Origin of the sequence: Corynebacterium vitaeruminis DSM 20294, from assembly GCF_000550805.1 — a bacterium.
Taxonomy (GTDB): Bacteria; Actinomycetota; Actinomycetes; order Mycobacteriales; family Mycobacteriaceae; genus Corynebacterium; species Corynebacterium vitaeruminis.
The window spans coordinates 223,143-1,132,333 of the sequence record NZ_CP004353.1; the positions used below are offsets into that span (position 1 = coordinate 223,143).

Sequence of the window (909,191 nt, forward strand, 5' to 3'; positions counted from 1 at the left end):
CAGCTCGGGGCTGAACGTGGCGGACAGGTTGTCGCCGCCGGACTCGACGAAGATCATGTCTAGGTCAGGGAAAGACCGCTTGAGCTGGGCGATCGCGTCCTCGTTCATGGAGGTGTCCTCGCGGATGGCGGTGTGCGGGCAGCCACCGGTCTCGATGCCGACGATGCGCTCGACCGGCAGCACGGAATTGCGCGCAAGGATCTTCGCGTCCTCGATGGTGTAGATGTCGTTGGTGATGGCGGCCATCGAAAACTCGCCGTCGAGGGCGCGGGTGATGCGCTCGATGAGCTGGGTCTTTCCCGCCCCGACGGGCCCTCCGATGCCGATGATGACTGGTTCTTTCGCGTTGGTCATGGGTTCTCCTAACTCATAAATAGCCTGGCCCGCTGCTGGGCGTGCTGCATCTGGGCGATTTCGAGGCCGGGCACCGCAGCGCCCAGGTCGTCGATGCCGCGCCCTCGCGAGGCCTCGGTGGCGTCGGCGATCCAGGCCTGCGCCCGCCGCTGGATCCGTTGCCCGGCGTCCTGCCCGAGGGGGATGGCGCGCACCGCGTTCTGCGTCAGCGCGATCGCCGTCGCGTACAGGTGGTACGACACCGCCGCGTCGGAATCCAGCCCCAGCTCGCGCGCGGTGATTCCCCAGACGATCGCGGGGTGGCTTTTCAGGCATTGCTTGTCGACGCCTTGCCGGTAGCGCACGAGCCACGAGGCGCCCTCGGGCTCGGGGGCGTAGTTGCTGGCGGCGATGGTGAGCAGGCGCTTGCCCATGGCCGCGTTCGCCTTCTTGGCCTCCGCCGGGATGGTCAGCGCGTCGAGCAGGCGGTCGAGCTGGCGCACCTCATCAAAGGACTCCGCCGCCCACGCGAGCCGGACGGTCACCGCGTCGGTGAAGGCGAGCTGGTGGCGGACGAAGGACTCCAGCCACGCCGCAAAGGTGTCGGGGGAGTCGATGGCGCCGCGCTCCATGTAGGTCTCGAACCCCATCGAGTGCGCGAAGGCGCCGGTGGGTGCGGCGGAGTCGAGCAGTTGCATGGCCGCCAGGTGCGGCAGCGGTGGGGCGGGCATCAGTGCGTGTGCTCCACGTGGCGGAAGGGCTCGGGCGTGACCTTCGACTCGCGCGAGTAGGCGACGCCGTGGTGGGCGAGGAAGTCCTCCACCGTGTGGTCGTACTGCACGACCATGCAGTCGGCGCCTTCGGGGTCGAAGCCGGAGTCGGCGGCGTAGAACTGCGCGGGCAGGTGCCGGTTGCCGAGGCTGTGGGCCACGAACCCCATCTCCTTCAGCGTCGTCGGGCGGATGATGAGCACGTCGGTCGGGTTGACGCGCACGACGATGGCGTTGTGATCGTCGAGGTAGAGGATGTCGCCATCTGCTAGGGGCGCCGCGCCCGCGGGAAGGCGCACGCCGACCTCGGTGCCGTGGTCGGTCGTCGCGCGCAGGATGCGCTTGCGCAGCTCGTGGTCGTCGAGGAGCAGCCGCTCGATGTGGTGGTCGGCGAGCAGCTTCTCGCCTGCGGGGGTGGACTCGTTTCCGAGGACGTCGGTGAAAATCATGGGGTCTTTCCTGCTAGAAGAGGTGGTAAAGGCGTCCGAGCGGCACGGTCTGCGCGGGCTCGCAGGAGATGGCCTCGCCGTCCACCTTCACCTCGTAGGTCTGGGGATCGACGTCGATGGTGGGTAGGGCGTCGTTGAGCACCATGTCCTTCTTGCCCAGGGACCGGATCCCGTGGCAGGCGGCGACCTTTTTCTTCAGCCCCAGCTCGTCGGCGAGCCCCGCGTCGGCCGCGGCCTGGCTGAGGAAGGTGATGGAGGTCTGCGACACCGCGCTGCCGAGCGCGCCCCACGAGGCGCGGTAGGTCTGCGGCTGCGGAGTGGGGATGGAGGCGTTGGGGTCGCCCATCGCGACCGAGACCGCGAAGCCTCCCTTGAACACGACCTCGGGGCGCACGGCGAAGAAGCGTGGGTCCCACAAGACGAGGTCGGCGAACTTGCCCACCTCGACGGAGCCCACGACGTCGGAGATGCCGTGGGCGATCGCCGGGTTGATGGTGTACTTGGCCACGTAGCGCTTGGCGCGGAAGTTGTCGCCGAAGATGTCCTCGTCCTCCGGCAGGGTGCCGCGCTGCTTCTTCATGGAATCGGCGACCTGCCAGGTGCGCAGGATGACCTCGCCGACGCGCCCCATGGCCTGGGAGTCGGAGGAGGTGATAGAGAAGACGCCCATGTCGTGGAGGACGTCCTCGGCGGCGATGGTCTCCGGGCGGATGCGGGAGTCGGCGAAGGCCACGTCCTCGGGGATCGAGGGGTTGAGGTGGTGGCAGACCATCAGCATGTCGAGGTGCTCCTCGGCGGTGTTGACGGTGAACGGCAGGGTCGGGTTCGTCGAGGCCGGGAGGATGTTCGGCTCGCCGGCGAGCCGGATGATGTCCGGGGCGTGCCCACCGCCGGCGCCCTCGGTGTGGAAGGTGTGGATGACGCGCCCGGCGATCGCGGCCCGGGTGTCCTCCAGGAAGCCCGCCTCGTTGAGGGTGTCGGTGTGGATGGCGACCTGGACGTCGTACTCGTCGGCGACCTTCAGAGCGGTGTCGATCGTGTTGGGCGTGGCGCCCCAGTCCTCGTGGATCTTCAGCCCGATGGCGCCCGCGGTGATCTGCTCGGCCATGAGCGCGACATCGTTGCCGTGGCCCTTGCCCAGGAACCCGAAGTTCATCGGGAAGTTCTCCACCGAGCGCAGCATCATGTGCAGGTTCCAGGCGCCCGGGGTGATCGTGGTCGCCTTGGTCGACTCGGACGGGCCGGTCCCACCGCCGATCATCGTCGTGATGCCGGAGACCAGCGCGGTGTGGACCTGGTCGGGGGAGATGAAGTGGATGTGGGTGTCGATGCCGCCCGCGGTGAGGATCTTGCCCTCGCCCGCGAAGACGTCGGTGGCCACGCCGATGGGGATGGTCACCCCGTCCATGATGTCGGGGTTGCCCGCCTTGCCGATGGCGGAGATCTTGCCGTCGGTGATGGCCACGTCGGCCTTGATGATGCCGCTCGCGTCGAGGATGACCACGTTCGTGATCACCACGTCGGGGACGTTATCGCGCAGGTGCCCGTTTTGACCCATGCCGTCGCGGATCACCTTGCCGCCGCCGAAGACGGCCTCCTCGCCGGGGGTGGTGAGGTCTTTCTCGACGGTGATGAACAGCTCGGTGTCGCCGAGCCGGACCGAGTCGCCCGCAGTGGGGCCGTAGAGGGAGGCGTACTCCTCGCGGGAAAGTTCAAAGGACATTAGTTCGCTCCTAGGGGGCCGTTCGTCAGGCCGCGGAAGCCGTGGACCTGGCGTGCGCCGGCGTAATTGATGAGGCTGACCGTCTTGTGGTCGCCGGGCTCGAAGCGGACGGCGGTGCCGGCGGGGATGTCGAGGCGCTTGCCGAAGGCCGCGTCGCGATCAAAGTCGAGCGCGGGGTTCGCCTCCGCGAAGTGGTAGTGGGAGCCGACCTGAACCGGGCGGTCGCCGGTGTTGGTGACCGTCAGCTCGGTGCGCTCGCGCCCCTTGTTGCATAGGATCGGCGAGGAGCCGAGGTGGAGTTCTCCGGGAATCATGGGATGTCCACAAGCCTTTCTTGTCGCTCTTAGCGGATGGGGGTGTGGACGGTGACGAGCTTCGTCCCGTCGGGGAAGGTGGCCTCCACCTGCACCTGGGAGACGAGCTCGGGCACGCCGTCGAGGACGTCCTCGCGGCCTAGGATGGTGGTCCCGAAGTCCATGAGCTCGGGAACGGTCTTGCCGTCGCGGGCGCCCTCGAGCAGCTCGTAGGAGATGATCGCCACGGCCTCGGGGTAGTTGAGTTTGAGCCCGCGGGCCTGGCGCCTCCGCGCAAGGTCGTTGGCCACGACAAGCATGAGTTTTTCTTGTTCGCGCGGTAGTAGATGCATCGCCCGTCCCTCAGGATTATTTCTATTGGTCAATCGTTATTGTAGACCATGAGGGCGGAAGCGGTACGCGTCGATAAGCGAAATGCTAATGATTCTGGGCGCGCGCCCAGTCCAACAGCTGGGAAATCTCCTGCTTGGCAAGGGGCGTGAGCGCGCGATTGTCCCTCAGCATCTGCTGCGCGCGCAGCTCGATGAACTGCAGGTACTCCGGGTTCTTGTCCTTAGGGTAGAGGTTCTTGGAGGCGCGCATCTGGTTCATGTCGGTCATGACCTGGCGGAGGATCATGTGGCGGCCCCACATGAGGATGATCGCGCAGATGAGAACCACGATCGAGGCGATGGGGGTCCAGAAGTAGACGGCTCCGGCCAGCACCATGAGCGCGGTGACGGCGACGCCCACGGAGTAGACGTAGTCGTTGCGCTCCTTGGAGATGGTCTCGCGGCCGACGGCGACGAAGGAGTCCTTGAAGCTGGGGGTGCTCATTGCGCGAGAACCTTTCGGATGAATTCGGCGGCGGTGGGCGTGACCTGCTCGGTCAGCTCCTGGACCTCGGCAGGCGAATAGGGGAAGGACACGCTGTGGTCGGCCCAGTTGTGCATGTCCATGTCGTTCCACGAGTCGCCGAGCGAGTAAGTCTCGAAGTGGATGTGCTGCGAGTGATCGAGGCGGGGGACCAGCCACTCCAGCCCGGTGGCCTTGGTGCAGTTCGGCGGCACGATGTCGAGGAAGTTCTGGTTCCTGTGGCAGTCGAGGATCTCGCCGTACTCGCTCAGGATCTGCTGGTGGAGGGCGTCGATGGCCTCGTCGGTGTCGTCGAGCCACAGCGGGATGCCCACGAAGGTGTGCTCGGGGATCTCCGCGATGGTCAGGGGAGCGAAGGTCTGGAGGATGCTCGTGCTCTTCGACGCGTTGATGGTGCTGGAGATGCGCACGTCCGGAGTATCCAGCGTGGTGGCGAACACGGCGAGGTTGTCCATGCCCTGCAGCTTCGTGGCGATCTCGGTGACCACCTCGTTGGGCAGGGTGTGGCTGGTGAGCACCTCGTAGTCCTTGTTGGTGACCACCGCGCCCGTGTAGAGCACGTAGTAGTCGAACTCGAGGTCCGTGTTGCGCAGCGCGTGCTTGGTGGCCGCGATGGACTTGCCGGTGTTGCACACGGCGAGGTTGCCCGCGGCCTGCCACTCGTGGAGCGCGGCGATGCCGTCGGGATCGACTTGGCGCTCGAAGACGATGGTTCCGTCGAGGTCGACGCTGATGAGCTTGCCGGACATGCGCTTGATCCTTTGTTCGGTTGGTGCGGAAAGTCTGTTGCGGGCGCCGCCTCTTCGCGGGGGACGGCGCCTGCAGAGGGTGCGGGGCGCCCGGGACTGGTCCGGGCACGCGAGCACGATTTATGGGCCTATGGGGCCAAGATACCTGCCCAGTAGCCGAGGATGCCGATGACGAACATCCCGAAGATGATCCAGATGGCGTTGACCTTCTTGCGCAGCAGCCACATGCACAGGAACGTCAGAAGCAGCGCGGCCATGCCGGGTAGCAGGGTGTCCAGCATGTCCTGGACGGTGGTGACCACTTCCTTGCCGTCCTGGTCGGTGTAGGAGGACAGCACGGCGGGGAAGTTGATCGAGGTCCACTTGGACACGAGCGAGCCCATGACGAACAGGCCCATGATGGAGGCGATCTGCGTCAGGCGCTGCAAGGTGCTGCCGCCCACCTCCGAGACGATCTCCATGCCCTTCTCGTAGCCGAACTTGAAGCCGTACCAGCGGGTGAGGATGCGGATGATCGTCAGCCCGAAGAAGAAGATGATCGGGCCCAGGATATTGCCCTTGAGCGCGAGCGAGGCGCCGAGGGCGGCGAGCACCGGGCGGGCGGTGCCCCAGAACAGCGGGTCGCCGACGCCCGCGAGCGGAGCCATGAGGCCGACCTTGACGTTGGTGATGTCGGCGTCCGAGATGTCCTCGCCGGAGGCCTTCTGGCGCTCCATTGCGGCGGTGACGCCGAAGATGGACGATGAGATCCACGGGTGGGTGTTGTAGAACTCCAGGTGGCGGGCCAGCGCCGCGGCCTGGTCCTCCTTCTTGGAGTAGAACCGCCGGATGGCGGGCATGAGGGTGACGCACACGCCGATGGCCTGCATGCGCTCGAAGTTGAAGGAGCCGAGCATGAAGGTGGAGCGCAGGTAGGTGGCGAACATGTCGCGCCGGGTGAGGCCGGGGGCCTTTGCTGCCGGGGCCGCCGGGTTGGCTGGTGCCGCCGGGGCCGCAGCAGAGCGTGCGGACGAATCGTTGGGAGCAGTCATGATGTCACTTTCCTTCACTCGAGCTCGTTGTCGTAGTTGGGTCCCACCTTGGCGAGCGCCGCGGGGGCCTGGATGCTGTCGTGGAAGCGGGGGTTGAGCTGGACGTAGATGACGGCCAGGCAGGCGCCGATGATGCCGAGGCCGACCAGGTTGAAGTCGGAGACGAAGGTGGCCAGCACGAAGCCGAGGAAGAAGAACGGCATGAGGGCGCGGGCGTTCATCATGTTGATGACCATCGCGTAACCGACGACGACGATGAAGCCACCGGCGACCTGGAGGCCGGAGGAGACGACGTCCGGGATGGCGTTGAGCCAGGATTCGACCAGGTCGGTGCCGGCCGCTGCCGCGACTACGGCGGTCGGGATGGCCACGCGCAGGCCCTGGAGAAGCAGGGCGCTAAAGTGCATGACCTCGATGCCTCGGAAGTTGGCGTCCTTGGCGAATCTGTCCGCCTGATGCTGGAAGAACACGGCTATTGTTCTCACGAAGATCGTGAGCACCTGGCCCGCGGCGGCCAGCGGGATCGCGATGGCGGTACCGGTGTTGATCGGCTGGTGGCCGACGATGACCACCACGGCGGCGACGGTTGAGGCGAGCGCCGCGTCCGGGGCCATCGCCGCGCCGACGTTCATCCAGCCGAGCGCGATGAGCTCGAGGGTGCCGCCGAGGATGACGCCGGTCTTCCAGTCGCCGAGCGCGATGCCCATGAGGGTACAGGCCACGATCGGGCGGTGGAACTGGCGCTCATCGAGCACCGACGCCATGCCGGCGACGAGGGCGATGAGGACGACCAGGATGAGTTGGATGATGCTCATTTCACGAGTCCCTTCTCCTTGAGCTTGCTCATCATGTCGGTCCGGGAGCTGGTGGGGACCTGCTGCAGGGTCATCTTCACTCCCAGATCATGGATTGCTTTGTAGGCCTCGACGTGCTCCTCGTTGACGGAGACGGCCTCGGAGATAAGCGTCATCCCGGCCTTGTAGGTGACGCCGCCGACGTTGACCTCGTCGACCTTGACGCCCGCCTGCAGCAGCTTGAGGGCGTCCATCGGGCTTTCGACCACGATCATCGTGCGCATGTCCTTGTACTCCGGGTTGAAGTACACGCGGATCGTCTTATCCACGCTCAGCACGTTGGTGCGCGCCGAGGCCGGGCCGACCTGCAGGAGTAGGGTCTTGCGCAGGTGGTCGTGGGCGGCCTCGTCGCAGGCTGCGATGAGCGTCTGCGGGTGCACGTAGTTGACCCAGGAGCCCGCGACCTGGCCGTGGATGAGGCGTGAATCGATTCGGAGGAACGCCACGTTCATGGTGACCTCGGGGTCGCGAGGGAAGTTCGGATCGATCTCCGTTGCCTCCGGCTTCGCCGCGGGCGCCTCGGCGGCGGGTGCGGGGGCCGCCTTGGGCTTCGGCGCTTGGCCCTGCTTGAACGAACGTACGCTCGCGCTGCCAGCCTTCAGCGCTCGTTTTACTAGCTTGTCGACGCTGACGTTGGGGCGCTTCGATGCTTCGAAAACGTCGATGAGCATGGGGATGTTGACCCCCGAGACCACGTCGGCGTTGTCGCGCTCCGCGACGAATCGGGCGCCGGCGTTGTAAGGGCTTCCGCCAAAAAGATCCACGAGGATGAGCACTTCCTCGGCGTCGCCGACGGCCTTGTCGTAGGCCGCGAGCAGGTCGTCGGGGCCTTGGCCGGGGACGAACGTCACGGTGTGCACATTTTCCACCTCGCCGTGGATCATGATGGCGGAGTCGAGCAGCGCAGGGGCGGATGTGCCGTGCGCCGCGATAACTATCGAGACCATCTGTTCCTCCGAACTTGCGGTGAACTAACTTTCTTGGGTACCGCCTAAGGCATCCAAGCCGCGAAATTCGGAATATGTTTCGCAAACGATTGCTCGCCTCGGGCGTGAACCTGATGTTATGGGCGTGGATGGGCTCCCACAAGGGCGTGTGACTCAGGAGATTCACAGCGAAGTGGCAGGGCCCGCCCAGAATGAAACTGGCAGAAACTGCCGATACGCTGTGGGATTGCGAAAATTGCCAATCTTTCCCAACTGGCCAAATGCCCGCAAACGAGGGTGTTTTGCTATTTTTCAAAACCACATTTGTGGGTTTTTTATTCGGGCGCTCCCACCTTTATTGGGGATAAAATCCGCATGAGAGTTGGACCGATTCCAAAGCAATATATGACCGATCTAACTCGAATTTCTTCCAAAAATGGGAACTTGGCGGGCGCTCCCACCCGGAATTGCGCATAATTTGCGAAGGGCCAGGCGGAAGCGCGATTCGCTCATTGCCGAGAAAAGCGATTGACGGCACGTAAAACCGTGACCTAGACTACATTTTCATATACGAATCACCATTCGTAAACGCACCGCATGTCTACTTCCCGAGGAGGCCTTCATGTCCGACGTCTACATCGCTTCCGCCGCGCGCTTGCCCATCGGGCGCTTCGGCGGCTCCCTAGCCAAGCTTGCCCCGCGAAAACTCGGCGCGCTCGCCGCCACCGAGGCCATCGCCCGGGCCGGAGTGGAGGCCGACGCGATCGGCGCGGCCGTGGTGGCCAACGTCATCTCGGCCACCCCGGAGGACATGTACATCTCCCGCACGGTCGCCCTCGACGCTGGGCTTCCGCACTCCTCCACGGCGCTGACCGTCAACCGCCTGTGCGGCTCCGGCCTCCAGGCGCTGGTCTCTGCTTCGCAGATCCTGCGCGACGGCGACGCCGACCTAGCGCTCGTCGGCGGCGTGGAGAACATGTCGCAGGCGCCGTACTCGCCGCAGCACGCCCGATTCGGCCAGCGCATGGGCGACGGCGTCATGTACGACTGGCTCACCGGTGCGCTGAACTGCCCCATCCACAAGGTGCACATGGGCATCACCGCCGAGACCGTGGCCGAGCGCTACGGCATCTCCCGCGAGCGCCAAGACGAGTTCTCGGTGCTCAGCCAGCAGCGCGCGACCGAGGCCATCGAGCAGGGTCGCTTCGACGAGCAGATCGTTCCGGTGACCATCAAGGCCCGGGGCAAGGAGATCGTCTTCGACCGCGACGAGCACCCGCGCGCCACCACCATGGAGGAGCTGGCGGGCCTGCGGCCGGTCTTCGCCAAGGACGGCACCGTGACCGCGGGCAATGCCTCGGGCATCAACGACAGCGCCGCCGCGATGGTGATCGCCAGCCGGCAGGGCGTCGATAAGCACAACCTGCAACCGCTCGCGCGCGTCGTGAGCTGGGGCGTCGCGGGAGTCGACCCCGCCGTGATGGGCCTGGGGCCGGTCGAGGCGGTGCCGCTCGCGCTGAAGAAGGCCGGGCTCACCCTCGACGACATCGACCTCATCGAGTCCAACGAGGCGTTCGCCGCGCAGGCGCTCGCGGTGCAGGACGCGCTGGGCTTCGACCCGGAGAAGACCAACGTGGACGGCGGCGCCATCGCCCTCGGCCATCCGATTGGCGCCACCGGCGTCATCATCGCTACCAAGCTCGTCTACCGCCTGCGCGCGACCGGCGGCCGCTACGGCCTGGCCACCATGTGCATCGGCGGCGGACAGGGAATCGCAGTTATCGTGGAGGTGCTCTAATCATGTCTCAGACCATCAAGAAGGCCGCCGTCATCGGCGCAGGTTCCATGGGCGCGGGCATCGCCGCCCACATGGCAAACGCGGGCATCGAGGTGCTCCTGCTCGACATGTCCACCGACGGCGCCACCCACGGGGAGCGCAGCGCTCGGGCGCGGGCGGGCGTTGAGACCCAGCTCAAGCGCCGCGGCTTCATGCGCCCGGAGTTCGCCGAGCGCGTGACCGCCGGAAACACCGAGGACGATCTGGCACGCCTTGGCGAGGTCGATTGGGTGGTCGAGGCCATCTTCGAGAACCTCGAGGCCAAGCGCGAGCTCTACGCCCGCTTGGAGGAACACCTCGCGCCCGAGGCGCTGCTCACCTCGAACACCTCCACCATCCCGCTGGCCCAGCTGGTCGAGGGGATGCCCGCCACCCGTCGCGAGCGCTTCGCCATCACGCACTTCTTCAACCCGCCGCGCGTCATGCGGCTGGTCGAGCTGGTCTCCGGCGCCGACACCAGCGAGGACACGCTCGCCACCCTGCGCCGCGCGTGCGAGCGCCAGCTGGGCAAGGTCGCCCTCGACTGCCGTGACACCCCGGGCTTCATCGCCAACCGCGTGGGCAATCTGTGGATGGCCGCGGGCGCGCGCATCGCGCTCGACTCCGGCGTCGTGCCCGAGCTTGCCGACGCCACCTTCGGCCGTCAGTTCGGCATCCCGCGCACCGGCATCTTCGGGCTCTTCGACTACATCGGGCTGCAGCTCGTCCCGCCGATCTGGGCCAGCCTCACCGCGGCGCTGCCCGCCAGCGACGCCTACCACCGCTACCCGATCGTGGACGACCCGCTGTTCAAGGGGCTGCTCGAGCGCGGGCTCACCGGACGCACCGGCCCGTCGGGCATCTACCGCGGCCGCGACGAGGTCATCGGCGAGGGCTTCGAGTACCGGCAGCGCCAGCCCATCGAGGACCCGGCCGCGGCGAAGAAGACCGCCCTCGAGGTCATGGAGACCGCGAGCCCCGGCGGCCGCTTCGCCCGCGAGACGTACCTGGCCACCCTGCGCTACTGCATCGACACGGCCGCCGAGATCTGCGACACCGTCGACGGCATCGACGTGGCAATGGAGCTGGGCTACGCCTGGAAGCAGGGCCCCTTCCGCTTGGCCGATTCCATCGGCCTGGAGTGGCTGCGCGCCGCCTTCGCCGAGCAGCCCGAGGGCGTCCCCGCGCTGCTCGAGGCGGCGATCACGGCGGGCGGCTTCTACCCCGGGCCGGGCAAGGTGCTGCGCGCCGACGGGCAGGTCGCGGACGTCGCTGCCCGCGAGGGCGTGGTCACCGTGGCCGAGCTCGCGGGCCGGCCGGACACGCGGGTGGTCGCGGAGAACGCGGCCGGGCGCGTCCTGCTGCTGGTGGGCGGCGTCGGCATCTTCAACCTGGCAACGCCGATGAACTCGCTCAACGCCGAGGCCTTCGACCTCATCCAGCGCACCGTCGTGGAGGGGCCCTCGTGGGGAGTGAAGGCGCTGGTCATCGCATCCGACGAGGCCCGCGCGTTCAGCGCCGGCGCCAACCTAGGCACCCTCGTCGAGGCGGCGGAGACCGGCGACGACGCCGCCGTCGAGGTGCTCATGCGCCGCGGCTCCACCACGCTGCGCGAGCTGCGCAAGGCGCCGTTTCCCGTGGTCGCGGCGGTGCGCGGCGTGGCGCTCGGCGGCGGCATGGAGCTCCTGCTGGCCTGCGACAAAACGGTCATCCACGCGGAGTCGCGCCTCGGCTTCCCCGAGCGCGTCGTGGGGCTCTACCCTGCGTGGTGCGGCACCGTGCGCACGCTCGAGCGACTCTACCGCCACGGCGCCGAGGACCCGGTGCGCGCCGCGTTCGGCCTCATCGCCGCGGCCGACCAGCGGGCCCCGTTCGACCTGCAGGCCCTAGGTGTCCTCGGGGAGGAGGATCGGATCGTGCTCAGCGTCGACCACGTCATCGGCGACGCGGTCGAGCTCGCTTCGTCGCTTGCCGACGGCTACGCCCCGCCATCCGACGGCGAGGTGCCGGTGTGGACCTCGTCGACCCTGCTCATCGACACCATCGACGTCTCCGAGATGAGCGAGACCGACATGGCGATCCTCACCGCGCTGGCGAGCGTGTACACGATCGAGGGAGCGGAAACCGTAGGCGTCGATACGCTCGCGGAGCGCGAGGTCGACCGCTGCGTGCCGCTGCTGCTTCGCCCGGAAAACCTCGAGCGGGCGCGCCACATGGCAGCGACGCGCAAGGCGTTAAGAAACTAGGTGCAAGTCGGGCTCGGAGCGGCCTAGGAAAGATTCGGCTTCACAGTTACCGTTGGTGCGTAGAATCTCGACGGGTGCTCCGTTTCTTTCACACAGGTGCCGCGAATTTGAATGCCGTCATGAGAGTTCGATCGTCCTCGTCACGCCGATGCGGGCGCAGAATTCTTCATCGTGACTTACGATGATGATCGCCCCTCGGTAGGCATCGAGTGCAGAGGCAAGCCATTCAACTGTCAGCATGTCAAGGTTGTTCGTAGGCTCGTCAAGAAGCAGTAGCGTCGGTGCTGGCTCGCGGAGGATCGCTCGGGCGAGTTCGACGCGGAAGCGCTCGCCGCCGGATAGGGTTCCAATCTTCGCGAAGACTTTGTCATTCTGGAAGCACAGCCGTGCAAGTTGGTCGCGCGTTCGCTGTGGAGTCCCGCCGACCACTGCCATTACGGTGGCTTCGTTTGGCAAATCGATACGCTGCCGAACATATCCTGCGCGTGGTGACGACGCAAAGATGGCATTCATCAGCGTGGTCTTGCCGCATCCGTTGGGCCCGGCGATGCGGACACGCTCTGGACCCGCTACGATCTCGCGCCGCCCAACCGCTTCGAATTCTGCGATACGGGTACCGTTTGCGACAAAGGTCTCGGGCAGTTCGATATAGACCCCCTCTATATCTCTAATCCGAGCGGCTGCAGAATCCGTCACAGCTTGAGCTGCAGCGACTTTCCCCTTGCACTCTTGGCGGCGCTTTGCTGACGAGTGTTCGGAGCGGTTCTTATCGTTTCCCATAGCGATCGGCGGCTTACGCTTTTCTCGAGAGAACTTGGCACCGCGCCGGGCATCGCGCGCGAGACGGGTCTCCATAGATTGCTGCTCTTTCAACTCGCGACGGACAACCGACTTTGCGTCGCGAAGCGCGCGTGCGGCTGAATCTTGTTCACTGCGGACAGCAGCCTCGTAGTAATCTAGGTTCCCCTCGAAAAAACGGAGTTTTCCCTGGTAGAGCTCGGCAGTCTCTTCAACCCGCCGCAGCACGGCGCGGTCGTGGCTGACTACGATGACTTGGTTCTTCGTGTTCTCAAGGAAATGATAAAAACTTTCCTTGGCATCGCCGTCGAGGTTGTTGGTAGGCTCATCGAGCACGATGACCTCAGGGTTTTCGGCTAACACGGCGGCAAGTGCTACACGGACCGCCTCCCCTCCAGAGAGCGAGTCGAGGCGCCGCGACAAAGCAGATTCGTCAGCAGCCAATGAGGAAAGCCCCGCCTCGTGCAAGTGTTTGCGAAGGCGTTCGGCCTCATCCCAGCGGTTGCCTACCATATCGAAGTGCTCTGGACGGGGGTCGCCTGCCTCGATTGATTCAATGGCATGCAGGATCGCAGTCGCACCGAAGACATCAGCGATGCTTCGTTCTGCGGCGATGCCGAGATCTTGGGGAAGATAACCGACGCGGTCCGGTCGGATTACAGTTCCAGAACTAGGCTCAAGTTCGCCGATGAGGATCTTGATGAGAGTGGATTTGCCAGAGCCGTTCTCGCCGGTAATACCGGTGACGCGGGCGTTGAAGACCCCGCTAACGTCGCGAAGGCAGTGTGTGGCGTCTGGCCAAGAAAACGAAAGGTGAGAAAAAGAAATGGGCAAGAAAAAGCATCCCTTCAGCAGACGATATGGGCTGAAGGTACTTCCTCCAGCAGGCGCTAGAAACAGGCTGCAATCTTCATGGGGACCATTATCTTTCTTTCGGTGGTTTGGGCGGTTAGCTTAACACTCCGCGATCTTGAAAGCAACGATTGCTTACTCGACTTGGGACGCAGCGGGGTGACCAATTAGTTCTCCATTTCGTTGATCTGCGGGTTTGTGTTTTTGCTGCGGCCGATTTCTGCGCTAAATGGGACAGGATCAAGGTAACTGTTGGCGCGATCTCTCATGGTTCCATTTCCCCACTGTGAGAAGTATTTCCGTGAAAACCGCAGTGCAATCCCTAGTCAGCGAGTGGGGAACAGTTATTCCGGCGTTTTCCAGATAAGGATCAAACACTACTATTCGCGGCTACGACTGGCGTACCTTTCGGTTCGCCTCGGGCAATGACTTCAGCTGCCGCCCGCCCTCGAAGTTATTGGGATCAAGCCATGCACTGAACGCGCGCTTGAGCGCTGGCCACTCGCCGTCGATGATGGAAAACCACGCGGTGTCGCGGTTGCGGCCCTTGTACACCACCGCCTGGCGGAAGGTGCCCTCGTAGGCAAAGCCCAGGCGCTCGGCCGCGCGACGGGAGGGGGCGTTGAGCGAGTCGCACTTCCATTCGTAGCGGCGGTAGCCTAGCTGGTCGAAGACGTATTCCATGACGAGAAACTGCGCCTCGGTCGCGGCGATCGTGCGCTGGAGGGCGGGGGAATACATGACCCAGCCCATCTCGACCACGCCGTTGTGGGGGCTGTGCCGCATGAGGGCGAAGGTGCCCACGGCCAGCCCGCTGTGCTTGTCGACGATGGCGAAATGCAGCGGATCTTGGGACTCCGTGAGCCCCGTGAGCAGCTCGCGGAGCTCCTCCTCGGAGGCAAACGGTCCGACGGGGAGATAGGTCCACAGCGGGCCCTGGAGCTCGGAACCGAAGGCGCTGACAAGCTGGCCGATGTGCCCGGCCACGAGCGGCTCGACGCGGCAGTGGGTGCCCTCCAAGGTCACACGCTTGGGGCGCTTGCGGGGACAGTAGTGGGGAAGTTCTTCGCCGATGGGCTGGGAAAACTCGTTCGTGCGCGGGGTCATGCTTGGAACGTACCACCGCCGCGCGACAAGCGCTGAGGGGCGCTTCCGTGGCGGAAGCGCCCCTCGCGTGATTTCAGTCTTCGTTGGCTGCGACGTGTTTAGCGGAATGCGCCCACGCCGGTGATCTTCTTGCCGATGATCAGCGACTGCATGGTGTCGGTGCCCTCGTAGGTGTGGCAGGCCTCGATGTCGGCCATGTGGCGGATGACGTGGTTCTCCAGCAGGATGCCGGAGCCGCCGAGCATGTCGCGGGCGTCCGCTGCGACGCGGCGGGCGGCGCGGGTGGAGCGCACCTTGGCCATGGCGGCTTGCTCGGGGCGCATGGTGCCCTGAGCGTCGCGCTCGGTGATGTGGCGCAGGAGCAGGGAGATCTCGGTGATCTCGCCCAGCATGTCGGCCAGGCGCTGCTGGATCATCTGGTTGGCGGCCAGCGGGCGGCCGAACTGGATGCGGGTAAGGGCGTGCTCGCGGGCGGCCTCGTAGCAGGCGATCGCGTGGCCGAGCGCCATCCAGGCCACTGCGGTGCGGGTAGAGGTAAGCACGCGGGCGGTGTCGCGGAAGGTCTTGGCGCCGGGCATCTGGGCGTCGAGCGGGACGCGGACGTTGTCGAAGGTGATGAGCGCCTGGTGGATGGCGCGCAGCGAGACCTTGCCGGTGATGGTCTCGGCGTTGTAGCCCGGTGTGTCCTGCGGGACGATGAAGCCGGAGACCTCGCCGTCCTCGGTGCGGGCCCAGACGATGGTGATGTCGCCGCAGGCACCGTTGCCGATCCAGCGCTTCGCGCCGTTGATGACCCACTCGTCGCCGTCGCGGTGGGCGGTGGTCTCCAGCGCCACGGAGTCGGAGCCGTGGTCGGGCTCGGTGAGCGCAAAGGCGCCGAGCACCTCGCAGCGGGCCATGGGGCCGAGCCACTTCTTCTTCTGTTCCTCGGAGCCGCAGTAGGCGATCGAGCGCATGGCCAGGCCCGCCTGGACGGCGATGACGGTGGACATGGAGCCGTCGATGCGGGAGATCTCCATGTTCACCAGGCCGGCGGCCAGCGGGGAGAGGTGCTGGTGGCCCTCGATGTCCAGCCCGTCCGTCATGAGGTCGAGCTCGCCGAGCCGCTTGACCAGGTCCATCGGGTACTCGGCCTTCTCCCAGGCGTCGTTGATGACGGGGAGGCAGTCGTCCGCGAAGGAGGCGGCGCGCTGCCAGGCCTCGAGGTCGGGGCCGGTGACGTCATCGAAAACGTTGTAGAAATCCGTGGTGGGCTCGATGAGCGAGGACGGGGAAGCGGTGGTGGAGGACATGTGAACGCCTTTCGTCGAGTGGCTGCGAAAACTACGAACGGTGATTCGTATCCAACAGTGTGACCTACGCCCTATAATTCGTCAAGGTGTGGGGGCGATTACGGGTGGGGCCCGCGGCGCAGGTTTCGGCCCGCACCGAGGCCCAGAGCCCTTTTGCCAGCGCTCGCCCGCTCCGGCTATTCTCGCCGGTGGAAAGGTTGAATGAAGAAGGAGTTCCCCCATGGCTAGAGGGTCCCGACGCGCCCAGATCACCGCGGCCGCCGTCAAGCTCTTCGATGAGCGCGGCTACTACGGCGCGGGCATGGGGGACGTGGCCCGCTCCATCGGCATGGGCGCCTCCTCCCTGTACAACCACTACGCCTCCAAGCAGGAGATCCTGGCCGAGATCGCGATCGGGGCCATGGAGGACCTGCTGCGGATCAACGCCCGCGAGCTCGCCGGGGTGAGCGGCCCGCTCGATCGCCTGCGGGTGAGCATGCGCACGCACGTCATGTTCCACGCCGACTTCCGCCAGGCTGTTCGCGTGGTCAATAAGGAGATCGACAGCCTTGAGGAACCCTCGCGCAGCGTGGTTACCCAGCTGCGCAAGGACTACGTCGCCCGCTGGGAGGCGATCGTCAAGGAGGGGGTCGAGCAGGGCCTGTTCGACGTGGAGAACCTCCGCATCGCCTGCTGGGCGCTCATCGACATGGGGATCGGAGTGAGCGCGTGGTTTAGCCCCGAGGGTGCCCTCAGCTCCGAGGAGCTGGGGGACATGTACGCCGAGATGGCTCTGCGCCAGCTCGGTGTGAAGTCTGCGAACTGATTCCGGTTAATGCCTATTAACTGGGCAAACAGGTTTTCCCTATCCCGACGGGCTGGGAAACCTATAAAAGGCGGGCAATATTTTTGTTTTGACACCCTTGACATCCCTTCGAATCACAGTAGCCTGTGACTCAGTACACACGAACCGCTATTCGTATTCTCGTTCACTTTTTGGAGGGGTCAATGGTCAATAAAATCGTCGCGGATGCGTCCGAAGCGCTCGCCGGGCTCGAGTCGGGCATGAGCCTAGCTGTCGGAGGGTTCGGAATCTGCGGAAACCCGACCGTGCTCATCGACGCCATCGTCGATCGCGGCACGGATCGGCTCGACATCTACTCCAACAACCCAGGCACCCAGCTGGGCGATAAACACCTAGGGTTGGCCAAGCTGTTCATCAATCAGCGTGCCAAGAAGTTCGGCGGCTCCTACATCGGCTTCAACAAGGAGTTCGAGCGCCAGTTCCTCAACGGCGAGCTTGACGTGGAGCTCATCCCCCAGGGCACCCTCGCGGAGAAGATGCGCGCGGGCGGCGCGGGCATCCCGGCCTTCTTCACTGCCACCGGCGCGGGCACGATGGTCGCCGACGGCGGTCTCCCCGTGCGCTACGACGGACAGGGCAACGCGAGCATCGTCTCCGCGCCGAAGGAGACCCGCGTCATGACCCACCGCGGCAAGGAGCAGACCTATGTCCTGGAGGAGGCGATCACCTGCGACTTCGCGCTCGTGCGCGCCGCGAAGGCGGACAAGGAGGGCAACCTCGTCTTCAACCTCACCGCCGCGAACTTCAACGCCAACGCGGCCATGTGCGGCGCCGTCACCGTCGTCGAGGCCGAGGAGATCGTGGAGGTCGGAGAGCTCACCCCGGACGAGATACACCTCCCGGGCATCTTCGTCGACTGCATCCTGCCGCTGACTCCGGAGCAGGCGAAGGACAAGAGCATCGAGCGCATCATCATCCGCGACGAGGAGTCCGGCGTGGTCGAGGCGCTGCGCCCGGAGGGCCGCGAGGGCTGGACCCGCGAGGAGATGGCGGCCCGCGCCGCGCTCGAGCTGAGCGACGGCGAGTACGTCAACCTGGGCATCGGCATGCCGACCATGGTGCCGGACTACCTCCCCGAGGGCGTCAACGTCATCCTCCAGAGCGAGAACGGCCTGCTCAAGACCGGCCCGAGCCCGCTCGCCCACGAGGTGCACCCGGACGTCATCAACGCCGGCAAGGCCACCGTCACCATCCTGCCGGGAGGCTCGACCTTCGACTCGGCGATGAGCTTCGCCATGATCCGCGGCGGCTACGTGGACACGGCCATCCTCGGCGCGCTGCAGGTCTCTGCGACCGGCGACATCGCCAACTGGGGCATCCCGGGTAAGAAGTTCACCGGCATGGGCGGTGCGATGGACCTGGTCAAGGGGGCGAACCGCGTGGTCGTCATGCTCGACCACACCGCCGTCGACGGCACCCCGAAGATCCTCAACGAGTGCAGCTACCCGCTCACTGCGATCGGCGCGGTCGACCGCATCATCACCAACCTCGCGGTCTTCGACGTCACCGAGGAGGGGCTCAAGCTCATCGAGCTCGCCCCCGGCGTCACCCTCGAGGAGGTCGAGGCGGCCACCGCGGCGGACTTCATCGTATGCGAGAAGCTGGAGGCCGCGGCCTAAGAGGCCAGAAGGGTCTAGGACACGGCCGCGGCGACTCCTTCGAGCACCCCGCGCCACAGGGAAAGGCGCGCGGGATCGGCGGGTGGCAGGGGCTGCCTGCCGATGTCCGTCACCGGCGTGATGCCGTGCAGGGCGTTGAGCGTCCACACCTCGTGCCCCCGCAGGTCCTCTAGGTGCAGCTTTCGCTTGTCGACGGCGACGCCGCGCCCGCGCGCGGCGTCGAGGAGCACCGACTCCGTGACCGAATCCAGGCGGGAAGCATCAACGCTGACCAGGGTGTCGCCGTCCCACATCACGAGCGCCGCGGTCGCGGCCTCGGTGACGCAGCCATCTTCGCCGACCAAGAGGACGTCGTCGCAGCCCGGCTGCTTCAGCGTCGACAGCAGCTGGAGGTTCGGCCCCTTGACCCTTGGGTAGGCAAGCGTCGCGCGGGTAACCCCTAGCCGCGTCGAGCTCCGCCGCGCCGGCGCGGGCCGCAGCCTGAGCGCGAAGCTCTCCGGGGAGGCCTCGAGCCGGGGGAACCACGCGCCGGTGCGCGGCAGCGCCGCGGGCACGGCGGTAAGAAAGTCGTCCGGATCGCCCAGCCCCATCGCCAGGCACCCGGCCCGGAACCGGGCTTCGTGGCGGTCGAGAGCGCGCACGTAGCCGTCGACAAGCAAGAACGAGTCGATGACCAGCGGGTCGGGGACTGCGGCCTGGGGAACGAGCGCGCCGCCGGTGAAGCGAAACGCCTGCGCGCCGGGGAAGGGCTGGCCGGACAGCCGCAGGAAGGGAGCGGACTTGGCGATGATCTCCAGCCACTCCGCGGCGGGGTCCGAGAGCGCGACGATGGCGCCGCCGATGCCGTAGGAGACGCGGCCGCCGGAGACGACCAGAGTGCGGATGGTCATGGCGAGGTCGAGGTCGCCGTCGCAGCCGACAAACCCGATGCAGCCGGAGTAGACCCCGCGCGCGGTGCCCTCGAGGGAGCTGATGATGCCCATCGTGCGCAGCTTCGGCGCGCCCGTCATGGAACCGCCGGGGAAGGTCGCTTTGAGTAGATCGGTACAGGTCACGCCGTCGGCGAGGCGGGCGCGGACGGTGGAGACCAGCTGGTGGACGGTGGTGAAGCTGCGGACCTCGAAGAGCGGGTCCACCTCGATGGTGCCGGGGACGCCCACGCGGGTGAGATCGTTGCGCACGAGGTCGACGATCATGAGGTTCTCGGCCCGGTCCTTCAGGTTCGTGGCCAGGTCGCGGCGCAGCTCCTCGTCGGCGGCGGCGTCGTGCCCGCGGGGGCGGGTGCCCTTGATCGGCTCGGAGGTTACGACCCCCGATTCGACCTTGAGGAAGCGCTCCGGGGAGACGCTTATCACCGACGCCTCCGGAAGCACGAGCAGCGAGCGCATCGGCGCCGGGATGCTGGAACGTAAAGCCGCGTAGGTGGCGACCGGATCCACACCAAGGTCCTCGGCGCCCAGCGCGGTGGTCAGACATACCTCGTAGGTCTCGCCCTCGCGGATGAGCTCCTGCGCGCGGGCGATCTTCCCCGCGTAGCTGGTGGCCGTGTCCCGGCAGGAAAGCGCGCCGATCGTCGCTGGGTCGAAGGTGTGCTCGCGTGGTGTGGCGTGCTCCAACGCGTCCCACGCCGCTGCTGCCCATGCCGGTTCGGGCTTGCAGGAGACAAGCTGCACGCGCCCGTCGCGCAGCGCCACCACGCGCGGGGCGAAAAACAGCCGTTGAGCAGGGGTGTCCGGGGCGTGCATCGGCGCGGAGGTAGCATCGGCGAGCGCCTCATAGCCGAGGTAGCCGTAGAACCCCGGGGACGCCAGGCAGTCCGCGGGGCGGCGGTGGGTGGGCGCGGCGTCGAGCTCGGCGAGGTCGCCCACCCATGTGGGATCATTCGGCAGTGCGGCGATGATGGCTGTGCCCTCGAACTCGAGCAGCGCGCCCTTTCTTCCCAGCGCCTCGAAGGCGGTGACGGGGTCGATTCCGAGGGCGCGCTCCTCGCAAACTAGGGCTGGTAGCTGCGGCTTCGCGGGGCGGGGTTCCAAGGCGTAGCCGTCGGAAAGCGAACTGCACGCGAGCGCGAGGAAGTTCTCCATGAGTCGCAGACCGTGCTCGCTGCAGACGGACTCGGGGTGGTACTGCACGCCCCACCACGGGCGATCGACCGCGCGCGCCGCCATGATGAGGCCGTCGTCGGTGCGCGCGAGCAGGCGCATGTTTGCAGGCAGCTTGTCGACGACCAGGGAGTGGTACCGCACCACCTCGTGCCGGGCGGGGATCCCGCAAAAGAGCGGATCGTCCTCGCAGGTGACGGCGTCGACGAGGCCGTGGACCGGCTCCGGCGCGTGCACGATGTCCGCCCCGAGGCGGTGCGCCATCGCCTGAAACCCCAGGCAGACGCCCAGGACCGGCACGGTCGCCTTGTCGAGGACGCTCGCGCAGAAGCCGATGTCGGCGGGGCGCGCCGGGGTGCCGGGTCCCGGCGACAACACGATGGCGTCGAATCCGCCGAGGGGAACCGGCCGGGTGTTCGGGGTGACGGTGACGTCCGCGCCGAGGCGGGCGAGGTAGTCGACGAGGTTGAAGGTGAAGGAGTCGAAGTTGTCGACGACTAGGACCCGCATGCCCCGGAGGCGGCCCCCTTCTAAGCCATAGGCGGTGGGGGAGCAGCCGGGGCCGCTGGCGGTGGGGGCGCAGGCGGTGAGAGCGCAGGCGGTGGGGACACCGCGCAACTAGAACACCTCGATGCGGGCGCCGAGGTTCTCCGCCTGGATGAGCTGGCCGGTCCAGTTCGGCGCGCCGGGGTGCACGCGGAAGACCGGGCGGTTGCTCAGCTTGGTCGGGCTGACCGACGGGGTGTCGCGCACGCCGGCGCGGACCTCGTAGCGCACGCGCGAGCGGTAGCCGGAGTCGGCAAGCTCCTGGATGTTGGGGCTCTTCTCGTCGAGGTGGGCGCGGGCGTCCTGGAGGAGGACGAGGGTCTCGTCGAGCGCCTTGAGCAGGGCGGCGGAGTTGGTCTCGCACATGGCGCGCACGAGCGAGGGGGCGGTGCCGGCCACGCGGGTGCCGTCGCGGAAGCTGCTGGCGGCGAGCGAGAGCGCCAGCGCGCCGCCGTTGTCGCCGACGATGGACAGCGCCTCGGCCAGGATGTGCGGCAGGTGGGACACGCGCGCGACGGCTGCGTCGTGCTGCTTCACGCGCGAGGGGATCGCCTCCGCGCCGACGGCGAGCGCCATGCTCACCACGTCGAGCCACAGGGCGACCCACTCCTCGCTGGGGGTGTCCTCGACGGCGTGATCGAAGGTGATCACCCACGCCGCGCCCTGGAACAGGCCGTCCTTGGACGCGCCCCAGCCGGAGTCTGCCGTGCCCGCCATGGGGTGGCCGCCCACGTACTTGTCCTCCAGCCCGCGCTCGCGGACCAGCTCGTAGACGCGCGTCTTGACGCTCACGACGTCGGTGAAGCCGCAGCTGGGGGCGTGCTCGGCGATGGAGTCGAGCAGCGAGGCGATGGCGGGCATGGGGGTGGCGAGGACGATGAGCGCGCCGTCCTTCTCCGCGCGCTGGAGCGTTTCCACCAGGTCGTAGCTGGCGTCGAAGCCCTCCTTGCCGGCCTCCTTGGCACCCGACGGGGAGCGGTTGAAGCCGTAGGCGGCAACGCCCTCCTCGCGCAGCGCGCGCAGCAAAGAACCGCCGATGAGGCCGAGACCAAGGATGCAGACAGGACGGGAAACTTGAAGATTGCTCACCTGACAAGTGTGTCACACACATACTACGGTTAGCAGTATGAAGCACGATTTTGCAGTGACCGTCGCGCGCGAGGGCGCTTCCTGGCAGGTCCGCGCCTTCAAGGACGACTACCGCTCCCTCGACACCGCGATCACCGCTGTCCGCAACCTGCGCGCGGAGGAGGCCGCCTTTGCGCTGCTCAGCGTCGAAGACGACTACTTCGTCATCGTCCGTCCCACGCCGCAGGGCGTGCGCTTTTTGCTTTCCGACGCTACCGCCGCGGTCGAGGACGACTTCGCCGCCGACATCCTCGACGAGCTCGACGTGGAGATCCCGGAGATCGACCCGGACGAGCTGGAGAGCACCGAGCCCTGGGCGGAGGGGGACTTCGACATCCTCGCCGACCTCGGGCTGTCCGAGGAGGTCATGAGCGTCATCTGCGACGAGACCGACTGGTGGGCCAGCGAGCAGCTCCAGCGCATCGCCGAGGAGCTCGGCTTCGAGGACGAGCTCGCCGACGCCGCGGGGCTGGAGTAGTGCCAGGGGCGCTGCCCAAGCCGCGCCATCGGGTGGCCGCCGAGGAACGCATGCGCGAGGCCATCGCCCTAGCGCGCACCACGCCTGATGGCGACGTCCCCGTCGGCGCCATCATCTACGGGCCCGACGGCGCGGTCCTCGGCCGCGGGGTCAACCGCCGCGAGGCCGACCGGGACCCGCTCGCCCACGCAGAGGTGCTCGCCATCCGTGAGGCGCTGTCCCACGACCTATACGGCTGGCGGCTGACGGACTGCACCCTCGTGGTCACCCTCGAGCCGTGCACGATGTGCGCGGGGGCGCTGGTCGGGGCGCGCATCGGGCGCATCGTCTTCGGGGCCTACGAACCCAAGACCGGCGCGGTCGGCTCCGTCTTCGACGTCGTCCGCGACCCCCACGTGCTCCACCGCATCGAGGTCCAAGGCGGGGTGCTGGAGGAGGAGTGCCAGGAGCTGCTGCGCGGGTTCTTCGAGGGGCTGCGATAGCGGCGTCACCGGGCGCGGCGCTGGTGATTTGGTTCTCGGGCCCCTCGTTCGATACTCTGGTTCGCGGTGGCGTGTCCGAGCGGCCGAAGGTGCTCGCCTCGAAAGCGAGTGTTGGGTAATCCCCAACCGCGGGTTCAAATCCCGCCGCCACCGCCAGCGAAAACCGGTGGCTACCTCTCCTATTCAGGGGCGGGTGGCCACCGGTTTTATGTGTTTTTCCTTCTTTCTTGCTTCTTCCAGCCTTCGCACAGGCTTTGGGCAGGCTTCGGGATTTCTGTGGCGGGCAGGTAGGCTAAAGGTTCGAGAAATGCCGCCGAAGTCTGTAAAAGGAGCACTGCTTCCGCCATGGCCAAACTGTTGTACCGCATTGGTAAGTGGTCCTTTAGGGCGAAATGGGTAGTCATCACGGCGTGGGCCATCATCCTCGTGGCCATCGGCGCGTGCGCGCTCGCCTTCCAGCAGGGGTACAGCGACGTGTTCAGCCTCAAGGACACCCCGTCCCAGAAGGCGACCGACCTCTACATGCAGAACTTCCCTGAAGAGAAGAACCCGCTGCAGGGCACGGGCGTCAACATCGTGTTCAAGGCGCCGGAGGGGGAGACCCTCGACAGCGAGAAGAACACCGAGGCCATCCAGGCGGTCATCGACTCGCTCAACGAGAACCTGGACGCCATCACCAACACCACCCGCTACGGCAACCCGATCACGCTCAACCCGCAGCTCGAGGAGATGGTCAAGGAGCAGTCGGTAGCGGGTGGACTGCCCGAGGACATGGCCGAGAGCGACGCCAAGAACTTAAGCCTCGTCTCCGACGACAGGACGATCGCGTACACCACCTTCGACATGGACGTCCCGCTTGCCGCGGACGTCACCGACGAGCAGCGCGCGGCGATCAACAACGCGATGGACGCCGGCCGCGAGAAGGGCATCGAGGTGGAGGCCGGCGGCGCGGGCTTCGGCGACCCGATCGTCATCGAGGAAGGCTCCGAGATCGTCGGCGTGGCCATCGCGGCGATCATCCTCATCTTCACCTTCGGCTCCCTGTACGCGGCCGGCATGCCGCTCATCGCCGCGATCGTTGGCGTGGGCATCGGCTCGCTGGGCACCACGCTGGCCACGGCGTGGGTCACCCTCAACAACGTCACCCCCGCGTTGGCCGTCATGATCGGCCTCGCCGTGGGCATCGACTACTCGCTGTTCATCATCTTCAGATACCGGCGCGAGCTCACCAGAATGGACAAGGAGGAGGCCGTCGGCATGGCGGTGGGCACCGCCGGATCCGCGGTGGTCTTCGCCGGCCTCACCGTCATCATCGCGCTGGTGGCGCTGGCGGTCGCGAACATCACCTTCCTCACCTACATGGGCCTGTCCGCGGCGTTCACCGTGCTCATGTCCGTGCTCGTCGCGCTGACCCTGCTGCCCGCCATCCTGGGCGTGGCCGGCGACCGGGCGTTCAAGGGAAAGATCCCGTTCCTCGAGCGCCGCCAGGCGCACCGCCCGGGGCGGAGCACCATGGGCGAGAAGTGGGTCAAGTTCGTCCACAAGGCCCCCGGCCTCGTCATCGCGATCGTCGTCTTCGCCCTCGGCGCGCTCACGATCCCGGCCTCGCAGCTGCACCTCTCGCTGCCGAGCGATACCCAGTCCGACTACACCACCACCCAGCGTAAGCAGGCCGACATCATGGCCGAGGGCTTCGGCGAGGGCATCAACTCACCGTTCCTCGTGGTGGTCGACGCCCACGACGTCAACCCGGACGCGCCCGCGCTGTCCGCGCTGGTAGCGGCGCAGAAGACCACGGCCGAGGCCAATGGCACCGAGTTTGATCAGAAGAAGGCGGCGGCCCAGGCCTCCTTCCTCTACGTGCTGCAGAAATACTCGACCAACGTCGACGTCAAGCACATCCAGATGATTGGGCAGTCCGACGACGGCTACGCGGTCCAGATGCTGCTCACCCCGGAATCCTCGCCGGAGAACGAGGCGACCAACGACCTCATCACCTCGCTGCGCATCCAGCAGACCGAGGTCGACGACGCCACCGGCATCTCCTCCGGCATCACCGGCCTCGTCCCGATCCAGCAGGACATCACCAACCGCCTCTCCGGCGTGATGGGCGTCTACCTCGCCATCGTGGTGGGACTCGCGATCATCCTGCTCATGATCATCTTCCGCTCGGTGATGATCCCGCTGGTCGCGGGCGTGGGCTTCCTGCTGTCCGTGGGCGCGGCCTTCGGCGTGACGGTGCTGTTCTGGCAGGAGGGCCTGTGGGGCTTGGTGCCCACTCCGGGGCCGATCATCGCCTTCATGCCGATCTTCTTGATCGGCGTGTGCTTCGGGCTGGCCATGGACTACCAGGTGTTCTTGGTCTCCGCGATGCGCGAGCGGTTTACCCACTCGGGCGGCAAGGCCACCGAGGGGTCCAAGTACAACGCCGTCGAGGAGTCCGTCATCGCGGGCTTCACCAACGGCGCCCGCGTGGTCACGGCCGCGGCCCTCATCATGATCTCGGTGTTCATCGCCTTCATCAGCCAGCCGCTGCCGTTCATCCGCATCTTCGGCTTCGCCCTCGGCGCGGGCGTGCTCTTCGACGCCTTCTTCATCCGCATGGCCTTCGTCCCCGCAGCGATGTTCATCCTCGGCCGCTCGACGTGGTGGATGCCGCGCTGGCTGGACAAGATCCTGCCGAGCCTCGACATCGAGGGCAAGGCCCTCGAGGAGGCATGGGAGGCGGAGCACCGTGACGCGCTGCCGTCGCCGGTCGACGCCCGATAGGCCTCACCTGGACTACCGGTAGCCCAACGCGCCCGCACGGGACCGCTCCTTCGCCGAGCATCCGCGCGGGCGGTTTCCGTGCGGACTGTAGGATGGTCAACCATGGATACAACCTTCACCCTTGGCACCCAGCTGCACGACGGCCCGGGTCAGCACGGCCGCACGGGCACCATCCACACCCCGCACGGCGACATCCAGACCCCGGCGTTCATCCCGGTGGGAACCAAGGCCACGGTGAAGACGCTCACCCCGGAGCAGGTCAAGGACACCGGCGCCCAGGCGGTGCTGTCCAACGCCTACCACCTCTACCTGCAGCCGGGTCCGGACATCGTCGATGAGGCTGGCGGCGTCGCCGCCTTCGAGCACTGGGACGGCCCCACCTACACCGACTCCGGCGGATTCCAGGTTATGAGCCTCGGCGTGGGGTTCAAGAAGGTGCTGGCCATGGACACGAAGGGGCTCCAGGACAGCGACATCCGCGCGCAGAAGAAGGACCGCTTCGCGCAGGTCGACGAGGACGGCGTGGACTTCCGCTCGGTCATCGACGGCTCCAAGCACCGCTTCACACCCGAGGTGAGCATGCAGATCCAGCACCAGCTCGGCGCGGACATCATCTTCGCCTTCGACGAGTTGACCACGCTCGTGGACACCCGCCTCTACCAAGAGCAGTCGGTCGCGCGCACCCATCGCTGGGCCAAGCGCTGCCTCGACGAGCACGAGCGCCTCACCAACGAGCGCCCGGGCAAGCCGCTGCAGTCGCTGTGGGGCGTGGTGCAGGGGGCGCAGTACGAGGACCTGCGCCGCCAGGCCATCCGCGGGCTGCTGGACCTGTCCAAGGAGGCCGAGGACGCGGGTCGCCGCGGCTTCGGCGGATTCGGCATCGGCGGCGCCCTAGAGAAGGAGAACCTAGGCACGATCGTGGGCTGGGTCTGCGACGAGATCCCCGCCGACAAGCCCCGCCACCTGCTGGGCATCTCCGAGCCGGACGACCTGTTCACCGCGATCGAGGCGGGCGCGGACACCTTCGACTGCGTGGCGCCGACCCGCCTGGGCCGCCGCGGCGGCGTGTACACCCTCGACGGCCGCATGAACCTCCCGGCCGCGCGCTTCAAGCGCGACTTCACCCCGATCGACGCGGAGGTCGGCGGCTACGTCAACGAGCACTACACCCGCGCGTACATCCACCACCTGTTCAAGGCGAAGGAGTACCTGGGGCAGTCGCTGTGCACGATGCACAACCTCACGTTCATGATCCAGCTCGTCGACAACATCCGCGCCGCCATCAACGACGGCACCTACTGGGAGTTCAAGCAGGAGTTCCTGGGCAGGTACTACGCCTAGCTTGCTTATCGACGCCTACGGCGGGCATCCCTAGGGCCTGCCGGGAGCAAAGGGGATCCCGGCAAGAGTTGCGATTCCGCTAAGGAACAGGTCGACGCCCTCCTGGAACTGCAGGGCGTCGTCGTGGTGCTCGAACTCGTCGACGATGGAGTGAAGAAAGGGGAATTCCTCCTCGTCGAAGGCGCGCCACCGGTCCGCGACGGTGCCCAGATCCTCCTGCTTCGAGGCGTCGTTGTTGGCCACCGGGGCGGCCGAATGCTGCTCGCTCATCTCCGCGCCGAAGCCGGTGACGAAGTTGATGAGCGAGGTCACGGCGTTGAAGCGCTGCCTCGGGGTGAGGTCGAGGGGGAGGAGCTGCTGGCCGAAGAGCTCGAAGAGCTTCATCGAGTTCGGCTGCATCGTCGTGTCCCGCATGAGGTAAGGACCCAGCCAGAAGTGGCGCTGCATGGCTGTGAAGAAGGCCATGGACAGCTCGCGGAGCGCGTCGATGGGGTCGTCGGGTAGATCGAGGGTGGCGATCGCCTCGCCCATGACCTCGTTGGTGGCTAGGTTGATGAGGTCTTCCTTGCTGGCCACGTAGTGATACAGGCTGCCCACGCCCGTGTCGAGGCGGGAGGCGAGCGCACGCAGGGTGAGCGCGGCGACCCCGGATTCGTCGAGAAGCGCCACCGCATTGGATACGACGGTGTCGAGGGAAAGCGTGGGGCGGCGGCCTCGTCGGCGGGTGTTCTCGGTGCTCATGGCCCCATTGTGCCACAAGGCTTGACTATTTCCGAACGCAGTTCTATTCTCGAACGCAGTTCGATAGAACATGGTTCGAAATTAAGGAGATGCCATGACTTCCACCCTCACCGCCGCTCCCGCGGCGAAGGAGACGCTGCGCGGGGCCTGGGTTCCGCTCGCGGCGCTCTGCCTCGCGTTCTTCGTCGAGATGGTTGACAACACGATCATGGTTATCGCGCTGCCGTCCATCACCCGTGACCTGGGCGCTTCCACCGCTCAGCTGCAGTGGGTCACCGGCGCCTATTCGCTGGTCTTCGGCTCTCTGCTGCTGACGGCGGGCTCCATCGCCGATCGCTTCGGCCGCCGCCGCACGCTCGTGTGGGCGCTCGGTGGCTTCGGTGCCGTCTCGGCGCTCGTGTGGTTTGTTCACACGCCGGGCGAGCTCATCGCAATGCGCGCGCTGCTCGGCGTCGCCGCCGCGGGCATGGCGCCCGTGACCATGAGCCTCGTGTTCCGGCTCTTCCAGGACACTGCCGTGCGCATGCGCGCGATCAACCTGATGGTCGTCATCGGCATGAGCTCCATGGCCATCGGCCCGCTGGCAGCGGGCCTCGCGCTGGAGCAGGTCAGCTGGCATTGGCTGCTTTTCGTCAACACCCCTATCGCCGCGCTCGCCGTCCTCGGCGTGATGAGGGGCGTCGGCGCCGACACTGCCGATGAGCTTCACGACGCCCCCATCGACCTCCCCGCGGTCTTCTTCACCATCGCCGCGATCGGCCTGGGCTGCTACACCTTGACCAGCGGCACGGACTTCGGCTGGCTCAGCGTGCGCACCCTGGCCTGCGCGATCGGCGCTGCGGTCGCCATTGCCGCTTTCGTCGTGCGCGAACGCACCGCTTCCCACCCCATGATTGAGCTCTCGTTGCTTTCCCACCGCACGGTCCGCGGCGCCGCTCTCGCCCAGGCTGGCGCCTCCATCGCCCAGATGGCGATGATGCTGCTCATCATGATGCACCTGCAGTTCGCCCTCGGCTGGTCCCCGCTCAAGGCGGGACTGGGCAACCTGCCCTTCCTGTTTACGATGCTCGCGGCCACCCCGCTCGCGGAGAACCTCACCGCCCGCTTCGGTCACCGCATCACCTGCCTCATCTCCGGTGCGCTCATCGCCGTCGGCCTCGGCCTGCTCGGCTGGGGCGTGCCCCACGGCTTCGCCGCCATGATCCCCGGCATCGTCGTCATGACCGCCGGGCTGCGCGTCATCATGACCGTCTGCGCCGTGGCGCTCATCGAGGCAGCGCCCGAGGACCGAACCACGCTCGCCACCGCGCTCAACGACGTGGTCCAGGAGGTCGGCGCCTCCCTCGGCACCGCCATCGAGGGCACCCTCATCGCGGTGCTGGTCACCAAGGTCCTACCCGCCGACGCCTGGCCCGCCGCGCTCCAGCTCAGCTTCTTCCACGGCGAGCGCGTCGTCTACATCGTGGTCGCCGTCATCGTGGCGCTCGTCGTGGGCTACGGTGCGGCTACGCTCACCGACTCCACGGCCACCGAGGAACACTAGCCCCGCCAACGCGCAAGCCCGACTTCACTCACTAGACTTCGCCCCAAAACATACCCCTGACGGGTATCAAAATCGGGTGAAGTCTAGTGACTGAAGTCGGGTCTGCGATCGGGGCTGCTAGGCGTAGTAGTTCTCGCGCTTTTTCACCCACGCGATGACCGTGTAGGTGATCGGCATGACGATGACCTCCACCAGGGTCTTCCAGATGAACCCCACCACGACGTAGTTGACGGTGTCGGAGACCGTCGTGATCCCGATGACCGGGGCCGCGATGAGGCAGAAGATGAGGGTGTCGCCGAACTCGCCGACGATGGTGGAGCCGATGAGCCGCTGCCACAGCGACTTCTCGCCGGTGCGGCGCTTGATGAGCGTCAGCGTCCACGCGTTGAGCATCTGGCCCACGGCGTAGCCGCACAGCGAGGCGAAAACGATGCGCGGCACGAGTCCCAGGATGGCGCTGAACGCGTCCTGGTTCTCGTAGAAGTCGGCGGCGGGCAGCCAGATTGCCACGTAGAAGGCGACCACGGCCATGATCGTGGTGAAAAAGCCCGCCCAGATGGCGCGCCGGGCCGCCTTGAACCCGTAGCACTCGGCGAGGACGTCGCCGATGACGTAGGCGGCGGGGAAGAGGAAGAAGGCGCCGTCGGTGACGAGCGGCCCGATCGTCACGCCCTTCGTCGAGGTGATATTCGAGATCATGAACACCGCCACGAAGAGCGAGAGCAGGATCGGGTACAGGCTGTCTTGGACGCGGATAAAGCGCGGTTGAGTATTTGTCACCCGTAAATCCTACGATGGATGCCATGAGTTCCCCACGCGGCGCCGGCCGCTATGCCCCCAGCCCCTCCGGCGACCTGCACTTCGGCAACCTGCGCACGGCACTGCTCGCGTGGCTGTTCGCGCGCTCGACGGGGCGGGAATTTTACATCCGGGTCGAGGACGTCGACACGCAGCGCTCCTCGCAAGAGTCCGCCGCCCGCCAGCTGGAGGACCTCGCCGCGATCGGGCTCGACTGGGACGGGGAGGTGCTCTACCAGCACGATCGCTTCGCCGCCTACGAAGAGGCGCTTGCCACGCTGCCGGTCTACGAGTGCTACTGCTCCCGCCGCGACATCCAGGAGGCGTCCAGCGCCCCGCACGTCATCCCCGGGCACTACCCCGGAACGTGCCGTGAGCTTTCCGACGCTACGCGCGCGGCCAAACGGGCGGAGCTCTCAGCCCAGGGCCGGGTCCCCGCCCTGCGGCTCAAGGCCGAGGTCACAGAGTGGACCATCCACGACTTCTACGCCGGCGAGGTTGCTGGCGAGGTCGACGACATGATCCTGCGCCGCGGCGGGCAGCAGCCCGACTGGGCCTACAACCTCGCCGTCGTGGTCGACGACGCCTTCCAAGGCGTGGACCAGGTGGTCCGCGGCGATGACCTGTTGAGCTCCGCCGCGCGCCAGGGCTACCTTGCCCACCTGCTGGGGGTTTCCACCCCGGAGTTCGTGCACGTCCCGCTGGTTCTGAACGAGCAGGGTGGGAGGTTGGCCAAGCGGGATGGGGCCGTCACCCTTCGGGAGATGGGCGAGCCTTTGGCCGTCGTCAAGCAGCTTGCAACCTCGCTGGGAATGGAAGCGGGATCGGCGCGGGAGATGCTGGAGCGCTTCGACCCGGCCGCGCTGAGCAGGAAGCCGTGGGTGTGGAAGTGAGCGAGTTTTTCGACGTCATCGACGCGAACCGGCAGCCGACCGGCGAGCGCAAGGAGCGCGGCAGCCTGTTCGAGGAGGGCAAGTTCCGGCAGGTGGTGCACGTGTGCCTCATCGACGAAGGCGGCCGCATGCTGCTGCAACGCCGCGCAAACGACAAGGCGACCTGGCCGGGAAAGTGGGACGTCTCGGTGGGCGGCAGCGTCATCGCGGGCGAGACCAGCGCGCAGGGGGCGGCGCGCGAGGCGAGAGAAGAGCTCGGTATCGACCTGGATCCGGCGGCGCTGCGACCGGCGATGAGCTTTAGCTTCCCCTACGGCTACGACGACTTCTATCTCATCCCGTGGACGGGCGGCCACGACGGCTTCCGCGTGCCGAACGACGAGGTCAGCGAGGTGCGGTGGGCAACCGAGCGGGAGGTGATGGCGCTGCACGCGGCGGGCGAGTTCGTCACCTTCCGTGAGTCCGCGCTGCACATGGCCTTCGACCTGGCGGGCAAGCGATCGATCCTCGACGGCGGGGAGGAGCATCTGGGGACCTACGGGTAGCGCTTCCGCCGAAAACAACGGAAGCGACGCGGTTAGTGGCTTTGACGTGCTCTGTTCACTAATAATGAACGTTCATTTTTGGTGAACATCGTGATATTCTGGCCGCATGACGGCAGAACTCTTCCAAGATTGGAACGAAAGATTGGAACGCGCCAGCGTCCCGATCCGTCTTTACTCAACGGGCCCCTCTCGGCCGCATGAGCTGGTCGAGGGAGTCACCGAGGCTCCTGCTCGGTTGCAAGTGGTGCATGAGGGGCCCCTGAATGATGCCGCGTTCGTTGTTTACGAGGTGGAGTCTTTCGAGCCGATCAGAAAGTTAATGCAGATCTTGGGAAACTACCGTTTGAACACGCCATCAGTGAAGGACACGCGGGCGCCGATCGACGCGAAGCGCGGGATGCTGCTGGCCCCGCAGATTCGGCCGCGGGAGGCAGAAAGACTACGCGAGATGGGAGTTGCCTTCGCAGATTACCGGGGTAACTGCTTCCTCAGCCTGCCGGAGAGTCTCATCGACATCAGGGGTAAGACGGCCCCCGCGCCTTCGGAAGGGAAGGCAGCTTCGGCGAGTCGGCGGAGCAAGCGGCGCGCGGCGGCTCTGTTTACCCCGCGAAGGGCGCAGGTGGCGGCTATGCTGCTTTCCTACCCAATGCTCCTAAGCTCCTCGGTGCGCGAGATCGCATGGGCTGCGAATGTTTCCACTGGTACGGCCGCCGGTGCCCTGAAACTGTTCGCGGAATCCGGCTATCTTTTTTCCATGGGGGACCGTTACTGCTTCCGCTCGGCGACGCTCATGCTCTCCGCGTGGGCGAGGGAGTACCCGTCGGGGCTGGGTAGGCAGCTGAGCAGATTCGACGGAGTAGGCGACCTAGCGCGGATTGCAGAGGGGGATCGGCTCGGGTGGGTGAGCGGAGACCTTGCTGTCTCCGACCTCATCAGCACACTTGAGGGAATCTTCTACGTAGAAGATGAAACAACTGCCAGGCGCCTAGTCCGAGAGGGAAGGGTTCGACTCAACACAGGGGAGAATTCGTCGCGGCGCGTCGCAGGCGGGACGGCCTTGGGAGTGTCCATCAACCAGGCATTCTGGGCGGGTACGGTTCTTAGGCAGCTCGAGGCGCGGGAGGGGTCTCCAAGTTTTAGACAGAGGGGGACTTGGGCGCGGTGGGAAGTCGCACCGCTGGCGGTCATCTACGCCGATCTGATAAACAACGTGGATCCTCGGCTCCACGAAGTCTCAGTGCGGGTCGAAGAGGCCATGGCAGCGAGATGGGAGGCCCATGGATTCGGAAAACCATGACCTGGTTTTCGTGATGCAGCGACTCTGCGAAGTGGTCGATTCCTCTAGGCTCCTATTGGTCGGCGCCCGATGCCGAGACATTCATCAGCAACTCATCATGGGAGAACCGGCCGCCCGAGCCACGAGAGATATTGATCTCGCATTCGGCGTCGAATCATGGGCGGAATTTGAGAGGCTGAAGGAGGCGTTTCCTGCACCGGGACATGGATGGCAATCGATCAGTGTGGAGGGATTGCTTGTAGACATCCTCCCCTTCGGAGAGATCGAGTATCCGCCGGGTGAGGTCTTGTCCGAAGATGGCTTTCGCCTCAACGTGTCCGGTATGAAAGAAGTTTTCGCGGCGGCCCAGCCGATCGGGTTAGACAACGAGACCACCGTCTTACTGCCAACGGTCCCGGGACTCGCCGCCCTAAAATTACACGCCTGGTTAGACAGGAAAGAACGTGGAATATACAAGGACGCCAATGACATTGCCTTGATATTTACGTGGTACGAGGAATCACGAGACCGGCTGTGGGAGAAGTACCCAATGGCAGAGCCGGATGAATACCTTGGCGACGAAAGCGCCATGGCTGCACTCCTTGCAGGCTACGAGGTCGGGAAGTTGCTAGGGGAGAAGGAAACGAAAGCGTTGCTGTCGCGGTTCGCGGACGGTCGCGAGGCGGGCAGGCGGCTATTCGCCGACAAGCTGGGGGCTCTTTCAGGGACCTCGATCCCATTTACGGAGAGGCAGCTGCAGGTTGAGGCGCTGATTCGGGGGATGGAGCGGGCGCTAGAAGAATAGGCGACCCCGCAAAGCCGATAACGGCTTCGCGGGGTCGTCCTTGAGTCGAGCGAAATGCTTCGCCTAGGGGCTATGCTCCGGTCGAGGCAGAGGTGCCTGAGTCACTGGTCCCAGAAGTGCTTCCCTGCTGCCCGGGCATGCCCATTCCGCCGCCCATGCCGCCGGGGCCCATCGTGGACTGCGTCGCCTCACCGGCGGTGACGGAGGTGTCGGTGCCGTTGACGCTCACGGTGTAGGACTCGCCGTTGGTGATCTTCGAGGAGGAGAACTGAACCAGCCCGAAGTCCTTGGTGGCCGTGAACTCGGCGATCGTGTTGCCGGAGGAGTCCTTGACGGTGATGGTGTCGCCCGCGCTGCCGGAGGCGGCGGCGGAGATCCATCCCTGGCCGTCGGTGCTGGTCGGGTCCGCGGCCATGCCGTTGGAGCCGACGCCGATGAGCGTACCGCCGGTGATGGTGTAGTCGCCCGCGTAGTCGATGGTGCCGTTGCCGCCGTTGGTCGGGCCCCAGACGGTGACGGTGCCGCCGCTGATGGACAGGTCGCCGTTGGAGTCGAGGCCGTCGCCGCCCGCGTTGACGGTGAGCGTGCCGCCGGTGATGTTGACCTGCTCGCCGGTGGACTGGTCGCCGCCGCCCATGCCGCCGCCGGGGCCGCCCTGTGGCATCTGCGAGCCGTCGGAAGGCATCTGCATGTCGGTGGGCGGTGTCATGCCGGAGCCGTCGCCGGAGGGCGCCTGCATGTCGGTCGGCGGGGTCATACCCTGCTGATCCTGCTGGCCCTGCTGCCCGGCTGCGCCCGGATCGGTGCTGGTGGTGTCGTCGGTCGCCTCCTCCGAGGAGGCGGCGAGGCCGTCCTCGACGGTGGTGGAGCCGGAGCCGTTGACGCCGTCGTCGGTGGAGGTGACCTCGACCTGGCCATCGGAGATCGTGATGAGGCCGCCCTCCAGGCCCTCGTTGGACTTGGTCACGTTGACGTTGGCGCCGTCGAGGACGAGCGCGACCTCGGCGTGGACGCCGTCGTCGGAGGTGGCCGCGGTGATGTCGCCGCCGGTCAGGCGGGCCGCGCCCTTGGAGTGGATCGCGTCGTCGGCGGAGGAGATATTGATGGTGCCGCCCTCGATGATGACGTAGGTGTCGGCCTTGATGCCCTTGGCGGAGGTCTCCGTCTTGGAGGCGTCCGAGCCGCCGCCGGCGTTGAGGTCCAGGCTGCCGCCGGTGACGATGACGTCGGTGTAGCCGTAAACGGCGTCGCCGGTGGAGGTGACCTTGATAGTGCCGCCGGAGATGTCGACGTAGCCCTTGGTCTCGTCGTCGTCCTTGTCGGACTTGATGCCGTCGCCGCCAGCCTCGACCGTGACGGTGCCGTCCTTGATCACGAGGGCGTCGTTGCCCTGGATGCCGTCGTCGGCGGCCTTGACGTTGATGGTGCCGGACTCGATGACGAGGTCGTCAGAGGAGGTGATGCCGTCGGCGTCGGAGGTGACGTTGAGCGTGCCGGACCCCATGAGCGTGAGGTCGGAGGAGGCGGTGATCGCGCCGGTGGAGTTGGTGCCGGTCGTGGAGATGGCAACGTCGTCGGCGGCGGTGACGGTGATCGTTCCGCTGATGGTGGCGTTGTCGAGGATGAGCGCGACCTGGGCGCCGTCGGCGTTGATCGTCACGGAATCGTAGTCGCCGCTGAGCTTGTACACGCCGCCCGAGGTGATCTCCACGTTCTTGTCGGTCACGGTGGTGGCGTCCGACTCGTTCCACTCGGTGTAGGCCGAGGCGTCGGAGTTGTCGGCGAGCGCCTGCTCGGCGGTCGGCGGGTTGGTCGTGTCGTAGCTGCCGGAGGTCGACGCCGACTGGCTCACCGAGGTTGAAGTCGAGGAGATGGAATCGGTGCCAGTGGAGCAGGCGCCGAGAGCCAAGGTGGTGGCGAGGAGCGCTGCGGAGAGGGTCTTTTTCAGGTTCATGGGAGTTAGGGAGGTCCTTGGGTTTGTGTTTTTTGCTTATCGACGCCCACCGCTTCGCGGTGGGGTACTACGTGGGAAAGGTTTAGTCGTGGAAGTACTCGTTGAGGACGCGGTTCCAGCGATTGTGGGGGAGCGAAGGATCAAGGGCAGCCATGCCGGTGCCGAACTTGGAGATCTTCGCCGGCCGGTGGCCGGAGGCCCACAGGAGCCGGTCGATCTGGCTCGCCTGCGCGCCGGACTTGGTCTCAACGATGACCATGTCGGGCCGCTCGATGTAGCCCTGGCGGCTGGCCCAGTCGAGCTCGGTGTCCACGGTGGCGCGGCCGGAACCATCGGCCATGAGCAAAGTGGTGCGGTTGTAAGTGCCCCACATGGAGGCCTCGAGCCGCTCGCTGATGCCCGCCGGCTGCCCGGCCTTGACCAGCTTGTGCTCCAGCCAGTCGCGGATGCTGTTGTCGAGTTCACCCTTGTTGGCCAGCTCCGGGGAGTAGGGGATGCGCTCCTTCACGGTCACCCCGCGCGGCCCCTTGGCCTTGACCTCGAGGAAGGAGGTGTCGGAATCGACGTAGGTGCGGGTACGCACCTTGAACTTGCGGCGGCGCTTGTGGGCCGCCAGGTAGAAGCTGCGGTGGTCGTCGGTGTCGAAGTAGATGGAGCGGTAGGGCTGTGGGGCCTTGCCGTTGATCTTGAGCACCTTGGTGTGCGGATCCAGACCGCCAAGCGCCTGTGCAAGATCCTGCCGGTGCAGGACGTACTTGCGGTCGATGCGGGTGAGCATGGCGGCCTTTGCGACGAGGTCATCGAGGCTGATCGGCTCGAGCTGTGCGTAAAAATCCATGGCGTTGCGGTGGCGGGGCGGAAGGGTGCGGACGGTGGTGCTCATGATGAATCTCCTAGCTGCTGAAGGTGTCGATGGACTCGCGCTGCGGGTTTTCCTGGATGGAAGGGGCGTCGGGGTCACGGTGGAGGCTGACCTCGACGAGCGTGAGGTCGTTGACTAGGTCGAGCTTGTTGACCTTGACCGACTTGACGTGCGCGCCGGTCAGATCCTCGAGCTCGCGGTGCAGCTCGTCCGGATCCGCGATGGCCCGGTCGAGCTGGATGGTGGTGTGCTCGACCCCGCGGCGGGCGATGGCGTCGGTGTCGGCGATGGACACGACGAGCAGCGGCAGGACGATCATGACGATGCCAAAGACGTTGACCGAGGTGGCTAGGCCGGCGATGAGGCCCATGGCCAGGGAGGTGAAGTAATAAGACACCTCGCGCTGGTTGATCTCCGAGGAACGCAGGCGGATGATGGACAGCACACCGAAGAGGCCGAGCCCGAGCTCCGCGCCCTCGTGGGTGTTGGCGAGGACCTGGGAGACGGCGAGGACGCCGATGTTGACTCCCCAAAAGGCGACGATGAGGTCGGAGCGATGGTGTCGGGGGAAGTAGATGCCGAAGGTCAAGATGCCCATCGCGACAAAGTCGATGGCGATCATGATGGCGGTGGCGGTCATTATGGGGCCTTTCAGGGGATAGGGGCGACGGTTAAAGGGTGGGGAGGAGGTGTCTCCCACCGGCGTTGGAATTAACTATCGCGAGCTATCCTGTGGATGCCCTGAAAAATCCTCGCGAGATGCGTCGGAAGTGCCGCAGAACAAAAGCAATCGGAAGTCAAGTTTTCAATAAAACTGACATATTCCCAGCTCAAAGGTTAATACTGGGTGTCCCTTCGATGAATATCGGATACGTCGCCGTAGGCGTCGGCAAGCGAAAACCGCTAGCGCCTGCGCAAAACCGCAAAGAGAACAAGGCCCGTGACGAGCGCCCACATGGCCTGGCTGACGCCGAAAAAGGAGACGCCGGACGCGGCGACGACGAAGGTGCCCACGACCGGTAGGCGCGCGGACTCGTCCTTCCACGCGCCCGCGACGGACGAGCCAAATGTGCCCAGCAGCGCGAGGCCGGCGACCGCCGCGATGACGCCCGCGGGCGCGACCGTGGCCACCGCGACCACCGCCGCGCAGGCCACTGCGAGCACCACATAGGACGCGCCGGAGAACAGCGCTGCCTGGTAGCGCTTCTCCTTGGAGACTCCCGTCTCGGGCGCCGCGGCCAGCGCCGCAGAGATCGCCGCGAGGTTGACCGACAGGCCGCCGCCTGCGGCCGCGAGGGCCGACCCCAACCCCGTGACCAGCATCGATGCGCGCCAGTTAGCCTCGTAACCGTAGGCCTTGAGCACCGCCACGCCCGGCAGGTTTTGCGAGGCCATCGTGACGATGAACAGCGGCAGCGCCACGCCGATGATCCCCGCCATGCTGAACTGAGGGGCGACCAGCTCGAGGTGCGGCAGCAGCTGCGCGGCGTCGATGCCGTGAACCTGCACGCCGATGACCGCGACGGCAATCCCGAATGCCGCGGGCACCGCCCACTGCGGGAAGAACCGCATACCCACGACCCACACCACGACGACCGGCGCGACCGACCACGGGTTCACCTTGAGACCCGTGACCACCTGCGCGCACAGGGGGAGCAGCACGCCCGCGAGCATCGCCTGGGCGATGGGGGCGGGGATGCGCGCCACGAGGTCGGCCAGCGGCCGCCACAGCCCCGAGGCGACGATGAGCGCCGCGCAGACGAGGAAGGCACCCACGGCCTCGCCGAAGCTGCCGGTCGCCGCGCCCGCGCCGCCGAGCAGGGCCGCGCCGGGTGTGGACCACGCCGCGGTGGTGGGGATGCGGGTGCGCCACGCGAGGACGAGCGTGCTCAGCCCCACCGCGAGGCACAGGAGGGTCAGCCCGCTGGCGGCCTGGCCGGGGGTCGCGCCCACCGCTTGGAGCCCGGTGAGCACGATCGTGAACGAGGAGCAAAAGCCCACGAGCGTGGTGATGAGTCCTGCGGCGGCTGCGCGTGTCATGGCTGTTACCTTTCGATTCTTCCTGAGTGAAAGGTATCACGTTACCTATCGGGCAATAGGTGACGAGGTAAGGCATAATGGACTCATTGTTGAGAAAACGAAAGTCAGTGTCCTTTGATTTTTCAGAACGCTCTCAGCAGCCCCATGGGCACCTGACTGGAGACAGTCTGGCGCCTAGTGGCCGTCAGTGACCGTACCAGCCACTTTTTGGCCGCGTGACCACCCGAAGAATCTCTTTCCTCGCCCTAGCGCTCATCGCGGGCGTTGCGGCGGCCCGCAGGAAGAAGTAGGGTTTGCCCTTGCTTTCCGACGCCAAGGCCACGGGCCTAACGCCGGAAAGCTAGCGCTTGGTGGCGAGCGTCGTCACGCCGAGCGTCGCGAGGATCGCGACGATGAGCGCGGCGGCCAGCCAGCCGATCTGCTGCGCGGCGCTGACCGTATTTTCCACCTTCGGCGCCGCCGTGACCGGCGCGGCCTGTGTCGACGAGGGCGCGGGTGCCGCGGGAACTGGGGCGGGGCTAGACGCCGGCGACGTGGCGGGCTCGGACGAGGCGGTCGGAGTCGCCGTGCTGCTGGGAGTCGACACGGCGGTCGAGGACTCGCCCGCGCCCAACAGGTCCGCGCAGTCCTCGACGGCCGCGTTGAAGTCCGCGGCGAAGTAGTCGAACCCGTCCGCCTCGAGCAGCCCCTGGAAGTAGGCGAGCGCCGCCTGGGTGTGCACGTACTCGGCCGCGATGGAGGCTGCCGACTGCTTCTTCGCGTCGAGGTTCATGAGGTCCGCGTTCGTGATCGACAACGGCTTGTCGTAGAAGCCGGTCATGCCCGCGTACATCGCCGCGCGCAGCATGGTCTCCGCCTCGCCCGAGTCGAAGCCAGCGGATGCGGTGGCCTTGTCGATGGCCGCCTGCGATTCCGCCGGGATCGGCTGGGTCGGGCTTTCCTTCGTGGCGTTGGCCAGCTCGTTGAACTGCTGGGCAGCCTGCGGGAAGTCGCTGACCAGGGCCGCGCGCACGCGGTCACCGTGGCCGGAGGAGTTCCACGAGGATCGGTCGGCGGTGATGTAGCACTGCTGCTGGCCGGTGCCGTCATCCTCGAGGCTCACGGTCGCCGCCTGCGCGAGCGGCGCGGCGGTCAGTGCCGCGGCGGCAACAACCCCCAAGAGAGCGATTCGTGTGCGCATGGTGACCTCCTCGCGGCCGAGACGGGTTCTTACTGCCACTCTAACCCCTTAAGGTGGCTGGCCGTAGGCGTCGGAAAGCGAACTGCAATCGGAAAACGCAAAAATCCCCTTGACCTGCGAAAAGTCAAGGGGATGGACTGCGGAGGATGTGGGATTTGAACCCACGAGGGTCGTGAAACCCGCACGCGTTCCAGGCGTGTGACATAGGCCGCTAGTCGAATCCTCCAGCGTTCACAGGTGTTCACCTGCGTACTCGGAACACAATACACAAGCGCCACAAAAAACTGCAAATCACGCCGTGAGCGCGCGTTTTTGCACGTCATGCGGCTTTTGCTTGTCGACGACTAAAGCTATGACCGCCGCCACATCGCGGGGTGCAAACGGTGACGTACCACACTGACTATTGACTTCGATAGGGCGGTGATGCATAGTCGAGTCAAGCGCTTACCCCACGAGGTAGGCCCTGGATTGTAACCCCGTTTGAACCGGGGGCAAGACCTGAGAAACGAGCCGATGATGTCGGCCCGTGGCTCGGGTCTTTTTGTGTTTCTAGGGCTTGACCTCCTTGTTTGTTCAATTACAACGGCACACTAACTCGGAAGGAGCCATCACGATGGCTACCAAAACCAACTACGCCCCGCTGGCGGAGGACGTCGTCGCCGCGTTCGGCGGCGCGGACAACATCGCCTCGTTCACTCACTGCGCGACCCGACTCCGCTTCAAGGTCAAGGACGCCTCCAAGGCGGACCTGAAGAAGGCCGAGAAGGTCGACGGCGTCATCACCGCGCTTGCCGCTGGCGGCCAGCATCAGGTCGTCGTCGGCAACGACGTGCCTTTCGCCTACGAGGCCGTCGCGGCGCTGCCCGGCATGGCCCACAAGGGATCCATGGATGACGGCGGCGAGGCCGCCGACGACGAGCCGGGGGAGAAGGACGGTAACCTCTTCAACCGCTTCGTCGCGATGATCTCGGCGATCTTCAGCCCGATCCTGTGGTGTCTGGCTGGCATCGCGCTCGGAAAGGCGTTCCTCTCCGGCGCCGTCACGCTGGGGTGGATGTCCGACCAGACCACCACCTACACCATCCTCAACGTCACCTTCGACGGACTGTTTACCTTCCTGCCCTTCTTCCTCGCGGTGACCGCTGCGCGCTACTTCCGTACCGACATCTTCATCGCCATGGCCGTCGTGGCGCCGCTGCTGCACCCGTCGCTGACGGCGTTGACGGACTCCGGAGCGCCCGTGCACTTCCTCGGCATCCCGGTGTCGCTCATCTCCTACGCTTCCTCGGTCATCCCGGCCATCGTCGCGGTGTGGGTCCTCAGCTACGTCGAGCGCTGGCTGAGCAAGGTGCTGCCGTCGTCGATCCGAAACTTCATGGTTCCGCTGCTGTGCGTGACCATCATGGTCCCGCTCGTGCTGCTCACCATCGGCCCCGCAACGAACTTCATCGCCAATGGCCTCTCGAGCGGAGTGAACTGGCTGTTCGGGGTCGCCCCGTGGCTGGCTGGCGCGGTGTTGGGCGCCTTCTGGCAGGTGTTCGTCATCTTCGGCCTGCACTGGTCCTTCGTCCCGATCATGCTTAACGACCTGGCCACCCAGGGGTACACCTACATCACCGCCCCGCTCATGGCGGCCGTCCTCGCCCAGGCCGGTGCCGTCGCCGCGGTCGCGATCCGTTCCAAGAATGCCTCCCGCCGCAAGGTCGCAGGACCCGCAACCCTGTCCGCCTTCCTCGCCGGTGTCACCGAGCCGACCATCTACGGCATCAACCTGCCTCTAAAGACCCCGTTCTACGTGGGCTGCGTGGCCGGCGCCGTGGGTGGCGCGATCATCTCAGCAGGTGGCAGCGCGTTTAACGCCTTCGTCTTCCCGTCCATGCTCGCCTTCCCGGCCGCGACGGCAATCGGTAACTTCCCGCTGTTCATCATCGGCACCGCGGTCGGCATCGTCGGCGGCTTCGTGGGCACCTGGTTCCTGCTCCCCTCCGCCGAGGCGAAGCTGGACGCCGAGGATGGCGACGACGCTGGTGAAGCGGCTGCACCCGCCGATCCCGCCGCCGAGCTCACCCCGCAGACCGGCGAGGAGAACATCCGCGCCGCCGTCCGCGGGACCGTGGTCGGCCTCGAGAACGTCTCCGACAAGGTGTTCGCCTCCGGCGCGATGGGCAAGGGGCTGGCGATCACGCCCTCCGATGGCCAGGTCGTCGCCCCCGTCGCCGGCACCGTCATCGCCGCACCGAAGTCCGGACACGCCTTCGGCATCAAGACCGACTCCGGGGTCGAGCTGCTCGTCCACGTCGGCCTCGACACCGTGAAGATGAAGGGCGAAGGATTCGACGTGAAGGTCGCCCGCGGCGACCGGGTCGAGGAGGGACAGCTGCTCGTCGGGGCCGATCTCGACGCCATCGCCAAAGCCGGGTTCGAGGACACCACCATCCTTGTGGTCACCAACACCGCCAAGCTCACCGACGTCACCGTCACCGCCCACGAGGGGCAGCAGGTCACCGAGGACGTCGTCATCACCACCACCAAGTAAAAAGGAGCACACCAATGACGCAGCAAACAGCATTCCCTGAAGGGTTCCTCTGGGGCGGCGCCACCGCCGCCAACCAACTCGAGGGCGCCTACAACGAGGGCGGCAAGGGCCTGTCCATCCAGGACGTCATGCCCAACGGCCTCATGACCCCGCCCACCGCAGAACCCACGCCCGACAACCTCAAACTCAAGGCGATCGACTACTACCACCGCTACGCCGAGGACATCGCACTCTTCGCCGAGATGGGCTTCAAGGTCTACCGCTTCTCCATCGCCTGGTCGCGCATCTTCCCCAACGGCGACGACGCCGAGCCGAACGAGGAGGGCCTAGCCTTCTACGACCGTGTGCTCGACGAGCTGGAGAAGTACGGCATCGAGCCGCTCATCACCCTGTCCCACTACGAGACCCCACTCAACCTGGCCCGCAGCTACGGCGGCTGGTCCAACCGCAAGCTGGTCGACTTCTACGTCCGCTACGCCACCACCGTCTTCGAGCGCTACAAGGATCGCGTGAAGTACTGGCTCACCTTCAACGAGGTCAACTCCATCCTCCACGAGCCGTTCCTGGGCGGTGCCATCGAGAAGAGCCGCGAGGAGATCACTGAGCAGGAGCTCTACCAGGCCATCCACCACATCATGGTTGCCTCGGCGCGCGCGACCAAGGAGGGCAAGGCCATCAACCCGGACTTCCAGATCGGCTGCATGGTCATCGCCATCCCGCGCTACCCGCTCACCCCGAAGCCGGAGGACGCCTTCAAGGCGCTGCGCGAGACCCAGCTCGACGCGTTCTTCGGCGACATCCACGTCCGCGGCGCGTACCCGAACGTGCTGCTGCGCGAGCTCCGCGAGCACGGCGTCGAGCTGGAGATCACCGACCAGGACCTCGAGGACCTGAAGAACACCGTCGACTTCGTGTCCTTCTCCTACTACATGTCCGTCGCCGAGAGCACCAACCCGAGCGCCGAAACCGGCCACGGGAACATCATGGGCGGCGTCGTCAACCCGGAGATCAAGCAGTCTGAGTGGGGCTGGGGCATCGATCCCATCGGCCTGCGCTACGCGCTTAACACCATGTGGGATCGGTGGCAGAAGCCCCTGTTCATTGTGGAAAACGGCCTTGGTGCCGTCGACAAGCTTGTCGATGGAACCGTTCACGATGATTACCGCATCGCCTACATGAACGACCACCTGGTGCAGGTCGAGGAGGCCATCAAGGACGGCATCCCGATCATGGGCTACACCTCGTGGGGCTGCATCGACCTGGTCTCCGCGTCGACGGCCGAGATCAAGAAGCGCTACGGTTTCATCTACGTCGATCTCAACTCCGACGGCACCGGCTCGCTGGAGCGCTACCGGAAGGACTCCTTCTTCTGGTACAAGGAGATTATCGCCACCAATGGCGCCTCGCTGAAGCGCTAAGCCAATTGTCCCATCCGCGAAGAAAGGAAGCACCTCGTGAAGGTCCTCCGCGTCCTCAATAACAACGTGGTGCTTTCCACCCGTCCGGATGGGACGGAGGTCGTGCTCACCGGCTGGGGCGTCGGTTTCAAGATGAAGCCGGGGCAGCTTGTCGACGAAACCAAGGTGACGCAGGTCTTCGTCCCCGAAAACAGCCGCGACGTGGACAACATGGCCCAGCTGCTCGCCGCGATCGACCCCGATTACCTCGAGCTCGTGGGAACGCTGCTGGCCAAGCACAAGGACGCCTTCGACGAGGAGTTCGGCTCGGCGACCGTCGTGGCGCTCGCCGACCACCTCCAGGTCGCCGTCAAACGCAACGGCATCGACCCGGAGCTCAGCGCGCAGCCGAACCCGCTCGAGGCCGAGGTGCGCAACCTCTACCCAGAGGAGTACCGCATCGCCGCGGAGATGCTGGGCGTGACCAACTCGTGGTTGGTGAGGCGGGGCACGCCGCCGCTGCCGGACTCTGAGGCCACCGCCATCGCGTTGCACCTGGTCAACGCCGGTTTCCGCACGGAGGACCTCGCCGAGACCTACAAGATGACGGGCCTGTTCAGCCAGCTTTTCGACGTCATCGACTCCGCCCTCGGCATCACCATCGACAGGCACTCCGTCAACGCCGCCCGGTTCATCACCCACATGCGCTACTTCTTCGTGCGAGTGAACCGGCACAAGCAGTTCGACGAGGGCATGTCGGTGCTGCGCTCGAGCCTCGAGATCTCCCACCCGGAGGCGGTGATGTGTGCCCACCGCCTCAAGAGCGTGCTCGAGCTGCGGCTGGAGACCGAGCTGCTCGACGACGAGGTGGCCTACCTCGCCCTGCACGTCGCGCGGCTGGCCAGCGAGGTAGAACGGTAGGGGCCGAGTAGTAGGGGAGCGCCGTGCCCTTAGCCTTTGGGGTTTTCCCGAACATGGGTTAGTCTTTATGGCAGGACTTCGCATGGCGTTTATCCCGTGAACTCCCCCAGGGCAGGAATGCAGCAAGGGTCAGCGGGCTCTGGCGGGTGTGCGGAGTCCCCTTAACGTTTTGAGGTGTTTTTCACCCGCGTGGTGTCCAACCTCGGGGAAGTTGGCTAAAGTCAAAGAGACTCTATTGTTTCAAGTCCCCCGAAGGGTGAAAGATTTGTCTTTGCTTGATTTTGACGCCGAGCGCCTCGCACAGTTCAACGCGGAAATCACCGCGAAGTACGAGGACCTGAAGGCCAAGAACCTCAATCTGAATCTCACCCGCGGCAAGCCGTCCTCCGAGCAGCTCGACTTCGGCAACGCCCTGCTTTCCCTTCCGGGCGAGAACTACATCGCCGCCGACGGCACCGACTGCCGTAACTACGGAGGCGTCACCGGCATCGCCGACATCCGCAACCTCTGGGCCGAGGTGCTGGGCATCCCCGCCGAGAACCTCTACGCGGGCGACGCCTCCTCCCTCAACATCATGTTCGACCTCATCTCCTGGTCCTACATCTTCGGTAACAACGACTCCGAGCGCCCGTGGAAGGACGAGGAGAAGGTCAAGTGGATCTGCCCTGTTCCGGGCTACGACCGCCACTTCACCATCACCGAGCACCTCGGCTTCGAGATGATCACGGTGCCGATGACCGACGAGGGCCCCGACATGGACGCCGTCCGCGAGCTGGCCGCCGACCCGCAAGTCAAGGGCATGTGGACCGTCCCGGTCTTCGGTAACCCCACCGGCATCACCTTCAGCGAGGCCACCTGCCGCGCGCTCGCCGAGATGGAGACCGGCGCCCCCGACTTCCGCATCGTGTGGGATAACGCCTACGCCGTGCACACGCTCACCGACGAGTTCCCGGTGGTCTACAACGTGCTCGACTTCGCCAAGGAGGCCGGCAACCCCAACCGCTTCTGGTTCATGAGCTCCACCTCCAAGATCACCCAGGCTGGCGCCGGCGTGTCCTTCTTCGCCTCCTCGAAGGAGAACCTCGACTGGTACGCCTCCCACGCCAACGTGCGCGGCATCGGCCCGAACAAGATTAACCAGCTCGCCCACGCCCAGTTCTTCCACGACGCTGAGGGCGTGCGCATCCAGATGCGCAAGCACGCAGGCTCGCTGGCCCCGAAGTTCCAGCGCGTGCTGGAGATCCTCGACGAGCGCCTGAGCGAGTACGGCGTGGCCACCTGGACCAAGCCGAAGGGCGGTTACTTCATCTCCCTCGACGTCGTCGACGGCACCGCCGCACGCGTCGTGCAGCTGGCCAAGGAGGCGGGCATCGCGCTGACCGGCGCCGGTTCTTCCTTCCCGCTGCACAAGGACCCGAACAACCGCAACATCCGCCTCGCCCCGTCGCTGCCGCCGGTGGAGGAGCTCGAGGTCGCGATGGACGGCGTGGCAACGTGCGTGCTTCTCGCCGCCTGCGAGAAGGCGCTCGAAGCCTAAGCTTTTCGACGCCAAGGGGACGCCCGCTATCGAAGCGGGCGTCCCCTTTTTTACCGCAGGCGGGCGGGGCTAAACTAAATAAGCGTTGGTGCATGCTGAACAGGGCGGAAAGGACGACATGAACGCAACCGAGATCGCGGCCTGGATGGACAACTTGGTCCCCGGCGAGCTGACCATCCACGAGCCGGTGGGCAACGAGCACGCGGTGGAGATGGCCACGGTCAACCTCGGCAACGAGGTGCTGGCCACGACTCTCGAGTTCAGCGAGGTCGACACCGGCTTGGTCAGCGAGGGCATCTCCGTGCGTTCCGAGCTTTTCACCGTCGCCCACACCTCCGCCGAGACCGCGCTCATCGCGGTGGCAGGTGCCGCCGAGATCTTCCGGCGGATGGAGGGCAGGCTGCCCGCACAGCCCGGCACGCTGGTCCCGGGCATCGGCGACTTCGTCGAGCTGCCCTCGGACATCACGGTCCGGCACGGGCTGTGCGTGGTTCCCTATGTCTGGGGCGATCAGGTTCCCCAGCTCAAGGAGCCCGACCGGCTCACCGTCTTGCTGCAGCTGCTCATGCTCACCCAGGACGAGTTCGACTACGCGGTCACCTACGGCATCGGCGCCCTGCAGGGGGAGCTGATGAAAGCCGAGGTAGACCTCAACGACTGGACCCGCTAGGCGGGCGGCCCTCGCCTGAGTCGGGGGCGCTGGGTAGTCTTAGGGCGTGGCTTTATATCGCAAGTATCGCCCGGGCTCCTTCGCGGAGCTGGTGGGCCAGGAACAGGTAACTAAGCCGCTGTCTACCGCGTTGGACAGCGGTCGCATCAATCACGCTTATCTGTTCTCGGGCCCTCGCGGTTGCGGTAAGACGTCGTCGGCGCGCATCCTCGCGCGCAGCCTCAACTGCGTCAATGGCCCCACCTCCACGCCGTGCGGCGTGTGCCCCTCGTGCATCGCGCTCGCCCCCAACGGACCCGGCACCCTCGATGTCACCGAGCTGGACGCCGCCAGCCACAACGGCGTAGAGGACATGCGCGAGCTGCGCGATCGCGCGGCCTACGCGCCCGCCGAGTCGCGCTATCGCATCTTCATCATCGACGAGGCGCACATGATCACCAACGCGGGTGCGAATGCCCTGCTCAAGGTGGTCGAGGAGCCGCCAGCGCACCTCATCTTCATTTTTGCCACGACCGAGCCGGAGAAGGTCATCCCCACCATCCGCTCGCGCGTGCACCACTATCCCTTCCGCCTGCTCACCCCGCAGGCTATGCGCCAGGTGATCTCCAACGCGGTGGCGGGCGAGGGCATCCCGGTGGAGGAGTCCGTCTACCCGCTGGTCATCCGCGCTGGCGGCGGCTCCCCGCGCGACACCCTCTCCGTCCTCGACCAGCTGCTGGCCGGTGCTGGCCCGGAGGGCCTGACCTACGACCTGGCACGCATGCTGCTCGGCGTCACCGACGACACGCTCATCGACGGCGCCGTCGCCTCGCTGGCCGCCCAGGACCCGGCGGGGATGTTCCAGGTGGTCGACGACGTCATCGAGGCGGGTCTCGAGCCCCGTCGCTTCGCCGACGACCTCCTCGATCGCCTCCGCGACCTCATGATCTTGCAGACGGTCCCGCAGGCCCTCGACATGGGGCTTGTCGACGTCCCCGCCGACCGCGGCGGCATGCTCCTCGAGCAGTCCGCCACCTTCGCTCCCTCGGAGCTCCCGCGGCTGGCGACCACGCTCAACGACGGCCTTTCGGGGCTGAAGGGTGCGACCTCGCCGCGGCTTCTGCTCGAGATCCTCTGCGCCAAGCTGCTCATGCCGCAGGCGGCGCCACAGATCGCCGCCCCGGCCCCGACCGCGCCCGGCCAGGGGCTGCCCGCGGCGGCACCGGCAGCAGCCGCACCGAGCGCCGTCCCGCCGAAGTACGAGCGTAAGTCCGTGCGGCTTGCCCGCGAGAAGGCGGAGCGCGAGGCCAGGGAGGCCGAGGAAGCACGCAAGGCGCAGCAGGAGCAGGCGGCTCCCGCCCCTGCCCCGGAGCCGAAGGAAGAGCCGAGGCCGGAACCCGCGGCAGCCGCACCGGAGCCGCGACCAGCGGCCCCTGCGCAGCCGACACCCGGGGCGAAGCCGGAGCCAGCACCAGCGCCGACCCCCGAGCCCGCGCCGCAGCCGGTCGCCGAGGAGCCAGCCACGGCACCCGAGGCCGCGGACCCGATGGAGGAGATCCGCGCCAAGTGGTCCACGCTGCGCGCGATCGTGCAGAAGAACAACCTCGCCGCGGGCATCATCATGGCCGAGGCCCGGCCGCTGGGCATCCGCGAGGACACCCTCGTCCTCGGCCACAACACCGGCGCGCTCGCCGCGAGCCTCAACAACGAGTCGCATAATTCCGCCATCGTAGCCGCGCTCAAGGCAGAAACCGGCCGCGACCTCAAGGTCACCTGCGTCATCGGCACCGACCCGGTGGCCGCGGGCTTCGGGGCGAAGGCGGAGAAGCCGGTGTGGGACCCCACCCAGGCGGCGCAGTCGGTTCAGTCGAGCCCGCGCGAGTCCGAGTCCGCCCAGGAGCCTGAGAGATCGGCTGAGCCGGAGCGGGTCGTTGAGCAGCAAAAGCCCGCGCCCACGCCGGAACCCGCGCCAGCGCCCGAGCCCGAACCGGAACCCGAGCCCGCGGTGGCCAACGACGGCTGGGGCGAGCCCGCCCCCATCGGGCAGTCGCTGCCTAAGCCGAAGGCACCGCGCGTCGAGCCGCCCGCGCCGCAATCCTCCCAGGAGGTCTGGGGTGCGCCCGCGCCGATCGGTCAGCAGGCACCCGCCGAGGAGCAGGAGCCCGCGCCACAACCCGAGCCGGAACCGGCGCCTGTGCCCGTCGTCGAGCAGCCGAAGGCACCCGAGCCCGAGGCTTCCGCGCCACGGCCGAGCGAGCAGGCGCCGGAGGTGGACGTCGACAAGCAAAGCCAACCGCAGCGCCGCCACTGGCAGGAGGCCGCCGCGCGCGGGGCCGCGATTCTGGAGGAGCAGGCGAAGCACTCGTTCTCCGATGGGGCGCCGCTGCCGCCGGAGCCGGACTTCGACGAGCCGCCCGCGCCGGACCCGTACGGCTACCCGCCGGACGAGGGGATTCCCGAGCCGGTTCCGCCGGCGGCGGCCGCGCCCGAGCGCCCGCAGATGTCGCGCATGGAGCGATTCCGACAGATCCAGGCCCAGGCCGCCCAGGACGCGCAGGTTCCGGCGGAACCGGAGGTCCCTGAGGACAGTCAGTCGGAGGAGGAAGAGATGATGGCCGCCGCGGCCGCCGAGCCGGGCACGCGCGACCATCGCGATGCCATGAGCGTGGCGGTCGAGCTTCTCGAGGAGCAGCTGGGCGCCCGCCGCCTCTAAAGTGAATCTAAAGGTAGACTCGTACAGGGTAAAAGACGCCGCCGCTTGTTCGCCTGGCGGCGAGACGACGAAAGGTAATTCCCAAGATGACTCAGCCAGATATGTCCCAGATCCTCGCCCAGGCCCAGGCCATGCAGGCTCAGCTGCAGGAGGCCCAGCGTGAGATCCTGGCGTCCACCGTCACCGGCACCGCTGGCAACGGCCTGGTCAGCCTAGACATGACCGGTGACGGCAAGGTCGCCGCCGTCCGCATCGACCCGCAGGTCGTGGATCCGGAGGACATCGAGACCCTGCAGGACCTCATCGTTGGCGCCTTCAGCGAGGCACACGGCAAGCTCGCCTCCCTGGCGGAGCAGAAGATGGGCCCGCTGTCCCAGGGCTTCGACTCGCTCAACGGCATGTTCTAAGAGCGTCCGGGTGCCGCTTGGGTACCCGAAGCGGCGGCCGCCTGCGCGTGTGTGCGGGCGGTTGCCGCCTTTTTTGTGAGATAGTTTTCTACGTTGTTAACGTGGTCGGTGGTCGACACCATGAGAAGAAGCGCGCTCGCGTCGCGCGGATGGCCCGGCCAGAAAGAAGGTTTCCCCGGTGTTTGAAGGTCCCCTGCAAGATCTCATCGATGAGCTCTCGCGGCTGCCCGGGGTGGGGCCCAAAAGCGCCCAGCGCATCGCCTTCCACCTGCTCACCGTGGAGCCCACCGACATCACCCGCCTGCAGGACGCCCTCGGTGCCGTGCGCGACGGCGTGACCTTCTGCCGCATCTGCTGCAACATCTCGCGCGAGTCCGTGTGCCGCATCTGCGCCGACTCCGGCCGCGACCGCGGCATCATCTGCGTAGTGGAGGAACCGAAGGACATCCAGGTCATCGAGCGCACCGGCGAGTACAACGGCCGCTACCACGTGCTCGGCGGCGCGCTTGACCCGCTGGCCAGCATCGGCCCCCGCGAGCTCAACATCTCCCAGCTCCTCCAGCGCATCGGCGGCGTCCTGCCCGACCGCGAGCTCGCCGACTCCACCCCCGACAACCCGCTGTACGACGACACCCCGGAGATCCGCGAGGTCATCTTGGCCACCGACCCGAACACCGAGGGCGAGGCCACCGCGAGCTACCTCGCGCGCCTGCTCAAGGACTTCCCGGACCTCGTGGTCTCGCGGCTGGCGTCTGGCATGCCGCTGGGCGGAGACCTCGAGTTCGTGGACGAGCTGACGCTGTCGCGCGCGCTGAGCGGGCGGTTGCGGCTCTAGCCTCGTCGCATTTTGCTTGTCGACGCGTACCGCTGCGGAGCCGTAGGCGTCGGAAAGCAAAAGCCCAACCCCGAGGAACATTGCGAACAATGAGATCCCCGGGGCGTGTGTCGATTAGCAGGCGTGATGCACCTCGGCGAGCTCATAGACGGGCGTGTAGAGCCCCTCGTAACGCGCCTTGAGCTGCAGCGACAGGTAGCGCGAGTAGTGGCGCGACTGGTGGAGGTTGCCGCCGTGGAACCAGAGCTGGTCGACCTGGGTGGGCTTCCACATGTTGCGCAGCTCGCCCTCCCAGGGGCCGGGGTCCTTCGTGGTGTTTGAGCCGAGTCCCCAGCAGCGGCCCACCTTGTCGGCGACCTCCTTGGAGATGAGCATCTCCGCCCACCCGTTCATCGAGCCGTATCCGGTGGCGAGCACGATGACGTCGGCGGGCAGCTCGGTGCCGTCGGTGAGCACCACCGAGTTCTCCTTCACGGAGGCGATGGACACGCCCGAGCGGACCGGGATCGAGCCGTTGGTGACCAGCTCGGAGGCGCCGACGTTGATGTAGTAGCCCGAGCCGCGGCGCAGGTACTTGAGGAACAGGCCGGAGTCGTCGTCGCCGAAGTCGATGAGGAACCCGGCCTTCTCGAGCCCGTCGTAGAAGTCCTTGTCGTCCTCGCGGATCTTGTCGAAGGCCTGCTTCTGCACGCCGGGCAGCACCTTGTATGGCCAGGACGCGAACAGCAGGTCGGCGGAGTCGACGTTGAGGCCGGCGTCGACCGCATCCTCCGAGTACAGCGGCCCGAAGACCTCGCGCATGAGGGAATCCGACTGGACGATGTGGGTCGACGAGCGCTGGATCATGACCGGCTTCGCGCCGTTTTCGTAGAGGTCCGCGCAGATGTCGTGGGCGGAGTTGTTCGCACCGAGCACCACGACGTTCTTGCCCGCGTTGCCCGGCCCGCCGGGGTGCTCGCTCGAGTGGCGGATCTCGCCCTGGAACTGCTCCTGGCCTTCCAGATGCGGGCGGTTGGGCACCCCCGACATGCCCGTCGCCAGCACGAGCTGGGTGGGGTGCAGCGTCAGCGGCTTACCGTCGCGGGTGACCTGCACGGTCCACGACTGCGAGGCCTCGTCGTAGTCGGCCTTGTCGCAGGTGGTGTTGGTCCAGTAGTCGAGGTCCATGATGCCCACGTAGTGCTCGAGCCAGTCGCCCATCTTGTCCTTCGGGGTAAACACCGGCCAGTCGTCGGGGAACGGCAGGTAGGGCAGGTGGTCGTACCAGACCGGGTCGTGCAGGCACAGGGAGTGGTAGCGGCCGCGCCACTGGTCGCCGGGCCGACCCGCCTTGTCGATGATGAGCCTGGGCACGCCGAGCCGCTTCAGCCGCGCGCCAAGCGCGATGCCGCCCTGGCCGCCGCCGACGATGAGGACGTACGGCTGCTCGCTGTAGCCGAGGCTCGCGCGGCGCTTCTCGCGCTTGTCCGCCCAGTTCTCCGGGTTGGCGTGGGTGCCGTGCTCGGCGCCCATGACCCTCCGGCGCCGCGAGGGCTCGGGGAAGTCCTTAAGCTCGCGCGCGGAGCTGAGCATGGTCCAGCACTTGCCGTCGCGCAGGCGGGCGATGCCCTTGCAGTGGAAGTCGGCGGAGTCGAAGGTGAAGTGGACCCGGGTCACGCCCTCGCCCTCGTCGGCGACGTCGGTGAGCTCGAAGTTAATCAATTCAGAATTGGTCTGCGAGAGCATGTCGGCGATCGCGTCCGGTCCTTCTGCCGTGTGCAGGTTCCACGTGAACGCGAGCAGGTCGCGCCAGTAGCAGTCGTCCTGAAACACCTCGAGGACCTGTTCCCTCGTCGGGTGGTCTTCGTGCGTGAGCGCTTCGAGCTGGCCAAGCCATGAGCGTGCTGAGTCGGCGGAAGTGGGGGACATGGTGCTCCTCCTCGAGTCGTTGGTCGGTGGGCCCGCGAAAGGGGGGCCGGGCGCGGCGCGCTAGCCGCCATCGTAGGTGCACGAACGTGATGCGCGACACAAGTGAAGCCTGCAAAGTTTCCCGCCGGCGGGTTTGCGCGGGGAGGGTGCAAGAAAATTGCAATGAAGCTAATGCGCCGTTCTTTGCTTTCGCTTGTCGACGCGTACCGCTGGCGGCGCCAAATCCCTCGAGGATGGCTCGACTTGGAAGAAAGGGGGCCGAAGCTCAAGCGCAATGGAACCTCGGCCACGAAAGGCGCGGCAACACGCCCGCCAAGGTATCAACGCATAGGAAGCCTCGCCCTAGGTAGGGGTCTAAGCGTTGCTGGGCGGATATTCTCTCTACAAGGAGGTGGACGGGATCGCAGATTCCCGCTGGCCGAGGTCTTCAAGCGCGCTCGGTGTGCCTTTTGCGAGGCTCGATTTCCAGCTGAGCAAGCCATAGTATTGCAAACGGCCGGTGACGAGTATCGGGTGGACCGCATGGAGAGTTGCCTGTTCGGCGATCCACGAGGCGGTGATCCGTCGCGGCGGCGCCGCCAGTCCGTTGCCCCACATACTCTCGCTTGCCAGCTCATCTGCTTCTTTTTCGATGTCCTCGCCGGATTCGCTGAGATCATCCAAGGGGGCCTCCGAGGGCGTTTAGGTGGCCTAATAGAACGTGGGCAAGCTCGTGCATGATGGTGAAGAAAACCTTGTCGAGGTGCTTACCCGGCCGGAAATCCCGATGACCGGCGTTGCCCCTTCAAGAAACGCGCAGCCGTCGATCTTTCCGCTTGGGAAGGCCTCGACGAACACAATCTTGACTCCGACTTCGGCGAGGCGACCTTGAATGGAACCCAAATCTGCTGGGTTGCCGGTCGATCTGGCGAGCGAAGGATATAGCTCGCTTAGGACGCTGGGGGAGTAGCTACCCACGTGCACGTCCTGTGCGGCGGCTCGAATGCAGGCCACCCATGAGTTTTGAAGTAGAGTTTTCTCGTTCGAGTGACTATTGCGTCGGGCCGCAAAACGAGACTGGGCGATCTCCCCAAGGGATCGGATGCCGACGAACTTGAGTATTTCTTGTTCTTGCTCCTCAGGCGCTTCGCTCGTGATGTATCCTCGCTTTCGAAATTCTGCGAGCGGGACAGCCTCGTGCAATTGGGCACGCAAATGCACCTGATTCAGCTTTTGCTGCTCCTGAGGATCCTGTTCCTGCTTCCATAGCAGATATTCGTCCTGGAAGGAAAGCCAGAACTGCGCAGAAACTCCCAGCGCGGCCTCGAACTGGGCTGCCGATTCGCGAGTGATCTCTTTCTTTCCGGCGATCACCTCGTTGACGAACTGGGCTGGCCGATCGATGATTGCCGCGAACTCCGCCTGAGTCCAGCCGCGTGCCTCCAACTCATCCGCCAGAATCTCGCCGGGAGGGAAAAGCTCCACGGCTGTCAGTTTGCTCATGATTCTTCTCCTTTCGTTACCGGTGGTAATCAACCATTTCGATGACATACCCAAATTGCTCGGATGAATGTCTTCATCCTTTCATTGAAGTCATACAATTTTCAGACTACAGCGCTGGCAATACGTGCGAGATCCGATCACGAACAGACGGCTTCCGGCGGTGACGGCATTTCCTCGCTATCGCCGGTAACCCCTTGTAGGGCATGCGCTCACCCTTGGAACTTGGTAGTTGAGGGCTATTCGAAGTAGTCCTCATCTACCTCCACGATTGACACGGTTCGCTTGACTTGGACTCCCACGCCATAGCGGATCATTAGACGAGTGAGTCGATCCCCGTCGATCAGCACAACCCGTGAGGCGACTGCGTTGGCATAATCCATTGCCCCAGTAGAGAACCTTGCCGTGGTCATGAACACCCCACGGTCGGCCTGCGCACCCTGCAGCGCACCCACGAAAGCCTGAATCGCGGGACGGCGATGGCGATACTCGGCTCATATCGCTTGGCCTGGACGTAGATCCGCGAGAGCCCCAGCGCATCTTGGTCGATGATTCCGTCGATACCGCCGTTGTTGGACAGCTGCGTCCGAGTTGCCTTGCCCTGCGTGCCACCGTATCCCATCGCAATCAGCAGATCGAGCACGGCTTGCTCGAAGAATTCTGGGTCGTTTCCGTGCAAGCGCGCCAGTAGGTCCGCGGCGACAGAGGCATCGTTCCTGGCCACACCAGTTTCGATCTGCTCCACCGGATCCAGCAGGCTTTCTTGCTCTTGCTTGTCGACGCCTACGGCACCCGTCTCAATCCCTATCCACGCTGTACCTTGCGAGCCAGAATCCTCAATTGCCTGTCGCATTTGCCTAGGATTTATGCCCTCGGGGTATCTAGCGAGCAGCTCGCGCCCGCGTTGTGTAATCCGGAAATGAGCACGCATCGGAGACTCAACGCATCCTGCTTTCTTCAGGTCAGAAAGCGCCCAACCATTTCGATTTACATACATCTGCTGGCCAGAAGGAATGAGGACCGTCCGATCTTCATCTGTGATCCCCGAGATCTCCGCCGACTTCTCGATGAGCTGCTTGCGCCGCCACACTTCACCATCGCTTAACGCTGTCAGCAACGGAATTAGATATCCATCCCATGTACGGATTGGCATGAGAGTTCTCCTTGGAAGGCGAGCGCGCGGTGGAAAGGCTGGGGTCTTTTCAAGTTTTGCCCCTTTGAGTGAGTTTATGCTTCATCCTCGCGGCACGAAGCAAAAATGCGTTCCGCGACAAGGAGTGTCAAGCTTGATGAGTGTCTTTTGGCGGCGGTGGGGCGGAATCTGAATGGTCATGGACTGCGGAGACTTGGGGCGAACAGCCAATTAGTCGTCGAAATTCGAGATTATCAATGATGAAATTTGAAAGAGCCGCGGGCATTGAGCTTTCGGAGATTCACTTGGTTTACCCCTGTGAACAGGGATTTTTATCGCGAGTGGTCAGCGTTTCGCGAGAATATCAATCACATTCTTGACTCATCATTCTTAATTCCGAAATATCATTGATCATTCGAAATTAAGAAAGATGTTGGAGTTACAGCGCGTCCAAATGCGTCATGATTCAGAGAACGGCGACTACGCATCGAAGCCAGCGTCGTGTCAGTGGGGGAGTTTGGGGGCCGCGATATGACATTGGCTGCGTTCGACAGCTGTCAGTAGGTTTGCTGACGAGAGCACCCAGTCGCCCCTACTTCGTCGATGTAGGCCAAAGCAATTGGTGCGTCCCTGATACGTCAAAAGCCCGCTCATGCGGGCTTCTCCGAATGGTGCTCAAGGAAACTATTTCATTCCCCGCTGCCGATAACGAAGTTAGCATGACCTCACACCTACGGCAATCGGGTGAAGGGGCGTATCACCCCGACGGCTCTGGAGTTAGGAAAGGAACCTGACGCAGCTCGACGAGACGATATTCAGAGCAATGCACGGCACTGAGAGTGGGAGTGCTGGGGAGTCGTGGGTGTAAACCGTAGGCGTCGACAAGCGAAAAAAGACGGCTCCGAAAGGCCGTCTTCGAATGGCTGCTAGTGCGCGAGGCGCTCCTTGCGCAGCTGCGCCACCACCGGAATGTCCAGCGGCTCCATGTCGCTGAGCTCCTTGCCCATGGCCTGCGCGAGCAGAAGGTCGGCCAGCTGCGGGTTGCGCGCCAGCGCCGGGCCGTGCATGTAGGTGCACACGACCGAGCCCTGCACCGCGCCCTCGGCGACCTTCTGGGATACGTCCACGCCCGCCTGCTCCACCGCGGCGGGATCCGCGTTGCCGATGCCGTGGGTGACCTTGCCCAGCGGCTGGGCGTCGGGGCCCAGGATGGTCGCGCCCATGTGGTTCTCGAAGCCGGTGAGCTTCTCGGTGAGCTGGGAGGTCCAGCCCGCGCCGGTCGGGGTGGTGGCGACCTCGCCGATGGCGCGCTTTTGCATGGAGATGGTGGTGGCGTCGATAAGGCCCACGCCGTCGACGATGCCGCCGCCCGCGCGGAAGGAGACGCCGAGCACCTGCAGACCTGCGCAGATGGCCAGGATCGGGGTGTTCTTCGCCGCGGCGCGCTGCAGGCCGCCGTCCTTGATGAGGTGCTCCGCCGCAAGTATCTGCGCGGTGTCCTCGCCGCCGCCGACGCAGTAGAGGTCGAGGGAGTCCGGCACGGGTTCGCCGAGCTTGATCGGGACGATCTCCGCGTCTAGGCCGCGCATGCGGGCGCGCTGGCGCAGGACGAGCGCGTTGCCGTCGTCGCCGTAGGTGCCGAGGACATCGGGCAGGATGAGTCCGATATTCAGGGTGCTCATGAGTTCTGCTCCTCGCTGTTCTTGTCGTTCGCGGCGGCTCCAGTGGTTTCGGTCGCTTCGGCGTTGGCGGTCTTTGCGGCGTTGACCTCGTGCGCGAGCGCCTTCTTCAGGTCGCGGAAGGCGGTGTAGTTGGCCAGCACCTCCACCCGGCCGGGCGGGCAGGCCTTGATCGCCTTGACCGGGTCCTTGATGAGCTCGTGCTCGACCGAGGCGTAGGTCAGCCGTACGGCCAGATCCGTGCCGCGCTCGCCGGCGGCCTTGACCTTCAGGCTCGAGAGATCCTCGAACTTCACGTCCCACAGCCAGGAGAGGTCCTCGCCGTCGGCGACCTGGCCGTTGACCGCGATGACCAGGCCCTCGGCGCTGCGGTCGACCATGGACAGCGCCTCCTGCCAGCCCGCCGGGTTCTTGGCCAGAAGCAGGTGGATGTCGTGCTCGCCGAGCGTGACGGTGGAGTAGCGTCCGGCCACGTCATCGACGGTTTCTACGGCCTGGATGGCTGTGGCCGGCGCGATGCCGAAGCAGTCGACGGCCGCCGCGACTGCCTGCGTAGCGTTGCCGCGGTTGGCGTTTCCTGGCAGCTTCAGGTTCAACTCGTATTCGTTGCCTGGCTTATCGACGATCCCCTCCGGCGTGATCATCCAATCCGGCGTGGGGCGCTCAAAGATGCGCCCGTCGGGAAGCGGCTTGGCTGCACGCCAGTACAGCCCCTCGTGGATGATATGCCCGCCGGTGCGCGGGCAGCTGGTGGCGTCGTTGAGCCAGCCCGCGCCCGCGGACACCCAGACGACGTTCTTGGCATCGTAGGCGACGGAGGTGACCAGCACGTCGTCGCAGTTGGCGATGACGGTCATGTCGGGGTTGGCCGCAACGCAGTCGCGCAGGGCGCGCTCGATCTTGTTGATCTCGCCGACGCGGTCGAGCTGGTCGCGGGAGAGGTTCAGGATGACCAGGCACGAGGCCTTCAGGCGCTTCGCGGCGGCGGGAACGTGCAGCTCGTCGACCTCGAGGACCACGTGGCTGGCCTTCTGCCCCGCCATGAGCGCGGAGATGATGCCCGCGTCCATGTTGTCGCCGCCCTCGTTGGTGGCCACGGTGTGCGCGGTGCGCACGGCGGACGCCAGCATGCGGGTGGTGGTGGACTTGCCGTTGGTGCCGGTCACGAGCGCGACCGGGCGGCCGCCGCCGAGCGAGGCCATGATGTTCGGATCGATCTTCTCCGCGATGAGCCCGCCGATCATGCCGCCGGATCCGCGGCCGGTGGCGCGGGAGGCGGTGGTGGCCAGGTTGGCCAGCCCGACGGCGAGGCGGGTGCGCAGCCCGCTTAGAGGTACGTCACGCAGCGAAGATAACTGTGGGAACTTCATGGGCGATAAGTCTAGTCGCCCGCCGCGCGGGGAGGCCGCATCCGGCGTGGCCCCGCGGGGAAATTCACCCCTAGGCGCCGGTTGTGGCCTCGGCCTCCGAGGCCGCCTTCCGGGCCACCGCGGCGAGGAACTCCTCGTCGCTGAGCAGCGGGATCTCCTTGCGCTCGGCGTGCATGGCCTTGCCCACTAGATCCTCACGCTTGTTGCACACCACCAGCGAGGACTTCCGCGTGATCTTCTCCGAGTACGCGAGCCCCTCGCGCATGCCTGCGGCGATGATCTCGTCCGGGTCGCGGGTGATCTCCGGGGCCACGACGAATTCCATGCCGGGCTGCAGGCCCGCCTCCTCGGTGTACACACCCGGGTTGTCCACCCCGCGCGGGGCGGCGAGCGCGTCGACGCGAATGTGGCTGCGCTGCAGGCCGAACTTGTCGGCGCGCAGCTCGTCGGGGGAGTAGGCGGCTAGCTCGCCGCGGGCGTGCTCGACGAAAAAGACGCGCGCGGTGAGCATGGTCTCCTCGCGGGTCACCGCGAGCTCCTCCCGCTGGGCGCGTTCCACGCTCGCAGCCGCCGCGGTGGCCTCGAGGCCGAGGTCCTTGGCCACGGCGCGCACGCGCGTGTCCTTCGACTGCAGGCCCTGCCTGCGCGCGCTTGCAAGCGTATCGACGATTACCTTCGGCTGCGGGACGTGACCCACCCGCTGGCGCCTGCGCCCGCGGCTGCGATTCCGGCTCCGGTTAGCCCGGGCGGCGTTGCTCATGGCGCGCCGGGCCTCGGAGACGATGAAGCCCCAGGTTGAGGCGGCATTGTGCACAATGAGAGTGCGGCCGTCGATGATGCGGCCCAGTGGCTTGAGGATCTGGCTGAACCGCTTGCCCTCCTCGACCTCCTCGTGGCTGAGCCCGTGCAGGTGCACGGGGCCGGGGTCGCCCGCCGGGTTGAGCACGACGTGGAAGTCATCGACCTGATTGCCGTCGACGTCGAGGGTGACCGCGTCGATGACGATCGCCCGCGAGGTGGACGGGTGGATGCCCGACGCCTTGAGCGTGAGCACCACGTACGGCGAGGCCTCGAGCTCCTTTTGGCGCTGAAGCTCGCGCTCGGCGCGCGCCTTGTCGTCCCTAGGCGACCGCTCCTTGGCGGGGCGGCCGGAGGACGTGGGCTCGTGCGCTTCTTCGTTGGTCATAGTGGGTCTAAGTCTAGCCGCAACGGTCCGCGCGGCTTAGTCCAGCGCCCAATCTGAGGGCAGGCGCCACAGCTTCTCGCCGAGCGGGGTGATCCGCACGCCGGGGCGAACCTTGATGATGTAGTCCTTGTCCGCGGCGCCGCGCGGGACGTAGGCGAATCCGTTGGTGTTGGTCAGCCCCGGCTGCGCGAGGTAGTCCGGGTCATAGTCGACGACCACGTTGAAGCGGATGAGCTTGCGATAGAAGCCGAGCAGCTTATTCTGGGACGTCGCCGAGATCTTCTCCTTGCCCGCGAGCATCATGTGGCCGTGCAGCGTGACACCCTTGTAGATGGTGTTTGCGTAGAATGCCGGGTCGACCTCCCAGGGGAGGTTTCGGCTCACCTTGGTGATCGGCGAGTCGTAGCCGCCCTGCTTGGCCAGCTGGCCCACGTACTGCCGGGACACCCCGTACTCGCGCGCGATCTCCGACTGCCGGACTCCCTTGGACATCAAGTACAGAACAACATCTGAAGACAAACCGGACATGACCTCGCCTTTCCTAGATTTCGATGGGGCATCTTGTGAGGGGAAGGACAAGGTAACTCTAGGGATCGACACCCAGCGAGCGGACTTGGATTGGGTGTTCGAAAAGGATTTCAGAATAGTTTTAAGGCCCAGGCGCGTGCGTCGGGGACGCAGGGGCGGCACTGGGCCTTGAAAAGGAGAGCTTTAGGGCTTCAGCAGCACCTTCGTCGCGGTGCGCTCGTCCATCGCCTTGTAGGCGTCGGCCACCTGGGACAGCGGGAGCTCGAGGTCGAAGACCTTGCCCGGTTCGATCTTTCGTTCGAGGACCAGCTGCAGGAGCTGCTCGAGGTAGGCGCGCACGGGCGCGACGCCGCCCTGGATGCCCTTGTTGCCCCAGAACATCTGCTCGATGTCGATGCCGCCGTGCGGGACGCCAACCACGCCGATCATGCCGCCGGGGCGCAGGCAGTCCACGGCCTGCTGGCGAGCGCCCTCGGTGCCCACGCACTCGAGGACCACGTCGGCGCCGATGCCCTCGGTGAGCTCCTGGATCTTCTTCATGCCCTCCTCGCCGCGCTCCTCGACGATGTCGGTGGCCCCGAAGGCCCTGGCGATCTTCTGGCGATCGGCGTGGCGGCTCATGGCGATGACCCGGCCCGCGCCGAGCTGCACGGACGCGAGGATGGCGGACAGCCCCACGGCGCCGTCGCCGACCACGGCAACGGTGTCGCCGGGCTGGACGTGCCCGCTGACCGCGGCGTGCCAGCCGGTGCAGGCGACGTCGGACAGCGCCAGCAGAGAGGGGACGAGATCGTCGTCGGGCATGCCGGGCGTGGCAACGAGGGTGCCGTCGGCCTGCGGGATGCGGATCTTCTCCGCCTGGCAGCCGTCGTAGCCGCCGCCGTGCTGGCAGTTGGCCGTCGCGCCCTTGCGGCAGACCGGGCAGGTGTTGTCGCTGTAGGTAAAGCCGCCGACGACGAAGTCGCCCACCTTCACGTTCTTGACGGCGTCGCCTACCTCCTCGACGATGCCCACGTACTCGTGCCCGATGGGGGTGGGCTTATTCACCGGCGCGATGCCGCGGTAGCGCCACAAGTCAGAGCCGCACACGCAGGTGGCGACGGTGCGGATGACGGCGTCGGTGGGCTCGATGATGGTGGGGTCCGTGCGCTCCTCGAAGCGCACGTCGCCGGCACCGTAGATGACTGCTCCGAACATGGTCTTCTCCTAGTTGTTGATGGTGGTGTCGCTGGTCCAGCTAGCCAGCAGAGCGAGGTTCTCGGCGCTTGTTGAGTCCGGCGGGGCGGTGTAGATGTTGAGCCGAAGGCCCTCGTCGGCAGCAATCTCCAGCGCCTCGTAATCGAGGGTGAGCTCGCCGACGACGGGGTGGCGTAGCACCTTCGTGCCGGCCCGATGGGGCCCGACGTTTTGCTGCGCCCACAGCACGCGGAACGCCTCCGAGCGGGTGGACAGCTGCCCGATGAGGTCGCTGAGCTCCTTGTCGTAGGGGGAGCGGGCGGCCTCGGTGTGGAGTGCGGCGACGACCCCGTTGCAGATGGACTCGTAGTCGACGAAGAACTCCGCCGCCTGCGGGTCGAGGAAGGTAAAGCGCGCGGTGTTGGGGAAGCCCTCGAGGCTGGTGACCGAGTCGAAGACCGGCTGGTAGAGGGCCCTGCCCAGCGCGTTGGCGGCGAGGATGTCGAAGCGCGAGTTGCGCACGTAGGCGGGCGTGGGCAAAAGGTCGATCATCCGCTGCACGGGCTGCCGCACCGACTGCGGTGCGTGCGAGCGCCTGGCCGCGCGCTTGCGGGCGCCGAGCCCCTGGGGAGCGGCGGCGCGCACGAGTCGAACCAGGTGGTCGCGCTCGTCGGCACCCAGCAGGAGCGCCTGGCTCACCGAGTCAAGGATCTCCTCGGAGACCTGGCCGGGATTGCCGCGCTCGAGGCGGGTGTAATACTCGACGCTGATGCCAGCAAGGGTCGCGACCTCCTCGCGCCGCAACCCCGGGACGCGGCGCGTGCCGCCGGCGGGGAGCCCGACCTGGTCGGGGGTCACTAGCCCGCGGTGGGCGGTGAGGAAGTCGCCGAGTTCGTTTCTTGCTGTCATGAACCCCAGTCTAGGAGCGGGCCCGGACCTGAAACAGGTACTGCGAGTTCCCCTGAAAGCAATGCCTCCCTCCGATCGTGAAACGCACGTAGCGTGGGTGCCAACACCAACCGGAAGTCGGAGGAACACCATGAATGCCATGAACAAGGAAGTAGTCGTTGTCATCGGAGCGGGGCTCATCGGGCAGGCCATCGCGCGCCGGGTCGGCTCGGGGAAGAAGATCATCCTCGCCGACTTGAGCCTCGAGCACGCGGGCGCGGTAGCGGAGCTCTTCAAGGACGCGGGGTTCGACGCCACGGCGGCGCAGGTCGACATCTCCTCGCGGGAGTCGGTCACCGCGCTCGCGGACGCGGCCGCCGCCGAGGGCGACGTGAAGGCGCTCATCCAGGCCGCGGGGGTCTCGGCCTCCCAGGCCACCCCGGAGCAGGTGCTCAGCGTCGATCTCTACGGCACGGCGCTCGTGCTCGAGGTCTTCCGCGGCGTCGTGGCACCGGGCGGGGCCGCGGTGGTCATCTCCTCGCAGTCCGGGCACCGCCTGCCCGCCCTGACGATCGAGGAGGACCGGCAGCTGGCCACCACCCCGGTCGAGGAGCTGCTCGACCTCCCGCTGCTTCAGCGAGAGAACATCACCGACGGACTTCACGCCTACCAGCTGTCCAAGCGCGCCAACGTGCTGCGCGTGCGCGCCGAGGCCGTGCTGTGGGGCGAGAAGGGAGCGCGTGTCAACGCGATCAGCCCCGGCATCATCATGACGCCGCTGGCCCGCGACGAGCTCAACGGCCAGCGCGGGGCGGGCTACCGCCGGATGCTCGCGCTCTCGCCCGCGGGCAGGGCGGGCACCCCGGACGAGATGGGCGCCATCGGCGAGCTGCTCCTCGGTCCCCAGGGCGCGTTCATCACCGGCAGCGACATCCTGGCCGACGGCGGCTCGACGGCCTCGTTCTTCTACGGCCCGATCGGCGAGGACGCGCCCACGCCGGGCAAGTAAGAAATCCCCGGAACCAAACCGGTTCCGGGGAATTTTCCTCTAGCGGGATGAGGAGTCCTCCTGCTCGAGGGCCAGCCCCAGCAGGGAGCGGCCCATGACGAAGGAGCCGATCGCCAGCACCACGAGGAAGGCCACGATGGCCAGCAGCGCGCGGATGAGTCCGCCCACGCTGACATCGCCCGCCCCGATGTCGTGGATGACCTTCGCGATCACCAGCGAGGGCATGGCCACGCCGGTGGTGGGGCCGAGCAGGTTGGCGCGGGTGAGCGCGTCGGGGGCGCGCCACAGCGCCACCGCGGTGATTACCATGAGGATTCCCGCGAAGATGATGAGCGCGCCGGCGATGATGTCGAACGCCATGGCTATCGCCTGCCTTTCGAGATGATGCGGGCCGTGGACATCGTCGGCAGGACGCCGCCGACGATGGCGGTGAGGAAGATGACCTCGTAGTCGATCTGGGAGTCGTGGAACATTGACCACACGATGTAGAAGCCGACCATCGAGTAGAACAGCAGGTCGGAGATGACCGCGACGGTGAGCTGGTCGCGGGTTGCGGCCATGAGCGCCACGGTGGCGATCACCGCGACGGCGATGAGCCCCATCCCGATGGAAGCCAGGATGACAAACACTTACTTCTCCTCCTTCAGCACGGGCTTGGGCGCGGGGTAGAGCACCCTCGCCTCATCGAGGCGGTTGTCGATGCCCTTGACGTGCGGGGCCATGGTCTCCTCCATGGCGGCAAGATCTGCCAGCACGCCGCGCGGGTCGGATCCGTGGACCGCGTGCACCGCCAGCAGGCGGGGCACGTCCGGGGCGTGACCGGCCGAAGGCTGATCGTCGACAAGCTCGAGCGACATTGTGCCGGGCGTGATCGTGATCGAGGCGGCGAACGCCGTGATCTGCCAGTCCTTGGTCACCCGCAGCGGGTAGTAGACCACGCACGGGTCGACCTTTTTGGAGCCGGTAACAACGTCGGCGACGACGGTCCAGCAGGCTTTGGACAGCTCGCCGACCAGCCAGAACGCGTACCAGGTGGAATGGAATACTCCGGACATTAGTTTCCTCCCTGCAGGCTCGTGCCGGTGGCAACCCCCACCGGCGGCTCATCCCCGTGCGGGCCGGTGTGCAGCACGGCCTGCTGGTAGGCGCCGGTGTCCAACAGATCCTCGGCCGCGCCCTGGGTGGCGCCCACGAGCGGGCCGGCGAAGATGAACATCCCGAAGGAGATGAGGATAAGGAACGCGCTCGGCGCCAGTCGCGCGAAGGGGACGCGCAGCGCCTGCGGGATGCGCTCCCGGCTCATCTCCGCGCCCCAGAACACCTCGCGCCACAGGCGAAGCATGGATAGGAACGCGCCGAAGGACGCGAGGACGATGACGGTGATGACCAGCCACGCGGCACCGCTACCGGCGCGGGCGACGTTGAGTACCACGCCCACCTTGCCCCACAGGCCCGAGAACGGCGGGAAGCCGACGATGGAGAAGGCGCCCGCGACGAAGACCGCCGCCACCCACGGGTCGCGCTTGGCGATGCCGGAGAGCTTGGACAGGAGGTCCGTGCCGTAGGTTTCCTCGACCGCGCCGGTGTTGAGGATGAGCGAGCCGACGGTGATCATGTGGTGCAGCGCGTAGAAGATGCCCGCCCCGAGCGCCGCCTTCGCGTTGCCGCTGGTGAAGGCGAGCATGACGATGATGAACGGCATGCCGTTGACCATCTGGTAGGACAGCACCCGGCGCATCGAGTTCTCCGCGAGCCCGGCGAAGGCGCCGACCAGCATGGACACCACCGAGAAGGCGATGATGAGCCACATCCAGCGGGTGTCGAGCCCGAAGACGGTGACGTAGATGCGGAAGATCATGTACACCGCGACCTTGGTGTGCAGCGCGGAGAACAGCCCCATCACGGACGCGGAGGTCGAGGGGTAGGTGCGCGGCAGCCAGGTGTGCACTGGGAAGAGGCCAGCCTTCACCGCGAGCGCGATCATGACGATGCCCGCGGCGACCGTCACCGGGCCGTGGCCCGCGGCGGCGTCCTTGAGGGCTGCGATGTTCACCGCGCCGACCACGCCGTAGAGGACGGAGACGCCGATGAGCAGCAGGGTCGAGGTGGCCAGGTTCACCAGCACGAAGGTGCGCGCGGCCGAGAGCCTGGCCCAGGTGCCGGTCATGGCCATGAGCCCGTAGCTCGGCAGCAGCATGACCTCGATGAACACGAAGAAGTTGAACAGGTCGGCGGTGAGCAGCGCGCCCATCACGCCGGTGACCAGCATGAGCGCCAGCGCCGGGTAGAAGCGCGACTGGGTCTCGCCGACGACGATGGCGAACCAGTTGGCCGCTAGGGCCACGAGGGAGGCGGTGACGATCATGATCGCCGCGAACTGGTCGGCGGCGAACGGGATGGCCACGCCGCCCACGTACGAGCCCACCGAGTGCGCGATGGTCCCGTGCGCGCCGGTGTAGTGGAACAGGAAGGCGCCGCCGCACAGCGTCATGAGCGGGGTAAACAGGGCGAGCCCGTCGCGCAGCCATCGCCACGGCGCCATCGCGGCGATCGCCACGGTGGCCAGCGGCAGGCCCACGAACAGGGGAAGGATCACGTCGACGTTCATTAGTGCTCCTCCTCCGTGGCGTCGCCCATGCGCTTGTGCAGTTTCGCTTGTCGACGCCGAAGGTGCGCCTCGTGAGCCGCCAGCTCAGCCGTGGTCGTGGATCGGCCGAGCGTCTGCAGCGGCGAATCCTCGTCGGCGACCTCCTCGGCGTCGGTGTCGTCGGAGCGACCCAGGCCGGAGAGGGTGAGCATGTAGGCGGTGGTTGCCATGGCGATGACGATGGCCGTGAGCACGAAGGCTTGGGGAACCGGGTCGGCCATGGTGGCGATGTCGTGCAGGTTCGGGAACGGCTCGTCGCGCCCGGTGGTGCCGCCGATGACCAGGATGATGAGGTTGGTGGCGTGGCTGATCAGCGTCATGCCGATGACGATGCGCAGCATGCCGCGCTGGAGGACGAGGTAGACGCCGCCCGCGGCGAGGATGGCGATTGTCAGTGCGAGAATCACGGCTAGCTCTCCTTTCCGCGGCGGTCGGTCGTGTCGGTCGCATCTGTCTGTCCTGTGCTGCCTCGCGAGTGCTTGGCCTGGTCTTCCGCGAGCCGTTTGCGTTCGCGCTCCGCCTCGCGGAGGATGACGCTGCGCTGCCCCTCGGGGGCGGTGCGCTCGTAGTCGCGGAAGTCGTCCAGGTGCCCCGGTCGGCGCTTGCGCGCCGCGGTCGCGCCGGCGAGCTCCTCCTCGACGGTCATCGGCGAGACGAGCGGGGAATCCTCGCGGGTGAAGTTCAGGTCCTTGTACTCCATGCCGGGGCGCAGGTAGCCGCCGAGCGCGTTGATCGCCATGGACAGCATGCCGAGCACGGCCATGTAGACGCCCGCGTCGAAGATCATCGCCGAGGTCCAGTGCTGGCCCAGCCCCTCGCCGTGGATGGCGTAGAGGAAGGAACCGTGCGAAAGCCCCCAGAGGCCGTCGCCGATGGCGAAGAGCATGCCGGTGCCGGTGAGGTAGAGCGGCGTGCGCACGGGGAAGATTCGCTTGTCCCGCGGGAAGGATAGGTAGCTGAGCATGAGCGCGCCGCCCGCGATGAGCGCGGCGATGAAGCCGCCGCCCGGCTGCTGGTGCCCGCGCCAGAAGACGAGCAGGCTGAGCACGAGCAGGACCGGGATGAGGAAGCGCAGCAGTACCCGCAGCGGGATGGAGTTGATGCGCGACTGCCCGAAGGGGGCCGGGTGTGCGCCCTCGGCGAAGGGGTAGCGCGGCATCGAGGTGACCACGGCGGCGATGACGATGGCGGACATGCCGAGCACCGACAGCTCGCCCATGGTATCGAAGGCACGGAACTCGACCAGGATCGTGTTGACCACGTTGTGGCCGGTGGAGATGTCGGGGCCGTTTTGCAGGTACCACAGCGCCAGCTCGCCGCGGTCGCGGCGGCCGAGCAGAACGAAGACCATGAGGAAGGCGGAGATGCCCACGGCCAGCGCGATGAGGAGCGCGGAGCGGTTCGCCCGCTTGCGGGTCTTGTGGAAGTTGTCGGGCTGCTGGCGCACGATCATCATCATGATGACCACCGTCAGCGCCTCCACCACGAACTGGGTCAGCGCCACGTCCGGCGCGCCGAGCATGAGGATCTGCAAGGTCACGCCGATGCCCACCGCGCCGATGAGGACCACCGCGGTCAGGCGCTTGCGGGTGCGAACGAGGGCGATGACCGACAGCGCCACGATGGCCAGCGGCAGCAGGTCGTAGACGCGCTCGCCGCCCGGCCAGCGCCCGGCCAACGGCATGCCGTCGACCCCGCCGCGCGCGAGGCCCGCCACGGTGGTGGTGCCGGTGAGCAGGATGATGAGCGAGAACATGTATCCCAGGTGGCGGCCGGGGGCCAGGGTGTCGGCCATCGCGCCGAAGCGCTTGCCCAGTTTGGTGAGCATGAGCGTGAGCCCGCCCAGGAGCTCGTTTCCGGAGAAGGGTAGGAGCGAAGCGTCGGAAAGCAATGCCCAGATCCGCTGGCGGTAAACGATGCCGACGACGCCGGCGATAAGTACCGCCGCGGAGATCAGAAGCGGGGTGGTCACGCCGTGCCACAGCGCGAGGTGCGCGTGCGGGTCGGCGGCGACGGACGAGACCGCGCCGGAGATCGGGTGATCGAGCATGCCCACGACGAACGCCAGCGGCAGGGCGATGAGACCAGGCAGCGCGGCGGGCAGCCACAGCATGACCGGGGCCTCCTTGACGCTGGTCATGTCGCGGTCGCCGTCGATGAAGCCGTCGCAGACGATGCGGGCGGAGTACGTGAAGGTGAAGAACGCGCCGATGCCTGCGGCCAGCAGCAGGACGCCGATGCCGAGACCGTCCATGGGTGCCTCGGTGAACGCGTCGAGCATGCCCTCCTTAGAGACGAATCCCATGGTGGGCGGCACGGCGGCCATGGAGGCGGCGGCGATGACCACGGAGCCGAAGGTAAACGGCAGCTGGCGCCACGAGGAGCCGAGGCGGGCGGCGTCCCTCGTACCGGTCTGGTGGTCGACGACGCCGATGAGCATGAACAGCGAGGACTTAAACAGCGCGTGCGTGAGCGTGTGCACCAGCGCCGCAGCCAGCGCGAGCGGCGTGCCGACGCCGATGGTGGCAACGATCCAGCCCAGGTGCGAGACGGTCGAGTAGGCCGTGAGCTTCTTCAGGTCGGTCTTCTGGATGGCGAACAGCCCCGCCATGACGGCGGTGGCCATGCCCACGCTGATGAGCAGGTAGTTCCAGACGTGGTCGCCGGAGAAGACGGCCGAGAACCGCATGAGAAGGTAGATGCCCGCCTTGACCACGGCGGCGGCGTGCAGGAACGCCGAGACCGGGGTGGCGGCGGCCATTGCCTCCGGCAGCCAGAAGTGGAAGGGCAGCTGCGCGGACTTCGTGAACGCCGAGACTGCCACCAGCACCGCCAGCGCGGAGGTAAGCCGCGGGTTCGCCGCCCAGAAGTCGGAGGCGAGGATCCCAGACAGGCTGGTGGTGCCCGCCTGGGTGGCGGCGATCGCCAGGGCCACCAGCAGCGTGAGCCCGCCGATGAAGGTGAGGATGAGCGTGCGCTGGGAGCCCATCTCGCCGCCCTTGCCGCCGGAGCGGGCGATGAGCATGAAGGAGGCGAGCGAGACCAGCTCCCAGCCGATGAACAGCACGAAGACGTCGTCGGCGAGCACGAGCAGCAGCACGGCGGCCATGAACGCGGTCATGAGCGTGTAAAAGCTCATGTTTCCCTGGCGCCTGGGCAGGTAGGCGGCGGAGTAGACGAACACCACCGCGCCGATGCACAGCGCAAGCAGGGCGAAGAAGGCGCTCAGCCCGTCGGCGCGCAGGGCGAGGGTAACGCCCACGCCGTCGTCGAGCAGATTGGGGATCCAGTCGTACTTCCACTCGAGCGGCTGCCCGTCGAGGATGCCGGGCAGCTTCTGGAAGAGCAGGGTCGCGGCGGCGACGAACAGGGCGGCCAGCGGCCAGCCCGCGAGCCTGTCGCCCACCCGCACCGCGACTGGCGCGGCTATCACCGCGGCGAGCGCCAGCGCGAGAACTAATACTAGAGTCACAGCTTATTCACACCCGTTTTTGTTAAGGAGGGGTCGTTGTCGCATTCGGTTCAACTTTCCCAACTTTAGCAGGCCGACCAGCGACGAAAATGCCCGTGGTGTGCCGTTTTGGGGTTTTGGCCTGTCTATCGTTAGGTGTTTGCGCGCGGCGTGCGGCGCGTCGCGCGGCGTGGTTTTGTGTGGTCTTTTGCCCGCTTTTCGACGCGTACCGCGGCCGCCCATAGCCCCAAGGCCTTGGCTTTTGGTCGCTGCCCGCCTTGCGTCTTGTGCTCGAGAGTTTGGCGCGTCAGCGTCGGGCGGCGCCTGTGGAACCCCTGTAGAAACCCGCCGCGGCGGCGCCGAATCCTACCTGTGATGTGAGAAATAGCATGGGGCATTCGTTATCGGATTGATATGATAGGTGTCCCTCCGAAAGGAGTCGAAGGGGGCGACGGTTGGTTGTGGCGAGGGTTGGCCGGAAACCGCCAGCTGGAATGAGGGAGAAGCGCACGTGTGTGAAAAAAGTACATTTCTGATTCATTCCCCGGTGCGCCTGAAAACCTGTGTCGCGTGGGGGCGATAGATTCAACAAGCATGAGACTTCCCGCCCGTCGCATCACCGCCGCCGCCCTCCTCGCCCTGCCGCTGGTCGCAGGGGCCGCCTACGGGGCGGTATCCGGAACCGACATCGCCAGCTCCTGGAGCGCGGGCGCGGACACCTCGGCGCCCGTGGCCGCCACGAGCGACTCCTCGCTCGTCGACGCCCGCCGCGCGGCCGGCGAGGCGGGAACCCAGGCGGGCTTCCTCAAGCAGGGCACCACCGAGCTGGTCGACGGCACCGGCAAGCTCAGCGATGGCGCGAAGCAGCTGGCCGACGGCACGAAGTCCGCGGTCGACGGCGCCAGCCAGCTCTCCGACGGCATGACCCAGCTCCAGGCGGGCACCGGGCAGCTGGGCGCGGGCGCGACCCAGGTCGCCGACGGCGTGGGGCAGGCCGTCGACCAAGTGGTCGGGCTCGAGGCCGTCCGCGGGCAGATCCTCGGCGCCATCGACCGCGTCCTCGGGGACCTGAAGGACACCACCGACCCCGACGCCGTCTCCTTCCGTGACCAGCTGCAGGGGCTGCGCGGTCAGGTGGACAGCTTCAAGCTCGACGAAAATGTCACCAACCAGCTCACCCAGCTGCGTGACGGCTCGCGGGAGATCGCCAACCAGCTCAACACCCCCGGCTACGGCTTCCACGACGGCATCTACTCCGCGACCAAGGGTGCGAAGGACCTCTCCGCCGGGCTCAACCAGCTCAACGAGGGCGTCGACTCGGCGCTCAGCGGCGTCGACCAGCTCGACCAGGGCGCGCAGAAGCTCGACGGCATGGCCGACAACAACAAGGACAAGGTCGCCTCGGTCTCCCGCGCGCTGCCGATCGCCCAGGCGGGTACGGCCGCGGCGCAGGAGGAGGGCATCACCCGCACGCTCGCGCCGATGTACGCCTTCCTCATCGCCGCGGGCGTGCTGCTCGTCGCGGTCTTCGGTTCGCGCCGCTCGTTCGCCAACACCCTGCTCGCGGGCGTAGTCCTCTCCGTGCTCGCGGGCGGCCTCGTGGCGATGCTGGGCGCCGGTATGACGGCCACGGTCGCCATCGCCGCCGCGGGCATCGCCGGCCTGTTGTTCGCCGCCAGCGCCCTGTCCGCCGCGGCGATCCAGCGCATGGCGGGCCCCAAGGTCACCCCGGTGCTGCTCGCCGTGGGCGCGCTGGCGCAGATCGGCGTCGTCGGCTGGGTGTGGAACAAGGCGGCCACCGCGCAGGTGTCCACCGTGTGGCAGGTCGTCTCCGAGCTCATGCCGGTGCACTACTCCACCGCGGCGATCAGCGCGTTTGCTAACGGCGGCCACCCCGAGGTGGCGTGGATGAGCACCGCCGTGCTCGCCGCGCTCACGCTCGCCGCCGCTGCCGCGTACAAGCTTGCCGACGCCAAGGCGGCACCTGCCGAGTCCGACGCCTAGGGCTAGGGCGGGTAGCCGAAGGCGTCGGCAAGCGAAAAACAAAAAACCCAGCAAGCGAAAAACAAAAAACCCAGCAAGCGAAAAACTTGCTGGGTTTAGTTGTCGGGATAACAAGATTTGAACTTGCGACCTCTTCGTCCCGAACGAAGCGCGCTACCAAGCTGCGCCATATCCCGATGTATCCGCTGTGCGGGTACTCAAAGCACTTTAGTACCTGCGCGGCCTAGGAGCAAAACGGCTGCTCAAGGGGGTAATTTCGGGCGATCGTTGCGGCGTTAGGAAGTCTTTTCCACGACGTGCACAAGCGTTGCCGACGGGCGGCAGAAAATCCGCACGGGCGCGAACTTGGACGTACCCAGCCCGTTGGAGACGTGCATCCACATCTTCCCGAAGCGGTGCAGCCCCTGGACGCGCTCGCGGTCGATCTCGCAGTTGGTCACCAGCGCCCTAGAGCCGGGCAGGCAGATCTGGCCGCCGTGGGTGTGGCCGGAGAAGCTGATGTCGTAGCCGTCGTTCTCGAAGCGGGTGAGCACGCGCGGCTCGGGGGAGTGCAACAGCGCGATGGCGAGGTCCGCGTCCGGGTTGGGCGCGCCCGCGACCTCGTCGTAGTCATCGAGGTCGTGGTGCGGATCGTCGACGCCGGTGGCAGCGATGCGCACGTGCCCCACCTGGAACTCGTGCCGGGCCTGGTTGGCGTCGAGCCAGCCGTGCTCCATGAAGGCCGCGCGCATGCCGCGCCAGGGCAGGTCGATGTCGCTGACCTTGCGCTTCTTGCCCAGCAAGTACACGAAGGGGTTGACCATGCGCGGGGCGTAGTAGTCGTTGGTGCCGAAGACGAACAGGCCGGGGAAGCGCAGCAGCGGCCCCACCGCGCGCAGCACGCCGGGCACGCCCTTGGGGTCGGAGAGGTTGTCGCCGGTGTTGATCACCAGGTCGGGGTTGAGGCTTGCCAAGCCCGCGACCCATTCCTGCTTCTTCTTCTGGTTCGGGATCATGTGCAGGTCGGAGATGTGCAGGATGCGGAACTCCTCCTCGCCGCGCAGCGTGCCCGGCTCGAGCAGCGGCACGGTGACCTCCTTGAGCTCAAACTGGCTGCACTCGCGCACGCCCCACGCGAACGCGCCGAGCCCCGCGGCTCCGAGGCCCGTCAGCGCGGTCAAAACGGTGCGTGACCAGTTCGAAAGTGCCATGGTGAGAGTAATCCTTCGCTTTCTCGTGCTTGTCCGTGCTTGTTGATGCCTGTCGGCACCGAACCTAATGTTCAAGCCTAGTGGGTATCCCACGATACAACGGCGGCTCGACACGATCGCATCGGGACCGGGCTGCTGCCGGGTACGATAGACAACCATGAGCGAACTGAAAGCACAAATCCGTACCGACATGACCGCCGCGATGAAGGCGCGCGAGAAGGAGCGCACGGGCGCGCTGCGCATGCTGCTCGCCGCCCTGCAGACGGAGGAGACCGCAGGCTCCAAGCACGAGCTCACCGACGAGGACGTCCTCAAGGTCATCGCCCGCGAGATCAAGAAGCGCCGCGAGTCCGCCGAGGTCTACGCGGGCGCGGGCCGCCAAGAGCTGGCCGACGCCGAGCTCTTCGAGGCGGAGGTCATGTCCGCCTACCAGCCGAAGCAGCTCGAGGACGACGAGCTCAACGCGCTCGTCGCCTCCTCCATCGAGGAGGTCAAGGCGGAGGTCGGCGAGGTCGGCATGCGCCAAATGGGCCAGATCATGAAGCTCGCCACCGCCAAGGCGGCTGGCCGCGCCGACGGCAAGCGGCTGTCCACCGCGGTGCGCGCCGCGCTGAACTAGGAAAAAGCGGTGGCCTCCCACACGGGGGCCACCGCTTTTTCGTATGTCGTGCTTAGGGGTTGAGTAGCTGCTGGATCTGGTTGGCCAGTGAGTTGAGGTCGTCCTGGTTCACGCCGGGAACCTGCGGGATCGCGGGAAGCTGCTGAGTGCCCTGGCTGGTCGGCGTAGGCGTGGTGACCCGCGGGGTCGTGCCGTCCGAGACGTAGAGCGTGACCTTCGAACCGCGGGTGAGCGGCAGGGTGGCCTCGACCCGCATGACCATGCCCTTGGCCGTGCCGTCGCCGGTCGTGGTCTGGACCGACACGTCGTAGCCCTGGCTGGTGAGCTCCTGGCGCACGCTGTCGGCGCTCTTGCCGCGGTACTTGCTGGACAGCTCGCCGACCGCGCCTGCGTTGTACGACGGGTTGTATCCCGGCAGGGTGCCGGAGCTGGCGCCCACGGCGTTGGCCGCGCGGAACCACGTGGCCGCCGGCTCGTCGCCGCCGTAGAGGGAGCCGCCCGAGCACTGGGTGATCGGGGAGGTGCACAGCGGGGCGACGGTGGTGCCGTCGTTGTAGATGTAGGTCGCGGCCGCGAACTTGCTGTTGAATCCCAAGAACGCCGCCGACTGGTGGGACTCGGTGGTGCCGGTCTTCGCACCGATCGGGCTGGTCCACCCGGCCGCCTTCGCGGCGTCGGCCGCCGTGCCCTTGACCGCGTCCTGGCTCAGGCCGTTGGCCAGCGCGTTCGCGACGTCGGTGGGGATGGCCTGCTCGCAGGAGGGCTTGTCAATGTAGACCTCCTTGCCGTCCTGATCGGTGACCGACTCGACCGGGGTGGGCTCGCACCAGGTGCCGCCGGAGGCGATCGTCGCGGCGACGTTGGACAGCTCGAGCGCGTTGACGGCCGTGGGGCCGAGCGTGAACGAGCCCAAGTTGTGGTCCTTGACGTAGTCGGCGATCGAGCTTTGCCCGTCGAAGGTACCGGCGTCGGTGTAGGCGCGCAGGCCCATCTTCACCGCGAGGTCGACGACGTTGCTCACGCCGACCTTCTCGATGAGCTGGACGAAGGGCGTGTTCGGCGACTGCGCTAGCGCGTCGCGCAGCGACATGGTGGCCGGGTAGGTGCCGGTGTTCTCCACGCAGTAGCTGCCAGCAGGGCAGCCGCTGGCGCCGCCCTCACCTATGCCCTGGGCGACGTAGCGGGTGGGCACCTGCAGCGTCGTGTCGAGCCCGTAGCCCTGCTCGAGGGCCGCCGCCGCGGTGAAGATCTTGAAGATGGAACCCGCGCCGTTGCCCACGAGCGAGGAGGCCTGGGGGAACACGGTCTGTCCGGACTCGAGGTCGAGGCCGTAGTCGCGGGAGGAGGTCATGCCGAGGATGCGGCGAGTGTCGCTGCCCGGCTCGACCACGTTCATCACGTCGGCGACGCCGTTGGTGCCGGAGGGAACCTGGCTGGTGGCGGCGTTGTGGATGGAATCCTGGACGTTCTGGTCCAGCGTGGTCTTGATCGTGTACGAGCCCTTGCTGAGCTTGTCGGCGTCGAGGCCCTTCTGGCTCAGGTAGTTGAGCACGTAGTCGCAGAAGAAGCCGTCGTTGCCCGCGGCGATGCAGCCGTTGGGGACGGACTCGGGCGTTTCCAAGACGCCGAGGGGCTCGAGGTGGTAGCGGTCGGCGTCCTCCGCGGTGATCGCACCGTAGGAGACCATGGCGTCGAGCACCGTGTTGCGGCGATCAAGGACCGCGTCGGCGTTGGTGTAGGGATCGAGATACGACGACGACTGCACCATGCCCGCGAGCATCGCGGCCTGCGGCACGGAAAGCTGGTTGGCGGAGATTCCGAAATAGGTCCGCGCGGCGGCCTCGATGCCGTAGGCGCCGTTGCCGAAGGGGACGAGGTTGAGATACCTGGTGAGGATCTCGTCCTTGGACATGGTCTGGTCGATCTTCGAGGCCATGCGCATCTCGCGCAGCTTGCGGGGAATCGAGGTCTCGATGGCGGCGGCTTGGTCATCGGCGTTGTCCGAGGCCACCAGCAGCAGGTAGTTCTTCACGTACTGCTGGTCGATGGTGGAAGCGCCCTGTTCGACGCCGCCGGCGAGCAGGTTGGTGGCGATGGCGCGCAGGTTGCCCTGGATGTCCACGCCCTTGTGCTCGTAGAACCGGCGGTCCTCGATGGAGACGATCGCGTCCTTCATCACCTGGGCGATGCCCTCGCTGGGCACCTCGTAGCGGCGCTGGGAGTAGACCCACGCGATCGGGTTGTCGCTCGAGTCGGTGATGGTGGTGACGCCGGGGGCGGAACCGTCGGTGAGATCCGCGAGGTTGGACTGCATCGTTGCGTTGGTGCGGTCGACCGCAACGCCAGCGATGGCGGCGAGCGGCGTGAACGCAACAGCGCACGCCACGCCCGCGGCCAGGGTGGCTCCGAGCAACTTATTCAGTGAATTCCGCTTTGACACCCCTTTACCCTAGCGGGGAAACCTGTGTAGGGGGAATGCGCAAACCCCCCTCAATGTGTGATCCATTCGACGAGCGGTATTTCATGTGAATACACTTACAAGTGTGACAGCCGTGAGGCTTAGGTTCCAATAAGGTAGGAGGACGACCAATGACCGCATCGCTTCTCAACGACACGAAGCGAAACCCATTCGCTGTTTCGAATCAGGGAATGACCAGCGGTGAGCGCGGGGATTGGGTCATGCAGGCTCACTGCCGAAACGGGGATCCGGACGCGCTCTTCGTCCGCGGCGCCGCGCAGCGCCGCGCCGCCGCCATTTGCCGCCAGTGTCCTGTGGTTATGCAGTGCCGCGCGGACGCGCTCGACAACAAAGTGGAGTTCGGCGTGTGGGGCGGCCTCACGGAACGCCAGCGCCGCGCGCTGCTCCGCAAGAATCCTCACATCACCAATTGGGCCAATTATCTCGCCGCGGGCGGCGAGCTCGTTGGAATCTAATAATTAAATAAGGATCAGGCGGGAAATTCTATGGAATTTCCAAGCTGACTTCATCCGCGACCCCGCGCGTAAGGCGTGGGGTCGCGGATTTTTCTCGTTTCCCGAGGCGAGGGGGTTGACGTCTTTCGGGGGTGAATAAAAAGGCGGAGAAGGTCCTACCTTATATAGAGGTATAGGGCGAAGAAAAGCTTAAATCCTCCGGCGCGCGGTATCGGTCCCGGTGCTGGCGAATATTAACCGGCCGCCGCGGTGGCCGCGTCGGCGGGAGTCGGTAAAGTGATGGGCATGACTAAATGGGAATACGCAACGGTCCCGCTGCTGACGCACGCCACCAAGCAGATCCTCGACACCTGGGGTGAAGATGGCTGGGAGCTCGTGTCGGTCGTCCCCGGGCCCAATCCAGAAAACGTCGTCGCCTACATGAAGCGCGAGGTCCAGTAATGGCTACTAATACAGAGCGCCTAGCGGAGCTGGGCATCGAGCTTCCCGCCGTCGCGGCCCCCGTCGCCGCCTACGTCCCCGCCGTCAAGGTCGGCAACCAGGTCTGGACCTCCGGCCAGCTGCCGTTCTTGGAGGGGAAGCTGCCCGCCACCGGCAAGGTGGGAGACGCGGTCTCCCCGGAGGATGCGCAGGCCTACGCCCGCCAGGCCGCGCTCAACGCGCTGGCCGCGGTCGACGCCCTCGTGGGGATCGACAACGTGACCCGCGTGCTCAAGGTTGTGGGCTTCGTCGCCTCCGCCGAGGGGTTCGGCGGCCAGCCCGCCGTCCTCAACGGCGCGTCCAACCTCATGGGTGACGTTTTCGGGGAGGCCGGGGCGCACGCGCGTTCGGCCGTCGGCGTCGCTGAGCTGCCGCTCGATGCCCCCGTTGAGGTCGAGATTGTAGTTGAGGTCACCTCTTAGCCTCCCGGGTCCGATAACTAGTACAAAGCTTTGGAAAGTGGCTAAGCTAGAACCCATGCAGCATCCTGCCTACAGCCAGTTGCGGCCGGTCACTCCGTCCGCTTCCGTTGTCCTTTGCCCGAACCCCGGTTACTCCTCCCTCGAAGGAACCAACTCCTGGGTCATCCGTGCGCCTGAAGATCCGCGCAGCATCGTGATCGACCCGGGTCCCGCAGACGAGGGGCACCTCAACGTCCTCAACTCGAAGGCGGAAGAGGTCGGGCTTGTCCTGCTTACCCACCGGCACCACGATCATGCCGATGGCGCGCAGCGCTTCCGTCAGCTGACCGGTGCCCCGGTTCGCGCCGTGGACGCCTCGTACTGCATGCGTGCTGAGCCGCTCGAGGGTGGGGAGATCATCTCCATTGACGGTGTCACCCCGCAGATCGAGGTCGTGGCCACCCCGGGCCACACCAGCGACTCCGTCTGCTTCTTCATCTGGAGCGGCGAGCCCCACAAGTCCACCCTCGAAGGCATCTGCACCGGCGACACCATCGCCGGCCGCCACACCACCATGATCTCCGAGACCGACGGCGATCTGGGCCGGTACCTCGACACCCTGCGCCTCCTGCAGGAGCGCGGCAAGGGCGTCAAGCTGCTCCCGGGCCACGGCTCGGAGGGCGATGACCTGTCCGCCTACGCGGAGAAGTACATCCAGCGCCGCGAGCAGCGCCTCGGCCAGATCATCGAGGCCAAGAAGAAGCTCGGCGATGACGTCGCGCTCAAGGACCTCATCGACGAGATCTACGACGACGTCGATCCGGTGCTGCGTGGCGCGGCGGAGCAGTCCACTCGCGTGGCGCTTCGCTACCTCGCTAAGCAGAACTAGGCTTTCTCCTAATAGATAAGGTCCCCTCCCGCGGCAAAGCGGGAAGGGACCTTATCCGTGTGCGCCGTGAGGCGTCGAAAAGCGGCGTGCGGAAGAACAACCGCACGCCGCTGTGAACTTTTCTAGCGTGCGCGCTTGGCGAGGTGCTCCGGGTCGACGATGAGCACCGACTTGCCCTCGAGGCGGATCCAGCCGCGGTGGGCGAAGGTGGCCAGCGCCTTGTTCACGGTCTCGCGGGAGGCGCCGACGAGCTGGGCGATCTCCTCCTGGGTGAGGTCGTGGTTGACGCGAAGTGCGCCGCCCTCCTGGGTGCCGAAGCGGTTGGCCAGCTGCAGCAGGGTCTTGGCGACGCGGCCGGGAACGTCGGTGAAGATGAGGTCGGCAAGCGAGGCGTTGGTGCGGCGCAGGCGGCGAGCCAGCACGCGCAGCAGCTGCTCGGAAATTTCCGGGTGCTCCGCGATCCACTTGTGCAGCATCTCGGAGTTCATGGTTGCCGCGTGGACCTCGGTGACGCAGACGGCGGACGAGGTGCGCGGGCCCGGATCGAAGATGGACAGTTCGCCGAACATGTCGGACGGGCCCATGACGGTGAGCAGGTTCTCGCGGCCGTCGGTGGAGTGGCGAGCCAGCTTCACCTTGCCGGAGGTGATGATGTAGAGGCGGTCACCCGGTTCGTGTTCCTCGAAGATGGTGGCCCCGCGGGGGAAACGAACGGTCTCGAGCTCCTGAATGAGGTTGTTGACAGCAACGGGATCCACGCCCTGGAAAATTCCAGCGCGGGACAGGATGTCGTGTACACCTTCCACGTCTAAGACTCCTCTACTAATGGACGCGACCTCTGTGCCGGAATTCTTGGCCCCCGAAACTTGAGGGCCGATTCACCGCGAGAGATTACCTCGCGGCGGTCGCATCGTGGTACCTAAGTTATCTCCCCATACCTTACTATGAAATAGGTAACAGGGGCACCTCAAAAATCGAAGTATCACAAAGCACTAACAATTAGGGGAGTCATACGGGGGTAAAACCAACAATTTGAATGCAAAAAGACCTAGTGGCTGGCTAGGGCGTGTCTCCTAAATAAGTTGGGCCCGTCAGCGATAATTGCTCAGTGAGTAATAAACGCAGCCGGTACCAGGTACTGACTGACCAGCAGTGGCAGAAGATTGAGCCTTTGCTGCCCACCAGTACCGGCCGACGGGGCAGGCCGTTTCGCAACAGCCGCCAGATCGTCGAAGGCATCATCTTCCGTTACCGCACCGGTATCGCCTGGCGGGATCTGCCCCGCGAACAGTTCGGCCCCTGGCAAACGGTGTGGAAACGCCACCGCCGCTACGCCGCCGACGGCACCTGGGACACCCTCCTGACCTACCTGCTCACCCAGGCCGACGCCGCCGGAAAGATTGACTGGAACGTCTCCGTCGACGCCTCCATCACGCGTGCTCACCAGCACGCGACGAACACCACCCGCCCGGAGCAGGACACAGGGGGCTCAAGCGAATCACAAGAATCTGCCGCTGTCGTTGCTTGAACCGGCAGGTCACGGCATCGGACGCTCGCGCGGTGGGTTATCAAGCAAGATCCATGCCGCCGTCGACGGGCACGGCCGTCCCCTGTCGCTGGTGGTCACCGGCGGCCAGCGCAACGACGGGGCGATGCTTCAGACCGTGCTGGAAGAGATCCACGTTCCGCGCCTGGGGCCGGGACGGGCAAGGACTCGCCCGGATGCGGTGCTGGCTGATCGTGGGTATGCCAGCGGTGTGATCCGCCGGCAGTTGCGCCGTCGGGGTATCAAGGCGGTGATCCCGGAAAAGCGCGACAGTGTCGCCGCCCGGAAACGCCGCGGCAGCACCGGTGGCCGGCCGCCGGCGTTTGATGCGGTGGCCTACCGGGGCCGGAACGTGGTGGAACGCTCGTTCGCGTTGGCGAAGCAGTGGCGTGGTCTTGCGACCCGGTACGACAAACTTGCCGTGGTGTACCGGGGTGCGGCGGTGCTATGCGCGATTATCACCTGGCTCCGAGCTTTAGGAGACACGCCCTAGTTGTCGGTGGTCGGGGAGGCCGGGGTGTCGCCTGACGCGCCCTCGCTGGAGGTCTTTTCGGCATCGACGGCCGGGGTTTTCGCTGCGGCCGGGCGCAGGATCCGCGCCTCCATCCGATCCATCCACAGCAGGAACAGTGTGAGGAAGATCGGGACGAGGATGACAAGAAATGCGCTCATAGTCCCTGCATTTTACCCTGTGCCGCCGCAAGTCGCCCCTCGCGGCCGAAGCCCTCGTCGCATTCCACTTTCCGACGCCTACGGCAACGCGCCTAATGTAGAAGCCATGCCCGCATCCAGCCCTACCGACGCCACCGCCATCACCGTGCCCGACACCCCGCCGATCGCGCGCGTGCGCGTCGGCAAGCACCGGGCACTGAAGGGGGAGACTGAACTGGGCCGCACCCGGCGTGCCCGGCGCATCAACCGGGCACTCGCCGCGGGATACCCGGACGCGCACTGCGAGCTCGACTTCACCAACACCCTCGAGCTGGTCGTGGCCACCGTCCTGTCCGCGCAGTGCACCGATGTGCGCGTCAACCAGGTCACCCCGGCGCTGTTTGCCCGCTACCGCACGGCGGAGGACTACGCCACCGCCGACGAGGCCGAGCTGCAGGAGATCATCCGCCCGACCGGCTTCTACAAGGCCAAGGCCGGGCACCTCATCGGCATGGGGCGGCTGCTCGTCACCGACTACGGCGGCGAGGTGCCCAGCGCCCTCGAGGACTTAGTGCGGCTGCCCGGCGTGGGCCGAAAGACCGCCCACGTGGTGCGCGGCAACGCCTTCGGGATCCCGGGGCTCACGGTCGACACCCACTTCGGGCGGCTCGTGCGCAGGCTCAAGCTCACCGAGGAGGAGGATCCGGTGAAAGTCGAGCGCGTTCTGGCTAAGCTGATCGAAAAGAAAGAGTGGACGATGTTCTCCCACCGGATCATCTTCCACGGCCGGCGCGTGTGCCACGCGCGCAAGCCCGCCTGCGGCGCCTGCTTCCTCGCACCCGAGTGCCCGAGCTTCGGGCTGGGGCCGGTCGAGCCGGACCAGGCCGCGGAGCTGGTCACCGGGGACAACCGGGAGCACCTTCTGTGTCTGGCCGGGCTCGGTCAGCCGGGCGAAAACGAGGAAACCACGGGCGTGGAGAAGGAGCGTAACGATGCCTAAGAAGACGATCATCGGCTCGGTGGTTGTGTTCATCGTCGGCGTGGCGGTCATCCTCGCCCTGGCCACGTCGATGCGCACCTCGGGACAGCCCAACAGCCCCGCGGCCTCGGGGACGTCGCAGGCCCAAGTGCAGGACGTTTCCTCGGACGAGATCCCGGCGCGCCCCGACTGCCCCGACACGCAGGTCGCGGGCGTGGCGCTGCCGTGCCTCGGCGGGAACGAGGCCAGCGCGCCGAGCTCCGCCCAGTACACCATCGTCAGCCTGTGGGCCTGGTGGTGCGAGCCCTGCCGCACGGAGCTGCCCTTCTTCGACGAGCTGCAGGCCAAGCACCCGGAGTACTCGGTCGTCGGGGTGCACGCGGACCAGTCGGCGGGCAACGGCGCGGCCATGCTCAACGACCTCGGCGTGAAGATCCCGTCCTACCAGGACGACTCGAACGCCTTCGCCGGGGCCCTCGGGCTGCCCGGGGTCGTGCCCATCACGGTCATCGTCGGGCCAGACGGGAAGATGAAATCGTTCATCCCCAAGGCCTTTACCACCTACGATGACCTTGAGGCGGCCATCGCCCAGAAGATCCAAGGAGCGTGACCCACATGAGCTATCCCTCGACCGACCTGCCCGGCGTGAACACCGCGTTGCGCCCCGAGGCCGCGCCCGGCTGGCTGCGCCCGGTGGTCGACGCCGTCCACCACGGGCACGCCTCCGCCGCGCTGGAGCGCGAGCTGCACGAGCGCTATAAGGAGGACGATCCCAGCAAGCGGGCCGCCGTGCTCATGCTGCTGGCCAGCCGTGAGGCGTCGACAAGCGACGCCGAAACCCTGCCTGGCGACGCCTCCGTGCTGCTCACGCACCGCTCGCCGCGACTGCGCAGCCACTCGGGCCAGATCGCGTTCCCCGGCGGCCGCGTCGACCCCGGCGACATCGACATCGTGGACTGCGCCCTGCGCGAGGCGTGGGAGGAGACGGGGCTCGATCGCCGCAGCGTCACCCCGCTCGCCGCGCTCGACGAGGTGCAGATCCGGCCCACCGGCAACCCCGTGCACCCGATCGTGGCCCACTGGGATAACGAGGTGCCAGTCGGCGTCATCGATCCGATGGAGGCCGACGAGGTGTTCCTCGCCCCGCTCTCCGAGCTCATCCTGCCGGATAACCGCATCACGGTCTCGCGCGGCCTGTGGACGGGCCCGGCGTTCCTGATCAACGACTACCTCGTGTGGGGCTTTACCGGCGGGCTGTTGTCGGTCATGATCCAGGAGGCCGGCTGGGAGCAACCCTGGGACCGAGGCCACGTCGTGCCGCTGGAGGAGGCCCTCGCGACCACCCGCAACAACGAGCGCTGGGGGCGCGCGCTGCCGTAATACCGGCGAAACGTGTCACGGCATGCATTTCACAGCTAAGGGGTGTAGGTTGCGTAGTCTGAAGCGCCCTGTCGCGCTCGGCGGTTGCGCATGGTCGCGTTGCGGTCGTGTCGGTCGCATCGGGTACGGTGCGAGTATGCCGTCCACACGGAGGCACTCCCTTGCGGGTTCGCCTTCGCCTCGGCGGCAATTGCCTTAACGGCACCCAGCTGGCGTGGGGGAACCCCCTCTCGCGCGAGCTCAACGAGTACATGCAATGCGGGAAGGTACCTAGTGCATTTAGCCCCTGACACCATGGTCGACGTGGTGGTCATCATCGCCGTCATCATCGCCTGCTTCTCCGGCTGGCGCCAAGGAGCGTTCTCCGCGGTGCTGTCCACCGTGGGCGTGATCGCGGGACTCATCTGCGGTGCGGCGCTGGCGCCCACCGTCATGCAGCTGACGGACTCCGTCGCGCTGCGCTTCCTGCTGGCGCTCGGGACCGTCGTCATGCTGGTCGGCATCGGCAACCTCGTGGGCGGCCTCCTAGGGGCTAGCCTGCGCGACCGCATGCGCTGGAAGTCCACGATGGTGCTCGATTCCTCCATCGGCGCGGTTTTCCAGGGCCTCGCCACCCTCATCGTCGCCTGGCTCGTGGCCATCCCGCTGGCCACCGGCATGGGCGGCAGCGTGGCCCAGGGGATTAGGGATTCCAAGATCTTGGGCGCGGTGGACGAGCACACACCCGACGCGCTGGCCACGCTGCCGTCGCGGATCTCCGCGATGCTCAACGACTCCGGGGTGCCGTCGCTGGTCTCGCCGTTTAGCGGGCAGACCACCAAGCAGGTCGAGGCCCCCAACATCCAGGTGGACGACGTCGCGCTGGTGGAGAAGATGCGTCCCTCGGTCATCCACGTCATGGGCGAGTCCGACCAGTGCTCCCGCAGGCTCATGGGCTCCGGCTTCGTCATTGATTCCAAGCACGTGATGACCAACGCCCACGTCGTCGCGGGCACCAACAAGGTCAGCCTCGACACCGTCGAGGGCGTGCTCGACGCGCAGGTGGTCTACTACAACCCGGAGCTGGACATCGCGGTCCTGCGCAGCGACAACCTCGACCTGCCGGTCCTGCCGTGGGCGGACGAGGTCGCCCAAAGCAGCGACGATGCGATCGTCATGGGATTCCCCGAGTCCGGCCCGTTCGAGGCAGCACCCGCCCGCATCGCCGACCGCATCACCATCTCCGGCCCGGACATCTACGCCACCGGCCGCGTCGAGCGCGAGTCCTACACCGTCCGCGGCACCATCCGCCAGGGCAACTCCGGCGGCCCCATGGTGGACACCTCCGGCAACGTCCTCGGAGTCGTCTTCGGCGCCTCGGTGGACAACAGCGACATCGGCTACGCGCTGACCGCCCAGGAGGTCCGCTCGCAGGTGGGGGACGCCTCGCAGCTGGCTACGCCGGTGGATACCGGCCAGTGCGTCCTGAGCTAAAAACGATAGAAGCGGCCACGCCAGTGCAATGCACGGTGCGTGGCCGCTTTCGCGTATCGACGCCTACGGCTCCTAGCCCTCGACCTGTGTGATGAGCGCGAAGTCCGCGATGACCCGGGCGAGCTCGTCAGGGGACTCGAGGTGCGGGCGCCAGCGCGCGTTCGGCAGGGTGATTCTCTGGAACCGCCCCTGCGCCCGGGCGTTGGCGAAGTGGGCGAGCGTGGTGCTGTGGCGGGTGTCGTCGCCGATGAACTGGACCGGGATGGTCACCTTGGTTCCCATCCACTTGGTGGGAGGCACGGCCGTGGCCAGCCTCTGGGTGCGCATGACGGCCGGGTAGGTCGACTCCACGGACATCGCCTGCTGGCGCAGACCGAGGTCCTCGGAGAACTGCTCGCTTTGCTGGTAGCCGAGCGAGGTGACCGCGCGGAGGTCGTGGGCCAAGAAGCGGTCGCGGCGGCGCCAGACCATCTGGCGCAGGGGCCGGGGCAGGCGGGTGAGCGCGTTGTTGACCACGAGGTTGCTATAAAGCCACGGGCGCGTGAGCAGCGCCCTGCGCATGTCGACGGGGTGGATGCCGTCGATGCAGGTCAGCCCGTTGATGTGCTCGGGGTGAGAGGCCGCCATCGTCCACGCGATCGCCGCGGTCGACCCCACGCCGACGACGTGGGCGTCGTCGTGGCCAAGGGTGCGGATGACGCCGGAGACGTCGCCGTTGAGGTGGCGCAGGTCGTGGCCCGTCGGCGGCTTGTCGGAGTAGCCGTAGCCGCGCAGGTCGAGGGCGACCACGTGCAGACCCCGCGCGGCGAGCGGCTCGATGACCCGCCGGAAGTCCATCCAGCTGCCGAAGCAGTCGTGAAGCAGCACCACCGCGGGGTCGCCGGGGTCGCCGGCGGTGACGGCGTGCAGCCTCAGTCCTCGGGTGTGCAGCACCTGATGGTGGAATCCATCGAGCAGCACGACCTTCGGGGACAGCGTGCGGTGAGAGTAGGGGCTCATTGTCTTCCTAGGTTGGCCAGCAAGCGGGACTTACCAGCGGCGTGATGGGAGTAAGGCGAGGGGCCGATAAAAGGGAACACGCCCCGCAAGTGCGAGGCGCGCCTGAAACAAGGAGATCGGTGGCCGCGAACGGCGCGCGGTGGGAAACCGGCGCGGGTGCGCGAGCTAGCTGTACATGCCTCGGTGGCGGGACTCCAGCTTCTTCTGTGCCTGACCAGGGACGAGGTTCTTCAGCTCGTTGACGGAGCTGATGGTCTCCTTCGGTGCCTGGATCTTCTTCAGCTTGCGGAAGCCGATGAGCGCGAAGACTCCGGCGAGCACGAGCATGAGGAGGAACACGATGAGGAAGGCCGCCCAGCGGTCGAGCCACAGGTAGTCGAGCAGCTCGGCGAGGAAGAAGAAAAAGAAGAAGGAGCTGTAGAGGGCGACCGTGCCGGCCACGCCGAACAGGCCGCCGCCGATGGCGCCCTTCTTGGCCTCCGCGGCCAGCTCGGTCTTGGCGAGCTCGATCTCCGCGCGGAACAGCGAGGACATCTGGGAGGTAGCGTCGCTGACCAGTGCGCCGATGCTCCCCTTGTTGCCGGTGTCCACATCGGCGAGCGGGATGGAGTTCACCTTCGCGTCAAAGGTCTCTGCGCCGCTGGTAAAAAGTCCGTTGTCGTTGCTCACGAGTCGCTTCCCTCCGAAAGATTCTTTCTAAAAAAGTGCAATCACTACTTATCGTGCCACGAAATGACCGATTAGGTGAATTCCTCACGCGAAATTCTCGCCCCAATTCTGTGGTCGGCGCCCGGATTCGTAAGATTGGCGGCATGGATTCGCTCTCGCAGCTCGCCGCCGTCCCCGCCCTCGCCTCGCTCATCGAGGAGGCCACGGGCGCCATCAACGCGGTGCATCGCAGGCCGGTCAACCTGCGCAAGGTCGAGCTGACCAGCTCCGAGTCCACGCTGCGCGGCGCGAGGGCGAACGTGGATCTGTACCGCGCCGGGGTCACGGAGGAGGAGTCGATCTCCGCCTACAGCGTGCTCGCGCCGGGCTCGGTCGACGCCACCGTGCGGACCTTCGTGCGAGCCCCGCTGCAGGTGCTGGCCCGCATCGACGCCCTAGCTGGCGGCCCCGGCCGCCCAGAGCAAGGTGCCGATCGGCTTTCCGCGCTGGCCGGGCTCGTCGCTACCACCAAGGGCGGGGCGCTTCTGCCCGCGATCCTCCACGGGGAGCTCCTCCGCGGCGGTTACTTCGGCAGGCGCAGCGGCACGGTCGCCAGGGTCGCAGCGCGCGTGAGCGCCATCGGCACCGGCTTCGACCCGCGGGGCCTGACCGTTCCGGAGACCTACCTGCGCCGGCACCGCGAGGACTACCGGCGACTCGCGGAGCGCTTCGGTTCGGATGAGGCGAGCATCGAGGAGTTCTTAGCCTTCCACGTGCGCGCCTTCATCGCTGGGGCCACCGAAGCCGAGGGCATCGCCAGCGCAGCGTCGTAAAGCGAAAAGCTAAAAAGCTTAGGTGGGGGACTCGTCCTCGCGGTACTTCTTCGCCAGCCAAATGCCACCCGCGGCGGCCGCAGCGAGCGCCGCGACGACGCCGGTGGTCTTGCCCAGCTCCTTGCCCGTGGGCAGCTGGAAAAGCGGCACGGGGTTGCGGAAGGAGTGGATCTCCCAGCCCTTGTCCGTGGCCACCTTGCGCAACGCGCGGTCGGGGTTGACGGCGTTGGGGTGGCCGACCGCCTCGAGCATGGGCAGGTCAACGGCGGAATCGGAGTAGGCGTAGCTTCGCGAGAGGTCGTAGCCGCGGCGGGCGGTGAGGTCCATGATCGCCTGCGCCTTGGCCGCGCCCTTGCAGTAGAAGGTGATCTCGCCGGTGAACTTGCCGTCTTCCTTGGCCAGCTCCGTGGACACGACGTGCTCGACGCCGAGCTCGCGCGCGATGGGCTCGACCAGCTCGCGCGCGGAGGCGGAGATGATGACCACGTCGTGGCCTGCGGCGATGTGCTGATCGATGAGAGCGCGGGCCTCGGAATAGATGGTGGGTGTGACCACCTGCTGCATCGTCTCCTCGGCGATGGCCTTGACCTGCTCGACGTCCCAGCCCGTGACCATCTGCGTGAGCTGGTCGCGGGTTGCGTCCATTTGCCCGTCGGAGTGCCCGGCGAACATGTAGGTTGCCTTGGCCATGGACATCTGCAGCGCCTCCACGGGCGTGATGAGCCCGGAGTTCAAGAACTCCTTGCCGTAGGCGAACGCCGAGGAGGTAGCGATGATGGTCTTGTCCAGATCGAAGAACGCGGCCACGCGATGAGGCGCGAGGACCACGTCGGTGCCGGGTCGTCGCGCCAGGGCGCCGTGTTCGTTCGAATCAACCATTGCCCTTCGAGTCTAGTCGCAAATGGGGTCGCGGTGAATGATGCATTTTGCTTGTAGACGATTACTAAAGCCGGTCCTCACATGTCCTAAGGGGAAGCTGAGAAATGGGGACGGGTCGGGGCCCGCTGCGGGGGCGCGGCCGGACGGAAAAACTTTCGGGAGCTGTGCAAACGCGCCCGGCGGGTAAGGAAAAGGGGAGGTTGCCAAGCGGTAGGGGCTGTGTCATAATGACACCTGCAAGGCCCCGATATACAGTGCGGCCTGCCCCGGCCCGCCCCCCTGTGGCCGGGATTGGCGGCTCGCGCATTACCCCCCCCTAGCGCGAGCCGCCCCTTTATTTTTCGTGTCCGGCGGGTTATCCACAGAAATTACTGTGACATATCAGCAAAACCGGGGGTTATCCACAGGCCGGAAACGGCCGCCTCGACGGCTCTGCGGTACTCGATCAGACTGTGGGGCATGAGCAACTTACCGACCTCCATCGACGACCTCGTCCCGCCGCTGCCGCGCGTCTCGCCGAGCGCACCGCCACCGAAGGAGCCGCCGCGGCCCCGGCACATTTCTCCCCGGGGGCGGACGAAGCCGATCTCCGGCGAGCCCGTGCTCGTCGCCGTGGCGGACCCGCTGCTGCACCCGGAGGTGACCACCATCGTCGCCGCGACCGGGCGCCAACGCCTGGATACGACCGAGCCTGCGGAGATCACCCGCCACGGGCACCGCGCGTCCGCCCTCATCATCGACCCCGAGACCGCGCGCGGCCTCGGCGCGTCGCAGCTACGGGTGCCCGTCTTCCTCGTTCACCCTGAGCCGGGGCCCGTCGACTGGAAGCTGGCCATGGCGGTGCGCGCGGAGGAGGCGTTCATCCTCCCGGCCCAAGCCCCTGAGCTCTTGCGTGCGCTCGGTCGCGGGGAGGACCCCACTGAGCCCGACGCCGCGACCGTCACGGTGTGCGGGGCCGTGGGCGGGGCGGGAACGTCGACGCTGGCCGCGGCGATAGCTCGGGACCGGGGTACGTGCGTGCTTGTCGACGCCGATCCCTGCTCCGGCGGGCTCGACCTGCTCCTCGGCCTCGAGGACTCCCTGGGGATCCGGTGGAGCGATCTCGACTTCACCCGCGGGCAGATGGCGGCATCCGAGCTGCTCAAGGCGCTACCCAGGGCGGGCGACGGGCCCCGGGTGCTCACCCACTCGCGCGGCGACCTCGGGCGCGCGGAGATCGCACCGGAGCAGCTCGTGGGCGCCATCGACTGCCTGCGCGGGCACGCGAGCGTCGTCATCGACTCGCCAGCCCACGGCGAGGGGTTCGAGGTCGCCTGCGAGGCCTCGGACCTCATCGTCGTCGTGGTGCCCGCGGAGGTGCGCGCGGCCGTCTCGGCGCACGCGCTCGTGGGTCGGCTCCAGGCCAAGCGGCACCGGGTGATCGCCGTGCTGCGGCACCGGGGCTGGTCGGGGCTGGACAGGAAGGACGTGGAGGAACTGGCGAACGTGGAGGTCGTGGCCGAGGTCGCCACGGTGGCGCGGCTTCACAAGAAGGTGGAGACCGCGGGCCTGCCCGCCCGCCTGCCAGCGACCATCGCTAGGGCGGCGAAGAAGGTGGGGGAGGCGCTCGCGGCATGAACCACGCGGAGCTCATCGACAAGGTGCAGCGGCGGCTCGCGCTGGAGCCAACGCTAGGCGATGACCTAGGCCATCTCGTCCGGGAGGAGGCCGGGGGCGTCATCGGCGACGTCGAGATCCTCGGCGTCCTTCGCCAGCTGCGGCACGACACCGTCGGTGCGGGTCCCCTCGAGCGGGTACTCCGTCTCCCCGGGGTCACCGACGTGGTGGTTAATGGCCCCCGCGAGGTGTGGTTCGATCGCGGCGACGGGCTCGAGCGTTCGGGCATCGAGTTCCCCGACGACGCCTCCGTCCGGCGCCTCGCGGTGAGGCTGCTGTCCAACTCCGGCCGCCGCCTCGACGACGCCCAGTGCTTCGGCGACGGAAAGCTGCTCCGCGAGGACGGCTCGAGCCTGCGCATCCACGCGATGCTCGCCCCGCCCTCGGAGTCGGGGACGTTATTGTCGGTGCGGGTGCTCAAGCAGTCGCGGGCGCGGCTTGCCCAGCTTCGCGGGCTGGGAACCTTCGATGGCGGCGGGCTTGAGGCGCTTCGGGAAATCGTCTGCGAGCGGCGCTCCTTCCTCGTCGTGGGCGGGACCGGGTCGGGCAAGACCACCCTGCTGGGAGCCATGCTGGCGGAGGTCGATCCTCGGGAACGGATCGTCTGCATCGAGGACACGGCCGAGCTGCATCCCGATCATCCCCACGTCCTCACGCTCATTACCCGCGCGTCCAACACCGAGGGGATGGGGGCGATTTCCATGGCCGACCTGCTCAAGCAGTCGCTGCGCATGCGCCCCGACCGGATCGTCCTGGGCGAGATCCGCGGGGCGGAGGTCGTGGACCTGCTCTCGGCGCTCAACACCGGCCACGACGGGTGCGCGGGAACCATCCACGCCAACTCTCTCGAGGAGGTGCCCGCGAGGCTCGAGGCGCTAGCCGCGCTCGGCGGCCTGGGGAGGGAGGCTCTGCACGCGCAGGTCCAGGCGGCCAAGCCAATGATCCTCGTCATGCGCAAGGGGGCCGGTGGCCGCAGGCTGGCCCAGATCGGGGAGCTGTCGGGCGACCCACTGCGGGTGCGCGTGCTCTGGGACGGCGGTGGGCAGCCATGATGTGGCCGCTTGTGTTCCTCGCCGCGGCGTGCGCGGTGCCCTCGGTTGCGCCCCGGTATCGGGTGGTGGCGAATACGTTCGTGTCAGCGATCCCGAGCCGGTCCCGGTGGGTTTTCGCCGGGACAGTTCTCGTGCTCGGGTTCGTGCTGGTTCGCAACCAGGCCGCGGGCCTGCTGGCCTCGGCGATGGTGGCGGGAACCTGCTACCGCCTGGTGCGAGCAGAGCTCGAACGGCGGGCGGGAACGCGGCGGGGTGCCGCCGTCGCACAGCTCGCGACGGTGATCGTGGGGGAGCTGCGCAGCGGATCCTCGATGGCGACCGCCGTGGAGCGCGCCGGCGCGGATGCCGTCGATCCGCGGGTGCGCGAGTGCGTCGCCGTGGCAGCGAGGCGGGCCGCGGCCGGGGGAAGCGGGGCGCAGGCGCTCGTGGAACAGGCCGCCCGTGCTTCCGAGCTCGCCGACATCGGGCGAGCCTGGCGCGCCGCGGAGGAGCACGGAATCGCACAGGCCGAGCTCATCGCGCACGCGGCCAAGCGCTTGGAGGCCTCCCAGGCGCACCGGCGGAAGGTCGTGGCTGGCATTCAGGGGGCGCAGGTCACGGCGATCATCCTGAGCGTCCTCCCGGTGTTCGGCATCGTGTTGGGCTTCGCCATGGGCGTTAACGTCCCGGCCTTCCTCCTTGGCGGTGGCCTCGGCGGGCTCATCCTGGTGGCCGGGGTGGCGCTCGAGTGCGGCGGGCTCCTCGTCGCCCACGAGATCATGGAGCGTGCGGCATGTACCTAGTTGCGGCGGTGTGCGCGGCGGTCGCGGTGAGCGTCTGGGACACGGGCGTCGCCGACAGGCTTCGTCAATGTCCAATGCAGCCGCAGTCCGCGCGGGACGGTCCGTGGCGGATGCTTCGGGGGAAGGGGGGCCGCGGCGAAGCGTCGGCAAGCCTGCTCGAATGGGCGGGCGAGCTGGACCTGTTTGCCGCCTGCCTGCTCGCGGGGCTCACGCCGGCAAGGTCTGCGTTCGTCGTCGCGGAAAGCGCGCAGGCTGATCATTGGGCGGAAACGGCGACGATGCTTGGCCTCGGCGTGGGGCCGGAGCGCGCGTGGGCACCGCTGGCCGCGCTCGACGGTCTGGCCGAGCTGGCGATCATCGCCAGAAGCTCCCACCGCTCGGGTGCGGCGATGGGGTCGGCCTGCCGCGATCTGGCGGCTCGGCTTTTGAGCCAGGCGGAGACGGAGGCGGTGAGCCGGTCCGAGCGGGCCAGCGTGCTCATCGCCATCCCGCTGGCGTTCTTCTTCCTTCCCGCCTTTTTCGTGTTGGGTCTCGCCCCCGTCGTGATCACGCTGGGGCGCGGCGTACTACCACTGCAGTGATCAGCACAAAACACACGAATCCGGACCCGAATCCGGACCTCACGCAAGAAAGGAAACCATCATGCGAGCACTATTTTTCCCACACGAGCCGTTCCAATCCACCCTCCCCGGAGGCGAGGTCGACGCCTGCGAGCACGAGCCGATCGACCACGAGCTCACCCCGGCGTCCTACGAGATCCTCTGCGACCCCTATGCCTCCGGCCTCGACGACCCCGGCAGGGAGCCGCTCGACTGCGGGTGCCTGCGCCACCGAATCGCGACTCTGAGCAGGGACGACCGGGGAATGACCACGCTCGAGTACGCGCTTGGCGCGCTCACCGCGATGGCGATCGCGGCGGCCTTGTACCTGGTGGTCAACAGCGGCGTCGTCTCCGACGGGCTTCGCTCGATCATTACCGACGCGCTGAGCAACAGGCCCTAACGCACTGAACCCGACACCAACCATGCGAGCACCGGCCGCCCGTACCCCAGTGGGCACGGGCGGCCGGTGCCGAAGGAGGCTTGAACTTCAATGACAAGGGACGCGCCCAGGCGAAGGCTGCGCGGCGAGGAGGGGATGGCGACGCTGGAGGCGGCCGCGTCGATCGCCTTGCTCGTGACGGTCGCCGGGCTCATCGTCGGGGCGATCGCGACCGTGGCGACCTACATCAAGGTGGTGGACACCGCGGGTGCCGCCGCCCGCGCGCACGCCATCGGGCAGGACTTCGTCCCCGCGCGCGGCTCGGTCGCGGTGCGCGAGGTGGGTGGCGTGGTCGAGGTGACCGCCAGCGCGCCCGCGATGTTCATGGAGGTGCGTGCCACGGCCCGTTTCCCGGCGGAGGTGAGCGACCGTGGGGCGGAAGTTGCTGAGTAATCTTGCGCACAATGAAAATGGAAGCGTCAGCCTTTTGGCGGCGGTGTTTGTTGCCGCTTTTGTCTCGCTCGCCGGGGTCGCCGTGTATGCGGCGGCAGGGGTGATCGGCATCCACAGGGCCCAGGTTGCCGCCGATATGGCCTCGGTTTCCGCTGCTCACGAGCACTATGTGGGCGGGGATGGCTGCGCGGAGGCTGCGGAGGTGATTCGGCTAAACGGGGCGGACCTTTCCGACTGTTTTGTGGAGGGGATGGATGTGGTCGTGCGCGCAGAGATGGCGGGAGGGGATGCTGTGGCGCGGGCGGGTCCGGTCGAGTAGGGAGGGGTGCTTGCGAAGCTTACGGCAATTATGTAGTGTGCAACTATATTGCACACAATCTAAGAGAGGCAAGACGCATGAACCCCCTTTACACCACCGAGGCACTCGCCACCGGCGCCGGACGCAACGGCACCGTGCAAGTAGCCGACGGAAACCTGAGCTTCGATCTCGCGGTGCCCAAGGAGATGGGCGGAAGCGGGAACGGCAACAACCCCGAGCAGCTCTTCGCCGCGGGCTACGCCGCCTGCTTCCACTCCGCCCTGCAGTTGGTGGCCCGGGCAGCCAAGCAGGACCTGGGTGACTCGAGCGTCGGCGCGCGCGTGTCCATCGGGAAGGAGGGCGAGGGCTTCGGCTTGGCGGTCGAACTGGAGGTCATCGTCCCGGCCCTTCCTCACGAGGTGTCCCAGCAGCTGGCGGAGAAGGCCCACGAGGTGTGCCCGTACTCCAACGCCACCCGCGGGAACATCGAGGTCACCCTGGTTGTGGCGGAGGACTAGCCGCGGGCTGAGGGGGGAGCTAGGGAGTGACGCCAAGCATCGTGCACATCGCTCCCAGCAGGGCGAGCGCGCCCTCCTTGCTCAGCGGGTTGTTGCCATTGCCGCACTTCGGGGACTGCACGCACGAGGGGCAGCCGGACTCGCACTCGCAAGTGCGCACCACCTCGTAGGTGGCCGCGATCCACTCGGAGAAGCGGTCGTAGCCACAATCGGCGAAGCCCGCGCCGCCCGGGTAGCCGTCGTAGACGAACACCGTGGGCAGCCCCGTGTCCGGGTGCAGCTGGGTGGACACGCCGCCGATGTCCCAGCGGTCGCAGGTGGCAATGAGCGGGAGCATGCCGATCGCGGCGTGCTCCGCCGCGTGCAGCGCGCCCGGGATGTCCTTGATGCCCAGCTCGTCGAGCACGAGCGGGTCGATCGTGTAGGCCACCGCCCGCGAGCGCAGCTGCATGGGCGGCATCTCCAGCGGCACCGTGTCAAGCACGCTTCCGTCGGGGGCGCGCCTGATATACCCGATGACCTGGTCTAACACCTCCACCTCGAGGTTGGACACCCACAGTCCGGGGGAGGGGTTGGCCACCTTGTCGGGGCTGCCCACGATGCGGATGTCGGTGACGCTGCGGGAGTGGGTGCTGTAGTCGGGAAGCTCGGGGTGGACGAGGACGAGGCGCTCGTCCAAGTCGAGGGTGTCGACGACGAAGCTCTCGCCCTGGTGGATGTACACCGCACCCGGGTGCGCCTGGCCCTGGGCCTGTGCGCCGTCGATGGTGCCTAAGAGTCGCCCGTCGGTCTGATCGATGATGGCGAACTGCTCGCCAGCCCCGCGCAGGTGCACGTTTTCGTGCGGCAGGGCCTGGCCCGGTTCGAGGGAGGCGAACCAGCCCCGCGGGCGCTTGCGCAGGAAGCCCTCGGCCGCGAGCTGCTGCACGACCTCCTCGGCACCTAGGGAGGCTACTTCAGCGTCGGAAAGCGGCGCCTCGATGGCGGCGCAGTAGACGTGCCCGCCGAGGATGTGCGGGTTGCGGGGGTTGAACACGGTCTTCTCGATCGGGCGGCCGAGGAGGACCTCCGGGTGGTGGATGAGGTAGTTGTCCATCGGCTCGTCGCGGGCGACAAGCGCCACCAGTGAGCCCTGCCCGCGGCGGCCCGCGCGCCCGCCCTGCTGCCAGAAGCTCGCCGCCGTGCCGGGGTAGCCCGCCATGACCACGGCGTCGAGCCCGCCGACGTCGATTCCCAGCTCCAGCGCGTTGGTCGAGGCCACGCCCAGCAGCGAGCCGTCGTCGAGGCCCTTTTCCAGGCGGCGCCGATCCTCGGCGAGGTAGCCCGCGCGGTAGGCGGCGATGCGGCGGGACAGGTCGAAGCGCCCGGCCAGGTTGAGCTCCTCCGCGCAGCGCATGGCCACGATCTCCGCCTGCCTGCGCGAGCGCACGAAGCTTAGGGTGCGCGCGCCCTCCTTGACGAGTGTTGCCATGATGCTGGCGGTCTCGCTGCTGGCCGCCCGGCGCACCGGCGCGCCGTTTTCGCCCTCCGCGCCCTCGATGATGCCCGGCTCCCACGTAAGGATCGTGCGCGCGCCCTGGGGCGCGCCGTCGCGGGTGACGGCGAGAACCGGCCTGTCGATGAGGTTCGCGGCGTGTGCGCCGGGGTCGTTGCTGGTCGCCGACGCCAGGATCACCGTGGGGTTCGAGCCGTAGCGGGCGCAGATGCGCAGGAAGCGCCGCAGCACGAGCGCCACGTGCGCGCCGAACACGCCGCGGTAGGAGTGGCACTCGTCGATGACCACGTAGCGCAGGTGGCGCAGCACCCGCCCCCAGCGCGGGTGGTTGGGCAGGATGCCAGTGTGCAGCATGTCCGGGTTGGTGAAGATGAACCGGCTCTTGTCGCGGATGCCGGCGCGCGCGTCCTGCGGGGTGTCGCCGTCGTAGGGCGCGGGGAAGATGTCGCCCAGCCCGGGGACCTCGGCGCAGAGGCCGCCCACGGAGTGCAGCTGGTCGGAGCCCAGCGCCTTGGTCGGGGTGAGGTAGAGCGCGCAGGCGGTGTCGTCGGTGGCCAGTGTGGACAGGATCGGCAGCTGATAGCTCAGCGACTTGCCCGAGGACGTGCCGGTGGCGATGACCACGTCGCGCCCGGAAAACGCCGCGGACGCGCACTCGGCCTGGTGGGAGTACGGCGCGGTAATGCCCGCGTCGACGAGGTGCTCCCGCAGCGGCGGGTGGACCCACTCCGGCCACGGGGCGGTCGACGAGGGCCGCGGCGGTAGGGTCTCCAGGTGGGTGCAGGTGGATTCGGGGAAACGCTCGATGAGAATCTGCGCCAATTCCTGCCCTAAGGTGTACCCCACGATGGGGCTATTTTCGCCCACTTGATTTCCGCCTTCCTGCAGGTTGCGCGCCTTTTAAAGGAAGCTATCAGTTTATTTCCCTATCCATGACTTTCCAAACATGAGACACTGGCAGTGGTCGCTAAGGCTGCTTCGTCACCTCGGTGTTTCCGGTCGCGCGCCGTTCTTTGAAATGGTGCTGGGCGGGGAAATCGCAGGCCGAGGCAGCATTGTTTTTACGAAAGTGATCTGCGGGACCCATTTCCAGTGAGTTCCTGTGGTGTCTTACGCATTGTGAGGATGATCGACCCCACCGCAATTCGGTAATACACCGAGCAATATTTATAGTTAGGAATTTTTATGGCACAGGGAACTGTGAAGTGGTTCAACGCTGAGAAGGGCTTCGGCTTCATCGCGCCTGAGGATGGCAGCGCTGACGTCTTCGTCCACTACTCCGAGATCCAGGGCAACGGCTTCCGTAGCCTCGAGGAGAACCAGCGCGTCGAGTTCGAGATCGGCGAGGGCGCCAAGGGCCCGCAGGCACAGCAGGTTCGCGCTCTCTAAGCAGCGCCAACGCATTGCCCCTCACTTCGTTGAGGGGCATTTTTTTGCTTTCCGACGCCTACGGCGAAACCCGCCGAAGGTCGTCGGCAAGCGACGTGATGGCGGGCGTGTCGAGCCTGCTCGTGGGGGAGGCGGTGCAGGCATCCAACAACCGGTAACCCGCCTGCTGGATGGACACGTGTTGCGACCAGCGCGATAGCGCCGTGGCGCGGTCGTTGCGGGCGAGGCTCGCGATCGCCCAGCGCTCGGACAGGAGCTCGTACTGCAGGTCGCGGCGGGAGTGGATCGCCTCGTTGGGGGTCTGGGTGAGCAGCGCGCCCAGCAGCGAACTCATGGCGATGCGGCAGCGCTTGACCAGCCACGCGTGGTGCTTGGCGGACAGCGCGACCGGGGTGAGCCAGATGACCGCGAGCGAGCAGGCCACGGCGATGGCCGTCTCGAAGAAGCGATCGACCACGACCGACCCCAGCGGCTTCGTGAGCGACCCGCCCATGAGCAGCGCCAGCGGCGTGGTGACGATGACGCAGAGCGCGTAGTTGCGCACGACGAGGATCTCCGCGCCGAACTGGCACAGCGTGAGCACCACGAGGACGCCGAGCGCGCCGGGGCTTAGGATGTGCAGCCCCGCGAACAAGGCGATGCCGCCGATGGTGCCCAGGAAGCGGTGCACGCCGCGGATGGAACCCGGCACGCGGTCGGGGCCCCACTGCAGGATGAGCATGGCGCTCACGGCCGCCCAGTCGGGGCGGTCGAAGCCGAAGGCGACGCTGATCACCACCGCGCCGAGCGCCGCGACCAGCACCTGGGCGGCGGTGATGGTGGGGTGCGAGTAGGCGCTCATCGCGCGGTAGATGCGGTAGCGCATCGTGGGGCGCGCGTGGGGGATGACGGTGCGCGAGGTGTCGGAAAGCCGGTCGTCGTCGCTGAGCTCGCCCGGCGACGAGTCGACCTGGGACAGTTCCAGCTGCGCGCGACGCACGCGATCGACCAGCGGCTCGTGGGAGGGGTCGGTGACCCGGCCGTGGGAGACCACCTGGGCGTCGGACAGCGCCGACCACGCGCTGGACATCGACTGCGCGGCCTGGTGCTTGGTGGCCACCGTGGGGTTCTCGCGCAGCGCGGCCACGGCCTTCTCGAGCCCCGTCACCGCCTGCTCCTCCGGCAGGTGCGGGTGCACCAGCCACGGCGTCATGCCCACGATGAGCGAGGAGGCCACCCCCAGCAGCGTCCACCCGCCCACCTCGAAGGGGTTAAGTCCCAGCTTCGCCGACATCGTCGCGCCGCCCGCGGTCATGACGATGAAGAACGCCCCCGGCGGCGGCAGGCGCAGCGCGTTCTGCACGAAGGCACCGGTGGTGGCGATCGCCGTGGCGTAGGCGCCGATGAGCAGGTACCACCAGTGGTTGCCCCCGGCGAGCTGCGCGAACACGACGTGCCCCAGCGCCGAACCTGCGACCGTGCCCAGCGTGAGCAGGGTGCCCGCGATAAGGATGACCCGCCAGCGCACCCGGAAGGGCCGGCCCTCGCCGTAGATCACCGCGCAGGCGCCCGCCGCCACCATGAGCATGCCCTGTGAGGAGCCCGCCACCAGCGCGATGAGGCCGGGCAGGAGCAGGGCGAGCGCCGAGCGCAGCGCGCCGGGCCAGCGGTTGCTGGCGGCGTTCATGGAGGTGAGCAGCTGCCACGCGCTGGGGGTGCCGGGCAGCTGTTCGTTGTCGGGAAGCGAGGGGCTGGTCATGCGGGCTCCATCGGTGAGGGCGTGTGGGGAAGGAGACCTATCAATAGTAAGCCCCGGCAGACCCCGCGGGTGGGGGAGCCGTCGTCCTCAGCGGTGGCGGCAGGTCGCGTGATTTCTTGAGGAGCAGAAACCGGAAACGATCGTCGGTCGCCGCGCCGAGGCGCAGGGAAAATACACCCCGCAAAATCGCCCCCATGCTGGACTGTTGGACAAAGGTGCGTAAGTGACCCGTATTATAAGGAAACTAATGAGTAAGAAGAGGGAGTAGTTTCTTTCTTTAAGCTTAAAAAGTCGAAGAAGTATTGCGTTGAATTGAGGTCGAACCCCTCTATGGCTGAAACCACAGGCACGAAGCGCCTCGTCATCGTCGAGTCCGCGACGAAGGCCAAAAAGATTGCTCCCTACCTAGGCAGCGACTACATCGTCGAGGCATCCGTGGGCCACATTCGTGACCTCCCCCGCGGTGCGGCGGACGTGCCAGCCAAGTACAAGAAGGAGCCCTGGGCGCGTCTCGGCGTTAACACCGACGACGGGTTCACGCCTTTGTACGTGGTCAGCCCGGACAAGAAGAAGGTCGCCGACCTCAAGTCGAAGCTGAAGCAGGTCGACGAACTGCTGCTGGCAACCGACCCCGACCGCGAGGGCGAGGCCATCGCGTGGCACCTGCTCGAGGTGCTCAAGCCCAAGGTGCCGGTGCGCCGCATGGTGTTCAACGAGATCACCAAGCCCGCGATCCTGGCCGCCGCGGAGAACACCCGCGACCTCGACGAGAACCTCGTCGACGCCCAGGAGACCCGCCGCATCCTCGACCGCCTCTACGGCTACGAGGTCTCCCCGGTGCTGTGGAAGAAGGTCATGCCGCGCCTGTCGGCGGGACGCGTGCAGTCGGTGGCCACCCGCGTCATCGTCGAGCGCGAGCGCGAGCGCATGGCGTTCGTCTCCGCCGAGTACTGGGACCTGCAGGCCGAGTTCGACACCGGCAAGCCCGAGGTCGACGGCAACCCGCGCACCTTCGTCGGCCGCCTCACGAGCATCGACGGCAAGCGCGTGGCCACCGGCCGCGACTTCAACGACAAGGGAATCCTCACCTCCGACGCCGTGGTCGTCGACAAGCACAGCGCAACGCAGCTGGCGGCGAACCTCGAAGGCCAGCCGATGGCGGTCGCGGCGGTGGAGGAGAAGCCGTACACGAGGCGACCGTACGCGCCGTTTATGACCTCGACGCTGCAGCAGGAGGCCGGCCGCAAGCTGCATTACACTTCCGAGCGCACGATGCGCATCGCGCAGCGCCTCTACGAAAACGGCCACATCACCTATATGCGTACCGACTCCACGACGCTGTCGGAGCAGGGGCTCAAGGCCGCCCGCGAGCAGGCGATCTCCCTCTACGGCAAGCAGTACGTGACCGATGGCCCGCGCCGCTACGACCGCAAGGTGAAGAACTCGCAGGAGGCGCACGAGGCGATCCGCCCCGCCGGCGAGCACTTCGCCACCCCGCAGGACCTGTCGGGCCAGCTCGACGCCGAGGAGTACAAGCTCTACGAGCTGATCTGGCAGCGCACCGTCGCCTCCCAGATGGCCGACGCGAAGGGAACCTCCATGAAGGTGACCATCGCGGGTGTCGCCGCGGGCGCCGACTCCCAGCAGGACGTCGAGTTCGCCGCCACCGGCCGCACGATCACCTTCCCCGGCTTCCTGCGTGCCTACGTGGAGACCACCAAGCTCGCCGACGGCCGCGACGTGGCAGATAACGCCGAGAAGCACCTGCCGCGCCTGGCCAAGGGCGACGCGCTGGGCGTCAACTCCATCACCGCCGACGACCACTCCACCAACCCGCCGGCGCGCTACACCGAGGCCTCGCTGGTGAAGAAGATGGAGGACCTGGGCATCGGCCGCCCGTCGACCTACGCGTCGATCATCAAGACCATCCAGGATCGCGGCTACGTCTACTCCCGCGGCAACGCGCTGGTGCCCAGCTGGGTCGCCTTCGCCGTCGTGGGGCTTTTGGAGAAGTCCTTCTCCTCGCTGGTCGACTACGACTTCACCTCCTCCATGGAGGACGAGCTCGACGAGATCGCCAACGGCCAGGAGAACGGCACCCACTGGCTCACCGGCTTCTACTTCGGCGACGCCGAGGCCTCCGACGCCACCGCCGAGTCCGTGGCCAAGCACGGCGGGCTCAAGGCGCTCGTCGGCGACAACCTCGAATCCATCGACGCCCGCGAGGTCAACTCGCTTAAGCTCTTCGACGACTCCGAGGGTCGCGCCATCGTCGTGCGCGTGGGACGCTACGGCCCCTACATCGAGCGGGTCATTGGACGAAACCCCGAAACGGGAGAGCCGGTCTACCAGCGCGCCAACCTGTCGGACACCACGACCCCGGACGAGCTCACCCTGGAGCTCGCGGAGAAGCTGTTCGCCACCCCGCAGTCGGGGCGCGAGCTGGGCCCGAACCCGGCCAATGGCCGCATGATCGTGGCCAAGGAAGGTCGCTTCGGCCCGTACGTCACCGAGGTGCTCGGCGAGGACGAGAAGGAGAAGGTCGCCGCCGTCGCGGAGGAGATCGTCGCCGCCGAGCGCGCCGAGGAGGACGCCCAGCGCGCCGCCGAGGGCAAGCGCGCGAAGAACTGGGGCACCAAGACCGCGGCCGCCGCCAAGGAAAAGCGCATCAACCAGATCATCGACGAGCGCCTCAAGCCCGCCACCGCCTCGCTGTTTAGCTCGATGGAGCCCTCGACCGTCACCCTCGAGGAGGCGCTCAAGCTCATGAGCCTGCCGCGCGAGGTGGGTGTCGATCCCTCCGACGGGGAGGTCATCACCGCGCAGAACGGCCGCTACGGCCCGTACCTGAAGAAGGGCACCGACTCGCGCACCCTCGGCAGCGAGGAGCAGATCTTCACGATCACCCTCGACGAGGCCCGCCGCATCTACGCCGAGCCCAAGCGCCGCGGCAGGGGTGCCACCTCGCAGTCGGTGATCAAGCAGCTCGGCGACAACGACGTCTCCGGCAAGCCCATGTCCGTGCGCGACGGCCGCTTCGGACCGTACGTCACCGACGGCACCACGAACGCCTCGCTGCGTCGCGGCGACGACCCGACCGCGCTCACCGACGCGCGCGCGAACGAGCTGCTCTCCGAGCGCCGAGCGAAGGAGGCCGCCGACGGCCCCAAGGTGGCCAAGAAGGCCACGAAGAAAGCGGCAAAGAAGACCACGAAGAAGGCAGCCAAGAAGGCGACGAAGAAGGCCGCAAAGAAGCCGCCACAGACCACCAAGCGCGTGGTCAAGGCGGGCAGCCGCAAGGCCTAGCAGCCTTTTTGCTTCTCGCTTATCGACGCCTCACGGCCCGCCCCCGCGTGCACCTTAGTGCAGGCCGGGGCGGCTTTGTCGTCGCGCGGGAAAAGTGGCCTTAGCCTACGCGCGTTCGGTTTCTCCAAGCGCTGCACTCCGGCTAGCCTTGGAAGGTATGAATGCACCTTGGTCTGACTGGTCCGGCTTAGACATCGACGGGTGGCGCGCGCAGGTCGCCCGCACCAGCGCGGTCGACGGGGTCACGGCGGCGCTCGCCCAGATCGAGGAACTCAATCCCACGCTCAACGCCTTCAGCGAGGTGTGCGGCCCGCAGGCGCTGGCCGCCGCGGCACGCCTCGATGCGCTTCCCGAGTCCGAGCGCGGCCCCCTGCACGGGGTGCCGTTCGCGGTGAAAGACGAGATCGACCTCGCAGGCTTTCCGACGACCTTCGGCACCCACGCGAACGTTCGCGTGAAGTGGGAGGACAGCGAGATCGTGGCCAAGCTGAAGAAGGCAGGTGCCATCCCGATCGGCAAAACGCGGATGCCGGAGTTCGGCGCCTGGCCGGTCACCTACACCGACCACGCCGGTGCCACCCGTAACCCGTTCGACCTCAGCCGCACCCCGGGCGGATCCTCGGGCGGCACGGCGGCGGCGGTGGCCGCGGGCATCGTCCCCTTCGGCCTCGGCGGCGACGGCGGCGGCTCCATCCGTATCCCGGCCGCCCACTGCGGGCTCGTGGGGCTTAAACCCCAGCGCGGGCGCGTGAGCACGAGCCCGTACCCCAGCCTGTGGCTGACCTTGGGCACCCCGGGCGCGCTCACCCGCACGGTCGCCGACGCCGCGAAGGTCTACGACATCATCTCGACCACGGCGCCGCAGTTCGAGCGCGCGCTCGAGAACACCGCGCCACTGAAGGTCCGCTGGACCACCAGCTCCGTCTCGCCGGTCTCGCGCACGTGCAAGGAGAACGCCCAGGCGGTGCGCGCGACCGCGGCGCTGCTGGAGAAAGCCGGTTACGACGTGGGCCCCCTAGAAGGGAAGCTGCCCGACCCGACCTTCCCCTTCCTCGCGCTGTTCTTCGCGAGCATCAAGGAGGAGACCTCCCAGATCGAGAACCTGCCCGCCCTTGACCGTCGCAGCCGCACGCTGTCTCGGCTGGCGCGGATGACGCCGTTTTGGATGCGCGTGTGGGCGATCAGCCACGGGGAGCGGCTCGCCTATCTTACTTCTTCGCTTTTCGACGATTGCGACCTGTTGCTCACCCCGACGACGGCCGCGCGCCCGGGCCCGGCCGACGAGCTCAAGGGCAAGGGAGTGGTGGGCTCGCTCATCGCCTCGATCCCTTCGGTCTCGCACACGCTGCTGTGGAACCTGGCGGGCAACCCCGCGGCCGCCATCCCCGTGGGGGAAGACTCCGCTGGGCTGCCGCTGTCGGTGCAGCTGGTCGGCCCCACCGAGGGGGAGGCGCTCATCCTGCGCGCCGCGCGGGACGTCGAAAGGCTATCGCAAAGCTAGTTGGGATATATCTTTAAACCCCATCGCTACGTATCGATACTCGTAGCGATGGGGTTATTTGCGCTGTAAAACGGCTATTCTCCGGCAAGGTGTTGACATAGAGATAGATAACGATATATCTTTAAGTCAATCGAGGGGTTCACGAGGGACCCCCACACACTGAAAGGAATGACAGCAATGCGTTTCCCAGGACACAACGAACACTTCGGCCGCGGATTCGACGAGGAGGGCTTCGGCCCAAGGGGCGGCGCCCGCGGGCGCCGCGGACATGGTGGACACGGCGGGCCCGGCAGGCACGGCGGCCCGGGTGCGATGCCCGGCCCCGGATTCGGCCACGGCCCTGACCTCGATCCCCGAGAGCACTTCGGTCGCGGCCGCGGCAAGGGCCGCGGCGGGCGCGCCGGCCGCGGCGACCTGCGCACCGCGGTGCTGCTGCTCGTCGCCGAGGAGCCGATGCACGGCTACCAGATCATGAACACCATCGCCGAGCGAACCGAGGGCAATTGGAAGCCCAGCCCGGGCGCTATCTACCCGACGCTGAGCCTGCTCGAGGACGAGGGGCTGATCACCGTGGAGAAGGAGGCGGGCCGCAAGCTCGCGACGATCACGGAGGCGGGCACGCAGCTCGTCGACAAGCAAAAGCAAGAATGGGCGAACTTCTTTGACGCCTATCGCGAGCCGGAGGGCAGGCCCCCGTTCGGACCGCGCGGTCGAGGCTTCTCGCCGCGGGACGGGCGCCGCTGGTTCGGCAATCCGGCGCTCATGGAGTCGCTCGGCGGCCTGCGCCAGGTGATCATGGACGCGCGCGAGGAGGATCAGGACAAGGTCTTGGACATCCTCGACGAGGCCATCGCCCGCATCCGCGAGCTCGGCAACGAGGACGATGAGCCGGCCAAAGACTAAATAACTAAAATGGAGCGCCCCGGTCTGTGCCGGTGGCGCTCCATTGTGTTGGCTGAGGAAGAACTAGATCTTCACGCTGATCTTCTGCACCCAGCGGTACAGGGCGACGATGATCGCCACGAAGACGATGATGCCCAGCCACTGCGCGAAGGCGCCGAAGTCGAACAAGGCCATCGGGGATTCCTTGCCGGTGGCGCCGATGACGGCGGCGTTGAACACGCCGAACAGGGACTCGCCCACGATGAGGCCGGTGGCCAGCAGGATGCCCATGCGCTTGACCGTCTCCGGCTTGGACTGGCGGTCCGCCCAGCGGTCGTAGAACATGCCGATGAACGCGCCGATCGGGATCATGAGGGTCAGCGAGATCGGCAGGTACATGCCCATGCCGACGGCCAGCGGCGGCAGGGAGAAGCGCGAGGTCTTACGCAGCACCTCGTCGACGATGATGATGCCCACGCCGATGAGCGCGCCCAGGCCGATGCGCGACCAGTCGAGCGAGTTGCCGAAGATGCCGTTGGCGACCGAGGACAACAGGGCTGCCTGCGGGGCCGCGAGCGCGTTGTCGCCCGCGCCCTCCATGCCCACGAAGCCGAAGCCGTTGAGCATCAGCTGAAGCACCGGCGGGATGATGATGGAGCCGAAGAACACGCCGATGACCAGCGCGACCTGCTGCTTCCACGGGGTTGCGCCGACCAGCTGGCCGGTCTTGAGGTCCTGCAGGTTGTCGTTCGAGATCGTCGCGATGCCGAAGACCACCGCCGAGGTAAACAGGGTGTAGGCGACCAGCGCCGGGGCGTTGGTGTCCGACTCGTTGCCCGTGACCACCTTGATGAGCAGGGCGGAGGCGAGGACCACGATGATGCCCACGCCGGAGATCGGGGAGTTGGACGCGCCGATGAGGCCGGCCATGTAGCCACAGACCGAGGCGACGATGAGTCCGATGAGCAGCACGAAGATGATGCTCAGGGTGACCAGCGTGCCGGTGTGGTGGGAGATCGCGGACTCGTGGATGAACAGGTACAGCAGCGCGCCGACCGGCAGCATGGAGGCCAGGATGACGCCGATGACCACGTTGAACGGGATGTCGCGCTCGGTGATGTCCACCTCGGCGCCGGACTGGCGCGCCCGCGAGGAGGCCAGGGAATCCTTGATGCCCTTGACGATGGGGCCGATGATCTTCAGCAGGGTCCACACGGCGGCAACCGCCATCGCGCCCGCACCCACGAAGCGAACCTCAGAGGAGAACGTGTGGGAGACTACGGTCGCCAGCTCGTCGGTTCCGATGGAGCCGGAGCTGAAGGTCGGCAGCAGGATGAAGAAGGAGATGACCAGGCCCACGATCATGGCGATACCGACGCTCACGCCGACCAGGTGTCCCACGCCGATGAGCGCGAGCGAGAGGCTCGAGCCCACCATCGTGCCGCCGGGGCCGAAGCGGAAGACGGCGGACAGCTCGCCCGCGGTCGCCTTCATCGCCGTCAGCAGGCCCATGCCTGCTGAACCCAGGCCGCCCGCGATGATGACGTGCAGGCCGCGGCGGTTTTCCTCGTGGTTGGCCTCGTCGGCCTCGACGTCGCCGATCTTGAGCACCTCGGCCGCGGCCACGCCCTCCGGGTAGGGGAGGTTGGAGCCGGTAACCAGCGCGCGGCGCAGCGGGATCGAGTACATGACGCCCAAGACGCCGCCGATGGCGCACACGAAGGCCGTGGTCCAGTACGGGAACCCGGACCACCAGCCGATCATGACCAGACCCGGGAGGACGAAGATGATGGCCGACAGCGTGCCCGCCGCAGACGCGATGGTCTAGACGATGTTGTTCTCCACGATCGTGTGGCCCGCGAACTTGCGTAGGATGGCCATGGAGATGACGGCCGCGGGGATGGAGGTGGCGAAGGTGAGTCCGACCTTGAGGCCTAGGTACACATTCGCCGCCGTAAAGACGAGAGTAATGAGTCCGCCGATGATTACGGCTCGGAGAGTGAGCTCCTTGACGCCCGATCCGGCGGAACGCGTGGTCTGTGTGGCCACGGTGATTCCTTTCAAAAGGGTGCGGACCGGCGGCAGGCACGTGTTGCCTACAACCGGCTTAACCCCTAAAGCGTAGAACGTCACATTGTGTGAATCCAATTGTCGAACGGAATTCAAAACTGATAAAGCCCGCAGAAGCGGGCATAAATACACACAGAAATCAGGAACGGTCGGCCAGCGTCGGGCGCACCGGGCGGGCCAGCTGCGTCATGAGCTTGCGCCCGCGCAGCTCGACGGACTTCATGAGGGTCCACCGCGCCTGTTCGGCCTCGTTGGCCTTGGCCAGCGTGGAGGCGTTGGTGAGCACGCGGCCCGGGGTGTCCTTGGCCAGCTCGGTCAGGCGCGCGGCGGTGTTCACGGCGTCGCCGATGACCGTGTACTCGAAGCGGTCGTGGCCGCCGATGTGGCCCGCGACCACGTGGCCGGCCGCCACGCCGATGCCCGCCTGCAGGCGCAGGTCCTTGAGCTCCTGGCGCAGCTCGCGGGCCGCGGTGAGCGCGTGGCCGGTGGCGTCGGACAGCGTAATCGGCGCGCCGAAGACGGCCAGCGCCGCGTCGCCCTGGAACTTGTTGATGATGCCCTTGTTGCGGTGGACCACGTCGACGACGTGCTCGAAGAAGCGGTTGAGCTCCTCGACGACCTCTTCCGGGTCGTGGTTGACGGCGAAGGTGGTCGAGCCGATCACGTCCACGAAGATGACGGCCACCTCGCGGTCCTCGCCGCCGAGCTCGGGGCGCTCCTCGAGCGCGCGACGGGCGACCTCGATGCCGACGTAGCGGCCGAAAATGTCGCGCACCCGTTGGCGCTCCTTGAGCCCGCGCATCATCTCGTTGAAGCCGGCCTGTAAGACGCCGATCTCGGAGCCGTCGTAGATGTCCACCTGGACGTCGCTGTCGCCGCGGCGGACCTGGTTGATGGCGCGCTGCAGCTCGAGGATCGGGTCGACGACGCTCATGACCACCAGGGTGGTGCCCAGGAAGCCGGTCACGAGTGCCGTCGCGCACAGCGCGGCGATGCCGGGGATGATGTCCTTGACGTTGCCGGTGAAAAAGCCCGTGTCCTGCCCGATGATCATGAGCAGCACGCCGAGGATGGGCACGCCGGAGGTGAGCAGCCACGTGGCGCGCAGGCGCTGGGTGATCGGCGGCTCGAGCGTGGAGTCCTCGAAGCGGCGGGCGAGCGCGGTGGCGGCGACCGGGCGCACGAGGCGCTCGGCCTCGAGGTAGGTCAGCAGAACGACCACCCCGCCCGCGAGCAGCGTGGCCACCGACACCACCAGCGCCAGCCTGCCGGATTCCCGCGCGGCGGCGATGGCGACGATGAAGATGCCGATGGCCCAGACCATCGCGCACAGCGCCGCTTGGTAGAAGGGGATGCGCATGACGAGGTTGCGCACCATGTTGGGGTCGTGTCTGTCCGGGTGCCGCTGCCAGTCGAGCACTGGGCGGAACAATATAAAGGTGACGATCCCGCCGAACAGGACCGCCAGCACCAAGTAGATGAGCCCGATGAGCCCGAGCGATCCCGTGGGGGAGGAGAAGTCCTTGAACCCGGGCAGCGGGACGAGGAAGCGGAGGAAGAGCATGATGGCGATCGCCGCCGCTACGTTGGACCCGAGCACCGTCGTGGCGTATAGCGGCCACGAGGTGCCCGACAGCCACTTCAGGGTATGCCACACTCTGCTCATGCCCACTACTTTAACCCGAGCGGGCAGGCTCCGTGACCGGTACCCGCAGGAGATTGCGCGACGCCTCGGGGTGCCACGGGGCGGGCGCCGTAGGCGTCGTAAAGCGATGCGTGTCGGGCGACTCGTCTACGCTTGAGACTCGTGAGCGAGGATATCTTTAGCCAACTTGGCGTGGGCGGGCAGGTCGCGGAGCAGCTGCGGGCTGCGGCGCTAGCGGCGCGTCGCGGCGATGAAGGCTCCGCGATGACGCACGCCTGGCTGTTTACGGGCCCGCCCGGCTCGGGGCGCTCGGTCGCAGCGCTCGCCTTCGCCGCCGCGCTGGAATGCGAGGACCCAGACGTGGTCGGCTGCGGCCGCTGCCCGCAGTGCCTTGCGGTCAAGGCCCGCACGCACGGGGACGTCCTCTTCATCGAGCCGCGTGAGCTGGTTATTTCGGTGAAAACCGTGCGCGAGGAGGTCGTCTTTCCCGCCGCCATGCAGCCCACCGTCTCCCGCTGGCGGGTGGTCATCTTGGACAACGCCGATCGCCTCAACGAATACTCCGGAAACGCACTGCTCAAGACGTTTGAGGAGCCGCCCGCGCACTCTGTCATCATCCTCTGCGCGCCCTCGGCCGACCCGGAGGACGTCATCCCCACGCTCGTCTCGCGCAGCCGCCACCTTTATATCCCGCTGCCCAGAGTCGACGAGGTCGCGGCGATCCTCACCCGCGACGGGCAGATTTCCGAGCAGGCCGCGCGCCTTGCCGCTTCTGCCACGGGCAACCACGTGGGCCGCGCCCGCAGGCTCGCCACCGACAAGGAGGCGCAGCAGCGCCGCTCGAGCATCCTCCACCTCGCCGAGCTCGTCTACCACGGCGACCAGGCGTTTATCGCGGTCACGGACATCGTGAAGAAGACCACCAGGGCCGCCGAGGCGCAGCTGACCGAGGAGAACGAGGTCGAGATGGAAAAGCTACGCACCGCGTTAGGCATGGGTGCCAAAGGCAGGGGCGTGCAAAAGGCGCAGCGCGGCGTCGCGGGCCAGCTCAAGGGCCTCGAGGACCTGCAGAAAAAGCGCAAGACCCGCGCCATCCGCGACGCCCTCGACATGTCGCTCGTCGACCTTGCCGGCCTCTACCGTGACGCGCTCATGCTGGCCACGAACGCGCAGGTGGGCCTCATCCACCCCGACATGCAGCCGCTCGCCCAGGACCTCGCGAAGGTCGGCCCGCGGGGGCTCGCCGCCTGCATCGACGCCGTCATGGAGGCCCGCCACGCGATCGACGTCAACGTCCGCCCCGAGGCCGCGATGGACGCGATGGTCGGCCGCATCCGCCTCGCGTCCGGCGTTTCCTAGGCATTTTCGCTTATCGACGCCCACCGCCACCCGCCCCGCGCCCCGAGGGGTAGGAAGCAGCCGCCTTTTTCGCCCACGACCTGCGCCTTCGGGGTGCAGAAACCGCCATTTTGTAGCTAGTTCCGCTCGTACTGTACAATCAGCAACCGGTACTTTTCGTACCGCGCCGCCTTAGCTCAGTCGGTAGAGCATTTCACTCGTAATGAAAAGGTCGCGAGTTCGATTCTCGCAGGCGGCTCAATAAAACAGCAGGTCATGGCACGTTTCTGGGGGAACAGTCGTGGCCTGCTGTTGCTTTTCCTACCCTGGTATTGCATCTGTCGTGGTTGGAAATGGTGCGAAGATTTCGTTGCTAGCATGGGCAGCATGGCTTCACCGCAAACCTTGAGCGAACAGGATCGCAGGCTCGTCGCGGGGTGGGCCGCTGCCTGCGCGGCGCGCGTGCTTCCGTTGTTCGAGGCAGAGGTGCCGAATGACCTACGAGTGCGTGACGGCATCGAGCGGGTGCGAGCCTACGGCCGAGGTGAACTTGAGTCTGCCGGTGAGATCAAACGCCGCTTTGAAGCTGGGCGTGCAGCGGGCTCGACCAAGGTTCCTGCGGCGGTGGCGGCGGCGAGGGCTGCGGGCCAAGCCTCCGGTGTGGCGCATATGGGCGCGCACGCGCTTGGAGCCGCGGCGTATGCCGCCAAAGCTCGGTTCCTCGCGGCGGCACAAGGACAGGAAGAAGCCGAGCGGTGCGCGGAGGTGGAGTGGCAGATAGCTGCCATGTCGCCGGAGGTTCGGCGGGCTTTGGCACAGCTTCCGGAGTTAGGAACAAACTCCTCGGGGCCTTTGGGAAAAGGGCTTTTGACGGCTGGCGTTCTGGGGATGACGATCAGCGAGATCCAGGCGGCGCTTGCCGACGCAACACAACCTCGCTAGCACTTGTACTGATCCGGGAACCGCACGCACAGCGGCGGCAGCTCTTGATCGGGCCCGTACCCATCGGCGGAATCCGGGTTGAAGGTGGGGCTCGCGGCGGTGGGCGCGGTGCGAGTTGGGGTGGTGCGCGTGGGGGTCGGGTTGTCGTCGAGGGAGCCGAGGGGCTCGACCTCGGGGATCGTGACGGGGGAGCTGTCCTCGGTGAGCTCGGTGTCGGGGTACATATTCTCGCAGTACTCGGTGTAGCCAATCGTGTCGTCGCTGAAGAGCGTGAGGCCGGACAGCCACTCGTTGCAGGCCTTGATGGTCCTGCCGTTCTGGGTGACCGGCTCCTGCCCGGTTGGGGCATGGAAGTCGGCGGGGTTGATGCTTGTGGGCACGGTCGAGGAGGCCGAGCTGGTCGCGCTTTCCGTGACGGTCACGGTGACCGCTGCGGGCGTGGAGTCGTCGTGTGAACAGGCAGTGAGCAGGGTGGGTGTAGCCAGCACGCACATCGCGCCCGTGAGGAGCTTTTTCATGGGAATCCTAAAGGTCATTCTTGTGAGGGGGAGGGGTGTTTGCCGAGGCGAGGGAACGGATCCGCAAACGATTTCAGGCTACGCCTAGGGCGCGACAGGTGATGAATCATCTGTTCGAAAAGTGGCAGGTGGCGGGCGTGGAAGGCGGCTAATCGCGTGGGAAAGTGGGGTTAACCGGGGGTGTACAAATAACTGCTTCAAGATGGAAGTTTCCCGACTTTGTGAAGTTTGCGATGTGGGTCACGCTAACATGTGATGCATGACACGTAATGGGATCCCGATGTGGCTGGGCATCGCCCTCGCCAATTTCACCGTCGCATGGGGTGGCAATCAGTACACGCCCATGCTCATCTTCTACCGTCAGCAGGGCGTATTTAGTTCGTTGTTCGTGGATCTCATGCTCGTGTCCTACGCCGCCGGAATCGCCGTGGGCCTGCTCGTCGCTGGCCACCTTTCGGACCGCTATGGCCGCAAGCCGGTCATGATGCCGATCCCGATCGTCGCCGCGATCGCCTCGCTGGCCATCGCGATCGGCGAGCAGAACGAGCTGCTCATGACGGTGGGGCGCTTCCTCGCCGGCATCGCCGTCGGCGTGGCCATGACCGCGGGCGGCGCCTGGATCAAGGAGCTCAGCTCCAGGAAGTTCGACCCCAAGGCCGTGCCCACCTCGGGCGCGAAGCGCGCCTCCATGGCGCTGACCGCGGGCTTCGCGCTGGGCCCGGTGTGCTCCGGCGTGCTCGCCCAGTGGGTGGCGATGCCGGGCAAGCTCCCGTACCTGGTTCACATCGTCATCTCGATTGCCGCGATCTGGCTCATCAAGGATCTCCCCGAGACCCGCCACTCCACGCACCTGCACGAAAAGGGCGGCTTCCTAAAGGACATGGCCATCCCGTCGATCAAGGCCCCGCGCTTCTTGCTGGTGGTCACCCCGATGGCGCCGTGGGTCTTCGGCGCGGGCTTTACTTCGTACGCGATCCTGCCCGCGCAGATCCGCCACCTCATGACCTACCCCATCGCCATGACCGCGCTCATTGCGCTGGTCACTCTCGGCTCGGGCTTCCTCATCCAGCAGGTCGGCCCGCAGATCGCGGGCGAGTCGAAGGTGCGCGGCCCGGTCACCGCGCTGGTGCTCACCGTCATCGGCATGGGCCTGGCCACCATCGACGTCACCCACCCGAGCGTCTGGTTCACTATGATCTGCGGCGTCTTCCTGGGTGTTACCTACGGCCTGTGCTCCTACATCGGCCTGGCCGAGACCCAGGAGATCGCCACCCCGGAGGACATGGCGGGGCTGACGGGCATCTTCTACATCCTGAGCTACGTGGGCATGTTGTTCCCGGCCGCGCTGACGAAGCTGTCCGACTGGTTTAGCTACACGGAGATGCTCGGCTTCGGCGTGGCGGTCGCGCTGTTCTCGCTGGTGGCCACCATCTTCAACGCCCGCAGGCTGCCTAGGTGAGGTGCAAGAGCGCGCTGAGCTTCTGGAACTCCTCGGCCACGACGTAATGGGTGACCTTGAGCCCGGAACGCTTCTTTGCCAGGAGCCCGGTCTTGGTGAGCTTCTTCAGATGATGGGAGACCGTCGACTGGCTCAGCCCGCTGAGCGCGGTGAGTTCCGTGACGGTGAGCGGCTCGCAGCGCCGGTCCGCGATGTGGGAGATGAGTAGCAGCCTCGTCGGATCCGCAAGCGCCTTGAAGGAGACGGAAAAGCGTTCGGCCTCCTCGGGTGTGAGCACCGTGTACCCCATGCAGCACGGATCCCCCTCGGATATGTCGGCGATCTCGAGGCGGCGTCCTGGTTCCAACGGTTGGGTCACCCCGCCAATATTAGTAGCCCCATGTCTGGGGTGAAAATCCGTGCCAAGTAGTGTATTGATAAACATCGATACAACCTCGTCGGCGAGGCGAGAACTTTAGCGTCGGAAAGCGAAGCAATGGAACCACGGTTATCCTTCCTCGATCGGTTTCTACCAGCGTGGATCATCATCGCGATGGCTGCGGGACTCATGCTCGGGGCGGCGCTGCCGGGCGTGCGCGCGGTGCTGGGCGGCGCGGAGGTCCTTGGGGTGTCGCTGCCCATCGCGCTGGGCCTCCTCGTCATGATGTACCCGCCGCTGGCCAAGGTGCGCTACGACAAGGCCTGGTCAATGGCCTTCGACAAGAAGGTGATGGCCGTATCCATTATCGCCAACTGGGTCGTCGGGCCGCTCGTCATGTTCTCGCTGGCCTGGCTGTTTTTGCCGGACGCCCCGGAGCTGCGCACCGGCGTAGTGATCGTCGGCCTTGCCCGGTGCATCGCGATGGTGGTGGTGTGGACGGATCTCGCGTGCTCCGACCGCGAGCTCACGGTGGTTCTGGTTGCGCTCAACTCCCTGTTTCAGGTGTGCGCGTTCGGCGGGCTCGGGTGGTTCTACCTGCAGGTTCTTCCCTCGTGGCTGGGGCTCGACACGACCGCGGTGAGCTTTTCCCTCCTGCAGATCACGGCATCCGTGCTGGTCTTTCTTGGCGTTCCGCTCCTGCTCGCGATCATCACGCGCACGGTCGGCGAGCGCAGGAAGGGGCGTGACTGGTACCAGGAGCGATTCTTGCCTGCGGTGTCGCCGTTCGCGCTGTGGGGCCTGCTTTTCACCATCGTGGTGCTGTTTAGCCTGCAGGGCGATCGCATCATCGCGGAGCCAGCGACCGTCGCCCGCGTGGCGCTGCCGCTTGTCTGTTACTTCGTGATCATGTTCATGGGCACCTTCCTCGCCGGCCGCGGGCTGGGGCTGGGGTACGAGCAGACCTCCGCGCTGTCTTTTACCGCCGCTGGGAACAACTTCGAGCTGGCCATCGCCGTGTGCATCGGCACGTTTGGCACCCAATCGATCGAGGCGCTGGCAGGCACCATCGGGCCGCTGGTCGAGGTCCCCGTGTTGGTCGCGCTCGTCTATGTGTCGCGCGCCCTGCGCGCGCGGCTTTTCGACGACACGCCTTCGGTGCCGCGCCGATAGCCCCCTGTCGAGCGCGAGGCGTGGCGCCGGTGCACACTAGGTATAGACACAAACAAAGGAGGAACCTCATGCCCACTACCACGAGCAATGACGAGCTGCCCGGCGTGCTGTTTCTGTGCGTGCGCAACAAGGGAAAGTCGCAGATGGCGGCGGCGCTGGCGAGGCTGCGCGGCGAGGGCGTCATCCGCGCCTTCTCGGCGGGTACACACCCCGGCGACGCGATCAACCAGACCTCCGCGGAGTCGGTGGCCGAGCTCGGCGCGGACATGTCGGGCGAGACGCCGCAGGGGGTAACACCCGAGCTGCTGGGGAAGGTGGGGCTGGTCGTCGCGATCGGGGGAGAGGTGGACACGACCGCGCTCGAGGAGGGCGGGGTGCCCGTCGAGCGCTGGGTCACCGACGAGCCCTCGTTGCGCGGCATCGAGGGGCTAGAGCGGATGCGGATCATCCGCGACGACATCGACGCGCGGGTACGCGCGCTCGTGGAGTCGTACCGCTCCCGGGGCGCGTAGGCCCGGCGCCTTGGCGTCGACAAGCAACTGCTAGAGCAGCGTGGCGCGGACGACCTTGCCGGTGGCGTTGCGGGGCAGGGAATCGACGAAGTGGACGTCGCGGGGGACCGAGTGGGCGGCGATCTTGTCCAAGACCCAGTCCTGGATGTCCTTCGCGGTAAGCTTCTTGCCCGCGTCGTCGTCGCTGCGGACGATCCACACCGCGATGCGCTCGAAGTCGTCGTCGTCCTCGACGCCGGTGGCGAACATGTCCGCGATGCCCGGCATCGACTCGAGCACGTCCTCCACCGAACCCGGGAAGACGTTCTCGCCGCCGACGATGATCATGTCGTCCGCGCGGCCCATGACGTGCAGGCGGTTCCTCTCGTCCAGGTAGCCGCGGTCGCCGATCATCACCATGTGGCCGTAGGTGGGCATGGGAATGGAGGGGTCGGTATAGCCGGACAGCGTGGTCGAGTTTGCGCAGAAGATGCGCCCGACCTCGCCGCGGGGGGCGGGGTGGCCGTCGTCGCCGATGATGACCAGGTCGGTGCCGTTGCAGATGTGGCCGGAGACGGTGGGATCCTCGGCGAGGTCCTCCGGCCCCGCGATCGCCGCGGCGGAGATCTCGGTGGAGCCGTAGAGATTGGCCAGGATCGGCCCGAAGCGCTCCTGCATGGCCTCGACCAGCCACGGCGAGAGCGAGTGCCCGGAGGAGAGGATGAACTTCAGGCTCGAGGTATCGCCCCCGACGTCGATCAGGTGCTTCAAGAAGATCGGGGAGGAGAACATGCCCTCGAGCTTGTAGGTCTCGATGTCCTTGATCACCTGCTCCGGGTCGAAGATGCGGCGGGTGACGATCGTGCTGCGCCCGGCGAGCGCGATGTTGAGGCAGCCCCAGCCCCACGTGTGGAAGATGGAGGCGGTCAGCTGCAGCCGCATGTTCGCGTGCCACGGCACGTGCCCCAGAAGGCTCGCGACCACGCCGGGGATGACCGGCTCCGGGCGGACGACGCCCTTGGGCGTGCCCGTGGTGCCGGAGCTCATGAGCACGACGGGGCCGTGCTTGGGCAGAAGCGGCAGCTTGGCGGCGCGGGCCTCGGGGGTGTGTGCCCACTGGTTGAGGACGTCGTCGACGGTGATGAACTCCGCCGTGCGCGGGTGGGGCTCCTTCTCGCGGTGGCCGACGATGACCTTCAGGCCCTTGAGGTCCTGAGGGACCCGCCCCACGAACTCCTCGTCGACCACGAGGACGTTGATGCCGTCGCGGGTGATGCAGCCGAGCAGCTGCTCGGCGGAGGAGCCGATGTTGAGCAGGTAGACGCTGGCGCCCGCGTAGCCCTTCGCGGCCAGCGGCTCGATGATGCCGCGGCCGTTGCGGGCCATGATGCCCAGGTGAATCTCGTCGAGCCCCAGGCTCACCAGGTACTTCGCCAGGGTGCGGGAGTTGTTGCGCAGCTGCGCGTAGGTGAGCTCGCCGTCGTCGTCGATGAGCGCGGTGCGCTGCGGGCAGGCGTTGTAGGCCTGCTCGAGCTCGCGGGCGGTGGTAAACCGGTAGCGGGCTAGGATCTCCGGCGTGCGCAGCGCTGCCTTGAGGCTTCCCTCGGAGCTGACCAGCCCGGAGGAAACGAAGACCGGGGCGAGCTTTAGAAGCGACGCGGCGGTGGTCCTAAAGGCGCGGGATGCGGGGTTCAATCGCACGATAACGGGCTCCTCGGTGATGCGTGCGCGCCGTTACGGCCCCGCCGGGCGGGATCTTTAGCCCAGCTAGGAAAGGCGCGTGTCGTGCGTCCACGAACTTGCTTATTCCTCCCATATTGCTAGTGCGGGCGTTGCCGTTACAACACGGTATTCTCCTTGCGGCCGCGTGAAGCGATAAAAGGCGAGGTCAGTGCGTTTTTCGCTTGTCGACGCCTACCCTTTTATTGAAAATCGAAACAAAGGGGGAAGCGGGATTTATCGGTGGGGCCTTCCTAGGCGCCCTCCTCCGTGGCCGCGGCCTTCTGCAGCTGCGCGTCGATCGCGCGGTGGAAGACCTCCGTGGGCTGGGCGCCCGAGATGAACTGGTTTCCGACCAGGAACCCGGGCGTGCCGCTCACGCCGATCGACGTGCCGAAGGCCTTGGCCTTCTCGATCGCGTCGTCGAAGGTGCCGTCCGTGGACTGGCGGCGGAACTTCTCCATGTCGGGCACGCCCGCCTCCTGGGCGAAGCGCTCGAAGTCGGACTGGACGAAGTGCGGGTGCCCGCTGATCGGGGCCGAGGCCTTGTAGTACGCCTGGGCGAACTCCTCGAACTTGCCCTGAGCAGCGGCGGCGCGGCCGGCCTTCGCCGCCGCCTCGGCGTTTTCGCCGTTGACGGGGAAGTCGTTCCACTCGATGCGAACCAGGCCGGTGTCCACGTAGCGGGAGACGATCTCCGGGCGGGTGTCGTTGGCGAAGCGGAAGCAGAAGGGGCACTCGAAGTCGGAGAACTCGGAGATGACCACCGGCGCGTCGACCGCGCCGACGGCGAAGGGATCGGCCGGGTTGCGGCGGGAGACCTCGCCCACCGATGAGCCCTGCGCGGCCTGGCTGCCGCCCAAGGGGGCCGTGGCGCGGCGCACCATGAACCCGCCGGTGGCGGCGACGACGAGCAGGAACGCAAGAAGTGCCCACACGGCGGGCGTGGGGGCACTGGCAGCGCGGTTGGGCTGGCTTATGGGGATCCGGACTCCTAGGCGACCATCGATCAGGGTGGCGAGGGGTCCTCTCAGAGATTAATTAAAAATCATCTTCAGGTCGAACGGGGCTCTGCAGCGCCACCGCGCGGGCGAGCCGGGCGTAGCGCAGCTCCTGTTCGCGGAACCGGATGTAGGAGCTCACGGTGGTGAACATGAACGCCATGACCAGGCCGTATAGCAGCAGGTCGGAGCCTCGGTCCACGCCGAGGAAGTTCGCGGCGACCGTCAGCTCCTGGGGGAAGACGACCGAGAGCACGCAGACGACGACGAAGAGGACGAAGCCGATCTTTACCCCCGCCTTGGCCCGGGCCTTGCGGCGGTTGGCAACGAAGTACAAAACCAGCGCGAGCGTCGCCAGCAGCAGGAGGGACTGGATGAGAATCTTTTCCATTGTGGTTCCTTGCCTGTCCTAGATGCGCTTGGCCAGAAGGCCGTCCGCCAGGATGTTGATGCCGTTGATGAGCGACTGCCCCTTGCTCATCGAGTACTCGGTGTAGAGGATGTCCACGGGCTCCTCCGCCACGCGCCAGCCGCGGTCGGCGATCATGGAGACGATCTCCGAGGCGTGGCTCATGCCGTTCATGCGGATGTTCATCTCGTTCGCGACCTTTGCGTTAAACACGCGCAGGCCGTTGTGGGCGTCGGAAAGCCCCAGCTTGCGGGTGGTCGGCGAGAGCATAACCACGGTCTTGAGCACGATGCGCTTGATGAGCGGGACCTGGTCGTCCGCCGCGCGCGGTCGGCCGAAGCGGGTGCCCACGATGATGTCGAGCGGCTCGCTGCGCAGGCGCTCGATCATGCGGACCACGTCCTTGACCTGGTGCTGGCCGTCGGCGTCGAAGGTGCAGAAGTACTGCGCGCCGGGCTGCTTGCGGGCGTACTCGATGCCGGTCTGGATCGCCGCGCCCTGCCCCAGGTTGACCGGGTGGTTGACCAGGTGGGCGCCGCCCAAGTGGATCTGGCGCGCCGAGTCGTCGGCCGAGCCGTCGTTGACCGCGACGATGTTGGGGAACGTTGCGCGCGCGTGCGAGAGCACGTCCTTGATGACGGTGCCCTCGTTGTAGCACGGGACGATGAGCCACGTATCGCTAAAGTCCTTCGCGCCGGAGGGAGAAGGCTGCGAGGAGGGTTCCTGGATTGACATGATGGGCGTATTCTACCCGGCCTGCGCGGGGTTTTTGTGGAACAACAGGGAGTACATGCGTTTCATTACCGATAAGGGCAGCACGCGGTAGGCGTTGCGGAGCAGGAAATTCGCCACCGCCCTCGGGTAACCAACAAGCCCATAGGCTACCAAGTTCTTCTGCATCTGCCACTCCGCGGCCAGCATTTCCCTGCCGCTGCGGCGGCCGAACTGGGAGGCCGTGACTCGGAACTTGGTCAGGGGCTCCGGGAGGTTGATGAAGCGCGCGCCCGCCGCGATGAGCCGGGCGTAGAGGTCGTAGTCCTCCATGAAGTGCACGTCGCGGTAGCCGCCGGCCGCGACGAGCGCCGAGCGACGGATCATGACGGAGGGGTTGTTGACCGGGGAATTGATCTTCGCATACCGCACGATCGCCTCGTGATCCTCCGGCAGGCGCCGCACGCCGGTGGGGGCGTCGGGATCCGCGTCGAACTCCTGCATCGCCGAGCCCACCACGTCGAAGCCACGCTCGATGGCTGCGAGCTGCTCCTCGAAGCGCGTGGGGCAGGCGATGTCGTCGGCGTCGAGGCGGGCGATGACGTCGGTGTTAATCGCCTCCACGCCCGCCTGAGAGGCGGGGCCCGCGCCGAGGTTGTTCGGCAGCGCGAGCACGCGGGCGACCTCGTGGGCGGCGGCGAAGCCGTCGATGGTGTCCCGGAGGGAGCCGGGGATGGGGCCGTCGATGACGATGAGGAGGTCGTCGGGCACCCGCGTCTGCTCCACGAGCGAATCAAGCGCCGCCTGGAGCTCCGCCGGATCGATGCGATGGTAGACGGTGATCAGCGCGCTCAGCGTGAGCGGGTGGTCGGTCATGCGGGGTGTCCTTCGTTCTTTCTTGTTTTTGCTTGTCGACGGCTAAAGCCTCATCGCCCCAGCGCCCGGCGCAGGTAGGAGCCGTAGCCGGACTTCTCCAGCTCCGCCGCAAGTGCCTCGAGCTGAGCGTCGCCGATGTAGCCCTGGCGCCAGGCCGCCACCTCGGGCGAGCCGATGATCGTTCCGGTGCGCTTCTGTAGCACCTCGATGTAGGCCGCGGCCTCGCTCATGGAGTCGACCGTGCCGGTGTCGAGCCACACGTCGCCGGAGGCCAGTCTCTCCACGGTCAGCCGGCCCTCGCTGAGGTAGCGCTCGTTGACGGCCGTGATCTCCAGCTCGCCGCGCGCGGACGGGGCGATCGACTTGGCGATCTCCACCACGTCGTTGGTGTAGAAGTACAGCCCTACCACGGCGAACTTCGACTTCGGGTGCTCAGGCTTTTCCTCGATGGACAAGGCGGTGCCCGCCTCGTCGAACTCGACCACGCCGTATCGCTCGGGGTCGGCGACCTCGTAGGCGAACACCGTGCCGCCGTGCGGCGGGCGGCACGAGCGCAGGGACTGGCCGAGCGCCTGGCCGTCGAAGATGTTGTCGCCTAGGACGAGGGCCACGTCGTCGCCGCCGATGAACTCCTCGCCGATGATGAACGCCTGGGCGAGCCCGTCCGGGCTGGGCTGGGTCGCGTAGGAGATGGAGATACCCCACTGCGAGCCGTCGGCAAGCAAACGCCGAAACGCCGCCTGATCCTCGGGCGTGGTGATGACCAGGATGTCGCGGATGCCCGCCTGGATGAGCGTGGTGAGCGGGTAGTAGATCATCGGCTTGTCGTAGATGGGCATGAGCTGCTTCGAGATGCCCTTGGTGATCGGGTACAGGCGCGTGCCCGACCCGCCGGCGAGGATGATGCCTTTCACTGCTGGCCCCCTCGGCCGGGTGCGCGGTAGGCGGCGGCGTAGGTGTCGAGGTAGTCGGCCAGCGCGTCGCGCCAGTTGCGCGGGATGAAGCCGGTGGCGCGCAGCTTGTCCAGGGTAAACGTGGAGTTAGTCGGGCGCGGGGCGGCGTGGCGGCGGGTGGCGAAGAAGTCCTCCGTGGTGGTCTGCTTCACCCGCGCCGGGTCGTGGCCGAGCAGGGCGAAGGTTTCTCGCGCGAGCTGCGCGAAGCTTATGACCTCGCCCTCGTTGGAGAGGTTGTAGGTGCCAAACCGTGCCTTGGTGGACAGCAGGTGGGCGATGCCCGCGGCGAGGTCGTCGGCGAAGGTGGGCCTGCCGTACTGGTCGTTGACCACGGTGGGGCTGCCCCCGCCCGCGGCAAGGCCCGCCATGGTGCGCACGAAGTTGCCGCCGTCGCCGACCACCCAGCTGGTGCGGACGATGTAGTGGCGCGGGACGCTCGCGGCGGCGATGTCGCCCGCGGCCTTCGACTGCCCGTAGACGTTGAGCGGGCTCGGGCGCTCGTCCTCGGTGTGCATGGTGGCGGTGCCGTCGAAGACGTAGTCGGTGGAGACGTGCACTAAGGTGATGCGGTTCGCCGCCGCTACTCGTGCCAGCTTTCCGACGCCTACGGCGTTGACCGCCCAGGCCGTTGCCCGGTCGCCCTCGGCCTGGTCGACGAGCGTGTAGGCGGCCGCGTTGATGATGGTGTGGTAGTCGTGCCAGTTGCGGGCGTTGGTGATGTCGCGGGTGAGGTCGAAGTCCCGGTGCGTGGCCAGCTCCGCGTCGGGGAAGTGGGCGGCCAGCGCACGGCCGAGCTGCCCGCCCGCGCCGGTGATGAGGACCTTCCTCGGCGGGACCGGCTGGACGGCATCCAGCATCGGGTGGTGGAGGTCCTTCTCGGAGAGCTCGGCCTGATCGAGCGGGATGGGCCAGCCGATGCCGAGCGCGGGGTCGGCGAGGTTGACGCAGGAGTAGTGGGCGGTGGGGGACCAGTGGTCGTTGACCAGGTAGGTGTAGGCGGTTGGCTCGAGCGCCTGGAAGCCGTTGGCCACCCCGCGCGGGACGTAGACCGCCACGTCGGGCGTGATCGTGCAGGTGAACACGGCGCCGAAGGTGGGCGAGCCCGCCCGCAGGTCGCACCACGCGCCGAAGACGGAACCGGTGGCCACGGAGACGTACTTGTCCCACGGCTCGGCGTGCAGGCCGCGGGTGACGCCAGCCTCGGCGTTGAAGGAGATGTTGTTTTGCACCGGTCCGAAGTCGTCGAGGCCCAGCGCGACCTGCTTGTCGCGCTGCCAATTCTCCTTGAACCAGCCGCGGCTGTCCCCGTGCACGGGCAGGGTGAACACCTTCAGACCGTCGATCGGGGACTCGCGCACGGCGAGTGGCTGCGAAAACTCCATGGGGCTAGTTTGTCACCTTGTCTTCTCGGCTGGCTAGGGTGTGCGGGCATTTTGACCCCGGGGCTAGTGCCCCTTGCGGGCGTAGTCGGCCTCGACCTGCTCCTTCTGCGGGCGCCACCAGGATTCGTTCTCACGGTACCAAGCTATGGTCTCTTCCAAGCCCCGGCGCATGCCTGTGTCGTTGTCCGTGAACCGGGGGCGCCAGCCCAGCTCCGTGCGCAGCTTGGTGGAGTCCATCGCGTAGCGCATGTCGTGGCCGGGGCGGTCGGCGACGTGCTCGTAGGCGTCCTTGCCCAGCCCCATGAGCTCGCAGATGAGCTCGATGACCTGCTTGTTGTTCACGTGGTCGTTGTCGGCGCCGATGATGTAGGTCTCGCCCGTTTTCCCCCTGTCAAGGATGAGGTGGATGGCATCGTTGTGGTCGTCGACGTGGATCCAGTCGCGCACCTGCTCGCCCGTGCCGTAGAGCTTCGCGGGCAGGCCGGAGAGGATGTTGGTGATCTGGCGGGGGATGAACTTCTCGATGTGCTGGTAGGGGCCGTAGTTGTTCGAGCAGTTGGAGCTCGTGGCCTCGATCCCGAAGGAGCGGATCCACGCGCGCACGAGGTGGTCGCTGCCCGCCTTGGTCGCCGAATACGGCGAGGAGGGGTTGTAGGCGGTGTGCTCGTTGAAGCGGGCGGGATCGTCGAGCGCTAGGTCGCCGAAGACCTCGTCGGTGGAGACGTGGTGGAAGCGGGTCCCGTGGCGGCGCACCGCCTCCAGCAGGGTGTAGGTGCCGATCAGGTTGGTGTGCATGAACGGCCACGGGTCCTCGAGCGAGTTGTCGTTGTGCGACTCGGCGGCGAAGTGGACGACGATGTCCGCCTCGGCCACGAGCCCGTCGACCAGCGCGGCATCGGCGATATCTCCCACCACGAGCGGCACGTCAAGGCCCGCGAGGTTGGCGCGGTTGCCCGCGTAGGTGAGCTTGTCCAGCACCGTGATCTCGTACTCGGGCCGGGTCTTAACGGTCCTGCGCACGAAGTTCGACCCAATGAATCCGGCGCCGCCGGTGACAAGCATCCTCATGTATGCCCACTATACGGGGCACGGGGAGGAGCGGAAGAGGCCCGGCCTACTGCAGGCGAACGTATACGTAGTCCGGGTCGGGGCTGAACTGAAATCCCACAGTGCCCTCGCCGGTGCGCTCGGCGGGCGCGGGGAGCGCGATGTTGCCCGTGCGGGTATCTCCGACCTCCCACGGGACGAGGGAATCGAATCCCTCTGGAACGGCGACGATGTACCCCGGATAGTTCATGGCTTCCCCTCCGGTGGTGAAGTAGTCGTACCAGACGAAGGGGGTGAACGGCTCCGGAACGGCCTTCTTATACGTCACCGTGATGTTGAGGGCGACATGCACCTCGCCCTCGTAGGGCGGGGTGCTCCCTGGGTTGTAACTCATGAGCTGGTCGGTGGCGTCGAGATTGACCGCGTTGATCTTCGCGTCCCAATACTCGGAGCTCACCGTCGACCCGGCGGGAAGCGGGTTGTCGAAGGCCTCGCCGGGGTTGGTCTTGCCCAGCGCGGTGCGCGCGTCCTTGGGGCTGAAGGTCATGACGTTCGTGGCATCGAGCGCCGCCCACATTCCCTCCTCCTTCGCGATTCGCGCGAAGAACGCCCCCGCCACGAGGAAGCCGATGACGGCGATCACGATGGATACTGCGCCAAGCCGCCTCGCCTGCCCCTTCAAGACCACGGCGAGGATCCCGAGGAGGAGACCCAGAGCGAGAAAGGCCCAGCCAAAGGAGAGCAGCCCCTTAATCACGGACAGGGCTAGGCCGATGAGCGCGCAGGCGATGCCGGCGGCCGCGAGCCCCTTCTTCGTGCGGGTCGGGGCGGTGGGTGCCGTGTAGCCAGGCGCCGAGGGGATCGGGGACGGCTGGTGATTATGAGTGGAAAAGGACATCGTGGCTCCTTTAAGGGGCGGGAGGGCGAGACTCCAAAAGAGAACGCGCGTCGATAATCCATTAAACCTTATTGGCAGCCACTGTCACATGCGGCGGTTTGTACGAACCGCTCGGAGAAGGGGGCTACGCCTTGGCCCTGCCCAGCTGAATGCCCACCCCGTGCACGACGAGCCCCAGGGCGGGGCCGACGGTGAGCGCCAGCCACGAGGACACCGACAGCGGTAGGGGGCAGGCCAGCGCCACGATGGCGGCGAGGGTGGCCACGACCCAGCCCAGCAGGTAGAGCCCGTGGGCCTCCATAGCCACGGTGGCAGCGCCGGTGACCATGAGCGAGGCGGTGCAGGCCGCGCCGAGCGTCAGAAGACCCAGCAGCCAGCCGGGGGCCTGGTAGTCAGGACCCAGGATAGCGGGCATGAGCCACGGCCCGAGCAGCGCGGCAAGGCCCGCGCCGACGATGCCCACGCCCCACACGATGCCCAGCGGCCCGAGCAGCGAGCGCACCGTGCGGCGCTCGACGAAGCGGACGATGAGCGCGGACTGGAACTGCTGCAGCGGCACGAGGATCGGCGCGCGGGTGAGGGTCACGGCATAGATGACCGAGGCCGCGGTGACCAGCTCCGCCGAGGTATCCGGGTGCGTGAGGTGCACGATCGTGGGGAAACCCGTGATGAGGATAGCGGTCGCGCCCGAGGCGGCCATCGCGGTGACGGCGCGGCTTAAAAACTGGCGCGCCGGGACGTCGGCGAGCGAGAACAGCACCTTTCGCAGCGCGGGTGAGAGCGCGACGATGACCATCCAGCTCACCGCGCCCATGACCGTGACCACGATGAAGGCGAGCAGCTTCCAGCCGAGCAGCCAGGCGATCACGGACAGCACCATGCGCGAGGCCGAGTCGAGGCTGATCATGCCCGCGTACTCCCGCCAGAGCTGGTTGCCCGACAGCAGGCCTGCGATGACCGCCTGGATGGCGTAGCTGCCCAGACCCACCGCGAGCAGGACGATGCCGGAGAGTTGGTGCTCGGTGATCACCCGCGGCGCCCACACCGGCCCCGCCAGCGCGAAGACCACGAGCGTGATGAGCCCGATGACGAAGCTCATGCGGAACGGGCGCGCGGCATTGTCGGGGAAGCGGTGCTGGCGCGGGGGCTCGGAGACGCTCGCGTGCGCGGCGACGGCGCGGGTGGTCTCCTGCGTGAGCCCGGTGAGGATTCCGGTGCCCGCGAAGAACAGGCCCCAGTAGGCGGTGAATTCCTCGGCCATCGCTTGGTCGGCGCCGAAGGCGCGCGCGGCCACGATGATGACCACGAAGCCGGAGACGCCCGCGATGAGCGTGGCCAGGGTCATGTATTTCACTGCGGGAACTCCGGCAAGGCGGTCTTTTTCAGCCAGGCGTCCCAGAGCGCATCGAGCTTGTCGACGGCTACGCCCGCCGCCTCGGCCGCCCGGCGCGCCTCCCGGAGCAGGTCGATGGGCTCGACGACCGAGTGCCTTCCGGCTGCGACGTAGCTGCGGACCATGGCGAAGAACGCCTCGTCGCCGAGCAGCACGCGCAGGGCGTGGACGGTGAGCGCGCCGCGCTTGTAGACGCGGTCGTCGAACATGTCCTTGGCGCCGGGGGCGGCGAGCAGCAGGTCTTGCGGCTTGGAGGCGAGCACGTCGTAGTGCTCGCGGGCGGACTCGGCGGCGGTCTTGCCCGTCGAGTGCTCGAACCACAGCCACTCGGAGTAGCAGGCGAAACCCTCGTTGAGCCAGATGTCGTCCCACTGCGCAAGGCCCAGGCTGTTGCCGAACCACTGGTGGGAGAGCTCGTGGGCGATGAGCCGCTCCCAGTCCTTGTCGCCCTTGGCGTGGTTGGCGCCGAAGATGGAAAGCCCCTGGGCCTCGAGCGGGATCTCCAGCTCGTCCTCGGTGACGACCACGGTGTAGGAGGCGAACGGGTAGGGGCCGTAGAGCTTCGAGTAGAGCTCGAGCATGGCGCCCTGGTCGGCGAAGTCGTTGCGGAAGCCGGGGATGACCGCGGGCGGGACGTAGGCGTGGATGGGGGTCTTGGAGCCGTCGAGCTCGATCAGCTTGTACTGACCCACCTGCACCGTGGCCAGGTAGGAGGCCATGGGGTGGTTGGTGTGGTAGCGCCAGGTGGTGCGCGAACCCTTTACGGACTTGGAGTCCAGGGCGCCGTTGGCCACGACGGTGTAGGGGCTGTCCGCGGTGATGAGGAACTCGTAGGTGGCCTTCTCGTCCGGGGTGTCGTCGCAGGGGAACCAGCTGTGCGCCCCGCAGGGCTGGCTGGCCACGAGCGAGCCGTTGGACAGCTCCTCCCAGCCGATGGTGCCCCATGTGGAGCGCACTGGGCGGGGGTTGCCGGAGTAGCGGATGGTGAGCTCGAACTCCTGGTCCACCGGGATCGGGTCGTCGAAGGTGATGCGCAGCTTGGCGTTGGCGTGCCTAAACCGCGCGACGGTGACCTCGACGGCGCCGATCCCGCGGGCGGAGACCTCGGTGACGCGCAGGTGCGAGGCTAGGTCGAGCGTGAGCTGCTTGAGCTCCTGGTAGTTGTCCAGGCTCAGCGTCGCCACGGCCCTGAGGTGGTTGGGGGCCACCTTGTAGTCGAGCTCGAGGCGGTAGTGCCGAATGTGGTAGCCCAGGTTGAAGTCGATCCCGGTGTAGGAGTCGCGCGTTCCTGGGACGGGGGTTTTGCGGAGCCTGCTTCTAATCATCGCTTTCTCAATTTACTTCATGGGCTGTGGCGCGCGGCTGGCTAGGCGAGGTGGGCGAAGAGCCACCCGTAGACGAGCGCCTCCATCGCGGCGGTCTGGGCGTTGTCGGCCGCGCCCGCGTGGCCGCCCTCGGAGTTCTCGAAGTAGTCCACCGGCTGGCCTGCGCGCTTGAGGGCGAGCGCGAACAGGCGCGCGTGGGCGGGGTGGACGCGGTCGTCGCGGGTGGAGGTGGTCACCAGCGCCGGGGGATAGCTTTCGGATCTGGGCGCCGGCGGTACGCCGTCGACAAGCGACGTGGGCGACGTGGCGACGACCTGCGGGTTGAGCGCGATGTTGTGCAGCGGGGAATACTCGAGCAGCGCCTCGCGCTCTGCCCCCTCGGGGTCCCCGTACTCGGCCATCCAGGACGCGCCGGCCGACCACGTGTGGTAGCGGAGCATGTCCGTGAGTGGGACCTGGATGACGGCCGCGCCGATGAGCTCGGGGTAGCGGGTCAGCGCCACGGAGGTGAGCAGGCCGCCGTTCGAGCCCCCGCGCACGGCCAGCTGACGCGGGGTGGTGTAGCCGCGGGCGACGAGGTCGCGAAGCACCGCCTGGTGGTCCTCGTAGATCCGCATGCGGTTGTCGAGGATCACCGACTCGTGCCAGGCCGGTCCGAACTCGCCGCCGCCGCGCAGGTTGGCCTGGACGTGGAAGAAGCCGCGCTCGAGCCAGACGCCGCGGACGAAGGAGTAGCTGGGGACGAGGGAGACCTCGAAGCCGCCGTAGGCGTTGACCAGGGTCGGACGGGGCTCGCCCGCGTAGCCGTCCTCCTTGGATCCTCCGAAGCGGCCGGTGATGAAGTAGGGGATCTTGGTGCCGTCGGCGGAGGTGGCCCAGTGCTGGCGGGTGCTAAGACCGGTGGCGTCGAAGAGCGCGGGGGCCGTGGCCATGACTTCGGAAGGCTCCGCGTCCGAACCGGGCTCCTCGCCGAGCTCGAGCCGGTAGAGCGTGTCCGGCTGCGTGAACGAGCTTGCCCCCAGCCACAGCTCCTCACTGTCGTCGTCGGCGGCGACGACGCGGCAGGTGGTGAGCTCCGGAAGCGGCAGCGGCCTGTGCTTACCGCCGAGGTCGTCGAGCGGGACCGTGACGATCGTGGAGGCCACGTTGTCGAGGATCGTGATCACCAGGTGCCCGGCGGTGGTGGAGAGGTCCTGCAGGCTCGTCGTCGCGCTGGGCGTGAACACCGCGGTGAACTCCCGCGCGCCGCCAAGGAAGGCGTCGAAGTCGATGACCCCCAGCCCACCCGCGGCGATGCCTGCCCACGGGGTGCGCGGGATGAGGAACATCCAGTTTTTGTGCACCACGATCTGCGCGTCCTCGGGAAGCTCGAGGATCTGCAGGCCGTTGTCGGTGAGCACGAAGGTGTGCGAGCGGTAGAAGTCGAGGGTGCGCCTGGCGAAGAGGCGCTCGTAGCCGGGGTCGGTCTGCGCCCACGCGGAGATGACCAGGTCGTCGGAGTTGCCCGAGAAGAACTCGGCGGATGCGTGAAGGTCCTCGCCGCGGTGCCACAGGTGGGCGCGCGCCGGGTAGCCGGAGGTGGTCAGGCTCCCGCCGCCGAAGTCGGTGCACACGAGGATCGTGTCGCGGTCGACCCAGCTGACCTGTGTCTTCGCCTCCTCGACGGCGAAGGGGAAGGCGGCCACGAACTCGCCGCGCTCGAGGTCGAACTCCTTGATGACGACCGCGTCGGCGCCGCCGCGGGAGAGTCTCACGAGCGCCCGGTCGAAGTGGTGGGGGCGCACGTGCGCGCCCTTCCACACCCAGTTCTCGCCGTCCTCGCGGGCGAGCGCGTCGACGTCGACGAGCACCTGCCACCCGGCGGCCGCGAGGGATCCGGACTGGATGAGCCGGTAGTTGTCGAGGGTGGTGCGCCGCCACAGGCCGCGCGGGTTGGCCTCGTCGCGCCAGAAGTTGTAGAGGTACTCGCCGCGGCGGGTGACATACGCGATGCGGGCATCGGTGTTGAGCCCGGCCTCGATGCGTTCGCGCAGGGCCTCGTCGCGGAAACGGGCGGTCTCGCTCGACCAGGCCGCCGCCCAGTCGAGCGCCCGGGGATCGTCGATGTCAAGCAGGAACTCGTCTGGCGTACTCACTTTTCCCATCCTACTGCCCCGCAGCTGGGGGCCCGGGGCGTCATTTGCCGCGCCCGTCCGGGAAACAAATGTAACGAGCGGGAGGAATTCGGCGCTTAACTCAAGTAGAGTCCTCACTTAGGTCTTAGATCAGACACTCGCAAACTTGTAAGAAAAGGATTTGAAAATGGATCAGATTTTCGAGCAGATCGTTCTCGCCGTCAACACCGCCCTCGGCGCTGGCATCCACGCTGGCTCCTCCGGAATCGCCCTCCTGTCCTCCGCACTCGGCGTCTTCTAACTTCATAAGGTCGGCTCCGCGCCGACGCCGACGCGTCTCCCGAAGTGCCCCGCCTTGGGGCCTTGGGAGGCGCGTTTTGTGTTCCGGCTCTTCGGCACTTCGGCTTCTTCGGCTTTTCGGCGAGGTCGCGTACGTTCGTGTCGCAGCGCCCGCGCCCGTTCCTGCCGTGTCCCGCCCCTGGCAGGGGCAGGTTCGCGCGAAACCCCGGCCCGCCCTAAGCTCAGGGGGAACGCTCGACGCGGGAAACCCTTACCCCAAAACCCGCCGACACCCCGAGAAAGAGGTCCCCATGCCCACCGCAACCGGCGCCATTCGCAACAACTGCGAGCTCACCTTCTCCCGCACCGTCCCGCTCACCGTCGACGAGGCATGGTCCGCGCTCACGGAGTCGGAGAAGCTGGCCACCTGGTACGGGCCGTGGTCGGGGGATCCGCACGGCGAGATCGCGGTGACCATGATCGCCGAAGAGGGTCAGCCCACGATGGCGATGCGCGTTTTAAGTTGCGAGAAGCCGCGGGGCTACGTGGTCCAGGCGCTGGGGGAGTACGCCTGGCGCCTCGGCATCGAGATCGAGCCGGGTGCCGAAGAAGGCACCGAGGCGGGTCATGCCGTGGTTACCCTCGTGCACTACCTCGCCAAGCAGGACGCCGAAATGGTCGACTCAATCGGGCCGGGCTGGGATTACTACCTCGACTGCTTCGTCGCGGCCGTGACCGGCGGTAATCCCCGCGCCCTCGACTTCAACGACTACTTCCCGGCGCTGCAGGGCCACTACGAGGAGCTGAGAAAGCAGCTCATCTTCCTCGACGAGAAGGCGCCAGGCGCGGGTCTTCTTGCCTCGCTTCTCGACGCCAAGGCGGAGGTCCTCGATTCCATCCGTGCCTTCGAGTCCGAGCGGCACGCGATGTCGCTTCTCGACGACTCGGAAAAGACCGACAAGCGCACCACAGTCTTCGTCAACACCGCCGACCTCGTGTGGGGCTGGATCGCCCAGCACCCGGGGGAGGAGCACTCCCTGTTCGCCGTGGCGAAGAAGGTCAGCGGCCTGGGCGAGGACGAGCTCATGGGCCAGCTCGGGGAGCTCGTGGAGGGCTGGGAATTCCGGGATCCCGAGTTCGTCGCCGTGGTCGAGGCCGACGGCGGGCTGAGGTTCTAGGGGAGGGGATGGAGGCTCGGCGCCGACAGGCGTCGAGAAGCGAGAAGCGCAACCCTCACCCCTCGCCGCGAGCTGCGGGTTTCCCCAATTGCCGAGAATAGGGGCAAAAGGCGACAAGTGGGTGTCTCTTTAACTATCCTTGGTTGCGTGACTGAACATTATGACGTAGTAGTACTCGGAGCTGGCCCTGGCGGCTACGTCTCCGCCATCCGTGCAGCCCAGCTTGGCAAGAAGGTTGCCGTCGTCGAGAAGCAGTACTGGGGCGGTGTCTGCCTCAACGTCGGCTGCATCCCGTCGAAGGCGCTGCTGAAGAACGCCGAGGTTGCCCACACCTTTAACCACGAGGCCAAGACCTTCGGCATCACCGGCGAGGTCTCCTTCGACTTCGGCGTGGCCCACGCTCGCTCCCGCAAGGTTTCCGAGGGCATCGTCAAGGGCGTGCACTACCTGATGAAGAAGAACAAGATCACCGAGATCGATGGTCTGGGCTCCTTCACCGACGCCAACACCCTGCAGATCTCCGAGGGCAAGGACGCGGGCAAGACCGTCACCTTCGACAACTGCATCATCGCCACCGGCTCCGTGGTTCGCTCCCTGCCGGGCGTGACCATCGGCGGCAACATCGTCTCCTTCGAGGAGCAGATCCTCAACAACCAGGCTCCGAAGTCCATGGTCATCGTGGGCGCGGGCGCCATCGGCATGGAGTTCGCCTACGTGCTGTCCAATTACGGCGTGGACATCACCATCGTCGAGTTCATGGACCGCGTGCTCCCGAACGAGGACGCCGACGTGTCCAAGGAGATCGCCAAGCAGTACAAGAAGCTGGGCGTGAAGCTCCTGACCGGCCACAAGACCACCGCCATCCGCGACCTCGGCGGCGACGCCGGCGTCGAGGTGGACGTCGAGTCCAAGGACGGCTCCAAGTCCGAGACCATCAAGGCCGACCGCGTCATGGTCTCCATCGGCTTCGCCCCGCGCACCGAGGGCTACGGCTTGGAGAACACCGGCGTTGCCCTCACCGAGCGCGGCGCCATCGCCATCGACGATGAGATGCGCACCAACGTCCCGCACATCTTCGCCATCGGCGACGTCACCGCCAAGCTGCAGCTGGCCCACGTGGCCGAGGCGCAGGGCGTCGTGGCCGCCGAGGTCATCGCCGGCGCCGAGACCCAGATCCTGGGCGACTACATGAACATGCCGCGCGCGACCTTCTGCAACCCGCAGGTCGCCTCCTTCGGCTACACCGAGGAGCAGGCCAAGGCCAAGTTCCCGGATCGCGAGATCAAGGTCGCTACCTTCCCGTTCTCCGCGAACGGCAAGGCGCAGGGCCTGGCCGAGTCCGCTGGCTTCGTCAAGATCGTGGCCGACGGCGAGTTCGGCGAGCTCATTGGCGCCCACATGGTCGGCGCCAACGTCTCCGAGCTCCTGCCGGAGCTGACGCTGGCTCAGCGCTTCGACCTGACCTGCGAGGAGATCGGGCGCAACGTCCACACCCACCCGACCCTGTCCGAGGCGATGAAGGAAGCCGCCGAGGGCATCATGGGCCACATGATCAACCTCTAGAGCGTCCCCGCTTTTGCACCGCGACCCGCGCGCGCCGAACATGGCGTGGCGCGGGTTTCGGCGTCTTCGGGGTGCGTGGCGGTCGGGGAGGGGCAGTCGGGGACGAGCGCACCGCAAGTGTGGCCTTTGCAACGCAAATTAATTCGAACTATGCCGTGTTTAACCGCCGGGTTTAGGATGAGGTCATGCACGTCGACGCGAAATGTCCCATCCGCTTCGGGGAGCCCTGCTCCCTGTGCGTCCCCGGCGCCCACGGCCCCCAGGATTGCCAGCTCGTCGCGCTCGTGCGCGAGGATCCGGACCTAGCGGAGCTGCGCGCCGAGATGATCGCGCGGAAGAAGGCCGAGAAGGCTCAGAGCGCGGGGTAGCGCGCCCCCCTTTGCTCCTGCTTTCCGACGCCTTCGGCAAGAAACGTGGGTCCGGTGCCGTAGGCGTCGGCAAGCGCGAAAAACGCGGCCTGGCCGGGCCTAGTACGGCGCGACGCTGGAGCTGTGGGCGTCGATGGTGATCGTGCGGTTGATCGACGGAAACGCGCGCTGGGCGCAGTTCTCGCGCGAGCACACGCGGCAGCCCGGGCCGATGGGGGTGGCGTTGGAGAAGTCCTCCACGTTGAGCCCCTCCGCGTAGACGGTGCGCTCGGCGTGGCGGGCCTCGCAACCGAGCCCGATCGCGAACAGCTTGCCGGTCTCCCCGAAGCGCCCCTGGTGGTGGCGCACCGTGCGGGCGACCCAGAGGTAGTTGCGCCCGTCCGGCATCTGCGAGAGCTGGCGCTGGATGGTGCCGGGGTTGGTGAAGGTGTCGTAGACGTTCCACAGCGGGCACGTGCCGCCGGAGTGGGTGAAGTGGAAGCCGGTGGCCGACTGGCGCTTGGACATGTTGCCGGCGCGGTCGACGCGCACGAAGGTGAACGGGATGCCGCGCAGCTTGGGGCGCTGCAGCGTGGACAGGCGGTGACATAGCGTCTCGTAGCCGACGCCGAACATGAGGCAGAGGTACTCGATGTCGTAGCCGTTGCGCTCGGCCTCGGCGTGGAAGAGCTCGTAGGGGAGCATGACGGCGGCGGCGAAGTAGCTGGCCACGCCGCGCAGCGCGAGCGTGCGCGCCTCCTCGGTGTTGAAGTGGCCGCCGTCGACGGCTTCCTCGATGAGCGGGCCGACCTCGAGGTAGCCGAGCTCGGCGGCCATGCGGAAGGCGCGCTGGCCGGCGATGAGCCGCGAGGACAGCGTGAGCGTCTTGGACGCGCGGTCGAGGAAGTGCAGCCGGTTGCCGATGTTCGCGCTGGTGGTGACGGTGACCCCGTGGCGGGACTCGAGCCGCTCGGCGAGCGCCTGCTCGGTCTCGCGGACGGAGAAGACCTTCACGCCCATCTCGACGGCGATGGCCTCGGCGCGGCGGTCGATCTCGTCGAGGTAGTTCTGGCGGGCGTAGAAGAAGTCGCGCACCTCGTCGTGCGGCATGGACAAGGCCTGGGCGACCGTGCCGGTGGCGCTGGGCGCGCTGTGGCGGACATCGGTGGCCACGGACAGCTTGTCGCGGACGTTGCGGTAGCGGCGGTGCATGTCTACCAGGACGCGGGCGATGTCGGGGTGGTTCTGGACCATCTCGTTGAGCTCGTGCAGCTCGAACGGGCTGGGGCACAGCTCCTTGTCCAGCGCCACGTCCTGAATCTCTGCGAGCAGGCGGGAGTCATCGTCGCGGGAGAAGAAGGTGGCGTCGACGCCGAAGGTCTCGGTGATCTTGTTGAGCACCGCGAGCGTCAGCGGACGCACGTCGTGCTCGATCTGATTGACATAGCTTGCGGACAGCCCAAGCGTGGCCGCCAAGGACGCCTGGCTGAGGTCGCGCTCGCGGCGCAGTTGTCGCAGGCGTGATCCAACGTACGTTCTTCCCATGCGCACGATCTTAACGTGATTCCAGTCACGAATGTGGAGGAATTAGCAAAACTTCTTAACAAGGTTGGAGAGTTGCCCGGTTGCCCTGCGTATTGCCCGAGGTGGGCGGCGTTGTGGGGAGGTGCGGTGGGGGTGGGGGTACTCGCTTGTCGACGCCTTCGGTACCGGACTCGGATTCCTCGCCGTAGGCGTCGACAAGCGAAAGCAAAAAGGGGGCGGACGGGACGGGGGCTAATGGGCGCGGAGAAGTGTGACTGGAGTTAATTCCTGTGATTTGCGGGCGCGTTTCCGGCTCTTGCATTGAATTACGCATTTCGATTGATCCCGAAAGGGTGGATGATAATTAAAAACGGTAAATATTGCGTTAATTCGGGTGGAGGGGATTGTCACTTCACGCTCGGTGAAAATATGCCGGTAGGGGGCTATGACCCGCGCGCGCGGGACGGCGAAACCGAGTTAAGGCTAACCTAAACTGCCTGTGACCTTCTTGTTTGAACGGGTGTGAGGTGGATCACTGGAGTGTGTACCAAGTGGTTTACTGGGCAATTTACCTAATAGAGTAAAGCCGACACTGGAGGTGCCATGACTGCAAATAACATCGACCGTGACGCCATCGCTCACGGCAAAATCACTGAAAAGCCGCTACGCGAGCGGCCCAAGTACCCAACCTGGGCGCTGAAGCTGACCATGGCCATCACTGGCCTGATCTTCGCTCTCTTCGTCGTCGTCCACATGGTGGGTAACCTGAAGGTTTTCCTTCCTTTCTACGAGGACGGAACCGCCCCTATCGACCACTACGGCGCTTGGCTGAAGGAAGACGTCCTTTACCCGCTGGTTCCGCATGGTTGGTTCATCTGGATCTTCCGCATCGTGCTGCTGATCGCCATCGCGCTGCACATCTACGGTGCGTTCGTCCTGACCGGCCGCTCTCACCAGTCCCGCGGTAAGTTCCGCCGCACCAACCTGATCGGTGGCATGAACTCGTTCACCACCTCGACCATGCTGGTGACCGGTATCATCCTGCTGGCCTTCATCCTCTTCCACATCCTGGATATGACGATGGGCGTCGCTCCTGCCGCATCGAGCTCGTTCGTCCACGGCGAGATCTACAACAACATGATCGCTGGCTTCAGCCGTTGGCCGGTCACGATCTTCTACGTGATCGCCATGCTGGTGCTGTTCATGCACCTTTCCCACGGTATCTGGCTGGCCTGCTCTGACCTTGGCATTACCGGTAAGCGCTGGCGTGCAGTCCTGCTCTTCTGCGCCTACCTGATCCCGGCCATCGTCATGATCGGCAACATTTCGATTCCTCTCTCCATTGCCCTGGGCTGGATTTCTTAAGAGTCGATAGGACGAAAAGGTAAACACTTAATGAGCACTCATTCTCAAACCGCTACTCGCCCTGAGTTCAGCCACCCAGCATCCATCGTCCCGGGCGTCGTTCCCGGAACCGTGCTGGAGTCCAACGAGCCTCACGGCGTCCCCATGAAGGACATGTGGGAGTACCAGAAGGATCACATGAACCTGGTCTCCCCCCTGAACCGTCGCAAGTTCAAGGTTCTCATCGTCGGTACCGGCCTGTCCGGCGGCGCCGCCGCAGCCGCCCTCGGCGAGCTCGGCTACAACGTGAAGTCCTTCACCTACCACGACGCGCCGCGCCGTGCCCACTCCATCGCCGCACAGGGTGGCGTTAACTCCGCCCGCGGCAAGAAGGTCGACAACGACGGCGCATACCGCCACGTCAAGGACACCGTCAAGGGTGGCGACTACCGCTGCCGCGAGTCCGACTGCTGGCGCCTGGCCTACGAGTCCGTCCGCGTCATCGACCACATGAACGCCATCGGCGCTCCGTTCGCACGCGAGTACGGCGGAACCCTGGCCACCCGTTCCTTCGGTGGTGTGCAGGTCTCCCGTACCTACTACACCCGTGGTCAGACGGGCCAGCAGCTGCAGCTGTCCACCGCTTCCTCGCTCCAGCGCCAGATCCACCTGGGCTCCGTTGAGATCTTCACTCACAACGAGATGGTCGACCTCATCGTCACCGAGAAGGACGGCCAGAAGCGCTGCGAGGGCCTGATCATGCGTAACCTGATCACCGGCGAGCTGACCGCTCACACCGGACACGCCGTGATCCTGGCTACCGGTGGTTACGGCAACGTGTACCACATGTCCACGCTGGCGAAGAACTCCAACGCCTCCGCCATCATGCGTGCGTACGAGCAGGGTGCCTACTTCGCATCCCCGTCGTTCATCCAGTTCCACCCGACCGGCCTGCCGGTCAACTCGGAGTGGCAGTCCAAGACCATTCTGATGTCCGAGTCCCTGCGTAACGATGGCCGCATCTGGTCCCCGATCGTTCCTAACGACGACCGCGACCCGAACACCATCCCCGAGGAGGAGCGCGACTACTTCCTCGAGCGCCGCTACCCGGCATTCGGTAACCTCGTCCCCCGCGACGTGGCTTCCCGCGCGATCTCCCAGCAGATCAACAAGGGCCTGGGCGTTGGACCGCTGCACAACGCGGCTTACCTCGACTTCCGCGACGCCATCCAGCGCCTCGGCGAGCCGACCATCCGCGAGCGTTACTCCAACCTCTTCCAGATGTACGAAGAGGCCATCGGCGAGGACCCGTACAAGGCCCCGATGCGTATCGCCCCGACCTGCCACTTCACCATGGGTGGCCTGTGGACCGACTTCAACGAGATGACCTCCATCCCCGGTCTGTTCGCAGCCGGCGAGTGCTCCTGGACCTACCACGGCGCTAACCGCCTCGGCGCAAACTCCCTGCTCTCGGCTTCCGTCGACGGCTGGTTCACCCTGCCGTTCACCATCCCGAACTACCTGGCCAACCACCTCGGCGAGGACGCCCTGTCCCCGGAGGCCCCGGAGGCTCAGGCCGCGCTGGCACGTGCCCAGGCGCGCATCGACAAGCTGATGAACATCAAGGGCGACAACCCGCACGGCCCGGAGTACTACCACCGCCAGCTCGGCGAGATCCTGTACTTCTCCTGCGGCGTTGCTCGTAACATCGAGGACCTCAAGGACGGCATCGAGAAGATCCGCGCCCTGCGCAAGGACTTCTGGGCCAACATGCGCATCACCGGCAACAAGGACGAGCTGAACCAGGTTCTGGAGTACGCCAACCGCGTTGCCGACTACATCGACCTGGGCGAGCTCATGTGCGTCGACGCACTTGACCGCGACGAGTCCTGTGGTGCACACTTCCGCGACGATCACCTCTCCGAGGACGGCGAGGCAGAGCGCGACGACGACAACTGGTGCTTCGTTTCTGCATGGGAGCCAGGCCAGAACGAGGGCGACTTCATTCGCCACGCTGAGCCTCTCGTCTTCGATTCGATCCCGCTGATGACAAGGAATTACAAGTAATGAAACTGCATCTTGAAATCTGGCGTCAGGCCGGTCCCTACTCTGAGGGCCACTTCGAGTCGATCAACGTCGACGACGCTGTCTCGCAGATGTCCGTGCTGGAGCTGCTCGACCACGTCAACAACGGTCTGATCGAGGAGGGCAAGGAGCCCTTCGCGTTCGCTTCCGACTGCCGCGAGGGCATCTGTGGTACCTGTGGCCTCATGGTCAACGGCCGCCCGCACGGCCTCGAGAAGAACCAGCCTGCCTGCCAGCAGCGCCTGGTGAACGTGGCCGACGGCTCCACCCTGAAGATCGAGCCGTTCCGCTCCGCTGCCTTCCCGGTCATCAAGGACATGATCGTCGACCGCTCCGCTCTGGACCGCGTCATGCAGCAGGGTGGCTACGTCTCCATCAACGCAGGCACCGCTCCTGACGCGGACACCCTGCACATGGACCACAAGACCGCCGAGTTCGCACTGGACCACGCAGCCTGCATCGGCTGTGGTGCTTGTGTCGCAGCCTGCCCGAACGGCGCTGCACACCTGTTCACCGGTGCGAAGCTGGTTCACCTCTCCCTCATGCCGCTGGGCAAGGAGGAGCGTGGACGCCGTGCCCGCGACATGGTCGACCAGCTGGAGACCACCTTCGGACACTGCTCCCTCTACGGCGAATGCGCCGACGTCTGCCCCGCAGGCATCCCGCTGACCGCCGTCGCAGCTATCAACAAGGAGCGCGCTCGCGCATTCTTCTCCAACAAGGACCACTAGGCTAGACTCTAAAGTCCAGCCCGGTTTTTGAACGAAGAATCCGCACGACTCCTTCTAAGAAAGGCACGTGAACTCTCATGTCTCAGAGCAACGTGAGCACCACTGAGGGCTACCCAGTGTTCGCTGACCGTCCGCACTACATCGACGGTTACGATCCCTCCAGCCTTTACGCTCCGCACTCTTCCCTGCAGCGCACCAGCACCTGGGTGGGAATGGGCCTCGTCCTGACCTCTCTCGCTGGCTTCGGCATCCTGATCTTCGGCTTCGCGGCCGGTGGCTTCGGCTCCCAGGAGCACTGGGCAACCTTTGCTACCATCGGCGCGCTGATCGCCGCGGCTTGCCTCGTCGGCGGCTTCGGCCTGATCACCTACGGTCGTCGCTTCTACCGCCAGTACCGCGCAGAGACCGGTCGAGTGAACTAAGGTCACGAGACACCTCCAAGAACGAGGGCTTCGCACGCAGAGTGTGGGGCCCTCGTTTTCGTTCGCCGGATTACCCTTGAAGTCATGCGCAAACTGATTGTCGTCTTGGCGGCCCTCATTACGCTGCTGGTGGCGTTCAACTTCGCCCGCCTGGCGCTCGAGTTGTGGGACAGCCCGCCGCCCGCGTCGCATGAGCAGGTGGTCCCTGCCTAGCTCGCTTGTCGACGCCTACGGCGAACAGCCGTCGCTTGCGGAACTTACCTAGGCGGCTTGAGCGTTGAAGTGTGTGGCGGGGCGATCTTAGTGGCAACGTTCGCCCCACGAGGAAAAGGAAGAGCAAAGACACCCTCATGACAACCATGGAAACCAACCGGCTGGCCGTGCCGGGTCCTAGCCCCGAGGTGGAGGCGGAGCGCCGGCGCGCGCTGCGTGTGCACAAGGCGATCGCCACGGGCCTGCTGCTCGTCGCGGCGGTCATATTCCTCGCGTGCCGCTTTTACGAGTCCACCGGCAACGCGGGCGATTGGGTCGGCTTCGTGCGCGCGGGCGCCGAGGCCGGAATGGTCGGCGGGCTCGCCGACTGGTTCGCCGTGACCGCGCTCTTCCGCTACCCGCTGGGCCTGAAGATCCCGCACACGGCCATCATCCGGCGCAAGAAGGACCAGGTCGGCGAGGCGCTCAGCGGCTTCGTGGGGGAGAACTTCCTCAACGCCGAGCTCATCACCGAGAAGGTCTCCAAGGCCAAGGTTCCTGAGCGCGTGGCCGAGTGGATGGTCGTCGAGGGCAACGCCCAGAAGGTCTCCCGCGAGGCCGGCAAGCTGGTGGCCAACGCCACCCGCGCGCTGGACCCGCAGGACGCCGAGGCGGTCATCCGCACAGCGCTGGTCGACCGCATCGCCGAGCCCGCCTGGGGCCCGCCGCTCGGGCGGACCCTCGACCAGCTCATCAACGAGGGGCAGACCGAGCCCATCGTCGAGCAGCTCATCCAGTGGATGCACCGCAAGGCGCTGTCCAGCGAGGACCTCATCGTGCGCATCCTCGACGAGCGCGCGCCGACGTGGGCGCCGAAGTTCATCAACGACATCGTGGGCGACAAGGTCTACCGCGAGCTCGTCACGTGGACGGAGCAGGTCGCCAACGACCGCAACCACGAGGCCCGCCAGGCCGTGCGCCGGTTCATCTACCAGTTCTCCCAGGACCTCCAGTACGACCCGGTGATGATCCAGCGGGTCGAGGACATCAAGCACGACGTCATGGGCTCCAAACCCGTCCAGGACGCGGCCAAGACGGTGTGGAGCCAGACCTCGGCGGCCATCATCGCGGCGGCCGAGGACCCCGAGTCGATCCTGCGCACCAAGCTGGTCGAGCTCACCATGCAGTGGGGCCAGCGGCTGCGCGACGATGACGAGCTGCGCGCCTCGCTGGACCGCCGCATCACCGGCACCGCCGCCTTCCTCGCCGACAACTACGCGGGCGAGGTCACCAGCATCATCTCCGAGACGATCGAGCGTTGGGACGCCGACGAGGCCAGCGACAAGATCGAGCTCATGGTGGGCAAGGACCTCCAGTACATCCGCCTTAACGGAACCGTCGTGGGCGCGCTGGCGGGTCTTGCCATCTACACTGTCTCCTATCTCTTCTTCGGGGTCTAACCCCCGCGCCCCGCACCTTCTTAGCCTGTTAGGAACCTATGACTCTCACATTTTCGACCATGATGGCCCTCCTGTTTCAGATCGGCAGCATCATCCTGGCGCTCTCGGGCCTGGTGGCCGCGGTGCTCGCCGGGATCACCCGCGACGACGCCTTCGAGGCCGCCGACCGCCAGAACAAGTGGATCTGGGTCTCGATGCTCGCGCTGTCCGCGCTCATGGTGTGGCTGCGCTTCCCGTTCCTGTCCTGGATCGGGCTGGTGATCATCGGCCTCTACTGGTTCGACGTGCGCCCGCAGATCAAGGACCTTCTCAGCGGCAACGGCGGCTGGCGTTAGATGGCCGCGGTGGACACGGTCCTGCTGCTCGACGACCCCGCGGCGGGTGCGGGCGAGGTGCGAGAGGCCGTAAGAGAGGCGCTCGCCTCCGGCTCCGGCCTGTGCGTGGAGCCCTCGCTGCTGCACGCGGTGGGGGCGGGGGATCAGGAGATGACGGTGGCCACGTGGGCGGGCTACCCCACGGGCAAACACCACACGCTCGTCAAGGCCTCGGAGGCGCGGCTGGCCGTGCAGTTCGGGGCGACGCACGTGGCGCTGGTGCCGGACCTCGCCGCGGTCGGGGATGCCTCGGCGTTTATGTCGGAGCTCATCTCGGTGCGCGAGGCGGTGCCCAGGCCCGCGAACCTCGGGGTCGTGCTGGAGACCACGTTGCTCGCCGCCGGGGTGCTCGAGAAGGCCGCCGCGATGGCCGTGAAGTGCGGGATGGACTTCATCGTCGCGGGGACCGCGCGCTGCGACGCCGAAGGCGTCGACACGCTGCGGCACAGCGGACTGCCCGTCGCGGTCGTGTGCGGGGTGGACGAGGCAACCGCCTTCGTAGCGGACAGCTACTGGGTCAGGGCATAAAAGTACCGGTGCGGGAGCTCCCGCACCGGTTTTTCTAGCTGTTGGCCGCCTGCTCGGCGTCCTCGAGCGAGCTGAGCGGCACGTTGGTTCCCACCACGTGGATCTTCACGCCGCCGTCGACCACGGTGACGTCCGCGAGGCTCAATCCCGGGCCGATCTCCTGGAGCTTCTGCGAGAAGCCCTGCGTGAGCGCGTCGGACACCTCCGTCGGCAGCGAGACGCCGAAGATGCTGGCGTTCTCCGCGGTGAAGGTGAGCTTGCCGTCCTGTGCCTGCGGGCGCAGCGTCAGCGCGGCAGCGCCGTTGGTGATCTGCACGTCGACGGTGCCGTTGGCAGGGTCGGAGGTGATGCCCGTGACCGTAACCAGCTGCTGGATGAGCTGGCCCGCGAGCGCGCCGAGGTCGAGCTGGTCGCCCGTCGCCCCGTTCAGGGTGGTGCCCGTGGCACCGGAGTTGTTATCGGCCATCTGGCGCTGCACCACGGCGAGCAGGTACTCGTCGGTCATGGTGGTGACCATGTCGACCGACCCGGCCGTGGCGTTGTCGTTCGCCGCGAAGTCGAGGTCCTTCATGGTCACGTGCGACTCGGGCTGGCCGGTGATAGTCGGGGCCTCACCAGCGGTGCCCGCGGTGATGGTCACGGTCGACGGCGAATCGACGGTGACCTCGGGGATCTTGCCCGTGGCCATGCCCAGAATCAGCGGCGAGGCGCCGAAGGAGACGGAGGCCTTCTCGCCCGTGCTGGAGGCCTGCATCTGGTCGCCCAGCTGCTTGCCGATGTACCAGCGCAGCCCGAACTCCGCCACGAGCAGGAGGACGATGACGCCGACGATGATTCCGAGGAGGGTCTTGCCCAGTTTTGAAGTACGCATCGGTTCCATAGTGGTCTATCGGGGCGGGTTTGACCACTTCCGCACCGCGCAGGTGGCCCCCACGTTGCGAGAAAAATACCGTCGAACTGCGTTTATACGGGTTTGCTAGGAGTTGCACGTCGCTTGCCGACGCCTACGGCGCGACGACCTCCCACGGCAGCGTGATCTGGTTGTCACGCACCGGGCGCCGGATCGGGGCCAGGGGCAGTCCCTCGGCGGCCAGCATCTTCCGGGCCTCCCGCCAGCGCACGCGCGGGCCGTAGGTCGCCCACGGGGCGGCGCGGTCCCAGGCCTCGTCGCAGCGGGCAAGCACCTCGTGGATCTTCTCGCCGGGGACGTTGCGGTGGATGAGGATTTTCGGCAGGCGCTCGGCCACATCGGAGGGGCGCTCCACGTCGAAGGGATCCCAGCTGAGGGTCAGGGACCGCGGGCCGAAGGCGTCGAGAAGCACCCAGCTGGAGCGGCGACCGATCTCGTCGCAGGTGCCCTCGACGAAGAAGCCGCCGGGTGCGAGCCGCGAGCAGACCAGCTCCCAGGCGTCGATGACCTGGTCGACGTCGTACTGCCGCAGCACGTTGAACGCGCGCACGAGCGTGGGGGAGTAGCCGGCCAGCTCGAAGCCGCCGAGCTCGAAGGAGACGCCGTCGCGGGGCGCTAGGACGCGCTCGGGGTCGATCTCGAGGCCGATGACGCGGACGTCGCTTCGCACCGTGCGCAGCCAGCGCGCCCATTCGACGGTGGTGGTGAAGCTCGCGCCGTAGCCCACGTCGAGGGCGAGCGGATCCTCGCTGCGCAGGAGCGCGCGGCGGATGTCGGGGTGGTTGGCCACCCAGCGGTCGCAGCGGCGCAGCCTATTGAAGCCGGTGGTGCCGCGGGTGATCACGCCGACCGGTTTCGCGGACCGCGAACGCGAAAGACCACGCCCCTGCGCGAAGCTCGCGCGCAGATTGTGGGCGTGGTCAGCCATGAAAAATGCGGTCCTAGCAGAGGTGGAGAACTTAGAGGTTCTCGGAGATCCACTGGTTGGTGAGGTTGCCCTCGTTGTTAAACAGCTCGCCGAGCGCCTCGCCGACCTTCGGCTCGATGGCCGGGCCCATGAACGGGATGTTGACGGTGATCTCGTTGGCGTACGCCAGGGTGGTGGTGTCGCCCTCGCCGGTGATGGTGATGTCGCCCTTGAAGTCCACCGGGGTGCCCTTGACGTCGGCGGTGTAGTTAGCGGTGGCGGAGGTGCCGTTGAGCGCGGAGACGGTGTAGACGCGCTTGACCTTCAGCGCCTGGGAGATCATGGCGCGGACGGCCTCGGGGAGGATCTCGAGTGGGAGCACCTCGAAGAGGGTGGCCACGGCGCCGCCGTCGGCGGCGGCGAACTCGTGGACCTCGCCCGGCTCGGGGCTCAGGGTCTGGGCGACGTATGCCCAGTAATCGGCGTTGGTCAGAGCGGCGTGGACCTTGTCCACGGGCTGGTTGATAACGACGGTGTTCTCACTACGTGAAGTCATGACTTACAGACTACCTTTAAAAGGGTGTCTGAAAAATCCAAGCTCCCGTTTGCCGTTCTCGAAGCGATCGAAGCCCTCCCCAACGTCGTGGTCGACGCCACCTCTTTCGCCGAGCTGACCACCCTGCACGTCGGCGGCACGCCGCTGGCTACCGTGCGCTGCGCCTCGCGCGATGCGGTCTGCGCGGTTGTTGCGCTGCTTGACGACGCCAAGGTGCCGCTGCTCATCGTCGGCGGAGGCTCCAACCTGCTCATCAACGACGGCGAGGTCCCGCTGGTCGCGGTGGTCCTCGAGTGCGACGAGGTGGACCTGCACCTGGGCACCGGCACGCTCGTGGCCGAGGCGGGCGCCGTGTGGGACGAGGTGGTCGACATGGCCGTGGTCTCCGGGCTCGGCGGCATCGAGTGCCTGTCCGGCATCCCCGGCTCGGCGGGGGCCACCCCGGTGCAAAACGTGGGCGCCTACGGGGCGGAAATCGCCGACGTGCTTACCCGCGTCGAGCTCCTCGACCGCGAGACCCACGAGCGCGCGTGGGTGGAGGCCTCGAGCCTCGAGCTCGCCTACCGCTACTCCAACCTGAAGTTCACCTCGCGCGCGGTGGTCCTGGCCATCGAGCTCCAGCTGCGCACCGACGGGCTGTCCGCCCCGCTGCGCTTCGGCGAGCTCGCCCGGGTGCTGGGCATCGACGCCCCGCGCGGCGGCGAGGAGATCCGCTGGCCGATCGCCGAGGTCCGCGAGGCCGTCCTCGGCCTGCGCCGCGGCAAGGGCATGGTCTACGACGAGGCCGACAACGACACCTGGTCGGCCGGGTCTTTCTTCACCAACCCCATCGTCGACGCGGAGGTCGGCGAGAAGGTGCGCGGCATCGTCGCCGGGCGCCTAGGCGCCGAGGAGGCGGCGAAGATGCCGTGCTTCCCGGCAGGCGAGGGCAAGGTGAAGCTCTCGGCGGCCTGGCTCATCGACCGCGCGGGCTACGCCAAGGGCTACCCGGGGCACGGACGGGCGACCTTGTCCACCAAGCACACGCTCGCGCTCACCAACCGCGGCGAGGCCAGCGCCGACGACCTCGTGGCCCTAGCCCGCGACATCCGCGGCGGGGTGGCCAGCGCCTTCGGCGTCACGCTTGAGCCGGAGCCGGTGTGGGTGGGGCTGAGCATCGACGAGCCAGCCCAGTCCTAGCTAAGGCTCTAGAACCTCTACTAGGGGCAGTTGCCGCCGCGGACCGTGGTGAGCAGCTCGTACCACTCCAGGCGGGTGAGCTTGCTGGGGGCCAGGGCGTCCCTGCACGAGGCGATGCGCTCGGCGTTGGTGGTGCCGATGACCGGCACGATGCCCGCCGGGTGCATGGTCAGCCACCACAGGACGATGGTCGCGGGCGTGGTCTCGTGCGTCTGGGCCAGCTCGCGGACCTTGTCGGCGGTGGGGGAGCTGACCTCCGGCGCGGAGAATGCCCCGCGGGCCAGCGGCGACCAGGCCTGCACCTGCACCTCGTGGTCGGCGCAGTACTCGACGGTGCCGGGTTGGTAGTCCGAGCCCGGGCGCGAGCCCGTGAACGGGGCGTTCATGGCGTGCTCGACGAAGCCGCGCGCCGAGAGGCTGAGCTCGAGCTGGTTGGCCACGGGGTAGGAGCCCACCTCGTCGGCAAGCCGCTCGACCTGCCAGGCGGAGTAGTTGGACACGCCCCACGCCCCGATGGTGCCGGAGTCGAGCGCCGACTTGATCGCGAACGCGGTGTCCTTGAGATCCATGAGCGGGTCGAAGCGGTGCAGGAGCATGATCTCCGGCGCGCGCCCGAGCTTGCGGGCGCTGAGCTCGATGGCCTCGCGGATGTACGTGCCCGCGGAGTTGTAGCGCGTCCACGGGTGCTGCAGGTTGGGCAGCTGGATGGAGCACTTGGTCTGCACCCTGAAGTGGCGCTCCAGCTCCCGATCGCGCTTGAACACCTCGCCGATGACGCTTTCCGACGCCCCATGGCGGTAGATGTCCGCCGTATCGAGGGTGTCGATGCCGATCTCCTTCGCCTTCTCCAGCACCGCGTGGGCGAGATCGATGTCGGCCGGTTCGTAGTCGGGGGACTCCCACGAGCCGCCCAGGCCCATGGTCCCCATGATGAGTCGCTTGTGTGTGGGCTTCATAGCCTCAAGCCTAGGCTCAGCGCGCGACACGCGGGCGCGAAAAAGGCGCGGCCCCGCCATCGGGGACCGCGCCATGGGAGTTTACTTCTGGAGCTTCTCGATGAGCTCCGCCTGCACGTCGCGGCGGCGGATCTTGCCCATCTGGTCGCGCGGCAGCTCCTCGAAGTGGTAGAAGGTGCGCGGGACCTTGTAGCGGGTCAGGCGCTCGCGGCAGTAGTTCTTGAGCCCCTCCGGGTCGAGCGCCGCGCCCTCGGACATGGTGATCGCGGCGACCACGGACTCGGAGCCGTCGTCGCGGGGCAGGCCCACGACTGCGCAGTCGAGGATGTCGGGGTGCGCCTGCAGCGCCTCCTCGACCTCGGCCGGGTAGACGTTGAAGCCGCCGGTGATGATGACCTCCTTGATGCGGGCCACGAGCTTGACGAAGCCGTCCTCCTCCATCACGCCCACGTCGCCGGTGCGGTACCAGTCGCCGTGGAAGCTCGCGGCGGTGGCCTCCGGCTGGTTGAGGTAGCCCTTGAACACCTGCGGGCCGCGGACGAGCACCTCGCCCTCGGTGCCATCCGGCTGGGTCTCGTCCAGGTTGTCCGGGTTGGCGATGCGGATCTCGGTGTCCGGGAAGGGGATGCCCACGTAGCCCGGGCGGCGGGAGGAGTTCATCGGGTTGCCCACGATGATCGGAGAGGTCTCGGTGAGCCCGTAGCCCTCCACCAGCAGGCCGCCGGTGAGGTTTTCCCAGTCCTCGACGGTGGAAACGGGCAGGGTCGAGGCGCCCGAGAAGGAGTTACGCACGCCGGAGATCGAGATGCCCTTCTCCTTCGCGGCCTCGATGATGCGCTGGTACAGGGTGGGCACGCCGGGGACCCAGGTGGGCTTGTTCTTCTTCATGATCTGCATGATGAGCGGGATCTGCGGCGCAGGGAGCAGGATGATCTGCCCGCCGACGAACACGCCCAGGTTGAGCACGATCGTGAGCCCGTAGGCGTGGAAGAACGGCAGCGCGCCGAGCAGGCGCTCCGGCTGGTCGCCCAGCCCCGGCACCCAGGCCTTGCCCTGGTGGATGTTGGCGAACAACCCGCCGTGGGTGAGCTGGGCGCCCTTCGGGGCGCCGGTGGTGCCGGAGGTGTAGAGGATGACCGCCACGGAGTCCTTGGTCACTGTCGGCTCGGAGACGACGTCGTCGCCTTGGCCGCCGAGCGCCGGGCCGGTGAGGATCTCCCACGGGATGGTGTTCGGCGCCGACACGTGCAGCTGCTCGCGCTTCTTCTTGACCGCCGGGATCGGCAGGCGCAGGGCGTAGCGCTGCATGGTGGGCATCGCGTTGATCATGTTGACGCTGACGATGGTCTCCAGCGGGGTGGTCCGGCGCAGCTTCTCCAGGGTGGCGCAGGCCTTGTCCCACACGATGGCCACGCGGGCCTGGTGGTCGTCGAAGGGGTGCTCGAGCTCGGCGGCGGTGTACAGCGGGTTGTGCTCGACGACGATCGCGCCCAGCTTGAGGACGGCGAAGTAGGAGATGATGTGCTGCGGGCAGTTGGGCAGCACGATGGCCACGCGGTCGCCGGGGCGCACGCCGAGGGCGCGCAGCCCGGCCGCGGCGGAGCGGACCTGCTTGTCGAGCTCGCCGTAGGTGAGCGTGCGACCGAAGAAGTAGGTCGCCAGCTTGTCGGCGTTGAGGGCGAGGTTGTTGTCGTAGACATCCAGCAGGGTGGTGGTGCCGTAGTCGAGGTGGTGGGGGGTCCACTCGCCGTAGTGTTGTAGCCAGGCCTTGGTCTCAAAAGCCGACATGAAAGGTCCCTTCGGTTCCGGGGCAGAGAATCATTTCTTACGCGAGGGTAAGTTTCTTGTCCCTAGGGTAGCACCCAAACGTGAGCGAACCCTCACAGAAAACACCCGCGAAAGGCGGGCGGGAGACGAGGGTAGGGGGGCATGACCGGCCCTTCCGGTATCGGGGACGGTTTTCTGCTGCCCCTTGGGCAGGCCTGATGTCGCGTGTCGGGGCGGGCCTTTAAGCTAGAGGGCATGCGAGTAGCGATGATCTCGATGCACACCTCCCCGCTGTCCCAGCCCGGCTCCGGCGACGCGGGCGGGATGAACGTCTATGTCCTCAACACCGCCCGGCACCTAGCCCGGCAGGGGATCGAGGTGGACGTGTTTACCCGCGCCACGCGCCCGAGCCAGGGCGAGATCGTGGAGGTGGAGCGCAACCTCCGGGTGATCAACATCGTCGCCGGCCCCTACGAGGGCCTAAGCAAGGAGGAGCTGCCCACGCAGCTGGCCGCGTTCGCGGGCGGCATCGTCCAGTTCGTCAAGTGCGAGCGCGCTCGCTCGGGCTTCGAGGGCTACGACCTTATCCACAGCCACTATTGGCTGTCCGGGCAGGTCGGCTGGCTGCTGCGCGACCTGTGGGAGGTGCCGCTCGTGCACACCGCCCACACGTTGGCCTCGGTGAAGAACCACCACCGCAGCGAGACCGACACGCCCGAGTCCGAGGCGCGGCGGATCTGCGAGCAGCAGCTCGTGGACAACGCGGACGTGCTCGTGGTCAACACCAGCGAGGAGACCCGCGACCTCGTGCGCCACTACGACGCCGAGGCGGACAAGGTCGCCGTCATCGCGCCGGGCACCGACACCGACTTGTTCACGCCCGGCACCGCGCGCAACACGGAACAGGCGCGCCGCGACCTAGGCCTTCCCATGCACTCCAAGGTGGTCGCGTTCGTCGGTCGCCTGCAGCAGTTCAAGGGGCCGCAGGTGCTGCTGCGCGCGGTCGCGGCGCTGCTCGAGCGCGACCCGGATCGCAACCTGCGCGTCATCATCTGCGGCGGTCCCTCCGGAGCCGCCGCCACCGCCGAGCAGTACTTCGACCTCGCGCGCTCGCTGGGCATCTCGCACCGCGTCCGCTTCCTCGATCCGCGCCCGCCGCAGGAGCTGGTCACCATCTATCAGGCCGCAGATATCGTCGCGGTTCCCAGCTACAACGAGTCCTTCGGCCTCGTCGCGATGGAGGCGCAGGCGTCCGGCACCCCGGTCGTCGCCGCGCGCGTCGGTGGTCTTCCCGTTGCGGTCGCCGAGGGGGAGACGGGTTTGCTTGTCGACGGCCATGATCCGGAGGACTGGGCCGACGCGCTGGCCCAGCTGCTCGACGACGACGATTCCCGCATCCGCATGGGCCAGGACGCGGTCGCCCACGCGGCCAACTTCTCGTGGTCGGTCACCGCGTCGAAGCTGGCCGAGATCTACTCCGAGGTGCTCACCGCGGGCGTCCCCGCCTGCCGGGGGCGCGAGGCCGCGGGCTTGGAGCCGTAGGCGCCGAAAAGCGAAAAGCAAACAGATACGGGCAAAAGTGTAAACAATCCCACATTTGGCCCCTGAGGGGCGAGAACCGGTGCCGAAACGGGGAATCCGTGGCACACTGGTGATATGACTACCGGAAAGCTGATTCTGCTCCGCCACGGACAGAGCGAATGGAATGAATCAAACCAGTTCACCGGCTGGGTGGACGTCAACCTCACCGCGAAGGGCGAGGGCGAGGCCAAGCGCGGCGGCGAGCTGCTCAAGGAGACCGGCAACCTGCCGGAGGTCGTTTACACCTCCCTGCTGCGTCGCGCCATCCGCACCGCGAACATCGCGCTGAATGCGGCCGACCGCCACTGGATCCCCGTCGTGCGCGACTGGCGCCTCAACGAGCGCCACTACGGCGCGCTGCAGGGTCTGAACAAGGCCGAGACCAAGGAGAAGTACGGCGACGAGCAGTTCATGGCATGGCGCCGCTCCTACGGCACCCCGCCGCCGGAGCTGGACGATAACTCCAAGTACTCCCAGGTCAACGACGTGCGCTACGCCAACCTCGAGCGCGTGCCGCGCACCGAGTGCCTGAAGGACGTCGTCGAGCGCTTCGTTCCCTACTTCGAGGAGGAGATCCTTCCTCGCGCCAAGCGCGGCGAGACCGTGCTGATCGCCGCCCACGGCAACTCGCTGCGCGCGCTGGTCAAGCACCTCGACAACATCTCCGACGACGACATCGCCGCCCTCAACATCCCCACCGGCATCCCGCTGGTCTACGAGCTGGATGAGAACGGCAAGGTCCTCAACCCGGGCGGTACCTACCTCGATCCGGAGGCAGCCGCAGCTGGCGCTGCCGCAGTTGCCGCGCAGGGAGCCAAGTAACGGGCTACAGTAAGTAGTCGGTGAATATCTTTGCAGCGTTTTTGTTGGGCGTGGTCCTCATGGGCCTCGCCCTACCTGCATATCAGTGGCTTCGCGCGCGCTTTCGGCGCTACCGCTCCGCGGCCACGCTGACCGACAACCAGGTCACCACCGTCAGCCAGGTCTTGCACCTGACGGTTCAGGGCTCCCCGACGGGGGTGGCGGTGGTGGATCGCACCGGCTCGGTCATTCTCACCAACGGCCGCGCACACGACATGGGGATCGTGCACGAGCGCGCGCTGACGGAGGAGATCCTCCCGCTCGTGGACCAGGCCTTCGAGGACAAGGAAACCCACACCCTCGACTTCGCCACCAGCAAGCGCCGCCACGGCTCGCGGATCACCTCGGTGCGCGCGGTGGTCAAGCCGCTCACGCTGGTCGATGACCGCTTCGTCATTATCTACAGCACGGACGAGTCGGAAAACGTCCGCATGGAGTCCGCGCGACGCGACTTCGTGGCCAACGTCTCCCACGAGCTAAAGACCCCGGTGGGCGGCATGGCGCTGCTCGCGGAGGCGCTCATGGAGGCCTCTGATGACCCGGACTCCGTGCAGTACTTCGGCGGGAAGCTCCAAAAGGAGGCCCACCGCATGGCGGACATGATCAACGAGCTCATCTCGCTGTCTAAGCTCCAGGGCGCCGAGGCGCTGCCGGACATGGAGCTGGTCGCCGTCGACGAGATCATCGACGAGGCCATCGAGCGCAACAAGCTGGCCGCGGAGAACGCGGACATCGAGCTCATGCGCGGCGGCCGCTCCGGGGTCAGCGTCATGGGCGACAAGAACCTCCTGGTCACCGCCGTGAGCAACCTCGTGAGCAACGCGATCAACTACTCGCCCTCGGCGCAGCCGGTGACCGTGTCCACCAAGAAGGCGGACGAGGAGACGGTGCTCATCCGGGTCACCGACCGCGGCATCGGCATCGCGCCGGAGGATCAGAAGCGCGTGTTCGAGCGGTTCTTCCGCGTGGATAAGGCGCGTTCGCGATCTACCGGCGGAACCGGCCTGGGGCTGGCTATTGTTAAGCATGTGGTGGCCAACCACGGCGGCAACATCAAGCTCTGGTCGCGGCCGGGCACGGGATCCACCTTCACCCTGGAGCTCCCCATTCACCACGCTGACCCGCAGGGTCAGATTCCGGTCTCGGATATCGAGCCGGACATTTCACTTCGCCCAACTACTCACCGGGTGGGCTCGCGCAGAAAGGACAAGACGTTATGACGACCATCCTGTTGGTCGAGGACGAGGAGTCGTTGGCGGATCCGTTGATGTTCCTCCTGCGTAAGGAGGGGTTCGAGGTCATTCACGCGGCGGACGGTCCGAGCGCGCTCGTGGAGTTCGAGAACAACGACATCGACATCGTGCTGCTCGACCTCATGCTGCCCGGCATGTCGGGCACCGACGTGTGCAAGCGCCTGCGGGCGGTCTCCTCGGTCCCGGTCATCATGGTCACGGCCCGCGACTCGGAGATCGACAAGGTGGTCGGCCTCGAGCTGGGCGCCGACGACTACGTGACCAAGCCCTACTCCTCGCGCGAGCTCATCGCCCGCGTCCGCGCGGTTCTGCGCCGCGGCGGCGACTCCGGCGGCAACGACGAGGCCGAGGACGAGCAGATCCTGGTCGGCGGGCGGGTGCGCATGGACGTCGAGCGCCACATGGTCACCGTCGACGGCGAGGAGGTGCAGATGCCGCTCAAGGAGTTCGACCTGCTCGAGTATTTGATGCGCAACTCCGGGCGCGTGCTCACCCGCGGTCAGCTCATCGACCGCATCTGGGGCGCCGACTACGTGGGCGACACCAAGACCCTCGACGTGCACGTCAAGCGCCTGCGCTCCAAGATCGAGCTCGAGCCGTCCAGCCCGCGCAACCTGGTGACGGTGCGCGGCCTCGGCTACAAGTTCGAGGACTAGTCGGTCGCGGCACGCGCGGCGACGGTGGCCGGGTGGGGGAGCAGGATCTCCTCATCGACGCCCGCCTCGCGCGCGGCCTGCCGCTTGGCGCAGTGCTCGGCGATGATCTCGTAGCAGGCGTCGCCGACGAGCGCGCGCAGCTCCGCCTCGCTGGTCTGCCACAGCGGCCGGGGGTTGGTGTGGCACGCGGGGGCGGTGGTGCAGTACCAGTCGAAGTCCTCGCCGCCGCCGCCCCAACCGCGGCGCTGGTACTCGGCGATGGTGGTGCGCAGGACCTCGACGCCGTCGCCGCGGTCCTCGTAGGCCTCGAGCCGGCGCAGCGGCAGCTGCCAGCACACCTCCGGCTTGACCACCGTGAGGTCGCGCCCCTCGGCGAGCCCCCACTGGTGGATGGCGCAGCCAGCCCCCGTGGCCCAGCCCGTGCGGTTGGCGAAGATGCAGGCGCCGTCGACCACGAGCGTTTTGAGCGCGGGCTCCGCCTCGCCCTCGTCGTTGTCTAGCTCGTCCCATTCCAGCCACGGCTCGAGCTCGGCCGGGTTGGCCTCGGCGAGGAAGCGGTCGGTGCCCGCCGGGCGCAGCTGCCAATATTTCGCGGGCATCTCCGCCACGGCGTCGTAGAGCTGGTCGCGGTCGGCCTCGTCGGTGAGGAAGGCGCCGTGGACGCAGCAGCCCAGGTCCGGCCTCGCGGCGTCGATGCCCTTGCAGGCGGGAGTGCCGAACGCGCACGAGTAGTGAGACTCAAGCCACGTGAGGTCGATTGTAAGGATGTGCTCAGCATCCTCAGGATCCGTAAATTCAAGCCACTGCCTGCGCATATCCGGAGGCAGCTCCTCGCCCGCCCGGATGGACCGCGCCGCCGGGGTGGAGGCGGGGAATCCAAGGTTCACGGGTGTAGCAGCGAGTTTTTTTGAATCATAGTTCACACTTGGACACGCTACCGTCTAACCTGAATATGTGCGATTAGGTGTATTAGACGTGGGAAGTAACACGGTCCATCTGGTTGCGGTGGACGCCAAGCGCGGCGGCCGCCCCACCCCGATGAGCGACTGGAAGACGACCCTGAAGCTGGTTGAGTACCTCGATGCCGACGGTGCCATTGACGACAAGGGCTTGAACAAGCTCACCGAGTCCGTCGCCGAGGCTCGCGGGCTGGCCACGCAGCTCGGCTGCGATGAGCTCAAGCCCTTTGCCACCTCCGCGGTGCGCTCGGCCACCAACGGCCAGGAGGTGCTCGACCACGTCGAAAAGGAAACGGGCGTTAGGCTGGAGATCCTCTCCGGCGAGGACGAGGCCCGCCTCACCTTCCTCGCGGTGCGCCGCTGGTACGGCTGGTCCGCTGGCCGCATCACCAACCTCGACATCGGCGGCGGTTCGCTGGAGATGTCCACCGGCATGGACGAGGAGCCGGACGTCGCCTATTCGCTCGACCTGGGCGCCGGCCGCCTGACCCACAACTGGTTCGATACCGACCCGCCGGAGCGCAAGAAGATCAACCTCCTGCGCGACTTCATCGACGCCGAGCTCGCCGAGGCCGCCCGTGGCATTCGCGCCCACGGTCCCGCGCGCCTCGCTGTGGGAACCTCGAAGACCTTCCGCACGCTGGCCCGCCTGACCGGCGCCGCGCCGAGCGCGGAGGGGCCGTTCGTCACCCGCCAGCTCACCGCGCCCGGCCTGCGCCAGCTCATCGCGTTCATCTCGCGCATGACCGCCGCCGACCGCGCGGAGCTCGAGGGTGTGAGCCAGAACCGTTCCCACCAGATCGTGGCCGGCGCGCTCGTCGCAGAGGCCTCCATGCGCGCCCTCGGCATCGAGGTTTTGGAGATTTGCCCATGGGCGTTGCGCGAAGGTGTTATTCTGCGACGACTGGAGCAAGGCGTGGACGGGCCCATCGTGGCCAATGACCAAAAGGAGAGTGAGAAAGCGTGAGCGAGCAGCAACTAACGGTTGCGGAGCTACTGGCGCGCTCCGGCAAGGACAAGAAGACCTCGGGTCGGCGTCGCCGCCGCAGCCTTGAGGAGGGCGGCGTCTCCGTCGCCGAACTGACCGGCAACATCCCGAAGGTCGACGCCAAGCCCGTCGAAGGCAAGCACAACACCGAGACCATCGATGGCGAGACCCGCGCCGGGGTGGCCGAGGTGGCCGCGCAGAAGGCTGCCGAAGCCGCCGAGGCTGAAAAGGCGGCCGCGGAAAAGGCGGCCGAGCCCGAGCAGGCGCCGGAAGCGCCCGAGCGGCCGGAGGCCCCTGCCGAGCAGGCGGAACCCGAGCCCGCCGAGCAGCCGGAAGAAGCGGCCGAGGAAAAGGCTCAGAAAGAGGCCACGGAACAGTCCGAGGAGACGAAGGCCGAAGGCGTCGACAAGCCTGTAAAGCGCACGCCGTCCAACGACGAGACCATCGTGCTCTCCGTCGTCGACGAGAACGAGCCCGTGCGGCTGACCACCGGGACGTTCCCCGCGGTCAAGAAGGCCGAGGTCGCGGAGAAGGAGGCCCCAGTGGTCGATCCGCTCGCAGGCGTCACCGCTGCCGCGCTTGCCGACGCCAAGGTGGGCGAGCCCGAGGAGCCGGAGGCCGAGGAGGCTGAGGAAACCCAGGAACCTGCGGTCGCCGCAACCGATGGCGTCGACGAGGCCAACGCGGTCGACGAGGTCGACGAGGATGCCGAAGAGGCGGAGGACTACGACGAGTACGAGGAGGAAGACGACCACGTCTCCGCCGGCTCGGTGGTGCTGCTGTCCATCCTGGGCATCGTGCTGGGCATCGCCGCGTTCGTCCTGTTCACCTACCTGTGGGGCTCGCTGTCGGCGCCGGTCGTCGCCGCGCTCGCGGTTGTCGTCACCGCCGTCATGATGTTCGTGGTGTACAAGATGAACACCGCCCGCCCGCGCCTGTCGCTGTTCCTCAGCGCCGTCGTGGGCCTGGTCCTCACGTTCGGGCCGATGCTCACGGTGCCTCGCTAGAACCCCGCCGCCCCTGGCCAACCGCCAGGGGCGTTGGTTTTTTCGCCCCCTTTTTCGCGAGGGCGGTTCGAAAAGCCTGGCCGTTCATGGCATGGTGTTAGCCATGAGTTCTATTGCAGTCATTGGCGGTGGCAAGATCGGCGAGGCCCTCGTGTCGGGCCTGGTGTCCAGCGGGGTCAACCCGAAGGACATCAACGTCACCAACCGCAACGCCGAGCGCGGCCAGTACCTCAAGGAGACCTACGGCGTCGTGCCGTTTACGGAGAACCCCTCCGCGGTGGACGAGGTCAGCGTCGTGTTCCTGTGCGTGAAGCCGAAGGACGTCGCCAACGTCGTCGAGGAGATCTCCGACGTGGTGGACAACAACACCGCCACCACGGTCGTGTCCATGGCCGCCGGCGTGTCCAACGCGGTCATCGAGGAGGCGCTCGCGGCGGGCGCGCCGGTCGTCCGCGTCATGCCGAACACCCCGATGCTCGTGGGCAAGGGCGTCTCGGCCGTCGCGCCGGGCCGCTTCGTGGGCGAGGAGCAGCTCCAGGAGGTCGTGGGGCTGCTCGAGTCGGTCGGCACCGTGCGCGTGGTCGCGGAGTCGGACATGGACGCCGTCACGGCGCTGTCGGGTTCCTCGCCCGCGTACGTCTTCCTCGTCGCCGAGGCGCTTATCGACGCTGGCGTGAGCCTCGGCCTTACCCGCGAGGTGGCCAAGGACCTGGCGGTCGGCGCGATGTACGGCTCGGCAGCGATGATGCAGGAGACCGGCACGGAGCCGACCGAGCTGCGCGCGAACGTCTCCTCGCCGGCGGGCACCACCATCGCCGCCATCCGCGAGCTGGAGGAGTCGGGGCTGCGCGGCGCCTTCTACCGCGCCGCCCAGGCGTGCGCGGACCGCTCGGCGGAGCTGGGCAAGTAGGCGGTTCGTCACCGCGAGGCGTCGGGAAGCCCGGCGCCTTTTTGCGTGCCTGAATTACAAAACTGTAACGGCGAGCGCTAGAAAAACGCCGAAATCGTAGTAAATCACTGTTGTTAGTGAGAAAAATCTTGAGCCCCGTGGCGCGCGTGAAGCCTGCAAAAAGGTGTCGCTAGCTGTGGAAATGGAACACCACTGTGGGTGACTCTTAGGTCACTGGAATATTTTTGCCGAACTTAAGTCGCAACAGTCACACGATTCACGCTAAACTTTAGCAAGCACGTGCGTGATCGTTCTGCGGGAGGGGAAGCCTGCAGCGCGCCACTGCTGAAGGGTTAGATGAATATGGCAAGAGAAGAAAACGGAACCTTCTTGACGGTCGCCGAGGTCGCAGAAATCATGCGAGTCTCCAAGATGACCGTTTACCGTTTGGTCCACTCCGGTGACCTTCCGGCGGTTCGCGTCGGGCGCAGCTTCCGCGTCCACGAGAAGGCTGTCAACGAGTACCTGGACTCCTCCTACTACGAGGCCGGCTAGGGGCTCGCGAAAGCCTTGTCGCGATGAGGGCGGCGGTATCTCCTTCGAGGTATCGCCGCTTTCGCTTTTCGACGCTAAAGCAAGGGGCGATTTTTGGTCGTGACCTAGTCAGTAGGTAAGATATTCAGCATTCGTGTCAGCAGCATGCCCAGCAGGACGGCCTTGGGGCCCCGTTGGGGTTCGTGTCGGCCGTGGTCAACGCGGGCGGATGTGCACTTCGGCTGCGTTATGCAACCACTGGACCGTTGGGCGGCTGACAGGGAAGTACGTACACCTACTGATAAAGCGAGGGAAACCGTTATGGGTTCTGTCATCAAGAAGCGCCGCAAGCGCATGTCCAAGAAGAAGCACCGCAAGCTTCTGCGCCGCACCCGCGTGCAGCGTCGTAAGCTCGGCAAGTAATCCGAGCATGAACCGCCCCGGTCGCCGTACCGGGGCGGTTTTGTCTATTTCTTGAACAGCTTCCAGCCGCCGAAGCTGCAGGCGGCCGTGACCAGCGCCGGGGCACCGAAGGTACGCAGGGCCTTGCGGATCGAGCGGTAGTCGCGGATCTCCCAGCCGCGGAGCTTGGCCTCCTTGCGCAGCGGTCCGTCGGGGTTGATCGCCACCGCGTTGCCCATCATGGACAGCATGGGCACGTCGTTGATGGAGTCCGAATAGGCCGTGCAGCGGGAAAGGTCGAGCCGCTCGATGGTGGCCAGCGCCGCCACGGCGTGCTTCTTGCCGGGGCCGTGGAGGATGTCGCCGACGAGCCGGCCGGTGAACTTCCCGTCCTCGACCTCCGCGACGGTGCCCAGCGCGCCCGTGAAGCCCAGGCGCTTGGCCAGGATCTGCGCGAGCTGCACCGGGGTGGCGCTGACCAGCCACACCTGATGGCCCGCGGCCAGGTGGGTGTCGGCCAGCTGCTTGGTGCCGGGCCAGAGCTTCTCGCTCATGTTGTTGTCCACGATCTCCTCGCACAGCGCGACCAGCTCGTCGACGCTGCGGCCCTTGATGAACTCCAGCGCCTGCTGGCGACCCTCGGCGACGTCCTCGGCGTTCTCCGAGCCGGTGACGCGGAACTTGATCTGCTTCCACAGCACCGGGAGGATCTCCGAGAGCGTGAAGTAGCGCTTCTTGGCCAGCCCCACCGCGAACACGATGAGCGAGGAGCCCTGGATGAGCGTGTTGTCCACGTCGAAGAAGGCGGCCGCGCCCTCGTCCTGCGGGATGTCGGGGTCGGGGCTGGTCAGGTGCAGCCCGCCCGCGGACTCGATGGATCCGGTGACCGAGTCCAAGCCCTTGGTGTAGTCGCTGAGCTCGAGGTCGAACAGCTCGGAGACCGCGGCGGCGGCGGCCGCCTCGCCGGCCTCGCGCTGGGAGTGGTCGTCGATGGGCGGCAGCGCCATCTCCTCGAGAAATCGGCGCAGGTTGCCGCGCGTGCTCGACCAGCTGGCTAGGAACTCCTGGGGGGTGTGGTGCCAGTTGGGGTCAGGCTGCTGGAAGCTCACTTGGGTGCCTCGTGCCTTTCTCATAACGCGAGCAATCGAACGTCGATCCCCTGCGTGGGTGGACGGGGTCGACGGGACTTCGGTTGAGGCTTCGTGCAACTTTGTCGGCGCGGCAGGTAATCTCACACCATGTTAATGCCGTGCGGGTTTTCTCGCTGGCTTGAGTCGCGGTGCCGTAAGCGTCGGCATGCGAAAAGAAGGGAACGGGCATGGGGCACCTCGTGGAGCTCATGGTGCGGGCGACCTGCGGGTCGTGCGCGCGCGTCGGGGCGCAGATCGAACCGATCGTTGCGGCAAGCGGGTCGAGGCTTGTCCGCCGGGACGTGGACGCGGATCCGGAGCTGGCGGCGGAGTACGGCGACCGCGTGCCGGTCGTGGTCATCGACGGCGAGGAGTTCGCCTGCTGGGAGGTCGACGACGAGGACCTCGCCGCCGCCCTCGCCGACGATTAGACCCCCATCTGTCTACCCCCAAGTGGTGGGGCAGGATACTCCCGGCGGTATCATAATCAACCTTATGGTTGATGATTTCGTCCACCGGGGTGTGCTCGGTGGTAGCGTGTCCTGAAGCCACGGCCGCGCGCGCAGCGTGGCCGACATCGGTCCCGCCCGGCGCGGGGCCCAGAATCCGTCCTCTACGGGATTGAAAGCGGTGGTGTAAGTCGTGAGTGTGCTGGTTGTGGGAATGTCCCACCGGTCCGCACCGGTGGCGCTTCTGGAGCAGCTGAGCATGGACGATGCGGTGCGCGACTCCACGGCCAGGGAGCTCGTGGAAAGCCCGTCGCTGACCGAGGCCATGATCGTGTCCACGTGCAACCGGCTGGAGGTCTACGCGATGACCTCCAGCTTCCACATGGGCGTCAACGACGTGGTCCAGGTGCTGCACAACATGTCCGGCGTGGACATGGACACCCTGCGGGGATACCTCTATGTTCGCTACGCCGACGCCGCCGCCGAGCACATGATGGTGGTCGCGGCCGGCATGGACTCCATGGTGGTCGGCGAGCAGCAGATCATCGGCCAGGTGCGCACCGCCTACCAGCACGCCACGGAGATCGGCACGGTCGGTCCCGCGCTGCACGGGCTGGTGCAGGCCTCCCTGCACACCGGAAAGCGCGTGCACACCGAGACCAACATCGACGACGCGGGCTCCTCCATGGTCTCCTTCGCCGTCGAGGAGGCGCTCGGGCAGATGGGCCTCGACCCGGCCGCGCCCGAGCCGCTGCGGGGCAAGACCGCGCTGGTGCTCGGCGCGGGTGCCATGGCCTCGCTGGCCGCCACCCACCTGGGCAAGCTGGGCGTGTCCACGCTCATCATCGCCAACCGCACCCACGAGCGCGCCGAGCGCCTGGCCGACCATGCCCGCCAGGCGGGCGTCAACGCCGAGGTCGTGGACTTCGACGACCGCGCCAAGACCTTGCACCGCGTCGACATCGGGGTGTCCGCCACCGGCGCGAACACGTTCACCATCGAGGGCAAGGACGTCGACGGGCTGCCCGCGGGCCACGAGCTCATGCTCATCGACCTGTCCATGCCGCGCGACATCGACGACGCGACCGCGACCCGCGAGGGCGTGCGGCTGGTCAACATCGAGAAGCTGCACAACGTCCAGCGCGAGGACTCCGGCTCCGACGGCGCGGCGCAGCGCATCGTCAACGAGGAGCTCGCCGCGTACAGCTCCGCGCAGCGCGTCAAGGACGTCGCCCCCGCGGTGTCCGCTTTGCGACGCCATGCGGCGGAGCTCGTGGATTCGGAGCTTAGCCGCCTGAAGTCGAAGATCCCCGACGTCTCCGGCGATGACTACGAGGAGATCCAGCGCACCGTGCGCCGGGTCGTGGACAAGCTGCTCCACCACCCGACCGTGCGCGTAAAAGAGCTGGCGGCCACCTCCGGCACGCTGTCCTACGAGTCCGCGCTGCAGGAGTTCTTCGGGCTGAGCGAGGCGATGCCGGAGCGCTCGGTCAAGGTCGACGTCGACGAGCTTCCCGACGCCGAGATCGTGGCGCTGGGCATCACCGACGCCGAGCGCGCCACCGCCGGGATGCGCACCAAGTAGCGCCCACCTTTTCATCCGAGCTTCAAGGAGATTTTCGATGACCACCCCCACCCTGCTGATCGGCACCCGCGGAAGCCTGCTGGCCACCACGCAGTCCGGCCACGTCCGCGACGCGATGGGGGAGAGGGGCTTCCCGGCTAAGCTGCACATCGTCACCACCCACGGCGACGTGAACATGGCCCCGGTCGAGCGCATCGGCGTGGGCGTGTTCACCCAGGCGCTGCGCGAGGCGCTGCAGGCGGGCGAGTGCGACATCGCCGTGCACTCCTTCAAGGACCTGCCCACCGAGCCTGACCCGCGCTTCAAGCTGGTCGTCCCCGTGCGCGCCGACGCCCGCGACTGCCTCATCGCCCGCGACGGGCTGACGCTGTCCGAGCTCCCGCAGGGCGCGAAGGTGGGCACCGGCGCCCCGCGCCGGATCTCCCAGCTCAAGGCGCTTCGCCCGGATCTTGAGATCCTCCCACTGCGCGGCAACATCGACACCCGCATGGGCAAGGTCACCAGCGGCGAGCTCGACGCGGTGGTGCTCGCCTTCGCCGGCCTCGAGCGCGTGGGCCGCGGGGAGCAGGCCACCGACGTCTTCGACCCGGCCGACTTCCTGCCCGCGCCCGCCCAGGGCGCGCTGGCCATCGAGTGCCGCGTCGATGACGAGCGCGCCTGCGCGGCGCTGGACTCCATAGCGGACGAGACCGCCTTCGCCGAGGCGCAGGCCGAGCGCGTGGTGCTCAACCGGCTGGAGGCGGGCTGCACCGCGCCGGTCGCGGCGCACTCGTTCGTCACCGGCTCCGGCGAGCTCGAGGTGACCGGCGCCGTGGCCGCCCTCGACGGCACCACCGTCCTGCGCGCCACCGTCGCCGGCCCGGTCGGGCAGGCCGCCGAGCTGGGCGAGAAGGTCGCCGCCCAGCTCATCGCCGATGGCGCCTCCACCCTTTTGGGGGCATAGCGGATTCCATTCACGCCGCCTCCGGCCGCCGCGTGGCTCTTTCCCGCGGGGGATCGGGGCCGCCGTCAGGCGGGTGACCATGCGGTTTGCGGCTTTAGTGGGCGTCGACAAGCGAAAAACGCCACGACGATACCACTCGCCCTCCGAGGGGGACCCACGACCCCCGGTTTTTTATTAGAGCGCAACTGAATTATCGTGTAATACCACATGCCTTTGAGCGCCCTGTGCACGGGGTCCGCGGTTGAGCGGCCGCCTGTACGCACACGGGCGCGACTTTGTGTTTACCCGCCCGGCGTGGGCTGGGGAAGCGATAACCGAATACGACTTAACCACTTACATGCGACGCCCCATCGGCGTAGCGCATATTCCATGTGAACCGGTCCCGTCCGGGCAGGGATAGGCGTGTGCCGAGGGAGCTAGAAAACGGGTTTTTTCCATTTATGAGCTCTACTCAGGTCGATCAGACCACCTCCCCGAAGGTGATTTTCGTCGGCGCAGGTCCGGGTAACCCCGACCTGCTGACCGTCCGCGCCCGCGAGGTGCTCAGCATGCACGCGCTCGCCGTGGTCGACGCGGACATCCTCCCCGGCGTGCGCGGCATCATCGCCTCCGAGCTGCCGGTGCCTGCCGACAAGCTCAAGGAGTACGAGGACGCCTACGAGGAGCTGTGCGAGAAGGCGCGCGCGGCGGGCGCCCGGCGCAAGCCCGCCAAGCCGGAGCCGCCGACCGCCGCGGAGATCACCGACGTGGACGAGGACGAGTCGGTCGAGCGCGTCGTGGAGATCCTCTCCTCGCTGCTGGAGTCGGGCGAGGACGTCATCCGCCTGGTCCAAGGCAACCCGCTCTCCGACGACCGCACGCTGCAGGAGATCACGGCGGTGCAGGAAAAGGGCCTAGAGTTCTACATCGTGCCGGGCATGTCGCTGCCGGCGACGGTGCCGGCGTTCGCGGGCATCGCGCTGGGTTCCAACTACACCGAGCACGCCATCAACGGTGAGGACGTGGACTGGGACCAGCTCGCGGCCTCGCCCATGCCGCTGGTGCTGGAGGCGAATCGGGACAAGCTCGCGCTCATCTCCTCGGAGCTGGTTTCGCGCGGCTTGCCGACGACTACGCCGGTGACCGTCACCGCGCACGGCACCACCCGGATGCAGCGCTCCTACGACGTCACCCTGCGCACGCTGGCGAAGCTCGACGCCGACCTGAGCGGGAAGCTGGTGATCACCGTGGGCAAGTCGGTGGACGAGCGCTCGAAGTACTCCTGGTGGGAGTCGCGCCCGCTGTTCGGCTGGCGCGTGCTGGTGCCGCGCGCGAAGGACCAGGCGGGCCCCATGTCGACGCGGCTGGCCACCCACGGCGCCATCCCGCAGGAGGTGCCGACGATCTCCGTCGAGCCGCCGCGCAACCCGGCGCAGATGGAGAAGGCGATCAAGGGCATCGTCGAGGGCCGCTACCAGTGGATCGTCCTGACCAGCGTCAACGCCGTGCGCGCCGTGTGGGACAAGATCACCCAGTTCGGGCTGGACTCCCGCGCGTTCGCGGGCGTGCGCATCGCCGCGGTGGGGACCAAGACCGCCAACGCGATCCGCGACCTGGGGATCACCCCGGAGCTCTTGCCGCCGCGCAGCCGCCAGAACGCGGCCGGGCTGGTCGAGGTGTTCCCGGAGTACATTGAGGAGCTGGATCCGGTCGGGCGCGTGCTGCTGCCGCGCGCGGACATCGCCACCCAGGTGCTGGTCGAGGGCATCGAGGCGCTGGGCTGGGAGGTCGACGACGTGGTTGCCTACCGCACCGTGCGCGCGGCCCCGCCGAGCGCGGAGATCCGCGACATGATCAAGTCCGGCGGCTTCGACGCTGTGTGCTTCACGTCCGCGTCGACGGTGCGCAACCTGGTCGGCATCGCGGGCAAGCCGCACAACCGCACGATCATCGCGTGCATCGGGCCGATGACGAAGGCCGCGGCGGAGGAGCTGGGGCTGCGCGTCGACGTGGTCCCGGAGGTCGCCGATGTGCCCTCGCTTGTCGACGCCCTCGCGGCGCACGTCGCGAAGCTCCGCGCGGCAGGGCAACTCCCGCCGCCGCGCAAGAAGCGCCGCGCGAGGAGGAAGGCGGCCGAGAAGCTGGCTGAGTCGACTGCGGCGGCTGAGGCTGCCAAGCACACGGACGGCGGCGAGCGTAGTACCTTGGGATGAGTAATTCATCCCCGTTGTGTGAAGGAAGATCTCCCCATGGCTTCGAACAATGACTTTGGTATCCTGCGCCGCCCGCGTCGGCTGCGCACGTCCGCGGTGATGCGCGACTTCGTCGCCGAGACGAGCCTGCGCCCGGCGGACTTCATCCTGCCGATGTTTGTTGCCGAGGGCATCGACGCCCCGCGCGAGATCCCCTCCATGCCGGGAGTTTTCCAGCACACCATTCCCTCGCTCATCGCGGCCGCCCGCGAGGCCCGCGACCTGGGCATTCGCTGCATCGACCTGTTCGGCGTCCCGCTGGATGAGAATAAGGACGCCACCGGCTCCCAGGCGTGGGACCCGGAGGGCATTCTCAACAAGGGCCTGGCGGCCCTGCGCGCCGAGTTCGGCGACAGCCTGCTCATCATGGCGGACACCTGCCTGGACGAGTTCACCGACCACGGCCACTGCGGCGTGGTGAGCATCAACTCCCGCGGCGTGGCCGTGGTGGACAACGACGCAACCCTGCCGCTGTACCAGAAGATGGCCGTGTCCCAGGCCACGGCGGGTGCGCACATCGTGAGCCCCTCCGGCATGATGGACGGCCAGATCCTGGCCATCCGCGAGGCCCTCGACGAGGCCGGCTACCAGGATGTGGCCATCATGGCCTACTCCGCGAAGTACGCCTCTGCCTTCTATGGACCCTTCCGCGACGCGGTTGGTTCCTCCCTCGAGGGAGATCGCCGCACCTACCAGCAGGACCCGGCGAACCTGCGCGAGTCCCTGCTCGAGGTGGAGCTCGACGTGGAGGAGGGAGCGGACTTCGTCATGGTCAAGCCCGCCATGCCGTACCTCGACGTCCTCAGCGAGGTCGCCCACGAGTCGCCGGTGCCGGTCGCGGCCTACCAGGTCTCCGGCGAGTACGCGATGCTTCAGGCCGCGGCCGCCCAGGGCTGGCTCGACCTGGACGCGGTCATGATGGAGTCGCTGACCGCCATCAAGCGCGCGGGCGCGGATCAGATCCTCACCTACTTCGCGGTCGAGGCCGCCAAGAAGCTGCAGGGTAAGTAGCGGATGGAGAAGACGTCCGTTCCCGAGTCGCTGCGGCAGGCGGTGTGGCTGTGGTACGCCGTCATCGGGCTCGAGGTGGTGCACCAGGGTCTCAACGTCGCGATGACGCTCATGAACAAGGCCGTGGCCCGCGAGCAGATCAAGCAGGCGCTGACCGGGGACCAGAGCTACTCCGACGGGTTCATCAACGCCACGATCACGCTGGGGACGGCGGTCTCCGCGCTCATTGCCCTGGCGATCCTGGGCGGGGTGTACTACCTCGTCCGCTCGCTGCGGGAGGGGACGAAGTCCGCGGGCATGGCCCAGCGGGTGCTCATCTACTTCGCGGTGTACTTCGCGCTGCGGGCGCTGTTCCTGTTCGTGAGCAGCCCCGATTCTAACCTGCCGGTCGCCCTTTACGCCGTGGACGGCTGCATCCAGATCGTCATCGGCGCGGCCGCCGCGGTGGCGGCGTATCTGTCGATGAACAAGGATGCCGTGGAGTGGCTGCTGAAGACCGCGCCCAAGCCCTAAACGGGTGGCGTTGATTCGGCACAATTCGCCTGCGAAAATGGTTGCTGGTACATTGCTTCGACGTCCGTTGTCAGAAAACCCGAGGATTCCTATGCCCAGCATGTTCCCCTCGCCCCTCCGCGGCGACGCGGGCTCGCCCACGCCCGCCGACCCCAGCGCCAAGCCGAAGGCGCTCCTGGTCGCCTACTACCTCGCGGTGGCCTCGGCCATCGTGCTGATCCTGTCCGGCCTCGTGCTGTTTACCACGCAGGCGCCGGGCGGGGCAGATGCGGAGATGGTGCAGGCGGTGTCGCGCAACCAGCGGTTCATGGCGATCGTCAACATCGTCGGCGGGCTCATGATCGCGGCGCTGGCCTCGCAGTTCCACCAGGCGGGCAGGGTGACCAGGCGCGTGTACCTGGGGCTTGTCGTGGTGCTCATCGCGCTCAACCTCATCGCCGTCATGCTGCGCGTGGGCGGGTTGGTGCTCATGATCATCGCCCTGATGCTGGCGCTGAGTGCGATGGCCTACTTCCAGCAGACGGTAAGCGCCTATATCGACCACCGAGTGAGGTCCTAGCACCAATGCCGGAAACCCCTGACCTCCCCTCCGCCCCCCGCGCGCTCGACGGATCGGACCAAAAAGAGCTCGACGAGGTCATCGTCAGCGCGAAGAACGCCGCGGCCAAGGCCGGAATCGATACCGGCACGATGCGCGCGATCACCGGGTTCCGGCGCAAGCCCGCCGCGGACGAGGACGACTCCAGCGCCCCCGAGGGCAAGACCTCCTTCGCCTTCGAGCTGAAGAACCTGCCGAGCGCCTCCTCCATCGAGGAGGTCGAGAACGCGGTCAACGAGCTCGACGACGTCGACGTGCGCATCGTCTACCCCTCGGCCTTGGCCTGGGTGACGGCCGGGCGCTCGGTCGACCCGACGACCATCCAGGACGTGTTCGCCCGGTTTGGCATCACGGCCACGCTCACCGACTCCTCGCTGCGGCGGCGGCTGGCGTGGTCGGACGTCGAGGAGCGGCGCTACGGCCGGTCGGAGCGGCGCCACTTCCGGCGCAGCCGCGCGCACGGCATCTCCGCCCGCCTGCGCAAGCAGCTGGAGGACGACGAGCGCGCCAACGAGCAGGCCAGGCAGTCCGGGTTCATGGACAAGGGCAGGGTCGTGCACAAGACGCCGACCGCCCCCTCCGACGTTCTGTTTACCGCGCGCAGCCTGCTCACCCGCTCGCGGTTTATCGTGAGCTTCCTGCTGAGCATCCCGGTGCTGCTGATCAGCTTCTACCCGAGCCTGCAGTTCGACTACTGGCAGTGGGTGCTCATGCTCGTGAGCATGCCGGTGGTGTTCTACGGCGCGTGGCCGTTCCACCGCGCGACGCTCGGCGGGCTGCGGCGGAAGATGTCGGCGCTCGACTCGGCCAGCTCGGCGGCGGTGCTGCTCGCGTGGTTCTGGTCGGTGGCGATGATCGTGTTCACCTCGGTGGGCGATCCCACCTACCGGGCCAACCCGCAGTGGGTGTTCGTGGACCCGACCCGCTTCAAGGACGGCGCGCTGTTCTTCGACGTGGCCTGCGGCATGACGGTGCTGCTCGTCGGCGGGCGGCTGTTCTCCCGCAAGACCAGGGCCAGCTACCTCGACGTGCTCGACCGCTACCGCCTCGATCCCACCTCGCTCGTGACCGTGGTGCGCAAAAACCGCAAGACCGGCGAGGTGAAAAAGGAAGACAAAGCGATCCAGAAGCTCAACGTCGGCGACGACGTCATCGTCGGCCCCGGCGAGATCATCCCCGTGGATGGTTCGGTGATCGGCGGCTCCTCGCAGATCGACGCCACCGCGCTGGGCATCTCGCCCTACACCGCGAAGGTGCACTCTAAGGTCTACGCGGGCTGCATCAACGAGACCAAGACGCTCAAGATCCGCGTCCACAACACCGGCCATCGCACGTGGCTTGCGGCCATCTACCGTTGGGTCGAGTCCGCGGCCGTGCACCAGAACGTCTCCGACGCGCTGGCCACGAAGACGGCCAGCATGCTTGTGCCCATCTCGATGATCGTCGCCGCCTGCGACTTCGCCCTGTGGGCGCTCTTGACCAACAACCCCAACCAGGCGTTTGCCACCGCGCTCGCCGTCCTCGGCTGCGTGGCGCCGGTCGCGCTGGCCATGTCCGCCTCGCTGGCCACCCGCCAGGGCATCGAGGCCGCCGCCAAGCGCGGCGTGCTCATCAACGAGGGCGAGGACGTGCGCGCGCTCGACGAGATCGAGACGGTGATCTTCAACCGCGTGGGCACGCTCTCCGAGGGCGAGATGTCGGTGGAGACCGTCACCGCCGACCGCGGGGAGAACCCCGAACTGGTCATCCGCGTGGCGGGCGCGGTGGCGCTGGAAAGCGACCACCCCGTGTCCAGGGCGCTCATCAGGGCCGCGCGCGAGTCCCGCGACCAGTCCGCCGACAAGTCCATCCCCAGCTGGATCGAGGCCTCCCACTTCCGCTTCGACGAGGACGGCAACTTCCACGCCATGGTGGAGCTGCCGATCACCAACGGCAACGGCGAGACGGAGGTCCGCAGCGTGGAGGCCCTGCTGTGGCGCCCGCGCAACCTGGCGCAGCTCGACGGCCGACTCGCGGCCGCCGCTGTCTCGGGCGGCACGCCGATCGTCGTGCGCTGGAAGGGCAAGGACCGCGGCGTCATCACCCTGTACGACCACGCCAAGGACGACGCCAACGAGGCCGTCGACGAGCTGGAGTCGATGGGCATCGAGACGATGATGCTCTCCCGCGACACCTACCCCGTGGCCCGCCGCTACGGCGACTACGTCGGCGTGTCCCACGTGCTGGCCGGCATCCAGCCCGGCGACAAGCCGCAGACCGTGCGCTCGGTGCGCTCCCACGGCGTCAACGTCGCCCTCGTCGGCGACACCTCCGTCAACGAGTGCTTCCGCGTGGCCAATCTCGGCATCCTCATCGGGGCGATGCAAAGCATCGAGAACCCCAGCGCGCTCGACCACCCGAAGTGGGACATCGTCCTGCTCGAGGGCAACGTCGCGCCGATCCCGTGGCTGTTCCGCTTCGGCCGGAAGCTCTCGCGTCTCGTGCGCAACAACATGGCCTTCGCCTGGGCATACAACGGCATCGCCGTGGCGCTGGCCTGCGCCGGGCTCTTGCACCCGATGATCGCGACCGTGGCCATGCTCGCCTCCTCGCTCATCATCGAGCTGCGCTCGAAGATGGCCAGCACCTACTAGCCCCGAACGGTCAACCATTCGGTTGATTCTGGGCGGGTGAAAAAGGCATGATGTAATCCATGACTGCCAAGCGCCGAACTCTCCACAACGCCCCCATCCTCGACGCTGCGCTGGGGCGCACCCCCTCCCGCCGCCCCGTCTGGTTCATGCGCCAGGCGGGCCGCTCGCTGCCGGAGTACCGCGAGGTCCGCGAGGGGATCGGCATGCTGGAGTCCTGCTTCATGCCCGAGCTGCTCGCCGAGATCACGCTGCAGCCGGTGCGCCGCCACGACGTCGACGCGGCCATCCTGTTTTCCGACATCGTGGTCCCGCTCAAGGCCGCGGGCGTCGCAGTGGAGATCGTCCCGGGCCGAGGTCCGGTGATGGACAAGGCGATCGAAAGCCGTCAGGACGTCGACAAGCTGCCAATGCTCGAAGAAGACGTTCCGGAAGTGGCGGCGGGCATCGAAATCATCCTGGGCGAGCTGAGCGATTCGCAGACGCTCATCGGCTTCGCGGGCGCGCCGTTCACGCTGGCCTCCTACCTCGTCGAGGGCGGGCCGAGCAAGAACCACGAGAAGACCAAGGCCATGATGCACGCCGAGCCCGAGACGTGGCACGCGCTCATGCGCCGGCTCACGCCCACCATTATCGCCTTCCTCAAGGCGCAGATCGCCGCGGGCATCGACGCCATGCAGCTGTTCGACTCGTGGGCGGGCTTCCTCACCGAGCGCGACTACCGCGACCACGTCCTGCCGTACTCGACCGAGATCCTTGCCGCGCTGGCGGAGGACGGCATCCCGCGCATCCACTTCGGCGTGGGCACCGGCGAGCTGCTCGGCGCGATGAGCGAGGCGGGCAGCGAGGTCATGGGCGTGGACTGGCGCGTGCCGCTCGACCGCGCGGCCGAGCGCATCGCCGCGGCCTCGGGGCCGCGCGCGCTGCAGGGCAACCTCGACCCGGCGATGCTGTTCGCGGGCGAGGAGGTCGTGGCGAAGGAGGTCGCGCGCATCTGCGCCGAGGCGGACGCGGCGATCGCCGCGGGGACGGCCACCGGCCACATCTTCAACCTCGGCCACGGCGTCTTGCCGCACACCGCGCCGGAGGCGATCACCCGCGCCGTGGAAATCATCCACGAGCACTAGTTTTCCAAGGAAAGAAGGGCACGAAACGTGCGCATCGCAATCATCGGCGCCGGGCTGGCTGGCCTGACCGCCGCGTACGAGATTCACAAGCTCAACAAGGACGCCGAGGTCGAGGTCTTCGAGGCCGCCGACCGCATCGGCGGCAAGCTGTACACGGTGCCCTTCGCCTCCGGCCCCACCGACATGGGCGCCGAGGCCTACCTCGCCTTCCGCCAGGACGCGACCGACTTCTTCACCGAGCTGGGGCTCGGCGAGCACCTCAACGCGCCGAGCGGGCTGCCGTCGCTGCTCTACGCGGGCGGCGCGCTGCACCCGATGCCCGCCGGCACCGCCATGGGCATCCCCGGCTCGAGCGAGGGGCTCGAGGGGCTGATCAGTAAGGAGACGCTCGCGCGCATCGACGCGGAAGCAGATGCCGAACCCATCGAGTGGGGAGAGGGCGACGTCTCGCTCGGCGGGCTCGTGCGCGAGCGCTACGGCGACGACGTGGTCGATCGCGTGGTCTCCGCGCTGCAGGGCGGGGTCTACTCCGCCTCCTCCGACGACCTGGGCATCCGCGCCACGCTGCCGGAGCTCGCGCGCACCCTCGACGCGATGAAGGCGGAGGGGGAGAAGCTCACTTTGTCGGGCGCCGTGCGCCGCATCCTCGACCAGCGCGCCGCCCGCAACGCCGCGCGCGCGGAGAAGGTCCCCGGCTACAAGCCGCAGGTGTTCGCGGCGTTCACCGGCGGCTACGCGGAGCTGTACGAGGCGCTTGCCGAGCAGTCGGGCGCCGCCATCCACATCGACGCGTTCATCTCGGGCGTGAGCCGCGCCAAGGGCGGCTACCAGCTCAAGGGCGCCGACGGGGTGTTCGACAAGGTGCTGTTCGCCACCCCCGCGCCGACCACGGCGATGCTCCTCAAGGACATCCTGCCCGCGGCGGTCGCTCCGCTGAAGACCATCAAGCTGGCAAGCTCCGTGGTGGTGGGCATGAAGTTCGACTCGGGCGAGGGGCTGCCTAACAACTCGGGCATCCTGGTCGCGATCGACGAGCCCGGCGTCCACGCGAAGGCCTTCACGTTCAGCTCGAAGAAGTGGCCGCACCTGGGCGCCCGCGGCGGGGCCCTCGTGCGCGCGTCGTTCGGCCGCTTCGGCGACGACGCTATCACCCGCGCCGATGAGGACGATCTGGTCGACTACGCCCTCGACGACTTGCAGGCGATCACCGGCTTCGACGGCCGCGCCGCGGGCCTGTCCGAGATCTACGTGCAGCGCTGGTTCGGGGGGCTCCCGGTGTACGGCCCGCAGCACCTCGCGGCGGTCTCCGAGATCCGCTCGTTGCTTTCCGACGCGCAAAGCGTCGACGTCGCCGGTGCCTGGGTCGACGGGGTGGGCGTTCCCGCCATCATTGCCGACGCCCGAAAGGCGGCAGCGCGCCTGTAGCCCGCGGGGCGTGATTCGCCTGCGGGTTTAGTGGTAGACGCGGGTGACTTTTCCGTTTTGTCTGGTCAGGTGCCCGTAGCGTGGTGGGGCGTTGGGGTTATCGTCGTTGACACCGTTGTGGTAGTTGCAGCAGGTGGCTAGGTTGCTGCTTGTGGTGTGTCCGCCGTGGTGCCAGGCAACCAGGTGGTGGATCTGGCATTCGTCGGCGGGGGTGGTGCATCCGTCCCAGGCGCAGGTGGGGTTGTCCACTGTGGCGAGGATGCGCTGCTTGGTGTTGGCAAACCGCTGGGTGCGTACGAGGTCGACGGGGCCAGCTACAGGGTGGGTGAGCGCAAACCCCCAGGTTTCGTCCAACTCCATGTTGGCTATTTGGGTGCTGGTGCGGATGACCCCGTCGCTGCAGCAGAAGGTGGTTTCGTCTTTGGTGCCGTCTAGCACTTTCGTGGTGTGGTCTAGGGGGATGACGACGATGGGGCGCAGCACGGTGCTCACCCCACCACGGGTGATGGTGTCGCGGAGGGCGGTTGCGGGGTCGCGGGTGTGTTTGAACGGGTCGTAAAGTTGCGCGATGGTGGCTGCGGGTCCGGTGAACGTCACGGACCAGACCTGGTTTTTGCGTCTGGTGATTCTAGCCCCGGTTTTCGGTGGTGGGGTGGCTGGTAGTAGGGCGCGGCCTGCTGCGTGAATGTGGTCGACGTCGCCTACCATGCGGGCAAGGGTGAGCCGAAAGGTGTGGCGTGCGCCGGTGGGGAGGCGGCGGGCGAGTTTTTCGATGACCTGGATGGTGGCTAGGCCGTGCCCGTTTTCTTCGAGGGCGGCCGCGAGGTGGCCGCGGGTGTAGATGGGGGCGAGGTCTGTGAGTTCGCGGGCGTAGGTGGCTGGTATTCCGCGGGCTGTCAGGCTGGCGACGCTGGCCCCGGTCACGGCGCGCAGGAGGGCGACGGGGTAGGTGAAGGCGGCGGCGAACGCGTCGATCGGATCCATGAGCCTCACGCTACAAACACTCGGCTGCGCGCGCGAGCGTAGCCGAGCACGCCTGTGGATAACCCCACTTTTCGTTGACACGTCACCACGAGTTATCCACAGGCCGCCTGCTTTAGCCGTCGACAAGCGACACAGCGACCGCCCACAATCGGTGGTGCCCAACTTAAGTTTGACGGCCGTTCCCCTACAATGGTCGGCATGACTTCTTCGCCCACCTCCTCCCATGTCGAACGTTCCCACGAGCTTTTCGAGCGCGCCCAGAAACTCATCCCCGGCGGAGTGAACTCGCCGGTGCGCGCGTTCGGCTCCGTGGGCGGCCAGGCGCGCTTCATCGAGTCCGCCAAGGGCTCCAAGCTCTACGACGTCGACGGCAACGAGTACGTCGACCTCGTCTGCTCCTGGGGGCCGATGCTGCTGGGCAACGCCCGTCCCGAGATCATCGAGGCCGTGGCCAAGGCCGCCGAGAAGGGGCTCAGCTACGGCGCGCCCACCGAGGCGGAGCTCGAGCTGGCCGAGATGATCATCGACCGCACCAGCGTCGACGAGGTGCGCATGGTCAACTCCGGCACCGAGGCCACCATGTCCGCCGTGCGCCTGGCCCGCGGCTACACCGGCCGGGCGAAGATCATCAAGTTCGCTGGCTGCTACCACGGCCACGTGGACGCGCTTTTGGCCTCCGCTGGCTCCGGCGTGGCCACCTTCGCGCTGCCGGATTCCCCCGGCGTGACCGGCGCATCCGCGGCCGACACCATCGTCGTGCCCTACAACGACATCGAGGCCGTGCGCCAGGCGTTCGCCGACAACCCGGGCCAGATCGCCTGCGTCATCGCCGAGGCCGCGGCCGGCAACATGGGCACCGTGGCCCCGGTGAACGACTTCAACGCACAGCTGAAGGAGATCGCCCACGCCGACGGCGCCCTGCTCATCCTCGACGAGGTCATGACCGGCTTCCGCACCTCCTACAACGGCTGGTTCGGTGTGGACAAGGTCGCGGGCGACCTGACCACCTTCGGCAAGGTCATCTCCGGCGGCCTGCCCGCCGCGGCCTTCGGTGGTCGCCGCGAGATCATGAACTGTCTCGCGCCCGTCGGCCCGGTCTACCAGGCGGGCACCCTGTCCGGTAACCCGGTCGCCATGGCCGCGGGCAAGAAGTCGCTCGAGCTGGCCACACCCGAGGTCTACGACGTCATCCGCGCCAACGCCGACCGCGTCTCCGGGCTCATCTCCGATGCGCTTTCCCGCGAGGGCGTGGCCCACCACGTCCAGCGCGCCGCGACCTTCTTCTCCGTGCGTTTCGCCGAGGGCGAGGGGCACAACTTCGAGGACATGAAGGCCGCCGACACCTTCCGCTACCCGCCGTTCTTCCACGCGCTGCTGGACAACGGCGTCTACACCGCGCCCAGCGTGTTCGAGACCTGGTTCGTCTCCTCCGCGCTCACCGACGCCGACTTCGAGCGCATCGAGCAGGCCCTCGTGCCCGCCGCGAAGGCCGCAGCCGCCGCTTCACAGGTTGAGGGTGTTTAATAAAGCAGGCTTTGCTTGTCGACGCCTACGGCTTCCCGCCCACATTGACCGACGATCCCCAGAAAGGGACCATGAGCACCACCATCGTTCACCTCGTGCGCCACGGCGAGGTGTTTAACCCGGAGCGCATCCTCTACGGGCGCCTGCCGGACTACCACCTCTCCGAGCGTGGCCAGGCCATGGCGCAGGCCACCGCGGCGTCCTTCGAGGGCCACGACGTGGCCATCCTGCGCAGCTCCCCGCTCGAGCGCGCCCAGGAGACGGCCGCACCCATCGCCGAGGCGACCGGGCTCGACAACGGCATCGACGAGGACCTCCTCGAGGCGGGCAACCGCTACGAGGGCCTCCACGTCAAGGGCGTGCGCTCCCAGCTGTGGAACCCGGTGCGCTGGCCGCTCATGTACAATCCGACCCTGCCCAGCTGGGGCGAGCACTACGACGACATCGTCGAGCGCATGATGGCGGCCATCGAGCGCGCCCGACGCGACGCGAAGGGACACGAGGCCGTGCTGGTCAGCCACCAGCTTCCCATCGTGTGCGTGCAGCGCCACGTGCAGGGAAAGCCGCTGGCCCACAACCCGGCCGTGCGCCAGTGCGACCTGGCCAGCGTCAGCTCGCTCGTGTTCCGCGGGCGCGACCTCATCGACTACATCTACTCAGAACCCGCGCAGGAGATCTAGACCCATGCCTTCCATCCGCCCCGCCGCGAAGGCGGGAGCCGCGATCGTCCTCGCCGCCGCCGTGAGCCTCGGACTCGCGGCGTGTGGCTCGAGCAACACCGCCGGCAAGGACGCCGTCGCCGTCGGCGGCACCTTCGAGTTCTACTCGCCGGACGGCAAGCAGGAGATCTTCTACGACGAGGCCGACCGCAAGCCCATCTCCAACCTCTCGGGCGACTCGCTCATGGAGGAGGGCAAGACGATCTCGCTGGACGACTACAAGGACCAGGTTGTCGTGCTCAACGCCTGGGGCCAGTGGTGCGCCCCGTGCCGCAGCGAGTCCGACGACCTCGAGCAGGTCCAGGAGTATCTCGCCCAGCACAACGGCACCGTGCTCGGCATCAACGTCCGCGACTTCAGCCAGCAGATCTCGCAGGACTTCGTCAAGGACAACGGGATCACCTACCCGAGCATCTACGACCCGCCGTTTAGGACCGCGGCCTCGCTCGGCGGCATCCCGGCCTCGGTCGTGCCCACGACGATCGTTCTGGACAAGCAGCACCGCCCGGCGGCGGTCTTCCTGCGGGAGATCACCGCGCAGGACCTCCTCGACGTGCTCGGTCCCTTGGTCGACGCATGAGCGAAACGGTGATCCTGGCCAGCGGGTTCGGGCAGCAGGTGGCCGACGTCGCCGCGTCCGGCCCGCTGCTGCTGGGCGTGCTCGCGGCGGCGCTGGCGGGGCTGGTGTCCTTCGCGAGCCCCTGCGTCGTCCCGCTCGTGCCCGGCTACATCTCCTATCTTGCGGGCGTGGTCGGCGCGGAGGTCGAATACGGCGACCAAGGGCCCAAGGTGACCCGCTCGGGACGCTGGCGGGTGGCCGGCGCCGCGGCGCTGTTCATCCTCGGCTTCACGGTCGTGTTCCTCCTGGCCACCGTGTCGGTCTTCGGGGTGATCTCGGCGTTGACGCTCAACGCGGAGACGCTCATGCGGGTCGGCGGCGTGGTCACGATCGTCATGGGTCTCGTGTTCATGGGGGCCGTGCCGTTCCTGCAGGGGACCAAGCGCTTCGCTCCCAAGCGCTGGTCGACGTGGCTGGGTGCGCCGCTGCTCGGCGGCGTCTTCGCGCTCGGCTGGACGCCGTGCCTCGGCCCCACGCTCGCGGCGATCATCTCGGTCGCGGCGGGCACGCAGGGCATGACCGCCGCCCGCGGCGTCGTGCTCATCATCGGCTACTGCCTGGGGCTGGGGCTACCCTTTCTCATCGTCGCGCTCGGCTCGGCGCGGGCCATGAGCGGCGTGAGCTTCCTCGGCCGGCACTCGCGCGCCATCCAGATCATCGGCGGGGTGCTGCTCATTCTCGTCGGCCTGTCGCTGGTCACGGGCCTATGGGCGGAGTTTATCAACTGGGTTCGCCAGTGGACGGTCCAGTACGGGACGACCCTCATCTAGGGACACACACTACTTTTTAAGGTTTCGTTGTGAAAGTTATTCTGAACGCTGTGAAGAAGGCCTGGCACTGGCTCACCTCGATGCGCACGGCCCTGGTGCTGTTGTTCCTCCTGGCCCTGGGAGCGATCCCGGGCGCGCTGCTCCCGCAGCGCTCGCTCAATGAGACCAAGGTCGACGAGTACATCGCCAACAACGGCAAGCTCGCCGAGGTCTACGACAAGCTCCAGCTCTTCGACGTCTTCAGCTCCACCTGGTTCACCGCGATCTTCGTGCTGCTGTTCGTCTCGCTCGTCGGCTGCATCATCCCGCGCACGTGGGAGCACTACCAGGCCATGAAGGCCAAGCCGGTGCGCGCGCCGAAGAACCTCGCCCGCCTGCCGCTGCACGGGGAGGGAAGCGTCGAGAAGCCGCTGGCCGAGGTCGAGGCCGACATCCGCCAGGCGCTGAAGAAGTGGCACGTGGCCGACTACTCCGCCGAGGAGGACCGCGCGGGCGCGCGCTCGTTCTCCGCGGAGCGCGGCTACCTGCGTGAGTTCTTCAACCTCACCTTCCACCTCGGGCTCGTCGGCATGCTGGTGGCCATCGCGATCGGCCACATGTACTCCTACGAGGGCCAGGTCATCGTCGTGGCCAGCGACAAGGAGGGCATGAACACGCAGTTCTGCAACACCGCCACCGCCAACTACGACTCCTTCAAGGCCGGCGTGAAGTTCGACGGCACGGGGCTGAGCCCCTTCTGCTTCGAGGTACACAACTTCGAGGCCAACTACCTGCCCAACGGCCAGGCGGACATGTTCAGCTCGGACATCTCCTACGCCGCGGGCTCCGACATCAATAATGACCCCAGCACCTGGACCGACTTCACGCTCAAGGTCAACAGCCCGCTGCGCATCGCGGGCGACCGCGTCTACCTCCAGGGCCACGGCTACGCGCCCACCTTCACCGTGACCTGGCCCAACGGTGAGACCCGGACCCAGACGGTCCAGTTCCGCCCCGACGACCCGACCTTCTTTCTCTCCTCCGGCGCCATGCGCTTCGACCCACCGGCCGGAATGTACCCGGACCTCTACGAGCGCCGCCAGCACCAGCTGGCGCTCCAAGGCCTGTTCGCGCCGACGGCGCAGTGGAACGGTGACAACCAGGAGCTTCTAAGCTCTAGCTACCCGGGGCTGACCGACCCGGCCGTGGCCATCGACATCTACCGCGGCGACAACGGCCTCGACACCGGCATCGGCCAGAGCCTGTTCTCGCTGGACACCTCGCTCATGCACTCCGGACAGCTGCAGAAGCTCGAGCGCACCAACCTCATGGCGGGGGAGTCGATCACCCTCGACGACGGCACGAAGATCACCTTCGACGGCGCCGAGCAGTACGCGAACTACCAGATCAGCCACAACCCGTCCCAGAACTGGGTGCTGGCCTTCACGCTGTTCGCGCTGGCCTCGCTCGTCGGCTCGCTGGTGATCAAGCGCCGCCGCGTGTGGGTGCGCCTGCGCCCGGTGTCCGACACCGTCACCTACGTCGAGACCGGCGGCCTCGCGCGCACCGACCGCGCGGGCTGGGGCGAGGAGTACGAGCGCATACACCGCCTAATCCTCGGCCTCCCCGATCCCGATGACGAGGACGAAGACGATTAAGAACGCACCGGCTGACTCCCTAAAGGGGTAGCCGGTGTGCACCATTTCGCGGCCCGAAAACGCCCTCAGCGGTGTCTTTGGGCCTTGCGCTCGAAACCATGGCCGTCGATAAGCGGGCAATTGCCCTTGGAGCTGGGCAAAGTCTGGAGTATCGTTAAGCCACGTGTGTTCCCCCTGAAATGCGGGGGGCTCTTTTTCTAGTTTCCCCTTAGGTCTGCATATGAATGTCAACAACACCCTAGCGTCGCTTTCCGACGTCGCCTTCGGCTCGGCGTTCGTCATTTACTTCATCGGCCTCGTGCTGGCGATTGTCTACTACAGCAAGTCGCGCACGATCATCGACATCACCCGCGAGCTCGAGATGGTCAAGACCGGCGAGCTCGTCTCCGTCGGCGGCGGCTCGACCGAGGCGCCGGAGGCCCACGAGGAGTCCGCGCTGCGCGCCAGCCTCGAGGAGAAGGAGGCCAGCCGCGAGAAGTTCGCCAACATGACTCAGCTCATCATCTGGCTGGGCGTTATCGTGCACCTCGTGGCCGCCGTCAGCCGCGGCCTGTCGGTCTCACGCTTTCCGTTCGGCAACCTCTACGAGTACGTGTTGGTCATCTCGCTGTTCTGCATGGCCGTCGCGGCGGGCTTCCTGCAGCGCAAAGACCTTCGCATCATGTGGACCTGGATCCTCGTTCCGATCCTCGCGCTCATGTTCTTCGGCGGCACCAAGCTGTACGCCGACTCCGCCCCGGTCGTCCCAGCGCTGAAGTCCATGTGGCTGCCGATCCACGTCACCACCGTTGCCACCGGCGCCTCCATCGGGCTCATCTCGGGCGTGGCCTCGCTGCTGTACATCCTGCGCATGTTCCAGCCGGTGGGCAAGGAGAAGGGGCCGCTGGGCGCGATCGCCAAGCCGCTGCCGACCGCCAAGGCGCTGGACACCATCGCCTACCGCACCGCGATCGTGACCGTGCCGGTGCTGGGCCTGGGCATCGTGCTGGGCGCCATCTGGGCGGAGTCCGCGTGGGGCCGCTTCTGGGGCTGGGACCCGAAGGAGACCGTTTCCTTCATCACGTGGATCCTCTACGCCGCCTACCTGCACGCCCGCGCGACGGCGGGCTGGCGCGACTCGCGCGCGGCGTGGATCAACATCCTCGCCATGGGCATGATGGTGTTCAACCTGTTCTTCATCAACATGGTGGTCTCCGGCCTGCACTCCTACGCCGGGCTCAACTAAAGCACCAACCCGGAAACTAGAAGGCGGCACGCGAAAGCGTGCCGCCGTTTTTTCGCGCCTAGAGCGCCTCGATGAGCTCGTTGACGCGGTCGAATTCGGGCCGGTTGACGGAGTAGAAGGCCCACTTTCCCTTCTTCGTGCGGCTGACCAGCGAGGCCGCCGCGAGCCGCTTCATGTGGTGGGTGACCGTCGGCGCGGAGATCCCCAGCGCGCGGGTCAGGTCGATGCAGCAGACCTCGTCGGTCTCCGCGACGAGATAGAGGAGACTCAGGCGGGTGGGGTCGCCGAGGGCCTTGAAGAGCTCGGCGGCCTTGTCGCTGTCGAAGGGTTGCCTAAGTTTCGCCGCACACATGTCGACTACTATATAGGTAAGGCTAGGCTAAATGAAAGCCGGGGGTGCTATTCCGGGTTGCGCTCGGTGTCCTCGTTGCCTTGGGCGCGGCGCTCCTTGAAGTTGCGCTTCTTCAGCTCCCAGAGGAACTCCTCGTCGTCGTCCGCCCCCTTGATCGCCGGCGGCTCCTCACGCTTCCACGTGCTCGGCCCGAACGCCTTCCAGACCAGCCACGCCGCGGCGATGAGCAAGAGGAGGAGGATGAGCCTTCCCACGGTGAGGACCCCTTCAATGGTGTTGACAACGATTGCCCGAACCAGCATACCGGGGTAAGCCGAAAGTGCGCACGGGGGTGGCGGGCGAGTAGGGTATCTTTCGTGAACGAAAACGCTGCTTCGACCGAGCCGGTGCGCGACCCGGCCGTCCGCGCCGCCGCGCGCAAGAACGTCACCCTCTACGGGCTGGCCCGCCTGAGCCTGTTCATCGTGCTCACCGCGGTCATCCACCTCATCGCGGTGGTCATCAACGCGCCGGTGCCGCTGCTCATCTCCGCGACGCTCGCGCTGCTCGTCGCGATGCCGCTGTCCATGTTCGTGTTCAAGGGCCTGCGCCTGCGCGCCACGGAGGCCGTCGCCCTGTGGGACAGCCAGCGCAAGGCACACAAGGAATGGGTCAAGCGGGAGCTCGCTAGCCGCTAGCTTGTCGACGCCAAAGGCGCGCCATCTCTCATCTACGAAAGGTGGCGCGCCTTTGGCGTCGGAAAGCTAGAACGCGAGGGCGAGGGCGGTCACCACCGACCACAGCGCCATCGCCCGGCCGGTCCCGCCGAGGACCGGGATGAGCGCGCGGCCCTGGGCACCTGAGACCACGGGGCGAACGGCCTGCCAGAGCAGCGGGGCGACGACGAGCGCCATCAGCGCCCACAGCGTCTGCGTGGCCAGCAGCGCGGTGACGGCGAACGGCAGGCACACGAGCACGCAGTAGAGGTTGCGGGTCCGCTTGTCGCCGAGGCGCACGGCGAGGGTGATCTTGCCCGACTCGCGGTCGGTGGGGATGTCGCGGAGGTTGTTGACGAGGTTCACGCCCGCCGACATCGCGCCCACCGCGACGGCGGTGACCAGCCCCACCCACGTGACGCGGCCGAGCTGGGTTAACTGGGTGCCCATGACGGCGACCAGCCCGAAGAAGACGAAGACGGCGACCTCGCCGAGGCCCCGGTAGCCGTAGGGATTCTCGCCGCCGGTATAGAACCACGCGCCGAGGATGCAGGCGGCACCGACGAGGATGAGCCACCAGGAGCTGGCCAGCGACACCGCGATGCCCGCGACCGCTGCGACCCCGAAGGCGGCGAAGGCCGCGTACTTGACCTTCTTGGGCTCCACGAGCCGAGAGCCGGTCAGGCGCAGGGGGCCGGTGCGGTCCTCGTCGGTGCCGCGGATGCCGTCGGAGTAGTCGTTGGCGAAGTTCACGCCGATGATCAGCGCCCACGCGACGCAGGCCGCGAGCAGCGCCCGCCACCAGCTAAACCCGCCATGGAAGGCCGCCGCGCCGGTGCCCGCGATGACCGGGGCGAAGGCGTTGGCCCACGTGTGCGGGCGGGCGCCTTCTAGCCACTGGGCGAAGGTGGCGCCGGGGTAGGTGTGCTGATCCTTAAGGGGTGAAGACATGCCTTCCATCTTTCACCACCGCGGGCGCGGACGAAAATTGGCCTGTGGATAACTCGGGGTGACGTGTCAACGAAAAGTGGGGTTATCCACAGGCGTGCTCGGCTACGCTCGCGCGCGCAGCCGAGTGTTTGTAGCGTGAGGCTCATGGATCCGATCGACGCGTTCGCCGCCGCCTTCACCTACCCCGTCGCCCTCCTGCGCGCCGTGACCGGGGCCAGCGTCGCCAGCCTGACAGCCCGCGGAATACCAGCCACCTACGCCCGCGAACTCACAGACCTCGCCCCCATCTACACCCGCGGCCACCTCGCGGCCGCCCTCGAAGAAAACGGGCACGGCCTAGCCACCATCCAGGTCATCGAAAAACTCGCCCGCCGCCTCCCCACCGGCGCACGCCACACCTTTCGGCTCACCCTTGCCCGCATGGTAGGCGACGTCGACCACATTCACGCAGCAGGCCGCGCCCTACTACCAGCCACCCCACCACCGAAAACCGGGGCTAGAATCACCAGACGCAAAAACCAGGTCTGGTCCGTGACGTTCACCGGACCCGCAGCCACCATCGCGCAACTTTACGACCCGTTCAAACACACCCGCGACCCCGCAACCGCCCTCCGCGACACCATCACCCGTGGTGGGGTGAGCACCGTGCTGCGCCCCATCGTCGTCATCCCCCTAGACCACACCACGAAAGTGCTAGACGGCACCAAAGACGAAACCACCTTCTGCTGCAGCGACGGGGTCATCCGCACCAGCACCCAAATAGCCAACATGGAGTTGGACGAAACCTGGGGGTTTGCGCTCACCCACCCTGTAGCTGGCCCCGTCGACCTCGTACGCACCCAGCGGTTTGCCAACACCAAGCAGCGCATCCTCGCCACAGTGGACAACCCCACCTGCGCCTGGGACGGATGCACCACCCCCGCCGACGAATGCCAGATCCACCACCTGGTTGCCTGGCACCACGGCGGACACACCACAAGCAGCAACCTAGCCACCTGCTGCAACTACCACAACGGTGTCAACGACGATAACCCCAACGCCCCACCACGCTACGGGCACCTGACCAGACAAAACGGAAAAGTCACCCGCGTCTACCACTAAACCCGCAGGCGAATCACGCCCCGCGGGCTACAGGCGCGCGCCTATAATCGGCGACCATGTTCAACTCGCAATCGAACGCCAGGATCCGCCGCCTCGAAACCCGAGTTAGGTCAGATTAGTGCCGAAATTAGGGTTGGAGGATTTTGGTGACGATGGCTTGGGTGTCAGCGGGTAGCGGTGTCGCGGCGTGGATGGCGCGGCCGGCGACGGTGAGTTCGAAACTCCGGTACTTTTTCAAGGTTCTCACGAGTCGTTTGATGGTTTCCCCTGTGGCGTTTTCCATCATTTTGCTGATCGCGAGTGCAGCCATCACGATGTTGAGGTGAGCGTTGATGGAGTCGTGCTTGCGCGCGTATATCGGCCTGGCCTGGAGGTCTGATTTTGCCATCCGAAACGACCGCTCAATGTTGAGCAGTCGACGGTACATCCCCAACACATCAGAAGCAGACATGCTGGTCAGGGTGGTTTCGTATCCTTTGATTCCTGCTAGCTGCCGGTGTTTGGCAGCGAGTGTGAAGTTGACTTGTTTGTTCGGGGCTTTCAAATCAACGTAGCGATTGCGTTTGATGGCTACCTCACCGTTGACAGCACGCTTGGCTTTGGCGAGCTGCTCGTCGATCCCACGGACGGTTCGCCTAGCTCGATCAAACGAGTAGTGATAATGCGTCACCGAGTTCGGGGTACCGCTTTGACGTCCGTCGGAAAACGACGGCTGTGACCAGATCTGCCCGTGGGTGTACTCCAGTCCGGGATGTTGACGTACCCAGGAGGCAATAACCTCAGGCACGTTGGGCACTTTGGTGGACAAAATATAGTCCAGACCAGCATCGATAATCGCTTGCTTGTTACCAGCAGAAAACATGCCCGCATCAGCGACGACAGTGACCTCGTTTAAGTTGTAGGCCTGCTGGAAAGCTCGAATCATCGGCAGCATCGTGTGCGTTTCTGCTTTGTTGCCTTCGAACGCCCCAATATGCAGTGGAAAACCGGTTTGGTCGGCGAGCAACCCGACCAAGATTTGGGGTTCGACTCGCCGTTCTTTGGAGTACCCAGATTTGCGAAGATCATCCGGGGTGTCAGTTTCGAAATACAAGGTCGTGACATCGTAGAGAATGAAACTTCCCCGACCAACACCTGCGTGACGAGCCAAGCACTGGGACAGGATTTCCCGGAAATCATCCGTCGCGTACCCGGGTAGTCGGCGTTGGATCGTTTTGTAGCTTGCCGACGCAACACCTACTTCCGCAAGAGTTTCAATCGAGTCCAATTTCGATCCGGGTTGGATAATCCGAGCCCTGACTAGATCCAAAAACACCTGATCGTCACCGGTTGCAACATCCAAACCAAGCCGCTGGTAACACGCGTCAATACAGTCAAGTAGATACCCGGCCTTCTGCCCCGTCACCGGGAGTGGATTGTCCTTCGAACCGGATCCGCCTAGGGCTGTGCCCAAGCCCCCTAAGGGGAGATCTAAGACCAGCTGGTCCCCGTCGATGATGCGCTGCGCTTGAGCCTTTAACAACGACAATTCATGCTCATCGTGAGCTGATCCGACATGCCGCAGCGTCTTTTTGCCCGCATGCTCACCAAAAACAACTTGCACAGCGGTAGCCCCAGAAGCAGTCTTCACAGTACGGACATAGGGACTCATAAAAGATCACACTAACAGCTACCCCCACGACCGCACCCTTAGTGCCGAAAAACCACCACCAACCAACACAAACCACCAGGTCAACACGTCAAGGACTAATATGTCACACCAAAATGACCTAAGTCAGGTATAATCGGCGACCATGTTCAACTCGCAATCGAACGCCAGGATCCGCCGCCTCGAAAACCGCGTCGCCGCCCTCGAGGCGGCCGTCGTCGCGCTCGGGGGCAGGCTGCCCGCGCCGGAGGAACTCCTCAGCGACCGCGTTAAGGCGATCGCCGATCGGGGCAAGCTCGTCGCCGCTATCAAAGCCCACCGCGAGGACACCGGCGCCGGGCTCGTCGAGGCAAAGGAAGTCGTAGAGGCGTACGCGAGGCGCGGGTAGGTTCGGTGCTATGTGGCGTCGAAAAGCGAAATCACCGCGCGGCGATCGACCTTGCCAGGGCCGGTGAGCGGGAGCGAATCGACGCGCAGGATCTGCTTCGGCAGCTGCCAGCGCGGCAGGTCGTCGAGGGCCTCGATGATGTCGGTAGGCTGCGCCGTGCCCACGTAGACCGCGCAGATCGCCTGGCCGAGGCGCGTGTCGGGCACGCCGACCACGCACGCGGCCTTGACGCTCGGGAGGTCGGTCATGCGGCGCTCGAGCACCTCGGGGTGGATCTTGAGCCCGCCGGAGTCGATGATCGTGTCCAGCCGGCCGGTGACCGTGAGCACGCCGCCGTCGAGGTAGCCGGTGTCGCTGGTGACAAACCAGCCGTCGCGGAAGGCGTCGCTTGGCACGTTGCGGTAGCCGCGCGCGATCATGGGGCCGCCCAGGTGGATGCGCTCGTCGACGATGCGCACGCGGGCGCCGGGGATGGGTCGGCCGTCGTAGACGCAGCCGCCGGAGGTCTCCGAGGAACCGTAGGTGCTCACCACGCGGATGCCCAGCTCGCGGGCGGCGCGGCGATCGTCGGCGCGCAGGGGTGCGCCGCCAACCAAGATGGCGTCGAACAGCCGCAGCGCCTCGATGCCGACGAGGGTGTCCATCGCCTTGAGCAGCTGCATCGGCGTGAGCGAGGTGTAGCGGCGATCGGCCTCCTCGGCTAGGCGCGCGGCGGCGGTGGCGAAGGTGGGTACGTGGAAGCCGCCGCGGACGTCGACGCTCGCCGGGTCGATGCCCGCGATGAGCGAGCGCACGAGCACCTGGATGCCCGCGATGTGGTGCGGCGGCATTGCCAAAAGCCACGCGCCCTCGCCGCCTAGGAACTGGTGGGTGGCGTCCGCGCTGGAGACTAGGTTGAGCGGGGTGAGCATGGCGCCCTTCGGCGTGCCGGTCGAGCCGGAGGTGGCCACGACGAGCGCGACCTCGGGTTCGATCTCCTCGCCGACGCGCAGGCTACGCCTCAGCAGCTGGGCGCGGCCGGGATCGTCGATCGGCAGCGGGGCGATGGCGCGCTGGCCAGCGATGGCTTCTTCGAGGACGTCGAGAGTGGGCGCGAGGTTCGATGGGTCGACGACGTGAGGCTCCAGCTTGTGCACCCGCAAAATATTACGCTTATCGACGCCCATGGCCGCTCATCCGCACTACAGTTGGAACGAAAAGGATTTTCCATGAAATTGGGGGCATCGTGCGTCGGCTGGTCATCGTCTCGCTTCTCGGCTCGCTTACGGTGGCGGCACCGGCGCAGGCGCAGGAGGTGTGCCCGGCGGTCGAGGTGATCACGGCGGCGGGCTCCGGCGATGCCAACCCGGCCGATGACCCGAACGACCCGATGGGGTTCACCACGGGCACCAACCACGCGCGGATCATGGAGGAGCGCTTTGAGGGGGTGCGCTCGTGGCAGCTGCCCTACTCGGGTTCGGTGGGGATCATCGGGTCGAACGACAAGGTGGGCTTGGCTGAGATCCCCAACTACGCCGAATCCGAGGCCGACGGGGTGGCGCGGCTCGACGCCCACGTGAAGGAGGTGCGGTCCGCGTGCCCGGACGCGGCGTTCGTGCTCACGGGGTTCTCCCAGGGCGCGCAGGTGGTTGGCGACGTGCTGGCGGGGCTGTCGCCGGAAAACGCGTCGCGGGTGCTGTCGGCGTACCTGCTGTCGGATCCTCGGCGCGGACATAATGATGGCGCGCAATTAATCGAGACCAATTGGGGTCCGATCCCGCCGGAGACCGCCGGGTTTGCCGGGCCGCGCGCGGAAGGTACCTTCGCCCGCTACGGCGGTGCGGTGCGCAGCATCTGCAGCCACGAGGACCCGGTGTGCGACACCCCGACCGACGGTCTGCTCGCGGCGGCGGGGCAGTGGGCGATGCAGGCCGACGGCTCGGCCTACCACGTGACCCCGGTGGTGGCCTTCGACTCGATGCTCAAGGACGGCAGCTTCGTGGCGGCGGTGGCGCCCGTGGCCCCGGCGCTGGTGCGCGCGCTCGGCGCGGGCGATGTGGCCGGGGTAGGGGACGGGTTGCGCCAGGCGGCGGCGACCCCGTGGCTGAGCGAGGCGCAGCGCAACACGATGACGCTGACCGCCCACGAGGTAGAGGACCTGCTCGGCTACCTCGCAGGCCGCGGGTACGCCCAGGTGGCGCCCGTCGCAGGGACAGGAAGCACGGACCTCGACGCCGTCCTGGCCCTCGCGCAGCTCGCGAGCGCGCCCGAGGTGGCGGACTCCGTCCCGCAGGCGTTGCACATGTTCGATCGCCACTTCAACTACCGCGGCGAGACCCTGAACTTCACCACGATCGACGGGGTGCGCGTGGACGATTGGTTGGTGGCCAGCATGTCGGAGGACATCGCCGCCCATCTGGGGCGTCCCGAGGCGCGCGTGGCCGCCGTCCCCGCCGGGCAGCGGCTGGGGCCGGGGCAGTTCGTGGGGCGCGCGCTGTGGGAGGTGGCCAACCGGGTGCTCGGCGCCCGGCACCCGCTCTCGCGGGCGCTGTGGGCGTACTTCGAGCTCTAGTAGTAGTAGGGGAACTCGGACCAGTCCGGGTCGCGCTTCTCGAGGAAGGAGTTCTTGCCCTCGACGGCCTCGTCGGTCATGTATGCCAGGCGGGTGGCCTCGCCCGCAAAGACCTGCTGGCCCATGAGGCCGTCGTCGGTCAGGTTGAAGGCGAACTTGAGCATGCGCTGGGCGGTGGGGGACTTGCCGTTGATTTCGCGGCCCATCTGGATGGCGGCGTCCTCGAGGTCGGCGTGGTCGACGACCTCGTTGACCGCGCCCATCTCGTACATGCGCTGGGCGTCGTAGGTGCGGCCTAGGAAGAAGATCTCGCGGGCGTACTTCTGGCCCACCATCTTCGCCAGGTACGCGGAGCCGTAGCCCGCGTCGAAGGAGCCGACGTCGGCGTCGGTCTGCTTGAAGCGAGCCTCCTGACGCGAGGCGATGGTCATATCGCACACAACATGAAGGGAGTGCCCGCCGCCGGCGGCCCAGCCGTTAACCACGGCGATGACGACCTTGGGCATGGTGCGGATGAGGCGCTGGACCTCGAGGATGTGCAGGCGCCCGCCCTCGACCTTGGTGCGCGCCTCGTCGACGGTGGAGGCGTCCGCGGTGGCGTCGTCGCGGGCGTGCTCGATGGCGTACCGGTAGCCGGAGCGTCCGCGGATGCGCTGGTCGCCGCCGGAGCAAAACGCCCAGCCGCCGTCCTTGACGGACGGGCCGTTGCCGGTGAGCAGCACCGTGCCCACGTCCGGGGTGCGGCGGGCGTGGTCGAGGGCGCGGTAGAGCTCGTCGACGGTGTGCGGGCGGAAGGCGTTGCGGACCTCGGGGCGGTCGAAGGCGATGCGCACGATGCCGTCGGCGCGGGTATCGCCGCGCAGGCGGTGGTAGGTGATGTCGGTGAGATCCTCGAAGCCCGGGACGGGCTTCCATAGCTCGGGCTTGAACGGGTTGTCGGTGCTATAGCTCATTGCCACATTGTATCCGTCGCGCCGGGGTGCCTACGCGGTGCGGCGGCGCATCGACACCGCGGCCAGCGCCAGGAATACCACGAGGAAGGCCAGCAGCACGAGCATGTCGGTGCCGATCGATCCGCTGCCCGCGCTCACCTTCTTGATGGCGTCGACGGCGTAGCTTAGCGGCAGCACGTCGGAGATCTTCTCCAGCACGGTGGGTAGCTGGTCGCGGGGGACGAGCAGGCCGCACAGCATGAACTGCGGGAAGACCACCGCGGGCATGAACTGCACCGCCTGGAACTCCGTGCGAGCGAAGGCGGACGCGAGAAGCCCTAAGGCGGTGCCCGCGAGGGCGTCGATAAGCGACACCGCGAAGAACTGCCAGAGCGAGCCCTCGATGGCGAGGCCGAGCAGCCACAGCACCACCGTGGCCGAGACAATCGTCTGCACGATGGACAGCACGGCGAAGGCGAGCGAGTAGCCGCCGATGAAGTCGATGCGGTGAACCGGCATGCTCAGCGTGCGTTCCAGCGTGCCGGAGGTGCGTTCGCGGAGCGTGGCCACCGAGGTGACCAGGAACATAACCGTGAACGGGAAGAGCGCGAAGAGAGACGGCGCGATGCGGTCGAACATCTGCGTGTCCGAGTAGATCCACGCGAGCAGGCTCATGAGGGTCGCGGGCAGGATGACAAGGAGCGCGAGCGTGCGGCGGTCGCGGCGGATCTGCTGCAGGACGCGGCGGGCGATGATCAGGGTCGCGGTGCTCATTTCATCAGCTCCAGGAAGGCTTCCTCGATGGTGGCGGTGTGGGTTTCCTGCTTCATGGCCGCAGGGGTCGTGGCGTAGATGGTGCCCTCGCGGATGAGTAGCAGGTCGTCGCAGTGCTCGGCCTCGTCGAGGACGTGGCTGGAGATGATGAGCGTCTTGCCCTCCTCCTTGAGCTCGTTGAACATTGCCCACAATTGAATGCGGAGAACTGGGTCGAGGCCCACGGTCGGCTCGTCGAGCACGAGAAGCTCCGGGTCGCCCACGAGCGCCATGCCGAGGCTCACCCGCGAGCGCTGGCCACCACTTAGATTGTTGACAATAGTATTGATTTTGTCCTGCAAGTCGACCTTTTCGATGATCTTCGCCACCCGTGCCTTCGGCTGCTTGAGCAGCCCCGCGCAGTAGGCGAAGTTCTCCTTCACCGTGAGGTCGCCGTACACGCTCGCCTGCTGGGTGGCGTAGCCGACCCGGGAGCGCAGTGCGGGGGAACCCGCGGGCAGCCCCAGCACGGAAAGCGATCCAACGGTCTTCGCCTGCGTGCCCACTATCATGCGCATGAGGGTGGACTTGCCCGCGCCCGAAGGGCCGATGAGTCCCGCGATCTGGCCCCGGGGAATGCGGAAGGTGAGCGGCGTGAGCGTGCGCGCCTGCGCCTCCCGCGCCTCGACCGCCCACGGCCCGGTAGTTGTGTGCGTCGTCATGCCTTCGACGCTAGAAAAGCGGGGCTAGGCTGGCAAGCATGGTGAATAAACAACCCGGGCGCCCGAAGGGCGGCACCGACACCCGCCGCCTGCTCGTCGAGGCAGCAATGGAGGAGTTTCTCCGGCGGGGCTACGGACGGGCCAGCGCCCGCGGCATCGCGCGCCGCGCCGGGTGCGACCACACCATGGTGAATTATTATTTCGGCTCCAAGGACGGCCTCTTTAACGAGGCCTTCGGGCTCGAGCTGAGCCCCAAGGAGCTGCTTGCCGGAATGCGCCAGCGAATCCGAACCAAACAAGAGGCAGCACGCCTGCTTCCGGGCCTGCTCGCCCACGCGATCTTCCGCTACTGGGAGGATCCACGCTTCCGCGGCACGGCCATGCCGATCATCGATCAGGTCTTCCTCCAGCGAAGCGTCGACCTGCAAAACCTCTTCCGCGAGTTCGTCGAGCAGGGCATCTACTCCGAGCTGCGCGGCCTGCTCTACCGGCTCTATGGCGCCGGGGCCACCCAGCGCGCGGCGGGCTGATCGTCACCCGCTACGTGGCGGGCGTGGGCCCCATGGCCGAGATGCCCGGACGCGACGCGCAGGCGGTGATCGAGCGGCTCATCGCCTCGCAGCTGGCTTAGTAGGCTTAGACCATGTCTAATTTTGCACCCACACTCGATGAGGTCCTCGAACGCGCCCGCGTCGTAGCACTTCCTATGCGCGTGAAGTTCCGCGGCGTGACCACCCGCGAGGCGCTGCTCATCGAGGGGCCCGCCGGCTGGGGCGAGTTCTCGCCCTTCCTCGAGTACGGGCCCGAGGAGTCCGCCGCGTGGCTGCGCTGCGGGCTCGAGATGGCCTACCAGGGCCCGCCCGCTTCGCTGCGCGAGCGCATCGAGGTCAACGCCACCATCCCCGCCGTGCCCGCAGGTCAGGTCGCCGAGGTGCTGGCGCGCTTCCCGGGAGCGCGCACGGTGAAGGTCAAGGTCGCCGAGAAGGGGCAGACCCTCGCCGACGACGTTGCCCGCGTCAAAGCCGTCCGCGAGCTCAACCCGCAGGCCATCATTCGCGTCGACGCCAACCGCGGCTGGACCGTCCCCGAGGCGCTCGAGGCCGCGAAGAAGCTCGCGCCGCTGGACTACATGGAGCAGCCGTGCGCGAGCGTCGACGAGCTCGCCGAGCTTCGGCAACTGCTTGTGCGCAATGGTTTGTTCGTGCGCGTCGCGGCCGACGAATCCATCCGCCGCGCCCAGGACCCCTACGAGGTCGCCCGGCGCCACGCGGCGGACGTCGCCGTGGTCAAGGCCGCGCCGCTGGGCGGACCGAGCCGGGTGCTCGAGCTGGCCAGCTTCATGCGCGCCCGCGGCCTCGACATCACGGTCGCCAGCGCTCTCGACACGGGAGTGGGCATGAACGCCGGGCTCGCCGCGGTCGCCGCCCTGCCGCGCCACGCCGATGACGAGCACATCGACGTCCCGCCCGCCGCCGCTGGCCTTGCCACCCAGAGCCTCTTCGTTGAGGACGTCACGTGCCCGCGCTTGCTTGTCGACGGCCACCTCACGGTGGAGATGCTCGATCCCGAGCCCGACCGCCTCGACGCGCTCGCGGCCCCGGCCGCCCGCCGCGACTTCTGGCTCAACCGCGTGCGTGAGTGTTGGGAACACCTCGCACTCTAAGATTGTTCTCATGACAACAATGGCCGATGGTCACGACACCATTCGCGTCCGCGGCGCGCGCGTGAACAACCTCAAAAACCTCGACGTCGACATCCCCAAGCGCAGGCTGACGGTGTTCACCGGCGTGTCCGGCTCGGGCAAGTCCTCGCTGGTCTTCGGCACGATCGCCTCCGAGTCCCGCAGGCTCATCGACGAGACCTACTCCTCGTTCATCCAGGGCTTTATGCCCTCGCTCCCGCGCCCCGACGTGGACACGCTCGAGAACCTCTCGCCCGCGATCATCATCGACCAAGAGCGCATGGGTGCGTCCAGCCGCTCGACGGTGGGCACCGCCACCGACGCCAACTCCATGCTGCGGCTCGTCTTCTCGCGCCTGTCCGAGCCCTACGTGGGAACCTCCGGGCACTTCTCCTTCAACCTGCCCGAGGGCATGTGCCCCACCTGCGAGGGCTCCGGCGAGGCCGCCACCCTCGACTATTCCGCCTTCCTCGACGAATCCAAGTCGCTCAACGAGGGCGCGATCACCGCCCCCGGCTTCGAGGTGGAGCAGTGGTACTGGAACACCTACGGCAACGACCCCACCCTCGACAACGACAAGAAGATCGCCGACTACACGCCCGAGGAGCGCGAGTGGTTCCTCCACGCGCCCCAGCAGAAGGTGAAGGTCGGCGGCAAGAACGTTACCTACGAGGGCCTGGTCACCCGCATCCGCCGGCTGTGGATCGACAAGCCGGAACCGCCGAAGGCCAAGCAGATCGTCGACTTCGTCGCGCGCGTGTCCACCAAGTCCACCTGCCCGGACTGCCTGGGCACCCGGCTCAACGAGGCCTCGCGCACCGCGACCGTAGGCGGCAAGACCATCTCCGAGTGCCAGGCCATGCAGGTCGACGAGCTGGCCGAGTTCATCGACGCCCTGGGCGACCCCCGGGTCAAGCCCGCGCTCGATTCCCTCAACGGGATCCTGGGCGCCATGGTCGAGGTGGGTCTTGGCTACCTCAGCCTCGACCGGCCAGCCGGGACGCTGTCCGGCGGCGAGGCCCAGCGCGTGAAGATGGTGCGGCACCTGGGCTCGCCGCTCTCGGACGTCACCTACGTCTTCGACGAGCCCACGGCCGGTCTGCACCCGCAAGACATCACCAAGATGAACGCTCTTCTGCGCAAGATTCGGGACAAGGGCAACACCGTGCTCGTCGTCGAGCACAAGCCCGAGGTCATCGCCATCGCCGACCACATCGTCGACATCGGGCCGGGCTCCGGCGAAGGCGGCGGGCGGCTCGTCTACGCGGGCCCGCCCGAGGGGCTGAAGGCCACCGATTCCATCACCGCCGAGTACCTCGAGCGCGGCATTACCCTCAACGAAAGCCCCCGACAGGCGTCGACAAGCAAAAAGATCGGACCGGTCAACCGCAACAACGTGCGCGGCGTGGAAGCGGAGATCCCCCTGGGCGTGCTGACGATCGTGACGGGCGTGGCGGGCTCGGGCAAGTCCACGCTCATCGAGGAGGGGCTCAACAGCCAAGACGGCGTGCTGGTGGTCGACCAGTCCGCCATCCGCGGCTCGCGGCGCTCGAACCCCGCCACCTACACCGGCCTGCTGGACAAGATCCGCGCGAAGTTCGCCAAGGACAACAAGGTCAAGCCCGCGCTGTTCTCGGCGAACTCCGAGGGCGCGTGCCCCAACTGCAACGGGCTGGGCGTGACGTACATGGATCTGGCGATCATGGCGGGCGTGGCCAGCACCTGCGAGCTCTGCGGCGGCAAGCGTTTCAAGGAGGAGGTGCTCGCGTACACGATCGCGGACAAGTCGGGCGCGGAGTACTCCATCGCGGACGTCCTCGACATGTCCGTCGAGCAGGCGCGTACCGTGTTCACCTCGGGCGAGGCGAAGAAGATCCTCGACCGGCTGATCTCGGTAGGGCTGGGGTACGTGCGCATCGGCCAGCCGCTCAACACGCTGTCCGGCGGCGAGCGACAGCGCCTCAAGCTCGCGGCGCAGATGAACGACGGCGCCGACATCATCGTCCTCGACGAGCCCACCACCGGCCTGCACCTGAAGGACACCCAGACCATCATCACGATGATGAACGACCTGGTGGACCAGGGCAAGACCGTCGTCGCCATCGAGCACAACGTCGCCTGCATGGCCGCGGCCGACTGGGTGATCGACATGGGCCCGGACGCGGGCGCGCACGGCGGGCGCATCGTCTTCGAGGGGACCCCGGCGCAGCTGGCGGCCTCCGAAACGCTGACCGGGCGGCACCTCAAACTAGAATGTGGGGCATGATTTCTTCGCCCGAGCTAGCCCACCTCGTCGCCGCCGAACTCGCCCGCCACATAACCGACGTGGTCGTGTGCCCCGGCTCGCGGAACTCGGCGCTCTCGCTGGCGCTGCTGGCCCGCGCGGACGTCCGCGTGCACACCCGCATCGACGAGCGCTCGGCGGCGTTCCTCGCGCTCGGCATGGCGCGCGCCACCCGCCGCCACGTCGCGGTGCTCACCACCTCCGGCACGGCCGTGGCCAACTGCCTGCCCGCGATGGTCGAGGCGCACCACTCGCACACCCCGCTGGCGATGATCTCCGCCGACCGCCCCGAGCGCCTGCACGGCACCGGCGCCAACCAGACGATCACCCAGCAGGGCATCTTCGGCGATGCCGCCCGTACCGTGCAGATCACCCAGGAGGCCGCCGCCGGTCGCCCCCTCGGCGAGCTCGGCGCCGTCGTCGACGAGGCCTTCTCCAGCGCCCAGGTCCACCTCAACGTCGCGCTCGATACGCCGCTTGTCGACGGCCTCCCGGCCGTCACCGGCACCCCGCGCAGGCTCGGACCCTCCGCCGCGGGAAGAATCGACCACGGCGAGATCGCCCTCGACCGGTCCAAGAACACCCTGGTCATCGCGGGCGATGAGGCCTGGGAGGTCGACGGCCTCCAGGACGTTCCCACCATCGCCGAGCCCACCGCGCCCGCGCCCTTCAACCCGGTCCACCCGCTGGCGGCCGGGGTCTTCTCCCGCGAGCAGGTCTCGGCGGAGGGCTTCGTCGTGGACACCAAGCCCGCCCAGGTCGTGGTGGTCGGCCACCCGACCCTGCACCGCGGCGTGCTCGCCCTCCTCGAGGACCCCGCGATCGACCTGTACGTGCTCACCCGCAGCGACGTGGTCACCGATCCCGCGCGCCGGGCCGCGGCAGTGGGCACCCGCGTCAAGGCTACGGGCGCGCCCGCGAAGCAGTGGCTGAAGATCTGCGAGGCCGCCAGCGACCTCGCCGCCGAGGCCGTCCGCGAGGTCCTCGACGAGGAGGAGTTCGGCTTCACCGGCCTGCACGTCATGGCGGCGGTCGGCGACACGCTGGCCACCGGCGACACGCTGTTCGTGGGCTCCTCCAACCCGGTCCGCGACGCTGCCTTCGTCGGCATGCCCTTCGACGGCGTGGACACCTTCGCTGCGCGCGGCACCGCGGGCATCGACGGCACGAACTCCCAGGCCATAGGCGTGGCGCTGGCCGTGCAGGCCGCCCACCCGGACGAGCTCCGCGCCCCGCGCACCGTGGCGGTCATGGGGGACGTGACCTTCCTCCACGACGCGGGCGGCCTGCTCATCGGCCCCGACTCGCCGCGCCCGGAGAACCTCACCATCGTGGTCGCCAACGACGACGGCGGCGGGATCTTCGAGACCCTCGAGGTCGGCGGCGAGCAGTACCGTCCTTCCTTCGAGCGCGCGTTCGGCACCCCGCACGGCGTCGACATCGCCTCCCTGTGCCAGGCCTACGGCATCGAGCACCGCGAGGTCAGCGGCCTCCAGGAGCTCATCGAGGCGCTCATCGACACCACCGACCTCGGCGGCTTCACCGTCATCGAGGCCCGCACCACCCGCGAGACCCGCCGCGCCATGCACGAGGCGCTGGCGAAGAAGGTGGCCATGTGAACCAGATCCCGGACTACCGCCCCGAGGGGATCAGGCGGCGTGCCCACCAGCTCGCGCTGTTCCTCTACGCCTGCGCGCTCGTGGGCTGCCTCGGGATGGTGGTCGGAGCCGGGCTCAACGACCGCACCATCGACGCCGATCCCGGCCGCGCGCTCGCGAAGGTCACAGACGTCTCCCGCCTGCGCACCACGGTCGAGTTCCAGGACGAGGACGGCATCTACCACTCGCCGCCCACCGGCCTGCTCTATCCCACCGGCCTCGGCGAGGGGCAGCGCGTGTGGGTCACCTACGCGAAGTCGAACCCGGACCTGGTCAAGGTCGAAGGTCGCAAGTGGACGCTCTCGCTCATCCCCGCCGGCAGCACGGCGGCCGCGGCGACGATCGTCTTCCTCGTCATCTGGTGGCTCACCAGCAAGCTCACCCGCGCCTACATCGCCCGCCGCGGCAAGCTCCAGCAGGCGGCGTCCCACAGCGAGATCCGCATCAAGCTGCAATAGCTTATCGACGCTACGCCGGTGCCCTCATCTGCTTGAAAGGCGCTCAGAGTAGGTGCCGCCTATCATTAGAATCCTTATTTAATGGGGAGAGCCCAAAAATAGGCCGTCGCCCGATGCGATTAACGCCGAGTTTCAAAAACCGTCAGTAACTCTTAGCATCGATGTTGACCGACGTTGGAAAAGGAAGGGGAGTATCGGGCGCATGCGTGTAGCCATCGTCGCGGAAGCCTTCCTCCCCAACGTCAACGGAGTCACCAACTCCGTGCTTCGAGTCCTCGAGCACCTCGAGCGAACCGGCCACGAGGCCATCGTCATCGCCCCGGGCGCCAGGGACCACGAGGAGGAGATCACGCACTACGCCGGAGCCCGCATCGTGCGCGTACCCACCGTCATGGTGCCGCTGGTCAACTCGCTCCCGGTGGGCGTTCCGTCGGCGACGGTGCTGGAGACGCTGGCTGAGTTCAAGCCGGACGTCGTGCACCTGGCCTCCCCGTTCGTGCTGGGCGCCGCGGGCGCCTTCGCCGCCCGGCAGCTGCGCATCCCCGCGGTGGCCATCTACCAGACCGACGTCGCGGGCTTCTCCCAGCGCTACCACCTCGCCTCGCTGGCCGCCGCCAGCTGGGAGTGGACCCGCACCATCCACAACATGTGCCAGCGCACGCTGGCTCCCAGCTCACCCACGATCGACGCGCTCAAGGTCCACGGCATCAACCACATCCACCGCTGGGGTCGGGGAGTGGACTCGGTCCGCTTCCACCCGTCCAAGCGCTCCGAGGGGCTGCGCCACGCCTGGGACCCCACGGGTAGGAAGAAGCTCGTCGGCTTCGTCGGCCGGCTTGCCAGCGAGAAGGGCGTGCACCGCCTGCAGGCCATCCACCCGCGCGAGGACGTCCAGCTGGTCATCATCGGCAGCGGCCCCGAGCAGGACTACCTCGAGCAGCTCCTGCCCAACGCCCACTTCATGGGTGCGCTGTCGGGGGAGAAGCTCGCGCAGGCCTACGCCAGCCTCGACGTGCTGGTCCACACCGGCGAGTTCGAGACCTTCTGCCAGGTGGTCCAGGAGGCGCAGGCCTCCGGCGTGCCCACCATCGCCCCGCGCGCGGGCGGCCCGGTCGACCTCATCACCCCGGGCAAGAACGGCCTGCTCCTGGACGTCGACGGCTTCGAGGACGAGCTGGGGCCGGCCGTCGACCAGCTCACCCGCCCGGACCTCCTGCCCGCGCTCAAGGAATCCTGCCGACGTGGCGTGCGCACCCGCACGTGGGAGGCGCTGTGCGAGCAGCTCGTCGGGCACTACGAGGCGGTCATCTCCTCCGCGCAGGAGGTGCCGCTGACCATCATCGGGCAGCGCCCCGCCCTCCCGCGCTGGGCGCAGAAGGCGCTCGGTGCCCGCATTTAGGTGGCCCCCATATAGAATCGGCTAGGTGGCTAAGGCATCACTAGATAAGAAACCCTTCGAAGTCGCCCGCATGTTTGACGCGGTCGGCGCGAAGTACGACCTGACCAACACCGTCATGACCGGCGGCCTCGATCGCCTGTGGCGCAAGCGCACCCGCGAGGTACTCGGCATCGGCGCGGGCGACAAGGTCCTCGATCTCGCGGCGGGCACGGCGGTGTCCACCGTCGAGCTGGGCAAGTCGGGCGCGTGGTGCGTGGCCTGCGACTTCTCCCAGGGCATGCTCGCGGCCGGTAAGGATCGCTCGGTGCCCAAGGTCGTCGGCGACGGCATGCACCTGCCGTTCGCGGACGACAGCTTCGACGCCGTCACCATCTCTTATGGGCTGCGCAACATCCACGACTTCCGCCAGGGCCTGCGCGAGATGGCGCGCGTGACCAAGCCCGGCGGGCGGCTGGTGGTGGCGGAGTTCTCCACCCCGACCGTGCCCGTGATCAAGACCATCTACAAGGAGGGCGTCCTGCGCGCGCTGCCAGCCGTGGCGCGCACCGTCGCCTCCGACCCGGAGTCCTACGAGTACCTCGCCGACTCCATCCGCGCCTGGCCCAAGCAGGAGGAGCTGGCCCAGGCCATCAACGAGTCCGGCTGGCACAACTGCGGCTGGGTGAACCTCACCTTCGGCGTGGTCGCCCTCCACGTCGCCACCAAGTAACTAGGACCACAGCGGGGCACCGGGGTGTACCCGGTGCAGCACCGCACCCGCGCCGCGCCAGGCGCGGGCGACGAGGTCGCGGTCGGCGTCGGTGACGAGGTTTCCCATGAGCCTCGCCGCGGCCGGCATGAGGACCCGCGCCAGGGGTCCGCGCAGGCCGAGCGGCCCCACTGCGGGGAGGAACGCGGGGTAGGTGAGCAGCCTGGCCGCCGTCCGCGCCAGCAGGAACGCCTCGCCGTACTCCCGGCGCAGGACGAACGGCCACACGAGCGTGAGGTCGCGCCGGGGATCGACGAGCTCGGCCGCGAGCCGGGCGGTCTCCAACGCGTAGTCGATGCCCTCGCCGTTGAGCGGGTTGACGCAGGCGGCGGCGTCGCCGACGAGCATCCAGTTCGCGCCCGCCACGCCGCTGACGGCCCCGCCCATGGGAAGCAGCGCCGAGGCCACCTTCTGCGGCTGCCCGAAGCCCCACTCAGGGCGGGTGAGCTCCGCGTACTGCCCGAGCAGCTTCTTCGTGTTGATCCTAGCCGGGCGCCTGTCCGTGGACAGCGCGCCGCAGCCCACGTTCGCCTGGCCGTTGCCGAGCGGGAAGATCCATCCGTAGCCCGGCTGGATCTCACCTTGGGCGTCGCGAAGCTCGACGTGCGAATGGATCCACGGCTCGCGCGAGCGCGGGGTGTCGCAGTAGGAGCGGGCGGCGATGCCGTAGACCTCGCCCTTGTGCCACGTGCGCCCGAGCGTCTTGCCGAAGGTGGAGCGCACGCCGTCGGCGACGATGACGGTCCCCGGCCGCACCACGCGCCCGTCCGTGAGCGTCACCGCGGAGATCCGGGCGCCGGAGTGCTCGGCGGACGCCGCGCCCACGCCCTGCCAGACGCTCACCTCCGGGCGCGCCGCGGCGGCCTGGAGAAGCAGGTGATCGAGCTCGGTGCGCGGCATCGCGGAGCTGACCTGCCCGAACTCGGTGTCCGGCCACGGCACCTCCACCGACCCGCCGTAGCCGTGCAGCTTCAGCCCGTTCGAGCGGTACCGCGCGGTGATCGCGCCGTCGAGGCCGAGCAGCCGCAGCTGGTGCATCGCGCGCGGGGTGAGCCCATCGCCGCAGGTCTTGTCGCGCGGAAACGATTGCGTGTCGACGACCAAGGTTTCCAGCCCCCGGGCTGCGCAGTGCAGCGCCGCCGCGGAGCCAGCCGGCCCCGCGCCCACGACGAGCACGTCCACGCGCGTGGGGTCCGAGGAATAAGAAGGAGAGTCGAAGGCCTGGAAAGTCACGCCCTCCATTGTCGCAGCAGGAAATCTCGACATGCCACCCCGGGTGTGTCTCCGCGCGGACTTTCGACTACGGTAAATGCGTTAGACATATGTTTGGTGTGGCCTGAGGCTCCCTCACCCAATGGGATGCCCGCCTTGAAAGGGCGCGAATCAAGTAGTCTTGATCGTAATTTGGCCAGCGATGATTGAAGAGGCTTTGAACGCATGAGCAACGGTGCACAGGTGTCCCAGGCAAGTCACGGGGATGCGGCTGTTGGGGCGCAGGTGGACCTTGGCGACGAGGCGCTCAACGCCGCCATCGGCACCGGACTGGCCAGGGTCGAGACCCTGCTGCTCGGCGAGCTCAACAAGGGCGAGGACTTCGTCACCGACAAGGTGCTGCACCTCGCCGAGGCCGGCGGCAAGCGCTTCCGCCCGATGTTCGCCCTCCTGGCCTCCAACTATGGCCAGACCCCGCTGAGCGACGACGTGGTCAAGGCCGCCGTCGTCGTGGAGATGACCCACCTGGCCACCCTCTACCACGACGACGTGATGGACGAGGCGGACAAGCGCCGCGGCGTGCCCAGCGCGAACGCCCGCTGGAACAACTCCGTGGCCATCCTGGCCGGCGACATCCTGTTGTCCCACGCCTCCCGCCTCATGGGCGAGCTGGGCGCTCCCACCGTCCTCCACTTCGCCGACACCTTCGGCGTGCTGGTCACCGGACAGATGCGCGAGACCATCGGCGCGGGCCAGTCCAACGCCGTCGACCACTACATGAAGGTCATCAGCGAGAAGACCGGCATCCTCATCTCCTCGGCGGGCTACCTGGGCGGCATGCACTCGGGCGCCAGCGAGGAGCACATCAAGGCGCTGCAGGCCTACGGCTCAGCCATCGGCATGGTGTTCCAGATCGTCGACGACTTCATCGACATCTTCTCCGAGTCCAAGGACTCCGGCAAGACCCCCGGCACGGACCTGCGCGAGGGCGTGTTCACCCTCCCCGTGCTCTACGCGCTGGAGGAGGACTCCGCCATTGGCGAGGAGCTGCGCGGGCTGCTCACCGGCCCTGTGGAGGACGAGGAGACCGTGGCACACGTGATCGACCTGCTGCGCGAATCCACCGGTCGCGAGCGCGCGCTGGCGGACGTCGCCTTCTACCTCTCCGAGGCCGAGAAGGCCCTCGAGGTGCTGCCCGAAAACGCGACCACGGCGGCGCTGCGCAGCCTGGCTCAGTTCGCCGCCTCGCGGGTGGGTTAACCCCGCAAAAACGCGGGTTGGCGTGCAGATTTGCGCAACCACCCATCCCTCGTAGTACAGTATGTACCGCACCACGGTGCACGCCAGGTTGCCCGAGCGGCCAAAGGGAGCGGATTGTAAATCCGTCGGCATTGCCTACAGAAGTTCGAATCTTCTACCTGGCACACTTTCACACCCCAGTACGCGGAAGCGTGCTGGGGTTTCGTGCGTCTCCGGGGTCGTTGCGTTGGTGCGCCGTAGGCGTCGACAAGCGAGTGCTTGAAAGGCGCTAAAAATCGGCGAAAAGCTGTAACGACCTGCGGATTTGTGTAAGTAGCGGTGTTCGGGTTAATCTTTTGAAGGCTTCAGCGAGCAAGGCGGAACACAAACCGCACTACTTAGAAGAAGCTGTGCCCCCTTAGCTCAGTCGGCAGAGCGTTTCCATGGTAAGGAAAAGGTCGACAGTTCGATTCTGTCAGGGGGCTCTGTTGTTTTTCTAGCCTGGTTAGGAAAACGACGGGTCTGGCGGTGTAGCTCAGCTGGTTAGAGCGCACGACTCATAATCGTGAGGTCGAGGGATCGAGTCCCTCCACCGCTACAATCTTCCCCAACGGTTACTGATCGTTGGGGATTTTTGCATTGTCGACGCCTCGCGGCCCGTTCCCCTCGTGCGGTATGTGCCCCCACGCTGCCGAGTTTGTTTAACGCGCGGGGCGTCTGATAAAGTACCAACTCGTTGCACGAGTGCAGGCGCCAAGCTTGCTGCGTGCCACGAGAATCGGGGCCTGGCCTCGAGGATCGCCACTAGGGGCGTAGTTCAATTGGTAGAGCAACGGTCTCCAAAACCGTAGGTTGCAGGTTCGAGTCCTGTCGCCCCTGCAAAACAAGGCCAGAAGTTTTTGCTTCTGGCCTTTTTGCTTCCCCGTCATCGCTGATGGGGTTCGTCGCCGAGTGTTTGGTATACTCGTACACTTGAACGCCTGCCGAGGAGCCCTCCGCGGCGGCAACGCCAAAGGGAACTTCCCGCAGAACACGATCGATGACATGAGGAGCGCCGTGTCCGAAGAACAGCCAGAGAAGGTCGGGGCAGCAGTGCGCCCCACCGGCAAGCGTCAGCTGGCGGGCGTGAGCACAACCACCGTCTCCTCCGACGAGGCCAAGAAGTCCATCGCTAAGGACTCCGAGGAGAAGAAGGGCAACAAGGTCGCCAGCTTCATGCCCGAGGTGGTCCAGGAGATGAAGAAGGTCATCTGGCCGACCCTGCGCCAGATGATCAGCTACACCTTGATCACCTTCGGCTTCCTCATCGTGATGACGGCCTTGGTCGCCGGCGTCGACTTCGTCGCAGGCCTCGGAGTTGAGAAGATCCTCACTCCGTAGCTAAGATAAAGAAATACTTTTTGTCATCCCGCCGAGTTCTTATCCCAAGGAACGGCGGGATAACTTATGCACCAGATGCCCGCGGGGCGCCGTTTCGCAGGCCAGGGCCGCCAGCAATGGCGGTAGACTGGTAAGCCAGCAAGCGCCGCCGACGGTGGCGGGGATTCTCCCGCCGCGGGCGCACTAAACACAGGAGAGATACATGAGTGACGCATCCTTCGCCGATGCCTTCGAAGAGGAAACTGAGGGCGGCTCCATCGCTGACGCCTTCGACGAGGCCGTAGAGGCTACGATTTCCGCGGATGCTTCCGAGGATGCGGGCGCCGGTGCTCCCGAGGCCCCGGCCGAGGGCGAGGAGGCGCAGTCCGTCGAGGCCGCCGCCGCAGCGCTCGGTGACACCGCCGAGGCGGGCGAGGAAGCCCCCGCGGAGGCCGCCGAGGAGGCCGAGCCGGACGCCGAGTACAAGGCGCGCCTGCGCAACTACATCCGCGAGCTGAAGAAGCTGCCGGGCCAGTGGTACATCATCCAGTGCTACTCGGGCTACGAGAACAAGGTGAAGACCAACCTGGACATGCGCGCCCAGACCCTCGAGGTGGAGGACTCCATCTTCGACGTCGTCGTCCCGATCGAGCAGGTCGAGGAGATCCGCGACGGCAAGCGCAAGATCGTCAAGCGCAAGCTGCTGCCGGGCTACGTGCTGGTCCGCATGGACATCAATGACCGCGCCTGGTCCGTCGTCCGCGACACCCCGGGTGTGACCAGCTTCGTGGGCAACGAGGGCAACGCGACCCCGGTCAAGCACCGCGACGTGGCCAAGTTCCTCATGCCGCAGGAGACCGTCTCCGGCGACGCAGAGACCGCGGCCACCACTGCCGAGGGCGAGAAGGTCGTGGCCATGCCCACCACCGCCGCCAAGCCCGCGGTCGCCGTCGACTACGAGGTGGGCGAGGCCGTCACCATTCTCTCCGGCGCGCTCGCCGGTGTGTCCGCCACCATCTCCGAGATCGACGCCGAGAACTCCAAGATCCGCGCGCTCGTGTCTATCTTCGGCCGCGAGACCCCGATGGAGCTCACCTTCGACCAGATCGAGAAGATCTCCTAAGCGCCTTGTAGCGCAGACCCCGCCACCGGCTCCGAGTTTGGGCTGGTGGCGGGGTCTGCTGTATGCTAGTAAATCGCGTGTTTTTCGCGCTGTTCAATCGTATTTTTCCCGGTGGCCCAGTCACGCAAAGAGGAAGGCCCCGCCTCTAAACAGGCGGTGACTTTGAGCTGGACTGGGCATCCGGACGGTGCCCCGGTCGTCGACCATCATTTCGACCGAGAGTTGCCGTTAACAAGGAAGTAGGTAAAAAAGATGGCTCCCAAGAAGAAGAAGGTCACCGGCTTCATCAAGCTGCAGATCGAGGCTGGCGCCGCTAACCCGGCTCCTCCGGTCGGTCCGGCCCTTGGTGCCCACGGCGTCAACATCATGGAGTTCTGTAAGGCGTACAACGCCGCTACGGAAGGCCAGCGTGGCAACGTGATCCCGGTTGAGATCACCGTCTACGAGGACCGCTCCTTCGACTTCAAGCTGAAGACCCCGCCGGCTGCCAAGCTGCTGCTGAAGGCCGCTGGCATCCAGAAGGGCTCCGGCGTTCCGCACACCCAGAAGGTCGGCACCGTCACCCTTGACCAGGTCAAGGAGATTGCCCAGACCAAGATGGAAGACCTCAACGCCAACGACATCGACAACGCTGCCCGCATCATCGCCGGCACCGCCCGCTCCATGGGCATCGTCGTCGAGGGCTAATTCCAGGCCCCGGCTTGAACCCCAAGCCCCGCCTGAAGGCGGGGCGCACGTGGGAGGGCCCGCTCCGGCCCGAACCACACATCCTCTACTGAAATTTAAGGATTCACAATGAGCAAGAACTCCAAGACTTACAAGGCTAACGCCGAGCTGGTCGACAAGACCCGCCTCTACAGCCCGCTGGCCGCCGCTGAGCTGGTCAAGAAGACCTCCTCCAAGAACCACGACGCCACCGTCGACGTTGCCATCCGCCTGGGCGTTGACCCGCGCAAGGCCGACCAGCTGGTCCGCGGCACCGTCTCCCTGCCGAACGGCACCGGTAAGACCGTCCGCGTCGCCGTCTTCGCCGAGGGCGAGAAGGCCACCGAGGCCGAGGCAGCTGGCGCTGACATCGTCGGCACCGCCGAGCTGATCGAGCAGATCACCGCTGGCACCATCGACTTCGACGTCGCCATCGCCACCCCGGATCAGATGGCCAAGGTCGGTCGCGTGGCCCGCGTCCTCGGCCCGCGTGGCCTCATGCCTAACCCGAAGACCGGCACCGTCACCACCGACGTTGCCAAGGCCATCACCGAGGTCAAGGGCGGCAAGATCTCCTTCCGCGTGGACAAGGCTTCCAACCTGCACGCCATCATCGGCAAGGCTTCCTTCGACGCCAAGGCACTGGCTGAGAACTACGGCGCTCTCCTCGACGAGATCAACCGCCTGAAGCCGTCCTCCTCCAAGGGCATCTACGTCAAGAAGGTCACCATGACCTCCACCTTCGGCCCGGGCGTCCCGGTCGACGCTTCCGTGCAGAAGAACTACACCGAGGCATAAAGAACGAGAGTTCTAGCTTTTGAGGCACCCGCTCATTGAGTGGGTGCTTTTTTCGCTTTCCGACGCCTACGGCTAAGGAACCGAACGGCGAATTCCGCCGTTCGAGGATGTGGCACTACCTTTTCTTCTTGGAAGGAACACACCATGACGCTCGTCATCGGAAATAAGTAGGTCTCCCGCGTGGGATACGGGATGGGAAGCCTCACCCGCAAGGCCGAGACGCAGGAGGGCTTCGACTCCGGCGTCGAGCTCCTTAGGCACGCGCTCGGGCGCGGCGTCACCTTCTACGACACCGCCCAGTTCTACGGCAACGGCCGCGCCAACGAGCTGCTGCGCGCCGCCTTCGCCGACCGGCGCGAGGACGTGTGCCTGGCCAGCAAGGTCGGCGCGCGCCCGCTGGTCGGCGGCCCCGTGCCGATGACCGCGGCGCAGAGGCCCGCCGAGCTGCGCCAGGCGGTGGAGGAGAACCTCGAGGCTTTCGGCACCGACTACCTCGACCTCGTCTACATGCGGCGGATGGACATGCTGCCCGGGCTCGTCATCGACGACCCGGAGCAGACGGTCGCGCTGGAGGAGCAGCTCGAGGCGCTCGCCGCCATGCGCGAGGAGGGGCTCATCAAGGCGATCGGGCTCAGCCACGTCGACTCCGCGCAGCTGGCCACGGCCCTGCCGTACGGCATCGCCGCGATCTCCAACATCTACAACCTGCTGGATCGGAAGTGGGAGGACATGTTCGCCGTCGCGGAGGAGCACGGCATCGCGTGGTCGCCATACTTCCCGCTGGGAGGCGGCGGATTCGCGGGCCTGCCCAAGGTCACCGAGCTCCCCGGCGTCGTGGAACTCGCGGGCGAGCTGGGCGCGACCCCGAACCAGGTGGGGCTGGCCTGGCTGCTCGCGCACAGCCCGCAGTCGCTGGCCATCGCTGGCACCTCGAGCATCGGCCACCTAGACGAGAACATCGACGCCGGTGCGCTCGAGCTCAGCGCCGGGCAGATCGCCGCCCTCGAGGAGGCAGCGGCGGCCGCCTAGGGGTTGAGATGGCCAGCGAAGCGTCGATAAGCAGGCGATTTGGACAAAGGGCCGCGCCTGTGTAGGCTACCTTATCGAAGTTTGAATGACCGCCTGAAAGCGGTCGCACTCAAGTTTCACCGAAGACCGTCGGTCGGCCGCGAAAGCGGCCCGAAGGATTCCAAGCAATTGGGACGGCCCACGCAGGAGTCACTTAGAGTTCACCCCTCCTTTTCGGAGTATGTGCGCCCTGTGCTCTTGCACGGGGCTTTTGCTTTGCGGCAAGGGCCTCGGCGGATCAACACATAGACATGAATGAGGAAGGAGGCGAAGTAATGGCAAACCCGAAGAACACTGCTTCTCTCGCAGAGCTGAAGACTCGTTTCGCAGAGGCTAACGCCCTCGTGCTGACCGAGTACCGCGGCCTGACCGTGGCACAGACCACCGAGCTGCGTCGTGCTCTTGGCGCTGACGTCCAGTACTCCGTCGCCAAGAACACCCTTCTGAAGCTTGCTGCAAAGGAAGCTGGCTTCGAGGGCCTTGATGATCTCCTTACCGGCCCGACCGCTGTCGCCTTCATCAAGGGCGAGGCTGTCGACGCTGCGAAGGCGATGAAGAAGTTCGCTTCTGACAACAAGGCTTTAGTCGTCAAGGGTGGCTACATGGATGGCAACGCCCTGACCCCCGCTCAGGTCGACGCCATCGCCGAGCTGGACAACCGCGAGACCACTCTCGCAAAGCTGGCTGGCGCCATGAAGGGCAACTTGGCAAAGGCCGCAGGCCTGTTCAACGCTCCTGCTTCCCAGGTCGCTCGCCTCGCGGCAGCGCTCCAGGAGAAGAAGGAAGCTTAAGGAGTTCTTGCTGCACGCGGCATAAGCTCTTTACACACCTTAAAAACACATACTTTGAACAACCGGCCCGATGGCGCGGGGGTTCGCAACCGAAAGGAATACCATTATGGCTAAGCTCACCAAGGACGAGCTCATTGAGGCTTTCAAGGAGATGACCCTGATCGAGCTCTCCGAGTTCGTGAAGGAGTTCGAGGAGGTCTTCGAGGTCACCGCTGCTGCTCCGGTTGCCGTTGCTGCTGCAGGCGTTGCTGGCGGCGAGGCTGCTGCCGCTGAGGAGAAGGACGAGTTCGACGTCGTCCTCGAGGACGCAGGCGCCAAGAAGATCGGCGTGATCAAGGCTGTCCGCGAGATCGTCTCCGGCCTGGGCCTGAAGGAGGCTAAGGAGCTGGTCGAGTCCGCTCCGAAGGCTATCCTCGAGGGTGCTAACAAGGACGACGCTGAGGCTGCTAAGGCTAAGCTCGAGGAGGCTGGCGCAAAGGTTACCCTCAAGTAATCTCGCTTACTTCCTTTATAACTCCCGCCACGGTGCAAACCGGGCGGGAGTTTCCCGTATATTGGTAACTGTTTTCTATAATCAGTAGGGTTGCCGCGGCGAGGCGGTGCGAGAAGGAAGGGAAGAAGTGAACCTCATCGGCAAGTCCCAAGTCAGCGCCATCCGCCGGTTCGGTTCACTGGGGCTCGAGGCGAAGCTGCTCTTATCTACCCAGCTCCTGTTCAACGTGGGTTTTTACCTCGTCGTGCCGTTCCTCGCCGCCTACATGACCGAGGATCTGGCGCTCGGCGGGGCGCTGGTGGGATTCATCATCGGCCTGCGCACGTTCAGCCAGCAGGGCATGTTCTTCGTCGGAGGCGCGCTCGCCGACCGCTTCGGGATTAAGCCCGTCCTGCTCACCGGCATCGTCATCCGCATCCTAGGCTTCCTCGCCACGGGCCTCATGACCTCGGTGGCCGGGTTCATGCTGGGCGTGGTCCTCATCGGCTTCGGCGCGGCGCTGTTTTCTCCCGCGGTGGAGTCGCGGCTGGCGCAGCTCGAACGGGCGGAGCGGGGGGACCTGAGCCGGCCGGAGCTGTTTAGCCTAGACACGCTCTTCCTCAACATCGGCTCGCTCTTGGGGCCGGTGCTCGGCGCCTTACTCATTCCCTTTGGGTTCCGGCTGGTCAGCCTCCTGGGCGCGGGCATCTTTGGCTGTATCTTCCTAGGCCACGCGTTCCTCGTGCGCGGGGGAGAGGTCAAGCGCGCGGAGTCGCTCACGGCTGGCATGTCTTCGGTGGTCCGCAACCGCATGTTCATCGCCTTCGCCCTGACCAGCTGCATGGGCCAGGTCGCCTACCACATGCAGTACCAAGCGATCCCGGTCGAGCTCCAGCGCACCGGCCTGCCGGAGCTGGTCATGGGCTGGATCTTCGCGGGGATCAGCGTCTACTTCGTCACCGCGCAGATGTCCATAAACGCCTGGGCCGAGCGCCGCCCGGTGCGGGAGGCCCTCGCGGTGGGCTTCGGGGTGCAGGCTATTGGGTTCGTGATCATGGCCGTGGCGGCGGTGTGCCCCCCGCTGCCGGGCGCGTGGGCGCTTTTGCCCATCGCGGTGTGGCTGCTCATCATGCATTTCGGGCAGATGGTGTCCTACCCGTCTTCCAAGGATCTCGTGGGCATCATCGCGGGGGAAAAGAACCTGGGTACCTACTTCGGCGTCTACAACTCCTTCGGCGGGTTCGCGGTCATGGTGGTCTCGATCGGGGTGGGGCGGGTTTTCGACTTCGCCACCGTGACCAACCCGTGGGCCTTCCTGCCGTGGGCGTGCCTGGCCGCGCTGCTGGCCGCCGCGGCGATGGGGGTCGCGCGGGTCGCGGGCGCGGTGGAGTCCCGCCGCGTGGCGGGTCCCGCTCCGAAGGCCCGGCGGGAATCCGCGCATCTGTAAAACGGCACGCCGCAAAAGCGCAGGTGGTCAGATCTGCTACCGGGGTTCGTGGGGTGAGAAGCGCGGATTTTGGCTAGGGGAGGCCCGATGGTTCGGTGCCGAAGGCAAATCGTCGACAAGCAAAAGGTGCGACGGGGCGGGGGAATAAGCATTGGGGAAGCGGGGAAGGTAACATGTGCCCCATGCTGCCTTCCTCACGAATCGCCTCCATCCTCACCGTGTGCGCGGGAGCTGCGATGGCCGTGTGGGGAGGGCTCGCGCCGCAGATCATCGACTATGACGCGCGCATGCCCGTCGATCTGGAAAACACCACGCTGACGATCTCGGACAGCTCGGCGACCACCCGGCTCATCAACGACGGCCGCCAGCTCACTGTGGGTGTTAACCGCCAGTTCCACGCCGAGCTGCTGCCGCCGGTCGACGACGACACCGTCACCGCGCGCGTGGGGCTCACCGACTCGCGCGTGAGCAACCAGGACGACCTCAACCGGCTCATCTCCGCGAGCGTGTGGAGCTACAGCTTCGACCGCACCACCGGCGAGGCCACCTCGCAGGCCACCGTCAACAACCAGCTGGCGAGCGAGGACGAGACCGTCGATGTCAACGGCCTGTGGGTGAAGTTCCCCTCCGACGCGGAGCAGACCACCTACCAGGTCTTCGACCCGGTCCTGCGCGACTCGGCGCCGGCGGTGTTCCAGGACTCGTCCGAGCAAGACGGCCGCACGATCTACCGCTACCACCAGGAGATCTCGCCCACGAACGTCGCGGAGCGCTACTCCTCGGTGTTCAACACGATCGACGTGACGAGCAGCTCGGATGGCTCGTCCGACTCGGCCGAATCGGACGCTGATACGTCCACGCAGGCCTACCTCTACCACTCGGGCACTCGCGACTACTACGTCGACCAGGTCACGGGGCTCATCGTCAACGTCGAGGAGAACATCGACGACTACTACGGCGACAAGGATGGCAACAAGCTCGAGCAGGCATTGCTTTTCGACGGCCAAGGCTCGCAGGAGCAGACCGATGCGCTCATCGCGCAGGCGGCCACCGTGCACGACGGGCACGTGGCACGTATCGTCAACTATGTCGTCCTCGCCGTGGGCATTCTGCTCGCCATTTTGGGTCTGGCGGGTACTTTCGGTATCTTCAAGCGCAAGAGAACTTCATAGGGGTTCCCGCCAGCGCGGGGTCAAACCGATCGGAAACGGGGGTGATCGGTTTGACAAAACGCGAGGCCTTTACAAAGCCGTGAAATTGGTATAGGCTGATTCGTTGCGCTGGAATGCTTTTCCTGCTAGTTCGCTGACCTTGATCACCGGGTGCAAAAACTCGGATTTGACAAGGTCATTCTGTGCTATCTGGATGAGGTGTTCCGAAGCAGACCGAAATGCTCAAATACCAGCGGTTTTGGTGGTCAATATTGCGGGGCCACCATCCGCGTGAGGTGCTGGAAGGACCCATCTTGGCAGTCTCCCGCCAGACCAAGGCCGACATCCCTGGGGCTCCAAAACGTAAGTCGTTTGCAAAGATTACGGAACCAATCGAGGTCCCGGGACTTCTTGATATTCAGCTCGACTCCTTTGCTTGGCTCGTCGGCACGCCGGAGTGGCGTGCGCGCAAGCAGGAGGAGCTGGGTGAGGGCGCCCGCGTCACAAGCGGACTCGAGGACATCCTCGAGGAGCTCTCGCCGATCCAGGATTACTCTGGAAACATGTCTCTGTCTCTGTCAGAGCCGCGCTTCGAGGACATGAAGAACACCATCGAAGAGGCCAAGGACAAGGACATCAACTACTCCGCGCCACTGTACGTGACCGCAGAGTTCATCAACAATGACACCCAGGAGATCAAGTCTCAGACCGTCTTCATCGGCGACTTCCCGATGATGACCGACAAGGGCACGTTCATCGTCAACGGCACCGAGCGTGTCGTCGTCTCCCAGCTGGTTCGTTCCCCGGGCGTCTACTTCGATCAGACGATCGACAAGTCCACCGAGCGCCCGCTGCACTCCGTGAAGGTGATCCCCTCCCGCGGCGCGTGGCTCGAGTTCGACGTGGACAAGCGCGACACCGTGGGCGTGCGCATCGACCGCAAGCGCCGCCAGCCGGTCACCGTCCTGCTGAAGGCCCTCGGCTGGACCACCGAGCAGATCACGGAGCGCTTCGGCTTCTCCGAGCTCATGATGTCCACCCTCGAGGCGGACGGCGTGGCCAACACCGACGAGGCCCTGCTGGAGATCTACCGCAAGCAGCGCCCGGGCGAGCAGCCGACCCGCGACCTCGCGCAGTCCCTGCTGGACAACTCCTTCTTCCGCGCCAAGCGCTACGACCTGGCCAAGGTCGGCCGCTACAAGGTCAACCGCAAGCTGGGCCTGGGCGGCGACAACGACGGCCTCATGACCCTGACCGAAGAGGACATCGCCACCACGCTCGAGTACCTCGTGCGCCTGCACGCGGGCGAGACCTCGATGACCTCGCCGTCCGGCACCGTCATCCCGGTCGAGACCGACGACATCGACCACTTCGGCAACCGCCGCCTGCGCACCGTCGGCGAGCTCATCCAGAACCAGGTCCGCGTGGGCCTGTCCCGCATGGAGCGCGTCGTGCGCGAGCGCATGACCACCCAGGACGCCGAGTCGATCACGCCGACCTCGCTGATCAACGTTCGCCCGGTCTCCGCCGCCATCCGTGAGTTCTTCGGAACCTCCCAGATGTCGCAGTTCATGGACCAGAACAACTCCCTGTCCGGTCTGACGAACAAGCGCCGCCTCTCGGCCCTGGGCCCCGGCGGCCTGTCCCGCGAGCGCGCCGGCATCGAGGTCCGCGACGTTCACGCCTCTCACTACGGCCGCATGTGCCCGATTGAGACTCCTGAGGGCCCGAACATCGGTCTGATCGGCGCCCTGGCCTCTTACGCCCGCGTGAACCCCTTCGGCTTCATCGAGACCCCCTACCGCAAGGTCGAAAACGGCAAGCTGACGGACCAGATTGACTACCTGACCGCCGACGAGGAGGACCGCTTCCGCGTCGCCCAGGCCAAGACCGCCGTCGACGCCGAGGGCAACATCATCGACGATCGCGTCACCGTCCGCATGAAGAATGGCGACATCGCCGTCGTCTCCGGCGACGAGATCGACTACATGGACGTCTCGCCGCGCCAGATGGTCTCCGTGGCTACCGCAATGATCCCGTTCCTCGAGCACGACGACGCCAACCGTGCCCTCATGGGTGCGAACATGCAGCGCCAGGCCGTGCCGCTGGTGCGTTCCGAGGCTCCGCTGGTCGGTACCGGCATGGAGCTGCGCGCCGCCTACGACGCGGGCGACCTCATCATCAACAAGGCCGCCGGCGTCGTCGAGAACGTCTGCGCCGACTACATCACCGTCATGCAGGACGACGGCCTGCGCGAGACCTACCTGCTGCGTAAGTTCGAGCGCACCAACCAGGGCACCTGCTACAACCAGAAGCCGCTGGTCAACATCGGCGACCGCGTCGAAGACGGCCAGGTGCTGGCCGATGGCCCGGGCACCAAGGACGGCGAGATGTCGCTCGGCCGCAACCTGCTGGTCGCGTTCATGCCGTGGGAGGGCCACAACTACGAGGACGCCATCATCCTCAACCAGCGCGTGGTGGAGGAGGACATCCTCACCTCGATCCACATCGAGGAGCACGAGATCGACGCCCGCGACACCAAGCTCGGTGCCGAGGAGATCACCCGTGAGATCCCGAACGTGTCCGAGGACGTGCTCAAGGACCTCGACGAGCGCGGCATCGTCCGCATCGGCGCCGACGTCCGCGACGGCGACATCCTGGTCGGTAAGGTCACCCCGAAGGGCGAGACCGAGCTGACCCCGGAGGAGCGCCTGCTGCGCGCCATCTTCGGCGAGAAGGCCCGCGAGGTCCGCGACACCTCCATGAAGGTGCCGCACGGTGAGACCGGCAAGGTCATCGGCGTCCGCCGCTTCTCCCGCGAGGACGACGACGATCTGGCCCCGGGCGTGAACGAGATGATCCGCGTCTACGTCGCTCAGAAGCGCAAGATCCAGGACGGCGACAAGCTCGCCGGCCGCCACGGCAACAAGGGCGTCGTGGGCAAGATCCTGCCGGCCGAGGACATGCCGTTCCTGCCGGACGGCACCCCGGTTGACATCATCCTCAACACCCACGGTGTGCCGCGTCGTATGAACATCGGCCAGGTGCTCGAGGTTCACCTGGGCTGGCTGGCTGCCGCCGGTTGGCACGTGGACCCGGCCGACCCGAAGAACGCAGAGCTGCTTAAGGTGCTGCCGGAGGACCTCTACGACGTCCCGGCTGGCACGCTCACCGCGACCCCGGTGTTCGACGGCGCCTCCAACGAGGAGCTGGCTGGCCTGCTCGCCAACTCGAACCCGAACCGCGACGGCGACGTCATGGTCGACGAGAACGGCAAGGCCACCCTGTTCGACGGCCGCTCCGGCGAGCCCTTCCCGTACCCGGTGTCCGTTGGCTACATGTACATGCTGAAGCTGCACCACCTGGTCGACGAGAAGATCCACGCCCGCTCCACCGGCCCGTACTCCATGATTACCCAGCAGCCGCTGGGTGGTAAGGCCCAGTTCGGTGGCCAGCGCTTCGGCGAGATGGAGGTGTGGGCAATGCAGGCATACGGCGCTGCCTACACCCTGCAGGAGCTTCTGACTATCAAGTCTGACGACGTGGTCGGCCGCGTGAAGGTCTACGAGGCGATCGTCAAGGGCGAGAACATCCCGGATCCGGGCATCCCGGAGTCCTTCAAGGTTCTCCTCAAGGAGCTGCAGTCCCTGTGCCTGAACGTGGAGGTCCTCTCCGCGGACGGCACCCCGATGGAACTGTCCGGCTCCGACGACGATGAGTTCGACCAGGCCGGTGCCTCTCTCGGCATCAACCTGTCGCGCGACGAGCGTTCCGACGCCGACATCGCCTAACACGCCAGGTCTGCTTCTCGATGGCCGAAGGCTCGACGCCTATGGTCGTCGACAAGCAGGCGGAAAACGTAAATCGCAAGAAAGATTCACTACGACTTCTCGGAAGAATCCGAGGGGAAAGGGAGTTACGTGCTCGACGTCAACTTCTTCGATGAGCTCCGCATCGGCCTGGCCACCGCCGACGACATCCGCCGTTGGTCCAAGGGCGAGGTCAAGAAGCCGGAGACCATTAACTACCGCACGCTCAAGCCTGAGAAGGACGGCCTGTTCTGCGAGCGCATCTTCGGTCCCACCCGCGACTGGGAGTGCCAGTGTGGTAAGTACAAGCGCGTGCGCTACAAGGGCATCATCTGTGAGCGCTGTGGCGTTGAGGTGACCAAGTCCAAGGTGCGCCGCGAGCGCATGGGCCACATTGAGCTGGCCGCGCCGGTCACCCACATCTGGTACTTCAAGGGCGTTCCTTCCCGCCTGGGCTACCTTCTGGACCTGGCTCCGAAGGACCTGGAGCGCATCATCTACTTCGCCGCCAACATCATCACCAGCGTTGATGAGGAGGCCCGCCACAACGACCAGTCCACCCTGGAGGCAGAGATGCTTCTGGAGAAGAAGGACGTGGAGGCCGACGCAGAGTCTGAGATCGCCGAGCGCGCTCAGAAGCTGGAGGAGGACCTGGCTGAGCTCGAGGCTGCCGGCGCCAAGGCCGACGCACGCCGCAAGGTTCAGAACGCTGCCGACAAGGAGATGCAGCACATCCGCGAGCGCGCCGAGCGCGAGGTCGCGCGCCTAGAGGAGATCTGGCAGACCTTCATCAAGCTCGCCCCGAAGCAGATGATCATCGACGAGACCATCTACGAGGAGCTCGTCGACCGCTACGAGGATTACTTCACCGGCGGCATGGGCGCAGAGGCCATCCAGACCCTCATCCGCAACTTCGACCTCGACGCCGAGGCCGAGGAGCTGCGCCAGATCATCAACGAGGGCAAGGGCCAGAAGAAGATGCGTGCCCTCAAGCGCCTGAAGGTCGTCGCGGCCTTCCAGCGCTCCGGCAACGATCCGGCTGGCATGGTGCTCGACTGCATCCCGGTCATCCCGCCGGAGCTGCGCCCGATGGTTCAGCTCGACGGTGGCCGCTTCGCCACCAGTGACCTGAACGACCTCTACCGTCGCGTGATCAACCGCAACAACCGCTTGAAGCGCATGATCGACCTCGGCGCGCCCGAGATCATCGTGAACAACGAGAAGCGCATGCTGCAGGAGTCCGTGGACGCCCTGTTCGACAACGGCCGCCGCGGCCGCCCGGTCACCGGTCCTGGTAACCGCCCGCTGAAGTCCCTGAGCGACCTGCTCAAGGGCAAGCAGGGTCGTTTCCGCCAGAACCTGCTGGGTAAGCGCGTCGACTACTCCGGTCGTTCGGTTATTATCGTCGGCCCGCAGCTCAAGCTGCACGAGTGTGGTCTGCCGAAGCTCATGGCGCTCGAGCTGTTCAAGCCGTTCGTCATGAAGCGCCTGGTCGAGAACGACTACGCGCAGAACATCAAGTCCGCCAAGCGCATGGTCGAGCGCCAGCGCCCCGAGGTGTGGGACGTGCTCGAAGAGGCCATCGCCGAGCACCCGGTGATGCTCAACCGCGCACCGACCCTGCACCGCCTGGGCATCCAGGCCTTCGAGCCGAAGCTCATCGAGGGCAAGGCAATCCAGCTGCACCCGCTGGCGTGCGAGGCCTTCAACGCCGACTTCGACGGTGACCAGATGGCAGTCCACCTGCCGCTGAGCGCCGAGGCGCAGGCCGAGGCCCGCATTCTCATGCTCGCCTCGAACAACATCCTGTCCCCGGCCTCCGGCAAGCCGCTGGCCATGCCGCGTCTGGACATGGTCACGGGCCTGTACTACCTGACCATGGACAAGCGCGCCGACGAGTTCGGCGGCCAGGGCGCCTACGAGCCGGCCACCGAGAACGGCCCGGCCAAGGGCGTGTACTCCTCCTACGCGGAGGCCATCATGGCCTACGACCGGGGCGTGCTCGGCCTGCAGGCGCAGATCAAGGTGCGCATCTCGCACCTGCGTCCGCCGGCAGACATCGAGGCGGAGTACTTCCCGGACGGCTGGGAGCAGGGCCAGACCTGGCTTGCTACTACCTCTCTGGGTCGCGTGATGTTCAACGAGCTGCTGCCGTGGAACTACCCGTACCTCGAGGGCGTCATGGTCCGTAAGGGCGGCGGCTCCGACAAGATCATGCTCGGCGACGTCATCAACGACCTCGCGGCGAAGTACCCGATGATCACCGTGGCTCAGACCATGGACAAGATGAAGGACGCCGGCTTCTACTGGGCAACCCGTTCCGGCGTGACCATCACCATGTCCGACGTGCTCGTGCTTCCGAACAAGGAAGAGATCCTCGAGCGCTACGAGTCCGAGGCGCGCAAGATCGAGCGCAAGTTCTGGGAGCAGGGTGCTCTCACCGAGCGCGAGCGCTACGACCGCCTGGTCGAGCTGTGGAAGGACGCCACCGACACCGTGGGTAAGGCCGTCGAGGCCCTGTACCCGGATGACAACCCGATCCCGATGATCGTGAAGTCCGGCGCCGCCGGTAATATGCGTCAGATCTGGACCCTGGCCGGCATGAAGGGCATGGTCGTGAACTCGAAGGGTGACTACATCACCCGCCCGATCAAGACCTCCTTCCGCGAGGGCCTGTCGGTGCTCGAGTACTTCAACAACTCGCACGGCTCCCGTAAGGGCCTGGCCGATACCGCTCTGCGTACCGCCGACTCGGGCTACCTCACCCGTCGTCTGGTCGACGTCGCGCAGGACGTCATCGTCCGCGAGGAGGACTGTGGCACCCGCCTGGGCATCCGCGTTCCGGTCGCCGTGCCGGTCAAGGACGCCGAGGGCAACGTCACCGGCTACCGCGCGCACGAGCTCATCGAGACCACCGTCTCCGGCCGCGTCGCCGCCACCGACGTCAAGTCGGGCGACGAGGTTCTGGTCGCCGCCGGTGAGAACCTCACCGACGCGCTCATCGACAAGCTGGTCGAGGCCGGCGTCGAGCAGATCAAGGTCCGCTCCGTGCTCACCTGCCAGACCCCGACCGGTGTCTGCGCGAAGTGCTACGGCAAGTCCATGGCCTCCGGCAAGCTCGTCGACATCGGCGAGGCCGTCGGCATCGTGGCCGCGCAGTCCATTGGTGAGCCTGGTACCCAGCTGACCATGCGTACGTTCCACCAGGGTGGTGTCGGTGGCGACATCACCGGTGGTCTGCCGCGTGTCCAGGAGCTGTTCGAGGCCCGCGTTCCGAAGAACCGCGCCCCGATCGCTTCCGTCGCCGGCACCGTCCACCTCGACGACGAGGGCAACTTCTACACCCTGACCATCACCCCGGACGACGGTTCGGACAACGTGGTCTACGAGAAGCTGTCCAAGCGCCAGGGCCTGGCTACGGTCCGCGTGCCGATGGAGACCAACCCGGGCGCGTTCATCGAGCGCACCCTCCGCGAGGGCGACCACGTGGGCGTCGGCGACCGACTCCTGCGCGGCCCGGCTGACCCGCACGACGTGCTCGAGGTTCTCGGCCGACGCGGTGTGGAGCAGCACCTCGTCGACGAGGTCCAGGCCGTCTACCGTGCACAGGGTGTGGCCATCCACGACAAGCACATCGAGATCATCATCCGCCAGATGCTGCGTCGCGGCACCGTCATCGAGTCCGGTTCCACCGAGTTCCTGCCGGGTACCCTGGTCGATCTCTCCGAGGCCAAGGCGGCCAACGCCGAGGCCATTGCCGCCGGCGGCAGCCCCGCCGAGCTGCGCAGCGAGATCATGGGTATCACCAAGGCCTCGCTGGCTACCGAGTCCTGGCTGTCGGCGGCCTCCTTCCAGGAGACCACCCGCGTGCTCACGGACGCCGCGATCAACAAGCGCTCCGACAAGCTCATCGGCCTGAAGGAGAACGTGATCATCGGTAAGCTGATCCCGGCCGGTACCGGTATCTCCCGCTACCGCAACATCGCCGTCAAGCCGACCGAGGCGGCCCGCAACGCGGCCTACTCGATCCCGACCTACGGCGACTCCATCTACGGCGACGACGGCTACGGTGAGTTCACCGGCGCCTCCGTCCCGCTGGACGAGGCCTTCGACCTCTAGGTCGAACGCTAGGCTCGAAACGCCCTCAGGCTGCAAGTCAGCGCCTGGGGGCGTTTTCTGTGCCCTCACCGCGAACGGAGGAGGCACGTATGATGGGGGCGACTAAGCGAAGGAGACCCCCATGCAGACAATCGTCCCCAACATCTGGTGCAACGGCAACGCGCTCGAGATCGGCCAGTTCTACGCCGACGCGTTCCCGAAGTCGAAGATCACCGGCATCGTGCGCTATCCCACCGAGGGCCTGCTCGACTTCCAAAAGCCCATGGCGGGCCAGCCGCTGACGGTCGACGTCGCCATCGCGGGCTATAAGATCACGCTGGTCAACGCCGACGACACCTTCGCACCCAACCCGGCGATCAGCTTCATGGTCACCAGCCCCACCCCGGAGGCCACCCGCGCCCTGTGGGACAGGCTCGTCGCGGGCGGCACGGTGATGATGGAGCTCGGGCAGTACCCCTTCAACCCGTTGTACGGCTGGGTGGAGGACAAGTTCGGCGTCAGTTGGCAGCTGCTTACCGACGCCTCCGGCACCGCACCCTACATCTATCCCAACTTCATGTTCTGCGGCCGTTCCCAAAACCGCGCGGCCGAAGCCATCGAGACCTACACCGGCATCTTCCCGGACTCCGCGGTCGAGCGCGTGGTCACCTACGGGGAGATGGGAACCCCTGCCAACGGCGTCATCGAGGAGGACTCGGTGGTGTTTTCCACGTTCACGCTCGCGGGCCAGACCTTCGGCGCGATGGACTCCGCGGTCAAACAGCCCTTCGACTTCAACTGCGGCGTGGCGATGCTGGTCAACGCCCACGGCCAAGACGAGATCGACCGCTACTGGCAGGCCTTGAGCGCCGCGCCCGAGGCGGAGCGCTGCGGCTGGCTGCAGGATCGGTTCGGCGTGGCGTGGGAGATCGTCCCCGACAACTTAGGCGAACTCATGGTCCGGCCGAACGCCTACGAGAAGCTCATGAAGATGGGCAAGATCGTCATCGACGAGTTCTAGTCGAGTTCTAGACGAGTTCTCAACGAAAAACGGCACCCACCGCGAGGTAGGTGCCGTTAATTTATTCGTCTAGGACGCCGAGGTGCACTCGTACAGGTTCGAGGTACCGGAGTCGCTGACCTGGGTGCAGTTCGCCTCCACCCAGGCGGTGATCTCGTCGACCGCCGAGGAGCTGTCTGAGCTGTCCGTGCCGTCCGATCCGCCGATGCTGCCAGCGCTGTGGCCGCCGCCGCCCAGGTAGATGTAGTGGACCTGGCCGGAGTTGATGAGCTCCTTGAGCTGGTCGAGCGTCAGGTTGTTCACGTCGCCGGAGTAGCCGCCGGCGAGGATGACGTTGCCGCCCGAGGTGATGAAGTTCGAGGCCGCCGAGTAGCCGATGACCACGGCGTCGTAGGTCGAGCCCGGGTCGTTGCTGCGGATGTAGTCGAGCACCGAGGAGGCGTCGAAGCTGGAGGCGCCGCCGGGGCCGCCCTGTGAGCCACCCATCGAGCCGCCGGAGGGCGGGGTCGCGCCGTCACTGGAGCCAGAGCCAGAACCAGAGCCGGACGGCGGGGTCATCCCGCCGGAGTGGGAATGCCCGGAGGTGCTCGACGCGGTCGAGGTGGAGGCGTCCGAGCTGCCGTCGGAGGGAGCCTGCATGCCGCTCGGGGGCTGGCCGCCGTCCGAGGGAGCCTGCATCTGCCCGTCACTGGAGCCGGAGCCGGAGCCGGAGCCAGGGCCAGAGCCGTCAGCCGAACCCGGCCCGCCGGAACCGCTCGGCGCGCCACCGGAGCCGCCCATGCCGCCCATGCTGCTCACGGGGCCTGCGGCGGGCCCGTGGGCGCTACCGGAGTAGGAGCTCTGGACCGTGGACGCGGCCCACACGGCAGGGGTGGTGAGGCTGGCCACCGTCAGCATGAGCGCCGCGATGGGGGCGGCGAACCGTAGGCGTCGGGAAGCGACAAGCGCGAGCAGGCCCACGATGCCGAGCACGACGATGATCGGGATGGTGACGGTGTAGAAGGTGGAGAACTGGTTGGACAGGTACGCCGCCCAGCCGATGCCCGCCAGCGCCATGACGGCGACCCAGACGCGGTTGTGCTTCCACGCGATGATCGCGCCGAGCGCGGTGAGCATGACCACCGCCGGGGCGAACGCGATCACGTAGTAGCTGTGCATGACGCGGCCGACGGAGAAGGCCACGAAGAAGGTCGCGAACCACAGGCCGGTCATGAGCGCCGCGGAGCGAACGATCGAGGTGCGCGCGGACTTGCGCGTGTACCAGAGCGCGACGATGAGGCCGACGACCGCGGTGAGGTAGAACCAGCCCGCCTGGGTGGCCACGTTCGAGCCGAACAGGTACGACCACGACTCGCCGCCGCCAGCGCCGGCCTCCTCGTAGCGGCCGGACAGGTTGTACTCGAAGACCATCGACCACGCGGAGTTGTCTGCGGAGCCGTCGATCCACGGGCGCGCATCGGCCGGGGTGATGGAGACCAGAACGATCCACCACAGGGAGAACACGGCCGCCGAGACGCCGGCGACCACCGTGTGCCACAGGCGGCGGACGAAGCCGCCCGGCGCGAAGGCGAGGTAGGTCAGCGCGAGCGAGGGCAGGATGCCCCAGGCCTCGGCCATCTTGGACTGGAAGGCCCAGCCGACGAAGAAGCCGGTGAGTGCCAGCCACTTCCACGAGCCCTTCTCCATCGCGCGCGTCCAGGTGTAGGCCGCGAGGCTCAGCGTGAGCATGAGCAGGGTGTCGGAGATCTCCGCGTGCGCGAGCGCCGCGACGATCGGGGTGGTGGCCAAGCCCGCGGCGGCGAGCAGGCCGGCGACGTTGGCCGCGCCCGCGCCGTAGGCGTCACGCAGCCAGCGGCGGACGGTGAAGAACACGACGACGACGGCCAGCAGCGACTCGACCATCTGCGGGCCGAGCACCGCCCAGTCGTTGAAGCCGAACAGGCGCACCGACAGCGCCTGGATCCACAGCGCGCCGGGCAGCTTGTCCACCGTGATGGAGCCCCCGTCGACGGAGCCCCAGAGGAAGGAGCTCCAGTCCTTCGACATCGAGTAGACGGCGGCGCTGTAGTAGTCGTGGACTAATCCGAGTTTGATTCCGAGTGAATACGCGACGCCCGCGACCGCGACGATGAGCGCCAGCGCGCCATACGCCCACCTGTCGCCCGACGCACGGGTAGTGGCTAGTTTTTCCTTCATGGCTCGTAGGTTAAGAAACCTAAATGGCAACGTACTGGCAAGGAAGCTGAAAACGCCCCACAGTTGCGTGTGGAGCTGCTGGCCTTCTCACAGGAAACTCACGGTTTTGCCGTTGCTTGCCGACGTCTATAGCAAAACCCGCCCGTCCCGAGGGGAACGAGCGGGTTGGCTGTCGGTCGCGGGCTAGGACGCGGCCGTGCACACGTAGAGGTTGGAGGACCCGGAGTCGCTGGCCACCTGGCAGTTGGCCTGCACCCAGTTGGTGATCTCCGTCGAGGAATCGGTGGCGGTGTCGGTGGTGAGTCCGCCCATTCCGCCTCCGCCGCCGGGGCCGCGGCCCGCGCCGGAGGTGTAGACGTAGTGGACCTCGCCGTTGTTGATGAGCTCCTTGAGCTTGTCCAGCGAGAGGTTGTTCATCCCGCCGGAGAAGCCGCCCACGGAGATGACCTTGCCGCCGGAGGTGATGAACGAAGAGGCGGAGTGGTAGCCGATGGCGACCACGTCGTAGGTGCCGCCCGGGTTGTTGCTGCGGATGTAGTCGAGCAGGGTGGCGCCGTCGACGTCGGTGCCCTGCATGCCGCCGGGGCCGCCCATGCCCATCTTCTGCTGGCCGTCGGTGGTAGTGCCATTGGTGCTGCCGTCGGTCGGGGCGCCCTGAGGCATCTCGCCCATCTGCGGCGCGTTGCCGCTTGGCGGGGCCATCATCTGCCCGTCCGCGGCGGTCTGCTCGGCGGAGCCGGACTGGGCTCCGTCGGTGGGCATCTGCATCTGGCCGCTGGCCGGGGCGCCCTGGGGTGCCTCGCCGGTGGGGGCGCCACCCGGCATCATGCCGGGCTGGCCACCGTCCTGGCTGGGCTGGCCACCGTCGCGGTTCTCACCGTTCCCGCCGGGGCCGCCCATGCCGCGCGCCGGGCCGGCGGACGGCCCGATCACGCTGCCCGAATAACCCGATTGGGTCGTCGAGGCGGCCCACACCGCCGGGGTGACCAGACCGGACAGCGCCAGGGTCACGGCCGCGATGGGGGCGGCGAACCGTAGGCGTCGGGAAGCGGCAAGCGCGATGAGGCCGACCACCGCGAGGACGATGATGACGGGGATGGAGAAGGCGTAGAAGCTCGTGTAATGGCTGCTCAGGTAGACCGCCCAGCCGACCGCGGCGAGCGCCATGACGGCGATCCATGCGCGATTTCGGCGCCACGCGACGACCGCGCCGACGGCGGTGAGCCAGGCCAGCGGCGGGCCGAGCACGATGACGTAGTAGCTGTGCGCGACCTGGCCCTTGGAGAAGGCGATGAAGAAGACGGCGAACCAGATGCCCGCCATGACGGCCGCGGCGCGCATGAGGTCGGTGCGCGGCGCCTTGCGGGTGTACCACAAGAGCGCGACGAGGCCGACCAACGCGGTGAGGTAGAACCAGCCCGCCTGCGTGGCCACGTCCGCGCCGAATATGTAGGACCAGCCGCCGACGCGGTCGCTGGTGCCCTCGTAACGGCCGGAGAGGTTGTACTTAAACACCATCGACCACGCGGAGTTGTCCGTGGAGCCGTCGATCCACGGGCGCGAATCGGCCGGGGTGAGCGTGACCAGTACCAGCCACCACAGGGAGAATACCGCGGTGGTCACCCCCGCGACGAGGGTGTGCCAGACGCGGCGGCCGAAGCCGCCCGGGGCGAACGCCAGGTAGGTGAGGGCAAACGCGGGGAGGATGCCCCAGGCCTCGGCCATCTTGGCGTTGAACGCCCAGCCGACGAAGAAGCCGGTGAGCGCCAGCCACTTCCACGAGCCCTTGTCCATGGCGCGGGTCCACGCGTAGGCGGCCAGGCACAGCATGAGGGTGAGCAGGGTGTCGGAGATCTCGCCGTGGGAGAGCGCGGCGACGATCGGGGTGGTGGCAAGTCCGAGCGCCGCTAGCAGGCCCGCGAGGTTGGCGGCGGCGCTGGTGGGGCGCTTAGGCGCGGAGCCGGTGGTTTCTTCGGTTTCTGTGGCTTCGGTGGCTGTGGCGCCGGCGGTCGTGCGCCGCTCGAACGCGGTCACCCAGCGCCGCGCGGTGAAGAACACCACGGCGATGGCGATGAGCGACTCGATGACCTGCGGCATGAGCACGGACCAGTCGTTGAATCCGAAGGCGCGCACGACGAGCGCCTGGATCCACATCTCGCCGGGGAGCTTGTCGATGGTGATCGAGGTGCCGTCGAAGGAACCCCACAGGTACGCCTTCCAGCTTTTGGACATGGAGTACACGGCGGGGCTGTAGTAGTCGTGGACCAGGCCGAGACGGATGCCGATGGCGTAGACGACGCCCGCGACGGCGATGATGGCTGCTAACGCGGGGTGCGCCCACCTGTTTGCTTCGCCGCGCGGGGCAGACGCGGGCGCGGACGCGTGGGGCGCCGCCGCGGCGCCCAGTTTCGGTGCTCTTACTTCATTCACGTTCAGGATCGTAGGGGCAGCGCATGGCAAACCCCTGGGAGTTGCGTCCCAGGGGTCATACAGGCTCGTGTGGAGTTCCTAGCAAGTTCACAGCGGACTCAAAGAATTGTTAGGTAGGGGAAACCATTGTCGATTGTTGCGGCGCGCGGGCGAGCCGATGGGTCGGGTCCGCCCGCGCCTAGCTGGCGTAGCGTCCCTCCCGGTCAACCCCGCGGGCATACTGCACGACCAGCTCGTGCCCCAGATCCGCCACCCGCTCGCGCAGCTCGTCGAGGTGGCGCTCGATGACCGAGCCGGGCCACAGGGTGGTGCGCACCTGCATGTCCACGCCCGCCTCGGAAAGCAGCCGCAGCGACTCCCAGTTGCCGCCAGCCATGCGCAGGGTGCCGCCGGTGACGGCGGGGAAGTGCTCGGGCAGGGCCTTTGCGTCGAAGCCGACCCAGTCCGGGGTGGTCTCAGGCGACCGGAGCAGGGCCGTGATCCGTCGGGGCTGGTAGCCGCAGGTGTGCAGGCCCACGGCGAGCCCTTCTGCGTGGGCGGCCGCGATCGCCGCGGGCAGGTGCGGGCTCGCGGTGGGCTCGCCGCCGGAGATGACCAGCCCGTCGTAGAGCCCCTTGCGCTCCCGGAGGAGCGCGAGCGCCTCGCTGAACTTCTCGCTACCAGCCCGGAACTCCTGCAGCTGGGCGTTGTGGCAGTAGACGCAGGCCAGCGGGCAGCCCTGGGTAAACACCGTGACCGTGAGCTTGCCCGGCCAGTCGGTGGCGGAAAACGGCATGATGCCAGCGATCGGCAGCTCGTCCGCGCTGGCCGGGTCGTGTGCCGTGATGGGGGTGACGGTGGCCGGGGCTTGGGGCGCCTTGGCGTCGAAACGCGCCTTATTGGAGCGCGGGCTCCACGGCGTGCTCGTCGAAGTAGACGCGCTCATGGAATTCTCCCTTCTTGCCCGTGTTGAAGCTGGAGACCGGGCGGAAGTAGCCCATGACGCGGGTCCACATCTCGGTCTCGCTGTTGCAGGTGGGGCAGTGCGGGTGCTCGCCTGAGATGTAGCCGTGCTCCGGGCAGATGCTAAACGTCGGGGTGATCGTGATGTACGGCAGGCGGAAGGTCGACAGCGACCGGCGCACGAGCTCCGCGCAGGCCTTGCCGTCGCTCATCGCCGCGCCCATGTAGAGGTGCAGCACGGTGCCGCCGGTGTACTTGCTCTGCAGGTCCTCCTGCGCGATGAGCGCGGCGAACGGATCCGGGGTGTGGCTGACGGGCAGCTGCGAGGAGTTGGTGTAGTACGGCTCCTGCTCCGTGCCCGCGTGGAGGATGCCGGGGTGGCGCTTGATGTCCTCGCGGGCGAGCCGGTAGGTGGCGCCCTCCGCGGGGGTTGCCTCCAGGTTATAGAGGTGGCCGGTCTCCTCCTGGGCGGCGACGAGCAGCCCGTTGAGGTGGTCGAGCAGGCGCGCGACCTGGGCGTGGCCCTGCGGGTCGGTGAGGTCGTAGGCGTCGTGGGTGAAGTTGCGGATCATCTCGTTGCAGCCGTTGACGCCGATGGTGGAAAAGTGGTTGTCCAGGCTCGGCAGCCAGCGCTTGCTGTAGGGGAACAGCCCCTTGTCCATCAGCTCGGCGACAAAGGCGCGGCGTCGCTCGAGCGTGTCGACGCCTACGGCGACCAGCTCGTCGACCCTTTTGAGCAGCCCCTCCTCGTCGCCCGCGTAGAGGTAGCCGAGGCGCGCGCAGTTGAGCGTGACCACCCCGATGGAGCCGGTCAGCTCCGCGGAGCCGAACAGCCCGTTGCCGCGCTTGAGCAGCTCGCGCAGGTCGAGCTGGAGGCGGCAGCACATCGAGCGGATCATGCCGGGGTCGAGGTCGGAGTTGATGAAGTTCTGGAAGTAGGGCACGCCGTACTTCGCGGTCATGGCGAACAGCGCCTGGGAGTTCGGGGAGTCCCAGTCGAAGTCCTTGGTGATGTTGTAGGTGGGGATCGGGAACGTGAACGGGCGGCCGTCGGCGTCGCCCTCGCTCATGACCTCGATGAATGCGCGGTTGATGAGGTCCATCTCCTCTTGGAGATCGCCGTAGGTGAAGTCGACCGGCTCCTCGCCGATGAACGGCACGTTGTCGCGCAGGTCGGCGGGGCAGGTCCAGTCGAAGGTGAGGTTGGTAAACGGCGTCTGGGTTCCCCAGCGGCTGGGCACGTTGAGGTTGTAGACCATCTCCTGCAGGAACTGCTTGACCTGCTCGTAGCCGAGCCCGTCGAGGCGCACGAAGGGTGCCATGTAGGTGTCGAAGGAGGAGAACGCCTGCGCACCCGCCCACTCGTTTTGCAGCGTGCCGAGGAAGTTCACGATCTGCCCGCAAGCGGAGGAGAAGTGGCGCGGCGGGGCGGACGAGATCGCGCCGGGTACGCCCCCGAACCCCTCCTCGAGCAGCTGGCGCAGCGACCAGCCCGCGCAGTAGCCGGAGAGCATGTCGAGGTCGTGGATGTGGATGTCGCCCTCGCGGTGGGCGCGGCCGGCCTCGGGAGAAAAGACGTTGTCCAGCCAGTAGTTGGCCACGACCTTGCCGGAGGTATTGAGGATCATGCCGCCGAGCGAGTAGTCCTGGTTCGCGTTGGCGTTGACGCGCCAGTCGGCCTTGCGGATGTACTCGTCGATGGTGGAGGAGACGTCGATCGTGCTCATAGAGTGCTCCTTGTAGGCGATGCTTGTCGACGAAAAGCCAAAGGCGACAACGCATCGGGTGTAGGCGGTGGGGAAGTCTTGGTGGGCCGATTGCCTCGGCTCGTTGTGGTTTACGGTAGTCCCTTTTTCCGAGCGGGCAGCCGCGTGAAACCCCGGCGATGCGCTAGATACGGGTGATGTAATTCGTCACGGATACAACATGTAGTGGCTGGAGCGTGGGTGGGTGCTGGGGTGGGGCGAAAGTCGAGGCAAGATATAGGGTCCGATTATGTGGTTAAAAGGCTGGCCCTATTTGGGGTGGGGTGAAAGTTCCTGTCCGCATCGTCACATCCGGCGGGAATTACACGATTGTGATTCGGGTCGTTGGTGGGGGGGGGATGGCTCTCGGAAACGAGGGGGAGAATCGGGCGGTTCGGTAGGTGCCGATCCGCGCAACGGGGGGAGTTTTTCGCGGGGTTACGGAGCTGCCTCATCTATCTTCGCAGGCTACGGCGTGATAACGGCCCAATTGTGAAGATGGGCACACAATGGCCCCCGCCTGTGAGGTAATTGGCAAATGTGTACAATCGAGCCTTGTAACTGTCCACTTCCACTACGGATCGTTCGGCACGTACCTGCCGATGGAGGAGAAACATCATGGCATCAGTGACTTTTGACAAGGCCACCCTGACCTACCCGGGAGCGAAGTCCCCCACCGTCAACGGAATCGATCTCGAGATCGCGGACGGGGAATTCCTCGTCCTCGTTGGTCCCTCGGGCTGCGGTAAGTCCACCACCCTGCGCATGCTCGCCGGCCTCGAGGAGGTCACCGGCGGCCGCATCCTCATCGGCGACAAGGACGTCACCAACGCCGCTCCCAAGGAGCGCGACATCGCCATGGTGTTCCAGAACTACGCCCTCTACCCGCACATGACCGTGCGCGAGAACATGGGCTTCGCGCTGAAGATCGCCGGCGAGAGCAAGGAGGTCATCAACCAGCGCGTCGAGGAGGCTGCCAAGACCCTCGACCTCACCGAGTACCTCGAGCGCAAGCCGAAGGCTCTGTCAGGCGGCCAGCGCCAGCGCGTGGCCATGGGCCGCGCCATCGTGCGCAAGCCGCAGGTCTTCCTCATGGACGAGCCGCTGTCCAACTTGGACGCCAAGCTGCGCGTTCAGACCCGCACGCAGATCGCCTCCCTGCAGCGCAAGCTTGGCGTGACCACTCTCTACGTCACCCACGACCAGACGGAGGCGCTCACCATGGGTGACCGCATCGCTGTGCTCAAGGACGGCTACCTCCAGCAGGTCGGCTCCCCGCGCGAGCTCTACGAGCGCCCGGCCAACGTCTTCGTCGCGGGCTTCATCGGCTCGCCCGCGATGAACCTGGGCACCTTCACCCTGGGTGCCGACGGCGTGGCCACGCTCGGCCAAGCCCGTATCCCGGTCAGCGAGGCGGCCCGCGCGGCCGTGACCCCGGACGACGGCGGCAAGATCGTCATCGGCTTCCGACCCGAGGGCCTCGAGATCGTGCCCGAGGGCGAGCAGAGTCAGGGCGCCATCCCGGTCCAGCTGGACTTCGTGGAGGAGCTCGGCTCCGACTCCTTCCTGTACGGCCACCTGGTCGGCGGCGGCGACCTGAGCTCCGGCGACGAGAATAACCCGATCGAGCAGATCGTCATCCGCGCCCTGCCCAACGTCGCCCCCGAGCGCGGGTCCGTCCTGCACGTGCGCATCAAGGACGGCTCCCAGCACAACTTCTCCGTCGCCACCAGTACCCGCCTGCCTGACTAAGAGGTGTCGCCGTGCCGAACTCGATGAGCATCAGCACGTCCGCGTACGCCCCGGCGCTGCTGACGCTGCCGTGGACGAAGCCGCTCGACGAGTGGCCGCAGGAGATCATCGTGGCGCTGCCGCGGGGCATCTCCCGGCACGTCGTGCGCTTTGTGCGCATCGGCGAAGACCGCAAGGTCTGCGCGGTCAAGGAGATCGGCCGCCGGGTCGCCCACCATGAGTACCGGATGCTGCGCGAGCTGCAGCGGGTGGGCGCACCCTCGGTCGTGCCGGTCGCGGTCATCACCGGACGCAAAGACCGCGAGGGCGACGAGCTCACTGCGGCGCTGGTCACCGAGCACCTGAAGTTCTCGCTGCCGTACCGCGAGATCTTCTCTCGAGACCTGCCTGAGGACATGGCGGTCAAGCTCATCAAAGCGCTGGCCATCCTCCTCGTGCGACTGCATTTGCTCAACTTCTACTGGGGCGACGTCTCGCTGTCGAACACCCTCTTTCGCCGTGATGCGGACACCTTCTCCGCCTATCTCGTCGACGCCGAAACCGGGGAGTTTCAGGACCAGCTCAGCGATTCGCGCCGACTCTACGATGTCGACGTGGCGCGGGTGAACATCATCGGCGAGCTCATGGACCTCCAGGCGGGCGGCTACCTGTCCGAGGGGATCGACGTCATCGCGCTCGGCGGCCAGGTTGAATCCCTCTACCTCGAGCTGTGGGAGGAGCTGACGGCCGAGGAGGAGGTGGACGCGGACGAGTACTGGCGGGTGTCCAAGCGGATCAACCGGTTGGGCGAGTTGGGCTTCGACGTCGGCGAGATGAATGTGACCGCCGACGATGGCTCCCACAGCGTGGTGATCCGGCCCGTCGTGGTCGACGCTGGCCACTATCACAAGGAGCTGCTCCGCCTCACGGGCCTTGAGGTGGAGGAGCAGCAGGCCAGGCGCCTGCTGACGGCGATCAGGGAATTTCGAGCCGCGAGCTATGCCCACGACGCGGGGCTGGCGCAGGCCGCGCACCAGTGGATGCTGGCGGAATATGAGCCGACCATCGCTGCGATGCCGAAGGAACTCGTCGACAAGCGAGAGCCTGCTCAGATCTTTCACGAGATCCTCGATCACCGCTGGTACATGACCGAAAAGCGGCAGTCCTTCGTGCCGATCGAGGAGGCCGCGCGGTCCTACTACGAAAAGGTGCTCCCCGTCTTGCGTGACGAGGCGGTGCTCATCGGAGAGGATTAGAAAGGCGCGCGGCGAATGTCCACGCCGCCGAAGAGCGCCAGGCCGCGGATGTGGATGGTGGGGGCGTTGGGCGAGGGGCTGGCGGCGGCCGCCTTGTTGTCGAAGCCGCCGAAGATTCCGACGCCGTCGCAGATGACCGTGGCGTCGCGGGGAACGATGATGTCGACGCCGCCGAAGATGGCGTACGCGTTGATCGTCACCGAATTCCCAATGGCCGCGTCGCGGAGGTCGAGGTCGATGCCGCCGAAGGCGGATAGCGCCGAGTGGTTTGAGGCGATCGCCCACTCGCCCTTGCGGCTAACCCCGCCGAAGAAGGCGAGCGAGGTGGTGCTCCCCACGCCGGCGGGGGCGGGGTTGGGCTGCTGTGCCTGGGGCGCGGTCCACCTAGAGGCGGGCACCGCCAGCTCGCGGAGGCTGTGCCCCACCTCATCGCGGTAGGTGGCCTTCCATACCTCGGCGACTCGCTCGTCGTACTCGCGGACATCGAGCATGCCCTCGGCGAGGCTCTCGCCCAGGATCTTCTCGGCGGCGTTCTTCTCTGCGGTGGATGCGCGCACGCGGTCCACGGGTGCGGGTTCGGTGCTCATACCCCTTGATCTTATTGAAAGGGGATACGGAAGGCGGGATTTGGAAAATCGCCGGGCCGAGGTGTAGTCTTCGACCTAGTCCCATGTGCATATGTGGGAGCCTGACATCTCACTACCCGATGGTGGTTGATGGTGATCTAGGAAAGTGCGGAAGCGGCCCCGGAAAGAGCCCCTTTTTTGGTTTGTCTAGGCACTTTTTCACTCCTAGTAGGGCACATAACAAAAGACTTCCCCTTGTGGCGGGCCCGCTCGCTCGAGGTGAAAATACCGATCAACTTAGAAAGACGGTTCATGCCAACTATTCAGCAGCTGGTCCGCAAGGGCCGCCACGACAAGACTGCAAAGGTGAAGACCGCAGCTCTGAAGGGCTCCCCGCAGCGTCGTGGCGTGTGCACCCGTGTGTACACCACCACCCCGAAGAAGCCGAACTCCGCTTTGCGTAAGGTTGCCCGTGTGCGCCTGACCTCCGGCATCGAGGTTTCCGCTTACATCCCCGGCGAGGGCCACAACCTCCAGGAGCACTCCATGGTGCTCGTCCGTGGCGGTCGTGTGAAGGACCTCCCGGGTGTTCGCTACAAGATCATCCGTGGCGCTCTGGATACCCAGGGTGTCAAGGACCGCAAGCAGGCTCGTTCCCGCTACGGCGCAAAGAAGGAGAAGTAATCAATGCGTAAGAATGCAGCTCCGAAGCGCCCCGTCGTCAAGGATCCGGTCTACGGTTCCCAGGTCGTCACCCAGCTCGTGAACAAGGTCCTGCTGGACGGCAAGAAGTCCACCGCCGAGCGCATCGTCTACGGCGCACTGGACATCTGCAAGGAGAAGACCGGCACTGACCCGGTTCTGACCCTGGAGAAGGCCCTGGGCAACATCAAGCCCGACCTCGAGGTTCGCTCCCGCCGCGTCGGTGGCGCTACCTACCAGGTGCCGGTCGAGGTTCGCGCCGAGCGTGCCAACACCCTGGCCCTGCGTTGGCTGGTCACCTTCACCCGTCAGCGCCGCGAGAACACCATGGTTGAGCGTCTCGCCAACGAGATTCTCGATGCAGCCAACGGCCTTGGTGCTTCCGTCAAGCGTCGCGAGGACACCCACAAGATGGCCGAGGCCAACCGCGCCTTCGCTCACTACCGCTGGTAATTCCCATGAAGAAAGAGACCCAACCTTTGAACCGAACCTTTTTCGCCGCGCGTTCGTCGCGTGTCCGTTAATCGTTCGCTTCGTCGTGGTTGGGTCCTTTTTTCTTCCCAGATGAACAGCATTCTTCGTCACATCCCGTGACGCGAGAGCGGTCTTGCATTTACATTATGTGCTGCTAAATCAGCGCAGGTTTGGCAAGATTGAACAGACATTATCCGTACCTCCAGGCCGTCGAAAAGCGCAACCAGCGCTTGACTTCGACCGAAGCTACAAAAGTTAGGGAATAACGTGGCACCTCAAGAAGTGCTTAAGGACCTCAACAAGGTCCGCAACATCGGCATCATGGCCCACATTGACGCCGGTAAGACCACGACCACCGAGCGCATCCTGTTCTACACCGGCATCAACCGCAAGGTCGGCGAGACCCACGACGGTGCCTCCACCACCGACTGGATGGAGCAGGAGAAGGAGCGCGGTATCACCATTACCTCCGCTGCTGTGACCTGTTTCTGGAACGGTAACCAGATCAACATCATCGACACCCCCGGCCACGTCGACTTCACCGTCGAGGTCGAGCGCTCCCTGCGCGTCCTCGATGGCGCCGTCGCCGTCTTCGACGGCAAGGAGGGCGTCGAGCCGCAGTCCGAGCAGGTGTGGCGCCAGGCCGCTAAGTACGACGTCCCGCGTATCTGCTTCGTCAACAAGATGGACAAGCTGGGCGCTGACTTCTACTACACCGTCCAGACCATCATCGACCGCCTCGGCGCTAAGCCGCTGGTTCTGCAGCTGCCGATCGGCGCTGAGGATGACTTCGACGGTGTCGTCGACCTCATCAACATGAACGCCATCACCTGGCGCGGCAAGGTCGAGACCGGTGCTGAGCCGGTCATCGAGGAGATCCCGGCCGACCTGCAGGACAAGGCTGAGGAGTACCGCGAGAAGCTGCTCGAGGCCGTCGCAGAGTCCGACGATGCCCTGATGGAGAAGTACTTCGGCGGCGAGGAGCTGAGCATCGAGGAGATCAAGGGCGCCATCCGCAAGATGACCGTCAACTCCGAGATCTACCCGGTTCTGTGTGGTACCGCGTACCGCAACAAGGGTGTTCAGCCGCTGCTCGACGCAGTCGTTGACTACCTGCCTTCCCCGCTGGACATCGGCGAGGTTCACGGCCACGCTGTCGGCGACGAGTCCAAGGACCTCGTCCGCCACCCGTCCGTGGATGACCCGTTCTCCGCTCTCGCGTTCAAGATCGCCGCTCACCCGTTCTTCGGCAAGCTGACCTTCGTCCGCGTCTACTCCGGCATCGTCGAGCCGGGCGCTCAGGTGGCCAACTCCACCAAGGGCAAGAACGAGCGCATCGGTAAGCTCTTCCAGATGCACGCCAACAAGGAGAACCCTGTTGACGAGGCGCGCGCCGGTAACATCTACGCGTTCATCGGCCTGAAGGACACCACCACCGGTGACACCCTCTGCGACAAGGCCAACCAGATCATCCTCGAGTCCATGGACTTCCCGGACCCGGTGATCAAGGTCTCCATCGAGCCGAAGACCAAGGCCGACCAGGAGAAGCTGGGCGTTGCTATCCAGAAGCTCGCCGAAGAGGACCCGACCTTCACCGTCGAGCTCGACGACGAGACCGGCCAGACCGTCATCGGCGGCATGGGCGAGCTCCACCTCGACGTCCTCGTCGACCGCATGAAGCGCGAGTTCAAGGTCGAGGCAAACATCGGTAACCCGCAGGTTGCTTACCGCGAGACCATCCGCAAGGCCGTCGACCGCATCGAGTACACCCACAAGAAGCAGACCGGTGGTTCCGGCCAGTTCGCAAAGGTCATCGTCGCGTTCGAGCCCTACAACCCGGAGGCAGACACCCTCGAGGAAGGCGAGTCTGCAACCTACAAGTTCGAGAACGCCGTCACCGGTGGCCGCGTCCCGAAGGAGTACATCCCGTCCGTCGACGCTGGTATCCAGGACGCCATGCAGTACGGCTACCTGGCCGGCTTCCCGCTGGTCAACATCAAGGCCACCCTGCTCGATGGTGCTTACCACGAGGTCGACTCCTCCGAAATGGCCTTCAAGCTCGCTGGCTCCCAGGCCCTGAAGGAAGGCGTTGCCAAGGCAAAGCCGGTCCTGCTCGAGCCGATCATGGCCGTCGAGGTTGTCACCCCTGAGGAGTACATGGGCACCGTCAACGGTGACATCAACTCCCGCCGTGGCCAGGTCTACGCAATGGAGGATCGCTCCGGCGCGAAGGTCGTCAAGGCTAAGGTCCCGCTGTCCCAGATGTTCGGCTACATCGGCGACCTGCGCTCCAGCACCGCTGGCCGCGCTAACTTCTCCATGATCTTTGACTCCTACGCCGAGGTTCCGACCAACGTCGCAGCCGAGATCATCGCTGAGCGCAACGGCACCAAGTAAGGTTCCACCGCCTCACGTTTCCCCGCGAAAACCCACCCGCTAGTGCCGCGGGTGGGCAGGGGGAAAAGAGGTAATGGCCTGCTGATTATCCTCTGGAGAGAGGGTAATGAGTCGGCCGTTACCTCCAGTGATCCTAAAAAGATCCGCAAACGGTTTGAAATAGAACGCGCGTGGCTCTAGGATTACGTAACTGGCACATCTGTAAGTGCTGTTTTGTTCGCCGCCGAATTAGCGGCAAGCAGGGCAGTGAAGTAAATCTGTGGCTGCGAAACTCGTAGCCACCACGAAGTCCAGGAGGACACACAGTGGCAAAGGCTAAGTTCGAGCGTACTAAGCCGCACGTTAACATCGGCACCATTGGTCACGTCGACCACGGCAAGACCACCACCACCGCTGCTATCACCAAGGTGCTGGCCGATGCTTACCCTGATCTGAACCAGGCTTTCGCTTTCGATGCCATCGACAAGGCACCGGAGGAGAAGGAGCGTGGCATCACGATCAACATCTCCCACGTCGAGTACCAGACCGAGAAGCGCCATTACGCACACGTCGACGCTCCTGGTCACGCTGACTACATCAAGAACATGATCACCGGTGCTGCTCAGATGGACGGCGCAATCCTCGTGGTTGCCGCCACCGACGGCCCGATGCCGCAGACCCGTGAGCACGTTCTGCTCGCTCGCCAGGTTGGCGTTCCGTACATCCTTGTTGCCCTGAACAAGTGCGACATGGTTGACGACGAGGAGATCATCGAGCTCGTCGAGATGGAGGTCCGCGAGCTGCTGGCCGAGCAGGACTACGATGAGGATGCCCCGATCATCCACATCTCCGCTCTGAAGGCTCTCGAGGGCGACCCGAAGTGGACCCAGTCCATCCTCGACCTCATGCAGGCTTGCGACGACTCCATCCCGGATCCGGTTCGCGAGACCGACAAGCCGTTCCTGATGCCGATCGAGGACATCTTCACCATCACCGGCCGCGGTACCGTTGTTACCGGCCGTGTTGAGCGTGGCTCCCTGAAGGTCAACGAGGACGTCGAGATCATCGGTATCCGCGAGAAGGCTATCCAGACCACCGTCACCGGTATCGAGATGTTCCGCAAGCTGCTCGACTACACCGAGGCTGGCGACAACTGTGGTCTGCTGCTCCGTGGTGTCAAGCGCGAGGACGTCGAGCGCGGCCAGGTTGTCATCAAGCCGGGCGCTTACACTCCTCACACCGAGTTCGAGGGCTCCGTCTACGTCCTGTCCAAGGACGAGGGCGGCCGCCACACCCCGTTCTTCGACAACTACCGTCCGCAGTTCTACTTCCGCACCACCGACGTTACCGGTGTCGTGAAGCTGCCTGAGGGCACCGAGATGGTTATGCCTGGCGACAACGTCGACATGTCCGTCACCCTGATCCAGCCGGTCGCTATGGACGAGGGCCTGCGCTTCGCTATCCGCGAGGGCTCCCGCACCGTCGGCGCTGGCCGCGTCACCAAGATCATCAAGTAATGATCTTCGCCGCCTAGTTTCCTAGGCGCACTTGAAAAGGTCGTTCTGCCTCGTGCAGGGCGACCTTTTTCACTTTTGTGGGTATGTGTGTGATTGTGCCCAATCTGCGGTGGGAGGCCCGTCGCTTGGGTAGACAACCCGCCTAAATCCACTAAGGTTCTTCCTATGCGTTTTGGAATCGACTTTGGAACAACCCGCACCGTCGTGGCCGCGGTTGATCGCGGCAACTACCCGGTGGTCAATTTCCCGGACAAGTTTGGGGATCCGCACGAGTTTATTCCATCCGTGGTCGCTCTCAACGGCGATGAGATCGTGGCTGGCTGGGAGGCTCTCGCGCTGGAAAGCCCCACCCTCGTGCGCTCCTTCAAGCGCCTTCTGACCTCCTCCAAGGTCACCGCCGGTACCCCGCTGCGGATGGGGGAGGCGACCCGCACCATCGGCCAGGTGATGGAGGCGTTTGCAACGGCCGTGGTCAAGGAGCTGCGCGAGTTCGCCCCGGACGACGAGATTGAGGTCGTCCTCGGCGTCCCGGCCAACGCCCGCTCGGCGCAGCGCCTGCTCACCCTCGACGCCTTCAACCGCGCCGGCGCCACGGTCGTGGGCATGGTCAACGAGCCCTCCGCGGCGGCCTTCGAGTACAGCCACCGCTACTCGCAGACCTTCAACAGCCAGCGCTCGCGCGTCATCGTCTACGACCTGGGCGGCGGCACCTTCGACGTCACGCTCATGCACATCGACGGCCGCAGGCACGAGGTGGAGACCTCCTTCGGCATCTCCCGCCTCGGCGGCGACGACTTCGACGAGGTGCTCGTCAAGCTGGCGCTCGAGTCCTCCGGCCGCGCCGACGATGCCTTTGGCAAGCGCGCGTGGCAGAAGCTTATCGACGAAGCGCGTACCGCGAAGGAGCAGCTCAAGCCCCAGTCGCGCCGTCTCATCCTGGAGCTCGGCGAGGACGACGTCATCGTCCCGGTTCCCGACTTCTACGAGGCCGCGACACCGCTGGTGGAGCAGACGCTCGAAGCCATGGCGCCGCTCATCGGCTCGTCCGGGACTCTGACGGACACCGACATCGCGGGCATCTACCTCGTGGGCGGCGCGAGCGCCCTGCCGCTGGTGCCGCGCCTGTTGCGCGAGAAGTTCGGCCGCCGCATCCACCGCTCGCCGCTGCCGACTGCGTCCACCGCCGTGGGACTGGCGATCGCCGCCGATTCGGAGTCCGGCTACCTGCTCAGCGACCGGCTCTCCCGCGGCATCGGCGTCTTCCGCGAGATGGACGCCGGCGCCCAGGTGAGCTTCGACGAGCTCGTGGGCCCGGAGGCCAAGGCCGAGAACGGCTCGCCGATCACCATCAGCCGCCGCTACCGCGCGGCCCACAACGTGGGCTGGTTCCGCTACGTCGAGTACTCCGCCCAGGCCAGCCACGAGGTGGACCCGGGCGACCTCACCCTACTCGCCGAGGTTGTGGTACCCTTCGATCCCTCGCTGCGGGATTTGAGCCCCGAGGAGCTGGCCAAGGTGCCAGTCGAGCGCGGGGACTTCGGTGGCGAGGTAGAGGAGACCGTGACCGTTGATCCCCACGGCATCGCCGCCATCCACATCCGGTGCGAGGACGGCTTCGAGGTCGAGGCCAAGGCCAGGGTGCTGTAGCGCAGGGACCGTCTCCTAGACTTGGGTGTCATGCAAGACGTGACGCGGATTCCCCGGATGCTCAGCGCGGTGCAGGATGTCTGGGAGGGGCAGCCAGACTTGAGCCTCGGCGCGCTCATCGGCATGCTGGAGAACTTCGGCGTGACCTGGGGCGCGGAGGACGAGGAGGCGCTGCGCATCTGCCGGGGCATCGCTCGCCGGCACCCTGGAAGGGTGCCTTTGCGGCAGGGGAAGGCGGATGGACTCTTCAGGATTGTCATCGCGGAATCGCGCACCCAGGTCTTCCTCGACGGGGAGAAGGTCCTCGTCGTCCCGGGGGAGGGGACCCCCTCCATGTGGGACTACCGCGCCATCCGCAACGCCCAGGTGGGCTACCCGCTGGTCATCGAGGATGCCTTCGGGATCGCCCACCGCCTCGGGGTGATCGAGCGCATCGAGCCCCGCCGTACACCTAAGCGCCCGCATGAAGAGCAGCCGGTGTTTTACGAGGGCGCAGACTACAAGGCCTGGTCCCTTTCGGGGCGGGTCACGGCCTGGGAGGTTGGGCGTCGACAAGCAAAAGCAACCACGCTGCGCCGCAACGACTGCGACTGGGACGCGGAAGGGCGACTGCGTGGGTTCACCGCGGGAGGCACGCGAGTACCCTTGGGGGACGACATCCGCGTGTTCGCGTGCGGCCTAGAACCGGGCCCCGACGCGAGGGAGTGAAGGGACCGCCCGTGAGCGAATTTCACCGGCTGCTCATCGAGCAGCTCAACATCGAACCGTGGCGGATCCCCGTCGTCGTGCTATCCGGCATCGGCGCCTATTGCGGGTTCCTGCTGCTGGTCAAGCTCTTCGGCGTGCGCGTGCTGGCCAAGATGACCGCCTTCGACGCCGTGGTCATCGTCATGTACGGCGCTGTGGCTGGCCGTGTTATCATCGGGCACCCGCCGACGCTGGCCGCGGGCATCGTCGGCCTGCTCACGCTCATGCTCATCGAGGCGGTCTTCGGCGAGGTCCGCAAGATCGCCGGCGTGCGCCGCGCGTTCGACAGCCGCCCGCAGGTGGTGTTCGTCCACGGGAAGATCATCGAGGAGCAGCTGCGCAAGACGCACCTGTCCAAGTCGGACGTGCGGCTGGCTATTAGGCGCGCCTCGATTCCTTCCTTCGAGCAGGTGCAGTGCATCATTCTCGAGCCCACCGGCGACCTCTCCGTCTTCCGGGAGGGGCAGCCGATCGACCCGAACCTGCTGCGCGGGGTCGCGGGCGTGGATCTGCTGTACCCGTAGGCGGCGTGCGGGGTTGCGGCAGCGAGGACCCTGCCTGAGTCTCACGAAACCGAGAACAACAATTTCTGAAAAGGGGTTGTGTTCTCGGTTTATTCATGCTTTAATAGACAGGTTGCTTTAACACGGCCTGTTCGGCGGGACTGGTTCCCGCAGGTCACGGTTGTGGTATAGCAAACATGACACCTTCGAGGTGGCAGGGGATGGAAACTGAACCTGCGCGTCAAGGATCTTCAAGGAAAAGGCTTTTCGCCCAGTTCCCTTGGAGGCCGGACCGAAGGGGCATGGCAAATAAACAGCGGCAGTATACGTTAGAGACCACGCTTATCACGAGTATCTGGTCCCTTCCGGCTTGACATCCGGGGTCTTGTACCCCCGAAGCAAGGTTGCAAGGTGTTTGTTTGTGCATGGCACCCTCTGCGGACCGGCAAGTCGAATTTCAAAAGACAAGTCAAGTTAAGAACTGGCGTTGCGCCCAGACCCTGACAGTCCGGACAACGTTATAGAGAAATAAGAAGCGATTCCCACCAATCCATAGGAAGTGGGACAAGCGAGGAAGAGGATAAGCGTGGCGGGACAGAAGATCCGCATTCGGCTGAAGGCCTACGATCACGAGGCGATCGACGCTTCTGCAAAGAAGATTGTTGAGACGGTCACCCGTACCGGTGCTCGTGTTGTTGGCCCGGTGCCGTTGCCCACCGAAAAGAACGTATACGCCGTTATTCGTTCTCCCCATAAGTACAAGGATTCTCGCGAGCACTTCGAGATGCGCACGCACAAGCGCCTGATCGACATCCTCGACCCGACGCCGAAGACGGTTGACGCTCTCATGCGCATCGACCTTCCGGCCAGCGTCGACGTGAACATTCAGTGATCGACGGAATAATTGGCAGCGGAGAATAAATAATGAGTGAAACTGAGATCAAGGGCATTCTGGGCACCAAGCTCGGCATGACCCAGATCTTCGACGAGGAGAACCGCGTTGTTCCGGTGACCGTCGTCGAGGCTGGGCCGTGCGTTGTCACCCAGATTCGCACCGAAGAGACTGATGGCTACACCGCCATTCAGATCGCCTACGGCGAAATCGACCCGCGCAAGGCAAACAAGCCTGCAGCTGGGCACTTCAAGAAGGCTGGCGTTACCCCCCGCCGCCACGTGGCTGAGATTCGTATGGACGATGTCTCCGCTTACGAGGTCGGCCAGGAAGTCACCGCGTCCATCTTCGAGGGTGTTACCTTCGTGGATGTAACCGGTACCACCAAGGGTAAGGGCTACGCCGGCGGCATGAAGCGCCACGGCTTCCAGGGTCAGGGTGCCTCCCACGGTAACCAGGCTGCACACCGCCGCGTCGGTGGCATTGGCGCCTGCGCTACCCCGGGTCGCATCTTCAAGGGCAAGCGTATGGCTGGCCGTATGGGTCAAGACCGCGTCACCACCCAGAACCTCAAGGTTCAGAAGATTGACGCAGATGCCAACCTCATCCTGATCAAGGGTGCCATCCCCGGCATCCGCGGTGGCATCGTTACCGTTAAGACCGCAGTGAAGGGCGGTGCACACGCATGACCAATCTGAAGTTGGACGTCCACACCGCTGAGGGAAAGACCGACGGCGCTGTCGAGCTGCCTGCAGAGATCTTCGATCGCGAAGTTTCTGTCGCGCTCATGCACCAGGTCGTTAACGCTCAGCTTGCTGCTAAGCGTCAGGGTACCCACTCCACCAAGACTCGTGGCGAGGTTCGCGGCGGTGGCCGCAAGCCGTTCCGCCAGAAGGGCACCGGTCGCGCTCGTCAGGGCTCGATCCGCGCTCCTCACTTCACCGGTGGTGGCATCTCGCACGGCCCGAAGCCGCGCGACTACGCACAGCGTACCCCGAAGAAGATGATCAAGGCTGCTCTGTACGGCGCCCTGTCGGATCGTGCTCGCCACGACCGTATCCACGTCGTCACCGAGCTGGTTCCTGGTCAGACTCCTTCCACCAAGTCCGCACGCGCGTTCATCGAGCGCCTGACCGACCGCAAGAACGTCCTGTTCATCGTCGGTCGCGAGGACATCAACGCACAGAAGAGTGCTCGCAACCTGCCCGGCGTTCACATCCTGTTCGCCGACCAGCTGAACACCTACGACGTCCTGAAGTCTGACGACGTTGTGTTCTCCGTCGAGGCTCTGAACGCCTTCATCACCCGCGCTACCGGCGCGGCTAAGGAGGAGAACTAATGGCTAAGATCGCAGACCCACGTGACATCATTCTCGCCCCGGTCGTGTCTGAGAAGTCTTACGGCCTGATGGAGCAGAACCAGTACGCGTTCTTCGTTGCTCCGTCTGCCAACAAGACCCAGATCAAGATCGCCATCGAGCAGATCTTCGGCGTTAAGGTCGCCTCCGTGAACACCGCTAACCGCGAGGGCAAGCGCAAGCGCTCCCGCTCCGGTTTCGGTACCCGTAAGGCAACCAAGCGCGCGTACGTGACGCTTCGTGAGGGCAGCGACGCTATCGACGTCTTCGGCGGAAACGCCTAAGAGAGTCGAGGTAAGGACAAACTATGGCTATTCGTAAGTACAAGCCGACAACCCCGGGTCGCCGCCAGAGCTCCGTTTCTATGTTCGAGGAGATCACTCGCTCGACCCCAGAAAAGTCTCTGGTTCGCCCGCTCCCCAAGAAGGGCGGCCGTAACGTTCACGGCCACATCACTGTTCGCCACAAGGGTGGCGGACACAAGCGCCAGTACCGTCTCATCGACTTCCGTCGCAACGACAAGGACGGCATCCCGGCAAAGGTCGCTCACATCGAGTACGACCCGAACCGCACCGCCAACATTGCGCTGCTGCACTACGTCGATGGCGAGAAGCGCTACATCATCGCTCCTAAGGGCCTGAAGCAGGGCCAGATGGTCGAGTCCGGTGCTTCCGCCGACATCAAGGTTGGCAACAACCTGCCTCTGCGCAACATCCCCGCAGGTACCGTGATCCACAACGTCGAGCTCAAGCCAGGCGCTGGCGCAAAGCTCGCTCGTTCCGCTGGTGCTTCCATCCAGCTGCTCGGTAAGGCCGGCAAGTACGCAGTCCTGCGTATGCCGTCTTCCGAAATCCGCCGCGTCGACATCCGTTGCCGCGCCACCGTGGGTGAGGTCGGCAACGCTGACCAGATCAACATCCGCTGGGGCAAGGCCGGTCGTATGCGTTGGAAGGGCGTTCGCCCGACCGTCCGTGGTGTCGTTATGAACCCGGTCGACCACCCGCACGGTGGTGGTGAAGGTAAGACCTCCGGTGGTCGTCACCCGGTGTCCCCATGGGGCAAGAAGGAAGGCCGTACCCGCAACCCCAACCGTTACAGCAACAACATGATTGTTTCTCGTCGCAAGACGAAGAACTCGAAGAAGCGCTAAGAGGAGGTAAGGAAAGATGCCACGTAGCCTTAAGAAGGGCCCGTTCGTCGATGAGCACCTCCTCAACAAGGTTGATGCTCAGAACGAAAAGGGCACCAAGCAGGTCATCAAGACCTGGTCCCGCCGTTCCACCATTCTCCCGGACTTCATTGGCCACACCTTCGCCGTCCACGACGGTCGCAAGCACGTGCCGGTGTTCGTGGACGACTCCATGGTCGGCCACAAGCTGGGTGAATTCGCTCCCACCAAGACCTTCAAGGGTCACATTCAGGACAAGAAGGGACGTCGATAAGCGATGAGCGAAGCTATCACTTCCGCACGCGCTACCGCGCGTTTCGTCCGCGTTACCCCGATGAAGGCACGCCGTGTTATCGATCTGGTTCGCGGCAAGTCCGTCGAGGAGGCCCTGGCCATCCTGAAGTACGCCCCGCAGGCTGCTTCCGAGCCAGTTGCCAAGGTCGTTGCTTCCGCAGCCGCTAACGCTGAGAACAACTTCGGCCTGGATCGTCGCTCCCTGGTCATCTCCGAGGCTTTCGCCGACGAGGGACCAACCATGCGTCGTTTCCGTCCGCGCGCTCAGGGTCGTGCTTTCCAGATCCGTAAGCGCACCAGCCACATCACCGTGGTTGTCGAGAGCCAGGAAGGGGCCAAGTAGTGGGCCAGAAAATCCATCCTCACGGCCTCCGTCTGGGCATCACTTCCGACTGGAAGTCCCACTGGTTCGCCGAGAAGAACTACGCTGAGTACCTTGCCGAGGACATTCGCGTCCGCGAGTACCTCGTCAAGACCCTCGATCGCGCCGGCCTCGCTGACATCGTCATCGAGCGCACCCGCGACCGCGTTCGCGTCGACATTCACACCGCCCGCCCGGGCATCGTGATCGGCCGCCGCGGCTCTGAGGCTGACCGTCTGCGCCGCGAGCTCGAGAAGCTCACCGGCAAGCAGGTCGCCCTCAACATCCTCGAGGTCAAGAACATCGATGCAAATGCTCAGCTGGTGGCTCAGTCCATCGCCGAGCAGCTTGCTAACCGTGTGGCATTCCGTCGCGCAATGCGCAAGGCTATCCAGTCTGCGATGCGCCAGCCACAGGTCAAGGGCATCAAGGTCTCCCTGTCCGGTCGCCTGGGCGGTGCCGAGATGTCTCGTACCGAGCGCTACCACGAGGGTCGCGTTCCGCTGCACACCCTCCGCGCCGAGATCGACTACGGCACCTACGAGGCTCACACCACCTTCGGCCGCATCGGCGTCAAGGTGTGGATCTACAAGGGTGACGTCGTCGGTGGTCGTCGCGAGAGCGAGATCAACGCCCCAGAGCAGCGCCGCGGCCGCGGCGACCGCAACTCGCGTCCGCGTCGCGGTGGCCAGCGTCGTCAGCGCTCTGAGCAGAAGCAGGAGGGCTAAGAATGCTTATCCCTAAGCGCGTCAAGTACCGTCGCCAGCACCGTCCGGTTCGCCGTGGCGTGTCCAAGGGCGGTAACCGCATCACCTTCGGTGACTACGGCATCCAGGCTCTCGAGCCCGCCTACATCACCAACCGTCAGATCGAGTCTGCACGTATTGCCATCAACCGCCACGTCAAGCGTGGTGGTAAGGTCTGGATCAACATCTTCCCAGATCGCCCTCTGACCCAGAAGCCGCTCGGCGTTCGTATGGGTTCCGGTAAGGGTCCTGTTGAGAAGTGGGTCGCCAACGTCAAGCCTGGCCGCATCCTCTTCGAAATGTCCTACCCGAACGAGGAGACGGCACTCGAGGCTCTGCGTCGTGCAGGCCAGAAGCTCCCTTGCAAGGTTCGTATCGTTAAGAAGGAGGACCAGTTCTAATGGCTACCGGTACCCCCGCACACGAGCTTCGCGAGCTTAACGCCGAGGAGCTGAAGACCCGCCTGACCGAGGCTAAGGAAGAGCTGTTCAACCTGCGCTTCCAGGCTGCAACCGGCCAGCTGACCAACAACCGTCGCCTGCGCACCGTCAAGCGCGACATCGCCCGCATCTACACCGTGATCCGCGAGCGTGAGCTGGGCCTGTCTGTTGTTCCGGGAGCTGAGGCTTAATCATGAGTGAGGCAACTGTGAACAAGAAGGAAAAGGGCGCACGTAAGGTCCGCACCGGCTACGTGGTTTCTGACAAGATGCAGAAGACCATCGTCGTCGAGCTCGAGGACCGCAAGTCCCACGCCCTCTACGGCAAGACCATTCGTTCCAACTCGAAGGTCAAGGCCCACGATGAGGAAGGCATCGCCGGCATCGGCGACCTCGTCCGCATCGAGGAAACCCGCCCGCTGAGCAAGGACAAGCACTTCCGTCTCGTTGAGATCATCGAGAAGGCACGCTAAGTCCGCTCAGCCTTGAAGGCGATTATCCCCGTCCGATGTTTGTGCATCGGGCGGGGGTTTTTTCGCTTTACGACGGGGGAGCGCCCCATTGGGGGCGCTCCCGGAAGGCCAAGGTGGGCGATCCCAAAGCCAAGACGGGGGATCCCGGAAGCCACGGTGGGGGATCCCCGGAGACATGGAGGGCGGAACCCAGCGCGGGAGGTTGACCTGTCCTACACTGTGAGCAGCACTTTTCCGCCCCACCTACGCAAGGCCCCCATGAAACGCTCCGTCATCCTCGCCACCTACCTGCCGCTCGTACTGCTTAGCCCGTTGATCGGTTGGGTGCTCAACATCGCGCTCGTGGCCAACGCGCGCTTCGCGGAGTCGGGATCCAACGCCACGCAGACGGCGTCGCTCATGTTGCTCGGCGGCGTCGCGATCATGGCTCTGGCCTACCTCGGGCACCGGCTGCGCGACGGCATCATCCGCGGTCTGGCGCTGCAGCTCGTGGCCGTGGTGCCGCTGGCGGTCCTGCTGCGCGGCACGGGAACCTACCTCTTCGGCGTCAACGGCGACCAGCAATTCCGCCTCGCGCTGGTGGAGAAGTACACCTACTTCTTCACGCCCGTCGACGCCTACGACGCCCAGGCACCGGGCTTCTACCCGGGCCTGTGGTTCTGGCTGTCCGGCAAACTCATGAGGGTGGTTGGCTGGTCGGCGCCGCGGGGTTACCCGGTCGTGGCGCTGGCGACCTTGGCCGCCACCACCGCGATCGTGTGCTGGCTGTGGGAGGAGTGCCGGAGGAAGCAGCTGACCGCCGTGCCCACCGCCGTCGCGGGGCTGGCCGCCTCGCTGGCCGGGTGGTTCTTCGCCGCCTACGAGCCCTACTCGTGGATTGTGCTCGCCCCGATCGTCCCCGTCTCCTACCTCTTCCTAGATGCGCTGCGAAATCTCGGGACGACCCCAGTGCGCGGGCTCGCGGTCACCGGGGCCTGGTTGGGCCTCTACCTGGGGCTTGCGGCCTCTACCTACTCGCTGGTCGCCATCCCGGTGGGCCTGGTCACCCTCATCCTCTTGGCCGTGGCGCGCCCGCGCGCGGGACTGAAAAAGTGGGCGGCGCTCTTCGCTCCCGCGATCCTCGTGGCCGGGGTGCTGGCCGCCTACTGGTGGGCAGGCTACCTCTTGCACCGGGGCGAAGGCGGGGCCGGCAACGTCGCAGCCTCCTACGCGCCAGCGGAGTCGGTGGCCTTCGCCTTCCCGGAGGACCCGCTGTGGGCGGCGCTGTGCCTCATCGCCGTCGCGTCGGTCGCGGCGCAGTGGCACGCGCTGCGGGCCCTGGAGGCGCACGTCGCGGTGCTCGGCGGGTGCGTCGCCTGGTACGCGCTGAGCGCGGTGCGCAACGTCGCGGTGGGCGGGAGCCTGCTGGCCTTCCGCTCGACGCCGCTGGTCATGATGATCGTGGTGCTGCTCGCGTGGGAGCTGTTCACGCTGGTCGTCCAGGCGCTCGCCTCCGCCCGCCTTCGCGCGGGAGCCCCGGAGCGCGCGATCCGCGTGAGCCGCCACCGACCGCTCCCGCCGGTCGGCGCGCTGGCGTGCGGGGTCGCGCTCATCGTCGCCGCCCAGCACCCGACGGCCGAGCTGAGTTCCTACGCCCAGGAGGCGCAGAAGGCCAGATCCCAGGTCGACGCCCTGGTCGAACTGGGCACCTGCGTCCACAACGGCCTGGGAGAGAAGATCGACGGCGCGAGCCTCGTGGCCTACGAGCTCAACCTTCCGGCGGTCCTGCCGGTGTTCACGCAGGCCCCGCCGAACATCACCTACGTGAACCCGACGACCAACCTCACCTCCCATGAGCGCCTCATCGCCGCGCTGTCGGGCGCGCACACCACCGAGGAGCTGAAGCAGATCCTCGCGGACTACCGGCTCGACGGGCTGGCGGCGCTCGAGCGTGACGGCAGGCTAGTCGTGCGCGCGCTGGACACCCAGGGGCGAATCGTCGAGACGGCCATCGACCCGGCCGCAGTCTCGAACGAGTGGGAGTCCGTCACCTGTGGAGAAACCCGGGTCATCCTCACGGCGGGAAGCTAGTGTATCTGGGGGCAGGCCTAGAATAAAGGGGATAAACGACCCCTCAGGAAAGGCCGCCCCCCATGAGCGCCAACCCACCCGCTCGATTCAGCCCTCGTCCCTCCGCACTCGTTTACGAAGGGCCCCTCGGGGCAGTGGTCGCCGACGAGGTCACGCGCTTTCACGTGTGGGCACCGAACGCTGAATCGGTGCAGCTGCTCGTCTTCAACGGGGAAGGCGGCACCCAGGAAGCGCTCGGGATGACGCGCGGAGACCGAGGCGAGTGGTCCGTCGAGCTGGCGGGCAACCACGAGGGACTCGAGTATCTCTACCGCGTCGACGGCCGCGAGGCGGTGGACCCGTATGCCCGGGCGGTCACCGCGAACGGGCTGCGGTCGGTGGCTATAGACGTCGATAAGCTGCTAGGAACCGCAACGCGCCTAGACAGCGTTGGGGATCCGGGGAACGCGATCATCTACGAGGCGCACGTGCGCGACCTGACCATCGCGCCCGGCAACGGCATCGCCCACAAGGGGAAGTTCCTCGGGCTCGCGGAAGAGGGGAGGCGCACCGCGCGCGGCAACCTGTCCGGGCTCGACTACATCGCCTCGCTCGGGATAACCCACCTGCAGCTGCTGCCGATCTTCGACTTCGGTTCGGTCGACGAGCTGGGCGACCTCGCGTTCGACGCGCAGTACAACTGGGGCTACGACCCGAACAACTACAACGTCCCCGAGGGCAGCTACTCGACCGACCCCCGCGACCCCTACGCGCGCCTGAGGGAGCTGCGCCAGCTTGTCGACGCCTGCCACGCGCGCGGCCTGCGCGTGATCATGGACGTGGTCTACAACCACGTCTACGACGCGCGGACGAACCCGTTCGAGCTCATCGAACCCGGCTACTACTTCCGCAAGGACGCCTGGGGCGACTTCTACGACGCCACCGTCTGCGGCAACGAGACCGCGTCCGAGCGGCCTATGATGCGCCGCTTCATCGTCGACTCGGTGCGCTACTGGGCGCGGACTTTCGGCCTCGACGGCTTCCGCTTCGACCTCATGGGCATCCACGACGTGGAGACGATGAACGCCGTGCGCGCCGCCCTCGACGAGATCGACCCCGGCATTATCCTGCTCGGGGAGGGCTGGGCGATGGGCAACCACGCACCCGGGGTGGTTCCCGCCGACCAGCGCGCGGGCGCGCTCATGCCGCGGATCGCCATGTTCAACGACACCTTCCGCGACGTGGTCAAGGGCTCCAACTTCCACATCGAGGGCGCGGGGTTCGTCTCCGGAAACCCCAGCTACCTGCCTGACGACGCCGACCCGTGGACGGCGTCGCCCGCCGCGGAGGAGCTCTTCGACGCGATGCGCGGCTCGCTCACCCAGCGCGACTACCTCACGGCCGCGCAGTCGGTGGTGTACAACGAGTCGCACGATAATTACACGATGTTCGACAAGCTGCGCGGCACCGCGGGGCTGGAGCACGCCTCGCTGGCGGAGATCGCGCGGCGGCACACGCTGGCCACGACGATCCAGCTGCTCTCGCGCGGCATCGCCTTCGTCCACGCGGGCCAGGAGCTGCTCCGCACGAAGCAGGGCGAGGAGAACTCCTACAGGTCGCCCGATCACGTCAACGCATTCGACTACGACCGCGCCGAGCAGTTCGCCCCGCAGGTCGCCTTCTTCCGCTCGTTGGTTGCTTTCCGACGCCAATGGTCGTGGGTCACGGAGACCGACTACGAGGCCATCGATGTGACGACCGTTCCCGTGGAGGCCAGCGGCCTGCACCTGAGCTACCGGGTCAAGCGGGCCTTCGACGGCAACGACGCCTGGGTGCTCATCAACGCCGATTCCGGGTTGTGGCAGGCGCCGATCGCGGCGGGGGAGTACCGCGTGCACATCTGCGACGAGCACGTGGTCGAGGACCCCGCGAAGGTCCGCTTCGGGGAGGAGTTCCCCGTCGCGGCCTTGAGCGTCGTGGTGCTGGAGAAGCTCTAAGACAGGCGCACGACGGCTCCGGAGACCGGCCCCAGGCGCAGGGTCTGCCCGTCGAGGGCGGTCTCGCCGGTGGCGGCGACGACCTCGGCCGCGCCCTCGATGACCAGCTCGTCGGCGCTCCCGCCCGCGTTGAGGGCGATCGCGTAGGCGCCGCCGCGGGTGTAGACGAGGATGCGCGAGTCGTCGTGGGCCCAACCAAACTCGAGCGGGGCATCCGCCTGCAGCTCCGCAGTGGCCCTCCGCAGCGCGATGATCGCGGCCACGAAGCTGCGGAGGGAGCCCGGGTCCTTGGCCTGGGATGCCGCATCGGGGGCGCCTGCGGAGTCGTCGACCGGAAGGTAGAGGCTTTCCGGGTCCGCGGTGGAGAAGCCGAAGTTGGGCTGGGCCGCGTCCCACTGCATGGGCGTGCGGCTGCCGGTGCGGTGGTAGCCGCCCTCGTGGGTGGGAACGTCGAGGTAGCGCATGCCGATCTCGTCGCCGTAGTAGATGAACGGCACGCCCGGCATGGTGAGCAGGAACAGGAAGAACAGGCGCCGCTCCGCCTCGTCGAGGCGCGGGGCGAACCGCGGGGTGTCGTGGTTGCAGGAGATGAACGAGAAGTAGCCCAGCTCCCGCGAGCCCTCGTAGCGGGGCCAGTACTGCTCGATGAAGGCCTGCGGGGAGGTGCCGGAGTCCTTCTTGAAGAAGCTCTTGTCCTCCGCGCCGCCGCGGGGGGACTCGGTGTCGCGGGCCAGAAGGTTATAACCATTGTGGCGCCAGTCGAGGTAGAAATCCATGTCGAATCCGGCGCGCAGCGCCTGGGTGGGCGTGCCCCACTCTGAGACGAACGCTGCCTCGGGGTAGTCGGCGCGGAAGCGGGAGAAGATGTCCTGCCAGACCTTCATCGTCTCCGGCTTGTCCTCCCCGTCGAACTTCACTAGCGAGTCGGCCATGTCCACGCGGAAGCCGTCCGCGCCGAGGTCGAGCCAGTGCCGCATGACGTTGACCATCTCCTGGCGGTTGGCCATCGGGCCGGGCGCGGTGGGGTCCTGCTGCCAGGGTCGGGTCTTGGCGTTGAAGCCGTAGTTGAGCGCGGGCTGGCACTTGTAGAAGTTGAGGATGTAGGTCGCCGCGCGCGGGGCCTCGCCGCCGATAAACGGCAGGCCATCGCCGTTGTCGAAGGCGTGGGAGGTCCAGATGTAGCGGTCCGAGTACTCGTTGGGATCCGCCTCGCAGCTGCGCTTGAACCACTCGTTTTCCTCGCTCGTGTGGCCGGGGACGAGGTCGAGGAGGACCTTGATGCCGCGCTCGTGCGCGGCGTGGAATAGGGCGACGAGGTCGTCGTTGGTGCCGTAGCGGGGTGCCACGGTGTAGTAGTCGCGCACGTCGTAGCCGGCGTCCTTGAAGGGGGAGTCGAAGCACGGGTTGATCCACAGCGCGTTGGCCCCGAGCTCGGCGACGTAGTCGAGCTTGTCGACGATGCCCTTGAGGTCGCCGATGCCGTCCCCGTTCGAGTCATAGAAGCTCTGGGGGTAGATCTCGTAGAAGACCGCGTCTTTCAGCCATTCCGGCGGGGTGGGCAGTCCGTTGTGGGATGTAAACATGGTGTTGAGTCTAGCGATCACACCCGAAATGTGAACTTATCAATGCAAAAAATGAATGAGATTTGCATCAACTTTTCCCGATGGACCAAGGGGAAAGATGATGAAAGAAATAGGAAACCGGACGAAAGGCTATCGGTTGCATGGGTGGGGCGTAAACTGGGGAAACGCGTGAAAACGTTTGCACTGCTGGCCGAGTTGAGATGGCTGGTGACGGAGGCTCCGCTGGCGATAAGGGAGGAGGCTGGCCTGAATCTGGCCCTGAATGGGGGTAAAAGTCCGATGGTGGAGACGTAGGATGTGTGGCACATTTCTAGACCTGAATGTCCGGATCTGCCCGTTGTGTCGGCAATCGATGTAAAAACGGACATTTCGCAATCGCTCCAGATGGCGGGGCAAAAGCGGAGCTTGGGGCGGTAATGACCGGTCTGAGGTCAGTCCGCACCGGCGGTGATAACCGGCAGTGCAAACGTTTGCTTCCGGTTTTCGCCCGTAAGCGGTGACTGAATGTGTGGTTTTTGCCGGCATTGAAATGTAATCTGCCTCACTAAGGGGTCTGGCTCCGGGCCGAGTCACTGTGCTTAAATCGAGCTTTAGTGAAGCGTTTTGCCCTCGGGTTTCGGACCATCGCTCCGCGCTGCGGGGCGACCATCCGGGGAAAACCGGGCTTCGTGTAACCCCCTCAGGGAGGCGCGCCGCGACCGCGATCAGTGAGTTCAATGCGCCCTTCCCCTCTCACTGGAAGTGGTGATTTTCGCGATGATCAACAAGCGGAAGGTAGCGGGCGCCGTTCTGGCGGCCGTGCTTAGCACCGCGGGCCTCGTGGCCTGCAGCTCCGACTCCTCCTCTTCCTCCTCCGGCGGGAGTGCCTCGGCCTCCGGTCCGGTGACGCTGACCGTCTGGACCTCCCAGGAGGACCAGACCGATGACAACGCCTGGCTGCAGACCATGGAGGCGAAGTTCAAGGAGGCCAACCCGGACCTCGACGTGACCTTCAAGAACTCCGTGGTGTCCTCCGCCGACGCGGGTACCACCGTCAACCAGGATCCGTCCGCCGCCGCCGACGTCTACTACTACGCCAACGACCAGCTCGGCTCCCTACTGGACGCGGGCGCGGTGGGCCAGCTCTCCGACTCCGGCATTGCCCAGCTCAAGGAGCAGGACTCCGCCACGATGGCGGACTCCGTCAAGGGCACCGACGGCGAGAGCTACGGCCTCCCGGTCGAGCCGAACACCTGGTTCATGTACTACAACAAGTCCAAGCTGTCTGCCGAGGACGTCAAGAGCTTCGACACCATGCTGTCTAAGGCGAAGGTCTCCTTCCCGCTGTCCAACTCTTGGTACCTCCCGGCGTTCTACGCCGGCGCTGGCGCCACCTTCTTCGGCTCCGATGGCCTCGACGAGAGTGCGGGCATCGACCTGGGTTCCAAGGCGGCCGACGTGACCAAGTACCTGGTCGACGTGTCCAAGAACCCGAACTTCGTCAATGACGCCGACGGCTCCGGCATGGGCGGGCTCGCCAACGGCGCGGTCGACGTGGTCTTCTCCGGCGCCTGGGACTCCAAGGCCGCCCAGGAGGCCCTCGGCGCCAACTACGGCGTTGCGGCGCTGCCGACCTTCAAGCTCGATGGCCAGGACGTGCAGATGAAGGCCTTCTCCGGTTCCAAGGCGATCGGCTACAACCCGAACACCTCCAACCCGCAGGTCGCGGCGCAGTTCGCGGAGTTCCTCGCCTCCACCGACTCGCAGAAGATCCACTTCCAGAAGACCGGCGTGATCCCGGCAGACCAGACCCTGGCCGACGATCCTGAGATCTCCGCCGACCCGGTCGCCACCGCCCTGTTCGAGGTCGTCGGCAGCGACTCCATCCTCCAGCCGACCTTCAATGCGATGTCCGACTTCTGGGATCCAGCCGAGAACTTCGGCAAGGCCATCACCAACGGTGAGGTCACCGCGGACAACGCCGCGGACAAGACCGCCGCTTGGGCCTCCTCCTACAAGTAGGACACCAGCGCTCAAGGCTCCCGCGGACGTGGCCCGCCCGAGCTGGAAAACAACCCGCCACGCGTGGCCCCAGGCTCTTCGATGAACAACGAGGGCGTGGGGCCATCGTTTTGACTGCTCTGGAAGTATTCACCGGCCCGCCTGCGGTAAGCGTCGACAAGCGGGAAAAAGAAAGGAAGTGGAGCCATGAAGGTGGGGCTCCTCCCCAAGGCGGACCCGCCGGGGGACAATAAACGACGACCCACGACCAGCAACGATTCCCGCTCGGAGTACAGCCTGGCCAACGCCTGGGTCTACGGCGACGCCGTGACAAGGCTGTCGCTCATCGTGTTCGGCCTCGGAAATCTCGTGCGCAAGCAGTTCGCGAAGGGCGCGGCGTTCCTCGCGATCGAGGTCTTCGCCATCTACTTCTTCGCCGCTAAGGGCTGGAAGTACTTGAAGGAGCTGCCGAACCTCGGCGGCGGGGGACAGGCCCGCGAGAAGATCAACGGCTTCTGGGTCTACACCAACTCGGACCCCTCGACGGTCGTGCTGCTCAACGGCGTGGCCACCGTGTTCTTCATTCTCGTGTTCCTGTGGTTCGCGGGCATCGCCCTGCGCAGCGCCTACAAGGCGCAGACCTTCGTCGAGGACCGCGGCGCGGCCCGCACGCTCAGGGAGGACCTGCGCGCGCTGACCGATCAGGACGCCCCGATCCTCATGATGAGCCTGCCCACCGCGGGCATCCTGCTGTTTACGATCCTGCCGCTCATCTTCATGATCTCGATGGCGTTTACCAGCTTCGACTCGAAGAACCCGCAGCAGTTCACGTGGGTGGGGTTCGAGAACTTCGGCAAGGTCCTCTCCAACGAGGGCGGCGAGGTCAACCTCAACCTGTTCGTCTCCGTCCTCATCTGGACGCTGGTCTGGGCGTTCTTCGCCACCTTCCTCAACTACTTCTTGGGCATGTTCATGGCCATGCTCATCAACCGCCGTACCACCTGGGGCAAGGGCTTCTGGCGCGCGATCTTCTCGCTGTCGGTGGCCGTGCCGCAGTTCGTCTCCCTGCTGGTCCTGCGCTCGATGCTGCAGCCTGAGGGTGCGATCAACCGCCTGCTGCAAAGCTCCGGCCTCACCGACTCGCCGCTGCCGTTTTTCACCGACGCCACCTGGGCGCGCGTCACGGTCATCGTGATCAACCTGTGGATCGGCATCCCGTACACCATCATGCAGGTCACCGGCATCCTCCAGAACATCCCGGGCGAGCTCTACGAGGCCGCCCGCCTGGACGGCGCGAGCTGGTGGCAGACCTTCCGCAGCGTGACCATGCCGTACATGCTGTTCGTGATGACCCCGTACCTCATCACCACGTTTACCGCCAACGTGAACAACTTCAACGTCATCTACCTGCTCTCCGGCGGCGCGCCGACCCCGGTCGGGGCGTCCGCGGGTAAGACCGACCTGCTGATCACCTGGCTGTACAAGCTGACCGTGGACAAGGGCGACTACAACATCGGTGCCGTCATCGGCATCTTTACCTTCATCGTCTTGTCCGTCGTCGCCCTCATTACCTACCGCCGAAGCGGATCCTACAAGAACGAGGAGGGATTCCAGTGAGCGAGAAGATGCACAACATCCGCCGGTCCCGGCGCATCGCGGACCTGGCCACGCACCTGTTCCTTGCCATCATGGCCATCGTCTGGGTCATCCCGATCGTGTGGGTGGTCGCGGAGAGCTTCAACAAGAACACCGCTCCGTTTAGCTCCACCTTCTTCCCGACGGAGTACACCTTCGATAATTACAAGAAGCTGTTCACCGAGACCCAGGTGCTCAACTTCCCGAAGATGTTCATGAACACCTTCATCGTGGCCGTGTTCACCTGCCTGATCAGCGTGGCCTTCGTGCTCATGGTCTCCTTCGCCTTGAGCCGCATGCGCTTCCGCTTCCGCAAGGTGTACATGAACGTCGCCCTCATCCTGGGCATGTTCCCGGGCATCATGGCCGTGGTCGCCATCTACTTCATCCTCAAGGCGATGGGGCTTACCGACGGCAGCCTCACGATCGTGGCGCTGATCATCGTCTACTCGGCGGGCACGGGTGCTGGCTTCTACATCATGAAGGGCTTCATGGACACCATCCCGGCCTCGCTGGACGAGGCCGCCTACCTGGACGGCTGCACCCGCTGGCAGGTGTTCACCAAGATCATCATCCCGATCGCCAAGCCGATGATCGTCTACCAGGCCATCGTCGGGTTCCTGACCCCGTGGCTCGACTTCGTCCTGGCCAAGGCGATCGCCCGCACGCAGGACAACTACACCGTCGCGCTTGGCCTGTGGAAGATGCTGGAGAAGGAGTACATCCACGACTGGTTCGCGCGCTTTGCCGCGGGCGCCGTGTGCGTCTCCATCCCGATCGTCATCCTGTTCATCGTGATGCAGCGCTACTACCAGGAGTCCATGGCGGGCTCGGTCAAGGGCTAGTAGCCTAGGGGCCGAGAAATCACATTGTTTGGCGGGGTCCGCGCGCTGCTCGGGCCCCGCCTTTTTGCGCGGATGGCGCGTCTCGCCCTGGTAAACGCACCCGCGCGCCTGTTTGCACACACGAAACGAAGGAATCACCATGACAACCGAGACCCGCCCGTCGGTGGGTAGGGGGCTTCGCCTTTCCTCCCTTGGACTTATCGCCTATTCCTTCCTCGCATGCTCGATCATCGGGCTTGCCTGGACGAACCTGCGCGTGGCCAACCCGGGCGAGGCGCCGCTGTCGGATCTCACCGTGGCGGTCCTCTTCGAGGTCTTGAGCTGGGCGTGCCTGCCGATCTTCGCGTGGCTGTTCGTCGCCGAGTTCACCGCGCGCGGCGGTTCCTGGCGCTTCGGCGGCGCGCTGCTGGCTGCGGCCGTGGTCGCGGAGGTGCCCTTCGACCTCGCCGCCTCCGGGCGCGCGGTCGACGTGAGCGCGCAGAACCCGCTGTGGGCCTTCGTCTTCTGCTTCCTTGGCGCCAAGCTGTTCGGGTACGTGGATTCTCGCGGCGGCCAGGCGGGCCTCCTCAAGGCGGTCATCGCCGTCGGCGTGGCGCTGTGGCTGGTGTTGCTGCAGGTGGGGGTCCGTTTCGGGCTCGTCTACCTGGGGCTTTTCATCTTCGCGTTTTTCCTCGTGTTCTGGTTCCTTCGCGCGCGCGAAAACACGATGATGCTCACCGCGGGGCTGCTCGGCGCATCCATGCTCATCGCCCCGGCGCTCGGCGTCATCGCGCTGCACTACCGCGCGCCGATGCTCGATAAGGACGCGCGCCTGCACTGGGGTTTCCTGTGGCTCTACCCCGCATTGCTCCTCATTGCTGCGCTGGTCTAGGCGTTTTTCGCTTATCGACGATCGGCCTTCGGCGCCCGCCTATTTACAAAAGGGGAGCCATGCCCTAAACTATGTGACATGACAACAAAAACTAATTCCACCAACGTTTCCGCGCTCTTCGTCGGCCACGGCTCGCCGATGAACGCCATCGAAGAAAACTCCTTTACCAAGTCCTGGAACGAGCTGGGCGAGCAGCTTGCCCCGCGCGCGATTCTTAGCGTCTCTGCGCACTGGTACACCCACGGCACCGGGGTGACGGCCATGGACAAGCCGCGCACGATCCACGACTTTTACGGCTTCCCCGAGGAGCTGAACCAGGTTATCTACTCCGCCCCCGGTGACCCGGAGATCGCCAGCCTCGTCGAGGACGTGGCCAAGCCGACACTGGTGCAGCAGGACCACAGCTGGGGCCTCGACCACGGCACCTGGTCGGTGCTCAAGCACATGTTCCCGGATGCCGACATCCCCGTTATCCAGCTGTCCATCGATGCCACCAAGCCCTACGAGGAGCACTTCGAGCTCGGCGCGCGGCTTGCCCGACTGGCCAAGGAAAACAACGTGCTCATCATGGGCAGCGGCAACGTCGTACACAACCTGCACATGTACGCGCCCCAGGTGGGTGACCGCGGCTTCGACTGGGCCGATCGCTTCGACGAAAAGGCGCGCGAGCTCATGCTCACCGAGCCCGACCGGGTTCCCTCGCTGTTTAGCGACCGGGACTTCAAGCGCGCAGCACCAACCTCGGACCACTTCCTCCCGCTGGCCTACGTCGCGGGCGTGGCCGCGGGGGTCGGCGGCGGCGAGATTAGCTCCTTCAACGAGCAGCGCACCGGCGGTTCGCTGTCCATGACGGGGTACGTGGTGACCAAGCCGTAGGCGTCGACAAGCAACGCGCGGGCGGAAACGTTTCTAGGATGAAGGCATGTCCGAAAATCGTTACCGCCCGCGCTTTCATATCACCGCGCCGACCGGCCGCCTCAACGACCCCAACGGCCTATTCATCGAGGACGGCGTGCTTCACGTCTTCTTCCAAAAAGACCCTGCCTACCCGTTCGGTGCGAAGCGCACCGGCTGGGGGCACGCGAGCACACCGCTTCAGGGGGAGGGGGCGGGGGAGTGGACGCACCACCCCGACGCGCTTTATCCCGACGCGGCCTACGACGCCAACGGCTGCTACTCCGGCGGCGCCATCCGCGACGAGGCGGGAAACGTCCACCTCTTCTACACGGGAAACCTGAAGGAGACCGACCCCGCCACCGGCGAGATGGCGCGCCGGGCCACGCAGAACAGCGTGAGCGTGGAGGAGGTGTCCAGCGGCCTCGGCGGCGTCTTCCGGCGCAACCCCAACAACCCGCTCATCGACGGCCCCGCGGAGGGCTATACCGCGCACTACCGCGACCCCATGATCACCCGCGACCCGGAGGGTGCTGCGGCCTACCGCATGGTCATCGGCGCGCAACGCGCGGACGAGACCGGTGCCGTGGTGCTCTACCGCTCGGACGACCTCGAGCGCTGGGAGTTCGCGGGCGAGCTCGGCTTCGACGTCTCCTCGGCCGAACCTGGGACCTCGCCCGACCTCGTGCCGGGCGGCTACATGTGGGAGTGTCCGAACCTGCTGAGCATCCGTGACGAGGCCGACGGCGAGCGCTACGAGTTGTTCATCATCTGCCCGCAGGGGCTTGAGCGGCAGGTCGACGAGGCGGGCACCACCCACTACGCCTCCAGCGATCAGTGCGGCTACCTCGTGGGCCACCTCGAGGGCACCACCTTCCGCGTGGTGCGCGGGTTCACCGAGCTCGACTACGGGCACCAGTTCTACGCGCCGCAGGCGGTGGCGGAGCAAGGTGGGCTCGTTCCCGACAGTTACCTGCTGTTCGGATGGATGGGGCTGCCCGCCCAGGACGACACCCCGAGCGTCGAATCCGAGGGGTGGGTGCACAGTCTCACACTCCCGCGCCGGGTGAGCCTGCACGGCCGCACGCTGCGGCAACGCCTCGTGCTGCCTGAAATCGTTTGCAATCGTGTCGAAGATCACTCCATGCCCGATGTGGGTAACGTGTTACACGCCTCTGAGCTGCTTAAACAAGAAAAGGTCACTTTTTCGGTCATCGACACGTCCGAATCGGTGGTAGTTTCCGCAACCTACAGTCCGCTCGGGCAGGGAAGCCTCAGTCTCACCTATAAGGGGGATACCCGCGTGGTGCCCTGCACCCCCGGTGAGCTGGAGATATTCGTCGACGGGGCGACCGTGGAGATCACCGCGCAGGACGGCGAACGGGCATTTTCTATCGCCGCGTTCCCTACCCCCGGTACGCGATGGTCGCGCATCGAATTTAACCGGTAAAGCCGTTGAGTTTCGGCAGCGAACACTATTGAATAAAAGATAGCGAAACCGTTCTCCGACCAGCGGAGATAGGGCACTCACACAGTAGGAGTTTGTTCCCATGCAACACAAGGAAGTTGCGACTCGCGTGCTCAAAGCGATCGGTGGCGAGGAGAACATCGTCGCCGCCGCGCACTGCGCCACGCGCCTTCGCATGGTCCTGAAGGACACCAAGAACGTCGACCAGGCCGCCCTCGACAACGACCCCGATCTCAAGGGCACGTTCGAGACCGGTGGCATGTATCAGATCATCGTCGGCCCGGGTGACGTGAACAATGTGTTCAAGGAGCTCGACGGCATGACCTCGAAGAACATCGCGGTGACCACCGAGGAGCTCAAGGACGTCGCCGCCCAGAGCGGCAACTGGTTCACCCGCGCGATCAAGGCGCTGGCGGACATCTTCGTCCCGCTCATCCCGATCCTGGTCGGCGGCGGTTTGTTGATGGCCCTCAACAACGTGCTCACCGCGCAGGACCTGTTCGGCCCGCAGTCGCTGGTGGAGAAGTACCCGAACATCACCGGCGTCTCCGAGCTCATCAACCTGCTCTCGTCCGCGCCGTTCGCCTTCCTGCCGATCCTCGTGGGCTTCACCGCGACCAAGCGCTTCGGCGGCAACGAGTTCCTAGGCGCCGGCATCGCGATGGCGATGGTCATGCCCTCGCTGGTCAACGGCTACAACGTGGCGGAGACCATCGCCAACGGGCAGATGACCTACTGGGACATCTTCGGCCTCAACGTCGCCCAGGCCGGTTACCAGGGCTCGGTCCTGCCGATCCTCCTGGTCTCCTGGATCCTGGCCACGATCGAGAAGTTCTTCCACAAGCACCTCAAGGGCACGGTCGACTTCCTGGTCACCCCGGTGCTGACGCTGCTGATCACCGGCTTCCTCACCTTCATCGCCGTCGGCCCGGTCATGCGCACCCTCGGCGACTGGCTGGCCAACGGCCTGGCCAACCTCTACGACTTCGGCGGCCCCGTCGGCGGCTTCGTCTTCGGCCTCATCTACTCGCCGATCGTCATCACCGGCCTGCACCAGTCCTTCCCGCCGATCGAGACCATGCTGTGGAACCAGGGCGGATCCTTCATCTTCGCCACCGCCTCCATGGCGAACATCGCCCAGGGCGCCGTGGCGCTCGCGGTCTTCTTCCTGGCTAAGAACGAGAAGCTCAAGGGCCTGGCTGGCGCGTCCGGCATGTCGGCCGTCTTCGGCATCACCGAGCCCGCCATCTTCGGTGTGAACCTGCGCCTGCGCTGGCCGTTCTACATCGGCATCGTCTCCGCGGCCATCGGCTCGACGCTCATCGCGATCTTCGACGTCAAGGCCGTGGCGCTGGGGGCGGCGGGCTTCATCGGCTTCGTCTCCATGCGTGCCAATGACATCGGGCAGTTCTTCATCTGCGCGTTTACCACCTTCATCATCGCCTTCGTTGCCGCGTTCATTTACGGCCGCACGCTGGTGGCCAAGAACGGCACCATCGACCCCGATGCCGAGGATCCGGCGGCGGAGGCCGCGGCCGCCGCAGCAGCCGCCGAAGGCCCGTCGGCAAGCGACGCGCAGGCAGCCGAGGACGCGCTGCAGGTGGTCGCGCCGCTGACTGGCAACGCCGCGGCGCTCGCGAGCGTGTCCGACCCGATGTTCGCCCAGGGCAAGCTCGGCGCGGGCATCGCGATCACTCCTACTGAGGGCAAGCTGGTTGCCCCGGTGTCCGGCAAGGTGGTCGTCGCCTTCCCGTCCGGGCACGCCTTCGCGGTGCGCACGCAGGGCGCGGACGGCAAGAATGTGGACGTGCTCATGCACATCGGCTTCGACACCGTGAACCTGAAGGGGCAGCACTTCACGCCGAAGGCCCAGCAGGGCGACGAGGTCAAGGCCGGCGACGTGCTCTGCGAGTTCGACATCGACGCCATCAAGGCGGCGGGCTACGAGGTGACCACGCCGGTGGTCGTGTCCAACTCCAAGCGCACAGGCCCCGTCCTGCCGGCGGTGTCGCTGCCGACGGCGGTGACCGCGGGTGAGGTGTTCATGACGGTGGACCCGAAGGTCGCCGTTGACGCCTAGAGTTGTTCCCGCGCTCCCTTGATTTAGTCGCGTGGGGACACGGCTTCCCGTCAACTTAAGAAAACCGGCCCCCTCGGACTCCTTCTTCCGAGGGGGCCACGGCCGTCTGTGCTCCAGTCCTCACCCAAGCTCGAGAGGGGCTGGGGCCCTGAACGCAGTGGTGGAGGGGTGCGTCGCGACTCGTCGCACGGGAAACTAGGGCAGGGGAGGGGCCCGCGCTGCGTCGCAGTAGCTTCGCAGCGGGAACAACGCGCTTGTTCGCAGCAATGAAGAATGGCAGCTTGTAAAAATCTCCGCTGTTGTGGTTGAATGTTCAAGTTGCCTTTCATAGGTCGGCGCGAGCCTGCTAGTTTCCGAGCGGCCGGGCCGAGACCCCTCGACTGGTTCCCAGTTCGTTGCCGCGGCCTGCGCCGCAGTGTGAAGGCAAAGAGTACATCGACCGCGCGAGTCAGTTCGGAAATCTGGCCCGCATTAAATCCAGGTCAAGGAGACCCTAGTGATTCAGCAGGAATCGCGTCTGAAGGTCGCCGACAACACTGGTGCACGTGAGATTCTGTGCATCCGCGTTCTCGGTGGCTCCACCCGACGCTTTGCTGGCATCGGCGACGTCATCGTCGCCACTGTCAAGGAGGCAACCCCCGGCGGCAACGTCAAGGCTGGCGACGTCGTCAAGGCCGTGGTTGTCCGCGCCAAGAAGGAGACCCGTCGTCCGGACGGCTCCTACATCAAGTTCGATGAGAACGCCGCCGTCCTCATCAAGAACGACAACGAGCCCCGCGGTACCCGTATCTTCGGCCCGGTCGCTCGCGAGTTGCGCGACAAGAAGTTCATGAAGATCGTTTCTCTCGCACCGGAGGTGATCTAACTTATGAAGATCCATAAGGGCGATATGGTCATCGTCATCTCTGGCCCGGACAAGGGTGCTAAGGGCAAGGTCATCCAGGCCTTCCCGAAGACCGAGAAGGTCCTGGTCGAGGGTGTTAACCGCGTGAAGAAGCACGTCGCTAACTCCGCTCCGGAGCGTGGCGCTGAGTCCGGCGGAATCGTCACCCAGGAGGCCCCGATCCACGTGTCCAACGTGATGATCCTGGACTCCGACGGTAACCCAACCCGCGTTGGCTACCGCTTCGATGAGAACGGCAAGAAGGTCCGTATCTCGCGTCGTAACGGGAAGGACATCTAATCATGAGCGAGAACTACACTCCGCGCCTTAAGACCCGCTACCGCGAAGAGATCCGCACCGCGCTGAACGAGAAGTTCGGCTACGACAATGTCATGCAGATCCCGGGCGTTACCAAGGTCGTCGTCAACATGGGTGTCGGCGAGGCTGCTCGCGACTCCAAGCTGATCAACGGCGCTCTCGAGGACCTCACCGCGATCACCGGCCAGAAGCCCGAGCTTCGCCGCGCCAAGAAGTCCATCGCTAACTTCAAGCTCCGTGAGGGCATGCCGATCGGCGCGCGCGTTACCCTGCGCGGCGACCGCATGTGGGAGTTCCTGGACCGTCTGCTGACCGTCGCGCTTCCCCGTATTCGCGACTTCCGCGGCCTGTCCGACCAGCAGTTCGATGGCCACGGCAACTACACCTTCGGCCTGACCGAGCAGACCATGTTCTACGAGATCGACGTCGACAAGGTCGACCGTCCCCGTGGTATGGACATCACCGTTGTCACCACCGCCACCAACAACGAGGAAGGCCGCGAGCTGCTTCTGCACCTCGGCTTCCCGTTCAAGGGCGAGGATGGCAACAAGCAGCAGGTCTAGTGCCTAGTTAGTTTGTGAAGCGAACTAGCGTGTGAGGCGCCCAGCGCGATCGAAATGATCGGCTGGGCGCTTTTGCGTGCCTAGATCACCTCGATGGACATGGCCTTGGCCTGCGCCCAGACCCCGCCGCCCGCCTCGAGCCCGAGCGCCAGCGCCGACCGCGTCGTGATGGGCACGGTGATGATCCCGTTCGATTCGTCGAGGGCGACGCGCACCGTCGTGGACGCGCCGTGCACGTCCAGCGCCTCGATCGTTCCGTGCCAGGCGTTGCGGGCCGAGCCCTCCTGCGGCGCGGCGGCAAGGGTCACGGCGTTGGGAGCGAACACGGCCGTCGCCTCCTCGCCCGGTGCCCGTCGCGCGCCGTCACGCAGCGTTCCCAGCAGTGTTTGCTTTCCGACGGCCATGGTCACCAGCCCCCGGTCCACGTCCAGCACCCTCCCGCCCAGCCGGTTGAGCCCGGTGAACTCCGCCATGAACTGCGTCGGCGGGGAGGAGAGCACCTCCTGGGTTAACCCGTGGGCCACGGGCGCACCCTCCTCCATGACCACGACCTCCGCCGCGATCGCCGAGACGTCGAAGGGGTCGTGGGAGACCATGATGGTCGTGCGGTCGCCCGCGGCGGCGGTGAGGAAGGATCGCCAGGCGTGGGCGGCCTGGACGTCGACGGCCGCCAGCGGCTCGTCGAGTAGCACGATGGCGGGCCTAGCGGCGAAGGCGCGCACCAGCGCCACCTGCGCGGCCTGCCCGCCAGAGAGCGCGGAGCAGGAGACCCCGGACAACGCCTCGAGACCGGCTGCGCGCAGGAGCGCCCGCGAGCGCTCGGCGTCGCGCGTGGCCATGGTGATCGCGCGGAGGACGCTCGCGCGCGCGGGAAGCCCCGGGCGCTGGGTGAGCACGACGAGCCCCCGCCGGTGCGCGGGCGTGCGGTGGAGGTCGTGGCCGCCCAGGCGCGCCTCGCAGCCGCGCAGGCGCCCGGAGATGAGCCCGAGGAGGGTGGTCTTCCCGGCGCCGTTGGGGCCGATCACCGCCGTCGTCGCGCGCGGGGAAAAGACCGCCTCGCCGCGATCGGTGCGAACGGCGAGCGGGGAGTCGACCGGGGACGCCGGTGCGGAGAGCTCGCGGAGCCGGGCGATGTCGAGCGGCCCGGTGGCAACCGGGCGCCCGCGGCGGCTCGGGGCGTTGAGGAGGAATCCCGCCCACGAGGAAAGCCCCAGCACGATGAGGGCGAGCACCATGAGGATGGCCGCCAGCGCGTAGGCGTCGGCGGGGTCGGTCTCCCGGGCGAGGTAGATGCCGATGGGCATCGTGCGGGTCACCCCGGGCATGGAGCCGGCGAAGGTGATGGTCGTGCCGAACTCGCCGAGCGAGCGGGCGAACGCCAGGCCCGCGCCGGTCGCGATCGCGGGGGCGAGCGCCGGCAGAAGCACCTTCGCCACGACGGCCGAAGGCGACATCCCGATGCCGATGCTCGAGTGCCAGACCTCGCCGTCCATCTGCCGCAGCGCCGCCTCGACCGTGATCACCACGAAGGGCAGGGCGATGAAGACGTGACTGGCCACGACCCCGGGGAAGGCGAAGGCGAATTGCCAGCCGAAGGCGTCGAGAAGCGGGGCGAGAAACCCCCGGCGGCCGATCGCGGCGGTGAGCGCGAGGCCCGCGACCACCGGCGGGAGGGCGAGGGGGAACAAGACCAGCAGGCGCGCGAGGGTGGCGCCGCGACGCAGCGAGCCCAGCCACAGCGCGAGCGGGACGCCGAGGATAAGGCACAGCGCCGTCGACCACAGCGCCGAGGACAGGCTCACCCACAGAAGCTGCGCGCTGTCGGGCTCGCGCAGCAACGCGGGCACGCGCGCGAGGTCGACGCGGCCCCACAGCGCGACAAGCGGCACCACGATGAGGGTGGCGCCGAGGACGGCTACGACGACGATCGCCGCCGGCATCTGCTGGCGTGCGGGTGCGGGCGGCGAGATCATTCAGGCTCCTTGGGTGGGTTCACACCCCAAGTGTAGGAACGGGCTAGGTCGCGGGAGTGAAACCGTGCTTGGTCCACACCCCCGCCATCACCTGGGAGCGCAGGAGGTCGAGCAGGGCCTGCGCCTGCTCGTGGTGCTCGGAGTTGGTGACCACGCCCGCGACCAGCGAGTTGACGTTTTCCGCGGCGTGCGGGATGTCGATGACCTCGACGGCGTCGCCCGCGGCGGCCGCGTCGGTGCGGTAGACCCAGCCCGCGTCGGCCTCGCCGGAGACGACCTTGCCCAAGACGTCGGAGACGGACTGCTCGAGGCTGACCGCCTGGATGGTGATGCCGTTGGCCTCCTCCAGCTTCTTGCTCACCGTGCCGCAGGGCACCTGCTCGTCGCAGAGCACCACGTTCTTGCCCGCGAGGTCGTTGACGGAGGTGATCCCCGGCGGGTTGCCCTTGGGCACGACCATGACCATGGAGTTGGTCGCCACGGTGACGCCCTCCTTGACCGAGCCGTTGGCGATGGCCTTGTCCATGTTGGCTTGGTCGGCGGAGATGAACAGGTCCGCGGGTGCGCCGTAGGCCATCTGCTGCACGAGCGTGGAGGAGCCGGCGTTGTTGTAGCTCAGCTCGAGCGGCGAGTCGAGGCCCGCCGCAAGCTGCGAGAGGTCATCGTTGATGACCCTCGTCGAGGCCGCGCCCATCACGGTCAGGCTCGTCGGGCTCGCCGCCGACGAGCTGCCGGTGGAGTCGGACTGGGAGCTGCTGCAGGCCGCCACGCCGAGAGCGGCGGTGAGGCAGGCTGCGAGGGCGAGGAGACGACGAGGGGCTTTCACGAGGACATTTCCTTTCCGTTGTTGACAGCGAGTGTACATAAACCGTGGGAGGCGGAGGGCTAGGCGCCGGTCCAGCGGGCCTCGTCCTTCGGCTGCTTCTTGTTGTGCTGGATGGGCTCCCACGCCACGTGCTGGCGCGAGGGCTGGGTGGTGATGTCGCGGGAGCGATAGACCACGTACGGGCGGGTGAGGTAGCCCACCGGCGCGGAGAACGCGTGCACGAGCCGGGTGAACGGCCACACGGCGATGAGCGTGAAGCCGGCCACGACGTGCGCCTTGAACTGCCACGGCACGTCCTGCATCCACTCCGGGTGCGGGTTAAAGATGAACAGTTGGCGCAGCCACGGGCTGATCGTCTCGCGGTAGTCGTAGCCGTGCGGGCCGCCGAAGACCTGCGTGGACACGGTGGCGAGGAAGCCGAGCAGGATCGCCGCCGCGAGCAGGACGTACATCACCTTGTCCTGGCGGGAGGTGGCCAGGAACACCGAGCGGTTCACACGCCTGCGGTAGATGAGCCCCACGAGCCCGACGACCGCGGCGATGCCCGCGATCGTGCCGGGGATCGTCGCGACGAGGTGGTAGGCGTGGTCCGGGATGCCCACCGCGCGGGTCCACGACTTCGGGAACGCCAGGCCCATGATGTGCCCGAGGAAGACGAAGAGCATGCCGTAGTGGAACAGCGGCGAGGACAGCCGCAGGAGCCGGGACTCGTAGATCTGCGAGGAGTGGGTGGTCCAGCCGAACTGGTCGGTGCGGTAGCGCCAGAACACGCCGACCGCGAACGCGGCGACGGCCAGCCAGGGGTAGGCGACCCACAAGAACATGTCATAGCTGTGCATGGGAGGTTCCTTCAGTCGTTCGTAGCGGTATGGTCTGCATGGGTATGCGGGAACGGCAGCGGCGCGCCGATGCCGACGAGCTCGGCGGGAGGGCCCTGCCGGATGAGCTCGACGAAGTTGTCGCGGGTGGCCTGGTCGATGGCGGGCAGCGCCGCGCATACGGCCGTGACCACTGGGGCGTAGGGCGAGCCCGCCTGTTCGAGGGCGAGGCGGAGGACCTCGATGCCGTCGCGGTGCGCGGCGAGCATGTCCGTGGCCACCGCGTGCGCCTCGCCGTCGGCCTTGGCCGCGGCCTCGAGCACCACGCAGAGGTGGTCGGGCAGCTCCTCGCGGTCGAGGAAGAAGCCGAGCGTTTCCAGCGACTCCTTGAAGGCCAGGATCGCTGCCCCGCGCTGCCGCGTGTCGCCCACGGCGTAGTAGGACAGAAACAGCGAGCACCTGCGGCGTTGATCGAAAATGTCCACGTAGTGCTGCTCCATCTCGCGGCGTCCCCACTCGCGCGCGGTATCCAGGTAGCTTGCAAGCAGCTTGTCGACGCCTACGGGAAGCGACCCGCAGGCCGAGGCGACGGCCGCGCACTTGTCGCCCCATGCATCGTCGGGGTAGTCGAGCAGGAGGGAGGCGGCCATGAATAGCGTGCGCCGCTGCTCCTCGTCCATGGGGATCTGTGCCGTTGCCTCGGGCACGGTTCCGATCTGGGTGCGCATGGGCTATCCCCTCCTCGCCGGGAACATGCTGTCCGGCCGGCCACCGATGTCCCAGGTGGCCAGGGAGACCTTGCCGCCCTGGGAGTTTTCGGCCTCGTGGTGGCAGGCCTCCGGCGCGCCGGGGCCAAGCCCGTGGAACTCCTGGACGGTATTCGCGGGGCTCATCCCGCCGAAGTCCGGCAGCGACGCGATGCCGCGCGGGGTCTCCGGGGAAGCGGTGGGGATGACGTAGCGGTCGTCGTACTTGGCGATGCCCAGGAGCCGGTACATGCTCTCCAGGTCCGCACCGGTCATGCCGACGGCGCGGGCGATCTCCTCCTGCGGCGCCTGGCCGAGGTTGATGTCGCGCATGTAGGAGCGCATCGCGGCCAGCCTGCGAAGCACCTTCTCCACCGGTGCCGGGTCGCCCGCGGTGAACAGGCCCGCGAGGTAGTCGAGCGGGATGCGCATGGTCGAGATGGCGGTGAGCAGCACCTTGTGGTCCTCGCCGTCGTTGCCGGTGGCGGTCACGCGGTCGACGACGGGGCTCAGCGGCGGGATGTACCAGACCATCGGCAGGGTGCGGTATTCCGGGTGCAGCGGGACGGCGACCTCATAGCGGAAGATGAGGTCCCAGATGGGCGAGTTCTGCGCGGCCTCGATCCACGAGTGCGGGATGTTTTCCGCGATGGCGGCCTCCACGACCTTCGGGTCGTGGGGGTCCAAGAAGACGCCCTTCTGCGCCTCGTAGAGGTCCTTGACGTCCGGGGTGGCCGCCGCCTCAGCCACCTTGTCGGCGTCGTAAAGCAAAACGCCGAGGTAGCGCAGGCGGCCGACGCACGTCTCGGAGCAGACGGTGGGCTGGCCGACCTCGATGCGCGGGTAGCACAGCGTGCACTTTTCGGCCTTGCCGGTCTTGTGGTTGAAGTAGACCTTCTTGTACGGGCAGCCCGACACGCACATGCGCCAGCCGCGGCAGCGGTCCTGGTCGACCAGGACGATGCCGTCCTCCGCGCGCTTATACATGGCGCCCGAGGGGCACGAGGAGACGCAGGTGGGGTTCAGGCAATGCTCGCAGATGCGCGGGAGATAGAACATGAACGCATCCTCGATCTCCTTTTTCACCTCGAGGTTCATCTGACGAAGCACCGGGTCGTCGTCGAGGGTCTCGCCGGAACCGCCGAGGTTGTCGTCCCAGTTCGAGGACCAGGAGATCTTGTCGATCGGCTCGCCGGTCAACTGCGAGATGGGGCGCGCGGTCGGCTGCGTCTTCTGACCCGCGGGCGTGGACAGCAGCTTCTCGTACTCGTAGGTCCAGGGCTCGTAGTAGTCGTCGATCGTGGGCAGCTTCGGGTTGTGGAAGAGCGTGGCCAGCTTCTTCAGGCGCCCGCCCGCGCGCGGCTTGAGCCTGCCCTTTTTGTCGAGCACCCAGCCGCCTTCCCACTTGCCCTGGTCCTCCCAGCCGTAGGGGTAGCCCACGCCCGGGCGGGTTTCGACGTTGTTGAACCAGATGTACTCGGTGCCCTCGCGGTTGGTCCAGGCCTGCTTGCAGGTCACCGAACACGTGTGGCAGCCGATGCACTTGTCCAGGTTCATGATCATTGCGATCTGAGCCATGACCTTCATTAGTACTGCACCTCCTGGGAGCGGCGACGGATGCGCGTGACCTCGTCGCGGTTGTTACCGGTAGGGCCGATGTAGTTGAAGTGGTAGGTCAACTGGCCGTAGCCGCCGGCGATGTGGACTGGCTTGATGGTGATGCGGGTCAGCGAGTTGTGCGTGCCGCCGCGGCGGCCCGTCTTCTCGTTGAGCGGGGTGCCCGCGGTGCGTTCCTGGGCGTGGTTCATGATGACCGTGCCCTCCGGGATGCGGTGGGAGACGATCGCGCGGGCGGAGACGACGCCGTTGCGGTTGTAGGCCTCGATCCACTCGTTGTCCTTCACGCCGATCTTTGCGGCATCCTTGTCGGACATCCAGATGACCTGGCCGCCGCGGGAGACGGAGAGAACGTGTAGGTTGTCGAAGTACTGGGAGTGAATCGACCACTTGTTGTGGGTGGTGAGGTAGCGCACCGTGACCTCGGGGTCGCCGCTCTCGCCGGTGACCAGCTCGCCGGGCAGCGTCTCGCCGTTCAAGTGCAGGCGGTCCAGCGGGGGCCGGTAGACCGGCAGCGCCTCGCCATAGTCCATGAACCAGTCGTGGTCGATGTAGTAGTGCATGCGGCCGGTGAGCGTGTGGAACGGCTTGTCGTGCTCGATGTTGATCGAGAACGCCGTGTACCGGCGGCCGTTGCGCTTGTCGGCGGTCCACTCCGGCGAGGTGATCACCTCGGTCGGGCGCTCCTTGATGTCGTCCCAGCCGATGCGGCGGTTCTTCGCCGGCTCGGCCAGCACCGTGAGGTCCTTGCCCGTGCGCTTGGAGAGGAACTCAAAGCCGTTGGCCGCGACCTCGCCGTTGGACACGCCCGACATGCGCAGGATGGCGTCGATGGCCTTCACCGCGGTGTCGAGCTTCGGGCGCGGGCCGTAGGAGGTTTGCTCCACGCCGTTCATGATGGCGACCTCCTCGACCTGCTTGGACACGTCGTAGCTTGTGCCGTGGACGGCGGTGCCGGCCTTGGCGGAAAGCGGCCCCAGGTGCATCCAGCGCTCGTAGACCTTGGAGTAGTCGCGCTCGACGACAGCGACCTTCGGCATGGTCACCCCGGGCACGTAGCCGAGCTCATCCACGTCGGGGACGATGCCGTTGGGCATGCTCATCTCGTCGGGGGAGTCGTGGTGGGTGGGGTTGATGACCACGTCCTGCTGCACGCCCAGCCAGGTGGCGGACAGCTCCGAGAGCGCCTTGGACAGGTCGCGGAACACCTCGAAGTCGGTGCGCGCCTCCCACGGCGGGTTGATCGCGGCGTTGAAGGAGTGCAGGTAGGGGTGCATGTCGGTGGAGGACATGTCGTGCTTCTCGTACCAGGTGGCCGCGGGCAGGACGATGTCCGAGACGAGCGTCGTCGAAGTGTTGCGGAAGTCCGTGGTCATCATGAGGTCGAGCTTGCCGTGCGGGGCATCCCGCCAGGTGATGGTCTTCGGGCGCTCGCCTTCCTTGAGCTCCGGGGCCGAGGCGTCGGAGTCGACGCCGAGGAGGTGGCGCAGGAAGAACTCGGTGCCCTTGGCCGAGGAGCCCAGGAGGTTGGTGCGCCAGTTGAGCAGGATGCGCGGCCAGTTCTCCGGCGCGGAGGGATCCTCGTAGGCGAACTTCATCTCGCCGCTACTGAGCTGGCTGGCCACGTACTCGGGCACCTCCATGCCCGCCTCCTTCGCCTCGTCGACGATGAGCAGCGGGTTGCGGTCGAACTGCGGGTAGGAGGGCATCCAGCCGCGCTTCATCGCCTCGAGCATGGTGTCGGAGAGCATCTTGTCGCCGATGACGTCGTGGCTGGCCAGGGGCGATCCGAGCCGGGAGGCGTAGGAGTTGTCGTAGCGCCACTGCTCGGTGCCGAAGTAGAAGTAGCCGGTGGAGATCATCTGCCGCGGCGGGCGGACCCAGTCGGTGGCCATGGCGTACTGCTGCCAGCCGTTGACCGGGCGCAGCTTCTCCTGGCCCACGTAGTGGGCCCAGCCGCCGCCGTTGACACCCTGGGTGCCGCACATGCTGGTCAGCGCCAGGAAGGTGCGGTAGATGTTGTCGGCGTGGAAGTAGTGGTTGACGCCCGCGCCCATGATGATCTGGGAGCGGCCCCGGGTGGTGGCGGCGGTCTGCGCGAACTCGCGGCCGACGCGGATGGCGGCGGCCATCGGCACGCCGGTGATGCCCTCCTGCCAGGCGGGGGTTCCCACCTCGGCGGCGTCCTCGTAGGAGGCGGGCCAGCTGCCGGGCAGGCCCAGCTCCTCGCGGGCCACGCCGTAGTGGGCGAGCATGATGTCGTACACGGTGGTGGCCAGCTGGCCGTCGATCTCGCGGACCGGGACGCCGCGGTGGACGATGCCCGCGCCGATGGGGCCGGTGCTGGTGAGGTCGTTCGGGTCGGCGTCGAGGTCGAAGCGCGGGAATAACACCTCGGCGGTGCCGAAGGCGTCGGTGTCGGCCATCGACAGCACGGGGTCGACGCCGTCTAGCGAGAGGTTCCACTTGCCCTCGCCCTCGGGGCCCCAGTGGTCGGCGACGGTGCCGCCCGGATCGACCACGCGGCCGTCCTTCTCGATCATGAGGTAGCGATGGGTGGCGTTCGCCGAGGAGCGCAGCGCCTCGTCCGAGGTGTGGTTGGCCGTGAGGAACTTGCCGGGGGTGTAGGTGCCGTCCTCGCGCCTGTCTAGGGTGACGAGGAAGCCGGAGTCGGTGTACTTGCGCATGTACTCGAGGAAGTAGGGCTCCTTCTTGCCCACGTGGAATTCCTTGAGGATCACGTGCCCCATGGCGAACGCCAGGGCGGCGTCCGTGCCGGGCTCGATGCGCAGCCACTCGTCGGCGAACTTTGTGTTGTCGGCGAAGTCGGGGGAGACGGTGACGATCTTGGTGCCCTTGTAGCGCACCTCCGTCATGAAGTGGGAGTCCGGGGTGCGGGTGACCGGGATGTTCGAGCCCCACATCATGAGGTAGGCGGAGTTGAACCAGTCGCCGGACTCGGGCACGTCGGTCTGGTCGCCGAAGGTCTGCGGGGAGGCGGGCGGCAGGTCGGCGTACCAGTCGTAGAACGACAGCGCCACGCCGCCGATGTTCTGCAGGAAGCGGGTGCCCGCGGCGTAGGAGATCTGCGACATCGCCGGGATGACGGTGAATCCCGCGATGCGGTCGGGGCCGTGCTGGCGGATCGTGTACACGTGAGCCGCCGCGGCCATCTCGATGGCCTCCTCGTAGGGGATGCGGATGAGCCCGCCCTTGCCGCGCTGCGAGACGTAGGCGTCGCGCTTGGCCGGGTCCTCCTGGATCTCGCGCCAGGCCAGCACCGGGTCGCCGAGCCTCGACTTGGCATCGCGGTACATGTCCACCAGCACGCCGCGGGCGTAGGGGTAGCGCACGCGGGTGGGCGAGTAGGTGTACCAGGAAAACGAGGCGCCGCGCGGGCAGCCGCGGGGCTCGTAGTCGGGCATCTCCGGGCCGGTGGTGGGGTAGTCGACTGCCTGGGACTCCCAGGTGATCACGCCGTCTTTGACGTAGACCTTCCACGAGCACGAGCCCGTGCAGTTGACGCCGTGGGTGGAGCGGACCATCTTGTCGAAGGCCCAGCGGTTGCGGTAAAACACGTCCGCCTGGCGGCCGCCCTTCAAGAAGATCTGCTGGCCCTCCTTGCCGGTCACGCCCTTGCGGACGTAGGAGCCCAGCTTGAACAGCGGGTTGACGCCGGTGGAGCCTGGGCTCCCGGCGGCGGAGGAGGTGGATGCGGGGTTGGTCGGTGCGCTCATCTCAGTCCTTTCGGTCTGGGAAGGGGGAGTTTTCGGTGGGTGACAGGGTGAAGGTCAGGCGCGTAGCGTCGACAAGCGAGCTAGCCGGGGAACGGCGCCTTCGGACGGGCGTAGAAGACCCAGGCGAGTACGGCGCAGACGGCGAAGAAGACGACGCAGCCCCAGAAGAAGGCGCTCGGCCCCAGCGCGGAGACGAGGACGCCGACGACGAACGGGCCGAAGGCCGCGATCGCGGCGGTCCAGCCGATCACGCCACCGGCCTGGCGGCGGTCGAAGATCATGGGCATCTGCTTGAACGTGCCCGCGTTGCCGAGGCCGGTGAAGAAGAACATCACCAGCATGGCCCCGAGGAACCACCAGAACTGCTTCGGGTCGGTGGGGTTCAGAAACAGCGCCGCGACCGCGGTGGAGATGGCCATGCCGACCAGCCCGATGAACGTCCAGATGGCGCCGCCGAACTTGTCGCACAGCGGGCCCCACGCGGCGCGGACTCCGGCGGAGATGAGCGGGCCGAGGAAGGCGAAGGTGGCGCCCTTGGGCAGGTCGGAGGCGGCAAACGAGTCGGCGAGCGGGGAGCTCGTGCCGTAGATGTTGTTGACCATGAGGGCGAACTGCGCGGCGAAGCCCGAGAAGGCGCCGAAGGTGGCCAGGTAGATGAGCGTCATGATCCACGTGTTCTTGTTGCCGAAGATGTCCATCTGCTGGCGGAAATTGGCCTTGACCGGCACGTCCTTGAGGAAGGCCCAGGCGAGCACCGCGGCCAGCAGCGTCCAGGGCACCATGACGATGGCCGGGGTGTGCACGAAGATCTGGCTGCCGTCGGACTTGATCTGCGGGCTGGCCTTCACGCCCCACAGGGACACGCCCATGAGCAGCGGGGCGATGAGCTGGATGAAGGAGACGCCGAAGTTGCCGATGCCGGCCTGGAGCCCCAGCGCGGTGCCGGACTTGGCCTTGGGGAAGAAGTAGCCGGTCGAGGGCATGTAGCCGGAGAAGATGCCGCCGCCGACGCCGCCAGCGATGGACAGCACGAGCATCCACCAGAAGGGGGTCGCGGTGTTGAGCACGGCGAAGAACCAGCCCACCATGGGGAGCACGAGGATCAGCGAGGAGATGGTGACCATCTTGCGCGTGCCGATCATCGGCGGCAGGAACATGAACACGAGGCGGCTACAGCCCGCGGACAGGCCCGACGCGGAGGAGAGCCAGTAGAGCTGGCCCTTGCTGAAGTGGAAGCCGATCTCGTTGAGCTGCGGCGCGATCGCCGAGACGAGATACCAGGTGACGAACCCGATGAACAGGGAGTAGGTGGAGATAACGAGCGTGCGCCAGGCGATCTTCGAGTCCCACTGGTCGGGGTTCTCGGGGTTCCAGCCCTTGAGCACGCGGCCGGAGGTATCCAGGGTGGTCATAGCGGCCCTTCCTCGCAATGGAGGAGACAGGGCACAGCGTGAGGTGACAAAACGAGGGGGCCTCGGCCATGCCCTAGTACATATTCAACAGTTCCAGTGTCCCATACTCGGACAATTTAAACCTAGAAATATCGTGCTTAATTTTTGGGGTAAAACTCGTGGTCATGGCAATTAAATGCAATCGGCGCAGGTAGCCGCGCCTCGGCGGGGTGGCGCCGACGGTTCGCGTTCTTTCAGGGTAAGTTCTTTCGGGGGTGGCTTTCGCTGCCCTTGCTTATCGACGCTACGCTGGCGGCCTTAAGTGCGGTCTAGAATCCTTGTGAATTTTTGCTGAGAAGGGTAGGTAGGGCATGAGCGAGAAGGTGGCGGGACTGAAGGCGGCGGCGATCGTCGTTTCCGATCGCATCGTCGGCGGCGAGCGCGAGAACACGGTGACGGCCGTGCTCGAATCCGAGCTGCTGAAGGTGGCCGAGGAGGTCGTCTTAAGTGTGGTGGTCGCGGAGGGCTACGACGCCGTGTTCCAGGCGATCAACGATGCCAAGGCGGCGGGCGCCCGGCTCATCGTCACCGCGGGCGGCACCGGTATCGGCCCGCGCAACATGACCCCGGAGGCCACCGCCCAGATCCTCGAGACCAGGCTGGAGGGGCTCGAGAGCCAGGTCCTGTTCAAGGGGCTACAATCCACGCCGCAGGCGGGGCTCTCGCGCGGGCTCATCGGCGTGACCGGCAGGCATCCGAACGCCGCGATCGTGGCCAACGCCCCAAGCTCCAAGGGCGGGGTAAAGGACACGATGGCGGTGCTCATCCCCGTGGTGCCCAACATCCTCGAGGGGCTCTCGCGGGCCTAGGGTGCGAAAACGCGGCGGCAGAAGGCTCTGCCGCCGCGCGGGGTGTCGGCGGAAAACTGGGAAACTATCCGACACGCGTGAACTTGAGGTGCCAGTCGTCCGGCCCCTCCTTGAGATAGGTCAGGTCGAAGGAGTGCTCGCCCGCCTCGATCTCCCGCAGGAGCGGGATCGGGTTGTGGGGCGCGATGAGGATCATCGACTCGCCGAGCCCGCGCGAGTTGAGCGCGCCGTGGATGGCGCCGTGGCGGATGGCGTGCGGGATGATCGCGGCGTTGAGAGTGGGGATCTCGGCCTCGGCGCCGGAGCCTGCGATGGGAAGCTGGGTGACCATGTGGTTCTCCCTTGGTGGTTCGTTGTTAACGACCCCAGCCTAGCACAATAAAACCGGTAAATACCGTTTAAAAATCTGGATGTGGGGGAAGGGACACCTCGCCGAGGGCGGCCAGCTCGCCGGGGCTGTCGAAGTCCCGGGCGAGACCCGGGCAGGAAACGAGCGCCACTCGCGCATCGGAGTAGAGCCGTTTGGCCGCACTGTCGCGCACTTGGGGGAGCGCGGCGAGGGCCTCACCCAGGGCCGCGGCGTCCCACGCGACCAAGAGCGGCTGGCGGTGCCCCTCGACGACGGCCTGGGCGGCGTCCGCCCGCGCGCCGAGCGCGCCCAAAAGCCGCGGGATGCACGCGGGTGAGCGCGGCGCGTCGACGCTGAGGATCGCCACCCGCGCCGCGCCGTGGCGTGCCAGCGTCCCTATCCCGGCGTCGATGCCGGCGACGGGGCCGCCGAAGGCCGGCTGCTCGCAGGCGAGCTCGAGGGCGAAGGGGAAATCCTGGGCGTCAAGCCCGAGGTCTACGGGCGAGACCACCGCGACCGCGGCCGGGGGATCGGGCAGCGCGGCGACGCCGGAGAGGACGTGGTCGATGAGCCTTCGGCCGTCGAGAAGCACCTGCGCCTTGTCTGCCCCCATCCTGCTGCTGCGGCCGCCCGCCAGCACGATCACCGAGTACACCGAGTACGTAGTGGGCATGGGCGCCTCGCTAGCGGGGAAGCTCGCGGGACCAGTCGCCGGAGCGGCCGCCCGACTTGGCCACGATGCCGCAGGTGCGGATGTAGGCGCTGCGGTCGACGCCCTTGACCATGTCGATGAGCGCCAGCGCCGCCACCGACACCGCGGTGAGCGCCTCCATCTCCACGCCGGTGCGGTCGGCCGTGCGCACGGTCGCCTCGATGAACACGTGGTCCTCGCGCAGCTCGAGTCCCACCTCGCAGCCGTGCACGCCGATCGTGTGCGCGAGCGGCAGCAGGTCGGGTACCTTCTTCGCCGCGGAGATGCCCGCGATCCGCGCCACCGCGAGCACGTCGCCCTTGGGGACGGTGCCCTCGCGCAGCGCGGCGAGGATCTCCGGAGAGCAGGACACCTCGCCCTGGGCGGTGGCGCGGCGCACGGTCGGCTGCTTCTCGGTGACGTCGACCATGTAGGCCGAACCGGCCTCGTTGAGGTGGGTAAACCGAGGGGTGGACACGGGGAAGCTCCTTTGCGCGTGGGTGGCTGTGGGAAAGCTCGGGCGGGTGGGCCCGCTAGAGCGGGGTGACGAGGACGGTGTCCCCGTCGGCGGCGGGGCCCTCGTCCACGCCGCGGTGGACGAGGGCATTGACGCCGGTCAATGATGCCACAAAGTGGGATCCGAAGCGGCCCCCGGTGGCGGAGCCAACCACCGGCGAGCCCGCGAGGCTCAGCCTGGCCGGCACGAAGAGGTCGCGCCCGCGCGGGGCGGGGAGCTCGCCCGAGAGCCGGGCCCGAAGCCAGGGGCGCGGCTCCGCCTTTAGCCCCGCGAGCGCCTGAATCACGGGAAGCGCGAAGAGGTGGAAGGAGACGAAGGAGCTGACCGGGTTGCCGGGCAGGCAGAGGATCGCTGCGTCCCCCACGCGCCCCAGGCCCTGCGGCTTGCCCGGCTGCATCGCCACCTTGCCGAACCACACGTCCGTGCCGGATAGGGCCTCCTTGACCACGTCGAAGGCGCCCGCGGACACCCCGCCGGAGGTGATGATCAGCTCGCTCGACTCCCTCGCCTCGGCGATGGCCTGGGTGAAGGCGCCCGGCGCGTCGCCCACGCGCAGCTCGCGGACCCCGGCGAGACCGGTCTCCTCGACGAGCCGGGCGAGCATGGGGGAGTTGGAATCCGGGATCTGTCCCGCGCCGGGAAGCCGGCCCGCGGCGACGAGCTCGTCGCCGGTGGCGATCACCGTGACCCGCGGCCGGCGAAAGACCGGCACCTCCAGCGCGCCGACCGACACCAGCGCGGCGAGCGCTCCCGCGTCGACGCGGGCTCCCGCGGGGACCGCGGCCTCGCCGATCGCGATGTTTTCTCCGCGCGCCCGGATGTGCCGGGGGGCCGTGGGGGCGGCGGTGATGGTCACCTCCGCGGGCAGCGGCACCGGCCCCGCGGGCAGCGTCGTGTCCTCGACCGGGATGACCGTGAGGCCCCCGGTGTCCTCCCCGGTGGGTGCGCCCGTCATGATGCGCACCGCTTGGCCTGCTGGGACGGCGACGGCCTGCGCGCCCGCGGGGACGTCGCCCGCGACCGGCAGCGTCCACGGCCCCTGGCCCTCGAGGTCGGCGAGATGGACGAGGAAGCCGTCCATCGCGGAGTTACTAAACGGCGGCACGGGCAGCGCGGCGGCGACGTCTTCGGCGAGGATGCGGCCCGCGGCCTCGGTGATGGGGACGGTCTCCGTAGGCGTCGGCAAGCTGGCTGCAACCTCGAGGCATGCCTGCAGATGCGTGTCGACGCTACGCGCCGCGCGCGGGCTTACGCAGCAATCGGAAGGGCCGTGGTCGTGGTGCACTGTGCTGCTCCGTTTCTGTCTCTGCGGCGGGTGCCTAGAAATGCGTATGAATCAGGGGTGCCGGCTATCCGCCGATGGCGGACATCGTGCGCTGCGGCTGCAGGAAGCCGGGGTCGTTGATGCCGTGGCCCGCGGCCTTCACCCACATCGCGCCCGCCCACACCCGCGCCAGCTCGGCGTCGGTGGCGCCCTCGCGCATCATGTCGCGCAGCGAGAACTCCCGGTGGGAGAACAGGCAGTTGCGCACGGCGCCGTCGGTGGTCAGCCGCGTACGGTCGCAGTCGCCGCAGAACGGGTGCGTGACCGAGGCGATTAGCCCGATCTCGCCCTCGTGCCCGTCGACGCGCGCGTGCCACAGCGCCGCCGGGGCGCTGCCGCGCGGGGTGGCAGAGGCCTCCATGTCGATCTCCTCGCGCAGGAGGGAAAGGATGTGGTCGGCGGTGACCATGTCCGCCCGGTGCCACTCGCCGCGGGGGCCGAGCGGCATCTGCTCGATGAACCGGAGCTGGAGCCTGCGCTCGAGGCAGAAGCGGGCCAGCGGGACGACGTCGCCCTCGTTGACCCCGGGCATGACTACGGCGTTGATCTTGATCGGGCCGATGCCCGTAACGCGGGTGGCCTCGATGCCGCGCAGGACGTCCGCGAGGCGGTCGCGGCGGCTGAGGAGCGCGTAGCGGCCGGGGTCGAGCGTGTCGAGGGAGATGTTGATCCGGCCCAACCCGGCGTCGACCAGCCCGCGGATGCGCTTGTCCAGGCCCAGCCCGTTGGTGGTCATGGCGATGCCGACGGGGCGGCCGGTTGCGGTCTTCAGCGGGGAGGTCGCGGCGATGATCTCCTCCAGGCTGCGCCGAAGCAGCGGTTCGCCGCCGGTAAAGCGCACCGACTCCACGCCCAGCAGCGTGACGGCCACCCGGATGAGCCGGATCGTCTCCGCGTCGGTGAGGGTGGACTCGGTGGGGATCCACTCGAGGCCCTCCTCCGGCATGCAGTAGGTGCAGCGCAGGTTGCAGCGATCCGTTAGCGAGACGCGCAGGTCCTTGGCCACCCGGCCGAAGGAGTCGACCAGCTGCCGCGTGCCGTCCGGGCGCGGGTCGGGCAGCGACTCCATGGCGGCGGGCTCGGGCCGCTCGCCGGACACGGCGACGAGCGGGAGGGGCTTTCTCTTCACGTCCATAACGAAGCCCAGTCTAGCGAGGGTGCGCGCTGAAAAGGGCCGGCCGCCAAAAATAATTCCAAAAAAGTCGGGTTAAATAGTGTGCCTGGGGGAATGGTGCACCAAAGAGGGGAGGCCTACCGCTGCGAAAAGAGTCCGGCCTTCGCCCACAGCTGGTGGAAGTGATGGATCGGCCCGTGCCCGTGGCCCACGTCGAGCATCGAGTTGTCGGCGGCCGCGGCGATGGCGTCGGCCAGCCAGGCGGTGGTCCAGTCTAGGGCCTGGGTGAGCGAGTCGCCCGCTGCCAGGCGCGTGGCCAGCGCGGCAGACAGCGAGCAGCCGGTGCCGTGGGTGTTCTTCGTGGCGATCCGGCGCACCGTCCAGTGCTCCTGCACGCCCGCGGCGGTGACCAGCGCGTTGCCCGCGTCGGTGTCGGTGAGGTGCCCGCCCTTGACCACCACCGCGACGTCGTAGTCCGCGGCGACGGCCTGGGCCACCGCGCAGGCCTCCTCCCAGGTGCGCGGCACGTCAGTGCCCGCGATGGCCGCCAGCTCCGGGATGTTGGGGGTGAGCACGCTCGCCACCCGCAGGAACACCTTGAGCGCCTCCTCGGCGCTCGCGTCGAGCAGCCGGTGGCCGGAGGTGGCGATCATCACCGGGTCCACCACCACCGGGACCGCAGGCTGCTCGCGCAGCCAGGCCGCCACGGTCTCGATGATCTCGGCGGAGCCGAGCATGCCCACCTTGATGGCGTCGATGCGCACGTCGTCGCTGACGGCGTCGAGCTGCGCGCGGAGGAACCTCATGGGCGGCACGTGGACCTCGCGCACGCCCTGGGTGTTCTGCGCCACCAGCGCCGTGACCACGCTCATCGCGTAGCCGCCCGCGGCGGAGATCGACTTGATGTCCGCCTGGGCGCCCGCGCCGCCGGTGGGGTCGGTACCGGCGATGGACAAGACGTTGGGCACGCGCATGAAAGTCTCCTTGGCTCGATTGGGTGCCGCTGCCAGAGGCCGGGCAGCTTCCCTACCAGGAGGGTACCCGAGCGTTAGGCCAGTGAGGCCCGCTAGGTCGTGGCCTGGGCCCCGCTGTCGGAGTGGGCGATGGTGACCGAGTCGAGGATCTCCCGTGGGGTGAGCGAGTAGAGGGCGTCGATCCACGCCACGTGGAAGGATCCCGGCTGGGCGGGGAACTGGGCCCCGGCCTTGGCGCCGGCGGCGGCGGTGTGGGCGTGCGCCGCGACGATCGCCCAGTGGGGGTCGAGCCCCTCCTTGCGGGCCGCGCCCGCATAGGCGGCGCACAGCGCGCCCAGGAAGCAGCCGGTGCCGATGACCTTATTGAGCAGCGGGTGCCCGCCGGTGATAAGCGTGGTGCCCGCGGGTGAGACCACGACGTCGGTGAGCCCGGAGGCCGCGACGATCGCCTGGCCGTACTCGCTCAGCCACTTCGCCGCGGGGACGGTGACCGAAAGCGTCTGGCTGGAGTCGACCTCCTCGTAGCCGTCGCGCACCTTGGCCAGGACGGCGATCTCGGTGGCGTTGCCGCGGATGATGGTGGGGGCCAGGTGGACGGCCTGGCGGTAGAAGTGGGTGCGAGCGGCGAGCCCGCCGGCCTCGACCGGGTCGAGGACCCAGGGGGTCTGGGCCTCGGCGGCGCCGGCGATGGCCTGGCGCATGCCGGAGTACTGCTCGTCGGTGGGGGTTCCCGCGTTGACGAGCACGCCGTCGGCGATGCGGGCGAAGTCGAAGGATTCGTACGGGGTGTCGCACATGACCGGCTCCGCGCCCGCGGCGAGCAGCGCGTTGGCGGTGATCTGGGAGACGACAGTATTAGTAAGGCACTGCACGAGCGGCTTCTGCGCGCGCAGCGCGTTGATCTCGGCGACGAGGAGGAGCTCCTGCTCGGGCGTGAGCGCCCGGTATTCGGCGCCTATCTCCTCGACGGGGTCGGTGGCGGCACTGGACTCGGTGCCCTCCAGGTGGCGTGGGGCTGACATTCGGAATCCCTTCGCTAGCGAAGACTGGTACAACAGCTGTTATGGCTTGATGGGTCTCATCTCAACTGCGCATTTTCGGAGGCCCCGGAAGCTGACTTCATTCTATCAGTGCTGGCAAGACCCCTTTTTGTGGTGAGGTTCACCCGCCGATAGGCGTCGGCAAGCAACGTGCTAGAGCTGGTTGCTTATCGACGCCAAGGTGACCACTGCGAAAACTTCAAGAAAAGACTTGTGTTGTGGGTAAATAGCGAGTAAATTGGCTCCTCGGACTTTTGCGCGCCTCAGTGCGCCCAAAAACACGTCCACGAGTACATTTTTCAAACCTACTTTGTTGTAGGCCCCCCGCCCGATGCGACCGCTGAATTTTTAGAGGTAGCGAGCTCTCCGGCTATTGAGCCGGCGCGAGCGTGAAGTTGCCCGTAGTAGACGCGGTAACGCCTTGAGTAAAAGGGTGGGAGGAACCGCAACGAGAAAGGCGCAAGGTCACTTTTCATGACCATGACTGATCCTATTGCCGACATGCTGTCGCGCGTGCGCAACGCTAACCACGCGCACCACGACGCCGTGTCGATGCCTTCCTCCAAGCTCAAGGTGAACATCGCCGAGATCTTGAAGTCCGAGGGCTACATCGCTGATTACACCGTCGAGGACGCCAAGGTTGGCAAGCAGCTGACCCTGACCCTCAAGTACGGCCCTTCGCGCGAGCGCTCCATCTCTGGTGTCCGCCGCGTGTCCAAGCCGGGTCTGCGTGTGTACGCAAAGTCCAACAACCTGCCGAAGGTTCTCGGCGGCCTGGGTGTGGCTATCATCTCCACCTCCCAGGGCCTGCTGACCGATCGTCAGGCGACCGAGAAGGGTGTAGGCGGAGAAGTTCTCGCCTACGTCTGGTAAGGGAGGAGCGAAAACATGTCACGTGTAGGTAAGGCACCTATCGCTATCCCGTCCGGTGTTGAGACCAAGATCGACGGCCAGGCCGTCGAGGTCAAGGGCCCGAAGGGCACCCTGAACATCGTCGTTCCCGAGCCGATCACCGTCGCTGTTGAGGACGGCCAGATCGTCGTCGCACGCCCGGATGACAACCGCAAGTCTCGTTCCTTGCACGGTCTTTCCCGCTCTCTGATCAACAACATGGTTGTTGGCGTCACCGAGGGCTACACCATCAAGATGGAAATCTTCGGTGTTGGTTACCGTGTCCAGGCTAAGGGCAAGGACCTGGAGTTCTCTCTCGGTTACTCCCACCCGGTCCTCATCGAGGCGCCTGAGGGAATCGCTTTCGCCGTTGACGGCAACACCAAGCTGTCTGTCTCCGGTATCGACAAGCAGAAGGTCGGACAGGTCGCTGCCATCATCCGCCGCCTGCGTAAGGACGATCCTTACAAGGGCAAGGGCATCCGCTATGAGGGCGAGCAGATCCGTCGCAAGGTCGGAAAGACGGGTAAGTAAGCATGAGCAACAACGAGAACAACAACGCCAAGCGTTTGCCGGTTGGCAAGGACATCTCCACCCGCCGTCGCATCGCTCGCGCACGTCGTCACGACCGTATCCGCAAGCACCTGCGCGGTACCCCGGAGGCTCCGCGCCTCGTCGTGCACCGCACCTCTCGCCACATGCACGTTCAGGTCATCGACGACCTCGCTGGCCGCACTCTGGCTGCTGCTTCCACCATGGAAGCAGACGTCCGTGCTGTTGAGGGTGACAAGAAGGCCAAGGGCGCCAAGGTCGGTCAGCTGATCGCCGAGCGCGCCAAGGCAGCTGGCATCGAGAAGGTCGTCTTCGACCGTGCTGGCTACAAGTACCACGGCCGCGTCGCTGCGCTGGCCGATGCAGCTCGCGAAGGCGGTCTGCAGTTCTAATGATCACCGTTAACATGAACCTCAACGGAAGGAACGCGTAATGCCGGGACGTGAACGGCGTGACGGCGGACGCTCCGCCGACGACAACCAGAACAAGAACGAGCGCCGCGGCGGCCGCCGCGACGATCGTCGCAACCAGCAGCAGGACGAGCGCTCCCAGTACATCGAGCGCGTCGTGACCATCAACCGCGTCTCCAAGGTCGTGAAGGGTGGTCGTCGCTTCAGCTTCACCGCTCTCGTGATCGTGGGCGACGGCCAGGGCCTCGTGGGCGTTGGCTACGGCAAGGCCAAGGAAGTTCCGGCCGCTATCCAGAAGGGTGCCGAGGAGGCTCGCAAGAACTTCTTCCGCGTCCCGATGGTCGCTGGCACCATCACCCACCCGGTTCAGGGTGAGGCCGCAGCCGGCATCGTTATGATGCGCCCGGCAGCTCCCGGTACCGGTGTCATTGCCGGTGGCGCTGCCCGTCCGGTTCTCGAGTGCGCGGGTGTCCAGGACATCCTGTGCAAGTCCCTCGGTTCCGACAACGCCATCAACGTGGTCCACGCAACTGTTGCAGGCCTGAAGCAGCTCGTCCGTCCGGAAGAGGTCGCTGCCCGTCGTGGCAAGACCCTGGAGGAAGTTGCTCCGGCTCGTATGCTGCGCGCTCGCGCAGGACAGGAGGCTTAAACCATGGCCCTCAAGATCACCCAGACCAAGGGATTGGTTGGCGCAAACCCGAAGCAGCGTAAGAACATCTCTGCTCTCGGCCTCAAGCGCATCGGCCACTCCGTCGTCCGCCAAGACAATGGTGCTACCCGTGGCATGATCCAGATCGTGCGCCACATGGTCACCGTCGAAGAAGTGGCAGGGGAGTAAACAATGAGCGATCCTATTAAGCTCCACGATCTGCGCCCGGCAAAGGGCGCAAACAAGGCTAAGACCCGCGTCGGCCGCGGTGAGGCCTCCAAGGGTAAGACCGCTGGTCGCGGTACCAAGGGCACCAAGGCTCGTAAGCAGGTTTCCGCTGCTTTCGAGGGTGGCCAGATGCCGATCCACATGCGTCTGCCGAAGCTCAAGGGCTTCAAGAACAACAACAAGGTCTACTTCCAGGTCGTCAACGTTGCCGACCTCGAGAAGGCCTTCCCCAACGGTGGCGACGTCACCGTTGCCGACATCGCCGCAGCTGGCCTCGTTCGCAAGAACCAGCCGGTCAAGGTGCTGGGCAACGGCGAGATCAGCGTCAAGCTGAACGTCACCGCCGACAAGTTCTCCAAGTCTGCAGTCGAGAAGATCGCTGCTGCTGGCGGAACCACCACCGAGGCCTAAATACATAGGCTTCTTTGGCCCCGAATCTCTAAGAGGTTCGGGGCCTTTTCTACGCCAGGGTGCCGTTGTAGAGATTAAACCCGCCCTCATCGAGGTCGGTAACCAGCGCCGCGCCCGCCTCCTTGCACAGCTTCACGACGCTCGCGGTGGGGCTGCCCGTCGCAGCGATCGCAGAAAAACCTGCCCGTAGCGCATGCTTGACGACGCCTTCGGCAAGCGATCCCCCGACGAACAGGAGGCTACCGGCCGTAGGCTGATCGTCGATAAGCAATGCCCCGATGACCTTGTCGACGGCGCCAAGGGTGGTAACGTCCTCGCGCACGAGGTGAAGCTGGCCGCCGCGCACGACTGCCGCCTGGACGCCCGCGCCCGTCTTGTTCCACATGGCGGCCTTCGCCTTGACTTGGCCGGGCAGCGCCACGAGGGCGTCGGCGGCGAGCGTGAGCGGGGAAACCGTCCTCATCGGCGCGTGCGGCGTGCTGGGGGCCTTGACGCCGCACGACTGCGCGGTGGCAATGGCCTGGTAGGCGGCGAGCCTGATCGTCGCGGTGGGGGAGAGCTCGACGTCGAGGGTGTTGTACGGGTTGGTGCCGTTGGCGTCGGCGCCGCCGCAGAAGCTCGCCTTTCTCACCTCCGACTTGTCCTTGATGATCTCCTCGCCGAGCAGGAAGCCGTTGACCAGCTCGACGTCGTGGCCCGGCAGCCGTGAGGTGCTAAAGATGCGGGCGCCGTGAGCGTTGACCGTGAGCGTGGCTTCCTCGATGAGCCGGACCGGGCGGTAGGCGCTGCGGACGCCCTCGCCGACGCTGATGTGGCGGACTCGCGTCGCGGTGGACAAACGACCCATGATTGTGTACGACCTTATCAATAGCCTCGGGATGGCGCCGCGGTCGCGGGCGCCCCAGGTGATTCTAGCCCGTGTGCGCTAAACGGGAGCGTGGTTGGGGCAGCTCCTAAGTGGTAGCCGGTTGTCCATGGTGGTAGAGTGGCAAGGTCAATCATGTTCAAGCCTGCCCGCGGCGGGCTGTCAACGTACCAAGGAATTGCTTCTTTTCTCCGGGCCTTCGCGCGCGGAGAGGCGGTTCCCCTCAGGAGGCCATGTGTCCGCCATTATCCAGGCATTCAAGGACGCGGATCTGCGCAAGAAGATTCTCATCACGCTTGCGCTCATCATCTTGTACCGCATCGGCGCCCAGATCCCATCGCCCGGCGTGGATTACGCAGCCATCTCCGGCCGCATCCGCGAGCTCACCCAGGAGTCGGGCAGCGTCTACTCGCTGATCAACCTGTTCTCCGGCGGCGCGCTGCTGCAGCTGTCGGTGTTCGCGATCGGCGTGATGCCGTACATCACGGCGTCGATCATCGTCCAGCTGCTCACCGTCGTCATCCCTCGCTTCGAGGAGCTGAAGAAGGAGGGGCAGTCCGGTCAGGCCAAGATGGACCAGTACACCCGCTACCTGACCTTGGGCCTCGCGTTGCTGCAGTCCTCGGGCATCGTGGCGCTGGCCGACCGCGAGCAGCTGCTCGGCCAGGGCGTGTCCGTGCTGAAGGCCGACCGCAACATCTTCGACCTCATCCTGCTCGTGTGCGTCATGTCCGCGGGCGCGATTCTGGTCATGTGGCTGGGTGAGATCATCACCGAACGCGGCGTGGGCAACGGCATGTCGCTGCTCATCTTCGCCGGCATCGCCACCCGACTGCCCAACGACGGTGCCAACATCCTGTCCTCCTCCGGCGGGCTCGTGTTCACCATCGTGGTCATCGCCGTCATCGCGCTGGTCGTGGGCATCACCTTCATCGAGCAGGGCCAGCGCCGCATCCCGGTGCAGTACGCCAAGCGCATGGTGGGCCGCCGCCAGTACGGCGGGTCCTCGACCTACCTGCCGCTCAAGGTCAACCAGGCCGGCGTTATCCCGGTGATCTTCGCGTCCTCGCTCATCTACATGCCGGTGCTCATCACCCAGATCATCAACTCCGGCTCCAGCTCGGTTCCGGACAACTGGTGGCAGCGCAACGTCATCGCGCACCTGCAGACGCCGTCCTCCTACCAGTACATCATCCTGTACTTCGTCCTCATCATCTTCTTCTCCTACTTCTACGTCTCGGTGCAGTACGACCCGAACGAGCAGGCGGAGAACATGAAGAAGTACGGCGGCTTTATTCCCGGAATCCGCCCGGGCAAGCCCACCGCGGAGTACCTTGGATATGTGATGAACCGACTGCTGTTCGTCGGCGCCCTGTACCTGGGCATCATCGCAGTTCTGCCGAACATCGCGCTCGATCTGGGAGTCAGCTCTTCCTCCTCGCAGGCAACCCCGTTCGGCGGCACCGCAATCTTGATTATGGTCTCGGTGGCTTTGACCACCGTGAAGCAAATCGAATCCCAGCTTCTGCAAAGTAACTACGAAGGACTTCTCAAATAATGCGACTCGTTCTCCTCGGCCCTCCCGGCGCTGGCAAGGGCACCCAGGCTGTCATCCTCTCCGAAAAGCTCGGCGTCCCGCACATCTCCACCGGTGACCTGTTCCGCGCCAACATCGGCGAGGGTACCCCGCTGGGCGTTGAGGCAAAGCAGTACATCGACGCTGGCAAGCTCGTGCCCACCGACGTCACCGCCCGCATGGTGAAGGCCCGCCTCGAGGAGGAGGACGCCAAGAACGGCTTCCTGCTGGACGGCTTCCCGCGCACCGTGGAGCAGGCTGACATCCTCGCAGGCTTCCTCGAGGAGTTCGGCACCCAGCTCGACGGCGTCATCAACTACCAGGTGTCTGAGGACGTCGTGGTCGAGCGCATGCTCGCCCGCGGTCGCGCCGACGACAACGAGGAGACCATCCGCACCCGCCTGCAGGTCTACCGCGACGAGACCGCCCCGCTCATCGAGCACTACGGCGACCAGATCATCACGATCGTCGCCGAGGGCACCGTCGAGGAGATCAGCGCCCGCACGCTGGCCGCGCTGGGTAAGTAGCCCCGACCTCACAAGAGCCACGATGAAAGGCCTAGGGCCGGCGAATGATTTTCGTCGGTGCTGGGCCTTTGGTCTATCCTGTGCACCTAGACGATACGTATCTTTAAGAAGGCTGATTAACTCATGGGCTTTAGGTCTAAGAAGAAGATGATCCCGGCCAAGACCCCGGGCGAGCTCGACGCCATGCAGGCCGCGGGCGAGATCGTGGGCAAGGCGCTGCAGGCGGTGAAGGCGGAGGCCAAGGCGGGCATGAGCACGCTCGACCTCGACCAGATCGCCGAGGAAGTTATCCGCTCGGCGGGTGCCGTGCCCACGTTCAAGGGTTATCAGGGGTTCCCGGGATCTATCTGCGCTTCCGTCAACGAGGTCATCGTGCACGGCATCCCCGACAAGGAGACCGTGCTTCTCGAGGGAGACCTAGTCTCCATCGACTGCGGCGCAACCTTCGAGGGCTGGGTGGGCGATTCCGCCTGGACCTTCGGCATCGGCGAGCTGGACAAGAACGCACAGGCGCTCAACGAGGCGACCGAGTATGTGCTCATGGAGGGGCTCAAGGCCATGGTCCCGGGCAACCGGCTCACCGACGTCTCCCACGCCCTCGAGCTGGCCACCCGTGCCGCCGAGAAGAAGTTCGGCGTCAAGCTGGGCATCGTCGACGGCTACGGCGGGCACGGCATCGGGCACACTATGCACGAGGATCCCTACCTCGCCAACGAGGGCCGCCCAGGCAAGGGTCCGATTATCCAGGAAGGTTCGGTGCTGGCTATCGAGCCGATGCTCACCCTCGGCTCTGTCGATTCCTACGTCTTGGAGGACGACTGGACCGTGGTCACCGAGGACGATTCGTGGGCGTCGCACTGGGAGCACACGGTCGCCGCGACGGCTAACGGGCCCCGCATCCTCACCCCCAGAAGGTAAACAGAAGCTGAATAGATTCAAGCATCTGGTGGCGAAAGCAGTAATCGACTTCTTATATTCCAGGGTTTAGGTCTATACTCATCCGCATGTCTAACAAGCTACGTCACGCTCAGCAGACGGTGTCCCGCCGTCGGATGTCCGCAATGGTCGGAACCACCGCGGCCATTGCGTCCCTCCTGACCCTCCAGCCGGCGACCGCCTCCGCTCAGCAGGCCGCTTCGTCGGGGTTTGATATCGACTCCGCAGTCGAGAACCTCAACCAGCAGTCCCGCGAGAATGCTTGGAACACTCGCAACAACCTCATCGCGCAGGCCAAGGCTTCCCTGCCCGCCGATCAGGCTGCTGCCGCAGCCGAGACCATCGACGGCACCGTGAACGCTCTGTTCCCGGGTCTCATCCAGGAGCGCGAAACCGCCATCGCCGCCGCCAAGGCCGAGGCCGCCCGCCAGGCCGCCGCGCAGGCCGAGGCTGACCGCCAGGCCGCAGCCGCACAGGCCGCCGCCTCCTTTGACCGCGGCCCGTGCCCGACCTGGGCCGACGCCTGCGTTGACCTCAACGGTGGCCGCTCCTGGCTGCAGAGCAACGGCGAGGTCACCTACGTGGCTCCGTCTTCCGCTGGCGCCCCCTCCCCGGAGACCGCAACCCCGACCGGCACCTTCACCGTGCAGTACAAGGTTAAGGACGAGGTGTCCCGCCAGTTCAACAACGCGCCGATGCCGAACTCGGTTTACTTCACCAACCAGGGCCACGCCTTCCACTCCGGTGCTGTCGGCGTCCTGTCCCACGGCTGCGTCCACCTGAACTACGCCGACTCCGAGGTGTTCTTCAACACCCTGCAGCCGGGCGACACCGTCTTCATCTACTAAGACTGGTTTTTCAGCGGCACCACCGGAGGTTTTCCTCCGGTGGTTTTTGGTTTTCGGGGAGGGGTGTGAGCGCCGATGGTGGGAGTGACACGCCTTGAAGTCAAAGAATTTTAGCCAATAGGTTGCGCAATCTTAAACAAAGCTGTAACGTAGTCCAATGGTGTATGGGCATGTCCCTGCATCCAAGGTAAGCAACTCAAATTTTTTAAGCCCTGAGCAGGAAAAATCCTCCTTTGGGCTTTGAGGAAAAGTGGAGGCTATGGCTAAGGAAGGCGCAATCGAGGTAGAGGGCAAGATCATCGAGCCCCTGCCCAACGCAATGTTCCGAGTCGAACTCGATAACGGGCACAAGGTTCTTGCCCACATCAGTGGCAAGATGCGTCAGCACTACATCCGTATCCTCCCCGAAGATCGCGTTGTTGTGGAGTTGTCTCCGTACGACCTCACCCGCGGCCGCATCGTTTACCGCTACAAGTAATTAAAGAAGCCTCCTTGCTTCACTGAATAAGCGGCGTTTTCTTCAGGCGGGCTGACTTGTGCCCGCCTGAATCAAGACTTTTCACCGCTTTTTCATCCTCACCTTTGGCTACGGTGGCCGAAGCCTCGTGTATCTCATCCCATCGTCCGGCGTCCGCCCGGGCAAAGCGATGACTGGCGAGGACGAGTAAGGAGAAAACCACCGTAACAACCGGAAAGGTTTTGCCACATGGCACGTCTAGCTGGTGTGGACCTCCCTCGCAACAAGCGCATGGAGGTTGCACTCACCTACATCTACGGCATCGGCCCCGCCCGTGCCGCCAAGCTGCTCGAGGAGACTGGCATCTCCCCAGACCTGCGCACCGACAACCTCACCGACGAGCAGGTTGCTGCTCTGCGTGACGTTATCGAGGCAACCTGGAAGGTCGAGGGTGACCTCCGCCGCCAGGTCCAGGCTGACATCCGTCGCAAGATTGAGATTGGCTCCTACCAGGGTCTGCGCCACCGTCGTGGCCTCCCGGTTCGCGGCCAGCGCACCAAGACCAATGCACGTACGCGCAAGGGTCCTAAGAAGACAATCGCCGGAAAGAAGAAGTAATACATGCCTCCTAAAGCACGCACTGGCGCACGCCGCACTGGCCGTCGCGTAGTCAAGAAGAACGTGGCCGCAGGCCACGCTTACATCAAGTCCACCTTCAACAACACCATCGTGTCCATCACGGACCCGAACGGTGCTGTTATCTCCTGGGCATCCTCCGGCCACGTCGGCTTCAAGGGTTCCCGTAAGTCCACTCCGTTCGCCGCACAGCTGGCCGCTGAGAACGCAGCTCGCAAGGCAATGGATCACGGCATGAAGAAGGTTGATGTCTTCGTCAAGGGCCCAGGCTCCGGACGTGAGACCGCTATCCGTTCCCTCCAGGCCGCTGGCCTCGAGGTAACCTCCATCTCCGATGTCACCCCCCAGCCGTTCAACGGCTGCCGCCCGCCCAAGCGTCGTCGCGTTTAAGGAAAGGAAAAGGTAACTTACTATGGCTCGTTACACTGGCCCAGCAACCCGTAAGTCCCGCCGCCTCCGCGTCGACCTCGTCGGCGGAGACATGGCATTCGAGCGTCGTCCTTACCCCCCGGGACAGGCCGGCCGCGCTCGCATCAAGGAGTCCGAGTACCTGCTGCAGCTCCAGGAGAAGCAGAAGGCAAAGTACACCTACGGTGTTCTCGAGAAGCAGTTCCGCCGCTACTACGCCGAGGCTAACCGCCTGCCGGGCAAGACCGGTGAGAACCTCGTCGTCCTGCTCGAGGCTCGCCTTGACAACGTTGTTTACCGTGCAGGTCTGGCACGCACCCGCCGCCAGGCTCGTCAGCTGGTCTCCCACGGCCACTTCACTGTGAACGGCAAGAAGGTCAACGTTCCTTCCTACCGCGTCTCCCAGTACGACATCATCGACGTTCGCGAGAAGTCGCAGAAGATGGTGTGGTTCGAAGAGGCTCAGGAGAACCTCGTTGACGCAGTCGTGCCTGCATGGCTGCAGGTCGTCCCAGCAACCCTGCGCATCCTCGTGCACCAGCTGCCCGAGCGCGCTCAGATCGACGTTCCGCTGCAGGAGCAGCTCATCGTCGAGCTTTACTCGAAGTAATCGCTGCCCTGCGCCTTGCGCGCATCGCACGAATACTTTTCCCCATCCTTTCCGCCCCATCAGACGTCAAATAGTGGTCGTCACACAAGGAGAGTTCAATGCTCATTTCTCAGCGCCCCGCCCTTAGCGAAGAGGTCGTCGACGCAGCCCGTTCCCGGTTCGTCATCGAGCCGCTGGAGCCTGGTTTTGGCTACACCCTGGGTAACTCGCTGCGCCGCACGCTGCTGTCCTCCATTCCTGGAGCTGCAGTCACCAGCGTCAAGATCGATGGTGTTCTCCACGAGTTCACCACCATCAGCGGTGTGAAGGAGGATGTCTCCGACATCATCCTGAACATTAAGGGTCTGGTTCTGTCTTCCGACTCCGACGAGCCGGTCGTCATGTACCTGCGCGCTGAGGGTCCGGGCGTTGTCATCGCTGGTGACATCGAGCCGCCGGCAGGCGTGGAGATTCACAACCCCGACCTGCACCTGGCAACCCTGAATGAGCAGGGCCGTCTTGAGATCGAGATGGTTGTCGAGCGTGGCCGCGGCTACGTTCCGGCCACCATGTACTCGGGTGTGAGCGAGATCGGCCGTATCCCGGTCGACCAGATTTACTCCCCGGTGCTCAAGGTGAGCTACAAGGTCGAGGCTACTCGTGTCGAGCAGCGCACCGACTTTGACAAGCTGATCATCGACGTCGAGACCAAGAACTCCATCGCCCCGCGTGACGCCTTGGCTTCTGCGGGCAAGACCCTGGTTGAGCTGTTCGGCCTCGCACGCGAGCTGAACACCGCCGCCGAGGGCATCGAGATCGGCCCGTCCCCGCAGGAGACGGAGTACATCGCTGCCTACGGCATGCCGATTGAGGACCTGAACTTCTCCGTTCGTTCCTACAACTGCCTGAAGCGTCAGGAGATCCACACCGTCGGTGAGCTCGCAGAGTGCACCGAGTCGGACCTGCTGGACATCCGCAACTTCGGCCAGAAGTCGATCAACGAGGTCAAGATTAAGCTGGCTGGCCTGGGCCTGACCCTCAAGGAGGCCCCTGAGGACTTCGACCCGACCCAGCTGGAGGGCTACGACGCCGAAACCGGCGACTACGTGGACCTGGATGCGGAAGATTCCGAGTAATCAAGTTCCGGAGGCCGGATCGCACCCGATCCGCTTCCACGCGCTCACTTAACCTGTACACGAGGAGTACACAATGCCTACACCTAAGAAGGGCGCCCGTCTCGGCGGTTCCGCGAGCCACCAGAAGCACATTCTGTCTAACCTCGCGGCACAGCTGTTCGAGCACGGTGCCATCAAGACTACCGACGCCAAGGCCAAGCTGCTGCGTCCTTACGCAGAGAAGCTGATCACCAAGGCTAAGGGTGGCTCCGTTGCCGATCGCCGCAACGTTGCAAAGCTCATCCCGAACAAGGATGTTGTCAACTACCTGTTCAACGAGCTCGCTCCGAAGTTCGAGAACCGCGAGGGTGGCTACACCCGCATCATCAAGCTCGAGAACCGCAAGGGTGACAACGCTCCGATGAGCCAGATCTCCCTGGTTCTGGAGGAGACCGTCTCCGCCGAGGCTAGCCGCGCCGCGCGCGCCGCTGCTTCCAAGCAGGCTGAGGCTCCGAAGGCTGAGGAGGCTCCCGCCGAGGAGACCAAGGCTGAGGAGACCGCTTCCGAGGAGAACTAATTCCCTCTAGCGTGATGTGAAAGGCGTCCCATTCGGGGCGCCTTTTCGCCATTTCGGGAGCTCTCGCGTTGCGGGCGGTCATACTCGCGGGGGTATAATTGGCCTGTATGACAAAGCGGCCTCGTGGCGTGGATGTGTGAGCCATGGGCCTTCCTAGAAAGGTGACATCATGAACGTCAACGAGTCCTCCACCGATCGCTGGATCCGCGGTGTGCTTGCCATCGTCCTCCTCGTGGCCTCCTACATGGTGGGTATGTCGAAGGTTGGCGGCATCATCTTGCTGATCCTAGCGCTGATCGCTGGGTTCACCGCCGTAGTCGGGTTCTGCCCGCTCTACCGCTTGTTCAACTTCAGCACCAAGAAGTAGCTCCTTTTTCTTCCGCCCGCCGGGGCGGTGGCCCTTCCCCTTTAAGCGCCGCCGCCTCGGCGTTCGCGTGCGCGAAGGTGCACCGCGGCAAGCCGATGCGCTAGGTTGGGTGGGTTAGACAACGCAGGCCGCAGCGCGGGGAAGGGGAGAAGTCGCCATGGGCGTCGACAAGCAAGGCGAAGACCTAGCAAGGATCCGCATCGACCTCGCCTACGACGGGACCGGCTTCCACGGCTGGGCGAAGCAGGGCGATTCGCCGCTGCGCACGGTGCAGGGCGAGGTGGAAAAGGCGCTCTCGCTCGTGCTGCGCGTGCCGGTGGAGCTCACCGTCGCCGGGCGCACGGACGCAGGCGTCCACGCGGCGGGCCAGGTCGCGCACTTCGACATCCCCCCGGGGCGCGCTGGGTACCCGCAGCATCGACGGCGACCTCGCCCGCCTCGTGCGCAGGCTAGCGAGGCTCATGCCGCAGGACGTCCGCATCCACCGCTGCGAGTTCGCACCCGACGGCTTCGACGCGCGCTTCTCGGCGCTGCGCCGCCACTACCTGTACCGGATCACCACGCATCCGCGAGGCGCGCTTCCCACCCGGACCGTCGACACCGCGACGTGGAACCGCCCGGTCGACCTCGAGGTCATGCAGGCCACGGCCGACGTGCTCATCGGCCTGCACGACTTTGCCGCCTTCTGCAAGCACCGCGAGGGGGCCACCACCATCCGCGACCTCCAGCGATTCGAGTGGCGGGACGTCTCCACCGAGCTCGAGCCGCAGGTCTACGAGGCCCACGTCGTCGCCGACGCCTTCTGCTGGTCGATGGTGCGCTCGCTCGTCGGCGCCTGCCTCGTCGCGGGCGAGGGGCGGCGCGAAACGGGCTTTGCAGGCGAGCTCTTGCGCGAGACGTCGCGCTCCTCGTGGGTTCCGGTGGCACCCGCCAACGGGCTCAGCCTCGTGCGCGTCGACTATCCGGCGGCCGATCAGCTGGCGGCCCGCGCGGAGGCGACCCGCGCCACGCGCACGGCAGGGGACCTGAGGCACTCCTGAAATCGCGAGCCGAGGGGCGTTTTATGCACCCCGACCGGCTAGAATCTTCAACCGAATAGGCTCTCTGAGGAAGGTGCAGGACCCAATGGATCAACTCGCCGACGTGAACATTGCGCACGCAGCGCTCATCGCCGTCGCGGTGTTCATGGTGCCGGGCTTCGTCATCAACCTGCTCAGCGGCATCAGGGTGCCGTGGGCGGTCGCCGCGGCCACGCCCACCACGTTCGCGCTCTTCGGCTTCTCCGGGTGGCTTCTTAGCCAGCTCGGGATCCGCTACGACGTGGGCACCGTCTCGGTCGTCTGGGCGATCGCCTGCCTCATAGCCCTCGCGTGGAGCCTCGCCTTCTACTTCGCCGGCCGTAGGCGTCGTGAAGCGGTCTTGCACAAGGCCCCGTGGTGGAAGCGGTACGGCGGAGGGCTCGCCGACCCCAACTGGATCCTGCCCGCGGCGGGCGCCATTACCGGCTCGTTTCTCTTTCTGCAGCGATGCATTTCGCTTTTCGACGACCTGCCTCACCGGCTGGCGGACATCCCGCAGGGGTGGGACGTGCAGTGGCACGCGAGCGAGGTCCGCTGGGTCATGGATTCCGGGATCGCCGACCCGACCCGGATGGGCGAGCTGCGCAACTACGAGGGCCAGGCCCAGATGTACTACCCCTCGGGCTGGCACGCGGGCGCGGGCATCCTCGGCGAGATCGCGCACCTGACCCCCATCGAGGCCACCAATCTCACCGGCTTCGTGCTGCCCGGCATCGTGCTGCCGCTCAGCGTCGGGCTCATCGCGTGGCGGATCGTCAACCGGCGCGGAATGCTCGCGCAGATCGGCGCGGGGCTGTCCGCGGTGCTCATCTTCTGCGCGCCGACGGTGTTCTGGATCGGCAGCTACGTCGGCGCCTGGCCGTACGTCGCCGCGATGTGCATGACCGGCATCGTGCTCGCGCTGTTCATGTCGATCGCCGCGGTGCCCCGCAGGGCGCTGGCCGCGGGCCTCGGCTTCATGGGGCTGGCGATGGTCCACCCCTCGGCCGTGACCGTCCCCGTCATGGCACTGGCGCTGTGGTGGCTGACCCGGCTCATCTGGGCCCCGAGCCGAAAGACCTCCGGGTTCACGGCCGGGGCGTTGGTGCGGCTCAAGGACCTCGCGGTGCTGGCGCTGACGGGCGGCATCGCCACCGCGATCCTGCTCCCGCAGCTGCTGTCCGGCTCCGCGTCCACCGAGGAGGTCAGCTCCTTTACCGACCTCGGCGACGTCTCCCGCGCCGAGAGCTGGGGCGAGGTGTTCACCATGGCCACCCGCCACCACGAGGAGTTCGGCGACATCAACTGGACCTGGCTGTTCGTCCTCGCGGGCATCGGCGCCGCGACGGCGCTGTGGCGGCTCAACCTCTGGGCGCCGCTCACCTTCGGACTGAGCGCCTGGATCACGGCCAACTCGATCGTCCCGTTCGCCGACCCCTGGGGCGGTCTGCTCGAGTTCGTCGGCGCGCTGCACTACAACTCGGCGCACCGCCTCATCATGCCGGTGACCATGTTCCTGTTCGCCGCGGCGGGCGTGGGCATCGCCACCGTCATCCGGCTTGTCACCGTGGGATTCTTGACCCAGCCGATCGTGCGGCGCATCTCCTGGGGCGTCTCCGCCGTCCTCGCGGTGGCCGTCGCCGTCATCGCGATCCCGGCTGAGCAAAGCCTCGTCGAGGACGGCAGCGACTTCGCCGTCGCCTCGGTCCACGACGGCCGCATGACCAACGACTCCGACACCAAGGCCTTCGACTGGTTGGCGAAGCAGCCCAAGGCCTACGAGGGCACGATCATGGGCGATCCCGCCGACGGGCACGGCTGGATGTACGCCTACAACGGCCTTCCCTCCATCGAGCGCCACTACCTCATGTCCACCAACCCGGTGCCGGGTAGCGTCAACACGCTCTATTGGCACGGCAACCTCGCTGGCGCCGGAAACCACGGCGAGTCGCACACGCGCAACTCCGTCGACGAGGCGATCGACGACCTCAAGGTGAACTACTTCGTCACCTCGCTGCCAAACTTCTGGGCCTTCCAGAAGGAGGACCGCGCGCTCGCCGAGTGGCTCTACACCTCGCCGGGGCTCACGCTCGTGTACAAGGACGGCCCCGTGGCGATCTTCGCGGTCAACTCCCACTTCACCGACGAGCAGCTCGACCGGATGCGCGGCAGCGGCTCCCCGGACCCGCTGCCGCACCAGGCCACCTATGGCGAGCTCGGGGTGAACCTGCTCGCTACCGAGGACATGCTTTCCGACGCCACGGTGGACCGCGGCGACACCTCCCAGGCGCCCGCCGTCGCCCACGACGCCGACGGAAACCCCTACCTCTACGGCGACACCACCACCCCGCGCGACGAGGACCCCTCCGACGTGCCCTACTACCACCGCCCGACCCTCAAGGACGAGGGGGGAGTGGACATCACTCAGGTCGCGCCCGACCCGTTCGACTACTAGGGTTGTTCCCGACACAGCGGGGCTTCAAAAGGGGGAGCCACCGCCCGCGCGGGGAGGGGGTCTGCCCGCGGTGGTTTGCGTATCGGGGGAATCATGGCGCGGCTCAACCCAACCACGAAGGTCCAGATCAGCGGGCACAAGTTTCTCAAGCGACGGGTGGCCCACGGGCTGGTCTTCGGCGACATCCGCATGATCCACGATCCCCTGGGGCGCCGGCGCCGAGCGATGCTCTTCGGCGGAGCGGCCAGCGTGCTCATCGCGGTGGCCGCGGGGGCGATGGCGCTTTTCGCCCCCGACGCCAACCCCGGCGACGTCCCCATCCTCCGCGCCAGCGGCGGCCAGCTGTACGCGCGCCTCGACGGCCGCTACCACCCCGTGCCCAACCTCACCTCCGCCCGGCTGCTCGCGGGCGAGGCGGCCGAGGCGAAGTCCATCTCCGATACCCAGCTCGCGGCTCTGCCGAAGGGCCATCCCGTGGGCATTGTCGACGCCCCCGGTGTCTACGAGCAGCCCTCTAGCGATGCCCCGCGCGCGTGGCTGGCCTGCCACACGAGCGGGGTGTCCTCTTCCCGGGCGACGCCGGCGGAGGACAAGGTCACGGTGGTCGCCGCCGCGGAGGAGTTTAAGGAGGATCCTTCTGGCGCGGTCTTCGCCCGCGCTGGCGGTCGCGAGTTCGTGGTCACGGCAGATGGTCGCTACCAACTTCCCCTTGCCGACACCCCGGAGGGAAGGACGTGGCGCCGGGGGCTGGGAATTACCCCGCAGACCCCGGTGTGGACGCCGCCCGCGGACGTCCTTTCCCTACTCAACGAGCACCCGCTGGAAGCCCCTCCCGCCGACGCCGCCGTGTGGGTGGCGGGGGAGAGGACGTGGCTCAAGCGCCCCGACGGGGTGGCGGCGCTGACGCACGGGCAGGCAGAGGCGCTGGTTGCGGCGGGGGTCAGCCGGGTCGAGGTCACCGAGGCGCGGCTGGGCGGCGAGCCAGACTCACCCGCGCCGGTATCCGTGCCGGACACCTCCTCGGGGTTTATCGACCCGAGCGACAAGCCACTGTGCGTGGACGCCGACGGCACGCTCGGCGTGCAGAAGACGGAGCGCGAGGCGCAGGCGCTGGCGGGGGAGTCGGTGGCCACGCACTTCCTCGGAGGCGGCGCGGCCATGCTCGTGGATACCGGCTCGGGCCTGCACGTGGTGTCCGAGTCGGGGCGCAGGCACGCGCTCGGCGCAGGCGCTGGCGACGCGGAGACCGCGATGGTGGGGGCGGGCACGCCGCAGCAGGTCGACTGGCTGCTGCTGAGGCTCCTGCCGGAGGGCACCCCGCTCACCTTCGACGAGGCGGCGCGCCCCATCGACGCTGACGAGTCCTAGCCCGGCCCCTGTAAAGACGCTGTGGGTTTGTTCTCTAAATCTCGAGAGCACATAGGCAACCACGGTGGCTGAGTGTAGACTCGTGCCAAATCGTTGTAATTCGGCACGGAAAGCGTGGCACCTATGGGTTCGATGCGCGAGACGGTGGCGGAGAAGGTCGGAAAGATCTCAGCCCACCACGAGGCGCTCAAGACGAAGAAGCTGGGCTTCCTCGTCCGCCCCGCGACGCTTGCCATCGGCTGGCTCATCGTCATCATCGGGATCATCACCATCCCGTTCCCCGGCCCCGGCTGGCTCACCGTCTTCGTGGGCGTGGGAATCCTCTCGCTGGAGGTCCACTGGGCGCACCGCCTGCTCGAGTGGGGCGTGCACCAATACGAGTGCTTCTTTTCTTGGTTCCGCCGCCAGCCCAAGACCAACCGCTACGGGATCGTCGCGGGTACCTGCGCCGTGGCCTGGGTAGCGGTCGGTGCCTCGACCTATATCGCCTGGCAGATGGGGGCGATCCCCGCGCTCGACCCAGTCATGGAGGCCATGGCGAACAGCTAGCGCCGCGCGCCGCGGGCGGCCAGCGCCAGCACGGCGACTCCCGCGGCGATCGCCAGCCCGTACCCCAGCCTCTCGCCGACGGGAGCGCCCTCCACCTGCGCCCGCGCCACCGTGAGCCCGCGTTTGTTGCCGTCGGTCGGTGCGAGCATCCCGACGATCCTCTCTGGGGCGACCGCGCCCGTCGTCGGATCCACGCTGGCGGAAAGCATCTCTCGGAGCTGCGCCGGGCTCGCCTCGGGGTGGCGCTGGCGCAGGAGCGCCACAACCCCCGAGACGACCGGTGCCGCGAAGCTCGTGCCCTCGAAGCCCGCGACGCCGCCGCCGGATTCCAGCCCCGCGCTCAACCCCGCGCCGGTGACCCCGGCCTCGACCAACCCCGCGGCGCTCAACGCGCCGGGGGCATCGAGCGAGTAAGAACTCAGTGAATCGGGGGAGTCGTGGGCGGCGACCGCCACGACGCTGGGGCGCGCCGCGGGCAGCACAGTAGACCCCCGCGGGCAGCGCGGTGACTCGTTTCCTGCCGCCGCGACCACCACGACCCCGGAATCCTCCGCCCGAGCAAGCGCGGCGTCGAGGGGCGCGAGGTCGGGCGCGACCGCAGGAGGCAGGCAGCTGACCACGGACACGTTGATCACCTGCGCGCCTAGGTCGATCGAGCGGTGGATCGCCTCGGCAAGCGAGGCGAGGGTGCCTCCGAGCTCCTCCTCCGGCCGCTGGTTGCGGGAGGAGGTCTGCCGGACGGCGATGAGCTGCGTGCCGGGGGCCACGCCCACCACCCCGTCGCCGGTGTCCACGGCCCGGATGATGCCGGCGACCACGGTCCCGTGCGCGTCGCAGTCCGCAAGAGCCGTCGAACCCTCCGCGAGCAGATCCCCTCCGTCGATGATCTCCCCGAGGCGCGGCACCGGCTCGACGCCGGTGTCGATGACCGCGACCTTCACGCCATGGCCGTCGGCAAGCGAATGCACCTTTCGCAAACGGTCGCCGACGTCGGCCTGCAACGCGATGTCGTGGGACGTCGCGGGGAGGGGAATCGCGCAGGCGGGCTGCGCCGACGCCGGAAGCGGCACGGCGACGTGCAGGAACGCGCAGGCCGCGAGCACCCGCCACCACCTCATCCGAGCGCCCTCACCATGGCGAAGAACCCGGCGAGGTGAAGCGCGAGCGGCAGGGTCGCGGCGACCGCGAGGGACTCGACGCGCTCGAACCAGCTGATGGTGGTGGGTTCGAGCTCCGGCACCCTTGCCGACCAAGCCGGGGCGGTGACGAGAATCAACGCGGGCGGAAGCGCAAGGACGATTCCCCACGCCCCTGGCCCCGCCGCGAGCGCGACCGCAACGACGCACACGGCCGCGGGAACCCACGACGACCACACGCACACGGCCGAGGCCTGCCGGTGAGCGTGGAGCGCGAGCGCAACGAACGCGCTCAGAGCCAGGGCCTGGGCGAACACGCCTTCTCCCTGCGCGAGCCCCACCGCCCCGGCGAGGATCGCCACCCCGCAGCCGACGTGGATACCGTCGTTGATCGCGATCGCGAGGCCAGCTACGGCGTCCGGATCCTCGAGCCCTCGGTCGCTCTCCGCGAGGTCGTGGCCAGCGCTGGGGATCCGTGGCACCTTCAGCCCTGCCAGCGAACCGGCAACGCCAGGGGAAAACAACATGCCCGCGATGCCTACGACCACGAGCAGCGCCGAATACCCTAGCCACCAGCGCTCGTGCGAGAGGCCGAACTCGGGGCGGAAGAGCCACGCCGCAGGACATGCGAGAGCGGCAGCGATGGAGGCGGTGGCCACGGCGGCCCGCACCAGGGCGGAAACCCGGGCGATAAACAGGGTTCCGACCACGTACATGAACGCGAAGAGCGCCCCACCGATGACCGCTAGCGCCGCCTGATCCGGCGCGAGCTCGTAGAACCGAGGCCCGCCTATCGCCCACGTGGCCGCCGCCGCGCACGCAAGCGCGCCGGGAACCACGAGCGCGGAGGCGTGCGGCCAGCGCAGCAACGCGAAACACGCCAACGCCAGGATCGCGGGTCGCGCCGCGAGGGGAATTCCCAGCGCCGGCGAGGACACGACCGCCCCCAGCGCGACCACCCCGGCTAGTGCGCTGAACACCGCGGTCACCGCCGGGTTGGCGGTCGGCCTCGGACCATCCACGAGGGCCTCGGCCGCGTCCTTGACGAGCGGCGCGGGGGATTCTCGTTTGGGTCCGAGCACGATGACGGATCCGTGGCCTATTCCCAGCGAGCACAGCGGTTCGTGCAGATCCAGCAGCTGTCCGGCGGGGGTGCGGGCCTCCCACGGCAGCGAGATCTGCGGCGCCTTCATGAGCGCCAGCACCTCCGGCAGGACCTCCTCCATCGTGGAGGCAGCCGGCAGGCACAGGTCCGCGCCGCTGCGCACCCGCGCCACGTCGCCGCCCAAGGCCAGGCGCACGTGAACACGCAGAAGGTGGTCGACGAGGGGCATGCGTCCTCCCTGTTTCTCGAGGTGGGTGGTTCGGGGTATGCCCGTGGCATCATCGGGATGCTCGGGGCTCTAGGCGCATTGGACTGCGCGGTCGCTGGCACGGTTCCGCTCCGATCGAAACTTCTTTCGCTTGTCGACGAATACTGCGCTCGACGAGCGCGTGTCGAGGCGATGGCCTATCCTGTGGGGCACGACGCTCGTTCTAAGGGTATGACGGGCGGAGGACACCCTTGGGCTGGCCTTTTGGCGCGGTCCTTGATCGGTAGGGGGAATCGATGAATTCCATAAATCGGCTGCTCGCGAGGGTTTCCGCGCTAGGAGGCGGGGCCCGTCAGCAGGTAGCACCAGCCGGGAGCGCTCGGCGGCGGGTGACCGTTGTGGCCGCCGAGGCGCGGGCCGAAGCTCCGGCCGCCATCGCGGCGGCCCCGTGTCTGCTCGACGCGCCCAGCGACGAGGTGCCCATGCTGGCCGCGACCAACCGCGAGGCGGCCCCGCCGCTTCCCGCGGGCGAGCTTCGCCCCGAGCGGATCCCTGAGGCGAGCAAGCCCCAGCCCGTGCCGCTCATCCGAGCGCTCATGCCGCTGGTCATGGTGCTCATGGTGGTGGCGATGGTGGGGCTCATGGCCTTCTCCGGTGGCCCGCTGAACCCGACGGTGCTCATCTTCCCGCTCATGATGCTCACCAGCCTGCTCATGATGCTCAGCCCCACCCCCGGCGAAGACGTCGACGAGACCCGGCGGGTGTACCTGCGCCACCTCAACTCCCTGCGCGAGCAGGCGCTGCGCAACGCCCAGGCCCAGCGCCGCCACGAGGAATACAAGAATCCCGCCCCGGGCGAGCTGTGGTCGCTCGTGGGCACGCCACGGATGTGGGAGCGCGGCGCGGAATCCCCCGACGCCCTGGCTGTGAGGGTGGGGTCGGGCAACGCCGCGCTGTGCACGCCCATCGCGGTCGAGGACTCGGGGGCGCCCGAGGACCTCGACCCGGTGTGCGCCATCAGCCTGCGCCACGTCGTGCGCTCGGTGGGCGCGGTGCCGGGGCTTCCGCTGGTAGTGCAGCTGCAGGCCTTCCCCGTGGTCGGGCTTACCGGCCCCCGAGCGCCGGAGCTGGCCCGGGCGATCCTGGCGCAGCTGGCGGTGCATCATGGGCCGGAAGCGGTGGGGATCAAGACCCTCGGGCTGGGGTTTGACTGGTGCAAGTGGCTGCCGCACACGCGCAACCCCGGTCGCGCGGCCTTCCAGGTTCTCGTCGTCGACGACACCATCGACGCCGACCAAGCCCTCGTCGAGGGGGAGCACACCTGCATCCTCAGCGTGGGAATGCGGGAGGGGACCGTCTTGGCCCAGTGGGCGGAGAACGAAGGCCTCATCCTCGACGCCGACGAGGCGTTGAGCACCTCCACCGAGGCGGGAACCGAGGAACTGGGAGCCCCCGACGGCCTGAGCCTTGACGCCGCCACCCAGCTTGCGCGCTCGCTCACGAGGTTTCGCCGCCCGGATACCGCGGCCGGAGACTCCTCTGACCTGCGCCGGCTGCTCGGCGTGGAGGAATTGGATGCGGCAGCCGTCGACAAGCTCTGGCAACCGCGAGGAAACCGCCGCCTGGCTGTGCCGATCGGCCTGAACCACCACGGCGCGCCGCTCATCGTGGACATCAAGGAGTCCGCCCACGGCGGCATGGGACCGCACGGGCTGTGCATCGGCGCGACCGGGTCCGGCAAGAGCGAGCTCCTGCGCACGCTGGTGGCGGCGATGGCCGCGACGCACAGCCCGGAGGATATCAACTTCGTGCTCGTCGACTTCAAGGGCGGCGCGACCTTCCTGGGCTTGGACGGACTGCCGCACACCTCGGCGGTGATCACCAACCTCGAGGACGAGTCGCTGCTGGTGGAGCGCATGCACGACGCGATCGCGGGCGAGATGAACCGACGCCAGGAGCTCCTGCGCAAGGCGGGGAACTTTGCCAACGTCACCGAGTACACGGCCGCGCGCGAGCACAACGCGGAGCTGGCGCCGCTTCCGGCGTTGTTCATCGTCATCGACGAGTTCTCCGAGCTGCTGGGCCAGCACCCCGACTTCGCCGACCTTTTCGTGGCCGTCGGCCGCCTGGGGCGCAGCCTGCACATCCACCTGCTGCTCGCCTCGCAGCGGCTGGAGGAGGGGCGCCTGCGCGGGCTCGACTCCCACCTGAGCTACCGGCTGGGACTCAAGACCTTCTCCGCAGCGGAGTCCAGGCAGGTGCTGGGTGTGCCGGACGCCTACCACCTGCCCAACCAGCCGGGCAGCGGCTATTTCAGGACCTCTTCGGAGAGCATCACGCGGTTTCGTGCCTCCTACATCTCGGGCCCGCTGACCCGGGAGAACCGGCCGGTGGCCGCAAGCCTCGCGGTCCGAGAGTTTCACTCCTGGGAGGATGTGGAGGAGATCGTCCCCGCGGGCGAAGCCGGCGTGACCGTCGATCCCCGCGGCCGAACGCTGGTCGACGCCGTCGTGGAGGCCACGAGTCAGGTGGCCGAGCGCAGGAAGCAGCGCGCGCACCCCATCTGGCTGCCACCGCTGCCCGAGCAGCTGCCCCTGTCGGGCGTGGTGGAGGATCACGGCGAGCTCCTCGCGCCGGTCGGGATCATCGACCGGCCGTACCAACAGCGCCAAGACGTCCTGCTCCTCGACTTCCGCGGTCAGGGAGGACACGCTGCGGTGTGTGGCGGGCCGCAGACGGGAAAGACGAACGCGCTGCGCAGCCTCGTCGTCTCGCTCGCGGTCACCCACTCGACCGAGGCGATCCGGTTCTATGTCCTCGACCTCTCGGGGAGCAGCCTGCGGCAGCTCGAGCAGCTTCTGCACGTCGCGGGGGTGGCCACCAAGCCGGAGGGCGAGAAGGTGCGACGCGTGATCGACGAGGTCCTGGGGCTCATCGAGGAGCCCGAGACCCGCCACACGTTCCTCATCGTCGACGGCTGGCACGTCCTAGCCAGCGACTTCGAAGACCTGCTCGACCCGCTCGCGAGGATCGCCGCCGACGGCCTCGCCGCCCGGGTCCACCTGGTGCTGAGCACCCCGAGGTGGACCGCGGTACGCCCGGCGGTGCGCGATCTGGTTACCCAGCGCATCGAGCTCAAGCTCGGCGAGTCTCTCGATTCGCTCATCGATCGCAAGCTCCAGCAGAAGCTGCCCGCCGCGCCGGGGTCGGCGTTGCTGCCGGGCGGGGAGCGCGCGCTGTTCGCCCTCTCCAGCGGGCAAGACATCGCCCACGCCTGCGCCGTGACCAGCGGCCAGACACCAGTGCCGCCGCTCAAGCAGCTCCCCAGCACGCTTTGCTTGTCGACGCTACGCGACCGCGCCCCGGCCCCGCGACACGGACTGCTTCTTGGCATGGGCGGACCGCGCCTCGAACCCGTGGCCTGGGACTTCTCGCAGAGCCAGCACCTGGTGTGCTTCGGCGGCCAGGGCAGCGGAAAGTCCACCCTCCTGCGAACGATCGCGGAGGAGATCTGTGGGCTCGGTCGCGAGGCGGCGCGGATCGTTCTCATCGACCACCGCCGCTCCCACCTAGGAGCGTTGCCGGAGGACATGGTGGCTGGGTATTCGGGCGGCACTGCGCAGACGGAAAAGCTCGTGGCGGACACCGTACACACGCTTTCCGCCCGGCTGCCCGGCCCGGAGGTCACCGCCACCGAGCTGGCGGCGCGCAGCTGGTGGTCGGGGCCCGAGATCTTCCTTGTCATCGACGACTACGACCTGCTTCCCGACGGCTGCCTCAACCCCCTGCTCGGCGTGCTTCCGCACGCCCGTGACATCGGGCTCCACATCGTGCTCGCGCGGAAGTCGGGCGGGGTCCAGCGGGCCCTGTTCCGCCCCTTTCTCGCAGAGCTTAAGGACCAGGCGCCCACGGCGGTTCTTCTCGACGCGGAAAAGGACGACGGACCGCTCTTTGGCGTGCGGACCGGGCCGAAGCCGCCCGGTAGGGCGGCGCTCGTCGAAAAGGGGACCCACCGCGGCCTTATCCACATTGCTCAGGCGGAAGGAACCCGGCCATGACCAGGCAATCAACCGACATCACCGAGCTTGTCGAGGTGACTCCGGACCTCGTCATCACCGTGGTCGAGAACGCCACGGTTTTCGAGGGGGAGGAAGAGGTCTACCGCTACGACCTCACCGCCAGCGGCATGCTCGAAGGCTGGGCGATCCAACCGGCCCTCGACCAAGTCAGGCAGATGCTCGCGGAAAGCTGGCCCGACGTCGAGGTGGCGGTCGACGCGCGCCCCGAGGTGGCCGCGGCGCTGGTCAATGCCTTGCTGGCCAAAGGCATTGGCGCCTACTCGGCCGAGGTGCACCGCGACGATGCCGTCGACCAGCCTTCCGCAAAGACCGAGCCAGTTCAGGACCGAAGACGCTGGCACCCGCTTCACGCCGCGCTCGCGGTGGTGGTCATCGCGACCGGCCTTATCAGCTGGTGGGCGATCACTCGCGAGCCCGCTTTCGACGTGGCCCGGGTCGCGCATGCCACCACCGAGCAGGCCACGACCAGCGCGCCCGCTCCGCGCTCGGCTGCGCCCTCCACCTCCACTGAGCCACCGCCCGCGCTGTTGGAGCACGCGGGGCTTAGGGTGCAGCTTCCCAGCGGGTACCAGCTCCAGACCCGCGACGACGGCATGATCATGGCGACCGGTTACGACCCGGATCTCCGGATCATCATGGCCACCGAGTTCGTCGGCGACCTGCCCGCCGAACACGTGCGCGCGGAGATCGATCGCATGATCGAGGAGGATCCCGCGCTCACGCTCGCGACGCCGAGCGGCATCAACCGCGGCGACCTTGAGACCGCCTACGTCGAGGACCCCGGCGACGGCTCGACCGTGGGCTGGTCGGTGTGGGTTGAGCAGGGAAACCTCTACTCGGTGGGCTGTCATTCCCGCACTGAGCTCGGGCTCTCCCAGAAGGCCGCCTGCCGCATGGCCGCCGCCACGGTGACCGTGGCGGCACAAGCCTGACGAGGAGGGAACCGTTCCCGCTGCAGCGCGGTCAAACATGGGTGAGCGCGTCCGATGCCGTGGCCGCTTGGGGGAACACTGGTCACGGCAATCGGCGCGCTACCCCTCACACCACGCAGGCCGCCTCCGGCCGCGATCTTTACTCATCAGAAAGGGACGAGGAATGTCCGGAATGTTTAGAACCGAAGCCGACGTCATGGTGGCCACCGCCGCCCGCGTCGATGACACCAACAACGAGGTACAAAGCGAGCTGGGCCGCCTGCGCGGAGTCGTGGATTCCGTGCGCGGCTCCTGGGTGGGTTCCGCCCAGGTTTCCTTCGACAATCTCATGCAGCGCTGGAACGCGTCGGCCACCGACCTCCAGGAGGCGCTCACCAGCATCAGCGAGAACATCCGCGCCAACGCATCCTCCTTCGACACCGTCGAGGCGGACAACGCGGCGCAGTTCAGCACCGTCGGCGGCCAGGGTCTGGCCCTCTAAATAAGGAAGAAAAGGAACGCTCATGAGCATGATCAAGTACGGCTTCGGCGAGATCGACGCCGCGGCAAGCGACATCCAGGCCACCTCCGGCCGCATCAACTCCCTCCTCGACGGGCTCAAAGCACAGATCCAGCCCATGGTGTCCAGTTGGGAGGGACAGAGCTCCACGGCCTATCAGGAAGCCCAGCAGAAGTGGGATCGCGCGGCAGCCGAGCTCAACACCATCCTCGCTACCATCTCCAACACTGTCCGCGACGGCAACGACCGGATGGCGGAAGTCAACCGGAAGGCGGCCGCTTCCTGGGGATAACACACTAGGGCCGGCATCCGGGGATTCATCACGGGTTCAAGGCAGGCACGCCCCGGCCGCCGGCGAGCAAACAGAAGAGCAGTAGGCAGGCACGCTGCGCCCCGCGCCCGGGTTTCCCATCGAATGGGACGAGGCCGCGGGGCGCTGCGTCATGCGTTGGGTAAGCCGCCGAAGGTGAACGTCGAGAAGCAAAAAGAAAAAATTTGGGGGAAGCGCATGTCATGGCGTAAAATCGTCAACTTGTGTGTATGAGGCGCGCCGTCGTGCGGAAATCCGCAGGTGGGCGCGCAGATGCGAGTAGACGGGTCACCACCGGCCGCCGCTTACTTTGCGCTCGTACTCGCCATGGCTGGCAGTTCTACTAGACAGACTTAAATAAGGAGTCAAAGTGTCTACTTACCACCCAAAGAGCGGTGACATTACCCGTAAGTGGTACGTCATCGACGCCACTGACGTGGTGCTGGGTCGCCTGGCTTCCCAGGTTGCAGACCTGCTTCGCGGCAAGGGCAAGCCGCAGTTCGCACCGAACGTCGACTGCGGTGACCACGTGATCGTGATCAACGCCGACAAGGTTCACGTTTCTTCCAACAAGCGCGATCGCGAGATGCGCTACCGCCACTCCGGTTACCCGGGTGGTCTGAAGTCCCTGACTCTGGGTCGCTCCCTGGAAATCCACCCAGAGCGCGTCATCGAGGAGTCCGTCCGCGGAATGATGCCGCACAACAAGCTGAGCCGTGCATCCGTGCGGAAGCTGCACGTTTACGCTGGTTCCGAGCACCCGTACGCTGCTCAGAAGCCAGAGACCTTCGAGATTAAGCAGGTGGCACAGTGACCGAGCAGAATGTAAACGACAACTTCGAGGCAGAGGCAGCCGACGTCGCTGCTGCGACCGAAGAGTTCACCAACACCATCGGCGACGCAATCGCCGCTGAGACCTCCACCGAGGTCGAGGCCGCTGCGCCGGTGTACCACGAGGGCCCGATCCAGACCGTTGGTCGCCGTAAGCGCGCCATCGTCCGCGTTCGCCTCGTCGAGGGTTCCGGCGAGATCGTCTGCAACGGTCGCCCGCTGGAGGAGTACTTCCCGAACAAGCTGCACCAGCAGCTGATCAAGGCTCCGCTGGTCCTCATCGACCGCGACGGTCAGTTCGACATCCACGCTAACCTGCGTGGTGGCGGCCCGACCGGCCAGGCTGGCGCTTTCCGCCTCGCCATCGCCCGTGCGCTGAACGTCTACAACTCCGCAGACCGCGCTGCCCTGAAGAAGGCTGGCTTCCTTACCCGAGACGCTCGTGCCGTCGAGCGCAAGAAGGCCGGTCTGCACAAGGCACGTCGTGCACCGCAGTACTCCAAGCGTTAATACTCCTTTTCGCTTCGCAAAGCCGCTTCTCACCGTCTCCGGTGGGGGCGGCTTTTGCCGTTTCTGGGCCAGCCGTGGGTTCCGCTGAGAACGCTCGCGTGCGTCGGGGCTTCGCGAGACGCTGATGCAGGTTGGGGAGGAGACGCCATGCATAATGGAACCTATGACTCGACTCTTTGGAACCGACGGTGTCCGTGGCCTTGCCAACAAGAATCTCACTGCACCTTTGGCGCTGCGGCTGGGATCTGCGGCGGCACACGTGCTCACCTCCGACCACTCCTCGTCGAAGCGCCGCCCGCTGGCCGTCATCGGCCGCGACCCGCGCGTGTCCGGTGAGATGCTCGCCGCGGCGCTGGCCGCGGGCATGGCCAGCCGCGGCGTGGACGTGCTGCGCGTCGGCGTCCTGCCCACCCCCGCGGTGGCCTACCTGACCGACTTCTACGGTGCGGACATGGGCGTGGTCATCTCCGCGTCCCACAACCCGATGCCCGACAACGGCATCAAGTTCTTCTCTAAGGGCGGGCACAAGCTGCCCGACTCCGTCGAGGACGAGATCGAGCACACCATGGGGCAGCTGCCCGAGACCGGCCCCACCGGGCACGGCATTGGCCGCGTCATCGAGGAGGCCACCGACGCGCAGAAGCACTACCTCGAGCACCTCGCCCAGGCGATGCCCCGTCGGCTGGACGGCATCAAGGTGGTTGTGGACTGCGCCAACGGCGCGGCCAGCGAGGTCACCCCGCGCGCCTATGCGGCCGCCGGCGCCGAGGTCATCGCCATTTACAACGAGCCCAACGCCTACAACATCAACGACAACTGCGGCTCCACCCACATCGAGCAGGTCCAGCAGGCCGTGGTCGAGCACGGGGCCGACCTGGGGCTTGCCCACGACGGCGACGCCGACCGCTGCCTTGCGGTCGATGCGGAGGGAAATATCGTTGACGGCGACCAGATCATGGCGATCCTCGCGTTGGCGATGAAGGAAAACGGTGAGCTGCGCAAGTCCACCCTCGTGGCCACAGTCATGAGCAACCTCGGCCTGCGCCTGGCCATGGATGCCGCGGGCATCACCCTGCGCACTACCAAGGTCGGCGACCGCTACGTCCTCGAGGACCTCAACGCGGGCGGCTTTAGCCTGGGCGGCGAGCAGTCCGGACACATCGTCATGCCGGATCACGGCACGACCGGCGACGGCACGCTCACGGGTCTCGCGCTCATGAGCCGCATGGCCGAGACCGGCAAGCCGCTCAAGGAGCTGGCCCAGGCGATGACGGTGCTTCCGCAGGTGCTCATCAACGTCCCGGTTTCCGACAAGACGATCATCGAGTCCCACCCGAGCGTGGTCGAGGCCATCGCGCAGGCGGAGGGCGTGCTCGGCAGCACCGGTCGCGTGCTGCTGCGCGCCTCGGGCACGGAGGAGTTGTTCCGCGTCATGGTCGAGGCCGCCGACGAGGAGCAGGCGCGCAGCATCGCGGCCGACCTGGCCGCGGTGGTGGCGAAGGTCTAGCGCTTCGGCGTCGTAGGCGTCGGAAAGCGACGGCACAACCCAAAGGGCCTCGGAGGAGACTTCGGGGCTTTTTCGCGTGGGAGGAACCGCGGGGCGAGGTCGGGCGTCTTTGTGGGGTAGCGACACAGACCAGACGCGAAAAGGACGGACCATGCCACCGCTAGACCCACCCACTTCCACCGATACCAGTTCTGCGACCCTTGCCTTCGACCCCGTGGCCTCAAACGAGGCGCTGACGCGGATGGGGGAGCTGGCCGCGGAGCTGGCGCGCGCCCACCAAGGACTTCCTCCCACCCTCCCAAAAGGGGCGGCGGGCAGGGGATTTGCAGCGTACGAGAAGGCGCTGGGGGAGGTCTACGCGGGGCTGCACGAGCGCACCGCAGCCGCGTTCGACGTTCTATCTCGCGGCGTCACCGCGGCGTTGCAGCAGGTAGAGGAGCTGCGTGCCACCGACGAGGCGCACGCGGCGAGCACCCGTGCGATCTGGGGGCGTAGCTGATGGCGGCGCCGCTGATCCGGATCATCGTGCAGACGGTGTCCAAGTGCGTGTCCTCGCTGAAGTCCGCCTCGCGCGGAAGCTACGCGGGCAAGGCCGTCGAAGAGGGGCTGGAGAAGGCCTTGGGGGCTACCGACGGTCTCGACACCGCGGCGATCCGCAAGGCGGGTGAGGTAACCGATGCGGCGCGCGGGGCGGCGTCCAAGCTGCCCGACCTCGCCGAGGTCGCGTTCACGCTGGTCAAGGAGATCGGATACTCGCTGGTGGCGACCGGCCTCATCGAGTTGGTCGATGAGCTCGTCGATCGCATCCGGGGCGCGGAGAAGGTGGAGGAGGAGACGGGCAAGGCCGCCGACGCCGTCGACACCGTCAACGAGGAGGCGAACCAGGCCTGCGAGGAGGTCGCCCGCAGGCTCGAGGCGACCATCGCCGACATCTGCGCGTTCCTCGAGTCCTGCGACCCGAGCGAGCACCCCGCCGAGTTCGCCAGCGCAGTCGAGGCCGGTGCCTGCCTCATCGACGACGCGACCTCCGCCATCGAGGGGCTCTGCGACGACAGGGACGAGGCGATCAGCTCGTGCTTGAGTTCGCTTGTCGACGCCGGTGGCACCGAATGCGCCGCGCCGCAGGCGCCGGTACCCGAGGCCTGCCTGACCGCTCCGGCCTCGTCCTCGGTAGGTGCCGCCTCCTCGGCGAGTGCGGAGTCTTCGGTGGCCGCGGCATCTTCAGTGGCTGCGGCCTCGTCCGAGAGCGGAGTGGAGCCCCTGACCACACCGGCCGCCACGGTAAACCTCCCGCAGGCAGCACCGGCTGGGACTCCTGCGGGTTCGGCGGGAGCGTCCAGCTGCGGCGTCCTAGGATTGGTGGGGCTGGGCATCGTGGTCGCGGCGGTGGGGTTCATCGTCGAGGAGGTGGCGCACTGCCTCGAGTCGTGCGAGCCCGAGGTGCCTCAGCCCGAGCCCGCAGAGGAGCCCGCGGCAAAGGACTGCCCCGAGCTAGCGGCACCTCAGTCCGAGCAACAGGCGGTCTCGCAGCCCGAGCCCAAGCCGGTCCCCGAGGTCGTCCCCGAGCCGGTTCCCGCAGGCGTGGAACCGCCGCCGAAGCCGATCCCGATGGCGGCCGCCGAGCCGCCGCCCAAGCCGATCCCCGCGGTCCAGCAGCAACCGGTGCCGGAGCCCGCGCTGACGGTTCGCAAGGCAGGAGGGTGGTAAATGGACTACGACGAGTTCGTGCGCATCTTCCGTGAGCGCGCCGAGAAGCGAATGGCCGAGTTCGACAGGTCGGTGGATAAGGCCACCGAACGGCGCACCGACGCAGAGCGGCGCGCACAGGCCATGCCGCAGGAGCGAGCCCCTATCCGCCGGGTCTACCGGGCGCGCAAGGTCCGCGGCATTCTGAAAGAGCAATAAGGGCGGCAAAGATTTTCCTCGCCGCCCTCGTGGCAGAAAGACTACTTGCCGAAGAACGGCACCTTCGGGTTGCCCGCGACGTTTGCCTTCTCGGCGAGCTCCTCGCCGGTAAAGGAGTGGACCTTCTTTGCATAGGCCTCGCGGTCGCTGAAAGCGGAGTACTGGCGCTCGCCGGCTAGGCGGTGCAGCAGGAAGCCGGTGAGGACGCCGCGGATCAGCTCGCGGGGTGCAGCCTTGACGCCGCCGAGCCCGGTTGCCAACTTGAAGAAGGTGTCCTCGCTCAGGCTCTGGTGGTTGGCGCCGTCGATCTCGAGGTAGGTGCACTCGCCCGCCCACTGCGAGGCGATCTTCGGTGCGTTGCCGAAGTCGAACAGCGGGCTCTCTTCGGAGCCGATGACGAGGCCGGGCGCGGTGACGGAGCTCGCCGCCGCGTCGGCCGGGGGAGTGGACTGCGCAGGATACAGCGCCGCCACGGCTGCGAGGTTGGGGCGGCCCGCCGCTGCGAGGATAGCGGCGCTGGCGCCCATGCCGTGGCCGACGAGTCCCAGGCGGTGCGGGGAGACCGTGATGTTGCCGGTGCCGAGGCGAACGCCCGCGAGGATCTGCAGCGAGCTTTCAAGATCGGCGGCGAACCCGCGGTGATCGGGGCTGATGCGCTTTTCCGAGTTCGGCGCGGCAACCACGATGCCCCAGCTTGCGAGGTGGCGCAGGGTGCCGTGGTACTTGGAGATGTCCTTCATCCAGTCGTGGCCAAACGCGATCGCGGGAAGCCCGGTGCCCTCGGCGGGGGTGTAGATCTTGCCGGGCAGGCCAGCGTAGTCGAGGTCGCCGACCATGACTCGGTGCGGACCGCGCTTGGATAGTTTCGACAGGTGCTTGTTCAAGTTCTCAGCCACAATTACTTAGGATAGTGGAAACCTAGACGTCATACATGCAGCATGCGGTGCTGGCCGGGACCCAGTTCGCGGGTGGCGTGCGGGCGAGGTGGTGGGCGAGTGGCACAATGATTAGTCATGAACCTGCTCGAAACCCGCATTGATCTGGACGCCATCGCCTTCAACACCCGAAAGATCAAGGAGTTGGTGGCCCCCGCGCAGCTCATGTGCGTGGTCAAAGCGGATGCCTACAACCACGGCGCGGCGCAGGCGGCCCGGGTCATGTCGGAAAACGGCGCGGACCAGTTCGGCGTCGCGACGCTCGCGGAGGCCCTCGAGCTGCGCGAGGCAGGCATCACGCTTCCCATTCTGTGCTGGATCTGGTCGCCCGAGCAGAAGGAGCTCGCGCGCAAGGCTGTTGCCGCGGGCGTCGATCTCGCCGTCGTCTCGACGGCACACGCCGACTTCCTGGCGGAGCTCGGCAAGGAGCACCCCGTGCGCGTGACCGTCAAGGTGGACACGGGCCTGCACCGCTCCGGCGTCGACGAGGCATCGTGGGCCGAGGTTTTTGCATTGCTTCGCGACGCCCAAGGCATCGAGGTCACGGGCATCTTCAGCCACCTAGCCTGCGCCGACGAGCCCGGCAACCCCTACACCGACTTCCAGGCCGACAACTTCCGCCGCGCCATCGAGCTGGGCCGCTCCCTCGGCCTCGCACTGCCCGTCAACCACCTGTCCAACTCTCCCGCGACGCTGACCCGACCCGACCTGCGCTTCGACATGGTCCGCCCCGGCATCGCGCTCTACGGGCTCGAGCCGATCCCCGAGCAGGATCACGGCCTGCGCGAGGCGATGAGCTGGGTGGGGAAAGTGACCGTCGTCAAGCCGGTGAAGGCCAGCGAGGGGACGAGCTACTCGATGACCTGGCACGCCGAACGCGACGGCTATCTCGCCGTCGTGCCCGCGGGCTACGCCGACGGCGTCCCGCGCGCCGCGCAGGGCCACATCCGCGTCACGATCGGCGGGCGCCAGTACCCACAGGTCGGCCGCGTGTGCATGGACCAGTTCGTCATCGATCTCGGTGAGAACCCCCACGCGGTCGCACCCGGCGACGAGGCCGTCATCTTCGGCCCGGACGGCATGAGCGCCACCGAGCTCGCCCAGGGCATCGGTACCATCAACTACGAAGTCATCTGCCGCCCGACGGGGCGCACCCGCCGGGTCACAAAGCCGTAGGCGTCGGAAAGCGAAAAGGAGCACGCGATGAAGGACACCTTTCCCCGTGAAGGGCGCGAACGCCTCGAGCGCGCCGAGGACACACAAGCGCTCGGCGAGCGGATCGGCCGGGCGGTTGAGGCGGGCGACGTGCTCATCCTCGACGGTCCGCTCGGGGCGGGCAAGACCACGTTCACGCAGGGGCTGGCGCGCGGCATGCAGGTCAAGGGTCGCGTGACGTCGCCGACGTTCGTCATCGCGCGCGAGCACCGCAGCCTAGTTGGCGGCCCTTCGCTCGTGCATGTCGACGCCTATCGGCTCGTCGACGCGGGCAGCGAGGACCCCTCGGGCGCGCTCGACTCCCTCGACCTCGACACCGAGCTCGACGAGGCCGTCGTCGTGGCCGAGTGGGGCGGGGGGCTCGTCGAACAGATCGCCGATCGCTACCTGCTCATCTCCTTCGACCGCACGACGGCGGTGGAGGAGGATCCGGAGTCGGAGGCCCGCATCGTGGAGTGGAAGTGGGTCGGCAGGTCGTAGGCGCGGCGGTGATCGGGCGGGGCGATGCCTCGCCCGTTTTTTCGTGCCCAGCCGCGGCCGGGCTAGAACCGCCGCGAAAAATGTGATATTTCTTGCGTTTGCGTTTGGAAGTTGACGTTTTCTCCCAGCAGGGCGACAATTAAGCGGAAACAATCGGGCTTAAAGCAACATTTGCTTCAAGGGGTTCTTTCACGCTTCAGCACAGGTACGAGGGTGCTCCTGACGCAGGCTCGACGGGGATACGTCGCCTTCGCGCGATCGAATCCTCCTCCACCACTACCAGAAGGAATCGTTTCCCGCATGATTAGCTTCCTCGTGGGCCAACCTCTGCTGACAATCATCCTCATCCTCGCCGTGGGGCTCGCGCTGGGCAAGGTGCGCGTCCTCGGCATCTCGCTGGGGGCCGCGGCCGTGCTCTTCGTGGCGCTGGCCCTGTCCACCATCGAGCCCGACCTCCAGCTCCCGCCGCTGCTCTACCAGCTGGGTCTGGCGATGTTCGTCTACGCCATCGGGCTGACGGCCGGCTCGGAATTTTTTTCCGAGTTCCGCCACCGCGGCTGGCGCCTGTCCCTGTTCATGGTCGCGCTGCTTGCGGCGATGGTGGGGCTGTCGGCGGTGTTCGCCAAGGTGCTCGGGCTCTCCGCCCCGCTCGGCACGGGCATGTTCGCCGGCGCGCTGACCTCCACGCCGGGTATGGCTGCGGTCGTCGCCATGCTCAACGACATGGACCCCTCGGTCGCCTCGGAGCCGGTCGTGAGCTACTCGCTGGCCTACCCGGGCGCGGTCATCGGCACCATTCTGGTCGCCGCCATCGGCGCCAAGGTGCTCAAGGTCGACCACGTCAAGGACGCCGCCGACGAGGGCATGATCTCCGAGCCGCTCGAGTGGGCGGCCGTGCGCATCGGCGCGGGCATCTCGGGCACCGTCGCGCAGCTGCCGGACATCGCGGGCGCGGACATCATCGCCACCCGCGTCGTGCACAGCGCCTCTCACCACGTGCTCGCCGCCCCCACCGACCGCGTCCACGAGGGCCAGGTGCTCATCATCAACGGCACCCCGGAGGCGCTGCAGACCGCCGTCGCCGCCCTCGGCGAGCTGGCCCAGGTCGAGCTCGCAAACACCGACCTCGAGTACCGCAGGCTGACCGTGTCCAACAAGAACATCGTCGGCCACCGCATCGGCGACCTCGACACCGTGCGCTCCGGGTTCATCATCGCCCGACTGCGCCGCGGCGACACCGACGTCGTCCCCGATGCGGACGACATCCTCCAGTACTCCGACCGCGTGCGCGTCATCGCCCCGCCCAACCGCATGGACGAGGTCAAGAAGTTCTTAGGCGACAGCGAGAAGTCGCTCGCGGACGTCGACCTGCTCCCGTTCTTCCTCGGCCTGCTCGGCGGCCTGCTCATCGGGCTCATCCCGATCCCGCTGCCGGGAGGCAACACCCTCTCCCTCGGCTTCGGCGGCGGCCCGATCGTCGCCGGCCTCATCCTGGGCTGGCTCAACCGCTCCGGGCGCGTGCAGTGGCAGCTGCCCTACCACGCCAACCGCACTATCTCCACCTTCGGCCTGGCCATCTTCCTCGCGGGTGTCGGCACGTCGGCGGGCGTGGGCTTCCGCTCGGCGCTCACCGACCCCAACTCGCTGAAGGTCATGGCCGCGGGTTTTGTCGTCACCGTCGTCTCCGCGCTCGTGTGCGCGACGGTGTGCATGCCGCTGTTCAAGCTGCGCTGGGACGAGGCCATGGGCGTTGCGGCGGGGGCGACCACCAACCCCGCCATGATCTCCTACATCAACGGCCAGACCGGCACGGATCTCGCCATGAGGGGATACGCCACCGTGTACCCGACCGCGATGATCGGCAAGATCATCGCCTGCCAGGTCCTCCTGCTCCTGCTCCTCTAGTTGCGATGACCCGGCCGCGAGCTAGGCGTCGACAAGCAAAGCAAGCACCACAGCAACTTGCCAGGAACTGCACAGCTCGGTTTAGGCAGGTTCACCGGCCGGTGCCGGACGCGTGCGGCTAGAGTATTGGAAAGTCATGGCGAAACCACAGCCCTAATAGGAGTCACCACCACAATGCAGCTCGGATCCACTGCCAAGAAGCTTCTCACCACCCTCATCGTCCTGTTCGCGCTGGCCGTCGCCGGCATGATCGGCGTCGCGCACAGCGGCACCGCCGTCAGCGCGCAGGAAGGCGCACTGGAGAAGACCCTGCACGCCATCTCGGCCAACAACCTCAACGCCACCGGCGTCGCCTTCGCCGACATCTACGGCGAGGATAAGACCGCGGCCGCCGTCGCCTGCCCGGGCGAGACCACCGACGAGCTCTCCTCGCGCCTCGGCGTCGACGTCTCCGGCATGAACCTCGCCGACAGCGGCGTCCCGGACGGCTACAACTACCTGATTCTCGCCGATCAGAACGGCGACCTGACCTACGACCGCATGGCGATGAGCGACATCAACCTCTGCGCTGGCCAGGGCCAGGGCACCTACCGTGCGTACGACATCGTGCCGTTCGTGAAGGACCCGGCCACCGGCGCCTGGGTGCTCGCCGCCTAAGCCCGCACCACTCCAAAACAAGCACGCTTGCCCGCCTGGACTAGGCTGGGTAAGCGTGCTTGTTCTTGCTATTGATACCTCCACCGCCGACCTCATCGTCGGGCTCGTCCGGGTTGGCGCCGCGACGGAGCTGGTCGGGGAGACGGTGCTCGCCGACTGCCGCCAGCACAATGAGCTGCTCACCCCCACGACGCTTTCTTTGCTTGCCGACGAAAAGCTAAAGCTGGCCGATGTCGATCACATCGTCGTCGGCTGCGGGCCGGGGCCGTTCACCGGCCTGCGCGTGGGCATGGCCACCGCCGCCGCCTTCGGCGACGCCCTCGGCATCCCGGTGCACGGGGTCTGCTCGCTCGACGCCGCGGCCCACGGCCTCGAGGGCTCGGCGCTCGTGGCCAGCGATGCCCGCCGCAAGGAGGTCTACTGGGCGCGCTACGAGAAGGGCGAGCGGGTCGAAGGCCCCGACGTCGTCCGGCCGGAGCAGCTGCCCACCGAGGTGGGCTACGACGTCGTCTCGATCACCCCGGCGCTTGTAGACCGCCTGCCGGAAGGCCTCCGCGCCGCCGAGGTCGTGCACAGCCAGCCGCTGCCGCTCAAGCTCGTGGCCGTCGCCGACCTCGAGGAGACCCCCGGCCCGCTCGTGCCCCTGTACCTGCGGCGTCCCGACGCCAAGGAACCAGCCGCGAAGCCGCGCTCGGCCGCGATCCCCGACGTGAAGCTCGACTGATGTCCAGCCCCGACTACGCGATCCTGCGGGAGCTTCACGACGCCGACGCCGCCCGCCTCGAGGAGCTCGAGCGCATCCTCTTCCCCGGCGACAACCCGTGGACGGCCGCCGATTTCCGCTCCGAGTTCGCTCAGCCGCACTCCTTCTACATCGGCGTCGAGCTGCCCGGCGGGGAAGGGGAGGCGCCGGTGCTGGCGGGCTACGCGGGCCTGGCGATGCTGGGACCCAAGACGAACCCGGAGTTCGAGATCCACACCATCGGCGTCGACCCCGCCCACCAGCGACGCGGGCTCGCGCGACTGCTCATGGACAACCTCATGCACGTGGCCGACCTCATGGGCGGGCCGGTGTTCCTCGAGGTGCGCACCGACAACGACCCGGCGATCGCCTTGTACGAGGCCTACGGGTTTCAGAAGATGGGCGTGCGCAAGCGCTACTATCAGCCCTCGGGCGCGGACGCGTTCACGATGGTGCGCCCGGCGGGAAAGCCTGACCCGCAGTAGGCTCGTGCCCGCGGTTTCGGCGCCGTAGGCGTCGACAAGCGGACAAGCGAACCCAATTTGCGGGCGTGAGTAGACTGTATTCCCATGATTATCCTGGGAATCGAGTCCTCCTGCGACGAGACCGGCGTGGGCATCATCGAGCTCGCCGACGACGGCACCATGACCATCCTCGCCGACTCCGTGGCCAGCTCCATGGAGCAGCACGCCCGCTTCGGCGGCGTCGTCCCGGAGATCGCCTCCCGCGCCCACCTCGAGGCGATGCAGCCGGTCATGCGCGCGGCGCTCGACGAGGCGGGCATCGACAAGCCCGACGCCGTCGCCGCCACCGTCGGCCCAGGGCTGGCGGGCGCGCTGCTCGTCGGCGCCTCTGCCGCGAAGGCCTACGCCGCGGCGTGGGACGTCCCCTTTTACGGCGTCAATCACCTGGGCGGGCACGTCGCCGTCGCCACGCTGGAGGGCGAGGAGCTGCCGCACTCGGTCGCGCTGCTCGTCTCCGGCGGGCACACCCAGATCCTTGAGGTCCAGGCCGTGGGCAAGCCGATGAAGGAGCTCGGCTCCACCCTCGACGACGCGGCGGGCGAGGCCTACGACAAGGTCGCGCGCCTTTTGGGCCTCGGCTACCCGGGCGGCCCGGTCATCGACAAGCTGGCCGCACGCGGCAACAAGAAGGCCATCGCCTTCCCCCGCGGGCTGTCCAAGAAGGACGACCTGCGCGGCCCGCACCGCTACGACTTCTCCTTCTCGGGGCTCAAGACCGCGGTCGCCCGCTACGTCGAGGCGGCCGAGCGCGCGGGCAAGGTCATCAGCGTCGAGGACGTGTGCGCGTCCTTCCAGGAGGCCGTGTGCGACGTGCTCACCGCCAAGGCCGTGCGCGCCTGCGAGGACACCGGCGCGAAGGTGCTGCTGCTCGGCGGTGGCGTGGCCGCGAACTCCCGCCTGCGCGAGCTGGCCCGCCGCCGCTGCGAGTCCAAGGGCATCGAGCTGCGCGTGCCGCGGTTCAAGCTGTGCACGGACAACGGCGTCATGATTGCGGCCGTCGGCGCGCAGCTCATCCACGAGGGCGCGGCGCCGTCCGGGCTGCGCATCGGCACCGACACCTCGCTGGAGGTCGAGGTTCCGCTGGTCCCGGCGCCCGCGGTCTAGCCCCACCACAGCGGTCCGGCCGCGCCGGGGGTGGCGCCAGGTTGCGCCCAGGTGACTCCCGCGTGAACTCTTGGTGCTCCGGTGGCGGGCGGCGTCTTTGTGCGGTTAGCTCCCAGATGAACTGTGGCCGACGAAGGATCGGCCGCGCCGTTTCCGTGGAGGACATCATGACCCGAGGCTTTCTGGTGAACCCAGATCTCACCCACCGTTTGATCGATTTCGAGCTCGCGCACGCCCAGCAGTTCCTGGGCGGGGTGACCGACGGGCGCCTGTCGGTGGCCTTCCAGGAGGACGGCACCACCTACGCCGCGATGTACTCCGCCTCGGCGAAGAAGGAGGGCGCGGAGCCCAACCCGGTCGCGTCGCTGGGTCGTTCCGAGGCCGAGACCGGCGACTCCGCCTTCTTTACGGATCCCGTGCGCGCCGTGTGCGGCCCGGTCATCTTCGTCGGCGCCGAGGGCGGCGACATCACCGAGAACGATATCCACCGCATCAAGGACGGCATGCGCGCCGTGCGCAACTACATGGAGGATCTCCCCGAGGAGTACGCGCTGTGGCGCGGCGCGGTGAAGAACCTCGGCCGTTTGAATTTCGACTAGCAGGTTCCCCACGTGTAGCCCGGCGTTCGCGTCGGGTTTTTGCTTATCGACGCCAAGGTGCCCGCCGCAATTGTTCGCTCAGAGAGGAAAATGTTGAGAGCTGGCACTCGCGAGGGTAGAGTGCCAGTAGGTTGTCAATCACACAGTTGTTCACCCGCGACGACGGCTGTGCTGGACTACGCACGCAACCGGCACATAATAAGAAACCTCTTATTCACGAAAGGAACATCGTGGCTAACGTCAACATCAAGCCCCTGGAGGATCGCATCCTCATCCAGATCAGCGAGGCTGAGACCACCACCGCCTCCGGCCTGGTCATCCCGGATTCCGCGAAGGAGAAGCCGCAGGAGGGCGTCGTCGTCGCTGCAGGCCCGGGCCGTTTCGACGGCGACGACCGCGTGCCCATGGACATCAAGGTCGGCGACACCGTCGTGTTCTCCAAGTACGGCGGAACCGAGCTGAAGTACAACGGCCAGGAGTACCTGCTGCTCAACTCCCGCGACGTGCTCGCGATCATCGAGAAGTAAAAGGCCGGTAATTCATCCATGGCAAAGCTGATTGCATTCAACCAGGAGGCCCGCGAGGGAATCCTGAAGGGTGTGGACACGCTGGCTGACGCCGTCAAGGTCACCCTCGGCCCCCGCGGCCGCAACGTGGTCTTGGAGAAGGCTTTCGGCTCTCCGACCGTGACCAACGATGGCGTGACCATCGCCCGCGAGATCGACGTCGAGGATCCGTTCGAGAACCTCGGCGCGCAGCTGGTGAAGTCCGTCGCCGTCAAGACCAACGACCTCGCAGGCGACGGCACCACCACCGCGACCCTGCTCGCCCAGGCGCTCATCACCGAGGGCCTGCGCAACGTCGCAGCTGGCGCTAACCCGATCGAGCTCAACCGCGGCATCGCCGCCGCAGCCGAGAAGGTCATCGAGGAGCTCAAGGCCCGCGCCACCGAGGTCTCCTCCAGCGCCGACATCGCCAACGTCGCCACTGTTTCTTCCCGCGACGAGGTCGTGGGCGAGATGGTCGCCGCCGCGATGGACAAGGTGGGCAAGGACGGCGTCGTCACCGTCGAGGAGTCCCAGTCGATCGAGTCCTACCTCGACGTTACCGAGGGCGTGTCCTTTGACAAGGGCTACCTGTCCCCGTACTTCATCACCGACCTGGACTCCCAGCAGGCCGTCTTCGACGACCCGCTGATCCTGCTCGTGCGCAACAAGATCTCCTCCCTGCCGGACTTCCTCCCGCTGCTGGAGAAGGTCGTCGAGGCCTCCAAGCCGGTCGTCATCATCGCCGAGGACGTCGAGGGCGAGCCGCTTCAGACGCTCGTGGTCAACTCCATCCGCAAGACGATCAAGGCCGTCGCCGTGAAGTCCCCGTACTTCGGCGAGCGCCGCAAGGCGTTCATGGATGACCTCGCCGTGGTTACCGCGGCCACGGTCATCGACCCCGAGGTTGGCGTCACCATGAACGAGGCGGGCATGGAGGTATTCGGTACCGCCCGCCGCGTCACCGTGACCAAGGACGAGACCATCATCGTCGACGGCGCTGGCACGGCCGAGGCCATCGAGGCCCGCCGCGAGCAGATCCGCCGCGAGATCGCCTCCACCGACTCCACCTGGGACCGCGAGAAGGCCGAGGAGCGCCTCGCCAAGCTGTCCGGCGGCGTCGCCGTCATCCGCGTGGGTGCCGCGACCGAGACCGAGGTCTCCGAGCGCAAGCTGCGCGTCGAGGACGCCATCAACGCCGCGCGTGCAGCGGCGCAGGAGGGCGTCATCGCTGGCGGTGGCTCCGCACTCGTGCAGATCGCCGCTGGCCTCGACGAGTTCGCCGAGGGCTTCGAGGGCGATGCGAAGGTGGGCGTCGAGGCCCTGGCCCGCGCGCTGGTAAAGCCGGCGTTCTGGATCGCCGCCAACGCTGGCCTCGACGGCGCCGTCGTGGTCAACCGCATCTCCGAGATGGACAACGGCTCCGGCTTCAACGCCGCGACCTTGGAGTACGGCAACCTGCTGGAGCAGGGCATCATCGATCCGGTGAAGGTCACCCACTCCGCAGTCGTCAACGCCACCTCCGTGGCGCGCATGGTGCTCACGACCGAGGCATCGGTTGTTGAGAAGCCGGTGGAGGCAGCACCGCCTGCCGCCGCTGGTCACCACCACCACTAATAGAGCGCTAAAAACTGCCCGCCGGGAGCCAAAGACCCCGGCGGGCAGTTTTTGGTGCTTAGACGCTGACCTTCTGGCGGCTGCGGGTGCGGTTGCGCAGGACGAGCTGGCGCTCCGACTCGGACAACCCACCCCAGATCCCGTAGGGCTCGGCGACCTTGAGTGCGTGCTCGCGGCAGGCGAGGAGGACCGGGCAGGCGTCGCAGATGGCCTTGGCCCGCAGCTCGCGCTGCATGCGCGCGCGGCCGCGCTCGCCGTCCGGGTGGTAGAAGACCTCTGAGTTCTTTCCGCGGCAGGCGCCGCGAAGCTGCCAATCCCAAAAATCTGCATTCGGTCCTGGAAGCAGGTTTGGCTGGGTCATAGTCCTAAGTTCTCCTTGATGGTGCACCGGCGCCTGAGGGTGTGCCGTGCTGCAGTTTTTCTCCCGCCGATTCGGGCAGGTGCTGTGCGCATCGCTTTGTGAATGCGCTGACCAGTGTGAACAAGGAAAGTAAACAGCTGGTTTCTCCCCGCTTTCGCCACAGTTGCGCAGGCAAAAACATCACGATTCTACCCGCGACCTCTCCGCCGCCCGCGTCCCTGAACAGGCCTTTTCTGAATAAGTGAAGTCTGGGTTAACTTTTCCTCCGTTGCCCCCGTCTGAGTCGTTATTAAAACGTAGTTCAATAACCGCCTGCGATCGGCATTCGGCTGGTTTACTGTTAGGGGCTTGATGTGCTCGACGTGCACGAAGAAGGAATGTCGCACGTGACGGGTATATTGGTGTGAGTACAAAAACGCCTTGGCTCACCAGTGCAGGGCGATGCAGGGACGTTGCTGGGAGCGCTCATCATGGCGGCCCCGGCAATCAGCGTTAAGGAATAAAGTTGTGAACGATCGAGAGCAGGAGCTGGCGGAACTCGTGCCGCTGGCTAGCGCTGGCGATCGTCGGGCGCTGCAACGGGTGATCAACATCATCCACCCCCCTCGTCCTCCGCTACGCGCGTGCGCGCATCTCCGGCGGCAAGCACCCCACGGCGGAGGACGTCGCCCAGGAGATCTGCCTGGCCGTGGCAACGAGCATCGGCCACTTCGTGGACCAGGGGCGCCCCTTCATGGCCTTCGTCTACGGCATCGCCTCCAACAAGGTGGCCGACGCCCACCGAAGCTTCGCTAGGGATCGGTCGAACCCCACCGACGAGGTTCCCGATATTGAAGTTGATAGTCGTACTCCGGAAGAATATGCGCTGGTCAGTGACGGTAGTAACAAAGTTCGGGAGCTGCTCGATTTATTAAGTGACAAGTCACGCGAAATACTGACCCTTCGAGTGTTCGTGGGACTTAGCGCAGAAGAAACAGCACAGATCGTAGGCAGCACGCCCGGTGCAGTCCGTGTGGCACAGCACCGCGCGCTTGCGACGCTACGCAAGGCACTCAAGCAGGAGACCAGCACGCAATGACGAATCGTGGTTTCGGGGAGGATAGCCCCGAGCAGCTCCCCGTCACGGAGTTCCTCGCTCCGATGAACGCGGACGATGAGTTTCTGTCTGCTTTGGCAGCCGGAGATGAGTCCTTGCGCGGTAGCGAGCCGCTGGCCGATCTGTTCCTCGACTTCAACGAGTCTTTGTCCGCCGACGTCCCCGCTCCGCCCTCGCTGGCCGAGCTCGGGATCGACGCCGGCCCCGCCACCGACGAGTTCCCTGTCGCCGCAGCGGGCGTGGCCTCCCTCGATGAAAAGCGCAAGACCCGCCTCCTGAGCAACTGGGCTTCGGGCCTCATCGGCGCGGCCGCCGCCACGCTGGTGATCGCGGGCGCGGGAACGGCGATCTCTTCCGCGGGCACCGATTCGCCGCTGTACGGCCTCAACCAAAAGCTTTTCGGCGGCGCCTCTCAGCAGGCGGTCATCGAGCTCGCCTCCACGCTGGAGGAGGCCAACAAGAAGAGCGAGGCGGGCGACCAGGAAGGCGCGCGCCAGCTCCTGGACGAGGCCCGCAACATCGTCAAGGGCATGAAGCCGAAGGACCGCCCCCAGGCGGAAAGCGACATCCAGCGCAGCCAAGACAACATCGAGAAGCAGACGGTGACCACCACCGTCACCGAGCCCGCGCCGAGCGACCCGTCCGCGGTCACCGTGACGGCCACCGCCGAGCCGGAGGCGAGCCCGCAGAATCCGGCCACTCCGCAGCCCGCCCCGGTCGAGACCCAGCCCGCGCCCGTCCCGCCGGTCGCGCCGGTGCAGACCCCGACCCCGGTCCAGCCCGCGCCGACGGACACCCCAGATCCGGGCGTGACCCCGACCAACCCCGAGCTTCCGCTCGACCCGCCGGAGATCTTCAACTAAAAAATCGGCGGCACCGCCTCGAAAGAGGAGGTGCCGCCGATTTTGCTTAGAAGCGAGGGGCCTCGAGCCCGTCGAGGTAGCCCAAGCAGTAGTCCCAGGGAACGTAGGCCTCGGGCCGGGGCTCGGCGCTGGGCTCGTGGACGGGGCTCAGCTCACCGGCCAGCGTCGAGCGCATGTTGGCCGCCATGATATCCCAGTCGTAGTAGTGGTTTTCTTGGCAGTCCTCGCAGTAGAAGAAGACGCCCATGATTCCGCGCGGGTAGAGCACGCGCTTGAACTCGGCCACCAGCTTGAGGTCCTGTTCGATCTGGACGCGTTCCTCGTCGGTCAGCGGCGGCAACGGTTCTTCGTCCTCGAGAAACGACGCGGGATCGTTCGGGTCGTCTGCAAAGGGGTCACGGGGCATCTGCCAGTCGAAGTTCACGTTCCTTACCCTAGAGGGCCGAAGTTGGAAGTTTCAAGCGGGGCGAGGCCCTCGCGATGAGGGTCGGGTTGCCCGCCTGTGGCCGTCGACAAGCACGGCAATGGGCCGTGACCCCCATTTTTGCGGCGGGATTCACCGTAACGGGCGCGAAGTACTACTCTTGTATCAAACATTGATGCAGGCAAGGGTGCGTCGCGCTTGCCTGAAGCGAGCACGGGGTGCCCTTTTCGAGGAGGAAATAGATGACGCAGCAGCGAGTTTCTACTGGTGGCGATGATTCGAACAAGGTAGCCCTCGTGGGCCTGACCTTTGATGACGTCCTGCTTCTGCCGGACGCCTCCGACGTGATCCCGTCCGAGGTGTCCACCAAGACTCAGCTCACCCGCAACATCAGCCTAAACATTCCTATTATTTCTGCGGCCATGGACACCGTGACCGAGTCCCGCATGGCCATCGCGATGGCGCGCGAGGGTGGGCTCGGCATCCTGCACCGCAACCTGTCCATCGAGGAGCAGGCCAGCCACGTCGAGACCGTCAAGCGCTCCGAGTCCGGCATGGTCACCGACCCGGTCACCGCCCGCCCCGACATGACCATCGCCGAGGTCGACGCCCTGTGCGCCCGCTTCCGCATCTCCGGCCTGCCGGTCGTCGACGAGGACGGCAAGCTGCTGGGCATCTGCACCAACCGCGACATGCGCTTCGAGCCGGACTTCAACCGCAAGGTCTCCGAGATCATGACCACCATGCCGCTGGTCGTGGCCAACGAGGGCGTGTCCAAGGAGGAGGCGCTGTCCCTGCTGTCCGCCAACAAGGTGGAGAAGCTGCCGATCGTCGACGCCCAGGGCAAGCTCACCGGCCTCATCACGGTCAAGGACTTCGTCAAGACCGAGCAGCACCCGAACGCCTCCAAGGACGCCCAGGGCCGCCTGCTCGTCGGCGCCGGCATCGGCGTGGGCGAGGAGTCGTGGACCCGCGCGGGCGCGCTGGTTGACGCGGGCGTGGACGTCCTCGTCGTCGACTCCGCGCACGCGCACTCCCGCGGCGTGCTCGAGATGGTCTCCAAGGTCAAGAAGGAGTGGGGCGAAAAGGTCGACGTCATCGGCGGCAACCTGGCCACCCGCACCGCGGCCAAGGCCATGATCGAGGCCGGCGCGGACGCGATCAAGGTCGGCATCGGCCCGGGCTCCATCTGCACCACCCGCGTCGTCGCGGGCGTCGGCGCCCCGCAGATCACCGCCATCATGGAGGCCTCCGTCCCGGCACACGCCGCGGGCGTGCCGATCATCGCCGACGGCGGCATGCAGTTCTCCGGCGACGTCGCCAAGGCGCTGGCCGCCGGCGCCTCCTCCGTCATGCTCGGCTCCATGCTGGCCGGCACCGCCGAGGCCCCAGGCGAGATCGTCGTGGTCGACGGCAAGCAGTACAAGCGCTACCGCGGCATGGGCTCCATGGGCGCCATGCAGGGCCGCGGTCTTTCCGGCGAGCGCAAGTCCTACTCCAAGGACCGCTACTTCCAGGCCGACGTCAAGAGCGAGGACAAGCTGGTGCCCGAGGGCATCGAGGGCCAGGTGCCGTTCCGCGGCCCGATCGGCTCGATCACCCACCAGATCGTCGGCGGCCTGCGCGCGGCGATGGGCTACACCGGTTCGGCCACGATCGCCGACCTGCAGCAGGCCCACTTCGTCCAGATCACCTCCGCGGGCCTGCGCGAGTCGCACCCGCACCACATTCAGCAGACGGTCAAGGCCCCCAACTACCACTAAGGGCTCAAACGCCAAAACCCGGGTCCCCAGCGTTGGGGCCTGGGTTTTTTCGCGTGTCGACGGCTAGAAGCTGCGAAGCCGAAGGCGTCGACAAGCGAAAATGCTTGTATGCACAGCCAAATTAGTCACTGTGACTAGGCCCGCGCGGGCGGGGCTGAGTAGACTTAATGGCTGTTGTCTTAACACCTCTTCCCTGAAGGAAATGAGTTTGTCATGCGTGACTACGTAGAAATTGGAATTGGGCGTGAAGCCCGCCGCACCTATGACTTGGACGCCATTTCGGTGCTGCCGGCTCGCCGCACCCGCTCTTCCAAGGACGTGGACACTACCTGGCACATCGATGCCTACACCTTCGACACCCCGTTCATGTCGCACCCGACCGACGCACTGGCCACGCCGGAGTTCATCATCGAGATGGACAAGCAGGGCGGGCTCGGCGTCATCAACGCCGAGGGCCTGTGGGGACGCCACGCGGACCTCGAGGCGGCCATCGCGAGCGTGGTGGAGGCCTACGGCACCGACGACCTCGACCCGGCGGCGAACACCCGCGCCACCCGCAAGCTGCAGGAGCTGCACGCGGCGCCGATCGACATGGAGCTGCTCACCGAGCGCATCGCGCAGGTCCGCGCGGCGGGCGCGACCGTGGCGGCCCGCGTCTCGCCGCAGAACGTCCGCGAGCTGGCCCCGGCCATCATCAAGGCGGGCGTGGAGATCCTCGTCATCCAGGGCACCATCGTCTCCGCCGAGCACGTGGAGACCGGCGGGGAGCCGCTCAACCTCAAGGAGTTCATCGGCTCCCTCGACGTGCCCGTCATCGCGGGCGGCGTGACCACCTACAACACCGCGCTGCACCTCATGCGCTCCGGCGCGGTGGGCATCATCGTCGGCGGCGGCTCGAACACCAACGACATCGCGCTCGGCATCGACACCCCGATGGCCTCGGCGATCGCCGACGTCGCCGCCGCGCGCCGCGACTACCTTGACGAGACCGGCGGTCGCTACGTCCACGTCATCGCCGACGGCTCCATCGAGAACTCCGGCGATGCGGTCAAGGCGATCGCGTGCGGCGCGGACGCCGTCGTGCTCGGCGAGCCGCTGGCGCGGGCCACCGAGGCCGCGGCTGGCGGCATCTACTGGCAGGCCTCTGCCGCCCACCCGCGCTTCCCGCGCGGCATCGTGGGCACCACCGGCATCGCCGGCGACGAGCGCTCCAGCCTCGAGGTCATCCTCCACGGACCCTCGGCCAACGTCTTCGGCGAGGAGAACTTCGTCGGCGGCCTGCGCCGCGCGCTGGCCAAGTGCGGCTACACCGACCTCAAGAGCTTCCAGAAGGTGGAGCTGACGATCGCGTACTAACCCGCGCAAGTGCGTGTGGTGTTCCCGCGCGCAGGAAGCCCCGAGGCTCGAAGGAGCCTCGGGGCTTCGCGTTTCCCTAGGTCGAGTCCTACGCCGTGACCGGCTGCAACGCCGGTTGCGCCTCGAGCCTCGCGCGGCGGTTCGAGGACGTGGTGATCCCGATGCTCGCGCTGATGACGAGCACCGCCGCGATCCCGCCGAACAACCCGATGGGCTGGCCGAGCAGGATCCACCCGGCGATGGCGGCGATGGCGGGCTCGAGGGAGAGCAGGATGCTGAAGACGTTCGACGGCATGCGTCGCAACGCGAGGAACTCGAACAGGTACGGCAGCACCGAGGCGAGGATGCCGGTGCCGACCGCGAGGAGCAACAGCCGGTGATCGGCGAGCACGACGTGCGCCTTGGCGATGCCGAACGGCATGGGGACGAACGAGCCGATGAAGATCGCGACGGCCAACCCGCCCGTGCCCTCGACCGCCTTGCCCGCGCGCGCCGAGGTGAGGATGTAGCACGCCCAGAACGCCCCCGCGCACAGAACGAAGAGCACGCCCATCGGGTCGAGCGCGGTCTCAGTCAGCGACTGGTAGCCCAAAAGAGCGAGGCCGACCGCGGCGAGCGCGACCCACACAAGGTCGCGGGCGGAGCGTGACAGGAACGCCGAGAGCAGGAGCGGGCCGATGAACTCGATGGTCACGGCCGTGCCCAGCGGGATGCGGGCGATGCCGGCGTAAAAGAAGCTGTTCATGAACCCGAGGCTGAGCCCGAATAGGACGACCGCGCGCCACTGGGTGGCGTCCCAGGCGCGCACGTTGGGCCGCGCCGCGGCGATCATGATGAGGCCAGCGATGAACAGCCGAAAGAAGGTGGTGCCAAACGAACCGGCGTGCGGGAACAGCTGGGTCGCGAACGCCGCGCCGATCTGCAAGGAGACGCAGGAGCCGATGACAAGGAGGACGCCGGTCGTTGGCACGTTGCTTGCCGACGCCTTCGGGGTGAAACTCATAGTTCTCATAGTGGAGCAAATTGATAGTTAAGTCTAGCAACCCTTTATTTCCGATATTATGTAGAAGTACTTAATCATTTTCCGGGCGGAAGGAACCCCATGGCGCTCAACCTCTCCCGGCTGCGCATGCTCTACGAGCTGGAACGGCTCGGCACCGTCGGCGCGGTCGCCGACGTCCTCCACTACACGCACTCGGCCGTGAGCCAGCAGCTCAGCCAGCTGGAGAAGGAAACCGGCCACGCGCTGCTCGAGAAGGCGGGCAGAGGAGTGGTCCTCACCGACGCGGGCAGGACGCTGGCGGGCTACGCCGAGCGGATCCTCACGCTCGCCGACGAGGCGGAGTCCGCGCTCGCGCGAACCGGCCCGGTGGTCGGCACCATCAAGGTCGCGAGCTTTCAGACGGTGCTCGTGGCGCTCATCCCCGAGACCGTCGCCGTGCTCGCCGAGCGCTACCCGGACCTCCACGTCGAGTTCATCCAGCGCGAGGTGCTCGACGGCATCGAGTCGCTTCTCGACCACGAGGTCGACGTGTGCATCGGCGAGCAGTTCCCCGGCACCCGGCCCATCGGCGGCAGGGGGCTCGTCCGCCGGGACTTCCACACCGAGCCCCTGCTGCTCGTCCAGCCCACGAAAGGGGAGTTCTCGGCGCCGCTGCCGCTGGCGCAGATGGCGGGCTTCCCGTGGATCATCGATCCCAAGGGGTCCGCGGCTGGCCAGTTCACGTGGAGCGTGTGCCAGTCGGCGGGCTTCGAGCCGAGGACCTTCATCGAGTCTCCCGACCCGCTCCTGGCGCTGCAGATCGTGGGGCAGGGGCGCGCCATCGCGATCCTGCCCTCGCTCATCGTCGGGCGCTTCCCCGAGCGCGTGGCCGTGCGCGCGCTGCCCGGCGACCCCGGGCGCGTCCTGTTCACCGCGACGAGACCGGGCCGGGAGAACCATCCCGCGATCGTCGCGTTCTGCGACGCGCTGGCCGAGGTGACCAAGAGGCTACAGGCGGAGACCTAGGGGTGCGGCGCCGATAGGCGTCGACAAGCGAAATGAAAATGTGACTTTTCTGTCAGCATCAATGAGTGGTGATTGATAGGCCTCTTAACGTGCGCAAAGCCTCGGTCGAGCGGGGACTCGGCAAACGCGAAGGTTGATTTTTGCCCAATCATGTTTGTGATCGCCTTGTTTTAGAGTAGAAATTCCTTGTGACTTCGAATCAGATGCGGAGTTCTTCGGCGAAAACCGTGAAGAGCAACCGCCATCCCTGGTGGAAGGTAATGTGCCTCTCGGGCGTCGATTACTACTCCACCCTTGGTTATCAGCCCGGCATCGCGGTGCTCGCGGCCGGCGCGCTGGCGCCCATCGCCACGGTCTTCCTTATCCTCCTCACGCTGCTCGGCGCGGTCCCCGTCTACCGGCACATCGCCAAGGAGGCGCCCGGCGGGCAGGGCAGCATCGCCGTGCTCGCGCGGCAGGTTTCCGGCTGGAAGGGCAAGCTGCTCATCCTCGTGCTGCTCGGCTTCGTGTGCACCGACTTCATCATCACGATCACCTTGTCCGCGGCGGACGCCACCGCCCACCTGCTGCACACCTCCGGCGGGGCGTGGAACATGCCGGTGACCTTCCTGCTCATCCTCGGGCTCGCCGCCATCTTCCTGCGCGGGTTCAACGAGGCCATCGGCATCTCCTTCGTGCTCGTGACCGCCTACCTGCTGCTCAACATCGTCGTCGTGGGCAACGGCGTCTTCCACTTGGCAGCCGACCCGTCGCTCGTGACCGACTGGTGGCACAACCTGCGCGCGGTCCACCCCGATCCGGTAGGCATGGTGCTCATCGCTGCGCTCGTCTTCCCCAAGATCGCGCTCGGCCTCTCCGGCTTCGAGACCGGCGTGTCGGTCATCCCGCAGATCGAGGGCAAGGACAAGGAAGCCCAGCTGCGGGGAGCAAAGAAGCTCCTGACCACCTCCGCGGCGATCATGTGCGTCATGCTCGCGGCCTCGTCGATGGTCGTGACCATCATGGTGCCCGCCGCCGAGCTCGAGGCGGGCGGCTCCGCGAACGGCCGCGCGCTGGCTTACCTCGCCCACGAGCAGCTCGGCCCCGTCGTCGGCGGCCTCTACGACTGGGTGACCGTGTTCATCCTGTGGTTCGCGGGCGCGTCCGCCATGGCCGGGCTTCTCAACCTCATCCCGAAGTTCCTGCCGAAGTTCGGCATGGCCCCGGCGTGGGTCGCGCGCCAGCGCCCGCTCGTGCTCGTCGTCCTCGCCATCGCGCTCGTCGTCACCTTCCTGTTCAAGGCCAACGTGGATGCCCAGTCCGGCGCGTACGCGACCGGCGTCCTCGTGCTGCTGTTCTCCGGCGCGCTCGCTTCCACTCTGGCCGTGTATCAGTCGCTTCAGAAGCGTCGAAAAGCAAACAAGCTGCTCGCAGAAACAGTCGAGGACACCTCTAGCGATAGAACGCTTGTCGACGCCGATGGCTTGGCAATCACGGAGGAGTTCACCGCCATCGACCGGGTGCGCGCGCGCCACCCCGTAGGCCAGGGCCCCGTCGCGATCAGGTGGCGGCAGTATCTCATGCCGGTCTTCTTCGGGCTCGTGACCGTCGCCTTCGCCTACACCGCCGTGGCGAACATGATCGAGCGCCCCGAGGGCCTGCACGTGGCCAGCTTCTTCATCGTCGGCATCGTGGTCGTCTCCGCGATCTCGCGCACGTCCCGCTCCTTCGAGCTGCGCAGCTTCACCATCGACTACGACACCACGGCGCTGAAGCTTATCGACGCCGCCCGCGTGGGCAAGCTGTCGATCATCGCGCACCGTTCCGACGCCACGAGCGTGCAGGACTACGAGCGCAAGGAGCACGAGATGCGCCGCCGCCACCTCATCCCCGAGAACCAGCCGATCATCTTCCTCGAGGTGGGCGTGCGCGACGCCAGCGAGTTCCTCACGCCGCTGTCGGTCACGGGCTGCCGCGTGGGCGACGCCTCGGTGCTGCGCACGACGGCGGCCTCCGTTCCCAACGCGATCGCCGCCATCGCCGTCGACCTGCACCACCGCAGCCCGGTGGACCTCTACTTCTCCTGGTCGCCGGGATCGCCGGTGCGCGACATGCTGCGCTTCTTGACGATCGGCAAGGGGCAAAACGCCGTCGTGGTCCACGAGATCCTGCGCCGGGCCTACCCGGACTGGCAGTCGCGGCCGCACGTGCACGTGGGTTAGGTCCCGCCTTTAGCCGCCGTCCCCGGATTCAGGGTTTTATGGGGCACAAGGTAGACTTTTATTCCGTGACACAGCAAACCTCCCAAAAGCACAATCCGGTGCTGGTCGTCGATTTTGGCGCCCAGTATGCGCAGCTCATTGCGCGCCGCGTGCGCGAGGCCAACATCTACTCCGAGGTTGTCCCGCACACCGTGACCGTCGAAGAAGTCAAGGCGAAAAACCCCGCCGCGCTCGTCCTGTCGGGCGGTCCCAGCTCGGTGTACGAGGACGGCGCCCCGCAGCTGGACCCGGAGATCATCAACCTGGGGCTGCCGGTGTTCGGCATCTGCTACGGCTTCCAGTTCATGACCAAGACCCTGGGCGGCACCGTCGCCTCCACCGGCGACCGCGAGTACGGCCGCACCGACATGACGGTGTCCGGCGGCGTCCTCCACGCCGGCCTGGAGACCACCCACAAGGTGTGGATGAGCCACGGCGACGCCGTCTCCGAGGCGCCGGAGGGCTTCACCGTGACCGCGTCGTCCGCGGGCGCGCCGGTCGCCGCCTTCGAGTGCGTCGACAAGCGCATGGCGGGCGTGCAGTACCACCCGGAGGTGTTGCACTCCCCGCACGGCCAGGAGGTGCTGGAGCGCTTCCTCACCGAGATCGCGGGCCTTGAGCAGAACTGGACCCCGGCCAACATCGCCGAGGAGCTCATCGAGGCCGTCCGCGAGCAGATCGGCCCCGACGGCCATGCGATCTGCGGCCTGTCCGGCGGCGTGGACTCCGCGGTGGCGGGCGCCATCGTGCAGCGCGCCATCGGCGACCGCCTGACCTGCATCCTCGTCGACCACGGCCTGTTGCGCGCGGGCGAGCGCGAGCAGGTGGAGAAGGACTTCGTCGCCTCCACCGGCGCGAAGCTCGTCGTCGCCGACGAGCGCGCCGCGTTCCTCGACAGGCTCGCGGGTGTTACCGACCCCGAGGCCAAGCGCAAGGCCATCGGCGCGGAGTTCATCCGCTCCTTCGAGCGCTCTGTTGCCTCCGTGCTGGAGGGCGAGCAGGTCGACTTCCTCGTCCAGGGCACCTTGTACCCGGACGTGGTCGAGTCCGGCGGCGGCTCCGGCACCGCCACCATCAAGAGCCACCACAACGTCGGTGGCCTGCCCGACGACGTCGAGTTCTCGCTCGTCGAGCCGCTTCGTTTGCTGTTCAAGGACGAGGTCCGCGCCGTGGGCCGCGAGCTCGGCCTTCCTGAGGAGATCGTCAACCGCCAGCCCTTCCCGGGCCCGGGACTGGGCATCCGCATCATCGGCGAGGTCACCGAGGAGCGCCTCGAGACGCTGCGCGCCGCCGACCTCATCGCGCGCACCGAGCTCACCGCCGCGGGTCTCGACGGCGAGATCTGGCAGTGCCCGGTGGTTTTGCTCGCCGACGTCCGCTCCGTGGGCGTCCAGGGCGACGGCCGCACCTACGGCCACCCGATCGTGCTGCGCCCGGTTTCCTCCGAGGACGCCATGACCGCCGACTGGACCCGCCTGCCGTACGACGTGCTGGAGAAGATCTCCACGCGCATCACCAACGAGGTGCCCGACGTCAACCGCGTCGTGCTGGACTGCACGTCCAAGCCGCCGGGAACCATCGAGTGGGAGTAGCGCACAAGGCCCCGTGATCCGATACGGATCCGGGGCTTTTGCCTTTTCGCTTGTCGACGGCCTTCGGCGGCGCGGACACCACGCGGGATTATTCGTCGAGTGTTTCCATCCCGGTAAACCTCAGGCTCGCCTCCCACAGCTCCTCTTGGTTTCGTTCGTCGTAGGACAGCTCCGAGGAACGCGCCACTCCGCGATCGCGGTCGACGTAAGCCCCGCTGCGCTTGGAAAGCGACGGCTTGGTCATCATCTCGGCGAGCGTGTCGGCGGAGGTATCGAGGTCGCCGATGCGATCTGGCATGCGCCGCTTGATCTCGTCGACCTCCTCCTTCGTGCGCGTGGCGGGCGCGAAGTTCGTCTGCATCATGCCCGGGTTGAAGGCGTTGACCGTGATCTTGCTGCCCTGCGCCTTGAGCCTGCGCGCGAGCGCGTAGGTAAAATACAGGTTCGCGAGTTTCGAGTAGGCGTACTTGCGGCGATCGACCTTACTGGGGTGGGCGAGGTGCTCGACGCCGGGCCAGGTGATCCCGCCGGGCGGGTTGTGCATGTCGCTGGTGACGTTGACGATGCGCGCGGTCGGCGTCAGCTGGGGTAGGAGCAGCAGGGTGAGTAGGAAGTGGCCGAGGTAATTCGTCGCGAAGACGAGCTCGAAACCGTCAGGCGTCTTTCCGTCGTGAAGCGGCGAAATGCCTGCGTTGTTGATGAGGCCCGCGAGCTTCACGCCCGAGAGCGAATCGACGGCGGCGCGGACCGACTTGAGCGAGGAGGTGTCGAGCGCGAGCGTCGTGACCTGCGCGTTGGGCGACTCGTCGAGGATCTTCTCGAGGGCGGCCTCGGCCCGATCGTGGTTGCGGCACGCCAAAATGACGGGGCGACCGGCGGCGGCGAGACGGCGTGCGGTCTCGAATCCGAGGCCCGAGTTGGCGCCAGTGATGAGGACGGTGTTCATGTCCCCACACTAGGCGCTTTCGACGGGGAAAGTAACGGGGTTAGGACTTTCGTTGGACGTCCGTGCCCGCCAGCGGCTTGTCGCCGGGGCGCGCGATGGGGCCGACCAGCTCGTGGGGGAGGTAGGGTTCCTCGAGGTAGGCGATGTCCTCGTCGGTGAGCGTGAGGTCGAGGGCGCGCACGGCATCGTCGACGCGGCTCGGGCGCGAGCAGCCGACGATGGGGGCGGCCACGCCCTTGGCCCAGTGCCAAGCGAGTGCGACATCCGCCATGGGAACGTCGTAACGCGACGCAAGCTCGGCGACGCGCGTGACGATAGGCATGTCGATCTCGCGGCCGCGGTCGTACTTGTTGCGCATCGTGCCGTCGGTGGTCGAGCGCGTGCTGTCGGAGTCCCAGGTGGGGCGCGTCAGGTGCCCGGAGGCGAGCGGGCTGTACGGCGTCAGGGACACGCCGTATTGCTGGCAGACGGGGATGAGCTCGCGCTCGTCCTCGCGGTAGAGCAGGTTGTAGTGGTTTTGCATGCTGGAGAACCTGGTCCAGCCGTTGGCGTCGGCGGAAAGCTGCATGTTGTGGAACTGGTAGCCGTACATCGCGCTGGCGCCGAGCGCGCGGACCTTGCCAGCGCGCACGAGCGAGTCGAGCGCCTCCATCGTCTCCTCGATGGGGGTCGAGTAGTCGAAGCGGTGGATGATGTAAAGATCCAGGTAATCGGTCTGCAGGCGGGCGAGCGTGCCGTCGATCTCGCGCTCGATGGCCGTACGGGAAAGCGCGCCTTCGTTGAAGAACACCTTGCTGGCGAGCACGACGTCTTCACGCTTGACGCCGAGGTTTTTCAGCGACTGGCCGATAAACTCCTCGCTCGTGCCGTGTGCGTAGGTGTTGGCGGTGTCGATGAAGTTGACGCCGAGCTCCAGCGCGCGAGCGATGACGACCTGGGTGCCTTCCTGATCGATGACCCACTGGTGGAAATCGGGGAACACCTTGCCGAAGCTCATGCCGCCGATGCACAGCCGGGGGACCGTGATGTCGGTTCGTCCAAGCGTGGTGTAGCGCATTGCTGCTCCTTCTAATCGGTTATCTCCCAGACTGCCACCGAATTGCCCGAGTTTAAAGGCCGACTTTTCGCATGTCGGCCATACGCAAGCTGCATACAACTACCGTTTCATGCGCTTTTTGTTCTTTTGCTTGCCGACGGTACGCTCCGCGTCGACAAGCATCTGTGCAAGCTGCAACAGGAATGCCTCGTAGGCGCGCGACTGCGATTGGCGCGATTTCCAAACCACCTGCGCGGGGATCTCGGCCTTGATGTCGATCGGGCGGAAGGTAAGACCGGGGTCGTTGCTCAGGCCTTGGAGCGTGATCGCGCAGCCGACGCCAGCGCGCACGAGGCGACCGGAGTTGTAATGGAGGTTGTGCGTGCCGACGATGTCGAGCGTCGACGGGTCGACGCCAGGCAGCAGCGGCAGCTTGTTGTCGGCGTAGCGCTGCGAGACGAGCAACGGGATGCCGCGCAAGTCATCGACGCTGATGACGCGCTTCGACGCCAAAGGGTGCTTCTTTCGCATGAGCAAGCCTGGGACCTCGTTGGTCGGCAGCGGGATGTCCTCGAAGCCCCGCGGCGTCTTGCCGAGGATGAGTGCGCAGTCGAGGCGGCCGTTTTCCATGCGTTCGATGGCGTCGTCGGCGGTTGTCGACACGATGTGGAAGCGCAGGTCGGGGTAGAGGTCGCGCAGCTTTCGGATCGTGCGGGCGATGTAGTCGAACGCCGTCGTCTCGGCGGCCCCGATACGCACGACGCCCGCGACTTCGCCGCGGCTGGCGTAGATCTCGGTCTCGGTGGTGCGCACGAGGTCGAGGATCTCGCCCGCGCGGCGCGCGAGCAGCATCCCGTCGTGAGTCATCGTGACGCCGTTGCGCGTGCGCTCGAGGAGCTGCGTGCCCAGTTGTTTTTCGAGCTCCGCCAGTTGGCGCGACACGGTTGGCTGGGTGAGCATGAGCTCGTCGGCGGCACCTGAGATGCTGCCCTCGTGGACGATGGTGAGGAAGGTTTCGAGGTTGCGAAGCTCCACGCGCGGGCCCTTCTTGTATGCAATATGCGTATATAACCAATGAAATATTTACATTTTACATACATCACGCGCGTGCCTAGGGTGGGAAACGTGCAAGGAAAAACGGAGCGAAGCGACCTCGACACCACCGGCCTGCTGTTGGATGCGGGCCTGTCGGGGGAGCTCGCGCGCAGGGTGGCCATGCTCATTAGTGCAGGCCACGCGGGCGAGGCGAAGGCCCTGTTCGCCACGCAGAGGTTTGCGCTGGTGGACGCCTCACGCAGGTGCCACCGCCAGCTGCTCTCCCTCGACACCGTCATTGCCCAACTCAACGCTTAAGACAACACAGAAAAGGCACCCACCATGGCAATCAAGCAAACCGCGGGTCGCGATCAGCTCGGCGACTTCGCCCCCGCCTTCGCCGCGCTCAACGACGACGTCCTCTTTGGCCAGGTCTGGTCGAACGAGGCGCTGCCGCTCAAGCAGCGCAGCATCATCACCGTCACCGCGCTTCTTGCGCAGGGGCTTGTCGACGACTCCTTCGGCTACCACCTCCAGACCGCGAAGAAGAACGGCGTCTCGAAGGAGGAGATCGCAGCCCTTATTACGCACGTGGCCTTCTACGCTGGCTGGCCGAAGGCGTGGGCGGCGTTCCGCCTCGCGAAGGGCGTGTGGAGCGACGCCGAAGGGACGTCGACAAGCGAAATGACGAAGGAACAGTACGAGCAGACCTCGATGTTCCCCGTCGGCGAGCCGAACGACGCGTTCGCCGAGTACTTCATCGGGCAGAGCTACCTTGCCGAGGTCTCGAGCGAGCAGGTCGTGCTACACAACGTCACCTTCGAGCCGGGCTGCCGCAACAACTGGCACATCCACCACGCCGCGACCGGCGGCGGGCAGCAGCTCATCTGCGTCGGCGGCAACGGCTGGTACCAGGAGTGGGGCAAGCCGGCCCAGGCGCTCAAGCCGGGCGACGTCGTCAACATCCCCGCTAACGTTAAGCATTGGCACGGTGCTGCGAAGGACAGCTGGTTTAGCCACCTCGCCATCGCCGTGTCCGGCACCGAGACCAGCAACGAATGGCTCGAGCCGGTGTCCGATGACGAGTACAACGCACTTTAAGGAGCAACAATGACCATCCCTAGCTTTACCCTGAACACTGGGGCCGACATCCCGGCCGTTGGATTCGGCACCTGGCTCATCGACGACGACGCGGTCGCCCCGCTCGTGGCCGACGCCATCAAGGCGGGCTACCGCCACATCGACACCGCGCAGGCCTACGGCAACGAGGCGGGCGTGGGGCGCGGCATCAAGGACTCCGGCGTCGCGCGTGAGGAGCTGTTTATCACCACGAAGGTCGCCGCGGAGGCGAAGGACTACGACTCCGCTGCGGCGTCGATCGACGAGTCGCTGCGCAAGCTCGGCCTCGACTACGTCGACCTCATGATCATCCACAGCCCGCAGCCGTGGGCGGAGTTCCGCGAGGTGGACAACCGCTTCTTCGCCGAGAACCTCGAGGCGTGGCGTGCGCTCGAGGACGCGCAGGCCGCGGGCAAGATCCGCGCGATCGGCGTGTCGAACTTCCTCGTCGACGATCTGCAGAACATCCTCGACAACGGGCGTGTGAAGCCCGCGGTCAACCAGATCCTGGCGCACCTGTCGAATATGCCGACCGAGCTCATCGGCTTCTGCAAGGACAACGACGTGCTCGTGGAGGCCTACTCGCCGCTCGGCCACGGCGCGAACTTCAAGAACCCGAAGATTGCGGCCCTAGCGGAGAAGTACGGCGTGAGCGTGGCCCAGCTGTCGATCCGCTACCTCGTGCAGAAGGGGCTCGTGCCGCTGCCGAAGACCACCAGCCCGGAGCGGCTGCGCGCGAACCTCGACATCGACTTCGAGATCGCCGACGACGACATGGCCGCCCTCGACGAGATCAAGGACGAGCCGGACTACGGCGAGCACAGCTTCTTCCCGGTGTTTGCGGCGAAGTAGCGGGTGCGGGTTCGAGGCCGTAGGCGTCGGAAAGCGTAGTATGCTTTTTCGACGAACGACGAGGGAAGGGACCTGCCATGATCATCGACAAGTACTGGGGACGGTTCTTCGGTGACAGCGCTGACAGCGCCACCCTCGTCGCCTACCTCGACGCGAAGGACAAGGAGATCCTCGAGGTCTCCGAGATCTTCGCCGACCTAGGCATCGACAAGCTCGCGGGCAACTACACCGACGCGCGCCTCGATGCCACGGTCGACGGCGTCGACTACCACTTCGACCAGGTCTTCCCGGTGATCATGGACCTGTCGGTGCTGCTGCTCGAGTCGAAAACGACCCGCCGCTTCAACCTCGCGCGCATCGGCGGCGCGAAGGACCGCAACATGCGTGTCGACGCCGGCCCCAAGGAGAACACGCAGATCACCACGGCGCTGAAGTACTTCGCGCTCATGCCGGAGGAGCACGCCATCGCGGAGCAGTTCGACGAGGACGATTGGTACGAGATCGGCAACCTCTGCGAGGAGATTCGCGCCTCGCTCGATTAGCACGCTTGTCGACGCCTACGGCTTCTAGCGCACAGCCGGCGTCTGCTCAGCGGCCTTGATCATGAACCCCGACCGCCCTTGGGCGAAGTATTGGTCGACGTAGAAGGCCACGAGATTCGCCGCCTCCGCGTATCCCATCCCCTCCGGCGGGTGGATGTTGGACACACAATTGCGCGACTCGTCGGTGGTCCCGGGCCTTGTCCGCCACGTCGAATAGATCCCTAACGAACTGGGCACAGAAAGCCCCGGTCGTTCGCCGATGAGGACAAGGGTGACGTCCCACCCCGCTGCGTGCCCGATGTGGTCGCCAAGCGCGACTCGCGCCTGGTGCGCGATGACCGGCGTCGCGACGTCGTACGAGGGCAGCGCCCGCCTGATGGCGTCGTACATTCTCGGGCCGTGTTCGGCGACGGCGATGGGGGATAGCCCGTCGGCAAGTACGACGCCCACCTGTCCCGAGCACTCGTCCAGCGACGGAAGCGTGCCGGGAAGCCTGCCAAGGTCGGGGCGCATGAGGTAAAGCTCGCGGCTTTCGGCCTTCGAGTGCACGTGCACTGGCTTGTCGACGCCAAGGCTACGCAGCTCCTCCTCAAGGGCAGCCGAGTCCAGCGGGGTGTGGACGGCGTCGCGCGCGGATGCGTGCGCGCTGAGGAACTCGAGCCGGGCGCGCGTGGGGATCGCGGCGCCTGTTCGGCCCAGGCCCACGCGCGCGGGGGTGAGGGAGCGCAGCTGCTCGGTGGGGCTGAGACTAGACATGAGTACGTCCTCCGATCTGAAGAAGCTGCCCGATCTCGAGCGCAGGATGGGCGCTCAGCGCACCGTGGTCGTCGACAAGCTGCATCCCGCGCAGCCACGAACCGAACTCGGGAGCAAACCCTCGCCCCGTGACCGCGCGGGCGAGGGCGACGTCGTGGTAGCTCAGCGACTGGTAGCCGAGCATGATGTCATCGGCGCCAGGCACACAAATGACGAACGCGGTTCCGGCTTGGATGAGCAAGTGGAGGAGCGTGTCCATGTCGTCTGAGTCGGCCTCGGCGTGGTTGGTGTAGCAGACGTCGACGCCCATCGGCAGGCCCAGCAGTTTGCCGCAGAAGAGGTCCTCGAGCCCCGCCCGGATAATCTGCTTGCCGTCGTAGAGGTACTCGGGGCCGATGAACCCCACCACGGTGTTCACGAGCAGCGGATTGTAGCGACGCGCAAGGCCATAGGCGCGCGCCTCGAGCGTTTGCTGGTCGATGGGGCGACCGTCGGCGTCGCGATGCGCCGCCGCGGAAAGCGCGGAGCCCTGGCCCGTTTCGAAGTACATGCAGTTGTTGCCCACCGAACCGCGGCCGAGCGACAGCGCGGCGGAGTAGGCCTCGTCGAGGATCTCTGGGGTGACCCCGAAGCTGTCATTGGTGCCCTCGGTGCCCGCGATTGATTGGAAGACGAGATCGACAGGCGAGCCTTTGTCGATCAGATCAATCGTCGTGGTGACATGCGTAAGGACGCAGGATTGGGTGGGCACCTCGTAGCGCTCGCGCACCTCGTCGATGAGACGGAGCAGGGTGTCCACGCGCGAAGGGATGTCGGTCGCAGGGTTGATGCCGATCACTGCATCGCCCGAGCCCATGAGCAGCCCATCCGCGATGGAGGCGGCCACCCCGACGGGGTCGTCGGTGGGGTGGTTAGGCTGCAGGCGCGTAGCAAGCGTGCCCTTCCGTCCAATCGTGCTGCGGAAAGCCGTGACGTTCTCGATCGCGCCCGCAACGGCGATGAGCTCACCATTGCTCATGAGCTTTGACACGGCGGCGACCATTTCCGGCGTGAGCCCCTTGGCGAGGGCCGCGAGATCCATGCCGCCTTCTTCTCGATAGCAGGCGGCCAAGAGCCATTCGCGAAACTCGCCGACGGTAAGCGACGCGACGATCCCGAAGCACTCGAGGTCGAGGCCGTCGAGAACGACGCGGGTGACCGAATCCGATTCGTAGGGGAGCGCTGGTTGGTCAAGGAGGTCCCGGAGGGGGATGTCGGCGAGCACCCAGCGCGCGGCTGCCCGCTCTTGCGCCGAGGAGGCCGCGGCCCCTGAGAGCACGTCGCCGGAGCGATGGGGAGAGGCCTTGGCAAGGACGTCGTTCAGCGAGGCGAACTGATAGGTATGCCCGCCGAGGGACTGCGAATAGATCATGCCTCGACCTCGCTCGGCTTCGCATCCCTTGTCGGTTGGCCGGATCGCTGCGAGAGAAGGTAGACACCGACCATGAGGGCGAGAACCGCGGTCGATACCGCCCCTACCGCGAAGTTGGACACGAAGGCAGACACGATCGCCCCGCACGCGAGGAGGAAAGCGATGCCCGAGGTGGCCTGGCCGCCCGGCGTCTTGTAGGGGCGCGGCAGGGTCGGGTTTGTCCGGCGCAGGACGAAGTGGCTGGCCATCATGAGCGCGTAGGAGATGACCGCGCCGAACACCGCGACGCTCATGAGAGTGTCGCCCTCGACAAACAGCGTGAGGGCGAAGCCAAGAACCGCCGGAATGATGAGCGCGTAGGTGGGTACCCCTCGGCCGTTGACCTTACTAAGGAATGACGGCAATACCTGCTCGTTTGCGAGGGAGTAGATAAGGCGCGAGTAGCCGTACGTGATGGAGAAGAAGGAAGCGATCAGCCCGATGAGTGCGGCTGCATTGATCGTCGTCACGAAGGTCGGATTCGCCCCGACGGCCTCGAGACCGCTGACCAAGGGGTTCCCGGACTCTGCGAAGACGTCGGTGCCAGCGGCACCTGGGCCCACGACGAGCATTGCAATGGCGGAGATCGTGAGGATCGCCATGGAGCTCAAGATAGCTCGGGGGATGGTGCGGTGGGGCTCGCGTGCCTCCTCGGCTGCCATCGGCACGCCCTCGACTGCGAGGTAGAACCAGATGGCGAAGGGGATGGCTGCCCAGACGCTTGTGGCGCCGTGCGGGAATAGCTCGATGCCCTGAGTGAGCGCCGCCCCGTCGAAATGGGGAAGCATGACGACGGTGTACGCGATGAGCGCGACCGCCGCGACGGCGGTGATCCCGAGCATCAGCTTTAATGCTTCACCGGCACCCGCGAGGTGGACGCCGACGAAGACGACGTAGCAAGCGAGATAGATCGGCCAGCCGCTGGTGAGTCCGAACAGGTGGAGCGACTCGACGTAGGAACCGATGAAAGTGGAGATCGCGGCGGGGGCGACGACGTACTCGATCACGATGGCAGCCGCCGTGATGAATCCGCCGAGGGGACCGAAGGCCGCCGTGGCGAAGCGGTGCCCGCCACCTGCGCTGGGCAGGGCCGCCGAGAGCTCGGCCAGCGACATGCACATGGTCAGGTATAAGACGGTGACGATGACGAGGGCGATGGCCATGCCGCCCCACCCGCCGTCGGCGAGACCGAACTGCCAACCGGCGAAGTCGCCTGAGATAACGAATGAAACACCCAAGCTCGTGATGAGCAGCCAGCCTAGGGTGCCTTGCTTGAGCTTGCTTTCGGTCACTGTGCTTGCAGTTGACGTTTCGTGGGAGGTCAAAATGGCCATGGTCGCACTTCCTTCGATGAGCAGTTTGACGATACGACCTAATTTATATCTATCGACCGACAGAAACAAAAATTTGTATTCACTCGCGCCTTCTTTGATTAGCACGATTGTCGACGCCTACGGCCACCAACCGTAGGCGTCGACAAGCCTCTATTCGTACCGCAACGCCTCAATCGGGTTCAGGCGCGCGGCCTTACCGGCGGGGTAGTAGCCGAAGAAGAGGCCGATGATCAGCGAGAACAGTAGCGACAAGACGATGCCTCCCAGGGGTGGGAACACGAACGTACCCAAAAGCGTCGAGCCGATCATGCCGAGCGCGGCGCCGAGCGCGATCCCGATGAGCCCGCCGATCATGCACACGATGATCGCCTCGACGACGAACTGCACGCGGATGTCGCGACGCGTGGCGCCGAGCGCCTTGCGAACGCCGATCTCGCGGGTGCGCTCGGTGACGGTGATGAGCATGATGTTCATGACGCCGATGCCGCCGACGAGCAGCGAGATGCCGCCGATCGCCGAGATCGCCAGCGACATGGTGGAGATGATCTTGTTGAAGCTTTCCAGCTCCTTCTTGAAGTCGCCGACCTTCGCGCGGTAGTCGGGGTCGTCGGCGTACATCGTGTCGAGGAAGTCCTGCAGGTCCTGCTTGAACTGCGCCTGGTCCTGATGGGCGTCGGCACGCACGCTGATCGACGACGAGGCAACGCCGGCGCTCGCCTCCGTCGACAGCCGTGCCTCGGCGGGGTAGGGGACATAAACATAAGAGGTGGAGTCGCTGCCGAGCAGCGCGCCCCCGTTCGCGTTCTTGTACACGCCGACGATCGTGAAGTCGGCGGTGCCGGTGGCGATGCCGATCTTCGCCTTCTTGCTGAAGCGTTTCGTGCCAGCGGCGGTGATGGCCATGGGGTCTCCTCGTTCTGTGTCGGGACGACCTTAGTGAAAAGGTCTATCATTGGTAGCGTTTTTCAAGCTTAGGGTGGGCGGTCGGGAATCGATTCATTCCGTGGTATGAGATTCGACGCCGCTCTGCCCGCTGCGCGGCGGCTAGCGCCGTGAGCATGGAAAACGCCCCCTCGTGAGGAGGGGGCGAAGTGGAGGGTCTACCCCCAATTAAGGGGTTGCGCGCACGTCGCCTAGGTCGTTGTGCGCGGTGATCGTCAGCGTGTGCGCTGAGTCCGCGCCGCTCGCCTTGCCGGGCTGGCAGTTGACGTCGCCCAGGTCAGAGGAGCAATTAAGCACCACCGGCACCTTCGTCGGCAGGGTGATCGTGATGTCGCCCAGCGAGTTGTTCACGGCGATCTCGCGGTCGGCGTCCAGGCGCTGCAGCCCGGAGAGGTCGAGCGTGATGTCGCCCGCCTCGGTCTCGTAGGTCGCGGCGAGCTGCGACTCGTCGGTCACGGTCGTGTTCACGTCGCCGAAGTCCGGGTGCGTCTTCGAGGCCTGCGTGAGCGCGACGGAGGCCGCCACAACCATCAGCGCCGCGGCCCCAATAAGAATCCATCGCCAGGGGCTTTTTTGCTTTTCGACGCTCACCTTCGGCGGCTCCGGCAGGTGCCACAGCGAAGGCGCGGCGCCGAGGGGATCCCACTCCGGCGGGGTCGGCGCGGTATACGGCGCCGCGAACCCCTCGGCAGGGGTGTATGCGCCAAGATCGACGCTCGGGGCATCCTTTGGGGTCTCGGTGATGAGCCCCTGCGGCGGCTGGGGCGTGCGCGCGTGCAGCCCGAACCAGGCGGCGGCCATGAGCGCCAGCACGATCCACAGCGAGGTGTCGACGATCCCCTCGCTGAGCAGTCCCACGGACCCCGAGGTGATCGCGATGCCGGCCACGAGCCACCAGCCGGTGCGCTGCTCCTTCTTGAGCGTCGCACCCCCGGGTGCTGCGCCGTCGATGTTGGCTAGCAGCAGCTCGCCCGGCGACTTGGGCACCGAGTAGCGCGGCATGAGAATCCAGCACAGCAGGTAGGCGAGGATGCCCCCGCCGAACAGCGCGGCCGCGACGAAGACGATGCGCACGAGCGTCGGGTCGATGCGGTAGCGCACGCCGATGCCCTCGGCAACGCCAGCCACCTTCGCGTTGCTGCCCTGAGAGGAGGGCAGTCGAACGGGGCGCGTGGCCCACATGCTCTTGAGAGTTCCTGTGTTGTCCATGTCTTCATTGTCGCGGGGCCGCCCGCCCTAGCGCATCGGGGAAGGCCCCGATCTTTTCCCCCATTGCCGGTTGTCGGGGTGGCGGTAGGCGTCGACAAGCAAAAGCGCGAACAAATCAGGGTCACCCCTGATGCGGGGGCCTGCGGACGGGTGCGAAGATAGGGGGCATGATGCAAGAAGCGGCATACCCCCAGTACGTCCGGCGCAAGGACGGCGCGGTGCTGGCCGGCGTCGCGACGGGGCTCGCGGCGCACCTCGGGCTGCGCGTCGATCACGTGCGGCTGGCGCTCGTCGGGCTCGCGCTGTGCGGCGGGCTCGGACTGCTCATTTATATAGGTCTGTGGATCTTCACCTCCGCCCGCGACCTCGAAACCCCGCCGGAGACGGGATTTAGCCGCGGGCTCAACTACCTGCTTGTGGTCGTGGCCTGCTTCGGCGCGGGCGCGGTGGGCGGCATGGCCTCGGGGATGTCGGGCGGCGTGCTCGCGGCCCTGACGATCATCGCCGTCGGCGCGGGGCTGGCGTGGCTGTCGTTCGATCGCGCGGACGGGGAGCCCGGGGTGCGCGCGGTGGTGCCCATCGCGTTCGGCGCGGTGCTCGTGCTCGGCGGCGTGGTGCTCACGATCGTGCAGTGGAGCAGCCGCGAGAGCTTCGGGCTGGCGCTCGCCGCGGTCTCGCTCACGCTGCTCGGCGTCGCCGCGCTCGGCGTTCCCTTCGGGCTGCGGATGTGGACGCGGTTTAACACCCAGCGCGAGGAGAAGCTCATCGCCGACGAGCGCGCCGAGATCGCCAACCGGCTTCACGACTCCGTCCTGCAGACGCTCGCCATCATCCAAAAGCGCGCCGACGACCCCGCCGAGGTGCGCAGGATCGCCCGCGGCCAGGAGCGCGAGCTGCGCCAGTGGCTGTTCGCGCCGACGGAGGACACCACGGTGTTCGCCGCGCTGCAGCGCGCGTGCGGCGAGGTGGAGGACACCTTCGGCGTGCGCATCGCGCCGGTGACCGTCGGCGAGGACCTCGCGCTCACCGAGTCGCTGCAGGCCGCGGTGCTCGCCGCGCGCGAGGCGATGGTTAACGCCGCCAAGCATGCGGGAGTGGATAGCGTCGACGTCTACGCCGAAAGCTTCGGCGGGCTCGAGCTCTACGTGCGCGACCGCGGCCCTGGCTTCAACCTCGACGACGTCCCGTCCGACCGGCACGGGGTGCGCGACTCGATCCTGGGCCGCGTCGAGCGCAACGGCGGCACTGTGACGATCAAGACCGCGCCGGGCGAAGGTGTCGAAGTGGCGATCTCCATGCCACAATAGTTTTCATGAGCGCTCCCATTTCCGTCTTCCTCGTCGACGACCACTCCGTCTTCCGCTCCGGCGTCAAGGCCGAGATCGGGGACCGCGTGCGCATCGTCGGCGAGGCGGGCAGCGTCGCCGAGGCGATCGCGGGCATCGACGCGACCTCGCCGGACGTCGTGCTGCTCGACGTTCACATGCCCGACGGCGGCGGGGTCGCGGTGCAGCGGGGCGTGAGCGCCTCGCCGCGCTTCCTCGCGCTGTCGGTGTCCGACGCCGCCGAGGACGTCATCTCCGTCATCCGCGCGGGCGCTCGCGGGTACGTGACCAAGTCGATCAGCGGCCCGGAGCTGGTCGACGCGATCGAGCGCGTGAACTCCGGCGACGCCGTGTTCAGCCCTAGGCTCGCCGGCTTCGTCCTCGACGCGTTCGCGCGCCCCGACAAGGCGGCGGGTTCCGGCGTCGTCGATGCACCCGAGCGCGATGCCGCCGTCGAGCACGGCGCGGTCGTCGACGATCCGATCGTCGACGCGCTCACCCGCCGCGAGCTCGAGGTGCTCAAGCTGCTCGCGCGCGGCTACACGTACAAGGAGATCGGCCAGGAGCTGTTCATCTCGGTCAAGACCGTCGAGACGCACGCCTCGAACATTCTGCGCAAGACGCAGCAGTCGAATCGGCACGCGCTGACGCGCTGGGCGCACTCGCGCGATCTTGATTAATGTGCTTATCGACGCCTTCGGCTCGTCGACAAGCTAATCGAGGAAGGCGAGCGCACGCGTGCCGTCGACGTGGGGGAACACGAGCCACACCCACGCGAAGACGGCGACGAACACCACGAGAGTGACGCCGACCGACGCGGGCGCGAGCAGCGGGGCGAGCATGAGCGCGAGCCACACGAGAAACAGCGGGACGATCTGGCCGAGCTTCGGCCTGTAGTAGAGGTTGCGCTCCTCGAGGAAGGCGCGGATCTCGCGGCGGTAGGGGTGGCTGAAGATGAGAAGCGTGCCCGCGGCGACGCAGCCGACCATGACCGCGACCTGCACGCCGCGGCCGAGCGCGGTGGTGAGCACGGCGACGGCGACGGCGAAGAAGAACGACGTCCCTAGGCGAACGACGGTGGGGGTGGGGATCGGTGTCTTTCGCTGGTGGGAATCGAGGATCGCGTTCATGCCCTTTACGCTAACACGCCCCCTGCAGGGAGATTGACCCCATGGGTTGGGGGCGCATAGGATGGGGGAGTGAATCAAACATTTGTTCGAAAAGGTCGGGAAGTGGATGGTCCGCGTCCCGGCCGGGACGAACAGATCGCCGCGCTGCGCAAGAAGCTCGAGAGCTTCGAAACCGTCAAGGCGCCGCTGCCGGTCGCCGAGCCCGTGTCGGTCCCGGACGCGCTGGCGCGCCTGCTGCCCGGCGGCGGGCTCGCGCGCGGGGCGGCCTACTCGCTCGCCCCCAGCGCGCTGCTCACCGTCGAGCTCGTGGCGCACGCGAGCGCCCGCGGCGGGGTTGTGGGCGTGATCGGCTGGCCGGAGCTGGGCCTGGGCGGGGTTGTCGAGTCGGGCGGCCAGCTGGATCGGATCGTGGTGGTCCCCGACCCGGGCCTGGAGCCGCTCATGGCGGTGGCCGTGCTCGTCGAGGGGCTCGATCTCGTCGTGTACAAGGGCGCGGCGCGTACGCTGTCGCCGGTGGCCGCGCGCCCGCTGCTGGCCAAGCTGCGCGGGGGGAGGGCGTCGCTGCTCATGGTCGGCACGCAGGTGCCCTCGCCCGCGGCACGGATCGACGCCGAGCTCGCCGCCGTCGAGGGCATCGGCGCGGGAACGGGGCGCATCCGCGGGCTGACCCTCGACGTCGAGGTGCACGCGAAGGGGCACCACCGGCGCGGGGAGTTTGTCATCGGGCAGGCGCCGCAGCCGCGCCTGCGGGCGGTCTAGGATGCGCACGCTGGCGCTGTGGTTCCCGGACTGGCCCGTCCAGGCCGCGCGCTACGAGGACAAGGCGGGCGCAGGGCCCGTGGTCATCGCCTCCCGCTACCGGGTTGCGGTGTGCGACGGCGCCGCGCGGGCGGCCGGGGTGCGACGCGGGATGCGGGTGCGCCAGGCGCAGGCGCTGTGTCCCGCGGCGAGCGTCGTCGACGCCGACCCCGAGCGCGACGCACGCGCTTTCGCCGGAATGGTCGAGGACCTCGCCGAGGTCGTGCCGAGCATCGAGATCCTTCGCCCGGGGATGGTCGTCATCAACGCGGGCGCGGCCGGGCGATTCTACGGGAGCGAGGCGCGCGCGGCGGAGAAGATCATCAACGCCGCGGCGCGAGCGGGCATCGACTGCCTCGCAGGCATTGCCGACGAGATCCCCACCGCCGTCATCGCGGCGCGTGCGCAGCGCGTCGTCGAGCCCGGCGCCTCGCGGGCGTTCCTCGCCGGGCAGCCGGTGCGGGTGCTGGGCGTGGAGGAGTCCTTGGGGTGCGAGCCGGAGGTCGTCGACACGCTCGAAAACCTCGGGCTGCGCCTGCTCGGGGAGCTCGCCGCGCTGCCGACAACGACGGTGTCCACGCGCTTCGGGCGCGCCGGGCTGCGCTGCCACGCGATCGCCGCTGCCGAGGACGATCGCCTCGTGGCGCCCGCCATCGACGGCGAGGACCTGAGCGTGTGGGTGCGTCCCGAGGACCCGATCACGCGCGTCGACGAGGCGGCGTTTCTCGCGAGGGCGCTGGCGGCGCGGCTGCACGAGGCGCTGAGCCGACGCGGGCTCGTCTGCCAGCGGCTCAGCGTTCAGGCGGTGACGCACTCGACGACGCTCGAGCGCACCTGGCACACCCGCGCGCAGCTGTCGGAACGCGCCATGGCCGACCGCGTGCGCTGGCAGCTCGACGCGTGGCTGGCCGCCGGCGGCGGGGACGTCATCTGCGAGCTGGGTCTTCGCCCCGTTGAATGCAGCGTGCCGACGGCTAGAAGCTTGTGGGGCGCGGACTCTAGCGACGAAGCCCAGCGCGTCATCGCCCGACTGCAGTCGACGCTCGGCACGGACGCGGTGCTCACCCCCGTGGATGTCGGCGGGCGCGGGGTGAGCGAGCGGATCGGGATGGTCGCCTACGGGGACTCGGCCGAGGAGAAGGCGCTGGCGGCGAAAGGGAGTTGGCCGGGGCGCATCCCGCCGCCGCTTCCGGCGTGCATGTCCGGCGAGGCCGCGACGCTGGTCGGGGCCGGGGGAGAGGTCTACGTGACGGGTGAGGCGGTGCTGAGCACGGAGCCTGCGACGCTGCGCGTGGGGAAGGAATCCTTCGAGGTCACCGGCTGGGCCGGCCCCTGGCCGGTCGACGACGGCTGGTGGCGGGGGAAGGCCCCTGAGGCGCGGCTGCAGGTGGTGGGCGTCGACGGGCGCGGGCACCCGCGCGCCTGGCTTCTGGTGTGGACGGGGGCGTGGCGGGTGGAGGCGCGCTTCGAGTAGCTAGTCGCGGCGGATGTCGACGACAAGCCGCGACGGGTTGTCGAGGGTTTGCACCGAGTAGGCGTGGCTGCCGTTGAGCCCGATGACGAACTGGGCGCGGCCCTCGAAGGTGCCCAGCGACTGCACGCCGGTGACGACGCCGCCGGAGGCATCGATAGGAGCGAGGTTGGGGTCCTCGATGCCGAGCTCGAAGGGGTAGGTCACGCCGTCGATGTTGACGACGAGCGCGGTGTTGCCCTTGTACTCGACGGCGTTACCGCTGCCCTGCTGTGTCGGGTTGGGGGTCAGCTCGGTGAACCAGCCGGGTGTGCCGGTGCCGGTGAGGTCGAAGACGACGCGGTCGAAGCCGTCGTGGCTGCCGTAGCGCATGCCGGTGACGACCAGCTGCGCGTCACTCGACTGGTGCTGGGTCTTGTTGTCGGTGCTGGCGTCGCCGAGCGGGGCGAGGCCAGCGGTGTCCGAGGTGAGCGAGGCGGCGGCCTGCGCGGAGTCGGAGCCGGAGGCGTCGGTCGAGCTGGAAGCGCCAGCGGCCCCAGAGCTCGAGGTGCCCTGAGTGCTCGGCGAGGTCCCAGCGCCGGAGCCGCAGGAGGCGAGCGCAAGCGCGCCGGTGGCGAGGACGGCAAGGAGAAGACGACGGGTGGCCGCAGGGTGGATACTCATAACACCAACCGTAACTTCCTTCTCGCCCGTCACGGAAGGCTAAAGCGGGGCTCTCGTGAAATCGTTGTCAAACCTTAACCATCGCGTGCGCGGCCGAAGGCACGTCGTCGACAAGCAAAAAGCGCAGGGAAATTGATAAGGGGATCCTAAAGGGCGCTAATCTTGGGGTATGACTAACGTGCGTTGTTCAGATGTGGTCGGCGAACCGCTGCCCGGGACGTCCAAGCCGGGGAAGATGTACATCGTCTTCGAGAAGCCGGGGGCGTGGAGCCACGACATCCTCGATGGCGGCACCTTCAGCCCCGAGCTTTCCGAGCGGCTGCGGGCGCTGCCGGGCGGGCTCTACCTCATCCGCAAGCACGGCCGCGAGGGGCATGTGAAGAAGGACAGCCACGTCGTCTACCTCGTCTTTTGCGAGGAGGCAATCACTGAGCGCCTCGAGGTGGGCGACGTCGAGGACCTCTTCGACCTCGATCTGGCCGGCCCCGGTCGCAACCCGGGCGCCGTCGTCGTGACGGAGCCGCTCCTGCTCGTGTGCACGCATTCTAAGCGCGACGTGTGCTGTGCGATCAAGGGGCGGCCGATGGCGCAGGCGCTCGTCGAGGCGTATCCCGACGCGCCGATCTGGGAGTGCTCGCACACGAAGGGGCACCGGTTTGCGCCGTCGCTCGTGCTCATGCCGCACAGCTACTCCTTCGGCCGGCTCAACCACCAGGCGGCGGTCGACATGTATGCGGCGTCGCGACGGGGTGAGATGTTCCTCGCGGGAGCTCGCGGTCGGGGGATCTACGACGCGCGCGGGCAGGTGGCGGAGCTGGCTGTCGCGTCGGCGCTCGCGGAGGCTGGCGAGACTGTGCGGATGGGGGCGCTGCGCGTCGACGGCACGACGGTGACGCACGCCGACGGCCGCCGCTTCGAGGTGGAGCTTGCAAAAAAGACCACCGGCGGCGTGCTGTCTTCCTGCGGCGATGAGCCGAAGCAAGCCGCGTCGTGGGTGGCGGTTGGCGTTCGTCAGCAGGCGTAACGACGCCTACGGCTGGTCGAGCTGGATGCCTCTGGTGCCGGGGCGGGGACGGAGAAGCGCTAGAACCGAGCCGTCTCCCTGATGGCTAGTCGTGGATAGCGAAACCGCACCGTCAACCACAGGGGCGACGGTGCGGGATGTATGCGTTTTGTGCGCGGTAAGCCGCTTTGTATGCGCTACGCGCATGCTAGCGGCGCATGACCTTCTTCGCGAGCCAGTTGCCAAAGTTCTGCGCGAACTGGACGATGATGACGATGACGACGGTCGAAACCAGCGTGACCTGCCAGTCGTAGGCCCGGTAGCCGTAGGTGATGGCGAAGTCACCGAGTCCGCCGCCACCGATGTAACCGGCCATCGCGGACATGTCGACGATGGCGATGAAGACGAAGGTGAAGCCGAGGATCAGCGGGCCGAGAGCCTCGCGAACGATGACGGAGGTGATGATCTTCCAGGGCGAGGCACCCATCGCGCGGGCGGCCTCAATGACGCCGGGATCGATCGTGACGAGGTTCTGCTCAACGATGCGCGCGACGCCGAAGGTCGCGGCGATCGACATGCCGAACATCGCCGCCTCGCGGCCGATCTGTGTGCCGATGACGGCGACTGTGATCGGGCCGATGGCGGAGATCAGGATGATGAACGGGATCGGCCGGACGAGGTTAACCAGGAAGTTGATGAGGAAGTAGACGGCCTTGTTCTGCAGAACGCCGCCCGGGCGGGTGGTGTACAGCAGGACGCCGAGGATGAGGCCGAAGAAGCCGCCCACGATCAGGGTCACGCAGACCATGACGAGGGTGTCGACGATGGCGTTAGAGAAGGTGGGGCCGAGCCGCGACCAGTCGGCCGCGAGGATCTGGGTGGTCATCGGGCGATCTCCTTAATCTCGGTGGTCTGGCGAAGGTGGTCGTAGAAGGCGTTGATCGCGGCGTCGGGGCCCGTCAGGCGCACGGTCACCTTGCCGAAGCTGTGGCGCTGCAGCGTCGTGATGCCGCCGTGAACGATGCCGATGGAGGCCCCGGCCTCGCGTGCGGCGGCCGCCGCCGCGAAGAAGCCGGATTCCTCGGTCAGGTTGATGGTGAACAGCCGGCCATCGTGGGCGAGGAGGTCCTCGGACTCGATGGCGTCGGGGGTGTTGCGAAGCGCCGTCGCGACGAAACGCTGCGCGACGCGGGTGCGCGGGTTGGAGAAGACCTCGTAGGTGCTGCCGTACTCGACGACCTTGCCCTCTTCCATGACGGCGACCTTGTCGGCGATCGCGCGCACGACCTCCATCTCGTGGGTGATGACCACGATGGTGATGCCCAGTTCCTTGTTGACCTTACGTAGGAGGTTCAAGACCTCGTGGGTGGTCTCGGGGTCGAGGGCGGAGGTGGCCTCGTCGGCAAGCAGGAGGTCCGGGTTGGTGGCTAGCGCGCGGGCGATGCCGACGCGCTGCTTCTGCCCGCCCGAGAGCTGCTCGGGGTAGTTCTTGCCGCGGTCGCCAAGTCCGACGAACTCGAGCAGCTCCGCCACGCGCTTGGTCCGCTCCGCCTTGGGCATGCCCGCGAGGGTTAGCGGGTACTCGATGTTGCCAGCGGCCGTGCGCGAGCCGAACAGGTTGAACTGCTGGAAGATCATGCCGATGTTGCGGCGCAGCGCGCGCAGCTGGCGCTCGGGCATGCCGACGACGTCGGTGCCGTCGAGGCGCAGGTGGCCGCTGGTCGGCGTGTCGAGGCCGTTGATCATGCGCACGAGCGTCGACTTGCCCGCGCCGGAGTAGCCGATCACGCCGAGGATCTCGCCGGGCTCGACGGTCAGGGTGACGCCGTCGAGCGCGGTGACTTTCTTCTTGCCGGAGTCGAAGACCTTGGTGACGTCTTCGAACTCGATTCTGGTTCCGGTCATGGTTCTCTATCTGTCGGGGGCTTGAGCCCGTGGGTGCCCGCACCGGGCGGGGAAGCAAAACAACGCTCTCACAGCCTAAACGCCCCAGGCCGTCGACAAAAGTCTGAAAGGAGCCTGGGGCGTGAGAATGTGGGCGGCAGCGTAGCGTCGAAAAGCGAACTACTGAGCCTGCTGCTCGAGGCGGTCGAGGATGGACTGCAGCTCCTCAGGGGTGCGCTGGACCTCGACGGAGGTTCCCTTGGAGTCCTCGGCGATGGCGTCCTGGACCGGCTGGGTGTGCCACAGCTCGACCAGCTTCGCGATGTTCGGGTCGTCCTTCTTATCCTGCTTGGTCACGAAGACGTTGATGTAGGGCTCGGCCTCGGTGGAATCCGGGTTGTCCTGGAAGACGGCCAGGTTCGGGTCGATGCCGGCGCGGTCGAGGAAGGAGTTGTTGATGATCGCCGGGGTGCCCTCGCCGTAGGCGGCGGTGGTCTGTGCGGCGTCGACCGGGGTGACGGACACCTTGGAGGCGCCCTCATCGATGTCGGCGGGTGCCGGGGTGACTAGGCCCTTGGCCTCTTCCTTGAGCGTGATCAGTCCCGCCTGGACGAGCACGTTGATGGCGCGGCCCTGGTTGGAGGGGTCGTTCGGGATGGCGACGGACTTGCCCTCGATGCCGTTGAGGTCGCTGTGGTCCTTCCAGAACAGTGCCAGCGGCACGATCTCGGTGGCGCCGACCGGGGTGAGGTCGTCGTTGTTGCCGGTGTTGTACTCGGCGAGGAACTTCAGGTGCTGGAACTGGTTGACGTCGATCTGGTCCTGCGACAGCGCCAGGTTCGGGGTGGAGTAGTCGGAGAAGTTGGTGATCTCAAGGTTGATGCCGTTCTCCTTGGCGGCGTCCTCCATGGCGGACCAGGCCTTCTTGGTGGAGTCGGTGGTGCCGATGCGGATGGTGACGTCCCCGGAGGAGCTCGAGGAGCTGTCGGAGGAGCAAGCCACGAGGGTGGTGGCGCTGAGCAGGACGGCGAGGCCGGTGGCCACCGTGCGGCGAAGATTCATGGAGGTTTTCCTTTCGTTTGCTGTGCGGCGTTGCTCGGCGGCTCGGCGGCGTTGTGCGTCGCTTGCCGTGCGCTGCCGCGCTGGCGCTTGTCGACGCGGAATCGCGCGACGGGCGTTATCTGCAATTACCTGGCAACATTAGCCGAGTCTGTTTTCCATGTACAGCTTAGTCTATGAATTGGCCAAAATAGACTAGAACATATGTACTAATATGGGTATGTATGGACTGGAATGATGGACGCGCGGGCGGCGCGCGAGGAAAACCCCTCAGCTGGTCGCAGCTGGAAAAGGTGCTCTCCGGCAGGCCCACGGCGCCGCTCGTGCCGGTCGATCACCTTCCCCAGCGCGGCAAAGAAGGCGACTATGTTCGAAATTATTCACAACCGCCTTTCTGTGAGCTTCACGGGTATAGCAGCTATAACTTCCTGCGCGGTGCGTCGGAACCGGAGGAGATGGTCGCGGCCGCCCGCGCGTGCGGGCACACCGGTCTTGCGCTGCTCGACCGAGACGGCTTTTATGGGGCGGTCGCCTTCGCGGAGGCCGCGGCGCGGGGGCCGAAGGCGTCGGAAAGCGAATTCAAAACGGTATTCGGGGCGGAGCTGACGCTCGACGACGGCATCTTGCCGGTGCTGTGCCGCGGGCCGGAAGGATATCGGCGGCTCTCGCACGCGATCACGAACGCGCGCATGGCCAGCGGCACAAAAGACCGCGCGATCTACCCCTCGCTGGGCGAGCTTTCGCGGATCGCCGGCGGGCACTGGTTCGTCCTCGCCGATCACGGGTGGCTGCCCCGCATCGCCTCGCTTGTCGACGCCTTCGGTGACCACGTCATACTCGAATACGTCGTCGCACAGGACCCGCTCGACGCCGACCGCTTCGACGCGCTGGACGCGGCGCGCCAAGAGCACGGACTGCGAGCGGTCGCGACGACGCGCGCCGCAAGCGCCACCCGCGACGGGCGCCACCTCGCCGCCGCCAAGCAGGCGCTCGCGCTCAAGCAAAGCCTCGCCGACGCGACCCCCGAGCTGCCGCCCATGACCACCTGGCTGCGCCCCTACGACCTCCTTTCGCGCGCGCTCGGGCACCGCGCCTACCTGCTCGACGCCGCGGCCTCGCTCGCCGAGGAGTGCGCCTTCGAGCTTCGCCTCGTGGCCCCCGAGCTGCCTCGCTGGGACGTGCCCGACGGGCACACGGAGCAGACCTGGCTCGAGCACCTCGTCGACTCGCGCTTTGGCGAGCGCTACCGCACGCGCTCGGCGAAGGTCGCGGCACGGGCGAAGAAGCAGGCGCGCCACGAGCTCGACGTCATCGAGCAGCTGGGCTTTCCCGGCTACTTCCTCGTCGTCGAGGACATCGTGCGCTTTGCCAAGGACTCGAACATCCTGTGTCAAGGTAGGGGCTCGGCGGCGAACTCGGTGGTCTGTTTCGTCCTCGGCATCACCAACGCCGAGCCGATCTCCGCCGGGTTGCTGTTCGAGCGCTTCCTGTCGCCCGAGCGCGAGGGCGCACCCGACATCGACCTCGACATCGAGTCCGGCAGGCGCGAGGAGGTCATCCAGTACGTCTACGAAAAGTATGGGCGCGACAACGCCGCGCAGGTCGCCAACGTGATCACCTACCGCACCAAGGGAGCGCTTCGCGACGCCGCACGCGCGCTCGACTACCCGCAGGGCGCCGCCGACGCCTGGTCGAAGGGGCTCGAGGACCCGCCCGAGCAGGTCACCGAGCTCGCCGCGCAGTTCCTCGGCCAGCCGCGCCACCTGGGCATCCACTCCGGCGGCATGGTCATCTGCGACCGGCCAATCGCCGACGTCGTTCCCACCGAGTGGGCGCGCATGGACAACCGCAGCGTCGTGCAGTGGGACAAGGAGGGGTGCGCCTCGGCGGGGCTGGTGAAGTTCGACCTCCTGGGGCTCGGCATGCTCGAGGCGCTGCACCACATGATCGACCTCGTGGGGGAGGCCGGCGAGACGGTGCGTCTGTGGGAGCTCGACGTCACGGAGCCGGCGGTCTACGAGATGCTTAGCAAGGGCGACGCCGTGGGGGTCTTCCAGGTGGAGTCGCGCGCGCAGCTCAACACGCTGCCGCGCATGAAGCCGACGTGCTTCTACGACTTGGTCGTCGAGGTCGCGCTCATCCGCCCCGGCCCCATTCAGGGCGGGTCGGTGCACCCGTACCTGCGGCGTCGCGACGGCAAGGAGGAGGTCACCTTCGAACACCCCGTCTTGGAGAAGCCGCTGGCGAAGACGCTCGGCGTCCCGCTGTTCCAGGAGCAGCTCATGCAGATCGCCGTCGACGCGGCGGGCTTTACCGGCGGCGAGGCCGACGAGCTGCGTCGCGCGATGGGTTCGAACCGCTCGGCGCGCAAGATGGCGGCGATGCGCGCACGGTTCTACGAGGGGCTCGCGACCAACGACATCGAGGGCACGGTCGCCGACGCGCTGTGGAACAAGGTCGTCGCGTTCGCCGCGTACGGTTTCCCCGAATCACACTCGCAGTCGTTCGCGTCGTTGGTGTTCTTCTCCGCGTGGTTCAAGCTGCACTACCCGGCGCAGTTTTGCGTGGGGTTGCTGCGGGCACAGCCGATGGGGTTCTACTCCCCGCAGTCGTTGCTTTCCGACGCCCGAAGGCACGGAGTCGGCATCCTTCCCATCGACGTCAATGCCTCCGGCGTCGAGGCGACGATTGAGGACGGCGCGATCAGACTCGGGCTGAACCTAGTCAAGGGGCTCGGTCGCCTCGACGAGATCGCAGCGGGGCAGCCGTATGCGGACATCGGCGACTTGTCGCGTCGCGCGGGGCTGTCCGTGGCGCACGTCGAGGCACTCGCGCGCGCTGGCGCGCTGGGGTGCTTCGGCGGTGATCGTCGACAAGCGCTCTGGCAAGCGGGTGTGGCCGCGACGGAGCGTGCCGACATGTTGCCAGGACTCTCCGTCGTCGACGCGCCAGCCCTGCCGGGAATGAATGCCTTCGAGCTCATGGTCGCCGACATCGCGACCACAGGCGTCACCCACGACGCCCACCCGATGGCGCGGCTGCGCGGCGCGCTTTCCGGACGGGGCATCGTGCGCAGCGCCGACCTCCTGTCGCTTGACGACGGCAGCCGCGTGCAGATCGCCGGTGTCGTCACGCACCGGCAGCGCCCCGCGACCGCGAGCGGAGTGACCTTCTTCGGCATGGAGGACGAGACGGGGCTGATCAACATCGTGGTCTCGACGGGGCTATGGAAGCGGCAGAAGAAGCTCGCCCGCACGGCGAAGACGCTGCTCGTGCGCGGAATCCTCCGCAACGCGAACGGGGTCGCGCAGATTGAGGCCGACCGGTTGAGTCCGCTGCCGGTAGCTCAGTGGCTTGCCGAGGGGACCAGCCAAGGATCACGAGACTTCCGTTAGGGGCGGTTAGACCGCGCCGGGGAAGCCCAGCTGGCGCCACGCCTCGTACGTCGCGACGGCGGCGGCATTGGACAAGTTCATCGACCGACGCCCCGCGAGCATGGGAATCCGAAGCTGCTGGGTGATCCGAGGGTGGGTGAGTGCGTGCTCGTCGAGGCCGGTCGGTTCGGTGCCGAAGAGAAGCGCGTCGCCCTCCTGATATTTGATGTCCGTGTAAAACGCAGTGGCATGAGCGGTGAAGGCGAAGACACGACCGGGAATCGCCTCGAGACACGCGTCGAGGTTCTCGTGCACCGTCACCTCGGCGAGGTCGTGATAGTCGAGCCCCGCGCGTCGAAGGTTCTTGTCCTCGAAGTTGAACCCTAGGGGTCCGGCGAGATGGAGATGCGCTCCCGTCCCCGCACACATGCGGATGGCATTGCCCGTGTTCGGCGGGATTACGGGCTGGTCAAAGATAACGTGGAGCGTCGACATACGGCTCATTGTAGGTCCGTGGACTGGAGCAAAATCCCACCGGTATGCGAGAAACCGCACGCGAAGGTGGAATAATGTCTAGCATGACTGCGATCAAACTGGACGGAAAGCTATACAGGGATGAGATCTTCGCCGATCTCGCAAAGCGCGTTTCGACGCTAAAGGAAAAAGACATCGTTCCCGGACTGGCCACCGTCTTGGTCGGCGACGATCCGGCGAGCCACTCGTACGTGAAGATGAAGCACAAGGACTGCGAGCAGATCGGCGTGCGCTCCATCCGCAAGGACCTTCCTGCCGACATCACGCAGGAAGAGCTGCACAAGGTCATCGACGAGCTCAACGCCGATCCAGAGTGCACCGGTTACATCGTTCAACTCCCACTTCCCAAGCACCTCGACGAGAACGCGGTGCTTGAGCGCATCGATCCCACCAAGGACGCCGATGGACTGCACCCGGTGAACCTCGGCAAGCTGGTTCTCAACGAGCCCGCGCCACTCCCGTGCACCCCAAACGGTGCGATCCACCTTCTCCGCCGTTTTGGTGTTGAACTGGCGGGGAAGAAGGTCGTCGTCATCGGTCGCGGCGTCACTGTTGGCCGTCCCATCGGCCTCATGCTCACCCGACGCTCCGAAAACGCCACCGTCACCCTCTGCCACACCGGCACCGTCGATCTCAAGGCAGAGACCCTCCAAGCAGACGTGATCGTCGCCGCTGCTGGTAAGGGCCACATGCTCACAGCAGACATGGTTAAGCCGGGTGCTGCCGTGCTCGATGTCGGCGTCTCCCGCGTAGACGGCAAGCTCCTTGGCGACGTCCACCCCGACGTGTGGGACGTGGCTGGCTACGTTTCCCCGAACCCAGGTGGCGTCGGCCCGCTGACCCGTGCCTTCCTCGTTCGCAACGTCGTCGAGCGCGCAGAGGCTCAGGCCAAGTAAACGCATGACGCCCCACGTTGCCCTAGAAAACCCGCACGACCGCGGACTTGCGCCGTCGCGCCTGTCGAGGAAGGTCCAGTACCTCTTCCTCGCGGGCTTTCTCGTGGCGTTGTGTCTGTCCACTCTATTCGCGCTGACGGAGCACTGGCGTCGTGCCTCCTTTGTCCTCGGCGCGTCGCTTCTGTGGCTGTCCGTCGTGAGGCTGACCTGTGATTCGAAGGTCCTCGGCGTCCTTTCCGTGCGCTCGCGCAGGTTCGACGCCACCTTCACCGGCGCGGTGGGGGCCGCGATCGTCTTTCTTGCGACCTCCGTCGACCCGCTAGGCAGCTAGGCCCGCCTGCGCCTGACGCGCGCCGCTTCAGCGTCGGCAAGGCTGCGGCCGCTGAACCTCCGCGATGCGGCGGGGCCGTGCGGCCTCGTCACCATCGTGTGCCCGTTGCGGAAGTGCCACTCGAGCTCGCGGTCGCCTAAGTCACGGTAGAAAACCTGGCGCTCCGTCTTCATCGTGTGGTGGAACTTGCACAGGCAAAACAGGTTGTCGACGCTGGTTTCGCCGCCCTGACTGAACTCCTCGCAGTGGTCCTTCTCGCACAGATCGGCCTCGACGTCGCAGCCGGGGAAGCGGCAGTGGCCGTCGAGAAGCTCGACCGTCGTGCGGATCGCCTCGGGGATCTCATAGCCGGGCGCGGAGGCGTGAAGGTTCAGCACGCGCGGTGTGGCCCCGTACTGCCAGCGCGCGGCCTGCTCGCTCGTGAGCGGGCCCGCCCCGTTGAGATGGGTGACGTCGTCGCGTTCGATGAGGTTGTGCAAGACCGTGACCTGCGTATTTTCCCTCACCGTGTCCAGCAAGGCGTCGGCAAGCGTTATTTCGCCTGCTTGTCGACGCTTCGCGCGCAGCCTGTGGATCAGCTTCTCGAAGTATTTCCGGACTTCCAACCCCTCATCATCGGGCAGGTTGAAGCTGATCCGCGTGAATCCTTCCGCGCCACGCCTGATGCTGCCCGTGCGCTGCCTGAGGTCGGCAGGCCTAGTGGCCGCCGCCTCGTCCACCTCAATGACCATGGCGCGGACGTTTTTCGTAATGGTCGGCGCTTGGACGAGTGCCTCGTTGGGTGCCGCGGGCTCAAGGTAGTCCGTGATCCGTTGGTCGAGCTCGGCGAGCGCGCCGGGGTCGGTGACGGCGCAGACCTGCCGTTCTATGGCCTGCAGGCGCCTGGCGCACAGGTGGCGCAGCCTCTTGGCCGACTCCGCGAGCTTCGGCATCCGGCGCAGCATCGCGCCGACGCGCAGATGCTTCTTGACCTCGGCCGTCGATTCACCTCGCCAGGCCGCGACCTGGGCGACCACCTCTCGCATCGGCCGCTCGGGCGGCGGCTCGTAGCCCATCCACAGGTCGACGTAGGCGGCGTTTTCGTCCATCCTGCTCGACGAAAACGGATTGGTGGGGTCGAGGTGTACGAAGGAGTCTTGGGCGACGTTCACGGCTAGTCCCTACTGCAGTTGACCTGCATCGATGGTTTTAAGCCTGAACGTAGGGGCAAGAAGGCTGGCGCGCTACCTATAGCTCAAAAATCGGCCAAATCTGTGGATAACTCGTCCCACCCGTCACTTACAAGACGATTTCCACAGCCTCGTCCGGCCCTCCCTGGGCAAGCGAGAGGAAATGACGTATAATGCGGTCCATTTGTCGCACCTCGGTGAGGAAGGCGTCGTGGCCGACGGGGGAGGAGATCTTGGCCATCGCGAGCAGATTGCCGAGGTTACGCGACAGGTGCTCCTGCTGGTGATAGGGGTAGAGAATATCCGTGTCGACGCCCGCCACCATCGCCGGCACCATGCACGACGCCAGCGCCTTGTTGAGTCCACCCCTGCCACGACCGATGTCGTGGCGGTTGAGAGCCTCCGTCAGCGCCACGTACGACCCCGCGTCGAAGCGCTCGGTGAGCTTGACGCCCTGATAGTCCAGGTAGCTTTGCACGGCGAAGCGCTGGTGGGAGTCGCGGTACGGTCCCAGCGGGTTCTCCCCGGCCTGTGCCTGCGTGCCGAAGCGCTCGTCGATCTCGAGCTCGCCGCGGTAGGTCAGGTGCGCGATGCGGCGGGCGGCGGCGAGGCCGTCGGTCGGCGGCGTCGCGCCATAGTAGTCGCCGTTGTTCCAGTTCGGATCGCGCTCGATGGCCGAGATCTGCGCCGTCTGGATGCCGATCTGCCACGCCGACGCGCGGGCGGACACGGCGAGCACCAGGATGGCGTCGACAAGCTCGGGGAACATGAGCGCCCACTCGAGCGTGCGGGCCCCGCCCATCGACCCGCCGATGACGGCGTGGACCCGCTCGATCCCGAGCTTCTCGATGAAGATGCGCTCGGCGGCAACCTGGTCGCGAATCGAGATCGCGGGGAAGCGTGAGCCGAGCGCGACACCGTTGCGATCGGGAGTGCTGGGTCCCGTGCTTCCCTTGCATCCGCCGAGGACGTTCGTGCACACGACGCAGAAGCGATCGGTGTCGAGCGCGAGTCCCGGGCCGAGCACCCCGCACCACCAGTCGGCCGCGTCCGAGTCGCCGGTGAGCGCGTGCTCGATGAGGATGACGTTGTCGCCGCGGAACTCACCCCACGCCTGGTAGGCGATGACGACATTCTCGATCGTCGCGCCGGCCTCCGTCGTGAAGTCCCCGATGTTGACCGTGGAGAGCGCTCCGGTGGTATCCATGTGGCCTCTAACCTCCCAGTTGTCCGAATTGTGCACATCTTACCTGTACCGCTCGGTCTAGTCTATTTGTCCCGTGAGTACGGCATGGGGTTTTATTCACGCTTGTCGACGGCCATGGCCCCGAAGCGCGACGAAGCCCCGCGCGCAGAGCGTCGCGGGGCGGGGTCGGAACTTTCTAGATGGCGTCGAGGCCGCGCTGCAGGTCGGCGAGGATGTCGTTGATGTCCTCGATGCCCACGGACAGGCGGACGGTGGCGGGGGAGATGCCGGCGCGCTCTAGACCGTGCTCGTCGGACTGCGAGTGGGTGGTGGTCGCCGGGTGGACGACGAGCGAGCGGACGTCGCCGATGTTGGCGAGGTTGGAGTGCAGCTTCAGGGCATCGATGAACGCCCAGGCCTCGTCCTGGCCCCCGACGACGTCGAAGGAGAGGACGGAGCCGGTGTACTTAAGTCCGAGCTTCTGCTTGGTCTCGTACCATGGCGAGGACTCGAGGCCTGCGTAGTTGACCTTGGCGACCTTGTCGCTCGCCGCGAGGAACTCGGCGACCTTCGCCGCGTTCTCGTTGTGCTTCTCGACGCGCAGGCTCAGGGTGTCGAGCCCCTGGACCGTAACCCATGCGTTGAATGGGGACAGGGTCGCTCCGGTGTCGCGCAGGAGGCCGACGCGGGCCTTGAGGCCGAAGGCGGCAGCACCAAGGTCGGCGTACTTCAGTCCGTGGTAGGCCGGGTCCGGAGTGACGAAGTAGGGGAAGAGCGGCTCGCCGTCGCGCTCGACGGTCCAGTCGAACTTGCCGCCGTCGACGAGAATGCCGCCCACGCCGGAGCCGTTGCCGGTGTAGAACTTCGTCAGCGAGGCGACGACAATGTCGGCGCCCAGCTCGATCGGGCGGACCAGTGCGGCGGTCGCGATGGTGTTGTCGACGATCAGCGGCACGTTGTTGCGGTGAGCGACCTCGGCGATGGTGGGGATGTCGAGGACGTCGGCCTGCGGGTTAGCGAAGGTCTCGCCGTAGAAGGCCTTGGTGTTCGGCTTCACGGCCGCCTGCCAGGACTCCGGGTCGTCCGGATTCTCGACGAAGGTCACGTCGATGCCGAGGCGTGCCAGAGTGACCTGGAAGAGGGTCTCGGTGCCGCCGTAGAGGCGCGGGGAGGTGACGATGTGGTCGCCTGCGCCAGCAAGATTCAAGATCGCGGCGGTCTCGGCGGCCTGCCCGGACGCGAAGGCAACGGCGTGCACGCCGCCCTCCAGCGACGCGACGCGGTTCTCGAGCACCTCGGTGGTCGGGTTGGTCAGGCGGGAGTAGACCGGGCCCAGGTCCTCGAGGGCGAAGCGCTGCTTGGCGTGCTCGGCGGAGTCGAAGACGTACGAGGAAGTCTGGTAGATCGGCAGGTTGCGCGCGGATACGGTTCCGTCGACGGGCTGTCCGGCGTGAATCGAGCGGGTGGCCAGCGCCCAATCTGCTGCGCCAGAGTTGTCGTACTTGGTGGTCATAATGTCGTCCCTTTCATTGTGAATTGCGATAAGAGCGAGGTTAGTCCGATGAATGAAAACTTGTAAACCGAGCTGTCTGTATGATTGGTATAAGTAAAGGTCATAGGCCTAAAGAATTTTATTCACCGACTGGTCTGAGTGGTCTGTTTCGCGATCCAGCTTCGGGGCGGTACGCGTCGGAAAGCAACAAAAAACCGGCGCCCGAAGGCGCCGGTTATGCGAGGGTGACGTTACTTCTTCAGCTCGTCAATGATCTCGTTGAAGGCTGCGACCGGACGCATGATCGCGGTGACCTTCTCCTCGTTCGGGGCGTAGTAGCCGCCGAGGTCGGCGGGCGCACCCTGGTTGGAGATGAGGCCAGCGGCGATCTCGTCGGACTTCTCCTCGAGAGCTGCGGCGACCGGCGCGAAGACCTCTGCGAGAGCGGCGTCGGTGGTCTGCTTCGCAAGCTCCTCGGCCCAGAACTTGGTCAGGAAGAAGTGCGAGCCGCGGTTGTCGATCTCGCCGACCTTGCGGGACGGGGAGAGGTTCTCGTCGAGCAGGCGCTCGGTGGCGGCGTCGAGGGCGTCGGCCAGCACGGCTGCGGACGGGGCGTCCTCGGTGTTGGCGATGTGGCGCAGGGACTCGGCCAGCGCGAGGAACTCACCGAGGGAGTCCCAACGCAGGTGGTTTTCTGCCTGAACCTGCTGGACGTGCTTCGGGGCGGATCCGCCAGCACCGGTCTCGAACAGGCCGCCGCCCGCCATGAGCGGGACGATGGAGAGCATCTTCGCGGAGGTGCCCAGCTCAAGGATCGGGAACAGGTCGGTGTTGTAGTCGCGCAGCACGTTGCCGGTCACGGAGATGGTGTCCTCGCCGCGGCGGATGCGCTCGATGGAGACCTTGGTGGCCTCGACCGGGCTCATGATCTCGATGTCCAGGCCGGTGGTGTCGTGGTCGGCGAGGTACTTCTCGACGAGCGACTTGATGTTGCGGTCGTGGCCGCGCTCCGGGTCGAGCCAGAAGATGGCCTTCATGCCGGAGAGACGCGCGCGGTTGACGGCCAACTTGACCCAGTCCTGGATCGGGGCATCCTTGGTCTGGCAGGCGCGCCAGATGTCGCCAGCCTCGACGTTGTGCTCGATGAGCACCTCGCCTGCGGAGTTCACGACCTGAACGGTGCCATCGGCCGGGATCTTGAAGGTCTTGTCGTGGGAGCCGTACTCCTCGGCCTTCTGCGCCATGAGGCCGACGTTCGGGACGGTGCCCATGGTGGCCGGGTCGAAGGCGCCGTTGGCCTTGCAGTCGTCGATGACGACCTGGTAGATGCCGGCGTAGGAGGAGTCCGGAAGCACCGCGAGGGTGTCCTGCTCCTCGCCAGCGGCGTTCCACATGTGGCCGGAGGTGCGGATCATGGCCGGCATGGAGGCGTCGACGATGACGTCGGAAGGCACGTGCAGGTTGGTGATGCCCTTGTCGGAGTTGACCATGGCGACGGCCGGGCCGTCAGCGAGCTCCTTCTCGAAGGAAGCCTTGATCTCCTCGCCGTTGGCAAGCGAGCCGAGGCCCGCGAGGATGGCGCCGAGGCCGTTCTCGCCGTTGAGGCCTGCGGCCAGCAGCTCCTCGCCGTACTTGGCAAAGGTCTCGTCGAAGAAGGCGCGCACCACGTGGCCAAACATGATCGGGTCGGAGACCTTCATCATGGTGGCCTTGAGGTGGGCGGAGAAGAGCACGCCCTCGTCGGCCGCGCGCTTGACCTGCTCCGCGAGGAAGGCGTCGAGGGCCTTGGCGGACATGTAGGTGCCGTCGATGACCTCGCCCTCGAGGACCTTCAGGCCGTCTTTGAGGATCTCCTCGGAGCCGTCGGCCTTGACCAGCTTGAAGGTCAGGGTGTCGGCGGCCGGCATGATGACGGACTTCTCGTTGTGGCGGAAGTCGCCGGCGGTCATGGTGGCGACGTTCGTCTTGGAGTCGGCGGACCAGGCGCCCATGCGGTGCGGGTTCTTCTTAGCGAAGTTCTTCACGGCGATCGGGGCGCGGCGGTCGGAGTTGCCCTCGCGCAGGACCGGGTTCACTGCGGAGCCCTTGACGGAGTCGTAGCGGGCGCGAACGTCCTTCTCCTCGTCGGTGGACGGTGCGTCCGGGTACTCCGGCAGCGCGAAGCCCTGGGCCTGGAGCTCGGCGATGGCGGCCTTCAGCTGCGGCACGGAGGCCGAGATGTTCGGCAGCTTGATGATGTTAGCCTCCGGCGTCTTGGCCAGCTGGCCCAGCTCGGCGAGAGCGTCGTCGACCTTCTGCTCGTCGGATAGGTAATCCGGGAACTGGGACAGGATGCGGCCTGCCAGAGAGATGTCGCGGGTCTCGACCTCGATACCGGCGGTGGAAGCGAACGCCTCGACGACCGGCTTCAGGGAATAGGTCGCGAGAAGCGGGGCCTCGTCGGTGCGGGTCCAAATAATCTTTGCCATGAGTCTCCTCAACAAAAGCGCTTAAAGTACAACTAAACAGAATACCGTCAAACCGGGGTGAAAGCCGCATTATCATGCAAAAAGCCCCTGTTAGCTGCTGATTGCTAGCGTGGGTAACAGGGGTAAAACAGTACGCTTGTCCTATTTTTTGCTTATCGACGTTTGCCTCTCGGCAAGCACCGCCGTTCGCACGCGCGCCTAGGTCACTTCGCCGTGAGGGCTTTTCGTCGTAAAGCAAAGGCGAAAGCCCACACCGCGATCGACGCGCACCCGAGCGCCGCACCCGCCAGCGCCGGCGCGGAGTAACCGAAGCCCGCCGCGATGACGGCGCCGCCGAACGCCGCGCCGGACGCGTTGGCGATGTTGAGCGCCGAGTGGTTGAGCGCGGCGGCGAGCGTCTGCGCGCGACCGGCGACGTCCATGAGGCGGATCTGTAGCGACGGGATGAGCGTCGACCCCGACGCGCCGATGAGCCCGAAGTTGATGAGCGCCGGGACCGCCCACTGCGACGTGAAGTAGAACGACACGAGCGTGACGACGATCGCGACGAGCGCCGAAAGGATCCCGTACTCGAGGTTCCAGTCAGACAGCCTGCCGCCGACCCAGTTGCCGAACACCATGCCAACGCCGTACGCCATCAGTACGAGCCACATGAGGTCGGCGCTCAGCCCCGCGCGCTGCGTCATCGTCCACGAGATGTACGTGTAGACCGCGAACATGCCGCCGAAGCCGACCGCGCCGATAGCGAGCGAGAGCCACACCTGGCCGCGGGCGAGCGCGCCGAGCTCCGTCAGCGGGGAGGTGGGCTGCATCTTCGACATGTGCGGCATGAGGAACCACAGCGCGACGAGCGTGACGACGCCGATCGCCGCCACGACGACGTACGCCGCGTGCCAGCCCAGCGCGTGGCCGAGCGCCTGGGCCGCGGGCACGCCGATGACCGTCGCCAGGGGAAGCCCCATGCCGACGAACGCCATCGCCCGGCCGCGCTGCCCCTCGGGCGCCATCGACGCGACCGCGAGGCCCGAGACCGAGAAGTACGCGCCGTGCGGGATGCCAGCCAGGAAGCGCGCGGCGAGCAGCAGGTTGTAGGAGCCGGCGAAGACGCTCAACCCATTACCGAGGGCGAAGGCGAGCATGAGCACGAGCAGCAGCCGACGACGCGGGATGTGCCCGGTCAGCGCCGCGATGAGCGGGGCGCCGATGACCACGCCCAACGCATAGGAGGTGATGACGTGCCCCGCGGTGTCCTCGGTGACGTGAAAGTCGTCCGCGATCTGGCTGAGCAGGCCCATGGAGACGAATTCGGTCACGCCGATGCCGAAACCGCCGAGCGCGAGGGCGATCATCGTCACGATGCGGCGGGTCTCGGAGATCTCCGTCTGGCGGGGTAGGGGGCGTCGTTTGAATCCAGTCACTAGTTCAGGCACGTGTGAAAACCATAGTCAGCGACAGATGTAAATATCTATTCGGGGCGGGTGGCTTTGGGAGAGCTAACGCCGCACGCAAGAAAGTAAGCCGCGACACACGTCATTCCGCGCCGCACCTTTATTATGGGCCACATGCAAATCACAACTGTCAACGTCAATGGCATCCGTGCGGCGGTCAAGCAACGCAGCGAGGCAAACACCGGCTTCCTGCCGTGGCTTGAGGCCTCGGGCTCGGACGTCGTGCTGCTGCAGGAGGTCCGCGCGAGCGAGAAGGACTCGCTCACCGCCCTGGCCCCAGCGATCGATGCGGGCTGGCACTACGTCGGCGCACCCGCGGCGGCGAAGGGCCGCGCGGGCGTGGGCATCCTGTCGCGCACGCCGCTTACCGACGTCACGATCGGCATCGACGGCTTCGAGGAGTCCGGCCGCTACATCGCCGGCACCTTCGACGACGGCGGCCAGGCCGTCACCGTCGCGTCGCTGTACCTGCCGTCGGGCTCGGCGGGCACCGACAAGCAGGACGAGAAGTACCGCTTCCTCGACTCCTTCGAGGGCTACCTCGCGGACCAAGGCGCGCTCGACCAGCAGATGGTCATCGGCGGCGACTGGAACATCTGCCACCGCGAGCAGGACCTGAAGAACTTCAAGACCAACCGCAACAAGTCCGGCTTCCTGCCCGACGAGCGCGAGTTCATGGACTCCGTCTTCGGCGCCTTCCCCGATGAGGCGCCCCAGGCAAAGCCCGGCGGCGCGTGGGCGGGCGCGGTCGACTACGAAAGCGATCGCCGTCGCGCCGCCGCGACCGACCCCGTCTGGTTCGACGCCGCGCGTCGGCTCGCCCCCGACGAGGACATCTACACGTGGTGGACCTACCGCGGCCAGGCCTTCGACAACAACGCCGGGTGGCGCATCGACTACCAGGCCGTCACCGCGCCGCTGCTCGCCCGCGCCGAGCGCTCGTGGGTGGACAAGGCAACGGGCCACGACATGCGCTGGAGCGACCACGCGCCGATGACTGTTGTCTACTCCTAGACGCAAACGCCTACCCCCACGCAGGAAAAACCCTTCGTGGATTCGTCCCCATTCGGGTATATTGGTCACGACTGTTCTACGCTGGGGATAGAAGCCACCCCCACATTCTTTATTTAAGGAGCTCGCATGCGCGCAAAGGGTCTCGTCTATCTCATCCTCGGTATTGTCCTCATCGCCGTGTCCTTCCTCATGCTCGGCAACCACGACGTCGCCGCGATCATCGGCGCGCTGGTGATGGGCATCGGCGGCGCTTCCGTCGTCGCCAGCCTGAACTACCTGTTCGGCCACAAGCCGCGCATGCAGTAGCGGCGACATACACAAAGGCAGGTGCCCGTCATGGGTGCCTGCTTTTTGCTTTTCGACGTCCAAAGGCTGCTAAACCGTAGGCGTCGAAAAGCGAGCGTCTACACTAGTTAGCTATGACTGAAGCACCTGCCAAGAAGCAACGCGTACTATCCGGAATTCAACCGACCGCCGACTCCTACCACCTCGGCAACTTCCTGGGCGCGCTCAAGCAGTGGATCGACCTTCAGGACAACTACGAGGCGTTCTATTTCATCCCCGACCTCCACGCCATCACCGTCGACCAGGACCCGAAGGAGCTGCGCGCGCGCACGATCGGCGGCGCCGCCCAGCTGCTCGCTCTCGGCATCGACCCGGAGCGCTCGACGCTGTTCGTGCAGTCGCACGTCCCGGAGCACGCGGAGCTCAGCTGGGTGCTGACCTGCCTTACCGGCTTCGGCGAGGCCAGCCGCATGACGCAGTTCAAGGACAAGTCGGCCAAGCGCGGCGCGGACCGCACCTCGGCGGGCCTGTTCACCTACCCGATGCTCATGGCCGCCGACATCCTGCTCTACCGCCCACAGCTCGTGCCGGTCGGCGAGGACCAGCGCCAGCACCTGGAGCTCACGCGCACGCTCGCCGAGCGCTTCAACAACCGCTACAAGAAGACCTTCGTCGTGCCCGAGGGCTTCATCCCCGAGGGCGCGGCCAAGATCTACGACCTCCAGGACCCGACCTCCAAGATGAGCAAGTCGGGCGAGAACCCGAAGGGCATCATCAACCTGCTCGACGACCCGAAGGTCTCCGCTAAGCGCATCAAGTCCGCCGTCACCGACAACGACGGCGAGATCCGCTACGACAAGGAGAACAAGCCCGGCGTGTCCAACCTGCTGGTCATCCAGTCGGCGCTGACCGGCAAGAGCATTGACTCGCTTGTCGACGGCTACGCCGGGCAAGGCTACGGCGCGCTCAAGACCGACACCGCCGACGCCCTCGAGGCCTTCGTCACGCCGCTCAAGGAGAAGTACGACATGTACATGTCCGACCGCGCGGAGCTCGAAAGCGTCCTAGCGCGCGGCGCGGAGCGCGCCCGCGAGATCGCCTCGCGCACGCTCGCGGACGTCTACGACCGCGTCGGCTTCCTCCCGGCCAAGCGCTAGATGATGGTGCGGTGCCGATAGGCGTCGAGAAGCGAAAACGGGCTCGTCACGTGCGGTGACGGGCCCTTCGCCCTATTCTGGGGCGGAAAAGATCTCCGCGAACGCGCAAGAACTGGCACAATGTAAGAATCTGTTAAGAATCTCACAGCTCGGCGCGCTGGCGCACGACACCGAAGGAGGCTCACCGTGGCAACCAGCACGACCCCCCGCCCGGAGCACATGGACGAATACGGCATCGAGCGTGCCAACCCCGACGACCCGGGGATGGTGGGCAAGCTCCGCCAGCAGCACGCGTGGCTCGATCACGTCATGCGAATGAAGGAGCGCTACGGCGAGCGCGGCGGCGACCAGTACGCCGCGGGCATCACCTACTTCTCGGTGCTGTCGATGTTCCCGTTGCTCATGCTCGTGTTCGCGGCCGTCGCGACGGTGCTCGCCTCGCGCCCCGACCTCATCACCCAGATCCAGGACAAGATCACCAGCTCCGTGTCGGGGTCGATGGCGGACACGCTCAACACGATCATCGACACGGCGATCTCCCAGCGCGGCGCGATCGCCGGCATCGGTGGAGTGACCGCCCTGTGGTCCGGGCTCGGTTGGATGAACAACCTGCGCTACGGCGTGTCCAAGATGTGGATGTACCCGGTCACGGGCGGGAACTTCCTCATCGTGAAGCTCAAGGACCTGCTCGCGCTCATCGGCCTGCTCGTCGTGCTCATCCTCGCCATCGCCGTCACCGCGATCGGCAGCTCGGGGCTGACGTGGCGGCTCATCGAGCTCGTCCACCTCGACCAGGTGCCGGGGATTTCCTACATGGCCTTCGCCGTGTCGCTCCTGGTCGGCCTGCTGGCGAACTTCGTCATGTTCTTCTGGATGCTCACCTCGCTGCCGCGCGGCAAGGTCCCGGTCAAGTCCGGCGCGCAGGCCGCGCTCATCGGCGCGGTCGCGTTCGAGGTGTTCAAGCAGCTCGGCTCGATGTTCTTCTCCAACGCGCTGAAGAACCCGGCCGGCGCGACCTTCGGCCCCATCATCGGCGTGATGGTCCTGTTCTACTTCGTCTGGCGCATCATGCTCTACTGCTCCGCGTGGGCGGCGACCACGCCCGAGTCTCTTGCCGTGGCGCCCAGCCCCGCGCCGGCGCCCGCCGTCATCCGGGTCCGCGAGGAGGTGCGCCCCGAGGCGACGCGTTCCTTCGTCGGCGCTGGCGTCGCGGCCGGCGCGCTCGCCGCGGGGTTGTGGTCGGTTCTTCGCCGCAAATAGCTTTTCGACGACCAAGGCACGACGGCCGGGATTCGTCCCGGCCGTTTCCTATTCCTTTCGGCGTCCTGAGAAGTACGCCATCACGACGGCGCACACCGCCAGCAGACCCGCGACCGCGAAGTACAGACCCGAGTGCGACCGTGACGACGGCGCGCTTGGCTGGGGAAGAGGTGTCGGCGCGACGGTCGTCGTCTGCGCCTGCCCGAGGTTGCCGATGCTGCCTGTGGCCACCGACGAAGCGTCGATAAGCTTCTGCGCCTGTTCCCACGCGCGGCCCTTGTCGATGGTGGTGTCCAACACCACCGCGGCGAGGCGGCGCGTGCCGACCGTCTTCGCGCCGACGAAGGTGTGGTGCGCGTCGTCGGTGTAGCCCGTCTTGCCGCCGATGCCGTTCTCGTCGTTCATGAACAGGCCGTTGTCGTTCCACACCTCGAACGTCGTGCCCGGATCCTTGTCGGGGAAGGTGACCTTCTCGGTCGCGACCATGCGCGCGAACGTCGGGTTCTGCCACGCAGCCTTGTAGAAGACGGCGAGGTCGCGGGCGGAGGTCATCATGCCCGGCGCGTCGAGCCCGTTGTAGCTGGCGACGTACGTGTCCACCGCGCCAAGCTCGCGCGCCTTCGCACGCACCTTCTCCAGCGTTGCCGCGTCCCCGCCGAGCTGCGTGGCGATCGCGTGCGCGGCGTCGTTGCCGGAGTTAAGCAAGAGCCCCAGCATGAGCTGCTCGTTGGTGTAGGTCAGCCCCTCGCGGATACCGACCGCCGATCCCTCCTGGTTCTGATCCTCTGCGGTGGCGACGTAGGTGCGCGAGAGGTCGAGCTCTTGCAGCGCGACGAGCGCGAGCAGGACCTTGATGATGCTCGCCGGCCGGTAGCGGCCGTGCGGGTCCTTCGTGGCGATGACGTCGCCCGAGTCGAGGTCGAACACCATCCACGCGCTCGCGGTGTTCTCCGGCTCGACGAAGCCCGCGGCCGCCGTGACGCCGCACGACCCGAACTCGTTGGCCACGACCGGCGGGGGAGTGGGCGCTACCTGCCCCGGCTGCAGCGCCTCGGAGGTGTCCTCGGCCTGCGGCGGCTGCGTCGCGTTCGGGCAGCTATCCGTGTTCGGGGCCTCGCTGCGCGGCGCGGGGTCGGCGATCGCGGCCGGGGCGACGGACATGAGGACGGCGCAGGTGAGCGCTGCCGCCCGCCGGGAAAGGTAGTTCATAAGGAAGATGGTGCCCCTCGCTAGGATGGTGGCCATGCACGACACTCCCGAATTCCGCCTCGAGTTCAAGAACTTAACCCCCGCGCTCATCGATTCCCTTCCGAAGGTGCTGCTGCGCTCGACCGCGCCGCTTTCCTCGCTCGCGCACGAAAACGCCGTCTACGTCGAGCACGTTGTCGACTTCTCTGAGCTTGACGCGGCCATCGAACAGGCATCGCAGGCGCCGTTCACCGTCGCGCTTCTCGTCCGCTGCCGCGACGAGTCACAGGTGCGCAGGCTCGTTTCGGATTCGTCGGCGATCGTCGTTGGCGTGCTTGTCGACGACCTGGCGGCGGCGAACGCGGCGCGCGAGCTCTACCTGCCGTTCGTCGTGGAGGAAAGCCTCGCCGCCCAGGTAGCAACGGGCGCCCCGCGGCTGGTCAACGCGCTCGAGCTCTTCGACGACTTCCGGATCAACGAGGACGGCGAGATCCTGCTCGGCCGCCTCGGGTCCTGGATCCGCGATCGCGACACCGCGCTCGTGTGCGACCTGTTGGGCGACCTCGCCTCTGGTGACGTCGACACGCTCGCCGACTACCCGCTCGAGCTGCTGCGCTCGCTGGGGTTCAACGCGGTCGCGACGGGGCTCGACACGGCGCTGCTGTCCCAGCTCGTCGATCAGCTGGGGCTCACGCTCGAGGACATCTTCGAGCTGACGGCCGCCGCGCTCGACGCCGCCTTCCTCGCCAAGCCGCTGCGCGAGAAGCTGTTTGCCGAGCAGCTCCTGCCCGCCTTCGAGCCGTACACCATCGGCGAGGCGACGACGGAGGAAGAGAAGGAACCGGAAGAGTCCGAGGACGTCGACCTGTCGGGCATCGACCCGATCATGCTCGAGCAGTTTGGCATCGACCCCGACGACCTCAAGAAATAAGGCCGCCCACGCGATGCGGGCGACCTAGGGGGATCAGAACTTGCTGAAGCGCTTGGTGAGCATCTCCTCGAGTTCCTTCCAGTTCTCTGCGTGCTCGTCGAACGGCGGGGTCGGCGTGTAGCCGGCGGTGTTCGTCGAGCCGAGCATGTAGGAGATGTAGTCCTGCAGGCGCGGGTGCGAGAGGAAGTAGGAGTTGAGGGAGTCGTCGGCGGCCCAGTCGGCGGCGTCGGCAAGCAGCTCGTATGCGCGGGACATCTGGTCGGTGTCGACGGCGTCGAGGCCGGTGGAAATATCGCGGACGATGCCGTTGAAGCTGTAGACGTTGTCGGGGTGCACGGTGACCTCGAGGTCGCCAGCGTTCGCCGCCGTCATGACGTCCTCCCAGGTGGCCACGCGCGCGAGGTCGTGATCCTCGTGCTCGATGATCCAGCGCACGAGTGCCTTGGCGGAGTTGAAGGTGAAGATCTCGCCGTACTTACCCAGGAACACCGGCTGCGCCTTGATGTAGGTGCGCAGCGTGTAGAGGGTGCGGCCGTCGATGGAGACCTTGATCGGGTCGATGCCCGCGGCCGACCACAGGGTGGTGTCGTACGGATCGACCTTCTTGGCCTCTTCCTCCTTGCGCGCCTTCTCCTCCTCGGCGGCCTTCTTCGCGGCGGCCTGGGCGTTGGAGATCTTCGTCTGCGCGGTCGCGGCCTCGCCGTCGACCTTCTTGACGGTCACGCAGGAGTCGAGGGCGTCAAGCACCTTGGCCCAGTTGGTGAGCACGACACGTCCGATGGCGGTCCATTCGCCGAGGCCGTTGTCGCCGGCGAAGTGATCGAAGCCGCGCTCGGGGTTGCTCAGGATCGAGTGGGAGGAGAAGAACACCTGGATGTCGGTGTTGCCGCAGACCTCGCCCAGCGCGCGGGCCATGCGGAAGTTGGCTGCCACGTCCTTGACGTTGCGGCGGTTGGGCTTCTCCGCGAGCAGCGACGGGGTGCCGACCAGGTCGAAGTAGTCGAGCTCGTCGGGGACGACGCGCGCGGCGTCCTTGGAGTTGAAGGCCTCCCACTGCGGGTGCGCCTCGAGGTCGTGCTTGGCGCCGGACTCGAGGAACAGCAGCACCTCGGCGGGGCTCGAAAAGACGTAAAGGTCCTCCCCGGCACCCAAGAACGCCTGCCACTCGGCGCCGTGCTCGCGCCACTGCGGAGCCCACAGGGTGTAGAAATCACCCTCGGTGAGGGAAAGTTTGACGGGGACGATGCCTTTATTTGCCATGGGGATACATGATAGCCGGAACCCCCGCGCACCGTCACCTTTCAGGCCCTATCCGGTGGGCCGGAAATATCCCTTAAAAGCCATGCCCATGTTGGTCTCCCGCAGCGGGTTGAGCGAGACCGGATCGCCCGCCTCGATGATCTCGCCGCCGCCCGCGTACATGGCCACATGCCCGTCCCACACGAGCAGGTCGCCGGGGATGAGCTCGCTGCGCTCGATTTGCCTTCCGACGTTTTGTTCCTCGGCGAGCCTCGGGAGTTCGACGCCGGCCTGGCGCCACGACCATTGCGTCAGCCCCGAGCAGTCGAAGCCGTCCGGGGAGGTCCCGCCCCAGACGTAGGGGGTTCCCAGCATGGTCTTGGCGGCGGCGACGGCCCGCTCGCCTTGGGCGGCGTTGGGTGGCGCGGTAACGGGTGCCGGTTCCGCCTCGAATTCCGGCGTGGGTGAATCCGGGTCCGTGGTGGCGGCGATGGCCGTGAGCTGCTGCGTCGAGGGGTGAAGGCGCGCCTCGGCCTCCTCGAGGCAGGTCATGGCCTCGAACATGTACTTCTCCGGCAGCGCCTGGAGCTGCGCGGCGGCGGCGAGGGAGGACGGCCCGGGGACGAAGAGCGGCGGCAGGAGGGATATGGCCTCGGCGAGCATCGCCTCGGCGAGCGCGGTCAGTTGCGCCCTCACGTTCTCGAACTCCGACTCGATGCGGGGGAGGAGGTCGCGTGCCTTGCTCGCGTCGCCGTTGAGCGAAGCTGCGTCGTCGACAAGCGACGCGTGCGCACCAAACTGCCTCGCGAGCTCCTCTGCGACCTCGTAGGAAGGAAACGCCGGGACGGGCGGGAAGAGGCTGGGCGGCAGCAGCATCGACAGCGTGCGAATGCTCGTGATGACGTCCGTCAGCGGGGTCATGGTGCGAGCCTTTCCAGCGTGCCCGCGGTGCCCGCGTCAACCGCCTCGGCGTTGCGCAGTGCCATCGACGTGTGGCGCGCGTGCTGCTGCGCCCTGCTTGCCTGGCGGGAGGCGCGCTCGCACAGCGACGAGTAGCACGCGTTGAGGGCGGTGATCACCGGACCCACCCCGGGCAGCTCCGCGCCGGGCATGGGCGAAGGCTGGGGAATCGCCGCGGATTCGGCGAGCATGCCCTCTATGAGGCGGCTTGCGTGGTCAAGATCGACGTCCATGTGGTGGCTCATACCCTCATTTGACCTGCGCGCCGCGCCGCAGGTTCCTTGGCAGCCGGACCCTGTGAGCGGGAACCGTCGTCTATTGGGGGCTACCATGGAGGCCATGCAGACCCGAATCATTGATCACCCGCTCGCGGCCTCTCGCTTGAGCATCATGCGCGACGAGCGCACGGATAACGCGGGATTCCGCGCGGCGCTCGCCGACCTCGGCACCATGCTCATCTACGAGGCATCCCGCGACCTCGAAGTCGAGAAGTTCCCGCTGACCACACCGGTCGCTACTACCGAGGGAACCCGTCTGCAGGATCCGCCGATCATCGTGCCCGTCATCCGCGCGGGCCTGGGCATGGTCGATCCGGCGCTGTCGATGATCCCCGACGCGCAGGTCGGCTTCATCGGCCTGGCCCGCAACGAGGAAACCCACGAGCCGGTGCCCTACCTCGAGGCGCTGCCGCACGACCTGACCGGCCGCACCGTCTTCGTCGTCGACCCGATGCTGGCCACCGGCGGCTCCCTGCTGCACGCGATTCGCCTGCTCGCCGATCGCGGGGCCACCGACATCACCGCCGTGTGCATGGTGAGCGCCCAGCAGGGTGTGGACGCGCTGGCGAACTCCGGTCTGCCGGTCAAGCTGGTCACGGCCACCGTGGACCCGGAGCTCAACGAGGACGCCTACATCGTCCCGGGCCTCGGCGATGCGGGCGATCGCCTGTACGGTCCGCGCAACATCGACTTCTAGCGTCCACGCCGCCACGTTGGGCGCAGGTAGCAGCCATCTCGTCACGGGGTGGCTGCTTTTTCGCTTTTCGACGTCTAAAGCTGCGAGCCTGAGGCAGACGGAGGCCGCACATACATACCGCACCCGCCGCGCGGGCGAAAGAACGTGACCACTTTAGTGGACACACGGCCCGTCTGCCAGTGGGCATGCTGAAAAGCATGGCAATCGCGGATCCTCAATGGGCCAGTTATGGGCACGGGCTGGGCGTGCGCATCCGCGAAATCCGCAACCAACGGGGGCTGTCCCAGATGCGTCTGGCCGATCTGGCCGGGGTCTCGCGCACCACGATCTCCAACATCGAGCGCAACGAAACCAACGATGGCAAGTTCGCCTCGCCGACGATCCAGACCATCTACTCGATCGCGCGGGCCCTTCACGTCCCACCGGCGGCGCTGCTGCCCGGGGTAGGCGAACAGGTCGGCGATCGCTACGTCGGCAACCCGAAGGATCTCCCCATCGATTTCAGGTGGCCGAACGACCCCACCGACTTCATGGCCTTTGAGTCGCGCTATCGCATCGCAGGCCACATCACGGACAACCCGCGCTTCGACTCCACCCAGCGCCTGCTCCTCGAGGACTCGGGGCGCGGCGAGCTGCCCCTTCCCGCCGGAGACGATGCCGGAGAGGCGGAGTAGCAGCCCTCCGGCTGCAGGAAGGCTAGAGCCTTGCCACCAGCGCGCTCACTGTTCGTGACACCGACTCCAAGAGCTCGGCGGCCTCGTGGCGCCGGGAGAGATCGCCCGGGTCTTGGGTGATCTCGATGTAGATCTTCGCCTTGGACTCCGTGCCCGAGGCGCGCGCGATGATCCGCACCCGTCCGGCCTCGTGCTGCCCCAGGAACTGCATCCCGTTCATCGCGGGCAGGCCGCTGACCTCCGCGAGGGAGCGCACCTCGCCGGGGAACCCGAGCAGCTCTTCCCAGGGGACCCTCGACAGCGAGGTGATCAGCGCGGTGGGGTTGACGGTCCTCGCGCTGATCTGGTGCCCGACGTGGACCCCGTAGGCGCGATACAGCTCGTCGAGCTCGTCGAGGAGGGTCAGGCGTCGGGCCTTGAGCTCGGCCGCCCACGCGCAGATGAGCAGGGCGGTGGCGATGCCGTCCTTGTCGTCGACAAGCGCCGGTGCCGGGGCGATGCCGACGGCCTCCTCGCAGCCGTACGCGATCTGCTCGGTGCCAGCGGCGGCCATGAGGTTCTTGAATCCGGTGAGCGTCTGCCGCAGATCCCAGCCGCGGTCGGCGGCGATGGCGGGAAGCAGCTGCGAGGAGACGATGGTGCTGGCGACGATCGGCCGCTTGCCGGTGTCAGACCCGTCCCAGCGCGGGATGAGCCGCGTCGCAAGCAGCGGACCCGTCTCGTCGCCGCGCAGCATCCGCAGCGTACCGTCCTTGCAGCGCACGCCCACCGCGCAGCGGTCCGCGTCGGGGTCGAGCGCTATCAGCACGTCGGCGTCGACCTTCTCGCCGTGGGCCAGCAGTCGCTCGACCGCGGCGGGCTCCTCCGGGTTGGGGAACTCGACGGTGGGAAAGGTGGGGTCGGGGTAGTGCTGCTCGGCGACGGGGAAGATGTGCACGAACCCGGCGGCCTGCAGCCCCTGCATGAGCGCGCGCCCGCCGACGCCGTGCATGGCGGTAAAGGCGATGCGCAGCGAGGCGCGCTCGTTGTTCACGCGCAGCAGGTCGGCTTGCTTGGGGGCCACGAGCCCCACGACGTCGTCGACGTAGCGTCGCAGCTGGTCGGAGGCAGGCCGGACGAAGACGCGCGGGACGTCAACCGCGGGGCCGACGGCGTCGATGCAGCCCTCGATCTCGCTGGCGGCCGCGGAGCTGATCTGCCGACCCAGGCTGGTGTAGACCTTGTACCCGTTGTCGGGGGCGGGGTTGTGCGAGGCCGTGATCTGCACGCCGCCGTCGAGGTGCCACTGCTTGATGAGCCAGGGCACGATCGGCGTCGGGGTGGTAGTGGGCATGAGGAAGACCTCGAAGCCCGCGCCCGCGAAGACCTCGGCGGTGGCCGTGGCAAACGCGTGCGAACCATATCGTGCGTCGTACCCGACGACGATGCGTAGCGCCGCGTCGTCCTCGTGGAATGCTAGCCCGATGCTGGGCGCGGAGTCGCCCGGGTAGACGGACTCGACCGCGTGGGGCGACTGCGCTGCCTGTTCCGCGAGCCAGGCGGCAACGCCGGCGCTGATGCGGGTGACCTGGCGCACGTTCATCTGGTTATCCGCCGGTCCTACCGGCGCGCGCATGCCCGCGGTGCCAAAACTCAAGCTCATTTCGTACCTCGCCCTAAAGCTGTTCTTTCCTATTGAAACTACTCGGTTTCCGTGCGGTTCGTTGTGGTCCTTGCTTGCTTGTCGACGCTTGTGCCTTCGCTGTGACGGACTCCCCGAGGCCGGTTCGGGATCAGGGCGGGGGAGTTACTAGGATTTGAGTTAAGCGCAAGGAAAGGGGTTGGCGAGGTGCCGCAAAGCGTCTTGGAACATGTCCACTCGTGGATTGAATCGCACCACGATGAGGTAGTGGGGTGGCGACGACACATCCACGCCCACCCCGAGCTCTCCCACATGGAGTACCGGACGACGGACTTCATCGAGTCGACGCTGCGCGAGTACGGCCTCAACCCGGTCCGCTTCCCGGTGACGGGGCTCATGGTAGACATCGGCCCCGACACCGAGGAGAAGATCGCCTTCCGCGCCGACATCGACGCCCTGCCGATCACCGAGCACCCCGATGAGACGACCAAGGACTTCGTCTCCACGAACACCGGCGTCATGCACGCCTGCGGCCACGACGTCCACATCACCGTCTCGCTGGCGCTGGCCTGCGCCTTGGCCAGCGCCGACCTCAACATCGGTGTCCGGGTGATCTTCCAGCCCGCCGAGGAAGTCATGGAGGGCGGCGCCCCGGAGGTCATCGCCGCGGGCGCTCTCGACGGGGTGGTCAACATCTTCGCCGTCCACGCCGAGCCCAAGCTCAAGGTGGGCAAGGTGGGCGTGCGCACCGGCGCGATCACCTCGGCGGGTGATGTCATCGAGATCAAGGTCATCGGCCCGGGCGGGCACAGCTCGCGCCCGCACCTGACGGCAGACGTCGTCTACGGCCTTGGCAAGCTCGTCACCGAGCTCCCGACGCTCCTGTCGCGCCGGGTCGACCCGCGCACGGCGACGGTGCTGGTCTTCGGTACGGTCAACGCGGGATATGCGCCGAACGCGATCCCGGAGGACGGCAGCGTGTCCGGCACGATCCGCACCGGTGACATCAAGGTTTGGCGCACGATCCAGCCGCTCCTCGAGGAGCTGGTGGGTCAGGTGCTCGCGCCGACGGCCTGCGACTACGAGATCATCTACACCAAGGGCGTGCCCCCCGTGATCAACGACGACGTGGCCACGGCGGTGCTCGCCGACGCCGCGCGCACGATCGGCCCGCAGACCGTGGTGCAGGCGCCGCAGTCCTCCGGCGGGGAGGACTTCTCCTGGTACCTCGAGCACATCCCAGGCTCCATGGCGCGCCTTGGTTGCTGGGACGGCGTGGGGGAGCCGGGCGACCTGCACCAGGCGAACATGCGTGCCGACGAGCGCTGCCTGGAGGTGGGCGTGAAGCTCTTCGGCGCCGTAGCCGACCGCTACAGCCGTGACTTCCACGGCTCCACCGAGAATGTGTTCCTCAAGTAACAAACTTCTGGCCCCCGGCGCGTTTTCACTGGGGGCCAATTAGGTGGCCTCACAAGGGGTTTTCGGCTAGACTTCCCAGTCGTAGCTTCCTGCGCTTTTCGCCTCACCAGGGCGGCGGGTCGCGGGTTGTCCCTTCGCTTTCTAGGCATACCCACACTTGGAGGAACCTTGTCCCAACGTCCTACCCGTATTGTCATCATCGGCGGCGGCCCAGCTGGCTACGAGGCCGCCCTGGCAGGTGCCAAGTACGGCGCTGAGATCACGCTCATCGAGGACAAGGGGCTCGGCGGTTCCGCCGTCATCGATGACTGCGTGCCCTCCAAGTCGTTCATCGCCGGCGCGAACATCAAGACCGACCTTCGCCGCGCCGACGATATGGGCCTTAACAAGGGCATCGGCGGCTCCTTCCTCGACGTGCACGCCCTCAACGATCGCGTGCGCAGCCTCGCCGCCGAGCAGTCCGGCGACATTCACCGCTCGATGGAGCGCGCCGGGATCCGCATGATCGACGGCCGCGGCTCCTTCGACGACTACAACCCGAAGCAGACCCTCCACTACATCAAGGCGGAGACGAAGGACGGCCAGGTTGAGACCATCGAGTGCGACCTCGTCCTCATCGCCACCGGCGCGAGCCCGCGCATCCTCCCCGCGGCGCAGCCGGACGGCGAGCGCATCCTCACGTGGCGCCAGGTCTACGACCTCAATGAGCTCCCCGAGCACCTCATCGTCGTCGGCTCGGGTGTCACCGGCGCCGAGTTCGTCTCCGCCTTCGCGGAGCTGGGCGTGAAGGTGACCATGGTCGCCTCGCGCGACCGCATCCTGCCGCACGACGACGCCGACGCGGCCGACACCCTGGAGACCGTGCTCGCCGAGCGCGGCGTGGCGCTGGAGAAGCACGCCCGCGTGGATTCCGTCGTCCGCACCGAGGACGGCGGCGTGTGCGTGCGCACCGCCGACGGCCGCGAGATTTTCGGCTCCCACGCCCTCATGACGGTCGGCTCCATCCCGAACACGAAGGATCTGGGGTTGGAGAGGCTCGGCATCGAGACGGCCCCGTCCGGCCACATCAAGGTCGACCGTGTCTCGCGCACGAACATCCCGGGCGTCTACGCAGCGGGCGACTGCTCCGACCTGTTCCCGCTGGCGTCGGTCGCCGCGATGCAGGGCCGCATCGCCATGTACCACGCGCTCGGCGAGGGTGTGTCCCCGCTGCGCCTGAAGACCGTTGCCACGGCCGTGTTTACCCGCCCCGAGATCGCCGCCGTGGGTGTCACCCAGGCGCAGGTGGAGGCCGGCGAGGTCACCGCGCGCTCCATCCTGCTGCCGCTGGCGACCAACCCGCGCGCGAAGATGCGCTCGCTGCGCCACGGCTTTGTGAAGCTGTTCTGCCGCAAGCACTCGGGCATCATCATCGGCGGCGTCGTCGTGGCACCGACCGCCTCGGAGCTCATCCTGCCCATCGCGGTGGCCGTGACCAACCGCCTGACGGTGGCGGATCTCGCCGAGACGTTCGCCGTGTACCCGTCGCTGTCCGGCTCCATCACGGAGGCCGCGCGCCAGCTCGTGCAGCACGACGACCTCGGCTAGCCCGCGTCGCTTCGACAGGAGGCGCCACCGAATTTTCGGTGGCGCCCCTTTTTTTGTGTGCATCGCCAAATGGGGGTGATGCAGGTTATATTTGTGAATCTTGGCAAGGGATAAATTAGCAAATTTCTCATCGTTTCTAGCTGGGGAAATGCGCAAACATTACAGGCGGTTGCAAAATTAACGGGTGTGGTGCGACCACAGGGGTGGCTATTGGGGGACGATTCCGCTTATATTAGTTACCTGCATCACAAACAAGAGATGCTGGAGCCTAGCCAACGAAGTGAGGTATGACGTGCCCACCCACACTCAGTCATTCAAGAAGATTCTCGTCGCTAATCGTGGTGAGATTGCTGTTCGTGCGTTTCGTGCCGCGTTTGAGACCGGTGCCGCGACGGTTGCGGTGTATCCGCGGGATGATCGTAATTCTTTCCATCGTTCGTTTGCCTCGGAGGCGGTGTTGATCGGTGAGGGGGGTTCGGCGGTCAAGGCGTATTTGGATATTGATGAGATCATCCGGGCGGCGAAGCTCACCGGTGCGTCGGCGGTGTATCCGGGCTATGGGTTTTTGTCGGAGAATGCCCAGTTGGCTAGGGAGTGCGCGGAAAACGGGTTGACGTTTATCGGCCCGCCGCCGGAGGTTTTGGAGCTCACCGGTGATAAGGCGGCCGCTGTGGCGGCGGCGCGTGAGGCGGGGTTGCCGACGCTGCAGGAGTCGGAGGCCACTGACGACGTGGATGTGCTCTACGAGTACGCGCAGGGGCAAAAGTTTCCGTTGTTTGTCAAGGCCGTGGCCGGTGGCGGCGGGCGTGGCATGCGGTTTGTGCCCCAGTTGGAGGATTTGAAGGCGTTGGCGGCGGAGGCGTCGCGTGAGGCGGCCGCGGCGTTTGGCGATGGTCGTATCTATGTGGAGCGGGCGGTGATCAAGCCGCAGCATATTGAGGTGCAGATCTTGGCGGATGCTCAGGGCCATGTGATTCATTTGTTTGAGCGTGATTGTTCGTTGCAGCGTCGTCATCAGAAGGTGGTGGAGATCGCCCCGGCGCAGCATTTGGATCCTTCGTTGCGGGAGGTGATCTGTGCGGATGCGGTGCGTTTTTGTGAGCACATTGGGTATGTGGGTGCCGGTACGGTGGAGTTTTTGGTTGATGAGCAGGGCAATCATGTGTTCATTGAGATGAATCCGCGTATCCAGGTGGAGCATACGGTGACCGAGGAGGTCACGCAGGTGGATCTGGTGAAGTCGCAGATTCTTATTGCTGCGGGGGCGACGCTTGAGGATTTGGGGTTGTCGCAGGAGGGTATTTCGACGATTGGTGCTGCGTTGCAGTGTCGTATTACCACCGAGGATCCGTCGAATGGTTTCCGTCCGGATACGGGTACGATTTCTGCGTATCGTTCCCCGGGTGGTGCGGGTGTGCGCTTGGATGGTGCGGCGATGTTGGGTGGGGAGATCACCCCGAATTTCGATTCGATGTTGGTGAAGATGACCTGTCGGGGTGCGGATTTCGCGACCGCGGTGGCGCGCGCCCAGCGCGCACTCGCCGAGTTCCACGTTTCTGGTGTGGCCACGAACATCGGCTTCCTGCGGGCGCTTTTGCGCGAGGAGGACTTCCAGCACAAGCGCATCGCCACTGACTTCATTTCCCTGCACCCGTGGCTGCTGCAGGCCCCGCCGGCGGACGACGAGCAGGGTCGCATCCTCGACTACCTCGCCGATACAACGGTGAATAAGCCCCACGGCCCGCGCCCGGTCGTGGCGGATCCCAAGGCGAAGCTGCCTGTCGTCGACAAGCAAAAGAGCAACGAACCGCTGCCGCGGGGCTCTCGTGACGAGCTGTTGCAGCTGGGGCCGGCGAAGTTCGCCGAGAAGCTGCGCGCGCAGGACCGGCTGGCGGTAACGGACACGACCTTCCGTGACGCGCACCAGTCGCTGTTGGCCACCCGCATTCGTTCCAATACCCTCGTGGCCGTCGCCGAGCACGTCGCGCGCTTGACGCCGGGGTTGTTGTCGGTGGAGGCGTGGGGTGGTGCGACCTACGATGTGGCGATGCGGTTTTTGCACGAGGATCCGTGGGAGCGCCTGGATCAGTTGCGTGAGGCGATGCCGAACATCAACATTCAGATGCTTCTGCGTGGGCGCAACACTGTGGGGTATACCCCGTACCCGGATTCGGTGTGTCGGGCGTTCGTGACCGAGGCGGCACGAAGCGGGGTGGATATTTTCCGTATTTTTGATGCGCTTAATGATGTCTCTCAGATGCGTCCGGCGATCGAGGCGGTTCTGGAGACCAACACGACCGTCGCTGAGGTCGGGATGGCGTATTCCGGGGATCTGACCAACCCGGCAGAAAACCTGTACACCCTGGATTACTACCTGAAGCTGGCCGAGCAGATCGTTAACACCGGCGCGCACGTGCTGGCGATCAAGGACATGGCTGGTTTGTTGAAGCCGGCTGCGGCGTCGAAGTTGGTGTCGGCGTTGCGGAAGAACTTTGATCTTCCGGTGCATGTGCATACCCATGACACCGCCGGTGGGCAGTTGGCGACGTATTGGGCTGCTGCGCTAGCGGGTGCGGACGCGGTCGATGGGGCGTCGGCGCCGCTGTCGGGGACGACGTCGCAGCCGTCGTTGTCGGCGATCGTGGCGGCGTTTGCGAACACCTACCGTGATACTGGTCTGGATTTGTCGGCGGTGGGGTCGTTGGAGCCGTATTGGGAGGCGGTGCGCAAGATGTATGCCCCGTTTGAGTCGGGCACTCCTGGGCCGACGGGTCGGGTGTATGCGCATGAGATTCCGGGTGGTCAGTTGTCGAATCTTCGGGCGCAGGCGACCGCGTTGGGGTTGGCGGATCGGTTTGAGTTGATCGAGGATAATTATGCGGCGGTCAATGAGATGCTGGGGCGCCCGACGAAGGTAACGCCCTCGTCGAAGGTCGTCGGTGACCTCGCGTTGTATCTGGTGGGTGCGGGTGTTGATCCGGCGGATTTTGCCGCGGATCCGCAGAAGTATGATATTCCGGATTCGGTGATCGCGTTCCTGCGCGGCGAGCTGGGCACCCCGCCTGGTGGGTGGCCGGAGCCTTTGCGTTCGAAGGCACTCGCCGGGCGCAAGGAGTCCCGCGACACCCTCGCGCCTCTTCCCGAGGCGACCGCGCAGGCCTTGCAGGACGGCGATCGCGGAGTCGTGCGTTCGACGCTCGACTCGCTGCTCTTCCCGAAGCCCGCGCAGGAGTTCGCGGAGCACCGCCGCCACTTCGGCGACACCACAGCGTTGGAGGATGCGGAGTTCCTCTACGGCCTGGCCGAGGGTAAGGAGACCGTCATCCGCACCGCGGATCGCACGGTCCCGATGATCGTGCGTCTCGACGCCGTTGGCGAGCCGGATGAGAAGGGCATGCGGAATGTGGTGTGCAACGTCAATGGCCAGATCCGACCGATCCTCGTGCGCGATCGCAGCGTGGAGTCGGTGACGGCGACGACGGAGAAGGCCGACGCGCACAACCAGGGGCATGTGGCGGCACCGTTTGCGGGCGTGGTCACCGTGACCGCGAAGGCAGGCGAGGCGGTCAAGGCGGGTGATCCGGTCGCGATCATCGAGGCGATGAAGATGGAGGCGACGATCACCGCCACCTGCGACGGCACGATCGACCGCGTCGTGCTCACCCAGCCCACCAAGGTCGAAGGCGGCGACCTCCTCGTCGTCATCGCTTAACGACGCCTTCGGCACCGAAGGCTTTGGGCCCCACGCGGAAGCGTGGGGCTTTCGTCGTTAAGCCTTGGTGGCGACCGAGGAGCTTTCCCTGGCGGGCGTGACGAAGAAGCTGAGCACCGCAATGGCGAGCGCGATGGCGCAGCCGACGACGAACGCCGCGGTCGTGCCGCGCGCCTGGTCGGCGGGAGCGGGGGAGGAGGCGGTGATGGTGAGCACGCCGATCATCGTCGCCGTGCCCAGCGCGCCGCCGAGCTGCTGCAGCGTGTTGACAATCGCCGAGCCGTGACCGTAGAGCCGCTGGGGCAGCGACGCCAGCGACACCGTCATCAGCGGCGTCATGACGAGCGCGAGGCCGATGCAGAACGCCGTGTGGACGGCGATGACCACCGCAACGCGGGCGTCGGCAGTGAAACAAAAGTGCGCCGCAACCATCGAGGTGAGCATGAGGAGGGCGCCGGGGATGATGAGGGGGCGCGGGCCGAGCGAGTCGTAGGCGCGACCGACAAACGGCGACACCGCGCCTTGAAGCAGGCCGCCGGGCAGCAGCGCGAGGCCCGTCACCAGGGCGGAGACCAAAAGGGATCGCTGCAGGTAGATGGGCAGCACGTTGACCATGCCCAAGAGCGCTGCGAGACCCAGCATGAGCATGATCGTGGAGATCGTGAAGTTGCGGGTGGCAAAGGGGGAGAGGTCGAGAAGCGCGTGGTGGCGCGGGGCGAGCCGCAGCTGACGGCGCGTGAAAATCGCAAGGACAACGAGCCCCACGGCGAGGGCTACGAGCGGCACGATCGCGCCGTCGACGAGGTGTCGCAGCGTGGAGAGGCCGTAGACCACGCCGCCGAAGGCGAGGGCAGATAGGAAGACGGAGACGGCGTCGAAGGGCGCCTTGGCGGTCTCGTTGAAGTTGGTCATGAGAGCCGCGCGGACGACGAGGGCAATGGCGGCGATGGGGACCACCGTCCAAAACAGCCAGTGCCACGTGAGGCGGTTGAGGATGATGCCGGAGAGCGTGGGGCCGATCGCCGGGGCGACGGAGATCACCACGGAGTTGATGCCCATCATGCGCCCCTGCTTGGCGGGCTCCACGAGGGTGAGCGTGGCGGTCATGAGCAGCGGCAGCACGATCGCGGTGCCTGAGGCCTGGAGGACGCGCCCGGCGAGGAGCACCCAAAACTGCGGAGCGAGCGCGCACAGCACCGTGCCGAGCGTAAACAGCCCCACGGCGCCGAGGAAGTTGGCGCGGGCGCTAAAGCGCTGGAGCAGGAAGCCGGTGGTCGGGATGACGACCGACATCGTCAGCAGGAAGCCCGTGGTCAGCCACTGCACGACGTCCGCGGTCACTCCAAAGTCCGCCATGATCGCGGGCAAGGCCACCGAGAGCACGGTCTCGTTGAGGATCATGATCGTCGCGGCGACGACGAGCGTGCCGAGAAGGTAGGGGACCTTGGGCGACTTCGTCACGGAGGGGGCCTGCTTTCTTTGGTGGGAAGGTGAGCCAACAACCCGTGGGATTGTACGGCCGAAGGCGTCGACAAGCAAAAGGAAACGGCCCAGACCGCCATACGCGATCTGGGCCGTTGAATCCCCCTCAAGAATTACTTGATCTCGAGCAGAACCTGTCCCTTGGTCACACCCTCGCCGGCTGCGACGGCAAGACCCTCGACCTTACCGGACTTGTGAGCCTTGACCGGGTTCTCCATCTTCATGGCCTCGAGAACCACGACGACGTCGCCCTCGGCAACCTCGGCGCCCTCCTCGACGTTGACCTTGATGACGGTGCCCTGCATCGGAGCCGGGACGGAGTCACCGGAGACGGCAGCCTTCTTGCCACCTGCGCGGCGCTTCTTGGCCTTCTTCTTGGCAGCGCCTGCGCCACCACCCAGAGCCAGGTCGCCCGGGAGGGCGATCTCGACGCGGCGGCCGTCGATCTCGACGACAACCTTCTGAGCCGGGGTCGGAGCCTCGTCCTCTTCGACGTCCGACGGGTCGACGTAAGCCGGGATCGGGTTGTCCCAGACCTCTTCGATCCACTTGGTGTAGACCTCAAACTTCTCGCCGTCGCCGACGAATGCCGGGTTCTCGACGATGTGGCGGTGGAACGGGATGACGGTGGGCATGCCCTCGACGACGTACTCGGCCAGGGCGCGGCGTGCGCGCTGCAGGGCCTCGTCACGGGTCTCTCCGTACACGATCAGCTTGGCGAGCATGGAGTCGAACTGGCCGCCGATGACGGAGCCCTCGACGATGCCGGAGTCCATGCGCACACCCGGGCCGGCCGGCTCGACGTACTTGGTGACCTTGCCCGGAGCCGGCATGAAGTTGGAGCCAGCGTCCTCGCCGTTGATACGGAACTCGAAAGCGTGGCCACGCGGGGTCGGATCCTCCTTGATGTGGAGCTCCTTGCCCTCGGCGATGCGGAACTGCTCGCGGACCAGGTCCAGGCCGGTGGTCATCTCGGTGACCGGGTGCTCAACCTGCAGACGGGTGTTGACCTCGAGGAAGGAGATGAGTCCGTCGGAGCCAACGAGGTACTCGACGGTACCTGCGCCGTAGTAGTGAGCCTCGCGGCAGATGGCCTTTGCGGAGGAGTGCAGGCGCTCACGCTGCTCGTCGGTCAGGAACGGGGCCGGAGCCTCCTCAACCAGCTTCTGGAAGCGGCGCTGCAGGGAGCAGTCACGGGTACCGGCGACGACGACGTTGCCGTGCTGGTCGGCGATGACCTGGCACTCGACGTGGCGGGCCTTGTCGAGGTAGCGCTCGACGAAGCACTCTCCGCGGCCGAAGGCAGCGACTGCCTCACGGGTAGCGGATTCGTACAGCTCGGCGACCTCTTCCATCTTGTACGCGACCTTCATGCCGCGTCCGCCGCCACCGAAGGCAGCCTTGATGGCGATGGGCAGGCCGTGCTCCTCGGCGAAGGCGACGACCTCGGCTGCGTCCTTGACCGGCTCCTTGGTGCCGGGGGCCATCGGGGCGTTGGCGCGGAGTGCGATGTGGCGTGCGGTGACCTTGTCGCCCAGGTCGCGGATGGACTCCGGGGACGGGCCGATCCAGATCAGGTCGGCGTCGATGACGGCCTGAGCGAACTCAGCGTTCTCGGACAGGAAGCCGTAGCCCGGGTGGATGGCGTTTGCGCCGGACTTCTTGGCGGCATCGATGATCTTGTCAATAACAAGGTAGGACTCAGCGGAGTTCTGACCGCCGAGGGCGAAGGCCTCATCGGCCATGGAGACGAAAGGTGCGTCCGCATCCGGCTCTGCGTAGACAGCGACGCTGGCGATACCCGCATCGCGCGCGGCACGAATGACGCGAACGGCGATCTCGCCGCGGTTGGCGACGAGGACCTTTGTGATCTTCCTGGTTTCCACAGACACTTGTTGCTCTCCTGGTTCTAGTTCATTTCATGCACCGGCGACGTCCGTGAGATATCGCGCGCGTGTGAGCCATGACAATAACTGAGGTGTTTAGCGATTACGCACACTCCGCTATAGGCATGAAACATTGTTACACATATTTCGTCCCGTTAAAGCAAAAAGCGGGGAGGTTTTTCTCCCCATCTTTTTGGCAGTGAAACAATACGGGCTAGTTTAGCGCCGCCCCCGGCTCGCTGCCCTGCGCGATGGGCATGCGGATCATGTTTCCCCACTCGGCCCACGCGCCGTCGTAGTTGCGGACGTTCTTATGTCCTAGCAGGTACTTTAGGACAAACCAGGTGTGCGCACCGCGCTCGCCGATCTGGCAGTAGGTGATGACCTGCTCCTTGTCCAGCACCGGTGCGTAGGCCTTCTTGAGCTCGGCGAGCGAGCGGAAGCGGCTGTTCGGGTGTACCGACTGCTCCCATGGGATATTCACCGCACCGGGGATATGCCCGCGGCGAAGCACCCCCGTACTGGGGGAATCCGGATCGCTGGTGCCCGCGTACTCCTGCTCGGTGCGGACATCTAGCAGCCCGACCTCGTCGGTGGCGGCCAAGACCTCGGCGACGAAGGCGCGCAGCTCGGCCTCCTCGCGCTCCACGACGGGGTAGTTCTTGGAGGGGTACTCGGGCACAGCGAAGGAGGTGTCGCGCTCCTCGGCCATCCACGCGTCGCGGCCGCCGTTGAGCAGGCGGACGTCCTCGTGCCCGAAGAGCTTGAACACCCAGAAGGTGAACGCGGCCCACCAGTTGGACTTGTCACCGTAGATGACCACGGTGTCATCCCGCGCGATGCCCTTCGAGTCCATGAGGGCGGCAAAAGCCTCGCCGCTGATGAAGTCGCGAAGGACGGGGTCGTTGAGGTCCTTGTGCCAGTCGATGCGCACGGCGCCGGGGATGTGTCCGATGTCGTAAAGCAGGGAATCCTCGTCGCTCTCGACGACGCGGAGGCCTGGGGTGCCGAGCCTAGCGCTCAGCCACTGGGCTGAGACGAGGCTGCTGGGATCGGCGTATTCCTGAAGAAGCGGATGCGGGTCGAGAGGCGCGACCATGGGTAAGCCTTTCTGGTTGCTTTAGGAAATCGTGCACAGTGGTGCGGCGAACGGACTCCGGGGCATGCACGAAAAGTCGGAGCGGGGATGCCTTTTGCCTGTCGGCGGGCCGGCTCCTCACTCCAATCTACGAAGAAATAACTTTCGGGGCTGGAAAGTGGTTCCCGAACCAACGTTAGTAATGCGTGCAATAACTCACAATTGCACGGCGATGCGTCGTGGGGCAACCATTCGTGAGCACCGAGACACGCCTCGACGCGGCGCGGCGGGCATACGAGCTGGGGCGGGAACGCCCCTGTGGGCGGGCCTCCGGGGGCATCCGTGGGGTTAGCCCGATGGTCTAGTTCCTTCGGTCCGATGACCGTTAAGGGCCGCGGCTGACCTCCTTTGGGGTGGGGGTCGAGGTGGTCTCAGCTGCGGCGATGGAAATCTGCGGGAGAAGCCTGTGAACTGGGCCTCGGCACCTTGGCGTCGGAAAGCGAAAAGCGACGAGGTGTGTGGTTGATTACTTCATGCCTTCTGGGACGGACACGTCTCACTGTCTTAAATATCATTTAAAACATGCGCCATCCCGCACCTGTGTGTGACGCACTGGGTAGGCGGGATGCGTTGAAGTTCTCGTGGGCGCGCGCAGTAAGGCGGGTGTTTCCGGGGAGCGCCGTGGTGCTTCGCGGCTGCTTAATGCCGATGATGGTTATCTCAGGCGTGCATCAGCTTAAGTGCCAGCTAATTTGTTCAAGAGTTCATCTTCCAGCCGAGCCGGGCCCTGTTGCGACGAGGTCAGGGGCTCAGTAATGAAAGGTATACAGCGTGCATAAGGCAATTGTCGTTTTCGAGGTCGAGGGTGGTTCCGACAAGAAGTTTGACGGGCACCGCAAGGACACCATGCCGATCGTCAACGCCATCAAGGATGCCGGCTACCACTCCGAGGTTGTCTACTACCGCCCCCAGTGGTCCGACGAGCTTTTCGAGTACGTCTCCAACAACTTCGATGCCTACATCTCCCGCGTGAACCCCGGCAACATCCCCGGCGGCGAGAAGGGCTACTTCGACCTGCTCACCAAGCTGTCCGAGGCTGGACTCGTGGGCATGTCCACCCCGTACGAGATGATGGCCTACGGCGCCAAGGACGCGCTGGTCAAGCTCAACACCACCGACCTGGTTCCGGCAGATACCGCCGCTTACTACGACGTGGAGACCTTCCACAACACCTTCCCAACCTCCATCTCCTTCGGCGAGCGCGTCCTCAAGCAGAACCGCGGCTCCACCGGTGAGGGCATCTGGCGCGTCCAGCTCGAGGACAAGGAGCTGGCCGCCTCCGTCGAGCCGGGCACCGCACTGCCGCTGGACACCAAGCTGCGTTGCACCGAGGCTGTGGACAACCACACCGAGATCCGCGAGCTGGGCGAGTTCATGGACTTCTGCGACCAGTACATCATCGGCGACAACGGCATGCTCGTGGACATGCGCTTCATGCCGCGCATCGTCGAGGGCGAGATCCGCATCCTGCTCGTCGGCCCGACCCCGGTCTTCGTCGTCCACAAGAAGCCAGCCGCCGGCGGCGACAACTTCTCCGCCACCCTCTTCTCCGGCGCGAAGTACACCTACGACAAGCCGGAGGCGTGGCAGGAGCTCGTCGACATGTTCGCCGAGGTGCGCCCGGTCATCGCCGAGAAGCTCGGTGGCGACAACATCCCGCTCATCTGGACCGCCGATTTCATGCTTGCCGACGGCCCTAACGGCGAGGACACCTACGTTCTCGGCGAGATCAACTGCTCCTGCGTGGGCTTCACCTCCGAGCTTGACATGGGCATTCAGGAGCTCGTGGCCAAGGAGGCCATTTCCCGCGTGGAGAAGAAGTTCGCCTAAACCTGTCCGTTAAGCCGTGTAGCCGTGTAGCCGTGTGGCCTCGGGGGCTCGCGTGCTCGCGGCTAAGAGGGCGCCGCCCGGTGACGATTGCGTGCCGGGCGGCGCCTTTGTCTTGGTTGCCTTGGGAGCTAGCCTGCCGCCAGGTCCGCCCGGGCCGCGTCCACCGTCATGCGGATGGCTTCCTCGAGCGGGGTGGGCGTGAACTCGAAAGCGGCGCGAAGCTCGGAGTCGTCGAGTACGTAGGTTTCGGTGTGCTGGTAGAGGATGCGATGGATCTCGCGAATGAGGGGGAGGAAGAGCCCCAGGGCGGCGACTGCGAGGTTCGGAATCCGGCGAACCGCGGCGGTAGGAGAGATCATCTGGGAGAGCTTCCTCAGGGTCGCGTCGCCGCTTTTGGGGCCGACCCAGATCCTTCCCGAAAGCTCGGGGCGGGTGGCGAGGATGGCGAGGCACTCGCCGATGTCGGGGGCAAACGACCACGAGTGCAGTGCGTCGGGTCGTCCCACCACCCACGCGGTCTTGCCGCTGAGCAGGGGGAAGAAGAGCCTATCTCCGGCCTGGGTGCCCGGGCCAGCGTGCGGGCCGAAGTAGTCGGACGCGCGGAGCTCTGCTGCTGGGACCCCGGAGGCTTGGAGCATCCGCCACAGCTGCTGCCTCACGCGCCCCTTCGCCTCGGTCGGCGCCTCCGGGGTCGCGGCGGACATCGGTCCCGTCGGTTTCCCGAAGGGGTAGAGGTTGCCCATGAGGACGAGGCGGGCGCCGGTCGCCTTCGCCGCCGCGATGGCCGATTCGATCACCGGCGGCCAGTCGGTCTCCCAGCGGTGGTAGGGCGGATTGGTGCAGATCACCACGGCGTCGCAGCCGGTCGCGGCGGCCGTGAGTGCCGCGGTATCGGAGGCGTCCAAGGCGAGTGCCTGTGCGCCCTCGGCGGCGGTGCCGCTGCGCGTGCCCACCCTTACCTTGTGGCCTCGCCCCAGTAGCGAGGAGATAGTAGCCCGGCCGATAGGTCCCGCGCCGAGGATGAGGTAGGTGCTCATCGCTCACTCCTTCCAAAACGTGAACACTGTTCTCACTTTGAGGGTAAGCCGCAGCCCGAGAAAAAACAAGAACAATGTTCTCTCTTTTTGTGTGACTGTGAGACAATGGACCCCGACGCAAGGAGGATTGGAGAATGGGCAAGCGGGCGCAGCATCGCGAGGAGATGGAACGAAAGATCATCGAGGTCGCAGAAGGCCACCTCGCCACGAAGGGCGCCGCCGCGCTGAGCCTCCGCGCCGTAGCCTCCGACGCGGGGATCGTGCCCTCGGCGATCTACCGCTATTTCAACGGCCTCGACCAGCTCATCACCGCGCTGATCGTCCGCAGCTACCGCGACCAGACGGAATTCGTCACAAGCCAAGTGGGCGACTTCGAGGATCCCGCAGACTGGGATGCGGCCACGTCGGTGGTGCTGGACATCGCTAGGGCTGTGCGCGCGTGGGCGCTTGCCAACCCGCACCGCTACGCGCTCGTGTACGGCTCTCCCATTCCGGGCTACCGCGCGCCGGAGGAGACCATCGATGCCGCGTCTGGAGTAGGCCGCCTCCTGCTGCGCAGCTTCGGGTTCGTATGGCCCGGCGGACCGATCCCGGAGGAAGGCATCGCCTTGTGGTCGGCCATCTACGGGCTCGTCAGCTTCGAGCTCTTTGGCCACCTCGAGGGCTCGGTTCCTCAGGAAGAGCGTGAAGGATTCTTCCTGCGTGCGGTGCGGCGCGAGGTCGGAGTCCTGCGGCGAGGGCTCGAGGGCGCACGCGAGCCCTAAGCAAACAGCCCAGGTACGCAGAAAACGCCGGCCCCCTGCTCTAGGAGGCCGGCGCTTTTGGGCGAAGCTACGCCCAGAATTCGTGCGCGTTGTAGCCGAACACGTACAGCGCGCGGCGCACGAGCGGGAGCGACAAACCGATGACCGACGAGGGATCGCCCTCGATGCGGTCGATGAACCAGCCGCCGATCGCCTCGAGCGTGAACGCGCCCGCGCACTCGAGGGGCTCGCCGGTCTCCGCGTAGGCGACGATGTCCTCGTCGGTGGCGTCGGCGAAGTACACCGCCGTGCGCGCGGTGTCGATGAACCTGCCCTTCGGCGTGATCACGCAGTGGCCCGTGATGAGCTCCGCGCGCCTGCCGCGCTGCTGCTTCCACCGCTCGATGGTGGCCTCGACCGTGTGCGGCTTGCCCTGGAGCTCGCCGCCGAGGAGCAGCATGGAGTCGGCTCCGATGACAACGTCCGCCGGGTACTGCGCGGCGATGGCGTCGGCCTTCGCGCTGGCGAGCTTCTCCACAATCTTCGCCTCGGGTTTGCCTGCCATCGCCTCGATGATGGCGTACTCGTCCACGTCAGCGGGCGCGATGATCGGCTCGACGCCGCCGGACTCCAAGATGGCCTTCCTCGACGGGGAGGAAGAAGCCAAGACGATCCGCATTATGCGTCCCCCAGCAGCTTTTCGACGCTACGCGGGTCGGAGTCCTTCAGCAGCTGCGCGCAGCGCTCGTACTCGGCCTCGTCCCCGATGAGCCGTGAGGCCCGCGCGAGCGCGGCGATGGCGCGCAGCACGCCCTGGTTGGGCTCGTGATCGAAGGGGACAAGCCCCCGGCCGCGCCAGCCGTTGCCGCGCAGGCGGTCAAGGCTGCGGTGGTAGCCCGTGCGGGCGAAGGCGTAGGCGATGGCCTTTTCCTCCTCGGTTGCGGCCGCGTCGAGCCGCTCCTCGGCGAGCGCCGCCCACGCGAGCGGGGAGGCGGGGTTGGCGAGGGCGGTGGCTACGGCGCCGGAGGCGTCGACAAGCTGCTCTGCGGGCAGCAAGGTAGGCGGGGGAAGAAGCTCTTCGTGCATGCTCTACAGCCTAGCCAAGGATTACCTCAATGACCGAAAAACGGTACGAAAAAACCACGGCCGCGCGCGGCGACCGTGGTGGGGGACAGCTAGCGGACGATCTCCCGGGTGGGGTAGGTCTGGCCGCTGATGCTGCGGTAGATGTAGGCCAGCGCGTTGTAGTAGAACGGCACCAGAACAATCAGACCGATGCCGATGGTGATGAGGCCGCCGATCGCAATAAAGATGCCGGAGACCACCACGAAGCCAAGCAGCGTGCCGTAGTTGCGCTTGACGTCGGCGAAGTTTGCCCGCCACGACTCGCCGAAGCCGTGACCATCGGCGAGGTAGAAGGGGAAGAGCACCGTGAACGGCGTGACGAACAGCGCGACTAGGAGACCCACGGCCGCCCACAGCAGGAACTGCAGCAGCAGGCTGATCGCCTCGTCCTCCGTGACGCCGGAGTCCATGTTGGCAAAGCCGGTGGCGAGGAAGCCGAGCCACATCGGGGCCATGGCGAGCGCGCTGATGATGCCGGTGACGATCGTGGCACCCAGGATGGGCAGGTAGCGGATGCCGTCGAAGGCGACGCCGACGCTCAGCTTCACGCCGTCGATGGAGCGCAGCGCCAGATGATAGATGAACGGAGTGAAGAACATGCTGATGACGCTCACCGTGAAGTCGCTGAGCCCGGTATCGCTGTTTCCGCTGTTGGCGCCGTAGCTGATGCCGAAGCTCAGGACGAAGTAGATGAGGGCGCCGAGGATCCACAGCCACGGGTCGAGGAAGACCGCCTTGAAACCGTAGCTGAAGGCCTCGCCGAAGGAGAAGCGGCCGTTGTCGCGGCGCAGCGGCCACTGCAGGCGCGGGTGCAGGGCCTCGGTGGCGAACCCGCCGGCCCCCGGACCCAGGCCGTAATTGGGCGCACCGTAGGCGTTTGCGCTGCCCGTGGGGTCCTGGGCGCCGAAGCCGGGGGCGTCCTCCGGGTGGTTGACGCCGGGGTACGGGCGGAACCCGCCGGACTGCTGCTGGAAGTAGTCGGTGTACGGGTCCTGGGGAAATCCCTGGGAACCGGAGCCCTCGCCGGGTTGCTTGGGCGCCTGGTCGTCGGGGTTGTCGTTAGACCGTGGAGTGTCGTTCATGACGGTTGTACGCTCCTACTGTGCGTGAGAGGGGTGTTACGCATAAACAACGCATTAATTGGAAACTAAGTTCCCTAAATTGAAGATTTGTGAAATAAATTTCTCGCACAATACAAAAACGCCCCCGAAGGGGCGTTGAGAAGCGGCGCGCCGAGCGGGCGCGCCGCGACAAAGAGTGCGCTTAGAAGAACGAGACGTTCTGGAAAGCGGTGGGGTTGTAGGTGGTCGGGCGCGAGAGGCGCTCGTTCACGTTGCCCCACATGTTGCGCTCGCGCTCGGCCTCGGCCGCGTTGGCGGCGTTGTTGGCCATGGTCGCGAACAGAGCGGTGAGGGTAGCCACCTGGACGTCATCCGGGTTGCCCTTGACCACAGTGAGGAAGGGCTTCTTCTCTGCGGGAGCCTCGGTGCCCTCTGCTGCGTTAACCGGCGCATCAGACATGTGCGTACCTACTTTGCTTTGGAGTGGAAAAGGATTGTTGGGCACCCATTATAGGCGCCCAACCTATGAGTGCCAGCAAGTAGCGATTTACAGCGGGATGTTGCCGTGCTTCTTGGCCGGGACGTTGACGACCTTGCGGTCGAGCAGGCGCAGGCCCTCGATGATCTGGCCGCGGGTCTCGCTCGGCGGGATGACGGCGTCGACGAAGCCGCGCTCGGCAGCCATGTACGGGTTGACCAGGGTCTCCTCGTACTCGCGCTCGTACTCCTTGGCCACGGCCATGACGTCCTTCCCCTCGGCCGCAGCAGCCTTGAGCTCCTTGCGGTAGATGAAGCCGACGGCGCCGGCGGCACCCATGACGGCGATCTGAGCGGTCGGCCATGCGAAGACGAGGTCGGCGCCCATGTCCTTGGAGCCCATGACGCAGTACGCTCCGCCGTAGGACTTGCGGGTGATGACGGTGATCTTGCCGACGGTGGCCTCGGAGTAGGCGTACAGCAGCTTGGCGCCGCGGCGGATGATGCCGTCGTACTCCTGGTTGGTGCCCGGAAGGAAGCCCGGGACGTCGACGAACTCGATGATCGGGACGTTGAAGGCGTCACAGGTGCGCACGAAGCGGGCTGCCTTCTCGGCGGCCTTGATGTCGAGGCAGCCAGCGAACTCGGTCGGTTGGTTGGCGACGATGCCGACGGAGCGGCCCTCCACGCGGCCGAAGCCGACGATGATGTTGCCAGCGTAGCCCTCCTGGATCTCGAAGAAGTCGCCGTCGTCGAGGACGCGGGTGATGACGTCCTTCATGTCGTACGGCTGGTTCGGGGAATCCGGGATGATGGTGTCCAGCTCGAGGTCGGTGTCGGTGATGTTGTCCTGGATGGAGCCGACCATGATGTCGGCCTCCTCGCGAGGAGCCTCGGCGCGGTTGTTGGAAGGCAGGTAGCCGACCAGCTCGCGGACCCAGTCGAGGGCGTCGGCGTCATCGCCGGCGGTGTAGTGAGAGGTACCGGAGGTGGCCATGTGGGTGAACGCGCCACCGAGCTCTTCCTGGGTGACCTCCTCGCCGGTGACGGTCCTGATGACGTCCGGGCCGGTGATGAACATCTTGGAGGTCTTGTCGACCATGATGATGAAGTCGGTCAGCGCCGGGGAGTAGACGTGGCCGCCGGCGCAGGCGCCCATGATGAGGGAGATCTGCGGGATGACACCCGAAGCCAGGGTGTTGCGGTAGAAGATCTTGGAGTACAGGCCGAGCGAGACGACGCCCTCCTGGATGCGGGCGCCAGCGCCCTCGTTGATGCCGATCAGCGGCACGCCGGTCTTGATGGCCAGGTCCATGATCTTGACGATCTTCTCGCCGTAGACCTCGCCGAGGGCGCCGCCGAAGATGGCGCCGTCCTGGGAGAACACGCAGACCTTGCGGCCGTCGATAGTGCCGTAGCCGGTGACGACACCGTCGGTGACGGGGCGCTTGGCGTCCAGGCCGAAGTTCTTGGAGCGGTGACGCGCGAGGGCGTCGACCTCGACGAAGGAGCCCTCGTCGAGCAGGTACTCGATGCGCTCGCGGGCGGTCTTCTTGTTGGCGGAGTGGACGCGCTCGACGGCGGCCGGACCCATCGGGGTCTTGGTCTCTGCGAGGCGTGCGCGAAGGTCGGCGAGCTTTCCAGCGGTGGTGGTGAGATCAGGTGCCTGAGCACCTGCATCAGTGATCGTTGCGGCAGTCATGACTCCTAAGTGTAGGGGCTAACTCAAAATCATGTGAACTGTTTGACAATTTAGAGATATTTGTTGCGAAAATCTTTGACCCCGGGGGTGAAGCGATTTCGCAACAAGCGCCCTCACCTCCGGGTTTATGGAGAAGTGGGGGTAGCGCCCGAGCGCTTTCTCCGTTCACTCGCCGGTGCGAACATGGGGTGGTGCATGATTTGCATTTCGCTTGTCGACGCCTACGGTCTCGCACCTATATATAAGGGCTCAAACCATGGCCGTCGAAAAGCAAAAAACGAGCGGCAGGCGACCTCAAAAAGGAAGGGGGTGCCTGCCGCTCGCTGGGCCTGAGTGGCTTAGAGCGGGATGTTACCGTGCTTGCGGGCCGGGCGGTTGACGTGCTTATTGCGCAGGAGGCGCAGGTTGCGCGCGATCTGGCCGCGGGTCTCGCTCGGCAGGATGACTGCGTCGATGAGGCCTCGCTCGGCCGCGAGGTACGGGTTGAGCATGTGGTCCTCGTACTCGCGCTCGAAGCTCTTGGCCAGCTCGACCAGGTCGTCGTGGCTCATGCCCTTCTCGTGGGCGGCCTTGAGCTCCTTGCGGTGCAGGAAGCCGACGGCGCCCGCGGCACCCATGACGGCGATCTGGGCGGTCGGCCACGCCAGGTTGACGTCGGCGCCCAGGCCCTTGGAGCCCATGACGCAGTACGCTCCGCCGTAGGCCTTGCGCATGGTGACGGTGATCTTCGGGACGGTGGCCTCGCCGTAGGCGTAGAGCAGCTTGGCGCCGCGGCGGAGGATGCCGCCGTACTCCTGGCCGGCGCCGGGCAGGAAGCCGGGGACGTCGACGAGCAGGACGATCGGGATGTTGAAGGAGTCGCAGGTGCGGATGAAGCGAGCGGCCTTCTCGGAGGCGTCGATGTCGAGGCAGCCTGCCAGCTGGGTGGGCTGGTTGGCGACGAAGCCGATGGACTGGCCCTCGATACGGCCGAAGGCGATGACCACGTTCTCGGCGCGGTCGGCCTGGATCTCCAGGTACTCGCCGTCGTCGGTGAGCGACTCGATGACCTCGCGGACGTCGTAAGGGATGGTGGGGGAGTCCGGGATGAGCTCGTCGAGCTTGAGGTCGTCGGCGGTGAGGTTGGCCTCGATGCCGCCGTCCTCCTGATCGAACTCCGTCATTGGGGCGTAGCTACGGTTGTTGGAGGGCAGGAAGCCGACCAGGTCCGCGACGAAGTCAAGCGCGTCCTCGTCGGAGGAGGCGGTGTAGTGGGAGTTGCCCGCGGTGGCCATGTGGATGGAGGCGCCGCCGAGCTCCTCCTGGGTGATCTCCTCGCCCGTGACGGTCTTGATGACCTCCGGGCCGGTGACGAACATGCGCGAGGTCTTGTCCACCATGACGACGAAGTCGGTCAGCGCGGGGGAGTAGGCGTTGCCGCCCGCGCAGGCGCCCATGATGACGGAGATCTGCGGGACGACGCCGGAGGCGTTGATGTTGTGGTAGAAGGTCTGCGCGATGAGGTCGAGCGAGACCGCGCCGTCCTGGATGCGGGCGCCGGCGCCCTCGTACAGGCCGATGAGCGGGCGGCCGGTGGTCACGGCCAGCTCCATGATCTTGCACATCTTCTCGCCGTAGACCTCGCCGAGCGCTCCGCCGAAGACGGTGCCGTCCTGGGAGAAGATGCAGACCTCGCGGCCGTCGATGGTTCCCCAGCCGGTGATGATGCCGTCGGTGGCAGGACGCTTGTTCTGCATGCCGAAGGCGTGGGTGCGGTGGCGGGCGAACTGGTCGGTCTCGATGAAGGAGCCCTCGTCGAGGAGGTAATCCAGGCGATCACGGGCGGTAAGGCGGCCGGCATCCTGGACCTTCTTCACAGGCGTGCGACCCATCGGGAAGGTTGCCTCGGCGCGGCGCGCCTTGAGATCGGCGATCTTGCCAGCGGTGGTGTTCACGTCCGGAAGGGAAGCGACATCAATCAAAGGTGAGGAAATGGTCATGTTTTGGAATCCTAGACTGGCGGCGCGCGGTTTTGCTAGTGGGTTTTCGCTGCCCGTTTGTTTTTGAAACCAAAACCTGCAGGTCATGGCATAGTTTTGTGGCAAAAAATAATTTACGTCACACTGGTGTGTCGTGTCGGGCGTTAATAAGTGAAAGTATGGCGCGCGTCATTTATTCACTTCCGGTTGGGTGGGGATGGGGGCGGGTGCCGAAGGCGTCGATAAGCTGTGCTAGCTGCCAAAACGCCCCAAAGGGACTAGCATTGTCCTTCATGACCGACCACCTTGACCCGCGCACACCGCTCGATGTCGCGTTCCTTCGCCGCGAGCTCGTCGAGCGCGGCCCGTACAACCAGCTGCAGCACTCCGAGGAGACCGGATCGACCAACACCGACCTCGTCGCCGCGGGGCACGAGGGGGCGCCCGCGTGGACGGTGTTCCTCACCGAGCACCAGGTCTCCGGTCGCGGCCGCATGGGGCGCAGGTTCGAAGCGCCCGCGGGCTCGCAGCTGACCCTCTCGGTGCTTATCCGCCCGCCGGCGAGCTCGGTCGCGCGCCTGGGGACGATGTCGCTCGCCACCGGCTTGGCGCTTGTCGACGCCGTTGGCAGGGAGACCGGCGTGGGCATGAAGTGGCCGAACGACCTGGTCCACGACGGGCGCAAGCTGTGCGGCATCCTCGCCGAGGCCGTCGACCTCGGGCAGAACCCGGCGGTGGTCATCGGGCTGGGGCTTAATACCTCGCTGCGCGAGGGCGAGCTGCCGGTCGCGCACGCCTCCTCCCTCGAGCTCGAGGGCATCCCCTACGAGCGCAACGAGCTGGCCGTGCGCGTGCTCCTCTCCCTCCACCAGCGCCTGACCCAGTGGGAGCAGGACTCGCCGGAGCTCATGCGCGACTACTTAGAGGTGTGTGTGACGCTCGGCCAGGAGGTGCGCGCGATCCTGCCGGGTGACAAGGAGCTGCTCGGCACCGCCACCGCCGTCAACGACGAGGGCCACCTCATCATCACCGACGAGGCGGGCAAGGATCACGAGATGGCCGTGGGGGATATCATCCACCTGCGCCAGAAGGATCAGTGGAAGTACTAGGAACTGCGACTATCCTTAGGCGAGATATGTCTGTGAAACTAGCCCCCGACGAGGAAGTGATCGTCGACGTCACGAGCTCGCTCACCTCGCTCACGTACCCCGTGGTGGAGCTGACGCTCATCACCGGCCTGTTCTGGATGGGCATCGGCTTCGTCGACGCCCCGCAGCCGGCCGTCGTGATCGACACCGGCATGCGCAACATCATCGTCGGCCTGTGGGCGATCATGGTGCTGTGGCGGTTCGTCGTGCCCGTGCTGTCTGCGCGCAGGCGCCGCCTCATCCTCACCGACCGGCGCCTCATCCTGCGCGCGCCGGGGCTGTCCGGTTACTCCGAGTCTATCCCGCTGGGTGCCGTGCGCCACGTGGGGCGGCGCGGCAAGACGATCCTGCTGTCCGTCCAGGGCTACGACCGCTACGTCTCCATCCCCGACGTCCCCCGCTCGCGGCGGGTCGCCGACCTCATCGAGTCGAGCCTGCGCCGCCCGATTTACCGCTAATCCGAGGTGGCAGGGGGCGCGGGTTATAGTTATATCCGTGAATAACGCGGATGAATCCTTGACCACCAGCGCCGATGCCGTCGCCTCGGCGCACGCAGCCTTCCACGACGCGGCCCACGCCCCCGGCATGCCGATCGTCGCCGTCATCGGCGACGGCCAGCTCGCGCGCATGATGCACACCGAGGCCATCGAGCTCGGGCTCTCGCTGCGCGTGCTCGCCGGAAGCCACGACGCCTCCGCCGCGCAGGTGACCAAGGACGTCCAGATCGGCGACTACACCAGCCTCGACGACCTGCGTCGCGCCGTCTCCGGCGCCGCGGCCATGACCTTCGACCACGAGCACGTGCCCACCGAGCACCTGCGCACCCTCATTGCGGAGGGCGTCAACGTTCAGCCGGGCCCCGACGCCCTCGTCAACGCCCAGGACAAGCTGGTCATGCGCAAGCGCCTGCGCGAGCTCGGCGCCCCGGTGCCGCCGTTCGCCGCGATCGAGAGCGTCGAGGACGCCCGCGCCTTCTGGCAGGCCGTCGGCGGTGCCGTGTGCCTCAAGGCCCGCCGCGGCGGCTACGACGGCCACGGCGTGTGGTTCCCCGATTCCGAGGTGGAGCTCGTCTCGCTGGTGGAGAAGCTTCTGGGCGCCGGCACCCCGCTCATGGCGGAGAAGAAGGTCGCGCTCGTTCGCGAGCTGTCCGCCATGGTCGCCCGCACCCCGTCGGGGGAGACGAAGGCCTGGCCGGTGGTCGAGTCGGTCCAGACCGACGGCATCTGCACCCAGGCGATCGCGCCCGCCCCGGGGCTTGGCGACGCCCTCCAGCAGGAGGTGCGCGCGCTGGCGAAGACCATCGCCACCGAGCTGGGTGTGACCGGCGCTCTGGCCGTTGAGCTCTTCGAGACCGTCGACGTCGCGGGCCAGCCGGAAATCTACGTCAACGAGCTGGCCATGCGCCCGCACAACACCGGCCACTGGACCCAGGACGGCTGCGTGACCAGCCAGTTCGAGCAGCACCTGCGCGCGGTTCTCGACTACCCGCTGGGCTCGACCGAGCTGACCGCGCCGGTCACCGTCATGGCCAACACCCTCGGCGCCGACGAGGATCCGGCGATGCCGATGCCGCAGCGCATGCAGGAGGTGTGGAAGCGCTACCCGGAGGCCAAGATTCACCTCTACGGCAAGGGGCACCGCCCCGGCCGCAAGCTCGGGCACGTCAACGTCTCCGGCACGGACGTCGAGGCGACGAAGAAGGCGGCGCTGGACGCGGCCTACTTCATCGTCCATGCGCAGTGGCCTTAAGCCGCCCGGCCGTCATCTTCGACTTCACTCAGAAGACTTCAGCCTTTTTCGATACCCTGGCGGGGTATTTTTCGGAGTGAAGTCTAGTGAGTGAAGTCGGCCTTTCGCGTTCGGTCGAACCCAATCGGTCGAGCTCACGGATTTTGAATACCCCCTAGGGGTATAATTTTCCTTGACCTCGACCGAATGAGTTCGATCGCGGCGGGGAAACTCGAAGGCGGGGGCGCGGCGCCGTGAGGCGTCGACAAGCGAAACGCAAAGGTAATCTGGTGCCAAACGCACTGTAGGGAGAAAGGGTAGAAAATGCAGCCACTGGTTGGACTCATCATGGGATCAGACTCGGACTGGCCCACCGTCAAGCCGGCCGCCGAGGTGCTCGCGGAGTTCGGCGTGCCGTTCGAGGTCGGCGTGGTGTCCGCGCACCGCACGCCGGAGAAGATGCTGAGCTACGCCAAGGGCGCGCACACCCGCGGGCTCAAGGCGATCATCGCCTGCGCTGGCGGCGCCGCCCACCTGCCGGGCATGGTCGCCGCGGCGACCCCGCTGCCGGTCATCGGCATCCCCCGCGCGCTGAAGGAGCTCGACGGCATGGACTCGCTGCTGTCCATCGTGCAGATGCCCGGCGGCGTGCCGGTGGCGACCGTGTCCATCGGCGGCGCGAAGAACGCCGGGCTGCTCGCCGTGCGCATCCTGAGCGCCGGTGACCCGGCCCTCGTGGACAAGATGGTCGCGTATCAAGACAATATGCGCCGCGAGGTTGAGGCTAAGGACGAGAAGCTGCGCCAGAGCCTCATGGGCGAATAGCGTGCACGAGGCCATCCTCGTCCTCGGCGCGCGGATCAAGCCCCCCTCGCAGGCAGCACGCCGCGCCCACGAGGAGGAGACGGGGATCGCAGACTACCGGGGCCCGCTGCCGGGTGCGGTCCTGGCCTCCCGCTGCGAGAAGGCCCTCGAGCTCGCGCGCGGCACCGACGCGACCGTGGTGGTCTCGGGCAGGGGAGAGGCCCGCGCGATGGCGTGGTGGCTGTTTTCTCACGGGCTCGACCCCGCGCGCATCCTGCTCGAATACGACGCCACCTCGACGAACGAGAACCTCGAAAACGCCGCCCGGCTCGTTCCCGGCGCGCACCTGACGGTGGTGACCAGCGACTTTCACAAGCTGCGCACGCTGGCCTGGGCGTGGCACCTAGGCATTCCGGTCACGGTCGTGAGCGCTTTGACCCCCTCGCCGTTTCGCCAGCGCGCCTTCCTCCGCGAGGTCTTCGCGCTGCCGCACTCGCTTTTGCGCATTGCTTATCGACGGCTAAAGCACAGCTTGGCCTAGCTGCTATTGCCGCCTGCTCCAGCGCCAGAACGCCACCGTCGCGACGACCAGGACGAGCGCGAGCAGCGCCGGCCACACCCTCGGCTCGGGAAGAAAGAGATTGACCACCGCCTGCGCCACCGCGAGGAACGCCAGGGTAGCCAAAAACCCCAGGATCGAGTCGCGCTGCAGCTTCCTGCGCTGCGACTCGCCTGGGGTCTGGTCCTTCATAACGGGAGATTCTACCCCCGTGACTAGCTCAAGGAGAGGAAGAGCTTCTCCATCTTCTCCGCGTCCATGGCGTCGGGGCCCTCCTGGCTGAAGCACTGCCGCATGCCCGCGGCGATGATGGAGTAGCCCGCCTTGTCGATGGCCTTGGACACCGCGGCCAGCTGGGTGACCGTGGCCTCGCAGTCCTGGCCCTCTTCCAGCATCCGGATGACGGCGGCCAGCTGTCCGTTGGCGCGCTTGAGCCGGGTGATCGACTTCTTCACAGATGCTGGTTCGAGCTGCATGACTGCGTCCTTTTCGTCATTGGTCGGCATGGGCGAATTTCCTTGCCGCCTGACCGTGGGTGTAGGTCAGGTATCCACCATCGAGATTAGCAACATCCATCCCCAAACCGGAAAGAATCCTGGTGGCCACGTGGCCGCGGAGGCCGACCTGGCAGCTAACCACGACCGGGCGGGAGGCGTCGATCTTGTCGAGGTTCTCGCGCAGGTCGTCGACCGGGATGTTGACCGCGCCCGGGATGTGGCCGCGCTCGTACTCGCCGACGGTGCGGACGTCGATGAGCTGCATGTCGTCGGAAAGCTCGTGCCACTGGACCGACTTCTCGCCCTGGGCGAGGTTGTCGGCAACCATGCCAGCCAGGTTGATCGGGTCCTTGGCGGAGCCGTACTGCGGGGAGTAGGCCAGCTCGAGGTCGGCGAGGTCGGAGGCGGTGAGCCCGCCGCGCATGGCGGTGGCGATGACGTCGATGCGCTTGTCGGCGCCCTCGAAGCCCACGGCCTGGGCGCCGAGGATGGCGTCGGTGTCCGCGTCGATGACCAGCTTCAGGTTGAGCTGGGTGGCGCCCGGGTAGTAGCCCGCGTGGTTGACCGGGTGGATGTGGATGACCCGGACGTTGCGGCCCGCGCGGCGCGCGTTGCGCTCGTTCCAGCCGGTGGCGGAGGCCGCCAGGCCGAACAGGCCCACGATGGCGGTGCCGAGAACCGGGAGCGCCTTGGTATCGCGGCCGGTGATGATGTCTGCGACGAGGCGGCCGTGGCGGTTGGCGGTCTGCGCCAGCGGGATGAGCGCCGCGGCGCCGGAGTTGATGTCGGTCTTCTCCGCGGCGTCGCCGAGTGCGAAGACGTTGGGGACGCTGGTACGCTGCTGCTCGTCGACCTTGATGCCGCCGCGCGGGCCGATCTCGAGGCCCGCGGCCTCGGCCAGGCGGGTGTCCGGGCGCACGCCGATGGCGGCGATGACCACGTCGGCGGGGATGACCGTGCCGTCGGCCAGAGTGAGCGAGTCCTCGCCGATCTCGGTGGTGTCCGCGTTGGTGTGGATGACGACCTTGTTCTTCTCAAGGTGGCCAGCCACGATGGCGGCCATCTCCTCGTCGAAGGGGGCGAGGATCTGCGGGCCGCGCTCGATGACGGTAACGCCCAGGCCGCGGTGGATGAGGTTCTCCGCGAGCTCGAGGCCGATGAAGCCGCCGCCGATGAGCGCGACGTTCTTCACGGAGTCGTCAAGCGCGGCGATGATCCGGTCCACGTCCTCGACGGTGCGCAGGGTCAGCGCGCGCTCGATGCCGGGGATCGGCGGGACGAAGGGGCGGGCGCCGGGGGATAGGACCAGCTCGTCGTAGGCCTGGGTGAAGGTCTCGCCGGATTCGAGGTTTTCCACGGTGACCGTGTTGTTCACGGTGTCGATCTCGGTGACGAGATGGCGGGTGCGCACGTCGATGCGGAACCGGGCGCCGAGCGACTCCGGCGTCTGCAGCAGCAGGGAGGAGCGCTCAGGGATAACGCCACCGACGTGGTAGGGAAGACCGCAGTTGGCGAAGGATACGTAGCCGGAGGCCTCGAAGACGATGATCTCGCGGTTCTCGTCGTTGCGGCGAAGGCGCGCGGCGGTGGACATGCCGCCGGCGACGCCACCGACGATGACGGTAGTTGCCATGAAGTTTCTCCTCGTGATTAGGGCAGGGTATTAGGTTTTAGCGGCCGAACAGGGAGCCGAACATGGACTGTTTCTTGGGGCGCTCACAGGTGCACCAATCGCCGGGCTTGACGCTGGCCTTGACCTGGTCGATGTGCTGGCCGCAACCGGCCCATGTGGTCTTGCCGCAATTGGAGCACTTAACTGGACGACACATAAGGATAACCCTCCTACAGGGGAAGAAAAGACGAATTGGGTGCAAGAAGCCGGAACAACTTCCACGCAGAAATATACCCCCCAGGGTATAACGTGTCAACATACCCCGGGGGGTATATTGGAAATGCCTCGCCAACTGTACGTTTCCTGGGAGCGGTTTCGGAGGCGGTTCACAGCTTCGGCGCCTTTAATGAACCTCACGTTATCCAATTGCGTAGCTCGACTAGCCCCGAGCGTGCACGCGCGCGGACCGTCTCCCACCGGGGTGCGTCGCCTTTTCTCGTCACACAGAAGGCGCCCGGCAGAAGGCGGGAAGTCTCACCGCCCGCATCAGCACGCGCCGGGGCTTCTGGCTGCTCGGCTCCGTGCGAGACGCGGCGTAGCCGTCGACAAGCGGGAAACGCCTACTTGAGCGAGCCCGACGTGAGGCCGGAGACGATGCGACGCTGGAAGACCAGCACCATGACGATGAGCGGGATCGTCACGAGCGCGCCCGCCGCCATGATGGAGGCGTAGGGGAACTCGAACGCCGAGGGGCCGGAGAAGCGCGCGATGGCGACGGTGACCGGCTCGGTGGCGTTGGTGGACAGCTGGCGGGCGAGCATGAACTCGTTCCACGTGGTGATGAACGACAGGATCGCCGTGGTAAACAGCGCGGGTGCGGCCAGCGGCAGGAGCACGAGCCTGAAGGCCTGGCCGGGGGTGGCGCCGTCGACGCGGGCGGCCTCCTCGAGCTCCCACGGCAGCTGCCTAAAGAAGCTGACCAGCGTGTAGATCGTCAGCGGCAGCGCGAACGAGATATTCGGGATGATGAGCGCGCGGTAGGTGCCAAACCAGCCCAGGCCGCCGAACAGCTGGAACAACGGTGTGACCAGCGCGATGCCGGGGAACATCGACGCGGCGAGCACGATGCCCGTGACAAAACCCTTGCCGGGGAAGTCGAGGCGGGCGAGCGCGTACGCGGTGAACACGCCGACCGCGACCGCGATGAGCGTGGTGAAAAAGCCGATGAGCAGCGAGTTGTAGATCGCGTGGAGGAAGTCGTTGCCCTTGTCGGTCGCCAGCGCGTCCTTGAAGTTCTGCAGCGTGACGTGGGTGGGCCACGGCGTCGTGTCAAACGTGTACGCCTTGTCGCGCAGGGCGGTGACAACCATCCAGTAGAACGGCGCGAGCCCCCACAGCAGGATGAAGACGACGCCGATGTAGTTGCCGATGGCGGCGCGTAGCTTGTGATTCATCGCTTCGTTGCTCCTTGCTTATCGACGCCTACGGTGGCGGTCTCCTTGTCCGCGAGCGGGGCCTTGCGCCCCGCCCGCCCCGCCCGCCCCGCTCGCCCCGCCTTCTTCTCGGCCTTCGCCATCGCGCGCTTTTCCGCGTTGCCAGACACGTCCGCGCCGAGGAAGCGGATCATGACGAACGCCACGGCGAAGATCATGAGGAAGATGAGCGTGGACAGCGCGGAGGCGGAGTTGAAGTTGTTCTGGCGCAGGTCCTCGACCACCAGCTGGGAGACGGTGGCCGTGGGCGAGTTGGCGGACGGGGAGATCATGATGACCGGCAGGTCGTACATTCGTAGGGCGTCGAGGGTGCGGAACAGGATCGCGACCATGAGCGCGGGCTTGACCAAAGGCAGGGTGATCCACTTGAACTGCTGCCAGGTGCTCGCGCCGTCGACCCGCGCCGCCTCGTAGGCGTCCCGTGGGATCATCTGCAGGCCCGCGAGGATGAGCAGCGCCATGAACGGGGTGGTCTTCCACACGTCGGCGATGATGACCGCGGCGCGGGCGGCGACGGGGTCGGTGGTCCAGTGCACGGCGGTGGGCAGCAGCGCGTTGATGATGCCCTTGTCAGCGAAGATGAACTGCCACAGCTTCGCCGTCACGGCCGTCGGGATGGCCCACGGGATGAGCACGGCGGCGCGCAGGAGGGCGCGGCCGCGGAAGTCGCGGTTCATCACCAGCGCCATCGACATGCCGAGGATTGTCTCGAGCGCGACGGTGACGACGGTGAAGAAGAACGTGTTGCCCACCGCGGGCCAGAAGTCGGTGGAGATGACGCCCGGCGGGCAGGTGCCGATGGTGCCGTTGGCCGACATGCAGCGCTGGGTGAGCCAGTAGATGTAGTGGTCGAAGCCGGCGAATCCGCCCTTGACGAACACGCCGGTCGCCGGGTCGAGGTGCTTGTCCGATTGGAAGGACAGGTAGATGGCGCGGATGATTGGGTAGCCGATCACCACCGCCAGCACCGCGAGCGCAGGCGATATGAGCGCTATGGCCTTCCACGGGGGTTTCTTGGGCGCGCGGGTCTCCGCGCTTCGTGTCAGTGTGGTCACGGTTACTAGCTTTCCAGAAATCGGGGCGAAAACACATCGGACCTGCCCGAGTGGGGCAGGTCCGATGCTGGCGTCCGCGTGGGCGGTGCCGGTGAAAGGAAGGAAGGGCCTGGCGCTACTTGGCGGCGTTCTCGATGGCGGCCTTCATGTCCTTGGTGGCGTCGTCGACGCTCTTGCCGGAGGTCAGGGCGGCGTAGGCGTTGTCCTGGATGGCCTTGGTGATGGCCGGGTAGTACGGGCTGACCGGGCGGGGAGCAGCGTTCTCCAGGGAGGTCTTCAGGGCCGGGAGGTACGGGTACTTCTCGACGAGGGTGGCGTCATCGTAGATGGAGGCCAGCACCGGCGGGAAGGAGTGGTCCGCGAAGTAGGTCTGGTTCTCCTCGTTGTCGATGAACTTCATGAAGTCCAGCGCGGTGGCCTTGTTCTTGGAGTTGATGTTGATGCCGTTGTTGTAACCGCCGAGGGTGGACACGCCGACGCCGTCCTTGCCCACGAGCGGCTGGACCTCGAACTTGCCCTTGACTGCGGAGGTGTCCTCACCGGCGTTGGTGTACATGTACGGCCAGTTGATCGCGTAGGCGACCTCGCCGCCGACGAAGGCGAGGTTGGTCTCCTCCTCGGTGGCGGAGGTGGCGGTCTGGGCGATGGTGCCGTCCTTGTAGGCGTCGACCATGGCCTGCAGGCCGGCCTTGGCCTCGGTGGAGTCGACGGCCGGTGCGCCGGAGTCGTCGAGGATGTGGCCGCCCCAGCCCTCGATGAAGCCGGCGGTGTTGACGGTGAGCCCCTCGTACTGCTTCAGCTGCAGGAGCAGGCAGTCCTTGCCAGCCTCCTTGACCGAGGCGCAGCTATTAGCCAGGTCGCTGAAGGTGTTAGGCGCGGTCGGGGCGAGCTCGGTGTTGCGGAAGAGCAGCTGGCCGTTGGTGTTCTGCGGCAGCGCGTAGAGGGTGCCGTTGTAGGTGGCGGACTCGACGGTCGACTTCAGCAGGCCGGAGGTGTCCACGGCGAGGTCGCCGGTCAGCGGCGCGAGCCACTGGTTGGCGGCGAAGTCCGCGGTCCAGACCACGTCGAGCGCCATGACGTCGTAGTCGGAGTTGCCCGCCTGCAGCGACTGCACGAGGGTGTCGCGCTGGTCGTCGGCCTCACCGGCCAGCTCCTTCAGGGTCACCTTCTCGTCCGGGTGGGCCTCGTTCCACTTGTCGATGATCGGGGTGATCTTGTCCGTGTCGTTCTTGCCCATGGCGAAGGTGATCGGGCCGCGGCTGGTGGTGCTCGAGTCGGACGCGGAGGTCGACGAGGAACCGGAATCGGAGGAGCAGCCCGCGAGCGCGACGGTACCGGCGATGCCCAGCGCGGCGAGGACGACGGCGGGCTTACGGGTGAGTCGAGAAGACATCGAGTTTCAACCTTTCCTTTAGGGGTTTCCACCGAATTTAGTGACGCGGACGACTCCCGTGGCGGATATTGAGCAAACTCACTACACCCGTGGGGGTGCTTTTGCTTATCGACGCCTGTCGGCGCCGCACCCTAGATCCGCTCCGTGACCTTCTCCGCCTCCGCGATCTTGTCCACGCGCTCGGGCCCGGCGAGCCCCCTGACCACCACGGCTGAGCCGCCCCGCGCGATCGGGTCGAGGACCGCGGCGATGAGCCCCTCGAGGGAATCCCAGCCGCAGCTCAAAACGCGCGCGCCGGGGGAGGTGGCGCCCGCGGGCACCACGTCGGCAAGCTCCGGCCCGGGCTCGAAGAACTGATCGCCGTAGAAGCGGACGGTGGGCGCGAAGTCGATGACGCCCGTGCCGAGCTCGCCGCCGGTCTCCGCCACGCCGCGGCCCATGGGGTCGCTGGTGACCGCGACGACGTCCCCGGTGGCCCCCAGCGACCGGGCGTAGGCGACGAGGTCGCCGTCGCCAGCCGCGTCGTGGGAGATGAAGAGGACCTCGCCCGCGCTCGGGTCGAAGCTCACGTCGACGCCCGCGGCATAGGCTCCCAGGACGATGGTTGCCGCCTGCCAGCTCACCGGCAGCGCGCAGGAGACGGTCGCGCCCTCCTCTAGGTCGAGCTCCTCGCGCAGCATGTTGGCGACCTTGGCGGCCCAGTTGTCGAGGGTCTGGGCGGAGAAGTCGAGTCTGAAGCCTGCGGTTTCGTCGTAGATGGTCAGCCGAGGGGCTGCGGGATCGGCGGAAAGGACCGACTTGAGGAGGTTCATACCTTCCGATGGTAGGCAATTCGCCCGTGGCGTGCGGCGCCGTGAGGCGTCGACAAGCAAGAAGCGGGGCGCACATCACAGTCGATGCGCGCCCCGCGTGGGCAGGTGCTAGTTGACGCAGCGGGGGCCGTCGCCGCCGGCGTCGATCTTCGGGGAGACGATGGCCTCGCCCTCGTCGGCGCCGGGCTGACCGACGACCGAAGTGGCGGTACTCGTCTCGGTTCCCGAGGACGAGCTCGGGCCGTTGTAGTCGCTGGCCGTGACCACGATGATCGTGCCCGGGTCGAGGGTGTCGTTGCCCGTGATCGGGAGCCCGCCGAGCTTGTTGGAGATATCGATAGCCTCGGCGCTGGAGGGATCCGCGGCCACGATCTGCGAGGTGGAGTAGACGCCCTCGGAGGCGTTCGCCGTCTGCGAGACGGTGTACCCCTGGCCCTTGAGGTAGGAGGCCACGTTCGCGGCCAGGCCGGAGGTGGTGGTGGCGTTGAGGACCTGGAGGTCGACGTTGCTCGGCGAGGCGGTGGCGGTATCCGAGCCGGCCTCGCTGGTGGCGGTCGAGGTCTCGCTGGTGTCGCGGCCGTGGAGCAGGTCGTCGAAGAACTTGTGCACCTCGTCGACGTTGACCGTGACGATCGACTCGCCGTAGTCGCCGGTGCCGTCGATGGAGGTCACCGGGATCGTGTTGAAGGAGACGTTGCCGCCTGCGAGGTTTTGCAGCTGGGTGGCGAAGCTCATGACGTCCCAGCCCTTGTCGATGATGACCGAGCGGGTCACGGCGTCACCCAAGTCCGCCAGCGTCGACGGGTTGGTGAGCGTACCGGAGGAGAGCACCTTGTTCACCAGCGAGGCCATGAACGCCTGCTGGCGCACGATGCGGTCGAGGTCGCCGCGGGGCAGGCCGTGGCGCTGGCGCACGAAGGCCAGGCCCTGCGGGCCGTTGAGCGTTTGCTCGCCGGCGGGGAAGTTGGCGCCCGAATACTCGTCGTCCACGGCTTGGTTGAGGCAGACGTCCACGCCGCCCACGGCGTCGGTAAGCAGGACGAAACCGAGCAGGCCGATCTCGGCGTAGTGGTCGACGGTGATGCCGGTGAGGTCGGAGACCGCCTTGATGAGCCCCTTGCGGCCGGCGTCGCTGGACTGCTCGGCGATCTTCTTCTGGTCGGTGACGCCCTGCTCGGTGAGCTTGTTCGTCTCCTCGTCCTTATATGCGCCGTAGACGCCGTTGATCTTCATGTTCCCGTACTCGGAATCGTGAATGTAGGTGTCGCGCGGGATGGAGATGGCGGTGGCCGAGGAGCCGTCGTTGGGGACGCGGATGACCATGATGGTGTCGGTGTTGCCCGACTCCTCGTCGCCGGAGTGGAGCATGTCGATCTCGTCCTGCGTGAGCGGGTTGCCCTGCGCGTCGGTGCGCGAGTCCGAGCCCACGAGCAGGATGTCGGTTGCGCCGTCCGGCGAGTTGCCCTTTGCGCCGCCGAGCACGAGGTTGCCCGATGCCACCGTGTGGCCGATCTTGCCCACGGTGAAGTAGCCCATCGCGCTGATCACCAAGACGATGGCGGAAAGAAGTGCGACAAACACCTTGAGCGAGCGCGTACCCATCTGGGTCAGCTCCGGGCCGCGGGCGGGCGGCGCCTGGATGTCTCGGGTGCGTCGGAACTTGTCAGTCATATCTGAATGTGGGTGCTTTCCTTCGTGGTGCCACAGCGTGTGCGGCTGAGGGCCTGGGCGGTCGTAGTGTGAGCCTGGGCCCCCGGAAGATAGAAAATCACTATGCAGTCTAGAGCACGCGCCGGTTGAAGTGCAGTTGGGCGAGGCCGAAACCGCCGGGTTGGGCGCCGGAAGTGAAAAGGAATACATGTGTTGTCCGCGGGGTCGGCGGTGGCTCCCACTAAAGTAGGCCCAATGAACAAGCCCATCGCAGTGATCACGGTGACCTATTCGCCGGGCGAGTACCTCGACGCCTTCCTCGACTCGGTGCCGGAGGCCACGGCCTCCCCGACCCTGAGCATCCTGGCGGACAACGGCTCCACCGACGGCGCGCCCGAGAAGGCCGCCGCCGAGCGCGATGGGGTGGAGTTCTGGCCGACCGGCGGCAACGTCGGCTACGGCTCCGCGATCAACTTCGCCGCCCGCAGGCTGCGCGAGATGAAGGAGGAGGGCGAGATCGACGAGGAGTTCTTCGTCTTCTCCAACCCCGACGTCGTCTTCGACAAAGGCTCGATCGACGAGATGATCGCCTGCGCCCGGCGCTGGATGGATAAGGGGCACGCAGTCGCCTGCGTGGGGCCCTACATCCGCCAGTCCGACGGCTCCGCCTACCCGTCGGCGCGCGCCGTCCCGAACCTGAGCAACGGCATCGGCCACGCGCTGCTCGGCGGGATCTGGAAGAACAACCCGTGGTCGCGGGCCTACCGGGACCACGCCGACATGACCCGCGAGCGCACGGCGGGCTGGCTGTCCGGCTCCTGCCTCTTGGTGCGCTGGGAGGCCTTCGAGAAGATCGGCGGCTTCGACGAGCGCTACTTCATGTATATGGAGGACGTGGACCTAGGCGACCGCTTCGGGCGCGCCGGGTACGACAACGTCTATTGCCCCACGGCACAGATCACCCACGCGGTGGGGCACGCCGCGGGCAAGCACCCGGAGAAGATGCTGCCCGCGCACCACGACTCGGCCTACCGCTTCCAGGCGGACCGGCACCCGGGCACCTGGCAGGCTCCGATCCGCTGGGTGCTGTGGCTGGGGCTGAAAGCCCGCGCGGCGCTTATGGTGGCTAGGGCCAAGGTCGCACGCTAGCCCGGGCAGAGGGGCTTTAGCGTCGAAAAGCCAGCCAATCTCCCACGCATTGATCGGCGATTTCCTAGCGCGTATCCAGCAAAGCGCAAGGTGAATCGGCTAGTTTCATTCTTAAGCGAGGGCGGAACGCGGATTGTTGTCCGTAAGAGACCGCCCTTTCGACCGTGTACGAAGTGTTCAAAGGAAAATTTTCATGTCTTTGCCTGTTACTAATACAGACACCGACGCGGTGATCCTGGTTGGAGGAAAAGGAACCCGACTGCGCCCGCTGACGGTTGCGACGCCGAAGCCGATGCTGCCGACCGCCGGCGTGCCGTTCCTCTCCCACCTGCTCGCCCGCATCAAGGCCGCGGGCATCACCCACGTGGTTCTGGGAACCTCCTTCAAGGCGGAGGTCTTCGAGGAGTACTTCGGTGACGGCGAGGACATGGGACTCGAGATCGAGTACGTGGTCGAGGACAAGCCGCTGGGCACCGGCGGCGGCATCCGCAACGTCTACGAGAAGTTGCGCGCCGACACCGTCATGGTGTTCAACGGTGACGTGCTCGGCGGCACCGACCTCACGGGCATCCTGAAGGCGCACCACGATAAGGACGCCGACCTGACCATGCACCTGGTTCGCGTTCCGGACCCGCGCGCTTTCGGCTGCGTGCCTACCGACGCCGATGGTCGCGTCTCCGCGTTCTTGGAGAAGACCGAGGACCCGCCGACGGACCAGATCAACGCGGGCTGCTACGTCTTCCGCCGCGAGCTCATCGCCGAGATACCCGCCGACCGCGTGGTCTCCGTCGAGCGCGAGACCTTCCCCAAGTTCCTCGAGGAGGGACGCCGCGTCTACGGCTTCGTGGACACCGCCTACTGGCGCGACATGGGCACCCCGCGCGACTTCGTGCGCGGCTCCTCGGACCTCGTCCGCGGAATCGCCCCGTCGCCGCTGCTGGAGGGCCGCACCGGCGAGTCGCTCGTCGACGAGACCGCTGGCGTGAAGGACGGCGCGCTGCTGCTCGGCGGCACCGTCATCGGCCGCGGCACCGAGGTCGGCGCTGGTTGCCGCCTGGATGACACCGTGGTCTTCGACGGCGTCACCATCGAGCCCGGCGCCCGCATCGAGGACTCCATCATCGCCTCCGGCGCGCACATCGGCGCCAACGCCCGCATCAAGGGCTGCGTCATCGGCGAGGGCGCGCACATCGGTGCCCGTTGCGAGCTTCTCGACGGCATGCGCGTGTGGCCGGGAGTGGAGATCCCGGACAACGGCGTTCGCTTCAGCTCGGATGCCTAGCCGATAGAATCGGAAAGCGGCGTCACCCCTGCGGGAGGGGAGACGCCGCTTTTTCTGTGCAGATTTTCATGTAGCTACCGCGCTGGTTGCATTGGTGTCCATTGCTAGCATGAAAACGGGTTTGCGCACGTTAAGACACGCGGCTTCACCCTCGCTTGGGAAGATAAAATATTCCCACCACAATATGTGCTACCCCTTGCATTTACCCCCTGTTCCGATTCGCTGTTACTTGTGTGACTAATGAAGTTTGCGAACTGGGAAAATAAGGAAATCCTTGGAGAATCGGCGCATTCGGGTTGACGATATCTAGTGGTTGCGTGTTGAATTTCAGGTATGTAATTCGCGGAGTTCCCAACTTCTCCGTGTGATCGCCTCGGGCGGTCGCGGCGGCGAAGGGGATGGAAGCTCGCGCGACTGCGGTGCCGGCTCGATCGAGCGTGGGGGCGCGCAGGTGATGAGACTGAACTGCAGGGCCCCGTTGGGCCTGAGGTTTCCGCGAGGAGAGGAGTGTGGCGTGGAAGATATGGCGAGTAACGCCGCGCCTCGGACTCGAACAACTCTTGAGCTCACCCTAGACGAGCTGTTTGGGGCCGTTGAGCAGGAGTGGCAAGAGCAGGCGCTGTGCGCGCAGACCGACCCAGAGGCGTTTTTTCCTGAAAAGGGCGGATCGACCCGGGAGGCGAAGAGGATTTGTCAGGCGTGTTCGGTGCGTGACGAGTGCTTGGAGTTTGCGCTCGAGCATGATGAACGATTTGGCATCTGGGGTGGTCTCTCCGAGCGCGAGCGTCGGCGCCTGAAGCGAGACATCGTCTAGGGATTGGACTTTATTCTCCCGAGGAGCAGTGTGTGCCCCTCGGGATTTGCGCGTTTCATTTCGGAGCGCAAACTGGGCTGCTGTCGCGAAAGTGGGCTGTCCATAAAGTCAGCTTCGGGTATGCTCCCGATTCTTGGCGGGGTGGTGCAAGCATGTTGTGGGGCGCACACCACAGCGGGGACCGCGGGCAGATCGTGGCGAACTCATCTACCGTTAAGTCATGTCCGTTCGCAACGCCCTTGGCTCCAAAGTGCTCCGTCTGCTCATTGACATGGACGGTACCCTCGTCGATTCCACTGCCTTAGTCGAGCGCGTTTGGGGTGAGTTCTGCGAGCGCCATGGCCTCGACTTCGACGAGCTCATCGCGTTCTCCCACGGGCGTCCTACTGGGGCGACCACTCATCGTTTCTTGGATGATCCTGAGCTCGCCGAGCGTGAGGCGTGCGACATTAACGAATATGAAGCCAAGACCACGTCCGGCATCGTGGAGATCGCAGGTGCGTCCGAGTTTGTTTCGGGGCTCGACCCGCACGAGTGGGCGCTGGTGACCTCCGCTGACAAGAAGCTAGCAACTGCCCGCATGGCAGCCGCCGGCGTGGCTGTGCCGAGCCAGTGTGTTTTCGCCGAGGACATCACCAACGGCAAGCCGGACCCCGAGCCCTACCTGCTCGGCGCGAAGAAGCTGGGGGTGCGCCCCGAGGACTGCATCGTGCTGGAGGACTCGGCCGCCGGCATCGAGTCGGGGCTGGCCGCGGGCATGCGCGTGGTCGTGGTCGGCGGTCACGCCGCCAAGGACGGCACCCTGCCGCGCATCCCGGACTTTCTAGGGGTGACGTGCGAATCCATCATGTGGCTGGCGACGGAAGGTCCGGCTGGGTTAGTAGTCGAACGGTAGAAGTACGAAGTAGCTCGCCTCTCACCACTGAAAATTCGGGTCGATGTCTTCGGGCGCTACGTTGAGGTAGGTAGCAACCAGCGAGGTGAGTACCTGCGCGAGCAAGTCCTGGCGTTCCTGCGGGGTGCTGCTGCGCTGCTCGATGGGCATGCGGAACAAGACGATGCGGGCGCGGGTGGGGTTTCCTGCCGGGTCCACGCCCGCGGGCAGGACGCGGCCGAGCGGTACGGGGCCGTCCGCGGTGACCTCGTCGGGCAGCGTGGTGCCGTCGCCGGTCAGGCGCATGCGCGGGATGGTGTCCACCGCGATGTCGAGGTGGCGAAGCTCGTTGGCGAACGCCTGCTGGATGGGTGCGTAGGCCTCGAGGACGGCGGCGTCGAAAAGCTGCCGCCTGGAGCGGTGCCGCGGGGTGGAGGCGGGCAGGATGGGGCCGCGGATCCCTCGACCGTGGCGGTTGCGGAAAGGTCGAGTGTGCATAGCCTTTTAGGGTATTGCACCGTGCGGGAAACGGGGGAGGGCGCGCCGATTCGTCTCCCCACTACCCAAACCCTCAAGTGTGGGTCTAGACTTTGTAACCGTGAATCAGTTTCGCCGTTGCTCCCGACCCGGTTGCGGTAAGCCCGCCGTGGCCACGCTGACGTACGCCTACGCGCAGTCGACCGCCGTGGTCGGCCCGCTCCTGCCCAACAGCGACCCGCACAGCTGGGACCTGTGCGAGTACCACGCCTCGCGGATCACCGCGCCGCTGGGCTGGGAGCTTCTGCACGTGGACACGGTGGAGGAGGACGACGAGGACCTCACCGCGCTGGCCGAGGCCGTCCGCGAGGCCGGCCGCACCTCCTCGGGGCTCATGGATCCCTCCCAGGAGTTCGGGGCCAACCACCCCGTGTACCGCGCGAAGAAGCAGGGCACTCGCCGCGGGCACTTGAGCGTCGTCCCGGAGCCGGACGAGGAGTAGCACGTCGCTTGCCGACGCCTACGGCCGCCACCCAACACGGTGGCGGTTTTCGTCTATCCGGGGCAAAGCTCACAGCCAATACACATGGAATTGCACACGATTTCCGACGTTCGCGCAGCGATCAGACAGCTTGGGGTGGGTAAGATGTCCCCAGACTGTTCGTTTTTATTTCTGCCCGATTCGATCTGTTCGCTCATTCGAGGATCGATCGCGGCGTTAAACAAAGTGAAAGGTGGGCCGCAGCCCAATGCGTACCCGTGAATCGGTCACCAAGGTGATCAAGGCTTATGACGTCCGTGGCGTCGTCGGTGAGGACATCGACGCCGACTTCATCCGTGAGGTGGGCGCGGCGTTCGGCGCGCTCATGCGCGAAGAAGGTGCCGCGTCCATCGCCGTGGGTCACGACATGCGCCCGTCCTCCCCGGAGCTCTCCCGCGCCTTCGCCGAGGGCGCGACCTCCCAGGGCACCGACGTCGTCCTGCTCGGGCTGACCTCCACCGACCAGCTCTACTACGCCTCCGGCGCGCTGAACTGCCCGGGCGCGATGTTCACCGCCTCCCACAACCCGGCCAAGTACAACGGCATCAAGATGTGCCGCGCGGGCGCACGCCCGGTGGGCCAGGAGACCGGCCTCGCCACCATCATCGACATGCTCGTCGAGGGCATCCCCGCCTACGAGGGGGAGAAGGGCTCCATCTCCGAGAAGGACACCCTGGCCGGCTACGGCGAATACCTGCGCAACCTCGTCGATCTCTCCGGCATCCGCCCCCTGACCGTGGCCGTCGATGCTGCCAACGGCATGGCCGGGCACACGGTGCCCTCCGTCTTCGCCGGCCTCCCGCTGGATGTCAAGCCGCTCTACTTCGAGCTCGACGGCACCTTCCCCAACCACGAGGCCAACCCGCTCGACCCGAAGAACCTCGTCGACCTGCAGAAGTTCACCCCGGAGGTCGGCGCCGACATCGGGCTCGCCTTCGACGGCGACGCCGACCGCTGCTTCGTCGTCGACGAGAAGGGCGACCCGGTCTCGCCCTCGGCAATCTGCGCGATCGTCGCCGAGCGCTACCTCGCCGAGCACCCGGGCGCGCCGATCATCCACAACCTCATCACCTCCAAGACGGTTCCGGAGATCATTACCGAGAACGGCGGCACCCCGGTGCGCACCCGCGTGGGTCACTCCTTCATCAAGGCCCAGATGGCCGAGCACGGCGCCGTCTTCGGCGGCGAGCACTCCGCGCACTACTACTTCTCCGAGTTCTTCAACGCCGACTCCGGCATCCTGGCCGCCATGCACGTGCTCGCGGCGCTGGGCTCCCAGGACCTGCCGCTGTCGGAGATGATGGCCAAGTACAACCGCTACGCGGCCTCCGGCGAGATCAACTCCCGCCTGGCTTCCGCCGAGGAGCAGGCCGAGCGCACCCAGGCCGTGCTCGACGCCTTCGCCGACCGCATCGAGTCCGTCGATCGCCTCGACGGCGTGACCGTGGAGCTCAAGGGCACGAAGGCGTGGTTCAACGTCCGCGCCTCCAACACCGAGCCGCTGTTGCGCCTCAACGTCGAGGCGCCGACCAAGGAAGAGGTCGACGCCCTCGTCGAGGAGATCCTGGGCGTCATCCGCCAGAAGTAATCTGCGCCGCGCCCGCGGGCTACCTACAATGGCGGGCGTGAGCAACGAGGATTCTGAGGGTTCCATGGTCAAGCGATCGTCCGAAGAGATGGCGTATGCCTTCTACGACGTAGCCTTCGAGGGCGCGCAGGTACGAGCGGTGTCCGGCGCGGTTTCCGCGGGGCTTCTCGACGGCCTTCGGGGGCAGCGCCCCCGGAGCGTGGTCGTGCTCGTTTCCGACGGCATCGCCGAGTCGGCGGCGCGCCTGGCCATCGAGCTGCGCACGCCGCTGGAGTACCCGGTCGTGGTGGCCCGCAGGCTCCCGCGCTACGTCGGCCCGCTCGACGTCGTCGTCATCCTCACCGAGCGCGAGGACGATCCGCAGCTCGCCAGCGACCTGCAGACCTGCCTGGGCCGCGGGTGCACGACGGTCTTCGCAGGCCTCAACGAGGGGCCGCTGGCGGAGGACGCCGCCGAGCAGGCGCTGGTGGTCCCGCACCTGCCCACCGCGGAGGGGCCGTCGCCGCTGCGTGCCGTGGCAGCCGTCGTGGCCGTGCTCGACAGCCTCCAGGGCGACCCGCTGCTGGTGGCGCAGACGCTGTCCGACTGGGCCGACGAGGTCGACCGCGAGCTCGAGTCCGCCTCGCCCGAACGCGACGAGGTGGTCAATCCCGCGCATGAGTTGGCTAACATCTCCGGCCGGCTGGTCCACATCGGGCGTGGCCCGGTGGGCGACGCGATCGCCCGCCTGGTCGCCGACTTGTGGGCGTCGAAGGGGCAGGTCAGCGCCGCGCTCAACGCCGACGACTGGGCGCTGGCGGCGCGCAACTACCGCCAGATGTCGGCGGACATCTTCCACGACCCACTTATCGACGGCGGCGAGGAACTGCTACCGTTGAAGCTCATTGTGTGGGATCCGGGCATGGACCCCGAAGCGGAACCAAGCCTCGACGCCATCGTTCAGTCGGTCCCCGGGACCGACTTCTCCCACGGCGCGGCTTTGCCGTTCCGCCTCGTCGCCCGCGCGTGGGCGGCTACCGCGTTTCTCTAGCGCGGCGATAAAAGTACAACAGAAAGTCAGACTATACCTATGCAGCTGCTCCAACCGAGCACCCAGAACTACGCCTGGGGGTCCCGAGAGCTCATCTCCGGGCTCCGCGGGGAGGAACCCTCCGCACACCCCGAGGCTGAGCTCTGGTACGGCGCGCACCCCGGTGCCGCCACCCACCTCGCCGACGGTTCGGCAACCCTTGCCGAGTACATCGAGGAGGACCCAGAAGGGCAACTGGGGCGGCGCTGCCGGAACGAGTTTGGGGACTCGCTGCCGTTCCTGCTGAAGATCCTCGCCGCTGGGGCGCCGCTTTCCCTGCAGGCGCACCCGTCGAAGTCGCAGGCGGAGGAGGGCTACGCCCGCGAGAACGACCTGGGTATCGCGCTTAGCGCCAGCAACCGAAACTACAAGGACGACAACCACAAGCCCGAGCTCCTAGTCGCGCTCACGGAGTTCCACGCGATGGCGGGTTTCCGTCCCCTCGACAAGACGCTTGAGATGCTGCGCGCCATCGACTGTGCCGAGCTCGACCGTTACCTCGGCATGCTCGACGAGGAGGGCGCCGAGGAAGACAACCTGCGGGCGCTGTTCACGACCTGGATCACCATCCCGTCGACTGCGCGCCACAGCCTCATCGACGCCGTCGACGCCGCCATCCGCAAGCGTCTGCCGAAGCTCGAGGGCACGTGGATGTACGGGCCGTTGGCGAACATCCTCGACCTCAACGATCGCTACCCGGGTGATGTCGGCGTACTCGGCGCCCTGCTTCTCAACTACATCGTGCTCCAGCCGGGGCAGGCGATCTACCTCGACGCGGGCAACCTGCACGCCTACGTCAAGGGGTTGGGCGTGGAGATCATGGCCAACTCCGACAACGTGCTCCGCGGCGGGCTGACGTCCAAGTATGTCGACGTCGCGGAGCTGGTGAGGGTGCTGAAGTTCCGCTCGCTGGCCAACCCGGTGGTCAAGGTCAATGATGGCCACTACGAGGTGCCGATCAACGAGTTCGACCTGCGCCGGGTGGACATCGACGGGCCCCGGAGCATCGACCACGATGGCCCGGTCATCGTGCTTGTCACCGAGGGTGCGATCAGCGCCGGGAGCCAGGAGCTAGGCCCCACGCAGGCGGTGTGGGTGTCCGCCGACGAGCCGGCCGTCACGCTGGACGGCAAGGGCACGGCGTTCATCGCCACCGTGTAAAAGCACAAAGACCACGCAGCCGATCTGCGTGGTCTTTGTCATTGTCTAGTGGGCGAATCCCAGCGGCGGGAGCAGGTTGTCCGGCAGCTTGAGGAAGTCCGGCGCGTTGCCCAGCAGGGGAGCGGTCGGCTCGTCGATGACCCCGGTGGGCGAGGACTCGTGGCTCGGCTCGGAGGTGCCCGCCTCCTCCGACTTGACCTGAGGCTCCGAGGCGGCGGGCGTCGGGGCGACCTCGGGGGAGACCGCAGAGGTGGTCGGAGCGCTCGGCGGCAGGTTGGCCTCGGTGTCGGTGCCGGCGTCCGGCCGGGTGGGCAGCTTCCCGGAGGACCCCTCGTGGCCCGGATGCGGGATCGTGGCCGCAGCAGCGGTCTCCGTGATGCCGGTCATCGGTGCGCTCACTCCGGGCCTGGACGGGGAGCCGATGGACGCGTGCGGCGGCACCAGCGGATCGTTGGATAGCGCGGCCGGGCCCACCTCGGGGCGCGCCGGGCTGAGCGTCTCGGAGCTGTTGTCAGCGGGCAGGGGGGTCGTGGCCGCCTCCGCCGTCGCGGAAGGGGACACCGGCGCGCTGGCCGAGCTTTCAACCTGCTGCGGGCCGGCGTCGGAGGTAGGGGTGGGCGTGACGGAGACGCCGTAGCGCCACACCATGAAACCAATGGCGAGGGCTGCGACGAAGCCGGTGGCGACGAAGACCATGAATCGACGGGCAGGAGAAAGTGATGTCACGTCGCTTCCTCCTTCGGGGATCGTTGCGGGCGCATCGGGGCTTCTTCTGCGTGTAGTTCGTGGTGATTTTTCACATCACGTTAATCACGTTTTGATAACAAATGAACCGTATCACACACAATCGGGCGGTGTGAACTTCGAAAACGCCGCGTCGCGGTAGGTGACGTATAAACTACGGCGCACGCGACGGGGAAGGGCCCCTTAAAAAACCCAGCTCAGGCTGAAGGGGCGGCGAGAGATTGTCCAACAAAACTTCTGTGAACAAAACTACCCAACAATTTTCCCGAACACAGGGTATAAGGAAGATATAACCCGAACACCTAGCACAGGGCGTCGATAAGCAAAAGCGGTACCACAGGCCGCCCCCAGCGCCTCAAGGCTTGAGAAACCAAGTGCGTTCCAGGAGGAGAAATCATGAGCGCGTGGGACATGCGAATTCTTGCCGAAGACGTCAACGTCGACTTCCTCGACGAGCTAGCCGACCTCGACGACGGCGACATCGTCGAAGCGGTGCACGACGCGTGCGTGCTCGCCGCGAGCGACGGGCGCGTGACCGACGACGAGCGGCTCAACGGGCAGGCCGCGGCCACGATCGCCGCGATCTGGGCGGGCGCGCCGTACTCGAACGGCGACGTCGTGGAGAACTACCCCTTCATTCGCAACCTCATCGGCAGCGGCGACGAGGCCCTCAACGAGGCGGCGACCACGGTGCTCGAGAATGCCGACACCGACGACGACCTCGACGTCTACCTAGAGGCGCTGTCCTAACGCACCTTTACGCTCCGGGCGCTGGGGGTGTCGCGGCGGCATGTATGGTGGTAGACGATAAAAAGTGCGTCGCACCGACCCCGCTACCTAAAGGAGCACCCACAGACCATGAGCGCCACCGCCGCGTTTGAGTTCAAAGTAGCCGACCTCTCACTGGCCGAGGCCGGCCGCCACCAGATCCGACTGGCCGAGTACGAGATGCCGGGCCTCATGCAGCTGCGCGAGGAATACAAGGACGAGCAGCCGCTCAAGGGCGCGCGCATCGCCGGCTCCATCCACATGACCGTGCAGACCGCGGTCCTCATCGAGACCCTCGTGGCGCTCGGCGCCGAGGTTCGCTGGGCCTCCTGCAACATCTTCTCCACCCAGGACGAGGCCGCCGCGGCCGTCGTCGTGGGCAAGGAGGGAACCCCGGAAAACCCGCAGGGCGTGCCGGTGTTCGCGTGGAAGGGCGAGACCCTCGACGAGTACTGGTGGTGCATCAACCAGATCTTCAGCTGGGGCGACCGGCTGCCCAACATGATCCTTGATGACGGCGGCGACGCGACCATGGCCGTCATCCGCGGCAAGGAGTTCGAGGCCGCGGGGCTCGTCCCGCCGGTCGAGGAGGGCGACTCGGACGAGTACCAGGCCTTCCTCAACATGCTGCGCGGCGTGCTCGCCGAGGAGGGCCCGAAGTGGACCGCCATCGCGGAGTCCGTCAAGGGCGTTACCGAGGAGACCACCACCGGCGTCCACCGCCTCTACCACTTCGCCGACGAGGGCGTGCTGCCCTTCCCTGCCATGAACGTCAACGACGCCGTGACCAAGTCCAAGTTCGACAACAAGTACGGCACCCGCCACTCGCTCATCGACGGCATCAACCGCGCCACCGACATGCTCATGGGCGGAAAGAACGTCCTCATCTGCGGCTACGGCGACGTGGGCAAGGGCTGCGCCGAGGCGATGGCGGGCCAGGGCGCGCGAGTGAAGGTCACCGAGGCCGACCCGATTAACGCCCTCCAGGCGCTCATGGACGGCTTCCCCGTCGTGCTTGTCGACGAGGCCATCGGCGAGGCGGACATCGTCATCACCGCGACCGGCAACATGGGAATCATCTCCTTCGACCAGATGCTCAAGATGAAGGACCACGCCGTGCTGGGCAACATCGGCCACTTCGACAACGAGATCGACATGGCCTCCTTGCTCCACCGCGACGACGTCAGCCGCGTGAACATCAAGCCGCAGGTCGACGAGTTCACCCTGCCCAACGGCATCTCCATCGTCGTGCTCTCCGAGGGGCGCCTGCTCAACCTGGGCAACGCCACCGGGCACCCGAGCTTCGTCATGTCCAACTCCTTCGCGGACCAGACCATCGCCCAGATCGAGCTGTTCCAGAACGACGGCCGCTACGGCAACGAGGTCTACCGCCTGCCGAAGATCCTGGACGAGAAGGTCGCCCGCATCCACGTCGAGGCGCTCGGCGGGCAGATCACCGAGCTGACCAAGGAACAGGCGGAGTACATCGGCGTCGACGTCGCGGGCCCCTACAAGCCCGAGCACTACCGCTACTAGACATGATCATCGCGATCGAAGGGATCGACGGCGCGGGCAAGAACACCCTGGTCACCGCGCTCGTCGAGCGGCTTGGCGCGGAGGTCATAAGCTTCCCGCGCTACAAGGACTCCATCCACGCCCAGCTGGCGCAGGCCGCGCTCTATGGGAAGATGGGGGACCTCACCGACTCCGCCTACGCGATGGCCACCCTCTTCGCGCTCGACCGCCGCGAGGCGTCGGCGCAGATCAGCGAGGCGAGCCGGGCGGGGAAGGTGGTCCTCCTGGACCGCTACGTCGCCTCCAACGCGGCCTACTCGGCAGCGAGGCTGGAGGACGAGTCCGTGGTCGAGTGGGTGGAGACCCTCGAGTTCGAGACCCTGGGAATCCCCCGGCCGGACCTGCAGATCCTGCTGGCCACCTCCCCGGAGTTGGCCCGGGAGCGGGCCAAGAACCGCGAGGCGCAGGACGCGTCGCGGGCGCGGGACCGCTACGAGTCCGACGACTCGCTGCAGCAGCGCACCGCGGCGGCCTACGCCCGGCTCGCGGAGCGGGAGTGGCAGTCGCCGTGGATCGTGCTCGACCCCGGCTACGACCTCGACGCCGTCTGCGAGGAGCTGGCGCGGCGCGCTGAGGTCTCCTGAGGCCTGATGATGCGGCCGCTTCGCGGGTGGAATCGGCCCGCGCCGAAATCAAACCCACTAGGGTAGAGGTATCCGCGGGTTCCCCGCCTCACGTTTCTCAAGGAAAGGGCAGTCGACGCTCCATGGCCCAGAAGATTCTCGTCGTTGATGACGACCCCGCAATCTCCGAGATGCTCACCATCGTTTTGGAGGCGGAAGGCTTCGACACCGTCGCCGTCACCGACGGCGCCGTCGCGGTGGATGTCTTCCACCGCGAAGACCCGGACTTGGTCCTTCTCGACCTCATGTTGCCCGGCATGAACGGCATCGACATCTGCCGGCTGATCCGCCAAGAGTCGTCGGTGCCGATCGTCATGCTCACGGCGAAGACGGACACGGTCGACGTCGTGCTCGGCCTCGAGTCGGGCGCGGACGACTACGTGAACAAGCCGTTCAAGCCGAAGGAGCTCGTCGCCCGCATCCGCGCGCGCCTGCGCCGGACCGACACCGACTCCTCCGAAACGATCTTCATCGGCGGCCTGAGCATCGACGTGCCCGGCCACACGGTCCGCCGCGGCGACGAGGAGATCCAACTGACCCCGCTGGAGTTCGACCTCCTGCACGAGCTGGCCTCTAAGCCGGGCCAGGTGTTCACCCGCGAGGAACTGCTGCAGAAGGTGTGGGGCTACCGCAACGCCTCCGACACCCGACTCGTCAACGTCCACGTGCAGCGCCTTCGCGCGAAGATCGAGAAGGACCCCGAAAACCCGCACATCGTCCTCACCGTCCGCGGAGTGGGGTACAAGACCGGCCAGGAGTAGTTCACAATTCTTCAGCGACTCACCAGGCTCCAGCACAGGCTTAAGAACCGCTGGCGCACCTCCCTGCAGACCCGCGTGTTGGGGTCGATCTTCATCGCCTCGGCAGTGGTGATGATCCTGCTCGCCTTCGTGCTGGTCAGCTTCGTCACGCAGAACCTCATCGCCTCCAAGCTGGACATCGCCAACTCGGAGATCGACCGGGCGCGCGTGGCGGTGGAAGGGCAGGTCGAGGCGACGGGAACCACGGCCACCCTCCAGACCAGGCTCAACGCCGCCCGCGCGGCGCTGACCAACCGCAGCTTCGGCGACGGCCAGGCGGTCTACGAGGCCGTCATCCTGGTCAACAACCCCGACGGCTCGGTGGTCGCCTCGCCGGAGGGGTACCGCATCCCCGAGCGCCTGCGCAGCTTCGTCTCGCAGGGGCAGATCTCCTATCAGTTCGCCACCATCGACCGCAGCGACGGCTCGACGTACAAGGCGATGATCATCGGCACGCCCACGGAGTCGGACATCCCGAATCTGCAGGTCTACCTGGTCATGAGCATGGAGAGCGAGGAGGCCACCCTGGCGCTCCTGCGCGGGCTGTTCTCCGGCGCGGCCATCGTGTTGGTGGTGCTGCTCGTCGGTATTGCGTGGCTGCTCACCCAGCAGGTGATCACCCCGGTGCGCTCGGCCTCCCGGATCGCCGAGCGCTTCGCCAACGGCCACCTGCGCGAGCGCATGGTCGTCGACGGCGAGGACGAGATGGCGCGCCTGGCCATGAGCTTTAACACCATGGCGGAGTCGCTGTCCAAGCAGATCCGCACCCTGGAGGAGTACGGCAACCTGCAGCGCCAGTTCACCTCCGACGTCAGCCACGAGCTGCGCACCCCGCTGACCACCGTGCGCATGGCCGCCGACATGATCGCCGACGACGCCGACAACCTCGCGCCGCCCACCCGACGCGCGACCGAGCTCATGGTCCGCGAGCTCGACCGCTTCGAGTCGCTGCTGGCCGACCTGCTCGAGATCTCCCGCCACGACGCGGGCGTCGCCGACCTCGCCGAGAGCAATCTCGACCTGCGCACCACCATCGCCGCCGCGTGGCAGCAGACGGAACACCTCGCCGAGTCGCTGGGGGTGCAGGTGGAGTTCATCAAGCCGGACACCCCGGTCACCATCGTCGGCGACTCCCGCCGCATCGAGCGCATCCTGCGCAACCTGCTGGCCAACGCCATCGACCACTCGGAGGGCAAGCCCGTCGTGGTCCAGCTGGCGGAGACCAGCCAAGCCGCCGCCATCACCGTCGTCGACCACGGCGTGGGGCTCAAGCCGGGCCAGGAGGAGCTGGTGTTTAACCGGTTCTGGCGGGCGGACCCGTCGCGCGTGCGCCACTCCGGCGGCACGGGCCTGGGGCTCGCGATCAGCCACGAGGACGCCCGGCTCCACGGCGGCACCCTCGACGCCCTCGGCGCGGAAGGCGTGGGAACGATGTTCCGGCTCATCCTGCCCAAGATCCCGCACGGGCGCTACTCCGTCGACCCGCTGCCGCTGGAGGTCCCGGCGCCGTGGGTGGATCCGGCCTCGTCCTCGGATGAGGGTGCGGCGCCTTCGGACGTCGACAAGCAAACCGAAATCGGGCAGGAGGACCTAGTCGACGAGGCGGAGCTCGAGGCCTTCTACGACCCCGACTTCGACGACACCTCCACACCGATCGAGGAACGCGACCCAGGCACCGAGGAAGGGACGCAAGCATGAAACTGAATCCCCGCGGAACCACCGTCGTGGCCGTATTGTCCTGCGCGTGCCTCGCCGCCGGGTGCTCGACCCTGCCGTCGAAGTCCGACCCGCAGGCGCTGCGCTCCTTCGAGGGCTCCGCCTCTTCGCAGGCCCAGGGGCCGCAGCCCGACCGCGCGCCCGACCTGCTCATCCGCGACTTCTTCGCCGCCAGCGCGCAGCCGACGCAGCAGTATCAGCTCGCCCGCAGCTACCTGACCTCGGACGCGTCGTCGAGCTGGAACCCGGACTCGACGATCACCGTGGTCGACCGCCTCGACGTCAACCTCGCCCAGGGGCAGGACAACTCCACCGTGCTGACCGAGGACCCCGCGTCCTCGTCGGTGGACAACGCGAAGTCCGCCTCCTACAAGGTCAGCGGCCTCGTGGTGGGGCAGATCGAGGTCGGCGGCGGCTACACGCCCAAAAACCAGGAGCTCAACGAGACCCTCGAGCTGGAGAAGGTCGACGGGCAGTGGCGGATCAGCTCCCTGCCCAACTCGATCGTCGTGGAGCGCTCGGAGCTGCGTAACCGCTACTCCTCGCACAACGTCTACTTCTTCGAGCCGAGCGGCAACACGCTGGTTGGGGACCGCAGGTGGATGTTCTCCGGCAGCTCCTCGCTGGACACCGCCCTCATCTCGCTCATCATCGAAGGCCCCTCCGACACGATCGCGCCGGGCGTGCTCAACGAGATTCCATCGGGTGCGAGCTTCGCGGGTGTCACGGACGGCGTCTACCAGCTCACCGGCGTTGCCAAGCTTAACGACGACGCCCAGCGCCGGTTGGCCGCACAACTCGTGTGGACCCTCGCGCTGGCGGACATCCCCGGGCCGTATCACTTCGCCTTCGACGGGGTCAACGTTGCCTCCAAGAGCGGTTCGACCGAGCTCACGGTCGAGGACTTCGCCGAGTACAACCCGCAGGCCACCAACGGCACGGTCAGCTCGCTCTACGCGATCCGCAACGGCCAGCTGGTGCAGGTCTCCAATGACCGCCTAAACCCGGTGACCGGCCAGCTGGGCCAGCTCACCAACGTCGAGAGCGCCGACATGGCAACGCAGACCTCGACGTTCGCCGCGGTGACCGCGACCGGCGAGGGGGATTCGAAGGAGTCGCGGCTGGTCTTGGCCGGGCAGGACGGCGCCGTGGCGGAGATCCTCAAGGCGAAGACGCTGACCCGCCCCACCTTCGAGTACGGCGCCAACAGCATGTGGACCGTGCTGGACGGCAAGACCATCGCGCGGATCTCCCGCTCGGCCGGCAGCGGGGAGATCGCGCAGACCACCGTGGACACCTCCTCGCTGGGCGACAACGTGGGCGCCATCTCGGTGCTTAGGCTGTCCTACACCGGCGTGCGCGCGGCCTTCATCATCGACGGCCACGTCTATGTCGCCACCGTGTCCCGGCCCAACGCGGGCGAGCGCAAGCTCACCAACGTCCAGGAGTACCTGGCGTCCAACAACCTCCAGGCGGTGAGCCTCGACTGGCAGGCCGACGGCTCGCTGGTCGTGGGAACCGCCAGCCAGGACACTCCCGTGTGGCGCGTGGAGCAGGACGGCTCCTCGGCGCAGGCGCTGCCCGCCTCCAACATCCAGGCGCCGGTGGTGAACGTCGCCTCGACCAACTCGGTGGTGTACGCGACCGACACCCGCGCGGCGCTGGAGCTGTCCACCTCCGGCAGCGGCTCGACCTTCTGGCGCGAGGTCCAAGGCCTCGAGGGCGTGCGCAGCATCGCGATCGTGCCGCACTGATACTCCTCTCGCCGCGCGGGGGGAACCGCGCGGCGAGAGGACGCGTCGAACCGGGGCGTGAACGGTGCGTTTGAGCTCCTCTTACCGGTCGAGTGCATGGGCTGCGGCAGGCCCGGCGTCCGCCTGTGTCAGGGATGCCTCGCGCACCTGCGCACCCCGCCGCAGCCGATGACCGCGCGCGTGGACCCGCACATGCCGCTGTGGACGCTGGGGCCCTACGGCGGGCCGCGGAGGCGGATGATCATCGGTCTCAAGGAGCGCGGCCGCCGCGACGCCGTGGCGCCGCTCGCGGCGATGACCAGGGCAGCCGTCCGCCACCTCATCGCGCGCGGCGAGGTCGACGAGGACATCGTGCTCGTCCCCGCGCCCACCTCACGGGCCTCGGCGCGCCGCCGCGGGGGAGACCCGGTGGCCCGCGTGGCGCGAAGAACCGGATTCGACACCGCCGAGGTACTCGAGCATTCCCGCAGCGTGCGGGAGTCGGTGGGGCTCGACGTGGCGGGGCGCCGCGCGAACATGGCGGGCGGGGTCCGGCTCGCGGGAGACTGGCGCGAGCTGTGCGGGCGACGGCTTCTCCTGCTCGACGACGTGATCACGACGGGGGCAACGCTGGCCGCGTCGACCGCCGTCCTGACCAGCGCCGGTTTGAGCCTCAGGGGTGGCCTGGGGTGGAGTAACGCCTGAGCGATAAAACAATGTGGCGCAAAGGTTATGACCAGAGGTATCCTTGCAGTGGAAGTTGATCCCGCCACAGGGGGAAGAGCAGAGTAATCCCACTCACAATCTTCCCGGCGGCCGACACAGGAAGGTACGTGATTATGACCACGCCTGCTGCTAGCAACGATTCCCTGAGCCCCGACGTCAAGGTGACCATCACCGGACGCAACGTCGAGGTCCCCGAGCACTTCGCCGAGCGAGTGAACACCAAGCTCGGAAAGATTGCTCGCCTCGACCCGACCCTGACTTTCTTCCACGTTGAGCTCCAGCACGAGCCCAACCCGCGCCGCGCCGACCAGAGCGATCGCATCCAGATCACCGCGACCGGCAAGGGTCACATCGCCCGCGCGGAGGCCAAGGAGGACAGCTTCTACGCCGCTCTGGAGACCGCCCTAGCTCGCATGGAGCGCTCCCTGCGCAAGGTGAAGGCACGTCGCTCGATTTCCCTCTCCGGCCACCGCGCCCCGCTGGGCACCGGCGAGGCCGCCGCAACCCTGGTCCAGGAGGCGGAGGACGCCAAGGCCGCCAACAGCTACGACGAGGATCCGTACGCGGACAAGGTCGAGGACGTCGTCCCGGGCCAGATCGTTCGTACCAAGGAGCACCCGTCCACCCCGATCTCCGTGGACGAGGCGCTCAGCGAGATGGAGCTGGTCGGACACGACTTCTTCCTCTTCGTTAACTCCGAGAACGGCCGCCCGTCCGTGGTCTACCGTCGCCACGCCTTTGACTACGGCCTGATCACCCTCGCGGACGAGGAGAAGTAGCCCTCCTCCCGCGTCGATGACGTGAGCAGCGCTTTACCCGACACCTGTTTTCAACAGGTGCCGGGTTCAGCTATTTCCCGCAGTTGTGCGTACAATGGCGGTTTAGTATTGCCATTATTTGCTGGAAACACGAAAAGGATTAGCGCAGGTGTTTGGACTTTCCAAGATGCTCCGCATGGGCGAGGGGCGCGCGGTCAAGCGATTGAAGAAGATCGCCGAAGAAGTAATTGCACTCGAGCCGCAGTACGCCGACCTTAGCGATGAGGAGCTCAAGGCAAAGACCTCAGAGTTCAAGGAGCGCATCGAGAAGGGGGAGTCCGTCGACGACCTCGTTTTCGAGGCCTTCGCCGTCGCCCGCGAGGCATCCTGGCGCGTCCTCGGACAGAAGCACTACCTCGTCCAGGTCATGGGCGGCGCCGCGCTGCACTTCGGCAACGTCGCCGAGATGCGCACCGGTGAGGGCAAGACCCTGACCTGTGTCCTTCCGGCCTACCTCAACGCGCTCGAGGGCAAGGGCGTGCACGTGGTCACGGTCAACGACTACCTGGCCAAGCGCGACGCCGAGTGGATGGGCCGCGTGCACCGCTTCCTCGGGCTCGAGGTGGGCGTCATCCTGTCCAACATGACCCCGGAGCAGCGCCGCAAGGCCTACAACGCCGACATCACCTACGGCACCAACAACGAGCTGGGCTTCGACTACCTGCGCGACAACATGGTCCGCTCCATCAACGACCTCGTCCAGCGCGGCCACCACTACGCCATCGTCGACGAGGTGGACTCCATCCTCATCGACGAGGCCCGTACCCCGCTCATCATTTCGGGCCCGGTGGACGGTTCCTCCCAGTGGTACTCCGTGTTCTCCCAGCTGGCGCCGCGCATGAAGCGCGACGTCCACTACGAGGTGGACGACCGCAAGCGCACCGTCGGCATCAAGGAGGCGGGCGTGGAGTTCGTCGAGGATCAGCTCGGCATCGAAAACCTCTACGCGCCGGAGCACTCCCAGCTGGTCAGCTACCTCAACAACGCCATCAAGGCCAAGGAGCTGTTCACCCGCGACAAGGACTACATCGTCCGCAACGGCGAGGTGCTCATCGTCGACGACTTCACCGGCCGCGTGCTCGCCGGCCGCCGCTACAACGAGGGCATGCACCAGGCGATCGAGGCCAAGGAAAGCGTCGAGATCAAGAACGAGAACCAGACGCTGGCCACCATCACCCTGCAGAACTATTTTCGCCTCTACGAGAAGCTGGCGGGCATGACCGGTACTGCCGAGACCGAGGCCGCCGAGCTGCACCAGATCTACAAGCTCGACGTCATCCCGATCCCGACCAACGTCCCGCCGCAGCGCGAGGACATGACCGACCTGGTGTACAAGACCCAGGAGGCGAAGTTCGCCGCCGTCGTCGACGACATCGCCGAGCGCGTGGAGAAGGGCCAGCCGGTCCTGGTGGGCACCACCTCCGTCGAGCGCTCCGAGTACCTGTCCAAGCTGCTCCAGCGCCGCGGCATCAAGCACAACGTGCTCAACGCCAAGTTCCACGAGCAGGAAGCACAGATCGTGGCCAAGGCGGGCCTGCCGGGCGCGGTCACCGTGGCCACCAACATGGCCGGCCGCGGCACCGACATCGTCCTCGGCGGCAACCCGGACATCATCGCCGACATCAACCTGCGTGCGCGCGGCCTCGACCCAGTCGAGACCCCGGACGAGTACGAGGCGGCCTGGGACGACGAGATTGCCAAGGTGAAGGCCCAGGGTGAGAAGGACGCGGAGAAGGTCCGCGAGGCGGGCGGCCTCTACGTGCTCGGAACGGAGCGCCACGAGTCCCGCCGCATCGATAACCAGCTGCGCGGCCGCGCCGGCCGCCAGGGCGACCCGGGCACCACCCGCTTCTACCTCTCCATGCGCGACGACCTCATGGTTCGCTTCGTGGGCCCGACCATGGAGAACATGATGAACCGCCTCAACGTCCCGGACGACGTGCCGATCGAGGCCAAGATGGTCACCAACTCCATCAAGGGCGCGCAGGCCAGCGTCGAGAACCAGAACTTCGAGATGCGCAAGAACGTCCTCAAGTACGACGAGGTCATGAACGAGCAGCGCAAGGTCATCTACGGCGAGCGCCGCGAGATCCTCGAGTCCGCCGACATCAAGGACGACATCCAGAACATGATCGACGAGACCATCGGCGCCTACGTCGATGGCGCGACGGCCGCGGGCTACGTCGAGGACTGGGACACGGAGTCGCTGTGGAACGCGCTGGACTCGCTTTATGGCCCGTCCTTTAGCGCGCAGGAGCTTATCGACGGCACCGAGTACGGCGCATCCGGAGAGCTCACCGCTGATCAGCTGCGCGAGGCCCTCCTCGACGACGCCCACAAGCAGTACGAGGAGCTGGAGGCCAACGTCACCGCCATCGGCGGCGAGGCCCAGATGCGCAACATCGAGCGCATGGTCATCCTTCCTATCATCGACACGAAGTGGCGCGAGCACCTCTACGAGATGGACTACCTCAAGGAGGGCATCGGCCTGCGCGCCATGGCGCAGCGCGACCCGCTGGTGGAGTACCAGAAGGAGGGCGGCGACATGTTCAACGCGATGAAGGACGGCATCAAGGAGGAGACTGTCCGCCAGCTGTTCATGCTGCGCAAGCAGTTCCAGCAGGCCCCGGCCCCGGAGACCGCGGACGCCTAGGCCACCCGCAGGGTCATGACCCGGGCGGCCTCGGTGCGGGGATCGAACGCCACCTGCGCCGAGTAGGCGAAGTGGCGTCCCGCGCAGGCGACGGTGCCCAAGACCATCAACCCATCGGCTCCCGCGCGAAAGTGCGTGGAGTCGATTCTTATTGGCCCCCTTAGCGCGGGCTTTCGCAGGCGCTCGGCGATGGCGCCGACGGCCATGGGGTGGAAGACCTTGGGTGGAAGCGTGCTCACCGGCCTGGTGCCGAAGGCGGCGCATAGCCCGATGCTGATCACCGCCAGCGCTTTTCGACGGCGATGCCAGGGGATCTCCGTGACCTCCTGGGGAACCCTGGCGTCCACGAGGACGAACAGGGACGCCGTCCCCGGGAGCGGTTCTAAGCGTGAAATGGACAACTGTATCTACTCCTTGGAGTTGCAAAATCCAAGGCAGGCGACATTACTGCGGGGATACCGCGCCCCTTGTGCTGCAGGAATGCATAAGCATGGGGCACAATAGAAAACAATCGAGCAGGCGTAGGCACTTACTACTATGCCAGCAAATAACAAATCGTGAGGTGTAAACGAGCCGTGCGTGGCTTAATCGTGGATTATGTGGGCGTCCTTGACGGGACCGATGAGGAACAGCGTCGATGGCGGAATCTCTTCGCCGCGGCGCGCGCCAACGGCGTGGGGCTAGCCGTGCTGTCCAACGATCCGGGCGGCGCCGGCGCCGATCCCATCCGCGTGCTGCAGACCCAGGGCATCGTCGACGCGGTGCTGCTCTCCGGCGAGATCGGCGCGGAGAAGCCCGACGTCGCCGCGTTCGAGGCCGCCGCCGACGCGCTCGACCTACCCATGCGCGATTGCGTGCTTGTCGACGATTCCATCCTCAACGTCCGCGCCGCCGTGGAGGCGGGCCTGGTGGGCGTTTACTACCAGCAGTTCGATCGCGCGGTCGTCGAGATCACCGGCCTGTTCGGCCTGGACGGTGAATTCTAGTGCGCGTCTACATCCCGGCCACCTTCGCGCTGCTCCAGGAACTGAGCGAGAACGGCGCCATCACCGCGCGCTCCGGCTACGGCTTCGCGGTCACCCCGGCGCTGCGCGAGTGGTTCACGGAGGGCGACGAGGAGGACTTCTCCGAGATCGCCTTCGACGACGCCTCCCGTGCCTCCCTGCGCCTGCTCGCGATCGGTGACGAGGAGCGCTTCCCGCACCGCCGCGTCGTGGTCTCCGTCGACGTGCCCGACGAGAACGTCACCCTCGAGCCCAACCTCGGCGAGGCAGTGGTGAGCCTCAAGCCCGCCCAGGTGGGCTTCGACGCTGTCGCCGCCATCCACGTCGACGTGGAGGCCAGCGAGGGCGCGACCGCCAAGGCCATCGCGTCGGTCGACGCCGCCGATCTGGGCGACGAGGAGGCCGAGCTGGCCGTCGGCGACGCCCTCGACAACTTCATGGCCTGGTACGACCCGAGCGAGCTGGGAGTGCTCGTTCAGCTGCTCTAGCCGAGTGCCCTGACACCTTGCCCCTGCCTTTGTGCAGGGGTTTTCTTGTTGGCAGGCGTCCCCATAGTGGTGGAGTCAGTGTGCACGGCCCATTGTGACCGGCGATAAAGCCGGGGGTGGCGGGCGGTGGAATCCTCGACCCGAGGCATGCGGGGAAGGGGCTGGTCAAGCAGTCTTATTCGGTAGAGGAGGATGCGAGGTCGCCTTCCTGCTGGGGGTGGGCGATGTAATAGTTAGGCGTCGAAAAGCAACAAGCAAGTAGGTAGACAAGAACCTTACGGTAGCGTAGGCTACGAATCCGTAACTTTTTGCACCGAAACCTTCTAAGGGGAACCTGTGCCCTCTGACAAGCTGGCAAAAGTGCGTGGCATCCTCCAGCGATTCACCACGCCGCTGCTTCCAGACGACTATTCAGCGCTGATCAACCCGCTGTGGTCCACGCGCGAGCTGCGCGGCAAGATCGAACGCGTCCGCCGAGAAGGCGACGTCGTCCACCTCGACATCACGCCCGGCTGGGGCGTGCCCACCTCCTTCCATGCGGGCCAGTACATCGGCATCGGCGTGCTCGTCGACGGCCGCTACACGTGGCGCTCCTACTCACTGACCAACGCCCCCGGCCACGTGGCGGGAACTCTGAGCATCACCGTCCGCGCGGTGGAGAAGGGCAAGCTGTCCAACCACCTCGTCGGCAACGTGCAGCCCGGCACCACCATCCGCCTGCTGGCGCCGTCGGGCGACTTCCACCTCACCGACCCCGTGCCGGCAAAGCTCGCGTTCGTCACCGCGGGCACCGGCATCACCCCGGTCATCTCCATGCTGCGCACCATGGCCGAGCGCAGGCAGTTCGAGGGCAGCGATGTCGTGCTCGTTCACTCCAGCCGCACCCGCGAGGACGTGCTCTTCGCCGACGAGCTCGCGCGCCTGCAGAAGGAGCACCCGCAGTTTAAGGTTCACACTCGCATCACCAGCGAGGAGGGCCGCGTCACCCCGGAGAACATCGACCAGATCGTCCCCGACATCACCGACCGCGTTGTCTATGCCTGCGGCCCCGCCGAGATGCTCGACGAGATGGAGGCCTGGGCCAAGGACGCTGGCGTCGAGCTCAAGACGGAGCGCTTCACCCTCGATCGCATTTCCGACGCCCAGGGTGGCACCATCACCTTCCCCGGGCGCGCCAGCATCGAGGTCGACGGCGCCACCACGATCCTCGAGGCGGGGGAGAAGGCGGGTGTTAACCTGCCCTTCGGCTGCCGCATGGGGGTGTGTCACACCTGCGTGCGCCCGCTCGTGGAGGGGCACGCCCACAACCTCGTCACCGGCGAGACCCACGAGGCGGGCTCGCGCGTGCGCACCTGCGTGTGCGTGGCCAACGGTGACCTGATCGTCGAGGCCTAACCGCCCACACGCCGCCCCCGAACGCATAAGACCAAAGGAACACTATGGCAATCGATAACATCAAAGCCTATTCGCACCTCACCGACGAGGACATCGCGGCCATCGGCGCCCGCCTCGACGAGATCAAGAAGGAAGTCACCGACTCCCTCGGCCCCAAGGACGTCGCCTACATCAAGAACCTCATCCGCACGCAGCGCGGCATCGAGGTCGCTTCCCGCATCGCGCTGCTGTTTAGCGGCAACAAGAAAATGTGGTGGCTGGGCACCACCCTGCTGTCCACCTCCAAGATCCTGGAGAACCTGGAGATCGGGCACAACGTCCTCCACGGCCAGTGGGACTGGATGAACGACCCCACGATCCACTCCACGACCTGGGAGTGGGACATCGTCTGCCCGTCCTCGCAGTGGATGCACTCCCACAACTACATCCACCACACCTACACCAACGTGCTCGGCATGGACAACGACGTGGGATATGGCATCCTGCGCGTGACCCGCGACCGCAAGTGGACCCCGATGCACGCCTTCCAGCCGGTGATCAACACCGTGCTGGCCACCCTGTTCGAGTGGGCCGTGGGCTACTACGATGTGGAGCTGGGCCGCTACTTCGTGGGGCGTGCGACCTGGGAGGACACCAAGGAGAAGTTCTGGGAGACCACCCGCAAGGCCGGTCGCCAGACCGCGCGTGACTTCGTGTTCTACCCGGCGCTGTCGGGCAAGAACTTCGGCCACTCGCTCACCGCGAACCTCACCGCCAACCTGGTGCGCTCCCTGTGGGCCTACGCCGTCATCTTCTGCGGCCACTTCCCGGACGAGACGGAGACCTTCACCAAGGAGCAGTTCAAGACCGAGGACCACAACCAGTGGTACCTGCGCCAGATGCTCGGTTCGGCGAACTTCAGCGGCGGCAAGCTGCTGACGATCCTCTCCGGCAACCTGAACTACCAGATTGAGCACCACCTGTTCCCCGACATGCCGTCCAACCGGCTCGCCGAGGTGGGCACGAAGGTCAAGGCGCTGTGCGAAGAGTACGACCTGCCGTACAACGTCGCCTCCTTCCCGGTGCAGCTGTTCAAGGTGGAAAAGACCATCCTCAAGCTCACCCTGCCGAACAAGTACCTGGTCGCCGACCGCGACAACGCGCCCGAGGTGCGCTCCAACGCGGCTTTCACCAAGTACCCGGAGGTCGAGAGCCAGCTGTGGGTCGGCGAGACCGACAAGGGCCGCTCCGGCCTGCGCACCGGCCTGAAGCTGCTGAAGAAGCTGCGCCCGACCGTGGTCGACGTGGTCAAGCACTACTCGGGTCGCCGTTAGACAACCGACTATAGACGTCGATAAGCAAAAGCCATCGACGGGGAATAATTAAGAAGGAACCATGCGTTGTACAACGTATGGTTTCTTTGTTTGATCCCGCGACCGCGGGCGCACTTCAGCTGAATAACCGGGTCACGATGGCGGCCCTGACCCGCATGCGTGCCGACGAGGACGGCATCCCCAGCGCGCTGCACGCCGAGTACTACTCCCAGCGCGCGGGCGCTGGCATCGTGGTCACGGAGGGCACGTTCCCGACCTTCGTCAGCCGCGGCTTCGAGGGGCAGGCGGGCATCGCCAACGCCGATCAGCAGGCTGGGTGGCGGCAGGTGGCCGAGGCGGTGCACGCCAAGGGCGGCACGCTGGTCATGCAGATCATGCACGCCGGTCGCATGACGCACCCGTCGATGAACCGCGGCCAGGAGCCGGAGGCGCCGTCTGCGATCGCGTCCGGCACCATCACGCACACGCCAGCGGGCAAGGTGCCGCTGCCGGTGCCGCGCGCGCTCGAGACCAACGAGCTGCCGCGCATCCGTGACGAGTTCGTGGCCGCCGCGCGCCGCGCCATCGACGCCGGCCTCGACGGGGTGGAGCTGCACGGCGCGAACGGCTACCTCCTCCACGAGTTCCTCGCCCCGAGTTCTAACACGCGTACCGACGCCTACGGCGGCTCGCCCGAGGCCCGCGCCCGCTTCGTCATCGAGGTCGTGCGCGCGGTCGTCGCGGAGGTCGGCGCCGAGCGCGTGGGCCTGCGCATCTCGCCGGAGCACAACGTCCAGGGCGTCATCGAGGACGACCACGCGGACGTCGTGGCCACCTACGACGCGCTTCTCGACGGCATCAAGGACCTCGGCCTTGCCTACCTGTCCATCCTGCACGCCGACTACGCGGGCGAGTTCGTCGCGCACCTGAAGGAGCGCTTCGGCGGCTTCGTCATCCTCAACTCCGGCTTTGGCAAGGTCACCGAGCTCGACGAGGCCCGCGAGATCGTCGAGGGCGGCCACGCCGACGCCGTCGCGGTCGGGCGCGAGCTCATCGCCAACCCCGACCTGGTCCGCCGCTGGAAGGAAGGCCTCGCTCTCAACGTGCCAAACCCGAAGACCTTCTACACGGGTGGCGCGAGCGGCTACACCGACTACCCGTTTGCCGAGTAGCTTCGACCAGCGAAAACACACCCGCAAGGGCGGCGAACATATGCACTCTGCGTATGGATCAGCCCATGTATACGAAAAGCGCATATCTCGCGCGTAAAAAACCACCGTCCGGCCCTACATCTGTGGCTCCGGACGGTGGTTTCTTATGGGGGCCTAGCTCTCCCACTCGACGTTCGTCCGCAGCGCGCCCAAAAGCTTGCGCACCGCCTGGACGCGCCGCCCAGTCGCGGAGTCAGGGTCGAAGTCGTCGAGCATGCACTCCGGGTCGGCGGGAGGTCCCATGTGCGTGCAGCCGCGCGGGCAGTCCTCGACGGCGCGCGCTAGGTCCTCGAAGACGCCGACGACGGTGTCCGCGTCGACGTGGGCCAGCCCGAAGGAGCGGATGCCGGGGGTGTCGATGATCCAGCCGCCCGCGGGAAGTCGTAGCGCCACCGCCTGCGTGGAGGTGTGGCGGCCCTTGCCCACGCCGGAGACCTCGCCGGTCTCGCGGAAGGCGTCGGGGACCAGGCGGTTGACCAGCGTCGACTTGCCCACGCCCGAGTGCCCGATGAGCGCGGTGAGCGAGCCGTCGACGATCTCGCTGACCGGGGTGAGGTCGTCCTCGACGCCGCAGACGACGACGGGCACGTCGAGCGCGTCGAACTCGGCGGCGAACTCGGAGGGGTCGGCGAGGTCCGACTTGGTCAGGCAGATGATCGGCTGCAGGTGTCCGACGAAGGCGGCGACGAGGGCGCGCTCGACGAAACCGGAGCGCGGCGGGGGATCGGCCACCGCGCAGACGATGAGCAGCTGCGAGGCGTTGGCCACGACGATGCGCTCGTAGGGGTCGGTGTCGTCGGCGGTGCGGCGCAGCACCGAGGTGCGCTCGGCGAGCTTGACGATGCGCGCGAGGCTGCCCGGGCGGCCCGAGGTGTCGCCGACCACGCCGACGCGGTCGCCGACCTCGACCGGCGTGCGGCCCATCTCCCGGGCGCGCATGCACACGACCGGGTCGTCCTGGCCGTCCAAGACCACGCCCCAGCGGCCGCGGTCCTTGGTCACGACCATGCCGAACTCGGCGTCGTCGTGGGTCGGGCGATCCTTGGTGCGCGGGCGCGAGCCCTTGCCGGGCCGGATCCGCACGTCCGACTCGTCGTAGCTCCTGTCGCCGCGGAACCTCGAGCTGCGAGCCATCAGCAGGCGCCGTCCAGCATGGCCGCCCACTTGGTCTCGAAGCCGGGGAGGGTCTTCGCCGTGGTCTGGATGTTTTCCACCTCCACGCCGGGGACCTTCAGGCCGATGATGGCGCCGGCGGTGGCCATGCGGTGGTCGGCGTAGGAGTGCCACTGGCCCCCGTGGAGGGTTGCGGGTTCGATCCGAAGGCCGTCGGAAAGCTCAATGCACGTGCCGCCGATGCCGGTGATCTCGGCGCAGAGGGCGGCGAGGCGATCGGTCTCGTGCCCGCGCAGGTGCGCGATGCCCGTGATCTCCGACGGGGTGGATGCGAGCGCGGCCAGGGCGGCGACGGTGGGGGCGAGCTCGCCGATGTCGGACATGTCGATGATGATGCCCTTCAGCCTGCCGCTCGCCGGGCCCTCGACGATGAGGTCGTGGGTGGCGCCGCGCGCGGACAGCTCGACGGTGCAGCCCATGCGCGCGAGGATGTCACGGATGACGTCGCCCGGCTGGGTGGTCTGGATCGGCCAGTTCGGGATGGTGACGCGCCCGCCGGTGACGGCCGCGGCGGCGAGGAACGGGGTGGCGTTGGACAGGTCCGGCTCGACGAACCACGTGCGGCCGCGCACCTCGCCGGGGCGCACCTTCCACTGGTTTTCCACGGAGGTGTCCACGGTGATGCCCGCCTGGCGCAGCATCTGCACGGTCATCTCGATGTGCGGCATGCTCGGCAGCCTGCCGCCGGAGTGCTTGAGCGTGATGCCCTTGGCGTAGCGCGGCGCGGACAGCAGCAGGCCGGAGACGAACTGGGAGGAGCCGGAGGCGTCGATCTCGACCACGCCGCCCTCCGGGCGGCCGTCGCCGTCGACCTCGAAGGGCAGCGCGTTGCCCTTGACCTTGACCCCCGCCGCGCGCAGGCCCTCGAGGATCTGACCCATCGGGCGCTTGCGGGCCTGCAGGTCGCCGTCGAAGAAGACCGAGCCCTCCACCAGCGCGGCCACCGGGGGTACGAACCGCATGACCGTGCCCGCCAGGCCGCAGTCGACCACGCCGCCGTGCAGCTCGGACGGCTCCACGCGGATGGTGATGGAGTCGGTGCCGTGGGTGGTGGAGTCCTCGTAGAAGATGACGCCGAGCGCCTGGAGGGCCTTCATCATGAGGTCAGTGTCGCGCGAGCGCAGCGCACCCTCGATGGTCGACGGCGTGGAGGCGATGGCGGCCAGAACGTAGGCGCGGTTGGTGATCGACTTGGACCCGGGGATCTGGACAGTTGCCACCACCGGCCCGCTGACGGTAGGTGCCTTCCACAATGCTGCGCTCTGGTTGCTCATGTACTACATAATAGAGGCATGTGCGGCAGATTCGTATTGTTCAGCTCCGAGGCCACCCTCCTCAAAGTCCCCGGATTTTCCGAGGTCCACGCACCCGCGGGCCTGCCTCCCGCGCGCTACAACATCGCGCCCACCCAGATCATCCCGATCCTGCGCCCCGGCTCCTCGCCGAAGGAGGCCACCATCGAGCCGGCCCGCTGGGGGCTGCTGCCGCACTGGAAGAAGGACGAGTCCGGCCCGCCGCTGTTCAACGCCCGTTGCGAGACCGTGACCTCCAAGCCGAGCTTCCGGGACGCCTTCAAGCACGGCCGCTGCCTCATCCCCATGGACGGCTACTACGAGTGGCACGTGGACGAGCCCGCGGGCAAGGGCACGAAGCCCACCAAGACCCCGCAGTGGATCACCACCGGCGAGGTCGTCTGGGTCGCGGGGCTGTGGGCCACCGGCCTCGACCGCCTGTCCGCCACCATGATCACCACCGCATCCCGCCCGCCCCTTGACTGGGTGCACGACCGCATGCCGCGCTTTTTGCTTGCCGACGAATACGCTACGTGGCTTTTCGGCACGCCCGAGGAGGCGGCCGAGCTCCTGCACCCGGCCCCCGACGAGCTGATCTCGAGGTTTACCGTGCGGCCCGCGGATCGGGCTGTGGGCAGCGTGCGCAACGACTACCCCGAGCTCATCGCGGAGCAGGCGTAGAACTACTCGGCGAGCAGGTCGGCGAACGACCCGCCCACGACCGAGACGAGGTCGTCGGGGGAAAGCTCCACGTCGAGCCCGCGGCGCCCGCCGGAGACGAAGATGGTCTCCCACAGGATCGCGGTCTCGTCGACGACGGTGGGCAGCGGGTTCTTCTGCCCGATCGGCGAGATGCCGCCGGGGATGTAGCCGGAGGACTTCGCGGCGTCGTGCTGGTCGGCCATCGTGGCCTTGGATGCGCCGAAGGCGGCCGCGGCCTTCTTCAGGCTCAGCTGGCTGGTCACCGGCAGGCAGCACACTGCCAGCTCCCGCTTGGGGCCCTTGCCCGCGGTGAGGTCGATGACCAGCGTCTTGAAGATGCGGTCGGCCTCCACGTCGAGCGCCGCCGCGGCCTGGTCGCCGAAGTGGTCGGTGCCGCCCTCGAAGGTGCTCACGGTGTGGGCGATGCCCGCCTCCTCCAGGACCTTGAGCGCTGGGGTGGCGGCATGCGGCTGCTTCTTCTTGCTCATAGATACATGCTTACACCGCGCGGCGGTCGTGGCGGGAATCGCGCAGATGCCACGTAAGATGGTGGGGTAGTGCCCCGGGGCGTCGAAAAGCCCCGCGCGGGCACGCCCTACGCCCTGAAGTCAAAGAAAAGAGTCCTGACCATTGGCATCGAAAACTCCGCCCGCGCCCGGGTCCGCCCTGGGCAAGCGGTTTGAGGAAGAAGCCCTTCCGCTCCTGGACCAGCTCTACGGCGGCGCGCTGCGCATGACCCGCAACCCCGCCGACGCCGAGGACCTGGTCCAGGAGACCTACGTCAAGGCGTTCCAGGCCTTCGACTCCTTCAAGGAGGGAACCAACCTCAAGGCGTGGCTGTACCGCATCATGACCAACGCGTACATCAACACCTACCGCAAAAAGCAGCGCCAGCCGTACCAGTCCTCCACCGAGGACGTCACCGACTACCAGCTGCTGGAGACCTCCTCGCACGAGTCCACCGGCCTTGAATCCGCTGAGGTCGAGGCGTTGAAGAACCTCCCGGACAAGAAGATCGCGGATGCGATGAACGCGCTGTCCGACGACTACCGCATGGTGGTCTACTACGCCGACGTCGAGGGCCTTCCCTACAAGGAGATCGCCGAGATCATGGGCACGCCCCTGGGAACTGTCATGTCACGCCTGCATCGTGGAAGAAAACAGCTGCGTGATGCGTTGAAGGACGTAGCCCACGAACACGGCATCGGGCTCGACGCGGCGGCGCCGAAGAAGAAAGCGGAGAAAGCGAGCACTCATGAGTAACGACGGAGCAAAAAAGTGCGGCTGCAACTGCGAAGAGCTGCACCTGCAGATGTACGCGCTCCTCGACCGCGAGCTCACCCCCGACGAGTGCGCGCGGCTTGAGCGCCACCTCGAGACCTGCCCCGAGTGCCGCGCCCGCTTCGAGGCCGAGGCCGACCTGCGCAAACTCCTGCGCAAGTGCTGCTGCGGCCCAGCTCCCAAGACGCTGCGGGAGAAAATCACCTATTCCATCCGCGTGGAGCGGTTTACCATCACCGAGCGCTAGTCGCTTTTCGCTTATCGACGCCAAGGCTGGCCGGACGACACCCCGTTGAAGGTGCGTCCGGCCAGCCCTTTTTTACCTGCTAGGCGCCGGGGTAGAACCCGTCGCTTCCCAGCCGCGAGGCGTCGGAAAGCAGCATGGCAATCTCGGCGGCCTCCGTATCCTGCTCGGGCAGGCGGCGGTGCTCGGGCAGCTCGAACAACGGCGCGCGGCCGAGCATGCCCTTCTCCACGCGGGCGCGGCCCTCGTTGAGGCGGCGGGTCGCCTGCTCGCGCCAGGCCTCGCCCGCGACCTTGGCGAAAACGCCCGGGTGGGCGAGGACAACGACGGCGGAGACGTGGCCGAAGCCGAGCGAGGTGAGCACGCCCGCCTTGACCTGGCCGACCTCGAACGGCGACTTCAGCCACACCAGCGGGCCGGACTTGGCCTCGAGCTCGCGGTCGACGTTGTCGAGGCTGACGTTGCCGGGTAGGCGACCGTGGGCGAAGATGTCCACGAGCCCGCCCATCTGGAACAGAGCGGCGCCGCCCTTCGCGTGGCCGGTGAGCGACTTCTGCGAGACCACGAACAGCGGGTTGTCGGCGCTGCGGCCCAGGTGCGCCCACAGCCGCGCGTGCAGTAGCGACTCGTTGGGATCGTTGGCGTTGGTGGAGGTGTCGTGCTTGCTCACCACCTGCACGTCGTCGGGTCTAAGCCCGAGTGCGCGCAGCGAGCGGGCGAGCGGGGAGTTCTCGCCGCCGCGGGCCGCGCCGAGCGCGCCGAGCCCGGGCGCCGGGATCGAGGTGTGCACGCCGTCGCCGTAGGACTGGGCGTGGGCGACCACGGCGAGCACAGGCAGCCCCAGCTGTGCTGCGACGCTGCCGCGGGCGAGGATGACCGTGCCGCCGCCCTCGGCCTCGAGGAAGCCGCCGCGCCGGGTGTCGTTGGCCCGGGAGATGAAGCGGGCGTCGATGCCCTTGTCGAGCATCTCCTGGGTGTCCGCGGTGGCGTTCATGTCGCCGAAGCCCGTCAGCGACTCGACCTGGACGTCGTCGATGCCGCCGGCGACCACCACGTCCGACTTGCCCAGCTTGATCTTGTCCACGGCCTCCTCGACGGAGACCGCCGCGGTGGCGCACGCGGCGACCGGGTGGATCATCTGGCCGTACCCTCCGATGTAGGACTGCATGACGTGCGCGGCGACGACGTTCGGCAGCGCCTCCTGGAGGATGTCGCTCGGGCGATCCTCGCCGATGAAGCGGCTGACGAACACCTTGTGCAGCGACTCCATGCCGCCGATGCCGGTGCCCTGCGTGGAGGAGATCGCGCCGGGGTGCACGGCCTGGAGCAGCTCCGCGGGGCTAAAGCCCGCCGAGAGGAAGGCGTCGACGGCGGTGACCAGGTTCCACGCGGCGATCCGGTCGATGGAGGAGACCATGGAGGCGGGGATCCCCCAGCGGGTCGGGTCGAAGTTGTCGGGCATCTGGCCCGCCACGAAGCGGGTGAGCGTGGCCTTGCGCGGCACGCGCGCAGTCGCGCCCTTCGCCCTGGTCACGGCCCACTCGCCGTCCTCGGCCGGGGCGATGGCGGTGAACTGCGGGTCGGCCTCGAGGTACTCGCGGGCCGCCTGCTCGCTTGCGACGGTGAAGGTGATCTCCTTGTCGAGGAACACCTCCGAGGCGTCGATGGAGCCCTTGTCGTTGAGGAAGAACTTGTCCGACAGCTCGCGGATGCCGCAGTGGGCTACGACCTCGTCGCGGAAGCGGTCGTAGATGTCCTCCTCGGCGACCTGGTGGTCGTCGGCGTCGTACCAGCCGGGTACTGGGTCCTCCTTCCACTGGATGAGCTGCATCATCCACGCGAGCTCGAGCACGCCAGCCGCGCTTAAGTCGACCGAGCCGTCGCGGCGCAGGCCCATCTCGGCCTCGAAGCGGGTGCGGCCGGAGCCCCAAGAGCTGACCTCGCCGAGGCCGACGATGACGACCATGTCGTCGAGCGACTGCGTGACCTCGCCGGTGTCGATCGCGCCGGGCTGCTCGCGCAGGACCGGGGTGGGCAGCGCCGGGATGGACACCTGCGGCGCTTCCTCCGGCGCGGGCTCGGCGGGGGACTCGGGGGCCAGGTCCGCCAGGCTCAGCGGGGTGGTGGCCAGCCCGCCGGTGAAGTCGGCCTCCAGCGGGGAGACCGAGGCGCGCACGCGGGACTCGTGGCTGGCAAGCCCCACGAGCTTGGTGGCGATGGTGTCCGGGGTGTAGACGGTGATGCCCGCGGCCTGCGCCTTGGGCACGAGCAGGTCGTTGCCGCCCATCAAGTTGGTGCCGGCCACCCAGCCGATCTGGGCGTGGGCCAGGGTGATCTTCTCCGGCCAGCCGCTTTCCACGTGCCACTTGTTGATCAGCGCGTCGAAGCCCGCCTTGACCTCGCCGTAGGCGCCGTCGCCGCCGAAGGTGCCGCGGTTCGGGGAGCCGGGCAGCACGGCGTGGACCGTGGAAGTTAGGTTGAAGCGGGCCGCGGCGGCGATGAGCCGCTCGACGCTCCACAGTAGAAGGCGCGCCTGGTTTTCCTGCACCGGCCCGGCGTCGGTCATGAGCCCGTGGACCTTCGGCGCGGCGAACGGGAAGACGAGGGTCGGCTCGAGCGCGGGCTTGAGCACCACGGCCTTGCCGCCCTTGGACTCGACCTGCTCGGTTCCCACCCACTCTGCCAGCGCGTCGGTGTCGCGGTAGCTGGACAGGTTCGCGGGGATGAGCCACAGCTTCGCGTGCGGGGTGGCGTGCTCGGCGAAGAGAAGCCGCGCGAATTCCTTGCGCGCCTGGTCGATGCGCGAGGCGGTCATGATCACGGTCGCGCCCTGCGCCAGCAGCTTTTCGACGAGCGATGCCGCGATCGAGTGGGGCGAGGCGCCGGTCACGATGGCCACGTCCCGGGCCATGGGCTCGTCGGCCGCACCGCGCGCGGCGTCCGCGATGGCGCGTAGGCGGTCCGCGCGTACCGGGGTGCGCTCGGCCCACCACTCCGCCTGGCCGGCCAGCGTCTCGCCGAGGCCGGCGAAGCGCTCGGCGGGCAGGTCGGCCTGGCCGGTGGCCACGCGCGCGAGGAGCTCGCGGCCGGACGCCCACAGGTCGTCGAAGAGCACGGCCTTGCGGGGGTCGAAGACCGGGGCGACCAGCCCCAGCCAGTCGGGGCCGAGCTCGGCGTCCATCGCCTCGTAGACGGCCTGGTCATTGTCCTCCTGGGCGGGTGTGGCCTCGGAAATGCCCAGCTGGGCGAGGATGCCGCGGGCGGTGGTGGCCAGGATCCCCTCCGGGCCGGTGATGGTTTCGGCAAACGCGTCGAGGGCGGCGCTGTCGACGGTCACCCCGCCCGCACTCGCCGCCCCGGCTGGTGCCAGGGTCGCCCCGTGGGCTGCGGCTACGGCGCCAACGGCGGCGTCGATAAGCGACTTGACCTCGGCGACGGACGACGCCGACGCGGGCAGGCTGCCGAGCTCGCCGCCGCGCAGGGACTGCCCCTCGCGGGTGTCCAGGAGGAGCGCGAGTTCGACGTGCGGCAGCCAGCTCTCCGGGATGCCCCAGGTGGCGGCGTGCTCGCGGACGAAGGCGGGCTTGCGGCCGGAGGCGCCGAGCAGCTGGCGTAGGCGGGCGGAGATGGCCTCGCCGAGGACGGGGCCGAACGCCTGGTAGGTGGGCGCGGCGGCGGTGACCTTGGCGCGCAGCACCTTCATCTCGGCGTCGGCGGCACCGTCGATGGCGGCCACGCCCAGCTCGGCGGGCAGGTCCATGAGCAGCTGGTTTCGGCGCGAGGAGACGCCGCCGGTGAGCAGCTCGAGGGTGTCGGCGTCGCCGATCTGGTCGGTGCGCAGCTTGTTCTCGTAGGCGAACAGCGCGTAGGTGGCCGATGCCGCGTCGAAGGGCAGCTCGGGCAGGGGGCCGCTCGCCGCCGCTGCGGGGGCGGGAGCCGGTGCCGGGGCCTCGGCGGTAGGTGCCGGCTGAGGCTCGGGTGTCGGTTCCGGCGAAGGCGCGGCGGCCTCCTCGGCAGGCTCCGGTGCGGGCGCCTCGGGCGCGCTCACCGCGTCCTCGAGCTGGACCTTTTCCTGGTCGCGCTCGACGTTGAGCACCTCGAGCTCGCGGCCTAGGACCTTCAGGCTGCGCTGAGCCAGGTTGGTCAGCGTCGGGGAGGCGGCGAGCCCCACCTCGACGACGCGGTCGACGCTATCGAAGAGCAGCTCCTGGGTCTCGATCCAGCGCACCGGGGAGGCGAACTGCCAGCTGAGCAGCTCCACGAGCAGCAGGCGGGCGAGCGCCTCGGGCTCCAAGTCGCCTGCGCGCACGCCGTCGAGGCGGGTCGAGGGGACCACCTCGCGGATGGAGTCGATGAACTCGTCGGTGAGCGCGAAGGGGCGGGCGACCAGGTTGGGGACGTAGCGCCCCACGAGGGCGTCTAAGTCGATGTGCTCGGGCAGGAGCTCGTCCAGCTTGGCCGCGAAGGCCTCGACACCGGGGCGCAGGACCGCGGAGTGGAAGGGCACGTCGATGCCCGGGATCTGCACGAAGGCCTTCGGGTGCGAACAGGCGGTCTTGAGCGCCGCGAGCCCGGCGAGGGTGCCTGCCACAGCGTACTGCTGGCCCGCGATGTTGTGGTTGACGATCTCAAGGAACTCGCCGCTGTCGGCGGCCACGCGCTCCACGAAGCCCGCGACCTCGGCGGCCTCCAGCCCGATCAGGTTCGGGCGCAGTGCGGCCAGCCCGTAGTTGGATCGACCCGCCTCGTCGCGCGGGACCAGGTTGTGCATGGCCTGGCCGCGGGCGAAGACGATGTCGATGACGGCCTCGAGGTCGAAGAGGTTGCCCATGCAGGCCAGCGCGGTGTACTCGCCGAGCGAGTGCCCGGCGAACATCCGCCGCGCGCTGATCGCGTCGGCCTCGCCTAGGCGGGCGGTCTGCCCGTAGGCGACCACGGCGAGCGCGACCTGCGTGAACTGGGTGAGGTTGAGCACGCCCTTCGGGTGCGCGTAGCGGGTCTGGCCCACGACGAGCTCGGTGGGGTTCTCGTCGATGACCGACACGATGGAGAACCCGAGGTTCTTGCGGGTGTGCGCGTCGGCGCGCTCCCAGGCGGCGCGCGCCGCGGGGGAGGCCTGGCGGTCGCCCGCGCCCATGCCCACGGCCTGGATGCCTTGGCCGGGGAAGACGTAGGCGATGGCGGGCTCGGCGAGCAGGGCCTGGCCGCGGGAGACCACGGCCCCGTCGATCTTGCAGCTGACCTCGAGCGCGGCCTGAACGCCGACGCGGCCGACACGCTCGACCTGGATGTCGACCGTATCACCCAGGTTCACCATGCCGTACATGGAGTAGGTCCAGCCGACCACCTCGCCCGCGCGCCCGGCGAGCTGCTGGGCGGTGGCGGACAGCCACATGCCGTGGACCAGCGGGGCGGAAAGGCCCACGAGCTGGGCCGCGGCGGTGGAGGTGTGGATCGGGTTGTAGTCGCCGGTGACGGTGGCGAAGGCGGTCATGTCGCGCGGGGCGGTGACCGTGGCGGAGGCGACGAAGGAGCGCGGGGTGCCCGTCAGCCCCGCGGCGGGCAGGGCGCCGCCGTAGGACGGCGCGGGGACCGGGGCCTCCTTGCCGTGCGCGCGGCCGCGGATGGCGAAGCGCTCCACGAGTTCTGCCACGACGTCGTCGTCGCGGCGCAGCGCGAGCACAACCGTGACCACGCGCCCCGAGGCGGACTCGGCGATGGACTCGCAGCGTCCCTCCACGGCGATGGGCAGGCCGTCTGCCAGCGAGGCGAGCGGGGTGTAAAGGTGCAGGACGTGGTCGAGGTGCACCGCGTTGAGCAGGCCCTCGATGACGGGGAAGCCGTCGGCGAGTCGGCCGGTGCCGAGCGCGGTGTAGATGGCGGGCCAGCACAGGCCGACCAGCGCGTCCGGGGTCACCTCGTCGGGGTCGCCGCCCGCGACGCCCGCGTGGGTGCGCAGCAGGGATCCCGGCAGGACGATCTCGTCGCTGACGGTGCCGTCGTGGTCCACGCGCGCGAGGTCGGTGACCGCCTGGCCCGCGGCGTTGACGGAGCCCACGCCCGCCACGCCCGCGAGCAGCGCGAAAACGGACTCGGACAGGCGCGCCTCGTCGACGACGGGGGATCCGCCGGTGTAGGCGGCCGAGGTTAATTCCAGCGGGATGTCCACGTGCTCGACGTAGAACGGCCGCTCGCCCTCCGGCAGGTCGTCCCAGTAGCTGTCGGCGTGAACGCGCAGCGTGAAGTGGGTGGGGTCGTCCCCGATGAGCTCGCAGGCGGAGTCGTCGAGGTGGATGAGCGGGTTGTCGATCAGGTGCCCGTGCCAGAAGATGGTTGGCGCGGTGCGGATGAGCTCCTCGGCGGTGGCGGCGCGCCGGGAGAAGCGCGGCTTTACGTCGCCGCCTGTCGCCTCGATGCAGGCGCTCTCGAAGCGGCCGAGGATGGAGGCGACGGGCTCGTCGATCTCGGTGATGCCGCCCACGGAGATCGGCCCCGGGATGATGCGCACGGCGGAGGCGGGGTAGGAGGCGTCCTGGGCCTGCCACAGCGAGTCGAGCCCGAGCCAGCGCTTGAGGTCGCCGTCGATGATCGGCACCCACGGCATCGGCTTGTGGTGCTTGCGGTTGAGCGCGATGAACCAGGCTGCGTCCTGCGGGAGCACCCGGATAGAGTCGGCCTGCGGGTAGTTTTGCAGGAGCTTGTCGACGGCCCAAGGCGCGTCCTCCACATCCTCGATCGAGGCGAACAGGGTGGGGATCTCGCCGTGGTCGGCTTCCGCGAGGCGCGCCTCGACGCGGCGGAGGAGGTCGAAGAAGCGGTCCGACCAGGTGGGGTCGGTAAACGGGTAGGCAAGCTCCACGAAGCGGCGCACCCACTGCGCGTAGGTCATGTCCTCGACCTCGCCGAAGTAGGGCTTGGCCGTCTTGTTGATGGCCTCGATGATCTCGGCCTTGTGCGCCGCGTAGTCCTCGATGTCGAGGCTGGTGATGAGCCGGGAGGCGCGGGCGAAGTCGTTGTCGATCTCGTACATGTCGGCCAGGAGGTGCGACTGGCCGGAGGTCATCCCGCCGTCGCTCTTGAGCCGCCCGACCCAGCCCTGCTCGATGCCGGGGGTTTCCTTCAGCAGCTCCTTGACCTGCGGGGAGGTGGTGGCCTCCTTGGCGGCCATGGCGGCGGTGCCGACCAGCACGCCGTCGACCGGCAGGGGCTGGCGCCCGTGCTTTACGGCCCACGAGCCGGTGACGAACTCCGCGGCGCGGGCGGGCGTGCCGATGCCGCCGCCGACCACGACGACCACGTTGCCGCGGTCGCGGATCTCGGCGTAGGTGGCAAGCAGCAGCTCCTCGAGGTCGACCCAGGAGTGGTGGCCGCCCGCGTGCCCGTCCTCGGCCTGCATGATGATGTCGAAGCCCGGGTTGGCGTCGGCGATGGCGAGGACCTGGCGGATCTGGCCCACGGTGCCCGGCTTGAACGCGACGTAGGGGAAGCCCTCGGCGTGCAGGGTGGTAATGAGCTCGGTCGCCTCGTCGAGCTCGGGGATGCCGGCGGAGATGGTCACGCCGTTGATGCTGGCCCCGCCCGCGCGGGCCTTGGACACGATCTTCTGCTGCCCGAACTGCAGGTTCCACATGTAGCGGTCGAAGAACATGGAGTTGAACTGGGCGGCGCGGCCCGGCTTGAGGAGGTTTTGGAGGTTGGTCTGGTTGTGCTCGAAGACCTCCTCCGAGTACTGGCCGCCGCCGGCCAGCTCCGCCCAGTGCCCGGCGTTGGCGGCCGCGGCGACGATGCCCGCGTCGACGGTGGTCGGGGTCATCCCGGCGAGCAGGATGGGGGAATAGCCGGTGAGCTCGCTGAATCGGGTGGTCAGCACCGTCAGGCCGTCGGGAAGCGAAACCAGCTGAGGCATAAAGCGCGCGTAATCGCGCGGGGCGGGCAGCTGCGTGCCGAAGGTCGCGAGCCGGTCGCGGCGGGCGGGGGTGGAGGCGTCGACGACGACGGCGTCGGTGTGCGGCGCGGTGATGGCGCCGAGCGCCTTGTCGAGGCTCAAGAGGTAGTCGTGGCGGCCGACCGCCCACTCGAAGGGCTCGACCAGGATGGCGTCGGCGAGCCCGCGCGCGTCGACTGCAAGCCCGCAGCGCGTCGACCACTCCACGGCCAGGTCGGCGGCGTCGCGCAGGCCCTCGTGATGGAAGGCGGCGTCGATGCCCAGGTCCTCCATCACCAGCTCGATCGGCTCGCCGCCAACTTCGCGGGCCTCGATGCGCGCATTGTGCTTGTCGACGAGCTTCGTCACCGCCTGCCGGACCTCGCGCAGCTCCTGCCCGGTGCCGCTCACGACAGCGCGGGTGGGGGAGTTGATCACGCCGAGCGGGATGCCCGCCTCGCGCAACGCCGCCACCGGCACCCCGCGCACGGCCAGCATCCGACCGAAGTGCGCCTGGGAGGTGGCGGCGCCGAGCACGATGGTGAAGGCGAGGTGGTCGATGACGCGCGGCTCGTCCCACTCACCGGCGGCGAGGTCGGCGATGGCGCAGGTGATGACGGCCTGCGAGTGCGGGTAGAGGGTCACCCGATCGAATGCCAGCCCCTCGTCGGCGAGCGCGCGCAGCGCGGCGAGGTGCCCGACCGTGATCGCCGGGACGGAGACCGCCGGCTCCGCGTCGATGGGAGAGGCGTCCGCGCCGGAGAGGATCTCGTGCACGCGCTCGGCGGCGCCCGGGACGATCTGACCCAGCTCGCGGGCGATGGGGGCGAGGCGCTGGCGGGCAGCGGCAAGCGCCTTGTCGATGCGCGCCGCGGTGGCGGCGTCGTCGCGGTAGCCGCGCAGGTCCTCGAACCAGCCGGAGGCCTGGCCGCCCAGCAGGATGCCGAGCGAGGAGCCGTTGAGGACGTCGATGGGGAGACGAGGAAGCGACATGAAGCCTACTTTCGAACGGGAAAATAAAATACCTACGCAAGCGTAAGTTACGGGTGCGTAGGTTTCAAGGAGGCTATGTCGCAATTCACAATCGTGTGCTTATCCGGGCATGGGTCACTTCCTGAAGGGTGGCTGAAATTGCGGCTGTGATGAGGGGCGACGAGGGGCTTGGGAAAGGTTGGGCAAAATAAAAAAGCAGCCAGCACAATGCTGACTGCTTTCCTTATTGTTCTAACGACTTAAGCGTTAGGGCGCTTGCCGTGGTTCGCCTTCTTCTTGCGGCGGTCCTTGCGCTTACGGCCACGCTGGCTCATGGGGGCACTCCTCACTTATTGGGGCAAAATAACAGCTTCCCACTTTAGTGGAGCGTAGAAGCCTGAAAGAAATTGGGGGAGGATTAAATGGTTGCGCGGGCGCGGCCGCGGCCGCGGTTCTTGCGGCGCTTGAGCGCGCGGCGCTCATCCTCGCTCATGCCGCCCCAGACGCCGGCGTCCTGGCCGGTCTCGAGGGCCCATGCGAGGCACTGAGAGGTAACGGGGCAACGGTTGCACACAACCTTTGCCGCGGCGATCTGGGCGAGGGCGGGACCGGAGTTGCCAACTGGGAAGAACAGCTCAGGATCTTCGTCGCGGCAAACGGCTTCGTGGCGCCAATCCATCTTTACTCCTTAAATAATCTCTAACGTGTGTGTTTCTCCTTGGTTGGGCGCGCGCAAACCAAGCCCCCCGGTCAAGGGGACTCAAAGAAGGGGCGCGGGGCTTTCGAAGTTCAGTCGCAGAAGGCGGGTCCTGAACCTGTGTGGTTTACGCGTCGTTTACTGTGCGGTTTCCCAAGGTTCGGCAAACGTTTTCTCATTGCTTGCCGTGAAGTACTTCAAAATAATGACATGTCCGCCGATTCTGCGCTAGACCTAAGTATCAAATTGTTGCCAGTATCACAAATGAGGGGCGAATTTGAGCCGCATCTCCCTGCCCGAAACCGAGGGTTTGGTGCCCGTTCAGGCATCGGTTCTTCCGTAACCAGCGGTTTTGTTTCCGGTCGCGTGAGTATCGATTCGCCGCCGCGGTCAAATCGCGGCGAATGCAACCCGCCACAGGTTTCTAAGGAAATGTCGCCCGGGGCACCCCAACGGGGGCTGGAGCGGCGGTGAACGGCAGGTAAAAGCTCGTGCCGCGCGAAGGCGCTCGGTAGGCTTGTTCGACGTGAGTACCGAAAACCCCGTGAATGCACAAGGGCTGAAGCCGCCGTCGCCCATGATCTACGCTGGCGTCATCGCCATCTGCCAGTCGCTGATCGGCATCGTCTACGCCATCATCCTCATCGTCCGCGGGTTCATGGGTAAGTCGGACCCCTCGATCGTCTACGAGTCGGACAATGCCAACACGGCGGTCGGTTTCGGTACCGCGGCCTTCCTGCTCATCGTCTTTGGCGCGGTCGTGGCGGGAGCCCTGCTCATGATGCGCGGCAAGCGCTGGGGGCGCGGCCCCGTCATCATGCTGGAGATCCTGCTGCTCCCGATCAGCTACTACATGTTCGCTGGCGGGCAGGCCCTTGCTGGCGCGGTGTGCGCGATCAGCGCGCTGGCGGCGCTGGGGCTGTCGTTTAGCCCCCGGGCCGTCGAGTGGGCCGCGGCGCAGTACGGCCGCTAGCCGTAGGCGTCGACAAGCGAATGCCTATTGCGGCTGAACCGCAACGAGCGTGGTGCCGCGCTTTTCCACGATGACGCCGCTGGCGGTGACAAGCCCCACGGAACCGCTGTAGCCAGCGCGGTCGTAGGAGAAGGAACGCTCGATGTCGCCGGTGTCCCAGTTGGCCACGGACATGCCCGCGACGGTGGGGATGACAAGCCGGTCGCCGAGCGCCGTGCCGGTGCCGATGGCGTCGGTGAAGATGCGCTCGATCGCCATCGTGTCGGGGTTAAACAGGTAGATGCGGGTGCCGTCGAACCAGGTCATGTGATGGGGGAGGTCCGCCGTCGCGGGCGCGAAGACCCCCTCGTGGCCCTGGAGGATCGGCGCCGCCTCGACCGGCTGCGCCGCGGTCTGGTGGCCGGAACTGTCGAAGCTAATGATCTGCGGGCTGGGGGAGGAGACGTAGACCGCCGCGCCCTTCTGGCCGATCGCGACGATCTGCGCGTCGGCGGAGGGCAGCTGGACGTCGGCGGTGATCTGCGGCTCGCGGGAATCCTCCGGGGTGGCCTTCTGGAAGCGCAGCCAGCCGGTGCCCTCGCACTCCTCGACGAGCCCGAGCAGCTCCTTGCGGGTGAGCGCGGAGTGGATCGTGCAGTCCTCGTGCGGCTGCATGTTCGCCTCCTGCTTGGCGTAGACGTCGCCGTACTCGACGGTGCGCACGAGGTCGGAGCGCCACAGCTCGACGCGCTGGTCGGAGACGATGCCGACGCGGTCGTTGGAGGAGATCGGGACGGGGTTCTCGCTGGCGATCGCGCTGCGGGTGCCCGCGTACTGGCCGGTGGCGGCGTTGATGGCCACGACGTCGCCGCAGCCCTCGCCGGTGCGGAAGTCTGCGACGACCTTCGACCACGCCTGTCCCAGCGAGCACAGCTCGGCGTTGCGGTCGTAGCTCCACACGGCCTCGCCGGTGGTGGGGTCGATCGCGGTGATGGTGGTCCGCGCGCCAGTGTCGCCGGTGGTGTCGGCGGAGATGACCAGCCCGTCGGCGATGACGGGCTTGGAATTGAAGGAGTCGGCCGGCGCCTGCCAGCCGATCGCGTACTGGGCCGCCACCGCGGGGGGCTGCTGCGGCGCCGAGTAGGGCGTCTGGGCCTCGTTCAGCTGCGCCTGGCGGATGGGCGCCGTCGCCCACGCCCCGGCCACCGCCACGATGCTCACGGCGCCGATGGTCCCGGCCGCGATCCAGTTCTTGCGGCTGCGGCCAAGGACGACGGTTGGTGTGCGTGGGGGCATGGTTTCCTATTGTCGCTCACGGCGCGCGGAGAGGGCAACCTGGGGCGGATTGCTTGGGTGATGTTAAAGGGGCGTCAGCGCGCGGGGTGCCTAGCACCCCGCACGGAGAGAAGGGCGGGTGGCTAGTGCCGGCGCCGCCCCCGCGAGCGCCCCTCGCCGCGGCCGCCCGAACGCGGGCTGCGCGCGCGATCCCGGGCGCCGCCGATGACCTTGCGCGCGGGGCCGACCTGCTCCTGGGCGCCCTCCGGGATGTCGAGGGCCTCGAACAGCTCGGGCGAGGTGCTAAACCACTGCGGCGGCTCGGGCGTGTCCAGCCCGATCTCGTCGTTGATGAGCTTCCACTTGTTGATCTCGTCGTAGCCGACCAGGGTGACCGCGGTACCGGAGTGCCCCGCGCGGCCGGTGCGGCCGATGCGGTGGACGTAGGTCATGGGGTCGTCCGGGGTCTGGTAGTTGATGACGTGGGTGACGTCGTCGATGTCGATGCCGCGGGCGGCGACGTCGGTGGCCACGAGGATGTCCACCTTGCCGGAGCGGAAGGCGTTGAGCGAGGTCTCGCGAGCGCCCTGGCCCAGGTCGCCGTGGACGGCCGCGACGCTGAAGCCGCGGGCGGCCAGGTCGTCGGCGAGCTCGGCGGCGGTGCGCTTGGTGCGGGAGAAGATGATGGTCTTGCCGCGCCCGGTGGCCTGCAGGATGCGGGCCGTGACGGCCGGCTTGTCCATGCGGTGGGCCTGGAAGATGACCTGCTTGGTGGTGGCGTGGGTCTGCGAGGCGCCGACGTCCTCGGCGCGGATGTGCACCGGCTGAGTCATGAAGGTGCGCGCGAGGGTGAGCACCGGTCCCGGCATGGTCGCAGAGAACAGCATGGTCTGGTGCGAGTGCGTGAGCGCCTCGAGGATCTTCTCGATGTCCGGGAAGAAACCCAGGTCGAGCATCTCGTCGGCCTCGTCGAGCACGAGGATGGCCACGCGGTCGAGCTTCAGGTTGCCGCGCTGGTAAAGATCGAGCAGGCGGCCCGGGGTGCCCACGACCACGTCGACGCCGCGGGCGAGCGCCTGGACCTGGTCCTCGAAGGGGTGTCCGCCGTAGATCGTGGTCACGCGCACCGGGGTCTCGGCGGCGGTGCGGATGAGGTCGTCGCCGACCTGCTGGGCGAGCTCGCGGGTGGGAACCACGACGAGCGCGCGCGGGGTGCCGTCGAGCTCCTCGACGTCGGCGGAGTCAAACACGCGGTCCAGGAGCGGGACGCCGAAGCCCAAGGTCTTGCCCATGCCGGTGCGAGCCTGGCCGATGAGGTCGCGGCCATCGAGGGCGATGGGCAGGGTGAGCTCCTGGATGGCAAAGGTGTGGGTGATGCCCTCTTTTGCCATGGCGCGCGTCAGTTCGACGGCGACGCCGAGCTCTTTGAAGGAAGGATGCGTATTTGGTGCTGACACAACCTTGATACTATCTGTAACCGTCTACGATTAGTCACGTTCTGTCGCCAATTGGCCCCAAGTTGGCGGTCCGGGTGGAACAATTCTTCGCTCCTTAGGCGTTACGTAGAGGTACGAAGAACGACTTTCTTAACTCGAACATCTGTAAGGAGTATCCCGTTTCATGGATATCAAGATTGGTTTCGCCGACTCCCCGCGCGAGCTCGTTATCAGCTCCACCGCCTCCCAGGAAGAGATCGCTGGTCGCGTGAGCGAGGCGCTCGCCAACGACTCCGGCGTCCTCGACCTGAGCGATGACAAGGGCAACCGCTACATCGTGCGCAACTCCCGCATCGCCTACGTCGAGGTGGGCACCCAGAACGCCCGCACCGTCGGATTCGCGGGAGCGTAAGCGCCCATGCCCTCGGCGAAAGAAAGCTTCTTTGTCCGCTTTGCCAAGGAATACGGGTGGCGTGCCTACGCGATTCCGGTGCTGAGCGTCATCACCATCTGGGTGCTGTACGACGTTTTCATTTCGCCGACCCCTGAGCCCGTCTCCCCGACAGTGGGGACTACGGCCTCCTCCTCGCACGGAGGGGAGGGTGCCACCGGGCCCAACCCGGCCGACATGACCTCGATGAGCACCGCCTCCGAGGAGCTGCCCGCGGGCGGCTCCTACACGGAGAAGGGGGACACCACCTACCGCCAGGTCGGCCACGAGGGCGCGAATGCGGGCCAGGGCACGGAGAAGACCTACAAGTACGTCGTCGAGGTCGAAAACGGCGTGGACACCTCCGGCTACGGCGGCGACGACGCGTTTTCGTCCATGGTGGACGCCACCCTCACCAACCCGAAGAGCTGGGTCGCCGATCCGAAGTTCCGCTTCGAGCACGTGGCCAACGGCGACGACGCCGACCTCCACATCCAGCTCACCTCGGTGGGCACCACCCACGAGCTGTGCGGCAGCAACATCTCCATGGAGACCAGCTGCTTCTACAACGACGGCGGCCGCGTGGTGCTCAACGAGTCCCGCTGGGTGCGCGGCGCGACCCCCTTCAACGGCGACGTCGGCGGCTACCGCCAGTACCTCATCAACCACGAGGTCGGCCACGGCATCGGGTATGCCGCCCACGAGCCCTGCGGCAAGGACGGCGAGCTCGCGCCGATCATGATGCAGCAGACGCTCAGCCTGTCCAACTCGGAGCTGTTCCGCATTGACCCGAACGAGGTCTACCCAGACTACAACGCCACCTGCCTAGCCAACCCCTGGCCGTATCCGCGCGCGTAGTCTTTCGCCTTCGCTTGTCGACGCCAAGGCGGGCGGCTTATCGGGCAAGGTTCGATCACACCGGTCGGGCCTTGCCCTTTTTCATTGGGGTGCGGTGCTTTAGACGTCGGCAAGCAAACTTGTTGAAGCGTCAACAAAACCGGTATATGATGGCCCCATGCAATTCGGAATTTTTAGCATCGGCGATGTCACCACCGACCCCACCAACGGAACCACCCCCACCGAACACCAGCGCATCCTTAACACCATCGAGATGGCGAAGAAGGCCGAGGAGGTGGGGCTCGACGTGTTCGCCACCGGGCAGCACCACAACCCGCCGTTCGCGGCGCCGGCGAACCCGCCGATCCTCCTTTCTTATCTCGCGGCACAGACGGAGAAGCTCCAGTTCTCCACGGCCACGACGCTCATTACCACCACCGACCCCGTGCGGCTGGCCGAGGACTACGCCTACGCGCAGCACCTCGCCGGCGGGCGCATCGACCTCATGCTTGGCCGCGGCAACACCGGGCCGGTCTACCCGTGGTTCGGCAAGGACATCAGGAAGGGCATCCCGCTCGCGATCGAGAATTACCACCTGCTGCGCACCTTGTGGCGCAAGAAGAACGTGACGTGGTCGGGGGAGTTCCGCACCCCGCTGCAGTCCTTTACCTCCACGCCGCGCCCGCTGGACGACACCCCACCGTTCGTCTGGCACGGCTCGATCCGCTCCACCGAAATCGCCGAGCAGGCCGCCTTCTACGGCGACGGCTTCTTCCACAACCACATCTTCTGGAACATCGAGCACACCCAGGCGATGGTCAACCTCTACCGCCAGCGCTTCGAGTACTACGGCCACGGCTCGGCCGATCAGGCGATCGTCGGGCTCGGCGGGCAGGTGTTCATCGGCGAGACGGAGAAGAAGGCCAAGGACTTCTTCCGGCCCTACTTCGACAACGCGCCGGTCTACGGGCACGGCCCGAGCCTGGAGGAGTTCGAGCGGATCACCCCGCTGACCGTGGGCACCGTCGACCGGGTCATCGAGCGCTACCTGGGCTACGCGGACGCCGTGGGCGACTACCAGCGCCAGCTCTTCCTCGTCGACCACGCGGGCCTGCCACAGGAGGTGGTGCTCGAGCAGATCGAGATCCTGGGCACCGAGGTCGTCCCGGTCCTGCGCCGCGAGTTCGAGGCGCGCCGGCCCGCGCACGTGCCCAGCGACCCGCCGACGCACGCCTCGCTCGTCGCCGCGGGCTCCGAGCACTATCACTTCGAGATCCAGCCGGCGTCCGCGCTGGCCGCGAGCGGAAAGTAGGTTCATCATGAAGAAGCTTTTGGTCATCCACGCGGGCCTCTCGCGCCCGTCGAGCACCGAGGCCGTCGCCCGTGACATCGCCGATGCGGTCGTGGCCCAGGTGAGCAAGCGCGGCGAGGGGCTCGAGGTGGAGCACGTCGCCATCCTCGACTACCTCCAGGACGTCACCACCTACTTCGCCACCGGCGTGCTCACCTCCAGGCTCGCCGCGCTGCACGAAAAGATTTCGCTTTCCGACGCCATGGTGGCCGCCACCCCGGTCTTCTCCGCCAGTTACTCGGGCATGTTCAAGATGTTCTTCGACACGCTCGACCCGAAGGCGCTGGTGGGAAAGCCCGTCATCATCGCCGCCACCGCGGGCACGCCCCGCCACAGCCTCGTCCTCGAGCACGCGCTGCGGCCGCTGTTCGCCTACCTGCGCGCGGTGGTCATGCCCACCGCCGTCTTCGCCGCGACCGCCGACTTCGGGGAGGAGACCGACCTGAATACCCGCATCGTGCGCGCGGCGGGCGAGCTGGCGGGCTACCTCGTTGACACCGCCGCCGTGGTGGGCTTCGGGCCCGACTTCACCCCGGACCGCGAGGAGGTGGAGACCGGCTCGCCGCTTCTCAAGTCGACCAGCCCGTTTGCCGACCTGCTGCGCGGACACGACGGCGGGGGACGCTAAGGGTTAGCCCTCTGGAGACTAGAATCTCGAGACATGGAATTTACCGCCCTTCCCGATCACGTCCGCGACGCCTTCCACGCCTCCGACAACGAGGCCAAGCAGCTCGGCATCGCCTGGGACTACGGCTGGCGCGTGGGCCCCATGGTCTTCTCCCAGGTCGCCCACCACGACCGCTGCGCCTGGTCCGCGCGGGTGCGCGAAACGCTCAAGCCCCAGGGCCTGCGCGTGGTGCGCCCGGTGCGCAGCGCGGACGGGCGGTTCACCAACGCCGGGTGGCGGGTCAACAGCTACGTGGCGGGCATCGTGACCAAGCGGGTCGACGAGACGGTCGCGGCGGCGCTGCGGCTCGACGAGGCCCTAGCAGAGGTCGAGATCCCGGACTCCTTCTACGAGGTCGACGAGTCCGACCTCTTCTCCATCGCCGATCACTGGGCCTGGTCGGACAACCCCTACGAGCGCGTCGAGTTCGACTGCTCGATCCCCGCGCAGGAAACCTCCGCCGAGCTGCTGGAGAAGACCTCGCGGCTGCTCAAGCCCATCGACGCCCCCGTCCAGGTGACCCACGCCGACATGTTCGGCACGACCATCTACGCGGGCACCCAGGCGCCCACCGTCACCGACCTCGTGGGGGTGGCACACCCGTTCGGATACACCGCCGCGCTCACCATCGTCGACGCGTTGACGATGGAGGCCACGGACGAGGCGATCATCGACCGCTTCTCCCACATTCCCCACATTGACCAGCTGCTTCTGCGCGCGCTGGCCTACCGCGTGTGCGTCCACGCGCTGCACCCGGAGGCGACCGCGAACACCGGCACCAACCTCAATTGGGTAGCGGGGGCGGTCATGTCGCGGGTGTCTGTCACACTGTAGGCATGGTTCAACCGGCGCCCATTCCCAAGGTCCATCTGGTCTCACCCTCTCGCCGCGATGCGCAGCGCGAGTGGGACAACGAGCTCTACCGCAACCCGGCGGGGCACTGGCGGCTGATCGGCACCGCGGGCAGCGGCGTCACCAGCCTCGTGTGCGACGTGGTCGCACGCAGGATCCGCGAGGGGCAGGACCCCTCCGAGATCCTCGTCATCGCCTCATCAAAGGCCGCGGCGGCGGGGTTGCGCCGGGGGATCGCGGACCGCATCGCGGACGTGGACTACACCTCGGCGTCCACGATGGTGCGCTCGGTGCACGCGGTGGCCTTTTCCATCCTCCGGCTCACCCTCGACGAGCAGCTGCGGCTCATCACCGGTGCCGAGCAGGACGCGGTGATCAGGGAGCTGCTCGAGGGCAACGCCGCAGAGCACACTGGTCAGTGGCCCGCGGATACCCGCGAGGCGCTCGAGCTGGTGGGCTTCGCCCGGGGTCTGCGCGACTTCCTCCTGCGCGCCGCCGAGCGCGGCCTCGGCCCGGACGACCTCGAGCGGCTGGGGGTGGAGTACTCGCGCCCGATGTGGGGTGCCGCCGGGGCCTTCCTGCGCGAGTACGAGTCGGTCATGTCGCTCTCGGACCGCCGCAGCCTGTCCGCCTCCGAGCTCGTCTCCGAGGTGTTGCTCGGCGAGGTGCCGGACCTGGGCTACCGCACGGTCATCGTCGACGACGCCCAGAACCTCGACCCCAAGTCGGCGCAGCTGGTGGCCTCGCTCATCGAGCGGGCGGACTTCTCCGTCATCGCGGGCGACCCCGATCAGAGCGTGTTCCACTTCCGCGGCGCCGACCCGGAGTTCCTGCTGCACCACCCCGTCGAGCACAAGCTGCGTTTGGACAAGAGCTTCCGCGCGCCGGAGGCCGCGGGCTACATCCTGTCCACCGAGACCGCCCAGTGGGAGTTCGCCGCGGACATCCTGCGCCGCGAGCACCTGCTCGAGGGCGTGCCGTGGAAGGACATGGCGGTGGTGGTCCGATCCCAGTCCGCCATCTCCTCGGTGCGCCGCGCGCTGCTCGCCTCGGGTGTGCCGGTCCACGTGGACCCGACCGACGTGGTGCTGGCGAACCAGCGCATCGTCTCCTCGCTGCTCCTGGCGGTGCGCGCGCTGCACGAGCGGCTCACCCCGGCGGAGATCGAGGAGCTGGCGCTCGGCCCCATCGGCGGCGCCGATCCGGTCACCCTGCGCAGGCTCTACCGCGGCCTCCGGCTCGCCGAGCTGCGCCGCGGCGGCACGCGCCGGGCGGCGGAGATGCTCGAGCGGCTCGTGGTCGACGATCCCCGCTTCGCCGACGAGCGCGAGGAGCTCGAGGCGGACGCCCGGCAGGTGCTCACCGACCGCGAGCTGGCTATCTTGGCCCGCATCCGCGCGGTGCTGGACGCCGGGTACGCCGCCACGCGCCGGGGCGGGAGCGTGGAGGAGATCCTGTGGGCGCTGTGGGACGCCACGGGGCTGTCCGCCCACCTGCTGGCTGTCAGCCTGCGCGGCGGGGCCTCCGGCTCGCAGGCAGATAGGGATCTCGACTCGGTCATGGCCCTGTTCGACGCCGCAGGCGACTTCGTGGAGCGCCGGCCGAAGGCGTCGATAAGCGCCTTCATGCAGCACATCAACGAGCAGGAACTGCCCACGGGCGTGCGCGACAGGCGCCTGGCGGCGCCCGACGCGGTGCAGGTCCTAAGCGCGCACGGGACCGCGGCGAAGCAGTGGCAGGTGGTCATCGTCGCGGGCGTGCAGGAGGGCGCGTGGCCGTCGCTGGGGGAGACCGGCTCGCTGTTCGGGCAGGAGGAGTTGGTCGATCTCCTCGACGAGGGCATCGAGCCCGGCATTCCGGTCTCGCACTCCGCCGCGCGCCTGGCGGAGGAGAAGCGCCTGTTCCACCTCGCGTGCACGCGCGCCACGAAGCGGCTGGTGGTCACGGCGGTGGACACGCCCGAGGGTGACACGATCAGGGAGCCCTCGCGGTTCATGAAGGAGGTGCCCAACCTCAACTACCTCCTCGACGAGGATGTCGAGGGGCCGTCGTCGGATGCGGTGGGCGAGACGCCTGTGGAGGAAGCGAGCTACGTGCGCCTGCTCTCCGTTCCCAGCATCGTCGCCGAGCTGCGCCGCGTGCTGGCGGGCGCCGGGGACGAGAAGGACCGCGAGCAGGCTGCGCGCCAACTGGCCAAGCTCGCAGAGGCGGGCGTGCCGGGTGCGGACCCGAGCAGCTGGTGGGGTACCCGCGGGACCAGCGAAAACGAGGAACTCGACGTGCGCGCGATCTCCCCGTCGCTGGTGGAGACGGGCCTGGAGTGCCCGATGCGGGCCTCGCTCTCGCGCGTGCGCCTCGACTCCGAGAACACGCTGGCGATGATGCGCGGCACCCTCGTGCACGCCTACGCCGAGGCTGTGGCCTCGGGCGTGCCCGTGGAGGCGGGGCGGCCGCTCGTGCGCTCCGCCTACGAGTCCATCCTGGGCTTGCCCTCCTGGATGATCGGCACGGCGCTCGAGGCCTGGGACGCGATGATCGCCAAGCTGGAGCACTGGCTGGAGGTCAATGCCGCCCGCTACGAGCTGGTGGGAACCGAGGTCCCGGTTCGCGTGGATGTCGGCGACGGCGTCACCATCTCCGGGCGCATCGACCGCCTCGAGCGCGATAAGGAGGGGCTGCGGATCCTCGATATCAAGACCGCGGGGAAGGCGATGAGCTTCGAGGACGCAAGCCGACACATGCAGCTGGCGACCTACCAGCTGGCGCTGAGCAAGGGTGAGGTCGTCACAGGCGAGGACGGCCGCGCCGCCATCGTGAGCGGATCCGGGCTCGAGGTCGATCAGGGGCAGCTCGTCTACCCCGGAACGGACTCCAAGTCTCTGACGACCAGGGAGCAGGCGAGGAAGACCCCGGAGGAGCTGGCAGAGCTCAACGCCCGGCTCCCGCTGCTTTTGAAGGAGCTGCGCGGCCCGCATTTCGTGGCCCGCGTGAACCCGAACTGCAAGCACTGCGACTACCAGAACATCTGCCCAGCCCGGACCACCGGAAGGATGACCCCACAGTGACCACCAAGCCAGTCGTGGACCCGATCGAGCTCTCGAAGCTCCTGGGCCAGAAGTTCCCGCCCACGCCGCAGCAGGCCGCCGTCATCAGCGCCGAGCTCGGCCCGATGCTCGTGGTGGCGGGCGCGGGCGCGGGCAAGACCGAGACCATGGCCGCCCGAGTGGTGTGGCTCGTGGCCAACGGGCTGATCCGCCCCGACCAGGTGCTTGGCCTGACCTTCACCAGGAAGGCAGCCCAGCAGCTGGGCCAGCGCATCCGAGACCGCCTCGAGCGGCTGGCGGGCATCGAGGAGCTCCCCGACCTCGACCCCACCGGCGAGCTGGCCCACTCGCTGCAGGCGATCACCCCGCAGGTGGCCACCTACGACTCCTTTGCGGGCACCCTTATGCGCGAGTTCGGGCTGCTCCTGCCGATGGAGCCCACCTCCCGCATGATCAACGCCACCGAGCTCTACCAGCGGGCGCACCGCATCGTGTCCACCTACTCGGGCACCGTCTCCACCACCAACGGCCTAGATGATGTCATCAAGAAGGTCTTGGCGCTGTCCTCCGAGATGGACAACCACATGGTCTCGCCCGCGGACATCGCCGAGGAGACCTACCCCTTCGTCCGGCTCTTCGACGAGCTGCCCACCGCCAACGGTAAAGCGGCCGCGTTAACCAGGGACCAAAATAAATGGCGCGATGCCCAGCTGCTGCGCGTCGAGCTGCTCGACCTCGTGCGCCTGCTCAAGGAGGACCTGGCGGAGAACAAGCTCATCACCTTCGGCGAGCAGATGTCGCTGGCGGCCAGGCTCGCGGAGAGCAACCCGGCCGTGGGCGAGCAGCTGCGCCGCCGCTTCAAGGTGGTCATGCTCGACGAGTACCAAGACACCAGCCACGCCCAGCGCGTGCTCCTGCGCAGCCTGTTCGCCGGGAGCGCCGTGACCGCCGTGGGCGACCCGATGCAGTCCATCTACGGCTGGCGCGGAGCGACCGCGGCCAACCTCGAGCGCTTCGTCACCGACTTCGCGGCGGGGGAAGAGCCAGCGCCGAAGAAGGAGCTCACCGTGAGCTTCCGCAACCCGCCGGAGGTCCTCGACCTCGCCAACCGGGTCTCGGCCACCGTCCTAGAAAAGCCGGGCCACGGCCCGCGCACCGTCGCCCCGCTCTCGCCCCGCCCGGGGGCAGGCGAGGGCACGGTTGAGCTGGCCTTCTTCGAGACCGAGGACGATGAGCTGGGGTTCGTCGCCGAGCAGATGGCCGAGGAATACTCCCGCCGCGGGGAGAAGGAGAAACCCTTCACGGCGGCGGTGCTCGTGCGCAAGAACAGCCAGGCGCAGCCGATCGCCGAGGCCCTTGCCGCGCGCGGCGTGCCGGTCGAGGTGGTGGGTACGTCGGGGCTGGTCGACGTGCCTGAGATCCAGGACCTCATCGCCGCCGCCACCATGCTCGTGCGCCCCTGGGACTCCGCGGCCGCGATGCGCCTGCTCATGGGCCCTCGCGTGGGGCTGGGCGTCAACGACCTCAAGGCGCTTGCCGCCCGCGCCGCCAACCTCTCCGGCCGCAGCACCGAGCGGGTCGTGTACTCGAACGACCCCTTAGAGCGCCTCGAGCAGATCATCGCCGAGCAGCAGGCCCAGGAGCCGGAGACCGTCGTGGGGCTCGCGGACGCCCTCGCCGACCTGGGCGAGCCCGAGCGTTACTCGGAGGAGGGATACGCGCGGCTGAAGGAGTTCGCCTCCATCCTGCGCTACCTGCGCACTTACTGCCTGGGGCAGTCGCTGCCGGATCTCTTCGCCGACATCGAGAACCAGCTGGGCCTCCGCACCGAGGTGCTCACCCGCCAGGACCCCCACGCCGACGGCGCGGTGGGCACGAGCCAGCTCATGCGCTTCTTCGACGTCGTGGCCGAGTTCGCCGCGGTGCCCGGGGCGACGCTGCCCGCGTTCCTCGACTACCTCGCGCTCTCCCGCGATCAGGAGGACGGGCTCGCCCCCGCCGAGGTGCAGGTTCGTTCCGACCGGGTGCAGGTGCTCACCATCCACAAGGCCAAGGGCCTCGAGTGGGATATCGTCTCGGTTCTCGGAACGGACTCCAACACCTACAAGGCCAAGGCGGAGACCTGGCTGACCATGCCCGACAAGATCCCCTCCACCCTGCGCGGGGACGCGGCGGAATCACCCACGGAGACGGGCGCTCCGGTGCTCGACCTCACGGAGGTGGAAAACCGCACCGAGCTCACCAAGGCCATCAAGGAGCACCTCGACGACCACCGCAACGCCTCCGCCGAGGAGTCCACGCGGCTTTTCTACGTGGCGCTCACCCGCTCCGAGCGTCGGCTCATGGTCACAGCGCACGGCAAGACCGGAACCAAGAAGGGCGTGCAGCCCTACGAGAACCTCGCGCTCCTGCGCGACACCGCCCCCGAGCGGGTCGTGGAGTGGTACGAGGGGGAGGTCGGCTCCGACGGTTCGGACGCCTCCGCCCCGCCCGAGGGGATCTTCCAGTCCGGCTGGAACCCGCGCGGTATGGAGGAGGTCCGCGCCGCCATGGCCGACCTGCCGGAGCTCAGCCGGGAGAAGGAGATCTACACCACCTGGGAAAAGGAGGTCGCGGCATTGATCGAGGAGTACTCCGCGGCCCAGGCCCCGGTCGTGGAGGTGGAGCTGTCCAGGGAGTTGACGGCAACGGACATGGTCGCGCTCAAGGACAACCCGGAGCAGTTTGCCAGGCGCCAGCGGCGCCCCGTCCCGTTCAAGCCGAACACCTACGCCAAGCGCGGCACCGCCTTCCACCAGTGGCTGGAGGACCGCGCGGGCGCCACGGCGCTGCTGGACGTCGACGAGCTCCCGGGCATCGACGAGGAGCTGGGCGACGCCGACCTCGCAGCGCTCAAGGAGGCCTTCCTCGCCTCGGAGTGGGCGGACAGGGCGCCGAAGTTCGTCGAGCACCCCTTCGAGGTGTCCATCGGCGGGATCATCGTGCGCGGCCGCATGGACGCCGTCTTCCAGTCGGAGGAGGGGCGCTGGCAGATCATCGACTGGAAGACCGGCCACCGTCCCACCGCCGCGCAGATGCTCGCGACCCGGATCCAGCTGGCCGTCTACCGGCTCGCCTGGTCGCGCCTGAAGGGCGTCGCGGAGGCGGATATCGACGCGGCCTTCTACTACGTGATGGACGGCGAGCTGGTGTCTCCGCCCGACCTGCCGGGTGAGGAGGAGCTGGCCAGGCTTCTGAAGGAGTCGAGCTCCGAGCCGTCGGGGCAGTAGTATGACAGAATACGTCTGGCGTCGGCGCCCAGCTGGCTGCCTCGTGCACGCCCTGCCCCTCAACCTCGAAATGTGATTTCCCATGGCCAACCGCTACCTGCAGCGATTCAACCGGGTCGACGAGCTCAACGACCTGCCGGAGCACTCGCTCCTGCACGTCATCGGCCTGCCCAGCAGGGGAGTGGCCAGCCCGGTCAAGCTCATTGCGCAGCGCTTCGCCTACGCGTTGGGGCTGGTCATCGCGGTGGCGCTCATCGTGTACTTCGACAAGGGGGGCTACACGGAGCCGCTGACCTTCATCGACGCCCTGTACTACTCGGCCGTGTCGCTGTCGACCACCGGCTACGGCGACATCACACCCATCACGCAGCAGGCGCGCTTGCTCAACATCATCATCATTACCCCGTTGCGCCTGCTGTTCGTCGTCCTCTTGGTCGGCACGACGCTGTCGGTGCTCACGGAGGAGTCGCGGAAAGCGTGGCAGATTCAGCGCTGGAGGAAACGCATGCGTAATCACACCGTCGTCATCGGTTACGGCACGAAGGGCCGCTCGGCGGTCGCTGCTTTGCTTGCCGACGGAGTCCTGCCCAAGGACATCGTGGTCGTGGATACGGATCAGACCGCCCTGGAGATCGCGAACAATGCCGGGCTGGTCACAGTGACCGGCTCGGCCACGAAGTCCGACGTCCTGCGCCTGGCCGGAGTGCCCAAGGCGAAAGCCGTGGTCGTGGCCCCGAACCTCGACGACACCGCGGTGCTGGTCACCCTATCCGTGCGCGAGCTGGCGCCCGCCGCGTGGATCGTGGCGAGCGTGCGCGAGTCGGAGAACCAGCACCTGCTCGAGCAGTCCGGCGCCGACTCGGTGGTCATCTCCTCAGAGACCGCGGGCCGCATGCTGGGCCTTGCCACCGTCACGCCGAGTGTCGTGGAGATGATGGAGGACCTGCTCTCCCCGGACGAAGGCTTCTCCGTCGCCGAGCGCCTCGTCGCCGAGGACGAGGTCGGCGCCAATCCGCGTCACCTCGCCGACATCGTGCTGGGTGTCGTCCGCTCCGGCGAGCTCTACCGCATCGACTCCCCCGAGGCCGAGACCGTCGAGCCCGGCGATCGCCTCCTGTACGTCCGCCGCGTCTTCGGCGAGGACGAGGAGAAGTAGAATCGCCTCCATGAGCAATACTTGCTTGCTTTTCGATGCCTCCGGCCAGATCGCACACCAGGGCCTCGCGCCGGTGCTCAGCCCTGAGCGCGACGATCTCCCCGCGTACCCCATCGGCGATGGGCTGGTCGTCCAGCGCTTGAAGGAGACCCGCACCGAACCCGAGTGGCACCGGCCGACCGACCGGCTCGCGGTCTACGCGTTGGGAGTCCTCGGCTTCCGCGAGCGCACCCTCGTGGACCCCGTGAGCGGCGGCGCCCTCAACTTTGAGCAGCCCACCGTCGGACGCACCAGCGAGGGCGCGATGGTCTTCCCCCGCATCGACCCGGCCGTCATCGGGCGCATCGAGCTCAAGGACGAGGAACGCATCCTGCTTGGCCGCAACACGCTGCGCCCGGACTTCTACTCGCTCATCGCTGGCTACGTCGACCTCGGCGAGACCTTCGAGGAGGCCATGTCCCGGGAGGCCATGGAGGAGGCGGGCCGCAGGATCGAGGACATCGAGTACAAGGCCAGCCAGCCGTGGCCCTACTCGGGCTCGCTCATGGTGGGCATGTCGGCGACCACCGAGGACGAGCACCCCGTCGCCGAGACCGACGGAGAGCTGGCCGACGTCGTGTGGGCCAGCCGCGACGACATCGAGCAGAACAAGTACCCCCTTCCGCGGAAGGGATCCATCGCGCTACGACTCATTGGGGAGTGGATGAACGAGTGAGCGTCGACCTTCGAGACCTCGACTCCGACCAACTTCAGGCGGCCACCGCGCCGCGCGGGCCCGTCGCCATCCTCGCGGGCGCCGGCACCGGCAAGACCCGCACGATCACCTATCGCATCGCCCACCTCATTGACCAGGGCTTCGCCAGCCCCGGCCGCGTCCTCGCGGTGACCTTCACCAACCGAGCGGCGGGCGAGATGCGCCACCGTCTGGGCCTCATGGGCATCGGTGGGGTGCAGGCGCGCACCTTCCACGCCGCCGCGCTGCGCCAGCTGCGCTACTTCTGGCCGCAGGTCGCAGGCGATCTCCCGTGGCGACTCATCGATAACAAGTTCTCGCTGGTCGGTCGAGCCGCCCGCTCGCTGGGGATCGCCACCGACACCGAAAACATCCGCGACCTGCTCGGCGAGATCGAGTGGGCCAAGGCCACGCTCATCGCCCCCGACGGCTACGCCGAGCGCGCCCAAAACCGCAAGACGCCGGAGCCGCCTGATAAGGTCGCCGAGGTCTACCGCCGCTACGAGGAGCTCAAGACCACGCCCGAGGGCATCGGCCTCGACTTCGACGACCTCCTCCTGCACACCGCGGGCGCGCTCGAGAACTCCTCGGCCATCGCGGAGGAGTTCCGCGAGCAGTACCGCACCTTCGTCGTCGACGAGTACCAGGACGTCACCCCGCTCCAGCAGCGGGTGCTCGACGCCTGGCTGGGCGAACGTGACGACCTCACCGTCGTCGGCGACGCCAACCAGACCATCTACTCGTTCACCGGCGCTACCCCGGACTACCTGCTCAACTTCTCCCGGAAGTACCCGCACGCGACCGTCGTCAAGCTGCAGCGCGACTACCGATCCACGCCGCAGGTGACCAACCTCGCCAACGAGGTCATCGGCAAGGCCACCGGGCGCGTGGCGGGCACCCGCCTCAAGCTCCAAGGCATGCGGCCAGCCGGTCCCGACCCGGAGTTCGACTCCTACGAGGACGAGCCGAGCGAGGCCCGTGCCGTGGCGGGCCGGATCCGATCGCTGCTGGACAAGGGCGTGCCCGCGCACGAGATCGCCGTGCTCTACCGCATCAACGCCCAGTCCGCGACCTTCGAGCAGGCGCTGGCCGACGCGGGCATCGTCTACCAGGTCCGCGGCGGCGAGGAGTTCTTCCAGCGCGCCGAGATCCGCCAGGCCATCAGCCAGCTCGTGCGCGTCGCCCAGATCGATGGGCTCGCGGGCGGCGAGCGCCTGACCAAGGTCGTCGCGGCCGCCCTCGCGCCGCTGGGGCTTACCGACACCGAGCCGGAGGGCGCCCAGGCGCGCGAGCGCTGGCAGTCCCTCAAGGCGCTGGCCGAGCTCAGCGAGGAACTCGTGGTGGCCACCCCGGACCTCGACCTCAACGGGCTGCTGCGCAAGCTCCAGGAGCGCGCCGCAGCCAAGCACCCGCCGACGATGGAGGGCGTGACCTTAGCCTCGCTGCACGCGGCCAAGGGCCTGGAGTGGGACGCGGTGTTCCTGGTCGGGCTCACCGACGGCATGCTGCCGATCACCCACGCCATCAAGGCAGGTCAGGAGCAGATCGAGGAGGAGCGCCGCCTGTTCTACGTCGGCGTCACCCGCGCGCGCGAGTACCTCTACCATTCCTACGCGAAGGCGCGCCAGGAGGGCGGGCGCGCCAACCGCAAGCGCTCGCGCTTCCTCGACGGCATCGTCGCCGACCCGGACGCCGTCACCACCAGCCGCAGGCCGCGCACCCAGCGCTGCCGCGTGTGCGGCAAGCCGCTCGAGACGCCCACCGCCAAGGTGCTCGGCCGCTGCGAGGACTGCCCCTCGGACGCGGGCGAGGGCGTCTTCGAGGCGCTGCGCCAGTGGCGGCTCGCCACGGCCACGGAGAACCAGGTCCCGGCCTACATCGTCTTCACCGACGCCACGCTCATGGCGCTCGCCGAGGCCATGCCGGAGTCGCTCGAGGAGATGCTCAGCGTGTCCGGGATCGGGCCGGTAAAGGTGCAGAACTTCGGCGAGGAGGTCCTCGAGGTGCTCGAGCAGTTCCGCTAGGGGGCGTCCTCGATGGGCAGCAGGTCCTGCGAGGAGCACAGCGGACACAGCGCGAGCGGCTCGACGATCCGCTCCTCCACGGCACCGTCGTAGGGGCTGAGCCTAAGGAGCAGCCCCGGGCGCGGGCGTTCGACGTGCATGCCCGGCGCTGGCGTCTGCGAGTAGAGCCCGTGGATGACGGCCGCGACCTTGACGGCGAGCAGGTGCTCGCACAGCGGGTCGAAACGCATCGACGGCCCCAGCTGCGCCCGCAACACGCGCGCCTCGGGGTCCCGCCGGAGCTCGGCGAGGTCGGTGCAGTACGGGCATGGCCCCTCGCCGTCGATGCGCAGGGGGCCGACCTCCACCATGCCGTCCTCCACGCGGGCCGGGATGATGGTGGGTCGGTCGGCGAGGAACACCGAGCGCCCGGCGAACAGCGCGTGGAAGCCGATGACCACCACGGGCACGTCCGACTCGAGGCGGTTGAGGAAGTTGCCGTCGGGCTCGCCGCGCGAGGGGCTGCGCACCCAGATTCCGGTCTCGGCGAGGACGGTGCGCAGGATCGAGGAGGACGCCGACGCCCCCACGACCGCGACGGGGCGCGGCGGCTGGTGGACCCGCAGGATGCCGTGGGCGAGGAGGTCGTCGATGAGGGTGGCCGCGGCCACCTCGTCGAGCCCCGCCCGCTCGAGCTTCCCGTGCAGCCCCGTGGCGGGCATCCGGCAGGCGGCGAGCGCCGCCGCGACCGGGGCGATGGCGTGCTTGGGCAGCAGCGCGATGCCCGAGCGCGTGGAGTCGGTGCCGAACTGAATCCCGTGCGGCGGGCGCAGCAATATGCGCGCGTTCCTGCTCAGCACCAGCCTGGTCGTGATATCCAGATCCCCCACGGCTTTCCCCCCTTTTGAAACCCCGTGCGCCCTCATTTCACCACAGGTGCGGGGAGGTTACAATGCCTAGTCATGCAGGTTCCCCCACAGGTCGAGGTGATCCGCTCCGCGCGGCGCTCCAAGACTGTCTCCGCCAGGCTGGTCGACGATCGCATCCAAGTCCGCGTCCCCGCGCGCATGAGCCGTGCCGACGAGCAAAAAGTGGTGGCCGAGCTGGTGGCCAAGGTCATGGCCAAGCACACCGCGTCGAGCTACACCGACGAGGAGCTCCAGGCCCGCGCCGAGCGCCTCAACCGCGATGTGCTGGACGGCCGAGCCCGCATCGGCAGCATCCGCTGGGTGACCAACCAGAACCGCCGGTGGGGCAGCTGCACCACCGCCACCGGCGACATCCGCATCTCCCACCGGCTTCAGCAGGTGCCCGACTACGTCCTCGACTCGGTCATCGTCCACGAGCTGGTGCACACCTTCGTCGCCGACGGCCACAGCGCCACCTTCTGGGCATTCGCCGACCGCGCCCCGCAGGCCGAGCGGGCCAAGGGCTACCTCGAGGCGTACCAGCGATTCGGGCCACAGGAATCGGCTGGGTCGAACTGAATCAGTCGAGCTCACGGAAGAAAATACCCCAGGGGGGTATCAAAAATCCGTGAGTTCGACCGAATGAGTTCGACCGGGCGGCAAAAGGTCGACTTCACACGGAAGACTTCAGTCCCAAAAATACCCCCACAGGGTATCAATTTTGGGTGAAGTCTTCCGACTGAAGTCGAAAAAGCCGGACGCAGCGCGCCCGGCCCATGCACACGACCAACTAGGAGTCAGAATCAGACTCCGGGTCGGTGGGATTCTCCTTCGACTCCGGATCCTCCTCCTTCGCCTCGTTGGCCAGCATCTCCTCGAGCGCCGTGATCTCGGCGATCGGGTCGAAGTCGTCGGTGGAGGCGGAGTCGAGCAGGCCGTCGATGAACTCGGCGGAGTTGTCCAGGTCCTCGGCAACCGGCAGGAAGTCCGGGTGATCCCAGACCCGGTCGCGGCGGGAGGCCCCCACCGCCACCGTCACGCGGCGCCACAGCTCCTGGGCCTCGGCGACCTTCGGGGCCGCGAACTCGATGCCCACCACGGAGGAGAAGGCCTTCTCGGCCGAGCCGCCGGTAGCGCGGCGGCGGCGCCACGCCTCGTTGAGCGCCTGGGTGGCGGGCACGCGCTCGCCCATGGCCTCGGTGACCACGTACTCGACCCAGCCCTCGATGAGCGCGAGCAGCGTCTCCAGGCGGGAGACCGCGCCGGCGTTGCGGGAGCTGATGCGCGGGGACATGTCCATGCCCTGCAGGCGCTGCATGGCGTCCTGGATCGCGCTCGGGTCGCCGGACTCGAGGTTGAGCTCACGCATGGCCTCCTCCACGTGCGAGGTGTCGATGACCAAGCCGGAGGCGTACTCCTCGACGGAGGACACCAGCCGCTCGATGAGCCACGGCACGTGCTTGAACAGGCGCTGGCGGGCGGCCTCGCGGGCGGCGAGGTAGACCAGCGCCTCCTGCTCGGAGACCCCGAGCGAGCCGGAGACGTGCGCGAGGTTCTTCGGCAGGATGGCCGTCACACCGGCCGGCGCGATGGGCAGGCCGAAGTCAGAACCCGTGAGCGCCTGGGAGGCCAGATCACCCAGCGCGTTACCCAGCTGCATGCCGAAGTTCATGCCCGACATCTGGCTCATCATGTGGATCATCGGCCCGACCATCTCGCGCGCCTCCTCAGGCAGCGACTCCATCTGGGCGTTGTTCATGTTCTCCGCGACGGGGGTGACCATGCGCTTCCACATCGGCAGCGTCTTGGTCAGCCACTCCTCCTCGTTCCATGCCTCGACCTTGTTGCCGGAGGCGGGCAGGATCGTCGCGTCGTCTAACCACATCTCGACCATGCGGACGGCGTTTTCCACCGCCGAGCTATCCGAGGCGCTCATCGCCGTGGGCTTGCCTATCTGCTGGCGCGCGATGCGCTCGGCGAGTGCGTAATTAACGGGGCCTTGGCCGTCGGGGGAGTTCATACTCGATCCCATGCCCGAGAGCATCTGGCCGAACTGGTTGAGCATGTCGCCCAGCCCGCCCGCGCCGAAGGGGTTATTCGAGTTGCGGCCGTCGCGATCGTCATCGTCGTCGTTGCCGCCGAAGTTAAAGGAAAAGCCAAAGCCGTTAGAGTTCATGCCCTTAACCTACCTGTGTCGGAGGGTTCTTAGCCATCAAAAAGCAACGCTGTCAGCGAACAGCGCTTCTCGACGGCCAGAGGCGGGAAACCGTAGGCGTCGAGAAGCGAAAGCGGAAGGCGATGTACCCTTGTTATTCGTGAATCGACGTTTGCGCACAATCTCCTTCGGCGCCATCCCCCTGCTGCTGCTCACCGGCTTGGTCACCTTCGACCACATCCCGGGCACGAGCGTGAGCCTGACGGTGCCGTACGCCGCCGAGGGGCCGGGGCCTACGTTCAACACGCTGGGCGAGTACGACGGCAAGCAGGTCGTGGACATCCAGGGAACGGAGCTCGACCCCACCACCGGCAACCTCAACATGACCACGGTGAGCGTGCGCTCGAACATGACGCTCATGCAGGCGATGGGGCGCTGGCTGTTTAATAAGGACACGCTCGTGCCCATCGAGCAGGTTTTCCCGCAGGACCAGACCGAGGAGCAGGTCACCCAGGCCAACCAGGAGGCCTTCTCCACTTCGGAGGCGTCGGCGACGATCGCCGCGATGAACTACCTCCATCTGCCCGTGAGCACGAAGGTGGCCCAGACCGTCGACGGCTCGCCCGCGGCCGACGCGCTGCAGGAAGGCGACCTCATCACCGCCATCGACGGCGACTCGAAGGCGACCCCGGCGCAGGTCGTCGAGGCGGTCCAGTCGAAGAAGCCGGGCGACGAGATCACCCTCGGCGTCGAGCGCGACGGCCAGCAGCTGGAGGAGAAGGTCACGCTTGCCTCCAACCCGCACGACGACAAGACCGCCTTCCTCGGCGCCTCCATGGAGGCCGTGCCCGGCGGCGGCATCTCGGTGGACTACAACCTGGAGGACGTCGGCGGCCCGAGCGCGGGCATGATGTTTAGCCTCGCGGTCATCGACAAGCTCTCGCCCGGCGAGCTGACCGGCGGGAAGTTCGTCGCCGGCACCGGCACCGTCGACGACGAGGGAACCGTCGGCCCCATCGGCGGCATCACGCACAAGATCCAGGCCGCGCGCGACGCGGGCGCGGAGGTCTTCCTGGCGCCTGCCGACAACTGCGCGGAGGCGGCGAGCGAGGCGAAGGGGATCACGATCCTCAAGGTCTCCACGGTCTCCGACGCGATCGACCAGCTGACCAAGTACAACAACGGCGAGGACGCCGCCACCTGCAGCTAGGCGGGAAACCTAGGCGGGAAACTTAGGCCTTCTCGCCCTCGGAGGTGGTCGGGGCGGCCGAGGTCGACGGGCGCTCGGCCAGCCCCAGCTGGTAGATCCGCTCGGCCGGATCGATGTCGTCGGAGGAGACCATGTGCTGCAAGAGCACGCCCTTGTCGTTGTCCACGACGGTGATCACGGCGATGCTGCCGAGCGTGGACCAGCCGACCACCTTGTTGCCAGTGTCCTCCACCACGCGCGAGGAGCGCAGCTCGGTGAGCAGCTGCGTGGTCGACGCCGCCTTCGCGTCCGAGGCGAAGAACTGGAACTGTCCCACCTCGTCGCCCGAGCAGGCGACCGAGTCCTGCACCCCGTTGGGCGCGCACGAGTCGAACTGGTCGAACAGGCTCGCCGGCGCCAGCGAGGAGAACTTCTCCCGCGCGTCGTCGATCTCCTTTTGCTTGGAGCTGCTCGCCGAGGTGCGGCTGCCGGTGGTTTTCGTTTCGCTTGTCGACGCCTTCGGCTCGCTGGTCTGCGTCTCCGAGGAAGGCGTCGCGGCCTCCGACGACGCCGGGGTCTGTTCCGGCTGGCTCGGCTGCTCGTCGCTTCCCCCGCCGCAGGCGCTTAAGGTCAGCGCGCACGCTGTGCAGAGCAGGAGGATGCGGGGCTTAGGAGAAAGCACGGTGGGATCCTTCGCGAACTAGGGGAGTAAACACCCTCATACTAAACGCTGGTGTCCTCGTCGACATAACTGTTTTTAGTTTTGTTATCGCAGGTTATTGCTCGAACGTCGCGCGCAGCGCGAGGATGACGCCCGGCGCCACGCCCGGGCCGCCGCGCAGCTCGACCTTGTCCTCGCCGAAGGGCCCCATTTCGGCCAACTCCTCCTCGCTCGGGCGCAGCTGCAGCAGGGTGAGCTCGGCCTCGCCGCGCAGCACGCCCGAGTACAGCCGCGCGGGGCGGGGGGTGGGGTCCTCGGAGGAGGTGTCGCGGAAGGTGATCTCCTGGGCGAGGATCGCGCCGACGACCTGCTCGGGCCAGCTGATCCGCGAGATGTAGTCGCCGAGCTCCTCGGAGCCGGGGAGGATGGTGTCCGGCAGGGTGTCCTGGACGACGAGGGCGAGCGGCGCGTCATCGCCGTCGAGGCCGTCGGGCATGGCGTCGGCAAGCAAGAAGGAAGGAACGAGGGCGAACAGGGTGGGGGAGGCGTCCCAGCCCTCGGCGTGAACGAAGTCGACCGCCTCAAGCATGGCTTTGTTGAGTGCTTGGGGGGAGAGCTCGGGAGCGTTCATCCGTAAATCCTTATAGTCTCGTAGTAGCTACAACTGTCGTAGAGTAGGACAATACCCGTCCTGCTCGAAAACGTGCGGTCCCCGGGTTCGGGGCGCACAGGATGCACAAAAAGGAGAGCCCAAAGGTGGCTTCGCCCATGACCCCTCCGTCCCCCCAGCTTCGGCGACCGCCGAAGGTTATCACCACGATCATCGTCGTGCTGGTCATCCTCGCCGGGCTCGTGCCCACCATCGTCGGCTTTTATACCGACTGGCTGTGGTTCGGCGAGCTGGACTTCCGCGGGGTGTTTAACAAAGTAATCCTCTCTCGCGTGGGACTGTTCATCGCCTTCGCGCTGGTCGGCGGGTTCATCGCCTGGCTGGCCGGGTGGCTGACCTACCGCGGGCGCCCGGACTCGATGGACGCCTTCGAGCTCGACAGCCCGGTCGTGGGCTACCGCCAGGCCGTCGAGCGCTCCGTGCGCCGCTTCCTCGTGGGCCTGCCGTTCTTCACCGGCCTGCTCGCGGGCGTGCTGGGCCAGCGCAACTGGCAAACGGTGCAGCTGTTCCTCAACCGCCAAAGCTTCGGGGTCTCCGACCCGCAGTTCCACATGGACTACGGCTTCTACGCCTTCGACCTGCCGTTCCTGCGGCTCATCCTGGGCACCTTTGCGGTGCTCGTGGCGCTGGCGTTCTTCATCACCCTCGTGGGCCACTACCTGCTGGGCAGCATCCGCATCGGCAACCAGGCCGCCGGCGTGCGCGGCTCTGTGTCCTCGTCCGCGCGCATCCAGCTGGCCACCTGGGCGGGCGTGTGGATGCTGCTGAAGGTGGCCGGCTACTGGTTCGACCGCTACGACCTGCTCAACCGGGCGCACTCCACGTTCACCGGCGGCAGCTACACGGACATCAACGCGGTGCTGCCCGCGAAGATCATCCTCATGGTCATCGCCATCGTGGTGGCCTTGAGCTTCTTCTCCGCGATCGTCATCAAGGACCTGCGCATCCCGGCGGTGGCCACCGTGCTCATGCTGCTCTCGGGCATCGCCATCGGCTCCGTGTGGCCGCTCATGATGGAGCGCTTATCGGTCCAGCCGAACCGCGCGGAGAAGGAGTCCGAATACATCTCCCGCAACATCGAGGCGACCCGCTTCGCCTACGGCATCGGCAACGACAAGGTCACCTACATCGACAACTGGGGCTCGTCCACCTCGACCACCGCGGAGTCGCAGCAGCGCACCTCCGAGGTCTCCCAGGACACCGCGACGATCAACAACATCCGCCTGCTCGACCCCGAGGTCCTCTCGCCGACGTTCACCCAGCAACAGCAGCTGAAGAACTTCTACGGCTTCCCGGACGCTTTGTCCATGGACCGCTACGAGATCGACGGCCAGCTGCGCGACTTCGTCGTCGCCGCCCGTGAGATCAACCCGAACTCCCTGCAGGACAACCAGAAGGACTGGATCAACCGCCACACCGTCTACACCCACGGCAACGGCTTCGTCGCGGCCCAGGCCAACCAGGTCGACGAGGTCGCCCGCGACGTGGGCTCCGCCCGCGGCGGCTACCCGGTCTACACCGTCTCCGACCTGCAGTCGACCGACCAAGAGGCGCAGGCGGCGGGCATCCACGTCACCGAGCCGCGCATCTACTACGGCCCGGTCATCGCCTCGGCCCAGGACGGCGCCGACTACGCCGTGGTGGGATCCGCCGACGGCAACAACGTCGAGTACGACACCGACTCCTCGACCTACACCTACGACGGCAAGGGCGGCGTGAGCATCGGCAACGTGGTCAACCGCGCGGCCTACGCCCTGCGCTACCAGGAGATGAACCTCATCCTCTCCGAGCGCGTCAACTCCCAGTCGAAGATCCTCTACGACCGCGACCCGCGCGAGCGCGTGCACAAGGTCGCCCCGTGGCTGACCACCGACTCGACCACCTACCCGGCGGTCATCGACGGCCGCATCAAGTGGATCGTCGACGGCTACACCACCTTAAGCTCCCTGCCGTACGCGCAGCGCACCAGCCTGTCGAACGCCACCGTGGACACCTCCGGCAGCGTCGGCGCCGACGGGCAGCTGGCGGCCTTCGACCAGGTCGGCTACATCCGCAACTCCGTCAAGGCCGTCGTCGACGCCTACGACGGCTCGGTGGATCTCTACGAGTTCGACGAGTCCGACCCCGTGCTCAAGGCGTGGGAGGGGGTCTTCCCAGGCACCGTCAAGCCGAAGTCTGACATCTCCGACGAGCTCATGAACCACCTGCGCTACCCGGAGGACATCTTCAAGGTCCAGCGTGAGATGCTCTCGCGCTACCACGTCGACGACGCCCGCGAGTTCTTCACCAACGACCGCTTCTGGTCGGTGCCGCAGGACCCGACCGCCGACGAGAAGAACAAGGCCAACCAGCCGCCGTACTACGTCGTCGCCGCCGACCCGGAGACCGGTAAGTCGAGCTTCCAGCTGATCACCGCCTTCCGTGGCCTCAACCGCGAGTTCCTGGCCGCCCACATGACCGCCTCCTCCGACCCGGACAACTACGGCAAGATCACCGTCCGCGTCCTACCCACCGACACCCAGACGCAGGGCCCGAAGCAGGTCCAGGACACCATGACGTCCTCCGACCAGTTCGCCTCGGACTACACGCTGTGGAAGGGCTCCAACGAGATCATCACCGGCAACCTGCTCACCCTGCCCGTGGGCAAGAACGAGATCCTCTACGTCGAGCCGATCTACTCCAAGCGCCTCAACCAGGCCTCGGCCTTCCCGAAGCTGCTGCGCGTGCTCGTCAGCTACCGCGGTCAGGTCGGCTACGCGCCCACGATCTCTGAGGCGCTCGCCCAGGTGGGCATCGACCCGAAGGCCGCCCAGGACCTCGGCGAGGCCGGCAACGTCACCCCGACCGACACCACCCAGCAACAGCAGGCCTCTCAGCCCGCCAGCGGCACCGGCAGCGAGGGTGAGGCGATCAAGGCCATCAACGACGCCCTCGACGCGCTGACCAAGGCCCGCTCCGGCACGAACGAGGAGTACGGCAAGGCGCTCGACAACCTAGACAAGGCGGTGCAGGACTACCAGAACCTGACCAAGTCCACCGACACCTCGGCCGCCTCCACGACGGCCGCGGCGCCCGCCTCGGACGCCGCCGCGACCTCGGAGGAGCCGAAGTCCTAGAAAGCCTGAGTCCCCAGCGCCACGGGCGGCCCCGCGCCGCCGTGGGCTGGGGATTTGGCTTTTTTGCGCAAAGCACGTTATAGTTTCATTCGTCGCAAGGAACACTTGCTTCGCGTCGCGGGGTGGAGCAGCTCGGTAGCTCGCTGGGCTCATAACCCAGAGGTCGTAGGTTCGAATCCTGCCCCCGCTACTAATCCGGAACCCTCGGTTCGTGAAAACGAATCGGGGGTTTCTTTTGTTGCATTGACCTTTCGGGGGAGTAGGTCTGCAACTTCAAGGCCGAAGAAGTCCGCAACTGTAAAGAGGTCTTGAACACTCCAGCCAACTTGGCCGAGAACCTTGCGGCTAACTGCCTGGGATGTGATTCCGAGAACCTCCGCGAGGCGCTTGCGCGTGACCTTGTTGCGAAACATTAGATCGTTGATCGTGATTCCGATTGCCTCATCAGCAGAGTAGCTATTCCTGGGTAGCTGTTTCATTGTTGCCATGAGATGAAATTTAGCACTCAAAAGAATCAAAAACAACAAAAGATTGCAAAATTACACCACAGTAGTTAACCTTCTGTTTATGGGTGAAACAAAAAGTTGTGAAGGCGAGGAAAAGTGGTATTCGCCTCCGGTGGTTGCTGGGCTATTGCCGGGTAATCCCACCCCTGAGACGGTGCGCAATTGGATTCGCAGTGGGAAGGTCCCCGGAGCACGAAGGAGCCCCGGCAATCGGTGGCAAATACCCCAATCAGGTCTTGACCATCTAATGGAATCATTCGAACTTCCCAAGGAGCGGGAGGTCAACAGTGACTAGAAACAAAAGGACCGTCCCCGTTGCACCGGGGACGGTCGAAAAGATTCGCGTGTTGACTCGCGCAACAAATCTAAGCCCAGTCTACGGGGGTACCTGCCCTCGCGCAACGGTAGAGGCGGCGCACAGTGAGTACTAAAGCAGTTGCCTGGGTTCTAGACGACCTGCAAGGGCTCAAGCCGGGGCCATCACTTGTCATGATTGCTCTCGCCGATTTTGCCGATGAGCGCAACAGTTGTTTTCCCGGCCAGGACAAGATCGCTAAGAGGGCGCGCTGCTCCAAGCGTTCTGTCGTCGCGTATCTCAAAGAGCTTCAATCGCTGGGGCTGATTTCGGTCGAACGCCGCGTTTATAGCAACGGCCACTCGGGGGTTCGACGCACGTCCAATCGCTACATTTTGCACGTTGGGAAGACCTACAGCCTCGAAGATGCAAAATCTGCACCTTCGAAAGAAAGCGCAGGTCACAATGAAAGTGCAAGATTTGCACCTTCGAATTTCGAAAGTGCAAATTTACCCCTTTCGAAAGTGCATCCTGTTGCACTTAATGAACCACCAGTTATAGAACCACCAGTCCCTTCCCCCCAACCCCCCGTGGAGTCGGGCGAGGCGGAGTGGGCGGCTGCGCCGCTGGGCGGTGCACCTGACGGCGCACCGGGGGAGGGGGAAGACTCTCTCGATCTCGGAGACGTTGTGGCGGGGCTGTCGCCCGCCCAACGCTCGGCCTTGCTCGTGGCTCTCGGAGTGGGCGAGGGTGTGGTGCCCAGCACGCAACCTGAGCCCCAGGCGATGCCCGTAGCTCCCGTGCAAGCCCCTGCGCCTGCGGTGGAGGATTCTTCGTGGTCGCAGGACGAGCTCGTCGGCCTGGCGCGCGAGGTGCTTCCAGAGCCGATGCAGGCGATGGCTCCCACGGCGCTGGCCCAGGTTGGCGAGATGATCGCTGAGCGGCTGGATGCTGGCTGGACGCGCCCTCAGCTCGCTGCGGTTTTGCGGTCTCGTGAGCTGCCGAAGCACGTGCGCTCGCTGGTGGCCTTGGTCAAGGCCAGGTTGCGCGACGACACCCCTGTGGATGCTGCTCCACCAGCGGGAACGACGTTTGCGCCCGAGTCAGAGACCCACGAGGTCGCTGAGTGGTCACATGAGCTTGCCAACGGTCGGGTGGTCACCCGCAAGGACCTCGACTGTGGGGCTTTGGCTGCGGATTTCCACCATGCCCGCGCTGAGGGCAGCTGGCACGGCGATAACCGCTGGGAATTCGCGGCGGCTGTCGGCATCGAGCGCTACCTGCTTGCCTGACCCAGCTTCCCTCGCTGGGTGTAGGTGGCGTGTAGCTCGGGTGGGCTGCGCGCCGATTCCAGGGCTCGGTCGGTGCTGATCGAGCCGAAAGTCACAACGAAAGGATGCGTCATGAGTGTCGGTCATGACTCCACCAACCACCACGGGCCAGGCCCCTACAGCCTGCAATCGTTTAACCGTCTACCTGTGCGTTTGCTTGTTGAGGGTTTGTGCACGTTCGAAATTTGGTATCCCGAACTGTGGGATCTTTCCGTGCATGGGGAGACTCCTGGCGAGCGTGACCAGCGACGCGCGGAGGCGATGAGCGTTTGTCAGGCTTGCCCGGTTCGTGCATTGTGCGCGAGTTTTGCCGAGGATTCCGGCGAGATTGGCATTTGGGGTGGCAGGCTTTTCCGCCCAACAAACACGACCGCTCCCCACCCGAAGGTGAGGAGCGACGGGCGCGGTGTCGGCGCGCCACCTAACAGTCTAACCAGTGGGTTAGCTCGACGAAAAGCAAGTGCATAAACCCATTGTTATCCCTGCATAACAGGGCATTGACTGTGTTTTTCGACAAAGCGAAACTGTGCCATGGATGCGTTGACATCTGTCAGATCATCCATGGCCATTAAAACCCCTCCGAAGGAGAGAAAGACATGAACAATCGAGGCGTTAGGGCTGGCGTTTTGCTGGCTACTCTCGCGTCCTCGCTGCTGTCACCTGCGATGGCGTGGGCAGCCGAAGCCCCGGCGCAGCCGGGCACGGTGCGCCCTGACAAGCAGGCGGTGGCACAGCCGGGCACGACCAAGACTGTGACCACGGGTACCACGGCTGAGAAGGACTCTGAGGCGACGAAGGAGCCAACCGAGGACAAGGAGTCCACCAAGGACACGAAGCCTGCTGTTGCGGAGAAGGACTCCGAGCAGGCAGGGGCTCCGGCTACCAAGCCAGCGACGAATGTGACTCCGGCTGTTGCGTCGTCTCCGGCGACGGCTTCGCAGTCGACCACTAAGACTCCGATGCAGGCGGACAAGGCGACGGTTTCTGAGACGACCACCTCGGTACGCGATGAGGTCGCCTCCCCGTCTGTGGAGGTCGAGACTCCGTCTGTGCGCACTGAGCATGCCGACGAGGTTGCTGCTTACGAGTTGGCGACGGTCATCGACCAGGACGGCGACGTGCGCCAGGAAGTCCAGGACAAGCACACCCCGGATGCCGTTCGTGGTGATGATTCCGACTTGACGTTGGCCGATGTCCCTGACGTGGACGGCGATGGCCCTGATCCTGATCCGGGCACTGATCCTGCCGCTGCTCCGGGGATCACCTCGGTGTCCACCGGTGCGTCGATTGATACCGCGCAGGGCACGGGTGCGATCTCGTTCGAGTCCACCCTTGAGCAGACGGTCGTCAACGTTTCCGGCCAGCCGGTCGGGGATGCTCCCGCTGCTGAGCTGAGCGTGACTGTCGCAGGCCAGAACGTCACCGTCAACAACGGTGGCGTGGAGACCAGCTTCGTTGCTCCGGTGATCCCGGTCGAGGTCACCGACGCTGTCAACCAGGCTGTGGAGTCTGTCGTCCCGGCAGATGTGCTTGATTCCGTGAATGCGGCAGTCAACCAGGCCAACGCGGACTTCAACCAGGCGGTGCAGGACACCCTGGCACAGACCCCGGATGGACAGAACGCAACCGATACGCCGCTTGGCCAGGTCACGACCTGGTTTGAAGCTCACTAAGCACCAAAGGGGTTGAACATGGACTCGTGGTTTGACGAAGCAGAACAAAACCAGGCGGAGGAGCCTGCCGCGCCCAAGGCGGAAAAGCCCAAGCGTGAAAAGGCCACCTCCACCAAGGTCAAGACTTCCACTGGCATCTCCGCATCTGCCTTGCAGGTGATGGGATTGCTGGGAGCACTGCTGTTGGTTGTGATTGCAGCCTCGCTGGTGCTCATGCGTGCGACCGGTGGCGATGATGCGGACTCGGCCACGGGTGCCACCTCAACCATGACGGTGGACCCTGCCGGGCAGATCGCTGTGGCCGGGCAGTGCGAACCAGAAGAAGGCGAAGTGCGCCTCTCGGTGGCTGATACGACCTTGCGCGGGACCATCTCGAAGTGGCAAACCGCCTATTACAGCGAAGATGCGGAGACCGTCAAGCAACTGCTTGCCCCTGATTCCTGGATGCAAGACCAGGACTGGGCAACGATTTTGCCCGATGCCGCACCCGAGGGCTCGTCCTGGTGCGCGGTGATGGCCCCGGTTAAGGACGATTCGGTGGATGTGGATCTCATGGTCACCTTCGCCGATGGCTCCTCACAGACGTACCAACAAACCGTTTCCGGGGCTCAAAACGAGTCCGGGGAATGGCAGATCGTTGATATTACAACTCGATAAGGACGGTCCTCGATGAAGAATCTCATTGGACTGGCAGCTTTGACAGCGATGGCCTCGACCATCGTCGTTGTCCCCTCAGCAGCTGCCGAGGATGCCCCAGAGCGTGCCTGCCCTGGTGTGCAGCTGGTGATTGTCAACGATGCCAGCGACTCCACTTTGGGCAATGTTGATGCGGGTTTCCTCGCCGAGGTCACTGACCCCATTTTGGAGGCTGCCAACGACGACACCACGGCAGCAGTGGACGCAGGCTTTACCGCGCCCACACCGACCGCGACGGCCACTGCCGACGCGGGTTCTGGTTCCTGGAAGCCGGATGTGTGGGGCACGCAGTCTGCCACTACGTCGGCAACCTCAACGGTTGCGACCCCCACCTCGCAGGCTCCAGCAACCGAGACTGACTCAGACGATAGCAGCGTGAATGTGGGGCGCACGGTGATTTCGGTGGCCTCGACCAAAGACACCCGCGCCTATATCCCTGGGGTGACCGGCCCGGATACCACTCCCGCTTATGAGGAGTCGATCCAGCAGGCCGTCGATGATACCGAGTCGGTGTTGGCTGAGATTTCCGAGCAGTGCCCTGATACCAAGGTCAGCCTGTTGGGTGTGGGCCAGGGCGCGCAGGCCGTCTCGATTGTCTCGAAGAAAATTGGCGCAGGGGATCTGATTGATTCCTCCAAGGTTATTGGCGTGGCCATGTTCGCTGATCCCTCGCGCGCTGCCGACCAGCCGGTGGTGGCTAACGGTGCGTCTGCTCCTGCTGGTGCCTCCCAGAATTGGGATGTGACCCCAGCAAGCGGTGCTGGTGTGGCAACGGTGACCGGGCAGACGGTTGGCGCTGATTCGGGCACTTACGGAAAGCTGGCTGATCGCGCGGTGTCCTGGTGTGCGACCGGAGATGTGGCGTGCTCGCTGGCAAGCGATACCCCACTGGGCCGACTGGTGTCCAACGGCATGGAGGCAACCGCAGGCAAGGCCCCGGAGGCTCAACTGGCTTATGTCACCGATACCCTTGGCCCAGCCGTCGTACTGGCGAGTGTTGAGACTCTGGCCGAAGATGTGCAGTTCGGCGATGGTGGGTTTAGTTTCAAGGCGGCTAGCAGCCCGAGCCAAACCCTCATTGGACGCATTGCCACCGAGTCGGCGGCCCCGGTGGATCAAACAGAGATGCAGCAGCGTCTCGTCAGCGCTGGTATGCAGATTGGTGGCATGGCCTTGGCTGCCGGCGTCACGGTCGCTAAGGAAGTCGTCAAGCCCGAGAACATCGCCCAGATCGCAGCAGCGAGTGCTATTTCGCCTGCCGCTGGTGCTGGCGCTGCCTTGCTGATTGCGTCGAGTGCTGCCACGGATCTAGTCAACGAGCGCACGCTGACCACGGGTGCTCGTCGCCTGGCCTCGGAGGCGCAAGCAGTCGGCATTGACGACGACGGGCTTGCCCAGGCTGCCGTCCAGGCGGCGGTGGGTTCGCAGGTCTCGAAGTCCGCAGGTGCCTATGACTCCGCAGGCATGACGGCCTCGGGCCAGTCGGCGGCAGAAGCAACCACCTCCTGGCTGGCCGACGTGGTCGGCGCTGAGCTCGGCAAGAACCTGTCGACGGGCACTGTGCAGCAGGCCAGCACGTTTGATTCGAATGCGATTGCAGCCGCAATGAAGGACTTGGCATGAGCACGGTAGACCGCGACACCGAGAAGATCCCGTTGCGTCCTCCGAGGCCAGACGACGAGTCCCATCTTTCCCCGCCATGGGAGATGGACGAGTCGCTCCTATTCCCGCCACGGAAGATCTCAGCCACGGCGAAGGGCTTCCTCCCGGTTGCTCACCAGCAGCTGGCAGACCCAGCAGAGCGCGCGCCGATTGCGTGGGCAGTCGGAGCCCACGGTGGGGCAGGGGCAAGCACACTTGCGAGTGTGGTTGCGCCGATGGCTGATGCTGGTGGGCAGTGGCCGGCCTATGACCAACACCGCTATTGCGTGGTCGTGTGCCGCTCGACCTGGACGGGCCTGGATGCCGCACACTCGGCCGTCTTGCAGTCGCAAGCAGGTGATACCGGTGGTTGCGAGGTCTTAGGTGTGGTGATCATCGCGGACGCTCCTGGGCGCACCCCGAAGCCGTTGGTGCAGCGAGAAAAGGTGCTTGAGGATCTCACCCACGTATGGCGAGTGCCCTACCTGCCAGACTTCCGGGTGACTGCCCCCGACAAGCTCGCAGTATGGACTCCCGCAGCAACGACAGATCATGAGCGCAAGCGTGGCCTGAGAAAAGCACCAGCGACCGACGAAGTCGCAGCAGCCATCGCAGAGCTGGGTCACGAAATCTTCCAAGCCGCGTTTGCGGCTCACACCAAGAACGAAAAGGACTCCTGACATGAACCTCAACCCTGTTTACTTCCTGGCACAGATGCCTGGACAAAACATCCAGCCGCAAGCACCAGGCGAGTTTGCCTCGAAGTTCGACAACATCTTGAACCTGGCTATGTATATCGGCATTGCCATTGCGATTATCGGCGTGATCGTCGCCGGTGCGTCTATGGTGATCTCGCGCCAGCAGGGCTCAAGTGAGGAGGCCACCTCGATGGCACTGCGCATCGGCATTGGCTCCATGATCATCGGAGCCGCGGGAACGATTGTGGCAGCCATGCTATGAGCGCGTTCATCACGGCTCAGGGGCCGCCTACCTCGACCTGGGTACCACCGGACTCGGTGGTCTCCGCCATCGGTGAATGGCTGTCTTTTGCCAGTTACATCGTGTTAGGCCTTTCCATCCTGGCGGTGATTATCTTCGGCGCAATTATGGTCCTCGACCGTGATCGTGGTGAGCCGGTCAGCGCCATAGCCCCTGCCGTGCGAGCGTTCCAGATCGCCCTGGGCGTGATGGTCATTTCGAGTGCTAGCAGTCTGGCTGCCTGGCTGGCGTCCTAATCCAAACCTCAAACAAGGAAATATCCCCTCATGAATCGCCCCCTCTCTCTAATCGCCAGCGTCCTGGCAGCGGGTGCACTGCTGGTCGGCTGCTCGTCCGACAACGGCAGTGACACGTTGTCCTCGCAGGTGCAGGATGCTTACGACCTGACCACTGCCCCTGGGCGCACCACGTGGACGGTGGGGCCTGCTGGCTTGCAATATCCGGTCTCGACGACCTCGGGGCCGTTTAACCACGACTCGGTGCCCAGTGGCTTTGAGGCCTCACCGCAAGGTGCGGTCGTGGCAGCGATTACGACGCAGGTTTTTGTCGCCGGTGCCGACGACGAGACGTGGCCAGAAGTCTCCCAAACTCTGCTTGAGCCAGGCGCTGGCCGTGACCAGTGGGCTCAAGCCCGCGCCCTGGTCAGCGTCAACGGCACACTGGATAACCCACCTGTGTTTCGGGGATTCAAGATCGCCTCCTATGACCCGAATGAAGCGGTGGTGACCTTGGCAGTCGAGTATCCGGGAAACACCTTGGCAGCGATGCCAGTGCAGCTATCGCACAGCAGTGGTGACTGGAAGGTGGTTTTGCCCACCCAGGATGAGGCGGTCGATCTCACAGCAATTACCGATACCCAGTTGGCGACGGATTTCGTGGCCTATGGCCCGAAGGAGGCCTAAGAAGAAATGAGCAAGAATCAAAGCTCGCGCACGTGGCTGATCGCAGCCGTCGCAGCCCTGGTTGTCGTCGCCATTGTTGCAGTTGTCGTACTGACTCGCTCTGGTGATAACAGCGATAATCCCCAGGCGCAGTCGCCCTCGACGAGTGCGCCTGCCACGTCGGGTACATCCGCCGCATCGGAGACGAATTATCCAGGTGCGATGGTCGGTAATACCCAACGCACGTGGCCAGACCCTTCCGGTTTGATTGACGACTCCGCTCACGCGACACCGGGCACGTGGTCAGTTGATTTCGCTTTTCAGCGGCCTGTGTGGACACCCATTAACCATGACGGAGACCTGCCGAGCAAAGGCGACCTCGTCGATGGGGGATTCGAGCAGTGCTCGACGGGAAACGTGGTGCTTGGCGGATCCACTACACAGCAGTACGTGAATGGACGCTACCTCGTCGTGAACTCTGAGGCAGGGCCATCGCGAATGAACAACGGAGTCCCAGCAGGCTTCGCACACTCACCACAAGGTGCCATCGCCCTTGCCCTGAACGCAGCAGCATACGGCGTTGGCGGCCTTGGAGATGGCATTGGCGAGGAGATCGACAAGGCCTGGTGGTCAACCTACGAGACCCTGCAAGAAGATCGTGAATTTCGAGGCCTGAATAAGCCAACCTACGACCACACCAAGAATCGCCCCCGACTGCTTCCAGCACCTGGCTATTACGAGGTAACGCAGTGCAACGAGAATGTCGTCGTTGTCGAGGTCGGACATGATTTCAGAATGACCGGCGATGGCGGCATCAAGGTCGCGATTCCTGTGTACTGGCGCAATGGCGATTGGGTGCCGGACTTGTCCGGCCAAGCTGGAGTCACCTTTGATCGCGGTGGAACTTTTGACCCCGACAACCCAGCACCGCTGAATGAGGTGCATTACCAGTGATCGCCGTATTTCGAACAGCAGCCTCGCGGTGGGTGACGGCAGCTGTCGTTGCACTAGTAACTCTCGTTCTGGTGGCCACGCCCGCGCTCGCGCAGGATTCCACAGACACCGACAAGAACATTCTGGAGCGTGGCTATGACGAGTGCGTCTCCATTGAAGATGAACGTGGCGTTCTAAGCCAGCTTGTCGAGGATGGGCTCATTACCGAAGCCGAAAAGGATGAGGCCGCTGGCCTGTATAGGTACGATGCCGACAAGGTTGCAAAGATCCGAGAAGCCCATCAGGAGCGATGGGATGAGATCCTCGCCCACCACCAGGAAAATCGTGGTCTCGGTGCGTCACTGGGACGTTTCGGACTAAAGACAGCTTGTGTCATTAGTTCGCCACTTAATGGTGCAGCGGTTGCGTTCAATGAGTCCGCGTTTTGGAATGACCCGATTGGTAAGTTCGTGAAGTCCGTCCTGGAGGGCAACACACAAGCACTCGAGACGGCCATGACGTTCTGGATGGACTACTCAACCTCCAGCGTGGACGTTTCTGCCAACACCCAGGGCGTGAAAAACATCGTCATGGGCCTGTCGGGATTCGCACTGATGGCCTCATTCATCATCGGCGGTTGGCGACTAGTTTCATCCAGGCGGGGCGGGCTCCAAGAGGGCATGACTGATATTAACGACAACATGCTGCGATGGTTGGTCTTCTCCATCGCGGTGCCCGCGATGTTTCCTGGTGCGATGGTGGCCAGTGACGCACTCGCGGATGCCATCATGGAGCAATTCGGCGGCGGGGTAGACAACATCGTCAATCTCGGCGGGCTCGAAGATACCGAGTTTGGACCCATCGCCATGCTGATTCTGGCTGGTGTCATGCTCATTGGCAGCGTCGTGCAGATCCTCGCCCTGGTCACCCGTGTTCTGATCGCACCGATTGCTGCTGGCCTTACTCCGCTTTTTGCTGCGTTGTCGTTTACGGAGGCAGGCAAGCAGGGGCTGAATCACTTGGTCAGCTTCCTGATTGCAGCGCTGGCGTTCAAGCCTGTCTCAGCACTGCTGTATGCGGTTGTGCTGTGGAATGTTGGCCAGGGCGGCGACATTGGTGTATCCGGTGGCGTGGTGAATGCTCTCATGATTGGGCTGGCAGGCTTTGCTGCCCCCGCCCTGGTGCGCGCGATTGTCCCGGTCGTTGCACAGGCAGGAGGCGGCGGGAGCGCCCCGATGCTGGCAGGGGCAGCGGGTGTCGTCGGCGGGCTTGCCGGGGCAGCCGGTGGCGTGCTGAGCACCGCTGGCCGGGCGGTGGCTGGCACGGGCAAGAGTGCTACCGGAACGGGCGCACAAACCACCACGAGTGCAGCAACAGGAACAAGCACCACGACGGGTGGCGGGGTCGCAGCACGTGCGACCGGTGGCGGTGGGGCAGCGTCGACGAGCACGGCCTCCCAGCCCTCGGGTGCAAGTGGTTCCCCCTCGATGCGCAGCAGGATGGCCGCAGGCGCGGGCGCGGCGGCGCGTGGTGTCCGTCGCGGGGCTGGCGCAACGCTGACGGGTGCAGGAAAGCTCTCTCAGGGGACTGCCAAAGTAGCCTCCGCATCTGGGCAGGCAGGCCGTCACGTTCAGGGCATCTTCGATGACTCGATTGGAACGCCGGGCGGTTACGCCGGGCAGGTTCACCGATAGGAACAGATCATGGCAAAGTCACACGACGAGGTAATCGTCCCCCAGTACTCCCTGGGCCAACCCCCGCGCCGAACTGGCCTCGGTGGGTTGTCCATGGCCACCACGGCAGTTATCGCTGCCGGATTCATGATCTTCCTGCTCGTCCAGTTCTCCGGGCTGGGATTCGGTGTGGGCTTTATCGTCTTGCTGCTGACCGCGCTTGCGGCCGCGCTGATTAGTGTGCAGTGGGGCAACCGCTCGATTGCCACCATGCTGCGGATGCTCGGCCAGGACTTCTCCCGCCGCCGGGCAGGCGAGGACGTGTACCTCTCGGGCGTGCTCTCCAAGGTTCCTGGCGGCTTTCATCGCCTGCCAGGAACGCTGGCACGCACGTATGTAGTCGATGCAGTGGACACCGACAACCAGCCGTTTGCAGCCATCGTCGATGCGCCCGCGCGCACGGCCACTGTGCTTTTCGACTGCCAGCTGACCGGCCAGACCCCAATGACCCAGGAGGAGCGCAACCAAAAGACCGCTGAGTGGTCGCGCTGGCTGGCTTTGCTGTCACTGTCTGGGGACATTAACCACGTGGCCATCGTCGTAGGCCATCGTCCAGGAACCGGCCAGCTTGTTGCACAAGAAGTCGATTCGATCCTCGAAGATGATGTGCCACCAGTAGCTGCCCAGATCATGCGGGAGGCTGGCCAGTATCTCTCGATTGGGGTTCCTGAGATCGTCTCGCATATTGCGGTGACTTTCCACATTGACGGTGAATCGTTGAAAGATAATTCTTTCTTAGGCCAGCTCGCTACGCGCTTGCCGGGCATGTACCGCCAGCTGGCCTGGGCGGGGATGATCGCAACTCCCATGAATGGCGACGAGGTTGTTGCTCGCGCGCACTCCTTCGTTAACCCTGCTGCTGAGGCAGACTTAGAAGAACTCCAAGTCCTGGGTACCTCGCACGGGCTGGCGTGGGAGGATGCTGGCCCTGGATACGCGCGCACCACCACGAGCGCGTATGAGCATAAGGGGTGCTCCTCGGTGAGCTGGGAAATGAAAGATGCACCACGCTCCACCTTCGAGGACACCCTGCTTACAGGCCTGCTGAGCCCGCACGAGCGTATCGAACGACATAGGGTCGCGCTGATCTACCGCCCCTATGAGGCAGGCAAGGGTGTCTCCAAGGTCGAAGGTGAGCACCGCGACGCGATGGTGGCCGCGAACTCCTCGAAGTCGATCCGCTCGGCCAATGCTGAGCTGCGCCTGGAACACACCGAAGCGGCCCGCCGCGCCCAGGCGCGCGGCGCGCAACTGGGTCGTTACTCGCTGTTCGTGACGGCCACGGTCTCCGACAAGGCGCAATTGGACCGGGTGAGCCAAGACATTCAGCAGCTGGCAGCAGGGGCAAGCATTCGCCTGGCGAAAATGACCCGCCAGCAAGACACCGGATTCATCACCACCTGCGGGCTCGGCCAGGTGCCGTGGGACAAAGAACAAACCACCGAACTGATCTAGAAAGGAGCGAACACAATGGTTAAGCGGCTTAAGGTCAAGTCCACCTCCGGGCGCGACGTTATCGTGTACCCGCTGGTGCGGAAAATGACCCTGGAAACGGTGCGTGACCTGCGTGGCTTCCCAGTGGGAGTCCTCATCTCACCAACACATAATGAGGCTAGCGTGGCCTTGCGCGTTGACAACCCAGCAGCTGCCACGGTCGGTGCCTGGCGACAGTGGGAACACGACGTGGCCGAGGACGAGACAGTAATCGCCACGTGCCTAAGCGTCAGCGCTTCCGAGGTGCTGTTGTGGGTGACGTTCGAGTCCACCGGCAAGACCGAGCGCAAGGACAGCGGCGAATTCCTCACCCGCATCGCTAGGGCGTTGCCTGCCGCCTATGACGCTGCCGACACTCTCGCCCTGGCGGCGACTCCGCTGGATGCCGACCAGCTGACCAAAATGATCGCTCTCGCGGTGGGATCTGGCGACGACGATGTTTTCCCACCGTTGATCCGACAATTGTCAGAACATGCTGGTGCGGTGGCCACAGATATGCAGTTCACGGCTAGTTTCGAGATCGGCGAGATTGCCGCCGAGCCTGACTTTTTCACCACGGTGATCGACACTGGCCTGGGATTGGCGGATGCTGCGCAAGACTTGGCCACGGTCAGGGTGGGGCTGTGGTCGCGCACGGCTGCCAACGAAGCTGATTCCCCGCGCGTGGTGGGCGTGGTTTCTATTAGCGCCCTGGATGGGCCAACCGTTGATGATCTTTCCGAAGCAATGATTTCCCAGTTTTCCCCGAAGCAGCGTCTGCGCGTGCGCCGGCTGTGGGGCCGGCAAGCCATCGCGGCGCTCGCATCGCTCGGGTGTGGGGTTCTCGCATGGCAGCACTTGGAGGTGGCAGCATGAGCCAGGACATGATGGACTTCGAGCGCTTGCACGCCGATATTGAGGCAGGCATCGAGGAGATTCCCTCGCGGTTGTCTGCCGATGGTCGCGCCTACCGGCGCTGGCTTAAGGAGCTTAAGCGCGCAGAACGCGACGAGCAGCAGTGGGAACAACAAGCCGCTGGTGCGGTCAAGGTGCGCGGTGAGCGCGCGTTCTCGCGGCCAGGTGCGCGCGGATTCAGGGGCGCGTCCGCTGGCACTCAGAGGGTGATCTCCGGCCCGCAGGAATGGCAGACCACCACCAACTTTGGCGCGGGCTTTAACCCCAACGTCATTGGTGCCCCAGCACCCATGATCGGCACACCCTTGGGTCGGCATGTGACCACGGGCGCGGAAATCGGCTGCGACCCGCTGGCCTGGTTTCGCGAAGGCATTATCGCTAACCCCTCGGCTTTCGTGCTCTCGCTGCCGGGCTTGGGGAAGTCCACGCTGATCCGCAAGATGCAGATGGGCGCTGTCGCCCAAAAGCAAGTCCCGATTATCGCCGGTGACATCAAGGGCGAGTACGTCGGCTTCGTTCACCAGGTCGGCGGCCAGGTGATCACGATTGGCCACGGTCTCGGCCACATTAACCCACTGGATGTGGGCGCGCTCGGGCGCGTGATTCCCCAGCTGGAGGCCTCCGGCCAGGACGAGGTCGTCCAGCGTGCCAAGGAACAGGTGCACGGCCGCCAGGTCACTATGGTGCAAACCCTGATTAGCCTCGGGCGTGGCTCCCAACCAGCGGACTTCGAGGTCATGCTGATCTCTGCTGCGCTACGTGAGCTCTACAACCAGCAGGACGTGGATTGGGCACACCCTCCGGTGCTCGCGGATCTGATTGATCTTCTTGAGGAGGGCACACCGGAGCTGCGCAAGAAAGCACGCGCGCGCACCGACGAAGCCTGGGATCGCCGCGTGGATGATCTCGTCTTGTCGCTCAACGCCCTGCTGGACGGCCAGACCGGCCAGATTTTCGACGGGCAGACCACCACTCCGATTGATGTGGACTCCACTGCCGTCTGCATTGACGTGTCGGCGATTGACCGGGGTGATTCTGCTATGAAAGCAGCCGTGATGATGGCGTGCTGGTCGAACGCCTTTGGTGCTATTGAGGCCTCCCACCTGCTCGCCGATGCGGGCCTGGGACCGCAGCGGTTGTTCTCGGTCGTCCTCGACGAGATGTGGCAGGTGCTCTCATCTGCACCGGGCATGGTCGGCCAGGTCGACGCGCTAACCCGTCTGAACCGCACGGACGCGACCGCGCTGTCGATGATTACCCACACCTTCCAGGACTTGGAGGCACTGCCTACCGAGGAGGACCGAAAAACGGCCATGGGCTTTATCGAGCGCGCGGGCATGGTGATCTGCGGAGGCCTGCCGAACTCCGAGCTCGACATTCTCTCCAGCAGGCTGTCGTTTACCGATGCCGAGGGTCAGATGATTACCAGCTGGTCGACCGGTGCGCCACCTAAGCGCTCGCGCACGCGCGGTGCGCGGGCGACTCCGCCTGGTCGTGGCCGGTTCATGATTAAGCCATCCAAGGACGGCTCGCCGGGCATTCCGGTGCAAACCGTATTGTTCCCGACTGAGGTCCAATTCCGCCTGCATGACACCAACGTCCGCTTCGACGACTTCTTCAAAGCTGGTGAACTGCGATGACAAGTCCCTATCGTCGGCATTTTCACCCAGACCACATCCGCCAGGGCGCAATGGAGGAATTTATTCAAACCTGGCATGACTACACCTCGCCGTCAGCGGCAGCAGCTGCCATCGGCGCACGCTGGGGGGTAGGACGCACCACTCTGTTTGAGTGGCTGCAAGCAGACGGCCAATGGCCGCACACCCGCGTGGCCGAAAACCTGCGCCTAGCAGCAGAAAACAAGCAACTACGCCAGAAGATCCTGGAACTAACCGGAAGTGAGGAGCCATGAAACGCCTCGGCTGCGGCGTGCTGGTGATCTTGCTGTTCCTAGTGATCCTGGTCGTCGTCATTCTCGGTGGCGACAACGACGACAACCTGTGCTTGGACGGTCGCAGCAGTTCTTCCTCAAGCCAGGATGGGCGCGTTCCCGCAGGCTCATTCTCTCTGCCTGAGCGGGGTGCAACCGAGCACGAGACCTCTGGCTTCGGCCAGCGTGGCGGCAGCATGCACGAGGGCATCGACATTGCCCAGGGCGAGGGGACACCGATTTACGCCTACGCGGACGGTGTCGTCTCCTTGTCTGCTGCTGATCCAGGCGGCTACGGCCACTACATCATCATTGACCACGAGGCTGACGGCCAGACGTTTTCCACCCTGTACGGACACATGTTCGACGATCATGTCTACGTCAATGTCGGCGACAAAGTCTATGCTGGTCAACACATCGCGGATGAGGGATACAACGGCGGGGTCTCCCCACCTGGTCCAGGTGGCTCACACCTGCACTTCGAGGTGCACGTTCCCGGCTACCGCAACCCGGTGGACCCGCAGGCGTGGCTGGATAAGGCAGTCGAGCCAGGCACTCAAGCAGACACCAAGACGGATTCGACAACGCCGCAGAAGTCCACCCCGGCAACGGGCTCGACGCAGTTGCAGCCAGTCAGTTATTTCTCTGAGACGAATATGCAGGTCAATGCTGTGCGAGGAGGACGTGCCGTGGCAGCCAACTTCCCACAGATCACGCTGATCGGCGGCTGGCGACCATCTGACGCAGTAGCTGACGATCACCCGCAAGGCAGGGCGATTGACGTGATGATCGACAACTACCAGACTTCCGAGGGCATCGCGCTTGGCGATTCCATCGTCTCGTACTTCCTAGCGCACTACGACGAGATGGATGTGGATTACATCATCTGGCGACAACAGCTGATCTATCCCGGCCAAACCAGCCAGATGGAAGACAGGGGAGGTGTGACCGCCAACCACTACGATCACGTTCACGTGTCGTTCAACCCCTCCGATAAGGCCACCCCTGGCCAAGACATTGGCTCCGCGCCCCTGGGTGGATCGGCCACCAAGGCCGACGTAAGCGGAACGACCTCGACCGACTGTGTGGTTAACACCGGCCTGGAGGATACCGCGCTAAATGCCGAGAACATCCCCGCAGACTGGGTACGCCCGATTCAGATTGCAGGCGGGACCTGCGATGCGGTCAATGCCCCACTGATCGCTGCTCTGCTCGAGCAAGAGTCCGGCTTCCAGACAGGGGCTGCCAGCGGTGCTGGTGCCCAAGGACCCGCGCAGTTCATGCCCGCGACGTGGGCGACGATTGGTGCGGAAATGAGCGAGGACGGCGAAGTCATTGGCCCGCCAGGTTCCGGTGACATCACAGACCCAAAGGACGCGATTCCCGCTGCTGGCCGGTATCTGTGCCAGATCGCAGCCAATCAAGCACCATTGATCGCCTCCGGTGCCATCAAGGGCGACCGCGTGCAGCTCATGCTGGCCGGTTACAACGCTGGTGAGGGTGCGGTGCAGCAATACGGCGGGGTTCCACCGTATGCGGAGACACAGAACTACGTGACCTCCATTCCCTCGAAGATGCCGAAATACCAGAAGCTCTAACCCACGAGAAGGACAAAGACAATGACCAGAAGAATCAAGGCCTTCATCATCGCGGTGATTGTGGTGGCCCTGGCCATCATCGTGGCCGTGGCCGTGCGCGCCTTAACCGCAGGCAACGACGGCCACGACGATACCCACGCAATCGCAGATCCCACCATGAATGATCCCGTGGTCGCTGCCTCCTTTGTCATGGGCGAGCTCATGACGTGGGAACCGGCCACCATGGACAGCCCCCAGGCCGCAGCAGCGCTGATTACTGATCGACTGACCGGCACCATGCGCCAGTACGCAGAATCCGGTCAACCGGATCCAGTGCTACCGAAGGCGTGGGCCTCATGGGCAGCCTCGGGGGATCGGGTGCATGGCGTAGCCGTCCTCGACGACTCGCGCAAGCTCGTCGTCCAAGACACTCAAGCCGAAGTTCCACTGACCGTCACGCAGGAAGTCTGGCACTCCTCGGGGGAGAAAACACCGATGGACAGCATCCAGGTCACCGTCGAGGTGGAGGAAGAAAACGGGCAGTGGCTAGTCAGCGCGTGGCAACAGGTAGCCACGTCACAGTGACGAAATGACAGTGGATAATCGACCGGCGAAATTCGGAGAATAGCAATGAAAAATCAAGGGTGCGACAACCCACGCGCGGCGGGCTCAATCGGGTGGGACGTGCAAACCGTCCTCGGCTTTACCGTCCTCGGTGTGGCCATCGCTGCGGTGGCCAGCATTCAGATCGGCCAGCTTGCGGCCGCGCACTTCGGGTCTGGTCCAGCAGTGTCGAAAAACCCGTTTACCACCTTGGGACAACTGATCGGTGGGTCACGCTCCTGGTCTGCAACGGCCACGATTGCTGTGGTCGCGTTCTGGCTCGTGGTGGCTATCCTCGCGGCCATGGCTACCGTGCTGATCAAGCAGCTGCGCACACCTGCCACTCGCACGGATACCGCCTCAAAATACCTGGCGAGCAAGAAAGAGATCGCCAGCTTTAGCAGGGAAGAAGCCCAGCAGTTGGCGGAAAAGTGGCTGCCGACCCCAGCCATGGCCGAAAAGTACCCAGGGCTGATGTTTGGCCGTGTTCCGGGAAAGTCCACGGGCTTGTACTCCACGTGGGAGGACCTCTACCTCGTGATCTTCGGCCCGCGTATGGGTAAGACCACCTCCCAGGTCATTCCGGCCATCGTCGATGCCCCAGGACACGTGGTGACCACCTCGAACAAACGAGACATTGTTGACGAAACAGTGGGCGTGACCTCGGCTCGTGGCCAAGTGTGGGTGTTTGACCCGCAGCGCATTGCTGCCGGTTTCGAGCAAGAACCGTGGTTTTTCGATCCATTGGATATGGTCCGTCGCCAGCCGGAGACGATGGACTCCGCTGCGCTGCGCCTAGCTGACATCTTCAAAACCGCTGCGCGCGGTGCCGACAACGGCGGCGATGCGTTCTTCTCTGAGGGTGGTAAGGAGTTGCTCTCGCGGTTCTTCCTCGCGGCCGCGCTCGAGCATCGCCCGATTGGGGATGTGTATCTGTGGGTCAATGACGACTCTGATCGCACGCCGGTGCGCATCCTCAACGCATTCCCGGAGTGGAAACAGCAGGCAGCAGCACTTGAGGCGACCTACCAGATCACCGAGAAAACCCGTTCCGGTCTGTTCTCCCAGGCCGCCCAGATGGCCACGGCACTGGGCCGACGTGAAGCATTGAAGTGGGTGACCCCCAGTGCTGGTGCTCGACGTTTCGACGCGGAGGCCTTCGTGCGAGGCCCTGGGCAAGACACGATGTACTTGCTGTCCAAGGAAGGTGCAGACAATGCGGCCGCGCTCACGACCGCATTGACCGCTGCGATCATGACGGCAGCTGAGGCCTACGGCGAACAAAGCGGTGGCCGCCTGCCCGTGCCTCTAGTAGCCGCGCTCGACGAGGCAGCCAACGTGGTGCGCTGGCCTGAACTTCCCAGCCTGTACTCGCATTACGGCTCGCGCGGGATCATCCTTATGACGATCTTGCAGTCCTATGCCCAGGGTGCAGAAGTCTGGGGTGAAAACGGCATGGAGCTGATGTGGTCGGCGGCCGCCCTGGTGCTCTACGGCGGTGGCGTGCGAGACGAGAAAATGCTGCAAAAACTCGAAGCCCTGGTTGGTGACGTAGAAGTTTTTGAGACCTCCACCTCTAGGACAGGGGAGTCCGCGCGCACGGTCTCGCGCAACCGCAGGGAACGCAAGATCCTCACCGTCGCGGAGCTCGCCGCGATGGAGCAAGGCCGCGCCCTGGTGCTCGCCTCGAAGCGTCGCCCGATGATCGCCCAGATGGAGCCCTGGTGGAAACGACCATGGCCAGCACAAACCAAGGCACTACTAGGAGCGAAGAAATGAGCGAACCACAGTTCCCAACCGTCTATGAGTTCGTGGACCGGCTGATCCTGCCGATGTACGGGGCCACCGGCTCGCGTATCCGCTCAGTGAACTGGTCGGCGCGCTGGTGGGCACATCCCGAAGCTGTAGCCCGCCTCGACAGCCTCTGGCGACGCTACGAATACCTGCGCGTGAATGAGCCCGCGACGTTCCTGGAAACGTTCCTGCGCGTGCACGCGGACTACCACATGCGCCAGCTCATGTCCGAGTCGAGTGTCTTTGCTGACTGCCGACGAGAAGATGAGCCCACACTGCCACTGCCGTCTGACCCCATCAAGAAGAAGGAGACACGATAATGAGTCCTCGCCACACCACTATGCGTGAGATCGACCTGACCTTGGCACGCACATTGAAGAAGGTCCGCGAGCTCGAAGCGCGCGTGGCCACCCAACGCATCACTGTGAGCGCGCATCCGCGCACCCGCGTTCCAGGGCCACTGACCTACGCGCGTATGAGTACCGGACAGCTGGCTATGGCCGCCCTGGCAGGTGCAGCCATTTACCACTGGTCCCAGCAGGAGCAGCAATTCTTCGAGGATGAGCTCTTATCACGCGGCTTCGACCAGGCTTTGGCGACCTGGAAGGGCAACGACCCAGCTGAGGTAATCGACGGTGAAACAGCGGTAGAGACTCCACGTTTCGACCAGCTGGCCAGCCGAATCACCATCCTGACTAGCAACGGACTCGACAACCTCGCCGGTGCCGTTGACGAAGTTATCCTCGGTGGCGACGGGCGCATTCCCACCGCATTGTCGCCTGCGGAGACCATCGAGGACATGCACCTGGCGGGCATGGATGGTGAAGCCATCGCCGCGTTCGAGGAGGGCGTGGGAACCTCGACAATCTCTCCAACCGACGAGATCGACGCTCAAACAGCCCTCGGCCTGGTGCAGGAAGAAGATGCTGCCTTGGTGTACGAGGCGACCGACGAACAGGGACTGTCCTTGTAGTCGTCGATGCCCAGCGGTGCCCCCTAGCCTCTACAGAGTCGGTGAATCATCGAGGCTGGGGGGCTCGCATGCGTCACCGTCAGAGACATTGGCAGCAGGGCCTGCTGCCTCACGTTGAAGCTGGCGTTCGATCTGCTGGGCCAGGGGGATTGCAGCGTTTTGCTGCATGAGAAACGCCAAGGGGCCTTGGTCAACTACTGGTTCCGAGAAACGCTCAGGGGCATCGGGGTTGTTCTGAATACCCATCATCCGCTCAGTAAGACGGGGCAGAACCCGAGGATCGTGGTTGTTGTCCTCGCCGATAGTGGTCACATGCGAGAACTTCGCGAGGTAGTCACCGAACCAGTGCGAGGTCTCGTTCTTAGGTGAGTGGGTCAGTGTGCGACGGTGCGTCATGGCGGCTGTATCAGCCAGCCACAAATTACGGTCAACTGCTGGCGAGGCAGCCCTGTAGGCAATGTTCGGGCGAATCTGGCCACTGTTGCGGAGGTCGCGTATCAGTTTTTCATCGGCATTCGACTTTGCCCTCGTGTTTTGCTGCTCTGCGATTACAGCATAAAAAGCTGGATGGGAACGGGACAGATCAATCATCAAGTGAGAAAGAACTTCCGCACGGGCATCATGGAGCGCTTGATCGCTGGGGTCGTTGACTTCCTTGGTTGTGACAAACAAGTTCAAGGTTGGATGCGACTGCATGTGGTCAAGAATGTCGAGGAACGTGGGAGTCTTGCCGTCTCGCAGCGCTTCCGTGGCGTGCCAGTAGTCCCCGTCGACTATGTGTCTGAGATTCTCCTGCATGGGGCGAATATGCTGGCCCTGGATCAGAACCGCAGAGATGGAATAGAACCCATCGGGAAACTGCTTGGTCGGCCGCTGAAAGGTCTCGTCGAGGTACGCCACGATTCTGCTGGGGCCGACGGTGGAAAGAAACTCATTGTGCTGATCAGCTTGAACATCAGCTGGTCGACGGTGGTTTTGGGGCAAGAGTAATCCTTGGAGTTGACATTCAAATACTGGCATGTCATACTATCACCGAAGCAAGGGCACCGAATGTTCGTGAATGCACGACCAATAGGAGCTTGGCTCTCGCTCGTGATCCACTTAGGGTTGCTATGCTACGGCAGGCGTTGGCTGCTTCACAAGCTTCTAACTCCCCAGACCACAACGGTCCGGGGAGTTTTTTTATTGGTTCTCGTGCGCCCTGGCAACGGGTGGCCACCACCTGTAGCCGGCCTACGGTTACAGCTCGTGGCCACCACCGTAAGCGTCCTGCTCGAACTGCGCAAACCAGTCATTCTCCGGCATAGCCTCGTTCTGGCTGGGCTGATTGGCGGCAGCAGCAAGGTCTTCTCGAATGTCACGAGACACACCAGCAACATCCAGCAGGCTCGTATCCAGTCCCTCGACAACCTGCTCCTGGACGGCCGCAAATTCTTCTTCCTGGACAGTGGCCTGCTTACCCCAGTCCACCAGACGCGCACGGGCATCTTTCAGCCACTGCGCAAGCTCTAGATCACTACCACGGGTCACTGGAGGCAACGCAGTAGGAATCCTCACCTCAGACTCGTCCTCGGCTTCATCATCGTTCGCAGCAATGACAATCTCCTGCTTCACCAGATCCGCCTGCTTAATCTGGTCACGGATACGCCAGGCAATCACAGCCCCCGCCTCGTCAACCTCACCGAGGTTAAAGCACGCAGTGGCCATCAGATCACGCGGATCGAGACCATAGTCTATGCACTCCATCCACGCGGAGCGAACCTTATTCCTACCCTCGTCGGTCAGTGTTGCGGCCGCGTCGACATCGAGACGATCCCACCAACCGTCCAAGTTCCGGTCGACAAACGACGAAATAGCCTGATCCCTGCCGTAGCGGAACAGATCAGCTACGCGCTCGAAACTATCGGCGTACTCCTCGGCCTCGGTGTGAATATCGGTCGCCGAACGCTGCCGGTTATCCCGCGTAACCGCGTGCTCGAGCACGTCCCGTGCCGTCAAACCGGCCTCGTTGCCAGCTGAGTGCTCGTGGCTAAGTTCCGCCATCTCGTCCAGGCGACCATCGGTGACCGCGTACACCCGGTTTTCTTTCTTACCGCGCGTTAGCGCCACATACAGACTTGCTCGATCAGTCGAGGAATCAATCACCGCGTGCGTGGTATCCACCGTGGCTCCCTGGGCACGGTAGACGGTGGCCGCGTATCCCAGGTGCGTTTCCTGCTGCACGTACTCGGCAGGCAAGGTCAACATCTCACCACTGCTCGCATCGGCCACCAGCAAGCTGCCGTCCTCGTTGATCTGAGCAACGTGGAACAACTGCCCGTTAATCACTCGGTGACCAGGCATCGACGGGTCAAACTCGTTCGGGAAACGCTGGTTCTTGCGGGCAATGATCAGATCACCCACACCACACATGTCCCCGCGCGAGAGTCGGGCCTGGATGGTGTCGTCAACCTCGCCCGCCTCGATTCGGTGCTCGCGGATCATCTCATTCATCGCATCAACGTCAGCATTCGTCGACGCGACAACCAGCGAGCGACGACCGCGCGCAGTGTCTGCGAGATAGGCGTTGATGGCCTCCACAAGCATCTGCTCGCGCGTGCCACCTTGCAACCAACCACGGGCCTCGTAGAAGTCCACAGCGGAGGTATCACCAGAACGCAACCCGATGGAGGCCTCGGCCTGCTCGGTGTCTTTGCCGTGAGAAAAGCGCATCACATCGGTCAATTCAACCGCGTTGTTGTAGCGGCACATCGTGTCGAAAAGTCCACCAGTTCCCACAGCATCCAGCTGCTGCGGGTCACCAATCACGCGCACGATTGCGCCGGTTGCTTCCGCAATTTCGACCAGGGCAGCAAGGTTATCGGTGGTGGCCATGCCCGCCTCATCGACCAACAACATGTCGCCAGGGTTGATCTCCAACGGGAGAGCGGACACATCACCCGCAGTTGCTTGATCGCCCCTGCCGCGCCACGAATACGTCAACGTATCAATGGTGTGCGCAGGAATAGAAAGCTCCTCCGACAGCACCGAAGCGGCAGCCGCAGACGGCGCAAGACCAATCACGTTACGGCCCAAACGTGTCCACACATCGGTAACAATCTGCATGGACGTGGTCTTGCCAGTTCCTGCCGGACCAACGCCACACGCGACCAACGTGCCGGACTGAACCAGGTGACGAGCAAGCGCAACCTGGCCTGCATTTAGGCTAAAACCATTGGCCTCCTCGAACTTAGCGACCGCATCAAACACCGCCGACGAGTCCGCAAAAAGTGCAACCGGTTCCTCGACCGCGTGCAGCACGTCGTCTTCCTGGGCGAGGATCGTCTCCGTGGTGTACTGGGCGTAGTCCAGGTGGCGATCAACCGCCACACCGTCTTCCTGGCGCAGCGCCTGGGACAATTCCTGCGGCTCAAATGCGGTCAAATCAACCAGGTGTTTGTCGATAATTCGCTCAGTCAGCAGCTCAATTGCGCGCGCAGTTTCGGCGGTATCGGCGAACACAAAACCCTTCAACAACGTGTTCACGGCTGCGGTGACATGATGCCTAGCGAAGTAGGAACGCTTCTGCACCATGCGATCAATCACCGCCAGGCAGTGCTCATCGAGTGCCTTGTCGTCGATGTTTCCATCGGTGAAAAAGGCCGGGCGCTCGTCTGTTACTTTGCCCTGGGCAGCCTGGTGGACAGCAGTCAACAGTTCGTTTGCATCATCAAGTTGGAGAACATCATTCAGCCAGTTCTCGCGCAGCGTTTCCAAAGACTCAGCGGGCTTCTTAGCGTCACGAGTGTCCAAAATGGCTGCCTGCCATAGCGCATTCTGTGCGCGCTTATCGGGCTGGCGACCGTGCTTTTCCACGTAGTCATTGCGCAACTTGTCAAAGACCGGGCGGGCCATTGCTCGCCGCTTCGAGAAAGAATCCAGCAGCTTTTGGGGGATTCCAGCGACCTCCCACACCGGCTCCTTGCCTGCTTCGCGCGCGCTCGGAACGAAAGACAGGCCCATCTTCCGCGTCAAAATCTCTTGCAAAACCACGTCATACCGAGCCGATAACGTCTGGTTGTTTTTGAACATTGCGCGCGAGTCCAGGGTGCGCCACTTGCCATCTGGTCCCTGCACCTTATTCGCCACAAGCACATGCGAATGTAGATCAGGGTCACCAGCTCGGGTGTCAAAGTGGGTGAACTCTGCGGCCACTAGACCGTTGGTCTTTACCTGGGCAAGACCACCAGCACCCAGGCGAGTGCGCACCACATTTTCCTCCGCCCATGCCAGCACTTCGGCCACAGCCTCGTGGTGACACGCTGCAATCTTGCTCGCGGTGTGCTCGTCACTTAAAGCCCACAGCACCGACACACTCTTGGTGGGGGAGAAGGTCATGTCGAAGCCAGCGACCGCCTGCGTGACCTCGGCGCGCTGCTTATTGACCCAATCAATTACGTCGCGGTCGGGCGCATTTTCGTAGCCAGTCTTTGCGACGTAGTGCGGGCGACCAACCGAAATGGCCAGCTCCATGCGCTCGTCCTCGGTCAACAAACGACCGGTTGATTTCAGCAATTCCTGCTCGGCATCACGCAGTGCAATAAGCACAGGGATCTTATTGGTGTGGACCGGAAACTTCCCGCCTAGCTTGCATTCGTCGAGGCTCTTGCCTGCTTCCAGGAGCGCGTGGGTGTCGGGATGGTAGCCCAAACCGTAGAGAGCTTCCATCTGCTCGGCCTCGATATGGGCTCCAACTTCGATCACAAATGAGTTAAGCCCTTCGAGGCCCGCGCCGATCCAACGGCCAGGAGGGGTGCCCTTCGCCTGGTAATAATTGGCCAGCTTTCCGGCCTCCGTGGACTCGTCATAGGCATCGTTCGTCGCCACAGACCGCAGCAGGTACTGGTACCCACTGCCAGCGTGAACGGCGCGAAACGACATCATGATTCCAGATTCTAGCGCAGCGAATCCCCACTATCACTAAGAGTGCCTACTGTGTGTGGCAGTTTGAGCGCCGCAGGCGCGATGAGGGCCTAGTGGAGCTAGGCCTGAGGCATTTAGGTTTGGGGTATGGCAAAGAGAACAACGAAACGTCAACAAGCACGAGAACTAGCAATGATTGCGCTTGCAGAACGACTGGCAAATCAGGAAAAAGTTAAAGCCGCCACCCAGCGCGCGTTCCTCGCACAAACCGAGCTCGAAGCCGTGCGCGCCCGATTCGCAGCCGCTCTCCAGGAACTCGACCAACTCGGCGAAGCACACACCTGGCTACGTGAGTCCTTCGGCCTCACCGCCTCCGAACTGCGCCAGCTACTCGCCCTCGACACCGACGGCATCCACGACGAGGACGACGACGAAGACCAGCTCGACGGCGACGAGGACACCACCACCTCCGCCACCCACGAGAATGCGGAAGGGGAGGGCAACCGAGACGACCAGGAACACGATGGCGAAAACTCCACCGCCCCCGACAACGACGACCGCCGCGACAAGCACGACAAGAACTAGGCCGGCTCACCCTCCCCAGATCCACCGCCCACCCGTGGCCGCCTCGCACACCAGCGAGGCGGCCACCATTCATTGAACCGCCGCTAACTCGCGGATCACACACCCACTTCCCGGTATGGTGAGAACATGATTTCCTCGACCCCCATCCGCCTCGACCGCTACGAAATTAAGCACAATCTCGACGGCTTCCGCGTCCACTGGCGACAACGACTCGACACCTGGAAAGCCAACAACGAGGGGGCCATCGAGAAGAAATACGCTCAATCATTCTGGGCCGACTTCCTCGCCTGCTTCGGCATCTCCGCGACACGAATGGATCTATTCGAGCAAGACGCTCGTCGCGGATCCACGGGTAACACCGGCTACATCGACTTGTTCTGGCCATCCGTCGTCATTGGCGAAGCCAAATCCCCCGGCGTAAACCTCGACGATGCAGTCGCCCAAGCGCGCGACTACCTCCAAGGTGGCTCCGTCTCCGACACCGAGCAGCCGCGCTACATCCTCGCCAGCGACTTCGAAAACTTCCGCCTGCTCCGCCTCGGCTCCCCAGAACACCGATTCGACGTAACCTTCACACTCGACGAAGTCTCCGACAACGTTGACCTCTTGCGCTTCCTCGCCGGTTATGACGACTCCATGAGTCGTGAGGAAGAAGAAGCCGCCTCGCTTAAAGCATCCAAAGTCATGGCCAACCTTTTCACCGCAATGGCAGGCGACGACGTAGACGACGGCGTGGCCGATCAAGCCCCCATCAACCCCGAGGACGAAGACGAAGAAGTCCAACGCGCATCCGTATTCCTCACCCGCCTACTGTTCCTCCTGTTTGGCGACGACGCTGGCCTCTGGGAGCAAGACTTGTTCTACCGGTTCATCCTCGACCACACCACAAGCGAAAACCTCGGCAGCCAGATCGACGCGCTGTTCGACGTTCTCAACACTCCCGAGAACAAACGCAAGCGCGTTCCCGACTCGATGGCCGCGTTCCCCTACGTCAACGGTTCATTGTTCGATAGAGCAGGCGAGACACGCACAACGACGTTCTTTAGCCCTGAGATGCGCCACGCCCTCATTGATGCGTGCCGATTCCGGTGGACTGACATTTCCCCGGCGATCTTCGGTAGCCTTTTCCAGCTCGTGAAGTCGAAAGAAGCACGACGAGGAGATGGCGAGCACTACACTTCCGAGACCAACATCATGAAAACCCTCGGCCCGCTGTTCCTGGACGAACTGCGCGCCGAAGCAGACCAACTGATTGCAAAGACAACCGGCAGCAAGAAGAAACAGCTCGACGATCTCAAGCGATTCCGCGACCAGCTTTCCCACCACGTTTTCCTCGAAGCTTTCAACCCTACTTGGATACAAAATGGCGGCACAGTCGCGCTCGCGGCGTGAGTGGTTCAAAACCGGGGTCAGTGGTTCAACCCAAGTACAAGACATAATCGATGAAGGGACACTTGGTGGCAGGAGAAACAAGAAGGTTAGAGGCTGCGGAGATCAGCGTCGGGAGACTGCTGACCAGCGGCGACTTCGAGTTCGTCATTCCGGAATACCAGCGTCCGTATGCGTGGGGTGCTGAGGAATCGCTCCAGCTGCTATCGGATCTGCTCGGCGCGCTGGAGCGGGACACCGATGAGCCGTATTTCCTCGGGTCGATTGTTCTCGTGAAGTCTCCGAACGTAGCTCGATCCGAGGTCATCGACGGGCAGCAGCGCATCACGACATTGACGTTGTTGCTGTCGCTGCTTCGAGACCTCGTCGCCAACGAGGACCTGCGCCGTTCCATTCACGATCTGATCGAGAAGCCTGCGGTGGAGTGGGATAACCAGCCCGCAAGGCCACGTTTGAAGCTTCGTCCGCGCGACAACCAGTTCTTCTACGACTACGTGCAGACCGTGGGCAACACGGCAAGGCTCATCGAGCTCAGCGACAACATTCCCGAGACTGACTCTCAGCGGGGTCTACGAGACAACGCGAAGGCGCTTCACGCCGAGTTGGTGCAGCTCAGTGCAGAGCGGTTGAAGGATTTGTTCCGGCTCATCGCCGGGCGGGCCTTCCTGGTGACGGTTTCGACACCAGATTTGAACAGCGCTTACCGGATCTTCTCGGTGATGAATGCTCGGGGTCTGCCGCTTTCTCCGCAGGACATTTTTAAGTCCCAGGTGATTGGTGCGATCGACGAGCATGAAAAGCAGCACTATGCGGATCGCTGGGAGCACTTAGAGGAAAGCCTGGGTCGGGATGAGTTCGGTGATCTCTTTCTGTATATCCGAGCAATTAAGGCTCGCACCCGTGGCGTGAAGAGCCTCCTGCAAGAGTTCCCAGAGCAGGTTCTCAATACTTACCTGCCGGACAACGGAAGTGGCTTCATTCGGGAGGTACTCGAACCGTATGCTCGCGCCGACATCCGGTTGCTGGCGCAGGATTTTCAGGGCGAGGACCCGCACTGGGAGCAGGTGAACCACTGGCTCAAGCGACTCGATCAGCTCGACAACGATGACTGGCGTCCTCCGGCATTGTGGGCTTTGACCGAACATGGTGAGGACCCAGAGTTTCTCGTCGATTTCTTTGCCAAGTTGGAGCGCTTGGCTGCGAGCATGTTGGTTCGCCGGGTCTACGCGACGCCTCGCCAGTTGCGATATATGGAGCTACTCAAGCAGCTTGCTGATGGCTTGGGACTCGAGGCTCCGGCCTTCGAACTGACCGAGAGCGAACGAGCCGAGACGCGAGACCGTATTGACGGGGAGATCTATCTCGCTACTCGTGTGCGTCGCTATGTGCTGCTACGGCTGGATTCGATCCTGGCGAAGGACCCGGGCGCGTCCTATGACCACCGCATCATCACCGTTGAGCACGTTCTGCCGCAAAGCCCTGCTCAAGACAGCCAGTGGGTGCGTGACTTCACCGAGGATGAAACAGCGACGTGGACGCATAGGCTGGGTAACCTGCTGCTGTTGAATCGAATTTCGAACTCACGGGCGCAGAACTTCGATTTCGACGTGAAGAAGGACAAGTACTTCACCTCGGGTAAAGGCGTGGCCGTGTTCGCTTTGACGACCCAGGTACTGGCGGAACCAGTGTGGACTCCCGAGGTCGTTGAGCGCCGCCAAGAGGAGCTGGTGGGTCTGCTGGTCAAGGAGTGGCAACTCTAGCCGGGCGCTACTTGCCGATCGGCTGTGTTAGCTTCGCGCCATCCCTGAACGTGAACGTGATGGTGTCGTCGACCGCAACTTCAGCGTGGTCGACGAGGGTGTGCCATAGATATGGGGTGAACTCAATGTGGTCGATGTCGAGTTTGCCGAGTTCTTCCCGGTAGTGGCGGTAGGCGGCCTGCCGGTTGTCGAGATCGCTGATCTGGTCGAGGAGCCGGTGGTACTCCTCCACGAGTGTGGCGTGTTCGCTGGTGAGTTTGTCGAACCGGCGCTGGTATTCGGTTTGGTCTTGGGCGACGCGGGCGTTGCGGGCGATCAGCTGGTCGATCGCCTCGGCGACAGCACCCACGCAGGCGAAGATCTGGTCGGCTTCGATGTGTATGTCGGTGGTGTCGAGTTCGGCACGCACGGCCTTGTCGAGCAGCTCGTCGACCTGGTCCCGGTTGGCGAGGAGGTGGTGGACGGCGTCGAGGAACGCGGCGGTGATCTGTTCGTCGCTGACGTGCGGGGTCGCACACGGGGTTCCACCTGAGTATTTGTGGTTGCACCGCCAGATGCGTTTCTCATATTTGGAGCCGGCATGCCAAGTTTTCGACCCGTACCAAGCCCCGCACTGCCCGCACCTGATTTTCCCGGAGAATGTCCGCTGCCGGGAGGAGGAACGCCTGCCCGTGGCGGGAGCGACGAGTTCTGCTTGGACGAAGTCCCACACGGCTGGGGTGATGATCGGCTCGTGGTTGCCGGTGACGTAGTACTGGGGCACTTCGCCTTCGTTCTTGACCTGCTTCTTGGTGAGGAAGTCGGTGATGTAGGACTTCTGGAGTAGCGCGTCGCCCTTGTATTTCTCGTTGGTGAGGATGTTGCGCACCTGGGACGCCGACCAGTGTTTATTTCCTGTCGCGGTCTGGTAGCCCTCTTTCTGGAGGGTACGGGCGATGCCGGTCAGGGACTGACCGTCGAGGTAGAGGGAGTAGATGTAGCGGACGGTGACGGCTTGGGCTTGGTTGATGACGAGGTTGCCGTCGGGGCCTTTGTCGTAGCCGAGGAACCGTCCGTACGGGATGGTGACTTTCCCGTCGGCGAACCGTTTCCGGTGCCCCCAGGTGACGTTTTCGGAGATGGAACGGGCTTCCTCCTGCGCGAGCGAGCTCATGATCGTAATCAGCAACTCGCCTTTTGAGTCGAACGTCCAGATGTTCTCTTTTTCGAAGAACACCTCCACCCCGGCATCCTTCAACTGGCGCACGGTGGTGAGCGAGTCGACGGTGTTGCGGGCGAACCTGGACACGGACTTGGTGATGATCAGGTCGATCTTGCCGGCCAGGGCGTCGGCGACCATCGTTTGGAATCCGGCGCGGTGTTTGGTGGAGGTGCCGGTGATGCCTTCGTCGGTGTAGATGCCTGCGAGCTGCCATCCGGCATGGTCGGTGATGTAGCGGGTGTAGTAGTCGACCTGCGCCTGATACGAGGTGACTTGGTCCTCGTGGTCGGTGGAGACTCGGGCGTAGCCTGCGACTTTACGGATCGTGGCCTGCCCCAGGGGTGTGCCTGTGTGCAGGCGGCGGGTGGCTGGGATCGCGGTGACGGTGCGAGCCATCAGCGTTCACCTCGCTTAGCGCGGAGCCGTTCGGCTTCGGCTTTCGCCACCGCCCGGTACTTGGCGAGGGCTTCCGGGGGTGCTGGTGCGCTGCGGCCGTCGATGCCGAGTTTGCGAGCGTTGTCCCAGCGGGCTTTGACGAGTTCTGCCCAGGCTGCTTTCTTCGCCGGGGTCCAGGAGGACTTCTTCAGGTTCGGCCGCCACGTGTGGCTGCTGGTGGTGTCGTCGGTGTAGTGGAATGTGTAGTGGTCTTTGCCTGTCACGTCGATGTGGTCGATACGGGCGGTGAACACGTCGTCGTCGAACTCGTCGATGCCCAGGACGTCGGCGATGAAGGTTTTGAGGGCGGTGTCGGAGATTTCAATGGTGCGGCAACTGGTGGTGCGGCCTTTCTTGCGTTCGGTGCAGATCCAGTGTTCGGTGGTGATCTGGTTTTGGGTCTTGGGGTTGCGACGATTACGGACGAAGGAGCAGCCGCAGGTGGCGCACTTGATTTTCGAGGTCATCGCCACGGTCTCGATTGACCAGTTGGCTCGTGCCCCCAGGTCGCGGCGGCGGGCGATCTCGGCCTGGACGGCGGTGAAGGTGTCACGGTCGATGATCGCGGGGATCGCCCCTTCGACCAGGTACATAGGATGCTCGCCGGTGTTGCGCAACGCCCGGCCCGGTTTCCCGTCCGGGGTCGCCCACTGACCGAGCAACAAGTCGCCGGTGTAGGAGGGGTTTTTCAGGATGTGACGCACCCACTCGCCCGGCAGCTGGTTGTCGGCAAGGTGCGGGACGCGCCCATCGGTGATAAGTTGTGCGGCCATGGCCTCGCACGAGGTGGGCAGCATGTAGTGGGCGAACATCCACCGCACCACCTCCGCTTCGGCTTCAACGATCTCGACGTCGGTCGCATCCGGGGAGTCTGTGTAGCCGTAGAGGTGGAAGCCGTTGGCTTTGCCTTGCTCGAAGCCTTTCCTCACCCGCCATTTCACGTTCTGGCTGATCTGCTCCGACTCGGCCTGCGCGAAGGAGGCGAGCAGGGTGAGCACCAGCTCCCCATCAGCGGAGAACGTGGAGATGTTCTCTTTTTCGAAGCGAACCTCGACGCCGAGGGTTTTCAATTCGCGGATTGTTTCCAGCAGGTCGACGGTGTTGCGGGCGAACCGGGAGATCGACTTGGTCAAGATCAGGTCGATGCCACCGGCGCGGGCTTGAGCGAGCATGGCTTGGAACTGGGGACGGTTGGTGGTGGTGCCCGAGATACCCGAGTCGGCGTAGACGCCCGCATACTCCCAGCCGGGGGTCGATTGGATCAGGTCAGAGTAGCGCGAGATCTGTGCCGACAATGATTTCGGGGTGCGGTCGTTTTCCATCGAGATGCGGGCATACGCCGCGACCTTCTTGGCCCGCGCACTTTGGGGCGGCGGGGTCACCCGCTCCATCGTCGCCATCGGCTGCTTTTCCTTGTCTGACTAGGGGTTTTGTACCGTTTGCACGTCTATACATCACTCTGATCGGCCGTGAAGTCAACCAAGATCTGTGCTTTCAACGCCCCGATTTCCGCACCCGTGGCGGCGGCGATCCGGGAGGCGGCACGAGCCGACTGGGCCTGCGTGAGGATGCCGGATTGTGTGAGGTGGTTGAGTCGGGCGAGCGCGAGTGCGGTGGTCGTCTCGGCGTGCAGTTGGGCCGGTGTCATGGGCGTCCGCCTTTGGTGCCGAAGCGGTGGCGGATGTAGCAGGCGTGGCTGCAATACACGCGGTGCTTGTTGCCGTATGCGCTGAACACGGCACCGCAGTGTGGGCAGGTGAACTGGTAGAACGCGCGGCGGTTGATCTTCTCGGGGCGGGCATGCCACCAGGTGCGGCGGCACTGCTGACTGCAGAACTTCGCTGGCCGGGTACCGGTGATGGGTGCGCCGCAGTGCAAGCACCACACCCCGAGCGGGTTATCGACCGGCGGGATGGTCGGATCGGGGGTGATACGGGCGCGGCGGCACCACGTTTTGACAGTGTTGGCGTTGAGTTCCAGCTGGGCGGCGATCGCCGCGTAGGTCACCCCGGCTCGACGCATCACTGTTATCTGCTCCTGCTGGGTTGATGTCACTGCCGTCACCGGTTGGCTCCTTTCCATCTGCACCACCCCGGAAGCGGGCGGTCTCATCTGTCAGGCACCAGCGGCCGTGAAACCGGACGGGCCGCGAATACCTGCTCACCCGTACGCCCCGACACCGGCCGAATCCGGACGGGTACAAGCCGCAGAGACGACGAAAAGCCCCGCCACCACCCAGGACGGGCAGTGACGGGGCCGGATTCGTACTCTCAGACGGAGATGGCGCGGAGTGGTTAGTAGCCGAGCTTCTGATTCACCCGCTTCTGCACCTGGCTGTAGAGGTTGCCGAGGCGACGTTTGCGTTCCTCGCCGTTGCCGTAGTCGCCGCGAATGACCGCGTCAGCAAGCGCGTCAATATTCGGCCCGGACGGCTTAGCAGGTGTACGTCCGGCGAGTTTCTCGTTGACCCGGCGCTGGACAGCGGCATAGTTGGCTCCGAGGCGACGCTTGCGCTCCTCACCGTTTCCGTAATCGCCACGGATGACCGCATCAGACAGTGCATCAATGTTGACAGCGGGCGTGGGGGCGGGCTTCGGCTTCGCGGGCGCTGGCTTGCTGCCGGTCATGTGGTCGTACCAGTACTGTGCACGGGCCATGTAGGCGGCATGCTGGGAGCCTGCCAGCGAGGCCGGGCATTCGGTTGCAGAGAAGTTCTTGTGTCCGAACACGTTCTTGCCCCAGGCCGGGCGGCCGAGCTTGTAGTAGCGGCAGATCGCGGCGACGAGGTGGGTTCCGTTGTCGAGGCAAGCGTCGGACACCCGCCACGGGCTGGAACTCACGTCGGCGTGTTCGATGCCGATGCTGGTGGTGTTGGCGTTCCAGTTCCCGGCGTGCCAGGCGGTGTCGCGGTCCCACACGAGCTGGCCGATCTTCCCGTCGGACTGCACCTGGTAGTGGGCAGAGGCCTGGCGGTTTTGCCACACGTCGTAGCAGCCTCGGATCGTGAGGTTTCCGGCGTTGTGGTGGATGATGACCTTGTCGATACGCCGACCGCCTCGTCCGGCGGTGTAGTGCTTGTTCATGATGAGGTCGACATCGGCCTCGAGGGTGTTCCAGTTCTTCATCAGCGCTGCTCCTTATCGGTATGGGTTTCAGTTGGGTCGGTGTTGGTGAGGGGTGGTCGTTTGTCGGCGCGGTTGGCGATCAGGTCGAGGGCCTCACGCATCTGTGCGGGGATGGGCAGGCCGAGGCGGGTGGCGTTTTCGATCAGGGAGATGCCTTCGTTGGACAGGTAGAAGAAGATGACCGCTGCCCGTAGCACGCCGGGTGTGCCGATGACTTGGGTGTCGATCAGGTGCGCGAGACCAACCAGGGTGAAGATGAGAATCTTGCGGGAGATGCCCCGAAACCCGACTGCTGAGCTGACGCGGCGTTCGTTGATGGCCGCGAGGACTCCGGTGATGTAGTCGGCGGCAACGAAGATGACCAGGGCGTAGATCAGGCCGTCGAGTCCGCCGAGGTAGGCGGAGAGCCACGCGCCGAGGCTGGCGATGCCGGCTTGGATGGTGTGCCAGAGAGCGTTCAAAGACATGGAGTGTTTCCTTCCGAGGGGTGGGTGGGCATAAAAAACGCCCCCACCCGACACGGGTGAAGGCAGACGTGGATGCGACGAGCGGCGCGGGTTAGATGTTGGGGCTGGTCAGGACTTCCAGGATCGGCATCGTCAAATCCAGGCTTTCCACGACCGGGGCCATCAGCACCGGCTTCTCAGGCAGCACGGCTGCGGCGGGTGTTGGTGTGGTGTCGGAGACGATCGGGGTGATCGGATGTTCCACCACCGTCCCCACCGGCTCCACCGTCCCGACTGGCTCGACGGCGATGTCAGTCTCGCGGGTGGTCATTGGTGTTCCTTCCCGCTGGCGGCTTCGATGGCGTCGTAGAGCACGTCATACGCCTCCGCCGTCTGGCCGGAGAGTTCACCGTCGTAGCTGTCCAAGAGAGTCTTGAGGTCGGTCAGGTGGGTGTCGTAGGTCGGCCCGGATACCTCGGCGAGGGATTCGAGGAGCCGGGTGCGGGCGGTCATGAACTCTGCTGCTTGGTCTGGGTTGGCGAGCCGGAACGTCCCATCAGAGTCCAGCAGCGGCGCACCGTTGTCATCGCGGGCGGCGTATTCAGCCACCAGCTCGTATTCGTCTTCCCCGAACCTGGCGAGGGCTTGTGTGACGAGGGTGAGCAGTTTCGACCGCGCCCTGGACTGCGAGGCTTTCAGAGGCATTTCGGTGAGCAGCTCGGCGACCGGCTGCAGATACTGGTTGGCGAGCATGATGCGCATAGGTGTTCTCCTTAGCTGAGGGTGGTGGGCATGGTGGACAGTCCGGTGTTCGAGTAGTACTGCCAGGTGATGTTCGACCCTGATCCGGAGATCGAGGTGATCCAGCCACGGTTGAACAGCCCGATGAGCGAGTTCATCCGGCTCATCAAGTCCCCGACACGGTCGAACAGGCGGGTCATGTTGTAATACGACCCATTGGTGACGACCATCAGGTCATAGGTGTGAAACACGACCTTCGCCAGCCCATTGCTCGACGCCCACCCGGCGTAGGTGCCTTTCCCGGTGAGCGTCGCATCCTGCAAGGTCACGTAGCGCGAGCCGGTGGTGTAGAACTTGTAGCCGTTGGTGCGCAAGTCAGCACCGAGATGAATGCCGGCCTTGCCGTAGAAGCGTCCCTTCGGATCCAGGGTGAGGCAGGTGAAGTAGTCACCGCCCGATGCCGTCTGGTATGTCCAGGCCACATAGTCGCCTTGATAGGCGACCTGGTTGACGATGCCCTGCACGTCGGGCTTGTCCTTGTGGGCACGGCGTGCCATCTCCCCGATGTAGCGGGTGCCGTACCAGAATTTCATCCCGGAACTGGAGATTGTCCCTTCCAAGGTGGAGCCGTTGTACCAGGCGATCTGCGTCGGCGAAATACGGATCGACTGGTTCCATCCGGCCAAGCCCACTTGGATCGCGTTGGCTGCGAGCTTGTCGGCCGTGATCGACTTCGCCGCAATCCGATTCGCCGAGAGATAGCCGGTGGTGATCTTGCCCGCATCCAGCGCAGCGATCTTCGCGCTGGTGATCGCCGCGTCCTTGATCATCGCAGTCGTGATGAACCCGTTGGCGATCGTCAACTTGTCGCTCGTGATCGATCCCGCTGCAATCCGCCCAGCAGCCAAATAGCCCGAGGTGATCTTCGCTGCAGACAGCGACCCGATTTTCGCATCAGTGATCGCGGCGTTGGCAATCATTGCGGTGGTGATGAACCCACTCGCGATGGTCAGCTTGTCGGAGGTGATCGAGCCGGCAGCAATCCGTCCAGCAGCGAGATAGCCGCTGGAGATCTTGGCTGCCGACAGTGAACTGATTTTCGCGTCGGTGATGGCGGCGTCTGCGATGTGTGCGGTGCCGATGGCAGTGTCTCCGATGTGTGCTTGGCTGATCGCTTTCGGCCCGATCATCGCGGCACCGACCGGTGTTTGTTCCCATTGGTTGTTGGTGAGGATATATTGGCGGGCGATCACGCCATCGGCGCGCACTTGCCACAGCGCACCCTCTGGCCGGTCGGCGGCGTCCGCCGCAGTCGGATCGACAAGAGCAACCGTGAGCTGTCCATCCGAAGTCACCGCGATGTCATGGGCGTCTTGCGCCAGCTCCGTCGCGCTTGCGGCAGCAGCCTTGGCCTGGTCAATCTCGACCTGCGCGGTGGCGAGACGTTCATGCACCTGGTCGGCGGCGGTCTGCGCGTCGTGGGCAGCGGCGAGGGCGTGGTCGACTTGCGTGCGGGCGGCGTCGAGTTCGGCCTGGACCTGGGCATGATTCAGATCGGTGGCGAGTGCTATCCAGCCGGGGGTGCCGGTGTCGGTGAGCTGGTAGATCCAGATCTCAACCTGTTCGCCGTTTTGCCGGAACCACGTGTCACCCAGCCTGGCGTTGGCGGGCTGGGTGGTGCCGTAGTGGTTGGTGTTCTTCCCATCCGCCGACGCGAGGGCAAACCCCGCCACATCTTCTGCCTGCCGAGCCGTGTTGACGGCGGTTTTGACTTGGCGGGTGACGGTGGTGAACTTCCCAGCAACACTGCCAAGCTCTACGGACAGGTATGCCTGGCGGAGGGGGTCGTAGTCGTAGCCCACCACCCGCGCTGACAGCGCCACGCCGAGGTCGGTGTGGCGGACGGTGACTGTGTCTCCGAGCAGCACTGTCTCTAACTCGGCCAAATCCGCGTACTCGACGGTGGTAGCCAGGTCGACGAACGACACCTTGTACGAGGCGGATGGCTCATCCACATGCCGGGCGGAGTATTCGAGGGCGGCGAGGCGGCGCAGCTCCGTATACGCCTGATCGAGTGGGAGTTCGTCCTCGCGGGGCTGCTCGGGGTCTTTGATTTCCTTCACGTCGCCGTAGCGCATCACGCGGATACGCGGAGTCGCATACGCACCGAGCTTTGGGGAGTCGACGTAGAGTTCGGGCAGGAGGAGGCCGTCGTAGCCGACCGGCAGAATCCTCGTGACGACCGTGGAGAAGTCGATGGAGGCTTGGTAGCCGGTGAGGTTTTTCCGATCCCGGATCACCACACCCCGATCCTGGCCACGCTGTGTGGCGTGGTGGATGTGCCAGTTGTCCCGGGTTATCTCACCACCCCAGCGGGAGGCGAACGTATTGTCCTCCCCGGTGTCCATGACAGCTTGAGCGAGGGGCATCCGCACCACCCGAGCACTCGCCCGAGTCGTGGTGTCGGAGCTGGTGGCGGTGAACCTGTGCGGCGTGTTGGCGGCTGCGAGGAGCTGGTCGAGTGCGGGCTTGGCGGTTTTGTTCACCACGAACGTGTCGGCGATCAGATTCGCTGCCAGATCGTAGAACAGGTGGAACGCGGTGACTTCGAGCAGGCCGTCGAGGGTGGTGGTGACCTCGTGGATACGGAACCCTTGACGCAGGCTCATCCCCGGCACCGGGCACGCGATGATCGCCTCCAGGGTGAGCAGTAAAGCGGCGGGCGCGTCAGCCGGATACGAGAAGGTAAGCGAGTATTCGCCGCAGAGTTCTTCGGTGACGACCGGGTCGATCACCTCCCGATCCAAAACGGCCAGCCCGGTGGTGGTGAAGTCGGTGGCGATGCGGTCGTGAACCGTGATCATCAAAATGCCTCCAAACAGCATGAAGGCCGCCCACCACAGGACGGCCAGGAACAATTGAGCGAACGGGGTGGTTAGAGGTTGCGCCAATTCGGCACGACGACGACCTTGCTGATGCCGGTGCCGAGAGTGATCCGGTTGGCTCCCGGTGTCAGTGTCGGGAAGCTCCCGGTGAGTGCGTCGGTTTGGACGTTTCCTGCGACGTGGGCGACGAGCCGATCCGCATCGAGGGTCACCTGCCCGGCCGGGCTGTTGACTCGACACTGCCGGCCGTTGATGCTGAGCGTGAGTTGGCCGGTGCCATAGACGGTGATGACAGGAGCGGTCTCCAGGAGACCCGGATTCGTCAGCGTCCCTGAACTCGTCAGCGTGACTGGGGTGAGTCCTTCGGTGAGGTAGGTGAAGGGTTGGCAGATCAGTTCAGCCTCGAACACACCCAGCGACGCCAACTCACGGCTGAGCGGACCGACGGCGGCGTGCTTCACCCGTCGGAACAGGCCGGGCTCGCCGGACAGGCTGATTGTCGTCGCGTCCATCAGTGCCTGTGCTGCGTGCCGGTAGCCTGCCATGCCGTCGCCGGTGGGGATAGCGAGTTGGAGGGTGAGGATCGTGTCGTCCCAGCCACCCAGCCGGGTCAAGGTGCCAGCCCGGCCAGCGACATCAATATCGTCGACCACACGCGACGCCACTGGTATCTCCACCGGGGCAGTCAGCCGCAACCCCAACGTGCGGGAGGAGATGGTGTGGTTGAGGGTGAAGGCGAACATTAGGTTCCTCCTGTCAGGGCGAGGTCACGGCGCGACAGCTTGGCGAGCCGGGTATTCATGGCCGGGGCGAGTTTGCCGACCAGCGTGCCGTCGTTGAGCACCACCTGAATATCCAGCGAGCTGAGCAACCTGCGCGCGGTCGTATCGACGATCCCCTCCACATCCACCGTCTGGTCACGAGCCGCTTGTGCGGACATCGCGGCGCTGACGGCTGCGGCCGGGGTGAGGTCAACTGTGGGCATGGTGAGGTTGGCGGTGGCGTCGATGGGCACGTCCACCCCGTCAGCCAGCTCGCTGAACGCGTCCAACGTGTCGGCGGCCAGCGTGGTGGCGGCGTCTGTGGCTTTGCGCCCATCGGTGCGGATGGAGTCGGCGAGGCCTTCGACGAGCATCGAGCCGACCCACGCCATTTCCGTGGAGGGCGAGTGAATGCCGAAGAAGTCGGTAATGCCGTCCCAAATGCTGCTGATCCAGCCGGAGACCTGATCCCACAACCAGCCCGCCAACGACTGGATACCGTTCCACAGGCCGCGCACGAGGTTCGAACCGGCCTCCGCCATCTGCCCCACACCCTGACCGACCGCTGACACGATGCCCGTGATGATCTGCGGGATCGCCGCGACAATCGTGGAGACAATCTGCGGCATGTTGCCCACCAATGCCGTGAGCAGCTGGATACCGGCTTGGACGAGTTGCGGGATGGCTCCTGCAATCCCGTTGATGAGCGCCGAAATGATCTGCGGCAACGCCGCCACAATTGTCGTAATGATCTGCGGCAGAGCACCAATCAACGCGGTCAACAGTTGAATACCGGCGTTGATCAACTGCGGAACTGCTGACACGATGCCGCCGATGATGGCGGTGATGATCTGCGGGAGTGCTTCCACGATCGAGGTGATGATCTGCGGGAGCGCACCAATTAGGGCGGTCAAGAGCTGGATGCCTGCTTGGATGATTTGTGGGATCGCGCCGACCAGGAAGCTGATGATGCCCTCGATGATCGCCGGGAGGGCTTCGATGAGCACTGGGATCGCCGCGAGCAGTCCCTCAGCTAGGCCGAGAATCAACTGGAGTGCAGCGTCCAGCAGGAGCGGCAGGTTGTCCACCAGTTCCTGCACCAGCGCCATCAGCATCTCCACTGCGGCCGGAATCAGCTCCGGCAGCGCTTCGGCGATGCCAGTGACGAGGGTGGCAATAATCTGAATCGCCGCCTCCAACAGAGCCGGGAGGGCTTCGATGATCGCCTCGACCAGCGCCACCACCAGGGTGACGGCAGTTTCCGCGAGCTGTGGCAGCACCTCAATGATCCCCTCCAACAACGAGGTGAGGATCGTCATGCCAGCCTCAACCACGGCGGGCAACTGTTCGGCGATAAACGCCAACGCTTCCTGCAAGACGGTGCCGAGAGTGTCGATGAACGCCGGGACACCGCCTTCTTCAATCGCGGCAGTCAGGTCGTCGATCCAGCCGTTGGCCATCGGCATGACCGTCCCCGCCAAGGCATCGGTAACACCAGTGGCAAGCAGGCCTTTCAGGTTCGCGATCCCGTCCTGCATGGTCGCCAACTGGCCGCTAAAGGTTTGGGATTGGGCGTCCATCGCCCCATAGAACCGGCCACCCTCGGCCGTGGCAGAAGCAAACGCGTCCGCAACCATGTCCGCAGAGATAGCTCCCTGGGCCATTTCCTCCTTCAACTCACCAATGCTCTTGCCGGTCTTGCGGCTGATCTCTTCGAGCGGGTTGAAGCCGGCGTTGATCATCTGCAGCAAATCCTGGCCAGTCAACTTGCCGGTGCTGCTCATTTGCGCGAACGCGAGGGTAAGGGACTCCATTTTGACGGCGTCACCTTGAGAGATGTCGCCGATCTCGTGCAGGTGCTTCTGTGCGTCCTCCAACGACATGCCGAAGCTGAGGAGGGTCTGCATGTTGGAGGCCAAATCTTCCATGCCGAACGGGGTCTTGGCGGCCTCCACCTTCAAGTCGTTGACCAGCTGCTGGGCTTTGGCTTGGTCGCCGAGCATGGTGGTGAAGCTGGTGGTGTATTGCTCCATGCGGGCGTTGTACTCAACACCCTCCTTGAGTGCCCCGGCCATGCCGCGTCCGATACTGGCGATGGCGTGGCCGATGCCCTTGACCCCTGCGACGATGGCTTCGGATGCCAGGTTGGCTTTCAGCACGTCGCCGAAGATGCGGGTCTTACCCCCGGTGGAGTCCATCTCGTCACCGAGATCATCCACAGCAACTTCGAGCTTGCCCGCGTCCTTCGCGGCGTCTTTGGCATCGTCACCGGCACCATCGGCCTCGTCACCGAACTCGGTGAGCGCGTCGTTATTCGACTTCAGCTCGGATTCGAGCTTGTTCAGTTCAGCTCCGGCATTGTTGAGCTGGATCTGCCAGTTCTTCGTCCGCGAATCGTTCTCACCAAACGACGTGGCACTGTTCTGCAACGCGGCTCGGAGGGTTTCGATCTTGGCTTTCTGCGCCTCGATCTCCTTACCCAACACCTGGTTTCGGGCCGTCAACGCTTCGGCGGACTGGTCGTTCTTGTCGAACTGGGAGGCGACCAGCTTCATCTCGCTGCCGAGCACCCGCATCTCACGGTTGATATCCGTGATCGCCCGCTTGAACTCCCGCTCACCCTCCAAACCAATCTTCAAACCAAACGATGAGTCAGCCATGGGGATTCAGCTCCTATGGGAAGATGTGGATGACAAGGAAAGGGGGGCTGGAGTTGAGCGGTATCGATTTCGATGTTCGCGAGTTCGCGCGGCTGCTGTCGACGTTGCCTGCCCATCTACCCATCTCCGATGCGATGGAACAGGCCGATCCTCAAAAGAAAGGCCGTTGGTGGTCCTCACAACGCGAGCACATGAGTAGCTGGTTCGACTCGCAAGCAACCACTGGGAGTGGCTCGTTCACAAGACAAAAGCCCAACATGTCTGCCCGCACCACGTACAACATGCTTCAACACCCGGAGGGCCTCGTGTGGATTGCCGAAGCGCTGGGGGTGGACACACAACTCGTACAACAGGTCGCCAACGATGCCCTTGCCATCAATCGCCGCAGTCGCAGCAAATTCGTTCGCCAGCACTTGCCCTGGGACATGATCGCTGGCCTTGCTAAATCCGAGATGGAATCACGTCGTCGATGAACCACTGACGCAGTGGCTTGGCCCGGCCGGTTTCGAGTCGCCAGCAGTCGATGAGGTCGAGGAGTTCCCCGAACACCATCAGGCCCACCTCCACCCGGCTCAGGTGAAGGTGGGCGATGCCGATGTAGGTGAGCCGGGTGAAGATCGCCTCCGGGCTGTCGACTATTCGGCCTTGGCCTTGGTGGCTTTTGGGTCTGGCTCGGTGGCGATGACTCGGCGGGTGCCGCGCTGCAGGGCTTCGGCGATCGCACCCCGATAGTCGGACAGATCAGCGGGCACGGTCAGCAGCTCCACCGCTTCTTCGGTGAGTTCCGGGCGCAGGTTGTCGGGGTGGCGCAGATTGTGGATGGCGACGGACTGGTTCGCGAGCAGGGTGATCAGCCAGATCACCTCACCCAACGTCGCACCCAGATCACTCGAGGACTCCAATGCTTCGCCGAGGTGTTCCAGGCCGCCGTAGCGCTCCGCGATCACGCGGGTGGCGCGGGTGGTGAGCACCAGCTCGAACTCCTCCCCACCAATCACCACCGTCGCTGACCGGGCGGGGTCAGTCGCCGGAATCGTGGTCTTCGACATTGTTGGCTGCTCCCTTCCCTTTAGCCTGCGGCTACTGCGTCGGTTGCGGGCTCGTACACTGCCGCGTACCAGCCGGTGATTGTCTCGGGCTTGACCCCGGGGCCGCCTTCGGTGACTTCGGCCTTCCACGGATGCCGTCCCTTGCTGTCGGGCTTGTTGCGCCGCAGGATCGTGCCCTCAATCGACGGGGTGGAGAACGTGATGGAGTCGGCTTTGGTGGCGAGCGTCGTGGTCGGCAGGGCGAACTTCACCCGGTAGAGCCAGAAGTACTGGTATTTGCCGTTGGAGCGTGCGGCGCGGAAGCCGATTGCCACCGGCGTGCCGCCATCCTCCGAGGTGGAGATAAGCACCCCGTTGGCATCCAGGGTCGCCCCCGTCAGCGCCGCTGCCGCCTCACCGCCGAGGTCGTCGACGCCAAGCGTGAGCGTGCCGGACTTGAATTCCTTCACGATCTCCGATGCGCCGTCATCGGCATACAAGATGGCCTCAGCTACCTCGACCGACAGTTCGGCGGAGATGGCTTTCGCGAGCGGCTTCGGGGCGGCATAGGTTTCCTCACCCGTGTCCGGGTCTTCGATGATCGTGGCGTAGTAGAGCTTGTCCAAACCAATCGTGGCCATGAGTGTGTTCCTTTCTAGTACTGGTGGTGGGATGCGACATCGATCGCGTAGTGGTGGTAGCCGGTGTCAGCCTCAAACCCGACGTAGCGGCGGGCGGTGACGGTCAGGTCGGCGTCAAGGAGCCCCCTAGTGAGCCGGTCACGAGTGGTGAGGTAGTTGCCGGTGGTGAACACCGCGAGCCGGACTTCCTCGATCTCGACGCCAGGCCGGTTGTCGGCGAACACGTCGAACACGTCGCTCAATGGCGTGGCGACGAGGTAGGTGGCCGGTGCAGGACTGTCGGTGAACAGGCCGACGGCGATCGGCAGACCCTCCTGATCGGCGATCGCCGTTAGTTGTTCCAAGAGCGGGGCGGTCATGGTTTCACCTGCCCGAACTTGGCTGCCAACGCCTGTTTCATGGCTTCGACCGCGCCACTCCTGGTCTGGTTCCTGGTGGGTGCCAGGAACGGCCGGGCGGGCTGACTACTTCTGCCGTGTTCGAGGACGTTGGCGATGAGCGCGCTCGAGCGCCCGTCACGCCGGTTTTCGGCAAACCCGACCTTGACGTTGTGATCTCCACGGGAGTTCACCTTCACGCTCGTGGTGCCGAGCGCGCCGAGCAGCTGGCCGGTCGACCGCGACGGCTCCTTAGTGCCAGCACCGATGGCTGCGGCAAGGTTGGAACGCATCCGTGGCTCGACCACGGCGGCCCCGGCACCGAGCACCTCATCGGCGGAGGCTTCCAGCACGTTGGATGCGGCGTTGAGGGAGTCGATGAAGGCGTTGGGGAGCCTGATTTGCACACGCGCCATAGTTAGCCCCCTTCTGGCGTGGTCTGGTGGGCGAGGATTTCCACATACCGGCCAATCTGCTCCACACTGTCGATCAGGTAGCGGCCGTCCGGGCCGGTGATCTCCATGTCGGCCGTGACCGGCAGTCCTGGGATGGCGCGGATACGGAACAGCAGATCGGCTTTCGTGTAGGCGGCACGGTTCACCCACGCCGCCGAGGCGTGTCGGGTCTCGATATAGGCGCGCACGGTCGCACGTATCGCGTCACGCGTCGACGTGAACCCGGCCTTGTCGCGCTCGACCACGGGTTGGATGAGGTCGATGATGGTGCGCATCGAACCAATCGAAGCCATCAGCTTGCTCCTTAGATTTTCCAGTCGCGATCGAGGCGGAGCAGGTTGTTCACCGCGTCCCACACCGCCCGGGCGGCTTCGGGTTTGTCCGCCCAAAACCCTGCGGTCGCGCCGTCGCGGGATTCGTAGAAGTGGGAGGCGAGCATGACGATGCCTTGCCGAGTCGCCCCCGACATTGCCGCCTGCTCGTAGTGGCCTTCTTCGAGGTGTTGGAAGCTGCACGCGTAGGAGGTGGCCGCATTGACCAGCGCCGTAATCAGCGTGTCGTCGTCATCAAACGTGATGAGCAGATTCTGCTTGACCTGCTCGACCAGTTCGGTCGTGTCCATGGCGGCCACCTCCTATCCGTGAGTCAGGCCAGCGTTAGGCGCTGGTCTTTTGGGTGAGCAGTTTGACGGCTTCGGGCAGGATGAGTTTCCCGTCGAGGCGCTGGGAGGCGAGGAACCCCACCTGCCCGGTGGTGGCGAACAACTCGTTGAGCCGCTTGAAGGAGCGTCCCTGCCGGTCGGCGATCCAGTAGTAGGCCAGATCCCCGAATGCCACCGTGGATGCGCCCGCCTTGATCTCCGGGACGAATGCCGACGTATGCGCCGGACGACCAAGGATTAGATCCGGGCTACCGGCGGTGAGGGCGGGCTGCCACAGGTACTGGCCGTTGCCGTCCTTGAGCTTGCGCACGGTTTTGACGGTGGCGTCGTTCATCAGCCACACCGCGTTCTTCCGGTACGGGGCACGCAAGCTGTAGTGCAGATCGATCAGCTCATCAGCGCTGATGTCGGTGACCTTCGCGGTGGTGACCGCCTTCTCCCCACCACCGGTTGCAGCGAAGATGCCGGTGGGCTTGCCCGCACCGTCACCGACGAGGAAGGCTTCTTCTTCGGCGGCACCGATCCGGCGGGCGAACTCCGAGGCGAGATACTGCTCGACGTTGAACGCACTGTCGTTGAGCAGCTCCTCGCTGATCTTGAGGAAGGTGCCGAGCTTGAACGCCGACAGGGTGACCTGGGTGAAGTTCTCGTCCGACTCGGTGTACGGCTTGCCCTCATCGAGCCAACCGGCCGTGCCGTGAGTGGAGACGACCGGGATCTTGCGGTCCCCGCTGGTGGTTTGGATGACCTTCGCCAGCGTGCGCATCACGTTCTGGTCCGCGAGTGCCTGGACGAGGGTGTGTTCGAACTCGTCGGGTACCAGATAGCCGCCCTCGGTATCCACTCCCTCACTCAGTGCGTTACGCACCTCCATCGGCGAGGAGTTCAGCCGCATCGCGTCCCAGAACGCACGCTGATACGAGGCAGTCGCACGCGGCGAAACCTTGGGGTTAGCGTCGTCGTTGTCGATGGTGATGCCGGGCATCGAAGTCAGCGGCATGTTGGTGGCCTTGGCGAGGTCGGCGTCACGGCGCATCGCGCGTTCGGAGCGGGCGATCTCGGCGGTCAGCTTGTCAATATCAGCCTCCATCCGGGCGTAGGCCTGGTCGTCCTCAGCGGACAGACAGCCAGTGGCGGTGTCGCGGCGTTCGTCAAGGAATGCCTTGGCCTGATCCCAAATGTGGGCGCGCTTGGTGCGCAGGTCGGAAATAGTCATCGTGGACATGAGAAGTCCTCCTTCATTTAGTGGGCTCGGTTGGTCAGTTGGGCGTACAAATCAACAACCCGCCGACCACGAGAGCCAGCGGGCTGAACAGAAACAGGAACGGGCACACCGTGCGGGACATCCAGCTGGTGGTGGGTGCAGGCGGCGACGAGCTGCTGCTCCCAGGTGCGCCGGGCAAACACCACGCCGTCCTCGTGGTTCTTCTTGGGCGGGAACGGCGACCCCTTCTTGGACGGCTTGCCGTCGTCGTCCTCATCCGGCTCGTCAGGCTCAGGCTCGGTGCCGTCCTCGTCTGGCCAATCAGACTCGGGCTCGTCCTCGTCAGGCTTCTTCTTGTCCGGCTCCGCATCGAAGATCGGGTCGCGGCTGCCGGTGAGCAGCAGGTCGGCAAAGCCAAGGTCGATCGCAGCACGGGCGTCCATCCACGTTTCGGCATCCATCAACTTCGACAGCTTCGCCCGCGACAGGCCGGTTTTGAGTTGGTAGGCGTTGAGGATCGCGTCCTTGACCGACTCCAACATCGACATGGCTTTCGCGAGCTCGTCTTTGTCGCCCACAGCCAGGGTGGCGGGGTTGTGGATCATCAACATGCTCACCGGGGTCATCGCCACCGTCCCGGCAGCCATCGCAATCACGCTCGCAGCGGAGGCGGCGATCCCGTCGATGTTTACCGTGACCGGGCCGGGATAGTCCAGCAGCATGTTGTAGATCTGGGCAGCCGCCACCACATCCCCGCCAGGCGAATTGAGCCAGATCGTCACCGGCCCAGAACCGGCGTTAAGTTCGCGAGCGAAGATGGCGGGGGTGATGTCGTCGTCGAACCAGGATTCGTCGGCGATCTGCCCGTTGATACGCAAAACCCGGACGCTTGTCGCATCCGGGTCACCGTTCGGCTCGGGGTCGAGCCAATTCCAGAAACGTCTCACAATCGTGTCCTCCTCAAAAATCGCTCATCAGACATGGACTCAGAATCAGTCAGCTGCTGCCCGTCAGGCTCAGAAGTCGGCTCGGTCTCATCGGTCTGGGGCTCGCCGTCGTCGGTGGGTTGGGTGTTGGCGTAGGCTCCAGCCAGGTTCAGGGGCAGCATGTTCCCGTTGACCAGGTAGAGGTCGCCACCGGCCTCCGGGTCGATGCGGTCGAGATTTTCGAGCTCGCGGATGTCGTTGGCGGACATCCACCCGTTCTGGCGGGCTACCGCGTAGCCGTTCATGCGCGACACGTAGTCGCCGCGCAACAGCCCCTCCAGGTTGAACTTCACGAACAACGTCGGCTTCTCGCGGGGGTTGAGCAGGGTTTTGGTGATGGCTTGTTCGAAGCGGATCACCCACGGGTCAAGCGTGTACTTCACGAACTCCAACGACTGCTGCTCAATATTGCTGAACGAGGACTTTTCCAAGTCGCCGATCATGTGGGGTGGGATGCGGAAGATGCGGGCAATCTCGTTGATCTGAAACTTGCGGGTCTCCAAGAACTGCGCCTGCTCCGGGGACACGGAGATTGGCGTGTACTTCATGCCCTCCTCCAACACCGCAATCTTGTTGCCGTTCCTCGCACCCCCGAAGGTCGCCTGCCATGACTCACGAACCCTGGCGGGGTCTTTGATCGTGCCCGGATGCTCCAACACCCCACCCGGAGCTGCACCGTTGGCGAAGAACGACGCGCCGTATTCTTCGGTGGCCTGCGCCAGCCCGATGGCGTTCTTCGCCATCGCGATCGGGCTGTAGCCGACCAGGCCATCGAAGCCCAGGCCGGGAATATGCAACACCTCATGCGGGGACAGGCGCACGGTTTCGAAGCGGCCTGCCGGTTCGTCCCAGGTGCGCTGATACTCGTAGTAGAGGCGGCCCTGTTCGTCGCGTCCGACGGTCATGCGGTTGGGCATCAACGGATACAGGCCGATCACCTCATCCAGCCCGTTGCGGAGTACTTGGGCGAAGGCGTTGCCCCACAACAGCAGGTGCGTCATGAGTGTTTCGCGGAACACGAAGCTGGTCATCTCCGGGTTCGGCTCGTCATGGAGCAGCCGGTAGAGCGGATGGTCGAGAGCCTTCACATTCGACCCGTCCGTGCCCTGCCGGTAGACATGCAACGGCAGCCCGGCGATCGCTTCAGCGAGGATGCGCACACACGAGTAGACAGCAGTCATCTGCATCGCCGAGCGCTCCGTCACCGGACGCCCCGACGTAGTACCACCAAAGAAGAAGCTGTACCCGGCGCTGATCGCATGATCCTCAGCGGGCCGGTTGTTGCCGCCGCGTAGCCAGTCAAGAAAACCCATGCGTGTGCTCCTCGCAGACGTAGAGTTGGAACATGAAGTTCGGGATGAGGAAGCCGTCGCTGACGCGTTCGCTGAAGGCGCGCACGACTGGGCGTGCGAAGCGTGCGATCAAGAAGGCTGTCATTCCCGGATACGGGAAGAAAGGCATGGGATTCGTGAAGAACCCGAGCCGGTCAGTGAAGAACGCCGTCTACAAGCGCACCACATTCAGCTTCTGGGATCTGTTCAAGTAATCCACCTCAGAGCACGAGTAGCCCGCGCTCGTCGTAGACGGAACCGGCGTGGTGGTCGTTGCCGCGTCGGATGGCGCGGTCGAGTGCCATGATGGTGGCGACGACGCCGTCGATCTTCTCCGTGGACTTTTGTTTGTCGGGTTTGATGTTGCCGGCCGGGTCGGTGCGCACGTGGATGTTGTCGACCATCCAGGCGAGCACCGGATGCCCACCGTGAGCCAGGCGGCCCTCCAACGCCAGCTTCATTAGCTCCTTGCTCGGTGGGGACATGTCTTTGAAGCCCTGTCCGAACGGCACGACCGTGAATCCGGCATCGTCCAGGTTCTGTGACATTTGCACGGCACCCCACCGGTCGAACGCGATCTCCCGGATATCGAACCGGGTGCCGAGTTCTTCGATGAACGCCTCAATCGCGCCATAGTGGACAACGTTCCCTTCGGTCGTCTCCAGGAAGCCTTGCTGCTGCCAGAGGTCGTAGGGCACGTGGTCACGCACGACACGGAGCTTGAGGTTGTCTTGGGGTATCCAGAACCAGGGCGCGATCACATATGGCTCGTCGCCAGACTCGGGTGGGAATACGAGGACGAACGCGGTGATGTCCGTCGTGGAGGCGAGGTCGAGGCCGCCGTAGCAGACCCGACCTTCCAGATCAGCGAGGTCGACGGGAGCTGAGCTGTTGTTCCACACGTGCATGGGCATCCACCGCACCGACTGCTTCACCCACTGGTTCAAGCGCAGCTGACGGAACGTGTTCTCCTCAGCCGGATTCTGCCTCGCCGAGTTGCAGGCTTGGCGAACCTTCTCGATCGGCACCGTGATCCCCAAGCTGGGGTTCGCTTTCGCCCACACCGCCTCGTCGGTCCAGTCATCTTCGCGGTCGGCACCGTAGATGACCGGGTAGAACGTCGGATCGTGCTTCTTGCCCGCGATGACGTCCAGGGCTTTCTCGTGCTGTTCGTAGCAAATGCTGTGCGTGTCGGTACCGGCCGTCGTGATGAGGAAGTACAGCGGCTGGGTGCGGGCGTCGCCCGACCCTTTGGTCATGACGTCGAAGAGTGCCCGGTTGGGTTGGGTGTGCAGCTCGTCGAACACGACCCCGGAAATGTTGAATCCGTGCTTCGAATATGCCTCCGCTGAGAGGACTTGGTAGAAGGAGTTGGTGGGTTTGTAGACGATGCGTTTCTGGGAGCGCAGGATCTTCACCCGCTTCGACAGGGCTGGGCTCATGGCGACCATATCGGCGGCCACTTCGAACACGATCGAGGCTTGCTGACGGTCTGCAGCGCACCCGTACACTTCGGCACGCTCCTCACCGTCCCCGCACGTCAGTAGCAGAGCGACAGCGGCGGCGAGCTCTGATTTGCCCTGTTTCTTGGGTATCTCGACGTAGGCGGTGGTGAACTGGCGGTAGCCGTCGGCTTTGACGGTGCCGAACAGGTCACGGATGATCTGTTCCTGCCAGTCGATGAGATGGAACGGCTTGCCCGCCCAGCGCCCTTTGGTGTGCTTGAGGGCTTGGATGAACGCGACTGCGAAGTCGGCCTTCCGTTTGTCGTAGGTGGAGCCTGCGGCCATGAACCGGGTCGGCGTGTAGATGTCGAGAGTGCGTATCACGCCCGTCAGGCTCCTTCCTGCACTGGCTGGGTTAGTTGGTGTGGGCGAAGGCCCAGGCGATGGCGTGGCCTGCGTCGGCGAACAGTTCGTCAGCCTCGGCGATCAGGTCGAGTTCGCATTCAATGAAGCCTCGGGCATCCGGTCCCCAGCCAGGGATGGGCTGCTGGGCGAGCTTGTAGACGCGAGCGTCGTTTCCGATCCGGCCTTTGCCCAGGTGCCGGTATGCCGAGGCGAGGACGAAATCCCCGTAGGCGATCACCGTGCCGTAGCTGTCGGTCGCCATCTGCAGCTGCTCCATCGTGGTCTTTTCGTTGTTCATGACCTTCTCCTTGTCCTCTTGTTCGGTCATGTACATACAGCCATAGGTGTGCGCGGCTATCCAGTCGTAAAAGCCCTAGTCAGGCACTATTTTTAAGGAATCCTCGAGTGGCCAGTTGAACATGGAATCCGTCATTGTCGATCCGCTCGCGGCAGGTGGCGTTCCATGCTGATTTGGGGTCAGCTGCTGGTGAGGTGCCAGGCGGGAATGAGTTGGCGTTCCTCGGTGAACGGGTCGGTGTAGTGTGCGTTAACTTCGGTCATCCCGATCAAGGTGGCTCCGGCTTGGGTGAGGTTCCAGATGATCTCGGTGAGGCCGGTCTGGTTCGCGCTGATCGTGAACTCGCCGATGCCATGCTCCTTGAGTTCGTCGAGGATGCTGGGCACGTCTGAGTCGTAGAGACCTTCGGCGAAGTCGCGCAGCTCATTGCCCGCCCGCTGAGTGTTCATGTAGGCGGTGAGCAGGCTCGTGGACGAGGTTTGGGTGCGGGTCGCGATCTGCTGGTCGAGGGCGTCAATTGTGTTCATCCCTGGCTCCTAATCCGGTTGGCGTATGACACATACAGCCATGGGTGTCGGTGCTTATCCAGTCGCTTTTCGCCGGTTCTCCGCAAGAGAATCAGTGGCCGGATTCGGGGAGAGTTTCCCTCGCGTCTTCGCCGGGGATGCGGCCGAGGGTGGAGCCGCAGTCCCAGTCCACATGCACCGTGCCAGCGTCATCGACAAACATGATGGCCCCCTCGTCACCGGGAGCCAGGCGCGTGTATAGATCGCTGGTTGACACCAGCCGGATTCGCTGCCCATCCGCATTCATCCTCATTGCACGTTCTTTGTTGTGGGCGGAGTTTTCCATGCCGCGTTGCCTTCCAGATTCGCTAGTAGGGCTCGGCGCACGTTCTTGTAGCTGTCGCCGATCATGCCGAGGCGCAGCAGCCAGCAGTGCATTGCATACTTGTCGTTCCCGCCCGTCTCGGCAGGCTTCGCTGAGACTCTCATGGCGACCTTGGCGTGCTCGAAGATCCGGGCGATCAGCACAGTGGCAGCCTCCACCACCTCCCGGTCTGGAACCTCGTCGAACCAGTCGAACTCGGCCTTGCCCGCCTGCTCGTCGAGGTGAATTGGGGTTGCTGGGATTTGGAGTGCTTTGGCGATGAGCCGTCCTTTCGCCGCCAACATTGCCTCCACCTTCCCGGCGGTTGCCTCGTCCCAGTCGGTGGTTGGGAACACCAACGTCAACCCCAACTCCTCGGCCACCGGCGCGTCTGCTGGAAATCCGGCCTGCGCGGCGGCTTCAGCTAGGACGGCGGTGTCGATGGTGCCGGGCAGATGCAGCAGCCAGTCACGATCCAATGTGGCCTCGCCCATCTGGTAGGCGAACGACGGGGTACCCAAGTACTCGGCATGCGCGCCGAGATGAGTGGCGATGAGCGCGGCGAGCTGTTTGCGGCCTTTCTTCTGTTTGGCGAACTGGATTGTTGTCATGACCATCTCCTTTACTTGTTTCCCCTGGTTGGGGTGGTTTTTGGTCATGTACATACACGCTCTATTCCGCCTGAATAGCAAGCCGTGACAGCCACCTATTTCTTGTCTCGATCCACCTCTTTCACCACATCCAGGTAGGCGAACTGTTGGCCGTCGCGTAGGCAGGTGATTCCGGCGGCGTCGCCGGTGGCGTCGGCGTAGCGGCGCAAGATCACGGAGGCGTATTTCTCATCGAGCTCCATGCAGTAAGCGATCCGGTCGGTCGCCTCGCACGCCATGAGCGTGGAGCCGGATCCGGCGAATGTGTCGAGCACGATCGCGTTGGATTGGGTGGAGTTCCCGATCGGATACGCCAACAGATCCAGCGGCTTGCTGGTCGGGTGGTCGGCATTTCTGCGAGGCTTATCAAACCGCCAGATAGTGGTTTGTTTCCGGTCCGAATACCACTTGTGCTTGCCGTTCTTCACCCAGCCGTAGAGCACGGGCTCGTGTTGCCACTGGTACGGGGAGCGTCCCAGCACGAGGGAGTCTTTGACCCAGATGCAGCAGCCGGAGAGTTTGAAACCGGCATCTTGGAAAGCCCGCCGGAAATTCAGCCCCTCGGTGTCGGCGTGGAACACATAAGCCGAGGCGCCCTTCTCGCACACGCCCGCCATGTTCCTGAAGGATGCGAGGAGGAACTCGTAGAAGTCGGCATCCTTCATCGTGTCGTTCTTGATCGACAAGCCGTCAGACGATTCGAATGCGACGTTGTACGGCGGGTCCGTGAGCACCAGGTTGGCGCGCTTGTCGTCCATCAACACCGCGATGTCGTCGGGGTTGGTGGCGTCACCGCAGACGAGCCGGTGCCGACCGACTGTCCACACATCCCCGCGCTGAACGAACGCGGCGGCCTCCAGGGCGGCTGTCAGATCAAAGTCGTCATCCTCAACCTCGTCCTCGTCAAGGGAACCGATGAGCTGGGCGATCTCATCGTCATCGAACCCCGTTAGCTCCGCGTCGAAATCACTGGCGTCCAGGTCAGCAATCAAGAGTGCGAGCTTGTCCTGGTCCCAGTCACCACTGATCTTGTTGAGCGCAACGTTGAGCGCTTTCTCCCGCGTCTCGTCCAGCTCGACAACGACACAGTCGACAGTGGTGTGGCCGAGGTCTTCGAGGATTTTGAGGCGCTGGTGGCCGCCGACGACATGCCCGGTGGTCTTGTTCCAGATGACAGGTTCGACGTATCCGAACTCCGTCAGCGACCGCTTGAGTTTCTCGTAGTCGGGGTCGCCGGGCTTCAGATCCTTGCGGGGGTTGTAGACAGCGGGCGTGAGGTCAGCGATGGGTAGCTGTTCGATGCGCATGCGTTTCCACCGCCTTCCCCAGCTCGCGCTCGTAGCGCCAGGTTTGTTCCCAGCGCGTCCAGTCCCTGCCCATGTGCCCGTAGAACGCCAGATCCCTGTAGCGGGGTGTGCGCAGGTTGAGGGTGTCGATGATCCCGGCCGGACGCAGCTCGAACACATCGCGTGCAGCTGCGGTCAAGATGTGGTCGGCGTATTCGCCGGTGCCGAGCGTGTCCACCTCGAAGGCGACCGGATCAGCCTTCCCAATCGCATAGCTGATCGCGACTTGGCATTCAGCAGCCAGCCCGGCGTCGACGATCGTGCGAGCGATCAGGCGCGCCATGTAGGCCGCAGACCGGTCGACCTTGGAGGGGTCTTTCCCGGAGAACGCGCCCCCACCATGGGGTGCGAGACCGCCGTAGGTGTCGACCATGAGCTTCCGCCCCGTCAACCCGGTGTCCGCGCGAGGACCTCCCTCGACGAACCTGCCCGACGGATTCACAAACACCTCCGTGTTACCGTCCACAGGCAGATAGGGCTGGCAGGCCGGAGCCACAATCAGCGACTCGACCTCGCGGGTGAGCGCTTCCAGATCCTTGCCCGCCTCGTGCTGGACAGACACAATCACGGTGGCGATGGCTACGGGTGTGCCGGTGTCGTCGTAGCGCACCGAGACCTGTGCCTTGCCGTCCGGTTTGATCCCCGTGATAGTGCCGTCGGTGCGGGCGGTGTCGAGACGCTTGCAGATGTGGTGTGCCAAGACGAGCGGCAGCGGAAGCCGTTCGGGAGTCTCGACAGTGGCGTAGCCGTAGACGGTGCCCTGATCACCCGCCCCCTGCAGCGCGAACGCCGAGCTGTCGCCTGCGCGTGCCTCCAGGGAGGTGGACACTCCCGCGTTGATGTCGCCGGATTGTCGGCGCGTCCACACGTAGATCAGAAACCCGAGCGGACTGTAACCGGCTTTCGCGAGGGCGGTGCGCACCGACTCCCGAATACGCGGGCGGTGGTCGGTGGTAATCTCGCCGGTGACAATGATCCGCCTGCCTGCGGCCATCACCTCCACCGCCACCCGGGCAGCCTTGTCCTCCCAGAGGATGTCGTCGAGGATCTGGTCGGCGATCTGGTCGCACAGCTTGTCCGGATGACCAGCACACACGGACTCGGCAGTACGGACAGTAGACATGGGTGAACTCGCTTCCACGAAACACAGGGGGAAAGAACAGCGCCCACCCCGAATTGGGGGGCAGGCGCAACGAACAGGGGCTGGGCTGGTTAGGAGCGGGCCTTCAGCAGCTGCTCCATCACCTCGTCACCGGGCGTGGCACCCGCATAGTCGCTCGTGCAGGTGGCGCGCACGATCTCGTAAATCTCGTACCAATACACATTCGCCTGCTTCCCGAACGACTGCGACATGGCGACGAACGGGGACGCGATGGCGGCACCGGTGGTGGGGTGTTTGCCGAGCAGGCCGAACTTGGAGATCGCCTGCTCGCACTGCACATAGCGGGCGAAGGCCTGCGCGTACGACTCAATCAACCTTGGTGCCACGAACTGCGAACAGCCGCGCTGATCAAGCCACTGCCAGGTTTCCCGGTAGACGATGTCAGCGCCCAGCGGTTTGCCGTCGCGCTGAACCTCGGATAGGTAGTCGGACGGTTCGGGCATGGTCTCCCCGGCGAGCACCGCACCGGCACCGATGTCGCCGCCCTCAAAGTCGAACGGTTCGTTCAGTGGGTCCTCCAGGCGGGTGGCGGGCCGTCCGGCGGCGAGCTTCTCGTTCAGCGGATCAGGTTTCGCTCCTGCTCTGACGCGGCGGCCGCCCCGGTTGGTGCCGTCCTTGGCCATGGATTACCTCCTTCTCTAGGCCAGTGGCCCGGGTATGGAGGCCAGGAGTGGGAACCCCGCTATCGGTCGTAACCGTTCGATAATGGGGATATGCGTATTGAGCGTGACATCGATTTCGGGCGGCCGCGACGGATGCGCTGCGGACGTTGTGGACACGAAGAACTCGTCAGCCACGACTGGATGGAAAGCTGGGAGCAGGGCAACGAGCTCTGCCCCGAATGCGGGATCGACTGCACCGAAGAAGACCGGGCTCGCCCCACGTACGACCCTGATGATCCAGCAATAGTCGATCATCAGGTTCTTCGGATGTTCTGGTACCACACCAGCACGATCCCGGACTGGCCCCAGAAGGAGTTCGATCCACGGGAGAAGCTGACTCCAGAGACCGTTCAGCGCATGACGAGGATGTGCGGTGCAGGCGCTGTCGACCGATGGGCTGAACAACAGAAATCCAAAGCCCTTCACGTCGGCACCTACGAGGCAGCAATCGAGAACATGCTCAGGCGAATGGATGACCAGCCCGAGGGCGACGCCCCGTTCTACCTGTACCGAGTAGTGCTCGACGACGCTGTGGGCATCGAGCCGGGAGTTCATCGCGAACCAACGAACTGGGTCGGCGATGCACAACCAGAGAAGTTCCTGAACCCCGGACATTCCGTCTACCGCTACATCAACGAACACGAGGACGAAGGCAGCATTTCGTTGGCACTTACCGCAGACGCGATCGAGTCGGTATCTGGAATTCAGATACCCGTAGCGACCAAAACGCCAGCTAGGAAGAAACAACGCCTGGCTACATGGCAGGACGTTCAGCTGAAGGTCAAGGAAGCGAGCGTACCTGACCGGGTACGGCCCCGTTTAGCAGGTGCTTTCAGGACCGTTAGCGCAAGCAATACCGACCACCTCAATCCGGATCTCCTCGACGGGCTGGTTGATCTCATCCAAAATCCCTCTCATATCCTCGCTCTCCTTGACTCCGTGGGGCCCCGACAAGTCTGAATCGGCAGCCTCGGGTCAATACCCTGTTTGATTCGGGGACTTTGTGCGCGGTTGGCCCCGCCCGCTGACCTGTCCGAAGTCCGTAGAGATCGAGAGGCCCCGACCCCCTCGCCAGCACCGCGACGTTGCCCAATGTCCGCCGAACAGCGTCGAGGTCGGCAATCTGAGGTTCCATGGTCTCGGCGCGACAGCGGGCGACGTGGCGAAGATTTCAGTAGGTGTAGACCCTCGGGGCTTGCCTCCATCGGTCGCCGTCGAGCGCCGACTGTCGGGAGTGGCACGGCTTACACAGGCTCCGGAGGTTGCCGGGGTCGTGGGTGCCGCCGTGCTCCAGCGGGATGACGTGGTGGACTTCCTGCGCGGGCGTGTACCGGCTGGTCGCGAGGCAGTTCTCGCACAGCGGGTGGGCGGCGATGTAGGCGGTGCGGATCTTGCGCCACCGGGCACCGTAACGCCGGTTGATCTTCGGGTCACGCTGCCACTTGCGGTACCGCTCGTCCTCAGCCTTGGCATGCTCCGGGCAGTAGCGGTCGTGGGTGAGGTTCGGGCAGCCGGGCTGGGAACACGGACGCGCAGGCTTCGAAGGCATACCGTGCTCCTTCCCGGACATGGCGAAGCCCCCGGAGACCGTTCCTGATCCCCGAGGGCTTTTCCTACTTTTCAACCACCTACATCATTGCAGGCCGGAAACGGTAAATGCATCCGCTGTTCTTGACACCTTTTGGCGGCTGGATTCACGCAGCCTGCCCATACAGCGCCGACGCCAGCCGGGCGAGCGCCCGTGACTTCTTCTGGTAGGCGCTGGTGCGCTCCACATAGAAGTGGTCACACACCGTCTGCACCGCATCATCCTGGGTGCTGTCGCCGAGGAAGAACGCTTCGAGCACGAACCTGTCGTCGTCGGTGAGCAGCTGCCAGGCAGGCAGGAACCACGCCATGTACTCACGAGCCTGCCCGTAGCGGGCACGGTAGATGTCGATCCGATCCAATGTCGCCGCCACTCGCATCTCCCCAGCGTGCAGGTCAGTGTGACGTGGCATCCCGTCGAGTTTCGGTGAGGCCGGGGTGGTGACGTCGTCGTAGGCGGTCTTAATTGCATCGTCGGTGGTGTCGATGATCTGCTCCATCACGGCGAAGTCCTGCAACGCGGATATGGCGGCTTTGCGGGTGTCGAGGTATTTGGTCATCACATGCATGACGACTCCTTCCTGAGGGTGGTTGACAGTTCGGTTGTGACCGCGTCGATCAACGCGGCCTGAGTCATGTCCTTCGCCTCCAAGGCACCCAGGACGGCTTGGTCGAGGGTGCCGGTGGCGGCGAGGTGGGTGATGGTGACCGGCTCGGCCTGTCCTTGTCGATACAGCCGGGCGTTGGTCTGCTGATACAATTCCAAGCTCCAGGTCAGCGAGAACCACACAAGCAGGTGCCCGCCGGCCTGCAGATTCAGGCCGTGCCCAGCGGAAGCGGGGTGGATCAGGCCAAGCGGGATGTTGCCCAGGTTCCACGCCTCGATGTCCGCCGACGTCTTGAGTTCGCGGGCGTCCGGGAAACGCTGGTGGATTCTGGCGAGGTCGTGCTTGAACCAGTAGGCGACGAGCACGCTCTGCCCGTTGGCGGCCTCGAGGATGTCTTCGAGGGCATCGAGTTTCGCCCCATGCACCTCGACCGTGTTCCCGTGCTCGTCGTAGATCGCACCGGAGGCGAGCTGCAGCAGTTTCCCCGACAGCGCGGCAGCGTTCGCCGCATCGACCACCTGCCCATCCAGATCAACAACCAGGTCGGCCTTGAGCTGCTCGTAGACGGCGCGCTCTTTGTCTCCGAGCACCACCGGTGTGGTCGTCACCGTCAGATCAGGCAGCGTGAGGTGGTCGATGGTGCGCATCGACAACGTCATGTCGGCGATGGCGTCGTAGATCACGTCCTCCGCACCCTCGCGGGGCTTGTAGGTGAACACCTGCATTCCGTTGCGCTTATCGGGCAGAAACCAGCGGTCGCGGTAGCGGGTGATGAACCTGCCGAGACGCTCGCCGCCGTCGAGGAGCCGGAACTGCGCCCAGATATCCATCAGACCGTTGGAGGCGGGGGTGCCGGTCAGGCCGACCCAGCGCTTCACGTGCGGTCGCATCTTCACCAACGCCGTAAACCGCTTCGCCCGATGATTCTTAAACGAGCTCAGTTCGTCGATGACGACCATGTCGAACGGCCAGCTATCGCCGTAATAGCTGACCAGCCAGGGGATGTTTTCCCGGTTGATGACGGTCACCATCGCCGACTTGGCCAGCGCGTCGAGCCGGTCTTGCTTGGTGCCGACAGCCACCGCCACCGACAGCCCCTCGAGGTGATCCCACTTGGCGGCTTCGGTCGGCCAGGTGTCTCGGGCAACACGCAACGGCGCGACGATCAAGACGCGGGAGACAGTGAAGTAGTCGAGCAGCAGCTCCCAGATCGCCGTCAGGGTGATGACACTCTTGCCGAGTCCCATGCCCAGGAGGATGGCCGCCTCGTGGTGGTCGAGGATGAACCCGGTGGCCTGGGTCTGGTAGTTATGCGGCCGGTAGCGCATCAAGCACCTCCTGGATGCCGTCGATCGAGTCAACGACCAGCGCGGTGAAGCCCTGCGCCTGTAGTTGGTTCATCCGGCGGCGTTGGATCGGCCGAGGCTTCTTGCCCGGGGCTTTGACTTCGACGAAGACGACCTGGCCTCCCATCAGGCATAGTCGGTCAGGTACGCCCGTGGTTCCAGGGCAGACAAGCTTCCAGCACAAGCCCCCGGAGGCTTCAATGGCCTTCTTGAGCTGGGCTTCGATGTGGTGTTCATTCATGGTCACTCCTTGAGTGGTTTCCCACGGGGTGACGACTGGTGACAGGTGGATCTGAACTTTTCTAAAGGCGATATTTCTATGGCCTTAGTAATAGTTCAATACCGGTCGTCACCGGTCGTCACCCTCATCGGGTTTAGCTGTTGAACTCGCTGGTCAGAGCCAGTCCGTAGACGTACATGCCGTGCTTGGATTTGCGTCGTTCAAACCCGCATTGTTCGAGAGTGGCGTTGAAGTCGACCATCGGCCGCGCCCACCCGCTGGTGGATTGCGCCCACGCCCGATACTCCTGGTACAGGTCACCGGCACGTTCGGATAGGGACGGGTCCACCTCGCAGCGGGCGTCGAGGAAATGGGCGAACCAGTTGTTCTCTTCCCGATATGCGCTTGAGGCAGCTACTACTTGGGCGGGCGGGGTGAGCTGGAAGTCCTCGGCGTGGATGAGCCGCGCGCCGTCCATGATCCATGCCAGTACCGCTCCGCCAGCGGTCTCGTAGATGTGGTCGGCGTAGTTCTTCACATCGGAGCTGCCCTCGATGACCGCGTTGAACGGGATCACGATGAGCCTGCGCCAGATGCCCGCATCCATCGCGCCCACCCTGGGCAGGTGATTCGTGTAGAGGATGAGCGTGTGGGACGGGGTGAACGCGAACGGTGCCTTGTACTTCTTCTCCGCGTAGATCTGGTCGGTGGAGGCGAGCTGCTTGACCGTAGAGGTGGACAGGCGCACGCCTTCCTCGGACTCGGCGGCGATGATGAGCCGTTTGCCTTTCGCTTCGGCAAGTTCAGGTTTGACGTTCCGGTTCCCGCCAATGGTGAGCACGTCGGCGGACATGTTGCCCGCATACGTGCCGAGCACTCTCGCGATCGTGTTCCAGAACGTGGACTTGCCGTTGCGGCCATCCCCGTAGGCGATCACGAGGGCTTCGACCATGACCTTCCCGATCGCCGCCAGGCCAACGATCCGCTGCACATATCCGATCAGCTCCAGGTCGGATTGGAAGAACACGTTGAGCGCCTGGTTCCAGATGTCTGTGCCCGTGTCGGTGGGGTCGAGCGCGGTTTGTTTCGTGATCAGATCCGTTGGGTTGTGGTCGCGTCGGGTGCCGTCACGCAGATCCCACGTGCCACCAGGCGTGTTGAGGAGATACGGGTCAGCGTCCAGCCGGTCTGGGGTGGTCAGCAACATCGGGTGCGCTTCCCGCAGGCACGAGGTGATCGCCCTGGACTCGCGGCGTTTCAACACGAACGCCTCGTAGGTCTTCGCATCCTCAAATGCCCGGTATGCGGCCCGCTGCGGTGAAGTGAAACCGGCGAGTGCTTTCGCTTTCGACGATGCGGCTGCAAGCACCGCGTCCGCGCCCGTCACCGCGAGCTCGTCGCGGGCTTTCTCCAGCAGATGCCCGGCCTCGGCGAGTTGCCGGTCGGTGAGCTCCTGGGCGATTCCTTGCGCAGCAGGCGCAGACTCAGACCACACGCCGCCTTCGTAGACGAGCCAGTCCGTGGCCTCCGTGAACGCCAGGCGCGAGGAGTATTCTGCGGTCAGCATGGATGCCTGCCCCACATCGGTGAAATCATCCGGCCGCAGGCTCGTCAACTGCGCGTAGGCTTCCGGCGACAGATAACCAGGCTGCGCCTCAACCTTGGCGCCGAACCGGCACGCGCTGTTCCAGATCGACTCCAACTCGTGATCCGACAGTGGCGGTTCACACAGGGATGCTTTGCGGTTGAACAGGTTACGGGCCTGTGCGGTCTGCCCGTAGCGGATCAGGACGCGCCCGGCGAAGCGGGACAGGGTGGCGTTGCGGGAGCCTTCCCCGATCACCTGGGTCGAGGCGTCGAACGCCGCGAACACGTCGATCTCATCGGCCTCGTCCAGCCAGGTATTCAGCAGCTTCGCGCCGTCGTGGACGGTGATCTCGGGGTTGGGGGTGCCGTAGATGAACCGTCCGGCATCCAACGCCTGCTGATCAAAGAAACCGAACCTGGCCGCCAGGCGACGCTTCAACCCCGCATAGGTGTCGGCGTCCGTCACTTCGGTGATCGGGAAGTAGACGTGGAAACGCGGCCTAGCCGATAAGGCTCCCTTCGGCTTCTGGTGGTTCCGGGAAGTGGCGGTCAGGAACACCACACCCGCTATCAACTCGCCGAGCTTCTCCGGTGTCACCCAGTCGGATGACTCTTCGGTGTGGTCGTTGTCGATGTCCATCACCACACAGTCTGAGGAGACAAAACTCGCCGACGAGCGCCGATCGCTGGTGTAGGTGGCTGCGACGTGATCCAACCTGGCCACCAGCTGCAGGTCAGCCTGGTCGGTGATGTGGTGGTGGTTCGGGTAGTGGTTGTTGTGCGGGTTGCCGCTACTGGTCGCGGCGCACAAAGTGAACGGGGTCATGCGGGGTGCACCTCCTGGAAGTCGGCGTCGAAGAAGCGGATCGGGATGTCCATCTGGTGGGCCCAGTCGATCTCGGCACGCATCCCCGCACTGACCCGGCCGATGTAGGCCCATAGCTGTTCGCATTTCGACAGCAGGATGCGGCCCATGAACATGGCCAGCTCACGGCCGTCCGGGTCGGTGTCGTCCATGAACTGCGGATAATGCAGATGCGGGGCGAGCGGGATCTGGCGAGCCGCGACAGCAAAGCTGCAGAACCGGCGAGCGAGTTCCACGTTCGCCTCCACATCGCCGGAGTACGGGGAGCAGATGTACACCAGCGGCCGGTACCCGTACTCGGCGCGCTGAATCTCTTTCAGCGCCTTGTAGCAGGTCGGGTCGGGGTATCCTTCGATGTTCTTCCTCGGGATACCGATGTCGAGAAGCACAGTGGTGCTCATCGGGCGTCCTCGCTTTCACGCTCGATCACCGGCAGCAGGCCACGCTCGTTCTTCAATAGGTCGTAGATGAACAGGCGTCCTTTCTGTGTCCAGTACATGTGGGTGCGGGTCTTGCCCTCGTCGTACTCGTGCGTCTTGGACTGGGTGTAGCCCTGCTCGGCGAAGCGGGCGTAGAGGAACCAGCGGCCGGACTGGTGGAACTGCACCTGCTCCTCGCGCAGAATCTGGTTGAGCTTCTTCGCCGACAGGCCGTAGTCCTTGGCGATCTCGGTGGTGGTGATCAGCGACGGCGAGGCCAGCACCACGTCGTAGTACGACACTTTCGGTGCCGCCTCCAACAGTGCTTGCTCGGCGGCGAGCCGCTTGGTGCGTTCAGCCCGCAGGGTGACGATGGCCTGCTCCAGGAACTCGTCGTCAGCCAGTAGTTCGTCGATCGCGTAGAGGCCGTGGCGGCGGATGGATGGAAGTACCTCGTCGAACACCCACGCCTCAAACTTCTGGGCGGCCGGCAGCTTGGACGAGACGATCAGCCGGTACAGGTCGCCCTCGCTGATGAACCTGACCTGCTGGATGCCACCAGCAGTTTCAAGGGGGTAGTGATTCACGACCCCCTTGCAGTGACGCGCCAGGGCATCTTTCGTGTTGGCGTAGCCGAGGGCGGTCGCCACGTCCTTGCCACAGAACAGGATCTGCCCGCTGGAGGTGAGGGTTCGGATCGTGCCGAACTCGTGGTTGGTGAACGCTTGTAGCGCGGTAGCCATGACCGGCTCCTTTTCTGAGAGCCGGGTAGACAATCGTGGGCGCGGGTTGCGCCAGGCTCTCACCTGTCAGGCACGGCAGGCACCGAAACCGGACACGGTGTGAGGAAGGCTCTCGCCCATACGCCCCCGAGGACCGGCGAATCCGGACGGGTCACCGGAGAATCGCTGCGGCAGCCTTGACACATCCCGCGTCGCTGGAGTGCCGGTATGAACCCGGCTAGGTTGTGGGTAACCGTTCAGCTCGACTCGACCCCTGTCGGGAGTGGGCTGGATCTCTAGTGTGGAGACGCCAACTTCGGCACGTGACGTTGACCAGGCGTCCACGTTGACGTATCGTAGAAGACGATAGATCCCCGGTCAGGCCTCTAGTCCCGCAAGGGACAATGCACAAATGACCGGGGCCTTTCACTTTCTAGGGAGCTCATGGTCAAGCGCTGGCTCAGTTACGACGAACAAGTCAAACTGCTTCAAGAACGCGGTTTGACCGTCACTGACGCCGCATCAGCAGCTGAGTTCCTATCTCGCGTGAACTACTACCGGCTCTCGGGATATTTCCGTTACTGGCAAGTTGACCCAATGGCGGGCAACAATCGCTTCCTCGACGGTTCATCCTTTGAAGTGATTCAGCGGCTCTACGAAGCCGAACAAGACCTGGTTGCAGTCTGTGACGAAGTTCTCCACCCGATCGAGGTTCTACTCCGAACTCGGTTCGCCTACTACTACGCACAGCATGTCGGAGCGATCGGAACGTTCGCCCGTGGTGACGGGTTCACGCAATCGCCTGATCCTAATGACGAACGTGTCGAAGAACATGCGCTGTCGAATCTGGATCGCAGCAAGGAGACCTTTGTGTCTCACTACCGTGATGAGATCAAGACGGGCAACGCTTACAGCATCGAAGCCTACGCACGCATGCCCGTCTGGGTAGCGGTTGAGGCATTCTCGTTTGGCAGCCTGTCCAGGCTTATTGAGGCTTCAAGCAAGTCCGGAGTGCTGCACGACATGGCAGCGTCGATGAACGTTTCTCCAACTACACTGCCAAGCCAAGTCCGATCATTCGTCTACCTACGCAACCGTAACGCCCACTGTGCGAAGCTATGGAACCACGCTGTTCTCGACCGCCCAGGACTCCTCTCCAACATCGCCCGACGAGCCAAACGAGACCACCGTCAGTTCAGCGATCATTCGATCTACAAGATCTTCGTAGCGCTTGACCAAGTCGCCACCAAGACCGGTCTCCAGCAGGATTGGCTCGCCAACCGCGTCGAGCCGATCCTTGCCACGAATGCCCTTCTCGCCGCAGGCATCGCAACCCCAGCCCGCTACGGCGAAATGCAGAAGCAGCTGCTCACCGCCGACCACTAGCTCTACACCGCCCGGTCAGTCCTTGCGGTAGTAGTCGCACTCATATCCGTCGGCATCGAGCGGAAGCCCGTCTGCCCAGTCGGGTGGGGTGGTCATGAGAGCGCAGGCGTCGGCGACGGTGAACCCGGAGCCCATGGGTTCGTCGATGACGATTTCGTCGTGGACGTGCATGACGATCCGATGCCCGGCCCCTGCGACGAGCCCCATGGCGTGGACGAGGAGGTCGCGGGCGACTGCTTGGACTATGTTCTCGACGAGTTTCCCGCCATAGGTTTCCAGCCGACCCCATTTGCGCCCGGTCGTGACACCGCTGTAGGTGATGGAGGTGCCGCCCCACCGGTTCTCACCCAGGCACGGCTGCACATACGCCAGCCGTCTGCCCGAGGGCAGGGTGATGAACAAGATGCCCGACTCGACCGAGAAACACAAGTTGCGCAGCCGGACGGTACTGCGGGTGGTGATCGCGTCCAGCGCGGCCTGCTCGACGTCCGCCCACAGTTGCACGATGTTGGGGTTCGCTGCCCGCCAGGCGTCGACGATCGGTTTGAGCTCGTGCTCGGCCAGCCCCATCCGCAGCGCACCCATCGCCTTGAGCGCTCCGACGGAGCCGTTGTAACCGCAGGCCAGCGTGGCGATCTTCCCCTTCTGGCGAAGCTCGGCGTTGACACCGTGTTTTTCGACGGGCACGCCGAACATACGCGACGCGGTCTCGCAATAGAGGTCTTTGCCGTCGCGGAATGCTTGGAGGGTGGATGCTTCTCCGGCGAGCCAGGCGATGACTCGGGCTTCGATCGCGGAGTAGTCGGCCACGATGAATCGGCACCCAGCACTGGGGATGAACGCGGTACGGATCAACTGGGACAGCGTGTCCGGGACAGAGTCGTAGAGAAGTTCGAGCGCGTCGAGGTTGCCTTGTCGGGTGAGGGTCCGGGCTTGGTCGAGGTCGGGCAGGTAGTTGCGCGGCAGGTTCTGCACTTGGACGAGGCGTCCGGCGAACCTACCGGTACGCCCCGCGCCGTAGAACTGGATCAGCCCGCGTGCCCGCCCGTCCGCGCCTGCGACGTTGTGCATCGCATGGTACTTCTTCACCGAAGATTTCGCGAGGTCGCCGCGCAGCTCCAGCACCTCACGCACCACGCCGGTGGCAGTCTCTAGCGCAGCTGCGACTTCTGCCTTCGCCAAGGACGCCAACTCGCAACCGTGGGTGGTGAGCCAGCCCTTCAACTGGATCGGTGAGTTCGGGGTCTCCAACCCGGTCAACTCCCGCGCCCTCGCCAACGTCACCGCACGATGCTGGTCGTCGAGCGCGACGGCAGCATATGCAAGGGTGTGGTCGAGCAGGATGCCCGTGTCATTGATGCGCTGATCTAGCACGTAGGCATCCCACTCGACCTCGGGCATCGGAAACAGGGAGAGCCGGTCGTGGATCGCGAGCTCGACCTCGACATCGCGCCGGTTGTATTCCACAAACGCTTGCCAACCATCTGGGTCGCTGCCGGGCAGGTTGCGGGTGCCGCCACCGTTCAACACGCTGGCCATTGCCGGGGTGCAGAACTGTTTGATCAGCCGCTTACCCGCCGTGTCCTTCTGAACGTCAAGGTCAAGAGCCGTACCGACCGCATCCAAGCTCATCGGCAGGCCGAGGTAGGCCGACCACACCATCGTGCAGCGCCACTGCGCCGGATCAAGAAACTCCTCAGTGAGGAGGTCGGGGTGGTGGCGGCGCAGCCACGCCGAGAGCACGACCCTCTCAAACGCCGCATTATGCGCCCACTTGACCACGCCCGGGTCCACCAATGCTGCGAGCACCTCATCGGGCAGCTGCTGGCCGCTGGCGAGATCGACGACCTCCACCGGGCCGCCGTCAACGGAGTAGCCGAAGATGAGGAGGCGGAAGTCGGGGGGTTCGGCATACGGGTAGACGCCGGTTTTCGCTAGGGGTGCTGGGCTGAAAGTTTCAATATCGATAGAGATCTGGCGCATCAGGGATCCTGGGCAGTCGGGTAGGCGAAGGTGAGGGAGCCAACCGGTGTTTGGTGGCTCCCTCACTGCTGGGGTGTTACTTCGGGTCGAGGTTGTAGGTGGCGTTCATCCTGTCGAGCTCGGTCTTCTCCTTGGCGATCAGCTCATCGATGCGCTGACGTTCGCGGCGTTGGGCCCGCTTGTCCTTAATCCAGTAGTAGCCCCAGACCATCCAGAACGGGATCAGGACGTAGACCCACACGGCGAGGGTGATGGCGTTGAAACAGTCACTCATGATTCAGTCTCCTTAGTTGAGGAAGTCGTCGCTGGCGGCAGGGCTGCCAAAGTCGGACTCGGCGGAGATGCGTCCTGCGCCGAGGGGTTCACCGTCGCGGAGCTTCTGAATGTTGCCCAGCCCGCACGCCACACCCTTGTTCCCGTTCGTGTTGAACGCGTAGAACGACAGGGACACGCGGGCGTAGCAGCCCGAATACACCTCGGAACGGTCGAGGATCGGAGCGACGTTCTCATCCACAACCTGCGGCGGCGTCAGCGAGTTCGCGTTGACGAAGAAGCTGTTTGCGTAGGCCTCGTCGTCACGCTCGGTATCCCCGTCACGCAGCGGCAGCTTCAACGCGGCCTTGTTCGGTCGCTTGCCCCCGAACTTGGCCGTACCGGCATCGATCGCAGCGTCGATAGCGCGCTCGATGGCGGTGATGGTGGCAGTGTCCGTCTTCGGGATGATCAGCGACACCGAGTACTTGGGCTTGCCGCCCTGGATAGAGTTCGGCTCCCACACGTGCGCATAGGAGAGGCGGACTTCGCCGGTGACGACGCGGGTCGGATTCTTGGTTGACATGATGGTTACCTGCTTTCTGTTTTCGTGAATTCGGATTCGGCGCTGTGGATGTCCAACGCGGGTCGTTTATCGCTCTCGGGCACGAGCGTCGGCTTACCCGCCGGCTTGACCACGAGGTCGCCTAGCACCTCGGTGAAGGTCTTCTTGCCCATGAGGTGTTCCATCGCCGTGAGCGTGATGAGCTTGCGGTCGTAGATGTCGGCGTAGCCGGCCGCCTGAGCCGCCTCCGCGACAGCGGTTTCGTTGGTGTATTTGCGGATCGACCTGCCGGCGACGAGCTTGAACCCGTCCCAGTGCTTGCCCTGGTTCACCGCCTGCGAGAGCGCGTATGCCTCCACATCCGCAGCCCACGTTTTGAGCTGGGGAATCCTTGTCAGCACGTCCGCGATCTCCGCATCCGTCAGCTCGGCCGGCGACACAAACTCGTGTTGAGCGAGCGCGAGGTTGGCTTCGGCGCGTGCTCGGCAGGTCGGTGCGATGCGGCAGAACTGGCACCACGAGCCGGGACAGAACTCGCCCCCACCCGCCGCAGCCAGCTCGGCTTTCGGCTCCACCTCCGTCTCGGCCCACGCTTCGAGGTCGGCAACGGAGGTTTCCCAGGTGTCAACGTTGCCCCGCCGAGGCTGATAGATAGTCACCGCCACGGTCTCGATGTCATACAAGTCACCGAAAGCGTGGATGGCCCCGAGGGCGTAGAGCATCAACTGCGGGTTGTGTGCGGCCTCGACCAACACGCCTTGCCCATACTTCAGGTCGATGATCTGCAACTTCGGTTCGGCGATGATTACGCAATCGCCGGTGCCGAACCCTCCCGGCACGACGTGGGAGAAGTCGAGGCGCTGCTCGATGAGCACCTGCGGATCACCACAGGTCTCCCGAGCCAGCGAGACGTGCTCCTGCACGAACGACACGTAGTCGTCGGTCAGATGCTCCATCTCGTCATCGATCCAGGTCGATTCGGGTTTGAAGCCCGGTGCCTGGTGGAGGGCGCGCCGGAGCTTCCACTCGGCGAGGGCGTGTGCGACGGTGCCCTGCTCGGCAGCCGCCGACGACGAGTCCGGCTCACGGGACTCCAATACGGCGCTGGGTGGGCAGTTCAGCCATCGGTGCGCACCCGAGGCGCTGAGCAGCGCGTGCTGGTCAGGCATCGGACAGCTCCTTCGCCTTGGCGAGCAGCCAGCCGTACTTCGCCGGGTCGACCGCCGAGAGCTTGTCTGCGCCGGTGGCGACAATCAGTTCGCGCACCTGCTCGGTCATGCCCTGGCTGGAGAGCTCGGCGAGGACGCCACGCACCTGCGCCAACGACACCGGCTCCGGCTCAGGTGCCGGTTCGGGTTCCTGCTGGTGGGTGGTCTCGTACTCGGCGGCGGCCTCCTCCAGGTCGGGCTGTACCAACTGTGCGGCGGCGATCGGGCGCGCGCCGGGCATCCCGGCGTGATCCTCAAACGATTCCCACGCGGTCTCCTCAATTGCGGCGGCGAGCATGGTGACGCCTTCGGCGATCCGGTTCAGCGCGGCGATGTGCTTGTTCGCGTCGGTGACGTTCATGCCGCATCACCGCCCTTGCGGGTGACTCCGACCGCATCGGCCAGCGCCATCAGGTCGTTGTCGGTGTCGGCTACACGCACCTCGACGGTGGAGGCTTCGGAGCCAGGCAGGAGCACGGCCATGCGGTGCTGGGGTCGGCTGGTGCCGAAGATGGCGCGCAGCATCCGCCTGCTGGGGCGGAGTTCTTTTGTAGCAAGTGCGGCGGCCGGGCTGGGATGCTTGGCGATCTTGATCTTGAGCTTGGTGGACATCCAGGTTTCCTTCCGTTGAAGTGGTGCGCCCCATCACCGGGCTGGTGAAGGGAGTGCCTTGCATCTGTCAGGCGTGGGGCGCACCGAAACCGGACGGCCTACGACTCGGTGAGTGTTTTGCGTAGTTGGGCCAGGCCGCGCGAGACGGCTTTCCGCACGGCATCGGCACTGGTCGGCTGGCCTGCGGCGGTCTTGTCGGCGGAGATCTCGGTGAACCGGTCGCCGTGGAGCACATGCAGCTCGATGTACTCGCGCTGCGTCGCAGTCAGCGGACTCAGCAGTTCGACCACCGCGAGGTTGGCCTCGACCTGCTCGGTGAAGTCCGGATCGTCCGAGGCGAAGTAATCCGCGCCCAGCCCGCCACGCTCGTCGTCATCACCGTGGCCGGGTTGGTCGACGGAGATGTCGGAGCGGCGGCGATTGTCCAGCTCGCGGTACTCGGCGTACACGTCGTCGAGGTAGGCGCGAGCCCACTTCGGACGCGAAGCCGGGTCGCGCAGCTGGGCACGCAGTTCTTCGCTGTCGGGCAGGTCAGGGACGGGTAGGTCGATGGTGTTGCCCCGGGGGGTCAGGTACGGGACAGTGAATTGGTTGTTGAATGCCACGTGAGGGCTTCCCTTCTTGCGAAGGGAGACCCCGTTGAGGGCAACCGACGAGAGACCGTGGTGTTGAGCGGAAACAGTGACGGGCACCAACCCGACCCGGGGGTGAACCCGGATACAGGTGGTGCCCGTCAAGCGCTCAACGGAGGTCTCCCGAATACGGTTGAAAAACGCATGCGGGTGTAGGAGGAAGGCGGCCGGCCGGTGACCGGTACGGCTTTGACCGCCACAGTGGTCGGGCTATCCTGCCGGTTGACGTCTGGCCAGCAGGACAGCCGTGAGGGCTACTTGCCCTTACGCAGCTTGGCCTGAGCCAGCGCCGAGGCTGCGACCGACTTCGTCTTGGCCGAGGTGCGACCGTCGCGCAGCAGTGCGGACGCCTTCTTGGCGACCGGTCGAGACGTCTGCTTCGTGTTACGGGTTCCCATGTCTCTTCTCACCTCCTCGCAACACGTTCGTGTACTTGATGTTCAGAAACGTGCACTTCGAGGTAGAATCGGCATATGTTCGTCCGAAGGACTGCACTCGGTTTCTGAACCTGTTTTCACGGTAGGAAAACGAGTCGCTGACACCCGAGACGAGACAAGACGGCAGAAGACGGAGAGGAGACGAGATGGGCACATCTCCAGACCCCCGCTATGCGCTGGGCGTTTTCTGCCGAACCGTTCAACCCTTCATGTCAGGTGTCGCCCGGACAAAAGCTGGCTTCATGAAGGACTTCTTCGACGCGGTGATGGATAAGGAAACCGTCTTTGTCGAAACGTCCGCGCACGAGAAGAAGCGGAAGCCGGGAAAGACGTCGATCACCGTTGGAGTGTGGGCTGGGATCAACCAGACCGACCTCGTCCGGTTTTTCAACGGGGAGAGGAAGCTACCCGATTGGAAAGCGCGAGACTTCCATAATCATCTGGACACGAGCAAGGTTGAAGAACTCTGTGACCCCATAGGTGTCGACGCGCTCGCCACGTTCCAAGAGCAACTCACGATGGCCAACATCAATGTGCACGATGTGGGGCAAGTGCCCTCGGCCGTGGGGCAATGGCTGAAAGCGATCCTGTGGGCAAACAGCAACGACCGGGATCTGCTCGCCGACGGTGCCGCCCCGCAGACGCAACCAGATTTGTTCACCAACCTGCCGTTAGCCGAAGGCAGGATCAGCGGCGGCAAGCTTCATTTGGGGGCTTCTTCACTGCCTTGGAAGACCACCCCGAAAGTTCCTCAGTCGCCCGATCCTGCGCTCGAATCCGGCTACACCACACAGATGCTCGCCGCTCTCGCCGAACACCTGGGAACCCAGGTCACCGATATCAGCGACCTGCCCGATCGATATCAGAAGGCGTTCACCAGGCAGCGTGGACATTTCTGGGATGCTGAAGGGGTTCGCCGTAACCTTCGGGATCTCATCCCCGCTGGAGAGCAGGAGTTCTCAGCGATGAAGGAAGACCTGTTCGACGGGGTTGTCGAAATCTGCGAGGCGGACTACGACGACGGCTACCTGCGGATGAACGCGACCCTGAGCAAGGCAGCCGACTTCGCGTTGAACGGTTCGGTCATTGTGAAGTTTCCGTCGATGGTGCGGGCAACCCACAAGAAGGGCATGTGCCACATGCTCGTCAACGATGACCAACTGCACTGGGTGGTCTGCCGTGACGACTAGCCTTTTCAACACACCCGCAGAGACAGCGACCCGGCTGACCATGTGCCTTTCGCGGGCGCCGCGTCCATTGAGCCTCGACGAGACCACGGCGCTCGATCTCGCAGCGACCTACATGAAGCAGCTCGGGTTCGGGAACGAGAGCCTTCACGGCGACACCCCGTACGCGGCGGCCGAATATGATGCCCGCCGCAGACGCATCCATGCAGGGCTCGCCCGACTCGTACGTACCGGGATGGCGTCCACCGGCGACAACGGCATCACGTTCGGCTCCACCCTGGCCGGTCAGAGTTTCGCGCAATCCCTTGACGGTGCGTACGCGGATGCATACGGGCAGGCCGTGGTTCAACTCCTGGCACTCGGACTCGACGTTGTCGTCGGGCAGGTTCAGAAGAAGGTGTTGCAGCATGGGTAAGCTTTGGATTCGCCAGGTCAAGGCCACCAGAGATGACGGCACCGCTTCGATCATCGATCTGGCTCCCGGTCTGAACTGCGTTGTCGGCCCGTCCAACACCGGCAAGACCAGAATCGCGAAGACGATCGCCTTCGCGTGTGGCGGTAAGGACCGTCCGTTCACCGATAAGACTGGGTACACGACCGCAGCCGTTACCTTCGTGACAGGCCGTGGTGAGGTGACACTGTCGCGCTCCACGAAGCGAGGATCAAGCATCGAGGTGGCCTCGACTGATCCCAACGTGGAGTCGGGAACGTACTCCCTCAACAACAAGAGCAAGCAGCCAGTCAACAATCTCTTGATCGGCCTGCTGGGTATCAATCCTGGACGTCAGGTCATCACCAACGAGGCGTTCAACAAAGTGCGCTTCACCTGGCACGCGATTGAACACATTCTCCTGGTACCCGAGAGCGAAATCGGCCGTCCTGACCCTTCCATCCTTCTCCCGAGGTCTTCTAGCGCCCAGTCGCTGACCCAAAACCTGTCGGCACTGCTTGTCCTGGCACAAGACGAAAACTTCGATGAGGCAACCTCCCGCGAGAGCGCTTCTGACAGGCGCGCCCGCCGCCGGGCTGTTGAACGCTACATCTACCAGCAGCTCGACATCATCCAGGCACGCAAAATCGAACTGGAACGCGCTGAACAGCAGGCCGCAGCCGAGGGCGCAACCATCGAGGCATACCTGGCGGGGCTACGGGCACAGTTGGAAGACCTGCAAAACCAGCGGGAACACATCCTCGCCCAAGACGGCGAGTTGATCGCCACAATTAGTCACCAGACGCAAGAGCTCGAAGGACTTGAAGTAGCCGTCGAGCAACGCGGCACCCTGATCACGCAATACGATGCGGACCTCGCCCGGCTCGATCTACAGGTCCAGGGCATGAGGCACGATCGAACCCACCCGCATCCCGACACCTGCCAGTTCTGCCACAGCAGGATCGAGACCCCGCCACCAACTGATGAAGACATCGCAGCCTTTGAAGTTGAGATCGCTCGTATCCAGCGCCTCAAGCAGGAGGCTACGGATGACCTCGACCCGCTACGGCAGATCGCAGCCGAGCTTGCCGCTGACCTGAGGCGCAACAAGCAGGCACATGACCAGTTGTTGAATCAGCTCACCGGCAGCCTCGACCCGGCCACGCGTGCAATCCAAACCCAGATTGATCAACTCGCCGCCGCACAGCGAATCAAAGCGGAGTATGAGCAGCTTGCCGAGCTTGAGCGTCGCTTCCAGAAGACGCTGGATGGAGACGACGAAACCAGCGACCCGGATGCTGAAAAGTTCAAACCGCGAGAATACTTCGACGGAGATTTCTACTACTCGATGACCAGATCCGTGCAAGATATCCTGGAGCAGGCACACTTCCCGGGAGCCCAAAGCGCATCCTTCGATCGTCAAGTCTTCGACATTAAAATCGCCGGCTACGCCAAAGCCGAAGAACAAGGCAAGGGGTACTGCGCCTTCTTCAACACCGTCGTTGTTCTCGCGTTCCATGCGTTCATGAACCGCCGCTCGCCCCACGCACCCGGTTTCGTCCTGATCGACACCCCACTGCATGGTTTCGACGAGGGCAAGAACACCCCCAACACCTCAATGCGGGCCGGGCTGTTCGAGTACTTCGCCGAACAAGCCAAAGACCAGCAAATCATCATCCTGGAAAACACCGACCGAACCGAAGGACTCAAATTCACAGACCAGACGTGCGTGATCGAGTTTTCCAAGAGCAAGACACAGGGACGCTACGGCTACCTGAACGATGTGTACGACGTTGCAGAAGAGGAACAGGCATGACGAACCCCCACAGCTTCACGGTGAGCTACAAACCGCTGTGGAAACTGCTCATCGATAGAGAGCTTCAAAAACAAGACCTCCGGAAAATGACTGGGCTCTCAGGGACGACCATCGCCAAACTCGGTCGAGACGAGAACGTCACCACCACCGTCCTGGTGAAGATCTGCGAAGCACTCAACTGCGACATCGCTGACATCTGCGAAGTCGTCCCCACCGACCTGAAGGGAGAGACCAAGTAGATGACCGCTCAACGCCTGCAGCTCACCTGGTACAACAAGGACAAGGCTCTCATCCCCACTGAGACCGGCAAGTACGGCTACACGTGGGTTGACCCATCGGATCCGCGTTACTGTGAAACCCACACCCTCGTGCTAGACGACTACGTGCAAGGTGCGCAGACACCGAAGTCGGACGAGTTCGAATACTCCGAGCGCGCAGACCTGGAGCCCCAGGACGACAACCTGCTCATCCTCGGCGAATCCGGCGACGTCCTCGAAGCGCTTACCCGCGTTCCCGAACTGGCCGAGAAATACGTGGGTCAGGTGAAGCTGATCTACATTGATCCGCCGTTTAACACCGCTCAAACATTCGCCAGTTACGAGGACAACCTAGAGCACTCCATCTGGCTGACGATGATGCGCGACCGGCTGCTCCACATGAAGAAGCTGCTTGCCGATGACGGCTCCATCTGGGTACACCTTGACGACGTGGAGAGCCACAGAATGCGCCTTCTCCTAGACGAAGTATTCGGGCCGCAATGTTTTGTTGCTGATGTCTCGTGGCTTGCGTCAGATAGCTCCAGCAACAATGCGGGATCCTTTTCCAAGGACAAGAATCAAATTTGTGTCTACGGAAAAAGTCCGGGATGGAGGCCTCGCCACCTCCCTGATCCGGAGAAGCAGTCACATTATCGGAATCCAGACAAAGACCCTAGAGGCCCTTGGTATGACGGTCGCGACGTACAGAACCCCAAAGACCGTCCTGCCCTAAAGTATCCAATCGCAAAGCCCTCTGGCGGTTTATTAGAACCGCCAACAAATGGCTGGCGCTGGGATCAAACCACGATGGCCTCCAAAATGGCAACGGGAGAAGTCTATTTCAACGACGATGAGACGGCCTTGAAGAGGAAGACCTACCTGTGGGAGCAAGCAGGTCTTCCGCCGAGCGATTCGTGGCATTCTGTTGGAAAAACTGGAAGTACTCGAGGAGCTAAGAATCACCTCAAGGTTCTATTTCCCGGAATGCCAACCCCCGAGCTTTTCGATACGCCAAAGCCAGAAGAATTGCTGGGCTTCATCATGGCCTCATCTACTCACCCAGGTGACATTGTGCTGGATGTGTTTGCTGGGTCGGGGACGACTGCAGCGGTAGCCCAGAAGATGGGGCGGCGTTGGGTGACGTGTGAGTTGTTGGAGTCGACGTTCACGACGTTCACACGTCCGCGTCTGGAGAAGGTGCTCAACGATCAAGACCCGGGCGGGATCACTCGGACGAAGGGCGAACGAGTCGACGCGACGGAAGACGGGCTGCCTGATGGTGTCTCGCCGGAGGACGCCGCGAAATTCACGAGCGTGCTCAACAAGCTGATCAAGGACGACCCGGAATTAAAGAAGAGCGTCGAGGTGAAGACACTGAAGGCTGCCTCGAAGACCAGGCGCACGAAGGAAGTGCTGAACTGGCGTGGTGGCGGTGGCTTCCAGGTCGCCCATCTGTCGCCTGCGTGTTTCGACTACGACCCTGCCCTGGATCGGGTGATGCTGACAGCGGCTGCGACCGGCGAGACTTTGATCGCGTCGGTGGCTGCCAACCTCGGGTTCACACTGTTGCACCCGGATGATGACTATATTTTTGATGCCCGCCGTGGCAATGCCTTGTTGAAGGTGGTGGAGGGTGTCGCCACGACCGAGATCGTTGACTGGCTTGCTTCCCAAATCCAGCCCGGCGAGACAATCGTGCTGGCCGCCACCACGGTGATGGACGGCGTCCGCCAGCATCTACGCAAACTGGTGAAGGGGTCGCGGGTGGTCGCATTACCCGATGATGTGTTTCGGTACAGCGAAGGTGGTGACCAGTGATGGCGAACAGGCTCAACATCAGTTTTGACTCCGACATGCTGGAGTCGATCAGTGCCGAGTTCGACCTGCGTGCTCCGAACAAGGAAGCACTGCGCCAGCTGGTCTTCACTCTCGACGGTGACTATGACCCGACCGTGATGCAGGTGCTGAATCTCGCCACGGGCGTGGGCAAGACCTATCTGATGGCCGCCTTCGTGGAGTATCTGCGTCGCCAAGGAGTTGGCAACGTCGTCATCGTCACCCCAGGCAAAACGGTGCAGGCCAAAACGGTGCAGAACTTCACGCCCGGCTCGCCCCGTTACATCACCGGCGCGGCGGTGCCGCCCGAGGTGGTGACCCCACAGGACTACTCGGCGTGGGTTGCCCGGCAGAACGGCCCGGCCCGACTCGCGTTCGGCCGTGAAGTGCCAATGCTGGCGTTTATCTTCAACATCCAGCAGCTCATCGCGCCGAAGGACGCTGAGGGTGACACCCACGGGGCCACGCAGGATGCGATGCGCCGTAAGCCCCGCAGGTTCGATGAGAACGCCGGCGTGCTCTTCGACTACCTCAAGGGTCTCGATGATTTGGTTGTGATCGCCGACGAATCCCACCTCTACGGGGCCAGCGCGGTGGCGTTCAACGCCGCGTTGAAGGAACTCGACCCAGTAGCGGCGATCGGTTTGACCGCGTCGGTGGACAAGGCCACCGATCACGTCATTTTCGAGTACCCGCTCTACCGCGCCATCCAGGACAAGTATGTGAAGGCCCCCGTGTTGGCGTTCCGCAAGAGCGGATATGGCACCGATGAAGCCTCCGAAGAGCAGCAGTTGCGTGACGCGCTGCAATTGCGTGCGCTCAAGCAGGCCTACTACGACTCCTATGCCTCCTCACAGGGCCGTGATCATGTGAACGCGGTCGCTTTCGTGGTCTGCTCCGATGTGGAGCACGCCACCCAGGTCGCCGAGCTGCTGCGCACCCCGGAGTACCTCGGCCGAGATGAGGCTGTGCTGCAGGTGGACTCCAAGCACGAGGATGAGTTGACCCAGCGTCGCCTCGACGAATTGGATCGGCCCGAATCGCCGGTGCTGGCAGTGGTCAGTGTCAACAAACTCAAGGAGGGCTGGGATGTCAAAAACATCGCGGTCGTCGTGACATTACGGGCGATGGCCTCCGAAGTGCTTACCCAGCAGACCATGGGGCGCGGGCTGCGGCTGCCGTTCGGCCGGTATACGGGTGTGTGGCAGATCGACCAACTCGACATCATCGCCCACCAATCCTTCACCGAGCTGCTCAACGACGAGAACGTGCTGCAGCAGTTCGGCCTGGACGAAGCCGTCCCCGAACCCGACAAAGCCAAGGTAGAAGAGGCGATCCGCAAAGCCGCCGAAGAGTCCGGCACGGATACAGGTACGCCCACGACCGGCGGTGACCAACCAACGACGACAACCGGTTCTAAATCAAGTGCTGGTTTCAGTAGCGAGGACACAGGTGGTGTGGCTCCGCAGCCGGGCGCCGTTCCCGTCGGCGGCAGTGATTCCCAGGGTGCGGGTTTGCCCGGTGTCGGGGTTCGTACCATCACCGAGCAGGAGGATCAGCCCGCCTGGGAGTTGGTGTCGATCGGACGCAACCCCACTTTCGCAGAAGTGTCGTACCAGTTCCCGGTGACGACGATGACTGTGCAGCAGCCACCCATCGACCTGTCAGAAATCAGTGACGCCGTGATCGAGCAAGCGGCGCGTCGGGTCACCTCTGCTGGGGACGTGCTGCTGCGCAAAGAGATCATCGCCGCCCTAGGCAAGAAACTCCGGGCAGAGGATCGAGAAAGCGCCGAAGTCGACTCCGTCCACGTCGACGACGCCGACGCCGAGGAGGCGCTGGTCAAACTAGTGATCAACATGTCGCTGGTGCCCAAAACCGAACAGACCGCCCGCTACGTCGCCACGTTCCTGGTGCCGAAGTTCATGCGCACCGTGACGTTCACCGGCTGGACCGTCAAATCCCTCGACTCCGCCCGCGCCGAACTCCTAGCGCTGATCAAGAACTACACAACCGAGACACTGCGAGCCACCCGCGAGGTGCCGACCATACACCCCAAGTCGATGCCAGGCACCGGCTACACGCTCCCGTTGGGTGAGAAGGTGCATGACCAGATCGAGAGTCGTGACCAGTTCGTGCGAGGCCGGGTCTACGGCGGCTGGTTCAAGTCGCTATTCGCAGAGGAATCCTTCGACTCATTCACCGGCGAATACCAGCTTGCTCGCCTGCTCAACACGTCGCCGGGGATCGTGTGGTGGCACCGCCTGCATCCGCAAGACCAGGCGTTCGTGTACTACAACGCGAAAGACCGCTACTTCCCCGACTTCGTAGCCTTGGACACCAACGGGGTGCATTGGATCATCGAAGGCAAGGACGAGCGCGGCCGCGATGACGCCAGGGTGCAGGCCAAGCGTAAGGCTGCCGAGGCGTTGGTGCGCCGGTTGGTTGCTGAGGATGCCTACGCCGGTCAGCACTGGGGCTACCTGATCGCCTACGAGCAAGACACCGCCCGTGCCGACTCGTGGGAAGACCTGAAAGCCTTCGCCAGCCCGGTCAGCAACGCCCTGTAGCTGCGAGGTTGTCCGCGCGGAGCAGGGGGCTCCAGCGGTGTGGCAGGTCGAGGGTGACGGCCTCGCCGGTGATGAACACAAATCCAAGCCTGCCGTCGGTGAGCATGCACCCGCCCTCCAGCACGGCAAGGAAGTCCGGGAGGGGGAGGGTGATCTGTGTTGGCGGCGCGGTCAGGAGCTTGTCGATCGCCGTGTGGAGCGTCGATGGGCGTCGCCGCACACCCACCGTCCTCAGGCTGTCCAAGGCCTGGTCGACTGCGGTGCTGTTGCGCCCGGCGAGCACTTGCAACGCTTCGCCCATTTTCACCAGCAGCACTTCCTGGTAGAGGTGGCTGGTGGCGCAGGTGCCGCGCTTGACGTAGTTCGTGGGGCACTCCCACACATCGACGCGGTTCGGGGTACCGGAGTGCCAGGTCTTGTGGCCGAACGTGCGTCCGCAGTCGCCGCAGACGATCTTGCGGGACAGGCGCTTGCCGAAGGACTTGTAGCCGCGTGGGTCGACGCGGGTGCCCAGCCACGGCAACTCCCTCTCGGTGATCATGAGGACTCCTGCTGCGTGGCGTTGAGCGCGGAATGCGTCCATCCACTCGACGGTGTACCCGGCGGCGAGATTTTCAAGGAGGAAGCTGGCCAGCCGGTAGGTCAGGCGAGCTTGAACTGTTGCGAGTTCGGGGTAATGCATGGTGGGGGCTCCTGTCTTTGCGTCACGTACATACACGCTCTGATCAGGGCTAATAGCAAGTCGTAACCGGCACTACCTTTTGGCGATTACCGAACCTTTTGGCGCTTCACGGCAATCCGGACCAGCCGTGGTTCACGGTGCCCGACTACGCCACGCGGCCATAGTAGATACTGGAACCGCACCGTCCGGGTAGGCCACCCGGCACCTCTCACGACCGCGCGTTTCCCCCAAGTCACGCGCTGGTTTCGCCCCATCTGCCTCATCCACGCCCTACATGGCGTTGTATCCAATCCGCTCGCTTGTGCGACCCCGCCTGCGGCAGCGGAAACTTCCTCATCGTCGCCTACCGAGAACTTCGACGCATCGAAACAGACGTAATCGTCGCGATCCGCGAGCGCGAGGAAAACATAAACTGGGCACTCGACATTAGCTGGGAACAGAAGCTATCCATCGGCCAGTTCTACGGCTTCGAGCTCAACTGGTGGCCCGCAAAGATCGCTGAGACTGCAATGTTCCTCGTTGACCACCAGGCCAACCGAGAGCTCGCCGACCGCGTCGGCATGGCCCCCGAACGTCTGCCGATTTCAGTCACCGCACACATTCACCACGGCAACGCACTGCATCTGGAATGGGCTGACCTCATTCCAAAGGTGGCTGGCATGACTTACGTGTTTGGCAACCCACCATTCCGTGGAGACAGCCGCGACAAGGAACAGCAGGCTGATCTCGACCGAGCGTGGGGAGGAAAAACTGACAAGATTTCCCGTTTAGACTTTGTAACCGCATGGCATGCAAAAAGCCTGGATCTCCTATCCCACCGTCACGGCTCATTCGCTTTCGTAACAACCAATTCCATCGTCCAAGGCGATCAGGCGCCTCGCCTGTTCGGGCCGATCTTTGATGCTGGCTGGCGGATTAGGTTTGCACACCGCACATTCGCTTGGGACTCCGAAGCGCCTGGAAAAGCTGCGGTTCACTGTGTCATCGTAGGATTCGACCGAGTGCACCAACCACGAGCACGACTCTGGGACTACCCGAAAATCAATGGGTCCCCAAAGGAAATACCAGTCGAGCGAGCAATCAACGCCTATCTCGTCGATGGTCCAAACGTCCTCGTTGAAAAAGCATCCCAGCCTATCTCTCCCGATGTAGAGAAGACGGCCTACGGATCGAAGCCTACCGATGGCGGTCATCTCATCGTTGAACCCGAGGATTACGAGTCAGTTATGGCTGACCCGATCGCAGCAAAGTATGTCCATCCATATGTTGGTGCGCGTGAACTGTTGCACGGGGAAGAACGCTGGTGCCTATGGCTCGATGGCGCAAACCCAGCCGACATCAGCAGATCGCCCATCCTGAAGCAACGGGTAGAAGCTGTGCGAGAATTCCGTGCGAAATCAAAAGCAGAAAGTACTCGTGATTTCGCCCAATATCCTGCGCTGTTCAGGCAACGCGCGAAAATGGAGGTCGAATACTTGTGCATTCCACGTGTTGTCAGTGGGGCACGGTGGTATTTCACAGCCGACCGACTGAGCCCAGACGTAATCTCCAGTGACTCTGCCTTCCAGGCAGCAGATGCGGACGGTCTTCAATTTGCCCTGATTTCGTCCTCGATGTTTATCACATGGCAAAAGATGATTGGGGGTCGTCACCGGCAGTTACAGATACACCACGCTAACGGACTTGACCGAAACTACGCTAACCCCACTATTGGCTCCGACAAAACAAGTAGAAGGATCGCAAATAAATTTGTTCTTGTCGCTGACTGCGAACCAGAAACCTGGTACCGATGGCGAGCCAGGATAGGCAGCAGCGCGAATATTAACGGTAAGCCTGCGGCTAATCTGAATCCTATTATGCAGATGGAGACTGAGGATGAAATTAGATGTGGATCTAACTAAAAGGGGAATGTGAATGCGATATGGCTTCCCGCGAGTGGAAACGTGTGGCGTGAGTCTTATATTTTTCAGCGCTTTCGCAGTCGCTTGCGGCGGAAGTGCGACTACCGACACCTTCTTCCTCGACGAGGATCGAGGATCGTCACAATCAGCTGACGTCTCCATACGCACTGAATCTCATGATCCTTTACTGATTGACCTGGGTGAAATTCAAAGTGATGGAAGTGTTGAGTTTTCTTACTGGAACGATGCCCCTGAAATAATTAACCTGGGTAGTTACCAGAAAGAGAGGGAACTTGAACTTTCTGTTTCATCTGGTGATGTTAATGAGATTATTTTATCCAGTTTTCAGGTAGAAGAAGATGGGAGGCCACGCTCAGTAGATACAGTCACTTGCAAGTTCGAACCTTCCGATCGCCAAGGTTGCATGCTAACGCGAGAAGGGGATGAGATCCTGGTCACTGTTGAGTTACCATCCCCTTCATATGCCACTCTACAAGTCGTAGTTGAAAATAGAGCTGGGGACCCTCCGCCCCAGCAATCCACCTGGCTCCTATAACGTAGATTTTCAGGAGATTCTTCCGCTGAGTTGTGAAAGCTAATTCCAGCTCATGCTGGGGCCGCGTAATATCGATAGTCATCGTTAGAAAGCATTCGGCGGCCACATTTGCACGAGTCCGCCTCTGCTGGCAGGGCCCGCCCGATCACCGATGATCCCGGTATTGAGCGCCGAACCTTTCGCCCCTGTCTCGACAAGTACGGTACGGGCGAGAAGACGAGCACGTATGGAACATTGACCCACACTCTGTTGAGGCCGCCGCCCCAACTCCAAGCCTGACGACGACAATGCCGGAGGGAAAGTAGACTTGAGGCGAAAATTGCACGCCTGGATGGGAAACCAGGCACTCAAGGCCGAGAAAAGCTGACCACCGAGCATGAAAGCCTCCGTCAACCGGTCCGATATTTCGCCGGGTAGGCGAGTTGCTTCCAGAACGCCTGAGAGCCTATCCAATGAAGCGACTGTACAATCTGGTCGAGGTACCCGGCTCATCGCTCTACACTTAGCGCCACGGTGCTACACCCCAACCAGGCAAGGCTGCGGCCGCTATTGTCTTAATGAATAAGCTCGAAGACTCGTAATTACCCGCGCGGCTGAAGCAGATAACATTCTATGGAATTATCCTCAGCTAACTTTTTCAAGTATCTTGCAGAATTAAAACAGATGGTGCCCCTAGTTAGATCACTATCGACGGAAATAAACCACTCACCGTCAACCCAACAGGAGCTTGCTCCAGATTCTGTAACGAAGATTTCCTCAGTCGTTTCCCCAAGACAACGGCCCATAAAATACCGGAATCCCTGCGGGGACGTACGGATGTGATCTTTTTCGTTAGGTATGGGGCCAGCTTGTCCGGGTGAGTACATGAGGAAGTCTGCGTAGCAGATTCCCGCGTCTGGTAGTCCGAAAATCTGCCGGAGGGACTGCCATGTTCCTATATCGATCATGCCGAAGTAGGGCTCCGAAAACGAAGAGGACAAGTCCTTCTTGATGGATTCGTCCAAAACTCCAATCGCATTCCAGAAGCTAACACCCAATGTGAAGTTATTGCCGAGTTCATGCGCGAGATCCCGCCAACGCAACCTCACATCTCCCACAGGAGAGAAAGGAGGGAAGCATAACTGAGCTACGTAAGTGAAGTTAGCTTTGAGGAAGTTGAGGTATTCGACATCATCCAAGCTGTAAGGAAGCCTGCCAGGCACTAGTGGCTGGATCGGGCTCGAAAAATCCCATATTGGTTCCCATAGAACTTCATCCTGCTTCATCTTACTTCCCTAACTTTTTGTAAAATATCCGTCCATAGAAGACGATCCTTGCTCTTTACAACAGTTTGGAGCCTTTGCAAGGGGTTGCTTTCGGAATCTAGACCTTGACCGACGCAAAAGACATGGTGTGGGACAATTTCCTTCTCCGCCGAGAAGCATCGCCTAAGATCTAACGACCGCTACCGAGTAGATGGACTCAGCAGCTAGGTGCATTGACCCAACTTTGTAGCTGCTGCAGATTTCTTTACGACCTATTCCCTTGGAGATCCCACTAGCCTAACAAGCTGGGAGCGTAACCCAATCAACTTTCACTCTAGCCGTAATTAGGGTCACCGCCCGAGGAGCGGACACCCGAGGAGAATGCGTCACAGGCCCGTCAGTGGCGGATGTCTACCACCATGAGAACGAGGAAGAAGTAGACCCTGGAGGGTGCTGTTGCAAAGTTCGGGCGACAGGAAGACCTGCGTGAAATAATCAGAGCCATGGGCATCTTCTCCGGTCGTCATTTCCCCCGTGAAATCATCCTGTGGGCTGTGCGGTGGTACTGCCGCTACGGGGTGAGCTACCGCGATCTCGAAGAGATGATGACTGAACGTGGCGTGCCGGTCGATCACACCACCATCTACCGCTGGGTCCAGAAATACGGCCCTGAGCTGGATAAGCAGACTCGCTGGTGCCGGCAGGTTCCTGACTGGCAGGCCCGGTCCTGGCGGGTGGATGAGACCTATATTCGGGTCGGCGGCACGTGGTGCTATCTCTACCGGGCTATTACCGCCGGTGGCCAGACCCTGGATTTTTATCTCTCTCCGAAGCGGAACGTGGCCGCAGCGAAGCGTTTCCTGGCCAAGACGCTGCGATCGAATACGACAGCCGGGTCCCCGCGGGTCATCAACACCGACAAGGCACCAGCTCTGGCCAAGGCAATATCCGAGCTGAAGGCGGAGGGAATCTGCCCTCAGACGGTGGAGCACCGGCAGGTGAAATACCTGAACAACGTTATCGAGGGAGATCATGGCCGACTTAAAAGAATCCTGGGGCCGAAGGGAGCGTTCAAAAACCGAATTTCCGCCTACCGGACGTTGAAAGGGATGGAGGCGATGCATTCATTACGGAAAGGCACTTCACAGGGCACGATGTTTGCCTACGGGCACCCGAACCCAGACGCGGTGATCGTCAGCCGGATATTCGAGACAGCTTAAGCACCCCGGAGCAAGGACAACTAATGTCTTGAGGTTGGGCTTTTCGACCCTGGCCCAACTTTGCAACAGCACCCGCCCGAAGAAGTCAGTCAGGATGGGATCGGTATCAAAGGCGTGCGATACGGCGTGCTTTCCGAGCCACTTCAAAGAGCAATATCCGTTAACCCCACGCCTGACATTGAAAAGCTGCTCCGGAAAGCCACCGAACCAATCACGAATGATTTCAACCCGAATATCAACGGAGATACCCCGGAAAGCCGCCTCTTCTACGACGTAGTGTATTGGATTGTCCAGCATGTCGAACCCCAGCACGATCCCCGAACGTATGACAGGGGAGGTCGAAACGGCCAGGAGATAACATTCGTGGAGCTGATAGGTGAGTCTTTCAAAGTTCCCGGCCAAAAGTATGGTCTAGGCCATACACTCGCCTCCATCATCATGTGGTGGAATCGTCGAGTCGAAGAAGGCGTCCTGAAGGAAACCGAGAACGGCTTCATCCTGGACGAAAACTACATCGACCAGGTTTTCGCCCGCCTCCGCGAAAACTAAGGCGGCGCATCTTCGCAATCGCACCGGTGGCGAACTGCGACTATCTCTCTAGATTCGTCTAGATAGGTGCATCCAAGGGCAGAATCATGTGAATATGGTAGGCAGCCTGGGTGTCTATGTCCGGGAAAGGTATTTATACAGGGTGGTCCGCCCGATCCCGAGCCGGCGGGCCACCTCAGCCTTGGGCACACCGTCAGCCACCCACTTCCGGGCCTGGGCGACCTGGGCGTCGGTGAGCACCTTGGCCCGGCCCTTGTACACCCCGCGCGCCTTGGCGCGGGCGATCCCCTCGGCCTGGCGCTCCTTGATAATGGAGCGCTCAAACTCGGCCACGCTGCCCATAAGCCCCAACATGAATTTGGCGATCGGGTCAGCCTTCGCCGAATAGGTCTGCCCCTCACGCAGAAACGTCACCGAGACACCGCGACTCACGAGATCGTCAACAATCGTGTGGAGATCCACCAGTGAGCGGGCGAGACGATCCATGATCGTGACAATGAGCCGATCGCCTTTCCTCAGATACCGCAGCACCTCCTCCAACTGGGGGCGATAACGCGTCGACCCGCTGATCTTCTCCTTATATATCTGCGACGCCCCCGTCGCGCGGAGTTGGACAGCAAGCACTGGAGAAGAAGATCCTTACCCCGGTTTTAAATTAGTTTCCAAAACCTATACGGATACCCAACTTTCCCGTTAGTCTCAGAAGGGAATCATCCAGGTTCATCCTCCCTCCCCCCCAGGAGCGTCCCATGAAACGAGCTCTCCGCCCAGTGTGCGCCACCGCGTTTGCACTCACACTGACACTAGGATCCCTCCCCTTCGCCCATGCCCAGACCTCACCTGAGGCAACTTCTGCCGTAACCCCTGACAGGGAGCTATCCCCCCTCGAGGCAGAAGAAGAATTTCCCGGGGACTACGCAGAGGACGGCCCCTTCGCCCCGTGGGGTTTTCCCACCCCTCCGGGGGCGGAAAGCTACGAAGTCAACCAGGTCTCCGACGAGGAGCTCAACCCGCAGGGCCTCGACGAATGGCACCCGACAGAAGACCCTAAGCGCGACATCATTCCCGGACAGATGCGCTCCGACGAGGAAGAAATCCCCGAAGGCATCGACAAGGCTGAAGCCGACCAGGCCGAGGTGAAAGAAGCCCGTCTGGCGGAGACCGCCACCCGAAACCTGAGTGCACGCGCAGGCTGCAAGGTCTACTGGCCGACACCGTTCGAGGTCTGCGGGGCAATCAAAGAAGTCTACGACAAGGTGGGCGGGCCCACAAGCTTCTTAAGCCTGCCGAAATCGAATGAGCTGACCAACCCCGACGGGGTGGGCAAACGCACCGAATTCGTCAACGGATTCATCTACTGGCACCCCTCCACCGGGGCACACACCGTAAGCATCCCCGTCTCCAAAGTGTGGCAACGCCACGGCTGGGAACGAGGATTCCTCGGCTACCCCATCACCAGCGACATCCCGCAGGGAAATGGCTGGTACGGACAGGACTTCCAGGGCGGTCACGTCTACACCCACAACGCTCTTCCCGTCAGCCAGGCCAGCATCCAGGGTGCCATCTACGACAAATGGCAATCCATGGGCGCACAAAACAGCGACCTCGGATTCCCCATCAGCGACGAGCTGCCAACCCCAGACGGGATCGGACGCTACAACTTCTTCGAACACGGCGCCATCTACTGGACCCCGCAACATGGAGCGCATGCAGTGACAGGCACGATCATGGTGGATTGGGCAAAATCTGGCTACGAAAAGGGGGCATATGGTTTCCCAATCAGTGATGCTGTAACCGCCCCCGATGGGGTCGGGATAAGTCAGCGGTTTGAGCGGGGCACGCTGGACGGATATATATCTGTAATCCAGGAGATCGTCAATGAAATGCCTGGGCCAGTGGGGGCAGTTAATGCCCGGCAGGTGTACGAGGATGGGGTGGCCTTTGCTAAGTCCATTCAGCGCGAGGATTTAAGAGCTGTCTTCATCGAAGCGCTGCAAGAACTTTTGCGATATAACGCACAATATGCCCTCGAGACAGTTGCCCCTAGTAATCCAGACAGGATCTCGATGCGAGCAGGGCTTCCCGAGGGGGGAGATTCAGACCCGATAGATCCACGTAATCGTGGAGACATTTTTTACTCCGACGCGGTCACCGCTCGCGTCAATCATGGGCATAACGGAATCTTCGTGGGCAACCCTGGAGATACCACCAAGAACGACACGGTTGAGGCCTCTGGGGTAATAGAATTCGGCTCTTCGTCTGGCGAAGATGACCCTAAGGCCGGAGTAAAAAGACGCCGAAATTGGTCCAATGACGACGCCAGGCGAGAGCACGCACCTCGTTTAAGGAATGTTCGCAAACAGTCCGTCGTTACCAGCCAAGCTTCCCGCGATGCAGCGGCAAGTTGGGCACTTAGCAAAACAGGCCCCGGTTACGACACGCCCGGTGCTGGCTACAGATACAACTTTGCTTTTAACAAGGATTTGGATGCAGACGCTTTCAATTGCTCATCTCTAGTTTGGGCTTCGTACATGGCCGCTACAAGTGGGATAGTCAACTTGGATGCTAACGGAGGGCCAGGTGTGTATCCGTCTGACGTAAGGGATGATGACCAAGTAGTCTCTTACTAGGACTTCGAATGTGGATGAACTAATGCGGAGTAGATCGCGCGGCACCGTAATGGTGGCCCTAGCACTGTCCCTCATTATCGCCCCCCTCCTTATATTTCGTATCCTCCCGGATCGAAGCAAGGGTGCCGAGCTGGGATGGGCCACGTCAGGTAATTACATCGTTTCTTACGGGCCAGTGAAGGAGCCATATCCATCCACAACGGATAATACTTACTACCTCTATTCTCCATCCGGTGAAGAGATCGGACGCGAAAAAGGGCCGGGGAGCTGGTCCCCCATAGCCCTTCCCACACGGGGAGGAAGCTATCTGTATTTCGCCGACAAAATACGCCAATCAGGGGGAAACGGGAGTGAGATTTCCGTGCCCTATCGAAGTCCTATTGTAAATTTTGATGGGTCCCCTAATGGAAGTTTCTCCATCGCTATCCTCAATACGTCTCAATCTGCCGCATTTTCCCACTCAGTGATGTTACTGAAAGATGACGGGGAGATTATTGAGCGGGACTTCCCCTCAATCCCGCACTCCCTAGCGGTAGGGGACTCAGAAGCCCTAATTGTCGGGAATCCGCGGGAAGGTGAAGGAAATGCCAACGAAAACGAATTGTATCTGCTTGACACTGATGGCAATCTCACCAAGATCCCGTTTCCGCCCGGGTACGACGTAGAAACCGATTTCAAATATCCTTACGCCAATTATTTAGGTGATGGAAAGTTCGAGGTTCTGCAGGGGCATTCAGAGGGACGGAAGACCCATCTAACTTCGTTCGAGGTGTCGGTAGATAGCGCGAAGAAGCAGCTCGACGTCCACAATATTCACCCCCTCACCATGACGCTTAGCGAAGACTTCGCTATTACCCGCACACTGCCAAACGGGGAGAATGGAGTCATAGACAAATCTGGGAATGTTTATATCAATAGACGCGATTTAAGCGAACCGGAGCAAGTAGGGCATATTGAAGGGTTTTCTGCGGATAACTTCATCAGAATGAAGACTCCGGGTAGAGAGCCGAAATTTGGTTTACGGCGGGCGGGGAAAATCGAAGTCCGGAAATGGAATGATCCAGACGCGGTTCTTTTTAGCGTGGATGTGGAACGGTCCGCTTGCGGTAGCCCTGACTGTGATGTCGCGTCCATTTCGGAAACCTATGGGAAGTAGTTGAAACAACCCCCCGAAAAAAGCTGCCCTCAGCTAAAACTCGGAACTGTTTTCGAAGTACTTATACAAGGTGGTCCGCCCGATACCGAGCCGGCGGGCCACCTCAGCCTTGGGCACACCATCAGCTACCCACCCCCGGGCCTGGGCGACCTGGGTATCGGTGAGAACCTTGGCCCGGCCCTTGTACACCCCGCGCGCCTTGGCGCGGGCGATCCCCTCGGCCTGGCGCTCCTTGATGATGGAACGCTCGAACTCGGCGACACTGCCCATGAGCCCCAGCATGAGTTTGGCGATCGGGTCCGCCTTCGCCGAATAAGTCTGCCCCTCGCGCAGAAACCTCACCGAAACCCCGCGGCCCACCAGGTCCTCGACAATCGTGTGCAGATCCACCAGTGAGCGCGCAAGGCGATCCATGCTCGTGACAATGAGCTGATCCCCCTTTCGCAGATACCGCAGCACCTCCTCCAGCTGGGGGCGGTGCCGGGTGGAGCCGCTGATCTTCTCCTTATATATCTGCGACGCCCCCGCCGCACGGAGTTGGTCGAGTTGGCGATCCAGGTTCTGCTCCAGGGAACTCACCCGGGCGTAACCGACTTTCTGCCCCACAACAACGTCCTGATGTTCGTCAAGCTCTAGAGGCAGTGACGGTTCTGTTCCGTTAGACATGATCCAACCCTACCGAACAGGGAGAAGTTGTAATTCAAAGCTGTCCATTTAGGGTATGCCCTATCAGAACACACATTGACAGTATGGCAATCGATATTCCATTGCGATCAACTCACTCTGAAGGGCGGGAACCTGTGGACTTTCTCCTCACTTCGGACTGGAGAAAATTGCGTACCTTAATGACGGCCGCATGCTCTGCCGTCAGCAATAGGTTAATTGCAGCCCTAAGATCCTTGGAGTAAGCATCTTCCATCGGCTCGGGATAGTCCCACTGGCCACTTAAGCTTGCTTCCATTTCCGCTGATCTGGCTTCACTTCGCCGAGCCTCACGAATACGGCTCTTAAATTCAACAACTACTGGCTCCTTGTTGTACATATCGAAAATTAAAAGATCCGGTCGATCTCCACCAGGCTGAAGCCTCCCTACTTCACCGTCCGCCCGGTATGCCTCAAGGAACTTTTCCATCTGGCCAAGTGCTGGAGTGCGCCTGCCAAGCTCGATGAGGCGCAAATACTCGGCAGATAATCCGAGCTCTGCTGCAGTTTCAGCGCGTGTGCGGCCTGCATGTTGCCGTATCTTGGCCAACAACTCGCCAAATATACGGTTGTCCTTATCTTGACCGGGGCCAACAAATAAATCGACAAACTCTGGCCTAGGGTCCTCACTTTGTGGCCTTTCCTGACTAGTTTTATCCACTTCATCCATGCGGAAAATACTACACCAACAACTCAGTTGTTGCGAATTGTTGACAGAGGTATTGCAGGAAGATAGTCTGCAACTAATCACAACAAATGACAACAACTGGAGTGTTGGAATGGGAAAAGAAATGCAAGCCGCAATCACAATGTTGAATCAAGTTGGCGCTCTCACGGCCCCTGATGCGGCAGATTCGGACGTGAAGAAAATTGCCAAATTGGCAATACGTTATGTCGCAATAGCTGCGTGCGGCCTAGTTGTTCTCGATAGCACTCCTGACCCTGCAGTGGATCAATAGGTACATGACTAAAACAATTGTCTATCTGATTTTGGACAGTCCGTGATGTTTAGGTGACTGGTTCGGTAATTGGCCTTTATTGCGGTTGTCCTACTGTTCAAAATCCTTGACAACGTAAGTCGTCAAGGATTTTTTATTCAGCAAGTAGATCCATGTTTTGAGAATGCTTTTAGGTTCTTCAGTACTTCTAAAGTCTCTGCTGTCACCCTGTAAATGAAAAATGGGGAGAGTTGTCCTGCGGTGAATGTTCAGACTTTTACTGCGTTGCTGGTATGTCAATGCAAATCAAAATTCACCACGAACCTGCAGGTGAGCATCCGAGTTTCAGGAAAACGCCCTCTTTGATGCGACATCGAGTGTGTCAAGTTGTTTGTGTGTGGGGCTGATTTTTACATGTACTTGTCGAATCGGTCGGGGTAGGCCACGGCCATCTGGTTGATGGCGTGCTTCCATCCGGCAACACGTCCGCCTTCGACGAGCCGGCCAGCTTGGGCGGATACTCGTTTGCCTTCCTTGGCCCGCTTGGCTGCTCGTTTGTCTTCGATATGGCAGATCATCAGCCACAGCGTCTTGATTGCTGATTCATCATTGGTGAACTGCACCCTGTTCCGGGTGGCTTTCCGCAGCTGATTATTGAAAGATTCAATCGAGTTCGTCGTATAGATCACCTTCCTCGCAGCCGGTGGGAACTGCAGAAACGGGGTAAACCTCTCCCACGCATCCCGCCACACCTTCACCGACCTCGGGTACTTCTCACCTAGTTCAGACGCCTCGAACTCATCCAAGGCTGCGGCAGCGGTTGGCTCATCTGGTGCGGTGTAGACCTTTTTCAACGCTGCCGATACGGCCCTACGATCCCCGTAGGAAACCCACCTATTTGCCGCCCTGATCAGGTGCACGATACAGGTTTGGACCATGGACCCAGGCCAGGTTGCTTCCACGGCTTCTGGTAGGCCTTTGAGCCCGTCGCAGCAGACGATGAAGACATCTTTGACACCGCGGTTAGCGAGGTTGGAACACACCTGCGCCCACAACGATGCTCCTTCCTCTTTGGCGATCCACAAGCCCAGGATGTGCTTGATTCCTTCGAGATCCACTCCGATGGCCATGTACGCAGACTTGTTGATCACACGGCCCCCATCACGGACCTTGATTCGCAACGCGTCAAGGAAGATGACTGGGTAGAACTCATCCAGCTGGCGGTTTTGCCACACCATGACTTCATCAAGTACGGCGTCGGTAATCGCCGAGATTGTCTCGTGGGAGATATCCACACCCATCGTGGTGGCGAGATGATGCTGGATATCACGGATTGTCATGCCACCGGCGTACAAGCTGATGATCAGATCATCGATATCGGTTAAACGCCTCGAGCCTTTCGGCACCATCGTGGGGACAAACGTGCCAGCTCTGTCTCTTGGGACGTCCACGGTGACCGGCCCGTAGTTCGAGTCAATGGTCTTCGGGTAGCTGCCGTTTCGGTGATTATCCGTACCGACAGCGGCTTTACCGTCTCGATCACCAGCCTGATACCCCAGGTGGGCATCCATTTCAGCGTTCAAACCCCTTGTAATCGAGGCCTGTAACATGCCTCGAACTAGGTCGTTCGCATCAGTGGTAGAGGTACGGAGCTCATCAATTAGCTTGGCGATCTCAGGGTTAGAAAGCAGCTTCTGCTCGATTGCGTCAATCTTGGCCTTATCGTCTGGGTCTCGTCGTGGCACAGTCATCATTCTGGTCTATCTCCTTATGCGGGTCGGGCACCCACACACAAACCATCAGGCACTCTCTTTAGCTCACGATGCACGATGCTAGGGGTGACCCAATCGATGGCAGCGGTGGGAACCAGCGCAGACAACGCGCTAGCGGAGTCGTTCAACGCGACATTGAAACGCGAGGTGCTGCAAAACTGGAAATGCTTCGACTCACTGCTGCACGCCAGACGGGACGTCTTCGCGTGGTGTGTGCGCTACAACCGGAAGCGCAGACACTCATGGTGCGATTATCTGTCGCCCCTCGAGTTCGAAAACCGCACCTGCGGTAAACTCACCTTAACCGCATAAGTTCAATTCCCTGTGTCCACTTTCCAGAGGTCGGGCCCGTTTGCCCTCGGGCACCACCTATACGGTCCAGTCGGACTCGACAGCACTGACGGGAAACGTGAAACTGTCGTACGTCACCATCGACACCGCCCAAGGCCCGCGCGCGGCGATCCGGATCGATGCGGACAAGGTGGTGCTCGACAACCTGCGAGTGCGCTTCCCGAGCAGCTTCGAGGGCATTCCGGACCAGTGGCAGCGCTCCGGGCCGGGGGTGAGAACGACCCTGACGGGTAACTTCCACATCTTTGTGCAGTCGATGAAGGTGACCCCGCAGATCGCCGGCATTGCCCTGCCGGTTCCGATTGAGCTCCACGCCGACATGGTGGGCGAGGAGCTCGCGGGTAAGCTCAAGCAGGTCGGCGCGGGCACGCCCGATGCGCTGTCGGAGAATCTGGTCATGCTCGATGGGACGATGGAGACCTACTACATCTCCTCCGGCATCTTTACGGGAGACTTCCTCACCATTAGCGAGTAAAGTTACACGCCGTGCACTCGACACAGACGGAAAACGCATAAGGTTGTAATTATGTCATTGGAACCCCTGCCCGGCGTGCTTTCCGCCATCGGAAATACCCCGCTCGTGGCCCTCGATCAACTGCGACCGCCTGGGGCCGGGCCGCTGTGGGGCAAACTCGAGTCGTTCAACCCCGGCGGCAGCGCGAAGGACCGCACCGCGCGCGCCCTCGTCCGTGACGCGCAGCGCCGCGGCGTGCTCACGAAAGACAGCGTGGTCGTCGAATCAAGCTCCGGCAACCTCGGGGTCGCCCTCGCCCGCGAGGCGGTGCTCGGCGGATGGGAGTTCCACTGCGTGGTCGACAGGCGCACCAACGCCTCAACGCTGGCGCACATCCGCGCCCTCGGTGCCACGATCCACGAGGTTGAGCGGCCCGACTTGGAAACGGGGGACTGGCTCGTGGCCAGGCGCGCGCTCGTGGCCACGCTCGTCGATGAGCTCGGTGCGATCAACCTCGACCAGTATTCCAACCGGGCCGCGTTCAGCGCCCACGAGGAAGGGACGATGCGCGAGATCGTCGAGCAGCTCGGCCACGCCCCCGACATCCTCGCCGTCGCGGTGAGCACCACGGGCACGGTCGGCGGCTGCCTGCGCTACGTTGCCAAGCACAAGCTACCCACCCGCGTCGTGGCGATCGATGCGCAGGGCTCTGTGCTTTTTGACGGCGCTCGCGGAGCTCGCGTCCTGCCCGGCTACGGCGCGGGAGTGGTCACCGAACTCTCCACGCTCACCGAGCCCCATGAGGTGATCCGGGTACATGCCCGCGATGCGGTAAACGCCGCGCGAACAACGGCACGCGCCACCGGGTTTTTGCCCGGAGCGTCGGGCGGGGCGGTGGCGTGGGGCGTCGATAAGCTCGCGCGTGACAATCCGGGAGCCGAGATCGTCGCCATTTTCCACGACGACGGCCGTGCTTACTTGGACACCATCTACAACGACGAGTGGGTCGCGGACAACGTCACTGACCCCTAGGTGCCCTTGACGTTGAGGATCTGGTGCAGCTTGTGATCGACGCTGACCAGCTTCTCAACGTCCACTATGACCTGGTCGATGTCCTTGTAGGCGTCTGGGATCTCATCCACCCACGCGTCGCCGGGGCGGTAGACAATCCCGCCCATGCGCTCGTCTAGGTCCGCGGCGGTGAACCGTTTGCGGGCCTCGGTGCGCGAGAAGCGTCGGCCCGCGCCGTGCGGTGCCGAGCGCAGCGCCGGGGCGAAGCCTTTGCCCGACACAACGTAGCTCGAGGTTCCCATCGAGCCAGGGATGAGCGCCTTGACGCCCTCGTCGGCGCGGATCGCGCCCTTGCGGGTCAACCACACCTCGCGCCCGCAATGCTCCTCCACCTGGGTGTAGTTGTGGTGGCAGTTGATCCGCTCGGCCTCTGCCACCTCGGCACCGACGAACTCTCCCAGCACGCGAGCGAAGCGGTCCATCATCTCCTCGCGGTTGAGCCATGCGAAGCGCTGCGCCCAGGCGAGATCGGCGATGTAGGAGTCGAACTCGGCCGTGTCCTCCACGAGGTACGCAAGGTCGCGGTTCTCCAGCAGCACCCAGTGCTTATCGCACTGCTCCTGGGCCGCGGCGATGTGCTTCTGAGCAATCTTGTTGCCCACCCCGCGCGAGCCGGAATGCAGGAACATCCACACCCGGTCCTCCTCGTCGAGGCACAGCTCGATAAAGTGGTTGCCGCCGCCGAGCGAGCCGAGCTGCTGGCGCCACTTCGGGGAGTGCGACAAGTCAACGCCTGTGTCTTCGGCCAGCGCGGCGAGTTCCCGGGTGCGTGCCTCGGCGCTGCCGCCGAGGATCCATTCGTTGTAGTTGCCGGGGGACAGCGGGATCGCCGCCTCGATGGTGTCGCGTAGGCGGGTGAGATCGCCTCCAGCCAGGTCGCTGGCGGTGAATCCGGTGCGCACGCCGATCATGCCGCAGCCGATGTCGACGCCGACGGCGCGGGGATCACTGCCCCGATGGTGCCGAAGACGGTGCCGACGGCGGAGCCCATGCCGTAGTGTGCGTCTGGCATCAGCGCGACGTGCGGGTGGACAAAGGGCAGACGCGCAAGCTGGTTGGCCTGCTCGGTGACGTTGTCGTCGACATGCGAGGCGAAAACCTCGACGTGGTGGTTGGTATTAACGGGCCGCGAGGAGAACCGGTTTTTACTACCGGGTCTGCCCCGCGTGTTGCGTGCCATGGAAATCTCCTTCACTCGTGGCGTGACATTCTGGTGCACCTTCGGGTACGTCGTACCCACAGTGCCGCCACAAGGGGGAATGAGAAACCGGCACCGTGGGTGTGTGAGTCTCACGATGCCGGGCGCGGTGGTTCTTTAACTCTTTACGCGCACAAGGCCGGGGCCGTGAGACACAGCCTGCTGTTGGAGCAGGTAAAATCGCGACCGGTGCTGCTGGTATGCGCGCATGTCGTCCTCTCCAATCGTGTAGCTGTGTCCCGAAAGTATCTTGCTGCCCATTGACGCCGCCTTCAGGCGCGGCGGATGAGCTAGGTCCAGACGCTACCACGACTTCCCGGGTATGCGCCAGAGTGCATGACTAAGCTATCTGCGAGACGACGCACAACATCAACCGAGGAAGGTAGTGGCAAAAGTGAAGGTAGCGATCATCGGCGCAGGCCCGCGCGGGCTGTGGGCGGCCGAGGAGCTGATGGAGCGCGCCCGCCAGCGCGGCGCGCGTATCGATCTGACTGTGTTCAACGACGGGCCGCTGGATTCGGCGAGCGGTATTGGGGCGTTTCAGCCGAGCGTTCCGCCGCAGTGGCTGCTCAACGTCCCAGCTCACGTCATTGAAACCCAGCTTGGATCCTTCAACCAGTGGCGCGGCGCGTCCGAGGCGTTCGTCCCTCGGCGCGAGGTCGGGCGGTTCCTGGCGCAGTCGTGGCAGGCGCTGTTCCAACACGTCCCGCGCGGGTGCACGGTTGAGGTGCGTGAGCTCGAGGTCACCGAGCTTTCTCCCGCCGGTACCAGCTTCAACGTCCACGGCTCGCTTTTCGACGAAGTCCTGCTGTGCACCGGACACGCCAAGGCGATACCCGTTGCCGGGGCGATCGCGGCCTACCCCCACAGCAACCTCGACGCGATCGCGCCCGAGGACGTGGTCCTCGTGCGCGGGGCGGCACTGTCGTTTATGGACGTTGTGCGCTACGCGCCGGCGCGGGCGTTTTTCCCCGTGACCCGCTCGGGGCGGTTCATGGAGGTCAAGGCCTATCCCGCGTGTGAACCGGACCTGGGCCGCTTCAGCGAGGCCATCACCACCAGCGCCTCCTACGAGGAGTTCGTCTCAGCGCTCTCCGAAGCGGCACAGGTCGTCCTCGACGCCCAAGGCGGCAGCGGGGACGTGAGCGCGGTCATCGCGGGCGAGGATTTCACCGGCGACGCCGTAGCCGAGCTGCGCGCCTCTCTCGCCGCCGCCACGGGTGAGCGGCCGTGGACGCCAGCCCTGGCAGTGGGCTACGCGTGGCGGGCGCTTTACCCCGCGATCATTCAGCGCGCCTCCTTCGGCGGGCGCGACACGCTCGGCGGGCAGCGCTTCTACCGGCTCACCCGTGTTCTCGAGCGCGTCGCGTTCGGCCCTCCGCCCGAGACAGCGAGCGATCTCGTCGACGCCATCGATGCCGGGCGCGTGCGTCCCGACGTCCTCGGCCGCGGGGAAGAGGAGCTCTCGGCGTTGGCGCAGGAAGTCGGGGCGAGCGTGACAGTCGACTCGGTCACCGCCGCGCCGGGCGTCGTCGAGGGCACGCTCGTGGGCGACCTCGTGGCCGCGGGCCTCGCCGGCACCTACGACGGCGTGAGCCTGAAAGTCGCGCGCGACGGCACGGTCGAGGGCCAGTCCCACCTTGCCGCGGCGGGGCGGATGAACGAGGGCTGGATCCTCGGCCACGACACGCTGCGCCGCGACAAGCATGAGGTCATCCCCGCGTGGGCCGACCGGGTCTCCGCGGCCGCGATGGCGCACCCCGGGCGCGTCCACGGCGCCCCGCCGCTGACCGCACGCACAGAAAAGTGGGCCGCTGACTTAGTTGCCAGACCGGATGCCTGCCAGGACCTGCTGGATACCTACGCTAGCCCGGTCAACGTGCTCGAGCCCGGCCCGATGGAGTCCAACATCGACGAGCTCGTTGAGGCCGGCAAACGCTGCGGGGTGGAGGTGAAGGTGTTTTTCGCGCGCAAGGCGAACAAGGGACTCGTCTTCGTCGACACTGTGCTCGACGCCGGCCACGGCGTGGATGTGGCCAGCTACGACGAGCTGCGCCAGGTGCTCGGCCGTGGCGTGGCCGGTGAGCGCATCATCGTCTCGGCGGCGATCAAGACCAACCATCTGCTGCGCCTGGCCATCGAGGGCTCGGCGGTGATCTCCGTGGACAACCGTGACGAATACGATCGCATCGTGGCTCTCGCCGGCGAGAACACCGCGCTTGTCGCGCCAAGGCTCGCCCCGGACCCCTCCACCATGGCCCCGACGCGCTTCGGCGAGCGACTCACGGCCTGGGCCGAGCACTTAAGTACGGTCGAGCGCAACGTGCGTGTCGTCGGCGTGCACGCTCACCTGCACGGTTACGCCGCTGCGGATCGCTCCGCAACCATCCGCGAGTGCATGCAGCTTATCGACGCCCTGCGCGCCGCAGGCCACGCACCAGAGTTCATCGACATCGGCGGCGGGGTGCCCATGAGCTACATCGACGACGCCGAGCAGTGGAAGGACTACCTCGAGGCGATCGAGGTGCAGCGCGCCGGCTACGCCGAGCCGTTCACCTGGAAGGCGGACCCGCTGACCACGACCTACCCCTACCACCAGCGTCCGACCCGCGGCGCGTGGCTCGAAGAGGTCTTAGGCGGCGGTGTCGCAGGGGAGCTGCGCGAGCGGGGCTTAAGGCTGCACCTTGAGCCGGGACGTTCACTTCTCGACGGCTGCGGGCTCATCCTCGCCCAGGTCGCGTTCGTAAAAACGCGTAGCGACGGAGTTCCCCTGGTCGGGTTGCACATGAATCGCACCCAGTGCCGCACCACCTCCGACGACTACCTCGTCGACCCGATCCTGGTCAAGCGCACGCCGCCGTCCGCGGCTGTCGAGGCCTTCCTCGTCGGCGCCTACTGCATCGAGGACGAGGTGATTCTGCGCCGCAGGATCCGCTTCCCCCAGGGGGTCTCAGCCGGCGACATCATCGCAATCCCCAACACCGCCGGGTACTTCATGCACATCCTGGAGTCGGCCTCGCACCAGATCCCGCTGGCGAAGAACGTGGTGTGGCCGTCCGGCGAGCTTGACCCGATCGACCAGCCCGGCTAGTTCTCGTCGGTCACGACGATCACGGTGCGTTGCGGTTTCGGCCCGGGCAGCGGCGAGTTGAGCAGCATGTGCATTAGATCGGCTGAGTCGTCGGGGGTCAGGTGCGCTGTGGGTTCGTCGAGAAGCAGCACGTCGGCGTCGCTGCACAGCGCGCGGGCGAGCAGCAGGCGGCGGCGCTGCCCAGCCGAGAGCGAGTCGGCGCCGTTGTCGAGGACAAAGTCCAAGTCGAAGGGGAAGCCGACGGCGGAGAGGACGCGCGTGGCGAGGGTGTCGTCAAGCTCGGGCGTGCCCACGCGCAGGTTCTCGCGCACCGAGGTTGAAAACACCCACGCGTCCTCCGCGTAGAACCTAGTGCTTGCCGGGGCGGTCGCTTCGCCCGAGGCGGCGGGCACCAACCCCGCGAGCGTTTCCAGCATCGTGGTCTTGCCTGAGCCCGAGGGCCCGCGCACGAGCAGGCGCTCGCCGGGCTTCACGCGGAGATTCCACACCGTATCGCCGTAGATGGTGCGCAGGTCGCGCGCCTCGACGGTGTCGGACACCGCGGGTCCAGCGACATCGGCGCGTTGCGTGTTCAGCAGGTTGCTCAGGCGCGATGCGGCGCGCGCGACGTCGTCGGCGTGGCGCGCGGCGGCAGGCAGGGGACCGTGGGACTCGAACGCCGCCAGCGACAGCATCAGCAACATGCCCAACCAGGTCGGATTCCCGCTGTAGGTGGCCACCGCGATCGCCGCCACGCCGAGCGCCGCAGCGCCCGTGGCCACGGTCTGGATCGCCTCGGCCGCAACGGTTGAGCGCTGCGCGGCGAGCTTCTCGCGCGTGACGCGTTGCGACGCTTCCGCGACCTCGCCGATCAAAGCCTCGGCCCGACCGGCCGCGGCGAACTCCATGCGGTGCTGCAGCACCTGATCGAGGCCGACGGCGAACTCGGTGGACTCCTCCACCTCGCGGGCGCGGCGATTCGAGCGTGCGGCGATGCGCGGCACCACGAAACCGGTCACGGCGAGAGCTGCCGCCATCACCAACGCGGCCGGCGGGCTCAGCCACGCCGCAAGCCCCAGCGCGGCGAGGGAGACCACCACCGCAACGAGGCGGGGGATGTGGCTGCGCACCAGAAAGTCCGTGACCCGCTCGGTGTCGTCGACCACATAGACGTGGCCCTGTCCGCGCAATGTCGCAGCGGACGAGGCCAGCGCGTCGTAGACTTTCGCGCGCAGCTCGCTCAGCGCACCGAGCGCCAGCTGGTGAGCGACGATCCGGTCGATGTAGCGAAACACTGCGCGAGAGATGGCCAAACCCCGCACCGCGGTGATCGCCACGGACAGGGGACCCTCACCCCGGATTGTGGACACGGGGGGACCTGACCCCTTGGGAGTGGACGATACCTTTCCGCCAGCCAGATGCTGGCTTCAACGTGTCCACTCCCAAGGGGTCAGGTCCGTGGGTATTCCCCGGACTCGCCGACTGCAGAGCAGTTGTGCAAGGCCTTGCTGCCTTTGAAAATGAAAGCTTGCAAATCCGTGAAGCAGTGCTTCAATGAGCGCCCACGTTTTTGCTAAACGGCATCCAAAGTGCCTAATGTCCACGCGTGATAGCCTGAGGCCAGAACAGCCTGTTACGACAGGAGAGGAAGAGGACCTTGGGACCCCAGCCGGACGACTGGACCCAAGGTCCTCGCTTTGGGCTACTGCGAACCATCTGCAGTGCGTGTGAAAAGCCGCCCATCTACCATCACGCCCGTTGCTTTGCTTGTCGACGCCTACGGCTTCCGCCCCTCACCCTCTAAGCCACTTCCTTGGGAGGCACCGGCGCCTCGGTCCCCAGCTCTGGGAACGGATCGTGCCCGACTAGGTAGCGGATCGCGCTGTTGAGCGTGGCCACGACCGGCACCGCGAACAGCGCCCCGGGCAGTCCGAACAGGTAGGTGCCGGCCGCCACGGCGACGATGACGCCGAGCGGGTGGACGCTAACCGCGTGCCCCATGAGGAAGGGGTGGAGCACGTTGGCCTCGATGAAGTGCACGACGAGCACGACCGCGAGCATCGCCAGCGCCATCCAGAAGCCCTTGTCCACAAAGGCGATGAGCACGGCGACGAAGCCGGAGAGGAACGCGCCGACGATCGGGATAAACGACATGAGGAAGACGATGACGGTGATCGGGATGATGAGCGGCAGGCCGAGCGCCCAGGCGCCCACGCCGATGCCGCAGGCGTTGATGGCGGCGACGGCCAGCTGCGCGCGGGCATAGGACCCGAGGCTCACCCAGCCGCGGCGGGCGGCCTCATGCGTCGAAGGACGGGAGTGGGCGGGGATGAACAGGAGCAGGAAGCGCCAGATCCGCTTGCCCTGGTGGAGGAAGAAGAAGGTCGCGATGATGCAGATCAGCAGGCCCGCGATGACGTCGGCGGTGGTGGTGCCCAGCTTCACCGCGCCGGAAAACAGCGGCGACTCGGTGCCGCCGGAGGCCATCGAGTTGAGCTTGTCCAACAGCACGGAGTTGTGCGGGAGCGTGAGGTGCAGCGGTCCGTTTTGCAGCCAGTCGGTGATCTGGTTGATGCCCTGGGTGGCGCCGGAGAGGAGGTCCCTAAACCCGGAGGTGAGCCGCTCGATGGCGAGGGTGAAGGCGGCCGCGACCAGCGAGAAGAACGCGGCCTCGGTGACGATCGCCGCGAGGGTGGCGGGGAAGTGGGCCTTGCGCAGCAGGAAGCGGTTGATCGGCTCGAGCATCGCGCAGATGAGCAGCGCGACGGCCAGCGGGATGAGCACCATGGAGATCTTGCCGATCACTCGGCCAGCTACCATGAGGCCGCCTGCAATGAGGATGAGGCAGAGCGACCAGACCGCCGCCACGATGACGGGGTAGGGCACGTCGCGCTGGAGGCGATCCATCCAAGACTTCATCATGCCCTCAATCTTGGCACAACCCGCCGCAGCGCCACGACTAGGAGGTCTGGATCGCTTCCAACAGTGGGTTCGAGCACAAAACCCCAGACACGATCGTGGTCGTACCACTAGGATTGTGTCCATGATCACCCAACTTGAGAATGCCATCGCGGCCGAGGACGTTCGCACCTCGCTCATCGAGCGAACCAAGTACGCCTCGGACGCCTCCCACTACCGCTACACGCCGCAGGCGATCGTCGTGGCCAAGGACGCCTCCGAGGTCGCCGCCGCCTTTCGCGCGGGCGCCGAAAAGGGAGTGCCGGTCACGCTGCGCTCCGGCGGCACGTCGCTTGCGGGTCAGGCCTCCGGCGACGGGATCCTGGTCGACGTGCGCCGCCACTTCAAGGACGTGGAGGTCCTCGACGGCGGCAAGCGGGTCCGCGTCCAGCCCGGCGTGACGGTTCGCCAGGTCAACGCCAGGCTTAGCCTCTACGGCTACAAGCTGGGCCCGGACCCGGCCAGCTCCTCGGCCGCCACCATCGGCGGCGTCATCGCCAACAACTCCTCCGGCATGGCCTGCGGCACCGAGTTCAACACGTACCAGACGCTCGAGTCGATGACCTTCATCCTTCCCTCCGGCACGCTCATCGACACCGCCGACGCGGACGCCGACCGCAAGCTCGCCCAGCTGGAGCCGGAGCTGACGGAGGCGCTCACCCGCCTGCAGCGCCGCGTGCGCGGCAACGCGGAGTCGGTGGAGAAGATCCGCCGCCACTTCGCCCTGAAGAACACCATGGGCTACGGGCTCAACTCCTTCCTCGACTTCGAGAGCCCGGCGAAGTTGCTCGAGCACCTCATCATCGGCTCGGAGGGGACGCTCGCCTTCGTCGCGGAGGCGGTCTTCCGCACGGTGCCGATCTCGAAGTTCGCCACCACCACCGTGGCGGTTTTCGACGACCTCGACGAGGCCACCCGCGCGCTGCCCGCGCTGCTGGACACCGGCGCGGCGACGCTGGAGCTCATGGACTCGTCGTCCATCGTCGTGGGCCAGATCCTGACCGGCGTGCCCCAGGCGATCACCGGCTTTAGCGTCGACAAGCAAGCTGCCCTGCTGATCGAGTACCACGCGAACGAGCACGAGGAGCTCAAGGCGCTGGAGAAGGCGGGCTCGGACCTGCTGGGCACGCTCAAGCTGCGGGCCGCGGCGGCGTTCTCGGAGGACGCGAACGACCGCGCCGTGGCCTGGGCCTTCCGCAACGGGCTTTACGCCTCGGTCGCGGGCGCGCGCCGCTCGGGCACGACCGCGCTGCTCGAGGACGTCGTCGTCCCCGTCGCGGACCTCGCGCCCACTTGCGAGTCGCTGCAGGAGCTGTTTGGTCGCTACGGCTACGACGACGCCGTCATCTTCGGCCACGCCAAGGACGGCAATATTCACTTCCTGCTCACCGACCGCTTCGAGGGCGAGGAGGCGCTCGGGCGCTACACCGACTTCAACGAGGAGATGGTCAGCCTCATCCTGGCCGCCGAGGGCAACCTCAAGGCAGAGCACGGCACCGGCCGCGCGATGGCGCCCTATGTGCGCCGCCAGTACGGCGACGAGCTCTACGAGGTGCACAAGGAGCTGAAACGCGCCTGCGACCCGCGCGGGATCATGAACCCGGGCGTGATCATCGACGACGACCCCGAGGCACACCTGAAAAATATCAAGCTCAACGCGCAGGTCGAGCAGGAGATCGACCGCTGCGTGGAGTGCGGCTACTGCGAGCCGGTCTGCCCCTCGCGCAACCTCACGCTCACCCCGCGCCAGCGCATCGTCGTCCGCCGCGCCCGGGCGAAGGCGCTCGCCGAGGGGCGCACCGCCGAGGCCGAAGAGCTGCAGCGCGAGTACGAGTACCAGGGCATCGACACCTGCGCGGTGGACTCCATGTGCGTGACCGCCTGCCCGGTGGGCATCGACACCGGAAAGTTCATCAAGCGCCTGCGCCGCGAGCGCAACGAGGGCGGGAGCAAGGCCAACCAGGCCACGGCGGCCGCGTGGACCGCCGCCGCGAAGGGCTGGAAGGCCGTCCCGCCGGTGGCCTCGGCGGCGCTGACCGGCGTGTCCTACCTGCCCACGTCCCTGACCAAGGCCGTCACCGACGTCGCCCGCAAGCTCGTCGGCGAGGACGTCATGCCGGAGTACCAGCCGGAGCTGGGCAAGGGCGGCAAGCAGCGCTCGCGCCTGGGCACCCGCGTGGGCGCGCCGGGGGCCAGCCCCATCGCCGTCTACGTTCCGGCCTGCGTGAACACCATGTTCGGCCCCGTCGAGGGCGGCACCGGCGTGGGTGCCACCGACGCCTTCGTCCGCCTCGTCGAGCGCGCGGGGCTCGCGCTGAGCGTTCCGGACGACATCGACTCGCTCTGCTGCGGCACCCCCTGGACCTCGAAGGGCGTGGCCAAGGGACACGCGATCATGGAAAAGCGCGTCCAGGAGTCGCTGACCAGGGCTTCAAGGGGCGGCGAGCTGCCGATCATCTCCGACGCCTCCTCGTGCAGCGAGGGCTTTAAGGCGATGGCCGAGGCCGCGGGGCTGACTGTCATCGACGCGGTCACCTTCGTCCGCGAGCACGTCCTGCCCGCGATCACCGTGACCCACCCGCTCGAGTCGGTGACCCTGCACCCGACCTGCAGCTCGACGCACCTGGGCATCATCGGTGACCTCGAGGCCGTGGCCAAGGCCGCGGCGAAGGAGGTCACCATCCCGGTGAACTGGAACTGCTGCGGCTACGCGGGCGACCGCGGCATGCTCCACCCGGAGCTCACGCACTCCGCCACGCAGGAGGAGGCGGCCGAGGCGCGCCGGGTCGGATCGCAGTACCACGCCAGCCTCAACCGCACCTGCGAGCTGGGGCTTTCGCGCGCAACCGGCGAGCCCTACCAGCACGTGCTTGAGCTGCTGGAGCTGGCCTCGCGACCGTAGGGCCGCGAGGTAGCGATCGCGCCGCCGGGAAGTTAGCGCGCGATGAGCGTGCCCACGTGGCTGTTGCCCACGCACGCCCCGGGCGCGTCGATGGTGAGCGCGCTGCCGCCGCCGGTGACCTGCACGTACACCTGGTGCAGGCCGGGTTCCAGGCCGAAGCGCGCGGCCTCGCCGTCGAGCGCCAGCGTCGCGGTCGCGGCCTCGGGCGCGAAGTAGTTGAGCTGCACGACCCACTCGCGGTCGAGAAGCGGCCCGTCAAGCGCTAGCTTCTCGACGCCTTCGGCACGCCACCCGCATCCTTCCTCTGGCCCCTCGCCGGTCGAGCGCGCGGGGAAGAAGTCCGCGTCGATCACCGTCCCGTCGGGGCCGACGATGCGCGGGGTGTTGATGGCGGGGGAGACCTTCTCTGGGAGCAGGGCGCCCAGCCGGTTGTAGGGGAAGACCAGGGGGCTTAGGACGTCCCAGCTCGCCTCCTGGTCGAGCACCTTGCCGTCGAAGGCCCGAAGGTGGGCGAAGTAGGCGCGCGCGGGCTGGTCGTGCCAGCTTATGGCGAAGCTCGTCACGGTCACCGCGCAGGATGCCACCAGCGCCGCGGCCGGAAAAAGCGGCGCGGGCCTGCGATCCAGCTGCACCGCGAGCACCACTGCGATGAGCACCGCCAGCTCGCTGAGGTGCCGCAGCGTGAGCACGAGCGTGAGCGGGGTGTCGGCGCTCTCCCTGGCCAGGTAGATCGCCACCAGGGGTGCCGCCGGGTAGACCAGCACCGGCCACCAGGCCTTCCTCACCGGCGACCACCACACCACGAGGGCGGCGGCGGCAAGCCCGAGCACCGGTTGCCACCACGAGACGTGCGCGAACGGCGGGCCGGGGTGCCAGCGGTCGAAGGCCCAGGGGCCGCCCGCGAAGGTTGGGGCCACGGCCTTGGCGTAGCCGGTCCACAGGACCTCCCACAGGGAGTTGTGGTGGGCGGCGCTTGCGCCGTCGGCAAGCAAGAAATACAGCGCGCCCCACGCGGCCGTGGGCACCAGCGCGACGCCCAGCAGGCGGCGCGTGATGCGCGCGCCCGGCAGGCAGGCCGCGGCCAGCAGCAATGCGGGGCCGATGACTAGGGCACGCTCGCTGAACAGGCAGGCAAGGAGGATGACCGGCGGGATCGGCCACAGCCTGCGCCGCGCGACGAGTCCGATCGCGAGCGCCAGGCCGGCGTGCGCGGGAAGCGAGTTGATCCCCACCGCGAGCCACGCCGTGGGCAGCGCGAGCGGGAAGAGGCCGTAGACGACAACCGGCAGCGCGGGGCGCTTGGACAGCCCCGCCGCCGCCCATGCCACGGCGGCGACGGCGAGAAGCTGCAGGACGCCGAGCACGATAAGCGCGGCGGCCCAGTCGAGGCGCGCGTGGCTGGCCAGCGCCTTTTCCACGAGCCAGGCGGCGGGCATGAGGTGGCCGTCGTGCAGCGAAAACGGCGACACCGACGGCGCCTGTGTTTGAAGCGTGAGGTCGTCCCAGTAGAACCAGCCCGCGGCCGCCACCGCCATCCGCGCGCCCCACGCGACGAGGCAGGCGGCGAGCAGACGGAGGCGGGCGGGGAAGTGGGGCATGGGGGCAAGCCTAACCCATGCGCCATTGCTTCTCGACGCCTACGGCCTGCCAGCCTTGGCCGTCGACAAGCGAAAACCTAGACGCGCACGCCCGCCTCGGGCACGATGAGCGGGCCGCCGGTGACCGGATCGTCGACGACGCGCGCGTGCAGGCCGAAGACCTCCCGCAGGGTGTGCTCGCTGATGACGTCCGCGGGCGGCCCCTGGGCGACGATCGCGCCCTCGCGCATGAGCACGAGGTTGTCGGAGTAGCGGGCGGCGAGGTTGAGGTCGTGGAGCACCATGACCACGGTCTTGTCTTGCTCGCGATTGAGCCTGCGCACCAGCTCGAGGACCTCCACGGAGTATGCGAGGTCGAGGTAGGTGGTCGGCTCGTCGAGGAAGACGATGTCGGTGTCTTGGGCGAGCACCAGCGAGATCCACGCGCGCTGGCGCTGCCCGCCGGAGAGCGTGTCGACGGGGCGGTCGGCGAGCTCGCTCAGCCCGGTGAGCGCAAGCGCGCGATCGACCGCCGCCGAGTGCGAGGCCGACCACTGCCTAAGCCAGCTCTGGTGCGGGTGGCGGCCGCGGCTGACCAGCTCGCGCACGCTGACGCCCGCGGGCGCGATGGGGGACTGGGGCAGCATGGACACTTTTGTGGCCAGGCGCTTGGCGGGAAGACCCGCGATGTCCACCCCGTCGAGGGTGACCGCGCCCGCCGCGGGCGCCATGAGCCGGGCCAGCCCGCGCAGCAGCGTCGACTTGCCGCAGCCGTTCGCGCCGATGATGGTGGTGACCTGTCGGTCGGGGATGGCGAGGTTAACGTCGCGGTTGACCAGCGCGTCTGCGCCGCGGGTCGTGCCGTAGCCGAGGCTTAGGCCCCGGGCCACGAGGCGCGCGGCCGGGGTGTTGACGGCGTCCATGGCGTTCATGGCTAGCTCAGAGCTCCCTTCAGCCCGTCGAGGATGATGGTGGCCGAGAGCAGCGAGGCGTTCATGTACCAGGCCTCGTAGTCGACCTTGACGGCGTGGTTGTTCTTCACCGCGTTGAGCGAGGGCCAGGTGGAGGCGGAGGAGGGGTCGGCGTCGCCGTCCTGGACGCCGTAGAAGATCCAGTCGGCGTCGGCCTCGGAGAGCTGCTCGGGGGACAGGTCGAGGCCGGCCTTCTCGATGTTCTGCTGGTTCTCCGGGCGCTTGAGCCCGGCGTCGGCGGCGACGGAGCCCGCCATCGAGTTCACGCCGTAGAGCTGGTACTGCTGGTCCTTCGAGCGCAGGAAGCTGACGGTGGGCACGCTCGCCAGCGTGGCGCCCCAGGCCTTGGCGTCGTCCTCGTACTCCTTGAGCTTGGCGTTAGCCTCGTCGCCCTTGCCCACGGCCTGCGCGATGGTGGCCAGGTCCTGCTTCCAGTTCTCGCCGCCGCCCTCGCCGGTGACGACCTCGGCGATGGCGCGCAGCTGGGTAAGTATCGCCTCGTCGGTGCGCGAGTTCGCGCAGATGAGGGTGGGTTCTAGCGCCGCGATCGCCTCGAGGTCCGGATTCTGTCGGAGGCCGCAGTCGGCGATGGAATCGAGGTCGAAGTCCTTGCCGTAGCGGTCGCGGATGAACTGCGGGATGACGTCCGCGTCCTTCGCCTTCGCCGCGCCCACGGGGAGGATCCCCAGCTCGAGGAGGTTGTCGAGCTGCCCGGTGTTCAGCGCCACGACGCGCATGTCGGTGGCTCCGGCGGTCTCGCTGCTCGAGCTTTCGCTTGTCGACGAGTTGCCACAGGCGGCCAGCGCCCCGGCCGCGGCGCCGGCGAGCGTGAAGCCTGCGGCGAGGCGGAGGAAGTCGCGGCGGTTGATCAGGGACATGTGTGGATCCTTTCGTTATAAGTGTTTAGCGGGTGCGGGTTTTCGACTGCTGCCACAGCAGCCAGATGAGGAACGGCCCGCCGATGACGACGGTGACGATGCCCACGGGGACCTCCCACGGGAAGGCGCTGCGCGCCACCAGGTCGGAGGCGCAGGTCAAGAGGGCACCGACGACGGCCGAGGCGGCCAGCGGGGGAGCGGACGCCCGGGTCAGCCGGAGTGCGAGCTGCGGGGCGACGAAGGCCACGAAGCCGACCGGCCCCACCGCGGAGACGGCCACCGCCGCCAGCACGATGGAGACCACCAGCACCGTCGCGTTGACCTTCTTCAGCGGGACGCCGAGTGAGCTGGCGAGGTCGTCGCCCAACTCGAGAACCGGCAGGTGGTAGGCGATACGCGCCAGCACCAGCGAGCAGGCGGCGAGCACCGCGAGCGTGGGCCACAGCTGGTCGAAGGTGCGTCCATTGACTGAGCCCACCATCCACACCTTGGCGGCGGCCGCGGTGTTGAGGTCGGTCGCCGCGAGCATGTAGGTGACCAGCGCGTGGAGGAAGGCGTTGACGCCGATGCCGACCAGCACGAGCCGGTAGGTGTCCACGCCCTGGCGCCGGGCGAGCGCCCAGATGACCGCGCCGGTGGCAAGCCCGCCGGCGACCGCAGCGACGGGGACGGCGACGAGCGCACCGAGCGCCCCCGGAGGCGCCGAAGACCATGCAGGCCACCGCGGCGACGGTCGCCCCCTGGTTGATGCCGAGGATGTCGGGGCTGGCCAGGCCGTTGCGCGCGATGCGCTGCGTGATCGCCCCCGAGAGCCCGAGCGCCGCGCCGACGGCGAGGCCGACGAGGCTGCGGGCCAGCCGCCAGTCGATGACCACTGTGCGCTGGAGCTTCGTGCCCCCGCCCGCGAGGACACGCACGACCTCGACGGGGCTCATGGGAAACTGCCCGATGCCGAGGCTGAGCACCCACACCAGCGCGCAGGCGGCGAGCAACACCGTAACGGCGCGCACCGCGCGCGGCTGGTAGCGGATCCGTGCGGAACCGAGGACGAGAAGTCCTCTCTCGCGGGTCTCGGCTGTGCTAGTCATGCTCGTCGTGCTCGTCATGCTTGTCATGACAGCCTCACCGCCTCCCGGTGGCGCACGAGCCACACGAAGGCGGGCGCGCCGACGAGCGCGATGACGATGCCCGCCTGCAGCTCGCCCGGCCGCATGACCACGCGGCCGAAGACGTCGGCGGAAAGCAGCAGGCAGGCGCCCGCGAGCCCGGCGTACGGGGTCACCCAGCGGTAGTCGGGCCCGGTGAGCGCGCGCACCACGTGCGGCACGACCAGCCCCACGAAGCCAATGGGACCCGCGGCGGCGGTGGCGGCGCCGGCGAGCAGCGCGGTGGCGACCAGCCCCACGGCGTTCGCGCGCAGGACGTGCACGCCTAGGCCCTGCGCCGCCTCGGCGCCGAGGCCGAGGACGTTGAGCGTGGGGCCCAGCGCCAGCGCTAGAAGCGTGCCGACGGCCATCGGCACGAGGGCCGGGAGGATCACGTCGAAGCCGCGGCCCGCGACGGAGCCCGCCTGCCAGAACCGCAGGGCGTCGAGCGCGTTGGGGTCGACGTAGACGATCGCCGCGGTGCCCGAGGCGAGCACGGCCGCGAGCGCCGCACCCGCCAAGACCAGCCGGATTGTGTCGCCCGAGCCCATGCCCGAGGCGCTCAGGCCGAAGACCAGAAGCGCCGCGAGCCCCGCGCCCGCGAAGGCCAGGAAGAGGTGGGCCTGCATGGAGGTGATGCCGAACAGGTAGATCCCGGCCGCCACGGCGAGCGCCGCCCCGGCGTTGATGCCGAGCGTGCCGGGATCGGCGAGCGGGTTGCGTGTAAGCCCCTGCACGAGCGAGCCCGCCATGCCGAGCGCCGCGCCCGCCGCGATCGCGAGCACGGTACGGGGGATGCGCATGGTGGCAAGTATCCCGGCGACCTCGCCGGTACTGCCCGCGTCGACGTTTCCGCGCAGGATCTCCCAGGCCTGGGGCAGGGCGCGCAGGACCTCTTTCGGCGAGGTGGCCTTCGCACCGAGCACGAGGCTCGCCGCCGCCAGGAGGGCGAGCGCCCCCGCGAGGCGAGCAGCCCGGCGAGCCGACGCCCGCCCCGCGGCGCGCGCCGGGGCGTGGGCGAGGCCGTGGTGGGGGCCGCTGAAACGATTGAGGACATAATGTAAGGCTAACCTTAGCCATGTCCGAAAATCCAATCTGAGAGAGAACTCTCAGAACCGGCCCGAGTAAGTTAGGAGGCGACCCCATTGACGATAAGCGTCCCGCCCGCGCCCACCTGCACGTCGGCGGCGAAGGCGGCGGCGAGGTTGACGCGCTGCCAGGAGCCGCGCGGGCCCTGGTCGTCGAGGGGCGAACCGGAGGGCAGGGCGGTCGCCGCGATGACACGGGCGCGCTGGCCCCAGTCGAGCGCAGGGAAGCGGTTGAGGAGCAGGTCCGGGGCGGCCTGGGGGACCACCATAGGCGCGTTGTCCGCCGCGACCGGCGCGAGCCCGTAGGTGCCCTGGGCGGCGTAGGTGGCAACCGCCTCATCCGTGTCAAGGAATCCCTCGCCTGCGGCGTCCTGCGAGGCCACCGCCTGCGCCAGGGGCACGCCCGCGCGCCACTCGAGCTCCGCGCGCAGCTCCGCGCCCGCCTGGGTGAGCGCGTCGCGCATGTGCGGGTCGTTCCAGCGATCGGCGGCTGCCGCCACGCCGGTCATCCGCCCGCCGATGACGTCGAGTGGGTAGTGCACGCCCATGACCACCCGCGACTCGCCGGCCTGCGACCCGCGCGCGAGCAGCTGCGGGGCGAGCTCCGAAAGCACGGCGGATAGCAGCGTGGTCACCAGCGCGGCCTGGTTGGCGTGGCCGGAGGGGAAGGAACCCTGCCCGCCGAGATCGTAGAAGTCCTCGCCCGGGGCGTTGTGGCGGGCGATCTTCTCCGGCGCGGCGACGAAGGGGCGCGGGTTGTTGAAGACGGACTTCTCGATGAGCGTCGAGGCCGCCAGCCCCTGCGCGCGAGAGAGGTAGCCCGAGTCTAGCAGGGCTCGGGTCTTGGGCAAGCGGTTCTCGGCGATGGCGGCGCGCAGGTAGCCGCCGAGCGTGACGCCGAAGGCGTCTGAAAAGGCGGCGAGGAGCTCGCCGTCGTCGACGCGCGCGTCGGCCTGGGCCGCCGCGATCCGTGTGGGGGAGGCGGAGGTGTTCATCGCGACCACCGCGTCCAGGTTCTCCCGCATCGTCTCCGGGTGGTTCGCGCGCAGGTCACTAAACCCCTCGACGACCTGGTAGTAGGTCCCGCCCGGGTAGGAGCTTAAGTCCGAGACGTAGCCCGCGAGGTACTCCGGGCTGAAGGGCGCGGGCACCGGCGCGCCGGGGTGCGAGGTGGCGGGAAGCGAGGAGGGCGCGTACTGTGCCTGCAGCTCCTGCGGGGTGGCGGCGACGGCGTGGCCGGCGGCCAGGGCCGGAACGAGGGCGGCAGCGAGCGCCGGGGCGATAGCGCGGGCGAGCGGGTAGGGGGAGAAAACGTGCACGGGCAGTGCCTTTCGGGAGGCGGTGGTGGCTAGGAGACGAGTGGGGTGGCGCCGGGGGAGCCGTGGATCGCCTGGTAGCTCGCGGCGAGCGCGAGCGGGGCGTTCGGGGCGGTGACGGGGCCGTGGTGGAAGTCGGCGCGCACGCGCTCGGCGGTGACGTCGACGGCCAGGTAGCCGTGCTCGGAGAGCTCGACGTACTTGTGCCAGGGTGCGAACTGGCGCAGCGCCTCCTCCGAGTGTGCGATGAGCTGCCGAATGGCGTCGGAAAGCTGAGGGCTGCGCGCGAGGGTGTCGAAGAGGCTGGCGGCCGTCACGGACGGAGTGACGAACTCCGTGGCCACGACCTTTCCGTTGCGGCCAAGGCGGTAGTCGCCCGCCGACTGCGGGATGTCCGAGGCCCACGAAGAGTGAATGTCGCCGGTCAGGAAGACGACCCCGCCGAGGTCGTGCTCGGCGATGAGGTCGATGACGCGCTGGCGCTCGGCCATGTAACCGTCCCACTGGTCTGAGTTGAGTGCGATGCCGTCGGCGGGGAATCCGGTCTGGCTGACCAGCCAGTCCTGGATTTGCGGATCGAGGGTAGCGGGCAGCGTAAGCGGGGCAAACATGACCTCGTTTCCCACGAGCTGCCACCGAGTAGCCGAGGTGGTGAGAACGTCGGCGAACCAGTCGAACTGGGTCCGCCCCATCATGGTGCGATCGTCGCGGCCGACGGCGCGCAGGTAATCGGGGTCGGCGGCGATCCCGCCGGCACTCGCATAAAGAACCTGGTAGTCGCGGTAGCTGCGCAGGTCGGGCAGGATGATCTCCGCGAGCTGGCCGTAGGCGAGGTGGCGGTAGACGTGGCGGGTGTCTTGTCCCGACTCCGCCGCTTCGGACGGCTGGTCGGCGCCTTGCCCCACGCCCGCGCGCACCGGCATCCACTCGAAATAGGCCTGCATCGCCGCCGCCTTCAGCGCGGGGAAGTCCTCGCCGGGCGCGAAGGAGTTGCCGGTCGCGCCGTTGCCCCACGCGTTGTCGGTGAACTCGTGGTCGTCCCACATGGCCACGAGCGGCTTCGCGGCGAGCATGTCGGCAAGGTCGGGGTCCTCATGGAAGTGGCCCTGGCGGACGCGGAAGTCGGTGAGGCTCGTCGTGCGGTGCGCGGGTGCCACCTCGCGCACGATGTGGCCGAAGGCCGCGCCGTACCTTCCGGAGGCGTACTCGTAGGTGAAATCGCCCAGGTGGAGGACGAATTCGAGGTCCTCGCGGCTGGCGATCTCGCGGTAGGCGTTAAAGAACCCGGCCTCGTAGTTGGAGCAGGCGCACACCGCAAAGCGCAGGTTGTCGGGGCTGGCGTTCGCCGCGGGCGCGGTGCGGGTGCGCCCGGTGCGCGAGGTGGCCCCCTGGGCGGGGCCGTCGAGCACCGTGAAGCGGTAGAAGTAGCTGGTCGCGGGCGCAAGCCCCCGCGCGTCGACGGTAACCGTGTGGTCGCGCGCGGCGTCGGTGAGCACCTCGCCGCTGGCGGCGATCGCGGCGAAGTCGGGGGTTGTTGCCACCTCCCAGCGCACGGTGGTCGGCTCCCCCGCGCCCGAGCCCGGGGTCGCCTCGGGAACCGGCGTCACGCGCGTCCACAGCACCACCGCGTTGGGTAGCGGGTCGCCGGAGGCCACCGAGTGCCGAAAGACGAGGTCAGTGCTTCCGCTTTCGCTTGTCGACGCCTCGCGGCTTTCCTGCCCTCGGGCCGCGGCGTGGGTGAAGAAGGGGAGCGTTGCCGCACCGGCGGCGGCGCCCGCAAGGAAGCGTCGGCGGCTACACAGCAGGGGAGTGCGAGGGGCGTCCATGCCGGAGGATGCTAGGCCTCCGCTTCAGTTTTCGTCGTGCGCCAGTGACGGGTGTGACACAGGTTCGCCGAGAATTCACCTTCACGACACGAGGCGGTAAACGGGGTCGGCGGCCGAACCCCGCCGGTCTGATGCGCCTCGGCGTCGCACCCGCGGGCGGTACGCTTGACGAATGAGCTTCTACCTTTTGGCTCTCTTGGGCCTTGTGGCGCTGGTCGGTCCCCTCCTGAATCTCCCGCGTCGGCTGTCGATGCCGGTGGTCGTGGGCGAACTGATGGTCGGCATCGTCTTCGGGGCCACGGGACTGCGGCTGTTCGACGCCTCCGACCCGACGTTTAGCTTCATGGCACAGGTGGGCTTCGCCTTGGTCATGTTCATCGCCGGCACCCACGTGCCCTTTCACGACCCCAACCTGCGCCGGGGGCTCGGGCTGGGGCTCATCCGCGCCGCGGTCGTGGGGGCGCTGTGCGTGCCCGCTGGCCTTGCGATCGCCCGCTACTTCGGCACCTCGCACGGTCTCGTCTACGCCGTCATCATGGCCAGCTCCTCGGCCTCGCTGGTGGTCCCGGCCCTAGGCGGGGTGAAGATCGCGGGGCGGCAGCCGACGGCGATGATCATGCAGATCGCGGTGGCCGATGCCGCCGCCATCGTCGCGCTCCCCGTGGTCATGGCGCCCGACCGAGTACTCAAGGCGGTGGCGGGGACGGCGGCAGTGATCGTGCTAGCCGCCATCTACGGCTTCGTCACTCACTCGAGGTATCAAAGCCGCATGCGGGCGGTCTCCAGGAGCCACCGGCTCGCCTTGGAGATGCGCATAGTACTGCTGGCATTGTTCGTGCTCGCCGCGGTGGCGGTGTCGATGGGCGTGTCCGTCATGCTCGCGGGCTTCGCGCTCGGCATCGCGGTATCCGTCAATGGCGAGCCGAAGCGGCTCAAGCGTCAGATGTTCGCCCTGACCGAAGGCTTTTTCGCCCCGCTGTTTTTCGTGTGGCTGGGCTCCTCGATCGACCTGCGCGCGCTCGCGGAGGAGCCGCGCTCCATCGGGCTCGGCATCGCGCTCGCGGTGGTAGGAATCGGGCTGCACCTGCTGCCCGCCGTCGCCAAGCAGCCGTGGGCGATGGCCGCGGTCACCGCAGGCCAGCTGGGCATTCCGATCGGCGCCGTGGCCCTGGGGCAGGCGCACGGGATGCTGGAGGTGTGGGAGGATCCGGCGTTCCTCTTGAGCGCCGTGATTACGATCGGCGCGGTGGCGATGCTGGCGCCGCGGGTGGCCGCGACCATTCAGGCCGAGGCGAACCCGCAGGGTGTCTAGCGATCTTTACCAGTGGTAGTCGAGGAACTTGCCGTCGAAGGTGACCACCACACGATCACCTGCCGGATCCTCACGGCGGTCGAAGTCCATCTGGAAGTTGATGGCTGACATGATGCCGTCGCCGAACTCCTCGTGCACGAGCGCCTTGAGGGCGGGACCGTGGACCTTGATGGCCTCCATGAAGCGGTAGATGGTCGGGTCGTCGAGTAGCGCAGCGTCGAAGGCGCGGGTCGGCTGCTGCATGAGCGCCTCGCGAACGTCCTCGCCGAGCTCGAGCTCCGCACAGACCTTGTCGGCCAGCTCTTCCGGGACAGGGAAGCTGCCGAGCAGGGCAGAGGTGGACCACACCAGCGGGCGGTCGATGAGCGCGGCTAGCTCGGCCCACGTCTTGCCCTTGCGGATGCGCTGGGCGTCCACGAGCTTTCCTGCCTCGTACTTGTCCATGATCGGTTGCATCGTTCCTCCAATTCGAGCTTTAACTGTCGATGTATAGAAAAACGATAAACCTATAGCTCTATAGATGCAACGGGCCAGGTGAAGGGGCACTTTCTCGAAAGCATTCGGAGGCGGGTCAGGGCATGATGGACCCGGAATTAGGTTCTCAGACGAGAAGGAGTAAGGTATCAGGCATTGGGGCATTAGCTCAGTTGGTAGAGCGTCGCGTTCGCAATGCGAAGGTCAGGGGTTCGATTCCCCTATGCTCCACAAAATGCGAGGTCACAGGCTTGAAACAGGTCTGTGGCCTCGCCTTCTGGCGTTCAGGGCCCTTCTTGGCTGGGGGCCACCCGCGGCTTAAACGACAGAATGTGTTGTTTTACGGCGTGTCGTAGTGAACGACATTTTGTGTTGGTGGGGTTGGGGGTTTAGCGTATGTGACCTTTGCGTATTCCCATAGAGTGGTTGTAGGCAGTGTCGATGGCACTGTCGAAGGCTGCTGGGCGGCCGTCTTCGTGTCCGCTGGTGGCTTGTGTTTCCTGGTTGGTGAGGACTTTAACTTTGGCGAGTGCGTCCTGACCCCAGTTTTGCTGCCTGGCGATCTCAATCGGATCGTCAGGCAGCTGCGTATGCATGTAGAGCCACCAGTCGCAGGCGATGCGTTGCTGTTCATCGCGTAGCCCACGATGGTCATACATGAGCTTTTTGATTTGCGCATTGATGCCACCTTCCAGACTGTTGGTGGTCCGTTCCAGCCTCTGACCTGGTGCTGCTTCGGATAGGTAGGCAAAAAGGTGGCCTTGCTGACTCATTGTCACCAACTGTCGGTAGACGCCACGGTGGACTTCGTGGGTGTACCACCAGAGCTTGTTTTTGCGCTTTGACTTGGGAATTTGGTCAAAGGGGACATCTTTGACGTAGGTCCTTGCTTTGAGCTGGGTGGCAAAGACATCACCGAAGCGCTGCAGTTTGACTACCCATCGGGCTGCATCGTCGAGGTTGTCAACGGCCAGTAGTTCAAACGACAGGCGTCGTAATGCTTTGCCCATCGGTGAGGTGGGATGAAGGCCGGTTGCTCGTTGAATGTTGCGTTTGACGTGGACGATGCAGCGTTGCACGGGCGTGTGTGGCCAGAGACGTTTGATTGCTTTAAGCCCTCCAGAATCCCCGTCGCAGGTCACCAGCTGTGGGGGAGCCAGCGGGTCCAGCAAACGCATGTAGGACCAGGATGATTCGCGTGTGCACCAGAACCAGTTGATGACATGTGAGATGTCTGCGACCACGACTAGGCATTTGGTGTTGAAGTACGTTCCGTCGATAAAAACCTGGTCGTAGATGCGCTGCTTGTCCACGTTGCGGGGTGGTTGGATAAGCCAGAACGGTGTGAAGTGCCGTTGCAAAGTTCTTGTGGAAACGCCGCAGGTAGCAGCAGTATTAGCGAGGCTATGGCCGGAAATGAGCCACGTGATGAAGATGCGGAACCATTTTGCTTGGTTGGCGTCGTTGTTGGTGCGGGTGAAGGTGGCTTTTGCAGGTGCAGCATCGCCACCGTTGCCGCCCGGCGCTGGTTGTTCCGTGTTTGGTGCAGTCCCCGTCGCAGACGGAGCATCGAGGATGATTTTTGCTCATCCCACCATCGTGAATCTAGAGCACGAGCACATCGGTGAACACAAGGTCGGATTTCCGGCCCAATGAATGGATATCACTCCAGATAAGTGAAACTTTACTAATATCAACAGGTCACACCGGCTAAATACACAATCTCAGCAACACATTCTGTCGTTTAGGCCACCCGCAGGGGCCCGCGACAACCTTGCGGTGGGGGAGTACCTAGCACCCGCGCGCGGCGGTGGCGGCGAGCTGGTCGAGCATCGCCTTCAGCTCGCCCTCGCGGCGCTCGTTCGGGGTGAAGGATCCGTCCTCAGCGAACTCGAAGAAGACGGAGAGCGCAACCTGGGCGCGGATGTCGGTCATGTGGAAGTTAGCCACGATCTGCCGCCACTGCTCGACTGCGCGCACGCCGTCATTGGCGCCGTAGGACACGAACCCGACCGCCTTTCCCGTCCACTCGGGACCGAGGGAGTCCACGGCGTTCTTGAACGCGCCGGGCACACCGTGGTTGTACTCCGGGGTGACAAACACGAAGGCGTCGCAGCCATCGACGGCGGTGCTCCAGCTCTGGGTGTTCTCCGAGTCGTACTTCTTCTCCGCGGTCGCGGGCAGGATCGACGTAGTGAGCAGCGGGACGTCGAATTCCTTGAGGTCGAGCAGCGCGACGTCGTGGTCGAGGTGGCCACGCGCGACAGCTTCCACCCAACGTCCAACGAGCAGACCCTTGCGGCCCTCGCGGATGGACCCGACGATGATTCCGATCTTCATGCTTACCCTTTCTGTAGGAAATGTCGTGTTTTATCAGCTGATTCGAGTAAAACACGACGGTTTTAGGGCCGCAAGCAAATTGTTAGCGTCGCCTTCCTAGCTGGCGGGAAGTGTAAAGGTTCCGCTCTCGAGCTTGAGCTGGGTGGAGCCCTTCGGGATGGCGAACGCGCCGTAGCGGCGGGTCTTCGTACCCTGCGCGGTGGCGTCGAACCACTGGCCGTAGTTGTCGGTGGGGTCCTTGCAGCGGTTCGCCGACCAGGCGTTGGTGGTGAAGCCGTCGGCGTCGAGCGTCTTCGGGATCGCGAGGATGTACTCGGGAAAGTCCTGCTTCACGGTGGTGGCCTCGACCTCCGCCCAGACCTGGAGGAGCACCTGCGAGTTGGTGTCGATGTCCGGGCCGTATTCCTCGCCCAGGGTGCCGTAGCGGCATTCCTGCCCGACGGTGATCTCGCGGACGGTCATCGTCACGTCGTCGCCCTCGTACTGTGCGACCTTGAACGGGGTGTTGATCTCCGCGGGGACCGTCGTGGCCGGGGCGGGCCGGGGGCTGGTCTCCGCGTCGGGGGCGGGCATGGGGAAACTGTTTTTGCCATCAGTGCAGGCAGTCAGGCTCAGCGCGGCGACAAAAAGGGTGGTCGCCGCAAGCACGGTCTTCTTCATGAGTAAACCTTGGGGTCGGGTGAATGTAAGGTGTGCCCCCAAGATTAATGGAAACGCATGCCCAATTCTCGCCTATTCCTTAGGAATCACTATGAGATTCGTTCCGGCCTCGGTGAGCTGCGTGGCAAGGTCGTCGGAAAGCTCGTTGGTGATGACGGTGTCCACCTGATCCATCGTGGCCACCCGGTGGGTCGACATGCGCGTGAACTTCTCAGGTGTTGCCACCACGATCACCCGCCGGGCTGCCTGGAAGTAGGCGCGCTTGAGCGTGGCCTCGTTGAGATTCGGCGACATGACGCCCACGCTCGGGTCGCAGGCGCAGACGCCGATGAACGCCAGGTCGAAGCGCATCGACAGCACGGTTTCCACCGCGGCGGGGCCCCAGACGGCGAGGTCGTCGCTGTTGATGGAGCCGCCCGGGATGACCACCTCGGTGTCCGTGTCCTTTGCCAGCGCCGCACCCGCGTAGAGCGACATGGCCAAGGCGGTGATCTTGGCTCCCGCAATATGCTTTGCGACGGCCAAAGGTGTGGTGCCCGCGTCGATGAGCACGCTCATGCCCGGCTCCACAAAGGCGGCGGCCTCGGCGGCGATGGCGCGCTTGCCGGCCGGGTCCTCTGTCTGGCGCACGGCGAGCGGGTACTTCGCCCCGCGCCGGGTGGCCGGCCGCGCCCCGCCGCGGAAGCGCTCGACCGCGCCGATCTCCTCCAGCGTGGCTAGGTCGCGGCGGATGGTGATGGCCGAGGCGCCGGTCAGCTCGCGCAGCTGCGTGATCGTTTTGGCCCCGTTGTCGACCGCGCGGATGATGGCGCGGTGGCGTTCCTGCTGCTCCATGGGGATGATCATAGCGCGCCAAGTTCGATCATGATGAATCATTTACGATGGTCGAAACCATCCCTATTCTGGTGTCTGTCCACGAAGGAGAACGTAAAACAGCACGTCAAGCGTGCGGAAGGGGAACGATCGCAATGATCATCACCATTGGTCTCATCATGAACGAAAAGCTGGCGCGCGACGTCGCGAGCTACCTGCCGGACGGGGCGGAGGCGCGCTGGGTGGGCAGCCTCGACCGCGCCTGCGAGTGTGACGGGCTCGTCGTCGACGCCGCCTACGCTTTTGATACCTATCCGAACATGCCGGTGGTGCTCCTCGGCGATACGGGCGACCGGGTCGGCTCGCTCCTGCGCGACGGTGGGGCGCTCCTCATGTCGCGGGAGATGGCCACCCCGCTGCCGGATCTGTTGGCCCAGTTCCGGGATTTCGTCGCCGAGCGTCTCGTCGCGGTGGGGTAGCGGCGCGCCCGATCGGAAGGCTCGGTGCGGTACGCGTCGACAAGCGAAAGCAAAGGAATCCGCAGCTCGCGCGACCGGAAGCTGGGGAAAATTTGCAGAAAAATACGGGTAGAGACAAAAGTCACAGTGGTCAGACAACAGTGGTGCCCGGCATGCAATACCGTCCTGTGCTGGGGAAACGATTTTGTTGGTTGATGTTGGATTATGTTGCTTTTATGATGTGATTTTTGCCAAGTGGATTTGGTTCTGCAAAAGCCCGAAAGTGCGCATAGATTGTGGGTTATGAGCCAAAGAACAATTGGAGTGACTGAGGTCGCACTGCGCGACGCGCACCAGAGCCTGTTTGCTACCCGCATGGCGATGGAGGACATGGTCGCAGCGTGCGAGGACATTGACAACGCTGGTTACTGGTCGGTGGAGTGCTGGGGCGGCGCCACCTTCGACTCGTGCATCCGATTCCTCAACGAGGATCCGTGGGAGCGCCTGCGCACCTTCCGCAAGCTGATGCCCAATTCCCGGCTGCAGATGCTGCTGCGTGGGCAGAACCTTCTGGGCTACCGCCACTACGAGGACATGGTGGTCGACAAGTTCGTCGAGAAGAGCAAGGAAAACGGCATGGACGTCTTCCGCGTTTTCGACGCGCTCAACGACCCCCGCAACCTCGAGCACGCGATGCAGGCAGTGAAGAAGGTGGACGGCCACGCGCAGGGCACCATCTGCTACACCGTCTCCCCGCTGCATGACACCGAGGGTTACATCAAGCTCGCCGGCCAGCTGCTGGACATGGGTGCGGATTCCATCGCGCTGAAGGACATGGCCGCGCTGCTCAAGCCGCAGGCCGCCTACGACATCATCCAGGGCATTAAGGAAACCTACGGCGAGGACACCCAGATCAACGTCCACTGCCACTCGACCACGGGCGTTACCATGGTCACTCTGATGAAGGCCATCGAGGCCGGCGCCGACGTCGTCGACACCGCCATCTCCTCGCTCTCGCTGGGTCCGGGTCACAACCCGACCGAGTCCTTCGTGGAGATGCTCGAGGGCATGGATTACACCACGGGCCTCGACATGGATCGCCTCATCAAGATCCGCGATCACTTCAAGAAGATCCGCCCGAAGTACAAGGAGTTCGAGTCGAAGACCTTGGTGGATACCAACATCTTCCTCTCCCAGATCCCGGGCGGCATGCTGTCGAACATGGAGTCTCAGCTCACCGCGCAGGGCGCCGGCGACCGCATCGACGAGGTCATGGCCGAGGTGCCGCGCGTGCGCAAGGACGCCGGCTACCCGCCGCTGGTCACGCCGTCCTCCCAGATCGTGGGCACCCAGGCCGTGTTCAACGTGCTCATGGGCCGCTACAAGGTCATGACCGCCGAGTTCGCCGACCTCATGCTCGGCTACTACGGCGAGTGCATCGGCGAGCGCAACCCGGAGCTCATCGCCCAGGCCGCGGCGCAGACCAAGAAGGAGCAGATCACGGTTCGCCCGGCCGACCTGCTCGAGCCCGAGTGGGACGGCCTGGTCGCCCAGGCTGGCGAGCTCGAGGGCTTCAACGGCACCGACGAGGACGTGCTCACCAACGCCCTGTTCCCGGGCGTGGCCCCCGGCTTCTTCAAGACCCGCCCGGAGGGCCCGAAGAACGTGGGCAAGGACCCGGCGCTCATCAAGAAGCGCGAGAACGAGCCGGTCCTCGAGCCGATCACCTACAAGGTCACCGTCGGTGGCCGTAGCCAGACCGTTCACGTCGAACCAGCTGAGTAAGGAGTTAGAACAATGGCTGAAGAAAAGTCCATGGCGCAACGCCTTGAGCAGCTGGCCAAGGCCCGCGAAGAGGTCATGCTCGGCGGCGGCGAGGCAAAGATCGAGAAGCAGCACGCGAAGGGCAAGAAGACCGCCCGCGAGCGCATCGAGGCCTTCGTCGACGAGGGCACCTTCCACGAGACCGGCATGTTCGCCAAGCACCGCACCACCCACTTCGGGATGGACAAGGCGGTCGCCCCCGCCGATGGCGTGGTCACCGGCTCGGCCGCCGTGTTCGGCCGCCCGCTGCACATCGCCTCCCAGGATTTCACCGTCATGGGCGGTTCCGCGGGCGAGACCCAGTCGAACAAGGTTGCGGCCATGATGCAGGCGTCGGCCACCACCGGCACCCCGTTCGTGTTCATCAACGACTCCGGCGGAGCCCGCGTCCAGGAGGGCATCGACTCCCTGTCCGGCTACGGCAAGGTCTTCTACAAGAACGTCCTGCTGTCCGGCCTAGTCCCGCAGATCTCCATCATCGCCGGCCCCTGCGCCGGAGGTGCTGCCTACTCGCCTGCGCTGACCGACTTCATCATCCAGACCCGCAAGGCCAACATGTTCATCACCGGCCCGGGCGTGATCAAGTCCGTGACCGGCGAGGACGTCACCGCCGAGGCGCTCGGTGGCCCCGACGCCCACATGACCAAGGCGGGCAACATCCACTTCGTCGCCGATGACGACGACCAGGCCATCCTCATCGCCCAGAAGCTCCTAAGCTTCCTGCCGCAGAACAACACCGAGGAGCCGCCGGTGGTCGACCCCGACCCGATCGTCGAGCCGGACGAGTTCCTGCGTGACATCGTCCCGGTGGAGGGCAAGAAGGGCTACGACGTCCGCGAGATCATCACCCGCGTCGTCGACCGCGGCGACTTCCTCGAGGTCAAGGCGGGCTTCGCCCCGAACCTCGTGGTGGGCTTCGGCCGCATCGTCGGCCGCACCGTCGGCGTGATCGCCAACCAGCCGAACGTCATGTCCGGCGTGCTGGACATCAACTCCTCCGACAAGGGCTCGGAGTTCATCCGCTTCTGCAACGCGTTCAACATCCCGCTGGTCACCTTCGTCGACGTGCCGGGCTTCATGCCGGGTGTCGCCCAGGAGCACGGCGGCATCATCCGCCACGGCGCGAAGATGCTCTACGCCTACTCCGCGGCCACCGTCCCGAAGATCACCATCGAGCTGCGCAAGTCCTACGGCGGAGCCCACCTGGCCATGTGCTCCAAGGACCTGGGCGCCGACCGCGTGTTCGCGTGGCCCACCGCCGAGATCGCCGTCATGGGCGCCGAGGGTGCCGTCAACGTGGTCTTCCGCAAGGAGATCGAGGCGGCCGAGGACAAGGAGACCAAGCGCGAGGAGCTCATCCAGCTCTACAAGGACACCTTCTCCACCCCGTTCATGGCCGCCTCCCGCGGGCTGGTCGACGACATCATCGACCCCGCGGAGACCCGCCTGCACATCGCCGATGCCTTGGAGGTCCTCGCCAACAAGCGCGAGACCCGACCCGCCAAGAAGCACGGCCTGGGACCGGTGTAAGGAGTAATCACCATGAGTGAAAACAACGAGCAACTGCTGGAGCTCATCGGGCATCTGACCAAGCGACTCGACGCCGCCGAGGCCGAGATCGCCGAGCTGCGCAAGCGCTCCGACGCCTCCATCCCGGAGGACGTGGTCATCGCCATCTCCGCGGCCGTGTCCGCCTTCCTCGGTAACAAGGGCAAGGTCAAGGCAGTCCGCTACCAGCGTCACCGCACGTGGGCAGCCCAGGGCCGCCAGAACGTTCAACACCACATCCCAAGTCAGCTGTAGGAAGGGTTAATTACTATGAAACTCAATGTGACAGTAAATGGCATCGCCTACTCTGTCGAGGTCGAGGTCGAGGAGGAGCAGCGCCAGCTGGGCACCATCGTCTTCGGCGGCGGCGCGCCGCAGACGCACTCCGAGCCCGCCACCGCGTCCGTCCAGGGTGTGTCCGCCAACGCGGTCGTCGCGCCGCTGGCAGGCTCCGTGTTCAAGATTCTCGTGGAGGAGGGCGACGAGATCGAGGCCGGCCAGGTCCTGCTGGTCCTCGAGGCCATGAAGATGGAGACCGAGATCACCGCTCCGACTGCAGGCACCGTCGGCCAGATCCGCGTGGAGGTCGGCGAGTCCGTCCAGGGTGGTCAGGCGCTCATCGTCATCGACTAGCCCGCCTGTGCCACACGCCCCGCTTCGGCGGGGCGTTTTGCTTTTGCTTGCCGACGGCCGAAGGCGGGTTCGCCGCTAGCCGGTGGGGGAGGCGAGGCGGTAGGCGGCCTCGACCACGGCCGCCCGGCGGCGGGCGGTTTCGGCGTCGTTGTTTGCGTCGGCGCGGGTGACCATCCGGGTGACCTGCGGCAGCACCGCCCAGTATCCGGCTATGCCCAGCAGCAGGATGTTGATGAGGTCGGCGCCGATTGTGCCGGTGATCCTCCCCGCCCCCTGGGCGGCCCCGATCTCGGCCGTACGGGCGGCGTAGCCGTCGGCGCGGGCCTCCTCGTCGACGACGGGCCCCGTCACGGTCAGCGCCTCCCATTGGAGGAGCCGGACGAACTGCGGGTGCTCCTGCATGTAGTCGAAGAGCTGCCCGGCGTACTCCGCGATCGCCTCCGGCCCGGCGTTGGGGACCGGGGCCGCGGCGAAGGCGGTGGTCATCTCCCGGTGGAGCACCGTGCGAAAGAGCGCATCCTTGCCGCCGAAGTAGTTGTAAATCCGTTCCTTGTTGACGCCGGCCTCGCGCGCGATGCGCTCGATCGTCGTGCCGTTTGGCCCGCGCGCGACGAACTCGTTCGTGGCGGCTACCAGGATCTTTGTCTTGGTCTTTTCGGTGTCCCAGCTCATGTTCCCTCCAATTCCAACGATACCGTTGCAATTATTGCACACTCGGACTAGCGTAGGTTCCAACGCAACCGTTGGAATTGCCGAGGGTGATTCCTGAGCTCACAGAAGGAGACACACAATGAAGATCGCAGTGATCGGAACCGGCATGGTGGGACGCACCCTGGCCGAGCGCCTGTCCGGGCTGGGCCATGAGGTGGCCGTCGGCACCCGCGACCCGCAGGCGACGATGGCCCGCACCGAGCCGGACGGCATGGGAACCCCGCCGTACGCGCAGTGACAGGCCGAGCACGAGGACGTTTCGCTGCTTTCCCTCGCGGACGCCGGTTTCTTCGCCGAGCTCGTGGTCAACGCGAGCAACGGCGCCAATACCCTGGCTGCCCTGCAGGCGGTCGGCGAGGAGAACCTTGCGGGCAAGGTCGTCATCGACGTGGCGCTCCCGCTCGACCTCTCCCAGGGGCTCCCGCCCACGCTCACCGTGGCCAACACCGACAGCCTGGGCGAGCAGGTCCAGCGCGCCTTCCCGCGGTCGAAGGTGGTCAAAACCCTCAACACGGTCTTTTGTCAGGTCATGGTGGATCCCGCCCGCGTGCCGGGCGAGCACACGCTGTTCATCGCCGGTGACGACGCCGGGGCCAAGGACGTGGCCATGGGTGTTGTCGAATCCTTCGGCTGGCCCGCCGATCGCGTCATCGACCTAGGCGGGATCACCGGTGCCCGCGGCTCCGAGATGTACATGCGGCTGTACTTCCAACTGGCAGAGCTTTTGGGTACCTTCGAGCTCAACATCGAGGTCCATCACTAACCCCGTGGGAGAGGCCGTGAACGAGCCCAATCGAGCGCTTGCCTAGGGTTCGAGATCCCGTTCGTCGGCTTCGGCCCCCAGCCAAATCCCAAATGAAGTGACGGAAGGTGCGGTCGCGGAGGCACGGGTCCACCCGCGGTGGGCCGGGGACAGGTCATCGCCTGGGGTGATGGCGACCTGAACCTGTCTGGCTAGCCCATCACCCCCACGTCCTGAACGATTTAGTTTCGGACCTAGAAAGATTTCGCCATCTGTGTCACTATTGGCTACTGAACATGAAAGTGCTTCCTAGTGGCTAGTGGGATGTGGTGAGAGGTTGTGAGATCTGCATACTTTTCCGTGAAACCGTCGACGGGGTCGTCGGCGTCCCGGCTCGTCGCCGCCTTGATCGTGGCTGCGGTCATGGTCCTGTGGGGCGGGTTCGTGCCGAGCTCGGCGCGCGCCGATGATGCGACGGCGGCCAAGGCCGAGCTGATCCTCGACCTCTCGGGATCGATGCTGGCCGACGACGTGGGCGGGACCCGCCTAGACGCGGCCAAGAAGGCCTCGACCGAGCTTATCGACGCGCTTCCGGACACCGCCAACCTCGGCATGATGGTCTACGGCGCGCGCGAGTCGAGCGACCCGGACAATCAGGCCCGCGGCTGCGAGGACATCGAGGTGTTAGCGCCGGTTGAGGCAATCGACAAGGAAGGGCTGAAGTCCAAGATCGCGGGGGTGGACGCGAAGGGCTACACGCCGATCGGCAAGTCGCTGAGGAAGGCGGCCGACGAGCTGGGCAAGGAGGGAGAGCGGTCGATCATCCTTGTCTCCGACGGCATCGATACCTGCGCTGCGCCGCCCGCCTGCGAGGTCGCCAACGAGCTCGCGGGCCAGGGCTATGACATTGCCATCCACACCGTGGGCTTCAAGGTGGACGAGGCCGCCCGCGCCGAGCTCGAGTGCATCGCCAACGCCACCGGCGGCCAGTATCTTCCCGCCGACGATGCAGGTCAGCTCTCCAACTCCATGAAGTTCTTGGCCCAGCGCTCGATCAACGACTACGAGGCCACGGGCACGAAGTTCTCCCTCGAAAAGGAGAAGACCCAGGCCAAATGGCTAGGCCAGGGGCGCTACCAGACCACCGTGGTCCCCGAGGCTAAGCCCTCCTCGCAGAAGCCGACGCCGCAGTTCTTCCGGCTTGCGATCCCGGAGAACACCAACGCCATCATCACGGCGAAGGTGTTGGGCAACAAGGCGGCCAACGGGCTTGCCGAGCAGACCGTGCACGCCCAGGTCGTCGAGGCGACCAACGAGTCGAACAACAAGTGCCAGCGGTTCGAGGCGCTCGTGGACAGCATCTCCACGGCAAGCAAGGACTCCGCCACACCCGCCTACGCCTCCATCGCACGGATCGAGCCTTACTCCACGGCAGATAGGCAAGACACCTTCGACCCGGCCTGCGACCAGACCAAGTGGGTCGTGGGTGTGGGCGTCTTCGTCGACGAAAATAGCAGCTACGCGGGCACGAACGACGGTGTGAACCTCGACCCGGTTCGGGTTGAGGTCGAGGTGCAGTTCGAGCCGTTCCTCAGCAACGACGAGGCGAACAAGCTCAAGGAGGGGGAGAAGGGGAGCCTCAACAACGGCGGCATCCCGCAGCCGGAGTTCGGTCCGAAGGCTGAGCCCATCCAGGGCGGAAACTCCTACGCTCACGCCGCGGAGGTCGAAAGCGGCGTCACGTACTCGGACGCGATGGTCCCGGGCGAGATGAAGTTCTACAAGATCCCCATCGAGTGGGGCGAGCGCCCGGTCGTGGGGTTGCGGACGAAGCCGTCGGAACGCGACTCGGTCGACGAGATCAACGGCTTCCTCACCAGCCCCCAGTACGTCCCGCTGGACAACCTCGAGCTCAACGTCTTCCACGACGCCGAGGAGGATTCTGCCGCCTCCGAGCTGACCATCGAGTACAACAACCGCTTCCTTGGCGGCACCTCAGAACCCATGGCCCAGGCGGGCAACTACTACGTCGCGGTCACCTTCGACGTCGGGAACGACGGGGCGACGCTGGGCGTCGAGCAGCCCTACGAGCTCGTCGTGCGCCGCGACGGGGAGACAAGCTCGGGGCCGAGCTGGCGCCCCACGGAGGAAAACGGGCCGGAGCCCTCGGACGAGCCGATCCTCACGCGGGTCGACGGCGCGTTGGCCTCGGGCTCGACCTCGGCCGCCCCGACGGACGCGACGGCGGCGAACACCGCTGAGGCGGAGTCGGAGGAGAGCGGCATGAACGCCGGGGCGCTGGTTGGCGCGGCCGCCGCGGTGGTCGTCGTTGTGGCGGGCGCGTTCTTCCTCCTTCGCCGGCGGCGTTAGCGCCCGTTACCGTAGGCGTCGAAAAGCAAGCACGCTTGTCGACGCCTACGGTTAGTAGCGAGGACCGTCGACGCCTGCCTGGTTGAGCATGGGCACGTTCCAGATCGACTTCGGGATGCCGAAGGCGTCCACGAGCACCTCCGCCCACGGTGCGAGCGAGTCGACGAGGTCGCGAACCGCCGCGCGCGCCATGCGGATGCGCATGCTGGACAGGACGTTGTGCTCCTCGTACCAGCCGGCGTTCTCCACGATGGTGGACAGCGCGTAGAGGTCGCGGACCTGCTCGAGCACCTGGCGGGCAGGCGAGTTCTTGGGGAGCTTGCCCTCGGCCTCGACGAGCGACTGCAGCGCCAGCGACTCCATGCGGGCCCAACCGGCCGCGATGAGGTGATCCTGGGCCTTGTCCACCTCGATGGCGGCGTCCTCCAGGTCCAGCTTGCGGGCGGCACGCATGCGCCCTGCCAGCGACTTGAGGATCGACTGCGAGCGGTCCTCGAGGAGCGAGACCTGGTAGCCGGCGTGGAAGAGCGAGTTGTCGTTGCTGCGGCGCGCGGCGTCGAGCGCCGACTGGACCGTCTTGTGCAGCCCGGAACGGCGGCGGATGAGGTCGGAGACCTCGTCGAAGCCGTAGCGAACCATGTCGATGGTGGAGAGATCGCCCATGTCGCGGGCGTAGGCGGTGAGCATCTCCTTGCCCACCATTTGGATGAGCACGGTGTTGTCGCCCTCGAAGGTGGTGAACACGTCCGAGTCGGCCTTGAAGGTGGTCAGCAGGTTCTCCGCCATGTAGCCGGCGCCGCCGCAGGCCTCGCGGCACTCCTGGATGGTGCGGGTGGCGTGCCTAGTGGAGATGGCCTTGAGCCCCGCCGCCCAGCTCTCCAGCTCGCGGGAGGCGAGGAGCTGCTCCTCGGTGGGGTTGGCCAGGTCCAGGATGCCCTCGGCGATCTGGCGCTGCTGCTCGTAGAGCCGCGCGGTCACCTCGTTTTGCAGCAGCATGAGCGCGTAGGACTTCGCCAGCGGGATGAGCAGCCGCAGGCGGTGCGAGCGGTGCTCGATGAGGCGCTTCTCCGGCGCGTCGCCGCCGGGGGAGAACTGCCTGCGCTGCGTGGCGTAGCGCACCGCGATGTCCAGGGAGGTGCGGGTCGCCGCGTTCGCCGCGCCGCCCACCGCGATGCGCCCGCGGATGAGCGTGGAGAGCATGGTGAAGAAGCGGCGGTTCTTCGACTCGATGGGGGAGGTGTAGTTGCCGGCCTCGTCGACGTCGCCGAAGCGGTTGAGCAGGTTCTCGCGCGGGATGCGCACGTTGTCGAAGGACAGGGTGCCGTTGTCCACGCCGAGCAGGCCGCCCTTACGGCCGTGATCGCCGATGGTCACGCCCGGCATCGGGTTGTGGTTCTCGTCGCGGATCGGGACGACGAGGCAGTGCACGCCGTGGGACTCCGCCACGCCCGGCGTGTAGAGCTGCGCGAACACGGCCGCGATCTGGCCGTGGCGGGCGGCGTTGCCTAGGAAGACCTTCATTGCCGACGGGGTCGGGCTGTTGATGATGAACTCCTGGGTCTCCGGGTCGTAGGTCGCCGTGGTCTGCAGCTGGGCGACGTTGGAGCCGTGGCCGATTTCGGTCATGGCGTAGACGCCCATGAGCTCGAGGTCCATCGTCGGCTTGATGTAGTGGCGGTGGCGCTCGGTGCCGAGGTTATCGATGGCACCGCCCCACAGGCCCCACTGGACACCAGCCTTGACCATCGCCGAGAGGTCGGCGTGGCCCAGGGTCTCGAGCCCGATGACCGCGCGGTCCGGCTTGCCGGAGCCGCCGTTCGCGCGGGAGAAGGAGTCGTAGGAGTAGCCCGCGTCGCGGAAGCGCTCGAGCACGGGCAGGAGCGCGTCGCGCATGTCGTCGATGGTGCCGTCGAGCTTGGGCAGGAAGAAGGAATCGTCGAGCATCTCGCGGATGTCCTCGCGCAGCTCGCCGAACTGCCCGTCCAGGATCTTGCGGAGGTCCTCGGCGGCCTGCGCGTCCGGGGTGGTGGGAAGAGGGCTCGGGATGTGGATGTCCTTGGAGGGGGCCGGAGCCTTGGGTTGTGCCTGGGCCTTGGAGGTTGCCCGGGACCTGATGGTGCTAGTCATGGTGTTCTCCTTAGAGTTTCGGGGTAGGGGTATGAAGTTCTAGGCCTCGAGGATGGCGGTGATGCCCTGGCCGCCCGCGGCGCAGATGGAGATGAGGGTGCGGCCGCCGCCGTTTTCGGCAAGTGTCTTCGCAGCGGTGGCAAGGATGCGCGCGCCGGTGGCGGCGAACGGGTGCCCGGCGGCCAGCGAGGAGCCCTTCACGTTGAGCTTGGCCGTGTCGATGGGGCCGAGCGCGGCGTCGAGGCCGAGGCGGGTGCGGCAGTACTCGTCGGACTCCCACGCGCTGGTGGTGGCCAGGACCTGGGAGGCGAAGGCCTCGTGGATCTCGTAGAAGTCGAAGTCCTGGAGGGTGAGCCCGTTGCGGGCCAGGAGGCGGGGGACCGCGTAGGTCGGGGCCATGAGCAGCCCGTCGGGGCCGTGGATGTAGTCCACCGCGGCGGTCTCGGAGTCGACGAGGTAGGCCAGCGGCGTAAGCCCGTGGGCCGCGGCGAACTCCTCGGTGCCGAGCAGCGCCACGGAGGCGCCGTCGGTCAGCGGGGTGGAGTTGCCGGCGGTCATCGTGGCCTGCGCGCCGTGGTCGATGGCGTCCTGCTTGCCGAAGACCGGCTTCAGCTTACCCAGGGATTCCATCGTCGCGTCGGCGCGGAGGTTGGTGTCCCTGGTGACGCCGAGGAAGGGGGTGATGAGGTCGGTGAAGAACCCGGCCTCGTAGGCGGCGGCGAGGTTGCGGTGGGAGGCGAGCGCGAGCTCGTCCTGCGCCTCGCGGGTGATGCCGAACTCGCGCGCGGTGATGGCGGCGTGCTCGCCCATGGATAGCCCCGTCCGCGGCTCCGAGTTGGCGGGCTGCTCGGGGGCGAGCTGGCCGGGGCGGATGCTGCCCACGAGCTTCAGGCGCGCGGTGGCGCTGCGGGCGTTGGAGAGCTTGATGAGCGTGCGGCGCAGCTGGTCGCCGACGGCGAGCGGGGCGTCGGAGATGGTGTCGGTGCCGCCCGCGAGGGCGGAGTCGTAGCGGCCAGCGGCGATGCCGTCGGCCACGAGGACGGTGGCGGCCAGCCCCGTGCCGCAGGCCTGCTGGACGTCGATCGCCGGGGTGGTGGGGGCCAGCGCGGAGCCGAGCACGGACTCGCGGGTGAGGTTGAAGTCACGGGAGTGCTTGATCACGGCACCCGCGGCGACCATGCCGAGCTCGAGGTCCTGGAGGCCGTAGCGGGCGACGAGCCCGTCGATGGCGGAGGTGAGCAGGTCCTGGTTGGACGCGTTGGCGTACTCGCGGTTGGAGCGCGCGAAGGGGGTGCGGTTGCCGCCGAGGATGGCGACTCTACGAGACGTGGTGTTCATGGGAAACTCCTTTTGCCTACAAAAAGACTATGGCGCAGATCACGTTTTCTTGATAGTGTAGTCTACATCACGATCGGTCATCATGTACATACTCTTTTTCCGCGGCGCGAGCGGGGCGCGGTGTGATAATGCACGCCGAGCCGAAACCCGCACCAGGGCCGCGGCAAGGAATCAAGAAAGGACCAGCCACCATGGCAAAGGCAGGAATGCTGGAGAACCTCATCAACTCCCCCGTCGCTGGCAAGCTCGGCGTGCCCCAGGGCGAGGAGCTGCGCCGCTACGCCCCGGGCCAGCCCGCCCTCGACGGCCCCGCGGTGATCTGCGGCTCCGGCCGCTACGCGGCGGACCTTGAGGGCCTGCTCGCCCAGGACTACGAGTTCATCTCGGCCAACGCTGACACCCCGCGCGCCGCCATCGTCCTCGACGCCACCGGCATCGGCAGGCCCGAGGACCTCCACGAGCTCTTCGACGCGCTTAACCCCCAGATGCGCAAGCTGCGCCCGTGCGCCCGCGTGGTGGTCCTAGGTATCACCCCTGAGCTGCTCACCGGGCCCGAGAACACGGACGCGCGGATCTGCCAGCGCGCCCTCGAGGGGTTCACGCGCTCGCTGGCCAAGGAGCTGCGCCGCGGCGCCACCGCCCAGCTGGTCTACCTCGCGCCGGGCACTGAGCTTTCCCAGGCCGAGTCGACGCTGCGCTTCCTCCTGTCCGGCAAGTCCGCCTTCGTCGACGGTCAGGTCATCCGGGTCGGCGGGGCAGCGGCCCCCGCCCCCGAGAGCTGGGACAAGCCGCTGGTGGGCAGGCTCGCCGTGGTCACCGGGTCCGCGCGCGGCATCGGAAAGACCATGGCGGAGGTGCTCGCTCGCGACGGCGCGAGCGTGATCTGCGTCGACGTGCCCGCCGCCGGCGAGGCGCTCACCCAGACGGCCAACTCCGTGAAGGGAACCGCCCTCACCCTCGACGTCACCGACCCCCGGGCCGCCACCGTCATCGCCGAGCACGCGAAGGCACGCTACGGGCGCAAGATCGACGTCCTCGTCCACAACGCCGGTGTCACCCGCGACAAGCTGCTGGTCAACATGGACGAAAAGATGTGGGCGATGGTCCAAAACATCAACCTCGTCGCCCCCGTGCGCATCACCGAGGGGCTGATCGAGTCCGGCCAGCTGGCGGAGAACCCCGCGATCATCGGCGTATCCTCCATCGCCGGCATCGCGGGCAACCGCGGCCAGACCAACTACGCCACCACCAAGGCGGGCATGATCGGGCTGGTGGACTCGCTGAAGGACGCCTTCGCCGAGCGCGGCGGCACCATCAATGCCGTGGCCCCCGGCTTCATCGAGACCGCCATGACCGCGGCCATGCCCACCCTACCTAGGGAGGTCGGCCGGAAGTCCTGCTCGCTGAAGCAGGGCGGGCAGACCATCGATGTCGCCGAGACGGTCGCCTACCTCGCCGCGCCCTCGTCCCGCGCCGTTACCGGCAACGTCATCCGCGTCTGCGGCCAGTCGATCATGGGGGCCTAGTCATGGAGTACACCACCCTTCCCGCGATCCCGGCCCTGTCCAAGGAGTACCGCACGGTCGCCCTCGACCGGGTCCCCGGCCTCGGCACGAAGCGATCGGGGAAGACCGACCACGAACGCGGTTTCGCCGTCGAGGGCGTGCGGGTCGACCCCGACCACCTGGCCGCCTACAACCGCGCCGTCGGCTTCCGCACGACCAACGAGCTGCCCCTGACCTACCCGTTCGTCCTCGGCTTCCCCCTGGTCATCCACACCATGGCGGCGCCCGGGTTCCCCTTCGCCGCGATGGGAGCGGTGCACGTCTCCAACGAGATCGAGCAGCGCCGCGGAGTCGGCATCGACGAGGAGTTCACCCTCCGCGCCCACGCCACCAACCTCCGCGCGCACCGCAAGGGCCTGCTCGTCGACATGATCACCGAGCTCCTCGTCGACGGCGAGGCCGTGTGGACGCAGACCTCCACCTTCCTCGGCCTCGGCGCCCGGCTCTCCTCGGACGCCGACCTGGCCGTGAAGGACCGCGGCGAGCAGCGCGGCACCCGCCTCGAGGCGCCCGAGCTGCCGAAGAGTCAGGCGCACACCGCACAGTGGGAGGTGACCCGGGGCGACGTCGACGCCTACGCCACGGCCAGCGGCGACAAGAACCCCGTGCACACCAGCGTGATCGGGGCGAAGGCCTTCGGCTTCCCCGGCGTCATCGCCCACGGCATGTTCACCGCCGCGAAGATGCTCACCCTCCTCGAGGGCCGCGTATCCGGGCACGTGCGCCACACCGTGGACTTCGCCCGCCCCGTGGTGGTTCCCGCGCGGATCAGCTGCTGGGCAACCCGCACGCCGGACGGCTCCTGGCAGCTGCAGGTGCGCAAGGCGAAAAGCCCCGAAAAGCTGCACGCGCACGCGCTGCTCGAACAGCTGTAGCGTCACCGTAGGCGTCGGCAAGCACGCTGCTTTACGACGCCTACGGCGGGCTGAACGGCGGGTTTCACTTTCGCCAACGAAACCTCGTGCTTAAAAGGGGAAATGAGTCGCAACTGGTTGCGTTCACCGGGCGCGCTGCCTATGGTTAGAGCCATCATAAGCATGATAGAGGCGCGGCCAACATCAGTAGCTTTCCGTTATATATGGTGCGCTAGGGAGCACGGGGAAGCGAAAGGGGAGGCCGCCGAGGAGGCGCCGGGGCGACCTAGGCTGCGGGCTTCCGGGCCAGTGGACAACATCTGCTGGACTGTCGCTGTGAAGCGGAGAGCTGTCATGACACGTGCGGAAATCGTGTGGAGTCATGAATCTCATGGCTCCTTATTTTTTGGGGCTACCGGCTTCAGGCTTATGGGATCTATTGTCCATGCAGCACCCACATGCATCACCGAAATAGAAGAAGGAAGTCCTCATGAAGAAGTTTCTGACCAGCGTCCTGGCCGTCGGCATGGCGGTGAGCCTCGCGGCCTGCAGCGCCACCGACAGCTCCTCCAGCTCGAGCAACGCGGGCGCGACCGGCTCCGGCGTGGAGGACGGCGTGCTCACCGTCGCCATGGAGGCCGCCTACGCCCCGTACAACTGGGCCCAGCCGACCGATGCCAACGGCGCGGTGAAGATGAAGGACTCGGAGCTCTACGCCAACGGCTACGACGTCATGACCGCCAAGAAGATCGCCGAGGCCAACAACTGGAAGCTCGAGATCAAGCAGCTGGACTGGGATTCCCTCATCCCTGCCGTCCAGTCGGGCACCGTCGACGCCGTCATCGCCGGCCAGTCCATGACCGCCGAGCGCGAGCAGGAGGTCGACTTCGCGGGCCCGTACCTGTACGCCGACATCGTCGTGCTCACCAAGAAGGACAGCAAGTACGCCAGCGCCAAGGGGCTATCCGACCTCTCCGGCGGCAAGGTGACCAGCCAGACCGGCACCATCTGGTACGACACCCTCATCCCGCAGATCCCGAACGCCAACCGTCAGTCCGCCGCCGAGAGCGCGCCGGCCATGCTCATGGCGCTCGAGACGGGCCAGGTCGACTACGTGGTCACCGACATGCCCACCGCCGAGGGCGCCATCGTCGCCTACCCGGACATGCAGATCGTCGACCTCTCTGGCGGCGACAACTTCCAGGTCTCCGACGAGGACGTCAACATCGGCGTGTCCGTGCGCAAGGGCAACACCGAGCTCAAGGACAAGATCGACGCCTACCTCAAGACGCAGACGAAGGACGACTTCAACGCGCAAATGGCCGAGGCCGTGAAGATCCAGCCGCTCGAGCACAACTAGTGCGGCCTGGCACGAGCTGGAACGCGAAAGAAGTGAGCTAATTACATGCTGGCACAACTCTGGCAAGACATCCTCACCCTGTTGGAGGACTACGGCCCCACCTACGGCAAGGGCATCCTCAGCACGCTGGTGCTGGCGATCGTGGCCACGTTCTTCGGCTGCGTGATCGGGTTCGTCTGCGGCATGCTGCAGACGATCCCGCACGAGAAGACCGACCCGGTGTGGAAGCGCGTCATCCTGTGGATCGTGCGCGCGATCATCCGCGTCTACGTCGAGCTCTTCCGCGGCACGCCGATGATCCTGCAGGCCGTGTTCATCTTCTACGGCCTGCCGTACTTCTCCAACAACGCGTTCCAGTTCACCAACCTCTGGGCCGTGTCCATCGCCGTGGTGTCCATCAACACCGGCGCCTACATCGCGGAGTCGGTCCGCGGCGGCATCTTCTCCGTCGACCCGGGCCAGATGGAGGGCGCCCGCGCGATCGGCATGACGCACGTCCAGGCGATGCGCCAGGTCGTGCTGCCGCAGGCGCTGCGCAACATCCTCCCGCAGATCGGCAACAACTTCATCATCAACATCAAGGACTCTTCGGTGATGTTCATCATCGGCTTCTCCGAGTTCTTCTCCGTCCACCGCATGGTCTCCGGCGCCGTGTTCAAGTACTTCCCGTCGGCGACGATCGAGATGCTGGGCTACCTGACGCTCACGCTGGTCTCCTCCATCCTCCTGCGCTGGTTCGAGCGCCGCCTGGACGGCAAGGACGCCTACGAGCTGCATAACGCGCCGGGCGCGAAGAGCGAGTACGAGCTGATGAACGACGACAAGCTGGTCATGGCCGCGGGCAACTACACGTTCCCCGACAAGGCCGAGCGAAAGGGCAAGTGATGAGCACCCCGATCATTGAGGTCAAGGACCTGCGCAAGAGCTTCGGCAAGAACGAGGTCTTAAAGGGCGTGGACTTCGAGGTCCACCCCGGCGACGTGACCTGCATTCTGGGGGCGTCCGGCTCCGGCAAGTCCACGCTGCTTCGCTGCATCAACATGCTGGAGACCGCCACCGGCGGCGAGATCCTCTTCCACGGGGAGAACATCCGCGCCCGCTCGGTCGACCCCAACAAGTACCGCTCCAAGGTGGGCATGGTGTTCCAGAGCTTCAACCTCTTCAACAACATGTCGATCCTGAAGAACTGCATGGTGGGCCAGCAGACGGTGCTCGGCCGCTCCAAGGAGGAGGCGGAGGAGAAGGCGCGCTACTACCTGGAGAAGGTAGGCATGCTGCCGTACATCAACGCCAAGCCACGGCAGATCTCCGGCGGCCAGAAGCAGCGCGTGGCCATCTCCCGCGCGCTCGCCATGGACCCCGAGGTGCTGCTCTTCGACGAGCCGACCTCCGCGCTCGACCCCGAGATGGTCGGCGAGGTCATCGCCGTCATGAAGGGGCTCGCCGAGGAGGGCATGACCATGCTCGTGGTCACCCACGAGATGGGCTTTGCCCGCACCGTCGCGAAGAACGTCGTGTTCATGTCCGACGGCAAGATCGAGGAGCAGGGAACCCCGCAGGAGTTCTTCGAGCACCCCACCCGCGAACGCACCCGCGAGTTCCTCGCCCGCTACCTCTAGCCTTCGCTTTCCGACGCCTATCGGCACCCAACCCCAGCCCCTTGAGCTGGGGTTTTATCTTTTATTAGCTCCTTAGGGTGTGGGGGGTGGCATTCACAGGTTGGGGTGGCATGATGGTTGGAGTCTTCAAGGAGAAAGGGTACGTAAGGGGACCATGCAGAAGTTGTTGAGGAAGTCGTCTCGCGTCGCGGTGGCGCTCATGTCGATGGCGGCGGTCGCGAGTGTCGCGCCGAATGCGGGGGCGCAGGAGGTGCTGCCGGAGCAGATCTCCTCGCTGCTGCCCAAGGAAACGGTGGACCAGGTCAACGCCGCCGTCTCCTCGGCGCAGGAACAGGTGGATCAGGCGGTCCAGCAGGTGCAGCAGGCCGTGCAGCCCGCCCAGCAGGAGTACGCGGACCAGGGCTTCCAGCCCATCGTCGACGGCCCCAACTACCACTGGACCAACGACCTCTCCTCCCAGGTGATGGCGGCCACCCCGGGCCCGGTGCTGCACCGCGTGCAGGGCAGCTGGTTTAACGCGCCCGACGTGCCGGCCGAGTCCATCGAAGCCGAGAAGCAGGGCGAGTCGCTCTACGGGCCGGGCACGCCGATCTACGTCGGGGACAACGACCTGTGCACCGTGGCGTTCACCGGCACCGACGCCGCGGGCCGCAAGCTCGCCGTCACCGCTGGCCACTGCGGCGGCGTGGGCTCGCAGGTCACCTCGGCCGACTCCTGGCGCGTGGGGCCCAGCGGCACGGTCGCCGCCACCAACCCGAACCTCGACTACTCCGTCATCGAGCTGGGCTCGAACGCCAAGATCACCAACACCTACAACGGCGTGACCGTCAACCAGCTCGGCCAGGGCAGCCTCGCCCCCGGCCAGGTGGCCTGCAAGTCGGGCGTGGCCACGGGCAACACCTGCGGCATGACCTGGTCGAGCCAGCCGAACACCCAGTTCACCCAGATCTGCGCGAGCCAGGGCGACTCGGGGGCTCCGGTCCTGCTCGGCGACCGCGTGGTGGGCATGGTCAACGGCGGCATGCTGCCGATCGCCTCGGCCAGCTGCCGCACCCCGTTGCAGGGCCCGCTGTTCATGCCCACGGTCTCCGTGCCGGTGGACTCCATCCTGGCGGACCTCAACTCCCGCGACGCCGTGGGGACGGGGTTCACCCCGGCCTCCTAGCCACGAAGCTCGAAGCGCCCGCGCGTTGCGCGGGCGCTTTTTCGTTACGCCTATCGCTGAAAACGAGGAATCCTATGTCGAAGGCCACTGTAGGCTACCTTTACTTAGGTAGCCCTCAAAGGGTAGCCTACCAAGGGTAAACAAAGTTTGGCTTGCCTTTCTTTTGGGGCACGAGGAAAGAAGTGTGAATCGATGACAACCGCGCTGCTTGCTGATTCTATGGCGACGGTCGGCCTGGGTAACGCCTGCCGCGTGGTGGGAATCGACGAGAACGTCGAGCATAAGCAGCGTCGTCGCCTCGCCGAGCTGGGCATCCGTCCGGGCTCCACCTTCACCGTGACCCAGCGGATCTCCGGGGGAGGGCTCATCATCAAGAAGCTGTCCACCCGCTACGCGATCGACAAGCGCACCGCGTCCCGCATCGAGGTCGAAGTCCTTTCATGACCACCCCCGACTTTTCCGCCTGCAAGTGCTCGGACACGGGGCTGAAGACCGCCCCCGAGGGCGCGCCCATCATCGCGCTCATCGGCGCGCCGAACTCCGGCAAGTCCACGCTCTTTAACGGCCTGACCGGCGCCCGGGTGCAGATGGGCAACTGGCCCGGCACCTCCGTGGAGATCTCCCGCGGCGCGTGGGGCACCTACGACCTCATCGACTTCCCCGGCGCCTATTCGCTCGACGCGCACAGCCCGGACGAGGCGTTCACCCGCGCCATGATCGTCGAGGCCGCCCCCGAGGACCGCCCCGACGTGGTCATGGTCGCCGTCGACGCCGCCAGCCTGGAGCGCGGCCTCTACATGGTCGCCCAGCTCTTGGAGTCCCCGCACCGCGTCGTGGTGGTGGTCACCAAGTCCGACGTCGCCGCCGATGCCGGACAGAGCCTCGACGTGGCCGCGCTGTCCGCCGCGACCGGCTGCCCCGTGGTCGCCGTCGACCCCCGCCACCGGCGCGGGCTGGACCAGGTGGAAAACGCGATCGCGGTGGCCCTGGCGCGCGAGCCTTGGCGTCGTGAAGCGCCTGCAAGCTGCTGCGTCGACGAGCTCGAGCTTATCGACGACCGCTACGCGTGGATCGAAAACGCCACCGCGAAGGCGATGACCGTGGGCGAGGCCCCGAAGTCGACGCTCACGGAGAAGATCGACCGCTTCGCGCTGCACCCGGTTGCCGGGCCGCTGCTCTTCCTCGCGGTGATGTGGGTGGTCTTCCAGATCACCACGACGGTCGCCGCGCCGATTCAGGACGCCGTCAGCGGCTTCTTCGAGGGGCCGCTGTCCGACTGGACGAGCGGCCTGCTGGGGCTCTTGCACATCGATTCCTCGCTGGTCAGGGGCCTGCTGATCGACGGGCTCATCGTCGGCGTGGGCACGGTCTTAAGCTTCGCGCCGCTCATGGCGCTCATGTTCTTGTGCCTGGCGGTGCTGGAGGACTCCGGCTACATGGCGCGAGCGGCCGTGGTCACCGACCGGGTGATGAAGGCCATCGGCCTGCCCGGCAAGGCGTTCATCCCGATCGTGGTGGGCTTCGGCTGCAACGTGCCGGCGATCTCGTCCACGCGCGTGCTCAGCCAGCGCGACCACCGCATCATGACGGCGCTCCTAGTGCCGTTCGCCTCGTGCAGCGCCCGGCTGACTGTGTACGCGATGCTGGGGGCGACGTTCTTCCCCGGCCACTCGGGCACCGTCGTGTTCGCGATGTACGTCATCTCGATCGCGCTCATCGTGTGCATGGGCTGGGTGTTCCGGCGCCTGCTGTGGCGCACGCTGGGCACCGAGGCGCTGGTCATCGACCTGCCCGTGTACCAGATCCCGGGGCTTCGGCTGGCGGCGTCGGTGACGTGGACCCGCGTGAAGGGCTTCCTGCAGACCGCGGGCGGGATCATCGTCATCTGCGTGGCGGCGGTGTTCGCGCTGCAGTCCACGCCGGTGACCTCCGGCTACTCCTTCGCCGACGAGGACCTGCCGGTCGCCGAGAGCGCCTACGGCGAGATCGCCTCGGCGGTCGCGCCGGTGTTCAAGCCGGCCGGCTTCGACAGCTGGTCGATCTCGGGCACGCTGGTGACGGGCTTCATCGCCAAGGAGGCGGTCATTTCCACGTGGGCGCAGACCTACGCGCTGGAGGACCCCTCCGACGAGAGCGCCGCCGACCAGGGCAGCTCCGCGCTGGCGGGCGCGATCCGCGAGGACTTCGACACCGCCTCGGGCGGGCACTCCATCGCTGCGATCTGGGCCTTCATGGTGTTCCTACTCGCCTACACTCCGTGCGTGGCCACGATGGCGGCGCTCAAGCGGGAGATCGGCTGGAAGTGGACTTTCTTCGCCGTCGGCGTCGAGCTGACGACGGCGTGGGTCCTGGCCGTGGCCGTCTTCAACGTGCTGAGGGTGTGGTTCTGATGCGCCCGGCGAGCATGGTGCTCAAAGCGATCTCGGAGGGTAAGACCAACGCGATCGACATCGCCGCGGCCACGGGGCTGCGCGAGTCGATGGTGCGCGCGCTGCTCGAGCACTTCAAGCGCGACGGCACGCTCGCGGCCGAGGAAACCGGGTGCAGCACGGACGGACACTGCTCGAGCTGCGCGGTGGCCAACTCCTGCGGCACGAAGCAGCTGCTGACGCTGCGGGTGTGCAGTTAAGTGGTCACCGGACGCTAGCGGGTGGCTTACCCTCCCGCTAGTTTGTGGGGCATGAACGCACTGCGGGCTTACGGCGCGGCCAGGGGCAATCCCCTGGCGCTGCTTCGTGAGGCCCGCGGCAGGAGCGCGGCGGAGATTGCCGCGGAGGGCGTCGAGGACGCTGACGCCGCTCTGCTTTGCCAGCTTGCCGACGTCTACGTGGGCGAGACGTCATTTAGCCGCCGCCAAAAGGACGCGGTGGCCGCCATCGAGGCCAACGGGCACTCGATGGCCGCGCTCGAGGTCGTCGAGCGGCTCGCGCGGGCCCTGCCGCAGCAGCACCTCAAGTGGCAGCTGCGGGTCGAGCTGTGCCGGACGCCGGGCAGCGCGGGCGAGCTCGAGGCCCACGGGGCGATGCTGCTGGCGGAGCTCAAGCCCGAGCGCAAGGACCCCGAGCCGGGCGCGCGGATCAAGCGCCGCCCCTCCCAGGTGTGGTCGGTGACCTTTACCGGCCCCGCGGAGAAAATCGCGGAGATCTACGAGCCCATCAAGCACGAGGACGACCCCGTCGAGGCGGCGCGGGCGGCCATGAGCGGGGGAGGGGGCGTGGCCACCGTCCTGCGGCCGATGGTGGTGATCCCGCTCGACGAGCTAGACACCGTGCTCGACGGAACGGGCGACGAGACCGTCCTGCGCTGCTCGGACGGGGTGGAACGCACGAGCACCCAGGTGGCTCAGATGGCGATGGAAAAGCGCTGGCACTTCGCGCTCATGCACCCGGTGGAGGGCCCGGTGGACCTGGTGCGCTCGGAGCGCGTCGCGAACCGGAAGCAGCGGATGCTCGCCACCGCCGAGAACCCCACCTGCCCGTGGGACGGGTGCAACAAGCCCGCCGACGAGTGCCAGGTCCACCACCTTCGGCCCTGGCAGCTGGGCGGGCACACCGTAAGCAAAAACCTCACCACCTGCTGCGCCTACCACAACGGCGTCAACGACGATAACCCCAACGCCCCGCCTCGGCGCGGGCGACTGGAGCGGCGAGGCGGGCGCGTTAAACGCGTGTACCGCTAGCTCAGGCGTGCCCGCACGGCCTCGTGCAGCAGCCCGTTGGTGGCCAGCGCGTCGCCGCCGTGCGGGCCGTCGACGCCTGCGAGCGAGGTGAACCGGCCGCCGGCCTCCTCGACGAGGATCGCGAGCGGGGCCAGGTCCCACAGCGACACCTCCGGCTCCGCGGCGATGTCCACCGCGCCCTCGGCGACTAGGCAGTAGGAGAAGAAGTCGCCGAAGCCGCGCAGCCGCCAGGTGTCGTCGGACAGCCCCAGGAAACCAGGCAGGAGCTCGCGGTCGCGCCAGCCGTCGAGGGAGGAAAACGACACCGAGGCGTCCTCGATGGTCGAAACCCCCGAGACGTGCAGCCGCTTCGGCTCACCGCCCGCGAAGGTGCGGAAGGCGCCCTCACCCTCGGCCGCCCACCAGCGCCGGGCCAGGGCGGGTGCGGATACGACGCCGACGACCGGACGGCCGTCGACAAGCAACGCAATGAGCGTGGCCCACACGGGAACGCCGCGGACGTAGTTCTTGGTGCCGTCGATGGGGTCGATGATCCACTGACGGCCCTCGAGCGCGACGTCGCCGCCGAACTCCTCGCCGAGGATCGCGTCGGTCGGGCGGTCCTTTTCGATACGGGCGCGCAGGAGCTTCTCGGTGGCGATATCCGCGTCGGAGACCGGCGTCATGTCGGGCTTGGAGTCGACGTGCAGGTCGCTGGCCTCGAAGCGGGACAGGGTCAGCTCGTCGGCGAGATCGGCGAGTGTGAGGGCGAAGGCGAGGTCGTCGGAGTAGGTCATGGGGTCTCCTTCTATTTAGGCGAGTGCGGCGGTGATGGCGTCGACGGCGGGCTTCGTTCCGGCCACGGACCAGGTCACGCCGCCGGACTCGATCCTTGTGGCGGCGCCGCCCGCGCCCTCCACGAGCGCGCGGCCGGGCAGCCAGTCCCAGGCGGCCACGGTGTGCTGCATCCAGGCGCCGAGAGTGCCGTCGGCGACCGAGCCCAGGTCCACCGATCCCGCCCCCAGCATGCGCCAGGAAGCGAACTGGCCGGGAACCTTCAGCCACGCCGAACGCAGCTCGTCGTTGGCCAGGTAGGTGGGGTGCAGGTAGGTGCCCAGGCACAGGTGGGCGGCGTCGGCGCCGGAGACCTTCACCTGCTTGCCGTCGCGGGTGGTGGGGATCTCCGGGCCGCCGAACCAGGTGTAGCCCATGGCGGGGCGGTGGACGGCGCCGAACAGCAGGCGCTCCGGGTTGTCCGGATCGCCCTCGGCAAGCGCGAGGGCGGAGCACCAGTAGTCGGAGCCGGAGGTGAAGTTGAAGGTGCCGTCGACCGGGTCGACCACCCAGGTGCGCCCGCTTTTCGCCTCGCGGGAGGCGCCCTCCTCGCCGAGCAGGCCGTCCTCGGGGCGCAGGATCTCCAGCACGCCGGCGACGAAGCGCTCAGCCGCGCGGTCGGCGTCGGTGACCACGTCGCTGATCGAGGTCTTCTGGTCCACCGTGACACCTTGTTCGCGCATGCGCCACGCCAGCCGCCCCGCGTTGTAGACCAGCGCCTGGGCGAGGTGCTCGTCCGAGTCCTTGTCGTGGGCGATGGCAAAGGTCTTGGTGATCGTGGCAATCATGTCGCTGAGTGAACTCATGCCCTCTATTGTGCAACACGGCCACCTCGCGTGCCGGTTTGCGCCCTTCAGTAAGATGTATGTTCATGCGACCGGATACCCAAGCTGCACTAGCCAGGCTCGACGCCACCTTAACCTCCATCGAAAAGGTGATGGATCCCGAAGAGATGGCGACGCGGGTTCGCGAGCTGGAGGCGCAGGCGGCCGACCCGAGCCTGTGGGACGACCCCGACCACGCGCAGAAGGTCACCTCCGAGCTGTCCAGCGTCCAGTCCCAGCTCAAGAAGCTAAGCGGCCTGCGCCAGCGCCTGGGTGATGTCCCGGTCATGTACGAGCTGGCCGAGGAGGAAGGCGAGGGAACGGAGCTGGCCGACGAGGAGCTAGCCGAGCTCACCGAGGAGATCGAGTCCCTCGAGGTCAAGACCATGCTGTCCGGCGAGTACGACGCCCGCGAAGCCGTCATCAACATCCGCTCCGGCGCGGGCGGGGTCGACGCCGCCGACTGGGCCGAGATGCTCATGCGCATGTACACCCGCTGGGCGGAGAAGAACGGCCACAAGGTCGACGTCTACGACATCTCCTGCGCCGAGGAAGCGGGCATCAAGTCCGCCACCTTCGTCGTCCACGGCGAGTACATGTACGGCCAGCTCTCCGTCGAGCAGGGCGCGCACCGCCTAGTGCGCATCAGCCCGTTCGACAACCAGGGCCGCCGCCAGACCTCCTTCGCCGAGGTCGAGGTGCTGCCCGTCGTCGAGCAGACCGACCACATCGACATCCCCGACTCCGAGGTCCGCGTCGACGTCTACCGCTCTTCCGGCCCGGGCGGGCAGTCGGTCAACACCACCGACTCCGCCGTGCGGCTGACCCACATCCCCACTGGCATCGTGGTCACCTGCCAGAACGAGAAGTCGCAGATCCAGAACAAGGCGTCCGCCATGCGGGTGCTCCAGGCGAAGCTGCTCGAGCGCAAGCGCCAGGAGGAGCGTGCCGAGCTCGACGCCTTGGGCGCTGGCGGCAACGCCTCCTGGGGCAACCAGATGCGCTCCTACGTCCTGCACCCGTACCAGATGGTCAAGGACCTGCGCACCGGTTACGAGGTCAACGACCCCACCAAGGTTCTTGACGGCGACATCGACAAGTTCCTCGAGGAGGGCATCCGCTGGCGGATGGCCGAGCTGAACAAGGAGGCCTCATGATCACCTTCGACCGCGTCACCAAGCTGTACAAGACCTCCACGCGCCCCGCGCTGGACAACATCTCGCTGACCATCGACGAGGGCGAGTTCGTCTTCCTCATCGGCCCGTCCGGCTCCGGCAAGTCCACCTTCCTGCAGCTGCTCATCCGCGAGACCAACGTCTCCAGCGGCGACATCCGCATGGCCGACTTCCACGTCAACAAGCTGCGCGGCAAGCAGATCAACCAGTTGCGCCAGCGCATCGGCTACGTCTTCCAGGACTTCCGCCTGCTCCAGCAGAAGAACGTCTACGACAACGTCGCCTTCGCGCTCGAGGTGATCGGCACGAAGAAGGACAAGATCGCAAGGCTGGTGCCCGAGACCCTCGAGATGGTGGGGCTGGCCGCCAAGGCCACCCGCATGCCGCAGGAGCTGTCCGGCGGCGAGCAGCAGCGCGTGGCCATCGCGCGCGCGAGCGTCAACCGCCCCATGCTGCTGCTCGCCGACGAGCCGACCGGCAACCTCGACCCGGACACGTCGAACGACATCATGGTCCTGCTCAACCAGATCAACCGGACCGGCACGACCGTGGTCATGTCCACCCACAACGCCCGCGCCGTCAACGACATGCGACGCAGAGTCGTCGAGCTGAACCTCGGCAAGCTTGTGCGTGACGACGCCCATGGCGTCTACGGCGAGGCCCAGTAGGAAGGGGAAAACATGGGATACGTCTTCCGCCAGGCATTTACCGGCCTTGGCCGCAACATCACGATGACCGTCGCGCTCATCATCACCACCGCGATCTCGCTGGCGCTTCTGGCCACGGGCTTCCTCGTCACCCACATGACGGAGAAGACCAAGGAGATCTACCTCGGGCGCGTGGAGGTCATGGTTCAGCTCGACGACGACATCTCCGCCAACGACCCCGACTGCTCATCGGACGCCTGCAAGGAGGTCAAGGACACCCTGGAGAGCCGCGACGGGATCACCTCCATCGAGTACTACTCGCGCGAGCAGTCCTACCAGCGCTTCGTGGAGGTCTTCAAGGACTCCGACCCGGTCCTCGTCCAGGAGACCAGCCCCGACGCCCTGCCCGCCGCACTGCACGTGCGCCTGGCAGACCCGCTCGACACCAAGCCGCTGGAGGGCATCAAGGACATGTCTCAGGTGACCGACGTCGTCGACCAGGCCGACGACCTGCGCGGCGCCACCGACAACCTCGACTCCATCCGCAACGCCACCTTCCTGTTCGCGGGCGTGCAGGCGCTGGCGGCGATCTTCCTCATCGCCAACATGGTCCAGATCGCGGCGTTCAACCGCCGCGAGGAGATCTCGATCATGCGCATGGTCGGCGCCTCGCGCTGGTACACGCAGGCTCCGTTCGTCATCGAGGCCGTCATCGGCGCCGTCATCGGCTCGGTGCTCGCCGGCGGCGCGCTGTTCCTCGGCAAGGCGTGGGTGGTGGACAAGACCCTGCGCTCGCTCTACCAGGCGCAGCTCATCGCGCCGGTGACCACCGCCGACATCTGGGCGGTCCTGCCGGTCATCGCGGTGGTCGGCATCCTGTTTGCCGCCGTCACCGCGCAGGCGACGCTGCGCTTCTACGTCCGGAAATAACGCTCACCACGGAAAGCACCACGCCGAGCGTCAGCCAGCCCACTCGCCCCTGGTCCATCACCCACGTGGAGATGACCAGGGGCGCGATGATTTCCACCACCGAGAACGCCATGTTGAACAGCGCTAGGTAGGTGGTGCGCTGCTCGGCCGGGGCCAGCGCGTAGGAGATCGTCCACGAGGCGCTGGTCTGCGCGCACTCGGTCACCGCCAAGAGCGTAACCACCACGATGACGATCGCGACCAGCAAGCCGTAGGCGTCGGAAAGCAAACCGTAAGCGAGCAGGCTGCAGCTTAAGAGCAGGCCGAAGCCCGCGAAGTAGAGCGCGACTTGGGCGCGGCGAAGCCCCGTGACCAGCCCCGTGATCGGCAGCTGCGCGACCACGATGACCAGCGTGTTCACCACGAGCCCGATGGCGACGAAGCGGTGGAAGAGCACGCCGTTGGCGGTGATCCACAGTGGCATGCCGATGAGCATGATGTGGATGACGAAGGTGGGCACGTTGACCAAGAGCGCGAGCGTGGCAAAGCGCACGTCGCGCAGCGCCGCGAACGCCTGACCGAGCGGGGCCGAGCGCACCTCGCGCGGCACGCGGATCAGCCCGATGCCGATGAGCGCCACCGCCATGCTCGCCGAGACCAGCGCCAGCACGAGGCGGCCGGTGTGTTCGGAGCCGGAGTTGAGGAAGGGCACCGCGATGATCGAGCCCGCCCCGATGCCCAGGTTGCGCAGCGCGAGGATGACCGCCATCGCCTTGACGCGCTCGGTGGTGATGACCGCGACGATCGACTGCGTGACCGGGAACGACGCGGTGAAGGCAGCGGAGAACAGGCACACGCTCACGACGAAGTGCCAGAAGCTGTGCGTGAGCGCGAACGACCCCATCGCCGCCGCCTCGACGGCCATGAGCGCGAACAGGGTGGGCTTCTGGCCGATGCGGTCGGCGAGCACGCCGATGGGGAAGCTGAACACCAGCCCGCACACGGCCGCGGCGGAGGTGCCCGCGCCCACCTGCGCGGGGCTGAGCCCCACGACGGTGAGCAGGAAGATCACCGAGACGGACAGGTAGACGCCCTTGCCGATCGCGGCGACGAGCATGGCGGCGAACAGGGCGAGGGTGTTGCGCTGGCGAAACATCAGTCGGTTACCTCCGAGTCCTCGAGGTCCCCGAGCGGGACGATGCACGGCGCGAGCGTCGCGCCGATGATCGGGCCGAGGAACGCCGCGTAGGCGACCGTGCCGATCCCCACCGGGCCGCCGAGCAGCCAGCCCGCGGCCAGCACCGCGACCTCCAACCCGATGCGCACGCGCGCGATCGACCACCCGAAGCGGGAGTGCAACCCCGTCATGAGCCCGTCGCGCGGGCCGGGGCCGAACTGGGCGCCGATGTACAAGGAGCTGGCGAAACCCACCACGACGATCCCGACCGCCATCATGAGCGCCTTCGCCCACCAGGGGTCGGGGGCGGCGAGGAAGCGCATGCTGGCGTCGATGCTCACCCCGATCCAGATCGCGTTGAGCACGGTGCCCAGCCCCGGCACGATGCGCAGCGGCACCCAGGCGGCGAGCACGAGGAAGGAGATGATGATGTTCGCCGAGCCCACCGAAAGACCCGCCCGGTGCGCGACCGCGACCTCCAGCACGCTCCACGGCGGGGCGCCCAGGCCGGAGACGATGATGAGCGCCAGCCCCAGGCCGAAAAGGCTCAGCCCCACCATGAGCTGAGCGAAGCGCCGGGGGAATCGTCCCGCGCGGATCTGCTCCACGGGACCCAGGTTTGCCAGTCGAGTCACGAAGAGACATTCAACAGTATGGATTATTCGGCGGCCAAGTAGTATGGGGGCATCATGGCGAAGAAGAACAAGAAGCAAACGGCGGGTAACAATCCGGTCGTGGCCACCAACCGCAGGGCGCGGCACGAGTACAAGATCCTCGAGACGTACGAGTGCGGGGTCGTGCTGGTCGGCACCGAGGTGAAAAGCCTGCGCGAGGGCAAGGCCTCGCTCACCGACGCCTTCGCCACCATCGACGACGGCGAGGTGTGGCTGCGCAACCTCCACATCCCCGAGTACTCGATGGGGCACTGGACCAACCACTCGCCCAAGCGCACCCGCAAGCTCCTGCTCCACCGCCGCGAGATCGACTCGCTCATGGGCAAGGTCCGCGACGGCAACAAGACGCTTATCCCGCTCAAGCTCTACTTCAAGGACGGTCGCCTCAAGCTGGAGCTGGGGCTGGCCCAGGGCAAGCAGGACTACGACAAGCGCCAGGACATCAAGCGCCGCACCGAGGAGCGCGAGGTCGTCCGCGAGCTGGGCCGCCGCGTGAAGGGGATCAAGGCGTGATCACGGCGGCGAAGATCCACGACGTCCTCCGTGGCACCGACTCGGTCACCGGCACGGGGGTCATCTGCGATCGCCTGTGGCCGCGCGGGGTGTCCAAGGCCGACACGGAGGGCTTCTTGTGGCTGAAGGGCATCGCCCCCTCGCCGGGGCTGCGGAAGTGGTTCGGGCACGACCCGGACCGCTTCGAGGAGTTTGCGGCCAGGTACCGAGCGGAGCTCGACGAGGCGTTCGCGGCCGGAAACGAAGACGTCAAAAAGCTCCTGCAACTGGGGGACGCGACGCTGCTGTACGCCGCGAAGGACCGCGCCATCAACCACGCCGAGATCCTGCGCGACTGGGCTAACGAAAAAGCTCGCTAAACAGCACGGCGTGGCCCTCGCGGGTGGGGTGGACCCCGTCGGCGAGCAGGGCGGTGCGCCCGCGCAGCGGCTCCCACAGGTCGATGACGTCGCGGTGGGTCCGATCGCCCCAGCGCACCATGAGCGTGCGCAGGCGCTCCAGCGCGTCGGTGCGCACGGGCAGCCCGAACTCCGCCTCGGCGCGGTCCGCGTCCATCCACGTCGGGCCCAGGGCGACCACGCGCACGCAGGCGGCCTCTAGCGGGGCGACGATCGCCTCGAGGTCGGCCAGCACCTGCTCGGGCTCCGCCCCGCCCGCGATGTCGTTGCCGCCCGCGGAGACGACTGCGGTGTCCACGTCGCGGCGCGTGGCCTCACCTGGGCCGTAGGTGGCCAGGCGAGCCATCGTCTCGCCGGGGATCGCCAGGTTCCACAGGCGCGGGACGTGGCTGGCCAGCCGCGCCGCCCAGCCCCCGGACGGGTCGGACATCCCAAACGCGATCGAGTCGCCTAAGACCGCAACCTTCTTCGCCGCCGCGAACGGCCTCGGATCCAGGTAAGCCCAGGCGAGCCTGCCGTCCGCGAGCGCCACCCGGCGGCGCACGCCGAAGCGGCCGTCGGCGAGCGAGAGCTGGCCGTCCTCCAGCGCGACCAGGCCGCCCTCCCCGTGGCGGGTGGAGGCCGGCACGTAGCCGAGCGCCTCGCCGAACACCTCCTCCTGGAGCGCGGGGTCGAGCAGGGGGCCGAAGGAAAACAGCGTCTGCATGCGAGTCCTAGGCGTAGAAGGCCGCGGCGTTGTCGTAGAACACGGCGGGCGCGTGCTCGCCGGCGACCTCGGCGATGATCTCGAAGTCGTGGACTTCGAACGGGCGCTTGGCGCGCGTCGACGGCAGGTCGGTGCCCACCATGAGCGCGCCGGGGTTGACGTCGAGGATCGCGCGCATCGCACGCGCCGGGTCCATCTCGATGCGCCCGAAGCCGGTGGCCTTGACCTTCACGCCCGCCTCGACGAGCTCGAGCAGCAGCGGCAGGCCGTCCTCGTGCATGCCGAGGTGGTCGATGCTCACCGCGGGCAGGCTTTTAAGCGTGTCCTTCAGCGGCCCGGCCTCGCGGGCGTCGACGTAGAGCTCGGTGTGCCAGCCGGCCACCTCGTTGACGCGCCGGGCCAGCCGGTCGAGGTCGGCGACCTCTGCCGAGCCGCCACGCTTGAGGTTGAACCGCACCGCGCGCACGCCGAGCCCGTCAAGCCGCAGGATCTCCTCGTCCGGGGTGTCGGCGGGGATCTGGGTCACCCCCTTGAACGTCGGCCCCAGCTCGGCCAGCGCGTCGGCGAGGTAGCCCTGGTCGAAGCCCTGGAAGGAGCCGGACACGACCGCGCCGGCGGTGATCCGAAACTCGCCCAGCGGGTAGGCAAGGTAGTCGGCCGCCGTGAACGGTTCCGGCAGGTAGCCCTGGTTTTCGATGAGCGGGTGGGCGGGGTCGATGATGTGCAGATGGGTGTCGAATACGTCAATCATGCGACCAGTTTACTTGTCGCTTGTCGACGGCCATGGCGGGCTAGTGCCATGATGGAAACGTGCTTCACTACTTGGCTGAGCAGCCCCTCCTGCTCGTCTTCGTGCTCATCGGCGTCGGCATGGCGCTCGGCAGCTTCAAGGTCCGCGGCATCAGCCTCGGCGCGGCCGCGGTGTTGTTCCTCGGCATCGCGTTTTCCGCGGTCGTTTCCGGGGTGAGCGTCCCGCCCTTGGTGGGAACGCTGGGGCTGGTGCTTTTCGCGTTTGGGATCGGCAACAACTCCGGCGTGACGTTTTTCAAGTCGCTGCGCACCGCGACCGCGCCCGTGCTCAGCATGATCGGGGTGTTCGCCGCCGCGGCGGTCGCGGCGTGGGGGCTGGGTATCTACGCCTTCCACCTCGACATCGCGATGGTCTCCGGCGCGTTCGCAGGCGCCATCACCAACACGCCGGCGCTCGCGGCGGCGACGGAGGCCACCGGCGACGACGCCCAGGCCACGGTCGGCTATGCGGTGGCCTACCTGTTCGGCGTCGTCGGCATGATGGTGGCCACGGTGCTCGTGCTGCGCGGTGCCGGAAACGACGACGACACCGCGGTGCCGGTGGTGCAGGTCAACCTGCAGGTCACCCGCAAGGGCGGCATGAGCGTGGCGGAGGTGGTCGACATCGGCGGCAACAGCGTGCAGGTGACCAGGCTGCGGCGGGTGGGCAGTAACGACGTGGAGCTGCCCGGCATGTTCGACATCCTCTTCCCGGGCGACGTCATCACCTTGGTGGGTGAGCCCGCGCACCTGGAGGCGGTGCTGAAGACGGCGGGCCGGGAGTCCCCGCAAGCACTCACCGAGGACCGCCACGACCTCGACTTCAGGCGGATCACCATCTCCCAGCACCAGCTGGCCGGGCACACCATCGACGACCTCAACCGGGAGCTCACCTCCCGCTGGGGCGCGCGAATCTCGCGCGTGCGCCGCGCCGACCACGACCGCGTGGCCGTCCCGGAGTTCGTCGTCGAGCTGGGCGACCGCGTGCGCGTCGTGGCCCCAGTCGAGCACATGCGCGAGATCTCGGAGTACCTGGGCGACTCCTCCCAGGGGCTCACCGACATCAACCCCGTCTCGCTCGGGCTGGGGCTGGCCGCGGGCATGTACGTCGGCCACCTCGCCATCCCGCTGCCGGGCGGCTTTTCCTTAAGCCTCGGCGCGGCGGCGGGCGTGCTCATCGTGGCGCTGGTCATGGGCCGGATCGGGCGCGTGGGCAGCCTCATCACGGCGCTGCCGCACTCGGCGAACACCGTGCTCGCCGAGCTGGGCCTTTTGCTCTTCCTCGCCCAGGCGGGCACGAACGCGGGCGGGCAGATCCTGGGCGCCTTCGAGTCCGACGCGTGGTGGAAGCTGCTGCTCCTAGGCGCCGTGATCACCACGATCGTGGCCGCGGGGTTGGCCATCGTCATGCGCCGGGTCCTGCACATCGGCGCGACGAAGACCGCTGGCATCTTGGGCGGTGCGCAGACCCAGCCCGCGATCCTGGCGTTCGCCAACAACCGCACCCACACCGACCAGCGGGTCGAGCTCGGCTACGCCATGGTGTACCCGGCGGCGATGATCGCCAAGATCCTCATCACCCACGTTTTGGCACTCATGGGCTAAAAAGTTGCGAAGTCCCCGGCGCGGGTTTAGTTTCGCACCATGCTTGAAAATATCGGCGGCATCCCCGCCCACCCGCTCTTCGTCCACCTCGCCGTCGTCGCCGTCCCCGTCGCGGCCCTCGTTTTCCTAGTCTCCCTCGTCCGCCCCGACACGAAGGCCTGGCGCGTGACCAACGGCTGCTTCGCCGTCCTCGCGGTGGCCTCGACGATCCTCGCCCGCTCCACCGGAGAGGGCCTGCTCAAGGCGATGGGTTTTTCCGAGGAGGACCCCGGCAAGCTCGCCGACCACGCCCAGTTCGCCAACTACATGACGGCCTCCGTCTTTGCCTTCGCCGCCCTCGTCGTCGTGCTGGTTGTCCTGCTTTGGCTGGGCAAGTCGAAGACGGCGGCGACGATACTGAAGGTGCTCGCGGCCATCGCCGCGATCGCCGTCATTGTCACCACCGTCATGACCGGCCACGAGGGCGCGGTCCAGACCTGGACCCACTAGTTGGTCTGGATGTCGCGGGTGGTAAACCGCCACACGCCGGCGGCCGTGAGCGCGCAGGCGATCGCCGTCATCACCACCAGCGGGGTCCAGCTCATCTCCTCGAAGGGCATGTAGGGGGTCGCCGCCAGCGGCATGGCGTTGAGGAACCACTCCGGCAGGCGGAAGACCTCGCCGAACATCGTGAGAAACCACATCGCGGCCATGAGCCCCCAGGCCGTAGGCGTCGACAAGCGGGGTGCAAAGCCCCACAGGAAAACGCTGAGCCCGACCAGCACCATGACCGCCGGCCAGTACGCGAGCGCCGCGAGCGCGAGGCGGCCCACCTGCGAGCGGTCGTAGCTGGCGGCGATGACCGCGCCGCCCAGCGGCAGGAGTACCGCCGACCACACGGCCGGGATGAGCAGCCGCTCGAGCGCCCAGCGCGCGCGGGAGACCGCGCGGGTGATCTGCGCGTCGACGAGCCCCGTCGCCTCGTCCTTGCGCAGCGAGACCGTGATCTGGATCGCGAACACCAGCGTGAGCAGCGCCATCATCGACACCAACAGGCTCACCAGCGCCTTGACCCCCTCGCCGCGCAGGAGGGCGGCGACGTTCGTGTCATCCAACAGGTCGGTCATGGCCGTGACCACCGAGCCGAACATGAGCCCGGACAGCGCCACCGCCAGCGTCCAGCCCATGATCGGGTTGCGCTGCAGGTGCAGCTCGAGCCCGAGCGGGGTGGCCCAGCGGGCGGGCGCGTGCGAGGCCCCGTGGCGCTGGGGGAGCAGCCCCGCGCCGAAGTCGCGCCGGGCCTCCAGCACCCAGGCCACGCCGAGGAGTGCGGCCGCGAGCAGCACGAGGAGCGCGAATGGCCACCAGCGGTTGGCCGCGTAGGGCTGCATCTGCTGCGCCCACCCGATGGGGGAGGCCCAGGTGAGCGTGCCGTCGCCCATGTCGCCGCTCATGCGCAGCATGTAGAACACCACGATCACCGCCGAGCCGAGCGAGTTTGCCCCGCGCGAGGTCGCCGCCAGCTGCCCGGCCAGCGCGCCCACGCCCAGGCCCACCAGGCCCGCGCCGAACGTCGCCCCGCCAAGCACCAGCGAGCCCGACGCCCCGAAGCCGCCCGCCCACGACACCGCGGTCAGCCCCGCGCCGACGAGCAGGCTAAGCGTCCCGTAGACGAGCCAGGCCGCCGCCGAGTAGGCGTGCACGCCGAGTGCCTTGGAGCGCAGCAGCTCGGTGCGCCCGGTCTCTTCGTCGGCCCGCCCGGAGCGGGTGACCAGGAAGACCATCCCGATCGCGATCGCGAGCGCCACCGTCATCCAGCCCTTCGTCCACACGGCGCCACCCATGGTGTTCGCCGCCGGCGACAGGCCGGTGATGGCCCGCATGCCGGGGCTGGCGGACAGCGCCGCGAACTCATCGAGCGAGGCCTGCGTGGTGAAGGTCTGCTTGTAGTAGGAAACGATGTACTGGTACATCCCCACGAGGACGACCAGCCACACCACGAGCCGGACCCGGTTGCGCCGCAGCACCAGCCGGATCATCGTCGATAGCCCGGTCATGACCGTGCCCCCTTGGACAAGGCGGCGAGCTCGTCGCCGTAGTGGCGCAGGAACAGCTCCTCCAAGGAGGTCGGGTTGGCCACGATCGAGCGCGGGCCCAACGCCGAGACTGCCGCCAGCACGCCGGGCAGGTCAGCCTCGTCGACCGCGAACGTTACCCGATCGCCGTCGACGCCTAAGTCGTGCACGCCCGGCACCTGGTCGAGCCGCCCCGGCCCGCCGTCGAGGACCACCGCGACCTGCGTGCGCGCGAGGTGGCGCAGCTGGGACATGGTGCCCGCCTCGACGGTCGCGCCGTCGCGGATGATCGCGACCGTGTCCGCCAGCTTCTCCACCTCGCCGAACAGGTGGCTCGACAGCAGCACCGAGCGCCCGTCCGCGCGGATCTCCCGGATCGACTCCGCGAACGCCGCCTCCATGAGCGGGTCCAGCCCGCTGGTCGGCTCGTCGAGGATGAACAGCTTCGCGTCCGAGGCCAGCGCCGCGACCAGTGCGACCTTCTGCCGGTTGCCCTTGGAGTAGGCGCGCGCCTTCTTGGTCGGGTCGAGGTCGAAGCGCTCCAGCATCGCCTCGCGCCGGGTGGCGCTGTAGGAGCCGGTGAGGCGGGTAAGGATGTCGATCGCCTCGCCGCCGGTGAGATTCGGCCACAGGGTCACGTCGCCGGGCACGTAGGCGATGTCGCGGTGCAGCCGCACGGCGTCAGCCCACGGGTCCCCGCCGAGCAGCGAGACGCGGCCGCCGTCGGCGCGCAGCAGCCCCAGCAGGATGCGGATCGTCGTGGTCTTGCCCGATCCGTTTGGCCCGAGGAAGCCGGTCACCTGGCCGGTGGGCACCTCCAGGTCGAGCCCGCGCAGCACCTCAATCTTTCCGAAGCGCTTCCTAAGGCCCTCAATCTTGATCGCCGTGGACATGAGTTCTCCGTTCGAGGTAGGAGACGTGGTCGTCGAGCAGCGAACGGTCGGCGAGGACGCCTTCGGTGAACAATTCGAGTGTGGGCCGCCGCGAGGAGGTCGAGATCGTGCGCAAAGCGTCCTCGGGCCCGAAGTGGGGGGTGGCAAGGCCCGCGAAAGCCCCGGCGCGGGCGGCGATGGCGCGGAAGGAGGCGGAAAAGCCCTCGTCAGCGAACGATGCGACGGTCACGTCGCGGATGCGCGCCCGGGCTGTAAGGTCGGAACCCGTACGCATACTTCAAATGCTATGCACGTGATCAATCGGCGTCAACGGTGCCCATGCCCTACTCTGGGGTACATGAAACGACTACTGGTTCTTGCCACCGCGGCGCTTGTCCTCGCGGGCTGTTCTTCGACCAACGAGGAGTCCAGCTCGACCGAGACGACCGCCGCCTCCGCCACGACCACGGCTCAGTCGAGCAGCGCCGCGGTGCCCTCGTCGTCGGAGGCGTCTGCGCAGCAGACGTCCGGCGCGGAGGCCACCAGCGAAGCGTCGACAGGCGAAATGAAAGCGGTAGACGCCTCGAACGGGACCGGCATCTTCAGCGATGGCAAGGACTTTTACTTCTGCAATTCCTCGCCCTATTCGGACGGCATGCCGGCCGAGGCGGGCGAGTGCGTGGGGCCGATGAGCGAGCAGGAGGCGAAGTCGGCCTACGAGCAGGCGATGAAGCTGCTCGAGCCCGAGTTCTAGAAACTTCACCCCCGAAGCGGGAGGGGCTTGCTAAAGTGATGTCCGCTATACGCTCGATTTTTCGCTAGAAAGGCCCCTCCCGTGACAACTACAGATCAAGTCCGCGAAGACATCCGCCTGCTCGGCCGGGTGCTGGGGCGGGTGATCGCGCAGCAGGAGGGCGAGGACGTATTCGAGCTGGTCGAGGCCACCCGCCGGATGGCCTTCGACATCGCCCACGGCGACGCCAAGCCCACGGACTTGATGGGTATCTTCCGCGACCTGGACATCACCAAGACCAACCTGGTCGCGCGCTCGTTTTGCTACTTCGCGCTGATCGCCAACCTCGCCGAGGACCTGGCCGACGAGTCCGTCGAGGCGCCGGTGTCTTTGCGCAAGACGTTCGCGAAGCTCAAGGACGCGGGCGTGACCGGCGCCGACGCCGCCGCCGTCGTCCGCAACGCCAAGGTCGCCCCGGTGCTCACCGCGCACCCGACCGAGACCCGCCGCCGCACCGTCTTCGACACCCAAAACCGCATCAAGCAGCTGCTCAAGGAGTCCCACCACGGTGGCGACATGGCACGCATCGAGCGCGAGATGTACCTGCGCATCACGCTGCTGTGGCAGACCGCGCTCATTCGCATCGCCCGCCCCACCCTGGAGGACGAGGTGGACGTGGGGCTGCGCTACTACAAGCTCTCCCTGCTCGAGCAGGTCCCGGCGCTCAACCGCGCGATCCGCCACAACATGCGCGACACCTTCGGCATGCAGGTCCCGGACGTGCCGGTGGTGCGGCCCGGCTCGTGGATCGGCGGCGACCACGACGGTAACCCCTACGTCAACGCGCGCACGCTGACGTACGCCACCCGCAACGCCGCTAAGACCGTGCTGCGTTTCTACGAGGAGCAGCTCGGCGAGCTGGAACGCGAGCTGTCGCTCTCGGACCGCTACTCCTCCTGCTCCAAGGAGCTCCTGGCGCTGGCCGACGCCGCCCACAACGACTGGGAGTCCCGCGTCGACGAGCCCTACCGCCGGGCCATCTACGGCATCCGCAACCGCGTGCGCGCCAACCTTCACGAGATCGGCGACAAGAAGGTCGCCCAGGTCGACGCCGCCGCCTACGCCTCGCCGGAGGAGTTCAAGCGCGACCTCGACACCATCGACCGCTCGCTGCGCCAGTTCAACGACGACGTCATCGCCGACGACCGGCTGGCCCGCATCCGCTCGGCGGTGACCACCTTCGGCTTCCACCTCTACACGCTCGACCTGCGCCAGAACTCCGAGTCCTTCGAGAACGTGCTTACCGAGGTCTTCGCCGCAGCTGGTCGCTCGGACGACTACCGCGCGCTCGGCGAGGAGGAGAAGATCGCGCTGCTCGTCGAGGAGCTCAAGACCCCGCGCCCGCTGCTGTTCCCGGATGCCGCGCCCATGAGCGAGGTCACCGAGAAGGAGCTGGGCATCTTCCGCGCCGCGGCCCAGGCTGTGCGCAACTTCGGCCCGCAGTCGGTCTCGCACTGCATCATCTCCATGACCGGCACCGTCTCGGACATCCTCGAGCCGATGGTGCTGCTCAAGGAGGTCGGCCTGCGCGAGGTGGACGTGGTCCCGCTGTTCGAGACCATCGACGACCTCAAGGCCGGCGCCGGGATCCTGGAGAAGCTGTGGTCGGTGCCCTTCTACCGCGAGCACCTGCGCGCCCGCGGCGACGTGCAGGAGGTCATGCTCGGCTACTCGGACTCCAACAAGGACGGCGGCTACCTCCAGGCCAACTGGGCGCTCTACGACGCCGAGCTGGCCCTCGTCGAGCTGTGCAACGCCCACGGCATCGAGCTGCGCCTGGCACACGGTCGCGGCGGCGCCGTCGGTCGCGGCGGCGGACCGACCTACGACGCCATCCTCGCCCAGCCCAAGGGCGCGGTGTCCGGCTCCGTGCGCATCACCGAGCAGGGCGAGGTCATCTCCGCCAAGTACGGCGCACCCGAAACCGCCCGCCGCCACCTGGAGGCCTTCGTCTCCGGCGCGCTGGTGGCGTCGCTCACCGACACCGAGCCGATCGCCGACCCGGACCGCGCCTACGCCATCATGCGCGAGCTGTCCGACCTGTCGGGGCAGAAGTACCAGGAGCTCGTCGGCGACCCGGGCTTCATCGAATACTTCACCCAGTCCACCCCGCTGCACGAGATCGGTGACCTCAACCTGGGCTCGCGCCCGGCCGCCCGCAAGCAGACCACCGCCATCTCCGACCTGCGCGCCATCCCGTGGGTGCTGTCCTGGTCGCAGTCGCGCACCAACGTCCCCGGCTGGTTCGGCGTGGGCAGCGCCGTGACCCGCTGGGCGGGCGAGGACGCCTCCCGCTGGGAGGAGCTGCGCGCCCTGCACCGCGACTGGCCGTTCTTCCGCTCGGTCATGTCCAACATGGCTCAGGTCATGGCCAAGGCCGAGATCTCGCTGGCCCGCCTCTACGCCAACCTGGTCGACGACAAGCAGATCGCCGACCGCATCTACACCCTCATCGCCGAGGAGTTCGAGCTGACCAAGAAGGTCTACCTCGAGGTCACCGGCAACAAGGACCTCACCGCGGAGAACCAGCGCCAGGCCCGCTCGCTCAAGCGCCGCTACCCGTACCTTCTGCCGCTCAACGCCATCCAGCTGGAGCTGCTGCGCCGCTACCGCGCTGGCGACGACTCCTTCCTCGTGTCCAAGACGATTCAGGTTACAATGAACGGTCTTGCCACCGCGCTGCGTAACGCGGGCTAGCGCGGGCTAGCGCGAGCTAACGAACAAAGAAGGAGGCGCGGTGGAGCGTCACGCACGGCTTCGGCTGCTGTTGGGAGAAGAGGGGCTCGGACGCCTCAAGGACGCGACGGTCATGGTGATCGGGCTCGGCGGCGTGGGGTCCGCCTGCGCCGAGGCGCTCGCCCGCAGCGGCGTCGGCACGCTCATCCTGCTCGATCGCGACGTCGTCGAGGAAAGCAACATCAACCGGCAGGCGCTGGCGTTTACCTCCACGCTCGGCCAGGTCAAGACCGAGGTCATGGCCCGGATGGTCCACGAGATCAACCCCGCCTGCGTCACCCACGCGCGCCGGGTCTTTCTCACCCCGGACAACGTCGCGGACACCCTCGACGCGCTGCCTCGGCCCGACTACGTGCTCGACTGCATCGACACCGTCTCGCAGAAGCTCGCCATCGCCCACTGGTGCGCGAGCCACGCCGTGCCGCTTTTGTCCTCCATGGGCGCGGCCAACCGCCTCGACCCGGCCCAGTTGCAGTTTTCCAACCTGCGCAAGACCGCCGTGTGCCCGCTGACCAAGGTGATCCGGCTGGAGTGCAAGAAGCGCCGCATCAAGGGCGTCGAGGTGCTCTATTCCACCGAGCCGCCGCAAAAACCCGGCGCGCCCGGCGCCCGCACTAAGGGCGAGAGCCTCGGCTCCATGAGCTACATGCCGCCGATCATGGGGCAGATGATCGCGGGCAAGGTCATCCGCCGCCTGTCCGGCCTCGAGCCCATGCCGCGCCCGCCGCGCCTGTACCGCTCCCGCGAGGAGGCGCTCGCAGCCCAATGACGGTCCTGCTCGACACCCACTTCCACCTCGACTTCGTCACCGATCCCGCTCGCATCGTCGCTTCGCTTTCCGACGCCAAGGTGGCCGTCGTCGCACAGACCCTCCTGCCCTCGGCCTTCCTGGCCCAGGAGGGGGCGACCCCGGCCCGCTACGCGCTGGGCTTCCACCCCTGGTGGATCACCGATGAACGCCAGGTGGAAGGCGAGCTCGCCGTCTTCGCCGAAGCGCTGCCGCGCACCCGCTTCATCGGCGAGATCGGCCTCGACCTTGGCCCCCGGCGCGCCGCCAACGCCCCCCTGCAGCGCCGCGTCCTCGACGGCATCCTCTCCCGCCTAGGTGAGCACCACGTCATGTCCATCCACGCCGTGCGCGCGGCCACCGACGTCCTCGACGCCCTCGACGCCTCCGGCACCCAGGCGACGCCGGTCTTCCACTGGTTCTCGGGCACGAGCGACGAGCTCACCCGGCTGGTCCGCCGCGGCGGCTACGTCTCCATCAACCCCCGCATGTTGGAATCCAAGCGCGGGCGGGCGTTTGTCCGCCAGGTCCCGGCCGGGCGCCTCCTGCTCGAGACCGACCTGCCCGAGGGCCCCGGCTCCGCGCCGGACCCTGAGGCGGTCACCGCGGCCCTTCACGCCACGCTGGACAAGATCTCGCAGTTGCGCGGCCGCGACATGCGACCGGTCATTGCGCAGACGCAGGCACAGCTGTACGGCGCGTAGCTTCCTGGAAGCGCCCGAGCACCTCGCCGGCCAGCTGGTGGATGTTGGCCACGTAGTTGTCGCGCTGGTTGAGCTGCGCGCCGCGCACCCCGTCCGAGGACTCCAGCCCCGCGATGGGGGAGTGCACGTCCTGGGCGGTGGCGGGCATCGAGTGCATCTGCGGGACGTAGCCGATCATGTAGTCGTCCTGCTCGAAGCCCAGGCTGCGCCCGATCCGCGCGGCCTCGTCGGCGAAGCGGCCGCGGAAGCGCTCGAACGCGCCCACAAGCTGCTCCTGCCCGTTGGCCTTGCGCTTGACGTACTCCAAGGTGGTGTAACCGAGGTAGCGCAGCGCGCGGCCGTCGCGCCCGGGCAGCCGCAGCGGGGAGAGCTTCCGCTCTAGGTCGAAGGCGTGCGCGCCCCACGCGGCGATGCACCGCTCGGAGATCTCGCTGTACTCGGCGACCCACGCGTCGAACCAGCGCGAGAGGTTGCCGAAGGCGTGGAAGCTGAACAGGTCCGTCGAAGTCGGCGTCACGAACGCGTCGCAGCCCAGCAACACCGTGCGGTTAAACGGCCCCAGGCTGGGGCCGACGTCGAAAAAGATCACGTCGTAGTCGTCGCGGGACTCCACCGCCGCGGCCAGCTGCCCAGCCCAGTGGATGCGCCGGAAGTCGCCGGTCTTTCCGCCCTTCGCGGCCGACCACGCGTCGCTCATCACGTCCTCGATCTGCGACAGCGCGGGGTGCCCGGGCAGGACGTCCACCTTGAACCGCTTCGAGCGCACGGCTAGGAACTCGTGGTCGATGCTCGGCTCGCCCTCCATGAGCGGCAGGAACAGCGACACCACCGAGCGGGACAGGGAGCGCCGAAACGCCACGTCGTCGTCGGCCTCGTCGTGGTAGCCGTAGATGTCCGCCGTCTGGTCCTCGCTGAGCATGAGCTGGGTGGCGTTGCATTGCGGGTCGCAGTCGACGTAGAGCACGCGCAGGCCCTGCAGCGCGAAGTAGTGGGCCACGTTCGTCGACAGCGTCGTCTTGCCGACCCCACCCTTGTTGTTGAAAAAGCTCAGCGTGCGCACGGTGTTAGTCATGAGGTTCCTTGGCCAAGAGTCGTGAAATCCTTCTCACGATAATGGCAACCGATCCCCGCATGCCATTCGCGCGGGGGTAGTTTTTCGCTTATCGACGCCAAGGCGAGCGGTCCAAGCTCACCCGGGAGGCCGCCACCTTCGGCTGCCCGCCGACTTCTGCCACGTCGATCTCCACGCGCAGCGGCCAGGCCTGCCCCGACCCGTCGTCGGTGATCCCCGTGGTGATCCGGCCGACGATGCGGCCGTCGCCGAACTCCACCCCGCGCACGTCGATGCGGTGATAGACGAAGTCGCCGCGATCGATGCCCCTCATCCACTCGTCAAGCGTGGCAATGTGCCCGGTCATGTGGGTGAGCGTGGCATCCGGGGTGTGCAGGCTTCGCAGGGTGGCCGTGTCCCCGGCGTCCATCGCATTGATGAAATCTTCCCATAACTGTTCCATGCCGAAAGCCTACCCGATACGACAAAGCCCCAGCTCACGGGCGTGAGCTGGGGCTTATCCGTGGAGCCGCCGGGAATTGAACCCGGGTCCTACGTCACCTTGCCAGGGCTTCTCCGTGCGCAGTTCGCGCGGAATCTCTGCTCGACCCTCCGGATGGGGCAAACACCTCCGGATGATGGGCCCAGTCAGCAGTGGGAGTCCCCTTTGACCCTGATGACTCGATCAAAGAGCAAGTTCCCTAGTCGATGCCAGGATCTAGGCCAGGAACGGAGCCTAGGCTGACAGACACGCGTCGCTGAAATTAGGCAGCGAGGGCGTAGTCACGCTGAGAGTTGTTCTCTGCGTTTATTGATCGCTACGACGCTTATACGGTGGTCTCTAGCCTGCACCGGCACGCTTCCCCTGGCTTAATGCACGCAGTCGAAACCACATCGACCCCGTTGCACCCCGCGAATCATGGGGTTGTGCCAACTAATTCGCGGTGAGATAACCATACTCCCGCCCCCGTTAGTTGGTCAATGCCCAACGATCCACCCGCAGATCTCGTCGATGAGATGCGGCCCCTCCGGCTCGTTGAGCACCTCGTGGTAGGCGCCGGGAATCGGGTTGAAGGTGCAACCTCGCGCGGCGGCGGCGAACCGGCGCGAGCCCGAGATGTCGGCCAGCCCGTCCGCCTCGCCGTGGATGACCAGCGCCGGGACGTCCGGCCACTCGTTCACGCGGGAGAGGAAGCGGTACCCCTCCGCGGCCATGCTGGCCCCGGTCAGAAGCGGGACCCGGCCGGTGTAGACCATCGGGTCCGCCTGGTAGGCCGCCACCACCTTGGGGTCGTGGGAGAGCAGCGAGGCGTCGAGTGCCACCGTCGGCAGCCGGGGCACAAGGCGCGCGAGCGCCAGCCCCGCCCGCGCCGCCAGCGGGGACACGTGCGGCAGCGGCAGGAACGCCGGGCCGGTGAGCACCACGCCGGCGACCCCCTCCGGGTCGCGCAGGACGGACGCGGCCGTGACCAGCCCTCCCATCGAGTGGCCGAAGCAGAAGACCTTTTCCGTGCGCTTGTCCCCGGCCACTTCGGCGCGCGCCGTGAGGTGATCGTCGATAAGCAATGCGACATCGACCGCGAGGGGAGTGGCAAGGTTGACCCCGTGCCCGCGGTGATCGTAGAAGAAGACGTCGAGGCCTGCGGCGTTGAGGGCGTCGATGAGCGGGCGGAAGCGGCCGGAATGCTCCGCGTAGCCGTGGGAGACCAGCACGGTGGCGGTAGGCTGCGGCGCGGGGCTAAACGAAAGCGTCATGGCTATACCTTAAGCAGGCGCAGGCCCCACGCGATGAGCACCACGGCGAAGACCGCCCACAACGCGGCCAGCGCCGCCGCGATCGCGTAGATGGTGGTAAAACCCAGCACGACCGAGGTCACCGCCAGCCCGATCGGGCCAGCCACCTGCGAGATCGCCATGAAGATCGAGAACGTGCGCCCGCGGATCTGCTCCGGGACGGACTCGGTGACCACCACCATCTGCAGGGGGTTGAGCACGCCGCCGCCGAGCCCGGACACGGCCATGCCGGCGATGACCAGCCACGGTAAGTGCAGGAACCCCATGAGCCCGAAGCCCGCGATGTACAGCGACATGCCCAGCGCCCACGTGAGCCGCTCGCGGCTGGCCAGCTTCGTCGCCACCAGCCCCGCGAGCAGCATGCCCACCGCGTAGGCGGACATCGACACGCCCAGCAGGTGGGGCTGCCCGGAGGCCTGGAAGCGGGCGGGCAGCAGCACGGAGAGGTACGGGGTGACCAGCGCCATCGCCAGCAGTGTGTTGACCGCGAGCATCCGCACGACGGGGAAGCCGAGCGCCGCCCGCCAGCCGCGCCAGCCCGCGAAGTCCGCCTCCTCCGCCTCGTCCGCGGCGACCGGCGCGCCCAGCCGCAGCAGCGCCGTGAGCCCGGCCGCGCCCAGCGAGCAGCCTGCGGTGATCCACAGGACGTTCTGGATCGGCAGCGCCGACATGAGGAATCCGGCCACGGCCGGGCCGAGGAGGAAGCTGATGCCGCCGAGCCCCTGGTTGAGGCCGGACAGGAACGGCACGTCTTTGCCGCTGGCCACCGCCACGTCGCCCACCAGCGCCGCGCGCGCCGACATGCCCGGGATATCACCCACCGCGCCGATGATGCCGATCGCGATGAACCAGCCCAGCGTGAGGTCGGTGGTCGAGTCCACCACGATCAGCCCGATGACCGAGAGCCCGGAGATGATGTCGGAGACGATCGACATCGGCTTTCGCCCCACCGAGTCGATGAGGTTGCCGCCGAAGTACGCGAACAGCAGCGAGGGCACGGCGATCGAGGCCGCGACGATGCTCGCCGCCTGCGGGCTGCCCGTGCGCTCGAGCACCAGCCACGGCCACACGATGCCCGCCACGGCGTTGCCGAACATCGAAAGCGCCGCGGAGGCGAGGTAGATCCAGGCGGTGGAGGCGCGCTTTTCCATTACCCCATGCTATTGCATTGCTTGTCGACGCTTCGCTGGTGACCGCGCCGTAGGCGTCGACAAGCGAAATGCGTTAGTGGAAAAGTCCCTCAGATAGGGGAAGTGACCTAGGTGGTGGTTTATACTACGTGTGTCGCAGTGAACGGGAATGCCGGTGAGAATCCGGCAGCGGACCCCGCCACTGTATGTGGCTGACCAAGGCTTCGACCACGTGTGCCCCACTGTCTTCGGATGGGAAGGGGCGGTCGGATTTTTGCCGAGGCCACAAGCCAGGAGACCGGCTGCGACGACTGTACGTTTCCACCCGCGGGGACCCGGGTGCAGTAAGAAGGAAAACAAATGCATATCGCAGAGGGGTTCCTCCCCGTTTCCCACGCCATCGGCTGGACCGTTGTCGCGGCACCATTCGTGATTCACGGCGCGATGCAGGTCAATAAGCAGATCAAGGAAAAGCCCGACACCGGCCTGTTGCTCGGCGCGGCGGGCGCCTTCACCTTTGTGCTCTCCGCGCTCAAGATCCCGTCCGTGACGGGTTCCTCCTCGCACCCCACCGGCACGGGGCTTGGTGCGGTCCTTTTCAAACCTCCCGTCATGGCGTTCATCGGCACGATTGTCCTATTGTTCCAGGCGATCCTGCTGGCGCACGGCGGCATCACCACGCTGGGGGCGAACGTCACCTCCATGGCCATCGTTGGCCCGTGGGTGGGCTACGCCACGTGGAAGCTGGCGCGCAAGTGGGGCGCCAGCTTGGAGGTGGGCATCTTCTTCGCGGCGTTCACCGCCGACCTGTCCACCTACGTGGTCACCGCCTTGCAGCTGGCGCTGGCGCACCACACCGACTCGGTCGGGGGCGCGGCGGTGTCCTTCCTCGCGCTCTACGCGCCGACCCAGCTCCCGCTGGCCGTCGTTGAGGCGATCGTCACCGTGCTCATCATCCGCTCCCTTCGCGCGCTGGCGCCGAAGGAGCTCATCACGCTCGGCGTGGCAATGCCCTCCGAGGTGGGGGCCGTGCCCGAGTCGACGCCCGAAGAAGTCACCGCAGATTCCGACCAGCCGCAGGTCAAGGCATAGGGGGAGCACGTCATGAAGAAGAATTCACGCCTGGTTACCATCACCCTCATCGCGCTCGCGGTCGTCATCGCGGCCTTCCCGATGTTCTTCCACTTCGGCTCCTCCGACTCCGAGGAGCCCTTCGGCGGGACCGACGCCGGCGCCGAGACCATCGTCGAGGAGCACGACCCGGGCTACGAGCAGTGGTTCCACCCGCTCGCCGGCGAGCTGCCCGGCGAGGTGGAGTCCGGACTCTTCGCGCTCCAGGCCGCGCTCGGCGCGGGTGTGCTCGGCTTCGCGCTGGGCAACTACCGCGGTCGCAACAAGCGCGACAAGGAGCTGCTCGAGGCGGCGGGCGCCCCGCAGTCCACCGTGGCGTAGCCGCATGAACCCCCTGGAAAGGGCGGCAGCCAAGAGCGCGTGGGCGCACGTCAACGTCGGCGAGAAGCTGCTGCTGTTCATCGGGCTCATCATCGAGGTCCTCGTCCTGCCGCCTAAGGTGGGCGTCCCGCTCGTGGCGGTGACGGTTATCGCGCTCGCCTTCGCGGCGCGCGTGCCGCTGCGGCTGTACGTGGGGCTGGTGCTGGCCCCGGCGGTGTTCATCGCGCTGGGCATCATCCCGCTCATGCTCACCGTCAACTCCCACGGTGTGAGCATCAACCCGGCGGGCGTCGCCCCGGCGCTGGTGGTCATGGTGCGCAGCTTCGTTGCCACGGCCTCGATGATGGTGCTCACGCTCACCACGCCCATGTCGGAGTTCATCTCGTGGGCGAGCCGCATCGGCGTGCCAGAAGCCCTCACCTACGTGGTGGTGCTCATGTATCGCATGATCTCCACGCTCTTGGTCACCTCTCGCACCATGTGGGAGGCGCAGGCGATGCGGCTGGGGCACTCCAACCGCAAGAAGTGGATCTCGTCGATCGCCGCGCAGGCCGCGACCCTGTTCGTCCTGTCGCTCGAGCGCGCCCGTCGCCTCGGCGAGGGGCTCGAGCTGCGCGCGGACCCGAGCGCGATGGCCGTCGCGAACCCCCACCGGCCGCTTTCCCGGCAGCGCTTCGCGGGAATCATCGTCCTGCTGTGCCTGCTGGCGGCAAGCCGGCTGTTGATTAAGTAGAAGGAGAAACCACGTTGACAACCGTGCTATCCGCACGAGGCCTCGAGTTTTCCCACGAGACCACAGCCGTGCTCAAGGGCGTGGACCTCGACGTGTGCTCGGGCGAGACCATCGCCCTCCTAGGCCGCAACGGCGCCGGAAAGTCCACCCTGTTTCGCCTGCTCGCCGCGTCGTGGCGTCCGGGGGCGGGGTCGGTGACCCTGCATGGCGAGCCCTACGCCTACAACCGCAAGGGGCGCGATCGGGTGCGCCGCGCGGTGCAGCTGGTCTTGCAGGAGCCCGACGACCAGATCTTCGCCACCACCGTCCGCGCCGACGTCTCCTACGGCCCGGTCAACCAGGGCCTCACCGAGGCCGAGGTGAGCGAGCGAGTCGAGGCGGCGCTTGCCGCCACCGGCATCACGCACCTCGCCGAGCGCGTCCCGCACCACCTCTCCTTCGGGCAGCGCAAGCGGGTCGTCCTCGCCGGCGCGCTCGCCATGCGCCCCGAGGTGTTGCTTCTCGACGAGCCTACGGCGGGTCTCGACCCGACCGGCACGAGGGAGGTGGCCGCCTCCATCGAAAAGCTGACGAACGCAGGCACCGCGGTGGTGCTGTGCACCCACGACGTCAACTTCGCGTACGCCGTTTCCCGCACGGCGGCGATCCTTGTCGACGGCTCGCTCGTGTCCGGCCCGACCCGCGACATCCTCGCCGACCATGTCCTCATGGAGCGCGCGGGGCTCGAGGTGCCGTGGGCGCCGCTGGTCTCCCGGGCCCTGGGCAGGGAGGTCACCGACACCCGCGACCTGCACGACCGATAAGACCCGGGAGCCATCACCTCCCGGAACACAAATTCATAGCGAGAAGACCCGGCACGCATCCCCTCCGCGTGCCGGGTCTTTCGCGCCCCGGGGGTAATGAAAGACGTTTCGATACCCCTCGAAACGGGCAGGGCAGCGCGACGGGCGGGGGAGCGGGGTTGTCCAACTTAGGGTCCCCTGTGTACCTTTACGGGCGTAGGAAAACTTAGCCTTAGCTAACTTGAAAGGGAACCATGTCTCGCTCGACGCTCGCCGCGGTCATTGCCGCCTCCGCCATCGCCCTCGCCGCCTGCTCATCCGGGGCGACCGAATCCGCCTCGTCGACCAGCGCTTCCACCAGCACCGTGAGCATCGAGGACAACTACGGCACCGTCGAGGTGAAAACCCCTGTCCAGCGCGCCGCATCCACCGACAACCGCACCTTCGAGGTACTCGACCAGTGGGGCATCCAGCTCGTCGCGGCCCCCAAGCAGCTCATCCCGACGACGATCCCGGACTACAAGGACAACGACGACATCGTCGACCTCGGCAGCCACCGCGAGCCCAACCTCGAGGCGCTCGTCGCCGCCGAGCCGGACCTCATCATCAACGGCCAGCGCTTCCAGCAGTACTACGAAGACATCAAGAAGCTGAACCCGGACACCCCGATCATCGAGCTCGATCCCCGCGACGGCGAGCCGCTCGACCAGGAGCTCAAGCGCCAGGTCACCGACCTGGGCGAGGTCTTCGGCAAGCAGGCCGAGGCGCAGCAGCTCGTCGACGACTTTGACGCCGCCCTCGAGCGCGCGAAGAAGGCCTACAACGGCACCGACACCGTCATGGCCGTCAACGTCTCCGGCGGCGAGATCGGCTACGTTGCCCCCACCATCGGCCGCGTCTGGGGACCAATTTTCGACCTGCTGGGGCTCAAGCCCGCGCTCGAGGTCGCCGACGCCTCCTCCAACCACGAGGGCGACGACATCTCCGTCGAGGCCATCGCCGCCGCCAACCCCACCTGGATCTTCGCCCTCGACCGCGACGCCGCCATCTCCGCCGCCTCCGAGCCCGGCTACTCCCCGGCGCTCGACGTGATCAAGAACAACGCCGCGCTCGCCAACGTCGCCGCCGTCAAGGACGGCAAGACGCTTGTCGCCCCGGCAGATACCTACACCAACGAGTCCATCATCACCTACACGGAGATCCTGAACTCCATCGCCGACGCCTTCGAGGGCAAGTAGCCCATGACCTCCACCAGAGCAAGGCTGCTTCTCGCCTTCGCCGCGGTGGCGGCGCTGCTCGCGGCGTCGCTGGCCACCGGCCAGTACGACGTCCTCTCCGGCGACGACGGGCTCGCGATGTTAAACAACGTCCGCGTGCCGCGCACCATCGCGCTCGTCCTCGCTGGCGCCGCGATGGCCATGAGCGGCCTGGTCATGCAGCTGCTCACGCAGAACCGCTTCGTCGAGCCCACGACCACCGGCACCACCGAGTGGGCGGGGCTCGGCCTGCTTTTCGCCATGATCCTCGTGCCCACCGCCAGCGTGCTCGAGCGCATGGCCTTCGCCGTGGTCTTCTCCTTCATCGGAACCATGGTTTTCTTCCTGTTCCTCCGGCGCGTGTCCCTGCGTTCCTCGCTCATCGTCCCCATCGTCGGCATCATGCTGGGCGCGGTGGTCAGCTCCGTCTCGAGCTTCCTCGCGCTCAAGACGGACACCCTCCAGACCCTGGGCACCTGGTTCCAGGGCAGCTTCACCTCCGTCTACAAGGGGCAGTACGAGGTGCTGTGGATCGTGCTCGCCGTCGTCGTCGCCGTCTTCTTCTTCGCCGACCGGCTGACCATCGCGGGCCTCGGCGAGGAGCTGGCGACCAACGTCGGCGTCAACTACCAGCGCATGATGCTGCTGGGCACCGCGCTCATCGCGATCGCGACCGGGGTGGTCACGGTCGTGGTGGGCAACCTGCCGTTCGTCGGGCTCATCGTCCCCAACCTGGTGAGCATGTGGCGCGGCGACGACCTGCGCTCCAACCTCCCCTGGGTGTGCGCGCTCGGCATTGGGCTGGTCGCCGCCTGCGACCTGCTGGCGCGGATTATCATCGCCCCGTTTGAGATCCCCGTCTCGGTGATCCTCGGCATCGTCGGCGCGGTTGTCTTCGTGGCGCTCATCGTCAGGGGGACCCGCCGTGGCTAATGCGTTGAAAACCGTAGGCGTCGACAAGCGATACTGGATAGCGCTCGGGCTGATCTCTGCAACCGGCGTGGCCTGCGCCTTCGGCCTGCTCGCGTACGGGAACCCGATGCCGATGGGCAGCAGGGGCTTCTGGCTCATCGCGCAGCGCCGGCTCGATTCCGTCATCGCGATGGCCGTGGTGGCGTGGTGCCAGGCGCTGGCGACGGTCGCGTTTCAGACGGTGGCGAACAACCGGATCATCACCCCGTCGATTCTGGGCTTCGAGTCGCTCTACCGGCTCATCCACACCTCGACGGTGTTCTTCTTCGGCGCCGTGGGCCTGACGAACGCCCGCACGCTCGACATGTTCGTGCTGCAGCTGGTGCTCATGGTGGGGCTCTCGCTCGTCCTCTACTCGTGGCTGCTGACCTCGAGGAGCGCCAACCTGCACGCCATGCTGCTCATCGGCATCGTCATCGGCGGGGGACTGGGGTCCTTGACCACGTTCATGCAGCGCCTCCTCACCCCGAGCGAGTTCGACGTGCTCACCGCCCGGCTGTTCGGCTCGGTCAACAACGCCGACCCCGAGTACTATCCCATCGCCATCCCACTGTGCCTGGCCGCGGGGATCGCAATCCTTTCGCAGTCCCACCGGCTCAACGTCATGCAGCTGGGCCGCGACGTGAGCGTCAACCTCGGGCTCAATCACCGCCGGCTGTCGGTGATCGTGCTCGTCTTGGTGTCGGTGCTCATGGCCACCTCCACCGCGCTCGTGGGGCCGATGACCTTCCTCGGCTTCCTCGCAGCCACCCTCGCGCACCAGCTGGCCAGCACTTTCGACCACCGGTTCCTCTTCCCGCTGGCGTTCGCGCTGGCCTTCCTCGTGCTCACCGGCGCGTACTTCCTCATGAACCACGTCTTCTACGCCCAGGGCGTGGTGTCCATCATCATCGAGCTCGTCGGCGGCTCGGTGTTCCTCATCGTTTTGCTCAAGAAAGGCCGCTTGTGATCACCCTCGAGAAGGTCACCAAGACCTACACCTCCGACAACCAGCAGGTCCGAATCGGTCCGGTCGACCTCGAGCTGCCCCGCGGCGGGGTCACCGCGCTCGTGGGGCCGAACGGGGCGGGCAAATCGACGCTGCTGACGATGATCGGCCGGCTGCTCAGCCTGGACGCCGGCGAGATCCGCGTCGCCGGCCTCGACGTGACCACCGCCAAGAGCGGGGAGCTGGCGCGGGTCATCTCGATCCTGCGGCAGGACAACCACTTCGTCACCCGGCTGACCGTCCGCCAGCTCGTAGGCTTCGGCCGCTTCCCGTATTCGAAGGGGCGTCTGACGCGCGAGGACGATCGCATCATCACCCGCTACATCGACTTCCTCGGGCTCACCGACCTGCAGGGGCGCTTCCTCGACCAGCTCTCCGGCGGCCAGCGCCAGCGGGCCTACGTCGCGATGGTGCTGTGCCAGGAGACCGACTACGTCCTCCTCGACGAGCCGCTCAACAACCTGGACCTCGCCCATTCCATCGAGATGATGCGGCACATCGGCCGCGCCGCCAGCGCGTTCGGCCGCACGATCATCGTGGTCCTCCACGACATCAACTTCGCCGCCCGCTACTCCGACTGCATCTGTGCCGTCAAAGACGGCCAGGTCGTAGCCTTCGGCACTCCGGAGGAGATCATGAACGATGAGACGCTCTCGGCCGTCTTCGATACGCCCATCACCGTCATCGACGGCCCCCACGGTCGCATCGCTTGCTACTAGTTTTTGCTTGTCGACGCCGTTGGTTTGGTGTGTGTGAGCTGGGGATTTGTGTTGTGGGGTGGGGGTGTGTAGCTTTATGTGAGTCGCCGCGACCGACAGCGCCCCCTCTTTTGGAGAGTGTGTGGCGGGAGGAAAACTAGCGGGACGAAACATATTTTTTCTCATCGGTTGACCATCCTTGTTGTTTGTGTGTGGTTGCTGGTGTGGTTGTGTTGTTTGAGAACTCAATAGTGTGCCAATTTTGTACTTTTTTTGTTGCTTGTTGGTGTGGTTTGTGTGTGCTGTTATGGTGTGGTGTGGCTGGCAAGTGTGGCTTGCTTGTTAAAGACTGTGCTGTGATGGTGGGTGCTTACTGGTACTGGTGAGTGGCTTTTTGTGTGTGCCTTTTTGCCCCGTCGGGTGGGTGCACATGTATCATCTATTTTTTTTGGACAATCATTTTTGCGCTGCCATTTTTTGTGGTGGTGTGCTGGTTGTTTGTTTTTTTTGCTTGGTTTTGGGCTTTCCCAGAATGTTGGACAAGGTTTTTTTCTTGTTTTTTGTGGAGAGTTTGATCCTGGCTCAGGACGAACGCTGGCGGCGTGCTTAACACATGCAAGTCGAACGGAAAGGCCCAGCTTGCTGGGTGCTCGAGTGGCGAACGGGTGAGTAACACGTGGGTGATCTGCCCCTGACTTCGGGATAAGCTTGGGAAACTGGGTCTAATACCGGATAGGACAATCGTTTAGTGTCGGTTGTGGAAAGTTTTTTCGGTTAGGGATGAGCCCGCGGCCTATCAGCTTGTTGGTGGGGTAATGGCCTACCAAGGCGTCGACGGGTAGCCGGCCTGAGAGGGTGGACGGCCACATTGGGACTGAGATACGGCCCAGACTCCTACGGGAGGCAGCAGTGGGGAATATTGCACAATGGGCGCAAGCCTGATGCAGCGACGCCGCGTGGGGGATGACGGCCTTCGGGTTGTAAACCTCTTTCGACAGGGACGAAGCTTTTGTGACGGTACCTGTATAAGAAGCACCGGCTAACTACGTGCCAGCAGCCGCGGTAATACGTAGGGTGCGAGCGTTGTCCGGAATTACTGGGCGTAAAGAGCTCGTAGGTGGTTTGTCGCGTCGTCTGTGAAATTCCGGGGCTTAACTTCGGGCGTGCAGGCGATACGGGCATAACTTGAGTGCTGTAGGGGAGACTGGAATTCCTGGTGTAGCGGTGGAATGCGCAGATATCAGGAGGAACACCGATGGCGAAGGCAGGTCTCTGGGCAGTAACTGACGCTGAGGAGCGAAAGCATGGGGAGCGAACAGGATTAGATACCCTGGTAGTCCATGCCGTAAACGGTGGGCGCTAGGTGTAGGGGTCTTCCACGACTTCTGTGCCGTAGCTAACGCATTAAGCGCCCCGCCTGGGGAGTACGGCCGCAAGGCTAAAACTCAAAGGAATTGACGGGGGCCCGCACAAGCGGCGGAGCATGTGGATTAATTCGATGCAACGCGAAGAACCTTACCTGGGCTTGACATATGCAGGATCGGCGTAGAGATACGTTTTCCCTTGTGGTCTGTATACAGGTGGTGCATGGTTGTCGTCAGCTCGTGTCGTGAGATGTTGGGTTAAGTCCCGCAACGAGCGCAACCCTTGTCTTATGTTGCCAGCACGTGATGGTGGGGACTCATGAGAGACTGCCGGGGTTAACTCGGAGGAAGGTGGGGATGACGTCAAATCATCATGCCCCTTATGTCCAGGGCTTCACACATGCTACAATGGTCGGTACAACGCGCTGCGAGCCTGTGAGGGTGAGCGAATCGCTGAAAGCCGGCCTCAGTTCGGATTGGGGTCTGCAACTCGACCCCATGAAGTCGGAGTCGCTAGTAATCGCAGATCAGCAACGCTGCGGTGAATACGTTCCCGGGCCTTGTACACACCGCCCGTCACGTCATGAAAGTTGGTAACACCCGAAGCCCATGGCCCAACCCGTTTGGGAGGGAGTGGTCGAAGGTGGGATCGGCGATTGGGACGAAGTCGTAACAAGGTAGCCGTACCGGAAGGTGCGGCTGGATCACCTCCTTTCTATGGAGTTTTATTTTGTGGTGGCAGGTTTGCCACCAAATTGTTTATTTTGTTTTTATCCAGGTGGATCACACCACTAAAGGATGTTTCCTTACAACATCGTGTTGTTGGTGCCTGCAAGTGTTGTGGGTGCGTAAAGGGGGGCATCGTTGATCGTGGGAGTACACGTTAAACAAGTCGCACCTGTAAGGGTGGCAAAGAAAGTGCGTTGTGGTTGGCATGCTGTTGGGTGTCTGGAACATGCATGATTGTGTGTTTCTGGTGGCCTGCATGATGCGGTGATGATCGTTTCCACGTTTGTGTGGTGGGTTGTTGTTGTGTGGTGTGGGTGTGTTGTGTGAGAACTGTATAGTGGACGCGATGCAATTTGTTTCCACCCCCTTTTATGTCGCTGCACTTTGTTGTGTGGTGTTGGGGGTGGGGGTTTGTTGTTTTTTATTCTTTGTTCTTAGTGTTTTTTGTTTGTAAGTATCTGTTGTTGTGTTGTTTGGTTAAGGGCACACGGTGGATGCCTTGGCAGCTTAAGCCGATGAAGGACGTGTAAGGCTGCGTTAAGCCTCGGGGAGTTGCCAATAGAGCGTTGATCCGAGGATGTCCGAATGGGGAAACCTGGCCGTGGTTATGTGCGGTTACCTGCCGATGAATTCATAGTCGGTGTGGGGGTTACGCGGGGAAGTGAAACATCTCAGTACCCGTAGGAGAAGAAAATAAATGTAATGATTCTGCTAGTAGTGGCGAGCGAACGTGGATGAGGCTAAACCATGCGCATGTGATACCTGGCAGGGGTTGTGTGTGTGGTGTTGTGGGGTTTCGATGTTTTTAGTCTGCCAGCTAGAAGCCATTTTTATCATTGCGCGAGCGGAAGTGGTTTGGAATGACCTGCCGTAGAGGGTGACAGTCCCGTACGTTGATGTGTGATGGTGGTGGTTGTTGTTGTCCCCGAGTAGCAGCGGGCTCGTGGAATCTGCTGTGAATCTGCCGGGACCACCCGGTAAGCCTAAATACTTAAGTTGACCGATAGCGGATCAAGTACCGTGAGGGAATGGTGAAAAGTACCCCGGGAGGGGAGTGAAATAGTACCTGAAACCGTGTGCTTACAATCCGTCAGAGCCTCTTTGTGGGGTGATGGCGTGCCTTTTGAAGAATGAGCCTGCGAGTCAGCGGCATGTCGCGAGGTTAACCCGTGTGGGGTAGTCGTAGCGAAAGCGAATCCTAACCAGGGTGTTTGTAGTGGCATGTTCTGGACCCGAAGCGGGGTGATCTACCCATGGCCAGTGTGAAGCAGCAGTAAGATGCTGTGGAGGCGCGAACCCACTTAGGTTGAAAACTGAGGGGATGAGCTGTGGGTAGGGGTGAAAGGCCAATCAAACTCCGTGATAGCTGGTTCTCCCCGAAATGCATTTAGGTGCAGCGTCGTGTGTTTCTTCCTGGAGGTAGAGCTACTGGTTGGTTGAGCGGGACCACAATCTTAGCAATGTCAGCCAAACTCCGAATGCCAGTGAAGTCAGAGTACGGCAGTGAGACTGCGGGGGATAAGCTCCGTTGGTCGAGAGGGAAACAGCCCAGATCGCCGGTTAAGGCCCCTAAGCGTGTACTAAGTGGGAAAGGATGTGGGATCGCGAAGACAGCCAGGAGGTTGGCTTAGAAGCAGCCACCCTTGAAAGAGTGCGTAATAGCTCACTGGTCGAGTGGTTCTGCGCCGACAATGTAGTGGGGCTCAAGTACACCGCCGAAGCCGCGGCAATCAGTTTTTCTGGTTGGGTAGGGGAGCGTCGTGCACGCTGTGAAGCGCCCGGGTAACTGATGGTGTGGAGTGTGTGCGAGTGAGAATGCAGGCATGAGTAACGACTGATATGTGGAAAACATATCCGCCGGATGACTAAGGGTTCCTGGGTTAAGCTAATCTTCCCAGGGTGAGTCGGGACCTAAGGCGAGGCCGACAGGCGTAGTCGATGGACAACGGGTTGATATTCCCGTACCCGTGTATATGCGCCCACTGGTGAATCATGGATACTAACCACCCAAAACCACACGTTTAGCACTTGTGTTATCTGTGTGGGGCTGCGTGGGACCTGACGTGGTAGTAGCCAAGCGATGGGGTGACACAGGTTGGTAGCCAAGCCACTTACTGGATTGTGGTGTAAGCGTGCAGCCCGCAACGAGAGGTAAATCCGCGTTGCATATAAAGGGTCAGGCGTGATGCGTACCCATTTTTTGGGGATGTTGGTGATCCTGTACTGTCAAGAAAAGCCTCTAGCGATGTGTGTACATGGCCCGTACCCATAACCGACACAGGTAGTCAGGTAGAGAATACTAAGGCGTTCGGGTGAACTGTGGTTAAGGAACTCGGCAAAATGCCCCCGTAACTTCGGGAGAAGGGGGACCACTGCTGGTGACAGACTGGTTGAGCTGGTGGTGGTCGCAGAGAATAGAGGGAAGCGACTGTTTATTAAAAACACAGGTCCGTGCGAAAACGTGGAAGTTGATGTATACGGACTGACGCCTGCCCGGTGCTGGAAGGTTAAGAGGACCTGTTAGCCCACCTTGTGTGGGCGAAGCGGAGAATTTAAGCCCCAGTAAACGGCGGTGGTAACTATAACCATCCTAAGGTAGCGAAATTCCTTGTCGGGTAAGTTCCGACCTGCACGAATGGCGTAACGACTTCCCTGCTGTCTCAACCACAGGCCCGGTGAAATTGCAGTACGAGTAAAGATGCTCGTTACGCGCGGCAGGACGAAAAGACCCCGGGACCTTCACTATAGCTTGGTATTGGTGTTTGGTTCGGTTTGTGTAGGATAGGTGGGAGACTATGAAACCTCATCGCTAGGTGGGGTGGAGTCGCAAGTTGAAATACCACTCTGATCGGATTGAGCACCTTAACCTTGGCCCATGATCTGGGTTGGGGACAGTGCCTGGTGGGTAGTTTAACTGGGGCGGTTGCCTCCCAAAATGTAACGGAGGCGCCCAAAGGTTCCCTCAGCCTGGTTGGCAATCAGGTGTTGAGTGTAAGTGCACAAGGGAGCTTGACTGTGAGAGTGACGGCTCAAGCAGGTACGAAAGTAGGGACTAGTGATCCGGCACCTACGTGTGGAAGTGGTGTCGCTCAACGGATAAAAGGTACCCCGGGGATAACAGGCTGATCTTCCCCAAGAGTCCATATCGACGGGATGGTTTGGCACCTCGATGTCGGCTCGTCGCATCCTGGGGCTGGAGTAGGTCCCAAGGGTTGGGCTGTTCGCCCATTAAAGCGGCACGCGAGCTGGGTTTAGAACGTCGTGAGACAGTTCGGTCTCTATCCGCCGCGCGCGTTGAAACTTGAAGAAAGCTGTCCCTAGTACGAGAGGACCGGGACGGACGTACCTCTAGTGTGCCAGTTGTCACGCCAGTGGCAGGGCTGGTTAGCTACGTACGGAAGGGATAACCGCTGAAAGCATCTAAGCGGGAAGCCTGTTTTAAGATGAGGTTTCACTTGAGGTACCCCACAGACTATGGGGTTGATAGGCCAGACCTGGAAGCACCGTAAGGTGTGAAGGCGACTGGTACTAATTTACCGACAAACAACCAACACACATAATCAAACAAAACAAAAACAAAACAAAAACAACACAACGTATCGCGTTCACTATGCAGTATCCCGCATAACACAAACACCACAAATTAATCGTGTCGGTGGTTATAGCATTGGGGACACGCCCGGTCCCATTCCGAACCCGGAAGCTAAGCCCAACAGCGCTGATGGTACTGCACCCGGGAGGGTGTGGGAGAGTAAGACACCGCCGACCAAAAACTCAAAAAAACCAAGGCCCCTAGACACAACAGTCCAGGGGCCTTCAACGCGTTTAAAGGCAAGGGCCGCCAGCTAGACGGGAGTCAGTCGGCCAGCCGCTGTAGACGTCGACAAGCCTCCTGCAACGTCGCATCCTTCTTGCAGAACGCGAAGCGCACCTTCGTGCGCCAGTACTCCTTGTGGTCGCAGAAGACCGACAGGGGGATCGCGGCGACTCCGACGTGCTCGATGAGGTAATTACAAAAGGCGATGTCGTCCTCGAAACCGGCGGGGATGTCGGCGACGAGATAGTAGGTGCCGTCGCTGTCGTACACGTGCAGGCCGGCCGCGCGCAGCGTCGAGGCCAGCAGCTCCTTCTTGGCGGCAAGCCCCGCGGCCATGTCGCGAACCCACGGCAGCTCGGTGTCCAGGGCATCGGCCACGGCGGGCTGGAAGGGCGCGGCGCCGACGTAGCTCATGAACTGCTTGACGCGCTGGACCTCGTCGATGAGTGCCGATGATCCCACGGCCCAGCCCGTCTTCCATCCGGTGGCGTTGAAGCTCTTCGCGGCGCTGGAGACCGAGACGGTGCGTTCCCACATGCCGGGAAGCGAGGCCACGTGCGTGTGCGCGGCGGGCGGGAAGGTGAGGTGCTCGTACACCTCGTCGGAGACGACTAGCAGGTCGTGCGCGATTGCGATGCGGGCGAACTCCTCGACCACCTCGCGCGCGAAGACCGCGCCGGTGGGGTTGTGCGGGGAGTTGAGAATGACAAGTTTCGTGCGCGGGCCGATGGCCGCCTCGAACGCGGCGAGATCGAGCGTCCACGTGTTGCCCGTCGGCGCCAGCGACACCGGGCGGCGCACCCCGCCGGCGAGCGAGACGGCCGCCGCGTAGGAGTCGAAGTAGGGCTCGAACAAGATCACCTCGTCGCCGGGCTCGACGAAGGCCTGCACCGCCGCCGTGATCGCCTCCGTCGCGCCGACGGTGATGAGCACCTCCCGGTCCGGGTCGATGTCCATGCCGTAGATCGCCTGGTGGCGGGCGACCGCGTCGCGCAGGACCTTCATGCCCTTGCCCGGCGGGTACTGGTTGTTGCCGCCCGCGATCTCTCGCTGGGCGCGCGCCAGCATCGAGGCGGGCCCGTCCGTGTCGGGGAACCCCTGGCCCAGGTTGATCGCGCCGAGCTCCGCGGCCCGCGCGGACATCGTGGCGAAGATAGTCTCCCCGTATTCCTGCATGCGGCTAACGCCTAAGTTGTTCACCCGATCCATGGTAGTCGCAGGCCCTCGCCCGCCCGGTCCTAGCGCGGCTAGTCTTGAGGGTATGAAGTCGACGCAGATCATCCGGGTGACCCCGCCGCACCTGCCCGCCAACACCGACCCTTCGGACGTGGTCCTCAGCCAGGTCTTCAACGCCAACCTCGCCTCCCAGGAGGCTTCCGGCACGGCGGATGCCGCCGTCTCCGTCGAGCGGACGCTGCACGGCCTGCGCCCCGGCCCCCAGTCGGAGCCGCACATGTTTGCGCTCATCGCCCGCGAGCCGGGGGAGACGGAGGACTACCTCGATGTCCCCGCCCAGAGCGACGACCGCAACTTCGACTACCTGGGCTACCTCACGGTGACGCTGCCGCTGCGGGAGAACACCGACACCGCGGAGGTCGCGGTCACCCTCGACGCCGGCCTCGCGCCGCTGCCGGGGGAGGAGCTTTCGCCCGAGGCGGTCAAGGCACTTAGGCGGCTCTACCAGCTTGCCGCCGACGTCGCCCGCGAGCACGGGCGCGGCACCCTGCAGGCGGGGCTTATGACCTCGCCGAGCATCGGCGTGGACGGCGATCCGCGGGTGCGGCTCATGCGCGAGCTCGGCTTCGAGCTGGCCTACCAGGGTGGAGAGTACCTCGTCGAGCTGGGCGAGCTTCCCGCGGCGCCGCTCCCGGAGGGGATCGCGGCGACCGCCTTCGAGGGCGTCTCGCCGCCGGAACCGCTCGTCGACGGCTTCCTCGAGCTCCTGCGGATCGCCTCCACGGACGTCCCGCACGGCAGCCTGCGCGCGGAACCCGCCAACTGGTCGCGCGAGCGGCTCGCGGAGGTCGCGGCGCACTCCGCCCGTCTCGGCTCGCAGCTAGTCAATGTCGTGCTTTTCGACGCCTACGGCCCCGTCGGCTTCTCCTACGCCTCGCGCCACCCCGGGTCCAACCCAGCGGTCGCGGAGCAGGATCTCACGGTCATCCACCCCCGCGCCCGCCGCCAGGGGCTGGGCACCGCGATCAAGGCGATCCTGTGGCGGGAGCTTCGAGCCCGCCACCCGGAGGTGAAGCGCGTGTGCACGTTCGTCTCCGACGACAACGCCGCCATGCGCGCCATCAACGCGAAGCTGGGTGCCACGCTCACCGCGATCGAGACGGTGTGGCAGAAGCGGGTATGAAAAAACCGGCCCTGGGGCCGGTTTCTCGCTTAGAGGGGGAGGAGGTCGTAGCGGGTCGTCGCGACGTCGTCGACCTTGTCGATGTTCTTCTCCAGCAGCGCCCAGAGGTCCGCGGGGATCTCCTTCTCGGCGCGCGCCACGGTGGCCTTGTCCGGGGTGCCCCAGGCGATCGGCATGGGGGAGATCTGGTCCCACGTGGTTTGCGCGTGGGTGGAGCGGCGCCCGGTCACGGCGACGGCCGGGACGCGCTCGCCGACCTTTCGCTCGTGGCCCTCGAGCCGGGTGATGGTGCGCGTGGCCAGCCCGTAGCTGGGTGCCGCGGTCGGGTCGACGTTCATGTTCACCAGCGCCATGACGGTGAGGTCGCGCGGGTTGACCTTGGCGATGACGGCAGGGACCAGCTCGTAGGTGCCGTACAGCTTCGCGGCGTCGCCGACCTGCTGGGGGATGACAAAGATCAGCGCGAGGCTGACCAGCGCCATGACGCCGAAGACCGCCAGCACGATCCAGCCGAGGCCACCGCCCACGAAGAGGTAGACGCTCACGCCGATCGCGAGCTGGACGAGCGCGAAGAGCAGCGCGGACAGCTGCAGGCGGCGGGTGTCCTTGAGCAGCTCGTTGTGCTTCTTGGCGTACTCCTCATCGACCGAGAAGTTAAATACTGGCATGGGGTGCTCGACAATCTCTAGTAACGGGCGATTCTAGCCCTCACAGTATATCTAGCCGGTGATCGTCGGAAGCATGAGGGCGAGGTCGTCCGCGTCGAGGATTCGGTAGGCGTAGCCCTGCTCCGCGAGGAAGCGCTGGCGGTGGGCGGCGAACTCGGCGTCGATGCTGTCCCTGCTCACGATCGAGTAGAAGTAGGCGGTGTTCCCGTCGGCCTTGGGGCGCAGCAGGCGCCCTAGGCGCTGGGCTTCCTCCTGGCGGGAGCCGAAGGTGCCCGAGACCTGGATCGCCACCGCCGCCTCCGGCAGGTCGATGGAGAAGTTCGCGACCTTGGAGACCACGAGGGTCGATAGCTCGCCGCGCCGAAAGGCGTCGAAAAGCTGCTCGCGCTTCTTCGTCGACGTCTTGCCGTCGACAATGGGGACGTCGAGCTCGCGGCCGATCTCCTCGAGCTGCTCGAGGTACGCGCCGATGACCAGCGTGGGCTGGCCCGCGTGGTGGGACAGGATCCTGCGCAGCGGTGCCAGCTTCGTCTGGGCGCAGGCGGCGATCCGGTAGCGCTCCTTCGACTCCGCGGTGGCGTAGATCATGCGCTCGGTCTCGTCCATCGTGGTGCGCACCTCGATGCACTCGGCGGTGGCGATGAAGCCCGCCAGCTCCAGGTCCTTCCACGGGGCGTCGTAGCGCTTCGGGCCGATGAGGGAGAAGACGTCGCCCTCGCGGCCGTCCTCGCGCACGAGCGTGGCCGTCAGCCCCAGCCGGCGCCGGGACTGCAGGTCGGAGGTCATGCGGAACACCGGCGCGGGCAGCAGGTGCACCTCGTCGTAGATGATCAGCCCCCAGTCGCGGGAGTCGAATAGCTCGAGCGCGCGGTACTCGCCCTTGGTCTTGCGCGTGACCACCTGGTAGGTGGCGATGGTCACCGGGCGGATCTCCTTCTTCTCGCCGGAGTACTCGCCGATCTCGCCCTCGGTCAGCGTGGTGCGCCGCAGCAGCTCGTCGCGCCACTGCCGCCCGGCGACCGTGTTGGTGACCAGTATCAGCGTGGTGGCCTGTGCCTTGGCCATCGCCGCCGCGCCCACCATGGTCTTGCCCGCGCCGCACGGGAGCACGACCACGCCCGAGCCACCCTCCCAGAAGGACTCGGCGGCCAGCTCCTGGTAGTCGCGCAGGCTCCACTGCTCGTGCTCGGTGGACAACGCGATGGGATGCGCCTCGCCGTCGACGTAGCCCGCGAGGTCCTCGGCGGGCCAGCCGACCTTGAGCAGCTCCTGCTTGAGCCGGCCGCGCTCGGAGGGGTGGACCACGATGGTTTCGGCGTCGATCTGCGCGCCGAGCATGGGGGCGATCTTCTTGTGCCGCTTGAGCTCCTCCAGGATCGCCGGCTCCTGGCTCTCCAGGATCAGCCCGTGGGCCGGGTGCCTGTGCAGCCGCACGCGACCGTAGCGGGACATGGTCTCGGCGACGTCGATGAGCAGCGGCTGCGGCACGGGGAAGCGGGAGTAGCGCTCGAGCACGTCGACGACCTGTTCCGCATCGTGGCCCGCTGCCCGCGCGTTCCACAGCGCCAGCGGGGTAATGCGGTAGGTGTGCACGTGCTCCGGGGCGCGCTCGAGCTCCGCGAACGGTGCCAGCGCCGCGCGCGCCTCGGCCGCCTGCTCGTGGTCGGTCTCAAGAAGCACGGTCTTGTCCGATTGCACGATGAGCGGTCCGCCGAAGGCTGCCATTGGTCTCTCCCTAAAACAGTTCCAAAAGAGCCATTCTAGATCACGGCGCACTCGGTCACGGAGTGCAGCTGGAACACCACGGGCGCGCCGGTTTCCAGGTCCGCGGCCGAGACCTGCCCGCCGGTCACTGCGATGGGCGTGATCCGCGCGTAGTGCCGGAGCCCCTCGCGGTCGACGTAGCCCACCTTCAGCGAGCGCCGCTTGCGGATGGCGTCGGTAAACACGTGCCGGTAGTCGGTTGCTTCTTCGCTTGTCGACGCGTCACCGTCGGCGCGCCTGATCGCCGCGAGCGCGGACGCCACCAGCTGCGGGGTGCTGCGCTGGGTCGGGGCGGCGGGGGCCTTGTAGGAAAGCCGGGCCGCGGGCGGGCGGACGTCGATGCTCGCGCCGGTTGCGTCCTCGGCGCTGGGGTGGAAGCCCGCCTCGCGAAGCGCATCGAGCACGCGCCCGAGCGGGGCCTGGGCGATCGCGACGGTCGGTGCGATGGCGCGCAGCGCGACCGAGGCGGCCTGGGGCGTGGAGCAGGCCTCGGCGAGCAGGGCCTCGTCCTCGCAGCGGATGTAGCTCATGGCTGGCCCACCGCGCAGGGTCCCGTGGCGTCGGGAAGCGTCCGCGATGAGGTAGCGCACCGTCTGGGGCAGCTCGCCGAGCACGTGGGAGCCGAAGAAGTCGAGGAGGTCCTTCTCGCTGCGGCCGGCGTCGAGCGCCCGGGAGATGGAGGCGTCGGTGAGCCGGAAGACGGAGGCCAAGCCCGCGGACTCGACCTCGGCGGCCAGCCCCATCATGACCTGCATGTCGCGCGGCAGGGGGCCGGGCGCGAGCACGGTGAGGTCGGCCTGGAAGATGAGCTGGTCGACCGTGGGCGGGGTGAGGCCCTCGGTGAGCGCGAGCAGCTCTGGGGAGGGCTGGGCGCCGTCGGCGGAGGCCAGCGCCGCCTCGAGGATCGGGGTGGAGTGGACGCCCACGATCGCGCCGACGAATCTGGCCTCGTCGATGAGCTGCTCGTAGGTGGCAGCGCCCAGCCGGGAGGCCTGCAGCGGCGCGTCGAAGCCGACCTGCTGGCGAAGGATCCCGGCGTCGGCGGAGGTGAGCGCCGCGAGGCGGGAGAGCAGGAGCCGGCGCACGCCCGGCAAGCCCTCGCTGAAGGTGCCCGGGTGCAGGACGTGCATGGCCTTGCCCTTGTCGTCGGGCTCGCCGACCAGCCACGGGCGCATGGTGGCCTTGGCCATCCAGAAGTGGAGCAGCCACGCCCACTGCGCGGACAGGGGCGCCGCGGACCACTCGTCCACGAGCGTGGTGGGGCACAGGTAGTCGTCGTAGTCGTCGGCTTCGGGGAGCGGATCGGGCACGCCCGTGGACAGCAGCCCGGCGGCCAGCCCGAGGCCGACGAGCCGCGCGAGCTCCGCCTCGGTGCAGCCCAGGTCGCGGGCGAGGTTCGTGGTCGTGCGAACGCCCAGGACCCGGTCCTTGAGCAGCGCCGCCGGGGCGGCCTCGAGGCGCTCGATGAGCCCGCGCATGAGCCGCACCATCTCCAGGCCCGTGCCCGCCGCGGCCTCGGCGAGCCCGGACGGTGCGGACTCGGGCGCCTCGCGGTGCGGCGGGAGCAGCGGAAGCGGCGCAGGGTGGCGGCCGGAGAGGGCGTCGCGGACGCCGGCGGGCAGCCGGACGGAGTTCTCGCCGGTGCGGATGAGCACGCCCTCGGCGATGAGCCGGGGGATGGGCCGGGTGGGGTCGGCGTCGAGCGCGGCGTCCTTGGTGATGCCGTGCCCGCCGGAGCGCATGAGCGTCTCGACGATCCTCCGGGAGCGCTCGTCGAGGCCGTCCACGAGCGCGCGGGCCTGGTCCGGGGTGTAGGCGGGCTCGTCGGGAAGCACCCGCAGCCCCTGCGGGAAGAGGTCGACGAGGTGTTCCACGCACGCGTAGCCACCCTCGACGGGAAACGCGAGGGCAAGCGCTTGAAGGTGCGCGAGCGCCTCGTCGACCTGCGTCTTGAGCCCCGCCGTGGGGTAGCCGTGGGCCTTGGCGATCCGCCGCAGTTCGCGCACGATTTCGGGGGAATCCAGAGGTTCGAGGCCACCCCCGCGGGACTCGAGCAGCTCGACGATGGCGACCTCGAGCGCGTTGAGCTGGCGTGCGGCCTCGAACAGCGAACCCTTGAGCTGTAAACGCACAGCTAGGGGCCTAATTCCGGGCGGGAGGGGGTGCAGCGCGTCCCACCTGTTTTCTAGCACTTCCCGCAGGGCGTCATCGTCGAGACCGGCGAGCCAGCGGCGGAAGAGTTCCGGCCGATTTGTCAGGGTGGGGGCGTTTGTCATGATGGCATCTAATATTAGTGCTAGTTCAGGTGACTTTTGGTGCCGAGAAATGAAAGAATAGGGCTTATGTCGAACATCGAGAAAAAAGGTTATGTTGATCCGGGCTGGCCGACTCACGTCCCAGGCGATGGCCACGCCGTTACCGAGTTGATCGCTAAGGTTGCTGGCGCAAACAGCCCGTACGGCGACATCGAGTTCCCCGTCCCGGCCGAGGAGCTCGGCTACGTGCACCCCTACACGCGCATCAACAAGTAGGTTCGCTTAAAACATAAAGGAGGCGCCCAGCGAAAGCTGGGCGCCTCCTTTCGTTCGTCGCCGTAGGCGTCGGAAAGCGAGATGCTAGTGCTGGACGGCCTTTTCGACACCGACACCGGTGAGGGAGCGAACCTCCATCTCGGCGGCCTTCAGCGGCAGGTTGTCGGGCTTGCCGATGTAGGTGCCGATGATGCCGAGCAGGAAGCCTGCCGGGATCGCGATGATGGACGGGTTGGTCAGCGGGAACCAAGCGAAGTCCGCGGACGGGATCATCGAGGTCTCTGCGCCGGAGACGGCGGGGGAGAAGATGATGAGCACGATCGAGGTCAGCAGTCCGCCGTAGATGGAGAACAGGGCGCCGGTGGTGTTGAAGCGCTTCCAGTACAGGGAGTACAGGATGGTCGGCAGGTTGGCGGCGGCCGCGATGCCGAAGGCGAGAGCAACGAGGAAGGCGATGTTCTGGCCCATGGCGCCGATGCCGAGGACGATGGCGAGGATGCCGATGACGACCACGGTCATGCGGGAGACGCGGACCTGCTCCTCCTCGGTGGCCTGGCCGTTGCGCAGCACCGAGTTGTAGAGGTCGTGGGCGACGGACGCGGAGGCGGTGATCGCCAGGCCCGCGACGACGGCGAGGATGGTGGCGAACGCGATGGCGGAGATGATGGCCATGAAGATGGTGCCGCCGACCTCGGCCGCGAGCAGGAGGACCGCGGAGTTCACGCCGCCCGGGGCGGCCGTGATGGTGTCCGGGCCGACGAGCGCGGCGGCGCCGTAACCCATGACCACGGTGAGCAGGAAGAAGAGCGCGACGATGCCGATGGTCCAGGTCACCGAGCGGCGAGCCTCGCGGGCGGTGGGCACGGTGTAGAAGCGCATGAGCACGTGCGGCAGGCCGGAGGTGCCGAAGACGAGCGCCATGCCGAGCGAGATGAAGTCGAGCTTGGTGAGGGTGTTCTTGCCGTACTTCAGGCCGGGGCCCAGGATGGCCTCGCCCTTCGGGTGGTTGGCGACGGCAGCCTCGAGCACGGCGTTGAAGCCGCCCTTGAGGGCGAAGAAGGTCAGCAGCGCGATGACGATGGATCCACCGACCAGGAGGACGGCCTTGATCATCTGGACGTAGGTGGTGCCCTTCATACCGCCGAGCAGCACGTAGATGATCATGAGCACGCCCACGATAGCGACGACGATGTTCTGGGCCATCTTGCCCTCGATGCCCAGCAGGAGCGCGACGAGTCCGCCGGCGCCGGCCATCTGGGAGATGAGGTAGAACAGGGAGATCGTCAGGGTGGAGATGGCCGCCGCGGTGCGCACCGGGCGCTGGTTGAGGCGGAAGGAGAGCACGTCGGCCATGGTGAAGCGGCCGGTGTTGCGCAGCGGCTCGGCGACGAGGACGAGCGCCACGAGCAGGGCGATGAGGAAGCCGACGGAGTAGAGGAAACCGTCGTAGCCGGAGATGGCGATGGCGCCGGTGACGCCGAGGAAGGCCGCGGCGGACAGGTAGTCGCCGGAGATGGCCAGGCCGTTCTGCCAGCCGGAGAAGGAGGCGCCGCCGGTGTAGAAGTCGGAGCCCTTCTGGGAGGTCTGGCGGGTCGCGCGGACCACGATGGTCAGCGTCGCGATGATGAAGAGGACGAAGATGGAGATGTTGAGGATCGGGTTGCCCGTATCAACCTTCTCGGCTGCGAGGAGTGCAGTGTTCATTTAGCGGGTCACCTCCATGTTGCGGCGCGGGTCTTCCATCTTGGAGCGGATGGACTCGGTGGCGGGGTCGATCTTGTTGTCGGCGAAGCTGACGTAGGCCCAGGTGATCAGGCCAGCGGTGGCGAACTGGGCGAGGCCCAGGACCATTCCAACGTTGATGGCGCCGAAGACGCGGGTCTCGACGAAATCGACCGCGAAGGTCGCGGTGACGATGTAGAACAGGTACCAGGCGAGGAAGCCCACGGTAACCGGGAACGCGAAGCCGCGGAAGGTGCGGCGCAGGGAGGAGAACTCTTCGGTCTGGCTCATGGCCAGGAATTCTTCGGGGGTCGGAGCGTTAGATACGCTTTCTTTCTGTGACATGGCTGCCTTTTCGGTAGTCGTGTTAGCGCAGTGATGACCTAAGCGGTGGCGAGGAATCCCAAGTTGTTGCGCCTGGGCCACCGCCTCGTCGTGCCCGTGGTGTTCGGTACGAAGGAGTGTGCATCCTGCGAATTGCATCACTCAACTTTGGTGATGTGGGTTATTACACACGAATTGGGAAGCGCTGTCACATCTTTGCTGGTTGTGAGGTGAAAAATCTTTGCAAATGATCATTGGCAATACTGCTAAGTTTCATTTCGGCAATTTCGGGGGATAATCGGGCCCGTGTGGGAAAACCTGTTGTTTTTACTGGTAGCTGGCCTGCAACAAGGCATTGTTTTCGGGCGGCAATAAGTGAACTTTGTGAAGATTCAATCCGTAGTTATGGGTTGTGGGCACCCCCGTTCGGGTGGGTGGTCTGCGGCGTCAAAGGGGTGAAAGTCCAGCGTGAATGCGAAAAAGGCCGGGCCCGCTGCGGTGAGCGGGCCCGGCCTTTAAGGCGCGAGATGCGAAGCGAAAACTACATGCCGAGAACGGTGTCGATGGTCTCGCGGTTCGCGGTGTAGAAGGTGTTGAAGTCGCCGCGGTAGGCGTTGTAGAAGCTGTCGACCTGTGCGGGCATCGGCATGCCCATGGCGGAGAAGCGGCCCTTGAGCGCGTTGTAGACGGCATCGGAGGCGGCCTCGGAGCTGTCGCCGGCGGAGGCGACGATGGCCTGGACCTGGGCCGGGGCGGAGCCGACCACGGAGCGCGGGGTGGAGGCGGAGTTCAGGCCGAGGCGGGCGGAGCAGGACGGCCATGCGCCCCAGCCCTGTGCGGCGAGAACGTTCTCGGCGACGGCGATCTGCTGCTCGCGGGAGGCCTGGCTGGCGGAGGCCGCGTACTGCTGTCCGCCGTAGGCGCTCCAGGTGCTCGGGGAGAACTGCAGGCCGCCGTAGTAGCCGTTGCCGGTGTTGATGGCCCAGTTTCCGCCGGACTCGCACTGTGCGAGGCGGTCCCAGTCGGAGTCGGGTGCGGCGGATGCCTGCGGGGCCAGAAGGGCGGTGGCGGTACCGAGGACGACGGTGGAAGCGGCGAACTTCGCGAAGGTGCGGTTGGGCTTTGCGTGACGTGCCATGAATCAAATTCCTCTCATTCCTCGCCCGAGGCGACCGAACTGGAGGAGGAGGATTCCTCTCCGGGTACGGAAGGCCCCTGCCTGTGAAGTGAGTGTTTGGTAGTTGATGGAAGCGGGTGCTTCCATCTCGAACGGTAAGTACTCAAGTTGCATCGTGTTGCCCACCGGAGTCACGCACAGGCAGGGGACCGGCGAAGCGTGATTTCTCGGCTAGTGGGCGATGCCTTGCTATAGAGGGTAACGGTTTATAACGAATGTGTCACGTTTCCTTTTGTGATCTTATCGTTATCTTGGGTCGATTCTGAATAAAATTGCAGGTCAGAACCTTAAGAAAAAAATTAAAAAATTTTCCGGACATGTTACTGGCGTGACGAAAGTGGCATCTCAGCCCGTCAACGAAGCAATGTTTAGGTTTGGTTACGATCCGCGCCGGATCCGTTAACGATAAATTGAAAATGTTGTATAGTTAGATCTTTCGTGCCCACGGCGCCGAGCCTGCCGGGAATACCCCGGCGGCGAGACTCCTTATATAAGGGGAGCACCCGACCATCCGGGTGCGAGCGAGGCCGTACACAACAAGTCACTATGGAAAGGACGGACAAGTGCCCATCGGTAAAGTGAAGTGGTTCGACGCAGAGCGCGGATTCGGGTTCGTTTCGAATCCTGGCGACGAGGACTGCTACGTGGGAAAGCAGGTGCTCCCCAAGGGGGTCACCGAGCTGCACCCGGGCCAGCGCATCGAGTTTGACTTCGCGGCGGGCCGCCGCGGACCGCAGGCCCTGCGCGTGCGCCTGCTGGAGGGGCCCAAGCCCCGCAAGCCGATCCACAAGTACAAGCCGGAGGAGCTGCACAGCATGATCTCCGATCTGGCTACCCTGCTGGAGACCAAGGTCCAGCCGGGCCTGCTGTCCGGGCACTACCCGGAGCGCAAGGAGGGCCACCAGATCGCGGAGATCCTGCGCGCGGTAGCCAACGAACTCGACGCCTAATCGAATAACAAAAAACAAGGGGGCGGCCAGCAATCGCTGGCCGCTCCCTTGTTCTATGTGTTGCTTACTGCGCGGTCTCGCTCGTGGTCGCCGCGGCGGACTCGGAGGGATCCGCCGCCTCCTGGGACAGGTCGGCGGTCTTGGCGTACTCGGTGCTGATCGACCAGGTTACGGAGTAGGGGGTCTCCTCGCCGGCGTCGTTGTGCCCGATGAGGACGGAGTTGATCTCCACGACCACCAGCCGCGGGCGGGTGGTCGAGCCCTCCGTCGTCGGGTCGACGGAGCCGGGGACGTCGACGGAGGTCTGCTCGTTGGCCTTGTAGTACATCTCGTCGTTGGCCGCGGGATCGTCGTAGATCTTCAGCAGCGACCAGTCGTGGTCCGAGATGTCGCTCGGCACGGAGACCGTGAGGGTGTCGTCCTCGCCCACGGCGATGGTGGGCACCTCGCCCTCGGGGCAGTCGACGCCCGGCTCGCAGATCGCGTAGGGGGTGACGTCGAGCTTGGTGTCGCCGACCTGCGCGGTGACCTTGATGTCCTTGGGCTCTGGGCCCGGGCGGTTCTTCCACCACGTCTGGAACGCCACGCTCGCGGCCACGACTACGGCCACGGCGACGATGAGTGAGAGGAGTTGAATGAGGTTCTTGCGCTTGGTCTTCCGGCTCGCCATAGTCGCATATCCTACTGTCTCACCCCGCAGGCGGCCGCACCGAACCCCCGGGAGCTAACCCGCAGGGACGAAGCGAACCTCGTAGAGGTCCGGCCAGCGCTTGCCCGTGATGAAGAATCGGTCGGTGCCGGGGATGTGGGCGATGCCGTTGAGGACGTTCTCTGGGTCGACGGCGGCGTTGTTCGGAACGGTCGAGGCGTCGATGACGCCGGTGACGGTTCCCGTGGCGGCGTCGATCCGCAGGATGGAGGTGGTGGTGAAGACGTTAGCGTAGATCTCGTCCTTGCCGCTCGAGCTTTCCGCGGCGGGCACGCAGTCGAGCTCGTTGATCTGGGAAATGGGGGCACCGGCCTTGGTGACGTCGATACGCGAACGCTCCTGGAAGCTGTCCGGGTCGAGCACGCGCAGCTGGTTGGTGCCGTCCGACATGACCATCCGGTCGTCGAAGTGGCACATGCCCCAGCCTTGCCCCTGGTAGTTGACTCGGCCGATCTCCTCGAGGGTGGCGGCGTCGCGCTTCATGGCCACGCCGTCCTTCCACGTCACCTGCCACACGTGGTCGCTGGTGCGGGTGATCCCCTCGCCGAAGAAGGTGGGATCGATCGCTTGGCTGTCGGACTCGACGCCATCGATGGTGCTGCGGTAGATGCGCCCCTCGCCCTCCCAGCCGGTGGAGACCAGCAGGTGCTGGCCGTCGGGTTCGACCTCGAGGCCCTCCACGAAGGAGGTGTCGTCGAAGGGATGGGTGGCCACGATCTCGACGCCGAGGCTTTCCACCCCCGACGCAGGCACCGTCGAGGAACCCGAGGACGATCCCGCGAGCGAGCCGCCCGAGCAGGCGGCGAGCACCGGCACCGCGAGGAAGAGCGAGGTAGCGACGGCGGAAACAATACTGAGTGGGGCGCGCATGGACTCCATCATGCCCCAAGGAACGCCCTCGCACCCGATGGGCAATAATGAAAAGGTGCACAGCAAGCGAAATTCGAAGAACACCGCCCAAAGCCCGCTCCTCGGGTCGCGGGCAGTCAGCGTCGCCCGCGCCGCACTCGAGGAGCTGGGGGAGGGCGGTGTCGGCCACCACATCGGCGTCGGTCACCTCGGACGCAACGTCGCCACGCACCGCTTCGCCGCGGAGGTCCCCGGATACACCGGCTGGGAGTGGAACGCGGTCGTGGCCTGCGCCCAGGGCTCGCGCTACATCACCGTCAGCGAGCTGGCGCTCGTCCCCGGCGGGCAGGCCCTCCAGGCGCCCGAGTGGGTGCCCTACCAGGAGCGCGTGCTGCCCGGCGACCTCGGCCCCACGGACTTCCTGCCGCCGCGCAAGGGCGACCCGCGGCTCACCGACGACGCGGAGCACGCCGTCCTCGACCGCGGCACCTCCCGCAAGCTCACCCAGGCCGGGCTCGATCAGGCCAAGGACCGGTGGCTGCACGGGGAGTTCGGCCCGCGCTCCGAGTTCGCCGAGCACGCCCCGAACCACTGCCGCACCTGCGCCTTCTTCGTGCCCTTCGCTAAGCCCCTGGGGGAGGGCTTCGGGGCCTGCGTCAACGAGTACTCGGCCGACGGCCAGGTCGTGGCGGACAGCTACGGCTGCGGCGCCCACTCCGACACCCCACCGGAGGAGCCGCTGGGGCAGGTTGGGGGAGTCGCCTTCGACGATGAGAAGCCGGTGGACTTCTAGGTCGACGCCGATAGGCGGCGACAAGCAAAATGCGAAATCTGTCGCAGATTAGTTATTTTGTGAGATAAGTAATTGCGCCGTTTGTGGGTTTGATTGTCCCCCTGTTTGAATGGGAATCTAGGTGCAGAAACTTGACTGTTTCCATGCATCTTCACATTCACTTCACACGGGAGAACCTATGGCGACGACGCCAATCGCGGCCCCTCGCGGCGGCCTAGATCGATACTTCAAGATAACCGAGCGAGGATCGACCGTCGGGTCGGAGATCCGCGCGGGTGTGGTCACGTTCTTCGCGATGGCCTACATCATTATCCTCAACCCCCTCATCCTGGGCACGGGTGCCGACCTCAACGGCAAGGTGCTCGGCATCCCGCAGGTCGCGGCCGTGACCGCGCTCGCCGCCGGTGTCATGACCATCGGCTTCGGCCTCATCGCCCGCTACCCCTTCGGCATCGCCACAGGCCTGGGCATTAACACCCTCGTCGCCGTCACGATGGTGGCCTCTCAGGGGCTGAGCTGGGAGGAGGCCATGGGACTGGTGGTCCTGGACGGCATCGTCATCGTGCTCCTCGCTATCTCCGGCTTCCGTACCGCCGTGTTCGAGGCCATCCCGCAGTCGCTCATCGCCGCGATGGGCGTGGGCATCGGCATGTTCATCGCCATGATCGGCCTCGTCGACGCCGGCTTCGTCCGCCGCCTGCCGGACGCCGCCCACACCACCGTGCCGGTGGGCCTGGGCACCAACGGCTCGATCGCCTCCTGGCCGACCTTCGTCTTCGTCCTGGGGCTCATCATCTGCGGCGTCATGGTCGTCCGCAACGTCAAGGGCGGGCTGTTCATCGGCATCGTCGCCAACACCATCATCGCCATGATCGTCGAGGCGATCACCGGCGCGGGCTCCAGCTCGGACAACCCCACCGGCGGCTGGAACCTCGCCGTCCCCGCCCTGCCGAGCTCCTTCGGCGGGCTGCCGGACTTAAGCCTCGTGGGCGACATCTCGCTGTTTGGCGCGTTCAGCCACGTGGGCGCCCTCGCCGCGACGCTGCTGCTGTTCACGCTCGTGCTCGCCAACTTCTTCGACGCCATGGGCACCATGACCGCGCTGGGCAAGCAAGCAGGGCTGACCGACGAGAAGGGCGTGCTGCCCGACATGAAGACCGCTCTGGTCGTCGAGGGTTGCGGCGCCATCGTCGGCGGCGCGGTCTCCTCGTCGTCCAACACCGTCTACGTCGACTCCTCCGCGGGCATCGCCGACGGCGCGCGCACCGGCCTGGCCAACGTGATCACCGGCCTGTTGTTCCTCGCCGCGATGTTCCTCACCCCTCTCTACGAGGTCGTCCCGGTCGAGGCCGCGGCACCGGTCCTCGTCGTGGTCGGCGCGCTCATGATCGGCCAGATCCGCGATATCGACTTCTCGCGCTTCGACATCGCCCTGCCCGCCTTCCTCACCATCGTCATCATGCCGTTTACCTACTCGATCGCCAACGGCATCGGCGTCGGCTTCATCGCCTACGTGTTCATGCAGGTCGCCGCGGGCAAGATCAAGCAGATCCACTGGATCATGTGGCTCGTGAGTCTGCTGTTCGTGGTCTACTTCGCCGCAGAACCCCTCATGAACGCCATCGGTTAGCCCCGCTCGCCGTGGTCAGGCCCGGTTCCGCCTTCTTGGTGGTGCCGGGCTTTCGCTTTTCGACGCTTAAGCCTTCGGCGGGCGGCCGCAGGCGGGTGGGGCCCACCTCATGGCCTACAGTTATGGGCGTGGATATTACGCACCTCTCCGACCCAGCCGACCCGCGCCTCGACGACTACCGGGACTTGAACCACTCCGACAACCGCCCGGACCTGCCCGGCGGCAAGGGGCTGGTCATCGCCGAGGGGCCGCTGGTGATCGGCAGGCTCCTAAAGTCCCGCTTCCCGGTGCGCAGCCTCATCGGCTTCCCGGCCAAGCTGGAAAGCTTCCTCTCCGACCCCGCGGTCGCGGAGCTCGTGGCGGACATCCCGGTCTACTCGATCGACCGCGAGGTGCTGGCCCAGGTCGCGGGCTTCGACATGCACCGCGGGCTGCTGGCGGCCGCCGATCGGGTGGCGGAGATGACCATCGCCCAGGCCATCGAGGGGGCGAAGACGGTGGCCGTGCTCGAGGGGGTGGGCGACCACGAGAACATCGGCTCGATGTTCCGCAACGCCGCGGGCATGGGCGTCGACGCGATCTTATTCGGCAACGGCTGCGCCGACCCGCTCTACCGGCGCGTGGTGCGCGTGTCCATGGGGCACGTCCTGCGCACGCCGTTCGCCCACTTCGAGGGCAAGTACACCACGTGGCAGCGCGGGCTTGCCCAGCTCGTGGATGCCGGCTACCACCTGGTCTCGCTCACCCCGGACGAGAAGGCGGTGCACCTCGCCGACGCCATGGTGGACGAGGACGGCGCGCCGTACGAGAAGGTGGCGCTGCTCGTCGGCGCGGAGGGGCCGGGGCTCACGGAACACGCGATGCGCGCGACGCACGTGCGCGCACGGATCCCCATGGCGCCGGGAACGGACTCGCTCAACCTGGCAACCGCCGCGGCCATCGCCTTCTACGAGCGCGATCGCTCCCTGCGCTAGTCGTCGTAGAGGTCGCGGTTGGCGTCGTTCTTCTTTGTCTTTTCGTCCGTTTCGCCGTCGTCGAGGAGGTACTCGCCCGGCACCTGGCCGGTGTCCTCGCGCCCCTCGGCGGGTGGGGCTTGGCGGTCGGCGTGGCGGATGCGGTACTTGACCGCGTCCACCGCGGAGCGCAGCCGGCGGGTAAGGTCCTTGCCGAAGCGGCGCGCCGCCGCGCCGGTGGCCTCGGCGAACCTGGTGAGCTCCTCGCCGGTGGGCTCGCCCTCGTCGACGTCCTCGTAGTCGTCGTACTCGCGCTTGGAGCCCAGCCCCAGCTTGGAGGTGGCGAGCGCCGCTAGGGCGCTGACGTCCTTCTTCGACTCCGGGTGGTCGAGCAGCTTCGGCTCGGGGCGGCCGTCGATGGCGTAGGCGACCACGTTGATGTCCTGCGAGGTGGCCATGTCGAAGCCCAGCCAGTAGCGCTGTGCCTCCTCCATGAGGTCGATGGGCTCGAAGGGGAGCGCGATGCCGCCGATGGGCTCGGCCTTCTCACCCGCCCAGTAGGGGGCCTCGAAGGGCTCGGGCAGGCCCACGTCCTCGTAGACGCGCTCGCGCCGGGCCGAGAAGCTGCGCCGGAGCTTCCCGCCGCGCCAGTGGGCGAACCCGCCCAGACCGGTGTCGGCGTTGGAGGCGAAGGCGTAGACGTCCGCCGCGGGAAGCGAGGTGCGCAGCTTGTCGTCGATAAGCGACAGCTCGGAGGCGTCCTCGATCACCGTCTGGACGATGGACACCCCGGGCAAGCCGACGATGTAGAACTCCCCGCTGGAGGCCTGCGCCGAGCGGTTGAGCGAGAACTGCCCGATGAGCGTGATCGGCCACGACGGGTTGAGCTGGGCGAGGTACTTGCGTCCGAAGCCGCGGTCGGCCTTGTAGGAGGCGGCGATGACCTTCTCCGGGTGGGCCGCAGAGACAAACCAAAGGGTGAGCACGGCGTCGTGGGGCGTGGCGCGGAAGTAGTCGCGGTCATCGAAGGTCATTGGGTGGCGCCTTTCTCGCACGAGGGGAGGATGCTGAGGAGGTAAGTGGGGCTAGTTCCGCGGGCGCTTCGTGTTCGCGCGAACCCCGAGCAGGACGTCCTCCCAGTGCGGGGTGACCGCCTTGCGGCGGCGCTTGGCGGCGGGCTTGGACTCGGGGTGCTGGAGAAACTCCTCGCCCGCGACCTCGTCGACCTTCTCCTCGTGCTGCTCGGCGCTGTCCTCCGGCTCGTCGACCTCGACGCGGGGGATGTCGTCCCGGGTCTTTGCCACGTCCTCTTCCTCGTCGCCGATGAGCGCGTCGAGCCCGCTCGCCTCGCCCCGGTGACCGACCGCGCTGAGCGAGCGCACCGGCTGCGCGAAGTCGGGGTCGATGAGGTCGGCGGCGATGCCGTTGCGGGCGACGGCGGTGGCGTTGCTCATGCCGTGGCGCAGGTAGCTCCACTCGGCCTCGTTCTCGGACAGCCCGGCCTTCCACGTCACCTTGACCACCCATTGGTTGGCCGGGTCGCGGTAGGCGTCCCACTCGGTCGTGCCGAGGTCGAGGCCGCGGGCGGCGAAGGCGGTGGCGAGCACCTCCCAGAGGCTGAGCTTGGCCGGACCATCGTCGCGGACCGGGTGCGCGGACTTGGCCATCTCGGCGATGCGGGCGCGCTCGAGCAGCACGGGGTGGGCGTAGGGCTCGATGCGGGACTCGGTAACGCCGTTTTCCTCGGCCACCTCCGCGATGGAGGCGCCGCCGCGGATGCGGTCCTGGATCTCGCGGGGGCGCATCTTGAGCGGCACCGACAGCCGCGGGTCGACCTCGCGCTGGGGGCGAGGCTCGCGGTGGATGGGCGCGGCCGGGGCCTCCTCTGCTGCCTCGGGCTGGTCCTGCTCGTCAGCGAGGTCGGCCTCCGCCGGGGCCTGCGCGGAATCGGCTGGCGGCTCCTCGGCGCGCTCCTCCTGCTCGGGGACTGCGTCCGGCTCCGGTTCCTGCCCCAGCAGCGTAGCCCGCAGGTTGTCATCGACGGCGAGGAAGAACTGCTCATCGCCGTCCGCGGCGCTGAAGACGAGGGAGCTCCTCGTCGATTCAGCAGGGATGAGAATGAGTTCTCGCATAGCCGATGCTCCTTCAGGTCAACATGTGGCGAAATACACTTGGCTCCACTTTAACGCAAGATAAGTGCGTTTTAGCTTTAGAACTGCCATGTCGTTTTCGCTTGTCGACGCCTTCGGCCCTCCACCCGCACGCAAAAGCGGCCGCGGCCCCCCACGTGGTGGGAGCCGCGGCCGCCGGAAGAAAAGGATTCTTACTTGGCTGCGTAGCCGCCGTCGAGAACGAAGTCGATCGCCTTGGTCAGGGTCTCGACATCGGTGGTGTCGATGGCCGGGAACATGCCGATGCGCAGCTGGTTGCGGCCCAGCTTGCGGTACGGCTCGACGTCCAGGATGCCGTTGGCGCGCAGGATCTTGGCGAGCTTGGCGGCGTCGATGGAGTCATCGAAGTCGATGGTGCCCACGACCAGCGAGCGCTTGGCCGGATCGGCGACGAACGGGGTGGTCTCGGCGCGGTTCTCGGCCCAGTTGTACAGGGCGGAGGAGTTGGCGGTGGTGCGCTCGACCATGCCAGCCAGGCCGCCGTTCTCGTTCATCCACTTGACCTGGTTCTCCAGCATGAGCAGGGTGCCCACGGCCGGGGTGTTGTAGGTCTGGTTCTTGCGGGAGTTGTCCACCGCGGTCTGCAGGTTGAGGAAGGCCGGAATGAAGCGGTCAGAGGAGTTGATCTTCTCGATGCGCTCGATGGCCGCCGGGCTCATGGCTGCCAGCCACAGGCCGCCGTCGGAGGCGAAGCACTTCTGCGGGGAGAAGTAGTAGACGTCCGCCTGGTCCATCTCGACCGGCAGGCCGCCGGAGCCGGAGGTTGCGTCGATGACGACGAGCGAACCCTCGGAACCCTCGGGGCGCACGACCGGAACCATCGCGCCGGTGGAGGTCTCGTTGTGGGCCCAACCGATGACGTCGCAGCCCTCCATCGCGACCGGCTCCGGGGCGTCGCCCGGGGTGGCCTCGATGATGGTGGGCTCGTCCAGCCACGGAGCCTGCTTGGAGGACTTGGCGAACTTGGAGGAGAACTCGCCGAAAGCGAGGTGCCCGGACTTCTTCTCGATCAGGCCGAAGGTGGCCGCATCCCAGAACGCGGTGGCGCCACCCAGGGAAAGGACGATCTCGTAGCCGTCGGGGAGGCTGAAGAAGGAGGACAGCCCCTCGCGAATGCTGCCGACGACGTCCTTGACGGCAGCCTGGCGGTGAGAGGTGCCGATGACCTTCTCGCCGCCGGCGACGATCGCCTGGATCTGCTCGGGGCGGACCTTGGAGGGGCCGCAGCCGAAGCGGGGGTCAACTGGGATGAGGTCGGAGGGCAATGCTGGGAACTGCTCGCTCATATTTGCGCTTTCTCTTCGGAATATTATGCGGAAGTTGAATTCCAGTCGGTGGGGCTAAGACAGGTTTTGTGGACACGCGCGCGGGTGCCGGTTCCCCCGCCGCGGCGGGCTGTGCGGCTGCGGGTTCGTGGAGCGCACGGGGAACAAGTGGCTTCGCAAACGGCGACAAACTCTTACTTAGTCACGTTGGAATGTTACCGCCTAGAGGGGTCAATTTACTATCGGGGGAGCACATATTCTCCCCTGAAAAGAGTGTGGGGTCGCGGAGATCTCCTCGTTGTTGCGTAGATGTTCGCAATATCCGGCCTGAAAATGGCACTGCGAGGAGAGCGCGGCGTTCGTTGTGGGGGTGAACTGGGGGTGTGAAATGCGGGTATTTTTCGTGAAAAGGTATCAGGTCACAAGATTCTGTCGTGTGAATCACATAGTTTGCTACAATGTGTAGTGCCCCACGCTAAGTTTTGAGAAGTGGCCTGTGAAAGACAAGGTCATTGCCCACGAGAACGCGTGACTGAGCTGGAACTGGGCGTGTTAAGCACCCGCATAACTAGCGGGAAAACTTCATAAAACGGCATCGCCGCTTCCCCGCGTACCGATTCAGGGTCGAGGGAAGTAGCAGCTGGAGGGTGCAGGTGCGAGAATGAGGGGACATACCCCACGTTTTCGTCCCGAAACCTTCAGCTTCGGGCCTTTCGGGGTGGTGCACCTCATCAAGGGATCGCACACTCTCGAATGGCTTCGGGTTCGAACTCGAATTCCTCGCGCACGTGCGCTTTCATGGGCCACATGCACGGAGATTTGATTGCGGGCAGCCGAATGATGGGGCGATGTTGGAAGTTGAAACCAAGACTTCTAATTAAGTAAAGACAGATTGAAAGGGAAGCTGTGGCTACTGATAACAAGGATAAGGCTGTACTTCACTACCCCGGTGGCGAGTATGAGATGGACATCATGCACGCAACCGAGGGCTACGACGGCGTCGTGCTGGGCAACATGCTCGGCCAGACCGGTCTGGTCACCTTCGATCCGGGCTATGTGAGCACCGGTTCCACCGAGTCCAAGATCACCTACATCGACGGTGACCAGGGCATCCTCCGCCACCGCGGCTACGACATCGCAGACCTGGCTGAGAACGCAACCTTCAACGAGGTTTCCTACCTTCTGATCAAGGGCCACCTGCCCACCCAGGACGAGCTGCACGCTTTCAACGCTGAGATCCGCCACCACACCCTGCTGGACGAGGACTTCAAGAGCCAGTTCTCCATCTTCCCGCGTGACGCGCACCCGATGGCCGTGCTCGCCTCCTCCGTCAACATTCTCTCCACCTACTACCAGGATCAGCTCGATCCGCTGGATGAGGATCAGCTGGACAAGGCCACCGTCCGCCTGCTGGCTAAGGTGCCGATGCTCGCCGCTTACGCCTACCGCGCATCCAAGGGCGCTCCGTACATGTACCCGGACAACGCCCTCAACGCCCGCGAGAACTTCCTGCGCATGATGTTCGGCTACCCGACCGAGCCGTACGAGGTCGACCCGATCGTCGCCAAGGCGCTCGACAAGCTGCTCATCCTGCACGCTGACCACGAGCAGAACTGCTCCACCTCCACCGTCCGCATGATTGGTTCCGCACAGGCCAACATGTTCGTCGCCATCGCCGGCGGCATCAACGCCCTGTCCGGCCCGCTGCACGGTGGCGCCAACCAGGCCGTTCTGGAGATGCTGGACTCCATCCAGAAGAACAACGGCGGCGACGCAACCGACTTCATGAACCGCGTGAAGAACAAGGAAAAGGGCGTCCGTCTGATGGGCTTCGGTCACCGCGTGTACAAGAACTACGACCCGCGCGCAGCCATCGTCAAGAAGACCGCTCACGAGATCCTCGAGCACCTGGGTGGCGACCCGATGCTCGACTTGGCCATGGACCTGGAGAAGATCGCCCTCGAGGACGACTACTTCGTCTCCCGCAAGCTGTACCCGAACGTCGACTTCTACACCGGCCTCATCTATCGCGCCATGGGCTTCCCGACGGACTTCTTCACCGTCCTGTTCGCCATCGGCCGCCTGCCGGGCTGGATCGCTCAGTACCGCGAGCAGCTGGCCATGAACACCAAGATCAACCGCCCGCGCCAGATCTACACCGGCGAGACCCTGCGCAAGGTGACCCCCCGCGAGGAGCGCTAAAAAGCGCCAACCGGCCCGTTCCGGTCTAAGGAAGAACCCTTCCTCAATTCGTTGAGCACACGCTAACCCGATAGAATGGGGGCCCGTGTGCTCGACGTCGTTTGGAGCGCGAGCACGTTTTCATCCATCAACCCCAAGGAGTTTGTGACCCATGGCAAACAGGGAAAAGCCACAGATTGACCTCCCACAGGGCCCGGCGCCTGAGGACATCGTCATTCAGGACATCATCGAGGGCGACGGCGCCGAGGCGCAGCCTGGCGGCCTCGTCGAGGTCCACTACGTCGGCGTCGACTTCGAGACCGGCCAGGAGTTCGACTCCTCCTGGGACCGCGGCCAGAGCATCGAGTTCCCGCTGGCTGGCCTCATCGCCGGCTGGCAGGAGGGCATTCCGGGCATGAAGGTGGGCGGCCGTCGCCAGCTCACCATCCCGCCGGAGGCCGCCTACGGCCCGGCAGGCGGCGGGCACCCGCTGTCCGGCCGCACGCTAGTCTTCGTCATCGACCTGCTCAACGTCGGCTAGGCCACTACGAATCAAGGCCCGGAACCAACGATAGGTTCCGGGCCTTTGGCGTCGACAAGCGGCTTAAGCGGTGAGGTGATCGGCCAGCTTCTCGTAGTGGCGGAAGCGCTGCTCGCGGCCGACGCGGCGCGGGTTGTTCTCCAGCTCCCACAGCGAGCAGGTGATGTGGTTCAGGACCGTGTCGACGAACGCCTCGGGCGCGTCCGCTGCGTCCACGGTCTCCGGGATGATCTCGTCGATGATGCCCGCCTTGAGCAGCGCCTGGGCGGCGACCGACTGCTCCTCCATCATCTGCGGGGCGTGCTCGGTGTCGCGGTAGATGATGGCGGAGGCGCCCTCGGGCGGGAGCGGGGAGAGCCAGCCGTTGCTGGAGGCGAGCACCTTGTCCGCGGGAAGCATCGCGAGCGCGCCGCCGCCGCAGCCCTGGCCCAGGATGACCGAGACCGTGGGGACGTCGACGTCGACCAGCTCGCCCAGGGTGCGGGCGATGGATCCGGCCATCGCCGACTCCTCGGCCTCCTGGGAGAGCTCGGCGCCGGTGGTGTCGATGATGGACACGAGCGGCAGTTGGAGCGAGTGGGCGAGCATGATGCCGCGGCGGGCGAAGCGCAGCGCGGAGGTGCCCATCTCGGTGTCGGTGTGCGGCGGCTGGTTGTGGCGGTCCTGGCCGATGATGACCACCGGGCGGCCACCCAGGCGGGCGATCACCACGGCGATGGCGGGGGACTTGCGCCCGTCGCCGGTGCCGGACAGCGCGATGACGTTGTCGGGGCCGAGCGCGGCGAGCAGGTTCTGCAGGCCGGGGCGGTCCATGCGGCGGGTGGCCTCGATGGCGGCCCACGCCGACTCGGGCGTGACGGCCTCGGCCGCGGCCGGATCGATGGCCGCGGGCTCCTCGTCGCAGCGCGGGCTGAGCACGACGTTGACGATCTTCTGCACTGCCTTGCGCAGGCCGGTGGGGGAGATGACGCCGTCGATGATGCCCTTGTCGGCGAGGTTCTCGCCCGACTGCACGCCCTCCGGGATCGGCTTGCCGGTGGTCAGCTCGACAACGCGGGGGCCGAGGAATCCCAAAAGCGAGCCCGGCTCGGCGTAGGTGAAGTGGCCAGCCGAGCCCCAGGAGGCCATCACGCCGCCGGTGGTGGGGTTGCGCAGGTACACGAGGAACGGCAGGTGGGCGTCCTTGTGGCGGTAGACCGCGGTGGTGATCGACACCATGAGCGCGAACGCCGGGCTGCCCTCCTGCATACGGGTGCCGCCGGAGCTCGGGGAGATCAGCAGCGGAAGCCGCAGCTCGGTGGCCTTGTGGATGGCGTCGATGATGCGGCGGGCGGTGGCGGCACCGATCGATCCGCCCAGGAACCCGAACTCGGAGAGCACAAAAGCGACACGGTGACCGAAGACCTCGCCCTCGCCGGTGATGACGGCCTCGTCGACCCCGGACTTCTCGCGGGCGCGCGCGAGGGCATCCTTATAGTCTTGGGAGATGTCGCCGTAGTGAGGGGGAGTGTCCCAGCTTATGAAGGTGCCGGGATCGAGGACCTGGTCGATCAAATCGTGTGCGCTGGTGCGAGTCATGGGGAACACCTTAGCGGGAGCTTTGCCCCTCATGTGGGCATTTTTGAATCTAATTACCCCCGTTTTTCCACGTTTGAGTGTTCAATGGTGGGTATGACTTCATCACCAGATCACTACGTTCCCACAGTCACGCTCAACGACGGCGTCGAGATGCCCGCCGTCGGCTTCGGTACGTGGAACCTGAACGGCGAGGAAGCCTATTCCGCCGTGCGTTCCGCCATCGAGGTCGGCTACCGCCACTTCGACACCGCGACCATCTACCGCAACGAGCAGGAGGTCGGTTGCGCCATCGCCGACGCGATCGCCGCCGGCGACGTCACCCGCGAGGAGCTGTTCGTCACCACCAAGGTGTGGAACAACTCCCAGGGAGAGGGCAAGGTCCAGGAGGCCTTCCAGGCATCGCTGGCCGACCTTGGCCTCGAGTTCGTCGACTGTTACATGGTCCACTGGCCGTGGCCGCAGCGGGGGCTGTACGTCGAAAGCTTCCAGGCGCTGGCCAAGCTTCAGGGGCTGGGGCAGGTGCGTTCGGTGGCCGTGGCCAACTTCTACCCCGAGGTCTTGGACGAGATCATCGCGGCCACCGGGATCACGCCGGTGATCAACCAGGTCGAGCTGCACCCGGGCTTCTCCCAGGCGGAGCTGCGCGCCTACCACCGCGCCCACGGAATCGTTACCGAGGCGTGGTCCCCGCTCGGCCGCGGCGAGGCGCTGGATGCCCCCGCGATCACCTCCGTTGCCAAGGAATTGGGCAAAACCCCGGCGCAGATTGCGCTGCGCTGGTTGACTCAGTTGGGGTGCTCGGTGGTGCCGAAGTCCGCCTCGAGGAGCCGCCAGGAGGAGAACCTCGACATCTTCTCCTTCGAGCTCTCCGAGAAGCAGATGGACGCCATCACCGCGCTCGATGCAACTGGCGGGCGGCTTTTCAAGAGCCCCCTCGAATTTCCTGGGGAGTTGAAGGATTAATGACCGAAGTAAGGGCGCAGTACGACAACGTGCGGGTGGAGGTCTCGGGCAAGGTGTGGACCATCGTGCTCGACCGCGATGAGCAGCGCAATGCGCTCAACTCCGCCATGTGCGAGCAGATCGCGGCCACCATCGCCGAGGCCTCGGAGCTCGCGTTGACCTCGGACGAGGTGCGCGTCATCGTCATCCGCGGCGAGGGCAAGGCGTTCTGCGCCGGTGCGGATCTTGGGTCGTCGAAGCCGGCGGCGGGGGAGAGCGCCGGCGGCGTCTACGGCGGCAACTTCCACGAGGCGCTGTGGTCGATGCTGCGCGCCTGCGTCAACGCGCCCCTGCTGGTGGTCGCCAACGTCCAGGGCCCGGCCGTGGGCGCGGGAAGCCAGCTCTCGCTGGCCTGCGACCTGCGCATCGTCGGCGAGCGCGCCTGGTTCGGCGTCCCCGCCGCGTCGCTGGGCTTCGCCCTCGACGCGTGGACGATCAACCGCGCCAAGGACCTCCTCGGCGGGGCGCTCGCGCGCAACGTGCTCATCGGCGCGCAGCGCGCCACCGCGGATCAGGCCGTGGCCAGCGGGTTCGCCATCGCCAAGGCGAGCGGCGAGGAGGCCGACGCCGTCATTGAGGGGCTGGCTGGGCTCGCGCCGATGTCCGTGGCGCAGCTGAAGTCCGTCCTCAACGCGAAGGACTCCACCTACGAGCTCACCCCGGTCCAGGAGCAGGAGTATGACGCCTGCTGGGCCAGCGAGGACTCCGCCGAGGCCAAGCTCGCGCGCCGGGAAAAGCGGGCCCCGAGCTTTAGCCGTCGATAAGCGAAAAGCGCCGAAACTTAGACAGAGAACGTGTGTCTAAAAGGTTTGTAAATAGAAACCAATCCTCCTGATATCGCAGGTGTCGGGAGGATTGGTTCTTTTATTTGCAGGGTTGTAAAGACAACCAAGTTTGTTAGGGGATAGTTGGCAAACTTTGCAAATGGTTCGCATCGTGACTATCGGGGGTGAAGGAGACGCCTATAAAAGCGCTGCTGGAGGGAGGCTGTGGGGGTGAACCAACGAATGTTGAGCAAATTTAGTTCCCAATCACTTCTCTATTGCAATGTGAGACAGGTAACTTTCTTCCCAGGCGGAGGAAGTGACCCACATTGCAACGGTGGTGCCTGGTTGCGAAAAGTCTAACCCCAGCGATGCACCTGGTCGCTTCCCCCCACGCAAGTTTGTTTTGAGTAACGCAATCGGCTGCAGCTTTCGCCGCCGGGGCTATCACCCCGGGAAAGCCTGGCCACGACAGATCTTTTAAAAGAAAGGGAGGATCTGAAATGACTAGTAGCGTGCAACAGCAGCAACGTCGTGAGCCCACCGCTCAAGAGTTCCGCGAGATGCAGGTAAGCCCTGAGTTCGTCGACCTCAAGAAGACGTTCCGCTCCTTTACCTTCCCCATGTCCGTCGCATTCTTCGTGTGGTACTTGGTCTACGTGCTCATGGCCACCTACATGCCGGACCTGATGGGCAAGCCGGTCTTCGGCTCCGTCAACGTCGGAGTGATCTTCGGTATCGCGCAGTTCGTGACTACCTTCCTGATCACCTGGATCTACATCAAGTACGCCAACAAGAACATCGAGCCGCGCGCCGCCGCGATTCGCCAGAAGATGGAAGGCTAAGGAGGGAACCCCATGTCGCTTTCGTACCTCGCAGAGGGCGCCGGAAACACCGGCAACCCGATTCTCAACATCTCGGTCTTCGCCATCTTCATCGTGGCCACCATGACCGTGGTGCTCCGTGCAGGCAAGACCAGCAAGGAAGCCTCCGACTTCTACACCGGTGGCGGTACCTTCTCCGGCCGTCAGAACGGCCTAGCCATCGCAGGTGACTACCTGTCGGCCGCATCCTTCCTCGGCATCGTCGGCGCCATCGCGCTGTCCGGCTACGACGGATTCCTCTACTCCATCGGCTTCTTCGTGGCGTGGCTCGTGGCCCTGCTGCTGGTCGCCGAGCCGCTGCGTAACGTCGGCCGCTTCACCATGGCGGACGTGCTCTCCTTCCGCCTGAAGCAGAAGCCGGTCCGCGTGGCCGCCGCCTTCGGCACCATCTTCGTGACGCTGTTCTACCTCATCGCCCAGATGGCTGGCGCTGGCTCCCTGGTCTCCGTGCTGCTCGACCTGCACGACAAGACCTCGCAGTCGATCGTCGTCGCGGTCGTCGGTGTCATCATGATCATCTACGTCCTAGTCGGCGGCATGAAGGGCACCACCTACGTCCAGATGATCAAGGCCGTCCTTCTGGTCGGCGGCGTGGTCATCATGACCATCCTCGTGTTCGTCATGGTCAAGGGCGGTCTCACCACCCTCTTCGACAAGGCGGTTGACACCCACGCGGCGTCTCAGTACTTGGCCTCCAAGCACTACGAGGCCTCTCAGATCCTCGAGCCGGGCCTGAAGTACGGCAAGGACGCCACCAGCAAGCTCGACTTCATCTCCCTGGGTATCGCCCTGGTTCTCGGTACCGCTGGTCTGCCGCACGTGCTCATGCGCTTCTACACGGTTCCGACCGCCAAGGAAGCACGTCGCTCCGTCACCTGGGCCATCGTCCTCATCGGTTCCTTCTACCTCATGACCCTGGTCCTCGGCTTCGGCGCCGCAGCCCTGGTCGGCCCGGACCGCATCAACGCCGCACCGGGTAAGGCTAACGCCGCTGCTCCGCTACTCGCCCTCGAGCTAGGTGGCTCCATCTTCATGGCCGCCATCTCCGCAGTCGCCTTCGCCACCGTCCTCGCCGTGGTCGCGGGCCTCGCGATTACCGCTTCTGCCTCTGTCGCCCACGACATTTACGACGCGGTCCTCCGCGACGGCAAGTCCACCGAGGAGGAGCAGGTTCGCGTCTCCCGCATCACGGTTATCGTCATCGGCGTCGTGGCCATCATCCTCGGCATCCTGGCAATGGACCAGAACGTCGCCTTCCTGGTCTCCCTGGCCTTCGCGATCGCTGCGTCCGCCAACCTGCCGACCATCCTCTACTCCCTGTACTGGAAGCGCTTCAACACCACCGGTGCCGTCGCCTCCATGTACACCGGCCTGATCGCCGCCCTGGTGCTCATCTTCTTCTCCCCGGCCGTGTCTGGCACCGCCACCTCGATGATCCCTGGCGCCGACTTCGCCTGGTTCCCGCTGTCCAGCCCGGGCATCGTCTCCATCCCGCTGGCCTTCATCGCAGGCTACCTCGGCACCGTCTTCGGCAAGCCGGACAACCTGGATGACCTGCAGGCCGAGATGGAGGTCCGCTCCCTCACCGGCGTCGGAGTCGAGGCTCCGGTCGACCACTAGTAAGTCCGCTCACCGCGGTGGCCCAGCCGCCGCCTAACCGGTAGCCCGATGTTGAGTAATCAGCATCGGGCGTTACTATTATCCGCATGACTGATGGTGGTTTCCGACCCACTGTCCACGGCCCGCGCCGTTTCGAGGCGCCCCTGAAGGTCGTGGCTATTTTTCTGCCCCTGGTGGCGCTCATCGCGCTGCCAGTCGTCGCTGGCGACAGCAACACTTCCGCTTCCCGCTTGTCGACGCCTACGGCTCAGGCCGATACCTCCGACGCGGAGGAAATCCAGCTCATCACCGACACCGCACCCGAGCTCGAAAAGCAGACGATCAACCCCGCGCCCAACCAGCTCACCTACGTCAACCTGGGCACCGGCGATCACATCGGCACGGTCTCTGAGCGCTTCTCCCGGCCGGCGCTCAGCCTGGCCAAGCTCTACATCGCCGACTACGTCTTCGACCACGGCAACCAGTCGCAGAAGAACGCGGCCATCGAGATGATCGAGGAATCCTCGGACCGGCAGGCCGACGAGCTCTTCGACGACTTCCCGGACTGCATCACGGACACGGCGGAGAAGTACAACCTCCAGTCCACCTTCACCTACGGGCGCTGGGGCTACTCCTACACCTCGACCTTCGACATCGTCAGCTTCCTCACGCAGCTTCTGCGCGCGGACCCCAATTCCGAGATCCTGGAGGCGATGAAGGACGCCGCCAGCACCGCCGAGGACGGGACGAAGCAGGACTTCGGCACCGACCGCCTGGCCGGGGTGGAGGGCTCGAAGTGGGGCTGGTCCGACGACAACACCCTGCACTCCTCGGTGAGTTTCGGCACCGACGGTGACGGCAACACCTTCGTGGCCGCGGCAATGATCACCGGGTCGGACACCGAGCTGACGGAGTACACGAAGACCCAGCTCGGCGACGTGGTGGGGATGGCCTCGTCGAGGAAGCTGCCGTTCTTCAAGGTGATGGGCCAATAGAGGCATAAAAAAATCAGCCCGCCGGGGTTATGAACTGGACCCGAGGGCTGATTTTTTGTGCTGATTAGGTCAGCGCCTGTGCGATGCGCACGGCAGCGTTGATCTGCTCCTGGCTCGGCATCGGGATGCTCGAGACTTCGCTCGGGAGGTAGGAAGAGATCTGCTGGAGCTGGGACGCGTCCACGCCGCCCGTCGCGGCCTGGCTGGTGGGGACCGTGGCGGACGCCGCGGGCGCGGAGGCAGCCGGTGCGGCCTGGCCCGGGGTCCACTGGCCCCAGTCGGAGGCGTAGACGTGGTTGACGTCGACGGTGACGCCGTCGATAATCTCCTGCAGGCCCGCCTTCTGGTGGATGGTGGTGCTCGGGTGGATCTGGCCGTTGGAGCCCCAGTCGTGCTGCCAGAAGAAGGAGCCGAGGCCGTCCTGGATGCACCAGTCGATGGTGTTGTAGTTGCCGTAGACGCCCATGCTGTAGCCGGCGGCGGACAGCGCGACGTTGAAGCCCTGGAGGTAGGGCTTGATGAGGCGGGTGTACTGCTCCTTGGTCGGGTCGTCGTCGATGGCGACGTAGATCGGACGGCCGGTGGGGCCACCCGCCGCGACGTGGAGGGCGATGGCCTCGGCAGCGTGGGCCGCGGCGCCCGCGGCGCCGCCCTTCCAGTCGGCGGTGTCCTCCTTGCCGTACTGGTAGATGGAGGCGACCGACAGCCCGGCGGCGGCGTCGGCGGTGGTCTCCGCCAGGGTGACCGGCTTGCCGAGCATCCAGGAGGCGCGAGCCTTGGACACGTAGCGCACGGCGCCCATGTGGCCGGCGGCCTTGATAGCGGAGGCGGACGGGACTCCGGCGGAGAAGTCGATGACGGTGCCGAGGATGGCACCGAGTGCCTGGGCGCGAGGGATGGCCACGGTGGACATCAGTGCGCCGCCGCCCAGTGCCAGCGCGGATGCCTGCAGGAAGCGGCGTCGATTGAGGGTAGTCAAGTGTCTTACCAAACCATTCTTTAGGGTACGAGGACACATGCGACGCTCGAGCGCTTGTCAACGGCTCACCCGCACCCGCTTATGCGAAATCACGGTCACTGTTAACAATTTTCACTAAGGTCACAGTTGAACCAAGCGTAACACCTTGAACCTGGTTTTTCGACCCCTTCGCAAGAAGCGTGCACAAGAAAACGCCCGGAGCGGGTGCTCGCGGGCGTGAGACGAATGCGATCAGGACTCGGACGTGGCGGGGGACTGGGCCTCCGGCTCCTGCTCGTCGACCGCCTTCGCGGTCGAGACCGCCGCGGCGGGCTTGAGCAGGCTCGCCAAAAGCGGGAAGAGCAGAACGGTGGCAGCGCCCGCCGCGACGAGTACGGAGGCGTAGTCGCTGCTGAGGATCTTGGACGTCGTGGCCACCTCGGTGACCGCCACGATGATCGGCAGCGCGGTGGCCGAGTACAGGCTCAGCTGGGCGCGCTCGCGCCAGTCACCGAGGCCGGAGCCGGTGTCCATGAGCTGCTCGCGCAGGAAGATCGGAAGCCCCCGGGTGACGTAGATGAGCGGGACAAGCAGGACCAGCAGCCACGGGTGCTCGGAGACCGAGGCCGGGTTGATGCCCATGCCCGAGCACACGAAGAACACGGGGATGAGCAGGCCGTAGCCGACCACGTCGAGGCGCTGCTCCATCGCGGTGCGGTACTTGACCGGGATGAGCTGGCGGAGGATGAAGCCCGCGGCGAAGGCGCCGAGGACGACGTCGAGCTCGAACACCGCGGCCACCGCCATGAGGATGGACAGCATGGTGAGGACCATGCGCAGGATGGTCTGGTTGGTGGATCCCGCCCCGTCGATCATGGCCTTGCCCATCCACGGCACGAGGTAGCGCACCGTCTTCGGCAGCACCGCCACGACGAGCGCGATGACGGCGAAGGCGAGTAGGACGGCGGCGGTCAGCCAGGTGGCGCGGGTGGACAGCAGCAGCGCCATGGCCAGGATCGGAGCGATCTCGCCGATGGCGCCGTGGATCATGAGCGAGGTGCCCACCTTCGTCTCCAGCATGCCCTGCTGCTTCATGATGGGCATGAGTGTTCCCACGGCGGTGGAGGTGACCGCGATGGCGAGCACGATCGCGGTGGGGGTGTCCTCGAAGCCGAGCAGGGCGAAGGCGCCGACGAAGCTCAGGACCATGCAGATGAGCCAGGTGGACACGCCCAGGCGGCCCTGGCGACCGCGCAGCGTATCCGGATCGATCTCGTAGCCCGCGAGCAGGAAGAGCATGCCCAGCCCCAGCTCCTTGACGAGGGCCACGCCGCCCTCCTGGGTGGCCAGCCCGAGCGCGTGCGGCCCGATGAGCACGCCGAACGCGATGAGCAGGACCACCGCGGGGATCCGCTTGCCCGTCGCATAGGAGATGATCGGCGAGATCAGCGCCGCGCACATGATCCACGCGAACGAGGCGAGAAGGTCCGCGTCGGTCGTGGCCGCGGCGAGGACCTGAACGGAGTCGGAGGATGAAGGCATGGGCTTAATGATATAACTGCCGGATAGGCGGGCCGCTCATCGGCGTAGCGCGCCCTAGACCTCGCCCTTCGTGGGGTCGAAGCGGTAGCTGTGGCTGAAGTAGATACGGCGCTGCGCGTTTCCCTTCGGAGGGGCGCCGTCGCTCAGCGCGGTCGCGCCGCCCTTGGATGCCACGGTGACGACCTTCTCCAGAGGGCCGGAGGCGAACCAGACGCGCCACAGGTAGGCGAAGCCGAAGGCGATGCCCAGCTGGATCGCGGCCTGCAGCCAGTACCTCTCGCTTGTCGACTCGGCGTCCTCGAGGAAGCCCAGGCCGATGATGTGGGCCAGGTACAGGGTCAGCGTCATCGATCCGACCATCGCCAGCGGGCGGAGCACCGGGAGCAGGAAGCGGGTCGCAAGCGACAGGGCGCCGATGGCGATGCACGCTAGACCCGCCGCCTGGATGGTGGACACCGGGGTGTTCATGTGCGGGCCGTTGGAGAAGAGCCAGATCGGGGAGCTCGTGTAGACCTCTTGCTCCGAGGCGCCGAAGACCAGGTACTCGTTGATGGTTTCCCGTCCGTTCTCGGGCGCGCCGCCAACGGCGTCGAGAAGCAACTTATGGGTGGGCAGCCAGCGCATGAACAGCTGCGCAACAACGTAGGAGGAGACGGTGGCGACGACGCCGCTTAAGAGGATTCCCCACTGCACCCGGCTGGTGTGCAGCGCCATGCGGCCCAGCGCCATACCGAGGAGCGTGAACGCGAGCCACACGGCCATGGGGTAGGTGCCTACGAAGAGGTAGTTCACCAAGGTGCCCACTGGATCGTGCGCGAGCTCCACGAAGCCCGCGTTCTCCATCGCGGTGAAGCCGCCGAACTTCTGCACGACGAAGCTGAGCATGGGCGCGAACACCGCGACGCCGAGAGACAGGAACAGCAGGCTGCGGATCCGCATCCCGATGAACGGCAGCGTCATGAGGAACATGAGGGCGTAGTAAGGCAGGATGTTCTCCGCGGCGGGAGCCAGCAGCGTATTCACCGCGAGCCCGATGACCAGCAACAAGAGCGAGCGGACGACGATCGACTTCTTCGACCAGCTCAGGCGACTTCGGATGAAGGGCTTCGAGCCGCCGGTCATGAACGCCAGGCTCACGCCGGCCAGGACGGCGAACAACGGGGCGGACTTGCCCGAGAACAGCAGCCACGACCACGTCTGGGAGCCGTCCTCATTGTCCATGGGGAAGGTGTGCACGAGGATCATGCCGATGAGGGCGAATCCGCGGGCGATATCGATGCCCTCGACGCGGTTCCTTCCCAGCTTGTTGGCGCCAGCCAGGTGGCTGGCGACGGGGGTGGCGTGCGGCCGCACTCGCGAGCGGGCGGCCCGGCCCACCACCGAGGCCTCCTGCTCGGACGGGTGCCCGCGCCAGACCTGCCGCGCCCTGCGGGGGCCTGGCAGCGGATGGGTTCCATGAGGGAGGTAGCCCTCGGTGAGGTTGGACGTTGAATCCGTGACGTGCGGGTTAGACATGAGAGGGATCCTTCACGAGTTGAACGGGGTTTCCCGACCAGCGGGTATCGGAGGGGAGGGTTTCTTGGCGCATGATGAGCGAGCCCGGGCCCACAACGGTGCGGGCGCCGATCGTCGCGCCGGGGAGGATGAAGCTGTTGGCACCCAGGGTGGAGCCCTCCTCGAGACGCACGTGCTCGAGGCTCATGACGCGGTCATGGAACAGGTGCGTCTGGAGCACGGTGCCGCGGTTGACGGTGACGTTGTCATCGAGCTGGATGAGGTCGAACTCCGGCAGCCACCAGGTCTCGCACCAGACGTTCTTGCCGACCTTCGTGCCCATGAGCCGGAGCCACAGGTTGAACATCGGGGTGCCCAGGCTCATGCGGATGAGACTCGGCACGGCGAGCATCTCGGCGAAGGCGTCGGAAAGCTCGCCGAGCCAGACGAACTTGGAAAACAGCGGGTGCTGGCTGGCCTTGAACCGGCCAACGAGGAGCCACTTCACGACGATCGGGATGGAGGCTGCGACGATGCCTGCCGCCAGCACTACCGGTCCGGACCACAACAGTGCACCGAGCAGGCCGCTCAGGCCACGCCCATAGACTAAGTAGGCCACGGCAAGGCTGTACACAATGGCGAGGTCGAGCCACGCCGTGATCATGAACGGGATAAGCCGACAGAACTCCACGAACGCGCGGGCCACCTTGAGCCGCATCGGCGGTTGGTAGGTGGCCTCCGCCGAGGCGTCGACGCGCTGGCGCGGGATCTCCCGCGGCGGACGACCGATCCAGCTCGAACCCGGCTCGGATCGCGAGGGGAGAGAAGACAAGACGGCGACGAGCGAATCCGAGGCCATGTCGCGGTCGGGTCCGACGATGCCGGAGTTGCCGACAAAGCTTCGCTTACCGATGACCGAGCTGCCGATGTGCAGCCATCCGCAGCGGTACCGCGTCGCGGAGATCATCGAGTGGTCCGCCATGAACGAACCCTCCTCGAAGCTGGTGAGGTGGGGGATCGTCTCGACTGTGGAGATCTCCACGTTCTTCTCTACGCGGGCACCGAACAGCCGCAGCACGTAGGGAGTGATGGAAGAAGCGTAGACGATATAAGTGGACGTGATCGAGCGCTGCATGAGGATATGGGCGAGATACATCATCACGCCCACTGCGCTGCGTTGCGGGTAATAGCCGGGCCGAACGTAGATGGAGAGCACGCGGAGGGTGAGCGCGACCAGCGAGATCCAGGTGATCATGGTGACGATGACGAAGACCGGTACCCACATCGCGAAGATCGGGAAGACGCGCTCGAACCGCTGCATCCGGTGCACCTGGGGCAGGATGAAGATGAGCACTGGGGTGACCGCAAGCACCGATAGCAAAGGCAGCCATAGTTGTGCGATGGCGTGGCCTAGCCAATTGCCAAACCTGGACAGGTGCTTTACCTCTGCGGACTCGTATGGGTCCTGCACCGGCCACGACCCGCCAGCTGCGTCGATGGCAACCAGCGGAGAGCCAGCCCAGACGACGTCGCCGCCGACCATTCCCTGCGCACTCGCACCGGGCATGATCTCTGCTCCCGCGCCGATGTGGGTGCCGGGGTGAACAAAGACACGGGTTCCCACGCGCACGTTTTCTTCGACAATTATTTCGCCCACGATAAAGCGGTCGCCTTCGATGATGTGGCCTTGGAGGTCGGCTTCGTGCCCAGTGCTCGTGTTGTCGCCGATCGTGACGAGGCCGGTCACGCATGGGGTGTGGAACAGCGTGGTGTTCTTGCCGATCTTGTTGCCCAACAACCGGTGGAGCAGGACCGCCTGCGGTGAGCCGAAGACGTAGTCGACGCGCTGGATCTCGAGAAAACGCTCCGCAGCCCACACGCGAACGTGATTGAACCCACCTCGGCGATACACCCCCGGCTTGACCCGGAAGCAGAGGATGCGGGCCACGATGACGATGAGCAGACACCGCCCCCTGGTGGAGAACACCAACAGCCACGCGATGGCGACGGGCCAGAATGGGGGTGTGTCCATCCAGTGGGTGTTAAAGAATGTCACCAGAGCCCAGACGACAGAGACCGTGCCGACAACGTAGCGAAGCGAGTTGTAGGCGTAGAACCCGATGATGCTAAGGAATTGGAACGCCCGTGCCCACAGGGGCTGCTTGCGGAAGGGCTGAGGCTTCGGCATCTTATGGGAAGTCTCAGCTGGCGACAGTTCGTCTAGGTAGGCCGCGATCCCGCCGATAGTTGGATCCTCGTAGATGCGTGCGATCTCGACGCCGGGGTACCTCTGACGAAGCGAGGAAACGAGCCTGGCCACGGCGACGGAGGTGCCGCCCAAATCCACGAAGTGGCTGTCCATCGTCAGCGGGACGGGGCCAAGGAGTGAGACCCACAGCTCCGCCAGCCAGCCCAGCTCGTCGGGGAGGTCGTGCTCGCCGTCGCCTCCTGCGGGCAGAGGCCACGGCAATGCCTTGCGGTCGACCTTGCCCGAGGTCTTCATCGGCATGTCCTCGACCACATGCAGCAACGGCGCCCCGCCACGCAGGTTGTGTGTGAGGCGCTCCCGGGCCGCGGACAGATCGATGGTGTGGCCCGGTTCTGGGAGGAGATAGCCGATCAGCAGCTTGGTTCCTGCGTCGGTCTGATGCACGGCCGCCGCACCCACCTGAACGTGTGGCAGCGCAGTGAGGTGGGCATCGACCTCTCCCAGTTCAAGGCGTACGCCGTTGATCTTGATCTGGTCGTCGGCGCGGCCAGCAAAGATGAGTCCTTCGCGCTCGGCCCGAACGAGATCACCGGTACGGTAGGCGCGCTGCCAGCCGAGGCTTTCGAGGGGGGCGTACTTCTCTGCGTCCTTCTCAGGGTCGAGGTAGCGGCCCAGTCCAATTCCCCCGATGACCAGCTCGCCGGTCTCGCCCCACTTGACCGGTTGCTCGTTTTCGTCGATGACGGCGAGCGACCAGCCGTCTATGGGGCGGCCGATGCGCATCGGGGGAGTGGCCGTGGCAAGGTAGGCGGTCGCGATGACCGTGGCCTCGGTCGGACCGTAGGTGTTCCAGACCTCGCGTCCCTCGAGCTCGTACTTCTCCACGAGATCGAGGGGGCAGGCCTCGCCGCCCATGATGAGCAGGCGCACCTTCGTCAGCGACTCCACTGGCCAGAAGGATGCCAGCGTAGGCACGGTAGATACGGCAGTGATGGCGTTGTCGACGATCCACTGACCGAGCTCCTCGCCGGAGCGCACGACGTCGCGCGGTGCGGCCACGAGCGCGGCACCGTGACGCCATGCCAGCCACATTTCCTCGCAGGAGGCGTCGAAGGAAACCGAGAGCCCGGCGAGTACGCGATCGCCGGGACCGAGAGGAGCCTGTGACAAATAGAGCCGGGCCTCCACATCGACCAGCGCTGCGGCGCTTCGGTGAGTGATGGCCACTCCCTTGGGCTTGCCGGTGGAACCGGACGTGAAGATGATCCATGCGTCATCATCCGGGGTGGGGCGAGCAGGAGTGGCATGGGCGCTTTCGTTCAAGACGGTAATGGCCAGGCCCTCGCCGATGACTGCGTCGACGGACGCCTCCTCCCAGACGGTAGTCGCGCGCGAGTCGGGATCGTCCCAGTCCACCGGGACATAGGCGGCACCGGAGACGATGGTGGCGAGGATGGCGATGTAGAGGTCGGTGGTGCCGGAGGGCACCCGAATTCCGATCCTGCTTCCGTGGCCGACGCCCAGCTCTCCCAAACGCTCCGACAGTGCGGAAACCCGGAGCGCTGCCTCGCGGTAGGTCAGCGCTTCCCTGCTGTCCACGAGAGCGGCATCATGCGGGTACGCTGCCGCGGTGGACTCGAAGATATCAACCAGCGTGCGGGTGGCAGGGGCTGGTTGGGTTCCAAAAATTGCTAAAGATTCGTGATCGTGCGGGGCATCCGGGAGGGATTCCATTCGAGATTTCCTACTCGTCTTACAAATGAAGAGACAAGCCTTTTCTCAGTGGCTTCTCATGAGAAGACTATTGGTAATCAATCGAATATGGAAACTCTTTTCGTGTAGATATCCCCTTGGCGGCGGAAGTGTGCAGGAAAATGGGGGCGTACGGGGGTAATTTTAGGAGGCGTGCATATCTAATTTAGGAACGGAAAATGGGGGTCCATGGGGGGTGAACATTAGTTTAACTAGGCGTTAAAAGCAGCCTTCTTGATGTGGGAGCGGGTTTGGATGTGTCCGAATGCCAATCAATTCAGAAACTGATCGAGCAGTGACAGCTCGGGCAAATCAAAGTGATTCTTGCCTTCGATGAGCTGTAGGTCCACTTGCTTGAATCCAAGTTCCTTAAATTTATATGAGCCCTTGGTGGCGGCGGATTTCGCATCAAAGGTGGATTCGGGGTCGGTGCCGTCGTCCTCGATGCCCGTGGCCCACACGAGCTTCAGGTTCTCCTTTTGCTCGTCGGTGGCGGAGGTTTCCTGGTCGCTGTTAGCCCCTCCGCCGCCCATCATCAGCGCTCCTCGCCCGGCGAGGGTGGGCTCTTCTGGGATGAGGCCGTAGGAAAGAAGCTCGGCACCACCCGAGTAGCCCGTCCACCACTTGTCGCTCGGGTCGAGGTCAAATGAGTAGTTGATTGCTTGGTCGACGGATTTGAGAAAGCTGATGCTACGCGGGATGTTTTCCCACCAAGTCACCTCGCCGCGATGGTCCGGGGAGAGGGGGACGACGAGGATCTTGTTCTCTGCGGCGGCGAGCGCCGCGGAGCAGGCGATCACCCCGCCCGGCTCGTAGTATTCCTCGGCGCCATCCCCGTGGAGCCGATAAACGATGCCGACTGGGCGCGAGGTGTCGATGCCGCGCGCATAGACGTTGTAATAGCTGGCGGACCTGCCCGTTCCCGCCTGCTGCCTCAAACTTACGCCGGCGACCGGTTCTGAGGTGGGGTCGGAGGGGTCGGTGTAGATCGAGGTGACGCGGACTCGCTCGTCGTTCGCGTCGAGCCCTAGCCCAGAACAATCGATGTAGTCTGACTCGTTGTGCCGAATGGCCGCCGCCACGATCATCGTCCCGGCGAGTATTGCCACGGCCGAAATACCCAGGATGAGGGGGAGCAGACGCCGGTTACGAAGAATTGCCAATGAGCGACGCGGGGAGTGGGGTGCCATAGCGGTCACGACCTTGCCTGGTGTCGGGGCGATGGGGCGCGAGGAGGCTATCCTTGTCCCGTCCGGAACCTTGGACATTGTGAATGGACAACCTCATTCAATAAGAATGTAACAGGTTTAACCTGGTTTTGTGGCGGGGCTTTCGCAGGGCTGAAGGTCAGCGGTAGGTTGTCCGTTGCATTCGCTTGTCGACGCCTACGGCACGGTACCCCAAACCGGATATGTAATTTCCGTTTTGCTAGGGTGGGGGCCATGGGACTGCGAAAAGATGCCGAGGAAAACCGCCAACGGCTGCTGCAAGCGGGCAAAGAAATCTTCGCCGAACGCGGGCTCGGTGCAACCCTTAACGATGTTGCCAAACACGCGGGCGTGGGGGTGGGAACCGCCTACCGGCGATTTGCCAACAAGCAGGAGCTTTTCGACGCGATCCTTGACGACCAGGTTGACGAGGTCGAGACCATCCTTCGCGATGCCATCGCCATCCCCGATGCTGACGAAGCTCTGCGCCACTATCTGGAAGAAAACCTCAAGCTCCAGGTTCGTGACAAAGCGATGGCGCAGATGTTCGCCGGGAAGTACGCTTCCCAGGCCTTCCTTGACGCCAGCCGCGACCGCGTCGCACCGCTGGTCAACGATCTCGCACAAAAGGCCGTCGACGTGGGCGCCGTCCCGCCCCACGTGGTGGGTACCGACCTTATCTTTATCCAGGTCGGCATCCTCGCCATCGCCGAGATCACCGAGCCCGAATACCCGGGCCTGTACACGCGCTACGCGGAGATGGCGCTGGCGGGGCTCAAAGCAGCGAGTCCGGCCCACGGACCCATTGACACCGAGCAGACCCACCGGCTCATGCGAGGGCTGAAAGAATAGCAGTCTAGGACGCCGGGGTGATCGGCTGAACCGAGAGGTAGTCGACCTCGCCCGCGCACCCCTGCAGGCCGGGGACCGCGACAAAGAGGCTGTCGGTGTTCTCCGGCGGGTAGACGCGCAGGCCATCGGCGGACTGCGGCTGGCACTGTGCTTGGTCGAACAGTCCGACGTTGGTGATCTTCATGGAGGCACGGGCCTGCGCGCCGGGCTGCAGCGTTACTGTCGCTGCCTCGATGCCGGTCTCGCGCGTTGCCGCGGGGCCGAGCTGGGTGCCGTCATTGCCCGTAACGGCGGAGACGCCGGGGAAACCGGCAAGCGTGCAGCCCTCGCCGGAGATATTGGTGAACACGAGGTCGGCGAGTCTCGATCCGGCCGCACCTTGCTCGTTTGCGAGCTCGACCTTCAGCTGCGAGGTGGCGCAGGCGCCCGCGGGAAGGCTGTTCGAGGCGGTCGACTCGGTGGGGGAGATTGTCGCAGGCGTAGCAGGGGAGGAAGGGGCTATGCTCGTAGCGATCGTGGCTTGGCTGGGCTGGGTCGAGGCTGGCGCGTTGTCTTCCTGAGCGCCGGTGGAACACGCGGCGAGGCAGAGCAGGATGCCGCTCGACAGTATCAGGCGCGATTTGGTCATGATTTCCAGGTTAGTGGCATGAGTCGGTCGGCGGCCGAGGACGCAACGCGGGAGAGCGTGGAAAGCCGCCGGATAGCATCTGACGCCGCAAGCCGGAAAGCAGAGAATAGGCGCCCAAAGTGCAAACGGCCGACCCGTACCTGCTGTACCGTTACGCGCGACTCTTTTAAGACTCGGAATCAACGCCGTGATTGTGCAAGGGGTGTTTTCGAGGGAACACGCAAGGATGCGGCCGAGGTGTGTGGGGTCAGATCTCGCCTGCATTTAATTGGGCCAAGGAGGTTGCGGAAGAGGCTTCTCGCAGCCCGCGTTTTGTTTCCATAAGATAGATCGTTGGCTATGACCAGCTCATGGAGGTTTTGCTATCGAAGACGGGATCTAACTGCGGTCAGCTTTCCCCTTTGCCGAGGTTTGGCTAGAGGCTATCAAACGTCTGCTACTGGGTCGGTATACGTCGATTCCTCAGCACCCGATCGCGGATTGAAGACTAGGGAATCGGCCTTGAAGGTGGCCAGCAACCCAGAGCCCAGAGCTGTAGAAAAGGCCCGACCGATGCCGCTGATCTTGTCATGGGAGACTCGGTCGGAGCGCATGACCTGTACCGGCTATCCGGCTGCACCGGTGAGTACGTCGCTGGTGCCCCACACATCCGGCCGCCCACCTATTGACGCGTCTCGATGTCCGGCTTCGCGCGCCTGAGCTGGGTGCTCTCAGTGACACTGAACCTCAAGGGTGCTCGTTGACGGAAATGTGCGATTACGGGTTCATTGGATACCCTGTTGGGGCCGGCGCAGGAGGGTGAAGGCGAGCTGATTGGAGACATAGAGTGTGGTGAGGCTGACGGGGCGAAGGGGCGGGTCTATCGGACCGCCCCTGCCCCTAGTCGCCGGAGTGTAGGTCGAGGTAAGCTTGGCCTGGCACGGGGTGGATGGCGCGGAACTCTGGAGACGTAAGTTCGGGTGCTACTCGGTCGAGGTAGCACTCCACCTGCGACCTGCTGCGCACCAGCCGCTCGATGGTCTCATCGAGACGATCTCGCTCGGTCACTAGCAGGCCAGCTATCTCAGGATCGTCGTGATGGGGCATCTGCGCGTCGGGGCCGTGCACGTAAGGCAGCATCGAGCGCACTACCCGAGTCGGGATGCCGCTCTCGACGAGCACGCGGATCTGACGGACCGTCTGGATGGTCGACTCGTCATAGTCGCGGTAGTTGCTGACCGTGCGGCTTGGTTCGAGGAGGCCCTGTTCCTCGTAGTAGCGCAGCTGGCGGGTCGTAGTGCCGGTCCTGCGGGCCAGTTCACCTATCTTCATGGTGTTTCCTTTCGGTCGTGGGACCGGACACAAGCGCGGCGGCTCCGTCCCCGCCTACATCAATCGTCGAGGGAGGCGTCCTCAGGGATAATCATAGGCACGCACTCGACGACCACGCTTCGGCCTCCTACCGCTTTCGCCACCTGGTCTGCGACATCGCGCCCCCGGGTGAAGACACTGAGAAGTGTGTCAGTTGCCCCGCTGACCTGGGGAACCCCGTCTAAGTGCAGGATGTCGACGGCGCCGATGCGCCAGTCATCTGGGACCTTGTTCGGATCGCCGCCTAAGACGAGAAGACGAGTCCTGCCGCGAATGCCAGGGCGCGCGTGGTCGACGGATGTGACCAAAACGGAGAATCCGTTTTCAACGTCGAACATGAACTTCTCATCCTCGGCGAGGGGCTTGGCGGTTTCTTCTCTCCAAGCGGCTTCTTCGCCCTGTTCATCGGTGAAGAATAGCTCGGCGAAGCCACGGACGTCGTCCCACACGAAGTCGGGATCCACGGGACGGTTTTGGCGATATCCGACGATGCCTTTGATCGGCATCACCAACTCGCCGTGCTGGTTGGCCCAGTGTTCTTGGAAGGCCTCGGTTGACTCGAAGGCCCCGGTACGGGGCTTAAGGAATGCAATTCGATGGCGAAGGGACATGGCTTACTCCTATCAAGATTGTTAGTGGGTGAGTCGCTCGTCGGGTGGAGTGACGATGTTGACTGGGGTAACGAGGTAGGTGTCAGCGCCCTCAGCCTCTCCTCCGAGAGCGTCCTTGACGGCGATCGCGTCTATCTCGCTGGTGGTCCACACGCTCAACACGTGACGCGACCCGCTTTGTGGCTCTGGCTGGTCAAGGTGCAAGACGCTGATCCGAGAGGCCAGCTCCCGAGGCACGTTCTCGAGGCGTCCAGTGAGCGACATGACGCGCGACGCGGTGCGGGGACCGTCGAGCTCGACCTGTTCATCGACCAATGCCGAGAAGGTGGCCTGCTCCACCATGAATGAGTGCTCGTGCTGCCGGATCACCTTGGATTGGTGCGAGTCGAAGGCCTCCTGTTCCAGTTCGGCCGTTTCGTAGAACAGTTCAGCGATCCCGTCATAGCGGCCATGCCCCCACTGGGCGGGCACTGGGCGGTTCTGGCGGTATCCCTCGAGGTTCACCGTCGGGACTAGCAAGTGCGAGTGGACCATATTCCAGTCGAGGTGAAAGTTCTCGTAGCTGACGTCGGGTTTCTTGGTGATAAAAACGATGCGCTGATGCATCGGTATTCTCCTTGGGGCTATGGGCGGTTAGTGGTTGATCGGGTCGGCGCCAGCTGGGAAAAGAGGCACTACGTATTCGGCGAGTTCGTCGAGTACCTCGGCGATGGGACGGGTCGACTGTTTGAAGTTGATCATCAGTTGGTCGACACCGGCATCTTGCCAGCCGTTCATGAGCTCCACTAGCGCTTCACGCCCTACGCGGAAACCCTGATGGATGGGGCTCGCCGCCTCATGCGGGTCTTCGGACAGATCGAGATAGGTAGCCTGGTTGAACGGCTTCCAGCCGGGTTCGCCTTTGTCTGCGGTGAGTCGGCGCCAACGCTTGATGTTCAGCTGCTGCTGTTCGAGCGGCAGGGTGTAAAACAGCCACCCGTCTCCGTTCTCTGCGATCCACTCGACGCTCTGCCGCGAGGTGCCAGTGATGAAGACTGGAACGCGCTGGTGGGTCGGCTTTGGCAGTAGGTCGGCGCCATGCAGAGTACCGAAGGGTGACCGGATTTCCGGGAAGTTCTCCCCTAGGGCAGTGGTGAGATAATCCAATGACTCGCGGAACAACTCGCCACGCTGATCATGACGGCGGCCGTATGCGGGGAATTCCACAGGACGGTCGCCGCTAGCCACGCCTAAGGTGAATCGGCCGCCGGAAAGTTGGTCGACGCTTGAGGCCGCCTTAGCGATATCCAGCGGGTGACGAAGTGGTAGGACGGAGCTTGCTGTGCCCAATGCGATGTGGTCGGTGACGGCGGCCAAGTAGCCGAGGTAAAGTGAAGGTATCGAATACCTGGCCAGTGTCTCCAAACGACGGGTCCAGCAAGGGCACGTCGCGCACCCAGTACTGGCTGAAGCCAGCCTGCTCCAGAGTGTGGACGAGTCCAGTATGTCCCGCCATCGTGGGGACAGGGCCGGCGAAGCCCTCCAGTGGCGCTATCGCGCCCAGCGTCATGCCATCGGTCTGGTAGGCCCGGGCTAGAGCCGGATGGTTCTCCATGCTCAGACCGGCTCGGCCAAGTAGATCAGGTTTCTCATTTCTTGTCATGGCCATGATGCTATACCTTTACGTTAGCGTAAAGGTCAAGCTTTTAGAATGACCTGGGGTTTTGGAGGATGTTTAGGCTCGTTGGGGCGTAGATCCCGTCATGTTCTCGGTGCGGGAGTCGAGTCGATGTCATTGGCAGTAAAGGAACAAGGCGCCTCGCAATCCCGCTCCTCACCGACAATTAGATCTCATGCGTCAGGGTGTAGCAGGCGCATCTACGCTGCAGTTTTGTGCGAGAAAGACGACTCAACAGGTGCTAAATGATTAGCGCCTGAGCAGGAAGAAGGGAGCCATTCCGCGCTCAATATCCCGGCTGCTTGGTACGTTTCTTGTCCCCTTCTTCATCCCAACCCACGTCCAGCGCATGAAGATATGGCCCGTGCGAAGTCGACAAAACCAGCACAGAAAGTAGAACTAGCCTCGGCAAGGGTTCTCCAAAAGACATCTTCGCTAGCATCCGGTGGGAACTGGAGCCTAGAGGCAAACAATCAAACAGCAACGCCGCAAGGCAAGAACACTGTTCCTGCCTCACGGCGTCACGGTCAACCATGTCGCGACGGATAGTGTCAACTATGTCCCGACTGATGACAAAGACCACTCTTTCAAAACTCCCCAACCACCCCATTCGCAGCCGCGCTACACCAGCCTTTCCTCGCCCTCCGCCCCAGCTTTCCTCTTGATCCGCTCGTACCGCGCACCAGCAGCCCTTGCATTGCAGCTAGTTAGTGCTTTCTGTTCTTGCCGCTACCCGGGAGTCCGCCTGAAACCGTTCGAATACTTCTCCCACTCCAACCAACTGGATAATCCCGTTCCAGCTTCTTGTTGATCCGGGCTGGGCTCGTTGTGCTCTTCTTTGCTGCGTCGGACTTCTTCTCATTGGGGGCAGGGCGCGCCTTCTTCTTTTTCTTCGGCTCGATCTGATCTGCGCTGAGACTAATGACGTTGAAGTCATAGTAAAAGTGATTATTGCATAGAGATCGACTGCCTTTAGCCGTGTGCGAATTCATAACGCGGCGCTTGACGTTGACTCGAACCACTCGGCCACATTTTGGGCAGGTCACTTGCCCATTGATGACGTCGAGAAAAATGTACTCGGCTTTGTGAGAGCCCATTGAAGCTACTTTCAAAGATTCTTGACCGCAAGGGTTCGACGTAGGCCACACGATGAGTGAAAGAGTCGCTGCGTCCCGAGTTTTCCACGGTCGAGCGCACAACCACTTGACTCACTAGTAAATAACCTCATCACCGCTGAGCAGTAGAAAAGCGTTGTCACGAATGATGCTAGCGGCAACGTCTTCTTAGACCACGTTTGTCCTGTTCGTTGATAGGGGTGCTTCAACTTTCTCCCTTTCAAGACTCCCCTCACCACCAAACCACCGCCCCTCGAACCATACGGTCCGAGGGGCGAAAAATGTGGCTAGCTGTGAGCGACGTTAGTCCTCCTTGCGACGCAGCGCGAAGGTTACAAGCCCTGCGAGAATCAGTGCGACAGCTGCACCCATGAGTCTGAGGACAGAGAACTTCCTCAAACGTGAGGCACGTACGCTAGAGGCCCTAACCGAACCTTGAAAGTTCTTCGGGGCTGCCTGGTAACCTTGTGCGCTACGTTGAGAATGGAAGGCGGCAACTGATAGCTGCGACTGAGAAAGAAAGAACTGAGGTCATGTCTACGGCACTAGTTAGCCGCAATATTCGCTATGCGATCTCTCGATTTAACCCTTACGTCTCGCAAGTTGATGCTTTTGGATGCTTTTACCGATACGAATTTGATCACCCAGACGGAGTGATGGCTGGCGACGTACAGAATAATCCTGGGGTCTTTACCACGTATGGCATTTTTGAAGCCTTCGACAATCATATTGATTGGTCGGACCCGTCCCAATCGCAGCGTGGTCTTCGCGCCTTGTCCGCTTTTATTCGGGCAACCTACTGCGATTGTCCGACCGACGCTGAAATCCTAGAAAGACTACACCGCGAACTGAAGGTGGCGTGCGTTGAAGACGGATTTACATGGGATTCGAGTACGGGGCACATTGTGGTTAACCGTGGTGTCGCCTTGGATGAATTTGACCTCAGCGGCGTCACCACGATTGAAGGAATCCTTGATCTTATGAAGAAGATCAATAGGGCGACTACTCGTGACAAAGACAATGCCGAGGTAATCGGGTTCTCCAAGAATCTCATGGAGGCGATGGCGGACGCGGTGCCGCGGGAACGAGGGTGGCAGGAGGACGAGGTTCGTGGTCTGAAGTATCAGGACAGGTGCAGTGCCGTGATGAAAGAACTTGGGATCACCGAACAGTCAGCAGGAAAAGGCGCGGTCGCTCTGGGAATCGGCTTCGTAAGAAAGGGTCTGAACAAAGTCGTGGAAGGTATTGGCGAAATGCGCCGTGATGACACAAACGAGGGACATGGAATGGCCAATCTCAAGTTCGTTTCTGATGCTGACGCCGAATTTGCCCTTCGTTCTGCAGTTAATTGGTGTCATTTTATTTTGGAGACTCACCGGGAGAGCTCCATGGTCTGCCCCTTTTAGATACTTTGTCTCCTTCTGAACAGTGGAGGGTGCATTGTGTCAGCGGCGGTTGAAATGTAGCCCAGTTTCGACGGTTGAAATGTAGCCCAGTTTTTGTGTGTGGTTAGTTTATCTGGTGTTCTCGCTCGGCGGCGATCGAGGGGAGTATGTCTTCATGTCCTGTGATGCGGAAGCTGTTTCCTTTGTGGGTGAAGATTTCCGCGTGGTGGACTATTCGGTCAATCATTGCCGCTGCGATAGTCGCGTCACCGAAGCATTCACCCCACCTGGAAAACGGCAGGTTAGATGTCATGATGAGCGAGGCTTTCTCGTATCTGGTCGACACTAGCTGGAAGAACAGGTTGGCGGCTTCGGCTTCTATGGGGATGTAGCCCACCTCGTCGACGATGATGAGGTCATAACGGCCCAGCTTGGCTAAGAGTTTCGGCAGACTACCTGTGGAGTGGGCGTGGGTGAGTTGCTGCACCCAGCCGGCTGCGGTATCGAACAGGACTCGGTGGCCGTGCCGTGCAGCGATGACCCCTAGCCCGATGGCCAGGTGGGTTTTCCCTGTCCCGGGTGGGCCGAGGAAGATGACATTGCAGCCTTGAGCAATCCACGCAGATGTCTCCAACCGGGCGATTTTGGCCCGGTCGATGGCTGGCTGAACCATAAAGTCAAAGTCTTCAATAGTCTTGATGTGGGGAAAGCCTGCACGCTTAATCCGTGCCTGCGCCCCTGATGCCTGACGGGCTGAAGCCTCAACAGACAAGACAGCGGCTAGGTACTCTTCATAGGTCCACCCACCGTCACGGGCTTGTTCGGCCGTGTCATGGTAGGTGCTGCGGATGCGTGGGGCTTTGAGCACTGTGGCGATGTGGGCTAGCTCGGCATCGATTTGCTTGTAATTGATGGCGCTCATGCCGAGTACTCCTGCCAGCCGGTCAGTCGGTCATAGACGTTTAAGTCCGCCGTTTCTACGACAATGTCTCCTAGACGCGGTGTGGGTTGTGCAAGCTGTTGGCGCATCTGTTTCGCCAACCTCTGATGCTGCGGGTCGGTGACCGTGTGGTTTTTGCCCCACACCCTTTCGTGGTCGGCAACAATCAACCCGGTGCCATCGGTAACTAGTACCCGATCCAGTTGTACAAAGATGGTGACAATCTTGCCGATGGCTGAAGGCGATACCGAGTACCGATTAGCATCCACAGACACGTAGTAGTTCCTCGGTAACCGTACCTGCCTGGTCAAACCGGTCTGCGGTGGATACGGGGGAAGCGGATTCATAGCAGCCTTGTCGACTACCCATCGGTCTACCGGGCGTTGCGCCAAGCTGGCGTGCACACGAGTGTTCGCAATCGTGTCAATCCACCCATCAAGCTGTGCTTGCGCGTCCTGATGATCGGCAAAGTGCCGGCCGGGGAAAAACGATGTTTTCAGGTACTCGTTGTGGCGTTCGACAATGCCTTTCGTTTCCGGATCCCTCGGCGGGGCTTGTTTGATGCGCACACCCAACGTGCCGGAAAACCCGACGACCTGATCGACGAGGCGTTTCTGGCCGATGCCGGATTCGTGATCCCACAACAGTTGCTTGGGTACTACGCCAAAACGTTGCTGAAGCAACAGCCACATCCCAGACACCAGATCACCGGTTGTCCTAGTGGGAAGAACACACGCGGCCATGAACCTGGAATACGATGCCACCATCACCAACACCGGGAACACCCCCGCGTGACCGTGCGTATCGGGGATACCGTCATCGGGGAACATGAGGTCACATTGAATCTGCACACCTGGCTTATGGTCGAGGGTATCGACTGGGTCGTGGGGGAGATACTCGGGGCGAATTCGCCGGATGTTTTCCCTAAACCACGACATCGAGCCCTGCCAGGCGACGCGCTGTGCGATAACCGTGGCTTTCATATCAGGGACCTCGTCGAGCAAGGCCCTAACGTCCAGTTCCACCTCGTCAAACGCGGTCTTTTGTGGAGCTCGTTTCGAATACGACGCAGGTGTGTTGCTGGCTAAGGCCCGCTCTACCGTCTTTTTCGCGCAGCCGACTGTTGCTGCGATCTTGCGAATCGACATGCCATCTTTGCGCAAAATCCTGATCTGCGCCCAATCATCCATGGAAATCACCCATCCAATTCTTCTCGGATGGGCTACTTTTCCACCGTCATTCTTGGACTACTTTTCCACCGTCACTGACAGCATTGATCTTCGGTGCATTCTTGCCATCGTAATCGACTGGGGTTGGCGCAACCTGCGGTCGAGAGAACCGAAACCCAAGTGGGCCTCGTGATAACGAGCTCCATCGGGCCGTTGGCCACTTTGTAATATTTAGAGCATGGATATTGGATCGCTGGCGGTTTGGGCTCCATCGATGGTCGGCTGGGTCTTCGCTGGAGTCGGCTGGATCTTTGAACGGAGAGCTTCGAAAAGAGCCGACGAACTTTCGGAGCGACTTGTCGCGGTGAATAGTGAACTAGCGGAAGCCACAAAGCAGATAGCCGCGCTGCAGCAAGATGAAGCAAACCTATTCAAATGGGAGATTTCGTGGGACACGGCGGCTCTCTACCGCCTGACAAACAAATCGAAACGGGAGGCAAAAGAAGTCACTTTTAGCTCTAAAGCCCTTGCAAGTTCAAATTCGGTCACAAGCGAGTCCATGAAGCCGGGGGATTCACTGACTTTCCATTACGCGCCAGACATGAATTCAGATCCCAACTCCTCGCTGACGTGGGCAAATCAGGCAGGAAAAGTGTACGGACGAATCGTGCAGATTAAGCCCAAAGGAACGATCACCCTTGAGGAGTAAGAATCCTACTACCCAGCCCACCCAACATCCTCGTGAAACTGCCGACGAAACGTCATCAGCCACGCCCCATCGGGCTTCGGACGATACTTCTCAAAGCTGCGGAGCTCCTGAATACCAGCCGCAGCGCAGATCGCCGTATCGGGAATGAAATCGTTCAGCAGCCCGACGATCCAGGTCACGCGAAGCCTACGCTGCGTGGGGCGCAAACGTCCGCCTGAGTATCCTCGCAGCGTCTTGAGCGCTACACCATCGGTCGAGCGATCCTTGACCTTCGGACGCAGCACATAATCATTCTTGTTGTTACTTCGGTACTCCTCTAGGTGAAGTGCATCGAATTCACGCATGGGCACGAGTCTGCCCGCGACATGAATGACCGTGCCGAGACTATTAGTCTCGCTCGGGTGTCGCAAACGGCGGGTACACGGCGGTGTTTGTGGTCTGATTTAAGTAGGTCAGATTAGCTCGCGAAGAATGCCGTTTCGGTGTAGTTGGTAGGGGTATTCCGCGTAGTTGGTAGGGAGTTTCCGACTAGGTGGTAGGGGCCTTCTTTTCCGGTCATTGTATAGGTGGCGTTGGCACAATCTGTGCCGACGTGTCATCACCTCTTTATGACCTCAAGGAGGGCCTTCATGGCCAACTTCAAGGACATCATGGCAATGTGTTTGGACGGGGCAAGTTATGCTGTCATCTCCGCAGCATTAGGATGCTCGAATCGAGACATTGCCAAAGCCAAGTCACTGATTGCTGACCTCGCAATCACCAAAGAGTCGTTCGCTCAGCTGGATCCAGGGTTCTTCGACCGGCACTTCAGCGATCATCGCGGGGCTCGACGTGAGCGCTACGACCAGCCGGATTTCGAAAAGATCGCCAAACGCCTAGCGAACAACAAGCACCTGACTCGTCATAAGCTCTGGATGGACTACATTGCCACCCCGGCCACCCAAGGCGAGTCCAAATACCAGTACTCCCAATTCTGCGAGCGCCTGCGTGACTACATTCGCACCACCGGCATGACTTCGGTTATCGAACATGATCCTGGTCAAGAACTCTACGTCGACTGGGCAGGCGACAAAGTCTCCATCATCGATCAGGCCACCGATACCGTCGGGATGAGAGCCAGCATCTTCGTAGCCATCTGCCCGTATTCTTCACTGTTGTTTGTGACCGCAACGGCTAATGAGAGGATGGACAACTGGATTGCCTGTCATGTGAAAGCCTTGGAGTACCTCGGCAAACGCCCTGGCATTATCGTGCCTGATAACGCGCCGACTGCTACTTATCGGCCGGTGAAGAGCAAAGCCGCCCGGCGTATTCAGCAGCGCTACGCTGACTTCGCTGACTACTACGACATCCTGATTGTCCCAGCACGACCGGCGAAGCCTAGGGATAAATCAGCGGTAGAACGCGCCGTCCAACTCGTCTACACGCGCATCCTTGGCTACTTCGACGGCGTAACCTTCTATAGTCTCGATGAGCTTAATGAGGCTGTCGCCGAGCGGCTCGACGACATCAACATGCACATGCCCAGGCCAGATGGGCTGACCCGGCGTGAGCTTTTTGATGCCGATGAAGCGCCCATGATGCGCGACCTTCCTGACACCCCATTTGCGGAAGTATCCTGGCGCCACGTCAAAGTCGATCGCAACTGGCACATTTGCTGCGACTACCAGTACTATTCCGTACCTTTCCAGTACATCGGTAAGACTCTGCGGGCACGGTTGACCAACAGCCTGGTCAGTATCTTCGACGGTGACGAACTGATTGCAGAACACAGCCGCATGCATGGCTTTAAGTACCGCTATTCCACGGACCCAGCGCACACCCCAGACAAGGAGATTACTGGGGTGAAACCGCTGACCCGCGATGAGCTTTCTACCCGGGCTTCCTCGTTTGGGCCGGCGACGATGAAGGTCATCGCCATGATCTTGGAACGCAATGCCAAAGCCGTACCTCGCGGACTGCACATGGCTCGTAACGTACTCGTCAAGCTGGGCAACAAGCACAACAAGACCACCTTAGAGCCTGCCTGCCAGCAAGTTCTTGACCATAACCTCGCACCAAACATGCAGGTTATCGCCCGTATTCAAAGCGATATAGCCCGCAACGATCGCACCTTCGACAACACATCAGCAGCCCCGACCGATCAAGCAGCTCACTCGCGCACTGTTGATATCACAGCCATCCCGGATGCGGTGTACCTGCGCCCGGCAAGCCACTACGACACACCAAAGAAGACCCCGAAGAAGAAGGAGGACTAAGCCATCATGACCACCATCACCCTTGACGATGATATTCGTGCAACACTGCGCAAACTGAGGCTTTCGACCTTCGCTGACATCTTCTTTAACCTTGCCGCCGCCGATGAAACCAACACCGCACTACCTGAGGAGATCTTCCTCAAGGCTGTAGAAGAAACCGCGACCAAGCGTCGGCAGAACAACATCACCAAAGCCATTGCCCAGGCAAAGTTCCGGTACCCCGGTGCTACGCTGACCGAACTCATCAACCCTGATGAACGAGGACTGAACTTACGCCAGCTCAAGCGGATGGCCGCAACTCCGTGGCGCGATCAACCATCCAACGTGCATGTACTTGCCCCGACAGGTGCCGGCAAAACCTACATTGCCTGTGCCATTGGCGTTGCCGCCTGTCAGGCTGACTACAGCGTCGCTTACTATCGACTGGATCAGCTCGTCGATGAATTAGCGGCCTTCTCGCCAGCAGATGATCGTTATGTAGCCAAAATGCGCCGACTACAAAACATTGATGTGCTCATCCTCGATGATTTCCTGACCATAGGAATCAACCAGCGCGGACAAGAAGACCTAACCAAGATCATATTCGACCGCGATGGCAGACTACCGACCATCATCGTTTCCCAGACAACCGCCGCCTACTGGATCAAAAAGCTGCCCGACCCCGTCGGCGCGGACTCGCTGGTTAGCAGACTCAACGCCGGACAACGCATCGAACTCGGTGACTATGACATGCGCCAGCACCTCGCAAGCACCGTACGCGGTACAGCCGAATAACCGATCACACGAACGACTCGGCAACTAGCACCTAAAGGGACTGGTTGCCGAGCCCTACCACTTCGCCGGAAACCGGCCCTACCAACGGCCCGTAACACCCCTACCAACAAGCCGCACCCAGCAAAGAAGGCCATTTTAGCGGCTGGTTTTAGGCCATTTTGGCTCCGAGAATTAGGCCACCTCATTTTTGTAGGTAGTTGCTGATTGTTTTCGGTGACTGTTTTTCTTTTGCTCGTTTCCAGCGACGGCGGAATCCGATGGCCAATATCTGTGATCATTGTGGGCACATGAAAGGGCCATAGCTTAACGTCGCTGGTTGTTAGGTTCTTTTCTAGAAGCACTCTCTCTTACCAAAACGCTTCTGGGAAGGAACGGAAAGGTCCATGACGTTGACTATGACCCAGGTCGAACGTATCAGAATATTGGCAGATGATCACGAGATGTCCCAACGCGCAATCGCGCGCGAGTTGGGAATTTCACGTGACACGGTGAAGAAGTACCTTGATGCGGATGATTTCTCACCACAGCGCCCACCGGCTAAACACCAACCAGGTGCGAAAGTACTAGGAGCGCATCTGCAAGCAGTGATTGAAGCATGGCTGGAACAAGATCTTGCTCGCCCTCGTAAACAACGCCATACCGCGAAAAGAATCTTTGATCGCCTCGTAGACGAATACGGGTATCAGCATTCCTATAATCCAGTGCACCGTTTTGTTAAAACATGGAAAGATGAACACCGCGCACCATCTAAAGGTTTTGCCCCTCGTGTACCTATTGCTGGAACTGCGGAAGTAGATTTCGGCCAAGCGGAAGTCATTATTGCTGGTGAACCTGTCACCGCTCATATGTTGGCAGTATCGTTTCCGTATTCCAATATGCGGTTTGGACAGCTATTTTACGGTGAAACCGCTGAGTGTGTTGTCACAGGCTTGATGAACATCTGTGACCTGATCGGTGGTGTACCGCATGAGATGGTCTTTGATAACGCCACCGGCATCGGCAGAAGGATCTGCGACAAAGTCATCACCAGTGAACTGTTTTCCAGGTTTCGTGTGCACTACCGCACCAAAGCTAGGTTCTGCAATCCTGCATCAGGACATGAAAAAGGCAACGTAGAAAACGCTGTTGGCTTCCTACGCCGCAATCTCCTAGTACCTGTGCCGCAAGGAACAAGTCTGAAAGAGCTCAACGATGCCTTCTTCACCGGATCAATCAGGTTCGGTGACGAAATCCACTACCGGCACAAAGTCGCGATCAAGGACCTATTTGATGCCGACAAGCAGGCCCTACTTTCGCTGCCAACCCACCCGTTTATGGCTGTAACCTACCGCAACTGTGTCCCCGACAAGACCGGTGTCATCACCATTGATAACAATCGCTACCTAGTAGGCCCATCGTTTGCTAGGCGGAAACTGCTGGCCGAAGTATCTGCGGACCTTGTGACCGTACTAGATGAGAAACACCATCCGATCCTGTCCCTTCCTAGGCGCTTTGGCACGCATCCTGAATTGGTGTACTCACCCGCATCACTTCTTCCGCTACTGAAGGTGAAACCAGGTGCGTGGGCACAATCACCAATCCGTAAGGATATTCCAGATATCTTGAAACAATGGTGTCAGTGACGGTGGAAAAGTAGCCCAAGAATGACGGTGGAAAAGTAGCCCATCCGAGAAGAATTGGATGGGTGATTTCCATGGATGATTGGGCGCAGATCAGGATTTTGCGCAAAGATGGCATGTCGATTCGCAAGATCGCAGCAACAGTCGGCTGCGCGAAAAAGACGGTAGAGCGGGCCTTAGCCAGCAACACACCTGCGTCGTATTCGAAACGAGCTCCACAAAAGACCGCGTTTGACGAGGTGGAACTGGACGTTAGGGCCTTGCTCGACGAGGTCCCTGATATGAAAGCCACGGTTATCGCACAGCGCGTCGCCTGGCAGGGCTCGATGTCGTGGTTTAGGGAAAACATCCGACGAATCCGCCCCGAGTATCTCCCCCACGACCCAGTCGATACCCTCGACCATAAGCCAGGTGTGCAGATTCAATGTGACCTCATGTTCCCCGATGACGGTATCCCCGATACGCACGGTCACGCGGGGGTGTTCCCGGTGTTGGTGATGGTGGCATCGTATTCCAGGTTCATGGCCGCGTGTGTTCTTCCCACTAGGACAACCGGTGATCTGGTGTCTGGGATGTGGCTGTTGCTTCAGCAACGTTTTGGCGTAGTACCCAAGCAACTGTTGTGGGATCACGAATCCGGCATCGGCCAGAAACGCCTCGTCGATCAGGTCGTCGGGTTTTCCGGCACGTTGGGTGTGCGCATCAAACAAGCCCCGCCGAGGGATCCGGAAACGAAAGGCATTGTCGAACGCCACAACGAGTACCTGAAAACATCGTTTTTCCCCGGCCGGCACTTTGCCGATCATCAGGACGCGCAAGCACAGCTTGATGGGTGGATTGACACGATTGCGAACACTCGTGTGCACGCCAGCTTGGCGCAACGCCCGGTAGACCGATGGGTAGTCGACAAGGCTGCTATGAATCCGCTTCCCCCGTATCCACCGCAGACCGGTTTGACCAGGCAGGTACGGTTACCCAGGAACTACTACGTGTCTGTGGACGCTAATCGGTACTCGGTATCGCCTTCAGCCATCGGCAAGATTGTCACCATCTTTGTACAACTCGATCGGGTACTAGTTACCGATGGCACCGGGTTGATTGTTGCCGACCACGAAAGGGTGTGGGGCAAAAACCACACGGTCACCGACCCGCAGCATCAGAGGTTGGCGAAACAGATGCGCCAACAGCTTGCACAACCCACACCGCGTCTAGGAGACATTGTCGTAGAAACGGCGGACTTAAACGTCTATGACCGACTGACCGGCTGGCAGGAGTACTCGGCATGAGCGCCATCAATTACAAGCAAATCGATGCCGAGCTAGCCCACATCGCCACAGTGCTCAAAGCCCCACGCATCCGCAGCACCTACCATGACACGGCCGAACAAGCCCGTGACGGTGGGTGGACCTATGAAGAGTACCTAGCCGCTGTCTTGTCTGTTGAGGCTTCAGCCCGTCAGGCATCAGGGGCGCAGGCACGGATTAAGCGTGCAGGCTTTCCCCACATCAAGACTATTGAAGACTTTGACTTTATGGTTCAGCCAGCCATCGACCGGGCCAAAATCGCCCGGTTGGAGACATCTGCGTGGATTGCTCAAGGCTGCAATGTCATCTTCCTCGGCCCACCCGGGACAGGGAAAACCCACCTGGCCATCGGGCTAGGGGTCATCGCTGCACGGCACGGCCACCGAGTCCTGTTCGATACCGCAGCCGGCTGGGTGCAGCAACTCACCCACGCCCACTCCACAGGTAGTCTGCCGAAACTCTTAGCCAAGCTGGGCCGTTATGACCTCATCATCGTCGACGAGGTGGGCTACATCCCCATAGAAGCCGAAGCCGCCAACCTGTTCTTCCAGCTAGTGTCGACCAGATACGAGAAAGCCTCGCTCATCATGACATCTAACCTGCCGTTTTCCAGGTGGGGTGAATGCTTCGGTGACGCGACTATCGCAGCGGCAATGATTGACCGAATAGTCCACCACGCGGAAATCTTCACCCACAAAGGAAACAGCTACCGCATCACAGGACATGAAGACATACTCCCCTCGATCGCCGCCGAGCGAGAACACCAGATAAACTAACCACACACAAAAACTGGGCTACATTTCAACCGTCGAAACTGGGCTACATTTCAACCGCCGCTGACATGCGGTGTAGACCTTTTTCAACGCTGCAGATACGGCCCTACGATCCCCGTAGGAAACCCACCTATTTGCCGCCCTGATCAGGTGCACGATACACGTTTGAACCATGGACCCAGGCCAGGTGGATTCCACGGCTTCTGGTAGGCCTGTAAGCCCGTCGCAGCAGACGATGAAGACATCTTTGACACCGCGGTTAGCGAGGTTGGAACACACCTGGGCCCACAACGATGCTCCTTCCTCCTTGGCGATCCACAAGCCCAGGATGTGCTTGATTCCTTCGAGATCCACTCCGATGGCCATGTACGCAGACTTGTTGATCACACGGCCCCCATCACGGACCTTGATTCGCAACGCGTCAAGGAAGATGACTGGGTAGAACTCATCCAACTGGCGGTTTTGCCACACCATGACTTCATCAAGTACGGCGTCGGTAATCGCCGAGATTGTCTCGTGGGAGATATCCACACCCATCGTGGTGGCGAGATGATGCTGGATATCACGGATTGTCATGCCACCTGCGTACAAGCTGATGATCAGATCATCGATATCGGTTAAACGCCTCGAGCCTTTCGGCACCATCGTGGGGACAAACGTGCCAGCTCTGTCTCTTGGGACGTCCACGGTGACCGGCCCGTAGTTCGAGTCAATGGTCTTCGGGTAGCTGCCGTTTCGGTGATTATCCGTACCGACAGCGGCTTTACCGTCTCGATCACCAGCCTGATACCCCAGGTAGGCATCCATTTCAGCGTTCAAACCCCTTGTAATCGAGGCCTGTAACATGCCTCGAACTAGGTCGTTCGCATCAGTGGTAGAGGTACCGAGCTCATCAATCAACTTCGCGATTTCTGGGTTAGCAAGCAGCTTCTGCTCGATTGCATCAATCTTGGCCTTATCGGCTGGGTCTCGTCGTGCCACAGTCATCATTCTGGTCTATCTCCTTATGCGGGTCGGGCACCCACACACAAACCATCAGACACTCTCTTTGTATGCGCCTGCTGAATCCACGATCCGCAGAATCCTACGCAAGCAAGGCCTGATCACTCCGCACCCAGCCAAGCGCCCGAAAAGCGCCACCAAACGATTCCAAGCCAGTCTTCCCAACGAGTGCTGGCAATCAGACGTCACACTTATCCGCTTGGCCGATGGACGCGAAGTAGAAGTCCTTGACTTCCTCGACGACCACTCCCGCTACCTGCTTTACCTGGGCGCACACACGCGCGTCTATGGCCCCACCGTCGTCAAAGCTATAGAAGCAACCGCCGCAGAATACGGCCTCCCACAATCCACGCTCACCGACAACGGGCTGGTATTCACCGCCCGCCTAGCTGGAGCAAAAGGCGGCAAAAATGGCTTCGAGAAGTTCCTTGAACAACACAGCATCAAACAGAAAAACGGCCGGGTGGCCCACCCACAAACCCAAGGAAAAATCGAACGCTTCCACCAGACCCTCAAGAAATGGCTGAAGGCACAACCCCCAGCGACCGCCATCCCCGAACTGCAGAAACTACTCGACGAATTCCGAAACTGGTACAACAACAACCGACCACACCGTGCCATAGGCCGCCGCACACCCTCCGACGCATACTTCGACCTGCCAAAAGCAAGCCCCAACCTCTCGTCACCGAAGACAACCGCGTGCGCCACGACAAAGTCGACAAAGCTGGCAGAATCACCCTGCGCTTCGCCGGAGAAATGCGCTACCTAGGAATCGGGCGCGCCCACCAAGCAACCCCCACCCTCACCATCATCAGCGGAACACACGCAACAACCACTAACGCTCAAACCGGGGAGATCATCGCCGAGCACGACATCGACACTGGGCGCCGATACCAACCAAATCTTCTAAAGAACAAACGGCCGAAATAAACAGCAACGCCGCAAGGCAAGAACACTGTTCCTGCCTCACGGCGTCACTGTCAACCATGTCGCGACGGATAGTGTCAACTATGTCCCGACTGATGAAAAAGTGCCCCAGAGAGGAATCGAACCTCCGACACCGGCTTTAGGAGAGCCGTGCTCTATCCACTGAGCTACTAGGGCAACGCAGGCGCGCAGGGGCTTGCCCCGCGCTGAATGCGTAAGTTAGATTACCCCACCGCGAAGTGGCCGTGCCAATGGGGGCTGAAAGGGGGTCGCGGGGGAATGTGATTCTTTCTTTTCACCCGCAAACTCTTTCATTCGCGCCTATGCTGGATAGGAGTACTTCGCTTTGCTTCAGTCTTGCTAGAGGCTTTTTTAAAAGGAGAATAATATGTCCGAACTGCAGCCAATCTTCTACGATGTCGAGCGTCGCCCGGTTGTCGCCAAGGTTATTGATCGCGAGGGCACCAACGTCCTCGCCCTCGAGCTTCTGGCAGAGGATGGCACCACCACCCGCCTGCTCACCCTCAACAAGTTCGACTCCAAGCAGCTGTCCGCTGCGTGCGACCGCTACGTCCACCAGCAGCAGTCCATCGACTACGCAAACGTCAACACCCTGCTGACGGAGGTCGACCGCGTCGAGCTCTTGGGCGATGAGGACGACGAATAAAAACGTGCGCACCCTCCATGTCATTGGAATCGGTGCCGGAAGCCCCGAGTTTTTGACCCTTCAGGCAATCTCGGGGCTTTCTGCTGCCGACTGCGTGGTCGCGCTCGACAAGGGCGACGCGAAGGCGGATCTCTTGGCGCTGCGCCAGCACATCGTGGACACCCACGCGCCGGGCACGCCGATCGTCGCCGTCGTCGACCCGCCGCGCGACCGCAACCCGCACGACTACGACGCCGAGGTGCGCCGCTGGCACGCCGAGCGTGCGCGTTTGCTTGCCGACGCCATACGGTCCAACTCCGCCGACGACGGTCACGTGGCGTTTCTGGTGTGGGGCGATCCCTCGCTCTATGATTCGACCCTGCGGATCATCGAGCACATGAAAAACCTCGAGAACCTCGAGTGCGAGGTCGTGGTCACCCCGGGCATTACCGCAATCCAGGTGCTCACCGCCGCCCACGGCATCCTGCTCAACCGCATCAGCGAGGCCATCCACATCACCACCGCCCGCAAGCTCCCGGAGACCTCCGCGAGCGACCGCCGCAACTGCGTGGTCATGCTCGACGGCGGGGCCGGGTGGACGCAGGACTTTACCGAGCACACCTTCATGTGGTGGGGGGCGTTTCTGGGGACGCCGCAGCAGGTCCTGCGCAAGGGCTATGTCAAGGACATCGGCGAGGAGGTCGCCGAGCTGAAGAAGCAGCTTCGCGCGGAGCACGGCTGGATCATGGACACCTACCTGCTCCGCGAGCTGGACTAGCTAGGCCTCAAGCTCGGCGAGCTTGGCGCGCACCGCGGAGGCCGGCGGGTTGGTCATCGTGGTGCCGTCCGAGTAGCGGACGGTGGGCACGATGCGGTTGCCGTCGTTGACCGACATGACCCACTCCGAGGCCTCCTTGGCGTTGGGGTCGTTGTCGACGTCGATGAGCTCATAGGGGGTCTGCGTGCGATCGAGGCCCTTGATAAGTCGCTGGCAGAACGGGCACCAGCTTGCAGCATAAATAGTTACGTGTTTGTCAGACATGCGACTCATTGTGGTCGCTTTCCGCGGCCTCGCGCAACCGGTACCACTGAAAGCGGTAGCGCAGCCCCCCGTTCCTCGAGGTCCTCCACTCGGTCTCCCGCTCGAGCGCGAATCCCGTCAGCGGGGGAGCCTTCACCGCCTTGTCACCCAGCTCGCCTGCCAGCGTAGCGTCGATAAGCGTGACAACGACCTCCTCCACCTGCGGTAACGTCGCCGCGTAGACGCTGCCGCCGCCGATCACCCAGCCCTCAAACGTTGCAGGAAGCTTGTCGACGACCAAGGCGCCGCGCGACCATTCCCCGGGCGCGCGCGAGGAAAGAACCACGTTGTCCCGGCCGGGAAGCGGGCGGAAGCGCTCGGGGATCGACTCCCACGTGGCCCGGCCCATGAGGACCGGCTGGCCGAGGGTGGTCTCCTTGAAGTGGGCGAGGTCCTCCGGCAGGTGCCAGGGCATGGTCGCGCCGTCGCCGATGATCCCGTCGAGTGACTGGGCCCAGATCGCGCGCACTAGACGGCCACCGCGCCGCGGATGAGCGGATGCGGGTCGTAGCTTACGACCTCGATGTCCGCGAAGGTGTAGGCGTCGATGCTGTCCGCCTTGGCCAGCTTGAGCTGCGGGTACGGTCGCGGCTCGCGGGTCAGCTGCAGCTCAACCTGCTCGCGGTGGTTGTCGTAGATGTGGCAGTCGCCGCCGGTCCAGATGAACTCGCCGACCTCAAGGCCCGCCTGCTGGGCGAGCATGTGGGTCAGAAGCGCGTAGGAGGCGATGTTAAATGGCACGCCCAAGAACATGTCCGCCGAGCGCTGGTAGAGCTGGCAGGACAGCTTGCCGTCCGCGACGTAGAGCTGGAAGAGCAGGTGGCACGGCGGCAGCGCCATGTTGGAGATCTCTGAGACGTTCCACGCGCTGACGATGTTGCGGCGGGAGTCCGGGTTGTGCTTGAGGGTCTCGATCGCCTGCGCGATCTGGTCGATGTGCCGGCCGTCCGGGGTGGGCCAGCTGCGCCACTGCACGCCGTAGACGGGGCCCAGGTCGCCGTTCTCGTCCGCCCACTCGTCCCAGATCGTGACCCCGTTTTCGTGGAGGAACGCCACGTTCGAGTCGCCGCGCAAGAACCACAGAAGCTCGCCGACGATCGACTTGAAGTGCACCTTCTTCGTGGTGATCAGCGGGAAGTACTCGGCCAGGTTGAACCGCATCTGGGCGCCGAACAGGCTGGTGGTGCCGGTGCCGGTTCGGTCGTCCTTGTGGGTGCCTTCGGCCAGGATCTTGCGCAGCAGGTCCTCGTACGGGGTGGGGATGGGCGGTGCAGTCATGCGACTCAGTCTAGGTGCCGAAGGCGTCGATAAGCGAAAGCGCCTTAGTAGGAACCGTTTTCCTCGCGGAACTTCGCCGCGAGCTCTAGGATCTCATCGGCGAGCTCCTTGCGGCAGATGAGGATGTCCGGGAGGTAGGTGTCCTTGTTGTTGTACTGCAGCGGCGTGCCGTCGAGGCGGGAGCAGTGCAGGCCCGCGGCCAGGCACACGCCGACCGGTGCGGCGGAGTCCCACTCGTACTGCCCGCCAGCGTGGATGTAGGCGTCGTAGTCGCCGAGCAGGACGTGCATGGCCTTCGCGCCCGCGGAACCCAGCGAACCGGTGCTAAAGCCGAGCTGCTCGGCGATGTGGAGGGCGACCGCCGGGGGACGGTTGTGGGAGACTGCGATCTTCTTCGCCAGCGGGCCGGTCACGGCGCGGGCGTCGGAGGAGTGGAAGACGACGCCGAGGTCCGGCAGTCCGACGGAGGCGTGGGTGGGGGTGCCGTTCTCGACCAGTGCGATGTGCACAGCCCAGTCCTGGCGGCCGGTGGCGAACTCCTTCGTGCCGTCGAGCGGATCGATGATCCACACGCGCTCCTTGCCGAGGCGCTCCGGGTTGTCGGCGGCCTCCTCCGAGAGGAAGCCGTCATCCGGGCGGTGCTGCTCAAGCACGCGGGCGATCCAGTTCTGGGCGAGGTCGTCGCCGGCGTCGCCCAGGGCACGCCCGCGCAACACACCCACGTTACGGACGCCCTTGAGGATCTCACCGGTACCCTGGGCCAGGCGCTTGGACAAAGTTGCATCGTCAAACTGTGCAGTCATAACACCAGAGTCTAGTTGTTTGATTGAATAAGGACATGTCCGAATTCCCCAACGAGAGCATTCTCACCCGGTTCAGCCCGCAGGTGGCGCAGTGGTTTTCGGACGTGTTTGCCGCGCCCACGCCGGTGCAAGAGGGTGCGTGGCGGGCGATTTCCGCAGGTGAGAACGCTCTTGTGGTGGCGCCGACCGGCTCGGGCAAGACGCTGGCGGCCTTCCTCTGGTCGCTGGATCGGCTCGTGCAATCTGTAGGGCAAACCACACTCAACATCGGCGATTTTGATGCCCGAGTAAAGACAAGCGGGCGCGACCGAAATGGCCAGGGCGTGAAGGTGCTCTACATCTCGCCGCTCAAGGCCCTCGGCGTCGACGTGGAGCGCAACCTGCGCGCCCCGCTGATCGGCATCAACCAGGCCGCCGCCCGGCTCGGGCTCGACCACACCGACATCTCCGTCGCGGTGCGCTCCGGCGACACACCCGCCGCAGCGCGCGCCCGCCAGGTGCGCAAGCCGCCGGACATTCTCATCACCACCCCGGAGTCCGCCTACCTGATGCTCACCTCCAAGGCGGGGGCGATCCTCAAGGACGTGGACACGGTCATCATCGACGAGATCCACGCGATCGCGGGCTCCAAGCGCGGCGTGCATCTGGCGCTGACCCTGGAGCGGCTCGAGCGGCTGTGCGGGCACCCGGTGCAGCGGATCGGGCTGTCGGCGACGGTGCGGCCGTTGAAGGCCGTCGCGGGCTTCCTCGGCGGGGACCGGCCGGTGGAGATCATCAACCCGGCACAGGAAAAGCGCTGGCGGCTGGACGTGCACGTGCCGGTCGCGGATATGAGTGACCTGCCCACGCCCGAGGCGGCGTCGCCGATCGGCGAGTTCGTCTACGAGGACCCGTACGGGCTGGCGAGCCCGCTGGAGGAGGCGGGCGCCGGATTCGAGGAGTCGGCGCTGCCGACGCAGGGCTCCATTTGGCCGTTCATCGAGGAGAAGCTCTACGCCGAGATCATGGAGCATCGCTCGACGCTAGTGTTCGTCAACTCCCGCCGCAGCGCGGAGCGGCTCACCTCCAGGCTCAACGAGCTCTACGCGAAGGAGTACGCGCCCGAGACGCTCTCCCCGCCGCTGCGCCGCCCGCCCGCGCAGGTAATGGTCTCCGCCGACGCCGCGGGCACCGCCCCGCCCGTCATCGCCCGCGCCCACCACGGGTCGGTGAGCAAGGACGAGCGCGCCATGACCGAGACGATGCTCAAGGAGGGGCAGCTGCGCGCCGTCGTGGCCACGAGCTCGCTGGAGCTGGGCATCGACATGGGCGCGGTCGAGCTGGTGGTGCAGGTGGAATCCCCGCCGTCGGTGGCCAGCGGCCTGCAGCGCGTGGGCCGCGCGGGCCACGTCGTGGGCGCGGTGTCCCAGGGTTCCTTCTACCCCAAGCACCGCGCGGACCTCGTGCAGACCGCCGTGACGGTCACCCGCATGAAGGCAGGGCTTATCGAGGAGCTCCACGTGCCCGCGAACCCGCTGGACGTGCTCCTGCAGCAGACGATCGCGGCCGTGGCCGTGGAGGACCTCGACGTGGAGGAGTGGTACGCGACCGTGCGGCGCGCCTACCCGTACCGGGACCTGGCCCGCGAGGTCTTCGACGCGGTCATCGACCTGGCCAGCGGCGTCTACCCGTCGACCGACTTTGCTGAGCTGCGGCCGCGGGTGAACTTCGACCGCGTGACGGGCGTGCTTTCCGCCCGCCCGGGGGCCCAGCGCGTGGCGGTGACCAGCGGCGGGACGATCCCCGATCGCGGTATGTTCGGCGTGTTCTTGGTCGGCGGGGAGCAGGGCGCGCGCCGGGTCGGCGAGCTGGACGAGGAGATGGTCTACGAGTCGCGCGTGGGCGACATCTTCACCCTCGGCGCAACCAGCTGGCGGGTGGAGGAGATCACGCGCGACCAGGTGCTGGTGACGCCGGCGCCGGGGCACACCGGGCGGCTGCCGTTTTGGACCGGCGACAACGCCGGGCGCCCCGCGGAGCTGGGCAAGGCGTTGGGCGCGTTTCGCCGCGAGGTGTCCACCGTCGGCGCCGAAGCCCTAGACGGCTGTGAGCTGGACGCCTACGCCCACGACAACCTCCTGCGCTTCATCGACGAGCAGAAGGAAGCCACCGGCGTCGTCCCCGACGAGCAAACGCTGGTGCTCGAGCGCTTCCGCGACGAGCTGGGCGACTGGCGGGTCGTCCTGCACACCCCGTACGGCCGCGGCGTGAACGCGGCCTGGGCGCTCGCGGTGGGCGCGCAGATCTCGGAGGCGACCGGCATCGACGCCCAGCCCATCTCCAGCGACGACGGCATCGTCTTGCGCCTGCCCGAGGCCGACCGGGAGCCGGGGGCAGAGCTGTTCATGATCGACCCCGACGCGATCGAGCAGCTGGTCACCGAGCAGGTGGGCAACTCGGCGCTGTTCGCCTCTCGCTTCCGCGAGTGCGCCGCCCGTGGGTTGCTGCTGCCACGCCGGAACCCCGGCAAACGCGCGCCCCTGTGGCAGCAGCGCCAGCGCGCGGCCCAGCTGCTCGACGTCGCGCGCCGGTACCCGAGCTTCCCCATCATCCTGGAGACCGTGCGCGAATGCCTCCAGGATGTCTACGACCTGCCCGCGCTGGTCGAGCTCATGGGGGAGCTGAAGCTGCGCCGCGTACGCATCGCGGAGGTCACCACGACCCAGCCGAGCCCGTTTGCGAGCTCGGTGATGTTCAACTACACCGGCGCGTTCATGTACGAGGGCGACAGCCCGCTCGCGGAGAAGCGCGCCGCAGCACTCGCGCTCGACCCGGCGCTTTTGGCCAAGCTCCTGGGGACCGTGGAGCTGCGCCAGCTACTCGACCCCGAGATCATCGACGAGGTCGATCGCAACCTGCGCCGCGTGTCCGCTCATCGCCTCGCGCGCAACGCGGAAGAGCTTGCCGACGCCTTGCGGCTGCTCGGCCCCATCCCGGAAGCGGAGCTGGCGGAGCACCTTGCCGACGACTACCGGGCGACGCTCGTCCAGAGCTTCTCCGACGAGCCCGCCGAGGCCTCAGAGCTTGCGGCCGCCGCGGGCGCGCAGCTGGCGGGGAGGGTCATGCGGGTGCGCATCGCCGGCCGCGAGCACCTGGCCCAGGTCCTCGACGCCCCGCTGCTTCGCGACGGGCTCGGCGTCCCCGTGCCGCCGGGGGTGCCCGCGCAGGTCGAGCCGATCACCGACGCGCTGCACCAGCTGCTTTCTCGCTGGGCGCGCACGCGCGGGCCGTTCGTGCTCTCGGATGTGACCGACGCGTTCGGGCTCGCCGCGGGCGTGGCGTTCACGGGCCTTGCGGCGCTGGTGGAGTCCGGATCGCTCATCGAGGGCCGCTACCGCCAGGGCGTCGACGAGCAGGAGTACGTGTCCAAGGACGTGCTCACCATCCTGCGCCGCCGCAGCCTCGCGCTCGCGCGCTCGCAGACCCAGCCGGTCTCGGCCTCCACGCTGGGCCGATTCCTGCCCGAGTGGCAGCAGGTCGCCGCGGTGGGGGAGAGCCCGACCCTCCACGGCGCCGACGGCGTGTTCGCCGTGTGCGAGCAGCTGGCGGGCGTGCGGCTTCCGGCGTCGGCCTGGGAGAGCCTCGTGCTACCTGGCCGGGTGCGCGGCTACTCGCCGCTCGACCTCGACGAGCTGTGCAGCAACGGCGAGATCGTGGTCGTGGGCGCCGGCAGCGCGGGCTCCGCGGACCCCTGGGTGTGCCTGCTGCCCGTCGACTACGCCGCCGAGCTGCTCGATCTGTCCGACGAGCCCACCCTCTCCTTACTGCAGGAGCAGGTGCTCGCCCTCCTGCGCCGCGGCGGCGGCTTCCTCTTCGCCGACATCCACCGCGAGGTCTCCGGCGAGGACTTGGGCCTTGTCACCGGCCAGGCAACCGAGGCGGAGCTGCGCGCGGCCCTGTGGGGCCTGTTCGAGCTGGGCCTGGTCTCCCCGGACGGGTTCGCGCCCCTGCGCGCCCGGCTGGCGGCGGGCACCGGGTCGAAGTCGGCGCACCGCGCCAAGCGCACGCCGCAGCGTTCCCGGCTGCGGATGGGGCGCACGAGCTTCGCGCAGACCCAGCGCTCGCAGGCGCCGCTGGACATGTTGGGCCGCTGGGCGCTGACCCCCGCGGCGGACACCAACGCCACAGCCCGTTCGGTCGCCCATGGCGAGGCGTGGCTGGACCGCTACGGCGTGGTCACCCGCGGCGCGGTCGTCGCAGAGAGCGTCACCGGCGGCTTCGCGCTGGTGTACAAGGTGCTCACACAGTTCGAGGAGGCGGGCAAGGCCATGCGCGGCTACCTCGTCGAGGGCCTGGGCGCGGCGCAGTTTTCCACGCCCGCGGTCATCGACCGGCTGCGCGGGGTCGCCGACAGCGAGGACGTCGGCGGCTGGCCGTCCGGTTCGACGGACCCCAAGGCCTACGTGCTCGCCGCCTGCGATCCCGCCAACCCATACGGCGCGAGCCTGCCGTGGCTGGTGCCCAACCTCTCGCGCGCGGCCGGCGCCCTAGTCGTGCTTGTCGACGGCCTCTTGGCCGCGCACCTCACCCGCGGCGGGAAGAACCTCACCCTCGGCACGCCACCAGACGGCGTGAGCGATGAGGAGTTTTTCGGGAGGGTGATCGACGCCCTGCTGGCGGAGCTCGCGGCGAAGCGGCTCCCGCGGATCGTCGTGGAGAAAATCGACGGGGAGCCTGCCCTCACGCACCCGCTGGTGCAGGTCGCGCGCGAGCACGGGGTGGGGGTCACGCCGCGCGGGTTGCGGCTGGCGGCCGTAGGCCCGTCGACAAGCGTAAATGCACCAAGACGGGGCAGAAGCCTCACGCAGGCTATTGCCGAGGAGACCGGCCATGGGACGAGCAAGAGCGTGAACGGCCCTTTTAGGCCCAATGAAATGCGATTTAGGCGATGAAAAACCCACACTCGGCAGGGCGCGAGTGTGGGGAATCGCTCAAACCTAGATGGTGGCCTTCCAGGAAGCCTTGTCAGAGAAGATCTGGAGCTGGGGGTCGTAGTTCAAGGTGTACTCACCGGGATCCGCGCCCTTGAAGCAAACGTCTCCGGTGATAGTACCGCCGGGAGCGAGGGATCCGCTTTCGAGCATGTTGGCGCTAGCGACGAAAGTCGGGTCGGTGATCACGCCATTAGGATTCTGGACCTTCCAATCCCAGTATCCCTGGAAATCGGCCTGGTCTGTGCCGTTATTGGTGTAGTTGACCTCGGCACAAACATTCGGGTCTCCGAAGACATCTGTGATGGAGTTGAAGGAGTTCACGGTGATCGCGAGCCCCTTGCGTCCGGTAAAGGTTTCGCCTACTGCCAGATCGGAATCCTTCGAGGATGCGTTGGAAGCAGAATCCTGACCGCCGGAGGTGGCGGCGTCGATGGCCGAGGACACACTGGCCGCTGCATCGCTGAGCTGCGCTGCGGCATCATTCGAGGGGGTGGAGCTAGTCGAGGTCGAGGTGGAGTCTCCTCCGCCGAACATGCTTGACAGGATGCCACCAACGATCAACACGCCCGCGGCGATGCCCCCCCCACTTGAGGCAGCCTCCCTTTTTCTTCGGCTTTTCAACGTACACGACTTGGGGCTGCCCAGATCCGTCGGCCGGAGGCTGGGAGTTTCCATATGGGTTGGGAGGGGTCGTCATGAGAGCTCCTGCAGATTAGGGCGCTTTTGAGGGGGGAGCGCCTGATGGTGTGGATAGCAATTTCATTATATGAAGCAGGATGCTCAGAAAAAGATCATTCTATTCCCATTTACCCCCGCGACCTGTGGCTCTGCAGCCCCCATTTATAAGGGATTATCGATTAGGAAGTTGCTTCTTCTTAACTTTGATGCGGGTTCGCCCTGATCTTTGGATTCGAAAAACCTTTATAAAGAACGGATCCCAGTAAAGGGATCGCTATCTATAGTGAATTCCTAAGAAGGTGGGGGCAAAGAATGTGGGGAATGTCAAAGGGTTATTGCGCGGCCTGTTCCTTAAAGCGCGCGCCCCACTCGGCCATCGCGTCGAGCACCGGCTCCAGGCTTAGCCCCAGCTCGGTGAGGCTGTATTCGACGCGCGGCGGGACCTCGGCGTAGACGGCGCGGTGGACGACGCCCGCCTGTTCGAGGTCGCGGAGGTTGGTGGTGAGCACCTTCTGCGAGATCCCCGTGACGGACCTGCGCAGCTCGGTAAAACGCTTGGTGCCGTCGAGCAGGTCGCGCATGATGAGCGCGCGCCACCTGTTGGAGAGGATCAACAGCGTGGTTTCCACGGGGCAATCGGGCAGGTTTTCGGGTGCGAGAAGATTTTTTTCGGCCATGTTTATCGCTCCTGAGCTTAATAGTTTCCAATTGGTTGCTAGAGAACTTTTTTGTTGTTGCTCGCCAATGTACACCATGTTGGTTATTGTGTGAAGTGTCAACAAAAACGGTTCTGAAAACGAAAGAGAGAAACCACCATGAAAATCGCAGTCGTCGCCGCCAACGGCAAGGCCGGTAGCAAGATTGTCGACGAGGCCATCGCCCGCGGACACGAAGTCACCGCCATCGTGCGCGGCGAAAACCGCTCCCACGCGCCCGAGGCCATTATCACAGACATCCTCGACATCACCGCCGAGCAGATCTCCGGCTTCGATGCGCTTATCGACGCCTTCGGTGCCTACGCCGAGGACCAACTGCCGCTGCACGACGCCTCCGCCCAGCACCTAGCCGACCTGAGCGCCGCCACGGGCGTGCACTTCTACGTGGTCGGCGGCGCGGGCTCGCTGTTTGTCGACCCGGAGCACACCACCCAGCTGCTCGACACCGACGCCTTCCCGGCCGAGTTCCGCCCGCTCGCCGACGCCCAGCGCAAGCAGCTGGCCAACCTCCGCGGCCGCACCGACGCCACCTGGACGTTCGTGAGCCCCGCGATCGAATTCCTGGCCGACGGCGAGAAGACCGGCTCCTACGAGATTGCCGGCGAGGAGCTGTCCTTTAACGAGGACGGCAAGTCTCAGGTGAGCTACGCCGACTTCGCCTCCGCGATCGTCCACCTCGCGGAGGACGGCGGGCACGTGCGCGAGCGCGTGAGCGTGCGCTGGTAATAGTTAGGGTATGCCAGAAGGGGATTCCGTCTACCAGCTCGCCCGGCGCCTGCAGTTCATGCGCGGGCGGGAGGTGGTCGGCATGGACGTGCGCGTTCACCGCTACGCGCTGGCCGACTTCTCCGGCGAGCGCGTCGAGCGTGTCTGGCCGTACGGCAAACACCTGTTCATGCAGATGGGCCCGCACGTGGTGCACACGCACCTGAAGATGGAGGGGCATTGGGCCATCCACCTCGAAGGCGATCGGTGGAAGTACCCCGGCCACACGGCGCGCATCGTGATTCGGCTCGACGGCGCGCCGCGGGAGCGGGCGATCGAGCTGGTCGGGCATTCCCTCGGGTTCGTTCGCATCTTCCCCGCGAGCGCCTACAACGAGCAGGTTTCCGGTTTTGGACCCGACGTGCTTGGCGACGACTGGCCCACCCGCGGCCGCGACGAGGCCATCCGGCGGCTCGCTCTTCGTCCAACTCGGCCGATCGGGGCGGCGCTGTTGGATCAGTCCAACCTGTCGGGTGTCGGCAACGAGTACCGGGCGGAGATCTGCTTCATCTGCGGCCTCCACCCGGCCAAGCCTGCGGGCGAGGTGGATCTCGCGCACGTCGTGGAGGTAACCCGAAAGGTCATGTGGGCCAATCGGCTCTCGCCGGTGCGGGTGACCACCGGCATCAAGCGCGCGGGCGAGAACGGCTACGTGTTCGGCCGCAACCACCGCCGCTGCAGGCGGTGCGGCACGCTCATCGAAAAGGGCGTGCTCGGCGGGGTCGACCTCGGCGGCGACGAAGGAGAGCTCGAGCGCATCATCTGGTACTGCCCGCACTGCCAGCCGCTCTAGTCGCTGAGGCGATTCATGCGCTCGACGAGCCCGTCCCACGACGCGAACGGCAGCGTCAACCACGTAAACGCCAAGTTGCGCAGCCGGAGGGTGGCCACCTGAGGCTCGTCGAGAAGCGCGCCTTCTACGGAAAGGCCGTCTGCCAACGCCTCGCGCTGGGAAAGCGCCAGGCGATCGAGCGTCGCGGCGTACTCGTGCGCGTCGCAGATCTCCTCCAGCGTGCGGAAACCCGCCGCCTCGTAGAGCTCCTCGGCGCCGAAATCGAGGAGCTTCTTCGCGCTCAGGATGCCCCGGGGATTGACGAGGTTCTGCGGGTGCGGGTGTGCCGTGCCGATCCGATCGCCGGGGACGTCGACGAGCCCCACGCACCACGCGAGCGTCTCCAGCGCCGCGACCTGGTCGAGCACGGCGCCCACGGCGGGTGCGCCCTCCCCGCGGGAGAACGCATCAAACAGCCGCTGCTCCTGGTCGGTGAGCGTGACCAGCGCCAGGTCGAAGCGGTCGGACAACCCGGCAACGTCCGGCGTCTTGCCGCGCCACACGGCGCGCGCGACCTCGATGAGCACGGCCAGGCACACGATCCTATCGACGACCTCGCCGACCTCCGGCAGCACGAGCTCGGACACCTCCGGCACGGGGACCGCGTCCACGTCGACGCGGTAGCCCTGGCGCACTAGCGCCGTGCGCACCCGCCTAGCCCGCTCGACCGCCCGGGCGTTGAACGCGGGGACCAAACCCGGCGTGTACAAAACGCGGTTGCCGAAGGCGTCGAAAAGCTCGCCGGAGGCGTCAACGAACAGCACCGACGTGCCTGCCGCCCACGACGCGGCATCGTCGGGAACGCGATCGCCGGGGAAGTCATAGCGGGTCAGCGAGCGGCCGAGCTGGTTCATGAACGGCTGCACCGCGAACGGGTCGATGCCCGCGTCGACCGCGATGCGCTCGTTGATCCGGCCCGCCTGGTCGAGGAACTCCTCGCGCAGCGCGCGGGATTCTGGCGTGCCGGCGTACAGCGGGCGCGGGGCGGGGCCGCCGGGCAGGGCGGCGTTTTCGGCGGAGTAAGCAATGATGGTCATAGCCTACGATTGTGCCACCAGCTGGTCCTCGACGAAGACGGGGCGCGTGGCGAAGTAGGCGCCGGCGATCGTGAGCAAAGACGTCGCGACCATCATGAGGCCCACGCCGTGAAAGCTGCCCGTGTGCTCGTGGATGAAACCCGCCGCGACGGGGCCGAAGGCGGCGATCGAGTAGCCCATGCCCTGCCCGAACGACGACAGCGCCGTCGCGCCCGCCATCGTCTTCGCGCGCACGTTGACCAGGGTGAGCCCGATCGGGAACGTGATCGGCCCGAGCCCGGATAGAACGATCCAGACCCACGGCGCCGAAGCCGGCGCGTACGCGAGCCCGATGTGGGCGACGATGAACATCGCGCCGAACCCCACCAGCCACGGGAACGGCCGCTCGAAGCGCGCCACGATCCACGGCCCGGCGACGTTGAGCACCACCGCGAGGATCGACCACACCGCCAGCATCGTCGCCGCGAACTGCTTCGACAGCCCGGCGGCGACGTACATCTGCGGGATGAACGCCATGAGGATGTAGGTGGTAAAACTCGTCGTGCCAAACATGATCGCGATGCCGATGCCCACCTTGGCCCGCCACACGGGCACCTTTTGCTTCGTCGCGGCGCTGGAATACTCCTCCGTGACCGCCGCGCGCGGGCGGCGCAAGAACGGCAGCCACGCGAGCGAGGCCACGAGCCCCAAAAGCCCCCACCCGCCGAGCGAGACCTGCCAGCCGGGCGCGGAGTCCAGGGCCACGACCACCGGCGCGATCGCCTGGAACAGCTGCGAGGCGCACAGGTAGGTCATCGTCACCGCCGAGACGCGCTCGGGGAAGAACGCGCGCACCGCGAGCGGCAACACGGCGTTCGTGATGCCGATCGCGAATAGCGCCACCGCCGAGCCGATAAGCAGCGCCGGCACCGACGGCCCGAGCACGCGGCCGAGCTGCCCCAGCCCCGTGAACGCCATCGCGATCGCGAGCGCCTGCGACACCGTCAGCCGCCGCATGAGCCGCGGGGCGACGAACGCCGAGAGCGCGAACATGATCGTCGGAATCGTACCCAGGATGCCCACGATGCTCGAGCCGACCCCGAGCGACTTTTGGATCTCCGGCACCAGCGGCGACACGGCGGTCACCATGGTGCGCAGATTAAACGCGGTTAAAACGATGGACAGGAGCGCAAGCGGGGTGGGGTTTCTCACTCTTGCTTAGCCTAGTCTTTGCTTTTTGCTTTCCGACGCCAAGGGTAACCGTTCGTTATCCTTGGGGTTATGAAACTCCTGTTGAATATCCTGTGGCTGATTACCGGCGGGATCTGGCTCGCGCTCGGGTACTGGCTGTTCGGGCTCATCGCCTGCCTGTTTATCGTGACGATCCCGGCGGGGGTGGCCAGCTTCCGCATGGCCAGCTACGCGCTGTGGCCGTTCGGGCGCACCGTCGTCCAGCCGGTCAACGGCTCCGGCGCCATGAGCGGGGTGAGCAACGTGATCTGGTTCGTGGTCGCGGGCATGTGGCTGGCGCTTGGGCACGTGAGCACCGCGATCGCCCAGGCGGTGACCATCGTCGGCATCCCGCTGGCGATCGCGAACCTGAAGCTCATCCCGGTGACCTGCTTCCCGTTCGGCAAGACAATCGTCGACAGCGACGCCATCCCCTTCGGGTACCGCCCGATGGTGACCATGTAGGAAAAGGGCATGGTTGTGGGGCGCGTTGGCGTGTGCCAGCGCGCCTTTTCGGCGTTGTTGGGGGTGTTAGTGGTACACGCGGCGGACTGTGCCGTCGACGCGTTCTAACCGGCCGCGGGTACTAGGACCTGCCGGGTCATCGTCGTTGACCCCGTTGTGGTACGCGCAGCAGGTTGTGAGGTTCGAGCTGGTGGTGTGCCCACCGTACTGCCACGGCAGGAGGTGATGAACCTGGCACTCATCAGCAGGCTTGTTGCACCCTTCCCACGCACAGGTCGGGTTTTCCACCGCCGCCAACACCCGCTGCTTGGTGTTGGCAAACCGCTTCGACCGCACCAAGTCCACTGGTCCTTCGACCGGGTGGATCAACGCGAACCCCCAGTTGTCATCCAGCCTGGCGCCGACGATCTCACAACTAGTACGTGTCACCCCGTCGGAGCAGGAAAACACCGTCTCATCCCCAGTACCGTCTAACACCGTGTCGGCCTTGTCTAGGGGGATGGTGACAATCGGACGCAGGATCGTCTCCACCGACCTTCCGCCGGTGATTGCTTGGTGCAGCGCATCGACGGGGTCGTCGGCGTTTTTGACCGGGTCGTACAAGCTGGCGATCATGGCTGCGGGTCCGGTGATCCGCATCGACCAGAGTTGGTCACTGTACCGGCTCACCGACACCCCTAGTTTCCTGGTGCGGGGTGTGGCAAGTTCTACGAGCAGGGTAAGGCCGCGTTTTTTGATCTGCTTCGGATTACCCTTTGTGTGGCATAGAAGGCGGCGCAGCTGCCATTTCTTGCGGCTGCTTTTGACTCTTTTGGCTAGTTTCTCGATGACGATAAGCGTGTCGAGGCTGTGGTGGTTGTCCTCGATGGCCTTCGCGCAGATGACTGCTGCGGGGTCGGTGGTGGACCCGTAGACCGCGGTGAGGGCATACAAGGTGGCGGCGGTGTCGTGGGGGAGGAGGTGAAAAAGTTCTGCGCGGCTTTTCCCGGTGGCTGCGCGGATGAGCCCCATGGGGGCTTTCAAAAGCGCGGCGAGGGTGTCAAGCGGATTCATGCCCCGAAAGCTAACAACCCACCCAACACCCGGCAACCCCCGAAATCTCAACACGCCGATTTCTGTGGATAAACCCACGCAGGGAAAAGTTATCCACAGATTTCGGCGGTTTCACGCATAAAGAGTTGCGCACCCGGCGTTAGGCCGGTATTAGCGGTTTGCGCGGTACCAGCGGATCAGCTCGTCGGTGGAGCCGTCGCCGGAGTCGACCGCAACCTCGCCGGACACGGCGGGAGCGAGGTCGTTGGCCTGCTGCTTGCCCAGCTCCACGCCCCACTGGTCGAAGGAGTTGATGTCCCACAGGATGCCCTGGACGAACACGATGTGCTCGTAAAGCGCGATGAGCGCGCCCAGGGCCGCCGGGGTGAGCTCCTCGGCGAGGATCGTCGTGGTCGGGCGGTTGCCCGGCATGACCTTGTGCGGGACCACGGCCGGGTCGACGCCCTCGGCGGCGATCTCCTCGGCGGTCTTGCCGAAGGCCAGCACCTTGGTCTGGGCGAAGAAGTTGCTCATGAGCAGGTCGTGCATGCTGCCCTCGCCGCTGGCGGTGGGCAGGTCCTGCTTCGGGCGGGCGAAGCCGATGAAGTCGGCGGGGATGAGCTTGGTGCCCTGGTGGATGAGCTGGAAGAAGGCGTGCTGGCCGTTGGTGCCCGGCTCGCCCCAGAAGATCTCGCCGGTGGAGGTGGTCACGGCGGTGCCGTCGCGGCGCACGGACTTGCCGTTGGACTCCATCGTCAGCTGCTGGAGGTAGGCCGGGAAGCGGCCCAGGTCCTCGGAGTAGGGGAGCACAGCGTGGGTCTGCGCGCCGAAGAAGTCGTTGTACCAGATGGCGAGCAGCGCCATGAGCACGGGCACGTTCTTGGAAAACTCGGTGCGGCGGAAGTGTTCGTCCATCGCGTTGAAGCCAGCGAGGAAGCGCATGAAGTCCTGCGGGCCGATGACCGCCATGAGGGACAGGCCGATGGCGGAGTCGACGGAGTAGCGCCCGCCGACCCAGTTCCAGAACCCGAACATGTTCTTCGTGTCGATGCCGAACTCGGCGACCTTCTCCGCGTTGGTGGACACCGCGACGAAGTGCTTGGCCACGGCCGCCTCGTCGTTGAAGTGCGACAGCAGCCAGCGCTTGGCGGCGTGCGCGTTGGCCAGCGTCTCCTGGGTGGTAAACGTCTTGGAGGCGACGATGAACAGCGTCGATGCCGGGTCGCACTCGTCGAGCACGGCGCTCATGTCGGCGGGATCGACGTTGGAGACGAACTTGGCGTTAATGCCCGCGGTGGCGTAGGTGCGCAGCGCCTTGGTCGCCATCGCGGGGCCCAGGTCGGAGCCGCCGATGCCGATGTTGACCACCGTCTTGATCGTGTGGTCGGTGTAGCCGCGCCACGCGCCCGAGCGCAGCGCAGTGGCGAAGTCGCGCATGCGGCCTAGGACCTCGTGCACGTCGGCCGCGACGTCCTGGCCGTCGACGGAGAGGTCGCCCTCGACCGGCATGCGCAGCGCCGTGTGCAGCACCGCGCGGTCCTCGGTGTTGTTGATGTGCTCGCCGGTGAACATCGCCTCGATGCGCTCGGCCAGGTGCGAGGACTCCGCCAGGTCCACGAGCGCGGCAAGCGTCTCGTCGTCGACCAGGTTCTTGGACAGGTCGACGTGCAGGCCGGCCGCGTCGAAGGTCAGCTTGCGGGCACGGTCGCTGTCGGCGGCGAACAGCTCGCGCAGGGTTTGATCCTTGGTCTCCTCGTAACGCTTGGCGAGGGTGGTCCACTGGGGGGTCGACGTGACGTCGAAAGACATGCCGTGCTCCTTTTAACTAGCTGCAAGTAAGAGATTGTGACCGTTTGTGTGGACTTGTGCCCGCTCTCATGGTCACGCCTACCCTTTACGGTAGTCAAAACCCGCCCCGCACGCTCGCCCACCGCGTTGGCGAATATGTCACACCACGGAAACCAAAAAGGGGCATAGTGGGAGGTATGACACAGGCAACAGACTTTGACATCACGGCCTTCGACACCGGGCTGTTCATCGGCGGCGAGTTCGTCGACGCCTCCGATCGCGAGACCTTCGATGTGATCAACCCCAGCGATGGCACGGTGCTCGCCAGCGTAGCGTCGGCAAGCGAAAGCGACGCCACGCGCGCACTGGACTTGGCGGGGGGCGCGCAGCTCCAGTGGGCGCAGACACCCGCGCGCACCCGCAGCGAAATTCTCTATCGCGCATACGAGCTGCTCATGGCCAACGCGGACAAGCTCGCGTGGCTGCAGTCGATGGAGCTCGGGCGCGCGCTGCCGGACTCGCTCGCGGAGGTGGCCTACGGCGCGGAGTTTTTCCGCTGGTTCGCCGAGGAGGCAGTGCGCATTCGCGGCGACTTTAGGCCGAGCCCGGCCGGCAACGCGCGGATCATCGTGACGCAGCAGCCGGTAGGGCCCACGCTCGCGATCACCCCGTGGAACTTCCCGCTGGCGATGGGCACGCGCAAGATCGGACCGGCCCTGGCGGCTGGCTGCACGATCATCGTCAAGCCCGCCTCGAAAACCCCGCTGACCATGCTGTTCCTCGCGCGCGTGCTCAAGGAGGCGGGGCTGCCCGACGGGGTCATCGCCGTGCTGCCCACCGCGCACGCGAATAACGTCTCCGGCCTGCTCGAGGACCCGCGCCTGCGCAAGCTCACCTTCACCGGCTCGACGCAGGTCGGCCAGATGCTGGCGGAGAAGGCGGCCAAGCACAGCCTCAAGGTCTCCCTCGAGCTCGGCGGCAACGCTCCCTACGTGGTCCTCGACGACGCCGACATCGAGCTGGCAGCCAACGCCATCGCCGTGGCGAAGATGCGCGGCGCGGGGCAGGTGTGCATCGCGGCGAACCGCTTCCTCGTTCACGAGTCGATCCGGGAGGAGTTCGTGGCCAAGGTCGCAGACGTCATGCGCTCGTTCACGCTCGGACGCGCGACCGATCCGGGCGTCACCTTCGGCGCGCTGTCCGGCGACGACCAGGTCGAAACGGTCACGAACCTGGTCAACGACGCGCTCTCCAAGGGAGCGACCAGCGTGCTCCCGGCGGGGCTGCCGGTGGGCCTTCCCGCGGGCGGCTCCTACTATCCCGCGACGGTGCTCGACAACGTGCCCGCCGCGGCGGCGATCGCAAACAGCGAGATCTTCGGCCCCGTCGTCGCGGTGCAGTCCTTCTCGACCGTCGAGGAGGCCATCGCGATCGCCAACGACACCCCGTTCGGCCTGGCAGCCTACGTCTTCGGCCGCGATCTCGGCCGCGCGATTAAGGTCGCCGAGCGCATCGAGGCGGGCATGGTCGCGGTGAACAAGGGCGGCATCTCCGACCCCGCGGCCCCCTTCGGCGGCGTCAAGGAGTCCGGCCTCGGCCGCGAGGGCGGCTTCGAGGGGATCTTCGAGTACCTCGAGCCGAAGCTCATTAGCATTCCGCTCTAGCTTTTGCTTGTCGACGGGGTGCCTTCGGCGTCGAAACGCGAGTTACTCGTGATCGTCCTTATAACCGTGATCGCCCTACTGGGCGATCACCCTACTGGGCGATCACCCTGCTGGGCGATCACCCTGCTGGGCGATCACCCTAGCTTGCCGCGCCCCATGCGCAGCAGCAGGTTGGCCAGCGCCGGGCCCTCCTCGCCGATCTCCTCGCGGAACTGGTTGATGATGGCCACCTCGCGGGTGTGGACGAGGCGGGTGCCGCCGGAGCCCATGCGGGTCTTGCCGATGGCCTTGGAGATCTGCGCGCGGCGCTTGACGGCGGCGAGGATCTCCTTGTCGAGGCGGTCGATCTCCTTGCGGTACTGCTGAATCTCCGCGTCCGAGAGTGGATCATCAGTGCCGGTAGGCATGCGGATTTCGAAGTTGTTATCAGCAGAAGTCATGCTCATATCTTGCCACGGAAACCTTTCGCGTCGAAAGTGACCCCACCAGATTTCTGGCGCCGGCATCGACGCTGGGTAGGGGCAGTGTCGCGGGGACGTTGTAGGTTGGTAGGCGATGAACGTTCAACCTTTCACCCCGGCATCCTCGTCCCCCTTCGGCTCCCGTCAACCCGCCGCCGCACCGGAGCGCTTCGACCCCGCGGCCGAGATCACCGCGGGGCTTAACCCGCAGCAAAAGCAGGCGGTGGAGCACGTGGGCTCGCCGCTGCTTATCGTCGCAGGCGCAGGTTCCGGCAAGACGGCGGTGCTCACCAAGCGCATCGCCTACCTCCTGCGCATGCGCGGGGTGCACCCGGGCCAGATCCTGGCCATTACCTTCACCAACAAGGCCGCGGCCGAGATGCGCGAGCGCGTGGGCCAGCTGGTGGGGCCGGTGGCCGCACGCATGTGGGTGGCCACCTTCCACTCCACCTGCGTGCGCATCTTGCGCGAGCAGGCAGGCCTGGTGCCGGGGCTGAACACCAACTTCACCATCTATGACTCGGATGACTCCAAGCGGCTGTTGTCTATGATCGCGAAGGACATGCTGCTCGACGTCAAGCAGTTCACCCCGCGCGCGCTGGCTAACGCCATCTCCAACCTGAAAAACGAGCTCATCGACCCGGACCAGGCCGCGGCCCAGGCCAACCAGACCCACAACCCGTACGAGACCACGGTGGCCAAGGTCTTCGCCGAGTACCAGCGGCGCCTGCGCGGGGCCAACGCCGTCGACTTTGACGACCTCATCGGGGAGACCGTGCGCATCTTCAAGGAGCACCCGCAGGTCACCGAGTACTACCGTCGCCGCTTCCGCCACGTGTTGATCGACGAGTACCAGGACACCAACCACGCCCAGTACGTGCTCATCCACGAGCTCGTCGGCCAGGGCGAGGGGGCAAGCGAGCTGTGCGTGGTGGGTGACTCGGACCAGTCCATCTACGCCTTCCGCGGCGCGACCATCCGCAACATCGAGGAGTTCGAGCGCGACTACCCGCAGGCCACCACCATCCTGTTGGAGCAGAACTACCGCTCCACGCAGACGATCCTGGACGCGGCCAACGCGGTCATCGCGCGCAACGAGAACCGCCGCGAGAAGCGGCTGTGGACGGCGCTGGGGGAGGGCGAGAAGATCGTCGGCTACGTCGCCGACAACGAGCACGACGAGGCCCGCTTCATCGCGACGGAGATCGACAACCTCACCGACCGGGGCGTGAACTACTCGGACATCGCGGTCATGTACCGCACCAACAACTCCTCCCGCGCGGTGGAGGACGTGTTCATCCGCACCGGCATCCCGTACAAGGTCGTCGGCGGCACGCGCTTCTACGAGCGCAAGGAGATCCGCGACATCATCGCTTACCTGCGCCTGCTCGACAACCCGGACGACGAGGTCTCGCTGCGCCGGATCATCAACACCCCGCGCCGCGGCATCGGCGACAAGGCGATCGCCTTCATCAACCTACACGCGGAGAACAACCGCATCAGCTTCCACCAGGCGCTCATCGATGGCGCCGCGGACAAGGTGGGCATGCTGGGCACGCGCGGCAAGAAGGCGGTCGGCGGCTTCATGGAGCTTCTCGACGGCCTCCGGCAGGCGGCCAGCGAGTCCGTCAACGAGGTCACGGGCATGCCCGACATCGGGGAGATGGTCACCCACATCCTCGACATGACCGGCTACAAGGCGGAGCTAGAAAAGTCCAGCGACCCGCAAGACGGCGCGCGCCTCGACAACCTCAACGAGCTCGTGTCGGTGGCCCGGGAGTTCAGCTCGGAGGCGGCCAACCAGATGGCCTACCTCGCTATGGACGGCTCGGACCCCTCGGAGCTGCTCGACGAGGGCGAGCCCGCGCCGGGCAGCCTGCAGGCGTTCCTGGAGCGGGTGTCGCTCGTGGCGGACGCCGACCAGATCCCAGACGACGAGCAGGGCGTGGTCACGCTCATGACGCTGCACACCGCCAAGGGCCTGGAGTTCCCGGTGGTGTTCCTCACCGGCTGGGAGGACGGGCAGTTCCCGCACATGCGGGCGCTGGGCGACCCCAAGGAGCTGGCCGAGGAGCGCCGGCTGGCGTATGTGGGAATCACCCGCGCCCGCAAGCGCCTGTACCTGTCGCGGGCGATGATGCGCAGCTCCTGGGGCAACCCGCAGACCAACCCGCCCTCGCGCTTCTTGGGAGAGATTCCCGACGAGCTGCTCGACTGGCGCCGGGAGGAGCCGGAGAACACCTTCCACGACGCGTGGAGCGGCTCGAGCTGGGGTGGTGCGCAGCGGTCGTCCTTCGGCGGGCCGCGGAAGCCGAAGCGGGCCCCGCAGCGCACGATGAACAAGAACCTCCAGCTGGAGGTCGGCGACCGCGTCAACCACGAGAAGTACGGCCTAGGCACCGTGAAGTCCGTCGACGGGATTGGGGCGCACACCTCGGTGACCATCGACTTCGGTTCCAGCGGAACCGTCCGCCTCATGCTGATCGGCGGGGTTCCGATGGAGAAGCTCTAGTCTTCGCGGGAGCACGTGCCAGCCCTAGGCGGCGTAAGGGAGCCGATGAGCGCGAGCTCCGGGCGACCTGGCCGCCTATCCAACCGCCATAGGAGAGCTCCTCGGCGGCGAGAGAAGCCCGGTAGGGAACGCCGCTTGCCCCACTGGGTAGGAAGCGGTCCTTCTGAAGGGCAATGAGGGTGTGTGGGCACGAAAAAGCGGTAGCACCCCGCGAGGGGAGAGCCACCGCTTGAAAAAGGGAAGTAGTTAGACGTTGATGCCGCGCTCTGCGAGCCACGCCTGCGGGTCGACCGCTGCGCCGCCGCCCGGGTGGATCTCGAAGTGCAGGTGGCTGCCGGTGGAGAAGCCGCGGGAACCCATGCCTGCGATCTGCTGGCCGGCGTCGACGTGCTGGCCGACGGAGACGTCGAGGGTCTCCATGTGGCCGTAGACGGAGATGGAGCCGTCGTCGTGCTGGATGCGGATCCACTGGCCGTAGCCGGAAGCCGGGCCGGAGTCGATGACGGTGCCGGACATGACGGCCAGGATCGGGGTGCCGATCGCGTTGGCGATGTCGATGCCGGAGTGGAAGGTGCCCCAGCGCGGGCCGAACGGGGAGGTCAGGGTGCCGACTGCCGGAAGGGCGACGGTGACCTTCGGGGTGCGGGCGGCCTTGTCGGCTGCTGCGACCTCTTCGCTGTAGGCGGTGGCCTTGGTCAGCTGGGAGGACAGGTCGACGGTGGGCTTGAACTCCGCGATGGAAAGGATCTGCGGGGAGGAGCTGCCGTCGGGCAGAGCCGCGGACTCGTTGGCGGCGAGCTGAATCTCGGCGCCGTTGTTGGAAGCGTGCGCGAGGGCTGCGCCGCTCGCGCCGGCGGAAGAAACAGCAGTCGTGGCCAGGGCGACGAAAGCAGCGCGACCCTTGGTCGGCGAGGTCTGCTTGCGGTGCTTTCCGACGGTCTGTCGCTTCTGCTGCATGGAGGCCTACTTCCCTAAGTCATTCCAAATTTCTTGTTGGTTGCGTTCTTTCCTTAAGGAAGGGAACTCTTTGTAACCAACTTGTTATCTACCGAGACGTAACGATAGCGGTTCGTTACATTCCAATCAAGCTATTTTGAACCCCTCACTTTCTTTGATTGGCCGAAAAACGTTACACAACTGCGAAAAATGCCCGAAAAAAAATTTTGAGAAATTTTTGCGATAGGGCGATTTTGGGACGAAAGTGACGAAAGTTTTGTTGATGGCGAACGTAAAAACTTGCCCTAGCGTGCGAAATATTCACCGGTTATCGCAGGTCGAGCTCAGATTTGCCCACATATAATTCTTAAATTTTCCTCAGGAAGCTTTGTAGGTGAGGTTAGGTTTACGATCCCTCGACGGGGTGCCTCGAGCATTGATCTTTCAAATCAATAAACACGATAAGAGGGTGTGAATTATCTCAAGCCCTTGACTTTTGTGGCTTCTTTCCGGTGAAAATGTTTTTCATGGGGTCTAAGTGCATACCTTATATATAAGTGAAAGAAGTTTCGCTCTCGTCGGGCGTTTCGCCGCCGTGTGTGTCCCCGTTGGCGGCGAAACCGTGGCAAGGTTGAGGAATGAGCAAGAAGTCGAGCCCGCAGCAGCACGCCGGTCCCAGTAGGCGACCGGCGGCACGGCGCTACCCACGCCGCATCGACGGGGCCACCGGGCCCCTGTCCGTGGATCGCCCCGGCGGGGGAAATCGTCGGTTCGGGCGCAAGAAGGCGGCCCCGGAGGTCACCTTCGTCGAGCCGACCTTCCTCTCGCGCGTGCGGGCCTTCCTGCCGGTGACGGCACTTCCCAACCTCATCTGCGTGATCACCGCCATCGTCGTGGCGCTCGTGGCGCTCATCGCGACCTCGTCCACGATGGTGGCCTTCCCCAGCTTCGTCGCGCAGTTCTGGCTCGTGGTGAACCTCGGCCCGGTGGTCGGGCGAGGGGAGACCATCTCGCTCCTGCCCTTGGCGCCCGCCATGCTGCTCGCGTGGGCGGTCTCGCGGCGGGTATACCGGACGGTCAAGGACCGCGTGAGCATCGCGGACCTCGCGGTCTTGGCCCTGTGCGTTCTGGGAATCCCGCTGTTGCTCACGCTCACCGCATCCGCGATGCTCCTCGACGCCTCCGCGGTCTTCGACGTGGAGGCCCCGCCGCTGGGCACCGCCATCGCCCGAACCCTGCTCCTGCACGGCCTAGCGCTGGGGTGGGGGATGGGCCGCAGGCTCTGGCGCGCGCTGTGCCGCCGCTTCAGGCTGCCCGATTGGCTCGTCGACTCCTCCCTCGACGCGGTTCGCGCCTTAAAGTACGTGGCTATCGGCGCGGGCGTCGTCTACCTTGTAGCGCTTGTGGTGCACTACTCGGAGCTGGGCACCGTCTATGGCGAGTACGGATCGGCCGCCGGCAAGATCGCGGTGACCCTCGTCAGCCTGCTGTACCTACCCAACGTGGTCGTGTCCACCGCGGCGCTGACCTTCGGCTCCGAGGTGGCGCTGGGGCAGGGGTCGGTCTCGCTCTTCGGGGCGAACCTCGTGCCCCTGCCGCCGCTACCGGCGTTGGCCGCCGTGCCCCAGAACGCCCACGCGTGGGCGATGGTCGTGCTCGTCGTGCCCACGCTCGGGGTGCTCGCATCCATTGTTCGCAACGTCCCGACCGTGAAGGTGGCCGCGGTCGGCGGGCTGTTTGCCAGCCTGTACACGCTCATCATCGTGTTCCTCAGTGCTGGCACGCTCGGCGTGTACGGTTACGTCGGACCCTCGGCGTGGCTGAGCGCCAGCCTCGCGCTGGCATGGATCGGCGGCATCTCCGTCATTGCGGCCGTGGTCGCGCTGCTCATGCAGCGGGGGATCGAGAAGTCCGTGGTCGAGATCGAGGAAGAGCAGGTCCTCATCGAGGACGAGACGGAAGAGGAGGAAGCGGAGGACTCCGAGGCTGTCGAGGACACCGATACCGCCCAAGAGGCAGAAGAAGCAGAAGAAGCAGAAGAACTAGTGGATCCAGAGGACGAATCGGACACGGTAGAAGAGATAAAAGAGGAAGAAGTTCCGGAGGAGCCCGAGGCGGAGCAGGAAGCAGCGTCGGAAGAAACGGAGGAACCCGCCCTGCCGGATGAGGAAACCGAGCCGGAGGCCGTCGACAAGCAAGAAAAGGGCGACGAGGGCTAAGCCGGGTGCGGTAGGTGGACACTCGGGTTGGAGACGCTAGAATAATCCGAGTGACCAGCACTGAAACTCTCGTTGCAGAAAACAAACCCGCTTGCCTGCCGATCGTTGTCATGGCATCCGGCTCTGGTACCCTCTTGCAGGCCATCATCGATCACCAGGAAACTGGTGATTTTTCTGTTGGTGGGGCAGGGTACACGGTGATTGGTGTTGTCACTGACGTCGATTGCCCGGCGATCGAGCGCGCGCGGAAGGCGGGCATCCCCGCGGTGACGGTTCCCTTGGAAAAGGGCGCCGACCGCGAGGTGTGGAACGAGCAGTTGGCCGAGGCGGTCGGCAGCTTCGATCCGCACCTGGTGGTGTCCGCGGGCTTCATGAAGATCCTGGGGAGCACGTTCCTCGAGCGCTTCGGCGGCCGGATCATCAACACCCACCCCGCGCTGCTGCCGTCCTTCCCGGGCGCGCACGCGGTGCGCGATGCGCTCGCCTACGGCGTCAAGGTCACCGGTTCCACCGTCCACTTCGTCGACGAGGGCGTGGACACCGGGAAGATCATCGCCCAGAAGCCGGTCGAGATCATGCCGGGGGAGCGGGAAGAGGATCTGCACGAGAGGATCAAGCAAGTAGAGCGAAAGCTCATCGTGTCCGTACTCAACTCCGCGGTCGTGGTCATGGGCGCGGAGAAAAATTCAGGAGAGGTGTCCTTCACTAATGAGTGATGACCTTAAGGTAATCAAGCGCGCGCTGATCAGCGTCTACGACAAGACGGGTCTGGAAGGCCTCGCACGCGCCCTCAACGATGCTGGCGTGGAGATTGTCTCCACCGGCTCTACCGCTGCCAAGATCGCAGAATCTGGCGTCCCCGTCACCAAGGTCGAGGAGCTCACGGGCTTCCCCGAGTGTCTCGAGGGCCGCGTCAAGACCCTGCACCCGCGCGTCCACGCGGGCATCCTCGCCGACACCCGCAAGCAGGACCACCTCGACCAGCTCGCCGAGCTGGGCGTTGAGCCGTTCCAGCTGGTCGTCGTCAACCTCTACCCGTTCACCGAGACCGTCGCCTCCGGCGCCGACTTCGACGCTTGCGTCGAGCAGATCGACATCGGAGGCCCGTCCATGGTGCGCGCCGCCGCGAAGAACCACCCGTCCGTCGCCGTGGTCGTCGACCCGGCCCGCTACGGCGAGGTCGCCGAGGCCGTGAAGAACGGCGGTTTCACCCGCGCCCAGCGCACCGCGCTGGCCGTCGACGCCTTCCGCCACACCGCCTCCTACGACGTCGCCGTCGCCACCTGGATGGGCGGCCAGATCATGGCCGAGGACGAGCAGTTCCCGGAGTGGATCGGCGAGACCTACACCCGCTCCAACGTGCTGCGCTATGGCGAGAACCCGCACCAGGCGGCCGCGCTCTACACCCACGCCGGCGAGGAGGGCCTGGCCCAGGCCACCCAGCTCCACGGCAAGGAGATGAGCTACAACAACTACACCGACTCCGACGCCGCGTGGCGCGCCGCCTGGGACCACGAGCGCCCGTGCGTGGCCATCATCAAGCACGCCAACCCCTGTGGCATCGCCGTGTCCGACAACTCCATCGCCGAGGCCCACCGCAACGCGCACGCCTGCGACCCGGTCTCCGCGTTCGGCGGCGTCATCGCCTCCAACCGCAAGGTCACCGTCGAGATGGCCAAGCAGGTCGCCGAGATCTTCACCGAGGTCATCATCGCCCCGTCCTACGAGGACGGCGCGGTCGAGGTGCTCTCCCAGAAGAAGAACATCCGCATCCTCGTGGCCAAGAAGCCGACCACCCACGCCTTCGAGGGCAAGGAGATCTCCGGCGGCAAGCTGTTGCAGGAGCACGACGCCTACCAGGCCGAGGGCGACGACGCCGCCAACTGGACGCTCGCGTCCGGCGAGGCCGCCTCCCCCGAGCTGCTCGCCGAGCTCGAGTTCGCGTGGCGCGCGGTGCGTGCCGTGAAGTCCAACGCGATCCTGCTGTCCAAGAACGGCGCCACCGTCGGCGTCGGCATGGGTCAGGTCAACCGCGTCGACTCCGCCAAGCTGGCCGTCGAGCGCGCCAACTCGCTCGCGGGTGACGAGAAGCGCGCGGCCGGCTCCGTCGCCGCCTCCGACGCCTTCTTCCCGTTCGCCGATGGCTTCCAGGTGCTTGCCGACGCTGGCGTGACCGCTGTCGTCCAGCCGGGAGGCTCCATCCGTGACGCCGAGGTCATCGAGGCCGCCAAGGCCGCGGGCGTGACCATGTACCTCACCGGCGTCCGCCACTTCGCGCACTAATCACGCACAACTGTGCGGCCCCGCCTTTCCCCCTGTGGAAAGGCGGGGTTTTCCGCGTCCCGGGGCATTCTCGCACGGTAGGGTGTCCCTATGACTTCTACCTTCCACATCCCGGGCCCAGCGATCCTGTTCGCCCCCTCCAACCGCGCGGAGATCATCCCCAAGGCGGCGGCCCGCGCCGACATGGTCATCCTCGATCTCGAGGACGGGGCGGGCGACGTCGACCGCGACGTGGCCTACGAGAACATCCGCAACGCGAAGCTCGACCCCGCGCGCACCTTCGTGAGGATCGTCGGTCCGCAGGACCCGCACCACGCCGAGGATCTCGCCTTCGTGCGCATGACGGAATACACCAACGTCATCGTGCCCAAGGTCGGCGCGACCCTGCCGCCGAACCTCGACGGCCTTAACATCGTCCCGATCATCGAGACCCCGGCCGCGGTGATCAACATCGCGGCGATCGCCGCGGACGACAACGTCGTGGGCCTCTACTGGGGCGCCGACGACCTCACCATCGAGCTGGGCGGCTTGTACTCCCGTCGCCGCGAGGACGAGCCGAACCCGGGCTCCTACCGCCCGGCGATGCAGCTGGCCCGCCAGCTCACCCTCATCCACGCCGCCGCCGTGGGCAAGTTCGCGATGGACGCCGTCTACCAGGACTTCAAGGACGAGGAGGGGCTCTACCTCGAGGCGCTGGACTCCGCGCGCATGGGCTTTAGCCTCTACCCGTGCATCCACCCGCGCCAGGTGGAGGTGGTCCGCCGCGCGTTCCGCCCCAGCGACGAGCAGCTCGAGTGGGCGCGCCGGATCGCCGAGGAGACGAAGAAGCACCCGGGCGCGTTCAAGCTCGACGGGGAGATGGTCGACGCGCCGCTCATCAAGCTCGCAGGCATCCTGCTCGGCCGGGCGGGCGAATAAGAAAAAGGCAGTGCGACGGGGCATCCGTCTCACTGCCTTTTGTGCGTCACGCCGAGGGCTACTTCGAGTCCTCCTCCAGCTCCTCGCTGGCCTGCTTGATGAGCTCGAGCGTGCGCTCGACGCGGTTGGAGGGCAGCTCGCATCCGAGGACCGCCAGCACGGCGTCGGCAAGCATAATTGCAAGATCCGGGAGCGAATCCTCTGCCAGGGGGAACGGAACCACGCCGTCGTTCTTGCGCATTTCGATGACCGACAACGCGATGTGGAAGGGGAGATCGACGCGGGGGTCGTCGGGGCCGACGATCTCGCCCGCGATGTCGCGGAAGATCTGCTCCAGCTGGGCGCGCTGGGCGTGGTAGTCGGAGAACTCCTCGGAGGCGGCGACGGGCAGCTGGTAGAGGCGTCCGACGTTCCACCGGGAGGACAAGAGCAGGCGGCACTCGGCGGCGGTGAGCGCCCACAGGCGCAGGGGCGCGTTGGCCTCCGCCTCGCCGAGGCTTGCGGCAAGTGCGGTGGACGGCTCCACGGTCGAGTTCAGGAGCTTGAGGAAGATCTCCGTCTTCGAAGGGAAGTGATAGTACAGCGATGCCTGGCGGATGCCCACGGCGTCGGCGATCTGGTGGGTAGATGTAGTTGCGAAACCCTGGGTGGTAAACAGCTCCGCGGAAGCATCCAAGATCTCCTCGCGGGCGGTGCTGCCACGGCGACGAGGGCTCTTCTTTCGAGGACGTCCAACAGCTCCTGCCATGATGGTTTCACACCCCTTTCCCTTGTGCGTTAGGCGCCCACCTCGTGGTGAACGCAAGGACTTTCTATTTTATACAATGACCGATAGAAACCCGGCATTGAGCTGGCCAGCAATTGCGATAAGGCCGGGCGCTTAGGACTGATTGAGCGCTATCCCGTGCTCCGCGGCGAGCGAGTGCGCCACCTCGGAGACGAGCCTACTGGACGCACCGTAGATGCTGCGCTGGAGCGCGGGCAGGTACTCGGCAGTAGAGGACTGATTGTCGATGCGGTCGGTCCAGCGGCGGAACTGCAGCTGCAGCCCGGCGTCCCAGGCCTCGCGCAGGTAGTCCGCCTGGGCCTGGTTGAGGACCCCCGCGGCCAGCCCGGCGGCGATGCGGTCGAGCGTGGTCAGCGCGGTCGAGCCCGCGGCGACCCCGGCCCAGCGCGCGATGGCGATGATGGGGTAGAGCAGGTCGCGGCGCACGTCCACGCTCACGTCGCGGTCGGGCAGCCCCTCGTAGACCTGCACCGCCGGCGGGCGCAGCGCGATGGCGTCCACGAGCAGGCAGTGGTGCTCGTTGCGGCGCAGCACCTCGTCGAGCAGCCAGGTGCCGGCGTCTGCGAAGATGGCCAGCTCCGCGCTCGTCGCGGTGGCGACGGCGGCCTTCCACTCCTCCTTGCTTCGCGTTCCGACGCCAAGGGGGGTGACGTCCGTGTTGAGCCCGACCGCGGTGATGAGGTCGGTAAGCGGCTGCGTGTCTGCGTCCGCGGGGCCCACCGCCAGCCACTTGATGGGCGAGTTGGGCAGCGCGTCGCCGCGCCCGACCGAGCCGGTGAGCACGAGGGTGGCGCCCCCGGTGAGCTCAGGGATGGCGGGGGAGTGCAGCGCGTCGGTGACCAGCGCGGAGAACCACACGACGAGGTCCTGCGGGGCCTCGTCGTGGTCGACGGCGTTGCGGACGAGGTCCTGGGCCTCGGCGAGGACTCCGCGCAGCATCGGGGTGCTCGAGCACAGCGGCGCCTGCTCGGCAAGCTCTGTCAGTGATGAATGCAACACGATTGTCTGGTCTTCCCTAAAGTCGAAGGTGGACTATCTTTTCTAAACCTACCGCACGACAGGTGAGGGGCGAAAACCTTGCGCGCGGACGGTTCCGTGGCGCTTGCCTATTCCGTATATGTTCCTGACGAGATGCGAAGGCTGCAAAGGGCTCGATTCGCGTTCCCCGGCGGATTCGGGGCGGCTCGGTCGCGGCTGTGGGGATGAGGTGCAGTAAGTTGTCAATTGGTCGCCCCATGCGGCGATTCCACCCTCAGGCGAACCCCGGGCCGAGGGCGGGCAGCAGGATTTCGGTGGTGGGAGGCCTACGTGACCACGGAACGCGAGCGCGCCAAGGCGCAGCGTCGACAAGAGCTCCTCAAGCAGGCGGCCGCGATCATGGCGGAGAAGGGCTTTCACCAGACCCGCCTCGCCGACGTCGGCGCCGCGGTGGGCATCTCCGGACCGGCGCTGTACCGCCACTTTGCGAACAAGGAGGACCTGCTCGGCGCCATCCTCATCGAGATCTCCATCCGACTGGTCGACGGCGCGCGGGCGGCGTTCGCGCGCCATACCGACGACGTCGCGGACAACCCCGGGGCGGTGCTCGAGGAGCTGCTGGCGATGCACGTCGACGTGGCCGTCGACGAGGCCGACCTCGTGCGCGTTCAGGGCAGGGAGATCGACAACCTGGAGGAGGGCGTGCGGGCAAAGGTCCGTTCGCTGCAGCGCGCCTACCTGGGGCAATGGACGGACGCGCTGCTCCGAGCGCGGCCGGATCTCGACCGCCCTACGGCGCGCGTGCGCGTGCAGGCGGCGGCGACCCTGCTCAACGCCGCGCGCTACGTCCTGCATTGGGCGGATCGCGACTGGCTCAAGGAGGAGCTGACCAAGATGGCCCGCGCGGCCATGCTCGTGGAGTAACCCGGGTGGGGGAGAGCCCCCGGAAGTTTGTGAGCCCCGTCACCGCTGGTGGCGGGGTTTTTCTGCGCGGGTTGCCGGAGTATGCGGGGGTGCCCCAGCGTACAGTTCCGTCAAAAAGTGTTGTGGGACACATTTACCGCGGGTAGTCTCTGGCTAACAGTTAATCGCCATTAACCGAAATGGAGATCCAATGACAGCACCAGAGACCAATCGCGACCGGCACGAGGCACTCGTCGCCGATCTCCGCGAGGTCCTTGCTGCCACCGCCCAAGGCAGCAGCGAGAAGGCCCGCGAACGACACATAAGCCGTGGCAAGCTGCTTGCCCGCCAACGCATCGTCGAGCTCCTCGACCCGGGCAGCCCCTTCCTCGAAGTGGCCCCGCTCGCCGCGCACGACATGTACGGCGGCGGCATCAGCGCCGCGGGCGTCGTCGCGGGCATCGGCCTCGTCCACGGCCGCCGCTGCATGGTGGTGGCCAACGACGCGACGGTCTCCGGTGGCACCTACTACCCAATCACGGTGAAGAAGCACCTGCGCGCCCAGGAGATCGCGGCAGCCAACCGCCTGCCGTGTGTCTACCTGGTCGACTCCGGCGGAGCGATGCTGCTCAACCAGGACGAGGTCTTCCCCGACCGCGACCACTTCGGCCGCATCTTCTACAACCAGGCCAACATGTCCGCCCAGGGCATCCCGCAGATCGCGGCCGTGCTCGGTTCGTGCACCGCGGGCGGCGCCTACGTCCCGGCCATGAGCGACGAGGCGATCATCGTCAAGGAGCAGGGCACCATCTTCCTCGCCGGCCCGCCGCTGGTGAAGGCCGCCACCGGCGAGGACGTCACCCCGGAGGACCTGGGCGGCGGCGACCTGCACTCCAAGACCTCCGGCGTCACCGACCACCTCGCCCTCGACGACGCGGACGCCCTCCAGCGCGTGCGCGCCATCGTGGACACCCTCCCGCTCGACCCGGAGCCGGTGTGGGAGGTGCGCGGGGTAGAGGAGCCGCTGCGCCCGCAGACCGACCTCTACGACATCGTCCCCGCGGACGCCAAAGTGCCCTACGACGTGCGCGAGGTCATCGAGGTGCTCGTCGACGGCAGCGAATACACCGAGTTTAAGAAGGAATACGGCACCACCCTGGTCACCGCTTTCGCCCGCATTCACGGGCACCCGGTCGGCATCATCGCCAACAACGGCATCCTGTTCTCCGAGTCCGCGCAGAAGGGCGCGCACTTCATCGAGCTGTGCGACCAGCGCGGCATCTCACTCGTGTTCCTGCAGAACACCACCGGCTTCATGGTCGGCCGGGAGTACGAGGCCGGCGGCATCGCCAAGCACGGCGCCAAGATGGTCAACGCGGTGGCTACCACCCGCGTTCCCAAATTCACCGTCGTCATCGGCGGCGCGTTCGGTGCAGGAAATTACTCCATGTGCGGTCGCGCCTACTCGCCCAACTTCCTGTGGATGTGGCCCAACGCCCGCATCGCCGTCATGGGCGGGCCGCAGGCGGCCATGACCCTTTCCACCGTCCGCCGCAACCAGATCGAGCGATCCGGCGGCGAGTGGTCGGCAGAGGAGCAGGAGCAGTTCGAGGCCCCGATCCGGGAGAAGTTCGACGCCGAGTCGCACCCGTACTACTCCTCCGCCCGGTTGTGGGACGACGGCGTCATCGACCCCGCCGACACCCGCCGCCTGCTCGGCCTGGCCCTTGAAACCGCCTCCGGCGTCCCCCTCCGCGACACCGCCTTCGGCATCTTCCGCATGTAGGAGAACGAGAACTCATGACACACAACAACATCCACACGGTGCTCGTCGCCAACCGCGGTGAGATTGCGTGCCGCATCATCCGCACCCTCAAGGACCAGGGAGTCCGCTCCGTCGCCGTCTACTCCGACGCCGACGCCGACGCCCCGCACGTGCGTGAGGCCGACGTCGCCGTCCACATCGGGCCTTCGCCCGCCCGCGAGTCTTACCTGGTCATCGACAAGATCATCGACGCGGCCCGCCGCACCGGCGCCGACGCCATCCACCCCGGCTACGGCTTCCTCGCCGAGAACGCGGCCTTCGCCGGCGCCTGCGCGGACAACGGCATCGTCTTCATGGGCCCGCCGGCGTCTGCCATCGAAACCATGGGCGACAAGATCTCCGCCCGCGCGGCCGTCGAGGCGCGCAACGTCCCCACGGTGCCCGGCATCTCGCGTCCCGGGCTCACGGACGAGGAGATCATCGCCGCCGCGCCGGGCATCGGCTTCCCGGTCCTCATCAAGCCGTCCGCGGGCGGCGGAGGCAAGGGCATGCACCGCATCGAGGACCCGGCCTCCCTGCCCGAGGCCCTGGTCACCGCCCGCCGCGAGGCGAAAGGCGCGTTCGGCGACGACACCCTCTTCCTCGAGCACTTCGTCGACACGCCGCGCCACATCGAGGTGCAGGTGCTTGCCGACGCCTACGGCAACGTGGTCCACCTGGGCGAGCGCGAATGCTCGCTCCAGCGTCGCCACCAGAAGGTGATCGAGGAGGCCCCGAGCCCGCTCCTGGACGCGGACACCCGCACGGCCATCGGCGAGGCCGCCTGCGACGCGGCGCGTTCGGTCGGCTACGTCGGCGCCGGAACCGTCGAGTTCATCGTCCCCTCCGCTCGCCCCGGCGACTTCTACTTCATGGAGATGAACACCCGCCTGCAGGTCGAGCACCCCGTCACCGAGATGGCCACCGGCTACGACCTGGTCGCCCTCCAGCTGGCGGTGGCCCGCGGCGAGAAGCTGCCGATCACCCAGGACGACGTGACGCTCACCGGGCATTCCATCGAGGCCCGCGTCTACGCCGAGGACCCGGCCAACGGCTTTCTGCCCACCGGCGGCCGCATCGCCCGCGTCGTCGAGCCGCAGGGCCCGGGCGTCCGCGTCGACTCCGGTATCGCCGACGGCTCAGAGATCTCCTCGCTCTACGACCCGATGCTCATGAAGGTCATCGTCCACGGCGCCGACCGCACCGAGGCGCTTAGCCGCCTCGACCGGGCGCTGGCCAACACCGTCGTGGCGGGTGTCGGCGTCAACACCGACTTCTGCCGCTTCCTGATCAACGTCCCCGAGGTCGTCGCGGGCGACCTGCACACCGGGCTGCTGGACGAGGTGGTCGGCGACTACCAGGTCTCCGACGTCCCCGACGACGCCCTCGTCGCCGCCGCGATGGTGTGGCTGGCCGAGCGCTGGCCGGACAAGCCCGGCTCGGCATGGGCTGTCCCGGACGCCTGGCGCCTGGGCCGCTCGGCCTCCCAGCGGGTGCGGCTGGCCTGGGACGGCGGCTCGAGCCTCGTCTCGCTTCGCGGCACCCCGGCCGGGGCCGAGGTCACCGTCCACGACGTGGTCGCGGGCCTGAGCGACGACGAGGAGGCGCAGGCCACCCCGCGCACAGTCCGAGCCACGATCCACCGCGACGGCGAGGCCTGGCGGGTGACCGCCGACGGTCTCAGCCGCCACTGGCAGATCGGCGCCACCGGCGCCGCGACCGAGAAGCTCGTCTCCTCCGACGAAGGCACCTGGGTGCTGCGTCAGGAGAAGGTCGCCCGCTCGGCGGCCGACGAGGACACCGGCGGCGACGGCACGCTCACCTCGCCGATGCCGGGCACCGTCATCGCGCTGTCCGCCCAGGCCGGCGCGACGGTCGCCGCGGGCGACGCGGTGCTCGTGGTGGAGGCCATGAAGATGGAGCACGTGCTGCGCGCTCCGCACGACGGCGTCGTCGCCTACCACGCGAGCGCCGGCGACCAGGTCCCGGCGGGCAAGCCCCTGGCCACAGTCACCCCTACCGACAACTCTTAACCCCCTGCAGTTCACACCCCTAGAAAGGACCCCCGATCATGATTGACATTAACATCACCGACCTGCCCGAGGAGTACCGCGAGCTGCAGAACGTGGTCCGCGAGTTCTCCAACGAGGTCATCGACCCCGTCTCCGCCCAGCACGACCGCGAGCACACCTTCCCCTACGAGGTCGTCTCCCAGATGGCCGAGATGGGACTGTTTGGCCTCCCGTTCCCGGAGGAGTACGGCGGCATGGGCGGCGACTACCTCTCCTTCGGCATCGCCCTCGAGGAGATCGCTCGCGTCGACCAGTCGGTGGCGATCACCCTCGAGGCCGGCGTCGGCCTGGGCATCATGCCGATCTTCCACTTCGGCACCGAGGAGCAGAAGCAGAAGTACCTGCCCAACCTCACCGCGGGCACCGAGCTGGCCTCCTTCGGCCTCACCGAGCCGGGCGCGGGCTCCGACGCTGGGGCCACCCGCACCACCGCCCGCGAGGAGGGCGACGAGTGGGTCATCAACGGCTCCAAGCAGTTCATCACCAACTCCGGCACCGACATCACCTCCCTGTGCACCGTCACCGCCGTGACCGGCGAGAACAACGGCAAGAAGGAGATCTCCACCATCATCGTGCCCAACGGCACCCCGGGCTTCACCGTCGAGCCGGCCTACGACAAGGTGGGCTGGAACGCCTCCGACACCCACCCGCTGACCTTCTCCGACGTGCGCGTGCCCAACGAGAATCTGCTGGGTGAGCGCGGCCGCGGCTTCGCCAACTTCCTCTCCATCCTCGCCGAGGGCCGCGTGGCCATCGCCGCTCTGTCCACCGGTGCCGCCCAGGGCTGCGTCGACGAGTCGGTCAAGTACGCCAAGGAGCGCACCTCCATGGGCAAGCCGATCGCCGAGTACCAGGCGATCTCCTTCAAGATCGCCCGCATGGAGGCCCGCGTCCACGCCGCGCGACTGGCCTGGATGGCCGCCGCCGCGAAGATGGTCAAGGGGCTCGACTTCCGCAAGGAGGCCTACATCGCCAAGCTCATCTCCTCCGAGGCCGCGATGGACAACGCCCGCGACGCGACCCAGATCCACGGCGGCTACGGCTTCATGAACGAGTACCGCGTCGCCCGCCACTACCGCGACTCCAAGATCCTCGAGATCGGCGAGGGCACCTCCGAGGTGCAGCTCATGCTCATCGCCCGCCAGCTGGGGCTCTAGGGGAAGGGACGCCGAATGACCGATTCCGCCATCCGCACGATCGAGCAGCGGGGCCTGTGGTTCGAGGAGTACGAGGAGGGCGTGCGCTACCTGCACCGCCCGGGTCGCACCGTCACCGAGACCGATGACGTCGTGTTCACCACCCTGACCATGAACACCCAGCCGCTGCACCTGGACGCGCACTGGTCGTCCACGCAGCCGGGCTTCGACGGCCAGCGCCTGGTCAACTCCATGTGGACCCTGTCCACAGTGGTGGGGCTGTCGGTGTCCCAGCTGACGCTGGGAACCATCGTGGCCAACCTCGGCTTCACCGAGGTCGCCTTCCCCGCACCCATGTTCCACGGCGACACGCTCTACGCGGAGACGATCTGCACGGGCAAGCGTCTGTCCAAGTCCCGCCCGGGGCAGGGCATCGTGGAGCTCGAGCACATCGGCCGCAACCAGCACGGCACGATCGTGTGCCGCGCGGTGCGCTCGACGATGGTCGCCTGCCGCCCGGAGGGGGAGCAGGCATGAGCTCCTGGATCCCCGCGGGCCCGGCCCCGCTGTTCGCCCCCGCCGACCGGCCCGAGTTCTTCGCCAAGGCCGCCGAGCGCGCCGACATGCTCATCATCGACCTCGAGGACGGCTGCCGCCCCGCCAACCGTGAAGCTGGCCGCGCCGCCATCCTGGAGTGCGACATCGACCCCAGCCGCGTCATCGTTCGAGTCAACCCGGCCGCAACCCCGGAGCACGACGCAGACCTTAAGGCCGTGGCCGCAAGCCCGTTCCGGCAGGTGATGCTGGCCAAGACCGAGGGCTCCCAGGACCTCGAGGCGATCGCCCGGGTGCTCCCGGACGCCACCGTCATCGCGCTGCTGGAGACCCCGCGCGGCGTGCTGCGCGCGGAGGAGATCGCGGCGGCCGACAACGTCGGGGCGTTGTTCTGGGGCGGCGAGGACCTCGTCGCGGGCCTCGGCGGCACCTCCTCCCGCTTCGCGGACAACACCTACCGCGACGTCGTGCGCTTCGCCCGCGCCAGGGTGCAGCTCGCCGCCGCGTCCTTTGACAAGGCCATGCTCGACGCGGTGCACGTCGACATCGCCGACATCGACGGCCTGCGCGCCGAGGCCGAGGACGCCGCCGCCCTCGGGTTCATCGGCACCGTGTGCATCCACCCCTCCCAGGTCGCCGTCGTTCGTGAGGCCTACAAGCCCACCGAAGAAGAGATCGACTTCGCCCGCCGGCTCCTCGCCGCGGCCGAACACAACGAAGGTGCCTTCAGCTTCGAAGGCCGCATGGTTGACGCCCCGCTGTTCAGCCACGCCAAGGCAATCGTCCGTCGCGCCGGGATCTAGCTCCGGCAGAACAACAAGTCCTCACGAGAAAGAAGTAGCCATGACCTCCACCACCATGAACACCAAGCGCACCTCCTACGGCTCCATCGAGGTCGACGACGCGGGCAACCTGCTCTCGCACGTCATCGGCGCCACCGTCGAGCAGGGCGCGAAGCCACTGCGCCAGGAGACCCTCGGCCAGATGCTGCGCCAGATGGTCGAGAAGTACCCGTCCCGCGAGGCCATCATCGACGTCTACGCGGACAAGTCCTTCACCTACGACAAGCTCTACAACAAGGTGCTCCGCCTCGCCTCCGCCTTCGTGCGCAACGGCTACCGCAAGGGCGACCGCGTGGGAATCTGGTCCACCAACCGCTGGGAGTGGGTCATCGTCCAGTGGGCCTGCCACCACCTGGGCCTCATCCTGGTCAACATCAACCCGGCCTACCGCCAGAGCGAGCTCAACTACGTGCTCAACAAGGCGGGCGTGAAGATGATCTTCGCCGCCCAGCGCTTCAAGGACTCCGAGTACCGCTCCATGCTCAACGAGGCCCGCAAGCAGCGCGGCGTCCAGCTGAAGAACATCATCTACTTCGGCTCCTCGGACTGGTACGACGCCATCCACGGCGAGATCGATGACCTCACCGAGTACACCCAGGACCTCACCGCCGACGACCCGGTCAACATCCAGTTCACCTCCGGCACCACCGGATTCCCCAAGGGCGCGACCCTGTCCCACCGCAACATCCTCAACAACGGCTTCTTCGTGGGCGAGAATCTGGGCTACACCGAGCAGGACCGCGTGTGCATCCCGGTCCCGTTCTTCCACTGCTTCGGCATGGTGATGGGCACCATCGCGGCCTTCTCCCACGGCGCCTGCATCATCATCCCCGGGCCCACCTTCAAGTCCCGCGAGACGCTCAAGGCCGTCCACTCCGCGAAGGCCACCTCGCTCTACGGCGTGCCCACCATGTTCATCAACGAGCTGGAGGAGGCCCACGACTTCCACGAGTACGGCAGCCCCTACGACCTGTCCTCGCTGCGCACCGGCATCATGTCGGGCACCTCCTGCCCGTCCAAGACGATGCGCGAGGTCATGAACGAGTTCAACATGAACGACATCTCCATCTGCTACGGCATGACCGAGACCTCCCCGGTGTCCTTCCAGACCACCACGGACGCCCCGCTGGAAAAGCGCGTCAACACCGTCGGCCAGATCATGCCGCACCTCGAGTGCAAGGTCGTCAGCGAAGAGACCGGCGAGACCCTGCCCATCGGTGAGAAGGGCGAGATCCTCGTCCGCGGCTACTCCGTCATGAACGGCTACTGGGAGCACGAGGAGAAGACCGCCGAGGCAATCACCCCGGACGGCTGGATGCAGACCGGCGACCTGGGCGAGATCGACGAGGACGGCTACCTCGCCGTCACCGGACGCCTGAAGGACATGCTCATCCGCGGCGGCGAGAACATCTACCCGCGCGAGATCGAGGAGTTCCTCTTCACCCACCCGGACATCGTCGACGCGCAGGTCATCGGCGTGCCGGACGACAAGTACGGCGAGGAGATCATGGCGTGGGTCATCCTCAACGACGGCGTGGAGGACCTCACCGCCGCCGAGGTGGCCGAGTTCGCCCACGGCAAGCTCGCCCGGCACAAGGTGCCCCGCTACGTCGCGGTGGTCAACGAGTACCCCATGACGGTCTCCGGCAAGGTTCGCAAGGTGGCGCTGCGCGAGATGGCACCCAAGGTCCTGGGCTGGGTGTAACCATGGCCGTCGATAAGCGAAGAAGCGACCTGCGCGAGCTCATCGCGGAGAACATCAAGGACGGCATGACGCTGGCCGTCGGCGGCTTCGGCCTGTGCGGCGTGCCCTATGACCTCATCGAGGCGCTGCGGGACGTGGGGCGCAAGAACCTCACAATCGTCAGCAACAACATGGGCGTGGACGGCCAGGGGCTGGGCATCCTGCTGGAAAACAACCAGGTCACCAAGGTGCTCGCCTCCTACGTGGGGGAGAACAAGGAGTTCGCCCGGCAGTACCTGGCCGGCGAGCTCGAGGTGGAGTTCAACCCGCAGGGCACCCTCGCCGAGCGGCTGCGTGCAGGCGGGGCTGGCATCCCCGCGTTCTACACGGCCATCGGCGTGGGTACGCTCGTCGCCGAGGGCAAGCCGACCGCCGAGTTCGATGGGCGAACCTACGTGATGGAGCGCGGCATCGCCGCCGACGTCGGCCTCGTCCACGCCTGGCGCGGCGACATCAGCGGCAACCTGATCTACCGCATGACCGCCCGCAACTTCAACCCCCTGTGCGCCGAGTCCGGGCAGGTCACCATCGCCGAGTGCGAGGAGATCCTCCCGCTCGGCGGTATCGACCCCGCGGAGGTAACCACGGCGGGCGTGCACGTCGAGCACGTCGTCCAGGCCTTCGACCGCATAAAGCCCATCGAGCAGCACACGACCAGGCCGCGCCCGGCAACTGGCAGCACGGAAAAGGCAGGTGAATGACATGACCGAGAAGAAGGGCTGGACCCGCGACGAGATGGCCGCGATGGCCGCCCAGGAGCTCAACGACGGCGACTACGTCAACCTGGGCATCGGCATCCCCACGCTGGTGGCCAACAACCTCCCCGACGGGGTGAAGGTGATCCTGCAGTCGGAGAACGGCATCCTCGGCATGGGGCCGTTCCCCTACGAGGGGGAGGAGGACGCCGACCTCATCAACGCCGGAAAGCAGACCGTCACGCTCATCCCCGGCTCCGCGATCTTCGACTCCGCCACGAGCTTCGGCATGATCCGCGGCGGCAAGGTGAAGATGGCCGTCCTCGGCGCCATGGAGGTCTCCCAGTCCGGCGACCTCGCCAACTGGATGGTGCCGGGCAAGATGGTCAAGGGAATGGGCGGGGCGATGGACCTCGTCGCCGGCACCCCGCGCGTGCTCGTGCTCACCGAGCACGTGACCCGCGACGGGAGCCCGAAGCTGAAGAAGCAGTGCGAGCTGCCGCTGACCGGCATCGGCGTGGTCGACCGGATCATCACCGACATGGGTAGCTTCGACGTCGACGGCGATCACCTCGTCCTGCGCCAGATCGCGCCGGGGATCACCTTGCGCGACATCGAGGACAACACCGATGCCAACTACGTCGTCGACCTGGAAGGAGACTCCGAATGACCAACCACTACTTCCGCCGCACCGGCGAGACCACCTTCGAGCCGACCCGCCACTCCGAGGGCGCCTGGTCGCCGGAGGACTACCACTTCAGCTCGTTGGCTGGCCTGATGGTCTACGAGATCGAGCGCTCCCGCCCGCACAAGGAGCTGCTGCTTAGCCGCGTCTCCTTCGACATCCTCGGCCGCCTGCCGTACAAGGACGTCGAGGTCGAGGTGGAGATCCTGCGCCCGGGCCGCACCATCGAGCTGGTCCAGGCCACCGCGACCATCGCCGGCCGCGCGGCGATCACGGCGCGGGCCTGGTACCTCGCGGCCTCCGACACCTCCGCGGTGGCCTCCGTCGACGCCGAGCCGCTGCCGGCGCCCGAGGACTGCCCCGAGCGCAACCTCAGCGATCTGTGGGGCGGCGGCTTCATCGGCCAGATGCAGTCCCGCCAGGCGCGGGAGCTCAAGCCCGGCCGCGGCGCCACGTGGCTGACCTCGCCCAACGAGCTCGTCGAGGGCGAGGAGCGCAGCGAGGTCGCCGAGTTCTTCGCCCGCATCGACGTCGCCAACGGCATCAACCCGCAGCAAAGCCCGCTCGAGTGGGCGTTCCCCAACGTCGACCTCACCGTCCACCTCTACCGCCAGCCGGACGGCCAGTGGACCGGCCTCGACACGACGGTCCTGTGGGGTTCAGACGGCATCGGGCTCACCAGCTCCGTGCTCCACGACGTCCACGGCCCTGTCGGCCGCGCCGAGCAGAGCCTCACCCTGCGCAAGTCCTAGGCCGTCCTCGCACCGCATGCCCCAATCGAAAGATTGGGGTTTTTGCATGCCGCTTGTCGACGCCTACGGCCCCACGCGCATGAGCCCGCGCCTCGGGCAAACGAGCGGTTTCTTGACGTGCTGCAGATCTGACCACCTGCGAGTTTGTGGGCGCGGTTCTGTCGAACAAGCGCTTTCTTGCAACCGGCCCCGTCCGCAACGCCGAATCCGCGCATCTGTGCGATCCCGGTGTGGGAAATCCCAGGTGGTCAGATCTGCAGCCCCGCAGATGCGCGGATGTTGGCAGGCCCCCGCCGGAATCCGCGCGCCTGTGCAAGATCCAGGCGCGCGCGTCACGGTCAAGAGCGAGGTCTCTGTATAAGGGTTGGTGAAGCGGCGCCGAAGGCGTCGAAAAGCAGATGCGCGGATCTTGGCCGGGCTCGGCACTAACGCCGCATCCGCGCATCTGTGCGACCTCAACGCGGAAAGCCCAAGGTGGTCAGATCTGCAGCCCCGCAGATGCGGGGATGTTTGCAGGTCCCTGCCGGAATCCGCGCGCCTGCCAAACCCCTGGCACGCCACAAAGCCCCCACGGACGAACCGTAGGGGCGTCGGAAAGCGCTAAGCTAACGCGTGGTGACCTCGCCGAACGCGCTGGCGACGGGGGAGAGCACCACCGGGCGCGCGGCGAACCAGGCGCCCACGGTGACGGCCACCGCCACGAGTAGGAGGAGGAACCCGGTCCAGTTGCCCGCGTAGGCGCTGGGGTCGACCGAGCCCTGGGCGGCGAACATGTGGTTGAGATTGCGCAGCGCGCCAGTCAAGAACACCAAGAGCACGTGGACCACGATGAACATGACGAAGTACAGCATGACGGGGAAGTGGACCTTGCGGGCCAGCTCCGCCGGGTAGGCCGCGTTGAGCCTCTGGTTGTCCTTCGGCCACAGCGAGCTCATGCGCACGCCCGTCGCGATCGCCAGCGGCGCGGCCACGAACACCGTGAGGAAGTACGCGAGCTGCTGCAGCGCGTTGTAGTGCACCCAGCCGTTCTCGGTCGGCCAGTCGAAGGAGGCGTACTGGATCGCGGCGGAGACGGCGTTGGGGAAGACCTCCCAGCTCGTCGGCACGATGCGCATCCACTGCCCGGTGGCGAACAGCAGCACGAAGAAGACCGCGCCGTTTACCACCCACAGCAGGTCGAGCGACTGGTGGAACCAGATGGTCAGGCTGATCTTGCCCTTGCCGCTGCGCGGGGTGAAGTACGCCGGCGTGCGGCGCTCGCCGCGGATCTGCAGGCCGGAGCGGATGATGAGCACCATCAGGAAGACGTTGAAGAAGTGCGACCACGCCAGCCACGCGGGCACGCCCACCGGCGCGCTGTCCGGCATCGGCGCGTGTCCGGGGTAGCGCTCGAGGAAACTCTCGCCCGCGCCAGAGCCGAGGAACCAGCGCGCGATGACCATGGCGATCGCACCGAGCGCGACCAGCCCCAGCGCGCCGCCGATCCACTTGCCGTCGCCCTTTGCTTCTTGCTTCTGCTTGTCGACGGCCATGGCCGGTTCCGCCGCGGGCGCAGGCGCGGAGGCCGCGACCGGGGTCGGGGTTGGCTCGGCAACCGGCTCGGGCTCGGGCGCAGGCTCAGGGGCGGCTGCGATGGGCCTCGTCGAGGTGACCTGGGCGGAGGCGACCTCCGGCCAGGGCGCGCCACCCGGGACGCGGGGAAGCCCCCGGCGCAGTGCGACCTCCTCGGTGACGGTCTCCAGCTTAGGGGCGGCGGGCGCTGCAGTCTCGGGCTCGGCGGGCGCCACGGCAGGCACCGCGACCTGGACGGTGACGGTTGCCGGCGGCCACGGCTCGCCGCCGGGGGTGCGGGGGAGCCCGCGGCGAAGCCGCTGGTCGACGGCGACCTGCCTCGTCTCCACCGTCTCTGCAACGGCGGCCGGGGCGGCCGGGGCGGGTTCCGGCTCAGGCGCCGTCATGGAGGGCGCGGGGGTAGCAACGGCCAGCGTGGTCTCCGCCTCGGTGACCGGCGGCCACGGCCCGCCGCCCGGGGTGCGCGGCAGCCCCCGCCGCAGGGTGATGGTGGTCATGGGCTATCCCTTCCGCGCGTTGATCTCGTCGACGAGCTTCGGGATGATCTCGAAGACGTCGCCCACGATGCCGAAGTCGGCGATGTCGAAGATCGGCGCCTCCGGGTCCTTGTTGATGGCCACGATGGTCTTGGAAGTCTGCATGCCCGCCATGTGCTGGATGGCGCCGGAGATGCCGAGCGCCACGTAGAGGTCCGGGGTGACCGAGACGCCGGTCTGGCCCACCTGCGCGGTGTGCTCGATGTAGCCCGCGTCCACGGCGGCGCGGGAGGCACCGACGGCGGCGCCCAGGGCGTCGGCGAGGTCGTAGACCTGCGCGAACCCCTCCTGCGAGCCGAAGCCGCGGCCGCCGGAGACGACCTTCTTCGCCCCCAGCAGCGAGGGGCGCTCGCTGTTGACCACGGCGGGCTTCGTGCTCACCACGGTTGCGGCGCGGCGGCCGGAGGCCTCGACCGAGAGCGCCTCGGACTCGCCGCTGGCGGCGGCCGCGCGGTGGTCGACCGCGCCGAGGCGCACCGTGACGACGGGCGCGCCGAAGGTGGCGGCGGAGACGAGCGTGTAGTTGCCGCCGAAGACGGCGTGGTGGCCGACGATGCCCTCGTCGTCGCGGCTCACACCCACGACGTCCGCGAGGAGGGCGCGGCGCGCGCGGACCGAGAAGCGGGCGGCGATGTCGCGCCCGTCGACGTTGTGGGGCAGGAGGATCGCCTGCGGGGCGCAGGCGCGCTCGGCGGCCTCGACCGCGTCGACCGCGGGGCCCACGAGGACGTCGCCGGGGACGGCGACAGTGAGCACCTGCGAGGCGCCGAGCTCGCCGAGGCAGGACGCTCCCGCTTTAGCGTCGGCGCCTTCGCCGTGGAGGTAGAGCGCCACCGGCGTGCCCAGCTGGCTGGCCGCGCCGAGGAGCTCCGCGGCGTAGGCGGGGACCGCACCCTCGGCGGTCGCGGCGATGACGGTGAGAATGGAATCGTTCGCGTACTGCATGATGGTGTGCTCCTAGATCAGCTTGTTCTGGGCGAGGTAGTCGGCGAGCTGGGCGGCGGCGGTGCCGTCGTCGGTGACCTTGACCCCGGCGGCGCGCGGCGGCCGCTCGGCGACCTCCGTCATGATCGCGCGAGGAATGGAGAAATCCTGGGCGTCGATGCCGAGGTCGGCGAGGGTGAGGGTGCCAAACGGCTTCTTCTTCGCCGCCATGATGCCCTTGAAGTTGGGGAAGCGGGCGTCCGGGAAAGCCTCGGTGATGGAGACGACCGCCGGGAGCTCGGCGGTGACCTGCGAATCGCCGTCGTCGCCGGCGCGGGTGCCGCTGACGGTTGTCGCGGTCGCCTCGAGGGCGGACAGGTGGGTGAGGTGCGGGCGGTCGAGCCACTCCGCGATCATGGCGGGCACCATGCCGCCGTTGCCGTCGGTGGAGAGGTTCCCGGCGATGACGAGGTCGAATCCCTCCTTCTCGATCGCCTTGGCCAGCACCTCGGCCGTGAGCGAGAGGTCGGCGCCTAGGAGGGCGGGGTCGCAGATGTGGACGGCGGACTCCGCGCCCATGGCCAGCCCCTTGCGGATGCTGGATGCCGCGGACTCCGGGGACATGCTCATCAGGTGGACGGAGTGCTCACCTGTGCCTGCCAGCGTCAGCGCGGCCTCGACGGCGCGCTCGCAGATCTCGTCGAGCACCGGGTCGCAGGCCTCGCGGTCCGTCAGGCCGGTCTCCAGCGAGACCTTGCGCTCCCCGAAGGTGTCGGGGACTTCCTTCACCAGCACGACAATGCGCATGGGAGTTCCTCAGCTTCCTGAATAGATTTGAGTTAATGATGATTAACTAAACTAACCCAAGAGTGTGAGCCACGCAACTAAATCGGGGGAGGGGGTCCCCGGCGCCTCGCCAATATCCGCGCATATCCGGCCCGATAGGAGCGGCCACCTGCGCGTTTGTTGGGAGCGAAGGCGCAAACGCGCGGCCTTGGGGACGGGTATCCCAGAAGCGATGCCGGATACGACAAAACGCCCGTCCCCACGAGGGGAACGAGCGTTTCATGCTGTTATCGCTTGCCGATTGCTCGGCAGCGTTTGCTCACCCAGTCTTTAGCGGCTGGTGAACGGCAGGAGAGCCATCTCGCGAGCGTTCTTCACGGCGGTGGCGACCTGGCGCTGCTGCTGCGGGGTCAGGCCGGTGACGCGACGAGAACGGATCTTGTGGCGGTCGGAGATGAAGAGACGAAGGGTGTTGATGTCCTTGTAGTCAACCTTCTCGATACCGGCTGCCTTGAGAGGGTTCTTCTTGGGGCGGCGGGACTGCTCCATCCGCGCCTTCTTCATGTTGGTGCGCTTCATTTGCAAACTCCTCGACAATTACCAGCTGGACTTACGAACGCCAGGCAGCTCACCGCGGTGAGCCATCTCGCGCATACGGACACGGGAGACGCCGAACTTGCGGAGGAAGCCGCGCGGACGGCCGTCACGAGAGTCGCGGTTGCGGACACGAACTGGGGAGGCGTCGCGAGGCTGACGGTTCAGCTCGAACTGAGCGTCGAGGCGCTCCTCGTCGGGGGTGTTGGGGTTCTTGATGATTGCCTTGAGCTCGTTACGGCGCTCCGCAAAGCGGGCGACGATTTCCTTGCGCTGCTCGTTCTTGGCGATCTTGGACTTCTTAGCCATAGATTATCGCTCCTCGCGGAATTCGACGTGCTTGCGGGCTACCGGATCGTACTTCTTCAAGGTAATACGATCGGGGTTGTTACGCTTGTTCTTACGGGTGACGTAGGTGTAACCGGTGCCAGCCGTAGACTTTAGCTTGATGATCGGACGGATATCGTTACGTGCCATCTGTTAGATCTTCTCCCCACGTGCTCGGATCTTGGCGACGACGGACTCGATGCCGTCGCGGTCGATGATCTTCAGGCCCTTGGTGGAAACATTCAGGGTGATGGTACGGCCCTCGGAGGGCAGGTAGAACTTACGACGCTGCACGTTGGGGTTCCAACGGCGAGACGTGCGTCGGTGCGAGTGCGAGACAGACTTGCCGTAAGACGGCTGGCGTCCCGTGACCTGGCAAATAGCCGACATGGGTTTCTTTCTCCTAGCCGCCCACGTCTTAACCTGCAAAGTTGCGCCGCACCAAGCAAGGCTCGGGGCGCGGTTGTGCCAGCTGACGGGGCGATAAACGAACAATTTCGACAACAGCAAGGGAGAAGCTTACCTGCTTTTGCTGAAATCTCCTAATCGCCTCCCGTTCAGTTTTCGTTCATCGCGCGGTAGTGCTGGTTATTCGCTTATCGACGCCCAATGGTGGCCGCCCGAGGCCCGGGCAACGCCGAGCGTGCCAGTGTTTTTCCAGTGGTTCCCGGGGCGGATGTGACGCAAGTATTTATACGGATGGGGGAGCGGTGCCGTAGGCGTCGGAAAGCGTGGGCGGGAAATTTCGTTGAACTGGGCCGATGGTGTAACGTATTTCAAGTTGTCATCGCTGTCTCGTGCAGATCTGCCCGCTGACGTGCGATGTCTTCAGTTCATCCGAGCCCAACTCAGGCACGATCTTTGCCGTGGGTTTCCTTATGTGGGGACCCCGTGAGGATGCGAAGAACCGACCTGAAGTTTCAATCCTGAGGGAATCGAATTTATGAAGAAGGATATCCATCCTGACTACCACCCAGTAGTCTTCCGCGATGCGGGCACTGGTCACCAGTTCCTGACTCGCTCCACCGCCTCCTCCGACCGCACCGTCGAGTGGGAAGATGGCAATGAGTACCCATTGATCGTCGTCGACGTCACCGCTGAGTCCCACCCGTTCTGGACTGGTGCACAGCGCGTCATGGACACCGCTGGCCGCGTTGAGAAGTTCAACCAGCGCTTCGGTGCAATGGCTCGTCGCAAGAAGAAGACCCAGGCTTAAAGGTTAGGAGGGAAAAACCATGGCAGTACCGAAGCGTCGTATGTCCCGTGCGAACACGCACTCCCGTCGTTCCCAGTGGAAGGCCGACAATGTCGCCCTCCAGGAGGTCAAGGTCAACGGTCAGACCGTGCGCATTCCGCGTCGTCTGGTGAAGGCCGCTCAGCTGGGCCTGGTCGAGGTCGAGCAGTTCTAGCTTAAGAGAACGGTCTTGAATCTAGATCTTGTCTAGGAAAATCCGGTGCGCTCCCCGTTTGCGGGGTGGCGGGCCGGATTTTTACATAATGGAAGTAGATGAAAATACGCTGTGGTCGCGTTGAGCGACACCTGAAATTCACGTGCCCGGCGAAAACTGCTGGCAGCGGGGCTGGTCCGTGCTAAGAAAGTAAACACGGTATGTATGTTCATAGAACGAATCTAGCGTTTGCTCAGTAACGCTAAAGGTAGACAAGGCAAGATTGAAAGAATGAAAATTGTTGTTGTAGATGACGAGCAGGCTGTACGCGAGTCCCTGCGTCGTTCTCTCACCTTCAACGGCTACGAGGTACACCTCGCGGAGGATGGCCAGCAGGCGTTGGAGGTCATTGAGAAGGAACAGCCCGAACTGGTCATCTTGGATGTGATGATGCCCAAGATGGATGGTCTGGAGGTGTGCCGCACCCTGCGCAGCGGGGGAGACGACCGCCCGATTTTGGTGCTCACCGCTCGCGACGGGGTGTCCGACCGCGTCGCCGGCCTCGATGCTGGCGCAGATGATTACCTGCCCAAGCCCTTCGCTCTGGAGGAGCTACTGGCCCGCGTGCGCTCGCTGCTGCGCCGCGCCGCCGCCGACTCCGTCAACAGCGGCGGACAGGGCGAGCTGGTCTTCGAGGATCTGCGTCTTAATCCCGACACCCGGGACGTGACCCGCAACGGCCGCCAGATCAGCCTGACCCGCACCGAGTTCGCGCTGCTCCAGCTGCTCATGACCAACGCGCGCCGCGTGCTGTCGCGCTCGACCATCCTCGAGGAGGTCTGGGGCTACGATTTCCCCACCTCCGGCAACGCGCTCGAGGTGTACATCGGCTACCTGCGCCGCAAGACCGAGTCCGAGGGTGAGCCGAGGCTCATCCACACGGTGCGCGGCGTCGGATACGTTCTGAGGGACACGGCTCCGTGATCCTGCGCAAACCTACGAATCGGCCTGAGGGCGACCATGAAGAGTCGCTCCAGGCCGATTCTGGCGACCTCGAAATCACACGGGGTCCGTGGAGCAATAAGGCCTCCCTGCGGTGGAGGATCTCCATGCTCACCGCCGCGATGGTCGCCATCGCGGTGGGAATGATGACGATCGTCGCCTACTGGACCGTGTCCTCGACCCTGCGTGAGTCCGTGGACAAGGACCTCGCCACCGAGGCCTCCGCACTGCTGCAGCAGGCGGTCCAGCCCACCACCATGGTGGACGCGCAGAAGGTGGTGGACAATTTCCGCCTCTACAACTCGGCCACCCGAGTCTCCATCCGGCTTCCCGCCTCCAGCTTCGTCATCGGCGACGACATCCCGCAGCTGACCAGCGCGGAGTCGGCGGGCACGGACGCGGTCATGGCCACCGTCGACGGCGAGCGCATTTACTCCAAGCGCAGCGAGTCGGGGGCGACGGTGCTCTTGGCCCGCGACATGACTAGTCTCAACCAGCTCATCACCAGCCTTGGTCTCGTGCTGCTGCTCGTGGGCCTGTTTGGTATCTTCCTCGCCATCGCCGCCGGGATGATGGTGGCCAAGGCGGGCCTGCGGCCGATCCGTCGCCTCCATGCCGCCGTCGACCGCGTCCGCCGCACGGACGAGCTGCGTCCCATCGAGGTGATCGGCAACGACGAGCTGGCCGATCTCACGTGCGGCTTCAACGAGATGCTCGAGGCGCTGGAGAACTCGCGCCGCCGCCAGGCCGACCTCGTCGCCGACGCTGGCCACGAGCTGAAGACGCCGCTGACCTCCATGCGCACCAACATCGAGCTGCTCATGATGATGCAACGCTCCGGTGGCGTCGGGATCTCGGAGGAGGACCGCCAGGCGCTCGAGCGCGACGTCATAGCCCAGATGGAGGAGCTGTCCACCCTCATCGGGGACCTGGTCGACCTCGCGCGCGACGACGTCCCGGAGACCTCCCTCGAGCAGGTCGACCTCCTCGAGGTGATCGACGACGCCCTCATGCGCGTGAAGCGCCGCCGCCCCGACGTGCAGTTCAAGACGAACACCACGCCCTGGTACCTCGACGGCGACACCCACGGCCTGGGCCGGGCGATCCTCAACCTGCTCGACAACGCGGCGAAGTGGTCGCCGCACGACGGCGTGGTGCGCCTTGCCATGACCCCGCTGTTCGACGGCACGGTGGAGATCACCGTGGCCGACTCGGGGCCGGGCATCCCCGAGGAGGACCGGGAGAAGGTCTTTGAGCGATTCTTCCGTTCGGTGCAGGCCCGCTCCACGCCTGGGTCGGGTCTGGGGTTGGCCATCGTCAAACAGACGATCGAGCGCCACGGTGGGACCATTACGGCGGGGGAGTCCTCCGACGGCGGTGCCGAGATGCGGGTGGTCCTCCCGGGCTTCGCCATGCCGGGTGAACTCGAAAAATCCCGCCTCGGCGCCGGGCGTAAGCGCAAGAACCGCCGCTCCTAGAAGGCCGGGGATAGGCTAGTCTGGGCTCACAGAGTTCTCCCAGACTTTCACATGAAACCTCCAGAGAGGTAGCAGTGGCCCCCCAGCAAGCAGGAGCATAGTTTCCCACATGAAAAACTCTTTTGGTTCCACGCCTTCCGATAACACCCCGCAGGATCCCCAGGCCAATCAGCAAGGTGCCTCGGAGGAGACCACCTCTTTCGATAGGGTGCAGTCGCCGTACTCCACCAACGCTGCGGGGAACCCCTCCTCGGCGCAGGGCTCCTACTACCAATCCCAGTCCGCCGGGGCTGCTGAGGCTGGCCAGGGTGCGGCGTCGGAGCCAACCTGGGCTCAGGGAGCAAACACCGCAACCGTGGAGAAACAGCCGCGCACGATGAGCATGAAGTCCGCGGCGGCCCTCGCGTTGGTCGCCGCCATAGGCGCGGGCTCGATTACCGGCGTCGTTGTGTCCAAGGAGAACAGCGGCAGCGGTTCGAAGACCCAGGTGCTCGACAACCTGAACCAGCAACCTGCCTCCAACAGCACGGGAAGCGAGGCCGCCGACGGTTCCGTGGAGAAGGTCGCCGCGACCGTCTTGCCGTCCGTGGTCTCCATTCAGGTGACTACCCGCACCGGCGTGGCTGAGGGCTCCGGCTCGATTATTTCCTCCGACGGTTATGTCATGACCAATAACCACGTCATCGCCGACGCGGAGTCCGGCCAGGCCGAGATCACCGTGAACCTCAATGACGGCACCGAATACAAGGCCGACCTTGTGGCGGGCGACCAGAACACCGATGTCGCCGTGATCAAGCTGCAGGGGGCCTCGGGCCTGCCGGTGATGAACTTCGGCGACTCCTCTGCGCTCAAGGTGGGCCAGGAGGTCGTGGCCGTGGGCTCCCCGCTGGGCCTGTCATCCACCGTGACCAGCGGCATCGTCTCGGCGCTGAACAGGCCGGTCCGCGCGGGCGGCGACCAGAACAGCCAGTCCTCGCTCATCGACGCCATCCAGACCGACGCGGCCATCAACCCCGGCAACTCCGGCGGCCCGCTAGTGGACATGAGCGGCAACCTCATCGGCATGAACTCCGTCATCGCCTCGACTAGCACCTCCAGCACCGGCGAGGCTGGCTCCATCGGCCTGGGCTTCGCCATCCCGGCCAACTTCGCCCGCCGCGTGGCCTCCCAGCTCATCGAGAGCGGCAAGGCAACCCAGCCGATGATCGGCGTCCAGCTGCAGTCCAACGCGACGGTCACCGGCGCGAAGATCGCCGACGTGACCGCCGGTGGCCCCGGCGATCAGGCGGGGCTGAAGGCGGGTGAGGTCATCACGGGCATGAACGGCCGCCGCATCGACTCCGCCGACGCGCTCATCGCCGCGGTGCGCAGCAGCGACTTCGGGTCCACCATCACGCTGACGGTCGGCGACGAAAACGGCGACAACCCGCGTGAGGTGGAGGTTACTCTCACAAGCGAGTAGTTTTAGATGCACGCCGGAACCCACGGCAGCTTCGCCCCGCGGCCGGCACCCAGGCCTGCCGCGGATACCCGCATCTGACCGCAGTTTAAAAGGACTTACACGCACATGAGTGGCATCAGCACGGACACGTTTGAAGAAGAGACGAGCTCGGGAGCGCGCGCTTCCGCGCTCCTCGAGGTGGGCGAGCCCGATGCTGAGTTCTTCCGAGCGACCGAGGCGGAGGAGGCGATGGGCGCCCCGCGCCGCGCGCTCGTGGTGCTCGTGTCCGACCACGTCATCTCCTCCGGCGAGGACACCGATCGCCTGTGCACGGAGCTGCTCGAGGAGGGCGGCTTCGTCGTGGACGGCGTGCTCACCGTGAGGAACAAGCGCTCGCAGATCCGAAAGGCCATCGAGACCGCCGTCATCGGCGGCGTGGATCTCGTGCTCACCGTCGGCGGCACCGGCGTCGGCCCGCGCGACCGCACACCGGAGGCCACACGCGACGTGCTCGATCAGCACGTCCCCGGAATCGCCCAGGCGCTGCGCTCCTCGGGCCTGGCCTGCGGCGCGGTCGACGCCTGCACCTCGCGCGGCATCTCTGGTGTGTCCGGGTCAACCGTCGTGGTTAACCTCGCGGCCTCGCGTTCCGCCATCCGCGACGGCATGGCCACGCTGACCCCGTTGGTGCACCACCTCGTCGACCAGCTGCGCCGGTCGACCGTTGACTAGGCTGGGCTAGGTCGTCGTGAGCATCAAGAAGCGCCGCCGAGTCGTGCGGCGCAGCGAGGCCGAGTACGATCGCCTCGCCGACCGGAAGGCGCCGCCGACCTCCGCGGACGAGGAGCGCCGCGTCCTGATCGACGAGGAGGACGACGGCGGGGGAGAGCGCGACCGAGACTTCTACCTCGAGCAGCGCCCGCCGCATTACGGCGCATAGCAAAAGCCCGGTTCCACAGGATCCTGTGGAACCGGGCTTGAAGTCTCTACCGACTACTTCTGCTGGGTCTTGAGCAGGTCGCGGATCTCCTCGAGGAGCTCGGCCTCGACGGATGCCGGAGCGACCTCGTCCTCCTCGACGCCCTTGCGCTTAGCCTGCATCTCCTTGAGCTTGTTCATCGGAGCAACGAGCACGAAGTACACGATCGCGGCGATCAGCAGGAAGTTGATGGCCGCGGTGATGACCGCGCCGAAGTCCATGAAGGTGGCCTCGTTGCCAGCGCGGACGTGGAAGCCCAGGCCGGAGACGTCGGCGCCACCGAGGGCAGCGATGAGCGGGTTGATGAGGCTATCGGAGAAGGCAGTGACGATGGCGGTGAAAGCACCACCGATGACGACTGCGACGGCCAGGTCGATGACGTTGCCGCGGAGGATAAAGTCCTTGAAGCCCTTAAGCATGTGAAGAGTTCCTTTTCGGTAGGTGTTACAACTTCGAATGAGGGTAGTGGAAAAAGCTTAGAAAAGTCAAAGAATAAAATGTGATTTTATGTCAGGTTGGCCCTGGTTCCACTTAAAACCACGGCCAATCCGCGCGAAAGCGAGGCCGTGGCAACGTTCTGAGCTTGACTTTCGGGCAGGGCGATCATGACGGTCCCGGCGGGGACTCCCGTTTTCTGTGAATCATCAACGGAAGTGAATATAACGGTCCCACCTGTGGCAATGACCTCGCCGTGGTCGCCGGCGCCGTCGCCCGCGACCACCGTCACCGTGTCGCCGTGGACGAGCAACGGGGCCAGCGCGGGGTCCGCGAGCCGGATGGGGACCATGTTGTATGGCTCACGAACTTCGTCGCCTGTGGACTTAGATACAACCGAGTGGGAAAGCTCGAGTGAGACCACGCTCGATGCCAGCACCGGCATCCCCGTGGACATGGCGCTCGCCGCCACCCGCCCGCTGGCCTCGCCTGGGTCCGTGAGCGCCCCTTCCGGGACGAGGTTTGCGGGAAAGCGTGCGACCTTGAGGTCGGTCTCCGCGACCAGCGAGCCCGCCGACACGTCGCGGGATGCGACCACCACCGGCGCGGTGGATCCGCGCGACTCCCACGCGGTGAATAATAATGCAGCCAGCACGAGCGCGACCGCCACCGACCTCCGAATGAATTGGCTGCGGCGGTACCCGGGCCGCGCCAGCGCCTCCCACCGTTTGTTCTCGCTCATGCCACGGTAGACGGGCCCACGGCGAGGCGGGTTCCCGGCTAGCTCGTCGTGCGCAGGCCCTTCTCGGTGAGGATGAAGGGGATGGTCGCGTCGTGGGGCGCGAACGGGATGTCGGCGCGGACTTCAGCGTCGAAAAGCACGGCAACCTGTACCGGAGTGACCGGCGGGAGCGGCTCCAGCGCGCGATCGTAGTAGCCCGCCCCCTTGCCGAGGCGCTGCCCCTGCGGCGTCGCGCCGAGCGCGGGGACGATGACGAGGTCGAGCGAGGAGAGGATCTCGCTGCCCGTGGCCTCGCCGGTGGGTTCCGGGATGCCGTAGGCGCCTGAGCACAGGCACTCGGGGCCGGTGTAGCGAGCCCACTCGAGGATCCCCTTCGGTCGCGACAGCGGCACCCACAGCTCGTCGACGTGGGGGAGCAGCGCGTCGACGAGGCCCGGCCCGCCCGGCTCCTCCTCGAAGGCGCAGTAGGCGGACACCGCGCGGAAGCCCTTGGACTGGATGAGCGAGACAAGTGAGGAGACGATCGCCTCGTTGGCTGCGGCCCGATCGGCGTCGCTGCGGGCGAGTCGCGCCTCCTGCAGCTGCGCGCGCATTGCCTTTTTTGCCGCCTGTGGGTCGCTCATCGCTCGGTGTCCTTCCTCATTAGTGGGGTAGCTCTTCCTCACTATCGTCGCTTCTTTCCCTCCGATTCTGCCCGGTTTGCCCCGGTGCCGCCCAATCTGGTGCCCGCGAATAGGTGCGGTGGATTGTGAAAGTTCTAACAGCCAGGTCCCGCCCAACGTGCCCCTAAAGACGCAGCTCATGGAAGAATATGTGCACCTTGCTGGCTATTTTCGTACGTCGTGGGGCGAGCGGGAGGCGGGAGAGAACGCGGCGAACGGCGCCTCGAAACGGGGCGTTGCGGACAAACAAAATGAATGGAATAGGTAAAGTTTCCTTTCATGACCTTGCCTCAAGACGCCCCCGCCCATGCCGTGAAGACGGTCATCGTTCCCGCTGCCGGAATGGGCACCCGTTTCCTGCCGGCCACGAAGACCGTGCCGAAGGAGCTGCTCCCGGTCGTGGACACGCCAGGCATCGAGCTGATCGCCGAGGAGGCGGCCCATCTGGGCGCGACGCGCCTCGCCGTCATCACCGCGCCGAAGAAGCAGGAGGTGCTCGAGCACTTCAAGCGCTTCCCGGAGCTCGAGGCGACCCTGGAGTCCCGGGGTAAGACCGAGCAGCTGGAGAAGGTGCGCCGCGCGAACCAGCTCATCCAGCCGGTGTCGGTCGTCCAAGAGGAGCCGCTCGGCCTGGGTCACGCCGTGAGCCTGGCGGAGTCCGTCCTCGACGACGACGAGGATGTCGTCGCGATCATGCTGCCCGACGACCTCGTCCTGCCGATGGGCGTGGTGGAGAAGATGGTCGAGGTGCGCGAGCAGCTCGGCGGCAGCGTGTTGTGCGCGGTCGAGGTCCCAGAGGACGAAGTTTATAACTACGGTGTCTTCGAGATCGAGGACGCGGACTACGACGGCCCCTACACCGTGAAGAAGGTCAAGGGCATGGTGGAAAAGCCCTCCGTCGAGGACGCGCCGTCCAACTTCGTCGCCACCGGCCGCTACCTGCTCGACCGCAAGATCTTCGACGCCCTGCGCCGCATCACCCCGGGCGCCGGCGGCGAGCTGCAGCTGACCGACGCCATCGATTTGCTTATCGACGAAGGCCATCCGGTTCACATCCTCGTTCACGACGGCAAGCGCCACGACCTGGGCAACCCCGGCGGCTACATCCCCGCCGTCGTCGACTTCGGCCTCTCCCACCCGGTCTACGGCAAGCACCTCAAGCGGGCCCTGCGCCAGATCCTCGAGGAGCACGGCGCCTAAGAGGGCTCCACGCCGGGCGGAAATGCGTTCGCCGCGGAGCGTGTCGGCTAAAGTTATTCTTCGAGTGTGACGGGTCACCCGTCAAACGTCGATGCTAGGTGAGGAGAATGGCACGTGCGCTCAGTAGAGGAGCAACTAGCCCTGGTGTCCGAGGCGGCGATCGCCCCGGAGCCGGTCCGTATCGCCATCGCTGATGCCCTCGGCCTCATGTGCGCCGAAGAGGTCCAGGCCACCAGGCCGCTTCCGGGGTTCGACCAGGCCGCGATCGATGGCTACGCCATCCGCGCCGTCGACGTGGGCGGCGAGCGCGGCCTCGGGCGCCCCGCCGACGCCCCGGTGCATCTGTCCGAGACCTCCCTCCCCGTGGTCGGCGAGGTGGCCGCGGGCTCTCAGCGCCCGCTGCGCCTGCAGCCCAAGCAGGCGGTGCGCGTCCACACCGGCGCGCCGCTGCCGACGCTGTCCGATGCCGTCATCCCGCTGGAGTGGACCGACCGGGGGCGCAAGCGCATGGTGGCTTCCAAGCCGGTGCGCAGCGGCGAGTTCGTCCGCAAGGTCGGCGACGACATCCGCCCCGGCGACGTGGCGGTGAGCTCGGGCGCCATCCTAGGGCCCGCGCACATCGGCCTGCTCGCCGCCGTCGGCCGCAGCAAGGTGCTGGTCTACCCGCGCCCGCGCCTGTCCGTCATCTCCGTCGGCCACGAGCTCATCGACATCGATCGCGAGCCGGGCCTCGGGCAGATCCTCGACGTTAACTCGTACTCGCTCGCGGCCGCGGGCAAGGAGGCGGGCGCCGACGTCCACCGCGTGGGCATCGCCGCGGGCGAGCCGCGCCGGCTGAAGGAGATCATCGAGGCGCAGATGCTGCGCTCGGAGATCATCGTCATCTCCGGCGCCGTGGGCGGTTCCGGCTCGGACTCCATCCGCGCCGTGCTCTCCGAGCTGGGCACCATCGACACCACCCGCGTCGCCATGCACCCGGGCTCCGTGCAGGGCTTCGGCCTGCTCGGCGACGACCAGACCCCGGTCTTCCTGCTGCCCAGCAACCCGGTGTCGGCGCTGGTCATCTTCGAGATGTTCGTCCGCCCCGTCATCCGGCTCAGCCTGGGCAAACGCACCCCGCTGCGCCGCACCGTGCGCGCCCGAGCGCTCAACCACGTCGGCTCGAAGGCTGGCCGCCGCGGCTACGTCCGCGCCCGCCTCATGCGCGACTCGGAGACGCAGGATTACCTCGTCGAGGGCCTCGGCGGGGCCAACGGCGCCCCCTCGCACCTCCTGGCGGGCCTGTCCGAGGCGAACGCCATGATCAAGATCCCCGAGGAGGTCACCCAGGTCCGCCCGGGCGACATTGTCGAGGTCATCTTCCTGTCCCAGGGCAGGTAGCGCCCCTTCATGCTCGCCAAGTTCAGAAAGGCCCTCGGGGCCGGGCCGCAGCCTGCGCTCGGGCCGGTGCACCCAACCCACCCCGGCTGGGGCGAGTACACCGGCACGCTCGAGCTCGCCTCCGGCGACCGCCTGCGGCTGCGCCCGCTCACCTTCCGCGACGGGAAGGATTGGTGCCTGCAGCGTCAGGCCGACCGGGAGTTCCTCGAGCCGGTCGAGCCCACGGTGGAGGAGACCTGGGCGCAGGCGCACTCGATCGCCGCGTGGCGCGGCTACTTCTTTACGCTGAGGCAGTCGGCCGAGGCGGGCTTCGTCGTGCCGCTCGTCATCGAGGTCAACGGCGACTTCGCCGGGCAGGTGACCTTAGGCAACATCCAGCGCGGCATCGTCTCCGAGTGCTGGATCGGGTACTGGGTCTTTAGCCAGTACCACCGGCGCGGCATCGCGACGGCGGCCTGCGCGCTGGGCACCGACCATGCCTTTTCCCGCATCGGCCTGCACCGGGTGACCGCCACCTATCTTCCCGAGAACGAGGCCTCGGGGAAGGTGCTAGCCCACAGCGGATTCCGTAAGGAGGGCTACCTCAAGTCCAACCTGCACATCAACGGCCGCTGGCGCGACCACGTCCTCGTCGCGCTCACCGAGGACGAGTTCGTGGACTCCTGCACCGGCCGGCTCATCGCCTCCGGCGCCGCCCGGCGTGTCACCGGGGACGAGGTCTGAGAGCGACTAACCTTAAGGGGAATCTGGGGCAGTGGCTCTGGCCAGAACCCCGCGGTGAATCAGCAGTCTCCATTGGAAGGTGTGCGCAATGCCAGGTGCAATCGCAATCGGCCTCTTGATCGTGGTGTGGATCTTCGTCCTCACCCCGTGGCTTTTGCGCAGGCAGAAGCCGATCCGCAAGGCCGGCGAGGCCTTCGACGAGACCCGCGTCGTCTACGAGGGCGGTAGCGGCGAGCTCAGCCCCCGTCGCCGCCCGCGCCTGAGCGCCTCCGACGTGCACGCCTCCGACGAGGACGAGCGCTTCGAGATGGTCGACGTCGAGCTCGAGGACGAGCTCGACGATCCGCTCATCGCGGACGAGGCCTCGGAGAAGCTGGACTCCGCCTTCGCGAGCGTGCGCAGCAAGCTGGGCAGGCAGGATCGCGAGAAAGCGGAGGTTCGCGCCGACGTCGTCGACGGCGAGGTCGTCCAGGAGCTCCCCAAGGCGGAAAAAGTGGAAGAAGTCGATGAGAACGACGAGGCGGCCGCGGTCGAAGAAGGATACGACGAGTACGAGTTCGACGAGGACGAGGCGTCCTACGAGCTCGACGAGACCTACATCGGCCCTGAGGATCTGGTCTTCGGTGACGAGGACGGGCAGGCAGAGCCCGTCGACGAGCTCGACGAGGAGGTAGCGCAGCCCCGCGACGAGCAGCCCGAGCCTGCCACCGCGGACAGCGGAGAGCTGACCGAGGACGAGCTGGCCTTCGCCGCGCGCCGCCGCGGCCGCGGCGGCTGGGACCCCGAGGCCGACAAGCAGGCCAGCCTCAGCCGCTACCAGCGCCGCCAGCGCACCCTCATCGGCTTGGGTGCGGGCGTGGTGGTCACCCTCGTGCTCGGCTTCGTCATCGGGGGCTGGGCATGGATCCTGCCCGCCATCGCGGGTGTCGCCACCGCCGTCTACCTCTACGCCCTGCGCCAGCAGGTCGCGGCCGAGGAGCGCCTGCGCCGCCGCCGCATCCAGCAGCTGCGCCGCGCGCAGCTCGGCGTGCGCAACAAACACGACGAGGCCCTCGGCATCCCCGAGCGCCTGCGCCGCCCCGGCGCCGTCGTGCTGGAGATCGACGACGACAGCCCGGACTTCGAATACCTCGACACCTACGTGGCGCCGACCAGCAACACCGACGGGACCAACGGATACGGTGCCGTCCGCGAGGTGGACTTCCGCCACGGTCGCCGCGCGGGCTAGCCCGCGCCCACAACCTAGAAAGCAACCTTCATGGATCAACCTGTTGTCCGGGATGCTGCGCTGCTCATATTTCGGGCCGTGCTCGGTGTAGTCTTCATCGCGCACGGCTTCGAGCATTTCTTCCGCACCGGCATCGCCGAAACCACCACCCAGTTCCAGGGCTTCGGGATCCCGCAGCCGAAGCTGACGGCGCTCATCACCGCCAGTGCGGAGCTGCTGGGTGGGGGCTTCCTCGTGCTGGGGTTGCTCACCACCTTCGTCGCGGGCGCGCTTGCGCTCTTGATGCTCGCCGCCTTGTACTTCGTCCACTTCGGCCAGGGCTTCTTCGTCGCCGAGAACGGCATCGAGTACCCGTTGGTGCTCATCGCGGCCCTGCTGATGATCGTGGTCTTCGGTTCCGGCAGGGCGAGCCTCGATGGGGTCTTTGGCCGTGCTGAGCTGTGAACAAGTCCAAGCGGCGCTCTCGGCGCGGCTCGACGGCGAGGACCCGGGCATCGATGACGACGTCCTCGATGCGCACGTCGCCTCCTGCCCGGACTGCCAGGCCTTCCTCGAGCGAGCCGCCCAGCTCAACCGGACGCTGAGCCTCAACGGGATCGGCAGCGATATGCCGGGTATTCCGGACCTCTCCGAGGCGATCCTGGCCGGCGTCGAGCCGGAGTTCCGCAAGCAGGCGGCCAACCGCGCGCTGTCGGCCTCCTTCGCCCGGGTGCTCCTCGCCGTGCTGGGCGTGGCTTGGGTGGTGGGCGCGGTCGCCACGCTCGGCGATGCGCAGTCGACCGGCGCCGTCGACATCGACCCGGCCTCGCAGTCGCTCGCGGTGGAGGCGGCGGCCGCGCGCTGCGCGATGGGGTTCGCGCTCTTCGTCGCGGCCTGGATGCCGCGCCTGTCCGCTGGCACGCTGCCCGTCTTCGGCGCGATGTGGATGTTTAGCTTCGGTTTCAGCGTGCGCGATCTGTTCCTAGCCAGCTTGTCGACGCCAGAGGTCGCCCACCTCGTTCTCCTGCTGGCCTCCGTGCTCGCCTTGGCCTGGACGTGGGTGTCCACCCAGGGGTGGGCCGTCCTGCGCAACGCCTGGAGCTCGATCAAGGCGGAGCCGATCAGCTAGGAAGCCGTAGGCGTCGGAAAGCAACTGCCTACTGCCAGCTCCGGAACCACATGATCGAGTTGTAGTAGGCGTCCGGGATCTCGTACCCGTAGAGGATCGGGGAGAAGTAGGCGAACATCGCGATGACCAGGGCGAGGTAGCAGACCACCGCGAGGTGCCCGGCGCGGAACCCGGGGGCGAGCTCCTGGATCTTCGCGTTCCCGACCAATCGGCCGCGCCCCCACAGGGAGTGCATCACGAGCGAGAGCATGACGATGGTGAACGGCACGAGCGCGGTGGCGTAGAAGAAGTACATCTGGCGGTCGTAGCTGGCCAGCCAGGGCACGAAGCCCGCCATGAAGGCGACGAAGGGGACGAGGTAGGCGCCCTCGCGGCGGATGACCATCGCCCACGCGGCCCAGAGCAGGACCGGGACGGTCAGCCACCAGATGGCCGGGGTACCGAAGAGGAAGATCATCCTCCGGCAGGTGGTCTCGCCGCAGGAGATGTCGGTGGAGGAGTAATAGAGGATCGGGCGCGCGGAGACCAGCCACGCCCACGGCTTGGAGTCCCAGGGGTGGGTGTGCCCGCTGGAGGTGGTCAGAGACTCGTGGAACTTCAGCACCGTCTGGTGGTAATAGAGCCAGCTGGCGAGGGTGTCCGGCAGGATCCGAAGCGCCGAGCCCTCGGGGATGGTCCCGTCGGTCGCAGCGTGGCGGTAGACGGAGGTCTCCGAGGCGAACCACGCGCGCCACGACCACACGTACAGCGCGGCGGGCAGGAGCACAAGGGAGGCGAAGGCGGGGAAGGCGTCGAAGCGGAGGGCGCCCAGCAGCGGGCGCCGCAGGCGGTATTGGTGGCGCAGCCAGGCGTCGAGCGCGACGGAGAGCAGGCCGAAGAACGCGACGTAGTACAGCCCCGACCACTTCACCGACAGCGCGCAGCCGAGGAAGAGCCCGAGCGCGAAGCGCCACCAGCGAAAGCCCAGCCGGGGGCCGAGGTCTCCCATAATAAGCCCGCTCACATAAGCCTCGTGCATCCGCCGCTGCATCTGCTGGTGGTCAAGTACCAGCGCCCAGGCGGCCGCGACGATGAACAACACCTGGAAGATGTCGAGCATGCCAAACCGGGAGCCGACGAGCAGGACGCCGTCGCAGGTGGCGAGCACGCCGGCGAAGAGCGCGGCGTAGGGGGAGTGGGTGAGCCGACGGACGAGGTCCATGGTCAGCAGCACCACGGCGACGCCGAAGAGCGCGGCCATGACGCGCCAGCCGAGCGGGGTGTACCCGAACACCATCTCGCCGAGCGCCTCGATCTGCTTGGCCAGCGGCGGATGCACCACCAGGCCGTAGCCGGGGTTGGATTCGATGCCGCCCAGGATGGGGTTCATCCAGGACTCGACCATGTCCCATGCCTGGGGGACGTAGTGCTTCTCGTCGAAGACCGGGGTGCCGGTCGCCGTCGCCGAGGTGAGCCCGACGAAGCGGGTGACGAAGGCGGCTAGCGCGATGATTGCCGTGAAGATGCTGTCCTGGCGCGACCACGCGTAGGTCCTGGGCGCGGACGGGACCTCCGCCCGGGCGAACCGGCCGCGCCTGCGGAGGAAGCGGGGGGTCTGGTCATCTTCAACGAGGGTACTCACCCGCAACATTGTAGAGGACAAGTCGAGCGTGCGGGGCGGTCCCCGGCGGCATTCGGGGCGCCAAGAAAAACGACCGCTCCGGCGCGCCCCGGCACCAATTGTGCACGTCGCGGTTCAATTGTTATCAATCCGTTATGTAGTTGCGCGCCTTAACGCGGCTGAACTGGGGTTTAACTGGCCGCGAAAGTGGGCGTTCGACCATCGGAAACGCCTATAAAGTAACCTTTTCGAAGTGAAAAAGTTGAATTGGGAAAACTTATCACCACCATGGAAGGTATGAGTTTTACCGATAAAGACACCCCCAACCCGCCCACGCCCGGCGACTCCCTCGGCCCGGGCGCAGCAGGTGCGGCCTCCGACTCGGCAAACGATGCGCCCGCCGTCTCCGCGACCGAGGAGCTCGTCGCGATGCTCGAGGGCGCCGAGGCCATCGGCGAGAAGAGCAGCCTCCCCGAGAAGGAGATCGTCTTCGAGGGCGAGGACGACTCGGTGGGCATCGACTGGAAGGTGAGCATCCCCGCCTTCGTCATCGTGCTCGCGACCGTGGCGTGGGGCATGCTCGGCACCGAGAGCTTCTCCTCCTTCTCCTCCGCGGCGCTGACGCTGGTGGTCAACAACTTCGGCTGGGCCTTCATCCTCCTGACGTCCGTCTTCCTCGTCTTCGCGATCGTCATCGCGCTCAGCAAGTTCGGCTCGATCAAGCTCGGCCGCAACGACGAGGCCCCGGAGTTCTCCACGACGAGCTGGATCGCGATGATGTTCGCCGCGGGCATGGGCATCGGGCTCATGTTCTACGGCGCCTCCGAGCCCCTGACCTTCTACCGCCAGGGCGTCCCCGGCTACGAGCCGCACAACGTGGGCAAGGCGATGAGCTCCACGCTCCTGCACTGGACCCTGCACCCGTGGGCGATCTACGGCATCTTCGGCCTGGCGATCGCCTACTCGACCTTCCGCCTCGGCCGCCGCCAGCTACTCAGCTCCGCGTTCGTCCCGCTGTTCGGCGAGCGCGCCGCGAAGGGCTGGCCCGGCCGCATCATCGACATCCTCACGATCATCGCCACCATCTTCGGCACCGCCTGCTCGCTGGGCGTGGGCGCCACGCAGATCTCGGCGGGTCTTTCCGCCGCGGGGCTCATCGAAAACCCGCGGATGAGCACCATCGTGGCCATCGTGGCGGTGCTGACGCTCGCCTTCATCATCTCTGCCATGTCGGGCGTGGGCAAGGGCATCCAGTACATCTCCAACGCGAACATGATCCTCGCGGCTCTGCTGGCGATCTTCGTCTTCATCGTCGGCCCCAGCGTGAGCATCCTCAACCTGATCCCCGGATCGATCGGTGCGTACCTGTCCAACTTCTTCGAGATGATCGGCCGCACCGCCGAGTCGGCCAACGGCACGGCGGGCACGTGGCTGAGTTCCTGGACCATCTTCTACTGGGCGTGGTGGATCTCGTGGAGCCCCTTCGTGGGCATGTTCCTAGCCCGCATCTCGCGCGGGCGGACCATCCGCGAGTTCATCTTCGGCGTCATGTTCGTCCCGTCCGGCGTGTCCGTCCTGTGGTTCGCCATCTTCGGCGGCACCGCCATCCACCTCGAGCAGCAGGGCCAGTCCATCTGGGGCGACGGCTCCGCCGAGTACCAGCTCTTCGACCTGCTCCACCAGTTCCCCGGCGGCAAGGTCGCGGGCGTGCTCGCGGTGATTCTGCTGGCCACCTTCTTCATCACCTCGGCGGACTCCGCCTCCACGGTGATGGGCTCGATGAGCCAGGGCGGCCAGACCGACGCCAACAAGTTCATCTCCGCCGGCTGGGGCCTGCTCGTCGCGCTCATCGGCATGACCATGCTGGTCACCGGCGGCGACGACATCCTCTCCAACCTGCAGAACATCACGATCATCGCGGCCAGCCCGTTCCTCGTGGTCATCTTCGTGCTCATGTTCGCCCTGCTCAAGGACCTGCGCAACGACGAGATCTACCTCGACCACCGCGAGCAGCAGCGGTTCGCGGCCCGGCTTGCCCGCGAGCGCCGCATCCACCTAGAGCACGAGAAGAAGGAGCAGGCGAAGCAGCGCCGCATCAACAACCGCGTCAACAGGCAGAAGCAGAAAAAGCCGCGCCACCCCAAGGCGTACCACGCCTAGCCGCTACCCCCAGCCGCCGCGCCAGCGAAAACCACCGCCCATGCCGCCACCGCCCATGCCCCCGCCGGAGCTAGCCCGTTGGAAGGCGCTGAGGTGGTTGCGCGAGGCGTCGAGCAGGTTCTGGTAGGTGGCATCCAAGCTCGCATTGCCGGACTCGTCGATCGCGTCCTCCAGGTCGGCGATGTCCGCCGTCTCCAGCTCGACGCCCACGGCGTAGGCATCCCTCAGCGAGGTGCTGCCTTGGGCCAACCAGGAGTCGTAGAGTGCTTGGATCTCTGCGTCGGCATAGGTGCCCGTGGGCAGCCCGGCCGACGGATCGTCGACGCCGAACCTGTCGAGCATCGTGCCGATCGCGTCGTAGTGGCGCTGCTCGGAGTAGACGATGTTCGAAAACGGGCGGACGCTGCCGTAGGCGTCGATAAACGCCTGGTAGAGGTCCCGCGCCATGCGTTCCTCGTCGCGCATCCGCGAAAGCGTTGCCACCTCCGCCGTGCTGAGCTGCTCCTGGGCCGTAGCGGCGGGGGCGAGGCCAAGCCCCAGCGCCACGGCGGCGGCGCCGGCGATGAGCCGTTTCTTCATGATGACGTCCTCCTTCATGTAGGGGTCGATTTCCTGGGTACACCTTCCAGCCAACCTGCCCCGTGTGTGGCGACGGCTTCCGGGAGTGTGAAGATTGTGTGAAGACTGCGCCGGGGGCCGAAAAACGCGCCACAATATATAAGGTGAGAAGAACCGTCCTCATCGTCGACGACGAGCCCGCCATCCGGCGTGTGCTCGCGCAGTACCTCGCCGCCGACGGCCACGAGGTTCTCGAGGCGGACACCGGGGCGCGGGCGCTCGAGCTTCTGGGTTCCGGCGTCCCGATCGACATGGTCCTGCTCGACATCGGCCTGCCCGACATCGACGGCTTCGAGGTGCTCAGCCGCCTGCGCCGCACCTCCTCCATCTACGTCATGGTGGTCTCGGCCCGCGCGGAGGAGACCGACAAGCTCGTGGGCCTCGGCGTGGGGGCCGACGATTACGTGATCAAGCCGTTCTCCGTCCGCGAGATCGCAGCCCGCATCAAGGCCGTCTTCCGGCGGATGGATGGTTCGCTTTCGCTTGTCGACGATCACCTTCGGCTGGGAAGCCTCACGATCGACCCCACCGCGCGGGAGGTACGGCTGCGCGGCGAGCCGGTCGAGCTCTCCCAGCTGGACTTCGACCTGCTCCTCGCGCTCGCCGAGCGTCCGGGCAGGGTGTGGTCGCGCCAGCAGTTGCTCGAGCGGGTCTGGGGCTACGACTTCTACGGCGACGAGCGGGTCATCGACGTCCACATCCGCACGATCCGCCGGGCGCTCGGCGACGACGCGGAACGCCCCGAGTTCATCGCCACCGTGCGCGGCGTCGGCTACAAGTTCCTAGGGGCGCCATGAGGCCGAAACCCACCCGCAGGCTGGGGTACCAGCTCGTCGCCTCGCACCTGGCCGTCGCGCTCGTCTCGCTTGTGACCACGGGAATCGTCGTCTGGGCGCTGGCGCCGTGGTTCTTCGCCCGCTCCGATCACTCGCCCGCACGCGGCAGCGGATACGGGCAGCAGCTCATCGACGCCGTCCACCACGCCCTCGTCTGGGGCCTGCTCGCGGGCGCGCTCGCGGCCGTGGAACTCGGGCTCATCGCCGCGTGGAGCATCTCCCGCTCGGTGCGGCTCATCCGGGACTCCACCAAGCGCCTGGCCCAGGGCGACTACGCCGCGCGCATGCCGCAGACCACCACCCGCGAGCTCGACGAGCTCTCCCGCGACATCGGCACCATGGCCTCGGCAGTCCGCGACACCGAGGCCCGGCGCACGCGCCTCATCAGCGAGGTGAGCCACGAGATGCGCACCCCGCTGACGGTCATCGATGGCCAGGTGGAGGCCATGCTCGACGGAGTCGTCCCGCTCGACCCGGACAACCTCGCGCCGCTGCTGGCCGAGTCGCACCGCCTGCGCCGACTGGCCGACGACCTGAGCGCCCTCTCCCGGGCGGAGGAGGGGCGGATGGGCCTCGAGCTGCGCGAGGCCGACGTGTGCGAGGTCATCGAGACGGTCGTGCGCCACTTGCACCCGCAGATCGAGGACGCGGGGATCCACCTCGTCTGCGCGCCCACCGCTCACGCGCACGCGCTCATCGACCCCGACCGGATCGGGCAGGTGATCACCAACCTCGTGGGCAACGCGATCCGCGCCACCCCGGAGGGCGGGACGATCACCATCACCTGCGCGGAGAGGGACGACGCCGTGGAGGTAACGGTGGCCGACACCGGGGCGGGCATCGACGAAGGCGACCTCGAGAAGGTCTTCGAGCGCTTCTACCGAGCGGGCGCCGGCACGGGGTCCGGCATTGGGCTCACGATCGCCCGGCAGATCGCGCTCCACCACGGCGGCAGCCTCACCGCCAGCTCCGAGGGGCGGGGCAGGGGAGCGACGTTTACCCTCTCGCTCCCGGCCATCACAGGTGTGCCAGACTAGAGGAATGAGCTCAGATCTGGCAGGCAACCCCCTCCCGCTGCTCCCGCGCGGCATCATCCTGGCGGCCACGCCGCTGGGCAACGTCGGCGACGCCTCGCCGAGGCTCGCCCAGGCGCTCGCCGAGGCCGACGTCGTCGCCTCCGAGGACACCCGCCGCACCCGGGCGCTCGCCCAGGCGCTCGGCGTGGAGATCCGCGGTCAGGTCTTGAGCAATTTCGACCACAACGAGCAGGGCCGGGCCGCCCAGCTCATCGACTACGCGCGCACCGGCACCGTGGTCGTGGTCACCGACGCGGGCATGCCAATCGTCTCCGACCCGGGCTTCCCGCTGGTCGAGGCCGCCCACGACGCGGGCGTGCCGCTGACCTGCTTCCCGGGCCCCTCGGCCGTGCCCGTCGCCCTAGCGCTGTCGGGGCTGCACGTGGGCAAGTTCGCCTTCGACGGCTTCGCCCCGCGCAAACCGGGCCAGCGCCGCGCCTGGTTGGAGACCCTCGCCCAGGAGACCCGGGCGGTCTGCTTCTTCGAATCCCCGCACCGCATCGGCGACACCCTCGCCGCGGCCGCCGAGGTCCTAGGGCCCGACCGCCGCGCGGCGGTGGCCCGCGAGCTGACCAAGACCTACGAGGAGGTCAAGCGCGGCACGCTCGGGGAACTGGCCGAGTGGGCCAAGGACGGGCTGCGCGGGGAGATCTCGGTGGTCATCGAGGGCGTCCAGAAGAAGGAGGTCACGGACGTGCGCGAGCTGACCGAAGGCGTCGAGAAGCTCGTCGCGGAAGGCGCGCGCCTCAAGGACGCCTGCGCGCAGCTGGCCAAGGAGCACGGCGTGAGCAAGAAAGAACTGTATGACGCCGTGCTGGAAGCACGCTGATAAGGTAAGAAACCATGAATAATGTGCTCGTCTCTGTTGCCTGGCCCTACGCCAACGGCCCCCGCCACATCGGACACGTCGCGGGCTTCGGTGTTCCCTCCGACGTCTTCGCTCGTTACCAGCGAATGATCGGGGCCAACGTGCTTATGGTCTCGGGCACGGACGAGCACGGCACCCCGCTTCTCGTGCAGGCGGACAAGGAGGGCGTGTCCGTCAAGGAGCTCGCCGACCGCTACAACCGCCAGATCGTGGAGGACCTCGCGGGCCTGGGCCTGTCCTACGACCTGTTCACCCGCACCACCACGCGCAACCACTACGCGGTGGTCCAGGAGCTGTTCAAGGGCCTGTACGAGAACGGCTACATGATCAAGCAGACCACGATGGGCGCGATCTCCCCGTCGACCGGTCGCACCCTGCCGGACCGCTACATCGAGGGAACCTGCCCCATCTGCGGCGCCCCCGACGCCCGCGGCGACCAGTGCGACACCTGCGGCAACCAGCTGGACCCGGCGGACCTCATCAATCCGGTGTCCAAGATCAACGGCGAGACCCCGGAGTTCATCGAGACCGAGCACTTCCTCCTCGACCTGCCCGCGCTCGCCGAGGCGCTCGGCGCGTGGCTGGAGGGCCGCACGGACTGGCGCCCGAACGTGCTCAAGTTCTCCCTCAACCTGCTCGAGGACCTGCGCCCGCGCGCGATGAGCCGCGACATCGACTGGGGCATCCCGATCCCGGTCGAGGGCTGGGAGAACAAGCCCACCAAGAAGCTCTACGTGTGGTTCGACGCCGTGGTCGGCTACCTGTCCGCCTCCATCGAGTGGGCCAAGCGCTCCGGCGACCCGGAGGCCTGGCGCCAGTGGTGGACCAACCCGGAGGCGAAGTCCTACTACTTCATGGGCAAGGACAACATCACCTTCCACTCCCAGATCTGGCCCGCCGAGCTGCTCGGCTACCAGGGCAAGGGCGCCAAGGGCGGCTCCGTGCACGCGCTCGGCGAGCTGAACCTGCCCACCGAGGTCGTCTCCTCGGAGTTCCTCACCATGTCCGGCTCGAAGTTCTCCTCGTCCAAGGGCGTGGTCATCTACGTCAAGGACTTCCTCAAGGAGTTCGGCCCCGATCCCTTGCGCTACTTCATCGCCGTCGCGGGCCCGGAGACCAACGACACCGACTTCACGTGGGAGGAGTTCGTCCGCCGCGTAAACAACGAGCTGGCCAACGGCTGGGGCAACCTGGTCAACCGCGCGGTGTCCATGGCGTACAAGAACTTCGGCGCCGTGCCCGCGCCCGCCGCCCTCGAGCCCGCGGACGAGGCCATCCTCGCCCAGGCGGATAAGGCGATGGCGGAGGTGGGCGAGGCGCTCGCGCACTCGCACTTCAAGCAGGGCATCACCGCGGTCATGCACGTGGTCGGCGAGGCGAATGCCTACATCGCGGAGATGGAGCCGTGGAAGCTGGCCAAGGACGATTCCCAGCGCGAGCGCCTGGCCACCGTCCTGTGGACCGCGCTGCAGGTCATCTCCGACTGCAACGTCATGCTCACCCCGTACCTGCCGCACACCGCGCAGAAGGTCCACGAGACCCTGGGCCGCGAGGGCGTCTGGGCGGCCACCCCGGAGATCCGCGAGGTCGTCGACGACGAGCCGCTCGAGCTGGTCGGCGTGGGCCTGCCGGAGCTCGGCCAGACCTATCCCATCATCACCGGCGACTACGCCAACCAGCAGGCGACCTGGGGCCGCGTCGAGGTTGTCCCCGGCACGGAGCTGGCCAAGCCGAAGCCGCTGATCGCCAAGCTCGACCCGGAGCTCGGCGAGACCGGGCCCGAGTGGGCGCCGGTGAGCAAGTAAAGCCCGGTAAATAACAAAAGTGCGTCTCCCAATTCGGAGGCGCACTTTTTGTCATTCGGTCACGCTTTCGGCTTCCTTGGAGGCTTACTCCGCAGGCAGCCGCAGGTACATGAGGTGCATGTCGAGCCACTCCCCGAACTTCGTCCCGCATTCCGGGATCGTGCCCGCGGAGACGAACCCGAGCTTGCGGTGCAGGGCGATGGAGGCGGCGTTTTCGCCCTCGATGGCGGCGACGATGACGTGGAGGTGGCCGCCTGTGGCGTCGTCGATAAGCGAACGCATGAGCGCGGAGGCGATGCCGCGGCCCTGGAAGTCGGGGTGAACGTAGATGGAATTCTCCGCGGTGTGCGCGTAGCCCTGGAAGTCGCGGAAATGGCTGAGGCTGGCGTAGCCCGCGACGCGATCGTCGACGACGGCGACGAGGATGGGGAGGCCGTCGGCCTGGTGCTCCGTAAGCCACGCGCGGCGGTTGTTCACGTCGACGTGGTCGTTGTTCCAGATGGCCACGGTGTTATCCACCGCGTCGTTGTAGATTTCGACGATCCCTGGCAGGTCGTCCTCGCTCGCTGAACGTATCAACATAGCGTCTCAGTCTAGACTCTTGTAATTATGTCGAAGAAGAAGCCACGTCCCGTTCCCGTTCCCGCGCCGCATACGCCTTTGCTTATCGACGCCCATACCCATCTCGCCTCGTGTGGCGCGAGGGACGCGGCCGGCATCCGCGAGATCGTCGACCGCGCGCAGGACGCCGGTGTCGAGCTCATCTGCACCGTCGGCGACGGGCTCGAGGAGGCGGAGCTGGCGCTTGCCGCGGCGCACGAAGACGAGCGGGTCTTCGCCGCCTGCGCCATCCACCCCACCCGCGCCCGCGAGCTCGACGCCGCGGCCCGCGCCCGGCTGGTGGACATGGCCGCCGACCCGCGCTGCGTGGCGATCGGGGAGACCGGCCTGGACACCTACTGGATCCGGCACGAGCCGGAGACCACCGCGGACCTCGACACCCAGATCGAGGCGCTCGAGTGGCACGCCGACCTCGCCGCGAGCTCCGGCAAGGCGCTCATGATCCACAACCGCGAGGCCGACGCCGAACTCATGGAGGTGCTCGCCCGCGTTCCGGCCCAGCGGGAGACGATCCTGCACTGCTTCTCCTCGCCGCTGCCCGTGGCGAAGGAGGCGATCGAGCGCGGCTACGTGCTGAGCTTCGCGGGCAACGTGACCTTCAAGCGCAACGAGGAGCTGCGGGAGGCGGCGAGGCTGACGCCGCTCGACGCGCTCTTCATCGAGACCGACGCCCCGTACATGACCCCGGAGCCGTTCCGCGGGGCGCGCAACGAGCCGAGCCTCATCGGGCACACCGCCCGCTGCATCGCGGAGGTGCGCGGGATGGCGGTGGAGGAGCTGGCGGAGGCGCTGCACCGCAACTTCCGACGCATCTACGGGCTTAACGCATAAAGTAATCCCGCACACAATATGAATTGCACCACAAAATTCGACATCGAGGAGGGGCTGTGGTGCAAGATTGTTGCCAGTGTGAGATATGTGACTGAAACTGACTCTAAATAAGAATAATTCTGTGATTTGTTACAGAATCTACTCGCAAAAGTCGGCCTGTTATCGTATTGTTACTTAATTGAATCCGGTGGCGGGTTCTTCCGAGTTGAAGAGCCCGAGCCCCTGTGTCGAGGGATCTCCCTCTGACTGCCCTGTGTCGTCGAAAAGAAAAGTGAAACCTCACGTGGGAATCCACAAGAAGTCCCGAATTGATACCAACTCCTCCTACTCGGTGCCCAAGCGCCTGGCCGCCGGTGGCGTCCTCGCCGCCGTCGCCGTCGGCGGAGTGACCGTCGCTTCCCAGAAGAAGGACGTCACCATCGACGTCAACGGCGACCAGGTCACCCTGGCCACCTGGGCGAGCGACGTTCAGGGCGCCCTGGACCGGGCTGGCGTCACGGTCGGCGACAAGGACGTCGTCTACCCGGCTCCTTCTGAGTCCCTCAGCAACAACGAGACCGTCACGGTCCGCACCGCCAAGCAGGTCGCCGTGGTCATCGACGGCAAGGAGAAGACGGTCGACACCACCGCCGCCACCGTCGGCGAGCTCGTCAACCAGCTCGACGGCCTGGGCGCCGCCATCTCCGCGCTGTCCGTGAGCCAGAACTCCGACGCGAAGATCCCGGACGACGGCATGACCGTCGACGTGACCACCCCGAAGATCGTGCAGATCACCGACGGCGGCAAGTCCGCCTTCACCGAGATCGCCGCCGCCACCGTGGCCGACCTCCTCAAGGAGCGCGGCATCACCCTGGGCAAGGACGACGTGGTCACCCCGGCGCTCGACACCGCGGTCACCAAGAACATGAAGATCAACGTCGACCGCGTTGAGACCAAGAACGTCGACGGCACCGAGTCCTACGACGCCTCGGTCAACTACGTCGACGACCCCAACGCCTACGAGGGCGAGGAGACCGTCGTCACCCCGGCCACCCCGGGCGAGCGCGACGTGACCCGCAAGATCGTCACCGTCAACGGCGTCGAGAAGTCCAACGAGATCGTCAACGAGACCATCAAGACCCCGGCCATCGCCGCCACCATCTCCCGCGGCACCAAGCAGAAGGACACCGCACCGGCGGTCGCCGGCGGCTCCGTCTGGGACAGCATCGCGCAGTGCGAGTCCGGCGGCAACTGGGCCATCAACACCGGCAACGGCTTCTCCGGCGGCCTGCAGTTCACCGACTCCACCTGGCAGGCCTTCGGCGGTGGGCAGTACGCCTCCCAGGCGCACCTGGCCACCCGCGAGCAGCAGATCGCCGTGGCGCAGAAGGTCCAGGCCGCGCAGGGCTGGGGCGCATGGCCCGCCTGCACCGCTAAGCTGGGCATCGGCTAATTCTTGGAACATTCGGCATGGCCCCCGACCGCGAGCGCGGTTGGGGGCTTTCCCATCGTGGTTGGTAGGTTTATTGGTTATGGAACAACAGCGCTCGCAGCTTCTCGGCCCGGTGGAGATCCGGACGCTCGCGGAGCAACTGGGGGTCTCGCCCACGAAGAAGCTGGGTCAGAACTTCGTCCACGACCCCAACACCGTCCGGATGATCGTCAACGCGGCTGAGCTCGACCCGTCCGACCACGTCATCGAGGTGGGCCCCGGTCTGGGCTCGCTCACCCTCGCGCTGGTGGACACCGCGGCCAAGGTCACGGCGGTCGAGATCGACCCGAGGCTCGCCGAGCAGCTGCCGATAACCGTCGCCGAGCGCGCCGGGGGCTACAAGAGCCGCCTCACCCTCATCCAGCGCGACGCCCTGCAGATCCGCTCCGAGGACATCGACCGGCCCACCGCGCTGGTGGCCAACCTGCCCTACAACGTCTCCGTGCCGGTGCTGCTGCACCTGCTCGCCATCTTCCCGTCGATCCGCCGGGTGCTCGTCATGGTCCAGGCAGAGGTGGCCGACCGGCTCGCGGCCGTCCCGGGAAACAAGGTCTACGGCGTGCCCAGCGTCAAGGCCAGCTTCTACGGCGACGTCCGCCGCGCGGGCTCGATCGGCAAGAACGTGTTCTGGCCGGCGCCGAAGATCGAGTCGGGGCTCGTGCGCATCGACTGCTTCCCGCCCGACGCCCAGCCGTGGCCGATCACGGACGCCTCGCGCGCCAAGGTTTTCCCGCTTATCGACGCGGCATTCGCCCAGCGTCGCAAGACCCTCCGCGCGGCCCTTTCCGGGGTCTACGGCTCGGGCCAGGCGGCCGAGGAGGCCCTGCGCGCCGCGGGCATCGACCCCACCCTGCGCGGGGAGAAGCTGGACATCGCCCAGTTCGTGAAGCTGGCGGGCATCTGATGGCGCGCTCGGTCAGCGCGATCGCGCACGCAAAGGTCAACCTGCACCTCGGGGTGGGACCGCTCCGCGAGGACGGCTACCACGAGCTGGTTACCGTCTTCCAATCCCTGAGCCTGCACGACGAGCTCACCCTCACCGAGGTCGATGGGGAAGGCCCGGTCGCCTCGCTCGACGCCCACGGCAACCCGGAGGTCCCCGAGGACGACCGAAACCTCGCCTGGCGTGCCGTCGAGAAGCTTTCTGCCTGGCACCGCGACAACGGCGGGGACGCGCTGCCCGCGGTCGCCATCGATCTGCTGAAGGGCATCCCCACCGCGGGGGGCATGGCGGGCGGCTCCGCGGATGCCGCCGCGACCCTGCGCGCCTACAACGCGCTGCTGCCGGTCGCGGCGCCGGAGGAGGTGCTCTGGCGCATCGCCGCCGAGCTCGGCTCCGACGTCCCGTTCACCCTGGTGGGGGAGACCCAGCTGGGCACCGGCCGCGGCGAGAACCTCACGCCGATGCTGTCCACCGGCACCTACCACTGGGCCCTGGCCTTTGCCAAGGAGGGGCTGTCCACCCCGGCGGTGTTCGGCAAGCTCGACCAGATGGAGCGCACCCCGCACCTCGACACCGCCGAGCTGGCCGCCGCGCTGCGCTCGGGCGACGTGCACCAGGTCGCGCGCCTTATCACCAACGACATGCAGGCCGCCGCCCTCTCGCTGCGCCCCCAGCTCCGGCGGACCATCGAGGCGGGCGAGCGCGCCGGGGCGCTGCGCGGCATCGTCTCCGGCTCCGGCCCCACCTGCGCCTTCCTCTGCGAGGACGCCGAGACCGCCGCCGAGGTCGCGGGCGAGCTGGGGCTTTACGGTAAGGCGACCACCGCCACGGGCCCGGCCCGCGGCGCGTACGTGAAAGAAAGCAAGTAGTTTCGTGGCAAACCTCATCAACCTGGAGTCCGTGAGCAAGTCCTTCGGGCTCAAGACCCTGCTCGACTCCGTCAGCCTCGGCGTGCAGACGGGCGACCGCATCGGCGTCGTCGGCCTCAACGGCGGCGGCAAGACCACCCTCCTCGAGGTCATCACCGGCATCGAGCCGCCGGACTCCGGCCGCGTCAGCCACAACTCCGACCTGCGCATGGCGGTGGTGACCCAGCGCGCCGAGCTCGACCCCGAGGCCACCGTCGCCGACGTCGTTCTCGCGCCGCTGGGGCTCGAGACCTTCGAGTGGGCCTCCAACGCCAAGGTGCGCGAGGTCCTCGGCGGCCTCGGCATCGTCGACCTGGGTCTGGACACCAAGGTGGGCCAGCTCTCCGGCGGCGAGCGCCGGCGCACCAACCTCGCCGCGGCGCTCGTCCAGGACCTCGACCTCATCGTCCTCGACGAGCCCACCAACCACCTGGACGTCGAGGGCGTCCAATGGCTGGCCTCCTATCTGCTCAGCCGGAAGCTCGCCATCATCGTGGTCACCCACGACCGCTGGTTCCTGGACACCGTGGCCACCCGCACGTGGGAGGTCCACGACGGCCGCGTCGACGCCTACGAGGGCGGCTACAACGACTGGATCTTCGCCCGCGCCGAGCGCGCCCGCCAGGCCGACGCCATGGAACAGCGCCGCCAGAACCTCGCCCGCAAGGAGCTGGCCTGGCTGCGCCGCGGCGCGCCCGCGCGCACGTCCAAGCCGCGCTACCGCATCGAGGCCGCCGAGGCGCTCATCGCGGACGTGCCCGAGCCCCGCAACAAGGTCGAGCTCATCGCGTTCGCCAAGCAGCGCCAGGGCAAGGTCGTCGTCGAGCTCGAGGACGCCCGCATCGAGACCCCGGACGGGCGCATGCTCGTCGACCACCTCACCTGGCGCCTCGCCCCCGGCGAGCGCATCGGCCTGGTCGGCGTCAACGGCTCCGGCAAGACCACGCTGCTGCGCGCGCTCGCGGGTGCGCACCCGCTGGCCGCGGGAAAGCGCATCGAGGGCCGTACCGTCCGCCTGGGCTGGCTGCGCCAGGAACTCGACGACCTCGACCCCTCCCTCCGGCTCCTCGACGCGGTCGAGGAGGTGGCCACCTACGTCCAGCTGGGCAAGAAGGAGCTGTCCGCCTCGCAGCTGGCCGAGCGCCTGGGCTTTAGCGCGAAGCGCCAGCGCACGCCCGTGGGCGACCTCTCCGGCGGCGAGCGCCGCCGCCTGCAGCTCACGCGCGTGCTCATGGCCGAGCCGAACCTGCTGCTGCTCGACGAGCCGACCAACGACCTCGACATCGCCACCCTCCAGGAGCTCGAGTCCCTGCTCGACAGCTGGGCGGGCACCATGGTGGTTATCTCGCACGACCGCTACCTCATCGAGCGCATCGCGGACTCCACGTGGGCGCTGTTCGGCGACGGCAAGCTCACCAACCTGCCCGGCGGCATCGACGAGTACCTTTCTCGCCGCGCGCAGCTGGCGGCCGCCGAGGGCACCGGCGTGGTCGACCTGGGCGAGCCGAACAAGGCGCCGGCGGCGCCCAAGAAGAGCGCGCTGTCCTCGCAGCAGCAGCGCGAGATCAGCAAGCAGATGAGTGCGCTCGAGCGCAAGATGAACAAGCTCGACCCGCGCATCGAGAAGCTCAACGAGGACATGGCGGAGGCCGCCGTGGCCGTCGATACGGCTAAACTGGCAGACCTAGACAAGCAACTAAAGGCGCTGCAGTCAGAGCGCGAGGAGCTGGAGATGGAATGGCTGGAATTGGGAGAGCGACTCGAGAGCTAGAACCCATCCGGCTCTTCGCGCAGCTGCACCTGTGGGGCCTGGTCGGCGCCTTCGTCTTCTACATCTCGGCACTGACCCCCTCGCTGCTCCCGCGCACCTGGTTCTACCAGGCCGTCATCTCCGGCTGGGCCGCGGGCATCGGCTACCTCCTGGGGCTTGGCGCCCACTGGGTCTTCGTCCGCTACCTCCGCGACCGCTTCCCCCGGCTCAACGCCGAGACGTGGCCGCCCATCGTCCAGGTGTGGGTGCGCCGGGCGGTGTTTGCCGTCGGCGGGGCCTGGGTGCTCGCCGTCTTGTGGTTTTCCAAGCACTGGCAGGACAAGCTCGCGGCCGCGGCGAACACGACCCCGCTTCGGGTGTGGGAGTTCGTGCTCATCGCGCCGGTCTCGGTGATCATCTTCTCGCTCGTCCTGCTCGTGGCGAGGTCGCTGCGCTGGTCGGCGAACTGGGTCGACGCCCACGCCACCCACCGGCTCAAGCCGCGCGCCCGCGGGGTCATGGCCTGGGCGCTCGTGCTCGTCGTCGCGGTCTGGTTCGTCCACACCGCGCTGCCCGGCGCCATCGTCGGGGCGGGGGAGCGGTTCTACACCGCGCAGAACCGCAACCCCGACCCGCAGATGCAGGCGCCGACGCAGCCCGAGCGCTCCGGCTCCCCGGACTCCGAAGTGGACTTTAACGGCGTGGGCTTCTACGGCTCGCGCTTCGTCTCCGAGGGCGCCACGGCCAGCCAGCTGGAGGCGGTCACCGGCCGCTTGTCGAAGGAGCCCATCCGCGTCTACGCGGGGCTGGGCAACGCCCCCGACGTCTCCCAGCGCGCCCAGCTGCTCATCGACGAGCTCGAGCGCACCCACGCCCAGGACCGCAAGGCGATGCTCCTGCTCATGACCACCGGCACCGGCTGGGTCTCCGACTACGCCACCCAGGGCTTCGAGCTGCTCTACGACGGCGACACCGCGATCGCGGCCGGGCAGTACTCGGCCATGCCCTCGGCGCTCAACTTCCTCGGCGGCGGGGAGACCGTGCGCCAGGCCGGCCGGCAGCTGCTCGACCCGATCATCAGCTGGTGGAACGGGCTTCCCGCCGACCACCGCCCCAAGCTGTACCTCTACGGCGAGTCGCTCGGCACCACGGGCGTGGAGGCCGCGTTCTCCGGCCTGCGCGACATCGTCAACTCCGTCGACGGGATCCTGCTCACCGGCCCGCCGTACTTCAACACGCTGCGCACCCAGCTGGTCACCCGACGCGACCCCGGCTCGACCGAGACCGCTCCCGTGTACTCCGACGGCATGGTAGTCCGCTTCGCCAACGGCGAAAGCGACGTGCGCAACTGGGTGACCACGGCCCAGCCAGACTGGGGCGATCGCCGCGTGCTCTACGTGCAGCACCCCTCCGACCCCGTCGCGTGGTGGTCGCCGAAGATGATCTTCAGCGAACCCGACTGGCTGCGCGAGCCCGTCCCCGCCGGTTACGACCGGGCGATGACGTGGCTGCCGATCATCTCCTTCCTCCAGGTCTCCGCCGACCTGCCCGTCGCGGCCAACGCCCCCATGAACTTCGGCCACAACTACGGCTCCTCGATCATGCCGGGCTTCGCCGCGATCGCGGGCATGCAGCTTTCCGACGCTTCGCTGTCGACCCTCGAGCAGCAGCTGGTCACCCTGCGCGGGGATCGGCCCAAGTAGGAGCGGCCGCGGGCCTTCGGCCGTCGATAATTGCTAGGCTGGGCGGCATGATCCTCATCAACGTGAAGTACCAAGTAAAGCCCGAATACGTCGACAGATTCCTTGAGGACGTGGACTGGTTCACCCAGGCCACCCGCGCCGAGGAGGGCAACATCTTCTTCGATTGGTACAAGGACCCGGTCTACGAGGACGAGTTCCTCCTCATCGAGGCCTTCCAGGACGATGCCGCCGAGCCGCACGTGAAGTCCGAGCACTTCCAGCGCGCCTGCGAGGAGATGCCGAAGTACCTCGTGAAGACCCCGTCGATCATCAACACGCTCATTCCCGGCAAGACCGAGTGGGACAAGATGGCGGAGTTCCAGGTCGACTAGGCCCGCACCCCCAAACTAACACCCCCGTTTTGCTCACATTCGCCGGAATCGGTTACGAGTTCGGCTACCCCGCACAGTAGATTTATAAATTATGGCTAAGAAGGATAAGAAGGACGCAGTGGTAAAGCCTCCGAAGCTCTCTAAGGAGGCCTACGAGGAGGAGCTCAAGCGGCTACAGGCCGAGCTCGTCGAGATGCAGCAGTGGGTCGTCGAGACCGGCGCGCGCGTCGTCGTGATCATGGAGGGCCGCGACGCCGCGGGCAAGGGCTCCGCGATCAAGCGCATCACCCAGTACCTCAACCCGCGCACCTGCCGCATCGAGGCCCTTCCGGCGCCCAACTCCCGCGAGCAGGGGCAGTGGTACTTCCAGCGCTACGTGGAGAAGCTGCCCACCGCTGGCGAGATCGTCATCTTCGACCGCTCCTGGTACAACCGCGCTGGCGTCGAGCGCGTCATGGGGTTCTGCACCTCGCAGGAGTACCGCCGCTTCCTCCACCAGGCCCCGATCTTCGAGCGCCTGCTCGTCGAGGACGGCATCATGCTGCGCAAGTACTGGTTCTCCGTCTCCGACGAGGAGCAGATCGCCCGATTCAGGTCCCGCCGCAACGACCCGCTGCGCCGCTGGAAGCTCTCGCCCATGGACCTGCAGTCGATCACCCGCTGGGAGGACTACTCCCGCGCGAAGGACGAGATGTTCGTGCACACCGACATCCCGTCGGCGCCGTGGTACACCGTCGAGTCCGAGGACAAGAAGCGCTCCCGCATCAACGTGATCAGCCACCTTCTGTCCACGATCCCCTACGGCAAGATCGAGCGCGAGCTCCCGGACATCCCGGAGCGCCCGAAGTCCGACCGCGACTACGAGCGTCCGCCGCGCTCCGACTTCCGCTACGTGCCGGACGTCGCCTCCCACCTGGAGAAGGCCAACGTCGAGGGCAAGAAGTCGAAGAAGAAGCACAAGAAGTAAGAAGAATGGTCACCCCATCGGGTGACCATTTTCTTATCCTAGGAGCTCCTCGAGCACCCTCATCACGCCGTGCTCGGCGTTGGAGGGGGCGATGTGGTCGGCGATGGCCTTGACTTTGGGGTGGCCGTTGGCCATGGCGTAGGAGGCTCCTGCCTCCTTGACCAGCTCGTAGTCGTTGAGGAAGTCGCCGAAGGCGAGGGTCTCCTCGACGGGGATGCCGATGGCCTCCGCGAGGCGTCGCAACGCGATGCCCTTGTTCATCTCCGGGCGCATGAGGTCGATCCAGTGCTGGCCCGAGATGGTGATCGGCAGCCCGCCGGAGTTGCCCTCCAGCGCTGGTGCGCCCACCTCCTCGGCGGAGGCGAAGCAGAAGATCGCGAGCTTGACCACCTGCTCGTTGACCACCTCGTGGAGGTCGTCGACGATGTCGAGCTTGCGGTAGTAGAGGTCGCACTCGTCGCGGAAGCGCTGGTCGCGGCGCGAGATGAAGGCCCCGTCGGCGCGGCAGATCACCAGCCCCCAATCGATGTCCGGGCGTGATTGCACGGCGTCGACGATGGCGTGGCAGGTGGCCTCCTCCACCGTGGTGAGCGAGACGATCTCGCCGTCGTGGTAGACCACGTTTCCGTTCTCGGCGATGATCGACAGGTGCGGCCCGGCCGCGGCGAACTGGTGCTGCAGGGTGGCCAGTTGCCGCCCGCTCGCGGGGGCAAACACGATGCCGCGCTCCTGCATCTTCTCAAACAGCGGCCAGAATTCGTCCGGGATGCGGTGGTTGTCGTCGAGGAGGGTGCCGTCCATGTCGGTGACGACCAATCGAAAGCTCATGTCTGCCTTATCGTTCAAGATGGGAGTACTTTTCCCAGAATAGGGGGCGGGCGAAATCCGTGCAAAGCCCCCAGTGATGTGCGACACTATGGGGCATGACTGTTAAGCGACGCTCACAATTGCAAGAATCCGGTGCCCTGGTCAACGCCTACGTGCGCAACTCCACGGGAGTGCTCGAGCTCAACCGCCCGCGCGCGCTCAACTCCCTCAACCAGGAGATGATCGACATCATCGACGAGGCGCTCAAGGAGTGGAAGGACGACGACGCCGTCCACCGGGTCCTTTTGACCTCGCTGTCGGAGAAGGGCTTCTGCGCGGGCGGCGACGTGCGCGTTGCCCGCGACGCGGCGCTGAGCGGCAACCACGACCCGGCGGACCGCTTCTTCGCCACCGAGTTCGTCATGAACGGCGACCTCGCGGAGTTCCCCAAGCCGTACGTCTCGCTCATCGACGGCGTGGTCATGGGCGGCGGCCTGGGCATCTCGGCCCACGGCTCCCACCGGGTCATCACCGAGCGCGCGTTCGCGGCCATGCCCGAGATGGCCATCGGCTACATGCCCGACGTGGGAATCCCGTGGATGTTCCAGCACATGGTGGGGGAGACCGGCAAGCCCTCCTACGCACTCGCCGTCTTCCTCGTGGTCACCGGCTGGCGGCTAAGCCCCGCCGACATGCTCTACTCGGGGTTGGCCACCCACTTCGTGCCCAGTGAGAACCTGAGCGACTTCACGGACATGCTCATCGCGGAGTCCCTCGACGAGGCGCTCGAGCGCTTCGCGGAGGAGGGGCCGACCGACTCGAAGCTCAAGGAGTACGCCGCCGACATCGAGGCGACCTTCGGCTACGAGTCGTGGGAGCACATCGACCGCGCGCTGAAGAAGCACCCCAATCAGGAGTTCGTGGCGGACGTCAACAAGCACCTCGAGTCCGCGAACCCCGCCTCCGTGGTCGCGGCGGTCGAGCTCATGCACGCCGTCACGAAGTGCGCGAGCATCCGCGAGGAGCTCGAGCTGGAGCGTGTCCTGGGCGCGCACATGCGCCGCGAGCCCAACTTCGCCGAGGGGGTGCGCGCCGTGCTGGTGGACAAGGACCGCAGCCCGAGCTTCCACCCGGCCACCTTCGATGCGGTGGACGAGTCCATCTACCGGGCGCTTTTGACCTCAGTCCTCAACAAGTAGCCGCTCGCCCTCGCGGCGCAGCCTCAGCCCCGCGAGCGAGAACCCGGCCTCGGTGGGATGAAGCGCCACCCCGCGGGCGCGGGCATAGGCCTCCACCTCGTCACCCTCCCAGGCGCGCCCGGAAAGTACGGCGCGGGCGACGTCCGAGCGCAGGGGCGGGAGCGCCAGGGCGCCGAAGAGCACGAGCAGTTGGCGCTCGTCGTCGGGCACCCACACCGCCTGCCAGAGCCCGAGCACCGCGCGGGCGGTGGCGTCGAGGTGGGCCGCCTCGTCGCGGGGGATCGATTCCCGCAAAAGATCGAGCTCGCCCGACTCGATGCCGTAGCGCTTGAGCCCCCGCGCCGGGAAGGCCCACGGCAGCTCCGCCAGGTCCTCGCAAGAGTAGCTCCAGCGCCAGTGCGTGGAGTCGACCGCGGCCACCACGACGCCGGGCGCGGCGAAGCGGTTGTCCACGGTCAGCGTCCCGTTCGCGTAGGAGACCGTGCGGTCGGGGAAGGCGGCGTCGAAGAACATGTCCTGCTCGCGGGCGAGCGCGGGATTGCGGGTGACAGTAGGGACCAGCGGCCTCAGCGCGCCGCCGTCGATCACGTCGCCGGAGCTCAGCAGCAGGGACGATCCCTCCTGCCGCAGACCGAGGCCCGCCCAGGCGGCGTAGGCCGCCACCGCGCGGGCGGCGTCCCGGTCGGGGGCCAGCCGCGCGAGGCCCAGGGCGATGGCGTGCCGGGGCGCGGGGAGGGTGAAGGGAGCGTCGAAGACGACGGCGTCGGCGCCGGTGGAGTTACGAACAAACCACAGCGGCCCGTTCCCGTTGACGCACCGCGCAGCGTCGACAAGCGAAGGCGAAACCGGCCAGCTTCCGGCAAGCTCCGGGATGTCGAAGGCGGGCTCGCCGACCCACGTCCACAGGTCCCCCTCTATGGTGGCGACGGTCGTGCCCCGCAGTCGCCAGCGGCCCTTCGGCGAGCTGAGCTCGGCCAAGTAGCCGCCCGGCGCGGGGAGGTAGTCGACGGTGCGTGGCGAACCGCACACCACCCGGATCGCCTCGTCCACCGCGGCCTGCGCGATGGCCCCGTCGGCCGCGATCTCCTCGATGCTGGCGGGTGCGCTCAGCGTTAGTCCCTGCCCCGTTTCATTCACGCACCCTAGTGTAGGCGGGCTAGGGATTCGAGGGGCGGGGAGTCACGCCGAAGCCCGGCGCGCAGGCCATCGAGAGGAAGTCCTCGCGCACCTCCTCGGGCAGCTCGACCGGCTCGGCGAGCGGCTCGTCGCGGAACTGGTCGAAGGCCCGGCGCAGGATGTTGACGCCGAACTCGGCGTCCGCGTCCGGCCAGAAGGTGAAGTAGTGGGAGACGGCGAACTGCGCGACCGAGGCCGCGGCGATGATCTGTGCGGCGAGGTCGAAGTAGTCCACGTTGGGGAAGAACTCGGCGATGATCGCGAAGGCCTCGCGCTGGTTGTGGGGCTCGATGTGGTTGTTGAGCCCCACAGGCAGGAACCCCACCTGGTCGCTGAGAACGCCGAGCGAGTAGAAGGAGAGCAGGTCGTCGTCGTTGCGGCGCAGGCCGCTGATGGCCACCTGCTCGACGACCTCGAAGACCTTCTGGCCCTCGCTGCGCTCCACCGATTCCATGAGCTGGCGCACCGCGTAGGCCGCGAACTCGAGGATCGCCTCCTCGCGGGAGGAGAAGTAGTTGTGGAAGGTGCGTTGGGATACGCCCGCCTGCGCACAGATCTCGGCGATCGACTGCTTCTCCGGCCCCTCGTAGCGGGCCACCGACGCCGCCGCCCGCGCGATAGCCGCTCGGGTTTGCGCCTTCTTCTGTTCGCGCAATCCGGCCATTGTCCCAACGTCCTTTCTTTAGCTCTGCGCCTGCGCGGGTTCCGCCTGCGCGGGCGCGGTACGGGTGAGGGCCTCGCCCTCGATGTCCACCTTGGGCAGAATCTTATCCACCCACTTGGGCAGCCACCAAGCGCGCTCGTCCAGCAGGAACATGGTCGCCGGGATGATGGTCATGCGCACGATGAAGGCGTCGAAGAAGACGGCGATGGCGAGCGCGAAGCCCATCGTCTTGATGAAGGCCATGTCCTGCATCATGAAGGCCGCGAACACGGAGATCATGATGAGCGCGGCCGCGGTGACCACGCGGGCGCCGTGCTTGAAGCCGTTGCTCGTCGCGTTGCCCGCGGTCTTGCCGTGCGCCCAGCCCTCCCGCATGCGGGTGACCAGGAAGACCTGGTAGTCCATCGCGAGGCCGAAGACGAGGCCGATGAGCATGATCGGCAGGAAGGACAGCAGCGGCTGCGGGTCGTCGATGATGCCGAGCGTGCCCTCCTGGAAGATGGCGACGGTGACGCCGAAGGTGGCCATCACCGACAGCGCGAAGCCCAGCGCCGCGATGAGCGGCACCCAGATGGAGCGGAACACGAGCATGAGCACGAGGAACGCGAGCACGAGCACGATGGCGATGTACGGGATGAGCACGGACTGCAGCCGCTCGGAGACGTCGTCGTAGATGGCGGTCGAGCCGGTGATGCCGTAGGTGCCGCCGGTTTCGCTCTCATAGTGAGAGATGTTGTCGCGCAGCCTGGTCAGCGTGTCGGAGGTGTTCTGGTCCGTCGGTCCCCACTGGGGCGTGATGAGCACCTGGGCGGTGTCCATGTTGTCGGTGGTTGCGGTTAATTGCGCATTGACGACGCCTTCGGTCTGCGAGATCTCGGACACGGCCTCCTGCATGGCGGCCGGGCGTTCATCCTGGTTGACGTCGGTCAGATCGACGAGCGCGATCATCGGGGCGTTGCGGCCCTCGCCGAACTTCTCCGCCGTGATGTCCCAGGCCTCGCGGGTGGCCGAGCCCTTCGGCTCCGAGCCTCCGGTGGGCATGGCCAGCTGCATGTTGGCCGCGGGGATCGCGAGGATGGCGAGCGCGAGGACGCCGGCGATGAGGTGTAGGGCCGGGTGCTTGCGGACGCGGCGCACCCAGCGCAGACCCATCGTGGGGGTCTCGTTCTCCGGGTCGGGGACCTTCGGGCCCGGCACGCGGGCGGCGAAGATCTTGGTGCCCAGGGCACCCAGCAGCGCGGGGAGGAAGGTGAGCGCGACCAGTACGGCGATGGCCACGGTCGCCGCGGCGGTCAGCGCCATCGCGGTGAGGAACGGGATGTTGATGATGCTCAGCGCGGTCAGTGCGATGAGGACGGTGAGCCCCGCGAAGACCACCGCCGAGCCTGCGGTGCCCACGGCCATGCCCATCGCGTGGGCGCGCTGCTCCAGGTTCATGTTCCGCAGCGCGTCGCGGAGCTGCTTGGGCTCCATGTCGGCCGCGCCCGCCGACTTGACCAGCTCGTTGCGGAAGCGGTTGACGATGAACAGCGCGTAGTCGATGCCCACGGCCAGGCCGATCATGGAGGCCAGCGTCGGGGTCATCGAGGTGATGTCGGAGGACACTGCGGTCAGTGCCTGGATGCCCGCGATGCCGATGCCCACGCCGATGACGGCGGAGATGAGCGGCATGCCCGCGGCGACGAAGGAGCCGAAGGTGATGAGCAGCACGACGGCGGCGACGAGCAGGCCGATGGCCTCGGAGGTCATCTCCATCTCGCTGACGGCGGTGAAGGCGTTACCGTTGGCGACGACCTTGAGCCCGTCGGTGTCGTACTCGCTGATCACGTCCTTGACGGCATCGAGTTCGCCTGCGGGCACGTCGGTTGCGGAGTCGGCATCGAAGGTGATGCTCATCGTGCCGGTGGTCTGATCCTCCGACAGGGGGGTGACGGCCTTGATGTCGGCGTCGATCTGCTCCTGCGGGATGCCCTGGGCCGCCTTGGCCTGGGTCATCTGCTGGGTGAGCCCCATGCTGGCGGTGACCGGGTCGACGAGCGAGTCGGTGCCGGTGAGCGCGCCGGTGTCCTTGAGGTCGGCGATCATCTGATCGACGCGCTCCTGGACCTGCGGGTCGCTGAGCTTCGAGCCGTCGGTGGTCTGGACCAGGATGGTGCCGGTGGGCGCGTTGAGCGCGTCGCCGGTGTCGGGGAAGCGCTCCTGCATCTTGTCCATCGTCTCCACGGACTCGAGCCCGGGGATGGTCATGGAGTTGGTGGTCGGCTTGGAGTACAGGGCCGCCAGCGACCCGACGGCGACGAGAACGACCAGCCAGAAGGCGAGGAACGGCCATTTCTTGCGATAGGCGGTGCTGCCTATCTTGTAGAGGAATTGAGCCATGGGGACTCGAACTGTCCTTTCGAGAGTGCGATGCGTGTGGCGCGCCGGGATGCGTAAATTGCCGCACCCGCGCAACATTGCACAGTTTATGCAAAGTTGCCGTGCGGCTGCAAAATTGTAAGGAACTTGATGGGAACGCGCTGGCAGCCCGGACAGGGAAACTGTATTATGACAACTAGGACAGATCCATTATTTCCACTGGTGGAAGACCATGTACATTTCCCTCGATCCGGACTCCGACGTCCCCCTGTTCGAGCAGATAACTCGGTCGGTGACGCTGGCCATAGCGCGCGGCGAACTGCGCCCGGGTGACCAGCTCGCTTCCGTGCGGGCGCTGGCCACGGACTTCGGCATCAACCCGGCCACCGTGCAGAAGGCCTACGAGCAGCTCCGCCTCGACGGGCTCATCCGGACCTCGGAGAAGCGCAAGAGCGTGGTGGCCCCGCGGCCAGCCCGCCCGAGCGCCGAACGGGAAAAACGCCTGAGCGAGGAGCTGCGCGCGCTCGTCGCCAGGGGAGTGGCCCAGGGCATCGACGTCGACTCCATGTACCGGCAGCTCCGCGCCACCAATGAAAGGACCGACCTTCCATGAACGACGACCTCACCTTCCGCGCGGTCATCGCGACGACCTTGCTCGTCACCGGCGTGCTGCTCGGCCTCAGCCCCCGGCTCTCGCCGAAGGGAGTTGTCTTGGGCGTGCGCGTGCCCGAGGCGCACCTCGGCGACCCAGTCGTGCGCGGCGCCGTCCGCCGTTTTCGGGCGGTCAACCTCGCGGCCGCGGTCCTGCTCGCGGCCGCCTGCTTCCTCCCGGATGCCTCCGTCGTGCTGTGGGCGATCCTCGCGCAGATCGCTTTCATGCTCGCAAGCTATCTCTACCTCCGGCGCGGCATCGCGCGGCACAAGGCGCGCGAGGGATGGTTCACCGGGCTGCCCACGCGCGTGGTGGGGCAGGTGAGCGAGGACCTCGAGCGGTGGCTCCCCGAGCCCCGCGTGCCGTGGCTCGCCTTCGCCCTGGGCCTGGTCCCCATCGTCGCCTCGGTGCTCGCCGTGGCCAGCATCTACGACAGGCTGCCCGACACCATCCCCACGCACTGGGGCACCGGGTTCGAGCCGGATCAGTGGGCGCCGAAGTCCGTGGGCAGCGTCTACACGTTGAGCTTCGTCAACGCCGGAATGCTCGTCCTCTTCTTCGTCATCTCCCTGCTGCTCACCACGCTGCGGGTGCAGACCCGCTCCGGCAGCGGCATCCGCGGCCGCCTGCGCACCCGGATGATGGTTTACCTCGTCAACCGCGCGCTCGGGTGGTTCGTCGCAGCCCTCGTCTTAAGCCTCAGCTTCGCGCAGGTCGCTACCTTCTTCCCCTCCCTGGTCAAGCCTTCGTTCCTGCTCATCATGGCCGTGAGCCTCGGCGGGTCGCTCGCCCTCGTCGTCGCGATCGTGCGCGGGCAGTTGTCGCTTGACGACGACCTTCGGCGCCTCGACCTCGGCCCCGAGTACGAGGCCCCGGACAACGATCGCTTCTACAAGTGGGGGATGTTTTACTACAACCCGGACGACCCCGCCGTGGTCGTCGAGAAGCGCTTTGGGGTGGGATTCGACTTCAACTACGCGCGCTGGCAGGGCAAGGCGTTTGTCGCCTCCATCGTCCTCGTCCTGCTGGCCAGCTTTGCGCCGCTCTTCTTTTAGGAAGCCGGAAAGGACGCCTCCCCGAGGGGAAGCGTCCTTTCCGTGTACTTTATGCGATGAGTGCCCGTGGGCTTTATTTTCTTCTACTTAATACCCTCACGCTCCTTGAACTCGCGGCGACGAGCGTGCAGCAGGGGCTCGGTGTAGCCCGAAGGCGACTCGGTGCCCTTGAGGATGAGGTCCTTTGCCGCCTGGAAGGCGATGGAGTAGTCGTAGTCGGCAGCCATCGGACGGTAGGCGGGATCGCCCTCGTTCTGGCGGTCGACGACCACCGCCATGCGCTTGAGCGCGTCGACAACCTGCTCCTCGGTGACCACGCCGTGGACCAGCCAGTTGCACAGCAGCTGGGAGGAGATGCGCAGGGTGGCGCGGTCCTCCATGAGGTCGATGTCGTGGATGTCCGGCACCTTGGAGCAGCCGATGCCCTGCTCGACCCAGCGGACGACGTAGCCCAGGATGGACTGGCAGTTGTTCTCCAGCTCCTCCTTCTTTTCCGCCTCGGACCAGTCCGTGTTCGGGGCGACCGGGACGGTGAGCAGGCCGTGGAAGGTGTCGCGGCGGCCTGCGGCCTTGAGCTCTTCCTGCACCTTGCGGACGTCGACCTGGTGGTAGTGGGTGGCGTGCAGGACCGCGCCGGTGGGCGACGGGACCCAGGCGGTGTTGGCGCCCTCGCGCGGCTGGCCGATCTTGGCCTCGAGCATCTCCGCCATGAGCTCGGTCATCGCCCACATGCCCTTGCCGATCTGCGCCTTGCCGGGCAGGCCGCGCTCGAGGCCGGCGTCGACGTTGTTGTCCTCGTAGGACTGCTTCCACAGCTCCTTCTGCATGGTGGCCTTGCGCACCATCGCGCCGGCCTGCATGGAGGTGTGGATCTCGTCGCCGGTGCGGTCGAGGAAGCCGGTGTTGATGAAGGCGAGGCGGTCGGCGACGGCCATGATGCAGGCGTCGAGGTTGACCGAGGTGCGGCGCTCCTCGTCCATGACGCCGACCTTGAGGGTGAAGCGCTCGAGGCCGAGCAGGTCCTCCACGCGGGCGAAGAGCTCGTTGGTGAAGGCGACCTCGTCGGGGCCGTGCTGCTTCGGCTTGACGATGTAGATCGAGCCGGTGCGGGAGTTGCGCAGCGCGTTGTGGATGTCCAGGCCGGGGATGGCGCACAGGGAGGTGATGACGGCGTCCATGATGCCCTCGAAGACCTCTTCGCCGTCGACCAGGATGGCGGGGTTGCGCATGAGGTGGCCGACGTTGCGGACGAACAGCAGGGAGCGGCCGTGCAGGCGGATGTGGGTGCCGTTGCGGCCGATGAACTCGCGGTCGGAGTTGAGCTCGCGGGTGAAGGTCTTGTCGCCCTTGGTGACCTCCTCCTTTAGCGTGCCGGTGTTCAGCCCCAGCCAGTTGCGGTAGCCCAGGACTTTGTCCTCGGCGTCGACGGCGGCGACGGAGTCCTCGAAGTCCATGATGGTGGAGACGGCGGCCTCCAGGATGATGTCCTTGATGCTGGCCTTGTCGTCGCGGCCGATCGGGGTGGAGGGGTCGATCTGCAGCTCGATGTGCAGGCCGTTGTTGCACAGCAGGATGGAGGAGGGGTCGTGGACGGCGCCGGTGAAGCCGCGGTAGGCGGAGCGGTCGACGAGGCTGAACTTCTCCTCGCCGATCATCGCGGTCAGCTGGCCGGAGAAGACGTTGTAGCTCTCGACGTCGGCGTGGGACGCACCCTCGAGCGGGACGACCTTGTCGAGGAAGTCTCGGCCCCAGGCGATGACCTTCTGGCCGCGGACCGGGTTGTACTTGCTGCCCTTTTCTGCGCCGTCGGTCTCCGGGATGGCGTTGGTGCCGTAAAGAGCGTCGTAGAGGGAGCCCCAGCGCGCGTTGGCGGCGTTGAGGGCGAAGCGCGCGTTGAGGATCGGGACCACGAGCTGTGGGCCAGCGATGGTGGCGATTTCCTCGTCGATGTTGCGGGTGCGGATCTGCCCGGCCTCAGGCGCGTCGGCGAGGTAGCCGATATTGCGGAGGAAGGCCTCGTGCTCTGCGGGGTCGGGCTGGCCGGGGTTGGCGCGGTAGTACTCGTCGAGCTGGCTCTGCAGCTCGTCGCGGCGGGCCAGCAGCTCGGCGTTGCGCGGGGAGAAGTCGCGGACGATGTCGGCGAAGCCTGCCCAGAACGCGTCCTCCTCGAGGCCGACGGTCGGGAGGACCTCGGTGTTGAGGAAGTCATACAAAACCGTGGCGACCTCAAGGCCAGCAACGGACGTGCGGGCAGTGGTGTCAGTCTGGGTCATCGTGGTGCTCCTTGGGAAGTGCGTGTTCGGATGGTGGTCGCGTCTTGCGATGTGTACCACCTTAAGTGACTGCCGTCACAGGGGGAACCCTTTCACAATTTTTGCTTGGCGCTACCCCCGCTGTGGCACCCGTCTCACTCGGGGGGAAACGGCCTTCGGAATCGTTCAGGGGCACGCACCTGCCGCTTTGCTTCTCATGGGTTTGTGCAGGAGGGGGTGGATTGTGAAGAAACGGTCAGTGATCTTGTTAACACTGTGGCATTTGCAATCTTAGCAAAAACCCCCGTTACCCCCGCACGGAATTTACACGCGGAACCCGTTGACGCCGACGGGGCACTCGAGGCAAAGTGTGAGCCACGCCACCACGGCAGCGGCCTAGCCCCCACGGTGGCAACTCACACAGCATTTCGCTCATGGCCCCATGCGGCCGGCTACACGACCAGGAAAGAGAGCCACCATGACCACCACCGGACAGGCACGCACTGCAGCTGAGATCCAGAAGGATTGGGACGAGAACCCGCGCTGGCAGGGCATCCGCCGCGACTACACCGCCGAGCAGGTTGCAGAGCTTCAGGGCAAGGTCGTCGAGGAGCACACCCTCGCACGCCGCGGCGCCGAGGTTCTGTGGGAGAAGGTCTCCAAGCGCGACGGCTCCTACATCAACTCCCTCGGCGCGCTGACCGGCAACATGGCCGTCCAGCAGGCCCGTGCTGGCCTCCAGGCCGTCTACCTCTCCGGCTGGCAGGTCGCCGGTGACGCCAACCTCTCCGGCCACACCTACCCGGACCAGTCCCTGTACCCGGCCAACTCTGTCCCGAACGTCGTTCGTCGCATCAACAACGCTCTGCTCCGCGCCGACGAGATCGCCCGCATCGAGGGCGACGACACCGTCGAGGACTGGCTGCTCCCGATCGTCGCTGACGGCGAGGCCGGCTTCGGTGGCGCCCTCAACGTCTACGAGCTGCAGAAGGCCATGATCGCCGCTGGCGCCGCCGGCACCCACTGGGAGGACCAGCTGGCCTCCGAGAAGAAGTGTGGCCACCTGGGCGGCAAGGTCCTCATCCCGACCCAGCAGCACATCCGCACCCTGACCTCCGCTCGCCTGGCCGCTGACGTCGCCAACACCCCGACCGTCATCATCGCCCGCACCGACGCCGAGGCCGCCACCCTCATCACCTCCGACGTGGACGAGCGCGACCGCCCGTTCATCACCGGCGAGCGCACCTCCGAGGGCTTCTACAAGGTCCAGAACGGCCTCGAGCCCTGCATCGCCCGTGCGAAGTCCTACGCTCCGTACGCCGACATGATCTGGATGGAGACCGGCACCCCGGACCTCGAGCTCGCCAAGAAGTTCGCTGAGGGCGTCAAGGCTGAGTTCCCGGACCAGCTGCTGGCCTACAACTGCTCCCCGTCCTTCAACTGGTCCGCTCACCTCAACGAGGACGAGATCGCCAAGTTCCAGCGCGAGCTCGGCGCCATGGGCTTCTCCTTCCAGTTCATCACCCTGGCAGGCTTCCACGCCCTCAACTACGGCATGTTCGACCTGGCTCACGGCTACGCTCGCGAGGGCATGACCGCCTTCGTCGACCTGCAGAACCGCGAGTTCAAGGCAGCCGAGGAGCGCGGCTTCACCGCCGTCAAGCACCAGCGCGAGGTTGGCGCGGGCTACTTCGACCGCATCGCCACCACCGTCGACCCGAACTCCTCCACCACCGCGCTGAAGGGTTCCACCGAGGAAGGCCAGTTCCACTAAGAACTGAATAGAATAGGGCCACCACCCCTGGCCCGCTCTCCACAAAGAAGTGGTGTGCGCCGCCACCTGACGGCGCACACCACTTCTTTCTTATAGGAAAGGAAGAACCATGGAGATGATCCCCACCGCCGACCTGGTAGACATCATCGGAGACGACGTGCGCTCGTGCGACACCCAGTTCCAAAACCGCGGCGGCAGGACCGACTTCTGCGGCCCCATCGTCACGGTTCGCTGCTTCCAGGACAACGGACTGGTCAAGCAGATCCTCAATTCGCCCGGTGACGGGGCGGTCCTCGTCGTCGACGGCTACGCCTCCGTCCACACCGCGCTCATGGGCGACATGATCGCCCAGGCGGGCGTGGACAACGGATGGGCGGGCGTGGTCATCCTGGGAGCGATCCGCGACTCCGCCGCGATCAAGGAGATGCCCTTCGGCGTCAAGGCCTTGGGCACCAACCCGCGGAAGTCCGCCAAGGCGGGGGAGGGGGAGCGCGACGTCACCCTCACCTTCGGCGGCGTGGACTTCGTCCCTGGACACTTCCTCTACGCCGACGCCGACGGCATCGTCGTTACCGAAGCACCCATCAAATAGCAAAATTGCCGCCCAACCGGGCGGCAATTTCGTTGGTTCTTAGAGCTCAGCGGAGGGGATGCGCTCCGGGAGGACCTTCGGGCGCGCGCCCGCCAGGTGCTCGACGATGCGGATGACCTGGTTGGAGTAGCCGAACTCGTTGTCGTACCAGACGTAGAGGACGAGGTGGTTGCCGTTGGCGATGGTGGCCAGGCCGTCGACGATGCCCGCGTGGGTGGAGCCGACGAAGTCGGAGGAGACGACCTCCGGGGAGGCAATGTAGGAGATCTGCTGGCGCAGGTCGGAGTGCAGCGCCACCTGGTCCATGAGGTGGTTGACCTCCTCGCGGGTGACCTCCTTCTCCAGGGTCAGGTTGAGCACGGCCATGGACACGTCCGGGGTGGGCACGCGGATGGCGTTGCCGGTGAGCCTGCCCTCCAGCTCCGGAAGGGCCTTGGCCACGGCCTTGGCGGCACCGGTCTCGGTGAGCACCATGTTGAGGCCAGCGGCGCGGCCGCGGCGCGCGCCCTTGTGGAAGTTGTCGATGAGGTTCTGGTCGTTGGTGAAGGAGTGGACCGTCTCGACGTGGCCGTAGACGATGCCGTAGTGGTCGTTGAGGACCTTCAGCGACGGGGTGATGCCGTTAGTGGTGCAGGAGGCGGCGGTGACGATGGTGTCTTCGTCGGTGATGTCGTTGTGGTTGATGCCGTAGACGACGTTGCGCAGGTCGCCCTTGCCCGGGGCGGTGAGCACAACGCGCTCGATGCCCTTGGACTGCAGGTGCTGGGACAGGCCCTCGCGGTTGCGCCACACGCCGGTGTTGTCTACCAGGATGGCGTCGTTGATGCCGTAGGCGGTGTAGTCGATGGAGGCCGGGTCGTTGGCGTAGATCATCTGGATCTTGGTGCCGTTGGCCCAGATGACGTCGTTCTCCTCGTCGACGGTGATGGTGCCGCGGAAGGCGCCGTGGACGGAGTCGCGGCGCAGCAGGGAGGCGCGCTTGATGATGTCGTCCGCGGACTTCTTGCGGACCACGATGGCGCGCAGGCGGGCGCCGCCGTAGGTGGCCTCGCGGGAGATGAGGATGCGGGCGAGCAGGCGGCCGATGCGGCCGAAGCCGTAGAGCACGATGTCCTTGGACGGGCGCTCGGTGGCGGTGCCGATGACCTCGGCCAGCTCCTCCTTGAGGAAGGCGTCGAGGTCGCCGCCCTGCTCCGCGAACTTGGCGGCGAGGCGGCCTAGGTCGATGGAGGCGGTGCCCAGGTTGAGGCTGGTCAGGGCTTCGAGGATCGGGAGGGTGTCGGCCGGGGTGAGCTCACGGTCGTTTGCGAGGCGGGAGTAGCGGTGAGCCTTGACGATGTCGATGTCGGTGACATCGATGAGCAGGCGACCGAAAACGGAGACAACCACGTTGCTTTGGCGGTGGAGGTTACCGATCAGGGGAAGCATCTTCTGTGCGGATTCGAGCTTGTCGTTCCAGTCCTGGGCCATGACGATCTTCTTAGTTCCTTTTGGGGGTAAGCGTTGGTGAGACGATGCCGATGATGCACTGCGGCGCCCGGCGGGGGATTACCCCCACGGCGGCCGCAGCGTGGGCTCATCGCGGCACGTCGTTGAACAAACAAACATGCACCACAATGGGCATATCCGTAATCGTAAATCATGACCGCCGTCGGGGGGCGGAATTTGGGGGTAAAAAATAAGGGGAGGGCCCCCAAACGCCCCATGTCACAGACCGTGACGCCCGTATGGGTGTTCGAAGCCGTTAACGGCGGGTGTCGCACAAACGACCTAAGGTGTGGCTGAAAAAGAAAGAAGGTGGCGCGATGCAGGACAGGGAGTTGCCGGTAGAGGTGGAGCTCGCCTACGAATCGATCCTCATCGGGGTGTGCGAACGGCTCACGTTCGACGACTGCGAGGTGTACCTGCGCGGCTACGACTTCCTCCTCGAGGTCGCGGAGGCGCTTTTCGACGAGCTCGCGGAGCTGGGCTTTGACCGGGCGCCGCACGCAGGCCGCAGCGTCGCGCAGGTTCTGGCGGGGCGGTCGTGCAGCGACGCCGAGCTGCGCCAGGCGTTCAGCTTCCTCCTCGCGCGCCTGGGGTTCTACACCGTCAGCCTGGCTGGGCCGTATTCGGACGTGCCCGCCGTGCTCACCACCCCGCAGGAGTTCCATTCGCTTCCCCTCCCGGCCGCGCAGATCCGCGATCAGCTGCAGCAGGGAAGGCTGCTTGCGCTCCCCGTCACCGTCTCGGACCTCGAGAATTCGCTCTTCGAGGAGGTGCTCGAACGGGGCTGGGCGTTCCTCAATCGTCCCGGTTTCGTCGTTCAGGCGGGTGCTTATCGACGGCAAGCGCCTACGGCGCGCCCCGAGAGGGCGGCGTACGTGGAGCAATCCCGGAGGATGGAGTTCCGCCACCCCGCCAACGTCCTCCTCAACCTCGATCATCCGGATGCGGTCGTGGGACCTGTGGCGTCGGAAAGCGAATTCTTTGTGGGGCTGCTCGACGACGAAACCAACCGCGTCTTCGACGCCGACTTGGGCGGCATCAACGTCCACCTCCCGATGAGCGACACCGTCCAGCTCTACCTCACGCTGGGCGCCAAGCGCTACAGCTGGGCGGGCAGGGACTTTGAGGCGCCGCTCTACCTCCTTCCGGTCTACGAGGAGGAGGACGGCCTGCGCGCGGAGAACAGCTCCGCCTTCCTGAATCCGGCGCTGTACCTCGCGGGACTTTCCAAGGCCATCACGGGGGAGCAGCTTCCCATGCACCTTGACCCGCTGCGGCCGATGCAGGACGTGCGCACCCTCATGCGCGACGAGCCCACCATGGTGGAGCGCTTCGGGCTTGTCTCCGCGGACGTGTCGGGGGCGCTGGGCGCGCTGAGCGACCGGATGTGGATCAGCATGCACCCCACCTCGACCATGCGCGAGGCCGACCCGCTCGGCGCGGGCACGGTGGTCGACCTCGTCTCCGCCGGCGTCAACCTGATCTACATCGACAACAACCCGGCGAGCAGGCTGGCGCGGATCGTCGACGTGTCCGCGGAGTGCGAGCTGGACGAGGTGCTCACCTACCTCGTGGCCCCCATGGGCTCGGCGCGGGCGGAGCTCGGGTCGATGCTGGGCGAGCACCAGGTCCTGGACTGCATCGACGTGGACGACGAGCCGTTCGATGCCCTGTGCTCGATCGTCTACCGCACGGTGGAGGCGGAGGGCCGCGTGGAGGGATTTGAGAACTTCTACTACGCCCTCGAGAGCAGCGAGTTCACTTTCCACGAGATCACGCTGCTGTTCCGCAAGCCCCTGACCTACTACTGCAAGCTGTTCTACGGCAGCCTGGACAAGCTGTTCACGGAGTTCTACTTCCCGTTCAGCCGCATCCTCGTCCACGAGGCGCACGCCTTCCCGCCGCACAAGCTGTGCGGGGCGCGTTTCGACACGCAGGTCTACTACTCGTTTTCCGAGGACGCGGTCGTGGACCCGACCGCGTGGCAGCGCGCCAGCGACTTCCACCTCGACCTTCGGCATTGCCTCGAGATCGACACCATCTCTCGGATAAGCAGGTAGGGGGTAGACTGGCCGTTCGACTTTACTTGACTGCGCAAAGGGGAACGAAGAGTTCATGTGGCATGCCGTTAGTTTCGCGTTGATGGATTCCGTCAACGTCTTGCTCATCGGGCTCATCGTCGCCATCGGCGTCCTGCTTCCCCGCGGCGGCAAGTACGGCCGGATCATGGCGCTGTTGGTCGGCGGCGACTGGATGGGGGTCTTCCTCCTGTCGCTGGCCACCATGTTCGTCTTCGACGGGGTGCAGGAGACGGTCCGGCGGGTGCTGGATTCGCCCGTCTTCGGCATCATCCTCATCGCGGTGGGTGTGCTCGGCGCGATCATGACGTTCCGCGGCGGCGACAACTCGGGGCTCTTGGAGCGGCTCCTGCCGCCGGTGCAGACGCCCACGGCAAAGACCTTCTTCGCCGGGTTCTTCCTCGGCGTGATCCAGTCGCTGACCTCGGTGCCCTTCTTCGGCGGCATCGCGGTGCTCAGCGTGGGCGGCTTCTCCGTGGCGGTGCGCTACCTAGGCATGTTCTTCTACGCCAGCCTGGCGCTCAGCCTGCCAGCGCTCACGGCGGTCGGGGTGGGTTTTGTTCGCCACTACCCGGAATCGCCTGCGGGACGTGGCTTTGAGTGGATGCGCAACCACGGCGAGGCCGTGAACAACTGGGCGGGCTACATCGTCTCCGCGGTGCTCATCGGCCTCGGCATCGTCCACCTCTGACTACTTCAGGCACAGCCCCTGGCGGAGGAGGACCGCCCGCACGTCGCTCTCGACGAACGGGCCCTTGCCCAGGTTGTTGGCCACCTGGTTGGAGAAGGAATCCACGCGGTTGTTAGCGTCGCGCAGGTCGTAGTACTCCTGCACGGTCTGGTCGTAGGCCGCGAGCTCCTCGGCGTGCTCGCCGAGCTCCGGGTAAGCGTTCTCGCCCACGGTCAGCGCCCGCGGCAGGCGCGGCTTGAACTGCGGGGTCTGGTCCGGGTAGCCCACCAGCATGCCGACCGCCGGGAAGGTGTAGTCGGGCAGCTTGAGCGCCTCGATGACGCGCTCGACGTCGTTGGTGAGCGAACCCAGGTAGGTGGTGCCCAGCCCCATGGACTCGGCCGCCACCACCATGTTCTGCGCCGCGATCATCGTGTCCTGGTAGCCCTGGAAGAACACGCCGGTGCGCGTGAGCGGCTCGAGGTCCTTGCCCGCCGCCCGGCGGATCTCCGCGTTGCGGTGTAGGTCGATGACGAAGACGAAGAGGTCTGCCTTGGTGCCGCCGACGTAGGGCTGGCCGGAGCTGAGGTACATCTGCTCGCGCACCGCCGGGTCGGTGACGTGGATGATGCTGAAGTGCTGGAAGAAGGAGGAGGTCGCGCCGTGGCGGGCGACCGTGAGCAGGGTGTCGAGCACCTCGGCGGGCAGCGGCTTGTCCTGATATTGGCGGATGGTGCGGTGGCGCAGCTGCTGGTCGATCGTCGGATTGCTGATGGGGGCGCTCGGCGCGGTGCACAGCTGGTCGGTGGGGGCGTCGGTGGTGACGTCGGTGGCTGGGTTCACGTTCTTTCTCCTTCAACGGTGGTCGTGGGGTCAAGGCTAGCGCAGGGTGGGCTAAGGGGTATCGGGGGAGAAGGAAATGAACCTTAAGGTGGCGCGAGTCACACTCTAGCTGTACGATATGCGGTTAAATCGTACTAATCGGAAGGAGTGGGACATGAAGTCTCCTGATGACGTTGTAATCGTAGGTGTCGCGCGCACCCCCTTCGGCAGGCTCCTGGGCTCGCTCGCGGGGCTCAAGGCCACCGAGCTGGGCGGGATCGCCATCCGCGGGGCGCTCGAGCGCGCCGGGGTGTCCGGCGACGAGGTGGACGCCGTGATCTTCGGCCAGGTGCTGCAGGCGGGCGTGGGCCAGAACCCCACCAAGCAGGCGGCCCTGGCGGGCGGCGTGCGCGAGGAGGCCCACACGCTCACCGTCAACAAGGTCTGCCTGTCCGGGCTCACGGCCGTCATCGATGGCGCGCGCCTGCTGCGCTCCGGCGAGGCCACCGTCGTCGTCGCGGGCGGCATGGAGTCCATGACCAATGCCCCGCACCTGGCCAGCGTGCGCGCCGGGGTGAAGTTCGGCCCCGCCACCATGGTCGACCACATGGAGTACGACGGCCTGAGCAGCGCCTACGACGGCGTCTCCATGGGCGCGCTCAGCGAGGACTTCTCCGAGCTGCACCCGGTCACGCGCGAGGAGCAGGATCAGCTGTCCGCCTGGTCCCACCAGCGCGCCCACGCCACCGCCGAGGCCGGCGGCTTCGACGAAGAGATCGTCCCGGTGACCATCAAGACCCGCAAGGGCGAGATCACCGTCACCCGCGACGAGGGCGTGCGCCCCGACGCCACCGCCGAGAGCCTTGGCGCCCTGCGCCCGGCCTTCAAGAAGGAGGGCACGATCACCGCCGGAAACTCCTCGCAGATCTCCGACGGCGCCGCCGCCGTCGTGCTCACCACCCGCGCCCACGCGGAGCAGAAGGGGCTGACCATCCTCGCCGCCGTGCGCGCGCCGGGCCAGATCGCGGGCCCCGACCACTCCCTGCAGCAAAAGCCCGCGCAGGCCCTGCAGGTCGCCCTCGACCGCGAGGGCTGGCTGGCCTCCGACCTCGACCTCGTCGAGATCAACGAGGCCTTCGCCGCCGTGGCCGTGCACTCGGCGCGGGTGCTGGGGCTCAATACCGACATCGTCAACCCCCAGGGCGGCGCCGTGGCGCTCGGCCACCCGATCGGCGCCTCCGGTGCCCGCCTGGCGGGTCACGCGGCGCTCCAGCTTGCCGCCGGGAAGGCCTCCCGCGCCGGGATCGCCCTGTGTGGCGGCGGCGGCCAGGGCGAGGCGCTCCTGCTCGAGGCCGAGTAATAGTATTTTGATATTGAAGTAATTACGGTGTGACGTGTACAACGTGAGGGGAGAAGAATGACGAACGAAGCAGCACCCGAGGTCCTCGTCGAACGCCGCGGCAAGGCCGGAATCATCACGCTCAATCGGCCCAGGGCGCTCAACGCGCTCAACTACCCGATGGTCCTCGAGATGGACAGGGCGCTGAAGGGCTTCCGCGAGGACGACGGCGTCGAGCTGGTCATCCTCCGCGGGGCGGGCGAGCGCGCGCTGTGCGCGGGCGGCGACATCGCCGAGCTCTACCGCGACGCTAAGGAGGGCGGGCGCGAGGGCGCGCAGTTCTGGCGGGACGAGTATCAGCTCAACCACGACATCGCGAGCTTTCCCAAGCCGTACGTGGCCATCATGCACGGCATCGTCCTGGGCGGCGGCATCGGCGTGTCCGCCCACGGCTCCCACCGCGTCGTCACCGACTCCACCCGCGTGGGCATGCCCGAGACCGGCATCGGCTTCAATCCCGACGTCGGCGGCTCGTTCCTACTGGCCAACGCGCCACACAACCTCGGGATCCACCTGGGGCTGACCGGCGTCCACGTCGGCGCCGCCGAGGCGATCGCCGCGGGCATGGCCGACGTCTACGTCCCGGAGGCGCGCATCGAGGAGCTCGTCGAGGCGCTGGCCACCGACGGCATCGGCGCGCTCCAGGGGTTCGCTGGGGACCCCGGCGAGGCCTTCGGCGGGGAGGTCGAGGTAATCGAGGCGGCCTACGCGCACGACACCGTCGAGGAAATCCTCGCTGCCCTCGACGCCTCCGACGCCGCGTTCGCGGCCGACGCAGCCAAGCGCATCCGGCGCAACAGCCCCGTGGCGGTGAAGGTCACCCTCGAGTACATTCGCAACGCCGAGGGCAAAACCTTGAAGGAGGCGCTGGAGGAGGAGTTCATCGTCTCCAACAACATGCATTCCTACCCGGACTTCGTCGAGGGGGTCCGCGCCCAGATCATCCACAAGGACCGCAATCCGCAGTGGACGCCGCCAACCTTGGCCGACGTCGAAAAGCAACTGGTAGAAGGCATCCTCGGCGAGCTGCAAGCGACCGACATCGAACCACTGACCATCACTTAGGGGAGACCATGACCTACGAAAACATCCTCGTCGACGTGCGCGGGCGCGTCGCCACCATCACCCTCAACCGCCCGAAGGCGCTCAACGCGCTCAACGACGCGACCATGCGCGAGATCGTCGCCGCGGGCCGCGAGCTCGACGTCGACCCGGGCATCGGCTGCATCGTCGTCACCGGCTCCGAGAAGGCCTTCGCCGCGGGCGCGGACATCAAGGAGATGGCGTCGATGGGCGCCACCGACATGTACACGAGCAACTGGTTCGCCGGCTGGGAGGACTTCACCCGCCTGCGTACCCCGGTCATCGCCGCGGTCAACGGCTACGCCCTCGGCGGCGGCTGCGAGCTGGCCATGATGTGCGACTTCATCATCGCCGGCGACCGCGCCAAGTTCGGCCAGCCGGAGATCAACCTGGGCGTGATCCCGGGCATGGGCGGCAGCCAGCGGCTCACCCGCGCGGTGGGCAAGGCCAAGGCCATGGAGATGTGCCTGACCGGCCGCATGATGGGGGCCGAGGAAGCCGAGCGCGCGGGGCTCGTGGCCCGCGTCGTGCCCGCGGATTCGCTGCTGGAGGAGGTGGCAGCCACCGCCGAGCTCATCGCGTCGAAGTCGCTGGTCGCCTCCCAGATGGTGAAGGAGGCCGTCAACGCCGCCTTCGAGACGACGCTCGCGCAGGGCATCAACTTCGAGCGCCGCCTGTTCCACTCGGGCTTTGCCTCCAACGACCAGGCGGAGGGCATGGCGGCCTTCGTCGAGAAGCGGGACCCCACGTTCACCCACAGCTAGGGCCGTCCGTTTTGGGGTAGCCGGTGGCTTTACCGACACGGTGTCGGTAACATCCGGGCCATGTTCTTAGCTTTGCGTGAAATATGGTTCGCGCGGGCACGATTCCTCATGGTCGGTGGTGTGTTGGCGCTCATGTCCATCCTCATCGTCATCATCTCGGGTCTGTCCGCAGGTTTGGTCAACGACGGCGTCTCCTCACTGAAGGCGGCAGGTGCCCAGGCGGTCGCGTTCGAGGAGGGGACGAAGTCGGACTCCGCCTTCACCCGCTCGGTGCTCGATCTCTCGGCGACGGAGAAGTGGAAGGAGGTCGCAGGCGTCGAGGACGCGGCGCCGCTGGGCCTGTCCATCGTGAATGCCAAGAATTCCGACGGCACCCCGGTCGACCTCACCCTCTTCGGCGTGCAGCCCGGGTCCTTCCTCGACCCCGCGCCGGCCGAGGGCGAGTCAATCCCCGCCCTCGCCGCGCGCACCGACGGCCAGCCCACCCCGACCGCGCACGAGGTCGTGGTCTCCGAGACCCTCAAGGAGGAGGGCCTGAAGCTCGGCGACACGCTCACCCTCGATCGCCTGGGAACCACGCTCACCGTGGTCGGGTTCACCGACAACCAGCGCACCTTCGGGCACGTCGACGTGGCCTACCTTCCCATCGACGTCTGGCAGGAGGTCCACGCGGGCGCCCGCGCCGGCGAGGCCGCCCGCCCCGAGGCGTACTCGGAGGCCAGCGTGGTCGTGATCCGCGGCAAGAACTTCGATCTTTCCGCCGTCCCGGGCACCGACGCCCGCCCGATGAAGACGGCCTACGAGTCCTCGCCCGGCTACCTCGCCGAGTCGATGACGATGTCGCTCATCCAGTGGTTCCTCTACGCCATCGCGGCGCTGGTCACCGGCGCCTTCTTCCTCGTGTGGACGATCCAGCGCGCGGGCGACATCGCCGTCATGCGGGCCATGGGCGCCACCAAGGGCTTCCTCCTGCGCGATAGCCTCGGGCAGGCCTTCATGATCCTGGTTGCCTCGATCCTCGTCGGCGTGGCCATCGCGTTGGCCATGGCCTCCTGGCTCGAGACCACCGCGATGCCGTTCGCGATCGAGGCCGGGCCCGTGGCCACCGGCACGGCGTTGCTGTTCGTCTTCGGCATGATCGGCGCCGCCGTCGCCGTCCTGCAAGTTACCCGCACCGATCCGCTGTCCGCACTGGGGGAGAACCGATGACCACCGCACTCGAACTCACCAACGTGAGCAAGTCCTACGGCGACGGCGACTCGACCGTCACCGCCCTCGACCACGTCGACCTCACCGTCGGCAGGGGAGAGTTCGTCGCCATCGTCGGCCCCTCCGGCAGCGGCAAGTCCACCCTGCTTGCCATCGCGGGGGCGCTGACCACCCCGGATGACGGCGAGGTCACCATCGGCGGCGAGCCGCTTGGCGGGAAGAAGGACAAGGAGCTCACCGCCCTGCGCAAGGAGCACATCGGCTTCGTGTTCCAGTCCGGCAACCTGCCCTCGGCGCTGACCAGCCGCGAGCAGCTCGTCTTGGCGGCCAGGATCATCGGAAAGGCCGGCAGCAAGTCGCCCGAGGAGCTTCTCGACGCCGTTGGCATGGGCCACAAGGCCGGAAGCAGGCCGGGCACCCTGTCCGGCGGCGAGCGCCAGCGGGTCGGCATCGCCCGCGCGCTGGTCGGGGATCCCGACCTGCTGCTCGTCGACGAGCCCACCGCGGCGCTTGACCAGCAGAAATCACAAGAAATCGTGCGGCTGCTCGCCGAGGAGACGCACGCGGGCGGGGTGGGCACCGTCATGGTCACCCACGACCACGACATCCTAGGCCACTGCGACCGCGTCTACGAGATGGTCGACGGCCGGCTGCGCCCCTACCGCTAGAATCGACCCCATGCCCAAGATCACCGCGCCCACCGTCGCCGAGCACCGCGAGAATCAGCACCAGCTGATCCTCGACGCCGCGCTCGAGGCCATCGTGGAATCCCACGGAAGCGTGCCCACGGTGGGCGAGGTGGCCAAGCGCGTGGGGCTCGCCCGCTCGAGCGTCTACCAGTACGTGTCTTCGAAGACGGAGCTGGTCGCGCAGCTGCTCACGCGCTTCATGCGCAGGTGGGAAGCCGGGGTGGGGCAGGCGATGGCGCAGGCGGGCGAGGACCCCCGCGCCAGGCTCGAGGCCTACGTGGAGTCCAACCTCGATCTCTTTGCCAAGTGGCAGGAGGACGCGCTCATGCACGCGGCGTCCCAGGAGCCGGAGGCATTCCGCGACGAGCAGGTGGTTGCCGCCCACGAGGCCTTGCGGCCCGCGCTTATCGACGCCTTGGTCGCCGCCGGCATCCCGGAGCGCGAGGCGGATCCCTACTCGAGCCTGCTCGACTCGGCCATCCACTCCGCGGCGCGGCTCATCCTGGAGGGCCAGGACCGGGCCGCGGTGGGCCGGGCGCTGGCCCGGTTCCTGCCCTAGGAGCCCTCGACCACGTCCCCGTGGACTCGGCGCACCTTGTTGAGCAGCGCCTTCAGCTGCTCCAGCTCCGCCGCGTCGAGGCCAAGCGCCTGGAAATACCGGTTGAGCTCCGGGGTCGCGGCGGACACCAGCGCGATGCCCTGGTCGGTGATGGAGACGAGCGTGCCGCGCCCGTCCTTGGGATCTGGGCGGCGCTCCACCAGACCGGACTTCTCCAGCTGCGCCACCGAGTGCGTGACCGAGGCCGCGGGCAGGTGCAGGCGCGCGCTGGCCTTGGTCATGGGCATCGCCCCCGAGCGCGAGAACATCAGCACCGCCAGCAGCTCGTAGCGCGGGAAGCTGATGCCAAACGGCTTCAGGAACTCCTCGGCCCGCTGCCGCATGAGCTGCGCGCTGCGGATGACGGAGGTCAGGGCCTCGACGCCCGGCGCGGCCTCGGGCCAGCCGAAGGCCTCCCAATTGCGCCGGGCTTCGGCGGTGGTGTCGATGGTTAGTCGGGTCAAGGGCAAGGGGTCTCCACGGGAATTTCTTAAAGGGGGAACTATTCCAAGTTAGCCCTTGAGCGACGGGAAGTCCGCATCCGAGTACTCGGTGCTCGCGGTGGTCGCGCCCTCGTCGGCGGCGTGGATCTCCTTCTCGCGCTTGCGCAGGTCCACGCGGCGGATCTTGCCCGAGACCGTCTTCGGGAGCTCGTAGAACTCCAGGCGGCGGATGCGCTTGTACGGGGCCAGGCCGTCGCGGCAGTGCTTGAGGATCGCCTCGGCGACCTCGGCGTTGGGCTCGTAGCCCGGCGCCAGCGCGACGTAGGCCTTGGGCACCGCCAGGCGGATGGGGTCCGGCGACGGCACGACGGCGACCTCGGCGACCGCCGCGTGCTCGATGACCACGGACTCGAGCTCGAACGGGGACAGGCGGTAGTCGGAGGCCTTGAACACGTCGTCGGCGCGGCCGATGTAGAAGATGTAGCCGTCCGCGTCGCGCTCGGCGGTGTCGCCGGTGTGGTAGTAGCCGTCGCGGAAGACCTCGGCGTTCTTGTCCGGGTCGCCGAAGTAGCCGGGGGTGAGCCCCACCGGGCGCGGGTCGATCTTCAGGCAGATCTCGCCGTGGTCGCCGATCTCGTCGGTGGCCGGGTCGATGAGCACGACCTCCATGCCCGGCAGCGGGCGGCCCATGGAGCCCGGCTTGACCAGCTGGCCCGGGGTGTTGGCCACCTGAAGGGTGGTCTCGGTCTGGCCGAAGCCGTCGCGGACGGAGGTCTTCCAGGCCTTCTCAATGGTGGAGATGAGCTCTGGGTTGAGCGGCTCGCCGGCGGCGACGAGCTTCTTCGGCGGGTTCTTCATCCGGCCGAGATCCGCCTGGACGAGCATGCGCCACACGGTCGGCGGGGCGCAGAAGCTGGTGACCGCCTCCTCGTCCATCTTGTCCATAAGCGCCGCGGCGTCGAAGCGGGTGTAGTTGTACAGGAACACGGTCGCTCCCGCGATCCACGGCGCGAAGAAGTTCGACCACGCGTGCTTGGCCCAGCCCGGGGCGGCCACGTTGAGGTGCACGTCGCCCGGCTGGAGGCCGATCCAGTACATGGTGGTCAGGTGGCCGACGGGGTAGGAGGTGTGGGTGTGCTCGACCAGCTTCGCCTTGGAGGTGGTGCCGGAGGTGAAGTAGAGCAGCAGGGTCTCGTCCGCAGGGGTCTCCTGGGTCGGGGTGAACTCCTCGGAGGCGGAGTAGGAGTCGCTGTAGCGCAGGGTCGGGTGCGCCGTCTGCGCGTCCGGCTCGTCGCCGACCTGGATCATGGTGAACTCGCCGGTCACCTCTTGGAACTTCTCGGCGTCCTCGGCGTTGGCCACGACCCAGGAGATGCCCGCGCGCTCGGTGCGGTCCTGGAGGTCGGCGCCGCCGAGCATCGCGGTGGCGGGGTTGAGGACGAAGCCGGCCTTGATGCAGGCGAGCATGCACTCCCACAGCTCGACCTGGTTGTTGAGCATGAGCATCACGCGGTCGCCGCGCTGCACGCCCTTATCGATGAGCCAGTTGGCCAGCTGGTTGGAGCGGCGGGAGAGCTTGGCGAAGGTGCGGCGGGTGCTGGTGCCGTCGATCTCGCAGATGACCAGCGCCTCGCGATCCTTGGAGGCCTCGTCGGTGGCCAGGTGGTCGAACCAGTCGAGGGCGAAGTTGAAGTGCTCGAAGCGGGGCCACTCGAAGCCTGCGCGGGCCGCCTCGTAGTCGGTCTGGTTGCGCACGAGGAAGTCGCGCGCCTGGGCGAACTGCTCAGCAACAGTCGTGGTGGTGGACATCTTTTCCTCCAAGAATCCGATAAATGTGGTGGTGTAGCTCAGGTTTTCCAATAAATGTGACCTGCGTCCCACTTACAATACTTGCAAGTTGAAATAAATGCGAGGGATTGGAGGAAAAAATGTGATCTGGGCCATGTGGCGGGGGTAACTTAGGCTACGATCCCACCGAGGATGAGCGAGCCCAGCTCCTTGTAGGCCAGGTGGGCGTCGGAGACCGATTCGTAGTCGCCCTGCTGGATGTGCTCGAGGCTATGTCCCACGATCGCGGCCACGAGCGGGGCGTTGAGCGGGCGGAAATCCCCGCGCTCCATCCCGCGGGCGATGAGCTCGGTGATCTTCTCCGTCGCCGCCTTCGTGTTGGTCTCGTAGATCTCCCTGCCGATCGCGGTGCTTGCCAGGTCCGACATAAACGCAGGTGACGCGGGCTCGAGCGCGGTGGTGATGGCGTCGAAGTAGTCCCGGATGCAGGCCTGCGGGGTCTTGGCGGGGGTGATCGTCAGCTCCGTGCGGCGGGTGACCTCCTTGAAGAAGCTCACGAGTATCCGCCGCACGATGGCCTCCTTGCTCCGGCCGAGGGCATAAATGGTCGACTTGGAGCAGTGATAGTCCCTCGTGGCCTTGTCGATGGTGAAGTCGGCGAAGCCGTGGGCGAGGAAGTCGGAGAGGATCTGATTAAAGAGCGTTCGCTGCCGGGGGCTCAATGTGGATGAGGTAGTCATGGGGGGATTTTCCGGAAAAGTAGTGACGGGTGTCATAGTTGCCTGTACGATATGCAATTAAATCGTACAGTTTGCCGCTCTGTAAAGGAGTAACAGCCATGCCACCCATCCTAGATTCCACCCTCGTCCAGCTCGAGAACGTCCCCTTCCCGCACGCGGACATCCTCGGCGTCGCCGACCGCCTCACCGATGAGGAGCAGGCGAAGCTGCAGGAGATCCACACCTTCCTCCAGACGGAGGTCCGCCCCGTCGTCGGCGAGTACTGGGACCGCGAGGAGTTCCCCTTCGACCTTCTGCCCAAGCTCGCCGCCCACGGCCTGGGCGAGCTGGAGTTCTCCGGCTTCTCCCGCCTCTACCGCGGCCTCGTCTACGCCGAGGTCACCCGCGCCGACGTGTCCCTGTCCGCCCTCGTGGGCATCCACAACGAGCTGGTCCTCCAGCTCATCAACGACCTCGGCTCCGACGAGCAGCGCGCGACCTGGCTCGACGGCCTGCGCGTGTTCGAGAAAGTCGGCTGCTTCGCGCTCACCGAGCCCGACCACGGCTCCGACATCGCGGGCGGCCTGGCCACCACCGCCACCAAGACCGAGAACGGCTGGGTCATCAACGGCGAGAAGCGTTGGATCGGCGGCGGCACCTTCGCCGACTTCGCCATCGTGTTCGCCCGCGATGTCGCGGACAACGAGGTCAAGGGGTTCATCGTGGAGCTCGACCGTGAGGGCGTCGACAAGCGAAAAATCGATCGAAAGATGGGCCTGCGCGTCATGCAGAACGCGGACCTCAGCTTCGACAACGTGGAGATCCCCGAGGGCAACCTCATCCCGGGCGCGGCGAGCTTCAAGGCCGTGAACATCTACCTGAAGAACTCGCGCGCGTGGGTGGGCTGGCAGGGCGCCGGCATCCAGCTCGGCATCTTCGACAAGGCCCGCGAGTACGCGCTCGCCCGCGAGCAGTTCGGCAAGCCCATCGCGAAGTTCCAGCTCATCCAGGAGGCGCTGTCCCGCATCCTCGGCAACGCCTCCGCCTCGCTGGCCATGATGGCGCAGGTGGCGTGGGTGCAGGAGCAGGGCAAGCTCGAGATGCCGTACGCGGCGCTGGCCAAGGCCACCACCACCCGCCTGGCCCGCGAGTCCGCCGCGGCCGGCCGCAACATTGGCGGCGGCAACGGCATCCTCACCCAGTACGACCTGTCCAAGCTCATGTCGGACGCCGAGATCCTCTTCACCTACGAGGGGACCTACGACATCAACTCGCTCATCGTCGGCCGCGCCATCACCGGCCAGTCCGCCTTCGCCTAAAAGGAAAACCAGCATGATTCTTGATTCCAGCATCTCCGCCGTCGTCACCGGCGGCGCCTCCGGCCTCGGCGCGGCCACCGCCGCCCACCTCGCGGGCCTCGGCGTCAATGTCCTCGCCCTCGACCTCGCCGAGCCTGCGGAGAAGACCGCGGGCGTGACCTACGCCCAGGTCGACGTGACCGACTACGAGCAGGTTGTTGCCGCCGTTGCGCAGGCCGACGCCATCGCGCCGCTGCGCCTGGTGGTTAACTGCGCGGGCATCTGCCCGTCCCAGCGCATCGTCGGCCGCAAGGGCCCGCACGACCCGGGCCTGTTCGCCAAGACGATCGCGGTCAACCTCACCGGCACCTTCCACGTGCTCACCGCCGCGGCGGCGGTCATCGCCACCCACGAGCCGGTCGACGCCGACGGCCAGCGCGGGGTCATCGTCAACACCGCCTCCGTGGCGGCCTTCGAGGGGCAGATCGGACAGGCGGCCTACGCCGCCTCCAAGGGCGGGGTCCACTCGCTCGCGATCACCGCCGCCCGCGACCTCGCGGGCCTGGGCATCCGCGTCAACGCGATCGCCCCCGGCATCGTGGAGACGCCCATGATGGCTTCGATCTCCGACGAGTACCGCACCGAGCTGGAAAACCTCGTCCAGTTCCCCAAGCGCATGGCGACCCCCGCCGAGTACGCGCAGCTGGTCCAGGCCATCGCCGAGAACAACTACCTCAACGGCGAGACCATCCGCATCGACGGCGCGCTGCGCATGCCGCCGCGCTAGCTAAACGGCTGCAGCCCCCAGCAGGGGAACACCGCCCGGGAGGTCGCGATCGTCGGCGCGCAGGACTTGTTCTCGATGATCCGCTCCGGGTGGAAATCGATGGGCGCCTCGAGGTCTCCCAGCGTGCGGCCGGCGTCCATGCGCACCCGCTTGCTCCACCGGTCGGGCAGCAGCGCCCCGGACTCCAGCTCGGCGCCCGCGACCGTGGCCACCAGCTGCGTCCACGCGCGGGCCACCGAGTCACGGTTGTACCCGCCGCCGCCGATGGAGACCCATCTGCCCCCGGCGTACTGGTCGGCCCACTTGGCCACGGAGCGGTAGGCCAAGGTCATGGCGTCGATGCTCAGCTCGAAGTCGGCCAGCGGGTCGCCGCGGTGCGGGTCGGCGCCGTGCTGGGAGACGAGGATCTCCGGCTTGAACTTCCGCAGCAGCGGGGCCACGACCGCGTGGACCGCCTGCAGCCAGGCCTGATCGCCGCAGTTGCGGTCGAGCGCCACGTTGACCACGGTGCCCAGCGCCTCCGGGCCGCCGATGTCCTTGGGGAACCCGGTGTAGGGGAACAGGTAGAGCCCAGATTCGTGGATGGAGATCGTCAGCACCCGCGGGTCGTCCCAGAAGGCGGTCTCCACCCCGTCGCCGTGGTGGGCGTCGAGGTCGAGGTAGACGACGCGCTGGGCGCCCTGGTCGAGCAGCCAGGAGATGGCGATGGCGGCGTCGTTGTAGGTGCAAAAGCCGCTCTGCCGGTGGGAGAGCGCGTGGTGCAGCCCGCCCGAGAGGTTGATCGCGCGCTTGGTTTTGCCCTCCCACACCGCCTGGGCCGCCGAGGTGGTGGCGGTGGCGATGCGCCCGGCGACCACCGCGGCCTTCGGCGCGATGGGGTGGTCATGGTCGCCGATGCCGAAGTCGATGTCTGGAACCGGCTTTTTCAGCGCCTCGATGTAGCTATCCCCGTGGATCCGGCGCACCAGGTCCATGTCGGTGGGCGGCGGCTCGACCACGTCGAAGGAGTCGAGCAGCCCGAAGTGCTCGGACAGTTCCATCGCCAGGCGCACGCGGTCGGGCCCCATGGGGTGCATGTCGCCGAAGCTGTACTCGAGCAACTCGGCGGTGTGGAACAGCATCGGCTTGGTCATTTTAGAGCCTCCTGGCCAGTCGGTCGCGCGAGGAAGACAACGGCGCCACGGTGATCCGCGCGCCCACGATCGACGTCGAATTCATCCCCGCGATGACCTGGGTCAGCTCGATCTCCACCAGCTGCGGCAGCTCGTCCTTGAGCTGGGCCAGCCGCATGAGCGCGTCCTCGACGGTGTCTAGGCGCGCGGGCGCCGTACCGCGGTAGCCGCGCAGCAGCGGCGCGGCGCGCAGGGACTCGATCATGGAGCGGGCGTCGATGCGCCGCAGCGGGGGCGTGCGCCACGCAGCGTCGTGAAGCAAATCGGAAGCGATGCCGGTGACGCCGCAGGAGATCATGGGGCCGAGCACGGCGTCCTCGATCGCGCGCACGGACAGCGTCGCGCCGGGGTCCATCGTCGGCTGCACCACTGGAAGCAACGCGAGCACCGAGTCCTCGCCGCGCTCGGCCACGCCCAGCGACTCCGAGAGCCTGCCGAGCGCCTCCCACGCCTGCTGCATCATCGAGCGATCCGCGACGTGGCGGATGACCGCGTTGAGCTCGGGGCGCCCGCGCACGACCGGGTGGGTCGACTTGAGCACGACGTTCCAGCCGAACTCCTCCGCCGCCGCGACGGCCTCCTCGAAGGAAGCCACCGGCTTCCACGGCACGATGGTGATCCCCGCGCACGCGAGAATCTCCGCCGTCTCCTCGTCGGTGGCCGCCCGCCCCTCGGCCGAACTTTCAAGAATGGCCTCTACCAGGCGCTTTGCCTTGTCGACGTCTATAGTGGCCACCTCATCGTCCGGGTGCGGCCGGGCCCTGCCGCGGCGCTCCTCGTTGTCCATGATGAGGGCGTAGGCCTCGAGTGCGTCCGCGTAGGTCTCGAACACCGGCAGGTGCGTGGTCTCTAAGGAGTTGCAGTCCGAGATGCTCACGCAGGTGGCCATCATCGTGGCACCCTCCTCGCCGGCCAGCGCGTCGAGGGCCTCGATGACCTCGCGGCCGATCGGCTCGTTGATCTCCACCACGCCGGAGAAGACGAGGTCAAAATCGCCTCGCGCCCGCGCGCTCTCCTCGACGATGCTGTGCACCGGGTCCTCCCCGATGGGGATGATCGTGGGCTCGAACCCGAAGCGGACCGCCGACTGGGCCATCTGCCCGGACAGTCCCGCGGAGTTGCTGATGATGGCCACGCGCTTGCCCGCGGGGATGGGCTGCATGGACAAAAGCGCCGCGATATCGTACATGGTGTCGCGGCGGGTGACCACGATGGCGCCGGTCTGGCGGATCACCTCGTCGATCGCGTTCGCCGGGGCGTGGGGGAGCGATTCCAGGTCGTGGTGCTGCGCGGACTGCAGGGCGCGCGAGGGGAGGAACACCACCACGTTCTTCTCGAGGGCGAGCCGTCGCAGCACCCGGAAGAACTTGCGCGGGTTGCCGATGGTGTCGAGCGAGAGCAAGCAGATGTCGGTTGCCGGGTCCTGCGCCCAGAACTGGATGACGTCGTTGCCGGTCACGTCGGCGTAGGAGCCCGAGGCGATGAAGGAGGAGATCCCGCAGCCGCGCTTGATCGCGTGGGAGAGCACGAGCGTGGCCACGCCCGCGGTCTGCGTGTACAGCCCCACCTTGCCGGCCCGGGGCATGCTCGCCGGGGAGGCGTTGAGCCCCTCCGCGGTGTTGATCACGCCGAGCGCCGCGGGGCCCAGCACCCGCATCCCCAGCGAGCGGGCGCGCTCGAGGAACCGCTGCGATTCCTCCTGGGAGATCGACGGGTTATGCCCCTGCGCGAGGACCAGGATGCCCGAGGCGTTCTTCTCCGCTGCGACCTGGACCAGCTCGTCGAAGGTCTCCGAGTCGTGGTCGACGACGACGAGGTCGACCGTGCCGGGGATCGAACGCAGAAGGTCGGGCGCCTTGTCCGCGCCCTTGTGCGTGAGCACGTGTAGCTGGCCCTGGTACCCGCCGGAGACGATCGACGAGGTGATCCGGGAGACCGAGCCGACCTCGCCCACCACCGCGACCGAGCCCGGGTTGAGCAGCCTGCGGATGGAGCTCGCCTCGGCCTGCAGCTCGCGGCGCTCCATCACCTCGCGGGACTGCTTGGTGGGGTCGAGCGAGAAGTCCACGACGATGAAGCCGTCCTCCAGCTCCGGCTTGACCTGGTAGCCAGCACGGACGAAGACCTGTACCATCGAGCGGTTCTCGGTGAGCACCTCGGCGAAGAAGCGCTGGATGCCGCACTCGCGGCCGATCTGGGCCAGGTGCTCCAGGAGGATGTTGCCCACCCCGCGGCCGTGGTGGGAGTCCTGGACGAGGAAGGAGACATCCGCCACCCGCGCCGGGGCGAACTGCTCGGCGATGGCGAAGCGCGCGGTGGCCACGATGTTCTCGCGCTCGACGAGCACGATGGTGACGGTGTCGCGCTCGTCGGAGGTGGTCCAGGCGTCGAGCTCGGCCTCGCTCAGGTCGGGGTGGGCGCTAAAAAACCGCAGGTACTTGGACTTCGGCGAGACGCGGTCGTAGAAGTCGACGATCGCCTCGCGGTCCTCCGGGCGCACCTGGCGCAGCGTGGCGATGCCGCCGTCGTTGAGCACGACGTCCGCTTCCCACTTCGACGGATGGAGCATGGGTCCCCCTCAGGACGTGGACTGGAATTCACCCCATCCTAATTAAGACCCGCGTCACCCGCTGTGGTTTTCGGGGAAAACTAGTCCGCCACCATCGGGAAGAGCTCGAACTCCGGGTGCTCCTTCTCGATGAACGCCAGCTTCCACTTGTCGCCGAACAGGGCCACGAGCTCGCCGTCGGTGCGGGTGAAGATCTCCACGCCGCGCTGCTTGGCCAGCTCGGGCGCGGTCTCGGCCGTGGTGCGTCGCGCGACGGAGTAGGGGATCGGGTCCGCGGTGGTCTCGACGTTGTACTCGTTTTCCATGCGCGCCATCATGACCTCGAACTGCATGGGGCCGACCGCGGCCATGACCGGGGCGGCGTCGCCGCGGGCGTCGTTGCGCAGGATCTGGACCACGCCCTCCGCGGCCAGCTGGTCGAGCGCCTTGCGGAACTGCTTGTACTTGCCCAGGCTCTTCGCGCGCAGGGTGCGGAAGTGCTCCGGGGCGAACTGCGGCATCGGCGGGTACTGCACCTTCCGGCCGGCGTAGATGGTGTCGCCGGGCGCCAGGGAGCCCGCGTTGACCAGTCCCACGATGTCGCCGGGGAAGGCGGTCTCCACGGTTGAGCGGGTGCGGCCGAACACGGTGAGCGCGTACTTGGTGGAGAAGCTGCGGCCCGACTGGGCGTGGGTGACCTGCATGCCGCGGTCGAACTCGCCGGAGACCACGCGCATGAACGCGAGCGAGTCGCGGTGGTTCTTGTCCATGCCCGCCTGCACCTTGAACACCACGCCGGAGAAGTCGTCGCCCACCTCTCGCACCTCATCCATGGCGGTGGTCGAGGCCTCGAGCGCCTTCTCGTCCGAGCGGCGCGGCGCCGGCGAGGGCGCGAGCGCGCACAGGGTGTCTAGGATCTGGTGGACGCCGAAGTTGAGCATCGCGGAGGCGAAGATGAGCGGAGAGGTGGTGCACTCGAGGAAGAGCTCCTGGTCGTGGAGCGCACCGTCGGCGGCGAGCAGCTCGACCTCCTCGGCGGCGGTCTCCCAGGCGCCCCCTTCCTTTTCGGCGGCCTTGTCCGCCGCGAAGTGCTCCTCCGGGGCGATGGTGGAGCCGCCCGCGGTGCGCAGGAAGTGGATGTACTCCTCCGCCTCGCCGTCCTCGTTGATGCGGGCCAGCCCGCGGAAGTCGCCGGCGTCGCCGACCGGCCAGTAGAGCGGGGTGGGCTGCAGGCCGATCTCGGTGACGATCTCGTCCACCAGCTCCAGCGGGGTGCGGCCCGGGCGGTCCCACTTGTTGATCACCGTGACGATCGGCAGCCCGCGCGCCTTGCACACGCGGAAGAGCTTGAGGGTCTGGGGCTCGAGGCCTTTGGCGGCGTCGATAAGCATGACCGCGGCGTCGACGGCGGTGAGCACGCGGTAGGTGTCCTCAGAGAAGTCGGCGTGGCCGGGGGTGTCCACGAGGTTGATCATGTACGGCTCGCCCGTGTGCCCCTCGGGGGCGTACTCGAACTGCAGGGCCGAGGACGCGATCGAGATGCCGCGGTCCTTTTCCATCTCCATCCAGTCGGAGACCGTGGCCTTGCGGCCCGCCTTGCCGTGGACCGCGCCCGCCTCCGCGATGACGTGCGCGTGCAGCGCCAGCGCCTCGGTCAGCGTGGACTTACCGGCGTCCGGGTGGGCGATGACGGCAAAGGTACGGCGGCGGCTGGCTTCGGCGATGGTGGCGGGTGAACTCATAGGGAATAAGGATAGTGTGCCCCCAGCTTAAGGCGCTAATCCCAGGTCGTCCCCAGCCACTGGTTGGTCAGGTCCCAGTGCCGCGGCCCCGCGTTGCGCGCGAACGGGTTGACGATCCCCGGGCGGCGCTTGTCGTTGTAGTACACGCCCGACTTCCACGTGATCCCCGGGGTGCCGTCGATGAAGAAGGCGAGGTTCGCCCCGCCCTGGTCGGCGCCGATGCCGAGCACCCGGCCGATGAGCGGCGAGGAGTAGAACCAGCGCATCCACGAGTGCGTGTCCTGGGAGAAGTTCGTGGCCACGATGCCGGGGTGATAGGCGACGGCCGAGATCCCGCGGCTGTGATAGCGGTGATGCAGCTCCTGGGTAAACAGGATGTTGGCCAGCTTCGCCGTGCCGTAGGCGCGGTCGCGGTCGAAGACCTTGGATTGGCCGAAGCTCTCGAAGTCGAGGCGGCCGTACAGCAGGTTCGCCAGCGAGGAGGTGGCCACGATCGAGGCCCTCGACGCCGTCAGGACGTCGAAAAGCTCGTGCGTGAGGAGGGTGGGCGCAAGGTGGTTGACCTGGAACGTCTTCTCGAACCCGTCGACGGTGGTGACGGGGCCGTCGAACATGCCTCCGGCGTTGTTGGCGAGCACGTCGATGCGGTCGGTCCGCTCCCGGATCCACGCGGCGAGCGCGCGCACCTGCTCGAGCTCGGCGAAGTCGGCGAGGAAGTATTCGGCCCCCAGCGCCTCGGCGACGTTCTTAGTCTTATTCGGATTGCGGCCGGTCAGCAGCAGGCGCCAGTCGGGGTGCGCCTCGTGGATGATGCGCGCCGCGGCCGCGCCGATGCCGTCGCTCGCGCCTGTGATCACGATCGTCTTCATGTTTTCCCAGTCTAGCGAGAGTGCACGACGTTCTGGGCCTTCGCGAGCCCCTCCGAGACGATCAGCCGCACCGCCTCCGCCGCGCGTTCCGGCATGTCGCCCGCGTCGAAGGAGGACAGCACGTAGTCGGGCACGGCCATGCCCTTCGGCGGGCGGGAGATCCCCATGCGCACGCGCAGGTAGTCGCGGGTCCCGAGCAGCTCGCTGATCGACTTCAGACCGTTGTGCCCGTTCTCGTTGCCGCCCTGCTTCAGCCGCACCGTCCCCTCGGGCAGATCGAGCTCGTCGTGCAGGACGATGATGCGCTCGGCCGGGACGCCGAACCTCCGCGCCGCCGACGCCACTGCCTCGCCGGAATTATTCATGTAGGTGGTCGAGCGCAGAACCAGCATCCCGCCCCTCCGCGCCCCCAGCGCCGGGAACCTGCTCAGCTTGCTCAGCTTTTCGCCTTCTAGCAGCTTGTCGACGCCAAGGTAGCCGACGTTATGCCTCGTTGAGGCGTACTTCCCGCCGGGGTTCCCGAGCCCTACGACGAGCCACTCCACGGGCTCGTCGAGATCGCGGGCGAAAAGCGTGCGGAGGCGTGAAAACAAAGGCATGTCCTCATCATTGCATAGGATGTGGACATGACCTTCCCCACGATCATCGCAGCGCCCATGGCGGGCGGCCCGTCCACCCCCGCCCTCGTCAGAGCCGTCGCCCGCGCCGGGGGCCTCGGCTTCCTGCCCTCCGGAAACATCAGCGCCGACCAGCTTGCCCGCGACATGGCGGACGTCGGCGACGTCGAGTACGGCGTCAACTTCTTCTTCCCGCAGCCCTTCCATCCCGCCGTGGGGGACGTCGAGGCGGTGCGCGGCAGGCTCGAGCCCTTCCTCGACGAGGTGCCCGAGGCGGTCACGCCGGACTTCTCCAACCAGTTCGAGGAGAAGTGGGAGGTCGTGCTGGCCAACCCGCCGAAGGTGGTCTCCACCAGCTTCGGGTGTTTCACCCCGGAGCAGATCGACGAGGCGCACGCTGCTGGCATCGAGGCGTGGGTGAGTGTGACCAGCGTCGAGGAGGCCGAGGCCGCGCGTGGCGCGGACGCGCTCATCGTGCAGGGATACGAGGCCGGCGGCCACCGGCTGACCTGGGATGCCGCCGCCGAGCCCAACCACCTGTCCGTCGAGGAGCTCCTGCCGCAGGTCGCCGAGCGGGTCAGCGTGCCGCTCATCGCCGCGGGCGGCGTGCGCACGGCCGAGGACGTCAAGCGCTTGGTGGCCGCTGGGGCCGCGGCGGTCTCGTGCGGCTCGGTGTTCCTGCTCTCCGACGAGGCGGGCACCAGCGAGTTCAACCGATCCCTTCTTCTCAAGGGCGGCGCGACCGTCTCCTCCCGCGCGTTCTCCGGCCGCTACGCGCGGGGGCTGCGCACCGAGCTCACCGACGCGCTCGGCGACCTGCCGCCGATCTACCCCTACCTCTCCCCCCTGACCAAGTCGCTGCGCGGCACCGAGGCGGGGGCCTACTGCCTGACCGGCGACACCCGTGGCATCCCCACCGGCAGCGCCGAGGACATCGTCTACTCGCTGTCGATGTAGGTGGTGTTGGCGATCGCGCCGATGCCCTCGATCGCGACGGTGACGGTCTCGCCGTCTCGGATGTAGCGCTTCGGGGTGCGGGCGTGGCCCACGCCGTCTGGGGTGCCGGTGGCGATGACGTCGCCCGGCTCCAGCGGGTAGATCTGCGAGATGAAGGAGACGAGGGTGGGGCAGTCGAAGATGAGGTCGTCGGTGGTCCCGTCCTGGAAGACCTCCTCGCCCCAGGTTGCGGTGATGCGCGGCCCCGGCTGCCACTCGTCCGCGGTCACGATCCAGGGGCCGAAGCCGGCCGAGCGGTAGTAGCTCTTTCCCTGATGGAACTGCAGGGTGCGGGTCTGCCAGTCGCGCTGCGTGTAGTCATTGATGATGGAATACCCGAGGATGTGATCCGTCGCCTCCTCGACGCTCACCCGGTGCGCCCGTTTGCCGATGACGACCGCGAGCTCGGCCTCCGCATCGAGGGCGCCCGCGTCGGACTCGCGGACGTGGATGTCGTCGTAGGGGCCGGTGAGCGCCTCGGGGAACTTGATGAAAAGCGTGGGAAACTCCGGCAGCTCGCGCCCCATCTCGAGGATGTGGCGGGCGTAGTTGAGCCCCACGCAGATGATCTTCCCCGGTCGGGGGATGACCGGTCCTAGGTCCTTCGGGTCGAAGGTGATTTCCTCACCCTGCCCCACCAGCCCATCCCGCAGGAACGTCCCCGCATCGGTCTCGGCCAGCACCCTTCCTCTATTCTCTCCCGTCACTTCGATGGCGCGGTAGCCAGTTGCGGTCCTGAGGGTGGCGAGTTTCATCGGATGCTCCTTTGCTTAGGCTGTGCTAACTTAGATGGTATGGGAAGAGTTGATTCGTGGGCCTATGCCCGAGGCGAGGTGACCTGGGAAGAGTTGTGCGCCCAGGTGTCGAAGCCCTCGCACGTCAAGGACTCGAAGCTCAAGAAGGTGCGCCGCGCCCTCGAAAAGGGCCCCAAGAAGGGGAAGTGCTGCCAGGATCGTCCCCGCTGCGTGAACTGCCCGACCGTGGTTCATCGGTTGAAGAAGGAGTCCGCGCTTACGCTTGACGACGAAGGCCTTCGGCTGGCGCTCATCAAGGCTAGGAAGTGGTGACAAACCGCGCGACCTCGTCGGCGGCGTCGGCGAGGGCGATGGGCAGCTCCTTCATCTCCGCCTTGCTAAACGGCTTGAGCACGAAGCTGGCCACATCCATCCTCCCCGGCGGGCGCCCGATCCCGATGCCCACGCGCACGTAGTCCTTCGTGCCCAGCGACTTGGTGATGGACCGCAGGCCGTTGTGGCCGTGATCCCCGCCCGAGAGCGACACCTTGACCTGGCCGAATTCCAGCTCCAGGTCGTCGAAAAGCACGACAACCTGGGCGGGTGGGACCTTGAAGAAGTCTGCGAGCGCGCGCACGGGCGTGCCGGAGAGGTTCATGAAGCAGCGTGGCTGGGCGAGGATCGCCTTCTTGCCGCCGAGGCGGGTCTCCGCGATCAGCGTGTTCGACTTCTTGTGCGGGCGCAGCGAGTCGTGCCCGAGGAGCTCGTGGAGCGCCATGTATCCCGCGTTGTGCCGGGTGCGTTCGTACTGGGGGCCGGGGTTTCCCAGCCCCACGATGAGGAAAGGTGCGTCAGTCACCTGTCTCATCATAGAAAAAACCGCGGGAAGGTGCGCACGGCACTCCCGCGGTTTGCGGCGTTACTGACTACTCAGCGTCGCCCTCAGCCTCGGCTGCAGGTGCCTCCTCCTCGGAGGTCTCGGTCTCCTCGGCGACCTCCTCGATGCGCTCGATGGTGGCGACAACTGCCTCGGGGTCGGTGACCAGGGTGGTGTTCTCCGGCATAGCCAGGTCGCCAGCGTGGACGCGAGCCTCTTCCTCGAAGCCCTCGATGGAGAAGGTGATGTTCTCCGGGATGGACAGAACGTCGGCCTCGACCAGGACGTGGTCGAGATCCTGGACGAGCATGCCGGAGATCGGGGCGCCCTCGAGCACGACCGGAACCTCGACCTCAACCTTCTCGCCGCGCTTGATGGCGAGGAGGTCGACGTGGTCTGCGTCCAGGGTCAGGACGTTCTGGTCGACGTGCTTGACCATGGTCAGGTGCTTGTCGCCCTCGATGTCCAGCTCGAGAACGGCGTTGGAGCCGTGGTTACGCAGCAGGGAGTGCAGCTCGAGGCGGGAGACGGCGAAGTGGACCGGAGCCTCGAGGTCCAGGCCGTAGATGACGCCCGGGACGAGGCCTGCGCGGCGGGTGCGGCGGGCAGCGCCCTTGCCGAACTCGTTACGCGGCTGAGCAGCAATGGTGGGGTAGGAAGCCATTCCTATTTCTCCTTTTGTCATGGGGTTTCGGCCGCGAAATGACAAAAGGCCCGCGGCCGACTCGAATGTCTTGGTCGAGTCTTCGCAGGCGTTTCAAAAAAGCTTGAGAATTACATCGCGTCGATAACGGCGCTTGCGCGCCCTCGCCGAGACTGAAAAATCCTATCACGCCTTGCGGTTTCCGGCCAAACCCTTGAGCGCCTCCCTCCTGGCCAGCGGGGCGAGGTCGTGCTGCTCCACGAATCGCTGCACCCACTCGGGCTCGGTGCGCGCGTAGTCCCGCAGCGCCCAGCCGATCGCCTTATTGAGGAAGAACTCGCCGGTACCGTTGGCCGCGTCTATCATCTCCGCGAGCAGGAGGGGGTCGGTCTTTTCCTTGAAACCCAGCTGATGAATGACGCTGACCCGCCGCAGCCAGAGGTTGTCCGTGCGCGACCACGCCCGCATGTCTCGCGGGGAAGCCCGCTTCCCGACCACCTTGGCCAGCGCATCCACGGTGTCCCACCAGGAGTTGGTGGTCACGAGCGCGGCCAGCCAGCTCACCCCCAGCTCCCCCTTGTAGGCGCGCAGCAGGTCGCAGGCCACGTAGTGGAACTCGCGTTCCTCCTGCGCCCACAGCTCCTCGGCCAGGTTGCAGACTTCCGCGGGTTCGCGGCCCCTCCAGCTCCTTATCAGCTCCTTCGTCGCTTCACGACGACCAGGGGTTTTGATGCCTAAGAATGGGAAGTGGTTTCTCATGTATGTGCTCATGGCCTGGGCGTCTGCCGGATTGGCCAGTGGCTCGAGTGCGGCGCGCACGGTCGCTGCGGTCATGCCCCAACCCTAGCAGAAGGGTATTGAATTTGTCGAACAGGTGTTCTAGGATGGGTGGTGGGTAAAGGATTGACTTCGATACAAGCCAACACTTTAAGGGGCCGCTACATGCGGGAAATAACGATCGAGGACGGGGCATTCTTCGAGCATCGCGATCCCGATTCTCCGTTGAGTATGAATGATCAAGAGTCTGCGCGGAGGCAGTTCCATCAGTGGTTCGTCCTCTGCATCCGCGACGAGGACGCCGAGGACGTGGACGCCATAGTCCATGAGTCCGTCGTTGCCCGCCAGTTTGGAGTGTCCAACTATCGCGCAGGACGCCTCCTCGATGCCATGCGGTTCTTTCACCACATGCCTGTCACCCTTGGGCGTCAGTTGGATGGGTACCCGCTCGATCTAGAGCGGATCTTGAGCATCTGCGCCCCGCTCGCGGGGCTCACGCCGGAAGAGCTGGCCGCTATCGACGAGGAGGTGGCGTTTCTCATCACTCCCACGGTGAAAGGCCAAGAGCTTCCCCTGAAACGGAAGCTTGGGAGGCAAGTCACGGACATCGTTGCCATGCACTTCGGCGAACTGGTCAAGGATCCGGAGGAGGGGCGCTTCCTCCAGATGCACGACGACGGCGAGGGAAACACACACCTCGAGGCCGTCGTATCCGGTGCCGCGGCGGATGTGCTCCAGCAGTGCCTCGAGCAGAAGGCCGCCGAATTGCAGGAGGAGGCGGACCAAGAAGAGTCCGAGGAGCCGCAGAAGTTCACACCATACTCCGCCGAGGTCTTCGAGGAATTCATCCGAGACCGCGTCACCAAGTATTCGGTGACCCTCAACCTGTTCACAAGCCCGGACATGGAGGGGCTCTACATGCCCACGGTCGGCTTCCTCAGCAAGGAAGAGTCCGCCAAGTGGCGGGCCATCGCCGCCAAGGCGCGTGACCTGAGCGCGGCAGAGATCGAGGAGGTGAATCACTACTCGTTCAGCGAGCGCATGCAGGTGTACATGAAGTTTAGGGACGACGGCTGCCGCAGCCCCGGCTGCACCCACACCGTCTGCGATCACGACCACCAGGTCAACTACGCGGACGGAGGCAAGACCAGCCCGTCGAACGGCGTGCTGCTGTGTCGTTCCTGCCACAACATGAAAAGCTCCGGCCTCGTGGACTACGAGGTGGAGGATGGGGTCGTGAAGTGGAGGACGCCGGACGGAAAGGTGGTTACCAGCTACCCGGCGGGGGTTGGTCGAATGTTCGCTCGGACCTATCACCTGAGAAGGAGGAAGCAACAGGAAAGGCGACAAGGCCGCCTCGTCCCAGAGCTTCCGCCACCATTCTAGGGAAAGCAAAAAGTGCCCCCGGAGGGGCACTTTTAAGAAAGGAGTTTAGGCCTGACCCTCGAACAGGTCGGTCACGGAACCGTTCTCGAAGATCTCGTGAATGGTCTTGGCCAGAAGCGGGGCGATCGGCAGGACGGTGAGGTTGTCCCAGCCCTCGGTGCTCTGCGGGAGCGTGTCGGTGGTGATGACCTCCTTGGCACCACACTGCGACAGGCGCTCGCGAGCGGGATCGGAGAACACGCCGTGGGTGCAGCCGATGATGACGTCCTCGGCGCCCGCGTCGCGGAGCACACCGACGGCACCGGCGATGGTGCCGCCGGTATCAATCATGTCGTCGAGCAGGATCGCGGTCTTGCCGGAAACGTCGCCGACGACGCGGTTGGCCACGACCTGGTTGGCAACGTCCACGGAGCGGGTCTTGTGGACGAAGGCCATCGGGGCATCGCCCAATACGTTGGCCCACTTCTCGGCAACCTTCACGCGGCCAGCATCGGGGGAGACCACCACGATGTTATCGAGGGAGTAGTTCTCCTTGATGTAGTCGGTGAGGATCGGCATGGCGTGCATGTGGTCGACCGGGCCGTCGAAGAAGCCCTGGATCTGATCGGTGTGCAGATCGACGGACACGATGCGGTCGGCGCCAGCGGCCTTGAGCAGGTCGGCGACGAGGCGGGCGGAGATGGGCTCGCGGCCGCGGTGCTTCTTGTCCTGGCGGGCGTAGGGGTAGAAAGGCAGGATTGCGGTGATGCGCTTGGCGGAACCACGCTTGAGCGCATCGATCATGATGAGCTGCTCCATCAGCCACTTGTTGAGCGGCTGGGTGTGGGACTGGATCACGAAAGCATCGGAGCCGCGGACGGACTCCTCGAAGCGGACGAAGATCTCGCCGTTGGCGAAGTCGCGGGCGGTCATCGGGGTGAGCTCGATGCCAAGCTCCTTGGCGACGGCTTCACCGAGCTCGGGGTGGGCACGACCCGAGAACAACATGAGATTCTTGCGGCTCTCGGTGAGGTGTTTGGAGGTCATAGGTGGGGCATACCTTCCTGGGGTGAGTCCAAAGTTAACTCGGAATGAATGGAAAACAAACCAATGATTAGCTTAATAGGTGGAGCGGGGGAGGGTGCTTTAAGCGTCCGTTTCTTCGGTGCGCGCTGCCTCCGCTGCTTGGGCCGCGGGGGTGCCGGGGCGCTTCTTCTCCACCCAGCCCTCGATGTTGCGCTGCTTTCCGCCCGAAACCACGAGGGCGCCGGCGGGGACGTCCTCGCGGATGACGGTGCCCGCGCCGGAGTAGGCGCCGTCGCCGACGGTGACTGGGGCGATGAACATCGTGTCGGAGCCGGTGCGCACGTGGGAGCCGATGGTGGTGTGGTGCTTGTTTACGCCGTCGTAGTTGACGAACACGCTGGATGCGCCGATGTTCGACTCCTCGCCGACGGTGGCGTCGCCGATGTAGGTAAGGTGGGGGACCTTGGAAGCGCGACCGATCTGGGCGTTCTTGGCCTCCACGAAGCCGCCCAGCTTGCCCTTCTCGCCGAGTACGGTGCCCGGGCGGATGTAGGTGAACGGGCCCACCGTCGCCTCGGCGCCGATGACGGAGTCGAAGCCGTGCGTGCGGACCACGCTAGCGCCCTCGCCGACGGTCATGTTGGTCAGCGTGGTGTCGGGGCCGACCTCGGCGCGGTCGGCGATGGAGGTGGTGCCGAGCAGCTGGGTGCCGGGGTAGATGGTCACGTCCTGGCCGACGGTGACGGTGACGTCGATCCACGTGGAGGCGGGGTCGATGACGGTGGCGCCGCCGCGCATGGCGGCCTCGACGGTGCGGCGGTTGAGCTCGCGGCCGGCCTCGGCGAGCTGGACGCGGTCGTTGACGCCGGCGAGCTCGCTCGGGTCCTCGGCACGGTAGGCGCGGACGGGGTGGCCCTCGGCGCGGGCGATGCCGAGCACGTCGGTGAGGTAGAGCTCGCCTTGGGCGTTGTCGGCGCGCAGCTGGCCGAGCGCGCCGCGGAGGATGGCGGCGTCGAAGGCGAAGACGCCGGAGTTGACCTCGTTGATCTTCAGTGTCTCTGCGTCGCCGTCCTTCTGCTCGACGATGGCGGTGACCTCGCCATCCTCATTGCGCACAATGCGACCGTAGCCGGTGGGATCGTCCAGGCTCATGGTGAGCACGGTGACGGCGGTGGGCACCTCGGTGTGTGCCGCTACCAGCGCAGTGAGCGTCTCCGGGCGCAGCAGCGGTACGTCGCCGTTGGTGACGAGCACGGTGCCTTCGAACCCCTCGAGCTGATCCATCGCGCACTGCACCGCATGCCCGGTGCCGTTCTGCTCCTCCTGGATCGCGGTGCGAACGGTGGTGCCCGGAAGCTCGGCGGCTACCGCATCCACGGCGGGGCCCACCTGGTCGCGGCGGTGGCCGATGACCGCGACGATGAACTCCGGGTCGACGCCAGCCGCGGCGTGGAGGGAGTGCGAAAGCAAACTCCTGCCGCCGATGGCGTGCAGGGTCTTTTGTTTATCGGACTTCATCCGGGTGCCGGCGCCAGCGGCGAGGACCACAACGGCGCAGGAAGAAGAGCTACTCACGAGTAACGACGCTCCTGTTATCGGGGAAAATTTCCCCTCTAGCTTAGCGTTTTAGGCTTTTCGACGCCCAACCGAAACCTCCTCGAGCCGCAACGCCCCGAGGAAGCCCACGACTCCCAGCACGGCGAGGAAAGTGATGGCGGCGGAGACACCGAAAAACGAGATGGCGCCGCTGATGGCTCCGACGACGAGGAGGACGACGCCCATGAGCGTGTTGGCCGCGCCCACGATCTGGGTGCGCTCGTCGCCTTCGGCCATGTCCACGACGTAGGTCTTCCGCGCCACCCTGACCGCGGTGTGGGCCAGGGTAACGAGAAAGAATGACAGCGGCGCGATGACGGGGAACGCGATGGTGACGAACAAGACGATGGAGGCGAAAAGGGATGCCCAGGCCATCGTCAACCGTGAGGAAACGTCGGAAAGCCTGCCGGAGAACTTGCCGCCGAGAATGGAGGCGGCACCCGTGGCGAGGAGGAACACGCCCACGCCGGAGAGGTTGGCGGAGTGCGCGAGTGTCACCAGAAATGAGGTGGACAGGGCTGTGACCAGCAGGAGCGAGCGCACGATCACGAAGCGTCGAAAAGCGACGCTTGACTTCAGGAGCTGGAAGCTATTGCGGTGGGCGAAGCCTTCTGTGGGGTAGGTGGGTTCGTCGATGCGAGCGAAGACCCGGCCGGCGAGGAACCAGCAGGTGGCGGAGAAGATGATGAGCGCGGCGAGGAGGCTCGTGCGGGAGCCGATGGGCAAAAGCACAATACCGATGACGAGCGACGCGAGGCCGCCGAGCATGGTCGCGCGTCCGGTGACGATGCCGCGGGTGCCCTTGCGCATCGTGCGGCCCTGGACGTCCTTGGAAGTAATCGAGCACAGGCTGCGGCCGAGCGAGAGCACCGCGAGGCCTGTGAGGACGGCGGCGCCGAGCGCCCAGCCGGTGAGCAGGAACGCGGCGATCCCGATGAGGAGGGCGGCGAACGCCTGGATCATGGAACCGATCACCCACAGGCGCTTGCGGGAACGATGGCGGATCACCCACGGCGTGAGGAACTCCTGGGGAAGCATGGAGCCGGATTCGCGGATCGGGACGAGCATGGCGGTGACGAAGGCGGGCGCGCCGCCCGCGGCCAGGATCCAGGGGAGGACCGTCTTTGCCGCGGTGATGGCGTCGCCGATGTTTTGCAGGCCGTTCGAGACGACGAAAATCCGTGCTGCCTTCTGCTCATCCATGAAGGCGACAGTACACTCGTGGGGAATAGGTACTTCCGAGGCCGTTAATGTAGTATCACTATTCGTCGAGACGGCTATCTCGGCGTTTCCCTGTGGTGTAATTGGCAACACTACGGTTTTTGGTACCGTCATTCAAGGTTCGAGTCCTTGCAGGGAAGCAAGCGTCCCCAGCGCCGCCTCGTGCGGTGCTGGGTTTTTTAATGGAGGAATCATGGTCCGGACCAGGATGACAGGAAAAGAGCGCCGCGAGCAGCTCGTCAGCATCGGCAGGGAGGTCTTCGCCGAGCGCGGCTTCGACGGCGCCAGCGTCGAGGAGATCGCCGCGCGCGCCGGGGTGTCCAAGCCGGTCGTCTACGAGCACTTCGGCGGCAAGGAGGGGCTCTACGCCGTCGTCGTCGATCGCGAGATGCTGCGACTAGAAAAGATCGTGACGGAGTCCCTCAAGACCGGTCGCAGCCGGGTCCGCATCGAGCAGGCGGTCCTCGCACTCTTGACGTACGTGGAGGAAGACACCGACGGCTTCCAGATCCTCGTGCGCGATATGCAGCCGGGGCAGGACCGCACGTATTCCACTTTGCTTAACGACGCCGTGGCGCAGGTGTCCCACATCCTGGCCCAGGCCTTCATTCGCTCCGGCCTCGACCCCGACAACGCGGTGCTTTACGGGCAGGCGTTGGTGGGCATGGTCTCCATGACCGCGCAGTGGTGGCTCGACGAGCGGCTGGAGGAGCGGGGGCCATCGAAGGAGCAGGTGGCCGCGCACATCGTGAACCTGTGCTGGAACGGGCTGGCGGGCATGGAGGCTGACCCCCAGCTGACGAAGAACCTCAACAACGAACCCTCGACCCTCGGGCGAGAAGGAGAAAACTGATGGCGCCAATGCTTGCTGGCCTAGCAAAGGTCGCGGCGCGGGATCCCAAGATCAAGGGGCTGCTCACCCACGTTGGTGAGAAGAGCCTGCACATCACGGGAATCGATCAGGTGCGCCCCTGGATGCTGGCCGCCCTTTCCCAGCGCACCCAGGTCCTGGCGGTTACGGCCACGGGCCGGGAGGCGGAGGACCTCACCGCCGAGCTCAAGGCCATCCTGGGGGAGAAGGTCGCCTGGTTCCCGGCGTGGGAGACCCTGCCGCACGAGCGGCTGAGCCCGGCCGCAGACATCGCGGGCGCGCGCATGCGGGTGCTCGATCACCTGGATGACTATTCCGTGGTGGTCACGGCCGCGCGCGGCCTGTGCCAGCCGATCCTCAAGGAGGCCGAGGGGCGGGAGGCCTTCCGACTGACGGAGGGGCGGGAATACAACTTCGAGGAGCTGGGGGAGGAGCTCGTCTTCCGGGCGTACCAGCGGGTCGACCTAGTGGCCAAGAAGGGTGAGTTTGCCATGCGCGGAGGCATCCTCGACGTGTTCCCGACGACCGCCGAGTACCCGGTCCGCGTGGAGTTCTGGGGCGACGAGATCTCCGAGATGCGCGCCTTCTCCGTGGCCGATCAGCGCGCCATCCCGGACCTTGAAGTCAAAGAGGTGGAGGTCTATCCGGCGCGCGAGCTGCTCATCACAGATGCGGTGGCCCAGCGAGCGCAGGAGCTGGCCGTCAAGCACGGCTCCCACCCGACGCTGCAGGAGCTGCTGAGCAAGATCGCTGAGAAGATGCCCGCCGACGGCATGGAGGCGCTCATGCCCGCGCTGGTGGACACCCCGTTCATTACCCTGCCCGAGCTGATGCCCGGGTCGCACGTCGTGGCCATCGGGCCGGAGAAGATCCGCACCCGCATCGCGGACCTGCAGGCCACCGACGCCGAGTTCCTCGCCGCGGGCTGGGAGGCTGCAGCGATGGGGGCCGACGGGCCGCTTGCGACCAAGGGACTAGACCTCGACGCCAGCACGTACCGCTCCTATGAGTCGCTCGAAAAATCTTCGGGGGTTTGGTGGACCTTCGCCCCTCCCGGGATGTTCGAGGCCGACGAGTCAGACACCCTGCCGCTCGACTTCGAGCCGGGCCCGACGCCGAGGGGCGATCTGGAGAAGATCGACCAGATGATGGCCCTGCTGCTTGCGCACACGACCTCGGGCGGGCGTGCGGCGTTCATTGCGCCCGCGCAGGGAGCGATCAAGCGCATGGTGGAGCGCTTCAAGGAGAAGGGCATCCCGACCAAGGTAGCGACCCCCGGGTGGGAGCCCTCAGAAGGGGAGGTGACCCTCTACCAGGCGATGAGCCACGCGGGCCTCGTGATCGGCGGGCTCGTGGTCATCACCGAGACGGACCTGACGGGCAACCGCGTGGGCGACATCGCGGGAGCGAAGCGCCGCCCTGCCAAGCGCCGGAACCGGGTGGATCCGCTGGCGCTCAAGACCGGCGACTTCGTCGTCCACGAGACCCACGGCATCGGCCGCTTCCTCAAGATGACCGAGCGCACGATCAAGACCGGCGACGAGACCTCGCGCCGGGAGTACATCGTGCTGGAGTACGCCCCGAGCAAGCGCGGGCAGCCCGCGGACCAGCTCTACGTTCCCATGGACTCGCTCGACATGCTCTCGCGCTACGTCGGCGGCGAGAAACCGACGCTGTCCAAGATGGGCGGCTCGGACTGGAAGAACACCAAGAAGAAGGCCCGCGCCGCGGTGCGCGAGATCGCGGGCGAGCTGGTCGAGCTGTACGCCAAGCGCCAGGCCGCGCCCGGCCACGCGTTCGCGCCGGACACCCCCTGGCAGCGGGAGATGGAGGACAACTTCCCCTTCGTCGAGACCGAGGACCAGATGCTGGCCATCGACGCGGTCAAAGCGGACATGGAAAAGCCCGCGCCGATGGACCGCGTGGTGGTCGGCGACGTCGGCTACGGAAAGACGGAGGTGGCGGTCCGCGCGGCGTTCAAGGCGGTGCAAGACGGCAAGCAGGTCGCGGTGCTCGTGCCCACGACGCTGCTCGCGCAGCAGCACCTGGCCACCTTCGAGGAGCGCATGGCGGGCTTCCCGGTGAACATCAAGGGCCTGTCGCGGTTTACCTCCGCCCACGACGCGAAGGAGATCCTCTCCGGGCTGGCCGACGGGACGGTGGACATCGTCATCGGCACCCACCGCCTGCTGCAGACGGGCGTGCAGTGGAAGAACTTGGGGCTCGTCGTGGTGGACGAGGAGCAGCGCTTCGGCGTGGAGCACAAGGAGCACATCAAAGCGATGCGCACGCACGTCGACGTGCTCACCATGTCGGCCACCCCGATCCCGAGGACCCTGGAGATGTCCATGGCGGGCATCCGCGAGATGTCCACCATCCTCACCCCGCCGCAGGACCGACACCCGATCCTCACCTACGTGGGCCCACAGGAGGAGAAGCAGATCGCGGCGGCGATCCGGCGCGAGCTCTTGCGAGACGGCCAGGTCTTCTACGTGCACAACAAGGTCTCGGACATCGAGAAGAAGGCCCGCGAGCTGCGGGAGCTGTTGCCGGAGGCGCGCATCGTCGTGGCGCACGGCCAGATGAGCGAAGACGTGCTCGAGCAGACCGTCCAGGGGTTCTGGGACCGCGAGTACGACGTGCTCGTGTGCACGACTATCGTCGAGACCGGCCTCGACATCGCCAACGCGAACACCCTCATCGTGGAGAACGCGCACCACATGGGGCTCTCGCAGCTCCACCAGCTGCGCGGCCGCGTGGGGCGCTCCCGCGAGCGGGGTTACGCCTACTTCCTCTATCCCAAGGGGCAGACGCTGACGGAGAACTCCTACGACCGCCTCGCCACCATCGCGCAGAACAACGACCTCGGCGCGGGCATGGCGGTGGCCATGAAGGACCTGGAGATGCGCGGCGCCGGCAACGTGCTCGGCGCGCAGCAGTCGGGCCACATCGCGGGCGTGGGCTTCGACCTCTACGTGCGGCTGGTGGGCGAGGCCGTCGAGGCCTTCCGTGCGCTGGCCGACGGTAAGCTCGTCGATGCTACCGACAAGGGGCCCAAGGAGATCCGCATCGACCTCCCGGTGGACGCCCACATCCCCGAGTCGTACATCAGCGCCGAGCGCCTGCGGCTCGAGGTTTACCGGAAACTCGCTGCGTCGACAAGCGAAAGCGACATCCGGCTGGCCGTCGAAGAGATGGAAGACCGCTTCGGGCCGCTGCCTAAGGAAGTCGAGCGGCTGCTGTCCGTCGCGAGGTTGCGCCACCTTGCCAGGAAGGCGGGCGTGGGGGATATCGGGGTGCAGGGCACCCGCATTAAGGTGCACCCGGTCGAGCTGGCCGATTCCAAGCAGGTTCGGCTCAAGCGGCTGTTCCCCGGAGCGGTCTACCGGGCCGCGGCGAAGGCGATCCAGCTGCCGTTCCCCAAGGCCGGCCGCAACGTGACCGACCCCAAGCTGAGGGACGTTGACCTGGTGCAATGGGCGGCGGATTTCCTCTCCACCATGTTTGACCTCGAGAAGATCGACGTGCGCGGCGGCAAGAAGCTGAAAAAGAAGGTCGTGTCCGCCCGGGAAGCTTAAGGCAGGCTGAGATGGTTGCGGGTGGCGCCGCCTGAGCGTGGGGCAAGCACTATTATGACATGCATGATTGTTCTGCTCCTTGATCCTCGGTGGCCCACGATGATCCCGTTCACGCTGCTGAGCGAGCTGCGCGGGCGCGTGGAGTTCAGCGACGAGGTCCCGGTGCAGGTCCGCTGGAACTTAGGCGACGTCATCGGGGACGCGGGTAACCATGCGCCGAGGATCCTGGTGAGCACCGACGAGTGGGACGAGAAGGTGCGATCCGCGATTGCTGATGGGGCGCGGGTGGTCGAGGTGCCCAGCCGCAGTGAGGGCATCGCCCAAGCAGTGGACGTGATGCGCCGCGCGCTGCGGCTGGGGGAGTGGGAGCAGAGCCAGACGCACGCCTCCCTCATGGCGTACCTGAGAGAAGAGGTCGAGGAGTTCGACGAGGCGGTCCGCGGCGGCGACGAGCAGGAGATGCGCGACGAGCTGGGCGACCTGCTCTTGCAGGTCCTGTTCCACGCGGAGATCGCCTCCCAGCGCGGTTCCTTCGACTTCGACGCGGTGGCCATGAGCTTCGTGGAGAAGATGGCCAAGCGCTCGCCGTACCTGTTCGACGGAACGCACCAAGTGGTGGCGATTGAGGAGCAGGAGCGGCTCTGGGAGCTCGGCAAGCAGGCTCAGTGAGTAAAGCCCCGAACCCGGCACATCGTGGGTTGGGGGCTTTGGTATTAGAGGGTAACATCGATCGTCATGTCTAGAAGGGTGATGGGTTGCGGCTTGGGGATTGTCCTAGCCTTCGTGATGGTGGTGGCTCTCGTGGGGTGGGCCCTATCCGTCCTCGAGGGGACGTCCCCCATCAAGCAGCTGCAGCCGCTGCCCAAGGACGTTCCGCCGGCGCGAGGGGTTGAGGTTTCGCTTATCGACGTCCACGGCCCCGGACGCACATCCGATCAGCTGGCCGACTGGGCGGATCCCATCGCCGCGCAGACGGGGATCCCCCCGGCGGCGCTGCGCGCCTACGGCAACGCGGAGCTCGTCGCGGCCCAGAACTGGCCGAGCTGCCACCTCGCGTGGAACACGCTGGCGGGGCTGGGTTACGTGGAGACTCACCACGGCACCTACTCGGGCGAGATCATCTCGACCCGCGCGATCAACGACGAGGGCTACGTGCTCCCGCCGATCATCGGGCCGGCGCTGGACGGGACCAACGGGTTCGCGGAGATCCGCGACACCGACGGCGGGCAGCTCGACGGGGACACCACTTACGATCGCGCGGTGGGGCCCATGCAGTTCATCCCGGAGTCGTGGAAGCTCTACGGTATCGACGCCAACGGCGACGGCCAGGCCGACCCCAATCAGATCGACGACGCGGCCGCCTCTGCGGCCAACCTCCTGTGCGACGGCCGCGACCTAGCCACCCCCGAGGGGTGGACGAGCGCGATTCGCTCGTACAACATGTCGGATCAATACCTCATCAATGTGAGAAATGCGGCGGCGTCCTACGCCCTCAATCAGCCAGCTGTGTAATAGTTCACTTCCCCGTGGGAAGAAAATTTTTGAATTTGTTGGCATAATTGAGTTTGAACGCGAAATTCGGACAGTCCTTTTTGCTTTTGATGAAAACCCGCAAGTGTTCTCGACGACGGACGGTCAAGAAACGCGTACGAGTTACAAGTTTAATCAGTAGGCTTGGAACTTGGAATATTCATTCGCATCCACATAGGAGACCAACAGTGGCTGACATTCTGCACGTATTCGCACGCGAAATTCTCGATTCCCGCGGCAACCCGACCGTTGAGGCTGAGGTTTTCCTCGATGACGGCGCACACGGTATCGCAGGTGTTCCTTCCGGTGCCTCCACCGGTGTCCACGAGGCACACGAGCTGCGTGACGGCGGCGACCGCTACGTGGGCAAGGGCGTCCTCAAGGCCGTCGCTAACGTGAATGAGGAGATCGCCGACGCCGTCGCCGGTTTCGAGGCCGACGACCAGCGCCTCATCGACAACGCCATGATCGCCCTGGACGGCACCGAGAACAAGTCTCGCCTCGGCGCCAACGCGATCCTCGGCGTCTCCATCGCCGTCGCCAAGGCTGCGGCCGAGTCCGCTGGCCTGCCGCTGTACCGCTACGTCGGCGGCCCGAACGCCCACATCCTTCCGGTCCCGATGATGAACATCGTCAACGGTGGCGCCCACGCCGACTCCGGAGTCGACGTCCAGGAGTTCATGATCGCCCCGATCGGTGCGGAGTCCTTCTCCGAGGCACTGCGCATGGGTGCCGAGGTCTACCACTCCCTGAAGTCCGTCATCAAGTCCAAGGGCCTGTCCACCGGCCTCGGCGACGAGGGCGGCTTCGCACCGTCCGTCGACTCCACCAAGGCTGCCCTCGACCTCATCGTCGAGGCCATCGAGAGGGCCGGCCTGAAGCCGGGCAAGGACGTCGCCCTAGCACTCGACGTTGCCTCCTCCGAGTTCTACAAGGACGGCAAGTACCACTTCGAGGGCGGCGAGCACACCGCCGAGGAGATGGCCACGGTCTATGAGGGGCTTATCGCCGAGTACCCGATCGTCTCCATCGAGGACCCGCTGCAGGAGGACGACTGGGAGGGCTACACCAAGCTCACCGCCGCCATCGGCGACAAGGTCCAGATCGTCGGCGACGACTTCTTCGTCACCAACCCGGCCCGCCTCAAGGAGGGCATCGAGAAGAAGGCCGCTAACGCCCTGCTCGTGAAGGTGAACCAGATCGGCTCCCTGACCGAGACCTTCGACGCCGTCGACCTCGCTCACCGCAACGGCTACCGCACCATGATGTCCCACCGCTCCGGCGAGACCGAGGACACCACCATCGCCGATCTCGCAGTCGCCCTCGGCTGCGGCCAGATCAAGACCGGTGCTCCGGCCCGCTCCGAGCGCGTCGCCAAGTACAACCAGCTGCTGCGCATCGAGCAGGAGCTGGGCGAGGCAGCCGTCTACGCCGGCCGCTCCGCCTTCCCGCGCTTCAACGGCTAATTAGCCAAGCGCCAAAACCCGCCTTCGGGCGGGTTTTTCTATTTTCTGTGACGGATGGGACTAAACTGAGGTGCCTATGGCTAAGAAATCCGTCCCCGTCGCAAACCGCACCACCGCCAAGCGCACCGTGCGGGTCGCGGTCCCGCGCGTGCGGCTCAGCGGACGCGAGCTCGCCATCGTCGGCATCGTCCTGGTCGTGGTCATCGCGATCGTGGGCACCCCGCTGCGCAACTACCTCCAGCAGCGGTCGGAGATCCAGCGCCTGAGCGCTGCGATCAGCGAGAAGGAGGCGGAGAAGGACCGCCTGCAGTCGGAGATCGACAAGTACAACTCTCCCGCCTACGTCAAGGAGCAGGCGCGCGAGCGCCTCGGGGTCATCGACCCGGGCGAGGTGGCCTACCGCGTCCTCGGGCGGTCCACCGAAAGCTCGAGTGCTGATTCGAGCGTGCAGGATCAGGCGTCGACCAAACCGTGGTATGAGACCCTGTGGGACTCCGTCTCGGTCGCCGAGATCACCCCGCAGGAGATGCCTTCGGCGGACTCGACGAACAACCTGCCGATCGTTCCGACCCCGACGCCCTAATTCGGCCCGCCTTCGTGAGACAATGGGGCCCATGAGTGTTTCGCAAGCAGACCTGGACGCCGTCGCCGAGCAGCTTGGCCGCGCGCCCCGAGGGGTCCTGGAGATCTCCTACCGATGCCCGGACGGCGCCCTTGGCGTGGTTATGACGGCGCCGAAGCTCGAGGACGGGACCCCGTTTCCCACGCTGTACTACTTGACGGACCCCCGCCTGACCTCCGAGGCCTCCCGCCTCGAGGTGGCCCACGTGATGAAGTGGATGACCGGCCGGCTCGAGTCCGACGAGGAGCTGGCCGCCGACTACCGCAGGGCGCATGACTATTACCTCGCCAAGCGCAACGCGCTGCACGACCTCGGCACCGACTTCTCCGGCGGCGGGATGCCCGACCGCGTGAAGTGCCTGCACGTGCTCATCGGCTACGCCCTCGCGGAGGGGCCCGACCACTTCCGGCTGGGCACGGAGGCCGTCGCCATGGCCGCCGACCACGGCGGGCTGCGCGGCACCGCCATCCCCGAGGACTGGCCCACCTGTGAGACGTTAGGCATCGATCTAGGCGAGTTCGACTTCAGCCACGCCGAGGTTCCGGGTGGTGCCAAGTGACTAGGCTCGCGGCCGTCGACTGCGGCACCAACTCCATTCGCCTGCTCATCGTGGAGGTCAACGGGCAGGAAACCCGCGAGATCCTGCGCACGATGAAGATCATCCGGCTTGGCCAAGGCGTCGACGCCACCGGCGAGCTTGACCCCGCGGCCATCGAGCGTGCCCGAGTGGCGCTGCGCGAGTACGTGGACAAGATGAAGCGTGAGTACGTTCAGGACGTGCGGATGGTGGCCACCTCGGCCACCCGCGATGCGAGCAACAAGGAGGACTTCTTCCGGATGACCGGCGAGCTGCTCGGCGAGATCGTGCCCGGCGCCCGCGCCGAGGTCATTTCTGGCGAGGAGGAGGCCAGGCTGTCGTTTAGGGGGGCGGTCGCAGACCTGCCGCCGGAGGCGGGCCCCTTTTGCGTCATCGACTTGGGCGGCGGCTCCACGGAGTTCGTCGTGGGAACCTCCGACGGGGAGATCCTCGGCGCCCACTCCGCCCAGATGGGCTGCGTGCGGCTGACGGAGCGCATCATGCGCACCGATCCGCCGTCCCGGTCCGAGCGGGAGATCGCCGAGGAGTACGTCGCCGAGCGCATCGCCGACGTGGAGAAGATCGTGCCGGTCGGCAAGGCGCAGACCTTCGTCGGCTGCGCGGGCACCTTCACCACGCTCGCGGCACTGGCGCTGGGGCTGGAGGCCTACGACGCGAGGGCCATCCACGATTCCAGGCTCCGCTTCGCGGCGCTGAAGGTGCTTACCAACCAGCTCATCGAGGAAACCTCGACCCAGCGCGCCGCCCACCCGGTCATGCACCCGGGGCGCGCGGACGTCATCGCCGGCGGCAGCGTGGTGGTCAACGGGATCATCGACATGATCCAGCGCAATACCCAGGTCACGGACATGGTTATTTCGGAAAAGGACATTCTCGACGGCATCGTCGCGGGCTTGGCGGAGAAGTTGTAGAGGGCTTTTCGTTTAGGCGAGGCTCTTCCACTACAATTATCCGGCGGGCCCCCATAGCCCAATCGGCAGAGGCAGCGGACTTAAAATCCGCTCAGTGTCGGTTCGAGTCCGACTGGGGGCACCACGTGGCCACCCTTGGGAAACCGGGGTGGCCTCTCGGCATTATTGGGGCAAGCTCACAGGTTATTGCCAGCCTCGCGGGATGGTGCTTGCAGGCAGCACTTTTACTATCGTTCTCAACTTCTTCGAGCGAAAAAAGGAAAAAGAATGATCGCAACCGCCGAGCGCACCACCACCCAGGCCGTCTACGAGCTGCTTCCCTTCGATCCTTACGCGGAGGGCAGCTACACCTACATGGTGCAGTCGGATCTCCCCGCGGGGGTCACCTTCCTCAAGCCATTGAGCGATGGCATGCCCAGCCATATCGGCCGAGGGCATAGGAGGTAAGACACGAGGGAAGAGATAACGAGCATGACGACCACGCCCACCGCTTCACCAACGCCAGCGCCGGAACACCACCGGCGCGCGTTGGCGTACTCGGCGAGCGTGGTCGTTGTCTTGGTGGCCGCCTCGCTCTGTTTTGCCTGGGGGCTCAGCCGCCCTTCTTCGTCGACAAGCGTGGGCGCACAGCTACGAGACCGCATCGCGTATTTCGGTATTGATTCTTTGGACGGGACGTGGAACGTGGGCACGGGCTCGTACGCCGGGTACCAGGTCGACGAGGTGCTCAAGGGTGTGAACTCCACGGTCAACGGGAGCACCGACGCCGTGACTGGCCAGGCGGTGATCGATGATTCCACGCTGAAGTCGGCGTCGGTGGACGTCAACCTCAACGACGTGCACACGAGTTTCAAGGCGCGCGACGAATACTTCTCCTCGCAGGTCGTGGACACCAACCTCCATCCCATCGCGTCCTTTAGGGCGACCGAGCCCGTCGATCTCAAGGAGCTCTTGGTGGACACCTCAGACAACATGCAGCAGAACTCGGTGGACGTGGATATCCCGGGCGAGCTGGACCTCAACGGCCAGGTCATGCCTGCGACGGCAAAGGCGACCGTGATCGTCACCCAGCAGGGGATGCAGGTTAGGGGGGTCGTGCCCATGGTGTGGCAGGACTTTGGCATCACGCCGCCGGACCTCAACGTCGTCAAGGTGGCGGACTCCGGCGAGCTCCAGTTCCTCCTTCTCCTCACCCGCTAGCCGGGATGCTATATTAGGCAACATTAGTGTTGCTTAAATATGGCTGGAGGGGTCCGATGCTGCTGTGGTGCTACGAGGGAACGGCGACCGTTAACGCACCCGATCGCGTGCTGAGCGTCATGGAGGGCGACCTCGTCATCGCACCCCAGGGCGCCTTTTACACCGCAGGAGCGACCATCTGCGAGATGGACTTCGGGCGCCTCCCAGCCACGGTGGGCACCACGACGCGGCGGATTCACCTAGGCGCGCGCTGGTCAGAACGCATGGTAGCCGAGTTCGCCCGCAACAAGTTCGGCGTAAGGCGACTCAGCGACGAGGTGCGCGCGCTTATCGACGCCCCGGTCACCGCCCCCATCATGCCGAAGTCGGAAGCGGCGCACCACGTATCCCAGCGGCTCGTCGAGCATCCCTCGGACCAAACGCCGCTGCTGGACTTCGCGGCCGAGCTGGGCGTGAGCTCACGGACCATCCAGCGGCAGTTCCAGTCCGAGACCGGGCTCGTCTTCAGCGAATGGCGGGCGGGCCTGAGGGTGTTCGTGGCGGCGAGCCTCATCGGGAGCGGGATGACCAGCACCGAGGCGGCCGCCATCGTGGGGTTCGGTGCGACGAGCTCGCTCACGCGGGCGTTCAAGCGCCACACCGGGCGCACCCCCGGCGCCAAGGTCCGCGCCGGGGGCGTTCCGAGCGGGATCCCCGGCATGACCGTCTACGCACGCACGGACGTCGACCAGGTCTTGTGGATGGCCAAGGGTACCGCCACTGTCACCACGGACGGCTTCTGCCGGTTCGTGGGTAGGGGAGAGACCATCACCCTGCCGTCGGGGACCGCCATGCGGGTCGACGTGGCGGCGGGATCGATCGCCATCCCGATTCCGCTGGCCGAGTGCGAGGGAGTGAACGACACGATGAGCGCCCTGCGGGCGTCCTCGCGGGTACCGGGAACTTTTTCCGTGATGACGGCGTTGGAGGAGTGTAATTCGACAAATTAAGGTGCGAAAGGAAAGTGTCACCTTTATGCGCAGTAGCAACCCCGTTCTTAGCTCGCTGACGGACTCCCGCCGCAACGCTTACCGCGGCGCCGCCCAGGACCCCTACGCTGGTTACTACAATCAGGTCCCCGTCACCACCTCCGAGCGCCCGATGACGGTGGACGATGTCGTCTCCAAGACGGGCATCACCCTGGGCGTCATCATCGCCTTCGCCGTGCTCAACTTCAGCATCGCCGCGTTCGTGAGCCCGGGCATGTCCATGATGCTCAGCATGGTCGGCGCCATCGGCGGCTTCGTCATGGTGCTCGTCTCCTCCTTCGGCAAGAAGTACGGCTCCGCGCCGGTCACGATCGCCTACGCGGCCTTCGAGGGCCTGTTCGTCGGCGGCATCTCCCTGCTGCTGTCCGGCTTCATGGTGGGCAAGGAGAACGCTGGTGCGCTCATCGGCCAGGCGGTGCTGGGCACCGTGGGCGTGTTCCTGGGCATGCTCTACGTGTACAAGACGGGCGCGGTGAAGGTCACCCCGAAGTTCACCCGCATCCTCACCGCCTGCATGGTCGGCGTGCTCGTGCTCGTCGCAGGCAACCTGGTCCTGTCCCTGTTCGGCCTGAACACCGGTCTGTACAGCGGCGGCCCGATCGCGATCATCTTCTCGCTGGTGTGCATCGGCCTGGCGGCGATGAGCTTCCTACAGGACTTCGACGTCGCCGACCGCCTCATCCGCGAGGGCGCGCCGGCCAAGATGGCCTGGGGCGTTGCGCTGGGTCTGGCCGTGACGCTGGTCTGGCTCTACACCGAGATCCTGCGCCTGCTCAGCTACTTCCAGCAGCGCTAGAGGCTGAGCGTCTTCCCGTTGACGATGATGTCGCTGAAGACGAGCTCGCCCGTGCTTGACTCGATGGGATCGAGGAGGGTCACCTGAGCCTCCTCGCCATCCAACCGCCCTTTTCCGAGGGCGGTTTTTTCGTCCCACTGGGGCCATTCAATGTCGGTGATCTCGTCGGAGTCCGAGATGCAGTCGATGCTGATCGTTGCAGGCTTGACGACGCCATGCTCCGCAGCGCAATCCAGGTAGCCGGGCAGGCTGGATTTCTCCCACGTGGAGGAGGGCTGGGCGCTGCTGGGGGTGGACACAGTGGTAGAGCCCTCGGTGCTGCAACCGGTGGTTGACAGCAGCGCGAGGGCTAGAGCGGGGATAATGCGGCGCACGGCGGTGTTAGGCGTTGCGCAGGGTGGCGGCCTTGAGGGAGTCGTAGGGCTCGGCGGAAACGACGGTCACGCTGATGACCTTGCCGTTCGGCGCGGTGTACTCGCGGGTCTCTCCCTCCTGGGCGCCGACGATGGCGGCGCCGAGCGGGGACTGCTCGGAGTAGGTCTCGAGGTCCTTGTTGTCCGACGCCGCGGCGCGGGTACCGATAAGGAAGGTCTCCTTGTCGGACTCGTCGCCGTTGTAGTAGACGTGGACGACGGAGCCGACGTGGGCCACGCCCTCGACGATGCCGGCGCGCTCGGTGGTGGAGTTGGCGAGGATCTCGGAGATCTGCTTGATGCGGGCCTCCTCCTGGTCCTGCATCTCGCGGGCGGCGTCGTAGCCAGCGTTCTCCTTGAGGTCGCCCTCCTCGCGGCGCTCGTTGATCTCGGCGGCGACGACGGGGCGGTGGGCGATGAGGGCGTTGAGCTCCTCCTCCAGCTTGGCCTTGGTCTCCGGGGTGATGTACTGCTTCTGGTTGTCAGCCATAGTCAAACCTGCTCTCATCGGGTCGTAAAAAGTGGGCCCCGGCGAAGGACGCTGCCGGGGCCTAGAAAACTAACGGTCATACTAGCACAGGGGACTAGGACGGAACCGAGAGGTAGAAGGGGAGGTCCTCGGAGCAGCCGTACACGTCGGCCGAGGCCGCGGGGACGGTGGTGGTGATGTCCACCTCGATGCGCTGGACCTTGTCCCCGCCCGCGGGGATGATGACCTCGCGGCGGCCGACCTCGTTCTTGTCGTAGTCGACCGCCTTGACGATGCAGTAGGAAACGCGGTCGGTGTGCTTGCGGGTCACGTCTAGCCACTGGCGCATGATGGTGCCGCTGACCTGCTCGACGGTGGCGGTTTTTGCCGAGATGGTCTTGTTGACCTGGCTGTTGACGTACTTCACGCCCGCGACGATGAAGGCGATGACGATGACCACCGCGAAGATCGCGACCAGCTTCCCCGACCACGTCGACTGCGAGGATTCCTTGGCGTAGCGCTGGCGCTGAGACGGAGAGGTCATGTTCGCTTCCCTAAATACTTCCACGTGCGGATACCAAGCAATCATCTTAGCGTAGCTACTATGGAGGGGATAACTGCGAGAGGATACTTCAACAATGTCAGGACTTCGGCTGCTTGCCATCCACGCACACCCGGACGACGAGTCGAGCAAGGGCGCCGCGACGATGGCGCGCTACTCCCACGAGGGCAACCGCGTCATGGTGCTCACCTGCACCGGCGGCGAGAGGGGAGACATCCTTAACCCCGCCATGGACCGCCCCGGCGTCCTGGAGAACATTGGCGAGGTGCGCAAGGAGGAGATGGCCAAGGCCATCAAGGCGCTCGGCGTGGAGCACAAGTGGCTCGGCTACGTCGACTCGGGGCTGCCGGAGGGAGACCCGCTCCCGCCGCTGCCGGAGGGCTGCTTCGCGCTCGCCCCCAACGAGGAGGTCGTGCCCAAGATCGTGGAGGTGATCCGCGAGTTCCAGCCCCACGTGATCATCACCTACGACGAAAACGGTGGCTACCCGCACCCGGATCACCTGAAGGTGCACGAGGTGTCCATGATCGCCTGGGACAAGGCCGGGGACGCGAGCTACCACCCGGAGGTGGGAAAGCCTTGGACCCCGTTGAAGCTCTACTACACCCACGGCTTCATCCGCCAGCGCCTGCAGATGTTCCACGACCTGCTCATCCAGCAGGGCAAGGAGAGCCCCTACGAGGACATGTTGGGCCGCTGGAAGGCCAACCAGGCCGATACGATGGCGCGCGTGACCACGCAGATCTACGCCGAGCGCTACTTCGAGCAGCGCGACGAGGCGCTCAAGGCGCACGCCACGCAGATCGACCCGGCGGGCACCTTCTTCGCCACCCCGGTGGAGGTGCAGCGCCGCCTGTGGCCGACGGAGGAATTCGAGCTCGCGCGCACCCGGGTGGCCACCTCGCTGCCGGAGGATGACCTTTTCGCGGGCATCGACGCAGCGCGATAATATTAACCGGGTAAAGCAAACACGTGGAGGATTTGATGCAGGTATCGAACTTGGCCTACGGCACCGTCATGTTCCTGGCGCAGAAGGACATCGGCCCCGAGGGGTCGGAATTTGGTAAGGCCTCGCCGATCGGCTGGCTCGTGCTGGTCGCGCTCGTCGTCGTGGTGCTCATCCTGGGGTGGGCGTTCCACCGCCGCTACAGCCGGCTCAACCGCCGCCGCATGTTCGCGGAGGCCCACGGAATCGACCTCTTCGACGAGGAGACCCTGGACAAGGCGATGGCCGAGGCGGGCGTTTTGGATCAGCGCAAGAAGCTCTGGATCTAAGGGCGGCGCATGGCAGGAATCACGAAGAAGGTGAAAGGCCTCATCAAGGAGGCCGCGTATCCCTTCTACGAGCGTCGACTCCTCGAGGAGATCGGCCACCTGCGCCAGCCCAGCCACGTCGCGGTCATGTGCGACGGCAACCGGCGCTGGGCGAGGGAGGCGGGGTTCGCCGACGTCACCCACGGGCACCGGGTGGGGGCGAAGAAGATCGGCGAGTTCGTGCGCTGGTGCGCGCCGACCGACGTCGAGCTCATCACCGTCTACCTGCTGTCCACGGAGAACCTCGGGCGCTCGAGCGACGAGCTCCAGCTGCTGTTCGACATCATCGCCGACGTCGTCGACGAGCTCTCCACGGCGGAGACCAACTGTCGGCTCCGGCTGGTCGGGCACCTCGACCTGCTCCCGGATGACTTCCGCCAGCGCCTCGAGCAGGCGGCCGCGCACACCGACGGCCACACCGGCGTGGAGGTCAACATCGCGGTCGGCTACGGCGGCCGTCAGGAGATCGTCGACGCGGTGCGCGAGCTCATCGACGCCGAGCTGGGGCGCGGCACGAAGGCGGAGGAGCTGGCGGGAAAGATCACGGTGCAGTCGATCAGCGAGCACCTTTATACCTCCGGCCAGCCCGACCCGGACCTTGTGATCAGGACCTCAGGCGAGCAGCGGCTTTCGGGTTTCCTCTTGTGGCAATCGGCGTACTCTGAAATCTGGTTTACCGATACATATTGGCCAGCATTCAGGAGGCTCGACTTCCTGCGTGCCATGCGCGACTACTCGAAGCGCAATCGTAGATTTGGGAAGTAAGATGCACATTCGCTATCGCTCCGAATACGGATCCACCAAGCAATACGCGGAGGAGCTCGCCCGCCTGGCGGGAACCACCGCCGAGGATCTCGACGTCGAGGTTCCCGATGACGGCCAGCCCGTGGTGTACATGTCCTTCGTCCACGGCCCGGTCCACCCGGCCGCCAGCAAGGCGTCGGAAAGCAAAAATGCCAAGGTAGCGGTGGTGACGGTGGGCATGTCGCCGCTGGACGAGGCGATCAAGGCCGACCACACCGGCGACATGGTTCCGGCGAGCGTCAAGCGCTTCTACCTGCCCGGGCGGCTGGAGTACTCGCGCATCTCGGCCGCGCACAAGGCGACGCTCGCGACGCTGGTGTCGGCGCTGCGGCTCAAGCCGCGCAAGACCGCCGTCGACCGCAACCTCATCGATACCTACGGCAAGGACACCGACCGCGTGGACTTCTCGCTGCTGACCCCGATCCTGGAGTGGGGCCAGAGCTAGATTTTGCGCATCCGCACCCTCTTTACTGAGTGATCGGCGCCCTTGGCTAGGACCAGGGACGCCCGCACCCTGGTGGGGAGGATGTTTTCTACCAGGTTGGGCAGGTTGATTGTCTGCCAGATCATGCGCGCCTCGTCGACGGCGTCGTCGTCGGGCAGCTCGGCGTAGTGGGAGAAGTGGGCGCCGGGCGCGCGGAAGGCGGAGGTTCGCAGCTGCAGGAAGCGCTCGATGTACCAGCGCTCGATGTCCTCGGTCTTCGCGTCGACATAGACGGAAAAGTCAAACAGATCGGAAATGACCAGGGTGGGGCCGGTCTGGAGGACGTTGAGGCCCTCGACGATGAGGATGTCGGGGCGGTTGACCGTGATGACCTGGTCGGGGACGCGGTCGTAGAGGGTGTGCGAGTAGACTGGCGCAATGACGTTGGACTTGCCGGACTTGACGTCGGTGACGAACCGAAGGAGTGAGCGCTGGTCGTAGCTTTCGGGATATCCCTTGCGGCTCATGATGCCCTTGGCGTTGAGCTCGGCGGCGGGCAAGAGAAAGCCGTCGGTGGTGACCAGATCCACCCGCGGGTGGGTGTCCCAGCGTTGGAGCAGCACCTGGAGCAGTCGGGCGGTGGTGGACTTGCCCACGGCCACGGATCCCGCGACCCCGATGACGAAGGGGATGTGGGAGATCTTGTCACCCAGGAAGGTCTCGGTCGCTGCGGTCAGCTCCTGGCGAGCCTGGACCTGGAGGTGGATGAGTCGCGAGAGTGGGAGGTAGACCTCGGCGACCTCTTCGAGGTCGATGTTCTCGCCGATACCGCGCAGCGCCACGACCTCTTCTTCGGTGAGGACCTGCGGCATGGACTGCCTAAGTTGGCGCCAGCTTTCCCTGTCGAAGTCAAGGTACGGGCTGGAATCATTGGGGCGCGCCATAACATCTATTGTGCATGTCGGCGAGTGGGGGAGACAAACTACCCCCTCTAGCCGTGTGGGTTTTCTCAGGGCGTCGGCTAAACTAGGTGCGAATGCCTCCTAGGCTTCATGGACGAAAAACGATGAAAGGTGCATTGGCTACGCCATGACAAATGACATCCGCAACCAGCCGCTGGCAGAGCTGGACCCCGAGGTCGCAGACGCCATCGCCGGCGAGCTTGACCGTCAGCGCTCCACCCTGGAAATGATCGCCTCCGAGAACTTCGTTCCGCGCGCGGTTCTCCAGGCTCAGGGCTCCGTCTTCACCAACAAGTACGCTGAAGGCTACCCGGGCCGCCGCTACTACGGTGGCTGCGAGAACGCCGACATCGTCGAGGATCTCGCCCGCAACCGCGCCAAGGAGCTGTTCGGTGCGGAGTTCGCCAACGTCCAGCCCCACGCGGGTGCGCAGGCCAACGCCGCCGTGCTCATGGCGCTGGCCAACCCGGGCGAGAAGATCATGGGCCTGTCCCTGGCCCACGGCGGTCACCTCACCCACGGCATGCACCTGAACTTCTCCGGCAAGCTGTACGAGGTCGCGGCCTACGAGGTCGAGCCGGATACCTTCCGCATTGATATGGACAAGCTGCGCGAGCAGGCGCTGCGCGAGAAGCCGCAGGTCATCATCGGCGGCTGGTCCGCCTACCCGCGCACCCTCGACTTCGAGGCGTTCCGCTCCATCGCGGACGAGGTCGGCGCGAAGCTGTGGGTCGACATGGCGCACTTCGCGGGCCTCGTGGCCGCCGGCCTGCACCCGTCGCCGGTTCCCTATGCCGACGTCGTGTCCACCACCGTCCACAAGACCCTGGGCGGCCCCCGCTCCGGCATGATCCTGGCCAAGCAGGAGTGGGCGAAGAAGCTCAACTCCGCCGTCTTCCCCGGCCAGCAGGGCGGCCCGCTCATGCACGCCATCGCGGGCAAGGCCGTCGCGCTGAAGATCGCCGGCACCCCTGAGTTCAAGGAGCGCCAGGAGCGCACCATCGAGGGCGCGAAGATCCTCGCCGAGCGCCTCACCGCCGCGGACGCCAAGGCAGCCGGCGTCGACGTCCTCACCGGCGGAACCGACGTGCACCTGGTCCTGGCGGACCTGCGCAACTCCGAGATGGACGGCCAGCAGGCCGAGAACCTCCTGCACGAGGTCGGCATCACGGTCAACCGCAACGCCGTGCCCTTCGACCCGCGCCCGCCGATGGTCACCTCCGGTCTGCGCATCGGCACCCCGGCGCTGGCCACCCGCGGCTTCGATGCCGCAGGCTTCACCGAGGTCGCCGACATCATCGCCACAGCGCTGATCAACGGCAAGGCCGCCGACGTCGAGGCGCTGCGCGCCCGCGTGACCAAGCTCGCCGAGCAGTACCCGCTCTACGAGGGCCTCGAGGAGTGGAAGCTCGCCTAAGGAGCGCACAAAAAATTCCCTAGCCAGCGCGGCGAGGGAATTTTTTTATGAGCTTAGAACTCGCCCTCGGCGACGACGGTCGCCTTCTTCTCGAGCTCCATCTCCATGGAGGTCTCGCGCAGCTTCTCCTGCTTGATGAAGTAGACGAGGATCAGCGCGACGATAACGGCCGGGGCCAGCACCAGGAAGACCGGGACGAGAGCATCGTTGTAGGAGTAGATGATCGCGTCGTGGATCGAGGTGGGCAGCTGGTGGACGATAGCCGGGGTCAGGCTGTTGGAGTCAATGCCGCCCTGTGCCGCGTACGCCTGCTGTTGCTCGGGGCTGAGCGCGGCGATGGCGGCCGGCATGCGATCGGCCAGCTCGTCCTTCAGGTTGCCCACGAAGATGCCGCCGACGAGCGCGGAGCCCAGGGAGGAACCGATCTGACGGAAGAAGTTGTTCACGGCCGTGGCGGAACCGACCACCTGCATCGGCATGGTGTTCTGGACGACGAGCACGAGGACCTGCATGCACAGGCCGAGACCCATGCCGAGGACGAACAGGGAGGCGCCGATCTGCCACAGCGGCATGTCGACCTCCAGGCGGTGGAACAGGAACAGCGCGATCAGGGTGATGATCATGCCCACGATGGGGTAGACGCGGTAGGTGCCGTTCTTGGAGATGCGGGCGCCGGACCAGATGGAAAAGCCCATCATGCCGACCATCATCGGGATCATCATGTAGCCGGCCTCGGTGGCGGAGATCCCCTTGACCATCTGCATGTAGGTGGGCAGGTAGGCGAGGATGCCGAACATGGTCACGCCGATGACGAGGCTGGCCGCGGTGGTCAGCGCGAAGTTGCGGTTGGTGAAGAAGGTCATCGGGATGAGCGGGTTGGAGACCTTGAGCTCGACGAAGACCAGGATGATGGCGGAGACGATCGTGGTGATGATCAGGCCGATGATGAGCGGGTCGCCCCACTCGTACTGGGAGCCGCCCCAGGTGGTGAACAGGACCAGGCTGACAGTGGCGATCATCATGAAGATGGTGCCCAGGTAATCCCACTTGAAGGCGGGGTAGTCGCGCTTCGGGATCTTCAGCACGATGACGGTGACGATGATGGCGAGCAGGCCCAGCGGGATGTTCATCCAGAACGCCCAGCGCCAGCTGGTGTGCTCGGTGAAGAAGCCACCGAGCAGCGGGCCGAGCACGGCGGCGAGGCCGAAGATGCCGCCCATCATGCCCATGTAGCGGCCGCGCTCGCGGGCGGGGATAATGTCGGCAATGATGGCCTGGGACAGGATCATGAGGCCTCCGGCGCCGATGCCCTGGACCGCGCGGGCCACGATGATCATGGTCATGGATTGGGCCACGCCACCGATCACCGAACCGACGAGGAAGATGGTGAGCGCGCCGATGAACAGCGGCTTGCGCCCCATGAGGTCGCCCGCCTTGCCGTAAATGGGGAGCATGACGGTCTCGGCAACCATGTAGGCCGTAATCACCCACGTCATGTGGTCGACGCCACCGAGGTCGCCGACGATGGTGGGCAGTGCGGTGCTAAAGATCATCTGGTCGAGCGAAGCCAGCAGCATCGCGACCATGAGGGAGGCCAGCACCCACCACGCGCGGCGCTGCTGCTCCGGGGTCATGGACGATTGGCGCTTCTCGCGCTTCTTCGTTTTCGTTGCAGTAGTCATTTCTATTCTCTTCTTAGTTGTTGCTTTGCTTGTCGACGCCTACGGCGAGCACCCGCAGGAAGCCCTGTCGAACATCGAGGCTGTGAGCGATGATGGCATCGGGATCTTGGCTGCCCGTCTCTTCCCATCGCTTGGCTCCGTTGAGCATGCACATGATCACCCCGCCCGTGACCAGGCGGGCCTCCTCCTGTGCGCTGCGTCCACCCTTGATGTCGGCCGGGAAGGCGAGGAAGTACCGGGTGAGCAGGTCCTCGACCTGATGCCTGGCGGAGTGGAAGGAACCAATCTGGTGGGCGGAAAGCTCCGGCTCCTGCTCCTTTATCTTGTGCCTGCGCTTCATGGTCGTCCAGTTGAACGGGTTGTTCTCGTGGAAGAGCAGTGAATAGAAGAAGCGCAGCGTCGACACGAAGATGTCTTGGTGCGGGCTGGCGAGGAACTCGTCGAGTTCCTCCCGGCTTGGCACCCTGGGGCCCGGGCCGATGATGGCTTCTTCCTTGGAGGCGAAGTAGTTGAAGAAGGTTCGCTTGGAGATCCCAACCGGTTCGCAGATGTCCTCGATGGTCACGTGGGCGCTTCCTCGTTCGAGGACGAGCTCAGTGGCGCAATCTTCGATCGCCGCTCGGGTGCGAAGCTTTTTGGCTTCGCGGTGAGATAGCTGTTGTTCGGACACGAATGGAACGATACACCCAATTTTTCACCGCGTGCAAAAATGCATTGAGTGAAATTGTGCACCGCCCCGGGGTGGTGTGTGATACGTCACCTTTGGGGCGGTGTGAGGGTGCTGAATCGTGGCAGGTACAGTCAGGAGAAAACTCAGGATCGCCCATGGAGGACGCATGGAACTCACCACTGGCCAGCAACGCCGCGCGGCGCTCGGATCGTTTGTCGGGGCGGTGGTTGAGTGGTACGACTTCCTGCTCTACGGTCTGGTGGCGGCCCTCGTCCTCAATAGCCAGTTCTTCCCGGGCCTCTCCCCGGCCGTGGGCACGCTCTCGGCCTTCGCGACGGTGGGGGTTGGGTTCCTGTTCCGCCCGATGGGCGGCGCCGTGTTCGGCCACTTCGGCGACAAGTTGGGGCCCAAGCGGGTGCTCACTTGGACGATGACCCTCATGGGCATCGCCACCGTGGCGATCGGGGTGCTGCCCACCTTCGGCCAGGTCGGCCTGTGGGCACCCCTCCTGCTCACGGCGTGCCGCGCGCTGCAGGGCTTCGCCGTGGGCGGGGAGTGGGGCGGCGCCGCGCTGCTGGCGGTGCGGGCCGCGCCGAAGGACCGGCAGGCCTTCTTCTCATCGGGCGTGCAGGTGGGCTACTCGGTGGGCCTGCTTCTGTCCACGGGTGCCGTGACCGTGATGAACCTCGTGTGCACCGACGAGCAGTTCCTGCGCTGGGGATGGCGGGTGCCGTTCCTCGTCTCCGCGGTGCTCATCGCCTTCGGCCTGTGGGTGCGCCTGGGTGTGGTGGAGATGCGCCCAGAGGACGACGTCATGCGCCCCAAGCGGAGGTTGCCGTTCATCGAGGCGATCGCCGCCCACCCGACGGCGTTCTTCGCCATCATCGGCGTGCGCTTGGCCGAGATGTTCTCCATGTACATCGTCACCACCTTCGGTCTGGCCTACTCGGTGCAGCACTTCGGGTGGGATAGGCAGTTCTTCCTCAACATCTCGCTCGTGCTTGGCGTGCTCGGCATCTTCTCGATCCCGGCGTTTGCCTACCTCTCGGACCGCGTGGGGCGCAAGCCGGTCTACGTGACCGGCGCCCTGGTCGTCGCGGCGGCGACCTGGCCGTTCTTTAAGGCGCTGGAGTCCGGCAACGTGGTGCTCACCGCGGCCTTCGCCGTGCTGATCGTGAGCGTCGGCCACGACATGGTGGTCTCGGTCCAGCAGCCGATGATCACCAAGATGTTCGGCAAGGCGCACCAGTACTCGGGCGCGGGGCTGGGCTACCAGGTCGCGGCGGTATTCGCCGGCGGGTTCACGCCGTTCATCGCGCAGTGGATTGTGGCACGCACCGACGGCGCGTGGCAGGGGGTCGCCTGGTACCTCATCGCCGGCGCCGTGATCTCGGCGCTGACGGTGGGCGTGCTGATGCGAAAGGCGGACTAGCTCTTCTCCGCGCGGCCCTCGGCCATCGCGGTGCGGGCGGCGCGCAGCCACTCGGGCTGGTCGGCTAGGAGCGCCTTGATCTCGGCGGTGGTCAGCGGGCGGTCGTAGTCGTTGCGCTTGAGAGCGGCGATGGTGATGCCGAGCTTCTGCGCCACCACCGGGCGCGGGTGCGGCCCGTTGCGGCGCAGCTCAGCCAGCCACTCCGGCGGGTTGGTCTGCAGCTCGACGAACTGCTCGTGGGTCAGCGCGGTGGCCTGGAACTCCTCTGGCGTGGCCGAAAGGTAAATTCCCAGCTTCTTTGCCGCCGTCTGCGGCTTCATGGCGGTGCCGGACGGCTTAACTACAGATTCTTCATTCACGGCTACAACGGTAGCATTGACCGCATGCTTAACTTAAGTTTTGTCACCGGCACGGAACCCGGGAAGTGGTTCGACCGATACCGCGACCGCACCGGCCACGGGCTGGCCGAGCGCAATTCCGACGACCCGATGGCGGAGCTTCTAGGCGGGGAGGCGGACCTGGTGCTAGTGCGGCTCCCCGACGAGCGGGTGGACACCGAGCGCCTCCACGTCGTGCGGCTCTACGAGGAGGCCACCGGCATCGCCGTGCCGAAGGACCATACGCTCACGCTTGTCGACGCCGTCGGCGAGGAAGACCTCGAGGGAGAGATGGTGCTCTACCGGTGGACCGGGGGGCTGGTGGATATCGCCGCGGTGCGCGGGCACCTGCAGGTGGTCGCGGCCAACGTCGGCCTGGTCATCGCGCCGCGGCCGCTGCTGAAGGTGCTCAGCGGCAAGCAGATCGAGGTCCGTGGCTTCGAGGGGGAGGCGGCCAGGAGCGGGATCGCGCTGGTATGGGACAAGGACCAGGATTCGGAGGCGATCCAGGACTTCGTGGGGATCGCGAAGGGGAGAACGGTTCATTCCTCGCGGCAATCGGCACCGAAAAAGGCGGCAAAGAAAAAGCCGGTGGCAAGGAAGTCGGGCGCGAAGCGAGCGGAGAAGCCCCGCCGTAGGCGTCGATAAGCGAGCGAAAAAGAAATTGCACGGCCAGCGAAGTTCCGGAACAATCTTTAGGTATGTCATCCAAAGGATTTGTAATTCGCCCGCTGAGGCGAACCGATTTCGGGCAGGTGCAGCAGATCTATCTGCAGGGTCTGGCCACCGGGCACGCGACCTACGAGGGGGAGGCCCCGAGCTGGGAGAAGTTCACCCGCGTCAAGCTCGAGGGGACCATGTTCGTGGCGGTCGAGGAGGACGATGACTCCGCGGTACTCGGTTGGGTGACGGCGGCCCCGGCGTCCTCGCGCAGCGTGTTCCACGGCGTGGTGGAGGACTCGATCTACATTCACCAGGATGCGCAGGGGCGCGGGGTCGCGGGGGCCCTGCTGGACAAGCTCATCGAGGTGTGCCAGGACATGGGCAAGTGGGCGATCCACTCGTGGATCTTCCCGGAGAACGAGGGCTCGGCGAAGCTGCACGCCTCGCGCGGATTCGAGAAGGTGGGGACGTTCAGCCACCTCGCGAAGATGACCTACGGAGAGATGGCCGGCCAGTGGCGCGACACGGACGTGTGGGAGAAGCTGCTACCCAAGCCGGAGATCGACGACGAGACGGCGCTGGGTAACGTTTAGGCATCAATACCTTAAGATTTTTAAGGAAAGCTTGAATGGCTCTTCACGGCCGTTAGGGTTGGGGGTGTTCGCTTGTTGTTCGACGTTCCGAAGGGACACTCCAATGAAGAAGTACTCTGTCGCCGCCAGCGCGGCCATTCTTGTCATGGCTGCGGGTTTGTCCGCCTGCTCCGATGATCAGCAGGACGCTGCTTCCTCGGCAGCTTCGTCGGTCGCCAACAACGCCGGGTCCGCTGTCTCCTCCGCGGCTGCAGGTGCCATGAGCGCCGCAAAGAGCGCAGGCGCGGAGGCTTCTGCGGCCGTGGAGTCGGCCATGAACAACACCACCGACATTACCGTCGGGGGCAAACAGGTCTCCGTGCCGGCAGCTCTCGCCTCGGCTATCGACTCCCACTCCGATGATCTCGGCGAACCGTCTGCCGTCGATGTGGGAGAAAACGGGACCTACCTGGTCACCTATCCCGAGGGAAAGTACCTCGCCTACAACGAGCAGGGTGAGCCGGTCCTCGTTCAGGGCATGATCGCCGAGACCTGGATGTCCCAGGGCGGCTTCGAGTCCACCCTTGGCGCCCCGGTCGCCGAGGAGCGAACCGTGGACAACGGCTGGAGCCAGGAGTTCGCCAACGGCACGATCAAGTGGGTCGACAACGGCACCGGCTACGCCGCCGAGGTCACCCCGAAGTAAGCCTTTTATAGACAAAGCCCCCTAGCACCGGAAGGTGCCTCAGGGGGCTTTCATCATGACGGGCCTAGCGTGTGGTGCGCAGGGTGTGTTCCTTGACGAAGAGGAGTACGATCACCGCGGCGGTCGACAGCGGGGCCAGGTACAGGAAGACCGGGGTGAGCGAGTCGTTGTAGGCGAAGCCGATGGCGTCGCGGATGACGGCCGGCAGGTGTGAGACGATCGCCGGGGTGAGGTTGGACGCGCCGCCCTGCAAGTGCAGCTGGCTTACGTCCACGCCGTCCTTCGCCGCCTGCTGGATGGCCTGCGGCAGGGTGGTGCTGAGATGCTCCTTCAGGTGGGAGAGGAAGATCGAGCCCACGAACGCGGAGCCCAGCGATCCGCCGACCTGACGGAAGAAGTTGTTCGCGCCGGTCGCGGTGCCCACCCGCTCGATGGTGAAGGAGTTCTGGACGATGAGCACGAGGATCTGCATGGTGCAGCCAAGTCCGATGCCGAACAGTGCCAGGAAGATGCCCACCTTGACCAGCGAGTCGTCGGCCTTGAGGGTGGACAGCAGCACCATCGTGATGGTGATGATGACCTGTCCCACGATCGGGTACCACTTGTAGCGGCCCGTGCGGGTGATGAGGTTGCCCGTGACCGTAGAGGTGATGATCATGCCGCCCATCATGGGGATCATCATGAGACCAGCCTTGGTGGGGGTCATGTGGTGGACCATCTGCATGTAGGTGGGCAGGTAGGCCAGGCAGCCGAACATGATGACGCCGACCGCGAGCCCCGCGATAGTAGCCAGGGTGAAGTTGCGGTTCTTGAACAGGTCCATCGAGATAAGCGGCTGGGAGGCGCGGCGCTCGACGAAGACGAAGATCACGGCGAAGACGATGCTCGTGATGATGAGGCCGATGATCGTCGGGCTCGACCACTCGTAGTCGCGGCCGCCCCAGGTGACGAACAGGATGAGCGCCGCGGTGGCGATCGCCATGGTCAGCGTGCCCAGCCAATCGAGCCTGAAGTTCTGCTGCTTGGCAGGCAGGTGGAGCAGGGAGATGATGGCCAAGATGGCCACGATGCCGATCGGCAGGTTGAGCCACATGCCCCAGCGCCAGCCGGGGCCGTCGGTGAACCAGCCGCCGGCCAGCGGGCCGAGCACGGAGGCCACGCCGAAAACCGAACCCATGAGGCCCATGTACTTGCCGCGGGTGCGCGGGGTGGTGACCTCGGCGGTGATCGCCTGCGAGAGGATCATCATCGCGCCGCCGGCGACGCCCTGGATGGCGCGGCCCGCGATGAGCACGGACATCGACTGGGCGGTGGCGCCGATGGCCGATCCGATGAGGAACAGGACGTTCGCGCTGATGAACAGCGGCTTGCGGTTAATCTGGTCGCCGAGTTTGCCGAACAGCGGCATCGCGATCGTCTGGCCCAGGAGGAAAGCGGTAATGACCCAGGACATGTGCTCCACGCCGCCGAGCTCGCCCACGATGGTGGGCAGCGCGGTGGTGAAGATCATCTGCCCGAGGGCGCTCATGAGCATGGAGAGCATGAGCGCGCCGATAATCAGACCGGTGCGTTGCTCCTTGTGAGTGGGAGTTTCAGTCATCGTTTTCTTCTTTGTCGGGGAGGGCGCGGCACAGCCGCGTTATAGAGTGCAAGCTGGCCTTGCAGCGAGGCCTGAGCTGCTCGTAGCTCTCGGTCTTCGCGTCGACCCAGCTGCTAAAGCCCAGCCGGATCGCGCCGATGACCACGAGCGCGAGTTGTGCGGATTCCTCGGCGTCGGTGAGCTCGGGCGCGAGCTTCGCCTCGGGGAAGGCCTGGTAATAGGCCTGAAGCATCTCGGTGAGCACCGCGTAGGACCCGTTGAGCCGTGAGGATCCGAGGTGGTCGAGGTCGGGGTCCGATCGCCTGATCCGCTTGCGGCGTCGCAGGAGGACGGCGCGCTGCTCGGGGTCGGCGAACTGCCCGGAGATGACGTTGTCGAGGGTGAGATCGAGGAGCGCCGCCACGACGTTCGCGTGCCGGTGGGAGAGGAAGCGCCCCCGCTGCTCTTCGTTGAAGTCCCGGGGCGGCTCGCCGAGGACGGCCGTCTCCTTCGAGTCGACGTAGTTGAAGAAGGTGCGCTTGGAGATCCCCGCTGCCTCGCAGATGTCGTCCACGGTGACCGCGGCGTATCCGCGCTCGGCAACCAGCCGGGTGGCGTGCTCCTCGATGTCGGCCCGGGTCTGCAGTCGCTTGCGTTCCCGTAGTGATAATGGAGTTTGCACGAAAAGTAAACTTAGGGCAAAAGTAAACTGAGTGCAAACTCTCAGTCGAGTACTTTTTCCTCGAAGTGCACGAGCTGGCCGGGGACCAGCTGCGCGCAGCGGTCGGCGGAGTCCTCGTCGAGCACGCCGATGACCGGATACCCGCCGGTGACCGGGTGGTCGGGGCCGAAGACCACCGGGTTTCCGTCCGGCGGAACCTGGATCGCCCCGCGGACCATGCCCTCGCTGGGCAGCTCGCCGCCGCGCTTGATCGCCAGCGGCTTCCGGGGAACAAGGCGCAGCCCCACGCGGTTGGAATCGGGGGAGACCGTGAAGACCTCGTTAAAGAACCGCTCGACGGTGGCTACGGTGAACCAGTCCTCCCGCGGCCCGATGATGACCTTGAGCGGCTCGATGGACAGCCGCGACCATGTGGGCGGGAGCTGCCGGAGCATCGGGTACCACGCGTGGGTCTCGACGAAGGAGGAGCTGCCGAAGAGGACGTCACTGGCCGCCACGGGTGCGGGCCCGATGCCGCTCAAGAGGTCGAGCGAGTGCGAGCCCAAGACCGCGGGCGCGGAGAAGCCGCCGCGCACCGCCAGGTAGGTGCGGCAGCCCGACTCGGGGTCGCCGAGCTCGAGCGTGTCGCCGGGGGCGAGATCGAGGACGGTGTGGGTAAAGCCCCTCCTGCCCGACACCGCCACCTCGGCCTGAGCGCCCGTGAGCAGCACCGTCGCGGGGGCCAAGGCGCGCGCGGCGAAGCCGCCGCCGAGGATCTCCAGCACCGGGGCGTCCACGGAATTGCCGAGCGCCCGGTTGGCCTTGGCTGCGCTGCGGCGGTCCCAGGCGCCCGACGGGCTCACGCCGAACCCGGAAAGGCCGAACCGGCCTCGGTCCTGGAACACCGTCAGCGCGCCCGGGCGCACCACCTCGAAGAGCGGGAACGACATGGGGTTACCCGCCCTCCACGAATCGGACGATATCGCCCGGGGCGATGAGGCTGGGCTCGGGGCGGCTCAGGTCCCAGAGCACGGCATCGGTGCGGCCGATGAGCTGCCAGCCGCCCGGCGAGTCCGAGGGGTAGACCGCGCTCATGCCGCTGGCCAGCGCCACGGAGCCCGCGGGCACGGCGGTCCGCGGCGTCGCGCGCCGGGGCACCGCGAGGCCGTCTCCCGTCAGGTACATGAACCCTGGTGCGAAGCCGCCGAAGGCCGCGCGCCACGCGGTGGCCCGATGCGCGGCGACGACCTCGCTCGGGCGCATGCCCAGCGCCTTCGCCACCTCGTCGAGGTCCGGCCCGCCGTAGGAAACGGGGATGACGATCTCACGGCCCTCGGCGCGGGCGGCGGGCGGGATGGGGCCCATGATGGAGACGAAGTCGTGCACCGCCCAGGCGTCGGTCGCGGCCGGGTCGAAGCTGACCAGGATGGTGCGCGCGGCGGGCACGGTGTCGCGGATACCGCGCAGCGCCCCGTCGTCGATGGAGCGGCGCAGGCGTGCGTGGGTGCGCACGACTAGGTCGATCATGGAGTCCTCGGGCCCGAGCAGGTCCGCCTCCTCGAAGGCGATGAGGATGGCGGCCTCGCCGCTGCGGTGGATGATCATGCGCCCACCGCGATGCCGTTCTCGGCGAAGAGCGCGACGATCGCGGCCACGTTGGCCAGCGCCTCCGGGTTGTCTCCGTGCACGCACAGCGACTGCGCGGAGACCTCGATCGACCCGCCTGCGAAAAGCCCCACTGACTGCGACCGAACGATGGACAGCGCCTGCGCCGCGACCGCCTCCGGGTCGTAAAGCACCGCGCCGGGCTGGCTCCTCGGCGCGAGCGTCCCGTCGGGCAGGTAGGCGCGGTCTGCGAAGGCCTCGGCGATGGTGCCCAGCCCCTCGGCGCGCGCCCACTCGAGCACGGGCGCGCCCGCGAGCGCCATGAGCTTGAGCCCCGGGTCGACGGCTAGGATCGCGTCGATGACCGCCGTGGCCTGCACGCGATCGCGGACCATGGTGTTGTAGAGGGCCCCGTGCGGCTTGACGTAGCTGAGCGTGACCCCCACCGCCTGGGCCATGCCCCACGCTGCGGAGATCTGGTAGATGAGGTCGGCCTTGAGCTCCTCGTAGGAGTAAGCGATCGCGCGCCGGCCGAACCCTGCCAGGTCGCGGTAGCCGGGGTGCGCGCCGACCCGGATCCCGCGCTGGGCCGCGGCCTCGATGGTGCGCATCATGACCGAGGGGTCGCCCGCGTGGAAGCCGCAGGCGACGTTCGCGCTGGAGACGAGCCGCAAGACCTCCTCGTCGTTGCCCACGGAGTACGCGCCGAAGCTCTCGCCGAGGTCGGCGTTCAAGTCGAAGCGCGTGATGGCGGTCATGGTTGGTCCTTGGGAAAAGTCATGAAACAGTTTTTCGTCGTGCTAATGCAACAATGGTAGATGTTAGTTGACATCGATACTAGGAGTCCCATGCCCAAGGAAGCGCTGCTCGTGTCCACCGTCGCTCGCGTGACCGGCGAGATCTCTCGCATGGTCATGGAGGGGGCGCTGAAGCCGGGGGAGAAGCTCAACGAGGTGGCCTTCGCCACCAAGTTCGACGTCTCCCGGAACACCCTGCGCGAGGCCTTCCGCACGCTCATCCGCGACGGCCTGCTCGTCCACTACATCAACCGCGGCGTGTACGTGAAAAGCTTCGAGCTGGACGAGGTGGAAAAGCTCTACCAGTTCCGCCGCTTCATGCAGATCAGCTGCATCTCCTTCTTCGAGGCCAACGCGCGTTGCAGTTCGCTTGCCGACGCCATGCTGCTGGCCGCTACCCGCGCGGCGGAGGCCGCGGGCGCCGGCGACTGGGGCGCGGTGGCCCACCACAACAACGAGTTCCACCTGCGGATCTTCGATATCCCCGACAACGAGCAGGTCCGCGAGATCGGCCGCGACATCGTGGTGCAGTTCCGCCTCGTGTTCATGAACTCGGGACAAGGTCCCGACGTCCACGGCCCGTTCATCCAGCGGAACAAAGAGATCGCCGAGGCGCTTGCGGCGGGCGAGACGGATCGGGCCTGCGAGCTTCTGGACGACTACCTCGGGCGCTCGCTCGAGGTCGCGCGGGCTCGCTACCGATAGGCGTCGACAAGCACAAAAAAGCTGGCCTCCGAGGAGACCAGCTTTCTTAAGTCGGCTTACTTGTCGCGGTCGGTGTTCGCCATGGCGAGCACGTCGAGGCGCTTGTCCAGCTCCTCCTCGGTGAGCTTTTCGCCGTCGACGAAGCCCAGGTCGATGACGGTCTGGCGGATGGTCTTGCCTTCCTTCAGGGCGGTCTTGGCGACCTTGGCGGCGGCCTCGTAGCCGATGGCGGAGTTCAGCGGGGTCACGATGGACGGGGAGGACTCGGCCAGAGTGCGCATGCGCTCGACGTTCGGCTCGATGCCGTCGACGAGGCGCTCGGCGAAGACGCGGGCGGTGTTGGCCAGCAGGCGAGCGGACTCGAGCACGTTGCGGGCCATGACCGGGATGAAAACGTTGAGCTCGAAGGCGCCCTGGGAGCCGGCGAAGCCGACGGCGGCGTCGTTGCCGATGACCTGGGCGGCGACCTGGGTGGCGGTCTCACACAGGACCGGGTTGACCTTGCCGGGCATGATGGAGGAGCCCGGCTGCAGGTCCGGCAGGTGGATCTCGCCGAGGCCGGTGAGCGGGCCGGAGCCCATCCAGCGGATATCGTTGGCGATCTTGGTCAGGGAGACGGCGACGGTGCGCATGGCGCCGGAGAACTCGACCAGGCCGTCGCGGTTGGCCTGAGCCTCGAAGTGGTTGACGCACTCGCGCAGCTCGGACACACCGGTGAGCTTGACGAGCTCGGCGGTGACCTTCTCGCCGAAGTCGGCCGGGGTGTTGAGGCCGGTGCCGACGGCGGTGCCGCCGATGGGCAGCTCGCCGAGGCGCGGCAGGGTGGCCTTCACGCGCTCGATGCCTGCCTCGATCTGGCGGGCGTAGCCGGAGAACTCCTGGCCCAGGGTGACCGGGACGGCGTCCATGAGGTGGGTGCGGCCGGACTTGACCACGGTCTCCCACTCCTTGGCCTTGGCGGCCAGGGACTTCTGCAGCACCTCGAGGCCCGGGATGAGGTCCTTGACGGCGGCCTCGGTGGCGGCGACGTGGGTGGCGGTGGGGAAGGTGTCGTTGGAGGACTGGCCCATGTTCACGTGGTCGTTCGGGTGGACCTCGACGCCAGCGGCCTTGGCCAGGGAGGCGATGACCTCGTTGGTGTTCATGTTGGAGGAGGTACCAGAACCGGTCTGGAACACATCGATCGGGAACTCGGCGTCGTGCTTGCCTTCGGCGATCTCCTTGGCGGCGGCGATGATGGCATCTGCCTGCTCGGCGGAGAGCAGGCCGCGATCCTTGTTCACCTGGGCGCAGGCTGCCTTGAGCAGGCCCATGGCGCGGATCTGCGCAGACTCGAGGCCACGGCCGGAGATCGGGAAGTTCTCGACGGCGCGCTGGGTCTGTGCTCGCCACAGTGCGTCGACGGGCACCTTCACTTCGCCCATGGTGTCGTGTTCGATGCGGTACTCAGTCATGTGATGGAATCCACCTTCGTTGTATTGGTTGCCTACGCGAGTGACCGCGCAAGCGTGAATTCATAGTTGCGTCGCGAATGCGTGTGAGGCCTCCTAAGCCGCGGAGGCTTCAAAAACACCAACGACCCACAACAATTCTGCCAGAAATGTGGCTGGGGAGGGGCAATTGCCAAACAAGTGACACTAATCACTGAAATGGTTAGTGTCACTTGTCTGGGCTAGGGGAGATTAATCCTTGCGGGAGTAATCCACCACGGAGTACTCCTGCAGCTTGGCCAGCTTGTGGACAGACTCGATGAAGCGGACGGTGCCGGACTTCGAGCGCATGACCAGCGAACGGGTGGTGGCGCCGTTCTTGCGGTAGGACACGCCGCGGAGCATGTCGCCGTTGGTCACGCCGGTCGCGACGAAGAAGCAGTTGTCGGAGGCGACGAGGTCGTTGGTGGTGAGCACGCGGCCCAGGTCGTGGCCTGCGGCGCGGGCCTTGTCGGCCTCAGCCTCGTCCTTCGGTGCGAGCATGCCCTGGATGGCGCCGCCCATGCACTTCATGGCGCAGGCGGTGATGATGCCCTCGGGGGTACCGCCAGTGCCCATCATGATGTCCACGGAGTTGGTGTCCTGGGCTGCGGCCACGGCACCTGCGACGTCGCCGTCGCGGATGAGGCGAACCTTGGCGCCTGCCTCGCGGATCTCCTTGATGAGGTCGACGTGGCGCGGGCGGTCGAGGACGACGACGGTGACGTCGTTCTTGCTGATCCCCTTGGCCTTGGCCACGGCCTCGATGTTGTAGGCGGCCGGCGCGGTGATATCGATGACGTCCGCTGCCTCGGGGCCGGTGGCGATCTTGCGCATGTAGAACACAGCCGACGGGTCGTACATCGAGCCGCGCTCGGAGGCTGCCAGAACGGAGATAGCGTTCGGGCGGCCCTCTGCCATCAGGGTGGTGCCGTCGATCGGGTCGACCGCGATGTCGACCTCGGCGCCGGTGCCGGTACCGACCTGCTCGCCGTTGAACAGCATCGGGGCCTCGTCCTTCTCGCCCTCACCGATGACGACGACGCCGTTCATCTCGACCGAGTTGATGAGCTTGCGCATCGCGTCCACGGCTGCGCCGTCGCCCTCGTTCTTCATGCCGCGGCCTACCCATCGGCCGGATGCCAATGCGGCAGCCTCGGTGACTCGGACGAGCTCGAGGGCCAGGTTACGGTCCGGAATCTCTGGGTGAAGAGCGTTCATTGAATAATGCCTCCTGTGGCATAAGGGGAATTCAGCATTGTTGACGGTTGCCACGCAAAGAGGGAAGAAAAAACAACATCTCTAGCACGCGGCCCACGTTTCATTGTTCCACTTATGGCCCTAACCGTGGGGACTTATTCCACCCGAAAGTGGGCAATAATGTCGAATTTCTTCCGATAACTCCGACACGTTCGGAACTATCCGGGGGATATGCCGGACAATTGCCGCAGCCAGCACCGATAAAGAATTCAATCGATTGCATATCGGTGGAGGGGTGTAGCCGCAAAATAGGGCAAAGTCGGGCACCGATGTGACTTTCTGAACACCTTATGTAACAACGCGACCGGGGTGGCCGTGGTAGGGGCCGGGCCGCGAGCGTGCGATACTAAGGGGCGTGGCTGAAGAGAAACCGAAGATTTTCGAAGATGGCCGCGACATGTTCTACTCCGTCGCGGTGATTGTCATAGTGATGGTGGCGCTGGTCGCCTTTACGGGCATGTGCAGCTTCGACAGGGGGACGCCGGAGAACGCCCCCGTCAACAAGGTCGATGAGAAGACCTTCCTAGAGATCGAGGCCCAGGGCGAGTCATTCCCCGTCCGCCTGCCCGCCGTGCCCGACGGCTGGACGGCCAACTCCGCCCGCCGCTCCGCGATCGCCGGTGAGAACGCCCCGACGGTGGGTTGGGTGATCGGGAACGACGGCTACCTGCAGCTCTCGCAGACGGCCGTGCCGCTGGACCAGGCCATCGAGGGCTTCGACGGGAACGTGCGCCAGCTCGACCACACCTACGACCTCGCCGGGAAGCAGGTGTCCGTGTACACCTCCTCGGAGAAGGACGTGCGCGACATCCGCGCCGTCGACCTAGGCGACGTGCGCCTGCTCGTGACCGGGGCCGCCACCGACGACGACTTCAACGCGCTGCTCACGGCGACGATGTCGGCCACCCCGCTCCCGAGCTCGGTGACCAGCGCGCCGACGACCTAGTCCTCGGCCTCCCCGAGGGCCTTTTCGATCCTTTGACGGGCGCCCGCCAGATGCTCCTCGCAGCGCTTGGCGAGCGCCTCTCCGCGTTCCCAGTACTTCAGCGACTCGTCCAGAGGCATCTGCCCGAGCTCGAGGATGCGGACGATCTCGATGAGCTCGTCGCGGGCCTGCTCGTAGCTCATGCCCTCCACCGGGGTGAAGGCGTTCTCGCCGGTTCCTGCGCCGATGACGTCGGGGTTGTTCATGTGGTGTCCTTTAACTTTCTTAGTCGGCCGATTTCGTCTGCATCGCGGCCGCGACGATGGAGCCGTTGGCCACGCGGATGCGCAGCTGGCTGCCGGGTGGTGATTGCTCGATGTCCATGACCACCTGGGGCGGGGTGCCGTCGCGGGGGACCACCTGCACCACCGCGTAGCCGCGGGCGAGCGTTGCCGACGGCCCCAGGGTGGAGACCTGGTTGCGCAGCGCGGCGATGGCGTTGGACTCCGTGTCTAGGAGGTAGGTGATCTCGCGCCGCATGAGCTTCACGCCTCGCTCGATCTCCTGGGCCTTGTTCTCGATCGTCGCAAACGGATCTGCGAGGACGGGGCGCGAGCGCATGGTGGCCAGCCCCTGCAGCTCGCGGGCCAGCCACCCGCGCAGGGCGGCGGCGCTGCGCATTCTGAGCTCCTGGACGAGCGCGCGCTCGGCGGCGACGTCGGGGACCACCTTCTTGGCGGCGTCGGTGGGCGTGGCCGCGCGCAGGTCCGCGGTGTTGTCCAGGATCGGGGTATCCGGCTCGTGGCCGATCGCGCTGACCACCGGCGTGCGGGCGGCGGCCACCGCCCGCTGGAGCGCCTCCTCGGAGAAGGGGAGCAGGTCCTCGACCGAACCGCCGCCCCGGGCGATGATGATCACGTCCACCTCGGGGTTCGCGTCGAGCTCCTCGAGCGCCGCGATGATCTCGGGGACCGCGCGAGCACCCTGAACGGCGGTGTTACGGACCGTGAACCTGACCTCGGGCCAGCGCGCCGCGGCCACGGAGAGGACGTCGCGCTCGGCGGCGGAGCCGCGGCCGGTGATGAGCCCGATGTTGTTGGGAAGGAAGGGGAGCTTCTTCTTCCGGGCGGGGTCGAACAGGCCCTCGGCGGCGAGCTGCTTGCGCAGGCGCTCGATGCGGGCGAGCAGCTCGCCCACGCCGACGGAGCGGATCTCCGTGACCCACAGCGAGAAGGAGCCGCGCCCGGCGTAGAAGGCGGGCTTGCCGTAGACCACGACGCGGTCGCCGTCCGCAAGCGGGGTGGGCAGGGAACGGATGAGCGAGGTGTCGCAGGTGACCGAGACGCTGGCCTCGACCTCCGGGTCGCGCAGGGTGATGTAGCTCAGCTTCCACGAGGGCTTCATGTTGACCTGCGTGATCTGTCCCTCGACCCAGACGTGGCCGAGCCGCTCGATCCACGCCTTGACCTTGGCGTTGACCTCCCGGACCGGCCAGGCATTATCGGGCGTTGACGCAGTTGCAGCCACCGATTCTCCTCATTCCCGTCGCCGCCACGCGCGGCGACCTTGTGCCATTATCGCCCAACCTTAGGCCGACCGAGGCGATTGCGTCGCCCCCAATGAAAGTAGTTTAAGCTGGTGTCCATGACCGAACCCGCTCGAAATGACAAGAAAGTGCTGCTCGCGGCCCCCCGCGGCTACTGCGCGGGCGTCGACCGCGCGGTGGAAACCGTGGAGAAGGCGCTGGAAAAGTACGGCACGCCCGTCTACGTGCGCAAGGAGATCGTCCACAACCGCTACGTGGTGGACACCCTCGCCAAGCGCGGAGCGATCTTCGTGAACGAGACCGACGAGGTCCCCGAGGGGGCGCACCTCGTGTTCTCCGCCCACGGCGTGAGCCCGGCGGTCCACGAGGAGGCCCGCGCGCTCAGCCTGCAGACGCTCGACGCCACCTGCCCGCTGGTGACCAAGGTGCACAACGAGGTCAAGCGCTTCGCGCGCGACGGCTACCACATCCTGCTGGTCGGCCACGAGGGGCACGAGGAGGTCGAGGGCACCGCTGGCGAGGCGCCCGAGGTGACCCACCTGGTCGACGGCGTCGAGTCCGTCGCCAAGCTCCCGGAATTCCTGCACGACGAGAAGCTCGTGTGGCTGTCGCAGACCACCCTGTCGGTCGACGAGACCATGGTGATCGTCAAGGAGCTGCACGCCCGCTTCGCTAATCTGCAGGACCCGCCCAGCGACGACATCTGCTACGCCACCCAGAACCGCCAGGTGGCGGTCAAGGCCGTGGCCCAGCAGGCGCAGCTGGTCATCGTGGTGGGGTCCCAGAACTCATCCAACTCCAAGCGGCTGGTAGAGGTCGCGCTCCAGGCGGGCGCGGCGCACTCCTACCTGGTCGACTACGCGAACCAGATCGACCCCGCGTGGCTGGAGGGCGTGGACACCGTCGGCGTCACCTCGGGCGCATCGGTGCCGGAGATCCTCGTGCGCGAGGTCATTGAGTTCCTCGCGGACCACGGTTTCACGGACGTCGAAGAGGTGCTCACCGCGGCGGAGAAGATCACCTTCGCCCTGCCGCGCGACCTGCGCCCGGCCAGGACCTAGGAGTCCTGCTTGTAGAGGTCGTCGCCCAGCGAGCGACGGGCGCGCTGGCGGGCCGCCTCCCTGGCGGCCTTTCGCTCGCTGTTCTCCTTGCGGCGCCTGAGCAGCTCTTCCACCGTGACCTGCGAGTTGTCCGTGGAGGTGGCGTGCGTGCGCCGCGTGCGCTGGGTCTGGGTGCGCGCCTTGCGCACGGTAGAGTAGTTGAGCTTTTCCGCCTCGACCTCCTTGCGGCGGCGGGTCTGCGCCACCTTGGAGGAGGTGCGGTTGGAGCGCTTGAGCAGGGTGATCCGGAGGAAGGCGATGAGCGCTGCCGCGGCGGTGGCGATGGCCAGCACGGGGAAGTGAAGCGTGATGGGGTAGATCGCCGTGATGATCTGGGTCTTGCTCAGCGGCGCGCCGTCGGGCGTCGCGTTAGCCACGAGGAACCAGCTCGTGATGATGACGAAGATCCCGAAGAAGATCGGGATGCTCGCGATGGTGAGGAACAGCCCCCTCGGCTCGGTGAGCAGCGCGATGACCAGCACCGCGATGACGAACAGGGCCAAGAATGGGATGCCCAAAAGGCCGTTGTGCAAAGTGACGAACAGCCCGATGGTCAGCGCGGCGCACAAGATGATGAGCGACGCCCATACCGAGATGCCGAAGAAGCGCGGCGTTGTCTGCGGCGCCGGCTGCGTCCTGCGCCTTTGTTCCGAATGGTTGGTCACAATTCGCCATGTTACCGATTCGTGATGGCCGACATACAATTTGGCTTACGTGTCGGAGAGAAAACACCTATCGCCGCAATAGTGAAAGGGACTTCCGCGCCCACCCGCGGGCCCGCTCGCGCCACGGTGTGGAAGGCGTGGAAGGCGTGGAAGGCTTCGGCGCCTCGGGTGATTCCTCCTCGGTAGGCTCAGGGGCAACGGACTCGCGCAGCTTGCGGCCCGCCTCCTCACCGTACTGGCCGGACAGCGATCCGGCGACGGTGGCGAACTCGATCTCGCTCGCCGTCTTTTCTCCCGCGCGCAGCGCGGTCATGTCGTCGAGGTAGCGCAGGAACACCGCGATCATCGCCGCGGTGGGCACTGCGAGGAACGCGCCGACGATGCCGAACAGGCTGCCGCCCACGGTCACCGTGACCAGCACGATGACCGGGTGCAGGTTCATCGCCCGCGACTGCAGGAGCGGGGAGAGGATGTTGCCCTCCAGCTGCTGCACGGCGATGACGATGGCCAGCACGATGACGGCCTTGGTCAGCCCGAGCGACACGAGCGCCACGACGACCGCCAGCGTGCCCGCCACGAACGCGCCGACGATCGGGATGAACCCGCCGAGGAAGGTGAGCACGGCTAGGGCCAAGGCCATGGGTACGCCGAGGATGATGAGGCCCAAGCCGATGAAGACGGCGTCGACAAGCGAAACGATGGCCTGGGCGCGAACGAAGCCGCCGAGGGTGATCCAGGATCTGGTCAAAAGCTCCGTGAGGTGCCAGCCCGCCTTTTGTCCCGCAAACCGGCGCAGCCACGGGAGGAAGCGCTCGCCGTCCTTGAGGAAGAAGAAGGTGAGCACGATGACCACGCCGAGCGTGACCAGCACCGAGGTGGCGATGCCGATGCCCGAGAAGATCTCTCCCGCGATGCTGCCTGCCTGGTTTTGCAGCCAGCCCACTGCGTCGTTGATGCGCTCGTTCATCTTGTCGTCGTCGAGCTTGAACGGCGGCCCCTGCAGCCACAGCTGGAAGCGCTGGACGGCCTCGATGCTTTGGTAATAGAGGGCTTGGGACTGCCGCCCGACGATGGGGGTGATGAGCCAGATGATCGCCCCGAACACGCCGAAGGAACCGATGATGGCGAGGAAGGTGGCCAGCGAGGCGGGCATTCCCCTGTCGCGCATCCACCGCACCGGCGGGTAAAGCACGGAGCAGACGATCAGCGCCAGCGCCACGGGGAGCACGCCGCGCCACAGCTGCTTGAGGATGAACCACAGGACGTAGCCCGCGGCGGCGATGATGAGCAGGCGAAGGCACCACTGCGCGAGCGTCTTCACGCCGGAGGCGATGACGACGGAGCGGTCGATCACGGCGCGGGGGCCGTGCGGCTCCATCTCCTGAAAGACCGCCGAGGCGCCCCCGCGGCGCTTCTTCCGCTGGGGTGAGGGGGATTGCCTGCTCGATGTCACAGAAACAATTGTGCCCCATCTGCTTGGCGGGGAGGGTATCGAAATGACAAAAATGCTCAGGCAGTTGCTTTTCGACGCCAAGGCAGCGCCAGCGGGGATGATTGCTACTATAAGTTCCCGTGAGCCTTACTCTTGGAATCGTCGGCCTGCCCAACGTGGGCAAGTCCACTCTTTTTAATGCCCTGACCCGAAACGACGTGCTGGCAGCGAACTACCCGTTCGCCACCATCGAGCCCAACGTGGGTCTCGTCGAGCTGCCCGATCGCCGGCTGAACCGCCTGGCCGAGATCTTCGACTCCGAGCGCATCCTTCCCGCCACCGTCTCCTTCGTGGACATCGCGGGCATCGTCAAGGGCGCCTCCGAGGGCGAGGGCATGGGCAACGCCTTCCTCGCCAACATCCGCGAGGCCGACGCCATCTGCCAGGTCGTCCGCGCCTTCGCCGACGACAACGTCATCCACGTCGACGGCAAGGTGGACCCGATCCACGACATCTCGGTGATCAACACCGAGCTCATTCTGGCTGACCTGCAGACCATCGAGAAGGCCCTTCCCCGCCTGGAGAAGGAGGCCCGCAAGAACAAGGAGCTGGCCGCTAGCGTCGAGGCCACGAAAAAGGCCCAGGAGATCCTCGAGGACGACCGCACTCTCTTTAGCGCCTCCAAGAACGGCGAGATCGACCTGGCGCTCGTCCGCGACCTCCACCTCATGACCGCGAAGCCCTTCCTCTACGTCTTCAACTCCGACGAGGAGGTGCTCCTCGACGAGGACCGCAAGGCCGAGCTCTCGGCGCTCGTGGCGCCGGCCGACTGCGTCTTCCTCGACGCCAAGACCGAGACCGAGCTGCTCGAGCTCGACGAGGACGAGGCGCTCGAGCTGCTGGAGTCCGTCGGCCAGACCGAGCCGGGACTCGCGACCCTCGCCAAGGCGGGCTTCCACACCCTCGGCCTGCAGACCTACCTAACCGCAGGCCCCAAGGAGGCCCGCGCGTGGACCATCAAGCAGGGCTGGCACGCCCCGCAGGCCGCGGGCGTCATCCACACCGACTTCGAGAAGAAGTTCATCAAGGCGGAGATCATCTCCTTCGACGACCTCGACGCAGCCGGCTCCGTCGCCGAGGCCCGCGCGCACGGCAAGATGCGCATGGAGGGCAAGGACTACGTCATGCAGGACGGCGACGTCTGCGACTTCAAGATCGGCGGCTAACAAACAGGTACTGCAGCGTCGGCTCGTGGCCGGGGGCCGCGCCCGTGGCCCGGTCGAGCTCGTAGACCTTCGTGAGCGGGATGACCTCCAGATCCCGGAACCCGGCGGAGGTCACCAACCGGGCGACCTTCGCGATGCTGAAGCCCTCGGCCAGCGGCAGCCTCTCGCGGATGTCGGCGCGGTAGTGTTCCCTGAACCCGGGGGTGGGGTTCGCGTCGATTCCGCGCGGGAACCATGGGGCGTCGATAAGCAACAGCTGCCCATGCGGGCGCAACAACTCGTGCCACCTGCGCAGGGCGCGCGCGGGGTCGGTGAGTGTCCAGAGGACGTACCTGCTGGCCACGAGGTCGAAGCCTGAGGAGACGGCGGGATCGACGGCGTCGCCGCGGTGAAACTCGATGCCGGGGGAGTGCTCGCGGGCGATCTCGAGCATCTGCTCGGACAGGTCGATGCCTGTGACCGCGGCGCCGAGGTCGTCGAGGACCCGGCTCAAGAAGCCCGAGCCACAGCCGACGTCGAGGGCGCGGGGGCCGCTGACGTGGGGCCGCAGCAGCTCCCGCCAGAGGACGTGATCCTCCTCGGCGCGCCCGGGCCGGCGCTGGCCGCGATCGTAGGCGCGGGCGCGGGAATCCCAATAGTCGTTGATCGTGGCCTGGGCGGGGGTGAGCTGTCTGAGGTCTGTGTCGGTCATCGTTCTTGGGCGCAGGGAAAAGGGGACAGGGATATCCTAGCTGCAAGTCCGTTGCGTAGAGTCACAAAACAAAATCGGTCCACACCCTTGTTTTTCCATACCCCCATGGGTATATCTGGTGGTAATAGACAAGGAGAGGAGCACGAAAATGTCAGATATTGTCATTCTCGGTGCAGGCGTGTCGGGCCATACAGCTGCGTTACACCTGAGCAGACTGCTTCCGCCCGGGCACACGGTCACCGTGGTTTCCCCCAACTCGGATTGGAACTGGATCCCCAGCAACATCTGGGTCGGCGTGGGGAAGATGCCCGTGAAGAAGGTCGTATTCCCGCTCCAGCCGGTGTACGACAAGATCGGCGTCCGCTTCAAGCAGGCGCGCGCCACCGCCCTCTTCCCCGAGGGCGACGCCGAGGATCCCCGCGGCACGGTGGACATCGAATACACCCTGCCGGGGAAGGAGGGCGAGGTCGAGCGCGTCCGCTACGACTACCTCATCAACGCCACCGGCCCCCAGCTGCGTTTCGGGATGACCGAGGGACTGGGCCCCGACGGGCACTCGCTGTCGGTGTGCACCGCCGAGCACGCGGTCGAGACGGCGGCGAAGCTGCGGGAGATCATCTCCGAGCTGCGCGCGGGGCAGAAGAAGACGCTGGTCGTGGGCATGGGGCACGGCACCTGCACCTGCGAGGGCGCGGCCTTCGAGTACGTGTTCAACGTCGAGCACGAGCTGCGCGAGGCGGGCGTGCGCGACAATGCGCGCGTCGTCTTCCTCACCAACGAGGCCGCCCTCGGCGACTTCGGCGTGGGCGGGATGGTGTTCCGCCAGGAGGGTTACGAGACCACCTCGAAGCAGTGGACCGAGTCGCTCTTCCGCGAGCGCGGCGTCGAGCCCATCCTCGGCGCGCACGTGGAGAAGGTGGAGGAGGGCAGGGTCTTCTTCGAACAGCTCGACGGCAGCCGCCACCAGCTCGACTTCGACTTCGCCATGCTGCTGCCGCCGTTCGGCGGGCAGCCGATCGCCGCCTACGACCGCGAGGGCAAGGAGATCACCTCCGAGCTGTTCGCGCCGAGCGGGTTCATGAAGGTCGACGCCGACTACACGCCCAAGCCCTACGAGGAGTGGAAGGCGAGCGACTGGCCGAGAACCTGCCAGTCCGCCGCGTACGACAACATTTGGGCCGTCGGCATCGCCTTCGCGCCGCCGCACCAGATCTCGCAGCCGCGCAAGTCCCCGAACGGCACGGTGATCACCCCGTCGCCGCCGCGAACCGGCCAGCCCTCGGGTGAGATGGGCAAGGCCGCCGCCTTGTCTATCGTGGATCGCATCAAGCACGGCGACGCCGCCAAGCCGCACGAGGCCTCCATGGCCAAGCTGGCCGCGGCGTGCGTGGCCTCCGCCGGCGCGGGCCTACGCTCGGGCACTGCCGCCTCCATGGTGATGATGCCGATCGTGCCGGACAAGGAGAAGTACCCCACCGGCCGCGACCTGCGCTACACGCGCGGCGAGATCGGACTGGGCGGGCACTGGACCAAGCTCATGCTGCACTACATGTTCATCCACAAGGCCAAGGCCCGGCCTGGCTGGCAGTTCATCCCGGAGTAGGAGACCGCAATGAGTACGCAGAAGGAAAGCTTCTTCCTCGACCTGTCCCAGGCCCCGCTGCCAACCGAGCGCACGCTGCGGCTGCGCAAGAGCCTTCCGTATCAGTTCCTGAGGTTTGCCATCAGCAACCTGAAGCTGGCCTACCTCACCCTGTTTAAGAAGTGAGGGCTACTCCACCTCAGTGAACTTCCGATCCCAGGCGGAGCGGACCGGATTGGCGTCGGCGAGCAAGATGTCGAAGCGGTCGTTGGCGATCTCGACGATCTCGCTGAGCACCGCGCGGTTTTCCTGCTCGTCGGAGTTGGCGAGGCGGCGCACGCCAGCGTCGATGACGCGCTCGACGGTGTCGTTGGTGTCCAGATAGGCCACGAACGGCATGCCGAAGCGCTCGAGGTAGGCGGCGCTGACCTCGCGGATCCGCTCGGCCTGTTCCTCGTCGAGGTCAGTAAGCCCCAGCGAGCCGCGGTCGGCGGAGATGGCGCTGGCCTCGTCGTCGCTGGCCAGCAGCAGCTGGTCCATCGCGGGGTAGTCGTGCACGAGCGCGGTGCGGCGCTCCTCCGGCGCGGTGAGCACCGCGACCTGGATGGCCTCGCGCAGCTCGTTGACGTCGGCGAACGGGCGCGACTCCCAGGCGGTGGCCAGCGGCCAGGTCTCGTTGTTAAACAGCGGGCGCAGGGCGGCGACGAAGCCATCGCGGTCCATCGCGTTGAGTTCATCCAGGGACACGCCCTCGCCGCTCGCGCGGGAGATGTCGCCGCCGGACTGCTTGCCTAGGTGGAAGAAGACCAGGTTGAGCACGATCGCGGTGATCGCGCCGATGCTCATGCCGGAGGAGACGAAGGAGCGCGACCACTCCGGGAAGGCCTGGGCGATGTCCGGCTTGAAGGTGACCAGCATGGCAAGGCCCAGGGAGGAGGTGACGATGACCGCGTTGCGGCCGTCGTTGATGTCGGCCTTCGCGATGGTCTGCAGGCCGACCCACGCCACGTTGGCGAACAGCGCGAGCGACGCGCCGCCAAGTACCGGGGAGGGGATGGAGGCGACGATGGCGCCCGCCTTGGGCAAAAGGCCCAGCAGGATCATGAAGCCCGCGGCGGAGACGGCCACCCAGCGCGACTTCACGCCGGTGAGCCGGACGAGGCCGACGTTCTGCGCGAAGCAGGTGTAGGGGAAGGAGTTCATGATGCCGCCGATGAGGGTGGACAGGCCGTCGGCGCGGATGGCGCGTTGGACGTCGTCGCGGCGGATGCGCTTCTTGACGATCTCGCCCGTGGCGAACACGTCGCCGGTGGTCTCCACCATGGTGATGATCATGACGATGAGCATGGAGAAGATCGCCACGATGTCGAAGCGGGGCACGCCGAAGTAGAACGGGGTGGTGATGCCGAAGGCGTGGGCTTCCGCAACCTTGTCGAAGCTCGTGTCGCCGAGGGCCAGCGCCACGCCCGTGCCGAGCACTAGGCCGATGAGCACCGAGAGCGTTCCGAGGAAGCCGCGGAAGAAGCGCTGCACCAAGATGATGACCAGCAGGGTGCCGAAGGCATACCACAGGTCGCGGGCCGCGGGCGTGCCCTCGGCGTAGTTGGTGAAGTCGTTTGCTGAGACCGCCAGCAGCGAGGTTCCCATGACCAGCAGGACCGATCCCGTAACAACCGGCGGGAAGTACTTGAGGAAACGGCCGAACAGCGGGGCGACGAAGAAGGTGAACAGTCCCGCGACGATGATCGCGCCGTAGATGGTCGGAAGCGACGCGACGCCGCCCTGGCCGTCGGTGGCACCGAGGCCGATGGCGATGATCGGGGCCACGGCGGTGGTGGTCACGCCCTGGATGATGGGCAGGCGGACGCCCACGTAGCGGCCGATGCCCACCGACTGGATGATCGTGGCGATGCCGCAGGTGAGTAGGTCGGCGTTGATGAGGTGGATGGTGGTCGCGGTGTCGAGGTTGAGCGAGCTGGCGATCAGCAGCGGCACGATGACCGCGCCGGCGTAGAACGCCAAAACGTGCTGCAGGCCGAGCGCCGCGAGCTTGGGCGCGGCGGGTACTTGGTCGACTGGGTGCTTGGGCTGGGTAAGCGTTGAAACAGCCACTAAGTCCTCCTGGTGTGGGGCGAAGCATGAGAGTGGATTTAATTGTCCACGTAAAAGACTAAGCCCACAGGGAGGAGATGAGAAACCCAGCGGCACACTTCGCCGGGTTAGCGGCCGAGCGCTTCTTCCCACATAACCTCTTAGCCTTTGGCGGGCTGATGCCGCCGCAGCCGCGCCTAGGATTTACGGGCGGGCACTGAGAAAAGGCTCTGCGAAGTTCACCGCATCGGTGATGATGCCTTGAGAATTTCCGAGACCGGCTGCCGAGGAGTTGTGCGGAAGGCGCTGGGCCTCGGGAATTCTCTGCGTGTTGGCTCTGGCGCCCTCGACCTTATAAAAGCGACTTTTATAAAGGATTATAAAGAGCTCCCGCAGCCGTTCTAACGGAAGGTAGCGGCTAAGCCATCGCCGGGTTCGTCGCCGAGCGCAGGTGGTCGCCCACGTTGACGAGCAGCATGACGAGCGCGAGGAGGGCGAGCAGCCCCATGGCAGGCAGCGCCGACGCCAGCAGGATGAGCAGGGCGCAGGCCGCGGCGCCGGTCATCCGCGGGATGGCGAGGGTGCGCGCGAGCTGCCAGCGGGTGAACCCGAAGGTGATGAGGGACAGCGCGGTGCCGCCGCAGACGAGCGCGGCGATGCCCAGCGGGAGGTGCTCCGTCGGCTCCTGGACGGCCGTGCCTATGCCCGCCGCCACGGCGATGATGGCGACCACGAAGGAGAGGTGCCCGTAGGAGAGCACGGGGCGGATCGCGTCGATGGCGATCTCCGCGCGCTCGAGGGCGTACTCGATGGCGCGGGAGGCGAGGTCGAAGTAGGTCCACCACATGGAGCAGCACACCGCGAAGCCCAAAGCCAGCGCCACGACCTCGGTCCAGTCGATGCCGTGGTGGCCGGCGGCGGCGCCGGAGGCCACGATGGTCTCGCCGATGGCGATGATGACGAAGGTGGAGTAGCGGTCCGCGAGGTGCGAGGTGGCAAAGGGCGTGGCCGCCACGAGGGTGCGGCGGATGATGGGCGTGACCAGCTCGATGAAGGCCGCCAGCCCCCAGATCCAGAGGCGCCACTCGGCGTCGACAAGCGCGCCGATCATGAGGAGCGGACCCGTGATGAAGGCGCCCACCGGGAAAGTAATGAATTCGCGACGGTGCGGGTGGTCGGCGACCGCCGCGAACAGCACCAGCCTGCCGAGCCAGTAGGCGCCCGCAAACCACGGGGCGGTGGACTCCTCGGCGAAGCTTCCCGGCAGGGCGAGCGCCATGCCGAGCCCCGCGAAGGCCACGACGAAGAAGGACAGCCGGCCGCGCGGGTTGTCCACGTCGGTGAGGTTGGCGTACATCGTTGTGCCCACCCACAGCCAGTAGACGGGCACGAACACGACGAGCGCCCGGAAGACCTGCTCCCAGGAGATGTCCTCCTGGAGCAGCTCGGAGATGCGCGTCACCGCCCACACGAAGATGAGGTCGAAGAAGCGCTCGATGGTCGAGACACCTTTTCGGGCCTTTCCACTGCCTTTGTCATCACGGCACTCGCTTCGTCCAGGACTCCTGGGAGTACTTCGCGTCAACGAGTTCCTTGGCCGCGGCGAGGTCGGTCTCGCTGAGAGCAGTGGGGGTGGCGTGGTAGCGGGTGGTGAACTCGTCGATGAGCGTCTCAATGATCTCCTCGCGGGTGGCGCCGGTCTGGCGGCGCAGCGGGTCCACGCGCTTCTTGGCACTTGCGATACCCTTGGACGCGATCTTGACCTTGCCGATGCGTAAGACCTCCATCATCTTGTCGGCGTCGATGTCGTAGCTCATGGTCACGTGGTGGAGGATGGCGCCGCCGCGGCGCTTCTGGGCCGCGCCGCCGATCTTGCCGCCGGTGGAGGTGATGTCGTTGATGGGCACGTACCAGGCGTCGACCCCCTGGCGCGCCAGCGCCGCGAGCACCCACTGGTCGAGGTAGGCGTAGGACTCCTCGTAGGAATAGCCCGCCACCAGCGATTCCGGCGCGTAGATGGAGTAGGTGATGCAGTTTCCACCCTCCATGAACATCGCGCCGCCCCCGGACATACGCCGCACGACGGTGATGCCGTGCTTGTCGACGCCTTCGGGATCCACCTCATTAACGTACGACTGGAAGGACCCCATGACCACGGCCTTGTCCTCCCAATCCCAGATGCGCATCGTCGGCCCGCGCTTGCCGGTGGCGACCTGGTCGAGCAGGAGCTCGTCGAGGGCGACGTTCATGGGCGTGGGCATGACCCCCGGGCGCAGCACCTCCCAGGAGTGGTCGGTGAAGTCGGTGCCGCCGGTGATGGCGCGGCGGACGGCGACCGCGATGTCGTGGGTGGAAAAGCCGTGGATCTCCACGCCGTCGATGTGGGAGAGCGCGGCGTCGAGGCGGCGGGTGAGCTGCTTGGCGTTCTCGCTCGTGCTGGCGCCGGAGAGCGCGGGGCCGAGGGCCAGGTAGGCCTCGTCGGGCTCGACGAAGAAGTCGCCGGAGACGAAGACCTCGTTGATGCGGCCGCCGTCCTCCGGCGAGGAGAAGTCCACGTCCACGGCTACGAGCTTGCCGCCGGGGACCTTGATCTCGAAGTGGGTGTTCATGCACCCAGCTTAGCGAGTCCTTAGTGCTTCTTCGTCGGCAGGAAGTGCACGACGGTGGCGATGACCGCGCCGACCGCGAGGCCGAAGACGAGCGAGCATAGCGTCTCCACCGTCCACGTGGCCGCGCCGCCGAACCGCTCCACGTGGTGCTCGAGCGAGTGGACGAACTCGAAGGGGGCGTGCAGCCCCAGCTCGTCCATTCCCTTGAGCAGGATGTGTCCGCCGACCCACAGCATGGCGAACATGCCGATGAAAGAAATGGTGTTGAGCACCCTCGGCATCGCCGAGACCAGCCCGCGCCCGAACGCCTTGGCGCCCGCGCCGCCGCGCTTGGACAGCGCAAGGCCCATGTCGTCCATCTTCACCAGGAGGCCCACCGCGCCGTAGACGCCGAGGGTGACCACGATGGCGACCATGATGAGCACGCCGGCCTTCATCCAGATCGAGTCGGAGGCGACCTCGTTGAGCGAGATGACCATGATCTCCGCGGAGAGGATGAGGTCGGTGGTGATCGCGCCGCGAACGAGGGTGTCCTCGTCCTTCGCGCCGGTCTCGTCCTCGCTTTCCTCCTGCTGCCCAGAGACGAGCTCCCACACCTTCTCGGCGCCCTCGAAGGAGAGATAGAGGCCGCCGCACATGAGGATGGGGGTCAGCGCCCAGGGCGCGACGGCGGTGAGGATGAGCGCGATGGGCAAGATGATGCAGATCTTGTTTACCATCGAGCCCTTGGCGATGCGCCAGACGATCGGGATCTCGCGGGCGGGGGTTACCCCCTCGACGAAGCGCGGGGCCACGGCGGTGTCGTCGATGACCACGCCCGCGGCCTTGGCGCTGGTCTGCGTGGCCTGGGTGGCGACGTCGTCGATGTTTGCCGCCGCGTGGCGGGCGATGAGCGCGACGTCGTCGAGCAGGGCGGCGAGGCCACCGGCCATAAAAACTCCTCTGATAGTGGGAAATAAACCGGTTTCATTCTAGTGCTCATCCAGTCGATAGGGGATGTGGGTACCCTAAGTGCTATCGTGGGCGTCCGTAAACAGAAATCATTATCAAGAAAGTGGATTGGGTGAACGCGGTCGCGCTGGCCTTCGGGCTCACTTTGTTGGCAGGTCTATCAACCGGGCTCGGGGGAGCTGTCGCCGTCGCGGCGCGGCGGCCGGGGGAGCGCTTCCTCGCGGGGTCCCTGGGCTTTTCCGCTGGAGTCATGATCTACGTCTCCTTCGTGGAGATCTTCCCCGAGGGCATTGACAAGCTTGTCGACGCCCATGGCGACGCAGGCAAGTGGCTCGCGGCGGCCGCCTTCTTCGGCGGGATAGCGCTGATCGCGCTCATCGACCGGCTCGTGCCGGACTCCCTCAACCCGCACGAGCCGGGGCTGACGGACTCCGCGCGGCGCCGCCGCGCGATGATGCAGATGGGCCTGCTCACCGCACTTGCCATCGCGATTCACAACTTCCCGGAGGGCTTCGCCACCTTCATCGCGGCGCTCGCCGATCCCACCATCGCGATCCCCGTCGCGGTGGCCATCGCCATCCACAACATCCCCGAGGGCATCGCCGTGGCCGTCCCCCTGCGCGAGGCGACGGGCTCGCGGGCGAAGGCCTTCTGGTGGTCGCTGGCCTCGGGGCTGGCCGAGCCCTTCGGTGCCGCGGTGGGCTACCTCCTGCTCCTGCCGTGGCTGGGGCCGGTGGCGCTCGGCGTCGCCTTCGCGGCGATCGCCGGGATCATGGTGTTCATCAGCCTCGACGAGCTCCTGCCCACGGCCGTGAAGACCGGCCGCCACCACACCGCCATCTATGGGCTCGTCGCGGGCATGGCGGTCATGGCGCTGAGCCTCCTGCTGCTCTAGCTGGCTAGGAAGCGCATCCAGCCGTCCCACTCTCGGTCGGTCTGCTCCTCGCCCAGCGCGTAGGAGCGCTCGAGGCGGGAGGTGTTGAGGTCGCGGGAGTTGACCGGCATCGTCTCGGGGAAGAACAGCTGCGCGTGGCCCTGTTTCTCCAGCTCCAGCAGCCGGCGCTTGGTGGCGTTGTAGCGCGCCGGGCGCGCGATGAGGGCGTCGGCCACCTTCGGCCAGCGTCGAAAAGCACGGCGAAGCACCTGCGGGCGCGAGACCGGCTCCTTGAAGTAGTCGCGGGGGCGGGTGAGCAGGACCAAGAACTTCTCGAAGCCGTCCGACTCGGCGGCCTCGAGCGGGACGCCGCCGGAGCTGCCCAGCGCGCCGTCGACATAGGGCACGCCGTCGATCCAGGTGGTGCGCATGAACACCGGCATGGTGGAGCTCGCGCGGACCTGCTTCATCAGCGTCGCCAGGTCGCCCGCGTCGTCGCGGCCGAAGTAGACGGTCTCGCCGGTGTCCGCGCGGGTGGCGCCCATGCGGTAGGGGGTCGAGCCCGCGCTGAACCGCGCGTAGTCGAAGGGGTGCTCGGTACCGGGCATGGGGGCCTGCTCGTAGATGTAGGGGGAGTCGAAGTAGCCGCGCCCGCGCAGGAAGGAGCCCCAGCCGCCGATGTGCGGGTCGAGGCTCATGCCCACGAAGGCCTCCTTCGTGCGGAAGGGATCCTGGGAGAGGAAGTTCACCGTGTGCGAGGATCCGGCGGAGATGCCGCCGACCCAGCCGAAGCTGACCCCCTCGGCGAGCAGCCGGGAGACGCAGGCGGCGGTGTACGAGTTGCGCATCCCGCCGCCCTCCATGACGAGTGCCGTGTCCGCAAATTGCATGGGTTTAAGCCTAGCCCTTTGTGAGCTACGTCCTATATTGGAAGCCATGCACATCGTCATCATCGGAGCCGGGGCCGTCGGCGGCTACTTCGGGGCGCTCCTTCAGGAATCCGGAACCCAGGTCACCCTCGTCGCCCGCGGCGAAACCCTCGCCGTGCTGCGCGAACGCGGCCTCACCATCAACAGCCCAGAAGGCACGCGCACGCTGCCCGTCGACGTCGTCGAAAGCCTCGACGAGGTCCCCGCGGCCGATGCTGTGTTCTTGGCCACCAAGACCATCGACGGCCCCAACCTTCCCGAGCGGCTGCCCGAGGGCGCGGTCCTCGTGACCACGCAGAACTCGGTGGAGATGCCCGCCATCGCGATCGAGAAGTACGGACCCGATCGCGTGGTGCCGGGCGTGGTCCGCAGCTTCCTCATCCACACCGGTCCCGCGGAGGCCACCTTCCTCGGCGGCGTGCTGAGCTTCACCTTCGGCAGCGTCGATCCCGCGACCTGCGACGTGGTCGAGAAGCTGCGCGCGGCCCTCGGCGCGGCGGGGATCGAGCCCTTCGTGCTCGACGACATCCTGGTCGACGTGTGGGCGAAGGCGATGTTCGTCACCACCTTCGGAGCCCTCGGCGCGCTCGTGGACAAGCCCATGCAGGACGTGCGCACCACCTATCGCCGCGACCTGACCGCGCTCATGCGCGAGGTCGAGGCCGCGGGCCGCGCCAACGGGATCAACCTGCCCGAGGACATCGTCGAGCGCTCGCTCGACTTTGCCGACGCCCAGCCGGCGGCCGCCACCAGCTCCATGCAGCGCGACCTAGCGGACGGGCTGCCCAACGAGCTCGACGCCCAGGTGGGCGCCGTCATGCGGATGGCCGAGCGCGGCGGCGTGGCCGTCCCGCTACACACCCTCGTTTTCGACTGCCTGTCGACGAGGGGCTAACCTAGGGGCGACCCACAACAACACGGGTGCCCGCCAAGGGCTGAGACGCGCGACGCGCGAACCGTCGAACCTGATCCGGTTAATGCCGGCGATAGGAAGAAATATGTCTAACGCATCCCCTCGTTCGTGGCGAGTCATCGACATCGTCATCGCCTCCGTCCTCGGTGTGGCCTGCGGCCTCATCTTCTGGGTGTGGAACACCATCGGCTACGCGTGGTTCACCGCGGCCGACGCGGTCACCCCGGGCCTCGGCGGCATCGCCGTGGGCATCTGGCTCATCGGCGGCGTCATCGGCGGGCTGGTCATCCGCAAGCCGGGCGCTGCGCTCTACGTCGAGCTGCTCGCGGCCATCGTCTCCGCGGCGATCGGCAACCAGTGGGGCATCTCCACGATCTACTCCGGACTCGCCCAGGGGCTCGGCGCCGAGATCATCCTGGCGCTCTTCCTGTACAAGCGCTTCAACCTCACCGTCGCCATGATCGCGGGCGCGGGGGCCGGCGTGGGCGCCTTCGTCAACGAGCTGTTCACCTCGGGCAACCTGGCGAAGTCGTTCGCCTTCAACGCGACCTACCTCTCCACGCTCATCGTCTCCGGCGCCATCCTCGCCGGCGTGGTCGGCTACTACTTGGTCAAGGCCCTGGCCGCGACCGGCGCGCTCGATCGCTTCGCCGTCGGCCGTGAGGCCCGCGCTCTGGTCTAGCGCCTGCGCTTGGTCGCGTAGAAGGCCGCGAACCCCAGCGCGATCGCCGGCGGGTACAGCTCCCACGGCGCGTGGGTGAGCTCGAGGCCGAAGGCGATGGCGAAAAACGGCGCGCGCTGCGTGATGGTGAGCACCCCGATGGCGCCCAGCAGCACCGCCGCCGGGAAGCTCGTTTCCACCCCCAGCGCGCCGGAGCCGAGCGAGAGCAGTCCTCCCGCCAGCCCGCCGAGCGCGAGCGAAGGGGTAAGGATGCCGCCCGCGGCGCCCGCCGCGATGGCGAACCAGGTAAACGCGGCCTTGGCCACGAGGATCGCGAGCAGCGCCTGCCACCCGGCGGGTGCCGACCAGAGGTCGTCTAGGACCCGCTGGCCGTTGCCGCTGATGCCGGGCAGGAGGTGATCCATCGCCGCGGAGGCCGCCACGACCACCGCGATGGCCACCGGCAGGGTGTTCGCGGGAAGGTGAAAGCGCCGAAGCAGTATGCGTCGGAAAGCAACGCCCACGGCGACGACCAGCAACAGCAACGGGACAAGCCACGCCAGCTGCGCGAAGGAAAGCCGCATCGCGGGCAGCGTGTAGAAGGCCTGTGAGCCGGTGACGGTGCGGGCAACGAGCGTGGCGATCGTGCTCATGGCTAGCGCTACCGCGTAGAAGGTCTTGTCGCGTTTGATGGGCAGGATCTCGATGGCGTAGATCGCACCCGCGAGCGGGACGTTGTAGACCGCGGCGAGGCCGGCACCGGCGGCACCGGCGACGATGCGGGCGCGCATCTGCGGGTCGATCCGCGCGGCGAAGAAATCCGCGATCGAGGAGGCTACCTGGCGCGGCGCCTGCTCGCGGCCGAGCGAGGCGCCCGCGCCGACGCAGACGACCTGCAGCAGCGCGTCGGCGACGGTGCGCAGGAACGGCAGCCTCCGCTCCTGGGAGAGCGCGGCGTTGACCGAGGTGACTGGCCCCCCGCGGCGAAGCCACCACCACCCGGTGCCGCACGCCGCGCCGAGCAGGGCAGCCACCGCCAGCCGCGCGACGAGCTCCAGCTCGCCGACGGCGTTGAGCGCCTCGATGAGGAACGACAGTCCCGCGCCCACGCCGCCCGCGAGGACGGCCGAAACGACCACGGCGGCAAGCGCGTACAGCGACCTCGAAGCAGAAAACACGTGACTCATATTAACGGCCTGTATCATCTAGAACTTGGAATCGACCAGAAAGAAGGACCCCTTGGCCAGGATCACCGCCCGCGGCATCGGCTTCCGCCACGCCTCGCGCAAGGACGCGGTACTGGAGTCGCTGAGCTTTGCCATCGACGCTGGCGAGCGGGTCCTGCTGCTCGGCGAGTCGGGCGCGGGGAAGTCCACGCTGCTCATGGCGATCGCCGGACTCCTGGCGGAGGACGAGGGCACGCACTCCGGGTCTATGCAGGTCGACGGCACAGTCGGCATGGTGCTCCAAGATCCGGACTCGCAGGTCATCGCCTCGCGCGTGGGCGACGACGTCGCCTTCGGCTGCGAGAACCTCGGCATGCCGCGCGAGCGGATCTGGGAGGAGGTGCCTAGGGCGCTCGAGATGGTCGGACTCGACCTGCCGCTCGACCACCCCACGAGCAGGCTGTCGGGCGGGCAGAAGCAGCGGCTCGCGCTGTCGGGGGTCATCGCCATGGGGGCGGACATCATCCTGCTCGACGAGCCCACCGCCAACCTCGATCCCGAGGGCGTGAGAGAGGTCGTCGCCGCGGTGACGCGGGTGGCCGAGGAGACGGGCGCTACGGTCATCGTCGTCGAGCACCGCGTCGGCGTGTGGAGCGGGTTTGCCACCCGCGGCATCGTCCTGGGCGGCGGCGGGATCGTCGCCGACGGCACCCTTGAGGAGGTGCTCGCGCAGCGCGGCGAGGAGCTCGTCGCCGAGGGGGTGTGGGTGCCCGGCATCGAGCCGGTCTTCCCGCCGCGCCCCGCGCGCGCCCTCGACAACGCGGCGATCGAGTTCTCGGGGCTTAAGGTCGGCTGGGACACCCCGCTCGGCCCGACGCGCGACGGCCGCATCCTCGAGGGCGCGTCCACCGTCATCACCGGCCGCAACGGCACCGGCAAGACCACGCTCATGCTCACCCTCGCGGGCCTGCTCGAGCCCGTCGCCGGAAAGGTGAGCTACTCGGACTCCATCGCGGGCGAGATTGGCCCCGACCCGATGAGGTGGTCCTCGGCGGAGCTCGCGCGCCGAGTCGGCTACGTCTTCCAGGATCCCGAGCACCAGTTCGTCGCCCGCACGGTCGGGGAGGAGCTGGCGGTGGGGCCCAGGCAGCTTGGCATCGACGCGGGAGAGCAGATCGACGCCCTGCTCGCGCGGCTTCGGCTCAAGGGCCTCAAGGAGGCCAACCCGTTCACGCTCTCCGGCGGGCAGAAGAGGCGGCTGTCGGTGGCCACGGTGCTCGTGGCCTCGCCCAAGGTGGTCTTCCTCGACGAGCCCACCTTCGGTCAGGACCGCGGCACCTTCATCGAGCTGGTCACGCTCGTCCGCGAGCTCAACGCCTCCGGGGTGACGGTCGTGTCGGTCACCCACGACGAGACCTACGTCCGCGCGCTCGGCGACGAGGTGATCGCGCTGTGAACCTGCTCTCCCGGCTCAACCCGATCACGCGGGTGCTCGCGCTGCTCATCGTGGGCACCCCGCTGCTGCTCAGTGTGGACGCGGTCTCGGCGGGCGTGTCGCTGGCGTTTAGCCTGCTCCTCGCGCCGGTCTGCGGCGTGGGATGGGGCACGCTCGCCCGGCGCAGCCTGCCGATCCTTCTTGCCACGCCCATCGCCGGGGCCTCGATGGCCCTCTACGGCCGGCCCGAGGGCCGCGAGTACTTCTCCTTCCTCTTCGCCCACGTCACCGACAACTCGCTCTCGCTGGCGCTGGCCATCATGGTGCGCGTGCTCGCCGTCGGCCTGCCCGCGGTGATCCTGCTCGCGGGCATCGACCCCACGGAGCTCGGCGACGGCCTCTCGCAGATCCTCAGGCTCCCGCACCGCTTCGTCATCGGCGCGGTGGCCGCGGCGCGCATGGTCTCGCTGCTGCGCAGCGACTGGCAGTCCATGCGGCGCTCGCGCCGCGCGCGCGGCCTCGACGGGCGCGGCAGGATCGCGACGGCGCTGAGCATGACCTTCGGCCTGCTCGTCCTCGCGCTTCGCCGCGGCGCGAAGCTGGCCACCGCGATGGAGGCCCGCGGCTTCGGGCGCTACCCCACGCGCACGTTCGCCCGCCCGTCGCGGTGGCGCGGCGTCGACTGGGCGTTCCTGCTTGCCTGCGCGCTCATCTCCGCCTGCGCCGTGTCCGTCGCGGTGGCCACCGGCAGCTTCAGGTTCCTCGGCGCATGATCGTGCTTATCGACGGCCGTTCCGGTGCCGGAAAAACGACCTTCGCGAACCTCCTCGGCGAGCACCTTCCTGCCCCGGTCGTCCGCCTCGAGGACTTCTATCCCGGCTGGGGCGGGCTGGAGGAGGCCAGCCGCATGGTGGCCCGCGACGTGCTGAACCGGAACCACCCGGGCTGGTGGCGCTGGGATTGGGTGCGCAACCATCGCGCCGACTGGCAGCCGCTGGCGCTAGGCGACGCGCGCGACCTCGTCATCGAGGGTTGCGGCGCGTTGAGCAAAGCAGCACTGAAAACGGCTGAAGGGTGGGGGCTTGGTGCCGTGGTGAGCGTCTACATCGACGCCGACCCTGGGTTCCGGCGCGCCCGCGCGCTCACCCGGGATCCCGACTTCGCGCCGTGGTGGCGCATGTGGGCGCGCCAGGAGGAGGAACACGCCGCGCGCATGCCCGCCCCGGACCTGCGCGCGGACGGCGAAAGCCTCGACGCCGTGGCGCTCATCGAGGACATCACGAGGAAAGGACGTTCATGAACAATCAGATGATCCGCATCGCCGCCGTCGTCATCCGTAACGGCGCGGGGGAGATCCTCAGCGTGCGCAAGCGGGGGACCACCGCCTTCATGCTGCCCGGCGGGAAGCTCGAGCCGGGGGAGACCGGGCTGGAGGCGGCGGTGCGCGAGATCGCCGAGGAGCTGCACTTAGCCCTCGACCCGGCCGAGCTGAACGGCGTGGGCACCATGAGCGCTCCCGCGGCCAACGAACCCGGCTTCGAGGTGGTCTGCGACGTCTTCGAGTGGCAGGGGACGGTCGAGCGGATCGGGGTCTTCGAGGAGATCGAGGAGGCGCGGTGGTTTGCGGCCGATTCCCAGGCCGATGAGCTGGCGCCCTTGTCGCGGGACGTGGTTTTCCCGGCGCTCGTTAGTCGGAAGCGGAAGTGAGCTTTGGCACGTCACGTTCTTTGAGGATTTGAGACACGCGGCCGAAGGAAATTCCCAGCAAGAAGGCAATGTCACGATAGCTGTACCCGCTATCAGCTAGCTGCTGCGCAAGCGCGGCAATGTGGTCAAGCTGGGAGCTCTCCTCTCTTCGTAATTCTTCCAGACGTTGACGAGCCCGTGTCGCGCGAGCTTCACAGCTGCCCGGAATAACAAGCTCAATTTTCGCATTGCTGGGATCATCAGTCAGCTCTGGGAAAAGGGATAGGGCATCCCTGACTGCGGCTTCGACCTGATCGAGGCGCCGTGTTTGTGTGACAAGCCCAGGCTCCTCCAGAAGCTGAATGACCCACCACCCGGTACCGCGCTCTACACGCGCCGTAAAAGTGTTCATTAGTCCATTCCTATTTGCTTGTAGATTTTCTTGGCGAGTAAATCGTCGATCTCATTGTGTCTTGGAATCGTTGAGTACCGAGCCCCTACCCAGACGCGAGTGTGGCTTCCCCCTTCAACGAGGGTCATCTTCAGGTTTTTTCGTCGTGCGAATCGAGCAATTTCCTTGAGGATGAGTTTCCGTTTAGTCACAAACAATAGTTTAGCCCACTACACAAGACAAGTATAGTGGGCTAAACAGTATTTCATTCTTATCTCTAAACGTAGGTCAGTGACGACACGTCGAAGTGAAAACTCACCTGGGTTCCATGGGCGGGCTATCGCCTATGGAGGCGCGTGCTCTAGTTGTGAGTATTTCTGTGTTACAGGATCTCTTCGATGGCCTCGGTGGGCCGGGCGATGCGCACGCCCTTCTCGGTGACGACGATGGGGCGCCCGATGAGCCGGGGGTGGGAAACCATGGCGTCGAGAAGCTCGCTATCGGAGGACTCCTTGGAGAGCCCCAGCTCCTTGAACTCCTTCTCCTTGGTGCGCACGGCCGCGATCACGGGGATCCCCATCGCGTCGATGAGCTCGCGCAGCTGGTCCTTGGTGGGCGGGGTGTCGAGGTAGGCGATGACCTCGACCTCGCGGCCGGGGGCGTTGTCGGCGAGGTAGGCAAGCGCCGCGCGCGACTTGGAGCAGCGGCTGTTGTGGTAGACGACGGCGTGGGCGGGATCCAGTGAAAGGAAGGAGATCGACATAGCCTACGAGTCTAGGGGGAAACCTACTGGGCGGGGACCAGATCCACGTGGGCGGCCCAGTCAAGGCTGATGCCCTTGGACTTCAGCCACTCCATGGGGCTGTCCCCGAAGCGGGTGATCCCCTCGACGGCGACCAGGGTGGCGTCGATGGCGCGCTCGGCCTCCTCGGCCGTGATGAGCCCGGCGGAGGTCGCCGCGGCCAGCTCGTCGATGTCCACGACCTCGACCGCCTGCCCGTCGTTCCACAAGAGGTCGACGTAGAGGTCGCGGGTGGTCCACACGCCGTCCTCGTCGACGTTGATGTCGGCGACGTCGAAGTAGATGTCCTCCCGGCTTTCCACGCCGTCGCGGTAGTGGAAGATGTTGGCGCGCAGCCCCAGATCCGGCAGCAGCCAGCTCTCGAGGTAGCCAAAGTTAGGGTGGTTGGCGCCGCGGGCCATGTAGAGCCCGAACTCGGTTTCGCGGAAGGAATCCACGTCGCGCAGGTACCCCTTGGGGTCGATGTTGATGAGCGACTTGGGGTTGAAGGTCTCCTGCTTCACCGGGTGGAGATCGGTCATTATTTCACCTCGAAGATTCCGGCGGTCGGGATGAAGGAGCACCGGGCGTCCTGGGTGGAGACGTCGCCGCTGATGAGGGCGACGACGCGGCCCCGGCCGGTGGCCGCCGTGCCCGACAGGGTGGCGGGGCCGTCCGGGTTGATGCCGTGGTTATCCAGCGCGGCGGTGCCCGACTTCATCGTGTCTACGTTGAACCATTGCACGTTTATGCCCTGCTGCCCGGCGGCGGGAGCGGTGCCCAGCGCGGTGAAGACGAAGGCCGCCTCACCCTCCTTGGCGCCGGGTGCCGGGATCTCGGCGGGGCCGGGCACCGCGATGGCGGTGCCCGTGGAGTTGGAGTTGCCGCCGATGCAGTTGCCCGCGACGGACGGCCAGAGGAACTGGGTGAACTGCGGCCCGTTCTCGGGCACCTGGACGTCGGACTCGCCGGTCCCCTCGAAGTAGGCCACGGCCGCAAGAATCGGGCCGGACAACTCCGCGGGGAGCGTGCCCGCCAGCTCGCGGGCCTTGTTGAGGGCGTCCGCGTTGGGGCGTCCGAGGGAATCGACCGGCGCGCCGACCGAGCTCATGAGATCCGCGACGGGGGTTGCCATCGACTGGGTCGCGCCCGAGGTGGCGTCGTCGATCGGGGCGGCGCTCGCGGTGGCGGGGACGATTCCGGCGATGGCGCAGGCGGCGGCGAGAGCTAGGGCGATCCGGTGATGCACGAATGTGCCTTCCTTCAGGTGTGGCGAAGGACCGGGCGCCGCAATATAAGGGGGTTAGACGGCGTGTCGTTCACCATTAGTCACAGATATTTACTTAAGTAACAATATTCACTCCAGTTCCAATGTCAATTGAATGCCGTCCTTTTCCTTATTGTTGGAAAAGAATTCATCAACTGTAAAGGCGGAATCCTTGATCGGGTTTCGCCCGGACATGGGAACGTGCTGAGAGCCCAGGGGTTGTGGGGTTCTCACTTGTTAGGTCGTTGCGGGGAGGAAAGCTGTTACACTCCCGTAACCGGCCGTAGGCGTCGGAAAGCGAGAGCGAAACTGTGACGCGGCAAGGGGAGCGCCGCGACTGTGACCAGAAACGTTTCTGCATGGGCGGGCTCAGCGTGCGCGAGGGGGTGGGGGTGGAGTAACGTGTAAACGCTGTACTGAGCTTTATTGCATCCAATCACGTAATAGCGCGATGTCAATCGAGTCGGCGTCCCGTCCGTGCCTTTCGCTGCAGATACTGTGGGCGTCCCCGCGGCGGCCTCGGCCTCGCCAACAAATACCTCACTTCAGGAGATTCTTTTGTCCCACCCAGAGTTTCGTAACGTAGCCATCGTCGCACACGTCGACCACGGCAAGACCACCCTTGTGAACGCCATGCTCGAGCAGTCCGGCGCCTTCGGCGACCACGGCGAGGTCACCGACCGCGTCATGGACTCCGGTGACCTGGAGAAGGAAAAGGGCATTACGATCCTGGCCAAGAACACCTCCATCCGCCGCAAGGGTGCAGGTAAGGACGGCGCCGACCTCGTCATCAACGTCATCGACACCCCGGGCCACGCCGACTTCGGCGGCGAGGTCGAGCGCGGCCTGTCCATGGTCGACGGCGTCGTGCTGCTCATCGACGCCTCCGAGGGCCCGCTGCCGCAGACCCGCTTCGTGCTCGGCAAGGCGCTGGCCGCCAAGATGCCGGTCATCATCGTCGTGAACAAGACCGACCGCCCCGACGCCCGCATCGACGAGGTCGTCGAGGAAGCCCAGGACCTGCTCCTCGAGCTCGCCTCCTCGCTGGAGGACCCGGAGGCCGCCGAGGCCGCCGAGCAGCTGCTCGACCTGCCGGTGCTCTACGCCTCCGGCCGCGAGGGCCGCGCCTCCACCGTCAACCCGGGCGACGGCAACGTGCCGGACGCGCCCGACCTGCAGGCGCTCTTCGACGTCATCTACGACGTCCTCCCGGAGCCCTCCGCAACCATCGACGCCCCGCTGCAGGCACACGTCACCAACCTCGACGCCTCCTCCTTCCTGGGCCGCATCGCGCTCGTGCGCATCTTCGCGGGCCACCTGAAGAAGGGCCAGCAGGTCGCCTGGATCCACTACGACGAGGAGGGCAACCAGCACGTCAAGAACGTGAAGATCGCCGAGCTCCTGCGCACCGTGGGCGTCAAGCGCGAATCCACCGACGAAGAGATGGTCGCGGGGGACATCGCCGCGATCTCCGGCATCGACAACATCATGATCGGCGACACCATCGCCGACATCGAGCACCCGGTCGCGCTCCCGCGCATCACCGTCGACGAGCCCGCTATCTCCATGACCATCGGCGTGAACACCTCCCCGCTGGCCGGCCGCGGCGGCGGCGACAAGCTCACCGCCCGCGTGGTCAAGGCCCGCCTCGACCAGGAGCTCATCGGTAACGTCTCCATCCGCGTCCTGCCGACCGAGCGCCCGGACGCCTGGGAGGTCCAGGGCCGCGGCGAGATGGCCCTGTCCGTGCTGGTGGAGACCATGCGCCGCGAGGGCTTCGAGCTCACCGTGGGCAAGCCGCAGGTGGTCACCCACACCGTCGACGGCAAGCTCTACGAGCCCTACGAGCACATGGTCATCGACACCCCGGCCGAGTACCAGGGCGCCGTCACCCAGCTGCTGGCCAACCGCAAGGGGCTGATGACCTCGATGGCTAACCTCTCCGGCGACTGGGTCCGCATGGAGTTCGACGTCCCGGCCCGCGGCCTCATCGGCTTCCGCACCACCTTCCTCACCGAGACCCGCGGCGCGGGCATTGCCAACTCCTACTCCATCGAGGCCCGCGAGTGGGCCGGCGAGATCAAGGACCGCGCGACCGGCTCGCTGGTCGCCGACCGCTCTGGCCAGATCACCGCCTACGCGCTCACCCAGCTGGCCGACCGCGGCAACTTCTTCGTGGAGCCCGGCATGGAGGCCTACGAGGGCATGGTCGTCGGCGCGAACAACCGCGACGAGGACATGGACATCAACATCACCAAGGAGAAGAAGCTGACCAACATGCGCTCGGCCACCGCCGACGCCACGGTCACCCTCGCCAAGGCGCACGTCCTCTCGCTCGACGAGGCCATGGAGTTCTGTGGCCAGGACGAGTGTGTCGAGGTCACCCCGGACGCCCTGCGCGTGCGCAAGGTCGTGCTCGACGCCACCGAGCGTGGCCGCGCCCGCGCCCGCGAGAAGGCACGCAACAAGTAGTAGCGCACTACTAGGAGTAGGAGGCGGCCCCCACGTGGGGGCCGTTCTTCGCTTTCCGACGCCTTCGGTTCGCCTCCAAGAATCTAAGGTGCGGACTAGTAGGATGGTGCGCATGCGTGTGTGTTCTTCTCGACTGGCGGCGGCTGCCTGCCTCGTGTCCGCGGTGCTCCTGGCCTCCTGCTCGGCCAACCCGGGGCCCGCGCCGGTGGAGGAGGACAACGCCTCGGCGGAGGCGACCACGAGCGAGGCGCCCGCCGAGAAGAACTCGAAGCTCACCGAGATCAACATCGGCATCGACCCGATCGCCGCGGGATTTAACCCGCACCTGGCCGGCGACGACTCGGCCTTTACCCGCGAGCTGGCCTCGCTCGTGCTGCCCAGCGCCTTCGTCGACGGGGCGATGAACCGCGACCTGCTCACCGCCGCCGACGCCATCGCGCCCCAGCACGACGCCCAGGGCAACCCGTACGCGATGACCATTCGCTACCAGATCCGCTCCGAGGCGCAGTGGAGCGACGGCACCCCGATCACCGTCTCCGACTTCGAGTACCTGGCCAACCAGATCGTGGCCACCCCCGGCGCCCAGGAGTCCGCGCTCTACCGCGAGATCGCGGCGATCCGCTCGGCGAACGGCGGCAAGACCGTGGAGGTCGATCTCAAGGACAAGGTGGCCAACTGGCAGCAGCTGTTCGCCAACCTCCTGCCCGCGCACCTCGTCCGGGGCCAGGACTTCACCAAGGCGCTGGAGTCCAGCGTCCCGGCCTCGGCGGGCCGCTACTCGGTGGCCAAGATCGACCGCCAGCGCGGGGTGGTCCAGCTCAACCGCAACGACCGCTTCTGGGGCGAGAACCCGGCGGCCATCGAGGTGCTCAACTTCCAGGAGGTGCGCTCGGTCAGCCAGGGCGTGGAGATGCTGTCCACCGGCCAGGTGGGCTTCATCGACATGACGCCGACGCAGACCTCGCACCAGGCCTTCGACCTGGTCCAGGGCGCGCAGACGAGGGAGCAGGACCAGCCGCGGGAGCTTACGGTGACGGCGAACGCCAGCCTTGGCGTCGACAAGCGGCGTGCGCTTTTGAGCTCCATTGACGTGCCGCTGCTGGCAAAGCTGGCCACCGAGCGGGAGGCGGAGATTCAGGTGGGGCAGGCGCTGTCCCCGGCGGCCGGGGCGCCGGGGCTGAAGGAGCTCTTCCCGGACGGCATTCGCATCGGCGTGGACCCCGCGGACCCCGTGGCCGCGCGCGCCGCGACGACGCTGACCAACATGTTCGTGAAGGCGGGCGTGCAGGTCAAGGACGTGGAGACGGACACCGCGAGCCTGCTGCGCGACTACGTCGCAACCGGCGGGGTGGACCTCGTGGTCGGCTGGGAGCAGCGCAGCGACCTGTCGCGCTACCAGTGCGCGCTCGACCAGGGCGCGGCCGTGGTGCCCACGAGCGAGGCGGCGGCGCCGAGCACGGAGGCCACGGACTCGTCCGCCCCTGCCTCCACGACCTCCTCGGCCGCCGACCAGAAAAACTCCATCCTCGGCACCAACTTCAGCGGCTGGTGCGACCCGGCCTCCCAGGCCTTCATCGCCCAGGCGCTGGCGGGGGAGAAGAGCCAGGCCGACGCCGACGCGTGGGCGGCCGACCTAGATAAGTCCGAGGCCCTGCGGGTGTGGATCACGAGGGACACTCGTCTGGAGGTCGTCGGGACGAGTATCGTAGGACCGGCTCCCGCGCTCGCCGATTGGCCTGCGGGCATGAGCTCAGTTTTGACTTGGAGGAACAATGCGTGACCTAGTAGGCACCCGCGTCGTGGCAGTCCACGCGCACCCCGACGACGAGGCCATCTGGACCGGCGGACTTATCGCCCAGCTGGCAGCGCGCGGCGCCGAGGTGACCGTGGTGACCTGCACGCTCGGCGAGCAGGGCGAGACCTTCGGCAAGAAGTACCAGGGGTTGGTCGCGGACAACGCCGACCAGCTCGGCGGCTTCCGCCACGCAGAATTACAAGCTTCCCTCGCGGCACTCGGCGCGCGCGGGGAGTACCTGGGCGGCGCCGGCCGCTGGCGCGACTCCGGGATGGTGGGTGACCCCTCCAACGACCACCCGCGCGCCTTCATCCACTCCGGTAAGGAGGCCGTCGACGCGCTGGCGGAGGCCTTCGGCAGGCTGCGCCCGCAGCTGGTGCTTACCTACGGCCCCGACGGCGGCTACGGCCACCCCGACCACATCCGCGCCCACGAGATCGTCCACGAGGCGATCAAGGCCGTGCCGGTCGAACGCGTCCTCTGGGCGGTGACCGACGAGGGCGAGCTAGGTCGCGGCCTCGCCGCGATCACCCCGCCCGCTGGCTGGCGCCTGCCCGAGCCCGGCGAGCTCGCCTGCGTGACCCGCACGGACGTCGCGGTCGCCCTCGACGACGACGCCCTCGCCCGGAAGGTGGCCGCGATGAAGGCGCACGCCACCCAGCTGCAGATCGCCGACGGCAGCGTCAGCGACGTCAACGAGAAGGCCGCCTTCGCCAGCGTCAGCGACCCGGACGCGGCACCCGCGGTCTTCGCGCTCACCAACCTGATCGTCCAGCCGGTCATGCGCCACGAGCACTATCAGCTAGGCTTCGGCGAGCTTTCCTCCGCCACCGACGCCGCGGCGGGGCTGTAGCGATGGCAGAAAACGGTTCCTCTTCCAGCCCGCACGTTACCGAGCGCCACACCTACCGCGGATTCGGCCGCGGCGAGCAGGCGTTCGGGCTGTTCTGGCTGTGCCTCGGCGCGCTCGTCTCCGTCCTCCTCGAGGTCGTCTACCTCGGCACGTGGATCGGGAAAGTGCCCGTTCCCTACACCATCGTCATCGCCTTTTTATTCAACATGGTGCTCACCCGCACCGGGCTTCTGTGGTCGAAGAACTTCGCCGTGGCGCTCATCCCCGCCTACGCCTGGACTGCCGGTTTTTTCATTCTCACGATGTGGGTGGGGGTGACCGGCGACCAGCTCGTGGGCACCAACCTGCGCAGCATCCTGCTGCTGCTCGCGGGGCTGGCGGGTGCTGGTTGGCCACTCATCCGCCGGAAGTGACATAATAGGAAAGTCTGACACCGGCCAGCTGGGTGCTGGCCGGGATAGTCATGAAAAACCCACCGATTTTCGTGTGAACTGGAGAACTGACCACCGATGACGTACACAATCGCACAGCCCTGCGTTGATGTCATGGATAGGGCATGCGTCGAGGAATGCCCCGTCGACTGCATCTATGAAGGCAAGCGCTCCCTCTACATTCACCCTGACGAGTGCGTGGACTGCGGCGCCTGCGAGCCCGCCTGCCCGGTCGAGGCCATCTTCTACGAGGATGACGTGCCGGACGAGTGGCTCGACTACAACGACGCCAACGCCGCCTTCTTCGACGACCTAGGCTCCCCGGGCGGTGCCGCCAAGCTCGGCCCGCAGGACTTCGACGCCCCGCTCGTCGCGGCGCTTCCCCCGCAGGCCTAGGGCCGTGCACTTTCTCGCTACTCGCTAGGCACACTGCTTTCCCGCGGTGCCTAGCGATAGGCATTTTCAGACCACCTCCAACCAAGAAAAGGACGTTCATCGCGATGGCGCGCACTCGACTGGGATCGACGCTTCCCGACTTCCCGTGGAACTCCCTGGAGCCCGCCAAGGCCAAGGCCTCGGCGCACCCCGAGGGGATCATCAACCTGTCCGTCGGCTCCCCGGTCGACGACGTCGACCCCGGCATCCAGCAGGCGCTGGCCGCCAACGCCGCGGCCCCGGGCTACCCGCAGACCATCGGCACCCCGGCCCTGCGCGCCGCCATCGTCGACAGCCTGGCGCGCCGCTACCGCTGCACCGGCGTCGAGGGCGTGCTGCCGGTGGTGGGAACCAAGGAGGCCATCGCGCTGCTCCCGCTGCTGCTCGGCGTGAAGGGCACCGTGCTCATCCCCGAGGTCGCGTACCCCACCTACGAGGTGGCCGCGCTCATCGCGGGTGCCACCCCGGTGCGCTGCGACGACCCGCGCACCCTCTCCGAGGAGGAGGCCGCCGACGTCGACCTCATCTTCATCAACTACCCGTCCAACCCGACCGGCGCCGTCGCGGGCATCGAGCAGCTCCAGGGAATCATCGCTTGGGCCCGCGAGCACGACGTCATCGTCGCCTCCGACGAGTGCTACCTGGGGCTGACCTGGGAGGGCGAGGCCTTCTCCGTCCTCGACGAGCGCGTGAGCGCGGGCGATCACGCCGGCCTGCTCGCCATCCACTCCCTGTCCAAGACCTCCAACCTCGCCTCCTACCGCTGCGGCTTCTTCGCCGGCGACCAGGAGCTCATCGCGGAGCTGACCGAGGTGCGCAAACACTCCGGCCTCATCATGCCCGGCCCGATCCAAGCCGCGATGGTCGCGGCCCTTGAGGACGACGCCCAGGAGGCCGCGCAGAAGGACCGCTACGCCGGCCGCCGCGAGGACCTCAAGGCCGCGCTCGAGGGCGCCGGGTTTGAGATCGTCCACTCCGAGGCGGGCCTGTACCTGTGGGTGACCCGCGGCGAGGACTGCTGGGCCACCGTCGACTGGTTAGCCGAGCGCGGCGTCCTCGTCGCCCCCGGCACCTTCTACAGTCCCAGCTCCGAGAAGTTCGTCCGCGTGGCCATGACCACCACCGACGAGCTCGCGGCCGCCGTCGCAGGGCGCCTGAAATAGTGGGCTCCAAGCCGCCAGCGCGGGAGGGGATCAGCTGGCGCAAGCGGGTGCTCGACGGCGTTGTGCCGGAGGGCACCTTCGTGGCGGCCTCGGCGGGGGACTCCCCGTTCGCAGAGGGCACGGCCCTCCCGCCGGGGACCCGGCTGGGGCGCCCGACCCCGGTGTGGGAGTGGCCGGGCGTGCCCGACGAGCCCGCCATCCCCTTCGACTACCGCGTCGTCGCCCGCACCGGGCACCTCATCGTGGTGGACAAGCCGCACTTCCTGCCGGTCACCGGCAACGGCCGCATCGTCAAGGAGACGGTACAGACGAGGCTTCGGGTGCGCGAGGACAACCCGCACATCGCGCCCCTGCACCGCCTCGACCGGCTAACGGCCGGGCTGGTGGTCTGCTCCGCGAACCCGGCCACCCGCGCCGCCTACCAGCGGCTGTTCCAGGAGCACCGAATCACAAAGACCTACCGCGCGCGCCTTGCCCGCGAGCCTTCGATGCTCACCGAAGAGTGGACGGAGCTTCGCCTCGGGATGCGCAAGGCCGGCCGACAGGTGATCGTCGACAAGCATGCAACGCCGACGCTCACGAGGGCGCGACGGGTAGGGGAGCGCGAGGTCGAGCTGCAACCGGTGACGGGCCACACCCACCAGCTGCGCGTGGCAATGAACCACCTCGGCGCGCCGATCGCGGGCGACGACCTGTACCCGCAAGCAACCCCGCTTCATCTCTACGACTTTTCCGCGCCGTTGTCTCTTTGCGCTGAAAGAATCGAGTTTGAGGATCCCATTACAGGATTTCCCGCGCGGTTTTCACGGGGGTAGAATTTCGAAGGTTAGCTACTGATCGTTGAAAGGGGCCCTGTGGCCGAATCGAAGAAATCCCGAGCTGGGCGCAACCTGCGCCAATTCATCCAGTTCGGCATCGTGGGCGGCTCCGGCACGATCGTCAACATCATCGCCGCCGCCATCGCGATGAAGGCGGGCGCGGCCCTGTTCGACGTGCAGCCCAACGACCCGTTCCTCAACCTCTTCGGTTCCGAGTTCCACATCCGCTGGTTCAACATCTTCTCCACGATCGCCTTCCTCGTGGCCAACACGTGGAACTACCAGATCAACCGCATGTGGACGTTCAAGTCCGCCAAGATGATCTCCTGGTGGCGCGGCTTCTTCCCGTTCCTGCTCACGGGCCTGTCGGCGCTGGTCGTCTCGCTCATCGTGCAGAACTTCCTCATGAACCCGACCTCGCCGATCCACCTGTCTTCGAGCGTCTTCGACGATTCCAGCGGTTTCCGCACCATGTACTATTGGGCGAACGCGATCTCGATCATCGTGGCCATGCCGATCAACTTCGTCATCAACAAGGTCTGGACCTTCCGCAAGCGCAACCCGGACGACGTAGTCGTCGTCGCCGAACAGGCCCCTTCCCACTAGCATTTCGCTTTCCGACGCCTACGGCTACCTAAGGCAAACCTTGCGTGTAACTCCAACTTTTGTATGAGAAAATCGGGGGAAGTTGATTCTCACGTGAAAGGTCCCGCCCATGGCCGCCGCCCCCACCGATCGCCTCACCCGCAACCGCGAACACCCGGACGTGAGAAAGGTCCACCACGACCTGGGGGAGAAGCCCTTCCTCGCCATCTGGGAGGTCACCCGCGCCTGCCAGCTGGTGTGCAAGCACTGCCGCGCGGACTCGCAGCACGTCGCGGCCCCCGGGCAGCTGACCACCGAGGAGGGCAAGCGCCTGCTTGACCAGCTGGCCAGCTACGACATCCCGCGCCCCATCGTCGTGTTCTCCGGCGGCGACCCCTTCGAGCGCGCCGACCTGGAGGAGCTCACCGAGTACGGCGTCTCGCTCGGCCTGCACATCGGGCTTTCCCCCTCGGCCACGCCCAAGGTCACCCGCGAGCGCCTCGAACGGCTGCACAACCTGGGCGCCACCGCGCTCTCGCTCTCGTTGGACGGCGCGGTCGCCGAGACCCACGACGCCTTCCGCGGCTTCCCCGGCACCTTCGACGCGACCCTCGAGAAGGCAGATCTTGCCACCGCGGCCGGCTTTAGGCTGCAGGTCAACTCCACGCTGTGCGCTGAGAACGTCCACGAGGCCCCGGCGCTGCTCAAGCGGGTCATCGACATGGGCGCGCACCTGTGGAGCGTGTTCTTCCTCGTGCCCACCGGCCGCGGCACGGCGCTCACGCCGCTCACCTCCGCCGAGCGGGAGGATGTCTACCACTGGATGGACGACATCTCCGACTTCATCGCGGTCAAGACCACCGAGGCCCCGGCCTACCGGCGCGTGGTGATCCAGGCGCACCAGGCCCGCGACGCTGGCGCGCCCGCCTACGAGGGCGGCGAGCTCTACCGCTTCCTCACCGAGGAGACCCTGCGGATCCTAGGCGCCGAACCCGAGCACCCGCGCCGCCCGCGCCCGCCGCTGGCGATCAACTCCGGACGCGGCTTCGTGTTCATCGACCACGTGGGGGACGTGTACCCCAGCGGCTTCTTCCCGATGCACCTGGGCAACGTGAAGCAGACCCCGCTGCCGGAGATCTACTCGGGCTCCGAGGTGTTCAAGTCGCTGCGCGATCCCAGCCAGTGGAAGGGGAAGTGCTCGGTGTGCGAGTTCAACGACGTCTGCGGCGGCTCGCGCTCGACCGCGTACGCCATGACCGGCGATCCATTCGCCAGTGACCCCACGTGCGGCTACGTTCCGGTGGCGCTGCGGGGTGAGGTGAGGTAAGAATTCTGTTGTCTCGACCATCACATTTTTTGGGCGCGATGAGACTTGCTAAACAGGGGCAAGTGAATTTTCGGTTAACTCCACGTGTTTTCTTGCTGAAATGGTGGAGGATAAATGGTGTAATCTCCCGTAAAATCGGATATTTTCGCAGGTAGTGCACCCAAAAGCGGGCACTCGAAGATGAATTGATTTAGGGATACCATAAGACTCGTTAGAGATTGGCTCCTTCCGTGGATGCTCCCTTTTGAGGGGGTGGCGGCCGGGGCCGAGCAAACTCGTGCCCCGAAAGGTCATCTGGGAATGACAGCAACCTTGCTCATTCTGGCAATCGTGGTTATCACCGCGCTTGCCTTCGACTTCACCAACGGTTTCCATGACACCGCCAACGCCATGGCCACCTCCATCGCCACCGGCGCGCTGAAGCCGTTCGTGGCCGTCGCCATCTCCGCGGCGCTCAACCTCATCGGCGCGTTCCTGTCCGTCAACGTCGCGGCGACCGTGGCCAAGGGCATCGTCAACTTGGACTCTTACGACCTCAGCGCCGGCGCCGACGGCGAGGCGCTGCTCATCGTGGTGTTCACCGGTCTGATCGGCGGCATCTTCTGGAACCTGTTCACTTGGCTGCTGGGCATGCCGTCCAGCTCCTCCCACGCGCTGTTCGGCGGCCTCATCGGTGCCGCCTTCGCCGCGATGGGCTCCGGCGGCGTCGCCTGGTCCTCCATCGTCGGCAAGATCGTGATCCCGGCTCTCGCCTCGCCGGTCATCGCGGCGCTTGTGTCCGCCTGCGCGACGTTCCTCGTCTACTGGGTCACCAACACCATCCCCAGCAAGGTCAAGAACGAGCACTTCCGCCACGGCCAGATCGTCACCGCCTGCCTGGTCTCCCTGGCGCACGGCGCCGGTGACGCGCAGAAGACCATGGGCGTCATCTTCCTGGCGCTGGTCGCCGCGGGCGAGGCCGACTCCGGCCAGCGCATCCCCACCTGGGTCATCTTCGCCTGCGCCATCGCCATCGCGGCGGGCACCCTCTCCGGCGGCTGGCGCGTGATCCGCACCCTGGGCAAGGGCCTCGTCGAGATCGAGTCCCCGCAGGGAATGGCGGCCGAGGCCACCTCCGCAGCTATCATCCTGACCTCCGCCGCGGGCGGCATGGCGCTGTCCACCACCCACGTCTCCACCGGCTCCATCCTCGGCACCGGCCTGGGCAAGAGGGGTGCCAAGGTGCGCTGGGGCGTGGCCATGCGAATGGTCTCCGCATGGCTGATCACCCTGCCGTGCGCCGCCGCGGTGGGATTCGTCTCCTGGTGGATCGCGACCGGCGTCTCCGGAGTCGCCAACACCACCACCGGTGTGATCGTCGACTTCATCCTGCTCATCGCGATGGCCGCCATTATCGTCATCCGTTCGCAGATGAACCCGATCGATGCCAAGAACGTCAACGACGATTGGGACGCCGACGCCGAGAGCGTCGACAGCTCCATGAAGAAGGAACCGGCCGCCGCAAAGGCAGCTGCTCAGCCCGCCACCGCCGAAGGGAACTAAGTCATGACCGCGTCCGAAATTGCTATCGACATCACCCGTGTCGCGGGGCTGGCACTGCTCTTCGGCGCCGGAATCCCGCTGCTGTTCGCGCTGGGCATGCGCTGCATGACCGGCGACCCGATCCGCAACGAACAGGGCGTCATTATCGGCGACACCGAGGCCTCTGCCCAGATGAAGGTGCTCGGCTGGACCGTGTACGCGGTCCTCGCGTTCGTCATTCTGGTGGCGATCACCTGGATCTCCAAGGACACCCTCAACCACTACTTCGGCTGGGAGCTTTTCGGAGGGCTCTCCAGCAAGCACTAGGCGTTAATATCACGAAAGCCGCCCTGGTATGACCAGGGCGGCTTTCGTCGGCTTAGGCGAGCGAGTTGCGCAGCCGGGCGATGTGCAAGGCGATGTACGCGAGCTCGTTGTCGTTGATCGCGCGGCCGCGCCCCTCGAGGTGGGACCGCACGGTCCGCGCCACCTTGACCGCCGTGGGGTCGTCGTTCTCGAGGGCGGTCAGCATCGAGTCGGACGAAGAGGTAGCGCAGGTGCGTGATGAAACGCGCGACGGTGGTGGAGTCCGGGGACAGCTCCCGGCCGAGCTCCGCGGATACGAGCGCGAGGGTGTTCGCGATCTCCTTGGTGGATGCCTCGGCCTTGGACATGTCGCCCGCGGCGAACTGCGCGTTGATGAAGTGCATGGCGATCGCGGCCGCCTCGTCGCCGTGAAGCCTCACGCCGGAGAGCTGCTCGATGCGGTCGAGGGCGAGCTTACCCAGCGTGTACTCCTTCGGGTAGAGGGGGGAGACCTCCCACACCAGCGGGTAGCTGACCTCTAACCCGCCTTTCGCCCGCTCGAGCGCGAAGGAAATGTGGTCGGCGAGCCCGGGGGTGAGCAGCTCCGGATCCTTGCGGATCTGGGACTCGCTCACGATCTCGGACGCGAGGGTGATGAGCTCCAGCGGGATCTCTGACAGGAGGGCGGTGCGGTTTGCGATGGGGTGGACGGTGCTGGGGCGAAAAACCTGCTCCGCCTGCTCGGCATCGATCGTATCCCCCAGCTTCCGCCCGAAGCTCAACCCCTTGCCCAAACAAATAGTCTGACCTCCATGTTCATCTGAACACAGCACAGCATTGTTGTTGAGCGCGCGAATAACGGCCATGAAGATCAGGCTACCCTGTGTGAATTCAAAGCTCTGCGCCGTCGGTGGCGATCACGGTGCGGTACCAGTCGAACGAGGCCTTCTTGCGGCGCTCCATGGTGCCGTTGCCCTCGTTGTCGCGGTCGACGTAGATCATGCCGTAGCGCTTCTTCATCTCGCCGGTGGTGAAGGACACCAGGTCGATGATGCCCCACGGCGTGTACCCGATGAGGTCGACGCCGTCCTCGAGGACCGCCTGCTTGACCGCCGCGATGTGGTTGCGCAGGTAGTCGATGCGGGCTGGGTCGTCGATGGTGCCGTCCGGCTGGACGGTGTCCGAAGCCGTTCTCCACGATGAACAGGGGGATCTGGTAGCGGTTGTAGAAGGTGTTGAGCGAGTTGCGCAGCCCCTGAGGGTCGATGCCCCAGCCCCACTCGGAGACCTTGATGTAGGGGTTCTCCACGGAGTTGCGCAAGGCACCGCTGGTGGACTTGGACGGGTCGGTGTCCGCGTCGTGCTTGACGGTGTTGGACATGTAGTAGGAGAAGCCGAGGTAGTCGACCTTTCCTGCGCGGAGGATCTCCTCGTCGCCGTCCTGGAAGCCGGGGTCGAGCCCCTCGCACTCGAACTTCTTGAAAGTATAGGCGGGGTAGTAGCCGCGGATCTGCACGTCCGGGAAGAAGAACCTGTCGCGGCCCGCGATCTCGGCGGCCATGATGTCCTCCGGGTCGCAGCTGTACGGGTAGATAGGGACCATGGCCACCATCGCGCCGATCTGGAACTCGGGGTTGATCTCGTGGCCGGCGGCGACGGCCTTGGCCGAGGCCAGAAGGCAGTTGTGGGCGGTCTGGTAGAGGACCTGTTGGGGGTTCTCGCCCTCGTCGATGGTCACGCCGGAGTTGGTCCAGAGGAAGATGGGGTTGTCCACGTTCATCTGGTTGTTGATCTCGTTGAAGGTCATCCAGTACTTGACCCTGCCGTTGTAGCGCTCGAAGCACACGCGGGCGAAGCGCTCGAAGAACTCGACCAGCTTGCGGTTGCGGAAGCCGCCGTAGGTGCGCGCGAGGTGCAGCGGGATCTCGAAGTGGCTGAGCGTGATGACGGGCTCGATGCCGTACTTGAGCAGCTCGTCGAAGACCTCGTCGTAGAACTTCAGGCCCTCCTCGTTGGGCTCGAGCTCGTCGCCCTGGGGGAAGATGCGGGACCAGGCGATGGAGGTGCGGAAGCACTTCAGCCCCATCTCGGCGAACAGCTTGATGTCCTCGCGGAAATGGCCGTAGAAGTCGATGGCCTCGTGGTTCGGGTAGAACTCGTTGGGGTCGACGGTCTCAGTGATCCGGCGGGGCACCCCGTTGGCACCCGCGGTGAGCACGTCAACCACGGAGGGGCCCTTGCCGCCAGCGTTCCAGCCGCCTTCGAATTGGTGCGCGGCGCAGGCGCCGCCCCACAGGAAATCGGGGGAGAGGGAGGTAGTCATGTTAGTTTGCTCCTTCCGCGACGAGCGCTGCCTGTGCGGGGACCGCTGCCATGAGCTCGTTGCCGTGGGTGGTTCGGGTAGAGGGGTGGACGACGATCTCGTCGTAGTTCTTGGTGTTGGTGACGATGACCGGGGTGGTCAGCGAGTAGCCAGCGACGGTGATGGACTTGGCGTCGAACTCGACGAGGAGGTCGCCCCCCGCGACGCGCTGGCCCTTGGCTACGTGGCTGGTGAACGGCTTGCCCTTGAGCGCGACGGTGTCGAGGCCGATGTGGACGAGGACCTCCACGCCATCGTCGGAGATGATGCCGACGGCGTGCTTGGAGGGCAGGACGGTGGCGACGGTGCCGTCGAAGGGGGCGTAGACCTTGTTGTCGGTGGGCGACGGCGACGCCGTCGCCCATGGTGCCCTTGGAGAAGACCGGGTCGTCGACCTCGCTGAGGGCGAGGACGGTGCCGGTGACGGGGCTCGAGATGCGGAAGTCCTTCTCCTTGGTGGCAAGCGGCTCGTGGTACTCGGCCGCGGCGGCGTCGGAGTCCGGCTCCTCCTCCGAGGCAGGTGCCTCGGAGGTGATGTCGGTGAAGCCGACGAGGAACACGCCCACGATGGCACCGAAGAAGGCGACGAGGCAGCCGATGATCTCACCAGTGAGGGAGTTGGTGCCGGGCTGGTAGGCATTCATGATGGTCAGCGGGCCGGGGAGGCCGGCGTAGACGTACTGGAGGGAACCGAACAGGGAGACCACGATGGCGCCGATCGCACCGGCGACGCAGCCCACGATGAACGGCTTCTTCAGGCGCAGCGTGACACCGTAGATGGCGGGCTCGGTGATGCCGAAGACACCGGTGAGGGATGCGGAGGCCGCGACCTTCTTCATCTCCACGCTGCGGGACTTGAGGAACACGCCGAAGGCGGCGCCGACTTGGGCGATGACCGCGGGGGTCTGGAATGCCTGGAAAAGGTTCGAGCCGTTCTGGGCGAAGTTGGCCATGACCATGGGGGTAACCCCCAGTGGACGCCGAAGATGACGATGACCTGACAGAATCCACCGACGGTGGCGGCCGCGAGCAGCGGGGCCACCTTGACCAGCCAGTTGAATCCGTCGGCGATGAGGATGGCGCCATCGTTAGACAGCGGGCCGATGATGAGCAGCGTCAGCGGGACGGCGATGACTAGGCACAGCAGCGGGGTGAACAGCTGGACGACAACCTCGGGCAGGTACTTGCGGAAGAAGCGCTCTAGGTGAGACAGGCCCCACACGATGAACAGTGGCGGCAGGACCGTGGAGGTGTAGGTGGTCTGGCTCAGCCCCATGCCGAAGAGGGACACGTGCTCGCCGTCGGCGACTCGCGAGGCGAGCTCGGTGAGCGAGGGGCTCACCAGCGCGCCGACCGCGGCGACCGCGATGAAGGTGTTGGTCTTGAAGAACTGGGAGGCGGTCACCGCGATGAGATGGGCAGGAAGGTGAACTGCGCCCAGGAGATGAGGGAGAAGACCTCGTAGGTGCCGGTCTCCTTGAAGCCCGGTGCGGCCGCGGTGATGATGATCAGCGCGCCCTGGATGAGGCCGGCTGCGGCGAGGACGTAAATGAAAGGGGCGAATACAGCGGACATCATCGCGATGATGCGGTTCATCAGGCGCGGCTTGTTCTCCGCGTCGTCGACCTGTTGCTCGTTGGGGTCGATCCCGAGCTCGTCGACGACGGCGTCGTAGACGTCGCCGACGCGGTTGCCGATGACGACCTGGAACTGGCCGCCCTTTTCCACCGTGGTGATGACGCCGGGGAGGTTGCCGATCTTATCGTGTGCGTCCTCGGGGACCTCCTTGAGGACCAAGCGGAGGCGGGTGGCGCAGCGGGTCGCGGTGGAGATGTTCTTGGGCCCGCCGACAAGCGTGATGATGTCGTGCGCGAGCTTGGGGTAGTCACGAACTTGAGTGCTCATGATTGGAGTCTCTTTCGACTTGAAAATGGCTAGTGGATTTTTCCCAAGACAAAAGAAAAGACCCGGAGAAAACAAGGAAGCGAGCCCACTTTTGATCATTGGGGGAACTCCGCTTCAGGTTCTTGCCTCTTCCGAGTAACAGGCCTTATAGCCGATGCCTCAACAAGTACTCCTCACACGACGGGACGTCAAGGGGTTGGGCCACAATTCCCCAAAGAATGAGTCTTAAGTCACAAACGGGCGGCGGGTTTTCCTAGCTGTGCGGATCCGGCGCAATGGGGGAGAGAAAAGTGCCGCCACGAAACGCGAGAATGTCGCCGCGCGCGGCGGAAAAGTTAACTACAATACTGCCTAAGGTTAACGGCAGGTAAACAGAGTTTAAATAGATAGTTGCCTTCAGGGGTGCTCGGTGCTAACGTGGACGAATCCACAACATCAGCCGCCCTCGCAGCGCCCGATTCGGCGGAAGGCGGCTTGTGTACAGGAGTTGCGAAAGTAACCGATTTGAACACGGAGAGGTGAGCTCACATGACCACTTTTAACGACTTCCTTGGGAAGGTCTCCGCCACGTTCACGGGCTCGACCACCACGGGTCTCGACGTTCTCGAGACGACCTCGGTTCCCGCCCGCGTGGCAGAGGAACTACTCGCGTGGGACTTCGTCCCCGCGACCCCATCCGAGGTGACGGAGGCGTTCGTCCACGTCACCGGCCGCGCACCGCGCGAAGAAGACATGTTCGAGGTAGAGCAGTTCCTGCTCAGCTTCGACTGGCTGGCCTAGGCCGCCAGGCAAAGACCACAAAGGCGTCCCGCCCCAGAGATGGGGGAGGGACGCCTTCTATCGTTTCGGGCCCTTAGTTGGCGTGCAGCGCGTCGTTGAGCGCGACCGCCTCGGACTTCCACGCGGTGGCCTCGATCGCGCCGGACAGGGAGTTGCGGCGGAACAGTATGTTGTTCGCGCCCGCCAGCTCGAGCGCCTTGGTGGTGTCGCCGTCCTGCTTGCCCAGGGCCTCTGCCACGGCGGCGCGGACGATGACCTTGGAACCGGCGGTCACGTAGAGGCCTGCCTCGATGACGCAGTCGTCGCCGAGCGGGATGCCGCAGCCGGAGTTGGCGCCGAGCAGGCAGCGCTTGCCCAGGGAGATGACCTGCTTGCCGCCGCCAGACAGAGTACCCATGATGGAGGCGCCGCCGCCGACGTCGGAGCCGTCATCGACGACGACGCCCGCGGAGATGCGGCCCTCGACCATCGAATTGCCGAGCGTGCCGGCGTTGAAGTTGACGAAGCCCTCGTGCATGACCGTGGTGCCCTCTGCAAGGTGGGCGCCGAGGCGGACGCGGTCGGCGTCGCCGATGCGCACGCCGGTGGGCAGGACGTAGTCGACCATGCGCGGGAACTTGTCCACGGAGTAGACGATGACCGGGCCGCGGGCCTGCAGCTTGGCGCGGGTGAGCTCGAAGCCCGCGGGCAGGCACGGGCCGAAGTTGGTCCACACCACGTTGGTGAGCAGGCCGAAGATGCCGTCGAGGTTCTGGCCGTGAGGTTTGACTAGGCGGTGGGAAAGCAGGTGCAGGCGCAGGTAGGCGTCGTAGGCGTCGACCGGTGCGGCGTCGAGGTCGGCGATCTCGGTGCGGACGGCGATGCGCTCGACTCCGCGGGCTGCGTCGACACCCGTCAGGGAGGCGAGGTCGGCGGAGACCTCGGCGCCGGTCAGGGTGGTGGTCCCGGTGGTGGCGGTGTCGGCCAGCTCAGGGGCCGGGAACCAGGCGTCGAGCACGGTTCCGTCGGGGGTCACGGTGGCAAGTCCAATGGCAAGTGCAGAAGTCATGCCGACTACATTACAAGTTTTGTCTATTGATAGGGGAATTAAACAAAAGCGCCGAACCGGTGGCCGGTTCGGCGCCTAGAAGGGAGGGAGCCTACTGGGCGGCGGCAATGGCGGCCGCGTGCTTCCTCGTGGTGAACGACGACGCGACGATCGCGCCGAAGATGATGGCCACGGACCAGATCTGGGCCCGCGACGAAGCGTCGGAAAGCATGAGCACGACGAGCCCCGCGATGAGTACGAGCGACAGGATCGGCAGCCACGGGTGTCCCCACATGCGCAGATCGGTTAGCTCGCCGGACTTTTCCAGCTGCGGGTGCAGCCTGAGGTAGCTGAGCGCGATCATCGCCCACAGCACGATGAGACAGCCGCCCACCGCGTTGAGGAGGAAGGTGAGCAGCCCCGGCGGGTTCCAATACTGCAGGCCGACCGAGACGAAGGCGAAGAACATCGACAGCAGGACGGCGGCGGTAGGAACCGCGTGGTGGTTGGTCTTGGCGAAGATCTTCGGCGCGTCGCCGCGGGCCGCGAGCGAGTGGACGAGGCGGGAGGTGGCGTAGATCTGCGCGTTGAAGGCGGACAGCAGCGCGAGGACGATGACCGTCTCCATGAATCCCACGACGCCCGGGATGTTCGCCATGCCGAGAATGATCGTGAACGGCGACTCGGCGGCGGTGTCCGCGCCCTGGATGGTGTCATACGGCATGAGGAAGGTGATGATCAAGACGCTGCCCAGGTAGAACAGCGAAATGCGCCAGATGACGCTGCGCACCGCGACGGCGATGGCGCGGCGCGGGTTCTCGGACTCGGCGGCCGCGATGGTGATGATCTCGATGCCTCCGAAGGCGAAGGCGACCGCGAGCAGGCCGGTGGCCACGCCGCTGAGGCCATTGGGCATGAAGCCGTGACCGAGGAAGTTGCTCGTGCCCACGAAGTCGTGGCCGGGCAACAGGCCGAAGATGAGCAGCAGGCCGATGACGAGGAAGCCCAGGATGACGGCGACCTTGACGAAGGCGAACCAGAACTCAAACTCGCCGAAACCGCGCACCTGCGCGAGGTTGACCACGGCGAAGAAGACCACGCAGATGAGCGCCGGGATCCACGGCTCCACGCCGAACCACGCGCCCATCATGGCCGCCGCGCCGGTCATCTCCGCGCCCATGACCATGGTCAGCATGAACCAGTACAGCCAGCCGAGCGAGAATCCCGCCCAGTGGCCGAAGGCCTGCTCGCCGTAGATGGAGAACGAGCCCGATTCCGGGCGGGCGGCGGCCAGCTCGCCCAGCATCTGCATGACGAGGACGACGATGCCGCCCGCGATCATGTAGGCGATGAGGACGGCGGGGCCAGCGGCCTGGATACCGACGCCGGTGCCGAGGAAGAGGCCCGCGCCGATGGCGGAGCCCAGGCCCATCATGGTCAGGTGGCGCGTTTTGAGGCCGTGACCAAGGTCTGTGGGGCGGGTTGCCGGTGTGCTCCCGCCGGTTGCTTGAGAACTCATACCTCAAACAGTACTGGTGAATCGATTGCGCACCCGGCCTGGGGTGCGCCCTAGCCTTAGGCCTCGATGGGGGCGATGCGGCGGGCCACCGGCTCCGGGTGGCCGGGCTCCATGCGAATCGACCAGTTCGACTCGCCGACCAGCTTGGTGGCCAGCGCGGTCTCGTCGGAGTCGGCGAAGTAGAGGTAGGTGTCCGGGTCGATGACCACGTTGTTGCCCACGTGCACGTTGTCGCCCAGGTTGATCTGTAGGATCGCGGAGCTGACCCCCAGCGAGCAGTTGTCGCCCACCTTGAGCTCGCGCGGGTCCTTCGGCGAGACGAGCGAGGAGGAAATCCCCATGTCCATGTTGGCGCCGACGACGGTGCCGGAGCTCAGGCGCCCCTCGACGCGGCCCGGGCCGAGCGTGCCCGCGTTGTAGGAGACGAAGCCCTCGCGCAGCACCCAGGTGCCCGGCGCGAGGTAGGCGCCCAGCCGCACGCGCTCGGCCTCGGTGATGTGCACGCCGGTGGGCACGACGTAGTCGACCATGCGGGGCAGGCGGTCGATGCCGTAGACGTGGATGAGGCCCCGGGAGCGCAAAAGGGTGCGCACGTTCTCGAAGTTCTCGGGCAGGCAGGGGCCCTTGTTCGTCCACACGACCGTGGCCAGCTTGTTGAGCGCGTCCTCCATGTTGAGCTCGTGCGGCTTGACTAGGCGGTGGGAGAGCAGGTGCAGGCGCAGGTAGACATCGTGGGCGTCGACTGGCGGGAGCTGGAGGTCGGTGATCGTGGTGCGCACGGCGATCTGCTCGACCATGCGGTCCTCGTCGATGCGGACGAGGCTGAGCAACTTGGGCGGGAGATCGTGGGCGCCGAGTCGGGTGGTTCCCGCGGGGTGAGAGATGTGGGTGGTCAACTCAGGCGTCGGGTACCAGGTATCGAGGACGGTGCCGTCCATGGCGATATTCGCGATTCCGAGGGCATGTGCGCCAAGCAATGTCATACCTAAAAGATAGCCCGGAATGTCACTTTTCCCTAAGTCAAAAAGGGCCTTAATGACATATCTCCTTGATTCCTCCTCACCCCCGCCCGGAGCCCCACGACGTTGCGTTCGGGCGCGCGCAAGTTCTGCGCGCGAAGTGGGGGTGACGGTAGAGTCTTAAGGCATGCTCGAACTCACAGCCGATCCCATCGATCTCACCGCCGCCCTCGTCGATATCGCAAGCCCCTCGCACGAGGAGAAGGACATCGCGGATCAGTTGGAGGAGGCCCTGCGGGCCATCGACAACGTGGAGGTCAACCGCCACGGGAACACGCTGGTCGCCCGCACCCACCGTGGGTTCGACTCCCGGGTGATCCTGGCCGGTCACATCGACACCGTGCCGATCGCCGACAACGTCCCCTCCACCCGCGGCGTGGACGCCCAGGGCCGGGACACGCTGTTCGGCTGCGGCACCGTGGACATGAAATCCGGCATGGCGGTCTACCTCAACGCCTTCGCCACGCTGGCCAACGCCGAGGAGCTGGGCAAGGACCTCACCGTGGTTTGCTACGAGGGCGAGGAGGTCGCCAGCGAGTTCAATGGCCTGCGGCACGTCAACGAGGCGCACCCGGAGTGGCTGCGCGGCGACGTGGCGCTGCTCGGCGAGCCGTCGGGCTCCGTCATCGAGGCTGGCTGCCAGGGCACCATCCGCCTGCGGATCACCGCCCACGGCGTGCGCGCCCACTCCGCGCGCTCGTGGCTGGGCGACAACGCCATGCACAAGCTCGCGCCCGTGATCACCAACGTCGCCGAGTACGAGGCGCGCGTCGTCGAGGTCGACGGCTGCGAATACCACGAGGGCCTCAACATCGTCTTCGCCGAGTCGGGCGTTGCCACCAACACCATCCCGGACCTCGCCTGGATGTTCGTCAACTTCCGCTTCGCCCCCGACCGCAGCGTCGACGAGGCGCTCGCCCACATGCTCGAGGTCCTCGACCTGCCCGAGGGCGTGGAGTACGAGATCGACGACGCCTGCTCCGGCGCGCGCCCCGGCCTCGACCGACCCGTAGTCGCCGAGCTCGTGGCCGCCACCGGCGGGAAGTTCCGCGCCAAGTACGGCTGGACGGACGTGGCGCGCTTCTCGGAGCTGGGCATCCCCGCGGTCAACTTCGGCCCGGGCGACCCCGCCTTCTGCCACAAGAAGGACGAGCAGTGCCCGGTGGCGATGATCACCGAGGTCTCTCAGGTTCTGCGCACCTACCTCTGCTCCTAGCACCGAGGCTCACCAGCTATAGACGTCGACAAGCGAAAAGAAGAAAGCAATGGCACCACGAATCACTCCCGACGAGCGCGCCAAGCGCATGCTGCGCGGCCCGGTCCTGCTGCGCCAGACCGACACCCAGCAGGAATCGACCTACGACCAGCGCCTGCTGGAGCTCACCGCCGACCACGACTGGCTGCACGCCGACCCGTGGCGCGTGCTGCGCATCCAGAGCGAGTTCGTCACCGGCTTCGACGCGCTGGCGGGCATCCCGCCCGCGGTGACCGTGTTCGGCTCCGCGCGCATCAAGGAGGATCACCCCTACTACGAGCTCGGCTGCGCGGTGGGGCGCAAGCTCGCGGAGGCGGACTACGCGGTCATCACCGGCGGCGGGCCGGGCCTCATGGAGGCGGGCAACCGCGGCGCGTGCGAGGCGGGCGGGCTGTCCATCGGGCTCGGCATCGAGCTCCCGCACGAGCAGGGGATGAACGACTACGTCGACCTGGGCCTCAACTTCCGCTACTTCTTCGCACGCAAGACCATGTTCCTCAAGTACTCGCAGGCCTTCGTGTGCCTGCCGGGCGGCATGGGCACCCTCGACGAGCTCTTCGAGGTGCTGTGCATGGTACAGACGGGCAAGGTCACGCACTTCCCGATCGTGCTCATGGGCTGCGAATACTGGGGCGGCATGGTCGCCTGGCTGAAAGACCGGCTCGTCGACGAGGGCATGATCGATGAGAAGGACCTGGACCTCTTCCTGTGCACCGACTCGGTCGACGAGGCGGTCGCGCACATCGTCAAGGCGCACTCGGAGATCACCAAGACGCTGCGCGAGCGGCTGCTCAACCACGAGGACGCGCGGCGCGCGAGCCGCTGGGTGGCGAGGTGACAGGGGAGCACCCCGCACGAATGACCTCCTCAGCCTTCCTCGGCGACGACGGCCTTGCCATCGTCATGGCCATCATCAACACCACCCCGGACTCCTTCTACGACAAGGGCGCCACCGCGAAGTTCGACGACGCGCTGGCCCGCGCGGAGAAGGTCATCGCCCAGGGCGCGCGCATCGTCGACATCGGCGGCGTCAAGGCCGGTCCTGGCGACTTCGTCTCGCCCGCGGAGGAGATCGACCGCGTCGTGCCGCTCATCGCCGCCGTCCACGAGCGCTTCCCCGGGGTGACCATCTCGGTGGATACCTGGCGCAGCGAGGTCGCCGACCGCGCCATCGCCGCCGGAGCCACGCTCGTCAACGACACCTGGGCCGGGCACGACCACGAGCTCTCCGCCGTCGCCGGGCAGCACCGGGCGGGCTACGTCTGCTCGCACACCGGCGGGGTGATCCCGCGCACCCGCCCCTACCGCGTCCACTTCGACGACGTGGTGCAATCCGTCATCGAGGAGACCACCGCGCAGGCCGAGCTCGCGGTGAGCCGAGGCGTGCCCGAGGAGATGATCTTCATCGACCCCACCCACGACTTCGGCAAGAACACCTTCCATGGCCTCGAGCTGCTGCGCCGCATCGACGAGATCGTCGCCACCGGCTGGCCGGTGCTCATGGCCCTATCGAACAAGGACTTCGTCGGCGAGACCCTCGGCCGCGAGGTGAGCGAGCGCGTCGCCGGGACGCTGGCCGCCACCGCGTGGTCCGGCCAGCACGGGGTCGCGGCCTTCCGCGCCCACGAGGTGCAAGAAACCGTCGACGTCATCCGCATGACCGGTGCGATCATGGGTAAGGTCGCGCCGCTTGACACCACTCGCGGGCTCGCATGACCGGCCCCAGCGTGTCGGTGGTCATCCCGGCGCTCAACGAGGAGGACACGGTCGCCGAGGTGGTCGCCTCCGTGCGCGCAGGGTCGCAGGCGGTGGCGGAGATCCTCGTCATCGACGCCGACTCCACCGACGAGACCGCCGCCCGCGCGAGCGCCGCGGGGGCGAGAGTGCTGAACTGGCGCGAGATCCTCCCGCAGGTTCCCACGCGCCCGGGCAAAGGCGAGTCGCTCTGGCGCGGGGTGGCCGCGGCGAGGGGAGAGGTGGTCGTGTTCATCGACGCGGACCTGCGCCACCCCGATCCCTCGATCGTCGAGCGGCTGGTGGCTCCCTTTGACAACGAGCGCGTGGCGCTCGTCAAGGCGAGCTACCGCCGCGGCTTCGAGGGGCGTCCCACCGGCGGCGGCCGGGTCACGGAGCTGACGGCGAAGCCCCTGCTCGCGGCGCTGTACCCGGAGCTCGCGCGCCTCGATCAGCCGCTTGCGGGCGAGTACGCCATTCGCCGTGAGGTGGCCAGTCGCCTGCCGTTCGTGGGCGGTTACGGCGTCGAGGTGGGTTTGCTTATCGACGTCTACCTCACGGCGGGCATGGGCGCCATCACCCAGGTGCCGCTGCCCGACAAGGCCCACCGCAACCGACCCTTAGAGGAGCTGCGCCCCATGGCGGAGGTCATCGCGGCCACCATCCTAGGCAGGGCGGGGGTCGCGTCCGCGCTGGCCATCCAGCAGCGCCCGCCGCTTGCTGAGGTACGGTAGGACTCGCACCGTTTCCCATCACCGACACAACTTTTAAGGACCAACCGCCATGATCTCGTGGATCCTGCTCATCATCGTGCTCGCCGCGCTCATCGTGCTGCTCACCCTGGCGTTCGCCACCGCCTTCGGCCGCGGGGAGCAGACCCCCGAGCTGCCGGAGACCGCCGAGCTCAACGAGGAGAACATCGAGGCC

837 protein-coding genes, 12 tRNA genes, 3 rRNA genes, 2 other RNA genes, 15 pseudogenes and 3 riboswitches (2 of these 872 cut by a window edge) are annotated in these 909,191 nt (G+C 65.8%); of the genes and pseudogenes, 498 read left to right on the forward strand and 371 right to left on the reverse strand.

Going from position 1 to position 909,191, the window contains the following annotated elements:
* The 11 genes from ureG to B843_RS01190 all read right to left on the reverse strand — a co-directional run.
* A protein-coding gene (gene ureG / locus B843_RS01140) for an urease accessory protein UreG (RefSeq protein WP_025251693.1) crosses the window boundary here: on the reverse strand, positions 1-354 show its 5' portion. 270 nt of this gene lie to the left of the window's left edge; 354 of the gene's 624 nt are visible here — the first part of the coding sequence; the start codon lies at positions 352-354; its stop codon lies off the left edge, out of view.
* A gap of 8 nt (positions 355-362) precedes the next feature.
* Positions 363-1,064 (reverse strand): urease accessory protein UreF, encoded by a 702-nt coding sequence (locus B843_RS01145; protein ID WP_025251694.1) that lies wholly within the window; start codon positions 1,062-1,064, stop codon positions 363-365.
* A complete protein-coding gene (ureE, locus tag B843_RS01150) occupies positions 1,064-1,552 on the reverse strand; it encodes an urease accessory protein UreE (RefSeq protein WP_025251695.1) in 489 nt (162 codons plus the stop codon). The genes B843_RS01145 and ureE overlap by 1 nt, the downstream gene beginning before the upstream one ends.
* Before the next feature lie 13 nt (positions 1,553-1,565).
* Positions 1,566-3,275, reverse strand: a complete 1,710-nt coding sequence (gene ureC, locus B843_RS01155; protein WP_025251696.1) for an urease subunit alpha — start codon at positions 3,273-3,275, stop codon at positions 1,566-1,568.
* Positions 3,275-3,589 carry an urease subunit beta gene (locus B843_RS01160; RefSeq protein ID WP_025251697.1) on the reverse strand — a complete coding sequence of 105 codons (315 nt, stop codon included), beginning with the start codon at positions 3,587-3,589 and terminating at the stop codon, positions 3,275-3,277. The genes ureC and B843_RS01160 overlap by 1 nt, the downstream gene beginning before the upstream one ends.
* A 29-nt stretch (positions 3,590-3,618) precedes the next feature.
* Positions 3,619-3,921: an urease subunit gamma gene (locus tag B843_RS01165; RefSeq protein ID WP_025251698.1), complete on the reverse strand. Its 303-nt coding sequence runs from the start codon at positions 3,919-3,921 to the stop codon at positions 3,619-3,621.
* 85 nt (positions 3,922-4,006) lie between these two features.
* A complete protein-coding gene (locus B843_RS01170; protein WP_025251699.1) occupies positions 4,007-4,405 on the reverse strand; it encodes a hypothetical protein in 399 nt (132 codons plus the stop codon).
* Positions 4,402-5,193: an HAD family hydrolase gene (locus B843_RS01175; RefSeq protein ID WP_025251700.1), complete on the reverse strand. Its 792-nt coding sequence runs from the start codon at positions 5,191-5,193 to the stop codon at positions 4,402-4,404. Before B843_RS01175 ends, B843_RS01170 begins: the two co-directional genes overlap by 4 nt.
* A gap of 128 nt (positions 5,194-5,321) precedes the next feature.
* A complete protein-coding gene (locus tag B843_RS01180) occupies positions 5,322-6,224 on the reverse strand; it encodes a PTS system mannose/fructose/sorbose family transporter subunit IID (RefSeq protein ID WP_025251701.1) in 903 nt (300 codons plus the stop codon).
* Positions 6,225-6,238: 14 nt separating this feature from the next.
* Positions 6,239-7,039: a PTS mannose/fructose/sorbose transporter subunit IIC gene (locus B843_RS01185; RefSeq protein ID WP_025251702.1), complete on the reverse strand. Its 801-nt coding sequence runs from the start codon at positions 7,037-7,039 to the stop codon at positions 6,239-6,241.
* Positions 7,036-8,025 carry a mannose/fructose/sorbose PTS transporter subunit IIA gene (locus tag B843_RS01190; protein ID WP_025251703.1) on the reverse strand — a complete coding sequence of 330 codons (990 nt, stop codon included), beginning with the start codon at positions 8,023-8,025 and terminating at the stop codon, positions 7,036-7,038. The genes B843_RS01185 and B843_RS01190 overlap by 4 nt, the downstream gene beginning before the upstream one ends.
* A 601-nt stretch (positions 8,026-8,626) precedes the next feature.
* Between B843_RS01190 and bktB the strand changes: the two genes are divergently transcribed.
* Positions 8,627-9,802: a beta-ketothiolase BktB gene (gene bktB, locus B843_RS01195; RefSeq protein ID WP_025251704.1), complete on the forward strand. Its 1,176-nt coding sequence runs from the start codon at positions 8,627-8,629 to the stop codon at positions 9,800-9,802.
* Positions 9,803-9,804: 2 nt separating this feature from the next.
* On the forward strand, positions 9,805-12,066 hold the full coding sequence (locus B843_RS01200) for a 3-hydroxyacyl-CoA dehydrogenase/enoyl-CoA hydratase family protein (RefSeq protein ID WP_025251705.1): 2,262 nt from the start codon (positions 9,805-9,807) through the stop codon (positions 12,064-12,066).
* A gap of 117 nt (positions 12,067-12,183) precedes the next feature.
* On the opposite strand, the gene B843_RS01205 is transcribed toward B843_RS01200, so the two are convergent.
* The 3 genes from B843_RS01205 to B843_RS01215 form a co-directional block, all read right to left on the reverse strand.
* Positions 12,184-13,698 (reverse strand): ABC-F family ATP-binding cassette domain-containing protein, encoded by a 1,515-nt coding sequence (locus tag B843_RS01205; RefSeq protein ID WP_025251706.1) that lies wholly within the window; start codon positions 13,696-13,698, stop codon positions 12,184-12,186.
* A 408-nt stretch (positions 13,699-14,106) separates the two neighbouring features.
* Complete coding sequence (locus B843_RS01210; protein WP_025251707.1) at positions 14,107-14,823, reverse strand: GNAT family N-acetyltransferase; 717 nt, start codon at positions 14,821-14,823, stop codon at positions 14,107-14,109.
* Positions 14,824-14,921: 98 nt separating this feature from the next.
* The gene (locus B843_RS01215; protein WP_025251708.1) at positions 14,922-16,115 is read right to left on the reverse strand and encodes an acyl-CoA dehydrogenase family protein; all 1,194 of its coding nucleotides are present in this window, start codon (positions 16,113-16,115) and stop codon (positions 14,922-14,924) included.
* A 220-nt stretch (positions 16,116-16,335) separates the two neighbouring features.
* Here B843_RS01215 and B843_RS01220 point away from each other — a divergent pair, with 220 nt between their 5' ends.
* On the forward strand, positions 16,336-16,920 hold the full coding sequence (locus B843_RS01220) for a TetR/AcrR family transcriptional regulator (RefSeq protein WP_025251709.1): 585 nt from the start codon (positions 16,336-16,338) through the stop codon (positions 16,918-16,920).
* 182 nt (positions 16,921-17,102) lie between these two features.
* Entirely contained in the window at positions 17,103-18,578 is a 1,476-nt protein-coding gene (locus tag B843_RS01225; protein ID WP_025251710.1) for a 3-oxoacid CoA-transferase subunit B, read from the forward strand.
* Between the two features lie 14 nt (positions 18,579-18,592).
* On the opposite strand, the gene B843_RS01230 is transcribed toward B843_RS01225, so the two are convergent.
* Positions 18,593-21,190, reverse strand: a complete 2,598-nt coding sequence (locus tag B843_RS01230) for a chorismate-binding protein (RefSeq protein ID WP_025251711.1) — start codon at positions 21,188-21,190, stop codon at positions 18,593-18,595.
* Positions 21,191-21,298: 108 nt separating this feature from the next.
* Positions 21,299-22,315: a prephenate dehydrogenase gene (locus B843_RS01235; RefSeq protein WP_025251712.1), complete on the reverse strand. Its 1,017-nt coding sequence runs from the start codon at positions 22,313-22,315 to the stop codon at positions 21,299-21,301.
* Between the two features lie 37 nt (positions 22,316-22,352).
* On the opposite strand from B843_RS01235, the gene B843_RS01240 reads away from it, so the two are divergent.
* The 3 genes from B843_RS01240 to B843_RS01250 all read left to right on the forward strand — a co-directional run bounded on the left by B843_RS01240 (position 22,353) and on the right by B843_RS01250 (position 23,470).
* Positions 22,353-22,832: a tRNA adenosine deaminase-associated protein gene (locus tag B843_RS01240; protein WP_025251713.1), complete on the forward strand. Its 480-nt coding sequence runs from the start codon at positions 22,353-22,355 to the stop codon at positions 22,830-22,832.
* A gap of 50 nt (positions 22,833-22,882) precedes the next feature.
* A complete protein-coding gene (locus tag B843_RS01245) occupies positions 22,883-23,314 on the forward strand; it encodes a nucleoside deaminase (RefSeq protein WP_051483422.1) in 432 nt (143 codons plus the stop codon).
* Positions 23,315-23,379: 65 nt separating this feature from the next.
* Positions 23,380-23,470: transfer RNA gene (locus tag B843_RS01250), tRNA-Ser, on the forward strand.
* 50 nt (positions 23,471-23,520) lie between these two features.
* Here the strand turns inward: B843_RS01250 and B843_RS13695 are convergent.
* A complete protein-coding gene (locus tag B843_RS13695; protein WP_155895067.1) occupies positions 23,521-23,661 on the reverse strand; it encodes a hypothetical protein in 141 nt (46 codons plus the stop codon).
* Between B843_RS13695 and B843_RS01255 the strand changes: the two genes are divergently transcribed.
* Both B843_RS01255 and tgt read left to right on the forward strand, forming a co-directional pair.
* Entirely contained in the window at positions 23,660-26,083 is a 2,424-nt protein-coding gene (locus tag B843_RS01255) for an MMPL family transporter (protein WP_025251715.1), read from the forward strand. The genes B843_RS13695 and B843_RS01255 overlap by 2 nt on opposite strands.
* 102 nt (positions 26,084-26,185) lie before the next feature.
* Positions 26,186-27,424, forward strand: a complete 1,239-nt coding sequence (tgt, locus tag B843_RS01260) for a tRNA guanosine(34) transglycosylase Tgt (RefSeq protein ID WP_025251716.1) — start codon at positions 26,186-26,188, stop codon at positions 27,422-27,424.
* 30 nt (positions 27,425-27,454) lie between these two features.
* Here tgt and B843_RS01265 read toward each other — a convergent pair whose 3' ends face one another.
* Positions 27,455-28,165 carry a TetR/AcrR family transcriptional regulator gene (locus B843_RS01265; RefSeq protein WP_025251717.1) on the reverse strand — a complete coding sequence of 237 codons (711 nt, stop codon included), beginning with the start codon at positions 28,163-28,165 and terminating at the stop codon, positions 27,455-27,457.
* Between the two features lie 94 nt (positions 28,166-28,259).
* Between B843_RS01265 and B843_RS01270 the strand changes: the two genes are divergently transcribed.
* Positions 28,260-29,708 (forward strand): MFS transporter, encoded by a 1,449-nt coding sequence (locus B843_RS01270; RefSeq protein ID WP_025251718.1) that lies wholly within the window; start codon positions 28,260-28,262, stop codon positions 29,706-29,708.
* Positions 29,709-29,825: 117 nt separating this feature from the next.
* Here the strand turns inward: B843_RS01270 and B843_RS01275 are convergent, their stop codons facing one another.
* On the reverse strand, positions 29,826-30,488 hold the full coding sequence (locus B843_RS01275) for a queuosine precursor transporter (RefSeq protein WP_025251719.1): 663 nt from the start codon (positions 30,486-30,488) through the stop codon (positions 29,826-29,828).
* Between the two features lie 23 nt (positions 30,489-30,511).
* Here B843_RS01275 and gluQRS point away from each other — a divergent pair, with 23 nt between their 5' ends.
* From gluQRS to B843_RS13970, 4 genes are all read left to right on the forward strand, one after another.
* Positions 30,512-31,399, forward strand: a complete 888-nt coding sequence (gene gluQRS, locus B843_RS01280; RefSeq protein ID WP_025251720.1) for a tRNA glutamyl-Q(34) synthetase GluQRS — start codon at positions 30,512-30,514, stop codon at positions 31,397-31,399.
* Positions 31,396-31,944 (forward strand): NUDIX hydrolase, encoded by a 549-nt coding sequence (locus B843_RS01285; protein WP_025251721.1) that lies wholly within the window; start codon positions 31,396-31,398, stop codon positions 31,942-31,944. The genes gluQRS and B843_RS01285 overlap by 4 nt, the downstream gene beginning before the upstream one ends.
* 106 nt (positions 31,945-32,050) lie before the next feature.
* Positions 32,051-33,241 carry a type IV toxin-antitoxin system AbiEi family antitoxin gene (locus B843_RS01290; protein ID WP_025251722.1) on the forward strand — a complete coding sequence of 397 codons (1,191 nt, stop codon included), beginning with the start codon at positions 32,051-32,053 and terminating at the stop codon, positions 33,239-33,241.
* Complete coding sequence (locus tag B843_RS13970; RefSeq protein ID WP_025251723.1) at positions 33,222-34,025, forward strand: hypothetical protein; 804 nt, start codon at positions 33,222-33,224, stop codon at positions 34,023-34,025. Before B843_RS01290 ends, B843_RS13970 begins: the two co-directional genes overlap by 20 nt.
* A 70-nt stretch (positions 34,026-34,095) precedes the next feature.
* On the opposite strand, the gene B843_RS01300 is transcribed toward B843_RS13970, so the two are convergent.
* The 6 genes from B843_RS01300 to B843_RS01325 form a co-directional block, all read right to left on the reverse strand.
* Positions 34,096-35,979 carry a carbohydrate-binding domain-containing protein gene (locus tag B843_RS01300; protein WP_025251724.1) on the reverse strand — a complete coding sequence of 628 codons (1,884 nt, stop codon included), beginning with the start codon at positions 35,977-35,979 and terminating at the stop codon, positions 34,096-34,098.
* A gap of 82 nt (positions 35,980-36,061) precedes the next feature.
* Positions 36,062-36,862, reverse strand: a complete 801-nt coding sequence (locus tag B843_RS01305; protein WP_025251725.1) for a polyphosphate polymerase domain-containing protein — start codon at positions 36,860-36,862, stop codon at positions 36,062-36,064.
* A gap of 10 nt (positions 36,863-36,872) precedes the next feature.
* Positions 36,873-37,481, reverse strand: coding sequence for a DUF4956 domain-containing protein (locus tag B843_RS01310; protein WP_025251726.1), 609 nt, complete (start codon positions 37,479-37,481; stop codon positions 36,873-36,875).
* 263 nt (positions 37,482-37,744) lie between these two features.
* Positions 37,745-38,881: a benzoate/H(+) symporter BenE family transporter gene (locus tag B843_RS01315; protein WP_025251727.1), complete on the reverse strand. Its 1,137-nt coding sequence runs from the start codon at positions 38,879-38,881 to the stop codon at positions 37,745-37,747.
* 340 nt (positions 38,882-39,221) lie between these two features.
* Positions 39,222-40,100 carry a hypothetical protein gene (locus B843_RS01320; RefSeq protein WP_155895068.1) on the reverse strand — a complete coding sequence of 293 codons (879 nt, stop codon included), beginning with the start codon at positions 40,098-40,100 and terminating at the stop codon, positions 39,222-39,224.
* A gap of 101 nt (positions 40,101-40,201) precedes the next feature.
* Positions 40,202-40,287, reverse strand: a tRNA-Ser gene (locus tag B843_RS01325).
* 387 nt (positions 40,288-40,674) lie between these two features.
* Here B843_RS01325 and B843_RS01330 point away from each other — a divergent pair.
* The 9 genes from B843_RS01330 (at position 40,675) to recR (ending at position 51,056) form a co-directional block, all read left to right on the forward strand.
* On the forward strand, positions 40,675-42,597 hold the full coding sequence (locus B843_RS01330) for a beta-glucoside-specific PTS transporter subunit IIABC (protein ID WP_025251729.1): 1,923 nt from the start codon (positions 40,675-40,677) through the stop codon (positions 42,595-42,597).
* Positions 42,598-42,611: 14 nt separating this feature from the next.
* Complete coding sequence (locus B843_RS01335; RefSeq protein WP_025251730.1) at positions 42,612-44,015, forward strand: glycoside hydrolase family 1 protein; 1,404 nt, start codon at positions 42,612-42,614, stop codon at positions 44,013-44,015.
* Between the two features lie 36 nt (positions 44,016-44,051).
* Positions 44,052-44,915, forward strand: coding sequence for a PRD domain-containing protein (locus B843_RS01340; RefSeq protein ID WP_025251731.1), 864 nt, complete (start codon positions 44,052-44,054; stop codon positions 44,913-44,915).
* A 69-nt stretch (positions 44,916-44,984) separates the two neighbouring features.
* Positions 44,985-45,081: signal recognition particle sRNA small type (gene ffs, locus B843_RS13385), an RNA gene on the forward strand.
* A gap of 99 nt (positions 45,082-45,180) precedes the next feature.
* Positions 45,181-46,452 carry an aminotransferase class I/II-fold pyridoxal phosphate-dependent enzyme gene (locus tag B843_RS01345; RefSeq protein ID WP_025251732.1) on the forward strand — a complete coding sequence of 424 codons (1,272 nt, stop codon included), beginning with the start codon at positions 45,181-45,183 and terminating at the stop codon, positions 46,450-46,452.
* 118 nt (positions 46,453-46,570) lie between these two features.
* Entirely contained in the window at positions 46,571-47,122 is a 552-nt protein-coding gene (locus B843_RS01350) for a hypothetical protein (protein WP_025251733.1), read from the forward strand.
* Positions 47,123-47,168: 46 nt separating this feature from the next.
* Positions 47,169-49,814, forward strand: a complete 2,646-nt coding sequence (locus tag B843_RS01355) for a DNA polymerase III subunit gamma and tau (RefSeq protein WP_025251734.1) — start codon at positions 47,169-47,171, stop codon at positions 49,812-49,814.
* A gap of 86 nt (positions 49,815-49,900) precedes the next feature.
* Positions 49,901-50,221, forward strand: a complete 321-nt coding sequence (locus B843_RS01360; RefSeq protein ID WP_025251735.1) for a YbaB/EbfC family nucleoid-associated protein — start codon at positions 49,901-49,903, stop codon at positions 50,219-50,221.
* 178 nt (positions 50,222-50,399) lie between these two features.
* Positions 50,400-51,056, forward strand: coding sequence for a recombination mediator RecR (recR, locus tag B843_RS01365; RefSeq protein WP_025251736.1), 657 nt, complete (start codon positions 50,400-50,402; stop codon positions 51,054-51,056).
* 114 nt (positions 51,057-51,170) lie between these two features.
* Here the strand turns inward: recR and B843_RS01370 are convergent, their stop codons facing one another.
* From B843_RS01370 to B843_RS01410, 11 genes are all read right to left on the reverse strand, one after another.
* On the reverse strand, positions 51,171-52,964 hold the full coding sequence (locus tag B843_RS01370; RefSeq protein WP_025251737.1) for an NAD(P)/FAD-dependent oxidoreductase: 1,794 nt from the start codon (positions 52,962-52,964) through the stop codon (positions 51,171-51,173).
* A 381-nt stretch (positions 52,965-53,345) separates the two neighbouring features.
* Positions 53,346-53,627 carry a hypothetical protein gene (locus B843_RS14080; protein ID WP_244877338.1) on the reverse strand — a complete coding sequence of 94 codons (282 nt, stop codon included), beginning with the start codon at positions 53,625-53,627 and terminating at the stop codon, positions 53,346-53,348.
* Between the two features lie 27 nt (positions 53,628-53,654).
* Positions 53,655-54,446, reverse strand: a complete 792-nt coding sequence (locus B843_RS01375) for a HigA family addiction module antitoxin (protein ID WP_244877339.1) — start codon at positions 54,444-54,446, stop codon at positions 53,655-53,657.
* A 236-nt stretch (positions 54,447-54,682) separates the two neighbouring features.
* The gene (locus B843_RS14155) at positions 54,683-54,898 is read right to left on the reverse strand and encodes a restriction endonuclease (protein ID WP_318532826.1); all 216 of its coding nucleotides are present in this window, start codon (positions 54,896-54,898) and stop codon (positions 54,683-54,685) included.
* Positions 54,853-55,596 carry a restriction endonuclease gene (locus B843_RS01380; protein WP_269319717.1) on the reverse strand — a complete coding sequence of 248 codons (744 nt, stop codon included), beginning with the start codon at positions 55,594-55,596 and terminating at the stop codon, positions 54,853-54,855. The genes B843_RS14155 and B843_RS01380 overlap by 46 nt, the downstream gene beginning before the upstream one ends.
* Before the next feature lie 905 nt (positions 55,597-56,501).
* Positions 56,502-57,257, reverse strand: a complete 756-nt coding sequence (locus B843_RS01385; RefSeq protein WP_025251738.1) for a type 1 glutamine amidotransferase — start codon at positions 57,255-57,257, stop codon at positions 56,502-56,504.
* On the reverse strand, positions 57,254-58,624 hold the full coding sequence (locus tag B843_RS01390; RefSeq protein WP_025251739.1) for a MurT ligase domain-containing protein: 1,371 nt from the start codon (positions 58,622-58,624) through the stop codon (positions 57,254-57,256). The genes B843_RS01385 and B843_RS01390 overlap by 4 nt, the downstream gene beginning before the upstream one ends.
* Before the next feature lie 70 nt (positions 58,625-58,694).
* The gene (locus B843_RS01395) at positions 58,695-59,810 is read right to left on the reverse strand and encodes a DNA polymerase III subunit epsilon (RefSeq protein ID WP_025251740.1); all 1,116 of its coding nucleotides are present in this window, start codon (positions 59,808-59,810) and stop codon (positions 58,695-58,697) included.
* A 36-nt stretch (positions 59,811-59,846) separates the two neighbouring features.
* The gene (locus tag B843_RS01400) at positions 59,847-60,338 is read right to left on the reverse strand and encodes a hypothetical protein (RefSeq protein ID WP_038595116.1); all 492 of its coding nucleotides are present in this window, start codon (positions 60,336-60,338) and stop codon (positions 59,847-59,849) included.
* A 183-nt stretch (positions 60,339-60,521) separates the two neighbouring features.
* On the reverse strand, positions 60,522-61,535 hold the full coding sequence (locus B843_RS01405; RefSeq protein WP_025251742.1) for a zinc-dependent alcohol dehydrogenase family protein: 1,014 nt from the start codon (positions 61,533-61,535) through the stop codon (positions 60,522-60,524).
* Positions 61,536-61,544: 9 nt separating this feature from the next.
* Positions 61,545-62,423: a helix-turn-helix transcriptional regulator gene (locus tag B843_RS01410; protein WP_025251743.1), complete on the reverse strand. Its 879-nt coding sequence runs from the start codon at positions 62,421-62,423 to the stop codon at positions 61,545-61,547.
* A 139-nt stretch (positions 62,424-62,562) separates the two neighbouring features.
* Between B843_RS01410 and B843_RS01415 the strand changes: the two genes are divergently transcribed.
* Positions 62,563-63,411, forward strand: a complete 849-nt coding sequence (locus B843_RS01415; protein ID WP_210766193.1) for an SDR family oxidoreductase — start codon at positions 62,563-62,565, stop codon at positions 63,409-63,411.
* 39 nt (positions 63,412-63,450) lie between these two features.
* Here the strand turns inward: B843_RS01415 and B843_RS01420 are convergent, their stop codons facing one another.
* From B843_RS01420 to B843_RS01445, 6 genes are read right to left on the reverse strand one after another with little or no spacing between them, the layout of a single operon-like run.
* Positions 63,451-63,771, reverse strand: a complete 321-nt coding sequence (locus tag B843_RS01420; protein ID WP_025251745.1) for a Na+/H+ antiporter subunit G — start codon at positions 63,769-63,771, stop codon at positions 63,451-63,453.
* A 2-nt stretch (positions 63,772-63,773) separates the two neighbouring features.
* Complete coding sequence (locus tag B843_RS01425) at positions 63,774-64,040, reverse strand: cation:proton antiporter (protein WP_025251746.1); 267 nt, start codon at positions 64,038-64,040, stop codon at positions 63,774-63,776.
* Positions 64,041-64,466, reverse strand: coding sequence for a monovalent cation/H+ antiporter subunit E (locus B843_RS01430; RefSeq protein WP_025251747.1), 426 nt, complete (start codon positions 64,464-64,466; stop codon positions 64,041-64,043).
* On the reverse strand, positions 64,466-66,019 hold the full coding sequence (locus tag B843_RS01435; protein ID WP_025251748.1) for a monovalent cation/H+ antiporter subunit D family protein: 1,554 nt from the start codon (positions 66,017-66,019) through the stop codon (positions 64,466-64,468). Before B843_RS01435 ends, B843_RS01430 begins: the two co-directional genes overlap by 1 nt.
* On the reverse strand, positions 66,019-66,465 hold the full coding sequence (locus tag B843_RS01440) for a cation:proton antiporter subunit C (protein WP_025251749.1): 447 nt from the start codon (positions 66,463-66,465) through the stop codon (positions 66,019-66,021). Before B843_RS01440 ends, B843_RS01435 begins: the two co-directional genes overlap by 1 nt.
* 2 nt (positions 66,466-66,467) lie before the next feature.
* Positions 66,468-69,530, reverse strand: coding sequence for a DUF4040 family protein (locus B843_RS01445; protein ID WP_025251750.1), 3,063 nt, complete (start codon positions 69,528-69,530; stop codon positions 66,468-66,470).
* 573 nt (positions 69,531-70,103) lie between these two features.
* Between B843_RS01445 and B843_RS01450 the strand changes: the two genes are divergently transcribed.
* On the forward strand, positions 70,104-71,513 hold the full coding sequence (locus B843_RS01450) for a membrane protein (RefSeq protein ID WP_025251751.1): 1,410 nt from the start codon (positions 70,104-70,106) through the stop codon (positions 71,511-71,513).
* Positions 71,514-71,615: 102 nt separating this feature from the next.
* Here the strand turns inward: B843_RS01450 and B843_RS01455 are convergent.
* Together B843_RS01455 and B843_RS01460 are read right to left on the reverse strand one after the other, a co-directional pair.
* Positions 71,616-71,689 (reverse strand) — tRNA-Pro (locus tag B843_RS01455).
* 99 nt (positions 71,690-71,788) lie between these two features.
* Positions 71,789-72,703, reverse strand: coding sequence for a metallophosphoesterase (locus B843_RS01460; protein ID WP_025251752.1), 915 nt, complete (start codon positions 72,701-72,703; stop codon positions 71,789-71,791).
* Between the two features lie 157 nt (positions 72,704-72,860).
* Between B843_RS01460 and B843_RS01465 the strand changes: the two genes are divergently transcribed.
* Entirely contained in the window at positions 72,861-73,322 is a 462-nt protein-coding gene (locus tag B843_RS01465; protein WP_025251753.1) for a GatB/YqeY domain-containing protein, read from the forward strand.
* 52 nt (positions 73,323-73,374) lie between these two features.
* Here B843_RS01465 and B843_RS01470 read toward each other — a convergent pair whose 3' ends face one another.
* A complete protein-coding gene (locus B843_RS01470; protein ID WP_025251754.1) occupies positions 73,375-75,762 on the reverse strand; it encodes a transglycosylase domain-containing protein in 2,388 nt (795 codons plus the stop codon).
* A gap of 209 nt (positions 75,763-75,971) precedes the next feature.
* Between B843_RS01470 and B843_RS01475 the strand changes: the two genes are divergently transcribed.
* The 4 genes from B843_RS01475 to B843_RS01485 all read left to right on the forward strand — a co-directional run bounded on the left by B843_RS01475 (position 75,972) and on the right by B843_RS01485 (position 78,026).
* Positions 75,972-76,256, forward strand: a complete 285-nt coding sequence (locus B843_RS01475; RefSeq protein ID WP_081751609.1) for a WhiB family transcriptional regulator — start codon at positions 75,972-75,974, stop codon at positions 76,254-76,256.
* A 285-nt stretch (positions 76,257-76,541) separates the two neighbouring features.
* Complete coding sequence (locus tag B843_RS13700; protein ID WP_169729826.1) at positions 76,542-76,697, forward strand: DUF4177 domain-containing protein; 156 nt, start codon at positions 76,542-76,544, stop codon at positions 76,695-76,697.
* Positions 76,697-77,158, forward strand: a complete 462-nt coding sequence (locus B843_RS01480; protein ID WP_025251756.1) for a RidA family protein — start codon at positions 76,697-76,699, stop codon at positions 77,156-77,158. Before B843_RS13700 ends, B843_RS01480 begins: the two co-directional genes overlap by 1 nt.
* A gap of 55 nt (positions 77,159-77,213) precedes the next feature.
* Positions 77,214-78,026 carry an MBL fold metallo-hydrolase gene (locus B843_RS01485; protein WP_051483424.1) on the forward strand — a complete coding sequence of 271 codons (813 nt, stop codon included), beginning with the start codon at positions 77,214-77,216 and terminating at the stop codon, positions 78,024-78,026.
* 122 nt (positions 78,027-78,148) lie between these two features.
* On the opposite strand, the gene glxR is transcribed toward B843_RS01485, so the two are convergent.
* On the reverse strand, positions 78,149-78,832 hold the full coding sequence (gene glxR, locus B843_RS01490) for a CRP-like cAMP-activated global transcriptional regulator GlxR (RefSeq protein ID WP_025251758.1): 684 nt from the start codon (positions 78,830-78,832) through the stop codon (positions 78,149-78,151).
* Positions 78,833-79,134: 302 nt separating this feature from the next.
* On the opposite strand from glxR, the pseudogene B843_RS13705 reads away from it, so the two are divergent.
* Positions 79,135-80,065 (forward strand): annotated as a pseudogene (locus tag B843_RS13705) (IS5 family transposase).
* On the opposite strand, the gene B843_RS01505 reads toward B843_RS13705, so the two are convergent.
* On the reverse strand, positions 80,062-80,244 hold the full coding sequence (locus B843_RS01505; protein WP_025251761.1) for a hypothetical protein: 183 nt from the start codon (positions 80,242-80,244) through the stop codon (positions 80,062-80,064). The pseudogene B843_RS13705 and the gene B843_RS01505 sit on opposite strands and share 4 nt — an antisense overlap.
* 106 nt (positions 80,245-80,350) lie before the next feature.
* On the opposite strand from B843_RS01505, the gene nth reads away from it, so the two are divergent.
* From nth to B843_RS01525, 4 genes are all read left to right on the forward strand, one after another.
* A complete protein-coding gene (nth, locus tag B843_RS01510; RefSeq protein WP_081751455.1) occupies positions 80,351-81,223 on the forward strand; it encodes an endonuclease III in 873 nt (290 codons plus the stop codon).
* Entirely contained in the window at positions 81,216-81,812 is a 597-nt protein-coding gene (locus B843_RS01515; RefSeq protein WP_025251763.1) for a TlpA family protein disulfide reductase, read from the forward strand. The genes nth and B843_RS01515 overlap by 8 nt, the downstream gene beginning before the upstream one ends.
* Positions 81,813-81,817: 5 nt before the next feature.
* Positions 81,818-82,582, forward strand: coding sequence for an NUDIX hydrolase (locus tag B843_RS01520; RefSeq protein WP_025251764.1), 765 nt, complete (start codon positions 81,818-81,820; stop codon positions 82,580-82,582).
* A gap of 294 nt (positions 82,583-82,876) precedes the next feature.
* On the forward strand, positions 82,877-84,055 hold the full coding sequence (locus B843_RS01525) for a MarP family serine protease (protein ID WP_025251765.1): 1,179 nt from the start codon (positions 82,877-82,879) through the stop codon (positions 84,053-84,055).
* A gap of 72 nt (positions 84,056-84,127) precedes the next feature.
* Here B843_RS01525 and B843_RS01530 read toward each other — a convergent pair whose 3' ends face one another.
* Positions 84,128-85,054, reverse strand: coding sequence for an alpha/beta fold hydrolase (locus B843_RS01530; protein ID WP_025251766.1), 927 nt, complete (start codon positions 85,052-85,054; stop codon positions 84,128-84,130).
* 165 nt (positions 85,055-85,219) lie between these two features.
* Positions 85,220-85,723 (reverse strand): phage holin family protein, encoded by a 504-nt coding sequence (locus B843_RS01535; protein WP_025251767.1) that lies wholly within the window; start codon positions 85,721-85,723, stop codon positions 85,220-85,222.
* Between the two features lie 143 nt (positions 85,724-85,866).
* Between B843_RS01535 and B843_RS01540 the strand changes: the two genes are divergently transcribed.
* On the forward strand, positions 85,867-86,535 hold the full coding sequence (locus B843_RS01540; protein WP_025251768.1) for a hypothetical protein: 669 nt from the start codon (positions 85,867-85,869) through the stop codon (positions 86,533-86,535).
* Positions 86,536-86,553: 18 nt separating this feature from the next.
* Here the strand turns inward: B843_RS01540 and B843_RS01545 are convergent, their stop codons facing one another.
* On the reverse strand, positions 86,554-87,414 hold the full coding sequence (locus tag B843_RS01545; RefSeq protein ID WP_025251769.1) for an HAD family hydrolase: 861 nt from the start codon (positions 87,412-87,414) through the stop codon (positions 86,554-86,556).
* Positions 87,415-87,873: 459 nt separating this feature from the next.
* Between B843_RS01545 and ssd the strand changes: the two genes are divergently transcribed.
* The 8 genes from ssd (at position 87,874) to B843_RS01585 (ending at position 93,154) form a co-directional block, all read left to right on the forward strand.
* On the forward strand, positions 87,874-89,031 hold the full coding sequence (gene ssd, locus B843_RS01550) for a septum site-determining protein Ssd (RefSeq protein ID WP_081751456.1): 1,158 nt from the start codon (positions 87,874-87,876) through the stop codon (positions 89,029-89,031).
* The gene (locus tag B843_RS01555) at positions 89,028-90,122 is read left to right on the forward strand and encodes a TadA family conjugal transfer-associated ATPase (RefSeq protein WP_025251773.1); all 1,095 of its coding nucleotides are present in this window, start codon (positions 89,028-89,030) and stop codon (positions 90,120-90,122) included. The genes ssd and B843_RS01555 overlap by 4 nt, the downstream gene beginning before the upstream one ends.
* Positions 90,123-90,265: 143 nt before the next feature.
* Entirely contained in the window at positions 90,266-90,904 is a 639-nt protein-coding gene (locus tag B843_RS13155) for a type II secretion system F family protein (RefSeq protein ID WP_197020779.1), read from the forward strand.
* Positions 90,895-91,485: a type II secretion system F family protein gene (locus B843_RS01565; protein ID WP_025251775.1), complete on the forward strand. Its 591-nt coding sequence runs from the start codon at positions 90,895-90,897 to the stop codon at positions 91,483-91,485. The genes B843_RS13155 and B843_RS01565 overlap by 10 nt, the downstream gene beginning before the upstream one ends.
* Before the next feature lie 241 nt (positions 91,486-91,726).
* A complete protein-coding gene (locus B843_RS14085) occupies positions 91,727-91,906 on the forward strand; it encodes a DUF4244 domain-containing protein (protein WP_025251776.1) in 180 nt (59 codons plus the stop codon).
* A gap of 90 nt (positions 91,907-91,996) precedes the next feature.
* Positions 91,997-92,338, forward strand: coding sequence for a hypothetical protein (locus B843_RS01575; protein ID WP_034648773.1), 342 nt, complete (start codon positions 91,997-91,999; stop codon positions 92,336-92,338).
* Complete coding sequence (locus B843_RS01580) at positions 92,328-92,657, forward strand: Rv3654c family TadE-like protein (protein WP_210766194.1); 330 nt, start codon at positions 92,328-92,330, stop codon at positions 92,655-92,657. Before B843_RS01575 ends, B843_RS01580 begins: the two co-directional genes overlap by 11 nt.
* Positions 92,658-92,734: 77 nt before the next feature.
* Positions 92,735-93,154, forward strand: a complete 420-nt coding sequence (locus B843_RS01585) for an organic hydroperoxide resistance protein (RefSeq protein ID WP_025251778.1) — start codon at positions 92,735-92,737, stop codon at positions 93,152-93,154.
* Positions 93,155-93,173: 19 nt separating this feature from the next.
* Here the strand turns inward: B843_RS01585 and B843_RS01590 are convergent, their stop codons facing one another.
* Entirely contained in the window at positions 93,174-95,516 is a 2,343-nt protein-coding gene (locus tag B843_RS01590) for a DEAD/DEAH box helicase (protein WP_025251779.1), read from the reverse strand.
* Between the two features lie 318 nt (positions 95,517-95,834).
* Here B843_RS01590 and B843_RS01595 point away from each other — a divergent pair, with 318 nt between their 5' ends.
* The gene (locus B843_RS01595) at positions 95,835-96,038 is read left to right on the forward strand and encodes a cold-shock protein (protein ID WP_025251780.1); all 204 of its coding nucleotides are present in this window, start codon (positions 95,835-95,837) and stop codon (positions 96,036-96,038) included.
* A 58-nt stretch (positions 96,039-96,096) separates the two neighbouring features.
* Here B843_RS01595 and B843_RS01600 read toward each other — a convergent pair whose 3' ends face one another.
* Complete coding sequence (locus B843_RS01600) at positions 96,097-97,776, reverse strand: FUSC family protein (RefSeq protein WP_025251781.1); 1,680 nt, start codon at positions 97,774-97,776, stop codon at positions 96,097-96,099.
* A gap of 330 nt (positions 97,777-98,106) precedes the next feature.
* Between B843_RS01600 and topA the strand changes: the two genes are divergently transcribed.
* The 3 genes from topA to B843_RS13160 all read left to right on the forward strand — a co-directional run bounded on the left by topA (position 98,107) and on the right by B843_RS13160 (position 103,486).
* Positions 98,107-101,082, forward strand: a complete 2,976-nt coding sequence (gene topA, locus B843_RS01605) for a type I DNA topoisomerase (protein ID WP_025251782.1) — start codon at positions 98,107-98,109, stop codon at positions 101,080-101,082.
* Positions 101,083-101,239: 157 nt separating this feature from the next.
* Positions 101,240-102,583 carry an amidase family protein gene (locus tag B843_RS01610; protein ID WP_025251783.1) on the forward strand — a complete coding sequence of 448 codons (1,344 nt, stop codon included), beginning with the start codon at positions 101,240-101,242 and terminating at the stop codon, positions 102,581-102,583.
* A gap of 177 nt (positions 102,584-102,760) precedes the next feature.
* Positions 102,761-103,486: a PadR family transcriptional regulator gene (locus B843_RS13160; RefSeq protein ID WP_025251784.1), complete on the forward strand. Its 726-nt coding sequence runs from the start codon at positions 102,761-102,763 to the stop codon at positions 103,484-103,486.
* Positions 103,487-103,549: 63 nt separating this feature from the next.
* Here B843_RS13160 and B843_RS01620 read toward each other — a convergent pair.
* Together B843_RS01620 and B843_RS01625 are read right to left on the reverse strand one after the other, a co-directional pair.
* Positions 103,550-105,514: pseudogene (locus B843_RS01620) on the reverse strand (OPT family oligopeptide transporter).
* A gap of 160 nt (positions 105,515-105,674) precedes the next feature.
* Positions 105,675-107,201, reverse strand: coding sequence for an adenylate/guanylate cyclase domain-containing protein (locus tag B843_RS01625; RefSeq protein ID WP_025251785.1), 1,527 nt, complete (start codon positions 107,199-107,201; stop codon positions 105,675-105,677).
* 132 nt (positions 107,202-107,333) lie between these two features.
* Between B843_RS01625 and B843_RS01630 the strand changes: the two genes are divergently transcribed.
* The 3 genes from B843_RS01630 to B843_RS01640 all read left to right on the forward strand — a co-directional run bounded on the left by B843_RS01630 (position 107,334) and on the right by B843_RS01640 (position 109,460).
* Positions 107,334-108,539, forward strand: a complete 1,206-nt coding sequence (locus B843_RS01630) for a DNA polymerase III subunit delta' (protein ID WP_155895070.1) — start codon at positions 107,334-107,336, stop codon at positions 108,537-108,539.
* Positions 108,540-108,704: 165 nt separating this feature from the next.
* Positions 108,705-108,777, forward strand: a tRNA-Thr gene (locus tag B843_RS01635).
* A gap of 128 nt (positions 108,778-108,905) precedes the next feature.
* Positions 108,906-109,460 (forward strand): putative immunity protein, encoded by a 555-nt coding sequence (locus tag B843_RS01640; protein WP_025251787.1) that lies wholly within the window; start codon positions 108,906-108,908, stop codon positions 109,458-109,460.
* Here B843_RS01640 and B843_RS01645 read toward each other — a convergent pair.
* Positions 109,457-109,978 (reverse strand): hypothetical protein, encoded by a 522-nt coding sequence (locus tag B843_RS01645; protein ID WP_025251788.1) that lies wholly within the window; start codon positions 109,976-109,978, stop codon positions 109,457-109,459. The two genes, B843_RS01640 and B843_RS01645, sit on opposite strands and share 4 nt — an antisense overlap.
* A gap of 259 nt (positions 109,979-110,237) precedes the next feature.
* Here B843_RS01645 and B843_RS01650 point away from each other — a divergent pair, with 259 nt between their 5' ends.
* On the forward strand, positions 110,238-111,437 hold the full coding sequence (locus tag B843_RS01650; RefSeq protein ID WP_034648790.1) for an MFS transporter: 1,200 nt from the start codon (positions 110,238-110,240) through the stop codon (positions 111,435-111,437).
* Here B843_RS01650 and B843_RS01655 read toward each other — a convergent pair.
* On the reverse strand, positions 111,430-111,795 hold the full coding sequence (locus B843_RS01655; RefSeq protein ID WP_231493966.1) for an ArsR/SmtB family transcription factor: 366 nt from the start codon (positions 111,793-111,795) through the stop codon (positions 111,430-111,432). The two genes, B843_RS01650 and B843_RS01655, sit on opposite strands and share 8 nt — an antisense overlap.
* Before the next feature lie 117 nt (positions 111,796-111,912).
* Between B843_RS01655 and arsB the strand changes: the two genes are divergently transcribed.
* Complete coding sequence (arsB, locus tag B843_RS01660; protein ID WP_038595127.1) at positions 111,913-112,968, forward strand: ACR3 family arsenite efflux transporter; 1,056 nt, start codon at positions 111,913-111,915, stop codon at positions 112,966-112,968.
* A 68-nt stretch (positions 112,969-113,036) separates the two neighbouring features.
* Positions 113,037-113,480 carry an arsenate-mycothiol transferase ArsC gene (locus B843_RS01665; protein WP_025251791.1) on the forward strand — a complete coding sequence of 148 codons (444 nt, stop codon included), beginning with the start codon at positions 113,037-113,039 and terminating at the stop codon, positions 113,478-113,480.
* Positions 113,481-113,510: 30 nt separating this feature from the next.
* Here B843_RS01665 and B843_RS01670 read toward each other — a convergent pair whose 3' ends face one another.
* The 12 genes from B843_RS01670 to B843_RS01725 all read right to left on the reverse strand — a co-directional run bounded on the left by B843_RS01670 (position 113,511) and on the right by B843_RS01725 (position 127,317).
* Positions 113,511-115,160 carry an AMP-binding protein gene (locus B843_RS01670; RefSeq protein ID WP_025251792.1) on the reverse strand — a complete coding sequence of 550 codons (1,650 nt, stop codon included), beginning with the start codon at positions 115,158-115,160 and terminating at the stop codon, positions 113,511-113,513.
* Positions 115,161-115,432: 272 nt separating this feature from the next.
* Positions 115,433-116,116, reverse strand: a complete 684-nt coding sequence (locus tag B843_RS01675; protein WP_025251793.1) for a DsbA family protein — start codon at positions 116,114-116,116, stop codon at positions 115,433-115,435.
* Positions 116,117-116,219: 103 nt separating this feature from the next.
* Positions 116,220-116,570 carry a DUF2304 domain-containing protein gene (locus B843_RS01680; protein ID WP_025251794.1) on the reverse strand — a complete coding sequence of 117 codons (351 nt, stop codon included), beginning with the start codon at positions 116,568-116,570 and terminating at the stop codon, positions 116,220-116,222.
* A gap of 18 nt (positions 116,571-116,588) precedes the next feature.
* A complete protein-coding gene (locus B843_RS01685) occupies positions 116,589-117,323 on the reverse strand; it encodes a glycosyltransferase family 2 protein (RefSeq protein ID WP_025251795.1) in 735 nt (244 codons plus the stop codon).
* 12 nt (positions 117,324-117,335) lie between these two features.
* Positions 117,336-118,175 (reverse strand): glycosyltransferase, encoded by an 840-nt coding sequence (locus tag B843_RS01690; RefSeq protein ID WP_025251796.1) that lies wholly within the window; start codon positions 118,173-118,175, stop codon positions 117,336-117,338.
* Positions 118,176-118,225: 50 nt separating this feature from the next.
* Positions 118,226-119,089: a glucose-1-phosphate thymidylyltransferase RfbA gene (gene rfbA, locus B843_RS01695; protein ID WP_025251797.1), complete on the reverse strand. Its 864-nt coding sequence runs from the start codon at positions 119,087-119,089 to the stop codon at positions 118,226-118,228.
* Complete coding sequence (gene rfbD, locus B843_RS01700) at positions 119,086-120,510, reverse strand: dTDP-4-dehydrorhamnose reductase (RefSeq protein WP_025251798.1); 1,425 nt, start codon at positions 120,508-120,510, stop codon at positions 119,086-119,088. Before rfbD ends, rfbA begins: the two co-directional genes overlap by 4 nt.
* A gap of 63 nt (positions 120,511-120,573) precedes the next feature.
* Positions 120,574-121,572 carry a dTDP-glucose 4,6-dehydratase gene (gene rfbB, locus B843_RS01705; protein WP_404825227.1) on the reverse strand — a complete coding sequence of 333 codons (999 nt, stop codon included), beginning with the start codon at positions 121,570-121,572 and terminating at the stop codon, positions 120,574-120,576.
* Positions 121,573-121,624: 52 nt separating this feature from the next.
* The gene (locus tag B843_RS01710; RefSeq protein ID WP_025251800.1) at positions 121,625-122,455 is read right to left on the reverse strand and encodes a hypothetical protein; all 831 of its coding nucleotides are present in this window, start codon (positions 122,453-122,455) and stop codon (positions 121,625-121,627) included.
* A 124-nt stretch (positions 122,456-122,579) separates the two neighbouring features.
* Positions 122,580-123,800 (reverse strand): polysaccharide biosynthesis protein, encoded by a 1,221-nt coding sequence (locus tag B843_RS01715; protein WP_318532833.1) that lies wholly within the window; start codon positions 123,798-123,800, stop codon positions 122,580-122,582.
* 5 nt (positions 123,801-123,805) lie between these two features.
* The gene (locus B843_RS01720; protein ID WP_025251802.1) at positions 123,806-125,173 is read right to left on the reverse strand and encodes a M1 family metallopeptidase; all 1,368 of its coding nucleotides are present in this window, start codon (positions 125,171-125,173) and stop codon (positions 123,806-123,808) included.
* A gap of 41 nt (positions 125,174-125,214) precedes the next feature.
* Positions 125,215-127,317, reverse strand: a complete 2,103-nt coding sequence (locus tag B843_RS01725) for a prolyl oligopeptidase family serine peptidase (RefSeq protein WP_038595131.1) — start codon at positions 127,315-127,317, stop codon at positions 125,215-125,217.
* Positions 127,318-127,877: 560 nt separating this feature from the next.
* Between B843_RS01725 and B843_RS13165 the strand changes: the two genes are divergently transcribed.
* The 3 genes from B843_RS13165 (at position 127,878) to B843_RS01740 (ending at position 130,675) form a co-directional block, all read left to right on the forward strand.
* Positions 127,878-128,744 carry an SRPBCC family protein gene (locus B843_RS13165; RefSeq protein ID WP_025251803.1) on the forward strand — a complete coding sequence of 289 codons (867 nt, stop codon included), beginning with the start codon at positions 127,878-127,880 and terminating at the stop codon, positions 128,742-128,744.
* Between the two features lie 147 nt (positions 128,745-128,891).
* Complete coding sequence (lpdA, locus tag B843_RS01735; RefSeq protein WP_025251804.1) at positions 128,892-130,307, forward strand: dihydrolipoyl dehydrogenase; 1,416 nt, start codon at positions 128,892-128,894, stop codon at positions 130,305-130,307.
* Between the two features lie 185 nt (positions 130,308-130,492).
* Positions 130,493-130,675 carry a DUF6767 domain-containing protein gene (locus B843_RS01740; RefSeq protein ID WP_025251805.1) on the forward strand — a complete coding sequence of 61 codons (183 nt, stop codon included), beginning with the start codon at positions 130,493-130,495 and terminating at the stop codon, positions 130,673-130,675.
* A 99-nt stretch (positions 130,676-130,774) separates the two neighbouring features.
* Here the strand turns inward: B843_RS01740 and ramB are convergent, their stop codons facing one another.
* A complete protein-coding gene (ramB, locus tag B843_RS01745; RefSeq protein ID WP_025251806.1) occupies positions 130,775-132,199 on the reverse strand; it encodes an acetate metabolism transcriptional regulator RamB in 1,425 nt (474 codons plus the stop codon).
* Between the two features lie 582 nt (positions 132,200-132,781).
* On the opposite strand from ramB, the gene B843_RS01750 reads away from it, so the two are divergent.
* The 8 genes from B843_RS01750 (at position 132,782) to B843_RS01780 (ending at position 139,314) form a co-directional block, all read left to right on the forward strand.
* Positions 132,782-133,543: a succinate dehydrogenase cytochrome b subunit gene (locus B843_RS01750; RefSeq protein WP_025251807.1), complete on the forward strand. Its 762-nt coding sequence runs from the start codon at positions 132,782-132,784 to the stop codon at positions 133,541-133,543.
* Between the two features lie 30 nt (positions 133,544-133,573).
* On the forward strand, positions 133,574-135,589 hold the full coding sequence (locus tag B843_RS01755) for a fumarate reductase/succinate dehydrogenase flavoprotein subunit (RefSeq protein WP_025251808.1): 2,016 nt from the start codon (positions 133,574-133,576) through the stop codon (positions 135,587-135,589).
* Entirely contained in the window at positions 135,589-136,338 is a 750-nt protein-coding gene (locus B843_RS01760) for a succinate dehydrogenase/fumarate reductase iron-sulfur subunit (RefSeq protein WP_025251809.1), read from the forward strand. Before B843_RS01755 ends, B843_RS01760 begins: the two co-directional genes overlap by 1 nt.
* A gap of 77 nt (positions 136,339-136,415) precedes the next feature.
* Positions 136,416-136,760 (forward strand): hypothetical protein, encoded by a 345-nt coding sequence (locus B843_RS01765; RefSeq protein ID WP_025251810.1) that lies wholly within the window; start codon positions 136,416-136,418, stop codon positions 136,758-136,760.
* Between the two features lie 84 nt (positions 136,761-136,844).
* Entirely contained in the window at positions 136,845-136,973 is a 129-nt protein-coding gene (locus tag B843_RS14160; RefSeq protein WP_269319720.1) for a hypothetical protein, read from the forward strand.
* 137 nt (positions 136,974-137,110) lie between these two features.
* Entirely contained in the window at positions 137,111-138,412 is a 1,302-nt protein-coding gene (locus B843_RS01770; protein WP_025251811.1) for a DUF445 domain-containing protein, read from the forward strand.
* A 59-nt stretch (positions 138,413-138,471) separates the two neighbouring features.
* Positions 138,472-138,747 (forward strand): DUF2516 family protein, encoded by a 276-nt coding sequence (locus B843_RS01775; protein WP_051483428.1) that lies wholly within the window; start codon positions 138,472-138,474, stop codon positions 138,745-138,747.
* A complete protein-coding gene (locus B843_RS01780) occupies positions 138,748-139,314 on the forward strand; it encodes a beta/alpha barrel domain-containing protein (protein WP_081751461.1) in 567 nt (188 codons plus the stop codon). It begins immediately after the preceding gene.
* A 34-nt stretch (positions 139,315-139,348) separates the two neighbouring features.
* On the opposite strand, the gene B843_RS01785 is transcribed toward B843_RS01780, so the two are convergent.
* The 3 genes from B843_RS01785 to B843_RS01795 form a co-directional block, all read right to left on the reverse strand.
* Positions 139,349-140,185 carry an LmeA family phospholipid-binding protein gene (locus B843_RS01785; protein WP_051483429.1) on the reverse strand — a complete coding sequence of 279 codons (837 nt, stop codon included), beginning with the start codon at positions 140,183-140,185 and terminating at the stop codon, positions 139,349-139,351.
* Between the two features lie 133 nt (positions 140,186-140,318).
* Positions 140,319-141,152, reverse strand: a complete 834-nt coding sequence (locus tag B843_RS01790) for a methylase (RefSeq protein WP_025251814.1) — start codon at positions 141,150-141,152, stop codon at positions 140,319-140,321.
* Between the two features lie 31 nt (positions 141,153-141,183).
* Complete coding sequence (locus B843_RS01795) at positions 141,184-141,687, reverse strand: DUF2505 domain-containing protein (RefSeq protein ID WP_025251815.1); 504 nt, start codon at positions 141,685-141,687, stop codon at positions 141,184-141,186.
* A 66-nt stretch (positions 141,688-141,753) separates the two neighbouring features.
* On the opposite strand from B843_RS01795, the gene B843_RS01800 reads away from it, so the two are divergent.
* Positions 141,754-142,866, forward strand: coding sequence for a UDP-N-acetylmuramate dehydrogenase (locus B843_RS01800; RefSeq protein WP_244877360.1), 1,113 nt, complete (start codon positions 141,754-141,756; stop codon positions 142,864-142,866).
* 20 nt (positions 142,867-142,886) lie between these two features.
* Here B843_RS01800 and B843_RS01805 read toward each other — a convergent pair whose 3' ends face one another.
* Together B843_RS01805 and B843_RS01810 are read right to left on the reverse strand one after the other, a co-directional pair.
* On the reverse strand, positions 142,887-143,822 hold the full coding sequence (locus tag B843_RS01805) for an aldo/keto reductase (RefSeq protein WP_038595149.1): 936 nt from the start codon (positions 143,820-143,822) through the stop codon (positions 142,887-142,889).
* An 81-nt stretch (positions 143,823-143,903) separates the two neighbouring features.
* On the reverse strand, positions 143,904-145,610 hold the full coding sequence (locus B843_RS01810) for a long-chain-fatty-acid--CoA ligase (protein WP_025251818.1): 1,707 nt from the start codon (positions 145,608-145,610) through the stop codon (positions 143,904-143,906).
* A gap of 234 nt (positions 145,611-145,844) precedes the next feature.
* Here B843_RS01810 and mshA point away from each other — a divergent pair, with 234 nt between their 5' ends.
* The 4 genes from mshA to B843_RS01830 all read left to right on the forward strand — a co-directional run bounded on the left by mshA (position 145,845) and on the right by B843_RS01830 (position 149,940).
* Positions 145,845-147,131 carry a D-inositol-3-phosphate glycosyltransferase gene (gene mshA, locus B843_RS01815; protein WP_025251819.1) on the forward strand — a complete coding sequence of 429 codons (1,287 nt, stop codon included), beginning with the start codon at positions 145,845-145,847 and terminating at the stop codon, positions 147,129-147,131.
* A 114-nt stretch (positions 147,132-147,245) separates the two neighbouring features.
* Positions 147,246-147,992, forward strand: a complete 747-nt coding sequence (locus B843_RS01820; RefSeq protein ID WP_025251820.1) for a phosphoglyceromutase — start codon at positions 147,246-147,248, stop codon at positions 147,990-147,992.
* A 20-nt stretch (positions 147,993-148,012) separates the two neighbouring features.
* Entirely contained in the window at positions 148,013-149,251 is a 1,239-nt protein-coding gene (locus B843_RS01825; protein WP_025251821.1) for a sensor histidine kinase, read from the forward strand.
* Positions 149,248-149,940 (forward strand): response regulator transcription factor, encoded by a 693-nt coding sequence (locus B843_RS01830; RefSeq protein WP_025251822.1) that lies wholly within the window; start codon positions 149,248-149,250, stop codon positions 149,938-149,940. Before B843_RS01825 ends, B843_RS01830 begins: the two co-directional genes overlap by 4 nt.
* On the opposite strand, the gene B843_RS01835 is transcribed toward B843_RS01830, so the two are convergent.
* Positions 149,937-150,827 carry a hypothetical protein gene (locus B843_RS01835; protein ID WP_231493969.1) on the reverse strand — a complete coding sequence of 297 codons (891 nt, stop codon included), beginning with the start codon at positions 150,825-150,827 and terminating at the stop codon, positions 149,937-149,939. The genes B843_RS01830 and B843_RS01835 overlap by 4 nt on opposite strands.
* Positions 150,828-150,894: 67 nt before the next feature.
* Here B843_RS01835 and B843_RS01840 point away from each other — a divergent pair, with 67 nt between their 5' ends.
* The 5 genes from B843_RS01840 (at position 150,895) to B843_RS13395 (ending at position 154,740) form a co-directional block, all read left to right on the forward strand.
* Positions 150,895-151,866: a Ppx/GppA phosphatase family protein gene (locus B843_RS01840; RefSeq protein WP_081751463.1), complete on the forward strand. Its 972-nt coding sequence runs from the start codon at positions 150,895-150,897 to the stop codon at positions 151,864-151,866.
* On the forward strand, positions 151,863-152,894 hold the full coding sequence (locus B843_RS01845) for a hypothetical protein (RefSeq protein ID WP_025251825.1): 1,032 nt from the start codon (positions 151,863-151,865) through the stop codon (positions 152,892-152,894). The genes B843_RS01840 and B843_RS01845 overlap by 4 nt, the downstream gene beginning before the upstream one ends.
* Positions 152,895-152,997: 103 nt before the next feature.
* Positions 152,998-153,804: a pyrroline-5-carboxylate reductase gene (gene proC / locus B843_RS01850; RefSeq protein WP_081751464.1), complete on the forward strand. Its 807-nt coding sequence runs from the start codon at positions 152,998-153,000 to the stop codon at positions 153,802-153,804.
* 342 nt (positions 153,805-154,146) lie between these two features.
* Positions 154,147-154,338 (forward strand): helix-turn-helix domain-containing protein, encoded by a 192-nt coding sequence (locus B843_RS01855; protein ID WP_025251827.1) that lies wholly within the window; start codon positions 154,147-154,149, stop codon positions 154,336-154,338.
* 300 nt (positions 154,339-154,638) lie between these two features.
* Positions 154,639-154,740, forward strand: a complete 102-nt coding sequence (locus B843_RS13395) for a 30S ribosomal protein bS22 (RefSeq protein ID WP_003402602.1) — start codon at positions 154,639-154,641, stop codon at positions 154,738-154,740.
* A 44-nt stretch (positions 154,741-154,784) separates the two neighbouring features.
* On the opposite strand, the gene B843_RS01860 is transcribed toward B843_RS13395, so the two are convergent.
* The gene (locus tag B843_RS01860) at positions 154,785-155,852 is read right to left on the reverse strand and encodes an HAD-IB family hydrolase (protein ID WP_376780265.1); all 1,068 of its coding nucleotides are present in this window, start codon (positions 155,850-155,852) and stop codon (positions 154,785-154,787) included.
* A 185-nt stretch (positions 155,853-156,037) separates the two neighbouring features.
* Here B843_RS01860 and B843_RS01865 point away from each other — a divergent pair, with 185 nt between their 5' ends.
* From B843_RS01865 to B843_RS01910, 10 genes are all read left to right on the forward strand, one after another.
* Positions 156,038-156,280, forward strand: a complete 243-nt coding sequence (locus tag B843_RS01865; protein WP_025251829.1) for a glutaredoxin family protein — start codon at positions 156,038-156,040, stop codon at positions 156,278-156,280.
* A 211-nt stretch (positions 156,281-156,491) separates the two neighbouring features.
* Positions 156,492-157,883 carry a glutamyl-tRNA reductase gene (locus B843_RS01870; protein WP_025251830.1) on the forward strand — a complete coding sequence of 464 codons (1,392 nt, stop codon included), beginning with the start codon at positions 156,492-156,494 and terminating at the stop codon, positions 157,881-157,883.
* A gap of 37 nt (positions 157,884-157,920) precedes the next feature.
* Positions 157,921-158,826: a hydroxymethylbilane synthase gene (hemC, locus tag B843_RS01875; protein WP_025251831.1), complete on the forward strand. Its 906-nt coding sequence runs from the start codon at positions 157,921-157,923 to the stop codon at positions 158,824-158,826.
* 440 nt (positions 158,827-159,266) lie between these two features.
* A complete protein-coding gene (locus B843_RS01880) occupies positions 159,267-161,018 on the forward strand; it encodes a uroporphyrinogen-III synthase (protein ID WP_025251832.1) in 1,752 nt (583 codons plus the stop codon).
* Between the two features lie 36 nt (positions 161,019-161,054).
* Positions 161,055-162,068 carry a porphobilinogen synthase gene (gene hemB / locus B843_RS01885; protein ID WP_025251833.1) on the forward strand — a complete coding sequence of 338 codons (1,014 nt, stop codon included), beginning with the start codon at positions 161,055-161,057 and terminating at the stop codon, positions 162,066-162,068.
* Positions 162,069-162,071: 3 nt separating this feature from the next.
* Complete coding sequence (locus B843_RS01890; protein WP_025251834.1) at positions 162,072-162,581, forward strand: hypothetical protein; 510 nt, start codon at positions 162,072-162,074, stop codon at positions 162,579-162,581.
* A gap of 91 nt (positions 162,582-162,672) precedes the next feature.
* On the forward strand, positions 162,673-163,140 hold the full coding sequence (locus tag B843_RS01895) for a hypothetical protein (protein ID WP_025251835.1): 468 nt from the start codon (positions 162,673-162,675) through the stop codon (positions 163,138-163,140).
* A 5-nt stretch (positions 163,141-163,145) separates the two neighbouring features.
* The gene (locus B843_RS01900) at positions 163,146-165,812 is read left to right on the forward strand and encodes a heavy metal translocating P-type ATPase (RefSeq protein ID WP_025251836.1); all 2,667 of its coding nucleotides are present in this window, start codon (positions 163,146-163,148) and stop codon (positions 165,810-165,812) included.
* Positions 165,813-165,871: 59 nt separating this feature from the next.
* Positions 165,872-166,936, forward strand: coding sequence for a uroporphyrinogen decarboxylase (gene hemE, locus B843_RS01905; RefSeq protein ID WP_025251837.1), 1,065 nt, complete (start codon positions 165,872-165,874; stop codon positions 166,934-166,936).
* A gap of 27 nt (positions 166,937-166,963) precedes the next feature.
* A complete protein-coding gene (locus B843_RS01910; protein ID WP_025251838.1) occupies positions 166,964-168,361 on the forward strand; it encodes a protoporphyrinogen oxidase in 1,398 nt (465 codons plus the stop codon).
* Positions 168,362-168,388: 27 nt separating this feature from the next.
* Here B843_RS01910 and B843_RS13170 read toward each other — a convergent pair whose 3' ends face one another.
* Entirely contained in the window at positions 168,389-169,345 is a 957-nt protein-coding gene (locus tag B843_RS13170) for an HNH endonuclease (protein ID WP_025251839.1), read from the reverse strand.
* Between the two features lie 189 nt (positions 169,346-169,534).
* Between B843_RS13170 and hemL the strand changes: the two genes are divergently transcribed.
* The 6 genes from hemL to ccsB all read left to right on the forward strand — a co-directional run bounded on the left by hemL (position 169,535) and on the right by ccsB (position 175,839).
* Positions 169,535-170,869, forward strand: coding sequence for a glutamate-1-semialdehyde 2,1-aminomutase (hemL, locus tag B843_RS01920; protein ID WP_025251840.1), 1,335 nt, complete (start codon positions 169,535-169,537; stop codon positions 170,867-170,869).
* Positions 170,870-170,940: 71 nt separating this feature from the next.
* The gene (locus tag B843_RS01925) at positions 170,941-171,549 is read left to right on the forward strand and encodes a histidine phosphatase family protein (RefSeq protein ID WP_025251841.1); all 609 of its coding nucleotides are present in this window, start codon (positions 170,941-170,943) and stop codon (positions 171,547-171,549) included.
* Between the two features lie 4 nt (positions 171,550-171,553).
* Positions 171,554-172,168 carry a TlpA family protein disulfide reductase gene (locus tag B843_RS01930; RefSeq protein WP_025251842.1) on the forward strand — a complete coding sequence of 205 codons (615 nt, stop codon included), beginning with the start codon at positions 171,554-171,556 and terminating at the stop codon, positions 172,166-172,168.
* Entirely contained in the window at positions 172,165-172,977 is an 813-nt protein-coding gene (locus B843_RS01935; protein ID WP_025251843.1) for a cytochrome c biogenesis CcdA family protein, read from the forward strand. Before B843_RS01930 ends, B843_RS01935 begins: the two co-directional genes overlap by 4 nt.
* 80 nt (positions 172,978-173,057) lie before the next feature.
* The gene (locus tag B843_RS01940; RefSeq protein WP_081751611.1) at positions 173,058-174,614 is read left to right on the forward strand and encodes a cytochrome c biogenesis protein ResB; all 1,557 of its coding nucleotides are present in this window, start codon (positions 173,058-173,060) and stop codon (positions 174,612-174,614) included.
* Positions 174,615-174,834: 220 nt separating this feature from the next.
* A complete protein-coding gene (ccsB, locus tag B843_RS01945; protein WP_025251845.1) occupies positions 174,835-175,839 on the forward strand; it encodes a c-type cytochrome biogenesis protein CcsB in 1,005 nt (334 codons plus the stop codon).
* A 58-nt stretch (positions 175,840-175,897) separates the two neighbouring features.
* Here the strand turns inward: ccsB and B843_RS01950 are convergent, their stop codons facing one another.
* Together B843_RS01950 and B843_RS01955 are read right to left on the reverse strand one after the other, a co-directional pair.
* Complete coding sequence (locus B843_RS01950; RefSeq protein WP_025251846.1) at positions 175,898-176,191, reverse strand: ArsR/SmtB family transcription factor; 294 nt, start codon at positions 176,189-176,191, stop codon at positions 175,898-175,900.
* A gap of 47 nt (positions 176,192-176,238) precedes the next feature.
* Complete coding sequence (locus B843_RS01955) at positions 176,239-176,445, reverse strand: hypothetical protein (protein ID WP_025251847.1); 207 nt, start codon at positions 176,443-176,445, stop codon at positions 176,239-176,241.
* 102 nt (positions 176,446-176,547) lie between these two features.
* Here B843_RS01955 and B843_RS01960 point away from each other — a divergent pair, with 102 nt between their 5' ends.
* Positions 176,548-176,868, forward strand: coding sequence for a DUF4229 domain-containing protein (locus tag B843_RS01960; protein WP_025251848.1), 321 nt, complete (start codon positions 176,548-176,550; stop codon positions 176,866-176,868).
* A gap of 66 nt (positions 176,869-176,934) precedes the next feature.
* On the opposite strand, the gene B843_RS01965 is transcribed toward B843_RS01960, so the two are convergent.
* Positions 176,935-177,837: a 1,4-dihydroxy-2-naphthoate polyprenyltransferase gene (locus B843_RS01965; protein WP_025251849.1), complete on the reverse strand. Its 903-nt coding sequence runs from the start codon at positions 177,835-177,837 to the stop codon at positions 176,935-176,937.
* A 144-nt stretch (positions 177,838-177,981) separates the two neighbouring features.
* Between B843_RS01965 and B843_RS13175 the strand changes: the two genes are divergently transcribed.
* On the forward strand, positions 177,982-178,938 hold the full coding sequence (locus B843_RS13175; protein ID WP_025251839.1) for an HNH endonuclease: 957 nt from the start codon (positions 177,982-177,984) through the stop codon (positions 178,936-178,938).
* 127 nt (positions 178,939-179,065) lie between these two features.
* On the opposite strand, the gene B843_RS01975 is transcribed toward B843_RS13175, so the two are convergent.
* Positions 179,066-180,589: an IS1634 family transposase gene (locus B843_RS01975; protein ID WP_025251850.1), complete on the reverse strand. Its 1,524-nt coding sequence runs from the start codon at positions 180,587-180,589 to the stop codon at positions 179,066-179,068.
* A 142-nt stretch (positions 180,590-180,731) separates the two neighbouring features.
* Here B843_RS01975 and B843_RS01980 point away from each other — a divergent pair, with 142 nt between their 5' ends.
* Entirely contained in the window at positions 180,732-180,974 is a 243-nt protein-coding gene (locus B843_RS01980; protein WP_025251851.1) for a hypothetical protein, read from the forward strand.
* An 8-nt stretch (positions 180,975-180,982) separates the two neighbouring features.
* Here the strand turns inward: B843_RS01980 and menE are convergent, their stop codons facing one another.
* Entirely contained in the window at positions 180,983-182,110 is a 1,128-nt protein-coding gene (gene menE, locus B843_RS01985) for an o-succinylbenzoate--CoA ligase (RefSeq protein WP_025251852.1), read from the reverse strand.
* 89 nt (positions 182,111-182,199) lie between these two features.
* Between menE and B843_RS13715 the strand changes: the two genes are divergently transcribed.
* Positions 182,200-183,525, forward strand: a complete 1,326-nt coding sequence (locus B843_RS13715; RefSeq protein WP_025251853.1) for a cutinase family protein — start codon at positions 182,200-182,202, stop codon at positions 183,523-183,525.
* Here the strand turns inward: B843_RS13715 and B843_RS01995 are convergent.
* Genes B843_RS01995 through B843_RS02005 form a run of 3 tightly spaced genes read right to left on the reverse strand, consistent with a single transcriptional unit; the run spans position 183,522 to position 185,932 of the window.
* A complete protein-coding gene (locus B843_RS01995; protein WP_025251854.1) occupies positions 183,522-184,478 on the reverse strand; it encodes a 1,4-dihydroxy-2-naphthoyl-CoA synthase in 957 nt (318 codons plus the stop codon). The two genes, B843_RS13715 and B843_RS01995, sit on opposite strands and share 4 nt — an antisense overlap.
* A 30-nt stretch (positions 184,479-184,508) precedes the next feature.
* Positions 184,509-185,231, reverse strand: a complete 723-nt coding sequence (locus B843_RS02000; RefSeq protein ID WP_038595158.1) for an ABC transporter permease — start codon at positions 185,229-185,231, stop codon at positions 184,509-184,511.
* Positions 185,228-185,932 (reverse strand): ABC transporter ATP-binding protein, encoded by a 705-nt coding sequence (locus tag B843_RS02005; RefSeq protein WP_081751466.1) that lies wholly within the window; start codon positions 185,930-185,932, stop codon positions 185,228-185,230. The genes B843_RS02000 and B843_RS02005 overlap by 4 nt, the downstream gene beginning before the upstream one ends.
* A 38-nt stretch (positions 185,933-185,970) precedes the next feature.
* Between B843_RS02005 and B843_RS13180 the strand changes: the two genes are divergently transcribed.
* The 7 genes from B843_RS13180 to B843_RS02040 all read left to right on the forward strand — a co-directional run bounded on the left by B843_RS13180 (position 185,971) and on the right by B843_RS02040 (position 194,121).
* On the forward strand, positions 185,971-186,462 hold the full coding sequence (locus B843_RS13180) for a TetR/AcrR family transcriptional regulator (protein ID WP_025251856.1): 492 nt from the start codon (positions 185,971-185,973) through the stop codon (positions 186,460-186,462).
* A 113-nt stretch (positions 186,463-186,575) separates the two neighbouring features.
* Entirely contained in the window at positions 186,576-187,595 is a 1,020-nt protein-coding gene (locus tag B843_RS02015) for an o-succinylbenzoate synthase (protein ID WP_025251857.1), read from the forward strand.
* Between the two features lie 10 nt (positions 187,596-187,605).
* The gene (locus B843_RS02020; RefSeq protein WP_025251858.1) at positions 187,606-189,879 is read left to right on the forward strand and encodes an ATP-binding cassette domain-containing protein; all 2,274 of its coding nucleotides are present in this window, start codon (positions 187,606-187,608) and stop codon (positions 189,877-189,879) included.
* Positions 189,876-191,516: a 2-succinyl-5-enolpyruvyl-6-hydroxy-3-cyclohexene-1-carboxylic-acid synthase gene (menD, locus tag B843_RS02025; RefSeq protein WP_025251859.1), complete on the forward strand. Its 1,641-nt coding sequence runs from the start codon at positions 189,876-189,878 to the stop codon at positions 191,514-191,516. The genes B843_RS02020 and menD overlap by 4 nt, the downstream gene beginning before the upstream one ends.
* Positions 191,513-192,013 carry a DUF3592 domain-containing protein gene (locus B843_RS02030; RefSeq protein WP_025251860.1) on the forward strand — a complete coding sequence of 167 codons (501 nt, stop codon included), beginning with the start codon at positions 191,513-191,515 and terminating at the stop codon, positions 192,011-192,013. Before menD ends, B843_RS02030 begins: the two co-directional genes overlap by 4 nt.
* 202 nt (positions 192,014-192,215) lie before the next feature.
* A complete protein-coding gene (locus B843_RS02035; RefSeq protein WP_025251861.1) occupies positions 192,216-193,412 on the forward strand; it encodes a glycosyltransferase family 4 protein in 1,197 nt (398 codons plus the stop codon).
* Positions 193,413-193,437: 25 nt separating this feature from the next.
* A complete protein-coding gene (locus tag B843_RS02040) occupies positions 193,438-194,121 on the forward strand; it encodes a demethylmenaquinone methyltransferase (RefSeq protein ID WP_038595162.1) in 684 nt (227 codons plus the stop codon).
* Here B843_RS02040 and B843_RS02045 read toward each other — a convergent pair whose 3' ends face one another.
* Positions 194,122-195,402 carry a geranylgeranyl reductase family protein gene (locus B843_RS02045; RefSeq protein WP_051483431.1) on the reverse strand — a complete coding sequence of 427 codons (1,281 nt, stop codon included), beginning with the start codon at positions 195,400-195,402 and terminating at the stop codon, positions 194,122-194,124.
* 195 nt (positions 195,403-195,597) lie between these two features.
* Between B843_RS02045 and B843_RS02050 the strand changes: the two genes are divergently transcribed.
* From B843_RS02050 to B843_RS02130, 17 genes are all read left to right on the forward strand, one after another.
* The gene (locus B843_RS02050) at positions 195,598-196,632 is read left to right on the forward strand and encodes a polyprenyl synthetase family protein (RefSeq protein WP_025251863.1); all 1,035 of its coding nucleotides are present in this window, start codon (positions 195,598-195,600) and stop codon (positions 196,630-196,632) included.
* 82 nt (positions 196,633-196,714) lie between these two features.
* A tRNA-Tyr gene (locus B843_RS02055) sits at positions 196,715-196,796 on the forward strand.
* Between the two features lie 227 nt (positions 196,797-197,023).
* Positions 197,024-197,096 (forward strand) — tRNA-Thr (locus B843_RS02060).
* Positions 197,097-197,135: 39 nt separating this feature from the next.
* A tRNA-Met gene (locus B843_RS02065) sits at positions 197,136-197,209 on the forward strand.
* Positions 197,210-197,417: 208 nt separating this feature from the next.
* Positions 197,418-197,490 (forward strand) — tRNA-Trp (locus B843_RS02070).
* Positions 197,491-197,667: 177 nt separating this feature from the next.
* A complete protein-coding gene (gene secE / locus B843_RS02075) occupies positions 197,668-197,991 on the forward strand; it encodes a preprotein translocase subunit SecE (protein ID WP_025251864.1) in 324 nt (107 codons plus the stop codon).
* A 202-nt stretch (positions 197,992-198,193) separates the two neighbouring features.
* Positions 198,194-199,093 carry a transcription termination/antitermination protein NusG gene (nusG, locus tag B843_RS02080; protein ID WP_025251865.1) on the forward strand — a complete coding sequence of 300 codons (900 nt, stop codon included), beginning with the start codon at positions 198,194-198,196 and terminating at the stop codon, positions 199,091-199,093.
* Positions 199,094-199,345: 252 nt separating this feature from the next.
* On the forward strand, positions 199,346-199,780 hold the full coding sequence (gene rplK / locus B843_RS02085) for a 50S ribosomal protein L11 (protein WP_025251866.1): 435 nt from the start codon (positions 199,346-199,348) through the stop codon (positions 199,778-199,780).
* Positions 199,781-199,888: 108 nt separating this feature from the next.
* Complete coding sequence (rplA, locus tag B843_RS02090) at positions 199,889-200,596, forward strand: 50S ribosomal protein L1 (RefSeq protein ID WP_025251867.1); 708 nt, start codon at positions 199,889-199,891, stop codon at positions 200,594-200,596.
* A gap of 192 nt (positions 200,597-200,788) precedes the next feature.
* Complete coding sequence (locus tag B843_RS02095) at positions 200,789-201,625, forward strand: aldo/keto reductase (protein WP_197020784.1); 837 nt, start codon at positions 200,789-200,791, stop codon at positions 201,623-201,625.
* A gap of 314 nt (positions 201,626-201,939) precedes the next feature.
* Entirely contained in the window at positions 201,940-202,455 is a 516-nt protein-coding gene (rplJ, locus tag B843_RS02100) for a 50S ribosomal protein L10 (RefSeq protein ID WP_025251868.1), read from the forward strand.
* 106 nt (positions 202,456-202,561) lie between these two features.
* Positions 202,562-202,948, forward strand: coding sequence for a 50S ribosomal protein L7/L12 (rplL, locus tag B843_RS02105; protein WP_025251869.1), 387 nt, complete (start codon positions 202,562-202,564; stop codon positions 202,946-202,948).
* Positions 202,949-203,075: 127 nt separating this feature from the next.
* Positions 203,076-204,374, forward strand: a complete 1,299-nt coding sequence (locus tag B843_RS02110; RefSeq protein ID WP_025251870.1) for an MFS transporter — start codon at positions 203,076-203,078, stop codon at positions 204,372-204,374.
* 182 nt (positions 204,375-204,556) lie between these two features.
* Positions 204,557-205,546, forward strand: a complete 990-nt coding sequence (locus B843_RS02115) for a DUF3068 domain-containing protein (protein ID WP_025251871.1) — start codon at positions 204,557-204,559, stop codon at positions 205,544-205,546.
* A 275-nt stretch (positions 205,547-205,821) separates the two neighbouring features.
* Positions 205,822-209,316 carry a DNA-directed RNA polymerase subunit beta gene (rpoB, locus tag B843_RS02120; protein ID WP_025251872.1) on the forward strand — a complete coding sequence of 1,165 codons (3,495 nt, stop codon included), beginning with the start codon at positions 205,822-205,824 and terminating at the stop codon, positions 209,314-209,316.
* Positions 209,317-209,445: 129 nt separating this feature from the next.
* Complete coding sequence (locus B843_RS02125; RefSeq protein ID WP_025251873.1) at positions 209,446-213,453, forward strand: DNA-directed RNA polymerase subunit beta'; 4,008 nt, start codon at positions 209,446-209,448, stop codon at positions 213,451-213,453.
* Between the two features lie 121 nt (positions 213,454-213,574).
* On the forward strand, positions 213,575-214,453 hold the full coding sequence (locus tag B843_RS02130; RefSeq protein ID WP_025251874.1) for a VOC family protein: 879 nt from the start codon (positions 213,575-213,577) through the stop codon (positions 214,451-214,453).
* A gap of 69 nt (positions 214,454-214,522) precedes the next feature.
* Here the strand turns inward: B843_RS02130 and B843_RS02135 are convergent, their stop codons facing one another.
* The 4 genes from B843_RS02135 to B843_RS02150 all read right to left on the reverse strand — a co-directional run bounded on the left by B843_RS02135 (position 214,523) and on the right by B843_RS02150 (position 221,748).
* Complete coding sequence (locus B843_RS02135) at positions 214,523-216,649, reverse strand: glycosyltransferase family 39 protein (protein ID WP_025251875.1); 2,127 nt, start codon at positions 216,647-216,649, stop codon at positions 214,523-214,525.
* A gap of 183 nt (positions 216,650-216,832) precedes the next feature.
* Complete coding sequence (locus B843_RS02140) at positions 216,833-219,079, reverse strand: glycosyltransferase family 39 protein (RefSeq protein WP_025251876.1); 2,247 nt, start codon at positions 219,077-219,079, stop codon at positions 216,833-216,835.
* 178 nt (positions 219,080-219,257) lie between these two features.
* On the reverse strand, positions 219,258-219,854 hold the full coding sequence (locus B843_RS02145) for an anaerobic ribonucleoside-triphosphate reductase activating protein (RefSeq protein WP_051483535.1): 597 nt from the start codon (positions 219,852-219,854) through the stop codon (positions 219,258-219,260).
* 100 nt (positions 219,855-219,954) lie between these two features.
* Positions 219,955-221,748: a ribonucleoside triphosphate reductase gene (locus B843_RS02150; protein ID WP_025251878.1), complete on the reverse strand. Its 1,794-nt coding sequence runs from the start codon at positions 221,746-221,748 to the stop codon at positions 219,955-219,957.
* Positions 221,749-222,384: 636 nt separating this feature from the next.
* On the opposite strand from B843_RS02150, the gene B843_RS02155 reads away from it, so the two are divergent.
* Together B843_RS02155 and B843_RS02160 are read left to right on the forward strand one after the other, a co-directional pair.
* Entirely contained in the window at positions 222,385-223,518 is a 1,134-nt protein-coding gene (locus tag B843_RS02155) for an ABC transporter ATP-binding protein (RefSeq protein WP_025251879.1), read from the forward strand.
* Between the two features lie 11 nt (positions 223,519-223,529).
* Positions 223,530-224,753 carry a DUF4032 domain-containing protein gene (locus tag B843_RS02160; protein ID WP_025251880.1) on the forward strand — a complete coding sequence of 408 codons (1,224 nt, stop codon included), beginning with the start codon at positions 223,530-223,532 and terminating at the stop codon, positions 224,751-224,753.
* Here B843_RS02160 and B843_RS02165 read toward each other — a convergent pair.
* On the reverse strand, positions 224,750-225,340 hold the full coding sequence (locus B843_RS02165; protein WP_025251881.1) for a DUF1707 SHOCT-like domain-containing protein: 591 nt from the start codon (positions 225,338-225,340) through the stop codon (positions 224,750-224,752). The genes B843_RS02160 and B843_RS02165 overlap by 4 nt on opposite strands.
* A gap of 291 nt (positions 225,341-225,631) precedes the next feature.
* On the opposite strand from B843_RS02165, the gene rpsL reads away from it, so the two are divergent.
* From rpsL to pulA, 20 genes are all read left to right on the forward strand, one after another.
* Entirely contained in the window at positions 225,632-226,003 is a 372-nt protein-coding gene (gene rpsL / locus B843_RS02170; RefSeq protein WP_025251882.1) for a 30S ribosomal protein S12, read from the forward strand.
* 3 nt (positions 226,004-226,006) lie between these two features.
* Complete coding sequence (rpsG, locus tag B843_RS02175) at positions 226,007-226,474, forward strand: 30S ribosomal protein S7 (protein ID WP_025251883.1); 468 nt, start codon at positions 226,007-226,009, stop codon at positions 226,472-226,474.
* Positions 226,475-226,762: 288 nt separating this feature from the next.
* The gene (gene fusA / locus B843_RS02180; protein WP_025251884.1) at positions 226,763-228,892 is read left to right on the forward strand and encodes an elongation factor G; all 2,130 of its coding nucleotides are present in this window, start codon (positions 226,763-226,765) and stop codon (positions 228,890-228,892) included.
* A 305-nt stretch (positions 228,893-229,197) separates the two neighbouring features.
* Positions 229,198-230,388: an elongation factor Tu gene (gene tuf, locus B843_RS02185; RefSeq protein ID WP_025251885.1), complete on the forward strand. Its 1,191-nt coding sequence runs from the start codon at positions 229,198-229,200 to the stop codon at positions 230,386-230,388.
* A 165-nt stretch (positions 230,389-230,553) separates the two neighbouring features.
* A complete protein-coding gene (locus B843_RS02190) occupies positions 230,554-232,035 on the forward strand; it encodes an Hsp70 family protein (RefSeq protein ID WP_025251886.1) in 1,482 nt (493 codons plus the stop codon).
* 30 nt (positions 232,036-232,065) lie between these two features.
* Positions 232,066-232,743 (forward strand): hypothetical protein, encoded by a 678-nt coding sequence (locus tag B843_RS13185; protein WP_025251887.1) that lies wholly within the window; start codon positions 232,066-232,068, stop codon positions 232,741-232,743.
* An 11-nt stretch (positions 232,744-232,754) separates the two neighbouring features.
* On the forward strand, positions 232,755-233,306 hold the full coding sequence (locus B843_RS02200; RefSeq protein WP_025251888.1) for a DUF421 domain-containing protein: 552 nt from the start codon (positions 232,755-232,757) through the stop codon (positions 233,304-233,306).
* 565 nt (positions 233,307-233,871) lie between these two features.
* Positions 233,872-234,177: a 30S ribosomal protein S10 gene (gene rpsJ, locus B843_RS02205; RefSeq protein ID WP_003848085.1), complete on the forward strand. Its 306-nt coding sequence runs from the start codon at positions 233,872-233,874 to the stop codon at positions 234,175-234,177.
* A gap of 32 nt (positions 234,178-234,209) precedes the next feature.
* Positions 234,210-234,866: a 50S ribosomal protein L3 gene (gene rplC, locus B843_RS02210; RefSeq protein WP_025251889.1), complete on the forward strand. Its 657-nt coding sequence runs from the start codon at positions 234,210-234,212 to the stop codon at positions 234,864-234,866.
* Positions 234,863-235,516 (forward strand): 50S ribosomal protein L4, encoded by a 654-nt coding sequence (gene rplD / locus B843_RS02215; RefSeq protein ID WP_025251890.1) that lies wholly within the window; start codon positions 234,863-234,865, stop codon positions 235,514-235,516. Before rplC ends, rplD begins: the two co-directional genes overlap by 4 nt.
* Positions 235,516-235,818 carry a 50S ribosomal protein L23 gene (rplW, locus tag B843_RS02220; protein ID WP_025251891.1) on the forward strand — a complete coding sequence of 101 codons (303 nt, stop codon included), beginning with the start codon at positions 235,516-235,518 and terminating at the stop codon, positions 235,816-235,818. Before rplD ends, rplW begins: the two co-directional genes overlap by 1 nt.
* A gap of 23 nt (positions 235,819-235,841) precedes the next feature.
* Entirely contained in the window at positions 235,842-236,684 is an 843-nt protein-coding gene (gene rplB / locus B843_RS02225) for a 50S ribosomal protein L2 (protein ID WP_025251892.1), read from the forward strand.
* A gap of 16 nt (positions 236,685-236,700) precedes the next feature.
* The gene (gene rpsS / locus B843_RS02230) at positions 236,701-236,976 is read left to right on the forward strand and encodes a 30S ribosomal protein S19 (protein WP_025251893.1); all 276 of its coding nucleotides are present in this window, start codon (positions 236,701-236,703) and stop codon (positions 236,974-236,976) included.
* Between the two features lie 3 nt (positions 236,977-236,979).
* Complete coding sequence (gene rplV / locus B843_RS02235; RefSeq protein WP_025251894.1) at positions 236,980-237,339, forward strand: 50S ribosomal protein L22; 360 nt, start codon at positions 236,980-236,982, stop codon at positions 237,337-237,339.
* The gene (gene rpsC / locus B843_RS02240; RefSeq protein WP_025251895.1) at positions 237,339-238,085 is read left to right on the forward strand and encodes a 30S ribosomal protein S3; all 747 of its coding nucleotides are present in this window, start codon (positions 237,339-237,341) and stop codon (positions 238,083-238,085) included. The genes rplV and rpsC overlap by 1 nt, the downstream gene beginning before the upstream one ends.
* Positions 238,086-238,087: 2 nt before the next feature.
* Entirely contained in the window at positions 238,088-238,504 is a 417-nt protein-coding gene (gene rplP, locus B843_RS02245; protein ID WP_025251896.1) for a 50S ribosomal protein L16, read from the forward strand.
* Positions 238,504-238,734, forward strand: coding sequence for a 50S ribosomal protein L29 (gene rpmC, locus B843_RS02250; protein WP_025251897.1), 231 nt, complete (start codon positions 238,504-238,506; stop codon positions 238,732-238,734). The genes rplP and rpmC overlap by 1 nt, the downstream gene beginning before the upstream one ends.
* Before the next feature lie 2 nt (positions 238,735-238,736).
* Complete coding sequence (gene rpsQ, locus B843_RS02255) at positions 238,737-239,015, forward strand: 30S ribosomal protein S17 (protein ID WP_025251898.1); 279 nt, start codon at positions 238,737-238,739, stop codon at positions 239,013-239,015.
* A 258-nt stretch (positions 239,016-239,273) separates the two neighbouring features.
* Positions 239,274-241,085, forward strand: a complete 1,812-nt coding sequence (locus tag B843_RS02260) for an arabinofuranosyltransferase (RefSeq protein WP_025251899.1) — start codon at positions 239,274-239,276, stop codon at positions 241,083-241,085.
* 62 nt (positions 241,086-241,147) lie between these two features.
* Entirely contained in the window at positions 241,148-243,061 is a 1,914-nt protein-coding gene (pulA, locus tag B843_RS02265) for a type I pullulanase (RefSeq protein ID WP_038595166.1), read from the forward strand.
* On the opposite strand, the gene B843_RS02270 is transcribed toward pulA, so the two are convergent.
* Entirely contained in the window at positions 243,058-244,644 is a 1,587-nt protein-coding gene (locus B843_RS02270; protein ID WP_025251901.1) for an alpha-amylase family glycosyl hydrolase, read from the reverse strand. The two genes, pulA and B843_RS02270, sit on opposite strands and share 4 nt — an antisense overlap.
* 51 nt (positions 244,645-244,695) lie before the next feature.
* On the opposite strand from B843_RS02270, the gene B843_RS13720 reads away from it, so the two are divergent.
* From B843_RS13720 to rplE, 11 genes are all read left to right on the forward strand, one after another.
* Positions 244,696-244,938, forward strand: coding sequence for a hypothetical protein (locus B843_RS13720; RefSeq protein WP_155895074.1), 243 nt, complete (start codon positions 244,696-244,698; stop codon positions 244,936-244,938).
* Positions 244,939-245,400: 462 nt separating this feature from the next.
* The gene (locus tag B843_RS02275) at positions 245,401-246,645 is read left to right on the forward strand and encodes an extracellular solute-binding protein (protein WP_025251902.1); all 1,245 of its coding nucleotides are present in this window, start codon (positions 245,401-245,403) and stop codon (positions 246,643-246,645) included.
* A gap of 186 nt (positions 246,646-246,831) precedes the next feature.
* Positions 246,832-248,241, forward strand: coding sequence for a carbohydrate ABC transporter permease (locus B843_RS02280; protein WP_025251903.1), 1,410 nt, complete (start codon positions 246,832-246,834; stop codon positions 248,239-248,241).
* An 8-nt stretch (positions 248,242-248,249) separates the two neighbouring features.
* Positions 248,250-249,104, forward strand: coding sequence for a sugar ABC transporter permease (locus B843_RS02285; RefSeq protein WP_034649167.1), 855 nt, complete (start codon positions 248,250-248,252; stop codon positions 249,102-249,104).
* A 139-nt stretch (positions 249,105-249,243) separates the two neighbouring features.
* Positions 249,244-249,975: a hypothetical protein gene (locus B843_RS02290; protein ID WP_025251905.1), complete on the forward strand. Its 732-nt coding sequence runs from the start codon at positions 249,244-249,246 to the stop codon at positions 249,973-249,975.
* A 78-nt stretch (positions 249,976-250,053) separates the two neighbouring features.
* Positions 250,054-250,851 carry a 4,5-DOPA-extradiol-dioxygenase gene (gene ygiD, locus B843_RS02295; RefSeq protein WP_025251906.1) on the forward strand — a complete coding sequence of 266 codons (798 nt, stop codon included), beginning with the start codon at positions 250,054-250,056 and terminating at the stop codon, positions 250,849-250,851.
* Between the two features lie 46 nt (positions 250,852-250,897).
* Entirely contained in the window at positions 250,898-252,319 is a 1,422-nt protein-coding gene (locus B843_RS02300) for a glycoside hydrolase family 32 protein (protein ID WP_025251907.1), read from the forward strand.
* Between the two features lie 100 nt (positions 252,320-252,419).
* Positions 252,420-254,417 carry a sucrose-specific PTS transporter subunit IIBC gene (locus B843_RS02305; protein WP_025251908.1) on the forward strand — a complete coding sequence of 666 codons (1,998 nt, stop codon included), beginning with the start codon at positions 252,420-252,422 and terminating at the stop codon, positions 254,415-254,417.
* Positions 254,418-254,913: 496 nt separating this feature from the next.
* Positions 254,914-255,282: a 50S ribosomal protein L14 gene (gene rplN / locus B843_RS02310; protein ID WP_025251909.1), complete on the forward strand. Its 369-nt coding sequence runs from the start codon at positions 254,914-254,916 to the stop codon at positions 255,280-255,282.
* Between the two features lie 3 nt (positions 255,283-255,285).
* Positions 255,286-255,600, forward strand: coding sequence for a 50S ribosomal protein L24 (gene rplX / locus B843_RS02315; protein ID WP_025251910.1), 315 nt, complete (start codon positions 255,286-255,288; stop codon positions 255,598-255,600).
* A 2-nt stretch (positions 255,601-255,602) separates the two neighbouring features.
* Positions 255,603-256,181 carry a 50S ribosomal protein L5 gene (gene rplE / locus B843_RS02320; protein ID WP_025251911.1) on the forward strand — a complete coding sequence of 193 codons (579 nt, stop codon included), beginning with the start codon at positions 255,603-255,605 and terminating at the stop codon, positions 256,179-256,181.
* A gap of 80 nt (positions 256,182-256,261) precedes the next feature.
* Here rplE and B843_RS02325 read toward each other — a convergent pair whose 3' ends face one another.
* From B843_RS02325 to B843_RS02355, 7 genes are all read right to left on the reverse strand, one after another.
* Positions 256,262-258,121, reverse strand: coding sequence for an ATP-binding cassette domain-containing protein (locus tag B843_RS02325; protein WP_025251912.1), 1,860 nt, complete (start codon positions 258,119-258,121; stop codon positions 256,262-256,264).
* Between the two features lie 76 nt (positions 258,122-258,197).
* Complete coding sequence (gene modA, locus B843_RS02330; protein WP_025251913.1) at positions 258,198-258,980, reverse strand: molybdate ABC transporter substrate-binding protein; 783 nt, start codon at positions 258,978-258,980, stop codon at positions 258,198-258,200.
* 59 nt (positions 258,981-259,039) lie between these two features.
* A complete protein-coding gene (gene narI, locus B843_RS02335) occupies positions 259,040-259,819 on the reverse strand; it encodes a respiratory nitrate reductase subunit gamma (RefSeq protein ID WP_025251914.1) in 780 nt (259 codons plus the stop codon).
* Between the two features lie 11 nt (positions 259,820-259,830).
* Positions 259,831-260,526: a nitrate reductase molybdenum cofactor assembly chaperone gene (gene narJ, locus B843_RS02340; RefSeq protein WP_025251915.1), complete on the reverse strand. Its 696-nt coding sequence runs from the start codon at positions 260,524-260,526 to the stop codon at positions 259,831-259,833.
* A 3-nt stretch (positions 260,527-260,529) separates the two neighbouring features.
* A complete protein-coding gene (gene narH, locus B843_RS02345) occupies positions 260,530-262,131 on the reverse strand; it encodes a nitrate reductase subunit beta (protein WP_025251916.1) in 1,602 nt (533 codons plus the stop codon).
* Positions 262,131-265,898, reverse strand: coding sequence for a nitrate reductase subunit alpha (locus B843_RS02350; protein WP_025251917.1), 3,768 nt, complete (start codon positions 265,896-265,898; stop codon positions 262,131-262,133). The genes narH and B843_RS02350 overlap by 1 nt, the downstream gene beginning before the upstream one ends.
* An 80-nt stretch (positions 265,899-265,978) precedes the next feature.
* On the reverse strand, positions 265,979-267,310 hold the full coding sequence (locus B843_RS02355) for an MFS transporter (RefSeq protein ID WP_025251918.1): 1,332 nt from the start codon (positions 267,308-267,310) through the stop codon (positions 265,979-265,981).
* 350 nt (positions 267,311-267,660) lie between these two features.
* On the opposite strand from B843_RS02355, the gene B843_RS02360 reads away from it, so the two are divergent.
* Positions 267,661-268,158: a molybdopterin-binding protein gene (locus B843_RS02360; protein WP_025251919.1), complete on the forward strand. Its 498-nt coding sequence runs from the start codon at positions 267,661-267,663 to the stop codon at positions 268,156-268,158.
* A 64-nt stretch (positions 268,159-268,222) separates the two neighbouring features.
* On the opposite strand, the gene B843_RS02365 is transcribed toward B843_RS02360, so the two are convergent.
* From B843_RS02365 to thiM, 7 genes are all read right to left on the reverse strand, one after another.
* Positions 268,223-268,489 (reverse strand): DUF2249 domain-containing protein, encoded by a 267-nt coding sequence (locus B843_RS02365; protein ID WP_025251920.1) that lies wholly within the window; start codon positions 268,487-268,489, stop codon positions 268,223-268,225.
* Positions 268,490-268,556: 67 nt separating this feature from the next.
* On the reverse strand, positions 268,557-269,180 hold the full coding sequence (gene mobA / locus B843_RS02370) for a molybdenum cofactor guanylyltransferase (RefSeq protein ID WP_025251921.1): 624 nt from the start codon (positions 269,178-269,180) through the stop codon (positions 268,557-268,559).
* Positions 269,181-269,190: 10 nt separating this feature from the next.
* Entirely contained in the window at positions 269,191-269,676 is a 486-nt protein-coding gene (moaC, locus tag B843_RS02375; RefSeq protein ID WP_025251922.1) for a cyclic pyranopterin monophosphate synthase MoaC, read from the reverse strand.
* Positions 269,677-269,731: 55 nt separating this feature from the next.
* The gene (locus tag B843_RS02380; protein WP_081751470.1) at positions 269,732-271,000 is read right to left on the reverse strand and encodes a molybdopterin molybdotransferase MoeA; all 1,269 of its coding nucleotides are present in this window, start codon (positions 270,998-271,000) and stop codon (positions 269,732-269,734) included.
* A gap of 64 nt (positions 271,001-271,064) precedes the next feature.
* Complete coding sequence (gene moaA, locus B843_RS02385; protein WP_025251924.1) at positions 271,065-272,108, reverse strand: GTP 3',8-cyclase MoaA; 1,044 nt, start codon at positions 272,106-272,108, stop codon at positions 271,065-271,067.
* Positions 272,109-272,290: 182 nt separating this feature from the next.
* Positions 272,291-273,127 carry a bifunctional hydroxymethylpyrimidine kinase/phosphomethylpyrimidine kinase gene (gene thiD / locus B843_RS02390; RefSeq protein WP_025251925.1) on the reverse strand — a complete coding sequence of 279 codons (837 nt, stop codon included), beginning with the start codon at positions 273,125-273,127 and terminating at the stop codon, positions 272,291-272,293.
* A 92-nt stretch (positions 273,128-273,219) separates the two neighbouring features.
* Positions 273,220-274,149, reverse strand: a complete 930-nt coding sequence (thiM, locus tag B843_RS02395) for a hydroxyethylthiazole kinase (RefSeq protein ID WP_025251926.1) — start codon at positions 274,147-274,149, stop codon at positions 273,220-273,222.
* Positions 274,150-274,641: 492 nt separating this feature from the next.
* On the opposite strand from thiM, the gene rpsH reads away from it, so the two are divergent.
* The 6 genes from rpsH to rplO are packed head-to-tail and all read left to right on the forward strand — an operon-like array spanning position 274,642 to position 277,308.
* Entirely contained in the window at positions 274,642-275,040 is a 399-nt protein-coding gene (gene rpsH, locus B843_RS02400; protein WP_025251927.1) for a 30S ribosomal protein S8, read from the forward strand.
* Between the two features lie 15 nt (positions 275,041-275,055).
* Complete coding sequence (rplF, locus tag B843_RS02405; protein WP_025251928.1) at positions 275,056-275,592, forward strand: 50S ribosomal protein L6; 537 nt, start codon at positions 275,056-275,058, stop codon at positions 275,590-275,592.
* A gap of 2 nt (positions 275,593-275,594) precedes the next feature.
* Positions 275,595-276,002, forward strand: a complete 408-nt coding sequence (gene rplR, locus B843_RS02410; protein WP_025251929.1) for a 50S ribosomal protein L18 — start codon at positions 275,595-275,597, stop codon at positions 276,000-276,002.
* Between the two features lie 40 nt (positions 276,003-276,042).
* Positions 276,043-276,669 carry a 30S ribosomal protein S5 gene (rpsE, locus tag B843_RS02415; RefSeq protein WP_025251930.1) on the forward strand — a complete coding sequence of 209 codons (627 nt, stop codon included), beginning with the start codon at positions 276,043-276,045 and terminating at the stop codon, positions 276,667-276,669.
* Between the two features lie 3 nt (positions 276,670-276,672).
* Entirely contained in the window at positions 276,673-276,858 is a 186-nt protein-coding gene (gene rpmD / locus B843_RS02420) for a 50S ribosomal protein L30 (RefSeq protein ID WP_025251931.1), read from the forward strand.
* Positions 276,859-276,861: 3 nt separating this feature from the next.
* Entirely contained in the window at positions 276,862-277,308 is a 447-nt protein-coding gene (gene rplO / locus B843_RS02425) for a 50S ribosomal protein L15 (RefSeq protein WP_025251932.1), read from the forward strand.
* Positions 277,309-277,357: 49 nt separating this feature from the next.
* Here rplO and B843_RS02430 read toward each other — a convergent pair whose 3' ends face one another.
* The gene (locus B843_RS02430) at positions 277,358-278,155 is read right to left on the reverse strand and encodes a formate dehydrogenase accessory sulfurtransferase FdhD (RefSeq protein WP_081751471.1); all 798 of its coding nucleotides are present in this window, start codon (positions 278,153-278,155) and stop codon (positions 277,358-277,360) included.
* Positions 278,156-278,408: 253 nt separating this feature from the next.
* On the opposite strand from B843_RS02430, the gene secY reads away from it, so the two are divergent.
* The 15 genes and pseudogenes from secY (at position 278,409) to B843_RS02505 (ending at position 291,639) form a co-directional block, all read left to right on the forward strand.
* Positions 278,409-279,731: a preprotein translocase subunit SecY gene (gene secY, locus B843_RS02435; RefSeq protein WP_025251934.1), complete on the forward strand. Its 1,323-nt coding sequence runs from the start codon at positions 278,409-278,411 to the stop codon at positions 279,729-279,731.
* Positions 279,731-280,276 (forward strand): adenylate kinase, encoded by a 546-nt coding sequence (locus B843_RS02440; protein ID WP_025251935.1) that lies wholly within the window; start codon positions 279,731-279,733, stop codon positions 280,274-280,276. The genes secY and B843_RS02440 overlap by 1 nt, the downstream gene beginning before the upstream one ends.
* A 123-nt stretch (positions 280,277-280,399) precedes the next feature.
* On the forward strand, positions 280,400-281,194 hold the full coding sequence (gene map / locus B843_RS02445; RefSeq protein ID WP_025251936.1) for a type I methionyl aminopeptidase: 795 nt from the start codon (positions 280,400-280,402) through the stop codon (positions 281,192-281,194).
* 86 nt (positions 281,195-281,280) lie between these two features.
* Positions 281,281-282,060, forward strand: a complete 780-nt coding sequence (locus tag B843_RS02450) for a L,D-transpeptidase (protein ID WP_025251937.1) — start codon at positions 281,281-281,283, stop codon at positions 282,058-282,060.
* Positions 282,061-282,319: 259 nt separating this feature from the next.
* Positions 282,320-282,538, forward strand: a complete 219-nt coding sequence (infA, locus tag B843_RS02455) for a translation initiation factor IF-1 (RefSeq protein WP_025251938.1) — start codon at positions 282,320-282,322, stop codon at positions 282,536-282,538.
* Positions 282,539-282,766: 228 nt separating this feature from the next.
* Positions 282,767-283,135 carry a 30S ribosomal protein S13 gene (gene rpsM, locus B843_RS02460; RefSeq protein WP_025251939.1) on the forward strand — a complete coding sequence of 123 codons (369 nt, stop codon included), beginning with the start codon at positions 282,767-282,769 and terminating at the stop codon, positions 283,133-283,135.
* A 3-nt stretch (positions 283,136-283,138) separates the two neighbouring features.
* Positions 283,139-283,543 (forward strand): 30S ribosomal protein S11, encoded by a 405-nt coding sequence (rpsK, locus tag B843_RS02465; protein ID WP_025251940.1) that lies wholly within the window; start codon positions 283,139-283,141, stop codon positions 283,541-283,543.
* Between the two features lie 22 nt (positions 283,544-283,565).
* Positions 283,566-284,171 (forward strand): 30S ribosomal protein S4, encoded by a 606-nt coding sequence (gene rpsD / locus B843_RS02470; protein ID WP_025251941.1) that lies wholly within the window; start codon positions 283,566-283,568, stop codon positions 284,169-284,171.
* Positions 284,172-284,269: 98 nt separating this feature from the next.
* A complete protein-coding gene (locus B843_RS02475) occupies positions 284,270-285,286 on the forward strand; it encodes a DNA-directed RNA polymerase subunit alpha (protein ID WP_025251942.1) in 1,017 nt (338 codons plus the stop codon).
* A gap of 73 nt (positions 285,287-285,359) precedes the next feature.
* A complete protein-coding gene (gene rplQ, locus B843_RS02480) occupies positions 285,360-285,842 on the forward strand; it encodes a 50S ribosomal protein L17 (RefSeq protein ID WP_025251943.1) in 483 nt (160 codons plus the stop codon).
* A 169-nt stretch (positions 285,843-286,011) separates the two neighbouring features.
* The gene (locus tag B843_RS02485; protein WP_025251944.1) at positions 286,012-286,209 is read left to right on the forward strand and encodes a YgaP family membrane protein; all 198 of its coding nucleotides are present in this window, start codon (positions 286,012-286,014) and stop codon (positions 286,207-286,209) included.
* Between the two features lie 157 nt (positions 286,210-286,366).
* Positions 286,367-287,249, forward strand: a pseudogene (truA, locus tag B843_RS02490) (tRNA pseudouridine(38-40) synthase TruA).
* Between the two features lie 85 nt (positions 287,250-287,334).
* On the forward strand, positions 287,335-289,722 hold the full coding sequence (locus tag B843_RS02495) for a DUF6541 family protein (RefSeq protein WP_051483432.1): 2,388 nt from the start codon (positions 287,335-287,337) through the stop codon (positions 289,720-289,722).
* 93 nt (positions 289,723-289,815) lie between these two features.
* Positions 289,816-291,090: a type VII secretion protein EccB gene (gene eccB / locus B843_RS02500; RefSeq protein WP_025251946.1), complete on the forward strand. Its 1,275-nt coding sequence runs from the start codon at positions 289,816-289,818 to the stop codon at positions 291,088-291,090.
* Between the two features lie 123 nt (positions 291,091-291,213).
* Positions 291,214-291,639, forward strand: coding sequence for a TIGR02611 family protein (locus B843_RS02505; RefSeq protein WP_025251947.1), 426 nt, complete (start codon positions 291,214-291,216; stop codon positions 291,637-291,639).
* Here B843_RS02505 and B843_RS02510 read toward each other — a convergent pair.
* Positions 291,636-292,757, reverse strand: a complete 1,122-nt coding sequence (locus tag B843_RS02510) for a S8 family serine peptidase (protein WP_025251948.1) — start codon at positions 292,755-292,757, stop codon at positions 291,636-291,638. The genes B843_RS02505 and B843_RS02510 overlap by 4 nt on opposite strands.
* Entirely contained in the window at positions 292,754-294,109 is a 1,356-nt protein-coding gene (eccD, locus tag B843_RS02515; RefSeq protein WP_025251949.1) for a type VII secretion integral membrane protein EccD, read from the reverse strand. The genes B843_RS02510 and eccD overlap by 4 nt, the downstream gene beginning before the upstream one ends.
* Before the next feature lie 368 nt (positions 294,110-294,477).
* Here eccD and eccCa point away from each other — a divergent pair, with 368 nt between their 5' ends.
* The 10 genes from eccCa to B843_RS02565 all read left to right on the forward strand — a co-directional run bounded on the left by eccCa (position 294,478) and on the right by B843_RS02565 (position 304,661).
* Positions 294,478-298,146 carry a type VII secretion protein EccCa gene (gene eccCa / locus B843_RS02520; protein ID WP_025251950.1) on the forward strand — a complete coding sequence of 1,223 codons (3,669 nt, stop codon included), beginning with the start codon at positions 294,478-294,480 and terminating at the stop codon, positions 298,144-298,146.
* Positions 298,143-299,099 (forward strand): type VII secretion-associated protein, encoded by a 957-nt coding sequence (locus tag B843_RS02525; protein ID WP_025251951.1) that lies wholly within the window; start codon positions 298,143-298,145, stop codon positions 299,097-299,099. The genes eccCa and B843_RS02525 overlap by 4 nt, the downstream gene beginning before the upstream one ends.
* A 163-nt stretch (positions 299,100-299,262) precedes the next feature.
* A complete protein-coding gene (locus B843_RS02530) occupies positions 299,263-299,580 on the forward strand; it encodes a WXG100 family type VII secretion target (protein WP_025251952.1) in 318 nt (105 codons plus the stop codon).
* Positions 299,581-299,602: 22 nt separating this feature from the next.
* Positions 299,603-299,890 carry a WXG100 family type VII secretion target gene (locus tag B843_RS02535; RefSeq protein WP_025251953.1) on the forward strand — a complete coding sequence of 96 codons (288 nt, stop codon included), beginning with the start codon at positions 299,603-299,605 and terminating at the stop codon, positions 299,888-299,890.
* A gap of 388 nt (positions 299,891-300,278) precedes the next feature.
* A complete protein-coding gene (gene rplM, locus B843_RS02540; protein ID WP_025251954.1) occupies positions 300,279-300,722 on the forward strand; it encodes a 50S ribosomal protein L13 in 444 nt (147 codons plus the stop codon).
* Entirely contained in the window at positions 300,719-301,249 is a 531-nt protein-coding gene (gene rpsI / locus B843_RS02545; protein WP_025251955.1) for a 30S ribosomal protein S9, read from the forward strand. Before rplM ends, rpsI begins: the two co-directional genes overlap by 4 nt.
* A 163-nt stretch (positions 301,250-301,412) precedes the next feature.
* A complete protein-coding gene (gene glmM / locus B843_RS02550; protein WP_025251956.1) occupies positions 301,413-302,756 on the forward strand; it encodes a phosphoglucosamine mutase in 1,344 nt (447 codons plus the stop codon).
* Between the two features lie 151 nt (positions 302,757-302,907).
* Positions 302,908-303,255 (forward strand): hypothetical protein, encoded by a 348-nt coding sequence (locus tag B843_RS02555; protein WP_025251957.1) that lies wholly within the window; start codon positions 302,908-302,910, stop codon positions 303,253-303,255.
* Complete coding sequence (locus tag B843_RS02560) at positions 303,255-304,463, forward strand: hypothetical protein (RefSeq protein ID WP_025251958.1); 1,209 nt, start codon at positions 303,255-303,257, stop codon at positions 304,461-304,463. The genes B843_RS02555 and B843_RS02560 overlap by 1 nt, the downstream gene beginning before the upstream one ends.
* A complete protein-coding gene (locus B843_RS02565; RefSeq protein WP_025251959.1) occupies positions 304,464-304,661 on the forward strand; it encodes a hypothetical protein in 198 nt (65 codons plus the stop codon).
* Between the two features lie 41 nt (positions 304,662-304,702).
* Here B843_RS02565 and B843_RS02570 read toward each other — a convergent pair whose 3' ends face one another.
* Entirely contained in the window at positions 304,703-305,557 is an 855-nt protein-coding gene (locus B843_RS02570) for a dienelactone hydrolase family protein (protein WP_025251960.1), read from the reverse strand.
* A gap of 117 nt (positions 305,558-305,674) precedes the next feature.
* On the opposite strand from B843_RS02570, the gene alr reads away from it, so the two are divergent.
* From alr to groL, 10 genes are all read left to right on the forward strand, one after another.
* On the forward strand, positions 305,675-306,772 hold the full coding sequence (gene alr / locus B843_RS02575) for an alanine racemase (protein WP_025251961.1): 1,098 nt from the start codon (positions 305,675-305,677) through the stop codon (positions 306,770-306,772).
* A gap of 27 nt (positions 306,773-306,799) precedes the next feature.
* A complete protein-coding gene (gene tsaE / locus B843_RS02580; RefSeq protein ID WP_025251962.1) occupies positions 306,800-307,291 on the forward strand; it encodes a tRNA (adenosine(37)-N6)-threonylcarbamoyltransferase complex ATPase subunit type 1 TsaE in 492 nt (163 codons plus the stop codon).
* Between the two features lie 300 nt (positions 307,292-307,591).
* Entirely contained in the window at positions 307,592-309,196 is a 1,605-nt protein-coding gene (locus tag B843_RS02585; protein ID WP_025251963.1) for an aspartate:alanine exchanger family transporter, read from the forward strand.
* 174 nt (positions 309,197-309,370) lie between these two features.
* Entirely contained in the window at positions 309,371-309,853 is a 483-nt protein-coding gene (locus B843_RS02590; protein WP_025251964.1) for a hypothetical protein, read from the forward strand.
* A gap of 55 nt (positions 309,854-309,908) precedes the next feature.
* Positions 309,909-310,577 (forward strand): tRNA (adenosine(37)-N6)-threonylcarbamoyltransferase complex dimerization subunit type 1 TsaB, encoded by a 669-nt coding sequence (gene tsaB / locus B843_RS02595; RefSeq protein ID WP_025251965.1) that lies wholly within the window; start codon positions 309,909-309,911, stop codon positions 310,575-310,577.
* Complete coding sequence (rimI, locus tag B843_RS02600; RefSeq protein WP_034649017.1) at positions 310,577-311,080, forward strand: ribosomal protein S18-alanine N-acetyltransferase; 504 nt, start codon at positions 310,577-310,579, stop codon at positions 311,078-311,080. Before tsaB ends, rimI begins: the two co-directional genes overlap by 1 nt.
* A gap of 84 nt (positions 311,081-311,164) precedes the next feature.
* On the forward strand, positions 311,165-312,223 hold the full coding sequence (gene tsaD / locus B843_RS02605) for a tRNA (adenosine(37)-N6)-threonylcarbamoyltransferase complex transferase subunit TsaD (RefSeq protein WP_025251967.1): 1,059 nt from the start codon (positions 311,165-311,167) through the stop codon (positions 312,221-312,223).
* A 167-nt stretch (positions 312,224-312,390) separates the two neighbouring features.
* A complete protein-coding gene (locus tag B843_RS02610; RefSeq protein ID WP_025251968.1) occupies positions 312,391-312,822 on the forward strand; it encodes a hypothetical protein in 432 nt (143 codons plus the stop codon).
* Between the two features lie 230 nt (positions 312,823-313,052).
* Positions 313,053-313,349: a co-chaperone GroES gene (gene groES, locus B843_RS02615; RefSeq protein ID WP_025251969.1), complete on the forward strand. Its 297-nt coding sequence runs from the start codon at positions 313,053-313,055 to the stop codon at positions 313,347-313,349.
* A gap of 18 nt (positions 313,350-313,367) precedes the next feature.
* Positions 313,368-314,984: a chaperonin GroEL gene (gene groL / locus B843_RS02620; RefSeq protein WP_025251970.1), complete on the forward strand. Its 1,617-nt coding sequence runs from the start codon at positions 313,368-313,370 to the stop codon at positions 314,982-314,984.
* Between the two features lie 58 nt (positions 314,985-315,042).
* On the opposite strand, the gene B843_RS02625 is transcribed toward groL, so the two are convergent.
* Positions 315,043-315,345, reverse strand: a complete 303-nt coding sequence (locus B843_RS02625) for a WhiB family transcriptional regulator (RefSeq protein WP_025251971.1) — start codon at positions 315,343-315,345, stop codon at positions 315,043-315,045.
* 507 nt (positions 315,346-315,852) lie between these two features.
* Here B843_RS02625 and B843_RS02630 point away from each other — a divergent pair.
* Together B843_RS02630 and B843_RS02635 are read left to right on the forward strand one after the other, a co-directional pair.
* A pseudogene (locus B843_RS02630) lies at positions 315,853-316,423 on the forward strand (sigma-70 family RNA polymerase sigma factor).
* Entirely contained in the window at positions 316,420-317,304 is an 885-nt protein-coding gene (locus B843_RS02635) for a superantigen-like protein SSL4 (protein ID WP_025251972.1), read from the forward strand. The pseudogene B843_RS02630 and the gene B843_RS02635 overlap by 4 nt, the downstream one beginning before the upstream one ends.
* Before the next feature lie 46 nt (positions 317,305-317,350).
* Here the strand turns inward: B843_RS02635 and B843_RS02640 are convergent, their stop codons facing one another.
* Positions 317,351-317,728: a DUF5319 domain-containing protein gene (locus B843_RS02640; RefSeq protein ID WP_025251973.1), complete on the reverse strand. Its 378-nt coding sequence runs from the start codon at positions 317,726-317,728 to the stop codon at positions 317,351-317,353.
* Positions 317,729-317,970: 242 nt separating this feature from the next.
* Between B843_RS02640 and guaB the strand changes: the two genes are divergently transcribed.
* Together guaB and B843_RS02650 are read left to right on the forward strand one after the other, a co-directional pair.
* A complete protein-coding gene (gene guaB / locus B843_RS02645; RefSeq protein WP_025251974.1) occupies positions 317,971-319,491 on the forward strand; it encodes an IMP dehydrogenase in 1,521 nt (506 codons plus the stop codon).
* Positions 319,492-319,704: 213 nt separating this feature from the next.
* Positions 319,705-320,847 (forward strand): GuaB3 family IMP dehydrogenase-related protein, encoded by a 1,143-nt coding sequence (locus tag B843_RS02650; RefSeq protein ID WP_025251975.1) that lies wholly within the window; start codon positions 319,705-319,707, stop codon positions 320,845-320,847.
* Positions 320,848-320,935: 88 nt separating this feature from the next.
* Here the strand turns inward: B843_RS02650 and B843_RS02655 are convergent, their stop codons facing one another.
* Entirely contained in the window at positions 320,936-321,850 is a 915-nt protein-coding gene (locus B843_RS02655) for an EamA family transporter (RefSeq protein ID WP_025251976.1), read from the reverse strand.
* Between the two features lie 99 nt (positions 321,851-321,949).
* Here B843_RS02655 and B843_RS02660 point away from each other — a divergent pair, with 99 nt between their 5' ends.
* The 3 genes from B843_RS02660 (at position 321,950) to guaA (ending at position 326,687) form a co-directional block, all read left to right on the forward strand.
* Positions 321,950-322,855: a LysR family transcriptional regulator gene (locus B843_RS02660; RefSeq protein ID WP_025251977.1), complete on the forward strand. Its 906-nt coding sequence runs from the start codon at positions 321,950-321,952 to the stop codon at positions 322,853-322,855.
* A 188-nt stretch (positions 322,856-323,043) separates the two neighbouring features.
* Entirely contained in the window at positions 323,044-325,056 is a 2,013-nt protein-coding gene (locus tag B843_RS02665) for an APC family permease (RefSeq protein ID WP_155895075.1), read from the forward strand.
* Between the two features lie 65 nt (positions 325,057-325,121).
* Entirely contained in the window at positions 325,122-326,687 is a 1,566-nt protein-coding gene (guaA, locus tag B843_RS02670; protein WP_025251979.1) for a glutamine-hydrolyzing GMP synthase, read from the forward strand.
* An 88-nt stretch (positions 326,688-326,775) separates the two neighbouring features.
* On the opposite strand, the gene B843_RS02675 is transcribed toward guaA, so the two are convergent.
* From B843_RS02675 to B843_RS02685, 3 genes are all read right to left on the reverse strand, one after another.
* Positions 326,776-327,633: an SDR family NAD(P)-dependent oxidoreductase gene (locus B843_RS02675; protein ID WP_025251980.1), complete on the reverse strand. Its 858-nt coding sequence runs from the start codon at positions 327,631-327,633 to the stop codon at positions 326,776-326,778.
* Positions 327,634-327,673: 40 nt separating this feature from the next.
* Positions 327,674-328,690, reverse strand: coding sequence for an aldo/keto reductase (locus B843_RS02680; protein WP_025251981.1), 1,017 nt, complete (start codon positions 328,688-328,690; stop codon positions 327,674-327,676).
* 99 nt (positions 328,691-328,789) lie between these two features.
* Positions 328,790-329,704 carry a LysR family transcriptional regulator gene (locus B843_RS02685; protein WP_025251982.1) on the reverse strand — a complete coding sequence of 305 codons (915 nt, stop codon included), beginning with the start codon at positions 329,702-329,704 and terminating at the stop codon, positions 328,790-328,792.
* A gap of 90 nt (positions 329,705-329,794) precedes the next feature.
* Here B843_RS02685 and B843_RS02690 point away from each other — a divergent pair, with 90 nt between their 5' ends.
* From B843_RS02690 to B843_RS02705, 4 genes are all read left to right on the forward strand, one after another.
* On the forward strand, positions 329,795-330,022 hold the full coding sequence (locus B843_RS02690; RefSeq protein WP_155895076.1) for a hypothetical protein: 228 nt from the start codon (positions 329,795-329,797) through the stop codon (positions 330,020-330,022).
* A gap of 24 nt (positions 330,023-330,046) precedes the next feature.
* Positions 330,047-330,805, forward strand: a complete 759-nt coding sequence (locus B843_RS02695) for a carboxymuconolactone decarboxylase family protein (protein ID WP_025251984.1) — start codon at positions 330,047-330,049, stop codon at positions 330,803-330,805.
* Between the two features lie 9 nt (positions 330,806-330,814).
* Positions 330,815-331,675 (forward strand): aldo/keto reductase, encoded by an 861-nt coding sequence (locus tag B843_RS02700; protein ID WP_025251985.1) that lies wholly within the window; start codon positions 330,815-330,817, stop codon positions 331,673-331,675.
* Between the two features lie 77 nt (positions 331,676-331,752).
* On the forward strand, positions 331,753-332,217 hold the full coding sequence (locus B843_RS02705) for an imm68 putative immunity domain-containing protein (RefSeq protein ID WP_025251986.1): 465 nt from the start codon (positions 331,753-331,755) through the stop codon (positions 332,215-332,217).
* Between the two features lie 24 nt (positions 332,218-332,241).
* On the opposite strand, the gene eutC is transcribed toward B843_RS02705, so the two are convergent.
* The 5 genes from eutC to B843_RS02730 form a co-directional block, all read right to left on the reverse strand.
* Complete coding sequence (gene eutC / locus B843_RS02710) at positions 332,242-332,973, reverse strand: ethanolamine ammonia-lyase subunit EutC (RefSeq protein ID WP_038595181.1); 732 nt, start codon at positions 332,971-332,973, stop codon at positions 332,242-332,244.
* Positions 332,966-334,384, reverse strand: a complete 1,419-nt coding sequence (locus B843_RS02715) for an ethanolamine ammonia-lyase subunit EutB (RefSeq protein ID WP_025251987.1) — start codon at positions 334,382-334,384, stop codon at positions 332,966-332,968. Before B843_RS02715 ends, eutC begins: the two co-directional genes overlap by 8 nt.
* A complete protein-coding gene (gene eat, locus B843_RS02720) occupies positions 334,381-335,715 on the reverse strand; it encodes an ethanolamine permease (RefSeq protein ID WP_025251988.1) in 1,335 nt (444 codons plus the stop codon). Before eat ends, B843_RS02715 begins: the two co-directional genes overlap by 4 nt.
* Before the next feature lie 192 nt (positions 335,716-335,907).
* Complete coding sequence (locus B843_RS02725) at positions 335,908-336,660, reverse strand: ABC transporter permease (protein WP_025251989.1); 753 nt, start codon at positions 336,658-336,660, stop codon at positions 335,908-335,910.
* Between the two features lie 207 nt (positions 336,661-336,867).
* Positions 336,868-337,908 carry a PspC domain-containing protein gene (locus B843_RS02730; protein ID WP_025251990.1) on the reverse strand — a complete coding sequence of 347 codons (1,041 nt, stop codon included), beginning with the start codon at positions 337,906-337,908 and terminating at the stop codon, positions 336,868-336,870.
* A gap of 170 nt (positions 337,909-338,078) precedes the next feature.
* On the opposite strand from B843_RS02730, the gene B843_RS02735 reads away from it, so the two are divergent.
* Positions 338,079-339,215: an ATP-binding protein gene (locus tag B843_RS02735; protein WP_197020785.1), complete on the forward strand. Its 1,137-nt coding sequence runs from the start codon at positions 338,079-338,081 to the stop codon at positions 339,213-339,215.
* A gap of 17 nt (positions 339,216-339,232) precedes the next feature.
* Positions 339,233-339,913: a response regulator gene (locus tag B843_RS02740; RefSeq protein ID WP_025251992.1), complete on the forward strand. Its 681-nt coding sequence runs from the start codon at positions 339,233-339,235 to the stop codon at positions 339,911-339,913.
* A 33-nt stretch (positions 339,914-339,946) separates the two neighbouring features.
* Here B843_RS02740 and B843_RS02745 read toward each other — a convergent pair whose 3' ends face one another.
* On the reverse strand, positions 339,947-340,363 hold the full coding sequence (locus B843_RS02745; RefSeq protein WP_025251993.1) for a hypothetical protein: 417 nt from the start codon (positions 340,361-340,363) through the stop codon (positions 339,947-339,949).
* A 102-nt stretch (positions 340,364-340,465) separates the two neighbouring features.
* Between B843_RS02745 and B843_RS02750 the strand changes: the two genes are divergently transcribed.
* Both B843_RS02750 and B843_RS02755 read left to right on the forward strand, forming a co-directional pair.
* On the forward strand, positions 340,466-341,122 hold the full coding sequence (locus tag B843_RS02750) for a hypothetical protein (protein ID WP_025251994.1): 657 nt from the start codon (positions 340,466-340,468) through the stop codon (positions 341,120-341,122).
* A 1-nt stretch (position 341,123) separates the two neighbouring features.
* Positions 341,124-342,635 (forward strand): Y-family DNA polymerase, encoded by a 1,512-nt coding sequence (locus tag B843_RS02755; RefSeq protein ID WP_025251995.1) that lies wholly within the window; start codon positions 341,124-341,126, stop codon positions 342,633-342,635.
* Here B843_RS02755 and B843_RS02760 read toward each other — a convergent pair whose 3' ends face one another.
* Entirely contained in the window at positions 342,636-343,295 is a 660-nt protein-coding gene (locus B843_RS02760) for an AMIN-like domain-containing (lipo)protein (protein WP_025251996.1), read from the reverse strand. It lies immediately after the preceding gene.
* A gap of 169 nt (positions 343,296-343,464) precedes the next feature.
* Here B843_RS02760 and B843_RS02765 point away from each other — a divergent pair, with 169 nt between their 5' ends.
* Positions 343,465-344,319, forward strand: coding sequence for a sucrase ferredoxin (locus B843_RS02765; protein ID WP_025251997.1), 855 nt, complete (start codon positions 343,465-343,467; stop codon positions 344,317-344,319).
* Between the two features lie 187 nt (positions 344,320-344,506).
* Here B843_RS02765 and B843_RS02770 read toward each other — a convergent pair whose 3' ends face one another.
* From B843_RS02770 to B843_RS02780, 3 genes are all read right to left on the reverse strand, one after another.
* Complete coding sequence (locus B843_RS02770; RefSeq protein ID WP_025251998.1) at positions 344,507-345,184, reverse strand: methionine ABC transporter permease; 678 nt, start codon at positions 345,182-345,184, stop codon at positions 344,507-344,509.
* The gene (locus B843_RS02775; protein WP_025251999.1) at positions 345,181-346,203 is read right to left on the reverse strand and encodes a methionine ABC transporter ATP-binding protein; all 1,023 of its coding nucleotides are present in this window, start codon (positions 346,201-346,203) and stop codon (positions 345,181-345,183) included. Before B843_RS02775 ends, B843_RS02770 begins: the two co-directional genes overlap by 4 nt.
* Positions 346,204-346,362: 159 nt before the next feature.
* Entirely contained in the window at positions 346,363-347,244 is an 882-nt protein-coding gene (locus B843_RS02780) for a MetQ/NlpA family ABC transporter substrate-binding protein (protein WP_025252000.1), read from the reverse strand.
* 221 nt (positions 347,245-347,465) lie between these two features.
* Between B843_RS02780 and B843_RS02785 the strand changes: the two genes are divergently transcribed.
* Entirely contained in the window at positions 347,466-350,636 is a 3,171-nt protein-coding gene (locus tag B843_RS02785; RefSeq protein ID WP_038595186.1) for an error-prone DNA polymerase, read from the forward strand.
* 6 nt (positions 350,637-350,642) lie between these two features.
* Here B843_RS02785 and B843_RS02790 read toward each other — a convergent pair whose 3' ends face one another.
* Positions 350,643-351,110 carry a tRNA (cytidine(34)-2'-O)-methyltransferase gene (locus B843_RS02790; RefSeq protein WP_025252002.1) on the reverse strand — a complete coding sequence of 156 codons (468 nt, stop codon included), beginning with the start codon at positions 351,108-351,110 and terminating at the stop codon, positions 350,643-350,645.
* Between the two features lie 83 nt (positions 351,111-351,193).
* Here B843_RS02790 and B843_RS02795 point away from each other — a divergent pair, with 83 nt between their 5' ends.
* Positions 351,194-352,045 (forward strand): bifunctional methylenetetrahydrofolate dehydrogenase/methenyltetrahydrofolate cyclohydrolase, encoded by an 852-nt coding sequence (locus tag B843_RS02795; RefSeq protein ID WP_025252003.1) that lies wholly within the window; start codon positions 351,194-351,196, stop codon positions 352,043-352,045.
* Positions 352,046-352,049: 4 nt separating this feature from the next.
* Positions 352,050-352,376 carry a DUF3017 domain-containing protein gene (locus tag B843_RS02800; protein ID WP_025252004.1) on the forward strand — a complete coding sequence of 109 codons (327 nt, stop codon included), beginning with the start codon at positions 352,050-352,052 and terminating at the stop codon, positions 352,374-352,376.
* Here B843_RS02800 and B843_RS02805 read toward each other — a convergent pair.
* The 5 genes from B843_RS02805 to B843_RS02825 all read right to left on the reverse strand — a co-directional run bounded on the left by B843_RS02805 (position 352,373) and on the right by B843_RS02825 (position 360,121).
* Positions 352,373-353,527, reverse strand: a complete 1,155-nt coding sequence (locus B843_RS02805; protein ID WP_025252005.1) for an HNH endonuclease signature motif containing protein — start codon at positions 353,525-353,527, stop codon at positions 352,373-352,375. The genes B843_RS02800 and B843_RS02805 overlap by 4 nt on opposite strands.
* A gap of 127 nt (positions 353,528-353,654) precedes the next feature.
* Entirely contained in the window at positions 353,655-354,752 is a 1,098-nt protein-coding gene (gene metX, locus B843_RS02810) for a homoserine O-acetyltransferase MetX (RefSeq protein ID WP_025252006.1), read from the reverse strand.
* A gap of 175 nt (positions 354,753-354,927) precedes the next feature.
* Positions 354,928-356,244, reverse strand: coding sequence for an O-acetylhomoserine/O-acetylserine sulfhydrylase (locus B843_RS02815; RefSeq protein WP_025252007.1), 1,317 nt, complete (start codon positions 356,242-356,244; stop codon positions 354,928-354,930).
* A gap of 230 nt (positions 356,245-356,474) precedes the next feature.
* Positions 356,475-358,691: an NADP-dependent isocitrate dehydrogenase gene (locus B843_RS02820; protein ID WP_025252008.1), complete on the reverse strand. Its 2,217-nt coding sequence runs from the start codon at positions 358,689-358,691 to the stop codon at positions 356,475-356,477.
* 203 nt (positions 358,692-358,894) lie between these two features.
* A complete protein-coding gene (locus tag B843_RS02825; RefSeq protein WP_244877342.1) occupies positions 358,895-360,121 on the reverse strand; it encodes an MFS transporter in 1,227 nt (408 codons plus the stop codon).
* Positions 360,122-360,253: 132 nt separating this feature from the next.
* On the opposite strand from B843_RS02825, the gene B843_RS02830 reads away from it, so the two are divergent.
* The 4 genes from B843_RS02830 to yhjD all read left to right on the forward strand — a co-directional run bounded on the left by B843_RS02830 (position 360,254) and on the right by yhjD (position 363,855).
* Entirely contained in the window at positions 360,254-361,153 is a 900-nt protein-coding gene (locus B843_RS02830) for an exodeoxyribonuclease III (protein ID WP_025252010.1), read from the forward strand.
* 126 nt (positions 361,154-361,279) lie between these two features.
* Positions 361,280-361,459, forward strand: coding sequence for a hypothetical protein (locus B843_RS02835; RefSeq protein ID WP_025252011.1), 180 nt, complete (start codon positions 361,280-361,282; stop codon positions 361,457-361,459).
* A 113-nt stretch (positions 361,460-361,572) separates the two neighbouring features.
* Positions 361,573-362,595: a tryptophan--tRNA ligase gene (trpS, locus tag B843_RS02840; RefSeq protein WP_025252012.1), complete on the forward strand. Its 1,023-nt coding sequence runs from the start codon at positions 361,573-361,575 to the stop codon at positions 362,593-362,595.
* A 186-nt stretch (positions 362,596-362,781) separates the two neighbouring features.
* A complete protein-coding gene (gene yhjD, locus B843_RS02845; RefSeq protein ID WP_025252013.1) occupies positions 362,782-363,855 on the forward strand; it encodes an inner membrane protein YhjD in 1,074 nt (357 codons plus the stop codon).
* A 48-nt stretch (positions 363,856-363,903) separates the two neighbouring features.
* On the opposite strand, the gene B843_RS02850 is transcribed toward yhjD, so the two are convergent.
* Positions 363,904-365,100, reverse strand: coding sequence for a D-alanyl-D-alanine carboxypeptidase family protein (locus tag B843_RS02850; RefSeq protein ID WP_051483434.1), 1,197 nt, complete (start codon positions 365,098-365,100; stop codon positions 363,904-363,906).
* On the opposite strand from B843_RS02850, the gene B843_RS02855 reads away from it, so the two are divergent.
* A complete protein-coding gene (locus tag B843_RS02855) occupies positions 365,099-365,974 on the forward strand; it encodes a hypothetical protein (RefSeq protein WP_155895078.1) in 876 nt (291 codons plus the stop codon). The genes B843_RS02850 and B843_RS02855 overlap by 2 nt on opposite strands.
* A gap of 33 nt (positions 365,975-366,007) precedes the next feature.
* Here the strand turns inward: B843_RS02855 and B843_RS02860 are convergent, their stop codons facing one another.
* The 3 genes from B843_RS02860 to B843_RS02870 are packed head-to-tail and all read right to left on the reverse strand — an operon-like array spanning position 366,008 to position 368,418.
* Positions 366,008-367,234: a hypothetical protein gene (locus tag B843_RS02860; RefSeq protein ID WP_025252015.1), complete on the reverse strand. Its 1,227-nt coding sequence runs from the start codon at positions 367,232-367,234 to the stop codon at positions 366,008-366,010.
* 48 nt (positions 367,235-367,282) lie between these two features.
* The gene (locus B843_RS02865) at positions 367,283-368,134 is read right to left on the reverse strand and encodes a C40 family peptidase (RefSeq protein WP_025252016.1); all 852 of its coding nucleotides are present in this window, start codon (positions 368,132-368,134) and stop codon (positions 367,283-367,285) included.
* Positions 368,131-368,418: a hypothetical protein gene (locus B843_RS02870; RefSeq protein ID WP_025252017.1), complete on the reverse strand. Its 288-nt coding sequence runs from the start codon at positions 368,416-368,418 to the stop codon at positions 368,131-368,133. Before B843_RS02870 ends, B843_RS02865 begins: the two co-directional genes overlap by 4 nt.
* 94 nt (positions 368,419-368,512) lie before the next feature.
* Between B843_RS02870 and upp the strand changes: the two genes are divergently transcribed.
* Complete coding sequence (upp, locus tag B843_RS02875) at positions 368,513-369,148, forward strand: uracil phosphoribosyltransferase (protein WP_025252018.1); 636 nt, start codon at positions 368,513-368,515, stop codon at positions 369,146-369,148.
* 197 nt (positions 369,149-369,345) lie between these two features.
* Positions 369,346-369,822, forward strand: coding sequence for a helix-turn-helix domain-containing protein (locus B843_RS02880; RefSeq protein ID WP_025252019.1), 477 nt, complete (start codon positions 369,346-369,348; stop codon positions 369,820-369,822).
* Positions 369,823-369,844: 22 nt separating this feature from the next.
* Here B843_RS02880 and B843_RS02885 read toward each other — a convergent pair whose 3' ends face one another.
* Positions 369,845-371,464 carry a phospho-sugar mutase gene (locus B843_RS02885; protein ID WP_025252020.1) on the reverse strand — a complete coding sequence of 540 codons (1,620 nt, stop codon included), beginning with the start codon at positions 371,462-371,464 and terminating at the stop codon, positions 369,845-369,847.
* A 186-nt stretch (positions 371,465-371,650) separates the two neighbouring features.
* On the opposite strand from B843_RS02885, the gene B843_RS02890 reads away from it, so the two are divergent.
* From B843_RS02890 to B843_RS02900, 3 genes are all read left to right on the forward strand, one after another.
* Positions 371,651-372,862, forward strand: a complete 1,212-nt coding sequence (locus tag B843_RS02890) for an amidohydrolase (protein ID WP_025252021.1) — start codon at positions 371,651-371,653, stop codon at positions 372,860-372,862.
* A 168-nt stretch (positions 372,863-373,030) separates the two neighbouring features.
* Positions 373,031-374,449 (forward strand): NAD(P)H-quinone dehydrogenase, encoded by a 1,419-nt coding sequence (locus B843_RS02895; protein ID WP_025252022.1) that lies wholly within the window; start codon positions 373,031-373,033, stop codon positions 374,447-374,449.
* 292 nt (positions 374,450-374,741) lie between these two features.
* Positions 374,742-378,161, forward strand: a complete 3,420-nt coding sequence (locus B843_RS02900; RefSeq protein ID WP_025252023.1) for a pyruvate carboxylase — start codon at positions 374,742-374,744, stop codon at positions 378,159-378,161.
* Positions 378,162-378,218: 57 nt separating this feature from the next.
* Here the strand turns inward: B843_RS02900 and B843_RS02905 are convergent, their stop codons facing one another.
* The 3 genes from B843_RS02905 to B843_RS02915 all read right to left on the reverse strand — a co-directional run bounded on the left by B843_RS02905 (position 378,219) and on the right by B843_RS02915 (position 382,628).
* Positions 378,219-379,622 (reverse strand): DHA2 family efflux MFS transporter permease subunit, encoded by a 1,404-nt coding sequence (locus tag B843_RS02905; RefSeq protein WP_025252024.1) that lies wholly within the window; start codon positions 379,620-379,622, stop codon positions 378,219-378,221.
* Between the two features lie 134 nt (positions 379,623-379,756).
* A complete protein-coding gene (locus tag B843_RS02910; protein ID WP_025252025.1) occupies positions 379,757-381,535 on the reverse strand; it encodes an acetyl/propionyl/methylcrotonyl-CoA carboxylase subunit alpha in 1,779 nt (592 codons plus the stop codon).
* A 208-nt stretch (positions 381,536-381,743) separates the two neighbouring features.
* The gene (locus tag B843_RS02915) at positions 381,744-382,628 is read right to left on the reverse strand and encodes a sulfurtransferase (protein ID WP_025252026.1); all 885 of its coding nucleotides are present in this window, start codon (positions 382,626-382,628) and stop codon (positions 381,744-381,746) included.
* Between the two features lie 810 nt (positions 382,629-383,438).
* Here B843_RS02915 and B843_RS02920 point away from each other — a divergent pair.
* A complete protein-coding gene (locus B843_RS02920) occupies positions 383,439-384,497 on the forward strand; it encodes a Cj0069 family protein (protein WP_025252027.1) in 1,059 nt (352 codons plus the stop codon).
* A 128-nt stretch (positions 384,498-384,625) separates the two neighbouring features.
* Here the strand turns inward: B843_RS02920 and B843_RS02925 are convergent, their stop codons facing one another.
* Positions 384,626-385,534, reverse strand: coding sequence for an NAD(P)H-binding protein (locus B843_RS02925; RefSeq protein ID WP_025252028.1), 909 nt, complete (start codon positions 385,532-385,534; stop codon positions 384,626-384,628).
* Between the two features lie 134 nt (positions 385,535-385,668).
* Here B843_RS02925 and B843_RS02930 point away from each other — a divergent pair, with 134 nt between their 5' ends.
* The gene (locus tag B843_RS02930; protein ID WP_025252029.1) at positions 385,669-386,298 is read left to right on the forward strand and encodes a TetR/AcrR family transcriptional regulator; all 630 of its coding nucleotides are present in this window, start codon (positions 385,669-385,671) and stop codon (positions 386,296-386,298) included.
* Between the two features lie 67 nt (positions 386,299-386,365).
* Here B843_RS02930 and B843_RS02935 read toward each other — a convergent pair whose 3' ends face one another.
* The 6 genes from B843_RS02935 to B843_RS02960 form a co-directional block, all read right to left on the reverse strand.
* Complete coding sequence (locus B843_RS02935) at positions 386,366-386,956, reverse strand: Maf family protein (protein ID WP_025252030.1); 591 nt, start codon at positions 386,954-386,956, stop codon at positions 386,366-386,368.
* The gene (locus tag B843_RS02940) at positions 386,956-387,363 is read right to left on the reverse strand and encodes a DUF3151 domain-containing protein (protein ID WP_038595198.1); all 408 of its coding nucleotides are present in this window, start codon (positions 387,361-387,363) and stop codon (positions 386,956-386,958) included. The genes B843_RS02935 and B843_RS02940 overlap by 1 nt, the downstream gene beginning before the upstream one ends.
* Positions 387,364-387,452: 89 nt before the next feature.
* A complete protein-coding gene (locus B843_RS02945) occupies positions 387,453-388,484 on the reverse strand; it encodes a hypothetical protein (RefSeq protein ID WP_025252031.1) in 1,032 nt (343 codons plus the stop codon).
* Between the two features lie 181 nt (positions 388,485-388,665).
* Complete coding sequence (locus B843_RS02950; RefSeq protein WP_025252032.1) at positions 388,666-388,923, reverse strand: acyl-CoA carboxylase subunit epsilon; 258 nt, start codon at positions 388,921-388,923, stop codon at positions 388,666-388,668.
* An 87-nt stretch (positions 388,924-389,010) separates the two neighbouring features.
* Positions 389,011-390,642: an acyl-CoA carboxylase subunit beta gene (locus B843_RS02955; RefSeq protein ID WP_025252033.1), complete on the reverse strand. Its 1,632-nt coding sequence runs from the start codon at positions 390,640-390,642 to the stop codon at positions 389,011-389,013.
* 338 nt (positions 390,643-390,980) lie between these two features.
* The gene (locus tag B843_RS02960; protein WP_025252034.1) at positions 390,981-392,621 is read right to left on the reverse strand and encodes an acyl-CoA carboxylase subunit beta; all 1,641 of its coding nucleotides are present in this window, start codon (positions 392,619-392,621) and stop codon (positions 390,981-390,983) included.
* Positions 392,622-392,893: 272 nt separating this feature from the next.
* On the opposite strand from B843_RS02960, the gene B843_RS02965 reads away from it, so the two are divergent.
* The 5 genes from B843_RS02965 (at position 392,894) to B843_RS02985 (ending at position 396,821) form a co-directional block, all read left to right on the forward strand.
* Positions 392,894-393,709 carry a biotin--[acetyl-CoA-carboxylase] ligase gene (locus B843_RS02965; protein ID WP_025252035.1) on the forward strand — a complete coding sequence of 272 codons (816 nt, stop codon included), beginning with the start codon at positions 392,894-392,896 and terminating at the stop codon, positions 393,707-393,709.
* 26 nt (positions 393,710-393,735) lie between these two features.
* Positions 393,736-394,206 carry a hypothetical protein gene (locus tag B843_RS02970; RefSeq protein WP_025252036.1) on the forward strand — a complete coding sequence of 157 codons (471 nt, stop codon included), beginning with the start codon at positions 393,736-393,738 and terminating at the stop codon, positions 394,204-394,206.
* A 58-nt stretch (positions 394,207-394,264) separates the two neighbouring features.
* Complete coding sequence (locus B843_RS02975; RefSeq protein WP_269319740.1) at positions 394,265-395,497, forward strand: 5-(carboxyamino)imidazole ribonucleotide synthase; 1,233 nt, start codon at positions 394,265-394,267, stop codon at positions 395,495-395,497.
* Positions 395,498-395,800: 303 nt separating this feature from the next.
* Positions 395,801-396,301, forward strand: coding sequence for a 5-(carboxyamino)imidazole ribonucleotide mutase (gene purE / locus B843_RS02980; protein WP_025252038.1), 501 nt, complete (start codon positions 395,801-395,803; stop codon positions 396,299-396,301).
* 1 nt (position 396,302) lies between these two features.
* Positions 396,303-396,821: a YdcF family protein gene (locus B843_RS02985; protein ID WP_025252039.1), complete on the forward strand. Its 519-nt coding sequence runs from the start codon at positions 396,303-396,305 to the stop codon at positions 396,819-396,821.
* A gap of 3 nt (positions 396,822-396,824) precedes the next feature.
* Here the strand turns inward: B843_RS02985 and B843_RS02990 are convergent, their stop codons facing one another.
* The 9 genes from B843_RS02990 to B843_RS03025 all read right to left on the reverse strand — a co-directional run bounded on the left by B843_RS02990 (position 396,825) and on the right by B843_RS03025 (position 405,372).
* A complete protein-coding gene (locus B843_RS02990) occupies positions 396,825-397,031 on the reverse strand; it encodes a hypothetical protein (RefSeq protein ID WP_025252040.1) in 207 nt (68 codons plus the stop codon).
* 23 nt (positions 397,032-397,054) lie between these two features.
* On the reverse strand, positions 397,055-397,315 hold the full coding sequence (locus tag B843_RS02995) for a metal-sensitive transcriptional regulator (RefSeq protein ID WP_025252041.1): 261 nt from the start codon (positions 397,313-397,315) through the stop codon (positions 397,055-397,057).
* Between the two features lie 16 nt (positions 397,316-397,331).
* Complete coding sequence (locus B843_RS03000; RefSeq protein WP_025252042.1) at positions 397,332-398,969, reverse strand: FAD-dependent oxidoreductase; 1,638 nt, start codon at positions 398,967-398,969, stop codon at positions 397,332-397,334.
* 37 nt (positions 398,970-399,006) lie between these two features.
* Positions 399,007-399,165 (reverse strand): hypothetical protein, encoded by a 159-nt coding sequence (locus tag B843_RS13910; RefSeq protein ID WP_169729830.1) that lies wholly within the window; start codon positions 399,163-399,165, stop codon positions 399,007-399,009.
* A 403-nt stretch (positions 399,166-399,568) separates the two neighbouring features.
* The gene (locus B843_RS03005) at positions 399,569-400,402 is read right to left on the reverse strand and encodes a carbohydrate ABC transporter permease (protein ID WP_025252043.1); all 834 of its coding nucleotides are present in this window, start codon (positions 400,400-400,402) and stop codon (positions 399,569-399,571) included.
* A complete protein-coding gene (locus tag B843_RS03010) occupies positions 400,399-401,487 on the reverse strand; it encodes a carbohydrate ABC transporter permease (RefSeq protein WP_051483541.1) in 1,089 nt (362 codons plus the stop codon). Before B843_RS03010 ends, B843_RS03005 begins: the two co-directional genes overlap by 4 nt.
* A 124-nt stretch (positions 401,488-401,611) precedes the next feature.
* Positions 401,612-402,889, reverse strand: coding sequence for an ABC transporter substrate-binding protein (locus B843_RS03015; protein ID WP_025252045.1), 1,278 nt, complete (start codon positions 402,887-402,889; stop codon positions 401,612-401,614).
* 131 nt (positions 402,890-403,020) lie between these two features.
* The gene (locus tag B843_RS03020; protein ID WP_025252046.1) at positions 403,021-403,701 is read right to left on the reverse strand and encodes a TIGR03089 family protein; all 681 of its coding nucleotides are present in this window, start codon (positions 403,699-403,701) and stop codon (positions 403,021-403,023) included.
* 108 nt (positions 403,702-403,809) lie between these two features.
* Positions 403,810-405,372, reverse strand: coding sequence for an LCP family protein (locus tag B843_RS03025; RefSeq protein ID WP_025252047.1), 1,563 nt, complete (start codon positions 405,370-405,372; stop codon positions 403,810-403,812).
* A 234-nt stretch (positions 405,373-405,606) separates the two neighbouring features.
* On the opposite strand from B843_RS03025, the gene B843_RS03030 reads away from it, so the two are divergent.
* The 4 genes from B843_RS03030 (at position 405,607) to B843_RS03045 (ending at position 409,491) form a co-directional block, all read left to right on the forward strand.
* Positions 405,607-406,500, forward strand: a complete 894-nt coding sequence (locus tag B843_RS03030) for a glycosyltransferase family 2 protein (RefSeq protein ID WP_025252048.1) — start codon at positions 405,607-405,609, stop codon at positions 406,498-406,500.
* 193 nt (positions 406,501-406,693) lie between these two features.
* On the forward strand, positions 406,694-407,782 hold the full coding sequence (locus tag B843_RS03035; RefSeq protein ID WP_025252049.1) for a mannose-1-phosphate guanylyltransferase: 1,089 nt from the start codon (positions 406,694-406,696) through the stop codon (positions 407,780-407,782).
* A 514-nt stretch (positions 407,783-408,296) separates the two neighbouring features.
* Entirely contained in the window at positions 408,297-408,596 is a 300-nt protein-coding gene (locus B843_RS03040) for a WhiB family transcriptional regulator (protein WP_025252050.1), read from the forward strand.
* Positions 408,597-408,816: 220 nt separating this feature from the next.
* Positions 408,817-409,491: an HAD-IA family hydrolase gene (locus tag B843_RS03045; protein ID WP_025252051.1), complete on the forward strand. Its 675-nt coding sequence runs from the start codon at positions 408,817-408,819 to the stop codon at positions 409,489-409,491.
* Between the two features lie 21 nt (positions 409,492-409,512).
* On the opposite strand, the gene B843_RS03050 is transcribed toward B843_RS03045, so the two are convergent.
* Positions 409,513-409,968 carry a metallopeptidase family protein gene (locus B843_RS03050; RefSeq protein WP_025252052.1) on the reverse strand — a complete coding sequence of 152 codons (456 nt, stop codon included), beginning with the start codon at positions 409,966-409,968 and terminating at the stop codon, positions 409,513-409,515.
* A gap of 100 nt (positions 409,969-410,068) precedes the next feature.
* Between B843_RS03050 and B843_RS03055 the strand changes: the two genes are divergently transcribed.
* The 4 genes from B843_RS03055 to manA all read left to right on the forward strand — a co-directional run bounded on the left by B843_RS03055 (position 410,069) and on the right by manA (position 414,306).
* Positions 410,069-410,449, forward strand: a complete 381-nt coding sequence (locus B843_RS03055) for a DUF3499 domain-containing protein (RefSeq protein ID WP_025252053.1) — start codon at positions 410,069-410,071, stop codon at positions 410,447-410,449.
* A 247-nt stretch (positions 410,450-410,696) separates the two neighbouring features.
* Positions 410,697-412,076, forward strand: a complete 1,380-nt coding sequence (locus B843_RS03060; protein ID WP_025252054.1) for a phosphomannomutase/phosphoglucomutase — start codon at positions 410,697-410,699, stop codon at positions 412,074-412,076.
* A gap of 37 nt (positions 412,077-412,113) precedes the next feature.
* Positions 412,114-413,106, forward strand: a complete 993-nt coding sequence (locus tag B843_RS03065; protein ID WP_025252055.1) for a hypothetical protein — start codon at positions 412,114-412,116, stop codon at positions 413,104-413,106.
* 39 nt (positions 413,107-413,145) lie between these two features.
* The gene (gene manA, locus B843_RS03070; protein ID WP_025252056.1) at positions 413,146-414,306 is read left to right on the forward strand and encodes a mannose-6-phosphate isomerase, class I; all 1,161 of its coding nucleotides are present in this window, start codon (positions 413,146-413,148) and stop codon (positions 414,304-414,306) included.
* 45 nt (positions 414,307-414,351) lie between these two features.
* Here manA and B843_RS03075 read toward each other — a convergent pair whose 3' ends face one another.
* The gene (locus B843_RS03075; protein ID WP_155895080.1) at positions 414,352-415,032 is read right to left on the reverse strand and encodes a hypothetical protein; all 681 of its coding nucleotides are present in this window, start codon (positions 415,030-415,032) and stop codon (positions 414,352-414,354) included.
* Between the two features lie 414 nt (positions 415,033-415,446).
* Here B843_RS03075 and B843_RS03080 point away from each other — a divergent pair, with 414 nt between their 5' ends.
* From B843_RS03080 to secA, 9 genes are all read left to right on the forward strand, one after another.
* A complete protein-coding gene (locus B843_RS03080; RefSeq protein WP_025252058.1) occupies positions 415,447-415,800 on the forward strand; it encodes a DUF4259 domain-containing protein in 354 nt (117 codons plus the stop codon).
* A gap of 108 nt (positions 415,801-415,908) precedes the next feature.
* The gene (gene ahcY / locus B843_RS03085) at positions 415,909-417,354 is read left to right on the forward strand and encodes an adenosylhomocysteinase (protein ID WP_025252059.1); all 1,446 of its coding nucleotides are present in this window, start codon (positions 415,909-415,911) and stop codon (positions 417,352-417,354) included.
* A 2-nt stretch (positions 417,355-417,356) separates the two neighbouring features.
* A complete protein-coding gene (locus tag B843_RS03090; RefSeq protein WP_025252060.1) occupies positions 417,357-417,977 on the forward strand; it encodes a dTMP kinase in 621 nt (206 codons plus the stop codon).
* 122 nt (positions 417,978-418,099) lie between these two features.
* Complete coding sequence (gene mtrA, locus B843_RS03095; protein WP_025252061.1) at positions 418,100-418,777, forward strand: MtrAB system response regulator MtrA; 678 nt, start codon at positions 418,100-418,102, stop codon at positions 418,775-418,777.
* A 6-nt stretch (positions 418,778-418,783) separates the two neighbouring features.
* Positions 418,784-420,514, forward strand: a complete 1,731-nt coding sequence (gene mtrB, locus B843_RS03100; RefSeq protein WP_269319739.1) for an MtrAB system histidine kinase MtrB — start codon at positions 418,784-418,786, stop codon at positions 420,512-420,514.
* Positions 420,511-422,286 carry an MtrAB system accessory lipoprotein LpqB gene (lpqB, locus tag B843_RS03105; RefSeq protein ID WP_025252063.1) on the forward strand — a complete coding sequence of 592 codons (1,776 nt, stop codon included), beginning with the start codon at positions 420,511-420,513 and terminating at the stop codon, positions 422,284-422,286. The genes mtrB and lpqB overlap by 4 nt, the downstream gene beginning before the upstream one ends.
* 96 nt (positions 422,287-422,382) lie before the next feature.
* A complete protein-coding gene (locus tag B843_RS03110) occupies positions 422,383-422,970 on the forward strand; it encodes a ComF family protein (RefSeq protein ID WP_038595756.1) in 588 nt (195 codons plus the stop codon).
* A 134-nt stretch (positions 422,971-423,104) separates the two neighbouring features.
* Positions 423,105-423,770 carry a ribosome hibernation-promoting factor, HPF/YfiA family gene (gene hpf, locus B843_RS03115; protein WP_025252065.1) on the forward strand — a complete coding sequence of 222 codons (666 nt, stop codon included), beginning with the start codon at positions 423,105-423,107 and terminating at the stop codon, positions 423,768-423,770.
* Positions 423,771-423,918: 148 nt separating this feature from the next.
* A complete protein-coding gene (gene secA, locus B843_RS03120) occupies positions 423,919-426,462 on the forward strand; it encodes a preprotein translocase subunit SecA (RefSeq protein ID WP_025252066.1) in 2,544 nt (847 codons plus the stop codon).
* On the opposite strand, the gene B843_RS03125 is transcribed toward secA, so the two are convergent.
* Positions 426,459-426,863, reverse strand: coding sequence for a hypothetical protein (locus tag B843_RS03125; protein ID WP_025252067.1), 405 nt, complete (start codon positions 426,861-426,863; stop codon positions 426,459-426,461). The genes secA and B843_RS03125 overlap by 4 nt on opposite strands.
* Positions 426,864-427,037: 174 nt before the next feature.
* Here B843_RS03125 and B843_RS03130 point away from each other — a divergent pair, with 174 nt between their 5' ends.
* The 5 genes from B843_RS03130 to B843_RS03150 all read left to right on the forward strand — a co-directional run bounded on the left by B843_RS03130 (position 427,038) and on the right by B843_RS03150 (position 431,813).
* A complete protein-coding gene (locus tag B843_RS03130) occupies positions 427,038-427,448 on the forward strand; it encodes an HAD-IA family hydrolase (RefSeq protein WP_025252068.1) in 411 nt (136 codons plus the stop codon).
* Entirely contained in the window at positions 427,448-427,954 is a 507-nt protein-coding gene (locus tag B843_RS03135) for a DUF6912 family protein (protein ID WP_025252069.1), read from the forward strand. The genes B843_RS03130 and B843_RS03135 overlap by 1 nt, the downstream gene beginning before the upstream one ends.
* Before the next feature lie 336 nt (positions 427,955-428,290).
* A complete protein-coding gene (locus tag B843_RS03140; RefSeq protein ID WP_025252070.1) occupies positions 428,291-429,349 on the forward strand; it encodes a ferredoxin reductase in 1,059 nt (352 codons plus the stop codon).
* 44 nt (positions 429,350-429,393) lie between these two features.
* The gene (locus tag B843_RS03145; RefSeq protein WP_025252071.1) at positions 429,394-430,662 is read left to right on the forward strand and encodes a fatty acid desaturase family protein; all 1,269 of its coding nucleotides are present in this window, start codon (positions 429,394-429,396) and stop codon (positions 430,660-430,662) included.
* A gap of 77 nt (positions 430,663-430,739) precedes the next feature.
* The gene (locus tag B843_RS03150; RefSeq protein WP_025252072.1) at positions 430,740-431,813 is read left to right on the forward strand and encodes an alkene reductase; all 1,074 of its coding nucleotides are present in this window, start codon (positions 430,740-430,742) and stop codon (positions 431,811-431,813) included.
* Positions 431,814-431,966: 153 nt separating this feature from the next.
* Here B843_RS03150 and rsgA read toward each other — a convergent pair whose 3' ends face one another.
* On the reverse strand, positions 431,967-432,986 hold the full coding sequence (rsgA, locus tag B843_RS03155; RefSeq protein WP_025252073.1) for a ribosome small subunit-dependent GTPase A: 1,020 nt from the start codon (positions 432,984-432,986) through the stop codon (positions 431,967-431,969).
* Positions 432,986-434,299: a 3-phosphoshikimate 1-carboxyvinyltransferase gene (gene aroA, locus B843_RS03160; RefSeq protein ID WP_025252074.1), complete on the reverse strand. Its 1,314-nt coding sequence runs from the start codon at positions 434,297-434,299 to the stop codon at positions 432,986-432,988. Before aroA ends, rsgA begins: the two co-directional genes overlap by 1 nt.
* 18 nt (positions 434,300-434,317) lie before the next feature.
* On the opposite strand from aroA, the gene B843_RS03165 reads away from it, so the two are divergent.
* The gene (locus B843_RS03165; protein ID WP_025252075.1) at positions 434,318-434,998 is read left to right on the forward strand and encodes an SOS response-associated peptidase; all 681 of its coding nucleotides are present in this window, start codon (positions 434,318-434,320) and stop codon (positions 434,996-434,998) included.
* 2 nt (positions 434,999-435,000) lie between these two features.
* On the opposite strand, the gene ybaK is transcribed toward B843_RS03165, so the two are convergent.
* Positions 435,001-435,507: a Cys-tRNA(Pro) deacylase gene (gene ybaK, locus B843_RS03170; protein ID WP_025252076.1), complete on the reverse strand. Its 507-nt coding sequence runs from the start codon at positions 435,505-435,507 to the stop codon at positions 435,001-435,003.
* Positions 435,508-435,649: 142 nt separating this feature from the next.
* Between ybaK and B843_RS03175 the strand changes: the two genes are divergently transcribed.
* On the forward strand, positions 435,650-436,282 hold the full coding sequence (locus tag B843_RS03175; RefSeq protein ID WP_025252077.1) for a sigma-70 family RNA polymerase sigma factor: 633 nt from the start codon (positions 435,650-435,652) through the stop codon (positions 436,280-436,282).
* The gene (gene rsrA, locus B843_RS03180) at positions 436,275-436,547 is read left to right on the forward strand and encodes a mycothiol system anti-sigma-R factor (protein ID WP_025252078.1); all 273 of its coding nucleotides are present in this window, start codon (positions 436,275-436,277) and stop codon (positions 436,545-436,547) included. Before B843_RS03175 ends, rsrA begins: the two co-directional genes overlap by 8 nt.
* Before the next feature lie 79 nt (positions 436,548-436,626).
* On the opposite strand, the gene B843_RS03185 is transcribed toward rsrA, so the two are convergent.
* From B843_RS03185 to B843_RS03190, 3 genes are all read right to left on the reverse strand, one after another.
* Positions 436,627-445,461 (reverse strand): type I polyketide synthase, encoded by an 8,835-nt coding sequence (locus B843_RS03185; protein WP_025252079.1) that lies wholly within the window; start codon positions 445,459-445,461, stop codon positions 436,627-436,629.
* A 239-nt stretch (positions 445,462-445,700) separates the two neighbouring features.
* The gene (locus B843_RS14255; protein WP_370443781.1) at positions 445,701-445,775 is read right to left on the reverse strand and encodes a 50S ribosomal protein bL37; all 75 of its coding nucleotides are present in this window, start codon (positions 445,773-445,775) and stop codon (positions 445,701-445,703) included.
* An 83-nt stretch (positions 445,776-445,858) separates the two neighbouring features.
* Complete coding sequence (locus B843_RS03190; RefSeq protein ID WP_025252080.1) at positions 445,859-446,119, reverse strand: WhiB family transcriptional regulator; 261 nt, start codon at positions 446,117-446,119, stop codon at positions 445,859-445,861.
* Between the two features lie 595 nt (positions 446,120-446,714).
* Between B843_RS03190 and B843_RS03195 the strand changes: the two genes are divergently transcribed.
* Complete coding sequence (locus B843_RS03195) at positions 446,715-447,110, forward strand: hypothetical protein (protein WP_025252081.1); 396 nt, start codon at positions 446,715-446,717, stop codon at positions 447,108-447,110.
* 24 nt (positions 447,111-447,134) lie between these two features.
* Here the strand turns inward: B843_RS03195 and B843_RS03200 are convergent, their stop codons facing one another.
* Complete coding sequence (locus B843_RS03200; protein ID WP_025252082.1) at positions 447,135-448,385, reverse strand: Rv3212 family protein; 1,251 nt, start codon at positions 448,383-448,385, stop codon at positions 447,135-447,137.
* Positions 448,386-448,507: 122 nt separating this feature from the next.
* On the reverse strand, positions 448,508-449,821 hold the full coding sequence (locus B843_RS03205) for a DEAD/DEAH box helicase (RefSeq protein ID WP_025252083.1): 1,314 nt from the start codon (positions 449,819-449,821) through the stop codon (positions 448,508-448,510).
* A gap of 163 nt (positions 449,822-449,984) precedes the next feature.
* Between B843_RS03205 and B843_RS03210 the strand changes: the two genes are divergently transcribed.
* The 10 genes from B843_RS03210 to B843_RS03255 all read left to right on the forward strand — a co-directional run bounded on the left by B843_RS03210 (position 449,985) and on the right by B843_RS03255 (position 464,163).
* Entirely contained in the window at positions 449,985-450,212 is a 228-nt protein-coding gene (locus B843_RS03210; RefSeq protein WP_025252084.1) for a DUF3107 domain-containing protein, read from the forward strand.
* 6 nt (positions 450,213-450,218) lie between these two features.
* Entirely contained in the window at positions 450,219-451,088 is an 870-nt protein-coding gene (locus B843_RS03215; RefSeq protein ID WP_025252085.1) for a DUF3152 domain-containing protein, read from the forward strand.
* 157 nt (positions 451,089-451,245) lie between these two features.
* Complete coding sequence (locus B843_RS03220) at positions 451,246-452,379, forward strand: CE1758 family FMN-dependent luciferase-like monooxygenase (RefSeq protein WP_025252086.1); 1,134 nt, start codon at positions 451,246-451,248, stop codon at positions 452,377-452,379.
* Positions 452,380-452,386: 7 nt separating this feature from the next.
* Positions 452,387-453,046, forward strand: coding sequence for a CE1759 family FMN reductase (locus B843_RS03225; protein WP_025252087.1), 660 nt, complete (start codon positions 452,387-452,389; stop codon positions 453,044-453,046).
* Positions 453,047-453,079: 33 nt separating this feature from the next.
* Positions 453,080-453,919 (forward strand): TIGR02569 family protein, encoded by an 840-nt coding sequence (locus tag B843_RS03230; protein ID WP_025252088.1) that lies wholly within the window; start codon positions 453,080-453,082, stop codon positions 453,917-453,919.
* Between the two features lie 2 nt (positions 453,920-453,921).
* Entirely contained in the window at positions 453,922-457,002 is a 3,081-nt protein-coding gene (locus B843_RS03235; protein WP_025252089.1) for an ATP-dependent DNA helicase, read from the forward strand.
* Positions 456,999-460,250 (forward strand): ATP-dependent DNA helicase, encoded by a 3,252-nt coding sequence (locus B843_RS03240; RefSeq protein ID WP_025252090.1) that lies wholly within the window; start codon positions 456,999-457,001, stop codon positions 460,248-460,250. Before B843_RS03235 ends, B843_RS03240 begins: the two co-directional genes overlap by 4 nt.
* 82 nt (positions 460,251-460,332) lie before the next feature.
* Entirely contained in the window at positions 460,333-461,406 is a 1,074-nt protein-coding gene (locus tag B843_RS03245; RefSeq protein WP_051483435.1) for a potassium channel family protein, read from the forward strand.
* A gap of 10 nt (positions 461,407-461,416) precedes the next feature.
* A complete protein-coding gene (locus tag B843_RS03250) occupies positions 461,417-462,121 on the forward strand; it encodes an NAD(+) diphosphatase (protein ID WP_081751620.1) in 705 nt (234 codons plus the stop codon).
* On the forward strand, positions 462,118-464,163 hold the full coding sequence (locus B843_RS03255) for an ATP-dependent DNA helicase UvrD2 (RefSeq protein WP_025252093.1): 2,046 nt from the start codon (positions 462,118-462,120) through the stop codon (positions 464,161-464,163). The genes B843_RS03250 and B843_RS03255 overlap by 4 nt, the downstream gene beginning before the upstream one ends.
* On the opposite strand, the gene B843_RS03260 is transcribed toward B843_RS03255, so the two are convergent.
* Entirely contained in the window at positions 464,160-465,032 is an 873-nt protein-coding gene (locus tag B843_RS03260; protein WP_155895081.1) for a hypothetical protein, read from the reverse strand. The genes B843_RS03255 and B843_RS03260 overlap by 4 nt on opposite strands.
* Before the next feature lie 72 nt (positions 465,033-465,104).
* On the opposite strand from B843_RS03260, the gene B843_RS03265 reads away from it, so the two are divergent.
* Positions 465,105-465,629 (forward strand): M48 metallopeptidase family protein, encoded by a 525-nt coding sequence (locus B843_RS03265; protein ID WP_025252095.1) that lies wholly within the window; start codon positions 465,105-465,107, stop codon positions 465,627-465,629.
* A 211-nt stretch (positions 465,630-465,840) separates the two neighbouring features.
* Here the strand turns inward: B843_RS03265 and B843_RS03270 are convergent, their stop codons facing one another.
* A complete protein-coding gene (locus tag B843_RS03270; protein ID WP_025252096.1) occupies positions 465,841-467,226 on the reverse strand; it encodes a zinc-dependent metalloprotease in 1,386 nt (461 codons plus the stop codon).
* A 139-nt stretch (positions 467,227-467,365) separates the two neighbouring features.
* Here B843_RS03270 and B843_RS03275 point away from each other — a divergent pair, with 139 nt between their 5' ends.
* A complete protein-coding gene (locus B843_RS03275) occupies positions 467,366-468,415 on the forward strand; it encodes a YlbL family protein (RefSeq protein ID WP_025252097.1) in 1,050 nt (349 codons plus the stop codon).
* A gap of 22 nt (positions 468,416-468,437) precedes the next feature.
* Here B843_RS03275 and B843_RS03280 read toward each other — a convergent pair whose 3' ends face one another.
* Positions 468,438-469,076: a hypothetical protein gene (locus tag B843_RS03280; RefSeq protein WP_025252098.1), complete on the reverse strand. Its 639-nt coding sequence runs from the start codon at positions 469,074-469,076 to the stop codon at positions 468,438-468,440.
* A 94-nt stretch (positions 469,077-469,170) separates the two neighbouring features.
* Positions 469,171-469,686: a PPA1309 family protein gene (locus B843_RS03285; RefSeq protein ID WP_025252099.1), complete on the reverse strand. Its 516-nt coding sequence runs from the start codon at positions 469,684-469,686 to the stop codon at positions 469,171-469,173.
* Positions 469,687-469,823: 137 nt separating this feature from the next.
* On the opposite strand from B843_RS03285, the gene B843_RS03290 reads away from it, so the two are divergent.
* A complete protein-coding gene (locus B843_RS03290) occupies positions 469,824-472,841 on the forward strand; it encodes a UPF0182 family protein (protein ID WP_404825217.1) in 3,018 nt (1,005 codons plus the stop codon).
* Between the two features lie 116 nt (positions 472,842-472,957).
* Positions 472,958-473,031 (forward strand) — tRNA-Met (locus B843_RS03295).
* On the opposite strand, the gene B843_RS14165 is transcribed toward B843_RS03295, so the two are convergent.
* Entirely contained in the window at positions 472,991-473,329 is a 339-nt protein-coding gene (locus B843_RS14165) for a helix-turn-helix domain-containing protein (RefSeq protein ID WP_318532834.1), read from the reverse strand. The genes B843_RS03295 and B843_RS14165 overlap by 41 nt on opposite strands.
* Positions 473,330-473,408: 79 nt before the next feature.
* Here B843_RS14165 and B843_RS14260 point away from each other — a divergent pair, with 79 nt between their 5' ends.
* The 22 genes and pseudogenes from B843_RS14260 to B843_RS03385 all read left to right on the forward strand — a co-directional run bounded on the left by B843_RS14260 (position 473,409) and on the right by B843_RS03385 (position 492,794).
* Positions 473,409-473,642: a helix-turn-helix domain-containing protein gene (locus B843_RS14260; RefSeq protein WP_155895082.1), complete on the forward strand. Its 234-nt coding sequence runs from the start codon at positions 473,409-473,411 to the stop codon at positions 473,640-473,642.
* 125 nt (positions 473,643-473,767) lie between these two features.
* A pseudogene (locus B843_RS14265) lies at positions 473,768-473,959 on the forward strand (helix-turn-helix domain-containing protein); the annotation flags it as partial.
* A 411-nt stretch (positions 473,960-474,370) separates the two neighbouring features.
* Entirely contained in the window at positions 474,371-474,934 is a 564-nt protein-coding gene (locus B843_RS14090) for a hypothetical protein (RefSeq protein ID WP_244877343.1), read from the forward strand.
* 111 nt (positions 474,935-475,045) lie between these two features.
* Positions 475,046-475,441: a WhiB family transcriptional regulator gene (locus B843_RS14170; RefSeq protein WP_081751478.1), complete on the forward strand. Its 396-nt coding sequence runs from the start codon at positions 475,046-475,048 to the stop codon at positions 475,439-475,441.
* A gap of 128 nt (positions 475,442-475,569) precedes the next feature.
* On the forward strand, positions 475,570-476,646 hold the full coding sequence (locus B843_RS03305) for a hypothetical protein (protein ID WP_025252102.1): 1,077 nt from the start codon (positions 475,570-475,572) through the stop codon (positions 476,644-476,646).
* A gap of 18 nt (positions 476,647-476,664) precedes the next feature.
* A complete protein-coding gene (locus tag B843_RS03310) occupies positions 476,665-477,303 on the forward strand; it encodes a hypothetical protein (RefSeq protein ID WP_025252103.1) in 639 nt (212 codons plus the stop codon).
* A 12-nt stretch (positions 477,304-477,315) separates the two neighbouring features.
* Complete coding sequence (locus B843_RS03315) at positions 477,316-478,965, forward strand: cutinase family protein (protein ID WP_081751479.1); 1,650 nt, start codon at positions 477,316-477,318, stop codon at positions 478,963-478,965.
* On the forward strand, positions 478,962-479,663 hold the full coding sequence (locus B843_RS03320; RefSeq protein WP_025252105.1) for a DUF6668 family protein: 702 nt from the start codon (positions 478,962-478,964) through the stop codon (positions 479,661-479,663). Before B843_RS03315 ends, B843_RS03320 begins: the two co-directional genes overlap by 4 nt.
* A gap of 1 nt (position 479,664) precedes the next feature.
* On the forward strand, positions 479,665-479,943 hold the full coding sequence (locus tag B843_RS03325) for a TrbC/VirB2 family protein (RefSeq protein WP_025252106.1): 279 nt from the start codon (positions 479,665-479,667) through the stop codon (positions 479,941-479,943).
* A complete protein-coding gene (locus B843_RS03330) occupies positions 479,940-480,218 on the forward strand; it encodes a hypothetical protein (RefSeq protein WP_025252107.1) in 279 nt (92 codons plus the stop codon). Before B843_RS03325 ends, B843_RS03330 begins: the two co-directional genes overlap by 4 nt.
* 30 nt (positions 480,219-480,248) lie before the next feature.
* Positions 480,249-480,884 (forward strand): hypothetical protein, encoded by a 636-nt coding sequence (locus B843_RS03335; RefSeq protein WP_025252108.1) that lies wholly within the window; start codon positions 480,249-480,251, stop codon positions 480,882-480,884.
* Positions 480,885-480,890: 6 nt separating this feature from the next.
* A complete protein-coding gene (locus tag B843_RS13730) occupies positions 480,891-481,817 on the forward strand; it encodes a hypothetical protein (protein WP_155895084.1) in 927 nt (308 codons plus the stop codon).
* A complete protein-coding gene (locus tag B843_RS03345) occupies positions 481,814-483,490 on the forward strand; it encodes a hypothetical protein (RefSeq protein WP_155895085.1) in 1,677 nt (558 codons plus the stop codon). Before B843_RS13730 ends, B843_RS03345 begins: the two co-directional genes overlap by 4 nt.
* A gap of 9 nt (positions 483,491-483,499) precedes the next feature.
* Positions 483,500-484,984, forward strand: a complete 1,485-nt coding sequence (locus tag B843_RS03350; protein ID WP_038595211.1) for an SCO6880 family protein — start codon at positions 483,500-483,502, stop codon at positions 484,982-484,984.
* Positions 484,985-484,999: 15 nt separating this feature from the next.
* Entirely contained in the window at positions 485,000-485,878 is an 879-nt protein-coding gene (locus B843_RS03355; protein WP_038595213.1) for a hypothetical protein, read from the forward strand.
* Positions 485,875-487,557: a P-loop NTPase family protein gene (locus tag B843_RS03360; protein WP_025252111.1), complete on the forward strand. Its 1,683-nt coding sequence runs from the start codon at positions 485,875-485,877 to the stop codon at positions 487,555-487,557. The genes B843_RS03355 and B843_RS03360 overlap by 4 nt, the downstream gene beginning before the upstream one ends.
* A gap of 50 nt (positions 487,558-487,607) precedes the next feature.
* Positions 487,608-487,829 carry a hypothetical protein gene (locus B843_RS13735; RefSeq protein WP_231494011.1) on the forward strand — a complete coding sequence of 74 codons (222 nt, stop codon included), beginning with the start codon at positions 487,608-487,610 and terminating at the stop codon, positions 487,827-487,829.
* On the forward strand, positions 487,826-489,445 hold the full coding sequence (locus B843_RS03365) for a peptidoglycan DD-metalloendopeptidase family protein (RefSeq protein WP_025252112.1): 1,620 nt from the start codon (positions 487,826-487,828) through the stop codon (positions 489,443-489,445). The genes B843_RS13735 and B843_RS03365 overlap by 4 nt, the downstream gene beginning before the upstream one ends.
* Positions 489,446-489,466: 21 nt before the next feature.
* Positions 489,467-490,009 (forward strand): hypothetical protein, encoded by a 543-nt coding sequence (locus B843_RS03370; protein ID WP_025252113.1) that lies wholly within the window; start codon positions 489,467-489,469, stop codon positions 490,007-490,009.
* A 45-nt stretch (positions 490,010-490,054) separates the two neighbouring features.
* Positions 490,055-491,806: a type IV secretory system conjugative DNA transfer family protein gene (locus B843_RS03375; protein ID WP_025252114.1), complete on the forward strand. Its 1,752-nt coding sequence runs from the start codon at positions 490,055-490,057 to the stop codon at positions 491,804-491,806.
* Entirely contained in the window at positions 491,803-492,141 is a 339-nt protein-coding gene (locus tag B843_RS03380; RefSeq protein ID WP_025252115.1) for a DUF4913 domain-containing protein, read from the forward strand. Before B843_RS03375 ends, B843_RS03380 begins: the two co-directional genes overlap by 4 nt.
* The gene (locus B843_RS03385; protein ID WP_025252116.1) at positions 492,141-492,794 is read left to right on the forward strand and encodes a hypothetical protein; all 654 of its coding nucleotides are present in this window, start codon (positions 492,141-492,143) and stop codon (positions 492,792-492,794) included. The genes B843_RS03380 and B843_RS03385 overlap by 1 nt, the downstream gene beginning before the upstream one ends.
* Before the next feature lie 30 nt (positions 492,795-492,824).
* On the opposite strand, the gene B843_RS03390 is transcribed toward B843_RS03385, so the two are convergent.
* A complete protein-coding gene (locus tag B843_RS03390) occupies positions 492,825-493,778 on the reverse strand; it encodes a hypothetical protein (protein WP_155895087.1) in 954 nt (317 codons plus the stop codon).
* Positions 493,779-494,033: 255 nt separating this feature from the next.
* Positions 494,034-497,717 carry a MobF family relaxase gene (gene mobF, locus B843_RS03395; protein ID WP_025252118.1) on the reverse strand — a complete coding sequence of 1,228 codons (3,684 nt, stop codon included), beginning with the start codon at positions 497,715-497,717 and terminating at the stop codon, positions 494,034-494,036.
* Between the two features lie 171 nt (positions 497,718-497,888).
* Here mobF and B843_RS03400 point away from each other — a divergent pair, with 171 nt between their 5' ends.
* From B843_RS03400 to B843_RS03410, 3 genes are all read left to right on the forward strand, one after another.
* The gene (locus tag B843_RS03400; protein ID WP_025252119.1) at positions 497,889-498,281 is read left to right on the forward strand and encodes a hypothetical protein; all 393 of its coding nucleotides are present in this window, start codon (positions 497,889-497,891) and stop codon (positions 498,279-498,281) included.
* Between the two features lie 126 nt (positions 498,282-498,407).
* Entirely contained in the window at positions 498,408-499,673 is a 1,266-nt protein-coding gene (locus B843_RS03405; RefSeq protein WP_051483436.1) for a type IIL restriction-modification enzyme MmeI, read from the forward strand.
* Positions 499,674-499,738: 65 nt separating this feature from the next.
* The gene (locus B843_RS03410) at positions 499,739-501,430 is read left to right on the forward strand and encodes a DUF262 domain-containing protein (RefSeq protein WP_025252121.1); all 1,692 of its coding nucleotides are present in this window, start codon (positions 499,739-499,741) and stop codon (positions 501,428-501,430) included.
* A gap of 7 nt (positions 501,431-501,437) precedes the next feature.
* Here B843_RS03410 and B843_RS03415 read toward each other — a convergent pair whose 3' ends face one another.
* The 11 genes from B843_RS03415 to B843_RS03465 all read right to left on the reverse strand — a co-directional run bounded on the left by B843_RS03415 (position 501,438) and on the right by B843_RS03465 (position 513,684).
* Entirely contained in the window at positions 501,438-503,027 is a 1,590-nt protein-coding gene (locus B843_RS03415; RefSeq protein WP_025252122.1) for a recombinase family protein, read from the reverse strand.
* On the reverse strand, positions 503,027-504,466 hold the full coding sequence (locus B843_RS03420) for a recombinase family protein (RefSeq protein ID WP_025252123.1): 1,440 nt from the start codon (positions 504,464-504,466) through the stop codon (positions 503,027-503,029). Before B843_RS03420 ends, B843_RS03415 begins: the two co-directional genes overlap by 1 nt.
* A 47-nt stretch (positions 504,467-504,513) precedes the next feature.
* Positions 504,514-504,714, reverse strand: a complete 201-nt coding sequence (locus B843_RS03425) for a hypothetical protein (RefSeq protein WP_025252124.1) — start codon at positions 504,712-504,714, stop codon at positions 504,514-504,516.
* On the reverse strand, positions 504,711-505,130 hold the full coding sequence (locus tag B843_RS03430; protein WP_210766195.1) for an RNA polymerase sigma factor sigma-70 region 4 domain-containing protein: 420 nt from the start codon (positions 505,128-505,130) through the stop codon (positions 504,711-504,713). The genes B843_RS03425 and B843_RS03430 overlap by 4 nt, the downstream gene beginning before the upstream one ends.
* Positions 505,131-505,360: 230 nt before the next feature.
* On the reverse strand, positions 505,361-506,191 hold the full coding sequence (locus B843_RS03435; RefSeq protein ID WP_025252126.1) for an N-acetylmuramoyl-L-alanine amidase: 831 nt from the start codon (positions 506,189-506,191) through the stop codon (positions 505,361-505,363).
* A complete protein-coding gene (locus tag B843_RS03440) occupies positions 506,191-506,658 on the reverse strand; it encodes a phage holin family protein (protein ID WP_025252127.1) in 468 nt (155 codons plus the stop codon). The genes B843_RS03435 and B843_RS03440 overlap by 1 nt, the downstream gene beginning before the upstream one ends.
* 91 nt (positions 506,659-506,749) lie before the next feature.
* Entirely contained in the window at positions 506,750-506,968 is a 219-nt protein-coding gene (locus B843_RS03445) for a hypothetical protein (RefSeq protein ID WP_025252128.1), read from the reverse strand.
* Positions 506,965-507,399: a DUF1617 family protein gene (locus tag B843_RS03450; RefSeq protein WP_025252129.1), complete on the reverse strand. Its 435-nt coding sequence runs from the start codon at positions 507,397-507,399 to the stop codon at positions 506,965-506,967. The genes B843_RS03445 and B843_RS03450 overlap by 4 nt, the downstream gene beginning before the upstream one ends.
* Before the next feature lie 11 nt (positions 507,400-507,410).
* A complete protein-coding gene (locus B843_RS03455; protein WP_244877345.1) occupies positions 507,411-510,329 on the reverse strand; it encodes a phage tail spike protein in 2,919 nt (972 codons plus the stop codon).
* Entirely contained in the window at positions 510,314-511,006 is a 693-nt protein-coding gene (locus B843_RS03460; RefSeq protein ID WP_025252131.1) for a hypothetical protein, read from the reverse strand. The genes B843_RS03455 and B843_RS03460 overlap by 16 nt, the downstream gene beginning before the upstream one ends.
* On the reverse strand, positions 511,006-513,684 hold the full coding sequence (locus B843_RS03465) for a phage tail protein (protein WP_025252132.1): 2,679 nt from the start codon (positions 513,682-513,684) through the stop codon (positions 511,006-511,008). Before B843_RS03465 ends, B843_RS03460 begins: the two co-directional genes overlap by 1 nt.
* Here B843_RS03465 and B843_RS13740 point away from each other — a divergent pair.
* Positions 513,672-514,157, forward strand: a complete 486-nt coding sequence (locus B843_RS13740; RefSeq protein ID WP_155895088.1) for a hypothetical protein — start codon at positions 513,672-513,674, stop codon at positions 514,155-514,157. The two genes, B843_RS03465 and B843_RS13740, sit on opposite strands and share 13 nt — an antisense overlap.
* 162 nt (positions 514,158-514,319) lie before the next feature.
* On the opposite strand, the gene B843_RS03475 is transcribed toward B843_RS13740, so the two are convergent.
* The 9 genes from B843_RS03475 to B843_RS03515 are packed head-to-tail and all read right to left on the reverse strand — an operon-like array spanning position 514,320 to position 520,349.
* The gene (locus B843_RS03475) at positions 514,320-514,733 is read right to left on the reverse strand and encodes a hypothetical protein (protein ID WP_025252134.1); all 414 of its coding nucleotides are present in this window, start codon (positions 514,731-514,733) and stop codon (positions 514,320-514,322) included.
* A gap of 20 nt (positions 514,734-514,753) precedes the next feature.
* A complete protein-coding gene (locus B843_RS03480; protein WP_025252135.1) occupies positions 514,754-515,353 on the reverse strand; it encodes a major tail protein in 600 nt (199 codons plus the stop codon).
* A 14-nt stretch (positions 515,354-515,367) separates the two neighbouring features.
* The gene (locus tag B843_RS03485) at positions 515,368-515,712 is read right to left on the reverse strand and encodes a hypothetical protein (RefSeq protein ID WP_025252136.1); all 345 of its coding nucleotides are present in this window, start codon (positions 515,710-515,712) and stop codon (positions 515,368-515,370) included.
* Positions 515,709-516,146: an HK97-gp10 family putative phage morphogenesis protein gene (locus B843_RS03490; RefSeq protein ID WP_025252137.1), complete on the reverse strand. Its 438-nt coding sequence runs from the start codon at positions 516,144-516,146 to the stop codon at positions 515,709-515,711. The genes B843_RS03485 and B843_RS03490 overlap by 4 nt, the downstream gene beginning before the upstream one ends.
* A gap of 2 nt (positions 516,147-516,148) precedes the next feature.
* Positions 516,149-516,478, reverse strand: coding sequence for a head-tail adaptor protein (locus tag B843_RS03495; RefSeq protein ID WP_025252138.1), 330 nt, complete (start codon positions 516,476-516,478; stop codon positions 516,149-516,151).
* 11 nt (positions 516,479-516,489) lie between these two features.
* Positions 516,490-516,807 (reverse strand): head-tail connector protein, encoded by a 318-nt coding sequence (locus B843_RS03500; RefSeq protein WP_025252139.1) that lies wholly within the window; start codon positions 516,805-516,807, stop codon positions 516,490-516,492.
* Positions 516,808-516,841: 34 nt separating this feature from the next.
* Positions 516,842-518,071, reverse strand: a complete 1,230-nt coding sequence (locus tag B843_RS03505; protein WP_025252140.1) for a phage major capsid protein — start codon at positions 518,069-518,071, stop codon at positions 516,842-516,844.
* A gap of 17 nt (positions 518,072-518,088) precedes the next feature.
* Entirely contained in the window at positions 518,089-518,997 is a 909-nt protein-coding gene (locus B843_RS03510; protein WP_025252141.1) for a head maturation protease, ClpP-related, read from the reverse strand.
* Positions 518,994-520,349: a phage portal protein gene (locus B843_RS03515; protein ID WP_025252142.1), complete on the reverse strand. Its 1,356-nt coding sequence runs from the start codon at positions 520,347-520,349 to the stop codon at positions 518,994-518,996. Before B843_RS03515 ends, B843_RS03510 begins: the two co-directional genes overlap by 4 nt.
* Before the next feature lie 32 nt (positions 520,350-520,381).
* Between B843_RS03515 and B843_RS03520 the strand changes: the two genes are divergently transcribed.
* Entirely contained in the window at positions 520,382-520,582 is a 201-nt protein-coding gene (locus B843_RS03520) for a hypothetical protein (protein ID WP_025252143.1), read from the forward strand.
* Between the two features lie 6 nt (positions 520,583-520,588).
* Here B843_RS03520 and B843_RS03525 read toward each other — a convergent pair whose 3' ends face one another.
* The 8 genes from B843_RS03525 to B843_RS03560 form a co-directional block, all read right to left on the reverse strand.
* Complete coding sequence (locus B843_RS03525; RefSeq protein ID WP_244877346.1) at positions 520,589-522,196, reverse strand: terminase large subunit; 1,608 nt, start codon at positions 522,194-522,196, stop codon at positions 520,589-520,591.
* A 31-nt stretch (positions 522,197-522,227) separates the two neighbouring features.
* Complete coding sequence (locus B843_RS03530; RefSeq protein WP_244877347.1) at positions 522,228-522,545, reverse strand: Nmad4 family putative nucleotide modification protein; 318 nt, start codon at positions 522,543-522,545, stop codon at positions 522,228-522,230.
* A 149-nt stretch (positions 522,546-522,694) separates the two neighbouring features.
* Positions 522,695-523,042, reverse strand: coding sequence for a DUF7698 family protein (locus B843_RS03535; protein ID WP_025252146.1), 348 nt, complete (start codon positions 523,040-523,042; stop codon positions 522,695-522,697).
* A 91-nt stretch (positions 523,043-523,133) separates the two neighbouring features.
* Positions 523,134-523,367, reverse strand: a complete 234-nt coding sequence (locus B843_RS03540) for a DUF4314 domain-containing protein (protein WP_025252147.1) — start codon at positions 523,365-523,367, stop codon at positions 523,134-523,136.
* Positions 523,331-523,996, reverse strand: a complete 666-nt coding sequence (locus tag B843_RS03545; RefSeq protein WP_025252148.1) for a hypothetical protein — start codon at positions 523,994-523,996, stop codon at positions 523,331-523,333. The genes B843_RS03540 and B843_RS03545 overlap by 37 nt, the downstream gene beginning before the upstream one ends.
* Positions 523,997-524,091: 95 nt before the next feature.
* Entirely contained in the window at positions 524,092-525,342 is a 1,251-nt protein-coding gene (locus B843_RS03550) for a site-specific DNA-methyltransferase (protein WP_025252149.1), read from the reverse strand.
* On the reverse strand, positions 525,314-526,504 hold the full coding sequence (gene metK / locus B843_RS03555; protein ID WP_025252150.1) for a methionine adenosyltransferase: 1,191 nt from the start codon (positions 526,502-526,504) through the stop codon (positions 525,314-525,316). The genes B843_RS03550 and metK overlap by 29 nt, the downstream gene beginning before the upstream one ends.
* An 89-nt stretch (positions 526,505-526,593) precedes the next feature.
* Positions 526,594-527,166 carry a P27 family phage terminase small subunit gene (locus B843_RS03560; protein ID WP_025252151.1) on the reverse strand — a complete coding sequence of 191 codons (573 nt, stop codon included), beginning with the start codon at positions 527,164-527,166 and terminating at the stop codon, positions 526,594-526,596.
* A gap of 90 nt (positions 527,167-527,256) precedes the next feature.
* On the opposite strand from B843_RS03560, the gene B843_RS03565 reads away from it, so the two are divergent.
* Positions 527,257-528,165, forward strand: coding sequence for a hypothetical protein (locus tag B843_RS03565; protein WP_154545443.1), 909 nt, complete (start codon positions 527,257-527,259; stop codon positions 528,163-528,165).
* Between the two features lie 211 nt (positions 528,166-528,376).
* Here B843_RS03565 and B843_RS03570 read toward each other — a convergent pair whose 3' ends face one another.
* The 7 genes from B843_RS03570 to B843_RS03600 all read right to left on the reverse strand — a co-directional run bounded on the left by B843_RS03570 (position 528,377) and on the right by B843_RS03600 (position 534,580).
* Complete coding sequence (locus B843_RS03570; RefSeq protein WP_025252153.1) at positions 528,377-528,754, reverse strand: HNH endonuclease; 378 nt, start codon at positions 528,752-528,754, stop codon at positions 528,377-528,379.
* A gap of 145 nt (positions 528,755-528,899) precedes the next feature.
* Complete coding sequence (locus B843_RS03575; RefSeq protein WP_025252154.1) at positions 528,900-529,361, reverse strand: hypothetical protein; 462 nt, start codon at positions 529,359-529,361, stop codon at positions 528,900-528,902.
* Positions 529,352-530,728: a DEAD/DEAH box helicase gene (locus B843_RS03580; RefSeq protein ID WP_025252155.1), complete on the reverse strand. Its 1,377-nt coding sequence runs from the start codon at positions 530,726-530,728 to the stop codon at positions 529,352-529,354. Before B843_RS03580 ends, B843_RS03575 begins: the two co-directional genes overlap by 10 nt.
* Positions 530,709-530,987, reverse strand: a complete 279-nt coding sequence (locus B843_RS03585; RefSeq protein ID WP_025252156.1) for a PDDEXK family nuclease — start codon at positions 530,985-530,987, stop codon at positions 530,709-530,711. Before B843_RS03585 ends, B843_RS03580 begins: the two co-directional genes overlap by 20 nt.
* A gap of 133 nt (positions 530,988-531,120) precedes the next feature.
* Positions 531,121-533,379, reverse strand: a complete 2,259-nt coding sequence (locus tag B843_RS03590; RefSeq protein ID WP_025252157.1) for a phage/plasmid primase, P4 family — start codon at positions 533,377-533,379, stop codon at positions 531,121-531,123.
* Entirely contained in the window at positions 533,376-533,819 is a 444-nt protein-coding gene (locus B843_RS03595; protein ID WP_025252158.1) for a DUF7768 domain-containing protein, read from the reverse strand. The genes B843_RS03590 and B843_RS03595 overlap by 4 nt, the downstream gene beginning before the upstream one ends.
* The gene (locus tag B843_RS03600) at positions 533,816-534,580 is read right to left on the reverse strand and encodes a phage antirepressor (RefSeq protein WP_025252159.1); all 765 of its coding nucleotides are present in this window, start codon (positions 534,578-534,580) and stop codon (positions 533,816-533,818) included. Before B843_RS03600 ends, B843_RS03595 begins: the two co-directional genes overlap by 4 nt.
* Before the next feature lie 423 nt (positions 534,581-535,003).
* On the opposite strand from B843_RS03600, the gene B843_RS03605 reads away from it, so the two are divergent.
* Entirely contained in the window at positions 535,004-535,945 is a 942-nt protein-coding gene (locus B843_RS03605; RefSeq protein ID WP_025252160.1) for an Abi family protein, read from the forward strand.
* Between the two features lie 15 nt (positions 535,946-535,960).
* Here the strand turns inward: B843_RS03605 and B843_RS03610 are convergent, their stop codons facing one another.
* The 8 genes from B843_RS03610 to B843_RS13915 form a co-directional block, all read right to left on the reverse strand.
* The gene (locus B843_RS03610) at positions 535,961-537,928 is read right to left on the reverse strand and encodes a DNA polymerase (RefSeq protein WP_025252161.1); all 1,968 of its coding nucleotides are present in this window, start codon (positions 537,926-537,928) and stop codon (positions 535,961-535,963) included.
* A 76-nt stretch (positions 537,929-538,004) separates the two neighbouring features.
* A complete protein-coding gene (locus tag B843_RS03615) occupies positions 538,005-538,202 on the reverse strand; it encodes a hypothetical protein (RefSeq protein ID WP_025252162.1) in 198 nt (65 codons plus the stop codon).
* Positions 538,203-538,214: 12 nt separating this feature from the next.
* On the reverse strand, positions 538,215-538,766 hold the full coding sequence (locus B843_RS03620) for a DUF2815 family protein (RefSeq protein WP_025252163.1): 552 nt from the start codon (positions 538,764-538,766) through the stop codon (positions 538,215-538,217).
* Positions 538,767-538,771: 5 nt separating this feature from the next.
* Positions 538,772-539,914: a DUF2800 domain-containing protein gene (locus B843_RS03625; RefSeq protein ID WP_025252164.1), complete on the reverse strand. Its 1,143-nt coding sequence runs from the start codon at positions 539,912-539,914 to the stop codon at positions 538,772-538,774.
* The gene (locus B843_RS03630; protein WP_025252165.1) at positions 539,907-540,314 is read right to left on the reverse strand and encodes a hypothetical protein; all 408 of its coding nucleotides are present in this window, start codon (positions 540,312-540,314) and stop codon (positions 539,907-539,909) included. The genes B843_RS03625 and B843_RS03630 overlap by 8 nt, the downstream gene beginning before the upstream one ends.
* Positions 540,311-540,565 (reverse strand): hypothetical protein, encoded by a 255-nt coding sequence (locus B843_RS03635; protein WP_025252166.1) that lies wholly within the window; start codon positions 540,563-540,565, stop codon positions 540,311-540,313. Before B843_RS03635 ends, B843_RS03630 begins: the two co-directional genes overlap by 4 nt.
* A 98-nt stretch (positions 540,566-540,663) precedes the next feature.
* On the reverse strand, positions 540,664-541,170 hold the full coding sequence (locus B843_RS03640) for a hypothetical protein (RefSeq protein WP_025252167.1): 507 nt from the start codon (positions 541,168-541,170) through the stop codon (positions 540,664-540,666).
* A gap of 281 nt (positions 541,171-541,451) precedes the next feature.
* The gene (locus B843_RS13915; RefSeq protein ID WP_169729832.1) at positions 541,452-541,595 is read right to left on the reverse strand and encodes a hypothetical protein; all 144 of its coding nucleotides are present in this window, start codon (positions 541,593-541,595) and stop codon (positions 541,452-541,454) included.
* 185 nt (positions 541,596-541,780) lie between these two features.
* On the opposite strand from B843_RS13915, the gene B843_RS03645 reads away from it, so the two are divergent.
* Genes B843_RS03645 through B843_RS03670 form a run of 6 tightly spaced genes read left to right on the forward strand, consistent with a single transcriptional unit; the run spans position 541,781 to position 549,730 of the window.
* A complete protein-coding gene (locus B843_RS03645; protein WP_025252168.1) occupies positions 541,781-542,824 on the forward strand; it encodes an ABC-three component system protein in 1,044 nt (347 codons plus the stop codon).
* The gene (locus B843_RS03650; RefSeq protein WP_025252169.1) at positions 542,814-543,236 is read left to right on the forward strand and encodes an ABC-three component system middle component 2; all 423 of its coding nucleotides are present in this window, start codon (positions 542,814-542,816) and stop codon (positions 543,234-543,236) included. Before B843_RS03645 ends, B843_RS03650 begins: the two co-directional genes overlap by 11 nt.
* Entirely contained in the window at positions 543,229-545,067 is a 1,839-nt protein-coding gene (locus B843_RS03655) for an ATP-binding protein (protein ID WP_025252170.1), read from the forward strand. Before B843_RS03650 ends, B843_RS03655 begins: the two co-directional genes overlap by 8 nt.
* Complete coding sequence (locus B843_RS03660; protein WP_025252171.1) at positions 545,064-545,306, forward strand: helix-turn-helix domain-containing protein; 243 nt, start codon at positions 545,064-545,066, stop codon at positions 545,304-545,306. The genes B843_RS03655 and B843_RS03660 overlap by 4 nt, the downstream gene beginning before the upstream one ends.
* Positions 545,307-547,142, forward strand: coding sequence for a site-specific DNA-methyltransferase (locus tag B843_RS03665; RefSeq protein ID WP_025252172.1), 1,836 nt, complete (start codon positions 545,307-545,309; stop codon positions 547,140-547,142).
* Complete coding sequence (locus B843_RS03670; RefSeq protein WP_025252173.1) at positions 547,142-549,730, forward strand: DEAD/DEAH box helicase; 2,589 nt, start codon at positions 547,142-547,144, stop codon at positions 549,728-549,730. The genes B843_RS03665 and B843_RS03670 overlap by 1 nt, the downstream gene beginning before the upstream one ends.
* Here the strand turns inward: B843_RS03670 and B843_RS03675 are convergent.
* Positions 549,714-550,412 carry a zinc ribbon domain-containing protein gene (locus tag B843_RS03675; RefSeq protein ID WP_025252174.1) on the reverse strand — a complete coding sequence of 233 codons (699 nt, stop codon included), beginning with the start codon at positions 550,410-550,412 and terminating at the stop codon, positions 549,714-549,716. The two genes, B843_RS03670 and B843_RS03675, sit on opposite strands and share 17 nt — an antisense overlap.
* Positions 550,413-550,696: 284 nt before the next feature.
* Between B843_RS03675 and B843_RS13745 the strand changes: the two genes are divergently transcribed.
* Positions 550,697-552,313, forward strand: a complete 1,617-nt coding sequence (locus tag B843_RS13745; protein ID WP_318532835.1) for a DNA methyltransferase — start codon at positions 550,697-550,699, stop codon at positions 552,311-552,313.
* A gap of 1,137 nt (positions 552,314-553,450) precedes the next feature.
* Here the strand turns inward: B843_RS13745 and B843_RS13750 are convergent.
* Positions 553,451-554,134, reverse strand: coding sequence for a hypothetical protein (locus tag B843_RS13750; RefSeq protein ID WP_155895090.1), 684 nt, complete (start codon positions 554,132-554,134; stop codon positions 553,451-553,453).
* A gap of 482 nt (positions 554,135-554,616) precedes the next feature.
* On the opposite strand from B843_RS13750, the gene B843_RS03680 reads away from it, so the two are divergent.
* Positions 554,617-555,333, forward strand: a complete 717-nt coding sequence (locus B843_RS03680; protein WP_025252175.1) for an IS6 family transposase — start codon at positions 554,617-554,619, stop codon at positions 555,331-555,333.
* Between the two features lie 126 nt (positions 555,334-555,459).
* Positions 555,460-555,882, forward strand: coding sequence for a hypothetical protein (locus B843_RS13920; protein WP_169729824.1), 423 nt, complete (start codon positions 555,460-555,462; stop codon positions 555,880-555,882).
* 114 nt (positions 555,883-555,996) lie between these two features.
* On the opposite strand, the gene B843_RS03690 is transcribed toward B843_RS13920, so the two are convergent.
* A complete protein-coding gene (locus B843_RS03690) occupies positions 555,997-556,506 on the reverse strand; it encodes a recombinase family protein (RefSeq protein WP_025252177.1) in 510 nt (169 codons plus the stop codon).
* Positions 556,507-556,631: 125 nt separating this feature from the next.
* On the opposite strand from B843_RS03690, the gene B843_RS13190 reads away from it, so the two are divergent.
* Both B843_RS13190 and B843_RS13760 read left to right on the forward strand, forming a co-directional pair.
* The gene (locus B843_RS13190) at positions 556,632-558,512 is read left to right on the forward strand and encodes a hypothetical protein (RefSeq protein WP_081751482.1); all 1,881 of its coding nucleotides are present in this window, start codon (positions 556,632-556,634) and stop codon (positions 558,510-558,512) included.
* A gap of 10 nt (positions 558,513-558,522) precedes the next feature.
* Positions 558,523-559,668 carry a hypothetical protein gene (locus tag B843_RS13760; RefSeq protein ID WP_155895093.1) on the forward strand — a complete coding sequence of 382 codons (1,146 nt, stop codon included), beginning with the start codon at positions 558,523-558,525 and terminating at the stop codon, positions 559,666-559,668.
* 33 nt (positions 559,669-559,701) lie between these two features.
* On the opposite strand, the gene B843_RS13195 is transcribed toward B843_RS13760, so the two are convergent.
* The 3 genes from B843_RS13195 to B843_RS03710 all read right to left on the reverse strand — a co-directional run bounded on the left by B843_RS13195 (position 559,702) and on the right by B843_RS03710 (position 563,059).
* Positions 559,702-560,334, reverse strand: coding sequence for a recombinase family protein (locus tag B843_RS13195; RefSeq protein ID WP_025252180.1), 633 nt, complete (start codon positions 560,332-560,334; stop codon positions 559,702-559,704).
* Positions 560,335-560,446: 112 nt separating this feature from the next.
* Positions 560,447-561,040 (reverse strand): helix-turn-helix domain-containing protein, encoded by a 594-nt coding sequence (locus B843_RS13430; protein WP_081751483.1) that lies wholly within the window; start codon positions 561,038-561,040, stop codon positions 560,447-560,449.
* Positions 561,041-561,718: 678 nt separating this feature from the next.
* Positions 561,719-563,059 carry an IS256 family transposase gene (locus tag B843_RS03710; RefSeq protein WP_404825228.1) on the reverse strand — a complete coding sequence of 447 codons (1,341 nt, stop codon included), beginning with the start codon at positions 563,057-563,059 and terminating at the stop codon, positions 561,719-561,721.
* A gap of 72 nt (positions 563,060-563,131) precedes the next feature.
* Between B843_RS03710 and B843_RS13435 the strand changes: the two are divergent.
* The 3 genes and pseudogenes from B843_RS13435 to B843_RS03720 form a co-directional block, all read left to right on the forward strand.
* Positions 563,132-563,392 (forward strand): annotated as a pseudogene (locus B843_RS13435) (integrase core domain-containing protein); the annotation flags it as partial.
* 97 nt (positions 563,393-563,489) lie between these two features.
* Entirely contained in the window at positions 563,490-563,906 is a 417-nt protein-coding gene (locus tag B843_RS03715; RefSeq protein ID WP_210766197.1) for a hypothetical protein, read from the forward strand.
* 51 nt (positions 563,907-563,957) lie between these two features.
* Positions 563,958-564,917, forward strand: coding sequence for a pyridoxal-phosphate dependent enzyme (locus tag B843_RS03720; protein ID WP_025252183.1), 960 nt, complete (start codon positions 563,958-563,960; stop codon positions 564,915-564,917).
* Here the strand turns inward: B843_RS03720 and B843_RS03725 are convergent.
* A pseudogene (locus B843_RS03725) lies at positions 564,914-566,136 on the reverse strand (RtcB family protein). The gene B843_RS03720 and the pseudogene B843_RS03725 sit on opposite strands and share 4 nt — an antisense overlap.
* A 412-nt stretch (positions 566,137-566,548) precedes the next feature.
* Here B843_RS03725 and B843_RS13440 point away from each other — a divergent pair.
* The gene (locus tag B843_RS13440) at positions 566,549-569,245 is read left to right on the forward strand and encodes an FAD/NAD(P)-binding protein (protein ID WP_025252184.1); all 2,697 of its coding nucleotides are present in this window, start codon (positions 566,549-566,551) and stop codon (positions 569,243-569,245) included.
* On the opposite strand, the gene B843_RS03735 is transcribed toward B843_RS13440, so the two are convergent.
* Complete coding sequence (locus tag B843_RS03735) at positions 569,242-570,561, reverse strand: ATP-binding cassette domain-containing protein (protein WP_244877349.1); 1,320 nt, start codon at positions 570,559-570,561, stop codon at positions 569,242-569,244. The genes B843_RS13440 and B843_RS03735 overlap by 4 nt on opposite strands.
* A 463-nt stretch (positions 570,562-571,024) precedes the next feature.
* Entirely contained in the window at positions 571,025-572,146 is a 1,122-nt protein-coding gene (locus B843_RS03740; RefSeq protein ID WP_169729834.1) for an AI-2E family transporter, read from the reverse strand.
* A 121-nt stretch (positions 572,147-572,267) separates the two neighbouring features.
* On the opposite strand from B843_RS03740, the gene B843_RS03745 reads away from it, so the two are divergent.
* Positions 572,268-575,084, forward strand: a complete 2,817-nt coding sequence (locus B843_RS03745; RefSeq protein ID WP_025252187.1) for an FAD-binding and (Fe-S)-binding domain-containing protein — start codon at positions 572,268-572,270, stop codon at positions 575,082-575,084.
* Between the two features lie 32 nt (positions 575,085-575,116).
* Here B843_RS03745 and B843_RS03750 read toward each other — a convergent pair whose 3' ends face one another.
* The 8 genes and pseudogenes from B843_RS03750 to B843_RS03780 form a co-directional block, all read right to left on the reverse strand.
* Complete coding sequence (locus B843_RS03750; protein WP_025252188.1) at positions 575,117-576,682, reverse strand: hypothetical protein; 1,566 nt, start codon at positions 576,680-576,682, stop codon at positions 575,117-575,119.
* A 77-nt stretch (positions 576,683-576,759) separates the two neighbouring features.
* Positions 576,760-577,593: an ABC transporter ATP-binding protein gene (locus B843_RS03755; protein ID WP_025252189.1), complete on the reverse strand. Its 834-nt coding sequence runs from the start codon at positions 577,591-577,593 to the stop codon at positions 576,760-576,762.
* 2 nt (positions 577,594-577,595) lie between these two features.
* Positions 577,596-578,510 carry an ABC transporter substrate-binding protein gene (locus B843_RS03760; RefSeq protein ID WP_155895094.1) on the reverse strand — a complete coding sequence of 305 codons (915 nt, stop codon included), beginning with the start codon at positions 578,508-578,510 and terminating at the stop codon, positions 577,596-577,598.
* Positions 578,511-578,535: 25 nt separating this feature from the next.
* Positions 578,536-579,135: a FecCD family ABC transporter permease gene (locus B843_RS03765; RefSeq protein WP_280512671.1), complete on the reverse strand. Its 600-nt coding sequence runs from the start codon at positions 579,133-579,135 to the stop codon at positions 578,536-578,538.
* Positions 579,136-579,268: 133 nt separating this feature from the next.
* Positions 579,269-579,625: pseudogene (locus B843_RS14245) on the reverse strand (iron chelate uptake ABC transporter family permease subunit); the annotation flags it as partial.
* Entirely contained in the window at positions 579,622-580,749 is a 1,128-nt protein-coding gene (locus B843_RS03770; protein ID WP_155895095.1) for a FecCD family ABC transporter permease, read from the reverse strand. The gene B843_RS03770 and the pseudogene B843_RS14245, both read right to left, overlap by 4 nt.
* Before the next feature lie 35 nt (positions 580,750-580,784).
* Positions 580,785-582,062, reverse strand: a complete 1,278-nt coding sequence (locus tag B843_RS03775; RefSeq protein WP_025252192.1) for an acid phosphatase — start codon at positions 582,060-582,062, stop codon at positions 580,785-580,787.
* 29 nt (positions 582,063-582,091) lie between these two features.
* Positions 582,092-583,885, reverse strand: a complete 1,794-nt coding sequence (locus tag B843_RS03780; protein ID WP_025252193.1) for an alkaline phosphatase D family protein — start codon at positions 583,883-583,885, stop codon at positions 582,092-582,094.
* Positions 583,886-584,057: 172 nt separating this feature from the next.
* Here B843_RS03780 and B843_RS03785 point away from each other — a divergent pair, with 172 nt between their 5' ends.
* Positions 584,058-585,197, forward strand: a complete 1,140-nt coding sequence (locus B843_RS03785) for a cation:proton antiporter (RefSeq protein ID WP_025252194.1) — start codon at positions 584,058-584,060, stop codon at positions 585,195-585,197.
* 6 nt (positions 585,198-585,203) lie between these two features.
* Here the strand turns inward: B843_RS03785 and cynS are convergent, their stop codons facing one another.
* The gene (gene cynS, locus B843_RS03790) at positions 585,204-585,653 is read right to left on the reverse strand and encodes a cyanase (RefSeq protein ID WP_025252195.1); all 450 of its coding nucleotides are present in this window, start codon (positions 585,651-585,653) and stop codon (positions 585,204-585,206) included.
* 176 nt (positions 585,654-585,829) lie between these two features.
* On the opposite strand from cynS, the gene B843_RS03795 reads away from it, so the two are divergent.
* Positions 585,830-585,902: transfer RNA gene (locus tag B843_RS03795), tRNA-Ala, on the forward strand.
* Positions 585,903-586,060: 158 nt separating this feature from the next.
* On the opposite strand, the pseudogene B843_RS03800 reads toward B843_RS03795, so the two are convergent.
* The 4 genes and pseudogenes from B843_RS03800 to B843_RS03815 all read right to left on the reverse strand — a co-directional run bounded on the left by B843_RS03800 (position 586,061) and on the right by B843_RS03815 (position 589,505).
* Positions 586,061-587,261, reverse strand: a pseudogene (locus tag B843_RS03800) (IS1249 family transposase).
* Between the two features lie 201 nt (positions 587,262-587,462).
* The gene (locus B843_RS03805; RefSeq protein ID WP_025252196.1) at positions 587,463-588,011 is read right to left on the reverse strand and encodes an NADPH-dependent FMN reductase; all 549 of its coding nucleotides are present in this window, start codon (positions 588,009-588,011) and stop codon (positions 587,463-587,465) included.
* A gap of 96 nt (positions 588,012-588,107) precedes the next feature.
* Positions 588,108-588,671, reverse strand: coding sequence for a hypothetical protein (locus tag B843_RS03810; RefSeq protein WP_025252197.1), 564 nt, complete (start codon positions 588,669-588,671; stop codon positions 588,108-588,110).
* 72 nt (positions 588,672-588,743) lie between these two features.
* Complete coding sequence (locus B843_RS03815) at positions 588,744-589,505, reverse strand: DeoR/GlpR family DNA-binding transcription regulator (RefSeq protein ID WP_025252198.1); 762 nt, start codon at positions 589,503-589,505, stop codon at positions 588,744-588,746.
* Positions 589,506-589,639: 134 nt separating this feature from the next.
* On the opposite strand from B843_RS03815, the gene B843_RS03820 reads away from it, so the two are divergent.
* The 5 genes from B843_RS03820 (at position 589,640) to B843_RS03840 (ending at position 593,947) form a co-directional block, all read left to right on the forward strand.
* Complete coding sequence (locus tag B843_RS03820; protein ID WP_025252199.1) at positions 589,640-589,963, forward strand: hypothetical protein; 324 nt, start codon at positions 589,640-589,642, stop codon at positions 589,961-589,963.
* Between the two features lie 282 nt (positions 589,964-590,245).
* A complete protein-coding gene (locus B843_RS03825) occupies positions 590,246-591,727 on the forward strand; it encodes a methylmalonyl-CoA carboxytransferase subunit 5S (protein WP_025252200.1) in 1,482 nt (493 codons plus the stop codon).
* Positions 591,728-591,739: 12 nt separating this feature from the next.
* A complete protein-coding gene (locus tag B843_RS03830) occupies positions 591,740-593,296 on the forward strand; it encodes an acyl-CoA carboxylase subunit beta (protein ID WP_025252201.1) in 1,557 nt (518 codons plus the stop codon).
* Positions 593,297-593,308: 12 nt separating this feature from the next.
* Positions 593,309-593,569, forward strand: a complete 261-nt coding sequence (locus B843_RS03835; RefSeq protein WP_025252202.1) for a hypothetical protein — start codon at positions 593,309-593,311, stop codon at positions 593,567-593,569.
* A 15-nt stretch (positions 593,570-593,584) separates the two neighbouring features.
* On the forward strand, positions 593,585-593,947 hold the full coding sequence (locus B843_RS03840) for a biotin/lipoyl-containing protein (protein WP_025252203.1): 363 nt from the start codon (positions 593,585-593,587) through the stop codon (positions 593,945-593,947).
* Between the two features lie 75 nt (positions 593,948-594,022).
* On the opposite strand, the gene B843_RS03845 is transcribed toward B843_RS03840, so the two are convergent.
* Positions 594,023-594,619 (reverse strand): TetR family transcriptional regulator, encoded by a 597-nt coding sequence (locus tag B843_RS03845; RefSeq protein WP_025252204.1) that lies wholly within the window; start codon positions 594,617-594,619, stop codon positions 594,023-594,025.
* A gap of 118 nt (positions 594,620-594,737) precedes the next feature.
* On the opposite strand from B843_RS03845, the gene B843_RS14100 reads away from it, so the two are divergent.
* The 3 genes from B843_RS14100 to B843_RS03855 all read left to right on the forward strand — a co-directional run bounded on the left by B843_RS14100 (position 594,738) and on the right by B843_RS03855 (position 597,770).
* Positions 594,738-594,896 (forward strand): NAD(P)-binding domain-containing protein, encoded by a 159-nt coding sequence (locus B843_RS14100; RefSeq protein ID WP_244877350.1) that lies wholly within the window; start codon positions 594,738-594,740, stop codon positions 594,894-594,896.
* 63 nt (positions 594,897-594,959) lie between these two features.
* On the forward strand, positions 594,960-595,421 hold the full coding sequence (locus B843_RS03850) for an NADPH-dependent F420 reductase (protein WP_244877351.1): 462 nt from the start codon (positions 594,960-594,962) through the stop codon (positions 595,419-595,421).
* 339 nt (positions 595,422-595,760) lie between these two features.
* A complete protein-coding gene (locus B843_RS03855) occupies positions 595,761-597,770 on the forward strand; it encodes a vWA domain-containing protein (protein ID WP_155895097.1) in 2,010 nt (669 codons plus the stop codon).
* Positions 597,771-597,821: 51 nt separating this feature from the next.
* Here B843_RS03855 and B843_RS03860 read toward each other — a convergent pair whose 3' ends face one another.
* Entirely contained in the window at positions 597,822-599,897 is a 2,076-nt protein-coding gene (locus B843_RS03860) for an acyl-CoA dehydrogenase family protein (RefSeq protein ID WP_025252206.1), read from the reverse strand.
* A gap of 39 nt (positions 599,898-599,936) precedes the next feature.
* Positions 599,937-601,235 (reverse strand): acetyl-CoA C-acetyltransferase, encoded by a 1,299-nt coding sequence (locus tag B843_RS03865; RefSeq protein WP_025252207.1) that lies wholly within the window; start codon positions 601,233-601,235, stop codon positions 599,937-599,939.
* A gap of 191 nt (positions 601,236-601,426) precedes the next feature.
* Here B843_RS03865 and B843_RS03870 point away from each other — a divergent pair, with 191 nt between their 5' ends.
* From B843_RS03870 to B843_RS03915, 10 genes are all read left to right on the forward strand, one after another.
* Positions 601,427-602,761: a 3-oxoacyl-ACP reductase gene (locus B843_RS03870; RefSeq protein ID WP_025252208.1), complete on the forward strand. Its 1,335-nt coding sequence runs from the start codon at positions 601,427-601,429 to the stop codon at positions 602,759-602,761.
* Between the two features lie 2 nt (positions 602,762-602,763).
* Complete coding sequence (locus tag B843_RS03875) at positions 602,764-603,675, forward strand: MaoC family dehydratase (RefSeq protein ID WP_025252209.1); 912 nt, start codon at positions 602,764-602,766, stop codon at positions 603,673-603,675.
* Positions 603,676-603,833: 158 nt separating this feature from the next.
* Positions 603,834-604,014, forward strand: a riboswitch (Lysine riboswitch).
* Between the two features lie 130 nt (positions 604,015-604,144).
* On the forward strand, positions 604,145-605,014 hold the full coding sequence (locus B843_RS03880; RefSeq protein WP_025252210.1) for a transporter substrate-binding domain-containing protein: 870 nt from the start codon (positions 604,145-604,147) through the stop codon (positions 605,012-605,014).
* Positions 605,015-605,059: 45 nt separating this feature from the next.
* On the forward strand, positions 605,060-605,899 hold the full coding sequence (locus tag B843_RS03885) for an amino acid ABC transporter permease (protein WP_025252211.1): 840 nt from the start codon (positions 605,060-605,062) through the stop codon (positions 605,897-605,899).
* Positions 605,899-606,633 carry an amino acid ABC transporter ATP-binding protein gene (locus B843_RS03890; protein ID WP_038595231.1) on the forward strand — a complete coding sequence of 245 codons (735 nt, stop codon included), beginning with the start codon at positions 605,899-605,901 and terminating at the stop codon, positions 606,631-606,633. Before B843_RS03885 ends, B843_RS03890 begins: the two co-directional genes overlap by 1 nt.
* Before the next feature lie 154 nt (positions 606,634-606,787).
* Complete coding sequence (locus tag B843_RS03895) at positions 606,788-607,798, forward strand: S1 family peptidase (RefSeq protein WP_231494040.1); 1,011 nt, start codon at positions 606,788-606,790, stop codon at positions 607,796-607,798.
* Positions 607,799-607,990: 192 nt separating this feature from the next.
* On the forward strand, positions 607,991-608,242 hold the full coding sequence (locus tag B843_RS03900; protein ID WP_025252214.1) for a FeoA family protein: 252 nt from the start codon (positions 607,991-607,993) through the stop codon (positions 608,240-608,242).
* A complete protein-coding gene (gene feoB, locus B843_RS03905; protein ID WP_025252215.1) occupies positions 608,239-610,188 on the forward strand; it encodes a ferrous iron transport protein B in 1,950 nt (649 codons plus the stop codon). The genes B843_RS03900 and feoB overlap by 4 nt, the downstream gene beginning before the upstream one ends.
* The gene (locus B843_RS03910; RefSeq protein ID WP_025252216.1) at positions 610,188-610,427 is read left to right on the forward strand and encodes a FeoC-like transcriptional regulator; all 240 of its coding nucleotides are present in this window, start codon (positions 610,188-610,190) and stop codon (positions 610,425-610,427) included. Before feoB ends, B843_RS03910 begins: the two co-directional genes overlap by 1 nt.
* A 51-nt stretch (positions 610,428-610,478) precedes the next feature.
* Complete coding sequence (locus B843_RS03915; RefSeq protein ID WP_025252217.1) at positions 610,479-611,477, forward strand: HNH endonuclease signature motif containing protein; 999 nt, start codon at positions 610,479-610,481, stop codon at positions 611,475-611,477.
* Here B843_RS03915 and hisN read toward each other — a convergent pair.
* Together hisN and B843_RS03925 are read right to left on the reverse strand one after the other, a co-directional pair.
* On the reverse strand, positions 611,474-612,253 hold the full coding sequence (gene hisN, locus B843_RS03920) for a histidinol-phosphatase (protein WP_025252218.1): 780 nt from the start codon (positions 612,251-612,253) through the stop codon (positions 611,474-611,476). The two genes, B843_RS03915 and hisN, sit on opposite strands and share 4 nt — an antisense overlap.
* Positions 612,254-612,268: 15 nt before the next feature.
* Positions 612,269-613,096, reverse strand: coding sequence for an inositol monophosphatase family protein (locus tag B843_RS03925; protein WP_081751486.1), 828 nt, complete (start codon positions 613,094-613,096; stop codon positions 612,269-612,271).
* A 65-nt stretch (positions 613,097-613,161) separates the two neighbouring features.
* Here B843_RS03925 and prfB point away from each other — a divergent pair, with 65 nt between their 5' ends.
* Genes prfB through ftsX form a run of 3 tightly spaced genes read left to right on the forward strand, consistent with a single transcriptional unit; the run spans position 613,162 to position 615,866 of the window.
* Positions 613,162-614,271, forward strand: coding sequence for a peptide chain release factor 2 (gene prfB, locus B843_RS03930; RefSeq protein ID WP_025252220.1), 1,110 nt, complete (start codon positions 613,162-613,164; stop codon positions 614,269-614,271).
* Complete coding sequence (gene ftsE, locus B843_RS03935; RefSeq protein ID WP_025252221.1) at positions 614,268-614,957, forward strand: cell division ATP-binding protein FtsE; 690 nt, start codon at positions 614,268-614,270, stop codon at positions 614,955-614,957. Before prfB ends, ftsE begins: the two co-directional genes overlap by 4 nt.
* Before the next feature lie 12 nt (positions 614,958-614,969).
* Positions 614,970-615,866 (forward strand): permease-like cell division protein FtsX, encoded by an 897-nt coding sequence (ftsX, locus tag B843_RS03940; protein WP_025252222.1) that lies wholly within the window; start codon positions 614,970-614,972, stop codon positions 615,864-615,866.
* Here the strand turns inward: ftsX and B843_RS13765 are convergent.
* Both B843_RS13765 and yczE read right to left on the reverse strand, forming a co-directional pair.
* Positions 615,826-617,001, reverse strand: a complete 1,176-nt coding sequence (locus B843_RS13765; RefSeq protein ID WP_025252223.1) for an MFS transporter — start codon at positions 616,999-617,001, stop codon at positions 615,826-615,828. The genes ftsX and B843_RS13765 overlap by 41 nt on opposite strands.
* Positions 617,001-617,657 (reverse strand): membrane protein YczE, encoded by a 657-nt coding sequence (gene yczE / locus B843_RS13770; RefSeq protein ID WP_034651152.1) that lies wholly within the window; start codon positions 617,655-617,657, stop codon positions 617,001-617,003. The genes B843_RS13765 and yczE overlap by 1 nt, the downstream gene beginning before the upstream one ends.
* A gap of 54 nt (positions 617,658-617,711) precedes the next feature.
* On the opposite strand from yczE, the gene smpB reads away from it, so the two are divergent.
* Together smpB and B843_RS03960 are read left to right on the forward strand one after the other, a co-directional pair.
* Entirely contained in the window at positions 617,712-618,209 is a 498-nt protein-coding gene (smpB, locus tag B843_RS03955) for an SsrA-binding protein SmpB (RefSeq protein ID WP_025252225.1), read from the forward strand.
* On the forward strand, positions 618,206-618,568 hold the full coding sequence (locus B843_RS03960) for a DUF488 domain-containing protein (RefSeq protein WP_025252226.1): 363 nt from the start codon (positions 618,206-618,208) through the stop codon (positions 618,566-618,568). Before smpB ends, B843_RS03960 begins: the two co-directional genes overlap by 4 nt.
* Here the strand turns inward: B843_RS03960 and B843_RS13205 are convergent.
* Both B843_RS13205 and B843_RS03970 read right to left on the reverse strand, forming a co-directional pair.
* Complete coding sequence (locus tag B843_RS13205) at positions 618,549-619,313, reverse strand: SGNH/GDSL hydrolase family protein (protein ID WP_025252227.1); 765 nt, start codon at positions 619,311-619,313, stop codon at positions 618,549-618,551. The genes B843_RS03960 and B843_RS13205 overlap by 20 nt on opposite strands.
* Before the next feature lie 7 nt (positions 619,314-619,320).
* Complete coding sequence (locus B843_RS03970) at positions 619,321-620,064, reverse strand: amidohydrolase family protein (RefSeq protein WP_025252228.1); 744 nt, start codon at positions 620,062-620,064, stop codon at positions 619,321-619,323.
* Between the two features lie 71 nt (positions 620,065-620,135).
* Here B843_RS03970 and B843_RS03975 point away from each other — a divergent pair, with 71 nt between their 5' ends.
* Complete coding sequence (locus B843_RS03975; RefSeq protein ID WP_244877352.1) at positions 620,136-621,707, forward strand: aspartate:alanine exchanger family transporter; 1,572 nt, start codon at positions 620,136-620,138, stop codon at positions 621,705-621,707.
* Between the two features lie 39 nt (positions 621,708-621,746).
* Positions 621,747-622,196, forward strand: a complete 450-nt coding sequence (locus B843_RS03980) for a DUF2231 domain-containing protein (protein WP_025252230.1) — start codon at positions 621,747-621,749, stop codon at positions 622,194-622,196.
* On the opposite strand, the gene B843_RS03985 is transcribed toward B843_RS03980, so the two are convergent.
* The 3 genes from B843_RS03985 to B843_RS03995 are packed head-to-tail and all read right to left on the reverse strand — an operon-like array spanning position 622,193 to position 624,928.
* Complete coding sequence (locus B843_RS03985) at positions 622,193-623,743, reverse strand: ABC transporter permease (RefSeq protein ID WP_025252231.1); 1,551 nt, start codon at positions 623,741-623,743, stop codon at positions 622,193-622,195. The genes B843_RS03980 and B843_RS03985 overlap by 4 nt on opposite strands.
* Positions 623,740-624,654, reverse strand: coding sequence for an ABC transporter ATP-binding protein (locus B843_RS03990; protein ID WP_025252232.1), 915 nt, complete (start codon positions 624,652-624,654; stop codon positions 623,740-623,742). The genes B843_RS03985 and B843_RS03990 overlap by 4 nt, the downstream gene beginning before the upstream one ends.
* On the reverse strand, positions 624,632-624,928 hold the full coding sequence (locus B843_RS03995; RefSeq protein ID WP_025252233.1) for a hypothetical protein: 297 nt from the start codon (positions 624,926-624,928) through the stop codon (positions 624,632-624,634). The genes B843_RS03990 and B843_RS03995 overlap by 23 nt, the downstream gene beginning before the upstream one ends.
* 63 nt (positions 624,929-624,991) lie before the next feature.
* Between B843_RS03995 and B843_RS04000 the strand changes: the two genes are divergently transcribed.
* The 4 genes from B843_RS04000 (at position 624,992) to B843_RS04015 (ending at position 629,653) form a co-directional block, all read left to right on the forward strand.
* On the forward strand, positions 624,992-625,387 hold the full coding sequence (locus B843_RS04000) for a lipoprotein (protein ID WP_025252234.1): 396 nt from the start codon (positions 624,992-624,994) through the stop codon (positions 625,385-625,387).
* An 81-nt stretch (positions 625,388-625,468) separates the two neighbouring features.
* Positions 625,469-628,123: a phosphoenolpyruvate carboxylase gene (ppc, locus tag B843_RS04005; protein WP_025252235.1), complete on the forward strand. Its 2,655-nt coding sequence runs from the start codon at positions 625,469-625,471 to the stop codon at positions 628,121-628,123.
* 40 nt (positions 628,124-628,163) lie between these two features.
* Entirely contained in the window at positions 628,164-628,931 is a 768-nt protein-coding gene (locus B843_RS04010) for a tRNA threonylcarbamoyladenosine dehydratase (RefSeq protein WP_025252236.1), read from the forward strand.
* Positions 628,928-629,653 (forward strand): TatD family hydrolase, encoded by a 726-nt coding sequence (locus tag B843_RS04015; RefSeq protein WP_025252237.1) that lies wholly within the window; start codon positions 628,928-628,930, stop codon positions 629,651-629,653. Before B843_RS04010 ends, B843_RS04015 begins: the two co-directional genes overlap by 4 nt.
* Here B843_RS04015 and B843_RS04020 read toward each other — a convergent pair.
* From B843_RS04020 to B843_RS04035, 5 genes are all read right to left on the reverse strand, one after another.
* Complete coding sequence (locus B843_RS04020; protein WP_025252238.1) at positions 629,616-630,713, reverse strand: ParA family protein; 1,098 nt, start codon at positions 630,711-630,713, stop codon at positions 629,616-629,618. The genes B843_RS04015 and B843_RS04020 overlap by 38 nt on opposite strands.
* A gap of 100 nt (positions 630,714-630,813) precedes the next feature.
* Positions 630,814-631,167 (reverse strand): nuclear transport factor 2 family protein, encoded by a 354-nt coding sequence (locus B843_RS04025; RefSeq protein ID WP_081751488.1) that lies wholly within the window; start codon positions 631,165-631,167, stop codon positions 630,814-630,816.
* A 58-nt stretch (positions 631,168-631,225) separates the two neighbouring features.
* Positions 631,226-631,606, reverse strand: a transfer-messenger RNA (tmRNA) gene (gene ssrA / locus B843_RS13450).
* Between the two features lie 76 nt (positions 631,607-631,682).
* Positions 631,683-632,459: an alpha/beta hydrolase gene (locus B843_RS04030; protein ID WP_038595238.1), complete on the reverse strand. Its 777-nt coding sequence runs from the start codon at positions 632,457-632,459 to the stop codon at positions 631,683-631,685.
* A gap of 2 nt (positions 632,460-632,461) precedes the next feature.
* On the reverse strand, positions 632,462-633,649 hold the full coding sequence (locus B843_RS04035; RefSeq protein WP_025252241.1) for an MFS transporter: 1,188 nt from the start codon (positions 633,647-633,649) through the stop codon (positions 632,462-632,464).
* A 119-nt stretch (positions 633,650-633,768) separates the two neighbouring features.
* Positions 633,769-633,949, forward strand: a riboswitch (cobalamin riboswitch).
* Between the two features lie 39 nt (positions 633,950-633,988).
* Here B843_RS04035 and B843_RS04040 point away from each other — a divergent pair.
* From B843_RS04040 to rrf, 11 genes are all read left to right on the forward strand, one after another.
* Positions 633,989-634,720, forward strand: a complete 732-nt coding sequence (locus tag B843_RS04040) for an energy-coupling factor ABC transporter permease (protein WP_025252242.1) — start codon at positions 633,989-633,991, stop codon at positions 634,718-634,720.
* A gap of 12 nt (positions 634,721-634,732) precedes the next feature.
* Entirely contained in the window at positions 634,733-635,080 is a 348-nt protein-coding gene (locus tag B843_RS04045; RefSeq protein WP_025252243.1) for an energy-coupling factor ABC transporter substrate-binding protein, read from the forward strand.
* A gap of 4 nt (positions 635,081-635,084) precedes the next feature.
* Complete coding sequence (cbiQ, locus tag B843_RS04050; RefSeq protein ID WP_025252244.1) at positions 635,085-635,813, forward strand: cobalt ECF transporter T component CbiQ; 729 nt, start codon at positions 635,085-635,087, stop codon at positions 635,811-635,813.
* Between the two features lie 23 nt (positions 635,814-635,836).
* Positions 635,837-636,616: an energy-coupling factor ABC transporter ATP-binding protein gene (locus B843_RS04055; protein WP_244877365.1), complete on the forward strand. Its 780-nt coding sequence runs from the start codon at positions 635,837-635,839 to the stop codon at positions 636,614-636,616.
* 233 nt (positions 636,617-636,849) lie between these two features.
* On the forward strand, positions 636,850-637,833 hold the full coding sequence (locus tag B843_RS04060) for a siderophore ABC transporter substrate-binding protein (protein WP_025252246.1): 984 nt from the start codon (positions 636,850-636,852) through the stop codon (positions 637,831-637,833).
* A 3-nt stretch (positions 637,834-637,836) separates the two neighbouring features.
* Positions 637,837-638,784 carry an ABC transporter permease gene (locus B843_RS04065; RefSeq protein ID WP_025252247.1) on the forward strand — a complete coding sequence of 316 codons (948 nt, stop codon included), beginning with the start codon at positions 637,837-637,839 and terminating at the stop codon, positions 638,782-638,784.
* Entirely contained in the window at positions 638,777-639,772 is a 996-nt protein-coding gene (locus tag B843_RS04070) for an iron chelate uptake ABC transporter family permease subunit (protein ID WP_038595241.1), read from the forward strand. Before B843_RS04065 ends, B843_RS04070 begins: the two co-directional genes overlap by 8 nt.
* Positions 639,769-640,530 carry an iron ABC transporter ATP-binding protein gene (locus B843_RS04075; RefSeq protein ID WP_025252249.1) on the forward strand — a complete coding sequence of 254 codons (762 nt, stop codon included), beginning with the start codon at positions 639,769-639,771 and terminating at the stop codon, positions 640,528-640,530. Before B843_RS04070 ends, B843_RS04075 begins: the two co-directional genes overlap by 4 nt.
* A gap of 538 nt (positions 640,531-641,068) precedes the next feature.
* Positions 641,069-642,588: ribosomal RNA gene (locus tag B843_RS04080) — 16S ribosomal RNA — on the forward strand.
* A gap of 481 nt (positions 642,589-643,069) precedes the next feature.
* Positions 643,070-646,153: ribosomal RNA gene (locus tag B843_RS04085) — 23S ribosomal RNA — on the forward strand.
* A gap of 100 nt (positions 646,154-646,253) precedes the next feature.
* Positions 646,254-646,370, forward strand: a 5S ribosomal RNA gene (gene rrf / locus B843_RS04090).
* Together the 16S, 23S and 5S rRNA genes form the textbook arrangement of a ribosomal RNA operon.
* 88 nt (positions 646,371-646,458) lie before the next feature.
* Here rrf and B843_RS04095 read toward each other — a convergent pair.
* Complete coding sequence (locus B843_RS04095) at positions 646,459-647,628, reverse strand: pyridoxal phosphate-dependent aminotransferase (RefSeq protein WP_025252250.1); 1,170 nt, start codon at positions 647,626-647,628, stop codon at positions 646,459-646,461.
* 52 nt (positions 647,629-647,680) lie between these two features.
* Between B843_RS04095 and B843_RS04100 the strand changes: the two genes are divergently transcribed.
* Positions 647,681-648,778, forward strand: coding sequence for a GNAT family N-acetyltransferase (locus B843_RS04100; RefSeq protein ID WP_025252251.1), 1,098 nt, complete (start codon positions 647,681-647,683; stop codon positions 648,776-648,778).
* Positions 648,779-648,807: 29 nt separating this feature from the next.
* Here the strand turns inward: B843_RS04100 and B843_RS04105 are convergent, their stop codons facing one another.
* From B843_RS04105 to B843_RS04115, 3 genes are read right to left on the reverse strand one after another with little or no spacing between them, the layout of a single operon-like run.
* Positions 648,808-649,446, reverse strand: a complete 639-nt coding sequence (locus tag B843_RS04105; protein ID WP_025252252.1) for a DUF3239 domain-containing protein — start codon at positions 649,444-649,446, stop codon at positions 648,808-648,810.
* A 51-nt stretch (positions 649,447-649,497) separates the two neighbouring features.
* Positions 649,498-651,171 (reverse strand): DNA repair helicase XPB, encoded by a 1,674-nt coding sequence (locus B843_RS04110; RefSeq protein WP_025252253.1) that lies wholly within the window; start codon positions 651,169-651,171, stop codon positions 649,498-649,500.
* A 35-nt stretch (positions 651,172-651,206) separates the two neighbouring features.
* Positions 651,207-653,486 carry a helicase-associated domain-containing protein gene (locus B843_RS04115; RefSeq protein WP_025252254.1) on the reverse strand — a complete coding sequence of 760 codons (2,280 nt, stop codon included), beginning with the start codon at positions 653,484-653,486 and terminating at the stop codon, positions 651,207-651,209.
* Positions 653,487-653,552: 66 nt separating this feature from the next.
* Between B843_RS04115 and B843_RS04120 the strand changes: the two genes are divergently transcribed.
* Positions 653,553-653,741, forward strand: coding sequence for a hypothetical protein (locus B843_RS04120; protein ID WP_025252255.1), 189 nt, complete (start codon positions 653,553-653,555; stop codon positions 653,739-653,741).
* A gap of 84 nt (positions 653,742-653,825) precedes the next feature.
* Here the strand turns inward: B843_RS04120 and B843_RS04125 are convergent, their stop codons facing one another.
* The 3 genes from B843_RS04125 to B843_RS04140 all read right to left on the reverse strand — a co-directional run bounded on the left by B843_RS04125 (position 653,826) and on the right by B843_RS04140 (position 656,925).
* A complete protein-coding gene (locus B843_RS04125; RefSeq protein ID WP_025252256.1) occupies positions 653,826-655,445 on the reverse strand; it encodes a solute symporter family protein in 1,620 nt (539 codons plus the stop codon).
* Complete coding sequence (locus tag B843_RS04130; protein ID WP_231494055.1) at positions 655,446-655,754, reverse strand: DUF485 domain-containing protein; 309 nt, start codon at positions 655,752-655,754, stop codon at positions 655,446-655,448.
* A gap of 574 nt (positions 655,755-656,328) precedes the next feature.
* Positions 656,329-656,925: a resuscitation-promoting factor Rpf1 domain-containing protein gene (locus B843_RS04140; RefSeq protein ID WP_025252259.1), complete on the reverse strand. Its 597-nt coding sequence runs from the start codon at positions 656,923-656,925 to the stop codon at positions 656,329-656,331.
* Between the two features lie 602 nt (positions 656,926-657,527).
* Here B843_RS04140 and B843_RS04145 point away from each other — a divergent pair.
* Positions 657,528-657,914, forward strand: a complete 387-nt coding sequence (locus B843_RS04145; protein WP_025252260.1) for a cold-shock protein — start codon at positions 657,528-657,530, stop codon at positions 657,912-657,914.
* 64 nt (positions 657,915-657,978) lie between these two features.
* Here the strand turns inward: B843_RS04145 and B843_RS04150 are convergent, their stop codons facing one another.
* Both B843_RS04150 and B843_RS04155 read right to left on the reverse strand, forming a co-directional pair.
* Entirely contained in the window at positions 657,979-658,584 is a 606-nt protein-coding gene (locus B843_RS04150; protein ID WP_025252261.1) for a DUF2771 domain-containing protein, read from the reverse strand.
* Positions 658,585-658,638: 54 nt separating this feature from the next.
* The gene (locus B843_RS04155; protein ID WP_155895098.1) at positions 658,639-659,493 is read right to left on the reverse strand and encodes a glutaminyl-peptide cyclotransferase; all 855 of its coding nucleotides are present in this window, start codon (positions 659,491-659,493) and stop codon (positions 658,639-658,641) included.
* Between the two features lie 37 nt (positions 659,494-659,530).
* On the opposite strand from B843_RS04155, the gene B843_RS04160 reads away from it, so the two are divergent.
* The 3 genes from B843_RS04160 to B843_RS04170 all read left to right on the forward strand — a co-directional run bounded on the left by B843_RS04160 (position 659,531) and on the right by B843_RS04170 (position 662,869).
* On the forward strand, positions 659,531-660,265 hold the full coding sequence (locus tag B843_RS04160) for a DUF3027 domain-containing protein (RefSeq protein ID WP_025252263.1): 735 nt from the start codon (positions 659,531-659,533) through the stop codon (positions 660,263-660,265).
* A 178-nt stretch (positions 660,266-660,443) separates the two neighbouring features.
* Positions 660,444-661,895: an NCS2 family permease gene (locus tag B843_RS04165; RefSeq protein WP_025252264.1), complete on the forward strand. Its 1,452-nt coding sequence runs from the start codon at positions 660,444-660,446 to the stop codon at positions 661,893-661,895.
* A gap of 122 nt (positions 661,896-662,017) precedes the next feature.
* Positions 662,018-662,869, forward strand: a complete 852-nt coding sequence (locus tag B843_RS04170; RefSeq protein WP_034651926.1) for a TrmH family RNA methyltransferase — start codon at positions 662,018-662,020, stop codon at positions 662,867-662,869.
* On the opposite strand, the gene B843_RS04175 is transcribed toward B843_RS04170, so the two are convergent.
* The 3 genes from B843_RS04175 to serC all read right to left on the reverse strand — a co-directional run bounded on the left by B843_RS04175 (position 662,866) and on the right by serC (position 666,305).
* Positions 662,866-663,882, reverse strand: a complete 1,017-nt coding sequence (locus tag B843_RS04175) for a DUF6928 family protein (protein WP_025252266.1) — start codon at positions 663,880-663,882, stop codon at positions 662,866-662,868. The two genes, B843_RS04170 and B843_RS04175, sit on opposite strands and share 4 nt — an antisense overlap.
* A 51-nt stretch (positions 663,883-663,933) precedes the next feature.
* The gene (gene sepH / locus B843_RS04180; RefSeq protein ID WP_025252267.1) at positions 663,934-664,980 is read right to left on the reverse strand and encodes a septation protein SepH; all 1,047 of its coding nucleotides are present in this window, start codon (positions 664,978-664,980) and stop codon (positions 663,934-663,936) included.
* Between the two features lie 191 nt (positions 664,981-665,171).
* Complete coding sequence (gene serC / locus B843_RS04185) at positions 665,172-666,305, reverse strand: phosphoserine transaminase (RefSeq protein ID WP_025252268.1); 1,134 nt, start codon at positions 666,303-666,305, stop codon at positions 665,172-665,174.
* Between the two features lie 885 nt (positions 666,306-667,190).
* On the opposite strand from serC, the gene B843_RS04190 reads away from it, so the two are divergent.
* Positions 667,191-668,486: a citrate synthase gene (locus B843_RS04190; protein ID WP_034651923.1), complete on the forward strand. Its 1,296-nt coding sequence runs from the start codon at positions 667,191-667,193 to the stop codon at positions 668,484-668,486.
* 151 nt (positions 668,487-668,637) lie between these two features.
* Positions 668,638-669,006 (forward strand): FKBP-type peptidyl-prolyl cis-trans isomerase FkpA, encoded by a 369-nt coding sequence (fkpA, locus tag B843_RS04195; protein ID WP_025252270.1) that lies wholly within the window; start codon positions 668,638-668,640, stop codon positions 669,004-669,006.
* A 63-nt stretch (positions 669,007-669,069) separates the two neighbouring features.
* Here the strand turns inward: fkpA and B843_RS04200 are convergent, their stop codons facing one another.
* On the reverse strand, positions 669,070-670,584 hold the full coding sequence (locus tag B843_RS04200) for a carboxyl transferase domain-containing protein (protein WP_025252271.1): 1,515 nt from the start codon (positions 670,582-670,584) through the stop codon (positions 669,070-669,072).
* Positions 670,585-670,668: 84 nt separating this feature from the next.
* Here B843_RS04200 and B843_RS04205 point away from each other — a divergent pair, with 84 nt between their 5' ends.
* The 5 genes from B843_RS04205 to B843_RS04225 all read left to right on the forward strand — a co-directional run bounded on the left by B843_RS04205 (position 670,669) and on the right by B843_RS04225 (position 675,828).
* Positions 670,669-671,547 carry an aldo/keto reductase gene (locus B843_RS04205; RefSeq protein ID WP_025252272.1) on the forward strand — a complete coding sequence of 293 codons (879 nt, stop codon included), beginning with the start codon at positions 670,669-670,671 and terminating at the stop codon, positions 671,545-671,547.
* Entirely contained in the window at positions 671,547-672,350 is an 804-nt protein-coding gene (locus tag B843_RS04210; RefSeq protein WP_025252273.1) for an enoyl-CoA hydratase, read from the forward strand. The genes B843_RS04205 and B843_RS04210 overlap by 1 nt, the downstream gene beginning before the upstream one ends.
* Before the next feature lie 503 nt (positions 672,351-672,853).
* The gene (locus tag B843_RS04215; protein ID WP_025252274.1) at positions 672,854-673,195 is read left to right on the forward strand and encodes a DUF485 domain-containing protein; all 342 of its coding nucleotides are present in this window, start codon (positions 672,854-672,856) and stop codon (positions 673,193-673,195) included.
* Positions 673,196-673,207: 12 nt separating this feature from the next.
* The gene (locus tag B843_RS04220; RefSeq protein WP_025252275.1) at positions 673,208-674,854 is read left to right on the forward strand and encodes a solute symporter family protein; all 1,647 of its coding nucleotides are present in this window, start codon (positions 673,208-673,210) and stop codon (positions 674,852-674,854) included.
* A gap of 86 nt (positions 674,855-674,940) precedes the next feature.
* The gene (locus B843_RS04225) at positions 674,941-675,828 is read left to right on the forward strand and encodes a hypothetical protein (protein ID WP_025252276.1); all 888 of its coding nucleotides are present in this window, start codon (positions 674,941-674,943) and stop codon (positions 675,826-675,828) included.
* 64 nt (positions 675,829-675,892) lie between these two features.
* Here the strand turns inward: B843_RS04225 and B843_RS04230 are convergent, their stop codons facing one another.
* The 5 genes from B843_RS04230 to B843_RS04250 all read right to left on the reverse strand — a co-directional run bounded on the left by B843_RS04230 (position 675,893) and on the right by B843_RS04250 (position 684,892).
* Entirely contained in the window at positions 675,893-676,741 is an 849-nt protein-coding gene (locus B843_RS04230) for a DUF1906 domain-containing protein (RefSeq protein WP_404825230.1), read from the reverse strand.
* Positions 676,742-677,038: 297 nt separating this feature from the next.
* Positions 677,039-678,328 carry a cation:proton antiporter gene (locus B843_RS04235; protein WP_025252278.1) on the reverse strand — a complete coding sequence of 430 codons (1,290 nt, stop codon included), beginning with the start codon at positions 678,326-678,328 and terminating at the stop codon, positions 677,039-677,041.
* Between the two features lie 54 nt (positions 678,329-678,382).
* Positions 678,383-679,843, reverse strand: coding sequence for a DUF418 domain-containing protein (locus B843_RS04240; protein WP_025252279.1), 1,461 nt, complete (start codon positions 679,841-679,843; stop codon positions 678,383-678,385).
* On the reverse strand, positions 679,836-683,765 hold the full coding sequence (locus B843_RS04245) for a Pls/PosA family non-ribosomal peptide synthetase (RefSeq protein WP_038595270.1): 3,930 nt from the start codon (positions 683,763-683,765) through the stop codon (positions 679,836-679,838). Before B843_RS04245 ends, B843_RS04240 begins: the two co-directional genes overlap by 8 nt.
* Before the next feature lie 290 nt (positions 683,766-684,055).
* Complete coding sequence (locus B843_RS04250; RefSeq protein ID WP_155895100.1) at positions 684,056-684,892, reverse strand: hypothetical protein; 837 nt, start codon at positions 684,890-684,892, stop codon at positions 684,056-684,058.
* A gap of 333 nt (positions 684,893-685,225) precedes the next feature.
* Between B843_RS04250 and B843_RS04255 the strand changes: the two genes are divergently transcribed.
* On the forward strand, positions 685,226-685,843 hold the full coding sequence (locus B843_RS04255) for a TetR/AcrR family transcriptional regulator (RefSeq protein WP_025252282.1): 618 nt from the start codon (positions 685,226-685,228) through the stop codon (positions 685,841-685,843).
* A 4-nt stretch (positions 685,844-685,847) separates the two neighbouring features.
* Here the strand turns inward: B843_RS04255 and B843_RS04260 are convergent, their stop codons facing one another.
* The 5 genes from B843_RS04260 to B843_RS04280 all read right to left on the reverse strand — a co-directional run bounded on the left by B843_RS04260 (position 685,848) and on the right by B843_RS04280 (position 689,788).
* Entirely contained in the window at positions 685,848-686,471 is a 624-nt protein-coding gene (locus B843_RS04260; RefSeq protein ID WP_025252283.1) for a DUF4232 domain-containing protein, read from the reverse strand.
* An 879-nt stretch (positions 686,472-687,350) separates the two neighbouring features.
* Positions 687,351-687,782, reverse strand: coding sequence for a MerR family transcriptional regulator (locus B843_RS04265; protein WP_025252284.1), 432 nt, complete (start codon positions 687,780-687,782; stop codon positions 687,351-687,353).
* Between the two features lie 59 nt (positions 687,783-687,841).
* Positions 687,842-688,432 carry an EthD domain-containing protein gene (locus B843_RS04270; protein WP_025252285.1) on the reverse strand — a complete coding sequence of 197 codons (591 nt, stop codon included), beginning with the start codon at positions 688,430-688,432 and terminating at the stop codon, positions 687,842-687,844.
* Positions 688,433-688,453: 21 nt separating this feature from the next.
* Complete coding sequence (locus B843_RS04275) at positions 688,454-689,038, reverse strand: EthD domain-containing protein (protein ID WP_025252286.1); 585 nt, start codon at positions 689,036-689,038, stop codon at positions 688,454-688,456.
* A gap of 27 nt (positions 689,039-689,065) precedes the next feature.
* On the reverse strand, positions 689,066-689,788 hold the full coding sequence (locus B843_RS04280; protein ID WP_210766198.1) for an LLM class flavin-dependent oxidoreductase: 723 nt from the start codon (positions 689,786-689,788) through the stop codon (positions 689,066-689,068).
* 1,949 nt (positions 689,789-691,737) lie between these two features.
* On the opposite strand from B843_RS04280, the gene B843_RS04285 reads away from it, so the two are divergent.
* Complete coding sequence (locus tag B843_RS04285) at positions 691,738-692,610, forward strand: abortive infection family protein (protein WP_025252287.1); 873 nt, start codon at positions 691,738-691,740, stop codon at positions 692,608-692,610.
* Between the two features lie 103 nt (positions 692,611-692,713).
* Here B843_RS04285 and istB (B843_RS04290) read toward each other — a convergent pair whose 3' ends face one another.
* Together istB (B843_RS04290) and istA (B843_RS04295) are read right to left on the reverse strand one after the other, a co-directional pair.
* Positions 692,714-693,511 (reverse strand): IS21-like element helper ATPase IstB, encoded by a 798-nt coding sequence (gene istB, locus B843_RS04290; RefSeq protein ID WP_025252288.1) that lies wholly within the window; start codon positions 693,509-693,511, stop codon positions 692,714-692,716.
* A complete protein-coding gene (istA, locus tag B843_RS04295) occupies positions 693,508-694,719 on the reverse strand; it encodes an IS21 family transposase (protein WP_081751627.1) in 1,212 nt (403 codons plus the stop codon). Before istA (B843_RS04295) ends, istB (B843_RS04290) begins: the two co-directional genes overlap by 4 nt.
* A 217-nt stretch (positions 694,720-694,936) precedes the next feature.
* Here istA (B843_RS04295) and B843_RS13775 point away from each other — a divergent pair, with 217 nt between their 5' ends.
* On the forward strand, positions 694,937-695,407 hold the full coding sequence (locus B843_RS13775) for a hypothetical protein (RefSeq protein ID WP_155895101.1): 471 nt from the start codon (positions 694,937-694,939) through the stop codon (positions 695,405-695,407).
* 8 nt (positions 695,408-695,415) lie between these two features.
* On the opposite strand, the gene B843_RS04300 is transcribed toward B843_RS13775, so the two are convergent.
* Positions 695,416-695,751: a hypothetical protein gene (locus tag B843_RS04300; RefSeq protein ID WP_155895102.1), complete on the reverse strand. Its 336-nt coding sequence runs from the start codon at positions 695,749-695,751 to the stop codon at positions 695,416-695,418.
* A 285-nt stretch (positions 695,752-696,036) separates the two neighbouring features.
* Between B843_RS04300 and istA (B843_RS04305) the strand changes: the two genes are divergently transcribed.
* From istA (B843_RS04305) to istB (B843_RS04325), 5 genes are all read left to right on the forward strand, one after another.
* Positions 696,037-697,665 (forward strand): IS21 family transposase, encoded by a 1,629-nt coding sequence (istA, locus tag B843_RS04305; protein WP_025252291.1) that lies wholly within the window; start codon positions 696,037-696,039, stop codon positions 697,663-697,665.
* Between the two features lie 6 nt (positions 697,666-697,671).
* Positions 697,672-698,439 carry an ATP-binding protein gene (locus B843_RS04310; RefSeq protein WP_025252292.1) on the forward strand — a complete coding sequence of 256 codons (768 nt, stop codon included), beginning with the start codon at positions 697,672-697,674 and terminating at the stop codon, positions 698,437-698,439.
* 395 nt (positions 698,440-698,834) lie between these two features.
* A complete protein-coding gene (gene istA / locus B843_RS13780; RefSeq protein WP_169729835.1) occupies positions 698,835-700,061 on the forward strand; it encodes an IS21 family transposase in 1,227 nt (408 codons plus the stop codon).
* 71 nt (positions 700,062-700,132) lie between these two features.
* Positions 700,133-701,344 (forward strand): IS21 family transposase, encoded by a 1,212-nt coding sequence (gene istA / locus B843_RS04320; protein WP_081751627.1) that lies wholly within the window; start codon positions 700,133-700,135, stop codon positions 701,342-701,344.
* The gene (gene istB / locus B843_RS04325) at positions 701,341-702,138 is read left to right on the forward strand and encodes an IS21-like element helper ATPase IstB (protein WP_025252294.1); all 798 of its coding nucleotides are present in this window, start codon (positions 701,341-701,343) and stop codon (positions 702,136-702,138) included. The genes istA (B843_RS04320) and istB (B843_RS04325) overlap by 4 nt, the downstream gene beginning before the upstream one ends.
* Positions 702,139-702,204: 66 nt before the next feature.
* Here istB (B843_RS04325) and B843_RS04330 read toward each other — a convergent pair.
* Positions 702,205-703,125: pseudogene (locus B843_RS04330) on the reverse strand (IS256 family transposase); the annotation flags it as partial.
* A gap of 58 nt (positions 703,126-703,183) precedes the next feature.
* On the opposite strand from B843_RS04330, the pseudogene B843_RS14335 reads away from it, so the two are divergent.
* Positions 703,184-704,067: pseudogene (locus B843_RS14335) on the forward strand (integrase core domain-containing protein); the annotation flags it as partial.
* A gap of 101 nt (positions 704,068-704,168) precedes the next feature.
* Here B843_RS14335 and B843_RS04335 read toward each other — a convergent pair.
* Positions 704,169-704,241: transfer RNA gene (locus B843_RS04335), tRNA-Arg, on the reverse strand.
* 211 nt (positions 704,242-704,452) lie between these two features.
* On the opposite strand from B843_RS04335, the gene B843_RS04340 reads away from it, so the two are divergent.
* Together B843_RS04340 and cobF are read left to right on the forward strand one after the other, a co-directional pair.
* The gene (locus B843_RS04340) at positions 704,453-704,731 is read left to right on the forward strand and encodes a hypothetical protein (RefSeq protein ID WP_025252296.1); all 279 of its coding nucleotides are present in this window, start codon (positions 704,453-704,455) and stop codon (positions 704,729-704,731) included.
* A 4-nt stretch (positions 704,732-704,735) separates the two neighbouring features.
* Positions 704,736-705,488 (forward strand): precorrin-6A synthase (deacetylating), encoded by a 753-nt coding sequence (gene cobF / locus B843_RS04345; protein ID WP_025252297.1) that lies wholly within the window; start codon positions 704,736-704,738, stop codon positions 705,486-705,488.
* On the opposite strand, the gene B843_RS04350 is transcribed toward cobF, so the two are convergent.
* The 4 genes from B843_RS04350 to B843_RS04365 are packed head-to-tail and all read right to left on the reverse strand — an operon-like array spanning position 705,489 to position 707,872.
* The gene (locus B843_RS04350; RefSeq protein ID WP_025252298.1) at positions 705,489-705,752 is read right to left on the reverse strand and encodes a mycoredoxin; all 264 of its coding nucleotides are present in this window, start codon (positions 705,750-705,752) and stop codon (positions 705,489-705,491) included.
* On the reverse strand, positions 705,745-706,260 hold the full coding sequence (locus B843_RS04355) for a dihydrofolate reductase (RefSeq protein ID WP_025252299.1): 516 nt from the start codon (positions 706,258-706,260) through the stop codon (positions 705,745-705,747). Before B843_RS04355 ends, B843_RS04350 begins: the two co-directional genes overlap by 8 nt.
* On the reverse strand, positions 706,260-707,069 hold the full coding sequence (locus tag B843_RS04360; protein WP_038595275.1) for a thymidylate synthase: 810 nt from the start codon (positions 707,067-707,069) through the stop codon (positions 706,260-706,262). The genes B843_RS04355 and B843_RS04360 overlap by 1 nt, the downstream gene beginning before the upstream one ends.
* Positions 707,070-707,113: 44 nt before the next feature.
* A complete protein-coding gene (locus B843_RS04365) occupies positions 707,114-707,872 on the reverse strand; it encodes a 3'(2'),5'-bisphosphate nucleotidase CysQ (RefSeq protein ID WP_025252301.1) in 759 nt (252 codons plus the stop codon).
* 35 nt (positions 707,873-707,907) lie between these two features.
* On the opposite strand from B843_RS04365, the gene B843_RS04370 reads away from it, so the two are divergent.
* Complete coding sequence (locus B843_RS04370; protein WP_051483444.1) at positions 707,908-712,803, forward strand: ATP-dependent helicase; 4,896 nt, start codon at positions 707,908-707,910, stop codon at positions 712,801-712,803.
* 45 nt (positions 712,804-712,848) lie between these two features.
* Here the strand turns inward: B843_RS04370 and B843_RS13210 are convergent, their stop codons facing one another.
* Together B843_RS13210 and B843_RS04380 are read right to left on the reverse strand one after the other, a co-directional pair.
* Positions 712,849-713,409 (reverse strand): DUF4352 domain-containing protein, encoded by a 561-nt coding sequence (locus B843_RS13210; protein WP_025252303.1) that lies wholly within the window; start codon positions 713,407-713,409, stop codon positions 712,849-712,851.
* A gap of 446 nt (positions 713,410-713,855) precedes the next feature.
* Positions 713,856-714,200: a winged helix-turn-helix transcriptional regulator gene (locus B843_RS04380; protein WP_025252304.1), complete on the reverse strand. Its 345-nt coding sequence runs from the start codon at positions 714,198-714,200 to the stop codon at positions 713,856-713,858.
* 138 nt (positions 714,201-714,338) lie between these two features.
* Between B843_RS04380 and B843_RS04385 the strand changes: the two genes are divergently transcribed.
* Together B843_RS04385 and B843_RS04390 are read left to right on the forward strand one after the other, a co-directional pair.
* A complete protein-coding gene (locus B843_RS04385; RefSeq protein WP_025252305.1) occupies positions 714,339-714,965 on the forward strand; it encodes an NAD(P)-dependent oxidoreductase in 627 nt (208 codons plus the stop codon).
* Between the two features lie 10 nt (positions 714,966-714,975).
* A complete protein-coding gene (locus B843_RS04390; protein WP_025252306.1) occupies positions 714,976-715,797 on the forward strand; it encodes a DNA-formamidopyrimidine glycosylase family protein in 822 nt (273 codons plus the stop codon).
* Here B843_RS04390 and B843_RS13985 read toward each other — a convergent pair.
* Both B843_RS13985 and B843_RS13990 read right to left on the reverse strand, forming a co-directional pair.
* Complete coding sequence (locus B843_RS13985; RefSeq protein ID WP_025252307.1) at positions 715,794-716,873, reverse strand: DUF4272 domain-containing protein; 1,080 nt, start codon at positions 716,871-716,873, stop codon at positions 715,794-715,796. The two genes, B843_RS04390 and B843_RS13985, sit on opposite strands and share 4 nt — an antisense overlap.
* A 3-nt stretch (positions 716,874-716,876) precedes the next feature.
* Positions 716,877-718,064, reverse strand: coding sequence for an MFS transporter (locus B843_RS13990; RefSeq protein WP_025252308.1), 1,188 nt, complete (start codon positions 718,062-718,064; stop codon positions 716,877-716,879).
* 69 nt (positions 718,065-718,133) lie between these two features.
* Here B843_RS13990 and B843_RS04405 point away from each other — a divergent pair, with 69 nt between their 5' ends.
* Positions 718,134-718,547 (forward strand): YccF domain-containing protein, encoded by a 414-nt coding sequence (locus B843_RS04405; RefSeq protein ID WP_025252309.1) that lies wholly within the window; start codon positions 718,134-718,136, stop codon positions 718,545-718,547.
* A 66-nt stretch (positions 718,548-718,613) separates the two neighbouring features.
* Here the strand turns inward: B843_RS04405 and B843_RS04410 are convergent, their stop codons facing one another.
* The gene (locus B843_RS04410) at positions 718,614-719,600 is read right to left on the reverse strand and encodes an HNH endonuclease (RefSeq protein ID WP_025252310.1); all 987 of its coding nucleotides are present in this window, start codon (positions 719,598-719,600) and stop codon (positions 718,614-718,616) included.
* Positions 719,601-719,750: 150 nt separating this feature from the next.
* Entirely contained in the window at positions 719,751-721,388 is a 1,638-nt protein-coding gene (gene pgi / locus B843_RS04415; RefSeq protein ID WP_025252311.1) for a glucose-6-phosphate isomerase, read from the reverse strand.
* A gap of 176 nt (positions 721,389-721,564) precedes the next feature.
* On the opposite strand from pgi, the gene B843_RS04420 reads away from it, so the two are divergent.
* On the forward strand, positions 721,565-723,031 hold the full coding sequence (locus B843_RS04420; RefSeq protein WP_025252312.1) for an NAD-dependent succinate-semialdehyde dehydrogenase: 1,467 nt from the start codon (positions 721,565-721,567) through the stop codon (positions 723,029-723,031).
* A 134-nt stretch (positions 723,032-723,165) separates the two neighbouring features.
* Here B843_RS04420 and B843_RS04425 read toward each other — a convergent pair whose 3' ends face one another.
* On the reverse strand, positions 723,166-723,471 hold the full coding sequence (locus B843_RS04425; RefSeq protein WP_025252313.1) for a chorismate mutase: 306 nt from the start codon (positions 723,469-723,471) through the stop codon (positions 723,166-723,168).
* Between the two features lie 115 nt (positions 723,472-723,586).
* Here B843_RS04425 and pcrA point away from each other — a divergent pair, with 115 nt between their 5' ends.
* Positions 723,587-726,004 (forward strand): DNA helicase PcrA, encoded by a 2,418-nt coding sequence (gene pcrA, locus B843_RS04430; protein WP_025252314.1) that lies wholly within the window; start codon positions 723,587-723,589, stop codon positions 726,002-726,004.
* A 246-nt stretch (positions 726,005-726,250) separates the two neighbouring features.
* Here pcrA and B843_RS04435 read toward each other — a convergent pair whose 3' ends face one another.
* The gene (locus B843_RS04435) at positions 726,251-726,961 is read right to left on the reverse strand and encodes a M23 family metallopeptidase (protein WP_025252315.1); all 711 of its coding nucleotides are present in this window, start codon (positions 726,959-726,961) and stop codon (positions 726,251-726,253) included.
* A 617-nt stretch (positions 726,962-727,578) separates the two neighbouring features.
* On the opposite strand from B843_RS04435, the gene B843_RS04440 reads away from it, so the two are divergent.
* From B843_RS04440 to B843_RS04455, 4 genes are all read left to right on the forward strand, one after another.
* Positions 727,579-729,159 carry a cell division protein PerM gene (locus B843_RS04440; RefSeq protein ID WP_025252316.1) on the forward strand — a complete coding sequence of 527 codons (1,581 nt, stop codon included), beginning with the start codon at positions 727,579-727,581 and terminating at the stop codon, positions 729,157-729,159.
* A 110-nt stretch (positions 729,160-729,269) separates the two neighbouring features.
* On the forward strand, positions 729,270-729,875 hold the full coding sequence (purN, locus tag B843_RS04445; protein WP_051483447.1) for a phosphoribosylglycinamide formyltransferase: 606 nt from the start codon (positions 729,270-729,272) through the stop codon (positions 729,873-729,875).
* Positions 729,868-731,442 (forward strand): bifunctional phosphoribosylaminoimidazolecarboxamide formyltransferase/IMP cyclohydrolase, encoded by a 1,575-nt coding sequence (gene purH / locus B843_RS04450; RefSeq protein WP_025252318.1) that lies wholly within the window; start codon positions 729,868-729,870, stop codon positions 731,440-731,442. The genes purN and purH overlap by 8 nt, the downstream gene beginning before the upstream one ends.
* Before the next feature lie 90 nt (positions 731,443-731,532).
* The gene (locus B843_RS04455; protein WP_025252319.1) at positions 731,533-732,360 is read left to right on the forward strand and encodes an HpcH/HpaI aldolase/citrate lyase family protein; all 828 of its coding nucleotides are present in this window, start codon (positions 731,533-731,535) and stop codon (positions 732,358-732,360) included.
* 58 nt (positions 732,361-732,418) lie between these two features.
* Here B843_RS04455 and B843_RS04460 read toward each other — a convergent pair whose 3' ends face one another.
* Positions 732,419-733,108, reverse strand: coding sequence for a TetR/AcrR family transcriptional regulator (locus tag B843_RS04460; protein WP_025252320.1), 690 nt, complete (start codon positions 733,106-733,108; stop codon positions 732,419-732,421).
* A gap of 132 nt (positions 733,109-733,240) precedes the next feature.
* The gene (locus B843_RS04465) at positions 733,241-734,143 is read right to left on the reverse strand and encodes a putative nucleotidyltransferase substrate binding domain-containing protein (protein ID WP_025252321.1); all 903 of its coding nucleotides are present in this window, start codon (positions 734,141-734,143) and stop codon (positions 733,241-733,243) included.
* A 312-nt stretch (positions 734,144-734,455) separates the two neighbouring features.
* Between B843_RS04465 and B843_RS04470 the strand changes: the two genes are divergently transcribed.
* The 10 genes from B843_RS04470 (at position 734,456) to B843_RS04515 (ending at position 745,313) form a co-directional block, all read left to right on the forward strand.
* Complete coding sequence (locus B843_RS04470) at positions 734,456-735,049, forward strand: TetR/AcrR family transcriptional regulator (RefSeq protein ID WP_025252322.1); 594 nt, start codon at positions 734,456-734,458, stop codon at positions 735,047-735,049.
* 190 nt (positions 735,050-735,239) lie between these two features.
* Positions 735,240-736,814 (forward strand): carboxyl transferase domain-containing protein, encoded by a 1,575-nt coding sequence (locus tag B843_RS04475; RefSeq protein ID WP_025252323.1) that lies wholly within the window; start codon positions 735,240-735,242, stop codon positions 736,812-736,814.
* A gap of 14 nt (positions 736,815-736,828) precedes the next feature.
* On the forward strand, positions 736,829-738,865 hold the full coding sequence (locus B843_RS04480; RefSeq protein WP_025252324.1) for an acetyl-CoA carboxylase biotin carboxylase subunit: 2,037 nt from the start codon (positions 736,829-736,831) through the stop codon (positions 738,863-738,865).
* A gap of 38 nt (positions 738,866-738,903) precedes the next feature.
* A complete protein-coding gene (locus B843_RS04485; protein WP_025252325.1) occupies positions 738,904-740,061 on the forward strand; it encodes an acyl-CoA dehydrogenase family protein in 1,158 nt (385 codons plus the stop codon).
* A gap of 15 nt (positions 740,062-740,076) precedes the next feature.
* Positions 740,077-740,577, forward strand: a complete 501-nt coding sequence (locus tag B843_RS04490) for a MaoC family dehydratase (protein ID WP_025252326.1) — start codon at positions 740,077-740,079, stop codon at positions 740,575-740,577.
* Complete coding sequence (locus B843_RS04495) at positions 740,574-741,398, forward strand: HpcH/HpaI aldolase/citrate lyase family protein (RefSeq protein WP_025252327.1); 825 nt, start codon at positions 740,574-740,576, stop codon at positions 741,396-741,398. Before B843_RS04490 ends, B843_RS04495 begins: the two co-directional genes overlap by 4 nt.
* 40 nt (positions 741,399-741,438) lie before the next feature.
* Complete coding sequence (locus B843_RS04500) at positions 741,439-743,142, forward strand: AMP-binding protein (protein WP_025252328.1); 1,704 nt, start codon at positions 741,439-741,441, stop codon at positions 743,140-743,142.
* Positions 743,143-743,144: 2 nt separating this feature from the next.
* Entirely contained in the window at positions 743,145-743,882 is a 738-nt protein-coding gene (locus tag B843_RS04505; protein ID WP_025252329.1) for a CoA transferase subunit A, read from the forward strand.
* A 1-nt stretch (position 743,883) separates the two neighbouring features.
* Complete coding sequence (locus tag B843_RS04510) at positions 743,884-744,546, forward strand: CoA transferase subunit B (protein ID WP_025252330.1); 663 nt, start codon at positions 743,884-743,886, stop codon at positions 744,544-744,546.
* Positions 744,543-745,313 (forward strand): thioesterase family protein, encoded by a 771-nt coding sequence (locus tag B843_RS04515; protein ID WP_025252331.1) that lies wholly within the window; start codon positions 744,543-744,545, stop codon positions 745,311-745,313. The genes B843_RS04510 and B843_RS04515 overlap by 4 nt, the downstream gene beginning before the upstream one ends.
* Positions 745,314-745,918: 605 nt before the next feature.
* Here B843_RS04515 and B843_RS04520 read toward each other — a convergent pair.
* From B843_RS04520 to rpmB, 7 genes are all read right to left on the reverse strand, one after another.
* Positions 745,919-747,382: a cytochrome b/b6 domain-containing protein gene (locus B843_RS04520; protein WP_025252332.1), complete on the reverse strand. Its 1,464-nt coding sequence runs from the start codon at positions 747,380-747,382 to the stop codon at positions 745,919-745,921.
* A gap of 3 nt (positions 747,383-747,385) precedes the next feature.
* Positions 747,386-748,366 carry an electron transfer flavoprotein subunit alpha/FixB family protein gene (locus tag B843_RS04525; RefSeq protein ID WP_155895104.1) on the reverse strand — a complete coding sequence of 327 codons (981 nt, stop codon included), beginning with the start codon at positions 748,364-748,366 and terminating at the stop codon, positions 747,386-747,388.
* A 12-nt stretch (positions 748,367-748,378) separates the two neighbouring features.
* Positions 748,379-749,152, reverse strand: coding sequence for an electron transfer flavoprotein subunit beta/FixA family protein (locus B843_RS04530; RefSeq protein ID WP_025252334.1), 774 nt, complete (start codon positions 749,150-749,152; stop codon positions 748,379-748,381).
* Between the two features lie 309 nt (positions 749,153-749,461).
* Positions 749,462-749,710, reverse strand: a complete 249-nt coding sequence (rpsR, locus tag B843_RS04535) for a 30S ribosomal protein S18 (protein WP_025252335.1) — start codon at positions 749,708-749,710, stop codon at positions 749,462-749,464.
* Positions 749,711-749,728: 18 nt separating this feature from the next.
* Positions 749,729-750,034: a 30S ribosomal protein S14 gene (gene rpsN / locus B843_RS04540; RefSeq protein ID WP_025252336.1), complete on the reverse strand. Its 306-nt coding sequence runs from the start codon at positions 750,032-750,034 to the stop codon at positions 749,729-749,731.
* Between the two features lie 3 nt (positions 750,035-750,037).
* Positions 750,038-750,202 (reverse strand): 50S ribosomal protein L33, encoded by a 165-nt coding sequence (gene rpmG, locus B843_RS04545; protein WP_012359793.1) that lies wholly within the window; start codon positions 750,200-750,202, stop codon positions 750,038-750,040.
* Between the two features lie 3 nt (positions 750,203-750,205).
* Complete coding sequence (gene rpmB, locus B843_RS04550; protein WP_025252337.1) at positions 750,206-750,442, reverse strand: 50S ribosomal protein L28; 237 nt, start codon at positions 750,440-750,442, stop codon at positions 750,206-750,208.
* A 553-nt stretch (positions 750,443-750,995) separates the two neighbouring features.
* On the opposite strand from rpmB, the gene B843_RS04555 reads away from it, so the two are divergent.
* The 7 genes from B843_RS04555 to B843_RS13465 all read left to right on the forward strand — a co-directional run bounded on the left by B843_RS04555 (position 750,996) and on the right by B843_RS13465 (position 756,301).
* A complete protein-coding gene (locus tag B843_RS04555) occupies positions 750,996-751,268 on the forward strand; it encodes a type B 50S ribosomal protein L31 (RefSeq protein ID WP_025252338.1) in 273 nt (90 codons plus the stop codon).
* A 19-nt stretch (positions 751,269-751,287) separates the two neighbouring features.
* Entirely contained in the window at positions 751,288-751,461 is a 174-nt protein-coding gene (gene rpmF, locus B843_RS04560) for a 50S ribosomal protein L32 (RefSeq protein ID WP_025252339.1), read from the forward strand.
* 270 nt (positions 751,462-751,731) lie between these two features.
* Positions 751,732-752,424: a response regulator transcription factor gene (locus B843_RS04565; RefSeq protein WP_025252340.1), complete on the forward strand. Its 693-nt coding sequence runs from the start codon at positions 751,732-751,734 to the stop codon at positions 752,422-752,424.
* On the forward strand, positions 752,421-753,920 hold the full coding sequence (locus tag B843_RS04570) for a sensor histidine kinase (RefSeq protein ID WP_404825222.1): 1,500 nt from the start codon (positions 752,421-752,423) through the stop codon (positions 753,918-753,920). Before B843_RS04565 ends, B843_RS04570 begins: the two co-directional genes overlap by 4 nt.
* Before the next feature lie 109 nt (positions 753,921-754,029).
* The gene (locus B843_RS04575) at positions 754,030-755,382 is read left to right on the forward strand and encodes a S1C family serine protease (protein ID WP_025252341.1); all 1,353 of its coding nucleotides are present in this window, start codon (positions 754,030-754,032) and stop codon (positions 755,380-755,382) included.
* 105 nt (positions 755,383-755,487) lie between these two features.
* A complete protein-coding gene (locus tag B843_RS04580) occupies positions 755,488-756,093 on the forward strand; it encodes a MogA/MoaB family molybdenum cofactor biosynthesis protein (RefSeq protein WP_025252342.1) in 606 nt (201 codons plus the stop codon).
* A gap of 16 nt (positions 756,094-756,109) precedes the next feature.
* The gene (locus tag B843_RS13465; protein ID WP_025252343.1) at positions 756,110-756,301 is read left to right on the forward strand and encodes a hypothetical protein; all 192 of its coding nucleotides are present in this window, start codon (positions 756,110-756,112) and stop codon (positions 756,299-756,301) included.
* 53 nt (positions 756,302-756,354) lie between these two features.
* Here B843_RS13465 and mscL read toward each other — a convergent pair whose 3' ends face one another.
* The 3 genes from mscL to B843_RS04600 form a co-directional block, all read right to left on the reverse strand.
* Positions 756,355-756,759, reverse strand: coding sequence for a large conductance mechanosensitive channel protein MscL (mscL, locus tag B843_RS04590; RefSeq protein ID WP_025252344.1), 405 nt, complete (start codon positions 756,757-756,759; stop codon positions 756,355-756,357).
* Between the two features lie 86 nt (positions 756,760-756,845).
* Positions 756,846-757,517 carry an SAF domain-containing protein gene (locus B843_RS04595; protein ID WP_025252345.1) on the reverse strand — a complete coding sequence of 224 codons (672 nt, stop codon included), beginning with the start codon at positions 757,515-757,517 and terminating at the stop codon, positions 756,846-756,848.
* 38 nt (positions 757,518-757,555) lie between these two features.
* Entirely contained in the window at positions 757,556-758,140 is a 585-nt protein-coding gene (locus B843_RS04600; protein ID WP_025252346.1) for a 5-formyltetrahydrofolate cyclo-ligase, read from the reverse strand.
* 318 nt (positions 758,141-758,458) lie between these two features.
* On the opposite strand from B843_RS04600, the gene B843_RS04605 reads away from it, so the two are divergent.
* The 6 genes from B843_RS04605 to B843_RS04630 all read left to right on the forward strand — a co-directional run bounded on the left by B843_RS04605 (position 758,459) and on the right by B843_RS04630 (position 763,818).
* Positions 758,459-759,379 (forward strand): UTP--glucose-1-phosphate uridylyltransferase, encoded by a 921-nt coding sequence (locus B843_RS04605; protein ID WP_025252347.1) that lies wholly within the window; start codon positions 758,459-758,461, stop codon positions 759,377-759,379.
* 114 nt (positions 759,380-759,493) lie between these two features.
* Positions 759,494-760,759 carry a molybdotransferase-like divisome protein Glp gene (gene glp / locus B843_RS04610; RefSeq protein ID WP_025252348.1) on the forward strand — a complete coding sequence of 422 codons (1,266 nt, stop codon included), beginning with the start codon at positions 759,494-759,496 and terminating at the stop codon, positions 760,757-760,759.
* A 9-nt stretch (positions 760,760-760,768) separates the two neighbouring features.
* On the forward strand, positions 760,769-761,482 hold the full coding sequence (locus tag B843_RS04615) for a GNAT family N-acetyltransferase (protein ID WP_025252349.1): 714 nt from the start codon (positions 760,769-760,771) through the stop codon (positions 761,480-761,482).
* 88 nt (positions 761,483-761,570) lie between these two features.
* Positions 761,571-762,710: a divisome protein SepX/GlpR gene (sepX, locus tag B843_RS04620; protein WP_025252350.1), complete on the forward strand. Its 1,140-nt coding sequence runs from the start codon at positions 761,571-761,573 to the stop codon at positions 762,708-762,710.
* A gap of 30 nt (positions 762,711-762,740) precedes the next feature.
* On the forward strand, positions 762,741-763,154 hold the full coding sequence (locus B843_RS04625) for a DoxX family protein (protein ID WP_025253944.1): 414 nt from the start codon (positions 762,741-762,743) through the stop codon (positions 763,152-763,154).
* Entirely contained in the window at positions 763,141-763,818 is a 678-nt protein-coding gene (locus B843_RS04630; protein WP_025252351.1) for a zf-HC2 domain-containing protein, read from the forward strand. Before B843_RS04625 ends, B843_RS04630 begins: the two co-directional genes overlap by 14 nt.
* A 28-nt stretch (positions 763,819-763,846) precedes the next feature.
* On the opposite strand, the gene B843_RS04635 is transcribed toward B843_RS04630, so the two are convergent.
* Positions 763,847-765,448: a dolichyl-phosphate-mannose--protein mannosyltransferase gene (locus B843_RS04635; RefSeq protein ID WP_025252352.1), complete on the reverse strand. Its 1,602-nt coding sequence runs from the start codon at positions 765,446-765,448 to the stop codon at positions 763,847-763,849.
* A gap of 399 nt (positions 765,449-765,847) precedes the next feature.
* Here B843_RS04635 and B843_RS04640 point away from each other — a divergent pair, with 399 nt between their 5' ends.
* Positions 765,848-767,578, forward strand: a complete 1,731-nt coding sequence (locus B843_RS04640) for a BCCT family transporter (protein WP_038595289.1) — start codon at positions 765,848-765,850, stop codon at positions 767,576-767,578.
* A gap of 3 nt (positions 767,579-767,581) precedes the next feature.
* Here the strand turns inward: B843_RS04640 and B843_RS04645 are convergent, their stop codons facing one another.
* On the reverse strand, positions 767,582-768,175 hold the full coding sequence (locus B843_RS04645) for a ferritin-like domain-containing protein (protein ID WP_025252354.1): 594 nt from the start codon (positions 768,173-768,175) through the stop codon (positions 767,582-767,584).
* 125 nt (positions 768,176-768,300) lie between these two features.
* Between B843_RS04645 and B843_RS04650 the strand changes: the two genes are divergently transcribed.
* From B843_RS04650 to metG, 4 genes are read left to right on the forward strand one after another with little or no spacing between them, the layout of a single operon-like run.
* On the forward strand, positions 768,301-768,993 hold the full coding sequence (locus B843_RS04650) for a response regulator transcription factor (RefSeq protein WP_025252355.1): 693 nt from the start codon (positions 768,301-768,303) through the stop codon (positions 768,991-768,993).
* On the forward strand, positions 768,990-770,069 hold the full coding sequence (locus B843_RS04655; RefSeq protein ID WP_025252356.1) for a sensor histidine kinase: 1,080 nt from the start codon (positions 768,990-768,992) through the stop codon (positions 770,067-770,069). The genes B843_RS04650 and B843_RS04655 overlap by 4 nt, the downstream gene beginning before the upstream one ends.
* A 4-nt stretch (positions 770,070-770,073) precedes the next feature.
* A complete protein-coding gene (gene rsmI, locus B843_RS04660) occupies positions 770,074-770,937 on the forward strand; it encodes a 16S rRNA (cytidine(1402)-2'-O)-methyltransferase (RefSeq protein ID WP_025252357.1) in 864 nt (287 codons plus the stop codon).
* Between the two features lie 14 nt (positions 770,938-770,951).
* Positions 770,952-772,781 carry a methionine--tRNA ligase gene (gene metG / locus B843_RS04665; protein WP_025252358.1) on the forward strand — a complete coding sequence of 610 codons (1,830 nt, stop codon included), beginning with the start codon at positions 770,952-770,954 and terminating at the stop codon, positions 772,779-772,781.
* Between the two features lie 84 nt (positions 772,782-772,865).
* Here metG and B843_RS04670 read toward each other — a convergent pair whose 3' ends face one another.
* Complete coding sequence (locus tag B843_RS04670) at positions 772,866-773,363, reverse strand: GNAT family N-acetyltransferase (RefSeq protein WP_038595292.1); 498 nt, start codon at positions 773,361-773,363, stop codon at positions 772,866-772,868.
* A 27-nt stretch (positions 773,364-773,390) separates the two neighbouring features.
* Between B843_RS04670 and B843_RS04675 the strand changes: the two genes are divergently transcribed.
* The 8 genes from B843_RS04675 (at position 773,391) to ppk2 (ending at position 782,346) form a co-directional block, all read left to right on the forward strand.
* Entirely contained in the window at positions 773,391-774,233 is an 843-nt protein-coding gene (locus tag B843_RS04675; RefSeq protein WP_025252359.1) for a TatD family hydrolase, read from the forward strand.
* Between the two features lie 283 nt (positions 774,234-774,516).
* Positions 774,517-775,665, forward strand: a complete 1,149-nt coding sequence (locus B843_RS04680) for a resuscitation-promoting factor (RefSeq protein WP_025252360.1) — start codon at positions 774,517-774,519, stop codon at positions 775,663-775,665.
* A 79-nt stretch (positions 775,666-775,744) separates the two neighbouring features.
* Complete coding sequence (gene rsmA, locus B843_RS04685) at positions 775,745-776,608, forward strand: 16S rRNA (adenine(1518)-N(6)/adenine(1519)-N(6))-dimethyltransferase RsmA (RefSeq protein WP_025252361.1); 864 nt, start codon at positions 775,745-775,747, stop codon at positions 776,606-776,608.
* Positions 776,608-777,516, forward strand: coding sequence for a 4-(cytidine 5'-diphospho)-2-C-methyl-D-erythritol kinase (locus tag B843_RS04690; RefSeq protein ID WP_034650519.1), 909 nt, complete (start codon positions 776,608-776,610; stop codon positions 777,514-777,516). Before rsmA ends, B843_RS04690 begins: the two co-directional genes overlap by 1 nt.
* A 4-nt stretch (positions 777,517-777,520) precedes the next feature.
* A complete protein-coding gene (locus B843_RS04695; protein WP_025252363.1) occupies positions 777,521-779,326 on the forward strand; it encodes an ABC-F family ATP-binding cassette domain-containing protein in 1,806 nt (601 codons plus the stop codon).
* A complete protein-coding gene (locus tag B843_RS04700; protein ID WP_025252364.1) occupies positions 779,293-781,008 on the forward strand; it encodes an alpha/beta hydrolase in 1,716 nt (571 codons plus the stop codon). The genes B843_RS04695 and B843_RS04700 overlap by 34 nt, the downstream gene beginning before the upstream one ends.
* 47 nt (positions 781,009-781,055) lie before the next feature.
* Entirely contained in the window at positions 781,056-781,379 is a 324-nt protein-coding gene (locus B843_RS04705; RefSeq protein WP_025252365.1) for a putative quinol monooxygenase, read from the forward strand.
* Positions 781,380-781,470: 91 nt separating this feature from the next.
* The gene (gene ppk2, locus B843_RS04710) at positions 781,471-782,346 is read left to right on the forward strand and encodes a polyphosphate kinase 2 (protein ID WP_025252366.1); all 876 of its coding nucleotides are present in this window, start codon (positions 781,471-781,473) and stop codon (positions 782,344-782,346) included.
* A 33-nt stretch (positions 782,347-782,379) separates the two neighbouring features.
* Here the strand turns inward: ppk2 and B843_RS04715 are convergent, their stop codons facing one another.
* The gene (locus B843_RS04715) at positions 782,380-783,174 is read right to left on the reverse strand and encodes an HAD family hydrolase (protein WP_025252367.1); all 795 of its coding nucleotides are present in this window, start codon (positions 783,172-783,174) and stop codon (positions 782,380-782,382) included.
* A gap of 95 nt (positions 783,175-783,269) precedes the next feature.
* Between B843_RS04715 and B843_RS04720 the strand changes: the two genes are divergently transcribed.
* Positions 783,270-784,352, forward strand: a complete 1,083-nt coding sequence (locus tag B843_RS04720; RefSeq protein ID WP_051483449.1) for an enoyl-CoA hydratase/isomerase family protein — start codon at positions 783,270-783,272, stop codon at positions 784,350-784,352.
* Here the strand turns inward: B843_RS04720 and B843_RS04725 are convergent.
* The 3 genes from B843_RS04725 to B843_RS04735 are packed head-to-tail and all read right to left on the reverse strand — an operon-like array spanning position 784,335 to position 788,571.
* Positions 784,335-785,489 (reverse strand): hypothetical protein, encoded by a 1,155-nt coding sequence (locus B843_RS04725; RefSeq protein ID WP_025252369.1) that lies wholly within the window; start codon positions 785,487-785,489, stop codon positions 784,335-784,337. The two genes, B843_RS04720 and B843_RS04725, sit on opposite strands and share 18 nt — an antisense overlap.
* Before the next feature lie 19 nt (positions 785,490-785,508).
* A complete protein-coding gene (locus B843_RS13215; protein ID WP_025252370.1) occupies positions 785,509-786,192 on the reverse strand; it encodes a TetR/AcrR family transcriptional regulator in 684 nt (227 codons plus the stop codon).
* Positions 786,193-786,210: 18 nt separating this feature from the next.
* Positions 786,211-788,571 (reverse strand): MMPL family transporter, encoded by a 2,361-nt coding sequence (locus B843_RS04735; RefSeq protein WP_025252371.1) that lies wholly within the window; start codon positions 788,569-788,571, stop codon positions 786,211-786,213.
* Positions 788,572-788,782: 211 nt separating this feature from the next.
* On the opposite strand from B843_RS04735, the gene B843_RS04740 reads away from it, so the two are divergent.
* Entirely contained in the window at positions 788,783-789,163 is a 381-nt protein-coding gene (locus B843_RS04740; protein ID WP_025252372.1) for a GntR family transcriptional regulator, read from the forward strand.
* The gene (locus tag B843_RS04745; protein WP_025252373.1) at positions 789,160-790,257 is read left to right on the forward strand and encodes a DUF1648 domain-containing protein; all 1,098 of its coding nucleotides are present in this window, start codon (positions 789,160-789,162) and stop codon (positions 790,255-790,257) included. The genes B843_RS04740 and B843_RS04745 overlap by 4 nt, the downstream gene beginning before the upstream one ends.
* Positions 790,258-790,340: 83 nt before the next feature.
* Here B843_RS04745 and glcB read toward each other — a convergent pair whose 3' ends face one another.
* A complete protein-coding gene (gene glcB, locus B843_RS04750; RefSeq protein WP_025252374.1) occupies positions 790,341-792,530 on the reverse strand; it encodes a malate synthase G in 2,190 nt (729 codons plus the stop codon).
* Between the two features lie 457 nt (positions 792,531-792,987).
* Here glcB and aceA point away from each other — a divergent pair, with 457 nt between their 5' ends.
* Together aceA and rraA are read left to right on the forward strand one after the other, a co-directional pair.
* Entirely contained in the window at positions 792,988-794,283 is a 1,296-nt protein-coding gene (gene aceA / locus B843_RS04755; protein ID WP_025252375.1) for an isocitrate lyase, read from the forward strand.
* 109 nt (positions 794,284-794,392) lie between these two features.
* Positions 794,393-794,875 (forward strand): ribonuclease E activity regulator RraA, encoded by a 483-nt coding sequence (rraA, locus tag B843_RS04760; protein ID WP_025252376.1) that lies wholly within the window; start codon positions 794,393-794,395, stop codon positions 794,873-794,875.
* Positions 794,876-794,914: 39 nt separating this feature from the next.
* On the opposite strand, the gene B843_RS04765 is transcribed toward rraA, so the two are convergent.
* Positions 794,915-796,345 (reverse strand): glyceraldehyde-3-phosphate dehydrogenase, encoded by a 1,431-nt coding sequence (locus tag B843_RS04765; protein WP_025252377.1) that lies wholly within the window; start codon positions 796,343-796,345, stop codon positions 794,915-794,917.
* A 335-nt stretch (positions 796,346-796,680) separates the two neighbouring features.
* Here B843_RS04765 and B843_RS04770 point away from each other — a divergent pair, with 335 nt between their 5' ends.
* Both B843_RS04770 and B843_RS04775 read left to right on the forward strand, forming a co-directional pair.
* On the forward strand, positions 796,681-798,423 hold the full coding sequence (locus tag B843_RS04770; RefSeq protein WP_025252378.1) for a hypothetical protein: 1,743 nt from the start codon (positions 796,681-796,683) through the stop codon (positions 798,421-798,423).
* Between the two features lie 55 nt (positions 798,424-798,478).
* Positions 798,479-799,132, forward strand: a complete 654-nt coding sequence (locus tag B843_RS04775) for a membrane protein (protein WP_025252379.1) — start codon at positions 798,479-798,481, stop codon at positions 799,130-799,132.
* Here the strand turns inward: B843_RS04775 and B843_RS04780 are convergent, their stop codons facing one another.
* Positions 799,133-799,954 carry an NADPH-dependent oxidoreductase gene (locus B843_RS04780; RefSeq protein ID WP_244877354.1) on the reverse strand — a complete coding sequence of 274 codons (822 nt, stop codon included), beginning with the start codon at positions 799,952-799,954 and terminating at the stop codon, positions 799,133-799,135.
* A 154-nt stretch (positions 799,955-800,108) separates the two neighbouring features.
* Here B843_RS04780 and B843_RS04785 point away from each other — a divergent pair, with 154 nt between their 5' ends.
* The 6 genes from B843_RS04785 to B843_RS04810 are packed head-to-tail and all read left to right on the forward strand — an operon-like array spanning position 800,109 to position 805,636.
* Positions 800,109-801,293, forward strand: a complete 1,185-nt coding sequence (locus B843_RS04785; RefSeq protein ID WP_025252381.1) for an acetyl-CoA C-acyltransferase — start codon at positions 800,109-800,111, stop codon at positions 801,291-801,293.
* A gap of 57 nt (positions 801,294-801,350) precedes the next feature.
* Positions 801,351-802,397, forward strand: coding sequence for a 3-hydroxyisobutyryl-CoA hydrolase (locus B843_RS04790; protein WP_025252382.1), 1,047 nt, complete (start codon positions 801,351-801,353; stop codon positions 802,395-802,397).
* Positions 802,398-802,405: 8 nt separating this feature from the next.
* Positions 802,406-803,179, forward strand: coding sequence for an enoyl-CoA hydratase (locus tag B843_RS04795; RefSeq protein WP_025252383.1), 774 nt, complete (start codon positions 802,406-802,408; stop codon positions 803,177-803,179).
* A 60-nt stretch (positions 803,180-803,239) separates the two neighbouring features.
* Positions 803,240-804,388 (forward strand): ABC transporter permease, encoded by a 1,149-nt coding sequence (locus tag B843_RS04800; protein ID WP_025252384.1) that lies wholly within the window; start codon positions 803,240-803,242, stop codon positions 804,386-804,388.
* Positions 804,385-805,056 (forward strand): ABC transporter ATP-binding protein, encoded by a 672-nt coding sequence (locus B843_RS04805; protein ID WP_025252385.1) that lies wholly within the window; start codon positions 804,385-804,387, stop codon positions 805,054-805,056. Before B843_RS04800 ends, B843_RS04805 begins: the two co-directional genes overlap by 4 nt.
* A gap of 10 nt (positions 805,057-805,066) precedes the next feature.
* Positions 805,067-805,636 (forward strand): TetR/AcrR family transcriptional regulator, encoded by a 570-nt coding sequence (locus B843_RS04810; protein WP_025252386.1) that lies wholly within the window; start codon positions 805,067-805,069, stop codon positions 805,634-805,636.
* Here B843_RS04810 and B843_RS04815 read toward each other — a convergent pair.
* From B843_RS04815 to B843_RS04825, 3 genes are all read right to left on the reverse strand, one after another.
* The gene (locus tag B843_RS04815) at positions 805,633-806,139 is read right to left on the reverse strand and encodes a MarR family winged helix-turn-helix transcriptional regulator (protein ID WP_231494021.1); all 507 of its coding nucleotides are present in this window, start codon (positions 806,137-806,139) and stop codon (positions 805,633-805,635) included. The genes B843_RS04810 and B843_RS04815 overlap by 4 nt on opposite strands.
* A gap of 48 nt (positions 806,140-806,187) precedes the next feature.
* Entirely contained in the window at positions 806,188-807,927 is a 1,740-nt protein-coding gene (locus B843_RS04820; protein ID WP_025252388.1) for an AMP-binding protein, read from the reverse strand.
* A gap of 149 nt (positions 807,928-808,076) precedes the next feature.
* Entirely contained in the window at positions 808,077-808,646 is a 570-nt protein-coding gene (locus B843_RS04825) for a TetR/AcrR family transcriptional regulator (protein WP_025252389.1), read from the reverse strand.
* 98 nt (positions 808,647-808,744) lie between these two features.
* On the opposite strand from B843_RS04825, the gene B843_RS04830 reads away from it, so the two are divergent.
* Together B843_RS04830 and B843_RS04835 are read left to right on the forward strand one after the other, a co-directional pair.
* Entirely contained in the window at positions 808,745-809,944 is a 1,200-nt protein-coding gene (locus B843_RS04830; RefSeq protein ID WP_025252390.1) for an acyl-CoA dehydrogenase family protein, read from the forward strand.
* 13 nt (positions 809,945-809,957) lie between these two features.
* The gene (locus B843_RS04835; protein WP_025252391.1) at positions 809,958-810,710 is read left to right on the forward strand and encodes an SDR family NAD(P)-dependent oxidoreductase; all 753 of its coding nucleotides are present in this window, start codon (positions 809,958-809,960) and stop codon (positions 810,708-810,710) included.
* Here B843_RS04835 and B843_RS04840 read toward each other — a convergent pair.
* The 5 genes from B843_RS04840 to pth (B843_RS04860) form a co-directional block, all read right to left on the reverse strand.
* Positions 810,707-811,843, reverse strand: coding sequence for an acetoin utilization protein AcuC (locus B843_RS04840; RefSeq protein WP_025252392.1), 1,137 nt, complete (start codon positions 811,841-811,843; stop codon positions 810,707-810,709). The two genes, B843_RS04835 and B843_RS04840, sit on opposite strands and share 4 nt — an antisense overlap.
* A 1-nt stretch (position 811,844) precedes the next feature.
* Positions 811,845-814,451 carry a GNAT family N-acetyltransferase gene (locus tag B843_RS04845; RefSeq protein WP_025252393.1) on the reverse strand — a complete coding sequence of 869 codons (2,607 nt, stop codon included), beginning with the start codon at positions 814,449-814,451 and terminating at the stop codon, positions 811,845-811,847.
* An 80-nt stretch (positions 814,452-814,531) separates the two neighbouring features.
* A complete protein-coding gene (locus tag B843_RS04850; protein ID WP_025252394.1) occupies positions 814,532-816,172 on the reverse strand; it encodes a peptide chain release factor 3 in 1,641 nt (546 codons plus the stop codon).
* 35 nt (positions 816,173-816,207) lie between these two features.
* A complete protein-coding gene (locus B843_RS04855; protein WP_025252395.1) occupies positions 816,208-817,041 on the reverse strand; it encodes an SDR family NAD(P)-dependent oxidoreductase in 834 nt (277 codons plus the stop codon).
* 11 nt (positions 817,042-817,052) lie between these two features.
* The gene (gene pth, locus B843_RS04860; RefSeq protein WP_025252396.1) at positions 817,053-817,640 is read right to left on the reverse strand and encodes an aminoacyl-tRNA hydrolase; all 588 of its coding nucleotides are present in this window, start codon (positions 817,638-817,640) and stop codon (positions 817,053-817,055) included.
* A gap of 27 nt (positions 817,641-817,667) precedes the next feature.
* Between pth (B843_RS04860) and B843_RS04865 the strand changes: the two genes are divergently transcribed.
* The gene (locus B843_RS04865) at positions 817,668-818,615 is read left to right on the forward strand and encodes an NAD(P)H-dependent flavin oxidoreductase (protein ID WP_038595299.1); all 948 of its coding nucleotides are present in this window, start codon (positions 817,668-817,670) and stop codon (positions 818,613-818,615) included.
* Here the strand turns inward: B843_RS04865 and B843_RS04870 are convergent.
* Positions 818,597-819,409, reverse strand: coding sequence for a fumarylacetoacetate hydrolase family protein (locus B843_RS04870; protein WP_025252398.1), 813 nt, complete (start codon positions 819,407-819,409; stop codon positions 818,597-818,599). The two genes, B843_RS04865 and B843_RS04870, sit on opposite strands and share 19 nt — an antisense overlap.
* A gap of 39 nt (positions 819,410-819,448) precedes the next feature.
* Here B843_RS04870 and B843_RS04875 point away from each other — a divergent pair, with 39 nt between their 5' ends.
* The gene (locus tag B843_RS04875; RefSeq protein ID WP_244877355.1) at positions 819,449-819,721 is read left to right on the forward strand and encodes a hypothetical protein; all 273 of its coding nucleotides are present in this window, start codon (positions 819,449-819,451) and stop codon (positions 819,719-819,721) included.
* Here the strand turns inward: B843_RS04875 and pth (B843_RS04880) are convergent.
* From pth (B843_RS04880) to B843_RS04890, 3 genes are all read right to left on the reverse strand, one after another.
* Positions 819,708-820,256, reverse strand: a complete 549-nt coding sequence (pth, locus tag B843_RS04880) for an aminoacyl-tRNA hydrolase (protein ID WP_034650635.1) — start codon at positions 820,254-820,256, stop codon at positions 819,708-819,710. The genes B843_RS04875 and pth (B843_RS04880) overlap by 14 nt on opposite strands.
* 58 nt (positions 820,257-820,314) lie before the next feature.
* Positions 820,315-820,929 (reverse strand): 50S ribosomal protein L25/general stress protein Ctc, encoded by a 615-nt coding sequence (locus B843_RS04885; RefSeq protein ID WP_025252401.1) that lies wholly within the window; start codon positions 820,927-820,929, stop codon positions 820,315-820,317.
* A gap of 165 nt (positions 820,930-821,094) precedes the next feature.
* Entirely contained in the window at positions 821,095-821,742 is a 648-nt protein-coding gene (locus B843_RS04890) for a DNA alkylation repair protein (protein ID WP_025252402.1), read from the reverse strand.
* Positions 821,743-821,916: 174 nt separating this feature from the next.
* On the opposite strand from B843_RS04890, the gene B843_RS13220 reads away from it, so the two are divergent.
* Positions 821,917-823,071 carry an HNH endonuclease signature motif containing protein gene (locus B843_RS13220; RefSeq protein ID WP_169729836.1) on the forward strand — a complete coding sequence of 385 codons (1,155 nt, stop codon included), beginning with the start codon at positions 821,917-821,919 and terminating at the stop codon, positions 823,069-823,071.
* Between the two features lie 45 nt (positions 823,072-823,116).
* Here the strand turns inward: B843_RS13220 and B843_RS04905 are convergent, their stop codons facing one another.
* The 3 genes from B843_RS04905 to B843_RS04915 form a co-directional block, all read right to left on the reverse strand.
* On the reverse strand, positions 823,117-824,097 hold the full coding sequence (locus B843_RS04905) for a ribose-phosphate diphosphokinase (protein ID WP_025252404.1): 981 nt from the start codon (positions 824,095-824,097) through the stop codon (positions 823,117-823,119).
* Between the two features lie 99 nt (positions 824,098-824,196).
* A complete protein-coding gene (gene glmU, locus B843_RS04910; RefSeq protein ID WP_025252405.1) occupies positions 824,197-825,651 on the reverse strand; it encodes a bifunctional UDP-N-acetylglucosamine diphosphorylase/glucosamine-1-phosphate N-acetyltransferase GlmU in 1,455 nt (484 codons plus the stop codon).
* A 51-nt stretch (positions 825,652-825,702) separates the two neighbouring features.
* On the reverse strand, positions 825,703-826,875 hold the full coding sequence (locus tag B843_RS04915; RefSeq protein ID WP_025252406.1) for an MFS transporter: 1,173 nt from the start codon (positions 826,873-826,875) through the stop codon (positions 825,703-825,705).
* A 211-nt stretch (positions 826,876-827,086) separates the two neighbouring features.
* Between B843_RS04915 and B843_RS04925 the strand changes: the two genes are divergently transcribed.
* The 13 genes and pseudogenes from B843_RS04925 (at position 827,087) to B843_RS04985 (ending at position 839,493) form a co-directional block, all read left to right on the forward strand.
* Entirely contained in the window at positions 827,087-827,746 is a 660-nt protein-coding gene (locus tag B843_RS04925) for a TetR/AcrR family transcriptional regulator (protein WP_025252407.1), read from the forward strand.
* Positions 827,746-831,336: pseudogene (gene mfd / locus B843_RS04930) on the forward strand (transcription-repair coupling factor); the annotation flags it as partial. The gene B843_RS04925 and the pseudogene mfd, both read left to right, overlap by 1 nt.
* Positions 831,337-831,405: 69 nt before the next feature.
* Positions 831,406-832,011 carry a MazG nucleotide pyrophosphohydrolase domain-containing protein gene (locus B843_RS04935; protein ID WP_025252408.1) on the forward strand — a complete coding sequence of 202 codons (606 nt, stop codon included), beginning with the start codon at positions 831,406-831,408 and terminating at the stop codon, positions 832,009-832,011.
* An 81-nt stretch (positions 832,012-832,092) separates the two neighbouring features.
* Positions 832,093-832,854 (forward strand): lytic transglycosylase domain-containing protein, encoded by a 762-nt coding sequence (locus tag B843_RS04940; protein WP_038595304.1) that lies wholly within the window; start codon positions 832,093-832,095, stop codon positions 832,852-832,854.
* A gap of 206 nt (positions 832,855-833,060) precedes the next feature.
* On the forward strand, positions 833,061-834,338 hold the full coding sequence (eno, locus tag B843_RS04945) for a phosphopyruvate hydratase (protein ID WP_025252410.1): 1,278 nt from the start codon (positions 833,061-833,063) through the stop codon (positions 834,336-834,338).
* 76 nt (positions 834,339-834,414) lie between these two features.
* Positions 834,415-834,921 carry an FtsB family cell division protein gene (locus tag B843_RS04950; protein WP_025252411.1) on the forward strand — a complete coding sequence of 169 codons (507 nt, stop codon included), beginning with the start codon at positions 834,415-834,417 and terminating at the stop codon, positions 834,919-834,921.
* 31 nt (positions 834,922-834,952) lie between these two features.
* Complete coding sequence (locus tag B843_RS04955; protein ID WP_025252412.1) at positions 834,953-835,519, forward strand: DUF501 domain-containing protein; 567 nt, start codon at positions 834,953-834,955, stop codon at positions 835,517-835,519.
* A complete protein-coding gene (locus tag B843_RS04960; RefSeq protein ID WP_025252413.1) occupies positions 835,516-836,469 on the forward strand; it encodes a Ppx/GppA phosphatase family protein in 954 nt (317 codons plus the stop codon). Before B843_RS04955 ends, B843_RS04960 begins: the two co-directional genes overlap by 4 nt.
* 47 nt (positions 836,470-836,516) lie before the next feature.
* Positions 836,517-836,593 (forward strand) — tRNA-Leu (locus B843_RS04965).
* A 143-nt stretch (positions 836,594-836,736) separates the two neighbouring features.
* Positions 836,737-836,916, forward strand: coding sequence for a hypothetical protein (locus B843_RS04970; RefSeq protein WP_025252414.1), 180 nt, complete (start codon positions 836,737-836,739; stop codon positions 836,914-836,916).
* Between the two features lie 24 nt (positions 836,917-836,940).
* Complete coding sequence (locus B843_RS04975; protein WP_081751492.1) at positions 836,941-837,669, forward strand: YceI family protein; 729 nt, start codon at positions 836,941-836,943, stop codon at positions 837,667-837,669.
* A 56-nt stretch (positions 837,670-837,725) separates the two neighbouring features.
* Positions 837,726-838,658: a helix-turn-helix domain-containing protein gene (locus tag B843_RS04980; protein WP_025252416.1), complete on the forward strand. Its 933-nt coding sequence runs from the start codon at positions 837,726-837,728 to the stop codon at positions 838,656-838,658.
* 25 nt (positions 838,659-838,683) lie between these two features.
* Positions 838,684-839,493: a Bax inhibitor-1/YccA family protein gene (locus B843_RS04985; RefSeq protein ID WP_025252417.1), complete on the forward strand. Its 810-nt coding sequence runs from the start codon at positions 838,684-838,686 to the stop codon at positions 839,491-839,493.
* Here B843_RS04985 and B843_RS04990 read toward each other — a convergent pair.
* The 3 genes from B843_RS04990 to B843_RS05000 form a co-directional block, all read right to left on the reverse strand.
* A complete protein-coding gene (locus tag B843_RS04990) occupies positions 839,490-839,792 on the reverse strand; it encodes a hypothetical protein (protein ID WP_155895105.1) in 303 nt (100 codons plus the stop codon). The genes B843_RS04985 and B843_RS04990 overlap by 4 nt on opposite strands.
* An 82-nt stretch (positions 839,793-839,874) precedes the next feature.
* Entirely contained in the window at positions 839,875-840,396 is a 522-nt protein-coding gene (greA, locus tag B843_RS04995; RefSeq protein WP_025252419.1) for a transcription elongation factor GreA, read from the reverse strand.
* Positions 840,397-840,490: 94 nt separating this feature from the next.
* Complete coding sequence (locus B843_RS05000; RefSeq protein ID WP_025252420.1) at positions 840,491-840,919, reverse strand: DUF4307 domain-containing protein; 429 nt, start codon at positions 840,917-840,919, stop codon at positions 840,491-840,493.
* 94 nt (positions 840,920-841,013) lie between these two features.
* Between B843_RS05000 and mca the strand changes: the two genes are divergently transcribed.
* The 4 genes from mca to B843_RS05020 are packed head-to-tail and all read left to right on the forward strand — an operon-like array spanning position 841,014 to position 843,500.
* A complete protein-coding gene (gene mca, locus B843_RS05005; RefSeq protein WP_025252421.1) occupies positions 841,014-841,886 on the forward strand; it encodes a mycothiol conjugate amidase Mca in 873 nt (290 codons plus the stop codon).
* Between the two features lie 35 nt (positions 841,887-841,921).
* Entirely contained in the window at positions 841,922-842,212 is a 291-nt protein-coding gene (locus tag B843_RS05010; RefSeq protein WP_025252422.1) for a hypothetical protein, read from the forward strand.
* 9 nt (positions 842,213-842,221) lie between these two features.
* A complete protein-coding gene (locus tag B843_RS05015) occupies positions 842,222-843,016 on the forward strand; it encodes an isoprenyl transferase (protein ID WP_025252423.1) in 795 nt (264 codons plus the stop codon).
* Position 843,017: 1 nt separating this feature from the next.
* Positions 843,018-843,500, forward strand: coding sequence for a flavodoxin domain-containing protein (locus B843_RS05020; protein WP_025252424.1), 483 nt, complete (start codon positions 843,018-843,020; stop codon positions 843,498-843,500).
* Here the strand turns inward: B843_RS05020 and coaA are convergent.
* Positions 843,497-844,423 (reverse strand): type I pantothenate kinase, encoded by a 927-nt coding sequence (gene coaA / locus B843_RS05025; RefSeq protein ID WP_025252425.1) that lies wholly within the window; start codon positions 844,421-844,423, stop codon positions 843,497-843,499. The genes B843_RS05020 and coaA overlap by 4 nt on opposite strands.
* A gap of 145 nt (positions 844,424-844,568) precedes the next feature.
* Between coaA and glyA the strand changes: the two genes are divergently transcribed.
* The gene (gene glyA, locus B843_RS05030; RefSeq protein WP_025252426.1) at positions 844,569-845,858 is read left to right on the forward strand and encodes a serine hydroxymethyltransferase; all 1,290 of its coding nucleotides are present in this window, start codon (positions 844,569-844,571) and stop codon (positions 845,856-845,858) included.
* Positions 845,859-845,911: 53 nt separating this feature from the next.
* Here the strand turns inward: glyA and B843_RS05035 are convergent, their stop codons facing one another.
* Entirely contained in the window at positions 845,912-847,540 is a 1,629-nt protein-coding gene (locus B843_RS05035; protein WP_051483451.1) for an MDR family MFS transporter, read from the reverse strand.
* A gap of 13 nt (positions 847,541-847,553) precedes the next feature.
* Entirely contained in the window at positions 847,554-848,210 is a 657-nt protein-coding gene (locus B843_RS13225; protein WP_025252428.1) for a TetR/AcrR family transcriptional regulator, read from the reverse strand.
* Positions 848,211-848,376: 166 nt separating this feature from the next.
* On the opposite strand from B843_RS13225, the gene shiA reads away from it, so the two are divergent.
* On the forward strand, positions 848,377-849,642 hold the full coding sequence (shiA, locus tag B843_RS05045; RefSeq protein ID WP_051483453.1) for a shikimate transporter: 1,266 nt from the start codon (positions 848,377-848,379) through the stop codon (positions 849,640-849,642).
* Here the strand turns inward: shiA and B843_RS05050 are convergent.
* Complete coding sequence (locus B843_RS05050; protein WP_034650030.1) at positions 849,639-849,962, reverse strand: DUF5997 family protein; 324 nt, start codon at positions 849,960-849,962, stop codon at positions 849,639-849,641. The genes shiA and B843_RS05050 overlap by 4 nt on opposite strands.
* Before the next feature lie 63 nt (positions 849,963-850,025).
* Here B843_RS05050 and B843_RS05055 point away from each other — a divergent pair, with 63 nt between their 5' ends.
* The 3 genes from B843_RS05055 to B843_RS05065 all read left to right on the forward strand — a co-directional run bounded on the left by B843_RS05055 (position 850,026) and on the right by B843_RS05065 (position 851,960).
* Positions 850,026-850,667 carry a LysR substrate-binding domain-containing protein gene (locus tag B843_RS05055; RefSeq protein ID WP_025252429.1) on the forward strand — a complete coding sequence of 214 codons (642 nt, stop codon included), beginning with the start codon at positions 850,026-850,028 and terminating at the stop codon, positions 850,665-850,667.
* A 53-nt stretch (positions 850,668-850,720) separates the two neighbouring features.
* Positions 850,721-851,275: a GNAT family N-acetyltransferase gene (locus B843_RS05060; protein WP_025252430.1), complete on the forward strand. Its 555-nt coding sequence runs from the start codon at positions 850,721-850,723 to the stop codon at positions 851,273-851,275.
* Between the two features lie 103 nt (positions 851,276-851,378).
* Complete coding sequence (locus B843_RS05065; RefSeq protein WP_025252431.1) at positions 851,379-851,960, forward strand: LGFP repeat-containing protein; 582 nt, start codon at positions 851,379-851,381, stop codon at positions 851,958-851,960.
* A gap of 64 nt (positions 851,961-852,024) precedes the next feature.
* Here the strand turns inward: B843_RS05065 and B843_RS05070 are convergent, their stop codons facing one another.
* Genes B843_RS05070 through B843_RS05090 form a run of 5 tightly spaced genes read right to left on the reverse strand, consistent with a single transcriptional unit; the run spans position 852,025 to position 856,554 of the window.
* A complete protein-coding gene (locus B843_RS05070) occupies positions 852,025-853,560 on the reverse strand; it encodes an MDR family MFS transporter (RefSeq protein ID WP_025252432.1) in 1,536 nt (511 codons plus the stop codon).
* Entirely contained in the window at positions 853,553-854,221 is a 669-nt protein-coding gene (locus B843_RS05075) for a TetR/AcrR family transcriptional regulator (protein ID WP_025252433.1), read from the reverse strand. The genes B843_RS05070 and B843_RS05075 overlap by 8 nt, the downstream gene beginning before the upstream one ends.
* 41 nt (positions 854,222-854,262) lie before the next feature.
* The gene (locus B843_RS05080; RefSeq protein WP_025252434.1) at positions 854,263-855,150 is read right to left on the reverse strand and encodes a 5-oxoprolinase subunit C family protein; all 888 of its coding nucleotides are present in this window, start codon (positions 855,148-855,150) and stop codon (positions 854,263-854,265) included.
* 4 nt (positions 855,151-855,154) lie between these two features.
* Positions 855,155-855,805: a 5-oxoprolinase subunit B family protein gene (locus B843_RS05085; protein WP_025252435.1), complete on the reverse strand. Its 651-nt coding sequence runs from the start codon at positions 855,803-855,805 to the stop codon at positions 855,155-855,157.
* Positions 855,802-856,554, reverse strand: coding sequence for a LamB/YcsF family protein (locus B843_RS05090; protein WP_025252436.1), 753 nt, complete (start codon positions 856,552-856,554; stop codon positions 855,802-855,804). Before B843_RS05090 ends, B843_RS05085 begins: the two co-directional genes overlap by 4 nt.
* A gap of 99 nt (positions 856,555-856,653) precedes the next feature.
* On the opposite strand from B843_RS05090, the gene B843_RS05095 reads away from it, so the two are divergent.
* Entirely contained in the window at positions 856,654-857,307 is a 654-nt protein-coding gene (locus tag B843_RS05095) for a GntR family transcriptional regulator (RefSeq protein WP_025252437.1), read from the forward strand.
* A 56-nt stretch (positions 857,308-857,363) separates the two neighbouring features.
* On the opposite strand, the gene B843_RS05100 is transcribed toward B843_RS05095, so the two are convergent.
* On the reverse strand, positions 857,364-858,761 hold the full coding sequence (locus tag B843_RS05100) for a class II fumarate hydratase (RefSeq protein ID WP_025252438.1): 1,398 nt from the start codon (positions 858,759-858,761) through the stop codon (positions 857,364-857,366).
* Between the two features lie 228 nt (positions 858,762-858,989).
* Positions 858,990-859,997, reverse strand: coding sequence for a class II fructose-bisphosphatase (glpX, locus tag B843_RS05105; protein ID WP_025252439.1), 1,008 nt, complete (start codon positions 859,995-859,997; stop codon positions 858,990-858,992).
* A 394-nt stretch (positions 859,998-860,391) separates the two neighbouring features.
* On the opposite strand from glpX, the gene B843_RS05110 reads away from it, so the two are divergent.
* Positions 860,392-860,982 carry a DUF4245 domain-containing protein gene (locus B843_RS05110; protein ID WP_025252440.1) on the forward strand — a complete coding sequence of 197 codons (591 nt, stop codon included), beginning with the start codon at positions 860,392-860,394 and terminating at the stop codon, positions 860,980-860,982.
* Here the strand turns inward: B843_RS05110 and B843_RS05115 are convergent.
* Positions 860,979-861,227: an exodeoxyribonuclease VII small subunit gene (locus B843_RS05115; RefSeq protein WP_025252441.1), complete on the reverse strand. Its 249-nt coding sequence runs from the start codon at positions 861,225-861,227 to the stop codon at positions 860,979-860,981. The two genes, B843_RS05110 and B843_RS05115, sit on opposite strands and share 4 nt — an antisense overlap.
* Positions 861,228-861,246: 19 nt before the next feature.
* Complete coding sequence (xseA, locus tag B843_RS05120) at positions 861,247-862,488, reverse strand: exodeoxyribonuclease VII large subunit (protein WP_025252442.1); 1,242 nt, start codon at positions 862,486-862,488, stop codon at positions 861,247-861,249.
* Between the two features lie 117 nt (positions 862,489-862,605).
* Between xseA and B843_RS05125 the strand changes: the two genes are divergently transcribed.
* Complete coding sequence (locus B843_RS05125; protein ID WP_025252443.1) at positions 862,606-863,568, forward strand: 4-hydroxy-3-methylbut-2-enyl diphosphate reductase; 963 nt, start codon at positions 862,606-862,608, stop codon at positions 863,566-863,568.
* Here the strand turns inward: B843_RS05125 and B843_RS05130 are convergent.
* Together B843_RS05130 and B843_RS05135 are read right to left on the reverse strand one after the other, a co-directional pair.
* A complete protein-coding gene (locus B843_RS05130; protein ID WP_025252444.1) occupies positions 863,565-864,272 on the reverse strand; it encodes a DUF6542 domain-containing protein in 708 nt (235 codons plus the stop codon). The genes B843_RS05125 and B843_RS05130 overlap by 4 nt on opposite strands.
* A 67-nt stretch (positions 864,273-864,339) precedes the next feature.
* Positions 864,340-865,650 carry an AI-2E family transporter gene (locus B843_RS05135; protein ID WP_025252445.1) on the reverse strand — a complete coding sequence of 437 codons (1,311 nt, stop codon included), beginning with the start codon at positions 865,648-865,650 and terminating at the stop codon, positions 864,340-864,342.
* Positions 865,651-865,844: 194 nt separating this feature from the next.
* Here B843_RS05135 and ychF point away from each other — a divergent pair, with 194 nt between their 5' ends.
* A complete protein-coding gene (gene ychF / locus B843_RS05140) occupies positions 865,845-866,930 on the forward strand; it encodes a redox-regulated ATPase YchF (protein WP_025252446.1) in 1,086 nt (361 codons plus the stop codon).
* Here ychF and B843_RS05145 read toward each other — a convergent pair.
* Positions 866,914-867,621 carry a class I SAM-dependent methyltransferase gene (locus B843_RS05145; protein ID WP_025252447.1) on the reverse strand — a complete coding sequence of 236 codons (708 nt, stop codon included), beginning with the start codon at positions 867,619-867,621 and terminating at the stop codon, positions 866,914-866,916. The two genes, ychF and B843_RS05145, sit on opposite strands and share 17 nt — an antisense overlap.
* Before the next feature lie 148 nt (positions 867,622-867,769).
* Here B843_RS05145 and B843_RS05150 point away from each other — a divergent pair, with 148 nt between their 5' ends.
* Both B843_RS05150 and B843_RS13925 read left to right on the forward strand, forming a co-directional pair.
* A complete protein-coding gene (locus B843_RS05150) occupies positions 867,770-869,224 on the forward strand; it encodes an NAD(P)/FAD-dependent oxidoreductase (protein WP_025252448.1) in 1,455 nt (484 codons plus the stop codon).
* Between the two features lie 9 nt (positions 869,225-869,233).
* On the forward strand, positions 869,234-869,389 hold the full coding sequence (locus B843_RS13925) for a hypothetical protein (RefSeq protein ID WP_169729837.1): 156 nt from the start codon (positions 869,234-869,236) through the stop codon (positions 869,387-869,389).
* A 3-nt stretch (positions 869,390-869,392) separates the two neighbouring features.
* On the opposite strand, the gene B843_RS05155 is transcribed toward B843_RS13925, so the two are convergent.
* The 4 genes from B843_RS05155 to B843_RS05170 all read right to left on the reverse strand — a co-directional run bounded on the left by B843_RS05155 (position 869,393) and on the right by B843_RS05170 (position 874,835).
* Positions 869,393-871,315: a solute carrier family 23 protein gene (locus tag B843_RS05155; RefSeq protein ID WP_025252449.1), complete on the reverse strand. Its 1,923-nt coding sequence runs from the start codon at positions 871,313-871,315 to the stop codon at positions 869,393-869,395.
* Between the two features lie 397 nt (positions 871,316-871,712).
* Positions 871,713-872,879, reverse strand: a complete 1,167-nt coding sequence (locus tag B843_RS05160) for a low temperature requirement protein A (RefSeq protein ID WP_025252450.1) — start codon at positions 872,877-872,879, stop codon at positions 871,713-871,715.
* Positions 872,833-873,903 (reverse strand): lipoate--protein ligase family protein, encoded by a 1,071-nt coding sequence (locus B843_RS05165; protein WP_025252451.1) that lies wholly within the window; start codon positions 873,901-873,903, stop codon positions 872,833-872,835. Before B843_RS05165 ends, B843_RS05160 begins: the two co-directional genes overlap by 47 nt.
* A 20-nt stretch (positions 873,904-873,923) precedes the next feature.
* Positions 873,924-874,835, reverse strand: coding sequence for a DUF808 domain-containing protein (locus tag B843_RS05170; RefSeq protein ID WP_025252452.1), 912 nt, complete (start codon positions 874,833-874,835; stop codon positions 873,924-873,926).
* Positions 874,836-874,957: 122 nt separating this feature from the next.
* On the opposite strand from B843_RS05170, the gene zupT reads away from it, so the two are divergent.
* Positions 874,958-875,749 (forward strand): zinc transporter ZupT, encoded by a 792-nt coding sequence (gene zupT / locus B843_RS05175; protein WP_025252453.1) that lies wholly within the window; start codon positions 874,958-874,960, stop codon positions 875,747-875,749.
* Here the strand turns inward: zupT and B843_RS05180 are convergent.
* On the reverse strand, positions 875,746-876,618 hold the full coding sequence (locus B843_RS05180) for a patatin-like phospholipase family protein (protein WP_025252454.1): 873 nt from the start codon (positions 876,616-876,618) through the stop codon (positions 875,746-875,748). The two genes, zupT and B843_RS05180, sit on opposite strands and share 4 nt — an antisense overlap.
* Positions 876,619-876,664: 46 nt before the next feature.
* Between B843_RS05180 and B843_RS05185 the strand changes: the two genes are divergently transcribed.
* Both B843_RS05185 and B843_RS05190 read left to right on the forward strand, forming a co-directional pair.
* Positions 876,665-877,552 carry a 2-dehydropantoate 2-reductase gene (locus B843_RS05185; protein WP_025252455.1) on the forward strand — a complete coding sequence of 296 codons (888 nt, stop codon included), beginning with the start codon at positions 876,665-876,667 and terminating at the stop codon, positions 877,550-877,552.
* A 12-nt stretch (positions 877,553-877,564) separates the two neighbouring features.
* A riboswitch (TPP riboswitch) is annotated at positions 877,565-877,667 on the forward strand.
* Entirely contained in the window at positions 877,656-878,252 is a 597-nt protein-coding gene (locus B843_RS05190; RefSeq protein ID WP_025252456.1) for an ECF transporter S component, read from the forward strand. (Overlaps the previous riboswitch by 12 nt.)
* Here B843_RS05190 and B843_RS05195 read toward each other — a convergent pair.
* Complete coding sequence (locus tag B843_RS05195; protein ID WP_025252457.1) at positions 878,249-879,418, reverse strand: chloride channel protein; 1,170 nt, start codon at positions 879,416-879,418, stop codon at positions 878,249-878,251. The two genes, B843_RS05190 and B843_RS05195, sit on opposite strands and share 4 nt — an antisense overlap.
* 25 nt (positions 879,419-879,443) lie before the next feature.
* Between B843_RS05195 and B843_RS05200 the strand changes: the two genes are divergently transcribed.
* The 4 genes from B843_RS05200 to B843_RS05215 are packed head-to-tail and all read left to right on the forward strand — an operon-like array spanning position 879,444 to position 882,539.
* On the forward strand, positions 879,444-880,853 hold the full coding sequence (locus B843_RS05200; RefSeq protein ID WP_404825225.1) for an ABC transporter ATP-binding protein: 1,410 nt from the start codon (positions 879,444-879,446) through the stop codon (positions 880,851-880,853).
* Positions 880,850-881,605, forward strand: a complete 756-nt coding sequence (locus B843_RS05205; RefSeq protein ID WP_025252459.1) for an energy-coupling factor transporter transmembrane component T family protein — start codon at positions 880,850-880,852, stop codon at positions 881,603-881,605. Before B843_RS05200 ends, B843_RS05205 begins: the two co-directional genes overlap by 4 nt.
* Positions 881,602-882,132, forward strand: coding sequence for a nucleoside/nucleotide kinase family protein (locus B843_RS05210; RefSeq protein ID WP_025252460.1), 531 nt, complete (start codon positions 881,602-881,604; stop codon positions 882,130-882,132). Before B843_RS05205 ends, B843_RS05210 begins: the two co-directional genes overlap by 4 nt.
* Positions 882,129-882,539, forward strand: a complete 411-nt coding sequence (locus tag B843_RS05215) for an NUDIX hydrolase (protein ID WP_034650007.1) — start codon at positions 882,129-882,131, stop codon at positions 882,537-882,539. Before B843_RS05210 ends, B843_RS05215 begins: the two co-directional genes overlap by 4 nt.
* Here the strand turns inward: B843_RS05215 and B843_RS05220 are convergent.
* The 4 genes from B843_RS05220 to B843_RS05240 all read right to left on the reverse strand — a co-directional run bounded on the left by B843_RS05220 (position 882,520) and on the right by B843_RS05240 (position 884,939).
* Positions 882,520-882,930, reverse strand: coding sequence for a hypothetical protein (locus tag B843_RS05220; RefSeq protein WP_025252462.1), 411 nt, complete (start codon positions 882,928-882,930; stop codon positions 882,520-882,522). The two genes, B843_RS05215 and B843_RS05220, sit on opposite strands and share 20 nt — an antisense overlap.
* Positions 882,931-883,291: 361 nt before the next feature.
* Positions 883,292-883,672, reverse strand: coding sequence for an arsenate reductase (glutaredoxin) (arsC, locus tag B843_RS05230; protein ID WP_025252464.1), 381 nt, complete (start codon positions 883,670-883,672; stop codon positions 883,292-883,294).
* A 23-nt stretch (positions 883,673-883,695) separates the two neighbouring features.
* Entirely contained in the window at positions 883,696-884,232 is a 537-nt protein-coding gene (locus B843_RS05235) for a DUF402 domain-containing protein (protein ID WP_025252465.1), read from the reverse strand.
* On the reverse strand, positions 884,232-884,939 hold the full coding sequence (locus tag B843_RS05240) for an Rv1157c family protein (RefSeq protein WP_025252466.1): 708 nt from the start codon (positions 884,937-884,939) through the stop codon (positions 884,232-884,234). Before B843_RS05240 ends, B843_RS05235 begins: the two co-directional genes overlap by 1 nt.
* Before the next feature lie 576 nt (positions 884,940-885,515).
* Here B843_RS05240 and typA point away from each other — a divergent pair.
* The 11 genes from typA to B843_RS05295 all read left to right on the forward strand — a co-directional run bounded on the left by typA (position 885,516) and on the right by B843_RS05295 (position 896,684).
* Positions 885,516-887,429, forward strand: a complete 1,914-nt coding sequence (gene typA / locus B843_RS05245) for a translational GTPase TypA (protein ID WP_025252467.1) — start codon at positions 885,516-885,518, stop codon at positions 887,427-887,429.
* Between the two features lie 112 nt (positions 887,430-887,541).
* Positions 887,542-889,209 carry an ABC transporter family substrate-binding protein gene (locus tag B843_RS05250; protein ID WP_155895107.1) on the forward strand — a complete coding sequence of 556 codons (1,668 nt, stop codon included), beginning with the start codon at positions 887,542-887,544 and terminating at the stop codon, positions 889,207-889,209.
* Positions 889,202-890,077, forward strand: coding sequence for an N-acetyl-1-D-myo-inositol-2-amino-2-deoxy-alpha-D-glucopyranoside deacetylase (gene mshB / locus B843_RS05255; protein ID WP_025252469.1), 876 nt, complete (start codon positions 889,202-889,204; stop codon positions 890,075-890,077). The genes B843_RS05250 and mshB overlap by 8 nt, the downstream gene beginning before the upstream one ends.
* Positions 890,078-890,079: 2 nt before the next feature.
* Positions 890,080-890,490, forward strand: coding sequence for a hypothetical protein (locus B843_RS05260; RefSeq protein ID WP_025252470.1), 411 nt, complete (start codon positions 890,080-890,082; stop codon positions 890,488-890,490).
* Positions 890,491-890,586: 96 nt separating this feature from the next.
* Positions 890,587-890,904 (forward strand): ferredoxin, encoded by a 318-nt coding sequence (gene fdxA / locus B843_RS05265; protein ID WP_025252471.1) that lies wholly within the window; start codon positions 890,587-890,589, stop codon positions 890,902-890,904.
* Between the two features lie 104 nt (positions 890,905-891,008).
* The gene (gene dapC, locus B843_RS05270; RefSeq protein WP_025252472.1) at positions 891,009-892,106 is read left to right on the forward strand and encodes a succinyldiaminopimelate transaminase; all 1,098 of its coding nucleotides are present in this window, start codon (positions 891,009-891,011) and stop codon (positions 892,104-892,106) included.
* A gap of 80 nt (positions 892,107-892,186) precedes the next feature.
* Positions 892,187-892,921, forward strand: coding sequence for a pseudouridine synthase (locus tag B843_RS05275; protein ID WP_025252473.1), 735 nt, complete (start codon positions 892,187-892,189; stop codon positions 892,919-892,921).
* Positions 892,922-892,960: 39 nt separating this feature from the next.
* Positions 892,961-893,530 (forward strand): GtrA family protein, encoded by a 570-nt coding sequence (locus B843_RS05280; RefSeq protein ID WP_025252474.1) that lies wholly within the window; start codon positions 892,961-892,963, stop codon positions 893,528-893,530.
* 109 nt (positions 893,531-893,639) lie between these two features.
* The gene (locus tag B843_RS05285) at positions 893,640-894,836 is read left to right on the forward strand and encodes a TIGR04053 family radical SAM/SPASM domain-containing protein (RefSeq protein ID WP_034650001.1); all 1,197 of its coding nucleotides are present in this window, start codon (positions 893,640-893,642) and stop codon (positions 894,834-894,836) included.
* 300 nt (positions 894,837-895,136) lie between these two features.
* Positions 895,137-896,378, forward strand: a complete 1,242-nt coding sequence (locus B843_RS05290; RefSeq protein ID WP_025252475.1) for an inorganic phosphate transporter — start codon at positions 895,137-895,139, stop codon at positions 896,376-896,378.
* Positions 896,379-896,381: 3 nt separating this feature from the next.
* Entirely contained in the window at positions 896,382-896,684 is a 303-nt protein-coding gene (locus tag B843_RS05295; protein WP_025252476.1) for a hypothetical protein, read from the forward strand.
* Here B843_RS05295 and B843_RS05300 read toward each other — a convergent pair.
* From B843_RS05300 to B843_RS13995, 3 genes and pseudogenes are all read right to left on the reverse strand, one after another.
* Entirely contained in the window at positions 896,681-897,529 is an 849-nt protein-coding gene (locus tag B843_RS05300; RefSeq protein ID WP_081751500.1) for a PRD domain-containing protein, read from the reverse strand. The genes B843_RS05295 and B843_RS05300 overlap by 4 nt on opposite strands.
* A gap of 25 nt (positions 897,530-897,554) precedes the next feature.
* Positions 897,555-898,986: pseudogene (locus B843_RS05305) on the reverse strand (6-phospho-beta-glucosidase).
* Between the two features lies 1 nt (position 898,987).
* Positions 898,988-899,462 (reverse strand): annotated as a pseudogene (locus B843_RS13995) (PTS sugar transporter subunit IIA).
* Here B843_RS13995 and B843_RS14000 point away from each other — a divergent pair.
* Complete coding sequence (locus tag B843_RS14000; RefSeq protein ID WP_197020797.1) at positions 899,398-899,661, forward strand: hypothetical protein; 264 nt, start codon at positions 899,398-899,400, stop codon at positions 899,659-899,661. The pseudogene B843_RS13995 and the gene B843_RS14000 overlap by 65 nt on opposite strands.
* A 149-nt stretch (positions 899,662-899,810) precedes the next feature.
* On the opposite strand, the pseudogene B843_RS14270 reads toward B843_RS14000, so the two are convergent.
* The 3 genes and pseudogenes from B843_RS14270 to B843_RS14010 form a co-directional block, all read right to left on the reverse strand.
* Positions 899,811-899,891, reverse strand: a pseudogene (locus tag B843_RS14270) (hypothetical protein); the annotation flags it as partial.
* Entirely contained in the window at positions 899,861-900,430 is a 570-nt protein-coding gene (locus B843_RS14005; protein ID WP_025252480.1) for a PTS transporter subunit EIIC, read from the reverse strand. The pseudogene B843_RS14270 and the gene B843_RS14005, both read right to left, overlap by 31 nt.
* On the reverse strand, positions 900,427-900,930 hold the full coding sequence (locus tag B843_RS14010; protein WP_025252481.1) for a PTS transporter subunit EIIB: 504 nt from the start codon (positions 900,928-900,930) through the stop codon (positions 900,427-900,429). The genes B843_RS14005 and B843_RS14010 overlap by 4 nt, the downstream gene beginning before the upstream one ends.
* Positions 900,931-901,458: 528 nt before the next feature.
* Here B843_RS14010 and B843_RS05315 point away from each other — a divergent pair.
* A complete protein-coding gene (locus tag B843_RS05315; protein WP_025252482.1) occupies positions 901,459-901,710 on the forward strand; it encodes a hypothetical protein in 252 nt (83 codons plus the stop codon).
* 73 nt (positions 901,711-901,783) lie between these two features.
* Here B843_RS05315 and dapD read toward each other — a convergent pair whose 3' ends face one another.
* From dapD to B843_RS05330, 3 genes are all read right to left on the reverse strand, one after another.
* Positions 901,784-902,758, reverse strand: a complete 975-nt coding sequence (gene dapD / locus B843_RS05320; RefSeq protein ID WP_025252483.1) for a 2,3,4,5-tetrahydropyridine-2,6-dicarboxylate N-succinyltransferase — start codon at positions 902,756-902,758, stop codon at positions 901,784-901,786.
* Positions 902,759-902,849: 91 nt separating this feature from the next.
* A complete protein-coding gene (locus B843_RS05325; RefSeq protein WP_034649999.1) occupies positions 902,850-904,256 on the reverse strand; it encodes an amino acid permease in 1,407 nt (468 codons plus the stop codon).
* Between the two features lie 56 nt (positions 904,257-904,312).
* Positions 904,313-905,239 (reverse strand): DapH/DapD/GlmU-related protein, encoded by a 927-nt coding sequence (locus tag B843_RS05330; RefSeq protein ID WP_034649998.1) that lies wholly within the window; start codon positions 905,237-905,239, stop codon positions 904,313-904,315.
* A gap of 163 nt (positions 905,240-905,402) precedes the next feature.
* Here B843_RS05330 and dapE point away from each other — a divergent pair, with 163 nt between their 5' ends.
* The 5 genes in view from dapE to B843_RS05355 are tightly spaced (at most 49 nt apart) and all read left to right on the forward strand, a layout consistent with a single transcriptional unit that may run on beyond the window.
* Positions 905,403-906,491 (forward strand): succinyl-diaminopimelate desuccinylase, encoded by a 1,089-nt coding sequence (gene dapE, locus B843_RS05335; RefSeq protein WP_025252485.1) that lies wholly within the window; start codon positions 905,403-905,405, stop codon positions 906,489-906,491.
* A gap of 49 nt (positions 906,492-906,540) precedes the next feature.
* Positions 906,541-907,368 (forward strand): LOG family protein, encoded by an 828-nt coding sequence (locus tag B843_RS05340; RefSeq protein ID WP_025252486.1) that lies wholly within the window; start codon positions 906,541-906,543, stop codon positions 907,366-907,368.
* A gap of 20 nt (positions 907,369-907,388) precedes the next feature.
* Positions 907,389-908,246: a dihydropteroate synthase gene (gene folP / locus B843_RS05345; RefSeq protein WP_025252487.1), complete on the forward strand. Its 858-nt coding sequence runs from the start codon at positions 907,389-907,391 to the stop codon at positions 908,244-908,246.
* The gene (locus B843_RS05350; RefSeq protein ID WP_034649994.1) at positions 908,243-908,998 is read left to right on the forward strand and encodes a glucosyl-3-phosphoglycerate synthase; all 756 of its coding nucleotides are present in this window, start codon (positions 908,243-908,245) and stop codon (positions 908,996-908,998) included. The genes folP and B843_RS05350 overlap by 4 nt, the downstream gene beginning before the upstream one ends.
* A 49-nt stretch (positions 908,999-909,047) precedes the next feature.
* A protein-coding gene (locus tag B843_RS05355) for a DivIVA domain-containing protein (RefSeq protein WP_025252489.1) crosses the window boundary here: on the forward strand, positions 909,048-909,191 show its 5' portion. It continues 138 nt past the right edge of the window; the window shows 144 of its 282 coding nt (coding positions 1-144); the start codon lies at positions 909,048-909,050; its stop codon lies off the right edge, out of view.

Bases quoted from the DNA above. Each gene is read 5' to 3' on its own strand.
- B843_RS01145 (WP_025251694.1), bottom strand. From the start codon at position 1,064: ATGCCCGCCCCACCGCTGCCGCACCTGGCGGCCATGCAACTGCTCGAC.
- ureE (WP_025251695.1), bottom strand. From the start codon at position 1,552: ATGATTTTCACCGACGTCCTCGGAAACGAGTCCACCCCCGCAGGCGAG.
- ureC (WP_025251696.1), bottom strand. From the start codon at position 3,275: ATGTCCTTTGAACTTTCCCGCGAGGAGTACGCCTCCCTCTACGGCCCC.
- B843_RS01160 (WP_025251697.1), bottom strand. From the start codon at position 3,589: ATGATTCCCGGAGAACTCCACCTCGGCTCCTCGCCGATCCTATGCAAC.
- B843_RS01165 (WP_025251698.1), bottom strand. From the start codon at position 3,921: ATGCATCTACTACCGCGCGAACAAGAAAAACTCATGCTTGTCGTGGCC.
- B843_RS01170 (WP_025251699.1), bottom strand. From the start codon at position 4,405: ATGAGCACCCCCAGCTTCAAGGACTCCTTCGTCGCCGTCGGCCGCGAG.
- B843_RS01175 (WP_025251700.1), bottom strand. From the start codon at position 5,193: ATGTCCGGCAAGCTCATCAGCGTCGACCTCGACGGAACCATCGTCTTC.
- B843_RS01180 (WP_025251701.1), bottom strand. From the start codon at position 6,224: ATGACTGCTCCCAACGATTCGTCCGCACGCTCTGCTGCGGCCCCGGCG.
- B843_RS01185 (WP_025251702.1), bottom strand. From the start codon at position 7,039: ATGAGCATCATCCAACTCATCCTGGTCGTCCTCATCGCCCTCGTCGCC.
- B843_RS01190 (WP_025251703.1), bottom strand. From the start codon at position 8,025: ATGGTCTCGATAGTTATCGCGGCGCACGGCACATCCGCCCCTGCGCTG.
- bktB (WP_025251704.1), top strand. From the start codon at position 8,627: ATGTCCGACGTCTACATCGCTTCCGCCGCGCGCTTGCCCATCGGGCGC.
- B843_RS01200 (WP_025251705.1), top strand. From the start codon at position 9,805: ATGTCTCAGACCATCAAGAAGGCCGCCGTCATCGGCGCAGGTTCCATG.
- B843_RS01210 (WP_025251707.1), bottom strand. From the start codon at position 14,823: ATGACCCCGCGCACGAACGAGTTTTCCCAGCCCATCGGCGAAGAACTT.
- B843_RS01215 (WP_025251708.1), bottom strand. From the start codon at position 16,115: ATGTCCTCCACCACCGCTTCCCCGTCCTCGCTCATCGAGCCCACCACG.
- B843_RS01220 (WP_025251709.1), top strand. From the start codon at position 16,336: ATGGCTAGAGGGTCCCGACGCGCCCAGATCACCGCGGCCGCCGTCAAG.
- B843_RS01225 (WP_025251710.1), top strand. From the start codon at position 17,103: ATGGTCAATAAAATCGTCGCGGATGCGTCCGAAGCGCTCGCCGGGCTC.
- B843_RS01230 (WP_025251711.1), bottom strand. From the start codon at position 21,190: ATGCGGGTCCTAGTCGTCGACAACTTCGACTCCTTCACCTTCAACCTC.
- B843_RS01240 (WP_025251713.1), top strand. From the start codon at position 22,353: ATGAAGCACGATTTTGCAGTGACCGTCGCGCGCGAGGGCGCTTCCTGG.
- B843_RS01245 (WP_051483422.1), top strand. From the start codon at position 22,883: ATGCGCGAGGCCATCGCCCTAGCGCGCACCACGCCTGATGGCGACGTC.
- B843_RS01255 (WP_025251715.1), top strand. From the start codon at position 23,660: ATGGCCAAACTGTTGTACCGCATTGGTAAGTGGTCCTTTAGGGCGAAA.
- B843_RS13695 (WP_155895067.1), bottom strand. From the start codon at position 23,661: ATGGCGGAAGCAGTGCTCCTTTTACAGACTTCGGCGGCATTTCTCGAA.
- tgt (WP_025251716.1), top strand. From the start codon at position 26,186: ATGGATACAACCTTCACCCTTGGCACCCAGCTGCACGACGGCCCGGGT.
- B843_RS01265 (WP_025251717.1), bottom strand. From the start codon at position 28,165: ATGAGCACCGAGAACACCCGCCGACGAGGCCGCCGCCCCACGCTTTCC.
- B843_RS01270 (WP_025251718.1), top strand. From the start codon at position 28,260: ATGACTTCCACCCTCACCGCCGCTCCCGCGGCGAAGGAGACGCTGCGC.
- gluQRS (WP_025251720.1), top strand. From the start codon at position 30,512: ATGAGTTCCCCACGCGGCGCCGGCCGCTATGCCCCCAGCCCCTCCGGC.
- B843_RS01290 (WP_025251722.1), top strand. From the start codon at position 32,051: ATGACGGCAGAACTCTTCCAAGATTGGAACGAAAGATTGGAACGCGCC.
- B843_RS13970 (WP_025251723.1), top strand. From the start codon at position 33,222: ATGGATTCGGAAAACCATGACCTGGTTTTCGTGATGCAGCGACTCTGC.
- B843_RS01300 (WP_025251724.1), bottom strand. From the start codon at position 35,979: ATGAACCTGAAAAAGACCCTCTCCGCAGCGCTCCTCGCCACCACCTTG.
- B843_RS01305 (WP_025251725.1), bottom strand. From the start codon at position 36,862: ATGAGCACCACCGTCCGCACCCTTCCGCCCCGCCACCGCAACGCCATG.
- B843_RS01310 (WP_025251726.1), bottom strand. From the start codon at position 37,481: ATGACCGCCACCGCCATCATGATCGCCATCGACTTTGTCGCGATGGGC.
- B843_RS01315 (WP_025251727.1), bottom strand. From the start codon at position 38,881: ATGACACGCGCAGCCGCCGCAGGACTCATCACCACGCTCGTGGGCTTT.
- B843_RS01330 (WP_025251729.1), top strand. From the start codon at position 40,675: ATGGCTACCAAAACCAACTACGCCCCGCTGGCGGAGGACGTCGTCGCC.
- B843_RS01335 (WP_025251730.1), top strand. From the start codon at position 42,612: ATGACGCAGCAAACAGCATTCCCTGAAGGGTTCCTCTGGGGCGGCGCC.
- B843_RS01350 (WP_025251733.1), top strand. From the start codon at position 46,571: ATGAACGCAACCGAGATCGCGGCCTGGATGGACAACTTGGTCCCCGGC.
- B843_RS01360 (WP_025251735.1), top strand. From the start codon at position 49,901: ATGACTCAGCCAGATATGTCCCAGATCCTCGCCCAGGCCCAGGCCATG.
- B843_RS01370 (WP_025251737.1), bottom strand. From the start codon at position 52,964: ATGTCCCCCACTTCCGCCGACTCAGCACGCTCATGGCTTGGCCAGCTC.
- B843_RS01375 (WP_244877339.1), bottom strand. From the start codon at position 54,446: ATGAGCAAACTGACAGCCGTGGAGCTTTTCCCTCCCGGCGAGATTCTG.
- B843_RS01380 (WP_269319717.1), bottom strand. From the start codon at position 55,596: ATGCCAATCCGTACATGGGATGGATATCTAATTCCGTTGCTGACAGCG.
- B843_RS01385 (WP_025251738.1), bottom strand. From the start codon at position 57,257: ATGAGCACCCTGAATATCGGACTCATCCTGCCCGATGTCCTCGGCACC.
- B843_RS01390 (WP_025251739.1), bottom strand. From the start codon at position 58,624: ATGAAGTTCCCACAGTTATCTTCGCTGCGTGACGTACCTCTAAGCGGG.
- B843_RS01395 (WP_025251740.1), bottom strand. From the start codon at position 59,810: ATGACCAACGAAGAAGCGCACGAGCCCACGTCCTCCGGCCGCCCCGCC.
- B843_RS01400 (WP_038595116.1), bottom strand. From the start codon at position 60,338: ATGTCCGGTTTGTCTTCAGATGTTGTTCTGTACTTGATGTCCAAGGGA.
- B843_RS01405 (WP_025251742.1), bottom strand. From the start codon at position 61,535: ATGTTCGGAGCAGTCATCTACGGTGCCGGCGACGTGCGCTTCGAGGAG.
- B843_RS01410 (WP_025251743.1), bottom strand. From the start codon at position 62,423: ATGACAGCAAGAAACGAACTCGGCGACTTCCTCACCGCCCACCGCGGG.
- B843_RS01415 (WP_210766193.1), top strand. From the start codon at position 62,563: ATGAACAAGGAAGTAGTCGTTGTCATCGGAGCGGGGCTCATCGGGCAG.
- B843_RS01420 (WP_025251745.1), bottom strand. From the start codon at position 63,771: ATGGCGTTCGACATCATCGCCGGCGCGCTCATCATCTTCGCGGGAATC.
- B843_RS01430 (WP_025251747.1), bottom strand. From the start codon at position 64,466: ATGTCCGGAGTATTCCATTCCACCTGGTACGCGTTCTGGCTGGTCGGC.
- B843_RS01435 (WP_025251748.1), bottom strand. From the start codon at position 66,019: ATGAACGTCGACGTGATCCTTCCCCTGTTCGTGGGCCTGCCGCTGGCC.
- B843_RS01450 (WP_025251751.1), top strand. From the start codon at position 70,104: ATGAGACTTCCCGCCCGTCGCATCACCGCCGCCGCCCTCCTCGCCCTG.
- B843_RS01460 (WP_025251752.1), bottom strand. From the start codon at position 72,703: ATGGCACTTTCGAACTGGTCACGCACCGTTTTGACCGCGCTGACGGGC.
- B843_RS01465 (WP_025251753.1), top strand. From the start codon at position 72,861: ATGAGCGAACTGAAAGCACAAATCCGTACCGACATGACCGCCGCGATG.
- B843_RS01475 (WP_081751609.1), top strand. From the start codon at position 75,972: ATGACCAGCGGTGAGCGCGGGGATTGGGTCATGCAGGCTCACTGCCGA.
- B843_RS13700 (WP_169729826.1), top strand. From the start codon at position 76,542: ATGACTAAATGGGAATACGCAACGGTCCCGCTGCTGACGCACGCCACC.
- B843_RS01480 (WP_025251756.1), top strand. From the start codon at position 76,697: ATGGCTACTAATACAGAGCGCCTAGCGGAGCTGGGCATCGAGCTTCCC.
- B843_RS01485 (WP_051483424.1), top strand. From the start codon at position 77,214: ATGCAGCATCCTGCCTACAGCCAGTTGCGGCCGGTCACTCCGTCCGCT.
- B843_RS01505 (WP_025251761.1), bottom strand. From the start codon at position 80,244: ATGAGCGCATTTCTTGTCATCCTCGTCCCGATCTTCCTCACACTGTTC.
- nth (WP_081751455.1), top strand. From the start codon at position 80,351: ATGCCCGCATCCAGCCCTACCGACGCCACCGCCATCACCGTGCCCGAC.
- B843_RS01515 (WP_025251763.1), top strand. From the start codon at position 81,216: ATGCCTAAGAAGACGATCATCGGCTCGGTGGTTGTGTTCATCGTCGGC.
- B843_RS01520 (WP_025251764.1), top strand. From the start codon at position 81,818: ATGAGCTATCCCTCGACCGACCTGCCCGGCGTGAACACCGCGTTGCGC.
- B843_RS01525 (WP_025251765.1), top strand. From the start codon at position 82,877: ATGGTCGACGTGGTGGTCATCATCGCCGTCATCATCGCCTGCTTCTCC.
- B843_RS01530 (WP_025251766.1), bottom strand. From the start codon at position 85,054: ATGAGCCCCTACTCTCACCGCACGCTGTCCCCGAAGGTCGTGCTGCTC.
- B843_RS01540 (WP_025251768.1), top strand. From the start codon at position 85,867: ATGGATTCGCTCTCGCAGCTCGCCGCCGTCCCCGCCCTCGCCTCGCTC.
- B843_RS01545 (WP_025251769.1), bottom strand. From the start codon at position 87,414: ATGGTTGATTCGAACGAACACGGCGCCCTGGCGCGACGACCCGGCACC.
- ssd (WP_081751456.1), top strand. From the start codon at position 87,874: ATGAGCAACTTACCGACCTCCATCGACGACCTCGTCCCGCCGCTGCCG.
- B843_RS01555 (WP_025251773.1), top strand. From the start codon at position 89,028: ATGAACCACGCGGAGCTCATCGACAAGGTGCAGCGGCGGCTCGCGCTG.
- B843_RS01565 (WP_025251775.1), top strand. From the start codon at position 90,895: ATGTACCTAGTTGCGGCGGTGTGCGCGGCGGTCGCGGTGAGCGTCTGG.
- B843_RS01575 (WP_034648773.1), top strand. From the start codon at position 91,997: ATGACAAGGGACGCGCCCAGGCGAAGGCTGCGCGGCGAGGAGGGGATG.
- B843_RS01585 (WP_025251778.1), top strand. From the start codon at position 92,735: ATGAACCCCCTTTACACCACCGAGGCACTCGCCACCGGCGCCGGACGC.
- B843_RS01595 (WP_025251780.1), top strand. From the start codon at position 95,835: ATGGCACAGGGAACTGTGAAGTGGTTCAACGCTGAGAAGGGCTTCGGC.
- B843_RS01600 (WP_025251781.1), bottom strand. From the start codon at position 97,776: ATGACCAGCCCCTCGCTTCCCGACAACGAACAGCTGCCCGGCACCCCC.
- topA (WP_025251782.1), top strand. From the start codon at position 98,107: ATGGCTGAAACCACAGGCACGAAGCGCCTCGTCATCGTCGAGTCCGCG.
- B843_RS01610 (WP_025251783.1), top strand. From the start codon at position 101,240: ATGAATGCACCTTGGTCTGACTGGTCCGGCTTAGACATCGACGGGTGG.
- B843_RS13160 (WP_025251784.1), top strand. From the start codon at position 102,761: ATGCGTTTCCCAGGACACAACGAACACTTCGGCCGCGGATTCGACGAG.
- B843_RS01625 (WP_025251785.1), bottom strand. From the start codon at position 107,201: ATGAGCAGAGTGTGGCATACCCTGAAGTGGCTGTCGGGCACCTCGTGG.
- B843_RS01640 (WP_025251787.1), top strand. From the start codon at position 108,906: ATGGCTTCACCGCAAACCTTGAGCGAACAGGATCGCAGGCTCGTCGCG.
- B843_RS01645 (WP_025251788.1), bottom strand. From the start codon at position 109,978: ATGAAAAAGCTCCTCACGGGCGCGATGTGCGTGCTGGCTACACCCACC.
- B843_RS01650 (WP_034648790.1), top strand. From the start codon at position 110,238: ATGACACGTAATGGGATCCCGATGTGGCTGGGCATCGCCCTCGCCAAT.
- arsB (WP_038595127.1), top strand. From the start codon at position 111,913: ATGGAACCACGGTTATCCTTCCTCGATCGGTTTCTACCAGCGTGGATC.
- B843_RS01665 (WP_025251791.1), top strand. From the start codon at position 113,037: ATGCCCACTACCACGAGCAATGACGAGCTGCCCGGCGTGCTGTTTCTG.
- B843_RS01680 (WP_025251794.1), bottom strand. From the start codon at position 116,570: ATGGAAAAGATTCTCATCCAGTCCCTCCTGCTGCTGGCGACGCTCGCG.
- B843_RS01685 (WP_025251795.1), bottom strand. From the start codon at position 117,323: ATGTCAATCCAGGAACCCTCCTCGCAGCCTTCTCCCTCCGGCGCGAAG.
- B843_RS01690 (WP_025251796.1), bottom strand. From the start codon at position 118,175: ATGACCGACCACCCGCTCACGCTGAGCGCGCTGATCACCGTCTACCAT.
- rfbD (WP_025251798.1), bottom strand. From the start codon at position 120,510: ATGGAGTTTTCGCAGCCACTCGCCGTGCGCGAGTCCCCGATCGACGGT.
- rfbB (WP_404825227.1), bottom strand. From the start codon at position 121,572: ATGCTTGTCACCGGCGGCGCCGGATTCATTGGGTCGAACTTCGTGCGC.
- B843_RS01710 (WP_025251800.1), bottom strand. From the start codon at position 122,455: ATGTCCTTTTCCACTCATAATCACCAGCCGTCCCCGATCCCCTCGGCG.
- B843_RS01715 (WP_318532833.1), bottom strand. From the start codon at position 123,800: ATGACCCTGGCCACGCTCATCGCGGGCGTCTCCGGCTTCGTGGTCATC.
- B843_RS01720 (WP_025251802.1), bottom strand. From the start codon at position 125,173: ATGATTAGAAGCAGGCTCCGCAAAACCCCCGTCCCAGGAACGCGCGAC.
- B843_RS01725 (WP_038595131.1), bottom strand. From the start codon at position 127,317: ATGGGAAAAGTGAGTACGCCAGACGAGTTCCTGCTTGACATCGACGAT.
- B843_RS13165 (WP_025251803.1), top strand. From the start codon at position 127,878: ATGCCCACCGCAACCGGCGCCATTCGCAACAACTGCGAGCTCACCTTC.
- B843_RS01740 (WP_025251805.1), top strand. From the start codon at position 130,493: ATGCACGTCGACGCGAAATGTCCCATCCGCTTCGGGGAGCCCTGCTCC.
- ramB (WP_025251806.1), bottom strand. From the start codon at position 132,199: ATGGGAAGAACGTACGTTGGATCACGCCTGCGACAACTGCGCCGCGAG.
- B843_RS01750 (WP_025251807.1), top strand. From the start codon at position 132,782: ATGACTGCAAATAACATCGACCGTGACGCCATCGCTCACGGCAAAATC.
- B843_RS01755 (WP_025251808.1), top strand. From the start codon at position 133,574: ATGAGCACTCATTCTCAAACCGCTACTCGCCCTGAGTTCAGCCACCCA.
- B843_RS01760 (WP_025251809.1), top strand. From the start codon at position 135,589: ATGAAACTGCATCTTGAAATCTGGCGTCAGGCCGGTCCCTACTCTGAG.
- B843_RS01765 (WP_025251810.1), top strand. From the start codon at position 136,416: ATGTCTCAGAGCAACGTGAGCACCACTGAGGGCTACCCAGTGTTCGCT.
- B843_RS14160 (WP_269319720.1), top strand. From the start codon at position 136,845: ATGCGCAAACTGATTGTCGTCTTGGCGGCCCTCATTACGCTGCTGGTG.
- B843_RS01770 (WP_025251811.1), top strand. From the start codon at position 137,111: ATGACAACCATGGAAACCAACCGGCTGGCCGTGCCGGGTCCTAGCCCC.
- B843_RS01775 (WP_051483428.1), top strand. From the start codon at position 138,472: ATGATGGCCCTCCTGTTTCAGATCGGCAGCATCATCCTGGCGCTCTCG.
- B843_RS01780 (WP_081751461.1), top strand. From the start codon at position 138,748: ATGGCCGCGGTGGACACGGTCCTGCTGCTCGACGACCCCGCGGCGGGT.
- B843_RS01785 (WP_051483429.1), bottom strand. From the start codon at position 140,185: ATGCGTACTTCAAAACTGGGCAAGACCCTCCTCGGAATCATCGTCGGC.
- B843_RS01790 (WP_025251814.1), bottom strand. From the start codon at position 141,152: ATGGCTGACCACGCCCACAATCTGCGCGCGAGCTTCGCGCAGGGGCGT.
- B843_RS01795 (WP_025251815.1), bottom strand. From the start codon at position 141,687: ATGACTTCACGTAGTGAGAACACCGTCGTTATCAACCAGCCCGTGGAC.
- B843_RS01805 (WP_038595149.1), bottom strand. From the start codon at position 143,822: ATGAAGCCCACACACAAGCGACTCATCATGGGGACCATGGGCCTGGGC.
- B843_RS01810 (WP_025251818.1), bottom strand. From the start codon at position 145,610: ATGTCGGCTTTTGAGACCAAGGCCTGGCTACAACACTACGGCGAGTGG.
- mshA (WP_025251819.1), top strand. From the start codon at position 145,845: ATGCGAGTAGCGATGATCTCGATGCACACCTCCCCGCTGTCCCAGCCC.
- B843_RS01820 (WP_025251820.1), top strand. From the start codon at position 147,246: ATGACTACCGGAAAGCTGATTCTGCTCCGCCACGGACAGAGCGAATGG.
- B843_RS01830 (WP_025251822.1), top strand. From the start codon at position 149,248: ATGACGACCATCCTGTTGGTCGAGGACGAGGAGTCGTTGGCGGATCCG.
- proC (WP_081751464.1), top strand. From the start codon at position 152,998: ATGAGTTCTATTGCAGTCATTGGCGGTGGCAAGATCGGCGAGGCCCTC.
- B843_RS01855 (WP_025251827.1), top strand. From the start codon at position 154,147: ATGGCAAGAGAAGAAAACGGAACCTTCTTGACGGTCGCCGAGGTCGCA.
- B843_RS13395 (WP_003402602.1), top strand. From the start codon at position 154,639: ATGGGTTCTGTCATCAAGAAGCGCCGCAAGCGCATGTCCAAGAAGAAG.
- B843_RS01860 (WP_376780265.1), bottom strand. From the start codon at position 155,852: ATGAGAAAGGCACGAGGCACCCAAGTGAGCTTCCAGCAGCCTGACCCC.
- B843_RS01865 (WP_025251829.1), top strand. From the start codon at position 156,038: ATGGGGCACCTCGTGGAGCTCATGGTGCGGGCGACCTGCGGGTCGTGC.
- hemC (WP_025251831.1), top strand. From the start codon at position 157,921: ATGACCACCCCCACCCTGCTGATCGGCACCCGCGGAAGCCTGCTGGCC.
- B843_RS01880 (WP_025251832.1), top strand. From the start codon at position 159,267: ATGAGCTCTACTCAGGTCGATCAGACCACCTCCCCGAAGGTGATTTTC.
- hemB (WP_025251833.1), top strand. From the start codon at position 161,055: ATGGCTTCGAACAATGACTTTGGTATCCTGCGCCGCCCGCGTCGGCTG.
- B843_RS01890 (WP_025251834.1), top strand. From the start codon at position 162,072: ATGGAGAAGACGTCCGTTCCCGAGTCGCTGCGGCAGGCGGTGTGGCTG.
- B843_RS01895 (WP_025251835.1), top strand. From the start codon at position 162,673: ATGCCCAGCATGTTCCCCTCGCCCCTCCGCGGCGACGCGGGCTCGCCC.
- B843_RS01900 (WP_025251836.1), top strand. From the start codon at position 163,146: ATGCCGGAAACCCCTGACCTCCCCTCCGCCCCCCGCGCGCTCGACGGA.
- hemE (WP_025251837.1), top strand. From the start codon at position 165,872: ATGACTGCCAAGCGCCGAACTCTCCACAACGCCCCCATCCTCGACGCT.
- B843_RS13170 (WP_025251839.1), bottom strand. From the start codon at position 169,345: ATGGATCCGATCGACGCGTTCGCCGCCGCCTTCACCTACCCCGTCGCC.
- hemL (WP_025251840.1), top strand. From the start codon at position 169,535: ATGGTCGGCATGACTTCTTCGCCCACCTCCTCCCATGTCGAACGTTCC.
- B843_RS01925 (WP_025251841.1), top strand. From the start codon at position 170,941: ATGAGCACCACCATCGTTCACCTCGTGCGCCACGGCGAGGTGTTTAAC.
- B843_RS01930 (WP_025251842.1), top strand. From the start codon at position 171,554: ATGCCTTCCATCCGCCCCGCCGCGAAGGCGGGAGCCGCGATCGTCCTC.
- B843_RS01935 (WP_025251843.1), top strand. From the start codon at position 172,165: ATGAGCGAAACGGTGATCCTGGCCAGCGGGTTCGGGCAGCAGGTGGCC.
- B843_RS01940 (WP_081751611.1), top strand. From the start codon at position 173,058: ATGCGCACGGCCCTGGTGCTGTTGTTCCTCCTGGCCCTGGGAGCGATC.
- ccsB (WP_025251845.1), top strand. From the start codon at position 174,835: ATGAATGTCAACAACACCCTAGCGTCGCTTTCCGACGTCGCCTTCGGC.
- B843_RS01950 (WP_025251846.1), bottom strand. From the start codon at position 176,191: ATGTGTGCGGCGAAACTTAGGCAACCCTTCGACAGCGACAAGGCCGCC.
- B843_RS01965 (WP_025251849.1), bottom strand. From the start codon at position 177,837: ATGTCTTCACCCCTTAAGGATCAGCACACCTACCCCGGCGCCACCTTC.
- B843_RS13175 (WP_025251839.1), top strand. From the start codon at position 177,982: ATGGATCCGATCGACGCGTTCGCCGCCGCCTTCACCTACCCCGTCGCC.
- B843_RS01975 (WP_025251850.1), bottom strand. From the start codon at position 180,589: ATGAGTCCCTATGTCCGTACTGTGAAGACTGCTTCTGGGGCTACCGCT.
- B843_RS01980 (WP_025251851.1), top strand. From the start codon at position 180,732: ATGTTCAACTCGCAATCGAACGCCAGGATCCGCCGCCTCGAAAACCGC.
- B843_RS01995 (WP_025251854.1), bottom strand. From the start codon at position 184,478: ATGAGCTATAGCACCGACAACCCGTTCAAGCCCGAGCTATGGAAGCCC.
- B843_RS02000 (WP_038595158.1), bottom strand. From the start codon at position 185,231: ATGAGCACCGCGACCCTGATCATCGCCCGCCGCGTCCTGCAGCAGATC.
- B843_RS02005 (WP_081751466.1), bottom strand. From the start codon at position 185,932: ATGACGACGCACACAACTACCGGGCCGTGGGCGGTCGAGGCGCGGGAG.
- B843_RS13180 (WP_025251856.1), top strand. From the start codon at position 185,971: ATGGTGAATAAACAACCCGGGCGCCCGAAGGGCGGCACCGACACCCGC.
- B843_RS02015 (WP_025251857.1), top strand. From the start codon at position 186,576: ATGTCTAATTTTGCACCCACACTCGATGAGGTCCTCGAACGCGCCCGC.
- B843_RS02020 (WP_025251858.1), top strand. From the start codon at position 187,606: ATGACAACAATGGCCGATGGTCACGACACCATTCGCGTCCGCGGCGCG.
- menD (WP_025251859.1), top strand. From the start codon at position 189,876: ATGATTTCTTCGCCCGAGCTAGCCCACCTCGTCGCCGCCGAACTCGCC.
- B843_RS02035 (WP_025251861.1), top strand. From the start codon at position 192,216: ATGCGTGTAGCCATCGTCGCGGAAGCCTTCCTCCCCAACGTCAACGGA.
- B843_RS02045 (WP_051483431.1), bottom strand. From the start codon at position 195,402: ATGGAGGGCGTGACTTTCCAGGCCTTCGACTCTCCTTCTTATTCCTCG.
- B843_RS02050 (WP_025251863.1), top strand. From the start codon at position 195,598: ATGAGCAACGGTGCACAGGTGTCCCAGGCAAGTCACGGGGATGCGGCT.
- nusG (WP_025251865.1), top strand. From the start codon at position 198,194: ATGAGTGACGCATCCTTCGCCGATGCCTTCGAAGAGGAAACTGAGGGC.
- rplK (WP_025251866.1), top strand. From the start codon at position 199,346: ATGGCTCCCAAGAAGAAGAAGGTCACCGGCTTCATCAAGCTGCAGATC.
- rplA (WP_025251867.1), top strand. From the start codon at position 199,889: ATGAGCAAGAACTCCAAGACTTACAAGGCTAACGCCGAGCTGGTCGAC.
- B843_RS02095 (WP_197020784.1), top strand. From the start codon at position 200,789: ATGGGAAGCCTCACCCGCAAGGCCGAGACGCAGGAGGGCTTCGACTCC.
- rplJ (WP_025251868.1), top strand. From the start codon at position 201,940: ATGGCAAACCCGAAGAACACTGCTTCTCTCGCAGAGCTGAAGACTCGT.
- rplL (WP_025251869.1), top strand. From the start codon at position 202,562: ATGGCTAAGCTCACCAAGGACGAGCTCATTGAGGCTTTCAAGGAGATG.
- B843_RS02115 (WP_025251871.1), top strand. From the start codon at position 204,557: ATGCTGCCTTCCTCACGAATCGCCTCCATCCTCACCGTGTGCGCGGGA.
- B843_RS02130 (WP_025251874.1), top strand. From the start codon at position 213,575: ATGCAGACAATCGTCCCCAACATCTGGTGCAACGGCAACGCGCTCGAG.
- B843_RS02135 (WP_025251875.1), bottom strand. From the start codon at position 216,649: ATGAAGGAAAAACTAGCCACTACCCGTGCGTCGGGCGACAGGTGGGCG.
- B843_RS02145 (WP_051483535.1), bottom strand. From the start codon at position 219,854: ATGCCGTTTTCCGCCACCGACTGGCCGGGCAAGCTCACGGTCACGGTG.
- B843_RS02150 (WP_025251878.1), bottom strand. From the start codon at position 221,748: ATGAGCACGATCGACGTCTCCTCCACCATCGACGAGTACATCCGCAAG.
- B843_RS02155 (WP_025251879.1), top strand. From the start codon at position 222,385: ATGGCATCAGTGACTTTTGACAAGGCCACCCTGACCTACCCGGGAGCG.
- B843_RS02165 (WP_025251881.1), bottom strand. From the start codon at position 225,340: ATGAGCACCGAACCCGCACCCGTGGACCGCGTGCGCGCATCCACCGCA.
- rpsL (WP_025251882.1), top strand. From the start codon at position 225,632: ATGCCAACTATTCAGCAGCTGGTCCGCAAGGGCCGCCACGACAAGACT.
- rpsG (WP_025251883.1), top strand. From the start codon at position 226,007: ATGCGTAAGAATGCAGCTCCGAAGCGCCCCGTCGTCAAGGATCCGGTC.
- B843_RS02190 (WP_025251886.1), top strand. From the start codon at position 230,554: ATGCGTTTTGGAATCGACTTTGGAACAACCCGCACCGTCGTGGCCGCG.
- B843_RS13185 (WP_025251887.1), top strand. From the start codon at position 232,066: ATGCAAGACGTGACGCGGATTCCCCGGATGCTCAGCGCGGTGCAGGAT.
- rplC (WP_025251889.1), top strand. From the start codon at position 234,210: ATGAGTGAAACTGAGATCAAGGGCATTCTGGGCACCAAGCTCGGCATG.
- rplD (WP_025251890.1), top strand. From the start codon at position 234,863: ATGACCAATCTGAAGTTGGACGTCCACACCGCTGAGGGAAAGACCGAC.
- rplW (WP_025251891.1), top strand. From the start codon at position 235,516: ATGGCTAAGATCGCAGACCCACGTGACATCATTCTCGCCCCGGTCGTG.
- rplB (WP_025251892.1), top strand. From the start codon at position 235,842: ATGGCTATTCGTAAGTACAAGCCGACAACCCCGGGTCGCCGCCAGAGC.
- rpsS (WP_025251893.1), top strand. From the start codon at position 236,701: ATGCCACGTAGCCTTAAGAAGGGCCCGTTCGTCGATGAGCACCTCCTC.
- rplV (WP_025251894.1), top strand. From the start codon at position 236,980: ATGAGCGAAGCTATCACTTCCGCACGCGCTACCGCGCGTTTCGTCCGC.
- rplP (WP_025251896.1), top strand. From the start codon at position 238,088: ATGCTTATCCCTAAGCGCGTCAAGTACCGTCGCCAGCACCGTCCGGTT.
- rpmC (WP_025251897.1), top strand. From the start codon at position 238,504: ATGGCTACCGGTACCCCCGCACACGAGCTTCGCGAGCTTAACGCCGAG.
- rpsQ (WP_025251898.1), top strand. From the start codon at position 238,737: ATGAGTGAGGCAACTGTGAACAAGAAGGAAAAGGGCGCACGTAAGGTC.
- B843_RS02260 (WP_025251899.1), top strand. From the start codon at position 239,274: ATGAAACGCTCCGTCATCCTCGCCACCTACCTGCCGCTCGTACTGCTT.
- pulA (WP_038595166.1), top strand. From the start codon at position 241,148: ATGAGCGCCAACCCACCCGCTCGATTCAGCCCTCGTCCCTCCGCACTC.
- B843_RS02270 (WP_025251901.1), bottom strand. From the start codon at position 244,644: ATGTTTACATCCCACAACGGACTGCCCACCCCGCCGGAATGGCTGAAA.
- B843_RS13720 (WP_155895074.1), top strand. From the start codon at position 244,696: ATGAATGAGATTTGCATCAACTTTTCCCGATGGACCAAGGGGAAAGAT.
- B843_RS02275 (WP_025251902.1), top strand. From the start codon at position 245,401: ATGATCAACAAGCGGAAGGTAGCGGGCGCCGTTCTGGCGGCCGTGCTT.
- B843_RS02280 (WP_025251903.1), top strand. From the start codon at position 246,832: ATGAAGGTGGGGCTCCTCCCCAAGGCGGACCCGCCGGGGGACAATAAA.
- B843_RS02285 (WP_034649167.1), top strand. From the start codon at position 248,250: ATGCACAACATCCGCCGGTCCCGGCGCATCGCGGACCTGGCCACGCAC.
- B843_RS02290 (WP_025251905.1), top strand. From the start codon at position 249,244: ATGACAACCGAGACCCGCCCGTCGGTGGGTAGGGGGCTTCGCCTTTCC.
- ygiD (WP_025251906.1), top strand. From the start codon at position 250,054: ATGACAACAAAAACTAATTCCACCAACGTTTCCGCGCTCTTCGTCGGC.
- B843_RS02300 (WP_025251907.1), top strand. From the start codon at position 250,898: ATGTCCGAAAATCGTTACCGCCCGCGCTTTCATATCACCGCGCCGACC.
- B843_RS02305 (WP_025251908.1), top strand. From the start codon at position 252,420: ATGCAACACAAGGAAGTTGCGACTCGCGTGCTCAAAGCGATCGGTGGC.
- rplX (WP_025251910.1), top strand. From the start codon at position 255,286: ATGAAGATCCATAAGGGCGATATGGTCATCGTCATCTCTGGCCCGGAC.
- rplE (WP_025251911.1), top strand. From the start codon at position 255,603: ATGAGCGAGAACTACACTCCGCGCCTTAAGACCCGCTACCGCGAAGAG.
- B843_RS02325 (WP_025251912.1), bottom strand. From the start codon at position 258,121: ATGCCGGCGGCGATCGTCGTCGTAGCCGTCCTCGGCGCCACCCTCATC.
- narI (WP_025251914.1), bottom strand. From the start codon at position 259,819: ATGCACAGCTATGACATGTTCTTGTGGGTCGCCTACCCCTGGCTGGCC.
- narJ (WP_025251915.1), bottom strand. From the start codon at position 260,526: ATGCGCACCCAGATCGGAACCGTGCCCGAGGCAACGGCACAGATCCCC.
- narH (WP_025251916.1), bottom strand. From the start codon at position 262,131: ATGAAGGTCATGGCTCAGATCGCAATGATCATGAACCTGGACAAGTGC.
- B843_RS02350 (WP_025251917.1), bottom strand. From the start codon at position 265,898: ATGAGCGCACCGACCAACCCCGCATCCACCTCCTCCGCCGCCGGGAGC.
- B843_RS02355 (WP_025251918.1), bottom strand. From the start codon at position 267,310: ATGACCACCCTGGATACCTCCGGCCGCGTGCTCAAGGGCTGGAACCCC.
- B843_RS02360 (WP_025251919.1), top strand. From the start codon at position 267,661: ATGAGCGAGAAGGTGGCGGGACTGAAGGCGGCGGCGATCGTCGTTTCC.
- B843_RS02365 (WP_025251920.1), bottom strand. From the start codon at position 268,489: ATGGTCACCCAGCTTCCCATCGCAGGCTCCGGCGCCGAGGCCGAGATC.
- mobA (WP_025251921.1), bottom strand. From the start codon at position 269,180: ATGCCCACTACGTACTCGGTGTACTCGGTGATCGTGCTGGCGGGCGGC.
- moaA (WP_025251924.1), bottom strand. From the start codon at position 272,108: ATGGAGTCGCTGCCCGACCCGCGCCCGGACGGCACGCGGCAGCTGGTC.
- thiD (WP_025251925.1), bottom strand. From the start codon at position 273,127: ATGCGCGTGCCCAACGTCTTGTCCATCGCCGGTACCGACCCCACCGGC.
- thiM (WP_025251926.1), bottom strand. From the start codon at position 274,149: ATGTCAGCCCCACGCCACCTGGAGGGCACCGAGTCCAGTGCCGCCACC.
- rpsH (WP_025251927.1), top strand. From the start codon at position 274,642: ATGACCATGACTGATCCTATTGCCGACATGCTGTCGCGCGTGCGCAAC.
- rplF (WP_025251928.1), top strand. From the start codon at position 275,056: ATGTCACGTGTAGGTAAGGCACCTATCGCTATCCCGTCCGGTGTTGAG.
- rplR (WP_025251929.1), top strand. From the start codon at position 275,595: ATGAGCAACAACGAGAACAACAACGCCAAGCGTTTGCCGGTTGGCAAG.
- rpsE (WP_025251930.1), top strand. From the start codon at position 276,043: ATGCCGGGACGTGAACGGCGTGACGGCGGACGCTCCGCCGACGACAAC.
- rpmD (WP_025251931.1), top strand. From the start codon at position 276,673: ATGGCCCTCAAGATCACCCAGACCAAGGGATTGGTTGGCGCAAACCCG.
- rplO (WP_025251932.1), top strand. From the start codon at position 276,862: ATGAGCGATCCTATTAAGCTCCACGATCTGCGCCCGGCAAAGGGCGCA.
- B843_RS02430 (WP_081751471.1), bottom strand. From the start codon at position 278,155: ATGGGTCGTTTGTCCACCGCGACGCGAGTCCGCCACATCAGCGTCGGC.
- B843_RS02440 (WP_025251935.1), top strand. From the start codon at position 279,731: ATGCGACTCGTTCTCCTCGGCCCTCCCGGCGCTGGCAAGGGCACCCAG.
- map (WP_025251936.1), top strand. From the start codon at position 280,400: ATGGGCTTTAGGTCTAAGAAGAAGATGATCCCGGCCAAGACCCCGGGC.
- B843_RS02450 (WP_025251937.1), top strand. From the start codon at position 281,281: ATGTCTAACAAGCTACGTCACGCTCAGCAGACGGTGTCCCGCCGTCGG.
- infA (WP_025251938.1), top strand. From the start codon at position 282,320: ATGGCTAAGGAAGGCGCAATCGAGGTAGAGGGCAAGATCATCGAGCCC.
- rpsM (WP_025251939.1), top strand. From the start codon at position 282,767: ATGGCACGTCTAGCTGGTGTGGACCTCCCTCGCAACAAGCGCATGGAG.
- rpsK (WP_025251940.1), top strand. From the start codon at position 283,139: ATGCCTCCTAAAGCACGCACTGGCGCACGCCGCACTGGCCGTCGCGTA.
- rpsD (WP_025251941.1), top strand. From the start codon at position 283,566: ATGGCTCGTTACACTGGCCCAGCAACCCGTAAGTCCCGCCGCCTCCGC.
- B843_RS02475 (WP_025251942.1), top strand. From the start codon at position 284,270: ATGCTCATTTCTCAGCGCCCCGCCCTTAGCGAAGAGGTCGTCGACGCA.
- rplQ (WP_025251943.1), top strand. From the start codon at position 285,360: ATGCCTACACCTAAGAAGGGCGCCCGTCTCGGCGGTTCCGCGAGCCAC.
- B843_RS02485 (WP_025251944.1), top strand. From the start codon at position 286,012: ATGAACGTCAACGAGTCCTCCACCGATCGCTGGATCCGCGGTGTGCTT.
- B843_RS02495 (WP_051483432.1), top strand. From the start codon at position 287,335: ATGGATCAACTCGCCGACGTGAACATTGCGCACGCAGCGCTCATCGCC.
- eccB (WP_025251946.1), top strand. From the start codon at position 289,816: ATGGCGCGGCTCAACCCAACCACGAAGGTCCAGATCAGCGGGCACAAG.
- B843_RS02505 (WP_025251947.1), top strand. From the start codon at position 291,214: ATGGGTTCGATGCGCGAGACGGTGGCGGAGAAGGTCGGAAAGATCTCA.
- B843_RS02510 (WP_025251948.1), bottom strand. From the start codon at position 292,757: ATGAGGTGGTGGCGGGTGCTCGCGGCCTGCGCGTTCCTGCACGTCGCC.
- eccD (WP_025251949.1), bottom strand. From the start codon at position 294,109: ATGCCCCTCGTCGACCACCTTCTGCGTGTTCACGTGCGCCTGGCCTTG.
- B843_RS02525 (WP_025251951.1), top strand. From the start codon at position 298,143: ATGACCAGGCAATCAACCGACATCACCGAGCTTGTCGAGGTGACTCCG.
- B843_RS02530 (WP_025251952.1), top strand. From the start codon at position 299,263: ATGTCCGGAATGTTTAGAACCGAAGCCGACGTCATGGTGGCCACCGCC.
- B843_RS02535 (WP_025251953.1), top strand. From the start codon at position 299,603: ATGAGCATGATCAAGTACGGCTTCGGCGAGATCGACGCCGCGGCAAGC.
- glmM (WP_025251956.1), top strand. From the start codon at position 301,413: ATGACTCGACTCTTTGGAACCGACGGTGTCCGTGGCCTTGCCAACAAG.
- B843_RS02555 (WP_025251957.1), top strand. From the start codon at position 302,908: ATGCCACCGCTAGACCCACCCACTTCCACCGATACCAGTTCTGCGACC.
- B843_RS02560 (WP_025251958.1), top strand. From the start codon at position 303,255: ATGGCGGCGCCGCTGATCCGGATCATCGTGCAGACGGTGTCCAAGTGC.
- B843_RS02565 (WP_025251959.1), top strand. From the start codon at position 304,464: ATGGACTACGACGAGTTCGTGCGCATCTTCCGTGAGCGCGCCGAGAAG.
- alr (WP_025251961.1), top strand. From the start codon at position 305,675: ATGAACCTGCTCGAAACCCGCATTGATCTGGACGCCATCGCCTTCAAC.
- tsaE (WP_025251962.1), top strand. From the start codon at position 306,800: ATGAAGGACACCTTTCCCCGTGAAGGGCGCGAACGCCTCGAGCGCGCC.
- B843_RS02585 (WP_025251963.1), top strand. From the start codon at position 307,592: ATGATTAGCTTCCTCGTGGGCCAACCTCTGCTGACAATCATCCTCATC.
- B843_RS02590 (WP_025251964.1), top strand. From the start codon at position 309,371: ATGCAGCTCGGATCCACTGCCAAGAAGCTTCTCACCACCCTCATCGTC.
- rimI (WP_034649017.1), top strand. From the start codon at position 310,577: ATGTCCAGCCCCGACTACGCGATCCTGCGGGAGCTTCACGACGCCGAC.
- tsaD (WP_025251967.1), top strand. From the start codon at position 311,165: ATGATTATCCTGGGAATCGAGTCCTCCTGCGACGAGACCGGCGTGGGC.
- B843_RS02610 (WP_025251968.1), top strand. From the start codon at position 312,391: ATGACCCGAGGCTTTCTGGTGAACCCAGATCTCACCCACCGTTTGATC.
- groL (WP_025251970.1), top strand. From the start codon at position 313,368: ATGGCAAAGCTGATTGCATTCAACCAGGAGGCCCGCGAGGGAATCCTG.
- B843_RS02625 (WP_025251971.1), bottom strand. From the start codon at position 315,345: ATGACCCAGCCAAACCTGCTTCCAGGACCGAATGCAGATTTTTGGGAT.
- B843_RS02635 (WP_025251972.1), top strand. From the start codon at position 316,420: ATGACGAATCGTGGTTTCGGGGAGGATAGCCCCGAGCAGCTCCCCGTC.
- guaB (WP_025251974.1), top strand. From the start codon at position 317,971: ATGACGCAGCAGCGAGTTTCTACTGGTGGCGATGATTCGAACAAGGTA.
- B843_RS02650 (WP_025251975.1), top strand. From the start codon at position 319,705: ATGCGTGACTACGTAGAAATTGGAATTGGGCGTGAAGCCCGCCGCACC.
- B843_RS02655 (WP_025251976.1), bottom strand. From the start codon at position 321,850: ATGAGTTTCACCCCGAAGGCGTCGGCAAGCAACGTGCCAACGACCGGC.
- B843_RS02660 (WP_025251977.1), top strand. From the start codon at position 321,950: ATGGCGCTCAACCTCTCCCGGCTGCGCATGCTCTACGAGCTGGAACGG.
- B843_RS02675 (WP_025251980.1), bottom strand. From the start codon at position 327,633: ATGAACACCGTCCTCATCACTGGCGCCAACTCGGGCCTCGGATTCGAG.
- B843_RS02680 (WP_025251981.1), bottom strand. From the start codon at position 328,690: ATGCGCTACACCACGCTTGGACGAACCGACATCACGGTCCCCCGGCTG.
- B843_RS02695 (WP_025251984.1), top strand. From the start codon at position 330,047: ATGGCAATCAAGCAAACCGCGGGTCGCGATCAGCTCGGCGACTTCGCC.
- B843_RS02700 (WP_025251985.1), top strand. From the start codon at position 330,815: ATGACCATCCCTAGCTTTACCCTGAACACTGGGGCCGACATCCCGGCC.
- B843_RS02705 (WP_025251986.1), top strand. From the start codon at position 331,753: ATGATCATCGACAAGTACTGGGGACGGTTCTTCGGTGACAGCGCTGAC.
- eutC (WP_038595181.1), bottom strand. From the start codon at position 332,973: ATGTCTAGTCTCAGCCCCACCGAGCAGCTGCGCTCCCTCACCCCCGCG.
- B843_RS02715 (WP_025251987.1), bottom strand. From the start codon at position 334,384: ATGATCTATTCGCAGTCCCTCGGCGGGCATACCTATCAGTTCGCCTCG.
- B843_RS02725 (WP_025251989.1), bottom strand. From the start codon at position 336,660: ATGGCCATCACCGCCGCTGGCACGAAACGCTTCAGCAAGAAGGCGAAG.
- B843_RS02730 (WP_025251990.1), bottom strand. From the start codon at position 337,908: ATGGACAACACAGGAACTCTCAAGAGCATGTGGGCCACGCGCCCCGTT.
- B843_RS02735 (WP_197020785.1), top strand. From the start codon at position 338,079: ATGCAAGAAGCGGCATACCCCCAGTACGTCCGGCGCAAGGACGGCGCG.
- B843_RS02745 (WP_025251993.1), bottom strand. From the start codon at position 340,363: ATGAACGCGATCCTCGATTCCCACCAGCGAAAGACACCGATCCCCACC.
- B843_RS02755 (WP_025251995.1), top strand. From the start codon at position 341,124: ATGCGCACGCTGGCGCTGTGGTTCCCGGACTGGCCCGTCCAGGCCGCG.
- B843_RS02760 (WP_025251996.1), bottom strand. From the start codon at position 343,295: ATGAGTATCCACCCTGCGGCCACCCGTCGTCTTCTCCTTGCCGTCCTC.
- B843_RS02765 (WP_025251997.1), top strand. From the start codon at position 343,465: ATGACTAACGTGCGTTGTTCAGATGTGGTCGGCGAACCGCTGCCCGGG.
- B843_RS02770 (WP_025251998.1), bottom strand. From the start codon at position 345,184: ATGACCACCCAGATCCTCGCGGCCGACTGGTCGCGGCTCGGCCCCACC.
- B843_RS02775 (WP_025251999.1), bottom strand. From the start codon at position 346,203: ATGACCGGAACCAGAATCGAGTTCGAAGACGTCACCAAGGTCTTCGAC.
- B843_RS02780 (WP_025252000.1), bottom strand. From the start codon at position 347,244: ATGAATCTTCGCCGCACGGTGGCCACCGGCCTCGCCGTCCTGCTCAGC.
- B843_RS02785 (WP_038595186.1), top strand. From the start codon at position 347,466: ATGGACTGGAATGATGGACGCGCGGGCGGCGCGCGAGGAAAACCCCTC.
- B843_RS02790 (WP_025252002.1), bottom strand. From the start codon at position 351,110: ATGTCGACGCTCCACGTTATCTTTGACCAGCCCGTAATCCCGCCGAAC.
- B843_RS02795 (WP_025252003.1), top strand. From the start codon at position 351,194: ATGACTGCGATCAAACTGGACGGAAAGCTATACAGGGATGAGATCTTC.
- B843_RS02800 (WP_025252004.1), top strand. From the start codon at position 352,050: ATGACGCCCCACGTTGCCCTAGAAAACCCGCACGACCGCGGACTTGCG.
- metX (WP_025252006.1), bottom strand. From the start codon at position 354,752: ATGGATACCACCGGAGCGCTCTCCACGGTCAACATCGGGGACTTCACG.
- B843_RS02815 (WP_025252007.1), bottom strand. From the start codon at position 356,244: ATGACCACCAAGTACGACAACTCTGGCGCAGCAGATTGGGCGCTGGCC.
- B843_RS02820 (WP_025252008.1), bottom strand. From the start codon at position 358,691: ATGGCAAAGATTATTTGGACCCGCACCGACGAGGCCCCGCTTCTCGCG.
- B843_RS02830 (WP_025252010.1), top strand. From the start codon at position 360,254: ATGCAAATCACAACTGTCAACGTCAATGGCATCCGTGCGGCGGTCAAG.
- B843_RS02835 (WP_025252011.1), top strand. From the start codon at position 361,280: ATGCGCGCAAAGGGTCTCGTCTATCTCATCCTCGGTATTGTCCTCATC.
- trpS (WP_025252012.1), top strand. From the start codon at position 361,573: ATGACTGAAGCACCTGCCAAGAAGCAACGCGTACTATCCGGAATTCAA.
- B843_RS02855 (WP_155895078.1), top strand. From the start codon at position 365,099: ATGCACGACACTCCCGAATTCCGCCTCGAGTTCAAGAACTTAACCCCC.
- B843_RS02850 (WP_051483434.1), bottom strand. From the start codon at position 365,100: ATGGCCACCATCCTAGCGAGGGGCACCATCTTCCTTATGAACTACCTT.
- B843_RS02860 (WP_025252015.1), bottom strand. From the start codon at position 367,234: ATGGCAAATAAAGGCATCGTCCCCGTCAAACTTTCCCTCACCGAGGGT.
- B843_RS02865 (WP_025252016.1), bottom strand. From the start codon at position 368,134: ATGACCCCGCTGACGGACGTCATCACGAGCATTCGCACGCTGTCGATG.
- B843_RS02870 (WP_025252017.1), bottom strand. From the start codon at position 368,418: ATGAGCCACCACATGGACGTCGATCTTGACCACGCAAGCCGCCTCATA.
- upp (WP_025252018.1), top strand. From the start codon at position 368,513: ATGCAGACCCGAATCATTGATCACCCGCTCGCGGCCTCTCGCTTGAGC.
- B843_RS02880 (WP_025252019.1), top strand. From the start codon at position 369,346: ATGGCAATCGCGGATCCTCAATGGGCCAGTTATGGGCACGGGCTGGGC.
- B843_RS02885 (WP_025252020.1), bottom strand. From the start codon at position 371,464: ATGAGCTTGAGTTTTGGCACCGCGGGCATGCGCGCGCCGGTAGGACCG.
- B843_RS02915 (WP_025252026.1), bottom strand. From the start codon at position 382,628: ATGGTCGCGCCTCTCGACCCGCATCCGCTTCTTCAGGAATACGCCGAT.
- B843_RS02925 (WP_025252028.1), bottom strand. From the start codon at position 385,534: ATGAGCACCTACCTCATCCTCGGCGCGGGACCTATCGGCCGGGCTACT.
- B843_RS02930 (WP_025252029.1), top strand. From the start codon at position 385,669: ATGGGCAAGCGGGCGCAGCATCGCGAGGAGATGGAACGAAAGATCATC.
- B843_RS02935 (WP_025252030.1), bottom strand. From the start codon at position 386,956: ATGCGGATCGTCTTGGCTTCTTCCTCCCCGTCGAGGAAGGCCATCTTG.
- B843_RS02940 (WP_038595198.1), bottom strand. From the start codon at position 387,363: ATGCACGAAGAGCTTCTTCCCCCGCCTACCTTGCTGCCCGCAGAGCAG.
- B843_RS02945 (WP_025252031.1), bottom strand. From the start codon at position 388,484: ATGAACGACACTCCACGGTCTAACGACAACCCCGACGACCAGGCGCCC.
- B843_RS02950 (WP_025252032.1), bottom strand. From the start codon at position 388,923: ATGTCTGATGCGCCGGTTAACGCAGCAGAGGGCACCGAGGCTCCCGCA.
- B843_RS02955 (WP_025252033.1), bottom strand. From the start codon at position 390,642: ATGACTGCCGCAACGATCACTGATGCAGGTGCTCAGGCACCTGATCTC.
- B843_RS02960 (WP_025252034.1), bottom strand. From the start codon at position 392,621: ATGACCATTTCCTCACCTTTGATTGATGTCGCTTCCCTTCCGGACGTG.
- B843_RS02965 (WP_025252035.1), top strand. From the start codon at position 392,894: ATGACCGACCACCTTGACCCGCGCACACCGCTCGATGTCGCGTTCCTT.
- B843_RS02970 (WP_025252036.1), top strand. From the start codon at position 393,736: ATGTCTGTGAAACTAGCCCCCGACGAGGAAGTGATCGTCGACGTCACG.
- purE (WP_025252038.1), top strand. From the start codon at position 395,801: ATGCAGCCACTGGTTGGACTCATCATGGGATCAGACTCGGACTGGCCC.
- B843_RS02990 (WP_025252040.1), bottom strand. From the start codon at position 397,031: ATGAAGGACCAGACCCCAGGCGAGTCGCAGCGCAGGAAGCTGCAGCGC.
- B843_RS02995 (WP_025252041.1), bottom strand. From the start codon at position 397,315: ATGCAGCTCGAACCAGCATCTGTGAAGAAGTCGATCACCCGGCTCAAG.
- B843_RS03000 (WP_025252042.1), bottom strand. From the start codon at position 398,969: ATGGCAACTACCGTCATCGTCGGTGGCGTCGCCGGCGGCATGTCCACC.
- B843_RS13910 (WP_169729830.1), bottom strand. From the start codon at position 399,165: ATGTGTCGTCCAGTTAAGTGCTCCAATTGCGGCAAGACCACATGGGCC.
- B843_RS03005 (WP_025252043.1), bottom strand. From the start codon at position 400,402: ATGAATCACAAGCTACGCGCCGCCATCGGCAACTACATCGGCGTCGTC.
- B843_RS03015 (WP_025252045.1), bottom strand. From the start codon at position 402,889: ATGTCTTCTCGACTCACCCGTAAGCCCGCCGTCGTCCTCGCCGCGCTG.
- B843_RS03020 (WP_025252046.1), bottom strand. From the start codon at position 403,701: ATGAACCTCCTCAAGTCGGTCCTTTCCGCCGATCCCGCAGCCCCTCGG.
- B843_RS03025 (WP_025252047.1), bottom strand. From the start codon at position 405,372: ATGACTGACAAGTTCCGACGCACCCGAGACATCCAGGCGCCGCCCGCC.
- B843_RS03030 (WP_025252048.1), top strand. From the start codon at position 405,607: ATGAACAAGCCCATCGCAGTGATCACGGTGACCTATTCGCCGGGCGAG.
- B843_RS03035 (WP_025252049.1), top strand. From the start codon at position 406,694: ATGTCTTTGCCTGTTACTAATACAGACACCGACGCGGTGATCCTGGTT.
- B843_RS03045 (WP_025252051.1), top strand. From the start codon at position 408,817: ATGTCCGTTCGCAACGCCCTTGGCTCCAAAGTGCTCCGTCTGCTCATT.
- B843_RS03050 (WP_025252052.1), bottom strand. From the start codon at position 409,968: ATGCACACTCGACCTTTCCGCAACCGCCACGGTCGAGGGATCCGCGGC.
- B843_RS03060 (WP_025252054.1), top strand. From the start codon at position 410,697: ATGCGTACCCGTGAATCGGTCACCAAGGTGATCAAGGCTTATGACGTC.
- manA (WP_025252056.1), top strand. From the start codon at position 413,146: ATGCAGCTGCTCCAACCGAGCACCCAGAACTACGCCTGGGGGTCCCGA.
- B843_RS03080 (WP_025252058.1), top strand. From the start codon at position 415,447: ATGAGCGCGTGGGACATGCGAATTCTTGCCGAAGACGTCAACGTCGAC.
- ahcY (WP_025252059.1), top strand. From the start codon at position 415,909: ATGAGCGCCACCGCCGCGTTTGAGTTCAAAGTAGCCGACCTCTCACTG.
- B843_RS03090 (WP_025252060.1), top strand. From the start codon at position 417,357: ATGATCATCGCGATCGAAGGGATCGACGGCGCGGGCAAGAACACCCTG.
- mtrA (WP_025252061.1), top strand. From the start codon at position 418,100: ATGGCCCAGAAGATTCTCGTCGTTGATGACGACCCCGCAATCTCCGAG.
- lpqB (WP_025252063.1), top strand. From the start codon at position 420,511: ATGAAACTGAATCCCCGCGGAACCACCGTCGTGGCCGTATTGTCCTGC.
- B843_RS03110 (WP_038595756.1), top strand. From the start codon at position 422,383: ATGGGCTGCGGCAGGCCCGGCGTCCGCCTGTGTCAGGGATGCCTCGCG.
- hpf (WP_025252065.1), top strand. From the start codon at position 423,105: ATGACCACGCCTGCTGCTAGCAACGATTCCCTGAGCCCCGACGTCAAG.
- B843_RS03145 (WP_025252071.1), top strand. From the start codon at position 429,394: ATGGCAATCGATAACATCAAAGCCTATTCGCACCTCACCGACGAGGAC.
- B843_RS03150 (WP_025252072.1), top strand. From the start codon at position 430,740: ATGGTTTCTTTGTTTGATCCCGCGACCGCGGGCGCACTTCAGCTGAAT.
- rsgA (WP_025252073.1), bottom strand. From the start codon at position 432,986: ATGGCTCGCAGCTCGAGGTTCCGCGGCGACAGGAGCTACGACGAGTCG.
- aroA (WP_025252074.1), bottom strand. From the start codon at position 434,299: ATGAGCAACCAGAGCGCAGCATTGTGGAAGGCACCTACCGTCAGCGGG.
- B843_RS03165 (WP_025252075.1), top strand. From the start codon at position 434,318: ATGTGCGGCAGATTCGTATTGTTCAGCTCCGAGGCCACCCTCCTCAAA.
- ybaK (WP_025252076.1), bottom strand. From the start codon at position 435,507: ATGAGCAAGAAGAAGCAGCCGCATGCCGCCACCCCAGCGCTCAAGGTC.
- rsrA (WP_025252078.1), top strand. From the start codon at position 436,275: ATGAGTAACGACGGAGCAAAAAAGTGCGGCTGCAACTGCGAAGAGCTG.
- B843_RS03185 (WP_025252079.1), bottom strand. From the start codon at position 445,461: ATGTCGCTTCCTCGTCTCCCCATCGACGTCCTCAACGGCTCCTCGCTC.
- B843_RS03190 (WP_025252080.1), bottom strand. From the start codon at position 446,119: ATGGATTGGCGCCACGAAGCCGTTTGCCGCGACGAAGATCCTGAGCTG.
- B843_RS03195 (WP_025252081.1), top strand. From the start codon at position 446,715: ATGATCTACGCTGGCGTCATCGCCATCTGCCAGTCGCTGATCGGCATC.
- B843_RS03200 (WP_025252082.1), bottom strand. From the start codon at position 448,385: ATGCCCCCACGCACACCAACCGTCGTCCTTGGCCGCAGCCGCAAGAAC.
- B843_RS03210 (WP_025252084.1), top strand. From the start codon at position 449,985: ATGGATATCAAGATTGGTTTCGCCGACTCCCCGCGCGAGCTCGTTATC.
- B843_RS03215 (WP_025252085.1), top strand. From the start codon at position 450,219: ATGCCCTCGGCGAAAGAAAGCTTCTTTGTCCGCTTTGCCAAGGAATAC.
- B843_RS03220 (WP_025252086.1), top strand. From the start codon at position 451,246: ATGCAATTCGGAATTTTTAGCATCGGCGATGTCACCACCGACCCCACC.
- B843_RS03225 (WP_025252087.1), top strand. From the start codon at position 452,387: ATGAAGAAGCTTTTGGTCATCCACGCGGGCCTCTCGCGCCCGTCGAGC.
- B843_RS03230 (WP_025252088.1), top strand. From the start codon at position 453,080: ATGGAATTTACCGCCCTTCCCGATCACGTCCGCGACGCCTTCCACGCC.
- B843_RS03235 (WP_025252089.1), top strand. From the start codon at position 453,922: ATGGTTCAACCGGCGCCCATTCCCAAGGTCCATCTGGTCTCACCCTCT.
- B843_RS03245 (WP_051483435.1), top strand. From the start codon at position 460,333: ATGGCCAACCGCTACCTGCAGCGATTCAACCGGGTCGACGAGCTCAAC.
- B843_RS03250 (WP_081751620.1), top strand. From the start codon at position 461,417: ATGAGCAATACTTGCTTGCTTTTCGATGCCTCCGGCCAGATCGCACAC.
- B843_RS03265 (WP_025252095.1), top strand. From the start codon at position 465,105: ATGCAGGTTCCCCCACAGGTCGAGGTGATCCGCTCCGCGCGGCGCTCC.
- B843_RS03270 (WP_025252096.1), bottom strand. From the start codon at position 467,226: ATGAACTCTAACGGCTTTGGCTTTTCCTTTAACTTCGGCGGCAACGAC.
- B843_RS03285 (WP_025252099.1), bottom strand. From the start codon at position 469,686: ATGAACGCTCCCGAGCTCTCCCCCCAAGCACTCAACAAAGCCATGCTT.
- B843_RS03290 (WP_404825217.1), top strand. From the start codon at position 469,824: ATGACCCCTCCGTCCCCCCAGCTTCGGCGACCGCCGAAGGTTATCACC.
- B843_RS14165 (WP_318532834.1), bottom strand. From the start codon at position 473,329: ATGGCAACAATGAAACAGCTACCCAGGAATAGCTACTCTGCTGATGAG.
- B843_RS14260 (WP_155895082.1), top strand. From the start codon at position 473,409: ATGGGTGAAACAAAAAGTTGTGAAGGCGAGGAAAAGTGGTATTCGCCT.
- B843_RS14170 (WP_081751478.1), top strand. From the start codon at position 475,046: ATGAGTGTCGGTCATGACTCCACCAACCACCACGGGCCAGGCCCCTAC.
- B843_RS03305 (WP_025252102.1), top strand. From the start codon at position 475,570: ATGAACAATCGAGGCGTTAGGGCTGGCGTTTTGCTGGCTACTCTCGCG.
- B843_RS03310 (WP_025252103.1), top strand. From the start codon at position 476,665: ATGGACTCGTGGTTTGACGAAGCAGAACAAAACCAGGCGGAGGAGCCT.
- B843_RS03315 (WP_081751479.1), top strand. From the start codon at position 477,316: ATGAAGAATCTCATTGGACTGGCAGCTTTGACAGCGATGGCCTCGACC.
- B843_RS03320 (WP_025252105.1), top strand. From the start codon at position 478,962: ATGAGCACGGTAGACCGCGACACCGAGAAGATCCCGTTGCGTCCTCCG.
- B843_RS03325 (WP_025252106.1), top strand. From the start codon at position 479,665: ATGAACCTCAACCCTGTTTACTTCCTGGCACAGATGCCTGGACAAAAC.
- B843_RS03330 (WP_025252107.1), top strand. From the start codon at position 479,940: ATGAGCGCGTTCATCACGGCTCAGGGGCCGCCTACCTCGACCTGGGTA.
- B843_RS03335 (WP_025252108.1), top strand. From the start codon at position 480,249: ATGAATCGCCCCCTCTCTCTAATCGCCAGCGTCCTGGCAGCGGGTGCA.
- B843_RS13730 (WP_155895084.1), top strand. From the start codon at position 480,891: ATGAGCAAGAATCAAAGCTCGCGCACGTGGCTGATCGCAGCCGTCGCA.
- B843_RS03350 (WP_038595211.1), top strand. From the start codon at position 483,500: ATGGCAAAGTCACACGACGAGGTAATCGTCCCCCAGTACTCCCTGGGC.
- B843_RS03355 (WP_038595213.1), top strand. From the start codon at position 485,000: ATGGTTAAGCGGCTTAAGGTCAAGTCCACCTCCGGGCGCGACGTTATC.
- B843_RS03360 (WP_025252111.1), top strand. From the start codon at position 485,875: ATGAGCCAGGACATGATGGACTTCGAGCGCTTGCACGCCGATATTGAG.
- B843_RS13735 (WP_231494011.1), top strand. From the start codon at position 487,608: ATGGAGGAATTTATTCAAACCTGGCATGACTACACCTCGCCGTCAGCG.
- B843_RS03365 (WP_025252112.1), top strand. From the start codon at position 487,826: ATGAAACGCCTCGGCTGCGGCGTGCTGGTGATCTTGCTGTTCCTAGTG.
- B843_RS03370 (WP_025252113.1), top strand. From the start codon at position 489,467: ATGACCAGAAGAATCAAGGCCTTCATCATCGCGGTGATTGTGGTGGCC.
- B843_RS03375 (WP_025252114.1), top strand. From the start codon at position 490,055: ATGAAAAATCAAGGGTGCGACAACCCACGCGCGGCGGGCTCAATCGGG.
- B843_RS03380 (WP_025252115.1), top strand. From the start codon at position 491,803: ATGAGCGAACCACAGTTCCCAACCGTCTATGAGTTCGTGGACCGGCTG.
- B843_RS03385 (WP_025252116.1), top strand. From the start codon at position 492,141: ATGAGTCCTCGCCACACCACTATGCGTGAGATCGACCTGACCTTGGCA.
- mobF (WP_025252118.1), bottom strand. From the start codon at position 497,717: ATGATGTCGTTTCGCGCCGTTCACGCTGGCAGTGGGTACCAGTACCTG.
- B843_RS03400 (WP_025252119.1), top strand. From the start codon at position 497,889: ATGATTGCGCTTGCAGAACGACTGGCAAATCAGGAAAAAGTTAAAGCC.
- B843_RS03405 (WP_051483436.1), top strand. From the start codon at position 498,408: ATGATTTCCTCGACCCCCATCCGCCTCGACCGCTACGAAATTAAGCAC.
- B843_RS03415 (WP_025252122.1), bottom strand. From the start codon at position 503,027: ATGGCTCGCACCGTCACCGCGATCCCAGCCACCCGCCGCCTGCACACA.
- B843_RS03420 (WP_025252123.1), bottom strand. From the start codon at position 504,466: ATGGCGACGATGGAGCGGGTGACCCCGCCGCCCCAAAGTGCGCGGGCC.
- B843_RS03425 (WP_025252124.1), bottom strand. From the start codon at position 504,714: ATGACACCGGCCCAACTGCACGCCGAGACGACCACCGCACTCGCGCTC.
- B843_RS03435 (WP_025252126.1), bottom strand. From the start codon at position 506,191: ATGAAGAACTGGAACACCCTCGAGGCCGATGTCGACCTCATCATGAAC.
- B843_RS03440 (WP_025252127.1), bottom strand. From the start codon at position 506,658: ATGTCTTTGAACGCTCTCTGGCACACCATCCAAGCCGGCATCGCCAGC.
- B843_RS03445 (WP_025252128.1), bottom strand. From the start codon at position 506,968: ATGACCACCCGCGAGACTGACATCGCCGTCGAGCCAGTCGGGACGGTG.
- B843_RS03450 (WP_025252129.1), bottom strand. From the start codon at position 507,399: ATGCGCATCATGCTCGCCAACCAGTATCTGCAGCCGGTCGCCGAGCTG.
- B843_RS03460 (WP_025252131.1), bottom strand. From the start codon at position 511,006: ATGTTCGCCTTCACCCTCAACCACACCATCTCCTCCCGCACGTTGGGG.
- B843_RS13740 (WP_155895088.1), top strand. From the start codon at position 513,672: ATGAGTCAGCCATGGGGATTCAGCTCCTATGGGAAGATGTGGATGACA.
- B843_RS03465 (WP_025252132.1), bottom strand. From the start codon at position 513,684: ATGGCTGACTCATCGTTTGGTTTGAAGATTGGTTTGGAGGGTGAGCGG.
- B843_RS03475 (WP_025252134.1), bottom strand. From the start codon at position 514,733: ATGTCGAAGACCACGATTCCGGCGACTGACCCCGCCCGGTCAGCGACG.
- B843_RS03480 (WP_025252135.1), bottom strand. From the start codon at position 515,353: ATGGCCACGATTGGTTTGGACAAGCTCTACTACGCCACGATCATCGAA.
- B843_RS03485 (WP_025252136.1), bottom strand. From the start codon at position 515,712: ATGACCGCCCCGCTCTTGGAACAACTAACGGCGATCGCCGATCAGGAG.
- B843_RS03490 (WP_025252137.1), bottom strand. From the start codon at position 516,146: ATGGCGCGTGTGCAAATCAGGCTCCCCAACGCCTTCATCGACTCCCTC.
- B843_RS03495 (WP_025252138.1), bottom strand. From the start codon at position 516,478: ATGGCTTCGATTGGTTCGATGCGCACCATCATCGACCTCATCCAACCC.
- B843_RS03500 (WP_025252139.1), bottom strand. From the start codon at position 516,807: ATGGACACGACCGAACTGGTCGAGCAGGTCAAGCAGAATCTGCTCATC.
- B843_RS03505 (WP_025252140.1), bottom strand. From the start codon at position 518,071: ATGTCCACGATGACTATTTCCGACCTGCGCACCAAGCGCGCCCACATT.
- B843_RS03515 (WP_025252142.1), bottom strand. From the start codon at position 520,349: ATGGGTTTTCTTGACTGGCTACGCGGCGGCAACAACCGGCCCGCTGAG.
- B843_RS03520 (WP_025252143.1), top strand. From the start codon at position 520,382: ATGAAGTTCGGGATGAGGAAGCCGTCGCTGACGCGTTCGCTGAAGGCG.
- B843_RS03530 (WP_244877347.1), bottom strand. From the start codon at position 522,545: ATGACCGAACAAGAGGACAAGGAGAAGGTCATGAACAACGAAAAGACC.
- B843_RS03535 (WP_025252146.1), bottom strand. From the start codon at position 523,042: ATGAACACAATTGACGCCCTCGACCAGCAGATCGCGACCCGCACCCAA.
- B843_RS03540 (WP_025252147.1), bottom strand. From the start codon at position 523,367: ATGGAAAACTCCGCCCACAACAAAGAACGTGCAATGAGGATGAATGCG.
- B843_RS03545 (WP_025252148.1), bottom strand. From the start codon at position 523,996: ATGACAACAATCCAGTTCGCCAAACAGAAGAAAGGCCGCAAACAGCTC.
- B843_RS03550 (WP_025252149.1), bottom strand. From the start codon at position 525,342: ATGCGCATCGAACAGCTACCCATCGCTGACCTCACGCCCGCTGTCTAC.
- metK (WP_025252150.1), bottom strand. From the start codon at position 526,504: ATGTCTACTGTCCGTACTGCCGAGTCCGTGTGTGCTGGTCATCCGGAC.
- B843_RS03560 (WP_025252151.1), bottom strand. From the start codon at position 527,166: ATGGCCAAGGACGGCACCAACCGGGGCGGCCGCCGCGTCAGAGCAGGA.
- B843_RS03565 (WP_154545443.1), top strand. From the start codon at position 527,257: ATGCGTATTGAGCGTGACATCGATTTCGGGCGGCCGCGACGGATGCGC.
- B843_RS03570 (WP_025252153.1), bottom strand. From the start codon at position 528,754: ATGCCTTCGAAGCCTGCGCGTCCGTGTTCCCAGCCCGGCTGCCCGAAC.
- B843_RS03575 (WP_025252154.1), bottom strand. From the start codon at position 529,361: ATGCATGTGATGACCAAATACCTCGACACCCGCAAAGCCGCCATATCC.
- B843_RS03580 (WP_025252155.1), bottom strand. From the start codon at position 530,728: ATGCGCTACCGGCCGCATAACTACCAGACCCAGGCCACCGGGTTCATC.
- B843_RS03585 (WP_025252156.1), bottom strand. From the start codon at position 530,987: ATGAATGAACACCACATCGAAGCCCAGCTCAAGAAGGCCATTGAAGCC.
- B843_RS03590 (WP_025252157.1), bottom strand. From the start codon at position 533,379: ATGACCCCGTTCACTTTGTGCGCCGCGACCAGTAGCGGCAACCCGCAC.
- B843_RS03595 (WP_025252158.1), bottom strand. From the start codon at position 533,819: ATGAGCACCACTGTGCTTCTCGACATCGGTATCCCGAGGAAGAACATC.
- B843_RS03600 (WP_025252159.1), bottom strand. From the start codon at position 534,580: ATGGCTACCGCGCTACAAGCGTTCACCAACCACGAGTTCGGCACGATC.
- B843_RS03605 (WP_025252160.1), top strand. From the start codon at position 535,004: ATGGTCAAGCGCTGGCTCAGTTACGACGAACAAGTCAAACTGCTTCAA.
- B843_RS03610 (WP_025252161.1), bottom strand. From the start codon at position 537,928: ATGCGCCAGATCTCTATCGATATTGAAACTTTCAGCCCAGCACCCCTA.
- B843_RS03615 (WP_025252162.1), bottom strand. From the start codon at position 538,202: ATGAGTGACTGTTTCAACGCCATCACCCTCGCCGTGTGGGTCTACGTC.
- B843_RS03620 (WP_025252163.1), bottom strand. From the start codon at position 538,766: ATGTCAACCAAGAATCCGACCCGCGTCGTCACCGGCGAAGTCCGCCTC.
- B843_RS03625 (WP_025252164.1), bottom strand. From the start codon at position 539,914: ATGCCTGACCAGCACGCGCTGCTCAGCGCCTCGGGTGCGCACCGATGG.
- B843_RS03630 (WP_025252165.1), bottom strand. From the start codon at position 540,314: ATGAACGTCACCGACGCGAACAAGCACATCGCCGCGCTGAACCGGATC.
- B843_RS03635 (WP_025252166.1), bottom strand. From the start codon at position 540,565: ATGTCCACCAAGCTCAAGATCAAGATCGCCAAGCATCCCAGCCCGGCC.
- B843_RS13915 (WP_169729832.1), bottom strand. From the start codon at position 541,595: ATGGGAACCCGTAACACGAAGCAGACGTCTCGACCGGTCGCCAAGAAG.
- B843_RS03645 (WP_025252168.1), top strand. From the start codon at position 541,781: ATGGGCACATCTCCAGACCCCCGCTATGCGCTGGGCGTTTTCTGCCGA.
- B843_RS03655 (WP_025252170.1), top strand. From the start codon at position 543,229: ATGGGTAAGCTTTGGATTCGCCAGGTCAAGGCCACCAGAGATGACGGC.
- B843_RS03660 (WP_025252171.1), top strand. From the start codon at position 545,064: ATGACGAACCCCCACAGCTTCACGGTGAGCTACAAACCGCTGTGGAAA.
- B843_RS03665 (WP_025252172.1), top strand. From the start codon at position 545,307: ATGACCGCTCAACGCCTGCAGCTCACCTGGTACAACAAGGACAAGGCT.
- B843_RS03670 (WP_025252173.1), top strand. From the start codon at position 547,142: ATGGCGAACAGGCTCAACATCAGTTTTGACTCCGACATGCTGGAGTCG.
- B843_RS03675 (WP_025252174.1), bottom strand. From the start codon at position 550,412: ATGCATTACCCCGAACTCGCAACAGTTCAAGCTCGCCTGACCTACCGG.
- B843_RS13750 (WP_155895090.1), bottom strand. From the start codon at position 554,134: ATGAAGCAGGATGAAGTTCTATGGGAACCAATATGGGATTTTTCGAGC.
- B843_RS03680 (WP_025252175.1), top strand. From the start codon at position 554,617: ATGGGCATCTTCTCCGGTCGTCATTTCCCCCGTGAAATCATCCTGTGG.
- B843_RS13190 (WP_081751482.1), top strand. From the start codon at position 556,632: ATGAAACGAGCTCTCCGCCCAGTGTGCGCCACCGCGTTTGCACTCACA.
- B843_RS13195 (WP_025252180.1), bottom strand. From the start codon at position 560,334: ATGTCTAACGGAACAGAACCGTCACTGCCTCTAGAGCTTGACGAACAT.
- B843_RS13430 (WP_081751483.1), bottom strand. From the start codon at position 561,040: ATGGATGAAGTGGATAAAACTAGTCAGGAAAGGCCACAAAGTGAGGAC.
- B843_RS03710 (WP_404825228.1), bottom strand. From the start codon at position 563,059: ATGACTGTGCCACGACGAGACCCAGACGATAAGGCCAAGATTGACGCA.
- B843_RS03720 (WP_025252183.1), top strand. From the start codon at position 563,958: ATGTCATTGGAACCCCTGCCCGGCGTGCTTTCCGCCATCGGAAATACC.
- B843_RS03740 (WP_169729834.1), bottom strand. From the start codon at position 572,146: ATGATGAAGTCTTGGATGGATCGCCTCCAGCGCGACGTGCCCTACCCC.
- B843_RS03745 (WP_025252187.1), top strand. From the start codon at position 572,268: ATGATCACCCAACTTGAGAATGCCATCGCGGCCGAGGACGTTCGCACC.
- B843_RS03750 (WP_025252188.1), bottom strand. From the start codon at position 576,682: ATGCCCCACTTCCCCGCCCGCCTCCGTCTGCTCGCCGCCTGCCTCGTC.
- B843_RS03755 (WP_025252189.1), bottom strand. From the start codon at position 577,593: ATGAACGCCATGGACGCCGTCAACACCCCGGCCGCGCGCCTCGTGGCC.
- B843_RS03760 (WP_155895094.1), bottom strand. From the start codon at position 578,510: ATGTCCCTGATCAACCGCCGCGACTTCCTCCGCCTCGCCGCAGGCTTC.
- B843_RS03780 (WP_025252193.1), bottom strand. From the start codon at position 583,885: ATGGACGCCCCTCGCACTCCCCTGCTGTGTAGCCGCCGACGCTTCCTT.
- B843_RS03785 (WP_025252194.1), top strand. From the start codon at position 584,058: ATGAGCTTCTACCTTTTGGCTCTCTTGGGCCTTGTGGCGCTGGTCGGT.
- cynS (WP_025252195.1), bottom strand. From the start codon at position 585,653: ATGCAACCGATCATGGACAAGTACGAGGCAGGAAAGCTCGTGGACGCC.
- B843_RS03805 (WP_025252196.1), bottom strand. From the start codon at position 588,011: ATGAAGATCGGAATCATCGTCGGGTCCATCCGCGAGGGCCGCAAGGGT.
- B843_RS03810 (WP_025252197.1), bottom strand. From the start codon at position 588,671: ATGAAGAAGACCGTGCTTGCGGCGACCACCCTTTTTGTCGCCGCGCTG.
- B843_RS03815 (WP_025252198.1), bottom strand. From the start codon at position 589,505: ATGGAGCAGCAGGAACGCCACCGCGCCATCATCCGCGCGGTCGACAAC.
- B843_RS03820 (WP_025252199.1), top strand. From the start codon at position 589,640: ATGATCATCACCATTGGTCTCATCATGAACGAAAAGCTGGCGCGCGAC.
- B843_RS03825 (WP_025252200.1), top strand. From the start codon at position 590,246: ATGAGCCAAAGAACAATTGGAGTGACTGAGGTCGCACTGCGCGACGCG.
- B843_RS03830 (WP_025252201.1), top strand. From the start codon at position 591,740: ATGGCTGAAGAAAAGTCCATGGCGCAACGCCTTGAGCAGCTGGCCAAG.
- B843_RS03835 (WP_025252202.1), top strand. From the start codon at position 593,309: ATGAGTGAAAACAACGAGCAACTGCTGGAGCTCATCGGGCATCTGACC.
- B843_RS03840 (WP_025252203.1), top strand. From the start codon at position 593,585: ATGAAACTCAATGTGACAGTAAATGGCATCGCCTACTCTGTCGAGGTC.
- B843_RS03845 (WP_025252204.1), bottom strand. From the start codon at position 594,619: ATGAGCTGGGACACCGAAAAGACCAAGACAAAGATCCTGGTAGCCGCC.
- B843_RS14100 (WP_244877350.1), top strand. From the start codon at position 594,738: ATGAAGATCGCAGTGATCGGAACCGGCATGGTGGGACGCACCCTGGCC.
- B843_RS03860 (WP_025252206.1), bottom strand. From the start codon at position 599,897: ATGACTAGCACCATCAGGTCCCGGGCAACCTCCAAGGCCCAGGCACAA.
- B843_RS03865 (WP_025252207.1), bottom strand. From the start codon at position 601,235: ATGAACACCACGTCTCGTAGAGTCGCCATCCTCGGCGGCAACCGCACC.
- B843_RS03870 (WP_025252208.1), top strand. From the start codon at position 601,427: ATGGCAAAGGCAGGAATGCTGGAGAACCTCATCAACTCCCCCGTCGCT.
- B843_RS03875 (WP_025252209.1), top strand. From the start codon at position 602,764: ATGGAGTACACCACCCTTCCCGCGATCCCGGCCCTGTCCAAGGAGTAC.
- B843_RS03880 (WP_025252210.1), top strand. From the start codon at position 604,145: ATGAAGAAGTTTCTGACCAGCGTCCTGGCCGTCGGCATGGCGGTGAGC.
- B843_RS03885 (WP_025252211.1), top strand. From the start codon at position 605,060: ATGCTGGCACAACTCTGGCAAGACATCCTCACCCTGTTGGAGGACTAC.
- B843_RS03890 (WP_038595231.1), top strand. From the start codon at position 605,899: ATGAGCACCCCGATCATTGAGGTCAAGGACCTGCGCAAGAGCTTCGGC.
- B843_RS03895 (WP_231494040.1), top strand. From the start codon at position 606,788: ATGCAGAAGTTGTTGAGGAAGTCGTCTCGCGTCGCGGTGGCGCTCATG.
- B843_RS03900 (WP_025252214.1), top strand. From the start codon at position 607,991: ATGACAACCGCGCTGCTTGCTGATTCTATGGCGACGGTCGGCCTGGGT.
- feoB (WP_025252215.1), top strand. From the start codon at position 608,239: ATGACCACCCCCGACTTTTCCGCCTGCAAGTGCTCGGACACGGGGCTG.
- B843_RS03910 (WP_025252216.1), top strand. From the start codon at position 610,188: ATGCGCCCGGCGAGCATGGTGCTCAAAGCGATCTCGGAGGGTAAGACC.
- B843_RS03915 (WP_025252217.1), top strand. From the start codon at position 610,479: ATGAACGCACTGCGGGCTTACGGCGCGGCCAGGGGCAATCCCCTGGCG.
- hisN (WP_025252218.1), bottom strand. From the start codon at position 612,253: ATGACCTACTCCGACGACCTCGCCTTCGCCCTCACACTCGCCGATCTC.
- B843_RS03925 (WP_081751486.1), bottom strand. From the start codon at position 613,096: ATGAGTTCACTCAGCGACATGATTGCCACGATCACCAAGACCTTTGCC.
- prfB (WP_025252220.1), top strand. From the start codon at position 613,162: ATGCGACCGGATACCCAAGCTGCACTAGCCAGGCTCGACGCCACCTTA.
- ftsE (WP_025252221.1), top strand. From the start codon at position 614,268: ATGATCACCTTCGACCGCGTCACCAAGCTGTACAAGACCTCCACGCGC.
- ftsX (WP_025252222.1), top strand. From the start codon at position 614,970: ATGGGATACGTCTTCCGCCAGGCATTTACCGGCCTTGGCCGCAACATC.
- B843_RS13765 (WP_025252223.1), bottom strand. From the start codon at position 617,001: ATGTTTCGCCAGCGCAACACCCTCGCCCTGTTCGCCGCCATGCTCGTC.
- smpB (WP_025252225.1), top strand. From the start codon at position 617,712: ATGGCGAAGAAGAACAAGAAGCAAACGGCGGGTAACAATCCGGTCGTG.
- B843_RS13205 (WP_025252227.1), bottom strand. From the start codon at position 619,313: ATGCAGACGCTGTTTTCCTTCGGCCCCCTGCTCGACCCCGCGCTCCAG.
- B843_RS03970 (WP_025252228.1), bottom strand. From the start codon at position 620,064: ATGATTGACGTATTCGACACCCATCTGCACATCATCGACCCCGCCCAC.
- B843_RS03980 (WP_025252230.1), top strand. From the start codon at position 621,747: ATGCTTGAAAATATCGGCGGCATCCCCGCCCACCCGCTCTTCGTCCAC.
- B843_RS03985 (WP_025252231.1), bottom strand. From the start codon at position 623,743: ATGACCGGGCTATCGACGATGATCCGGCTGGTGCTGCGGCGCAACCGG.
- B843_RS03990 (WP_025252232.1), bottom strand. From the start codon at position 624,654: ATGTCCACGGCGATCAAGATTGAGGGCCTTAGGAAGCGCTTCGGAAAG.
- B843_RS03995 (WP_025252233.1), bottom strand. From the start codon at position 624,928: ATGCGTACGGGTTCCGACCTTACAGCCCGGGCGCGCATCCGCGACGTG.
- B843_RS04000 (WP_025252234.1), top strand. From the start codon at position 624,992: ATGAAACGACTACTGGTTCTTGCCACCGCGGCGCTTGTCCTCGCGGGC.
- B843_RS04015 (WP_025252237.1), top strand. From the start codon at position 628,928: ATGACGGTCCTGCTCGACACCCACTTCCACCTCGACTTCGTCACCGAT.
- B843_RS04025 (WP_081751488.1), bottom strand. From the start codon at position 631,167: ATGGAACAGTTATGGGAAGATTTCATCAATGCGATGGACGCCGGGGAC.
- B843_RS04030 (WP_038595238.1), bottom strand. From the start codon at position 632,459: ATGACGCTTTCGTTTAGCCCCGCGCCGCAGCCTACCGCCACCGTGCTG.
- B843_RS04035 (WP_025252241.1), bottom strand. From the start codon at position 633,649: ATGGAAAAGCGCGCCTCCACCGCCTGGATCTACCTCGCCTCCGCGGCG.
- B843_RS04040 (WP_025252242.1), top strand. From the start codon at position 633,989: ATGCATATCGCAGAGGGGTTCCTCCCCGTTTCCCACGCCATCGGCTGG.
- B843_RS04045 (WP_025252243.1), top strand. From the start codon at position 634,733: ATGAAGAAGAATTCACGCCTGGTTACCATCACCCTCATCGCGCTCGCG.
- cbiQ (WP_025252244.1), top strand. From the start codon at position 635,085: ATGAACCCCCTGGAAAGGGCGGCAGCCAAGAGCGCGTGGGCGCACGTC.
- B843_RS04060 (WP_025252246.1), top strand. From the start codon at position 636,850: ATGTCTCGCTCGACGCTCGCCGCGGTCATTGCCGCCTCCGCCATCGCC.
- B843_RS04065 (WP_025252247.1), top strand. From the start codon at position 637,837: ATGACCTCCACCAGAGCAAGGCTGCTTCTCGCCTTCGCCGCGGTGGCG.
- B843_RS04095 (WP_025252250.1), bottom strand. From the start codon at position 647,628: ATGGATCGGGTGAACAACTTAGGCGTTAGCCGCATGCAGGAATACGGG.
- B843_RS04100 (WP_025252251.1), top strand. From the start codon at position 647,681: ATGAAGTCGACGCAGATCATCCGGGTGACCCCGCCGCACCTGCCCGCC.
- B843_RS04105 (WP_025252252.1), bottom strand. From the start codon at position 649,446: ATGCCAGTATTTAACTTCTCGGTCGATGAGGAGTACGCCAAGAAGCAC.
- B843_RS04110 (WP_025252253.1), bottom strand. From the start codon at position 651,171: ATGGCAGCCTTCGGCGGACCGCTCATCGTGCAATCGGACAAGACCGTG.
- B843_RS04115 (WP_025252254.1), bottom strand. From the start codon at position 653,486: ATGACAAACGCCCCCACCCTGACAAATCGGCCGGAACTCTTCCGCCGC.
- B843_RS04120 (WP_025252255.1), top strand. From the start codon at position 653,553: ATGTCGAACATCGAGAAAAAAGGTTATGTTGATCCGGGCTGGCCGACT.
- B843_RS04125 (WP_025252256.1), bottom strand. From the start codon at position 655,445: ATGAACACTGCACTCCTCGCAGCCGAGAAGGTTGATACGGGCAACCCG.
- B843_RS04130 (WP_231494055.1), bottom strand. From the start codon at position 655,754: ATGAGCCAGACCGAAGAGTTCTCCTCCCTGCGCCGCACCTTCCGCGGC.
- B843_RS04140 (WP_025252259.1), bottom strand. From the start codon at position 656,925: ATGGCACGTCACGCAAAGCCCAACCGCACCTTCGCGAAGTTCGCCGCT.
- B843_RS04150 (WP_025252261.1), bottom strand. From the start codon at position 658,584: ATGGCGAGCCGGAAGACCAAGCGCAAGAACCTCATTCAACTCCTCTCA.
- B843_RS04155 (WP_155895098.1), bottom strand. From the start codon at position 659,493: ATGCGCGCCCCACTCAGTATTGTTTCCGCCGTCGCTACCTCGCTCTTC.
- B843_RS04160 (WP_025252263.1), top strand. From the start codon at position 659,531: ATGGGCAATAATGAAAAGGTGCACAGCAAGCGAAATTCGAAGAACACC.
- B843_RS04165 (WP_025252264.1), top strand. From the start codon at position 660,444: ATGGCGACGACGCCAATCGCGGCCCCTCGCGGCGGCCTAGATCGATAC.
- B843_RS04170 (WP_034651926.1), top strand. From the start codon at position 662,018: ATGGGCGTGGATATTACGCACCTCTCCGACCCAGCCGACCCGCGCCTC.
- B843_RS04175 (WP_025252266.1), bottom strand. From the start codon at position 663,882: ATGACCTTCGATGACCGCGACTACTTCCGCGCCACGCCCCACGACGCC.
- sepH (WP_025252267.1), bottom strand. From the start codon at position 664,980: ATGCGAGAACTCATTCTCATCCCTGCTGAATCGACGAGGAGCTCCCTC.
- serC (WP_025252268.1), bottom strand. From the start codon at position 666,305: ATGAGCGAGCAGTTCCCAGCATTGCCCTCCGACCTCATCCCAGTTGAC.
- fkpA (WP_025252270.1), top strand. From the start codon at position 668,638: ATGGCAAACAGGGAAAAGCCACAGATTGACCTCCCACAGGGCCCGGCG.
- B843_RS04200 (WP_025252271.1), bottom strand. From the start codon at position 670,584: ATGACTCGCACCAGCGCACACGATTTGATCGACCAGGTCCTCGATCCC.
- B843_RS04205 (WP_025252272.1), top strand. From the start codon at position 670,669: ATGGTGGGTATGACTTCATCACCAGATCACTACGTTCCCACAGTCACG.
- B843_RS04210 (WP_025252273.1), top strand. From the start codon at position 671,547: ATGACCGAAGTAAGGGCGCAGTACGACAACGTGCGGGTGGAGGTCTCG.
- B843_RS04215 (WP_025252274.1), top strand. From the start codon at position 672,854: ATGACTAGTAGCGTGCAACAGCAGCAACGTCGTGAGCCCACCGCTCAA.
- B843_RS04220 (WP_025252275.1), top strand. From the start codon at position 673,208: ATGTCGCTTTCGTACCTCGCAGAGGGCGCCGGAAACACCGGCAACCCG.
- B843_RS04225 (WP_025252276.1), top strand. From the start codon at position 674,941: ATGACTGATGGTGGTTTCCGACCCACTGTCCACGGCCCGCGCCGTTTC.
- B843_RS04230 (WP_404825230.1), bottom strand. From the start codon at position 676,741: ATGTCCACCGTGGCCATCCCTCGCGCCCAGGCACTCGGTGCCATCCTC.
- B843_RS04235 (WP_025252278.1), bottom strand. From the start codon at position 678,328: ATGCCTTCATCCTCCGACTCCGTTCAGGTCCTCGCCGCGGCCACGACC.
- B843_RS04240 (WP_025252279.1), bottom strand. From the start codon at position 679,843: ATGTCTAACCCGCACGTCACGGATTCAACGTCCAACCTCACCGAGGGC.
- B843_RS04245 (WP_038595270.1), bottom strand. From the start codon at position 683,765: ATGGAATCCCTCCCGGATGCCCCGCACGATCACGAATCTTTAGCAATT.
- B843_RS04255 (WP_025252282.1), top strand. From the start codon at position 685,226: ATGGGACTGCGAAAAGATGCCGAGGAAAACCGCCAACGGCTGCTGCAA.
- B843_RS04260 (WP_025252283.1), bottom strand. From the start codon at position 686,471: ATGACCAAATCGCGCCTGATACTGTCGAGCGGCATCCTGCTCTGCCTC.
- B843_RS04265 (WP_025252284.1), bottom strand. From the start codon at position 687,782: ATGAAGATAGGTGAACTGGCCCGCAGGACCGGCACTACGACCCGCCAG.
- B843_RS04270 (WP_025252285.1), bottom strand. From the start codon at position 688,432: ATGTCCCTTCGCCATCGAATTGCATTCCTTAAGCCCCGTACCGGGGCC.
- B843_RS04275 (WP_025252286.1), bottom strand. From the start codon at position 689,038: ATGCATCAGCGCATCGTTTTTATCACCAAGAAACCCGACGTCAGCTAC.
- B843_RS04285 (WP_025252287.1), top strand. From the start codon at position 691,738: ATGTCTACGGCACTAGTTAGCCGCAATATTCGCTATGCGATCTCTCGA.
- istB (WP_025252288.1), bottom strand. From the start codon at position 693,511: ATGAGCGCCATCAATTACAAGCAAATCGATGCCGAGCTAGCCCACATC.
- istA (WP_081751627.1), bottom strand. From the start codon at position 694,719: ATGGATGATTGGGCGCAGATCAGGATTTTGCGCAAAGATGGCATGTCG.
- B843_RS13775 (WP_155895101.1), top strand. From the start codon at position 694,937: ATGGATATTGGATCGCTGGCGGTTTGGGCTCCATCGATGGTCGGCTGG.
- B843_RS04300 (WP_155895102.1), bottom strand. From the start codon at position 695,751: ATGCGTGAATTCGATGCACTTCACCTAGAGGAGTACCGAAGTAACAAC.
- istA (WP_025252291.1), top strand. From the start codon at position 696,037: ATGGCCAACTTCAAGGACATCATGGCAATGTGTTTGGACGGGGCAAGT.
- B843_RS04310 (WP_025252292.1), top strand. From the start codon at position 697,672: ATGACCACCATCACCCTTGACGATGATATTCGTGCAACACTGCGCAAA.
- istA (WP_169729835.1), top strand. From the start codon at position 698,835: ATGACCCAGGTCGAACGTATCAGAATATTGGCAGATGATCACGAGATG.
- istA (WP_081751627.1), top strand. From the start codon at position 700,133: ATGGATGATTGGGCGCAGATCAGGATTTTGCGCAAAGATGGCATGTCG.
- istB (WP_025252294.1), top strand. From the start codon at position 701,341: ATGAGCGCCATCAATTACAAGCAAATCGATGCCGAGCTAGCCCACATC.
- B843_RS04340 (WP_025252296.1), top strand. From the start codon at position 704,453: ATGTCCGAACTGCAGCCAATCTTCTACGATGTCGAGCGTCGCCCGGTT.
- B843_RS04350 (WP_025252298.1), bottom strand. From the start codon at position 705,752: ATGTCTGACAAACACGTAACTATTTATGCTGCAAGCTGGTGCCCGTTC.
- B843_RS04360 (WP_038595275.1), bottom strand. From the start codon at position 707,069: ATGACTGCACCGCCCATCCCCACCCCGTACGAGGACCTGCTGCGCAAG.
- B843_RS04365 (WP_025252301.1), bottom strand. From the start codon at position 707,872: ATGACTGCACAGTTTGACGATGCAACTTTGTCCAAGCGCCTGGCCCAG.
- B843_RS04370 (WP_051483444.1), top strand. From the start codon at position 707,908: ATGTCCGAATTCCCCAACGAGAGCATTCTCACCCGGTTCAGCCCGCAG.
- B843_RS04380 (WP_025252304.1), bottom strand. From the start codon at position 714,200: ATGGCCGAAAAAAATCTTCTCGCACCCGAAAACCTGCCCGATTGCCCC.
- B843_RS04385 (WP_025252305.1), top strand. From the start codon at position 714,339: ATGAAAATCGCAGTCGTCGCCGCCAACGGCAAGGCCGGTAGCAAGATT.
- B843_RS04390 (WP_025252306.1), top strand. From the start codon at position 714,976: ATGCCAGAAGGGGATTCCGTCTACCAGCTCGCCCGGCGCCTGCAGTTC.
- B843_RS13985 (WP_025252307.1), bottom strand. From the start codon at position 716,873: ATGACCATCATTGCTTACTCCGCCGAAAACGCCGCCCTGCCCGGCGGC.
- B843_RS04405 (WP_025252309.1), top strand. From the start codon at position 718,134: ATGAAACTCCTGTTGAATATCCTGTGGCTGATTACCGGCGGGATCTGG.
- B843_RS04410 (WP_025252310.1), bottom strand. From the start codon at position 719,600: ATGAATCCGCTTGACACCCTCGCCGCGCTTTTGAAAGCCCCCATGGGG.
- pgi (WP_025252311.1), bottom strand. From the start codon at position 721,388: ATGTCTTTCGACGTCACGTCGACCCCCCAGTGGACCACCCTCGCCAAG.
- B843_RS04420 (WP_025252312.1), top strand. From the start codon at position 721,565: ATGACACAGGCAACAGACTTTGACATCACGGCCTTCGACACCGGGCTG.
- B843_RS04425 (WP_025252313.1), bottom strand. From the start codon at position 723,471: ATGACTTCTGCTGATAACAACTTCGAAATCCGCATGCCTACCGGCACT.
- pcrA (WP_025252314.1), top strand. From the start codon at position 723,587: ATGAACGTTCAACCTTTCACCCCGGCATCCTCGTCCCCCTTCGGCTCC.
- B843_RS04435 (WP_025252315.1), bottom strand. From the start codon at position 726,961: ATGCAGCAGAAGCGACAGACCGTCGGAAAGCACCGCAAGCAGACCTCG.
- B843_RS04440 (WP_025252316.1), top strand. From the start codon at position 727,579: ATGAGCAAGAAGTCGAGCCCGCAGCAGCACGCCGGTCCCAGTAGGCGA.
- purN (WP_051483447.1), top strand. From the start codon at position 729,270: ATGGCATCCGGCTCTGGTACCCTCTTGCAGGCCATCATCGATCACCAG.
- purH (WP_025252318.1), top strand. From the start codon at position 729,868: ATGAGTGATGACCTTAAGGTAATCAAGCGCGCGCTGATCAGCGTCTAC.
- B843_RS04455 (WP_025252319.1), top strand. From the start codon at position 731,533: ATGACTTCTACCTTCCACATCCCGGGCCCAGCGATCCTGTTCGCCCCC.
- B843_RS04460 (WP_025252320.1), bottom strand. From the start codon at position 733,108: ATGGCAGGAGCTGTTGGACGTCCTCGAAAGAAGAGCCCTCGTCGCCGT.
- B843_RS04475 (WP_025252323.1), top strand. From the start codon at position 735,240: ATGACAGCACCAGAGACCAATCGCGACCGGCACGAGGCACTCGTCGCC.
- B843_RS04480 (WP_025252324.1), top strand. From the start codon at position 736,829: ATGACACACAACAACATCCACACGGTGCTCGTCGCCAACCGCGGTGAG.
- B843_RS04485 (WP_025252325.1), top strand. From the start codon at position 738,904: ATGATTGACATTAACATCACCGACCTGCCCGAGGAGTACCGCGAGCTG.
- B843_RS04490 (WP_025252326.1), top strand. From the start codon at position 740,077: ATGACCGATTCCGCCATCCGCACGATCGAGCAGCGGGGCCTGTGGTTC.
- B843_RS04495 (WP_025252327.1), top strand. From the start codon at position 740,574: ATGAGCTCCTGGATCCCCGCGGGCCCGGCCCCGCTGTTCGCCCCCGCC.
- B843_RS04500 (WP_025252328.1), top strand. From the start codon at position 741,439: ATGACCTCCACCACCATGAACACCAAGCGCACCTCCTACGGCTCCATC.
- B843_RS04505 (WP_025252329.1), top strand. From the start codon at position 743,145: ATGGCCGTCGATAAGCGAAGAAGCGACCTGCGCGAGCTCATCGCGGAG.
- B843_RS04510 (WP_025252330.1), top strand. From the start codon at position 743,884: ATGACCGAGAAGAAGGGCTGGACCCGCGACGAGATGGCCGCGATGGCC.
- B843_RS04515 (WP_025252331.1), top strand. From the start codon at position 744,543: ATGACCAACCACTACTTCCGCCGCACCGGCGAGACCACCTTCGAGCCG.
- B843_RS04520 (WP_025252332.1), bottom strand. From the start codon at position 747,382: ATGACCACCATCACCCTGCGGCGGGGGCTGCCGCGCACCCCGGGCGGC.
- B843_RS04525 (WP_155895104.1), bottom strand. From the start codon at position 748,366: ATGCAGTACGCGAACGATTCCATTCTCACCGTCATCGCCGCGACCGCC.
- B843_RS04530 (WP_025252334.1), bottom strand. From the start codon at position 749,152: ATGCGCATTGTCGTGCTGGTGAAGGAAGTCCCCGACACCTTCGGGGAG.
- rpsR (WP_025252335.1), bottom strand. From the start codon at position 749,710: ATGAAGCGCACCAACATGAAGAAGGCGCGGATGGAGCAGTCCCGCCGC.
- rpsN (WP_025252336.1), bottom strand. From the start codon at position 750,034: ATGGCTAAGAAGTCCAAGATCGCCAAGAACGAGCAGCGCAAGGAAATC.
- rpmG (WP_012359793.1), bottom strand. From the start codon at position 750,202: ATGGCACGTAACGATATCCGTCCGATCATCAAGCTAAAGTCTACGGCT.
- rpmB (WP_025252337.1), bottom strand. From the start codon at position 750,442: ATGTCGGCTATTTGCCAGGTCACGGGACGCCAGCCGTCTTACGGCAAG.
- B843_RS04555 (WP_025252338.1), top strand. From the start codon at position 750,996: ATGAAGAAGGATATCCATCCTGACTACCACCCAGTAGTCTTCCGCGAT.
- rpmF (WP_025252339.1), top strand. From the start codon at position 751,288: ATGGCAGTACCGAAGCGTCGTATGTCCCGTGCGAACACGCACTCCCGT.
- B843_RS04565 (WP_025252340.1), top strand. From the start codon at position 751,732: ATGAAAATTGTTGTTGTAGATGACGAGCAGGCTGTACGCGAGTCCCTG.
- B843_RS04575 (WP_025252341.1), top strand. From the start codon at position 754,030: ATGAAAAACTCTTTTGGTTCCACGCCTTCCGATAACACCCCGCAGGAT.
- B843_RS04580 (WP_025252342.1), top strand. From the start codon at position 755,488: ATGAGTGGCATCAGCACGGACACGTTTGAAGAAGAGACGAGCTCGGGA.
- mscL (WP_025252344.1), bottom strand. From the start codon at position 756,759: ATGCTTAAGGGCTTCAAGGACTTTATCCTCCGCGGCAACGTCATCGAC.
- B843_RS04595 (WP_025252345.1), bottom strand. From the start codon at position 757,517: ATGAGCGAGAACAAACGGTGGGAGGCGCTGGCGCGGCCCGGGTACCGC.
- B843_RS04600 (WP_025252346.1), bottom strand. From the start codon at position 758,140: ATGAGCGACCCACAGGCGGCAAAAAAGGCAATGCGCGCGCAGCTGCAG.
- B843_RS04605 (WP_025252347.1), top strand. From the start codon at position 758,459: ATGACCTTGCCTCAAGACGCCCCCGCCCATGCCGTGAAGACGGTCATC.
- B843_RS04615 (WP_025252349.1), top strand. From the start codon at position 760,769: ATGCTCGCCAAGTTCAGAAAGGCCCTCGGGGCCGGGCCGCAGCCTGCG.
- sepX (WP_025252350.1), top strand. From the start codon at position 761,571: ATGCCAGGTGCAATCGCAATCGGCCTCTTGATCGTGGTGTGGATCTTC.
- B843_RS04625 (WP_025253944.1), top strand. From the start codon at position 762,741: ATGGATCAACCTGTTGTCCGGGATGCTGCGCTGCTCATATTTCGGGCC.
- B843_RS04635 (WP_025252352.1), bottom strand. From the start codon at position 765,448: ATGTTGCGGGTGAGTACCCTCGTTGAAGATGACCAGACCCCCCGCTTC.
- B843_RS04640 (WP_038595289.1), top strand. From the start codon at position 765,848: ATGCTCGAGGGCGCCGAGGCCATCGGCGAGAAGAGCAGCCTCCCCGAG.
- B843_RS04645 (WP_025252354.1), bottom strand. From the start codon at position 768,175: ATGAAGGAGGACGTCATCATGAAGAAACGGCTCATCGCCGGCGCCGCC.
- B843_RS04655 (WP_025252356.1), top strand. From the start codon at position 768,990: ATGAGGCCGAAACCCACCCGCAGGCTGGGGTACCAGCTCGTCGCCTCG.
- rsmI (WP_025252357.1), top strand. From the start codon at position 770,074: ATGAGCTCAGATCTGGCAGGCAACCCCCTCCCGCTGCTCCCGCGCGGC.
- metG (WP_025252358.1), top strand. From the start codon at position 770,952: ATGAATAATGTGCTCGTCTCTGTTGCCTGGCCCTACGCCAACGGCCCC.
- B843_RS04670 (WP_038595292.1), bottom strand. From the start codon at position 773,363: ATGTTGATACGTTCAGCGAGCGAGGACGACCTGCCAGGGATCGTCGAA.
- B843_RS04675 (WP_025252359.1), top strand. From the start codon at position 773,391: ATGTCGAAGAAGAAGCCACGTCCCGTTCCCGTTCCCGCGCCGCATACG.
- rsmA (WP_025252361.1), top strand. From the start codon at position 775,745: ATGGAACAACAGCGCTCGCAGCTTCTCGGCCCGGTGGAGATCCGGACG.
- B843_RS04690 (WP_034650519.1), top strand. From the start codon at position 776,608: ATGGCGCGCTCGGTCAGCGCGATCGCGCACGCAAAGGTCAACCTGCAC.
- B843_RS04700 (WP_025252364.1), top strand. From the start codon at position 779,293: ATGGCTGGAATTGGGAGAGCGACTCGAGAGCTAGAACCCATCCGGCTC.
- B843_RS04705 (WP_025252365.1), top strand. From the start codon at position 781,056: ATGATCCTCATCAACGTGAAGTACCAAGTAAAGCCCGAATACGTCGAC.
- ppk2 (WP_025252366.1), top strand. From the start codon at position 781,471: ATGGCTAAGAAGGATAAGAAGGACGCAGTGGTAAAGCCTCCGAAGCTC.
- B843_RS04715 (WP_025252367.1), bottom strand. From the start codon at position 783,174: ATGAGCTTTCGATTGGTCGTCACCGACATGGACGGCACCCTCCTCGAC.
- B843_RS04720 (WP_051483449.1), top strand. From the start codon at position 783,270: ATGACTGTTAAGCGACGCTCACAATTGCAAGAATCCGGTGCCCTGGTC.
- B843_RS13215 (WP_025252370.1), bottom strand. From the start codon at position 786,192: ATGGCCGGATTGCGCGAACAGAAGAAGGCGCAAACCCGAGCGGCTATC.
- B843_RS04735 (WP_025252371.1), bottom strand. From the start codon at position 788,571: ATGGCTCAATTCCTCTACAAGATAGGCAGCACCGCCTATCGCAAGAAA.
- B843_RS04740 (WP_025252372.1), top strand. From the start codon at position 788,783: ATGTACATTTCCCTCGATCCGGACTCCGACGTCCCCCTGTTCGAGCAG.
- B843_RS04745 (WP_025252373.1), top strand. From the start codon at position 789,160: ATGAACGACGACCTCACCTTCCGCGCGGTCATCGCGACGACCTTGCTC.
- glcB (WP_025252374.1), bottom strand. From the start codon at position 792,530: ATGACCCAGACTGACACCACTGCCCGCACGTCCGTTGCTGGCCTTGAG.
- aceA (WP_025252375.1), top strand. From the start codon at position 792,988: ATGACCACCACCGGACAGGCACGCACTGCAGCTGAGATCCAGAAGGAT.
- rraA (WP_025252376.1), top strand. From the start codon at position 794,393: ATGGAGATGATCCCCACCGCCGACCTGGTAGACATCATCGGAGACGAC.
- B843_RS04765 (WP_025252377.1), bottom strand. From the start codon at position 796,345: ATGGCCCAGGACTGGAACGACAAGCTCGAATCCGCACAGAAGATGCTT.
- B843_RS04770 (WP_025252378.1), top strand. From the start codon at position 796,681: ATGCAGGACAGGGAGTTGCCGGTAGAGGTGGAGCTCGCCTACGAATCG.
- B843_RS04775 (WP_025252379.1), top strand. From the start codon at position 798,479: ATGTGGCATGCCGTTAGTTTCGCGTTGATGGATTCCGTCAACGTCTTG.
- B843_RS04785 (WP_025252381.1), top strand. From the start codon at position 800,109: ATGAAGTCTCCTGATGACGTTGTAATCGTAGGTGTCGCGCGCACCCCC.
- B843_RS04790 (WP_025252382.1), top strand. From the start codon at position 801,351: ATGACGAACGAAGCAGCACCCGAGGTCCTCGTCGAACGCCGCGGCAAG.
- B843_RS04795 (WP_025252383.1), top strand. From the start codon at position 802,406: ATGACCTACGAAAACATCCTCGTCGACGTGCGCGGGCGCGTCGCCACC.
- B843_RS04800 (WP_025252384.1), top strand. From the start codon at position 803,240: ATGTTCTTAGCTTTGCGTGAAATATGGTTCGCGCGGGCACGATTCCTC.
- B843_RS04805 (WP_025252385.1), top strand. From the start codon at position 804,385: ATGACCACCGCACTCGAACTCACCAACGTGAGCAAGTCCTACGGCGAC.
- B843_RS04810 (WP_025252386.1), top strand. From the start codon at position 805,067: ATGCCCAAGATCACCGCGCCCACCGTCGCCGAGCACCGCGAGAATCAG.
- B843_RS04820 (WP_025252388.1), bottom strand. From the start codon at position 807,927: ATGTCCACCACCACGACTGTTGCTGAGCAGTTCGCCCAGGCGCGCGAC.
- B843_RS04825 (WP_025252389.1), bottom strand. From the start codon at position 808,646: ATGACTACCTCATCCACATTGAGCCCCCGGCAGCGAACGCTCTTTAAT.
- B843_RS04830 (WP_025252390.1), top strand. From the start codon at position 808,745: ATGCCACCCATCCTAGATTCCACCCTCGTCCAGCTCGAGAACGTCCCC.
- B843_RS04835 (WP_025252391.1), top strand. From the start codon at position 809,958: ATGATTCTTGATTCCAGCATCTCCGCCGTCGTCACCGGCGGCGCCTCC.
- B843_RS04840 (WP_025252392.1), bottom strand. From the start codon at position 811,843: ATGACCAAGCCGATGCTGTTCCACACCGCCGAGTTGCTCGAGTACAGC.
- B843_RS04845 (WP_025252393.1), bottom strand. From the start codon at position 814,451: ATGCTCCATCCGTCGAAGTGGGAAGCGGACGTCGTGCTCAACGACGGC.
- B843_RS04850 (WP_025252394.1), bottom strand. From the start codon at position 816,172: ATGAGTTCACCCGCCACCATCGCCGAAGCCAGCCGCCGCCGTACCTTT.
- B843_RS04855 (WP_025252395.1), bottom strand. From the start codon at position 817,041: ATGAAGACGATCGTGATCACAGGCGCGAGCGACGGCATCGGCGCGGCC.
- pth (WP_025252396.1), bottom strand. From the start codon at position 817,640: ATGCCTTTGTTTTCACGCCTCCGCACGCTTTTCGCCCGCGATCTCGAC.
- B843_RS04865 (WP_038595299.1), top strand. From the start codon at position 817,668: ATGACCTTCCCCACGATCATCGCAGCGCCCATGGCGGGCGGCCCGTCC.
- B843_RS04870 (WP_025252398.1), bottom strand. From the start codon at position 819,409: ATGAAACTCGCCACCCTCAGGACCGCAACTGGCTACCGCGCCATCGAA.
- B843_RS04875 (WP_244877355.1), top strand. From the start codon at position 819,449: ATGGGAAGAGTTGATTCGTGGGCCTATGCCCGAGGCGAGGTGACCTGG.
- pth (WP_034650635.1), bottom strand. From the start codon at position 820,256: ATGAGACAGGTGACTGACGCACCTTTCCTCATCGTGGGGCTGGGAAAC.
- B843_RS04885 (WP_025252401.1), bottom strand. From the start codon at position 820,929: ATGGCTTCCTACCCCACCATTGCTGCTCAGCCGCGTAACGAGTTCGGC.
- B843_RS04890 (WP_025252402.1), bottom strand. From the start codon at position 821,742: ATGACCGCAGCGACCGTGCGCGCCGCACTCGAGCCACTGGCCAATCCG.
- B843_RS13220 (WP_169729836.1), top strand. From the start codon at position 821,917: ATGAATGATCAAGAGTCTGCGCGGAGGCAGTTCCATCAGTGGTTCGTC.
- B843_RS04905 (WP_025252404.1), bottom strand. From the start codon at position 824,097: ATGACCTCCAAACACCTCACCGAGAGCCGCAAGAATCTCATGTTGTTC.
- B843_RS04915 (WP_025252406.1), bottom strand. From the start codon at position 826,875: ATGGATGAGCAGAAGGCAGCACGGATTTTCGTCGTCTCGAACGGCCTG.
- B843_RS04925 (WP_025252407.1), top strand. From the start codon at position 827,087: ATGGTCCGGACCAGGATGACAGGAAAAGAGCGCCGCGAGCAGCTCGTC.
- B843_RS04935 (WP_025252408.1), top strand. From the start codon at position 831,406: ATGATTGTTCTGCTCCTTGATCCTCGGTGGCCCACGATGATCCCGTTC.
- B843_RS04940 (WP_038595304.1), top strand. From the start codon at position 832,093: ATGGGTTGCGGCTTGGGGATTGTCCTAGCCTTCGTGATGGTGGTGGCT.
- B843_RS04950 (WP_025252411.1), top strand. From the start codon at position 834,415: ATGGCTAAGAAATCCGTCCCCGTCGCAAACCGCACCACCGCCAAGCGC.
- B843_RS04955 (WP_025252412.1), top strand. From the start codon at position 834,953: ATGAGTGTTTCGCAAGCAGACCTGGACGCCGTCGCCGAGCAGCTTGGC.
- B843_RS04970 (WP_025252414.1), top strand. From the start codon at position 836,737: ATGATCGCAACCGCCGAGCGCACCACCACCCAGGCCGTCTACGAGCTG.
- B843_RS04975 (WP_081751492.1), top strand. From the start codon at position 836,941: ATGACGACCACGCCCACCGCTTCACCAACGCCAGCGCCGGAACACCAC.
- B843_RS04980 (WP_025252416.1), top strand. From the start codon at position 837,726: ATGCTGCTGTGGTGCTACGAGGGAACGGCGACCGTTAACGCACCCGAT.
- B843_RS04985 (WP_025252417.1), top strand. From the start codon at position 838,684: ATGCGCAGTAGCAACCCCGTTCTTAGCTCGCTGACGGACTCCCGCCGC.
- greA (WP_025252419.1), bottom strand. From the start codon at position 840,396: ATGGCTGACAACCAGAAGCAGTACATCACCCCGGAGACCAAGGCCAAG.
- B843_RS05000 (WP_025252420.1), bottom strand. From the start codon at position 840,919: ATGACCTCTCCGTCTCAGCGCCAGCGCTACGCCAAGGAATCCTCGCAG.
- mca (WP_025252421.1), top strand. From the start codon at position 841,014: ATGTCAGGACTTCGGCTGCTTGCCATCCACGCACACCCGGACGACGAG.
- B843_RS05010 (WP_025252422.1), top strand. From the start codon at position 841,922: ATGCAGGTATCGAACTTGGCCTACGGCACCGTCATGTTCCTGGCGCAG.
- B843_RS05015 (WP_025252423.1), top strand. From the start codon at position 842,222: ATGGCAGGAATCACGAAGAAGGTGAAAGGCCTCATCAAGGAGGCCGCG.
- B843_RS05020 (WP_025252424.1), top strand. From the start codon at position 843,018: ATGCACATTCGCTATCGCTCCGAATACGGATCCACCAAGCAATACGCG.
- coaA (WP_025252425.1), bottom strand. From the start codon at position 844,423: ATGGCGCGCCCCAATGATTCCAGCCCGTACCTTGACTTCGACAGGGAA.
- glyA (WP_025252426.1), top strand. From the start codon at position 844,569: ATGACAAATGACATCCGCAACCAGCCGCTGGCAGAGCTGGACCCCGAG.
- B843_RS05035 (WP_051483451.1), bottom strand. From the start codon at position 847,540: ATGACTACTGCAACGAAAACGAAGAAGCGCGAGAAGCGCCAATCGTCC.
- shiA (WP_051483453.1), top strand. From the start codon at position 848,377: ATGGAACTCACCACTGGCCAGCAACGCCGCGCGGCGCTCGGATCGTTT.
- B843_RS05050 (WP_034650030.1), bottom strand. From the start codon at position 849,962: ATGAAGCCGCAGACGGCGGCAAAGAAGCTGGGAATTTACCTTTCGGCC.
- B843_RS05055 (WP_025252429.1), top strand. From the start codon at position 850,026: ATGCTTAACTTAAGTTTTGTCACCGGCACGGAACCCGGGAAGTGGTTC.
- B843_RS05060 (WP_025252430.1), top strand. From the start codon at position 850,721: ATGTCATCCAAAGGATTTGTAATTCGCCCGCTGAGGCGAACCGATTTC.
- B843_RS05065 (WP_025252431.1), top strand. From the start codon at position 851,379: ATGAAGAAGTACTCTGTCGCCGCCAGCGCGGCCATTCTTGTCATGGCT.
- B843_RS05070 (WP_025252432.1), bottom strand. From the start codon at position 853,560: ATGACTGAAACTCCCACTCACAAGGAGCAACGCACCGGTCTGATTATC.
- B843_RS05080 (WP_025252434.1), bottom strand. From the start codon at position 855,150: ATGTCGTTCCCGCTCTTCGAGGTGGTGCGCCCGGGCGCGCTGACGGTG.
- B843_RS05085 (WP_025252435.1), bottom strand. From the start codon at position 855,805: ATGATCATCCACCGCAGCGGCGAGGCCGCCATCCTCATCGCCTTCGAG.
- B843_RS05095 (WP_025252437.1), top strand. From the start codon at position 856,654: ATGCCCAAGGAAGCGCTGCTCGTGTCCACCGTCGCTCGCGTGACCGGC.
- B843_RS05100 (WP_025252438.1), bottom strand. From the start codon at position 858,761: ATGACTGAGTACCGCATCGAACACGACACCATGGGCGAAGTGAAGGTG.
- glpX (WP_025252439.1), bottom strand. From the start codon at position 859,997: ATGAACGCTCTTCACCCAGAGATTCCGGACCGTAACCTGGCCCTCGAG.
- B843_RS05115 (WP_025252441.1), bottom strand. From the start codon at position 861,227: ATGAACAACCCCGACGTCATCGGCGCAGGAACCGGCGAGAACGCCTTC.
- B843_RS05125 (WP_025252443.1), top strand. From the start codon at position 862,606: ATGACCGAACCCGCTCGAAATGACAAGAAAGTGCTGCTCGCGGCCCCC.
- B843_RS05135 (WP_025252445.1), bottom strand. From the start codon at position 865,650: ATGGAGCCGCACGGCCCCCGCGCCGTGATCGACCGCTCCGTCGTCATC.
- B843_RS05145 (WP_025252447.1), bottom strand. From the start codon at position 867,621: ATGACCGACACAGACCTCAGACAGCTCACCCCCGCCCAGGCCACGATC.
- B843_RS05150 (WP_025252448.1), top strand. From the start codon at position 867,770: ATGTCAGATATTGTCATTCTCGGTGCAGGCGTGTCGGGCCATACAGCT.
- B843_RS13925 (WP_169729837.1), top strand. From the start codon at position 869,234: ATGAGTACGCAGAAGGAAAGCTTCTTCCTCGACCTGTCCCAGGCCCCG.
- B843_RS05165 (WP_025252451.1), bottom strand. From the start codon at position 873,903: ATGAACACCCACTTCGAGATCAAGGTCCCCGGCGGCAAGCTCGTAGCC.
- B843_RS05170 (WP_025252452.1), bottom strand. From the start codon at position 874,835: ATGGCCGGTGGCCTCGCCGCCCTGCTCGACGACGTCGCGCTCATCGCC.
- B843_RS05180 (WP_025252454.1), bottom strand. From the start codon at position 876,618: ATGCAATTTGCGGACACGGCACTCGTCATGGAGGGCGGCGGGATGCGC.
- B843_RS05185 (WP_025252455.1), top strand. From the start codon at position 876,665: ATGCACATCGTCATCATCGGAGCCGGGGCCGTCGGCGGCTACTTCGGG.
- B843_RS05190 (WP_025252456.1), top strand. From the start codon at position 877,656: ATGTCTAACGCATCCCCTCGTTCGTGGCGAGTCATCGACATCGTCATC.
- B843_RS05195 (WP_025252457.1), bottom strand. From the start codon at position 879,418: ATGAGTCACGTGTTTTCTGCTTCGAGGTCGCTGTACGCGCTTGCCGCC.
- B843_RS05210 (WP_025252460.1), top strand. From the start codon at position 881,602: ATGATCGTGCTTATCGACGGCCGTTCCGGTGCCGGAAAAACGACCTTC.
- B843_RS05215 (WP_034650007.1), top strand. From the start codon at position 882,129: ATGAACAATCAGATGATCCGCATCGCCGCCGTCGTCATCCGTAACGGC.
- B843_RS05220 (WP_025252462.1), bottom strand. From the start codon at position 882,930: ATGAACACTTTTACGGCGCGTGTAGAGCGCGGTACCGGGTGGTGGGTC.
- arsC (WP_025252464.1), bottom strand. From the start codon at position 883,672: ATGTCGATCTCCTTCCTTTCACTGGATCCCGCCCACGCCGTCGTCTAC.
- B843_RS05235 (WP_025252465.1), bottom strand. From the start codon at position 884,232: ATGACCGATCTCCACCCGGTGAAGCAGGAGACCTTCAACCCCAAGTCG.
- B843_RS05250 (WP_155895107.1), top strand. From the start codon at position 887,542: ATGCGTGTGTGTTCTTCTCGACTGGCGGCGGCTGCCTGCCTCGTGTCC.
- mshB (WP_025252469.1), top strand. From the start codon at position 889,202: ATGCGTGACCTAGTAGGCACCCGCGTCGTGGCAGTCCACGCGCACCCC.
- B843_RS05260 (WP_025252470.1), top strand. From the start codon at position 890,080: ATGGCAGAAAACGGTTCCTCTTCCAGCCCGCACGTTACCGAGCGCCAC.
- fdxA (WP_025252471.1), top strand. From the start codon at position 890,587: ATGACGTACACAATCGCACAGCCCTGCGTTGATGTCATGGATAGGGCA.
- dapC (WP_025252472.1), top strand. From the start codon at position 891,009: ATGGCGCGCACTCGACTGGGATCGACGCTTCCCGACTTCCCGTGGAAC.
- B843_RS05285 (WP_034650001.1), top strand. From the start codon at position 893,640: ATGGCCGCCGCCCCCACCGATCGCCTCACCCGCAACCGCGAACACCCG.
- B843_RS05290 (WP_025252475.1), top strand. From the start codon at position 895,137: ATGACAGCAACCTTGCTCATTCTGGCAATCGTGGTTATCACCGCGCTT.
- B843_RS05295 (WP_025252476.1), top strand. From the start codon at position 896,382: ATGACCGCGTCCGAAATTGCTATCGACATCACCCGTGTCGCGGGGCTG.
- B843_RS05300 (WP_081751500.1), bottom strand. From the start codon at position 897,529: ATGGCCGTTATTCGCGCGCTCAACAACAATGCTGTGCTGTGTTCAGAT.
- B843_RS14010 (WP_025252481.1), bottom strand. From the start codon at position 900,930: ATGAGCACTCAAGTTCGTGACTACCCCAAGCTCGCGCACGACATCATC.
- B843_RS05315 (WP_025252482.1), top strand. From the start codon at position 901,459: ATGACCACTTTTAACGACTTCCTTGGGAAGGTCTCCGCCACGTTCACG.
- dapD (WP_025252483.1), bottom strand. From the start codon at position 902,758: ATGACTTCTGCACTTGCCATTGGACTTGCCACCGTGACCCCCGACGGA.
- B843_RS05325 (WP_034649999.1), bottom strand. From the start codon at position 904,256: ATGAGTTCTCAAGCAACCGGCGGGAGCACACCGGCAACCCGCCCCACA.
- B843_RS05330 (WP_034649998.1), bottom strand. From the start codon at position 905,239: ATGACATTGCTTGGCGCACATGCCCTCGGAATCGCGAATATCGCCATG.
- dapE (WP_025252485.1), top strand. From the start codon at position 905,403: ATGCTCGAACTCACAGCCGATCCCATCGATCTCACCGCCGCCCTCGTC.
- B843_RS05340 (WP_025252486.1), top strand. From the start codon at position 906,541: ATGGCACCACGAATCACTCCCGACGAGCGCGCCAAGCGCATGCTGCGC.
- folP (WP_025252487.1), top strand. From the start codon at position 907,389: ATGACCTCCTCAGCCTTCCTCGGCGACGACGGCCTTGCCATCGTCATG.
- B843_RS05350 (WP_034649994.1), top strand. From the start codon at position 908,243: ATGACCGGCCCCAGCGTGTCGGTGGTCATCCCGGCGCTCAACGAGGAG.